The 922746-nt window shown below is 49.5% G+C and carries 800 protein-coding genes, 8 tRNA genes, 3 pseudogenes and 3 riboswitches (1 of these 814 only partly in view); of the genes and pseudogenes, 340 read left to right on the forward strand and 471 right to left on the reverse strand.

Features of this window, described 5'->3' with window-relative positions; genetic code table 11:
- Positions 1-238 precede the first annotated feature (238 nt).
- Positions 239-1264: a radical SAM protein gene (locus ACO05Z_RS00005; protein ID WP_421899094.1), complete on the reverse strand. Its 1026-nt coding sequence runs from the start codon at positions 1262-1264 to the stop codon at positions 239-241.
- Between the two features lie 138 nt (positions 1265-1402).
- Here ACO05Z_RS00005 and ACO05Z_RS00010 point away from each other — a divergent pair.
- From ACO05Z_RS00010 to rnhA, 3 genes and pseudogenes are all read left to right on the forward strand, one after another.
- A pseudogene (locus ACO05Z_RS00010) lies at positions 1403-2771 on the forward strand (phosphomannomutase/phosphoglucomutase).
- A gap of 98 nt (positions 2772-2869) precedes the next feature.
- A complete protein-coding gene (locus tag ACO05Z_RS00015; RefSeq protein WP_421899096.1) occupies positions 2870-3439 on the forward strand; it encodes a TPM domain-containing protein in 570 nt (189 codons plus the stop codon).
- A 9-nt stretch (positions 3440-3448) separates the two neighbouring features.
- The gene (gene rnhA / locus ACO05Z_RS00020) at positions 3449-3913 is read left to right on the forward strand and encodes a ribonuclease HI (protein WP_421899098.1); all 465 of its coding nucleotides are present in this window, start codon (positions 3449-3451) and stop codon (positions 3911-3913) included.
- Positions 3914-3958: 45 nt separating this feature from the next.
- On the opposite strand, the gene ACO05Z_RS00025 is transcribed toward rnhA, so the two are convergent.
- The 4 genes from ACO05Z_RS00025 to hisC all read right to left on the reverse strand — a co-directional run bounded on the left by ACO05Z_RS00025 (position 3959) and on the right by hisC (position 8541).
- Positions 3959-4993, reverse strand: coding sequence for an alpha/beta hydrolase (locus ACO05Z_RS00025; protein ID WP_421899100.1), 1035 nt, complete (start codon positions 4991-4993; stop codon positions 3959-3961).
- 98 nt (positions 4994-5091) lie between these two features.
- On the reverse strand, positions 5092-6537 hold the full coding sequence (locus tag ACO05Z_RS00030) for an HAD-IIB family hydrolase (RefSeq protein WP_421899102.1): 1446 nt from the start codon (positions 6535-6537) through the stop codon (positions 5092-5094).
- 238 nt (positions 6538-6775) lie between these two features.
- The gene (gene cmk, locus ACO05Z_RS00035; RefSeq protein WP_421899104.1) at positions 6776-7447 is read right to left on the reverse strand and encodes a (d)CMP kinase; all 672 of its coding nucleotides are present in this window, start codon (positions 7445-7447) and stop codon (positions 6776-6778) included.
- Positions 7447-8541, reverse strand: a complete 1095-nt coding sequence (hisC, locus tag ACO05Z_RS00040) for a histidinol-phosphate transaminase (protein WP_421899106.1) — start codon at positions 8539-8541, stop codon at positions 7447-7449. Before hisC ends, cmk begins: the two co-directional genes overlap by 1 nt.
- A gap of 657 nt (positions 8542-9198) precedes the next feature.
- On the opposite strand from hisC, the gene ACO05Z_RS00045 reads away from it, so the two are divergent.
- Positions 9199-12840, forward strand: a complete 3642-nt coding sequence (locus ACO05Z_RS00045) for a hypothetical protein (protein ID WP_421899108.1) — start codon at positions 9199-9201, stop codon at positions 12838-12840.
- Between the two features lie 303 nt (positions 12841-13143).
- Here ACO05Z_RS00045 and ACO05Z_RS00050 read toward each other — a convergent pair whose 3' ends face one another.
- On the reverse strand, positions 13144-13584 hold the full coding sequence (locus ACO05Z_RS00050; RefSeq protein WP_421899110.1) for a universal stress protein: 441 nt from the start codon (positions 13582-13584) through the stop codon (positions 13144-13146).
- A gap of 288 nt (positions 13585-13872) precedes the next feature.
- On the opposite strand from ACO05Z_RS00050, the gene ACO05Z_RS00055 reads away from it, so the two are divergent.
- Positions 13873-14361 carry a hypothetical protein gene (locus ACO05Z_RS00055; RefSeq protein ID WP_421899112.1) on the forward strand — a complete coding sequence of 163 codons (489 nt, stop codon included), beginning with the start codon at positions 13873-13875 and terminating at the stop codon, positions 14359-14361.
- A 284-nt stretch (positions 14362-14645) separates the two neighbouring features.
- Here the strand turns inward: ACO05Z_RS00055 and dsrP are convergent, their stop codons facing one another.
- From dsrP to ACO05Z_RS00085, 6 genes are read right to left on the reverse strand one after another with little or no spacing between them, the layout of a single operon-like run.
- Positions 14646-15818 (reverse strand): sulfate reduction electron transfer complex DsrMKJOP subunit DsrP, encoded by a 1173-nt coding sequence (gene dsrP, locus ACO05Z_RS00060; protein ID WP_421899114.1) that lies wholly within the window; start codon positions 15816-15818, stop codon positions 14646-14648.
- Positions 15819-15831: 13 nt separating this feature from the next.
- Positions 15832-16611 (reverse strand): sulfate reduction electron transfer complex DsrMKJOP subunit DsrO, encoded by a 780-nt coding sequence (dsrO, locus tag ACO05Z_RS00065; protein ID WP_421899116.1) that lies wholly within the window; start codon positions 16609-16611, stop codon positions 15832-15834.
- Entirely contained in the window at positions 16611-16988 is a 378-nt protein-coding gene (gene dsrJ / locus ACO05Z_RS00070) for a sulfate reduction electron transfer complex DsrMKJOP subunit DsrJ (protein WP_163295391.1), read from the reverse strand. The genes dsrO and dsrJ overlap by 1 nt, the downstream gene beginning before the upstream one ends.
- A gap of 3 nt (positions 16989-16991) precedes the next feature.
- A complete protein-coding gene (dsrK, locus tag ACO05Z_RS00075) occupies positions 16992-18599 on the reverse strand; it encodes a sulfate reduction electron transfer complex DsrMKJOP subunit DsrK (RefSeq protein ID WP_421899119.1) in 1608 nt (535 codons plus the stop codon).
- Between the two features lie 57 nt (positions 18600-18656).
- Positions 18657-19652 (reverse strand): sulfate reduction electron transfer complex DsrMKJOP subunit DsrM, encoded by a 996-nt coding sequence (gene dsrM / locus ACO05Z_RS00080; protein WP_421899121.1) that lies wholly within the window; start codon positions 19650-19652, stop codon positions 18657-18659.
- A gap of 47 nt (positions 19653-19699) precedes the next feature.
- A complete protein-coding gene (locus tag ACO05Z_RS00085; RefSeq protein WP_421899123.1) occupies positions 19700-20230 on the reverse strand; it encodes an RsbRD N-terminal domain-containing protein in 531 nt (176 codons plus the stop codon).
- A gap of 379 nt (positions 20231-20609) precedes the next feature.
- On the opposite strand from ACO05Z_RS00085, the gene sfsA reads away from it, so the two are divergent.
- The gene (sfsA, locus tag ACO05Z_RS00090) at positions 20610-21329 is read left to right on the forward strand and encodes a DNA/RNA nuclease SfsA (protein ID WP_421899125.1); all 720 of its coding nucleotides are present in this window, start codon (positions 20610-20612) and stop codon (positions 21327-21329) included.
- Positions 21330-21455: 126 nt separating this feature from the next.
- Here the strand turns inward: sfsA and ACO05Z_RS00095 are convergent, their stop codons facing one another.
- The 7 genes from ACO05Z_RS00095 to ACO05Z_RS00125 all read right to left on the reverse strand — a co-directional run bounded on the left by ACO05Z_RS00095 (position 21456) and on the right by ACO05Z_RS00125 (position 27890).
- Positions 21456-22544 carry an NADH:flavin oxidoreductase gene (locus tag ACO05Z_RS00095; protein ID WP_421899127.1) on the reverse strand — a complete coding sequence of 363 codons (1089 nt, stop codon included), beginning with the start codon at positions 22542-22544 and terminating at the stop codon, positions 21456-21458.
- A 151-nt stretch (positions 22545-22695) separates the two neighbouring features.
- Positions 22696-23553: a transporter substrate-binding domain-containing protein gene (locus ACO05Z_RS00100; protein WP_421899129.1), complete on the reverse strand. Its 858-nt coding sequence runs from the start codon at positions 23551-23553 to the stop codon at positions 22696-22698.
- A 369-nt stretch (positions 23554-23922) separates the two neighbouring features.
- Entirely contained in the window at positions 23923-24426 is a 504-nt protein-coding gene (locus ACO05Z_RS00105; RefSeq protein ID WP_421899131.1) for an acyl-CoA thioesterase, read from the reverse strand.
- An 81-nt stretch (positions 24427-24507) separates the two neighbouring features.
- Positions 24508-24744 (reverse strand): hypothetical protein, encoded by a 237-nt coding sequence (locus ACO05Z_RS00110; RefSeq protein WP_163349831.1) that lies wholly within the window; start codon positions 24742-24744, stop codon positions 24508-24510.
- A 236-nt stretch (positions 24745-24980) separates the two neighbouring features.
- Positions 24981-26141 carry a hypothetical protein gene (locus ACO05Z_RS00115; RefSeq protein ID WP_421899133.1) on the reverse strand — a complete coding sequence of 387 codons (1161 nt, stop codon included), beginning with the start codon at positions 26139-26141 and terminating at the stop codon, positions 24981-24983.
- A gap of 66 nt (positions 26142-26207) precedes the next feature.
- On the reverse strand, positions 26208-27296 hold the full coding sequence (locus tag ACO05Z_RS00120) for a (Fe-S)-binding protein (protein WP_421899135.1): 1089 nt from the start codon (positions 27294-27296) through the stop codon (positions 26208-26210).
- Positions 27297-27320: 24 nt separating this feature from the next.
- Positions 27321-27890, reverse strand: coding sequence for an OB-fold protein (locus ACO05Z_RS00125; RefSeq protein ID WP_421899137.1), 570 nt, complete (start codon positions 27888-27890; stop codon positions 27321-27323).
- Positions 27891-28167: 277 nt separating this feature from the next.
- On the opposite strand from ACO05Z_RS00125, the gene ffh reads away from it, so the two are divergent.
- The 13 genes from ffh to smpB all read left to right on the forward strand — a co-directional run bounded on the left by ffh (position 28168) and on the right by smpB (position 38075).
- On the forward strand, positions 28168-29685 hold the full coding sequence (ffh, locus tag ACO05Z_RS00130; RefSeq protein WP_421899139.1) for a signal recognition particle protein: 1518 nt from the start codon (positions 28168-28170) through the stop codon (positions 29683-29685).
- Positions 29686-29757: 72 nt separating this feature from the next.
- Positions 29758-29994, forward strand: coding sequence for a 30S ribosomal protein S16 (rpsP, locus tag ACO05Z_RS00135; RefSeq protein ID WP_421899141.1), 237 nt, complete (start codon positions 29758-29760; stop codon positions 29992-29994).
- Between the two features lie 78 nt (positions 29995-30072).
- On the forward strand, positions 30073-30306 hold the full coding sequence (locus ACO05Z_RS00140) for a KH domain-containing protein (RefSeq protein WP_012765792.1): 234 nt from the start codon (positions 30073-30075) through the stop codon (positions 30304-30306).
- Positions 30307-30340: 34 nt separating this feature from the next.
- The gene (rimM, locus tag ACO05Z_RS00145) at positions 30341-30898 is read left to right on the forward strand and encodes a ribosome maturation factor RimM (protein ID WP_421899144.1); all 558 of its coding nucleotides are present in this window, start codon (positions 30341-30343) and stop codon (positions 30896-30898) included.
- 41 nt (positions 30899-30939) lie between these two features.
- Complete coding sequence (gene trmD / locus ACO05Z_RS00150) at positions 30940-32250, forward strand: tRNA (guanosine(37)-N1)-methyltransferase TrmD (RefSeq protein ID WP_421899146.1); 1311 nt, start codon at positions 30940-30942, stop codon at positions 32248-32250.
- A 46-nt stretch (positions 32251-32296) separates the two neighbouring features.
- Positions 32297-32647, forward strand: a complete 351-nt coding sequence (rplS, locus tag ACO05Z_RS00155) for a 50S ribosomal protein L19 (RefSeq protein ID WP_163349838.1) — start codon at positions 32297-32299, stop codon at positions 32645-32647.
- 217 nt (positions 32648-32864) lie between these two features.
- Positions 32865-33518: a ribonuclease HII gene (locus tag ACO05Z_RS00160; RefSeq protein ID WP_421899148.1), complete on the forward strand. Its 654-nt coding sequence runs from the start codon at positions 32865-32867 to the stop codon at positions 33516-33518.
- Positions 33500-33904, forward strand: coding sequence for a YraN family protein (locus tag ACO05Z_RS00165; protein WP_421899150.1), 405 nt, complete (start codon positions 33500-33502; stop codon positions 33902-33904). The genes ACO05Z_RS00160 and ACO05Z_RS00165 overlap by 19 nt, the downstream gene beginning before the upstream one ends.
- Positions 33846-34688 (forward strand): 16S rRNA (cytidine(1402)-2'-O)-methyltransferase, encoded by an 843-nt coding sequence (gene rsmI, locus ACO05Z_RS00170; RefSeq protein ID WP_421899152.1) that lies wholly within the window; start codon positions 33846-33848, stop codon positions 34686-34688. Before ACO05Z_RS00165 ends, rsmI begins: the two co-directional genes overlap by 59 nt.
- Before the next feature lie 16 nt (positions 34689-34704).
- Positions 34705-35451, forward strand: coding sequence for a PTS system mannose/fructose/sorbose family transporter subunit IID (locus tag ACO05Z_RS00175; protein WP_421899154.1), 747 nt, complete (start codon positions 34705-34707; stop codon positions 35449-35451).
- A 41-nt stretch (positions 35452-35492) separates the two neighbouring features.
- Positions 35493-35810, forward strand: coding sequence for an HPr family phosphocarrier protein (locus ACO05Z_RS00180; protein ID WP_421899156.1), 318 nt, complete (start codon positions 35493-35495; stop codon positions 35808-35810).
- Positions 35811-37595, forward strand: coding sequence for a phosphoenolpyruvate--protein phosphotransferase (gene ptsP / locus ACO05Z_RS00185; protein WP_421899158.1), 1785 nt, complete (start codon positions 35811-35813; stop codon positions 37593-37595). It abuts the gene before it with no gap.
- 9 nt (positions 37596-37604) lie between these two features.
- Complete coding sequence (gene smpB / locus ACO05Z_RS00190) at positions 37605-38075, forward strand: SsrA-binding protein SmpB (RefSeq protein ID WP_421899160.1); 471 nt, start codon at positions 37605-37607, stop codon at positions 38073-38075.
- A gap of 104 nt (positions 38076-38179) precedes the next feature.
- Here smpB and ACO05Z_RS00195 read toward each other — a convergent pair whose 3' ends face one another.
- Entirely contained in the window at positions 38180-38338 is a 159-nt protein-coding gene (locus ACO05Z_RS00195; protein WP_421899162.1) for a hypothetical protein, read from the reverse strand.
- Between the two features lie 166 nt (positions 38339-38504).
- Here ACO05Z_RS00195 and ACO05Z_RS00200 point away from each other — a divergent pair, with 166 nt between their 5' ends.
- From ACO05Z_RS00200 to secA, 4 genes are all read left to right on the forward strand, one after another.
- The gene (locus tag ACO05Z_RS00200; protein ID WP_421899164.1) at positions 38505-39386 is read left to right on the forward strand and encodes a LysR family transcriptional regulator; all 882 of its coding nucleotides are present in this window, start codon (positions 38505-38507) and stop codon (positions 39384-39386) included.
- Positions 39387-39584: 198 nt separating this feature from the next.
- Positions 39585-40970 (forward strand): FAD-binding oxidoreductase, encoded by a 1386-nt coding sequence (locus ACO05Z_RS00205; protein WP_421899167.1) that lies wholly within the window; start codon positions 39585-39587, stop codon positions 40968-40970.
- Complete coding sequence (locus ACO05Z_RS00210) at positions 40970-42133, forward strand: (Fe-S)-binding protein (RefSeq protein WP_421899169.1); 1164 nt, start codon at positions 40970-40972, stop codon at positions 42131-42133. Before ACO05Z_RS00205 ends, ACO05Z_RS00210 begins: the two co-directional genes overlap by 1 nt.
- Positions 42134-42246: 113 nt before the next feature.
- The gene (secA, locus tag ACO05Z_RS00215; RefSeq protein ID WP_421899171.1) at positions 42247-44760 is read left to right on the forward strand and encodes a preprotein translocase subunit SecA; all 2514 of its coding nucleotides are present in this window, start codon (positions 42247-42249) and stop codon (positions 44758-44760) included.
- Between the two features lie 184 nt (positions 44761-44944).
- Here secA and ACO05Z_RS00220 read toward each other — a convergent pair whose 3' ends face one another.
- The gene (locus ACO05Z_RS00220) at positions 44945-46966 is read right to left on the reverse strand and encodes a HAMP domain-containing methyl-accepting chemotaxis protein (protein WP_421899173.1); all 2022 of its coding nucleotides are present in this window, start codon (positions 46964-46966) and stop codon (positions 44945-44947) included.
- 272 nt (positions 46967-47238) lie between these two features.
- Here ACO05Z_RS00220 and ACO05Z_RS00225 point away from each other — a divergent pair, with 272 nt between their 5' ends.
- Together ACO05Z_RS00225 and ACO05Z_RS00230 are read left to right on the forward strand one after the other, a co-directional pair.
- Positions 47239-47838 (forward strand): MarC family protein, encoded by a 600-nt coding sequence (locus ACO05Z_RS00225; protein ID WP_421899175.1) that lies wholly within the window; start codon positions 47239-47241, stop codon positions 47836-47838.
- A 25-nt stretch (positions 47839-47863) separates the two neighbouring features.
- The gene (locus ACO05Z_RS00230; protein WP_421899177.1) at positions 47864-48085 is read left to right on the forward strand and encodes a hypothetical protein; all 222 of its coding nucleotides are present in this window, start codon (positions 47864-47866) and stop codon (positions 48083-48085) included.
- A gap of 65 nt (positions 48086-48150) precedes the next feature.
- Here ACO05Z_RS00230 and ACO05Z_RS00235 read toward each other — a convergent pair whose 3' ends face one another.
- The 13 genes from ACO05Z_RS00235 to sat form a co-directional block, all read right to left on the reverse strand.
- A complete protein-coding gene (locus tag ACO05Z_RS00235) occupies positions 48151-48666 on the reverse strand; it encodes a metallophosphoesterase family protein (RefSeq protein ID WP_421899179.1) in 516 nt (171 codons plus the stop codon).
- Complete coding sequence (locus tag ACO05Z_RS00240) at positions 48647-49552, reverse strand: MlaA family lipoprotein (RefSeq protein WP_421899181.1); 906 nt, start codon at positions 49550-49552, stop codon at positions 48647-48649. The genes ACO05Z_RS00235 and ACO05Z_RS00240 overlap by 20 nt, the downstream gene beginning before the upstream one ends.
- A gap of 12 nt (positions 49553-49564) precedes the next feature.
- Positions 49565-50230: an ABC transporter substrate-binding protein gene (locus ACO05Z_RS00245; RefSeq protein ID WP_421899183.1), complete on the reverse strand. Its 666-nt coding sequence runs from the start codon at positions 50228-50230 to the stop codon at positions 49565-49567.
- Between the two features lie 32 nt (positions 50231-50262).
- Positions 50263-50709, reverse strand: coding sequence for an outer membrane lipid asymmetry maintenance protein MlaD (mlaD, locus tag ACO05Z_RS00250; protein ID WP_421899185.1), 447 nt, complete (start codon positions 50707-50709; stop codon positions 50263-50265).
- An 18-nt stretch (positions 50710-50727) separates the two neighbouring features.
- The gene (locus ACO05Z_RS00255) at positions 50728-51567 is read right to left on the reverse strand and encodes an ABC transporter ATP-binding protein (RefSeq protein WP_421899187.1); all 840 of its coding nucleotides are present in this window, start codon (positions 51565-51567) and stop codon (positions 50728-50730) included.
- 9 nt (positions 51568-51576) lie between these two features.
- Positions 51577-52389, reverse strand: a complete 813-nt coding sequence (locus tag ACO05Z_RS00260; protein ID WP_421899189.1) for an MlaE family ABC transporter permease — start codon at positions 52387-52389, stop codon at positions 51577-51579.
- A 157-nt stretch (positions 52390-52546) separates the two neighbouring features.
- On the reverse strand, positions 52547-53164 hold the full coding sequence (locus ACO05Z_RS00265) for an HD domain-containing protein (protein ID WP_421899191.1): 618 nt from the start codon (positions 53162-53164) through the stop codon (positions 52547-52549).
- 36 nt (positions 53165-53200) lie between these two features.
- Positions 53201-54385: a bifunctional glutamate N-acetyltransferase/amino-acid acetyltransferase ArgJ gene (argJ, locus tag ACO05Z_RS00270; RefSeq protein WP_421899193.1), complete on the reverse strand. Its 1185-nt coding sequence runs from the start codon at positions 54383-54385 to the stop codon at positions 53201-53203.
- Positions 54386-54558: 173 nt separating this feature from the next.
- The gene (locus tag ACO05Z_RS00275; RefSeq protein ID WP_421899195.1) at positions 54559-56460 is read right to left on the reverse strand and encodes a SurA N-terminal domain-containing protein; all 1902 of its coding nucleotides are present in this window, start codon (positions 56458-56460) and stop codon (positions 54559-54561) included.
- A 100-nt stretch (positions 56461-56560) separates the two neighbouring features.
- Positions 56561-58477, reverse strand: a complete 1917-nt coding sequence (locus ACO05Z_RS00280) for an aconitate hydratase (protein WP_421899197.1) — start codon at positions 58475-58477, stop codon at positions 56561-56563.
- Between the two features lie 123 nt (positions 58478-58600).
- Positions 58601-58855 carry a hypothetical protein gene (locus tag ACO05Z_RS00285; protein WP_421899199.1) on the reverse strand — a complete coding sequence of 85 codons (255 nt, stop codon included), beginning with the start codon at positions 58853-58855 and terminating at the stop codon, positions 58601-58603.
- Complete coding sequence (locus ACO05Z_RS00290) at positions 58818-60458, reverse strand: chorismate mutase (RefSeq protein WP_421899201.1); 1641 nt, start codon at positions 60456-60458, stop codon at positions 58818-58820. The genes ACO05Z_RS00285 and ACO05Z_RS00290 overlap by 38 nt, the downstream gene beginning before the upstream one ends.
- A 181-nt stretch (positions 60459-60639) precedes the next feature.
- Positions 60640-61920, reverse strand: a complete 1281-nt coding sequence (sat, locus tag ACO05Z_RS00295; protein WP_421899203.1) for a sulfate adenylyltransferase — start codon at positions 61918-61920, stop codon at positions 60640-60642.
- Between the two features lie 898 nt (positions 61921-62818).
- Between sat and aprB the strand changes: the two genes are divergently transcribed.
- From aprB to ACO05Z_RS00400, 21 genes are all read left to right on the forward strand, one after another.
- Positions 62819-63304: an adenylyl-sulfate reductase subunit beta gene (gene aprB, locus ACO05Z_RS00300; protein WP_012765822.1), complete on the forward strand. Its 486-nt coding sequence runs from the start codon at positions 62819-62821 to the stop codon at positions 63302-63304.
- Between the two features lie 68 nt (positions 63305-63372).
- Entirely contained in the window at positions 63373-65364 is a 1992-nt protein-coding gene (gene aprA / locus ACO05Z_RS00305) for an adenylyl-sulfate reductase subunit alpha (protein ID WP_421899206.1), read from the forward strand.
- Positions 65365-65522: 158 nt separating this feature from the next.
- Entirely contained in the window at positions 65523-66761 is a 1239-nt protein-coding gene (locus tag ACO05Z_RS00310; protein ID WP_421899208.1) for a CoB--CoM heterodisulfide reductase iron-sulfur subunit A family protein, read from the forward strand.
- Positions 66762-66767: 6 nt separating this feature from the next.
- On the forward strand, positions 66768-69044 hold the full coding sequence (locus ACO05Z_RS00315) for a hydrogenase iron-sulfur subunit (RefSeq protein ID WP_421899210.1): 2277 nt from the start codon (positions 66768-66770) through the stop codon (positions 69042-69044).
- Positions 69045-69058: 14 nt separating this feature from the next.
- Positions 69059-70279 carry a quinone-interacting membrane-bound oxidoreductase complex subunit QmoC gene (qmoC, locus tag ACO05Z_RS00320; RefSeq protein WP_421899212.1) on the forward strand — a complete coding sequence of 407 codons (1221 nt, stop codon included), beginning with the start codon at positions 69059-69061 and terminating at the stop codon, positions 70277-70279.
- A gap of 21 nt (positions 70280-70300) precedes the next feature.
- Entirely contained in the window at positions 70301-70987 is a 687-nt protein-coding gene (locus ACO05Z_RS00325) for a hypothetical protein (RefSeq protein ID WP_421899214.1), read from the forward strand.
- Between the two features lie 621 nt (positions 70988-71608).
- The gene (locus tag ACO05Z_RS00330; protein ID WP_421899216.1) at positions 71609-72364 is read left to right on the forward strand and encodes an ABC transporter ATP-binding protein; all 756 of its coding nucleotides are present in this window, start codon (positions 71609-71611) and stop codon (positions 72362-72364) included.
- Between the two features lie 26 nt (positions 72365-72390).
- A complete protein-coding gene (locus ACO05Z_RS00335; RefSeq protein WP_421899218.1) occupies positions 72391-73524 on the forward strand; it encodes a branched-chain amino acid ABC transporter substrate-binding protein in 1134 nt (377 codons plus the stop codon).
- Between the two features lie 65 nt (positions 73525-73589).
- Complete coding sequence (locus tag ACO05Z_RS00340) at positions 73590-74492, forward strand: branched-chain amino acid ABC transporter permease (RefSeq protein ID WP_012765830.1); 903 nt, start codon at positions 73590-73592, stop codon at positions 74490-74492.
- A gap of 28 nt (positions 74493-74520) precedes the next feature.
- Positions 74521-75690 (forward strand): ABC transporter permease subunit, encoded by a 1170-nt coding sequence (locus ACO05Z_RS00345; protein WP_421899221.1) that lies wholly within the window; start codon positions 74521-74523, stop codon positions 75688-75690.
- 3 nt (positions 75691-75693) lie between these two features.
- Positions 75694-76407, forward strand: coding sequence for an ABC transporter ATP-binding protein (locus ACO05Z_RS00350; protein WP_421899223.1), 714 nt, complete (start codon positions 75694-75696; stop codon positions 76405-76407).
- Positions 76408-76583: 176 nt separating this feature from the next.
- Complete coding sequence (locus ACO05Z_RS00355; RefSeq protein WP_421899225.1) at positions 76584-77345, forward strand: substrate-binding periplasmic protein; 762 nt, start codon at positions 76584-76586, stop codon at positions 77343-77345.
- 23 nt (positions 77346-77368) lie between these two features.
- On the forward strand, positions 77369-78151 hold the full coding sequence (locus ACO05Z_RS00360; RefSeq protein WP_421899227.1) for a substrate-binding periplasmic protein: 783 nt from the start codon (positions 77369-77371) through the stop codon (positions 78149-78151).
- A 344-nt stretch (positions 78152-78495) separates the two neighbouring features.
- Positions 78496-78687, forward strand: coding sequence for a ferredoxin (locus ACO05Z_RS00365; protein WP_421899229.1), 192 nt, complete (start codon positions 78496-78498; stop codon positions 78685-78687).
- 164 nt (positions 78688-78851) lie between these two features.
- Entirely contained in the window at positions 78852-80945 is a 2094-nt protein-coding gene (locus ACO05Z_RS00370) for a methyl-accepting chemotaxis protein (RefSeq protein ID WP_421899231.1), read from the forward strand.
- Between the two features lie 342 nt (positions 80946-81287).
- On the forward strand, positions 81288-82484 hold the full coding sequence (locus ACO05Z_RS00375; protein WP_421899233.1) for a hypothetical protein: 1197 nt from the start codon (positions 81288-81290) through the stop codon (positions 82482-82484).
- Positions 82485-82497: 13 nt separating this feature from the next.
- Complete coding sequence (locus ACO05Z_RS00380; RefSeq protein ID WP_421899235.1) at positions 82498-82662, forward strand: hypothetical protein; 165 nt, start codon at positions 82498-82500, stop codon at positions 82660-82662.
- A 26-nt stretch (positions 82663-82688) separates the two neighbouring features.
- Positions 82689-83126, forward strand: coding sequence for a flagellar export protein FliJ (fliJ, locus tag ACO05Z_RS00385; protein WP_421899237.1), 438 nt, complete (start codon positions 82689-82691; stop codon positions 83124-83126).
- Positions 83050-83739: a MotE family protein gene (locus tag ACO05Z_RS00390; RefSeq protein ID WP_421899239.1), complete on the forward strand. Its 690-nt coding sequence runs from the start codon at positions 83050-83052 to the stop codon at positions 83737-83739. Before fliJ ends, ACO05Z_RS00390 begins: the two co-directional genes overlap by 77 nt.
- 10 nt (positions 83740-83749) lie before the next feature.
- On the forward strand, positions 83750-84565 hold the full coding sequence (truA, locus tag ACO05Z_RS00395) for a tRNA pseudouridine(38-40) synthase TruA (RefSeq protein WP_421899241.1): 816 nt from the start codon (positions 83750-83752) through the stop codon (positions 84563-84565).
- Complete coding sequence (locus ACO05Z_RS00400; RefSeq protein WP_421899243.1) at positions 84501-86291, forward strand: hypothetical protein; 1791 nt, start codon at positions 84501-84503, stop codon at positions 86289-86291. Before truA ends, ACO05Z_RS00400 begins: the two co-directional genes overlap by 65 nt.
- Here ACO05Z_RS00400 and ACO05Z_RS00405 read toward each other — a convergent pair whose 3' ends face one another.
- Both ACO05Z_RS00405 and ACO05Z_RS00410 read right to left on the reverse strand, forming a co-directional pair.
- Positions 86292-88253, reverse strand: a complete 1962-nt coding sequence (locus ACO05Z_RS00405; RefSeq protein WP_421899245.1) for a FapA family protein — start codon at positions 88251-88253, stop codon at positions 86292-86294.
- Between the two features lie 132 nt (positions 88254-88385).
- Positions 88386-89630: a BPL-N domain-containing protein gene (locus tag ACO05Z_RS00410; protein WP_421899247.1), complete on the reverse strand. Its 1245-nt coding sequence runs from the start codon at positions 89628-89630 to the stop codon at positions 88386-88388.
- Between the two features lie 231 nt (positions 89631-89861).
- On the opposite strand from ACO05Z_RS00410, the gene ACO05Z_RS00415 reads away from it, so the two are divergent.
- From ACO05Z_RS00415 to purN, 3 genes are all read left to right on the forward strand, one after another.
- Positions 89862-92516: a valine--tRNA ligase gene (locus ACO05Z_RS00415; RefSeq protein ID WP_421899249.1), complete on the forward strand. Its 2655-nt coding sequence runs from the start codon at positions 89862-89864 to the stop codon at positions 92514-92516.
- A gap of 269 nt (positions 92517-92785) precedes the next feature.
- Positions 92786-94300, forward strand: a complete 1515-nt coding sequence (gene cobA, locus ACO05Z_RS00420) for a uroporphyrinogen-III C-methyltransferase (RefSeq protein WP_421899251.1) — start codon at positions 92786-92788, stop codon at positions 94298-94300.
- Between the two features lie 228 nt (positions 94301-94528).
- Positions 94529-95203 (forward strand): phosphoribosylglycinamide formyltransferase, encoded by a 675-nt coding sequence (purN, locus tag ACO05Z_RS00425; RefSeq protein WP_421899253.1) that lies wholly within the window; start codon positions 94529-94531, stop codon positions 95201-95203.
- Between the two features lie 41 nt (positions 95204-95244).
- Here purN and ACO05Z_RS00430 read toward each other — a convergent pair whose 3' ends face one another.
- The 4 genes from ACO05Z_RS00430 to ACO05Z_RS00445 form a co-directional block, all read right to left on the reverse strand.
- Complete coding sequence (locus ACO05Z_RS00430; protein ID WP_421899255.1) at positions 95245-96153, reverse strand: phosphotransferase; 909 nt, start codon at positions 96151-96153, stop codon at positions 95245-95247.
- 124 nt (positions 96154-96277) lie between these two features.
- Entirely contained in the window at positions 96278-96832 is a 555-nt protein-coding gene (gene amrA / locus ACO05Z_RS00435; RefSeq protein ID WP_421899257.1) for an AmmeMemoRadiSam system protein A, read from the reverse strand.
- Between the two features lie 26 nt (positions 96833-96858).
- Positions 96859-97104 carry a cysteine-rich small domain-containing protein gene (locus ACO05Z_RS00440; RefSeq protein WP_421899259.1) on the reverse strand — a complete coding sequence of 82 codons (246 nt, stop codon included), beginning with the start codon at positions 97102-97104 and terminating at the stop codon, positions 96859-96861.
- Between the two features lie 20 nt (positions 97105-97124).
- Entirely contained in the window at positions 97125-99260 is a 2136-nt protein-coding gene (locus ACO05Z_RS00445; protein ID WP_421899261.1) for a SpoIIE family protein phosphatase, read from the reverse strand.
- 266 nt (positions 99261-99526) lie between these two features.
- Between ACO05Z_RS00445 and ACO05Z_RS00450 the strand changes: the two genes are divergently transcribed.
- From ACO05Z_RS00450 to ACO05Z_RS00465, 4 genes are all read left to right on the forward strand, one after another.
- On the forward strand, positions 99527-99787 hold the full coding sequence (locus ACO05Z_RS00450) for a hypothetical protein (protein ID WP_421899263.1): 261 nt from the start codon (positions 99527-99529) through the stop codon (positions 99785-99787).
- A 69-nt stretch (positions 99788-99856) separates the two neighbouring features.
- Positions 99857-100789 carry a mechanosensitive ion channel family protein gene (locus tag ACO05Z_RS00455; protein ID WP_421899265.1) on the forward strand — a complete coding sequence of 311 codons (933 nt, stop codon included), beginning with the start codon at positions 99857-99859 and terminating at the stop codon, positions 100787-100789.
- Between the two features lie 63 nt (positions 100790-100852).
- Positions 100853-101731, forward strand: a complete 879-nt coding sequence (locus tag ACO05Z_RS00460) for a helix-turn-helix domain-containing protein (protein ID WP_421899267.1) — start codon at positions 100853-100855, stop codon at positions 101729-101731.
- Positions 101732-101885: 154 nt separating this feature from the next.
- Positions 101886-102758: a DMT family transporter gene (locus tag ACO05Z_RS00465; RefSeq protein ID WP_421904146.1), complete on the forward strand. Its 873-nt coding sequence runs from the start codon at positions 101886-101888 to the stop codon at positions 102756-102758.
- A gap of 104 nt (positions 102759-102862) precedes the next feature.
- Here the strand turns inward: ACO05Z_RS00465 and ACO05Z_RS00470 are convergent, their stop codons facing one another.
- Positions 102863-103492: a flavodoxin family protein gene (locus ACO05Z_RS00470; RefSeq protein WP_421899269.1), complete on the reverse strand. Its 630-nt coding sequence runs from the start codon at positions 103490-103492 to the stop codon at positions 102863-102865.
- Between the two features lie 200 nt (positions 103493-103692).
- Between ACO05Z_RS00470 and ACO05Z_RS00475 the strand changes: the two genes are divergently transcribed.
- The 3 genes from ACO05Z_RS00475 to ACO05Z_RS00485 all read left to right on the forward strand — a co-directional run bounded on the left by ACO05Z_RS00475 (position 103693) and on the right by ACO05Z_RS00485 (position 106462).
- Entirely contained in the window at positions 103693-104634 is a 942-nt protein-coding gene (locus ACO05Z_RS00475) for an alpha/beta hydrolase (RefSeq protein ID WP_421899271.1), read from the forward strand.
- An 11-nt stretch (positions 104635-104645) separates the two neighbouring features.
- Complete coding sequence (locus tag ACO05Z_RS00480) at positions 104646-105599, forward strand: nuclear transport factor 2 family protein (RefSeq protein ID WP_421899273.1); 954 nt, start codon at positions 104646-104648, stop codon at positions 105597-105599.
- 161 nt (positions 105600-105760) lie between these two features.
- The gene (locus ACO05Z_RS00485; RefSeq protein WP_421899274.1) at positions 105761-106462 is read left to right on the forward strand and encodes a hypothetical protein; all 702 of its coding nucleotides are present in this window, start codon (positions 105761-105763) and stop codon (positions 106460-106462) included.
- A gap of 3 nt (positions 106463-106465) precedes the next feature.
- Here the strand turns inward: ACO05Z_RS00485 and ACO05Z_RS00490 are convergent, their stop codons facing one another.
- The 5 genes from ACO05Z_RS00490 to cbiE form a co-directional block, all read right to left on the reverse strand.
- Positions 106466-106771, reverse strand: coding sequence for an NIPSNAP family protein (locus ACO05Z_RS00490; RefSeq protein WP_421899276.1), 306 nt, complete (start codon positions 106769-106771; stop codon positions 106466-106468).
- A gap of 31 nt (positions 106772-106802) precedes the next feature.
- Positions 106803-107198, reverse strand: coding sequence for a secondary thiamine-phosphate synthase enzyme YjbQ (locus ACO05Z_RS00495; RefSeq protein ID WP_421899278.1), 396 nt, complete (start codon positions 107196-107198; stop codon positions 106803-106805).
- On the reverse strand, positions 107198-108865 hold the full coding sequence (locus ACO05Z_RS00500; protein ID WP_421899280.1) for a diguanylate cyclase: 1668 nt from the start codon (positions 108863-108865) through the stop codon (positions 107198-107200). The genes ACO05Z_RS00495 and ACO05Z_RS00500 overlap by 1 nt, the downstream gene beginning before the upstream one ends.
- A gap of 75 nt (positions 108866-108940) precedes the next feature.
- Positions 108941-109702: a precorrin-4 C(11)-methyltransferase gene (cobM, locus tag ACO05Z_RS00505; RefSeq protein WP_421899282.1), complete on the reverse strand. Its 762-nt coding sequence runs from the start codon at positions 109700-109702 to the stop codon at positions 108941-108943.
- A 3-nt stretch (positions 109703-109705) separates the two neighbouring features.
- Positions 109706-110926, reverse strand: coding sequence for a precorrin-6y C5,15-methyltransferase (decarboxylating) subunit CbiE (gene cbiE, locus ACO05Z_RS00510; RefSeq protein ID WP_421899284.1), 1221 nt, complete (start codon positions 110924-110926; stop codon positions 109706-109708).
- 142 nt (positions 110927-111068) lie between these two features.
- Here cbiE and ACO05Z_RS00515 point away from each other — a divergent pair, with 142 nt between their 5' ends.
- Positions 111069-111341 carry a hypothetical protein gene (locus tag ACO05Z_RS00515; RefSeq protein ID WP_421899286.1) on the forward strand — a complete coding sequence of 91 codons (273 nt, stop codon included), beginning with the start codon at positions 111069-111071 and terminating at the stop codon, positions 111339-111341.
- Here the strand turns inward: ACO05Z_RS00515 and cbiD are convergent.
- The 5 genes from cbiD to ACO05Z_RS00540 form a co-directional block, all read right to left on the reverse strand.
- Positions 111317-112432: a cobalt-precorrin-5B (C(1))-methyltransferase CbiD gene (gene cbiD / locus ACO05Z_RS00520; RefSeq protein WP_421899288.1), complete on the reverse strand. Its 1116-nt coding sequence runs from the start codon at positions 112430-112432 to the stop codon at positions 111317-111319. The two genes, ACO05Z_RS00515 and cbiD, sit on opposite strands and share 25 nt — an antisense overlap.
- On the reverse strand, positions 112425-113594 hold the full coding sequence (dinB, locus tag ACO05Z_RS00525) for a DNA polymerase IV (RefSeq protein ID WP_421899291.1): 1170 nt from the start codon (positions 113592-113594) through the stop codon (positions 112425-112427). Before dinB ends, cbiD begins: the two co-directional genes overlap by 8 nt.
- Positions 113595-113627: 33 nt before the next feature.
- Positions 113628-115004 (reverse strand): cobyrinate a,c-diamide synthase, encoded by a 1377-nt coding sequence (locus tag ACO05Z_RS00530; protein WP_421899293.1) that lies wholly within the window; start codon positions 115002-115004, stop codon positions 113628-113630.
- Positions 115005-115031: 27 nt separating this feature from the next.
- Positions 115032-115775 (reverse strand): tetratricopeptide repeat protein, encoded by a 744-nt coding sequence (locus ACO05Z_RS00535; RefSeq protein WP_421899295.1) that lies wholly within the window; start codon positions 115773-115775, stop codon positions 115032-115034.
- A gap of 83 nt (positions 115776-115858) precedes the next feature.
- Positions 115859-116599 carry an RNA methyltransferase gene (locus tag ACO05Z_RS00540; RefSeq protein WP_421899297.1) on the reverse strand — a complete coding sequence of 247 codons (741 nt, stop codon included), beginning with the start codon at positions 116597-116599 and terminating at the stop codon, positions 115859-115861.
- Positions 116600-116760: 161 nt separating this feature from the next.
- Between ACO05Z_RS00540 and ACO05Z_RS00545 the strand changes: the two genes are divergently transcribed.
- The gene (locus ACO05Z_RS00545; RefSeq protein ID WP_421899299.1) at positions 116761-116931 is read left to right on the forward strand and encodes a hypothetical protein; all 171 of its coding nucleotides are present in this window, start codon (positions 116761-116763) and stop codon (positions 116929-116931) included.
- Positions 116932-117044: 113 nt separating this feature from the next.
- On the opposite strand, the gene ACO05Z_RS00550 is transcribed toward ACO05Z_RS00545, so the two are convergent.
- The 6 genes from ACO05Z_RS00550 to ACO05Z_RS00575 all read right to left on the reverse strand — a co-directional run bounded on the left by ACO05Z_RS00550 (position 117045) and on the right by ACO05Z_RS00575 (position 123988).
- Positions 117045-117221: a hypothetical protein gene (locus tag ACO05Z_RS00550; protein ID WP_012765866.1), complete on the reverse strand. Its 177-nt coding sequence runs from the start codon at positions 117219-117221 to the stop codon at positions 117045-117047.
- A gap of 377 nt (positions 117222-117598) precedes the next feature.
- Positions 117599-117997: a hypothetical protein gene (locus ACO05Z_RS00555; RefSeq protein ID WP_421899301.1), complete on the reverse strand. Its 399-nt coding sequence runs from the start codon at positions 117995-117997 to the stop codon at positions 117599-117601.
- 191 nt (positions 117998-118188) lie between these two features.
- Entirely contained in the window at positions 118189-120342 is a 2154-nt protein-coding gene (locus ACO05Z_RS00560; protein WP_421899303.1) for a methyl-accepting chemotaxis protein, read from the reverse strand.
- A 221-nt stretch (positions 120343-120563) separates the two neighbouring features.
- Positions 120564-121331, reverse strand: a complete 768-nt coding sequence (gene xth / locus ACO05Z_RS00565; RefSeq protein ID WP_421899305.1) for an exodeoxyribonuclease III — start codon at positions 121329-121331, stop codon at positions 120564-120566.
- Between the two features lie 9 nt (positions 121332-121340).
- Positions 121341-122810 (reverse strand): FkbM family methyltransferase, encoded by a 1470-nt coding sequence (locus ACO05Z_RS00570; protein WP_421899307.1) that lies wholly within the window; start codon positions 122808-122810, stop codon positions 121341-121343.
- A 344-nt stretch (positions 122811-123154) separates the two neighbouring features.
- Positions 123155-123988, reverse strand: a complete 834-nt coding sequence (locus ACO05Z_RS00575) for a hypothetical protein (RefSeq protein WP_421899309.1) — start codon at positions 123986-123988, stop codon at positions 123155-123157.
- A gap of 82 nt (positions 123989-124070) precedes the next feature.
- Between ACO05Z_RS00575 and ACO05Z_RS00580 the strand changes: the two genes are divergently transcribed.
- The gene (locus tag ACO05Z_RS00580; RefSeq protein WP_421899311.1) at positions 124071-125021 is read left to right on the forward strand and encodes a hypothetical protein; all 951 of its coding nucleotides are present in this window, start codon (positions 124071-124073) and stop codon (positions 125019-125021) included.
- Positions 125022-125126: 105 nt separating this feature from the next.
- On the opposite strand, the gene ACO05Z_RS00585 is transcribed toward ACO05Z_RS00580, so the two are convergent.
- A complete protein-coding gene (locus ACO05Z_RS00585; RefSeq protein WP_421899313.1) occupies positions 125127-125420 on the reverse strand; it encodes a hypothetical protein in 294 nt (97 codons plus the stop codon).
- A 188-nt stretch (positions 125421-125608) separates the two neighbouring features.
- Here ACO05Z_RS00585 and ACO05Z_RS00590 point away from each other — a divergent pair, with 188 nt between their 5' ends.
- The gene (locus tag ACO05Z_RS00590; protein ID WP_421899315.1) at positions 125609-126121 is read left to right on the forward strand and encodes a hypothetical protein; all 513 of its coding nucleotides are present in this window, start codon (positions 125609-125611) and stop codon (positions 126119-126121) included.
- A 44-nt stretch (positions 126122-126165) separates the two neighbouring features.
- Here ACO05Z_RS00590 and ACO05Z_RS00595 read toward each other — a convergent pair whose 3' ends face one another.
- From ACO05Z_RS00595 to modA (ACO05Z_RS00720), 26 genes are all read right to left on the reverse strand, one after another.
- Positions 126166-126525 carry a hypothetical protein gene (locus tag ACO05Z_RS00595; RefSeq protein WP_421899317.1) on the reverse strand — a complete coding sequence of 120 codons (360 nt, stop codon included), beginning with the start codon at positions 126523-126525 and terminating at the stop codon, positions 126166-126168.
- Positions 126501-127334: an ATP-grasp domain-containing protein gene (locus tag ACO05Z_RS00600; protein WP_421899319.1), complete on the reverse strand. Its 834-nt coding sequence runs from the start codon at positions 127332-127334 to the stop codon at positions 126501-126503. Before ACO05Z_RS00600 ends, ACO05Z_RS00595 begins: the two co-directional genes overlap by 25 nt.
- Positions 127335-127349: 15 nt before the next feature.
- Entirely contained in the window at positions 127350-128939 is a 1590-nt protein-coding gene (locus tag ACO05Z_RS00605; RefSeq protein ID WP_421899321.1) for a sialate O-acetylesterase, read from the reverse strand.
- 688 nt (positions 128940-129627) lie between these two features.
- Positions 129628-130809: an iron-containing alcohol dehydrogenase gene (locus tag ACO05Z_RS00610; protein WP_421899323.1), complete on the reverse strand. Its 1182-nt coding sequence runs from the start codon at positions 130807-130809 to the stop codon at positions 129628-129630.
- Between the two features lie 512 nt (positions 130810-131321).
- Positions 131322-131909, reverse strand: coding sequence for a peroxiredoxin (locus ACO05Z_RS00615; protein ID WP_421899325.1), 588 nt, complete (start codon positions 131907-131909; stop codon positions 131322-131324).
- A 12-nt stretch (positions 131910-131921) separates the two neighbouring features.
- Positions 131922-132464 (reverse strand): peroxiredoxin family protein, encoded by a 543-nt coding sequence (locus tag ACO05Z_RS00620; RefSeq protein WP_421899327.1) that lies wholly within the window; start codon positions 132462-132464, stop codon positions 131922-131924.
- A 174-nt stretch (positions 132465-132638) separates the two neighbouring features.
- Positions 132639-133982: a sigma-54-dependent transcriptional regulator gene (locus ACO05Z_RS00625; RefSeq protein WP_421899329.1), complete on the reverse strand. Its 1344-nt coding sequence runs from the start codon at positions 133980-133982 to the stop codon at positions 132639-132641.
- A 3-nt stretch (positions 133983-133985) separates the two neighbouring features.
- A complete protein-coding gene (locus ACO05Z_RS00630) occupies positions 133986-135176 on the reverse strand; it encodes a two-component system sensor histidine kinase NtrB (RefSeq protein ID WP_421899331.1) in 1191 nt (396 codons plus the stop codon).
- Positions 135176-136318, reverse strand: coding sequence for an iron-containing alcohol dehydrogenase (locus ACO05Z_RS00635; protein WP_421899333.1), 1143 nt, complete (start codon positions 136316-136318; stop codon positions 135176-135178). The genes ACO05Z_RS00630 and ACO05Z_RS00635 overlap by 1 nt, the downstream gene beginning before the upstream one ends.
- Positions 136319-136418: 100 nt before the next feature.
- Positions 136419-137036, reverse strand: coding sequence for a histidine phosphatase family protein (locus tag ACO05Z_RS00640; protein ID WP_421899335.1), 618 nt, complete (start codon positions 137034-137036; stop codon positions 136419-136421).
- Positions 137033-138169: a DVU_1551 family NTP transferase gene (locus ACO05Z_RS00645; protein ID WP_421899337.1), complete on the reverse strand. Its 1137-nt coding sequence runs from the start codon at positions 138167-138169 to the stop codon at positions 137033-137035. Before ACO05Z_RS00645 ends, ACO05Z_RS00640 begins: the two co-directional genes overlap by 4 nt.
- 2 nt (positions 138170-138171) lie before the next feature.
- Positions 138172-139209, reverse strand: coding sequence for an XdhC family aldehyde oxidoreductase maturation factor (locus ACO05Z_RS00650; RefSeq protein ID WP_421899339.1), 1038 nt, complete (start codon positions 139207-139209; stop codon positions 138172-138174).
- On the reverse strand, positions 139206-140540 hold the full coding sequence (locus ACO05Z_RS00655; RefSeq protein ID WP_421899341.1) for a DVU_1553 family AMP-dependent CoA ligase: 1335 nt from the start codon (positions 140538-140540) through the stop codon (positions 139206-139208). Before ACO05Z_RS00655 ends, ACO05Z_RS00650 begins: the two co-directional genes overlap by 4 nt.
- Complete coding sequence (gene trsS / locus ACO05Z_RS00660) at positions 140533-141882, reverse strand: radical SAM (seleno)protein TrsS (protein ID WP_421904147.1); 1350 nt, start codon at positions 141880-141882, stop codon at positions 140533-140535. The genes ACO05Z_RS00655 and trsS overlap by 8 nt, the downstream gene beginning before the upstream one ends.
- Entirely contained in the window at positions 141872-142336 is a 465-nt protein-coding gene (locus ACO05Z_RS00665; RefSeq protein WP_421899343.1) for a DVU_1555 family C-GCAxxG-C-C protein, read from the reverse strand. The genes trsS and ACO05Z_RS00665 overlap by 11 nt, the downstream gene beginning before the upstream one ends.
- A 136-nt stretch (positions 142337-142472) precedes the next feature.
- Positions 142473-143123: a DVU_1556 family methyltransferase gene (gene trsM / locus ACO05Z_RS00670; RefSeq protein ID WP_421899345.1), complete on the reverse strand. Its 651-nt coding sequence runs from the start codon at positions 143121-143123 to the stop codon at positions 142473-142475.
- A complete protein-coding gene (locus ACO05Z_RS00675; RefSeq protein WP_421899347.1) occupies positions 143123-143338 on the reverse strand; it encodes a DVU_1557 family redox protein in 216 nt (71 codons plus the stop codon). Before ACO05Z_RS00675 ends, trsM begins: the two co-directional genes overlap by 1 nt.
- A complete protein-coding gene (locus ACO05Z_RS00680; protein ID WP_421899349.1) occupies positions 143335-145614 on the reverse strand; it encodes a pyridine nucleotide-disulfide oxidoreductase/dicluster-binding protein in 2280 nt (759 codons plus the stop codon). The genes ACO05Z_RS00675 and ACO05Z_RS00680 overlap by 4 nt, the downstream gene beginning before the upstream one ends.
- 157 nt (positions 145615-145771) lie before the next feature.
- Positions 145772-148495 (reverse strand): molybdopterin-dependent aldehyde oxidoreductase, encoded by a 2724-nt coding sequence (locus ACO05Z_RS00685; RefSeq protein ID WP_421899351.1) that lies wholly within the window; start codon positions 148493-148495, stop codon positions 145772-145774.
- A 66-nt stretch (positions 148496-148561) separates the two neighbouring features.
- Positions 148562-149581 (reverse strand): molybdopterin-binding protein, encoded by a 1020-nt coding sequence (locus ACO05Z_RS00690; protein ID WP_421899353.1) that lies wholly within the window; start codon positions 149579-149581, stop codon positions 148562-148564.
- A 660-nt stretch (positions 149582-150241) separates the two neighbouring features.
- The gene (locus ACO05Z_RS00695; protein ID WP_421899355.1) at positions 150242-150973 is read right to left on the reverse strand and encodes a Rossmann-like domain-containing protein; all 732 of its coding nucleotides are present in this window, start codon (positions 150971-150973) and stop codon (positions 150242-150244) included.
- A 12-nt stretch (positions 150974-150985) separates the two neighbouring features.
- On the reverse strand, positions 150986-151660 hold the full coding sequence (locus ACO05Z_RS00700; protein WP_421899357.1) for a molybdate ABC transporter permease subunit: 675 nt from the start codon (positions 151658-151660) through the stop codon (positions 150986-150988).
- Between the two features lie 4 nt (positions 151661-151664).
- The gene (gene modA, locus ACO05Z_RS00705; protein WP_421899359.1) at positions 151665-152390 is read right to left on the reverse strand and encodes a molybdate ABC transporter substrate-binding protein; all 726 of its coding nucleotides are present in this window, start codon (positions 152388-152390) and stop codon (positions 151665-151667) included.
- Positions 152390-153094, reverse strand: a complete 705-nt coding sequence (locus tag ACO05Z_RS00710) for an ATP-binding cassette domain-containing protein (RefSeq protein ID WP_421899361.1) — start codon at positions 153092-153094, stop codon at positions 152390-152392. The genes modA (ACO05Z_RS00705) and ACO05Z_RS00710 overlap by 1 nt, the downstream gene beginning before the upstream one ends.
- Complete coding sequence (gene modB, locus ACO05Z_RS00715; RefSeq protein ID WP_421899364.1) at positions 153091-153756, reverse strand: molybdate ABC transporter permease subunit; 666 nt, start codon at positions 153754-153756, stop codon at positions 153091-153093. The genes ACO05Z_RS00710 and modB overlap by 4 nt, the downstream gene beginning before the upstream one ends.
- Positions 153756-154490, reverse strand: a complete 735-nt coding sequence (modA, locus tag ACO05Z_RS00720; protein ID WP_421899366.1) for a molybdate ABC transporter substrate-binding protein — start codon at positions 154488-154490, stop codon at positions 153756-153758. Before modA (ACO05Z_RS00720) ends, modB begins: the two co-directional genes overlap by 1 nt.
- Before the next feature lie 136 nt (positions 154491-154626).
- Here modA (ACO05Z_RS00720) and ACO05Z_RS00725 point away from each other — a divergent pair, with 136 nt between their 5' ends.
- Positions 154627-155706 carry a TOBE domain-containing protein gene (locus ACO05Z_RS00725; RefSeq protein WP_421899368.1) on the forward strand — a complete coding sequence of 360 codons (1080 nt, stop codon included), beginning with the start codon at positions 154627-154629 and terminating at the stop codon, positions 155704-155706.
- 46 nt (positions 155707-155752) lie between these two features.
- Here the strand turns inward: ACO05Z_RS00725 and ACO05Z_RS00730 are convergent, their stop codons facing one another.
- Positions 155753-156259, reverse strand: a complete 507-nt coding sequence (locus ACO05Z_RS00730) for a hypothetical protein (RefSeq protein ID WP_421899370.1) — start codon at positions 156257-156259, stop codon at positions 155753-155755.
- Positions 156260-156571: 312 nt separating this feature from the next.
- Between ACO05Z_RS00730 and ACO05Z_RS00735 the strand changes: the two genes are divergently transcribed.
- The 3 genes from ACO05Z_RS00735 (at position 156572) to ACO05Z_RS00745 (ending at position 158418) form a co-directional block, all read left to right on the forward strand.
- The gene (locus ACO05Z_RS00735; RefSeq protein ID WP_421899372.1) at positions 156572-157624 is read left to right on the forward strand and encodes an ABC transporter substrate-binding protein; all 1053 of its coding nucleotides are present in this window, start codon (positions 156572-156574) and stop codon (positions 157622-157624) included.
- 91 nt (positions 157625-157715) lie between these two features.
- On the forward strand, positions 157716-158231 hold the full coding sequence (gene tpx / locus ACO05Z_RS00740) for a thiol peroxidase (protein ID WP_421899374.1): 516 nt from the start codon (positions 157716-157718) through the stop codon (positions 158229-158231).
- 111 nt (positions 158232-158342) lie between these two features.
- Positions 158343-158418: transfer RNA gene (locus ACO05Z_RS00745), tRNA-Thr, on the forward strand.
- A gap of 212 nt (positions 158419-158630) precedes the next feature.
- Here the strand turns inward: ACO05Z_RS00745 and ACO05Z_RS00750 are convergent.
- The 11 genes from ACO05Z_RS00750 to ACO05Z_RS00800 all read right to left on the reverse strand — a co-directional run bounded on the left by ACO05Z_RS00750 (position 158631) and on the right by ACO05Z_RS00800 (position 172428).
- Positions 158631-160775: a methyl-accepting chemotaxis protein gene (locus ACO05Z_RS00750; RefSeq protein ID WP_421899376.1), complete on the reverse strand. Its 2145-nt coding sequence runs from the start codon at positions 160773-160775 to the stop codon at positions 158631-158633.
- 3 nt (positions 160776-160778) lie between these two features.
- Positions 160779-161804 carry a molybdopterin-binding protein gene (locus tag ACO05Z_RS00755; protein WP_421899378.1) on the reverse strand — a complete coding sequence of 342 codons (1026 nt, stop codon included), beginning with the start codon at positions 161802-161804 and terminating at the stop codon, positions 160779-160781.
- 12 nt (positions 161805-161816) lie between these two features.
- Positions 161817-163379 carry a BCCT family transporter gene (locus tag ACO05Z_RS00760; RefSeq protein ID WP_421899380.1) on the reverse strand — a complete coding sequence of 521 codons (1563 nt, stop codon included), beginning with the start codon at positions 163377-163379 and terminating at the stop codon, positions 161817-161819.
- Between the two features lie 25 nt (positions 163380-163404).
- Positions 163405-164220, reverse strand: coding sequence for a selenium cofactor biosynthesis protein YqeC (gene yqeC / locus ACO05Z_RS00765; RefSeq protein ID WP_421899382.1), 816 nt, complete (start codon positions 164218-164220; stop codon positions 163405-163407).
- A 2-nt stretch (positions 164221-164222) separates the two neighbouring features.
- Positions 164223-165035, reverse strand: coding sequence for a selenium-dependent molybdenum cofactor biosynthesis protein YqeB (yqeB, locus tag ACO05Z_RS00770; protein ID WP_421899384.1), 813 nt, complete (start codon positions 165033-165035; stop codon positions 164223-164225).
- A gap of 1 nt (position 165036) precedes the next feature.
- Complete coding sequence (locus tag ACO05Z_RS00775) at positions 165037-165666, reverse strand: nucleotidyltransferase family protein (protein ID WP_421899386.1); 630 nt, start codon at positions 165664-165666, stop codon at positions 165037-165039.
- A gap of 19 nt (positions 165667-165685) precedes the next feature.
- Positions 165686-166669, reverse strand: a complete 984-nt coding sequence (locus ACO05Z_RS00780) for an FAD binding domain-containing protein (protein ID WP_421899388.1) — start codon at positions 166667-166669, stop codon at positions 165686-165688.
- Positions 166669-169038 (reverse strand): xanthine dehydrogenase family protein molybdopterin-binding subunit, encoded by a 2370-nt coding sequence (locus ACO05Z_RS00785; protein ID WP_421899390.1) that lies wholly within the window; start codon positions 169036-169038, stop codon positions 166669-166671. The genes ACO05Z_RS00780 and ACO05Z_RS00785 overlap by 1 nt, the downstream gene beginning before the upstream one ends.
- A complete protein-coding gene (locus ACO05Z_RS00790) occupies positions 169038-169535 on the reverse strand; it encodes a (2Fe-2S)-binding protein (protein WP_421899392.1) in 498 nt (165 codons plus the stop codon). The genes ACO05Z_RS00785 and ACO05Z_RS00790 overlap by 1 nt, the downstream gene beginning before the upstream one ends.
- Before the next feature lie 175 nt (positions 169536-169710).
- A complete protein-coding gene (locus ACO05Z_RS00795; RefSeq protein WP_421899394.1) occupies positions 169711-170640 on the reverse strand; it encodes a DMT family transporter in 930 nt (309 codons plus the stop codon).
- A gap of 423 nt (positions 170641-171063) precedes the next feature.
- Positions 171064-172428 (reverse strand): sigma-54 interaction domain-containing protein, encoded by a 1365-nt coding sequence (locus ACO05Z_RS00800; protein WP_421899396.1) that lies wholly within the window; start codon positions 172426-172428, stop codon positions 171064-171066.
- Positions 172429-172750: 322 nt separating this feature from the next.
- Between ACO05Z_RS00800 and ACO05Z_RS00805 the strand changes: the two genes are divergently transcribed.
- From ACO05Z_RS00805 to ACO05Z_RS00850, 10 genes are all read left to right on the forward strand, one after another.
- The gene (locus ACO05Z_RS00805; protein ID WP_421899398.1) at positions 172751-174673 is read left to right on the forward strand and encodes a hypothetical protein; all 1923 of its coding nucleotides are present in this window, start codon (positions 172751-172753) and stop codon (positions 174671-174673) included.
- Positions 174674-174765: 92 nt separating this feature from the next.
- Positions 174766-176403: a peptidase domain-containing ABC transporter gene (locus ACO05Z_RS00810; protein WP_421899400.1), complete on the forward strand. Its 1638-nt coding sequence runs from the start codon at positions 174766-174768 to the stop codon at positions 176401-176403.
- Entirely contained in the window at positions 176403-176921 is a 519-nt protein-coding gene (locus tag ACO05Z_RS00815; protein WP_421899402.1) for a bacteriohemerythrin, read from the forward strand. The genes ACO05Z_RS00810 and ACO05Z_RS00815 overlap by 1 nt, the downstream gene beginning before the upstream one ends.
- Positions 176914-179031, forward strand: coding sequence for a peptidase domain-containing ABC transporter (locus ACO05Z_RS00820; protein ID WP_421899404.1), 2118 nt, complete (start codon positions 176914-176916; stop codon positions 179029-179031). Before ACO05Z_RS00815 ends, ACO05Z_RS00820 begins: the two co-directional genes overlap by 8 nt.
- Positions 179032-179057: 26 nt before the next feature.
- Positions 179058-180395, forward strand: a complete 1338-nt coding sequence (locus ACO05Z_RS00825) for an HlyD family type I secretion periplasmic adaptor subunit (RefSeq protein WP_421899406.1) — start codon at positions 179058-179060, stop codon at positions 180393-180395.
- Between the two features lie 313 nt (positions 180396-180708).
- Positions 180709-182784, forward strand: coding sequence for a hypothetical protein (locus tag ACO05Z_RS00830; protein ID WP_421899408.1), 2076 nt, complete (start codon positions 180709-180711; stop codon positions 182782-182784).
- A 14-nt stretch (positions 182785-182798) separates the two neighbouring features.
- Positions 182799-184916 carry a CsgG/HfaB family protein gene (locus tag ACO05Z_RS00835; RefSeq protein WP_421899410.1) on the forward strand — a complete coding sequence of 706 codons (2118 nt, stop codon included), beginning with the start codon at positions 182799-182801 and terminating at the stop codon, positions 184914-184916.
- A 2-nt stretch (positions 184917-184918) separates the two neighbouring features.
- Positions 184919-188845, forward strand: a complete 3927-nt coding sequence (locus ACO05Z_RS00840; protein ID WP_421899412.1) for a hypothetical protein — start codon at positions 184919-184921, stop codon at positions 188843-188845.
- Entirely contained in the window at positions 188842-190242 is a 1401-nt protein-coding gene (locus ACO05Z_RS00845) for a hypothetical protein (protein ID WP_421899414.1), read from the forward strand. Before ACO05Z_RS00840 ends, ACO05Z_RS00845 begins: the two co-directional genes overlap by 4 nt.
- A 12-nt stretch (positions 190243-190254) precedes the next feature.
- A complete protein-coding gene (locus ACO05Z_RS00850; RefSeq protein ID WP_421899416.1) occupies positions 190255-191400 on the forward strand; it encodes a hypothetical protein in 1146 nt (381 codons plus the stop codon).
- 26 nt (positions 191401-191426) lie between these two features.
- On the opposite strand, the gene ACO05Z_RS00855 is transcribed toward ACO05Z_RS00850, so the two are convergent.
- The 9 genes from ACO05Z_RS00855 to ACO05Z_RS00895 all read right to left on the reverse strand — a co-directional run bounded on the left by ACO05Z_RS00855 (position 191427) and on the right by ACO05Z_RS00895 (position 200035).
- On the reverse strand, positions 191427-191954 hold the full coding sequence (locus tag ACO05Z_RS00855) for a TonB family protein (protein WP_421899418.1): 528 nt from the start codon (positions 191952-191954) through the stop codon (positions 191427-191429).
- Positions 191951-192385: an ExbD/TolR family protein gene (locus ACO05Z_RS00860; protein ID WP_421899419.1), complete on the reverse strand. Its 435-nt coding sequence runs from the start codon at positions 192383-192385 to the stop codon at positions 191951-191953. The genes ACO05Z_RS00855 and ACO05Z_RS00860 overlap by 4 nt, the downstream gene beginning before the upstream one ends.
- A 12-nt stretch (positions 192386-192397) precedes the next feature.
- Positions 192398-192988: a MotA/TolQ/ExbB proton channel family protein gene (locus ACO05Z_RS00865; RefSeq protein WP_421899421.1), complete on the reverse strand. Its 591-nt coding sequence runs from the start codon at positions 192986-192988 to the stop codon at positions 192398-192400.
- The gene (locus ACO05Z_RS00870) at positions 192985-194811 is read right to left on the reverse strand and encodes a GTP-binding protein (RefSeq protein ID WP_421899424.1); all 1827 of its coding nucleotides are present in this window, start codon (positions 194809-194811) and stop codon (positions 192985-192987) included. The genes ACO05Z_RS00865 and ACO05Z_RS00870 overlap by 4 nt, the downstream gene beginning before the upstream one ends.
- Before the next feature lie 71 nt (positions 194812-194882).
- Positions 194883-196052, reverse strand: coding sequence for an MBL fold metallo-hydrolase (locus ACO05Z_RS00875; RefSeq protein ID WP_421899426.1), 1170 nt, complete (start codon positions 196050-196052; stop codon positions 194883-194885).
- A gap of 24 nt (positions 196053-196076) precedes the next feature.
- Complete coding sequence (locus ACO05Z_RS00880) at positions 196077-197480, reverse strand: hypothetical protein (RefSeq protein ID WP_421899429.1); 1404 nt, start codon at positions 197478-197480, stop codon at positions 196077-196079.
- An 87-nt stretch (positions 197481-197567) separates the two neighbouring features.
- The gene (locus tag ACO05Z_RS00885; protein ID WP_421899432.1) at positions 197568-197768 is read right to left on the reverse strand and encodes a hypothetical protein; all 201 of its coding nucleotides are present in this window, start codon (positions 197766-197768) and stop codon (positions 197568-197570) included.
- A 19-nt stretch (positions 197769-197787) separates the two neighbouring features.
- Entirely contained in the window at positions 197788-198465 is a 678-nt protein-coding gene (locus ACO05Z_RS00890; RefSeq protein WP_421899434.1) for a FadR/GntR family transcriptional regulator, read from the reverse strand.
- Between the two features lie 292 nt (positions 198466-198757).
- Positions 198758-200035 carry a diguanylate cyclase gene (locus ACO05Z_RS00895; RefSeq protein ID WP_421899437.1) on the reverse strand — a complete coding sequence of 426 codons (1278 nt, stop codon included), beginning with the start codon at positions 200033-200035 and terminating at the stop codon, positions 198758-198760.
- 319 nt (positions 200036-200354) lie between these two features.
- On the opposite strand from ACO05Z_RS00895, the gene fdhF reads away from it, so the two are divergent.
- The 9 genes from fdhF (at position 200355) to hydF (ending at position 211238) form a co-directional block, all read left to right on the forward strand.
- On the forward strand, positions 200355-202463 hold the full coding sequence (fdhF, locus tag ACO05Z_RS00900; protein WP_421904148.1) for a formate dehydrogenase subunit alpha: 2109 nt from the start codon (positions 200355-200357) through the stop codon (positions 202461-202463).
- The gene (locus tag ACO05Z_RS00905; protein WP_421899439.1) at positions 202448-203038 is read left to right on the forward strand and encodes a 4Fe-4S dicluster domain-containing protein; all 591 of its coding nucleotides are present in this window, start codon (positions 202448-202450) and stop codon (positions 203036-203038) included. The genes fdhF and ACO05Z_RS00905 overlap by 16 nt, the downstream gene beginning before the upstream one ends.
- Positions 203038-204426, forward strand: coding sequence for a [Fe-Fe] hydrogenase large subunit C-terminal domain-containing protein (locus ACO05Z_RS00910; protein WP_421899442.1), 1389 nt, complete (start codon positions 203038-203040; stop codon positions 204424-204426). Before ACO05Z_RS00905 ends, ACO05Z_RS00910 begins: the two co-directional genes overlap by 1 nt.
- Before the next feature lie 2 nt (positions 204427-204428).
- The gene (locus ACO05Z_RS00915; RefSeq protein WP_421899444.1) at positions 204429-204941 is read left to right on the forward strand and encodes a 4Fe-4S dicluster domain-containing protein; all 513 of its coding nucleotides are present in this window, start codon (positions 204429-204431) and stop codon (positions 204939-204941) included.
- Positions 204942-204954: 13 nt separating this feature from the next.
- The gene (locus tag ACO05Z_RS00920; protein ID WP_421899446.1) at positions 204955-206067 is read left to right on the forward strand and encodes a PAS domain-containing sensor histidine kinase; all 1113 of its coding nucleotides are present in this window, start codon (positions 204955-204957) and stop codon (positions 206065-206067) included.
- A 5-nt stretch (positions 206068-206072) separates the two neighbouring features.
- A complete protein-coding gene (locus ACO05Z_RS00925) occupies positions 206073-207524 on the forward strand; it encodes a sigma-54-dependent transcriptional regulator (protein ID WP_421899449.1) in 1452 nt (483 codons plus the stop codon).
- A gap of 62 nt (positions 207525-207586) precedes the next feature.
- Positions 207587-208996, forward strand: coding sequence for a [FeFe] hydrogenase H-cluster radical SAM maturase HydG (gene hydG / locus ACO05Z_RS00930; protein WP_421899452.1), 1410 nt, complete (start codon positions 207587-207589; stop codon positions 208994-208996).
- A gap of 36 nt (positions 208997-209032) precedes the next feature.
- On the forward strand, positions 209033-210049 hold the full coding sequence (gene hydE, locus ACO05Z_RS00935; protein WP_421899454.1) for a [FeFe] hydrogenase H-cluster radical SAM maturase HydE: 1017 nt from the start codon (positions 209033-209035) through the stop codon (positions 210047-210049).
- Positions 210042-211238 carry a [FeFe] hydrogenase H-cluster maturation GTPase HydF gene (gene hydF, locus ACO05Z_RS00940; RefSeq protein ID WP_421899457.1) on the forward strand — a complete coding sequence of 399 codons (1197 nt, stop codon included), beginning with the start codon at positions 210042-210044 and terminating at the stop codon, positions 211236-211238. The genes hydE and hydF overlap by 8 nt, the downstream gene beginning before the upstream one ends.
- A 1-nt stretch (position 211239) precedes the next feature.
- Here hydF and ACO05Z_RS00945 read toward each other — a convergent pair whose 3' ends face one another.
- From ACO05Z_RS00945 to ACO05Z_RS00975, 7 genes are all read right to left on the reverse strand, one after another.
- Positions 211240-212286, reverse strand: coding sequence for a tRNA dihydrouridine synthase (locus ACO05Z_RS00945; RefSeq protein WP_421899459.1), 1047 nt, complete (start codon positions 212284-212286; stop codon positions 211240-211242).
- Positions 212287-212495: 209 nt separating this feature from the next.
- A complete protein-coding gene (locus ACO05Z_RS00950; protein WP_421899462.1) occupies positions 212496-213707 on the reverse strand; it encodes a dimethylsulfonioproprionate lyase family protein in 1212 nt (403 codons plus the stop codon).
- A gap of 305 nt (positions 213708-214012) precedes the next feature.
- A complete protein-coding gene (locus tag ACO05Z_RS00955) occupies positions 214013-215692 on the reverse strand; it encodes a cytochrome b/b6 domain-containing protein (RefSeq protein ID WP_421899464.1) in 1680 nt (559 codons plus the stop codon).
- Positions 215693-215715: 23 nt separating this feature from the next.
- Complete coding sequence (locus ACO05Z_RS00960) at positions 215716-216189, reverse strand: cytochrome c3 family protein (RefSeq protein ID WP_421899467.1); 474 nt, start codon at positions 216187-216189, stop codon at positions 215716-215718.
- 101 nt (positions 216190-216290) lie between these two features.
- A complete protein-coding gene (locus ACO05Z_RS00965; RefSeq protein ID WP_421899469.1) occupies positions 216291-217859 on the reverse strand; it encodes a flavocytochrome c in 1569 nt (522 codons plus the stop codon).
- 75 nt (positions 217860-217934) lie between these two features.
- Entirely contained in the window at positions 217935-218276 is a 342-nt protein-coding gene (locus ACO05Z_RS00970; RefSeq protein ID WP_421899472.1) for a hypothetical protein, read from the reverse strand.
- A 244-nt stretch (positions 218277-218520) separates the two neighbouring features.
- A complete protein-coding gene (locus ACO05Z_RS00975) occupies positions 218521-220329 on the reverse strand; it encodes a sigma-54 interaction domain-containing protein (RefSeq protein WP_421899475.1) in 1809 nt (602 codons plus the stop codon).
- Positions 220330-220514: 185 nt separating this feature from the next.
- On the opposite strand from ACO05Z_RS00975, the gene ACO05Z_RS00980 reads away from it, so the two are divergent.
- Together ACO05Z_RS00980 and ACO05Z_RS00985 are read left to right on the forward strand one after the other, a co-directional pair.
- Positions 220515-220994, forward strand: a complete 480-nt coding sequence (locus ACO05Z_RS00980) for a hypothetical protein (protein WP_421899478.1) — start codon at positions 220515-220517, stop codon at positions 220992-220994.
- On the forward strand, positions 220982-221203 hold the full coding sequence (locus tag ACO05Z_RS00985; RefSeq protein ID WP_421899480.1) for a hypothetical protein: 222 nt from the start codon (positions 220982-220984) through the stop codon (positions 221201-221203). The genes ACO05Z_RS00980 and ACO05Z_RS00985 overlap by 13 nt, the downstream gene beginning before the upstream one ends.
- Positions 221204-221275: 72 nt before the next feature.
- Here the strand turns inward: ACO05Z_RS00985 and nhaB are convergent, their stop codons facing one another.
- The 5 genes from nhaB to ACO05Z_RS01010 form a co-directional block, all read right to left on the reverse strand.
- Complete coding sequence (gene nhaB, locus ACO05Z_RS00990) at positions 221276-222898, reverse strand: sodium/proton antiporter NhaB (RefSeq protein ID WP_421899482.1); 1623 nt, start codon at positions 222896-222898, stop codon at positions 221276-221278.
- A gap of 154 nt (positions 222899-223052) precedes the next feature.
- On the reverse strand, positions 223053-224852 hold the full coding sequence (locus ACO05Z_RS00995; RefSeq protein WP_421899484.1) for an SLC13 family permease: 1800 nt from the start codon (positions 224850-224852) through the stop codon (positions 223053-223055).
- Between the two features lie 41 nt (positions 224853-224893).
- Complete coding sequence (locus tag ACO05Z_RS01000; RefSeq protein ID WP_421899487.1) at positions 224894-225505, reverse strand: hypothetical protein; 612 nt, start codon at positions 225503-225505, stop codon at positions 224894-224896.
- Between the two features lie 679 nt (positions 225506-226184).
- Complete coding sequence (locus tag ACO05Z_RS01005; RefSeq protein ID WP_421899489.1) at positions 226185-227522, reverse strand: sigma-54-dependent transcriptional regulator; 1338 nt, start codon at positions 227520-227522, stop codon at positions 226185-226187.
- The gene (locus ACO05Z_RS01010) at positions 227519-228934 is read right to left on the reverse strand and encodes a sensor histidine kinase (protein WP_421899491.1); all 1416 of its coding nucleotides are present in this window, start codon (positions 228932-228934) and stop codon (positions 227519-227521) included. Before ACO05Z_RS01010 ends, ACO05Z_RS01005 begins: the two co-directional genes overlap by 4 nt.
- Before the next feature lie 193 nt (positions 228935-229127).
- On the opposite strand from ACO05Z_RS01010, the gene ACO05Z_RS01015 reads away from it, so the two are divergent.
- On the forward strand, positions 229128-229517 hold the full coding sequence (locus ACO05Z_RS01015) for a PaaI family thioesterase (RefSeq protein WP_421899493.1): 390 nt from the start codon (positions 229128-229130) through the stop codon (positions 229515-229517).
- A 98-nt stretch (positions 229518-229615) separates the two neighbouring features.
- On the opposite strand, the gene ACO05Z_RS01020 is transcribed toward ACO05Z_RS01015, so the two are convergent.
- A complete protein-coding gene (locus ACO05Z_RS01020) occupies positions 229616-230854 on the reverse strand; it encodes a hypothetical protein (RefSeq protein ID WP_421899495.1) in 1239 nt (412 codons plus the stop codon).
- Between the two features lie 207 nt (positions 230855-231061).
- A complete protein-coding gene (locus ACO05Z_RS01025) occupies positions 231062-232981 on the reverse strand; it encodes a hypothetical protein (protein WP_421899498.1) in 1920 nt (639 codons plus the stop codon).
- 235 nt (positions 232982-233216) lie between these two features.
- On the opposite strand from ACO05Z_RS01025, the gene ACO05Z_RS01030 reads away from it, so the two are divergent.
- From ACO05Z_RS01030 to ACO05Z_RS01095, 14 genes are all read left to right on the forward strand, one after another.
- Positions 233217-233603, forward strand: a complete 387-nt coding sequence (locus ACO05Z_RS01030; protein WP_421899501.1) for a hypothetical protein — start codon at positions 233217-233219, stop codon at positions 233601-233603.
- Between the two features lie 14 nt (positions 233604-233617).
- Positions 233618-234106, forward strand: a complete 489-nt coding sequence (locus ACO05Z_RS01035; protein WP_421899503.1) for a pilus assembly FimT family protein — start codon at positions 233618-233620, stop codon at positions 234104-234106.
- Positions 234096-234512: a type IV pilus modification PilV family protein gene (locus ACO05Z_RS01040; RefSeq protein ID WP_421899506.1), complete on the forward strand. Its 417-nt coding sequence runs from the start codon at positions 234096-234098 to the stop codon at positions 234510-234512. The genes ACO05Z_RS01035 and ACO05Z_RS01040 overlap by 11 nt, the downstream gene beginning before the upstream one ends.
- Entirely contained in the window at positions 234509-234991 is a 483-nt protein-coding gene (locus ACO05Z_RS01045) for a PDZ domain-containing protein (RefSeq protein WP_421899508.1), read from the forward strand. Before ACO05Z_RS01040 ends, ACO05Z_RS01045 begins: the two co-directional genes overlap by 4 nt.
- Positions 234991-235416, forward strand: a complete 426-nt coding sequence (gspG, locus tag ACO05Z_RS01050; RefSeq protein WP_421899511.1) for a type II secretion system major pseudopilin GspG — start codon at positions 234991-234993, stop codon at positions 235414-235416. The genes ACO05Z_RS01045 and gspG overlap by 1 nt, the downstream gene beginning before the upstream one ends.
- The gene (locus tag ACO05Z_RS01055; RefSeq protein WP_421899513.1) at positions 235388-235984 is read left to right on the forward strand and encodes a PilW family protein; all 597 of its coding nucleotides are present in this window, start codon (positions 235388-235390) and stop codon (positions 235982-235984) included. The genes gspG and ACO05Z_RS01055 overlap by 29 nt, the downstream gene beginning before the upstream one ends.
- Positions 235985-235988: 4 nt before the next feature.
- Positions 235989-237008, forward strand: a complete 1020-nt coding sequence (locus ACO05Z_RS01060) for a general secretion pathway protein GspK (protein ID WP_421899516.1) — start codon at positions 235989-235991, stop codon at positions 237006-237008.
- A 13-nt stretch (positions 237009-237021) separates the two neighbouring features.
- Positions 237022-238368 (forward strand): PilN domain-containing protein, encoded by a 1347-nt coding sequence (locus ACO05Z_RS01065; protein WP_421899519.1) that lies wholly within the window; start codon positions 237022-237024, stop codon positions 238366-238368.
- Positions 238365-239912 carry a type II secretion system protein GspM gene (gene gspM, locus ACO05Z_RS01070; RefSeq protein WP_421899521.1) on the forward strand — a complete coding sequence of 516 codons (1548 nt, stop codon included), beginning with the start codon at positions 238365-238367 and terminating at the stop codon, positions 239910-239912. The genes ACO05Z_RS01065 and gspM overlap by 4 nt, the downstream gene beginning before the upstream one ends.
- A 3-nt stretch (positions 239913-239915) precedes the next feature.
- Positions 239916-240794 carry a PDZ domain-containing protein gene (locus ACO05Z_RS01075; protein WP_421899523.1) on the forward strand — a complete coding sequence of 293 codons (879 nt, stop codon included), beginning with the start codon at positions 239916-239918 and terminating at the stop codon, positions 240792-240794.
- 54 nt (positions 240795-240848) lie between these two features.
- Positions 240849-242453 (forward strand): secretin N-terminal domain-containing protein, encoded by a 1605-nt coding sequence (locus ACO05Z_RS01080; protein WP_421899525.1) that lies wholly within the window; start codon positions 240849-240851, stop codon positions 242451-242453.
- A 14-nt stretch (positions 242454-242467) separates the two neighbouring features.
- Positions 242468-244060, forward strand: coding sequence for a GspE/PulE family protein (locus ACO05Z_RS01085; protein ID WP_421899528.1), 1593 nt, complete (start codon positions 242468-242470; stop codon positions 244058-244060).
- Positions 244061-244074: 14 nt separating this feature from the next.
- Complete coding sequence (locus ACO05Z_RS01090) at positions 244075-245301, forward strand: type II secretion system F family protein (protein WP_421899530.1); 1227 nt, start codon at positions 244075-244077, stop codon at positions 245299-245301.
- A 79-nt stretch (positions 245302-245380) separates the two neighbouring features.
- Positions 245381-246205, forward strand: coding sequence for a thioredoxin domain-containing protein (locus ACO05Z_RS01095; RefSeq protein WP_421899533.1), 825 nt, complete (start codon positions 245381-245383; stop codon positions 246203-246205).
- 15 nt (positions 246206-246220) lie between these two features.
- Here ACO05Z_RS01095 and ACO05Z_RS01100 read toward each other — a convergent pair whose 3' ends face one another.
- From ACO05Z_RS01100 to ACO05Z_RS01115, 4 genes are read right to left on the reverse strand one after another with little or no spacing between them, the layout of a single operon-like run.
- The gene (locus ACO05Z_RS01100; protein ID WP_421899536.1) at positions 246221-247927 is read right to left on the reverse strand and encodes an ABC transporter permease; all 1707 of its coding nucleotides are present in this window, start codon (positions 247925-247927) and stop codon (positions 246221-246223) included.
- A complete protein-coding gene (locus ACO05Z_RS01105) occupies positions 247917-248963 on the reverse strand; it encodes an ABC transporter ATP-binding protein (RefSeq protein ID WP_421899539.1) in 1047 nt (348 codons plus the stop codon). The genes ACO05Z_RS01100 and ACO05Z_RS01105 overlap by 11 nt, the downstream gene beginning before the upstream one ends.
- A gap of 10 nt (positions 248964-248973) precedes the next feature.
- The gene (locus tag ACO05Z_RS01110; RefSeq protein WP_421899542.1) at positions 248974-250017 is read right to left on the reverse strand and encodes an extracellular solute-binding protein; all 1044 of its coding nucleotides are present in this window, start codon (positions 250015-250017) and stop codon (positions 248974-248976) included.
- Positions 250018-250075: 58 nt separating this feature from the next.
- The gene (locus ACO05Z_RS01115) at positions 250076-250882 is read right to left on the reverse strand and encodes a protein phosphatase 2C domain-containing protein (RefSeq protein WP_421899544.1); all 807 of its coding nucleotides are present in this window, start codon (positions 250880-250882) and stop codon (positions 250076-250078) included.
- A gap of 103 nt (positions 250883-250985) precedes the next feature.
- Here ACO05Z_RS01115 and ACO05Z_RS01120 point away from each other — a divergent pair, with 103 nt between their 5' ends.
- On the forward strand, positions 250986-252275 hold the full coding sequence (locus tag ACO05Z_RS01120) for a glycosyltransferase family 4 protein (RefSeq protein ID WP_421899546.1): 1290 nt from the start codon (positions 250986-250988) through the stop codon (positions 252273-252275).
- On the opposite strand, the gene ACO05Z_RS01125 is transcribed toward ACO05Z_RS01120, so the two are convergent.
- From ACO05Z_RS01125 to ACO05Z_RS01160, 8 genes are all read right to left on the reverse strand, one after another.
- A complete protein-coding gene (locus ACO05Z_RS01125) occupies positions 252276-253148 on the reverse strand; it encodes a DMT family transporter (RefSeq protein WP_421899549.1) in 873 nt (290 codons plus the stop codon).
- A gap of 107 nt (positions 253149-253255) precedes the next feature.
- Complete coding sequence (locus tag ACO05Z_RS01130; protein WP_421899552.1) at positions 253256-254638, reverse strand: SLC13 family permease; 1383 nt, start codon at positions 254636-254638, stop codon at positions 253256-253258.
- Positions 254639-254646: 8 nt separating this feature from the next.
- Positions 254647-255564: an NAD(P)/FAD-dependent oxidoreductase gene (locus ACO05Z_RS01135; RefSeq protein ID WP_421899554.1), complete on the reverse strand. Its 918-nt coding sequence runs from the start codon at positions 255562-255564 to the stop codon at positions 254647-254649.
- A 27-nt stretch (positions 255565-255591) separates the two neighbouring features.
- Complete coding sequence (locus tag ACO05Z_RS01140; protein WP_421899558.1) at positions 255592-255900, reverse strand: thioredoxin family protein; 309 nt, start codon at positions 255898-255900, stop codon at positions 255592-255594.
- Positions 255901-255964: 64 nt separating this feature from the next.
- Positions 255965-257488 carry a sulfatase gene (locus ACO05Z_RS01145; protein ID WP_421899561.1) on the reverse strand — a complete coding sequence of 508 codons (1524 nt, stop codon included), beginning with the start codon at positions 257486-257488 and terminating at the stop codon, positions 255965-255967.
- Between the two features lie 191 nt (positions 257489-257679).
- Positions 257680-258387, reverse strand: coding sequence for a Crp/Fnr family transcriptional regulator (locus ACO05Z_RS01150; RefSeq protein ID WP_421899563.1), 708 nt, complete (start codon positions 258385-258387; stop codon positions 257680-257682).
- Between the two features lie 7 nt (positions 258388-258394).
- The gene (locus ACO05Z_RS01155) at positions 258395-259798 is read right to left on the reverse strand and encodes a sigma-54-dependent transcriptional regulator (RefSeq protein WP_421899565.1); all 1404 of its coding nucleotides are present in this window, start codon (positions 259796-259798) and stop codon (positions 258395-258397) included.
- The gene (locus ACO05Z_RS01160; protein WP_421899568.1) at positions 259798-262260 is read right to left on the reverse strand and encodes a c-type heme family protein; all 2463 of its coding nucleotides are present in this window, start codon (positions 262258-262260) and stop codon (positions 259798-259800) included. The genes ACO05Z_RS01155 and ACO05Z_RS01160 overlap by 1 nt, the downstream gene beginning before the upstream one ends.
- Before the next feature lie 112 nt (positions 262261-262372).
- Here ACO05Z_RS01160 and ACO05Z_RS01165 point away from each other — a divergent pair, with 112 nt between their 5' ends.
- Positions 262373-262717 carry a hypothetical protein gene (locus tag ACO05Z_RS01165; protein ID WP_421899570.1) on the forward strand — a complete coding sequence of 115 codons (345 nt, stop codon included), beginning with the start codon at positions 262373-262375 and terminating at the stop codon, positions 262715-262717.
- A 24-nt stretch (positions 262718-262741) separates the two neighbouring features.
- Here the strand turns inward: ACO05Z_RS01165 and ACO05Z_RS01170 are convergent, their stop codons facing one another.
- Positions 262742-262996, reverse strand: a complete 255-nt coding sequence (locus tag ACO05Z_RS01170) for a hypothetical protein (RefSeq protein WP_421899573.1) — start codon at positions 262994-262996, stop codon at positions 262742-262744.
- A gap of 70 nt (positions 262997-263066) precedes the next feature.
- Complete coding sequence (locus ACO05Z_RS01175) at positions 263067-264818, reverse strand: YeiH family protein (RefSeq protein ID WP_421899575.1); 1752 nt, start codon at positions 264816-264818, stop codon at positions 263067-263069.
- A gap of 333 nt (positions 264819-265151) precedes the next feature.
- Here ACO05Z_RS01175 and tssA point away from each other — a divergent pair, with 333 nt between their 5' ends.
- The 14 genes from tssA (at position 265152) to ACO05Z_RS01245 (ending at position 284380) form a co-directional block, all read left to right on the forward strand.
- Positions 265152-266708 carry a type VI secretion system protein TssA gene (gene tssA, locus ACO05Z_RS01180; protein ID WP_421899578.1) on the forward strand — a complete coding sequence of 519 codons (1557 nt, stop codon included), beginning with the start codon at positions 265152-265154 and terminating at the stop codon, positions 266706-266708.
- Between the two features lie 46 nt (positions 266709-266754).
- Complete coding sequence (gene tssB, locus ACO05Z_RS01185) at positions 266755-267237, forward strand: type VI secretion system contractile sheath small subunit (protein WP_421899580.1); 483 nt, start codon at positions 266755-266757, stop codon at positions 267235-267237.
- Between the two features lie 12 nt (positions 267238-267249).
- A complete protein-coding gene (gene tssC / locus ACO05Z_RS01190) occupies positions 267250-268731 on the forward strand; it encodes a type VI secretion system contractile sheath large subunit (RefSeq protein ID WP_421899582.1) in 1482 nt (493 codons plus the stop codon).
- Positions 268732-268884: 153 nt separating this feature from the next.
- Positions 268885-269367 (forward strand): Hcp family type VI secretion system effector, encoded by a 483-nt coding sequence (locus ACO05Z_RS01195; RefSeq protein ID WP_421899585.1) that lies wholly within the window; start codon positions 268885-268887, stop codon positions 269365-269367.
- A 52-nt stretch (positions 269368-269419) separates the two neighbouring features.
- Positions 269420-269839: a type VI secretion system baseplate subunit TssE gene (gene tssE, locus ACO05Z_RS01200; RefSeq protein WP_136674171.1), complete on the forward strand. Its 420-nt coding sequence runs from the start codon at positions 269420-269422 to the stop codon at positions 269837-269839.
- Between the two features lie 5 nt (positions 269840-269844).
- Complete coding sequence (gene tssF / locus ACO05Z_RS01205) at positions 269845-271575, forward strand: type VI secretion system baseplate subunit TssF (protein ID WP_421899588.1); 1731 nt, start codon at positions 269845-269847, stop codon at positions 271573-271575.
- Positions 271539-272579 (forward strand): type VI secretion system baseplate subunit TssG, encoded by a 1041-nt coding sequence (gene tssG, locus ACO05Z_RS01210; protein ID WP_421899591.1) that lies wholly within the window; start codon positions 271539-271541, stop codon positions 272577-272579. The genes tssF and tssG overlap by 37 nt, the downstream gene beginning before the upstream one ends.
- A complete protein-coding gene (gene tssH / locus ACO05Z_RS01215; RefSeq protein ID WP_421899594.1) occupies positions 272576-275221 on the forward strand; it encodes a type VI secretion system ATPase TssH in 2646 nt (881 codons plus the stop codon). Before tssG ends, tssH begins: the two co-directional genes overlap by 4 nt.
- A gap of 21 nt (positions 275222-275242) precedes the next feature.
- A complete protein-coding gene (locus ACO05Z_RS01220) occupies positions 275243-277552 on the forward strand; it encodes a type VI secretion system Vgr family protein (protein WP_421899597.1) in 2310 nt (769 codons plus the stop codon).
- 12 nt (positions 277553-277564) lie between these two features.
- A complete protein-coding gene (locus ACO05Z_RS01225) occupies positions 277565-281398 on the forward strand; it encodes a DUF2169 domain-containing protein (RefSeq protein WP_421899600.1) in 3834 nt (1277 codons plus the stop codon).
- Positions 281395-282459, forward strand: coding sequence for a pentapeptide repeat-containing protein (locus ACO05Z_RS01230; RefSeq protein WP_421899603.1), 1065 nt, complete (start codon positions 281395-281397; stop codon positions 282457-282459). The genes ACO05Z_RS01225 and ACO05Z_RS01230 overlap by 4 nt, the downstream gene beginning before the upstream one ends.
- 10 nt (positions 282460-282469) lie before the next feature.
- A complete protein-coding gene (locus ACO05Z_RS01235; RefSeq protein ID WP_421899606.1) occupies positions 282470-283093 on the forward strand; it encodes a DUF3540 domain-containing protein in 624 nt (207 codons plus the stop codon).
- Between the two features lie 64 nt (positions 283094-283157).
- Positions 283158-283562, forward strand: coding sequence for a DUF4150 domain-containing protein (locus ACO05Z_RS01240; protein ID WP_421899609.1), 405 nt, complete (start codon positions 283158-283160; stop codon positions 283560-283562).
- Between the two features lie 44 nt (positions 283563-283606).
- Positions 283607-284380 carry a hypothetical protein gene (locus ACO05Z_RS01245; protein WP_421899612.1) on the forward strand — a complete coding sequence of 258 codons (774 nt, stop codon included), beginning with the start codon at positions 283607-283609 and terminating at the stop codon, positions 284378-284380.
- Positions 284381-284383: 3 nt separating this feature from the next.
- Here the strand turns inward: ACO05Z_RS01245 and ACO05Z_RS01250 are convergent, their stop codons facing one another.
- Positions 284384-285832, reverse strand: coding sequence for a type VI secretion system contractile sheath domain-containing protein (locus ACO05Z_RS01250; protein WP_421899615.1), 1449 nt, complete (start codon positions 285830-285832; stop codon positions 284384-284386).
- Positions 285833-286030: 198 nt separating this feature from the next.
- Between ACO05Z_RS01250 and tssJ the strand changes: the two genes are divergently transcribed.
- The 5 genes from tssJ to ACO05Z_RS01275 are packed head-to-tail and all read left to right on the forward strand — an operon-like array spanning position 286031 to position 292980.
- Complete coding sequence (gene tssJ / locus ACO05Z_RS01255) at positions 286031-286603, forward strand: type VI secretion system lipoprotein TssJ (protein WP_421899618.1); 573 nt, start codon at positions 286031-286033, stop codon at positions 286601-286603.
- A gap of 3 nt (positions 286604-286606) precedes the next feature.
- Positions 286607-287986 carry a type VI secretion system baseplate subunit TssK gene (gene tssK / locus ACO05Z_RS01260; RefSeq protein WP_421899621.1) on the forward strand — a complete coding sequence of 460 codons (1380 nt, stop codon included), beginning with the start codon at positions 286607-286609 and terminating at the stop codon, positions 287984-287986.
- A 2-nt stretch (positions 287987-287988) separates the two neighbouring features.
- Positions 287989-288714 carry a DotU family type IV/VI secretion system protein gene (locus ACO05Z_RS01265; RefSeq protein WP_421899624.1) on the forward strand — a complete coding sequence of 242 codons (726 nt, stop codon included), beginning with the start codon at positions 287989-287991 and terminating at the stop codon, positions 288712-288714.
- Between the two features lie 26 nt (positions 288715-288740).
- A complete protein-coding gene (locus ACO05Z_RS01270) occupies positions 288741-292244 on the forward strand; it encodes a type VI secretion protein IcmF/TssM N-terminal domain-containing protein (protein ID WP_421899626.1) in 3504 nt (1167 codons plus the stop codon).
- Positions 292245-292254: 10 nt separating this feature from the next.
- Positions 292255-292980, forward strand: coding sequence for a hypothetical protein (locus ACO05Z_RS01275; protein ID WP_421899629.1), 726 nt, complete (start codon positions 292255-292257; stop codon positions 292978-292980).
- 219 nt (positions 292981-293199) lie between these two features.
- Here the strand turns inward: ACO05Z_RS01275 and ACO05Z_RS01280 are convergent, their stop codons facing one another.
- From ACO05Z_RS01280 to nifH, 11 genes are all read right to left on the reverse strand, one after another.
- Complete coding sequence (locus ACO05Z_RS01280) at positions 293200-294471, reverse strand: radical SAM protein (RefSeq protein ID WP_421899632.1); 1272 nt, start codon at positions 294469-294471, stop codon at positions 293200-293202.
- 225 nt (positions 294472-294696) lie between these two features.
- Positions 294697-296055, reverse strand: coding sequence for a nitrogenase component 1 (locus ACO05Z_RS01285; protein ID WP_421899635.1), 1359 nt, complete (start codon positions 296053-296055; stop codon positions 294697-294699).
- A 2-nt stretch (positions 296056-296057) separates the two neighbouring features.
- Positions 296058-297422 (reverse strand): nitrogenase iron-molybdenum cofactor biosynthesis protein NifE, encoded by a 1365-nt coding sequence (nifE, locus tag ACO05Z_RS01290; RefSeq protein ID WP_421899638.1) that lies wholly within the window; start codon positions 297420-297422, stop codon positions 296058-296060.
- Between the two features lie 14 nt (positions 297423-297436).
- Entirely contained in the window at positions 297437-297892 is a 456-nt protein-coding gene (locus ACO05Z_RS01295; RefSeq protein ID WP_421899641.1) for a GNAT family N-acetyltransferase, read from the reverse strand.
- A gap of 66 nt (positions 297893-297958) precedes the next feature.
- A complete protein-coding gene (locus ACO05Z_RS01300; protein WP_421899644.1) occupies positions 297959-298261 on the reverse strand; it encodes a (2Fe-2S) ferredoxin domain-containing protein in 303 nt (100 codons plus the stop codon).
- A 126-nt stretch (positions 298262-298387) separates the two neighbouring features.
- On the reverse strand, positions 298388-299515 hold the full coding sequence (locus ACO05Z_RS01305) for a radical SAM protein (protein WP_421899647.1): 1128 nt from the start codon (positions 299513-299515) through the stop codon (positions 298388-298390).
- Between the two features lie 184 nt (positions 299516-299699).
- Positions 299700-301073, reverse strand: a complete 1374-nt coding sequence (nifK, locus tag ACO05Z_RS01310) for a nitrogenase molybdenum-iron protein subunit beta (RefSeq protein WP_421899650.1) — start codon at positions 301071-301073, stop codon at positions 299700-299702.
- A 12-nt stretch (positions 301074-301085) separates the two neighbouring features.
- A complete protein-coding gene (gene nifD, locus ACO05Z_RS01315; RefSeq protein WP_421899653.1) occupies positions 301086-302720 on the reverse strand; it encodes a nitrogenase molybdenum-iron protein alpha chain in 1635 nt (544 codons plus the stop codon).
- A gap of 19 nt (positions 302721-302739) precedes the next feature.
- Positions 302740-303114 carry a P-II family nitrogen regulator gene (locus tag ACO05Z_RS01320; protein ID WP_421899656.1) on the reverse strand — a complete coding sequence of 125 codons (375 nt, stop codon included), beginning with the start codon at positions 303112-303114 and terminating at the stop codon, positions 302740-302742.
- 1 nt (position 303115) lies between these two features.
- Positions 303116-303463 carry a P-II family nitrogen regulator gene (locus tag ACO05Z_RS01325; RefSeq protein WP_421904149.1) on the reverse strand — a complete coding sequence of 116 codons (348 nt, stop codon included), beginning with the start codon at positions 303461-303463 and terminating at the stop codon, positions 303116-303118.
- A gap of 157 nt (positions 303464-303620) precedes the next feature.
- Entirely contained in the window at positions 303621-304448 is an 828-nt protein-coding gene (nifH, locus tag ACO05Z_RS01330) for a nitrogenase iron protein (RefSeq protein ID WP_421899659.1), read from the reverse strand.
- Positions 304449-304774: 326 nt separating this feature from the next.
- Between nifH and ACO05Z_RS01335 the strand changes: the two genes are divergently transcribed.
- From ACO05Z_RS01335 to ACO05Z_RS01390, 12 genes are all read left to right on the forward strand, one after another.
- Positions 304775-305881, forward strand: a complete 1107-nt coding sequence (locus ACO05Z_RS01335) for a LeuA family protein (protein ID WP_421899662.1) — start codon at positions 304775-304777, stop codon at positions 305879-305881.
- A complete protein-coding gene (locus ACO05Z_RS01340) occupies positions 305878-306744 on the forward strand; it encodes a hypothetical protein (protein WP_421899665.1) in 867 nt (288 codons plus the stop codon). Before ACO05Z_RS01335 ends, ACO05Z_RS01340 begins: the two co-directional genes overlap by 4 nt.
- Positions 306745-306862: 118 nt before the next feature.
- Entirely contained in the window at positions 306863-307903 is a 1041-nt protein-coding gene (locus ACO05Z_RS01345) for a helix-turn-helix transcriptional regulator (RefSeq protein ID WP_421899668.1), read from the forward strand.
- A gap of 197 nt (positions 307904-308100) precedes the next feature.
- Entirely contained in the window at positions 308101-310224 is a 2124-nt protein-coding gene (locus ACO05Z_RS01350; protein WP_421899671.1) for a TonB-dependent receptor, read from the forward strand.
- A gap of 138 nt (positions 310225-310362) precedes the next feature.
- The gene (locus ACO05Z_RS01355; protein WP_421899673.1) at positions 310363-311628 is read left to right on the forward strand and encodes an MFS transporter; all 1266 of its coding nucleotides are present in this window, start codon (positions 310363-310365) and stop codon (positions 311626-311628) included.
- 236 nt (positions 311629-311864) lie between these two features.
- Positions 311865-314549, forward strand: coding sequence for an efflux RND transporter permease subunit (locus ACO05Z_RS01360; RefSeq protein WP_421899675.1), 2685 nt, complete (start codon positions 311865-311867; stop codon positions 314547-314549).
- Between the two features lie 153 nt (positions 314550-314702).
- The gene (locus ACO05Z_RS01365) at positions 314703-315521 is read left to right on the forward strand and encodes an outer membrane lipoprotein-sorting protein (RefSeq protein WP_421899677.1); all 819 of its coding nucleotides are present in this window, start codon (positions 314703-314705) and stop codon (positions 315519-315521) included.
- 23 nt (positions 315522-315544) lie between these two features.
- Positions 315545-316822 carry a hypothetical protein gene (locus ACO05Z_RS01370; RefSeq protein ID WP_421899679.1) on the forward strand — a complete coding sequence of 426 codons (1278 nt, stop codon included), beginning with the start codon at positions 315545-315547 and terminating at the stop codon, positions 316820-316822.
- A 37-nt stretch (positions 316823-316859) separates the two neighbouring features.
- On the forward strand, positions 316860-317351 hold the full coding sequence (locus ACO05Z_RS01375; protein WP_421899682.1) for a MarR family winged helix-turn-helix transcriptional regulator: 492 nt from the start codon (positions 316860-316862) through the stop codon (positions 317349-317351).
- A 71-nt stretch (positions 317352-317422) separates the two neighbouring features.
- Positions 317423-321406, forward strand: coding sequence for an acyl-CoA dehydratase activase (locus tag ACO05Z_RS01380; RefSeq protein ID WP_421899685.1), 3984 nt, complete (start codon positions 317423-317425; stop codon positions 321404-321406).
- A 19-nt stretch (positions 321407-321425) separates the two neighbouring features.
- Positions 321426-322025, forward strand: coding sequence for a class I SAM-dependent methyltransferase (locus tag ACO05Z_RS01385; RefSeq protein ID WP_421899687.1), 600 nt, complete (start codon positions 321426-321428; stop codon positions 322023-322025).
- A 21-nt stretch (positions 322026-322046) separates the two neighbouring features.
- Entirely contained in the window at positions 322047-322598 is a 552-nt protein-coding gene (locus tag ACO05Z_RS01390) for a hypothetical protein (protein ID WP_421899689.1), read from the forward strand.
- A 70-nt stretch (positions 322599-322668) separates the two neighbouring features.
- On the opposite strand, the gene ACO05Z_RS01395 is transcribed toward ACO05Z_RS01390, so the two are convergent.
- The 5 genes from ACO05Z_RS01395 to ACO05Z_RS01415 all read right to left on the reverse strand — a co-directional run bounded on the left by ACO05Z_RS01395 (position 322669) and on the right by ACO05Z_RS01415 (position 328283).
- Positions 322669-323586, reverse strand: coding sequence for a transporter (locus tag ACO05Z_RS01395; RefSeq protein ID WP_421899691.1), 918 nt, complete (start codon positions 323584-323586; stop codon positions 322669-322671).
- Positions 323587-323617: 31 nt separating this feature from the next.
- Positions 323618-324544, reverse strand: coding sequence for an NAD(P)/FAD-dependent oxidoreductase (locus tag ACO05Z_RS01400; protein WP_421899694.1), 927 nt, complete (start codon positions 324542-324544; stop codon positions 323618-323620).
- Between the two features lie 71 nt (positions 324545-324615).
- The gene (locus ACO05Z_RS01405) at positions 324616-326499 is read right to left on the reverse strand and encodes an aryl-sulfate sulfotransferase (RefSeq protein ID WP_421899697.1); all 1884 of its coding nucleotides are present in this window, start codon (positions 326497-326499) and stop codon (positions 324616-324618) included.
- 16 nt (positions 326500-326515) lie between these two features.
- Positions 326516-326824, reverse strand: coding sequence for a thioredoxin family protein (locus ACO05Z_RS01410; protein ID WP_421899700.1), 309 nt, complete (start codon positions 326822-326824; stop codon positions 326516-326518).
- A gap of 43 nt (positions 326825-326867) precedes the next feature.
- Positions 326868-328283: an SLC13 family permease gene (locus ACO05Z_RS01415; protein WP_421899703.1), complete on the reverse strand. Its 1416-nt coding sequence runs from the start codon at positions 328281-328283 to the stop codon at positions 326868-326870.
- A 293-nt stretch (positions 328284-328576) separates the two neighbouring features.
- Between ACO05Z_RS01415 and ACO05Z_RS01420 the strand changes: the two genes are divergently transcribed.
- Positions 328577-329476, forward strand: coding sequence for a LysR family transcriptional regulator (locus tag ACO05Z_RS01420; protein ID WP_421899706.1), 900 nt, complete (start codon positions 328577-328579; stop codon positions 329474-329476).
- 55 nt (positions 329477-329531) lie between these two features.
- On the opposite strand, the gene ACO05Z_RS01425 is transcribed toward ACO05Z_RS01420, so the two are convergent.
- The 5 genes from ACO05Z_RS01425 to ACO05Z_RS01445 all read right to left on the reverse strand — a co-directional run bounded on the left by ACO05Z_RS01425 (position 329532) and on the right by ACO05Z_RS01445 (position 334019).
- Positions 329532-329744 carry a hypothetical protein gene (locus ACO05Z_RS01425; RefSeq protein ID WP_421899709.1) on the reverse strand — a complete coding sequence of 71 codons (213 nt, stop codon included), beginning with the start codon at positions 329742-329744 and terminating at the stop codon, positions 329532-329534.
- Positions 329744-330883 carry a 4Fe-4S binding protein gene (locus tag ACO05Z_RS01430; protein ID WP_421899712.1) on the reverse strand — a complete coding sequence of 380 codons (1140 nt, stop codon included), beginning with the start codon at positions 330881-330883 and terminating at the stop codon, positions 329744-329746. The genes ACO05Z_RS01425 and ACO05Z_RS01430 overlap by 1 nt, the downstream gene beginning before the upstream one ends.
- 126 nt (positions 330884-331009) lie before the next feature.
- On the reverse strand, positions 331010-331330 hold the full coding sequence (locus ACO05Z_RS01435) for a hypothetical protein (protein ID WP_421899714.1): 321 nt from the start codon (positions 331328-331330) through the stop codon (positions 331010-331012).
- A 101-nt stretch (positions 331331-331431) separates the two neighbouring features.
- Positions 331432-333096 (reverse strand): 4Fe-4S dicluster domain-containing protein, encoded by a 1665-nt coding sequence (locus ACO05Z_RS01440; RefSeq protein ID WP_421899716.1) that lies wholly within the window; start codon positions 333094-333096, stop codon positions 331432-331434.
- 20 nt (positions 333097-333116) lie between these two features.
- Entirely contained in the window at positions 333117-334019 is a 903-nt protein-coding gene (locus tag ACO05Z_RS01445; RefSeq protein WP_421899719.1) for a tetratricopeptide repeat protein, read from the reverse strand.
- A gap of 192 nt (positions 334020-334211) precedes the next feature.
- Here ACO05Z_RS01445 and ACO05Z_RS01450 point away from each other — a divergent pair, with 192 nt between their 5' ends.
- Positions 334212-335882, forward strand: coding sequence for a sigma-54 interaction domain-containing protein (locus tag ACO05Z_RS01450; protein ID WP_421899722.1), 1671 nt, complete (start codon positions 334212-334214; stop codon positions 335880-335882).
- Positions 335883-335955: 73 nt separating this feature from the next.
- Here ACO05Z_RS01450 and ACO05Z_RS01455 read toward each other — a convergent pair whose 3' ends face one another.
- The 6 genes from ACO05Z_RS01455 to ACO05Z_RS01480 all read right to left on the reverse strand — a co-directional run bounded on the left by ACO05Z_RS01455 (position 335956) and on the right by ACO05Z_RS01480 (position 343642).
- The gene (locus tag ACO05Z_RS01455; RefSeq protein ID WP_421899725.1) at positions 335956-336336 is read right to left on the reverse strand and encodes a RidA family protein; all 381 of its coding nucleotides are present in this window, start codon (positions 336334-336336) and stop codon (positions 335956-335958) included.
- A 19-nt stretch (positions 336337-336355) separates the two neighbouring features.
- A complete protein-coding gene (locus ACO05Z_RS01460) occupies positions 336356-337555 on the reverse strand; it encodes a YgeY family selenium metabolism-linked hydrolase (protein ID WP_421899728.1) in 1200 nt (399 codons plus the stop codon).
- A gap of 108 nt (positions 337556-337663) precedes the next feature.
- Positions 337664-339226 carry a BCCT family transporter gene (locus tag ACO05Z_RS01465; protein WP_421899730.1) on the reverse strand — a complete coding sequence of 521 codons (1563 nt, stop codon included), beginning with the start codon at positions 339224-339226 and terminating at the stop codon, positions 337664-337666.
- A 23-nt stretch (positions 339227-339249) separates the two neighbouring features.
- Positions 339250-340413: a M24 family metallopeptidase gene (locus ACO05Z_RS01470; protein WP_421899733.1), complete on the reverse strand. Its 1164-nt coding sequence runs from the start codon at positions 340411-340413 to the stop codon at positions 339250-339252.
- Between the two features lie 27 nt (positions 340414-340440).
- A complete protein-coding gene (gene dpaL / locus ACO05Z_RS01475; protein WP_421899736.1) occupies positions 340441-341652 on the reverse strand; it encodes a diaminopropionate ammonia-lyase in 1212 nt (403 codons plus the stop codon).
- Between the two features lie 238 nt (positions 341653-341890).
- A complete protein-coding gene (locus ACO05Z_RS01480; protein WP_421899739.1) occupies positions 341891-343642 on the reverse strand; it encodes a sigma-54 interaction domain-containing protein in 1752 nt (583 codons plus the stop codon).
- Positions 343643-343791: 149 nt separating this feature from the next.
- Here ACO05Z_RS01480 and ACO05Z_RS01485 point away from each other — a divergent pair, with 149 nt between their 5' ends.
- Positions 343792-344277, forward strand: a complete 486-nt coding sequence (locus tag ACO05Z_RS01485) for a Fur family transcriptional regulator (protein ID WP_421899742.1) — start codon at positions 343792-343794, stop codon at positions 344275-344277.
- A gap of 130 nt (positions 344278-344407) precedes the next feature.
- Positions 344408-344635 (forward strand): hypothetical protein, encoded by a 228-nt coding sequence (locus ACO05Z_RS01490; RefSeq protein ID WP_421899745.1) that lies wholly within the window; start codon positions 344408-344410, stop codon positions 344633-344635.
- Positions 344636-344698: 63 nt separating this feature from the next.
- On the opposite strand, the gene ACO05Z_RS01495 is transcribed toward ACO05Z_RS01490, so the two are convergent.
- Positions 344699-345385, reverse strand: a complete 687-nt coding sequence (locus ACO05Z_RS01495; RefSeq protein WP_421899748.1) for a Crp/Fnr family transcriptional regulator — start codon at positions 345383-345385, stop codon at positions 344699-344701.
- A 146-nt stretch (positions 345386-345531) separates the two neighbouring features.
- Between ACO05Z_RS01495 and ACO05Z_RS01500 the strand changes: the two genes are divergently transcribed.
- The 4 genes from ACO05Z_RS01500 to ACO05Z_RS01515 are packed head-to-tail and all read left to right on the forward strand — an operon-like array spanning position 345532 to position 350221.
- Positions 345532-347064: an SLC13 family permease gene (locus ACO05Z_RS01500; RefSeq protein WP_421899751.1), complete on the forward strand. Its 1533-nt coding sequence runs from the start codon at positions 345532-345534 to the stop codon at positions 347062-347064.
- 15 nt (positions 347065-347079) lie between these two features.
- The gene (locus ACO05Z_RS01505; RefSeq protein ID WP_421899754.1) at positions 347080-348006 is read left to right on the forward strand and encodes an NAD(P)/FAD-dependent oxidoreductase; all 927 of its coding nucleotides are present in this window, start codon (positions 347080-347082) and stop codon (positions 348004-348006) included.
- 14 nt (positions 348007-348020) lie between these two features.
- Positions 348021-348329: a thioredoxin family protein gene (locus ACO05Z_RS01510; RefSeq protein ID WP_421899757.1), complete on the forward strand. Its 309-nt coding sequence runs from the start codon at positions 348021-348023 to the stop codon at positions 348327-348329.
- Positions 348330-348340: 11 nt separating this feature from the next.
- Positions 348341-350221, forward strand: a complete 1881-nt coding sequence (locus ACO05Z_RS01515; RefSeq protein WP_421899759.1) for an aryl-sulfate sulfotransferase — start codon at positions 348341-348343, stop codon at positions 350219-350221.
- Between the two features lie 127 nt (positions 350222-350348).
- Here ACO05Z_RS01515 and ACO05Z_RS01520 read toward each other — a convergent pair whose 3' ends face one another.
- The 5 genes from ACO05Z_RS01520 to ACO05Z_RS01540 all read right to left on the reverse strand — a co-directional run bounded on the left by ACO05Z_RS01520 (position 350349) and on the right by ACO05Z_RS01540 (position 354518).
- Positions 350349-351104 carry a DUF362 domain-containing protein gene (locus ACO05Z_RS01520; RefSeq protein WP_421899762.1) on the reverse strand — a complete coding sequence of 252 codons (756 nt, stop codon included), beginning with the start codon at positions 351102-351104 and terminating at the stop codon, positions 350349-350351.
- A gap of 128 nt (positions 351105-351232) precedes the next feature.
- Positions 351233-351847 (reverse strand): CatB-related O-acetyltransferase, encoded by a 615-nt coding sequence (locus ACO05Z_RS01525; protein WP_421899765.1) that lies wholly within the window; start codon positions 351845-351847, stop codon positions 351233-351235.
- A 316-nt stretch (positions 351848-352163) separates the two neighbouring features.
- Complete coding sequence (locus tag ACO05Z_RS01530) at positions 352164-353027, reverse strand: MerR family transcriptional regulator (RefSeq protein ID WP_421899768.1); 864 nt, start codon at positions 353025-353027, stop codon at positions 352164-352166.
- 142 nt (positions 353028-353169) lie between these two features.
- Complete coding sequence (locus ACO05Z_RS01535) at positions 353170-353433, reverse strand: hypothetical protein (RefSeq protein WP_421899770.1); 264 nt, start codon at positions 353431-353433, stop codon at positions 353170-353172.
- Positions 353433-354518, reverse strand: coding sequence for a hypothetical protein (locus tag ACO05Z_RS01540; RefSeq protein ID WP_421899774.1), 1086 nt, complete (start codon positions 354516-354518; stop codon positions 353433-353435). Before ACO05Z_RS01540 ends, ACO05Z_RS01535 begins: the two co-directional genes overlap by 1 nt.
- A gap of 754 nt (positions 354519-355272) precedes the next feature.
- On the opposite strand from ACO05Z_RS01540, the pseudogene ACO05Z_RS01545 reads away from it, so the two are divergent.
- The 20 genes and pseudogenes from ACO05Z_RS01545 to ACO05Z_RS01640 form a co-directional block, all read left to right on the forward strand.
- Positions 355273-355554: pseudogene (locus tag ACO05Z_RS01545) on the forward strand (BMC domain-containing protein); the annotation flags it as partial.
- 48 nt (positions 355555-355602) lie between these two features.
- On the forward strand, positions 355603-355887 hold the full coding sequence (locus ACO05Z_RS01550; RefSeq protein ID WP_421904150.1) for a BMC domain-containing protein: 285 nt from the start codon (positions 355603-355605) through the stop codon (positions 355885-355887).
- A gap of 64 nt (positions 355888-355951) precedes the next feature.
- Entirely contained in the window at positions 355952-357439 is a 1488-nt protein-coding gene (locus ACO05Z_RS01555) for an aldehyde dehydrogenase family protein (RefSeq protein ID WP_421899776.1), read from the forward strand.
- A gap of 30 nt (positions 357440-357469) precedes the next feature.
- A complete protein-coding gene (gene cutC / locus ACO05Z_RS01560) occupies positions 357470-360025 on the forward strand; it encodes a choline trimethylamine-lyase (RefSeq protein WP_421899778.1) in 2556 nt (851 codons plus the stop codon).
- Positions 360026-360092: 67 nt separating this feature from the next.
- The gene (gene cutD / locus ACO05Z_RS01565; RefSeq protein WP_421899781.1) at positions 360093-361022 is read left to right on the forward strand and encodes a choline TMA-lyase-activating enzyme; all 930 of its coding nucleotides are present in this window, start codon (positions 360093-360095) and stop codon (positions 361020-361022) included.
- Positions 361023-361051: 29 nt separating this feature from the next.
- Positions 361052-361726, forward strand: a complete 675-nt coding sequence (locus tag ACO05Z_RS01570; RefSeq protein WP_421899784.1) for a BMC domain-containing protein — start codon at positions 361052-361054, stop codon at positions 361724-361726.
- A gap of 4 nt (positions 361727-361730) precedes the next feature.
- Positions 361731-363176 carry an acetaldehyde dehydrogenase (acetylating) gene (locus ACO05Z_RS01575; RefSeq protein ID WP_421899786.1) on the forward strand — a complete coding sequence of 482 codons (1446 nt, stop codon included), beginning with the start codon at positions 361731-361733 and terminating at the stop codon, positions 363174-363176.
- Between the two features lie 105 nt (positions 363177-363281).
- On the forward strand, positions 363282-363566 hold the full coding sequence (gene eutM, locus ACO05Z_RS01580; RefSeq protein ID WP_015850358.1) for an ethanolamine utilization microcompartment protein EutM: 285 nt from the start codon (positions 363282-363284) through the stop codon (positions 363564-363566).
- 152 nt (positions 363567-363718) lie between these two features.
- Positions 363719-364390 carry a phosphate propanoyltransferase gene (locus ACO05Z_RS01585; protein WP_421899789.1) on the forward strand — a complete coding sequence of 224 codons (672 nt, stop codon included), beginning with the start codon at positions 363719-363721 and terminating at the stop codon, positions 364388-364390.
- Between the two features lie 142 nt (positions 364391-364532).
- Positions 364533-365348 (forward strand): ethanolamine utilization protein EutJ, encoded by an 816-nt coding sequence (eutJ, locus tag ACO05Z_RS01590; RefSeq protein WP_421899792.1) that lies wholly within the window; start codon positions 364533-364535, stop codon positions 365346-365348.
- A 112-nt stretch (positions 365349-365460) separates the two neighbouring features.
- A complete protein-coding gene (locus ACO05Z_RS01595; protein WP_421899795.1) occupies positions 365461-366060 on the forward strand; it encodes a hypothetical protein in 600 nt (199 codons plus the stop codon).
- Positions 366061-366070: 10 nt separating this feature from the next.
- Complete coding sequence (locus ACO05Z_RS01600; RefSeq protein WP_421899798.1) at positions 366071-366340, forward strand: EutN/CcmL family microcompartment protein; 270 nt, start codon at positions 366071-366073, stop codon at positions 366338-366340.
- A gap of 5 nt (positions 366341-366345) precedes the next feature.
- On the forward strand, positions 366346-366894 hold the full coding sequence (locus tag ACO05Z_RS01605; protein ID WP_421899801.1) for a BMC domain-containing protein: 549 nt from the start codon (positions 366346-366348) through the stop codon (positions 366892-366894).
- A 2-nt stretch (positions 366895-366896) separates the two neighbouring features.
- Positions 366897-367256 (forward strand): hypothetical protein, encoded by a 360-nt coding sequence (locus ACO05Z_RS01610; protein WP_421899804.1) that lies wholly within the window; start codon positions 366897-366899, stop codon positions 367254-367256.
- A 27-nt stretch (positions 367257-367283) separates the two neighbouring features.
- On the forward strand, positions 367284-367571 hold the full coding sequence (locus ACO05Z_RS01615) for a BMC domain-containing protein (RefSeq protein ID WP_421899807.1): 288 nt from the start codon (positions 367284-367286) through the stop codon (positions 367569-367571).
- Between the two features lie 107 nt (positions 367572-367678).
- A complete protein-coding gene (locus ACO05Z_RS01620; protein ID WP_421899810.1) occupies positions 367679-368788 on the forward strand; it encodes a 1-propanol dehydrogenase PduQ in 1110 nt (369 codons plus the stop codon).
- A 79-nt stretch (positions 368789-368867) separates the two neighbouring features.
- Positions 368868-370193, forward strand: coding sequence for a 4Fe-4S dicluster domain-containing protein (locus ACO05Z_RS01625; protein WP_421899813.1), 1326 nt, complete (start codon positions 368868-368870; stop codon positions 370191-370193).
- Between the two features lie 57 nt (positions 370194-370250).
- Positions 370251-370802 (forward strand): BMC domain-containing protein, encoded by a 552-nt coding sequence (locus ACO05Z_RS01630; protein WP_421899816.1) that lies wholly within the window; start codon positions 370251-370253, stop codon positions 370800-370802.
- An 87-nt stretch (positions 370803-370889) separates the two neighbouring features.
- Complete coding sequence (locus ACO05Z_RS01635; protein ID WP_421899818.1) at positions 370890-371243, forward strand: BMC domain-containing protein; 354 nt, start codon at positions 370890-370892, stop codon at positions 371241-371243.
- 114 nt (positions 371244-371357) lie between these two features.
- Positions 371358-371780, forward strand: a complete 423-nt coding sequence (locus tag ACO05Z_RS01640; RefSeq protein WP_421899820.1) for a EutP/PduV family microcompartment system protein — start codon at positions 371358-371360, stop codon at positions 371778-371780.
- 118 nt (positions 371781-371898) lie between these two features.
- Here the strand turns inward: ACO05Z_RS01640 and ACO05Z_RS01645 are convergent, their stop codons facing one another.
- The 7 genes from ACO05Z_RS01645 to ACO05Z_RS01675 form a co-directional block, all read right to left on the reverse strand.
- Positions 371899-374334 carry a hypothetical protein gene (locus tag ACO05Z_RS01645; RefSeq protein WP_421899823.1) on the reverse strand — a complete coding sequence of 812 codons (2436 nt, stop codon included), beginning with the start codon at positions 374332-374334 and terminating at the stop codon, positions 371899-371901.
- 135 nt (positions 374335-374469) lie between these two features.
- Complete coding sequence (gene larB, locus ACO05Z_RS01650) at positions 374470-375222, reverse strand: nickel pincer cofactor biosynthesis protein LarB (protein ID WP_421899825.1); 753 nt, start codon at positions 375220-375222, stop codon at positions 374470-374472.
- 8 nt (positions 375223-375230) lie between these two features.
- Positions 375231-376028 carry an ATP-dependent sacrificial sulfur transferase LarE gene (gene larE, locus ACO05Z_RS01655; protein ID WP_421899828.1) on the reverse strand — a complete coding sequence of 266 codons (798 nt, stop codon included), beginning with the start codon at positions 376026-376028 and terminating at the stop codon, positions 375231-375233.
- The gene (larC, locus tag ACO05Z_RS01660; protein ID WP_421899831.1) at positions 376028-377269 is read right to left on the reverse strand and encodes a nickel pincer cofactor biosynthesis protein LarC; all 1242 of its coding nucleotides are present in this window, start codon (positions 377267-377269) and stop codon (positions 376028-376030) included. Before larC ends, larE begins: the two co-directional genes overlap by 1 nt.
- A 71-nt stretch (positions 377270-377340) precedes the next feature.
- The gene (locus ACO05Z_RS01665; protein ID WP_421899834.1) at positions 377341-378540 is read right to left on the reverse strand and encodes an aldo/keto reductase; all 1200 of its coding nucleotides are present in this window, start codon (positions 378538-378540) and stop codon (positions 377341-377343) included.
- 163 nt (positions 378541-378703) lie between these two features.
- Positions 378704-379906, reverse strand: coding sequence for an aldo/keto reductase (locus ACO05Z_RS01670; RefSeq protein ID WP_421899837.1), 1203 nt, complete (start codon positions 379904-379906; stop codon positions 378704-378706).
- A gap of 27 nt (positions 379907-379933) precedes the next feature.
- The gene (locus ACO05Z_RS01675) at positions 379934-380233 is read right to left on the reverse strand and encodes a hypothetical protein (RefSeq protein WP_421899839.1); all 300 of its coding nucleotides are present in this window, start codon (positions 380231-380233) and stop codon (positions 379934-379936) included.
- Positions 380234-380399: 166 nt separating this feature from the next.
- On the opposite strand from ACO05Z_RS01675, the gene ACO05Z_RS01680 reads away from it, so the two are divergent.
- The 3 genes from ACO05Z_RS01680 (at position 380400) to ACO05Z_RS01690 (ending at position 384203) form a co-directional block, all read left to right on the forward strand.
- Positions 380400-381947: a sigma 54-interacting transcriptional regulator gene (locus ACO05Z_RS01680; protein ID WP_421899842.1), complete on the forward strand. Its 1548-nt coding sequence runs from the start codon at positions 380400-380402 to the stop codon at positions 381945-381947.
- A gap of 34 nt (positions 381948-381981) precedes the next feature.
- Positions 381982-383196, forward strand: coding sequence for a patatin-like phospholipase family protein (locus ACO05Z_RS01685; RefSeq protein WP_421899845.1), 1215 nt, complete (start codon positions 381982-381984; stop codon positions 383194-383196).
- A gap of 98 nt (positions 383197-383294) precedes the next feature.
- Entirely contained in the window at positions 383295-384203 is a 909-nt protein-coding gene (locus tag ACO05Z_RS01690) for a hypothetical protein (protein ID WP_421899847.1), read from the forward strand.
- A 61-nt stretch (positions 384204-384264) separates the two neighbouring features.
- Here ACO05Z_RS01690 and ACO05Z_RS01695 read toward each other — a convergent pair whose 3' ends face one another.
- The 3 genes from ACO05Z_RS01695 to ACO05Z_RS01705 all read right to left on the reverse strand — a co-directional run bounded on the left by ACO05Z_RS01695 (position 384265) and on the right by ACO05Z_RS01705 (position 386145).
- Positions 384265-384978, reverse strand: coding sequence for a DUF554 domain-containing protein (locus tag ACO05Z_RS01695; RefSeq protein WP_421899849.1), 714 nt, complete (start codon positions 384976-384978; stop codon positions 384265-384267).
- 93 nt (positions 384979-385071) lie between these two features.
- Positions 385072-385383, reverse strand: a complete 312-nt coding sequence (locus ACO05Z_RS01700) for a DUF190 domain-containing protein (protein WP_421899851.1) — start codon at positions 385381-385383, stop codon at positions 385072-385074.
- A 93-nt stretch (positions 385384-385476) separates the two neighbouring features.
- Positions 385477-386145 carry a Crp/Fnr family transcriptional regulator gene (locus ACO05Z_RS01705; RefSeq protein WP_421899853.1) on the reverse strand — a complete coding sequence of 223 codons (669 nt, stop codon included), beginning with the start codon at positions 386143-386145 and terminating at the stop codon, positions 385477-385479.
- A 271-nt stretch (positions 386146-386416) separates the two neighbouring features.
- On the opposite strand from ACO05Z_RS01705, the gene ACO05Z_RS01710 reads away from it, so the two are divergent.
- From ACO05Z_RS01710 to ACO05Z_RS01730, 5 genes are all read left to right on the forward strand, one after another.
- Entirely contained in the window at positions 386417-387079 is a 663-nt protein-coding gene (locus ACO05Z_RS01710) for an HAD family hydrolase (protein WP_421899855.1), read from the forward strand.
- A gap of 159 nt (positions 387080-387238) precedes the next feature.
- Positions 387239-388462: an HDOD domain-containing protein gene (locus tag ACO05Z_RS01715; RefSeq protein WP_421899858.1), complete on the forward strand. Its 1224-nt coding sequence runs from the start codon at positions 387239-387241 to the stop codon at positions 388460-388462.
- A gap of 1 nt (position 388463) precedes the next feature.
- Positions 388464-390104: a GAF domain-containing protein gene (locus tag ACO05Z_RS01720; RefSeq protein WP_421899860.1), complete on the forward strand. Its 1641-nt coding sequence runs from the start codon at positions 388464-388466 to the stop codon at positions 390102-390104.
- A 91-nt stretch (positions 390105-390195) separates the two neighbouring features.
- Positions 390196-390603 (forward strand): response regulator, encoded by a 408-nt coding sequence (locus ACO05Z_RS01725; protein ID WP_421899862.1) that lies wholly within the window; start codon positions 390196-390198, stop codon positions 390601-390603.
- Positions 390596-391492, forward strand: a complete 897-nt coding sequence (locus ACO05Z_RS01730; protein WP_421899864.1) for a response regulator — start codon at positions 390596-390598, stop codon at positions 391490-391492. Before ACO05Z_RS01725 ends, ACO05Z_RS01730 begins: the two co-directional genes overlap by 8 nt.
- Positions 391493-391564: 72 nt before the next feature.
- Here the strand turns inward: ACO05Z_RS01730 and ACO05Z_RS01735 are convergent, their stop codons facing one another.
- From ACO05Z_RS01735 to ACO05Z_RS01780, 10 genes are all read right to left on the reverse strand, one after another.
- The gene (locus tag ACO05Z_RS01735; RefSeq protein ID WP_421899866.1) at positions 391565-392236 is read right to left on the reverse strand and encodes a D-lyxose/D-mannose family sugar isomerase; all 672 of its coding nucleotides are present in this window, start codon (positions 392234-392236) and stop codon (positions 391565-391567) included.
- Positions 392237-392258: 22 nt separating this feature from the next.
- Positions 392259-393143, reverse strand: a complete 885-nt coding sequence (locus ACO05Z_RS01740; protein WP_421899868.1) for a PfkB family carbohydrate kinase — start codon at positions 393141-393143, stop codon at positions 392259-392261.
- 4 nt (positions 393144-393147) lie between these two features.
- On the reverse strand, positions 393148-393987 hold the full coding sequence (locus ACO05Z_RS01745) for a carbohydrate ABC transporter permease (protein WP_421899871.1): 840 nt from the start codon (positions 393985-393987) through the stop codon (positions 393148-393150).
- Between the two features lie 3 nt (positions 393988-393990).
- The gene (locus ACO05Z_RS01750) at positions 393991-395109 is read right to left on the reverse strand and encodes a carbohydrate ABC transporter permease (protein WP_421899873.1); all 1119 of its coding nucleotides are present in this window, start codon (positions 395107-395109) and stop codon (positions 393991-393993) included.
- A gap of 67 nt (positions 395110-395176) precedes the next feature.
- Positions 395177-396439 carry an ABC transporter substrate-binding protein gene (locus tag ACO05Z_RS01755; RefSeq protein ID WP_421899876.1) on the reverse strand — a complete coding sequence of 421 codons (1263 nt, stop codon included), beginning with the start codon at positions 396437-396439 and terminating at the stop codon, positions 395177-395179.
- Positions 396440-396579: 140 nt separating this feature from the next.
- Complete coding sequence (locus ACO05Z_RS01760) at positions 396580-397677, reverse strand: ABC transporter ATP-binding protein (protein ID WP_421899879.1); 1098 nt, start codon at positions 397675-397677, stop codon at positions 396580-396582.
- Between the two features lie 31 nt (positions 397678-397708).
- Complete coding sequence (locus ACO05Z_RS01765; RefSeq protein ID WP_421899882.1) at positions 397709-398728, reverse strand: aldose epimerase family protein; 1020 nt, start codon at positions 398726-398728, stop codon at positions 397709-397711.
- Entirely contained in the window at positions 398728-399750 is a 1023-nt protein-coding gene (locus tag ACO05Z_RS01770) for a LacI family DNA-binding transcriptional regulator (RefSeq protein ID WP_421899885.1), read from the reverse strand. Before ACO05Z_RS01770 ends, ACO05Z_RS01765 begins: the two co-directional genes overlap by 1 nt.
- 1 nt (position 399751) lies before the next feature.
- Positions 399752-401080 (reverse strand): galactokinase, encoded by a 1329-nt coding sequence (locus tag ACO05Z_RS01775; protein ID WP_421899888.1) that lies wholly within the window; start codon positions 401078-401080, stop codon positions 399752-399754.
- A 1-nt stretch (position 401081) separates the two neighbouring features.
- Positions 401082-402131, reverse strand: coding sequence for a UDP-glucose--hexose-1-phosphate uridylyltransferase (locus tag ACO05Z_RS01780; RefSeq protein WP_421899891.1), 1050 nt, complete (start codon positions 402129-402131; stop codon positions 401082-401084).
- 706 nt (positions 402132-402837) lie between these two features.
- Between ACO05Z_RS01780 and ACO05Z_RS01785 the strand changes: the two genes are divergently transcribed.
- The 8 genes from ACO05Z_RS01785 (at position 402838) to ade (ending at position 413541) form a co-directional block, all read left to right on the forward strand.
- Positions 402838-403338, forward strand: a complete 501-nt coding sequence (locus tag ACO05Z_RS01785) for an RNA polymerase sigma factor (RefSeq protein ID WP_421899895.1) — start codon at positions 402838-402840, stop codon at positions 403336-403338.
- A 95-nt stretch (positions 403339-403433) separates the two neighbouring features.
- Complete coding sequence (locus ACO05Z_RS01790) at positions 403434-403748, forward strand: anti-sigma factor family protein (protein WP_421899897.1); 315 nt, start codon at positions 403434-403436, stop codon at positions 403746-403748.
- Between the two features lie 193 nt (positions 403749-403941).
- Positions 403942-404604, forward strand: coding sequence for a flagellar hook assembly protein FlgD (locus ACO05Z_RS01795; RefSeq protein ID WP_421899900.1), 663 nt, complete (start codon positions 403942-403944; stop codon positions 404602-404604).
- A 23-nt stretch (positions 404605-404627) separates the two neighbouring features.
- Positions 404628-406217 (forward strand): flagellar hook protein FlgE, encoded by a 1590-nt coding sequence (locus tag ACO05Z_RS01800; RefSeq protein WP_421899902.1) that lies wholly within the window; start codon positions 404628-404630, stop codon positions 406215-406217.
- 188 nt (positions 406218-406405) lie between these two features.
- A complete protein-coding gene (gene flgK / locus ACO05Z_RS01805; RefSeq protein WP_421899904.1) occupies positions 406406-408490 on the forward strand; it encodes a flagellar hook-associated protein FlgK in 2085 nt (694 codons plus the stop codon).
- Positions 408491-408499: 9 nt separating this feature from the next.
- The gene (gene flgL / locus ACO05Z_RS01810) at positions 408500-409990 is read left to right on the forward strand and encodes a flagellar hook-associated protein FlgL (RefSeq protein WP_421899906.1); all 1491 of its coding nucleotides are present in this window, start codon (positions 408500-408502) and stop codon (positions 409988-409990) included.
- Between the two features lie 12 nt (positions 409991-410002).
- The gene (gene fliD, locus ACO05Z_RS01815) at positions 410003-411745 is read left to right on the forward strand and encodes a flagellar filament capping protein FliD (RefSeq protein WP_421899909.1); all 1743 of its coding nucleotides are present in this window, start codon (positions 410003-410005) and stop codon (positions 411743-411745) included.
- Between the two features lie 95 nt (positions 411746-411840).
- Complete coding sequence (gene ade, locus ACO05Z_RS01820; RefSeq protein WP_421899912.1) at positions 411841-413541, forward strand: adenine deaminase; 1701 nt, start codon at positions 411841-411843, stop codon at positions 413539-413541.
- Here the strand turns inward: ade and ACO05Z_RS01825 are convergent.
- On the reverse strand, positions 413538-415481 hold the full coding sequence (locus ACO05Z_RS01825; protein ID WP_421899916.1) for an aldehyde ferredoxin oxidoreductase family protein: 1944 nt from the start codon (positions 415479-415481) through the stop codon (positions 413538-413540). The genes ade and ACO05Z_RS01825 overlap by 4 nt on opposite strands.
- Positions 415482-415690: 209 nt before the next feature.
- Here ACO05Z_RS01825 and nifA point away from each other — a divergent pair, with 209 nt between their 5' ends.
- A complete protein-coding gene (gene nifA / locus ACO05Z_RS01830) occupies positions 415691-417283 on the forward strand; it encodes a nif-specific transcriptional activator NifA (RefSeq protein WP_421899919.1) in 1593 nt (530 codons plus the stop codon).
- 110 nt (positions 417284-417393) lie between these two features.
- On the opposite strand, the gene ACO05Z_RS01835 is transcribed toward nifA, so the two are convergent.
- The 25 genes from ACO05Z_RS01835 to ACO05Z_RS01955 form a co-directional block, all read right to left on the reverse strand.
- Complete coding sequence (locus ACO05Z_RS01835; RefSeq protein WP_421899922.1) at positions 417394-418257, reverse strand: hypothetical protein; 864 nt, start codon at positions 418255-418257, stop codon at positions 417394-417396.
- 100 nt (positions 418258-418357) lie between these two features.
- On the reverse strand, positions 418358-419518 hold the full coding sequence (locus ACO05Z_RS01840; RefSeq protein ID WP_421899924.1) for an AMP-binding enzyme: 1161 nt from the start codon (positions 419516-419518) through the stop codon (positions 418358-418360).
- Positions 419519-419521: 3 nt separating this feature from the next.
- Complete coding sequence (locus ACO05Z_RS01845) at positions 419522-420406, reverse strand: beta-ketoacyl synthase chain length factor (protein WP_421899927.1); 885 nt, start codon at positions 420404-420406, stop codon at positions 419522-419524.
- Positions 420403-421593: a beta-ketoacyl-[acyl-carrier-protein] synthase family protein gene (locus ACO05Z_RS01850; RefSeq protein WP_421899929.1), complete on the reverse strand. Its 1191-nt coding sequence runs from the start codon at positions 421591-421593 to the stop codon at positions 420403-420405. Before ACO05Z_RS01850 ends, ACO05Z_RS01845 begins: the two co-directional genes overlap by 4 nt.
- 3 nt (positions 421594-421596) lie before the next feature.
- A complete protein-coding gene (locus tag ACO05Z_RS01855; protein ID WP_421899932.1) occupies positions 421597-421842 on the reverse strand; it encodes a phosphopantetheine-binding protein in 246 nt (81 codons plus the stop codon).
- A 23-nt stretch (positions 421843-421865) separates the two neighbouring features.
- A complete protein-coding gene (locus ACO05Z_RS01860) occupies positions 421866-422804 on the reverse strand; it encodes an acyltransferase (protein WP_421899934.1) in 939 nt (312 codons plus the stop codon).
- 16 nt (positions 422805-422820) lie between these two features.
- Complete coding sequence (locus tag ACO05Z_RS01865; RefSeq protein WP_421899937.1) at positions 422821-423975, reverse strand: DUF2062 domain-containing protein; 1155 nt, start codon at positions 423973-423975, stop codon at positions 422821-422823.
- The gene (locus tag ACO05Z_RS01870; RefSeq protein ID WP_421899939.1) at positions 423965-425359 is read right to left on the reverse strand and encodes a lipid biosynthesis B12-binding/radical SAM protein; all 1395 of its coding nucleotides are present in this window, start codon (positions 425357-425359) and stop codon (positions 423965-423967) included. The genes ACO05Z_RS01865 and ACO05Z_RS01870 overlap by 11 nt, the downstream gene beginning before the upstream one ends.
- A 7-nt stretch (positions 425360-425366) precedes the next feature.
- Positions 425367-425846, reverse strand: coding sequence for an acyl-CoA thioesterase (locus ACO05Z_RS01875; protein ID WP_421899941.1), 480 nt, complete (start codon positions 425844-425846; stop codon positions 425367-425369).
- Positions 425846-426232 (reverse strand): 3-hydroxyacyl-ACP dehydratase, encoded by a 387-nt coding sequence (locus tag ACO05Z_RS01880; RefSeq protein WP_421899943.1) that lies wholly within the window; start codon positions 426230-426232, stop codon positions 425846-425848. Before ACO05Z_RS01880 ends, ACO05Z_RS01875 begins: the two co-directional genes overlap by 1 nt.
- A gap of 4 nt (positions 426233-426236) precedes the next feature.
- Positions 426237-426758: a hypothetical protein gene (locus ACO05Z_RS01885; RefSeq protein ID WP_421899945.1), complete on the reverse strand. Its 522-nt coding sequence runs from the start codon at positions 426756-426758 to the stop codon at positions 426237-426239.
- Positions 426751-429138 carry an MMPL family transporter gene (locus ACO05Z_RS01890; RefSeq protein WP_421899947.1) on the reverse strand — a complete coding sequence of 796 codons (2388 nt, stop codon included), beginning with the start codon at positions 429136-429138 and terminating at the stop codon, positions 426751-426753. Before ACO05Z_RS01890 ends, ACO05Z_RS01885 begins: the two co-directional genes overlap by 8 nt.
- Positions 429139-429141: 3 nt before the next feature.
- Positions 429142-429774 (reverse strand): LolA family protein, encoded by a 633-nt coding sequence (locus tag ACO05Z_RS01895; protein ID WP_421899949.1) that lies wholly within the window; start codon positions 429772-429774, stop codon positions 429142-429144.
- Positions 429762-430256, reverse strand: a complete 495-nt coding sequence (locus ACO05Z_RS01900) for a 3-hydroxylacyl-ACP dehydratase (RefSeq protein WP_421899951.1) — start codon at positions 430254-430256, stop codon at positions 429762-429764. Before ACO05Z_RS01900 ends, ACO05Z_RS01895 begins: the two co-directional genes overlap by 13 nt.
- A 16-nt stretch (positions 430257-430272) precedes the next feature.
- Positions 430273-431304 carry a radical SAM/SPASM domain-containing protein gene (locus ACO05Z_RS01905; RefSeq protein WP_421899953.1) on the reverse strand — a complete coding sequence of 344 codons (1032 nt, stop codon included), beginning with the start codon at positions 431302-431304 and terminating at the stop codon, positions 430273-430275.
- 16 nt (positions 431305-431320) lie between these two features.
- Positions 431321-431719 carry a hypothetical protein gene (locus ACO05Z_RS01910; RefSeq protein ID WP_421899955.1) on the reverse strand — a complete coding sequence of 133 codons (399 nt, stop codon included), beginning with the start codon at positions 431717-431719 and terminating at the stop codon, positions 431321-431323.
- A gap of 44 nt (positions 431720-431763) precedes the next feature.
- On the reverse strand, positions 431764-432516 hold the full coding sequence (locus tag ACO05Z_RS01915) for a lysophospholipid acyltransferase family protein (protein WP_421899957.1): 753 nt from the start codon (positions 432514-432516) through the stop codon (positions 431764-431766).
- 37 nt (positions 432517-432553) lie between these two features.
- Positions 432554-432808 (reverse strand): acyl carrier protein, encoded by a 255-nt coding sequence (locus ACO05Z_RS01920; protein WP_421899959.1) that lies wholly within the window; start codon positions 432806-432808, stop codon positions 432554-432556.
- Positions 432805-434034, reverse strand: a complete 1230-nt coding sequence (locus ACO05Z_RS01925; RefSeq protein WP_421899961.1) for a beta-ketoacyl-[acyl-carrier-protein] synthase family protein — start codon at positions 434032-434034, stop codon at positions 432805-432807. Before ACO05Z_RS01925 ends, ACO05Z_RS01920 begins: the two co-directional genes overlap by 4 nt.
- Positions 434016-435512, reverse strand: a complete 1497-nt coding sequence (locus ACO05Z_RS01930) for a phytoene desaturase family protein (RefSeq protein ID WP_421899963.1) — start codon at positions 435510-435512, stop codon at positions 434016-434018. Before ACO05Z_RS01930 ends, ACO05Z_RS01925 begins: the two co-directional genes overlap by 19 nt.
- Positions 435512-436726, reverse strand: coding sequence for a beta-ketoacyl-[acyl-carrier-protein] synthase family protein (locus tag ACO05Z_RS01935; RefSeq protein ID WP_421899965.1), 1215 nt, complete (start codon positions 436724-436726; stop codon positions 435512-435514). Before ACO05Z_RS01935 ends, ACO05Z_RS01930 begins: the two co-directional genes overlap by 1 nt.
- Before the next feature lie 137 nt (positions 436727-436863).
- Positions 436864-437586, reverse strand: a complete 723-nt coding sequence (gene fabG / locus ACO05Z_RS01940) for a 3-oxoacyl-ACP reductase FabG (RefSeq protein ID WP_421899967.1) — start codon at positions 437584-437586, stop codon at positions 436864-436866.
- Positions 437587-437647: 61 nt separating this feature from the next.
- On the reverse strand, positions 437648-437821 hold the full coding sequence (locus tag ACO05Z_RS01945; protein WP_421899969.1) for a hypothetical protein: 174 nt from the start codon (positions 437819-437821) through the stop codon (positions 437648-437650).
- Positions 437822-437885: 64 nt separating this feature from the next.
- Positions 437886-439373 (reverse strand): sensor domain-containing diguanylate cyclase, encoded by a 1488-nt coding sequence (locus tag ACO05Z_RS01950; protein WP_421899971.1) that lies wholly within the window; start codon positions 439371-439373, stop codon positions 437886-437888.
- Between the two features lie 45 nt (positions 439374-439418).
- Complete coding sequence (locus ACO05Z_RS01955) at positions 439419-441365, reverse strand: ATP-binding protein (RefSeq protein ID WP_421899973.1); 1947 nt, start codon at positions 441363-441365, stop codon at positions 439419-439421.
- Positions 441366-441596: 231 nt separating this feature from the next.
- Between ACO05Z_RS01955 and ACO05Z_RS01960 the strand changes: the two genes are divergently transcribed.
- The 3 genes from ACO05Z_RS01960 to ACO05Z_RS01970 all read left to right on the forward strand — a co-directional run bounded on the left by ACO05Z_RS01960 (position 441597) and on the right by ACO05Z_RS01970 (position 446463).
- Positions 441597-442754: an efflux RND transporter periplasmic adaptor subunit gene (locus ACO05Z_RS01960; protein ID WP_421899975.1), complete on the forward strand. Its 1158-nt coding sequence runs from the start codon at positions 441597-441599 to the stop codon at positions 442752-442754.
- A complete protein-coding gene (locus ACO05Z_RS01965; RefSeq protein ID WP_421899977.1) occupies positions 442754-445993 on the forward strand; it encodes an efflux RND transporter permease subunit in 3240 nt (1079 codons plus the stop codon). The genes ACO05Z_RS01960 and ACO05Z_RS01965 overlap by 1 nt, the downstream gene beginning before the upstream one ends.
- 107 nt (positions 445994-446100) lie before the next feature.
- Entirely contained in the window at positions 446101-446463 is a 363-nt protein-coding gene (locus tag ACO05Z_RS01970) for a cupin domain-containing protein (protein ID WP_421899979.1), read from the forward strand.
- A 44-nt stretch (positions 446464-446507) separates the two neighbouring features.
- Here ACO05Z_RS01970 and ACO05Z_RS01975 read toward each other — a convergent pair whose 3' ends face one another.
- Together ACO05Z_RS01975 and ACO05Z_RS01980 are read right to left on the reverse strand one after the other, a co-directional pair.
- Positions 446508-447908, reverse strand: coding sequence for a two-component system sensor histidine kinase NtrB (locus tag ACO05Z_RS01975; protein WP_421899981.1), 1401 nt, complete (start codon positions 447906-447908; stop codon positions 446508-446510).
- A 156-nt stretch (positions 447909-448064) separates the two neighbouring features.
- The gene (locus tag ACO05Z_RS01980; RefSeq protein ID WP_421899983.1) at positions 448065-449057 is read right to left on the reverse strand and encodes an aldo/keto reductase; all 993 of its coding nucleotides are present in this window, start codon (positions 449055-449057) and stop codon (positions 448065-448067) included.
- 108 nt (positions 449058-449165) lie between these two features.
- On the opposite strand from ACO05Z_RS01980, the gene ACO05Z_RS01985 reads away from it, so the two are divergent.
- From ACO05Z_RS01985 to ACO05Z_RS01995, 3 genes are all read left to right on the forward strand, one after another.
- On the forward strand, positions 449166-450071 hold the full coding sequence (locus ACO05Z_RS01985; RefSeq protein ID WP_421899985.1) for a LysR substrate-binding domain-containing protein: 906 nt from the start codon (positions 449166-449168) through the stop codon (positions 450069-450071).
- 82 nt (positions 450072-450153) lie between these two features.
- Positions 450154-450408 (forward strand): hypothetical protein, encoded by a 255-nt coding sequence (locus ACO05Z_RS01990; protein ID WP_421899987.1) that lies wholly within the window; start codon positions 450154-450156, stop codon positions 450406-450408.
- Entirely contained in the window at positions 450405-450560 is a 156-nt protein-coding gene (locus ACO05Z_RS01995; protein ID WP_015850438.1) for a hypothetical protein, read from the forward strand. The genes ACO05Z_RS01990 and ACO05Z_RS01995 overlap by 4 nt, the downstream gene beginning before the upstream one ends.
- A gap of 71 nt (positions 450561-450631) precedes the next feature.
- Here ACO05Z_RS01995 and ACO05Z_RS02000 read toward each other — a convergent pair whose 3' ends face one another.
- The 13 genes from ACO05Z_RS02000 to ACO05Z_RS02060 all read right to left on the reverse strand — a co-directional run bounded on the left by ACO05Z_RS02000 (position 450632) and on the right by ACO05Z_RS02060 (position 465242).
- Positions 450632-452920: a hypothetical protein gene (locus ACO05Z_RS02000; RefSeq protein ID WP_421899990.1), complete on the reverse strand. Its 2289-nt coding sequence runs from the start codon at positions 452918-452920 to the stop codon at positions 450632-450634.
- Positions 452921-452947: 27 nt separating this feature from the next.
- Positions 452948-454891 carry a sugar nucleotide-binding protein gene (locus tag ACO05Z_RS02005; protein ID WP_421899992.1) on the reverse strand — a complete coding sequence of 648 codons (1944 nt, stop codon included), beginning with the start codon at positions 454889-454891 and terminating at the stop codon, positions 452948-452950.
- 15 nt (positions 454892-454906) lie between these two features.
- Positions 454907-455974: a radical SAM protein gene (locus tag ACO05Z_RS02010; RefSeq protein ID WP_421899994.1), complete on the reverse strand. Its 1068-nt coding sequence runs from the start codon at positions 455972-455974 to the stop codon at positions 454907-454909.
- Between the two features lie 11 nt (positions 455975-455985).
- The gene (locus tag ACO05Z_RS02015; protein WP_421899996.1) at positions 455986-456645 is read right to left on the reverse strand and encodes a class I SAM-dependent methyltransferase; all 660 of its coding nucleotides are present in this window, start codon (positions 456643-456645) and stop codon (positions 455986-455988) included.
- 128 nt (positions 456646-456773) lie between these two features.
- Positions 456774-457691 carry a transketolase family protein gene (locus ACO05Z_RS02020; protein WP_421899998.1) on the reverse strand — a complete coding sequence of 306 codons (918 nt, stop codon included), beginning with the start codon at positions 457689-457691 and terminating at the stop codon, positions 456774-456776.
- Positions 457684-458490 (reverse strand): transketolase, encoded by an 807-nt coding sequence (locus ACO05Z_RS02025; protein WP_421900000.1) that lies wholly within the window; start codon positions 458488-458490, stop codon positions 457684-457686. The genes ACO05Z_RS02020 and ACO05Z_RS02025 overlap by 8 nt, the downstream gene beginning before the upstream one ends.
- A gap of 17 nt (positions 458491-458507) precedes the next feature.
- On the reverse strand, positions 458508-459539 hold the full coding sequence (locus ACO05Z_RS02030; protein WP_421900002.1) for a phosphotransferase: 1032 nt from the start codon (positions 459537-459539) through the stop codon (positions 458508-458510).
- Positions 459526-460152, reverse strand: coding sequence for a hypothetical protein (locus tag ACO05Z_RS02035; RefSeq protein WP_421900004.1), 627 nt, complete (start codon positions 460150-460152; stop codon positions 459526-459528). Before ACO05Z_RS02035 ends, ACO05Z_RS02030 begins: the two co-directional genes overlap by 14 nt.
- A gap of 51 nt (positions 460153-460203) precedes the next feature.
- Entirely contained in the window at positions 460204-461274 is a 1071-nt protein-coding gene (locus ACO05Z_RS02040; RefSeq protein WP_421900006.1) for a radical SAM protein, read from the reverse strand.
- A 9-nt stretch (positions 461275-461283) separates the two neighbouring features.
- The gene (locus ACO05Z_RS02045) at positions 461284-461928 is read right to left on the reverse strand and encodes an SIS domain-containing protein (protein WP_421900008.1); all 645 of its coding nucleotides are present in this window, start codon (positions 461926-461928) and stop codon (positions 461284-461286) included.
- A complete protein-coding gene (locus tag ACO05Z_RS02050; protein WP_421900010.1) occupies positions 461867-462829 on the reverse strand; it encodes a hypothetical protein in 963 nt (320 codons plus the stop codon). The genes ACO05Z_RS02045 and ACO05Z_RS02050 overlap by 62 nt, the downstream gene beginning before the upstream one ends.
- A 1-nt stretch (position 462830) precedes the next feature.
- On the reverse strand, positions 462831-464360 hold the full coding sequence (locus ACO05Z_RS02055; RefSeq protein WP_421900012.1) for a PfkB family carbohydrate kinase: 1530 nt from the start codon (positions 464358-464360) through the stop codon (positions 462831-462833).
- Positions 464361-465242: an N-acetylneuraminate synthase family protein gene (locus tag ACO05Z_RS02060; protein WP_421900014.1), complete on the reverse strand. Its 882-nt coding sequence runs from the start codon at positions 465240-465242 to the stop codon at positions 464361-464363.
- A 239-nt stretch (positions 465243-465481) separates the two neighbouring features.
- Between ACO05Z_RS02060 and ACO05Z_RS02065 the strand changes: the two genes are divergently transcribed.
- Positions 465482-466918 carry a mannose-1-phosphate guanylyltransferase/mannose-6-phosphate isomerase gene (locus ACO05Z_RS02065; RefSeq protein WP_421900016.1) on the forward strand — a complete coding sequence of 479 codons (1437 nt, stop codon included), beginning with the start codon at positions 465482-465484 and terminating at the stop codon, positions 466916-466918.
- A gap of 29 nt (positions 466919-466947) precedes the next feature.
- Here the strand turns inward: ACO05Z_RS02065 and ACO05Z_RS02070 are convergent, their stop codons facing one another.
- The 14 genes from ACO05Z_RS02070 to ACO05Z_RS02135 all read right to left on the reverse strand — a co-directional run bounded on the left by ACO05Z_RS02070 (position 466948) and on the right by ACO05Z_RS02135 (position 483113).
- Entirely contained in the window at positions 466948-468834 is a 1887-nt protein-coding gene (locus ACO05Z_RS02070; RefSeq protein ID WP_421900018.1) for a glycosyltransferase family 2 protein, read from the reverse strand.
- A gap of 90 nt (positions 468835-468924) precedes the next feature.
- Positions 468925-469944 (reverse strand): sialidase family protein, encoded by a 1020-nt coding sequence (locus tag ACO05Z_RS02075; RefSeq protein ID WP_421900020.1) that lies wholly within the window; start codon positions 469942-469944, stop codon positions 468925-468927.
- 2 nt (positions 469945-469946) lie between these two features.
- The gene (locus ACO05Z_RS02080; protein WP_421900022.1) at positions 469947-471887 is read right to left on the reverse strand and encodes a glycoside hydrolase; all 1941 of its coding nucleotides are present in this window, start codon (positions 471885-471887) and stop codon (positions 469947-469949) included.
- Positions 471888-471892: 5 nt separating this feature from the next.
- The gene (locus ACO05Z_RS02085) at positions 471893-473122 is read right to left on the reverse strand and encodes an ATP-grasp domain-containing protein (RefSeq protein WP_421900024.1); all 1230 of its coding nucleotides are present in this window, start codon (positions 473120-473122) and stop codon (positions 471893-471895) included.
- 114 nt (positions 473123-473236) lie between these two features.
- Positions 473237-474442 (reverse strand): methyltransferase domain-containing protein, encoded by a 1206-nt coding sequence (locus tag ACO05Z_RS02090; protein ID WP_421900026.1) that lies wholly within the window; start codon positions 474440-474442, stop codon positions 473237-473239.
- A complete protein-coding gene (locus ACO05Z_RS02095; RefSeq protein ID WP_421900028.1) occupies positions 474442-475986 on the reverse strand; it encodes a TIGR04372 family glycosyltransferase in 1545 nt (514 codons plus the stop codon). Before ACO05Z_RS02095 ends, ACO05Z_RS02090 begins: the two co-directional genes overlap by 1 nt.
- A gap of 7 nt (positions 475987-475993) precedes the next feature.
- Positions 475994-476923, reverse strand: a complete 930-nt coding sequence (locus ACO05Z_RS02100) for a transketolase family protein (protein ID WP_421900030.1) — start codon at positions 476921-476923, stop codon at positions 475994-475996.
- Positions 476923-477753 (reverse strand): transketolase, encoded by an 831-nt coding sequence (locus ACO05Z_RS02105; RefSeq protein WP_421900032.1) that lies wholly within the window; start codon positions 477751-477753, stop codon positions 476923-476925. The genes ACO05Z_RS02100 and ACO05Z_RS02105 overlap by 1 nt, the downstream gene beginning before the upstream one ends.
- Before the next feature lie 9 nt (positions 477754-477762).
- On the reverse strand, positions 477763-478512 hold the full coding sequence (locus ACO05Z_RS02110) for an SDR family NAD(P)-dependent oxidoreductase (protein ID WP_421900033.1): 750 nt from the start codon (positions 478510-478512) through the stop codon (positions 477763-477765).
- Positions 478513-478518: 6 nt separating this feature from the next.
- Entirely contained in the window at positions 478519-479433 is a 915-nt protein-coding gene (locus tag ACO05Z_RS02115; protein WP_421900035.1) for a methyltransferase domain-containing protein, read from the reverse strand.
- A 106-nt stretch (positions 479434-479539) separates the two neighbouring features.
- The gene (locus ACO05Z_RS02120; RefSeq protein WP_421900037.1) at positions 479540-480574 is read right to left on the reverse strand and encodes a PseG/SpsG family protein; all 1035 of its coding nucleotides are present in this window, start codon (positions 480572-480574) and stop codon (positions 479540-479542) included.
- Positions 480534-481217, reverse strand: a complete 684-nt coding sequence (gene pseF, locus ACO05Z_RS02125) for a pseudaminic acid cytidylyltransferase (RefSeq protein WP_421900039.1) — start codon at positions 481215-481217, stop codon at positions 480534-480536. Before pseF ends, ACO05Z_RS02120 begins: the two co-directional genes overlap by 41 nt.
- A 14-nt stretch (positions 481218-481231) precedes the next feature.
- Positions 481232-481918, reverse strand: coding sequence for an NTP transferase domain-containing protein (locus tag ACO05Z_RS02130; RefSeq protein ID WP_421900041.1), 687 nt, complete (start codon positions 481916-481918; stop codon positions 481232-481234).
- Between the two features lie 19 nt (positions 481919-481937).
- Complete coding sequence (locus ACO05Z_RS02135) at positions 481938-483113, reverse strand: CDP-glycerol glycerophosphotransferase family protein (protein WP_421900043.1); 1176 nt, start codon at positions 483111-483113, stop codon at positions 481938-481940.
- 267 nt (positions 483114-483380) lie between these two features.
- Between ACO05Z_RS02135 and ACO05Z_RS02140 the strand changes: the two genes are divergently transcribed.
- The gene (locus ACO05Z_RS02140; protein WP_421900045.1) at positions 483381-483809 is read left to right on the forward strand and encodes a PACE efflux transporter; all 429 of its coding nucleotides are present in this window, start codon (positions 483381-483383) and stop codon (positions 483807-483809) included.
- Between the two features lie 54 nt (positions 483810-483863).
- Here the strand turns inward: ACO05Z_RS02140 and ACO05Z_RS02145 are convergent, their stop codons facing one another.
- Positions 483864-484997, reverse strand: coding sequence for a hypothetical protein (locus ACO05Z_RS02145; RefSeq protein ID WP_421900047.1), 1134 nt, complete (start codon positions 484995-484997; stop codon positions 483864-483866).
- Between the two features lie 187 nt (positions 484998-485184).
- Here ACO05Z_RS02145 and ACO05Z_RS02150 point away from each other — a divergent pair, with 187 nt between their 5' ends.
- Positions 485185-486108: a DMT family transporter gene (locus ACO05Z_RS02150; RefSeq protein ID WP_421900049.1), complete on the forward strand. Its 924-nt coding sequence runs from the start codon at positions 485185-485187 to the stop codon at positions 486106-486108.
- 45 nt (positions 486109-486153) lie between these two features.
- Here ACO05Z_RS02150 and ychF read toward each other — a convergent pair whose 3' ends face one another.
- The 17 genes from ychF to ACO05Z_RS02235 form a co-directional block, all read right to left on the reverse strand.
- On the reverse strand, positions 486154-487254 hold the full coding sequence (gene ychF / locus ACO05Z_RS02155; RefSeq protein WP_421900051.1) for a redox-regulated ATPase YchF: 1101 nt from the start codon (positions 487252-487254) through the stop codon (positions 486154-486156).
- Positions 487255-487417: 163 nt separating this feature from the next.
- The gene (locus ACO05Z_RS02160) at positions 487418-489214 is read right to left on the reverse strand and encodes a hypothetical protein (protein WP_421900053.1); all 1797 of its coding nucleotides are present in this window, start codon (positions 489212-489214) and stop codon (positions 487418-487420) included.
- Positions 489215-489586: 372 nt separating this feature from the next.
- Entirely contained in the window at positions 489587-490396 is an 810-nt protein-coding gene (locus tag ACO05Z_RS02165) for a glycosyltransferase (protein WP_421900055.1), read from the reverse strand.
- Positions 490397-490417: 21 nt separating this feature from the next.
- Positions 490418-491878 carry a hypothetical protein gene (locus tag ACO05Z_RS02170; protein WP_421900057.1) on the reverse strand — a complete coding sequence of 487 codons (1461 nt, stop codon included), beginning with the start codon at positions 491876-491878 and terminating at the stop codon, positions 490418-490420.
- A gap of 191 nt (positions 491879-492069) precedes the next feature.
- Positions 492070-492942: a radical SAM/SPASM domain-containing protein gene (locus tag ACO05Z_RS02175; protein ID WP_421900059.1), complete on the reverse strand. Its 873-nt coding sequence runs from the start codon at positions 492940-492942 to the stop codon at positions 492070-492072.
- 14 nt (positions 492943-492956) lie between these two features.
- On the reverse strand, positions 492957-494819 hold the full coding sequence (asnB, locus tag ACO05Z_RS02180) for an asparagine synthase (glutamine-hydrolyzing) (protein ID WP_421900061.1): 1863 nt from the start codon (positions 494817-494819) through the stop codon (positions 492957-492959).
- Between the two features lie 116 nt (positions 494820-494935).
- The gene (locus ACO05Z_RS02185) at positions 494936-496057 is read right to left on the reverse strand and encodes a DegT/DnrJ/EryC1/StrS family aminotransferase (RefSeq protein WP_421900063.1); all 1122 of its coding nucleotides are present in this window, start codon (positions 496055-496057) and stop codon (positions 494936-494938) included.
- Between the two features lie 204 nt (positions 496058-496261).
- On the reverse strand, positions 496262-497545 hold the full coding sequence (locus ACO05Z_RS02190; protein WP_421900065.1) for a radical SAM/SPASM domain-containing protein: 1284 nt from the start codon (positions 497543-497545) through the stop codon (positions 496262-496264).
- A 15-nt stretch (positions 497546-497560) separates the two neighbouring features.
- A complete protein-coding gene (locus ACO05Z_RS02195) occupies positions 497561-498772 on the reverse strand; it encodes an ATP-grasp domain-containing protein (protein ID WP_421900067.1) in 1212 nt (403 codons plus the stop codon).
- Positions 498772-500862: a hypothetical protein gene (locus tag ACO05Z_RS02200; protein ID WP_421900069.1), complete on the reverse strand. Its 2091-nt coding sequence runs from the start codon at positions 500860-500862 to the stop codon at positions 498772-498774. Before ACO05Z_RS02200 ends, ACO05Z_RS02195 begins: the two co-directional genes overlap by 1 nt.
- 17 nt (positions 500863-500879) lie before the next feature.
- Entirely contained in the window at positions 500880-501521 is a 642-nt protein-coding gene (locus ACO05Z_RS02205) for a class I SAM-dependent methyltransferase (protein WP_421900071.1), read from the reverse strand.
- Between the two features lie 15 nt (positions 501522-501536).
- Positions 501537-502322 (reverse strand): amidohydrolase family protein, encoded by a 786-nt coding sequence (locus tag ACO05Z_RS02210; RefSeq protein WP_421900073.1) that lies wholly within the window; start codon positions 502320-502322, stop codon positions 501537-501539.
- Positions 502323-502352: 30 nt separating this feature from the next.
- Positions 502353-503216: a class I SAM-dependent methyltransferase gene (locus ACO05Z_RS02215; RefSeq protein ID WP_421900075.1), complete on the reverse strand. Its 864-nt coding sequence runs from the start codon at positions 503214-503216 to the stop codon at positions 502353-502355.
- Entirely contained in the window at positions 503217-504227 is a 1011-nt protein-coding gene (locus ACO05Z_RS02220; RefSeq protein WP_421900077.1) for a hypothetical protein, read from the reverse strand.
- The gene (locus ACO05Z_RS02225; RefSeq protein ID WP_421900079.1) at positions 504227-504922 is read right to left on the reverse strand and encodes a hypothetical protein; all 696 of its coding nucleotides are present in this window, start codon (positions 504920-504922) and stop codon (positions 504227-504229) included. The genes ACO05Z_RS02220 and ACO05Z_RS02225 overlap by 1 nt, the downstream gene beginning before the upstream one ends.
- The gene (locus ACO05Z_RS02230; RefSeq protein WP_421900081.1) at positions 504915-506285 is read right to left on the reverse strand and encodes a hypothetical protein; all 1371 of its coding nucleotides are present in this window, start codon (positions 506283-506285) and stop codon (positions 504915-504917) included. Before ACO05Z_RS02230 ends, ACO05Z_RS02225 begins: the two co-directional genes overlap by 8 nt.
- 345 nt (positions 506286-506630) lie before the next feature.
- A complete protein-coding gene (locus ACO05Z_RS02235; protein WP_421900083.1) occupies positions 506631-508430 on the reverse strand; it encodes a glycosyltransferase family protein in 1800 nt (599 codons plus the stop codon).
- Between the two features lie 429 nt (positions 508431-508859).
- On the opposite strand from ACO05Z_RS02235, the gene ACO05Z_RS02240 reads away from it, so the two are divergent.
- The 3 genes from ACO05Z_RS02240 to ACO05Z_RS02250 are packed head-to-tail and all read left to right on the forward strand — an operon-like array spanning position 508860 to position 511654.
- Positions 508860-509933, forward strand: coding sequence for a Gfo/Idh/MocA family protein (locus ACO05Z_RS02240; protein WP_421900085.1), 1074 nt, complete (start codon positions 508860-508862; stop codon positions 509931-509933).
- Complete coding sequence (locus tag ACO05Z_RS02245) at positions 509923-510540, forward strand: DapH/DapD/GlmU-related protein (RefSeq protein WP_421900087.1); 618 nt, start codon at positions 509923-509925, stop codon at positions 510538-510540. Before ACO05Z_RS02240 ends, ACO05Z_RS02245 begins: the two co-directional genes overlap by 11 nt.
- Positions 510533-511654: a DegT/DnrJ/EryC1/StrS family aminotransferase gene (locus ACO05Z_RS02250; protein ID WP_421900089.1), complete on the forward strand. Its 1122-nt coding sequence runs from the start codon at positions 510533-510535 to the stop codon at positions 511652-511654. The genes ACO05Z_RS02245 and ACO05Z_RS02250 overlap by 8 nt, the downstream gene beginning before the upstream one ends.
- A 70-nt stretch (positions 511655-511724) precedes the next feature.
- Here the strand turns inward: ACO05Z_RS02250 and ACO05Z_RS02255 are convergent, their stop codons facing one another.
- The gene (locus ACO05Z_RS02255; RefSeq protein ID WP_421900091.1) at positions 511725-513026 is read right to left on the reverse strand and encodes a TPR end-of-group domain-containing protein; all 1302 of its coding nucleotides are present in this window, start codon (positions 513024-513026) and stop codon (positions 511725-511727) included.
- Between the two features lie 203 nt (positions 513027-513229).
- Between ACO05Z_RS02255 and ACO05Z_RS02260 the strand changes: the two genes are divergently transcribed.
- From ACO05Z_RS02260 to ACO05Z_RS02270, 3 genes are read left to right on the forward strand one after another with little or no spacing between them, the layout of a single operon-like run.
- Positions 513230-513502, forward strand: coding sequence for a CopG family ribbon-helix-helix protein (locus tag ACO05Z_RS02260; RefSeq protein WP_421900093.1), 273 nt, complete (start codon positions 513230-513232; stop codon positions 513500-513502).
- Positions 513493-513762, forward strand: a complete 270-nt coding sequence (locus ACO05Z_RS02265; protein ID WP_421900095.1) for a type II toxin-antitoxin system RelE/ParE family toxin — start codon at positions 513493-513495, stop codon at positions 513760-513762. The genes ACO05Z_RS02260 and ACO05Z_RS02265 overlap by 10 nt, the downstream gene beginning before the upstream one ends.
- Before the next feature lie 43 nt (positions 513763-513805).
- Complete coding sequence (locus ACO05Z_RS02270) at positions 513806-514987, forward strand: NAD(P)/FAD-dependent oxidoreductase (protein WP_421900097.1); 1182 nt, start codon at positions 513806-513808, stop codon at positions 514985-514987.
- A gap of 93 nt (positions 514988-515080) precedes the next feature.
- On the opposite strand, the gene ACO05Z_RS02275 is transcribed toward ACO05Z_RS02270, so the two are convergent.
- The 8 genes from ACO05Z_RS02275 to ACO05Z_RS02310 all read right to left on the reverse strand — a co-directional run bounded on the left by ACO05Z_RS02275 (position 515081) and on the right by ACO05Z_RS02310 (position 522330).
- Positions 515081-515449: a response regulator gene (locus ACO05Z_RS02275; protein WP_421900099.1), complete on the reverse strand. Its 369-nt coding sequence runs from the start codon at positions 515447-515449 to the stop codon at positions 515081-515083.
- 120 nt (positions 515450-515569) lie between these two features.
- Entirely contained in the window at positions 515570-516400 is an 831-nt protein-coding gene (locus tag ACO05Z_RS02280; RefSeq protein WP_421900101.1) for an FAD/NAD(P)-binding protein, read from the reverse strand.
- The gene (locus tag ACO05Z_RS02285) at positions 516393-517451 is read right to left on the reverse strand and encodes a 4Fe-4S dicluster domain-containing protein (protein ID WP_421900102.1); all 1059 of its coding nucleotides are present in this window, start codon (positions 517449-517451) and stop codon (positions 516393-516395) included. The genes ACO05Z_RS02280 and ACO05Z_RS02285 overlap by 8 nt, the downstream gene beginning before the upstream one ends.
- A gap of 2 nt (positions 517452-517453) precedes the next feature.
- A complete protein-coding gene (locus tag ACO05Z_RS02290; protein ID WP_421900104.1) occupies positions 517454-518413 on the reverse strand; it encodes a 4Fe-4S dicluster domain-containing protein in 960 nt (319 codons plus the stop codon).
- A gap of 30 nt (positions 518414-518443) precedes the next feature.
- Positions 518444-518908: a hydrogenase iron-sulfur subunit gene (locus tag ACO05Z_RS02295; RefSeq protein WP_320173174.1), complete on the reverse strand. Its 465-nt coding sequence runs from the start codon at positions 518906-518908 to the stop codon at positions 518444-518446.
- Positions 518896-520854: a 4Fe-4S binding protein gene (locus tag ACO05Z_RS02300; RefSeq protein WP_421900107.1), complete on the reverse strand. Its 1959-nt coding sequence runs from the start codon at positions 520852-520854 to the stop codon at positions 518896-518898. The genes ACO05Z_RS02295 and ACO05Z_RS02300 overlap by 13 nt, the downstream gene beginning before the upstream one ends.
- Positions 520855-520882: 28 nt before the next feature.
- Complete coding sequence (locus ACO05Z_RS02305; protein WP_421900109.1) at positions 520883-521773, reverse strand: CoB--CoM heterodisulfide reductase iron-sulfur subunit B family protein; 891 nt, start codon at positions 521771-521773, stop codon at positions 520883-520885.
- A complete protein-coding gene (locus ACO05Z_RS02310) occupies positions 521770-522330 on the reverse strand; it encodes a 4Fe-4S dicluster domain-containing protein (RefSeq protein WP_421900111.1) in 561 nt (186 codons plus the stop codon). The genes ACO05Z_RS02305 and ACO05Z_RS02310 overlap by 4 nt, the downstream gene beginning before the upstream one ends.
- A gap of 590 nt (positions 522331-522920) precedes the next feature.
- Here ACO05Z_RS02310 and ACO05Z_RS02315 point away from each other — a divergent pair.
- Together ACO05Z_RS02315 and ACO05Z_RS02320 are read left to right on the forward strand one after the other, a co-directional pair.
- Entirely contained in the window at positions 522921-523400 is a 480-nt protein-coding gene (locus ACO05Z_RS02315) for a cytochrome c family protein (protein ID WP_421900113.1), read from the forward strand.
- A gap of 10 nt (positions 523401-523410) precedes the next feature.
- Complete coding sequence (locus tag ACO05Z_RS02320; RefSeq protein WP_421900115.1) at positions 523411-525414, forward strand: methyl-accepting chemotaxis protein; 2004 nt, start codon at positions 523411-523413, stop codon at positions 525412-525414.
- 339 nt (positions 525415-525753) lie between these two features.
- Here the strand turns inward: ACO05Z_RS02320 and ACO05Z_RS02325 are convergent, their stop codons facing one another.
- From ACO05Z_RS02325 to ACO05Z_RS02335, 3 genes are all read right to left on the reverse strand, one after another.
- A complete protein-coding gene (locus ACO05Z_RS02325) occupies positions 525754-526173 on the reverse strand; it encodes a hypothetical protein (protein ID WP_421900117.1) in 420 nt (139 codons plus the stop codon).
- 69 nt (positions 526174-526242) lie between these two features.
- Positions 526243-527319, reverse strand: a complete 1077-nt coding sequence (locus ACO05Z_RS02330; protein WP_421900119.1) for an OmpA family protein — start codon at positions 527317-527319, stop codon at positions 526243-526245.
- Between the two features lie 114 nt (positions 527320-527433).
- Positions 527434-528753 (reverse strand): serine dehydratase subunit alpha family protein, encoded by a 1320-nt coding sequence (locus ACO05Z_RS02335; protein WP_421900121.1) that lies wholly within the window; start codon positions 528751-528753, stop codon positions 527434-527436.
- 452 nt (positions 528754-529205) lie between these two features.
- Between ACO05Z_RS02335 and rfaD the strand changes: the two genes are divergently transcribed.
- The 6 genes from rfaD (at position 529206) to ACO05Z_RS02365 (ending at position 537172) form a co-directional block, all read left to right on the forward strand.
- The gene (gene rfaD / locus ACO05Z_RS02340; protein ID WP_421900123.1) at positions 529206-530183 is read left to right on the forward strand and encodes an ADP-glyceromanno-heptose 6-epimerase; all 978 of its coding nucleotides are present in this window, start codon (positions 529206-529208) and stop codon (positions 530181-530183) included.
- Between the two features lie 50 nt (positions 530184-530233).
- On the forward strand, positions 530234-532546 hold the full coding sequence (locus ACO05Z_RS02345) for an LPS-assembly protein LptD (protein WP_421900125.1): 2313 nt from the start codon (positions 530234-530236) through the stop codon (positions 532544-532546).
- Between the two features lie 134 nt (positions 532547-532680).
- A complete protein-coding gene (mutL, locus tag ACO05Z_RS02350; RefSeq protein ID WP_421900127.1) occupies positions 532681-534588 on the forward strand; it encodes a DNA mismatch repair endonuclease MutL in 1908 nt (635 codons plus the stop codon).
- A gap of 29 nt (positions 534589-534617) precedes the next feature.
- Positions 534618-535742 carry an alanine racemase gene (gene alr / locus ACO05Z_RS02355; protein WP_421900129.1) on the forward strand — a complete coding sequence of 375 codons (1125 nt, stop codon included), beginning with the start codon at positions 534618-534620 and terminating at the stop codon, positions 535740-535742.
- Between the two features lie 17 nt (positions 535743-535759).
- Complete coding sequence (locus ACO05Z_RS02360) at positions 535760-535948, forward strand: hypothetical protein (RefSeq protein ID WP_421900131.1); 189 nt, start codon at positions 535760-535762, stop codon at positions 535946-535948.
- 75 nt (positions 535949-536023) lie between these two features.
- Positions 536024-537172 carry an ABC transporter substrate-binding protein gene (locus ACO05Z_RS02365; RefSeq protein WP_421900133.1) on the forward strand — a complete coding sequence of 383 codons (1149 nt, stop codon included), beginning with the start codon at positions 536024-536026 and terminating at the stop codon, positions 537170-537172.
- Here ACO05Z_RS02365 and ACO05Z_RS02370 read toward each other — a convergent pair.
- The 7 genes from ACO05Z_RS02370 to ACO05Z_RS02400 form a co-directional block, all read right to left on the reverse strand.
- Complete coding sequence (locus tag ACO05Z_RS02370; protein ID WP_421900135.1) at positions 537156-537746, reverse strand: flavodoxin family protein; 591 nt, start codon at positions 537744-537746, stop codon at positions 537156-537158. The two genes, ACO05Z_RS02365 and ACO05Z_RS02370, sit on opposite strands and share 17 nt — an antisense overlap.
- Positions 537747-537878: 132 nt before the next feature.
- Complete coding sequence (locus tag ACO05Z_RS02375; RefSeq protein WP_421900137.1) at positions 537879-539144, reverse strand: iron-sulfur cluster carrier protein MrpORP; 1266 nt, start codon at positions 539142-539144, stop codon at positions 537879-537881.
- 190 nt (positions 539145-539334) lie between these two features.
- The gene (locus ACO05Z_RS02380) at positions 539335-539694 is read right to left on the reverse strand and encodes a NifB/NifX family molybdenum-iron cluster-binding protein (RefSeq protein WP_421900139.1); all 360 of its coding nucleotides are present in this window, start codon (positions 539692-539694) and stop codon (positions 539335-539337) included.
- A gap of 1 nt (position 539695) precedes the next feature.
- Entirely contained in the window at positions 539696-540055 is a 360-nt protein-coding gene (locus ACO05Z_RS02385; RefSeq protein WP_421900141.1) for a NifB/NifX family molybdenum-iron cluster-binding protein, read from the reverse strand.
- Between the two features lie 243 nt (positions 540056-540298).
- Positions 540299-541633 carry a sigma-54 interaction domain-containing protein gene (locus ACO05Z_RS02390; protein WP_421900143.1) on the reverse strand — a complete coding sequence of 445 codons (1335 nt, stop codon included), beginning with the start codon at positions 541631-541633 and terminating at the stop codon, positions 540299-540301.
- Between the two features lie 107 nt (positions 541634-541740).
- Complete coding sequence (gene hypB / locus ACO05Z_RS02395) at positions 541741-542397, reverse strand: hydrogenase nickel incorporation protein HypB (protein WP_421900145.1); 657 nt, start codon at positions 542395-542397, stop codon at positions 541741-541743.
- Positions 542398-542412: 15 nt separating this feature from the next.
- Positions 542413-542763 (reverse strand): hydrogenase maturation nickel metallochaperone HypA, encoded by a 351-nt coding sequence (locus tag ACO05Z_RS02400; RefSeq protein ID WP_421900147.1) that lies wholly within the window; start codon positions 542761-542763, stop codon positions 542413-542415.
- A gap of 356 nt (positions 542764-543119) precedes the next feature.
- Here ACO05Z_RS02400 and ACO05Z_RS02405 point away from each other — a divergent pair, with 356 nt between their 5' ends.
- Positions 543120-543779, forward strand: coding sequence for a CBS domain-containing protein (locus tag ACO05Z_RS02405; RefSeq protein WP_421904151.1), 660 nt, complete (start codon positions 543120-543122; stop codon positions 543777-543779).
- 158 nt (positions 543780-543937) lie between these two features.
- A complete protein-coding gene (locus ACO05Z_RS02410) occupies positions 543938-544696 on the forward strand; it encodes a substrate-binding periplasmic protein (RefSeq protein WP_421900149.1) in 759 nt (252 codons plus the stop codon).
- A gap of 9 nt (positions 544697-544705) precedes the next feature.
- Here ACO05Z_RS02410 and ACO05Z_RS02415 read toward each other — a convergent pair whose 3' ends face one another.
- Both ACO05Z_RS02415 and ACO05Z_RS02420 read right to left on the reverse strand, forming a co-directional pair.
- The gene (locus tag ACO05Z_RS02415) at positions 544706-545593 is read right to left on the reverse strand and encodes a tetratricopeptide repeat protein (RefSeq protein WP_421900151.1); all 888 of its coding nucleotides are present in this window, start codon (positions 545591-545593) and stop codon (positions 544706-544708) included.
- Positions 545594-545784: 191 nt separating this feature from the next.
- Positions 545785-546093 (reverse strand): IscA/HesB family protein, encoded by a 309-nt coding sequence (locus tag ACO05Z_RS02420; RefSeq protein ID WP_015850514.1) that lies wholly within the window; start codon positions 546091-546093, stop codon positions 545785-545787.
- 198 nt (positions 546094-546291) lie between these two features.
- Here ACO05Z_RS02420 and ACO05Z_RS02425 point away from each other — a divergent pair, with 198 nt between their 5' ends.
- A complete protein-coding gene (locus ACO05Z_RS02425; protein WP_421900153.1) occupies positions 546292-546846 on the forward strand; it encodes a TetR/AcrR family transcriptional regulator in 555 nt (184 codons plus the stop codon).
- A 135-nt stretch (positions 546847-546981) separates the two neighbouring features.
- Here ACO05Z_RS02425 and ACO05Z_RS02430 read toward each other — a convergent pair whose 3' ends face one another.
- On the reverse strand, positions 546982-548358 hold the full coding sequence (locus ACO05Z_RS02430) for an alanine/glycine:cation symporter family protein (protein WP_421900155.1): 1377 nt from the start codon (positions 548356-548358) through the stop codon (positions 546982-546984).
- A 601-nt stretch (positions 548359-548959) separates the two neighbouring features.
- Here ACO05Z_RS02430 and ACO05Z_RS02435 point away from each other — a divergent pair.
- Entirely contained in the window at positions 548960-549562 is a 603-nt protein-coding gene (locus ACO05Z_RS02435; RefSeq protein ID WP_421900157.1) for a tetratricopeptide repeat protein, read from the forward strand.
- A gap of 79 nt (positions 549563-549641) precedes the next feature.
- On the opposite strand, the gene ACO05Z_RS02440 is transcribed toward ACO05Z_RS02435, so the two are convergent.
- Positions 549642-550481 (reverse strand): arginase family protein, encoded by an 840-nt coding sequence (locus ACO05Z_RS02440; protein ID WP_421900159.1) that lies wholly within the window; start codon positions 550479-550481, stop codon positions 549642-549644.
- A 1-nt stretch (position 550482) separates the two neighbouring features.
- A complete protein-coding gene (locus tag ACO05Z_RS02445) occupies positions 550483-552969 on the reverse strand; it encodes a heavy metal translocating P-type ATPase (protein WP_421900161.1) in 2487 nt (828 codons plus the stop codon).
- A gap of 140 nt (positions 552970-553109) precedes the next feature.
- Here ACO05Z_RS02445 and pyrR point away from each other — a divergent pair, with 140 nt between their 5' ends.
- From pyrR to ACO05Z_RS02460, 3 genes are read left to right on the forward strand one after another with little or no spacing between them, the layout of a single operon-like run.
- Positions 553110-553646, forward strand: a complete 537-nt coding sequence (gene pyrR / locus ACO05Z_RS02450) for a bifunctional pyr operon transcriptional regulator/uracil phosphoribosyltransferase PyrR (protein ID WP_421900163.1) — start codon at positions 553110-553112, stop codon at positions 553644-553646.
- 53 nt (positions 553647-553699) lie between these two features.
- On the forward strand, positions 553700-554254 hold the full coding sequence (thrB, locus tag ACO05Z_RS02455) for a homoserine kinase (protein ID WP_421900165.1): 555 nt from the start codon (positions 553700-553702) through the stop codon (positions 554252-554254).
- Positions 554254-554850, forward strand: coding sequence for a hypothetical protein (locus ACO05Z_RS02460; protein WP_421900167.1), 597 nt, complete (start codon positions 554254-554256; stop codon positions 554848-554850). Before thrB ends, ACO05Z_RS02460 begins: the two co-directional genes overlap by 1 nt.
- Here ACO05Z_RS02460 and ACO05Z_RS02465 read toward each other — a convergent pair.
- The gene (locus tag ACO05Z_RS02465; protein ID WP_421904152.1) at positions 554847-555686 is read right to left on the reverse strand and encodes a WcbI family polysaccharide biosynthesis putative acetyltransferase; all 840 of its coding nucleotides are present in this window, start codon (positions 555684-555686) and stop codon (positions 554847-554849) included. The two genes, ACO05Z_RS02460 and ACO05Z_RS02465, sit on opposite strands and share 4 nt — an antisense overlap.
- A 72-nt stretch (positions 555687-555758) precedes the next feature.
- On the opposite strand from ACO05Z_RS02465, the gene cobT reads away from it, so the two are divergent.
- Positions 555759-556838: a nicotinate-nucleotide--dimethylbenzimidazole phosphoribosyltransferase gene (cobT, locus tag ACO05Z_RS02470; RefSeq protein ID WP_421900169.1), complete on the forward strand. Its 1080-nt coding sequence runs from the start codon at positions 555759-555761 to the stop codon at positions 556836-556838.
- Positions 556839-556882: 44 nt separating this feature from the next.
- Positions 556883-557923, forward strand: a complete 1041-nt coding sequence (gene selD / locus ACO05Z_RS02475; RefSeq protein ID WP_421900171.1) for a selenide, water dikinase SelD — start codon at positions 556883-556885, stop codon at positions 557921-557923.
- 99 nt (positions 557924-558022) lie between these two features.
- Here selD and ACO05Z_RS02480 read toward each other — a convergent pair whose 3' ends face one another.
- The 25 genes from ACO05Z_RS02480 to ACO05Z_RS02600 form a co-directional block, all read right to left on the reverse strand.
- Positions 558023-558244, reverse strand: a complete 222-nt coding sequence (locus ACO05Z_RS02480; protein WP_421900173.1) for a hypothetical protein — start codon at positions 558242-558244, stop codon at positions 558023-558025.
- 183 nt (positions 558245-558427) lie between these two features.
- Positions 558428-559354 (reverse strand): hydroxymethylbilane synthase, encoded by a 927-nt coding sequence (hemC, locus tag ACO05Z_RS02485; protein WP_421900175.1) that lies wholly within the window; start codon positions 559352-559354, stop codon positions 558428-558430.
- 33 nt (positions 559355-559387) lie between these two features.
- The gene (locus ACO05Z_RS02490) at positions 559388-559645 is read right to left on the reverse strand and encodes an FmdB family zinc ribbon protein (protein ID WP_421900177.1); all 258 of its coding nucleotides are present in this window, start codon (positions 559643-559645) and stop codon (positions 559388-559390) included.
- A 132-nt stretch (positions 559646-559777) separates the two neighbouring features.
- Positions 559778-560665: a DMT family transporter gene (locus ACO05Z_RS02495; RefSeq protein WP_421900179.1), complete on the reverse strand. Its 888-nt coding sequence runs from the start codon at positions 560663-560665 to the stop codon at positions 559778-559780.
- Between the two features lie 94 nt (positions 560666-560759).
- A complete protein-coding gene (locus tag ACO05Z_RS02500) occupies positions 560760-561512 on the reverse strand; it encodes an NAD-dependent epimerase/dehydratase family protein (protein WP_421900181.1) in 753 nt (250 codons plus the stop codon).
- Positions 561513-561650: 138 nt separating this feature from the next.
- On the reverse strand, positions 561651-564023 hold the full coding sequence (gene lon / locus ACO05Z_RS02505) for an endopeptidase La (protein WP_421904153.1): 2373 nt from the start codon (positions 564021-564023) through the stop codon (positions 561651-561653).
- Between the two features lie 339 nt (positions 564024-564362).
- Positions 564363-564635 (reverse strand): acylphosphatase, encoded by a 273-nt coding sequence (locus ACO05Z_RS02510; RefSeq protein WP_421900183.1) that lies wholly within the window; start codon positions 564633-564635, stop codon positions 564363-564365.
- Between the two features lie 27 nt (positions 564636-564662).
- Positions 564663-565340, reverse strand: a complete 678-nt coding sequence (gene radC / locus ACO05Z_RS02515) for a RadC family protein (protein WP_421900185.1) — start codon at positions 565338-565340, stop codon at positions 564663-564665.
- A gap of 223 nt (positions 565341-565563) precedes the next feature.
- The gene (gene holA, locus ACO05Z_RS02520) at positions 565564-566544 is read right to left on the reverse strand and encodes a DNA polymerase III subunit delta (RefSeq protein ID WP_421900187.1); all 981 of its coding nucleotides are present in this window, start codon (positions 566542-566544) and stop codon (positions 565564-565566) included.
- 20 nt (positions 566545-566564) lie between these two features.
- Positions 566565-567062 (reverse strand): LPS assembly lipoprotein LptE, encoded by a 498-nt coding sequence (gene lptE / locus ACO05Z_RS02525; protein WP_421904154.1) that lies wholly within the window; start codon positions 567060-567062, stop codon positions 566565-566567.
- Between the two features lie 156 nt (positions 567063-567218).
- Positions 567219-569714, reverse strand: a complete 2496-nt coding sequence (gene leuS / locus ACO05Z_RS02530; RefSeq protein WP_421900189.1) for a leucine--tRNA ligase — start codon at positions 569712-569714, stop codon at positions 567219-567221.
- Positions 569715-569749: 35 nt separating this feature from the next.
- Positions 569750-570217: a transcription antitermination factor NusB gene (gene nusB, locus ACO05Z_RS02535; protein ID WP_421900191.1), complete on the reverse strand. Its 468-nt coding sequence runs from the start codon at positions 570215-570217 to the stop codon at positions 569750-569752.
- A gap of 180 nt (positions 570218-570397) precedes the next feature.
- Entirely contained in the window at positions 570398-570868 is a 471-nt protein-coding gene (gene ribE, locus ACO05Z_RS02540) for a 6,7-dimethyl-8-ribityllumazine synthase (RefSeq protein WP_421900193.1), read from the reverse strand.
- 15 nt (positions 570869-570883) lie between these two features.
- Positions 570884-572101, reverse strand: coding sequence for a bifunctional 3,4-dihydroxy-2-butanone-4-phosphate synthase/GTP cyclohydrolase II (locus ACO05Z_RS02545; RefSeq protein WP_421900195.1), 1218 nt, complete (start codon positions 572099-572101; stop codon positions 570884-570886).
- A 134-nt stretch (positions 572102-572235) separates the two neighbouring features.
- Complete coding sequence (locus ACO05Z_RS02550) at positions 572236-572892, reverse strand: riboflavin synthase (protein ID WP_421900197.1); 657 nt, start codon at positions 572890-572892, stop codon at positions 572236-572238.
- Position 572893: 1 nt separating this feature from the next.
- The gene (gene ribD, locus ACO05Z_RS02555) at positions 572894-574027 is read right to left on the reverse strand and encodes a bifunctional diaminohydroxyphosphoribosylaminopyrimidine deaminase/5-amino-6-(5-phosphoribosylamino)uracil reductase RibD (protein WP_421904155.1); all 1134 of its coding nucleotides are present in this window, start codon (positions 574025-574027) and stop codon (positions 572894-572896) included.
- Positions 574011-574466, reverse strand: a complete 456-nt coding sequence (locus ACO05Z_RS02560) for a deoxycytidylate deaminase (protein WP_421900199.1) — start codon at positions 574464-574466, stop codon at positions 574011-574013. Before ACO05Z_RS02560 ends, ribD begins: the two co-directional genes overlap by 17 nt.
- A 160-nt stretch (positions 574467-574626) precedes the next feature.
- Positions 574627-575865 carry a serine hydroxymethyltransferase gene (gene glyA / locus ACO05Z_RS02565; protein ID WP_421900201.1) on the reverse strand — a complete coding sequence of 413 codons (1239 nt, stop codon included), beginning with the start codon at positions 575863-575865 and terminating at the stop codon, positions 574627-574629.
- Positions 575866-575936: 71 nt separating this feature from the next.
- Positions 575937-577175, reverse strand: a complete 1239-nt coding sequence (gene fabF, locus ACO05Z_RS02570) for a beta-ketoacyl-ACP synthase II (RefSeq protein WP_421900203.1) — start codon at positions 577173-577175, stop codon at positions 575937-575939.
- A 120-nt stretch (positions 577176-577295) separates the two neighbouring features.
- Positions 577296-577526, reverse strand: a complete 231-nt coding sequence (locus ACO05Z_RS02575) for an acyl carrier protein (protein WP_320007440.1) — start codon at positions 577524-577526, stop codon at positions 577296-577298.
- Positions 577527-577561: 35 nt separating this feature from the next.
- Positions 577562-578305 (reverse strand): 3-oxoacyl-[acyl-carrier-protein] reductase, encoded by a 744-nt coding sequence (gene fabG, locus ACO05Z_RS02580; protein ID WP_421900206.1) that lies wholly within the window; start codon positions 578303-578305, stop codon positions 577562-577564.
- Positions 578306-578492: 187 nt separating this feature from the next.
- The gene (locus ACO05Z_RS02585; RefSeq protein WP_421900208.1) at positions 578493-579479 is read right to left on the reverse strand and encodes a beta-ketoacyl-ACP synthase III; all 987 of its coding nucleotides are present in this window, start codon (positions 579477-579479) and stop codon (positions 578493-578495) included.
- A 126-nt stretch (positions 579480-579605) separates the two neighbouring features.
- Positions 579606-580631: a phosphate acyltransferase PlsX gene (plsX, locus tag ACO05Z_RS02590; protein WP_421900210.1), complete on the reverse strand. Its 1026-nt coding sequence runs from the start codon at positions 580629-580631 to the stop codon at positions 579606-579608.
- Positions 580624-580803, reverse strand: coding sequence for a 50S ribosomal protein L32 (gene rpmF / locus ACO05Z_RS02595; protein WP_015850548.1), 180 nt, complete (start codon positions 580801-580803; stop codon positions 580624-580626). The genes plsX and rpmF overlap by 8 nt, the downstream gene beginning before the upstream one ends.
- Before the next feature lie 52 nt (positions 580804-580855).
- Complete coding sequence (locus ACO05Z_RS02600) at positions 580856-581374, reverse strand: YceD family protein (RefSeq protein ID WP_421900212.1); 519 nt, start codon at positions 581372-581374, stop codon at positions 580856-580858.
- Between the two features lie 183 nt (positions 581375-581557).
- Between ACO05Z_RS02600 and rpmB the strand changes: the two genes are divergently transcribed.
- Positions 581558-581770: a 50S ribosomal protein L28 gene (rpmB, locus tag ACO05Z_RS02605; protein WP_421900214.1), complete on the forward strand. Its 213-nt coding sequence runs from the start codon at positions 581558-581560 to the stop codon at positions 581768-581770.
- An 86-nt stretch (positions 581771-581856) separates the two neighbouring features.
- On the opposite strand, the gene ACO05Z_RS02610 is transcribed toward rpmB, so the two are convergent.
- Positions 581857-582219 carry an STAS/SEC14 domain-containing protein gene (locus ACO05Z_RS02610; protein WP_421900216.1) on the reverse strand — a complete coding sequence of 121 codons (363 nt, stop codon included), beginning with the start codon at positions 582217-582219 and terminating at the stop codon, positions 581857-581859.
- A 190-nt stretch (positions 582220-582409) separates the two neighbouring features.
- Between ACO05Z_RS02610 and ACO05Z_RS02615 the strand changes: the two genes are divergently transcribed.
- The gene (locus ACO05Z_RS02615) at positions 582410-582946 is read left to right on the forward strand and encodes an HPP family protein (RefSeq protein ID WP_421900218.1); all 537 of its coding nucleotides are present in this window, start codon (positions 582410-582412) and stop codon (positions 582944-582946) included.
- A gap of 40 nt (positions 582947-582986) precedes the next feature.
- Here ACO05Z_RS02615 and ACO05Z_RS02620 read toward each other — a convergent pair whose 3' ends face one another.
- The 3 genes from ACO05Z_RS02620 to ACO05Z_RS02630 form a co-directional block, all read right to left on the reverse strand.
- Positions 582987-584915, reverse strand: a complete 1929-nt coding sequence (locus tag ACO05Z_RS02620; protein ID WP_421900220.1) for a TRAP transporter permease — start codon at positions 584913-584915, stop codon at positions 582987-582989.
- A 61-nt stretch (positions 584916-584976) separates the two neighbouring features.
- Entirely contained in the window at positions 584977-585966 is a 990-nt protein-coding gene (locus tag ACO05Z_RS02625; protein ID WP_421900222.1) for a TAXI family TRAP transporter solute-binding subunit, read from the reverse strand.
- 245 nt (positions 585967-586211) lie between these two features.
- A complete protein-coding gene (locus ACO05Z_RS02630; RefSeq protein ID WP_421900224.1) occupies positions 586212-587879 on the reverse strand; it encodes a gamma-glutamyltransferase family protein in 1668 nt (555 codons plus the stop codon).
- A gap of 263 nt (positions 587880-588142) precedes the next feature.
- On the opposite strand from ACO05Z_RS02630, the gene ACO05Z_RS02635 reads away from it, so the two are divergent.
- Positions 588143-588817: a substrate-binding periplasmic protein gene (locus ACO05Z_RS02635; RefSeq protein WP_421904156.1), complete on the forward strand. Its 675-nt coding sequence runs from the start codon at positions 588143-588145 to the stop codon at positions 588815-588817.
- Positions 588818-588870: 53 nt separating this feature from the next.
- Positions 588871-589626, forward strand: a complete 756-nt coding sequence (locus tag ACO05Z_RS02640) for a substrate-binding periplasmic protein (protein WP_421900226.1) — start codon at positions 588871-588873, stop codon at positions 589624-589626.
- Between the two features lie 168 nt (positions 589627-589794).
- On the opposite strand, the gene gltX is transcribed toward ACO05Z_RS02640, so the two are convergent.
- The 30 genes from gltX to mraZ form a co-directional block, all read right to left on the reverse strand.
- Complete coding sequence (gene gltX, locus ACO05Z_RS02645; RefSeq protein WP_421900228.1) at positions 589795-591189, reverse strand: glutamate--tRNA ligase; 1395 nt, start codon at positions 591187-591189, stop codon at positions 589795-589797.
- A 123-nt stretch (positions 591190-591312) separates the two neighbouring features.
- On the reverse strand, positions 591313-591537 hold the full coding sequence (locus ACO05Z_RS02650) for a NifU family protein (RefSeq protein ID WP_015850557.1): 225 nt from the start codon (positions 591535-591537) through the stop codon (positions 591313-591315).
- A 144-nt stretch (positions 591538-591681) separates the two neighbouring features.
- Positions 591682-592737 carry an HDOD domain-containing protein gene (locus tag ACO05Z_RS02655; RefSeq protein ID WP_421900231.1) on the reverse strand — a complete coding sequence of 352 codons (1056 nt, stop codon included), beginning with the start codon at positions 592735-592737 and terminating at the stop codon, positions 591682-591684.
- Between the two features lie 145 nt (positions 592738-592882).
- Entirely contained in the window at positions 592883-593737 is an 855-nt protein-coding gene (locus ACO05Z_RS02660) for a glycine betaine ABC transporter substrate-binding protein (RefSeq protein WP_421900233.1), read from the reverse strand.
- Between the two features lie 34 nt (positions 593738-593771).
- Positions 593772-594605 carry an ABC transporter permease gene (locus ACO05Z_RS02665; protein ID WP_421900235.1) on the reverse strand — a complete coding sequence of 278 codons (834 nt, stop codon included), beginning with the start codon at positions 594603-594605 and terminating at the stop codon, positions 593772-593774.
- 1 nt (position 594606) lies between these two features.
- The gene (locus ACO05Z_RS02670) at positions 594607-595797 is read right to left on the reverse strand and encodes a quaternary amine ABC transporter ATP-binding protein (protein ID WP_421900237.1); all 1191 of its coding nucleotides are present in this window, start codon (positions 595795-595797) and stop codon (positions 594607-594609) included.
- A 607-nt stretch (positions 595798-596404) separates the two neighbouring features.
- Positions 596405-597814, reverse strand: a complete 1410-nt coding sequence (locus tag ACO05Z_RS02675; protein WP_421900239.1) for a sigma-54-dependent transcriptional regulator — start codon at positions 597812-597814, stop codon at positions 596405-596407.
- Positions 597814-599547, reverse strand: a complete 1734-nt coding sequence (locus ACO05Z_RS02680) for a two-component system sensor histidine kinase NtrB (protein ID WP_421900241.1) — start codon at positions 599545-599547, stop codon at positions 597814-597816. The genes ACO05Z_RS02675 and ACO05Z_RS02680 overlap by 1 nt, the downstream gene beginning before the upstream one ends.
- Before the next feature lie 15 nt (positions 599548-599562).
- A complete protein-coding gene (locus ACO05Z_RS02685; RefSeq protein WP_421900243.1) occupies positions 599563-600411 on the reverse strand; it encodes a DUF4405 domain-containing protein in 849 nt (282 codons plus the stop codon).
- Positions 600412-600558: 147 nt separating this feature from the next.
- Positions 600559-601026 (reverse strand): Spy/CpxP family protein refolding chaperone, encoded by a 468-nt coding sequence (locus ACO05Z_RS02690; protein WP_421900245.1) that lies wholly within the window; start codon positions 601024-601026, stop codon positions 600559-600561.
- Positions 601027-601365: 339 nt separating this feature from the next.
- Positions 601366-601851, reverse strand: a complete 486-nt coding sequence (locus tag ACO05Z_RS02695; RefSeq protein ID WP_421900247.1) for a Spy/CpxP family protein refolding chaperone — start codon at positions 601849-601851, stop codon at positions 601366-601368.
- Positions 601852-602059: 208 nt separating this feature from the next.
- The gene (locus tag ACO05Z_RS02700; protein WP_421900249.1) at positions 602060-602722 is read right to left on the reverse strand and encodes an ABC transporter ATP-binding protein; all 663 of its coding nucleotides are present in this window, start codon (positions 602720-602722) and stop codon (positions 602060-602062) included.
- Positions 602723-602731: 9 nt separating this feature from the next.
- Positions 602732-603892, reverse strand: coding sequence for an ABC transporter permease (locus tag ACO05Z_RS02705; RefSeq protein WP_421900251.1), 1161 nt, complete (start codon positions 603890-603892; stop codon positions 602732-602734).
- 9 nt (positions 603893-603901) lie between these two features.
- Positions 603902-604315 (reverse strand): DUF2318 domain-containing protein, encoded by a 414-nt coding sequence (locus ACO05Z_RS02710; protein ID WP_421900253.1) that lies wholly within the window; start codon positions 604313-604315, stop codon positions 603902-603904.
- A 152-nt stretch (positions 604316-604467) separates the two neighbouring features.
- Positions 604468-606156 carry a radical SAM protein gene (locus tag ACO05Z_RS02715; protein ID WP_421900255.1) on the reverse strand — a complete coding sequence of 563 codons (1689 nt, stop codon included), beginning with the start codon at positions 606154-606156 and terminating at the stop codon, positions 604468-604470.
- 80 nt (positions 606157-606236) lie between these two features.
- Positions 606237-607514 carry a cell division protein FtsZ gene (gene ftsZ, locus ACO05Z_RS02720; RefSeq protein WP_421904157.1) on the reverse strand — a complete coding sequence of 426 codons (1278 nt, stop codon included), beginning with the start codon at positions 607512-607514 and terminating at the stop codon, positions 606237-606239.
- 122 nt (positions 607515-607636) lie between these two features.
- The gene (gene ftsA, locus ACO05Z_RS02725; RefSeq protein ID WP_421900257.1) at positions 607637-608866 is read right to left on the reverse strand and encodes a cell division protein FtsA; all 1230 of its coding nucleotides are present in this window, start codon (positions 608864-608866) and stop codon (positions 607637-607639) included.
- A gap of 53 nt (positions 608867-608919) precedes the next feature.
- Entirely contained in the window at positions 608920-609774 is an 855-nt protein-coding gene (locus ACO05Z_RS02730; RefSeq protein WP_421900259.1) for a cell division protein FtsQ/DivIB, read from the reverse strand.
- Positions 609771-610655, reverse strand: a complete 885-nt coding sequence (murB, locus tag ACO05Z_RS02735) for a UDP-N-acetylmuramate dehydrogenase (RefSeq protein WP_421900261.1) — start codon at positions 610653-610655, stop codon at positions 609771-609773. The genes ACO05Z_RS02730 and murB overlap by 4 nt, the downstream gene beginning before the upstream one ends.
- A 13-nt stretch (positions 610656-610668) precedes the next feature.
- Positions 610669-612081 carry a UDP-N-acetylmuramate--L-alanine ligase gene (gene murC / locus ACO05Z_RS02740; RefSeq protein WP_421904158.1) on the reverse strand — a complete coding sequence of 471 codons (1413 nt, stop codon included), beginning with the start codon at positions 612079-612081 and terminating at the stop codon, positions 610669-610671.
- A 53-nt stretch (positions 612082-612134) separates the two neighbouring features.
- A complete protein-coding gene (murG, locus tag ACO05Z_RS02745) occupies positions 612135-613217 on the reverse strand; it encodes an undecaprenyldiphospho-muramoylpentapeptide beta-N-acetylglucosaminyltransferase (protein ID WP_421900263.1) in 1083 nt (360 codons plus the stop codon).
- Positions 613217-614332, reverse strand: a complete 1116-nt coding sequence (gene ftsW, locus ACO05Z_RS02750; RefSeq protein WP_421900265.1) for a putative lipid II flippase FtsW — start codon at positions 614330-614332, stop codon at positions 613217-613219. The genes murG and ftsW overlap by 1 nt, the downstream gene beginning before the upstream one ends.
- Complete coding sequence (gene murD / locus ACO05Z_RS02755; RefSeq protein ID WP_421900267.1) at positions 614329-615633, reverse strand: UDP-N-acetylmuramoyl-L-alanine--D-glutamate ligase; 1305 nt, start codon at positions 615631-615633, stop codon at positions 614329-614331. The genes ftsW and murD overlap by 4 nt, the downstream gene beginning before the upstream one ends.
- A gap of 8 nt (positions 615634-615641) precedes the next feature.
- Complete coding sequence (gene mraY, locus ACO05Z_RS02760) at positions 615642-616721, reverse strand: phospho-N-acetylmuramoyl-pentapeptide-transferase (RefSeq protein ID WP_421900269.1); 1080 nt, start codon at positions 616719-616721, stop codon at positions 615642-615644.
- Positions 616718-618109: a UDP-N-acetylmuramoyl-tripeptide--D-alanyl-D-alanine ligase gene (locus tag ACO05Z_RS02765; protein WP_421900271.1), complete on the reverse strand. Its 1392-nt coding sequence runs from the start codon at positions 618107-618109 to the stop codon at positions 616718-616720. The genes mraY and ACO05Z_RS02765 overlap by 4 nt, the downstream gene beginning before the upstream one ends.
- Positions 618106-619566, reverse strand: a complete 1461-nt coding sequence (locus ACO05Z_RS02770) for a UDP-N-acetylmuramoyl-L-alanyl-D-glutamate--2,6-diaminopimelate ligase (protein WP_421900273.1) — start codon at positions 619564-619566, stop codon at positions 618106-618108. The genes ACO05Z_RS02765 and ACO05Z_RS02770 overlap by 4 nt, the downstream gene beginning before the upstream one ends.
- Before the next feature lie 15 nt (positions 619567-619581).
- Entirely contained in the window at positions 619582-621528 is a 1947-nt protein-coding gene (locus tag ACO05Z_RS02775; RefSeq protein WP_421900275.1) for a penicillin-binding transpeptidase domain-containing protein, read from the reverse strand.
- A 23-nt stretch (positions 621529-621551) separates the two neighbouring features.
- Positions 621552-621839, reverse strand: coding sequence for a hypothetical protein (locus ACO05Z_RS02780; RefSeq protein WP_421900277.1), 288 nt, complete (start codon positions 621837-621839; stop codon positions 621552-621554).
- A 5-nt stretch (positions 621840-621844) separates the two neighbouring features.
- Positions 621845-622819 (reverse strand): 16S rRNA (cytosine(1402)-N(4))-methyltransferase RsmH, encoded by a 975-nt coding sequence (rsmH, locus tag ACO05Z_RS02785; protein WP_421900279.1) that lies wholly within the window; start codon positions 622817-622819, stop codon positions 621845-621847.
- A 145-nt stretch (positions 622820-622964) separates the two neighbouring features.
- Complete coding sequence (gene mraZ / locus ACO05Z_RS02790; protein ID WP_420250659.1) at positions 622965-623414, reverse strand: division/cell wall cluster transcriptional repressor MraZ; 450 nt, start codon at positions 623412-623414, stop codon at positions 622965-622967.
- A 435-nt stretch (positions 623415-623849) separates the two neighbouring features.
- Between mraZ and ACO05Z_RS02795 the strand changes: the two genes are divergently transcribed.
- Positions 623850-624863 carry an HD-GYP domain-containing protein gene (locus ACO05Z_RS02795; protein ID WP_421900281.1) on the forward strand — a complete coding sequence of 338 codons (1014 nt, stop codon included), beginning with the start codon at positions 623850-623852 and terminating at the stop codon, positions 624861-624863.
- 72 nt (positions 624864-624935) lie between these two features.
- Here the strand turns inward: ACO05Z_RS02795 and ACO05Z_RS02800 are convergent, their stop codons facing one another.
- The 4 genes from ACO05Z_RS02800 to rlmD all read right to left on the reverse strand — a co-directional run bounded on the left by ACO05Z_RS02800 (position 624936) and on the right by rlmD (position 632162).
- The gene (locus ACO05Z_RS02800; RefSeq protein ID WP_421900283.1) at positions 624936-625421 is read right to left on the reverse strand and encodes a CBS domain-containing protein; all 486 of its coding nucleotides are present in this window, start codon (positions 625419-625421) and stop codon (positions 624936-624938) included.
- Between the two features lie 103 nt (positions 625422-625524).
- Positions 625525-626769: an HD domain-containing protein gene (locus ACO05Z_RS02805; protein WP_421900285.1), complete on the reverse strand. Its 1245-nt coding sequence runs from the start codon at positions 626767-626769 to the stop codon at positions 625525-625527.
- A gap of 57 nt (positions 626770-626826) precedes the next feature.
- Positions 626827-630747 carry a class I adenylate cyclase gene (locus ACO05Z_RS02810; protein ID WP_421900287.1) on the reverse strand — a complete coding sequence of 1307 codons (3921 nt, stop codon included), beginning with the start codon at positions 630745-630747 and terminating at the stop codon, positions 626827-626829.
- Between the two features lie 17 nt (positions 630748-630764).
- Positions 630765-632162, reverse strand: a complete 1398-nt coding sequence (gene rlmD, locus ACO05Z_RS02815) for a 23S rRNA (uracil(1939)-C(5))-methyltransferase RlmD (protein ID WP_421900289.1) — start codon at positions 632160-632162, stop codon at positions 630765-630767.
- Between the two features lie 39 nt (positions 632163-632201).
- Here rlmD and ACO05Z_RS02820 point away from each other — a divergent pair, with 39 nt between their 5' ends.
- Together ACO05Z_RS02820 and ACO05Z_RS02825 are read left to right on the forward strand one after the other, a co-directional pair.
- Positions 632202-632510, forward strand: coding sequence for a hypothetical protein (locus tag ACO05Z_RS02820; protein ID WP_421900291.1), 309 nt, complete (start codon positions 632202-632204; stop codon positions 632508-632510).
- Between the two features lie 68 nt (positions 632511-632578).
- Positions 632579-633304, forward strand: a complete 726-nt coding sequence (locus tag ACO05Z_RS02825; RefSeq protein ID WP_421900293.1) for a septal ring lytic transglycosylase RlpA family protein — start codon at positions 632579-632581, stop codon at positions 633302-633304.
- Positions 633305-633390: 86 nt separating this feature from the next.
- Here ACO05Z_RS02825 and ACO05Z_RS02830 read toward each other — a convergent pair whose 3' ends face one another.
- From ACO05Z_RS02830 to ACO05Z_RS02860, 7 genes are all read right to left on the reverse strand, one after another.
- Positions 633391-633894, reverse strand: coding sequence for an FxsA family protein (locus tag ACO05Z_RS02830; protein ID WP_421900295.1), 504 nt, complete (start codon positions 633892-633894; stop codon positions 633391-633393).
- A 26-nt stretch (positions 633895-633920) separates the two neighbouring features.
- Positions 633921-634643 (reverse strand): sulfite exporter TauE/SafE family protein, encoded by a 723-nt coding sequence (locus tag ACO05Z_RS02835; RefSeq protein ID WP_421900297.1) that lies wholly within the window; start codon positions 634641-634643, stop codon positions 633921-633923.
- Between the two features lie 48 nt (positions 634644-634691).
- Entirely contained in the window at positions 634692-634859 is a 168-nt protein-coding gene (locus ACO05Z_RS02840; RefSeq protein WP_421900299.1) for a hypothetical protein, read from the reverse strand.
- Between the two features lie 112 nt (positions 634860-634971).
- Positions 634972-636483 carry a 30S ribosomal protein S1 gene (locus ACO05Z_RS02845; RefSeq protein ID WP_421900301.1) on the reverse strand — a complete coding sequence of 504 codons (1512 nt, stop codon included), beginning with the start codon at positions 636481-636483 and terminating at the stop codon, positions 634972-634974.
- A 120-nt stretch (positions 636484-636603) separates the two neighbouring features.
- Entirely contained in the window at positions 636604-637356 is a 753-nt protein-coding gene (locus tag ACO05Z_RS02850) for an acyl-CoA dehydratase activase (protein WP_421900303.1), read from the reverse strand.
- A gap of 99 nt (positions 637357-637455) precedes the next feature.
- Positions 637456-638586, reverse strand: a complete 1131-nt coding sequence (locus tag ACO05Z_RS02855) for a double-cubane-cluster-containing anaerobic reductase (RefSeq protein ID WP_421900305.1) — start codon at positions 638584-638586, stop codon at positions 637456-637458.
- Between the two features lie 40 nt (positions 638587-638626).
- The gene (locus ACO05Z_RS02860) at positions 638627-639466 is read right to left on the reverse strand and encodes an acyl-CoA dehydratase activase (RefSeq protein WP_421900307.1); all 840 of its coding nucleotides are present in this window, start codon (positions 639464-639466) and stop codon (positions 638627-638629) included.
- A 182-nt stretch (positions 639467-639648) separates the two neighbouring features.
- Here ACO05Z_RS02860 and ACO05Z_RS02865 point away from each other — a divergent pair, with 182 nt between their 5' ends.
- Positions 639649-641235, forward strand: coding sequence for a SidJ-related pseudokinase (locus ACO05Z_RS02865; protein ID WP_421900308.1), 1587 nt, complete (start codon positions 639649-639651; stop codon positions 641233-641235).
- On the opposite strand, the gene pbpC is transcribed toward ACO05Z_RS02865, so the two are convergent.
- Entirely contained in the window at positions 641228-643534 is a 2307-nt protein-coding gene (gene pbpC, locus ACO05Z_RS02870) for a penicillin-binding protein 1C (protein ID WP_421900310.1), read from the reverse strand. The genes ACO05Z_RS02865 and pbpC overlap by 8 nt on opposite strands.
- A 108-nt stretch (positions 643535-643642) precedes the next feature.
- Positions 643643-649042, reverse strand: a complete 5400-nt coding sequence (locus ACO05Z_RS02875) for an alpha-2-macroglobulin family protein (RefSeq protein ID WP_421900312.1) — start codon at positions 649040-649042, stop codon at positions 643643-643645.
- 233 nt (positions 649043-649275) lie between these two features.
- Here ACO05Z_RS02875 and ACO05Z_RS02880 point away from each other — a divergent pair, with 233 nt between their 5' ends.
- Positions 649276-649683 carry a hypothetical protein gene (locus tag ACO05Z_RS02880; RefSeq protein ID WP_421900314.1) on the forward strand — a complete coding sequence of 136 codons (408 nt, stop codon included), beginning with the start codon at positions 649276-649278 and terminating at the stop codon, positions 649681-649683.
- A gap of 3 nt (positions 649684-649686) precedes the next feature.
- Here ACO05Z_RS02880 and ACO05Z_RS02885 read toward each other — a convergent pair whose 3' ends face one another.
- The 5 genes from ACO05Z_RS02885 to ACO05Z_RS02905 form a co-directional block, all read right to left on the reverse strand.
- Positions 649687-652104, reverse strand: a complete 2418-nt coding sequence (locus ACO05Z_RS02885; protein ID WP_421900316.1) for a cache domain-containing protein — start codon at positions 652102-652104, stop codon at positions 649687-649689.
- Between the two features lie 200 nt (positions 652105-652304).
- A tRNA-Arg gene (locus tag ACO05Z_RS02890) sits at positions 652305-652381 on the reverse strand.
- Between the two features lie 197 nt (positions 652382-652578).
- A tRNA-Arg gene (locus tag ACO05Z_RS02895) sits at positions 652579-652655 on the reverse strand.
- Positions 652656-652772: 117 nt separating this feature from the next.
- Positions 652773-654959 (reverse strand): MFS transporter, encoded by a 2187-nt coding sequence (locus tag ACO05Z_RS02900; RefSeq protein WP_421900318.1) that lies wholly within the window; start codon positions 654957-654959, stop codon positions 652773-652775.
- Entirely contained in the window at positions 654923-655495 is a 573-nt protein-coding gene (locus tag ACO05Z_RS02905; protein WP_421900320.1) for a TetR/AcrR family transcriptional regulator, read from the reverse strand. Before ACO05Z_RS02905 ends, ACO05Z_RS02900 begins: the two co-directional genes overlap by 37 nt.
- 1105 nt (positions 655496-656600) lie before the next feature.
- On the opposite strand from ACO05Z_RS02905, the gene ACO05Z_RS02910 reads away from it, so the two are divergent.
- The 7 genes from ACO05Z_RS02910 (at position 656601) to ACO05Z_RS02940 (ending at position 664442) form a co-directional block, all read left to right on the forward strand.
- Complete coding sequence (locus ACO05Z_RS02910) at positions 656601-657248, forward strand: succinate dehydrogenase/fumarate reductase cytochrome b subunit (RefSeq protein ID WP_421900322.1); 648 nt, start codon at positions 656601-656603, stop codon at positions 657246-657248.
- A 13-nt stretch (positions 657249-657261) separates the two neighbouring features.
- Positions 657262-659115 (forward strand): fumarate reductase flavoprotein subunit, encoded by a 1854-nt coding sequence (locus ACO05Z_RS02915; RefSeq protein WP_421900324.1) that lies wholly within the window; start codon positions 657262-657264, stop codon positions 659113-659115.
- 20 nt (positions 659116-659135) lie between these two features.
- Positions 659136-659873, forward strand: a complete 738-nt coding sequence (locus ACO05Z_RS02920; protein ID WP_421900326.1) for a fumarate reductase iron-sulfur subunit — start codon at positions 659136-659138, stop codon at positions 659871-659873.
- 3 nt (positions 659874-659876) lie between these two features.
- The gene (locus ACO05Z_RS02925) at positions 659877-660716 is read left to right on the forward strand and encodes a fumarate hydratase (RefSeq protein WP_421900328.1); all 840 of its coding nucleotides are present in this window, start codon (positions 659877-659879) and stop codon (positions 660714-660716) included.
- The gene (locus tag ACO05Z_RS02930) at positions 660716-661270 is read left to right on the forward strand and encodes a Fe-S-containing hydro-lyase (protein ID WP_421900330.1); all 555 of its coding nucleotides are present in this window, start codon (positions 660716-660718) and stop codon (positions 661268-661270) included. Before ACO05Z_RS02925 ends, ACO05Z_RS02930 begins: the two co-directional genes overlap by 1 nt.
- A 92-nt stretch (positions 661271-661362) precedes the next feature.
- Positions 661363-662682 carry a malic enzyme-like NAD(P)-binding protein gene (locus tag ACO05Z_RS02935; RefSeq protein WP_421900332.1) on the forward strand — a complete coding sequence of 440 codons (1320 nt, stop codon included), beginning with the start codon at positions 661363-661365 and terminating at the stop codon, positions 662680-662682.
- A 221-nt stretch (positions 662683-662903) separates the two neighbouring features.
- The gene (locus ACO05Z_RS02940) at positions 662904-664442 is read left to right on the forward strand and encodes an SLC13 family permease (RefSeq protein WP_421900334.1); all 1539 of its coding nucleotides are present in this window, start codon (positions 662904-662906) and stop codon (positions 664440-664442) included.
- A 56-nt stretch (positions 664443-664498) separates the two neighbouring features.
- Here the strand turns inward: ACO05Z_RS02940 and ACO05Z_RS02945 are convergent, their stop codons facing one another.
- Positions 664499-664717 (reverse strand): hypothetical protein, encoded by a 219-nt coding sequence (locus tag ACO05Z_RS02945; RefSeq protein ID WP_421900336.1) that lies wholly within the window; start codon positions 664715-664717, stop codon positions 664499-664501.
- Between the two features lie 95 nt (positions 664718-664812).
- Between ACO05Z_RS02945 and pta the strand changes: the two genes are divergently transcribed.
- A complete protein-coding gene (gene pta / locus ACO05Z_RS02950) occupies positions 664813-666942 on the forward strand; it encodes a phosphate acetyltransferase (RefSeq protein WP_421900338.1) in 2130 nt (709 codons plus the stop codon).
- 229 nt (positions 666943-667171) lie between these two features.
- Positions 667172-670696: a pyruvate:ferredoxin (flavodoxin) oxidoreductase gene (gene nifJ, locus ACO05Z_RS02955; RefSeq protein WP_421900340.1), complete on the forward strand. Its 3525-nt coding sequence runs from the start codon at positions 667172-667174 to the stop codon at positions 670694-670696.
- A gap of 157 nt (positions 670697-670853) precedes the next feature.
- Here nifJ and ACO05Z_RS02960 read toward each other — a convergent pair whose 3' ends face one another.
- The 3 genes from ACO05Z_RS02960 to ACO05Z_RS02970 form a co-directional block, all read right to left on the reverse strand.
- Positions 670854-671441, reverse strand: a complete 588-nt coding sequence (locus ACO05Z_RS02960) for a hypothetical protein (protein ID WP_421900341.1) — start codon at positions 671439-671441, stop codon at positions 670854-670856.
- 177 nt (positions 671442-671618) lie between these two features.
- Positions 671619-672524: a 30S ribosomal protein S6--L-glutamate ligase gene (rimK, locus tag ACO05Z_RS02965; protein WP_421900343.1), complete on the reverse strand. Its 906-nt coding sequence runs from the start codon at positions 672522-672524 to the stop codon at positions 671619-671621.
- 18 nt (positions 672525-672542) lie between these two features.
- A complete protein-coding gene (locus tag ACO05Z_RS02970; RefSeq protein ID WP_421900345.1) occupies positions 672543-673013 on the reverse strand; it encodes an ATP-dependent zinc protease in 471 nt (156 codons plus the stop codon).
- Between the two features lie 258 nt (positions 673014-673271).
- Between ACO05Z_RS02970 and ACO05Z_RS02975 the strand changes: the two genes are divergently transcribed.
- The 9 genes from ACO05Z_RS02975 (at position 673272) to dxs (ending at position 683463) form a co-directional block, all read left to right on the forward strand.
- Positions 673272-673976: a phosphoadenosine phosphosulfate reductase family protein gene (locus ACO05Z_RS02975; RefSeq protein WP_421900347.1), complete on the forward strand. Its 705-nt coding sequence runs from the start codon at positions 673272-673274 to the stop codon at positions 673974-673976.
- 171 nt (positions 673977-674147) lie between these two features.
- A complete protein-coding gene (locus tag ACO05Z_RS02980; RefSeq protein ID WP_421900349.1) occupies positions 674148-674858 on the forward strand; it encodes a uracil-DNA glycosylase in 711 nt (236 codons plus the stop codon).
- Between the two features lie 227 nt (positions 674859-675085).
- Positions 675086-676162, forward strand: a complete 1077-nt coding sequence (ispG, locus tag ACO05Z_RS02985) for a flavodoxin-dependent (E)-4-hydroxy-3-methylbut-2-enyl-diphosphate synthase (protein WP_421900351.1) — start codon at positions 675086-675088, stop codon at positions 676160-676162.
- On the forward strand, positions 676163-677905 hold the full coding sequence (locus ACO05Z_RS02990; protein WP_421900353.1) for a proline--tRNA ligase: 1743 nt from the start codon (positions 676163-676165) through the stop codon (positions 677903-677905).
- Positions 677906-677957: 52 nt separating this feature from the next.
- A complete protein-coding gene (xseA, locus tag ACO05Z_RS02995; protein WP_421900355.1) occupies positions 677958-679337 on the forward strand; it encodes an exodeoxyribonuclease VII large subunit in 1380 nt (459 codons plus the stop codon).
- Between the two features lie 19 nt (positions 679338-679356).
- Complete coding sequence (locus ACO05Z_RS03000; RefSeq protein ID WP_421900357.1) at positions 679357-680256, forward strand: M23 family metallopeptidase; 900 nt, start codon at positions 679357-679359, stop codon at positions 680254-680256.
- 8 nt (positions 680257-680264) lie between these two features.
- On the forward strand, positions 680265-680501 hold the full coding sequence (locus ACO05Z_RS03005; protein ID WP_421900359.1) for an exodeoxyribonuclease VII small subunit: 237 nt from the start codon (positions 680265-680267) through the stop codon (positions 680499-680501).
- Complete coding sequence (locus ACO05Z_RS03010; RefSeq protein WP_421900361.1) at positions 680491-681381, forward strand: polyprenyl synthetase family protein; 891 nt, start codon at positions 680491-680493, stop codon at positions 681379-681381. The genes ACO05Z_RS03005 and ACO05Z_RS03010 overlap by 11 nt, the downstream gene beginning before the upstream one ends.
- A 162-nt stretch (positions 681382-681543) precedes the next feature.
- Complete coding sequence (gene dxs, locus ACO05Z_RS03015) at positions 681544-683463, forward strand: 1-deoxy-D-xylulose-5-phosphate synthase (protein ID WP_421900363.1); 1920 nt, start codon at positions 681544-681546, stop codon at positions 683461-683463.
- 94 nt (positions 683464-683557) lie between these two features.
- Here the strand turns inward: dxs and ACO05Z_RS03020 are convergent, their stop codons facing one another.
- From ACO05Z_RS03020 to ACO05Z_RS03035, 4 genes are all read right to left on the reverse strand, one after another.
- The gene (locus tag ACO05Z_RS03020) at positions 683558-684196 is read right to left on the reverse strand and encodes a hypothetical protein (protein ID WP_421900365.1); all 639 of its coding nucleotides are present in this window, start codon (positions 684194-684196) and stop codon (positions 683558-683560) included.
- Between the two features lie 75 nt (positions 684197-684271).
- Positions 684272-684787 (reverse strand): hypothetical protein, encoded by a 516-nt coding sequence (locus ACO05Z_RS03025; RefSeq protein WP_421900367.1) that lies wholly within the window; start codon positions 684785-684787, stop codon positions 684272-684274.
- Between the two features lie 167 nt (positions 684788-684954).
- Positions 684955-686637, reverse strand: a complete 1683-nt coding sequence (locus ACO05Z_RS03030; protein WP_421900369.1) for a long-chain-fatty-acid--CoA ligase — start codon at positions 686635-686637, stop codon at positions 684955-684957.
- Positions 686638-686826: 189 nt separating this feature from the next.
- On the reverse strand, positions 686827-687465 hold the full coding sequence (locus tag ACO05Z_RS03035) for a hypothetical protein (RefSeq protein ID WP_421900371.1): 639 nt from the start codon (positions 687463-687465) through the stop codon (positions 686827-686829).
- Positions 687466-687697: 232 nt separating this feature from the next.
- Here ACO05Z_RS03035 and ACO05Z_RS03040 point away from each other — a divergent pair, with 232 nt between their 5' ends.
- Entirely contained in the window at positions 687698-688657 is a 960-nt protein-coding gene (locus tag ACO05Z_RS03040; RefSeq protein WP_421900374.1) for a chemotaxis protein, read from the forward strand.
- On the opposite strand, the gene ACO05Z_RS03045 is transcribed toward ACO05Z_RS03040, so the two are convergent.
- The 3 genes from ACO05Z_RS03045 to ACO05Z_RS03055 form a co-directional block, all read right to left on the reverse strand.
- Positions 688654-689481 carry a substrate-binding periplasmic protein gene (locus tag ACO05Z_RS03045; RefSeq protein WP_421900376.1) on the reverse strand — a complete coding sequence of 276 codons (828 nt, stop codon included), beginning with the start codon at positions 689479-689481 and terminating at the stop codon, positions 688654-688656. The genes ACO05Z_RS03040 and ACO05Z_RS03045 overlap by 4 nt on opposite strands.
- A 79-nt stretch (positions 689482-689560) precedes the next feature.
- The gene (locus ACO05Z_RS03050; protein WP_421900378.1) at positions 689561-689839 is read right to left on the reverse strand and encodes a hypothetical protein; all 279 of its coding nucleotides are present in this window, start codon (positions 689837-689839) and stop codon (positions 689561-689563) included.
- A 15-nt stretch (positions 689840-689854) separates the two neighbouring features.
- Positions 689855-690844, reverse strand: a complete 990-nt coding sequence (locus ACO05Z_RS03055; protein WP_421900380.1) for an NAD(P)H-dependent glycerol-3-phosphate dehydrogenase — start codon at positions 690842-690844, stop codon at positions 689855-689857.
- A gap of 188 nt (positions 690845-691032) precedes the next feature.
- Between ACO05Z_RS03055 and ACO05Z_RS03060 the strand changes: the two genes are divergently transcribed.
- Positions 691033-691404, forward strand: coding sequence for a hypothetical protein (locus tag ACO05Z_RS03060; RefSeq protein WP_421900382.1), 372 nt, complete (start codon positions 691033-691035; stop codon positions 691402-691404).
- A 40-nt stretch (positions 691405-691444) separates the two neighbouring features.
- Here the strand turns inward: ACO05Z_RS03060 and rhtB are convergent, their stop codons facing one another.
- The 3 genes from rhtB to nrfH all read right to left on the reverse strand — a co-directional run bounded on the left by rhtB (position 691445) and on the right by nrfH (position 694304).
- The gene (gene rhtB, locus ACO05Z_RS03065; RefSeq protein ID WP_421900384.1) at positions 691445-692071 is read right to left on the reverse strand and encodes a homoserine/homoserine lactone efflux protein; all 627 of its coding nucleotides are present in this window, start codon (positions 692069-692071) and stop codon (positions 691445-691447) included.
- 165 nt (positions 692072-692236) lie between these two features.
- Complete coding sequence (gene nrfA / locus ACO05Z_RS03070; RefSeq protein ID WP_421900386.1) at positions 692237-693748, reverse strand: ammonia-forming cytochrome c nitrite reductase; 1512 nt, start codon at positions 693746-693748, stop codon at positions 692237-692239.
- A 25-nt stretch (positions 693749-693773) separates the two neighbouring features.
- Positions 693774-694304 (reverse strand): cytochrome c nitrite reductase small subunit, encoded by a 531-nt coding sequence (gene nrfH / locus ACO05Z_RS03075; protein WP_421900388.1) that lies wholly within the window; start codon positions 694302-694304, stop codon positions 693774-693776.
- A 280-nt stretch (positions 694305-694584) separates the two neighbouring features.
- On the opposite strand from nrfH, the gene ACO05Z_RS03080 reads away from it, so the two are divergent.
- The 8 genes from ACO05Z_RS03080 (at position 694585) to ACO05Z_RS03115 (ending at position 702599) form a co-directional block, all read left to right on the forward strand.
- Positions 694585-695070, forward strand: a complete 486-nt coding sequence (locus ACO05Z_RS03080) for an Lrp/AsnC family transcriptional regulator (protein WP_421900390.1) — start codon at positions 694585-694587, stop codon at positions 695068-695070.
- A 175-nt stretch (positions 695071-695245) separates the two neighbouring features.
- A complete protein-coding gene (gene hemL / locus ACO05Z_RS03085; protein ID WP_421900392.1) occupies positions 695246-696514 on the forward strand; it encodes a glutamate-1-semialdehyde 2,1-aminomutase in 1269 nt (422 codons plus the stop codon).
- A 185-nt stretch (positions 696515-696699) separates the two neighbouring features.
- Positions 696700-697725 carry a cobalt-precorrin 5A hydrolase gene (locus ACO05Z_RS03090; RefSeq protein ID WP_421900394.1) on the forward strand — a complete coding sequence of 342 codons (1026 nt, stop codon included), beginning with the start codon at positions 696700-696702 and terminating at the stop codon, positions 697723-697725.
- The gene (gene cobJ / locus ACO05Z_RS03095) at positions 697722-698480 is read left to right on the forward strand and encodes a precorrin-3B C(17)-methyltransferase (RefSeq protein ID WP_421900396.1); all 759 of its coding nucleotides are present in this window, start codon (positions 697722-697724) and stop codon (positions 698478-698480) included. The genes ACO05Z_RS03090 and cobJ overlap by 4 nt, the downstream gene beginning before the upstream one ends.
- Positions 698481-698618: 138 nt before the next feature.
- Entirely contained in the window at positions 698619-699026 is a 408-nt protein-coding gene (locus ACO05Z_RS03100) for a cytochrome c3 family protein (RefSeq protein ID WP_421900398.1), read from the forward strand.
- A 70-nt stretch (positions 699027-699096) separates the two neighbouring features.
- The gene (locus ACO05Z_RS03105) at positions 699097-701235 is read left to right on the forward strand and encodes a hypothetical protein (protein WP_421900400.1); all 2139 of its coding nucleotides are present in this window, start codon (positions 699097-699099) and stop codon (positions 701233-701235) included.
- A gap of 434 nt (positions 701236-701669) precedes the next feature.
- Positions 701670-701867 (forward strand): hypothetical protein, encoded by a 198-nt coding sequence (locus ACO05Z_RS03110; RefSeq protein ID WP_421900402.1) that lies wholly within the window; start codon positions 701670-701672, stop codon positions 701865-701867.
- Positions 701868-702599: a ubiquinone/menaquinone biosynthesis methyltransferase gene (locus ACO05Z_RS03115; RefSeq protein WP_421900404.1), complete on the forward strand. Its 732-nt coding sequence runs from the start codon at positions 701868-701870 to the stop codon at positions 702597-702599.
- A 2-nt stretch (positions 702600-702601) separates the two neighbouring features.
- Here ACO05Z_RS03115 and ACO05Z_RS03120 read toward each other — a convergent pair whose 3' ends face one another.
- On the reverse strand, positions 702602-702811 hold the full coding sequence (locus ACO05Z_RS03120; protein ID WP_015850645.1) for a DUF2065 domain-containing protein: 210 nt from the start codon (positions 702809-702811) through the stop codon (positions 702602-702604).
- Between the two features lie 141 nt (positions 702812-702952).
- Between ACO05Z_RS03120 and ACO05Z_RS03125 the strand changes: the two genes are divergently transcribed.
- From ACO05Z_RS03125 to ACO05Z_RS03150, 6 genes are all read left to right on the forward strand, one after another.
- On the forward strand, positions 702953-704263 hold the full coding sequence (locus ACO05Z_RS03125; RefSeq protein ID WP_421900406.1) for a nucleotide sugar dehydrogenase: 1311 nt from the start codon (positions 702953-702955) through the stop codon (positions 704261-704263).
- A 3-nt stretch (positions 704264-704266) separates the two neighbouring features.
- Entirely contained in the window at positions 704267-704965 is a 699-nt protein-coding gene (gene mqnB / locus ACO05Z_RS03130; RefSeq protein WP_421900408.1) for a futalosine hydrolase, read from the forward strand.
- A gap of 50 nt (positions 704966-705015) precedes the next feature.
- Positions 705016-705984: a polyprenyl synthetase family protein gene (locus ACO05Z_RS03135; RefSeq protein ID WP_421900410.1), complete on the forward strand. Its 969-nt coding sequence runs from the start codon at positions 705016-705018 to the stop codon at positions 705982-705984.
- A 28-nt stretch (positions 705985-706012) separates the two neighbouring features.
- Positions 706013-708499 (forward strand): diguanylate cyclase, encoded by a 2487-nt coding sequence (locus tag ACO05Z_RS03140; RefSeq protein WP_421900412.1) that lies wholly within the window; start codon positions 706013-706015, stop codon positions 708497-708499.
- A gap of 32 nt (positions 708500-708531) precedes the next feature.
- Positions 708532-711510: an AIR synthase-related protein gene (locus ACO05Z_RS03145; protein WP_421900414.1), complete on the forward strand. Its 2979-nt coding sequence runs from the start codon at positions 708532-708534 to the stop codon at positions 711508-711510.
- Between the two features lie 186 nt (positions 711511-711696).
- A complete protein-coding gene (locus tag ACO05Z_RS03150) occupies positions 711697-714132 on the forward strand; it encodes a glycosyltransferase (protein ID WP_421900416.1) in 2436 nt (811 codons plus the stop codon).
- 128 nt (positions 714133-714260) lie between these two features.
- Here ACO05Z_RS03150 and groL read toward each other — a convergent pair whose 3' ends face one another.
- Together groL and ACO05Z_RS03160 are read right to left on the reverse strand one after the other, a co-directional pair.
- Positions 714261-715847, reverse strand: a complete 1587-nt coding sequence (gene groL, locus ACO05Z_RS03155; RefSeq protein ID WP_421900418.1) for a chaperonin GroEL — start codon at positions 715845-715847, stop codon at positions 714261-714263.
- Between the two features lie 47 nt (positions 715848-715894).
- On the reverse strand, positions 715895-716167 hold the full coding sequence (locus tag ACO05Z_RS03160) for a co-chaperone GroES (RefSeq protein ID WP_421900420.1): 273 nt from the start codon (positions 716165-716167) through the stop codon (positions 715895-715897).
- A gap of 482 nt (positions 716168-716649) precedes the next feature.
- On the opposite strand from ACO05Z_RS03160, the gene ACO05Z_RS03165 reads away from it, so the two are divergent.
- The 4 genes from ACO05Z_RS03165 (at position 716650) to ACO05Z_RS03180 (ending at position 720005) form a co-directional block, all read left to right on the forward strand.
- A complete protein-coding gene (locus ACO05Z_RS03165) occupies positions 716650-716922 on the forward strand; it encodes an HU family DNA-binding protein (RefSeq protein WP_015850656.1) in 273 nt (90 codons plus the stop codon).
- A 192-nt stretch (positions 716923-717114) separates the two neighbouring features.
- Entirely contained in the window at positions 717115-718485 is a 1371-nt protein-coding gene (locus ACO05Z_RS03170) for an MATE family efflux transporter (RefSeq protein ID WP_421900422.1), read from the forward strand.
- 191 nt (positions 718486-718676) lie between these two features.
- Positions 718677-719612: a hypothetical protein gene (locus ACO05Z_RS03175; protein ID WP_421900424.1), complete on the forward strand. Its 936-nt coding sequence runs from the start codon at positions 718677-718679 to the stop codon at positions 719610-719612.
- A gap of 9 nt (positions 719613-719621) precedes the next feature.
- Positions 719622-720005: a hypothetical protein gene (locus ACO05Z_RS03180; RefSeq protein ID WP_421900426.1), complete on the forward strand. Its 384-nt coding sequence runs from the start codon at positions 719622-719624 to the stop codon at positions 720003-720005.
- 239 nt (positions 720006-720244) lie between these two features.
- Here ACO05Z_RS03180 and cbiM read toward each other — a convergent pair whose 3' ends face one another.
- Together cbiM and ACO05Z_RS03190 are read right to left on the reverse strand one after the other, a co-directional pair.
- The gene (gene cbiM / locus ACO05Z_RS03185; RefSeq protein WP_421900428.1) at positions 720245-720853 is read right to left on the reverse strand and encodes a cobalt transporter CbiM; all 609 of its coding nucleotides are present in this window, start codon (positions 720851-720853) and stop codon (positions 720245-720247) included.
- 145 nt (positions 720854-720998) lie between these two features.
- The gene (locus tag ACO05Z_RS03190; RefSeq protein ID WP_421900430.1) at positions 720999-722624 is read right to left on the reverse strand and encodes an ATP-binding protein; all 1626 of its coding nucleotides are present in this window, start codon (positions 722622-722624) and stop codon (positions 720999-721001) included.
- Between the two features lie 229 nt (positions 722625-722853).
- Between ACO05Z_RS03190 and ACO05Z_RS03195 the strand changes: the two genes are divergently transcribed.
- From ACO05Z_RS03195 to ACO05Z_RS03220, 6 genes are all read left to right on the forward strand, one after another.
- The gene (locus ACO05Z_RS03195) at positions 722854-723027 is read left to right on the forward strand and encodes a hypothetical protein (protein ID WP_421900432.1); all 174 of its coding nucleotides are present in this window, start codon (positions 722854-722856) and stop codon (positions 723025-723027) included.
- 133 nt (positions 723028-723160) lie between these two features.
- Positions 723161-723337, forward strand: coding sequence for a FeoB-associated Cys-rich membrane protein (locus tag ACO05Z_RS03200; protein WP_421900434.1), 177 nt, complete (start codon positions 723161-723163; stop codon positions 723335-723337).
- Positions 723338-724050: 713 nt separating this feature from the next.
- The gene (locus tag ACO05Z_RS03205) at positions 724051-725880 is read left to right on the forward strand and encodes a biotin/lipoyl-containing protein (RefSeq protein ID WP_421900436.1); all 1830 of its coding nucleotides are present in this window, start codon (positions 724051-724053) and stop codon (positions 725878-725880) included.
- A 34-nt stretch (positions 725881-725914) separates the two neighbouring features.
- The gene (locus ACO05Z_RS03210; protein ID WP_421900438.1) at positions 725915-726193 is read left to right on the forward strand and encodes an OadG family protein; all 279 of its coding nucleotides are present in this window, start codon (positions 725915-725917) and stop codon (positions 726191-726193) included.
- Between the two features lie 9 nt (positions 726194-726202).
- Positions 726203-727330, forward strand: a complete 1128-nt coding sequence (locus ACO05Z_RS03215; RefSeq protein ID WP_421900440.1) for a sodium ion-translocating decarboxylase subunit beta — start codon at positions 726203-726205, stop codon at positions 727328-727330.
- A 360-nt stretch (positions 727331-727690) separates the two neighbouring features.
- Positions 727691-729436: a phosphoenolpyruvate carboxykinase gene (locus tag ACO05Z_RS03220; protein WP_421900442.1), complete on the forward strand. Its 1746-nt coding sequence runs from the start codon at positions 727691-727693 to the stop codon at positions 729434-729436.
- Positions 729437-729533: 97 nt separating this feature from the next.
- Here the strand turns inward: ACO05Z_RS03220 and ACO05Z_RS03225 are convergent, their stop codons facing one another.
- The gene (locus ACO05Z_RS03225) at positions 729534-730883 is read right to left on the reverse strand and encodes an L-serine ammonia-lyase (protein ID WP_421900444.1); all 1350 of its coding nucleotides are present in this window, start codon (positions 730881-730883) and stop codon (positions 729534-729536) included.
- A 96-nt stretch (positions 730884-730979) separates the two neighbouring features.
- Here ACO05Z_RS03225 and ACO05Z_RS03230 point away from each other — a divergent pair, with 96 nt between their 5' ends.
- Complete coding sequence (locus ACO05Z_RS03230) at positions 730980-731384, forward strand: DUF523 domain-containing protein (protein ID WP_421900446.1); 405 nt, start codon at positions 730980-730982, stop codon at positions 731382-731384.
- Positions 731385-731618: 234 nt separating this feature from the next.
- Here ACO05Z_RS03230 and ACO05Z_RS03235 read toward each other — a convergent pair whose 3' ends face one another.
- The gene (locus tag ACO05Z_RS03235; protein ID WP_421900448.1) at positions 731619-731888 is read right to left on the reverse strand and encodes a hypothetical protein; all 270 of its coding nucleotides are present in this window, start codon (positions 731886-731888) and stop codon (positions 731619-731621) included.
- A 10-nt stretch (positions 731889-731898) separates the two neighbouring features.
- The gene (locus ACO05Z_RS03240) at positions 731899-732555 is read right to left on the reverse strand and encodes a YkgJ family cysteine cluster protein (RefSeq protein ID WP_421900450.1); all 657 of its coding nucleotides are present in this window, start codon (positions 732553-732555) and stop codon (positions 731899-731901) included.
- A 386-nt stretch (positions 732556-732941) separates the two neighbouring features.
- On the opposite strand from ACO05Z_RS03240, the gene dsrA reads away from it, so the two are divergent.
- The 4 genes from dsrA to ACO05Z_RS03260 all read left to right on the forward strand — a co-directional run bounded on the left by dsrA (position 732942) and on the right by ACO05Z_RS03260 (position 737300).
- On the forward strand, positions 732942-734255 hold the full coding sequence (gene dsrA, locus ACO05Z_RS03245; protein ID WP_421900452.1) for a dissimilatory-type sulfite reductase subunit alpha: 1314 nt from the start codon (positions 732942-732944) through the stop codon (positions 734253-734255).
- 15 nt (positions 734256-734270) lie between these two features.
- Positions 734271-735416, forward strand: coding sequence for a dissimilatory-type sulfite reductase subunit beta (gene dsrB, locus ACO05Z_RS03250; protein WP_421900454.1), 1146 nt, complete (start codon positions 734271-734273; stop codon positions 735414-735416).
- 69 nt (positions 735417-735485) lie between these two features.
- The gene (locus ACO05Z_RS03255; protein ID WP_419780775.1) at positions 735486-735734 is read left to right on the forward strand and encodes a dissimilatory sulfite reductase D family protein; all 249 of its coding nucleotides are present in this window, start codon (positions 735486-735488) and stop codon (positions 735732-735734) included.
- 180 nt (positions 735735-735914) lie between these two features.
- Entirely contained in the window at positions 735915-737300 is a 1386-nt protein-coding gene (locus ACO05Z_RS03260; protein ID WP_421900457.1) for a cobyrinate a,c-diamide synthase, read from the forward strand.
- A 2-nt stretch (positions 737301-737302) separates the two neighbouring features.
- On the opposite strand, the gene ACO05Z_RS03265 is transcribed toward ACO05Z_RS03260, so the two are convergent.
- On the reverse strand, positions 737303-738049 hold the full coding sequence (locus ACO05Z_RS03265) for a hypothetical protein (protein ID WP_421900459.1): 747 nt from the start codon (positions 738047-738049) through the stop codon (positions 737303-737305).
- A gap of 109 nt (positions 738050-738158) precedes the next feature.
- Here ACO05Z_RS03265 and lgt point away from each other — a divergent pair, with 109 nt between their 5' ends.
- From lgt to ACO05Z_RS03290, 5 genes are all read left to right on the forward strand, one after another.
- Entirely contained in the window at positions 738159-738971 is an 813-nt protein-coding gene (gene lgt / locus ACO05Z_RS03270; protein ID WP_421900460.1) for a prolipoprotein diacylglyceryl transferase, read from the forward strand.
- A gap of 175 nt (positions 738972-739146) precedes the next feature.
- Positions 739147-741468 carry a FecR domain-containing protein gene (locus ACO05Z_RS03275; protein ID WP_421900462.1) on the forward strand — a complete coding sequence of 774 codons (2322 nt, stop codon included), beginning with the start codon at positions 739147-739149 and terminating at the stop codon, positions 741466-741468.
- A gap of 129 nt (positions 741469-741597) precedes the next feature.
- Entirely contained in the window at positions 741598-744795 is a 3198-nt protein-coding gene (locus ACO05Z_RS03280) for a FecR domain-containing protein (RefSeq protein WP_421900464.1), read from the forward strand.
- 89 nt (positions 744796-744884) lie between these two features.
- On the forward strand, positions 744885-746813 hold the full coding sequence (locus tag ACO05Z_RS03285; protein ID WP_421900466.1) for a FecR domain-containing protein: 1929 nt from the start codon (positions 744885-744887) through the stop codon (positions 746811-746813).
- Between the two features lie 179 nt (positions 746814-746992).
- Entirely contained in the window at positions 746993-747574 is a 582-nt protein-coding gene (locus ACO05Z_RS03290; protein WP_421900468.1) for a hypothetical protein, read from the forward strand.
- 41 nt (positions 747575-747615) lie between these two features.
- On the opposite strand, the gene traT is transcribed toward ACO05Z_RS03290, so the two are convergent.
- The 4 genes from traT to ACO05Z_RS03310 form a co-directional block, all read right to left on the reverse strand.
- Positions 747616-748356 (reverse strand): complement resistance protein TraT, encoded by a 741-nt coding sequence (gene traT, locus ACO05Z_RS03295; protein WP_421900470.1) that lies wholly within the window; start codon positions 748354-748356, stop codon positions 747616-747618.
- 11 nt (positions 748357-748367) lie between these two features.
- Complete coding sequence (locus tag ACO05Z_RS03300) at positions 748368-750605, reverse strand: S1C family serine protease (protein ID WP_421900472.1); 2238 nt, start codon at positions 750603-750605, stop codon at positions 748368-748370.
- A gap of 114 nt (positions 750606-750719) precedes the next feature.
- On the reverse strand, positions 750720-754925 hold the full coding sequence (locus ACO05Z_RS03305) for an acyl-CoA dehydratase activase (RefSeq protein ID WP_421900474.1): 4206 nt from the start codon (positions 754923-754925) through the stop codon (positions 750720-750722).
- 4 nt (positions 754926-754929) lie between these two features.
- Positions 754930-755673, reverse strand: coding sequence for a glutaminyl-peptide cyclotransferase (locus ACO05Z_RS03310; RefSeq protein ID WP_421900476.1), 744 nt, complete (start codon positions 755671-755673; stop codon positions 754930-754932).
- 240 nt (positions 755674-755913) lie between these two features.
- On the opposite strand from ACO05Z_RS03310, the gene ACO05Z_RS03315 reads away from it, so the two are divergent.
- Positions 755914-756894: a tetratricopeptide repeat protein gene (locus ACO05Z_RS03315; RefSeq protein ID WP_421900478.1), complete on the forward strand. Its 981-nt coding sequence runs from the start codon at positions 755914-755916 to the stop codon at positions 756892-756894.
- Here the strand turns inward: ACO05Z_RS03315 and ACO05Z_RS03320 are convergent.
- The 3 genes from ACO05Z_RS03320 to ACO05Z_RS03330 form a co-directional block, all read right to left on the reverse strand.
- Positions 756891-757553 carry a potassium channel family protein gene (locus ACO05Z_RS03320; RefSeq protein ID WP_421900480.1) on the reverse strand — a complete coding sequence of 221 codons (663 nt, stop codon included), beginning with the start codon at positions 757551-757553 and terminating at the stop codon, positions 756891-756893. The genes ACO05Z_RS03315 and ACO05Z_RS03320 overlap by 4 nt on opposite strands.
- A gap of 123 nt (positions 757554-757676) precedes the next feature.
- Entirely contained in the window at positions 757677-759038 is a 1362-nt protein-coding gene (locus tag ACO05Z_RS03325) for a TrkH family potassium uptake protein (protein ID WP_421900482.1), read from the reverse strand.
- 140 nt (positions 759039-759178) lie between these two features.
- The gene (locus ACO05Z_RS03330; RefSeq protein ID WP_421900484.1) at positions 759179-761104 is read right to left on the reverse strand and encodes an ATP-binding cassette domain-containing protein; all 1926 of its coding nucleotides are present in this window, start codon (positions 761102-761104) and stop codon (positions 759179-759181) included.
- Positions 761105-761375: 271 nt separating this feature from the next.
- On the opposite strand from ACO05Z_RS03330, the gene ACO05Z_RS03335 reads away from it, so the two are divergent.
- Entirely contained in the window at positions 761376-761777 is a 402-nt protein-coding gene (locus tag ACO05Z_RS03335) for an Hpt domain-containing protein (protein WP_421900486.1), read from the forward strand.
- Positions 761778-761860: 83 nt separating this feature from the next.
- On the opposite strand, the gene ACO05Z_RS03340 is transcribed toward ACO05Z_RS03335, so the two are convergent.
- Positions 761861-762301, reverse strand: coding sequence for a flavodoxin (locus ACO05Z_RS03340; protein WP_421900488.1), 441 nt, complete (start codon positions 762299-762301; stop codon positions 761861-761863).
- 468 nt (positions 762302-762769) lie between these two features.
- Here ACO05Z_RS03340 and ACO05Z_RS03345 point away from each other — a divergent pair, with 468 nt between their 5' ends.
- The 3 genes from ACO05Z_RS03345 (at position 762770) to metC (ending at position 766287) form a co-directional block, all read left to right on the forward strand.
- Positions 762770-763861: a bifunctional 3-deoxy-7-phosphoheptulonate synthase/chorismate mutase type II gene (locus ACO05Z_RS03345; RefSeq protein WP_421900490.1), complete on the forward strand. Its 1092-nt coding sequence runs from the start codon at positions 762770-762772 to the stop codon at positions 763859-763861.
- Entirely contained in the window at positions 763861-764946 is a 1086-nt protein-coding gene (gene aroB / locus ACO05Z_RS03350) for a 3-dehydroquinate synthase (protein ID WP_421900492.1), read from the forward strand. Before ACO05Z_RS03345 ends, aroB begins: the two co-directional genes overlap by 1 nt.
- Positions 764947-765126: 180 nt before the next feature.
- On the forward strand, positions 765127-766287 hold the full coding sequence (metC, locus tag ACO05Z_RS03355) for a cystathionine beta-lyase (protein ID WP_421900494.1): 1161 nt from the start codon (positions 765127-765129) through the stop codon (positions 766285-766287).
- Here metC and ACO05Z_RS03360 read toward each other — a convergent pair.
- From ACO05Z_RS03360 to ACO05Z_RS03370, 3 genes are all read right to left on the reverse strand, one after another.
- Positions 766247-768169 carry an ArnT family glycosyltransferase gene (locus tag ACO05Z_RS03360; RefSeq protein ID WP_421900496.1) on the reverse strand — a complete coding sequence of 641 codons (1923 nt, stop codon included), beginning with the start codon at positions 768167-768169 and terminating at the stop codon, positions 766247-766249. The genes metC and ACO05Z_RS03360 overlap by 41 nt on opposite strands.
- A 3-nt stretch (positions 768170-768172) precedes the next feature.
- Positions 768173-769168 (reverse strand): glycosyltransferase family protein, encoded by a 996-nt coding sequence (locus ACO05Z_RS03365; RefSeq protein ID WP_421900498.1) that lies wholly within the window; start codon positions 769166-769168, stop codon positions 768173-768175.
- 61 nt (positions 769169-769229) lie between these two features.
- Positions 769230-769577, reverse strand: coding sequence for a PilZ domain-containing protein (locus ACO05Z_RS03370; RefSeq protein WP_421900500.1), 348 nt, complete (start codon positions 769575-769577; stop codon positions 769230-769232).
- A 202-nt stretch (positions 769578-769779) separates the two neighbouring features.
- Between ACO05Z_RS03370 and ACO05Z_RS03375 the strand changes: the two genes are divergently transcribed.
- From ACO05Z_RS03375 to ACO05Z_RS03390, 4 genes are all read left to right on the forward strand, one after another.
- A complete protein-coding gene (locus ACO05Z_RS03375) occupies positions 769780-771069 on the forward strand; it encodes a sensor domain-containing diguanylate cyclase (protein ID WP_421900502.1) in 1290 nt (429 codons plus the stop codon).
- A gap of 160 nt (positions 771070-771229) precedes the next feature.
- Positions 771230-771802 (forward strand): DUF4136 domain-containing protein, encoded by a 573-nt coding sequence (locus ACO05Z_RS03380; protein ID WP_421900504.1) that lies wholly within the window; start codon positions 771230-771232, stop codon positions 771800-771802.
- A 137-nt stretch (positions 771803-771939) separates the two neighbouring features.
- A riboswitch (cobalamin riboswitch) is annotated at positions 771940-772133 on the forward strand.
- Positions 772134-772209: 76 nt separating this feature from the next.
- On the forward strand, positions 772210-774483 hold the full coding sequence (gene metE / locus ACO05Z_RS03385; RefSeq protein WP_421900506.1) for a 5-methyltetrahydropteroyltriglutamate--homocysteine S-methyltransferase: 2274 nt from the start codon (positions 772210-772212) through the stop codon (positions 774481-774483).
- Between the two features lie 73 nt (positions 774484-774556).
- Positions 774557-775438: a methylenetetrahydrofolate reductase gene (locus tag ACO05Z_RS03390; protein ID WP_421900508.1), complete on the forward strand. Its 882-nt coding sequence runs from the start codon at positions 774557-774559 to the stop codon at positions 775436-775438.
- A 63-nt stretch (positions 775439-775501) separates the two neighbouring features.
- Here ACO05Z_RS03390 and ACO05Z_RS03395 read toward each other — a convergent pair whose 3' ends face one another.
- From ACO05Z_RS03395 to ACO05Z_RS03415, 5 genes are all read right to left on the reverse strand, one after another.
- Positions 775502-776164, reverse strand: a complete 663-nt coding sequence (locus ACO05Z_RS03395) for a hypothetical protein (RefSeq protein ID WP_421900510.1) — start codon at positions 776162-776164, stop codon at positions 775502-775504.
- 168 nt (positions 776165-776332) lie between these two features.
- Positions 776333-777190, reverse strand: coding sequence for an ABC transporter permease (locus ACO05Z_RS03400; RefSeq protein ID WP_421900512.1), 858 nt, complete (start codon positions 777188-777190; stop codon positions 776333-776335).
- A 22-nt stretch (positions 777191-777212) separates the two neighbouring features.
- On the reverse strand, positions 777213-778223 hold the full coding sequence (locus tag ACO05Z_RS03405; protein ID WP_421900514.1) for an ABC transporter substrate-binding protein: 1011 nt from the start codon (positions 778221-778223) through the stop codon (positions 777213-777215).
- A gap of 20 nt (positions 778224-778243) precedes the next feature.
- On the reverse strand, positions 778244-779440 hold the full coding sequence (locus ACO05Z_RS03410) for a quaternary amine ABC transporter ATP-binding protein (RefSeq protein WP_421900516.1): 1197 nt from the start codon (positions 779438-779440) through the stop codon (positions 778244-778246).
- A gap of 337 nt (positions 779441-779777) precedes the next feature.
- Positions 779778-779864, reverse strand: a tRNA-Leu gene (locus tag ACO05Z_RS03415).
- 192 nt (positions 779865-780056) lie between these two features.
- On the opposite strand from ACO05Z_RS03415, the gene ACO05Z_RS03420 reads away from it, so the two are divergent.
- Positions 780057-781097, forward strand: coding sequence for a hypothetical protein (locus ACO05Z_RS03420; RefSeq protein ID WP_421900518.1), 1041 nt, complete (start codon positions 780057-780059; stop codon positions 781095-781097).
- Positions 781098-781099: 2 nt separating this feature from the next.
- Entirely contained in the window at positions 781100-783565 is a 2466-nt protein-coding gene (locus tag ACO05Z_RS03425; protein WP_421900520.1) for a cytochrome ubiquinol oxidase subunit I, read from the forward strand.
- 189 nt (positions 783566-783754) lie between these two features.
- Here the strand turns inward: ACO05Z_RS03425 and ACO05Z_RS03430 are convergent, their stop codons facing one another.
- Both ACO05Z_RS03430 and ACO05Z_RS03435 read right to left on the reverse strand, forming a co-directional pair.
- The gene (locus ACO05Z_RS03430; protein WP_421900522.1) at positions 783755-785320 is read right to left on the reverse strand and encodes a DEAD/DEAH box helicase; all 1566 of its coding nucleotides are present in this window, start codon (positions 785318-785320) and stop codon (positions 783755-783757) included.
- A gap of 569 nt (positions 785321-785889) precedes the next feature.
- Positions 785890-787416, reverse strand: coding sequence for a KAP family P-loop NTPase fold protein (locus ACO05Z_RS03435; protein WP_421900524.1), 1527 nt, complete (start codon positions 787414-787416; stop codon positions 785890-785892).
- 223 nt (positions 787417-787639) lie between these two features.
- On the opposite strand from ACO05Z_RS03435, the gene ACO05Z_RS03440 reads away from it, so the two are divergent.
- Positions 787640-788626, forward strand: a complete 987-nt coding sequence (locus ACO05Z_RS03440) for a phospholipase D family protein (RefSeq protein WP_421900526.1) — start codon at positions 787640-787642, stop codon at positions 788624-788626.
- Between the two features lie 80 nt (positions 788627-788706).
- On the opposite strand, the gene ACO05Z_RS03445 is transcribed toward ACO05Z_RS03440, so the two are convergent.
- From ACO05Z_RS03445 to ACO05Z_RS03470, 6 genes are all read right to left on the reverse strand, one after another.
- The gene (locus ACO05Z_RS03445) at positions 788707-789600 is read right to left on the reverse strand and encodes a hypothetical protein (RefSeq protein ID WP_421900528.1); all 894 of its coding nucleotides are present in this window, start codon (positions 789598-789600) and stop codon (positions 788707-788709) included.
- A 145-nt stretch (positions 789601-789745) separates the two neighbouring features.
- On the reverse strand, positions 789746-792430 hold the full coding sequence (locus ACO05Z_RS03450) for an adenosylcobalamin-dependent ribonucleoside-diphosphate reductase (protein ID WP_421900530.1): 2685 nt from the start codon (positions 792428-792430) through the stop codon (positions 789746-789748).
- 257 nt (positions 792431-792687) lie between these two features.
- Positions 792688-792823: riboswitch (cobalamin riboswitch) on the reverse strand.
- A 157-nt stretch (positions 792824-792980) separates the two neighbouring features.
- Positions 792981-793067: transfer RNA gene (locus ACO05Z_RS03455), tRNA-Leu, on the reverse strand.
- Between the two features lie 156 nt (positions 793068-793223).
- Positions 793224-793310: transfer RNA gene (locus ACO05Z_RS03460), tRNA-Leu, on the reverse strand.
- Positions 793311-793500: 190 nt separating this feature from the next.
- Positions 793501-794790 carry a citrate synthase gene (locus ACO05Z_RS03465; protein ID WP_421900532.1) on the reverse strand — a complete coding sequence of 430 codons (1290 nt, stop codon included), beginning with the start codon at positions 794788-794790 and terminating at the stop codon, positions 793501-793503.
- 411 nt (positions 794791-795201) lie between these two features.
- Entirely contained in the window at positions 795202-796578 is a 1377-nt protein-coding gene (locus ACO05Z_RS03470; RefSeq protein WP_421900534.1) for a sigma-54 interaction domain-containing protein, read from the reverse strand.
- A 260-nt stretch (positions 796579-796838) separates the two neighbouring features.
- On the opposite strand from ACO05Z_RS03470, the gene ACO05Z_RS03475 reads away from it, so the two are divergent.
- The 4 genes from ACO05Z_RS03475 to ACO05Z_RS03490 are packed head-to-tail and all read left to right on the forward strand — an operon-like array spanning position 796839 to position 800620.
- Entirely contained in the window at positions 796839-797825 is a 987-nt protein-coding gene (locus ACO05Z_RS03475) for a 4Fe-4S dicluster domain-containing protein (RefSeq protein ID WP_421900536.1), read from the forward strand.
- Positions 797818-798282, forward strand: coding sequence for an iron-sulfur cluster-binding protein (locus ACO05Z_RS03480; protein WP_421900538.1), 465 nt, complete (start codon positions 797818-797820; stop codon positions 798280-798282). Before ACO05Z_RS03475 ends, ACO05Z_RS03480 begins: the two co-directional genes overlap by 8 nt.
- Positions 798283-798341: 59 nt before the next feature.
- Positions 798342-799970 carry a tetrathionate reductase family octaheme c-type cytochrome gene (locus ACO05Z_RS03485; RefSeq protein WP_421900540.1) on the forward strand — a complete coding sequence of 543 codons (1629 nt, stop codon included), beginning with the start codon at positions 798342-798344 and terminating at the stop codon, positions 799968-799970.
- A 2-nt stretch (positions 799971-799972) separates the two neighbouring features.
- Positions 799973-800620 (forward strand): cytochrome b/b6 domain-containing protein, encoded by a 648-nt coding sequence (locus tag ACO05Z_RS03490; protein WP_421900542.1) that lies wholly within the window; start codon positions 799973-799975, stop codon positions 800618-800620.
- Between the two features lie 68 nt (positions 800621-800688).
- Here ACO05Z_RS03490 and ACO05Z_RS03495 read toward each other — a convergent pair whose 3' ends face one another.
- From ACO05Z_RS03495 to satP, 9 genes are all read right to left on the reverse strand, one after another.
- Complete coding sequence (locus ACO05Z_RS03495) at positions 800689-800979, reverse strand: DUF2188 domain-containing protein (protein ID WP_421900544.1); 291 nt, start codon at positions 800977-800979, stop codon at positions 800689-800691.
- A 337-nt stretch (positions 800980-801316) separates the two neighbouring features.
- Positions 801317-801511, reverse strand: a complete 195-nt coding sequence (locus ACO05Z_RS03500) for a 2-hydroxymuconate tautomerase (RefSeq protein WP_421900546.1) — start codon at positions 801509-801511, stop codon at positions 801317-801319.
- A 20-nt stretch (positions 801512-801531) separates the two neighbouring features.
- Positions 801532-802641, reverse strand: a complete 1110-nt coding sequence (locus ACO05Z_RS03505; RefSeq protein WP_421900548.1) for an amidohydrolase family protein — start codon at positions 802639-802641, stop codon at positions 801532-801534.
- 15 nt (positions 802642-802656) lie between these two features.
- Positions 802657-803136 (reverse strand): hypothetical protein, encoded by a 480-nt coding sequence (locus ACO05Z_RS03510; protein WP_421900550.1) that lies wholly within the window; start codon positions 803134-803136, stop codon positions 802657-802659.
- A gap of 26 nt (positions 803137-803162) precedes the next feature.
- Complete coding sequence (locus ACO05Z_RS03515) at positions 803163-805091, reverse strand: molybdopterin biosynthesis protein (RefSeq protein ID WP_421900552.1); 1929 nt, start codon at positions 805089-805091, stop codon at positions 803163-803165.
- A gap of 12 nt (positions 805092-805103) precedes the next feature.
- A complete protein-coding gene (glp, locus tag ACO05Z_RS03520; protein ID WP_421900554.1) occupies positions 805104-806345 on the reverse strand; it encodes a gephyrin-like molybdotransferase Glp in 1242 nt (413 codons plus the stop codon).
- An 8-nt stretch (positions 806346-806353) separates the two neighbouring features.
- Positions 806354-807064 carry a molybdopterin-guanine dinucleotide biosynthesis protein MobB gene (locus ACO05Z_RS03525; protein WP_421900556.1) on the reverse strand — a complete coding sequence of 237 codons (711 nt, stop codon included), beginning with the start codon at positions 807062-807064 and terminating at the stop codon, positions 806354-806356.
- Between the two features lie 13 nt (positions 807065-807077).
- Positions 807078-807956, reverse strand: coding sequence for an acetylglutamate kinase (gene argB, locus ACO05Z_RS03530; protein WP_421904159.1), 879 nt, complete (start codon positions 807954-807956; stop codon positions 807078-807080).
- A gap of 191 nt (positions 807957-808147) precedes the next feature.
- Positions 808148-808705, reverse strand: a complete 558-nt coding sequence (satP, locus tag ACO05Z_RS03535) for an acetate uptake transporter (RefSeq protein ID WP_421900558.1) — start codon at positions 808703-808705, stop codon at positions 808148-808150.
- A gap of 352 nt (positions 808706-809057) precedes the next feature.
- On the opposite strand from satP, the gene ACO05Z_RS03540 reads away from it, so the two are divergent.
- Complete coding sequence (locus ACO05Z_RS03540) at positions 809058-810269, forward strand: cation:proton antiporter (RefSeq protein ID WP_421900560.1); 1212 nt, start codon at positions 809058-809060, stop codon at positions 810267-810269.
- A 96-nt stretch (positions 810270-810365) separates the two neighbouring features.
- Positions 810366-810722: a PilZ domain-containing protein gene (locus tag ACO05Z_RS03545; protein WP_421900562.1), complete on the forward strand. Its 357-nt coding sequence runs from the start codon at positions 810366-810368 to the stop codon at positions 810720-810722.
- Between the two features lie 257 nt (positions 810723-810979).
- Here the strand turns inward: ACO05Z_RS03545 and ACO05Z_RS03550 are convergent, their stop codons facing one another.
- Positions 810980-812206, reverse strand: coding sequence for an MFS transporter (locus tag ACO05Z_RS03550; RefSeq protein ID WP_421900564.1), 1227 nt, complete (start codon positions 812204-812206; stop codon positions 810980-810982).
- Between the two features lie 93 nt (positions 812207-812299).
- Between ACO05Z_RS03550 and ACO05Z_RS03555 the strand changes: the two genes are divergently transcribed.
- On the forward strand, positions 812300-813058 hold the full coding sequence (locus ACO05Z_RS03555; protein WP_421900566.1) for a potassium channel family protein: 759 nt from the start codon (positions 812300-812302) through the stop codon (positions 813056-813058).
- Here the strand turns inward: ACO05Z_RS03555 and ACO05Z_RS03560 are convergent.
- The 16 genes from ACO05Z_RS03560 to ACO05Z_RS03635 form a co-directional block, all read right to left on the reverse strand.
- Positions 813055-814275: a hypothetical protein gene (locus ACO05Z_RS03560; protein ID WP_421900568.1), complete on the reverse strand. Its 1221-nt coding sequence runs from the start codon at positions 814273-814275 to the stop codon at positions 813055-813057. The two genes, ACO05Z_RS03555 and ACO05Z_RS03560, sit on opposite strands and share 4 nt — an antisense overlap.
- Positions 814276-814287: 12 nt before the next feature.
- Complete coding sequence (locus tag ACO05Z_RS03565; RefSeq protein ID WP_421900570.1) at positions 814288-815433, reverse strand: hypothetical protein; 1146 nt, start codon at positions 815431-815433, stop codon at positions 814288-814290.
- A 2-nt stretch (positions 815434-815435) separates the two neighbouring features.
- On the reverse strand, positions 815436-816599 hold the full coding sequence (locus tag ACO05Z_RS03570) for a hypothetical protein (RefSeq protein ID WP_421900572.1): 1164 nt from the start codon (positions 816597-816599) through the stop codon (positions 815436-815438).
- An 18-nt stretch (positions 816600-816617) separates the two neighbouring features.
- The gene (locus ACO05Z_RS03575; RefSeq protein WP_421900574.1) at positions 816618-817925 is read right to left on the reverse strand and encodes a hypothetical protein; all 1308 of its coding nucleotides are present in this window, start codon (positions 817923-817925) and stop codon (positions 816618-816620) included.
- 280 nt (positions 817926-818205) lie between these two features.
- A complete protein-coding gene (gene proB / locus ACO05Z_RS03580) occupies positions 818206-819348 on the reverse strand; it encodes a glutamate 5-kinase (RefSeq protein ID WP_421900576.1) in 1143 nt (380 codons plus the stop codon).
- Positions 819314-820372 (reverse strand): GTPase ObgE, encoded by a 1059-nt coding sequence (obgE, locus tag ACO05Z_RS03585; protein WP_421900578.1) that lies wholly within the window; start codon positions 820370-820372, stop codon positions 819314-819316. The genes proB and obgE overlap by 35 nt, the downstream gene beginning before the upstream one ends.
- A gap of 223 nt (positions 820373-820595) precedes the next feature.
- Positions 820596-820865, reverse strand: coding sequence for a 50S ribosomal protein L27 (gene rpmA / locus ACO05Z_RS03590; RefSeq protein ID WP_421900580.1), 270 nt, complete (start codon positions 820863-820865; stop codon positions 820596-820598).
- Positions 820866-820898: 33 nt separating this feature from the next.
- A complete protein-coding gene (gene rplU, locus ACO05Z_RS03595; RefSeq protein WP_015850739.1) occupies positions 820899-821210 on the reverse strand; it encodes a 50S ribosomal protein L21 in 312 nt (103 codons plus the stop codon).
- 69 nt (positions 821211-821279) lie between these two features.
- Positions 821280-824387 carry a DUF5714 domain-containing protein gene (locus tag ACO05Z_RS03600; RefSeq protein ID WP_421900583.1) on the reverse strand — a complete coding sequence of 1036 codons (3108 nt, stop codon included), beginning with the start codon at positions 824385-824387 and terminating at the stop codon, positions 821280-821282.
- Between the two features lie 70 nt (positions 824388-824457).
- Complete coding sequence (locus ACO05Z_RS03605) at positions 824458-825063, reverse strand: ComF family protein (RefSeq protein ID WP_421900585.1); 606 nt, start codon at positions 825061-825063, stop codon at positions 824458-824460.
- A gap of 141 nt (positions 825064-825204) precedes the next feature.
- Positions 825205-825588: a response regulator gene (locus tag ACO05Z_RS03610; RefSeq protein WP_421900587.1), complete on the reverse strand. Its 384-nt coding sequence runs from the start codon at positions 825586-825588 to the stop codon at positions 825205-825207.
- A complete protein-coding gene (locus ACO05Z_RS03615) occupies positions 825581-826186 on the reverse strand; it encodes a flavodoxin family protein (RefSeq protein WP_421900589.1) in 606 nt (201 codons plus the stop codon). Before ACO05Z_RS03615 ends, ACO05Z_RS03610 begins: the two co-directional genes overlap by 8 nt.
- A 257-nt stretch (positions 826187-826443) precedes the next feature.
- Entirely contained in the window at positions 826444-827070 is a 627-nt protein-coding gene (locus ACO05Z_RS03620) for an MBL fold metallo-hydrolase (RefSeq protein WP_421900591.1), read from the reverse strand.
- A complete protein-coding gene (locus ACO05Z_RS03625; protein WP_421900593.1) occupies positions 827070-827588 on the reverse strand; it encodes a nitroreductase family protein in 519 nt (172 codons plus the stop codon). Before ACO05Z_RS03625 ends, ACO05Z_RS03620 begins: the two co-directional genes overlap by 1 nt.
- Positions 827589-827601: 13 nt before the next feature.
- A complete protein-coding gene (locus ACO05Z_RS03630) occupies positions 827602-828192 on the reverse strand; it encodes a hypothetical protein (protein ID WP_421900595.1) in 591 nt (196 codons plus the stop codon).
- 127 nt (positions 828193-828319) lie between these two features.
- A complete protein-coding gene (locus ACO05Z_RS03635) occupies positions 828320-828592 on the reverse strand; it encodes a hypothetical protein (protein WP_421900597.1) in 273 nt (90 codons plus the stop codon).
- A gap of 270 nt (positions 828593-828862) precedes the next feature.
- Positions 828863-828963, reverse strand: a riboswitch (SAM riboswitch).
- A 189-nt stretch (positions 828964-829152) separates the two neighbouring features.
- Here ACO05Z_RS03635 and ACO05Z_RS03640 point away from each other — a divergent pair.
- Positions 829153-829767, forward strand: a complete 615-nt coding sequence (locus tag ACO05Z_RS03640) for a hypothetical protein (RefSeq protein WP_421900599.1) — start codon at positions 829153-829155, stop codon at positions 829765-829767.
- Between the two features lie 5 nt (positions 829768-829772).
- On the opposite strand, the gene ACO05Z_RS03645 is transcribed toward ACO05Z_RS03640, so the two are convergent.
- The 3 genes from ACO05Z_RS03645 to ACO05Z_RS03655 are packed head-to-tail and all read right to left on the reverse strand — an operon-like array spanning position 829773 to position 833197.
- The gene (locus tag ACO05Z_RS03645; RefSeq protein WP_421900601.1) at positions 829773-831332 is read right to left on the reverse strand and encodes a DNA repair protein RecN; all 1560 of its coding nucleotides are present in this window, start codon (positions 831330-831332) and stop codon (positions 829773-829775) included.
- A 27-nt stretch (positions 831333-831359) separates the two neighbouring features.
- Positions 831360-832205: an ABC transporter permease gene (locus ACO05Z_RS03650; protein ID WP_421900603.1), complete on the reverse strand. Its 846-nt coding sequence runs from the start codon at positions 832203-832205 to the stop codon at positions 831360-831362.
- Positions 832205-833197, reverse strand: a complete 993-nt coding sequence (locus ACO05Z_RS03655) for an ABC transporter permease (protein ID WP_421900605.1) — start codon at positions 833195-833197, stop codon at positions 832205-832207. The genes ACO05Z_RS03650 and ACO05Z_RS03655 overlap by 1 nt, the downstream gene beginning before the upstream one ends.
- 250 nt (positions 833198-833447) lie before the next feature.
- Here ACO05Z_RS03655 and ACO05Z_RS03660 point away from each other — a divergent pair.
- Positions 833448-833523, forward strand: a tRNA-Ala gene (locus ACO05Z_RS03660).
- A 16-nt stretch (positions 833524-833539) separates the two neighbouring features.
- Here ACO05Z_RS03660 and ACO05Z_RS03665 read toward each other — a convergent pair.
- Positions 833540-834658, reverse strand: a complete 1119-nt coding sequence (locus ACO05Z_RS03665) for a hypothetical protein (protein WP_421900607.1) — start codon at positions 834656-834658, stop codon at positions 833540-833542.
- 627 nt (positions 834659-835285) lie between these two features.
- On the opposite strand from ACO05Z_RS03665, the gene ACO05Z_RS03670 reads away from it, so the two are divergent.
- Genes ACO05Z_RS03670 through ACO05Z_RS03680 form a run of 3 tightly spaced genes read left to right on the forward strand, consistent with a single transcriptional unit; the run spans position 835286 to position 839557 of the window.
- Positions 835286-835501, forward strand: coding sequence for a hypothetical protein (locus ACO05Z_RS03670; protein ID WP_421900609.1), 216 nt, complete (start codon positions 835286-835288; stop codon positions 835499-835501).
- A 4-nt stretch (positions 835502-835505) separates the two neighbouring features.
- The gene (locus ACO05Z_RS03675) at positions 835506-836894 is read left to right on the forward strand and encodes a hypothetical protein (protein WP_421900611.1); all 1389 of its coding nucleotides are present in this window, start codon (positions 835506-835508) and stop codon (positions 836892-836894) included.
- A gap of 20 nt (positions 836895-836914) precedes the next feature.
- A complete protein-coding gene (locus ACO05Z_RS03680) occupies positions 836915-839557 on the forward strand; it encodes a hypothetical protein (RefSeq protein WP_421900613.1) in 2643 nt (880 codons plus the stop codon).
- Between the two features lie 63 nt (positions 839558-839620).
- Here ACO05Z_RS03680 and ACO05Z_RS03685 read toward each other — a convergent pair whose 3' ends face one another.
- From ACO05Z_RS03685 to ACO05Z_RS03700, 4 genes are all read right to left on the reverse strand, one after another.
- A complete protein-coding gene (locus ACO05Z_RS03685) occupies positions 839621-840283 on the reverse strand; it encodes a YaaA family protein (RefSeq protein ID WP_421900615.1) in 663 nt (220 codons plus the stop codon).
- A gap of 268 nt (positions 840284-840551) precedes the next feature.
- Positions 840552-840761 carry a rubredoxin gene (locus tag ACO05Z_RS03690; protein ID WP_421900617.1) on the reverse strand — a complete coding sequence of 70 codons (210 nt, stop codon included), beginning with the start codon at positions 840759-840761 and terminating at the stop codon, positions 840552-840554.
- Positions 840762-841028: 267 nt separating this feature from the next.
- On the reverse strand, positions 841029-841292 hold the full coding sequence (locus ACO05Z_RS03695) for a hypothetical protein (protein WP_421900619.1): 264 nt from the start codon (positions 841290-841292) through the stop codon (positions 841029-841031).
- Complete coding sequence (locus ACO05Z_RS03700; RefSeq protein WP_421900621.1) at positions 841292-842374, reverse strand: hypothetical protein; 1083 nt, start codon at positions 842372-842374, stop codon at positions 841292-841294. The genes ACO05Z_RS03695 and ACO05Z_RS03700 overlap by 1 nt, the downstream gene beginning before the upstream one ends.
- A gap of 656 nt (positions 842375-843030) precedes the next feature.
- On the opposite strand from ACO05Z_RS03700, the gene ACO05Z_RS03705 reads away from it, so the two are divergent.
- The 8 genes from ACO05Z_RS03705 to ACO05Z_RS03740 all read left to right on the forward strand — a co-directional run bounded on the left by ACO05Z_RS03705 (position 843031) and on the right by ACO05Z_RS03740 (position 849998).
- Positions 843031-843267: a hypothetical protein gene (locus ACO05Z_RS03705; RefSeq protein ID WP_421900623.1), complete on the forward strand. Its 237-nt coding sequence runs from the start codon at positions 843031-843033 to the stop codon at positions 843265-843267.
- Positions 843268-843653: 386 nt separating this feature from the next.
- On the forward strand, positions 843654-844940 hold the full coding sequence (locus ACO05Z_RS03710; RefSeq protein WP_421900625.1) for a caspase family protein: 1287 nt from the start codon (positions 843654-843656) through the stop codon (positions 844938-844940).
- Between the two features lie 77 nt (positions 844941-845017).
- Positions 845018-845335: a VOC family protein gene (locus ACO05Z_RS03715; protein ID WP_421900627.1), complete on the forward strand. Its 318-nt coding sequence runs from the start codon at positions 845018-845020 to the stop codon at positions 845333-845335.
- A gap of 204 nt (positions 845336-845539) precedes the next feature.
- A complete protein-coding gene (locus tag ACO05Z_RS03720; RefSeq protein ID WP_421900629.1) occupies positions 845540-846718 on the forward strand; it encodes a hypothetical protein in 1179 nt (392 codons plus the stop codon).
- A 256-nt stretch (positions 846719-846974) separates the two neighbouring features.
- Entirely contained in the window at positions 846975-847796 is an 822-nt protein-coding gene (locus ACO05Z_RS03725; protein WP_421900631.1) for a GAF domain-containing protein, read from the forward strand.
- The gene (locus ACO05Z_RS03730) at positions 847736-848467 is read left to right on the forward strand and encodes a GGDEF domain-containing protein (protein WP_421900633.1); all 732 of its coding nucleotides are present in this window, start codon (positions 847736-847738) and stop codon (positions 848465-848467) included. Before ACO05Z_RS03725 ends, ACO05Z_RS03730 begins: the two co-directional genes overlap by 61 nt.
- 175 nt (positions 848468-848642) lie before the next feature.
- Complete coding sequence (locus tag ACO05Z_RS03735; protein WP_421900635.1) at positions 848643-849092, forward strand: hypothetical protein; 450 nt, start codon at positions 848643-848645, stop codon at positions 849090-849092.
- A 12-nt stretch (positions 849093-849104) separates the two neighbouring features.
- Positions 849105-849998: a DUF4384 domain-containing protein gene (locus tag ACO05Z_RS03740; RefSeq protein ID WP_421900637.1), complete on the forward strand. Its 894-nt coding sequence runs from the start codon at positions 849105-849107 to the stop codon at positions 849996-849998.
- A gap of 79 nt (positions 849999-850077) precedes the next feature.
- On the opposite strand, the gene ACO05Z_RS03745 is transcribed toward ACO05Z_RS03740, so the two are convergent.
- Positions 850078-851076 carry an ABC transporter substrate-binding protein gene (locus tag ACO05Z_RS03745; RefSeq protein WP_421900639.1) on the reverse strand — a complete coding sequence of 333 codons (999 nt, stop codon included), beginning with the start codon at positions 851074-851076 and terminating at the stop codon, positions 850078-850080.
- 332 nt (positions 851077-851408) lie between these two features.
- Here ACO05Z_RS03745 and ACO05Z_RS03750 point away from each other — a divergent pair, with 332 nt between their 5' ends.
- Positions 851409-851957: a nitroreductase family protein gene (locus tag ACO05Z_RS03750; RefSeq protein ID WP_421900641.1), complete on the forward strand. Its 549-nt coding sequence runs from the start codon at positions 851409-851411 to the stop codon at positions 851955-851957.
- A gap of 70 nt (positions 851958-852027) precedes the next feature.
- On the opposite strand, the gene ACO05Z_RS03755 is transcribed toward ACO05Z_RS03750, so the two are convergent.
- Entirely contained in the window at positions 852028-853989 is a 1962-nt protein-coding gene (locus ACO05Z_RS03755; RefSeq protein ID WP_421900643.1) for a methyl-accepting chemotaxis protein, read from the reverse strand.
- A gap of 327 nt (positions 853990-854316) precedes the next feature.
- On the opposite strand from ACO05Z_RS03755, the gene ACO05Z_RS03760 reads away from it, so the two are divergent.
- The gene (locus tag ACO05Z_RS03760) at positions 854317-856407 is read left to right on the forward strand and encodes a methyl-accepting chemotaxis protein (protein WP_421900645.1); all 2091 of its coding nucleotides are present in this window, start codon (positions 854317-854319) and stop codon (positions 856405-856407) included.
- A 48-nt stretch (positions 856408-856455) separates the two neighbouring features.
- Here the strand turns inward: ACO05Z_RS03760 and ACO05Z_RS03765 are convergent, their stop codons facing one another.
- Positions 856456-857325 (reverse strand): isocitrate lyase/PEP mutase family protein, encoded by an 870-nt coding sequence (locus ACO05Z_RS03765; RefSeq protein WP_421900647.1) that lies wholly within the window; start codon positions 857323-857325, stop codon positions 856456-856458.
- 24 nt (positions 857326-857349) lie between these two features.
- The gene (locus ACO05Z_RS03770; RefSeq protein WP_421900649.1) at positions 857350-857928 is read right to left on the reverse strand and encodes a TetR/AcrR family transcriptional regulator; all 579 of its coding nucleotides are present in this window, start codon (positions 857926-857928) and stop codon (positions 857350-857352) included.
- A gap of 136 nt (positions 857929-858064) precedes the next feature.
- Between ACO05Z_RS03770 and ACO05Z_RS03775 the strand changes: the two genes are divergently transcribed.
- The 7 genes from ACO05Z_RS03775 (at position 858065) to ACO05Z_RS03805 (ending at position 866496) form a co-directional block, all read left to right on the forward strand.
- Positions 858065-858865: an EFR1 family ferrodoxin gene (locus tag ACO05Z_RS03775; protein ID WP_421900651.1), complete on the forward strand. Its 801-nt coding sequence runs from the start codon at positions 858065-858067 to the stop codon at positions 858863-858865.
- Positions 858866-859028: 163 nt separating this feature from the next.
- Entirely contained in the window at positions 859029-859670 is a 642-nt protein-coding gene (locus ACO05Z_RS03780) for a hypothetical protein (RefSeq protein ID WP_421900653.1), read from the forward strand.
- On the forward strand, positions 859663-860802 hold the full coding sequence (locus ACO05Z_RS03785) for a helix-turn-helix domain-containing protein (RefSeq protein WP_421900655.1): 1140 nt from the start codon (positions 859663-859665) through the stop codon (positions 860800-860802). The genes ACO05Z_RS03780 and ACO05Z_RS03785 overlap by 8 nt, the downstream gene beginning before the upstream one ends.
- A 182-nt stretch (positions 860803-860984) precedes the next feature.
- Positions 860985-862988, forward strand: coding sequence for a molybdopterin-containing oxidoreductase family protein (locus ACO05Z_RS03790; RefSeq protein ID WP_421900657.1), 2004 nt, complete (start codon positions 860985-860987; stop codon positions 862986-862988).
- 100 nt (positions 862989-863088) lie between these two features.
- The gene (locus ACO05Z_RS03795; RefSeq protein WP_421900659.1) at positions 863089-864066 is read left to right on the forward strand and encodes an ABC transporter substrate-binding protein; all 978 of its coding nucleotides are present in this window, start codon (positions 863089-863091) and stop codon (positions 864064-864066) included.
- 11 nt (positions 864067-864077) lie between these two features.
- Positions 864078-866342 (forward strand): ATP-binding protein, encoded by a 2265-nt coding sequence (locus ACO05Z_RS03800; protein WP_421900661.1) that lies wholly within the window; start codon positions 864078-864080, stop codon positions 866340-866342.
- A gap of 78 nt (positions 866343-866420) precedes the next feature.
- A tRNA-Ala gene (locus ACO05Z_RS03805) sits at positions 866421-866496 on the forward strand.
- Between the two features lie 80 nt (positions 866497-866576).
- On the opposite strand, the gene ACO05Z_RS03810 is transcribed toward ACO05Z_RS03805, so the two are convergent.
- Positions 866577-868187, reverse strand: a complete 1611-nt coding sequence (locus ACO05Z_RS03810) for an amidohydrolase (protein ID WP_421900663.1) — start codon at positions 868185-868187, stop codon at positions 866577-866579.
- A 675-nt stretch (positions 868188-868862) separates the two neighbouring features.
- On the opposite strand from ACO05Z_RS03810, the gene ACO05Z_RS03815 reads away from it, so the two are divergent.
- From ACO05Z_RS03815 to ACO05Z_RS03830, 4 genes are all read left to right on the forward strand, one after another.
- Positions 868863-869273, forward strand: a complete 411-nt coding sequence (locus ACO05Z_RS03815) for a DUF2000 domain-containing protein (RefSeq protein WP_421900665.1) — start codon at positions 868863-868865, stop codon at positions 869271-869273.
- 299 nt (positions 869274-869572) lie between these two features.
- Positions 869573-871354: a sensor histidine kinase gene (locus tag ACO05Z_RS03820; protein ID WP_421900667.1), complete on the forward strand. Its 1782-nt coding sequence runs from the start codon at positions 869573-869575 to the stop codon at positions 871352-871354.
- Entirely contained in the window at positions 871347-872711 is a 1365-nt protein-coding gene (locus tag ACO05Z_RS03825) for a sigma-54-dependent transcriptional regulator (RefSeq protein WP_421900669.1), read from the forward strand. The genes ACO05Z_RS03820 and ACO05Z_RS03825 overlap by 8 nt, the downstream gene beginning before the upstream one ends.
- A 338-nt stretch (positions 872712-873049) precedes the next feature.
- A complete protein-coding gene (locus tag ACO05Z_RS03830; protein WP_421900671.1) occupies positions 873050-874582 on the forward strand; it encodes an SLC13 family permease in 1533 nt (510 codons plus the stop codon).
- A gap of 114 nt (positions 874583-874696) precedes the next feature.
- Here the strand turns inward: ACO05Z_RS03830 and ACO05Z_RS03835 are convergent, their stop codons facing one another.
- The 7 genes from ACO05Z_RS03835 to ACO05Z_RS03865 form a co-directional block, all read right to left on the reverse strand.
- Positions 874697-875716, reverse strand: coding sequence for a DUF2235 domain-containing protein (locus tag ACO05Z_RS03835; RefSeq protein ID WP_421900673.1), 1020 nt, complete (start codon positions 875714-875716; stop codon positions 874697-874699).
- A 165-nt stretch (positions 875717-875881) separates the two neighbouring features.
- The gene (locus ACO05Z_RS03840) at positions 875882-876187 is read right to left on the reverse strand and encodes a putative quinol monooxygenase (protein WP_421900675.1); all 306 of its coding nucleotides are present in this window, start codon (positions 876185-876187) and stop codon (positions 875882-875884) included.
- 34 nt (positions 876188-876221) lie between these two features.
- Positions 876222-876542, reverse strand: a complete 321-nt coding sequence (locus ACO05Z_RS03845; protein ID WP_421900677.1) for a putative quinol monooxygenase — start codon at positions 876540-876542, stop codon at positions 876222-876224.
- 65 nt (positions 876543-876607) lie between these two features.
- A complete protein-coding gene (locus ACO05Z_RS03850) occupies positions 876608-877144 on the reverse strand; it encodes a nuclear transport factor 2 family protein (RefSeq protein ID WP_421900679.1) in 537 nt (178 codons plus the stop codon).
- A gap of 67 nt (positions 877145-877211) precedes the next feature.
- The gene (locus tag ACO05Z_RS03855; RefSeq protein ID WP_421900681.1) at positions 877212-878303 is read right to left on the reverse strand and encodes an NADH:flavin oxidoreductase; all 1092 of its coding nucleotides are present in this window, start codon (positions 878301-878303) and stop codon (positions 877212-877214) included.
- Positions 878304-878327: 24 nt separating this feature from the next.
- Positions 878328-878975 (reverse strand): nitroreductase family protein, encoded by a 648-nt coding sequence (locus tag ACO05Z_RS03860; protein ID WP_421900683.1) that lies wholly within the window; start codon positions 878973-878975, stop codon positions 878328-878330.
- 154 nt (positions 878976-879129) lie between these two features.
- Positions 879130-879711, reverse strand: a complete 582-nt coding sequence (locus ACO05Z_RS03865; protein WP_421900685.1) for a TetR/AcrR family transcriptional regulator — start codon at positions 879709-879711, stop codon at positions 879130-879132.
- Positions 879712-879906: 195 nt separating this feature from the next.
- Between ACO05Z_RS03865 and ACO05Z_RS03870 the strand changes: the two genes are divergently transcribed.
- The 6 genes from ACO05Z_RS03870 (at position 879907) to ACO05Z_RS03895 (ending at position 888777) form a co-directional block, all read left to right on the forward strand.
- Positions 879907-882324: a PAS domain S-box protein gene (locus tag ACO05Z_RS03870; protein WP_421900687.1), complete on the forward strand. Its 2418-nt coding sequence runs from the start codon at positions 879907-879909 to the stop codon at positions 882322-882324.
- Positions 882325-882424: 100 nt separating this feature from the next.
- Positions 882425-883360 carry a permease gene (locus ACO05Z_RS03875; protein ID WP_421900689.1) on the forward strand — a complete coding sequence of 312 codons (936 nt, stop codon included), beginning with the start codon at positions 882425-882427 and terminating at the stop codon, positions 883358-883360.
- 1 nt (position 883361) lies between these two features.
- Positions 883362-884123, forward strand: coding sequence for a hypothetical protein (locus ACO05Z_RS03880; protein ID WP_421900691.1), 762 nt, complete (start codon positions 883362-883364; stop codon positions 884121-884123).
- Between the two features lie 123 nt (positions 884124-884246).
- Entirely contained in the window at positions 884247-885722 is a 1476-nt protein-coding gene (locus ACO05Z_RS03885) for an adenylate/guanylate cyclase domain-containing protein (RefSeq protein ID WP_421900693.1), read from the forward strand.
- 169 nt (positions 885723-885891) lie between these two features.
- Positions 885892-886512 carry a flavodoxin family protein gene (locus tag ACO05Z_RS03890; RefSeq protein WP_421900695.1) on the forward strand — a complete coding sequence of 207 codons (621 nt, stop codon included), beginning with the start codon at positions 885892-885894 and terminating at the stop codon, positions 886510-886512.
- A gap of 243 nt (positions 886513-886755) precedes the next feature.
- Entirely contained in the window at positions 886756-888777 is a 2022-nt protein-coding gene (locus tag ACO05Z_RS03895) for a methyl-accepting chemotaxis protein (RefSeq protein WP_421900697.1), read from the forward strand.
- Between the two features lie 57 nt (positions 888778-888834).
- Here ACO05Z_RS03895 and ACO05Z_RS03900 read toward each other — a convergent pair whose 3' ends face one another.
- The gene (locus tag ACO05Z_RS03900) at positions 888835-890478 is read right to left on the reverse strand and encodes a glycosyltransferase (RefSeq protein WP_421900699.1); all 1644 of its coding nucleotides are present in this window, start codon (positions 890476-890478) and stop codon (positions 888835-888837) included.
- A gap of 82 nt (positions 890479-890560) precedes the next feature.
- On the opposite strand from ACO05Z_RS03900, the gene ACO05Z_RS03905 reads away from it, so the two are divergent.
- The 6 genes and pseudogenes from ACO05Z_RS03905 (at position 890561) to prxU (ending at position 894588) form a co-directional block, all read left to right on the forward strand.
- Positions 890561-891301: a glycosyltransferase family 2 protein gene (locus ACO05Z_RS03905; protein ID WP_421900701.1), complete on the forward strand. Its 741-nt coding sequence runs from the start codon at positions 890561-890563 to the stop codon at positions 891299-891301.
- Between the two features lie 132 nt (positions 891302-891433).
- Positions 891434-891742: pseudogene (locus ACO05Z_RS03910) on the forward strand (Spx/MgsR family RNA polymerase-binding regulatory protein); the annotation flags it as partial.
- A 160-nt stretch (positions 891743-891902) separates the two neighbouring features.
- A complete protein-coding gene (locus ACO05Z_RS03915; protein ID WP_421900703.1) occupies positions 891903-892376 on the forward strand; it encodes a methylglyoxal synthase in 474 nt (157 codons plus the stop codon).
- A 69-nt stretch (positions 892377-892445) separates the two neighbouring features.
- A complete protein-coding gene (locus tag ACO05Z_RS03920) occupies positions 892446-892721 on the forward strand; it encodes a hypothetical protein (protein ID WP_421900705.1) in 276 nt (91 codons plus the stop codon).
- Positions 892722-892850: 129 nt separating this feature from the next.
- Positions 892851-893720 carry a hypothetical protein gene (locus tag ACO05Z_RS03925; protein WP_421900707.1) on the forward strand — a complete coding sequence of 290 codons (870 nt, stop codon included), beginning with the start codon at positions 892851-892853 and terminating at the stop codon, positions 893718-893720.
- A gap of 145 nt (positions 893721-893865) precedes the next feature.
- A complete protein-coding gene (gene prxU / locus ACO05Z_RS03930; protein ID WP_421900709.1) occupies positions 893866-894588 on the forward strand; it encodes a thioredoxin-dependent peroxiredoxin in 723 nt (240 codons plus the stop codon).
- Positions 894589-894677: 89 nt separating this feature from the next.
- On the opposite strand, the gene ACO05Z_RS03935 is transcribed toward prxU, so the two are convergent.
- On the reverse strand, positions 894678-895415 hold the full coding sequence (locus tag ACO05Z_RS03935) for a hypothetical protein (protein ID WP_421900711.1): 738 nt from the start codon (positions 895413-895415) through the stop codon (positions 894678-894680).
- Positions 895416-895782: 367 nt separating this feature from the next.
- On the opposite strand from ACO05Z_RS03935, the gene ACO05Z_RS03940 reads away from it, so the two are divergent.
- Positions 895783-896976 (forward strand): putative sulfate/molybdate transporter, encoded by a 1194-nt coding sequence (locus tag ACO05Z_RS03940; RefSeq protein ID WP_421900713.1) that lies wholly within the window; start codon positions 895783-895785, stop codon positions 896974-896976.
- A gap of 70 nt (positions 896977-897046) precedes the next feature.
- Complete coding sequence (locus ACO05Z_RS03945) at positions 897047-897898, forward strand: uridine kinase (protein ID WP_421900715.1); 852 nt, start codon at positions 897047-897049, stop codon at positions 897896-897898.
- Positions 897899-897939: 41 nt separating this feature from the next.
- Here the strand turns inward: ACO05Z_RS03945 and ACO05Z_RS03950 are convergent, their stop codons facing one another.
- Entirely contained in the window at positions 897940-898146 is a 207-nt protein-coding gene (locus ACO05Z_RS03950) for a hypothetical protein (RefSeq protein ID WP_421900717.1), read from the reverse strand.
- Between the two features lie 96 nt (positions 898147-898242).
- Here ACO05Z_RS03950 and ACO05Z_RS03955 point away from each other — a divergent pair, with 96 nt between their 5' ends.
- A complete protein-coding gene (locus ACO05Z_RS03955; RefSeq protein WP_421900719.1) occupies positions 898243-898590 on the forward strand; it encodes a helix-turn-helix transcriptional regulator in 348 nt (115 codons plus the stop codon).
- A 25-nt stretch (positions 898591-898615) separates the two neighbouring features.
- On the opposite strand, the gene ACO05Z_RS03960 is transcribed toward ACO05Z_RS03955, so the two are convergent.
- The 6 genes from ACO05Z_RS03960 to ACO05Z_RS03985 form a co-directional block, all read right to left on the reverse strand.
- On the reverse strand, positions 898616-899737 hold the full coding sequence (locus ACO05Z_RS03960; RefSeq protein WP_421900721.1) for an acyltransferase family protein: 1122 nt from the start codon (positions 899735-899737) through the stop codon (positions 898616-898618).
- Positions 899738-899903: 166 nt separating this feature from the next.
- Entirely contained in the window at positions 899904-900683 is a 780-nt protein-coding gene (locus ACO05Z_RS03965) for a hypothetical protein (RefSeq protein WP_421900723.1), read from the reverse strand.
- A 140-nt stretch (positions 900684-900823) separates the two neighbouring features.
- Positions 900824-901588, reverse strand: a complete 765-nt coding sequence (locus ACO05Z_RS03970; protein ID WP_421900725.1) for a substrate-binding periplasmic protein — start codon at positions 901586-901588, stop codon at positions 900824-900826.
- Between the two features lie 73 nt (positions 901589-901661).
- The gene (locus tag ACO05Z_RS03975) at positions 901662-903014 is read right to left on the reverse strand and encodes a TolC family protein (protein WP_421900727.1); all 1353 of its coding nucleotides are present in this window, start codon (positions 903012-903014) and stop codon (positions 901662-901664) included.
- A gap of 14 nt (positions 903015-903028) precedes the next feature.
- Positions 903029-903982: an HlyD family secretion protein gene (locus tag ACO05Z_RS03980; RefSeq protein ID WP_421900729.1), complete on the reverse strand. Its 954-nt coding sequence runs from the start codon at positions 903980-903982 to the stop codon at positions 903029-903031.
- 2 nt (positions 903983-903984) lie between these two features.
- Entirely contained in the window at positions 903985-904305 is a 321-nt protein-coding gene (locus ACO05Z_RS03985) for a DUF3302 domain-containing protein (protein ID WP_421900731.1), read from the reverse strand.
- Between the two features lie 204 nt (positions 904306-904509).
- Between ACO05Z_RS03985 and ACO05Z_RS03990 the strand changes: the two genes are divergently transcribed.
- On the forward strand, positions 904510-905166 hold the full coding sequence (locus ACO05Z_RS03990) for a nitrite reductase (RefSeq protein ID WP_421900733.1): 657 nt from the start codon (positions 904510-904512) through the stop codon (positions 905164-905166).
- 65 nt (positions 905167-905231) lie between these two features.
- On the opposite strand, the gene ACO05Z_RS03995 is transcribed toward ACO05Z_RS03990, so the two are convergent.
- On the reverse strand, positions 905232-905585 hold the full coding sequence (locus tag ACO05Z_RS03995; protein WP_421900735.1) for a winged helix-turn-helix transcriptional regulator: 354 nt from the start codon (positions 905583-905585) through the stop codon (positions 905232-905234).
- Positions 905586-906007: 422 nt separating this feature from the next.
- Between ACO05Z_RS03995 and ACO05Z_RS04000 the strand changes: the two genes are divergently transcribed.
- Together ACO05Z_RS04000 and ACO05Z_RS04005 are read left to right on the forward strand one after the other, a co-directional pair.
- The gene (locus tag ACO05Z_RS04000) at positions 906008-907162 is read left to right on the forward strand and encodes an iron-containing alcohol dehydrogenase (protein ID WP_421900737.1); all 1155 of its coding nucleotides are present in this window, start codon (positions 906008-906010) and stop codon (positions 907160-907162) included.
- A gap of 152 nt (positions 907163-907314) precedes the next feature.
- Positions 907315-908538, forward strand: a complete 1224-nt coding sequence (locus tag ACO05Z_RS04005; RefSeq protein ID WP_421900739.1) for an NAD(P)-dependent oxidoreductase — start codon at positions 907315-907317, stop codon at positions 908536-908538.
- Positions 908539-908588: 50 nt separating this feature from the next.
- On the opposite strand, the gene ACO05Z_RS04010 is transcribed toward ACO05Z_RS04005, so the two are convergent.
- The gene (locus tag ACO05Z_RS04010; protein ID WP_421900741.1) at positions 908589-910136 is read right to left on the reverse strand and encodes a DUF1566 domain-containing protein; all 1548 of its coding nucleotides are present in this window, start codon (positions 910134-910136) and stop codon (positions 908589-908591) included.
- A gap of 690 nt (positions 910137-910826) precedes the next feature.
- Between ACO05Z_RS04010 and ACO05Z_RS04015 the strand changes: the two genes are divergently transcribed.
- Positions 910827-911195, forward strand: a complete 369-nt coding sequence (locus tag ACO05Z_RS04015) for a hypothetical protein (protein ID WP_421900743.1) — start codon at positions 910827-910829, stop codon at positions 911193-911195.
- Positions 911196-911257: 62 nt separating this feature from the next.
- On the opposite strand, the gene ACO05Z_RS04020 is transcribed toward ACO05Z_RS04015, so the two are convergent.
- From ACO05Z_RS04020 to ACO05Z_RS04035, 4 genes are all read right to left on the reverse strand, one after another.
- Positions 911258-912661, reverse strand: a complete 1404-nt coding sequence (locus tag ACO05Z_RS04020; protein ID WP_421900745.1) for an anion permease — start codon at positions 912659-912661, stop codon at positions 911258-911260.
- A 202-nt stretch (positions 912662-912863) separates the two neighbouring features.
- Entirely contained in the window at positions 912864-915299 is a 2436-nt protein-coding gene (locus ACO05Z_RS04025) for a methyl-accepting chemotaxis protein (RefSeq protein ID WP_421900747.1), read from the reverse strand.
- A gap of 205 nt (positions 915300-915504) precedes the next feature.
- Complete coding sequence (locus ACO05Z_RS04030; protein ID WP_421900749.1) at positions 915505-916230, reverse strand: substrate-binding periplasmic protein; 726 nt, start codon at positions 916228-916230, stop codon at positions 915505-915507.
- Between the two features lie 18 nt (positions 916231-916248).
- Positions 916249-917571, reverse strand: a complete 1323-nt coding sequence (locus tag ACO05Z_RS04035; RefSeq protein ID WP_421900751.1) for a M48 family metalloprotease — start codon at positions 917569-917571, stop codon at positions 916249-916251.
- A 309-nt stretch (positions 917572-917880) separates the two neighbouring features.
- Here ACO05Z_RS04035 and ACO05Z_RS04040 point away from each other — a divergent pair, with 309 nt between their 5' ends.
- From ACO05Z_RS04040 to ACO05Z_RS04050, 3 genes are all read left to right on the forward strand, one after another.
- Positions 917881-918573: an ABC transporter ATP-binding protein gene (locus ACO05Z_RS04040; protein ID WP_421900753.1), complete on the forward strand. Its 693-nt coding sequence runs from the start codon at positions 917881-917883 to the stop codon at positions 918571-918573.
- Positions 918570-919367 (forward strand): ABC transporter permease, encoded by a 798-nt coding sequence (locus tag ACO05Z_RS04045; protein ID WP_421900755.1) that lies wholly within the window; start codon positions 918570-918572, stop codon positions 919365-919367. Before ACO05Z_RS04040 ends, ACO05Z_RS04045 begins: the two co-directional genes overlap by 4 nt.
- Before the next feature lie 91 nt (positions 919368-919458).
- Positions 919459-921348 carry a diguanylate cyclase gene (locus ACO05Z_RS04050; protein WP_421904161.1) on the forward strand — a complete coding sequence of 630 codons (1890 nt, stop codon included), beginning with the start codon at positions 919459-919461 and terminating at the stop codon, positions 921346-921348.
- A 54-nt stretch (positions 921349-921402) separates the two neighbouring features.
- Here ACO05Z_RS04050 and ACO05Z_RS04055 read toward each other — a convergent pair whose 3' ends face one another.
- Positions 921403-922746: the 3' portion of a methyl-accepting chemotaxis protein gene (locus ACO05Z_RS04055; RefSeq protein WP_421900758.1), read on the reverse strand. Its footprint extends 684 nt past the window's final position; 1344 of the gene's 2028 nt are visible here — the last part of the coding sequence; its start codon lies beyond the right edge, outside the window; it ends in the stop codon at positions 921403-921405.

Genomic DNA, 922746 nt, shown 5'->3' on the forward strand with positions numbered 1-922746 from the left:
AGTCCCAGTTCATGTAAATTTGATAGGTGAGATAGACCGACATATCAAGGAAAATCGGATATGCAGGCCGGTATGTTACTGAAATAATAACTCCAACGCGAACATTCAGTTTCAGAAAGTGGGCAGAGTTATCGGGTCTTCCTGTGACGCATTAATAAATATGCACAGATTATATCAATTTTTTCTAAAGATAAAACTTTTTCTGGTTATTTAAAATATGGCGGTACGTTTTATCCCGCTAACTTAACAGACTAAGAAAGTATCTGGCATCACTATTTCCCGAGTCTTTTTGCAGGGCTGCAGAGAATGCTTTAAGGCTGCCGGCCATATCACCATGCTGCGAGGCAATAAGACCGCTAATGACATCTACTTGCGGCAGGTCTCCGTAGCTGTTGCGGATAAATTCTGCCCTGGTTTGTGCATCATCAAGACTCTCCTGAATGACCATGTTTTTAGCTAGATTATAGTGGTATGTGAGTTCATAATCCGTATTAAAGGGCTTATGTCCTTTTTCCACTTTCCAGCCAACTGAGGGCGTGCGGTCTGAGAAATTACAATAAGAGCATGCTTCAAGGGGATAGCGGGAACGCCAGAGCACAAAGTCGTGGTAATCGAAATTTTTTAGGTCGTAGGACATATGCGGACAGTTTCGAAATCCTTCGCTGAGCATTCCCTCGGGAGCAAAGCGCTGGTACCCTCCGGCACCGCAACGGTGTATTGTCATATCACGCAGCAGGGCCATGCAGTGGGAGTTGCCGCAGAACCGCTTTACTTCCCTCGGCTCGTCGAATGTTTCCAGTTTGTTAAAGATGGCTTTTTGCGGGAATTCAATGCGCACATGGGGGTTGTATTCTTTGATCAGCATGGCTATGCGGTATGCTTCATCATATCCGCCGAGCCGTTTTTCAATGGTCGGGTAACGGGATATCTTGACCAGTGACATCAGCTGCCAAAGATCTTTGTAGGCCCGTACAGCATCTTCGGAAAGCCAGAAGCCGTTGCTGGTGATGACCATAGGGCGTTTGTATCTTTCCCAGATCTGGAAGGCGAAGCGGGTGATGTCCGAGTGCAGGAAAGGCTCCCCGCCCATAAGTGAAATTGCTCCAAGGTGGAATCTCTCTCCATTGAGAATATCAAGGCCGGGGAAATAGTCCTTGGCTTCATATTCCTTTTCAGGGCAGAACGGGGAATAATTGTGGCACCAGCGGCAGTTATTGTTGCAGTGGTCAACCGTATGTACTTCAACGTATGGTATATTAAACATGACTTGCTGTGCTGCTGCCTTTTTTATAGATTATAGGGTGATATCTGCTTTAGACACATACTCCCAATCCGGGGCTACTGCAAGAACGGGTTGTTATTTATGTTGCTGCAACGGGTTTAGGGGGTACGGGGATATACAATGAAGGAAATCAGAAAGGAAATATTCAGGGCTTACGATATCCGCGGAGTTGTGGATCAGGATTTTGACGAGGAATGGGTTGAGCGTCTGGGCCGAGCTTGCGGTACATGGTTTCGCTCCAAGGGTTGGGACCGGGCTGTGCTTGGCCATGACTGCCGGCATAGCTCTCCTGCTTACCAGCAAGCCCTCGGGCGGGGACTGAATGCTTGCGGTGTGGATGTTCTGTCCCTCAATCTCATACCTACCCCGGCATTATATTTTGCTGCGAAAAAACTCGGCTACAAAGCCGGGGTCATGATTACCGCCAGTCACAATCCGCCTGAATTCAACGGCTTCAAGGTCTGGGGAGGGGAAACCACCATCCATACTGACGATATTCAGGAAATCTACAATATAATGGAATCCGGCAAATTCGTCGAAGGCAGCGGCATGGCTTCCTATCATAATATTGTGCCCTATTATATCGAAGATCTTCTTTCAGGGATTAAGCTGGAACGCCCGGTTAAGGTTGTGCTCGATGGTGGCAACGGTGCCGGGGGCCATATTGCCCTTGAAATGCTTCGTCAGGCCGGGGCTGAGGTGATTCCCCAATACTGTGAACCGGACGGCGATTTTCCTAATCACCACCCGGACCCGGTGGTTGCAGAGTATATGGGTGACCTGTTCAAGGCCGTGGTTGAGCATGGTGCTGAAGTTGGTATCGGTCTTGATGGTGATGCAGACCGCATCGGAGCAGTGGATGAGCAGGGTAACCTTATTCCCGGTGACAGGCTGGTGGCCCTTTATGCCCAGGAAATGCTGGGAACGCAAGTCCGGGGAGACAGTGGTTGCGGACGTAAAATGCAGCCATCTGCTTTTTGATGATATTGCCGAGCATGGCGGTAAACCGCTCATGGCCCGTACCGGGCATTCGGTTATGAAGGCCAAGATGATTGAGACCGGGGCCGGACTGGGCGGTGAGATGAGTGGACATATTTTCTTTGCCGACCGCTTTTACGGTTTTGATGACGGCCTATACTCCGCCTTGCGGTTGCTGGAGATTCTTTCCCGGACTGGCGATTCGATATCCCATATGTGGGACCAGTGGCCGCAGACATATTTCACTCCGGAACTGCGCGTTGAGTATCCTGAAGAAATCAAGTTCACATTGGTTGAAAGGGCGGCCGAGGAACTGGCCAAGGATTATGAAGTAATTGATATTGACGGGGTGCGAGTTGTTTTCGAGGGCGGATGGGCGCTTGTGCGGGCATCCAATACTCAGGCGGCTCTGACCCTGCGTTTCGAAGCTTCATCTCAAGAACAGCTTGAGGAGATAAGGGAGAACGTTGAAAATCTGCTTGATCGCTTGGCTGCCGAGCTTTGTGCATAGCTTCCATTTTTACATGAAAGCAAATACTTGCTACCATTAGTTCTTGAAGGTAAGCCTTTTAATCTGACTTAAACATCAAGCTGAATAAGGTATAATCCATGGCATTGTTTATTAAGCCCCACGGAAAAACCGGTACGGAAAAATTTTTCAGGATGATCGGGATGGTTATAATTCTCGGTCTTGTAGTTTACGCCTTTTGGATGAACAACCAATCTACGCTGGAAAAGATACAGGCCCGCAATGCCCTCTGGGATCAGACCAAGGTTTTGGATCAGTCGGAGCGTGATTTTATTCAGGGCTTTATCAGGAGCATGCGTTCAGAGTTCGGAGTGAAGGTCCGTGTCCAGATCATTCTCGACCCGATCACCGAGCAGGAAGTGGACCCCAAAGAATTGCTGATCGTTATATCTCCGCCCACGCAGGATGTGGGGATGCATTTTCCCGGTCTTGTGCGTCATGCTTTGGGAAAGGAATTTATCTCCGAGCTTGAAAATAAACATTTTGAAAACCATTATTCTGATGAGGAATGGCCCGCATCGCTCATGACCTGCTTGTCCATGATCTGGGAACGGCTGGTTAATGTTGAGTCAGACCAATCTGTCCCTGAAGTTCATACGGAAGAAAATGACAGCATGCCTGATCCTGAATCATCAGCCCACAAGGAATAAGAACAGTTAATGTCTAAGAAGAAACTTACCATCTATACGGACGGTTCCTGTCTCGGTAATCCCGGCAAGGGCGGTTATGGTGCCGTTCTCCTGTTCAACGAGCACCGCAAGGAACTTTCTCAAGGATACAAGAAGACCACTAACAACCGTATGGAAATGCGTGCGGTAATCGCAGCTCTGACTGAGCTTAAGGAACCCTGCGAAGTCACTCTCTATACCGATTCCCAGTATGTGAAGAATGCCTTCACCAAGAAATGGATCGATAATTGGCAGAAGAACGGCTGGAAGACCGCAGCCAAGAAGCCGGTCAAGAACAAGGACCTCTGGTTGCAGTTTATTCCACTGCTGGAAAAACATGATGTGAATTTTCGTTGGGTCAAAGGGCATTCCGGGGACCCGGAAAACGAACGTTGCGACGATCTGGCCCGTACTGCCGCATCGTCCGGCGATTTGATTGAAGACGAAGGCGCTTAAAAATTTAAAGGGTTGGAAGATTAATCTTCCAACCCTTTTTTTGTGCTATTTAATTACATTTGCAATGTCGTTGTAGATTGAAGTCTGCTTAACAAAGCGGGGCTTGCCGTCCAGACTGGTGTCTACATCTGACGCATCCACGAAATCTATACCCGGCAGATCCGCATTGTTGACCACATCTCCAAGCCTGACTCCGAAACGTTTCTTATGGGCTAAAGCCAGCTTGTCGTCACGGCTGGAGGTATAGACCGTGATATGGGCTCTGGTGTTGTGCAGCCTGGGCAGTATTTTTTCGGCAAATTTATTGCGGTTGATGTCCGGCGCGATGAGGATAAGCTCCTTGATGCGATCCATCTCTTCGGGATTAAGCTTCACTTTGGCAAGGGCTTCACAGAGCGGTTCGCACCCCATGCTGCTACCGATGAGATAGATATTCTCCGCTGTGGACTTTTCCGCCACAACCTTCAGAAATTCAACCAGCTGTGGAACTGTGTGGTCCGCGTTTTGTTCGTCCTGCAGGTAATCGCTTTGTGCTGGCCAGCTGAAAAAGAGCGGTGCACCCTGATATTGCAGCTTGTAGCTCATACGTGCAGTACGTTTTGCCGCTTCTGCAAATGAGACATTGAAGCCGTGAACGAAGACCAGAGCGGAGTTCTCCGGATTATCGGAAAGACGTTTGGAGAGAGTTGTCTCAAATGAGCGTTGGGGAAGCGGGCGGACATCTGTGACTTCGTAGCTGCAAGTCGGGCTTAGACCGTAGGAAGTCATGGTGAAGCGGGATTTCTTGAGGTCCTTTATTTCCTTGTCATAAGGAATTGCTACAGTGCAGCCGCCCCAGCTCAGGTTGCCTTGCTCATTACTAAAGGCTTTTTCAGGCGCAGTGCTTCCGCTGGCTTTGCGATCAGTTCCGTAGAAAAGCTCAATCTCTTGAAAGGGATGTTCAGTGGTGAGAGCCCTGGTCAGGTCGTCACTCCACTTATTGAAGGTGTCGGTGCTGCTTTTGGAACAGCCGCAAACAAGCAGCAGTGAGATAAGGGTCAGGACAACTGTTGCTGCTTTTGAAAGGGATAATTTTTTCATGCCGGAGCGACCTCCTTAAATGTACGCAAAGGAATCAGAATTTATTTCTATTCCTTATAACACAACAAAGGAAAGCCGCAACCGGTCTGAAAAAAGTGCTAATTGTAGGTTGCTAACCAGTTATGGGGAATGGACCAGCAGCCGTCCTGTGCAGAATCAACAAGGGCATCCAGCAGGCGGGCAACCCCAAACTCATCACAGGCGGGAATGTGCAGGTCGGCAGCGGGAAGTGCTTCGGGTGCTGCGTTGGCAACCACGGCACTTAAGCCCACATGGCCGAACATGGTCAGGTCGTTCTCGCTATCGCCGATGGCAATGGAGTTTAGATCAGACCAGCCCGCTTCTTTCATGATCTGCATCATTGCGGAATGCTTACCGTGGCCTGCGGGGCCAATTTCAAGGAAATCCTCGGCAGTGCGTACGCAACTCATTCCGTATTTATCGGCAAGGTTGCGGACCAGCTCGCATTGCTCGGCCTGGTCCCGATGGGAAAAGGTCAGGATCTTGATGGCGTTCTTGTCTTCCGGGGTCGGGCCGGATTGGGGCAGGGTTTCGCCTACCATGACAAAGTCGTTGAGTTCTTTAGGTGTCAGTTCTGCCCGGGTCCAGATGCCATCACTTACATATGTTGCGTAGTTGACGTTTGCTTCAAGCAGTGCATCTTCAATGGCCTTGAACGGGGTAACGGTTTCTCCGAACACTTCAAGCTTTCCGTTACGTACGATGACTGAACCGTTAACACCTGCGTGGGAAGTTTGCTCGCCTACTGAGCTGATCAGGTGCGGAACGCTGATCATGTGTTTCCCGGTGATCAGCGAGAAGCGCCCGCCCGCAGTGGTGTAGCGGTTGATAGCGTTAAGTGTCCTACGGTCAATGCGGTCTCCGGGCATGATCAGGGTGTTGTCGATGTCGCAGAAAATCCAAGGGAGATTCTTGCCCTGTGCGCAGGCAATAGTTCTGGTAAAGTCCTGCTGGTTCTGTCGGGAATAGGGCAGAGTCTTGCGCGCAATAGCCGGGGGCACGGAATCAAGGCCGAATCTGTTTTCAAGCTCAACTATGCGTTGCCCAAAAGAATATGATTCTCCCACAGGAGATGTTCTGAAATCGCAGTAGGCTACAGCCTTGTAAATGGGGCAGTCATAGTTGGGGCCGGGAAACTGGGAGTATATTTCTTTCATTTCAGGCATGCTCTCAATTTCAACCGGGGTACTGGAGTGCCAGAGCACTGCCGAGACCAGATCTTCCGGGGCATTGCAATGCGCAAGGTAGGCTGCACCGTCAAGGGGATGGAATCCGGTCTTGCTCAGCTTTTCAGAGTAGCCCACATCGTGGAAAAGAGCTGCGGTGACTACTGTTTCTGCTGTCTCAGTATCGTAATCCATCTGGGCGGCCAGTCTACGGGCAGTCTTACAGGCCTGACGCATATGGGCCAGTCTGGTTGAGTCTGCCGGGAAAAAGGAAGCCGCCAGTTCATCGGTTAGTTCGTTTGAAACCGGACCGAGCGGTTCAGGAAATATTTTTTTCAGAATAGAAGATACGTTCATAAAATGCTCCGTTTGCCGTGAGTAACGGCGAAGCCTAATAAAAGTTTTAGGAGAGTCCAGAGGACCCTTTTTCAAAAGGGTTATTTGGTCCCGCTGAAAGCGCCTCGGAGGGCCGCCGGAGGCATAATTCGTAATTATAGACGCTGTAAAGTCAAGCGACATTTGGGTTATCAAAAGATAATGGCCGTTTGGAAGATCTTCCAAACGGCCTAAAATATTCGTATTTGCGTTTTCGTTTTTACTTAACTTTTTTTTCGGTTTCGAAAACAAGCTTGTCGAAAACTCCGTTGATATCCAGATGGGTGGTGTCCACAAGGATGGAATCTTCGGCGGGCTTGAGCGGGGCAACCTTGCGGTTGCGGTCCTGATCGTCGCGGGCAGCTATCTGTGCGATGAGTTCTGCCATGTCAGCTGGCTTGCCCATGTCCTTGAGCTGTTCGAAACGCCTGCGGGCCCGTTCTTCAAGATCGGCATCAAGAAAGAATTTGCAGGGTGCCTGCGGGAAAATGACTGTGCCCATATCTCTCCCTTCGGCGATAAGGGAAGTTGTTTCGCCGATGGCACGCTGGGCAATCTTCTGGTATTCGCGCACTGCCGGGATTTTAGCCACGTTGGAGGCCCACATACCGACGGTTTCGGTACGGATTTCGTCTGTCAGCGGAGTCCCGTTCAGGCTGAGAGTGGAGCTGCTGCCGCTGCCGGAAAGGGTAAATTCCAGTCCCTTAAGTGCTTCAGCAAGCTTGTCGGCTTCCCAGTTCCAAGAACCTTCGCCCAGCTTCCACGCTGTGCCGCGGAACATGGCTCCGGTATCGAGGTAGGCGATTTCAAAGCGGTCGGCCAGACGCTTGGCAAGGGTGGATTTACCCACGCCAGCGGGACCGTCCAAGGTTATGATGAAAGGTGTGTCCATTAAAGGACCTCCTTAAGTGTTTCTAGAAATACTTTGTTCTCGTGGTCAGTACCCATGTTGACCCGGATGTATTCGCCAAGGCCGAAGCTCTTCAACGGGCGGACAATGATGCCGCGCTTGAGCAGTTCCTCAAAAACTTCCATGGCATCGCGGGTGGGCTTGAACATAATGAAGTTGGCTTGGGAATCAAGTACTTCACAGCCCATTTTGCGGATTTCTTCGGTGAAAAGTTCACGACCGCGCAGGACCACATCCATGGTGGTCTCGAAAAAAGCTTCATCTTCCAGCACGGCAATAGCAGCTTCTTCGGCCAGCAGGTTGACGGTAAAGGGCGCACGCGCGCTTTTGATGTAATCGGCAAGCTGTTTGCTCATGATGCCGTAGCCGATGCGCAGTCCGGCCAGCCCGTAGGCCTTGGAGAAGGTGCGGGTCAGCACGATGTTGGGAAATTCGTCGAACAGGGGGCGCATATCATATTTCTCTGCCGGACGGGCGAATTCAATATACGCTTCATCAATTACCAGCAGGGTCTGTTCGGGGATGGATGCGGCCAGTTCGCGTACTTCGTCAACAGTCACGGCCAGACCTGTGGGGTTGTCCGGGGAGGTCATGAAGACGATGGCTGTTTTTTCGGTAACTTCTTCGCCCAGTGCTTTGAGGGGCTGTTTGTGTCCTTCAGCGCGAGGAATTTGGCGGAAATTGACTGCACAGAGCCGGGACATGAGTCGATACATGCTGAAACAGGATTCATAGGTCAGCACTTCATCCTGCCCGGGATTGGCCTTGATGCGTACCAGCAGGTCGATGACTTCGTCTGATCCGTTGCCGCTGATGATCTGATCTTCGGAAACGCCTGTGCGCTTGGCAATGGCAGCATTCAAGCGCGGGTTGCCGTTATGCGGGTAGCGGAAAACTGAGGGTGCATGACGGTTAATGGCTTTCTGGGCCATGGGAGATGCGCCCAGCGGGTTTTCATTGCTGGCGAGTTTGATAACGGTGTCGAGGCCGTATTTTTCTTTGATTTCCTCGATGGTCAGGCCCGGTGCGTAGGGCTTTGAATCCATCATATCAGAACGGACTTTGATGGCGGACATGCTGGTTCCTTATGGGGCTTGATAAAATTAAACCGATAGACTGGAGAATAAATAAACTAACCGGGAAGGTACGGTTTTATTAGTTTGGAACAGGGTATTTGTCAAAACCTGATCCTGTAATTGGTCGTGAAATCGAGTTTTAAGTCCTGACCTGTCTATGCTGTGTGTTCAGTAATTTAAAATGATTCAAATGAAGAATTTCAAAATATATTTATTGTTTTGTTGAGATTAATTGAGATGGTGGTGTGCATTATTTTTCATAAAACGTCTCCGTAGACAGCGAGTTTTTCTGTTTATGCGGAATTATTTTTCCGTCTTTGTACTTTGAAACTCTATTTTCGGAAATAAATTTCCGATTGCTTCAAAAATATGAGTTCAAAAAGTGTTTTTTTGCATAATTTTTCCGATTTGACAGGGTAGTTTAGTAATAATATTGGGCTATTGTGTGTCTTTTTTTGTGTCGCTTAGCGCCTGCGTTTTTGTGAAGAACGCAGATTTGACCTTCTACAGCGGCGCTTATTTTGAGGAGTCTTTAAGTCGCTCTCAGTGCTTGTTGGTAAAAATCATCAATCGGCAAATATATGTGCATTTGAGAATGTATGTATGGAGGGCAGGCTGAGTTGGTCCTTTGTTATTATATTAAGGGGAGTTTTAAAAATGAAAATGACCAAAAAAATAAAAGCAGCCATTACAGTGGCTGCCATTGCGGGTACATGTGCACTATCCAGCCCGTCTTTTGCGGCCTGGGAATCCGATTCTCCCAGTAAACTGGATGCGAATATTCAAGCTTCAGTTAACGCTGGAGATGAAGGACTTATGGCTGTTGGGGGCGGCGGTAAGGTTTTCCATATCACCGACCCTTCTGTGAATGCGCCGAGCTGGACTCAGGTTTATCCTCCGTCAACTGATGATTTCATAGACGTTATTGCAGATAATCCGGGCAGTGCTGCGGAAAATGATTTTGTCATAATGGCGAAGGACGGCAGAACTTTTATTGCCGAAACAGCAACTGGAAGCTGGACTGACATCACTAACCCTTTGTTTGCTGTACTTGGCAATGAAAGGTCCAAGGATTCGTCCGGACAAGAGAAGGGGATGGTCGGACTGGCGGCGGTAGCTAACGATAGATACGTCGCAGTTACAAACAGTGGTGCACTTGTTGGTAAAATAAGTAAGGCTACTAACTGGATTCCTAATGGTTCTATTGACTTAAGAGCAGGTTTTGCAACTGATGGTTTCAGAGGCGTCGTTAAACTGGATGAGAATACTGCTCTTGTCTTTGGTCACAGCGCTGAAGGTGCTGACGGCAAAAACTTAGCAAAGGTTACAGTTTCTGGAGAAATCTCCACTTGGAGTCTTGCGGAAAAATATAAGGTTGCAAACTGCCCTAATATCAACGCTGTAACTGTTACTTCTGCTGGTATCTTTGTTGCCGGTGATAACGGAAAGGTTGTCAAACTGGCTTCTGATTTAAGTGATGTAGGCGATGCAGCAGCCATGACAGCCTCTGATACCGCTCCTTCGCTTACTGAAACTTTCAACGCTGTTGCTTACAATACAGATGGTAATTTCGGTTATGTAGCCGGTTCTGCCGGTAAAATGTACCGCATTGACCTTGCCGCAAGCACGCACAAGCTTAAGGCTGTAGCTTCAACAGGGACCACGAAAGATTTGAATGCCTTGGCTATGGTCAATGGTGCAACTGAAGGAAGTGTGTCCGGTTTATACAGAACTTTTGCCTCCGGTGATGATGGGACTTCTATTTATACAAATGAAGGCTTTTGGAATGATATGAGTCAGGATGGTAAGGTTATAGCTACTGACGGTACTGCTTTCTATGTAGCTTTAGCGTCAGGTGAGGTTAAAAAATCTTCTGACGCTGGAAAAAATTGGAGCTCTGTATCTACTTCTGCAGGAACAGCTATTGGGAACGGGAAGTCCTTTTCTTATCTTGATGGTACTGATAAGTTGCGCATAGTAGCTACAGGGACAAATCCTTCTGAGATTTTTAATCTGCATGAGGGGGGGGCTACCAAGTATACACTCAACAATTTGAAGCACTTTGCAGTTGATGATGGGAATGGACGTATTTACGCAACAGCTTCCGATTCTGCCAGAGTCTTTTATGCAGATATGGGGTCAGACTGCGCAGATATGGCTACACAGTCTGCTTCATTAGATACCCAGCTCACCAATGGTGGAGATGGTATGGCTGCTACCTCAAAAGGCATCTATTTTTTTGATGGTGGCAAGATTAAAGCGCTTGTAGATACTTCTAATTATTTGGATCTTATTCCTGATGAGTCGAACAAACTCGTAGAAGTTGCAAGGGTTATGGCTTATCTTTCCGGTATCCCCCCTTTAAAAATTTTTGAAAGTACCGCTGAAGGTGAATTCTGCGTCGTGGGTGATGATGGTGGCGAAGCCAGAGTTTGCTGGTTTAGTGACAGTGGTGTTGGCGCTTCTGATGATGTAACTGACAGACACACAGCTTTTACAGGAGTTAGCGGTTTGCCCTTTCCTGGAGGTGCAACTTCTTTGATCCTTGGAATTAATGGTCGCGCTTCTGATTTTACCGTTACAACTGCAACTAAAGTATATCGTTACACATCCAGTGGGAGATGGAACGATTGCGGTAACGTTCCTGAAGGGACAGAGCTTGATTCCATCACCAATGCGCTTAGGGTTGGTTCGAAATTTTTTGCAGTTGGTGACAACTCGGAAATCGCTTATTCTGAGGGAGGAAATTTCTTCTCCGTCGGTTCTGATAACTTCCCGGTAAGCGCAACCATCAACTCAGCTTTTAACGCAACTGAATCTAATATCTATGCTGCTGGTCAGGACGGTCTTGTGGTTAAGGGCTACAGGTCCACATCTTCCGGTACAACTTGGTATAACCGTTACACAGATAAGTTCTTCGGCGCCAGAGACTTCAAAAAAATTACCGGCGTAGGTGACAAACGTTTTGTGGCATACGGTGAATCTGGAACTGACCTTGCGTGGATGGACAGGACTGATCATAACTGGACTGCCATCACCGTAGGCGCTGGAGATGATATTAATACCTTGAATGATATTCAGCCTCTTGATGCTGAAACCTTGTATGTGGCTAACAGTCAGGATGTCGGTTTGGTTAAAGGTGTTCTGAGCGGTAACGAGATTACCTATACTGACCAGATTAAAAGCGGATCAAGCTCCTCTACGTTGGATATGCCTGAAGCGCTTACTGCCTTGAGTGTTGTCGATGCGGATAACATTTATGCTGTAAGCGGAACTAAGTTGTATAAGTTCAGTGATCGTTCCGGTGATGAGTGGGAAATCGCAAATGTTGCCCCCACTGATGACGCGCAAAATCTGACTGATATTGTCGCTCTGTCTGTAGACAAGGTTTATGCTGTCGGCGAAAACGGTTACGCGCTCTTCTACGATGGAACAGAGACAAAAGTTCTGCCCAAAGCAGGAGACTCCAACTTCAACGCATGCTGGGCAGGCGCAGGATTTCTTTACGCGACTGACGGTAGCGGCAATATTCATACTTACAATGAAAAGACCAAAGCCTGGACAACTGAGGATGTTGCAGCAGAAACATCTTTCAAAGATATTACCGGCTCTATTAAGCATAAATACCTTATGGCAGTAGGCAGTGGAGGCGCCACTTACCTGACCACACTTGCCGCTGGTTCTGATGATTCCGGAGACTCCGGCGCTGCGGAAGAGACTTATGTCACAAATATTACCGGTGACTCCGCTGTGGTTAACTCTGAGGTTCCCAAGCACATTGAGCCTGAAGCATTGGCCTCTGCTTACAACACTCCCCCGGAAATGGCTGTTGTTTGCGATGTGCAGGAATTCACCACAACTGGTGGCGTTGCCGATGGTTCTACCCATACCTTCACTTTCAATTTCACACCGACATCAGATTACGCATTTAATGATGTTGTTCTCTACAAGTTGAAGAGTGATGGGACCAACCTCACTTACAACCGCGTGAGCGCTGCTCCTGCGAGCCCGACTTCCGGTGATTTCTGGATTACCACCACTGGTGGCGATCCTGTTGGCGCAGGCCAAACCCTTACTTCCGGTACTGCTTACTCTGTCTGCTTCGCAATTGAAGATAACAGCCAGTACGATAACGATTCTACTCCCGGAAAGATCACTGACCCGGCTGTTCTCGGTACCAGCTCCGGTTCAGGTTCTTCCGGTTGCGTCTTCAACCCGACCCAGACCTTCGGTATGGAGTGGCTGATGCTGGCCTTCGCGCCTGTTGCAGCGTTCTTCCGCAGCAGATTCAAGAAATAGTATCCGTTACCAACGTAACTTGATGCCATAATAGATAAGGCTCCTTATTTAACAGAATGAGGGGCCTTTTTTTTACGTACTAAGCCAACCTTCCCATCCATGGCAGCCGCATCGAAATAAATCCTATTTATTTAAATAAAAACATAGCTCTCCGTCCATGGCAGCCACACCGAAATAAATCCTATTTATTTAAAATTAAAAACTTAGCCCCCCGTCCATGGCTAGACGGAGGGCTTCTGAGGTTAGTGAGGCATGACCTGTTGACTGGGGGTGACAGCCCTCAGGTCGGTTATGAGGTTATTCCTAGGAGGGTCTGACAGTAAGAACAGGACTCTTGGCGGACTTAACCACCTTTTCTGCCACGGAACCGAACAGGATGCGGTCAATGCCTGCACGCCCATGGGTACCCATGACGATCATGTCTGCGTTTTCGCTTTCGGCAATGGCGAGGATTTCCTCGGCTGCGTAACCGGTGACGACCTTACCGTTGGCAGTTACGTCCTTGAAGTTTTCTTCAATGAAAGTTGCCATAGTGGAGTCTGCACCTGTTACAATTTCACCTACAAAATTTTCAATGGAACTGGGCGGTACATGGAAACCCACGTACTGATCCAGTGAAGGGGCCACGTAAAGGCAGATAATGTCAGCTCCCAAAGTCTTGGCCAGGGTGCTCGCGTATTCTGCAACAACGGGGCTGTGATCCGAAAAGTCCACTGCACAGAGTATCTTCTTGATTTCAGCCATATCCTACCTCCATAATTCATAAGGTTGTGCATGGAAAGAAAGTGCATTTCAAAAATTCTTACTTCAAATAATATCTGATTATTACCGACATGGACAAGCTTTTTCTTATACTTTATCCTGCAAGAGGAAAAAATGTCTTGCTGCGGTTGATCTTAAGTAGAATGTGGCAGTATTTTCCGAGTGTTTAAGAATTCTAAAGTCAGTTAAATCAGCCTATTGGTCAAAAGTCTAGACTTTGGCAAGGTCATTGCATAGACAAGGGTGAAACCAAAGGCTGAGGAGTAAAATATGAAGATAAGTCCTGAACAGATTGAAGCCTTAAAGCTGCAACAGCAGCAGGAAAACAAGGCAAAGAAGGTTGACGGGGCAGCGTTCGGCGAATTCCTTAATCAGGAAGTCCAGCAGGGTGCAGCGCAGCAGAATGGCGCAGCATCAGCCCCGCCGGTGCCGGGTCTTCAGGTCAATCCCCTGTTGCAGGTGCAGCAGGCCGCTCAGGTTCAGCAGACCGCTCAGGTCAGCGAAAGTGAGTTTGTCGGCAAGGTGGAAGACCTTTTCGGAAAGCTTGAAAGCTATGCCCAACAGCTTGGTTCCTCTGGCGAGGGCGGACTGAAGCAGGCCTATTCGACTCTTGAAGGTATTCAAGGTGGAGTTGAGTCCCTTAAGAAGGATTGGCCCGGTGTGCAAAGCGAGAATCCGGAACTCGGTTCCATCGTATCCGAACTGGAAACAGTGGCCGTGACCGAACAGATCAAATTTAACCGGGGAGACTACGTGTAGTCGCTCATGCGTAATCTCCCCGCGTAAGATTCTTTCTTACGCGAGAAAGCCGCTCATCTGCTTAAGGATGGGCGGCTTTTTAAGTGCTTTCAAAGTCGTTGTGATAATCATCAAATCGATAGCTGCCGAAATGGATTTACGTTAGCTGACGTTGGATATTGGTTATCTATTTCAGCTTAATATCTTTTGACTGTTTTATGGAGCTGTTCTTGACGATAGCCATAAAAGAAGCCCCCTGCCTCGTAAGAAGCAGGGGGCTTTCAAGTTCGGTAATCCGTCAGTGACTAGTCTTCAGTAGTCAGCTGGCCGGTTTCGCGCTTAACGTCTGTGGCAATCTTGTAAAGGAAGGTCAGAGTCAGCGCGCCGAGTGCGTAAACCATGAATGAAATCATGAGCTCTTTACCGGTGGGCCAGTAAACAGTGACTTCATTGAAGGGGTTCGGTGTGAAACCACCAATCAGCAGGCCGAGACCCTTATCGATCCAGGTTGCGATAACGAGGATAGCGAGGGACCAGGGCAGCAGCTTCTGGTTGTAACGCAGTTTGGGCGGAATGAGCAGCGCAAGGCTAAGAATAGCAAAGGTTGCTGCAGTCCACATCCAGGGCACGAGCTCGGTATGGCCGTGTTCACCTGCGAACAGGTAGACCAGAGAGTGCATGTGTCCGGGCATATTGGAGTAGAATGCGGTGAATACTTCAAGCAGGAAGAAGAAGACGTTCACGCACATCGCGTAAGTGATAATAGTTGTGAGAGTCCCGATTGCGCCTTTGCCGGGTTCGTACTTGGTGATCTTGCGCACGAGGAAAACCACGAGCAGCAGGATAGCAGGTCCGGAGCAGAACGCAGATGCCAGGAAGCGGGCAGCCAGAATGGCGGTGAGCCAGTAGTGGCGGCCGGGCAGACCAGCATACAGGAACGCGGTAACGGTGTGAATGGAGAATGCCCAGATAATGGAGGTGTATACCAGAGGCTTAACCCATTTAGGATGGGATACGCGCTGGCGGTCACACTCAAGGCAGGTCCAACCGATTACAACGTTCAGGATCAGGTATCCGTTCAGAACGATCATATCCCAGAAAAGGATAGAGTTCGGAGTCGGATGGAAGATGATGTTCAGCATACGCTGGGGCTGTCCGATGTCGACGATAATGAAACCGAGACACATGACAACAGCAGCGATAGCCATGAATTCACCCATGATTACCATGCCTTTGAACTTCTTGTAATGATGGAAGTAGTAAGGCAGTACGATCATAACACCGGATGCGGCGAGACCGACGAGGTAGGTGAACTGGGCAATATAGAAGCCCCAGGAAACATCACGGTTAAGACCGGTGATGGTCATCCCTTCCTGAAGCTGGGTCAGATATGTGCAGAAACCGGCACCGATAATGAGCAGCAGGAAACCAATCCAAGCCCAGTATTTCGGTCCGCCTTTAAAAGCTTTTTCGAGCATATCAGGCTTCCCCCTAAATGATGTAGTAAACGCCGGGCTCAGTGCCTGCGGTTGGTTTTCTACGGATGGTGAAGTTCTCACGCAGGGCCTTTCTCACGTTGGAGTTGGGGTCCTGCAGATCGCCGAAGATGATCGCGCCAGCGGATTTTTCCACACATGCAGGCATTTCACCTACAGCGAGACGCTCAACACAGAAGTTGCATTTTTCAACTACGCCGCGCATGCGAGTGGGGAACTTCTTGTTGATCTTGTCCATATCCATATGGAGTCTGGGATCACTGAAGTTAAAACTACGTGCGCCGTAGGGGCAACCAGTCATACAATAACGGCAGCCGATGCAGCGGTGATAGTCCATGGCAACGATGCCGTCAGGGCGCTTGAAAGTCGCCTTGGTGGGGCAAACGCGTACACATGAAGGAGACTCGCAATGGTTGCAGAGTAAGGGGAATCTGTGTGTTTCTTGAGCTTCAGAAGGAAAGTTATTCACCTGTTCAGGGAATACTTCACCGTAAGTGCCGGACCATAACCACTTGATTTCCTCATCAGAGTTGATTTTGGGAACGTTGTGGAAGTGGTGGCATGCTTCAGCCAGAGATTCAATTGCTTCTTCAGTATTAATTTTGCGGGTGTCAATGACCATTGCCCAGCGCTTTGCGTGGAGGGCATTGTCGTTCACTGCTGCATGAGCTCCACCGCTGGGTCCACCGGATGCCATAACAGCGGTGGGAGCGATGCAGAGTCCGGCAGCGGAAAGGCCTGCAAACTTAAGGAAGTTTCTTCTACTCTGTTTCATTATTTAGCCTCCTTGGGAGGTACGTGGCAATCCCAGCAGTAGGGAGTTACACTCGCATCAACGTGGCACTTGTCGCAGAACTGTTCCTTGCTGGTGTGGCACTGCATACAGGTGTTCTGAAGGCTGATGGTGTATTTATCGCCTTTGGCACTGATGTAGGTCCTTTTGCCTTCGCGAAGAGCCATATCTCTCCACTCATCAAGAAGCTTCATGTGGTTCTCACGCATGTTCTGGGTGGGAGCAACACATACTTTAGCGTTCTTGGGCAGTTCTACCTTGGGTTCTTCATAGCTTCCGCCGATGTTGAACCAGAAAGGCATGGACACCAGGCCGAGGAAGATAACCAGTCCGGTTATAATTTTTCCACCGTAGTGCATGATTTAACCCTCCTTCCCGGGCAGAGGATTGAAACGAAGGTCTGTTTCCCTTTCTTTTTCGCCATCAAGGATGAGAGCGTTACCAACCAGTTCGTGAACACCGCAGACGTCTACGCCGGGAGCCCAGTAGTTGGCCAGAGGGGGAAGGGTTGCACGGTCGATAGCGCAGATGCAGGAGAGCATGTTTACGTCATGCTGTTCCTGAACGGCTTTCAGTGCGTTACCGCGAGGCAGACCGCCGCGCATGCGGATTTCCATGATTTCATCAGTGTTAAGGCCGGAACCGCCAGCGCAGCAGAAAGTTTGCTCACGGATGGTCTGTTCGGGCATTTCAAAGAAGTTCTTAACAACGTTCTTGATGACGTAACGAGGCTCATCCATGAGGCCCATGGCGCGAGCGGGGTTACAGGAATCGTGGAAGGTTGCACGGATATGGTCGTTTCTGCTGGGATCAAGCTTCAGTTTGTTGTGCTTCATCAGGTCAGCAGTAAACTCAGTGATGTGAACCATCTTGGTCTGGCGTGCGTTTTCGAACACGGTACCGGTGATCGGGTTCACGGGAACTTCAAGATTGTTCGCGGGACCGTTCATGGTATCCATGTACTGGTTGATAACACGCCACATGTGGCCGCACTCACCGCCGAGAATCCATTTTGCTCCGAGGCGATCAGCTTCGGCGTACATCTTGGCGTTCAGTTTCTTCATCATATCAGCAGAGGTGAAGAGACCGAAGTTACCGCCCTCAGATGCGTAGGTGGACAGGGTGTAGTCAAGACCAATGTGATCGAACAGCATCAGGTAACCCATGAAGGTGTAGATGCCGGGATCAGCGAATACGTCACCGGAAGGAGTAATGAAGATAACTTCATGGCCTTTTTCGTTCATGGGAACGTTCAGGCGCTTACCGGTGATTTCTTCGATATCGTCGACCATGAAGTCTACGATGTCTTTGAATGCGTGGGGCTGGATACCGAGGTGGTTACCGGTACGGTTACAGTTGGAAACCGGCTCGAGAATCCAGTTGATGTTCACTCCACACAGGTGCAGCAGTTCACGCGCCATCATGGTTACTTCCGCTGTATCGATGCCGTAGGGGCAGTACAGGGAACAACGGCGGCACTCTGTGCACTGGTAGAAGTAAATGAACCATTCTTTGAGAACATCTTCGGTCATAACTCTGGACCCGGTGAGGGTGGACAGAATTTTACCGGCCAGTGTGAATTCACCACGATAGATGGAACGCATAAGTTCCGCACGCAGCACAGGCATGTTCTTGGGATCACCGGAACCGATGAAGAAGTGGCATTTGTCTGCACAAGCGCCACAGCGAACACAGATGTCCATGAATACTTTCAGTGAACGATATTTATCGAGTCTTTCCCTGAAACCTTCCTTGACAATTTCCTGCCAGTTTTCAGGAAGCTTCCAATCAACGTCAGCGGGGTTCCACTCACGCGGGTTGGGCATGCCCAAGTACTCGAGTTTTTCCGCCTTAGCGGGGTAACACCAGTTGCCCGGAGAGGTATCTACCGGGGTGTCCATCCACCCAGTGGACGGCGGTGTATAATTAATGCTTTTAAAAAGCTCATCAGCTTTTGGGAGGTCAGCCATGTCAACTCCTCATCAAAAGATATTTAAGGTCTGTCCGGCATAGGTCTTAAAGACGCTCTATGCCTTTTTATCCACCGGGAGACCCGCTTCAATCATTACTTCCCTGAACTCGTCTTCATAAGCCTCATAGCTGTGGGGCTTGATGTTGGGGTCGTTCCAAGGGTTCTCGTGGTGGTTGATACGGGTATCGTTGGGCATGTTCCTTGTGGGAGACAGGAATACGCCGCCCGCGTGCATCAGCTTACTGAAGGGGAAGTAAACCAGCAGCACACACACGAGGAAGAGGTGGATGAAGAACACCACGCTCACACCAGCGGGAATAACGGGGCTGAAGGTTACAAGACCCATGGTCAGCTTCTTGATGGCCATAATGTCTACGTGCTCAAAGTAGCGCATGTAGATGCCGGAAAGGGCGATGCCGATGATGAGAAGCAGCGGGAAGTAATCGGTTACCAGAGAGATGTAACGCAGTTTGGGATCCTGAAGTCTGCGGCCGAGCAGGAAGCCGAGGCCGGCAAGAATCAGGAGGTCTGACATGTACAGTCTGGGAACACCGATCTGCATGATACCATCAATCATTTCCACGAAAGCGATACATTCGGGTACCGGCTCGAAGAAGAGTCTCATGTGCCTGATCACGATGAGCAGGAATGAGTAGTGGAAGAGCAGTGAAAACAGCCACAAAAATTTAGATGAGGCGTAAGTTACTCTTCCGTCCCTGAGTTCTACTTTGGTGTTCCTGAAGAGGGAACGAAAGCAACAGATCTCAAGGATCATACGGATAAAAGTTTGACCCGGGGTCACGGGGTTATCAAAGCGGTCATGCTGGATGAAATCCAGAGACTTCTGCTGTCCGCCCGTGGTCGGGATACGGAAAGGAACCGGGCTCTTTGCCCAGCCGATAATCCGGTTGGCAAAGCCCACCAGAAATACGGCAACTGCTACATACGGTAACAGAGTGCCGAACAGTCCTGCCATGTGTGCGGAACCCACTCCGAAGAGTGCGATGAGCACCAAAGCAAAAACTAAAACGAGTGAGTACAAAGCGTTCATCTACCTTCACCTCGCTTATACGTTTGGCTTCCTTGGGAAGCCGGCCACTACACCTGTCCGGCCCCTTTGGCCGAAACGTCCTCGATTTTGTTGACCCGCCGAAGGAGCATGTGATGCGATCTCTTGATCTCATCAATTCTCATTTGCGCAATCAAATCCCTATTCTTGGTATAGATGTCGAACGCGATAAGTCCCAGATTGTCGATCCGGGCCTCAAACGCGAGCAACTCATCAAGTTTGCCTTCATTTTTCAGTTCCTCCATGAACTCGTCTCTCAGGAGTTTCTTGAAAAGGAAGACAAAGCTTAAAGCTTTGGATGGTGCAAAATCCTGAACGGTCCTGATCTTAATCAGTTCGTCAAGGGAGTTTGCAAGATCGTCGGCACTTTTCCATTCAAGGATAAGATCAAAAAGCTCACTTGCGACCTTTTTGATGGTGACCCCGACAGGATTGGTGAATCGGTCTTTATTGGACTTCCATACTTCCTGAGTTTCTTTCGGGTAGGAAGCAAGAATCAATTCGTACCATTTTTCTGTCAGGTCTTCTTTTCTTTCCGACAATTTTTGTACAAGACTCATTTTTATTACCTGTATTGTAAACAATAATAAATTTCAGGCCGCTGCCTCCCTTAAGGGGCAGGGTCCGGAAACTGAGATCGGCTTTCAAAAAAAAGCCAAAAATGTGAATTCCGTCACACTGTGACTAACAGGACGATATTCCAGATACCTAGTGATTCGTCAAGGGGTTTTAGCCCTTAGTCCGGCTATCAGATGGTATGAAAATCATTGTCAAACTAGGCTTTTCAGCTTCATATGGAAGTGCTTCTTCGATGATTGGGAATGCTCAACCTTACCCTATACAGGAAGCAACCCGCTTTGATACTTAGCTTTGTTGTTGATCATAAAAAAGACCCACCGTCACGGTGTAGATATTCTCAGGACCAGGAAGGGATGTAAAATGTCAGAACCGTTAATTTTTTATACACAGGGTTGTCGTCGGGCAATTTTTATCCGCCGTTACAAGCGTTTCACTGTTGAAGCCATGCTTGATGGTGAGGTTGTCGGTGTGCATACAAATAATACAGGTTCCATGCTCGGGTTACTGCGTGAGGGGCAGGAAATATATATTTCTCCGGCCCAGAATCCCAAGCGCAAACTCGAGTGGACCCTTGAGGCGGTCATGCCTTTGGGCGAAATGGTCGGGGTAAACACTGCCGTGCCCAACAAGATGCTGCAGTTGGCTTTCGAAGCCGGACAGTTGCCCGAAACTGAAGGCTACACAACCCTCAAGCGTGAGGCCAAAGTTGGTAACAGCCGTCTTGACGGTCTTTTTACTGATGATTCAGGAAAGCTTCCCAATCTTTGGGTGGAGTGCAAGAACGTTACCCTTGTGGAAGACGATGTTGCCTGTTTTCCCGATGCCCAGACTGAGCGTGGACGCAAGCATTTAATGGAACTCATGGATCTAGCCGCCAAAGGGGACCGTGTAGCCTTATTTTTTTTCGTACAGCGCAATGACGGAAATTGTTTTGGTCCAGCTGATTTTATTGATCCTGAATATGCGGAGCTGTTTTACAAGGCACTTGAGGTAGGTGTTGAATGCTGGGCGTATGAGGCTGTCTTAAGCGAGCAGGGGATAGGAATTGGAAGGAAATTGCAGCTCGCCGCTTATCGATAGGTTCTGTTTTTGGATGTCGGCTAGCCGCGCTACTTGCGAAGCATACTGAAAGGTTCTGAAGGGGATGGGGTCTGGGGAAGGGGAAACTCTTGCAAGAGTTTCCCCTTCCCCAGCCGCCGGAGGCATCTATCTTTTAAGCACGCAGATATTGCCGTCTTCGTGCCAGCATTGGTTGCAGGAAACGCATTTGGGGTGGGCGTGGTCCCCGGACTGCCAGCGACCGGGCAGGTCCGGTTCGCAGTGCGTTACACGGGAGAGGCCGAATGCAGTGATGGTTGAGGTATTCAGCTTTTCTTCCATGAGAGCAACAGATCGGTTGCCTCCGGTAGAAATGACCGGGACATTTATTTGTGAACCGATCCATGATGCGTATTCGCTGAAATAGGACTGTTTTTCTTCCTTGATGATCTTTGGCTTGATTGCGCTGTCATCCCACCCTTTAGTGAAGTTCCCACCGGAAAATTCAATTGCAGTAATTCCGTGTTCTTCCAGCATTTTAGCTACCTGCGTACTTTCTGTGACAGTGAAGCCATCCTGATCCATGTAGTCGGAACAGTGAATCTTGATCAGTATTGGATAATCGGCTGAAACTTGCTTGCGGATGGCATTAAGGGTTTCAATGATGATCCGGGAACGGTTCTCGATGGAGCCTCCGTATTCATCTGTGCGACGGTTGTAATAAGGAGTCAGGAACTGGCTGTAGAGGTACCCGTGAGCTGCATGCATCTGAAACCCGTCAAATCCGCCTTTTTCGGCTCGGCGGGCGGCTTGAGCGTGTGCTTCGACAACGGTCTTGATGTTGTCCTTGGTCATTTCCTGCGGAGTAACTTTGTAGATGGGGTGCTCCACTGCTGAAGGTCCCCAGATTGTCCGTTCGCCGGCATTATAGGCTGTCTGTGACCCGCCATAGCAGCCTTGAAATATGATCGGGGTGCCTTGTGCATGAATACGGTCTGTCAGCTTTTTAAGTCCGGGAATATAACGGTCGTCCCAAATGGCGGGCATGCCCGCATTGGGTTGTTCTTCTTTCATTACATAGCCGTATCCTGTGACGATGAGCCCGATACCGCCACGAGCGTGCTCTTCAAGTGTTTCAATAAGTCTGTCTGTCACGTAGCCATCTGCATCAGCCATGTTTTCCCATGTGGCTGAGCGCATAAGACGGTTTTTCATTTCAATTTTGCCGATATTTATCTTGTCAAAAAGTGATTTCATGGTTCTGTCCTGATTGGTGTTTGTATTTGATCTCAAGGTAAGCGGGGTTTGAGGTGTTATGGATCAACAGAATGGATGATAAATTGAATATGCAGGCTCGATTTTTGTCGTATGTGTTTGTTCATTCTTGCGGTTGGCAGGTCAGGGTAAGCTAGTCTTGGTTGAAATTGTATTCGCGGCACAGCTTATAATAATCGTCGATGAGTTCTTCGTCCAACCAGTAAGTATAGTAAGTGGCAAATATGTTGGTCGCATTAGTCTCTTTCAGCATTCTATTCAGTCTACGGACCATACTGTAACCGAATTTATTTTGGGGTGCGCCGAAGTATACCGGACTAAGCGGAGGCATTCCGGATACTCTGTAAAATATAAGGTCCTTATTCAGTCCGGCGTATTTAATTTCTACCGGAAATCCAAAAGTCGCATCTACTCTTCTCCGTTTGAGCATTGTGAGGGTTCCGGTGTGATCGGCGGAGGTTCTTATATTGAATATTTGTTGTTGTTTGTATGTTTGTATCGTCTGGTCAATGGCGCCGTAATATGATCTCCCGAGATTTATGCCAATACGGAAGTCTTTTGATTTGCAAAGAGTGGTAAGGTCGATAGTTCCATCTTTCAATAGGAAAGGAGCGTATTTCCTATAGTCCTTACGGTTGAATATTATGCCATTGGAAAAGACAAAGTAACTTGGCCGCGAAGTGTAGCAGACAAATTGTTCTCTTTCTTGGGTTTTGAAGAGAGGGGTGATAATGCCGTGTGAACCCTTTCTCAATTCTTCAAGGATGCGCTGGTAGTTGGCAGTCTTGAATGTTGAATTTGTTAAATTCAAGTGTATGGTGACGTATTTGATGATTCTGTTGTCTATGCCGTATTGTTTGTAGGGTCCTTTGATAATGGCGTAGGGCGGAAAATTTGGCTGAAACCAAGTGATCTCCTCTGCTGAAGTTGCAGCAGGTCCGATCGTGATCAGCAAGACCAGAATGATAAGGTTTTGATATAGTCTTTTCATTATTTCCCAATCGTTGTCAGAAGCTGTAGTTGTTTTACTTCTTAAGTCTACGCTATAAAGAATGCTTTTGCATAGCTGTTATAAAATTTAGGCATAAAAACGTGGAAAGCCCCCTGCATGCGACCATTCGCATGCAGGGGGCTTTCCGGCCTTGATGGTGTTGAAATAGGGCGAGGCGTCCGGCCCGGACCGGGTTAATCCGGACCGGACGCCCTAGGAGCAGGATGCCGAAATGTTTAGCCGGGAGGGTGGAGCTCCCGGCCAGAAACCAGACTCGGAGTAGCTTGCAATCTGATGGTAGATGCAATCAGCACGGATTCGGCTGACTTCGGACGTAATCCGCACTATTCGAGCTGTGAATGATGAGATTTATTCCCTGCTCCCGGTCTGTGCTGCTGATGCGGTCTCCCGTATCCTTTCTTCTTTGCGCACAGTCCTTCGTTCCATGGCCTCTCTGTTGCGTCTGTGGTCCACCCCGGTCTCAAGGATCAGTGGTGGCACCGGGGAAGGTTTACCGTTTTCCCCCATGGCAACAAATGTAAGATAGGCAGAGTTTGTGTGCCTTATCTCACCTGTTAAAAGATTTTCAGCTTCAACCCGGACTCCGATTTCCATGGAGGTCCTGCCGACCATATTTACATTGGCATGCAGGTTGATGAGTTCCCCCACATAAGCGGGCCGCAGGAAATTCATGCGGTCAATGGAAGCGGTGACCACTGGTTTGCGTGCATGACGCATGGCACAGGTGGCAGCGACCAGATCCAGTTGTTTCAGCAGAACTCCGCCGTGCAGGTTTCCAGCTGGGTTGGTGTCCTGCGGCAGTACCCTGTAGGTCATTAAGGTTCTGCTCTCGCTGATTTTCTTTGGTTTCATGATGGCAACCCTGATCTATGTCATGTTTATGATGTCGTTTTGTAATACAAAAAGTTTACATATGTATTACGCAGGTAAAATTTATTTAATTTTACCATATTCGACTCTGGCTTCCCAGATCATTTTGGCAATTCTCTTTCCCAAATCCAGTTGCCTTGTCTTGATCAGAGCCTCCGCAGCTTCGCGGTTGCCGTCTTGTTTCAGCAAAGTGGCAGATTCCAGATCTCTGAGATAATTCTCAAATTCCCGGATCAGCTTGGAAAGATTAAGAGTTTCCAATTCAAGGGGAACTCGTACGGATTTAACTTTTCTGCTCATTTCGCCTGTTTTTACCTGTTGTGTTTGAAAAGGATCTTACAGCTTAAAAGATAAATGTCAATACATTTGTATTACAAGATGAAATATAATAAGTCGCTATATTAAGCTGCAAAATAAGTGTCTCTAAAATTCTAATAGTCATAAAATAGAAATACAATAGTATTACAAAACAATATCAAAAAGTCTGCAAAGAGTATCGCAAGGATCAGATCAAGAAACTGCGGGAAAGAGTTTGGTTACTCGAATCTAAATGATTGGACTTCAGGGCTGGTGGCGGAAATGAAAGCAGGGAATAGGACCAGCGCGCACGCAGGGTGGTAAAATAGCGGTGAAAAGAAGCCGCAGACAATCACTGTAGTGAGCAGGCTGGCTAGCATGCTTGAAGGAAACCGCCTGTATACGGCGGTTACGGCTGCTGCGACAATGCAGGGGCCACCCAGTCCCCAAGAACTGAGCAGGTGCAGCCAAAAGGGTGGGATGTGGAAAAGATAAATCCCGGACCCGGTCCAGACCTGCTGTTGGCCATGCCAGATTGTCCACAGTGATGCCGGGACATTGAGAGGCAGGGGAGCCGTCAGGGGAAATCCTGTGAGCAGAAGTTCGGGGTTGTTGGCAAAAAGTTCCAAAATAGAGAACCATAGCCAGTATGAAGGAAGGTCCTGCCTGTTCATGAAGGTCATTTCCTGCACTTGCAGGGAAAGGTAGTTGAAGAACAGCAGGCAGAGCACCAAAAGGATTTTTTTCAGAGCTCCTTTAGGGCCGGAAATGAGCATGATTAAAATTGCGGCGAGAGTGATGTCACGCCCGAGAGTGCAGAAGATCCCTGCAAGAATGATCAACCGGGTAAATGTATTCTCCTCGGAGTTATGCAGGGTAGCGCAAAGCCCAACCAGAAGGATCGGCCCGCTGATGCTCGACATTCCGGAAAGAGAGGGCATGGCCGGTTCATGGAGCAGGAAAAAGCGGAGAATGAATTCCGCAATAATGAGTGAGGCCAGCCAGCTGGACCAGAATGAAATTTGTTTCGGTTCCGGCGGTGGGAAAAGTTTTAACCAGAGCACCGAGATCAGCAGAAATAAAAGGGGCTTTGCTTCCATGAACAGGGGAAGATAGTCAAGAAGGGACTGAGTGAATCCGCTAAAATGTGTGAATGAAATCCAGGTAATAAGCAGGGCGGGGATTCCGGCCTTAAACCAGAGCGGGGCGACACTTTTATCTCCACGGAGCATTTCCAGTATGAGGCCCAGTATGGCCAGCCCGGTGGCGAATATCTCAGCCAGATTGGAGGGTGTAGTATAGCCGCTCAGGCTGAAGGCTGCCAGGGTCAAGGGCAGTCCCAAACTGAACAGGGCTAGAGGAATCTCCGATGCTGTTAGGGCTTTATTGTCTGAACTCATTAGCATTTGTGTTACATGGATATGTTCAGGATTAGAAGGCCCGGAATAAAAAAAATGTGCAAATTATCAACGGTTGCTGAATCTGAAGATCAGCCGGTTGAGGTAGTTAAAGGGAAACGCAACTGGTTTGGGTATTCTTTTGCGTTTGACCAGCAGGACATCGAGTACGTGGGCTGTGGGGTACTTGTAGCCGAGAAAATTAACGCAGCCCGCGCAATAGGTGACCATGGGCACCCCGGTTCTTTGCGCTTCGTTAATGCGCTTGCGAGACCAGTGATCAGCATAGTCCTTCTTGTGGAAATTTGTTGCTCCGCCTTCTCCGCAGCAGAGTGTCTTCGTGCGGTTGTGGCGCATTTCCACTACCCTTATGCCCACTGATTTTAGCAGGGTACGCACGTCTTTGTGTATGTCAGTCTCATTGCGGGTCACGCATGGGTCGTGGATTGTCACTTCTTTAACATTGGGCCGGACCGGCATGAATTTAGAAACTTTCAGCCTTTTATATATAGAGACGATCTCCAGCTTGGAGTTAAATTCCTTGAAAGTCATGTGGCAGTTGGGGCAGGCGGTCAGGATTTTCTTGATCCCCTTGCGTTCCAATCTATGGATCAGTCCGGAAAGGGATTCCTCATGCCTGCTTTTTAGTCCCAGCATTTTGGAGGGCTTGGAGCAGCAGTTCAGGACCAGTCCCATGGTCGGCTCTTCCCGCCTGATTATTTTATAGGCGACTCTGGCGGCATCGGGGTGCATGGCCGGGAGGGTGCAGCCCGGAAAAAAAACGGTTTTGCAGTTCTCAGGAATGAACTCTCCCTTGAACGGGAAGCGTTGGCCGAGTCGCTCATAATTCAGAAGCGGGTCGTACTTGTCCAGACGGAAGATAGCGTTGGCCTGAGCATGGTTGCGCAGCTCCTTGAACATGCGTTCCGGTTCAGCCACAACCGGACAGACCGCAGAACAAAGTCCGCAGGTAGAACAGGCGTAGGAGTGTATTGCCATCGTGTCGGCATCTTCATCGGATGAAAGAGCCCGCAAGGCGATGGATACGGGGGAGCCGCTTTCAGCCAGAAAGCGGCACTTGGTCATGCATTTGCCGCAATCAATACATTCGTCGGCTGTATGTTGCAGTTCTTTCTTTAATTGTTTCGATACAGGCATAGGCGCACTTATGAAGACTCCGGCCTACAGCAATTGGCAACCCCATATTTTAACCCGCTTGTTGACGTATTCAGTGCACTTACCTTTGATGCGCACTTTTACGCCCGGTTTGAGATTGCTGACTATCGGAATCTGGTCTTCGGTAAAATGACAGATGACTTCGGCGGTAAAGTTCGAAATACCCTTGAGTCCCACATGTAAATCGCCGAATCCTTTTGCTGAAACATCTACTATTTCGCCGGAAACTTCAATGACTTCGTTCTGGTACTTGCCGCTGGCTATGGTGTTGTTTTCCACAAAGTCGATATAAAGTTTGTATGAACCTACATGCAGCTTGGATTGAGTCAGTTTGACTTCGTTGGCAATGCGCGCATGCCATGCCCCGAGAGTCTCTTTTTTGTGCGGGGCCACATTCTGGTGCGCAGTCGGTCCTGATTTTAAGTTCTTTTGCAGGTCGACCCGGTTGTTCAGCTGTCCGGTGGAATCATAAACATCTGCAACAACCTTGCCTTCATTTGAAATGTATATTTTTGATCTTAATCTTCCCATGGGGTCAACAAGATGAAATTCTTCCGCCTTGACGATGTTAGGCATTCTTTTGCTCCTTGAACTGCATGGATACTGTTATGTAAGAATATACAATTAAACGGTTCATTGCTTGAAAAAGCAAGAAATATTGTAAGCAAATTTTTGTGAGTGTACGATAAGTGTTTGTGATTTTCCAAAAAGTTGATATGAGTCTTCACTTGACTTGGATGAATAAAAGCTTTAACAGACAACCCCTTTCTTTACGCAATCAGCACAAATCGAGAAAAGGTGGAGCTTTTGAGGTTTTTGCGCGTAAAAATGCTTAGCCGGCGGAGTAAGAGAATTGTTTGACAGCCTATCAGATAGACTTTCCGAAGCCTTTAAGAATTTCAAAGGGCAGGGACGGTTGGATGAAAAGAACATCCAGACCGGATTGCGCGAAGTGCGCCTTGCCCTTCTCGAAGCGGACGTAAACTACAAGGTCGTTAAAGACTTTGTGGAGAAGGTAAAGGAGCGCGCTCTCGGGCAGGAGGTCCAGAAGTCCCTTTCTCCCGGACAGCAGGTGATTAAAGTCGTTAACGACGAACTTACCGAGCTGCTCGGCGGCGAACAGGAAGGACTGCAGCTCACCAAGGGCAAGCTTTCCAAAATCATGATGGTCGGTCTTCAGGGTTCCGGTAAGACCACTTCTTCAGCCAAGATAGCCTTGTATCTGCGGCGCAAGAAGTTCAAGCCCTACCTTGTCCCTGCCGACGTCTACCGTCCTGCTGCGATTGACCAGCTTCATGTGCTGGCCAAACAGCTGGATATGCCGGCCTACCCGTCCACTACGGAAATGAACCCCGTGGACATCTGCCGTGACGCTATGGTCAAGGCTGAAGAGGCCGGATGTGATGTTCTGCTTTTCGATACAGCCGGACGACTGCATATTGATGAACCTCTGATGGAAGAGCTTTCCTCCATCAAGGAAGAATGCTCTCCGGATGAAATCCTTTTCGTGGCGGACGCAATGACAGGGCAGGACGCTGTCAATGTTGCCTCCACATTTGACGACAAACTTGATGTTACCGGTGTCGTCCTTACCAAAATGGATGGTGATGCCCGAGGCGGTGCGGCGCTCTCCATCAAATCCGTTACCGGTAAGTCCGTTAAGTTTGTCGGTGTGGGTGAAAAGCTTTCCGAGCTTGAACTCTTCTACCCGGACAGGGCCGCTTCAAGAATTCTCGGCATGGGGGATGTACTTTCCCTGATCGAGAAAGCCCAGTCTGTGATGGATGAGGGAGAGGCTGAAAAGCTGACCGAGAAATTCCGCAAGGCCGAATTCGACCTTGAGGACTTCCGCACCCAGATGCGCAGAATGAAGAAGATCGGTTCCATGGGTTCGATCATGAAAATGATCCCCGGCCTCGGCGGGCTGACCAAACAGCTCGGCGATATGGAGATTCCGGATAAGGAACTGAACAGGATAGAAGCCATCATCTCGTCCATGACCATGCAGGAGCGCAGGCAGCCCAAGCTTATCAATCCCAGCCGTAGGCAGAGGATTGCTAAGGGTTCCGGCGTTAAGCTTGAAGAGGTCAATCAGATGCTCAAGAATTTTGAGCAGATGAGCAAGATGATGAAGAAAATGATGGGCGGCAAAGGCGGAAAGGGCAAAATGCCCAAGATGCCGAATCTGCCCGGAATGCCCGGACTTGGCGGCGGTGCAGGAATGCCGGGAATGCCCGGTATGGAAGGGTTGGAAGGTATGGAAGGAATGGGCGGAATGCCTCAGCCTTCTAAAGCCAAGAGTAAGAAGACCCTTCAGGCCCGCAAAAAGAAAAAGCTTAAAAAGCAAGCTCGCAAGAAAAAGAAGAAATAGTTTTTTGTGGGCATTTGCTTGCAATTTATTAACGAACCACTTAATTTAAGATTATATGGGGGAAAGTAGACAATGGCTATTAAACTTAGACTGACCCGTATGGGCTCCAAAAAACGCCCTTTTTACAGAATCGTAGCAATCAACAGCGAAACCAGACGTGACGGTCGTCCTTTGGACTTCTGCGGTTACTACAACCCGATGGTTGAGCCTGTTGATGTTAAAATTGACAAGGAAAAAGTAGAGAAGTGGCTTGAGAGAGGCGCTGAGCCTAGCGATACCGTTAAATCTCTCCTCAAAGCAAATTCCTAGGGTTCGTAACTCACCAGGTTCGAATTCTTCTTCACTACTCACGGTACACACTCGAAATCAGAAGCGGAGGTTGTTGGCATGTTGAAGGATTTAGTAGAATACATCGCGAAATCGCTTGTTGACAATCCGGATGAAGTAGTTGTCACCGAAATCGAAGGGGAGCAGACTTCCGTAATCGAACTTAAGGTCGCCAAAGAAGACCTCGGTAAGGTTATCGGTAAGCAGGGCCGCACCGCGCGTGCCATGAGAACCCTGCTCGGTGCTGCATCAACCAAGGTGAGAAAACGCTCTGTTCTGGAAATTCTGGAATAAGAGTCCTCGAACCTGACCATAACGGCAGGCTGCTATGGAAATGCTTGTAGTTGCCGAGGTGGTCAAACCACATGGTCTCAGGGGGGAAGTTTGCATTGAATCTCATGCGGACTCCCCTTTTCTCTTCGACGAGGTCCCCTGTCTGTATCTGGCTAAGAAAGGACAGAAGCCCCGTCGTTTTGTCGTGCGCTCTTCACGTAAACACAAAGGGCGCGTGCTCCTGACCTTCAAGGGTGTTGAAGGCCGTGATGAGGCGGAAAGCCTGCGCGGTATGGAAATCTTTGTGCGTGAAGCTGATCTTCCCGAATCCGGGGATGACGAAGTTTACATGTACGAACTTGAAGGCATGAGCGTCGAACTTGAAGACGGGACCGTGGTTGGAACCATTTCGAACTTTATTCTTGCCCCCGGGCAGGAAACATGGGTGATCTCTTCTGCGGAGGGTAAGGAAATTCTTTTCCCCGCTGTTGAAGAATTTGTTTTGTCTGTTGATCTGGACGCGGAAAAGATTGTTGTGGACCCTCCCGAAGGGCTGTTCGACATATATCTTTCCGATTCAGCTAAAAAAGACAATGGGAAGAAAAAGAAATAGGGCAGAGTGCCGCTTTTTTAAATTCCAAGGCTGGAACATTAGTGAAATTTAATCTGGTTACACTCTTTCCGGAATTTTTTGATTCCCCGTTGTCGCACGGACTCATGGGTAAAGGCGTTGAAAAGGGTATTGTCTCTTTTAACAAGGTCGATCCCCGCGAGTTTGCAACAGACCGCCATAAATCTGTTGACGACCGCCCCTACGGAGGCGGGCCGGGCATGGTCATGTTTCTTGACCCCATTGCCAAGGCTCTCGATACCGTAGGCATTAAGCCTTCCAAGGAAGGCGGCTGTCCCAAGGGCAAAAGGCTGATCATGCTTTCGCCCAAAGGCAAGCCGCTGACCCAGAAGATGGCGGTTGAACTTTCCAAGGAAGAGGAGCTGACCCTCGTCTGCGGAAGATATGAGGGCATTGATGCCCGCTTTGAAGATATTTTTCCCGTTGAAACAATCTCTGTAGGGGATTTTGTGCTCAACGGGGGCGAAGCCGGGGCCATGTGCCTCATTGAGGCTGTCGCCCGCCTGCTGCCGGATTTTATGGGGCATTCCGAATCCGGTACGGAGGAGAGTTTCTCTTCCGGTCTTCTTGAGTATCCGCACTATACCCGTCCTCCGGAATTCGACGGGCATTTAGTGCCGGAAGTTCTCTCTTCAGGCAATCATGCTCTGATAGAAGAATGGAGGAGAAAAAAGTCTCTTGATGAGACCTTGGATGCCCGGCCGGAGCTTTTGGCCGAAGCAGAAGGGTTAAAAAAAGATGATGTGCGTTATTTGCGCACAATACCCCGAAAACGTTTGGGAAAAAATCTTTATATGGCTCTTGTGCATTATCCGGTGCTAAATAAATTTGGAGAAAAGGCCGCTGTTTCTTTGACAAACCTCGATATTCACGATATGTCCCGCGTTTCCCGCTCTTACTCAATTAGCGGATTTTTTGCGGTGACTCCAATCGAGGATCAGAAGAAACTGGCCGAGAGGATCATTTCTCACTGGACCTCGGGACCGGGAAGCAAGTTCAACCCGGACCGTGCCGCAGCTTTTTCCAAAGTAGGAGTTAAAGATTCCCTGCAAGATGTGGTGGAGCATATCGAAGAGGGAACGGGTAAGAAGCCGATACTGGTGACCACCAGCGCACGAGGCGCAGGCAGCACGACTATGAACAAAGTTCGTGAAATGTTGCAGGATAATCCCGTCCTGCTGGTTTTCGGTACCGGACACGGGTTGGCCCCCGAAATTCTGGACATGGCAGAAGGCAGCTTACGGCCTATCAGGTTCATGGACGGATACAACCATCTATCAGTAAGAAGTGCGGTGGCGATCACGGTCGACAGGCTGTTGGGAGACGCCTGGTAGATCCGCCTTCGGGTGCCGCAAAAGAATTTATATAAGGAGTAGCGACATGAGCAACGTAATTGCAAACATCGAACGCGAACAGATGCGTATTGATATGCCCGCTTTCAAAGCTGGCGACACTGTAAAGGTACACCTGCGTATTATCGAAGGTGAAAAGGAACGTATCCAGGTTTTCCAGGGTGCTGTTCTGCGTTACCGTAAAGGTACCACCAACTCCACCTTCACCGTCCGCAAAATTTCTGACGGTATCGGCGTTGAGCGTGTTTTCCCCGTACACTCCCCCTACATCGAGCGTGTAGAGGTAGTTGCTGAAGGTAAAGTACGCCGCAGCCGCATCTACTACCTGCGTGGTCTTAAAGGTAAGGCTGCACGTATCAAGTCCAAACAGGCTTGGTAGGCCACGAAGCATTTATGCTTCGCGGATACTCCCATCGGGCCTTGGTCCGGCATGGGAACGCAATATAGTGTTGAAAAACCGTCATTCCCGGACTGTTAAAGTTTGGGTATGGCGGTTTTTTACTTTTTGAAGCCTTCGGCGACCCTGCCGGGGGCCTTAAACCCTTTTCCAAAAGGGTTTAAGAATCCCAAAACGTTTTATTAAGGCCTCGCCTCTTATGTCTGAAAATTTGCTGCCCGGAATGGGTACTGAAGAATTGATCACTGCGGGTATCGATGAAGCTGGGCGTGGCTGTTTGGCTGGACCTGTTGTGGCAGGGGCGGTGATATTGCCAGAAAAATATGATCTTCCGGGACTGACTGATTCCAAGAAACTGGATGAAGCTGCGCGGGATCGTCTGGCAGTGGAGATCAAGAAGCAGGCTGTCTGCTGGGCGCTTGGTGTCACTCGGGCGCAGGTGGTGGATCAGATTAATATTTTGCAAGCCACATTTCGGGCTATGGGCCGTTCTGTGTTGCATTTGAAGGTTAAGCCTCAAATGCTTATGGTTGACGGCAATAAGACCATTCCTGCGCCGCATTTAAATGGCGTGGCGGGCTTCAGGCAGGAAGCTGTGGTCAAGGGCGACTTGAAGATACCGGCTATCTCTGCTGCATCCATTCTTGCTAAGACCTTCCGGGATAAGCTTATGGTGCAACTGTCCAAACGTTATGCTGAATATGGTTTTGAAATCCATAAGGGCTACGGGACCAAGGTGCATCTGGATGCTCTTAAAGAACACGGCCCTTGCGCAGTGCACCGTATGACCTTCAAGGGCGTGCTGCCTGAGAAGAAAGCCAAACAGGAGCGCATGTGTCTCCCCGGCATTTAGACTTCGGACAGGCGGGCGAAGATTACGCGGCCCGTTTTTTGGAAAATCGTGGATACAATCTGCGCCAACGCAATTGGCGCTGGAAGCAGTGGGAACTTGATATTATCTGTGAGAAGGGCGACGAACTTATTTTTGTGGAAGTTAAGACCAGAGCCGGACGTAGTATACAATCCGGTATAGAGGCGGTTACCCCGGCCAAGCGTAAGAAGCTGGTCAAGGCCGCGACCCGCTACCTTTCGGCATTTGACCTCTGGGAGAGACCCTGCCGATTTGATCTGGTCATTGTGAACGATGACGGAACCGGCTTTAGAGCGGAACATATAGAAAATGCATTCGACCTCACCGACTTTATGGGTGGTGGCAACACCGCTTGGCAACCTTGGTGATATCACCGAGCGGGCCAAAAAAGTGTTGGCTTCTGCCGACCTGATTTTCGCGGAAGATACCCGCCGCACAGGTAAATTACTTCAGTCGCTTGATATCAGCGGCAAGAGTTTTGTCAGCCTGCATGAACACAATGAGGAAAAGCGGATCAAGAAAGTGCTGGCCCACTTTGACGAGGGCAATGATGCCGCTCTTGTTTCCGATGCCGGAACCCCGCTCATGAGTGATCCCGGTTACCGGGTGGTCCGGGCCTGCCGTGAACATGGTGTGCGAGTTGTGCCAGTTCCCGGTCCAAGTGCTCCGGTAACAGCTCTTTCCGGCTGCGGCCTGCCTCCGTATCCTTTTTCTTTTCTCGGTTTTCTGCCGCGCAAGGAAGGGCAGATGCGCAAGCTCTTCGAAGCTTACGGAGCCACTGGTGCGACAATCGTATTTTTCGAGCGTAAATCACGGCTGCGGGAGACCATGCATCTGGCTTACGAATCCCTCGGCAATCGCGAATTTTCCATTTGCCGTGAACTGACCAAGGATTACGAAGAATTCATCAACGGCAATTTGGAAGATTGGGAAGATGTTTCCGAAGAATTGCGCGGTGAGATCACCGTAGTTATCGGCCCTCCGGTGCATGAAGGTCCGGCTTCCGAAGAAGACATCTTCAAAATGATCGACGCGGAGATGGAATCCGGCGATAAGCCTAAAGTTATCGCAAGACGCATAGCTGAAAAGGTAGAAGGCTGGACAGCTAAAGCGGTCTATGAAAAGGTAACTGAAAGAAAAAAAGGCCTTTAGCAGGTTTGTTGCTTATATGGATAAAGGAAAAAAGAAATTAGGTCCGGCTTTTGCCAGATGCTTCCTACGTTCTTATTTTGCTGGAGCGGGATTCAACACCCGCGGCTTGCAGAATATAGGCTTTTCCTATGCCATGCAGCCCGGCCTTGAGGCTATTTATGATGATCATGCGGAGCTTGTTAAAGCCCGCAAACGATATGTTAAGCATTACAATTCGCATCCTTTCTGGGCGCCGCTTCTTGTGGCAATTTTCCTGTCCGTTGAGGTGCAGATCCAGCAAGGTCGATTCCCGGTTCAGCTGCTGGATAAATTGAAGAATACTACCAGCTACACCCTTTCCGCTATTGGCGATTCGGTGTTCTCCGGCAGCGGCCTCATCTTTTGGGCCTTGGCGACAGTGAACCTGCTACTGGCTGGTCATCATTTGCAGGCTATGCTACTCGGTGTAGTGTTGTTTGTCGGTCTGCAATCATTCAAGGCGTTCACTTTTTGGTCCGGGATTAATAAGGGGCTGGGATTTTTGGATGAATTGAAAAAATGGGACTTGATCAACTGGGGAGAGCGGCTTAAATATGCCAACGGTTTCCTCGTGTTGCTGATTTGGTTCCAGCTTTGGCCCCGTCCCTTGAATGCCTTTGACTGGTATGGGGGCACGGCAGTGCTCGGAGTGCTGGGCTGGCTGGTGGCGACCGGTAAGATAGCCCGGGAAATAGTGGCAGTTCTGGTGGTTGTTATCGGATTGCTGACATTACATATGCTGTGATTTTTTCTTTTGAAGAAATAAGATATAAGGATTAATGACAAATGACTGAAGAGAGTGTGCTTCGCGAAGAGACCCCTGCTGGAGGGGAGGCGATTGTCCGGACTGTGGTTGTGAGCAACCAGTTGGGACTGCATGCCCGTCCGGCAGCAAAACTTGCGCAGGAAGCCCAGAATTTTGCAGCAGACATCATGGTTGTCTGCGAAGCTCAGGAAGTCGACGCCAAGAGTATCCTTGATGTGCTCACTTTGGCGGCAGCACAGGGCAGTGTTCTTGAACTGCGGGCCGACGGCTCAGATGCCGTAGCCGCCCTTGATTGCCTTGAGGACCTTTTTAAAAACAGATTCGGCGAGGAAAAGTAAGTGGCCAGAGCGGTCGTCAACGGAATTTCCGTATCAACAGGTATAGCCATCGGTAAGGCTTTTTTTCTTAACCGCAGCATCACTTCCAGACTGCCCAGGCAGACTGTGCCCACGCATATGGTGGAGGGCGAGAAGGAGCGGATGAAGAAAGGATTCAGCGATGCAGTGGAAGAGCTTGCAGCTGTGCGGGCCAAGGTTCCCGAAGAGCTGAAGGAACACCAGTTGATCATCGATTCCCACCTGATGATGCTCAAGGACCCCAAACTGCAATCCTCGGCCCTTAAATATATCGATGACCTCAAGATCAACGCCGAATGGGCTTTGGACAAGGCTGTAAATGACCTTGAAAAAGCATTCGGTGCCCTTGAGGATGTCTACATCCGTGAACGCATGCAGGACGTGCGTCAGGTGGCCCTGCGCGTACAGGCCAAGCTTATCGGCGGAGAAGCCAACCTGCGCCCTGTGGAAGGGCGTGTGGTGCTTATGGCCCACGATCTGACTCCGGCGGATACCATTGAGCTTGAGGTAAACAAGCTCATGGCCTTTGTGACTACCCTTGGCGGTAAGACTTCCCATACCGGGATTTTGGCTCGGACTCTGAATATCCCGGCCCTTGTGGGTGCTGAAGCGCTGGAAAATTCCGTTGTGGACGGTGATCTGGTCATCATTGACGGGCTGGCCGGGAAAGTGCTGGTCGATCCGTCTGATGAAGAACTGGAACACTACTACACCCTTGAAACCCAGTTTGATGATTATCAGCGGACCATTATCCGCGGTTGCCAGCTTCCCGCTGAAACCGAGGACGGTTACAGGGTTCAGGTTAATGCGAACATAGAACTTTTCGAAGAAGTGGCAGCGGTAATCGATAACGGAGGTGAGGGGATCGGTCTGTTCAGGACCGAGTACGCCTACCTCAACCGTACCGACCTGCCCACTGAGGACGAGCTGGCCGAGAAGTATTCCGAACTTGCGGCTATCATGTCCCCGCGCCCGGTAACCCTGCGTACCCTCGACTTGGGGTCAGACAAATTCATGTCTCATTTCGGCTCACTGGACGAGGCCAACCCGGCTCTCGGTCTGCGGGCCATGCGCTTCTGCCTCAAGCATCAGGAGCTTTTCAGGATTCAGTTGCGGGCAATGCTTCGGGCCAGCGTGCATGGCAATGTCTCGATGATGTTTCCCATGATCTGCGGGCTCAAGGAAGTTCTGCAGGCTAAGTCCGCCCTTGCCCGCGCGCAGCAGGAACTGCGTGACGAGGGCATTCCCTTTGATGAAGATATGCCCATCGGGGTTATGATCGAACTGCCTGCAGCGGTTATGATTGCCGAGATTCTGGCTCAGGAAGTAGATTTTTTCAGTATCGGTACCAACGACCTGATCCAGTACAGCCTTGGTATTGACCGCACCAATCCGCATGTTTCTTATCTTTACCAGCCGTTGCATCCGGCTGTGGTGCGTTCCATCAAATACGTGGTCGATGCCGGACACCGGGCCGGTATCGGGGTCAGCCTCTGCGGCGAAGTAGCTTCCGATCCATATTGCGTTCCCATTCTTATGGGCATGCAGATCGATAGCTTGAGCCTTACTCCGCAGGCCATTCCCGGCATTAAGCGTATTCTGCGTCAGCTGAACATGCAGGAATGCAAGCAGTTGCTTAAGGATGTGCTCGGCTGCCGCACTGTTAGTAGAATCAACCGTCTTGTTACGGAAAATATTTATAAAAAGTATCCCGAAGAGCTGACTTTTTTCGCGTCCCTTCTGGATAACGAAGAGATCACAGGTTAATCAGAAATCATGGCTAAGAAGAAAAAGAAGAAGAGCCCTTCTTCCATTGCGCTCAATAAACAGGCCCGCCGTAACTACGAATTCGTGGAAACCCTCGAAGCTGGTCTGGTGCTTAAAGGAACTGAAGTTAAGTCCCTGCGTCAGGGCTTGGTCAGTTTCATGGATGGCTATATTAATTTTAAAGAAGGTGAAGCATGGCTGGTGGGCATCCATATTGCGCCCTATGACCATGCCGGATACACCCAGCATGAGCCGGACCGTCCTCGCAAGTTGCTACTGCACGCGCGTGAAATAGAAAAGCTACAGACTAGGGTGGAGCAGAAAGGCTTGACCGTTGTTCCTGTCAGACTGTACTTCTCAAGAGGTAATATCAAACTTGAGATCGCTCTTGCCAAGGGCCGCAATGTCCACAACCGCAAGGAAGAACTCAAGCGCAGGGATATAGCAAGAGATACGGCCCGTCAGCTGGCTAATTACTAGCCGGCCAACGAGCCGTATAAAGTTCTCATCCACCCCTTGCCGGTGGGTGGAGAAAGCATGATAAGGGTATAGTAACCTTAGTCCGTCAAGGAGCGGACTTATTTTTACTGGAGACCGGAAACGAGAATGGTGAAAACCATTGCTACGCCGACCCAGAAAATTGTTTTAACCGTTCCGGTTACGGGGTCGAGTTTCTTTTCGCGGCCATATTCGCTGTCTTCAGGGGTGAAGACTTCAGTAACAAATGCGCTGATGCTGCTCATGGTCGTTCTCCTGTATGCGTGATCAAGGTTATAAAATCACGTAGTCGATGACCCCTTATTGCCCGTTTTCATGTTTTCAATCCAATGGGAATACTCGAACCCTCCCTTTAAAATTTCTGATACCATTTCCAATTTTGTGAAATGGCGCAGTTAAGTGGTTAAAAATATGGAACTATACCAAATTAAGACTTTTGTGGTGGTGGCCGAGGAAGGTAATATGACCCGTGCGGCCAAGCGTTTGCACGCCAGCCAGTCCACTATCAGCCTGCACATCAAGTCCCTTGAAGAAGAATTCGACCTGCGTCTTTTCCTGCGCACTCCCAAGGGCATGCAGCCAACCCCCGAAGGAAAACAGCTGCTGGAAAAAGCCCGCGACATCCTTGAATCCGTGGAAAAATTTGAATCAGAAGCCCAGAGTTTCAAGGGTGAGCTTGCCGGTGTGGCTCGGGTCGGCTTGCAGACTTCCCCGATATATCTACGTACCCCGCAGCTAATTAATTTGATTAAGGAAAGATTTCCGTCCCTTTCCGTGCGTTTGGTGCAGATGCCTACTTGGACGATCCGTAGTGATATTGCCGCCCGCAAGCTTGATGGCGGCTTTTTTTATTCCAATTGTCCGCCTGAGGAGGTGGACGGTATCCTGCTTGAGAATACCATGCTGCACGTGGTCGGCCCTGCTTCATGGCAGGATCGTATGGAGCATGCCAGTTGGGAGGACCTTTCTAAACTGGATTGGATCTGGACTCCGGAGGAATGTTCTTTCAACGTCAAGCTTGAAGAAACATTCTCCTCCCGCGATCTCGAAGTCTCCAAGTCGATGATTGCCGACAGCGAGGATACGCATAATGCGTTGGTTAAGTCCGGTAACGGCATTACCGTAATGCGTGCCGACGAGGCTGCTGAAGGGGTCGATAAAGGTGAATTTTACATCTGGCCCGGCGGACATATCGAGGTCGGGCTATATTTCGGGTTCCCGCGCAAAAGGGAAAATGACCCCGTGGTCCGGGCTCTTCTGGACTGCGTTGAAAAGGTTTGGGAAAAGGCATAGGTTTATGCCTCCGGCGGCTCTCCGAGGGTCAAAGAACCCTTTGAAAAGGGTTCTCTGGACTCTCCTAAACTTTTCAATAAGCTTCGCTTTGTTTGTCTGTAAAAGCCGTCTCATATAAAAAATAAAAGGTTTTGGGATTCTTAAACCCTTTTGCAAAAGGGTTTAAGGCCCCCGGCGGGGTCGCCGAAGGCCTAATGTATGCAAAATTATCCAGAACAACTATCCCGTACCCATAAAAAGTTTCTGCTCAATCTTTTTCCCGGCAGGGAATCGAGTTTTGACGACGGCACTTTGCTGGCTTGCGGCGTGGATGCCAGCCAGAGACATGCAAAGCCGTTGGCTCTGGTGCGCCCGCAGGAAACCGCTCAGGTTACGGAACTGCTGCGTTGGGCGCAGGAAGAACGCGTTCCCATCTATCCCCGGGCACGGGCGACCAATAAGGTCGGTAACTGTGTTCCGGTCCGTCACGGTGTTGTGGTTTCCATGCTCGATATGAATGAGATTCTGGATATTGACGGGCGTGATTTTGTGGCCGTGACTCAGCCGGGGGTGATTACTGCTGATTTGCAGAAGGCCGTGGAAGCGCAGGGGCTGTTTTATCCGCCGGATCCGGCGAGTATGAAAATTTCCACTATCGGGGGCAATATTTCTACCTGTGCCGGTGGTATGCGTGCCGTAAAATACGGGGTTACCCGCGATTATGTACTTGGACTTGAAGTGGTCCTGCCCGGAGGTGAAGTCATCCGTACCGGAGGCCGAACCCAGAAGAATGTGGTCGGGCTGGATTTGACCCGGCTCATGGTTGGTTCTGCCGGAACATTGGGTTTGGTTACTGAAGCGACCGTAAAGCTGCTGCCCCTGCCGGAAAGATCTGCTTCGGTGCTGGTGGGTTTCACGGACCTGAATGATGCGCTGAATGGAGCAGAGGCTGTATTCGGTTGCGGAATTATGCCTACCGCCATGGAGCTAATGGACCACAATACGATTAAGGCCTTGGAGATGCATTCCGCTGTGCCTTGGCCTGAAGGGACAGGCGGATTACTGTTGCTCAAGATTGATGGTTCTGCAGAGTCGGTTAAGACTGATCTCAGACGTATCGATGAAGCCTTGCGGACTGTTGCGGTTACCTTTGTTGAGCAGGGCAGCGGTGCGGATCAGGAACGGCTTTGGGAGTTGCGCCGGGTGATCAGTCCTGCGGCATTCAACCTCGCGCCGGATAAGCAGGGTGAGGATGTGGCTGTGCCACGCGGTAAAGTTGCAGAGGCCATTAAGGGCTACCATGCCATTGGTGAACAGCTTGGGGTTGTTGTGCTTTGCTTCGGGCATCTGGGTGACGGCAATATCCATGTCAGCACCATGTATGACAAATCCGCCGGGGAGCAGAAAAGCGCGCTTAAGGCCAAACAAATGATATTTCAATTGACCATTGATCTTGGCGGAACTCTTTCCGGGGAGCACGGCATTGGGTTGACCAAGGCTAAATACATTAACATGCAGCTGGACAAAACTCAGCAGCGGTTGATGGGGGGTATTAAAAAGACTTTCGATCCCCTGAACATCATGAACCCCGGGAAGGTGGTCTAATGGCTGCTCCCAAAAGTTGCGTGCAGTGTGGAAAGTGCCTTGAAGTCTGCCCGCTGTTCAAGGTTACCGGACGGGAAGAGCTGACCCCGCGAGCCAAGTTTTTCCTTGAATCCATCTGTTCCGGTGAAGGTTCCGGCGAGGGCTTGAGTGCGAAGGATTTTAAATCATTGGCCTCACTGTGTCTTTCCTGCGGTCGTTGCGAGAAGAATTGTCCACAGCATATGTCCGGCCCTGAACTGGTCTCCGATCTGCGTGCGAAGTCCAAGGGATTTACGCAGTCTTGTTGGGATTTATGGTTACGCAGTCCCGGACTGCTTTGGCCCATGGCTGCTGCTCTGTCCAAATTCTCCCCTGAGATTCTTCCGGAACCGTTCGGTTCAGCCCGCAAGCGGATGCAGGCTCTTTTTTCCAAGAGTCTCGAGCCGTGGGCAGAGTTGGTGCCGCAAGCTAAATTTGAAGAACGGAAGGTAATACTTTTCAGAGGCTGTGTAGGGCGTTATGCCCGTAAGGACTGGACTGCAAAAGCTGAGCGACTCATGGATGGCATGGGCTTGATCCGGGCCGAATCCGGGGAGTTCAGTTGTTGTGGTTCGTCCTATGGTAGTGCCGGATTGCTGGAGCGGCAATCAAGCGCAAGAGCAAAGAATATTAAAGTCTGGAAAGATGCGGACTTTCCGCTGCTGATTACTTTTTGCGCTACCTGTCTGAAAGGTTTGAAAGAGTACTCTCTTGACGATTTTGCAGGCGACGAGGAGTTGTTTGCAAAGTGGCAGGAATGTCTGACTCCATTGTCATCCTTGCTGTTAGATGCAGAAGTGACGCTTTTCGACAATGCTCCCGCGCAGGTCGCTTATCATAAACCTTGCCATGCGTCCGAATCTGATACAGATCAAAGGCTGGTTGAAATTATTGCCGGGGACCGTCTGCGTCCGGTTCAAGATGGTCTTTGCTGCGGCTTCGGCGGGATTATGCAATTGGGGGCCCCGGAACTCTCCAAAGAGGTGGGCGAGTATTCTTTAGAGCAGCTGACAAAGAGCTTGGAATTGAGCGGGCAGATTCTCAGTGGATGTTCCGCTTGTGTGATTCAGCTTGCCAGTCTTGTAAAAGATGAATATTTTGCAGCTCACTGGCTTGATATTTTGAAATTAAGCCTTATTAAATAACATCCGCGATTATAAAATTGCCAGTTTGTCTTGTTTTTTAGCCGAGATAAACATTTGACAAAAGCGCGTAGCGCATCAAATTTTCTTGCATACGAAATAAGGAAAAGATTTAGATGTTTAATTTGATTGTTTCCAAGTTATTCGGTTCCCGAAATGAAAGGTTTATTAAAAAGCTGAAACCGCAGATTGATCAGATCGCAGCCCTTGAACCGGAAATGGAAAAGCTCACCGATGAGCAGTTCCCGCAGAAGATTGCTGAATATAAAGAACAGGTAGCCGCTGGCACTTCCCTTGACGATATTCTGGTTGAAGTTTTCGCCCTTGTCCGCGAAGCAGGTAAACGTTCCCTTGAAATGCGCCACTACGATGTACAGATGGTCGGTGGTATGGTCCTGCATAGCGGCCGTATCGCTGAGATGAAGACTGGTGAAGGTAAAACCCTTGTGGCGACCCTTCCTGCAGTCCTCAACGCTCTTTCCGGCAAAGGCGTACACCTGATCACCGTCAACGATTATCTCGCCAAGCGTGATGCCGAGTGGATGGGCAAGCTTTACAACTTCCTCGGACTTACCGTTGGTGTTGTTGTGCACGGCTTGTCTGATGAAGAGCGTCAGGAAGCTTACGGCTGTGACATTACCTACGGTACCAACAACGAGTTTGGTTTTGACTACCTGCGCGACAACATGAAGTTCTACAAAGAGCAGCTGGTTCAGCGCGAACTGAACTACTGCATTGTCGATGAAGTTGACTCCATCCTCATTGATGAAGCCCGTACCCCGCTCATTATTTCTGGTGCTTCCGACGATGCGACTTCCATGTACGGCCGGGTCAACTCCATGATTCCCCTGCTTAAAAAGGATGAGGATTTCGAAGTTGATGAAAAGGGCCGTTCCATCACCATGACCGATGACGGGGTCATGAAGTGCGAACAGATTCTGGGCATAGACAACCTTTACGACTCCCAGCATATTTCTTTCCAGCATCACATCATGCAGGGCATCAAAGCCCACCATCTCTTCTCCCGCGATGTAGATTACATCGTCAAAGACGGTCAGGTGGTTATTGTTGATGAATTTACAGGACGCCTCATGCCCGGTCGCCGCTTCTCCGACGGGCTTCATCAGGCCCTTGAAGCAAAAGAAGGTGTTAAGGTTGAGTCTGAGAACCAGACCTTGGCATCTATTACTTTCCAGAACTACTTCCGCATGTACAACAAGCTGGCCGGTATGACTGGTACTGCGGATACCGAATCTGTTGAGTTTGCACAGATTTACGATCTGGAAGTAATTGTTATCCCCACCAACACCGCAATGATCCGTAAAGACCACCCTGACTCTATCTACAAGACTCAGCGTGAGAAATACAACGCCATTGCAGATGATATTGCTGCCAAATTCAAGAAAGGCCAGCCTGTGCTGGTCGGTACTGTTTCCATTGAGAAGTCGGAACTGGTTTCCAGCCTGCTCAAGAAACGCAAGATTCCCCACAACGTGCTTAACGCGAAGCACCACCAGCAGGAAGCTGAAATCGTTGCTGAAGCCGGACACAAGGGCCACGTGACCATCGCTACCAACATGGCTGGCCGTGGTACTGACATCAAGCTCGGTGAGGGCGTCCTTGAAAGCGGAGGTCTGCACATTATCGGTACTGAGCGCCATGAATCCCGCCGTATCGATAATCAGCTCCGCGGTCGTTCCGGTCGTCAGGGTGACCCCGGTTCCACCCGTTTCTACCTCGCCCTTGATGATGATCTCATGCGTCTGTTCGGTTCCGATCGCATCGCCGGGATTATGGACAAGCTGGGCATGGAAGAGGGTGAGCCTATTGAGAACGGCATGGTTACCAAGGCCATTGAGAACTCTCAGAAGAAGGTTGAAGGCCACAACTTTGAAATCCGCAAACAGCTGCTAGATTATGACAACGTCATGAACCAGCAGCGTGAGGTTATCTACACCCTGCGTCGTGATGTTATGAATTCCGAGGACATGTCTGAAATGACCGCTGAGTTTGTGGAAGAACTTTTTGATGATGCTTTCTATGCAGTCGAAGAAGCCAAGGGCAAGCCTCTTGATGAAGAGACCGAGGAAATGGTTCGTGTTCGCCTTGATGAACTCTTTGGTTTTAACCGCAACGAAGAATTCAAGGAAGCCCTGCCCAACCGTGAGCAGGCTGAAGAGTGGGTCGGTGAAATTCTCGATACCCTCAAGGAAAGCTCCGGCGAACATTACCATGAAATCCAGCGTTACTTCCTGCTTGAAGCCCTTGACCGCAACTGGAAGGAACATCTGCTGAACATGGACCACCTGCGCGAAGGTATCGGTCTGCGTGGTTACGGCCAGAAGGATCCCAAACACGAGTACAAGCGTGAAGGTTTTGAACTTTTCCGCGAGATGCTGGATCGCATCAAGGAAAACACCATCCGCGCCCTCTGCCACCTGCGCATTGAAACCGAGGTTCGCGAGGATGAGTTTCAGCACAAGGAAAGCAAGTCCGACCTTGAGTATTCCGATTCCGAGTCCACTGAGACCAAGAAAAAGCCCAAGCGCCGTAGCGAGCCTAAAGTAGGCCGTAACGATCCCTGCCCTTGCGGTAGCGGCAAGAAATACAAGAAGTGTTGCGGTAAGTAAGACTGTCAGACACAAGCAATAAATTAAGCCTCCCGAAAACATATTGTTTTCGGGAGGTTTTTTGTTTTAACTAGCAACGAATTGTCATTAAACGTTGCGAAGCATAATAAATGTTTTGGGAGAGTCCGGAGAACCCTTTTCAAAGGGTTCTTTGGTCCCCGAAGGGCCGCCGGAGGCATTCTTATTAAAACTTCTGAAAATCTCCATCAGATATTTCAGTATCCATATCCAGAGCCAACCCTGCTGAAACTGACGCTTCCGGTTCCGGCCTATATTCTTGCATTGAAGAAGAAGGCAGGGCCCGGGGAATGTCCGCATTATTGTTGTTGACCCTGAAGAAACCCATGGTCTGCTGAAGTTCTTCAGCCTGACTGGAAAGCTCTTCGGACGTGGAGGCCATTTCTTCAGATGCTGAGGCGTTCTGCTGGGTAACCTGATCAAGCTGCTGCACAGCCTTGTTGATCTGTTCCGCTCCGCTGAGCTGTTCGCTGCTGCCTGCGGTGATTTCCTGCACCAGTTCGGCTGTACGTTTGATATCCGGGACCAGCTGAACCAACATTTCCCCGGCTTTTTCCGCTACATCTACAGTGCCTGTGGAAAGGTCTCCGATTTCACGGGCTGCTTCACCGCTGCGTTCTGCAAGCTTGCGTACTTCAGCAGCAACAACAGCAAAGCCTTTACCATGTTCCCCGGCCCGTGCGGCTTCGATAGCTGCGTTTAGGGCCAGCAGGTTGGTCTGGCGGGCAATCTCCTCAATGATGGAAATCTTTTCCGCGATATTCTTCATGGCATCAACTGCTTGGGTTACAGCTTTGCCGCTTTCTTCGGCTTGTTGCGCGGATTGCACGGCGATGCTTTCGGTCTGCTGGGCATTTTCCGCATTCTGCCTGATGTTGGCGGTCATTTCTTCCATGGAAGAGGATACCTCTTCAACATTGGCGGCCTGTTCAGTGGATGCCTGAGAGAGGGATTCCGCAGTGGCAGAGAGTTCTTCACTTCCTGAAGCCACGTTTTCGCTGGCACTGCCCACTTCGCCGACAACAATGGAAAGGCGGTTAACCATATTGTTCAGAGCAGCGGCGAGAATACCCACCTCGTCTTTCTGGTTGATATCCAGTGTGCGAGTGAAATCGCCTTGAGCCATGCGCTGGGCAAAGCGGACACCCATCTGGATTGGTCCGGTAATGGCTCGAGTGAGGATGAAAGCGGTCAGCATGCCAATAATCAATGCGATCAGCGCACCGCTGACAAGGATTGTGGTTGATGTTTCCATCTGGTTCAGCATCTTGGCTTTCTGGTCTGCCCGCGTTGCACGGCACTGTGCGTCAGCAGCTCTTGCGGATTCGACCATAACCTTTTCTGCATCAACCTGAAGAGCCATTAAGTCGGTATAGCTTTGAAAATTGCTGTAATAACTTGAAATGGCTTTGAGTACGGTTTCAACCTGAGCTATGTTTGCAGGATTGCTGAATCTAAGCTTCAAGTTGGAGGTCAGTTTATCAATCCGGGCGATATCGGTTTTGACCTGCTCCAGATATTTGGGGTCAGATGAAATTATGTATTCTTTTTCATTCTTGCGGGCGGTAATGAACCATTTAATTGCCCGGTTGGCATCATCTGCCTTGGTCAGCTTGTCTGTGATGTCTTGCTGACCGGCATTATAGAGCGATCCAATGGTTTGAAATTCCGATCTGCGTATTCCGGTTTCAATTTTTTGCTTTGTCCCGGAGAGTATGGATTCCAGTTGATCCTTTTGCTCAGAGCGGACCTTTTCAAGTTCAGATAGTGCTGTTCGTGCATCTGCGCGCATCAATTCCATGGTTTCGGCTCTTTTCTTAACCAACTCAACATAGCGACCAAAGGCTGAGTCATATTTGTCTACAGCACTGCCTAGTTCAGCCATCTGGTCATGGTTTACTTTTTGCGCGAACTTATTGTTTGTGGTTTTTATTTGTTCTTTGAGGGTGTTGATTAATTCCCTGTGTTTCTGCAGATAGTCATTGTCTGAACGTAGGATGTAGTTTTTCTCACTCATACGGGTTTCAAGGATAATTCGGACCATTCGGTTTACGTCATCCGCCTTGTCGACCCTGTCCTCAATGCCACCCATTCCGTTATGACCTACATAGGCCATGGCAATAGTTAATATGATCATGAGCCCAAAGCTCAAACCAAGTTTCATAGCCAGTTTCATGTTTTTCAACATAAGAACCTCCTTATGTAGAAATGGTGCTATTATGTATAATATATATGTGTCGCTTTAAATTTGTAACACAGCTCAAAAGTGGAAAGAAAGGAAAATGTTAAGAATAGATTTTATATCAAAGCTCATAAGTTTCGGAAGATAGGTGTTTTTTGATGTAAAATTGTATTGATTGTCTAATCAATGGGGTGTAGAGAGCTGCATCAATTTTAAAAACAAGGGCCAAAAGCCCAAACCCAAAAACAATATTAATTTTTAAAAGTGAGTGAAAAATCATGCTCGCATTATTCTTTCAAACCTACTTAAAATTGTTCTTTGTTCTGACTCCGTTTTTCGCCATCTCCGCGTTTTTATCCCTTACTCAGGAGATGAGTCCGGTTGAGCGAAAAAAAACGGCTGTGAAGGTCACTGTGGCCGTTATTGTCAGTTCTGTGATCCTTTACCTCTACGGCAGGTATATCTTTGATCTGTTCGGCATCACCCTTGATGCTTTCCGTATCGGTGCAGGGGCGGTACTTTTCCTCTCAGCCTTGAACATGGTCAACGGCGGGGGTAAGAAATTCGATGCCGGAAATGATGATGACGATATTGCGGTTGTCCCTCTGGCTATTCCCATTGTGGTCGGTCCCGGAACAATCGGTGCTTTGCTGGTCATGGGCTCGGGGGTGCAGGGTTACAAGGATATGTTTCTGGCCTGCTGTGCTCTTGTTGCTGCTGTATTAACGGTAGGAATTCTGTTATTTGTCTCCTCAAGCCTCAAACGTCTCCTTGGAAGAAGAGGTTTGAACATCATGAGTCGTTTGACCGGGCTGTTTGTCGCGTCCATCGCTGCCCAGATATTTTTTACCGGGGTACGCAATTTCATGCTGAACTAGTTGTTACGGAAAAGGAGGATTCGCAATGGCAGGAGTAAAGAAGTTAACCGACAGGTTTTTGATAGCACTTTTTAGAAGGGGTAAGGCTGACTACTTGCCGCCATCCTACTTGAAAAGCGAAGGAGGAAAGGTGCTTGCTCCGGGCGAAACCGACAAGCTTATGGAACTGCTTGCCGAAATGACAGGTAAAGGGATTCTTGATGAAAAGGATGGCGAGTATAAATTACTTGCTGATCCATATGCCTAGTTAATTAGATTTATTTTCTTAAAGAAGAAGGCCGTAATATCTTTCGAGATATTACGGCCTTTATTTTAATCTACAGGCACGAAAGAACATTCCATGTTCTGCTCTTCGTCTACTTCCACAATAGCCACACAGGGCGGCCGTTCATCACGCGGTGAAGTCAGGCTGCCGGGATTGAGCATCTGCACTCCGCTGACAATGGACCAGTCCTGAATATGGGTGTGTCCGTAACAGACCAGATCAAAGTCCGGCCCGAAGGATTGGGCGACATTGAGTGAAACCTGCGAGCGTGCCCCCCAGCCGTGAGCAATGCCGATGCGTAGGCCGTGGAAGTTTACGGACTCCAGCGGCTGCAGGTAGTCGGAAAGGGCCCATTCATCGCAATTGCCCAGTGCGGCGTGAAAATTGGGGTGCTGGCAGAAGAACTGCCACATGGAAAACGTGGTCAGGTCGCCGCAATGCAGGAGCAGGTCCGCTTCTGCGAGGTACTTATTAAAAACCTCCGTGAGCCTTTTATCCGGCTCACGGAGGTGGGTGTCAGATATTACTGCGATCTTCACGATGTTACTTTTCTGGTTCCGCATCAGGGTTCGTAGTCATCTGCGGTTTGGGTCTGTCGGGGTTGATTTTAGCATCCCTGACCTGTTTAGCCCGGTAACTCAGATAAGCGTCCCTGAGAGCGAGATAGGGGTCAATGGAGCCTTCCTTGAGGGATTCGTATTCCCCGATGTGGAATGAAAGCTTGTTGATCTGGTTGTATGCTCCGGCAGATGCGGAGTAGTACCAGGGAATGCCGAACCACCAGAAGGGGTTGAGCACGAAGGTATCGATACCAAGGCCCACAGAATCACGGATTGTGGAGGGGCCGAGGAACGGCAGTACAAAATAAGGTCCGTTGGGGATGCCCCAGACGCCGAAGGTCTGGCCCAGATCCTCGTTGCCGAGGTAGAGGGGCATGGTGGATTGCGCTTCACCGACAACGTTGCCGAGTCCGCCCATTCCGAAGATGGAGTTGGCAACGAATTTGGATGTTTCAGCACCGGCAGTATAGAATTTGCCCTGCAGCAGACAGCTTGTCAGGCGTACGGGGTAGAGCATGTTCTGGAAAAAGTTGTTGGTCCATGTTCTGGGCTTAAGGGGAACCAGCCACATGTAGCCTTTGGTCACGGGTTTCATGATGTTGAAGTACAGGTAATCGTTGAACTTGAACATCGCGCGGTTATAGCCCTGCCACGGATCAGAAGCATAGGCCTCTTCGTGGTGTTCGGAGTCACCCCACATGTCCTCGCTGAATTCATCGTCCGAGAATTCTTCGGGATTATTTTTTACGGCACCGATTACGCCGGAGCCGACCTGGGCCACCATTATGGAATCTTTGGTCTCCGCAGACCTTACCTGTGAAGGGAAGGTCAAGAGGATCATGGTCAGAACCACAAAGGCGAGGATTGTTGTGGAATAGTTCCTGGTCATGGTTATTTTCCGTTATTTAATGCCGTTTTCAGCTGTGGCTTTAGGGTTCGCTTTAAGTTCAGCACATTTTGCTTCAAGGCGAGTGAAGAGTTCTTTCTTGCTGGCTTCGAAGGTTTTGTCGTTGGTGGTGTCAAGAATTCCGGTAAACTGGGTGCGGTAGTTCTTAACAAGGCTGACACCCTCGATTTTGACATCATAAACATCCCACTCACCATCGGTGAGTTTCATGCGGTAGAAAACAGGGATGTCCTGTTTGCCGGTCAGCAAACGGGTATCAACTTGTGCGTATTTTCCCTTAATAATAGTCTCTTTGTCAAATGCGACCTTTTCACCTGAATACTCACCGACCCGACCAAGGTAGGTCTGTTCAAGCAGGTCAGTGAACAGGGATACGAATCTCTCTTTTTCTTCAGGTGTGAACTTGAGCCAAGGGCGTCCGACTGAGCGCTTGGAGAGTTCTTCGAAATTGAAAAAATCCTTTATGGTTTCGCGGATTTTGACGGTCATTTCCTGCTGTTTGGCAGGGTCGCCCTTGTATTCAGGGTCATTGAGAATAGCTATGACGCCCTGAATTCCGGAACGCAGCCGGACCATGGGGGAATTCTCAGCCGCGAAGGCCGCACCAGCAGAAAGGCTGAGGAGTATGACAATAATTACTATGGATAATGTTCTTTTCATTTTGGAGAACCGATTATTTATTAAGTTGTTTTTTAGACTTTGCCAAAAACATAATTACTGATCAAGTCTTCAATGTCGATTGCAGACTCGGTTTCAATGATAACGCCGCCGGGTTCAATGGGATCACCAACACCACCGGGAGTTATCTTGATATACTTATCACCGATCAAGCCGCTGGTTTTAACCGAGGCAATGGCGTCGTCGGTCAGTTCGACACGTTTTTCAATGCTTAAGGTTAGCACGGCTTTCTGTTTTTCCAAATCAAGATCAATACTATTTACATAGCCGATGGGGACGCCCATCATTTCAACAGGGGAGTTGACCCGGAGTCCGGTCACATCGTTAAAGCTGGCAGTAACATGGTAGTGGTCGTCTGAGAACATATGTACATCACCGAGCTTGACGCTCATGTAGACAATACAAAGCAAACCGATAAAGACGAATATGCCTACTGCTGTTTCCTTGGGATATTTTTTCATGCCGGAATCCGTGTCCAATTAATTGCTGTTCAAATCGCCAATGTATTTGGCGCAATCCATTTTCATAACTGAGGGATCAAGAGGAGCCATAGTCAGGCGTGGAGCCTCACGTTTTTCACCTTCGCGATCCAGAAATTGACGCAGGTAAGGTTCTTCTGTTGCCAGAAGCTCTTCCTTCTGTCCTTTGAAAAGTGTCTTGCCTTCACCGAGAACTACGACGTAATCGGCAATGGTTTCCATACTGGCCAGATCATGGCTGACCACCACGATGGTCATGTCGAATCTTTCCTTGAGTTCAAGAAGCAGTCCGTCGAGTTCTGCTGAGTTGATGGGGTCGAGGCCGGATGTGGGTTCATCGCAGAATAGGATATCCGGGTCCATGACCATGGCCCGGGCCAGGCCTGCCCTTTTGCGCATCCCACCGGAAAGTTCGTTGGGGTAGTAGTCCATGAATTTTTCAAGACCCACAAGGCTTAACTTGGCTTTGACCACATCGTGGATTTCGGCTTGTTTGAGCCGGGTGTGCTCGCGCAGTGGCAGGGCCACATTATCGAAAAGGGTCAGTGCTCCCAGCAGTGCCCCGTCCTGAAAAAGAACGCCGATGCGCTGCTTCAGGCAACGGAAGGCTTTGCGTTTGAGCTCATAAATATTGTGTCTGCCCAGATATACGGCTCCGCCCATGGGAGTGTTCAGTTTGAGGATGTTCTTGAGCAGGGTGGATTTACCGCAGCCCGAACGTCCCAGAATGACAGAAATACCTCCGCCGGGAAGGGTGGCGTTGATATCGGAGACCACGGGATTGCCGTCGTATCCGATGGTTAGGTTTTCGATTTTGATATCCGGTGCTTTGGTACTCATCAGGTCCCTCTAGAGAAGCAAAGAAGTTATGATGTAGTCGGCCGCGAGGACCAGCACACAGGACATAACTACTGCGGTTGTTGTTGCCTGGCTTACGCCTTCGGGACCTTTGCCGTCTTTGCGGTAGTGGGTGAAATAACCCTGAAAGCAGCATACAGTGCAAACAAGCACGGCAAAGACAAGGGACTTGTTGAAACCGGCGGAAATATCATCCCAGCCCAAGGCCGTATGTACCCGGTGCCAGTATACGCCCTCATTGCCGCCCATCAGCAGCACCCCGGTCATGTAACCGCCAACAATGCCGATCAGGTCGAAGAGGGCTGTCAGGATGGGGAAAGAAATAAGAGACGCCAGCAGTTTGGGGCTGACCAGATAATTCATGGGGTTGATATCCATGAGTTCGAGGGCGTCAATCTGCTCGGAGATACGCATGACCCCGATTTCAGCTGTCATGGATGATCCAGCTCGTCCGGTAAGCATGATGGCGGTGAGAACCGGACCCAGCTCACGAACCAGCGAAAGGGCTACGGCTGCACCAAGAAAGCCATCAGAGCCGAATTTGGATAAGGCATATTGAGTCTGGAGACCGACAACCATGCCGGTGAAAAGTCCGATCAGGGATATGACAGTAATAGATTTTACTCCGATGAAGTACAATTCCTTTACTGTTTTTTTGAAAATCCCAAGTGAACTGAAAATATGAAGCAGGCCGTCCATGAGGAAAATGAACATGGCTCCCGCTTCATTAAGGAGATTCATGCACCATTTACCGACCATATTTAACGGCAGGAGTAATTTGTTTTCAGTTTCAGCTTGAGACATGGTCAGTTAATTACCATAAATTTTGTTTAAATAAGGTTAATCCGCCTAAGGTTCAGCCTAAACCGTCCCCTTAGCACAATGATCTGGAAAATAAAAGGCTGAAAAAGGGATTGGAGTAGTATTCACTCCTATCCGGTTCATATTTTCTCTTTCCCGATCAGTCTTCATCATCCAGACCGTTTTTGTTCTCCCACCAACTTGGTGGCGGACCGAGATACCACCAGTCTTTGTGGTCGGTCTCAGCAATCTTATCGGCCAGTTTCTGACCCTCTTCAGTGCGCAGTCTTTTCAGTGCTGATTCCAGCCATTTTCCGGCATAGGGGTTGCCCATATCCAGTTCCTCTTTGAGGTTGAGGATGAAATCAAGCTGGTCAGCATCCTGAGCGAGTTTGGACTCAAGGGTTTCGCATTCTTCAAGCTCTTCCCAATGAGGGAAAATCTTATCTTCAAGTCCGGTCCCGGCAAGGGTATGACGTAAGGCCTTGTCCCTGTAACTGCGGTTATAAATACGGTTTACGTAGTTGAAATCCCCGGTACGTGCTTCATGCAGGTCATGGAAAAGGCACATGAAGACTGTGCGGGCCATGTCCGCTCCGGCCATATCTGCCAGTACGTATCCCAGAACCGCAACCCTGTATGAGTGGTCAGCCACTGATTCCGAGCCTGTGCCCAGAAACTGGTAACCGGTTCGCGGGGTCTTGCGCAGCATGCCGACCTCGAAGAGGAAGTCGGCAAGTCTGGTCATCTTGTCTCGGTTTTTAAGGTTTTTCATCATATGAAAGTCTGATTATAGCAGGGTAATGTGAAAATATTATGACCTGTAATCAGCGTTTATGCTGATGTATTCGCGGGTCAGGTCGGAAGCTTGCAGCATTGATGTGCCGTTACCGTCACCAAGGGTGATGTTCACTTCAATATCCTGTTTGCGCATGATCGGTTCCAGCAGAGCATCCATATCTCCTTCGACAGGCTTACCTTTTTCAAAGACCACGATTTTGCCGAAGCTCAAGGTAAGCTTTTCAGGGTCAAATTCCGCTCCGCTACGTCCGGCCGCAGCTACGATGCGTCCCCAGTTGGGGTCTTCACCGAAAAGAGCGGTTTTAACCAGCGGGGAGTTGCCGACTGCGCGGACCATAAGTTCCGCATCTTCGTCAGAAGTGGCACCGCTGACGTTGATATGCATGACCTTGGTGCCGCCTTCGGCATCCTGTACTATCATATAAGAAAGCTGCTGGCAGATATCGAGGAGCAGGGCTTCAATAGCATCCTGCTTCTCAGCATTGTCGGCTTTGATTCCGCAGGCTCCGTTGGCAAAGGCCATTACGGTATCATTGGTACTGGTATCGCCGTCAACGGTGACACAGTTGAAGCTTTTATCAATGCAGCGGCGCAAGGCATCCTGCCACCATTTGGGATCAACTTCTGCGTCACAGGTAACAAAGCCGAGCATGGTGGCCATGTTCGGAGAGATCATACCGGCGCCCTTGCACATACCGAGCATACGTACAGGCCTGCCGTCACATTCAATTTCGCCCCAGGCCAGCTTGGGAAATTTATCAGTGGTCATGATGGCTTTGGCAGCTTTGACCGGATCACTGTCTGAAATTGCTTTTTTGAGCTTAGGTGCGGCTTCGCGCCATTTTTCCATGTTAAAGCGTGGTCCGATAACCCCGGTGGAAGAAGGCAGTAGATCCCGGTCGCTAATGCCCAGATACTTGGCTGCTAGAATAAGGCTTTCTTTGCAGTCCTGGATACCTTCGGCTCCGGTACAGGCATTGGCCAGTCCGGCATTGACTATAGCACCGCGGACAATCGGGGATTGTGCAAGAATTTCCTTGCCCACAGTAACCGGAGCTGCCTGAAATTTGTTTTTGGTGAATACAGCCGCCGCGACCGCAGGGACATCACTGAGAATAAGGGCCAGATCATTGCGGCCACTGTATTTGAAGCCAGCCTCAAGGGCTGCGAATTTATATCCTTCTGGAACTTGGAGCATGGTCTTCCATCCTATGAAATATCCTGTCAGCTAAGGCGTTGACAGTAGTTTTACGTTGTTACTCTCTCAAAAAAAACTCTGCAAGGTAAAAGAGGTGATTAAAACAAAAGATATTAAAAAAGGGCCTGTTCCAGCAAGAACAGACCCTTTGATATAATCTGAGTTTGGTCAGACTAGTTCAGGAGGTCCTTGCGGACATACTCAACTTTAGCTTTGGATCGCAGTTCAGTAAGGAACGCGCTGAATACTTCATTGGCTCGCTGCTGGAACAATGCATCCATGACCATGTCTTTCTGAGCAGCCCAGGCCTCTTCTTTGGGAGGAATACGCTCATCAAGACGAGCAACAATGAATCCGCCGGGAAGTTCGAAAACTTCGGACATCCACTGGTTTTTCTTGGCTGCAAATGCTGACTGAGCCAGTTTGGGATTCATGCCCAGACCGGGTACAAAGCCATCGCGACCGAAAGGTTCAGAGGTCTTAAGGTCTTTCTTGATGGACTTGAGTGCCTTGGCTGCAGTCTTTTCGTTGGTCAGCTGGCCCATGATAGCCATGGCCTTTGTTTTAGCGAGCTGCATTGCCTGCTGCTGTGAAAGGAAACTTTCAATATCCTGCTTCTGGTCCTTAAGAGGGCTCAGGGACGGCGGAATATCTTCTTCTTTCTCAACGAGGATGTAGCCGCCGTCAATGGCAACAGGCATGTCAGTGGAGCTGCCTTTGGGCAGTCCAATGATGGTCTGTGCAGCACTTTCAGTCATGCCGAAGGCACGGGAAAGGTTCTCCACAGTGGCTCTTTCGCTTTTCTTGAAGGCAATGCCAAGCTCTTCGGAAACTTTGTCCAGTTTCATGCCGGAAGCAAGCAGATCAATTGCGTGGTCCAGTTTGTCAGTGATAGAATCAGCAGCTTTTTCCTGAGCGATCAGGGAGCTGATTTCATCCTTGACCTGATCCAGCTCTTTCTGGCCGGCTTCGCGGATATCGTCAATTTTGATCAGGTGCCAGCCGAAACGGGTACGCACAGGCTTGCTGACTTCACCTTTCTTAAGTGCAAACGCAGCTTCTTCGAAAGGCTTAACCATTGCACCGCGGCCGAACCAGCCAAGTTCTCCGCCTTTGGAGCTGCTGGGGCCTTCAGAGTATTTTTTAGCCAGTTTACCGAAATCCTGGCCGGACTTGGCTTTGGCGAGAACTTTTTTGATTTTCTTCTCAGCTGCAGCAACATCTTTGTCAGCTGCATTTTCGTCAACAGCGATCAGGATGTGGCGAGCCTGAACCTGAGCTTCCTGCTGGAAAGCTTCTTTGTTGGCTTCGTAGTATGCGTTGATCTCTTCGGGAGTCACAGTCTCGTTGATGGACAGTTCTTCCGGGGTGAAAGCAATGTACTTCACTACAGAGCGAGCCGGGATAGTAAATTTGTCCGGGTTTGCTTTGTAGAAATTTTCGATTTGCTTGTCGCTGATTTTAATGCCTTTAACGAAGTCAGCACCGGACACATAATAGTAGTCAATTTGTGCTTTTTCAGAGGCAGAGTCGAAAAGTGCGCGGGCATCAGCTTCAGTGGGTTTGACCGGCAGGGTGACATAATCCTGCAGTTTGCGGATCAAAGCACTGTTGCGCATGCTGTTTTCAAAGGTGGCTGCGGACATGGATCTACTCTGCAGGAAAGCCTGATAGAGGTTCATGTCGAATTTGCCGTCTTTGTCTGCAAATGCGGGAATCTGGCTGATGCTGTAGGAAAGTTCGCTGTTGGAAACAGATAGACCGAGCCTTTGGGCTTCAGCTTCAAGAAGTTTCTGGCTGATCATCTGTTCGAGCACATATTTCTTGAATTCAGGTGACTGAAGCTGATCGGAATCAAGGTCGGGATTCTGCGCCCGCAATGCTTCTGCATTTTCGCGGTAATTTTGCATGAATTCCTGAGTGGGGACCGGCTGGTCGTTAACATAAGCGATTACCGGATCGGTGTTGCCGTTGAATCCGCCGGCGCCGAAGGCAAAAATAAAAACTGCGATAATGATACCGAATGCGATTTTGATACCCCAGCTCTGGGCATTTTGGCGCAGAATGTCCATCATGGCTTCTTCAGTCTCCGTTTGCAGCAGGTGCTGCTTTCAAATGTTTATTCTATTTTAACAGGCAGGGCATCCACTGATGCGAATACCCTGCCATACTCATTTACAATTGTTTACCGACGTAGTTCAGCAGGCCGCCAGCTTTGATAATATCAAGTTCTTTGGCTGAAAGGTCGTTTTTGACTTTGATTTCAGCTCCATCAGCCATGGCAATTGTTTCGCCGCCGGGTGTGATGGTGGTGGTTTCAAGGGTCAATTTACTACCTTCCGACAGTTTGTCGTAATCGCTCTTTTCAGAGAGTACAAGGGGTAGAATGCCAAAATTGATAAGATTTGCACGATGAATGCGTGCAAGTGACTTGGTAATTACGGCAACAACGCCCAAATGACGGGGGCCGAGGGCTGCATGCTCGCGGCTGGAACCCTGTCCGTAGTTTTCTCCGCCGAGAATGATTCCGTTATCGGAAGCTTTCATGCGGCCGACAAATCCTTCATCGACACGGCTGAAAATATATTCACTGATAGCCGGGATGTTGGAACGCAGGGCAGTGATTTGAGCGCCCGCAGGCAGAATGTGGTCAGTGGTGATGTCATCTTCGACCTTGAGGCGGATTTCAGAAGAAATCTGATCCGGCAGGGCGGAGAATGTTTCAAGGGGAACAATGTTCGGTCCGCGCACGATTTCAACTTCGTCCCTGTTTTCAGGAGGGAAGATGAACAGATGGCGGATAGAGGGAACTTCTTCCGGGAACTCGATTTTGGCCGGGGGAGTTCCCCAGGTTGCTGGATCAGTGAATTCTCCGGCAAGTGCCAGCTTGGCAGCAGTCTGCGGGCTGGCAAGGTAGATTTGTGCATCCTGGGTTCCGCTGCGGCCTTCAAAGTTACGGTTGAAGGTACGTACGCTGACCCCGGCAGAAGTGGGGGAGCCGCCCATGCCGATGCAGGGGCCGCAGGTACATTCCAGCAGTCTTGCGCCGGAATCAAGGAAATTGGCGATCAGCCCGTCGGAAGCAAGCATTTTGAGAACCTGCTTGGAACCGGGGGAGATCATCAGATCCACACCTTCTGGCAGCTGCTGGTCCTGCAGGATCAGGGCAGTTGTCTTCAGGTCGGAGTAGGAAGAGTTGGTGCAGGAGCCGATGGCGGACTGATTGACCTTGAGTCCGGCGAGGGACTTAACGGTTACAACACGGTCAGGCATATGCGGCTGGGCTACCAGCGGCTCCAGTTCGGAAAGGTTGATTTCAACGACTTCTGCGTAAGTAGCGTCAGCGTCGGCAATGAGCTCGGACCAGTCCTCTTCACGGCCCATGGCCTTGAGGAAAGCCTTGGTCTTTTCATCACTGGGGAAGATGGAAGTGGTCGCTCCCAGTTCCGCGCCCATGTTGGTGATGACCGCGCGTTCGGGAACGGAAAGGGTTTTTACACCTTCGCCAGCGAATTCGAAAACTTTACCCACGCCGCCTTTAACGGTTTTGAGTTCCAGTAGCTTGAGGATGATGTCCTTGGCAGAAGCCCATCCGGTCAGTTCGCCGGAAAGTTTCACCTTGACTACCTGAGGCATGGGAATGGAGTAAGGCTGTCCGGCCATTGCCAGAGCAACGGAAAGTCCGCCCGCGCCCATGGCCAGCATGCCCAGTCCACCGGCGGTGGGGGTGTGGCTGTCGGAGCCGATCAGGGTTTTGCCCGGTTTGGCGAAGTTTTCCAGATGCAGCTGGTGACAGATACCGGTTCCGGCCGGGGAGAAGACAACGCCGTGCTTGGCAGCGACAGTACGCAGGTACTGATGATCATCAGGGTTACGGAAACCCATCTGCAGGGTGTTGTGGTCCACGTAACTTACGGAAAGTTCAGTCTGGACCTTATCAATACCCATAGCTTCAAATTGCAGATAAGCCATGGTGCCGGTGGCATCCTGAGTGAGAGTTTGATCAATTCGTAGCCCGACCTCGGTTCCCGGCTCCATTTCGCCGTTCAAAAGATGCGCTGATATGATCTTTTCAGTAATATTTAAACCCATGATACCTCCGGTGTGATTGTGCTTTTCATAAGCAGATTTGAAACTAAGTGTCCTGTTGTACGTCGCATACCCGCGTACTTCATAAAGTGCCCGCTAAAGCTGTTACGAGTGGGCGGGGATCTATTATCCTTCCATTCCGAGGCGCATTCGGTTTATTTTTCGTTGACGGATGTCAATCTCTGCTTCCAGACGCAGTTTGTCCTGCTGTGATTCGAAGATCTCTTTGGCAAAAAAGATCCCTTCAGAAGGATTTTCACTTGCCATCAGCTTCTTAGTGCGCTGCTGGCAAGTTTCCAATTCCTTCTTGAAGTTTTCAATTTCTACTTCGATCTCAGGGATGCTAATCGATTTTAATTCTTCTTCGGGTTGTTGATTCATCTTTTTTCTTTACCTCAGGGTCTTTGAGTCCGTTGATTTCCGGCAGGCTGTTGTAAAGGGTCCAGTAACGAGGCCAGAGATCAGAGATGTCGCCGGGGTTTTCGAGGGAAATACCGGGACGCATCCAGGCCATGAGACCGAGAGCAATACCGAAGAAGGGAGTTGGTGCAGACCATGCTTCATCCCATTTGAGTCTGCCGGGAAGAACAGTGAGTTCTTCGTCTCCACGTTCATATTTAATACCGAGACGTTCGAGCAGTTCAATGCCCTGTTCAAACATCACCGCGTCAGCAATGTTGCTGACCTTGCATTCGGAACGTGAATTTACCGCAAGGGCAAGACCAACGGGGAAAAGGTCGTTTGCATTTCCGAAGTCAAAGGATGCTTCAGCTGCAGCTTCACCCTTGGTTGCAGTGATGCTTCCTTTGGAAATTTTAATATCAAGGCCGCCAGCTTTCAGGATCTGGAGCGCATCTTCTGCGGTCTCAGTCTTGGGCCAGACACCGTTCAGGGTTACCTGTCCATTGCTGAATGCGGGTATGGCCAGCAGAGCAGCGCAAAGTTCTGGCTCAAGAGCAATGGCAGGCTCTTCGGGAACAGATATAGCCTTTGTTGCGGGAACGGAGCATTCTGTTTCGCTGAGTTCCGCTTTAACGCCGCATTTTTTGAGCACAGTAACAACTTCTTTAAGAAGTTCAGCACCGTGCCAGCTTTCAGCAAATTTGAGTGTCAGTCCCTGAGGATAGGTCCAGGCGGCCAGAGCCAGCGCAGCGACAAATTCAGCAGGAATGTCTTCAGAAATTTCAATGGAAGATGCCATGCGTCCGCCGCATTCGAGGCGAGCAGGCAATCCGTGGCTCTGCAGGTCAAGGGTGTTCAGCCTTGCACCCAGCGGAGAAAGAACCGCTGCCAGAGGTCTGGAATCGTACTGCTTGAGGATAGGGCCACCAGCGATTTTGAATTTGCCTACAGTCTTAAGACCGAATGCAATGGCCAAGAACATGGTCATTGCATTGTCGCCGGCAAAGATCAGCTTTTCTTCAAACTCGATGCCTTCACCTGAACGGGATTCAATTGTCTCTCCATCCCATGAAAGATGTGCTCCCGCCTGGTTAAGAGATTTGATCAGTTCGGTGATCTCGTCATTGACGCATAAGGGGGCCATTTTAGCCTCAGCTCCGGCAGCAGCACTGAGTGCGATCCAGAGTTTGGACTGGAAAAGGGATCCGGGACCGTCAAAGGTTACATTCACCGGCTTCTGAGGCGGAGACAATACATATGTAGAAAGCTTGCGTGTCTCGGGCTTGGCAACTCCGGCATAAGCAAGGTTGTTGAGCTGTTCGAAAACACGGCGAGCTGTTTTAAGGTCGAACTTTTTGTGACCGGCTTCTGCAGACCATGTTTCAAAGATGCGTCTTTCCATGTCCGGATCACCGAGGGGCAAACCTTTTTGCTTGCGCTTGGATGCAGCTTTACCCATGAGGTAATTTCTGCGGGATACGAGGGAAAGAAGTCTTGCGTCCAGCTCTTTGATCTCGTCGAGCAGGGACTGTCTACGCGGTGCAGCACCGCCGGAACGTTCAAATTTTTTATATTCGGGCATTATTTTTGTTTCCTGAAATGTGATATAGAGAAGTCCACCTTAATAGCGCGATTTCTCCCAATGGGCAACCCCTCTGATTTGCGGTGTAAAAATGCAGCCCTATTCGCCCGTAATGAAAAGAAAAAGGGGAGAGGCGAAAACCGCCTCCCCCCTGAATAAGCAAGTAGTGATACTACTTAAATTACATTGCGTCGCCGGAAGCTGCGCCCTGCATTTTGACTTCAACCTTTTCGGTGAGGCCTTCGTAGTATTCGCGGAGCTGTACGAGAACTTCGTCACGACCGAAGTGATCTACGATTTCAGCGCCTTCGGAGAGAGCCTTACGCAGTTTGGTACCGGAAAGGATTACGCGGGACTCTTTTTCGTGGGGGCAGGTTCTCAGGGAAGCCATGCCGTCGCACTTGTAGCAGTAGAAAGTCCAGTCAATCTTCATGGGCTCACAAAGGAGAGCTTTACCGGGCTCGGGGCAAGCTTCAGTTGCGTAAGGAATCTTGTCGAAGATTTCCTGAGCTTCGAACAGACCGTAGAAGTCACCAACACCAGCGTGGTCACGACCGATCAGCATGCGGTTAACACCGTAGTTCTGACGGAAGGTAGCGTGGAGGAGGCCTTCACGGGGGCCTGCGTAACGCATATCGAGGGGGTAACCAGCCTGGATAACGTTTTCTTTAACAAAGTAGTGCTCAACGAGAGTGTCGATTGCTTTAACACGTACTTCAGCAGGAATGTCACCGGGCTTGAGGTTACCGATCAGGGAGTGGATCAGACAACCGTCACAAACTTCGATGGAGATTTTTGCCAGGAATTCGTGAGAGCGGTGCATGGGGTTACGGAGCTGGAGAGCGGAAACAGTGGACCAGCCTTTTTCGTCGAACATTGCACGGGTTTCTGCGGGACGCAGGTAAACGCCTTTGTACTGTTCGGGGTACTCACCTTCGGAGAGAACTTTAACGGGACCAGCGAGGTTGTACTTTTTCTGAGCCATAACCATCTGAACACCAGGGTGATCTTCAAGAGCTGTTTTCCAGAAGATGGAATCTTCGGATTCTTCGCCTTCACCTTTGAAGACTTCGTAGCATTCCCACTTTTTGTCTTCTTCGGTCATTTCGTACTTTTCGGTGATCTGCATGGTAGCGTATACTTCACCGTTGTTAACGAGAGCGATTTCGTCGCCAACTTTAACGTCTTCATCGTCGGAGTCGAGAGTTACCGGTACAGGCCAGAAGGTGCCGTCTTCCATGAGGAATTTTTCACAAACGCCTTTCCAGTCAGCTTTACCCATGAAGCCGTTCAGGGGGGAGAAACCACCACATCCCATCATGATGAGGTCGCCTTTTGCGCGGTCGGAAATTTCGATCTGCTTGAGACCTTCTGCTTTTTTCTGTTCAGCAGCGAGTTCTGCACCTTCGAGCAGGCAGCATACAAGACCTTTACCACCGTGAGGGGCTACGAGCTTAGACATGTTTACGTCTCCTTGTAGTAATTATTTTTTTCAACACCTTGGCCCTTCCGCAAGACCTCCGGATCAGAGATCTTCGGCCTCCGGGTATACTGGTGGAGGCTGCGCTTCTGAATTGAAGCGGGTCTGCGGAACGAAAATTCGTAAAAACCATTATCATGGAGCGAGCTTCTAGGATAGTCCTAAAAGGCATTTTCTCCATAAAGCTTAAGAGGGGTTATGAATGGTTTGTGAAAGAAATGTCAAGGGCAAAATTGAAATAGAGTGAAATTTTTCACTTAGTCTAAGTGGAGAAAGTGGGGTGTAAAATGATAGTTTCAATGAAATCCGTTTTATTCTAGATGTTTATGTGATAGTAATATTGTTTTGATGGGAAAGTGTAGTTAAGAGTGGGCGGTTTGGTCTTGAGTGGTTTTTTATAGAGAGTGGTAGGTGAGTGCTTGTTGTTGTGTTTTAAGTCAAGAAAGTGTCTTTTATGTTTCATATTATATGTAGCTATTATTTGGAGTCTGTCTAGAGAATATCAGGGAAAAGTCTATGTTGTTGCTGTGTAAAATCGGTTTGTTATGTCTGTTGTGAAGAAAATCCCACAATCTGAAAAAAAGGCTTGCAATTAAAGGCTAGATTGAACTAAATACCAATCCATGATGGAACACATTATTGTTTTGTCGCAAAAGCTCGGAGCTGTTTTCGAACTGTTCGGAGGACTGGGCGACAGTGTTTCTAAGCCGTTTATATAGCGGATTTGAAATTAGCTTGTTCTAAATTTCACTTTCGCCTTGACACCGAGTGAGGGGCTTGATAGTTACTAATTTCACGAGCCTTGAACTTTAGGCAAGATTATAAATGGTTATAGGATGTCGGTGATTGATAACATTAAACCCTTTTAGGAGGACTAGGTATGCCGACCTTTGTCAATCCGGAAAAGTGTGATGGCTGTAAAGGTGGAGAAAAAACCGCCTGCATGTACATCTGCCCTAACGATCTTATGATCCTGGATCCCGAAGAAATGCGGGCTTACAACCAGGAACCCGAAGGATGCTGGGAGTGTTACTCCTGCGTAAAAATTTGTCCCCAGGGCGCTATTGAAGCTCGTCCCTACGGTGACTTCGCACCCATGGGTGGTACTTCCATCCCCATGCGTTCCGCTGAAGACATCATGTGGACCGTTAAATTCCGTAACGGTAACGTAAAGCGCTTCAAGTTCCCCATTCGCACTACCCCTGAAGGTTCTATCAAACCTTATGAAGGTAAACCCGAGCCGACTGACCTCGACAACGAGCTCCTCTTCACTGAGACTGAACTGGCTACCCCCAAAGAAGTTCTCGGACAGAAGTTTGACGTTGCTGAAGCAGACAAGACTACTGCTTGGAAGGATCTGGATTAATCACTGCTAAGCTTTTGTCTTAGGTGTATTAATTCACGTAATCTAAAAAACCTAATTAAGGAGGAAACATGCCTCTTCTCCCTAGTAAAGAAGCTTCCAAAGGTGTTGCTCTCGCAGAACCTGAGCTTATAGAAAAAGACGTGGACCTGCTCCTCGTCGGTGGTGGTATGGGTAACTGCGGTGTTGCTTATGAAGCAATGCGCTGGATCGAAAAAGTTGGTGGCGACATCTCCATCATGCTCCTCGATAAAGCTGCTATGGAACGTTCCGGTGCTGTTGCACAGGGTCTTTCCGCTATCAACACCTACCTTGGCGAAAACGACGCTGATGACTACGTACGCATGGTTCGTACTGACCTCATGGGCCTCGTCCGCGAAGACCTTATTTTTGACCTCGGCCGTCACGTTGATGACTCCGTTCACCTTTTTGAAGAGTGGGGCCTTCCCTGCTGGATCAAAAAAGACGGTAAGAACCTCGACGGTGCAGCTGCTAAAGCAGCTGGTCTCTCCCTGCGTAACGGCGACGCTTGCGTTCGTTCCGGTCGCTGGCAGATGATGATTAACGGTGAATCCTACAAGTGCATCGTTGCTGAAGCAGCTAAAATGGCTCTCGGCGAAGAAAACTACATGGAACGTATCTTCATCGTTAAAATGCTCCTCGACGCTAACGAACCCAACCGCATCGCTGGTGCTGTAGGTTTCTCCACTCGTGAAAACAAAGTATACGTTTTCAAATGTAACGCTGCTGTTGTTGCATGTGGTGGTGCAGTTAACGTTTACCGTCCTCGCTCCACTGGTGAAGGTATGGGTCGTGCTTGGTACCCCGTATGGAACGCTGGTTCCACCTACACCATGTGTGCACAGGTTGGTGCTGAAATGACCATGATGGAAAACCGCTTCGTACCCGCTCGTTTTAAAGACGGTTACGGTCCGGTTGGTGCATGGTTCCTGCTCTTCAAAGCTAAAGCAACCAACTACAAAGGCGAAGACTACTGCGAAACTAACCGCGCAATGCTCAAGCCTTACGAAGATCGCGGCTACGCTAAAGGTCACGTTATCCCGACCTGTCTGCGTAACCACATGATGCTCCGTGAAATGCGTGAAGGCCGCGGCCCCATCTACATGGATACCGCTACCGCACTGCAGAACACTTTCAAAGAACTCTCCCCCGCAGAGCAGAAGCACCTCGAGTCTGAAGCTTGGGAAGACTTTCTTGATATGTGTGTTGGTCAGGCTAACCTCTGGGCTTGTCAGAACATCGAACCTGAAAACTCCGGTTCCGAAATCATGCCCACCGAGCCTTACCTCCTCGGTTCTCACTCCGGTTGCTGCGGTATCTGGACTTCCGGTCCGGACGAAGACTGGGTTCCCGAAGATTACAAAGTTAAAGCTGACAACGGTAAAGTCTACAACCGTATGACCACCGTTAACGGCCTCTGGACCTGTGCTGACGGTGTTGGCGCATCCGGTCACAAGTTCTCTTCCGGTTCTCACGCTGAAGGCCGTATCGTTGGTAAGCAGATGGTACGCTGGGTTGTTGATCACAAAGACTTCAAACCCGCTATCAAAGAAAATGCTGCTGACCTCGCTAAAGAGATCTACCAGCCTTGGTACACCTACGAAGAAGGTAAAGGCATCTCTACCGACCCCGTAGTTAACCCCAACTACATCACTCCCAAGAACTTCATGATGCGCCTTGTTAAGGCAACTGATGAATACGGTGGTGGTGTTGGTACCATGTACGTGACTTCTAAGTCTCTCCTGCACACCGGTTTCCACCTTCTCGAAATGCTCGAAGAAGACTCCAGAAAACTGGCTGCTCGTGACCTCCACGAACTCATGCGCTGCTGGGAGCAGTTCCACAGACTGTGGACTGTACGCCTGCACATGCAGCACATTGAATTCCGTGAAGAGTCCCGTTACCCCGGTTTCTACTACCGCGGTGACTTCATGGGTCTCGATGATTCCAAGTGGAAATGCTTCGTCAACTCCAAGTATGACGTTGAAAAAGGTGAAACCACCGTATTCAAAAGAGCATACCACCAGATCATCCCCACCTAAGCCGGGAATGATATACGCGGCTGCGGGCTTAAAGCCCGCAGCCGTTCTTTTACGGCTTGCACTGAAATGGTCTGAATCCGTATTGCGACCCTTCGGTCGGTGTCCGGGTTTGGGCCATTTTAAGGCTCAGGGCTTCTAAGAGTTCAGGAGGATAGAGAATGTCAAATAGCATACTTGTCGTAGGCGGCGGGTTCAGTGGTATCACTGCTGCACTCGAAGCCGCTGAAGTAGGCCATGAAGTCTTCATCGTGGAGAAGGCGCCGTATCTGGGTGGCCGGGTGATGCAGCTGAATAAATATTTTCCGAAGCTGTGTCCTCCTTCCTGCGGACTGGAGATTCAGTTTCAGAGAATCAAAAACAACAAGAACGTAAAGTTCTTTACCTTGGCTGAAGTGGAATCCATCAGCGGTTCCAAAGGCGAATACGAAGTCAAGGTTCGCATCAAGCCCAGATATGTGGGTCCCGGCAGTGTTGAGCTCACTGACGTCATCGAGAAACTGTCCAATGACATTACCGATGAATTTGAGTTCAAACTCTGTGACCGCAAGGCTCTTTACATGGATGTACCTTTCGCGTTCCCCGCTAGATACGTTCTTGAAAAAGAAAATTGCACAGATGAAGATCTCAAACTCCTCGAAGGTGTCGATGTAATCGACCTGAAAGAAGAGGAAAAGGTCATCACACTTAATGTAGGTTCCATCGTCTACGCTACCGGCTGGAAGCCTTACGATGTTACCAAACTTTCCAACCTCGGTGCAGGTACCGTAAAGAACTGTATTTCCAACATGGCGATGGAAAGACTTGCAGCTCCCAGCGGACCTACCGACGGTCAGATTGTGCGCCCCTCTGACGGTGCACAGCCCAAAAACATCGCATTCGTACAATGTGCGGGTTCCCGCGATGAAAACCACCTCAACTTCTGTTCCTACATCTGTTGCATGGCTTCCCTGAAGCAGGCTGCATATGTACGTGATCAGTACCCTGATGCAAAGGTCACCATCTATTACATCGACCTGCGTACTCCAGGACGTTACGATAAGTTTGCCAAACGCATTCTTTCCGATGACAGAATCAACGCCGTTAAAGGTAAAGTTGCTGAAGTTATCGAAGAATCCGGTTCCGGCAATGTTCTCGTCACAGTTGAGGATGCTGAATCCGGTATTAAGTCCCAGAACGAGCATGATCTCGTAGTTCTGGCTACCGGTATGCAGCCCAGTCTTGCAGGTACCCCGGTTCCTTCCGGCGTACAGGTTGACGATCAGGGCTTTATTGTCGGCGGTGAGGAACAAGGCATTTTCGCTGCCGGGTGTGCAAAGCAGCCTCTGGATGTCATGAAGACAGCCCAGTCCGGTACTGCTGCCGCTCTCAAAGCGATCCAAACGGTGATAGGGAGGTAAGTCGACATGCCCGAAAAAATCGGTGTTTATTTCGACCAAGCGAGCGTATCTCCTTACCTGAACGCTGAAGATATGGCTGAACTGGTCGGTCGCGTTTACGCGAACGAGTGTCCGGTCGTAAAGGTGCACCCGCGTCTTAACAGCGAGGAAGGAAGAAAGCTCATTCAGGAAGATATCGACGCTGGCAACGTTGACGCAGTATGTATCTGCGGCACTAGCCCTCGCGTTGACTGGGATATTTTCGACTTTGACAATGTCGCAGTCGAACGAGTCAACCTGCGTGAACAGTGCATCAAGGTTTTCAGGAATCCCGACGGCACCATGCCCGATCCGGAAGGCGAAGTTCCTGAGCTCCTCAAAATAATGGCAAACGAATACGTCAAAATGGGTGTTACCAAGCTGCTCAAAACCAACGAGCAGGAATCTCAGGCTTTCGACGCCAACAAAGTCGTCATGGTTATGGGTGGTGGTTTCACCGGTCTTACCGCAGCTCTCTATGCTGCCAAGACCAACCACGACGTAATTTTGGTAGAAAAGGAAGCCAATCTTGGTGGTAAGGCTGCCGGAATGTACAAGACATTCCCTCTTTCCTACCCCTATACTGAAGCACATGAAACTGGCATTGAGGCTCTGATCTCTGAAGTTCAGTCCAATTCCAGAATTAAAGTGCTGACTTCTGCACAGCTCGAAGCTCTTGAAGGCGCTCCCGGCCAGTACACTGCTAAAGTAAAAGTCGGTGGTTCTGTTGAAGAGATGCCCGTTGGTGCATGTGTTCTGGCTACCGGTTGGGTTCCCCAGGATACCAAATACGTAGAGCCCATGGGTTACGGTTCTTCCAAGGTTGTGACTGCTGCTGAATTTGAAGCCATGGTCAAGGAAGGCAAAATGACTGCAAAGTCTGTTGCTTTCGTTCTTGATACCCGCCTCAGTGAAGCTGAATTCGCTGCTCAGGAAGCCGCTGCTGCTGATTCCACCGAGGAAGCTGAAGAAGCTCCCAAGGCTGAAGAAGGCGAAGAAGCTGAAGAAACTTTTGTCTACGAAGACATGGAATCTTACAAGCACCTTCCCTACACTTCTGAGTTGAGCAGTCTCGTTGCCCTCAAGCAGGCCAACTACGTACGCGAAAAGAATGACGACGCTGTTGCTTACATCATCTATGATCACATGATGGTTCCTGGTGTAAACGAGCGATACTACCGTGCAGCACAGGATAACCCCGGTGTTATGCTGACTAAAGGTACCGTAACTTCCATCAAGGAAGAGGGTGCCGGAATGGTTGTTTGCGCAAGCAACACCCTGCTCGGTGAAAATATTGAAATCGAAGCTGAACTGGTCGTAGTTCCCACCGGTATGGTTCCCACCACCGCGCACGATCCGACCATCAACCTCGTATACAGACAGGGGCCTGCATTCCCCGATCTCCAGCAGTTCGACGGTTACGCAGACTCCAACTACATCTGCTTCCCCTACGAAACACGCCGTACCGGTATTTATGCCGCAGGTTGTGTCCGTCAGCCCATGTCCATGGGACTGGCTCGTGAGGATGCAGCAGGTGCTGTCCTGAAAGCGATCCAGTGCATCAACTCCTCCAACCATGGCGTTGCTGTTCACCCCCGCTCCGGTGACACCACCTATCCTGTTTTCAACTTCATGCGCTGCACCCAGTGTAAGCGTTGTACCGAGGAATGTCCCTTCGGCGCACTTGATGATGATGAAAAAGGAACACCAATGCCGAATCCGTCCCGTTGCCGCCGCTGCGGTACCTGTATGGGTGCCTGCCCTGAGCGCGTAATCGGATTCGACAACTATAACATCGACATGATCGGTTCCATGATCAAACAGGTCGACGTGCCTGATGATATGGAAGTCGGCGGTCCCCGCTTTATCGTACTGGCCTGTGAAAACGATGCCTACCCGGCACTCGATATGGCAGCAATGCGCGGTAAAGGCTGGTCTCCCTATGTTCGTGTCGTTCCCGTCCGTTGCCTCGGCTCTGTAAACACCATCTGGATTGCGGATGCTATGTCCAAGGGTGTTGATGGAGTTCTGCTGCTCGGTTGTAAATACGGTGAAGACTACCAGTGCCACTTTATGAAGGGGTCTGAGCTTTGTAACCGCCGTATGGAAAACGTCGCTGATTCTCTGAACAGACTTGGCGTTGAACCCGAGCGTGTTGTTCAGGCTGAACTTGCCATCGATGAATACGACAAAGTTCCCGACATGATCGATAACTTTGTCAGCGAGATGATCAAGATCGGTCCTAACCCGTTCAAGGGCTACTAGGAGGTAGACGCGATATGGAAAAAGATATTCGCATTAAACCGGATCTTCAGTTCATCAAGGAACTGCAGGAAGTCGGTGGCGATAGCCTCAAGAAGTGCTACCAGTGCGCTACCTGCTCCGTAGCATGTCCCCTGTCGCCTGCCGATAATCCTTACCCGCGTAAGGAAATGGTTTGGGCTCAGTGGGGCCTTAAAGACAAACTTGAAACTGACATCGATATCTGGCTGTGCCACAACTGCGGTACCTGCTCCGACCTGTGCCCCCGCGGCGCTCGTCCTGCAGACCTGCTCGCAGGACTGCGTAACATGGCCTATAAGAAGATGATGACCCCCACCATTATTGGTGAGTGGATGAGTTCTCCCAAGCACCTGCCCAAGCTTATTGCTATTCCGGCAGCTATCTACATGGTGATTTGGTTCATCATGGCGGGAGTACGCGGTTCCTTCTTCCCTCTCAAAGATGGTAAAATCGTCTACGGACATCTGTTCCCCGGCGACTTCACCATTGACCCCATCTTCATGATTGCCTTCGGCTTCATGGCGTGGACCTTCTACAAGGGAGTGAAGAACCTTATTGCATCCTTCAAGGACCAGCCTAAGGTCTTTGCTGTAGGTGACAAATCTGAAAAGCCCAGCATGCTGGAGTGCTTCATCGACGTTTGCAAAAACGAACTGTTGACCCACTCCAAGTGGAAAGAGTGCGGCGAAAACGATGAATCCGACGAACAGAAGTTCAACGGTCACCGTTACATTATGCTCGCATTCATCTGCCTGATGATTGTAACCGGTGTGGTTGCTGTAACCCACTGGGGTGGAAAGATTATTCCTTTCCTCTCTCCCATCGGCCATACCCCCATGCCGCTGTGGCACCCGATCAAGATTCTGGCCAACGTTGGTGCAGTACTGCTGGTTTACTCCCTCGTACTGTTGACCAAACGTAGGTTGAATCAGGACCAGTCCGTACACGTATCCAGCTACTATGACTGGTACCTGCTCGGCCTGATCTGGACCGTCGCAGTAACTGGTATCATGTGTGAACTTCTGCGTCTCCTCGGCGTGGCAATTCTCGCATACCCCATGTACTACGTACACTTGGTCGCCGTATTCATGATGTTTGTCTATCTGCCGTGGTCCAAGCTTGGACACCTCGTCTACAGGACTGCAGCTTTAACTTATGCAAGATACATTGGCCGTCTGCCCATGCCGGTCCGTGAAGAAAAGACTTTTACTCTGTAATAGAGCAAGGAGGAACTAACCATGTCTGAAGCACGCAAAACTTTCCCCATGAGCACTTTTGTGTCCTACATCAAGGGTGGCGAAAGCAACAACTCTGTACAGGAACTTCTGGGTTACATGACTCAGAAAGATATCGATGCTGAATTCGAACCTTTTGCAGCAGCTCTTGCAAAAGCATGGATCTACGAACAGCATCCTGAACTGGCTAAAATGAAAACCGGTCAGGTTACCGGCCTCGGCGACAACGTATCCGTTGGCGCACTTCCCGGCGACGTTATGACTCAGGTTGACGCTATCTTCGGAAAGCTCGCTGAATACCGTTCCACCATCTCTGAACAGGCTGCTAAAGTTCAGGATCTGGAAACCAAACTTGCTGCTGCTGAAGGCAAACTCGGTGAAACCGAAAAAGCCATGGCTGAGTACAAAGGCAAGTGTGAAGCTTTCGAAGCTGCTGGTAAAGACGAAGGCGACAAAGTCATCGTTACTTCCCAGGAAAAAGTTGAAGAGTACATCGGCAAGGTTGATGAACTCCTCAAGATGATCGAAGACGTTAAAAAGCACGGCGTAGTAACTGTTGCAGCTGGTGCTGTTGCTGAAGGCGCTGCTCCTGCTGCCGGTGCTGCTGACGCTGGCGCTCCCGAAACCGGTGGCGCTCCTGCTGAAGACTTCGGCTTCGGTTCCGATCCCTTCGGTGATGACAGCTGGTAGGCCGGTAAAAGCCTCTTAGCTTCATTCAATTGAAGTACGTAAGGCCCTGTCCGCAATGCGGACAGGGCCTATTTTTTTGCTTAAGCCCTTACAGAATAAAATTTTTTTTGAAAAATTTTACATAAGTGAGAACTCAATTACTGATGTAAAAAAGTCGTTGCAATGCAATTTAAGAAAAAACTCGAATTTAATTCATGAAAAGTGTATTTTTAGAGATAAAATGTCAGCTAAAGCCCAGAGCGCAATGATTTAGATGGAAATTAGCCAAATATGGAAAATAGTGCTAAATATATGGACAATTTTGTAAGCAAAAAAAGTCTTTTATTAAGTGTTATAATCTGTATGATTAAATGTGAATCAGTAGATGTAGATACTAATGTTAGAGAAAAGTACTAGAATACAGAATATAGTAAAAAATGTATTCTACTGTTCCTTGATCAGGTAATCAACTGTATTGTTCTTGAATTTGTACTGATACTGATCCTGCAATCAGTTGGATTGTTTTATTCTCGATAAAACATTGTTGTTGCGAATATTAATTCTTTAGATCGGGCTAGTAAGGAATAAAAAACGTCTTCTGCCTTGATCTCAAGAAGAATAATGTGTATAGGTATGTCCAATATGGCAGAACTTCATTTACACGACGTGAGCGTCCGCTTTGGTGGACTGCAGGCTTTGGCAGAGGTTAACTTCTCTCTCATGCCGGGAGAGATAGTGGGGCTGATCGGTCCCAACGGCGCTGGCAAAACCACAGTCTTTAACGTGATTACCGGAGTTTATTCAGCTTCCGGTGGACACGTGGAGTATAACGGCGAGAAATTGACCGGGCTTAAGCCGTATCAGGTGCTCCATAAAGGCATTGCCAGAACCTTCCAGAATATTCGTCTGTTCCAGAACATGACCGCCCTTGAAAATGTAATGGTTGCTCAGCACTCCCGCTCCTCTTGCGGGGTCTTCGGCGCTATTTTTCGCACTCCGGCCCAGAAGAGGGAGGAAGCGCGGATCAAGGAAAAGGCTATGGAGGAGCTCCGTTTTGCGGAGCTGGATGAATATGCTGATGAGGTGGCGTCCAGTCTTCCATACGGCCATCAGCGCAGGCTTGAGATCGCAAGGGCACTGGCTTCCGAGCCTAGTTCCATCTTGCTTGATGAACCTGCAGCAGGGCTGAATCCGGCGGAAAGTGCGGAGTTGATGGAAACGATCCGAAAAATCTCTGAAAGAGGCATTAATGTGCTGATGGTTGAACATGATATGAAAGTTGTCATGGGTATCTGCCAGCGCTTGGTGGTTCTTGATCACGGAGTAATGATTGCAAAGGGGAACCCTGAAGAAATTCAGAAGAATCCTGCTGTAATTGAGGCATATCTGGGTAACTAACTATTCACTTTAGGGAGGCTCATTTTATGAAACGTTCTATCATGACAGCTATGCTTGTCGCAGCAATTCTGATGCTGAGTGCAGGCATGGTGTTCGCGAAAACACTCAAAGTCGGAACCATGGGACCCTTGACCGGACCCTACGCAGCTGACGGTAATGACATCAAAAACGGTGTGCTCACAGCAGTGGAAGTTGTTAAAGCAAACGGTGGAATCCCCGGCTTTGATGAAATCGTGGTCCTGCCTCAGGATACCGCATGCGAACCCCGTCAGGCTGTTGCAACTGCAAACAAACTGATCAACGAAGAAGCTAACGGCGTTGTCGGAGCATATTGCTCAAGTGCGACTTTGCCTGCTTCTGAAGTGCTTGATGAAGAATCCATCGTCATGATCACTCCGGCCTCCACCAATGAAAAAGTTACCTCCCGCGGTCTGCCTTACATGTTCCGCATGTGCGGTCGTGATGATGACCAGGGTGCTATCGCTCTCAAGTTCATGCAGGAGAAACTTGGTGCCAAGTCCGTATATATCGTTGACGATAAGACAGCTTATTCTCAGGGACTGGCTGACGGTGTTGAAAAAATGTGTAAGGCCGCTGGAATCAAAGTTCTCGGACACGAGCACGTAAACCAGGGCGACAAAGACTTTTCCGCTATCCTGACTAAAGTTAAAAACAGCAATCCTGATGTATTCTACATGTCCATGCAGAACTCTGCTACCGGTGCTCTGATGCTTATTCAGGCCAAGCGCATGGGTATCAAGGCTGCACGTCTGGCACAGGATGCTGTTTACCATCCCCAGCTTATTGAGATTGCAAAAGATGCAGCTGAAAACGTTTACCTGACTTTCGGTTACATCGACAGCAATGCACCTGCATACAAAGAATTCTACGCAAAGTACCAGCCTAAGCACGGTGAGCCCGGTGCATACTCCGGTTATGCTTATGACTCCGCCATGGCTTACTTCAAGGCTGTTAAGGCTGCCGGATCTACCGATCCTGATAAAGTTAAAGCTGAACTCATGAAGCTTGATTACGATGGCGCAACCAAGCACATCAAGTTCAAGCCTAATGGAGACTCCGGCTCCAACTACATTATCCGTAAGGTTGATGGTGGCAAGTTCATTAACTACTGGAACCCCGCAACCGGTAAGCTCTACTAGAAGTACTTAAATCACGGTCCCCGTCTCTAAGGGCGGGGACCTTTACGCACAGCCCCCGGAATTCCATGGAATATTTTTTTCAGCAACTCATCAACGGTATCACCCTCGGCAGTGTCTACGCGCTGATCGCCTTGGGCTATACCATGGTGTACGGCATCATCCAGCTCATTAACTTTGCCCACGGCGAGTTTTTTGCTGCTGGCGGTTATGTCGGTGTTATCTTCATGAGTTACCTGCTTGCGCAGGGGGCTCCGGCATGGGTCTGCCTGTCCGGCTCGCTCATTTTAGCGATGGCTTATTGCGCAATGCTAGCCATGGCAGTTGAGAAAGTGGCCTACAAGCCGCTGCGAAGCTCATCAAGGCTTTCGGTGCTCCTTTCTGCGCTCGGTATGTCAATTTTTCTGCAGAATGGCCTGATGCTCACTCAGGGTGTATATGACAGACCCTATCCCACCGAACTGACTCAGGGTGGATTTGAATTCGGGACAGTCATGCTTTCTTACATGCAGCTGTTCATCGTCAGTTTGACCGCCTTTCTGCTGGTGGCCCTTAACTTTCTGGTCTTTAAGACCCGCATCGGTAAGGCCATGCGCTCAACCGCACAGGACAAAATTATGTCTGCGCTGGTTGGTATCAACTCCAACCGTATCATTAGCCTGACCTTCGCTATCGGTGCCGGATTGGCTGCAGCGGCGGGGATCATGGTCGGCCTTTATTATGGCTCTGTACGTTATGATATGGGTTTTGTGCCGGGCATCAAGGCCTTTGCGGCCGCAGTTCTGGGCGGAATCGGTAATATCACCGGGGCTATGATAGGCGGATTTATCATCGGTATGGTCGAAATTTTCGCTGCCGGATATATCTCCGGTGAATATAAGGATGTCTTCGCATTCCTGATCCTTATCGGAGTGCTTTATTTCAGACCTTCAGGAATCATGGGAGAGAACGTTGACGATACCAGAGTTTAAAAAGCACTGGACTTCTTTAGGCGTTGGGATGATCTGGCTGTTCGTCCTGCTCTGGCCTCTGCTTGGAGTAAAGCCTGAAGGATTGGAAGTAGCGACTACCTTTTCAGTCTGGTGGAAGATTGCAGCAGGCTGTTCATTTCTCTTGATTTTAAGACAGTTGAACAGCATCGGGGCATTCAAGTTTTTTACCCAGCCTGTCGGAGCGGCTGTCGGTGGAGTGAAAAAAGCCACTTCGACTCTGCCGTTTGCGGTCTGGGCCTTTGTTATACTGGCATTTGCAATGGCGTATCCGCATCTTTTCGGTCGCTATGCTCAGGACGTTGCCATCAACTGCATGATCTATATATGCCTCGGCCTCGGCCTGAATATTGTTGTGGGTCTCGCAGGTATGCTTGATCTCGGTTACATCGCTTTTTACGGACTTGGTGCATATACATATGCATTGCTCTCGGTTTCCTATAAGTTGGCTTTCTGGATCTGCCTGCCTCTCAGTGCGGCGGTTGCCGGACTTGGGGCCTGCATCATCGGTTACTGCTCCATGCGTATGCGTGGTGACTATCTAGCCATCGTAACGCTGGGTTTTGCGGAAATCGTGCGTATGGTGTTCAATAACTGGATGAGCCTGACCAATGGTCCCAACGGGATCACCGGGATCAAGGCTCCGGGCATATACTGGCCTGACTTTGCCAATGGATTTACCCTTGAACATCTCTGGCTCAAGAAACTTTCCTTGATTTACTATGTAATTCTGGCGCTGGTGGTTTTTACCATCATTGCGGTTTATCGTCTAAACCATTCCCGGATCGGGCGTGCATGGGAGGCCATCCGTGAAGATGAGACTGCCGCCGAAGTTATGGGGATTCCTACTTTTTATATGAAACTGCTGGCTTACTGCTCTGGAGCATGTTTCGGCGGTATGGCCGGAGCCTTTTATGCTGCACGTATGCGCTTTGTCAGCCCGGAATCATTTACTTTCCTTGAATCAGCAATGGTTCTTTCCATGGTTGTTCTCGGTGGTATGGGGTCCATCCCCGGGGTTATCCTCGGCGCACTGGCTCTCATCGCCCTGCCGGAGATTTTCAGGGATTTCGAACTCTATCGCATGCTGGTCTTCGGTGGCGTCATGACCTTAATGATGCTCTTCAGACCGCAGGGGTTACTGCCTCCCAAACGTAGAATGAAGGCGGAAAAGGATTAAGCCATGTCAGAACCTATCTTAGAACTTCGTGATGTCCATGCTGGATATGGCAGTATCAAGGCCCTGAAAGGTATCAATATCAAGGTCATGGAAGGGGAGATCGTTTCCATCATCGGCGCTAACGGTGCCGGGAAGTCCACCACCCTGATGACCATCTGCAATATCGTTAAGGCTACTGCCGGGGAAATTTATTACAAGGGCAAGTGCATCAATAAAGTTGCATCTGACAACCTGCCGTCCATGGGCCTCTGTCAGGTTCCGGAAGGGCGTCGTATTTTCCCAAGGCTGACCATTGAAGAAAACCTCGATATGGGGGCCTTCTTCCGCAATGACAATGAGATTGCAGACGATATGGAACGGGTCTTTGCTATGTTCCCCATCCTGCGCGAAAGGCGCAGGCAGGCCGGCGGAACCCTTTCCGGTGGTGAGCAGCAGATGCTGGCTATTGGGCGCGCGCTCATGAGTCGCCCGAAGGTTCTTCTTTTGGATGAACCTTCGCTTGGACTTGCGCCGCTTATCGTTAAGCAGATTTTTGACATCATTAATGAAATCAATAAATTAGGCACGACTATAATTCTGGTGGAGCAGAACGCAAAGGTTGCTCTAAGCATGGCCCATCGCGGTTACGTTCTGGAAACCGGAAACGTGGTCATGGAAGATGAAGCTTCGAAGCTGCTTGATAATCCGGATATCCAGAAGGCATATCTCGGCGAATAAAGAGTTATTATAACGATTGCCTCAAGGCCCCCGGAAACATCGGTTCCGGGGGCTTTCTTTTGAAATCAAGCCAATAGTTATGCACGGCCTATTAAATGATTCGTTTAGACTTAACCTTATGAACATGATATCTTTCCACTAAGTCTGTATATTCTATTTCAGGTAGGAGGAGTGTTTTGCTGCTGGCCCGGATGTTCAAAATTTTAAGTCTGTTATTGATATTTCAATTGATGATGACATCCAGTTATGCTGACGATGAAAATGTTATGCTGTCGACAGGGGAGTGGGCACCATATACGTCAGAATATATGTTGGATGGTGGCATATGCAGTGAAATTGTTAATTCAGCTTTTGCTGAAGTCGGCGTGAAAACAGAGTTGAAGTTCTATCCGTGGAAACGGGCTTTCCTCAGTTTTGAGCGTGGGGAAGTCATTGGTACTTATCCGTGGGTCAGGCGGAATGAAACCGAAGCATATTCCTGGCTGTCCAAGCCGTTGCATATTCAAAGGTATTCATTTTTTTATCATAAAAAGAATTTCCCCAATGGAATTAGTTACAACAGCCTAGATGAATTAATGAAATACAGAATAGGTATATGCCGTGGGTATTTTTATGGAAAGCAATTGACTGAAATGGGGTTGAATACGGAATTGGTCAGCAACGCACCCAATGGAATTATGATGTTAGTGAAGGGGTATATTGACTTGATGACAGAGGATTCAGTTGTCGGAAATTATCTGATCAGTGTTCTTATGACTGGTAGGGAACATGAATTCGGCGAGGTTCAGGCTCCTTTGCAGAATGAACCTGTGTATCTGCTTGTTTCGAAGAAGAATCCTGCTGGGAAAAATTTGATTATGCGATTCAACCGAGGGCTTGAAGAAATAAAATCTAATGGAATATATCAAGATATATTAAAAAAACATTCGTTGAATTAGTTACTCGAATCAGGAATAGGATAATGAGAATAGCCCCGATTTTATTTACATGGAAATATTGGGTTCTGCTGTGCATAGGAGGGGCTTTGTTGCTGGCATGTGCGGGAAAGCCTGCTTTCGCCAGGGAAGTCGTGACAGTTGCGACAGGAGAGTGGGCACCGTATGTCTCCGCCCAAAAAGGCGGGAACGGTATGAGCTTCGATATTGTTTCTGCTGCAATGAAAAGAGCGGGGCTAACTGCAGAGTATGAATTTTACCCATGGAAAAGGGCCTTGTTGACTTTGGAAAACGGGAAGGCCATGGCGTCATTCCCTTGGGTGAAGAGGCCGGAACGAGAGGAATTTGCCCTGTATTCTGATCCGCTGCACAGTCGGACAGTGAGATTGTTTTACTCCAAAAATTTTTATCCGGAAGGACTGATTGCAAGCAACATTGAGGAATTAAAGAAATACAGGATAGGTGTTGCGCGTGGGTACGCTCAGCTTGAGCAGTATCGCAAGATGGGGCTAAATACTGTTGAAGTGCCTGATAACGCGATGGGTATGCAGAAGCTGGTGCGTGGTCACATTGATTTTATGAGTGAGAGCTATGTTGTTGGTAATGTTCTGATTAGAAATTTATTCCCGGATCAAGAGGAGTTATTCAGCTCTATTCCTGCCCCTGTGGGTGCAGAAAGATTGTATTTACTTTTTACAAAGAAAAATATTGAAAGTGGTGAACTTCTGAGAAAGTTTAATCAAGGCTTACAAAGTATCAGGGATGATGGAACTTTTGAAATGATAGTAAAACAATATGGGTTATATTGATCTTTTGTTAGAGAACACAGTTGTGGGTGAATATGTCCTTAATAGGTAATTTACGGCAATTGAGTATGAGGTTGGAGATGTGTGGACGCGCATAAGTCCGGAGCTAGTCGTAGTGCTCTTTGCAAAGAATATTGGTGGAGCTGATGAGCTTATGGTTAAGTTGAACAGCGGGTTGGCAAAGATCCGGGAAAATGGTGTATATGATAAGATTTTAGGCAAGCATAACTAGCAATCGTTCTGCAAAGTTAGATACAAGTAAAAGCTTGCATTAAAGATACTCTTTGTGTTTAAGTTGTTTTCAAAATAAGGGTATTTGTTCTTATCCAAAGTTTTGGAGGCATATTATGGCTAAAAAGGTAGTGATTGATCAGGATGAGTGTATTGGTTGCGAAACCTGTGTTGAGCTTTGCCCGGAAGTCTTTGCTCTTGATTCAGATGGAGAAAAGGCGGAAGTAATCAAAGAGGATGCAGTTGAGCTAGAGTGTGTTATTGAATCAATTGATACGTGTCCGGTTGAATGTATTGCTATTGAATAAACTGTGTTTCAGATAAGTGTTTTTGTTAAGGCGCCTTTACGGGCGCTTTTTTTTGGGGGCGCAAAGCGCATCTTTTTTTAGATTAATTGGACAAATATGATATATTATGTTTAGTTTATATATTAGATTTGTCTGTTCAGAATCTTTTAAAAAAGGGTGTGTAGATGAAGATAAGAACAAGAATGATTCTGGCTATTGTCTTGCCGATGATAATTTCGGTGGCAGTTGTAATGTTTACTGTTTCTATGCAGTTCGACAGTACTGCTGAAGATTCCTACAGGAAAACTGCCAGTCAGGAATTGAAACTGATTAACAACTATATTGCCGAAATTTTGAAGAAGGCTGAAAACGTAAGCCGTTTTGTAGCTGGACTGGATGAGACTAAGAGCGCCATGGGCAGGTGGACCAAATATTTCGAGCTTGATGGTTCCAGCAAACCAGCCCAGTATGCAACAGATGAAACTGAGATTATGGTCAATCGCCTTGCCAACAACCTGATGAAGGCCAACCCTGCATTTGCGTACGTGTATCTTGGTTTTGAAGATGGCGGCTATACTCAGGACGGCACAGATACCCTGAAAAATGATTATGACCCTCGCAAGCGCCCTTGGTATAAACAGGGAAAGAATTCTCCTAATGAATCGACCCTTCTTTCTGCATACATGACCACCGAGGGATTCCCCAATATCGGTATGGTTACCAAGATCAAAGACAAGAGCGGGAGCTTTATAGGTGTTTCTGCTGTAGATATTTCTTTGGGCGATCTGACCAAGATTATCAACAATCTTAAAATTGGCGAAACGGGTTTTGTTGTGCTGGTTCAGGGCGATGGAACTATTCTGGCCGATCCCAAGACACTGGATAACAATTTTAAAAAGATTGATGAAGTTGATAATGCTGCCTTGAAAACAGCTTATTACTCCAAAACCGACTGGATTGAATCCTTGGAGTTTAATGGAGCCAAGTTTTCTGCTGAAGTCCATCGGTCAAAAGAGACTGGCTGGAGCATGATCGCATTTATTCCCCACGCAGAGATTTATGCTGCTTCTAAAGAGGCTAACCTGACCATGCTCACAATTGCTGCTGTGGCTGCAATTGTTTTTGGTCTGCTGGGAGCCTTTCTGGTCAACTCCAGACTTGTCCGGCCTATCCATGCCATGGGTGAGTTTGCCAAGCAGATTGCCAGCGGCAATTATAAGGCAAAGCCCGAAGACGTATCCTATAAAGCTGAACTTCGCGACCTGCTTGATAATCTGCAGTCCATGACCGGGGAATTGGTTGAGACTATTTCCCTTGCTGATGAAAAGACCCGTGAGGCTGAAGAGAAGACCTTGCAGGCTGAAGATGCCTTGGCTGAAGCTGAAGAGGCTACCCGCAAGGCTGAAACTGCCAAGCGCGACGGTATGATGCAGGCAGCCGGACAGCTTGAAGAGATTGTTGAGCGTATCTCATCTTCATCCACCGAGCTTTCTGCAAACATTGAAGAGTCGAGAGGCGGTTCGGAGATGCAGCGTGAGCGTGCTGCGGAAAATGCCACGGCAATGGAAGAGATGAACGCGACTGTATTGGAAGTTGCCGCAAATGCCTCCAAAAGTTCTGAAGAGGCTGAGCGAGCCAGAAAAGAAGCCGTTCACGGTTCTGAAATTGTAGACAAGGTTGTGACTGCAGTCAGCAACCTCAAGGCTGAGTCAGAAAAGCTGGGCTCTGAAATGGGACAGCTTGGTGAGAAGGCCGAATCTATCAGCAGTGTTATGAGCGTGATTACCGACATTGCGGACCAGACCAACCTGCTGGCCTTGAACGCAGCGATTGAGGCGGCACGGGCCGGGGAAGCGGGGCGCGGTTTTGCCGTTGTTGCCGATGAAGTCCGTAAGCTGGCGGAAAAAACCGTGAGTGCTACTTCTGAGGTTGGTGAAGCCATCGGCTCTATTCAGCAGTCCTCCAGAAATTCAATCAATACCATGACTGAGACAAGTGAGATGGTCGATTCTACGACCACTTTGGTTAATGAAGCCGGGGGAGCGCTGAAGTCTATCCTCGATATTATTGAACTGGTTGCGGAGCAGGTCCGGTCCATTGCTACTGCAGCAGAACAGCAGAGTGCAGCTTCTGAAGAAATCAATATGTCTACTTCTGAAATCAACCGCATTGCGGATGAAAACTTCAACGCTATGGAACAGTCTGCAGACGCCATGGCTAATCTGGCTGAACTCTCCAACATGCTCAATAATTTGATTGAAGAATTGAAAAGATCATAGCAAACATCGATTCTTAGTCAGAAATAAGGCTGGAGTGGCTCGTTATCCACTCCGGCCTTTTTGTTGCTGACGAATTATGGACAGTTGATCTTTTTAATTTGGGCTGGCAAATCCAGCTGCAACACATACTCATTGTAAATTACGTATGAACTTACAAAGGGTATTTATTTTGCTTATCCAAAATAAGACCGTTATGTGTGCTCAACAGTGTAACGGTGCAGGCTCCCGCCAAAACGCCGAGCTTGCCAAGATGTGGATTAGTGAATAAATAGAGAGTACCGAAATCAGCTAAAAACCCATCGCAACAAGATGGGAAGGTGAATAAAATATATGAAATTTATTATGGGTTCGAAATTACTTCGGACATTATTTCGTGCGGTTGCCGTAGCCATGGTTGTCATGGTTCCTTTACTTTTCATGGCAGCTGAGGGTGAATGCTCTTTTGGGGATAAAGATAAAGACAAAAAAGTAACTCTCCCTAAGCAGGTTGATGCAGGGCTTGATTACTTGTTTGATTTTATGGCCGGTAGCGGTGCAAATTTTGACGCTGCCCAAATTACTGGCCTGATCAAATATGTGGATGATACACCGGCAACCGATAAAATTATCAAGCTGCCTAAACGTGATTCCGCCAATGGTGCGGCCATGTGGATGCATGTTGATGCCGGTCTGAAGAGAATCCTTGAGTATACCTACAATCCGGAGATTCCCAACTACGCCATTTATCCTTCTGTAATCAGGGTAAGCGGTTGGTCTCCTGACAGTCAGTTTTATACTGAAAAGGCCCAGCCTTGGAAATTTCTTGATGACTGCTCTACCCCCAGAGTCTGGCGGGGTAAGGAATTTGAGGTTAACACACCGGATTCCTTTGGTGGTGCTTATTACCGTTATGACCTGAACCGTCTGCTGGTGCTCTTGAAGTATGAAGACCGGGATGTTTTTCTTTCCGTTTCCAAGCAAATGGATAAGTCCAGTGTGGGCATGAAAGGGCTGGTTGTAGATGACAATCAGTGGAATTATTTCTACAGCGGTATTCCCGGCCTGACCTCCGGCGGCATGGGCTGGATGGATACTTTTATGTACGATTCCATGTCCGTGAACCTTTATATTCAGGATAAGGATAATCCCGATCAGACTGTCAGCTATCTGTTCAAGTGGCTGCGTGCCGGATGGGCTGGACTGAATGTGGTTCGTCCCAAGCACATTTTTGAAGGCAGCCAGCGCTTCGGACGTGCTTTTACTGCCCTGATGGAATCCAATGACCTCCCAGAACCGGAAGTGTTTGCTGAAAAGGTCCGGGAGATTGAAGCTCTGCCCGAACAGGAGCTTGATCATTATATTTCCGAGTATTCAAAGCAGATTGAACATATTGCAGCCGAGCATCCTGTTTTGTCCGATAAATTCCCTGAAGTGTACGAGAACGGCAAGTATGCCGATAAGTTCACCCGTGAAGAGCGCATCGGCGTTCTGGTTAAGGAATACGTCAAGCAGGCCATGGGCAAACAGTGTTTGATCTACGAAAAGGTCGTATCCAACTAGCAGCGAGGTATCCATGCTCTATTCTGAAAACGAAGCCAAATTCAAATACTGTCCCTATCTGATGACCAGTGATGACAAAATGAAGTTTTGTCAGGGAACCATGTGCATGATGTGGCGGTTCGCTGACGGCGATAAAGGATATTGCGGACTGGCCGGAAAGCCGGAAGAACAGAAATAATCTTCACGATGATCGAATCATAAAATATGCCCAAGCCTTTTGTATTCAAGCTTGAAAAGGTTCTGGAGTTCAGGGAACAGGCGGAAGAGCAGGCTCGGCTTGCTCTTGCGGAAGCCCTGCGTCTGCATCAGGAGCAAAAGAAAAAGCTTTGGGCTGTTGAAGAACAGATCGTTGCCCACCAGAAAAAGAAATATGACAATCTTTCAGCTAATGATATGTGGCTCTGGCAGCAGTATGACGTAGCTCTGAAAGAAGATTTGCGCGCTGCCCAGCTTCGCTTGAAGCAGTTGGCCCTTAACTTGCAAAAATGTCGTGCAGAAGCTGTTAAAAAGTCAAAAGATCGTAAACTGCTCGAAAAGCTAAAAGAAAATCAGGCGAAGAAATATCATGAAGAAGAAAGTCTCAAAGAACAAAAAGAGTACGACGAAATGGCAACGATTCGCTTCAAACCTGAAAATTTCTAAGATACTTTTCTGCCTGATTTTTTTGGCACTTTTCAAGCTTTCCCTGATTGGGTCGCTGGGCTTTGACCTTACTGATCACCACGAGGAAGTTAAAGAGGTTGTGGAGGCTGTTGTGGAAAGCAGCAATGTGGTTCGCAGCGTTGTTACTCCCCCGCAGGCCATTGCTGCCGAAGCTGAAGCAAAGGACAAAGCTAAGCCCGCACCTAAGACGGCTGCCAAGCCCTCCAATATGCCCGAAGCAGATTGGAAAGCGCTCAAGGCCAAGGAAGATGAACTGGCCCGCAAGGAGCGCTCTCTGCGCACTCTCGAAAAGAATCTGGACAAGAAGTTGGCCGAGCTGAATGACCTTGAAAAGCGACTCAAGAAGATGATCGCTGATGCTGATGTGCTCAAGGACAAGAAAATCAAGCATCTGGTTGGCGTATATACAGCTATGAAGGCCAAGCAGGCCGCACAGGTCATCGAATCCCTTGATACCGATCTCGCCGTCAAGATTTTGTCAGGTATGCGCGGCCGCAGTGCCGGGGCTATTCTCGGCTATGTTAGCCCGAAGAAAGCAGCCAAGCTTTCAGAAGAACTGACCAAATTGCAGACACCTCTTGAAGATAAGTAATTACTGAAAATTGCAAAGAATCAAACTCACCATAGCCTACGATGGCACCAATTTTTGCGGCTGGCAGCTGCAGCCCAAATTGCGCACTGTTCAGGGAGATCTGGAAAAGGCCATAGCCCGTGTTACCAAAACTTCGGTGCGGGTGCACGGTTCCGGTCGTACTGATAGTGGCGTGCATGCTCTGGGGCAGGTTGCCCATTTTGATGTGCCGGATAATTTTGCTGCTGTGAAATGGCAGCGGGCTTTAAACTCCCTCCTTCCTGACGACGTTACCATTCTGGAGGCGGAGCTTGTTTCTTCCGAATTTCATTCCCGTTACTGCGCAGTCCGTAAAACTTACACCTACACCTTATGGCTGGAAAACAGCTTTTTCCTGCCGTGGCGCAGGCATTATGTCTGGAAATGCGGCCCTCTTGATTTTTCTGCTCTTGATCAGGGCATGCAATCTTTTTTGGGCGAACATGATTTTTCCTCCTTCCAGAATACCGGGACTGATATCAAGTCCACCGTGCGCACGATCCATGAATTTAAACGTTACCCCGGGCAGACCGAACAGGAGATAGTTCTGGAAGTCTGCGGTTCCGGATTCCTCAAGCAGATGGTTCGCAATATGGTTGGCTGCCTTGTCCGCATAGGGCGGGGTAAAGCCGAACCCGAAACTGTCCGATCATTATTACAGATGAAGGATAGAACTGCGGCTCCGGCTACAGCTCCTGCGCAGGGGTTGTGTATGGCCGGTGTCTACTATGGAGAAACGGGTTGTGGCGGATCAACTGACACTGGACGGAACCAAGCTCAGGATAGCGGAATCAACGGAGAAGTCTGATTCCCTGCAGCAGGTCTTCCCGGGATCATACTGGGAGGATCGCTTCAACCGTGCCGCACTGAAAACCAAGTACGAACTCACCGCACCTTCAGTGGCAATGGACGTCCAGTCCAAGGTCAAATCCTTAAGCGAAACCCTTGCTTCATTTCGTTGGCCCGATCAGGGATTTGCTCTTAGTAGCGGACGGCTCGTGGTCAATGATCCTTTTCTAAACAATAATATTACTTCCTCCCTGACTCATAAAGACGATTATCAGCGTTATTACCGCTACTATTCTCGTGGGTTTATCGGTGAAGCTGAAACATCCCTTGATGCCGGGACATACAAGTTTAATATGGCTTTGGGCTCGTCATCAAAAGGAATTGAGGTGGAAGTCACTGATAGAATGACCAATGATGAACTGCTGGAAGCGGTTCGTGATGCGGTCAATGACAGCTCCTTGCCTGTGCAGGCACACATTTTCAAACAGAATGCTATCGGGGCCAACCCTGATGATCTCATGGGTACCGGCTCGGCTCTCGCGTTTTCTGTGAACACCGCTTACGTGGTCACTGCAGAAAACAAGGGTGAGAGTACGCAAGATCTTGCTGCAGCCAACAAGCTTTCCTTCAGTGATACCAGTGGGCACTTGATTTCCAACTTGGATCTTTACGCCACCCAAGAGCCCATCGGTCCGGCAAAAGAGGGGCTATACAATCTTTCCAACGCGGTTGCCGGAGGGCCTTCGCAATTCCTGAGCAAGGCATTTGATGTCAATGCTGACACAACCCTGACCGCCGGGGATCATACCATTGATTACACCATCGGTGCTGAGTCCGGTACTATCAATCTCCATGTTGACGCAGATGATGACTGGGACACGGTGCTGACCCGCATTGCCAATGCAGCATCATCAACCTCGGACAAGATTGATGCCGAAGTCGTTGATGCCAAGCTGGTTTCGCCTGTGTATACCGGGGACGATTACTACCTTATTGATGGCAAGGCGGTGAGTATTACCGCAGTTAATCCCAAGATCGGGGAACGGCTGGAGCTGGAACCCGGTTCCGGGCTGGATGTGCTGGGGCTGAATGTAACTGCTCATCCGGGAGATGATGCCCAGATGACCGTTAACGGTTTTACCGAGGTCCGTGCGCCCGGAGAATTTGCCTTGGATCGGGGCAGGGTCACAGTTGAGCTTGAAAACGGCTTTGGCGGCAGCCTGCCGCTGCGGGTTGTGGATGCGGTCACTGAGATGGAAAAGAATGTCGGGCTGATTACCGACGGATACAATGACTTGCGTAAGGCAATCCTGCCTGCCGAGGACCTTTTCAGGGAAGGGTTTGCCGACCTTTGGCGTGATCCGGTTTCTGATAATGAGATTGATCTGGAATGGATCGGGCTGAAGGAGGCCGAAGAGGATAAGCTGCTCTGGTTTGATTCCGATGCTTTTTACGATGCATTGCTGGCAGACCCGGATAAGGTCCGCGAACTTCTGGAGGACGAGGAAGACGGTCTGTTCACCCGCTGGCAGGATGTAAATGATGATATCATTGAAAACAAGGTCAGCTCTTACCTTATTCCGGAAACATCCTTGCCCGGCCCCTGGCTGCCGGAGCCTTCACCGCGTACGGAATTGGAGTTGGAGGTAAAGCGTGAATTGGTCGATACTTTTGAAGACAGCTTTGATTTCGATCTTGACGATCCTGCTGATGATAACGGACGGCTTGTTTCTACCAAGGGCTGATTAAAACTTGGCAGCGATTATGGTCCGCTCTTCAGCATCAAAGCGGAACTTCATTCGCGCAGTGGCCTTCTTGATCTGTACGGTCTTGCCGCCGATCTTGATTTCTACACCGGGATGTACTTTTCGGTGGACCCGGATGGATAGTTTTTCAAGGGATTTGTAATAGTCGTTAAGTTCCGTGGAAAGCTGTTTGCGGATTTCCTTCAGCTTAATTTTGATGCGTCCGCGCATCATGAGAATTTTTTTCATCTGTTCCTGCTTGGCCGCAGGGGTGGATTTGAGGATGGAGTCATTGTCGCCCTGACCGATGGCGGAATTGATTTTCAGCAGCCGTTCCCGCAAGTCATCTCTTTCTTTAATAAGCTTGGTATTAATTGTTTGCTTGGCGGTGATGCCGACAACAGTTTTTACTCCGATTTCAGAGCCTATTTCGTTGGCTTCGATGCTGACATCCGAAGTAACAACACCGCCTTGAATGATGCCTTTGCCGCCCAGCGCACTGACCGGTCCTTTACAACGGATAAGGCAGTTGCTCATTTCATGGGCTACAATGATTTCATCTCCGCACTCAATTCGCGCATTGGAGGCGAATTGTGCGGTAATTATTCCATCGGCTTTTAGTGTTCCCTTGTTGGACATGACCAAGCCGCCCTTGACTTCAATGTCACCTCCGGCACTGACGGTGGCTCCTTCTATGGAGTCTTTGACCACCACGTGTGCCGGTGCTTCCACCGTAAATCCTTCCCGGATGGAACCGTTTACATGAACAGAGCCTTTTTCAAGTTTGATGTTTCCGGTGGAGTAATCAACGTCCCCTTTAGTTTCCAGAACATCCTTGACCGCTAGGGTGTTATCCTGAAAATGAACGATTCCAATGGATGTGGCCTTATAGGTAATGCCGTCCGGCATGGGAGCAACATGGGCCCCGGTTTTGATCTCAAGGGGATTGCCGCCGGGAGGAGGTGTTAATCTGCCATAGACGTCTTCACCAGCCTTGCCTTCAACAGGAGGATGGATCTTGCCGATGATGTCTCCGGGGCTGACCATGGGGTGAACTCCACGTTCCTTGAAATCTACACGGTCATCCTCTCCGGTGGTGCCGATGGAGCTGGAAGCACCGTCTTCGCGGGCGTATTCAAAAAAACCGTCCCGTCCGGGAACCGGTTCAGTTCCGGTTACAATTATGGCTTCCTGTGCTGCACCTGTCTCCCGGGCTTTCTTTATGGCCGTCTGGCCTGCAACATGTTGCAGCGGACGGGAAATATCCATTGCTTGGAGGGCCGGCTCAATTCCGCTTAAGTCATACCTGAGGCTGAAACAATCATGGGGATAAAGTTTGGTGGAGACCTTCATCATATCCGCTGAGACTTTGATGAGCGGTTCAACCATTACCAGATGATCATTAATTTTAACCAGTCCGTAGGTGTCTGAAATCAGTTTTCCGCTTTCCGGGTCAAGAGTGCAGTTGCGGTCTTCTGCATCAGCTAGAGAGAGTGGCTTGGGGGTATGGGTGTCTTCTGCAGGAATTTCATCCCCGTCAAGGTTTTTGCCGGGTGAGGCAGGGACAGGTTTGCTGAGTTTTCCGAATTCCATTCCCGGCAGAACCGGGAAGTTAAGGTCGGCATCAGTGATAATCTGGCCGTCTTCAGCGTTTTGGGGATATTGGGCCCTTACAAGGGCAACGTTAATTATGCTTTTTCCTTCTCCTGCCCGCTTAAGGGCGAACATGGCTCCTTCGTGATCCAGTTCCCCGCTGATTCCGGAACGTTTCAGCTCAGCCTGCATCAGCTCCAGGGAGAGTTTTCTCCCGCTGCCTTCGGCAGGTGTATAGGAAGCAATAAAGGCCGCCATTTTGTCAGCGGTAACCTTGAATTCCAGCACAGCATCACGGCTTTCAATAGACGTATCATCCCGCTTGTTGCGAAGGTCTGCTCCCCGTGCAGAAGTCGCTTGGTCAGTCATTGATCATATTACCCGTGTTTTTAGCGTATGCCGTTAAACCGGAATTGGAAAAATACTAATCTGCAAATTAACCTTATTATAGATTTTGCTAATGTTCAAATACTACTGGTATATACTTCATCGGCGTTTTTTCTATTTTGCTTTATGCATTACCCAGACAAGCTCTTCCAGTATGGAAAGCAGTTTTGCGTAGATCCCGCCTGCTCCGGGAGGAGGTCCGAACAAACCATTACGTTGTTCCCGCAAGGCTTTTGGGAAAATTGAATGCGGCTCAAGAGTGCGCATGGTCATGGCGAAACGTTCTGCAAGAAGGTATCCGGTAACTCCTTCTTCAAAGATGGACATGTATTTCATGAATTCACCTTTGCATGAATTCCACATTTCAATGGATGCATCATTGGGCTCCAGTGAAGTTACTTTGCAGATGAGTGCATAAAGGCTGTTTAATGCTGCTCCGGGAATGCCGCGCCTCCAGCCCAGTAACCATGGATTACGCCAGAAGAGCAGGAAGTGTCCCTGTCCAGTGGCGATAATCTGTTCCAGTGATTTTCGCACGGAAACAAGGTCCGGGTCTTCCCAGTTAGTGGGAGTGTCAGCCAGTTCCCATGCCGGGAGAGTGGGGCGGTCTTGGGTTTTCTGACCTAACATGCGGTCAATGATATGTGAAAGCCACTGGTTGGCCTCTGCTGATGCCGGGGTTTCAAGATGGGGATAGCTTAAAATGAAATTACCTTTGCCGGTCTTGCCGCAGACAACTGCCGGACGGTCGTGGAGAAATTCCGGGAGCAGGGAGATACCGTACATATTGCGCCAGTCATTGAGGGTTCCCTCAGGCAGCGAACTGATACACAGGTCGGCTACCCAGAAGTCATTGCCCGGTTCGCGGTAGCGGCCCAGTGCAGTGGTGGAGTCTTCTTTGTTGGGGGAAAACTGCCCCGGCCACCAGACCGGAATCAGGGCGCTTTCACCGAGACTGTCCGGAACCAGCGGGTTGGACTGGTCCAGCTTTACGTTGATGTGTCCACTTAAAAAATGGTGCAGCCTGTTTTCAAAACCCTTGCGTTGCCAACAGCTTAAACATAAGCCTCCGGCACCGGAAAGGCCCAGTCCTGCTCCGCCGCAAAAACCTAGGTAGTTGCCGCCTTCACCTACATATTTCTGGATTTCAAGGATGCCCGGTCCGCCGAGGTGCATGGCCTTGCCCTTGGCCCATCCGCCGGGGACGATTAGTGCAGCTGGAGGCTTGCCTGAAAGCAGTCCTTGCGCTATTTGATGCCCACGCACAAGTTCGTGGTCGATGTTCCATGCTTCAAGGGCTCTTTTGACCAGCAGCCCCCAGATGTGGGAGTCGTCCCATAATATATAGATACTTGACATGTTCGTGTCTCTTTATAAGTGTGTGTAGCGCAAGTTGACGAGGCGAGTGCTTTTGCTTTTAACCCCTGTCCCGTAAATACACGGAAATTATGGGCAGGCAAAGCACATCTTTTTTAAAAAATATTATTATGAAACCAACTTAGCAGCTAATACGCAACGGGAAACCGATTAATGGTGACCCGCTACGTACTTTTTTTGCTTAAGAATTTATATTTGAACAGGAGTCCATACATGGCGGAATCAAACCTCCCCAAAGGTTACGAACCTTGGGATGTAGAAAAAAAGTGGCTTGACCACTGGGAAGAGAACAAGACTTTCACACCCGATCCCGAAGCTGACGGCGATCCTTACTCCATCGTCATTCCGCCGCCGAACGTCACCGGTGTGCTGCACATGGGCCATGCCCTGAACATCACCCTGCAGGATATCCTCTGCCGTTACCAGCGTCAGCAGGGCAAGAACGTCCTCTGGGTTCCCGGCACCGACCATGCAGGTATCGCTACCCAGAACGTTGTTGAGCGCCAGCTCAAGACCGAAGGCAAAACCCGTGACGACCTCGGCCGTGAGAAATTCATCGAGCGCGTCTGGGAATGGAAGGAAGAAAAGGGCGGTCACATCCTCAAGCAGATCCGCCGTATGGGCGCATCCGTTGACTGGGACCGTGAATGCTTCACCTTTGACGAGCAGCGCGCCAAGGCTGTTCGCAAGGTTTTCGTACAGCTTTACGAAGAAGGCCTGATCTACAAAGGCAACTACATCATCAACTGGTGTAACCGTTGCCACACCGCTCTTGCTGACGACGAAGTAGAACACTCTCCCAAACCGGGCCATTTCTACAACATCAAATACAAGCTTTCCGACGGTTCCGGCGAACTGATCATCGCCACCACCCGTCCTGAAACCATGCTCGGCGATACCGCAATCTGCGTTAACCCCGAAGATGACCGCTTCAAGCACCTCATCGGCAAGACCGCGATCCTGCCCATCGTAGGCCGCGAACTGCCCATCATCGGTGATTCCTACGTAGACATGGAATTCGGTACCGGTGCCCTGAAAGTTACCCCGGCTCACGACATGAATGACTGGGAACTGGGCCGTAAGCACAACCTCGAAGTTCTTTCCGTTTTCGACGAAGACGGCAACATCAATGAAAATGCTCCTGAAAAATATCAGGGCATGTTCAAAGACGATCTTCGTAAGGTAATCGTTGAGGACCTCAAAGCTGAAGGCTACCTCATCTCCATCGACGACCACGAACACTCTGTCGGTGAATGTTACCGCTGTAAGTCCGTCATCGAACCTCATGTTTCCGAACAGTGGTTTGTAGCCATGAAGCCTCTGGCTGAAAAAGCCCGGGCAGCTGTTCCTTCCGAGACCAAGATTTTCCCCTCCAACTGGGAAAAGGTCTACTACGAGTGGCTGGACAACATCCGCGACTGGTGTATTTCCCGTCAGATCTGGTGGGGACACCGTATCCCGGCATGGACCTGTGAAGAGTGCGGCGAACTCATTGTTGCCAATGAAGATCCCACCAAGTGCACCAAGTGCTCCTCTTCCAAGCTCGTTCAGGAAGAAGACGTTCTGGATACCTGGTTCTCTTCCGCTCTTTGGCCTTTCTCCACTCTGGGCTGGCCTGAAGAGACTCCGGAACTGGCCAAGTACTACCCCACATCTGTGTTGATTACCGGATTTGACATCCTGTTCTTCTGGGTCGCACGCATGATGATGATGGGTATCCACTTCCAGGATCAGATTCCTTTCCATCATGTTTACATTCACGCTTTGGTGCGTGATGAACACGGCAAGAAGATGTCCAAGTCCACCGGTAACGTAATCGATCCGCTGGAAATGTCCGACAAGTACGGTACTGACGCCCTGCGTTTTACCCTTACTTCTTTTGCCGCCATGGGCCGCGATATCAAGCTTTCCGAACAGCGTATTGAAGGCTACCGCCACTTTGTGAACAAGATTTGGAACTCCGCACGTTTCGCACTCATGAACCTCGACGGCAAGAAGCCCGAAGCGTCCCTCGAAGATGCATCCGGCCTTGCCAATGAGTGGATTCTGCACCGCCTTGAAGAAGTAAAGGACACCATGCGTGAAGCAGTGGAAGCCTATCGCTTCAATGAAGTGGCCCAGACCATGTACAAGTTCATCTGGAACGAGTTCTGCGACTGGTACCTTGAAATGATCAAGCCGGACCTCTACAGTGATGACGAGTCCCGCAAAGGCGCAACCCTGAAGGTTCTCTGGACTGTTCTCTCCGAGACCATGGTTTTGCTGCATCCGGTAATGCCTTTCGTAACTCAGGAAGTATGGTCCGTACTTCCCGGTATTGAAAACGGCGACATCGCAACCGAAGCATACCCCGAAAAGCGTGACAACTGCCGCAACGCTGCAGCTGTCGAGCAGATGGAACTCTTTCAGGGTATTGTTTCCGCTGTGCGTAACATCCGTACCGAACTGCTCATCGCTCCTTCCAAGAAGCTGGAGCTTATCGTACGTACCGCCAACGAAGAAACCACCGCACTGATCAACGACAACGCAGAGCTGATTAAAGCTCTGGCCCGTCTGGACAGCGTAACCGCAGGTGCGGACGCAGAAGGTCCCAGCGCATCTGGTACTGCTGTTGTACAGGGTAACGAACTCTTCGTGCCGCTGGCAGGCGCAGTTGACTTCGAGTCCGAGCTTGCCCGTCTGGACAAGGAATTCGTCAAGCTGGACAAAGATCTCGTAATGATCGAAAAGAAACTCTCCAACAAAGGTTTTGTCAGCAACGCTCCCGCGGCAGTTGTTGAAAAAGAAAAAGCCAAGCTGGAAGAGATTAACGATAAGAAAGCTAAGCTGACCGAGCTGAAAGACAGACTCGTTAGCGTAATGGAATAAGATTATTCATGGGAGGCCTTCGGCGACCTTGCCGGGGGCCTTAAACCCTTTTGGAAAAGGGTTTAAGAATCCCAAAACTTTTTATTAGGGCTTCGCCGTCTTTTTATTCGAAGGCCGCTTTAATGCGTTAAATGCGATAGCCTATTAAAAGTTTTTGAAGAGTCCAGAGAGACTTTTTCCAAAAAGTTTCTTTGGTCGCCGGAGGCGAAATCAATTCGTCAAAAGCGTGAAACGCATCAAAAATGCTTTTAACTAGAGAGGGTGGATATATGGGTTTGGTATACTTGATTGGTGCGGGTCCCGGTGATCCCGGTTTGCTGACTGTTAAAGCTAAAGAAGTGCTGGAAACCGCAGATGTGCTTATCTACGACTACCTGGCAAACATCGAATTTCTGAACTACTGCAAAGCTGATTGCGAAATCCTTTATGTAGGTAAAAAAGGCGGCGACCACACCCTGCCGCAGGATAAGATCAACGAACTCATCGTTGAGAAAGCGCAGGAAGGCAAAGTTATCGCCCGTCTTAAAGGTGGCGATCCTTATGTATTCGGTCGTGGCGGCGAAGAAGCTGAAGAACTGGTCGAAGCCGGAATCGACTTTGAAGTCATCCCCGGTATCACTGCCGGTGTTGCCGCTCCCGCTTACGCTGGTATTCCGGTAACTCACCGCGATTTCACCACCTCCGTATGCTTCATCACCGGACACGAAGATCCTACCAAGGAAAAGTCCGGCCACAACTGGGCTGTGTACGCTAAATCCACCAGCACTCTCGTTTTCTACATGGGCGTCAAGAACCTGCCCATGATCGCGGAAAACCTGATCAAGAATGGTCGCGATCCTGAGACCCCTGTTGCTCTCGTTCGCTGGGGAACCCGTTGCAACCAGCAGTCTTTTGTCTCCACCCTTGAAAACGTTGCTGAGGAAGCAAAAGAGCGCAAGTTCAAGGCTCCCTCCATCATCGTTGTCGGCGGTGTCTGCTCCCTGCATGACAAACTGGCATGGTTTGAGAAGAAGCCCCTGCTCGGTAAAGGCGTTGTGGTTACCCGTGCCCGTGAACAGGCCAGCGGCCTTGTTTCCACTCTCGGTAAGCTCGGTGCCTGTGTGCATGAGTTCCCGACCATCAACATTGAGCCTGTAGCTGACTACTCCGACGTTCAGGCTGAGATTAAATCCCTGTCCAGCTGGGATTGGCTGATCTTCACTTCCGTGAACGGTGTAAAATATTTCTTCAAGCAGATGGACGAAGCTGGTTTCGATGCCCGCGCATTTGCCGGAATCGAAATTGCCGCCATCGGCCCCGCAACTGCTGATGCTCTGGTCGAACGCGGCATCCGTCCCGACTTCGTGCCCGAGAAGTACGTTGCTGAATCCGTTGTTGCCGGACTGCTCGAAAAGGGCATCAAAGGCAAGAAAGTGCTCATCCCGCGCGCTAAGATTGCTCGCGAAGTGCTGCCCGAAGAGCTGCGCAAGGCTGGGGCAGAAGTTAAGATTCTGCCCGTCTACGAGACCGGACTTTCCGAAAACGATCCCGGCCCCATCGCTGAGGCCCTTGAAGCTGGCAAGATTGATTACCTGACCTTCACCAGCTCCAGCACTGTTGAGAACTTCTTCAACCTCATTGAGCCGGAAGTTTTCCACAAATACAAAGACAGCGTGAAAATCGCCTGCATCGGGCCTATCACCGCCAAGACCCTCGAAGGGTTCGGTTATGAGCCGGATATCCAGCCCGAAGATTACACTATACCCGCACTGGTAGATGTTCTGGTGCAGGAAGTTTCCGAGTAATTACCAAAAGGAGGACCTACGCGGTCCTCCTTTTTTATTTGCCTCTCCTTCCCCAGACCCCATCCCCTCTTCCCAAAAGACGTTTTAGTTATGCTTCGCTGGGGGATAACGGCAATATGAATTAAAATTTGTACGATTAATTATATAAATCGGCGAAGCCCCGATAAAAGTTTTTGAAGAGTCCAGAGAAACTTTTTTCAAAAAGTTTCTCTGGACTCCGGAGGGAAAATGAGTCTTCCTATTGCAGTTCTTATTTCTGGTGGCGGATCGAATTTACAATCCATTATTGAGAAGATGGAAGACAACATCCTTGATGTGGACATCAGGATGGTGCTTTCCAATAAAGCTGATGCCTACGGCCTGAAACGGGCCGAGGCTTACGGTATTCCCACTGCGGCTTTGAGCCATAAGGATTTCGCTTCCCGTGAGGAATTTGATGCCGAGATGGTACGTATTCTTAAAGATGCCGGAGTCGAAGCTGTGGTCATGGCTGGCTTCATGCGCATCATTACTCCGGTCTTCCTGAATGCCTTTCCCGGAAAGATTATCAATATCCATCCGGCAATTCTACCCAGCTTTCCCGGTGTGGACGGGCAGGGTGATGCTGCAAAATACGGCGTGCAGCTGGCTGGATGTACCGTACATTTTGTGGATGAAAAAATGGATCACGGAGCTGTGATTATTCAGGCTGCGGTCCCTGCTTATCCCGGCGAAGATGAAGATGAGCTGCGTAAGCGTATTCTTAAGCAGGAACACCGTATCCTGCCGCAGGCCACCCAGTGGCTGGCAAAGGGGCGCCTCTCCATGGAGGACCGTTTTGTGAAGCTGGCAGAAGAGGATGTGGAGCTGGCGGAGCGGGACGGAATGAGTCTGGTTAATCCGCCATTAGAAAAAGGTTTCTAAAAAAAAGCCTGTTTGCAGATGCAAACAGGCTTTTTAAATACCTATCCCATCACTGCCAATAGCAATTCCATAAATTCCAACTCCATCTCAATCATCTCGTGATCTTTTTTGCGCAGCCACTCGGAAAGCCATGCAAAGCGTAAGGAGGGAATGTAGGCGGGTAGTGATTCGTAACTGTCGTCGCTGATGTCGGTATTGTCGTATAGGCCGTCCATGAAAGCGGGGATCAGACCTTCGCCCAGTGCACCGGGATTTTCAAAGGCCACGCAGCCGATCATGTTGGCGACATCGTAAATTTCAGGACGCATACCGGAAAATTCCCAGTCGATTACCGCGCCGATCTTCTTACCTTTCCAGAGAACATTCAGGGGATGGAAATCACCGTGGCAGAATGCTTTGGGTAGCTTCGAGAACTCTTCCATCTTTGGGAAGAGTCGTGCGCAGATCGGCTCCAATCGTTTGTATACGGTTGGCTCCTGATCTTTGACTGTCTCGGCCAGTTCACGTGCATAGTTGATTAAGGCAAAGGACTGGTCCTGTCCCTTCATTTCTTTGCTCTTGGTGTGCTCGCGTAGTTGGGTGATGAATTTCGCCAGTTCTGTGCCTCTCTCGGCATCAAAGACATATTCCGGGCGTGGCAGTTCGTCTGATTCATAAAAAGGCGAGAGCTGCCAAGGGAAGCCCATTACCTCGGCAATGACCTGCCCGTCCTTGGTCTCCTGATAGGGCAGCAGCCAGTCCATGCCTGATTCCTGCAAGGTCAGCAGGTTTTCAGCAATGGCAGTGCGTGTCTCCACCTGCGTCCCGGCAATGCGTTCCATGAGCCAGAGGTGGTTCTCACTGTCTTCAATTACGGAGCGCGAAACTGCACGTTCCGCACTGCCAGGAATATTCTTATCGTTATGGCGTTCAAGGGTAGTCAGGCCCCATGGTGCAAGAGCATCAATCACAGCACATCCTATGAAAACGAAGCGGCGAAGCCCCGATAAAAGTTTTTGGGATGCTTAAACCCTTTTGCAAAAGGGTTTAAGCCGCCGGAGGCGAAATATTTTAATCAATAAGCGCGATAGCGCATCAAAATACTTCAGCTTCAAACCAGAAAATATTAGTTGCCGGGTCCTTCCATGCATCAGCTTCCATGCCTGCTTTCTGGCAGGTTTGGGCGAGGAACTGTTCACGATCCCACTTCCAGTCAACCGCTACTTGTGGAAGCAGCAGTCCTGATTGCATGCCGCGTTGCATGATCAGCCCGTGGCGTCCGATGGTGATTTGTTCTACGTCCTTGCAGACATCAATGGGGCTGAGAATGGAAATCTCGATTTCGATTTCTTCGAACTCGGACTCATTCAGCGGCGGAAAACGGGGATCTTCAAAGGCGGCGGCGCGGGCCATTTTCCAGATAGTTTTGTAGAGCGGTCCGGTTCCCTGCACGTTTCCGATACAGCCGCGCAGATGTCCGTTCTTGTTCAGGGTAACGAAAGCACCGTAATTTTCGCTCAGATGCTCGGTTACAGGTTCTGGTATAGACTCTTCCTGCTTGTTTAGTCGGCAGATGATGGATTTGCGGACCAGAGCTTTGAGGTACTTTTTTTCTTCCTGAGTAAGGGCGAAGCTGAAATTTTCTGACATGATGTCTCCCGTATAGCCTTGGGGGCTTAGCGTTCGTTCGCTTCTTTCAGTTTTTTGATGATGTAATCATAACCTTCGGGCCGGTGCGGAATCTTGCAGTCTGTGCAATCCTTGACTCCTTTTGTGGTCATCTTAAAGCGTCCGCCGCAATCCTCTACGAGGTAGAGCGGACAGAAACAGAACAGACAGTTGAAAGAAGTTTCGTCGCTGACCTGATGGCAGGGAAAGTAGCGGCAATCTATATTTCTAAAAAAACGGTGGCTGTTTTCCATGGTTATCCTTTATTGATTTATTAAGCCTTATTGAATTCGTTAACCTTGATGATGACCAGCGTGATGTCATCTTCCTGTTCCATGCCGTCTTGGAATTTGTAGACCTCGGCGATGATCTCCTGCTGGATTTCTGCGGCACTGCGCTGGGCGTTGGTAAAGATGATCTGGTCGAGACGCTCTCGTCCGAACATTTCATCTTTGGTGTTGCGTGCCTCCCAGATACCGTCGGTGCCGATGAATATGATTTCCCCTTCGGTCAAGTCTACATCAAATTTACTGTATTCGGCTTCATCAAAGATACCAAGTGCCAGCATGGGTGAGCCCATGAGCTCTCGCTTTTCGCCACTGGCTGGATTGTAGATGGTGGCCGGGTCATGTCCGGCGCGGACGTAGGTTGCGGCGGAATTGTCCGGGGAAATTTCAAGACAGAACAGGGTCATAAAGCGCCCGGTATCACCGATATCGGAACAGAGCAGTTTGTTGACTTCACCGATACGTGTGTCCAGAGGTTCCTGATGCCCGGAGGCATGTTTCAGGTGCGCGCGTCCGGTGGTCATGAGCAGCGCCGCTGAGACTCCGTGCCCGGTTACATCGCCGAGTAGTATTCCGGTTCCGCCACTGACAGGCGGGGTATAGAAGTCGAAATAGTCGCCCCCGGTTTCGTCACAGGAGATGCTTGTGCCGGAGATATCCAATCCGGCGGCCTGCGGCGGTCCCTGCGGGAGCAGGCTGGTGTGTACTTCCTGCGCCAGTTCCATGGATTTGGTGATGCGCAGGTGGTCCTGCAATTTGGGAATCATGTGGTTGAAAGCATTGGCGAGGGTTTCCCTTTCATCCCCGGTTTTGACATCAACATGCACAGATAGATCGCCTTCAGATATTTTTTCAGCAGCATCGGTCATGACCAGCAGAGGCTTAATGACCTTGCGGCTGCCTACAAAAGCTACCAGACCGACTGTGAGCAGGGTGAAGAAAGATGCGGCTCCAACAGCTACATAGAGATTTTTGCTTAGTTCCAAGGCCTGATTTGCAGCCCTCTCCGGTACTCTGGTGATGACCCGTTCCGGGGTGATCAGTACGTAGCTGCCCTCGCCACGGAAGGGGGCAAAAGCCCATACTGATTCTACGCCGTTGTAAGGCATACGCATGACCCCGGACTCTCCTTTGGCGATGGAGTTGATCAATCCAATCATTGAGTTTTTTGTCGATGATTGCAGGTAGCGGACTTCATTGGGCAGTCCGGTCATCCACGACATATTGGTTTCCTTGTGTCCGGCCTCGGCCCAGATGCGCAATTCTACGCCGTCGTCTGTTTTAACCGGGCCGACCACAAATGCCTGAATGGCACTGGACCACTGTGAGGTCAGGTCTTCCTTGCGTAGAAGTTCCACCAGTTGGATGTCGATGGCAACAACGCCGATGGTTTTTCCTGTGCGGTTACGGATAGGCTTGGACAGGGTGTAGACCTGCTGTCCGGTGCTGGCATCAATGAATTTATCCCAGACGATGTTCCCGCGTTCCACCGCTTCGGTGAACCATGCTCTTTTGCGTGGATCGTAGTTGGCGGGATAGTTGCCGTGTCCGGGATAGGCCATATGCAGCCCGGAGTTGAGGGTAATATAAACCCGGTGCAGAGCTGTTCCGGCTTCATTGAAAAAGGATTTTAAGTCAGGCTTGAGCAGGCAAAGGCGGGTAAGATCCTGTTCTTCTTTCAAATGTTCTTTACCATCCGGGTAGAAAAAGACAGGCTCTTCCAGACTGACCGAGGAAGGAGTCTTCTGGCCTTTTTCACTGATCACAAAATATTGGGGCGATGGCCCGAAATCAGCAGGCTGGCGCCCTTTGATGTTGAAATCCTCGGCAAAGTAAACTTTAGGAGGGCTTCCTACGGGGTCATTGAGCACGTCTTCAGCTTCGGCACCTATGGCCTTGAGGGCGAATTCAAGGGATACAGCCTGTTGTTGTACCAGTTTGGCAGAATCTTTGGCGGACTGATGCATTTCATCGGTCAGGATTTTGATCATGTCTGCACGCAGATTGTCGGACTGGACCTGTCCCAGTTCCTGAATTCCCTGCCTGCTGATAACGGAAACCACTAGTAGAGGGATAAGGCTGAATATCAGTAGCAGTGCAAAAAGTTTTATACGTATGCTCATACTTTAAGGGCGTTGCTTGTCAGACGTGTATTTGGGGTTGCGGAAATAAAATAATGAAAAAATGTCGCATCTACAGTCTGACAATGGTATATTAAAAGTGACTTCCGCAATTATTACTGCTTGTTTTGCTTTTCAGTGTATCTGCTTTATTGCCGGACGGCAACGAAGGATTGGAAATTGCATCAGAACTTATAACAGGAGTAGAAGTGCCGGAAATCCGGCATTAACGGACATGAACAGTTTCGATAATACTTCGGGGGTGGCCCATGAACACCGCATTGCTGGAAGAACTGCTTAGGAAGAAGGCTCAACGTCTGCAAAGGCAGGGTTTGACCGTGTCTGAAGCCATAGACCGCGCCGGGGATGAAATTTTTAATTGTATGGCCGGAAACGGCGGACATGGTTCGCGTTTCTGCTTGCGCATGGTCTTAAATGGTGCCAAAAGGCGGGTTAGCCCGGAAATATGTGCCTGTTCTGTCGCGGAGGGTGACAAAAGAGGGGCACTGATTGAATGTGTGGGGATGTAATGTTCATATATTCCGGGTCGGACATGTAGAATAATGAAGTTGGAAATTTAAAGATAAGCCGGGTTATGAATGTTTACGCTTCCTGATATAGCAGCCAAAGAATGGGTCATGTTTACCGACATTGACCCATATATTTACATCGCCAGTATAACCGCATTCGCCACGATCATATATATTTGGACCAGTTACCGGGTTTCAAGCTTCAGAAAGAGTCGGGTCGAGCGTATTGAGAAGCTGATCAGGAGAGATCCTGAGACCACAGCGGCTATTCCCACTGATGTCCTGACCGCCAAGGAGGAGCGTCAGGAACGCAGGGATATGGTTAAAGGGGTCAAGACCCGCTTTACAGTCATCCGCCGTACACTGGTAATTCTTATCGGAGTGGTCTGGGCACTGGCAATGGTTATGCCCTTTGTGGGAAAGCTGCCCAGCACCATGATTTCCATCATTGTGGCTATCTCCACCGCTGTGGTCGGTATTGCGGCCCGTCCGCTGGTGGAAAATATGATTTCGGGCATTGTTATTTCGTTTTCCAAACAGTTGCGGGTCGGTGACACATTGATAGTGGACGGGCAGTACGGCACTGTTGAAGATATTTCCATTACCCACACCAAGATCAAGATTTGGGATTGGAAGCGCTACATTATTCCCAACAGTAGGATGTTGAACAAGGAGTTCAGCAACCTGACCCTGAATGACACCTTGCTCTGGGCTTACGTTGAATTTTCAGTATCCTATGATGCTGATATTGATGAGGTCAGAGACATTGCCATTGCTGAGGCCGCCCGGAGTGAACACCACAACGAGCAGGAAGATCCTCAATTCTGGATACGGAGTATGGATAAGGAAAGAGTGATCTGTTGGGTTGCCGCCTGGGCTGATTCCCCGGCTGAAGCTTGGAATCTTAAAAGTGATATTTGTATGAGGCTTATCCGGGTTTTTAAAGAAAAGGGAATTGTAACTCATATGTCGCAGATCAACCTTGCCAAGGAGCATATTTAAAACGAATTTTTCGTCGAATGATCTGATTTGCCGCAACCCTGCAATTGATATATTTTCTTCAGTATGCCCAACCGCTATCAGGACATATATCCGGCCCCGCCGCAGGCAAAGAGCGACGATCTTGTCAGTCTTTCTGCGGCTGAGTTGCTTTCTATGGAATTTTTCGAATCCCCGCCCGGGGAGATGCCTTACCATGAATTTTCCCAGCACCATATTCTGATCAACCTCAACGAAAATCCGCATCGGGTGGAGAATTGGCGTGACGGTGAACATCGCGATTTCACCTACCATATCAATGAAATCGTGGTTACGCCTGCCGGGGTCAAGTCCGGCTGGAAATGGCATGCCCGTTCCAAGGCTATAGTTGTAACCCTTGAGCCGGAAAAGCTGGAGCGGTTCGCTAAATCCGAATTGGGTATCCTGCTCACTGACGCACAACTAAAGAACATCCCTCAATTCATTGATGAGGACATCACCCAAGCCGGTAAGATGCTCCTCGACGCCCTACATTCTGAAATGGGTTCGGCGGTTATGTTTGAGAGTTTTGCCCGCGTATTCCTGACCAAGCTTATTCTTAAGTATGGCCTTGAGCGGGAAGAAGATTACGCTTTCAGCAAAAGTTTTACCTCAGCCCATTACAAGAAAGTTTTTGACTTCGTGACCAAGAACTACGGGCGTTCTATTCAGGTTGAAGACCTGGCCGCGCAGGCCGGGATCAGCACCTACCATTTCTCACGTCTCTTCAAGCAGTCCATCGGTAAATCGCCGCACCAGTTCGTCATTGCCTATCGGGTGGAGCAGGCCAAGAAGCTGCTCAGCGATAAAGATCGTCCCATGATCGACATTGCCCTTTCCTGCGGTTTCTCTGATCAGGCTCACTTCTCGCGTATGTTCAAGCAGGTCGAAGGGGTTACCCCCAAAGTCTGGCGTTCTGAAAATTAATACGGAACATAACTTGCTGAATTAAGGTTTTTTTTGGCCTTTGTGTCTTTCTTTTTCCAAGCAAGGTGTTGTTTTTATGCAGGATAGTGGAGCGGTAGTAATATCTCAGGGATGCAGAGTTGCAACCAGCGTTGCAGAACGGAATCGTTTGCCAATGTTTTCTCCGTTGTTTTTTGTTGTTCTGGGAGCGGTTTGCATCAGTTTTTCCGCTGTCTTCGCTAAGCTTTCGACCACCCACGCCGATATATCTGCTTTTTACCGTGTGTTCATAGGCGGAATTTGTTTGTCAGTCATTGCTTTGAAGTATGACCGCTGTTCGTTTTTCAGGCTATTGCAACGTCATTATATGTTGGTTTGTGGAGGTGGCTTGTGTCTGACCCTGGATTTGATGTGTTGGCATCGATCCATCGATATCCTTGGTCCAGGAGTGGCGACAATCCTGATCAATTTTCAGGTTTTTATTCTGGCTTTGGCGGGCTGGATTTTCTTTAAGGAAAAGCTCTCGTTGGGCTTTACATTGGCGATTCCTATGGCCTTAACCGGGCTTTGCCTGCTCATCGGTCTTACCCCCGTCAATATATTGCAGAGTGACTTCAGCGGAGTCGGGTTGGGGCTGAGTGCGGCATTCTGGCTGGCTTTCTACACCCTTGCTATCCGCTATATCCAGATGCGTTCGCCTGACATTCCGGCTGTTGCTGTTGTAGCCCTTGTCACACTTGCCTCAGCAATTAGTATGGGGGCTTTTTTTCTCTGGGAGTCAACATCCATTGTCATCCCCACGCTTAGTGATGTGTTCTGGCTTGTTCTTTACGGGGTAGTCTCACAGGCTCTAGGCTGGCTTCTGATCTCCAAGGGATTGCCGGGAGTAAGCAGCGCGCAGGCAGGGCTGACCATTCTGATCATGCCCGCCCTCTCATTTATCTGGGATATGCTGTTATTTGCAAAACCTGCCGGGATGATTGAACTTGGCGGGGCTTTGCTTGCCTTGTTGGCTATCTGGATGGGGACATTCACTTCGCGGCGCTAAGAGAGTCAAGTTTTACTGGACTCACAAAAGGTTATTATGAATAAGGCCTGAGGCTTCCAATGTGATTTGGTTGTCTCAGGCCTTATCTTGTTTAGTAACGTCTATTAAACATTGGAAGAGTATTCTTCCATAATGGACGGTGCTGGTTTTTCAATGCCCGCCTTATTCAAGGATTTCATAACCCAAGCCATGTTTTTGCCCAGATTGTCCATGGTGTTCAGACCTTCTACATCTTTGCTGACTTCGCCTTCTCCGAGACCGAATCCCATGTTCCAGTAGCTGGAGCCGATCTGGACCATCTGCAGGATAGTGAAGAAGTTGTTCAGGGAATGGAAAGTATGCACAGCCCCGGCACGGCGTACGGCAACAACGGAAGCTCCTGCCTTTAGGCGGAACATATCATCGTTGGCGCAGGCAGTCATGGAAGCGCGGTCCATGAAGGATTTCATCTGTCCGGAAAGATCGGCACAGTATACCGGGGAACCGAGCAGGATGCCATCGGCCTCACGCATTTTATCCAGCCATTCGTTAAGTGAATCATTTTTGACGGCACAATGCCCGTCTTTTTTCTCCCAGCATTTCATGCAGGCAATGCAACCGCGTACAGGCTTTCCGCCGATATTGATCAGCTCTGTTTCGATACTTTCTTTTTCCAGCTCTTTGAAAACACGGTTGATAAGGATAGAGGTGTTGCCTTCCTTTCTGGGGCTGCCGTTAAGTGCGACTACTTTCATTTTTTTTGCTCCTGAGTTTTGGTTTAAGTTGCGGCCCGATTTAGCGGCCTGAGAAACAAACCAAAACCGACATTTGTCGTAGATTTGCAAAGCCGGACCAAATAGCAGGAATCTACAAAACAAAAGCAGGCTCCTTCAATAAATGAACAGTCCAATGTTTTAATCTGGATTTAACAATTCAGAAAAACAGGGAGAAGACCATGAAACGTATACTTATCAGCGCAATGTTTTTTGCCTTTATGCTTACAACCATTAACGCGGAGGCAGTCTCCATGAAGAAAGTAAATTTTAGCAGCAACGGTCAGACTATAGTCGGTAACCTCTACCTGCCCGATTCTTACAAGCAGGGCGACAAGCTTCCCGGTGTAGTTGTTACCGGAGCATGGACTACTGTTAAGGAACAGATGCCCGCCACTTATGCCAAGGCCATGGCCGAACGTGGATTTGCTGTCCTGACCTTTGATTTCCGCGGTTGGGGAGAATCCAAGGGCGGTGTTCAATACCTTGAGAACCCTGCCCGCAAGATTGAAGATATCAAGGCTGCTGCGGCCTTCTTAGCAGCACGTCCTGAAGTACAGGGGCCGGTCAACGGAATCGGTATCTGTGCCTCTTCCGGCTACATGTCTGATGCGGCTGCAGGTAACCCGGACATTAAGGCCATCACACTTGTGGCTCCATGGCTGCATGACCGCGCTATGGCCGAAGCTATTTACGGCGGCAAGGAAGGCGTTGCCAACCTGATCAAGATGGGCCGTGAAGCAGAAAATTCAGATACTCCGGTGGTCATGGAAGCTGCCAGCACCAGCAATGACAAGGCCCTGATGTTCAATGCGCCTTACTACACTGAAACCGAGCGCGGTCTTATTCCGGAATACGACAACAAGTTTAATGTTGCTTCATGGGAAGGCTGGCTGACCTATGATGCTCAGAAGACCGCTGACATTCAGGACACTCCGGTACTTATGGTTGAGTCAGAAGCAGCGGCCCTGCCTGCCGGAGCCAAGGCATATGCTGAGCGTATGGGCAAGAACGTTGAAATCATTTGGCTGGATGACGTTTCCCAGTTCGATTTCTATGACCGTCCCGAAGCAGTTAAAGCCTCTGCCGATGCAGCAGCAGAGCATTTCAGCGCCTGCCGTTAATGGATACGCAGATGAAATTATTAATCCTCGGAGGATTGATCATGTCTCTTGTGAGCGCGGCAACAGCACTGGCTGCGGTTAAATCTGCTGACAATTCTGCAGATGTCGCCGCCATCAAAACAGTGATGGAATCCATGGCTAACATGGCTGACCGCAATGAGTACGATGCACTGGAAAAAATCTTCGCCGATGAAGTGGAGGTGGATTACACCTCCCTCGGCGGCGGGGAAGTGGAAGTGAAGAGTAATACTGCGCTCATGTCCGCATGGGCGTCACTGCTGCCCGGTTTCGAGCGCACCCGCCATACCCTGAATAATTTACAGGTCAAGGTGGATGGAGACAAGGCCAGCGGTTCCAGTAAGGTTACAGCCGATCACTGGGTGGACGGGATGTTTTGGTCGGTCACCGGAACTTACGATTACGTTTTCCGTAAGGAAGATGGACAGTGGCTCATAACCAAGCTGACCCTGAATTTCGTCAGCGAAACCGGAACCCGTGATGTCTTTGCTGCGGCAATGAAGCATGCGGCCGGGAATCCCAATACATACCTGACCCGCCAGAAAACCCGGCAGGCAGTTATCGATTTCCTGACCGCGCTGGAAGAAAAGGATATGGAGAAGTTCAATTCCCTCTGGGCTGAAGATGCTGTGCAGGATATGCCCTTCACCCCGGATCAATCCATCCGCCGTACTTCCGGTAAGGATAATATTATCGCAGTCTATAAGGACTGGCCCCAGACCGCAGGCAAGGTCGAATATCTGTCTACTCTGGTCATGTTTCCCATGCAGAACCCGGAAGTGATCTACGTGGAATTCGACGGTGATGTGGATATCCTGACCACCGGGCGTAATTACAAGCAGAAGTACTCCTGTCTCTTCCATGTGGTGGATGGCAAGATCTGCCTCTATCGTGCCTACTACAATCCGGTTCCCTTTAAATATGCATTCAAAATGGATGAGCAGTAATAAGATGAAAAAAGCACTAGTAACCGGCGGTAATCTCGAAATCGGGATAGAGATTGAAATTATCCCTTTTAACTGTGGTAGAAGACAGGTAATGAAACTATCTGTTATGGATCAGGTAAGGGCTTGGCCCCACAGGAGATAACTTTAACAATCGATCTGCCATGAATAAAATTTCCCTGAAAAAGTCAGACTATGCCGTCCTCAGTGTGATTACGATTTTGCTTATCTGGATTGCCAGCCAGCCGCATCCCATCGCTACTTTCAAGCTCTACACCAAAGAGCACGGCTACATTATGAGCTTCTTCAAGTTCGCCATTCTGGCTACTTTCGGGGAATGTGTGGCCCTGCGTATTGTGCATGGGTGCTACTGGCGTCCCGGCTTCGGGCTCATCGCCAAAGCAGTCATGTGGGGATTCATCGGATTGTTCCTGAAAGCCAGCTTTACGGTATTTGCTGTGGGTTCCCCGTCTGTGCTGACTTCTTTGGGATTAAACGTCAGTGCTGAAGACGGCTTTTTGGCCCGTCTGCTCATCGCTTTTACCACCAGCGTAATGCTCAACACCGTGTTTGCCCCGGTGCTCATGATCCTGCACAAAATTTACGATGATCATATTCAGGTTCATCAGGGGAAAATCCGCTCTTTGATTACCCCGGTGGATGTTGCGGACCGTTTCGCCGCTATCGACTGGAACAACATGTGGGGCTTTGTGCTCAAAAAGACCGTACCCATCTTCTGGATTCCGGCGCACACCTTTACTTTCATGCTTCCCCCGGATGTGCGCATCATCTTCGCAGCATTACTTGGCGGTGTGCTGGGCGTGATTCTGGCTTTTGCCAGCTTGAAGGGCAGGGCGCTCAGTTAGTGGTTATGAAAGTACCGGCTTCATGAAGCTGCGCTCAAAACTAAGGATGCAGCGGGTCTTTTCCGCATACTCAAATGCCTTCTGGCATTCGGGATCAGTTTTGATCTTTTCACGGTATTCTTCATAGTCCGCAAGGCTGGGGAAGCTGAAAAGGGCAACACCCTTGTTGTTCGCGCCTTCATGGGGAAGGAAATATCCGTGATGGGTTCCGCCGAACTTATTGACCAGCGGAATCCACATTTTTCCGTAATTTTCGAATTCTTCCACTTTGTAGGGATCGATGGTGTAGACGAGATAGCAGGTGACCATGGTGAATCTCCGTATGAGTTGAGTTTATATCCTAGCTAGTCATAAACTGTGCCCAGAGCTTCCTGCTTCTAGGCCCGTCAAATTCACAGAAAAATATACGCTGCCATGTGCCGAGCATGACATCCCCGTCTTCGATTATCAGCATTTGGTCCGGGCCGAACATGCTGGTTTTGATGTGCGCATCGGAGTTGCCCTCCATGTGCTGGTAATCGCCGCGGTAGGGCACCAGCTTACGCATGTTTACGGTGATGTCGCGAATCACGTCCGGATCGGCCCCTTCGTTGACAGTAATCGCCCCGGTAGTGTGCGGGCAGTAGAGCAGCAGTGCGCCGGATTGCCAGCCGTTATCTTTAACCATTCTGCGCACAGACTCGGTTATGTCGATCATTTCTTCACGGCTGCTGGTTCTAATCTGCAATGTTTTCACTAATTGTCTCCTTTGGGGGAGTCTGTAAGTTTATTATGCGGTTCAGCTATGCATATTCTGTTACGTCCGGTATCCTTGGCCTTGTATAGGGCTTTGTCCGCCCGGGCGAGCATGTCTTCGTATGCATCCACTCCGAATTTGATGTCCGTGGCGTAGTGGGCCACACCTATTGAAATGGTGCAGGCCAGAGGTTGGGCTTCGTCATTAAAGAAGCGGGCTTCTATGCCCTGCCGTAATCTTTCAGCGAGGGTTTTTCCGGAATCAATGTCGGACCCCGGCGCTACAACCACGAATTCTTCCCCGCCGTAACGGGCAATAATATCGGATGAGCGTATGATGTCCTGAAACGCCTTGCTCATCTGCTGGAGTACTACGTCGCCCACGGTGTGCCCGTAAGTGTCGTTGATAACTTTAAAATGGTCAATATCCATAATCATCAGCGAGCAGGGCTGACCTGCGCGAATGGCAATATCCACCAGCCTTGCACCTTCTTTCATCAGGTAGCGGCGGTTGGGCAGTCTGGTCAGTTGATCGGTCACTGCGGATTTTTGCAACTCCTGCACTGTACTGTCCACTTTCCCTTGCATGGCGCAGAATCCGTCAATGAGTTGCGTTACCTCTTCGGGCGGATGAAGCACTCCGGTGTCGGCACACTCGCAATCAAATTCGCCTTTAGTCATTTGCTGGGCTACTGAACTCAGTCGCTTAAGAGGTATGCTGATTGAGCGGATTAGTTTAATTGCAAAAGGAATGATGATCAGCAAAGTCAGAAATGCCCCGCCGATAGCTATCCACAGGAAAGAGTAGATCGGTTTCATGACTTCGCTGTAATCGATCTCGGAAACGATGAGCCACCTTCCGTCATTAACCCATTGACTTGCTCCTAGAACTTGCGCCCCTCTGTAATCGCGATAAACTCCTTCTGGCTGAATCCCGACCTGTGCAGCTTCAAGGCTTTGGGTGCTGGTCTTAATTGTCATAATGGCTGTATCTTTTACCCGTCCGGCGGATTTAAGCTGCTCAAGGAAGCGGGATTCAGTGAGCATGAATCCTTCGCGGTTAATGATATATGTTTCCCCGGTTGTGCCGAACCAGAGATTTTTCATCAATTTGTTAATAGCAGTCAGCCGCGCGGCAAGAAATACAACCCCACCGAAGGAACCGTCTTTTAAGGTAACAGGATGTGAGAAAAGAATTATAGGCTTGCCGGAAGAGCGTCCGATAATAACTTCGGTTACATGTGGGTTTCCTGCTCGTCCTTGGATGAAATATTCGCGGTCATTAACATCGATGGATGGAGTTGACTGGTCAGAAGAACTATGGCGGGCCAAGCCGTCCGGGCCGACCCAGATAACCCCGTTTATGTCTTCGTGGGTACTGTCGTATAGGCTAAGTAGATTAATAATTTGATTTAATTGCCCACTACGCAGGGCATCGCTTTCAGCCAGGAATTTTACATCCGTTTGCCGTTCCCGGAACCATTCTTCAATGACAATCTTGTGCGAAGTAACTTGTTCTTCCAGTTCCAGTCTGGTTGTTTTGAATATGGCTGATTTGATGAAAAAGATCAGCATTACGGTCATGAAGAGCAAGGGCACTCCGACCATGAGCACAGAATACCATCTGATCCTGCTGCTGATTGTTTTTGGGAAGAAGGATAAAGACATTAAGGGCACTCCTGTCTTGGTTATCTTAGAAAGAATATATTACCATTAACGCAACAGGAGTGCCATTTTTTCCTGTTATGAATTCTTTTCCTTGCGGAACATGTGGCTGAACCCGGAATCATAGAGCAGTGATTCGCTGTCTCTATCCTTTCCGGGGAGGATCAGGAAAATGGTCTGCCGCGTGAAATTGTTCTGTTTTGCTGTTTCAGCAAGTTTTTCCAAGGTAGTCGGCACGGATTTTTCTTCCGGCCAACCGATGCGGTAGCCGAGGATTACCGGGGTGGATGGTTCCATACCCCCGGCAAGGAGCTGTTCCTGTATGCCCATGGGATTGCCTGCGGAAAGGTAGATGGCCATGGCTGAGTTGTGTCCGGCCAGTTTTTGCAGTGATTCTGATTCCGGAACCGGGGTCCGTCCGGCCATGCGGGTCAGGATCAAGGTTTGGGTTCCGCCGGGAACAGTGAACGAGGCACTGGATGCTGCCGCAGCTGCGCAGGCTGAGGTTACACCGGGGATGACTTCGTATTCGATCCCAGCTTCCTGAAGTAAACGGGCCTGCTCCTGAACTGCTCCGTAAAGTGCCGGGTCCCCGGTATGGACGCGGGCCACTGTTTCTCCATTGGATGCATATTCCTGCATGATGCGGTCGGTTTCTTCCAGAGACATGGAAGCGGAGTTTTCAATGCGGGCATCTTCCCGCGCTTCGGCAATTACGGCTTCGGGGACAAGTGATCCGGCATAGAGTACCAGTCCAGCCTCGCGGATGATGCGTTGTCCTTTTACGGTGATAAGTTCCGGGTCGCCCGGTCCGGCGCCGATAAAATATACTTTACCCATTTATTATCCTTCGGGCTTGTCTGCCCAGAGTATGGTTACCGGGTTGTGCGCTTTGTAGCGGATATCCCCGGCCAGTTTGTCAGAGGTTGAGGCCTGAATCTGCATGGACTGCCAGTTCCAGCCCAGTTCTTCAAAAAGGTCGCGCGTGCGCTGGATGCTGCCCATGAGTATGGCGTGGACCACCAGCCTGCCCCCCGGTTTAAGGCGTTTAGCGGCTTCGCGGATGACCGAATCGTCGCGTCCGATGCCTCCGCCCATAAAAATTCGCTCCGGGTCGGGAAGATTTTCCAATGCTTGTGGCATATCTCCGCAGACAGACTCTACTGTCCAAGCCCGGAAATTAAGGATGTTTTCCTTGATCATTGCGATCCGTTCGGGCTTTTTTTCCACGGCGAAAAATCGGGAATCAGTGCCGATGAAGGAAGCTTCAATGGCAACTGAACCGCAGCCCGCGCCGAGGTCCCAGACAGTCTGCTGTCCCCTGAGGTCCAGCAGGGCGATGCCTGCGGACCGAACCGGGAGTTTGGTGATCAATCCTTTTTCTCTTGTGAATGAATCATCCTCCCGTCCGAAAAGCGGGGAGCTGTGTTTCTTATTGTCCGCAGTGAGGATGACGATATTTAGGTCTGCACAGCTGAAATTTAGGAAGGTTTCCGGCCTGCCTTGGGCGATTATTTCTTCCGGGGTTTCCAGCTGGGCCAGCACGGCCATGGAGTAATTATCAACTCCTTTTTCAATCAGTCGCTGAGCTATGACCTGCGGGGAATTGGTTTTGTCCGTGTATATGGCGCAATCTTTTTTGTGCTGCATGGCTCCGAAAAGGGGAGAGTAGTCATTTCTTCCATGCAGGGAAATGATTTCAAAATCTTTCCAGCTGCGGGTCAGCCGCGCCGCGCCGATTTGAATAGCTGAAACCGCAGGACTGACCACAACGTTCTCTTTGCCCAGCAAAGGGATTAAAGAGGCTGCAATACCGAAAAGTAATGGATCCCCGTCGGCCAGCAGAACGACCCTTTTTCCTTTTTTCAATTGTTTTTCAAGGGTCCGTCCGTATTCATCCATGGGGGATGCAAAAGGTATTTTTTTGCCTTTGAATTTCGGGAATGCTTTCAGCAAACGCTTTCCGCCGCTGAGCACATCTGCTTTGGAAATATTTGCCGCGGCTTCTGCTGTCGGTTTCAGACTGCCCGGATGCAGTCCGATTATTTGCAGGGGATGTTTCATGTCATGTTTCATACAATGTATTGGCTGGATATTAAAGGAAGATTTCTGATTTAAACTTTTTTTCAATATTAGTTATCAAAAAAATAAGAATCTGCTATTATGGAATTGACCCCTTCCACACTTTTTGCGGAGGTGATGAGGTATGAAAAGATTAATTGCCATAGCTCTTCTGGTCGGTTCCTTTCTTACTGCGTTCTACGGATTCTCTCTCACTGCTCCCATGCTGGCCGGAAAAACCATGTCCGATGTAAATGACATCATGGGCAACATGCATATCGAGTACGAAGTGCATAATTACACTGCCGGTACTGAAAATCGCTGTACGCCTTTTTATGTAGTGGCCTTACTGGCCGGTGCAGCAGGTATTTACGTGCTCTATTCTCTTGGAGATCACGATGAAGAAGATTTTTTCTGATGCTCGGGGTAGTAGACCATTTGCCCTTCAAAATCAAAGAGGAAGTACTCTATTGCTACCTCCGAGTTCCCGCTGAAAGCGCGGGCATTCTCGCGTGCTTTACGGACCAGCATGCTGATGAAAGCCGTGCGTGAATCTTCGGGGACCATTTCATATACATGCCGGGCCGTTATCGCGGCCCGGATTCTTTTTGTCAGTTCGCCTGCCATGCCCAGCTCAGCGCACCAGTCTGCCAGCAGATTGAAATCAATGGCCCAGTCCTTGGCGTGAGTGTAGGGAAAGCCCATGGCATGCTTGACCAATTTGCCGATGAAAATGGACCAGCGCACTGTGCGCATTTTTTTCAACTTGGCCTGTTGTATGGAGAATTTGAAGAAATCCGCAGCCTGTACCATGCTGATTTGCGGAGTTTCAGGGAATTGCTCCAGATAAAAACGTTCACTGCGCCGTCCGGTGGTGAAGACAATCTCATCCAGTCCCGCAGCCCGGGCTACATTCAAGGATTGAGCTATTGAGGCTTTCCATGAGGCATGGCTGTATGGCCGGACAATGCCTTGAGTCCCCAGTATGGATATTCCGCCCAGAATGCCCAGCCGAGAGTTCATGGTTTCCTTGGCGATTTCTTCGCCCTGCGGAACTTCAATGCTGATATTGATCAGTCCGTTGAATTCCGGTGCTATCTCACTGAGTTCTTGCAGTGCTCCGGCAATAATCTGTTTGCGGGGTACGGGATTGATGGCTGCTTCGCCCACGGGAACAGGCAGTCCCGGCAGGGTTACCCGGCCTACTCCAATGCCACCGTTTACTTCGATCCGCAGTGATTCTGCATCTTCTGTTTCTACCAGAGCATGGATTTCATGGCCGTGGGTGGCGTCAGGATCGTCTCCTCCATCCTTGATGACTATTGCGCGGGCACGTTCGTCGTTCATTTCCACCCGGTCCACAGGAACATTCAAGCTCCCTTTGACCGGAAGAGGAATTTCAATTTCTTCGGGCGCATTTCCGTTAAACAATACCCTGATGGCAGCCATGGCAGCTGCTGTAGCGGATGATCCGGTAGTGTATCCCTCGCGGAGTTTTCTTTTACTCATCTTCCAGCAGCCTCCCCCGGGTCAGGATATCCTTACCGAATTTGAGGCGGACTTGATCTACGGCCTTGTCCAGCTGTTCTAGTTTTTTGTTCTCTTTGGGCTTTTTTGGGTCATCAAGCAGGGAAAGTTGCCTGTTGCGTTCGTCAAAATTTGAAATGCCGACTCCGATCAAACGGATCGCGCCGATGGGCAGTTCCGCATCAAGCAGCGTGCATGCGGTCTTGTAGATCGTTCCGGCATGAGAGGTCCGGGAGTCTAGTGTCCGGCTGCGGGTGATCTGGCGGAAGTCGGGAAATTTAATTTTCAGGGTTACGGTTCTTCCTTTGACCCCATGCTTCCTGATGTCTGCGGCTATGCGTTCAGATTGCTTGAGCAGCAGGGTTTTCAGGGTGTGGATGTCGGAAACATCCTCACCGAAAGTGTTTTCAGCGCTTGATGATTTCATGGGACCGCCTTCAGTGACCGGGGTGGGGTCTATGCCCGCGCCTTTGTCGTAGAGGACAAGTCCCCGTTCCCCGAATCTCTCTTTCCAGAATTCCGGGGGATAGCGGCGCAGGTCTGCGGCATAGGTGATGCCGAAGGAACGTAAGCGGGGCAGAGCCTTTTTGCCCACACCGGGGATTTTCTCTACCGGCAGGGTTTTAAGGAAATCTTGAACTTGGTCCGCAGTAATGATGGAGATGCCGTCCGGTTTGTTGAGGTCGGAGGCAATCTTGGCCAGAAATTTAACCGGGGCAATACCAACCGATGCGGTCAGCCCGGTGGCTTTGTGGATGTCTGCTTTGATGGACTTTGCAATTTGCAGCGGGGTCCCGAAAAGTTTTTCGGTTCCGGTGATGTCAATGTAGGCTTCATCAATGGAGGCCTGTTCCACAACCGGGGAGTAGTTGGAGAGCACTTCCATGACCTTGTGTGAAATCTCTTTGTAGCGGTGCCTGCTGCCGGAAACAACTTGCAGCTGCGGACATAGTTTCAGGGCCTGACGCACGGGCATGGCCGAGCGGACCCCGAATTTACGGGCCTCGTAGGAAGCCGCGCTCAGAACAGAGCGTTCATGCAGGGAACCGACCCCCACGGGTTTTCCGCGCAGGTCCGGGTTATCCAGCTGCTCCACGGACGCGAAAAAGGCGTCCATGTCTATGTGCATGATGTATTTCTGCATCGGGCTACCCGTTTTAGAGTAAATGCAGGCTGCTTAAATATTTTCCGCGCGGGAAGAGGCCGCGCAGGCTTCCACAAAATTTGCCGCCACTTGCGGGTTGCTGGCAAAATGGAGGTGGATATAGCTGCCCAGCGTGTTGTCGTTGGCAATGAACCCTTCGCTTGAAGAAATATTTTTCTTGCAGGTCACCTGATATGCTTTTTGCGGATTCTCCGGCATTTCTTCTAAAGCGGAGTAGTGGAATTCATGCCCCCTGACCACTGTTCCAGCTGGACCAAGAATCGTGTCATGGGTGATTTCCACTTCGCGGTACCCAAGGGACTGGAAGCGGGATTGCATTGCACTGCGGAAGGGGAATATGCCGCACATGGGGAATACCCGGTCATCTTTGCAAATGGATTCCATGAGATACATGAATCCTCCGCATTCAGCATAAACAGGATGGCCTGCTGAGGAAAAATCTGCAATGCTCCGGCGTAATTTGGTGTTCTGGGCCAGATCAAAAGCAGCCAGTTCAGGATAGCCGCCGCCGAAATAAATTCCTGAAATGCCTTCGGGCAGGGCTTTGTCTTCTATGGGAGAGAAAGGAACCAGCTCCGCCCCGGCCTCACGCAGCAGACGCAGGTTTTCCTCGTAGTAAAATGAAAAAGCATCATCCTGCGCAATGCCGATCCTTGTGCGCGGGATCATCGGCACTTTATCAAAGCGGGGCTGTACAGGAATGTCCGGCAGGGCTTCGATGATTTGGTCGAGGTCGAGGTTTTCCTCCACCCAGTCGGCAAGGGCATTGTATTTGCCTTCCAGATCTTCGAGGTGTTCCGGGGTTACAAGTCCCAGATGGCGTGAGGGAGTGGCGATTTCTGCCCGGCGGGGCAGGCAGCCGATGAGCGGGACATCGGTTAAGGATATGGCTTCGCTCAGGATCTGGGCATGATTGCTGCTGCCCACTCGGTTGAAAATTACCCCGGCTACAGGGGTTTCAGGATCGAAATTGCAGAATCCCTGCACCAGTGCAGCAGCGGAACGGGCCATGGACCCGGCATCTACGACCAGAATCACCGGCAGGTTTAATTCTTTGGAAAGATGGGCGGTGGAGCCTGTTTCATCAAGTGCGGAATAACCGTCGTAAAGACCCATGACGCCTTCAACAATGCATGCGTCTGCATCCTGTGCATAACGGGAGAAAATATCGCGCAGGGTCTTGCCGGAAAGCATCCAGCCGTCAAGGTTATGGCAGGTCCGTCCTGCGGCACGGGTATGGTGGCCCGGATCAATAAAGTCCGGCCCGGTCTTAAAGGGCTGGACTTTGATATCCCGACGGGCAAGCGCAGCCATAAGGCCCAGTGTTACCGAGGTCTTACCGCAACCGCTGTGTGTTCCTGCTACAATGAAGCCTTTGATGGAGTTCATTGGAACTGTATAATGTTTTTTTGCTGATCAGCCCAGCTTATTTTTGTCCAGATAAGCGACAAATTTTTTCGCTTCAGCGAATTCAGGGTTAAGTTCCAGACACTTGGCCAGTTCTTCACGTACTTTGTCGTATTGCTTATCTTCAAAATAGGCCCGGGCAAGGTTGTAGCGCAGGTGCTCGTCGTCCGGACTTAGGGCGATAGCTTTGGAATAGTACTCAATAGCCTGAGGGATCATTTTGGATTTTCTCAGGTTGATGCCAAAATCATTAAACATATGTTTATGTTCCGGGGCAAAGGGCGCATCCATGGAAACAAGGCGGGCAAAAACATCGTTGGCCCGTTCGGTCTCGCCGCGCTGCATGAGACAGAGGCCGACACCGAAGTTGCCGCGCACGTTCATCTCATCCACCTTGATGGCGTTGGTATATTCCATTTCAGCGCTGAAGGAGTTTCCCTGCTGGCGGTAGCGATCCGCACGGGCGAGGGTTTTCTGTAACTCCTTCATATTGGGCAGAACCTGCTTATGGTACATCTCAGGTTCAGGAGTGTAGTCTTTAAGGAGTGCGTCCCGGTCAATTCCTTCCGGGTCTCCGGTGGGCACAAAGTTGCTGTTCAAAGGGCGTACTTGAAACAGGTCATCAGCCATTTGTTCAACAAAGTAGTAACCGATCTGGGCTACGCGGCGAGTGGTGGTTCCGGTTCCGACCTTGGCGATTCTCTGACGGGAGAATACGCCGCTGAGGTCTTTAATATTACTGTTCTCGGACATTTACAGGCTCCGCAAGGCTAAATTCGTTTCTTTATTGTAACGCTCTTTTTTGAAATTGAGAAGGGTCTGCCTTTGTTTCCGTATTATTTTTTGCCTGCCTGTCCGGCTATCCATTTGATCTGGCGGCAGATTCCCATGAGCAGGTTGAATTCGTTGCGTTTGATGTCGATTCTGGACATGAATCGTCTTACAGGCATCATCCAGTAATCCGGGTTGTCAGCTTTCAGAAAGTCGATAGCCAGCAGGGTTTCCTGTAGATTGGAGGCCAAAATTTCCTGTTCTTCAAAAGAGGTGGGACGTTCTTCCGGAGGACCGGCCGGGGTGAAGGGCTTGTCCAGCGCGTTTTTAAAGCATTCATATAAAATAATGAGTACAGCCTGAGAAAGGTTTAGGGAGCTGTTTTCCCTGCTGGTAGGAATGTTGATCAGTCTTGAGCAGAGTTGAGTTTCGTCGTTGGTCAGCCCCCTGTCTTCAGGACCGAAGACAACGGCGACTTTTTCTCCGGCCCGGAGCTGGTCCACGATGAGCGGAGCTGCGGTGGACGGGGTCATCACCCCTTTGCGCCAGCCTCCGGTGCGGGCTGTTGTCCCGTAGACCCGGGTCTGGTTTTTCAGGGCTTCGGAAAGGTCGTCGGCAACAACTGCTTTTTCCACAATGTCGCGGCCTTTGACTGTTGCCAGCGGCATTGCTTTATCCATATTCCATGATGCGGGGCGCACCAGTGTCAGGTTTTCACAGCCCATATTGGTCATGGCGCGGGCCGATGACCCGACGTTTTCAGGGTATTTAGTACCGAAAAGTACAATGCTCAAATTGTCCAGCATGTTAGCTCCGGGAAAAGTTATTTCGTCTGCAGGAGCGGGTAATTCCTTTCCTGATGCAGACGAACAGCTTTCATAGAGCCATCTTCTTATGATGTCCAGTTTCGTTTTTGATAGAAAATCATTTTTTGCAAACCCCCCGCAGGGAGTGTAAAATATGTCGTATGGAAAAGACTGAACTATCAGAAAAAATACAGGCTATTGCTGATTCCGTAGGGCTTTCCCCTGAAGAGGTTCAGGAGCTTCTTAACGGAGGGGATGCGATTCCCGGTGATTTGAAGGAAGTTTTTGACAGGATCGGAGACACTCTTTCTGAAGAGTGTGCAGAAGACTGATCTATGAAAAAATAGACCCGGCTTCGCCAACGGGGAGAAGTGCGAAGCCGGGAAAGGTGAAGTGAGCTTAGAGCATGGGTGTCACAACCTTGGGAGAGTAAGCATGGTTGTTTTTATGCCTTGGAGGAGGGGATGATCGCTCCGTCGGCTCCCACTTCACCGAGCAATTCGAAATCCGGGAAAAGGCTGGGGTCAAAAGTGTACGAATAGTAATCTTTAAACTTAATAAGGTATGTTTTCCAACCGTATTGCCGCCTCATGCGGGCTGCTTCTTTAATAACGTCTGCCATTTTCTACTCCGTTATTTTATTCGCTTTCAGGAAATTCTAGAATACCCGATCCCTGCATGGCCGTATGGGTCGGATTAATCTTTGCCTTTGTTCGGTGCCGGAAAGGGGGGGAGGTCAGTCCCTTTCATCCTTTTTTCGTTGGGACCGCAAAACCCTTTAAATGCTTTTTTGAGAAATTTTTTTCTGTCGAGTGAAGATATGCTTGCTGTTTGGGTCATGGTATGTCTCCTGTTTGCAGTGATTGCTTGAAAACAGTATTAATGAACTTGAAAATCAATATCAAGTAAAAAAGTTAAGTTTAAGAAAAAAACTGGCGGAAAATACTTTTACGCCAGTTTTTACTGCTGATGTTTGATTGATAATATGATCTATTTTAATTAGTTACATGCGTATTTGCCGTCTTTAATTTGTTTGATCATATCAGTGAGAGGGAGATCTGATTTACAGAACCTGTTGGCTATTGAAGGACATCCACCACATGCCTTAGCGCAAGCACGTTTTGCCGCTTCAACGCAAGGGCCACCGCCAATGGGCAGGAATTCGCAGGCATGGGCTGCGACACGGAGTTCAAGTCCTGCTCCGCACTTTATCCTTTGGCCTGCCGAAAAGTTCGCTCCATCAAAGATGTGGCTGCTCATGGCATCGGCGTAAATTTTCATGCATGCCGCTTCATTCTGCGTAACTTTTGTGCATTCATCTACAAAATCTTCCATCGGACCTGCAAAACAAACAGCAGGAGCGAGAACCAGAACCAGTGTTAAAATGAATTTTTTCATCCTTTCTCCCCAAGTAGATGGTTAGTGAAATGTAAATTTTTCTAACTGCAAATTTTTTATCATTATTTAGTCTTAAGTGTAAATTTTTTTATTCTAAAAATATGATTCAGTGTTAGCTTGATGAAGCACTAAAAAAAGCCCTCTCCGATTGAAGAGGGCTTTTCGATGTACTTATTTGTTTGCGAGTTTGATTACACGTCTTTCAGGTCGTCGATAAGCTTCTGAAGATCTCCGGACAGTCTTGCAAGATCGGAAACTGCGGTCATGGATTGGTGCATGGCTTCAGCAGTTTCCATGGCAATGCGGTTGACTTCGTCTGTTCCGCGGTTGATCTGTTCACTTGCGGCGGACTGTTCTTCACTGGCTGTTGCAATGGCCCGGACCTGATCCGCTGTAGAGTCTACGTTCTCAACAATGGTTTCAAGGCTTTCACCAGCCTGCCCTGCATACTCGGTGCTCTTGGCAACCATGTTTGCAGCATTGTTCATTTCGTCGATGTTTCTGCGGGTTTCAGACTGGATGGCATGAACAGCCTGCTCAACTTCCTGAGTTGCCTGCATGGTTTTTTCAGCCAGCTTGCGGACTTCATCCGCTACAACTGCGAATCCGCGTCCGGCTTCACCTGCGCGTGCGGCTTCAATTGCCGCGTTAAGTGCCAGCAGGTTGGTTTGATCGGCGATATCGGTGATCACGGTGATTACCTGTGAGATGCCTTCTGCCTGAGTGCCAAGCTCGTTCAGACCGCTGACCATCTTGGAGGATGCCTTGTTGACTGAGTCAATGGAGGAGACCACGTCTGCAACAATGCGTCCTCCGTCTTCTGCATTCTTCTTGGCATCAAGAGCACTCTCTGCGGCCTGAGATGCATTCTGGGCTACCTCAAGCACGGATGCGTTCATTTGCTCCATGGCAGTGGCTGATTCAGAGGTGCGTTCCCGCTGGGTTTCAGAACCGCGTGCAGATTCTTCAATCTGGGAAGACAGCTCTTCGGATGCGGAAGTTATCTGCTCAACAATGCCTTCAAGCTCTCTTGCTGCCTGCAGCATACCTTCGGCCTTAGCCCGTTCTGCTGCTTCCTTGGCCAGCCTTGCCTCTTCAAGGGCTTCGTTGGCAGCCTGAGTCTGCTGTTCAGCTTCTTTTGATTTCTCTTCTGCTGTGGAAATAAACTTAACCAGATTATCCACCATGGAGCGCAGGGCGTCATGCAAGGTCAGCAGCTCGCCACCGAAAAGACTACGGTCCATCTTGGTCTCGAAATCGCCTTCTGCAATTTTCTGTGCATCATCAACCATAATGCCGATAGGCTTGGAGATGGAACGGGCAATAAGCAGGACCACACCGATGACAAGTACGATAGCCAGTACGGAAATGGTGACGATCAGTTTGAAGAAGCTGTTTGCTTCCGCGTAGATTTTATCCGTGGGGATGGCCAGCCCGATGGACCATGGGGTGGTTGTACCGCTGATTACAACAGGTTCAAATACATAATAATACTCTTTTCCTGTTTTGGGCGAAACTATAGTTTTGTGGTATGATTTGCCATTTTCAATGGCATTCAAAATATCACTGCGATCTGCATTAGGAAAGGATTCGGTGATGTTTTTGGTGACAATGTCTTTGTCCGGGTGGGCTACACAATATCCTTTATTGGAGGTGATAAAGGCATATCCTGTTTCCATGGGGTGAATGTCCTTGATCATTGTTTCAAATGATCCAAGAACAAAGTCGATGCCGACGACACCGATGAATTTACCGCTTTTAAGGATGGGCACACTGACTGTAGCCATAACTTCGGGAACAACTGAGGTGGTATAAGGCTCTGTCAGGACGGCTTTTCCGGTGTCACGCGGAACCATGTACCAGGCGCGGGTGTTGTTGGGATCGTTCTTGTGCATCTCAGCAAGCTTCCAGGTGCCGCCGTCATACCATCCGTATTGTCCATATTCACCTTTTGGGCCGTACTTTTCATTGCCCATAAAGTATTCATCCCTGCCATCGAGTTCGTTGGCTTCAATAACAATCTGAGTTCCGAAGAACATAGAGTCCGCTTCGGTAAGCGTTTTAATGAAGTCGTTTACCATTTCGCGGTCTACATTGGCCTTGAAGTCAGTGATGCTTTTCATGGCAGCTGCACCGGCCCATGAGGCATCAAGGGCTTTTTCAATGATACCTTTAACCTCATTCCCGTATCTACCGGCCATTTCGCCAGCAAGGTTTTGGGCCTGTTGAATGGAAGACTCTTTAGCTTTGCTTACAATCATACTGGTGAATGCCACAAAGATGATGATCATTAACGCACTGATACTTAATGCGATTTTGGTGCCTATCCGCATGTTTTTAAACATATAAACCTCCGTCCTCTCAGAACAATAAATCGTAGGGCATTTATCAGTTTATCAAGTCGTAAGCGTGTGTAACCACTTACAGCGTCCGACCCCGATTGTTACAACAATACAATATTTCAAGGAAGGAAGCCATATTTTTCATGCAAAGATTGGGTTAAACGGGATTTATTACCGGAACAAAAAAAGGAGCCCAAGGCTCCCTTTTCTGCAGTTTTGAATTTTTAAGGAAAAAGCAGTTCTATTCCGATGGGGCAGTGGTCCGACCCCATGACATCTGATTCGATCCACGCATTTTTTACATTGTCTTTCAGCTCTTCAGAAACAAAGAAGTAATCAATGCGCCACCCGGCGTTGTTCTTGCGGGCATTAAAGCGGTAGCTCCACCATGAATATTTCCCCGGGCTGTCATCAAACATGCGGAAGGTGTCCACATATCCATGCTCGATGAATTTATCGAGCCATGCCCGTTCAATGGGCAGGAAGCCTGACCTTTCCGAGTTGGCTTTAGGGTTTTTGAGGTCAATTTCCTTATGTGCGGTATTGAAGTCTCCGCCGACCACAATGGGTTTTTTCTTGCGCAATTTTTCGGCGTATTCAAGGAAGCTGTCGTAAAAACCCATTTTGTATTCAAGGCGTTCATCGCTCATCTGGCCGTTGGGGTAGTAAATGTTGAAAAGGTAGAATTGTTCGTACTCCATGAGCACTACCCGGCCTTCACCCTGATATTTTTCATCTGCAAGCCCGAAGGAATGTGAAAGCACCGGCTGGCGGGTGAAACAGGCTGTGCCGGAATATCCTTTTTTTACTTTGGACCAGTTCCAGAAAGATTTATATCCTTCAAGGTCGCGGTTTTTGTCCGGGATCTGGTCCGGGTGGGCCTTGGTTTCCTGCACCATGACCACGTCTGCATTGCTCTGTTCAAACCATTCGTTGAAATTTTTTTTGATTACAGCCCGGTATCCGTTAACGTTCCATGAATAAATTTTCATTTTCTATCCTTATTTTAAACATTCAAAGCAGGCCTGACCGAAAGTGATGTCGTTGATCAGGACTTTCTTCCAGCCGGATTTTTCAGCCATGAGTTTTAATTCGTTAATGTTGAAATCGTTAAAGAAGCCCGCCCCCCTGCGTTTCTGAACATCTCTACCCGGCAAAAGCGGATGGTAGGTGAAGATGAGCTTCTTTGCATGCTTGAAGGTCCAGTCCAGAAACAGCTGCGGTTCGTGGATGAATTCAAGCAGGTACAGGGCGCAGATAACATCAAAATTCTGCTCCGGGAATTGCTGCTGGTTGAGGTCGGCCACAATTGTTTTGCGGTTGCGGGCAACAATGTCCAGCGGGGTATAGGTGCAGCTTTCCGGGATATAATCACGCAGGAGCATTATCCCGGCCCCGGCATCAAGCACGGAGCTGTTTTCAGGAACAAGTTGTCCGGCCATGCCGGCCCGCAGATCTGCTTCTGTGCCGAGCATATCCCAGCGGGACCAGCGCCCGCAGTCGGTTTTTTTCCCTTTGATAAGTTCTTCGATGAATCCGATCATGAAATTCTCGGAAACAGGGGGGCGCATACTGGTGGACATTACTGCGTGGGCAGCCCAAGGCTGTTCATAGACGGGCAGCGGGGCAAATGATTTGTCGATGCTGATCACATTGCAGAGTTCATGGCTGGGTGAGTAAGGGATCAGCGGGCCACCCATATCTTCATGGGGAAAGCGGTATGATTCATAACCCAAGTCGCGCAGCAAACCCATGATGGTGGTAAATTCCTTGATCCCTTTTTCCGAGTTATGGAAGTGGCCCTTTTCCCAGATGATGGCCGCTACCCGGCCTGTTTTCAGCAGTTCCAGCCCGCCCAAGAGAGTTGCCAGTTCATGGCCCTCGGTATCAATTTTCAGGAAAACCCGGTTTTTGGAGTCCATGAATCCGGCTTGGCGCACGATACTGTCTAAAGGTTCCAGCCGCACAGTTATCGGTTTACCCTGACTGCGGTTACCGGGCTGGGGAACAAGGCTGTGCCCCATGGAAGAATTCTGGATAAGTTCACTCTGCCCGCTCTGGGAGGAAGCCGCACACTGGGCGATTTTTACATTCTTCGTACATTCATTAAACTCACACCACATGGCCAGACGCTTCAGGTTTTCCGGGTGAGGTTCAATGGCCAGCACACTTATCCGGCCCGGGAATTTCTTGGCAGCGGTCAGGGTATAGAGTCCGAAATGAGCCCCTACATCAATAAACAGGTCTCCCGGTTGCAGATGAGCATGCAGAAAAGCCCGTGAAGCATATTCAAATCCCCCGCAGCGGGTTTCCCTGAAATTAAGGGATGCTGTGCCGGGGTCCTGCATTTCCGCATTTGCCAGCAGCATTTCAAATTCCGACTCTCCCTGATCATTTTTAATGATACTGGGTATGACCCGCCATGCACCGCTGTTCTTTTTCAACTGTTCGAGGATTTCCTGTCTGCTCACGATTAGTCCGATTTATAGTTAGTGTTTTTACTATATGAATATTTACCTGAAAGCAGGATATAAAAAAAGCCCGCATAAAGCGGGCTTTAAAAAATGGAAACGGGCTCACCCGTTAATCGCAGTGACTAGTCCTCCTTGCTGCCTGCCTTGATAAAGGCAATCGCGGCAATAGTCATTGCGAGACCGAAGAAAAACCAGAAAAAGCTCATATCCTTACTCCTCCGTTACGTGCTTATTAAACTGGATATCCCTTCAATAACAAAAAAAACAGATCTTGAATAGTAAATAAGACCGATTGAATCCGGTTTTTCAGTGGGATAGGTGCGTGAGGAGGATTGCCCGGCTTAGACGGAAATATTCAACACAGAACCGGGAGCAGGGGCGGCAAAAGAACTGCCGGATTGCATTTTATCCATGATTTCCCCGGCGGCAAGAGGCGCGGTCAGGTCTGTGATTCCGGGGTTCTTCTTTTCTGCTTCGGATAAACCCTTGTCGAGTCCTTTTTTAATGGAATCAAGGCTCTTGCCTTCATCTTCAAGGACCTCTTCGATCAGGCTTTTGATGCTCTCAGCGGTATCTTCGCCGAATTGCTGGCTGACCTGAGCAAAGGTGTTCTGCAGGGTAAGTTGCGCTCCGCCTTCTGGACTGGCGGCAAAGAAATGTTCCTGCAGTCCGTTTTCGAAGTAGTCATTCATGGCATTGTTGAGATTGGAGTTGAAATGATCCATGACCTGATCCCCGGCAGCGAAGCCGAAGTTGCGGTCAATAAACTGGATGGATTTCAACAAGCCGTTGCTCAGAGAATCCTCGGTGATCTGGTCCCCTGAGTTGGCAATGACTATGCCCTTGAAAGCTGTTGCGGCTTCGTTGCCGAATTTGCCTTCGATGAAATCGGCTGCATTGGCGAGTGCGCCGGCCAGGTCAGAAGGGTCCTTGGGATTCTGTGCATCTCCCTCGGAACTCTTCTGAGTTTCGCCTGCTTTGTCTGGATTAACGGTCTTCTGAGCGATCAGTTCTGCAAACTGGTCAGCAGTATTTACGGGCGAGGCCGGAGTATTCAGGCGCGTCGCTCTAACGCCGGAAGTCCGGCTCCCGCCCAAAAGCGGAGAACCGTTGTCCAGTAAAGCCGGAGCTCCGTAATTACTCTTTAATGCTGATCCGTTTATTATCATGACCATATTCCTTCCATATGGATCATATCGACCTACATTAAGAATTGTTTAGAGCGAAATATAAAAAAACGGTCTTTTATCCGAAGTTGTGTTGACGGCTAAAAGCGCTGTCCGTATCTTTGCTGCCATGAATATTGAAACCATTAAAGAATTCATCCAGTCGCAGAAGATTTTATTGGGTTGCATTTTCGGGGGTATACTCCTCATTGTTGCCGGATACACTATTTTTACAGTGCAGCAGTCAATTGCTGTGGAAAAAGCCCGTGTTGCCGAGCAGAACAGGGTTGAACAGGAACGCATCCTGAAAGAAAAACAGGACGGGCAGAGGGCCAAGGTCATCGAGACCATGAAGCGGCTTATTGAGACAGGTAATGCTGAAACCGCATTGACTGTGGCAGAGCAGAACAAGGAACTCATGAATGATGAGTTACGGGCCATGATTCATCTTGCCACCGAAAAGGATCTACTGGAGCGTATTGAGCGGACTTCCAAATGGAATTATGCCGATCTGGCCAAGTATTACGGTGAGCTTGCCGATCTCGATCCGGAAAACAGTAAGTACCGCAAGGAATTGAAGGGATATGATAAAAAATTGCGTAAAAGGCTGGAGCGAAAACTCTACGCACAGGCGCAGGCCCTCCCGGTCCGGGATTTCAAAGCCAATATGGATATTTACGAAGAGCTGATGCAGCTCAACCCCGGGGAGAAGCTGTATAAAAGTAAATATGAGCGCTACCGGGAAAAGTATGATGCATTCATGAAAGATCTTGCCAAGTTCGGGCCCAAGCCGAAGCTTTCAGCGGATCGTAGATTCTACCCGGAGGTAAAGGAGTACCTGAGTAAGAATTCCATGTATCCTGAGACACTGGAAATGGAGTCCGCGACCGATTGCTATTATACTGATGCTGGCTGGCTTGTGGGCTGTACTTACAGCGAAAAGAATGAGGTAGGCACCAAATTCAGCGAATTCCTCTGGTTCACTATTTCCAATTCCACTGTCCAGAAAGTTGAGCCGGGCGGGGCATATACCGTGAATTAAAGCTATTTATTTCTTGGGTGATTTTTGAATAATAAAAAAACTCCGTCCGGGTGTCCGGGCGGAGTTTTTTTATTGCCCTTAAGACAATGTTTTTTAGGTAGATTCTTAATCTTCCAGATCTTTGATCCAGCCTTCAAGGGCATTGATGATCTTACGGGCCTGATCAGGGCTGGAGATGTTGAATTTGGACTGCGGGCGGTATTCGCCTTTCATTTTGCGGAAACGGCGGATGGTGTACATGTCTTTGCCGTATTCACCGCTTTTGCGGTCCAGCTGCTTGTAGCGGAACATGATGGTGGTCCATGCGCCTTTGGTCAGCACTTCTTTATCAAGTTCTTTTACAATTACCTGTCCGTCTTCTTCGTAATGTATAGTCAAATCTTCGATTGTCTCGCTCATGGTATCTCCTTGAGGGGTTGATATCTAATATTCGAAACCTGCCGTAAATGTCTTTTGTTGTCAAAGGCGAATGTCTGCTTTGTGTTTACATGCTTAAGTATGTGATTAAAGACATAAACTCTTGCGATGATTGTCCGATTAAATGCTAAGTTTGGTTTTAATTTGATCAATCATCAAAGGAGAAGAAGATGATGAAACAGATTCGCGCGGGCCTTATGTCCGCAGTTCTGGTTGTTCTGATATGCGGTGCTGCGTTTGCGCAGGGTACTTTTGTTCCGCAGGGGAGTGTGATTGTGCCCGGCTTGGAGTCTGTTTTTATTAGTTCAAAGAGTAATTGGGCTACTTATATGGCGTTAACAAATATTACCAATGATGCAATTTCATGTCGCGTGATCGTTTACGATCAAAATGGGAATGATGTTACTTATCGTACTAAAATCATGACCGGGTCTGCTTCAAGTGGTTGGGTTGTAATTGCAGCTGGCACATCAGATTTTGAAATTCCAGCCCATTCGACTCGTAAATTTGTGCTGCAGGCAGTCGGAAGCAAAGAGGTTATTATAGGGCACGCGACTATTCAGTGGAGTTCTAATGACCCTCTTCCTCATACTGCTTTAATAGGTTCAGCTAGAACAGGTGGGTACGTAGATAGTAAAATATTTGCCACCAATATACCGATCAACAACGGCCAGCCCTTCTAATCAAACAAATAAGGCCCGCTCAAGCGGGCCTTTTAATTTAATAGTTATTTCATACTCAAATACGGCGTAAAATCAGCATGCAGCATCTTTTGCAGCTCATCCATATTGTCCGCATCCACTTCAGCAAAGATAAAGGCGAAAACAGGATGCTCGCGATAATCAATTTTCCTTAATTCAAGTGGCTTGGAGAAGTTCGCCTTGAATCCGTCATAGTCCACGGATTTGATTTTAGAGCGGTCCACAGCGGAATCGATCTCGCCAATGACCATACTGTAGACTTTACCCTTGCAGCAGCCGTAGATTTTATTCCAATCCGGCTTGAGTCCCCCCATGAAATATTCATAGGGATTGATCCCGTATGCATAGTGGGCGAGATCGGTTACACACCAGCCCGCAAAACGCATGGGTTTATTTCGATGACCCCAAGGTTGCCGCGCCCGTCAGTGCGAACTTCAATATGGATGGGGAAGTTTTTCAGTTCTGCCCGTTTGCCGATTTCCTGCAGCAGGCTCTGGAAATCATCATGATGTTTGTTGATGATTTCGGTGGAAGTTATGTAGCAGCGGTCGCTGACATCATCGCTGGATGCAAAGAGGTGCCCGAGGATATTGAGAATTACCGGGTTTCCTTCTGCATCAAAATAGGCATCGACGGCAAACTCCTCGCCCTCGATGCATTCTTCAATGATGAAGTTGTCTAGTTCCAGCACTTTGGCCGGATACATGGTTTTGATCTGCTCAACTTCATTTTTGATGGCATTGATGGCTTCTTGCCAGCCTGCAATTGATTCCACCATGTGCACACCCAGGCTGAAGAATCCTACGCAAGGCTTGATTACACAGGGAATGGGCAGTTCTCCTGCGTTAATCGAATCCAGTTTTTCTAATTTTACAGTGCGATAAAAGAAATCCGGGTACATATCACGGACCAGATCGCGGAACGCACCTTTATCCTTGAATAAACGTATTTTCCGGGGCAGGTCTCCACTGTCCAGATTGTTGTCGATCCAGTCAATGGTATTTTCAGAGTTGGAGTAAACAGGCTGGGTGCGGTCTTTGTTGTACGCTTCCACAAAATCGCTTTCAGTGTAGATGGGAGTAGGGGAAGCTTTAAATGCTCCACGTGCTACTGCATTATCAAGTATGGGCTTGCCCATTTTGTTGAGAGTGTCCTTTAACAGCTCAGACACATATGGTTTTTCCAGGATGAACATTGTGCTTTCCTTGGGTTATTGTGCAATCAAACGAAATGCAGGAACAGGGATGTTCTTGCTGTTGTATAAACTGAATTTTGGGTAGTTGCCCCAAGCATACCTGACTTCTTTAGGGGGGACAGGTAATGCAATGTCTACAGTCCGTTTATTGATAAGTTTCGCTTTTACTAGAATTTCCTTTCCGGATGAGTCCGTGATTGAAAATCCTGATATTATCGAGTCGCTAGATTTTAGACCCTTGTATGTGTTCGTAAAAATAAGTCTAAGAGTTCCATTAATGGGAACGACATTTGAAAGTTGCGGGGTTACAGATGGTTTATTTGTCAATGTTTGTTCAAGCTGTGCAGCAACCCTACGTGCTAGTTCTCTTTTATCTGGTGGGTGAACATTGTCTTTGTTTCCAGTTCCAAGGGCAGGAACTAGGCGGACGTTAGGGTTGGATGCAGCCGTGTTAGCTTGAGCTTCCCTGATATAGGCCCAGGTATTTTGGTGGTTTTCTGGGATAATGTATTCAGGTAGTTGAATTAAAAGAACAGGAGTGTAATCTTTATTGCTTAATTGAGTCCCTTTGATAAAATTATCCAATAGGAATCTATATGATTGAGCGTCCTTCAAATCATTCGCGTTGGCCTCTCCTTGATACCATACTAATATATTGAATGGATAATTCCGTGTTCTTTCAAAAGTATTGGTTGAGCGTATATACGGGATTCCCATTTTTGAGGTGCATCTTGAGGATACGCGAAATTTATTTTTTGATTTAGTAATTTTAAAAAGATACCTAATCGTTGGAAATTTTTTTTCAACAATTCTTTGGTGTTGTACTAAGTCAGCATAGGCTTCTTCAGCATTTGCGTCTGCTGAAATAAAGCTTAAATCATATATGTATTTGTTTAAGAATGTCGAATTGGTTGTATATAGCAACTTAGCTTTTTGGCCTTTGTTAATATGGTCTAGAGATTGGGGGTGTAATAGGTCCTTGTGGTTTTCGAATTCAGGGGCCAGCCATTCTTCAATTCGTGATCCTCCAACTGCAGAAGTAATGACTCCTAATGGAATGTTCATATTCTGAGACAACTCTATTGCACTCAAATATGCCAGCGCACTCAGTTCAGGAATATTTGTTGCGTTAGGAGTAACCCATTTACTCTGCTCTCCTTGTGTTTGTACGTTAAAAAAACTGATGTGTTTTTGGGTTTTAGGGAGAACAGCAAGCTTGGGCTTAAGGTTTTTGCATGGAAATTCCATGTTAGATTGGCCTGAGAAAAATAAAACTTCGCCCACCCACACGTTTTTAATCGTTTGTGAGCTATCGTCAGCAGTAAATGTAATCTCGAACGGTCCCCCGTATGAGTTTTGTTTTGGAATTATCCCAATAAACCATCCGTTTTTTAATGTTGTTTGGTAGGTTTCACCCTTAAATATTATTGTTGCTTTCTTTTTCCCTTTGCATTCAAACGCAAAGGGAACTTCTTTTCCTTTAGGAATGACCATGTTGTCTGAGTATCGAGCAGGGAGCCAATCTGGCTGGGATGCTGCGGCTTGGTGTGGGGATGCCAGTATCAGCATGAATAGCAAAAAAATAATATAATTTTGTTTCTTCATTTTTGTTTTATTTGTCTTTAAAGTGGGGGTTATTTTCTGAATAGCGAACGGGCGCCCAGTCTTTAGTTGGTAAACAGGCATTGAGTGTGAACAATAACAAATAGAGCAGGAAGCAAGTCAACTTTAAGCTGAATTCAGAAATCTTATTTCATTTTAAAATTTGATGTTGATATTTGAGACATTGTGAGAAACGTAAAAAAATACGCAAGAATGCTATTCCTGGATGAAGATTGTCGTCAAGCACAATATAAGATTGTTGATTCTCTGAAAAGATACAGAAAGCTAAAAAGGAAGGGGGTCAGAATAAAGAGAGGGAGTAAAAGGGGCAGGCCCGATTGCATTTGTTTCCAAGGTGCCGGGGTTTACGGTTCACATGAACCGCACATGATTGAAACAATTTATGCATTGGTCCGTATGCTTATTAGCGGGCTTTCACCGCAACCGGGCCTGCGCGGGGTAAATTTCTGAGGGGGAGTTTGTCCCCCTCCGTAAATACGCTGTCCATCCGGTTAATTAAGTGTGCAGCTCCACCTGCGCGCCGAATTCGGATGTTTCAGATATGGGATCAAACCTTTGCCAATCCATGACCTCTGTTATGCAAAAATGATCCGCATATCTGCGACAAAAGTATTTTTGTACATCCGGCCTGCGGTTTGCAGATCCGCAGGCCGGATGGAACTTTTCTTGTTTACATTGCTGCTTTGTAGATAGCTGCAACTGCTTCGTCAGTCATGCATCTGGGGTTGGTGAGACCGCAGGCATCTTTCTGGGCGTTGGCAGTCATAGTCGGGATATCCTTTTCGGAAACCTTCTTGCCGTATCTTTCGCCGAGTTCTTTGAGGCCTGCGGGGATGCCTACGTCAGCGGAGAGCTGGCGGATTGCATCAAGAGCTGCATCAGCTGCATCACGTTCGTCCATACCGCTGGTATCAACACCAAGCCATTCAGCCATAATTGCGAAGCGTTCAACATTAGCAATCAGGTTGTGCTGTTCAACGTGAGGCAGCAGGATGGCGTTGCACTCACCGTGAGGCAGATCATAGAAACCGCCAAGCTGGTGGGCCATTGCGTGTACGTGACCGAGGGATGCGTTGTTGAAAGCCATACCGCCGAGATACTGCGCGTAGCACATACCTTCGCGGGCATCGATGTCCTGACCGTTAGCAACTGCGCGGCGCAGGTATTTGTGGATCAGGCGGATGGATTTTTCAGCACAAGCGTCAGTGATAGGAGTAGCGATGGTGGAAACCCATGCTTCAACAGAGTGAGTCAGTGCGTCCATACCGGTTGCTGCGGTCAGTGCCGGAGGCATGCCCATCATCAGCAGGGGATCGTCAAGTGCGATACCGGGGGTAACGCGCCAGTCAACGATAGCCATCTTAACCTTGCGGGAAGTATCGGTGATGATACAGAAGCGGGTCATTTCAGAAGCAGTACCTGCTGTGGTGTTAACTGCAACATAAGGAGGCATGGGGTTAGTGGATTTGTCCACGCCTTCGTAATCGTGAATGGTTCCGCCATTGGCAACAACGAGGCCTACGCCTTTACCGCAGTCATGGGAGCTTCCGCCACCAAGGGTGATCAGGGAGTCACATTTGTTGTCCTGATATGCTTTTACGCCGTCTGCAACGTTGTTGTCAGTGGGGTTGGGAATGGTGTCATCATAGACTACGCAGTCCATGCCTTCAGCTTTAAGAATGTCAACGATCTGCTGGGTGATACCTACGCCGGTGATACCCTTGTCTGTTACGAGCAGGGGCTTCTTACCACCGAGCGCTTTGATGCGAGCGGGGATTTCTTTGTGTGCGCCAATACCGATAAGGGTTACGCTGGGAATGAAAAAACCGTTTACTTGTTCACGTACTGCCATTTTGAGACCATCCTTGTAGCTTTATAGGTTTTTGAAGGTTGGGCCTGTCGTGTACTTATTAACGCTTTCAATAGGGCAAGACGTGTGCCAAAATGTGTTGTTAAGTTATTTTAGATAGTTATGTTTTTTTGTGCTTTTTCGTGATGAATCATTTCAGATCCAATTACTGGTTAGATATCGGTATTTTTAATGTGAAAAATATAACAAGAATGACAAAAGTGTTACACTGCGTGGGGTGAAGTGCATGTGTGTCAATATGGACCAGCAATGTATAGCTGTGTGTCAGATAGCACTTGTGCTTTACGGGGCATATGTTTGCATTGAATTATTGTTTATTTATTGTGTTTTAAAGCTAAAATTTTCATGTTTTGGGTTGTTGATTATTGAATCAAGAACTTTTCTTTGTTTATTAATTTAAAGTTTGTTATCGTATGCATTTTTTTGCAGTCATCTAAACACAAAAAGCCGCCCAAAACAGAGGGCGGCTTTTGATTCTAATATGGTACTACAGCTTAGTTCAGCTGCTTAAGAGCTTTGATTATCTGGCCGAGGTCCGGTCTTTTATTTATATCGTGGACGTCTATGTAGCGTATGGTTCCCTGTTTATCGATGATGAAAATGGCGCGTTCCGTGGTCCCTTCCGGTCTGAGGATTCCGTATTTCTCAGCAGTAGCCCCATGAGGGTAGAAATCGGAAAGCACTGGAAACCATAGCCCCTCATCTCCCATCTGGGTTGTCCATGCATGTAGTGAGGGAACGTTATCTGCAGTGATGCCCAGGATTACAGAATCATTCATTTCAAACAGTTCGCGGGCAAGGTTGTAGCCCGGCCACTGGTCAGAGCAGATGGGGGTAAACGCTGCAGGGACGAACGAAATTACCACATTTTTTTTGCCCCGGTAGTCCGAGAGACTGATATTGTTGCCGGAGATGGAGGGCAGGGTAAAGTCCGGGGCCTTGTCATCAACTTTAACTTTGAGAACACTATCCACTGGTTTCAGCTGGCCCGGTTTAAATATCAGTTCCTTGGCAATTTTGGCCTGAGCTGTGCCTCCCATAATCAGGAGCATAAGTAGCGCATAGAGTGATATTTTCTTCATGACCTCCTCCGGCTATAGTTTGGATTTGATTGTTTGCAGGAATTTAGCCGGGGATTCAAAAGGTCCTTCGTGAGATAGAATTACTGCATAAGAATCCCCGTTCTTTTTGAGAAGAAAGAAATGCGGGGTTCCGGGCTGGCCGATCTTATCATGAATCTCAAGCTCCGGGTCAGCAAAGATCGGAAATTCCACGTTGAACTTCTTTTTAAAAAAGTCGATTTCGAATTCTGTGTTGCCTGCCGCGAGTCCGATTAATTTAACCTGCTTTCCTGATGTTTTTTCAAGACGTTCGAACAAGCTGTTTACTGCCGGAGCTTCCTTTTGGCAGTGCGGACAGTACATGCTGTATACTTCTATAATGATATAGTCGGCATCAATCTCACTTACTTTCCATGGTCCGGTACCTTTCAGGCTCAGGTAATTTTTTTGATTATCAGTAATTTTGCCTTCAAGCGGTATGTCCGGGAAATTCATACCTGACTGAATCGGTCTGGCATACGCCATTGAACTTATCAATAATGAGAGCATCATCAAAACAAAACAGATTTTTCGCATCTGGAGTCCTCCTTGGGAGTCTATGGGCAATATATCCTGCCCGAACTGGAGAGGAAGTCCAGCTTTCTACAGCTGGAGTTGGTTTGGCACTTGAATGGTATGGAATTGAATACAAAAAGCCGCCCCGTTGAATACAGGGCGGCTTGCATAATTTATTAAATTGTAAATCCGTGCCTACAAATTGTACTTATCAATCTTGCGGTAAAGGGTTTTCCTGCCGATCCCCAGAGCCTGTGCGGCCTTTTGGCGGTTGCCATTAAAGAAGTCGAGGGCTTTGATTATGTGTTCCCGTTCCATGCGTTCCAAGGAAAGGATTCCGGCCTCGCCCTCGCGTTCGGGCTGGTCGGCGATTTCCTTGGGCAGGCAGGCGCAGGTGATGGTGTTGTTGTCTGCGAGGATGATGCTGCGCTCCAGTACGTTACGAAGTTCGCGCACGTTACCCGGCCAATGATAAGAGAGCATGCATTGCATGGCTCGTTCGCTTATTGTGTATTCGCCCTGTCCCATCTGGAAACCGAGTTTGTTGATGAAAAAATCTATGAGCAGGGGTACGTCCTCGCGGCGGTCTTTAAGTTCCGGCAGACTGATGTTGAAGACGTTGATGCGGTGGAAAAGTGCTTCGTGAAATCTGCCTTCCTCTACTTCCTTGGCAAGGTTGCGGTTGGTGGCAAAAAGAAAACGGATATCCACGGTGCGTTCGTCTTTTTCCCCCACCCTACGGAAGGTATGCGATTCCAGCACACGCAGAAGGGAGGCTTGTACTTCCATAGGCAACTCACCGATTTCATCAAGGAAGAGAGTCCCGGTATGGGCGAAGGTCATCAATCCGTCGCAGTTTTCCGTGGCCCCGGTGAAGGAGCCTTTGGTGTGCCCGAAGAGTTCACTGCGCGAAAGCTCTTTTTGCAGGGTGGCGCAGTTTTTGACGATCATAGGTTTGCCCGCGCGCAGGCTGGCGCAATGGATCGCATGGGCCACCACATCCTTACCGGCTCCGGATTCCCCGGTAATCAGCACCGGGACATTGGTGGGCGCGACCTTGTTGATCAGATGGCGGATCTGTTTGATGGGGCTGGAGCTGCCGATGAGTTGGGAGCTGGCTGTTTCGCATTGCTGGGAATGGCGGTAACTGCGGTTCTCACGAGTCAGGCAGACCCGCTGCCACGCCCGGTCAACAACCAGTTCCACCCGGTCGAGGCGGAAGGGTTTGGTAATGTAATCGTAGGCTCCGATACGGATTGCTTCCACGGCGTTGTCGATATTGCCGTGTCCGGTGATCAGGATAACCTCAACATCCGGCTCCATATCCTTGAATTCGGTGAGCAGTTCAAGGCCGTCCCCGTCCGGCAGACGGATGTCGGAAACAATGACTTCGTATCGTTCCTTACGGACCATTTCCCGGGCGGTCTTGGCGCAGTTTGCGGTCTGCACAATGCGTTCCGGGCTGGCAAGTTCCTTGCTGAGTAGTTTCAGGATGGATTCTTCATCATCAACTACAAGTACTTTGTATGATTCAGGCATATTCTAATCTCGCTGCAGGGGGAAGAGTACTGTAAAGCTGGACCCTTTGCCCACTTCACTGTCTACTATGATTTCGCCGTTGTGTTCGCGTACGATGTTGTAACAAGTGGATAGGCCTATGCCGATTCCCTTGCCCACTTGTTTAGTGGTGAAGAAGGGTTCGAAGAGCATTCCCCGGTTTTCTTCAGGGATGCCGCAGCCGGAGTCGCTGACCCGTACTCCCACGTGTTCGTTTTCAATGAAAGTTTCAATGCTGATTTTGCCGTTATGCTCAATGGCATCAACTGCATTGGTCAGCAGGTTGAGGATGACCTGTTTAAGCTGGGCCTCGTTGCCTAAAATGGATTGCATAGGCGAAGCCAGTTTCACTTCAAGTTCTACCTGTTGGTAGCGGCGGAACTGGTGGTCAAGTAAGCGCAGGGTGTCTTCAGCCACCTGATTCAGATCCACGGGGATGAACTCCGAGGCCACCGGGCGGCTGAAGGAAAGCAGGGTCTTGACGATGTCCTGACAGCGCAGACACTCTTTAAGGATAGTGTTGGTGTAGTCGTAAAGATCTTCAGCCAGTTCATCGGGAATCTTGTCATCCAGCCGGGTCAGCCTGCGCTGGATGCCCTCGGCAAATCCGGCCACAGCGGCCATGGGGTTGTTAATCTCATGGGCCACTCCGGCGGCTAAAACCCCGATGGTAGCCATCTTTTCGGCCTGATAGAACTTGGCCTGATATTCCTTCTCCATGGTCACATCGCGCTTAAAGATCAGTATGCGGTCTTCCTCAGTTCCGGGAGTCTTCAGCGGAGAGGCCACCATGTCGAATTGCAGGTTCTTACCGTCAATGCGGAAGATAGCGGTATCTTTGCAGACCGAGTTGGTGGAAAGGGATTTGAAAGCCGGGCATTCCGGGCAAGGGTGGTTACTTTCCCTGAACAGGGTGTAGCATTTCTTGCCAATGGGATTGAGGCCGGGGAAAAGTTTTTCAAAAATACGGTTAACGGAGATGATGGTCAGGTCTTCGGAAAGGACCATCATCACATCGGTTATACCGTCGAGGATGGCAGCTATCTCGCAACGCTGATCCTCGGATTCGCGGTTGATTTCCTTCAGCTCCTTGATGTTTTTTTGGAGTTCTTGAAAGAAGTTCAGTTTGTGATGCTCAATGCCTATCAGGTCGTGCAGTGCTGTCTTGTTGCCCATTACCAAGCCTCCGCACATATGGACATGAGTTCTTCACAGTCAGCTTCCCTCGGGTTGGTTACTGTGCAGGCATCTCTGGCCGCAAGGCGGCAGATTTCTTCCATCTGGTCATTATCCGGGACAATGTCGCGTAAGCGCATGGGGATTCCCAGCTCTTCGAACATGGATTGCAGTATTGCGCTCAGGTCCCGCTTCTTTTGTTTCATTGGAGCCGGACAGCTGTCGTTGATAGTCCGGGCAATGGTCTCCATTTTTCTTTCAGCGCAATGCTTGTTGAAGCGGACCACTGAAGGAAGCAGGATGGGCAAAGTTAAACCGTGAGTCACATCGTAGCGTCCGCCAAGGGAATGAGCCAATGAATGACCGACTCCAAGTCCGGCATTGCTGAAGGACATGCCGGCGGCGGTGCTGGCAATGGAGAGGTTCTTCAATGCTTCAGAGTCCTTGGAATTGGCTGCGGTTTTAATATTTCCGGCAATGAGCTTGATGGCTGTCAGGGCCTGCGATTCAGTGAAGGGCGAAGCCAGCCGGGAAACATAGGATTCAATAGCGTGGGCCAAGGCATCTACAGCTGAGGCGAGGATAAGTTCCCGGGGTTTGGTCACCAGCAGGTCGGGGTCGATAATGGAAATATTCGGTACCAGCGAGCGGCTGATGATGGCCATCTTCACCTTACGTTTTTTATCGGTGATGATGGCGTATTGCGAAACATCGGAACCGCTTCCGGCGGTGGTGGGTATGAGGATCATGGGCGGCAGGGGCCGGATGATGCGGTTGGCTCCCTCATAGTCGTGAATTTCCCCGCCGTTGCTGACGATGGTGGCAATGCCCTTGGAGGCGTCAATGGGGCTGCCCCCGCCCAGACCGATGATGACATCAGCTTTGTGGTCGCGGTAGAGCTGCGCTCCCTGCTGAATCTGGCAGGCTCTAGGGTTGGCAGTCAGGCCGTCGAAATATACGCAGTCCAGATTGGCGGCTTTAAGAAGATTAATGATGATTCTTACCCAGCCGGATTCTTCCAACCCTTTATCACTGACTAACAGGACTCGCTTGGCTCCCAGTCTCTGGGCACATGAAGCCAGATAGGTGATGCTGCCGTTTCCAAAAATGACTTCCGGTATGGCGAATTTGGTTACCTGCATATATTTCCTTTACTTAAAATTATGTCTATCTTCATATAATTATTGCATTATTTCATTGTCCGCCTGCGTGGGAAATAAGTCAAGGACCGTGTAATCAACCTTAATCCGGCATCAGAACTTTCAGGTGTTCACCTAATCCCGGGTTAGGGGGGAGGTTGTATGCCTGCATACTGAATCCGTTTTTCTTTTTGGAAATAACTGTCGCATGGCAATAGTCCGGTTTCATCCTGAATATATTGTCCAGCGGAAAGCCCAGCACAATGTGGAGAATAGTCCTGATCACCCCGGCATGGGTCACCGCTATGACCGGACTTTCATCAAGCTGGTTCAGGAAAGAGCTGACCCGTTCTTTGACGTCTGTAAAATTCTCTCCTCCCGGCGGGCGAAAACCTGCAATGTCTTCGCCACGTTGCTTATAATCCCATGGATAGAACTTCTTGAGTTCAGCAAAGTCCAGACCATCCCATTCTCCGAGGTTGATCTCTTTGATTTCAGGAACATGAATCGCTTCAAGAGAACATTGCTTCTCAATAAGTGATGCGGTTTGCCTTGTTCTGGTCAGGGGACTGCAATAGATACGCCGTGGTTGGAAGGTGCCCAAGGAATCAGTCAGTTGCGCGGCCTGCTTAAGTCCATTTTCAGAAAGAGGCAGGTCAATTTGACCCACAGCACGTCCTTTGGCGCCTTCAATTTCTCCGTGGCGGATGAGCACAATCATACAAGTTCCTTGGCCATCAGCGAGGGCAGGTGCTGAGGGACGCTGATTCCCGCTTCCTGTTCATATCTCTGGAGCAGGTCTTTGGCTCGTGAGAGCCTGCCGGTAATGGCGGCCACAGCTTCGGGGTCGTCCTTCCAGCGTTGCAGGGTTTTTCCATAACGCTGATCAAGGGATACCGGGGTGGTCCCTTGGAAAAGTTTGTCGGCCAGAAAGACTATCTCCTGTTCGGTCAGCGGGGAATCGGGTTTGATGTCCGTATCCCGGTGGGCAGCAACAATGTCGGCAATGCCGGAAAATCCATACCCCGCTAGGATGGCCGCGCCTGCGGCTTCGTGGTTGCGCTTGAGCTTGGCAACGTCGTGCATCAGTGCTGCGCATTTAACCACATTGAGGTCCAGAATTTTCTGATGGCTGCGGGTTTTGTTCAGGGCTTCAGCCATGAGACAGGCAGCTTCAGCCACGGTCTTACAGTGTTCCCGGGTCTGGTGCGGAGTGTCGGCCAGTTCCCAGAGGGCTTCGCATTCTTCTGGCAGAGGTATGCGCCGGCGCGAGATAGTCCGGGCCTGTTCATAATCTTCGGGAGTATCCAGATCGCGCAGGATGCCGAGGTCCGGCATGTTAAGTTCCCGGGCATTGCTGTCGTGCCTTTCAAGGACAGAACGCAATCCTCCGCTGCCGTCATGTGCCAGTATCTCGGGGATAAGTTTGGCACTGATCAGCGGAGGGTGTCCGCGTTCGTCACGGAAACAGGGATAAATTATGTCTGCTGGTTCCGATGAATAGTCAAAGGTCAAAGCCCTGATGGTCGATGAACGCACTAGTGGGATATCCACCGGAAGGACCAGGAAAGCGGAAGTGTCTTCCGGTAGCCCTTGCACCCCGGCTTTTACTGATGAAAACATGCCCTGTTCGTAATCAGGGTTGTAAATCTCATGCATGCCGAGCACCTTTGCCTCGGCTCCGACCTGATCCGCTTTGTGTCCGGTGACCACAAAGACATCGGAAGCACCGCCATTGATCAATGATCGGATGCAACGGGACAGCACAGTGCAGCCGTCCAGCGGCAGCAGTGCTTTCAGCTTACCCATGCGCGACGAAAAGCCCGCCGCCAGAATCAGTCCGTAAATTTTCATGCTCAACCCCCGGCACGTTTCTGGATCAGTTCTCCTACAATTGATACCGCGATTTCCTCAGGTGTCTGGGCTCCGATCGAAAGACCGATGGGGCAGTAGCAACGGTCTATTTCTTCCTGCGCGACTCCCTCATCACGCAGGGCATCGTATATGGCGTTGCGTTTTTTGGAACTGCCGATCATGCCCACGTAGCGGGCCGGGGTGGCAAGGGCCTGCCCCAGCACGGTTTTGTCGTGTAAATGTCCTCTGGTAACAATGATGATGTATGAATTGTCGTTTACTTCCAGTCCGGCAAAGCAATCTTTGAAATCCGGTAGGACATGGATTTCTGCTGCTTGCGGAAATCTTCCCTCGTTAGCAAAATCAGCCCGGTCATCAAGGACCACAGTACGGAAATTAACTGCCGAAGCCAGTTCTGCTGTGGGCCGGGAAACATGTCCCGCTCCGAAAATATAGAGATCCGGCTGAGGAATAAAGGCTTCTGTGGTCAGCAATGCATCTCCAAAATTTTCCATTACCGGAGTTCCGGATTTGAGGGCGGCTTCAAGCTGTCTGGTTGCCTCTTTTTCTTCTGCAAACTGAAGTTCCGGCAGTTGGCAGCAGGGTCGCACAGCTTGTCTTTCCTTAATAGAACCATCCTCGGAGACGGTGAAGAGCACAGCGTGTTTGCCGGTGCGCAAAGCTTCATTCACAGCGGAGAAAACAGCAATGGTATCTTCCTCGGAAGGAAGATGTTCAAGCATTACCTCCACATGTCCACCGCAAATCATGTCTGCATTGGCTGCCAGTTCATTGGAGAGATCGAACTCACGGAAAGCCACCGTGTTTGCTGGTTCGCTAAATATTTTTGCGGCTTCTTTCTGGACCAGAGCTTCCACCAGTCCGCCACCGATGGTTCCGTCAATAGAGCCGTCGCGCATGACGACCATTTTACTGCCCGAAGAACGGGGAGTAGAGCCGGAGCTTTTTACAATGGAAGCCAGAATGAGGTCGTTGCCGGATTCGAGCTGGGCACAGAGATTGGAAATGAGTTTTTTCATAGGTTACCGGCCTTTGTCGGATTGACAGTTATGGCTCGCTTGCCGAAACCTGAATTGATGGTTCCGTCCTGATTAGCAAGTCTGGTTGAGATTTTCAAATTGTGGTTGGCGCAAGCCTGATGGATTTTCGGATAGGACATAAGCAGTTGCTTTATCTCCGGGCTGGGCTTTGCTCCGGGCAGAACATCCAGTTTGAAGGACAAGGCCAGTTCTTCGGTTTGGTATTCAACGGTGAAGTCGAGAAGATCCTTGTGGGAGAGGATTATATTATTCAGTTCGCCCAAGTCCAGCCTGTTCCCTCCGGGCAGGACTATGCCGCCATCAAGTCTGCCTTCAACCGCTCCCAGTCTGCGCAGGGGCAGGCCGCAGGAACATTCATCGGGCATGATGCAGCCCACATCCCCGGTGCGGTAGCGGATCAGGGGCATTGCCCGTCGCGAAAGGGTGCTGATGACGATTTCGCCTTTGTGTCCGTCGGGAACCTGTTTTCCTGTGGCCGGGTTGATGATTTCCACAAAGAAGTCCGGTTCGCGTAAATGCATTCCAGAACCGCCATGGCAATCTACACCTCCGCCAAGACAGGTCTCAGTCATGCCCCAGTGGGAGAACACTTCGCAGCCGAAGACCCGGGATATGGTTTGCATACTGGTCTGGGGCAGTACATCCCAGCAGAGCAGCACCGAGCGGACGTGGTTGATGACGATTCCCTTGCTTTCCAGCATGCGGGCCAAGGCATGGATTTGGATGGCCGGGCCTAGGATGCAGCTGGCGTGGGTATCTAGCAACAGGTTAAGCAGGGTGCTGATATAGGACGGGTTGACCGGAAGCACGGTTTCTCCGCCCAGCAATGAAATGGATTCCGCAAAAAGTGAACCGACCCCGCCGGGACGGGAATCGGGCAGGATTGCCAGAATGGTTTCTCCTTCCCCCAGCATGGAAGACATGCCGTACTGGAAAAATTCAATGGTCCGCTCAAGGTCCCCGGCAGTAAAAAAGAATCGTTTAGGAGGACCGCTGGAACCGGAGCTGGCTAAAGTGACTGCTCTGGCAACTTCATCCTGCGAGACGCAGAGAAAGTTTTCAGGACCGCTACGCAGGTCATCGGCTGTGGTGAAGGGGATTTTTTCAAGGTCCGCAGGGAAGTGTACGGCCCCGGTTTGAACACCGGCCAGCCGCTCATGGTAGAAGGGACAGTTTCTTACAGCTTGAAACATTGTCTGACGCAATGACGCGAACTGCCAGTCCTGCAGTTCGCGCACAGATACAGGTTGCATATCGGGGGTACGGCCCATGCGCAGATTGAGCCATTTACCGAGCGGGCGTTCAGTCATCAATCATCCTCCTGTATAAGGTGGAGCCGTCCATGGCGGTCAGATTGTAGGCGCAAAAAGGAATAAGCCTGCCGTCGGGATCGGCCACATGGATACAACACCCTTTTAGGCGGTCAAGGTCAAGTGTCCATGCGTCCTGAAATGCCATTCCCGATATGGCGAGGATGTGGGTTTTGGCCCGGTTTAAAAAGCGGTCAAGGTCGTCCTGCGGTGCCGTGCGCTCGCAGCCGGCCTCTGGTGCGGCCCATTGGCGGCGAACAAAAGCCTTTGATTTATCCGCTCCTTCTGAGGCCGGCTTCGGAGTACAGCAGCCTTCTTTTTTGGCGGAAAGTTTTTTCAGGCTGCCGTCTTCCATAACCAGATAGTTGGCGTGGAAGGAACACAGGGAATGCTCACAGCCCGGAGGCATAAAATCGTCCCGGTGGACCAGATGGTCGCTCTGTTCTTCAAGGGCGGTCATGATTTCCGGCAGGGTGATACGCATGTTATCTGAAGGCGGGGCGGGATAGCGTCCGAAATAACTGACCGGCTGGAAATGCACCCCGCGCACGCCCGGGGCATATGAAACAGCCAGCTTCAGGATTTCTCCGATGTCATCGTCGTTCACGCCGGGAACAACAGTAGGCACCAGTACTACCCCGATCCCCGCCGCAGTGAGGTTCTCAATTGCTTTTATCTTTTCTTCGAGCAGGTTGCGGCCCCGGATGGTTTTGTAAATACGATCACAGGTTCCGTCGAACTGCAGAAATGCGGAATCCACTCCTCCTGCGGCCCAGCGTTTTGCCAGTCCGGGTTCGCGGGCCACGCGCACTCCATTGGTATTGACCTGCACAAATGGAAATTCGTGTTTTTTGGCCAGTTCGGCAATGCGAGGCAGGTCGTCGCGCACAGCGGGCTCGCCGCCGGAAAGTTGCAGGTTGCAAGGCCCGGCTGTTTTGCGGACTTTTTCCAGCAGGCTATCAAGCTCAGGAATCGTGGGGTCGGCCGGGACTTTCTGCCCTGCCGAAGCAAAGCAGACCTTGCATTTCAAGTCACAACGCCAGGTGATTTCCACCAGTGTGGTGCAGGTATGCTGGTTGTGATCCGGGCAAAGGCCGCAGTCAAAAGGACAACCCTTGCTCTCAGCTGTATCCATCACCGGGGGAGTGGAGGGAATTTTAGGCCGTGACCAGCCGGAAATTGCAGGTTCACCACGCCAGAAAGGGGTGCTGAATTTACCATGTTCCGGGCACTCTTTTACAATGCGGCTTTCACCGTTTTCAGTAACCCTGCGGGCAGAAATTTTTCTTAAACAAACCGGACAAAGTGATTCGGTCTCGGTAACATCAAAACTAATATCCATCAGCTTCATCCCTTCCCATTGCCGGGTCATAACCGTTTTCCAACAGAATATTTACCAGCTGTGCATAAGCTTCACCGAGGAGTACTCCGCAGCGGTCCGCTCTCGGTGCGCCGCATTCGCCGTCCAGAATGTCGCTACAGTTTATACCGCCGAATTCAGTAGTTGTTCTTTCCTTGAACCATTCCCTGAAACTTTCCACCAGCAGGGGATAATTATCTTCGGCTGTTTCAATGTCAGTGCCTTTGCCTGCGTAAAGACCCAGCGCACAAAGTCCGCCGCTGAGTATCCCGCAGGTTCCGGCACAGTCACCCATGCCCATGCACAGTCCCTGTGCTGCGCGCACAAGGTCAGAATTCTCCTGCTGCAGATTATCAAGGCAGAGGATGATCATTATCTGGGCGCAACAGTAACCCGCGCCATTTAGCTGCATTATTCTAAGGTCTATGTCGGTCATTTAGATGCCTCCGGCGGCCTTGCCGGGATTCTTAAAACCTTTTTACCAAAAGGGTTTAAGAATCCCAAAAACTTTTATTAGGGCTTCGCCTTTGTGTGCTTAAATTTATAAGGTGATTTTAGAACGTTTGTTCATCTCAAAACTCAGCAATCATAAGCATATACCCCGGTCGGTCACAGCAATTCTGCCCGCGGGAAGGGATTTTTTCCCCAGCGAAGACCAGCTTGGCGGCTAATTCTACCAATAGTCGGGAATAGTCTTCGATGGTGGTTATATGCATACCGTTTTCTTTTAAAATTTGTTCTATGCGTTTCAGATAGAGCGGCGAACTGGCACATGATCCGTCAGGGCATTGAAACTGCCCATTTTTCCTTTGATAGAGATCACTGATGATAAGTTTGCCACCCTTTGTGAGCACCCGCTTAAATTCACTGATGGTCTGCTCCTTGTCAGGCATAAGTGAGAGCACACATTCGCAGAAGATTGCGTCGAAACTGGAATCGGCAAAGGGCAATTCTGAGCCGTCCGCACGGGTCAGGAGCAGATCTGCCGGGGCATCAGCAAGTTGGCGCGGGGAATAGTCCATGCCGCAGGCCTTGAAACCATGCTTGGTGCGCAGATGGTTGACTGTTGCACCAAGACCGCAGCCGACATCCAGTACCCTTGAGTTTACAGGTAATCCGGTCAGCGTAATGGCCCGGTCTGTAAGGGAGAATCCTCCGGGGCGCAGGGTGTTGCCGGCGGTATCGCGGAGTATGGATTTTTCCCAGAGCGGGGTCCCGGTCATTACTTATCCTCCAGCATCCGCTCCACTTCGGCCATCTTGCCCAGAGCCAGTTCTTCAGGGATGAGCACGAATCCGCAATCCGGACAGGCTGGCAATTCAACATTGAACCTGCTGTCCAGATATTCAAGCTCCACAGGGGATGGATTCAGGTTGTGACCGCATGTTGCGCATTTCCACGAGGAAAAATCTTCATCCAGAACTTTCAGAGTACTCATGAGTTGCCTCCTACCCCCAGCACTCGCATGCGGTGGGACCAGACCCGGTGGACCAGATAAGTATTGTCTTTCATTTCGTATTCCACCCAGTAGGTTACTGTAACTGGCCGGAACTGTACCAGTTTATGCCCGCTTTCAGTGTTTTCCAGTACTTGCGCCGAATCCTGCACCGCATGCAGGGTTTTCTGCACGTCGGATAAGAGAATGCGTCGTTCTTCCATCATGCCTTGAGCTTCTGCGGTGAACTCCACGGCTACGGATTCATAGTCGTTGCGTGGTTCGGGCTGCTCGTTCCATGTTTCGCGCAGCAGGTTTTCTTTTAAGCGGACCCTGTTTTCACGTCGTTGAGAGTAACCGGGGGCGATACGTCCGGCCGGGTCGTCGTAACCATCGGGAAAGATGATATCGAGAATGTGCTGGCAGCGTTTACCGGTCTTGGCGAGCATGTCCCGGCACATGGCACAGTAGGTCACACCGTCATGATCCAGCTTTTCTGCCCTGCGCTCAGCAGCTTTGCGGGAAAGCGGTTCATTGGCATTGGCCAGCAGCCCGCCGAAGCCGCAGCATTCAGTGAATTGGCCGGAAAGTTCCGGTTCTTCGAAAGTTATATCCAACCCGCTAAGCAGCAAACGCACATCGTTCATTAATTCGTGATTGTTGCGGGCGGTACAGGGGTCCTGCAATGAAAGGAGTTTTGCTTCCGGGTGTTGTTTAAGCTGATCAACTTCCGAACTTAAGACCGACCAGAGCGAAGTTAGATCCGCTTCTGGTAATCCTTTATGCAGGCTTTCCATACAGGATGGACAGGCGGCGATAATCTGCGGACGTCCAAGTGATTCCCAGTCCCGTTTCAGGGATTCCATTTTGCGCTCGAACATATCTTTCTGTCCGGCCCAGTCCGCAGGCGCGCCGCAGCAGCGGAGCATGAGTCCTGTTCCGCCGTCTAAAACGGAACAAAGATGTTTGTATGTCCGATCAATGGAATCAGGATCGGAGGCACTCAGCTGACATCCGGGGAAGAATATTTGCTTACTTTGATCGGTTCCCGGCTGATGTTTGACCAGCGCACAGGTTGAGGAATCAGCAAAATCCATATCGCGGAAAGCAAATTCATGGGCCGAGGGCGGCATGTGTCCTTTTTCTACCAAGTCCTGCCGGGCTTCAAGGACGATGTCCTGCATGGCGAAATTTTCAGGACAGACTTTCTCACACAGCCCGCAGAGCATACAGGAATTGATCATGGTGTTGGCCATGCGGGTTCCCATGACAATGGAGGCGTTGTTGTAAATCTGGCGGGCGTAAGCCTTGGGATAGCTCTTGAATTCCTCCAGATAAGCACAGTTATTCACGCACTCCATGCACTCACAAAGCATACACCGGGAAGCTTCTTCGCGGGCTTGTTCCGAAGAATACCCTTCTTCTGGGACAGCAACCGGATTAACTGTTTTGACCTTGCTGATATTGGTGAACAGCCGGGTTTCAAACGGGGCTTCACGGTCCCGCCCAGCAGTCAGCGATGCCTTCTGAAGTTTGCGCTCAATGGAAAGCGCTCCTTTGCGGCCAAGGGCAATAAGTTCAATTGCTGATTTGTTGCTTACATCCGGTGATGCAAACAGGAAATCAATGCTGGTCTGCAAAGTGGCCAGGTCCACTTCACTCAGTCCAAGTTGCGTACTGTTATACACAAGGGGATCGACAAAAACAGCTTCGAAACTTTCGCAGGCGGCCATAATTGTTTGCGGGTCTGGTTTGCCGTGTTCCGCAAAGGAAACATTCATTTTGCCGAGCTGGGCCATTTCTTTCTCAATGACTTCATTGCTGACCCGGTCCGCAGGGAGATTATCGAAACCCTGCAGCTTGTCTTCGCAGAAAACAATGACGGTGAATCCTTTTTTGCCGAGGTCCCAAGCTGCGGTCAGCCCGGAAAGTTGGGCTCCAAAAACGGCAATATTTTTGCCTTTAGGGGGTAGGGCCCGGATCATGGGGGAACGTTTGGCATTCTCGGCGGCAAATCGCTCCAATGCAGCCAGTTCGATGCCGCCGCCCTTCTGGGCGCGCAGACAGTCGTTTTGACAGTCTCCGTCACATATACGGGCAGTAATCGATGGAAAGGGCATGGTTTTGCATAAAACAGCCCAAGCCTTATCAATTTGTCCGGCTGCCATTAAACGGCAAAATTCCCGCCCATCCACATGCAGCGGACAGCGGGCCTTACATTTAGGCGGCTCTTCCTGAGTACACTTTGCTTCCCAGTCACGAAGGTTTTTCTGATCCATATCGGCGAAGCCCTATTAAAAGTTTTTGAAGAGTCCCAGAGAAACTTTTTTCAAAAAGTTTCTTTGGCCCTCGGAGAGGCCGTCGGCAGACCCGCCGGAGGCAAAAAGAAATCCGAAGTCGGGTATATATACCCGACTTCGGATTATATTCAATTAACTAGCCTTTCATGGCAGCGAGGACCTTCTCGGGGCGAGCCGGGAGGTGGGTTACGCGTGCGCCGCAGGCATTGTAGATAGCGTTGATAACAGAAGCGTGCGGGGTGGTCAGCGGAAGCTCACCAACACCGGAGGCTCCGTGGGGGCCGTCGGGACGCTCGGTTTCAACGTATACGAGTTCGATATCATCGGGGATCTGCTTGATGTAGGGGAAGCCTGCACCAACCATGGTTGCGTGCTTCTTGATGTCTTCGAAGTCCTCGGTAAGTGCGAGGCCGACACCCTGTGCAAGACCGCCGTACATCTGACCGTCAACAGCGAGTTTGTTGTTGATCTTACCGATGTCGGCAATGAGTTTCATCTTTTCTACCTGAACTTTACCGGTAGCGATTTCAACTTCTACGCCGGACATGAACAGGCCGTACATGTAGCAGGCAAAGGGGCTACCCTGACCGTTTTCGTCACAATCGGTAGCCGGAGCGGACCATTTGCCGTCGTAACGGAGCTCTTTACCGGCTGCGACCATTTCGTCATAGGTCATGTAGGAGTTGTCGGACTTGCGCATGGCGTCCATGAGCTTGCGGCAGGCATCGATGATGGCATTACCGATAACAACCTGTGAACGGGAACCACCTGCGGGACCGCCGTTGGGGCAGTTGCGGGTATCGTTCATCACCAGATGGATCTGTTCAGGTGCGAGTCCGAGGGGACGCAGGGTCTCGTGGGCAGTACCCAGACAACCGATGTCCGCACCCTGACCGTGGTCATGCCAGCAGTTGAAGAGAGTTACGGAACCGTCTTTGTTCAGCTCGATTGCGGATTCAGCGGTGTCAGGTCCGTCCAGACCGGAGCCGTAAATACCTACTGCGATACCTACCCCGCGTTTGAAACCTTCGGCAGCGTCTTCAGCAGCCCATTTCTTCATCTCTTCGTACTTAGGACGACCGGCGGTGAAGATGTCTTCCAGGCAGTAAACTTCGGGCTTACAACCGGTGGGGGTAGTGGTGCCCTGGCTTTCGCGGTAAACGTTCTTTTCACGCAGATCAAAGGGGTCCATGCCGATTTTTTCAGCCAGTTCGTCCATCATGACTTCGTAGCCGAATTCGGTTTCAGGTGCACCGTAGCCACGGAAGGCGGAACCCCATGCATGGTTGGTGCAGACGGTTTTACCGAGGCCGCGGATGTTTTCCAACTTGTAACCGGCGCCGATGAACTGGGCACCGCGCAGGGTCAGCAGGTCACCGAATTCGGAGTAGGGACCGTGGTCGCAGATCCAGTCGGTTTCCATACCGAGCAGTTCGCCGTCTTTGCTTGCAGCAAGGCGGATGTCGGTGAAGAAGGGGGAGCGTTTACCGGTGTACTGCTGCTGTTGTTCCCAAGTGTAGTTCAGGAATACAGGCTTGCCGGTTGCGAGGCAGGCTGCGCCGACCAGTGCTTCCATGGTGGGGGAGAACTTGTAACCGAAGGTACCGCCGGCGTAGTTCTGGACCATGATCAGGTTTTCCAGCTCGACACCGAGACCGGGAGCGATCATGGCTGCGTGCAGGTGCAGGCCGATGGACTTGGAGTGAATGTTGAGCTTGCCGTCATCATCGATGAAAGCGAAACCTACGTCCGGCTCGATGGGCATGTGCGGCTGGCGCTGTACATAGTAGGAACCTTCGAGAACAACGTCTGCTTTGTCCATGATCGGAGCGGTTTCTTCGCCCTTAACGATCTTCTGTTCAAAGTAAACGTTGGGGGTGCCGGGATGGATTTCCATGGCATCTTCAGCCATGGCGGAAGGAGCATCCATGTATTCGGGCAGCTGTTCCAGCTCTACTTTAACCAGCTTGGCTGCTTCTTTTGCGATTTTTTCGGAAGTCGCACAAACGATGGCGATAGCGTCTCCGTACTGGAAGACCTTTTCGTCGTTGAGGATGGGGCGATCCCAACCGTCACCTTTGTTGGTGGGGAAGGTGATCAGACCGGTGATGCGGTTTTTACCCTTGATGTCTTTGTAGGTAACGACTTTTTCAACGCCTTCCATGGCTTCAGCTGCGCTGGTGTCGATGGAAATAATGTTGGCGTGGGAAACTTCAGCCTGTACCAGTGCGCATTTGAGGGAACCTTCGGGCATTTTCAGGCCGAGGTCTGCACCGTATTCGAGAGTACCGGTAACTTTGGCAACTGCGGTGGGGCGGGGGTAGTTGGTACCCCAGATGCGCTGGTCTTCGGGCATTTTGAAGATCAGTTCTTCTTCGCTCATGTCGCCGCGCATAACTGCTGCTGCGTCCTGAACTGCGTCAACCAACGGTTTGTAACCGGTGCAGCGGCAGGCGTTGCGATGCTTCTGGAACCAATCGCGGATATCAGCGCGGGAAGGCTTGGGATTGGCGAGGAGCAGGGCGTAAGTGGAAACAACAAAACCGGGGGTACAGAAACCGCACTGTGCGCCACCATGGGCAATCCATGCGAGCTGGATGGGATGCAGCTTGTTGGGGGTACCGATACCTTCGGTAGTAATAACTTCGGTGAAATCTTCAACGCGTTTCATGGAAAGCTTACAGGTACGTTTGAGCTTGCCGTCGATGATGACGGAGCAGCTACCGCATTGTCCGGTTCCGCAACCGATCTTAACACTGAGCAGACCGAGTTTTTCACGCAGAACACTGGCGAGGGTATCATCATTGTCGCAAATGATGAATTTCTCTACGCCGTTAACTTTTAGAGTCCGTTTGAGCATGGGGAGAACCTCCTTGAATTACTGCTGTTTATTAGCAGGCGTCCGAAAAGGACGTCGAACTATCCTCTATTTACCGAAAGAACACAGCGGGTAGCGGCAGGTGTCGCAACCGGCACAGAAGCCGCCGTGGCCCAACTCGGCGATTTCCGCGCGGGTGGGACGTTCGCCAGCCACAATCCGCGGAACTATAAGGTCGAAAATGCTGGCCCGGTAGTACATGACACAGCCCGGCAGACCCACGATGGGCACACCGTTCAGATAGCCGAGCATAAACATTACTCCGGGAAAGGTTGGTGAGCCGTAGGTGACAATTTCAGCACCTGTGGCCCGGATGGATGCCGGGGTCTGGTCGTCGGGGTCGACGCTCATGCCGCCGGTGACCACCACCATTTGCGCTCCGTCATCAATTGCCTTGAGGATTGCGGTGCTGGTCATGTCGGGATCATCGCTGACAAAGGTCTGCCCGATGACTTCCGAATTGAGCTGGGAAAATTTCTTGCGGATCACCGGACCGAATTTATCCTTGATCCGGCCGTGGTAGACTTCGCTTCCGGTGGTGATCAGGCCCACCTTGAGATTGCGGAAAGGCTTCACGCTGACGATGGGACCGCAGTCGCGACAGATTTCTTCAACCTGTTCGATTTTGCTTTCATCAATGACCAGCGGCACAACGCGGGTTCCGGCCACTTCACGGGCTTCGGTGATCTGGATGCCGTTGTGCAGAGTGGCCAGCACAACCTCATCAATAGAGTTGATGCGGTTCAAGGCTTCCACGTTGATACAGAGCAAGCCCGGAGAAGCAGTCATGTTGATGCGGCCTTCAGATATGTCGGAAAGGGTAATGCCCGGTCCGGCAGCAGCCTTGGCAATACGTCTTGCGGCATCGTTTTCATGCAACTGGCCGTCTTCAAGGGTAAGGATGTATACGTGTTCCTTGCCGATTTCTAAAAGAACCGGAATATCTTCCGGGGTGATGATATGTCCTTTTTTAAAGGCAGGTCCTTTGAATTCGCCGGGAACGATGCGGGTCATATCTTGGCAGAGGACATTGCCGATAGCGTCTTGCACAGGAACAGTTTTCATCATGAGTTAAGGCTCCGGGTTGAAATAAATTTGATGGTAGCTGTCGCTTAATTTTCTGAGCGGTTTGATTCCGTTTTCCGTGTCCGAAAGTCTTTTTCGATATACCAAAAAAGACATAATTTCAGGTGCTGAGCTGCTAGAGCGACACTTTGAAAGAAACTCTATGAGCTTGGGATTTATATGTCCAAACGGATACAATAAGTCAAGGAACCCCAATATATTGGCGGTTTGGAATCGTTCCTTTTTGGACAAACTCGCACAGCCCTTGACTGGTAAGGGATGCTTGGGATGCACCTCAATTGAATGGAATCTACAGCAAAATTAGGTCCAAAATGATATAATTAATGAAAACGGGGGGTTGGTGAAATGATGATTTTTGAGACTGGATCAATATTTTTAAAAATATTTTTACAGAGTTTTGTTTCCTTGCTATGATTTAAGGTTTAATCTGTAAAAATGCGCATAAAAAGCTGGTCGTATAAGGAGTGTGTCATTTTGGGACAGTCGTAACAAGGCAATGTGTCAGAAGCTGACTGTGCAAAATGGAAACAGCGTTATGGTAGGCAGGGTGCAGGTTGTGCGATGTTGCAACGTTTTTGTGCATAATTGCAACTTGCCGGGATTATGGAATATTCTCCCGGCAAGTTTTTTTATTGCGTAAGATCAGGAACTTTGGCAGCAGAATCTTTGCCAGCCCATCATTTCCGCGGCTGCGGATACGGTGGTTCCAAAGAAAATGGTCGGTTTGTCCTCGCGTAGGAAGTTGCCGATGCTGTCGTTAACTATGGTTGACCCGGTGACAACCAGCAGGTTGACATCTTCGAGCACTTCAGCGGTGTTGTCCGGTCCTTCCACATTTATTCCACATTTGACCGTTCCGATATTGTCCGGGTCGAGATCTACGATACGCATTTCAAAGCGATTGGAAAGTTCTTTGATCATGGCCGGCTGGTAGCCGATGAGTCCCAGCTTGGGGTTACCGTATTTCTCAGCAATATAGTCCCCCAATTGCGGTGCGCACAGGGCCGGACCTTCGTCTTTACAATGGATCGTCCGTTCGGCCTTGCCGAGGCTGCATTGCACAGCATTGAGTGCGGAGACAAAGATAGCCCGACGGAAATTGTTACTCAGGTCCATTTCCGCGATTTCACGCAATGTGTTGCTGAAATTCCCGTAACGGTCGGTGAAGGCCTGCCCTTTGAATCCACGGAACTGCGCTTCCATGAGCTTTTCCTTGCCGCGTAACAGGGGAAAGTCGTCTCCTTCGGGATTGCCTATGGCTTCTTCGGTGGACAGGGTGCGGGCTTTTACCTCGATACTTTCATCCAGTATGCCCGCTGATTTCCATGCTTCATAAGCCCGTGACTGGATCTCTTTCAGAATTGATTCGTTCATTGTGGTTCCTTTTTATTCCGCGTCAGAAAATTTTTTCAGCGCGCTGAAGATGGTTATGGAAGCAATGCCGATGATGGATGAGAGGACAGCTGCCCGCTCAAACTCACCGTTAAAGACTGCATTGTATATTTCAAGGGAAAGGGTGTTGGTTCGCCCGATGACATTACCGCCGAGCATAAGGCTCATGCCTACTTCGCCAAGGGAGCGGGCCAGGGCCAGCAGTGTTCCGGCGGCAATGGACCGTTTGGCGCAGGGCAACAGTACTTTCAGGAATATTTCTGTCTCTGATTTGCCTAAGACTGCCGCAACTTCGCGCAATTTCCACGTTTCCGCTGACTTCAGGGCCGCTTGCACTGGTTTGACCAGCAGCGGCAGTCCGGCAATGAAGGCTGCTACCACCAGACCGGGAAAGCCGAAGATAATGGTGTCCCCGAAAAGTTCAGCAGCAGGTCCGTGTCTGCCCAGCAGGAACAGGAGTACAAACCCTGTTGCCACCGGGGGAAAGACCAGCGGCAGGGTTACGGCTGTGTCTATGAAATTGTGCAGTACCCCTTTGGACCGGGAAAGCCAGAAGGCCAGCGGAACGCCCACCAATAATTGCAACACACCTGCCACTCCCATGACTTTGGCGGAGAGGCCCAGCGGGTTGAGTGTTGCGCTGTCGGATAGGATTGCCGCAATGTCCATGCGTTTAGTCCTGCATGCCGTGACTTGCTACGATTTCCCGGGCAGCCTCTGATTCCAAGAATGTTAAGAATTGTTTGCATTCCGCTGCATGGGCAGAGCTGTTCAGCTGTTCCACAATAATAGAAATGGGCGAATATGCTGTTTCATCCACGACCACGTATCCGCCGATGGAATCCTTGATTTTACGGGCATGGCTCAGGTTGATAAATGCATAATCCACTTCCCCGGCCACCACATATGAAGCTGACTGCGGCACTGTGGCAACCATGAGCAGTTTTGGTTCAAGGCTGGCGAACAGCCCTTTGTTTTGCAGGTATTGCAGGGCCGCCTTGCCGTAGATGGCCCGTTTGGTATCGGGCAGCGCAATGCGCGAGATTTCTGTGGAAAGGAGGGCATCTGGATTGATAAAATCCTTGCCCTTGGGATAGGCGATAACCAATCGCCCCCGGCCGACCTTTTGAGTAGCACAGCAGTCCAGATTAGCTCTATCTAAAAAGGATTTATCGCCGAGGACCAGATCCACGGAATCGCTGTTTTTGGCCTGTGCAGTGACCCGGGCCATGTTGCCATAGACCCGTTCGACTTCGTTTCCTGTTCGGGCCGTATAGGTTGCGGTCAGTTTGTCCACCAGTGAGCGGTATCCGGCTCCGGAGGCAATGACGATTTTGGCTTGAGCAGCAACGGGGATAGCGAGCAGGATGAGCAGGAGCAGGGTAGATAATTTCTTCATTACATATTTCCTACAAGTTCTAGATGGGGATGAGGTTTGGAGGGAGGACAGAACCTTTCCCTCTGTCTGTCCAGCCACTGCGGTGATTCCTGCCCGTTTTCGAGTACGAAGATGGAGTCGGCCAGATAGTAGGCTTCCTCAAGGTCATGGGTCACGTGGATGATGGGAATATTCAGTTCTTTCTTTAGCTCCCGCAGTTCTTTGCGCAGTCCTTCGCGGGTGGCGATATCCAGCGCAGAGAATGGTTCATCCAGCAGAAGCAGCACTGGCTCACGGGCTAGGGCCTGACAGAATGCCGCACGCTGGCGTTCCCCGCCGGAGATGTTGGCTGGTTTGCTTTCCGCAATGTGGGATATTCCGAATTTTTCCAGCAACCCCGGAACGCAAGCCTTGTCCTTGGCGGCAAAGGCTACGTTCCTGCGCACATTCAGATGCGGGAACAGGGTGTATTCTTGAAAAACAAGGCCCAGTTTCCTTTGCTGGGGCTTGGCAAAGCTCTGTGTTGCCGTGTCCACCCAGATGTTGTCGGCGAGCGAGATAGTTCCGGCTTCCGGTTTTTCCAATCCGGCAATGATGCGTACCAAGGTGCTTTTCCCGGCACCGGAAGGACCGACGATGGCGGTCAAGGTGCCGGGTTTACAGTTCAAGGCCACATCCAGAGCAAAGTTGGGCAGTTGTTTACGGATATTTATCTTCAGGGTCATGATCTGCTCCGGCTGATACGGTTGAGTCTGTTGATGGCTAAAAGGGCCAGAAAGCTGACCGGGATGATTGCCAGCGACATGTACAAGGCGTCGTTGTAGCGCATGGCTTCCACTGCTTCATAAATGGCGATAGAAGCCACCTTGGTGGAACCGGGAATTGAACCGCCGACCATGAGGATGACCCCGAATTCTCCAAGGCTGTGGGCAAAGACCAGCATGGCTGATGCCGCCAGTCCGGGAAGGCTGTTGGGCAGCACTACCCGGAAAAAGGTCGCGCTGGAGGAAAGTCCCAGCACTGCCGCGTTTTCCAGCAGCCGTATATCCAGTTTTTCAAAGGCTGCGCGCATGGGCTGCACTGCAAAAGGCAGGTTGTAGACCAGCGAGGCCAGCAATATGCCGGAAAAGCTGAAGACCATGCGTTCCCCGGTAAGGTCGTTCCAGAAACCTCCCAGCGGCCCCTGTGGTCCCATGACTATGAGCAGCCCGAAACCGAGGACCGTGGGAGGAAGCACCATGGGGAGAGAAACAACCGCATCGATCAGGCTTTTGCCTTTGAAGTCAACAAAAGCGAGAATGTAAGCAATGGGTGCAGCCACCAGCGGGATGAACAAGGTGGTGGCCACAGCCAGTTTTGCCGAGATATAAAGCGGGTAGAAATCCATTAGTCATACCCGTATTTTTTCTTGATGGCAGTAGCTTCAGGTCCGGACAGGAATTCTACGAATTTCCGGGCTTCTTTTTTGTGTTCAGATGATTTGAGGATGCAGGCAGCCTGAATTACCGGAGGGGCCTCTTTTACGACTACGAAGCCACCTCTTTTGCCTGTGGGAGTAAACATGGATGAGTAGGCACAAAACCCGGCATCAGCAGCTCCGGTGGAAGCAAACTGAAAGGCCTGGGCAATGGACTGGGCATAAACGAGTTCCGGTTTGACCAGATCCCAGAGTTTAGCCTGCTGTAAGGCCAGCATGGCGGCAGTGCCATAGGGTGCTGTTTCAATGTTGGCGATGGAAATTTTTTTTAACTTGCCGTCCATGATTGTTTTCTGCCAGCTTTTTTCGATTTTACTTTTGTCTTTGGACCAGAGAACCACCTTGCCTTTTGCATACACGAAAGGATTCTCAACCATGCCGTCACTGAAAAGTTTCTGGGGGCGGCGTTCATCCGCAGCCAGAAACACATCAAAAGGTGCACCGTTAACTATCTGGGCATAGAGTTTACCGGTGGAGGTATAAGTGGCTTGGACATCAATGCCGCTGGACTTTTTAAAAGCGGGGATGATTTCTTTCATGGCGGGCATGAAGTTGGCAGCCTGAGCGATCATAAGGTCGGCAGCGCTGGCCGGAAGGGGCAGAGCAAGCATTAAGGTGAGGATGAGGGCACTGATACGTTTCATTATCTATTCTCCATTTTGAAATTGAGGTCTTCCTGAATTGGCTTTATCAGTGTCTTATGCTTATGCAGGGAGCGGTGAAAATTTCAAACCGGTCACGCATTCTTATAAAAACGTGACTGCCCGAAGGGTTATTCAAGTGCAGAAAAAAGGAACCGGAAATCAGAAATTTCAGGCAGGAGAAAGCAGGCTTGCTCCTGCGGAAGTATTTGATGTTCCAGAAAATATTCTTCATCTCGACGGTCGTGAACTTTTAGCTCTTGAAGATGGATTCCGTAGCTGGAAGAACGGGGTTACGCGCGCGGATTACTTCCGCTCCCGCACAAGGGTATATTGCCTTTTTCTGGTTCTGAGACATACCGGGGCCAAACTTGGCGAGATACTCGGGCTTGATGAACGAAAGAATGTTGATCTTTTCAAAGCAGTAGTCATGCTTGGCCGGGAAGGGCAGGAGCGGGAAGTCCCCTTGCCGCAATCAGTCTGCCGTGAGCTCAAGGGGCTGATTGACGGCCCTATGGGTATCGGGCTTGAAGGAGAGCTTTTCCATCTGGACCCCGGCTATGTGCGCAGGATTTTTTATGAACGGGCCGAGTCCTGCGGGTTGGCGCGCAAAAAGGGTGCGCCTTCAGTGCTGCGTCGTTCAAGGGCTGTAGAACTTCTGCGTAACGGGGTGCCGCTGGGTGTGGTCCGCAAGGTGCTTGGGCAATCTTCCACCGACCTTGCTGCGGTCTATCAGGAATGGTCTTCAGGTGATGTAAAGAATATCGTCCGCCGCATGGCCCTAGAGGAAAATACACTCAAGTCCAGTGCCCGTAACACTTTTATCGGGCAGGTCAGTTCCATTAACCGGGACGGTGTGCTGGCTGATGTGGAATTTGAAACCGCCGAAGGGTTTACCATCAGTTCGGTTATTACCCTTGAAAGTTTGTACAAGCTTGATCTGGAAGCAGGTGTTTCTGTTTCAGCTACAGTAAAAGCTCCGTTGGTGGCAGTACGTCCCTTAAAAGGAAAGGGTACAAGCTCCCGCAATTGCGTTCCGGCAAAGGTTACATCCATCAAGCAGACAGATATTCTTGCCGAGGTTTCCGGCGAATCTATTGGCGGAACCCAGATGTGTGCGCTGGTTACTTCATGGTCAATTGAAGAAGAAGGTCTGTTTGAAGGGGCTGACGTGGAGTTTTGTTTTAAGGCTTTATCTGTGGTTCTGCATGCGGTGTAGGGTAGGGCAAGACATGGTGCCTTGCCCGATATTACCTTCAAATCAATTAGAATGGCTGACCGTTGTTGATTTCAGAAATTCCGGTGCTGATACCTTTGCTATCGGCTCTAAGTGTTGTTATGCCTGCAATTACAGCTTTTCTGAGTAAAGGGTCGTTGGATTTCCATTCAATTACTGCATGTCCTACCGTATATATTTGAGTTCCTTCCGGTTTAAGTGAATACATACGTGTCCCATGAGCGGGTAAGTTAAATTCTCCTGTCCCAGATGCGATTATTGTCCAGTTACCAATACCTCCAGAGTATATTTTGCTGTAGTGAGTAATATCATTACCATCATGGTCGTAGATAGTAATTTTGCATTGCACATCTGTGCCTGTGATGTTGGTGACATTAATATACGGAACAAACCAGTTCACTGAATCCGGGTGGTAGCTCCAGATATTCGTAACAACGGTGCTTCCTTGCGCATTGAATGATTCTTGTGCTGAGGCTCCTCCGCAAAGAATTAAAATTAATGCCAGTGGTACGAGTACTTTTGTCATTGTTTTCATTGAAAAACTCCTAGGTTATAATTGATATATGGTTTGTGGTGTTATTTAAGTGGCGCAGGTTTGTCAATTTAACATTCATGCGCATAGGAGGGCTGCATGCAGTCTGATTTTTATTAAAACCCTGCAGATGTTATAATGTTATATTCGGTTCTTTGTGGCATATAATATCCCGTTGTGGTGATGGTGTTTGTTTTTTCATGTGAGCAGCGGATGGTGCGTGTGCGGTCGCTTTTGTTTTTATTTTTTCTTATTACGCTTTGCGTTTATATCTTTATCTTTCCAAAGACAGCCTTTTGCGCGGATGGCGAAAAGTTGACTGACAGGATGGAGGCAGTCTTCCTTAATCCCGGCAAGTCCGACCCGAGTGATCCCACTGGCGGATTCTGGCGGGAGGTCAGTGCTTTCATGCAGGCCGTTGCAGATGATCTAGGTATAGACTTGGAAATTATCTATGCCGAGCGTAACCATGTCTTAATGGTTAAAGAGGCAGAGAAAGTACTCAGCCGGGAACATCCCCCCGATTATCTGATCGTAGTCAACGAGAAGCTGGCGGCAGGAAAGATAATTGCTCAAGCCGATGCAAAAGGGGTCAGGGTTTTTAATCTATTGTTGGATTTCTATGGAGAGCAGGCCAAGGAATTGGGGAATCCGAGGAAAAAGTATAAATATTGGATAGGCGGGTTGGTCCCCGATAACCGCTGGGCCGGATACAATCTGGCAAAAGAGTTGATTGATAAGGCGAAAGAACGTGGGATAGCGGAAAAAAACATCAAACTCTTGCCCATTTCCGGAGACTACGCCACGCAGGCAACTCTGCTCAGGAATGATGGCTTGGGGTATGCCCGTGCGGATTTTTTTGAGGCAAAATTTCTCCCTGAGATTCATTGCCTATGGCGGAAGGATAAGGCTTTTGATCTGGTAACAAAATTTTTAATACGTGATCCGAATGTGAATGTTATCTGGGCTGCCAATGATCCCATGGCCCTTGGTGCCATTGAGGGCATAAAAAAGAATGGCCTCACTCCGGGACAGGATGTCTTGGTTGGCGGAATCAATTGGGATAAGCCTGCGCTTGAAGCGGTTAAAAATGGCACTCTTACTCTTTCTGTGGGCGGTCATTTTATGACCGGAGGCTGGGGGCTGGTTATGCTTTACGATTACCATCATGGCTATGACTTTGCCGGGAAAGCCGGACCGCTGATAAGAAAGAGGATATTCGGTGTCATCGACGAAGATAACGTAGAATGTTATTTGAATAAATTCAGTTTCCGTGATTGGTCTAAAATTGATTTCAGAAAGTTTTCAAAAGCCTATAATAAAAAATCAGACTATGACTTTTCGGTAAAAGCATTGTTGAAGAATTAGGTTGTTATTATTTATTTCGGATGTTTGTTGTAGGAAATTTTTGGTTGTGCTATCCATTATTCAACTGAAATTAAATCAATGGAGTTGAACCATGAATGAAAGAACAGGAATAATCACTTTTCAGGGCAATCCCCTGACCCTTCTCGGCAATGAAATTAAAGTGGGTGACAAAGCACCCGAGTTCAACGTGACTGATAACGGGCTTGCTCCCAAATCCATGGCTGATTTTGCAGGCAAGGTGCTAATCGTCAGCGCAGTGCCCTCGCTTGATACTCCGGTCTGCGATATGGAAACCCGCAGGTTCAACAATGAAGCAGCTTCTCTCGGCGATGATATCAAAATTCTGACCCTGTCCATGGACCTTCCGTTTGCTCAGGCTCGCTGGTGCGGTGCTGCCGGAGTTGAGGCAGTGCAGACTCTTTCCGATTATAAAGAATCCTCTTTCGGCGAAGCCTATGGCGTATTGATCAAAGAGCTGCGCCTCCTGAGTCGCGCTGTCTTCGTGGTCGATAAGTCCGGAGCTGTGCAGTACGTGGAGTACGTAAATGAAATCACCGAGGAACCGGACTATGATGCAGCTCTTGCTGCAGCCAAAAAGCTGGTTTAAGACAATACCCGGGTAAAAATTAAAGGCTTTCCACCAATTGTGGGAAGCCTTTTTTATATTTTGGACTTGACCGTAAAATACGTGCTAAGCTAAAGAAACTCCTTACCAAAAGCCAACGTAGCTCAGTCGGTAGAGCAGCTGATTCGTAACCAGCAGGCCGTCGGTTCAATTCCGATCGTTGGCTCCATGAAAAAGTAAATCCTCATAGTGTGTTATTGCATTGTGGGGATTTTTTTTGTGGGAGAGGGGATGGTGAAATCGTGCGGGCAATTTGCGTTCAATCTGGGTTTTATTTTGATAACTATTTGAATTAATTTAGGTGGTTTATTGTTTTTCAATCGGACAGGCAAAAATGGCCCGACACAGAGTCCCGGGCCTTATTAGGTTGATTCTCATGTTCTATTCTGCCTTCAACTCTTCAACAATGTTCTGCATTTCAGAAACCTGTACGGCGAGGGAGTCAAGGGCCACGCTGAATTCCCGTGCACTGTCGGTTGTTTCTGCAGTGATGCGGCTGATTTCTTCCACAGAACCGTTGATTTCTTCAGAAGTTGCAGATTGTTCTTCCGCTGCTGTGGCAATGCCTTGAATCTGGATTGCTCCTTCCGCTGCTCCGCTTACGATTTCCTGCAAAACAGTACCTGAGCTTTCAGAAAAACCGTTGGCTTCTTCAATGCGCTGGTAAACCGTTTCCATGGAGCGGATATTTTCGCTAGCTACGCGTTGGATTGCGCCGATGGATTCGGATACTTCTCCGGTTGCGGTCATGGTTTTTTCAGCCAGTTTGCGGACTTCATCAGCAACAACTGCGAAACCGCGGCCAGCCTCACCTGCACGTGCAGCTTCAATGGCGGCGTTAAGGGCCAGCAGGTTGGTCTGGTCTGCAATATCGGTAATTACGCCGATGATTGCTTCAGTTCCTTTCGCCTGCTTGTCCAGTTCCTGCATATTGCCTTTGAGGTTGTTCACTTGGGATACTGTTTGAGAGAGGGCATTCTGGGATTGATCAACTACCGAGGCACCGTCTTTGGCTTTTTCCTGCGCTCCGGAACTTGCTTCTGCTGCTTCTGCAGCATTGCGAGCAATTTCCAGCACAGTTGCATTCATTTCTTCCATGGCTGTGGCTGTGGAGGTGATGCGATCGCTCTGGATTTCTGCACCGCTGAGCAACTGGTTGGACTGTACGGACATTTGTTCGGATGCGGAGACTACCCGCTCAAGAACCATTTCCACTCTATCTGCCGCATGGTGCAAGCCTTCTGTGCGGGCCATGTCGGCTTTGGCGCGGGATTTTTCCGCTTCGGCAGTGGCTTCTTGAGCTTTAAGGGATTCTCCCTCTGCCTTGCGGGTTTCATCTTCGGCTTTAAGAATGGTTTTCTTTAGCTCCCCGACCATTGCGCGTAATGAATCAGCCATGCGGCCGATCTCGTCTTTCTGATTGATGGTCAGGTCTGCATCGAGATCACCTTCTGCAACGCTGGCAGTGTATCCGGCAATTTTCAGGATCGGTTTGCTGATCATGCCACCCAGCAGAAACAATATTCCAAGAAGGACGATAACCGAAACAGCGCTGACAATCATGCTGTTCTCGGCAATGGCGTTAGCCTGCGCTTCAACCTTATCCATGGGAATTACCAACCCGATGCTCCAAGGAAACTCGGTCTTACCGACTTTGATGGGCGCATAGGTGACAAACTCTCTTTCTCCGTTGAGCGGAGATTTACGGATATATGAATAGGCCTGTCCGTTTTTAATAGCTCGTAAGATGTCGTGCTTCTGTTCTTCTTGCGTTACATTATTGATATTTTTGCTTTGAATCTCTTCGTCCGGGTGAGCGACAAAATTGCCTTTGTTGGTGACAAGAAATGCATAGCCGGTTTCAAAAGGTTTGATCGCCAGAACGGCTTCCTGCAAGTCATTGAGATAAAAATCAACGCCCACACACCCGATGTTGCGGCCATTTTTCTTGACCGGGTATCCTGTTGAGCAAAGATAAAAAGTTTTGCCGTCAACTTTCCAAGGATAGGGTTCGGTAATGGTTTCAACATTGCCTGCCATGGGAACTTTAAACCATGCAGCCTCTTCCATGTCTTTGCCGCCGGTGAAGCGTTCGGCGATTCCGCCGTTCTCCCGATGATACCAGTTCAGGTAAGATCCATTGTACTTATCCATATACTCTGCTTCGCGGCCGTCGTATTTGTTCGGGGGAAAACCGCACCATGCTGCGGCAATGCCGGGGTGCATTTTCAAGGTTTTTACCAGAACGGAATCCAGAAATTCCCGGTCTGGGACCGGGGTGTAGTTCGCACCCATTTCAAACATGGCAGCAAGTGTTCGCGTTGCGGTAAGAGCTTTACTTAATGTTACGGATATTTCATGACCGTACCCTTCGGCAACGGATTTTGCATTTTCTGTTGCCTGTTTGACAGCCAAGTCTCTGGACTGACTGGTCATGACCCACGTGCTGGCTGTTAGGATGGCCACTACCACACAGAAAGTGGGGATAATAATTTTGGTTTTTAAACTCCAATCCCTGAATTTCATCTCTTAAACTCCTTTCCCGAATGCACAGACCGGGTAGCGGCATTCAGCACATCCCTCGCAATAGCCGCCGTGGCCCAGTGCAATAATATCTTCGCGGGTAACTTCTTTGCCCGCCAGAATGCGGGGAATTATCAGGTCAAAAATGCTGGCCTTGTAGTACATGACGCAACCGGGCAGCCCCACTATGGGGATGTCGCCGAGCTTGGCGTACATGAACATCGCTCCGGGGAAGGTAGGTGCTCCGTAGGTGATGACCTTAGCCCCTGTGGCCCTGATCGAAGCCGGGGTCTGATCATCCGGGTCAACTGACATGCCTCCGGTGACCACGATGAAATCCGCTCCTTGAGTGATGAATTCTTCAATGGCCTTAACGGTCATCTCCTGTTCATCGGAAACAAAGGTCTGGCCTTCGATTGAGCTGCCGTAGCTTTCGAATTTCTTCCTGACCACCGGACCGAATTTATCCTTGATACGTCCCTTGTAAACTTCGCTGCCAGTGGTCACGATGCCCACCTTGCATTGTTTCAGCGGGCGGACCTGAATTAGCGGTGGGTGTCGGCGCAAGACCTGTTCCGCCTCTCGGATGGTCTCTTCATGGACCACCAGCGGGATAACCCGGGTTCCGGCAAGGCCGCGGCCCTCTTTAACCAGCTGGTTGTTGTGGATGGTCCCGAAGATGACATCCTGTACTGAATTCAGCTTGAACAAGGTGTCGGTATCAAGGTCCAGCAACCCGTCACGGGTCGCAGTGAAGTTGACTTTACCCTCGCTGGGGGAGCTGAGTTCAATGCCCGGTCCGGCGGCAGCTTCGGCAATGCGTTTTGCAGCATCATCTTCATGCACGTAGCCGTCTTCAGGATCGAAAACATAGAGGTGCTCTTTGCCTATATCGAGCAGGTTGGGCACGTCTTCTTCAGTAACGATATGACCTCTGCGAAAAGCAGGGCCTTTGTCTTCGCCCGGCACGATGCGGGTTATGTCGTGGCATAGAACGGTGCCTACTGCGTTTTGTACTTGTATGGTTTTCATGTTTTTAACCTTTTAACTTTTACAACGGGCTTCGACCCATCCGGTGCGCTGGTATTCTTTCAGAAACGAGGCCATCCCGATGACTACAATGCCGAGCACGGGCAGGCCGACCACGATGGATGCGGTCTGGAGTACCGAGAGCGGCCCGTCAATGAGCATGATCCCGGTGGGCACCATGCCCAGTGATATCGCCCAGAACAGACGGTTCCAGCGTGCGGGCTCCTCTTCCGGGGAGAGCATGGTGGTGGTTGTGGCTGCCAGTGCGAATGAAACCGCGTCAAATGTGGTTGCCATGGAGATGGCAGTTACTGTGGCGAAGACCAGCTTGTAGAGCGAGGCAAAGGGCAGGAAATCGGCAATAGCCATGATGACGGTTGCCCCTTTCATTTGAGTAACCATGCTGACCGCGTCCAGTTGTCCGGTCATTTGCAGGAAAAGGCCGAAGTTGCCGAAGATAAGATAGAAACATCCGCAGCCGAAAGAGGCGATGATGATCGGACCGAGCACAACCTGTCTTACAGTTCTTCCACGTGAAATTTTGGCGATGAACAGACTCATGAACGGGGCATAGGCCACGAACCATGCATAATAGAAAATGGTCCAGTCCTGGGTGAAACCCTTGCCGCCAACGGGGTCCATCCATGTTGCCATGGTGATGAAGTTGGAGATCAGCAAGCCTATGGATGATATTGCCATATCGGTCAGGAATACAGTCGGTCCGGCAATGAAGACGAAGAGCATCAGTCCCATTGCCATATAGACGTTGAAATCGGAAAGCTTGCTCAGTCCCTTTTTCAGCCCCAGACAGGAAGTCACCGAGAAAATGAGGGTCACCAGTACGAGGATACCGAATTCCAGCAGGAAGGAGTGTTTCATCCCAGTAACTGAAACGATTCCTGCTGCAACAATGGGAATGCCCAGCCCCAGTGCGGTGGCCGATCCGGCGACAAGACCGGCCATGAACATGATATCGATAACCTTGCCCTGCCAGCCATGGACTTTCTCACCAAGCAAGCCCTTGCAGGCTTGGGAAATGTTCAGGATGGGGACTTTCTTTACGTAATAGCTGTAGCCGATGGGGATGGCGAGGATGGCGTAAATGGACCAGCAGATGGGGCCCCAGTGGAACATTCCGTAGGCAGTTCCCCATTCAGCGGCCTTCCATGATCCGGCAGGTTCCCCGTGCATGGGGTAGGCCATGTAGTAGGCCCAGTCGATGGAACCGCCGAACATGATTCCGGCCCCCACCCCGGCACAGAAAAGCATGCCGATCCATGAGAAAGTTGAGTATTCAACTTTGTCTCCCAGCCGCTTGGAACTCAAGGGGCCGAAGGCGAACCATAGAATGAGTGAAAAAGCTCCCAGTGCGGCAAGCATGTACAACCAGCCCATTTCCACGGTGATGAATTTGAAAAGCGTGTTGATGACCTGTTCGCCTTCAGTGGGATAAAGCATGAGCGGAATACAGGTGACAAGGATGAGCGAAAAGGCCCCGTAAAAACAAATTTTGCAGACTCCGTTTCTCCCTGTGGGGCAGGGGGCGATCAGTTCTTCGGTCTTTTTTTGATGATCCATAGATACTTCCTCCCTTTCAAAACAATTACGAAAACACAAGCTGCATTTCCTGTTTAAGCTGCAGGGTCGGGATGGTCTGCGGAAATGTGAAAATTTCCCTGTTCAGTATGCTTCCGGCAAACCATTTAATGTCCGTGCTGCCTGTCCACTCTAAAAGACGTGTAAATTCAGCTAGCAGCTCCATTCCGCCGGGGCTGTCGGTTTTGTTGAGAAAAACCGTTTTTGAACATCCGTCAGGAACCTCTTTGAATAGTCCAACATTTGATTCAGCGAGTTTGATCAGGTGACGCGGTCTGATCACATCCCCGTTTGTTGCTCCACTGATGGCGCTGAATAATTCACTGCGGTGCACGCAGCTCTCGCTCATGGTCCGGTAAACCGCATCAATACCCATGACCCCGATGCAGAGTTCGCTTTCGTGCGGGATTACCGGCTCATGGCCTGCCGGGGCTTTCAAGGGTTTGCGGGCTGCCCCGTCTCCTTCCACCAAAATGACATCTGCCATCTCTGCCTCAAGTAATGCAGAGATGGTTTCCCGGCTGACTCCCAGCAGTTTGCCGGAAGCCGGATCATAGTCTTTGGCAATTGTTATCCCTGAAACAGCAGCAAAGGCGGTACGAACCCGATTAAAGAAATCGGGACCGTCCGCTTGCAAAATAATATGCCCCCGGCTGGGCGGGAGGATTTTCGTTGTCGTGGTGGTTATGACCCGCTTTTTGTTTGTCGTTAAAAGCGATTCCAGCCAGTGTGACAGCGAAGTTTTTCCGCCCGCTCCGGTGAGGGTGATCAGCCTCTGCTCAGGCTGTATGAGTTTATTGATACTGCTGCTCTCCAAACCCATGGTTAGTCCTTGGAAAATATGTGTGCGCAGACAGCTTCAAGCACCCCGCCGCCGATGGAGAGCGCTTTGTCCGAAACCTCTCCGCAATATGTTTTGGTGGCTCTTGGATCGATGTCGCCGAGCTTGGTTCGCTTGCGTACCGGTGTCCCATTGCGCAGCAGTCCTCGAATTACACCGGAAATTTTCGCTTCAACCGGGGTGCCGTCCACATCCCCCAGCTTTTCGCCTTCGGAAATTTCATCGCCGATATCAAAGCTGGTGTTGAATACTCCGCCATGCTCAGCCCAATAGACCCGCTCAACTGTGAAGCCTTTGACGCTACCGGGAATTCCGGTGTTCGGTTCGGCAGCACCTTCATGGATGACCCGGCTCATGTGGTGTCCGCGTTTGGTCTCTATGACCTTGTGCACATCAACTCCGGCAGTAAATCCCGGCCCCAGTCCGATAACCAGCGGGGCCATGTTGATTTCCGTGCCGAGATTTTTCTTGGCGATAATGGCGTCAATGAGGATTTCAGGTTTGATTTCATCCAGTTTGAGCAGACAGGGATCGCATAGAATTGCAATTGCATTCTTGTTCCATGCGGCAGCAGCTTCTTCCATGTTTTCAGTGAAGACAGCGGAAACTCCTTCCACCTGAACTTCGCTGTGATAAACGGCTTCGGAAAAAGCAACCGTGCGCCGGACAGCCAATGGATGGCCGGTTTCAAGCATGATGATTCGGCGTAATCCTGCACGGTACAGGCGCATGGCGATACCCGTGGCAAGGTCACCCGCTCCACGGATGGCGATTATGGGGGATAAGTAATTACCCATTTTACGCACTCCGTTTTTCATAGCGTTCCAGCAATTGCTGGTATTCATGCTCGGTATCTACATCAATGAACGGGCCTACCTCGTGGATACGTACCAGGCGCAGAGCTAATCCGGGAGCGGCCAGCAGCGGGCGTGCTCCGGTATCGCCTTCAAGTTCAAGGGCACGTTCAAACCAACCGGAGGGAATAGTGATGGGATTTCCGCGCATTCCTTCCTGAATGGGCGCGACCCAGCATTGCGGTTCTTGTGAAAATGCCCAGACCAGTCTGTCGATGGTTTCCGGTTCAATGAGCGGCTGATCACCGAGAAAGAACATGGCTCCCTGCACCCGGTCTTTGACGTTACGAAGACCTGCTTTGAAGGATTCGGCTTGTCCTTTGTCGCGCTGCGGGCTGGTGACTACCTCACATCCTTCGAGATCAAGGATGGAGTGCAGTTCCGATTCAGCTGGCAGTACGACAGTGATGTTGCTGAGCTGTGAGGCTCGTGCGGCATCAATGACATGCTGGACCATGGGTTTGCCCCGGAAGGGCAGGGATAATTTGTCCCTGCCCATACGGGTGGCTTTTCCGGCTGCGAGGATAATGCCGGAAGTGATTGCTATTTCCTGTTTGAAGCTATGATCTGCCATAGGGCTAACCTTCCTGCGCTTAGTTAGCGCACTCCATAAGGGTGTCGGCTACAATGGTTTTGGACATCTGGACTTTGTGGATGTTCTGGAAGAGCGGTTTTGCTTCCGCTACAGCCAGTTCTCCTGCTTCTGCAGCCAGTTCTTCGGAAAGGAGCTTGCCGATGAGCGCTTCCTCGGAAGTCTCGCAGCGGCGGGGATTGTTATGGACCCCGTTCAGGCAGATGCGGGCTGCGCTGATCTTGCCGTCAGTGACGGTGATGGAAGCGGCGCAGTTGACGATGGCAAAGTCAATGGACTTGCGGTAGGCGATCTTCATGAATGCGCTGGCGGAGCCTGCTTGCGGGCGGGGCACGAAGATTTCAGTGACGATCTCATCGTGTTCCAGAATGGTTGATCCTGCTCCGTTTTCAGCGGAGAAGAATTCATCAATGGCGATTTCGCGCTTGCTGGTCTTAATGGTTGCATCAAGGGCTACGAAGGCGGGAGCGGTATCACTGGGGTTTACAGCGATACATTTTTTCACGGCGCCGAAGATGGAATGGAAACGGTGGTCACCGGGCACGGCGAGGCAGCGTTTTCCGCCTTTGCGCACGCAATCGATGCGTCCGCCGATTTTGTCCGGGTAGCGGTAATACCAGCAACGGTTTTCCTGACAGATGTTCCCGGCAACAGTACCCATGTTGCGCAGCAAGGGGGATGCTGTGCGGCGGGCAGCTTCTGCAAGTCCGGGCCATGTCTCTTTGACGGGTGCGCATTCGGAAAGCTCGGTGAGGGTCACCAGCGGGCCGATGTGCAGTCCGTCTTCCTCGACATTTATCTCATTCAGTCCGGGGATAGTTTTCAGATTGATGATTGCCTTGGGATATTCCATCCAAAGGTTGTCTTTGAGGCAGCCCATGAGGTCGCTGCCGCCTGCGATTACGTAGGAGGCGTCTTTGTATTCCTGCAAAAGGGATACGGCCTCCTCAATGCTGGAAGCATCAAAGTGATTGAAACGTCTCATTATTTCTTCCTCCTTTTGGGCTGAATCTTGCCGAGGCCCTCAAGGATTTTATCGGGGGTGAACGGTGTTTCGATGATTCGTACGCCGATTGCGTTGAAAATGGCGTTTGAGAACGCGGCCAAAGAGGGGCAGGCTGCGCCTTCACCGCAGGCGGTAGCTCCAAAGGGGTGGGTCGGGTCGCCGGGTTTCTCAATGACAATAGGTTCGACATCGCATTCCATGGCGGTACTGTGGCGGTAATCAACCCAGTTGGGGGTCATCAGCCAGCCGTTGCGTTTATCCACGATGCAGTCGTTACCGAGGATGGCGTTTTCCACTCCGTGACGGGAAGTGGAAAGCTGTCCGGCAACGATTTTCGGGTTCAGTGCTTTGCCAACGTTCTGGGCCATGATGACTTTTACGTTAGAGATCATTCCGGTTTCGGTATCCACATCAAGGGTAATGAACTGGGCACCTTTTTCTTTGGGGATGTATACCTGATCTTCCTTACCGTCTTTGAGACCGTTGGGATGCGGAGAATTGTTGACGTAGTATCCGGTAACTTCGTGGATACCACCGTAGTGGCCGCGTGCACCGAATGCTTCGGCAAAGGTCAGTTTCTTTTTCGGTTCGGCGGAGACGAAGACTCCTTCCTCGTCCATGGAAAGGGCCTGTGCCGGAACACCGAGCTGTGCGGCGGCGAGATCGAGGACCTGGCGCTTGGCATCAAGAGCTGCTTCGTAAGTGGCCCAGCCCTGAATCCAAGTCCCACAGCTGTTGGCAACAAGGGTTGCGAAAGGAGTGGAGTCGGTATCGTGGCAGACGATGCCGATCTTCTTGTAGGGTAGCCCCAGTACGTCAGCTACAATCTGGCACTGAACGGTGTGCTGACCCTGACCGATATCGGCAATGGCGCAGACCAGTGCAGCTGATCCATCAGGGTAGATTTTTACCATAGCTTCACTGGAGTTGCCCGGTCCGGGGCGTCCGGCGCCCATGGCAAAGATGGCTACGCCCATGCCGCTGCGGATACGGCCTTCTTTTTTGCTGGGATGCTGCCATTTGTTTTTCCAGTCGAGGAATTCGGCCCCGGCATCGAGGCAGTCGCGGATACCGGAAGAGGAAATGAGGCAGGATTTGTATACCAGCGGGTCCCAGCCGGAATCGATGTCTCCGGTGCGCATGCAGTTTTTTTTACGAATTTCAACAGGGTCCATGCCCATTTGCTCAGCGGCGATGTCCATGGTGGTTTCTACGGCAAAAACGCCTTCAGGCGCACCGTAGCCCTGCCAGCCTGCGGCGGGAAAACGGTTGGTGTTTACGTAGCGGATTTTACCGCGCAGATGCTCGCAGTTATGGGAATACATAACCGCGCCGGTTGCCAGCATGGCGTTCTTGGCGGGGTATTTATCACCACCAGCACCGGTTTCCTGCCAGTGGGCAAGCTCCATGGTGGTCAGGGTACCGTCATTTTTGAAACCGATTTTAACATCGCCGATGCTGCCGCGTGACCAGCCGGAAACCATTTCTTCCTCACGGGAATAGGGGCAGTGTACGGGCTTCTTCAGATCAAGGCAGGCCAGTCCGGCGATGACCAGATAGTGGGATGCGATGTTGCGGTCCAGCGGGAAAGCATTCTTGCCGCCGAAGCTTGATCCGGTAAACGGGGAAACATAGTTGAGCATGTTGGCACTGATGCCCAGAGCCTGCGCAAGGCAGAGTTTTTCATCATGCAGACCCTGCGAGTGGGTGTAGACATGCAGCTTGGTGCCGTCGAAATTGGCGGAGCAGCCGCGTGGTTCCATTGCCGGACCTTTGCAATAGGCGTATTTGAGGCCTTTTTGCTCGATAACAACGTCCGCTTCGGCAAAACCTTTATCAATATCGCCGAAACCGTTGTACTCCGCCGGAGTCTTGGTCTTGAACAGGCGGGTTTCCGGGTCGCGGTCACTGAGGATGGCATGGAAGGCCCAGTCCTGACAGTTGTCCACGCCTTCAAATACCTGCGGAGAGCCTTCTTTGATACCGTCTTCGATGCTCAGTACAGGCTTTTTCTTTTCGTATTCAACTTCGATGAGTTCCATGGCCTCAAGAGCGATGGTTTCGTCATCGGCAACCACGGCTGCAACAAGGTCGCCTACGTAGTAGAGGGATTTACGGAAAGCCTTGGGATAATTCTCGTAGGTCATGACCAGATGTACGCCGTCTACCTTTTCCGCCGCGCTGGTGTCGATGGATACGATGTCGGCAGCAGGGTAGGGGGAACGCAGGATGCGAATCTGGAGCATGCCCGGAAAGATAAAGTCAGCGTAATATTTAGCGGAACCGGTTACGCGGGCCGGGCCGTCTTTCTGGCGGACGGCAGTTCCGATGGAGTTGGTCTTGATCATTAGCACTGCTCCCCTTTCATTTTCTCTGCCGCACTGCGCACGGCATTGATGATGTGTTCGTAGTTGCTGCAGATACAGATGTTTCCGCTGATGGCTTCCTTGATCTCATCATCGCTTGGGCTGGGATTCTTCAGCAGCAACGCCTTGGTGGACATGATCATGCCCGGAGAGCAGAATCCGCACTGGGAGCCGTACTCTTCAAGCCATGCTTCCTGAATGGGATGCAGCTTGCCGTCTTTGGAGAGACCTTCGATGGTTTCGATTTCCTTGTCCTGCTGCTCCACGGCGAGAACCATGCAGGCAGGCACTGCGACAGAGTCGATGAGCACGGTGCAGGAGCCGCAGGCTCCCTCGCCGCAACCTTCCTTTGTCCCGGTATGACCGCAGTCATTGCGCAGAACTCTGGAAAGGGTCCAGTGCGGCTCTACATGCAGTGAAACGGTCTCGCCGTTCACATTGAGATGAATGAGCTTTTTCTGTTGTTCGTCGCGATTCATTGTCCAATTCCTTAAATGGTTAGTTACTTTAGAAACGGTCTTTGCAGACCCTTATATAGCTGTAATCCGGACGCACCTTTCCTGTTCCCGGAGGTACTAGGACCTCCGGGATCTACAAGGATTCCGCCGGGACAGGCCAAGGCCCGCCTCTCGGTTTATGGAGTCAAGGTGCGTATTATGCTTCGCTGGCAGCTGCCTGAGCAGCAGTTACTTCTTTGGGGCCGCGGCTGGACCAGATGATACCGCCGATGATTAGCACGCCTGAAATGAAGTGCACGGAGTTCATGGTTTCGCCGAGGAAAACAAAGGCGAACAGACCGCCCCAGAGAGGGAGGCTGTAGTAGATCATGCCGGAAGTGGCTGGACCTGCGTGCTCAATACCGATGTTCCAGGTCAGCCATGCGATGACTGAAGAGCAGACCGCGGAGAAAACGATGCTGAAGAATACAACGCCGTTCATGTTGAAGACCATGCTCGGCTGGGTGGATTCCCAGATAACGCAGGGGATGAGCATGAGTACGGCAAAGAAGGACATCAGGGTCATGACGGTTAGTTGGGAAAGTCCTTCGGGGATTCTGCGCAGGATCAGGCTGTAGACTGCAAATCCCACTGCAGCCAGCAGCATGAGAATGTCACCGGAAGCAAAGTGCAGGCCGAGAAGCTGCTGCAGATCGCCGCCGGAAACAAGATAGAAAGAACCGATCAGGGCCACGGTACAGCCTATCCATGTGTTAATGGACTGCTTCTGGCCTAGTAGTGAAGAAATGATGACGATGAATATCGGTGAAGTTACGGAAATAAGGGAAAGGTTAATGGCTGATGTAGTCTGGGCTGCAAAGTAGCTCAGGGGGGAGTATGCCGCTACACCGGTCAGGGCTGCCGCGATGATCTGGGGCAGAAATTTTTTGGCTACGTGCCATTCTCGTTTTACTCTGGGCAGAGTGAATGCACAGAGAATGAGCAGGGCTATGAACCAGCGACTGGCTCCAAGGGTCATAGGGGAAATCTGGCCTACCGCCAGTCTGGCAACAACAAAAGCACCGGCCCAAAGCATGGTCGCAAGCAGGGCGCAGGCCATTCCGTAATATCTCTTGTCCTTAAACATACAGTCGTCTCCCTTAATTGTTATACACCTCTTTTAAACTCCGCATTCTCTCACTTTTGCGGTTGCCTCCACGAACACAATTGTGATGCTGCTGTCTTATACGAAGCTAAACACCCCGTTTGCCCGTATTGAGTTGCTACCTCCATAGCAATTCATCTTCCCACAGCGAACATTGCATCAATTTGATTTAAATATGTGTTGGACCTATTTGAGCAATTGATGTGCCAATGAAAAGTTACAGTTTTCACTAAGTAAAGTTCTTTAAAAACAGTATGTTAAAAAATATAATGATTGTATGATCATTCAATCAATAAAATTATTTTGAGTCAAAATTGACTCGATATTGAATAAAGTCCTTTCGTGGCGGGTTATTTTGCTGTTTGAGTCTATATTGACTCGCTGAGTCTGTGGTGACTCAGTAGGCTAAGGGTTTGTATTGATGTTGTATTTGCGAATTAAACGGGAGGCTCGGGACTGACTGATTTTTAAAGCGGTTGCAACTTTGCGACTGCTGCCATGTTTGGCAACTGCATCCAAGATCAGTTGGCGCTCGACAGCTGCAATGGCATCGTCGAGGCTGTCGGCAGAGGTTAGTGTTGAGATGGGGCTGGATGTTGTTTCGTATATGGAAGAGGGAAGATGGTCCATGGTGATGATTTCATCTTCGACAGTAACCACCAGTCGCTCCACAAGGTGAGCAAGTTCGCGGATGTTGCCAGGCCATGAATACTGACAGAGCAGGTTTTGGGCTTCTGAGGAAAGTCGTTTGCCCTTGCCGTGGGTCTTGCCGTAGCGGTTGAAGAAGTAGTGCAATAAAGGAATCAGGTCTTCCTGACGCTCGCGCAGGGGAGGAATGACGATATCAAAGACATTGAGCCGGAAATAGAGATCCTGCCTGAATACTCCGGTTTCAACCATACGTTCCATGTTGCGGTTGGAGGCTGCGAGGATACGCACGTCCGCTTTCACTGGCGAAGAACTGCCTACCGGGCGGTATTCCAGCTCCTGTACCGCATGAAGAAGTTTGGCCTGCATGGATAACGGCAGTTCGGAAATTTCATCAAGAAAAAGGGTGCCACCTTCAGCTTTGGCAAAGAGTCCGCCACGGGTTTTGGTGGCCCCGGAGAATGCTCCTTCGACATGTCCGAAGAGTTCCGATTCAAAGAGCTCTTGCGGGATTGCCGCACAGTTGACCACCACAAATGGCTTGTCGGACCGGGTGCTATTGGCGTGGATGAATTTTGCAAGCAAGCTTTTACCGCAGCCAGATTCACCCAGAAGCAGGCATGGAGCACTGATGGAAGCAACCTTGCGGGCCGCAATAACAGTCTGTTCCATCAATGAACTGCGGTAGATCAGGTCTTCTGGTTTGGCTGAGGAAGGGTCTTCGTTCGGGGTAAGTTCTTCGGGGTAAAGAATGCGTCCTTCGTGGAAGTTGTCACGAATACTGAGTAGGACGTATTCAACGCCCTGCTCCTGATCCAACAGGGGAACCGCGATGGTCAGTACTTCCAGTCCCAGATAAGTCTTTTGTTCCTGTTTGGCCGGGAGTTTTTTTTCATAAACCACCGGCAGAATGGGGCGGTCCCATGAATTGTGTTTTTGTACCACGTCCCAGAAAGGCATGTTGATCATTTCCTGCTGGGTGAATCCGTAATGCCGTTCACAGGCCTTGTTCACGTAGAGCATGCGGTAGTTGTTATCATAGATAATGATCTCATCATGGAGATTATCAATAAGTCGCGCAAATGTTTCGAAGTCTAGTCCGAAGTGCTCTGTCTTGCTCATGATGAACTGTCCCGCGTCGGTTGGCTGTTAAAACTACCTGTAAGTAGTTCCGGGGGCAGGAAGAAGTCAAATGGCTTTTGTGGATGACTTGTGGGCTAATATGAGAAGTTCTTATCCAGCATTAAAAAATTTGATGTTGAATTGTCCGCCAGACAATTCGTAACCAGCAGGTCGTCGGTTCAATTCCGATTGTTTTCTCCGGATATGCAGGGGAGCGTTAAGCCGGTATAAGTCAGGAATATGTGTAATTTCATGGAAGTGAGTTCTGTTTTTTGCTATGTTAATTCTATAGGACAAAATTTATTTATTCGCGGGGATTCTCATGGCTGAAGATAAGAAAATTAATCAGGAACAGCAGGAATTAGATGAGCTTACTGTCTTGCAGGATGCAGAGAAGGAAGATTTGTCTGCAGAAGAACATGCAAGAGTAGATGGTGTAGAGGAAACATCTTCTGAGCAATCTGATCTTGCCGGTACTGTCTTGCCCGGTGGTGTGGTAGATGAGGATGCTGTTTCCGATGAAATTCCTGTTGATTCGCCGGAAGTAAATTTAGGAGCAGAGGGTGTTGTTGAGTCTGGTGATCTCGAATCTCCTGATAGCGATATAAGTGCAGTTGAAGATGGCGGAGTAGTGACTGAACTTCAGGTAGAACCATCTGGAATCGAAACTGACGATTTGGTTCGAGAAGAAATTCTGGAAGCAGGAGATTTTGAAGTTGGAACTCAGGAAGTCGAGGTCGATTTGGAACCAAATGTTGAACCTGTCGTCGAAACTTCTGAGCAGGTCGAATCATCCGTTGTGGAAGGATCCGTGGAAGAACCTGTCGCCGAGTCCGTAGAGCCTGAGGTTACTCCCGAACCTGAAGTAGTCGAGGAAGTTATCGAATCTCCGGTTGAACCTTCCGAACCCGTAGCGGCTGAAGATGTTGCGGAAGAACCCGTTGCTGAGGCCGCAGAGCCTGAGGTTACTCCCGAACCTGAAGTAGTCGAGGATGTTCCCGAATCTCCCGCCGAAGCTTCCGAACCCGCGGCAGCAGAAGAAGTTGTGGAAGAATCTGTCGCCGAGGTTGTGGAGCCTGAGGCTGTTCCCGAACCTGAAGTAGCAGAGGAAGTTCCCGAATCTCCCGAACCCGCAGCAGCTGAAGATGTAGTGGAAGAACCTGTCGCCGAGTCCGTAGAGCCTGAGGCTGCTCCCGAACCTGAAGTAGTCGAGGAAGTCCCCGAATCTCCCGCCGAAGCTTCCGAACCCGCGGCAGCAGAAGAAGTTGTGGAAGAACCCGTTGCTGAGGCCGCAGAGCCTGAGGTTACTCCCGAACCTGAAGTAGTCGAGGAAGTCATCGAATCTCCGGTTGAACCTTCCGAACCCGTAGCGGCTGAAGATGTTGCGGAAGAACCTGTCGCCGAGTCCGTAGAGCCTGAGGCTGCTCCCGAACCTGAAGTAGTCGAGGAAGTCCCCGAATCTCCCGCCGAAGCTTCCGAACCCGCGGCAGCAGAAGAAGTTGTGGAAGAATCTGTCGCCGAGGTTGTGGAGCCTGAGGCTGTTCTCGAACCTGAAGTAGCAGAGGAAGTTCCCGAATCTCCCGAACCCGCAGCAGCTGAAGAAGTAGTGAAAGAACCCGTTGCTGAGGCCGCAGAGCCTGAGGTTACTCCCGAACCTGAAGTAGTCGAGGAAGTCATCGAATCTCCGGTTGAACCTTCCGAACCCGTAGCGGCTGAAGATGTTGCGGAAGAACCTGTCGCCGAGTCCGTAGAGCCTGAGGCTGCTCCCGAATCCGTAACGGTTGAATCTCTTGTTTCTGACGAAGACGAAGATGACGACCGTGACGACCGCGATGACGATGACCGCGGAGATTCTGAAGGCGGAGGCGGTCGTGGAAACCAGTGGGGTCGTGTTGCGGAAGGCCCTGATCAGGGACGTGGAGGAGATCAGGATGGTGAATTATCTGATGGCGAAGGCGGAAGCGATGATGCACTTGAAATTGATTTCTTCCTCATGGATAGCGATGGCGGAGATTCCGGTTCCAGTTGGACGGAACTAACTGAAGGAGAAGACAATTTATCTGGAACTGGCACTGCTGACTATGGTAACGGTTGGACCGAAGAAGTTGAATCCGATGATGAAGGTCGTGGAAAGGGCCGTGGTAAAAAGGGCGGCGATGATGACGGGGACTCTTTTGAAGGTTCCGATAATCTTGATGCCTTTGAAAATGAAGCGGAGGACTTTCCTGACCAGTCAGATTGGTAGTTCTGATACTCACGTAGAACCTGACTCTGAATTAAGGGAACTTGCTTATGGATTTATCGTACTTCAAAAAGCAGAGAGGATTTTTCAGTGACTTGAAAACTCTCCCTGCCTTCATGCGTAGCTCGTTCGACTTGTTTCTGGCCTCCATTTGCATCAATGTACTCGGCCTTGCCCTGCCTATTGTACTTATGCAGGTTTATGACCGCATCGTGCCGACAAGGGCGACCTCGACCTTGCTCTGGCTGGTAGCCGGATTCTTGGTGGCTTTGCTTCTGGAAACTATTTTAAGGCTTAGTCGTTCGACCATAACCAATTGGATGTCAGCCCGTTTTGAGCACAGCATTGCCCATTCTTGTGTGGCTCGTTGGATTAATTGCGTACTGGATGATTTTGAAAAAGATGGAGCCGGAGTTCATCTCGACCGTTTGCGGGCGGTGAATACGTTGCGCTCTTTTTATGCCGGGCAGGCCTTCCAGCTTATGCTCGATCTACCCTTTGCCTTTATCTTTCTTGCTGTTGCTGGATTTTTGGGTGGCTGGCAGGTCGCAGCCTACCTTGCCGGGGTTGCAGCTCTTTTCCTTTTTACCATTACATTTATCCGTCGCAGATACAGCCGCAGCAGGCTCAAGCAGAAGACTCAGGCAGATCGCAGGTACAATTTTTTGGTGGAAGCTCTCAGCGGAATTCATGCTGTTAAGGCTCTTACTCTCGAAGAGTCCATGCTCCGACGTCATGAACGGCTTGAAGCGGACGCAGCCCGGCTTGATTATGATGTTATTTTTGTCGGCAATCTCCCGGTAAACTTAGGGAACCTATTTTCCCAGATAAATTTGTTCGGTGTGCTTTTTATTGGCGGAACACTGGCAATTTCCGGGCAGATTACTCTTGGTAGCCTTGCCGGGTGTACGCTTTTGAGTGGACGTTTTTTTCAGCCTTTCCGTGCCTTGGCTACGTTCTGGGTTCGCCATGCGGATATTGAGATCGCCAAAGATCAGATTAAAAGTATTGTTGATCTCCGTGAAGAATCAGATTCTGAAAAATCATGCCTGCCCGCTGAAATCAAGGGCAAGATTGTTTTGAATAAGGTTTTGTATTCCCATGAAAATGACGGCGAAGAAATTTTCAGAGAATTTAACATGCTGGTTCAAAATGGCGAAATGGTCTGCATCAAGACTGAAAGCAGCAGAAGTCCGACTCTCCTGTTGAATATGATTTATGGGGTAATCAAGCCTGATAATGGTCAGGTCTTCATTGACGGACATGATTTAAGTGAATTTTGCCATTCCGATTATCAAGGACGAATGGAGTATCTTCCGCAGCAGGGTACACTTTTCAATGGTACTATTTTCGATAATCTTACCCTTTTCAATCCGGCTAACAGGCAGCTTGCATTGGATGCCGCTGCTCTTTTGCAGCTTGATTCCGTTCTCTCCGAATTGCCTCTTGGCTATGAAACAAAAGTTGGAAACAGGCTTTATGAGTTTCTCCCCTCTGGAGTTGTGCAGCGGATCTGTCTGGCACGGGCATTGACAGTCCGGCCCCGTATTCTGCTCTTGGACAGGGTTAATGAGGCTATGGATCAGGATAGCGAACAACTTTTCTTCTGGTTGATGAGCAAGTTGAAAGGGAATTGTACGATAGTCATGGTTACGTCCAACCCGGTTCTGCATTCAATGGCTGATTCGGTTTATTCAATTGTCGGCGGAAGACTCAGACAGGAGAGCGTGTAATGATAGAAGTACAGGCAGAGAAGAAAGCTGTTTGGGAACTGGCCTGGAAACGCTGGATGCTCCAATCTGCCCGTTGCTGGGAGGATATGTCCGGGATCATCCAACCTATCGGAATTGATATTGTTGATGAGGAGCACATGCTTTTCACCAAGTATGCTCTTGATCTCAACCTGATCATCCGGGCTTTGAATGATCGCGAAGCTTCTTTTGAAGATCTGCATAAGGGGGATGAAATTTTCCAGAGGCTTTTGGATTATGCCGAAATCCATTTTGATCATGATCTTGAGATAATGAAGGAAATCAATACGCCGTTGCTGAAGGCTCATCTTGAACAGCACGATATCTTCATGAAAATGATCAACGGATACTACGATGAGTTCAAGCGGGGGAGGTTGCATATTGTCGGTGGGTTGAAGCTTTCAATTCTGGACTGGTGGGTGAACCATATCAACGGGATTGATTACCAGACATTTGTGGTCAGGAACAATAAAGCCGCAAATGGGGGTGAAAATGACTAAAGCAGTTTCAGCTCCATTTATGATTTCCGGTGGGCTTGGTGTCTGCATTCCTCCACTTCTGGATGCTCTCGGCTGGAGGGGGAGTGATGTCCATCTTTTGGAAGCCATGCCCCATTTTCATGATCATATTAATCTTTCCGATTTGCTTAACGTCATGGCTAACCTCAAGTTTGGCAGCAGCTCTATTGAGGTGAAATTGAATAGCCTTGATCGCCGTACTTTGCCGTGCCTCTTTATTGATGAGCAAGGCAGGGGACTGGTCCTGACCAAGAGTGATGGCAAGAATTTATTAGTGTTTGATGGTGAGAAGGAGAATTACCGGGAGCTTGTTCCCGACTCCCGCTCCGGGACAGCTTTCTTTTTTGATCAGGTTGATGTCCGGGGCCATTCCCTGCATCGCAAGCAGGGCCAGTGGTTCAGAAAGGTCATGGATCGATTCGGCAAAACCATGCGCCATGGTTTGCTTATTTCATTCCTGCTCAGCGTTCTGACCCTGATCATGCCGCTTTTCATTATGACCATTTATGACCAGATGCCCTTCTTCGAAAACAATACGACTCTTGCTTACATTGTTATCGGGGTGATGGTTTTTATCCTCAGTGACTTCGGCTTGCGGATAATTCGCTCCGGTATGATGAGTTTTATCGGGGCACGATTGGGTAATATCGTTGGTAATGAAGTTTTTAGACGCATTCTGTATCTGCCGCCGTCTTTTACAGAATCGGCTTCAATCGGTTCGCAGGCGTCACGAATCAAAGACTTTGATTCGGTGCGGGATTTCTTTTCCGGGCAGGCTTTTACTTCTTTGCTGGAGATGCCTTTTATCCTGCTGCTTTTACTTGTCATGTGGGTTCTCGGCGGCCCGGTGGTATTTGTGCCTTTGGCTGCAATGATTGGCTTTGCTGTTCTGGCGGCGATCTATATGCCCTTGGTCAAAAGAGCCAATGTGGCAGTGGCTAAAAGCGGTGCTGTCCGGCAGGAGCTGGTCATGGAAATTCTGACTAAAATCAGAGCCATCAAACTTACCAGCACACCGGGAATCTGGGAGAAGCGTTATCGTCAGCTCTCTGCTGAGTGTGCGGCAGAAACATACCGGGCATCGCAACTTGCTTCCCAGATCAATATACTCACCAATTCATTGATCATGGCTGCCGGGGTTTCCACCATGGCTGTTTCCGTGAACGGTGTTCTTGCAGGAAGTATGACCATGGGGGGACTGGTGGCCTCCATGATTCTGGTCTGGCGGATTCTGGCTCCATTGCGCTCAGCCTTTGTGGTCATGTTGCAGGTGGAGCGGATCAATAAAAGTGTGAAGCAGGTTGATAGGCTGATGGATTTGGATATTGAACAACATTCCGAGTCTCTGCTGATGTTCAATCGCAAGATGCGGGGGTATGTTGATTTTTCCCAAGTTTCAATCAGGTATGCCAGCGATGCTCATCCCGCACTCTTGGGTGTCAGCTTTAAGGTTAACCATGGGGAAGTGCTGGCAATCGCGGGCCATGACGGGGCCGGGAAATCAACAATTCTGAAACTGATGATGGGGCTTTATCGTCCTCAGGCGGGAAGGATCGCTTTGAATAGAACCAGCATTCGCCAGATGGACCCGCTTCTGTTGCGGCGAACCATAGGTTATTCCCCGCAGGAACCGCAGTTTTTTTATGGAACAATTTCCCAGAATTTGCGGCTCGCTAATCCTGTGGCGACAGATGCTCAGCTGGAAAGTGCTTGTAGGGCAGCCGGAGTGCTTGAAGTGGTTGAAGCTTTGCCCAATGGCTTCAGTACTAGAATCGGCGATTACAGAATGAAACAGATGTCTCAAAAATTTCTTAGGAAATTGAATTTGAGTCGGGCATTGCTGAAGCGTTCTCCTCTGTTTCTTTTTGATGAAGTGCTTGAAAGGCCTTCATCGGAAGAAAGTGAATTTTTTATTAAGTTGATTAATTCCAAGAGAAAGAAAAGCTCAATCATCGTTGTGACCAACCAGTGCCACTATTTGCAGGCTGCAGATAAAATTTTGTGGATGGAAAAGGGCAGGGTCAAACTTTTCGGTCCTACTGAAGATGTGCTGCCGAAACTTCCTGATGAATATAAATCCTGTTTGTACTGATTTAACTTCAAGTAAAGGGTACTGCCATGAGTTCTGAAAATAGAAAGGTTCGCACCAGCAAGAAAAATTCGTTGCATTTATCGCAGGCATTGCTCCTTGAAGAAACAGGAGTGCCGCAGCTAGTCCGTTATGTCATTATTACCCTTACTCTTGTCATTGCGGGGTTCGTCGCTTGGGCCTCTGTGACCCGCATTGATGAGGTCTCGGTATGTTCCGGTAAGATTATTCCTTCCGGGCATATTAAACGGGTGCAGAGTGAGGATGGTGGGATAGTTTCGGACATTCTTATTCGCGATGGACAGGCCGTGAAAAGAGGGCAGGATCTTATTACAATGGACCCCACGGTTTCCGTTTCTAACCTTGATCAGCATTTGGTAAGGCAGGCCTCCCTTGATCTGCGCAAAGAGAGGTTGGCTGCTTTAATTGACGGACGAAAGCCTGATTACTCCAAAATTGATGAGCGCTACAAAGAGCTGGCAAGCCAGCAACGCCGCCTTCATTCCCAGAAAATAGAATCCATGAAGGCTTCGCGGGCAATTCTCAATAACCAGATCAAGCAGTATGAAGCAGAATTAAAAGAGCTCAGCAACAGGGAGAAAACCCTTCGTCAGCAGTATGCTTTACTTAAGGAAGAATATGAATCCTACGAAGGATTGTTTGAAAAACAGCTGGTGGGTAAGAGCGAATATTTCAGCGTGAAACGCCATTTTTTGCAAGTTCAGGAAAATCTGCATCAAATTCCGGTGCGCCGGATTCAAGTTGGGGAAAAGCTGACTGAAAGCAAGAACAGGCTGGTCAAACTTAAAGAGGAAGCTCTGGAAAGTTGGATGTCCGAACTCGCCATTGTTGAGGCGGAAGCTTCAGAAATACATGAAATTATCAAGAGATTTGAGATGGATGTTTTTCAGTTGTCTGTGAAGGCTCCTGAAGATGGCGTTGTGCATAATTTACAGATCAACTCTCCGGGTGAGGTGGTAAAGCCCGGTGAAACGATTCTTGAACTGGTCCCGGTCGGCAAGGAGCTCATTGCCGAAGTCCGTATCTCTTCACGGGATGTGGGACATATTAAAATTGGGCAGGTGGTGACTGTAAAATTCACTGCTTACGATTTTGCCCGCTATGGTGGAATCAAAGGCAAGCTGACTGACATTTCACCAACGACAATAGTGGGTGAGAAAGGCAGTGTTTATTACGAAGGGACTGTAGTAATGGACCAGAGCTATCTTGAAAAAGATGCGCAGAAACTGCAAGTGCTTCCGGGCATGACTGTCATGGCGGATATCAGGACCGGTGAGAAGACTTTGATCGGGTATTTTATGAAACCTATTTACCTTTCCCTGCAGCAGTCTTTTAGGGAGCGTTAGGGTGATTATGAGCTTTTATTCTGCGGAACTTTCATTTCTAAAAATCTGCACACACTTTGTAGTTTATCTCAAAGAGCATGAGACTCTGCAGTTCTCGTGGTTGAACCCAGATGGAGGTTAAGTCTTCTGGACTTCTTTGGCTCTATATGCTTTATAAATAAGTATCAAAAAAGCCTAAGAACAGCTGTTGAGTGCCATTTGCTCCCGTAGATATTATTAATATTAACCGGGGGCTTTGCGTCGTTCTGGGCATTTGGTGAAAGTACTACAACCAATGACTTTAACAAGCTGCCATTATATGGAGTCCTCCATCATGCCCAATTTGTGTAGATCGTGTGTTTTTTTATTGCTCCTGCTTTTTGTAACTATCCCGGCCCATGCATTTGAAAACGTGAAATTCAAGGCTTCCCTACCTACCGGAACTCCTGAACCCGTGGACATTGCCATTGACCGTGACGGTGAAATGTTCGTGGTCGACAGGAAAGAAGGTCAGATCGTTGTTTTTGATTCAAAGGGACATCTGAAAAACAGGTTTGCTGAATCCGGCCGTGATGACGGAGAACTGCGCAGTCCCAGCTCCATAGCCATCAGTCCGGAAGGGTATGTGGTCGTGGCAGATACAGGAAATGATCGTATTGCTGTTTTTGCTCAGGACGGCAGCTTTAAGAAGAATTTCGGGGAAGCCAGCTCTAAACCGGGCCAACTCAATAACCCCGTTGCCGTGGCTATAGACAAATTTGGATTTGTCTATGTTGCTGAAGAGGGCACTAAGCGGGTGCAGGTGTTTTCCTCCCGCGGTATTTTTCTCTGGGCTATTCAGCTTCCGGAAAAACCCAAAGATATCGCTTTAGATCCAGCCCGCAATATTTATGTTCTCGTGCCCAAGGTGGGCAAGGTCTTCATTTTCGATCCCAAGGGTAAGGAAATAGGCAGTGTTGCCTGTACTGCCAATGGTGATGATTTCGGTGAGGATGCCATCGGGCTGTCAGTTGATAAACGCGGTGATATTTATATTTCCGAAGACGAAGACCAGAGTGTTAAGAAATTTGATAAGACTGGGCGGTTGTTGATTTCCTTCGGTTCGGAAGGGGAAGGACGGGGACAGTTTGACGATCCTGCCGGACTGGCCTGTATTAATAGTGAAACCGTATTTGTCGCTGATACCGGTAACGAGCGTATCCAGTCTTTCAACATCAGCGGCAGTAGTAAAAAGGAAATGGTTCCGGTCACAGTTTCCCCGCCCATGATTGTCTTTGAGAAAGAAATTCTCAGCGGAGAAGATATTACAGCTCTCCACGTTACTCCGGAAAAAAAGCTCTATGCCGTGAACTCCAAAGAGGGGCAGATTCATTTGCGTGGCAGTGCCGACAGTATCACTTGGGGGGATTCCGGCAATGATCCCGGTGAATTCCGTAAGCCTCAAGGGCTGGCTGTTGCCAAATCCGGTAATGTATATGTTGCAGATACCGGCAACAATCGCATTCAGTTGCTTAACCCTAACGGCAGTTTTAATTACAAGTTCGGTAAGAAGGGCGACAAGACTGGGCTGTTCAAAACTCCTTCGGATGTTGCCGTCAACTCCAAAGGTCTGATTTATGTGGCTGACACCGATAACCACCGGGTGGAAATATTTAACCCGGATACCATGTTTCTGGCTTCCTTTGGTCTTGAAACAGAGGATTCCAAAAATCCTGCCGGTGGCAGTTTCGACAAACCTACCGACCTCGCCCTTGATAGTGCGGACAATGTCTATGTTTTGGACTTCAAAAACAACCGCATCCAGCTTTTTGATTCCGACGGCATGTTCAAACGCGTAATTGGCAGCCCCGGCAGCGGACTCGGGCAGTTTGATGAGCCCCTTTCCATTGATACTGACGAGAAAGATTATCTGTACGTGGCCGACTCTAAAAACAGCCGCATCCAAATATTCGATAATGACGGAAATCTGGTGCTGGCCTTTGGTTCGCCCGGTGAAGGCATCGGCCGTTTCAAGAAGATGACTGCCGTAGCAGCGGGAAAGGGTAAAGTGTATGTTGCTGATGAGGATTCCGAAAAGATTCAGGTCTTCAGCTTTCACCCCAAAGGCATAGTAAAAAAGGACCGCACTTATGCCACTAACATTGCCTATCCTATTCCGGGGATGAACGGTGATGCAGGACATAAGGCCACTGCGGAAAATGCCAAGCAGATGGCGGTGAAGGAGCTTGCTGTGAAATATAAGGTTTCTCCGGCTCATATGACTAAATACATTGAAGTTGAGGATGAAGAAGTTCTGTCCGACGGCAGAGTCAAGGTCACTATAAGTGCACCTAAGAAGATTCCGGCGGAAAAGAGGGTTGCTCCCAAACCTAAGAAAATCAAAGAAGCACCTAAATATCAGTTGCAGTAGAGAGGAATTAAACCATGCGTAAGTTTTTGATTATTACCCTGCTGCTTCCAGCATTGCTCTTCAGCTTGGCGGGCTGCAAGAAATCCACGCAGGGCCATACTTTTATGCAGGCAGGGTCCTATGACAAGGCTGTGGAGTATTTTGAAACCGCCTTGCAGTCCGACCCCGGTAACAAACAGTTGGTTGCAGATCTTACTAAGGCCAAAGGTTTTGCCGCTGCCGAGCACTATGCAGCCGGGCAGTCCCTTGAGCAACAGAACAACCTTGCCGGGGCCTTGTTTGAATATGGACGGGCTTTGAAATTACAACCGGATAACATGGATTATGCCCGCAAATACGGGGAGGTAAGTCAGAAGCATTCCGGTATATCAGCCAAGGCTGATGAGGCCATAGAAATGGGCCGGACCACCAATGATTGGGTGGGGGCTCTGACTTCCTTGGAGAGCTTGCGTCCGTATGCCCAGACACTGCCCGATCTGGATGACCGTATCAGTGCGCTCAAGCATGAAGCAGCTATTTACTATGACTCTCAGGCTGATGCAGCTGTTGATAATGCCAGCTATCAGTCTGCTGTAGATTTCAGCGGGCAGGCCCTGAAGATGCAGCCACTGCCTGTTTACGAGAAAAAGAGTCTGGCTTTGCATCATCTGTTACTTTCCAATCAGGCCCTGCAGCAGAGGAATTACCGCAAGGCTTATGATGAAATTATTAATGGTTTGAGCTTTACCCCGGAGAACCAGCGCCTTCTGGCTTATAAGGAAAAGCTTGAGTCCCAGTGGGCAGATTTGCTCTACAATGAATCCATAAATGCTTACAATGAAGGGCGTTTAGCCAAGGCCAATGCCGGACTTAGCCAGATTTCGCGCATGAAACCGGGCTACCTCAATGTGGAAGAAATGTTGACGGAGATCCGTGAAACCCTGGCTGCTGAATACTATGCGGAAGCCATGGCGATCATGGATGAAGGGGATAAATCCAAGGCTGGAACTGCCCTTGCCAATTTGTTGCTGGTCCGGGAACAGGGCTTACCGCAGTATTGGGATATTGATGAGAAAATCCGGGAAGCCAAGAGACAGCTTTTTCAGGAAACAGAGCTGCGTATCTCTTTTGATGTTGATAATGAATCCGCAGAACCCGGAGCTTCCGGTTATGTAAAAGACAGGCTGCTGGCTCGGCTCAAGGATTCCAATCTGAAAAATGTACGTCTTCTTGAACGCTCCACTATGGATGAAATTTTGCGCGAGCAGGGACTTGGACAGGGATTTCTTGATGAATCGACCGCCTTGCAGGTTAAGAAAATCAAGGGTGTGCAGGCCGGAATTAAGGGCAGTATTATCAAGGTTACTGCTGTGGAATCCGGTCGGGAAAGACCTTCCTACGGCTCCAGCAAGTATGTCAGCGGGACCCGCATGGTTCCCAACCCTGAATACCAGAAAGTTCAGATGGAATTACAGCGGGCCCAGAATGAGGTTATGATGGCTCAGTCCAAGGTTAACAGTGCCCAGATGGGGCAGGCTCAGGCCCCTGTGGGTGGGGGGCTTGCCGGGGCCATGATTGCGCTGGGGTCCAGCATGGAGGTTGCCGGGGCGCAGAATCAGTTGAATGATGCGCAGGCCGAGCTTAATGCTGCCCAGAACAGGATGGCGAATACGCCTATGCAGTTGCAGGAAGATATTGAATCCGATTACCGTTACGAAATATATGATTTGAGGATGGAAGGTGAGGCGGTGATGAGTTTTCGGGTTATCGACTATACCACCTCCGAAATCGGAAATGTGCACACCATTCGTAAGACTGATGTGCAGACAGACCGCTACATTCCCGGTGACCCCGGTAAGAATGTGCCGACTGACCCCAATGATCTGCCCACCAAGGAAAACTTCAAGAAAGAATTACTTGGCGAGGCCATTGATGAAGCTTTCCTTGCCCTGCGTGAAGAGCTCGGCCACCATGCCATTGCTAATTATGAGGCCGGCAAGCTGGCTGAAGAGCGCGGTCTTCCCGATGAGGCGGTTGAGGCTTACATCCGTTTTATCTATTCCGCCCCGGATCTCGGTGATCCCAGAGTCCAACACGCTAACCGCTATATCTATGACAATATCGGCTTGCTGGTTGTGAAAAGCGGAGGCTGATCATGCGTAAATTTTGCATCGCCATTTTGATTGCCAGTCTGTTCTGCCTGCCTTTTCCGGCAGGTGCGGCTTCGGTTGATATTCAGGCGGTGCAGAGTGAATTGAGTTCCCTGCGCGCTCTCCTGCAACAACTTGAGGGAGAGCGCGCTGATTTATTGCGTACTTTGAATGCCATTGAATCTCCTGCGCCGGAACAGCAGGCAACGGAACAGACTCCGCAGGAGATCGCGGAACTGCCTGCGGACCAGAAGCTTGAAGTCGGTGCGGCTTACAAGCAGCAGGGCCTTATCGATGACGGCAGTGCCAAAGAACGTCAGGACGTTCTGGAAGAAATCGCTACTTTTGAAGAAGTCTATAGCGGGCCTGAAAATTGGGACATCCGTGACGGACTTGATCTGGAACGTTTAAACCTTGCCGATCAACTGCATAATCCTGAGGATGTGAAGGCCCTAAAGGATAGAGTTTCCGAGGAAGTAGGCGGCCTGAAGGATGAGATTGAGCAGGCCAAGGCCGAGGGTAATGATTTCAAGGCCAATGTTCTGCAGGAACAGTTGGAGATCAAGGAACAGGTCATTGGTGAGCTGGCGCTGACCCAAAAGAAGAAGGAGTTTGCCCAGAAACCGCCGGAAGAGCAGTCCGTTGAGCTGGAAGAATTGCGTGACGAGGAACGGGACACCCATAAACACCTGGTGCAGGCAAACGGCAAACTTCAGGAGTTGGAAAAGCTGGTAGCTGGAGCGGATAATGCATGGCTGGGTTTGGGCAGCCCTTCTCAGGAACAGCTTGATGAGTTGAAAAAACAGCGCGACAAAGTAGCCGCACTGGAAAAAGATTTCGAAGAGACTCAGAAGGAAATGCTGGTTAAGGCCGGTTCAGTCGGTCCGGACAGCAGCCCGGAGGCTATTGAAGCTGCTAATGATGTTTTTGACCATGCTTCCAAAAGGGTCACAGCCCAGCTTCTGACTGTGCAGGGACAGGAGCAGTCCCTTGGGGTGGAAGAAGAGCAGCGTAATCAGGATACCGCCAAGGCCGCCTTTGATGCTGCCGTGAACAATTATCCCAGTAAGGCCGTAGCCATAGCCGCCAAAGGGAACATGGAAAATGAGGTCGGAAAGCAATCATTGTCCCGCAATGAAGACAAGTTGCTGAGTATGACCGAGGCTTTGAAAAAAGGTGCGGCTGAGCGGCAGCAGACTCTGGATGAAAAGACCCAGCAGGTGCGTCAGGACTTTGCTTCCGGCAAGATTGATGAAAAACAGGCCGGGGACTCTTTGCTGAACATTGCCGACCAGTCCCGCAAAAACGAGGCACTGGTGGCTAAGGCCAATCTTGTTGAAGAGAGCAGGATCGGCAATAGCCGCATAGAAGAGACTAAGGGTGTTTTTACCCAGACCAAAGCTACTTGGAATGAGGAAACCCATGGCACCAAGACCGGTACCACATATAAGGGCTACAACCTTGTCTCCTCCATGATGGGCGATGCAGCCAATGCCGTGGTGGATACGTATTCGGATGTGACCGGAGGTGCCGGAGCCAGCAGTAGTACCATGCGGGCCAATCAGCATAAAGAGCAGGCCAATGATAACACTCTGTCCGCTATCCGGGCTGTGGATGGATATGCCAACCTTTCCGCGCAGGATAAGGAGGCAATTCTCAAGCATGAGCTTTACGGTAACCCTCTTGGTAAAGAAACACAGAAAGTCTATGACAATCTCGACAAAAATTATCTTTCGCCAAAGGGCAGCAAAAGTCTCGACCTGATCAGTGCCGGACCTCCTCCGGCTTCCCCGCGCGACAAGACAGCCCTTTCCCTGGCCAAGGCTGAGCGCGATTTAAAGAACGACATTAAAGATACTAAAACCATACTGACTACCGAATACGACATGATGCTCGGGCTGGAACAGCAGCGTTTGAGCGTTAACCCCGCCACTTGGGCCTCGCGGGCTTTGACTTCTCATGAAAAAGACAAGGCCATGCGTTTGCTGGAGGATAAGGAAAAGGAACTGAACAGGATTCAGTACCTGTGTGAAGATTACAAAGAAGGACTTGAAGATAAAGGCGAGCTCAAGAAGTTCATGCGTACCAACAGCCACGGGCTTGAGCTGGCAGCGCAGCTTGAAAAGGAGAACGCCAAAATCAGAATCGCAGCCATTGATGCCAAGCTTGCCACTGGAAATCTAAATGATCGTGATGCCCTTTGGAAGGAGCGTGAAAAAATAAGCTCCACTAGCGGGAAGCGTGTGGCTTCCTATCTGGACCAGAGTGCTCATCTGCAGGCCGAGAACCATGTTGTCAAGGGTGAGTATGAAGCTGCAAATGCTATTTACGCAGAACAGGCCGAGCGCAATCCCCAGAAAAGTTCTTTATACAAAGGGCTGATCAAAACCAACCGTGAGTATCAGGTTGATCGCAAGGTCAATGAAATGAGTGCTTCGCTGGTGCAGCAGGTCGGTACTGATGCGGTCATGTATGTTGCTACCGGGGGAGCCGGAAAAGGAGCTACAACTGGACAGCAGTTGAAGGCTGCAAGGGGGGCTTTCAACCCTGCCAGCGGGGTTAATGGTATTCTTTCCAATGCCCAGTCGCAGGTCATGACTGAAGTCATTGTCCAGAAGACAGGCATGGACCGTAAGACAGTAAGTGAAATGATGATGCTTGGCGGTATTGCCAAGAAGAAGGCCATTGGCGCGGAAAAGGCTTACCGGACTGCTTCCAAAAAGGCTAAAGCATCTTTTGATACGGCTTGGACCCCGGCGGCAGATAAGCGCAGTAAGGGGTTTGTAAAACGGCTCCAGAAAAAAGCGCAGCAGCAAAAGGGCAAGCAGGCCATGGCTGCCAAAGAGGCTACTGTTCGGGCCACTAAAAAGGTAAGTCAGAAAGCACAGGCCCGTGCCGATGCCAAAGGGCGCGAGGCCAATAATCTTCCCCATATTCAGAAATTACGTAATTCCATATCCGGCGGCAAAAATCCCAAGGCGGACAAGAAGGTTGTCCTTGAATTACAGCGTGATACTCGCAAAATGCGTGATCTTAAAGGGTTGAAAGGGAAAGACGCCAAAAAACTCCAGGACGCTTTCAATAAGACGCTGCATGAAGAAATTTACAACCCCATGTACCGCCAGACCCGCAAGTTTATCCAGAAGCAGCCGGGATTCAAGGGAATGGAAATTGTGGCGGTATCAAAGAGGACTCCGGGGGTTAAAAATAGTGCCATCAATACTGACAACGATATTAACTTCGTTGCCGTAAACAAAAAGACCGGGGAGCAGATGGAAGTTCCCAAGGAACTTTACCGCAAGGTTATTTCCCGTTCTTTTACTGAACTGAGCGGGGTGCCCAAGCCTTCCAATTGGAAAGTCATGAGTGCAGCAGAGAAACAGCGGTTTGCCGACAATAATTTTGAGAAGCATGGCCAGAAGGCTATGGACGGTTATGATCCCGAAGCCTGTGATGATTACCGCTCCTACAAGCTGAATAAAAAGGGCAAGCGGGTGAAAGTCACCCCGCGGGCAGAGCAGGTCAAAAAGATGCTCAACCCTGCTGAGTTGCGCAAATGGCAGAAGCAGAATCCAGGTGGTCAGAATAAGGTCCTGCTTAACAATCCGGGCCAGATGGGTGAGATGTATTTCTTCAAGCCCAATGAGGAATTGAACCGGGGCAACCGCAGTGAAGCTCTTGCGCAGGCCAGCAAGGGGGCCTCCATGCTGCTGGCAGTCCGGGAAAGCTACCGTTTGCAGGGAGTAAAAAATCTGCACAAGCTCGACCCCAAGTTTATGCAGGTTGTCCAGCTGCTGAAAAAGCAGACCGGAGCCAGCGGATCTGATCCACGGAAGGTTGAAGCTGAAGTCAGAAAGCTCGGTTTCAGGGACCTTAGGACTGCTTTTTCCCGTCTTGAGTCCGAATTCGGGGCCTTGGGAGATGCACGATGAGAAACTTATTTATAATACTTTTCCTGAGCTTCACTCTTGTGTGCAGTTCCACTTCGGCAGCAGCGTCCACCAACACCGATGCTGTCAGGGCTGCCCTGCAAAAGATCGAAACGGATATTTCGCGTATTAAAGGACGCATCGCCCAGCTTGAAGCCATGCTTTCTACTCCTCCTCCGCAACCGGAGCAGAAACAGGAAGAAAGTAAACCGTCCTTTGATGGCTTGGAGCAGGATGACAGCGACCTTGAAGCCGCTCTGGATGATTTCGGTGAGGAAGGTTCTACTTTTCAGGATCTTGAAGCCAAGGACAAAGAGGAAGGTTTCAATCCGGCCCAGACTCAGGGGCTGACTCAGGGGTTTACCTCTGCCGAGGATACATTTCAGCAGGGCCAACAGGGTTCCGGTATGAATGTGGGATCGGCCCCGCAGGATGGTGGTTTTGATCTTTCCGAATATCTGCAAAACGAGCGGGCCAACGATGCCCAGAGCGAACTTACCAAGCAACAGGCCCTAGATCAGGCCAATCTTGCAGAGCAGGGCAAGTGGGATGAAGCCTTGAAACGAGCCGAGGATTCCCGTTTGCAGCAGGAGCAGATGGCTAACCAGAAGACCGAACAGCTCAAGGCCGAGGCTGCCCAGCAGCTTGCTGAATGGAAGGAGCAGGTTAAGGACGGGGCCATGAGTGATACTGAGTTTGAGCAGAAAATGCACGACATGCAGATGGAGCACGAGCAGGCCCTGGCTGAAGCTGAAGAGCAACGGGATGAGGCTATTATGAATGCATTGCTGACCCAACAGACAGATCCCGGTAACCAGGATAGCGGCAGTTCATATTCTCCTTACCTGCCGCTGCCGACCCCGGAATGGATGAAGCCGGGATATGATCCTTTCAAGCCTAAGGAACAGCCTCTTCCGGCGGGTGCCCAGAAGATGAATCCGGTCACAGTCTCGGTAAGCCCAACAACCATGTATATCTGGGACCATGGCAGCGAGGATGGTGATAAAATTTCCATCTTCCTGAACGGCAGGACTGTCCGGGGGAGTGCTACTATCGGCAATTCAAAAACTTCAGTCCAGCTTATGCTGCGACAGGGGCCAAATCAGGTATTGATCAAGGCCCTGAATGAAGGGACCAGTTCGCCGAACACTGCTGCAATCAAAGTCATGAACGTTGTCGAAGGTAATCCGGAGCAGTCATATAATCTGCTCACAGGTAAGACCGCAGCCATGACTGTTACCTATGACCCCAGTCGTGGCGGGGGAATGAAATTACTGCCGGGGCGCTCGACCAAACCCAGAATGCTCCCCAATCATATTAAGGAAATTCACAAAACCGGATTTAAACCGATCTCAAAAAGATATCTTGATCCCAAAAAAATAAAAATAATTAACAAATAGATAAGGATTCATATGCGTAAGTTTTATTGCCCTTTCATTTTTGTGCTCTCTGTTCTCGTTTTGTTTCCGCTTTGCGCCAATGCCGCCAGTTACACCGGAAACGGTATGGGGGTGATCATTGAAGGGGACCGTGCTTCCGCCCTGAATCTGGCAACCAAATCGGCATACAAGAAGGCCGTTTCAAAGGCCATGGAATCCAAGATCCCCATCGGTTCATCAGGGCGTATGGCTTATGGACGCAAGAAACCTCTTCTCTTTAAAGGTCCCTTGCCTTTTGTGAAGGGGCAAAGGATGGTTTCTCAGCAGGTGGAAGGCAAGGTGCTCCGGGTGACATTGGCGGTGGATGTTGATGAGAACAAGTTACAGCGTTTCTTGGGGCAGCAGGGTTTCCTTGCTGAACAGGCCAAGCAGGCCAAGAAGATGTCTTTACCCACAGTTATGGTTCTGGTGGTGGAAGAAATGAATGGGGCTCAGAATCCGTTTCCCTTTGTTTCCAGCCAGATTACTTCCAAGCTTATGGAAGACGGCTATGACGTGTTGGACCAGACTTTAGTTCAGAAAGCTGCGGCCCATGATCAGGCGGTGCAGGGCGTTTTGCGCGGAAACCCAAGGGCGGCTCAGGCAGTGGCTTTGCAATACGGGGCCGGACTGCTGATTACCGGGCGGGCCATCGGTTCTGCCAGCGGTATGAAGGCCGGAGGAATGCAGGCTTACGGGGCGGATGTAGTCCTGCAGGCTTTGCAGGCGGACACCGGACGGATTCTGGCAACCGGGCAGGGCAGCGGCAGCTATCCGCATATCAATGCCGTCACTGGACAGCGCAAGGCTATCGGCGAGGCTGCGGGGAAAGCTTTCAAGCGGCTCATGAAAGGCATGGATAAGCGTATGGCGTCTACCGAGGAAACCATGACCGTCACAGTCAGCAATGTGAACTACAAGCAGTTGACCGTGCTCAAGAAGATCATGGGCAAAAAATTTAAGTCAATTTCCAAGCTCCGCCAGCGTAGTTTTGCGGGCAATGTCGCCAAGCTTGATGTTACTCTGGCTGGCGCACCCGAAGCATTTGTGGACGAAGTTGCATTGGCAAAATTCGGCAAATTCAGACTGGAAGTGCTCAGCGTATCTCCGCAGAAGGCTGACTTTGTTTTAAAGAAATGATTTGGTGGAATGGATTAAATCTTAACCTACATATTGCGTTGATATTTTACGGTAATGCACAGGGTGAAGGACTGTCCCCGGAGTATCCGGGGCCGTTTGGCTACAGCGCTTGCCGCGGCCACGGCTTTGCCTGCGGCCACGTCCAGAAGGGGAATACCTGAGGAACGAACAAGCCTGATATTGGAAAAGGTATCGTCCGGGCGGATATGAAAGGAATACATTACGTTGCCGATAAATCCGGAGAAGTCTCCATTTCCCGGAAGGAATTTACGTTGCTCCACCGCTTCACGAACCTGTACCAGATAACGTTTTCTTGCCAGCCGTTCTAATTTCCGGGCCTGCTCTTCAGCCTGCTTTTCGTCGGCGCTGTCTGCAACTTGTTGCCCGAGGGCAGTTTTAGCGGATGAACTGACCGGAGGGATGTCGAAATTTAAGGGTATTGTTATCTGTTTGTTGCCCGGTTCCGGCTCAGAAATCCATTCAAAATTAACCAGCCAGAGATGGATTAGGATTGAGACCGCAATACAGGAGCATGTCAGCTGGCGCGAAGTCATCGGGGGAGCTCGTTGACATCATCTTTTTTGTCCGAAGTAACGATGACCAGATTGCTGAATCCTTCGTTGCGCACTGTATCGACAATGCGGATAAAGTTTTCCACCCGGGCCTGAGGAACGGATTTGAGCAGGATGTTTTTCGGCTGCATTGCTGAGGGCTTTCTTGCAACAGCGCGTAATTCGTGAGCCAGTTCATGGATAGTTACGGGCTGCATATTGCACAGGATTTTTCCGTTGTCTTTCAGCTCAATTTCCATTGATTTCCCGGAAACCGGTTTTGAGGTTTCGGCCGGGGGCAGGTCCATGTTCATGCCTTTTGCTGTGTATACAGTTGAGACCACGAAGAATATCAAGAGGATGAAAACAACATCCAGTAGGGGAGTCAGGTCCGGGCTGGCCGGTTTGGGGGAGTGGTTGGTGAAAGAAATCATGGCGGCAAGGCTCTAGTCTTCTTGAATTTCCAGCAATATATTAGCGGTATGCTGCATGGCGTATGCAGCCTTTTCATGTTGGCGGCAGAACCAGCGATGAGCGATAAGGGCCGGGATTGCCACGCTCAGTCCGGCGGCGGTGGTTAGCAGGGCCTGCCAGATGCCCCCGGCAAGCATTGTAATATCCACATTTCCTGAGGCGGATAGCTTTGAGAAAGCCTTGATCATGCCGAGGACAGTTCCCAGAAGCCCGATGAGCGGAGCGGCAGTGGCAACTGTTGCCAGAAAATCAAGTCGGCGGTTGAGGGAAAAGAGGATTTCTTCCCCGGCTAATTGAACTTCGTGCTTTTTATCCTTTTCCGGCAACGGGCTGAACAGCGCTTCGAATACCTTCAGGTAGAGGGGGGAGCTTTCTTCGACTAAATGCAGAATTTCGCCGTTCTTTTGCTGGCGGGCCAGAACCATTATTTCGCTTAGCCGTTCAGCCTTGGGGAATCTATTGGTGCTGAAGACAAGAAAGCGTTCACCCATAACTGCTAATGAAGCAATTGAAAGAATAAAGAGCGGCCACATGATGAGGCCGCCCTGTTGTAGAATATTCATGAGTAATTCCGTTCAAGTTGTTCCAGAATTTCGAGTTCCATGTCCCGCCCAATAGCGACAAGAAATCCGTCATCGTTGAAATCTCCGCTGAAGCTGGAGAACTCGTATCTTCCTGATACGTACTGCACCACTTCAGGGTCATCGCTTCCGGAAACATTTACAATTCCCTTGAGCCGGAAGACCTCATTGGGGAGTGAGGTCATAAGGTGATGAAGATCTTCACGGCTCAAGGGTTTGTTGAAGGCAAAACGACGGGAGGTGAATCCTTCCATGGCGTGCGTATGCTGGGGAGGTGTCAGGGGACAAAGCGAAATCCCTCCGAAGTGGTGTGTTCGGGGGTCCGAATCATATATGTTTCCGGGATTTATCGCACTGTTAATGGTATTAACCAGCAAGGCACGTTTATTCAGAGTGGTAAGGAGTTTTGCCAGAGATTCCTGTTCTTCCTGTGAGACAAGGTCACATTTATTGAGAATTATTACGTCGGCAGCCTTTACCTGATTGCGGGCTATATCACTGTCCGCAAGCAGCTGAGGGCCGTTTTCAGCATCCACCAGTGTGGTCACTGAATCCAGTCGCACCAGCGGGCGCAGGGTTTCTATTTCATTGAGAATATTAAAGGGGTTGGCCAGCCCGGTTGTCTCAAGGACAATTACCTTGGGGTTGAAGCGCGCTTTGAGCTGTTCAATACCCTTGGACAGGTTTCCGGCCAATGTGCAGCAGACACAGCCTTCATCCAGTTCAACAATGGAGTCGTCACCTTCCAGAAGCTTGCCGTCGACCCCGGTTTGACCGATTTCATTTTGGATAATGGCAACCAGTTCATCCCGTGAAGCATGGTATTCCAGAAGCTGGTTTAGGAAGGTGGTCTTTCCTGCACCCAGAAAACCGCTAAGCACAATAAGGCTGGGGCGTTTATCAAAGGCGTAATTGTGGTTCCCTTTAACTTCCATGGCGGCGAGGTCGTGGGTTTCCCAGAAGAGAGCTTCGCCAACAGGAGCTGGTAGATCGGCTCTGGTCTCGGTATTGCCTTGTGCGCAGAACTCTGGGAGTTGCGGGAACGCGAGACTAGTGGCTGCCCCGCGCTCCCCCCAATTGAGAGCATCGTTGATGGTAGTAGCTTCATGGCTGCTCGGAAATTTATTGCCCATGGAATCATAGATAGTGGCCTTGCCCGGAGTTTCCTTTCTGTAAAATCCGCTGGGAGGGACTTCAAGGCTGTTTGATATTGCTGCTGCAAGCACAAGCAGAAAGTCCATGGCTATAGCGTGAGCAGGGATGTTTTCTTCAATTTCGCCGGGATTAATAATCCACTGCCCGTCCTGAGTTGCAATGCCGTCCTGTGAGATACTCACTTTGGTCTGTTCAGCTGAAAATTTGAGAGTAAAAGCTTTTTCACCTTTATTCAGCCCGGTAAGCACAGTTGCGATGCGGAAGGGCGCAGCCCAGTCCTCATCGGATGAAAATCGGCGGATGGATTCAATGTAATCTTCCTGCACCACTGAAATATTGGCTGCCAGTGACATGGATTCCAGCAGGTCTTCGTTTTCTTCAGGAAAGTAATAAAGTCCCAAAGAAGCAAAGAATCCGTCATCGTTTGCATCTTCATTTTCAGTGCAAAGCCCGAATACCCCCGGACGGGTACGCAGTTTCATTGTCCACGCTTTTTCGCCTCGTGGGCATACTGCCATGCCTTTCCAGCCCAGCAGCCTTTTGAATTCATCATGCTGGCAGGCTACCAGCAGACAATTGACCAGCATATCCGGCATGTTGATCTGGTGGTTGCTACCCCGCCGGGGAGGGAGAATTGCGGAAAGGTTCATGGTAAGCACCCTTTATGGACTGCCCGGCCCGGAGGTCAGGGCCGGACAGTTTGGATATGGTTGTTCAGGCCTTAGCAGCCGAAGTTAATTTTATCGCCGTTGCCGAGGTAATCCTTGGAAGCGGAGCGGAAGCGCGCTGTGCCGCGGACAACCGGGTAGCCGGCTTCAATGAATTTCTTGGCAGTGAGGTGTCCGGTGCAGTGGTTGCAGCCGATACGCTCGAAGCCCCATTCCCCGAGAGAAATTACGAGGTCATCGTATTTGGGGTCCCAGTCCTCAAAGGGTGAGATGTGCAGGCCGCCGTAAATGCCGTAGAATTTGTCATTGTCATACTTCAGGTTGGCATAGGCAAAGTCTGCGAATTTAAGGATACCCTGATGGCAGCAACCGGAGATGAGTACCAGACCGTGACCTTTTACGTTGAAGGCCAGGGATGTCTCACCGAAAACACGGTTGATGATGGGTACGTCGAACTTGAGCAGGGCCATACCCGGAATAATCGGGGTGATGGGCTTGTCTGCTATCTTCAGGTCGCCTTTGTAACCGCAGTCCTTCACGTACTGGAGACCTTCTTCGTAGAAGCCGTCGTGCAGGTAAAGAGGAATACGGTTGTCATATTTCAGGGTTACAGGCAGGCCCCAGAAGTGGTCCCAGTGTTCATGGGAGATGAACAGGGCTTCGATTTGCTGTTCTTCGAGCATTTTATCAATGCCTTCACGCTTGAAGCTGTCATTCATCCATTCGAAGGACCATCCGGTATCCAGCAGGTATTTGTGCATGGTTCCGTCAAGCTCTTCCACTTCGATGAGGCAGGAGTATCCACCGGGGTTGTCCGGGTGCAGGGACAGTTTTTTCTGAATTTCCCATGCCTTTTCCAGATCGTGGGGCAGCAGGTCCTTGATGGAGCCGATACCTTCCTCGTAAGAACCTTGGGCTGAGCCTTTGCCATTGCCGAAGGGGGCCCAGTTGAGGGTGTACTGGTTAACCAGCAGGCCGCCTGCTTCATGGATATCTCCGATAAGGTGGGAGTTGTTGAACCAGCTTGTCTCGGAGATGTTGGTTACGCGAACACTGCGGCAGGCACCGAAGTCGTTCATTTTGCGCTCTGTTTTGGGAAGACGGTCATACGCCATGGGGGTGTATGAATACATGCCCATCCCGGCGATGGCACCGGCCACAAGACCTGTTGCCGCGCCTTTGACGAAGTCACGTCTGCTTATATTCTTTTTCTCATTGCTCATAATTTAGCTCCTTGTTCCGTGCGCTTACTTGATGATGCTGAAGTTTGCGCTTACCCAGGGCAGGATGTTGATGATGGCGAAGTAGAACAATACCCCAGCTGCAAGACCGACAAAGAGACCTTTAGCAATTCCGGGAGTCCATTTAACATCATTCGCGACCACTTCTTCCTTGACCTCTTCGAGCTCAGCTTCTGTTTTGGGAACAGCTTTCCAGCCCGGCCAGCCGTCCATGAACCATACGTTGATCAGGAAGATGTTGATCAGCCAGATCATGGGAATCATGGGGAACTGCTGGGGATGGGAGAATCCTTTCTGGGTTCCGAGGAACAGGTGGGAGGTCTTGTAGTAGACCACGTAGACCACAACAGCCATTACAGCGGTCAGCAGGGTACGGATGCACACGTTGACGGGACGGCTGAATTTGGTGGGCCAGTTGCCGCAGTAGAAGGTCAGGTACAGGCTGGGAACGAGCCAGAAAATAGCCATTTCACCAACGTGCAGCCAGCGCCAGTCAGGAGCCATGAGACGGCGGGTTCCGCGAATGGTTTCGCCCCAGACGAGGTCCTGTGCGTAGAACAGGAAGAAGCACAAAGCCAATGCTATACCGATGATACCGAAGAATGATGCGGTGCGGCGCAGTACGTCGTTTTTGATCAGGTTGAAGGGATAGCGTTCCCAGATACCTTCGTAGAGCCAGACAACAACGGTGCAGCACATAATCCATGCGATATGGAAGTTACCGGAAACTGTGTTGGCGAACTCTTCCCAATAGGGCGGGCAGATGGCAGTAAACTTCTGCCAGGGGTAGAAAAGAATGGCCATGTGGGAATGCATGGTCAGGAAGTAAACGATCATACTGAAGAAGAAGGTTACGAGCACAATGGTGATGCCTCGTGCCGGCTGCTTCAGTTTCTGCCACGGCGCATTTTCGCAGGCTACAACCCAGCTGGGGGAAAGCCATGATGCGATGGCCGCAAACATCATGATCGCTTCTGCCGCATATTCAATTGCGTAGAAGTCGGTCAGGCCCATTGCTTCAAGGCGTGCCGGGTTGAAGTAGGCAATACCGAAGTTACCGAGGATTTCAATGAAGAATCCCTTGATGAGCAAAAGCATAGCCGCAACACTGACCAGAGTCAGGACGGAACCTTTTACCAATGGGTGCGTTTTCTGGAGCCATGTTCGTTTGAACGGCCAGAAATCGAAAATGTATGCAAGCCAGATAAAGAGGATTAGCAACCAGCGGCAGACCATGTACCCGATGTAGGGGGTGTACATGCGCATGATGCCGCGGGGGTCCTGAAAAATCCACCATGTTAAATAAAAGAAAGCAAAAATGATAATCGTGTTGACTAAGGCCGGAATCGGTCCATTCCAGCGTTTCACCAACTTCCGACTCTCAAGGTAGCTGACACTACTGTTGTCCATGTGACTACTCCTTTGTGAGTACGCCGGGGGGATGATCAGTCCCCGTATCCCAACTGTGCTCGTATAACGTCTGTTTACAGGTTCCCGTCAGGAAACCAGTTCCTCCAATTGCCCGGGCGTAACAGTAGCCGGATCGATCCCCTGTGCCATTGCGCGCAGGAATAGTTCATTTTCGGTCAGGGGAGTCTTCTTGTCCTCTTCCTGTTCCTGTTCTTGAACTGATTCATCGCGCTTCTCGTTCTGGCGTTTTGGTGAAACGAAACGACTGAAAAACTCTCTGCGGTTCATAATTATTCCCTGCCTATGTCTAGCTGTCCGGTAAAACCATCTGGCTGAAGGTCTGAAGGCCGTATTTTGCCAGTTTTTCGGCCTGTTCCGGCTGGCCGGTTTTCAAGGCATTGAATAATTCCACGTGGTAAGCGAAGAGGGCATCGATTTGCACTTCCGACAGTCCTGTCCCGGCATGCTCCAGATTCTTGGCCGCCAGTTCCAGCTCCTTCAGCAGGAGGATCAGGTAGCCGTTGTTGGAGACTTCCGCCAAGGAGCGGAAGAATGAGATGTAAACCCGGCTGATCATCGAAAGGTCGAAGTTCACAATGGCTTCTCCCAGTTTCGAGGTCACGGTTTCCAGCTCGCTGATGTCGCTTGGAGACAGGCGCAAAGTTTCGGTGCGCACAAGGCCGGGAACGACCAGATAAAGGGTCTCGACCAGTTGGCGGCTTGCTTCGATGCTTTTGCGTTTGCGCAGCATTTCCCAGCTGATGCAGCCTTCCTTGTTCTTCAGGTAACAGCCGCTTTTTTCACGAATCTCGAGGTAACCCATGCTTTCAAGGTTGCAGAGGGCTTCCCGGACTGTGTTCCGGCTGGTGTTGAACATTTCCGCAAGGCGTCTTTCACCGGGTAGGCGGTCGCCTATGGAGAAGGATTTGCCTTGCAGCATTGTAGTTATTTTCTGACAAAGGATTGGTCGTTGTGTTGATGCCATATCTGGTCCAACCAGTTTGAGGGTTAAATGATCCGCTCTTCACTTGAAGAGGTTTTATGGTCCGTTTTTTTTGAGCACAAGACGGGTTGTGAAAAAAAACACTTAAACTGGTCCAACCAGATGTCAATGTGAAATGGGCTAGTGTTGAGTTTTTTAGGGTTAAACCTTTGAATTTATAGTTTTTAAAATTTAGGGCAGTGTTTTTCTTTTTGGAACAAAAAAAGCGTGATGAGAAAGAGTCTCATCACGCTTTGTGTTGATTTTACAGTGTCTGGTTGGACCAGATATGCAGTTATTTACCGCTGCAATGTCCTAGTGCTGCGATAAACTGATCGTGAAGTTCGTGGAGGGGAGGTGCTGCATCCGGGTCATAGCTATGGGTTTTTGTGGAGCAGAAGATCAGCACATTGGTTAAAACCCCGTTTTCGTAGAAAGGCTGGGCATAGTAGGAGCGTATTCCGTGAGGAATGAACAGGGCCCAGTCGATAGGTTTTATGCTTTTGGATGTCTCCATCACCACATGGTTCTGGAGGTTGAAGCGGACGATGTTTTCCGCAATTGAACCTTCATATGGATGGGTACGGTTTTCGTCCAATCCGCTAAAAGGGCCGCCGATAGCGGTAACTTCAACTTTGTTTTCATCAATAAAGATGCGGGAAAGCATAATTGCGTCCGTAGGGGAACCGGAAGGCAGGGTTTGCAGGGTGGTTTCCAGCAGACATTCAATGCTTTTGCACTTGCTTAGTGTCTTGGCGGCTGTTCCTGAGCAAACAGTCTCGTTGCCTCGGACCGGGATGCCCTTGCAGGCCTGACAGTCGTTACGATGATCAAGGGTGATCCAGAGGAGGTTTTCACCATTGCGGGAGATGCTTTGGATGCTGGTCGAACATTCATGGCTTTTGCCCATGCTGTCCGTCACAGAGAGTTTGCCGTTCCAGCGGTCCGAAAAGATAAGTCCTTCATACAGCTTATGCAGGTCTGTTTCTGAATTGTGGCGGAAAATATCTTGAAAATTCATCAAGAGCAGTTCCTGTCGATCGTATTTTAGTAATTCTCCGGCTGCATTGTTTGCAGCACATACAGAGCGGTCTGAAAAACGAACGAACAGGACCGGATCGTCAATAAGGTCGATCTTGGTTGCAAGGTTGGGCCTGCCCTCTGTGGTCAGGATTTCATCCACCTGTCCGGAAATGTCCGTGAGCATACCTATGGAGCATGTCTGGTGAAGAGGGTCGGGAATGGCTCCGAGTCTGAACCATCTGGTGGAGTTCTTGTTTAAGCGCATACGGAAGACACAGCTGGTCGGTATGCGGTTTCTTACCTGTTGCAGACTATTCCGGAATTTTTCCCAATCTTCGCTCAGGATCATGTCGCGGGCGAGTTGCGGATTTTGCAGGACAGAGCGTACTTTTTGATTCTCAGTCGGGATTATGTAGGAGTTAAGAAAGGAAATCTCATTTTCTACAATATTAATGCGCCAGATGATGGCGGGAAGTTGGTTTAGATAACTTGAAAAATATTTTTCAAAATCAGCAAATAATCTATCGTTTTCATTGTTATGGGTAGGCATTCTAATCCTTATTAATATTGGCTTCTATAAATAAAACGATAGCCCGTTTATACCCTCATTTACCCTCTTGGCAAACATGTTTCTATTGGTCCAGCCAGATTAGCCGGAGGTTCATGTCCAGCTAGATTGACCGGATAGTTTTTGTACAAAACACAAATTGCATGCAATATAGTGCAATTTTGCATGCAATTTATATGTGCAAATGTGGGTGTTTTTGCGAAATGTTTCTGTTTCTATGGTGTAAGTACTTATTTTTCAGTGTATTACAAAAAAATATCTTCAGATTGGTTTATGGCATGGCTTATGCTAAATGGGCCGCATGCAACGTACAACTACAACATGTCCTTATTGTGGTGCAGGCTGTGCTCTCTCTTTGGAAGTTGAGGAGGGGCGTATCGTCAGTGTTTCCCCCGGTCCTGAGCCTTCAGTCAATCAGGGCGCTTTATGCTCCAAAGGACGTTACGGATTCGACTTTGTCCACCATCGCGATCGGTTGACCACTCCGCTGGTGCGTAAGAACGGCGAGCTGGTTCCTGCTTCATGGGATGAGGCTCTCGACCTTGTGGCTGATAGGTTAAGCTCCATTGTTTCTGAGCATGGTCCGCAGGCAGTGGGCGGCTTCAGCAGTGCCCGCTGCACCAATGAGGAAAACTACCTCTTCCAGAAATTTTTTCGCGCAGGACTCGGCAGCAATAATGTCGACCACTGCGCACGTCTCTGACACGCTCCCACCGTGGCCGGACTGGCCACATCATTGGGAAGCGGTTCCATGACCAATTCCATCCGCGAACTGTGGGATATGGGGCCGGGAGACTGCGTTTGCGCCATTGGAACCAACACTACCGAGTGTCACCCGATCATCGGCATCGGCATGATGGAAGCGAAGCGCAACGGAGCCGGATTGATTGTCATCGATCCCCGCGAGATTGACCTTGCGCGGCAGGCCGATGTCTGGCTCAGGCTGCGTCCGGGAACTGATACGCCGTTGCTTTCTTCCATAGCCAAGGTTCTTCTTGATGAAGGTCTGGCTGATCTTGAAGCTGTAGCCGCAGCGACCGAAGATTTCGATTCCTTCCGGGAAGGTTTGCAGGCTTACGACCCTGAAAGTGTAGCCGTTATTGCTGAGGTTCCTGGCGAAGAGATCCGCAAGGCTGCCCGGCTCATCGGCCGTTCTGCCAATGCTGCTTTCTACTACACCATGGGTGTAACCCAGCATACAACCGGGACCAATAATGTGCTGGCCGTGTCCAACCTTGCTTTGCTCAGCGGAAATATCGGACGTCCGAAAACCGGGGTCAACCCCTTGCGCGGTCAGAACAATGTTCAGGGTTCATGCGATATGGGAGCCTTACCCAACGTGCTGACCGGGTACCGTCCGGTAGCTGATGATGCGGTACGGGAAACATTTGAATCCGCTTGGGGAGTAAAACTCCCTGCTGAGCCGGGACTGACCATCCCCAAGATGTTGCATGCCGTTGAGGAAGACAAGCTGAAGGGACTTTTTGTTTTCGGCGAGAATCCCATGCGCAGTGATCCGGACATAAGTCATGTGGAGCATTGCCTGAAACATGTTGATTTTCTGGTTGTGCAGGACCTTTTTCTGACCGAAACAGCCGCGCTGGCAGACGTTGTCCTGCCCGGGGCAAGCTTTGCTGAGAAGGATGGAACTTTTACCAGCACAGAACGGCGAGTGCAGCGGGCCCGCAAGGCCGTTGATCCTATCGGTGACAGCCGTCCTGACTGGGAAATATTGGCTGATTTACTGGCTCGCCTGGGACGTTCGGAGCGCTACGCAAATGCCAGCGAGGTGTTTGATGAAATGCGGGCGCTGACCCCGACCCATGCCGGCATCAGTTACGAGCGTCTGGAATCAGGCGGTATTCAGTGGCCCTGTCCAGATGAGTCACATCCGGGGACTCCTATTCTGCATGTGGGAGGCTGTATGCGTGGTCTCGGTAAATTCGTGCCCCTTGAGCACCGCGAACCAGCGGAACTGCCGGATGCGGAATATCCGTTGACCCTGACCACCGGAAGGGTGGTCGCCCATTACCATACCGCCACCATGACCCGCCGCTGTTTCGGTCTTGCCGGGACATGGCCGGAGGAACTTGTGGAGATTCATCCCGCTGATGCCGCTGCATACGGTGTTGAGGATGGAGAACTGCTGGAAGTCAGCTCCCGCCGGGGAACGGTAAAGGCGCGGGCATGGATTACCAAAAGGGTCCGGCGCGGTCTGGTTTTTATGACTTTTCACTTTTCGGAAAGTCCGGCCAACATGCTGACCACTTCGGCAGCAGATCCAATTACCGGAACCCCGCAGTTGAAGGTTTGCGCTGTGTCTATTCGTAAATTCACGGAACCCGAAGAGTCTGTAGACGCGCAGGTTTCCGCAGCAATAAAGGAAGAAATTTCATGTCATCACGCTTAACTCCATTTATCCTTGCCAGCGCAGCCAAATGTATCGGCTGCCGGGCCTGTGAACTGGCCTGCGCTGCTGCCCATCTTCAGGGCGGTGTTTCTGTGGGAAGCTTGCAGGGGGCCCTTTCTCCTCGTCTTTACCTGACCCGTGCAGAAGATATCTGTGTTCCGGTGGGCTGTCGTCATTGCGAGGATGCACCCTGCGCTGCTGTCTGTCCCAATGGTGCTATCCAGCGTACTGACTCAGGGGTGCTGGTGGATGAGAAAATCTGTGTGGGCTGCAAAACCTGCCTTGCGGCCTGTCCGGTTGGAGCCATGGAGATGGCCCAGATCTGGAAGAATGGTCGTCCTGCCCTGCGCCGGGTGGTCGATCCGCAGAATCCTGATTCTTACATTATTGAACCCGCTCTTTTAGCCAGCAAATGCGATCTCTGCCATGAACGGGAAAACGGTCCGGCCTGTGTGGAAGCCTGCCCTAAGGACGCTCTGACTTTGGTTGAGCCCATGAAATTGAAAAAACGCCGCAATATTGAAGCTGTACTGGCTCTTGCCGGGTTTAATGCTCATGCAGGGGAGGAACTGTAATGACCAACATATCTCAAGTAGTTTCCATAGATCCCGCAGTCTGTACCGGTTGTCGCCGCTGTTCCGAGGTATGCCCGGTAGACGCTATTGTCGGCGTTGAAGGTGAAGCGCAGACCATTGATACTTCCAAGTGTGTAATCTGCGGGCAGTGTGTGCTGGCCTGTTCAGCCTTTGTTTCTCCCTTTGACGATGCAGCAGAAAATCTTCCGGCCATGCGTTTTGAGCGCGGTCTTGCTGAAAAAGACCAGTTGCCGCTGTTTGCCGCGCATTTTCGTAATGACACAAAAAGTGTTGCTGAGTTACTTGATGATCCGTCCAAAAAATCCATGGTCCAGTGTGCCCCGGCAGTGCGCACTTCCATTGCCGAAGAATACGGACTTGCACCGGGAACTCTGACTCCGGGACAGCTTGCCGCTTCCCTGCGCCGTCTTGGTTTTGATGCTGTCTACGACACTATTTTCGCGGCGGACGTAACCATCATGGAAGAGTCTTCGGAACTGCTGCAGCGCATTGAATCCGGGGGGCCGCTACCCATGTTCACATCCTGCTGCCCCGGCTGGGTGCGTTACATGGAAACAGCATGGCCTGATCTGACCGACCATCTTTCCAGCTGCAAATCTCCGCAGCAGATGGCTGGCGCGCTCTTCAAAACTTACGGCGCCGAGCTTGCCGGAGTCGGTCCGGAATCCATTGCCAGCATCGCGGTTATGCCCTGCACAGCCAAAAAGCATGAGGCTGCCCGTCCTGAAATGCAGGACAGCGGTCAGCCCGATGTGGATGCAGTGCTCACCGTAACCGAACTTGCCGCCATGTTGAAGGCGAAAGGCATCAATCTTGCCGAAATACCTGAAGAGGATTTTGACGTACCTATGGGCCTCTATTCCGGGGCCGGGGTTATCTTCGGAGCGACAGGCGGGGTAATGGAAGCAGCCCTGCGTACAGCCATTGCCGTTACCAGCGGTAAAGATGTTTCTGAGAGCGGGGTTGAGTTTACTCCGGCTGGAGAAGGCATCCGCAGGGCTTCTGTGGAAGTGGCCGGAAAGACCATCCGGGCAGTGATTGTTTCCGGTCTGGCCAATGCCGCACCGCTTCTTGAGGATGTCCGTGCCGGGAAGGCTGACTTTGATTTCATGGAAGTTATGTGCTGCCCCGGCGGTTGTGTTGCCGGAGGCGGCCAGCCCAAATTATTGCCCGGAGTTGATCTTGCCGATGCAATTGCCAAGCGCCGTGGCGGGTTGCACCGTCATGATAAGGAACTTCCGGTCCGTGCTTCGCATAAAAACGAGGCAGTTTCGGCTTTATATGATAAGTTTCTGGGTGAACCTCTCGGGCATCGTTCACATGAACTTCTGCATACCCACTACGGAAACAAAAGCGGGGGCCATTAACCATGAATGCTTTTGTTCTGGCTGTACCGTCACGTTGCATCGGTTGTCGGGCCTGTGAAATCGCCTGCGTGGATGCCCACATGGCAGCAGATATGGGGCAGGCTATGGAAAACGGGCAGCCATTCAGCCCGCGTATTTCAGTAGTGCGAGAGTCCGGAGTGACTGCACCGATTCAGTGCCGCCAGTGTGAGGATGCACCATGCGCGAAAGCCTGCCCTGTGGGTGCCATCAGCTATGACGGCAAGGCGGTGGTCATTGATGCTGAACGTTGTTTCGGCTGCAAGGCCTGTCTGGCCTCCTGTCCTTTCGGGGCCATGCAGGTCGGTTTAATCAACGTAGAGCATGAAGTTCCGGTAGCTCACAAATGTGATCTCTGCGACGGGCATCGCGATAAGCCTGCATGTGTTTCCGTGTGTCCTGCCGGGGCGTTGAGTGTTTTTTCAAGTGAGTCTTTGCAAAAACTATCGGCTAACAAGCGTCTGGAAAATGCGCGTATGACAGCCCATAATAGCTAGTAATTTTAATAAAATGACAGATTCCATCTATCGCAGCGTGGTCGAGGACCAGACTGAGCTTATCCGCCGTTTCCGTCCTGACGGGCGGCTGACCTTTGTGAACAGTGCTTTTTGCCGGTTTTACGGCATGAGTGAAGAAACTTTGCTTGCGTCGCATTTTCAGGAGCTTCTGGACCCTGATGAGCGCGAGGCAATTGTTCGTAAAGTCTATTCTTTGTCTCCTGACAATCCGGAGGTCAGAACCGAACCTCGTTATACTGATGCTGATGGGGAAGTTCATCATGTACAGTATGTGACCCGCGCTATTTTCGATGATGATGGAAATGTTGTTGAATATCAGTCGGTAGGGCGTGACATCACTGCCCAGCGACATGCTGAGGCTACACTTGCTGAGGCTCGCTCGGCCATGGAACGGGCCAGCCGGGTTACTACCTTTGCTGTTGTTGGCGGAGGCATCGCCCATGAGATTAACCAGCCGCTCAACGCAATACGGTTGCTATCTGCATCGGCCCTTTTGCTGGAAGACCGTTCCGAGAATCCCGATAAAAAAATCGTCCGTATCCTGCAAAATATTGCCGGACAGGTGGACCGCATCGATTCCATCGTCAACCATCTGCGCGAACACCTGCGTAATAACCAGCCCGTGACAGCCGAGCTGTGCAATCTTGGGAAGGCAGTGCAGTCAGCGTTATCTCTGATGAGAGCCCAGATGGTGGCAAGGGGCATAGCACTGGAACTTACCATCGACCCGGAAGTACAAACTGTTACCGGAACGTGTATCAGGTTTGAGGAACTGGTCATGAACCTTGTTGCCAATGCCATGCAGGCTCTGGAAACTTGTGACGTTTGTCAGAAAACCATTTCCATTCGGGTTGTGCCTCAAGGTTCCGGTTCTGTGGAATTGACTGTGGCAGATAACGGTCCCGGATTTGATCCAAAACTGGCCGATGAACTTTTCGAACCGTTTTTCTCCACCAAATCTCCGGGGTCTTCCATGGGGCTTGGCTTGTCTATCGTGCGCACAATCGTGCAATCCGCAGGCGGATCAGTTGTTGCGGAGAATCGTCCCGAAGGCGGGGCCCTTCTGCGGGTAATACTGCCTGCATCTGAAGCGGGAGGAGTGTAAAGAATATGCGTATTTTACTTGTAGATGATGATGCTCCAACCCGCGATTCACTGGCCGAATACCTGACCCTGCTTGGGCATGCTGTCACTCCCTGTGCAGAGGCTGTTTCCGCCCTTAATATTTGCCGCAATCATGACTTTGAAATGGTTCTTTCGGATATCCAGATGCCGGGTAGGACCGGAATCGAGCTGGTGCGTGATATCAAAGAGCTTTCTTTCACCACTCCCCCGGATGTGGTCCTTTACACCGGGCATGCCGATCTTGAACTTGCCATCGGAGCTTTACGGGCCGGGGCCTATGACTACCTGACCAAGCCCATCAATCTGGAAGAACTCGCAGCAGTGCTGGACCGTGTGGCCGAGCATCAGGAACTGCTGCGTGAGAATGAAAAGCTGACCGACCGTTTTGAGGAAGTTGTAGCTGAGGCAACCAGTGATGTGCGTGCTGAATTATCACAGTTGCGTGAATTATTTGCCCAGCAAGCCGGTTTGGATAACATCGGTATTTTCTCAGAATCCATGTGGGAGGTGGTCAATCAGGCCCGTCTTTACCACGAGGACCGTGACATGCCCGTGCTTATTCAGGGTGAGACCGGAGTGGGCAAGGATATCGTGGCCAAGATGATTCATTACGGGGAGAAAAATCCCAATTCACCGCGTCCTTTTGTGGATATTAACTGCGCGGCCCTTCCGGCAAATCTCTTTGAAAGTGAATTGTTCGGTTACGAGGCTGGTGCCTTCACCGGTAGCGCCACCCGGGGGGCACGGGGCAAGATTGATCTCGCTAAAGGAGGAACGCTGTTTCTGGATGAGATAGGGGAAATCCCGGTTGAGCTGCAAGCCAAGCTCCTGCGCGTCATTGAGAATAAAACTTTTTACCGAGTCGGCGGGCTTACCAAAGTCGAGACCGATATACGCATTATTGCTGCCACCAACCTTGATTTGACTGAGCGGATCGAAAAAGGGCTTTTCCGCAGTGATCTTTATTACCGCTTGCGGGTGGGCAGTATTATAGTTCCGCCGCTTAGAGAACGCAGTGACGACATCGTTCCTTTGGCCCTGTTGTTCCTGAGGGCATTTGCTGAAAAAAGGGGCAAAGCTTTTACAGATATCAGCCCTGAAGCTGCCGCAGTTCTGCTGGAGCACCCGTGGTCGGGCAATGTGCGTGAACTCAAGAACGCCATGGAATGGATTTCGGTCATGCATGATGCAAAGCTGCTGCTGCCCGAACATATTTCCGGTTTCTTCGCCGGTATGCAGAAAAGCGTTCCTGTGCAGGAAAGAAGCTCCACATCCCGGAAAATAGACCAACCTAAAAAAAGACCTACTGAAGAAGATATAGACGGAGCGCTTGCTGCAACAAACGGCAACAAAACCAAGGCTGCTGCGCACTTGGGTATTTCCATCCGCATGCTTTATTACCGCCTCGCAGCCAGAAAACAGAATGATAGCGAATAGATACTTTGGCCCGTATCAGAGACCGTAGAGCAGAGATCGCAGACTATAAAACGGAGATTAATATGAATCCGGACAGTACAGGATTAATTGATTTTATTGACGGGAATAAAATCTGGGAAATAGTGGATTCCACTACCCGGACCGAAGCCGATCAGGTTTACGATATTTTGGACAAAGCCGCTGAAGCCAAAGGGCTGTCCCTCGAGGAGACCGCAAGACTTCTGCAGGTCGAGGATCTGGAGCTGAATGAGGCCATCTTTGAGACTGCCCGTAAAGTGAAACAGGAAATTTACGGCAACCGCATGGTCCTTTTCGCGCCGCTGTACATCACCAATGAGTGCAGCAACCGCTGTGCCTATTGCGGATTCAAGGCCACAAATAAGGAGTTGCAGCGCCGGACCCTGAGTGCGGATGAAATCCGGCAGGAAGTCTCCGTGCTGGAAAATCAGGGCCACAAACGTTTATTGCTGGTTTACGGCGAGCATCCCAAGTTCGGTGCTGATTGGATCGCTGAAACCGTGCGCAAAGTTTACGATACTGTTTCGGAAAAAAGCGGTGAAATCAGGCGGGTGAACATTAACTGTGCACCGCTGGATGTGGAAGGATTCCGTAAGCTGCATGAAGTCGGTATCGGTACCTACCAGTGTTTTCAGGAAACCTATCACCGCGAAACTTATGCTGAACTCCACCCCAGCGGACACAAAAAAGATTATCTCTGGCGGTTGCATGCCATGCACCGGGCCATGGAAGCTGGCATAGACGATGTGGGCATGGGCACTTTGCTCGGCCTGTATGACTACCGTTTTGATACCATTGCCCTGCTGACCCATGCCGCAGAACTGGAAGCTAAATTCGGAGTGGGACCGCACACCTTGTCTTTTCCGCGGCTTGAACCGGCCCTCAATGCTGATATTGCCTTCAATCCTCCATATCCGATTTTTGATGCCCAGTTTAAGCGGCTGGTAGCGGTGCTGCGTCTTTCAGTTCCTTATACCGGACTCATTCTTAGTACCCGCGAAGGTCGGGGGCTGCGTCGTGAACTGCTTGATCTCGGTGTTTCTCAGCTCAGTGCCGGTTCCCGGACCTATCCCGGCGCATATAGCGATCCCGATTATGACCGCCCGGATGTGCAGCAATTCTGCATCGGTGATAACCGCAGCCTTGAAGAAGTTATCAGCGAAATAGTGGAGCATGGTTATGTGCCGTCATGGTGCACGGCCTGTTACCGCGCGGGCCGGACCGGAGAACAGTTTATGGAATTGGCTAAAAAGGGATTCATTCAGGAGTTCTGCCATCCCAATGCTCTGCTGACATTTAAAGAATATCTGCTGGATTACGCCCATAAGGACACGCAGAAGCGAGGCAATTCACTGATCAGCCGGGAACTGGAATGTTTTGCAGTGAAACGAAAAGGTGTTGTGAGCGACAGGCTGAACCGTATCGAACACGGCGAGCGGGATTTGTTCCTTTAATCCGCTTTAAATTCACGATCACGACTATTTAACGCCATGACTGTAAAAGAGATTTTAGACGCCCTGATGGCAGACAGCCCGGAACCTTTATTTGCGCAGGCCCGAGAAGTTCGTGATTCCGTGTTTGGTAATGAGATTTTTCAGCGCGGGGTGGTGGAGTTTTCTAACAACTGTCGCAAGAACTGCCACTATTGCGGCCTCCGTTGTTGTAACGGGCAGATTGAACGTTTTTCCCTAGATGCGGATTCTATTCTTGCAGCAGCCCGCTGCGCCATTGACGTCGGAATGGGAACAGTGGTCCTGCAATCGGGCGAGGATAAAAATCTGGACCCTCATTTCATCGGGGACTTAATCCAGTCCGTTAAATCTTATGCCGATGTTTCGGTGACCCTTTGCCTTGGTGATTATGACCGGGATACATATAAATTTTGGCGGGATTGCGGGGCGGACCGTTATCTATTGAAAATAGAGACCTTCAACAGCGAATTGCATGCCCGGCTTCGTCCCGGACAGAGTGTGTCCGAGCGTCTTGCCCGCTTGGAAACCCTGTGCAGCCTCGGTTATGAGGCTGGGTCCGGGCTGATTACAGGTTTGCCCGGCATGACTCCTGAAATCCTTGCCGAGGACCTGTTGCGTTTGAGCCTCCTTCCGTTGGATATGATCGCGGTGGGGCCGTTTATTCCGCATCCTGATACGCCCCTTGGCCGTTTTTGGGCAGGTAGTCTGGATGAAACTTTGCGGGCAACAGCATTGTTGCGGATCATGAATCCGAAGGTGAATATCCCTGCCACCAGTGCCTTGGATGTCTTAGTTGCAAATGGCCGGGAGCAGGGACTTGCGGCCGGAGCGAATGTGGTCATGCCCTCGGTCACTCCGGAATCAGTCCGTTCAGAATACAGTATTTATCCCGGAAAAAATTCTTCTTCTGACCCTGTTATGAATAACGTTGTCCATATGCAGCGGAGATTGAAACAAGCGGGTTACCATCCCTCCTCCACCCGCGGTCAATCTCCGCTGCGGACCACTAACGATAAGGAATGTTCATATGCATGACAAAGCGTCCAAAGGCGTACGCATGGTCATCAGCCTGCTTGGCAACCGCAATGCCGGAAAATCATCACTAATAAATGCTCTTTGCGGGCAGGATATTGCCATTGTCTCCGATCATCCGGGTACAACCACCGACCCGGTGGCAAAGCATTACGAATTGCTGCCGCTCGGTCCGGTGACATTTTTCGATACTGCCGGACTGGACGATGAAGGTGAGCTTGGAGAGTTACGCATCAGGGCTACGCGGAAGGTCTTGTTCCGTACAGATCTGGCCCTGATTGTTGTCGGAGAACAGGGGCTTGGCGAGGCTGAAAAGCATATTCTGCAGACTGTACGGAAAATGGAGCTTCCCCATCTCGTAGTTTTCAATAAGTCTGATATTGCTGAGCCTTCTGCTGAAGATATTGCTTTTTGCGGCGAACATTCCATCACTTATCAGCTTGTCTGCGCCGCTTCAGGTAAGGGTGTTGATGAACTTAAGAAAAATGTGATTAATGCCGCTCCCCGTGAGTTCGTTGAAGATCCGGTGCTGGTCAGTGATCTGGCCGGAAAAGGTGATGTAGTACTTTGCGTGACCCCCATTGATATGGCTGCGCCGAAAGGACGGTTGATCCTGCCGCAGGTTCAGGTCCTGCGCGATATTTTGGACAGTGACGCCATGGGCATGGTGGTCAAGGAAGGGGAGCTTGTTGATGCTTTGCAAAGACTCAGCACACCTCCGGCCTTGGTGGTCACCGATTCACAGGTTGTGCTTAAGGTTGCCGCTGATGTGCCGGATGAAGTGGCGCTGACTACATTTTCCACCCTTTTTGCCCGCTATAAGGGCGACCTGAGTGCCCTGCTTCGGGGGGCGGATGTCATTGATTCCCTGCAGGACGGTGACCGGGTGCTCATGTGTGAAGCCTGTTCGCACCATGCTACTGAGGATGATATCGGTCGGGTCAAGATTCCGTGCTGGCTAAGAGAGTATACCGGCAAGGAATTGCATTTTGAGATGTACTCCGGTCATGATTTTCCGGATGATCTGGAAGGTTATGCTCTGGCAATTCATTGCGGCGGATGCATGACCAACCGCACTGAAATGTTGCGCCGTATCCGGGAATGTAACCGCAGGGGCGCGCCCATCACCAACTACGGCGTAGCCATTTCCAAGGTGCAGGGAGTGTTGGAAAGAATCGTCAGGATGCTCTGATTTATAGATTGTACAAATTCATGTTGGGAGTTTGGCTCAAGGCCATGTCCGGTATGATGTGCTCTTTTGCCATCCGCCGGACATCATCCATGGTCTTTGCTGTGGAAAACTTGGCCAGCAGACTGTGCCCGAATCGGAAATTGGCTGCAAAATAGGCCATGAACAGCCGGAATCGTTTAATTCCCCGGATGGGGTCGAACTCCTGCTCTAATGCTGTGGCCATCCGCAGGACGTAGTCTTGAAAAATGTTTTCGTCGGGCGTGTAACCTGTTGTCCATTGGGCAAAAAGCCATGGGCGGGCCATGGCCATGCGGCCTATGGATACGCCATCACAGCCTGTTTTATCCAACATATCCTGACAATGCTGCGGGGTTGTCACATTGCCATTGCCAAAGACTGGGATGGAAACCGCTTCCTTGATATAGCGGATATGGTCAATGAAGGGGGGACGGGTGCGTTTGTCCGGTGCCACACGCGGGTGAAAGACAAGGCAATCGGCTCCTGCTGCCTCAAATTCTTTCGCTAGGGCCGCTGCCGGTTCGATATCCTTGGACCATCCGGTGCGGAATTTAACAAATACAGGAATGGACACAGCCTTTCGAACTGCTTCCACAATGGCCACTGCTTTTCCCGGGGTCTTGAGCAGGGCAGCTCCCGCCTCGCGTTTGATCATTCCCCGTGCCGAACATCCCATGTTGATGTCCACGCCAAAGAATCCTTCACGTTCCACGCGCTCTGCTGCAATGACCAGCTCTTCCGGTGTGGCCCCCACTATTTGACAGACCAGACTGGGCAGTTCCCACTCGTGCCAGCGAAAAACAGGGGAGACTCTGGGATTCTCTGTTGGGACAGCCTTGGCGCTGCACATTTCCGTAAAAGCCAGACCGCAGGAACCATAGTGGGCCAGAACCTCCCTAAAGGCAGTGTGGGTCAATCCGGCCATGGGGGCCAGCCACAACTTATTGGGGATGGTTTTTCCGCCAATGGTAATGGGGGTGTTAAGCTGGGTTGCCAGTCTGGGCAAATAGGTTGGAGTGGATTCGGTCATGTGATCTATAAGGCTGTTTTGGGTGTTATGGGATGTTGCCTTCCGTATCCTGTTGTTGCACAACGGGCAAGTCTTGAGACCGTGAAAAGGGCTTTTTTTGCCAGATAATCCGTAACCAGCAGACAGTCGGTTTAATTCAGGTCGTTGATTACATAAAAAAACCGCCCCGGAAATCCGAAGCGGTTTTTTATTTGGTACGTACAGTATTGTTAAGGTTCCCAACGCTTGGTGTGTGCGTGAACATGGGTTGCAGGTACAATCCTTTTAGTGTTTTTGTCTGCGGGAACAGAGATTTGGGTTGTCTGGTTATTGTCGCGGGCGGTTGTGCGAGCCCAGACGCTTACCCAGCCGCTGTTTTCAAGATCAGCATTCTTCTCATCTCCGGCATAGAAGGCATGCAGGGCATTACGTTCAAGGTAGATAAGCCAATTATCCTTGGGATCTGCACTCATGTACCAGTCTTCCCATTTACTTTCTCCTTTTACTTCTACGTCAAAGCCGTCTTCGGCACGGGTTGCCTGAAACTGGTCGCTGTCCCAATCCAGCAGTAGAAACTGATTCTGTTTGGGGTGTTCAGGAGTGGTCAGGGTCATGTAGATTTCCTGCGGGTGGTGGAAATGTACGGGGTAGGAGGAATTGTTCAACTGCGCGGTCATGCCGATTTCAGAACCAACGGTTTCGCCGTCAATGGTATCGATGCGCAGGTTACCCCAAGGTCCCATAATTTCGGCATAGAGGTAGCCGCCACGGATGTCTTTGTTCCATGCTTTTTCGCTTTCAGCGTAAAAAGGAATCCAGCCCACGGAAGACCACAGGTGCGGTAAACCCTTGATGGTGATATCACGGCCGAAGTGTGCGGAGCTGTCGGTATTGGAAGCAATTTCAACAAAGTTTTTGTTGAGCTCCAGACCGGCTTTTTTGATTTCAGGGTCTTTTGTCTTTTCAAAGTAATCAGTAGCAACAGGGCGGTTCAGCCATTTGGAAACCGGGGAAGAGTTCTGAAGTTCTCTGTTGGGAGTGAAAAGTTTGGTCCAGCCGTTGGAGTGGCTCAGCTGGGGATCAAAACAGCGTTTGGCCTTCTCGGGCTCAGCAAGAACAGCTTTGACGTGTTTGATCATCAATTCCACATCACGTTTCTTGGTGATGCATTCTGTTTCGGGCTTACCTGTTTCGGAATTGTAGGTGCTGACCACAGCTTCAGCAGAATCAAGACATTTTCCGGTCGGAGTTTCGAGGGCTTTCACGTAAGCTTCAAGGTAAGCAAGGGTGTCGTTCCAAAATAGATCTATGTTGCGCTGTTCTTCTTTGCTCCATTTTTTTTCAGGAACATCAAGGCACACGAATTCTGCAGCAAAAGCAGCAGAGCCGATCAGCATGGAAAGCAGAAATCCTAAAATTGAAACATATACAAATTTATACATAAATCTCTCCTTATTAATCTTAGTACCCGATTTTTAAAAGACGGGGGCTGAGTCTGTTCGACCCAGCCCCTTCCTTTCATGAGGTGACAGGGATAGGGGACCTGTCGGTAGGTATATTATGGCTTACGCTATTTAATCATCCTGCCTGCTACCTGTGACCTGTTCATCAGATAAACAGATAAGATGCTCTCTCCGGTTGTGAGGATAAATTTTAGATAGGGACTGAATTCAAGAATTCAGTCCCTGTTTTCCACGCAGGGACAGGCAAGAGGGGCCTGTCCGGTAGATGTATATTATGGCTTAGGTTATTTCTTCATTTTACCTGTGACCATGCTGCGAACAAGGGTGAAAACAGATTCACCGGTGGTGCAGAGGTAGAGGTGGATGACGATGAAGAGGATCATCAGGAATGCCGCTCCGGTATGTACCAGAGATACAAACCGCTTGCCGTCCATGCCCATCAGTTCAGGGGGGATTACTTCAGGTATGAACAGGGCCAGTCCGGATGCGATCAAGACGGGGAATAGCATAAAGAGGACCGGCAGGTAGGCTGACTGCTGCAGAGGATTCAGCCGTTTTGCGGGGTCATGTCCGGCAGGATTTTTCTGTCCTTTATAGATGCCCAGCATGTAGTACTTGGCCTGCGCAATGGATGCGGAGATGAAATCCGCACGCGGCAGGTACTGCATGATCTGTCCGGTCAGAAGCAGATAGAGCATATACAGAGCCCAGAGCGCTGCAAGGCCGATCGCAAAGTAAGCGTGGGTGGACTGCGCAGAATCAAAGGTCATGGCGACCCCGAAGTGCATAGCAAATCCGCTGATAATCAGGATGGCGAACAACAATGCATTGATCCAGTGCCAGAGACGAACTGCAAGCGGGAACATGGTTACGGTCTTACCGTGGGCATAAACAGCTTTGGTGCCCATCATGCGCAGCACTGCGTGTACAGCAATCAGGAGCAGCATGGCTGCCAGAATCTGGACGAACTTGGCGTTCAACCACGGGGTCTGGGTGATGCCGATGACGTATTTGTTCTCCAGCAGGCGGGAGTTCATGAAACCAAGTTCGGAGTCCGCTTCTCCCATGCTGGCCTTGATGGCCGCGCTGTTCTTTTGCTGCAGTTCAGCGTCATCAAAGAGGCCTTTGTTGACCATGGAAAAGGCGCGCTGTTCACTGCGGTATTTGTTGAGCTTGGTAGTCATGGCAGATGACTGGGAATGGCAGCTCTCGCAGTTAACCTTGGTTTCTTTAGCTTCCATGATCACGTGTCTTTCAGTGCCTTCCTTGCCACCGTGGCAGGCTACGCAGCTGACAGCTTCGAAATGCTTTTCCTTGCTGGGCAGAAACCAGTGCCCCATCTTCTGGTCGAGCAGTTTTTTGTCAGTCAGCTTCTGGTAGCCTCGGTAGTCGGAGTGGCATTTGAAGCAGCGTTCATTTGTATCAGCAATGCCGAATGCAATGTCTTCAGTGCGTTCTGGGAGGCGGAAAGTATGGGCATCGTGGCAGGAAGCGCAGCTGAAGTCCTTGCCTTTTTTGACAATGGCTTTGGTGTGGTAGCTGCGGGCAACCTGTTCGTAGATGTCCTTAAAGTAATTGCCGTGACAGGACTGGCAGTCCATGGGCTTTTTATTCTTGAACTTGTGCGGGGCACTTGCAAAAGCATCTTCGCTTGCACCCGCATGGCAGCTTTGGCAGCTCTGCCCGCTGTGCACTGAGTTGCGGTAATCCACTTCGTCAACATGGAGCTGAAGAGTGTGTCCCCGGTCAGTAACCCATCTGGTGGTAATCTCAGCATCGCCATGGCAGGAGAAGCATTTTTGATTCTGCTTCAGCGCACCTTGGCGCAACTGGGCGGCCTTTGCGTATAATTGCTCTGATTGGGCGGTTGTATCGCCCGCTGCATGGACTGGACTCACTGACAATGCGGCCATAAATAGGGCGAGAGTCAAGACCAGGCATACAGATGCCTGTTTAGTAAGCATGGGTAATTCCTCCTGATCAGTTCTTAGGGAACCTGGTAATCAAAGTGGTGGCAGTTTTTGCAATAGAATTCAGATTTACCGTGCTCTCTATGACAGGTGTCACAGGGGAGTTCTGTGGCCCAGTGCGGGGAGTTGTGCGGGTTGGGGGCAAGCTTTTCAGTGCGCTTGGCAACATCTGCAGGAGTGCCGTGGCAGTTGGCGCAGTTGCGGGTATCCGGAGGTGCGGTAGGAGCTTTTACTCCATGGCAAAGCTCGCAGTTGGCACCGTTCTGGTGAACTTTTTTGTGGTAGCTTTTGACCGGAAGTTTTCCGAAAACCACATCATCAATGATGTCGATGGTGACTTGTTTGGTCTTGTGCTGCTCCAAATCAATTTCGGCAACACTCTTTTCTTTTTCAGCTGTATCCTGTGCGCGCAATGCGTTGGGCGCAAGGAAGATTCCCATTGCAAACAGAAGTAGAATCGCCCCGAAGGCGAATTTTTTATTATTTTTCATTTTCATGTCCTTTTTAACTAATAGGGATTCCAAAGGGGCTTAGCTCCTTTGGCCGCCGGAGGCGAAATGCGATCAACTAAAGCGCGAAGCGCATCAAATTCCTAACTAGGTTCGTTACCGGCAACGCTGTTACCAGCAATACGTCCCATGACCAGGCAGTCGGTGATTGCACAACTACCCAAGCGGCTTGCCCCGTGGGGACCGCCTGTTACTTCACCTGCGGCGTAGAGGCCGTCGATGGGCTTGAAGGTCTGGGAATGAAGGACATGGCCTTTCACGTCGATCTCGACTCCGCCCATGCAGTGGTGCACTTTGGGCCAGCCGCGAACAGCGTAGAAAGGAGCTTTGACAATGGGGGTTGCGGTGCTGAGAGGTTTACCGAATTCAGGGTCATGCTTGTCCGCAACGTATTTGTTGTAGTTGTTGATGGTCTCGGTCAGCTTGGCAGCCGGAACGTTGTAGAAGTTGGCGAGCTGCTCAATGGTATCAAAACCGTGAACAACCTTGTACTTGAGGCAGCGGTCCAAGGTAGGACATGCTTCAGCACCTTTGCTGTCTACAATGATGATCGGGTAGTCGGGGTTGCCGTTGGCATCAAGCTTCTTGAGCATGGCATCGGCGCGGGTCTTACGGTCAGCCAGTTCGTTTACAAAACGGGTTCCGGTGGAACGGTCAACCATTACACCGTAACGGAAACCGGACTGGATGTTGAACATGGAAGCAACACCGAATCCTTTTTCATCCGGGGAAGCCCAGGGACCGAGCTGGATGAGGGACATTTGTACCGGAATAGCCCCGGCACGGAAAGCGGCACGCATGGCTTCGCCAGTTGCGCCGAGCTGGTTGGTGCTGTCGATCTCACCGGCAAGACGGGGGTCCTGTGAAGCGCGGAATTTGGCATCCTGACTGAATCCGCCGGTAGCAAGGACAACACCTTTGCGAGCACGGAAAGTACGGATCTGTCCGCTTTCTTCATCGGGAAAACGGTAACCGTCACGAACACGTACACCCACAATGCGCTCATCATCATTGACGATAAAATCAAGCATCTTGCAGCCGGTACGCAGGACAACACCTTCAGCACGCGCAGTATCAACCAGAGGGCGGACAATACCGGAACCGGAAGCATTGTGAGTCAGGTAGGTACGGGCTACGGAATGACCGCCGAGCCATGAAAGTTTCGGTTTGAAAACCGCGCCACACTGGATAACGAAATTATAAGCATCAATGGAGCCTTCTGCGATGGCTTTGGTAATATCAACGTGGTTGATGCCACGCCCGGCTTTGAGCATGTCGTTTACCATGGTATCGATGCTGTCTTTGACGCCTTCTTTTTTCTGCAGCTCACTGCCTGCCACAGCGAAAAGACCGCCGTTGATGCAGGAGTTACCGCCCAGCACTCTCATTTTTTCAATGACCATAACGTCGAGCCCTTTGCGGCGAGCTTCAATGGCTGCGGATAGTGCGGCAAAACCGCTGCCGATAACCAGCACGTCAAATTCACCGTCCCACTTAGTGGTCGGAAGCTCGGACCGGACCGAGGGTGCTTTCTCACTGGCAAGACTGCCGGTGGCACCGAAAAGGACAGCTCCCGCCGCCATGGCTCCTCCGTTCATCAGCAGCTTACGACGGGACATCATGGCTGCTTTTTTACCCTTGGAATCAGGCATACACTACATCTCCTTTAAAATTGCACTCTAATCTTAGCGGACAAAGATATTGTCGCCACAGCCCTCCAGCTGTGGTTATAAGGCAACATCTCCAGCAGGTCCGCTGGCAAGCTCCCTGAGGTCTTCGAAATCGGCTGATCCGAGAAAGCGGCGTTGTTCCATACCTGAGAAGAAGAGTAGGAAAGTGGGACTTCCATCCAACTTCAGATTCTTCTCAAAGTACGAACCGTATGCGGGATTCAAAATCGCACAGGTAACGCGCTTGGCGGCAGATTGCGCAAAGTCGGCAAGGATCTGCATCTGTCTGCTTGAGATCAGGTCATCCGAAAGATACCCCACAACCAATAGCCCCATGCTTTCGTCAAGCAAGGTGTGATACTGGTCGGGAGTTAGCATTTTACATCTGTTAAGAGTCATGGTTTACGCTCCTGCCTCCCGTTAGCAGTTCGCGTGCCACAATTTTAAAGAGGTCATATGTGTTTGATTTTAAATAATTTATATAAAAATATGGATCATTCATAAACGTTTTAAACGTATTGTTTGTTCCATATTTCACACAAAGTGTAATGTGTAACGTTACACTTTGTTTTACACTTTCGTTACACAAAATGTGTAGCAAACAATCCTGACATGGCAAAGTGTAAAGCGTAACGTTACGCTTTTACGGTTCAGCTATCCCCGCCCTGTTCATCCATCGATAAAGCGTGGGGCGGCTAATCCCGAGAATTCTTGCTGCCCGTGCTTTTTTCCAATCCGCCTGCTCCAGTGCATCAAGCACCTTCTGTTTATCAAAGGTGTGCCGCTTAGAGGAATTTTCAGCTCCGGTGGCAGAAAGGACTTCAGGACTGGGTGTTTGTTCCGGTTCAGGTTGTTCGCAGAAACAATTGAAATTATCCCTGAAATTCTGGGGAAGATGGATGGACCGTAGCACCTCATCAAGACACAGAATTGCCGCGTATTCAATGCAATGCCGCAGTTCACGGACATTTCCCGGCCAGTCGTATTGGACGAGAGCATCCATGAATGCCGGTGAAATCGCTTTAATTGAACGTCCCAGTTCATTATTAAAGGTATTCATAAAGCTTTCCGCCAGCAGCGGGATGTCTTCCTTGCGCTCCCGGAGCGGGGGGAGTTCAATCTGGAAAACATTGAGCCTGTAGTAGAGATCCTTACGGAAAGTGCCGTCCTTAACTTTCTGCACCAAATCAGCGTTTGTAGCGGTTACGACGCGCACATCCGCTTTACGCGGTTTGGAACTGCCAACCCGTTCGTATTCTTTGTATTCCAAGAAACGTAATAGTTTAAGCTGGATGGAAAGAGGAAGGTCTCCGATCTCGTCAAGGAAGAGGGTTCCGCCTTCAGCTGCGGCAACACGTCCCTCAGAATCGCGGGATGCTCCGGTGAAGGCTCCGCGAACATGCCCGAACAGCTCACTTTCCAGCAGGGATTCCGACAGGGCCGCACAGTTTACTTTAACTATTTTTTTCTCAGATCGGCCTCCGGTGTAATGGAGCGCATCGGCTATCAGTTCCTTACCTGTTCCGGACTCCCCGGTAATCAACACGGTGGTGCCAATGTCCGAGAGGCTGTGCACCAGAGTAGCGACGCGTTTCATGGAGTCGCTTTGCCCGACCATATTGTTGAGCAGTCTGCGGTCTTCGAGCTGTTGTTCCAGAACTGCAAGCCGGGTCATGTCCTTGATGACCAGCACTGCGCCGCCGAAGCTGTGTTCCCCGGTACGTAATGGGGCAGCATTGAGCTCAAGCTTGCACTCTTTTCCGTCGGGAGTTTTGGTGTTGACTCGAAAGTGGGAGGTGAGCCTGCCCAGTTCCAGGGTCTGCCGTATTACGCTGTTATATGGTCCGGCATTTTTACTGAAACATTGTTCAAATGTACGTCCTTTATAGTCCGCTATGATGCCGCCATAGAGGGATAGAAAAGCTGCGTTGGCGGAAAGTATCTGCATGTCCTCGGATACGGTCACAATTGCATCCGGAATACTGTTGAAAGAGTTTTCCAGATTTAAGCGTAAGCGGTAAACTTCATTCGTGTTTCTTTGTAGCTTTTGATTGAGCAGGAAGCACGCAACCGCTCTGGCGCATCGGTCCATAACGTACTTCAGTATACGCTCATGCTCCGCTACTTGGGGAGAATCAACAATACATACAAAAGAGAAGTTTTTGTCTGTGCATTTAGACTGGGAACTATCCCGGAAAAGAAGCAGTTCGTTGTTGAACTCTTTTTCTGATTCTAAAAAAACAATGTCAGGGCTGTTGGAATGAAGAAAAGCGTAAACGGGCGATTCGTCAGTATAAAAATTGAGTTTAAACGCAGCGGAAGAAGGCTGTATCAATTCAACAGCTGCTTTCATGACCACACTTACAATGCGGTTTATATCCGAATTTCGGGCCGCATCTATGCGATTTAAAACATCTAATATTTCTAATCCATTCTGGTTGGAAGATGCCATATCTGATCTTGCTTGAATTTTTTATATTTGAACTAAATTTAACTTCCGCCTGCAAACCCCTATGAGACGAAAGAATATGAGTCAAGTTTCAGGCACAGTAGATGCAAATGTTATTCCGCAAAACGCAAAGTGTAACATCTCCGTTCGCGGAGTAATTATTGATAATTTTATACAGGAATAAGCAAATGAAAACCATTTTTGAAAGTTGCAAATTCGGACCGCTCAAACTCAAAAATCGGTTGGTTCGCAGTGCCACATGGGAGAACATGACCACAGAAAACGGGCATATGACTCCCCGCCTCTACGATATATACAAGATTCTGGCTGAGAATGAAGTAGGGCTGATCATTACCGGGTACGCTAATGTTGTGACTGAAGAACAACCCAATCCGGGTATGATGGGTATTTACGATGACTTTTCTCTCACTGACTACCGAAAGTTGACCGATTCTGTGCACAAGCATGGTTCCAGAATCATACTCCAAATTGCCTATGGCGGCACTAAAACCACCTATAATGTAGGAGAACGGACTATTTATGCTCCGAGCAATGTTCCGGAAAGAAGCACTGGAACCTGTGGCACTCCCATGACCAAGAAAGACATTAAATATATCGTTCAAGCTTTTGCCGATGCTGCAAGAAGAGCCAAGGAATGCGGTTTCTAGTTGAGATATACGATGCAATGCGCAAGCAGGTCGGTGAGTCTTATCCCATTCTTGTTAAACTCACTGCCAGCGAATTTTTCGAGGGCGGACTGTCTTTTGATGAAACAAGGCTGATTTGTTTTGCTTTGGAAAAAATGGGTGTGGATGGCTTGGAGATTTGCGGCAATATTCACGGCAAGGCTAAAGTAATGGCAGATAGTGCTTTATGAATTGTCCCCCTTTCCCCGGCAGTGGAGAGTCTGCCGGGAAAAGGGAGTGCCGCTAAGGTGCGGCGCGACAGTTTACAGGAAGTAATTAACTGCCGCGAGGCCAGTCAGGGACATAGTGATGGTGTATGGTAATGCCAGCATTACCATACGGCCATAAGAGAGGCGAATGACCGGTGCAAGAGCGGATGTCAGGAGAAAGAGGAAGGCTGCCTGACCGTTGGGGGTCGCCACACTGGGGATATTCGTCCCGGTGTTAATGGCAACGGCCAGCTTGTCGAAGTGGTGCATGATCTCAAGGACTTTCGTAGCAGTAGCCTGAGGCATGCCAGCGACAACGTCGACCCTCGCCAGATGCGGGTCGGTAAGCTTTTCCATCAGAGCCTGCCCGCTCATACCGATGTCAGGGAGAGTTCCCAGCAGATGGATGAAGTGAAGTTTTGTTTCAGATATATAGACAGTAGCCACAAATACATTGTCCGAGATTGCGGAGAGTAATCCGTTGGCAATGTAGTATGCGGCAAGCTGTGCATGTCCCTGCAGGCTGAGAACAAATTCAATGATTGGGTGGAATATTTGCTGATCATGAATCACGGCTACAATGGAGAAAAAGACCACCAGCAGTGCGGTAAACGGTAGGGCTTCTTCAAAAGCCTTACCTAACTGGTGTTCTTCAATGTAGCCGTTCATGGATGTAAGGATGATAATGACTGAAAGGCCGATGATCCCCACAGCGGCAAGGTGGAAAGCCAGGGCTGCCACCAGCCACACACCGGTCAGGGATTGAATGATCAGTCTTGTCTTCCCGTTCTGGCCCTGCTTTTCTTCCATTTTTACAGCAGTTTCAAGCAGGTGGGAGCGGATATTTCCGGGCAGTTTTGCTCCGTAGCCGAAGATATGGAATTTTTCCACTGTCATGCAGGTCAGCAGCCCGATTGCCAGCACGGGCAGGGATACGGGCATTACTTCCAGAAAGAAGTCCACAAAATGCCAGCCCATTTCACCGCCGATGAGCAGGTTCTGGGGTTCACCCACCAGCGTGCATACTCCGCCCAGAGCTGTCCCCACAGCACCATGCATCATCAGGTTGCGCAGAAAGGCCCGGAATTCTTTCAGGTCTGAGCGATTTTTATTGATAACTGCCTGATCGTTGCAGAGGTCGTGTTCACAGTGCAGGGTCTTGCCGGAGGCGAATCTGTGGTAAATATTGTAGAAACTGTAGGCCACGGCAATGATGACCGCTGTCACGGTTAGCGCGTCCAGAAAAGCGGAGAGAAATGCTCCTGCAAAGCAGAACATCAGAGAAATAGCAATCTTGGAACGGACCCGGACCAGAATGCGGGTAAAGGTGAATTGCAGGAATTCTTTCATGAAGTAGATACCCGCGACCATAAAAATGAGCAGCAGGATAACTTCGAAGTTGTTCAGCGCTTCGTGGTAGATGGTTTCGGTTGAAGTCAGGCCCATGACCACAGCTTCAATGGCCAGCAAACCGCCGGCGGGGAGGGGGTAGCATTTCAGGGCCATTGCCAGTGTGAAAATAAATTCGGCGATCAAGGCCCAGCCTGTGACCTGCGGTCCTGCTGTGAGCATGAGTATGGGGTTGATGACCAGAAAGGCCAGAATAATTTTCTTGTACCATTTAGGAGCATGGCCGAGGAAGTTGTTTCCGAGTGATTGCAGGAATGTCTGCTGCATCAGAATCTCCTTTTATAATTCATGCCGGATATTGCGCGGCAGTATCCGGTTGTAGTCTTTTTTCCCGGTAGGTGGAGGAAGACCCATGAAATTGCTGGGTGGGTCTTCCTCCGGGGGAGTGCTAGCATAAGGCCTTTAGATATAAAATTTACCGCTAATAAAGTAACATCAGAGCGGAGATCATGACGGCCATATAGAGAATGGTCATACCGGTCCCGGCACGGACGTAGTCGATTGTTTTGTATCCTCCGGGACGCATGATCAGGGCGTTGACCTGATGTGTGGGCAGAACGAAAGTATTCGAAGCAGCTACAGCCACGGTCAGGGCTGCGATACGCGGATCGACCCCGGCATTGAGGGCCATGTTCATGGATAGGGGCACCAGCAGGACTGTTGCGCCCACGTTTGAGGCCACCAGAGTGAAGAACGAGGTCAGCGCTCCGATTACAGTCAGCAGGACCAGAGTTGAGGGGTGTCCCAGTGCAGCCATGATGGTGTCGGCAATGTATTTTGCGGCCCCGGTATTTTCAAAGGCCATACCCAGCGGAATCAGGCCGCCGAGCAGAAATACGGTCATCCAGTCCACGGACTGGTAGGCCTCATCAATGCTCAGTACTTTGGTCAGGATCATGCCTAGTGCTCCGGTGAGCAGGGCAATGGAAAGCTGGATATGCAGGCCGAGTATCATGAACAGGGAAACCGCCAGCCACATGAGGGCCAGCTTGGCCTTTTCAGTGCGCAGAATTTCTCCCTTTACTTCTTCGGTGAAAACAAAGTCCGGGCGGTCCTTGAGCATGTGGAACATTTCCCAGCGGCCATGCAGCAGCAGGGCGTCACCCGATTCAAGGCGCAGGTCGGTCAAACCGCTGATAAAAAGCTTTTCACCTCGGAAAATTGCCACCGGGGAAACTTGGAAGCGATTACGGATGCCCAGTGTACGCAGGGTTTCGCCAACAAGCTCGGAGCGGGGAGTAATGATACCTTCCATTAGTCCGGCATTGTTAGGTGAAAGTTCTTCGGCAAAGGTTTCAAGGTCCTCCTTGAGAGACCAGCCGTAGTCTGCCGCCATACGTTGCACAGATTCAATGGGGCCGACCACTGCAAGATGGTCTCCGGGCAGGATCACTTCCTGTGCATCCGGGGCGATCTTGTGGTTCTTGCCCCGTTCGCGGGCAATGGCAACAATGGTTGAAAAATATATGGGCCGCAGTTCAAGGTTCATCAGGTCGTGATCGCAGTCCCATGTCTCCGGGACATGGACTTCATATAAGGAGCCGATGCCGCCGTAAGTGTTGGAGAGCAGTTCCGACATGGGACCTGAGGTTTCGTCCACGTTTTTGCTGGGCAGGATGAAACGTCCCATAATGATGAAATAGACTAATGCGGCAACGAGCAGGCAGATACCGATGGGAGTTACCCCGAACATCCCGAAATGCTCGTAATGCTTGCCGCCTACGACCATGAGATCGTTGAGCAGGATCAGCGGACTGGAGCCGACAAGGGTCAGGCAGCCGCCGATAATGGCGCAGAAGCCCATGGGCATAAGCAGCCTGCCCACCGGGACTCCGGTCTGGTTCCCGATACGTTTGGCTGCGGGCAGGAACAGGGCGGCGGCCCCGATGTTCTGCATAAAGCCGGAAATAATGGCCACGGTCCCGGCTATGAGGGACATGATCCGGGTTTCGCTTTTTCCGGCAAATCTGAGGATAACCCGGGCAAGGGAGTTCATTACGCCGGTCTTGTCCAGTCCGGCTCCGATGATAATAACCGCGATGATGGAGACGACAGCATTACTGCTTAATCCGCTGATGGCTTGTTTTGGAGTAACAAGTCCGAGCAGGGGCAGCAAAACCATCATGATGATGCCGACTACGTCGACCCTCACCCATTCGAATATGAAAAGCAGCACCGCAAAGGCCAGTACTGCCATTACTAGAAGAATTTCTGGAGTCATAAGTATTCCTTTAATATCTGAAACAGCAATAAAATCCGGAATTACCCGACTCTAAGTGTCGCTCGCGTGTATACCGGAATAGTTGGCCCTGCATTTGGGTTGCGCACAACGTCTTCCATTACATAGCGCAGTTCTTCGTCCTGATTGTGGAGTTCAGCCACAACAGAATCTTCGGCCCCCTGCTTTACAAGGTGCGCGAAGCAGAGACCTGCTTCTTCTGCTTTTGTTGAGAAATGAGAGATATTCTCTTGGGATTGGGAACAGAAATCGGTGAAGTTGGAACCCAGTTCATCCAGATTCAGGGCGATCAGGCTGCTTTTGGTTCTGGCAGCCATTTCAACTGCGTAATTAACAACGCTACCGGAAAAGGCGGCGCCTTTGCTTACTACAAGAATTTTGCCACCTGAGCAGGTACATTCAGAAAGGTCATTTACCAGTTCGTTATTATCCTCTTGGGCAACGTCTGTTTTCCCGTTCCCGGATAAAAGTCGGTTGAATAAAGTGATCAAGAAAACCTCCCTCTCTTTGGGCTCAGCCAACGTCTGATCCCGGTTGATGGCCCACGCACCAACATTACAGGTGTTGCATTGATTCGCCGCCTTTGTTGCATAAAAGCGTTCCATAAGACTGAAAAAACCTTGTTCTGTGGTCATGGTGCCTCCTGATTGTTGTTTCCTTCCTTTGAATTTGCTCCCCGTAAATCAATATCCATGCCAAGGTTTTTTTGAGCTATAAGTATTTAAAATACGTATGGTTATGTAAGGCGTGGTTTGAGAGTGTTTTTGCTGTTGTTGCTATCTGCAACATTTTTTTAGGCGGAGCTGGAGATTTGGATGGGAAGGACCTGAAATCGGGAGAAATGATATGTTGCTATTTGCAACGGCTAAGGAGATTCGTTTGATGTGGGACAGTGTGGACGTATCGCTTTTCCGGGAGGGACCGTCAGCTTGAAAACTATTAGAACCTGTATTTTAGGTGCTTAGCGTGTTTTTGGTGTCGCTTGTGCAAAATAGTACAGATTAGTTCCCTGTTGTTTCAACATGCAACATTAACAGGGCTATATTTTAATGATATTAAGTAGATAATATGCGTGGATGTCTTGTGCATGGGAATCCGGTATTTATGACTGTGTTGTGTATTGTCCGGAGGATATTCTAAAGTGTTTTGGCAGGAAGAGTGCTGAGAACACGCGCTCTGAAGAGAATTAAATGATACCCATGCCGGACTGGAGAACGTAACTGAAAGTGTGGCTGATGTTATCTGCAGAGGGGTGGAATCAGCCGACCTTCCTGCCATTATTCAAGATGCTCTGGAAATAGATTTGAATTAAATCTATTTTTCCAGTCCGTGCCGCTTTATCTTGCGCCACAGGGAAACACGGTCAATGCCGAGAATTTTTGCAGCCTGAGTCTTGTTTCCATTGGTTGCCAGCATGACCTTTTCAATATGGTCCCGTTCAACCTCCTCAAGAGTACGCAGCGGTTTACTGCGGTCAATATTGCGGATTTCTTCAGGTAAAAGATCCGGGGAGAAAATGGTGCCCCGGGCCAGAGCCAGTGCCCGCTGGGAAATATTTTCAAGTTCACGGACATTACCGGGAAAAGAATAATTCATCAGGATATCAAGTGTTTCCTGTGAAATGGTTTCGATGGACTGGGTTTCTGTGCGGTGCTTTTCCAGAAAGTGGCCGATCAGAACCGGGATATCCTCACGGTGTTCACGAAGCGGCGGTGCTGAAAGAGTTACCACATTCAAACGATAGAACAGGTCCTGCCTGAAGGTCCCTTTCTCCACTTCTTCTTTCAGGTCGCAGTTGGTTGCGGACACGACCCGGATATCAACGGGTATTTCCTGAGTCCCGCCAACCCGCAGGAAGTTTCTTTCCTGCAGTACCCGTAGAAGCTTGACCTGCATGTTCAGGGGCAGTTCGCTCATTTCATCGAAAAAGACTGTGCCACCGTTGGCTACTTCCAGTATCCCTTTTTGTCCGCGTTGTGCTCCGGTAAAGGCTTCCCGCTCATGTCCGAAAAGTTCCTTGTCCATGAGTTCCGCTGTGAATGTCCCGCAGTTTATGGCCATGAACCGTTCCTGCGAACGGGGGCTTAACATATGAATCCCGCGGGCTATGAGCTCTTTACCTGTTCCGGTTTCACCTTGGATGAGGACGTTACAGTCCATGTGCGCCAATTGTTCGATAGTCTTTTTAAGCTTGATGATCTGGTCACTTTGGCCCACTAAGGGGAAGTCTTGCTTTCCTTCCTCAAGGACTTGCCGCAAGCGTAGGACTTCTACAGAGAGAGCCTGCCGTTCTAAGGCGTTGTGAACCTGTGCGCGCAGTTCATCCAGATTAAGCGGCTTGGCGATGTAGGAGTGGGCCCCTTTCTGCATGGCGACAACCGCTGTATCAACTGTGGCATGTCCGGTGATGACTATCACTTGTGTTGCAGGCTGTATTTCCTTAATGTGTTCCAGCAGTTCGATACCGTTCATGCCCGGAAGCATAAGGTCGGTCAGTACCAGCTCGAATTCCTGCTTTCCGATTTTTTGCAGGGCTTCTGTTCCTGAACCTACTGCAATGACCGTGTGGCCTGCCTCTGTCATAACGTGGGTCAGGTTGTCCCGTGCAATGGTTTCGTCTTCAACGATGAGGATATTGGCGTGGTTGATCATATTTTATGTTCCTTATGGAGCGGCAGGGTGATGTAAAAACTGGTGCCTTCTCCCGGGCTGCTTTCTGTTCTGATGCTGCCTTGATGCTTTTCTATGATTCCGTATACGATGTACAGCCCCAGCCCGGTTCCCTGCCCGACTTCCTTGGTAGAGAAGAAGGGATCAAAGATACGTTCCATGGTTTCCGGGTCCATACCCTGTCCGGTGTCATTTACCCGGATAACAGTACTTTCCTGATCCATAAAAGCTGTGACAGTTATTGAACCGGGGTCGGCTCCGATGGCCTGCACGGCATTGATGAGCAGGTTGATGAATGCTTCCTGTATTTTGTGCTGGTCGGCATGAACAATGATGTGTTCAGGGATTTCCATGTCGAGGGTAACATTGGCTGGAACCTGACTGGATACGAGATCCATAGCTGATTTCATAACCTTACCAAGTTCAACCGGACCCGGTGAATATCCACTCTCCCGGGAGAATTCCAGCAAACCTTTGACAATATCCCGCGCGCGCAGGGTTTCCTGCATAATGTTGTGCATCATCCGGTCAGAAAAATCATCCTGACCTTTTTGCCGTTCCTCAAGGATCTGGCAGGAGGTGGAAATGTTGTTCAGGGGGTTGTTCAGCTGGTGGGCAATACCTGAAGAGAGTGTGCCGATGGATGAAAGTTTTTGGGCCTGCACCAGCTGGCGGCGACGTTTGATCAACTGCTCGACCATGGAGTTCAGGGCGGCAAAGACCTGTTGGATTTCATCATGGGAATTTTTGATCGGCAGGGGCTTGAATGTCCCTTCCGAGATTCGACGGGTGGCTTCCTGTACCTCGCGGAGAGGTTTGAGGATATTGGAGCTGAAAAAAACTACAAGAGCCATGATTACCCCGGCAATACCGATCATGGACAAGGCAAGGTTGGAGCGTAGTTCGCGGTTGATGCTGAGGATATAGCTACGTTCGAAATTTGAGATGGCTTTGGAAAGGCCTACCATGGCCTGTCCGGTTTCACGAAGCTGATTGTTCAGGTCTTTGTTTCGGTTTAAGGGGATTTTTGAGGTCGTTTCAAGTTGCTGTATCAGTTCCCGGTATTTGGTCAGGTTTGTTTTCAGCTTTTTTCCGCTTTGTATTTTTTCAAGTTTGCTGAACTCTTCCATAAGTTCCAGCAACAGGTTGTCTGTCCGTTTAAGGTAGTCAAGGCCAAGCGAGAATAGGGCGGGGTCATGATATAGAAGGTAGTTCTTTTCCGTGCGGCGGACTTCAAGAATGAGGTTACTCAAATCGTCACTACGTTCAATCAGCAGGACTTCGTTTTCAAGTTGCAGGGTGTTAACATAGGAAAGCAAGCCCAGACAGCCGAAGCAGATCGAAAAAATGATGATTCCGATGATGATTTTCTGGCGAATATTCAGTTTAAGCACAGTTGTACCTCTTGTTTCATTCAGCAGCGGCTGTAAACCTACGACTACTGGACTCAAATGGCAATTGTGAGTTGTGGGTGTGCTTGGGATGTAATCATCGAAATCTCGGGCGTTATCATATATTAGATTCAGAAAAGGCGGTGATTACCGTTTTTTATAAAAGTGAATTTGCAATGATTACATGGAGAAAATTATGGATATTAATACACATGAGCAGATAGACAGGTCACTGTGCGGCGAGCCTGTTTCAGTGTTTGAAGGTGGCAGCGAAGTTCGTTTGGAATGTACTCCCAATATGTCTGCCGATGCGAGTGGTCTGGTCCATGGCGGTTTTATTTTCGGTATGGCGGATTATGCGGCGATGCTGTCTGTTAATCACCCAAATGTTGTGCTGGCTGGCGCAGAAAGCCGTTTTCTGAAGCCTTCACAGGTTGGTGATGTGCTTATTGCCAAGGCTTGCGAGCAGGAAAAAGACGGCCGTAAGCATATTATTAAAGTGGATGTCTCCTGCAACGACGAGGTGGTTTTCAGCGGCACTTTTACCTGTTTTGTCACCAAGGAACATGTTCTGGCCGGTGCATAGTTTTATTGGAAAATAAATTAGCGTTAAAAGCCCCTGCAATGTATTCATTGCAGGGGCTTACTCTTTGTTCTTTCACGTTTCAGCAAATGGGTTTTACTTTAATTCTGTCCTGCCCATACGCAGGCATTTGGTTCTTTGTCTTTGCTCCAGGGATACAGGCAGGTCCCTTCCTGATCTCCGGGAACGGTAGTTGTATCTGAGAAATCGCAACTCCTGCTTGAGTTTTGAGCGCAGTACCATTTAACTCCCTCGAAAAAGTTATCGACAGGGTTTTTAGGTGTTGTACGGCCTAGCTTTCCGTTTGTCGGGTCTGTGAAAATGGTTGTCCCGTAGACATAGGCCGCATTAGTGTTTTTTTTCATTCTGTTATTCAACAGATAGGAGATAGCAACTTCGCCTGTCCGGTCTTCTCCTGCGCTGCAATGCAGGTATATCACGCGAGGAACACTGAACTTTTTGTTCATTATTCTAGTAACTTCGTTGACAAGTCCGTTGAGATCACTATCAGTTGCTCCAGTCTCCCCGCCCAACATGTTCCACCACAGGAGCTGCCCTGTGAACTGGGTTCCACCCACATTGACCTTAACTCCGGTGCTGTTGCTGGGGGTATAGGCATGCGCTATAGGAGTGCTGGGATTGCCTTTAAAGTAGCTGATCTCGGAGTCTAAGGCCTCCTTGGAGCTTACGTTGCTGATAAGACTGATGTCGATAAGATGGAAGGAGTCAGGCAGAGCTTTTTTCAGCTGGGAATTCGCCCTTGAATTCATGGTGTTGATCAGCCCTTTCGCATCGAAGGTCCAATTTCCGTTTACTGTTTTTCCGGGCTGGGGGCCTCTGAAAAGAAAGTTGCCGTTTTTATAGTCCAGCAGATAGGCATGCCCGTATCCGGCTACCCCATAGTTAGGGCCGGGAGTGCATCCGACAGAAAACATTGCGTGTTGATTTCCTGTTCTTGCATCTTGAGCGTTCATATATCTGCAGCCGGTGCAGTTCTCATTATTGGAAACTTGCTGGCATCCTTTGGCATATTCCCAGCCGTCTTTAGTCGTCTTGACAACACAATAGAAAGGTTTGTCAGTGAAGGACATATCAATAAGGTTTACTCTCCATATGGAGTTAACAGGAAGATGTACGTGTCCGAAACCTGTTGTTTTATTTTGAGTGTATGTAAGACCCTTTCCAAAAGTTTTGCCGTCTACCAAGGGGCTGAAAGTAGCATTCATATTGTCATAGAAAGTTTTATTGTCAACCGCTACCGTATGTTTGCACCTCTGTGTTGCGGCAACATGAAAAGTAACGCAGTCCGTGGCATTGGCAAGGCACTCACCATCAATCAAACCTGCCGCCTGTATTAAAACGCCTGCCCTATCCGCTGCCCGCGAGACGGCAGGAGAGGCGGCAAGGAAAAAAAAAGCAAGGAGTGCGCAAGTTCCTGAAAAGGCATGTAAATTCATCATTTTTCCGATTTTCATAACAATCCTTTTTTTGACAGTTATATAGCCCGACTGGCGAAGACATAAAACTCCCGCCAGCCGGTATCCTGCTTATTTTTTGGAACTCGCTGGCGTCTTTCCTGTCTGCTGGCAATATTGGGAATTGTTTTTCATGCAGACATCATAGTGTACACCCTGTCCCTTGGGTACCGGCTTGCAGTAGTTAAGCTGGGCGGTAGTTGCTGCTCCGGTTTTGGCATTCAGTTTTTTCACTTCTTCCTTCTGGCAGCTGTAGTCGAAGTTGTCTTTCATGCAGGCAAGGAGAGTGGGATACGATCCGTTATCTGCATCAGGACGGCACTTGTTGTTGGAGAAAGCCCATTTTTGTTTTTTGTACGGTTGCTGCTCGGGAGGACCGGGACAAAGGGTGACTTTCACGGTTGCTCCTGCCTTTTGGCAGATGGCGGTTGAGGCGTCATCATTGAACTGCCATGCATAGGCATCCGAGCCGATAGCCTTCAGGTATTTTACGTAGTTGGTGTAGGGCTTACCCTTACCCTTTGAGAGGGAAACCATGTCATAGACTCCGGGGGTTCCGAGGGGACCGACCGCGCATTGCGGGCCGCCGCAACCGGGCGTGAGGCAGTTTTCCGGGTCTTTGTCAGCACCTTTGGCTTTCATGACATTACAGGCATACCAGTCTGAGATGTTTGGCGGGTCTGTGGTTATCCCGGCACTGGCCGCATGTGTATCGGTGTTTTTGTAAGGATCCTGACCTCCCGGAGGTTCAAGCCATTGTTCCGGGGCCATGCAGCCTGCCCGGCCTCTCTTGGTATTGGAAACCTGAAGGCCGATTCCGGCGTCAAGTTGTTTATTCGTGTACAGGGTGGAGTTCCCTGCTATGGTGTTCTGGTCTTCCATGGGGCAGTCATAAAGGTCTGCCACTGCGGACATTTCCGTGAAATTGCAGTCGTTGCCATTGTCTGTGAGTTCCATGGACATGGGCACGTTGAATCCGGAAACCATGCTTAGGTCAAAGTAATCTGTGGAACCCATGCACGTGCCGTCAGAAGGATTGACAGTACACTTGTTTCTATCCGCTCCGGTGTATGTGCATCCTGCTGAGTATTCGAAAACGGTTCCCACGCCGGAACTTGCATGTCCCGGTACTCCGCCGATGACGCAGTTCCCGGGCCAGTCTCCTTCGGAAGGGGGCTGTTCGCAGCCGAGTAAAACTCCGAAGTTTGCCGAGGCAATTCCGCCGTCAGGCACAGAGATATCCATGCTCTCACCGAAAGTGATTTTTTTGCGGAACAATAGGGCAGAGGTCCTGTTCTGGGGGTTGGCATACATCTTATCCATTTGGGCCAGCTCTGCTGTCTTGTTCCAGAGCTTGGCATTGTAGAAGTGCTGTTTGTCTGATGCAGTAGGGGGAGTTAGCACGATATAGGCGTCATCCATGCAGTTGTTGTGAATGGTGATACGTTTCTGCCAAGCGGTAGTTTTGGTATTGTCTCCACATTGGCCTCCCGAAGGTGTCGGGTCAGGCGGGGTGTATTTGGTCATCTGGCAGCCCGGACTGAGGTTCGTTCCGGGGGTGGGGAAGAGCATGGCTGCCTCGCATCCAGGATTGAGCGATGTCTTGTTGCATCCGTGTGCAAATTGCCATCCGGTAGAGGTGACTTCGATATAGGTGCTGAGTTTCTGGTTAAAGTGGTCATTTTCCACATCCACTTTCCAGACCCCATGCTTCATGTATTTGGTGACTGCGCCGGCACTGGCGTTTTTATTATTTACTGAAAAAACTTCTTGAGAAGAATTTCCGTTTACAACGGAATAGGTGACCGTGCTGATCCAGTTCTGGGTGCCGCATGGTCCTAAGGCCATGGTGATCCCTGTGCAGCTGCTGTCCCCGGAATCCTGACAGAGATACTGGCTGCTGTCAGCCCAAGCTGCGTGGCAAAGGCAGGAAAGGATTAAAAGGCAGGTTGCTAGAACAAATTTTGTCGTTTTTATTCCTTTAGTTTGCATACGGTCCCCCTCAGCTGGATTGTGGTAAGGCAGAAAACACAGAACACTATCCTAGAACTATACCACTATCTTTGCGTCAAGGCACAGATAAATTTTCATTCTGTCCTGCGCCTAATTTCAGGGGCGGAATAAGCTGATTAATTGTGTGAAGTGATCCATTAAATTTAGATGTCTGTGGACAAAAAATGTTTAACCCCCTATAAAATAAGGTAGGACTCTAAAATGGGGGGCAACAGTGAAATGTGAACGCGGATTCAAGTCCAATTTTATTTTTTCTGTTTTAACTATCGGTCTATGTGCCGTTATACTGTTCTGTCTGGGCGGACTTTGTCTGGCTCAGTCCTCCGAGTCCACTGCCGCTAGCGGGGAAAATGTCAGCGAACTGCTTGCTCCCTTGCAGGCCCTGCATGACGACCTTGCCAGAATCGAAGCCAAGCTGGATGCCTTTGCCAATGCTAAATGGGAATACAAGATTCTGGTCCCCAATGTCCTCGAAAATTCCGGATTTGATCCGTATAAACCCAACCTCGCCCCATTGGGTAAACAGGGCTGGGAACTTGTCACCTATTCCCCAGATGTCGGGTATATCCTGAAGCGTAGAATTGCTCCTGAGTCCAAATAAACCGGGGAGCGCATATGGATTTTCAGCCTCATAATAATTTGAAACATGAACCTGTGCAAAACGGGTTTACTCTGCTGGAGCTCATAGTGGTCATGGTCATCATGTCCATTGTCATGGCTGTTCTCCTGCCGCGCCTTGGTGATCAGTTGCTGAGTAATTCCCTGCGTGCCGCTGTTTCCGATCTCGGGGCTATTGCTACCTCGGCCCGGTTCAGGGCTGCCGATACCGGTAAGCAGCATATCGTGGTCATCAATCAGGAAACTCGGAACCTGAAACTATTGAGCGGGGACAAGGGCAAAATCCTGACCCTGACCTCATTGCCGGAAAGGGTGGCTGTGGAAGATATGGAGCTTCGGGGTAAATCTGTTTCCGGTCATGAAATGCGTATAATTTTTTATCCTCGGGGGACAGCCTCTCCTGCCCGTTTCAAGCTGGTTTCCGAGAAGAAGGAAAGCTTGAACCTGATAGTCGCCGGAGCTGATGGGGGTGTATATGTGCGCTAAGCCTTGCAACTGCGGTTTTACCCTGCTGGAGGTCATGGTTGCCATGGCTATTCTGTCTATCGGGCTGGTTGCAGTGGCCGGAGTTTACTCACAGGCCACAGCTTCCCTGTCGCAGGTGGAAGGTTACGAGCGGGCCGGCATGGAGGCTGAAATGCGGCTGGCTTCTTTCCTTAATCAGGGAAATATCAAGCCGGACATCACTTCCGGTAAATGTGAAACCCTGCCTCACGGAAGATGGAAAATCGTCAGTAAAAAAGAGGAAGATTATCCGGGTGTAAGCCGGGTTAAGGTCACGGTGCTCTTTTTCACGGAAGGCCGGGAACATGAATATGTTCTGGAGACTGCACAGGTTGAGCAGACCCTGCCTGCGCAGAGTAAAACCCAGACAAAGGATAAGAAAAAATGAGACCAGTGCTACACTTGAAAATGTTCTTTTCCAGAATCCTGTTTTTATTTCTCTTAGGCGGGGTTCTGGCAGGTTGTCAGTTGAAGGCGGACCCCATTGATATCGGCTACCAGCCCATGTCCCGGCCATTGCTTGGCCTAAAGCTCAAGGTTGTCCAGAAGGAGCTGCATGTCGTTGAGATGGAAGGGAAGGAGGAAACCAACAAGGATCAGGATCGTGCCTTGCTGGTAATGGATTGCAAACCGGGCAGTCCGGCGCAAAAAGGCGGGGTTTTGCCCGGAGATATCCTTTTGGAAATTGATGGGATTGCGGTGCAGGGTATGCGGGATTCAACTTTCATCATGCAACGCAAGCGTCCGGGGAATAATGTTGCCCTGACCCTGTTCAGAAACGGCAAAGTCGTCAAATTGGGAATTTATCTGCCTGCTGACGTCCCGGTCACCAAGGCAGTCAAAACTACACTTGGGGAGGCCTCTTGATGCGTAAAGGAAGACGCGGTTTCACACTTATTGAGATGTTGGTGGTCATCGTGATTATCGGCGTGCTTGCGGCCATTGTGGCCCCGAGGTTCTTCGGTAAGACCGATGAGGCCAAGGTTGCGGCGGCCAAGGCCCAGATAGAGGATTTCTCCATGGCCCTGCAAAGTTACCAGCTTGATACCGGGAATTTCCCCAGTACCCAGCAGGGACTTAATGCCTTGGTGGTGAAACCTACCACGCCGCCTGTCCCGGAGAACTGGCATGGTCCGTACATGAGCAAGAATACCATTCCCAAGGATCCGTGGAACAATCCGTATGTGTACACCTCTCCCGGCAAGCACAGCCCGGATTTTGACCTACTCAGCTACGGCAAGGACGGCAAGCCCGGAGGAACTGGTGATAACGCGGACATCACCAACTACTGACGAGGGCGGTTTCACCCTTCTCGAGTTGCTGGTGGCAATCACAGTCGGCTCGGTGGTATTGACTGCGGTTTACTCAATCTTTGTCACAGCCACGCGGGTGGAAAGGGGGGCGCAGGCAGTACTCTCGCCCATGCGTTCAGCATCTTACGCCTTCAGTATGCTCGGCAGGGATGTCCGCAATCTGGACCCATTGTGCTCGGCTGCGGATATCAGCTGTCAGCAGACAAAATGCCAGTTCCCAATTCTGGATGAAAAGGGAAAACGGATTTGGGTTCGTTATGTGTTGAAGGACAGCACTCTCTGGCGGGAACAGCGCAAGGATAAAAAAGGTAAGCCGGCAAAAGGAAAACCGGACTCAAAGATGGAGCTTTGTTCCGGAGTGGTTGAAATCCGTTTCAAGCTCAGCAGCAGGGGACATGGCAGCACCACAGGAGCGAGTACAACAGCGGCTGTAGCCGGGCCGGGAATGATCGGGTTGGTCTTGGATTTCAAGGAAGGAGTCTCGCGGCGGAGTGTTTATCGTTCACAGATTTTATTGGAAGTAACACCACAGCAGAAGGCAGGTTGAAATAATGCTTAAGAATGTGCCCGGACAAAAACAGCTTTCAGAACAGCAGGGTTTTGCTCTGGTGATCACGCTGTGGATTATGGCCATTCTGGGTGTTATGGCGGCTTCGTTTTCTTATGAGGCTGTATGCGAAACAAAGGTGGAAAGCTGGAGCAGTCAGGATCGGCGGGCTTACAATCTGGCGCGCGGCGGGGTCCATCAGGCGGCAGGCATCATCAGGGAACATGCCCGCGACCCGGTGCATAGCATCACAGATAAGTGGTTTTCCGGGGATACCTTGTATAAGGATATCAAGTTCGGTCCGGGATATTACTCCATTGTCCGTCCTGATCCGGGGGCTGTGAAAAAACACAAGGCAGGCAAAGACTCAAAGGAAAGCAAGAAAACTGTTTTATTACAGTATGGCCTGATTGATGAGGAATCTCGGCTGAACATCAATGTTGCCACCATGGCCCAGTTGCAGGGCTTTCCTAACGTCTCCAACGTGCTGGCTTCAAACATTATTATTTTTCGGACCAAGAAGCACGGCAAGAAGGGCAAGGATGTTCCCGCGTCCGTGGCTATGGCCAAGGGGCTGGTCGACGGACCGATTCGCAGTCTGGATGAATTACTGAAAGTAAAGGGAATGACCAGTGATATCCTGTACGGTTCTTCTGGAACAGGCGGTATAGCCCCTTATCTGACCTGTTTTTCGTCGGGCAAGGTTAATATTAATACCGCCGGGAAAGAAGTGTTGCATGCCGTGGGATTTACCACCGGGCAGGTGCAGAGTCTGCTGGCCTACCGCCTTTCCGGCTGGAAAGGTTTTGCATCGGTGGCTGCGGCGATCAGTACCTTGGCTGCCTCTTCTCAGAGTTCGCATGTGGAACCGTTTTTGACTGTGCAGTCCAAGAATTTCAGCATGACCTGTCTGGCCGGATTTGCTCCGGGAAGGCATGTAGAACGGATCACAGCCAGAGTCAGTGTGGATAAGGATCAATTGCGTTTCACCCGCTGGGAGTCAGAATCCCTGCCACGAATATAAACGGGGTTGTTCTATGAATTTAAAGAAGTTGTGCAAAATGATCCCTCTGCCCTGTCCCTTGGGGAAGAACTCACGGATAGCCTTGGCGTTTGACGTGCAGGGCAATTGCACAGCTTCGCTTGAATACTCTCTCAAGGACAAGCTCTGGCATCCTTTATCACAACTTCCTGAAGCTAATAAGCCCCGTCCCTGTGCCATAGTGCTTCCTTCGGCCATGGTGGCCTTATGCCGTACCCCTAATCCGGTCAAAGAGCAGAAGGATGCAGTGGCAGATCTGGAAACTGAGTCCGTTCAGCGTTTGTTCCGTTCCCCTGAGACCGGAGGCAGGGAAATTCGCTGTTACAACGGTGACAAAGGGTTGAATGCAACTCTCGGCTGGATATCCAATGAGTTTCTTCACAGGTGTCTGGAAACAGCAAGGGATATGGGGTTTCAGGTCACATCTATTGTGCTGCCTGAATTCGACTTGAAGGACTCCGGTCCGACCCTGCTTGTGTCCCGCGAAAATGGGGAAACCCGTCTGTGCTGCATTTACAAAAAAACTCCCGTGATCTGGGAGGTGGTTCCGGATAAGGGACCCTCCTTGGCTAGTGCGCTGGGCGTGGTGCTTGCGCAACTTGAAGCGGATGAAAAGCCAAAGCCGGAAAAGGTGCTGCTTTGGATTCCTCCCGAAGGGGCAGGGGAGCAGGATGGTTTCATAGAGCTGATCGAAAAGGTACTGCCCGGTATCCCGCTGGAGAGTGTCCGGTCTTATGAGGAATTTCTGCCCCTGCTGCGTATGAACCGCATTAAAGGCTCGTTTCATGAAAGTCTGGAAGAGTGGGAGCGTATTCCCCTTGCACCAAAGGATTACCTGCGTCCGGGCTTGGCTATTGTCGGAGCCATTGCTGGCTGCCTCTTGCTTTTCTTTTCCGTGATCCATTTGAACACTCAGGATGCCGAGGTTCTTAAACAGGAAGCGCACAAGATTCTCTTTCTGGCTAAGCGTACGGATCTGGTGACAATGGAGATCCGGGAATATGTGCGCCGCAACAATGATATTCTCAAGTATACGGTGAAGAAGCCTTTTGTTTCACACGTATTCCGTGATCTTGGGAATTCAGTTCCGGCTCAGGTCAAGTTGGACACCATGCGCCTTGATCAATCCGGCAAGATCACCCTGCAGGGGGAGGCAAAAAGTGAAATCAGCCTCATGGCCCTGCTGGAAAATTTGAGCAGTACAGAGATTTTTTCCAATGCCGTGCTTGCTTCCATGAGCAAACTTGATCGCGGGCAAGGATTCCGTTTTGTGGTCGAGCTTGATTTCCCGGCTTGGCAGCGTTTTTTCAAGCCCAAGAAAAAGCAGGGGGAAACGCAATGAACGCTCTGCTTGCCTCTTGGAACAAACTTGATCCGCGTGATCGCCGTGCTTTGGGCATATGCATTGTTTTTTTGCTTTCCGTGGTGCTCTATATGGGCATTCTGGCTCCTCTCGGCAGTATGTATGAAACCACGGTTCAAGAACAGGCCGACTTGCAGCATGAGATCCAGTTCAACACACCCAAGGCTATGGTTTTGCCGGACCGGGAAGCCAAGTTGCGTCAGGTTAAGGGGGAGTATGAATCCCTTAAACGGCAGTTGGACCTTGTAGACCGCAGGGATTGGAGCGCTTCGGATATTTATAATGAAATCCGGGATTATGCGTCCATAACCGGAGTGGTCATCAAGGAAATGCGTCCATTGTCGCAAAAAGCGAATGGTTTTCTCAGCAGCCAGCCCATGGATGTGACTTTCAGCGGTTCTTTTACTGCCATTGAGAAGTTCATTTATTATTTGGAGACCTCTCCGCAGGTATTTGTTGTTTCGGAGATCTCACTGACTGGCAAGAGCGGGGCTATGCAGGGTGGTTTGGTGGTCAGCAAGTATTCCATTCCTGCCAAGGTTGATTCCAAGCTTCCGGAACACGCATTCAGTCTTGTGCTCTCAATGCCGCCGTGGATCGGATATGCTCCTTTTGAAATCGCCCGTCACAAAGGCTGGTTGCATTCAAACAGCACGCGTATTGAGTGTTATTTTTCGGAACATGAAAAAACAAATTTTGAAAAATTGTATGCCGGAGAAATCGACGGTACAGCCACCCATGCCCTGGAACTTGTCCAGCTTCTGACCAGAGGCGTGGACCTGCGCATAGTAGCTCCCTTGGCGCAGTTCAAGGCCGGAGACGCTTTGATGGTAGCGGGTAGTTCCCCTGTCAAATCCGTTAAAGACCTGCGTGGGAAGACGGTCTTTGTGCAGACTGGCGGGTCAGCGCACTATTATCTGTATGACATCCTCAAGAAGAACGGCATGTCGCTCTCGGACGTTACGGTGAGCGATATGTCGCGTGATATCGTGGCCCAAAGTTTAAGAGCCGGACTTATTGAAGTGGGGGTAACCTTTGAACCCTATGTCAGCAGGTTGCAGAAATTGCGTATTGCCAGACCTGTGGCAGGTCCGGAAGAGGTGGATAACTGGAGTCTGCAGTTCTTGGTCCTGCGCGAAGATGCCTTGCCAGGTAATGGCAAGGCGGTTGAGACTCTCATAAGCGGCTATGCGCGTGCCGTGCACTGGTGGATGAATAACCCGGACGAGGCCGTGCAGTTCCTGAGTGCCAATAACCCGCAAGGTGTTTCGGAGAAAACCATCAACAGGGTGATGAAGAAGGTTCGCTTCCTGACCCCGGATAAGGCACGGATTTATTTTTGCACCGAGCCGGAAGTGAACAACACCATGGATGAGTATTTCAGGAAATATGAGAATTTTTTTAAGCAGGAGCTTGGATACGAAGTGGTTGTTCCCAAGGCAGATGTCCTTGATTGGCGCTATGCCCGCAAAGTGTACAATTGCACTGGGCATGTAAACTCTACGCAAGGGGCAGGGGGCTAAGCCATGGTCATGGAAAAATATTTACATAAGACTGCGGCGGACGCTTTTACCCGATTGGCACTAATTGTCGCGGCCCTGACCCTGCTTGGTGCGTTGGTCATTTTTTCCCTGCCCGAGCCGCATCCCAGAGCTGTGAATTACGTGGATGCCACTCGTGATCTTCCGCCTCCTGATCCGCTAAGCTATCCCTATTATTCCTTTTTCACCACTAAGCGGCACCATATTTTTCAATACGGTCAGCTGAATCTGGTGCAGCGCTCTTACAAGCGTATGGCACCGACTTTGCCTCCCGGACCGGATGTCTCCGGCCTCTCGCTTATGGCAACCATGCCGGGAGCAGGCAAATCCTATGCTATAATCAGTGGAATTAATGGCGGGGCAAGCACTCTGGTCTCTCTCGGGCAGAAGGTCAGGGAGAGCATACTTGTGGAGATAGCTTCCAATCATGTGACCTTGGCCCGAAATGATCAGAATGTCACACTGCCCATGACTACCGTCTGGGATGAGCAGGCAGACAGCCTGCTGAACGAGGCCGGAATTACTAAGCGAGCCGGGGTCTCCTATACTCTGGCAGTTCCTGCGGATGCTGAAGGTAAAGGCGGCACAGTAACGATCAAGGGCTTGGGTGTGAACCTTATTCCGTTAACTGAAATAGAGCGCAAAGACATGGGAGTCCCTTCAGGGCGTGGACTGAAAGTGGCCCGCGTGGTGCGCAAGGATAGCGGACTGCTGCAGGGAGACTTGCTTTTGGCTGTGTCCGGCAGGCCTGTCGGTTCAATAGCGCAGGTCAGTGAGAGATTGAAAAGTAAAACCGGCAGGGACGTGTTTCTGACAATTATTCGCAAAGGAAAACCCATGAATGTGAACATTACGGTTCCCTGATTCTCAGGAAAACGGACTGGCCCGCATTCAGGCAAATATAAGACGAGAGAGTTCATGATGAGACTTGCCCACAACATACGATGGTTTGTCATTCTGATAATGCTCTGCATCATTCCGATAAAAGGGGTGTCGGGAGAAGCTGCCCATGCAGCGCCAAAAGGAAAAAATCTGATCGAGATAAATTTCCGGCAGACGGATATTATGGCCGTGCTGGAATTTTACTCGCATCTAATGGGCAAGACGTTTATTCCCAATCCTGAACTCAAGGGGCCGGTGACGGTTATTTCCCCGAAGCCGGTGAGTAAGTTTGAAGCCTTGCGTTTGCTGTATTCAGTGCTGGACATGAGAGGCTACACCCTTGTCCAGCAGAGCGGGTACTATAAAATTGTCTCCAAAAGCATGGCTGTTCATGAAGGACTCAACGTCGATACCATCACTGTGGGCGGTGACCAGATGGTTACGGAAGTCATCACGCTTAAGTATCTGAAAGCGGCTGACGTGATAGCTGACTTCAGGCAGATTCTCTCTCCTGAGGGGTCAATATTTTCTGGTAAATCAAATAATTATATCGTGTTTACGGATACTGCCGCTAATGTGAACAAGATCAAGGAGTTGATCGGTCATATTGATCACCCCGGTTCTCTGCCATCTTCCAAGACTTACTCACTGCAATACATTGAGGCCAAGACTGTGGCCCCGATGCTGACCAAGCTCTATACCGAGAAGGTGGGCAAGGTTGACCAGCATACAGTCCAGATTCTTGCCATGGAGGAGACTAATTCCCTGATCGTGCTGGCCCCGGAAAGTGTTCATGCGGACATCGACAAAATAATAGGCAAGCTTGATGTTCGTACCATGCAGGTTTCCATTAAGGCTTACCTAGTGGAAGTTACCCTGACCGATGAAACCAAGCTCGGTTTTGAGTGGATGTTTTCAACTAATATTGACGGCACAGACGTCAAAGGGGCCATGGATTTCGGACACATCTTCGATCCTACCGGAATAGCTAATACGGCGCAGGAGGCCTTGAAGTTTTCCATCATCAACTCGGATAATTTCAAAATGATGATGAACTATTTTGCCTCGGATGATAGCGCCAGAGTAGTCTCCGCGCCGCATATCGTAGCTTTGGACAACCAGAAGGCAAGTATTGCCGTTGGTACGGAAATCCCTATTCTAAAGTTGACCCAGACCTCGGTGACTTCGCAGCAGAATGTAATCAAAACTTATGACCATCGTAAGTTCGGCATGCAGCTCCAGATTACACCCACCATCGCGGAAAACCGGGACGTGACCCTTAAGATTGAACAGACTCTTTCCAGCCTGCTCGCAGATGAGACCGACCCGGATAAGTGGCAGTCCACGGACCGTGCGGCCTCAACTACCGTGCTGGTCAAGGATGCCCAGACTTTGGTCATCGGCGGTCTTATGACCGTTAACGGCGACTTGAATAAGAAGGGCGCTCCTTACTTACGGGATATGCCCGTACTAGGACCCTTGTTCGGCACTCAGGACGACAAGATGACCAAGTCGGAACTGTTGTTGTTCCTGACTCCATATGTAATCGCCACCCCGGACGAGGCTGATGAAATGAGCGGTCTGCGTAAGGCCCAGAGCCCCATGGCTGTGGATGAATTCGGTTTGATTTTCGACCTCTAGCCCCGGAAAGAGCTATGCAGGAAAACGAAGTAAAACTTGTTCCGGCAACATCTCACGACCTATCCTCTCCGGACAGGGCCAGAGGCTGGTGGCAGCGTCTAAGACAGGCCGGGGAGTCTGAGCAGGATGCGCTCAAGAGTACTGCTGAGTTACTCGGTCTGGAATGGATGGAGCTGGATAAGACCTACCTTGCCGAGCCGGGAGTGGTGCAGCTTGTGCCGGAGAGTTTTGCAAAGAACCATTTGCTGCTGCCCTTGGCAAAGGAGCAGGACGGGGTGCTTCGTGTGGCTGTAGCCACCCCTTTTCTGGGAACATCCGTATCCGAGATGGAACAGGCTTTGGAGATGACCGTACATATGGTCCTCGCTCCGGCGGATAATCTTGTGGACGCTTTGGAGCGGGCTTATTCCGGCGAAGGCATGGAAGGAGTCTTTACCAGTCTGGATGAAGACCTTGATTCTCTGGATGACGTAGAGGACCTGCGTGATATGGCGCAGGCCGCACCGGTCATCCGTCTGGTAAACAATACCTTCCGCGATGCTATTGCTCAGGGAGCTTCGGATATTCATATATCGCCCTATGAAGACGGTCTGGAGATCCGTTTCCGGGTGGATGGCATTCTGCATGTGGTCAACACCGTACCCAGAAAGTATCAGGCGGCTATCATTTCGCGGATCAAGATCATGTCCAATCTGGACATTGCCGAGCGCAGGATTCCGCAGGATGGACGTATCCGTTTGAAGATGGAGCAGTCCGATTATGATATCCGTGTGGCCTCCACGCCGACCGTGTTCGGGGAAGGGGTGGTTATGCGTATTCTGGATAAATCTTCAATCAAGGTCGATATTTCAGATGTAGGCTTTGAGCCGGATATGCTCGAAACATGGAAAAGCCTTGTTCACCGTCCCCATGGAGCTATCTTGGTTACCGGACCGACCGGGTCCGGTAAGACTACCACGCTCTACGCTTCGCTGAATTACATCAAGTCGCCGGAACTTAAGATTATTACCACTGAAGATCCGGTTGAATACCAACTGCGCGGTATAGATCAGATTCAGGTTAATCCCAAGGTCGGACTGACCTTTGCCGCGGCCCTTAGAAGTATTTTGCGTCAGGACCCTGATGTAATCATGGTCGGGGAAATCCGCGACTTCGAAACTGCAGAAATTGCCATTCAGTCTTCCCTGACCGGACACCTTGTGCTTTCCACCCTGCATACCAATGATGCTCCCACGGCGATCACTCGTCTGGTGGAGATGGGCATTGCTCCTTACCTTGCCGCGCCCACTCTTGCCGGAGCTATGGCTCAGCGGCTTTTGCGCAGGCTGTGCAGCAATTGCAAGAAACAGGGGCCGGACGGTAAGTGGCAGGCTGTGGGCTGTGAGGTTTGTGACGGTTCCGGTTATAAGGGCAGGCTCGGGATATTCGAATTGCTGATTAATACTTCGGCAATCCAGACGCTTATCCAGAACGGAGCCAGTGCCGCAGATATTGGAGCGCAGGCGCAGAAGGAAGGTATGCGCACTCTGCTTCAGGATGGACTTGCTAAGGCTGCCAAGGGGCTGACCACGGAAGAGGAAGTGTATCGAATGGCTCAGGATAACTAAGAGTTGGAGCACCTATGGCAAAGTTTACTTATATGGCTCTCAAAGACGGCCAGCAGCTTTCCGGCGAGATGGAAGCTGTCGATGCCGCTGCTGTGCAACGTGAACTTTCCGGGCAGGGAATCAGGGTGTTGCGGGTGGAGGGCAAGGATAATCGCCCGGGTGAATCAGAGAAGGGAAAAGCAAAGAGCCAACCTCTTTTCGGTAAACGTATCAGCTATAAGCAGGTAACGGCTTTTACCCGCCAGTTTGCCACATTGCTGGGTTCCAGCCTTCCCCTTGTGCGGGCGCTTTCGTTTCTTCATGACCAGAACGCAGGTACTTTGCTCGGAGAGGTCATCGGTACCATCAATTCCCGTGTGCGTGAGGGCATGCCCTTGTCGCGGGCTTTATCTGAATATCCCAAATATTTCGACATACTCTATGTCTCGCTGGTGGCGGCAGGGGAGACCGGTGGCATGCTGGATAAGGCTATGGACCGATTGGCCTTCATGCGCGAGGCTCAGGAAGACCTGCGTTCCAAGGTTTCCGGTGCCATGATCTACCCAGCGATTATGTTCATTGCCATGGTTGGGGCTATCATTACCATGATGCTGCTTGTGGTTCCGAGGTTTGCTCAGATGTTTTCCAGCATGGGCCAAAAGTTGCCCATTGCCACCCGTTTGCTCATTGATATTTCAGATACTTTGCAGCAGACATGGTGGCTTTTGCCTTTGTTTTTGCTCATCGCCATTCCATCTTGGAAAAAGATCGGTTCCACTCCCGGCGGACGGATGAGCATCGATAGCGCCAAATTACAAATTCCAGCTTTGGGGCCCATTGTTATTCAGGTCAGCATGGCCCGCTGGTGCCGTACTCTGGGAACATTGATCGGTTCCGGTGTTCCTCTCCTGACTGCCTTGCAATCCAGTGCTGGGGTTACCGGAAATGTGGCTGTCTCAAAAGTTGTGGAGAAGGCCACCGCCGAGGTCCGTGAGGGCAGTAAGCTGGCAACTCCGCTCAAGGAGAGCGGCATTATCCCGCCTTATGTTACCGAAATGATCTCCATGGGCGAGGAATCCGGTTCTTTGGATACCATGCTCGGCAAAATTGCTGAACATTATGAACGGGAAGTGGATCAACTGGTTAAAAACCTCACTTCGCTTCTTGAACCGATCATGATTCTGGTCATGGGCGCGGTGGTCGGGTTCATCGTCATGGCAATATTACTTCCGGTCTTTCAGATGCAGCTTATGGCCGGGTAGCGTTTACATAAAGTTTTCAGGCTGGTATCTTTAAAGATAATATTTTTGTTCTTGGCTTCAGTCTGTATGGAGGTATCTCATGTTGAAGCGAATTTTGTTGATTCTGGCACTTGCTGCTCTGATTTCCGGTTGTGTTAATAAGCAGATGCTCAAGGAGCAGATTGCCGAGGCTATACGCGAAAATCCCCAGATTGTTCTTGATGCCCTGAGTGAGCGGAAAATGGATATGCTGGTCCTTCTTGAGCAAGGCATAAGTGAGCGTGAAAAATTAAAGCGGGAAGCCAAGCTTGAAGCGGAAATAAAAAATCCCCTTAAGCCCCGAATTCAGGCCGAAAGAATTCTGCTCGGCAATCCGGATGCTCCGGTAACTATCGTGGAATACTCTGATTTTTTGTGCCCTTATTGCAGCAAGGGCGCAAACGTGGTCAGCTCTTTGGTCCAAGAGCAGCCTGAGAAATACAGGCTCATTTTTAAGCACCTGCCTATGAACGAAAATTCGCGGCAACTGGCTTTGTTTTTTGAATCCTTAGCTATCCTTGATAAGACAAAAGCTTATCATTTTCATAATCTGGTCTTTAAGCGCCAGAAAGAGCTTTACGAAGATAAATCCGGTGACGTGCTGAGTGTTATTCTTGATGAAATTGGCGTGGATTATGAGCAGCTTCAGAAAATCAGCAATTCTGTACAGGTGCAGGAAGTTCTGCTGGCTGATGAGAAAGAAGCTGGCGAATTTAAGATAAATGCAACCCCGACATTTCTCATTAATGGCGTTGTTGTACGGGGATACCTTCCTGCAGACAGGTTCGAAAAGATGGTTGACCTTATTCTTGAAAAAATAGAGCCGGAAGCAGCAGGTGTAACCCAAGAAGGGGAAGTCTGCGAAGATTGTCTGAACCAGATGTGATTGCTGTCAGGTAGATTAATGCCCATCCAAGGGGTTGATTTTGCTTAGTATGGTGCTCAGGCATACGGTCAGGGCTATGAGTAGGGTGCCGTAGGCCATGGCCAGCCCGATATCATATTCGAAAATGGCATTGACCATGGCAATGGATATGGGCTTGTTGGATGCGGTGTAGAGAAATGCCGAGATGGTGTACTCGCCGATGCAGCGTACGAATACATAGAGAAATCCGGCCAGAAGTCCCGGATAGATTATGGGCAGGGCAACTTTTCTAAATGTCCTCAATCCTGATGCCCCAAGGCTTCTGGATGCTTCAAGCAATGTTGAGTTCAACCCCTGAAAGGAAATGTGGGTAATCCTGACCACAATGGGCAGGGATTTGATGAAATAGCCTAACGGCAGCAGAATATAAGTTCCCACCAACACTGTATTGAGGGAGAATATTGTGGGCTTGCTATTGGCGATGATTATGTTGATGGCTATGGCACTGGCGGGCATTGCCCATGGGAGTATGACCAAAAACTCGATCAGTCCTTTAACTTTCAGCTTTGTCTTTTCAATTATCCAGGAGGACGGGACTGCCACCAGCAGGCAGATGAATGCCGCCAGCAGTGACATTTCAATGCTGTTTTTAAACGGCCTGAATTTGCGTGCCCTTGAAAGTACGGTTGTAAAATTATCCAGTGAAAACTCCTGCGGATAGACACTCACCATCCACGAAGCTGAATCGACAAAGGATAGGACTATGATCGTGATGAACGGCAGCAGGATCATCAGTACCAGTATAGCTTTAAGAGCTGTGGCCAGCCTGCGCATACATGTGCTTTTTATCCTGAGCGGTTGAAAGGGAACTCCTTTAACCGAACCGGAGAAGAGTTTACGTTTTTCATACCAGCGCAATAGGGCGAAAAAGATCATCGATACGCTGGTCAGGATTACAACCTGAACCGCAGCCGTTTCCATGAAATTATTGGCCTTTGAAAGCAGAATCTGGGTGGTCAGGACCTTGTAGCCGTCACCGATGATGCTTGGGGCGGTGAAAGAACCCATTCCGGTCATAAAGGTAACTGCCGCAGAAGTGATTATTGCCGGAGTCAGGTAGGGCAGGATTATTGAAACGAAAATTTTGGACCGTGATGCACCTAATATCCGGGCGCTTTCAATGACCGATAGGTCTATCTGCCGGATAGCCAGAGAGACCGTAAGGTAGAAATATACGTACTGGGTGTAGATATGGACAAATAGGATTCCCGGTAATCCGGAAAAGCTGTATGGCGCTTCATCAAGCCCGAAAAGCAGTTCGATGCTTTTAGTGACCAGTCCGCTTTCGCCGTAGAGTTGAACAAAAGCAAAAACAATGATGATCCCGGGCATCATGACCGGAAGCAGCAGGAGCTTGTCGAGCAGGTTGCGGTAAGGACACTCAAAGTAATGGACCAGAAAAGCTAGCCCGGTTCCCACAATTCCGCAGAGCAATACGGTCAGACCGCCCAACACAAGAGTGTTGCTTAAAACCAGCAGGCTGATGGGGGAAGTGAAAAAAATGGTGTAATGTTCAACTCCGAATCCACCTTCCACAGCAAGGCTTTTCAGCATTGTGGTCAGGGCGGGATACAGAACATATCCCAGCAGAACAAAGAGGAGGGCCAGCACCCCGATGCCTGGAACGATTCTTCTTCTCACTTCTTTCATGGCAACAGCAAACCTGCCCGGCTTAATCTTCAAGGAGCCTGAGGCCGTTTTCGGGAAGTGTTACCCAGACATTGTCTCCGGGCTGCAGTTCCCCTTTCATCTCGAATGTATTCAATTCAGCAACGCGTAAGACCGTGCTTCCCACTTCAATGATCGAATCTATCCAGACCCCGTTAAGTTGTTTCTCCAGCAGTCGGCCTTGAAAAGAGTTTGGTTCATGAATCGGTTTTGCTGAAATTCTGATATTCTGGGGACGTATGGACAGCCAGTTTCCGGGACCGGATGTTGAGGGTATATTGAGCTTTATCCCACTCTCAAGCCGGATCGTGTTCCCGGAGCGAGTCACCCGGAATAGGTTGGTGTCCCCTACAAATCCGGCAACAAAGACATTGCCGGGGGTATCGTAAATTTCCTTTGGAGTTCCGACCTGTACCACCCGTCCTTTGTCGAATACTGCAATTCGGTCCGAAAGGGTCAGGGCTTCGGTCTGGTCATGGGTTACAAATATGGTGGTAATGCCCAGTCGTTTTTGCAGGGACTTGATTTCAGAGCGCATTTTATCGCGCAGGCGGGCATCCAGATTGGAAAGAGGCTCGTCCAGAAGCAGTACCTCCGGCTCCACAGCCAGTGAACGGGCCAATGCTACGCGCTGCTGTTCCCCTCCGGAAAGCTCCGTGACCTTGCGCCCGCCAAATCCGCTCAGGCCGACCATGTCCATGTAAAGTTCTACAATTTTCTGCCGTTCACGGGCGCTCTTTTTCTGGATGGTCAAACCGTATTCGATGTTTTGACCTACGGTGAGGTAGGGGAAAAGACTGTAGTTCTGAAAAACCATCCCGACTTTACGCTTTTCCGGGGGGAGTTTGGTGACTTCATTGCCATCAATGAAAACTGCGCCGGACTGCGGGGTAATGAACCCCGCGATCAGGCGCAGCAATGTTGTTTTTCCGCATCCGGAAGGACCGAGAAAGGTGAAGAACTCACCTTTATTAATGGAGAGGTCTATTTGTGAACAGACCTTAATGCCGTCAAAGGATTTTTCCACTCCCTCAAGGACAACAGCCCCCATAGCAGTCTCCTTATTTTTTATCCTTACCGGAGTCCTTGATTTCCATATCCCACTTCTGCATCCATGCGGATTGCTTGGAGGCGAGAGCGCCCCAATCCACATCCATGACTCGGAATTTGATTTCACCCATCCATTTCGGGGCTTTGGCAATGGCTTCAGGAAGAGTGGGCATGCGATTGAATTTGTTGGCAAGCATGGCCTGTGCTTCTGCTCCACCAGCGAATTCAACAAATTCTTTTGCCGCATTGGGATGCTTTGCGCCTTTGATCACTGCGATACCGTCGGTGATGACCGGGGAGCCGCTTTCGGCATCAATAATTTCAAGGTCCATCTTGTTCTTGATTTTATTGTCGATCACGGAGTTGAGCACGGCAAAGCTCAAAGGAGCTTCTTTGCGGCCCACGGCCTGAAATTGCAGAGAGCCGCTGCCGTAGTAGCGTTTTACATTAGCATCCATGTCTTTCAGGAATTCCCAGCCCTGCTTGAGTTCTCCTTTTTTGTCGAACTGTTGCAGCAGTGCGGAGTAGGTTGCGCGGGCTGAAGAGGAAAGAGCGTTTCTGGATACGATTTTATTTTTATACTTGGAGTCGGCCAAATCCCACCAGTCCTTGGGGGCATCGGCTTTGCTTATCATTTTGCTATTGTAGAACATCAGTACCGGAGTCTGAATGGTTCCGTACCAGTAGCCGTCTTTATCCTTGAAAAGGGGATTGATCTTTGCGGCCCAGGCCGGGGTGAACGGGGCAAAGAGGTCTTCTTTTTTGAGTTCCTGATAAACAGAGGAAGGAGCGCCGTACATGACATCGGACTGCGGATTGGCCTTTTCAGCGCGAACTCTGTCGGCCAGTTCGCCTTTGAGGTTGATGAACTCAACTGCGACTCCGGTCTTCTCTTCAAAAGCATCGGCCACAAGCTCCAGCATTGATTCGCCGTGAGTGGAGTAGACCACTACCTTGTCTTCAAGCTTTGCATCCGCGGCCATTGCTGCTGCCGGAATTACCAAAATTACAAGCAGAGCCAGTACAGCCCATTTGATATGAGTGCTGATGTTCATTTTTTGCCCTCCCTCAGGCAGTTATGTGTTGGAAATACATTTAATATTTACACAGCGATCACAAATTAATGGCGACTGCTGCGATATCGTCGTGGGTTTTGAAGCGGGGGTAGGTGCGGCAGCCGAGGTCTGTAGCCTCGATGCTGCGGATATGGTCGCGGAGACCTTTTAGCCCGGACTGGCGGAAGAGGTCGACATGATCGTTGTAGTCGCGCTCTTCCCAAGGCTTCTCATTGGGCATGAGCAGCCCGTCGGTGAACAACAAAACGTTGCGAACGCCTGTCAGGTCATGGTTTCCGGTCTGGAGGAAGTTGATTGCTTCCGGTTCGCCATTGAAAACTCCGTAGTCCAGATTCATGCGGCAGCGGACTTTAGCAATCTGTTCATGCAGGGCCTCCCCGATGGGAGCTTCTGTTTCCGAGCCTACTTCCTTCCATATGGTCAGGGTTTCAAGGTCCTGATCCGGGCACTGGCAGAGAAATTCAAATTCGCCGCTTTCATAAATACAGACAATTCGGCAATCACCTATCTGGGCCCATTCCAGCATGTTATCCTTAATGCGGACAACGGCCGCGCTGGTGCTCCAGAGGGCTTTTTTGCTGGACAGGTTGACGTTGCGTTGGGCCATTTCCTGCCGGATGACCCGGTTGGCCCGTTTTGCCAGCTCTTTCATGGTGCCGTGGTTTTTCCGGAATTCTTCACCTGCAAGGTTGGAAGCCAGAAAACCGCCTGTATGCCCATTTTCGTATGTCTCTGAAGTCAGGCTGGTGGCTCCGTCAAATACACCGAAAAGATTGTCCTCCATAATAAGGCAATCTTCGTTGATGATCCCGGTACCGTGTTCTATTATCGATTCTACCTGCATTCCTTCCCATAACAGGAATATAAAAATCACATCAAATAGCTAAGTTCTATTGTTTAGCGGAGTACCTATCAGGGTGTTCGATAAGAGTGTGAGGCAGTAATCAATGCCGAGAGAGGATATTGACCGGATCGGGAATCCTGCCTATGCCTTGGATATGAGAATCCTTCATCTTTTGAGCCAGATTCCGGATGCCACAGGCAGCGGTAAATATGTGCAGGAAATGATCCAGCAAAGTTTGAATAGAGGCTATGAACCCTTTCTTGTGACCGGTGTGCCCAAGGGATTCAAGCTTGAAGATACGCCGCTTGCCGGAGTAATCGATCCGGGCCATTGCCTGTTCGTGCGTTTTGAAGACCGGGATCTGGATTTTAAGGTAGTCGGTATGAGTGATGTCATGCCCTATCCCAGCAAGGTCTGCTCAGAACTCACTGCCGGAGAAGTCGTTGCCTACCGGAAGGTGTTTGAACGGGTGGTGGCTAAAGCTGTAAAGTTATTTGCGCCGGACCTGATCCACTCGAACCATTTATGGATGGCTACAGCCGCAGCCAGACGGGTCGCGCCGGACATCCCTTTGGTCACAACCTGTCACGGCACATGTTTGCGCCAGCATCACCTCTGTCCGGACTTGGGACGCTCATTACTGGCTGATCTGGCGGGCATTGACCGGATTATCGCTCTTTTCGGGCAGCAGAAGCAGCAGATTCTGGAGCTGTTGAACCTGCCTGAAGAGCGGGTGGAAACCATCAGCGGCGGATTCAACCAGCAGTGCTTTTATGCCTGTTCTGATGAATCGGATCAGGAAACAGTACGAATCCTCTACGCCGGCAAGCTCAACCGGGCCAAAGGCGTCCCTTGGTTGTTAAAGTGTTTGGCTAAACTCGATGACCTGCCGTTTCATCTGCATCTTGTTGGCGGGGGCAGTGGGCCGGAAAAACAGCAATGTCTTGAGCTTGCCGCTCAGCTCGGTAAGCGGGTTACTGTGCATGGCGTTCTTTCGCATCAGCAGCTTGGAGATTTAATGCGCTGCGCCCATATTTTTGTTCTACCCTCGTTCTTCGAGGGCCTTCCGCTGGTATTGCTGGAAGCCTTGGCCTGTGGCTGCCGCATCGTGACCACGGATTTGCCCGGAGTTAAGGAATTGTTTTCCGGGCAAACCCAGCAGCTGGTTAGGATGGTTTACCTTCCTCCATTACAGACGATAGATTCCCCCCGCCCTGAAGATGAACTTTTATTGGAAAGGGAGCTTCAAGAAGCGCTCGCGGCCAGCATCAGCGAGGTGCAGGAAAATGTAGAACCTGATTTTACCGCCATCTCAGAACTGACAGCCCCATATACATGGGCCAATATTTTTCAGCGCATTGCTCTAGTGTATGAGCAGGCCATTTCGCGATAGCTATTCCACAGAATCCGGGGAACCGGCCAGAAACATCCCGCCAAGCACAAGGGCGGCACCGCCGTATTGAACCGGAGTGAGTGTTTCTCCAAGAATCAGGAAAGCAAGGGCGAGGGTTGCCACCGGGATAAGGTTGGAGAAAAGGATCACGTGGGCGGCCTTGATTTGGGTCAGGGCGTAGTTGATTACGAAGTAGACCAGAAAGGTGATTCCCAGCCCCAGATATACCAGCGCGCCCAAGGCCTGCCAGTTCAGATTTTCCGGCATGGGGGACATGAGTGCCCCGGGCAGGAATAGAATGGTGGCCCCGAAGACCTGAATGGCCGAGAGGTACATGAAATGGTAGCGGGCCGCGAGGTGCTTCACAGTCAGGGCGTAACAGGTGGCTGAAAGCACAGCGCAGAAGATAAAGAAGTTGCCTAGTAGCGGGTTACTGCCATGTTCGTTTGCTTCCCCGAAAGCAGAAACAATACCCACCCCCACAACCGCGAACAGAATCCCGGCCATGCAGCGGCGGCTTATTTTTTCCCTGTAAACAAGATAGGCTCCTATAGCCACGGTCATGGGTACGCAGGCCACGATCATTCCGCCTTGTGAAGCGGAGGTGTATTGCAGCCCCAAGGTTTCGAAGATGAAGAGCAGGAAGGGTTCACACAGGGCGAGGAGCAGGAGCATTTTCCAGTCACCTTTTTGGTAAGTGGGTTTGGGAATGCGTGACCAGAGGATGAGATAGAGCAGGGATGCGAAGAATACGCGGCCCAGTAGAATCTGTTCGAGGGTGAAGAATTCCTGCGCCATTTTGAGGACGATGAATCCACCGCCCCAGATGATATGGACTACGGCAAGGGCCACGAGAAGAAGGGATTTAGACATGAAAAACTCTCCTGAGAACCCTTGCGGGCCTTCAGTAATTAAAAAATTATATTGAATGGATGAGGGCGGACTGCGAGGACTCAGTCCGCCCCTCTAAGGAGGTGTGGTTAGAAAATCCACTGCCAGTATGTGGAAGCGACGATCCAGACCGCTACGGCTCCGCAAAGCATCCTGATTGCCATGATCAGCATCAGGTAACGCATGCGTACGTATCCGGTGGCGAACATGATCAGCGCCGCAGCCAGTTCGTAGGGGAAAAGGAACTGGTCCAGTCCATAGAAGAAGCTGTAGAGCAGCGGTTTGATGTCCATGCCAAGGGTGGTGGCGATTTTAGCCAGCGGAATACTCAGCGAGGTTGCCGCTGCAACCGGGGTCAGGGCGAAGTTGGCGAGAATACCGGTGCAGTAGGCCAGCAGGGAGGAACCGGCCAAACTTTGGACGCTCTCAAGGTAAGGTACTATCTTCCCGGCCATCCATGCAGGGATGCCGAGGCTTCCGGCTACAATACCGATAGCCATGCAGCCGACAATGAAGAAGAGGATTGAGAATTGGACCTGTCCAACATCTTCTTTCTTGAGCAGGTTGAAAAGCGGGGTAAAGCCCAGCAGGACCACGGCGCAGAATGCATAGTAGCCGGGGATGCCGTGCAGTGTTTCGGTGGCAAATGCGGCAAGGGCCAGTGTGGTCAGGGCTAGGGTTTTCTTTTCATCACGGGTGATGGAACCCATGGCGGTGAGATTCTCACTGGCATGCTCAAGGCACTGGTCCATGTATTTACCCAGTTCTTTGGAACCGAAGAAGTGCAGGATACCCACACAGGCAACGCCTACCAGCAGGGCAAAGGCAATGTTCTCGATAAAGAAGCTAAGCCATTGAATGGGTACGCCCATATCCTTGACCATGAGCAGGCCGACAATGCCGACGTTGTTGGGCAGGTAGTTGGTGGCCGGGACTGTGGCACCGAAGAATGCAGCCATAATCAGGGTGGTGGCTGCCTTGGAGCCTTTATCCAGCTTCATGGCCGAGCACATGCCGGAAGCAATAGCCATGAACAGGATGGTTACGGTGATGACGTCCGGGATGATGGCTCCCACGGCGTAACCGGCAACAATCATGGCAATGTAAAGACGCAGGGGGGTGCGTCCGATGCGGGTGATGGCCAACAGGGCGATACGGTTGGAAAGACGGGTCTTTTCCATGAGTACACCGATAAGCATACCGCACATGCATACCCATGGGATCGGAGTGGTCCAGCCCACGAAGGCAAGGTCCGGGGTGGCAATCCCGGTGACAATATAAGCCATGAGCAGCAATACTGCAGTGGCGAACAGGGGCATGATTTCAAAGGCGAAACCGGCGATGGCGAAGATCGTCTCAAACCAGTAGAGGGCGATCTTGGGGTTGCCCGGATCGTGCATGATGAAAGCCCCGGTGGCACCGATTGCAGCGGCCATGGCCCATTTTTTTATTGTTTGCATTGCATTGGTCATGGTTCTTCCTATGTACGAATATATCTTTCAGCAGCCAAAGCCGCAATTGTTCCGTCGGACATGGCTGTAGTTATCTGACGGTAGGCTTTATCGTTGATATCGCCTGCGGAAAAAACACCGGGGATGCTGGTTGCCATGTTTTCGTCGGTGATGACGTAGCCGTTCTTGGATAGCTTGATCTTCTCGGCAAAAAGTTCGTTGTTGGGGTTCTGGCCCAGAAAGATGAAGGCTCCGTCAACTGCTACAGTTTCCTGTTCGCTTGTAGAAACATTTTCCAGTACCGCGGCTTTAAGTTCATCGTTTTCTACAACAAGATCGACAACTTTGGTTTCAGTGCGGGCGTCAACTTTTCCGCTGCCGATTAACTGGTCCTGAGTCCCCTTAGCAGCAAAGAAGCGGTCCATGACCTCAACGAGGGTGATGTGTTCGATGCCGAGGGTGATCATGTACAGGCTTTCGTCAAAGGCACTGTTGCCGCCGCCGACTACCAGAACTCGCTTGCCTTTGTAGGGGCCGCCGTCGCAGATGGCGCAGTGGTGGACCTGATCGCATTCAGTGGGCACATCAAGTGGAATGGGCTTGCGTCCGGTGCAGATGATGACCGTTTTGGCCTTGAAAGTACCTTCATCTGTTTCCACGCTTTTCAGCTCTCCCTCAAGGTCCATGCTTTCAATTTCGCAGACCTCCTCCACTTCTACCTCAAGGCTGTCCACGTGGGCGCGCATCTTCTTCATCAAATCCATGCCGTGGATGGTGGGGTAGGAAGGAAAATTTTCTACTGTGTAAGTAGAGTTGACCAGTCCGCCGGTAATGTTCTCCTCAAGGATTATAGCTTTCAGTCCGGCGCGGGCGGCATAAATCCCAGCGGTCATCCCGGCAGGTCCGCCACCGACAATTACCATATCGTATGTTGTGCTCTCACTCATGATCTCTCCCGTTGCTTAAAATTGCTTCTATGCGGAAGCGAAGAAGGCCTTCATTTCTTTGGGGTTCATCAGGCCGCCTTTGCGGGCTACTTTTTCTCCGCCCTTGATGACGAAGATGGTCGGGGCGCGTTCGGAATCAAGGTCTGCCAGTGCTTCGGGGTTGGATTCGCTGTCCAGTTTGAACAGGCTCACATCAGGATTTTTTTTACTGAATTTTTCGAGCACCTTTTCCATGTTCTTGCAGTGCGGGCACTGCTGCTTGTAGCAGATGAGCACACCGGATTCGGTGTCAGCTAAGGTCTGGGCATAGTTTGTGTCGGTCAGTTCGGTAAACATGATATCTCCAATGAAATATTATTATGGGCGGTCCGGATCAGCGGACCGCCCTTGTTGGTTTAAATTAGGAAGTGCGCAGTTCGCCGATGACGAGCTTGAGCTTTTGGAGCAGCTCTTCGGCTTTTTCGGGATTCTCTTCGGCAATGTTGTTCAGCTGGAAGGGGTCCTTGCGGCGGTCGTAAAGTTCGTTGTGCTGGGGCACTTCGATCTTGGCTCCGGCTGTGCAGGTCCACATGTCTTCGGACATGACCTTGTCCGCGCCTTCCACGCAGTCGGCGTTGTTCTTTTCATCTTCGCTGACCAGCCAGTGTACGTAGCTGTAATCATCGGTGATGATGGACCATGACATGCCGTAGTAACCGGCGATGGCGTAGTCGCGGATTTTGTCCACTTCACCCTGCATCATGGGCAGCAGGCTTTCGCCCTGATAATCTTCAGCACCGAAAGTTTTCATGCCGTGATCGCTGATACCGTCTTCGGTGTCGATGAGGTCGAGTACGTCCATGATGGTGGCGGTTACGTCCACGTTCTGCACAAAGGAGGAAATACGCTGTCCGCCTTCAACACCAGGGATGTGCATCATCAGCGGTACGTGGACCAGTTCTTCGTAAGGCCAGGGGCGGGATTTACGCATGATGCCGTGGCCGTGCTCGCCTTCGCCCATGGGCTGTCCGTGGTCGGACATGACCACAACCATGGTTTCGTCCATGAGGCCCTGCTCGCGGATGGAATCCAGAATGCGGCCTACCCAGCGGTCTACGTCGGTGATTTTTTCCATGTACAGGGCGCGGATGTGTTCGCATTCGCGTTCGGTGATGCGGCCTTCCACCGGAACCCACGGGGCAAGCATGATGGGGTTGCCTTCATATTCGGGATCGTAGGGGCAGGGCTCGCCTTTCCATACGGACGGCGGATCCCAAGGCTCGTGGGGATCAAATGAGTCTACCCAGAGGAAGAACGGGCGGTTCTTGTCGCGGCGCTCCTTGAGCCAGTGGTCGGTGCGGTTCATGACCTTGGCAACGTAGCTGTCGGCTTCGGTGCGGCGGTGCTGCTGCTGGCGCAGGAAGCAGCCGATTTCGTCCAGAAGCTGCGGGCTTTCGTCATCAATGTATTCGCCGTTTTCATCCCAGACCATGGTGGCGGAGGTGAAATCTTCGGGTTTGAGGGCCGGATCGAGAGGCTCGTTTTCAAAAGTGGTGTGGTCCAGTTCCTGACCGGGGCAGAAGTCCACGTAATCGAAACCGCGGGAGTAGCCGAATTTGGCAAGTCGCATGGGGGCGGTGTCATAAATCAGCGCGGTCTGCATGTTGCGGCCCCACATGATGTCGGTGATGGTGGTGTCATCGCTTCCCAGAGGCTGCCAGCCGCCGTAAGGCAGGGTGAAGCGTCCGGTCATGAGTGCACGGCGGACCGGGATGGTGGGTACGCCTTCGCTGTATGCGTTTTCGAAAAGAACGGACTGGCGGGCGAAACGGTCAAGGTTGGGTGTCTTGACGGTCTCGTTGCCGTAGCATCCGAGATAGTTGAATTGCAGGGTATCCAGCATGATGAATACCACATTTTTGATTTTGCTTCTGTCAAAGGACATTGTGCAGCTCCTTGAAAAATGTTTGCGAAGCATTGAATTTCGCCTCGCGCTTTTTTTCACATATGGAGCAGGGGAAGGAAAAATTCTGTCTCATATGAGACAAAAATTAATTAGGTTGAAATTTTTTCAGCTGGAACAGGGGAGCAATCCTGCAGGGAGGGAGAGCAATTTAGAAATGATTGCTGATTATATCACAAGCTTAAGTGCTGGAAGAGCAGACCGCCCGCTTCACGGGAAAGCTTATCGGGATCAAGAATTTCAAGGGTGGTTTTGGTGAATTTACCGATAATCCCTTGCTGGCGCAGGGCCTTGATTACCCGGCATAAGGAACTGCGGTGGACTCCGAGGGTGGAGGCCAGTTCGCTTTGGGTCAGCCCCGGGGAAAAGGATTCGGATTCTCCGTTTTCCTGCCAGAGCTGGTATAGGGAACGGCTGACCCGTGTGCTCACTTCAAGCAGGCCGGAATCAAAAAGCTGGGCAAAGAAAGCTCCAGCCTTGATACCCAGTGAGTGGATCAGGTTGCAGGCCAGTTCCGGGTGCTGGCGGAAAAACTCTTTATCTTCAAGGATTGATTTGGAAAAGCGGGCCACAACACATTCTTCCAATGTATGCAGGCTATGACTTTGAAACAATGAAGTATGGATGTGCGAAACTTCGTTGAAAAGGGTTCCCGGACCGATGCGCATGACCACCCGCTCCTGACCGTTTTCTGAAAGGCAGGATAGTTTGACTGCACCTTTAAGCAGGAAAAAGAAATAATCAGGATGGTTGGCCTCAATTTCATGATCTTTGGGCAGGGTGCTTTGTACTGCCTTCTCCAGCACGGCTTCCCAGCTGGAATTGATACCTTCAATGCTGAAAAAGGCTTTTTCCTGACGAAATATCTTTTCTGTGCTCATGATCGCTCTAGTCTTTCTTAAAAAGGGCAGGCTTCAGGTTGAATCTGGCCAGCATCTTTTGCACTGCCACCCGTGACAGCCCGGAGTTACGTGCGGCTTCGGAAACATTCCCATTGGTACGCGACAGCAGGTCGCTGATGTAGCTTCGGCTGAAACTGTCCACCAGCTGCTGCTTGGCTTCCTTGTAAGGCAGGGACGCCATGGAATCATTCTCCGCTTTTGCTGACATTTTACCTTCCGCCATGTCCACAGCCAGCATGGTTATGGATTCTCCGGTGCTGAACACAGCCAGTTTGCGCATGGTGTTCTGCAGTTCTCGGACATTACCGGTCCAGTTCTGGGCGCTTAAATGTCCGACAACAGCGGGGTCCAGTTCTTTTTCCGGCAGTCCCAATTCAATGCAGGCTTTCTGGGCAAAGTAGCGGGTCAATAAAGGGATGTCTCCGGTCCGTTTCTTCAGCGGCGGCAGGTTCAATGGCAGAACATTCAAACGGTGATAGAGGTCTTCGCGAAAAGTTTTCTCTGCCACGCGCCGGGGCAGGTCCTGATTGGTGGAGGCAAGCACCCTTACGTCGATGTTTTTTGAGCGGTCTGAACCGACTGGTCTAATCTCCCCTTCCTGCAGGACGCGTAACAGTTTGGCTTGGGTTTCCAGAGGAATATCACCTATCTCATCGAGCAGGATTGTACCGCCGTCGGCACGCAGGAAAAGTCCTTCGCGGTCATGGTCAGCACCGCTGAAGGCTCCCTTAACGTGTCCGAAAAGTTCGCTTTCCAGCAGATTGTCGGGAATGGCTGTGCAGTTGACGGTTACATAAGGTTTGTCCGCCCGGGAGCTTAGGTCACGGACCATCCCGGCAACCAGCTCCTTGCCTGTGCCGGATTCGCCCATGATCAGGACGTTGTAATCCGTGCGGGCTACAGCTCCGATTGATTGCTTCAGTTGCTGCATGAGCGGGCTTTGCCCTAGTAAGCGGTCCTTATGTTGTTCGATTTGAGCCCGCAGCAGTCGGTTTTCCTCAAGTAGTCGGCTTCGTTCCAGCCCTTTGCTGATGACCCGGAACAGGTTCTCCTGCTCAATGGGTTTGGTCACGAAGTCGTAGGCCCCGGCCTTGAGAGCGTCCACTGCAGTCTCAACTGTTCCGTGCGCGGTGAGCATGACTGCGGAAAGTCCATTGTTTTGCGCAAGGGCGGTTTTCAAAAGCTCAAGCCCATTCATCCCGGGCATCTGGAGGTCGCTGACCATAAGGCTTATCTGTTGCGAGTTAAGCACAGCAAGTGCCTGCTCTCCGTTAAAAGCTGCGAGTACTTCATTTTCGGGGAAGGCTACTTCTATCAGCCGCTTAATCCCCCGGGCAAAGTCTTCCTGATCATCAACTATCAGTATTTTCTGCTGGTTTGTTTCAACCATTATTTATCCTTAGCGGTGAGGGGAAATTTCAGGGTGAACACGGCGCCGGACAATTCTCCTTTGTCTTCATCACCGTTTTCAACTTCAATGGAACCGCCGATGTCGCTCATAAATCCAAATACCACAGCCAGCCCCAGCCCGGAACCTTTGTTTACTTCTTTAGTGGTGTAGAACGGGTCGAAAACATATTGCAAATCTTCCTGCGCAATACCGGGTCCGTTATCCATTATTTTGAACACGACCTGCTCAGAATCATCCATAGCGAGGGTTACTTTTAATCTACCTTTGTTTTCCGGTACGGCATCAAGGCCATTCAAGAGCAGGTTGGCGACAATGTGTTCAAGGGCCTGCGGTTCAACATTGAGTTTGGGGGTAAATTCATCAAGTTCAAGCTCTATTTTTGCGCCCTGCTTGTCTGCCTGAATGCGGAAAACATCGGCGACTTCGCGGATGATCCCGGCAAATTCTGTCCCGGTTGCAGATGAAACCTTGGGACGAGCGTAGTTCAACAGATCTTTGAGAACACTTTGGGCTTGTCTGGTGTGTTTGAGAATGACTTCAACATCTTCCGCACTCTGTCCGCTGGCTCCCTTTTTCAAGAGTTCAGCATAGCAGAGAATTACTCCCAGCGGATTATTGATTTCGTGGGCCAGCCCCGCAGAAAGTTTGCCTACAGTTGCCATTTTCTCGGCCTGAGTCATCTGGGCCAGCATTTTTTTCTGGCTGGTAGTTTCATGGACGTAGACAACCACCCGGCGCTCATGAGGGTTTTCCGTGTGGTGGATGGGGTAGATATTGATGGCAAAAGAACGGCCTTCCGGCAGGGATACTTCCCGTGAAAGCGGTTCATTCATCAGCAGCGATTTGGAAATGCCGCAATTTGCTGAATCCCCCGGTCCGTGGCAGAGCAGGCTGACAACCCCTCCGTCGGTGATGCAGCCCTCGGAAAGTTCCTCCCCAAGCTTGCGGGCAGATTCATTAGCTACAATAGGGGCTCCTGTTCCGTCAGCAAGCAGAAGCGGATCGCTGATACCTTCGAAGATTGATTGCAGATTGGTATTGTGGCGCACAATGCTGTTCAGGGCGGAAATACTGTCCGCAGCAATTCCGAGCTGACGGCCTATGGCCCGCAATACGATGCGGTCTTTTTCCCGGAAGGAAGAACCTTTCTTGCGGAACAGGCAAAGCAAACCTTCGGCACTTCCTGAAGAGGATTCAACAGGGATATGGGCCCGATCATCTTTAATCAAAGGAACGGATTCGGTCAGCAGTTCCACCCAGTTTTCGGGCAGGTCCGGGCGCTCCATGTTTTCCGGTATGGAATAGAAATTCTTACTGGAAAAGGTGCACACATAGGCGGTCCGTTCAAGATTGAATCTTTTGTGAATCAGGGGCAGTGCCGCCTTCCAAAGCTCTGCCCGTGACTGGCTGCTGCTGGACCCGGCCAGAAGCTGTACGAAAAGTTTCACATCAGACTGACGGGCTGCGGCTTCCAGTTCAAGCTCCCCGGTCCGTTCTTCGACCATATGTTCGAGGTTGGATGCATAATCCTGAAGTCTCTGGCGGGCATCGAACATGTAATCGCTGAGTTTTTCAATACCACCGATCATTTCGCCGATTTCATCTTCCTGTTCCACCTCACGGAACAGGGCCACGCCTTTTTCGTCGCTGAAATTGCGGCGGAAATTGGTGGTCAGGATACGGATATTGTTCGCCACTATTCGTTTGAAAAGCACATTGGTGGCACCGAGATAAAGCAGTACTGCCAAGGCAAAGATAGCGATGTAGGTCATTATGGTGTTCTGGATGCGGGCCACGGAAGCGCTGACCGGCAAGCCTACAAAGTCAACTCCGCCGATGCTGTCCACCGGGTGTCCGAAACCGCGGTTCCCGTATAGTTCAATTACTTCCACCGGAGCATCTTCAATCTTACCGTGGCAGCGCAGGCAGCTTTCTTTGAATATGGCAGGGCGGGCCATGATAAAATGTTTTTCACCATGTATGTTTTTATATCCTTCCCAGAATGTCTGCTTGGGATTTTCCCTGAAATGGTTGATCAGTTCCAGTTCGATTTCATTGGCTTCATAGTCGGGATTGCGTGCTCCCTTGGCGACACGGCGGTAAGAATAAGTTGAGTCTTTGTCTTCTTCGCGGGCCATGATGTTGCGGGTGACAAATGATGATGACATGGCCTGAATGACAAATTTATCCGGCAGTTCTTCATACATCTGGGGCCGGAGTACGCCGCGTACGTAGTTTTGTACTGAATCTACCTGTCCGAAGACCATGCGTGCTTTGTCGCGGACCACGTTTTCGAGCACTTTGTTCATGTGCATGGAAAAGCCCGCAAAAAGAAGCCCTCCGATGATCAGGGAGGTCAGGATAAGGCTTAAAAGAAATTTGCTCTGAATGGAGTATGGTCTGGGGAGTTTCATGCTTTTGCGCATAGCTGAAGTGTACAACCGGCCCACCCGTTGTCAAGCCCGCAGTCCTTGACCGTAATTGCCTGCAGAGGGTAATGTATTATTAAATGGGGTGATCTTTTGGACGAACTGATTACGGGCAGGGGGAGCCATGAACAGTTTATTCCTTTTTTTGGCAGCGGTTCTGGCAGGCATCATCAGTGCGGACATGTTTGTCCGTGGTTGGAACGGTTTTCTTGAATGTGCTGCTTCTCTGGTTCTGTTTTTTCAAAAGAAGATTCCAGCCAAGACTTTCCTGTCCCGCCTTAGCGGGGCAGTGCCTATGACCATTCTCTGCTTTTTACTCCTCATCCTCTGCTTCAAAATTTATTATTCCATTCTGGGCTTCGGTGGCAGTGAGCTTGAACAGCTTGGTTACTTCCTCGGAGCTGTTCCCCGCACCGGTTATTATCTGATCAGTGCGGGAAAGATGATCGATGCCATGTTCAAGCCCTAATTAAAGGTTTTGTAGCCTCGGAGGCTAATCCGGTCCGGGACCGTGGGGCAGGTATTCCATGGAACTGCGGGCGTTGTGGTCTGCGTGTCCCACTATTTCCACGTCTGTGTAGTAAAATTCACCTGTTTCAATGTCTGATTCGACCACGAAATCTGCCAATGTGCGGAAGGCCGGGGTGGTATCGATAAGCATGGGACCGGCCACGAAGACCATGGCCCAGATTACGGCACAGGTGGCGAAGAAAGATGTAATTCTGACGCTGAGTGATTTATTTTCCATCTTAAATTCCTTTTAGGGGCGGAGGGAAGCGACTTGCGCCTCCCTCCTTTTGTGGGGTGATATCAGTTGTCTAGATTTTGGATGTGATGTCCGGGAAGACCACGTAGAACATGAGGTAAGCCATGATCAGGGTCAGGCAAAGGTTGAGGGACTGGCCGCATACGTAAAGGATGAGCGGCTTTCCGCCTTTGAAGTAGTGCTTGAGTTCACGGAAGTTGGTTGCCAGTCCGATTGCTGCAAAGGAGAGGCAGAAGAACCAGCCGCGGAAGATGCGGGAAAAGCCGCGTAGCACGCCCTGGTCGATCATGGTGAAGCCAGCGTCGGAACCAAGTGAGGAGTAGACGATGGAGAAGATCACGGATGCAGTCAGGAAGCCGAGCACGAATTTGGGGAAACGGTGCCAGATTTCCATGGCGTGTACTTTCTGTCCTTCAACAGCTTCTACCTTGGTGGCCCAGTAGATGGCGATACCGAATGCGGTTACACCGATAAGCACGTTCTGGATCATTTTGATGGTTGCCGCTACGTAGAGAGCCTTTTCGGAGAGGAAGGCCCCGGCTGCTGCAACAGCCCCGGTAGCGTCGATGGTTCCGCCCATCCATGCTCCACCGAGAATAAAGGGCATTCCGGTTCCCTTAATAATCGCGGGCATGACGATCATCATGATGGATGTGAAGACGAGGGAAAGGCCGATGGCGAGAGTTAGTTCCTCTTTCTTGGCCTTACATGCCGCAGCAGCTGCAATAGCTGCGGAAGTACCGCAAACGGACATGTCCGCGGAGATAACCATGTTCAGGGTTTTGGAAGGCACCTTGATGACTTTCTGACCGAAGATGAAGGTAGTGATCAGAACGACCGGGGTAACAACCCATGCTACGAAGATGCCGGGGATGCCGATGGCGACAACCTTGTTGAACAGAACTTCCGCACCAAGCAGAACCAGTCCGGTCTTGATGAAAAATTCAACCTGCAGGGCTTTCTTGGCCCAGGTAGGTGTCCCGATGGTGTTGGAGATGACCAGACCGATGGCGATTGCCCATGCAGCGTAACCGATACCGTATTGCTTCATGGTTGCCTGACTGGCCATGAGGTAAGAAGCGATGGCAACGGCGAAAACCAGACCGAAACCCTTGAGGAAGGTCTTGGCGTCACCGTCGATGAAACGCATACCTATTGAGAAGAACAATCCGAAACCGACCATGAGTGCCAGCAGGGAGGGAATCAGGTTGTATGGCTTGTTCTTGATTTTCTTTTTAGCGGAAGACTCTTTGGCGCGCAGTTTCAGCCATGATTCAATGGATGCGGAAGCTGCAGTGTTCAGGCTTGCGTCCTTGAATCCGGCCTGTTCAGCTTTCAGCTGAGCATCAAACGCTGCAGTCTTGGCTGCTGCGGCAGCGGCCTTGGCTTTATTGTACTTAGGCATGGCTGCAGCGTTTTTGGCATCAGCCTGTTCCTGAGTCTGGATGAAGGCGTCCAGCGGGTTGGTGGTCCATTTCTGGGGCTTAGCCATAAACCCTTTAATGGCCTTACCGATGGGGGCATTTTTGGCTTTGATTTTTTCCTTGGCGGTCTGAGCCTCATACCAAGCCACGGTTTTAAAGGGAGCGCGGGCGGCTTCCTCGGTCATGATTGCGTTCTGCTTGGCGAACTTGGCTTCCATGTCCGCGGGCTTGTTGTTGAAGAAGATTATCGCGCCAACGGTCAGGATCAGGAATCCCAGCCAGATGGCCCAGTAATCTTCTTTTTTCCAGAGGTCGGACCAAGAGCTCGAAGCCTTGTCGACCACTACTTCGCTGTTTTGCTTAGCTGCATTTTCTGCCATTTCTAACATTCCTCCAAAATTATTTTTCAAAACAGGCCGAGACCTGCGTGTGTCCGTAGACCTGCATTAGGCAAAAGGCGGGCCAGAATTTCATCAAAGCTAAGGGCCTTAAAATAAAAGAATAGTTGTCTTGGAGGTGTTTACTCAGGCTTGCAGTTGCACCCAGTGGGGTGCAAAGCCAGGTTTGCAGTTATTTTTTTATAGATAAGATTGATCGGTGTTTTCCGAAGCATCCAAGTATGATATTGTTTATTTGGCCTCTAGTCTGTTTGTGCCTGTTGCAGTCAGGATATCTCTCTGATTTTCCAGCACGTATTCGAAAGCGGAGGAAGCATGGAACTACTCGACCTGGGCAGGAAGCCTGTAAGTGAAGAACACCCGGCCGGGGCGGATGCCCGTTACGAGCCGGAGTACGATCTTTTACAGCAGGAAATCGACAAGCTCGCCAGCGCCACAGCCGGAGGGGCGGTGGATTGGAAGCGGGTGATCAAGCTTGGCTCTGTTATTTTGAGCAGTAAGTCAAAGGATTTGAAAATAGCCTCTTATCTGGCTGTGGCCCTTTTGCATCTTAAAGGTGTGGAAGGCCTTTCGGCAGGGGCACAACTGTTGCTCGATCTTGTATCCAATTTCTGGGATACCCTTTATCCGGCCAAAAAGCGTATGCGCGGCAGATTCGGAGCCATCAGCTGGTGGGACGAGAATGCTGAGAAATTTCTAAAGAACTATGATGGTGACGAGTTGCCCAAAGAGGTCGTTGATCTGCTGGATAAGCGGATTAATGATTTGGACGCAGCCTTGGCTGAAAAATCCGAGGATGCGCCAATTCTTCGGGATTTATCAAGTTATGTACGTCATTTGCCTGTTACTGCTCCTCCCGAACCTGAAAAACCATCTACTGAAAACGAATCCCCCGGGATAACTGATTCCGGCACAGTTCTTCCCGCTGGTTCGAGCACACAGGTTGCGGTCAGCATAGGCAACATCACTTCTCCTGAAGAGTGCAGCGCAGCACTCAAAAGCGGACTTTCCGCACTCGGTCCTGTTTCTGAATATTTTCTCGCCAGTGATCTCTCCGCAGCCGAGGGGTACAGGCTGCGGCGCATGATCGCGTGGACGTCCATTTCCGCTCTTCCTCCGGCGGAAAATGGGCGGACCATGATTCCTGCCCCGGACGGTCCAGTTAAAGATTCCATTGCCAGCCAACTTAAATCTGCTGATTTTGCCGGAGCCTTGCGTGAGGCCGAATCCCGCATCGGGGAATATCTTTTCTGGCTCGACCTGAGCCGCATGTCTGCTGAAGCCCTCAAGGGGCTGGGGGAAAATTATACCTCTGCGTTGAGTGCCCTTGAACTGGAGACGCAATTTTATGTTCAGCGCTTGCCCGCTCTGGCTTCCTTGAGTTTTGCCGACGGCACCCCCTTTGCCGAACCCAAGACCCGTTCATGGTTGCAGTCCCTTGGCAAAACAGGGGCGCGCGGAGGTTCCGGCGCAGGTTCTGATAGTGATGAAGTTGCTGAAATAATGGTTAAAGCCAATCAACTTGCTGCGGATAAAAAAATATTCGAGGCAGTTTCCCTTATTTGTGATAGGATCAATACATCGCCCTCCTTGCGCTCTGCTTTCAGGCTGCGTTCCGGTTTAACCGGACTCCTGACAGCAGAAGGACAGGCCGGGGTGGCCCATGTGCATGCTCTTGAATTACTGGAACATATTGACAGTTCCGGACTCGCAGAGTGGGAGCCGGAGCTGGCCTTGAACGGTTTGCGGGCTGCCTATGAAGCAGTGGTTGCCGAGGGCGGACCGGATTCAGCAGCAAAGAGTATTGAGATTTTACAGCGCATCAGCAGGCTCAGCCCTGTGGAAGCGTTGAAGATAAACGGAGTAAACTAAACGGTTTGGACTGTTCCCCAGAAACTTTTCAGCGGAGGTCTTGAATATGGCTAAAGAAGGTTCCGTAGCTCCCAAGGAGCGGGTCAATATTGTTTACAAGCCTGATACCGGAGACGCCAAGGAAGAAGTCGAGCTTCCTCTCAAGCTGCTGGTGGTCGGTGATTTTACCCAGAAAGATGATGACCGCATGGTCGAGGACCGTGACCCGGTAAACATCGACAAGGACAATTTCAACGAAGTGCTCAAGGCTCAGGATCTTGAGCTTAAACTCGGTGTTGAAGACAAACTCAGCGGTGAAGACGATGCGCAGATGGCGGTTAATCTCAAATTTGAAAGCCTCAAGGATTTCGATCCGGACCGGATCATCAAGCAGGTTCCGGAACTGCAAAAGCTCATGGAACTCCGTGAAGCCCTGAAGGCCCTGAAAAGTCCGCTCTCCAATGTGCCGGAATTCAGGAAAAAAGTTCAGGAACTGGTCAAGGATGATGGCGCACGCGAAAAGCTGCTCAAAGAACTTGGAATCGAGTAGGGGGAATTATCCATGGCAGAAGAAAAACTCGAACAACAGCAGGCTGAGCAATCAACAGCCGAAGTTTCGCTTCTTGATGACATCGTGGAGGCCACTAAGCTCAAGCCCGAAGATGAAGCCTATTCCGTAACCAAGGCCGGGTTGCAGGCTTTCCTTGAAGAAATGGTTAAGCCGGAACGTGAAGGAGCCAAGGTTTCCGGCAATCTCGTCGACGATATGCTGGCCCAGATTGATGAAAAGCTTTCTTCCCAGATGGACAGCATCATCCACAATAAGGAATTCCAGAAAATGGAATCCTCATGGCGGTCATTGAAATTTCTGGTGGATCGCACTGACTTTCGGGAAAACGTACGCATCCAGATGATGAACGTCTCCAAGGAAGACCTGCTGGATGATTTTGATGATGCCCCGGAAATTACCAAATCCGGTCTCTATAAGCAGGCCTATACCGCAGAATACGGCCAGTTCGGTGGTCAGCCTTTCGGAGCGATCATCGGTAATTATGATTTCGGTCCCGGGCCGCAGGATATGAAGCTGCTGCAATATACTGCATCAGTCTCAGCTATGTCTCATGCGCCGTTTATCGCCGCCGCTGGACCGGAATTTTTCGGTATTGAGAAATGGAGCGAACTGCCCAATCTCAAGGATCTCAAATCCATTTTTGAAATGCCGCAGTATGCCAAGTGGAATTCTTTTCGCGAGTCAGACGATGCCCGTAATGTGGGGCTGACTCTGCCTAAGTTCCTGCTGCGCCTTCCCTACGGCCCGGAAACCCTTCCGGCCAAGAGCTTTAATTATCAAGAGTCTGTATCCGACGGTGATGATGATTTCTGCTGGGGCAACACTGCATTTGCCTTTGCTTCCAAGCTGACTGATTCATTCGCCAAGTACCGCTGGTGCGCCAATATCATCGGTCCGCAGGGCGGCGGGGCCGTGGAAGATCTGCCGCTCTATCAATACGAGGCTATGGGCGCGGTGCAGACCAAGATTCCCACACAGGTGCTTCTCTCAGAGCGCAGGGAATTTGAGCTTGCCGAGGAAGGTTTCATCGGCCTGACCATGCGTAAGGGCAGTGATAACGCGGCTTTCTTCTCCGCCAACTCCTGCCAGAAACCTAAGTTTTTCGGCACCAGCAAGGAAGGCAAGGAAGCAGAGCTTAATTACAAGCTTTCCACCCAGTTGCCTTACATGATGATCATGGACCGTCTGGCCCATTACATAAAAGTTATCCAGCGCGAAAATATTGGCACATGGAAGGAGCGTGGCGATCTTGAGCGTGAACTTAACACTTGGATTTCCCAGTATGTCACCGAGATGGACAACCCCGCACCCAGTGTGCGCAGCCGCCGTCCCCTGCGTATGGCCAAGATTGAGGTCAGCGACGTGGAAGGCGATCCGGGCTGGTATCAGGTTTCCCTGAAGGCCCGTCCGCACTTCAAGTACATGGGTGCTTCTTTCACCCTCTCATTGGTGGGTAAGCTGGAGAAGGAATAGTCAGTCGAAAGAGTCCGGCTGCCGTATCCAATTTGAGAAACAATTTAACGGACCAGATTGTTTTTCTTCAAAATAAATATGGATTTATTTTGAAGGGGTACGGCAGCTACTGCATTGGTCAACCTTTAATCATGCATTTTGAGGAGAAGGGTTATGGCACTTACTTCGTATATGAAAGTAACAGGAAAGACTCAGGGACAAATCAAGGGCGATTGCACACAGACCGGCGATAAAAAAGATACCATGCTTGTCTATGCGCTGGATCACAATGTGGAAATCCCCAAAGATACCCACACCGGACTGCCCACCGGACAGCGTATCCATAAGCCGTTCACTGTAACCAAGCACGTGGATAACGCATCTCCCAAGCTCGCTCAGGCCTGCTGTAAGGGGGAGCAGCTTACCGTTGAAATTGATCACTACCACATCGATCCTACCGGAATCGAAAAGAAATATTACACCATCAAGATGGAAGAGGCGATTATCGTCAACCTGCACAGCTACAAGCCTGTGACCTTCCTGCCTGACAACAAGGGCTATCATGACATGGAAGATGTCAGCTTTACCTATTCCAAAATCACTTGGACCTACGCTGACGGCAATATCGAATACACCGATGACTGGAAATCCAGTTAAACCTGATATTCAGGACAGGGGTAATTCCCTGTCCTGAATAACGGAGAAAGATTTGACCACACAACGCCTGCTTGAACGTATCCGGTTCATGGAAGAGGACCCGGATTGGCGGGATTCAGCCGAGCCGGGACAGGTGGTCAAGTCTGTGCTCGATTATCTGCGCATGATCCTGAATACCCGTCAGGGCAATGCCCAGATCGCTCCGGATTTCGGGGTGCCGGATTTTACCTCTATGATCGGGGCCACCGGGTTGGACGCGGTACGTTCCATCGAGGAATCCATGACCGAGGTTATCCTCAAATATGAACCCCGGTTGGCAAACGTTAATATTGAATTCGTGCCCATGGAGGATAATCCGCTGGCCTTGCACTTCAAGCTGCAGGCCAAGCTGGCTTTAGAGGGCCAAGATATGCCCGTAGTGTTCGAGACGGTTTTAGACCCCGACGGCCAGATTTCAGTAAAGGATAATTAATTGCGATGATCGAAAAGTACTATCAGAGGGAATTGAGCCATTTACGCGAGCTGGCGGTGGAATTTTCCAAGGCCCACCCCGCGCTGGCTCCCATGCTGACCGGACCGGGTGCTGATCCTGATGTGGAAAGGCTTCTGGAAGGCTCGGCATTTCTGTCCGGCATGATCAACCAGAAGCTGGATGATGAATTTCCAGAGATAGTGCACGGTCTGGTACAACTTATTTTTCCGCACTATTTGCGGCCCATTCCTTCGACGACAATTGTAAAGTTTACTCCCAAACCGAGCCTGATGGAAAGTGTCCGGGTTCCGGCCGGGGCACAGATCGCTTCCATTCCTGTTAGCGGGGTGCCTTGTACTTTTTCAACCACTTACGATGTGGATTTGCATCCGCTTTCCATAACCGATGTTGAGCTTGTCAAAAGCGTGGGTACATCGGGAACCCTGACTATAAATTTGGAATTGAATGGGCTTCCTTTGGATGAATGGGACAATTCCAGCCTGCGTTTCCATCTGACCGGGGATGCTGCAAGTGCATCCATGCGCTATAAGTTTTTATTCAATTACATTCGAAATATTCAGATCAGCGGTGAAGACGGCAGTGTTTGCGTGCTGGGAAAGAGCAATTTCAAGGCCGTTGGTTTTGAGGATGAAGAAGCTCTGCTGCCTTACCCCTCGCAGTCTTTTCCGGGGTACAGGATTCTACAGGAATATTTCATCCTTCCGGAGAAGTTCCTATTTTTCGAGATCACCGGGTTGGATAACTGGCGCAATAGGGGCAGCTCAGGGAAATTCAAGATAGTTCTTGATCTGGAACGTGTTCCCCAATCCTTCAATCGTTTCACCAAAGAAGATATTTGCCTGTTCGCCACCCCGGCAATCAATTTGTTCAAGCGTGATGCCGAACCGGTGATTCTTGATCATAAACGTCCGGAATATCAGGTTCGGCCTTCCGGCGATTCCGGTGGGGATTATCAGGTTTATTCCGTGGATGACGTGGTTGGCTATGTGCAGGGCACGGTGGAAGAAAAGCCGTACAAACCTTTCCACATGTTCAATCCGCAGGCCGGGGAAATGCCTGTCTATACAGTACACCACCGTCGTTCCCCGGTTAGGGATAAGACAGATATTTTTGTTTCCGTGGCCTATCCGGCGCAGGGCGATGAACCTGCTACCGAGACATTGTCTATGGCTTTGACCTGCACCAACGGAACTCTTCCGGAAAAGCTGCGTTATGGGGACATCAGCAAACCTACCGGAACTTCCCCGGAGCTCGCTTCTTTTGAAAATATCCGCCAGCCCACTTCTCCGGTACAGCCTCCGTTGGGCAAGAACCTGCTCTGGCGGCTGCTCTCGCACCTTTATCTAAATTATCTTTCTGTTGCGGATATGGAAAGTTTGCGGGCTATGGTCAAACTTTACATATTTACCGATACCCGCGACCGCAGCTCGGTAGTGGCTAATACCAAACGGGTGGAAGCCATTTCCGGCATGAAGGTCAGTGAGGGGGACCGTCTGGTGCGCGGTCTGGTTATGCGTGGGCGGGAGATCAGGATGTCGCTTAATTGCGACGGCTTTGCCAATAGCGGTGATCTTTACCTGTTCAGTTCAGTGATGAATCGTTTTTTTTCGGGCTATGCCTCGGTCAATTGTTTTACCCGGCTGACTGTTGAGGACACCTTAAACAAGGAGATTTACGAGTGGACTGCGATGATCGGAAACCGTCCGCTTCTGTAATCGGAAACCTGTTCGAAACACCGACCGGGTATTCCTTTTTTCAGGCTATTCGTTTGTTGCGGTTGCATTCGCATAACTGCACGGGCAAGGAGCTTGAAGAATTCTTTCGTGACCACTTGCGGGTGCATCCGCAGCTTTCACTCGGCTTTCCGGCAACCGATCTGATCGACATTGACGAGGAAGAACGTGAAGACGGAGATATTTATCGTCTCGAATCCACTTTTCTAGGGCTTTACGGAGCCTCTTCTCCGCTCCCGGTTTTTTATACCGAGGAATTGCTGGCCGAGGCTTCCGAAGACAAGTCTGTTACCCGTGATTTTCTGAATATCATTAATAACAACGCTTACATACAGTTTTTTCGGGCTTGGAGCCGTTCCCGGCTGATGATCAAGGCTGTGGATGAACAGGATGGATCATGGCTGGAGCGTTTGGACAGCCTGCTTGGGTTCGGGCATTACAAGGCTTTTTCCCATGTTCCGCCGGAATGTCGCCGCTACCGCCATATCGGGCTTTTGACCCAGTATCCGCGAAGTGCGCTGGGCCTTGAAACTATGCTCAAGGATTCTTTGCAGCATGCGAAGATTCATGTGGAGCAATGTGTACTGCGTAAAGTCAAAATCCCTGAAGACCAGCGTTTCTGCCTTGGTGAAGATTCCAATGCGTTGGGCGAGCGTTCTTGGATCGGGGAGGAATTAGAAGACCGTAACAGTATGTTTGCGGTGCATTTGCGTGGACTGGATTCAGGACGTTTTCACCAGTTGCTGCCCGGAGCAGTGGATGGTGACAAGCTGGACAATCTGGTGCGCGGCTATCTGGTGGAACCATTTAAGTATGATCTTGTCCTTGAAATGATGCCCGGAGAGGCCAACACCGCTGTTCTCGGCGGTGATGAATGGTCCGGTCTCGGTTGTGATACCTGGATTTTTGCCGGGGAACATCTGGAATATGCAAAAGCGTCTTTTCCCAATAAAGGCGGACACATCCATGAGAGGTATGAAGCATGATCAATGTAGACATAAGAAATCTTCTTTCAAAGCTGGACACCTTTTGCACCAATGGCCTGCATAACGCAGCGGGCTTAAGCGTCTCGCTCAGCAATTATGAAGTTTCCGTGGAACATTTTTTTATCAAATGTATTGAGGAAGTGAACAGTGATCTGCCACTCATTTTCCGTCAATACGGAGTGGAAACTCCGCGCATTACCGCTGCTCTCACCGATGTCTTGCAGGATTTCAAGACCGGTAATTCCGGCAAGCCCGTATTCTCACCCATGCTGCTGGAGCTGTTTGAAGACGCATGGCTTATTTCCTCAGTGGAGCTTGGCGAAACCCGCATCCGTTCCGGGGCTGTACTCTTGGCCTTTTTGGGCAAGCCTAATTTTTATGCTTCCGGTAATTACGCAGACCTGTTTTCAGCCATCAACCGCGAGACTTTGCTCAAGGAATTCTGGACCGTGACTAAAGGCTCGGTGGAATACAAGATGCCCGCCGCTGCCCCCGGTGAAGCAGCCGCGTCCGCTAAAGGCGAGGGCGGATTTATTGAACGGTTCTGCATTGATTTTACTGCCAAGGCCCGTGAGGGCGGCATTGATCCGGTTTTCGGACGGGACCCGGAAATGCGCCAGATGGTGGATATTCTTGCCCGCCGGCGCAAGAATAACCCCATCCTAGTGGGGGAACCGGGGGTCGGTAAGACTGCGGTCATCGAAGGTCTGGCCCTGCGTATCACTGAAGGGGATGTGCCTGAAATTCTGAGCGACGTAACCCTGCTTGGTCTGGACATGGGCTTGCTGGAAGCCGGAGCCGGGATGAAGGGCGAGTTTGAGAACCGCCTCAAAGGCGTTATTGATGAGATTAAATCCAGCGAGACCCCGATTATCCTGTTCATTGACGAAGCGCATACTCTTGTCGGGGCCGGAGGTTCAGCCGGGGGCGCTGATGCTGCTAACCTGCTCAAGCCTGCATTGGCCCGGGGAGAGTTGAAAACCTGCGCCGCCACTACATGGACCGAATATAAGAAATATTTTGAAAAGGACCCGGCCCTTGCCCGCCGCTTCCAACTGGTCAAACTGGATGAACCTTCAGTGGACACTTCGACGATCATCCTGCGCGGCTTACGTGAAAGCTACGAAAAAGCCCATAATGTGATCATCCGTGATGATGCCAACGTGGCTGCCGCTGTTTATTCCGATCGCTATATCACCGGGCGTTTCCTGCCGGACAAGGCTATTGATTTGCTGGACACCACCTGCGCGCGGGTAAAAGTAAATCTTTCTGCCAAACCCGGACGACTGGAAGACTGCCAGAGAGCAGTGCAGGCCCTTGAGCGTGAAAAGAAAGCCGTGGACCGTGATCGTTCCAACGCGGTTGAAGTGGACGAAGAGCACTACAAAGAGTTGCTGGAACAGATAGAGGCAAAGAATTCCGAGGCCGCGGAAATCAGCGAAAAGTGGCTCAAGGAAAAGGATGCCGCCCATGCTGTACTTGATGTACGAACCCAGATTCAGGAAGCACGGAATGCTGACCCGGTGGACGAAGAAGCCTTGGGTAAATTGAAAGAAGATCTGGATAAGGCGGATGGAGCCTTGGCTGAACTTCAGGGTGATAATCCTATGGTTCAGATTGAAGTTACCCCCGATCTGGTGGGCCGCGTTGTCTCCGACTGGACAGGAATTCCGGTAGGCAAGATGGCCCGCGATGAGGCTGCTACCGTTGCCGACCTTGATGAAAAGCTCAAAGTGCGCATCAAGGGACAGGATCAGGGCCTTGCAGCCATTGCCGAGGTCATCCGCGCTTCCAAGGCCGGAATCAAGAACCCGGACCAGCCCATCGGGGTTTTCCTCTTGGTCGGTCCTTCCGGTGTGGGAAAAACCGAGACCGGACTTTCCTTGGCTGATCAGCTTTTCGGTGACGAACGTTCCGTAGTCACCGTGAACATGAGTGAATTTCAGGAGAAGCATACCGTATCAAGATTGATCGGTTCACCTCCGGGCTATGTCGGCTATGGAGAGGGCGGTATGCTTACTGAGGCCGTTCGCCGCCAGCCTTATTCCGTAGTTCTTTTGGACGAGGTGGAGAAGGCCCATCTTGATGTCATGAACACCTTTTATCAGGTCTTTGACAAGGGCGTGCTTACCGATGGTGAGGGCAAGGATATCAACTTCCGCAATACCATCCTCATTCTGACCTCCAACCTCGGCACGGACGTTATTCAAGAGATGACTGCCAGTCAGGATGAAGGTGATGAAATGCCCATGGACGCGGTGCTTTCCGCTGTGCGTCCCCTCCTTTCCCAGCACTTCAAGCCCGCGCTGCTGGCGCGTATGAACGTGGTCCCGTACTTCAGCCTCAATCCTGAAGCCATGAAGCTGATCACCCGCCTCAAGCTGGGCAAGCTGGAGAAGATGCTCCTCGCCAACAACAAGATGAAGCTCAGCTATGATGAGGGAGTCGTGGATCAGATCGCGGCCCGCTGCACTGAGGTGGAAACCGGAGCGCGTAACATTGAATATATCCTGAACGGCAATGTGCTGCCGAAGATGTCAAAGGAAATACTGGTGCACATGACTGAGGGCGGCATGCCTTCGGCTGTGAAGCTGGGTGTTGATGAGGACGGTTCCTTTACCATGGAATTTTCCGCTGAATAAAGAGCATGAGAGGGTAGCTATATGGCAGATGCTTCCAAGCCCAAGTTTTTGTTTGAGTCCAAGGGTGCGGATAAGAATACCTTCAGCGTAGTCCGTTTTAAGGGCACCGAAGGCTTGTCGACCATTTACCGTTTCAGCATCATGCTGATTTCGGAGAAGAATGACCTTGATATCGGTTCCATCCTTCAGAATCCGGCGGAATTTACCATCAAACGGGATGACGGGGATATTCCCTTCAAGGGCATGCTCAGTTCCTTTGAACAGCTTCATCAGGCCGGGAAGATCTGCTTTTACCGTGCTGAACTGGTCCCTAAACTCTGGTGGGCTACCCTGACCCATTGTAATCAGATTTTCCTCAATGAAAATGCGCAGGGCTTTCTCGGTGATGTGCTCAAGAAGGCCGGACTCAAGGAGGGGTTGAGCTTTGATTTCAAGCTGCAGGGTTCTTATCCTTCATGGGAATATATCTGCCAGTACGATGAATCCCATTTCAATTTTGTCTCCCGCTGGATGGAGCGGGACGGCATGTATTACTATTTTGAGCAGACCGATCAGGGCGAGAAGATGGTTATCACCGATACCCACATCTCGCATTCGCCCATGAAGGAAGGAACAAGTCTGACTTATTCCCCTCCCAGCAATCTTGATCACACCCATCGAGATGAAATCGTCAAGAATTTCATGCTCAAGCAGCAGCCCCTGCCTAAAAAGGTGTTGCTCAAGGATTACAACTACCGCAAGCCCAGCCTTGAAATGAAAGCTGAGGCTCTGGTTTCACAGCAGGGTATGGGTGAAATCTACATTTACGGCGAACATTTCAAGACTCCGGGTGAAGGAAATACGCTGGCCCAGATCAGGGCGCAGGAATTTCTCTGCCGGGAAAAAGTCTTTCACGGCGTGTCCACAGTTCCCTACATCCGTACCGGGTATATTTTTGAGTTGAAAGACCATTACCGACAGGACTTCAACCAGCGTTACCTTACAACCGAAGTTGTTCATGAGGGCAGTCAGGAAGCTTACCTTGTTTCAGGACTGGGACTGCATCTGTCTGAAGACGCGGATCGTCTTTACTATCGCAATTCTTTCACCTGTATCCCGGCGAACACCCAGTTCCGGGCTGAACGTAAGGCCGTAAAACCCAAGTTTTCCGGAACCATCAACGCCAAGGTCGATGCTTCCGGCAGCGGGCAATACGCCGAGCTGGACGGAGAGGGCCGCTACAAGGTGATCATGCCTTTTGACGAATCAGGTCGCAGCGGCGGCAAGGCTACAACATGGTTGCGCATGGCTCAGCCCTACGGAGGCTCCAATCACGGAATGCATTTCCCATTGCATAAAGGTACCGAAGTCTTGATCACTTGCGTTGAGGGAGACCCGGACCGGCCCATCATTCAGTCTGCGGCCCCTAACCCGGAGAATCCCAGTCTGGTCAAGGATGCCAACCAGACCAAGTGTATCGTTGTCACCGGAGGACAGAATCTGTTTCATATTCAGGATAAACAGGGCAGTGAGGGCATGCATCTCAAAACTCCCAAGGACAACACTTATGTGCGTCTCGGCTCAGCTGCTGCTGAACCTGCCGGCGGCGAAAGTTCAATGACTGAAGATCAGGTCAAGAAGATTGCTGATGAGCAGATAGAAGAAAAGAAGAAAGAGGAAAGTCTGGCTTTATCCACTGAGGGTAATATCAAAATTAACGGCAAGAACATTGCCAGCTATATTCTCGGTAATGAAAGTAAAGTTGTGCTCGGATTCTCCCAGCTTGTGAACATCGGGAATGATACCAAATTCTTCGGTGCACTTAAGGAGGATATCGTTGTCGGCATGGAGACCGGGATAAAACTCGCCCTGCTCAATGAGATAACAGCTACAAAAAATTTACTGGTAGCAGGTACTGCTCTCAAGGCTGAAACAGAGCGAGAGGAGTTGATCGCCGATCATCATCGTATGAACATCGATATGACTAAGTTGAATGCTACTTGTGCTGAAATCAATGGAGATTTGAGCACCATACGTGAAGCACATACCAATTTAGCCATGGATTTTGATGATTTGAAAGGGGCCACCGCGCAATTGGCAGGTGAGGCCAGCAAACTTGCCGGACAGGTTGATGAGGTTTGGGGCGAGATGGATACCGTGGCCGGGAACCTTACCCACCTTTGCGGAGAAGTTACGGCCTTGGCAGGCGAGGATAATAAAATTGTCGGCGTTATGGCCAAGAGTATCGGTGAATCTACAAAGTTGATCGGGACTTGTTCCAACGTAACGGCTGAGACAAGTCAAATCTCAGGTGAAATGAACAACATCGCAGGTCTCATTAACAATATCTAGCCCCGGAGCCACATGAAGATATTCAAGGAAAAGCAGCATTCCTTTTTCCCGCGCCCGCTCGGTATAGGGGATAAATTCTATCTCAGTGTCGGGGTCATGGCTTTTTTTGACCTCAATGATCCCGACACTCTGCTGGATGAGCAGGAGCTTTGGAAGACAGTTCCCGGCGAGCTTGGCCCCAAACCGATCATTGATCAGGGTGTGCCCAAGCCGCGTGGTGAGTTTTTGGTCAGCGGATCATGTTTTGCTCCACGTGGACAGTCGCGTCCTGCGTCACAGGTACAGGTCCGGGTGGGGGAAAAGGAAAAGAAGCTGAATATCTTTGGTGATCGCTATTGGAAAAACGGTTTGATTACCGAGCCCGAACCGTTTGTGGAAATGCCTTTGGTCTGGGGGAACGCTTTCGGTGGTCCGAATTATGCCAGGAATCCGCTTGGTAAAGGTATGGACAAAGTTCCTATGCCGGATGGTTCCGAGGCTGTCCCGTTGCCTAATGTTGAGTTGCCGCAGCAGCAGATCGGTTCGCCGTCGCAAAAGGTTTATCCTGCCAGCTTCGGTCCTCTTGACCTAATGTGGCCGCAGCGGGCGAAGAAGAACGGCACTTATGATGAAAAATGGAAGAATGAGCGTTGGCCTTTTTACCCGGATGACATGAATTACGAGTTCTTCAATGTTGCCGGTGAAGACCAGTTCATGGATGGTTATTTCAAGGGTGGGGAATCAATATTAATCAAGAATATGCACCCCGATTTTTCGCTTATAGAGAGTTCGTTGCCACGTTTACGCATGCGCTGCTTTGTGACCGTGAATAAGAATTTCAAGCCGCATCAATTTCCGGTGGGCCCGCTGCCATCCCACCAGATACGCGAAGATGAGGAGTTCCGCGAAGTTTCCACCCGTTTGGAAACAGTATGGTTTTTTCCTTCGATCATGCGCGGACTCCTCATCTATCGCGGAACCACCGAAGTTGTGGACGATGAAGGTGCGGATGTGCTGCGGGTCCTGATCCGCCACGAAGCGCAGGACGAGGAAGCCAAGCCCATTGAGCATTACCGGGATTTACAGATCAAACTCCTTGATCGCGGGGTGGACATTGATATGTCCAAGGCTGAAGAAGCCATGCAGAATGCCAAAAAATCTCTGCTCAAAATTAAAAATATTCCCAAATTCGCCGACGAAATACGTCAGAAGGCTCTTGGAAACCGTCCCAAAATGCCTGCGCAGGAACCGGAAGAGGTTATTGCCGGGGCGCAGAAAATGATTGCCGGACATTACAAGACCTTGGATAAGCTTGAGTCCATGGCTCGCAAGGCCCATGCAGAGCACGGTCATCTGGTGAAAATTAATCTTGGTGTCTTTGACAAATTCCGGGGCAAAATCGCCGATCTTGAAAAGAAGCTGGATGCAACCGGGACAAAAATATCCGCCACCAAGAAGAAGCTGGAAGCTTCCCGCAAGGCAATGGTCAAGGATGCTTCTACCAAGCTGAAAGGTGTTAAGCCTGAACATCTAAAGGAAAGCGGTTTTGATCCTGATGAACCTCTCCCTAAGGACTTCCCTTTTCATAAGAAAAAGAATCCATGGCATGATCGTGGTTTGCCGCTGGTGGCGCAGTGGCGCAGGGCATTGGAAAATGACCGCGAGACCATGAAAAAGCTTACTGATCTAGGTCTTGAGCGCAAGACGATCAAGCGCATGTGGATGGGGGTGAACGCAGAAGCCTTGGGCGAATCTCCGGTGGATTGGGGTTTGGAAGGAGATGATGAGTTTACCATTCCCGCAGGGCTGGTGCTGCCTCGTTTTGACGGTCCGGTGCTCAATCATATCAAGACCAATCCGGGTAATTTTGTTGAAGTTGAGCCGGAGCTGGTTCCCGGATCAAATGAAGAACCTTTATTTCTGCCCAGTTCTACTCTTATTGATTTGCCGACTATGCCTGCGGCTGCTGCGGCTCCGGTTGTCTGCGTGGCTGATGAATTGCAGGCCCTGTTCATGGAGCAGGAAGTTGGTGATTTCTGTTCCATCCTGACTCTTGGTTCAGCCAAGGAAAAGCCGGGTAAGGTTGCGGCTAAGGAACTGAAAAACGCACTTGCTGTGCTGGTTGTCCGTCCTGAAAAATGGAGCACGGACAGCAAACTCAGGAAAGAATGGGCCGATTGGCAGTCGACATTAAAAACAGCTCAGCCATTGGAGCTTGAGCACGGGCGCAATGTTTTTGAGTCCAGCAAGAAAGGCAGCGATATCCGCCAATGGGTGTTGGATCATCTGCCTGAAGAGCATGCTGTGGAACATGCCATGCCTATGGCTATGCCCGAAAAAGGTGAACTGCCGGATGGCGAATTTCTGAAAGGTTTCATGCCCCCATTCCCGGACGTTAAGGGCTTGGCAAAAGGCATTCACGCCGAGGTTAAAAAGAGTATTGAGGCTAAGTTTGAGCCTGTCAAAGCCAAGCAGAAGGAGATGCTCAACCTGATGCGCGAGAGGGCTGAGAAATACTCCAAATTGGGAGCAGAGCCCTCAAAAGTAGTGCTTGAACCTACGAGGCCGAAGTCGACAGCTACGCAAGTGGGCAAGGATGCAGCAGCCAAGGTCAGGGCCAAAGCAGCTGAATTGAAACGGCGTAACTTGCTGACCCCGGAAGATGCTCAGAAAATGGAAACTGAGGCTGTAAGGATGGAAAAGACTGGCGCAAAGCTTGATGCCGAGAACGCAAAGCTGCTCAAGAAGTTTGAGGCCAAGAAAATCGAAATGGCTGAAGGGCTGAAGAAGCTTGAAGCTAAAGAATTACCCGATGCAGCAAAAGCCAAGCTTGCCGAACATGGACTAAGTGCGGATTCCCTGCGTGCGCTGACTCGTGAGGAAGTCCAGCGCTATCATGAGCAGGGCAAATCATTAGTAGGTGCAGTGCTCAGCGGAGTAGACCTTTCCGGTCTTGATCTCAGTGGTGCTGACTTGAGCAAATGCCAGCTTAAAGGGACGAATTTCAAAGAATCAACTCTCGATAATGTTAAGTTCGTTCAAGCTATTGGAATGGGTGCCGACTTTAGCAAAGCTTCCCTCAGAAGGGCGGATCTGAGTCGCGGGTTATTCAATAAAGCCCTGTTCGTTGAAAGTGACTTGAGTGAGGCGAAGGGAGCGCAGGCTATTTTCAAAGGTGCGCAATTTCCACAAGCAGTGCTTCGCGATGCTGATTTTGACATGGCTGTCTTGGAAAAAACGGATTTCACCAAAGCTGACCTCAAGGGCGCACGTATCAACATGTGCATGGTCAGCGGTAAGGCGGATAAGTCTGACTTCAGCCAATCGAGCATTAGGAAATCTATCTTCAAATCGTCTTCACTCAACGAGGCCGATTTCAGTGAGGCATCGGTTAACGAGTCGATGTTCAACAATGTTGAGGCCCATAAAACAAACTTCACTGATGCCAATCTGGATAAACTCCGTACCGGACGTAATTCCAATTTCAAGGATTCCGACTTCCGCAATGCCACCCTGCGTGGTGCTGCCTTGCGTGAATCCGACTTTACCGGATCTGATTTTCGGGGCGCGGATTTAGAGAACGGGCTGGTTGATAATTCGCAGCTGGTCCGGGCCAATCTCAACGGTGTTTCTGCTAAGGGTGCCCGTTTCAACAAAAGTAATCTTGAAGCCGCATCCATGCGGGCCGCCAATGTTCACATGGGCGGCATGCGCAAGGCCCGTTTGGTTGATACCGATCTGCGCGGCTCCAACCTTTTTGCCGTGGATTTCTATAAATCAGTTCTCGGAAATACTCGTTTTGAGGCTGCCAATCTCAAGCGTAGCCAGTTGCATGGAAAACTCGAACTGCTGGATGACGACTCATGAGTACACTGAATCGCGAACAGATACTTGCGGCCATAGCCGACAACCAGACCTTGCAGGATATTGACCTTTCCGGGGCCGATCTTTCCGGTACGGACCTCACCGGAGGGCGGTTCGTTAATGTGAAGTTGCATGGTGCGAATCTCTCCGGGGCCAATATTTTCAAAACCGGATTCAAGAATTGTGAATTCGATAAGGCATTTTTCGACGGCTGCGACCTGACCAAGGTTAATTTCCAAGGAATGCGTTTTCCCGGTGCCTCTTTTAAGGAAGCTAAAATTCACATGGCCATGCTCCAGAAAACCGATTTCAGCGATGTCGATTTTAGTGGGGCGGAGCTTACATGGTCCATGGCTCAGCATTCCAATTTCAAGAACGCGAACATGCGTTCTATGAAGATTGTTAAAACCGTACTTTCCCATTCAAAATTGGACGGGGTCGATTTGTTCGGGGCCAATTTGGATCGCGTGGTCTGCAACGGTTCATCATTCAAGGGCACAAAATTCAAAGGCGGTATTTATTTCAAAGTGATGATGCGTGAGGCCGACTTGGAGGATCAGGATATTTCCGGGCAGCTGTTCTCACAGGTCCTGCTTGATAGTGCCAATTTGCGCGGGGCTAATCTTTCCGGTGCGGACATGACCATGTCCAATTTCATGGGGGCCGACTTAACCGGGGCTGATCTTTCCGGGGCAGTCTTGCGCAGCTGTATGCTCAGCGGTGCGGTGTTGCGGGAAGCCGACTTCACCCGTTCAGATTTAACCAAGGCTTATTTCGGCGGAGTGGATGCGACCATTGCTGATTTCAGCGGAGCAACCATGGTTCACGCAATTTTTGCCAAGGCAACCTGCCATGCCACGAAGTTTGTCGGGGCCAGTCTGCAGCATTCTGATTTTTCACATGCAGATCTGACCCATGCGGATTTTAGCAGGGCGTCCATGTACCAGGCCAAGCTGCATCGTATAATCGAGAAGGATACCCGTTGGGATGGCGCGTCCCTGATTATGCTCCAAGGTACGGATAAGGATATGGAAGAAGCTGAAAACTGGGTTCATGGGGGATAAAGGAGGATATATGAATAACTTAGCTAAAAAACATGAAGCAGTCACACCTCAGCTTGAATATGGGCGGGTGATTTTGGCTGATGGCGGTGTTGTGGTTGAAACTTCCCTTGGAGAGCTTGAGGCGCAGAAGGCGGTCAGTTGTCTGGTCAGTCCGGAAGCAGGTGACAGTGTGCTAGTTTCCGTGGATGCACAGGGCGGAGTCTGGATTCTGTCCGTGCTTGCTCGTGCTGCTGATACTGCCACTTCTCTGGAGGTTGATGGCGATGTCACTTTGCGCAGCAAAAACGGAAGTCTGACCATAGCCGCGGACGATGAGCTTAACTGCATCAGCGATAAGGCTGCCTTACACTCTAATGATGTAGAAATTTCAGCTGGCAAGGTGTCGCTTACTTCGCGCCTGTTCAGCAGTAATGTGGAAAGGGTTAAGCGTATTGCCGGAAATGTGGATGAGGTCAGTCGCGAATTTACTCGCCGAGTGGTCAACTATTTCCGTTTCACCAAGGAACATGAAGATTGTCAGGCCGAATCCCGGCGTCAGCTGGTGGATGAGACCCTGACCATGCAGAGCAAGAATACCATGATCGTTTCCGAGGAACATGTGAAGGTGGATGGCGAGCTGATTCACATGGGCTAGTTAAAAAATAAATGATTCTAGGTTCATTTATTTATAGATCTTAATTCCAGCAGAGGAGTTAAATATGTTTGCGCTCACCATGGGAGCCGGGATGGATATGGGCTTCCCGGATGTCTGCCTGACCCCGGCAGGTCCGGTTCCGGTGCCGATTCCTTATCCGAACATTGCTGAGTCAGCCACGTCGGCCCCGGCAGCATACAACGTGCTATGCGATTGTATGCCCACCCTGAATCAGGTTTCACTAGGTCTGGTCAGCGAAGGCGATGAACCCGGCGTTGAAATGGGTGTTGTTTCGCATTTGGAGTCCGGGCAGACCGAGTACATTGTCGGTTGCATCACTATTCTTGCTGATGGGATACCCGTGCAGCGGCTGACCAGCGTAACCGGGCAGAATTGCTTGGCCGTATTGCCCAATGCCCCCGGGATCTGTGCAGTACCCAGTCAGGTAACAGTTTTGACTCTTGGTTAAATGTGCATTTAAGGCCCCCCGACAGGGCCGCCGGAGGCATATATATGTCAAAATCAATCTTCATCTCAATACTGGAAAAAGACGAAGCCAAGGGTAAGGGACTTTTCCAGACCGTGACCCGTTACGGCCTTGGCGTGAACGGTCATTTCTGGTCCGACAATCTGGAAAAGATGGAATGGGCCGGACCTATTGGCGAAATGGACAAACCTGAAGTGGGTGTCTGGCTGATCAAGGGCGGCAAGGCCAGCTATGAGAATCCGGATATCCGTTTCGGGCTGGGACTGCTGGCTGCGGCGGTGCAGGCTAGGAGAGGGCACGGTTTCCCGATCCTGTGCATATGCGATGACGGCGAGCTTGATCCGGCAACATTGCCGACCATGTTGCGCGGTGCGGAAGTTGTGGACGAAGCCAAGCTAGGCGCTAAACTGGCGGCCAAGGCTAACATGCCGATCAAGAAAGTTGAGATCGAATACCGTTTTGACCTTTACCCCCTGCCTAGTCTGGGATTGTGGATCGAAGTCGGTCCTGCTCCGGGTCATAAATGGAGCGGGGCTTTGCTTGGTGTAAGTGATGGCGACATAGCTGCGCACGGCGTAGGTCCTGCCGGACAATTGCCGGAAAAATGCGTGCTCAATTACCCCATGAAGGGCTTGAAAATGGAAATGGGTGGCAAGGATTTCATTGGCTGGGCCGTGAAAAATGAGCTTGGCGAAGATGAGTCCTATTTCGTCAAAGTAACCGGAACACCGGACGCACTGATCTTCGGTGAATTCCCGGATGGCGATGACGCAGAGTTCTATTCGCTGCAACTGAAGTGATTGTTACCAATTAAATCCAAAACTAATCGGTACATTTCCGGGCAGGATTTCCGGTCCGGGAGTTATTGAAATATTAAGGGGAATTGTCTCACCGGACGGTTCTCCTTTTTTAATGTTCAAATCCTGCGGCAGCGGGTATCCCTGCTGTTGCAGAAAGAGCGATAGAGCTTCAATTAATTGCGGTTCAAGATCAGTAAATTTTTTGCGTTTATCCGTGGAAAGTAGAATCAGGAAATGAATTAAACGAGAGAGGTAGAGCCGCAAATTAACAGGCCCGCCGTCGATGGTTGTCGCGCCGAGCAGAAAAGCCTGATCACCGTTAAAGGCGAGGATGTTTATCCCGGCCTGTCGGAAATCCTTGATTCGTTCGGTGCCCAAGGGCGGACTGATCGGGCTTGGTTTCGGCCCTTCGGCAATAGGTAAGCCTTCCAAGCGGGTGCTGGAGTGATCAGCAAAAATGGTCCCCCTGCCGTATCCAGAAAGACTGCGCGCGCAAAGGGCTGCTGCACCCCAGACGGAATTTGCCCAAAGCGGTCCCCGCTCGGAAAGCGAGGTTTGTTCATAACCCGCTTCGGGGGTGTGCATGCCCCGGGCCATGATGAATCCGGTACATCCCATAATCCATCCGGCTGCAGGTTGCTGGCGCAGGGTTTTCCAGCGCCCGTATTCAGCACCTTCCAGCAGGCTGGGAATGAAGGGCAGCTTATCAGCTTCGGCCCAGTTCTCCAGTTCAAAGAATTGTGGCCCGAACGCGACCATTGCCGGGGCCAGCATTGATTCCGCAAAATCCATGACCTTCTCTAATGTTTCCATGGACCGGGGTGAATTGTTCAAGCTGTGATCCAATAAAATCAGCTCCGGCGGGGAATCGGCAAGTTCTCCGTCAAGTTTGTCCAGAACCGGAATCAGGTTGTTTTCGGAAATGGGGACGAGCATGAATTCAACACTGCCCATGCTCCCGGACGGAACCTGACGGGCAAGTAATTCCAGACCGCGCCACGCGGCTTCCATTCTTCTGAAAGCTGGATCAGCGAAAATAGCTTGCAGTAGTTCGCTTTTAGGACGCTCGTGCAAGTCTGGTCTTGTTGTGGATTGCTCAGGCTGTCCACTGTCGACCATGGAAAGAATGTCGTCCAGCACAGCGGACTCTTTTGGCGTGATTTGCTTTGGGGGAGGTGAGTCTTCCAGCATCTGACTGGTAATATTTTTGAATTCCGGGGTACGGCTGATATTCTTGGGCCTGAAGTCTGCCATCCTGCTGATGGAAATATTGATGGACGCAGCGGGGAATTGATTGCGGTCCAGTGAGATATCAAGACTGGGGTTCAGCTCGGCCAGGGCTTGGTCTATGGAGAATGGATCGGTCGTTATGCGCGGGGGATTGTCTGTTTCCAAAGTTGGAGAAAAGGGTGCTAAGACCAGTATTTTAAACGGGGGAAGCTCTATATGCATGAAAACCTCACTGCGGTTGTATTGGAAACAGGAATTGGGACCATATTAGCGCAGATTAGGCTTCGGGGGCAATAAGGTGTTGCTCTTTTGTGCTTAAATTGCATCTGTCGTCGACATAAAGTTATTTTCCGTGTAAATTTACTGTTAAGTACTGAAATCTCTTTTAGTGGCTCCAACTATGCAATCGGAGGGCGGATTGTGCGCGGCAGATTATTGATACTCCTGTTACTCCTGCTTGTGGCGGTTTTCGGCTGTGGCGGAAAGAAAAAGCCGGTTAACCCCACGACCGTGACCACTCCGGCTGCCAGCCCGGAGCAAATGAAGTGGACTTACCAGATCAACGCTATCTCCTTTAAGCTGGGTGTGGATAAGAACCTCAATGAATATGACGATGCTCCGCACACCTTGCTACTCTGTTTTTACCAGCTTTCAAATCTAAGTAAATTCAATGAATTGGCAGGCACTTCTACTGGTGTGGAAAAGATGCTCAATTGCACCAGCTTTGACCACAGCGTTACGCAGGTTAAGCGTGAATTTGTGCAGCCGGGGCGCAATGCAACCATCACCATGGATCGGGCGGAAGGTACCAAGTTCGTGGGTGTGGTTGCCGGATATTATGATTTGCAGGGCAAGGCTTCGCGCACTTGGCAGATTCCCATGGATGTGAGTGAAACAGGCATGCTCTGGTGGGGGGATACTTGGTACGCCCCGGCCAAGCTCGACGCCATGATCATCCTTGGCCCCCATGAAATTCAAAAGGTGGGGGAGTAAGCTATGCACGCAGATAAGCCTCTTTTTTGGCATCAGGGATTATTTCTGCAACCGCAGCATTTCCAGCTTTCGGACCTGCATCAGCTGCACCGTTTCCGGGCCATGCGTCAGTACGGTCTGCCATATTTCTGGGGTGTTTCCGGGCTGAAGGTCCGTAAGGGTGCTCTTGAACGCAAGAAGTTTGAAGTTACTGAAATTGAAGTTTTTTTTGATGACGGTCATTTGGTCACCTTTCCGGGCAATGCCCATATTGAACCCCGTTCCTTTGAAGATGCATGGGAAGAGGGCGGTAAGCCTTTCAATGTCTATCTGGGATTGCGTAAGTGGAATCCTGAGGGCGGCAATGTTGTGCAGGTAGAAGATACCGCCGCTTCTGTAAATACCATGTACGCAGTCTCACCGGACCCGGTGGAACAGCCGGACCTTCTAGGCAGCGGTCCTGCAGCCCAGATTAAGCCCATGCGTTACGTGTTGCGTTTGTTCTGGGAAGATGAATTGGATGATCTCGGGGCTTACAATATTATCCCCTTGGCCCGCTTGGAGCGGGATGTTCAGGAAGTGTGCCTTGATGAGAGCTTTGTGCCGCCTTGTATTACCCTGAGCGCTTCAAGATGGTTGCGGCATGTTTTCAGTGATATCAGTGATCAGGTGGCTTCACGTTGCCGCAGATTGGAGCAGTATAAGAATCCCGCCGGACTTGGTTCCGGGGATCTCGATTTTACTTCTACGGTTTTCCTGCTTGTTTTGCGTACCTTGAACCGTTACGCCCCGCAGTTGGATCATTTTGCGGCGGCTCCGCATATCCATCCGTGGTACGCTTTCGGGCTGCTGCGCCAGATTATCGGCGAGCTTTCATCTTTTTCGCGAGAAATGTCCGCTCTTGGTGAGGGACCGGATGGGCAGAAGGTGTTACCTGATTACGACCATGAGAATATCGGTCCCTGTTTTGAGAAAGCCCGTGAGATCATCACCAATATTCTGGACAGCCTGACTGCCGGACCGGAATTCATGAGCCAATTTGTATTCAGCGATCCTTACTTCACCGTGGAATTACCGGAACGAGCCTTTGCCGCTGGAAACAGCTTCTGGCTGCTGGTCAAGACCGAGAATCCGGAGCAGGCTTTGCCGGAGCTCCTGAATATTGCCAAGCTTTCCGCCACCCATGGTATGAGCAACCTGTTGGCCCGTGCGGTACAGGGGATTGGTATGATTCATATGGAAAATCTGCCTCCCGGTCTGCCTCGTTCCAAAGATGCCTTGTGTTTCCGAATCGATACCGAGTCCCCACATTGGGAGGACGTGGTTAGTTCAGGAAGTCTTTCCCTTTATTGGGACAGCGCACCCAGTGACCTTGCGGTCTATATTGCCGCCATGAGGGGATAATAATGCATCTCTCTGATTGCTTCCTTGAACTTTTCACATACATCAGGCTCTTGACCGAATCTTCGGAAATGGTCGGAGCCGAGTATGAACAGGTGCGTGAAGATGTAAGGAAGCTGATTACCCGCATGGATGACCGTAGCGACCTGTTCGATATTCCTGAAGTCTTGTACAATGATGCCCGTTTTGCAGTTTTTGCATGGGCTGATGAGGCTGTGCTGGTTTCAAAATGGTCCGGGGTGCGTGAGTGGCTAAAGCATCCCTTGCAGCGGGAATTTTACGGAACGGCCAATGCCGGTGAAGAGTTCTTTGAGCGTTTGGATAAACTTTTTAATCGGAACAATGGCCCGGTAGATCAGAGTCTTTTTGCGGATATGGAAAAGGACGGAGAGCCTGTAAATGGCAATGGCTTATCCGAAGTTTTGGAGGTCTACGCTCTCTGCCTTTCTCTCGGTTTTACCGGGAAGTATTTCAGTGAGTCCGGGGAAGTGCGTTTGGAAGAACTGCGCCGGGAGTGCGTGGCCCGCATACCCGGAGGCGACGGGAACGGCGGGCCGATTTTTCCGCAATCTTATGGAACGGGTGAAGCTGCACCGCGAAAATGTTGTTACGGACGGGTCTTTGATCCGGTGTCTTTGATTTTCTTCATCCTGCCGGTGCTAGTGGTTGGCGGGATGTATATGGCTTACAAGATTCTGCTTGAGCATAGCTTGAAGCTCTGGTTCGGTTGATATCAAAGGGGTGAAAAGGCCAAAGCATGAAGAAATTTTTACTCAATCTGCTCAAGATTATTTTTATAGTGCTGCTTTTTGTGCTGGCAGCAGTAGCCTCCTATGCCCTTGTTACTTACATGGGCTGGCCATGGTGGGCCGGGGCATGCCTTTTCGGCGGGGTGATCGGGCTGGTTGCCGCTTTTTTCTTTATTCGTAAGTGGATGTTGCGCAGGCGGGAGAAGAAATTCGTCAAGCGCATTGTGGATCAGGATGATTCTGCCATTGCCGCTGCTCCACTGCATGAACGTTCCCGGTTGCAGGAATTGCAGACCCGCTGGACCGAGGCTGTGCATCTGCTCCAGAATTCGGAATTGCGCAGACATGGCAATCCCTTGTATGCCCTACCGTGGTATATGGTTTTCGGGGAATCAGATTCCGGAAAGAGTACAGCTGTGGCCAGCAGCAGACTCACATCTATTCTCTCAGATGTCGGCCCCACTCCCGGAGTTTCGGCCACCCGCAATTGCGATTGGTGGTTCTTTGAAGAGGCGGTCATTCTTGATACTGCTGGGCGTTATGCCATCCCCATTGATGAATCTCGGGATAAGGAAGAGTGGGAAAAGTTCCTGACTCTGCTGGTTAAATACCGCAAGCGTGAACCGCTCAACGGTCTGATTATCACCCTGCCTGCGGACCGTTTGCAGTCCGGGAATGAAGACAGCCTGCACGAATATGGACGCAGTCTGCGCAGGCGGATCAACGAACTCATGCGCGTGCTGGGAGTGCGTTTTCCGGTCTACGTATTGCTGACCAAGATGGACCTTGTCTTCGGACTCAAGGGACTGGCTGAAGTGCTGCCTGCCGAGGCCCGTTCTCAGGCTATGGGTATGGTTAATGAGTCCGTGCTTTCCGACCCCGAAGAATTCGTGGATACAGCTTTAACCGGAGTAATAGAGCGTCTTCGTGAGTTGCGCATGACCCTGCTGGACCGGGAAAACAGTTTTGATCCTGCTTTCCTGCTCTTTGCAGACGAGCTGGACCGTTTGCGTCCTCGTATGCGGGCTTTTGCGGATGGTGTGTTCGAGGAAAATCCCTATCAGGAACAGCCATTGTTCCGGGGAATATATTTTTCCAGCGGCGAACAGAGCGGGGAGCAGAGTTCCGCTTTTCTGGACAGCCTTCCCTCCTTGCAGAATGTGGAAACAAAGTTGCCGGGTACCCGCCAGGGTTTGTTCCTGCATGATTTTTTTTCCAAAGTTCTGACTCGTGACCGCAACTTGTTTACCCCGATTATTGAGTTTCTTAAGTGGAAGCTGTTGACCCGCAATCTGGGTATGCTGGTCTGGTTGCTTTTGCTCTTTTTTGTCTGCGGTCTGTTCAGCATGTCCTTTTTGGGGAATCGCCGTGCTTTGAATGATTTGTTTACTGCCTTCCCGAAGCCGCCGGAATTCTCCGAGAAGATTGATGAGCGTGTTGTGGAGATGGAGGGGTTCCGCCAGAAAATTTTACATCTTGAAGAGCTTAATTCCAATTGGTGGGTGCCGCGCATGGGCCTTGATGTCAGTCTTGAGGCTGAGCAGAAAGTTAGACAGCTATATGTTGAAAAGTTTGAATCCGTATTACTTAAGCCTGTGGATGAAATGCTGAGTAAAAGCATTGCGGGACTACATTCCGGCTCATCGGAACAGGTGGTGAGTGATTTCGTTAAGTTGCTTGGCTGGCGCATTGATCTCCTTGATGACCGGATTGAAGGTGGAAAATCAAAACCGCTGGCTCCGTTCGAACTTCCAACCGGACAGGCTATGTCTGGGGCTGTTGAAGGTTTTGAGCCGGACCTGATGAAGTATTACGGACAAACGTATAGTTCATACATTAATTGGGTCGAAAATGATGAAGGGTTGAAAGAGCAGAGACTGCTTCTGCAAGCCCGGTTGGGCAAAGTATTCAGCCTCAAAGGATCGGATTTCAAATGGCTGGTGGATTGGGTAGACTCCAATCCTGAAGTTCAATCAGTAACTTTGCGTGATTTCTGGGGCGGTCCGCGTCTGCATTTTGAAAACGAGGTCCATGTTCCCCCGGCTTACACAACCACCGGACACAAGATGCTCACCGATTTCCTTGCTGAATTGCGCCGGGCCATGCCGGATAATACCGACTTTGCACAACGCGAAAAGGATTTCTGGAGTTGGTATGCCGGGCAGTTCTACCGTTCATGGTATTCATTTTCCGAACATTTCACAGAAGGTGAACGGCAGTTATTGACTAAGGACGATTACACCAACATGGCCCATACCATGGCCAACCCCGATAACCCTTACTTTAAGCTGCTAATCAGGATGAAGGATGAGTTTGCCGTTATCAAAGGGCTGGGTACTGCTCCGGACTGGATTACAGATCTTTTTGATTTTAACATTGTGCTGACCCAGTATAAAGCTGTCAAAGCCAAGGGTGTAGAGGAGTCTTCTCAGAAGGCTGAGGATTCACTGCGTAAGGTTATGGCTGATCTGGGCGGCAAGATGGCTGAAGATATTGAGGCCCGTATAGAGGGAGCCAAGCAGCTTAATGAGTATATGCAGGTACTGCATGATCTGGCCGGATTTACCACCAGTCAGGAAACTGCTTTCAAGAGTGCGGCAGCCCTTTATCCTGCTACCGGACAAAGTTCAGGCAGCAGCGGGGCGGACAGTAAGTCCGGCGGTGCGGTTAAGAAGAACCCTGTTGACGGAGCCACCAGAGCCATGGCCGCTTTGCGCACCCGGATGCGTAGTGGCGGGCAGGGCACCCATATGTTTTGGAATCTGGTGGCCGGACCGTTGGAATTTATGGTCTATGTGATTACTATGGAAGCTTCCTGCGAATTGCAGCAGCTTTGGGAAGGCAAGGTGCTGGCTGAAACAGCTCATGTCCCGGCAGATAAGCTGCGGACCACTTTGTTTGGCAAAAGTGGAATCGTAGATAAATTTACTTCCGGCAGTGCTGCGCCATTCCTGAGCAAGGGCGTCAAAGGCTGGCAGAGTCGCAAGTGGCTGGGCATACCATTCCCGTTCCGCGAGGAATTTTTTGTCTTCCTCAATGACGGTGAGCAGGGTGCGCAGGAAATCCAACCGGAATACAAGGTCAGCTTGTCCACCATTCCCACTTCAGTAAATTCCAATGCCACGCAGGAACCTTTCGCCACTATCCTTTCCCTTGAATGCGGTAGCGGTAAGCAGGAACTGGTCAACTACAACTATTCAGAAAAACTGATCTTTAAGTGGAAACCTGATCAGTGCGGCACAACCACCCTGACCATACGCTTTCCGGGAGTTGATCTGGTCAAGACCTATGAAGGCAAGCTCGGTTTTGCCAAATTCCTTTCAGAGTTCCGTAATGGTGAAGTCAATTTCAGTCCCAAGGATTTCCCGGATCAAGCCAAGGGATTGCAGGGGCTGGGCGTAAGCAGTGTAAAGGTCGGTTACAATTTCAGCGGTGCCGTTCCGGTTATCGAGGTGTTGAAGATCAAGCCTTTGAACCTGCCCAACTTCATAACCGATTGCTGGCAGCATTAAGGAGGCGGGTGTGCTGACTGTTTTTTACAGAAGATTTTACATCCTGCTCTTCCTGATTTGGCTTGGCGTTGTGTCCGGTCTGTTCGTCCTTACCGTGTGGGGGGATTTTGATACTTTCATCCGTGACTTTAACCAGCCTGCGCAGGTAATTATCAATGGAACCTCTATCGTGAACGGTTCGCAGACGTTAATGCAGACCGCCAAGGAAGAAGTCACTTCCGTGCGCCGGGAAGTTGTACATGAAGTGCGCAAGGTTGAAAGGGACGCGGAGCAGTTTATTGAAGGTAACCAGACTACAAAGACCAATGCTTCCGATCCGGTAAAAATGGATATCCAGCAAGACCTGGCTGCTGCAAATCGCACGCAGGGAGTTCCTGTTTCCAAGGGAACAGCAGTCTCTGTCGGTATGCTGGATAAGCTTGAATTCACCCATACGGAAACAGAATTTCTGGCCCGTTTGCAGACTTCGCAAGAGGTGGGCAGGGTTACTTATTTCTGGCTGGATAAACCTTCCAAGCTGGTGGTGGATCTACGCGGCAAGTGGCGCTATTCCGTCCCGAGGGTAACTGATTTTATTTCCGGTTTTGTGGGACAGGTGGTTCTGGGCAGACATACGGATCGCTTGCGGCTGGTCTTTATTTTCCGTAATCCCGAAGCTGAAAAAGGTCCGTCCCCGCAACTGATTCGAACTCCGCAGGGACTTGATATTGTTGTTACGGAAAAAGCGAAGCAATAAGCAAAAGAATAAACACAGTGAAGCCCCGGCCAGAGCAACTTGGCAGGGGCTTCGCAGTGTGATTTATAGAAACGGAGCATTCCTATAAATATAAGTAAATTGTGTTCAGAAGTAGTGAGATGCAAGTTGCAAGAAAAATTCAAGGCCGAAGCGTATACTAATACGTGAGGGTTTGAACTTTTCGCAGCAGCGCAGCAGATCGCTGCTTATGGACACAATTTAGCCGCATTTGGTTCCGGTTCCGGTACAACAGGCGTCCGCGATGCTGCCTCGCCTGCCTTTATGGATATCCATATTTCCACCGCTGTAGATCGTTGCCAACGCGTCTTCGATGAACCCGCCGATTATGTGCGGTTCCACGCCATCTTCAGCCAGCATTACCTGCGGGGTTTCACCGATAGCTGCTGCCAGCACTGCCCGACAGTCGCTGAGGGTTGCCGCAAGGTCAGTCCAGCGCTGCGGACCGCATCCGGCTTTGGGGGCGGGCCTTTTTTCCACCAGCTTAAAGCCGCCATTTCCATCTTCGGCCCAGATGTGGAATTCACGTGCCTCACCAAGATGCTGGTTGACCAGCATACCTTCGCGGGAAGCAATGGCCACGTATGGGCGCGGACCTTTCAGATCAATGGGTTTTAATTCCGAACAGGATTTGAGGGTGCCGCAGAGAGCAACAGATTTATCGTCGCCCAAAAGTCCTACAGCATCGGCACGGCAACGGCGACAATGAGTCATCTGTTCAATAACTTTGCCCGCTTCCTTGCGTAGGGGGCCGATGGTTTCATGGCCCGGTTCAGTGATGTTTGCAAAAGGGGTATCCGCTGTGGGCTTGAGCGGGATCATATTCTGGATGTCCGCTCCAAGCTCGGCACAGACTCTGGATACTTCGGGGATATGCTGGTCATTGATGCCGGGGATGACAATGGAGTTTACCTTTACGGTGATTCCTCGTTCCTTCAGTCCCCTTATTGCGGCAAGCTGACGGTCCAGCAGGATTTTTGCGCCTTTCTCGCCATGGTAGACAACCTTCCCGTCTTTGACCCATGAATAAATTTTGGCCCCGATAGCCGGATCAACAGCGCTGATGGTAATGGTTACGTGCGATACACCCAGTTCCTGCAGTTCATCCAGATAAGGCAGGATGCCCATGCCGTTTGAGGACAGGCAGAATATCAGCTGCGGGTGTTTTTTGTTGAGCAGCCGCATGGTTTCAAGAGTCTCTTCCGCATTGGCGAAAGGGTCGCCCGGACCGGCAATGCCGGCCACGGTTATACGCGGTTCTTTTTCCAGTACAGCGTCCATGTATTCGGCAGCCTGAAAAGGTTTGAGCACGGAGCTGGTCACGCCGGGACGCGATTCGTTCACGCAGTCGTATTTGCGGTTGCAGTAATTGCACTGAATGTTGCACTTGGGGGCTACCGGGAGATGTACACGTCCACAGGAGCCTGCGGTTTCTTTGTTAAAGCACGGGTGTTTAGTAGTATCTTTCTGCATGGTATATCTCCTTTAAAAGAACAACTTATCTAATCTCCAGCTACAGAACCCAACTAAAACGTTTTGGGATTCTTAAACCCTTTTGATTCGCCCCTTCCTAGGGCTCACCCCTTCGGGGTGTTGCCTTAAGGGCAACATTCAAATCCGCTTTCCTGCGGATTTGTGGAAAAGGGTTTAAGCCGCCGGAGGCATACTCTTTTCATCAAAAGCGCGTAGCGCATCCAATCACATGTAGCCGTAGCCTACGGGGTTATCGGCCTGTTTCTTTTCCAGCACGGCGTTGACTATGCGGTCGAAGAGATGCTGCGTGCCGCGATATCCGAGCATGGGGATGCGCTGTCCGCCGAAGCGGTCATGGACCGGGAAACCGACCCGGATCAGTGGGATGTTCCACGCTTTGGCGTAGCGGTAGCCCTTGGAGTGACCGATAAGCAGATCGGGCTTCAGTTCTTCGGCCCGTTCGGCAATGTCGTGGAAATCTACGCCTTCGTGGATTTCGGGCATGGTTCGCCCTACGCCTTCGGTTACGGCAGTGACTGCTTCAGCCATGCCTTTTTTCTTGGAACCGGAACCGGCAAGGATCACATCCACACCGATCTCTGCCAGAAAGGCGCACAGTCCGGTCACGAGATCTTCTTCGCCGTAAACAACAGCACGTTTGCCGAACACGTATTTGTGTCCATCCACGTATGCATCGATCAGTCGACCCCGTTCACGTTCGTAGCGGGCAGGTGTTTTCTTGCCGGAAATGGCTTCGAGGGTTTCGAAGAAAATATCTGATTCACGCAGACCCATGGGTAGCCCGATGCGATGATTGGCAACCCCGAACCGTTCAGCAAGGCTGGTTCCGCCGCTCTTAGCGGGTACACAGCGGCCTAGTTCGAGGGTTGCAGAAGCTCCGGACATCTTTTTGATCTCCTCAACCGGAGTCCCGCCCACGGGGATTTTCATGTAATCTTCCAGTGCGGGCCCATCGAGTGTTTCGGATATGTCGGGCAGGATAGTCGCTTTCAGGCTGAAATCTTCGCAAATATCAAAGAGGTGACGCACATCTTCGCAGGAAACCATGTTGGGCATGATGTTAATGTGCCCATCATTTTCCGCTTTTTCAGTACAGAGCTGTTCAACCATGGAGCGCACTGCGCCGTGCCAGCCGTCAACGTGGGTTCCGTTGTAGCTGGGGGTGGAAACCTGCACGATATCCGGCAGATTCAGGTCACCGAATTCATCAAAGAATTCTTTGAGGTACATGGGTACGTCATCGCCGATGGTTTCGGTGAGGCAGGTGGTTGCCACGCCTACGACCTTCGGCTCGTACTTCTTCATGACATTGAGGATGCCTTTCTTCAGGTTGGGGCCGCCGCCGTAGATGGCGTGCTTTTCACCCAGAGCCGAGGAAGCAATATCCACAGGTTCACGGAAATGGCTGATGATGTAGCGGCGCATGTAGGTGGCGCAGCCCTGCGAACCGTGCAGGAAGGGGATGGAGCCTTCCACGCCTCTGAAGGCCAGTGATGCGCCGAGAGGTGTGCAGAGTTTGCAGGCATTAGTTGTAGATGTGTAATTTTTGCTCTTGGTAGTCATGGCTATTCTCCTGCCTTCCTGGCTCTACGGGGTACAAAGTTCCAAACCGGACTCATTGCTGATGAATGAATTTCGCGGGCAAAGTTGAGCATGCCTTCGAAACCTTCGAGGGCTTCCTTGCGTTCGTGGTTGTGATCGCAGAATCCGACTCCCATTTTGAAGGCAATGGGGCGCTCTTTTACGCCGCCTACGAAGATATCCACGTCTTTTTCCTTGATGAATGCGGACAGTTCCAGCGGGTTGGCGTCATCAACGAGGATGGTGCCGGGATCGGATATGCGTTCCAGTTCAGCGTAATCTTCCTTGGTTCCGGTCTGGGAACCGACCATGACGACTTTCATGCCCAGATGGCGGAATGCCTTGAGCAGGGAGAAGGCCTTGAAGGAGCCGCCCACGTACATGGCGACCTTCTTGCCTTCGAGGTCTTTGCGCATGCGGGCCAGTTCGGGCATGAGTTTGGAGAGTTCTTCGCGGACCAGATCTTCAGTGCGTTTGACAATGTCCGGGTCGACATCCTTGAAGAAATCAGCAACCTGATAGAGGGAATCGGCCATGTCTTCGATGCCGAGGTAGGAGACGCGCATAAAGGGCGTGCCGTATTCCTCTTTCATCATTTTTGCCAAGTCCAATGTCGCACCCGAACACTGTACAAGGTTAAGGGCCGCCCCGTGGCTGCGCCCAATATCCTTCACACGTCCGTCACCGGTAATGTTGGCGACGACTTCCACTCCCATCTTTCTGAAATATTCACGGATGATCCAGATTTCCCCGGCAAGGTTGAAGTCCCCAAGGATATTCACCGAAAGCGGTGAAATGTCGGACGTATCCTCTGTGCCGACCAGTTTGAACATGGCTTTGCAGGCCGCGAGATAACCTTCGCGTTTGCTGCCCTTGAAACCTTCGGACTGTACCGGAAGCACGGGAATACCTTTTTTCTCGGTCATCTTTCTACAGACCGCTTCAAGGTCGTCACCTATGATGCCGACGATGCAGGTGGAGTAGACGAATGCGGCTTTGGGACTGTGGCGGTCGATAAGTTCATCAAGGGCCGCTTCAAGCTTCTTTTCGCCGCCGAAGATGACGTCGGTTTCCTGTAGGTCGGTGGAAAAGGAGAGGCGGTGCATTTCCGGGCCACTGGAAAGCGCGCCTCGGATGTCCCAGGTGTAGACCGCACAGCCGATGGGGCCGTGTACCAGATGCAGGGCGTCTGCGATGGGGTAAAGCACCACCCGCGAACCGCAGAAAACACAGGCTCTCTGGCTTACTGCCCCGGCAAGTGACTCTCGGTTGCAGGCCATGTCCAGTGCTCCCTCGCCCGTGCGATGAATCTGGTCCTTACGTTCTTCTAAAATTGTATATTCATTCATGGTTTGCTCCGTTGCTATGCGTTCATCTTGCGCAGGCAGATCATGCTGGTGTTTGACCAGCCGATCTTTTCGTAGAATTTCAGGGCCGGGGTGTTTTCGCAGTCTGCCAGTAATTGCAGCCGTGTTGCTCGTTGTTCTTCTGCGAATTCGAGAATGGCTTCCATAAGTTGTGATCCGATTCCCTCGCCCTGCCGGTCGCTGCGGACAACCACGTCTTCCACGAGGATGGACGGGCCGCCTTCAGCGGTTGAGATTACAATTTGACCGGTGCACATGCCGACCACTTCACCCTGTCCTTCCGCAACCAGAATGCGTGCCCGGGGATTGCCTAGCAGCATTCTCAGCCCCTGCATCTGTCTACTCCCATCCACTGAAAAGTCCTTTTCGACGGAGAAAAGTGACTTCAGCAGATCGGTCATGGGGGCCAGATCAGCTGAGTTGGCGTTACGGATATGAACTGTGGCCGACATATGCTCCCTCTATGGTTTTTCCAAAATCCAGAAGCGCGAATTTTGAAATGTTGAAGTCTTGGTTAATTAGTCCAGCAGGTAGTCTGCGCAGGGTTCGCCGTCTTCAAGTCCATCTAGGATTTCGTCGATCTTTTCTTCGGAATCCACGCCCTTGAACCACCAGTTCTCGGGTTGGACCACAAGGATGGGGCCGTTATCACACTGCTTGAGACAGCTGGTGGCTACCACCAGTGCGTCAATGCCACGGTCGATTATTTCTTCTTCAATGTATTGCAGGAAGCCGTCGGTCTGCTTGTGGCAGATGCCTTTGGGGGAGCCCGCAGCGCGGAAACTTTGACAACAGATGATCATTCTTTCAGGGGTAGCCATAATTTTCTCCTATTTGATTATGCCACCGGCGGCCCTGCTGGGGGCCTCAAAACCTTTTGGGGAAAGGGTTTAAGGAACCCAAAACTTTTTATTAGGGCTTTGCCGCTTCGCGTTAAGATTAGTTAATTACTTTTTACATTTGCCCTTCTTTCCGCCGCCGTAGAGCACATCCACGGTGCCTTCGACGTTCTCATCAGAAATCACGGTTCTGATTCCGTTGGCGGCTAAGATTTTCTTGGGGGTTTCCCCGGCTGCGTCGCAAAGCAGCACGAAACAGTCGTTCAGTATTGCGGAGAGTTTTTCCCAGCGGGTTGCCCCGCCGCCCGGTTCCGGGGCCAATCTTGTTTCCAGTAAACAGGCCAGACCGTCTTCTCGCGGGCCGTAAATCATGATTTTCTGGGCGTGACCCAGATGCAGGTCGATATCCATACCGCCGGAACTTGCCACCGCAACATTGGGGCGGCTAAGGCTAGGCTTAGGCAGGGAACTTGATGTCGGTTGTTCCAGCTCTATGTCAGAACCGCATCTGAGCCACGGCTCCATGAGTTCAATATGTTTTGCAGCCAGCTCTCGGGCAGTTTCTATCTGCACGTCGCTTACTGCGGAAAATAGGCTTTTCTTTTCAGGAATAAAGGGAGTCAGTCCCATGATATCTGCGTCCATGGTCTTCACTGCACGGGCAATGTTTTCGATCTGGGCTACGTTTTCCGGGTAGATGGTAGTGTTAATTTTAACGGTCAGCCCTGCCTCTTTAAAAGCTTTGATGGCTGCCGCCTGTTCTTTCATAAGCAGGATTGTGGCTTCGGGCAGGGGAATGTTTTTGGTGGACGGGCGAATCCATGCATAGATTTTTTCGGCGGTAGCAGAATCCGCCGCGTCCACCAAAACAGTGATGTGGGAAGTATTGAGTTCGGCCAGCTTTTCAGCATAATTCTCGCCGCCGATACCCAGAGTGGTCAGGCAAAGGTTCATGCGCGGATACTTGTCGCGGACCAGCTTCAGGGTTTTGTAAGTGGCATCAAAATCTGCCAGCGGATCGCCGGGACCGGTGATACCGACAACTTTGATTTTCTTGCCGGAGCTGATCAGCTCATCGAGCATGGCAACAGCGTCTTCGGGCATCATGGCTGCGGGAAGCTTGGCTTCCGGTGCGAATTTAGTGCGGGCAAAAGTCTTAGGAGCAACCGGGAGATGAATGCGGCCGACTGATGCGCGGGCTGAAGGGCCAAAGCAGGGGTGGGAAGTGGTAGTCATGGTGTGCTCCGTGTTTGTTTGGCCTCCGGCGGAAAAATCCCCCTATTAGGGATTTCAAAGGCCTGTAGCCGTTAGGCGAGGGCCCTGCTCCGAGTCTTACGGATACTGAGAGCAGAGCGGATTATCCCCTTTGGCCGCCGGAGGCGAAATCATCTGTCAAAAGCGCGATAGCGCCTCAAATCAATTAAAGGACGAGTTCGAAGGTTTCTTCGGGGGTATCGCGGTCAATGCGATCCATGAGCAGGCCGAGGATTTTTTCCAGCAGTCTCAGGCCGCCCTTGTAACCCACGGTGGGGAAGTACTGGTGTCCCTGACGGTCAGTGATGGGGAATCCCCAGCGCAGGAACGGGATGTCTTCGTCGCGGGCAATGTACTTGCCGTAGGAGTTACCCATGAGCAGATCCACAGGTTCGTTTTTGATCCACTGATGCATGAGGAACATGTCGCCTTTTGCTTTGACCTTGCATTCGTAAGGCATGTCCGCAGTAAGTTCCTTGATTCGTTTTTCGAACTTCTTACCGGGAGTACCGGTAACTACGTAGACCGGGCACATATCGATGGAACGGAGGAATTCCACCATGGAAATGAGCTGGTCGGGATCACCGTAAATGGCGACCTTCTTGCCGTAGAGGTACTGGTGCATGTCGGAGATCATATCCACCAGCTGTCCGCGCTCGTAGGAGACGGATTCGGGGATGGAGACCCCGGCCACGGTGCGCAGTACATCGATAAAACGGTCAGTGGCTTTCAGTCCGAAAGGCATATCCAGCACGGTACAGGGAACCTTGTGCTTGGAATCCAGCCAGCGGGCGCCGTCTGCGGAACACCATTCACCAAGGGCGATGGTCCCGGTAGCCTGTCCTGCTTCTTTCAGTTCTTTGATGGTCACTCCGCCGTCGGGGAACATTTTGTATTCGCCGCTCAGGGGACCGTTGAGTACGCCGGAGGTGTCCGGGAACATGGTGACATCCACGCCGATCATGGAGCAGAGACGCTTGACCTCTTCCATGTCGCAGGGTTCCACCCAGCCGGGGATGATGTTGACCTTGCCGTTCTTTTCAGAAGAAGGCTCGGCCAGTTGGGCCATGGCTTTAACCATGTTGGAGAAACCGGTTACGTGTGATCCCACGTAACTGGGGGTCGGTGCACCGAAAACGGTCTTGCCTTCGGGAATTTTGCCGTCCTTGGTGGCCTTGGTGATGATCTGGGTCAGGTCGTCACCGATGGTTTCGGAAAGGCAGGTGGTATGCACCGCGATCACTTCCGGTTCGTAAACCGTGAAGATATTGTTAATGGCCTGAATGAGGTTGGCCTGTCCGCCGAAAACCGATGCCCCTTCAGTGAAGGAGCTGGTCGCTGCGGAAACGGGTTCTTTATAGTGTCTGGTCAGCATGGACCTGTGGTAGGCGCAGCAGCCCTGTGAGCCGTGGGAGTGGGGCAGGCAGCCTTTGACACCCAGAGCGGCATACATTGCGCCGATGGGCTGACAGGTCTTGGCCGGGTTGACGACCAGTGACTTGCGTTCTTTTATTTCTGTGGGGGTGTGTCTGAGTAACATGTCTAAATCTCCTTATTCCCACACGAAAGTAGCGGTGAGCTCGGGGTTTTCCTGCCAGGGGGCCTTCATGTAGCTCCAGACCTTACTGCCAACGAGACGGTCGATTTCTGTGTAGAAGTTGATCGCGCCTTTGAATCCTGCGTAGGGGCCGCCGGAGTCATAGCTGTGCAGCTGTTTCATGGGTACGCCCAGCTTCTGGATGGAGAATTTTTCCTTGATGCCTGCGCAGAAAAGGTCAGGCTTGAGGAGTTCCACCAGCTTTTCAGCTTCGTACTGGTTCAGGTCGTCGATAACGATGGTGCCTTTGTCCATGTCGGGGTTCAGGCCGTCGTAATGTTTGAATTCGTAACCTGCGTCTTCGAGGGCTTTGATTTCTTCCTCGGTTTTGCGTGCACGGTAGAGTTCCGGATCAGCTTCGACTTCAATCTCTTCAATGTTACGGGAGTCAGCGTCGATCTTGATGTCCGGGATTACGCGGCGGCCTTCGTAGTCATCGCGGTGACCGAATTCGTAACCGGCAGAAAGAGTCTTCATGCCCATTTCATTGAATAGCTCCTGATAGTGGTGTGCACGGGAGCCGCCCACGAAGAGCATGGCGGTCTTGCCTTCAGTGCGGGAGCGCACATCTTTGGCAATGGCTTCCACTTCAGGCATTTCCTCGGCGATAACCGCTTCGATCTTGTCGATGAGTTTTTTGTCGCCGAAGTACTTTCCGATCTTGCGCAGGGACTTGGCAGTTGCTTCCGCACCGATGAAGTTCACCTTGATCCACGGGATGCCGTATTTTGTTTCCAGCATGTCGGCCACGTAGTTGATGGAACGGTGGCACATTACACAGCTGAGGTCCGCGTGCTGGGCCGAAGCGAACTGGTCGTATGTCGAGTTGCCGGAGAAAGTGGCGATGTTGGTGATGCCGCATTTCTTGAGGATGCGGTCAATCTCGAAACCGTCACCGCCGATATTGTATTCGCCGAGCAGGTTGATCTTGTATTCTTCGGTGCGAGGTTCCTTGTTCTCACCGACAAGGTGGGTGAAAACCTGGTTGTTGGCGATATGGTGACCGGCGGACTGGGATACACCCTTGTAACCTTCACAGGAGAAGGCGAAGACGTTGCAGTCACCGAGCTTTGCTTTCATCTTTTTTGCCACGGCATGAACATCGTCACCGATAAGTCCCACCGGACAGGTGGAGAAGATACAGATGCCCTTGGGATGGAAGAGGTCGTAAGCTTCCTGAATAGCAGCTTCGAGCTTCTTTTCACCGCCGAAGATAATGTCCTGATCCTGCATGTCCGTGGAAAAGCAGTAGGGCATGTAGTTCTCGCCGTCCGGGCCGGGAGAGGTCTGGTTACGGCGGGTCAGCCAGGAGTAAAATCCGCAGCCGATGGGGCCGTGTGTGATGTTCACGATGTCGCGGGTCGGACCCATGATAACGCCCTTGCAGCCTGCGTAGGTGCAGCCGCGCATGGTGATGATACCGGGAATGGTCCTGACGTTGGCGACGATTTCCGGCGGTGCTTCGCTTTCAGTCGCTTCGTTGATCATTATCTGTTTGGCGCGTTTGCGGGCTACCTTGGGCGGATACTTCTTCAGAAGTTCTTCCTTGATGTCCGCCGGGTCCCACTGCACCACTTTAGTCTTACTCATGATTTATCTCCTTGAGTGGTTAGGCGATGGACTTCGCGCCTGTTTCTCCGGTTCTGACCCTGACAGCATCGCCGATGGGGCAGACGAATATTTTGCCGTCACCGGGCTTTCCGGTTTTGTTGACCTTGATGATTTCTTCCACCACTGCATCCACGGATTCATCGGGTACAACAGCGGTCAAAATGCGTTTGGGATAGAGCTTGCCCTTTTCGCCGAGGACTGCAGCAGCTTCTTCGTAGCCTTCTTCAGCGCCTTCAAGCACTGCGGCGTTTACAAAGCCTTTGCCTCGGCCCTGTGCTTCGTGGGCAAAGAAGGCATCTATGCCCGCTTCGGTGAGGGCTTCCTTGGTGCGGTTCATCATGTTCATCCGCACAACTGCGATGACTTCTTTCATGCTAAGCCTCCTCTGCCGGGGCCGCTTCGTTGATGCCGGAGCTGATGGTGTAGACATCTTCCACCTCGGTTACGAAGATCTTACCGTCACCGAATGCGCCTTTTGCTCCGGATCTCGCCGCATCCATAACAGTGCTGATTACAAAGTCTTTGTCTTCTTCTTTGACCACGCTCATGAGCATGGTTTTGGGGATTTCGTCGTAGGTTACTTCGCCGATCTTGATGCCGCGTTGTTTGCCGCGTCCTGCTACAGAATATTTGGTTACAGCGGGGTAGCCGTTGTCCATGAGCGCGGCCAGTACGTCATCCGCTTTTTCCGGTCTTACAATTGCTCTCACCATGATCATGATTTCTCTCCTTATCTGCTCTGCTATTTGTTGCGCTTTGCGCTTTTTAAGAATGGATTGAGTTTGCCTCCGGCGGCTTAAACCCTTTGAAAAGGGGTTAAGAATCCCAAACTTTTTTATTAGGCTTCGCCGCTTTGCTTGGAGGTTTCGGGGGGATTTCTTAGGCTTCCATCAGGCCGTAATCGAGGAGCAGCTGTTCCAGTTCTTCGATTTCCAGCGGGGTGGGCACAACGAACATTTCGTTTTTGTCGATTGCATCGGCGAGGCCCTTGTATGCGTCGGCCTGCGGTACGGTGTCGTCCCATTCGATTACGGTTTTACGGTTGATTTCCGCGCGCTGTACGTCGTTGTCGCGGGGGACGAAGTAGATCATCTGGGTTCCCAGTTTTTTAGCCAGCTCTTCGATCATCTCTTTTTCGTTATCAACATTACGGGAGTTGCAGATCAGCCCGCCGAGGCGTACGCCGCCGGATTCTGCGTACTTCATGATACCTTTGCAGATGTTGTTGGCCGCATACATGGCCATCATTTCGCCGGAACAGACAATGTAAATTTCTTCGGCCTTGCCGTCGCGGATGGGCATTGCAAAGCCACCGCAGACAACGTCACCGAGAACGTCGTAGAAAACATAGTCGAGGTTTTCGCCTTCTTCGTAGGCGCCAAGGTTTTCCAGCATGTTGATGGAAGTGATGATACCGCGACCTGCACAGCCTACACCGGGTTCCGGGCCGCCGGACTCAACACACCATGAATCACCGAAACCTGGTTTACGGATGTCCTCAAGTTCAACGTCCTCACCTTCTTCACGAAGGGTGTCGAGAACGGACTTCTGAGCCAAGCCGCCCAGCAGCAGACGGGTGGAGTCAGCTTTGGGGTCACAGCCCACGACCATTACTTTGCGGTCCATGGTTGCCAGTCCGGCTACGGTGTTCTGGGTGGTGGTGGATTTTCCGATTCCGCCTTTTCCGTAGATTGCTACCTTTCTCATTTTTCTCCTCCATGTGGTTTGGATTAAATTTCGTTGTTGCTGTCTCACATATGGCAATCCGTGTGCCAAAACGATTTTCATGACATAAGGGTCTGAAATGATGAAATAAAAGATTAAAAATAAAGAAAAATTAAGACATGCAAAAAATGTAGATTACTACGAATGTTCTGTACAAAATTGTAGGAAACTACATTTTTGAATGTTGTGTCAGGAATGTAGAGAGGGGTGGTATGTTATATAAATTAAGGTAGATAGAAGAGTGGTCTGTTTTGGCACTGATCATGCTTTATGGATTTTGAACTCTTAAATCCATTTGGAGCATTACTATGTTGATCGATACCACCCTGCGTGAAGGCGCACAGTTGTTCGGGGCCTATTTCAATCTGGAAACCCGTAAGCGCATCGCATCCTCACTCATCGCCATGGGCGTGGATGAGATAGAGCTGGGTTGGGTCGGGCAAGATGATCTTGCTCTTTTCGCCGCCCATGCCTGTTCTCTTTGCGCTGATACGTCCTTGAGTGTCTGGTCGCCCTGCCGGGAAAAGGACATTGAGACTGCTGCGGAATTGGGATTAAAACGCATCAATATCGGGGTTCCGGTTTCGGACCTGCATATTGAGAAGCGGCTGGATTCCGATCGCCAGAATATTTTGCGCAAGCTGGCTGCGGCTGTGCGCAGAGCCAAGGAATGCGGATTCGAATATATTTCCGTTGGTCTTGAGGATATTTCCCGTGCGGATGGGGATTTTGCATTAAACATGGCCCTGCATGCCGAGGTCTGCGGAGCTTCACGGGTCCGGCTGGCGGATTCTCTTGGGCAACTGACTCCCCTTGCCATGGAAAAGCTGGTCAGGAAATTTAGGGAGAAACTGAATATTGATATTGCCGTGCATTGCCATGATGATTTCGGCATGGCTACGGCCAACTCTTTTACCGCACTTGAAGCGGGTGCTGATTACGCTGACTGTTCAGTCATCGGAATCGGCGAGCGTTCCGGTATTGCTTCCACCGAAGAATTGGTGGCCCGCTTGGCCCTGCGTGAGGGCAACACCCGTTATTCTGCCGCAGTGCTTAAGGAAGCCTGCATGCTGGTCGGTGCGGCAGCCAAGGTCGCCATTCCCCGCACCAAGGCTGTGGTCGGCACCGATATTTTTGCCTGCGAATCCGGTTTACATACCCATGCCCTGAGTAAATCCCCGGAGCTTTTCGAGCCTTACGATCCCGATTCAGTGGGCACGGCCCGCAAGTTGGCTGTGGGTGGTAAGAGTGGACGGGCCGCTGTGCGCAATGCCCTCGATGAATACGGCATTGATTGCGGCACGGATTCTCTCTCAACTCTGACCGAGGCCGTGCGGCAGCTTTCCCTGCGTCTTGAACGTCCTCTGACCCGTAGTGAATTTATCAAGCTCAATGACGAGGAGGTCTACTCATGAACACCTTGAGACGCACCTACGCAACTGAAGCCGGGGAACTGGTTGCCCAGCATTCTACTGATGACTTGCGCCGCAAGAATTTGCAGCCCGTAGAGGTGTATTCCAATGGCAATGTAAAATCCCTGCCCTTGGAAAGGCGTACTCCGGTCTTTACTCCTGTGGGAATAGTTGAAGCGGAGCTGGTCACTTTTTATAAGTCCGGAAAATTGAAGCGGGTTTTTCCGCTCAATGGAAAACTCTCCGGCTACTGGACGCAGGAGGATGAAGGGAAACTTGCTGATCCGCTGGCCATGGACACTCCGGCAGGTCCGCTTTGCGCAAAGGTAATCAGCATTTGTTTCTATGAGAACGGTGCCTTGCGTTCCATGACTCTTTGGCCGGGAGAGGAATTGACCGTGCAAACTCCGGCAGGTCCGGTAAAGACCCGTATCGGTATAAGCTTCAGTCCTGAAGGAAAGATTCGTTCCATTGAACCTGCCAAGCCGACCCCGCTGCAAACCCGCATCGGCAAAATCACAGCCTATGATTCCGATGCCGTGGGCATCAACGGTGATCTGAATTCGTTGGTCTTTGATAATGATGGGCAGGTGGTATCCCTGTGCACCACTTTGAGCATGCTCACCGCGCACCATTATTCCGGGGCGGAATTTATTTTTGTGCCTGAATGCAGGGAATCCTTATGTTCGGAAAGTGAGCGGGAGATAGTTCCCATGCGTATGCTTTTTGATGAGTATGGAGTCAAAATAAGTCTTACCCCGGATTTAGAAACGGCTTATGTGGATTACGCGGAATACGAGATCAGCACATCGCCTTTCCTGCCGCAGCTGGATAATTTGTCTAAGGGCTTGATTTGCTCAGTTTGATGTTGCCAAAAGGAAATCAGTAGTCTCACCCTTGACAGTTAAGTTGCTTAACTGTATTTTGGTTTCAAGAAGAAATTGATAATCAAGATCAAAGATGCAAAATTGTCAGGAGTGGATAATGCTGGATAGAACATTTTCTGCAATAAATAAAGGGTGCTGGGGGATTGAGGACGCTTCACAGAATAGTGCAGTGCGTGAATTTGATGCTGTTAATGGATGTGAATCAGGCAGCGGACCTGTCTGGCGGGAGTTGGAATTGAGGCCGGGGCTTCGGGTTAGCGCGTTTGATGCCACACTTTCCAGTAAATTGTCCTTTAGCTACCAAAAGAAGAATGATGCTATAGATTTCGGATTTTTTCTGGAGGGGGCAATTGTAAACAACATGCATGAGACCTCGCTGGGCCCTTTGCGTGTTGATAATGTTGCGGGCAGCGGAGGCTTGGGTTTCTTTCATGAAATGGCCGGAGTGGTGGAAACTGCGGCTTTGGGGCGGACCCGGATTATCCATTTACATATCAGCCCGGAATTGCTGCACGAATTGTTGTCGGTGGATATGGATATAATTCATGAAGATTTGAAAGGTGCCTTGGAGAAGCGGGCCGACCATGAATTTTTCTTGCATCACACCATGGACCCGATGGTTCAGACTGCGGCGAATGAATTGTTCTATGGCCTTGTGGGCGGTAAGTGCAGCCGGATTTATCTTGAAGGTAAGGCTTTGGAGTTGATCGGTTTGCAGGTCATGAAGCTTGAGTCACCGGAGAGGGTTCGCAATTCCGGGTTATGCGTGCGGGAAATTGAGCAGATCAGGGCTATTCAGCAGGAACTTAAGGAAAAATTTGACTCTCCACCGACGATGGCTGAGCTGGCCAGTTCGCATATGATGAGTGTGACTAAAATTCAGGCCGGTTTTCAGGAACTTTACGGCATGACGGTTTTTGCTTTTCTTAAGGAATACAAATTGCGTAAGGCCCGGATGTTCTTTGAAGATGGTGATATGAACGTAAGTGAGGTTGCGTGGGCATTAGGCTATACCAATTTAAGTCACTTTAGTGCAGCATTTAAGAAAAGGTATGGAGTGCTGCCAAAGAAGTTTTTGACTTCAGTGCGAGATAAAAAGAATGTAACTTTAGCTTCCGGTTATATAAGCATGAGCTGATTTTTATGTTGTGTTTGTATAAGTCGCATTATCAACATTGATAATGCGACTTTTTTGTGTTCAGTTTCGGTGTGTTTGGGTAAAAAATATTTTTCTTAGGGTAGTTTGTTGGAATTTAATTCTCCATATTTGCCGAGCATGTATGTTTCAGCGCATTTTTGTGCGCTGAACTGCAAAATCAGCATTATGGAGAAGGTATGTTTATAAATGTTCAGTTCAAAACCAGCCTGTTGTTGATAATGACTTTCTGTTTCATTTCAACTTCAGCATTGGCCCATAACGCAACCTCAGATGGTCTCTATCTGGAAGCGGTAACAGTAAAAGCCCAGAAACGGACTCAGAATGCGCAGGATGTCCCGGCAAGTATCGCCGCGCTTGATGACGTTGATCTTAAGGATATGGATATCAAAGATACGGATGATCTGGCCTTGCATGTTCCAAACCTTGAGTTCAGTGATTTCGGTAGCCGCAGGCACGGATTTATGTTTTTACGCGGAATTAAGAGCTTGCCTAATGCCGAACCTGCCACCGGATATTTTGTAGACGGGGTTAACTTTTCAAAATCCTATATGTTTAACTTCCCTCTTTTTGATGTGCAGCAGGTTGAAGTTCTCAAGGGGCCTCAGGGAACCTTATATGGCCGCAACACCATGGGCGGGGTCATCAATGTTTACACCAAGCAGCCCGGAAATGAGGTTGAAGCTAACCTTGGCGCGGAGTTCGGAAACTATAACAGCAAGGAATTCCGGGCCAGTTGGTCCGGTCCTGTTGTTGAGGATAAGCTGTTTTTGGGAGTCTATGGGCTGGGCGCCTTTAAAGACGGCTACATGGAGAACGATACCTCCACAGACGGGGATGACGGCCGCCATCAGGATGGTAAGTCCGGGCGCTTGAAGTTGCGTTATCTGCCGACTGACGATCTGGATATGACCCTTTCATTTGATATTCAGAACCACGATGACGGTGCCTACACCATGCGCCGTACCGAGCGGAACTCCTTTGTTCAGTCAGGCAAATACGGGGTGGATGATCCTTATCACTACTCCCATGACTACGAAGGCAGCCAGAAGAACGATTGCTGGGGCGTGGCCCTTAACTCTGAATACCAGACGAATTACGGCAAACTTCATTCTGTGACCGGATATAGGTATTTTGACAGCAAGGAGAAGATAGACGCCGACTTCACCCCTGCGGATATGATGCGCAAGAATTACAATTTGGAAGACAGTGATTTTTCGCAGGAATTCCGTTTTGTTTCCCCTGAAGACGATGGCCCGCTGGATTGGCTGGCCGGGGGACATTTCTTTCTTTTGAAATCTAACACCGAGATCCTTAACCTGTACGGAGCGGATTCCAAGGCACCGGGGTCAAACCTTAGATTCAAGACCGACAAGGATAATGCAGGTGGAGCAGTCTTCGGGCAGGGAACGTATACTTTCTGGGATAATTTCGACCTCACCGTGGGCTTGCGATATGAATATGAGTACGCTTCAGCAGATACCTATAAGGGACAGACTCCTGCGGGCGGATCGGAAACAACCCTTGTGGACCGTGATGCTTCCAACAACTTTTCAAAGCTTCTTCCCAAGTTTGCACTGGCATGGCACCTCAGCGAAGACCAGACTTTATACGGTACTGTAGCCCGGGCTCATCGTGCCGGGGGCTTTAACGATGCCTCGGCTCCGGAAGGCCATCAGGCTTACAGCGAAGAGGACAGTTGGTTATATGAAATCGGCTTTAAGTCTGTTTTCTTCGATAACCGTCTAAACTTCAATATCAGCGGTTTCTACACTGCCATTGATGATGAGCAGCTGCCGCTGTTCATGACCGATTCCATGCAGTCTTATACTGCCAATGCCGGACGTTCCCACCGTATGGGCGTGGAAGTTGATTCGCGTTTTGTGCTCATGGAAGGTTTGAATCTGAGTGGTACATTTACTTGGATGGAAGCTGAATTCGACAAATATTCGCCATCTGCCGATGAAGATTACAAAGGTAACCGTGTCTTCGGTGTGCCGGATTACACCTACACCGTTGCCACCGATTACCGCCGCAATATTATCGGGGATTGGGGCTTTTTCGGACGAGCTGAACTTGTGGGAATCGGCTCCCGCTATTTTGATGACGCCAATACGGTCAAGGAAGATCCTTACGAATTGGTTAACCTCAAGGTTGGTGTGGAAGGTGAAAATCTGGATGTATACCTCTGGTCCAAGAACCTTCTGGATCGTGAATATGTGCTTATGGAAAACGTTTCCGCAGGTCTGGCTGAAGACGGTGAGCCAAGGACTTTCGGTATCTCCATAGATTACCGTTTTTAGTCTTGCACAGTCTGGGCGTGGAGCGTCCGCATTTAGGTGCGGGCGCATTTCGGGTTAAAAAACATTCTTTTGAGAGTGGAAATCGTTTTCGTTTATTTGCTAAGAAAGAGCCGCAAGGAGTGGATAAGGAGAAATGAGATGAGCGTTCCAAGTAATACAGTAGAACATAAGCCTTCAAAGTTGTTCAAGCTTTCCCTGTTGGCTAGCATGTATTTATGTCAGGCCATTCCTTTGGGTTATGTTTTCGGCTGTCTCCCGGTAATCCTGCGCGAGCAGGGAGTAAATCTGAAGGCTGTGGGAGCGGTTTTTGCCCTGCATTTGCCGTGGGCCGTGAAATTCCTTTGTGCTTCTTGGGTTGATCGTAAATATATACCTGCTCTGGGCAGACGCAAGTCATGGATTTTCCCTCTGCAATGGCTCGGTGCCGCACTTCTGGTTGGTGTTTCATATTTCCCGCCGGATAAGGATTTTGCGCTGATGTATATGCTGCTCTTTTTCCTTAGTTGCGTCATGGCTACCAATGATATTGCTGTGGACGGCTATGCCACGGATATTCTGGAAGAGAGTGAACGTCCATGGGGTAATTCCATCCAGTCCGCGGCCCGTTTTGCCGGCTTGATGCTCGGGGGCGGGGTGATGCTGTTCATGAATTCAAATTTCGGCTGGCAGACCCTCTGCCTGTTCCTTTCCGCTGTCGTTTTCTCCTTCAGCCTTCCGGTTCTATTTCACCGGGAGATTGATCCTCTCATATGTAACCAGGCGGATGAGGATAGCAGCGGGGAAGGGGTGTTGGCCTTTCTTAAAAGGCGTGAAGTGCTCAGAGTGCTCCCCGTACTGATCGCACCCACGGCATTTGCTTTTACATCCGTGCAGATGCGCACCCCCTTGCTGGTCGATATGGGGTTTGATTCCCGCTCCGTGGGCACTATTCTTATGCACTACGCCTATCCCGCCGGTTTGGCCGGAACTTTTCTCAGCGGCTGGTTCTTACATAGAGTCGGTGGTCGTGCTTTTTTGCGGGTGTTCTGCTCTACGGTGATTCTGCTGGCTGTATATACGGTTTTTGTAGCCCGGTGCGGAACCATTCCATACTGGCAGGCAGCTTTGTTGCTGAGCATTGATAATATTCTCATCGGGGCGGTTATGGTCTGGAGCTTTACCCTGATGATGAAAGTCAGTGCCGGGCGTAATGCCGGGACCGGATTTGCGGTCTTGAGCAGCCTGTTTATCATTGTTCCCATGGCTGCGTCCCCGGCTTTTGGGCATATAGGTGATATGCTGGGCATGGAAGGTCTTTATATTCTTCTGGGATTGCTTTGTTTTGCCGGGTTCATGGTGGCTGAAATTGCTGTCCGCCATGAGGGCAGACCCGGTGCATCCCGCATGGTCGAGTCTTCCGGTTAGTGGATTGATTGTGAATGACTAGTTCCGGGCTTGTAGCCCGGGGCGGTAAAGGCTGCACGTGTCTCTGGTGCAGCCTTTATTTTTGACTTTTATGAATGGGGCAATTCTCGTTTGTTTGGGAGTAGTTTTGGTCTTTAGTCCGGGCTATTGCTAAGGCAGAGGATGTTTCTGTTTGGGTGTAATGTGTAACTATAGTTAAGCTGCTTAACTAAATTTAATAAGCTGAGGAATGATACATGAATCAAATAAAACAAATGCTGATCTCTTTTGCCACCAGAAGAAGCTGGATGACAATTGCCATGCTCCTGCTGCTGGCTGTCTTCTGCGGTTCCTTCTTCCCGAAGGTGGTTATCGATACCGACCCGGAGCACATGCTTCCCGCGGACGAACCTTCACGTGTATTTCATAATGAAGCTAAAAAGAAATTCGCTCTTTCCGAGATCGTGGTTCTCGGGATTATCAATGAAAAGAATCCCCATGGAGTCTTTAATCCTGATACTCTGAGCCGGATCTACGAGCTTGCTGAGTTTTCCCGGACCCTGCGTTGGGAAAATCCTGATGATCCCACAAAGATGGACGGAGTTATCGAGGTGGATATGATTGCGCCTTCCATGGTGGAGCATATCACTCAGGAAGGTCCGGGTACCATTTCATTTGACTGGCTTATGCCGCACCCGCCTTCCACTCAGCCGCAGGCTGATGCAGTACGTGAAAAAATCTTTTCCAATCCCATGCTGACCGGACAGCTTGCTTCTGAAGACGGCAAGGCCATGTGCATCCTCCTGCCTCTGACCGATAAATATCAGAGTTATCGTGTGTACACTGCCCTGCAGGAAAAAATTAAAGAGCTGGGCGGTGATGATGAGTTTCATATAACAGGATTGCCTGTAGCGCAGGACGCCATCGGTATTGAAATGTTTACCGAGATGAGTCTTGCCTCGCCGCTGGCCATGGGTACCATCTTCCTGCTTCTCTATTTCTTCTTCCGCAAACTTTCGCTGACCTTCCTGCCCATGATTATCGCCACTCTTTCCGTGGTCATGACCATGGGGACCATGATCGGTTGCGGGTTTGAAGTACATATCATGAGTTCCATGATCCCGGTCTTTTTAATGTCCATTGCGGTGGTGGACTCTATACATATATTATCGGAATTTTTTGATCTTTACACGCCGGAGAAGGGTAGGAAAGAGACTATTGTAGAGGTACTGAACATCCTGTTCATGCCCATGCTCTACACCTCGCTTACTTCGGCGGCGGGTTTTATTTCCCTTGCGCTCACTCCTATTCCCCCGGTCCAGATATTCGGTGTCTTTGTGGGGCTGGGCATTATGGTCGCCTGGCTGCTGACTATTATGTTCGTGCCCGCTTATATAATGGTCCTACCCGCCCGGATCTTCAACAACTTCGGGTTCAACAAGCATAACAGCGGAAAAACCACACTGCTGTCCCGTATTCTGGAAAAAACCGGGGGAATCTCCTACCGTTACGCCAAGCCTTTGCTGGGGCTGTTCCTGATCCTGCTGGTCGCTTCTGCATGGGGCATCAGCAAGATTCAGATTAACGATAACCCGGTGAAGTGGTTTGCGCCCAGTCATCCCATCCGCTTGGCGGATACGGCTCTGAACAAGCATTTTGCCGGAACCTATCCCGCCTACCTGATTCTGGAAAGTGAAGATCTCGAAGTTCATTATTCCAATTCAGACAAGCGTAAGCTGGCTGATAAGTTCGCAGTCTTTAGTAAAGAGCTTTCTTCCGAATTTCCGGAAGCAGAGCAGAAAGGCACGAGTTTTATGGCTGAGCTGATGAATGTGTCAGACCAAACAGAGGATGGATTCTTCCTTGATCAGGCAACAAATCTTGCCGCCAACAAGGCAGAGCAGGCCAAGGGTGACGACTTTTATCTGTATGAAGAGTTCGGTAGTTTTTTCAGCCTTGAAAAAGAACTCCAGAAACCCTTCAAGCAACCTGAAATGCTCAGCTACCTTGCCGGATTACAGAAAGAAATTCTCAAAGCCGGACTGGTGGGCAAGAGCATTGCCCCGGCGGATCTGGTCAGCAAGATTCATCAGGAACTGACCGACGGTAAGGAAGCAAGTTACCGGGTGCCGGAAAAGATGCAGACCGTTGGTGAATGCTACATGCAGTTCCAGCAGAGCCACCGCCCGCATGACCTCTGGCATTACGTGACCCCGGATTACAATGGTGCCTGCGTGGTATTCATGCTTTCCAGTGGTGACAACATGATCATGGAAGCAGTGGAGACCTTTGTTGCTGACTATTTCCAGCGCAATCCTCCGCCTAGCGATATCTCCCACAACTGGGCAGGTCTGACCTACATCAACGTGGCTTGGCAGAGCCAGATGGTAGAAGGCATGCTGCGCTCCTTCCTCGGTAGTTTCGCCATCGTCCTGCTTATGGCTGTATTCCTCTTCCGTTCGCTGAAATGGGGCGTATTGTGCATGGTTCCGCTGACCATCACCATTGCTTTCATCTACGGCTTCATCGGTATTATCGGTAAAGATTATGACATGCCCGTGGCCGTGCTCGGTGTGCTTACACTGGGAATGTCGGTGGACTTCGCTATCCACTTTGTTGAGCGCAGCCGTAAGATCTACGCCAAAACAGGGTCATGGAATGAAACCCTGCCCCGCATGTATGGTGCTCCGGCAAGGGCCATCAGCCGCAACGTGCTGGTCATTGCCATCGGCTTCCTGCCCATGCTTATCTCGGCCCTGATTCCTTACCGCACAACAAGTCTGTTGCTTTCATCCATTATGCTGACTTCCGGCATCCTGACTCTGGTGGCCATGCCCGCGATCATCACTGTAGCTTCCAAATGGTTCTTTGCTGGAGCCAAGTTGGAAATTCCAACTCAGTCAACATCGGAAGCAACCGTAACAGTGAAAGTCGATCAATAACAAAGATAACGAACTGTCCTCTCAAGGCGGCGAAGCCCAATAAAAGTTTTGGGAGAGTCCAGAGAACCTTTTTCCATAAAGGTTCTCTGGCCGCCGGAGGCAAAATGAGTTCAATAAAAAAGCGCGAAGCGCATCAAATCAAAGAGGCTAAACATGAAATTCAAGATATTATCAATGCTGGCAGTGATTGCGCTGGTCTCGAGTACAGCTGCTTGGGCAGAAACCCCGGACGTTGAAACCATAGTCAAAAAGGCTAACCACATGGCTCTTTATCAGGGCGGAACCTGCAAGGGCAAAGTGCATCTTGAAATCGTCGACAGTCAGGGGCGCACCAGAGAACGCGACCTGAACACCCTGCGTAAAAATGTGGGCGACGGTGACGCAAGACAGCTGTATATGACCTATTTTAAATCTCCGGCAGATGTGCGCAAAATGGTCTTCCTCGTGCACAAGACTGTTGAACCGGGCAAGGACGATTCCCGCTGGCTGTATATGCCCAGTCTGGACATGGTCAAAAGGATTGCCGCCGGGGATAAGAGAACCAGCTTCGCAGGTTCGGACTTCCTTTATGAGGATATCTCCGGGCGCAGCCTGCATGAAGACGTGCACGAATTGCTGGGCAGTGAGAACGGCTTTTACGTGCTCAAAAATACTCCCAAGAATCCCGGTGACGTGGAATTCTCCCATTATGTGGCCTACGTGGACATGAAGACCTACCTGCCCATGCGAATGGAATACTTCAAGGGCTCGGATAAACCTTACCGGACCATGGAAGTGCTCAAAGTTGAGGAAATCGCATCTGACAAGAACGGCCAGACCTATCCCACGGTGACTGTTTCCAAGGTCAAGAATCTTGAGACGGGTAGCGAAACCGTGATGACCTTTTCCGGGGTGGATTATGACCTTCCGGTCAAAGAATCTATTTTTGGTGAAAGGTACCTGCGTCGTCCGCCGAGGGAATTGATGCGATGAGCCTGCTCAGGAGTATATGCATAATGGTCTGGTTGTTAGTGCTGGCGGCATTGCTGGTGGTAATGGCCGGACCGGCCTCGGCAGAAGAAAGCAGAGACAACTGGCTGGAATCTTTCAGTGAACAGTTCGCACCGCTGGAATTCAATGGCTTTGTGGAGGCCAGAGCAGGGGCCAGAATCCAGCAGGACCCGGAAGAAAAGCAGATTTCCATGGCTGAAGTCCGTTTGCAGGGTGAATTGTTCACCTACACCGACTGGGCCGATTTCAAATACAAGGGAGACCTGCGTGTAGACGGAGTGACCAACCGTATTGTCTATGAGACCCGAGAATTGTGGATGTTTTCCAGACCAACGGATTTCATGGATATCAAATTCGGGCGGCAGGTGTTGACTTGGGGGACAGGCGGACTGGTTTTCCTGAATGACCTTTTTCCCAAGGACTGGCGTTCTTTCTTTATGGGCAGGGATGCTGAGTATTTAAAGGCCCCTTGTAATTCAGCCAAGGTCAGCTTCTTTACTGAACTGGCCAACCTCGATCTGGTTTATACCCCGAAATTCGAACCGGACCGCTATATTGACGGGGAATACATCTCCTATTTCAGCGGATTGGAGGATCGTCTGGTGGGCAGGGACAATATCCTTGATACTGACGAACCTGACGAATGGTTTGAAAATGATGAGTTTTCAGCTCGTATTTATAAGAATATCAATAACTACGAGCTGGCTCTCTATGGTTACTGGGGATATTGGAAGAAGCCTGCCGGAATGAATTCGGACGATGAAGCTACTTTTCCTGCTCTAAATGTCTACGGAGCCAGTATCCGGGGACAGGTAGGTCCGGGTATCGGTAATATGGAAGTGGCCTGGTACGATTCCACCAAAAGCCGTGGCGGAACCAATGCGCAGGTGGACAACTCCGAGATTCGTTATCTGGTCGGTTATGCACAGGAACTCTGGACCGACAGCAATTGTGAGGTTCAGTATTACATTGAGCAGATGCTGGATTACGGCAACTACCTTGACGTGCACAAACCCAAGCACCCCAAGGATGAGTTCCGGCATGTCATCACCATGCAGTTCACCCAGCAGCTCATGAACCAGAATCTGACCTTGAGTCTTGATGGCTATTATTCTCCCAGTGATGAAGATGCCTATCTGCGGCCCGGGCTGCAGTACAAGGTTTCCGACCGTATGACCGTAGGCTGCGGAGCCAATATTTTTGTCGGTGCCCACGAGCAGACTTTCTTTGGTCAGTTCACCAATAATTCAAACGTTTACAGTTCAATCCGGTATAGTTTTTAGCTTGACAGTAACAGTTAAGCGTCTTTATCAAATTGTAATGAGTAGTAAAGAAGAGACCATCAAGCATATGACCGGAAGATTAATGCGTATCATCAACAAGCATTTGCGAATTGAGGGACAACCTATCCCTCTCGGGGATGGGGTGGAACTCAGGCCTGGAGAAATTCATTGCTTACAGGCTATCGGCCTGAATGAAGGTTCCAATCTTAAGTCTGTTGCCCAAGTTTTGGGCGTGACCAAGAGTGCTATTTCCCAAATGGTCGGCAAGTTGGAGAAACGTGGTTTCGTTCGTAAGAAACGAGCCCCGGACAACAATAAGGAATTGTTGGCTTTCTTGACCGAATCAGGATGGAGGGCGTTTAGGAAACATCAGGAATTTCATGAGCGGCATATGCATAATTTGCTGGAAAGACTGGATGATTTTTCCGATCCGCAATTGGCAACAACTACCGCTATTCTTGCGGTGATTGAAACCGTGGTCGATGAACGTATGGAAGAGATTTTTACATCCGGCGGTCAAAGGGGATAATTCCCCTTTGGTCTTCGAAGTAAAATTTTTTGCTATAATGGTTTAGCTTCTTAACTAAGTCGGAGGATTATATGCATAGCATAGGTATAGATATCGGTTATTCCTCGGTGAAAGTGGTTGTTCTTGACGAAAGTCGTGAAGTGATCTGCAGCAGGTACAAACTCCATAAGGGCCAGCCGATTCAGGCATTGGCGCTCATGTTGGATGAGCTGAAACCGGAGTTTAATGCAGAAGGACTTTGTGGGGCCATTACAGGTTCCGGCGGGAAGATTCTTTCCGGGGAAGGTACTATCCAAAGCGTAAATGATCTGGCTGCGCTGGTGGAAGGGACTAGATTACTGGCACCTTCCTGCGCATCAATTATTGAAATCGGCGGCCAGCGTGCCGGATTCATCACCGGATTTGGAGGTGAAAAGCGGTCCGGTATGGAGTTTTCCCTTAATCCCGACTGCTCAGCCGGCACAGGATCATTTCTTGAAGAACAGTCTTCACGTATCGGAATTGAGATTGAGGATTATTCTCGCATTGAAGCTGAAGCTTCTTCGACTCCCAGAATTGCGGGGAGATGCAGTGTCTTTGCCAAGACCGACATCACCCATCACCAGCAGGAAGGGGTGGCTATTCCGGATATCCTGCGCGGGTTGGCCTATGCCACGGCCAGAAATTACCGCAACGCAGTTATGCGCGGCCTGCCAAAGAACCCGCCGTTCTTTTTTGCCGGGGGAGTCTCGCGGAATAAGGCGATCGTGTCTGCCCTGCAAAAGGTCTTGGATTTAAATGAGAAGCAGCTCGTCATCCATCAGCAGGGTAAGGTTGCTGGCGCCGTGGGAGCGGCGGTGATCGGACTTAAGGAAGGAAAGCCTGTTAATATCGGACTGTTACTGAATTCATTACAGGGCAGTTGCAGCCCCCTCTTTTGCGCAGAGGAAAAAATCGTTTTACCTGCGCTGGCCGGATATGGAATTGCCGACGCAACAGGCAAGCATATCTGCCGGGATATTTCTAAGGAAAGCGACCCCGTGGAGTGCTGGGTCGGAGTGGATGTCGGCTCCACCAGTACCAATGTGGTTTTGGTGGATTCAACTAACCGGGTACTGGGCTACCGCTATTTGCGTACTGCCGGGAATCCGGTCAAAGCGGTCAAAACCGGGTTGGAAGAACTGGGCCGGGATTTTGCCGGAAAGGTCAAGGTGCTCGGTGCGGCAACCACCGGCTCCGGACGGAACATGACCGGGCGGCTTATCGGTGCTGATGTGGTTAAGGATGAAATCACCGCGCAGGCCCGGGCTGCGGTTTCTTTCTATCCTGATGTGGATACCGTCTTTGAGATCGGCGGGCAGGATTCAAAATTTATCTCCATCAAGGACGGTGCTGTTTCTGATTTCCAGATGAACAAGGTCTGCGCGGCAGGAACAGGATCATTCATTGAAGAACAGGCCAAGAAGATCGGCATTGACCTTGAAGATTACGCGGATACAGCTTTCCGGAGTGATTCTCCCATCAATCTCGGGGAACGTTGTACCGTTTTTATGGAAACCAGTATTGCCGCCCATCTGGCACAGGGTGACCCCATCCCGGATATCGCTGCCGGACTCTGCTATTCTATTATCAAGAACTACACCAACCGGGTGGTAGGACGCAAAAAGGTAGGTAAGCAAATCCTCCTGCAGGGTGGGGTGGCCTATAATCAGGCCATTATTAATGCCTTCCGGGCCGTGCACGGTATGGATGTGCTGGTTCCGCCATTCTTCAGTGTTACCGGAGCTGTTGGTGCCGCTATTCTTGCCCGTGAGGGGATGAAGGGCGTAACTTCCTTTAAGGGGTTCAATCTGGAAGATGAAAAACCGGACAGTGTGGATGCTTTGCCTGAACCGCAATTTGCTCCCGGCAGTTTCAACAGTCAGGCGCAGGATTTCATTTTCCGTGATTATGACCCGGTTATTGATCCGCAGAAAAAAACTGTCGGCATGCCCCGGGCTTTATTTACCTTCGGTATGTTCACCATGTTCCATACCTTTTTCAAAGCGCTGGATATGAATGTGGTTCTTTCTGAACCTACTTCCGGGGCAACCATCAGCAAGGCGCAGGAATATGCCCTTGATGAAACCTGCTATCCGGTCAAACTGGTTAACGGACATGCTGCCCAGCTGGTTGAACAGGGCGTGGATTTCCTTTTCTTTCCTGACCTGTTTACCGCTTTCCATCCAAGTTCCAAATCCCGGCAGACTTACGGCTGCCCTTACATGCAGTTGGCTTTCAAGATTGTCAGTGAGGCCATGAAGCTTGATCAAAAGAACATCAAGCTGCTGGCCCCGACCCTTGCTTTCAATCAGGGGCCGGAATTCTTGCAGTCCCAGTTCATGGCCTTGGGGCGTCAAATTGGTAAATCTCAGCAGGAAACCGGAGCAGCACTTAAGGCGGCAATGGGAGCGCAGGAGGGATTGCAGCAGCGGATGAAGGAACGAGGTCGTGAAACCTTGAGTTCGCTTGATCCCAATGCCAAGGCTTTTGTGCTTATTTCCAAGATTTACGGTGTTGCCGATCCGGTGCTGAACATGGGCATCCCGGACAAGCTTGCTGAAATGGGCTACCGGACCATCCCGCTCTACGATCTCCCGGAATCGGATATTTTCATGGAACATCCGAATATGTTCTGGCCGTTCGGACAGCACATGCTGGCTGCGGCCAAGCTGGTTGCCAAACATCCCAATCTCTATCCCATTTTCCTGACCCATCACGGCTGCGGACCGGATACGGTTTTCGCCCATTATTACGGGGAGCTTTTGAAAGATAAGCCTTCCCTGATCATTGAAGTGGACGAGCATTCTTCCAGCGTGGGAGTGCAGACTCGGGTGGAGGCTTTTGTGAATAGCCTGAGCAAGGTCCCGGAGCGCGAGGCCTTGAAAGTGGAGGAGTATGTGAGCATGGGAACTGCTGATCCGGTAAATATCCTGACCGATTCTTCACAGCTGGGTTCCCGTCAGCTTCTGCTGCCGGATATTTATCCTTATTCTACCATCGGTTGTGCCATGCTTAAGGCTAAAGGGATTGATGCCCGTGTGATTCCGGCAACCTCAATGGAGTCCGTGGATATGGGCCGTAAGTATTCTTCTGGCAATGAATACTTTTCCCTGACTGCTCTGCTGGGTGATGTTCTCAGTGCTTTAACGGATCAAAAAGGTGGTGACCTTCCGGCAGTGCTTATTCCCCAGAATGAGGGGGCTGAAGTGGATGGGCAATACAGCAGGTTCATGCGTTGTGTGCTTGATCAGGAAGGGCTGGAGGAAGTGCAGTTGATTTCGCCGTACATGGAGGAATTGCGGCTGCTGGATGATAAAGATGCAGGCATGCTTTTCCTTTGCCTGCTGGCCGGGGATCTTGTGTTGCATAGTCCACCTGCATTGCGGGAAGAGACCCTTGAGTTTGTGCTCCGGCTGGCATCCCGCGACCAGTTGAACATTGAAAAACTGGAATCAACTGCCCGTATAGTCCGCGAAAATCTTGCCCAACAGGATCATGACGGGGCGATCATGGCAATCGGTGAACCTCTGGTTCTTTTCAAAAGTATGCTTAACGACAACACCTTTGGCAGGCTTGAAGAGCAGGGCAGACGGGTGATCTATGCTCCTTTGAGCGAATATGTCTGGAATCTTTGGTATGACTACTACAACTTCAACAAGGTCAATACCGACTCCTCTCTGCGCAGCAATATTGGACGGTTCAAGGAATACATGGAGCGAATTTCCGGGCGGCTGGGAGAATTCAGCCACTATGAGAAAAGTTTCGGAACCCTGAAGCAAACCGCTGACCGGGGGCTTGGGTTCTATTCCGGAGGTTTCGGACGTTACCGGGGCTCCAAGATCATGGAAAAAATACTTGGAGTAAAAGGAGTTATCTCGGTGACTTCCATGTACGAAAATACCGGGATCAGCCTTGGGATTCTCAAGGATCGTCTGGATGATAAACCCTATGCCCCGACCCTTTCCCTGACTTTTGACGGCAACCGTAATGAAAATAACAGGCTTAAGGTGGAATCCTTTTTGTACAACCTTTAATCGCTGCGGAGCTTAAGTAATGAATAAAGAACATAAAAACGGAATGCATTGCCACGGAGGCCATGGGCGGCACAGGCGTGGACCCACCAGTTACGGCATGCATGATTCAAATATGGTTTTTAAGGCCTTGAAGCTGCAGGATGGAGATGTGTTTCTCGATCTAGGATGCGGACCCGGAGATTATTCAATCCATGCAGCATGCGATGTGGGGCCGTCCGGTGAAGTTTATTCTTTTGACAGCAATGCAAGCATGCTGGAGCAGGTCAGGATTCAGGCTGTTGATAACGGGGTGAAGAATATCAGCACCCATCTCGGTGATATGACCGGACCGCTTCCGTTCGCAGACAACAGCGTGGATACCTGCTTGATGAGTACTTCCCTGCATTGCATGAGCCTTGATGAGTGCGGTCCTGCCATTTTCAAGGAAATCAGCAGGGTGCTGAAAGGTTCAGGGCAGATTGCTGTGCTGGAGTGCAAGAAAGAAAAAACAGATTTCGGTCCGCCGTTGCATATGCGTATTTCTGCTGAGGAGCTTAAAGCTGTGGCTGAACCGCTTGGTTTTAGTGAGTCAGTATATGTTGATCTTGGATTTAATTATTTGATTTGCTTTACTAAATAGTAATTCAGAAGGAGTCAGAATATGGAAATTCTAAATATTTACGGTTCACTTAACGGCCAGACCGAGAAGGTGGCACTTGAAATTGCAAATGTCGCGGAGGCAGCCGGACATAATGTCAGCACCGTCAATCTTAAAAAAGAAGGCGTAATTTTCGAACTGCTGGATTATGACCTTACATTTATCGGGTCCGGGGTCTACACTTGGCTTCCGGGTAAATCTGTGAAGGATTGGATTGACCGTCAGCTTGGCTATGCCCGTGACAATAATTTGATCCTTCCCGGTTCCCCGCGTATTCCCGGAAAGTTTGCCTGCACTTATTGCACTTACGCCGGACCGCATACCGGAGAGGCCGAGGCAGTCCCGGCCATTAAGTACATGGGCCAGCTTTTCGATCACATGGGTATAACCGTGGTAGATGAATGGTCTGTTGTGGGAGCTTTTGTTCCTAAAAAAATGCAGCATTTCAACACCAGCGGACGGCTTGGAAATATTGAGGGCCGCCCCAATGCCGAGGACCTGAAACAGGTTCGGGAAAAAACAGCCGGTTTGCTCCAGAACTTGAAACATGGATAGATAAAAAAGGTCCTCACCATATGGTGAGGACCTTATTTTTTACGTTGAGCTAAAATACATATTTAGTCTGCTAGTCGAAGAGGGTTCCCAGATCAAAAGTTTTGATCAGTTTGAACTCAACCCTGTAATCATCGGAGCAGGCTTTAGGTTTCTCATACCAGCGCTCAATGGGAGCCTTGAATGTAAGACCTGCAAAGGTTCCCCAAGGCTTATATTTATAAGCAACCTTGGGACCTGCGTACCATTCAAGGGAAGCGTCATCCTGCATAACACCATTTCTTTCGGACTCGTCGTAAATCTCAAGACTTGATTCAAGACCTACATCCCAGTTGTCATTAATGGCGTATGCATATGCCGCGTTCCAGCGCAAGCGGTTACCTTTTTGGTAGTTGTGTCCGCCTTCAGCAAATGTGGCGTAGTTAACTTCAGTGTCAAAGCGGTTTGCATCGAGAAAGTAGGTTGCCCCGATTCCGCCCATCAGACCCCAAGCCGCGTTTCCTGCAGCATCGGAAGAATGTTCGCTGACAGTACCGGTGGGCATGATGAAACCGGCATCAAATGCTACGGAAAGGGGATCACCTGCTTTCTGGCTCAACAATCTCTGGTGGAAGAGCACGGTTGTGTCTCCGACGCCGTAAAGATACTTGTCGGAATCGTTAGTTTTATCCAGATGCACGCTGTAGATGGGGGTGGCGGTGCGTACATCAAGGCCGTCCCAGATGCCGTAGCGCAGCTTGACCACCTGATTGAACTTGGTGCCCTTTGTGTTTCCGTTAATACGTTTGCTCTTGTGCCAGACGCCATTGCTGTCTCCAAAAACAATGTTACCGCCCACAGCCAGTTTTCCGGCAGGCATGGTCAGGCCGCAGGGACCGAAGGTGGCACTGGTCGGTCCCCAGGCCACAGGAGCTTTTTCTTCAGCGTAAGCGGTAGTCGAAAGGCACAGCAATACCAATCCGACCAGAAGTCGGACTATCTTCAAACTCATCTTCCCTCCAATATATTTGGATAGTTATATGTTAGCCTTTGAGGCTCTCAACGTACTTGGCTGCGCTGTTGGCGGCGATGGCTCCATCGGAGCAGGCGGTGATGATCTGGCGGAGTTTTTTGCTGGTAATATCCCCGGCTCCGTAGATGCCTTTCACGGAGGAGTTCATTTCGTCATCAACTTCAATGAATCCAAAGTCGTTAAGGATTCCGAGATGTTTGAAGCTCTCGGAGGTGGGCATAAGTCCGATGTACTCGAATACACCGTCACATTTAACGTGGTGTTCGGTTGCGTCTTCTTTGGTGGATTTGAAACGTACGCCATCCAGTGATCCTTCCCCTGTGAATTCAAGCACATCCTGATAGGGATGGATGGTGACGTTATCCATGGCCCGGAGCTGGTCGCATGCTTTAGGATCTGCTGTGAGATCGAACATGGTCACAATGGTCAGCGAGGAGGTGATTCCTGCGAGATAGATAGATTCCTCAACAGCGGAGTTACCGCCGCCAATGACAACTACGTTCTTGTCGCGGTACTGGGCACCGTCGCAGATTGCGCACCAGCTGATTCCGGTTCCGGCAAAGTTGTCTTCACCTGCAACGTTCAGTCTTCTGGGCACGGTTCCGGTGGCGATGATTATGGTGCGGGTTTCAAAGCGGGCATCGTCTTCTTCGCAGATAACAGTTTTGGTTTCGCCGTTATCCACAATGTCCAGCACTGTTTTGTAGTCGAACTCAACACCCAGTTCCTGAGTATGTTCAAACATCTGCATGCTCAGTTCCGCGCCGTTTACAGAACCGGACCCGGTGTAGTTTTCGATTTCGTTGGTGTTGACCATCTGTCCGCCGGGAGAGAGCTTGTCGATCATAAGTACGGACATGTTTGCGCGAATAGCATAGATAGCGGCAGTCATGCCGGCAGGGCCTGCACCGATAATGAGAACATCATAAGTTTTCATGATAACTCCTGAAATATGTATGAATGATGCCCGCAGCGGCATCGGTCCGCTGCGGGCATGTCAAGGGAGGTTTATCCAGCGAAGATAGAAACACCGAGGTGGTATTTCTTTTCATTGATAATCAGTTTGAGGGTGTAACGGCCTTTGAGACCTTCCTTGCTGACGTTGAATTTTACGTCGCGGTCATCGTCTTCAAGGAATGCACCGGAGCACATAGCCAGATGGCGCACGGCTGCGGTGTTGATGAAGTAGTTGTGTTTGCCTTCTTCACCGTCAAGGCAAAGCATAGCCAGAGTGCCGCGCTCGAATTTACCGTGGAAAACAAAGCGGTCTTCGTCTTCTTCGATGATGATGTTGTGCCATGAATCGGGCAGCTCGTTCACTTCTTCAACATCGGGGTCAGTATCAAAAGTGGGGGTTACATCGAGCTTGCCGAGCAGCTGGCCGGGGCCGAAAGTGACATTTTCACCGTCATGGTAGAGAGGCAGCTTTTCAGCGCGGTAGAAGTTGCCTTCGGTTTCCATTTCATAGAGGACCACACCGTCTTTTTCTTCAACTGTTACGGAACGCAATTCAACGTTGGGGTCTTTCTTGTCGAGGAAAGCGCCGAGAGAGTCAGCAGGCAGACCGTTTTCATAACCGATGCCACCGGAGTGGGTCATGTAGTGGCCTTCTTCGTAGTACTCAACGTTGCAGATGTAAGGTGAGAAAAATTCGGGTCCACGTTCTTTACCGTACTGCCAGACCTGTTCGATTTCCATTTTGTCGGTATCGATGCGGTAGCGTACACCACGGGAGAAGTTTTCGGAGTTCTTGAGGTAGTTCTCTTTGGACTTGGCGCGGTACTGGCCGTTGTCAAAGCACATGATGTCGCCGGTAGGGGTTACCAGACAGGCGTGCTGTTCGTACTGCCAATCAAAGTTTTCAACATCGCCCACCGGGGTGAAGAAGTATTTGTCCACCAGTTCCTGCGGCCAGCCTTCGGGATCGCCGAGAATCCAGTTCAGTTTTCCGGAATCATAATCGATGCTGATGATGGCATCCTGATGGCGGCCGGAAAGCACGAGTGCATTAGTGTTTTCGTCATACCAGACTGCATTGTTGTGGAACCAGTCATGCGCATCCTGAGAGCCTGAACCTGCAACGTCCTGAGGGAGGACATCTTTGAAGTCCCATGTCTTGAGGATTTCACCGGTATTGCGGTCCACCAGAACGCACTGGTCTTCCACGGTATCGGAATGGAAATCCTGAGTGAGGATGAGCAGGTTGCCGTCTTTCATTTCCCACTGGTCGTGGTGGTAGTTACCGGGAAGACGGTATTCTTTATAAATTTTACCGAGCATGTCGATTTCGATCAAGCCGGTAGCATTGTAGGGCATGCGGCAGAAACGGGGGGAACCGGTGAGTAGGTTGCCGTTTGCAGCGCGTTTGAGGTCGAACATGGTGTTTACGGTCAGCACCCAGCGGATGTCACCTTTGTAGTCGTAAGCCGCAGGGCTGTTCTTGCCAGCGGTGCTCAGGAACATGAGGTCGTTCTTGAGGTAGTCGATGGATGTTGAAATGTGTCTGCAACGGCTGACCCGTGCGGGCAGCTTTGCGGTCTTGATGGTCAGAGTGGTGCTGGAACCGTTGGAGAGTTTGATCTCCACTTTGTTGTCGAAATCCTCATACAGGCCGAGGATGGGCAGTTTGTGCTCTTTTGCAGCAGCAAAGGTGTGGTTCAGGTCCTCGCGCTGGATGCGTTTGCCGTGAACTGTCACAGTGACGGAAACTTCTTCGGTTGTGGTGAACATCACAAGGGCGCAGAGGGGGTTGATGAGGTAAGGGTTCTCAACAACAAGGGGATTTTCCAGAGTGTAGCCACCCTTTTCAAAATCAGCCAGAAAAGCTTTTTCCGCTTTGGCCTGACTGGTGATCAGGTGGTCTTCGCAGGTGTAAGTGATGCAGTTGCTCATGATTATTGCTCCTTGATTATGCGAGTGCTTCGATTTCTTTAACGATGGCGGGCTTTTGTTTCAGACCCTGCAGACGGCTCACTTCTGCGCCGTCTTTCATGAACAGCATGGTAGGGAAACCTTTGACTTCAAGGCGTTCCTTGAGATCCTGATTCTCGTCGTAGTCGATGGTGTAGATCCTGAAGTCAGGATTTATTTTGTCGATGTCCTTGAGAACGAAAGCCAGCATTTTGCAGGGGCCGCAGCTTTTGGAGTAGAATTCCACCAGCATGGGGCCGGAAGCATCAAGGGCGTCGTATTCTTGGGTGTTAATTTCCTGAATCATTTTATATTTCCTCAGATTTATTTTGATTACATATGGTTATATTTTAAACGATTCCCAGTAGGGACCAGTAGGGCACTGCCACCAGACCCAGAAAGACCGGGCAGAAGATCATGCGGATAGCAAGGAGTTTCATGGCATGGCGCAGTTGTAGGTGTCCGGTTGAGCAGAAAAAGAGCAGCAGGGCGAATTCGTATGCAAAGAGGTACTGGTCGGTTCCGTAGAGGAAGCTGTATATGATCGGATAGGGCTGCACGTGCATGGATACGGCCAGTTCGGAAAGGGGCACGGTCATCAGGGCCTGAGCTGCCAGCGGGGTAAGAATGAAGTTGAAGCAGACTCCGAAAGCGTAGGCCAGAGTTGAAAGTCCGAAGACGCTGTCCATGGACTGGGCCAGCGGGAGCATGTGCGCACTGAGCCATTTACCGATACCAACATGTCCGGCCACAAAGCCGATTGCCAGAGAACCGGCCACAAAGAAGATGATCGGGAAGGCAAGGGTGTTGAAATCCTTCTGGTTGAGGATGTTGATTTTGGGCACAAAAGCAATGGCACTGATGGCTACGAAGAGGTGCATGCCCGGAAGTCCGTGGTATTTAGAGGTTGCGGCAAGGGCAACGGCGAATATAGCGAGGAATCCAGCGATATATTCGTCACGGCTAATGGAACCCATTTCGCGGTATTGCTTGAGCAGCTCATCTTTGTTCAGTTTGCCTTTACCGCGGACCATAAACAGGACGAGGCAGATGGAAAGACCGCTGTAGATGATGGCAGGGAAAAAGTTGTGTACGGCAAAGTCTGCATAGCCGACGGTTTCCCCGGTGACAGTTGCCATAAGTCTGGTGATGGTCAGGTTTTCAAGGGATGCAGTGAGGATACCGAAACGGGGACCGCAAACAGAGAGGAAAGCGGCGAAGACAACTGCGCTGGCTTCCCGACTGCCTTTTTCCAGTTTCAAGGCATCGCATGCACCTACGCCAAGGGCGAGCATGATTGCGCATTTTGCAGTAGCGGATGGAACCAACGGAGTCAGGATCAGCCCGCTGATGAACATGGCGAAAAACAGGCCGGGGTAGGTGGAGCCGGTCATGACCATGCATTTAAGGACAATGCGTTTGGCAAGACCGGTTTTCTGAGCCATGATCCCGATCATGAGCGCACCGATTACTGCCCACGGAATGACTGTGGCGAAAGGTTTTGCCAGTGCAATTGAAGCCGGGGCAATCTTGGAAGCAAAATAGAAAATTGGCAGAATGATACCCACCAGCGGCGGGGGCAGAATTTCAGTGGCCCAGCAGACTACAGCCCAGCTTGTGATAGCCATGAAAAGGATCATTTCGCGGGAAAGACCGTCTCCTCCCACTGTGAGCAGGATGAAAGCAGGAATAGCCAGAGACAGAATCCAGCCGATTTTTTGGACCAGAGATATTCCACTCGGTGGTGCGGTAGCACTTGCACTCATTGTTAGTTTCCTCCATCTGTATAAATAATCGATTTTAAGCAAAGTTGGTCTGATCAGGACTTTGTGAATAAATGGATTAATGCCCGCAGTCGGGGGCGTGTACAAGACAATTTAATTGACTTGGTTTTAAGCTTTAGTTAATCCGCTCGAAAGCTTGTGGTATTTTGAACAAGATGGTTGCTGTTTTGTGTTCATTGCAATGCTTTAAAATAATTGAATAAAATCAAAGTGAAAGACTTTCGTTCATAACAGGTTCATGGCAGAGCCAGTGCTTATAGTTTACAGTAAAAATCATGAAGATAAATCTTAATCAGCTGCGTTGTTTTTATCTTGCAGCCAAATTTAAAAGTGTTTCCAAGGCGGCAGATTCACTGTTCGTGACTCCCTCAGCCGTTACTATGCAGATTAAGAAGTTGGAACGCTGGGCAGGGATCAAACTATTGATTCGTGAAGGCAATTCACTTCGGCTGACTCCGGATGCTGAGATCGTGTATACGCAGGCAAAAAAAGTATTTCGGGAAGCGGAAGTCCTGGAGGGGCAATTGGAAAAAATGATGCAGGCTCATGCGCATGAAGTCGTCATCGGAGCACATCATATCCTTGCCAAATATATCCTGCCCAATCTGATTGCCTTGATTAAGAAAATGCATCCGAAACTGAATGTGAAAATGGTGTTGGATACGGTTCCCAACCTGATTGAAAAGTTGCATTCCAACGAAATTGATTTTGTTCTTTCGGCAAGTTTGCCGCCCGGTCCTGATTTCAAGACTATCCCACTTTTTTCCGAGGAATTAGTTCTAGTTGTAATGCAGGGCTCCAAGTTTGTTAAAAAGAAGCGTATTTCTCCAAAGGAAATCGGTTCGATCCCTTTGCTTCTGCAGGAACGTAATATCTACATAGTTGATGAGTATATCAAAAAAGAGGTGGGGGAGCCTAACATTGCCATGGACAACCTTAGTGCTGATGTCATCAAGCCATTTATTCGTCAGGATATCGGCGGAGCTATTCTGATGAAATTTACAGTGCAGAATGAAATTGAAAAAGGGGACTTACTGGAAATGGAGGTTGAAGGAGGGTTGCCGAAAGCTGATTTTGTTTTGGCTTATGGTGATGAGAAAAAGCTTTCGGAAGAAGTGCAGGAACTGGTTATGTCACTTAAAAAGAGCCGATTCATACGGGAAGAATTGGTCTGATCAATAAATGTTAAGGCCCCGCACTGCGTAACGCATTGCGAGGCCTTTCGCGTCACTAACCGTTCAGGTCAGTATCCTGCAAAATTCTATTCAAATTAAAATCTTGTTTTTTCTTTTCCTTTTTTGCCGGGGTTTCTATGCCGCGGGTATAACGCACGGAGCTTATGTCCCGCTCGGCGCTGGCTTTAATCTGGGTCGCCAGTTCATAGCCGCAGAGTCCGGCAAAGACGAAGAATAGAAGTGTGGCAAGCAGTTTTTTGAATTTCATTAATTCTTCTCCTTTTTTTTCGCCGGGGTAAGCCAGTTGCGCACAAAAGCGAGATAATCAAACACTGGAGTGACCGGACAAAGCAGGGTGCACCACGGCCTTTTAATTATCAGGGATGCGACCACGATCAGTACAAAGAGAGCAAAAATGGCGGTTGAGCCGATGAATGAGAAGGCCATACCAAACGGTTCATATTGCGCATCGGACGGGTTGCGGAAATAGAGTGCTGCTGTCAGGGCTGCAAGGGCAAAACCGCGGGCAGTCCATTTCATCCATTCCGTTTTCTTGGGCGGGGAACACTTGGTGATCCGGCCGAGGCATTCCTGAAGGCCGCCAAAGGGGCAGACCATTGAGCAGTATAGGTTCTTTTTGGTCACGAAAAAGACGAGCACAGCCAGCAGCAGACAGATTATGGCAGTGTAGGAGGCCAATCCCTTGGTCCACAGTCCGGCCAGCAATAGTACCAGTGAGGACAGGGAAAACTGTGCACCGTACATGAAGCCGAGCAGGATTGTGGATATTATCAGCAATCCCAGTCTGGCGTGGCTTTTATTCCAGCGGAAGAAACGGCTGGCGATGAAGATTGCCATGATGAACAGGGCAACGGTCAGTCCGGCTTTGATCATTTCTTCCGAGGAAAAGGACACTGTTGTTTGCACGGTTTCCTTGCCCTGAATTTTGGCAACTGCTTCCTGCACACCCATGATCATGGCTGTGGAAGAGAGGGTGGCCCCGGCAATGGCATCAACCTTGGGCAGGTGGGTGTCGGTGACACCTAGGAATGCATCCAGAATGCCTTCATTCAGAACCCGGTCGATATAAGTGGTGGTATCCGTGGATTTGACCAGCGCTACCCGTTCGATTTTCTTGTCACTGTTGATCACGACAGCCACCTGCAAGGGACCGCCGTAGCTGGGGTACTCAGCCAAGGCAATGTAGATCTTTTCCGCAGGATTTCCTTTGCGTTGCCCTTCGTAAACCGATGGGTTGATCTGCTTAATCTGTTCAATTTCAGGGGATATATTTTTTATCCGGCTCAGGTTTGCGCCTTGTGAACGCATCCCTCCTGCGAACCACGCTGCTGCAAGAATGCAGAGAGTTGCTACAGCCATAATTTTTTCAATTGTTTTCTTGGACACGGTTATTCTCCGGGGCGGCGGTTTCATGGCGTTGAAACCGCCGCAGTATTGGTAGGCAAGGGTTTTATGGCAAAGTTTGATGATTGGTTTAGTGTTCAGAATAAATATTTATTCTAAATTGTTACACTAGGAGGACCGGGAAGCGTCAGAAGGTTTCTTCATGATGAAGAGTCTGACGGCGATTGCGAGACAAATAACAACGGGCAGGCCGAGCACGCCGATAAAATACCATCCGGCAATGGTCTCATATTCGCCCATGAGGGTGGTACCGCCCGCGACTACGGAACACAGGGAAGCGAATCCGGCATAGAACAGGGCTACCTGCCACCAGACCACCTTGCGTCCGTAATGTTTGAGCCATTCCATAAGTCCAAGTATCACGAGTACCTGCAAAGCACCCATGATCATCCAGAATATATAATCAAGCATAGTAGTTCCGGGAAACATTATACTTCTCCTTTCTTAGCTAATAGGGATCCCAAAGGGGCTTAGTCCCTTTGGCCGCCGGAGGCGAGATCAGTTCATCAAAAGCGCGAAGCGCATCAACCTTACTCCATCCCGTGGTATTCCCAGTCTTTTTCAACATCGAGGAAGTTCTCGGCACGCAGCCACCACGGTGGATTGTGATAGTTTGCTTCCTTTCCGCCATCCCATTCAGAGCGGTAATCCTCAGCCTCGTTGAACTTGAAGAAGTTCTTCTGCATGGCCAGCAGCCCGCTGGCGAACATGCCTGTTGGGTCGCGCGGTTCAATTTCCCTGGAGATGGTGTGAATCCATGTGTTCTTGCGGGAATAGGGGCAGACACCGATACATACTCGGCAACCGAGACCGTCCTGAGTCGGACCTCCGGCCCATTGCGAGTAGCATTTCTCTTCGTCCAGCTTCCAGCGTTTGAATCCACGCACAACGGTCTTGGGACGGTCATCATGCGGGATGGCTCCGGAGGGGCAGTTGTCGGCGCAGATCTTACATTTCAGGCAGAAATCGGCCATTTTTACGTCGATGGGCTTGTCGTATTCAAATTCAATATTGGTGACCACGGCAGCGGGGCGGAAGTTCGCACCCAGCTCGGGGACCATGACCACCCCGGCGCGGCTGTACTGGCCCAGTCCAGCTAGTTGTACGTAGGGACTCATCATGATTTCATAATTATGGCCCGGAAATTGTGCGCGGGCCGGGTAGCCCAGTTCCTTGATGAATTGTTCCATGAGGCTGGCTGCGCAGCGGGAACGGAAATAGGCATCGAAGGATGTGGAGTAACCAATGGCGGAATAGGTGCCGTCCCAGTTCATGGGTACGCCGAAAACAATGATGGATTTCCAGTGCTCGGGAACCTTGTCGCCCCATTTCTGGCCTTTGTCGGGCATGCCGCGCATGACGTTCTTGAACATGAAGCGGGGATCGAACTTGGTAATGCCTACCAAGGACATGCCGAACTGGTGGGCCATGCGCTTGATCAGCTTGGAGGCATGGGCCGGGGATTTGAATTCCATGGGCTCTTTGCGCCAGATACCGCGGAAATCCCAATCCTCGGGCGGTACGGGTTTTTTAGTGCGTTCATATTCATCCTGCGGGTCAGCAGGGATTCGGTTGGTATGGTCCCCGAATTCCATGCCGCCTTTGCGCAGGGCCATGTTATATGCTCCGGCCAAAGCGTATTTTTTATTCTTGCCGTTTTTCCACGCTTCACTGCGTTTGATATTGCGTTGCAGGGAATTGAGCATAATTTCCAGCTCGCCGGGGCGGGCGCGGTAGTGGTCACCCACGGGACCGGGCAGCTTGTCCACTCCCATTCCCGGGTTCCATTCGCCGGACTTGATGATTTTAACCAATGCGGCAAGGCGCAGGAAAAGGTAGTCTGTCCAGTCCGGGCGTTCGACTTCCCCCACCGGGGTCATCATGGCCGGGACATCGCAGCGGAAAGGCTCGCGGTTAAAGAACTGGTCTCCGCCTTGATAGGTCTGGCCGTATCCGGTGTAAGCATCATCTGAACGTCCGATGGCAAACCCGGCCCCTCCGGCACCGGCCACAGTGGCGGCTGCGGCTGCCACCCCGCCGAATTTAAGGAAATTACGTCGGCTGAAAGCTTTTTTTGCAGGCTTTTGCTCTTGGTCTATGTTTTCCGGCTCAGGCTGCTTGTCGGCACCGTCCGGGGAAGACATACGGTTCTTGGGATCGTTGATAATATCCAACGCATTTTGTTCTTCAGACATGAGTTCCTCCGGGAATATGTTTACTGTTCCGCCATGGAATCGTTGCAGATTCCATTAAAAGCGGGTTCAAGTTCGGGGATTACGTCGCTGATTACCGCTGCGTAGCGGGACACATAGTGCGGGTACTCCTTGAGGAGTTCCTTGGCCCGAATGATCAGGAAATCACGGGCATCGAAATCCATGTCGGCCAGTTCCAGATGGCTGAGGGCTGCGGCTTCAATTTCACCCATTTCAATGAGGGCGTCGCCCTTTATCTGCCATGCAAGGTATTCCGCTCCTTGGCCGGAGAGGATGAGCGTGTCGCACTGCTCAACGCATTCTTCGTTCTGTCCGGTTTCAAGCAAACAGATTGCAATGCCGCGTTGTGATTCGCGGTGATCGGGGGTGATTTCTGCGGCCTTGCAGAAATAGGGAAGGGCTTCCTTAAAACGTTTTTGAGCCACAAGAGTTTCAGCTGCCCAGAAATTGGGGCCCATGGCCTGCGGTGCGGCTTTGGCACTGGATTCAAAATAGGGCAGGGCCTGATCCGGCTTATCGCTCATAGCAAGGCAGAGTCCGGCATGAAATCTCGCCCCGATATGACTGGGGTCCATTTCAAGGATTTCATGAAAGAGTTCCCCGGCCTGTTCGTATCTTTGGGCATACATGGCAAGGTTAGCCAGATTGAATTTTGGGTTGAGAGCTTGTGGATCGCGCTCTATTGCCGATAAAAATGATTTTTCCGCTTCAAGCGGTTCATCCAATTGCAGATGGGCCAGCCCCAGTTCATTGTAGGCTTTGGCCTGAAGCTGTATGGGGACATGCCCGGAGGCGAGTTCCCCGATAAGGTATTCAGTCAGCGAACGGTATTCGCGGTCATGCTTGAATTGGCAAATACGCTTCCTGAGCCTTTGTTCATTGATTTGCTGCATTGACATATTCATGGCTTCACTCCTTGTTGTCCATAAACCAAGAACTGTGCCAATAGTCTAAACCCTTTAAAATCAATATGTTGTGTGTCTTGTTGATTGCTTGAGAATGTTTTAAGTGTTTAATGAAACGATAGTCGTTGGATGTAGCGATGTGTTGTTTTATTAAATAGTGTGTGGCAGATTTAAGTTAACAAGGAGATGCCTATGCCTCATTCCCAAGAGAGTAATCTGAAATTTTTAAGCGAAGCCATGGCCCGACTGACCGGAAGTCTGGACATGCAGAAATCGCTCATAGATACCTTTGAATTTCTAGCTGAGCATTTCCCCATTGATGCCATTTCCCTGCACCAGTATTCCCCGGATTTGAAGGCGCTAAAGCTGCTTTTTCTGGTGCAGGCCGGGAGGTTTGATTTTGTGGAAATGGTGGCTCCTCTTTCTGAAGAAGCAGCCAATTCTCTTTTTCTGCATAATCAGGGGGTCAGTGGAGTCATCAAGGTGCCGCTAAACATGGATTCACCAGTATCTGCCCTGCACAGTGAAACCCTGTCAGAACTTGTTCCGCTAAAGGAGCGGGCCTATATGGTCTGCGTCTTGCGCTCGGAAAAGGAAGTTCTGGGGCATCTTTGCCTTATGGGTACACATCCGGATTGCTTCACCGAGGAACATGAGCGTAAGTTTTCCCTACTGGTCACTCCTTTTGCCCTGACCATGTCCAATCTGCTGCAATATCAGCGGACCATGGAGTTTCAGGATCGTTTGCGCGTGGAGCGCGACGGGCTGGAGAAGGATTTAGAAAATTTGCGTGAACGGCGGATTGTGGGCGAGCAGGGCGGCTTGAAATCGACCATGGAAGTGGTCCGCCAGCTTGAAAACAGAGAGGTCCCGGCTCTGATTATGGGGGAAACCGGGGTCGGTAAAGAACTCATTGCCGATGCCATTCAGGCCATTTCTCCGCGCAAGAATAAGCCTTTTGTTAAAGTAAACTGCGGGGCTATCCCTGATTCATTGGTGGACAGTGAACTCTTTGGTTATGAAAAGGGAGCTTTTACTGGCGCTACTACTTCCCGTCCGGGCCGCTTTGAGCAGGCCAATGGCGGAACCCTGTTCCTTGATGAGATCGGCGAACTTCCTTTGCAGGCGCAGGTCCGTTTGCTACGTGTTTTGCAGAACAACGTGGTGGAAAGGATCGGCAGTACAAAGTCAATTGAGGTGGATGTGCGGGTCATCGCAGCCACCAACCGTAATCTTGAACTCATGCTGCAGGAAGGAACCTTTCGCGAAGACCTTTATTATCGTCTTTATGTTTTTCCCGTCCAAGTTCCTCCGTTGCGTGAACGTACGCAGGATATCCCGGAGTTGATCTATCTGTTCATGAAGCGCGGCTGTGATGAGCTGGGTATTAAAAGTCTCCCGCAATTGCCTGAGCCGACAGTTGACCGCTTGCTGCAGTATTCTTGGCCCGGTAACGTCCGGGAGCTTGAAAACTTGGTTAAGCGCGGCCTGACTCTCTATCCGCACGGCCCCTTATTGCTGGATAAGTTGCTCCCTCAGGATGAGGGCTGGTATATTTCGCCTGAAGAAGGGCAGAGCTATTTTGAGAAGACCATAGATGCCCGGGTGGAGCTCATGCTCGAAAAGCATCTTGCCAAGCTGAACCTCAGCCCCGGAGCCAGTCAGCCTTTGCAGGCAGGGCTGCATATGCAAACTGAAATCAAGCCCCTTGAGCAGACAATAAAAGAGGCAATTGTCTCAGCCCTTGCAAAGACCGGAGGGAGGATTAACGGTCCGGGCGGAGCTGCAGAACTGCTTGATCTTAATCCAAGTACGCTCAGAAGTAAGATGCGCAAGATGGGATTGAAAGCTTCTGAGGGGTAGGAAGAAGAATAGAAAAAAAGCCCCGCAGTGCTACGGTGCACTACGGGGCTTTATTACGCCTTCCGGAATTTAATTAATCCAGAACTACTATTGCTTCGATTTCAATGCGGCCACCAAGGGGCAGAGCGGCAACCTGAAATGCGCTGCGTGCGGGGAAAGGCTCGGCAAAGTATTCAGCGTAAACGCCGTTTGCTGCTACAAAGTCACCGAGGTCGGCCAGAAATACGGTTGTTTTCACGACATTATTCAGAGAACCGCCTGCTTCGGTTACGATTGCTTTGAGGTTTTCAAGAGCCTGACGGGTGCAGTCTTCAATGGAACCTTCGCACATTTTGCCGGTTTCGGGGTTGATGGGCAGCTGACCGGAAACATAAAGGGTGTTGCCGGCTTTGATTGCCTGAGAGTAAGGGCCTACTGCTCCGGGAGCGTTGGTGGTGTTGATCTGAGCTTTCATTGTATGAATCTCCTTAGGATTATTTATTGTTCGTATATATAACAGGAATTGCCGCGTACATCATAGCCGCATCAAGAACCTGTGCTTTACTTACGTATTCATCGGGAACATGGCAGGCATCAAGAGTGCCGGGACCGTAACCGATTACCGGGATATCATTTTTACCCATGATGGCCACGCCGTTGGTGGAAAAGGGCCATGTGGTCAGGGTTGCTTCTTTGTTGAACAGACCTTTGAATGCTTCTGTGGTTGCATTGGTCACCGCATGTTCTTTTTCCAGTTTCCATGCCGGGAAGATGCATTCTTTGGCACATGTTTTTCCGGTGTAGGAAGGCTCTTCAAAAAGGTAGCACTCAACTTCGGCCCCTGATTCAGCAACGCTGGGCAGATTCTTGATCTGTTCGAGGGCATACTCTGCGGATTCTCCCCAAGTCAGCCGTCTGTCGATGGAGATTTCGCAGTAGTCCGCTACTGAGCATCTGGAAGGGGCATGGGAATTCACTTCAGATACAACAAGGCAGCCCTTGCCAAGTTCGCTGTCTTCGATTTCCATGTTTGAATTCAGTGATTCCAGATCGGCAATGATGCGGGCCATTTTGTAAATGGCGTTATCGCCCATGTGCGGAGTTGAAGCGTGGGCGGTTTTGCCGGAAACAGAAACTTTCAGTTCCATGCGTCCTTTCTGGGCCAGTGAAATTTTATCGTCACTTGGTTCAGCAAGGATAACAAAATCGGGACGCAGGCCGCGTTCTTCAATCATGTATTCCCAAGCCAGACCTTCGCAGGGTTCTTCCTGCACGCTGGCGCAGACCATGTAGGTAAGGCCTTCGGTGAGGGCGAGATCCTTGAGTACTCTGCCCGCATAGACCATGGAAGAAATGGCGGATTTCATGTCTGTTGCGCCGCGTCCGTAAATCTTTTCATCGTCCTGATCGCCGGAAAGGGAGGGACGGGACCAGAGGTTTTCTTCGCCGGTACCTACAACGTCCATGTGACCGTCAACACAGACAAGGGCGGGACCATTGCCCACTGATCCGCAGACATTGCCCATCTCATCTGTTTCAACTTTATCAAAACCGAGCTGTTCCATTTTTGCGGCAACAGTTTTTGCTACTCCAACTTCCTGACCGGAGAGGCTTTCAATGCGGATCAGTTCGCTGGCAAAATCGTATATTTCCTGTTCGTAATGTCCGGTGCGTGCAACAATTTTATCAAACATATGTCTTTCTTCTTGCTTTGAAATTTTGCCCGTTGGCGCGGGGGATGTGGTGCTGTCCGCGCCAACGGGTATCTGTAGGTATGTCCTAGGAGTGGAGGTCCTACGTTGCTAGTTCTGGAATTCCTCGCGGAACATCTTGACCGTGCTGATCATGCACAGGAAGAGCACGAACATGAGCGGCAGGGCGAAGATCAGGCTGATACTCTGGAGGAGTTCAATACCGGTCTTACTGCCGAGCATGAGGGTCAGGGCCATGGAAGCCTGAGCAATGGTCCAGATGGTTTTCATTCTGTTGCTCGGGTTGGCTGCACCGTCCTGACTCATGGAGCTTAAGGTGAAGGTGGAGCTGTTCAGGGAAGTGATAAAGCAGGTGAACAGCGCGAGAACAACACCCCAGGAGATGATGGAACCCATGGGGAAGCCTTCAAGGACGATGAATGTTGCTGCTTTGGAGGATGCAGCAGCTGCCTTGAGAGCTTCAACAGGAGCCTGAATGCCAATGGTGCCGAAGAATGCTACCCAGAGGAAAATTCCGAGGCAGGGCAGGATCATGGAACCGAGGATGAATTCACGTACGGTGCGGCCTTTGGATACGCGGGCGATGAAGGGACCGACAAAGGGGGCCCAGGCGATAGCCCATGCGTAGTAGTAGATCGGCCAGCCGGTGACCCATGAAGTTTCTTCTTCAGGTGCGAAAGTAGGCAGCATGAGGCCGTCGCGGAAGAAGTCATTCATGTAGTTACCGAGGGAATCAAAGTATACGTTGAGCATGGTGGTGGTCGGTCCGACGAGGCCTACCAGCAGGATCAGGCCCATGAGCAGGTATGCGTTGTAGTCGGAAAGGACCTTGATACCTTTTTCAAGACCGGTGGTGGTGCAGAGCACGGTGATACCGGTGATGGTACCGACCACGAGCAGTTTGGTCATGGTGGAGTCCGGGGTTCCCAGCAAGTAAGAGAAACTTACACTCAGGGAAAGTCCGGTCTGGCCCAGAGAGGTGGAGATACCGGCGATGGCACCGAATACACAGATCAGGTTGACGATTTTACCAAGGTTGCCGTTGGCTTTGTCACGGCCCCAAGGCAGCAGGATGTTGGAGATCAGGCCGTTTTCTTTTTTACGGTACATCAGGTAGCCGAGGATCAGGCCGACCACAGAGAAGGCGGACCAAGCCTGAATACCCTGATGGATAAAGCTCTGTTTCATGGCGAATTCAGCCGCTTCCGGGGTTTGCGGAGCAATACCGGTGGTCACCAGCGGATTGATGTAATGATAGACAGGTTCTGCAACCCCCCAGTAGAGCATTACGGTACCCATACCGGCGGAGAAGAGCATTCCCATCCATGAGAAGGTGCTGAATTCCGGTTTGGCGTTATCGTCACCGAAGCGGATGTTGCCGTATTTACTGAAGGCAAAGAAGAACATGACCATTACATAGAGGAATGAACCCGCCATGTAGATCCAACCGAAGGTTTCGGTCAGATAGTTCATTGTTCCGATGCCCACATCGTACAATTTGTCCGGGAAGAGCAGTCCTGCAAGGACTACCATGACGATGAAGGTCATGGTGCTGGTGAACAGCATTTTACCCTGTTTAAGTGTTGTCCCCTGTTCTGCGGTCTCAGTTCCGGCCATGGGCTTTGCTGCGACAGCTGCGTTACCGTTTGACATAATAATCTCCCTCTTATTTCTGTCTAATCAATAATGGTGATGTGTTCGCTGGCGCGGCGGGTCAGCCATTCAGCGCCGTCTTCGGTGATCACGATGTTTTCTTCGTGAACCATGTCCTTGCCCTTGGCGTAGGTCATGCCGGGTTCAAGGGTGATAACCATGCCCGGTTCGAGAACGGTGTTGTCAGTGGCGGTGTTGGAAGGCCATTCGGTGAGCTGGGTTCCCAGACCGTGTCCGAGGCGGCCTACTTCGTTGCCCAGTGCTCCACCTGCTTCCATGATTTTCCACATGGCGTTGTAAACATCGGTGGTGGTTGCGCCGGGGCGGGCTGCTGCAAAACCAGCATCGGTTGCTGCGTATACGCAGTCGTAAGCGCGCTTGGTTTCATCGCTGCAATGACCGAATGCGAAGTTGCGGTCGAAGTCGGAGAAGTAACCGTCGTAAACCGCTCCTACGTCGATGATTAGCACGTCACCTTCTTCAATTACACGGGAAGTGGGGCCCATGATGATGGAATCATAACCGTCGGGACCGGAACCGGAGATGAGGTATTTAACGAATTCCGCGCCTTCCTGAAGCATATTGATACGCATCTGGGTGCAGATTTCACGTTCGGTTTGGCCTACTTTGGCGTGAGAGGGGATCATGTCAAAGCCGTGGTTGGTGATGGCGCAGGCGCGGCGGATCTTTTCAACTTCTGCGGGAGATTTAACACTGCGCAGGTAGTGCATGTCTTCAGCGATATCTACGAATTCTTTGCTCACTTTTTCAGTGATGCTCAGGTAGTCGGCGGTGGGCATGCGCAGGTAGGACTGCAGGCCGAGGGTCGCACCAACGCGGCCGAATCGGCTGGGCAGGGAATTGAGAACATCGGATACAAGGGTGATTCCGTCATCTTCGGGGTTGGGGGAAGACCAGGTGCGGATGTCTTCAATCCAGGTGGCCCGCATGCCGCTGGCGCCGATGCCGGGAATTACGGCAATAGGTTTACCTTCAAGGGGAATGACCAGAAACCAGGGACGGGTCGGGCTTTCCCAGAACTGGGTGTAGTACCCTGTGTAGTAGCGGATGTTCGGTTCGGTGGTCAGGAAAACAGCGTCGAGTTCTTTTTCGTGCATGAGTTTTTGCATGCGTACTGTTCTTGTTTCAAATTCAGCAGTAGTAAAACCAAAATCGAGAATTTCCATCATATACTCCTTAAAAGTTGTTCTGAACTATAATTTTTCCCGTCCGAACCAGACCACATCACGGTATGTCTGGGGGGAGGTGTCCCCTTCAGTGCTGATGCACAGAACTTTCGAACTCTCGTTAAGTCCAAGTTTTTCCCTTGTTTCGCGTCCTTCTTCTTCCTGCATTACCCAGTGCAGGAAGCCGGTGGTTGCCGCGCCGGATTCACCGGATACAACCTGCTGGTCTCCTTTGATGGGTGCGCCCAGAATGCGCATGCCTTTGGCGGCAATGTCGTCAGAGCAGGAAGCGTAAGCCAGAGGATAATCGCGAAGCATTTCCCAGCTGGTCAGGTTGGGCTCGCCGCATGCAAGTCCAGCCATCAGGGTTGCGAGGTCGCCATCCACTGTGTGTGGTTTTCCGTCATTGGCACAGGCGGAAACGTAGAAGCAGTTGGCTGCTTCAGGTTCAACAAGGATAAAAGTAGGGGCATCCTTGCCGAAAGCGGACATGAAGAAACCGAGCATGGCTCCGGCAAAACAGCCGACCCCGGCCTGCAGTATCACGTGTGTGGGACGTTCCACGCCTTGGGACTGCATCTGCTCAAGGGCTTCAAGGGCGAGGGTGGTGTATCCCTGCATGATCAGGTTGGGGATTTCGGTATATCCTTCCCAAGCGGTGTCCTGCACGGTGACCCATCCATTCTCCTGAGCTGTGTCCCAAGCCATGCGCACACAGTCATCATAGTTGAGGTCGGAGATGGTGCATTCTGCGCCGTGGGCTTTGATGTTCTCGCTACGCACCGGGTCGGACCCTTTGGGCATGTAAATGATTGCTTTCTGGTTGAACTGCTGGGCAGCCCATGCCAGACCGCGCCCATGGTTACCGTCTGTGGTGGAGGCAAAGGTGATGTCGCCTACAGCATCGCGTACTTCCTGAGACTTCAGGTAATCGCAGCTGACTTCGGTGATATCTTTACCAAGCTTGCAGGCAAGGTATTCACCTACGGCGTAGGAACCGCCGAGGACTTTGAAGGCATTCAGGCCGAAGCGGTATGATTCGTCCTTGACCAGCACTTCACCGAGTCCAAGATGTCCGGCTAGGTTGTCGAGCTTTGCCAGCGGGGTAGGTTCATATGCTTCAAATGTGGAATGAAAGTTCCGCACTTTTTCAGCAACATCCCTGCTGAGCATGGAGACATCTGCTCCGGTTGTCGGGGCCTTTAAGCTCCCGTTGTATTGAATCTTAACTTTAGACAAGGTGTATTCTCCTCTTATCCTCAAATTTTAATCTTGCAGATTGGATTCCCCTAAAGCAGAGAGCGTGCCAAAATTTTATCACAGTGATAAAGTGTTTAAAATCAAGGGTATGCAGAGGAGAGGTGGGCGGAGTGGTGTTTGGAATCCTATTCTCAAAATGAGAAATTTATCATTTTGAGAATAGAGGGAAAGTGAGTAGGAGCAGGAGTGGGGAAGCAGGTGAATTTGTTTACGGGTGTCAGTGCCCCAGTTTGCGGTAAAGAGTGGCCAGACCGATACCAAGGGATTTGGCGGCTTGTTTTTTACCGGATGTTGTGTCTCCGTAATATTCAATAGCGCGCAAAATAGCTTGTTGTTCCAGTTCCTTAAGAGAAATGATCGGGCATTCCGGTCCTTGCGAAATCTGAACCTGTTCCTGTTGAAAATTATCCTTGCTTTGCAGGAATCCGCTGTGCAGAGCTGTTTCATTGATGATTCCTTCCGGGGTAGCCATGTTCACCAGATATTCAATGGCATTTTCAAGCTCGCGGATGTTACCCGGCCAGTTATAGTTACGCATGCGCTGGACAATTGAAGATTGCAATTTTATTTTATTTTTCCCGAATAAATCGCAATATTTAGCAATGAAGTGGTTGATGAGTAGATCAAGGTCATCCAGCCTTTCCCGTAAAGGTGTGGTCTGGATGGGAATGACATTCAAGCGAAAGTAGAGGTCGTCCCTGAACATATTCTGAGCCATGAGTTCATGGAGGTTGTCATTACTTGCGGCAATTACGCGAATATCAACGGATATGGGACGGTTTCCGCCCAAGCGGGTAATTTTCCGTTCTTGGAGAACACGCAGAAGTTTGACTTGTAAGTATAGGGGCATACAGGAAATTTCGTCCAGAAAGAGCACGCCGCCATCAGCAAGTTCGAATTTACCGATCTGTCCTTGGCGTAAGGCTCCGGTGAATGCTCCCCCAACATAGCCGAATAATTCACTTTCAAGTAGCGTGTCCGGGATGGCTCCGCAGTTGATAGCTACAAACGGTTCTTCGGATCTGTCGCCGATGGAGTGGATGGCACGGGCTACAAGCTCCTTACCGGTGCCGCTTTCACCGCTGATCAATACCGATGAGTTTGTGTCTCCGGTTGCGGTAATCTGTTCTTTTAATTGTAAAATATGTTGAGATTGTCCCTTGATATGGTCAAGGCTGCTGTCAAATGTGACTGTTGCTGCCTGCAGGGATTTTGAGACAACGGAACGGATCGTGTCGAAGACTAAAACTGAAGAAAAACGGCTGTTTGTTGACTCGATGTCCGCCTGTTTGCCAACGATCATTTGCTGGCGTCCATCCTGCTCCACGGTGTATTCGTTCAGATCGGAAAGGGTGAATCCGGTAGGAGTGACGGAAAAATTCTCAAATTGAGAAGGAATTGTTTTGCTCAGAATTTCTTCAGCCTGATCGTTTTTGTAAGCTACCTTTCCCTTGGCATCGTATATGAGAATCCCTTTTTCGTTGGTGTTTACCACTTGGGACATGATGTTCAGGAGATCGGTTATGTCCTGCAATTCCTGGCGCTCGCGTACTCGCACCGCGATACTACTGGAAAGAAGGGAGAGGAAATTCATGTATATTTCCCGACGCTCAAGCATTTGCTCACGAGCTTCTGCGGAGAAGCAGATCATTTCCATAGCGCCGTAAGTGGTGACACCGTCTGAAATGGGCGCGCAGACCGAGCAGAGTTCCCGGCAGTTGGCTTTGGTCTGGCAGCCTTTGCAAATCTTGTTTTGCCGGGGATTCTCAATGAATAATGGAGTGCTGCCTTTCAGGGTAGTTTTCAGCAGATTTCCTGCGCTCTTAATGCTTTTGCCGATATTCTTGGAGTAATCTCCGGTTCCGGCAATACGGATAAGTTCCGTATCCACAACTTCTACCTCAAGTCCGGTGATGGCTGAAATTGTTTCCGCGTAGTATTGAATTTGTTCTTGAATCTTGAGCAGCATACTTCCTCCTGTTGAGAACTCTGTTAACGCAAGATTCTCATTTTGAGAATATCTTTGGCTGATTAAAAAACGGTTTATGTAGTGGGCTTCTCTATATTAAAAAACGAGCGTGTATGTATTGTTAGATTAGATTAGTTCTTGACAATCATATGAAAATGGATTTCATTTTCGATATGACAAGTGAAGCAGCAAAAATATTTGTCGATTATCTGGCGCAAAACGGGTTGAGCATGACTCCCCAGCGCAAGGTAATTGTTGAGACATTTTTAGAGACTGAGGGACATTTTTCGGCCGAGGATCTGTTGTTATTGGTACAAAAAAGGGTTCCCGAGGTCGGGCAGGCGACTGTATACCGGACTTTGAAACTGCTTGTTGATTCCGGGCTGGCTGAAAGTCTGGATTTCGGGTGCGGGGTTGCCTTGTATGAACATTCCTATGGCCATGAACACCATGATCACCTTGTCTGCACAAAATGCCAGAAGAAGGTTGAGGTAGTAGATGATGGGATCGAGCGCAGGCAGGAGGTTCTCGCTCGGGAAAATGGATATGTTTTGACCCACCATCGCATGCTCCTTTTCGGATTATGCCCGGAATGCCAGAAGTTGCGGGATCAAGAACAAGAGTCTGAATCCTGAGATTGGTATTCAACGTCTTGATTTTACAAACCGGATACAAAATATAATTCTTTTACAAACAGGGAATTCAGATTGAAATCAAACCCTATTCCGCTGAGGAATAATTCCCGGCGAGTAAAAGGAGTATATTATGTATCTTAAAAAAGCAGCTATTGTTGCAGCAGGAACAGTGGTAGGCGGACTCGTTTGTTACGCGGCTTACAAGTCTGAGACCGTAAGGAATGCCGCAAAGTCCACCATTAAAGCGGGCGTCAAAGCCAAGGACTGGGCTGTGGATTCCTACCAGAAGACCACTGGCGAATTTAAAGAAATTATTCGTGATGCGAAGGCTGAAGCTGAACTTGAAGCTGAAGCGTAGTTTTCGTCGAGAATAGAATTTTTGAAAAAATCCCCCGGAACAATTGTTCCGGGGGATTTTTTATTACGTAAGATATTCCAGTGTTCCGGTCCCGTCCACTATGGCGCGCAGTTTTTCAACGTCAGCAACCGTAGTGTTCCGGCCTTTCTTGTTTATTATCCCGGATTGTTTCAGGGCCTTGAAGATCTTTGTGACCGTAATCACATGCATTGAAAGATAGAAGGCAATTTCGTTGTAGGTCAGAAAGCGCGGGATTTGCGGTGGGTCGTCGTCGGTCATAAAGTCGAGCAGGACTTGGCAGACCCGGACATTGGCCGGTTTTGAAACGATATCCGTGGACAGGGCCAACAGGTTGATAAGGTTGTCGCAGAGCGATTGCATTAGAAGCTTGTACAGCTCCGGGTTGCGCTCCAGGTAGTTCATAAAAACCTCACCATTGAAGCTCAGGCATCTGCATTCGGTCTTAGCATAGATAGTGTGATTTAGATTTGTGAATCTTTTTAGGGTTATATCCGAGGCTATTCCGGTTTTGGTGATGGCCGGTCTTAAAAAGTTCAGCAGCATTCCGGCCTTGAAATATAAGAATGAGCTCTGCCCTCCGCCCGGTGTGAGATGAGTCAGCGCTGCCATCCCTTCCTTCAGGTAGTATATATTCTCATAATCGAATTCTCCTCCCTTGGGGATGGTTACTTCGACGCCGATTTCTTTCAGACTTTCAATATGTTTTGAGGCTTGAGTAGCATAGGCCATGATCTTTATCCTTGTTTTTACGAGTGTACTTATTTGCTATTTTTTTCACAACCCTAGCCTGAACTACTTTTTTCCATTTTTAAAATGCGCATATTGTCACTCAAGCGAGTGAAGGGTTTGGAATTTTAAAAATAGGGATGAATTTAATGTTAGAAAAAATGAAGATAAGTATTAGTGAGCTAGTACACATGTTTGTCGGTATCGGCATCATGTTGTTCGGGAGGATGTTGCCAGCTCCGTCAATAATAGTTGATGCTTCGGAAAAGATGATCAACATGGGGTTTCCGCAGGTTGATGGTGGAGTTCTTATATCTATTACTCCTGTTGGCATGACGGTAATTACACTTTTTGTCGGTGTAGTATATTTATGGACTACTGTAGATACCATGTGGCCCAGTTTTCTTGGGGTAATACTTCTTGGTATGAGCAATTACGCTCCAATGCCTGTAGTATTAAAGCAGTTTATGGGCAATCCCATGGTTGTTATGATCTTTTTCCTTTTCATTTTTGCTGCCATACTGGTAAAAAGTAATATTTCAACATATCTGGCCCGTTGGTTCATGGCTCATCCGAAAGTGCAGGGCAGGCCATGGCTTTTCACCGCATCCATTCTGCTGGCCACATATTTTGTCGCATTTCTTGAGCAGGTTACCGCTTGTTTTCTCATGCTGCCGGTCCTGTTCATTGTTTTCGAAGCCGTTGGTTTCAAGAAAGGGGATAAGTACGTAACTTTCATGGTCACCAACGTGATCATTATGGCTTTATTGAGTTTTGCCAGCGATCCCATCAAAGGCGGGGCCTTTTACCTGCTGGCAAATCTGCAGAGTCTTGCCGGCAAAGCTACTGATCTTAATGTTGTCCCCATCAACCTTGCCGCCTATCTGGGCTTTGCCTTTATTATCTCCTTTACCTGCATCGGGGTAATCCTTTTGCTGATGCGTTTTGTTTTCCGGGTGGATGTTTCTCCTCTGGAAAAGATCGATATGAACGCCATTAACAAAGAAGAATTGCCTCCACTTTCCGCAGCGCAGAAGATTATCGTCGGGCTCTTTCTTTTTTATGCGGTCTGGCTGTTGCTCCCGGGAATTATCGGCCGCGACAACCTGCTTGGTGCATTCATGGCCCAGAATGCCATGGCGGGAACCATGATGGTCACCTTTCTGGCCTGCTTTATTCGGGTTGGCGGCAAGCCTGTTGCTGATCTGCATGAAACCGGACAGGCTTTTTCATGGCGGACCTTCTTCCTTATCGCCACTGCTTTCCTGCTTGGCGGAGCCATGTCCGGTAAAGGGACCAACATATCAATTTTCATGGAATATCTGCTTCGTGACCACCTTTCCGGACTGGGCATGACCATGCTTTCGGTGGCGGTGATCATTCTCGGTATCGCCATTACCAACTTTTTCAATTCCGTTGTTGCCGGTCTGGTGCTTTCTCCGGTGCTGCTGGCAATTGCCAATGCCTTTGGATTCAACGCGGCTCCGGTTCTGGCCTGTTTCTTTTATGTGGTGCTCATTGCTGCCGCCACTCCGGCCGGTTCGCCTTTCGGGGCCATTCTTTTTGACCAGCCCAAATGGATTTCCAAGAAGGATGCTGCTGCCCATGCCGTGCTTATGTCCGGTGTTGTTGTGGCGGTGCTGATTGTTGTGGGAATCCCCCTTGCCAACACCATCTTCTAAGAGAGGATAAAAAATATGAATAAATACGATGTAGTAATTATTGGCTCTGGTCCTGCGGGCATGACTGCCGCCATCTACGCGGTGCGCGCAAACATGAAAACCCTGCTGCTGGACAAGCTTGCCCCCGGTGGTCAGATGGTCAACACCAACGAAATCGAGAACTACACCGGTTCAGGTGCCATCAACGGTGCCGAACTTAGCATGCAGATGTTTGAGCACACTCAGGAACTCGGGGTGGAGTTCGATTACAAGACCGTGCTCGGCATTGAAGACAAAGGCGAGACCAAGGTTATCCGTTGCGAAGAGGATGATGCCACCTTTGAAACCAGCACAGTTATTTTAGCTACCGGGACCGTTCCCCGTTCGCTGGAAGTCCCCGGTGAGGATCGTTTTGCAGGTTCCGGCATCAGCTGGTGCGCCATCTGCGACGGTGCCCAGTTCCGCGATAAGGATGTTGTTGTCATCGGCGGCGGTAACTCCGCTGTAGAGGAGTCCATCTACCTTGCCGGAATAGTTAATCAGCTGACTGTTGTGACCCTGTTTGACCTTACTGCCGATCCCAAGGTCTGCGACAAGCTGCGGGCCATGGATAACGTGGCCGTCTACCCCTATCAGGATGTTCTGGAATTCACCGGTGAATCCAAGATTAACGGGGTGCGTTTTAAGTCCACCAAGGAAGACGCAACCGAGCGCCATGTCAACTGCGACGGTGCATTCGAATATATCGGCCTTAAACCAACCTCCGAACCTTTTGCCGATCTTGGTATCCTCGACAAGTTCGGATGCATCGTCGTGGATGATGAAATGCAGACTGCCATCAAAGGGGTCTACGGTGCCGGAGATATTACCAACAAGAAGCTGCGCCAGATCGTGACCGCCTGTTCCGACGGCGCAATCGCGGCCAACTCTGCAGCTAAATATGTAGATTCCCTGCGGGATTAAATCAGGAGAAAGTCATGATTAAAGAACTGAATACTGAAGAATATGATGCCATGGAAAAATCCGGCGGCATGCTTGTGGAGTTCTACTCCAAGGAATGCGGTCCCTGTAAGATGCTCGCCTTTGTACTCAAGGACATCGACAGGAATAATCCGGATTTCCCCATCTACACCATTGATTTTGATGAAAATACTGAACTCAAGGAACGCTGCGGCGTGAAAGGGTTCCCGACCATGCTTTTCATGAAGGACGGCGAGGAAGTGAATCGCCTTGAAGGTCTGAAGCAGAAACCGGCAATTATCAAAGAGATTGAAAATATCCAGTAAGGAGCAGAATCATGGGTAATAAAGTAGTTTACACAAGCGAAGATAACCTGATCACTCGTCAGAACCGTGCGGAAAAAACATTTCTCGATGCTTTTGAAGCGGAAAAGCCTGCGCTTAAAAATGCGCATGTGGTGGTCAACCCTTATCTCATCAACCCTCTGTCCGCGTTGATCCTGTTCAAGACCGATGCGGAAGTTGAAGTGACCCTGACTGTACACGGTAAGCGCAACAGCCGTGAAGACATCACTCACAGTTTTCCCAAGGCAACTTCTCACGCCCTGCCTGTTCTTTGCCTGTATGAAGGCATGGAAACCAAGGTCAGTGTGGAACTTTCCAGTGGCGAGTCCAAGACTTTCATGGTTCAGTCTGAAGAGCTTCCCGCAGACGTCTGCCGTTGTAATAGCGTCAGTACTTCTCAGGATTACTTCGGGAACAATATCATGTTCCTTTCCCCTGCCGGTAAGAACCTGCCGACTGGGTACGACTACAAGGGCGATATCCGTTGGTTGCTGACCATCAACACCATGTTTGACATCAAGCGTCTTAAGAACGGCAATATTCTGACCGGTTCCCACCGTTTCTGCCGCATGCCCTACAACTCTACAGGGCTGATTGAATTGAGCCTGCTCGGTAAGATTTACAAAGAATACCGGATGCCCGGTAACTACCACCACGACCAGTGGGAAATGGAAGACGGCAATATCCTTTCCCTGACTCAGGATTTCCATACCGATACCGTGGAAGACATGATCGCACTGCTGGACCGCGAAACGGGTGAAGTGCTGCGCACATGGGACTTCAAGGATTTCCTGCCCCAGAATGTGGGCGGTTCCGGTTCTCAGGACGCTCATGACTGGTTTCACAACAACGCTCTCTGGTACAATAAAGACAACAAGACCATCACCATCTCCGGCCGTCATCAGGATGCCGTGGTCAACTTCAACTACGATGACAGCACCCTGAATTGGATTGTCGGTGATCCCGAAGGTTGGCCTCAGGAAATGGTTGACAAATATTTCTTCAAGCCCGTCGGCGATGTGGAGAATTTTGACTGGCAGTATGAACAGCATGCCTGCGTTGTCTGCCCGGATGGCGACATCATGTGCTTTGACAACGGGCAGTATCGCGCCAAGGCCAAGGAAAAATACATCAAGAACAGCGAGAACTTCTCCCGCGGCGTGCGCTACCGCATCGATACCGAGAAAATGGAAATCGAGCAGATCTGGCAGTACGGTAAGGAACGCGGTCAGGAATTCTTTTCTCCCTACATCTGCAATGTGGAATACTATGAAGAGGACCACTATCTGGTCCATTCCGGCGGTATTTCCTCCATCGACGGTTGGGCTTCCGATGGTCTGGGGGCATTCCTCGACACTGACGAACCCGGTGTGGAACTCCGTTCCGTAACTGTGGAGCAGAAGGACGGCGTGGTCATGTACGAATTGGATGTGGAAGGTAACTTCTACCGCGCTGAAAAGCTTTCACCTTACCATGGCGGGGATAATCTCGTTTTCGGTGAAGGCAAGCTCGTGGGCCAGCTGGACGTGACTCCCACCTTCGACACCATCCCTGATGTGGATGAAGTTAATGAACTGACACCCTCCGAACGTGAAATCGTTATTGAAGAAGACGAAGACCGTCTGGTCTTCCACGGTATGTTCGAGCACGGCTCCCTTGCCATGGTTGTCTTCGACGGAGAAGAGGAAAGACGCGGTTACTATTTGAACACCGCAGCTGTGAACCATCTTGCCATGTGTTCCGGTGCTTTTCTTGAAAAAGATGACCGTCAGCTTAAAATGAATATCAGCAAGAACGGTCTTTCCGGCAAATACGACATCAAGGTCATCTACAATGACAAGATGTTCCAGACCGGGGTAACCATTTATTGCTAGGAAAATAAAAGCGGGGTAGGGCAGAGGGTTCTGCCCCGTATTGGCGAGGTTGTGTGGTGGTTCTTAAGATATACCCACCTGAAAGGGTTTGCGAGTGGAGTCGCAAGCCCTTTTTTATAGTTTAAAACTAGCGCAGATGGCCAATATCACGCCAGCTCAGACCGAGGATCTCAGCGGCCCTACGGTCCAGCTCTACTGCATCGAAACTGGCAAGTATTACCTCAGGGGCAGGATTGCAGAGTGCGCCGCCGAGATGGTAGTCGGCTAAGCCTACGCTGGCGTCCATTACCGAGAGCCACGGTGGGATGAACATGCTCAGTTCCTTCACCGATTGCTGCATCTGCTGATGGAAAAACGATTTTTTCCAGCTCCCGGCATTGTAATGTGATGGCGGCGCAAAGCCCATCATGTTCTTGATGGCTCCGGTTATCCCGGCCAGTGAGTGGGCCTTGAGATTGGGCAGGGAGATAATTCTATGAGTGAAAGCTATTTCCGGCAGGTAAATGGTCGGGAATACCTTGGCCCCTTCCATTTTCTTTTCGCAAAGCGGGGCATGGTTCAGGTCCAGCAGTTTCACCCCACATTCTTCTGCAAGTTTTTCATAACCCAGCAGGCGGAATATCTCGTCCGTTTCATAATTCAAGTCCCCGCATCCTTCAGCGATGATGATTTCAGCGTCCGGATTGGCGGCCTGCACATATTTAATTACTGCCCGGCAGAATTCAGGTTCGGTGGTCACCGGAGGCGGCGAGCTGTTGACCAGATTGGGCTTGAGCAGGATTTTCTCTTCAGCGGCTATGGCTGTTGCCGCTCCTATTTTGTCCAGTGCTTCCGTGACGGAACTGCGGTAATTCGTATATTTGATTTCTGCTACGCTGTGCATGTTAATCCTTGCTTGCGGGGATCGGAAATTGGCAGTGGTTTTGCCTGAGTGAGGCCTTGCTTTAATATAAATCTATTTCTGCAAAAAGGAAGTCCCGCAGCATGGACCGCTGCGAGGCTTCCTAATTTTTAAGCGTGTTCGGTATACAACCGGCTTATGTTGCCGTCTGTGAGCAGCGTCATGTTGCGCTTGATCTTTTCATCTGTCCAATCCCACCAGGCCAGTTCTAAAAGCATATTTATTTCGTCTTCTGAAAAACGTTTGCGAAGATTTTTCGCAGGGTTTCCTGCAACGATTTCATAATGATTGACGTCTTTAGTTACAACTGCGCGGGCAGCGATAACGGCTCCATGCCCGATAGTTACTCCCGGCATTATCATGGCTTCGGTTCCGATCCATACATCGTTGCCGACCTCAGTGTTCCCCTTACGGAGAAAGCCATCTTTTGCATGGCTGAAGTCATCCATATAATGGAATGGATATGTGCTTGCCCAATCGTGCCGATGACCTTGGTTTCCTGCCATTATGAAGGTTGCGCCAGAGCCTAGGGAGCAGAACTTACCGATAATGAGTTTGTCTACATCATCCAGTTCCGGGTGCAGATAGCGAACGTTTTCTTCAAAGTGGTGACCGTGATAGTATCCGGAGTAGTAGCTGTGGCGTCCGGCTATGATGTTTTTGTTCTTCAGATGTTGTCTGATTTCATATCCCTCAAATGGGGATTCAAAAGGATTTTTATCCATTGATGCCTCCAAGAAGTGAATAGTCTATGGCTAGACCCTGTGTGCATTGTCTCAGTTAAAAGGACGGAATAATCCTAGGGAAGCGGCTGAAAAAAAAGTCAGACTGCGGTCTTGATACGGCGGGGGACAATCATTGCCGCATGTGTTTGGATAATAACAAGGTGGGGTAATAAAAGCATCGTTAATTCTTTTCGTTCTGAAGATCTAAATCAGATAAATTGGAATCTATTGCTTGTTCCTTTGTTTGGCAAGTACCGCTTTGAGTGGAATAAAAAAGCCCGCTTCGAGCAGAAAGCGGGCTGATGTAAAAACATTTTTAGTCGCGGTTATAATTTTCCTGATCACCGTGCCGCGAGCATTTGATCAGGACTTCGGTTACGAATTTTTCGCTGTTACTGGTGGTCCAGTAGTCGGTCACATACCGCTCAAAGGACTCTTCGCCCAGCAGGTAGCCGTTGTTGGCAGCCCAACGTTCCATCTTCATGTAAGTTTTGCGGATGTCTTCGTGGGCACCGATATGGTAGCAGGAGAGCATCATGTCCCCGCCAAACTCATAAATGTTCTCTTCGCTGCAGGGAATAACTGTCTTCTGCAGCATCTTGATTTCTTGATCCACTTCTTCGATGCGGTCCTTGCGGGATGAGAAGTTGATGATAACCGGTCCGGTGATCTCGTTATTCACATCTTCCACATGCTGGGTGAATTCAAGGTTGATAATTGACCATTGCAGGTCGTTTTCAAATTTCTGGTCCTGAAAGAGCAGGGCACTGCTCTCAATGTACTTGATCGAAACTTCGTTAATGTTGTTGTCGATAACCATTTCCGCTTCACGGACTAACTCGTACCAGTCCTTGACCGATACATGCCTGCGGCGGATTTTTTCCTGTTCGTCCTCAAGTTCCCTGATCTTTGCGCGGAACGAGTGCTGGATGGATTTGAATATGTGTTGTGCGCTACCCTCGATGAATTCTTTCATCTCTTCAAGGGTGAAACCCATCTGTTTGTAGTACTTGATAACCGGGACTGAGAGCAGGGACTCCCGGGTGTAGTACCTGTAGTTGTTGTAGTCGTGTCGCTGAGAGGGGATGAGATTGATCTGGTCGTAATAACGTAGTGCTTTTTTGGAGATGTTACAGATCTTGCTCATATCCCCTATGAAATAGCGTTCCTTGTATTTCACTGGTATCTCCTCCAGTTCTTATGGTCCGGTATTTCGAATATTTTTTCAACTCAATATTTTTACGTGCGCAGATGTACGCTCCTCTTAAAATGAAAGCGGGGAGCGCCTCTCTCGAGACAGCTCCCCTTGCTTCGGTGAGGTATTACTTAATGTATTGATTGATTGTTGCGGCTCCTTCCTCGTGTGCGCGGTAGTAAACGCGCAGCTCCTGATTGGAGTCGAGGTCGAAGCGGGACTCTTCGAGGAGTCCGTTTGCTTCCGCAGTCATCAGGGCGTTGATGATTGCGTCTTTCTTGAAAGCCTTGAAGGTGCTGTATTCGCTTGCGAGGGCTTCCATAACGCAGTCTGCGCATGCTTCTTCAACTTTGGTGAAGTGTTTCAGGATTGCGTAGTTAAGGGGGTACATTATGCTTTCTCCTCGTTGCTCTTGAACAGATCCATGGGGTTCATGGAGATAATGAAGATACCGATAACCATGATGATTGCTGCCGCCCATGCGATGGGAGGCATATCCCAGCCTTCCATGCCCATGGCAATACCGAGTACGATCCAGCAGCAGAAGGGACCCCAGAAGGAGAAGGTTCCGTTGCAGGACATACCGAGAGCAGCACCGCACATTGCGTTACCTTTGTACCAGTACATGAAGGTAAGGTATGCGGAGAGACCGGCCAGTACGAACCAGATCATGGCTTCGCCGTCGGTGAAGGACTGTACTACCATGCCGAATGCATCGATCTGTGCGATGAAGCCGAACAGGGGAACAAGAATGAAAAGGTTGGAGAAACCAGCGGTAACCTGACGGATAGTGATGCCGATTTCGGGGTCGATCATGGAAGTACCGTAACCGCATACACAACCTTCGATACCCCAGCATACAGCGGCGAGGAAGCCGAAGAAGAGGCCGAGCATCATGTTGGGGCCGCCTGCACCGTCGAGGCTGGTGGAGCCGATCATGAAGCTGGCGCCGAAGCAGATGGCGATACCGAGCAGCATGCGGGCGTTGAGTTCCTGTTTAAAGAGGAAGCGGCCGAGAATAGCACCAACTGCTGGGCAGAGCGCGGCAATGGGGACTACCAGAGAACCGGCGAGCTGCAGGCCTACTACGTAAGCGGTACTTGCGAGAGGACCACCGATGATTGCTGCAGCTACCATTACCATACCGGGTTTGGTTTTGATGCAACGGACAAAGTCAGCGAAGCGACCGCGGATACCTGCAAAACTCATAGCCCAGAGAGCACTGCATGTGTCGGTGGTTGCCGCGCCGATTGCGCTCAAAAGGTACATAACAGTAAAAGCGGACAGTCCGGAATTTTCACCATACCAGTCTACCCAGATGCCCTTGGACATACCCAGAGTCATGAATGCAGTGTAAAAACCGTACAGCAGTCCGGAAAGAAGGGCGATAACAATGCCTTTTCTTTTAAAGCTGGTCGCCAGCTTGTGCTTTGCAGCGACGGCTGCCGGGTTGATTGCAACAGATGCTTCCCCCATGGTCGTCTCCTTAATCATTAAAAGTTAATCTGAAATTCACACCCTCGATCCCTGCATTTACGTCACTGGTCTATGAATTCGCTTCCACATCGCAGGGAAAAAACATCCTTCCCCTAACGGGAAGGTCCTAGTTCTTAAATTTATATCCTTTCCCTTAGGGGGAAGGTCAACGAGGTTTTTTTGATTGCACTTAAAATGAGCCTGATAATGCAGATAAGGAAATAGGTAAAGCGTAATGAATTTCTTTAAAATCAACAACTTATCGTTTTGGCAAGAAAAATAGAAAATAAATCTCCCATATTACCTACTAGAATAATCCGTTAATGAAGAAAAGCAAGTTTTAAGTGTTACATTTGCGTTACAAATTGTATTTGCCGTTCAGTCATAAAATCGATTTTTTTGCAGGATGGGTTGTCATATTTTGTCGTGTTTTTGATGTTAGGCTGAATGCTGGTTCAACCCATTTGTTTCTTGATGATAATAAAACTCAATAAAAGGTATTGCGAAAATAAAGTCGTTGATTTTCAGAATCATGTAAAATTTGTCGTGACGAAAATGTCATCTCGCAAAAGCTTTTGATTCCAGTCTGTTATAAGAAAAGTTGCTAAAATTGTGAAATCTCTGTTGACCTTCCCCCTTAGGTCAGGGGCTAGTCTGTGTTCAGGATGTGGAAAAGGTGGATTCTTAAGATAAGCATCCGTCAAAAGTCATAAGTCATGGTTATGAACTGCAATACCAGCTCAATGGAGACTACATGAGATACCAAGGCGAAGAGGCCCTCGGGCTTATCGAAACTCTCGGAATGGTTCCGTCCATCGGCGGCGCGGACCAGATGCTTAAAACAGCAGATGTTAAACTCGTTGGTTATGAAAACATCGGGTCTACCCTTGTAGCCGTAATGGTCAAGGGTGATGTTGCCGCAGTAAAGGCTTCCGTGGAAGCGGGTGCCGCAACTGCAAAAGAAATCGGCGAACTCACTGCACAGAACGTTATGCCCCGCCCCATTCGCGGCGTCGGCGACATCGTGAACGTCCATGGTGTGGAGACCACGGACACCGATTACTCCGGCCCCCGTCCCCGGGCAATGGGTCTGATTGAAACATTCGGCATTGTTTTTGTCCTTGAAGCGGCAGACGCAATGATGAAGGCCGCTGATGTTGAACTCATCGGCTACGAGAACGTTGCTTCCGGATACATTTCCGTACTGGTTCAGGGTGATGTGGCAGCCTGTCAGGCAGCTGTTGAAGCTGGCGTGAAAGCTGTGGAAAATATGGACGCGAAAGTATACGCATCCCTCGTTATTCCTACACCCCATCGCGATCTGGAACAGATCACCAAGATCTACGCAATCGATAACCTGCTTCCTTAAGTTCGGAATCAGGCAGGAACCGGAAAACGAATAAACGTTTCAGTCACAGGTAAAGGGGTAAGCGATGATTGTTGATAACGATTTGCTCTCCATCCAGCAGGCTAGAATTCTGGCAGAAGTAGCCCTCGAGGCTCAGAAGAAGCTGGCAACCTTCCCGCAGGAGAAGCTTGATGAAATCGTCGAGCATATTGCGGATGCGGTTGAGGAGCATGCCGAAGAGCTGGCGCTCATGTCTCACGAAGAGACTGACGGCGGCAAATGGCAGGACAAGCTGGTCAAGAACCGTTTCGTCTGTAATCAGGTCCGTAAGGAATTGCGCGGTATGCGCTGTGTGGGTGTTATCAAAGAAGACACCCAGAAAAAGATTACTGACATCGGTGTTCCCGTCGGAGTTATCGCTGCTCTCTGTCCGGTGACAGGTCCGGTTTCAACCACGGTTTACAATACCCTGATTGCAATCAAATCTGGAAACGGTGTTATTTTTTCCCCCCATCCCGGTGCAGTAAAAAGCATCGGCCGGGTTCTGGACATCATGATCGAGGCCGGAGAAGCCTGCGGCCTTCCTGAAGGTTGCCTCTCCTATCTGGAGACGGTCACCAAAAGCGGAACCTGTGAACTTATGAATCACAGGAACGTCTCTCTGGTCATGGTTACCGGAGTTCCCGGGATGATCGGATACGCCCAGAAAACCGGCAAGCCGGTCATTTACGGGGGAACCGGCAACGGTCCGGCATTTATCGAACGTACTGCCGACATTGGGCAGGCTGTTAAAGATATCATTGCCAGCAAGACTTTTGATAACGGGATTGCTCCCTCTGCGGAGCAATCCATCGTTGTCGATTCCTGTGTTGCCGATAATGTGCGCCACTCCCTTAATTCCTGCGGGGCATACTTCATGTCCGAGAGTGAGGCCGAAGCTTTGGCCGAACTGTTCATCGCGCCTGACGGACAGCGCAGGAAAGGTATGGCCGGACAATCTGCAGAAGTGCTGGCCCGCAGAGCCGGTTTCAGCATTCCTGAAAATACCACCGTTCTGGTGGCGGAGCGCAAATACGTTTCCGACACCGACCCTTACTACAGAGAATTTCTTTCCCCTGTACTGGCCCTTTATGTGGAGGACGACTGGATGCACGCATGTGAAAAGTGCATTGAGTTGCTGCTGCATGAAAGGAATGCCCACACTCTGGTTATTCACTCCGCAGATGAGGATGTGATTCTCCAGTTCGCGCTGAAGAAGCCTGTTGGTCGCCTTCTGGTCAACACCCCGGCAGCTTTCGGCGGCATGGGCGCCACCACCAATCTGTTCCCCTCAATGACTCTGGGCAGTTCTTCTGCCGGATTCGGAATCACTTCAGACAACGTTTCCCCCATGAACCTTATCTACATCAGGAAGGTCGGCTGCGGGGTAAGGCGTGCTGAGGATGTTCTGGGACAGTGCGGCCAGACAGGCGGTCAATATAAAGTAAAAGCTAACGATTCCAATATGGTGCAGGTTATTCAACAGATCCTGCAAAAGGCCATTGAAGCCATAGATGATCCTGCGGATCGCTAAGAATCAAATCCATTAAACGGAGGAAATACAGTGGATCTTCAAAGTTTTTCCAACAAGCTTGCTGAAGCTACCAAAAACCTTTCCGATGCAGAGCGTGCCTCGCTGAAAAAGATTTTCGAGGGCGTTTCCGCTGAAGTATTCAAAGAAGGCGCAGCACAGCCTGCAGCGGCATCTACCTATGTCCCCAGCGCTGAGACTACCGGTATCCCCGATGGTCCCACCGATCGTCACGTTAAACTGAAAGAGAACTTCCTCAAGCAGGTTCCCTCCATCGGTGTTGAGTCCGCTCGCGTGATGACCGAAATCGCCAAGGCGAACCCCGGTATTCATCCGGCAACCCTGCGCGGTATGAGCTTCAAAGCCAGCTGCGAACAGGCTCCGTTGGTAATCCAGGATCACGAACTTATCATCGGTAACCCCACCGGTGCTCCCCGCCGTGGTTCCTTCTCTCCTGAAATCGCATGGCGCTGGATGAGAGACGAGCTGGAAACTATTGCTTACCGTCCGCAGGACCCCTTCTACATTTCTGAAGAAGACAAGAAATACATGAAGGAAGAACTTTTCCCCTTCTGGGAAAGCAAGTCCCTCGACGAATACTGCGAAGGCCAGTACCGTGAAGCAGGTCTCTGGGAACTCTCCGGTGAATCCTACGTTTCCGATTGCTCCTACCACGCTGTAAACGGTGGTGGTGACTCCAACCCCGGTTACGATGTCATCCTGATGAACAAGGGCATGCTCGACATCAAAGCCGAAGCTGAAGCTCACCTTGAAGCTCTCGACTACGATAATCCCGAAGATATCGATAAAATCTACTTCTACAAGTCCGTAATCGATACCGCTGAAGGTGTAATGATCTACGCCAAGCGTCTTTCCGAGTACGCAGCACAGAAAGCCGCTCAGGAAACTGATCCTAAGCGTAAAGCTGAACTGCTCAAAATCTCTGAAGTCAACGCTCGCGTACCTGCACACAAGCCCGAGACTTTCTGGGAAGCTGTACAGGCAGTATGGACCATCGAGTCCCTGCTGGTTGTTGAAGAAAACCAGACCGGTATGTCCATCGGCCGTGTTGACCAGTACATGTACCCCTACTTCAAGGCTGACCTCGAAGCAGGCCGCATGACTGAATACGAAGCTTTCGACCTCGCTGGTTGTATGCTCATCAAGATGTCCGAAATGATGTGGATCACCAGTGAAGATGCTTCCAAGTTCTTCGCAGGTTACCAGCCCTTCGTTAACATGTGCGTTGGTGGTGTTACCCGCGAAGGTTTCGACGCAACTAACGATCTGACCTACCTGCTCATGGACGCAGTTCGTCACGTTAAAATTTACCAGCCCACACTGGCTACCCGCGTACACACAAAATCTCCCCAGAAATACCTGAAGAAGATTGTTGAAGTTATCCGCGCAGGTATGGGTTTCCCCGCAGTTCACTTTGACGATGCTCACATCAAAATGATGCTCGCTAAAGGTGTTTCCATTGAAGATGCTCGCGACTACTGCCTCATGGGTTGTGTTGAGCCTCAGAAATCAGGTCGCCTTTACCAGTGGACTTCTACTGCTTACACCCAGTGGCCTATCTGCATCGAGTTGGTTCTGAACCACGGCGTACCCCTCTGGTACGGCAAGCAGGTTTGCCCCGACTTCGGTCCTCTTGAGAAATACGACACCTACGAAAAATTCGATGGTGCTGTTAAGGAAATGATCAAGTACGTTACCAAATGGACCAACGTTGCTACCGTAATTTCCCAGCGCGTTCATAGGGATCATGCTCCTAAACCCCTCATGTCCCTCATGTACGAAGGCACCATGGAGTCCGGCAAGGACGTAGCCTCCGGCGGCGCCATGTACAACTTCGGTCCCGGCGTTGTCTGGTCCGGTCTCGCAACCTACGCGGACTCCATGGCAGCCATCAAAAAGCTGGTTTACGATGAGAAGAAATACACCCTCGCTCAGATGAACGAAGCTCTCGTTGCTGAATTCAAGGGTTACGATCAGATCAAGGCAGACTGCCTCGCCGCACCTAAGTACGGTAACGACGATGACTACGTAGATATGATCTGCGCAGACCTCGTTCACTTTACTGAAGTGGAGCACCGCAAGCACAAGACCCTGTACTCCACACTTTGCCACGGTACCCTGTCCATCTCCAACAACACCCCCTTCGGACAGCTCCTCGGTGCTTCCGCTAACGGTCGTGATGCATGGATGCCTCTTTCCGACGGTATCAGCCCGACACAGGGTGCAGACTACAAAGGACCCACCGCGGTTATTAAGTCTGTTTCCAAGATGGCTAACGACATGATGAACCTCGGTATGGTTCACAACTTCAAGATCATGTCCGGTCTGCTCGATACTCAGGAAGGCGAAAATTCACTCATTACCCTGCTGCGTACTGCAAACACTCTGGGTAACGGTGAAATGCAGTTCAACTACCTTGATAACGCAACTCTTCTCGACGCTCAGAAGCACCCTGAGAAGTACCGTGACCTCGTTGTTCGCGTAGCAGGTTACTCTGCATTCTTCGTGGAGCTCTGCAAAGACGTACAGGATGAAATCATCAGCCGTACCATGATGAACGACTTCTAAGGTCGATTACTAATTGAATAAAATCCCTCGGGATTCAACGCAACATAAACAGCAAGAGATAAGTACCGTGATTGAAAGAAAAGCACAGATATTCAACATACAGAAATATAATATGCATGACGGTCCGGGAGTGAGAACTCTCGTATTCTTTCAGGGGTGCCCCCTGCGCTGTGAATGGTGCTCGAATCCCGAGGGACAGCATAAAAGATACAACGTCCTTTTCAAAAAGGATCAGTGTATCAACTGCGGAGCATGTGCCTCCGTCTGTCCCGTTGGCATTCATAAAATGAATGCCGCTGGTGAGCACACCATCGACCGCGATATTGAGTGCGTAGGCTGCCGCGAGTGTGAAAAAGCCTGTATGCAGAGTGCCTTGGCCATCGTTGGCGAAACAAAAACTATTTCTGAGCTGCTTGAGATCATCGAAGAAGACCGTCCTTTCTACGAAACTTCCGGTGGCGGCGTGACTCTGGGTGGCGGTGAAGTCCTGTCCCAGCCCGAAGCAGCAGCAAGCCTTCTTCAGGCCTGCAAACAGGTCGGCATTAACACTGCTATTGAAACCTGCGGTTACGCTCGTCCTGAAGTGGTCGAAAAAGTTGCCCCCTTCGTCGATCTCTTCCTTTACGACGTTAAACATATGAATTCCGAACGCCATCGCGAAATCACCGGTGTGCGAAATGAAATGATCCTCCAGAACCTGATCTGGCTTCTTGAGAACAGATACAACGTCAAAATTAGAATGCCCATGCTCAAGGGTGTTAACGATGGTGAAGAAGAAATCCTTCAGCTTGTCGAACTGCTCAAGCCTTATAAGGATCTCAAAAATTTCAAAGGGGTGGATTTGCTTCCATACCACAAGATGGGCGTTAACAAATACACCCAGATGGGCTGGGAATACCCGGTGGAAGGTGACCCCAAACTGAGCAATGCAGATCTTGAGCGCATTGAACAGGCTATCAGCAAATACGATTTTCCGGTCGCAGTGGTTAGACACTAAGCCGATCAATGAAAAGGGAGAACATAACTATGGATGCACTTGGATTCATTGAAACAAAAGGGCTGCTGGCTGCCATTGAAGGCGCTGATGCCATGCTCAAAGCCGCTGCAGTAACCCTGCTGGAGAAAAGCATTTCCGGTGGTGGGCTGGTGACCATCTCCGTTACCGGGGAAGTCTCCGCAGTTCAGGCTGCTGTAGAAGCAGGTACCGCTGCAATTCTGCGCATTGATGGCTCGGAACTGGTTTCTCATCACGTGATCGCCCGTCCTTACGATGAGATCAGCAAGATCATCGCAACCAGCGTACCGGTCGTAGAAGAAAAAGAAATTTCACGGGAAGTTGCACAATCTCCCGCTTCTGCGGAAGAGCAGGCCGCGCCTGCTCCCGCGGAGGAAAAAGTCGAAGTCGAGGAAGCCCCTAAAGCAGAACCCGAGGTTCTGAAAGAGGAAACTGAAGCTCCGGCAGTGCAGGAGTCCGCACCCAGGGCTGAAAAAGCTGTTCCGGAAGCTCCCAAAGCCTCCAAGGCAAAGGAAGCAACCCCGCAGTACAAGCCCGCGGAACTCAGGAAAATGAAAATCAGTAAGGTTCGGCAGATAGCCAGAAACTTGGAAGGTATTTCACTGCCCCATGAAGAGGTCAAGAAAGCCACCAAGAAGAGCCTTATTGACGCGATTATAAATGTTACCAGGCAGATAGAGGAGTAATCCAATGGTAGACAAGGATTTATTGTCCATTCAAGAAGCCCGTTCACTGGTTCGTGCCGCTAAGAAAGCTCAGGCTGAGCTCGCGGAAATGGGTCAGGAAAAGGTTGACGCGATTGTAAAGGCTATTTCCGAAGCAGCTTACGCTCAGGCGGAATCCCTTGCTGCGCTTGCTAATGAAGAGACCGGTTTTGGTAAGGTTCAAGACAAGAAAACCAAGAACATTCTTGCCAGTAAGAATCTTTTCGAAGCAATCAAGGATATGAAAACTATCGGTGTGCTTTGCGACGACAAGGAAAAGAAAGTTGTCGAGATCGCCGTACCCATGGGTGTTATCGCAGGGATCATCCCCTCCACCAACCCCACGTCTACGACTATCTACAAGTCCATGATTTCACTGAAGTCCGGGAACGCAATTGTTTTCACCCCGCACCCCAGCGCAAAGAAATGCATCGGTAAAACCGTTGAAATGATCCGTTCCGTACTCCACGACTGCGGCGTATGTGAAGATCTGGTCAGCGTTATGAGCGTACCTACCCTGCAGGGTAGCGGCGAACTCATGAAAGTTGCCGACCTCATCCTCGCAACCGGTGGTCCGGGCATGGTAAAGGCTGCATACAGCTCCGGTACCCCCGCTCTTGGCGTTGGTGCTGGTAACGTTCCCGCCTACATCGAAAGATCCGCGGATATTAAAGACGCGGTCACCAAGATTTTTGCAAGTAAGACCTTTGATAACGGTACTGTCTGCGCATCTGAGCAGTCCATCATCACAGAGTCCTGCATTTGCGAGCAGGTCAAGGCTGAGCTCATCGCACAGGGCGGTTACTTCCTGTACGGCGAAGACCTGACCAAAGTTAAAGCCGTTATGGAACGCGGCAACGGTTCCATGAACCCCGCAATTGTTGGCCGCGACGCAGGCTACATTGCAAAGCTGGCCGGAATTTCCGTGCCCGCAGGAACCCGCCTGCTCATCTCCGATGAAAAAGGCGTTGGCGCAAAGTACCCCTTCTCCAAGGAAAAACTTACTGCGTTGCTCGGTTTCTACGTTGTTGAAGATTGGAAGGAAGCATGCGAGATGTGCCACGCTCTGCTGGAAAACGGCGGTATCGGTCACTCTCTGGCTATCCACTCCAAGAACGAAGAAGTTATCCGTGAATTCGGTATGAAGAAGCCTGTTTCCAGAATGCTGGTTAACACTCCGTCCACCCACGGTGCTGTAGGTCTCTCTACCTCTCTCTTCCCCTCCTTTACCCTTGGTTGCGGTACTGTAGGCGGAAGCTCCACTTCCGATAACGTAACTCCGCTCAACCTCATGAACGTGAGAAGACTTGCTTACGATCTCGGTAACACCTGCTGCGAATCCGCTCCTGCGGCTCAGGCAACCGGTTCCGATTCCATCGACGTGCAGGCAATCACCTCCATGATCGTTGAGCAGCTGAAACAGATGGTATAGCCGGAAGTAAAAACTTCCCGCTCTAAAATAAAAAGCGATTCCCGCATAAGGGAATAGAGGGTGGCCCCTTAGGGGGCCGATAAATCAATTTAAAGGAGAACAAAAATGTCCTCATTGAACGCACTGGGTATGATTGAAACCAAAGGTCTCGTTGGCGCAGTAGAAGCAGCTGACGCAATGGTAAAAGCAGCAAACGTAACTCTGGTCGGTAAGACTCAGGTTGGCGGCGGTCTCGTAACCGTTATGGTTCGCGGCGATGTTGGTGCTGTTAAAGCAGCAACCGACGCTGGCGCAGCTGCTGCACAGAACGTTGGTGAACTCATCAGCGTACACGTTATCCCCCGCCCCCACGGCGAAGTTGAAATCATCCTTCCTAAAGCTGAAGGTTAATTAAGCTTGAATGCCATCGGTTCGCCGGAGGCATCAGGGCCGGGGAGGGAGATTCCGCCCGCATAGAATCACCTTCCCCGGCCGTAATAAAAAGGGCCGTACCGCGCTAAGCGCGATACCTGATCAGAACGGATAATTTTTTTCAGATAGAAATGAGCATGAACGAACAAGCCATTAACAACATCATGGAAGGGGTCATCAAAGGCGTAATTGAGCAGTTGAAGACCGAAGCTCCGCATGTTTCCGTATCCACCGGAGCAAGCGAACCCATTCCCGTAGAACTTTCCGCCCGCCACGTTCACCTCAGCGAGCAGGACGCCCTTGAACTTTTCGGTAAACCACTGACTCCGGTTCGTGAACTTTCCCAGCCCGGTCAGTACCTCTGTGAAGAGCGCGTACGTCTCATCGGCCCCAAAGGTGTCATGGACAACGTTGCTGTTCTCGGACCCGCACGTTCCGCTTCTCAGGTAGAAATTTCCAACACCGAAGCGCGTACCCTCGGCATCAAAGCCCCGGTTCGCCAGTCTGGTGATGTTGCTGGAACTCCCGGTATCATCCTCGCTTCCCAGACCGGAATCGTCGGTCTTGAAGAAGGCGTTATCGTCGCAGCACGTCATATTCACATGGCTCCTGAAGACGCTGAGAAGTTCGGCGTGAAAGACAACGACCGCGTAAGCGTACGTCTCGAAAGTGACCGTCCGGTTATTCTTGAAGACGTTGTCTGCCGCGTGCACCCCTCTTTCAAACTGGCTATGCACATCGACCCCGATGAAGGCAACAGCGCAGGCTGGAACAAGTCTGTTACCGGTAAGATTGTAAGATAGTTTTTGAGGCGCTTTGCGCTTTGATAGAGAGATTTCGCCTCCGGCGGCCAGAGAAACTTTTGCAAAAGTTTCTCTGGACTCTTCAAAACCTTTTATTAAGGCTTCGCCACTAAATTAAGTGGGCGGGGAAGAGATTTAGCACATGGATTTTTCAGCAATTGACCAGCAGATCAGCGACCTTGAGAGCTGCATTGAGAACACCGTTCCCGTCAGTCCTGACGAGGAACTTCTGGTGGGTGTGGACCTCGGTACCGCGTACATCGTGGTTGTGGTTCTGAACAGCAAGAAGGAACCTGTGGCCTGTGCTATGGAATTCGCCCGGGTTATCAAAGACGGTCTGGTTGTTGATTACATGGGCGCTACTCAGATCACCCGCAAACTGGTGGGCGAACTTGAAGAGAGATTGGGCCGCAAGCTGGAGCGCGCAGCAATCGCGGTTCCTCCGGGAACCGGGAAAAAGGACGTAACCACCCATCAGTACGTGGTTGAAGGTGCCGGACTGGAAGTGACCAATGTTCTGGACGAGCCTACCGCGGCTAACGCTGTGCTTGGACTTGAAAACGGCGTTATCGTTGACATCGGTGGCGGCACCACCGGTCTTTCCGTGCTGGAAGACGGTGAAGTTGTTTACGTAGCTGACGAACCCACCGGTGGAACCCACGTGACTCTGGTTCTTTCCGGCAGTTTCAAGGTCAGCTTTGAAGAAGCTGAAGACCTGAAAAAGGTTAAAGAGCGTCAGGATGAGATCCTGCCTGTCGTTCGTCCGGTGGTGCAGAAAATGGGCACCATCGTTAAAGCTCACATTAAGGATCGTGATATTTCATCCATCTACCTTGTAGGCGGTACCTGCTGCCTCAAGGACATGGAAAAAGTGGTGGAAAAGGAAGTGGGCATCCCGGTCTATAAACCGGCCAACCCGTTCCTCGTAACCCCGCTGGGCATCGCCCTGAATTGTTAAGTTAAGCAGAGCTTCTCTTACGAAGAGGCAAAGCCCTAGTAAAAGTTTTTGGGATTCTTAAACCCTTTTGCAAAAGGGTTTAAGCCCTCGGAGAGCCGCCGGAGGCATCGATATGTCAATAGACATCAATGAATTAGTTCAATCCATCGCAACAGAAGTGCTGAAACAGCTCAAGCCTGAATCCAATAAAGCTTGTGCTTTGGTTCTGGCTGAGCGTGACTGCCTTGTGGCTGAGAAAGTACGCAACAGCTTCGGCGATGAATACGAATACTACTTCTTTGGCGAAGAAGCACACTGCGCTGAGTTCAGCCGCTTCATTGTGCCTTCATTGTGCGTCTGCGAAATGTCTGATCTGGCAGTGGGCAAGGCTCACGGCAAGATCATGACCGAAGTGCTTCGCCAGCTGCTGCTGGGCCACACCGTGGAAGTTCTGTCCTTCGGTTACGAAGAGTACAGCCAGACCGCTCCCGGTCCTTTGTATGCTCTTTATCAGCAGCATGAGAAGACCCTGCAGGGCTTCGGCATGAAAAGATTTCAACCCAAGGCGCCCGAGTCCCTGAAAGTCAGGGAATCACTGATCACCGAAAAGGTGGTCAGTGATGCCGCGGGCAAGGGTGCTAAGGAATTGGTTGTACTGCCCGAGGCAATGGTAACCCCATTGGCCGAAGAAGCAGCCAAGGAACTGAACATTAACATCAGCAAGACCCTCTAAGGATTATTCCATGATTATCTGTAAAGTTGTCGGTAATGTCTGGGCCACTCGCAAGAATGATGATTTGAGCGGGGAGAAGCTGATGGTTGTTCAGCGCCTTGATATCGAAGAAAAGGGCAGCGATGAAGTTTTCGTAGCTGTTGACTGCGTTGGTGCAGGCATCGGTGAGCAGGTTCTGGTTACCACCGGAAGCTCTGCGCGTATGGCTCTGCGTAACCACGAAGCCCCGGTTGATGCTGCCATTGTCGGTATCATCGATGAAGTTCAGGCACAGGTTTAATTGCCATGAAGACACTGGGCATAGTTGAATGCTGGCACATTGCAGCCGGAGTGCGCATCGCCGATACCATGATGAAAGCTGCTGATGTTAAGCTTGTTCGCGCTTCTACTATTTGTTCCGGTAGATACCTTATCTATGTAACCGGTGATCAGGCTGCTGTGGCAGCCAGTGTCGAAGCTGCGCGGTCTGACGGAAGTAAGATCAAGGACAGCTTTGTTATTTCCAGCCTTTCCCCGCAAGTGGCTGCAGTGCTGAAAAGCCCCGTTGCTCTTACCGAAGTCAAGGCTATCGGAATTGTAGAGTGTCGCAATGTTTCCACCGGCGTGGTGGCAGCGGATGCGGCAGTTAAGCGCTCCGATATTGAACTTGCTCGTTTTGCAGCAGGGCAGGGGATCAACGGCAAATCATATTTCGTTATGAGCGGCGATGTGGCTGCGGTTCAGGAAGCCGCAGATGCAGCATCCGCCGTTTTGGGCAAAAATATTATTGAGGCGGTAGTCATCCCCGGACCCGACGCCTCGGTCGTAAAGGCCTTAGTAAGGGGAACGAGGTAAAGATGAAAAAGAAACTTATCGAAGCGGGCAACCTTGATTCTTTTATCTGCCCGGATTGTCACACTTTCTTCGCGGATTGCAATATGATTCTGACTCCTGGAGCCAAAGATGAGCTCAGCAAGAGAAAGATCAAGCTTGCTCGCGTGGAAGATGCTGCCGCTGCTGTTGCCGGATGCTGCAACGGTGCAGCCGATAACGTCGGATGCGGCAACTCTGACTGCACTAAAGAAGCATGTAACGGTTGTGAAGAACTCGTTATGGGCATTGCGGTGCTGCTGAAGGAAGAATACGGAATCACCGACCTTGCCCAGCTCAAGGAAATGAGCTTCAAGCTTGCTGATGCCGTTAAAGGAAATATTTAAAGTTTAGTTTTTTAAGAGGAGAAAATTATGTCATCTCTCAACGCTCTCGGAATGGTAGAAACCAGAGGCCTCGTCGGTTCTGTAGAAGCAGCCGATGCCATGGTTAAAGCAGCAAACGTAACTCTCGTTGGCCGTGAACAGGTCGGCGGCGGTCTCGTAACCGTATTGGTTCGTGGCGATGTTGGTGCTGTTAAAGCTGCAGTAGACGCTGGTGCCGCTGCTGCTGAACGCGTAGGTGAACTGCGCAGCGTACACGTGATACCCCGTCCTCACAGCGAAGTGGAAGTTATTCTTCCCAAATGCGCTGTAAAGTAAGGACATAAGGGGCGCGGGTACCCCTCACCCCTCACACTCGCGCCCCTATACAAATTTTTAGCTGAATAGATTTTAACCCTGATATTTTTGATTTATTGGAGAAAAGGGTGACACAGTTCTACGGCAAAACAAAGATCTGCTACGGCGAAGATGCTCTGGATAATCTGGAGACTATTCCGGCAACGCGGGCTTTTATTGTTACCGATTCATTCATGGTTAAGACCGGTTTTGTTGACCGTGTCCGCACCCATCTTGATCGTAAAGGGATTCCCTTCATCATCTTTAATGAGGTTGAACCCGATCCTTCCCTTGAGACAGTTACTAAGGGAGCACAGATTTTCCTTAAAAATCAGGCTGACCTGATTATCGCCCTCGGCGGTGGCTCACCCATTGATGCGGCCAAGGCCATTTCCTTTTTCGCTGGAAAGGCTCTTGAAGGAAAGGTCAAGCCCACACTGGTCGCCATCCCCACCACTAGTGGTACCGGGGCTGAAGTTACCAGTTATGCTGTGGTCACCGACAAGGTTAATGAAGTTAAGATTCCTTTGAACGATGAAATGCTCATCCCGGATATGGCTATCCTCGATGCCCGTTTCACCCGTTCCCTGCCTCCGCACGTAACCGCGGCAACAGGTATGGACGTGTTGACCCACGCCATTGAGGCATACACTTCCCGTGAGGCCAACGCTTTTACTTCCATCTACGCAAGATACGCTATCCGTTACGTATTCAAGTATCTCAAGCGGGCCTATATCAACGGTGATGACATGGAAGCACGCGAGCATATGCTGCTCGGTTCCTGCATGGCAGGTATGGCTTTCAACAACAGCGGACTGGGCATTACCCATTCCATCGCCCACTCCCTCGGCGGAATTTTTCATGTGCCGCACGGACTGGCAAACGCGGTAGTCCTGCCCCACGCAATCAAGTTCAACAGCTTTGATGTGGGCATCCGTTACCACGAAATCGCCACCATGCTGGAACTGCCCGCAGAAACCGTTGAAGAAGGAACCCGTTCCCTCATCGACGCGGTCATGGAACTTAATGAGTCCATGGGTATTCCCAACAATGTCGGCGCATTGAAGATTGATGAAAGTGTTTTCAAAACCAGCCTGAACACAATTGCCCGTAACGTGCTTGATGATATCTGCACTGCGAGCAACCCCAGAAACCCTTCACGTGACGATGTGAAGGAACTTCTGCTCAAGGCTTGGTAAGTAATAGCTATTTTGAACTCCTCCGGCGGTTTGAACGTTGTTCAATCCGCCGGAGGCAAATCGGAAGGAATAAAATCAAATGGCTGCAAATATAGTTGATATTATTCGCGAGACAGGTGTTGTCGGTGCCGGTGGTGCTGGCCTCCCGACTCACGTTAAGGCTGAAGCCACAGTAGACACCGTTTTGGTGAACGGTGCTTCCTGTGAACCTCTGCTCATGAGCGACCCCTACCTCATGGAAGCGGAAGTAGACACCATGATTCGCGGCCTTAAAGCGATCATGGACTGCACCGGAGCAAAAAAAGGTATCATCTGTCTTAAGGGTAAACATGCCAAGGCCGTTAAGGCTGTTGAAGAGGCAGTTGCCCGTGACGCTTCAGGTACTCTTGAATGTTTCGTACTCAAAGATTTCTATCCTGCCGGTGATGAGCAGGTGCTGGTTTATGAAGTTCTGGGTCGTACTGTTCCTGAACGCGGTATCCCCCTTCAGGTGGGCGCTGTAGTCAGCAACACCGAGTCCCTGTTCAACGTGGCTCTGGCCATGGACGGTAAGCCGGTAACTCACCGTTACCTGACCGTTGCCGGGGAAATTAAGAAGCCCATGGTCGTTAAAGTTCCCGTGGGAACTCTTGTTTCCGACGTGCTTGAATTCGCAGGCGGACCGACCATTTCCGACTACAAAGTAGTAGACGGTGGTCCCATGATGGGCCGGGTCCTTCCCGATACCAACCAGCCGGTAACCAAGACCACCAGCGGACTTCTGGTTCTGCCTCCCAACCACAACGTGGTTGCAGGTAAGGTTATGGACCCCGAAAAGATCCGCCGCATCACCAACACTATCTGCTGTCAGTGTTCACGCTGCACCGACCTTTGTCCGCGTAACCTGCTCGGCCATTCCCTGCATCCGCACAAGCTGATGCGTGTGATCGCCAACAATGAGCTGGATACCGAAGTAGCTAAAGAAGCACTTCTTTGCTCCGAATGCGGCATCTGTGAAAAATTCGCTTGCCCCATGATGATTTCTCCCCGTGAAGTGAATGCTCAGATTAAGCAGGTCCTGATGAAGGAACGCGTAACCTGGGAATCCAAGGGTAATGAACTGAAAGCGAACCCGTTCCGTGCAAGCAGGGCTATCCCGACCAAGCGTCTGATCCAGCGACTGAACCTCTCCAAGTATGACGGTCATCCCGAATATGCAGGTGAGTTCACTCCCTCCGTGGTCAACATCCGTCTCGGCCAGCACATCGGTGCTCCGGCGCAGTGTGTTGTTTCCGCAGGCGCCAAGGTCAGCTGCGGCGACCTGATCGGTGAAATTCCCGAAGGCGCAATGGGTGCTAGGGTTCACGCCAGCATCGACGGAACCGTCGAAAGCGTTGAGAACGGCGTAGTAGTTATCAAGAAATAATTTGCAGGGTTTCCTGTAAAAGCGCTTTGCGCATCCCCTTCCAAAAGGAGATATAAAATGGATTTACGTACTATCGGTTGTGTAGAACTGAACAGCGTTGCCCTCGGCATCCATACCGCAGATGAAATGCTCAAAGCAGCATCTGTCGAGCTGGTAATGGCTCGCCCCACCTGTCCGGGCAGATATATTGTTGTTGTTTGTGGTGATACCGGCGCTGTTAAAAGCTCCGTTGAAGTCGGTTGTCAGATCGGTGCTGACATGGTTGTTGACCATTTCACCATCCCCAGCATTCACGCTGATGTTATCCCCGCACTGAGCGGTACTTCCATCGTGCCCCGCATCAATGCACTGGGTGTGATCGAAACCTACACTATCGCTTCCTGTATCCTTGCTGCTGATGCAGCAGCAAAAGCCGCAGATGTAAGCCTGATCGAAATCCGTATGGCTGCCGGTCTCGCAGGTAAAGCTTTCGTAACCATGACCGGTGATGTCGGTTCCGTTAAAGCTTCTGTTGAAGCTGGAATCGAAGGCGTTGCTGAATCCGGTCCGGTTCATAGCCACGTTGTCATTCCTTCCCCCAGCGAAGGTATTAAAGAACAGTTGATCTAGTGTCTTAACACTGGAGCACATGTCATCTTACCGGCACGTGCCTTTCCACTTCAGCACGTGCCGGTTTTTTTCTAAAGGAGTTTGATTATGATGGACAACGACAACAAACAGCGCATTATTCAGGAATACGTTCCCGGTAAGCAGGTCACCCTTGCCCATCTCATTGCCAGCCCGCACCGGGATATTTATCTCAAGCTCGGTCTGGATGATAACTCCGCCGGAGCCATCGGCATCATGACCATCACCCCCAGCGAGGGTGTGATCATCGCATCTGATGTCGCTACCAAGGCCGCCTCTGTTGAGATCGGATTTCTGGACCGTTTTGGTGGTTCTCTGCTGATTCTGGGAGATGTTGCCAGCGTGGAAGCTTCTCTTCGTGCTGTGCTCGATTACTTTGAAGGCACTTTGCATTATTCTTCTGTAGAATTGACTAGATCCTAAAATTAAGAAGAGGCTTTGGATAAGAGATGGCAAAGCCTAATAAAACGTTTTGGGATTCTTAAACCCTTTTGGAAAAGGGTTTAAGGCTCCCGGCAGGGTCGCCGAAGGCATTTTATGAAAAAAACCATGTTTGTGGGCGAGACCCGCTCCGGCAAAAGCTCGCTTATCAAAGCCCTATCTGGCGAATCCTATTCCCCGCGTCGAGCCATGGCCGTTGAACACTTCGGACCCTTCATCAACACCCCCGGCGAATTCCTTGAAAACAGCTGGTTCTATCACGCTCTGATTACTTCTTCCGCTGACTGTAAGGTCTTGGCAATCGTACAGGATGCCACCCGCCGGACCAGTCTCTTTCCGCCTCTTTTTGCTTCCATGTTCAACCGCAAGGTCATCGGTCTTATCTCCAAGGTTGATGCACCAAACGCCGATCCCGCTCTGGCTGAACGCTTTCTTAAACAGGCTGGGGCCAAGGAAATTATCCGCACCAGTTCTGTTACAGGTGAGGGTATTGAGGACATTCTGGAAGTGATCTCCTAGTTTGCTAGCTGCAACAAAAATTTCCATCAACTAAGGCCTTAATATCATATGATATTAAGGCCTTAGTTTTGAGGGTGATTTTAAAAGCTATATGAGAAGCTGGCTAAAGGGTTCAAGATTATTTCTTCCTAAGTCTCAGCATCGCGCCCAGCAGGGCAATGATGAACAATGCTGCCAGTTCCATGGAACTGTTTGCCTGCGGATTGAGTGTGCAGCCTGTGCCGCTGCTTCCCAATGTGCCGGGCACCACCGGGTCATGGATTATGCCGTGGGTCTCATTGGTGTCATAATCGCCGTTATCCATGATGGAGTAGTTTATTGTGTAGCTTCTTCCTCCGGTAAGAATAGTATTCGGGTCAATGTATTGCCCGCTGTTGTCTTCGTCCGTGATCCAGAAATAGCCTTCCTGGGTGGGGTTCTGGGTGTCGCTGTACTTGAATGTAAGGCTCGGTTTATCGGTAAGGAGTTTGTAGAGCGTAACATCCCCGGCTCGCCGTTCACCGAGGCTGGTACTGTTGAAACTGAAGTAGGCCAGATGGTCGTCAGTGACTGTCGCTGTAAATTCAAAGGTCTGCGAGCCGAGCATTTCACCCATACCTACGGAATTGTACTGATCGGTGATTTCTTCTTTGGTGTGCACTTCAACTGATATTTCATCGATGATTGCTACTGTGCCGGAAGGTTGATTCTGTGCCGGAACGATTTTCTTGTCCGGGTCAGTCCTGTCGATGTCATAAATGTAAGCGGCCCCGGCTTCTGCAACTTCCTCTATGTGTTTGTTATAGTCGCCAACTATGACAATGTCCCCGGCAACGGCAGCGGCTGCTCCGAAGTGGTCGTCTGTTTGGGCCTCAGCATCGACGACTTTTTTGCGTTCTCCCCAATTATTTGTATTACCCTGATCTTTATAGAAAATGTATGCAGCACCGCAGTCGTTGCGGGAGGAGTGGTCTTCCATTGGAGCACCTACAACGGCAATGTCCCCTGAGAGGGCTACGGAGTCCCCGAATTTGGCGTCTGCTTGCGCATTGGAAGCGGTAATTTTTTTTACTTCTCCCCAATTATTCGCACTCCCCTCATCTTTATAGAAAATATGTGCCGCCCCGCCGTTTGCTGTGCCGGGTGCTCCCGCAATAATAATATCTCCTGAAATTGCGACAGAATCTCCGAAATTCAGAGTTTCCGAAGCGGTAATTGTTTTTATATGGCCCCAGTTATCTATATTGCCCTCATCTTTGTAGAAGATGTCTACCTCACCCGCATTGCTTTCAGCAAAAGGTGATCCCGCAACAACAATATTTCCCGAAATCGCGACCGAGTATCCGAATTTGGCATTTGCTTTAGCTGTTGGAGCATAAATACCTACTTTTTTACCCCATTGATCCGGTCCGTCTTGATTTCTATAGTAGATGAGAGCAATACCTGAGTTGCCTGTCCACCAAGAGGCTGCGCAAGGTGTGCCGCCGATAGCAATATCTCCTGAAATTGAAACCGACCAGCCTAATTGGTCGCCTGTATAATATCCGTTGTTTTTTTTAATTTGCCCCCAATTATTCGCGCCGCCTTCATTTTTATAGAAGATGTATACCGCTCCGGCCTTGATCTTTATACTGCCGTGTTCGTTAAAATTTGAGTAAGGAGATCCAACAATGGCGATATCCCCCGAAATTGCGACGGAGTATCCGAACTGCCAGCTTGCAGTAGTATCTGAAGCGGTGATTTTTTTTATAAATCTCCAATTATTTGTACCGCCCTCATCCTTGTAAAAGATGTATGCGGCTCCGGCATTGTTGTTGTAATGAGGGGCCCCTACAATGGCGATTTCTCCTGAAACTGCGACTGAGTATCCGAATAAATCTGAATCTGTAACTGTATCTGCGGTAATCATTTTAACAAAAGATACGGTGGGATCAATGGTCAGCGGATAGTCTGCTTTTGAGTCGTCCACCAGCCAGAGCAGTCTGCCTTCTGCCACAGCCATGGAACAGGGCAGCGGGATGCCTTTGGCATCCCAGACTTTTATGGTGGAGTATTTGATGGATTCGGCTCCGCTGAAGAGAATATCCGCTCCATGCTGCTGCGGGCTGAGGTTTCCGGAGGTAGAGAAGGCAAAGGTCAGTTCTCCTTTGCCTGTAGGCTTTTTATGAATGACCAGCCCGTGTTCGATATTTTTACCGTGGTTTTTATACCATTCGGTCATACCTTCGCGGATCAGGTTCAGCTTGGTGCCTTCAGATTTTAGCTTCGGCTCTTCGGCCTTGAGCATTTTCTCGGCTCGGCCCACGGAATCTAGGGTTAGGGAGAACCAATTGTCTTTATTGCCGAAACGTACTCTGGAATTGTCCGCATTAAGTTGCAGGGAACCATCCAGAGTGCTGGAGGCGGAACTTCCGTCTTTTTGTGGAACGAATGCGCAGTTGTCTGCAGCAATCTGTGTTTCTATTTTTGTGGCGGCCCCGGCTGGTAAATTCGCCCAACCACCTAAAGATGCCTGAGTTAAGCCAGGGCAGCTCAAAAATGCCAAGGCAATAAATATAACGGTCAACTCGCGCATATAGCTCCCCACCTAGAAGAAATATTGGATGATTCTAGAAGAATCCTTGATTGCAATGGGTTGGATTTGCGCGACTATATATAAAATAATATTAAAAATCTATTCTTTAAGCATAGTGGTATTTGTAAGTCCCTTCTACCGATCAATAACCTTATTAATCTTACATGCCGCGCAGGCCGCACCAAAGCCGTTATCAATATTCACGACAGTCACTCCACTGGCGCAGGATGTTAGCATGCCCAGCAGGGCGGACAGGCCGGAGAAGTTTGCTCCGTAGCCCACTGAAGTAGGTACGGCGATAATTGGCTGGTCCACAAGTCCGCCGATAACGCTGGAAAGAGCACCTTCCATACCGGCCACTACGATGAGTACCGAGTATTTGCGGATATCTTCAATGCGGTCAAAGAGACGGTGAATTCCGGCCACTCCGATATCGGATATGATTTCGGCACGGCTGCCCAGCATATCGCAGGTAACCAGCGCTTCTTCAGCCACATCCAGATCGGAAGTCCCGGCGGTGATGATACCGACCATGCCGCTGTTGTATGAGATGTTTTTGCTTTTGCAGGTCAGGGTGTTAGCTACGGCATTGTAGTCTACATGCGGAAAGCGGCTAGTAACGTGTTCGGCAGTTTCCGGGGAAACACGGGTTGCCAGCACGTTGTTGCGCTCGCACATGTGTTCGAAAATATCGCCGACCTGCTGCGGAGTTTTGCCTGCACCATAGATTACTTCCGGGAAGCCGTTACGCAAGGAGCGGTGGTGGTCAATTTTGGTATGCCCGATGTCTTGATAAGGCAGGTCGCGCAGCTTATCCAAGCCCTGATCCACATCCATGCTGCCGTCTTTTACCGCATTCAGTATATTTTTCAGATTATCGTTGGTCATAATACTCTCTATTTTTTATTCAAGCTACCCATGGTGTAGCCGCCCAAGTCTAGCGCTACATGGCGGTAGCCGATTTCTTTTAATTTATTGTTGATCCCGTTAATCTCATTGGCGTTAATGAAATCCTGCAATCTGTCCGCCGGGACTTCGATGCGGGCCACTTCACCGTGATGACGGACCCGCACAGCCGGGAATCCGATTTTCATGAGGAAAACTTCAGCCTGTTCCACCTGCTGCAATGCCTCGTTGGTTACTTCCACATCCACAGGCATGCGCGAGAGTAAGCAGGCGAAGGAAGGCTTGTCCCATGTGGGCAGGTTGAACCTGCGCGAAAGTTCGCGTATTTCAGCCTTGGCCAGTTCCGCCTCCACAAAGGGGCTGCGGATTTTCAGATCCCGCAGGGCCTTGATACCGGGACGGTAATCGCTGAGATCGTCGATGTTGGTCCCTTCTAGGACGTGCTTCAGCGCATTCTCCCGCGCCACTTCCAACAGCTTGCTGAACAGAATCTTTTTGCAAGTGTAGCAGTGTTTCGGGGGATTCATGCGCAGTTCCGCAGGAAAATCCATATCCACCACTATATGTTTTACACCTATTTGTTTGGCAAATTCTCTTGCCTCACGCTGTTCCCATTGCGGAACGTAAGGAGTGGCGATGGAAGCAGCTGTTACTTTATCGCCAAGGGCTTCGTTGGCTGCGTGAAGCAGCAGAGTACTGTCTACTCCACCGGAAAATGCGATAACCGCTCCATCAGTTTCAGCGAGAATCCCGAGCAGTTTCTCATATTTCAAGGCAAGTCTGTCCATTAAATATCTCTTACTTTTCCGATCTGTAAGTATACTTCACTTAGAGGAATACCGTTTTTTTTAGCAAGAGTGCGGCAATCTTCCAGTTCTGGCTTGGAGCGGATTACCTCACCATCTAAAATGGCATTTTTCATGGTCACTGTTCCGAGCGCTGTTTCGAGTTTATCGAAGGATATGCCGAGCACAGTCTTTTCTATGGCAATACTCTTGATGCCCAGTGTGCTGGTGTGCTTGAAAATCAGACGTTTGAATTTGTCCTCGTCTTCAGCGGAGCAGAGCAGAGAAAGGGTCGTTGCCGGACGGTTCTTTTTCATGACGATGGGGGTGAAATGCACATCCATGGCCCCGTCTTCCATGAGCTGGTCAAGGGCCGCACCGAGCATCTCCCCGGTCATGTCGTCGATATTGCATTGCAGCAGCCGCGCGGAAACCGTGGGCAGCGATTCTGCTTGCTGCTCGACTTTTGCAAGCTGGACGCGGAGCACGTTGGGGATTTCATTGTCCCGGTGCCCGATGCCGTAGGCGGTTTTTTGCACAGCCATGCGTGGGGAATCGGTAAAATTGTCGACCATTTCGGCGAGGATAGCCGCTCCGGTGGGAGTGGTTGTTTCTTTTTGTACCGCTCCTTGAGTGGAGGGTAGTCCGGCGAGGATTTCAGAGGTAGCCGGCGCGGGAACAGGCATCTTGCCGTGGGCGCAGTTTACGAATCCGCCGCCCAATTCGATGGAGGAACACCAGACTTGATCGATTTCCAATTCGTGGAAGCAAATGGCCGCGCCGACTATATCGACGATGGAATCAGTTGCACCTACTTCATGGAAATGGACTTCATAAATAGTACTGCCGTGGATTTTGGCTTCAGCCTCGGCAACACGCTTGAAAATCGCAAGGCTGGTGGTTTTGACCTTGTCGCTGAGGTTGCTGGAACTAATCAGCTCTTCAATGTCTTTCAGGTTGCGGTGCTCGTGATGATGGTGATGAGCGTGCGTGTGTTCATGGTCGTGGTGATGGTGTCCATGATCGTGCCCATGGTGGTGTTCGTGGGGCAGCTCTACATCCACGCGGGTGCCGAAGATGCCCTTGCGGGAATCTTGGGAGATTTTGAGGCTGAATTCGTCTGCCAGACCGAGCTTGGCAAGTTCGGATTTAAGAATATCTGGTTCAGCGCCAAGGTCGATCATGGCAGCGAGGTTCATGTCGCCGCTTATGCCTGAAAAACAATCGTAATAGAGTATGTTCATTTTAATTCCGGTCCGGCTAGGGGCCGTTGTTTTGTGCGGATGCCGGGTGTCCGGCACCCGCACAAATTTAATTAGTTTTCCTGTTTGTTCGCTACCATGTTTACCATGGCCTGCATGTCTCCCTGCTCAAAGTAGTCTACGACTCGCTTAAGCTGTTCGGGAATGGCTATGTGCTGGGGACAGTGTTCTTCGCACTGTCCGCATTCCACGCACTGGGAAGCGTAGGCAGATTCTCCGGCCATTTCTTCGCTGAAGAATACGGCATACTGGAATTTGAACTGGTCTGCCTTTTCCTTGAACATATGGGCGCTGTTGAAGATTTCAAAACAGCCCGGAATCCTGACTCCGGCGGGGCAGGGCATGCAGTATGCGCATCCAGTACAGGGAACCTGCATGAGTTCTTTGTACCTTGCAGCCACTTTGCCTACTATTTCAAGCTCTTTCTCATTTAAGGAATTAGCTTCGGCTTCGGAAGCAATGGCAAGGTTCTGCTTGATGTGTTCCTCTTCGTTCATGCCGGAAAGAACCACGGTTACTTCGGGGTGGTTCCAGACCCAGCGCAGCGCCCATTCAACCGGGGCACGTTTAACGTCGGCTTCATCAAAGATTTCCTGAACTCCGTCCGGGGGAGTGGGGGCACTGAGGTTGCCGCCGCGCAGTGGTTCCATGATCATTATCGCGAGATCTTTTGAAGCTGCGTATTCCAGTCCTGCGGTTCCGGCCTGGTTTTCAGTATCGAGGAAGTTGTACTGAATCTGGCAGAAGGTCCACGGGTAATCGTCCACAATGCGCTTGAAGTCTTCAGGAACGCCGTGGAAAGAAAAACCAGCATAACGGATTTTCCCGGATTCAAGGGCCTTGTCCAGAAAGTCCTTCACGCCGAGCTCTACAGAACGGTCCCATGAATTCCCTTCAACAGCATGGATCAGGTAGTAATCGATACAGTCAACATCAAGACGTCTCAACTGCTCATCAAGGATCTCGTCCATATGTTCACGGGATTCAACAATGTATTGGGGCAGTTTGTCAGCGATAGCGACCTTTTCACGGTAGCCGTCTTTGAGTGCCTTGCCTACAATGCCCTCACTTTGTCCGCCGTGGTAGGGCCATGCGGTATCCACATAGTTTACGCCGTTGTCGATGCAATTGCGTATCTGGGCGATTGCGCGCTTTTTATCAATGGTCTTGTCATCGATCATGGGCAGGCGCATTGCACCGAAGCCCAAGATGGACAGCTTGTCTCCAGTTTTAGGTACCTTGCGGTAAAGCATACTTTCTCTCCCTTTGTTTACCGGGTTTATTTTCGTAAATGCTGCCGTTGGGGCAGTATGGATAAACTGGGTAAGTATACATCAAAGTACCGTGTTTTAATCAGACAAATATCTGAATCAGTGACTGTGTGGCTAAACTGTAACAAAGCGGATATCCCGGTTCCTATTTTTTCTTCTTGCGCACTTTCATCATTTTTCTACCCAGCCAGATCATTGGCTTCATCATCCAGCCTTCCATATCGTCGGCCACTTTTTCAAGCTCAGCGGGGATGTCGATGGACTGGGGACATTTCTTTACGCATTTGCCGCACTTAATGCACTGGGAAGCCAGCATGGGATCACCGACCATGCCGCCCATCTGGAAAGCGTAAAACATGGAGGCCTGCTTGTCCTTGAAGGCATGTTTTGAGTTGTAATGGGTAAAGCTGCCGGGGATATCCACTCCGGCGGGGCAGGGCATGCAGTACTGGCATCCGGTACAACCCACGCGCATGACTCTGCGGAATTCCGCAGCGGCTTCATCAACAATGGCAACCTCTTTTTCGGTCAGGGAATTAGCTTCGCCTTTTTCGGCAATAGCCATGTTTTCGGCAATGTGGGCATCATCGTTCATGCCGGAAAGGATCACGGTTACCTCAGGCTGGTTCAAGAGCCAGCGGAAGGACCATTCAGCCGGGGTGCGTTTGTGGTCGGCCTTGGCCCAGATTTTCCTGACCGATGGGGGGGGAGTCTTGGCGAGGTTGCCGCCGCGCAGGGGTTCCATGATTATGACAGCCATATCCTTGGAGGTTGCGTATTTGAGACCTGCGGTTCCGGCCTGATTTTCGGTATCCAGAAAGTTGTACTGAATCTGGCAGAAGGACCACGGGTAGTCGTCCACAATGCGGTTGAAGTCTTCGGCCAGTCCGTGGAAGGAGAAACCGGCATTTATGATCTTGCCGCTTTCAAGGGCTTCATTGATGAATTCGATTACGCCGTGGTCCTTGGCTTTATCCCACATTTCCCCGTTCAGGGCGTGGATCAGGTAGTAGTCGATGTATTCGGTCTGGAGCTTGGCAAGCTGCTCATCAAGCACCTTATGCATCTCTTCTTTGGAAGCACACTGCCAGTGGGGGAGCTTGTCTGCGATCTTAACTTTGTCCCGACAGTTGTTTTTGGCCAGCACCTTACCAAAAAATGATTCGCTTTTGCCGCTGTGGTAAGGCACTGCAGTATCAAAATAGTTGATGCCTTTTTCGATGGCTTCAAGAATCTGCTTCTCTGCCAAGGGTTCATTGATACGGCCCAGTTTTGTGGGCAGGCGCATCAGCCCGTAGCCGAGGGCGGAAAGTTTATCGCCGTTTTTGGGTACTTCTCTGTAGATCATTTTTGCTCCTTATCTTTTGTCGCTTAGCTAGCAATTTTTACAGTCGTAATTACCTGCAGCCGGAATCCAGACCGCGTGTTCCACCGGGCCGTATTGTTCAAGGGTTCCGGCCAGCAGCAAGCCTTCGCGGGTTTTGTCCGGCTTGATACCATCTCCCCAGACCAGAACCACGGCCAAGTCGCCGTCGAAGAGTCCATGACGCATCATGAATGCTTCTGCACCGCTCGGGGATTCATTTATTTTGTTCACCTCTCCGGTCACTGCGCTTACAGCCTCATCAAGTACTGAAGCTGAAGACCTGACTCTGATGAATTCGATCCATTTCATTTGCTGCTCCTCTGTTCTTCTGCTTAACAAGAAGCGGGCCAAAAATTATTGCTCTGAAATTAAAGGGTTTATTGTGTGATCGAAGTCTATTGAGGTGATATGTTGCGCATTGCGACGCAGTATATTACGCTGGCGCAATATGTTGCGTCGAATTAAGAGGTGAAATATGGCGTCCAAGCAAAATGATTTTTTCAAGGAAGTGACCCTGCGTATCTGCGGCAGTCTGGATATTGATCAGGCTCTGGCCCAGACCTTTGAATATATGAAGCGGTTTATCCCCATGAGCGGGGCCGCACTGGTCTATCATGCCCCGGACGAACAGGATATGTTCAACGTGACCAGCTTTACCGGGAACTGGGGAGAGCTTTTCGGGGACGGTTTTTCTGCGGAATTGCAGCAGGAAGAAGAATACCTGCGTTATCTGGAAGAAAATCCCATTGAGGAAAAAGGGGTTTTCGTGCTCAACCGTTTTGACCTCATGCCCAAAATTTTCTTCCGCTACTATCCGAAACTGGAAGAGTATTCCATGATCGGCATGTATCTGACCATTCGCGGAGAAGTGGTCGGTAAACTCATGGGAGTGGACCGGGGCCGTGATATTTATTCGCCAGAACATGTGGCCCTGCTGGAAAGTGTCTGCGAGCCGCTGGCCCTTGCCATGAGTAATGCCCGCCGTTTCGGGGAGCTGAAGCGCATGCGTGACCTGCTGGCCGATGATAACCGAGCGTTGTCTGCGGACCTTAAGCGTTCCATGGGTATGGAGGTCGTAGGGGCTGATTTCGGGTTGCGCGAAGTCATGGAGCAGGTCCGGCGTATCGGTCCGGCCAATAGTCCGGCCCTGTTGCTGGGTGAGACCGGGACCGGAAAGGAAGTCATTGCCAATGCCATCCACATGGCCTCACCGCGCCAGAAGGGGCCGCTGATTACCATGCAGTGCGGAGCCATCCCCGACACTTTGCTTGATAGCGAACTTTTCGGGCACGAGAAGGGCGCTTTTACCGGAGCCGCAGAAACCAAGCGCGGGCGCTTTGAGCGAGCTGACAGCGGGACCCTTTTTCTGGATGAGATCGGAGAACTAAGCCCGGAAGCGCAGGTAAAACTCTTGCGCGTGTTACAGGAAAAGAAGTTTGAGCGGGTCGGCGGTAGCAAGACCCTTGAGGTGGATGTGCGGGTCATTGCGGCCACTCACCGTGATCTTGAAGCCATGGTCCGCGAAGGAAAATTTCGAGAGGACCTTTGGTATCGTTTGAATGTGCTGCCCATTCGGATTCCGCCCTTGCGCTTGCGCCGGGAGGATGTTCCTTCATTGGTGCAGTATTTTATTGAACGTAAAGCCCGTGAAATGAATCTGACCCGTGTTCCGGGGGTGGACCCTCATGATCTGGACATGTTAAAAGCATACCATTGGCCGGGAAATGTGCGCGAGCTTCAGAATATTGTGGAGCGGGCCTTGATTCTTTCACAGGGGGACAAGCTTGTTTTTCCGGAACTTGCCAGCCCGTTGCGTCCAAAGCACGATGTTGAATCCGTAATGGTTGGCGAGTCTGTGCTGACCATGGATCAGGCTGTAGAGCATCATATCCGGGCAGTGCTTAAAAAGGTAGACGGACAGGTGGCTGGCCGTGGCGGTGCTGCGGAGCTTCTGCACATGAATCCCAGTACATTGCGCTTCAGGATGAAGAAGCTGGGCATTGCTAACCAAGTAGGCAATTAAAATTGATCAAGCTATGAAGATGGAAGTTGCAAATATGAAGACAAATATTTTTAACAGGCTGGTTGTTCTTTCTCTCACGCTGGCCTTGCTGGCAGGTTGCGGTTTGAAACGTAATCCCATTCCGGTGGAAATGCAGGGGCAGGCCAGTCTGCCCGGTTATGATCAGGTCCGGTTTTTCGGGGATACCACGCCCAGGCACATGGACAAGGTCATGAAACAATGGGCCGAGATGAGCAGGTTGAACAAACTCCCTGATGAAATCAGCTTTCTATCCCTTTCCGGCGGCGGTGCTGACGGTGCTTTCGGGGCCGGATTCCTTTGCGGCTGGACAGAGCGGGGCGATCGTCCAACCTTTGGACTGGTTACCGGGATCAGTACCGGGGCGTTAATTGCTCCTTTTGCCTTCATGGGGCCGGATTACGATCCTTTCATTGAGATGTTTTACACGACTTTTGAAACCAGTGATCTTGTGCTGCAGCGTTCCTATGTTTCGGCTATTTCCGGGGATTCAGTGTACAGCACGGAGCCTCTTAAGGAAGCCCTGAAAAAGTTTGTTAACCATGATTTTATTGCCAAGATTGCCGTTGAACACCGCAAAGGGCGCAGGCTTTTAATCGGCACTACCAACCTCGATGCCATGCGTCCGGTTTACTGGGATATCGGGGCCTTGGCCCAGTACGGTACCCCGGAAGCAGACCAGCTCATCCGTGATGTGATCCTTGCCTCGGCCTCTGTTCCGGTGGCCTTCCCTCCGGTTTATTTCAAGGTCAAGGCCGGGGATAAAATTTACGATGAAATGCATGTGGACGGCGGGGTCAGCAATCAGGTCTTTTCCTATCCTCCGTCAATTCGTCTTGCCGAGGAATTGGAAAAGATCGGCGAAAAAAGGAAAATTGTCCTCTACATTATCCGCAATGATGCTCTTGTTACCGAAGGAGTTCAGGTGGAGCCTTATATCGGTGGCATTGCCGCCCGCTCTCTTGCCGGATTGATTCGCAATCAGGGTATCGGTGACCTTTACCGCATGTATTCCACTGCCGAGCGTGACGGTGTTGATTTCAAGCTGACTTTCATTCCTCCGGATTACAATGAAGAGTCTGATGAGCTGTTCAGCCCGGTCTACATGAGCAAGCTTTTCGTGCTTGGTCACAGCATGGCTAAGGCTCCTAAGCCGTGGCATTCTGCCCCTCCTTCAACCATGGCCCGCAAGGGGCCGGATGCTGTTCCTGCAGAAGTGATCATCAAATGATGTGGATTAATAGGTGAAAATTATCTATATCGGACTCAATTCCTATTGAATACAGATTAAGAATCTCGGCCGGAAGGTTGTATAGCGGAGCAGGATGAATGAGTAAGGTTGATGTGATTATCAGTGTGTGCGGCAAGCCCTTGCAGACTTGTCTGGCTCTGCTTTCACTTGAGCGGGCCAGCGGGCAGCATATAGATAAAATTTATTTTATTGAGGAAAACACCCAGACCAAGGGCATTGATGCGGGGTGTCACCAGTATGTGCTGGATGCACTGGCCCACAAAATCGAATACTACATGCCCAAGTATTGGAACTACTGCTTTCCCATTGAATGGGACCGCATTGATGATGAAGAGTACCGCCATTCCGTTCGCTATCAGTACGGTTGGGAAAAGAGCGATAAGGATTATGTGCTCATCATCCATAATGACGCCATCTTCAGGAAAGACATCATCGGGGCCATGGTCGAGGGCATCGGGGATTACGTTGCTGCCGGACACATTGGGCAGTGCTGGTATTGTCCCGCTGCATTTTCCGGAAAATGTTCTCCGGATACCTATATGGATTACCGCCCGGATTTCCGGGAACTGGTTGACCTCTACCGCAGTGCACAGCCGCCGGAAGGCAAGCAGGTCCGGGCTTACCACCTGCCGCGCATGCACGATATCTTTTTCAAGCAGCCTTGGCCTCTGCCGGAATGCAGGGTCAATGAATGGTGCTGCCTCGTAAACATGAAGATCGCCCGCAAAATGACCATGCCCATCGGCAAGGCTACCCCATTCGGGGCCTTTATCAATGTGGGCAAGCAGATTCTGGATGTGGGTTGCCAATGGTTCCGGGAAATGCACCTACGCAACAAGACCTGTCTTAATTTCGACATCTATAAGTACATGTATCACGATGTGCCGCCCACCGGGCAGCCGACCCTTATCGATAAAGACAAGTATAAGACTAAGGAAGAAATCGCCCTTGATGTTCTCAGGGCGGAGTTTGATTATCCGGAATAAGGTTGGAAGTTTATCGAAAGATTGAATCCCCGCAATGCTCAGGAGCGTTGCGGGGATTTTTTTATGTCAGGTAGGTCGCCCACAAATATGAAAGGGGCATGACCAGAATCAGGGCCGGGATCATGTTAGCCACAGGAAACTGCTTGATGCCGCAGATGCGAAATCCTGTAGCGAGCATGATCAATCCTCCGCAGGAAGAGAAATCAGCCAGCATATCCGGGGTGGTCAGGGGCAGGATCATGGATGCTCCCAGAAAGAGCAAGCCTTGAACCAGAAATTGCGGGAAGACCAGAATACCTACGGTGAAGCCCATGGTGGAGGCAAAGATGGGGGCGGTAAACAGATCGAGGATTGATTTTACAATGAGCAGAGTCGGGTCTCCGGTCATTCCTTCTGTCATGGAACCGTAAATTCCGGTGCCGCTCATGCAGAAGAGGACCAGCAGAGCAACGAATTTATCCAGAAATTCTTCCTGATCCATATCTCCGCTGGGCCGGGTCAGTTTTTCGATTGCAACACGGGCTTTAGCTGCACAGTTCTGGATGAGATTCTCCAACTGTATGATTTCACCCAGCAATGATCCCAGCACAAGGGCCAGCATAACCGGGGCGAGAAGTTTTACTTTGACAATCATGGCGACGCCGAGGCCCATGGAGGCACATCCGAAGACCATGGGCATGCGGGTACGGATATTTACATTCAGTTTCGGGCCGATCATGGCTCCGGCAACACTGCCGGCAAGCAGTGCAGTGCCGTTGATAAATGGTCCTATCATATAGAATTCCTTTATTGATTGGGGCACGACAACCAATGAAACTGTCATACCTGTCAGGGGGGTGAATTGTTTGAGAAGTGAAAAATGAGGGACTTAGGAAGTAAATCCGAATTCAGCTTTTGATTTAGTGTAGAAGATACGAAGGCATTTGGATTTCAGGTGGGATAGCAGTTTTTCGCATTCGTCTTCAGTCAGGGCCATAGTCACGAGTTGCGGTTTGTCATCAAAATCAAAATAGTTGTCTGAGTGGAAGCGTCCGTCATGCCCAAAGCCTTCTTTGCCGCTGAATAAAGTAGCTCCGCGTACGCCAATTTTGTGGGCTTCTTCCACAAGCCAGTCAGCCAGTGGAATACCATCCTGTTCGCGGTTTTGCTGGGTAAAGAAAGTTATCAGATATCCTTGCATCGTATTGTCCTGTTCGTTTTGAGTGTGTTTCAACGGGATTTATTACGGAACCCGGATGCGAACAATGATGCAGGTCACTGAGGAGATTAAAATTTAAATGATAAAAAAAGGGCTGGAGGCTGTTTCATCCAATTGTTCTTTGTTCAGGACGGTGATGCTGCCGCGTCCTTTGGAGACAATTCCACTATCCTGCAGTCTGGATATTACCCGGGCCGCACTTTCCCTCGAAGTTCCGACCATTTCGGCAAGATCACTATTGGTGAGGGGAAGTTCAGATCCTATGCGGGTGGATAACATGCTTAATACGTTGAGAATGCGGGTCTCAACGCTTTCGTCGATCAGGTCAATGATGCGGGTATAAGCACCGTCAAGCAGTTCGCCCATGGTGCCCAATATGCCCATGGCAACGGGGGGATTGTTTTCAACCCAAAATCTGAACTCATGGCATGGTATTGTGATAATAGACGAATCTTCCACAACACGGGCACTGAAAAGTCTTGGCCCGGATTTAAAGCAGGTGATTCCGTTCAGGGTGATTCCCCGGGTGGCGACAAGGTAAGTGAAGGATTTTCCTGACGGGGATTCTTTGGAAAGGATGACTTTCCCGTTTTCTACAAGACAGAAGTTATCCGACTTATCCCCGGCTTTGAAAATGAATTCTCCTTTCTTGAACTGTTTTTGCCGAGCCTTGGCGGACAACTCTTTCAAAGCTGAAGTTTCAGCTTTATTGAGGTTGGGGTCTGCCTGCAGGGCTTCAATCATTTGTGCTATATCTTGTTCGGTTGCGGACATATTTAAGCTATTAAATTTGTAGGTGGGATTGGTTTAATCTCGCATAAGCCAACCTCATACGGTCTGAAAGGTCAATCTCTTTCAAGAGGATTGTATTTATGGAAAATGTTGACTGTGAGGTTGCCGTGGCGTTAGTTCTTTCCCGTTATGTTTTTCTTTGATCATAGGGCATTTTTTATGCTTAAGGGCAACGCGTTGCCGGAAATAAATCATAAACTTTAATTATTATTGAGTAGTAAAGATGGAAAGTTCACTTGATTTTTCAGCTGTTATTTTTGATTTGGATGGAACCCTCCTTGATACATTGAGCGATATTGCTGCGGCAGGAAACTCCGCCTTGGAACGTATGGGCTATCCTACCCATCCGGTAGATGCATATCGCAAGTTTGTGGGTGACGGTGCTAAGAAGCTGGCATGGCGGGTGCTGCCTGAAGACAAGCAGAATCAGGAAGATTATGATAATTTTGTACCGGTCCTGCTCAAGGAATTTGAACAGGAGCTGAATAAGCACGTCCGTCCTTATGCCGGAATTCCCGAGGTGCTTGCGGATTTCATTGCCGCCGGGAAGAAGGTCGCCATTCTTTCCAATAAGCCCCATGAGCATGCTGTTGAATCAGTAGCAAAGTTTCTGCCGGGAATAGAGTTTTTCGCTGTTTACGGCGGACGCAAGGATGTTCCTCTTAAACCTGAACCTGACGCAGCCCTTGAGCTTGCTGAGAAAATGGGTGTTTCCCCGCAGCAGACCCTATTCATTGGCGACACTGATGTGGATGTTAAAACCGGAGTCAATGCAGGGATGATTGCTGTGGGAGCCAGTTGGGGCTTCCGCGGGGAAAGTGAGCTTGTAAAGGCCGGGGCGAATATTGTGCTGGATACCCCTGCTGATTTAGTGTCCCTGCTTTAATTTTTAAAATATATGGACTCCGAAGGAGGTGCGGCTAATGCTGCGCCTCCTTTTTTTGTGTCTATTGGAAGTAAATTTGTATTTAAATTGCCCGCCATCTGTTATTGTTGTTCAACTAAAATGTGTTCTTTAGTTTTTTGCAACAATGAAGGGTAGGCTATGAAAGTTTTTGTCGGTGATTTGAAAGTCGGAATGCGTCTGGCTGAAGATGTTAAGGGGGCTAACGGTCGTTTCCTGCTGGCTGCTGATACCGTACTTGAAGAGCAGCACCTGCGAATTTTCAATATCTGGGGCGTTAGTGAAGTGAAGATATTCGGCAGAAACGGAGCCGGTGATGCTGATGTTTCTGATCCTCAGCTACAGGCCTTGGCTGAAGAGTATGTGGATGGCGTTTTTGCTTACGCAGATATGAATGTGGCCCCCATGGATATTTTGAAGGAGGCCAGCATTAAGTATTTTGCGGGGGAGCTGGAAAAGAACATTACGTTGCCCCAGACCATGATTTCCATGGGCAGTAATCTCGATATCCCTGAGGCCCCTCTCTTTGCAAGTGCTGACCTGTTTCTAAATAGCGGTATCCGTTTGGCCTCTTTCCCGGACATTTATTACAAGATCATGGAAACTCTTAATGACCCCGGAGCCGGTTCAGAAAATCTTGCGGATATTATTTCCAAGGATTCCGGGCTGAGTGCAAAGTTGATCAGTCTGGTCAACAGTCCTTTGTATGGTTTTGACCTTCCGGTGGAATCCCTGAGCAGGGCGGTTTCATTGGTGGGAACGGATGGTGTCTGCCAACTGGCCTTGAGCGTTTCGGTCATGGAAACATTTAAAGGAGAGCATGACGTGGGTTTTTCCATGGCAGACTTCTGGAAGCACTCTCTGGCCTGCGCAGTGTTTTGCCGCATTTTAGCCCAACAGGTTCCCGGTGTTTCGCCTGAGAAATGTTTTGTTGTGGGCATGCTCCATGATATCGGGCAGTTAATTATGCTGCAGCAGTACCCGGATAAGATAGATCTGGCTCTTCAACTGCGTATGGCCCGCAACGTCAGCTATTGCGAAGCGGAGTCAATTGTCTTTGGGTTCGACCATTGTGAGCTTGCCGGAAGACTTTTTGAACTCTGGAATATTCCGTCCTCTATTACAGCCGGAGTAGTTGGCCATCATGGGGGGCGTTCAGGAGAGTTCTGTATTGAATCTGCCATATGTTCTGTCGCAGATTCAATGGCGGTCGCAATGCAATACGGAACAGACAGCTTCGGTCTTATCAACACTCCTTATCCCGGATCATGGGATATTCTTGGGCTTCCTGACGGCGCGGTTGTAACTACCTTATTGAAGGCCAGACGCCAGATTGCGGACATTCTTACCATATTTGGAGGTTAGGATGGACGAAAAGAAATTGATAAGATTTCAGCGGCAGCAGATTAAAGCCCTGCAGGAAGAAAAGGCTGCTGCAATGGAAGCTTTGGATCTGGCCCGGGAGCTTGGAACTATAACCTCACTTTCACCTCAACGGCCATCATTGGATAAATTGCTGCAGGATATCTGTGATCGCGCTAACAGGATGATTCCGTTCCAGTCCTGCGCGGTTTATCTTGTGGACAATGATACGCAGGATTTTGTGCAGCCCCGTTCCTGTCCGAATAGCGCAGCGGCAAGGCTGGAAGGTGAGGTCGGTTCACTTATTACCGACCAGTCTTTTGCTTATGCATTGCAGTCTGACGGTCCGGTGTTTTTTCTTGATTCTGCTGGGAGCAGCCACATACTCCTTCACTCCCTGATGACCCCGTTCAGGGTGCGAGGTATGTTTGTAGGGCTGATGCAGCAGGGCAAGGAAGAGATTTTAGATACAACTTTAAAACTGTTTTCAGTGTTCATGCTTTCTGCGGTCAATGCCCTTGAAAACTATGAAACTCGCGAAATTATGCGAAATCATAGTTTGGAACTTGAGCGTAAAGTCCGGCAACGTACTCAGGATCTTGTTGATGCTTATGATCGTTTAGACATCACTTTGAATGCCATGCAGGCCGGAGTCTTGGTGGTGGAAGCGGAAGGCCACAGGATTGTTGATGCAAATCCCAAGGCCCTGGAGATGATGGGCAGGGGCTGGGAGGAGGTTGTCGGGTCAGAGTGTTTTGATGTTATCTGTTCCGCTTGCAAAGGAGATTGCCCCATTGTTGATCGCGGCTTGGAAGAAATTAACGGAGAACATATCATTGAACGGAAGGACGGGGGACTTGTTCCGGTCCAGAAAACTGTAAGCAGAGTCATGATTGATGGTAAGTTGCATATGGTTGAAAATTTCATTGATATCAGTGAGCAGAAGAAGCTGGCTGACCTGAAGGAGCATGTTGACCGCATAATGAGGCATGACCTCAAGAGTCCATTGAACGGAATTATAAGTTTGCCTGATGTCCTGCTGTTGGAGGATGATGGACATCTAACTGAAAGTCAGCGTGAAATTCTGGGGTACATACAAGCGTCAGGGTACAAATTACTTAATATGATTAACCTTTCACTTGACCTTTATAAAATGGAAACCGGTTCCTACGAGTACTTCCCAGCAGTTGTGGATGTCTATGGCGTTGCTCGTTCTGTATTGAAGGATCTTTTTGAGCTAATTAATTACAAAAAAATCGTAATTAGGGAGCGGTTTGAGGGAGAGGAAGTTGATAAAGATTTTTCATTTGAAATCCGCAGTGATGAATTCCTGACCTATTCGCTTTTATCCAATATCTTGAAGAATGCCGTGGAGGCATCCCCTGTTGGCGAGACCATCACTTTGGATACCAAGGAGATTGCCGGAAACATTCTGATATTGATTCATAATATGGGAGCAGTTCCTGATAGCATCCGGGACACTTTTTTTGAGAAATACGTTACGGCCGATAAGTCAGACGGAACAGGGCTGGGGACTTATTCCGCAAAACTTATTACCGAAACCATGGGAGGAAGTATTTCTTTTGAAAGTTCAAGTGAGGAAGGAACCACAATCATGGTCGAACTTCCGGGGATGAATGTTTAAGACATATTTGTTTTTCAGTGGTTTGAAAAAGAAATAGTGCTGTGTTAATTTTTATTGGTCTATTTCTCTTAATCCAAGTTCGAGAGGTGGTATGATGAAGTTTCTGGTTGCTGAAGATGATTTTGCCTCAAGAAATTTTTTACAGCTTTTTCTCAAGAAGTTCGGCGAGGTTGATGTGGCTGTGAATGGGGCTGAGGCACTGGATGTCTACAAGTTCGCTCTGGAGGAAGGTGAACCGTACCAGTATGTTTTCATGGATATTATGATGCCGGAGAAGGATGGACTGGATGCAGCTAGGGAAATCAGGGAAATAGAACGTGAGTTCAAGGTCGTCCCGGCTAAGGAGTCTTCAATCATAATGGTGACGTCTCTTTCCGATGTGAAAACTGTTTTTGAAGCTTACAATAAAAGTGAAGCCACGGATTATATAGTGAAGCCACTGACCGCTGAGGTCCTGACAACCAAACTGAAAGAATTGGGGATTCTCGATGATGAGTGATCAATTTGAACAGGAGTTGTTTCTGGGCGAATTTGTGAATGAGTGCCGGGAAGCAACTGATTTGGCGGTACAGGATATTCTTAATTACGAAGAAACTCGTAATCAGGATTCAATCGACCGTATTTTCAGGGTGTTGCACAGTATTAAAGGCAATTTATCCATGATGGGATTTATGGATTTGGCCGAATTTGTGCACAAGGTGGAAGATGCTTGTTCGAATATCCGCTCTGGTGTGCTGGAGCCGGATAAAAAAGCCATTGATGTTCTGCTCAAAAGCTTTGACCTGATTGAGGATGCTTTTAAAAATATCCTGGCTGCTGGCGATGATAAGATTGATTATGACCGCGGGTATGCTTTGCTTAAAGATTATGATCCAGAACAAGTAGGGCTGAATTCAGAAGATGTTATTGCTAATCCGTTGCCCAGAGTTAAACCAGAAGAGATTCTGAATAAAATCAAGGTCCGTCACAACCCTATAGCTTTGGTTGTGGATGATGATTTTGCCAGCCGCAAGGTTCTTAACCATTATCTTTCTAAATATATGGACTGCTATGTAGCCAAGGATGGAGTTGAGGCTATTCAGGCGTTTACTGAAAGCCTGTATGGTAACAGTCCCCGTTTTGACCTGATTGCGCTGGATATTATGATGCCCAATATTGATGGTTTGCAGGCTTGCAAGGCCATCCGTCAGATGGAGCGCAGCAAGAACCTGGATACCTTTGGAGCTGAAACAAAAATATTTATCGTAAGTAGCTTGAATGATGAAAAGACCATTCACAAGGCCGTTTATGAATGTCAGGCCGATACATACCTGATCAAACCGGTTAAGTTTGAGGATTTACAACGTCAACTGGTTCGTTTCAAATTGATTGATCATGAGGAAATCTAAAAGTATATAAATTAGAAATCCCGGATTGGAGTGTTCCAGTCCGGGATTCTTTTTTGTGTATAATTTTTGTCTCTAGACATACTTCTCATAATCAGTAACCAGCAAATGTATCGGCTTCTCGTCCTCATCCACTTTCGGGAAGCGGGGCAGGGGCTCGTGAAAGCGGTTGTCGATGTTATCATCATTGACCGCGCTGACCTCACCTACCATGACATCCCCGGTTCCGTCCTCGCAGTAGAAGCAATGATACATGCCCGGTTCAAGGCAGATGGATTCGCCCGGTTCGAGCACTATCTCACCACCCGGTTCAACGGTGCGCACAAAGCCGTCCACGCTTACTTCCAGCGGCTGGTCGGACATGGATTCATCTTCATTGGAACCGTAAAGTTTGATGACCAGATTCCCACCCGCACGGTTGATGATGTCTTCACGCTTGGACCAGTGGAAATGCATGGGACAGAGCTGTCCTTCACGCAGGATCATGATTTTTTCAGCGTAAGGTTTGGGGTCCCCAGTCTGGAGGTTGCCGTTGCGGATGGTGAACAGGATCAGTCCCAGCTTGGCGAAATCTCCTTTGCCGTAATCGGTCAGGTCCCAGCCGAGCATGTTGCGCACAACTTCGCTGTCGCCTTTACCCTTCCAGTCTTCCGGTCCCCAGAAGGCCCATTTGGGCAGGTTGAAACGGTGTCCGGCGTAGAACTCCTTGGCCTTGGTGATGAGTGCGTTGATCTCACTTCTTTTCATGATGATATCCTGTATTGAAAAATTATTTTATTAACTTAAGTTCGGCCGGGATTGCAGGCATGGCCCCTTTGCAGGAACAGACATGGGCCGCCAGCCTGTTGGCGTGATCGCTGATATATTCAAGGGAATGCCCGAGCAGAAGCCCGATAGCCACCGAGGCGGTAAATGAATCTCCCGCGCCAATGGTATCTGAAATTTCTTTCACTTCAATACCTGGATGGTCAACTTCACCATCTTTAGTAATAATCAGGCTGCCCTTGTCTCCACGGGTCAGCACTGAGCATTTCAGCTCAAACCCGACATGCAGTTTCTGGAGCATCTCCCGTTCGCTGCCCTTGAGCCCGAACATGGGTGCGATGACTTTGATTTCATCATCGTTCAGTTTGAGCACGTCTGCCCGTTGCAGCGAATCAGCTATGATTTCCTTGTTGTAAAAATTCTGGCGCAGATTCATGTCATAGACTTTCAGTGCCTGCGGGGCGGCATCAAGAAAGGTCTGGATCGCTTTACGGGATTGCTCGCTGCGCTGGGCAAGGGTGCCGAAGCAGACTGCATCCACCTGTGCGGCAAAGCCCATGGCAGTATCATTCAACTGCAAATGATCCCAGGCAATGTCGTCGGGGAAATGGTAGGTTGCCACGCCTTGGTCATCCAGACGGGCTTCCACGTATCCGGTTGCATGCTCCCGGTCAATACTCACTCCCGAGAGGCAGAGTTCGCGGTTCATAAGTTCGCTGGTGGCGCGGCGTCCGCGATCATCATCTCCGAGAGTGGAGATGGCTGCGCCGTCCGCACCCAAACGTCCCGCATGGTATGCAAAGTTGACCGGAGCACCGCCGATTTCCTCTGAATCAGCCAGTACGTCAAATAATATTTCGCCAAGTCCGGCGATGAAGAGTTGTTTCATTTTTTTATTCCTTAACTGATCCGGCAAGTAATCCTCGGATGAAGTAGCGTCCTAAGAAAATATAAATCATGAGCACCGGGAAAGCCGCCATGATTGATCCGGCCATGGGCAGGTTCCAACTTACGGCCTGTCCGCCTGCCAGTTGAGCAAGTCCCACGGTGATGGGGTTGTCTTCGTGGCGGGTCAGACAGATACCCCAGAGGAATTCGTTCCAGATCTGGGTTACCTGCCAGAGACTGGTGACCACAAAACCGGGGATGGACAGCGGGAAGACGATCTTGGTGTAAATGGAAAAGAATCCGGCTCCGTCAAGCCTTGCGGATTCCACCAGCGCGGTGGGAATCTGGGCGTAGAAGTTACGGAAAATGAGTGAGGTGATCGGCAGCCCGTAAACTACGTGTGCAAGGATTAGCCCCGGCAGTCCGCCGTACAGGTTCATGGCCCGTAGGGTCTGGAAGAGCGGGATCAGGATAACCTGATAGGGGATGAACATACCGAACAGGAACAGGGTGAAAATCAGCTCGCTGCCCTTGAATTTCCATTTGGAAAAAACATAACCGTTCAAGGAACCGAGTACAGTGGAAAGCGCGGTGGCACAAACGGTCAGGATCAGGGAGCTGGCAATGTTGGACTTGAGCAGTCCGAATGCTTCCGGGAAGCTGGCCCAGTTAAGTTTATCGGGCCATTCCCACGCTGTGGGCAGGCTGATGTTTGCCGGGTCTTTGAGTGCGGTGACAATAGCCATGTAAGCCGGCATGAGGAAAAACAGGGCCAGCACAAAAAGTGAGCCGTAAAGCAGGATGGAGCCGGGGGTGATTCCGGTTTTTTGGGTTGTGGTACTCATGGTTTATCCCCTTCTCCTTTGCTTGTACTGGCTGACTACGTAGGGAACGATAAAAGTGCCTGCCACGAGGAATAGCACGATGGCGATGGCTGCGCCCCGGGCAAAGTCGTTGGCCCGGAAGGTGGTCATGTACATGTTCAGGGCCGGGTGCCCGGTCTGGGCGTTGTCCGGTCCGGTCATGGCGAAAATGATGTCGAACATCTTCAGTGAGATGTGCGAAAGGATGATCACTGCACTGATGGTGATCGGCTTGAGCATAGGAATGGCAACATAACGGTAGTAGTCGGTGCTGCTGGCCCCGTCGAGCATGGCGGCGTCACGCAGATCCTGTGAAATTCCGTTGAATCCGGCAAGGTAGAGGGCCATGGTGTACCCCGCATACTGCCAGACTGTGGCGATGATGATGCCCAGTGTAGCGAGGTTGAAACCGTGCATTTCTTCCATGAACAGGGCTTGGGGAAGCAGGGACCCGCCCAGCCATGCAAATGCTCCGATAACCACGCCGGGACCGAGCCAGCGTTTGACTGCCTTTTGCGGATTGCCTTTAAGCAGGAACAACCCGATCAATATCAGGATGAAGGCCGCAACGTAGAGCAGGATTTGAATTATGTTCTGCCAGTTGAATTCAAGAACAGCCTTGGTGGATGAGGTCCACTGGAAAGTGAGGGCATCAAAACCCAGATAGGTGGGCAGCACGTTGACCCCGCCCTGCGGTGCCAGCAGCCAGCGCCAGATGGTACCGGAAACGATGAAGGAAAGGGACATGGGGTAAAGGAAAATTGTGCGCAGAATATCCTCGCCCTTGGGCTTCTGGTCCAGCAGGATGGCGATAAACATGCCAAGGCCGATGGCTCCGGCCAGCAGCATTACAGAGTAGTATACTGCGTTGACAAGATCCTGCCTGAAACCGCCTGAGAGGAACCCGTTGAACAGGTCTGCGTAGTTATCCAGACCGATGAAATTTTTTTGCGGATCAAGGGCCAGTGCGCCTGTTCCGCCCCAGTCAGTCATGGAAATCCAGATGGTGTTGCCGATAAAACCGTAAACAAAAACGGCGACAAGGATGATTGATGGCAGAAGGGTTAAGAATGCCTTCAGCCTGTCCCGAGATGCTTCCCTCATATGCCGAACCCCTTTTGGGACCGCGCCGGGAAATCCCGGCGCGGTATTAATTACTTAATCCTGATAATTACTTGCCGATCTGGGCTTTGTCAGCCAGCTGCTGGCTTGCCATGGCGGTAGCCTTTGCGTTTTTGGTCTTCAGGAACATTTCCATAACCTGTGCGAAACCGCCCATGAAGGTTTCGTTTGCTGCTGCACCGTGAATCAGGGAAGCGGCAACTGCGTCTTTGGCGAAGTCCTTCGCTGCGGACTGCAAGTATACGTTGTACTTGCTGAGGTCGGTGTCGGTACGGGCGGAGATGGAACCCTTGAGGGGGTTGAAGGTGTCACTGCCTTTTTTGGAGCCGAGCAGTTTCAGCCATGCGATTGCGTTGTCGCGGTTGGGTGCGCCCTTGGGCAGGCCGAAGGAGTCGGCGAGGAAGATGAATACACCTTCGGTTTCAGGGGATGCGATCCATGCGAAATCCTTACCGGGAACCATTTTCTTGGTAGTGGACATGTAACCTGCTGCCCAGTCACCCATGATGTTGAATGCTGCGCGACCGTCGATAACCATGTCGGTAGCCTGCTGCCAGGAAAGGGAAGCAGCATCTTTGTTGGTGTAGGGCAGGATTTTGCCGAAGAGTTCCCAAGCCTTGATCATTTCAGGGCTGTTGAACTTCAACTTACCGGACCAGAGGTCATTCCATTTGTCAGCACCGATGGATGCGATAACAACGGATTCCCAAAGGTGGGTTGCGGTCCAGTTCTGGCCCATGGCAAGGGGGATGATGCCTTCTTTCTGGAGCTTGGGAGCGATTTTCAGGAAATCATTCCAGTTTTTAGGTGCTTCCACGCCCCATTTTTTTAAGTTGGCGGGGATGTACCACATTACGTTGGAGCGGTGGATGTTCACCGGAACGGACCAGATACCCTTATCGGTACCGATCAGTTTGACCAGACCTTCAGGGAAAACGTCCATCCAGCCTTCTTCTTTGAACAGGAAGGTCAGGTCTTCCATACGGTCGGACTTAACCCAGGTACCGATCAGTTCCTGACCGGCGTGAACCTGAAAGCTGTCCGGCGGCTCACCACCGAGCATACGGGTTTTCAGAACGGCCTTGGCGTTAACGCCGGAGCCGCCGGTAACAGTAGCATCGATGACATTTACATTGGGATGCTGGCCTTTGTAGAGACCGATCAGGGCCTGCAGGGCCGGACCCTCGTCACCTGCCCACCAAGAGAAAATTTCGAGGTCGCCATTGAGTTCCTTGGCCTGCGAGACCTGCGGAACTGCCAGCAGCACGACCGCTGCGAACACCAAGCAAAGTTTAATCAGGTACTGTTTCATGTTTCCTCCTAAATGTTAAAACAATCTACTTTATCCTTAAGCCTTTATAGTTCGTCGCTTTTAGGGATTCCGGCAGTAGGTGTTTCTCACTAAAACCCACTGTTGGCGCTGAATCTCTGCTAAAGCGTCTTCAACCTTTTCTAATAAAGCGCCTCTTTAGTTTCCGGATCAAATAAGACCATACGGTCGAATTCGAATCCGATGGGTACGGTTTCACCAGGATGGGCAATGACCCGACCTTCCACCTCGGCAATAAGTTCGTTTTCACCGTCAATTACGATTTCAAGCAATGAATGGGCACCGAGGATTTCGGAAACCACGACCTCGCCGCTGCACCACCAGTCCTTTTGAAGCCGCTCAATGTTGTCCCCCATTTTGATGGAGTCCGGGCGAAGTCCGGCCAATACCGGATCGCCGTCCTTGAGATTCGGTCCCTGATGGTCCTGTACCGGGAACTTGGTGCTGCCTTTGACCACATATCTTTTACCGTCAATGACTTTAATGATCCCTTCAAGGATGTTCATGGGCGGGTTGCCGATGAATTGGGCCACAAAGACGTTGTTGGGCCTTTCAAATACTTCCACAGGGGTTCCCACCTGCTGGATGTAGCCGTCCTTGAGGATGACAATGCGGTCGGCCAAAGTCATGGCTTCGATCTGGTCATGGGTGACGTAGATAGTGGTTGTCTTGAGCCGCATGTGCATTTTGCGCAGTTCCATGCGCATTTGGGTGCGCAGCTGGGCATCAAGGTTTGAGAGCGGTTCATCAAAAAGAAATACATCCGGGTTGCGGACCATGGCCCTGCCCATGGCAACTCGCTGGCGTTGTCCTCCGGAAAGTTCCGAAGGTTTGCGGTGCAGGTAGGGTTCCAGCTCGAGAATCTTGGCAACCTCACCCACGCGTTTTTCAGTTTCGTCCTTGGATCTTTTGTGCATCTTCAGCGAAAAGCCCATGTTTTCGGCAACGGTCATGTGCGGATAGAGGGCGTAGTTCTGGAAGACCATGGCTACGTTGCGGTCTTTGGGAGAAACATTGGTGACTACCCTTTCGCCGATGTGGATGTCTCCACCGCTGATGTCCTCAAGTCCGGCTACCATGCGCAGGAGGGTGGATTTGCCGCACCCGGAAGGGCCGACCAGAACGATGAATTCGTTGTCGTTTACGGAAAGGTCCACACCGTGGATAACCTCGACTGATCCATAACGTTTGATGACGTTTTTAAGCTCTACGTTTGCCATGCTTCATCTCGCCTTGTTCGTTTTAAATTCCCTAGGAAATCCTACGGAACCTGTACTCGGTTGAATGATTGTATTTTTCTCCGGGATTCAGGATCACGGAGGGAAATTCGGGTCGATTGACCGCATCCGGGTAACCCATGGGCTCGATGCAGAAGCCAGAGCGCGGTCCGTATTGCTGTCCGTTTTTGCCGGAACTTGCGGATTTCATTCCATCCGCAGTATAAAATTGCACCCCGCGCTGGTTGCAGCGTATCTCCATTTCCAGCCCGGATTCAGCTGATCGGGCAATGGCTGTTGTGTTCAGCTTTTCATCTATCTTGTTCAAAATTAAAAAGCGGTCTTGCGCAGTATCGCCCAGCTCTCTGAATTCGCTGAAATCAGCAGGAGTACCGGAAATATTCATGATTTCGCCGTCGGGTATGAGATCGTTGTCAGTTGATAGAGATTGTGCGGCGATAATTTTCAGTTCGTGGCTGTCGAGTTTTTGCCCGTCTCCGTTTAGGTTGAAGTAGGGGTGGCTGGTCATGTTCAGCGGGGTGGGATAGTCGCATTCCGCACGGTGGACGATGGAGAGAGCGGTGCCGCTTAAAGTAAAAGTAGTTTTAATGCGCACATTGCCGGGGTATCCGCCCATTCCGTCTTTGCAGTGCAGCTCAAGAGTAACTGAAGGAGACTCTGTTTCCTTAGTCAGTTCCAGAACTTCCCAGTTGCGGCGGTTGAAACCGTATTTACCGCCGTGAAGGTGGTTTTTGCCTTCGTTGCGGTCCAGTTGGTATTTTTGTCCGTCCAGCTCAAAAGCTGCATCTGAAATCCGTCCGGCAACCCGGCCTATGGTTGCGCCTATGTAATTCCCGTCAGCCATGTACTCTTCAAGGGAATCAAAACCGAGCACCACATCAATAAGCTTGTCTTCCGCCGGAATTTCCAGCCCCACTAGAGTCGCTCCGTAGGTGGAAATACGGGCTTTGCATCCGGCGCTGTTTTCCAGAGTGAAGAGCAATACATCCTCTCTATATGGAGTACGGCCCCATACCATGCTGCTTATGGGCATTACACACCTTCCTTATAGCTCGATCCGCGGATAAGCAGTTCGGTTTCAAGAGTGATGGTCTCGGGCCTGAAATTTTCTTTTTCCTTGAGCTGTTTGAGCAGCAGGGTGGCTGCGGTTTTGCCCATTTCAAAAGCCGGCTGGGCCACTGAACTCAGGGCCGGATCAATGAGCGCAGATTCCGGTGAACCGGAGAATCCGGCGAGGGCTACATCTTCGGGGATACGCCAGCCTTCTTCGCGGAAGCGGCAGAACGCGCCCACGGCAACCGGGTCGTTGATGCACAAAACAGCGTCCGGGGGATTTTCCATTTTCAGGTATTCCTCGGCTCCTGAACGTCCGTTACTGCCCCGGCAGCCCCCGATATTGATGTTCAGTTCCGGGTAAAAGGGGATGCTGTGGTTCTTGAGTGCTTGCAGATAGCCATTGAAACGGAGCCTGTTCATGGAAATGCCTTCACGTCCGGCAAGGAAGCCGATACGCTTGTAGCCCCGGTCAATGAGATGGGAGGTCATTTTGTATGCAGCCCGGAAGTCATCGATGACTACTTTTCCGGTATCAAGTTCATCCACCACCCGGTCAAACTGGACCAGCGGGATACCTTGGCGCATCAGGGCGCGCATATGATCACTACTGGTGGTTTCAAGGGAAATGGCCATGAGTACCCCGGCCACGCGGTTGGCTGCCAGAGCTTTGGTGGTCATGATTTCCCGTTGCAGGGTCTCGTTGGACTGGCAGACCATGATGATGTACCCGGCATTGTAAGCCACTTCCTCAATACCGCTGATGACCGTGGCAAAGAAATTGTGTCGGATTTCAGGTACGATAACCCCGATAACCTTGCTGCTTTGTTTCTTCAAGCTCTGGGCGATTGGGTTGGGCTGGTAGCCGTATTTTTCCGCCGCCGCCATGACCACTTCTTTGGTCTTGTCGCTGATGTCCGGGTGGTCATGCAGGGCACGGGAGACCGTGGATGCGGAAATTCCGAGCTTGCGGGCGAGGTCTTTGAGGGTCATGTGTCCCATATTATGGTTCCGTCCTTTTTTGGGGGATAGTCAGAAATTCATGGCCCGGTTGGCGGATGGCTAGCTCTATGACTGAATGTTCACCGAAAATATTTTTCATGGCCCGGCTGTATCTCTCAAAATCCGACTCATGAACATAGACTTGGATGGTCCCGGCAAATCCGCCGCCATGTACCCGGCCTACACCGTGGGAACCCAGAATCTGTTCGGTCAGGGTCAGAGCCAAAGGGATGGGCTGTCTTTTGGGAGTTGCTGGACTGTAGCAGTTTTGTAGCAAGTTGCTGGAGGAATGCCCAGATTCAGCAACAAGGCGCAGGAACTCAGTCATGTCTCCGTCATGCAGCGCCCTTTCCTGCTTAAGAGCCCGTTCATCTTCACCGAGAAAGTGGAGGAGCCGCAATACGGCGCGGTCTCCGGCGGCCTCGCGGATGTCGTCTATATTTTCCAGAATTCTGTTCAGGGTCAGTCCCTTGGCTTGCTTCTGTCCGCAACACTTTGCAGCCTGAAACATTTCTTCCGGGATGGCTGCGTAATCAGGGGTCAGGTCAGCGTGACTGCCTCCGGTATCAATTACGCAGAGTCGGTATCTGGTTCCGTAAAATCCATCAGCATAACTTTTGCTTTTAAAACCCGGATCAACTCGAGTTACCCCCGGATTGTCCGGATTGGTGAAATCTATGGACAGAATTCCTTCGTATGAGGAGGCCATCTGGTCCATGAATCCGCAGGGCTTATTGAAATGTATGTTCTCCGCCTGTTTGGCGACGCTTGCTATTTCCAGAGGCCCGACTTTGTTTTCATTGAAAAGGTAGCTGAAAATTCGACCTACCAGCACTTCGAAAGCAGCTGAGGAACTAAGCCCCGCCCCGGCAGGGATGGTGCTGTGCACACAACCGTTGAATCCGCCGATATTTAATCCTAGCTTGCGGAATCCTTCAGCCACACCACGCACAATGGCGGCGCTGGTTTCGTATTCATCTTCACGCGGCTCAGTGTCGGAAATATCTACTTTAATGGGGTTGTACCCTTCAGATATAATGGTCACCACATTGCTGTCAGCTTTGGAAAAAGCGGCCAGACAGTCCAGATTCACTGCTGCGGCCAACACATGACCGTGGTTGTGGTCCGTGTGGTTGCCGCCCATTTCGGTGCGGCCCGGGGCGCTGGCAAGACAGATTTTAGTGGGGCCGAAATTTTCAAGCATGCCGTGCAGAAGATTTCGCATGCGCTCCCGCGACTCCTCAATTCTGGCGCAGGAATGGATCAACCTGAATTGATCATCAAAACTGCCCTGTTCCAGATGTGCACGGTAGGCATCAATAGAATGCATGCTATTCTCCACGGTCCAGATAATGGGTTTCCGGAAGGTCGCGTAGTCGCTGGGCACTTTGTTCGGCAGTAATATCCCGCTGGGGCATGCCCAGCATTTCAAAACCGACCATGAATTTCTTCACTGTGGCTGAGCGCAGCAGGGGTGGGTAATAGTGTATGTGCCAATGCCAGTGCGTACCTTTATCCTCAATGGTGGGGCGCTGGTGGATGCCCATGGAGTAGGGGAAAGATGTTTCGAAAAGATTGTCGTAACGGATGCCCATGCGTACCAGTGCATCAGCAAGGTCGTCCCGCTGGGCCGGAGTCATGTCCGTGATTGCGCCCATGTGGGCCTTGGGCAGGAGTATGGCTTCAAAGGGCCAGACCGCCCAGAAGGGGACGAGAGCGACAAAGGAATCATTTTCGAAGATGATCCGTTCCTTGTTTTCAAGTTCCCGTTCCACGTAGCGGCAGAGTAAGCATTGTTTTTTTTCAGACAGATATTCCTGCTGGCGTTTGCCTTCAGCTTCGGGGATGACCGGGATGGAATTGGTGGCCCAGATCTGTCCGTGGGGGTGGGGGTTGGAACAGCCCATGATGTCGCCGCGGTTTTCAAATATCTGCACATAGCCGATATCTTTACGTTTACCTAAGTCATCATATTGGTCACACCACGCATCCACTACCTTGCGCACATTCGCAGGCTGCATGCGTGAAATGGTCAGGTCATGGCGGGGGGAGAAACAGACGACCCGGCAAATGCCGCTTTCCGGTTTAATTTTAAAAAGATTGTCCTCGTCGCAGAAGCCGTTCACAGATTCGTGAAGCAGGGCCGGAAAGTCGTTGTCGAAAATAAAAACGTCTTTGTAATCGGGATTGCTCGCACCCTGATTGCGGGTGTTGCCGGGGCAGAGGTAGCACTTGTCATCGTATCGGGGCAGGGTGTTGCGGGAAGGTTTTTCCTGTTTGCCCTGCCACGGGCGTTTGGTGCGGTGCGGGGAAACAAGCACCCATTCCCCGGTCAGGGGGTTGAACCTTTTATGCGGGTAATCCTGAAAATTATTACTCATTTTTGTTCTTTGCTCCGGGTTCTGCAAACGATTGTGCAAACGTAACCGCAAACGTTTTCGGAAATATTGCCCCATGCAACTTATCTTGTCAATAAACTGTAACGAGAAAGTCATTCTCTTGGTGTTTTGGTTTAAACCTGCTGAAGATATTTGATTATTTGAGCCTCGCTTTGATTGTATTGTAATGTCCTAATGTGCGGAAAATATTGCCTATTGAGATGCTATCTAAAGTTATATAAAGTTGACTTACAACCAACCCGGCCGGATTCTTTCCAGCCAATTTCGAACATCAGCGTGGACTATTTTGATTTCATTCAAGTTCAAATACGTTTCCCGTATTTACGGCATGAACTTACTTTGAAAAATCAGCCTCGCGCCGGATTTCATGAGTAAGGGACATGAGTCTTTATCCCTCGGTAAAATGGAAAAATAATTTTGCCGTTAAGGTCTTGGTTTAACTTGATTTAATTAAGAATAATTAATTTTTATCAAGTTTTGATTAAGAGAGTGGGGATGTTTCGGTCTTTTCCTGCGTATACATTTGTAAGAATGCCCATGGAGGCAATCAGCCTGTTATGATGAAGGGAAAACATTAAGAAGCATTAAACAAAGACATCGGGTGATTGTTTTGAGCTTAGAACAAAAGGCAATAGTGAATATTATCAGAAAGTGTACTGAAGGTGATAGCTCTTCTTGGAATACTTTTGTGGAAAAATATTCTGGGATAATCTATTTTACCATCAATAATACATTAAAGAGTAAGCTTAAGTTCTACTCTCCGCATCACGTTGATGATATTTGTCAGAACGTTTTCCTACGTCTTGTACAGAATGATAGAAGTCTGTTAAAGAGATATGATCCGCAAAAAGCCAAGATTACTACTTGGTTGATGGTCATTTCCAGAAGTGTGACCATGGATTTTTTGCGTAAGGGGGTGTATTGTTTAGCTCCCTTGGATGATTTCATTAATGAACTTGAAGCTCCTGCAGATCCGGTCCAGGAAGGACTAGATATTCCGGAGCAGCTGCTTTCGCCTCGACAGAAGCTTATTGTGAAGCTTTTTTTTGAGGACGGGCTGGATATTTCTGAAATTTCCGAATTCATCGGAATCAAGGAACAGTCAGTGAGGAGTGCCAAACATAAGGCATTGATTAAACTGCGTTCCTACCACGGTGTCAGTGGAGAATCTTATGCCCTGACCCGTTAGTGTCGGAACTTAAGTCCATTTTATGGATTTAATGGACACAGCAACCCTGCCGGTGCACGGACGGACCGGCAGACAAAACAACCACGAGGTGTTCCATGGACGGAACCGGACGTAAAAGTTGCAGCCGCACGGAGAAGGACCTTCCTTTCGGCCCTACTCCTGCCTGCCCGGAAATCGATGAGATATGCATGTATCTCGAAGGTACCGCTACTGATGAACAGATCAGCAGCCTTGAGGCCCATCTTGCCGAGTGCCAGTCTTGCAGAAAGGCAGTCATTGAGATGAAGCGTAACCTCAAAGGAGCAGTTGTCGCCCCTTTCGGCGGACACTGCATTGAAAAAGCCAAGGAGCTTGTTCAAGAAAAAGATTCTGATAACGATAATGACCGGGAGTTCAAGGTCATGGCGTGATAGAAAGACCTCCCCGACCCACTTCCTCTCACGTCTGCACAGCTGGAAACAGTTACCCCTTCATCAACTGTTTCCTTCCTGCCTTGATCATGCCGAATCCCGGTTCATAGGCTGATTGCCTCCTTGAGGCGCATCAACTTGTCCCGCGTATTTCACGCCGGACCAAAGCTGTTGTGCAGAACAGGAGGAAATCATGATCGACGCCACTACGTATTTAAATAATGTAAATAAGAACGCCCAGCCTAAGACTCCGAGCAAGGATCTTAATAAAGACGCTTTCCTGAAGCTGTTTGTTACCCAGCTCAAGAATCAGGACCCCGTCAATCCCATGGATAATAAGGAACAGCTGGCCCAGCTTGCCCAGTTCTCCACCGTTGAAAGACTCACCAATATCTCCAAGGCAATGGAAGGCCTGACTAAAACCGTCAATGCCATGATGGGGCTTAATGCTACCGGCTACATCGGTAAAAAAGTCATGGCCAGAGGGTTCGGTGTGTCCAAAAAAGGTTCAGAAATATCTTCCACCAACATCTCCCTCCCCGTAGCCTGCAAGACCGTTTATGTGGACATTTATGACAAAGACGGTGGACTGATCCGCTCTGTTGAAATGGGCAGTAAGGATGCCGGAAAGTTTGATTTCAAATGGGACGGCAAAGATAAGGACGGTAAAGCCGCAGAAGACGGCCAGTACAGGATCGCAATCCGTGCAGAAACTGCCAAAGGTAAAAAAGTTCTCGCGACAACTGAAGTCTCCGGAAAGATCAAGGCCGTGAATATGGCCGGAGGTCAAAATGTTCTGGAGCTTGAAGACGGCCGCAAGGTGCTTTTGTCCAACGTGACAAGAGTTGTTGTTTAACTTTTTACCGTAAGGAGATTCTCATGGGTTTAAAAGGATCAATGTACAATGGCATCAGCGGCATCCGTGCTCACAGTCAGGCTATGAGTATCATCGGCAACAACCTTGCTAACGGCAATACCATCGGTTTTAAGGGCGCGCGCACCTCTTTTGAAGATGCTTTTTACAGCGCGGTCAATACCGGTGGAGGAATCGGACAGGTCGGCCATGGTGTCGGCATCGCCTCCATTTACGGTGACTTCAAGCAGGGCCCCTTCGAACCTTCATCCGAAGCCACCAACGTAGCCATCGGCGGTAAGGGATTTTTCACCGTCCGTCACCCGGATACAGATGCAACATACTACACCCGGGCCGGAAATTTCATCTTCAATAAGCAGGGCGTACTTACCGACCCCCACGGCTATGTTGTGCAGGGCTGGAAAGTTAATCCCAATTCCGAAAGTGGTAAGCCGGACACCATCGGCACGCCCACAGACATCAAACTGGACCGTTTTCAGTCCCCCCCGGTGCGAACTTCTGAAATCGCTATGAATGTCAACCTCAGCTCCAAGGCCGAGGACAAGTGCGATGTTACCGGGCAGCCTTTCTTTTCACTTCACCAGACTTGGGACGGTACCAAGAAACCACCCATCCCGGCTGACCGTTACGCCTTTCAGAATACCATAAAGACCTTTGATGAAAGCGGTACTTCCCACGACCTGACCATCTATTTTGATCCGGTGAAAAATGGTCAGGTCACCACTGACGCCGCAGGTAATCGGGTATACGAATTCATCGTTACCGTTCCTCCGGGTGAGGACGGCCGGACCCTCGGTGGTACTGCCGTGAAGACCACTTCGGCTGCGGGATTGCTCATGACCGGAACCATGACCTTCAACCCGCGCGGGGAAATGATCGGTATGAGTTCCTTTTCTCTCAAGGGCGCTCCCACAGGCAGCCTCAAGAATCTCAACAACTGGGTGCCGTCACCCATGTCTGATGACGGCAAGCCTATTTTTACTGCCAACTTCCTTGGCAAGGCCAACGCAAACCTTGCCACTGATCCAAAAGCCAATCCCATTACCCTTGATTTCGGATTGAGCAACGGCAGCAATCCGCCCACCTGGTCTACACCGGGGACAACTGATGCTTCGGTTGTAGGGGCCAATCTGTCACGGATTCCCAATTTTACCACTCCTAAACGTAGCGCCTCCTACTCTACTTCCTACGATACCGGTAATGCCCGTAATTCCCAGTCCCAGAACGGTTACGGAGCAGGGTTTCTGCAGGCTGTGGAAGTTGATCGCGACGGTGTTGTTACCGGCCGTTACTCCAACGGTCAGGTGCTCGATCTCTACGTGCTTACTCTCGCCAACTTCAACAATCAGTACGGTCTGCGCCGGGAAGGAGGAAATCTTTTCTCCAAGACCCGCGATTCCGGACCAGCCCTGACCGGACGGGCCGGGACAGGACCGCTTGGTTCCATCGCATCCAATAAGCTGGAGCAATCCAACGTGGATGTGGGGGATGAAATGGTCAAACTGATCACCACCCAGCGAGGTTTTCAGGCCAACAGCAAAGCCATTACCACAGCTGACCAGCTTCTAGGCGAACTTATCCAGTTGAAGAGATAATTTGATGATGCCTCCGGCGGCTGGGGAATGGAAACTTTTCAGTAGGGCTTCGCCGCTTCGTGCGGGATATTGTGCGTAATCAAGGACGCGAAGCATATTAAAAGTTTTTGAAGAGTCCAGAGAAACTTTTTCCAAAAAGTTTCTTTGGTCCCCGAAGGGCCGCCGGAGGCGAACATGGGAGTACAACCATGCTTGGCAATATTTTTTCCATCGGCCGCGGGGCCATGCAGAACGCCCAGATAGGCTTGTCTGTTCACGGTAACAACGTAGCCAACTTAAAGACCCCCGGATACCGGCGCAGGACGGTTGTTCAGGACGAGAACATGTCGATCAGGGAAGGTCGCTGGTCCTACGGTACCGGGGCGTCCATTGATAGCATCAGGCGTAATCTGTCCCAGTTTCTTGAGCGCGGCGTGCTGGCTAAAAGTCCGGAATTTTCGCGTTGGAATGCCGAGGCCGGAAACCTTTCTATGGTCGAGAAGTTCTTTGTGGAAAGCAAAGACGCCGGGGTCAGCAAATCCATGGGCGATATGTGGGCAGCATGGCAGAATCTGGCTAATGACCCGAAATTGGGTGCGAACAGGGTTGCTCTTGTTGGTGCGGCCCAGAAGTTTTCCGCCCAGCTTAATTCAATTGTGGGTGACCTGCGCCGCCAGCAAGATCTGATTACTACTCACCTGAAGCAGGAAGTAGGCAAGGCCAATGATGCGATCAAGGAATTGGCTGAACTGAATAAACGGATCATTGCCAATCCCAATGACAATACTTTGCTGGATCGCAGGGATGTTGTGCTGCGTGGACTGTCTTCACTGGTGGATATCAGTGTGCAGGAAGAACCCTCCGGGCAGGTCATTGTTTCACTGGGCGAAGGACAGAAGCTGGTTGAAGGTGATAAGGCTTTTGAACTGAAATTTGAACAGGGCGGAGTGCGTAACTCGCTGGTTCCCGGCTCCCCGTTCAAAGATGAAGTACATTTCAGCGGACAGTCCGGTGAAGAACTGACCATTCAGGTGGTCAACAACGGTAATGCTTCCGGTGCGGCTCCGGCTGCGCAGTTCAAGGTTTCCCGTGACGGCGGCAAGACTTGGATCAGTAACCCGGACGGTAGTGAAAAATTGTTTACTGCCGGAGGACAGGATGATGCTGTAAGCGTGGGCGGGGTCAAATTCTGGTTTGGCAAAGCGGGCAGCAGTGCCGGCGCAGCGACTACCCAACTCAAGGATGGCGACCGCTTCATCCTGACCCCGAAGACTGAAGTCCGCTGGTATAGAAATAGTTCCACCTCGGAATCCATCAGCCCGCTTGCGGGGAATGACGGTGAGCGCCGTTTAAAGGGCGGCTCCATTGCCGGATTGCTCCGGGCAAGGGATGAAAAGATCGGTTCCTATATTGAGAAGCTGAATGCCTTTGCCAAGTCCATCGCCTGGGAAGTCAACCGTGCCCACTCGCAAGGGGCCGGGCTGGTCAACCATGCCAATACAATCGGAACTTACGGGGTTCGTGATAGCTCTGTCCCACTGGCCAAGAGTAATCTGCCTTATGCGGATAAGCTTACTTCGGGCAGCTTCAGTATGGCCTTTTACAATGCCAATACCGGAAAGAAAGTTTCGGTTTCAGCAGTTGATTTTTCCTCCATTCCTCCGGGTAGTAAGAATTTTGACCCCGCTGTTCACTCTCTTGAAAACGTGCGTGACGCCATAAATGCCAGCTTTCCCGGAAAGGCTCAGGCCGTGATTACCAACGGCAAGCTTTCCATCAAGGGACTGGGCGATAACCGTTTCCAGTTTTCCAATGATACCAGCGGGGTGCTGGCAGGATTGGGCATCAATACTTTCTTTGAAGGGCATGATGCCGCTTCCATCAAAGTTCATTCTGCTATTGAGGCTGACCCCTCAAAGATCGGAGCTGCCCATGTGAACGGAGCCGGGGAAGTGAATAAGGGTGATAACTCCACCGCCCGGGCGGTGGCTGCCCTTGCCGGAAAGAAGAACGTTAATTTCAAGTCCGGGGGAACTTCCACCGAGTCCAGCTTCAATGATTTCTATTCCTCACTTGTGGCCACTGTCGGTTCACATGCGGCTGATGCCAAGGCCAATCTTTCCATATCGCAGACAGTCCTTAAGGGGCTGGTGGATAAGCAGGAATCTGTGGGCGGAGTGAGCATTGATGAAGAGATGGATATTATCGCCAGTTATCAGCGTTCTTACCGTACCGCTGCCCAGTTGATCAAAACAGCGAACGAAATGTTCGATACGTTGCTTTCACTCAAGTAGGGGGCTGAGATGAGAATTTCCACAAATCAGATTTTCAACATGTCGCTTTATAACTTGAATTCGTCCATGAGCCGCATGGCCGAGGCCCAGATGCGTAACTCCGCCCAGAAGAGGGTTCTGGTGCCGTCCGATGATCCGGCAGCCATGGGCGGGATTATCAATTGCCGTTCTTTCGGGCTTGAGACCAAGCAGTACATTAAGAATATCAAGACTGCCTCCAGTTGGCTTAGTCTGGCAGACGGTGTGCTGCAGCAGACCAGTACCGATATCGGACGCATCAAGGCTTTGGCCGAACAGGCCGCCACCGGAACCTTGACCGCTGAACAGCGCCGTTCCATCGGCCAGAATCTGCGCGGTATTCTGGGTAACCTGCTCAACAAGTCCAATACTGAGTTCGGGGGCAAATCAATTTTTGCCGGGCATAAGCTGGAGACCAATGCTTATGAGCAGACCCTGCACGCCACCACAACCGATCCGAATCTGCCTGCGGGATCTGTTGTTGCAGTGAAAGGGGCCTCGGAGAGTTCGGTGGATGTCCGCTTCACTTCCGCTGGAACTGTGGGCACTGACACCATCAACTACAAATACAGTTCTGACGGTGGCAAGACCTGGAAGACCGGAACTTTGAATCCCGGAGATACTGAGCTTGATTTAGGTCCGGCTACAGTGGAGATGAAAAACGGGACCGCTGTAACAGAGCATACGGAGAAGGGCGGGACGAGGCTTATTGTCCGTCCGGCTCTTGAATATAAGGGAGATGACAACGATGATCTCAATGTTGCCAAGTACGGTGACACGCAGGTCAATACCGAGGCTGACGGCAAGTTTCATTCAGATGTGCTGGTTAAAATTGATAAGAACGGGGATGTTAATACTCCGCCTATCACCTATTCCTACAGCCTTGATAACGGGGCCACTTGGGTCCACTCCAACGTATCCGCCGATACCCGTCTTGAGGTTCCCGGCGGAAGCCTGACCCTTTCTCCCGGTGCAGGTACGACCTTCAGCAAGGGTGACCAGTTTGTCATTCGCCCCAATACAGCAGACTTGCGTCTTGATATCTCCCAGAGCCGTTCTATCCGGGTCAACAATGTGGGCAAGGAAATCTTCGGCGGGATTTATACCAAGCCCGGAGCGTCCAATCCTACTCCCTCTCCTGACGATAATAACAGCAACCTTTTTGAAACATTGGGTAAGCTGATCGGCTACGTTGAAACCAACGACAAGAAAGGCATCGGCGAATGCGTGGCTGAATTGAAGAAAGTCCATGAGCATGTGGAAATGAAAGCCGCTGAAATCGGGGCGCGCATGAACCGGGCAGCCAGTGCCGAAAAACTTGCTGATATTCGTAAGGATAACAATACCGCTTTGATTAGCAGGCTGGAAGATGCCGACCTTGGGGAACTGCTCAGTGAGTTGAAGCAGAGCAAGCTTATTTATGAGGCCGTGGCCCGCAGTTCGCGGATGATCAATCAAATGTCCATCCTTAATTTTATGTAAGGGAGAAGAGCCATGGCAGATGTCGCAAAAGTAGGAGCACAGGTCTCCACCGCCGGGACGACCTCCAGTTACTGGTCCGGGAAAACCAAGTTTGAAAAGCTGGGTAATGGTACTGATTTCGGTAAGATTGTTGAAAATACCGTCAAGCAGCAGGGCTTCCATAAGCGCAGGCTGGAGAATTGGAAAGCCCAGTGGGTCAAGAAGCAGGAAAGTCTCAAGGATCTCAATACGAAGATGGGTGAGTTGAGTACCGCGCTTAAGAAGATGGATTCCATCGGTAAATTTATGGGTCGGGTCACTTCTTCTTCGGATTCCTCCTGTGTGACCGCTACTGCAGACAGCACTGCGCCTACGTCGCCCTATAAGGTTGAGATCAAGCAGTTAGCCCGCAATGACATCTGGACTTCCAGCTCCGGGTTTGCCTCGGAAAAAGATATTATTTCTCCCACGGCCAGTAAAATCAGCGTCACTTGTGGTGGTAAGACTGCAAATATCGATGTCCCCGGCGGAACCACAGTTGAGGGGCTGGTCAAAATGCTTAATGCCACTACGGAGTTGAAAGGTTTGGTGCAGGTGGAAGCTATTAAAACCGGCAGCGAATTCCGCCTTAAGTTCAGCAGCTTGAAGATGGGGGAGGCCAACCGGATAACCTTCAATAGTTCTACCACTCTTTCCGCGCTTGCTCCTGCTTCCATGACCAATTTGCAACAGGGTCAGAATTCTAAGGTCAAGATTGATGGATTTCCGGAAGGGGCCGATAATTGGATTGAGCGTGATACTAATACTATTACCGATGGCTCCAAGGGGCTGACCCTGAATCTGAAGAAGGCCACTTCACCGGGATCGGTCATAATCAACGTAAACACCGATACTGAGAAGATCATTGAAAATGTGCGCGAGTTCGTTAAGCAGGTAAATGTGGTGCGTCAGGCCCTGCGCGACATTTCCAAGGTTGATACAACAAAGGATAAGGGCAAAGGTTCGATTCTCACCGGGAACTATGGGGTTCAACTGGCTTCTCATCGTTTCAAGGATATCACCGCCACTAAGGGACAGGGCTTTAATAATTTCGACAGCGCAAGCGGAGCCGGGGACAGGTATAACACCTTGCGTACCCTTGGCATTGAAACAGAGACTGACCAGAGTTCGCCCAATTTTGGACTGTTGAAGATCGATGAGGAGAAATTCGAAAAGGCCATGAAGGACAATCCGGACGGGGTGGCCAAATTGTTTTCCGCTGACTATGAGGCCAGCACCAGTTCTCCGAACTTTACGATCAAGTCTTTGATCAAGGGAGTTACTAAACCCGGAACCCATGAAGTTTCATATACCGTCAGTGGCGGAAAAATCACTTCTGCCACTATCAACGGTAAGGCTGCGCGGGTTAACGGCTGGGAGATTACCGCCGATGATATGTCCGGTATGGGTATGGCCATCCGGGTTGATAACCAGAATGATGGTACATATTCAGGTACAGCCGGAATCAAGACCGGGAAAACAATTGAAATGATTGAGACCCTGAAGGATATGACCAATTCCAAGACCGGTATCCTGAACATTATCAGCGAGAACTACAGCGGTATCATTAAGAATATTGATAAGAAACTTGATTACGAGAAAACCCGTCTGGAAAATTTGGAGAAAACCCTAAAGGCTAAATATGCCCGCCTTGATGCCGTATTGTCTAATTACGGTGGCAAGATGAAAATGCTTCAAGGGCAGATTGCCAAGCTGGGCAGTGGGGCTAAAAAGTAACCTTATGTAACCTTGCAAGGCTGTCATACCCGGAAGAAAGGTGTTAAAATCAAAGTGAAGTGATCATTTTGATCTATTTAAACGCCGGAGGGGTTATGCAGCTGGCCCGTATGATTGATCTAGCCCGTGGTTCGGGAACTGTTGATCTGGTTATCCGTAACTGCCGGGTGGTTAATGTGCTAAGTGGGGAAATCCATCAGGCGGATGTCGGTATTGCTGATGGCATCTTCTTGGGCTTCGGTGTTTATGAGGGGAAACGCGAGTATGATGCCGGGGGACGTTTCCTGCTTCCGGGGCTGGTGGAAGGGCATATTCATATTGAATCCACCTTGCTGACTCCGCCCGGTTTCGCTCAGGCTGTGGCTGAGCACGGTACGGCTGCTGTGGTTTGCGATCCTCATGAAATAGCTAATGTCTTAGGCCGGGTGGGAGTGGAGTATATGCTCAGGAGTTCCCACAATTTGCCTGTTTCTATTTTTTTCATGTTTCCCTCCTGTGTTCCGGCTACTGCACTGGAAGATTCCGGGGCAAGGCTCAGTTCTGTTGACGTAGAGCACTTCCTGCGCCTTTATCCTGACCGGATTCTTGGGTTGGCCGAGATGATGAATTTTCCCGGAGTCCTTGCCGGGGATGAGGGAGTTCTCTCCAAGTTGAAAGCCGCCACAGATAAGGTGATTGACGGTCACGCACCGCTTCTTTCGGGCATGGATTTGAACGGCTATGTGCTTGCCGGACCGCGCAGCGACCACGAATGTTCCAATCTTTCCGAAGCAATGGAGAAGTTGCGAGCAGGTATGCACCTGATGATGCGTGAAGGTTCCCTTGAGCGGAACATGGAAGACCTGCTCGGCGTGGTCAACGATTTCAACTCTCAGAACATTTCCATAGTTACCGATGACCGCAATGTGTTGGACCTGCGTGAAAATGGACACCTTGATTACGGCTTGCGTCGGGCTGTGGCTTTGGGCATGGACCCGCTCAGGGCGGTGCAGATGGTTTCCATCAATCCAGCCCGTTACTTCGGCTTGAACGGCTACGGAGCCATCGGTCCGGGCTTTCGGGCCAATTGTTTTCTGGTAGATGATCTTAAGGATTTTAACATCCATGAAGTATTTTTGAATGGTCTGCTTTTGGAAGAGCATGTTTTTGAATCCGGTAATGGATTGCCTGTGCGCAACTCCATGCATGTGGGGACTGAGATTGATGAATCTATGTTTGCACCGGAAAAGGGCAGTGGAAAAATCCGGGTTATCGGCACTTCCCATGGTCAATTGCTGACTGAAAATCTGGTCATGGAACCGTTGCTGGAAAATGGCGTGCCTGTTGCCGATCCCGCGCGTGATGTCTGCAAGCTTACGGTCATTGAACGGCACCGGGCCACAGGTAGTCACGCAACAGGGTTTGTGCGTGGGCTGTGGCTTAGCCAAGGGGCCATTGCCGGAACAGTGGCCCATGATTCCCATAACCTGATTGTTGCCGGGATGAATGATGCGGACATGGTGTTGGCTGCGCGGGAAGTTGTGCGTATGGGCGGTGGATTTGCAGTTGTGCGTGATGGCTGTGTTTTGGCGACTTTGCCTTTGCCTGTGGCAGGACTGATGAGCGATAAAGGGCTTGCTGAAGTGTCTGACGGGGTGCGTGAACTGGACCGGGCCACCGGAGAGCTCGGCTGTTCCTACAATCCCTTTATGCTCATATCATTTCTGGCCCTCCCGGTAATCCCCAGCCTGAAACTTACAGACCGGGGATTAGTGGATGTTGATACATTTGGTTTCACTGGTTTGTGGACCGATTAACAACGCTTTCCGCCTTGGGGATAATTTCCCAGTTTCCACATGGGCGGGCCGTCCCATTCTGTGCGGGCCGGATTTTTTGTCAGGCTTTGGGTTACAAATTCCAGATCCAGCTCTTGAAGTCGTTTCGGGGTGGGGTGTCCCTGTTGGTCGTAGCCACGCAGCTCGTAGTAACGGTCCAAATGCTTCTCATGTGTGCACAGGTCAGCCCTGCCTTCTTCCGTATCACGGATTTCCGGCTTCTGGGGCATGCGGTCATCCTTGCGGGAGGTTCCCTGACGGATGTTGAAAGCATGTTCCAGTGCATAAACACGGTCAGCCGCCTGTTCCAGTTTTTCCGCTGTGTATTCGACTCCGGTAGCGGCGCTGAGTAATTCTGCCAATCCTTCAAATATAGGCTTTTTCCAGACCAGCGGCATGGCACTGATCCAATTGTTGACTGCGCCCTTACAGCGTCCGATGCAGTCGGTCAGGGTGGTCATGCGTTCGCCGATAATGACAGCCGGGGCCGGATCGTCATCTGCATTTTCAATCAGCAAGCCCTGTTTTTTTAAGATGGGAAACATATCCGGGTCCGGCTGGCTGAAGGCCCATGAGCGTCCGCGCAGGTGGTCGGCCCCACGGGTGGAGGTGGCGTGGGCCAGTGAAAAAACTCCGCTGGGGTAGGGCCCACGGGATAAACCCTTAACATGGTAGCAATAATCCATAGCCTGACCGCCCAGCCGTTTGGCAAGGGTGTACATGCCTTCGGCAACAAGATTACCCAGCCCTTGGCGCATGGCTGTGCGGTGCAATAATTCTATCTGGTCGGCGTGGTTTTCCCAGCTGAGGTCCAGCCCGTCGCTTAATTTTTCGTCAATCATGCCCCGGCTATATAAATCTTTCAGCATAGCCACGGTATTGCCGAGGGCCAGCACATCCATGCCGTAGGCATCGCAGATATTTTCCATTTCCATGATTGCCACCGGATCGGTGATCCCGCAATTGGTGCCGAGGCAGAAGATGCATTCATATTCCATAGCCTTACCTGTTTCACCGGATCGCGAACCGGAAGGGATGCGGTAGTAATCCTTGCAGCGTACATGACAGCCGTGACAACCATGTCTGCCGAGGGCGAATTCTTTCCATGCTTCTGGGCGCAAGTTGTCCGGTACATCGTCGCCCTGCCAGTATTTTTCGTAATTGCGGAAGCCCGGTTCCCACATCATCATTCCGATATGTGTTCCGTATTGTCCCACAACTTCGCGCTGGAAATCGGATTCCTTGAAGAATTTCCTGTCTTCGGCTGCAAGCGTTTTAAATCTGCCAGCATCAGCCAGTGATACTCGTCCGCTGCCTTTGACCACAACTGCTTTGAGTCTTTTGGAACCGAGTACTGCCCCTGAACCTCGGGCGGCAGAAGCGTATTTATCCACCATGGTGGTCGCCACCCGGACTAGATTTTCTCCGGCTTGGCCGATGCAGGCCACGCTGGCTGATCTGCCGTGCTTTTCCTGCAGTTTATCAGTGGTTTCCCAGACTGAGAGTCCCCAGAGTTCCTTTGCATCAAGCAGTTCTGCCTTTTCGTCTTCCACCAGCAGGTAGCAGGGTGTGTCGGCCTGTCCGTTGATGATGATCTGGTCCAGTCCGGCCCGTTTCATCATAAAGGCCAATGCTCCCCCGGCATTACCGTCGCCAAGAATGCCGGAATATGGGGAAAGGGTGCTTACTTCCACTCTGCTGGTCAGTCCCAGCGGAGTGCCGGAAAGTGGCCCTGCGCCGAAACAATAGACATTTTCAGGTGAAAGGGGGTCGATATGGGGGGCGACTTCATTGAACAAGGTCAGTGAATTCAAGCCCCTTCCGCCGATGAATTTCCGAGCAATATGGGGATCGAGAGGTGTTCTGTTGATTTTTTTATTTCCCAGATCAACCCGTAAAATCCATCCTGCCCAACCGTGCATAAGCCCTCCTCTTTTACAGGAACTGGTTTCCACTATTGAATATATATCATGGCTGAAGAATGGGTGGCAACTTTTCCATTAATGTTCATTGGGCGCTGATAATTTACATAAATGTGAATGGCTTCAAAAATGTCTGTTTTGTAATGGCTTGAAAATAAAGGATAAGTCTTCTTTGTGAGTAATGGCATCTACTTTGCTTAACTGCAAATATGTATCCTTCACTGCATGGTCTTAAGCTTTCCGCGCTGTTGGCTATTTGTCAGGCCATCGAGCAGGCGCTTGATCTAGAGTCCGCCCTTGACGGTGTGCTCAGTATCCTTTCGGAGAACCTGAGCATGAAGCGGGCGACAGTGACCCTCTACGACCCGGAAACAAAACAGCTTTCAATCAATGCCTCCTATGGTTTGTCCATTGAGGAAAAGCAGCGCGGGGTCTACCGTCTTGATGAAGGCGTTACCGGGCGTATTTTCCAGACAGGGGAACCTTATTACGTTCCTGACATCAGCAAGGAGCCTCTTTTTCTTGATAAAACCGGGGCCCGTAAGATCGAGCGAGCTAAAACGGGATTCATCGGGGTGCCGATCATCCTGCACAGTGAGCCCATCGGCGTACTCAATGTGGACCGTATCTTCGGCGATCATGTGGCAGCGGAAGAGGATATTGATTTCCTAAAAATCGTGGCCACCCTCATCGGTCAGTTCATCAGTCTAAATGAGAAGATCCTTGAGCGTGAGGCAGCCCTCAAGCGCGAGAATACCTCGCTGAAATATCAGATTTCTAAAAAGACCAAGGGGCTTTACATCGTCGGTCAGAGTTCGGCCATGGTCGAGGTCCAGCGGCAATTGGAAAAGGTTGCTCCTACCAAGGCCACTGTTTTACTGCTTGGTGAATCCGGAGTCGGCAAAACCCTTATGGCTAAGATTATCCACGAGCTTTCCGATCGCAGCAGCCATCCATTTATTAAGGTTAACTGTGCTTCCATCCCGGAGAACCTGCTTGAGTCGGAATTATTCGGGCATGAGAAAGGATCTTTCACCGGAGCTGCTTCCACCCGTCCCGGACGTTTTGAAGAGGCCGACGGCGGAACAATTTTTCTTGATGAAATCGGTGAATTCCCCATGAATCTGCAGGCTAAACTCTTACGCGTTCTGCAGGAGAAAGAATTGGAACGGATCGGGTCGAATAAGACCCGTAATATCGATGTGCGTATCCTCGCCGCTACCAACCGTGATTTGGGTGTATTGGTGGAGCGCAATGAATTCCGTCTTGATCTTTATTACCGCTTGAACATCTTTCCCATCACCGTTCCTCCGTTGCGGGACCGCAAAGAGGACATTACCGGGCTGCTTAATTATTTCATTCAGAAAATGGCCGAGGATTACGGGCGCAAGATGTTTTTTACTCCGGCGGCCCTTGATTCGCTTATGCTTTATGACTGGCCGGGTAATGTGCGTGAGATGCAGAATCTGCTGGAGCGGTTGGTGATCATGTCCGATTCTGAATACATCACCCTTGAATTTTTAAAATCCTATCTCGCACCGGGTCAACGCGGAGCGCCTGGCAGTTCTTCAGGTGCAAGCACTCCTGCGCCTAATGATGAACTGCCGCATTGTACTTCGCTCAAGGAAGTGGAGCGTAATGAAGTGGTTGCCGCTTTGGAACGCAGCGGCTGGATTCAGTATAAGGCAGCTGAAACCCTCGGTCTTTCCGCCCGTCAGATGGGCTACCGGGTTAAGCGGTATGGTCTTGAGTCCATGATTGCCGAAGGGCGGGCCCGTTTACGGCGCATGAAAAAGGGTTAAATATTTCCTGACTGGCTAGTGTCGTGATCATTGGGATCACGGCTATGTAAAAAAGGCTTTTCCGCATAGGGCGGAAAAGCCTTTTTTAGGTTGAGCCGATTGAGATATTTTTAGTGGTGGCAGGCTTTAAATGCTTTGCCTTTGTAGCTGTACTCCCATGAATCGCGGAAGAGGATCTGCCTTGCTTCGGGGAATTCCTCCTGAATGACCACATCGTGGCGCCCTTCAGGATGGGTCCACATGGCACTTCCGCCACCCCATTTGCCGGGGATTTCCATGATGATGGTGTCTTCCTCATCAGTGGGACGCCAATGTTTCAGAGTCTGGCCGTCAAAGATGGCCCGTCCGTCCGGGAGGATGACTACTGATGCTCCGGATGGTGCTTTCCAGAGGCCCCAAGCCCAGCAACCGCCGATATTTTTGAAACTGCCGCTGGTTCCGGCATTCTTAGGAGCATCATAGGGGGTATCTTCTTTGTTGGTGTCTTCGGAAAAATTCCAAGTATTCAGAGAGTGCCTGACCAGCCGTTCGGCTTCGCGGTCTGTATCGGGATAGCGGCCCTGCAAGATGTAATTGACCCCGTTATGCCGGCTGGCAGCAAGCAGTGATTCATAGGTCACTCCGTCTGCTTTACCTTCATATTCGCGGAAAATTGCAGGGGCACCTGAGACATGTCCTTTCTTTTTGGAAACCAGTTTTTGCAGCGGGAATCCCTGCTGTTTCAAGGCAGTGATCCAGTTGTCCAGCAGATTATCCAAGGGAAGTTTCTTTCCGGGGGTAATGTAGAGTTCAATGCTGGAATCTAGGGAGGGCGATATGCATTGCTTGACCCGGTTGTCTCCACGGGCAACCCGGTTATCACTCCAGCCGGGAGGGCAGTTGACCCCTTTGGCTACTTCATCGGCATGGGCAAGGGAAGTGGTGAAAAGGGTAAGCAGGAAAAAAAGAGGTATTGTTTTATTTATAGTATTCATCTTTTCGCTCCGGATTATGTTTATTAAAAACGTAATCGTTTTTCTGAAAGATTGCTAGAAGGAGCGGTAAGAAATGTGGGTAAGTGCTTATTAGAGGAAGCTACCAGTCACTTAATTTACCCATTTCCGAAACCGGAAGTGATGGTCCGAAATAGTATTTCCCGGGTTTTTCATGGCGGGAAAGTTCAGCAGTAGCAAGTGACCGTAATTTCTTTTCAAGTGCAGCGAGATCGACTCCTCCAGCGGGAACGATAAAGGCTTTTAATCTTTCCCCTTCTTCTGGACGCATCAGCCGTACTGTGCATTCCCGGACCTGCTTGTTTCTCTTTAAAATATCTTCCACTCGTGCGGGGTAAACATTGATTCCCCCGACCTGAACTGCTTTGTCTGCCCGTTTTAGCGGTTTAAATTGTGTTCCCTGCCATTGTAGATTGTCCTGCAGGGTATGAATTTGTTTGGTCCCGTCTACCGAGGTTCTTTCAATGGTGGAATTTTCGGTCTGTTCCCAGTGTCCAAGCAGGGTGTACATGTCGGTTGGGCTATGGCGAAAGCCCACCCCTCCGGTCTCTGATGAACCGTAGATTTCTGTCATACGGGCCAGTCCCTGTGCTTGCAGGCTGCTGATGGTTTCCGCTGGGCAGGGGCCGGTGGAGGTCACCCCGTAGATATTTTCCGGGAAGCGGCAATTCAGCTTTTCCAGTTTTTTCCAGAGCAGGGGGAAGGCGATGATCAGGTCGCCCGGGAGCATGGTTTTAATCTGTTCGGCTGCGGGCAGTGCTGCCCTGTATTCAACAGTTATACGCAGTGCTTTGGGCAATAGTATGGAGAAGAGAAATCCGTAAATATGATGACGGGGAACAAAGCTGACTATCCGTGTGCGGTCGGCGAAAATTCGGGAAAGAGAGTGGATTTCCTGTTCAAGGTCCGCGAAATTTGATTTCGCAGGTACGGGGGTTCCGGTACTGCCGGAGGTAAAAAAAGTTAGTTGCTGCGGTCTTCCTTCAGTTTGCTCAAAGATAAGCTCCGCCATTTGGGCGATATTTTTTTCTTTCAGTAATGCTGGATCTATGACCAACTGCTGGCCTATCCGCTCGAGAATCGTCTCCTGATCCTGAAATATCTTAGCGGAGGGAATAAAATCAGTGGCTAGGGATTGTCCCTGACAATGAATCAGCTTCTGGCTGTAATCCATTTCAGCCAGAAGGGTAGAGGATATTACCTCCCTGATATCCTGCGCAGTAAGCAACAGCGTGGCAGTCATGAATTAATCCTGCGGTCTTATGGAAATAAGCCCGAAATTATTTCCGGCCTGTTCAATACAGCAGCTGGTTCCAGCGTTCTTGACTGCTGCCGTAAGCTCCGGTCCGGCAGCGCAGACCATGTCTGTCTGCTGTGTGGCAGTGGCGGTTATGCCTAGCTTTTCCAGTCGGCGCAGTGAGCGGGCCGGAGCATATGTTTGTCCGGGTAATTCGGTTTCTTGCAATTCTTGGGCGGAAAGGGTTTCGAATTCCAATGTGCCGTATTTTGCGTCTTCTGCTCTGTCTGCCGGGCCGAGCAGGAAGAAGCAGGCTCCTTCTCCAACCGGAATCTGGTCGCCCGCAACACCTTTCTTCTCCAGCAGACGGCGGGTGTTATTTTCCAGCAGGGCGGTTTTTTCATCCACCAGACCAAGAAGCACTTTTCGGACTCTTCCTTCGTTCAGCCAGCATCCGGCGGTCTGGAGTCCGGCCAGCAAAGGTCCGTGCAGTTGGCAGAGAGTGGTATAGGGCTTGGGATTGTTCAGAAAAAGGGACATGGTCGCCGCAGGGATGTTATGCACTGAATGGGAGAAAGCCAGCGGTGAAGCACAGCCCGCACCATGGTCGATGATGGAATCCAAGAATTCAAAGATGGTCTGTGAAGGACCGTATCCGGTGCTGATAACAATGCCCATGTCTTCGGGCAGTGGCAGCGGTGTTTTCTGGTCCTGCTGCATAGTTCCGGCTGCGTCATGCAGGGCGCGGCATCCGGCGAGCATGGTCATGCGGGTAAAGTGGTCTACCCTGCGCAAACGGCGGGGCGCGAAATATGAATTGAGATCGGAAGTATCGACTGTGTCGGCACCATCAGCCAGTACTGTCCCGATTCCATGTAATGCAAGGCGGATCATGCGGCTCCCTTTTTGAAAACAAGGGCGGAGTTGTTGCCGCCAAAGGCCAGAGAATCGCTGAGAGCGTATTCAGCTGCAACTTCTGTCCGCTCGGTGACCGGGATTGCTGCTGAGTCAGCAGCGGCTTCGTGGAATCCGCTGGTAGGCACGAGCATCCCCTTTTGCAGGGATATGACCGTCATAACCGCTTCAATAGCTCCGGCAGCCCCCAAGGTGTGCCCGGTAAAACCCTTGGTCCCGGTGAACGGGGTTGCGGGAAAAAGTTCGCTGATGGTCTGCCCCTCAATGCGGTCGTTGTTCTCGGTCCCGGTGCCGTGCACGTTGATGAATCCGATTTCGTCGGTACTGATTCCGCTGCGCTCAAGGGCGTCATTAATGGCTTGTTTCAACCCGGTTCCTTCGGGATGCGGTGCTGTCAGATGGTGGGCGTCGCAACAGGTTCCGTAGCCCATGACTTCAGCCATGGAAGTGAGTCCCAGTTCCTGCATTGCTTTTTCACTGGCAAGGACGAGTACTGCCGCGCCTTCCCCGAGGTTCAAGCCTTGCCTGTCCTTGTCAAAGGGGCGGCATTTTTCCGGACTGGTGATCATCAGCCGGGAAAATCCGGTGTAGGAAATTCCGCTCAGTGCGTCCGCACCTCCGGCAATGACCAGATCACATAACCCCTGTCTGATCCATGAAGCTGCGATTCCGATGGCATCAGTTCCGGAAGAACAGGCATTGGTCACTGTTTGTACCGGGCCGTTCAAACTGTATCTTTCCGCCAGAGCTGCTGCCGGGTTGCAGTTGAGGTAGCTTTCGATGACTTCAAGGTCTGCTTCTTTGCCTTCCCGCCATTGCTGATAAAAAGATTTAAAATTGAGCGAGGCTCCTGTGGATGAGCCGATGCAGGAACCTACTTTCAGGCCGGACAGTTTTTGCGGAGTAAGTGCGGCTTGGGCCAGAGCTTCATCCACAGCCGGGAAAAGCAGTTGCATGGTTTCCGTCAGTGGGGGAGTCTGTTTCTCCTTTTTTAACCATTCCTGCGGAACCGCAAACACAGGGGAGTGCATGGGCTGGTCATAGGAAAAACCGGACGCAAAAGTAGGTTGGACTTCCCGGTTAAGCATGGTTTCAAAACATGCTCGGGTATCCTTTCCGGCTGCACAGATGCAGCCACTGGCGCAGATGCTGACGGGACGGTCCATTAATTAATCCTGTCTTTCCTTGATGAAATCCACAAGGCTGTTCACGGACTGGAAGGCTGTCTTGCCTTCTTCCATGTTTTTGATTTCTACATTGAAATTCTTCTGGACCAGAACCACGATTTCCACTGCATCAAGGGAATCAAGGCCCAGTCCTTCCCCGAACAGGGGCGCGTCGTCTTCAATCTCGTCCACGGTTACGTCGACAAGGTTCAGCTCTTCAATAAGCAGCTCTTTCAGTTTAGTATGCAATTTTGCCTCTTTGTAAAGATTTGTTAATCCCACATGTTATAAAAATTGTAGAACTGGTAAGGGTTTTCCTGACAATACCTTTCCAGTTCAGCGGAAAATTTCTGTGCAAAGGGAATAAATGCTTCAGCTCCGCGCACTTCCCCTTTGCCGATATCTGCGGGTACGTGGAGAACTTCCGCCACCCGGAAAATCCCTTCCCCGGCTTTGCTGCGGTTGGAAAAAACTATAGCCACAGGCGTCTCTGTTGTCGCTGCAATCTTGAACGGGGTGATCGGCAGTTCAATTTTTCCCCTCAGAAAGTCCACCCGCACATTATGCCTGCTTTCCCCCATGGTCCGGTCTCCGTTAATGCAGAGCACGGAGTTTTTACGCAGGGCAGTGAGCATTTCGATAGTGCCCCCCAGCTCTGCCGCCGGGTTGATGACAGTAACTTCCTCGACTTTATTTTTCCTGTCTTGGCCTGCACCGCCGGACATTTTCCATTTAAAGGAATGTTTGTCCACGTTGCCATGCTCCATGAGCATGACTACCGCTTTGGGGGCATTTAGAAAACCGAGGTATGAGAAGCCCATCTGCCAGCAGCCCACATGTCCGGTGAGCAGGATCAGCCGCTTGTGCTTTGCGTAAAGCTCCTGCAAGCAGCCTTTATCTGCGTCAGAGCCGACGGCTTTGAAATCACCCAGAATGCGCAGTACAGCGCGGTCGACCAGCATTTTTCCGAAATTCCAGTAAAGCAGGAAGGTATGGCGCACCCTGCTTAGACTGCTTTGCGCTCCGAATCTGCGCTGGATATATTCAGCCGGTCTTTTGCTTACTCCGGGGAGCAGGGTATAGAAACAGACTACGAAAAAGAGCAGGCAGTATGCTCCGGGCCTGCCCAGAAGCCGGATCAGTCCATAAAAGATATTATGTAGAAAAGCGGGGGCCAGACTTCTGCTGGACCACTTCCTATTGCGCTTCATAATGCCCATCCCCGAACTACTGCGGTTTCATATCTAAAAACCGTTTAATGGTAAACGCCATAATGTAGATCGTAATTCCTATAATCGCTGCAAATGACGGCCCCAGCACCAGTGAACCCAGCACCCATTCATAGAAACGATCCAGAGCCTCGTAGCCCAGTGTCTGTAAGGACATCTCGGTCAGGAACTGGTTGTGACGCATGTAGTGCCCGACTTCAATACACAGGGCCGGGACCAGCGGCGGAATGCACAGCTGGCTCACAGCCAGCCCGGTGATCTTACTCAGTCGGAAAAATCCGCAGAAAAGGATAATGGCGATGGAATGCATGGCTATGAGCGGCAGTGTACCGAGAAGCATACCGATGGCTCCTGCAACAGCCAGATTCAGCGGAGTTTCGTCCTTGGAAAGCAGGATGCGCAGTGAGCGCATGGGGTGGATGGGGCTGATTTTCCCATTCTCGTCCTTGTCATACTGACGGTGGGGCACAGGCACGAAAGCACGCATGGTCAGCCGGGTATTCAAGAGTGAAATGCGCACATTATCTTTGATAGTGTCGAAGTGGGAGACCCGTTCCTCAGGGTTGGGATAATGCACTTCAATGGGCAGGTCTTTAAGTTCGTATCCAGCCCATGCTGATTTAACCAGAATCTCCACCTCAAAAGCGTAGCGGGTCTCTGACGTCTTAACCACGTCGAAAATTTCCAGCGGATAGGCCCGGAAGCCGCTCTGTACGTCGCTGAGTTTTATTCCGGTCTGCACCCGCAGCCAGAAATTGGAAAAACTTCGTCCGAACTTTGAAGAACCTGGTACGTTCTGGTCTTCGAAATTCCTGCTGCCCACGAAGATTGTATCCGGGTTTTGCTCGATTGCATCCAGAAAAACCGGGAGGTCTTCAGGGAAGTGCTGGCCGTCAGCATCGATGGTGATGACGTGGGTCTTGCCTAGCTCGCGTGCCTTTTCTGCAGCAGTGATGATGGCCTGCCCCTTGCCGAGGTTTTCATCATGATTGACTACGGTGAGATCAAGGTCGCGGACTTTATCTGAACCACTGTCAGTGCTGCCGTCATCGATAATGAGTACTTCGCCGTAGTTCATGGCCCGTCTGGCCACATCGCGCAAAGTTTCACCGTGGTTATAGACCGGGATAACGATCAGCGGTTTAACTTGCATGAGCGGAATCTCTGAGTGATTGAGAAGGTATTTTATTTCCGGGCTGGTCATCGAATTTTATCAACTGGTCCCAGAGAATTCCCCGGAATCCAAATTTTTTCATAATGTTAATGCGTTGCTGGCCTTCGTCGGGAGGGAATAGTCGATCCCTGCGTTTTTTGAATCCTTCGGTCAGGGCAGCGTTCATTTCATCTTTATCAAGTTGGGGGGAGAAGTAGTAGAAAGGTTCAAGCAGCGACTGGTTGCCGCGGATTAAACCTTCTTTAACCGCTCTTGTAAAGAGCGGCGTTCCTTCATGCAGCCGGATACCGGAAAAGGGAAAGACCACACAGTTGTTCAGGGAATTCATGTTCGCAATCCCTTCACGGACGGTCTCCATGGTTTCGTCGGGGCCGCCAAAAATTACGAAGTGGGCGCAGGGAATCCTTTGCGCCACACATTTATCATTGAATTCCATAACCTCGTCAAAAGTGAAGCTCTTGTGCAACCCTTTGAGAGTTGCGTCACTGGTGGCGTCTGTACCCACTTCCATGGCTTGCAACCCGGAACGTTTAAGCAGGGCCAGTTCGTCATTTTCAATGGGACCGGGCTGGAAAAATCCGCACCAGCTGATCTTGATTTTCCGGCGTATGATTTCTTCGGCCAGTTGCAGGTAATGGCCGCCGCGGTCATTGAGTACGGAGTCGGTAAAGAAGATGTTGTCTGCCCCGCATTTGCAGAGCATTTCAAGTTCGTCAGCCACCTCATCTACCGGGCGAACCCGCATCTTGTGTCCTTCAAGGTGAGGATAGGTGCAGTAGGCGCAGCAGTGTTCACAGCCGCGTTTGGTCTGCACGTTAATGACTCCGCTCTGGTCAAGATAGTAACGCAGCAGCTGCGGTTCCCAGCGCGGAACTAGGATTTCTTTTCCGGGTATTCCTTTTTCCTTGCCGTAAATTTGTTTTGTTTCTTCGCCCTGTTCCAGCCGCGCAATGAGTTCGACCATCTTGCGCTCTCCTTCACCAATAATACCGTAGTCCGCACCGGTGAATCCAAGAATTTCTTCCGGCAGCAGTGAGAATCCAGCGCCCCCGGCAATGACCGGGACTTCAGATTCTTTGAGCACATCCACAATGCGTTTGGCTTTGTGAATGTATTTGTTGGTATGGGAGGTGAAAGAATCCACGTTATCCACATTGCGAATGGATATCCCGGCATAATCAGGGGCTGCCTCAGTAAGTGCACAGCGCAGGTGATCAAGGGAATTACCCGTCGCAAGCATATCGTACTGGATGACCTTGTGCCCTGCATTATGCAGGGCTCCGGCTATGACCGACATGCCGATGGGGTAGACCGGGTACGGTTCTACGTTGGTGTTTGCTGAAACAAGGAAAACAGTGGACATGGTGCGTTTAAATAGGGCTGTTCAGGGGGACTAAAGTGCCGTTCTTCCATTTCTCGCAGAGCTCGGCAAAGAAATCCGGCTGGAACATCATGAGTTCATCGTCTTGAACAAAGAGTTGAACTGTGCATCCTGTGGTGGCTTTTTCTCCTGCAGCATCGCGGATAATGAATTCGTAATTCATGCGTGCTGCCTCGGTCCAGTGGAGCAGGGTTTCAATGCTGAAAGTCTCGCCGAAACGGAGCGGTTTGATGTAATCAACCTGCATTTTTTTGATCGGCGCGGCTACTTTGTAACGGTAGAAATCCAGATATCCGACCCCGTACATGTCACCAAGAGCTGTGCGGCCATCCTCAAAATAACTGGGGTAGCGTCCATGCCAGACAATATTCATGGGGTCCACTTCTTCAAAACGGACCTTGCGCTCCACAATATGGCGCAGCGGTTCCGGTGCGCCTTCGATTTTAGGAAAATATGATTTGCGGGCCATTATATTGCCTCCGGGCCGAAGATGAGCTGGTAGGTTGCTGCTATTTCTCCGGCTACTGTGAGTGAGCAGATGGAAATGTGGTTAAGCCCCTTTGTTTTAAGGGAAAATTTGAGATCAAGTTTTTCCATGGGCTTGACCGGACGCAGGAATTTACAGCGGGTTACCGACTGCAGGGCCAGTTTTTCAGATGGATATTCACACGTAAGGGCCTCCATGGATGACTCTTGTCCGATCAGGGTCTGGATGACTCCGGGCAGGATGGGATTACCGGGGAAGTGTCCGTCAAATCCGGGGAATGAGTTCTTAAAAATATATGAACGGCTGTATCCTGATTCTGTTTTCTCAAGATCATTACAGCTGTTTGAAATATGTTCTTTTAAATCCATGTGTTTAAGAATCCTTTTGCGATCCGGAATCGAGGAAAAGTTCGAGGGTGTAGTTGCCTTGCGGATCGGTGATAATAGTATGGGCGGCAAATTCACGGTTGCCGATTCTCTTTTTGCCCTCAGTGATGATTTTCGTTTCCTTTAAATCGGTGTTTTGTGGGGCGAGGTACAGCTCATAAATGCAGCGCATGGACTCATCATAAAAAGGAGGAATCATGCGCAGGAAAGGTGATGCGAAAATTTTTTTCGATTCAAAGCGCCCCTTATTGTCGGCAGTGATTTCAGCTACCAGCAGTTTCATGCCCATGTCGTTCAGCATGACCACCCGTGCGGTTTTCTGTTCCGGTTTGAGTAGCAGCATACCGCGCAAGGGCATCCGCTTGCCTGCAATGGAAAGCACCCCGGAATGTTGCAGCAGATAAGAGGATGAAGCTGAGGGCTTAACTGGTTCGACTATGCTACGCGAGGAACATCCGGCTATCATTATGAGGGCCAGCAGAGGCAGCAGGATTCTGAGTTTACGCATGCTTATCTTCTCTTAGTTGCAACAGTTGCGGGAGCACAAAAATAGCGCAGCAGAGGGCTGCTGTGATCCCGATGGAAACCGTGGCTCCCAATGAGTGCAGTGATGGGTGCTTGGCAAAGACCAGTACCCCGAAGCCCGCCAGTGTAGTCAGGCCCGAAATTTTGACTGCTTTAACAGTCCATGGTGAGGGAGTTCTTATTTCCTGAAAAACCATGAAGATTCCGTAATCGGCCCCAAGTCCGATGACAAGGGGTAAGGCCACGATATGGAAAATATTGAGTGGAATTTGCAAAAGCCCCAGTAAACCGAAGGTCACCGCTACCCCGAAAATTGCCGGAAAGAGAGCCAGAGTTGCCCGGCGCAGGTTACGGAAGAGAGTGAAAATGAGCACTGCCACCAGAATTCCGGAACAGCTGATGAATTTGATGATGTCCCGCTCCATCTCCTGTTCTAAATTTGATTTGAACCGGGATTGGGAAACAAGACGTGCGCCAAGTTCTTTTTCTTTCTGCGGAGAATAGTAGGAATTGATCAGTTCGCTATCCGGAAGCAGGGTCATTACCAGCTTTGCCTTATTGTTTTCACTGACCGGAAGAAACATTTTGGCAAGCGGAGCCAGCGGTCCGGAGCGGAATATCTCAGTGTTGAGTTCCGGTGCGGATGCCTCGATACGTTCAATTGCCGGGGCAAATGCTTTTGCAGCAAAGCCCATTTGTCCTGCTTGAATTGTAAGTTCATGTTCCGTTTCTGCTTTGTTCTCATTCCAGAAATTGTTCCAGCGTCCGTTGTTTTTATGTACTGTTTGGGGTGCTGGAAGCAGGGGAGCAATACCTACCGCTTTGATCCCATTGAGGTTTTGTTCAATGTCAGACCAGGCTTTTTCATTTTTATGCAGGGCTTCATCCATGTTTTTCCCTTGAGCAAAGAGCATGGAGTGGGCGCGCATTTGCCCCCACTTGTCATGAAAATATTTTTCAGTATGAACCAGTTCTTCTGAAATATAGCCAAGTCTTTTCAGTTCAGTGTCAAAACTATTGTTAAAGGCAGAGAAAAGTGACCCTGTAAGGATAATGAAGGCAGCCCAAAGTATGATCTTTTTGCTTACTTTCAATTGAAATACAGGCTGGGGTGCTCCTGAATTAGGAAAGGAATTGCAGAACCGGGGTACAAAAAGCAGGGCAAAAGCACAGGCCGCAATTATTCCGGCCACAGAGAAAATGGAAAGCTGGCGGATGCCCGGAATTCCGGAAATATAGAGAGCGATGAAGGAAACGCAGGAAGTTGCGGCCCCGAAAAGAACAGGTTTGCTGACTTTGCGCAGGGCAGTGGCTTGGGCCTGCGATTTTTCGGCCAGTGCAAAATAAGTATGCACCGCAAAGTCGATGGAAATACCCATGAGTACTGCCCCGAAACCGATAACAATGGCCGACATATCCTTATAAACAAAGGAGCAGGCTCCCAGTCCGGCCGTTATGGCTACGCCCGGTGCCAGAAATATTGCCAGAGCGCCTTTGTGGCGGAAGGCCAGAAAAAAGAGCAGGCCCAGCGCACATAGGGAGATGCTTGAGACCGCTAAAATGTCCCGTTTAATTACTGAACTGTTAGCTGTTGTGTATCTATGTCCGCTCAGTACCTTTATGGAAAGATCACTTTCTGTGAGCTTATTTTCTATTAAGGCGGTTTGCTTGATTTCCTTAAACCGTTCCAGAAGTTTGAGTCCGTTTTTGGAATCAGTCATGGGAACGTTTGTTCCGGCAATGATGAGCAGTGCGTTTTTTCCTGCAATAAAATATTGGCCTCCGCTTACTTTTATGCGGGGCAGGTTCTGAAATGATCTGATTTTATGCAGATAAATGGAGCGTAAATTCAGCGGGTCAGTCGCAAGAATTTCGCGCATTCCTATCCCTGCAGGTGAAATAAGCAGCTTCTTTGTCTCGACCAGATTTTGTTTGATGGATTCGTCTGTGGTGATTTCTTGCAGTTTTACCAGATCGTTTTGTGTAGTCAGATTCGGGGCTTGTTGAAGCAGGAAGTTGATGACTGCTTGTGGATCAACAGATTTGTTTTCCACAGAAAGCAAAGGCGTATTCATCCTGCGGGCCATACTTACTGCGAATTCACTAAGTTTTTGCTCGCTAAGAGTGTTGCTGGAAATGGAAATGAGTACTTTTCCGGTAAATGGTGCCTTCTGGAGCAGGGTAAAGTCGCGGCTGATTTCTCCGTTCTTGCCGCTGGGCAGCATGGAGGAAATGTCTTCGCTGTAAGATACAGAGAACAGCGGAATGGAACAGATAAGCAGAAAAACAATCAGTATCAGCGCACTTATAATTTGAGTTTTCCTGTTTGCTGCTGCGCTATTATACAATTTGTGGGAGGACATTTTTTACTTTTTCAGGAAAGTTTCCTGCGCCAGTTTTTGATTTAAGAGTACGTTGTCAAAGATAATTTTTGTGTAATCTCCACCCGGTTCATGTAGTTCAATGGATTTAAGGTGGGTTGCTTCGGGTGCAAAAAAGATACGGATCAGACTTAAAAATTGCTTTGTCTTGCTTGATTTCGGGGTCAATTCCATCACAGCCGGGGCATAATTAGTCACTTTGATGAAATAAAGGGATTGCAGCCACGGAATATTCATGGTTGTCCATGCCAGAATTTGTTCGGAGATAATTGCCATTTCCGGGGACGTTTCGGTGTCAAACGAAGTTGATTCTTTGGTGGCTCCGTCCCATTTCAAACCTTGCTGTCCTTTGATCAGAAAGCCGGACACAAACGGCTCAGTGTATTCCCAGCGCAGGTTGTCAGGGCGTGTAAAGCAGAATTTTCCTTTGGATTCCATGACATCAGCAAAAAGTGCGATGTGGCTTTGCTGGGTAAATTCACTGCTGATGGTATTGATGGATAGCGAACTGGTTTGCAGATCTTTCAGAAAATCGGCCTGTTTGTCTGCGAAAGCACGCCCTGCTGAGATCATCAGCAGCAGAAAAGCGAGCAGAATTGCTTTTCTTATAACTGCCATGAGACTGTATACTCCCCGGATTTTGCCTGTGTTAGCAGTTCAGCCATGGATTCATCCTGCGGGACAAATAGTTTGATTCTGCCTTCGGCAAGGATTTGCCCTTCGCGGCTGACTGTTCCTTCTACTACGGCAAATCCGTCAAAATCCCCTACGGTTTGTACACTTATAAGCAGTTCGTTGCTGGTAAATTTTGCAGTGCTTTGGGGCACTATCTGGAATTTTTGTACTCCCACAAGGTACCCTTCAGGCACAGGCTGACCGAGGGATTTTAGCCGGTAACCGCATACGGCTGCATATGCTTGAGCTACCAGTTCAATGTAAAATGGGTCCAGGACACTGCCGTCCGGGGCAAGTGTAATGGATTGAGTGGAAAGGTCTGCCAGAGCAGTTCCTGCACCTTCTCCAACAGTAAGTACACTGTCGATGAGCAACATCTGTCCACGGTGGGGCAGCAGTTTTTCAGCCTGCATGGGAAGATTCATTTAAATAACTCCGAAATTAATTGCGCCAGCAGAGCGGGTCGGATGAAAGATAATCGCCGTTCAGATGATGGGCCATGCCCCGGCAGCCGTAGCACTCGGTGCTTAAATCACATGTCTTGCACGGTCCGGTGATGGTCTGGCGGATGTTGCGTAGATTGTTGAATACATCGCTCTGCGAAATGATATTTTCCAGTGTGTCTAAACGGATGTTTCCGGCAGTAATGTCCACTCCCGGACAGGGAATAACGTCTCCGGTGGTGGTAATGGTGCAGGAATAGAAATGCCGTTTGCATGAAAATGCTGCAACCGGGGGCTTCGGTTCCCATTCTATGCCGAATTCTTCGCGGTCAATGCCTGAAAGTTCGTCGAATAAATTCCCGATTTTTTCCGGGCTGAGTGCCAGTTCCACATGGTCTTTGGCCCGACCCTGATCGGTAATGGTTTCGAAATAGGGAATGATCTGGCGGGTGCGCAGCCAACGCCACATTTCCGGGATTTCTTCGTAATTCTGGCGGCAGATGATGGTCTGGGCGCCCATGGGAATATCGCCATTGGCGTAGCCGGTTTCAAGCAGGTTGTTTAAACCTTGGCGGATGGCTTTGTGTCCACCCTTCTTGCCGGCCAGTAGGTCCTGAATTTTTGGATCAAGGCTGTTGAACTTGATGACTGGCTGCACTTTAAGCGCGTACAGTTCAGCAGCTATTTCCGGGCTGATTCTGGTCCCGTTGCTGAACAGCTCTATTTCCAGTCCGATGCTGTGGATATAACGAATCACATCCATAATGCGGGGGTAGAGCATGGGCTCTCCCCCGCCGAGGATAATTATTTTGCGCGCGCCGAGGTCCCGGCACTGGTCTACTGTGTTGAGAATCTCGTCATATTCAAGCTCGTTGTTGAGCTTTTCCCCGGATGAGGCGTAGCAGTAGATGCAGCGCAGGTCGCAGACCCTGCTTAGCTCAAGCTCCGCGGTCAGCAGTTGCTTGTGTTTGAGGGTATGTTCGATTTCAGCCTTGGTGAAAGGGCTGCCCCAGCAACGATTTGAATTCATTTTCCGTTAATCCAGTTTAGTTCAGACGACTAAGTTCGAGGTTAATGGAGTTGGCGAGATTTTTAATCCATGCATTGTAGTTGCTATGGATCATGTCGCCCTTGTGTTTCAGGTTGGTGCTGTCTTTGTAATTAATGCTGTAATTTTCAGGGGTGTAGGTAATGTCCACAATGGCCTGATGGGAGCGGATGTTCAGGGTTGCCACCAGATGTCCGGGAGCAACATCACTCATTTGCCAGCCACGATCGTACCCACCTCTGATAATAGCATTTTTCACTTCTTTCATAGTGTGCTGTGTTTCGCTGTTGTATGCGATCGGAGCTAACTCAATGTTCTGGATAGGAGCGGTTCTGCATCCGCCGAGAAAAAGAGCACAGGCAACAAGTACAAAAGCAACAATACGGAGATTCTTCATCTGTAATTTCCTCGTTTTGAAAGTTAAATTTGTGAAAAACGCTGTTACGCTTCCTGATTAATTTCCTGAATGCAGGAAACCATAGTTGTTTTGACCGCGCGGCGCAATTCAATATGCGGGCTTTGCGTACTTTGGAATTGATGAGGATAAATGGGATCGAGTATTCTGCCGTGTACTTTCGTCGGACGGATTAGCATGTGTCCGCGGGGAAGCATATTATAAGTCCCGGTAATACACAGGGGGACAATGGGCAACCCGGTCCGGACTGCAAGGTGAAAGGGGCCGGAATGGAAGCGGTTCAGGTTGCCGTCCTTGCTGCGGGTTCCTTCCGGAAAGAACATGAGGCTGGCATTTTGATCCACGGCATGCTGAGACTGTTTGATTATTTCATCCAGGTCGTCAGTCTCCACGTTAATGTAGCCCGCAAGCTTCATGTAGAACCCGTAAAAAGGAATCTTAAAAGGCCAATTGCGCACAGCCATGCATATATTGCGCTCCGGCTGGAATGAAACAAGGTAGGGATCGAAGAAAGATTCATGGTTGGCGACAATGATGCAGGGGGTGGGTATATCCCGCTGATCCGGCCAGCTGATATCAACGAAGAGTGACATCAGTTTTGAACTGGTCCAGCCGTAATACCAGATCATCTTGCGCAGGGTTTCCGGTTTTTCCCATTTTAGGATGCAGGTAAAGAACAGGTAGCAGAGCGGTGAAATGATGACCCCGGTCAGGGTCCAGAGGATGATGCTCAGGTATATCCCGGTGTTGATCCAGATAAGTTTGAGAAGTTTGGACATGGCGGGCAAAAGCGGGAAGAGCAAAAAGCCGCTTGAATTAAGCGGCTTCGTTTTTTTTGTCTAAGATGAATTTATGCAGGTCTCCTAAAGTGCGGATGGCCTTGAAAGCTTCATCTTTTTTGATCTTGATCCCGAATTCCTGTTCCAGAACGATGACCATATCCACAGCATCAAGGCTGTCGAGGTCAAGGTCGTCCTTGAAGATTGCGTCAGGCACCATCTCATCCAGCTCCAGTTCGAATTCTTCAGCTAAAGCGGAGTTGATTCTTTTAATGATTTCTGCGTCGGTCATTTATGTCTCCTCAAAACCAGAGATGTATTAATACCACCAAGGGCGAAATTATTTTTCAGCGCATATGTAATGGGTCTTTCCTGCAAATGCAAGACGTTGTTTATTGCAGAACATTCTGCGGCTGGTGTAGTAAGATTTGCTGTGGGAATGATTGTACTTTCCTGCATCATGCGTACTGTAGCGATGGTCTCAATGGCTCCGCTGGCAGCCATGGTATGCCCCAGATGTCCTTTTAAGCTGCTGACCGGGGGAGTGTTACCGAGCAAATTTGCCACTGCCTGTGCTTCGGATGCATCTCCCTGCAGGGTGCCGGTGGCATGGGCGTTCACGTAGTCAATTTCTGAATCGGAAATCCCGGCATCATTCAATGCTTCAGCCATGCAGCGTCCAATGGCCTCTGTACTTGGCGAAGCCATGTTGCTGCTGTCGCACAGGGATGAAAAGCCCGTGATTTCGGCCAGAATTTCAGCCCCGCGTGCCTTGGCGTGTTCATAGCTTTCCAACAGCAGGATGCCCGCGCCTTCGGAACAGACAATGCCGTCCCTCTTGGCGTCAAAGGGTCGGGACGCGGTGGTGGGATTATTTTCCCCGGAAATGGAGGCCGCTTCGATAATGTCGAAAGTCCCCACGGTCAGGGGATGAAGTTCATCTGTGCCACCGCAGAGCATTACGTCCTGCTTGCCGCAGGCAATGGCTTCCGCAGCCAATCCGATGTTCTGGCATCCGGTGGAACAAGCTGCCGAGGCCGCAATTACCCGTCCGCTGATATCAAGAAATTGAGCAAGGTTGGCGGCTGCGCTATGGTTCATAATTTTGAAAAATTCAGTACCGCGGATGGCTTCAAGGGAATTTTCCGGTAGATAGAGCTTGAAGAATTGTTCTAAAGCCTGTGAGCTTCCGGTGGTGGAGCCTACGGAAAGTCCGGTCCTTCCTCCGGTCAGAGTATCTGCGTCCAGCCCGGACTGCTCAATGGCTTCAAGTGCGGCAAGTGCTGCGAAGATGGAAAGGTTGGACATGGTCCGGCGGGCTTTGCGTGGAATAGCCTTGGCTTTTACTTCCGGGACCCGTCCGGCGATGCGCGGACGCAATCCTTTTACTGCGTCAAGTTCTTCCATACGGCTGACTCCGGAACGTCCGGCAACAAGCCCGTTCCAGAGTTCTTCCACACCACTGCCCAGCGGGGAAATTGCGCCCATTCCGGTAATGACTACGCATTGTATATGCATCTCAGTTCCTCGTGAATCTTTTCGTGTCCGTAGATGAATCCGCAGGTCAGGTAGGCGGAAACCACCGCACCCATCACTCCGGGGGCGATGATGGATTGTCCGGCCAGCAACAACCCTTTTACTTTGGTCGCCGGGAGTGGATTATATTGTGTAACAGTATGGGCCGCGCCGTACATGCTGCCGTAGGGGGAGTGGCAGTAATCGCGTAAGCTTAGCGGGGTTGCCGCATCAATGAATTTTACCTTTCCGCGTAATTCCGGGCAGCGCGCAAGGACTTGTCCTTCAAATTCAGCTTTTAGTTCAGTCTTGAAATCGAGATAGTCCTGCGGTCTATCCCTTAAGCTTGAATCCTGCCATTTGCTGAACTTATCAAAGCTGTAGGGCATGATGGCGGTGACACTTTGCTTTCCGTCCCGGCCAAGTGTTTGCCCTGCGGAAAGGAAGATTGCGTTATCGCCCATATCTGTTTTGCCGGAAAGGACTTCGCTGTAATCAGATTCAGGCCAGAGGTAGATGTTGCGACCTTGCAGGGCATCAACCGGAGTCTCGGCGATTCCGAAGAGGATCAGGGCGGACACGGTTTCCTGAAGTTCATTGATCCTGCGTTTGAAGACCGGGCGGAAAGCTCCGTCTTCTACACAGCGCAGCATGGATGCCGGATGTGCTGACCAGATGCAGATTTCGCCACGCAGTTTGTTGCCGTCATCCAGCAGCAGGCTTCTGAAATTTTTGTCTTCGTCGTGGCTGATTCGCACGGCTTTTTTGCCGCAGAAAATATCCACCCCGTGTTTTTTGAGCTGCTTCAGGTAAGCATCAACCAGTGCTTTGCCACCGCCTTCAATGGTATGCGAGGAGCGGAAATATGATCCGGCAACAAGGGCATGGGTGGAGAGCATGGCCTGCTCCGGTGGGGTGCCGTAAAGTAGCGTGTGGCAGCAGAGCAGGTCTTTGAGTTCCTGATTCCCGGTGATGGAATCAAGATAATCGCGCAGGGATTCAGTTTCATCATGGGCTAGGGAATCCAGACTGAAATCCAGCTCGAAATTAAGGAAGGCAGAGGATTCAAAAATGGTCCTGATCCGTTCCAGATATTTATCAATGGCTTTTTGTTCAGCGGGAAATTTCTGGCAGAGAGTCCGGCGGACTCGTTCATAACCATGGGGCAGGCAGACTTGGTTTTCCTGTTTTTCAAAGCGAAAGCAATCACAGCCGTCTTCTTTGAATGGAATTTTGACCAGTTCGTCTCCAATACCCAGATGTTTGAAATATGTATCCAGTGGATCGCCGTCACCCAGGCCGCCAATGAGGTGGATTCCTGTTTCGAAATGTACTCCCTGTCTGCTGAATCCGCGTACTGTCGGTCCGGGCAGGGGGAAGGATTCCACCAGCGCGACCTTGTACCCCTGCTTGGCCAGCAAGAGGGCGGAGGTCATGCCGGAAATTCCCGCACCAACAACTATGTGATCGTAATCAGCCATTAGAATTCAAGAACGAGGCAGGAGTTGGTTCCGCCAAATCCTGCGGAGTTGAGCAGGGCTTTCTGTGGTGGATGGTTGTCGGTTTCAGTGAGGATGTTCAGACCGGAAGTTTCTTCATCTCCAGCGCTGAAATTGATGTTCGGCGCAGTGAATCCGTAGCGGTTCATGAGTGTGGTGTAGACCACCTGACTGGCCCCGGACATCCAGAGTTCATGTCCGGTCATGGATTTGGTGGAGGAAATGCGCGGACTGTTCTCACCAAAAAGAGTTTTGATATTAGTAGCTTCGGCGTTGTCTCCGGCCGGGGTGGCGGTGGCATGGGCACAAATGTAATCTATGTCCGCCGGGGTAAGTCCGGCCTGCTTGAGGGCCTTGGCTCCTGCTCTTGCCAGCCCGTCCCTGCCGGGAACGGAGATATGCTCTCCGTCCGAGGAAAATCCGTATCCGCTGACCACACCCAGAATTTCGGCACCGCGTTTTTGGGCTATATCGTAGCGTTCGAGCATGATGGCTGCAGCCCCTCCGCTGGGCACCAGCCCGTCGCGGTCCTTGTCGAATGGTCGGCTGGCCTGCGCCGGGTTCTCGGTGCGGGTTGAAAAAGCTCCCAATCCGTCGAAGCTGCACATGGACTGCCAGTTCAGTTCCTGAGCACCGCCGCAGATGATCCGGTCCTGCTGGCCTGTGGCAATGAGATTGAAGGCCTGCCCCACAGCATGCCCGCCGCTGGAGCATGCCGAACTGATGGTCCATGCTGCTCCGCGGGTTTTGAAAAGGGTGTTCAGGTTCATAGTCACGCAGGAGGTCATGGAACGGAAAACAGCACCGCTGCCGATTAGTGATGTCTCGCCCCGTTCCTTGAGTAATTCTACCTGTTCAAGGGCGGCAATACAGCTGGAGTCACAACCGAAAATGAGACCGCTTTCGTCATTGTGCAGATCTTCTTCAGCAAGGCCGGATTGTTCAAGGGCCTGTTTGGCGGCCGCGTATGCCTGTACCGCAAACTCAGGCATGGTCTTGCGCTGCTTGCGGGCCAGCCATTTCTTGGGATTAAAGTCCTTGATTACCCCGGTCAAAGGGCTTTCAAAGCCGAGCTTGATGCGCTCTTCATCCACTTCAATGCCGGAGCGTCCGTTTCTGAGTGCATCGGCAATGGTCTCAAGATCCGACCCCAGAACCGAAATGGTTCCGATGCCTGTGATTACCACTTTGTACAAGAGAATATCTCCCGGATACTAGGTCTGACGTCCTTAAAACAGGTCCACAAAATACGGGTTCACTTTTATTTTAAGGAGAAGGTAAATATATTATTTTTTGAGTCTGATGCAGGTCTTCTAGGTCGCTGGACGAAACACTAGGTATGAATTCCGCCGTTTACAGCGATGGTCTGTCCGGTGATATAAGAAGCTTTGTCCGAGCAGAGAAATGAAACAACTCCGGCAACTTCCTGCGGTGTGCCTAATCTTTTCAGGGGAATCTGCCCTTTGATTTGATCTACAGGCAATTCAGCGACCATATCTGTTTCGATAAATCCGGGAGTAACCGCATTGACCAGAATGTTGCGCTTGGCAACCTCCACGGCCAGCGAGCGGGTGGCTCCGATAAGTCCGGCCTTGGCGGCAGAGTAGTTGGTCTGTCCCGCAACACCTGTTTCACCGGAAGTGGAAGCGATGTTGATGATCCGTCCGGTCCGCTTGCGCAGCATGCGTGAAACCACAGGCTTGGTCACATTGAAGAAGCCGCTTAGATGAACCTGCAGAACCTTGTTCCAGTCTTCGGAAGACATCATCATCATGATGGAATCACGTGCGAATCCGGCATTGTTGACCACGATGTAGGGAACTTCTTCTTGGAGCAGGGGAGAAAGAGCGTTTTCCACGGCTTCTTCATCGGTTACGTCAAATTTGAGCAGGGTGCATTCCCGGCCCATTTCGCGGATGGCAGCAGCTGTTTTTTCTGCTCCCGCATCATCACTGCGGTAGTTGAGCCAGATATCGTAGCCGTCTTCAGCCAATTGCAGGGCGATGGCTGCGCCTATGCCTTTGCTGGCTCCGGTAATTAAAGCAATCTGTGACATTTCAATCAGCCTAAAGCAAAAAGGGGCGTAAAGCCCCTGTCTGCGGAATTATTTGTTTAACTTAAATATTGTCTTCTTCGGAATGTCTGCCATCATCGTAGCCCTTCTTGAATTCTCCGGGCATTTCCTTGACTTCTTTGACGGCCTGACCTGTGGCCTTGCCGATTTTCGCACAGCCAAGGGAAGAAATCATAAGTGCTGCAATGATCAGTGCAGCGGCAATTCTGGTGATCATATTTCCTCCAGCAAGTTTTTGTTGTGAATAAATAATCCGGTCTGTTCTGAAAAGTCAATTCCACTCAGCTCAGCAGGCAGCCAGTCAGTGTTGCCAGCCTGTTGCGTCCAGTCTGCTTGGCTTCGTAAAGGGCGGTGTCGGCTACTTCGATCAAACGTGCCGGGGTGGTAAGGCGTCCGTCATTGCTGGCCAGTCCGATGCTGATAGTCATGATGTGTGTCTTCCCGTCGTACTCAAAGGGGGTGGACTCCACGGCCCGGAGCAATCTCTCGCCGATTGCGGATGCTGTCTTTTGGTTTGTTTCGGGCAGGAGCAGGGCGAATTCATCTCCGCCCAGACGGGCAAGCAGGTCGTTGCGTCGCAGGTGGGATTCACAAATGTTAGCCAGATGGCGTAATCCTTGGTCTCCGGCCTGATGCCCGTATCGGTCATTGAGTTCTTTGAAATGGTCAATATCAAAGAAGAGTACAGAGAATACTGTTCCTTCATTAATGGAGTAGTCGATGAACTCCTGAAGGCGGTGCTCAAACAGGCGGCGGTTGGTTACTCCGGTAAGCGGATCGGTAACCGCTTCCTCGCGCAGCCGTTCTTCCTCGCGTTTTCTTTTACGGATATCGATCAGGATTCCGGCCAACTGTTCCGGTTTGCCGTCTTCACTACTGCGGATGTTGCCGATGACTTCCACCCAGCGCAGGTCGCCGCAATCAGTAAACAAACGCATGTCAAAACGGAATACTTTTTTGCGGTCCCCTTTGAGATATCTTCTTACCGAGGAAATCAGCGGTCGGCGGTCGTCCGGGTGGATCAGGTGCAGGGCTTTATGCAGGGAAAAGCGGATATTGTCAGTTGGTAGCGGGACTGAATACAGAAGTTCGGGGGAGCACCAGATTTGTCCGGTCTTGAAATCAAATTCCCAGACGCTGCTGTCAGTCAATTGCTTGAGGATGCTGAACTGTCTGCGTTTTGCGCTGAGGCGGTCCCGTAGCACAGCGTTCGAAATAAGATATCCGGCGGTCTTCAGAAGGGCGACTTCCACGTCCGACCAGTCATAGGCCCGGTCACAATCGTCAAACCCCAAGGTTCCCCACCACTGGTCTTCGACCATGATCGGGATGGTTAGCATGGACTTGATTTTCTGGACTTCGAGATTGTCCCTGAACCAGCCCGGTTCCAACTTGTCGATGACCATTTTTTGCCATTCGCCGCGTAGTCTGCTTTGGATGGTTTCCCGGTATTCAGGGCGGTCAATTTTGTTGGTGAACATGCTGAACATGGGCATGCCCAGCTGTTTGTAACGGGCTGCGCCAGCCCATTCAAAGGTGTAATTTTGAGTAATATGGGTTTCGGTAACTTCGATTGTTTGAAATATCCAAACCCTGCTGACCCCGGTAGCCTTTCCCAGAGCAGCAAGCAGATCGTTGACTCCATCCGGCCAGCCTTTGCCGGATGTAAGTTCTTCTGCGCTCCGGGCAATAGCCGAGAGTACGGCAGCATTGGACCCCTCTTCATAAGAGTTGCCCAGATTTTTGAAATTCCCCGTATTTATACCCATAACGGATTGTATTTCACGTATAAGCGGCGTTCGTCAACCTGTGGATCAGGAGGATTGGTTCTGCTGTAGTGTTCTCATGATGACTTTGTATAACTCTTCTTTGATCACCGGCTTGGCGATATAGTCATCCATGCCTTGTGATATAAACTGGTCCCGGTCACCCTGCATTGCGTAGGCAGTGATGGCTATTATGGGGATTCGTTTATTATGTGCACCGGCTTCGCCTTTCCTTATGGCTTTGGTTGTTTCAATGCCGTTCATTATTGGCATCTGCACGTCCATGAGAACAAGGTTGAAATCTTCGTAGAATAGTTTGTCCAGAACCTGTTGGCCGTCGGTTACCGCCTCTACTGTGAAGCCCTGTTGCTCGAGGTATTGCTTGGTGTAGAGTCTGTTTACTTTTTCATCTTCAGCTATGAGGATACGGTATTCGCCGAATGAGGTTATGACTTCAGGTTCTTCATTCGAATGTTCGCGGTACAGGGCTTTGCAGTCAGGGACAGTAAACGGAATGGAAATATAAAAAGTTGTTCCTTGGCCGGCAGTACTTTCCACAGTAATACTCCCGCCCATAAGTTCGGTGAGCCTTTTACAAATGGATAACCCCAGTCCTGCCCCCTGATATTGTCGGGTATATCCTTCGCTGGCCTGCGTGAAGGATTGAAATAGCAGGTTCATTTTGTCTTCTGCAATTCCTACCCCGGTGTCTTCAACAGTAAAAAGGATATGACAGTTCCCGGGAGTGCTGCGGGGCAAAAGTTGCGCTGCTATTGAAACATGTCCTTTGTGGGTGAACTTCAAGGCATTACCTACAATGTTGGTCAGGACCTGCTGTAAACGGGCCGGATCTCCGATGACAATCCGGGGCAGTTTTGAAAGCAGATTGAGCTCCAGATTGACTCCGGAACGTCTTGAAGTGACTTCAAAAAGTTCGAATACGTGTTTCAACTCATCAGCAGGGTTGAATTCTTTGCTGTAGAGGGTCAGTTTGCCTGCTTCGACCCGGGCCAGGTCAAGAATGTCAGACAGTACATTGTTCAGACGTTTGGATGCCTGCATTGCCGCATTGATATATTCTTCCTGCTTGGGAGTCTGCGTTTCTGTCTCCATGAGTTGCAGCATACCCATGATACCGTTCAGCGGGGTGCGGATTTCGTGGCTCATGTTGGCAAGGAATTCGGACTTGGTTTTGCTGGCAGCTTCAGCTTTTGCCTTTTCCTGTTCTACCCGCTCAAGCGCATTTTTAAGTTCCGTGACATCGCGAACTATCCCTTCAACCCGTATGGGGGTTCCTTCCTTATCGTAGAAGGGAACATTGCTTTGCTGCAGCCATTTCGTTTTCCCGTAGCGATCAATGATCTGGTACTCCACAAGAGGGGCCATTTTTCCGTAAGCCATGTCCCTCCATTGCTGGTGCATGAATTCCTGCCAGTCCGGGTGGATCAGGTCAAAGAAGAATTGTGAATCATTGTAAAATGTTCCCGGAGGGTAGCCGGTGACATCCAGACAGGCTGGGCTTACATACTTGAATTTTTTATCGGGTACTGAAAAATGGTAGATGAGGTCTTTGGTATTTTCCGCCATTACTTTAAAGCGGGCTTCAGTTTTAGCCAGCTCGGCTTCTACTTTTTTTCGTTCGGATATGTCTTCAAGGGTGGCGATAACTTCCGTGGGATTTTTACCTTTCTTAATGGGGTTGAATACGGCGCGGATATATGTGGTTTTATTGCCGGTAACGGAAGTATAAATGTCCTCGTATTCTGATCTGTTACCTTCAACTGCCTGTTTTACCGCAGCACTCATTTTAGGGGAGCTTTTGCGTATTGTATTGAACCCAATCAGCTTTTCCTTGCTTGATCCCATCAGATCTATGAACTTCTGATTGCAATCAATAATGGTTCCTGTTTTGTCAAAACGGATCACTGCCAGCGGAGAAAATTCAAAAATTAACCTGTAGTGTTCTATGTCCTTTTGTTTTTTCTTGGTTATCATCGATTCTCCGAAAATATATTGTTTGCCGTTTAGGCATGAAAGCTAAGGCACAATACAGAAAAATCAATTTATTGTGAATTAGTTGGGTGTTTTTTATAAAAGGATGCTTGTATAGTTGGCCTATTTCGGCTTTTGAATAAATGTTTGTAATTGAAACAGTTGCTTAACGGCTGTATAAGTAATGTAATAATGTCTTTCCCATGTTCTGTTTTGGCTTTACTGGAGTGAAGTATGACTAAAAAATGTATTCTGGTCGCCATGCTGGGTGCTGCCATAATGTTTTTGGTTCTTTGGATGACCGGTTCGTTTAAGTCCGGGATGATTGAACAGGGACGTATTGTCTCTACACGAGTGGCAGAAGCTCCGGCAGTTACTGCTGTTGCTGAGCTGGTTAATGTGCCTGTTGTTTATGAAGCAGTAGGAACCGTGCGTCCTGAAACTGAAGCCTCCATTGAGGCGCAGGTAACAGGTAAAGTGCTTAAGGTTATGGTCCGCTCCGGGCAGAAGGTCCGTAAGGGCGATAAGCTGATCGTTTTGGATGACCGTGAATTCAAGACCCGGCTTGAGAGCGCAGAGCAGGGACTCAAATCTGCCGAGGCCTCCGAACGTCAGGCCCGTGAAGCCATCAACGCAGCTAAGGCCGAATCCGGCACAGCCACGGCCACATGGAAGAGGATGAAGAAACTTTTTGCGGATAAGGTCGCAACGCAGGATGAGCTTGACCGGGTAGAGGCTGCCTACCTTAAGGCCAAGGCTGCTCTGGCACAGGCCGGAGACGGTTTGGATGCAGCTTCCGCAGGTGTCCGTCAGGCTCGCAAGGGTGTAGAGGCCGCCCGCATTAACCTTGACTACACCACCATTACCGCTCCGGCTGACGGTGAAGTTGCCAAGCGCATGGTCGAGCCCGGTGATCTTGCTTTTCCCGGTAAGCCGCTCATGTTGATCCAAACCGGTGGGACATTACGCTTGGAAGCCCTTGTGCGTGAAGGTGTCATCGGACAGGTGCGCATCGGCCAGAAACTGGGTGTGGACATTCAGGCTTTTGGCGAACAGACCGAGGCGATAGTGGAGGAAGTGGTTCCTTCTGCCGATCCTTTGACCCGTACCTTCTTAGTCAAGGTCGGACTTGATCCATTACCCGGACTTTATCCCGGCATGTTCGGGCGTTTACTTATTCCTGTTGGGGAAAAGCAGACTGTGCTCCTCCCGGCAAAAGCCGTGACCCGTGTGGGGCAGCTTGAGACCGTGCTTGTTAAGTTGGTCGAAACTTGGGAGCCGGTTTATGTGCGCAGCGGTTCGAGCCATGGGGATAAATTGGAGATTCTTTCCGGACTAAGCGGCAATGAAACTGTGGGCTTTGAGTTCTCCGCAGCCGGGGGACAGCAATAATGTCCGCCCCATTAAATCCTGAACAGGCCCAAGGGCTGATCGCATCGGCGGTCCGTTTCTTTCTCCATTCAAAGTTGACTGTGGTGCTGGTCATCGGTGCTCTCCTGCTGGGCGTGGCCGCTGTCCAGCTCACCCCGCGTGAAGAGGAACCGCAGATAGTGGTGCCCATGGCTGACATCATGGTGCAGGCTCCCGGTGCCGGGGTGGAGGAGGTTGAAAAGCTGATCACCACTCCGCTGGAACGCATTCTTTGGCAGATTGACGGGGTGGAGTATGTTTATTCGGTTTCACGGCGGGATTCGTCTATGGTTACAGTTCGTTTCTATGTGGGCGAGGACCGCGAGGAATCCCTGATCAAGCTGCATAACGCCATTGCCAAGAACAGGGACTTGGCGCCGGGAATTGCCGCAAGCTGGGTTATTAAGCCTGTTGAAATTGATGATGTCCCCATTGTTGCTTTGACTCTTTATCCGTCTGCCGAAAGCAAAGATATTTCCGATTTTGAATTGCGCAGGGTCGCTGAGGAACTGGCTTCCCGGCTGGCTGAGGTGGAGAACCTTTCGCGCGTTTCACTTGTTTCCGGACGTTCCCGTGAAGTTCGGGTGGAGCTGCTTCCTGAACGCATGGCCGGGTTTAATATTTCCCCGCTGGAAATTGCCGGAGCACTCCAAGGAGCGGATCAGTCTGCCGTTGCCGGTTCAGTTCTTTCCGGGAATCGCGAGATTACTGTGTCCGCTAATTCCTTTTTGGAAGACGCCGCTGATGTGCGTAATCTGGTGGTGGGTGTTTTTAATTCCCGTCCGGTTTATCTGCGTGATGTTGCCGAAGTCATGGACGGCCCGCAGGAAGCAGATTCCTATTCGCGGATCGGTTTTTCACGTATGTTCCTGAGCAATATGGGACAGGAACCGGAGCAGGGTTCCCGTCCGGCAGTGACTATTGCATTCTCCAAGAAAAAAGGGACCAATGCGGTCAAGGTTGCCGAGGCCGTGCTTGAACGCATGGAGCAACTTAAGCAGGCTATTTTGCCCGCCGGGATTGAAGTGCAGGTTACCCGTGATTACGGTAAGACCGCAGACGCCAAGGTTGATGAGTTGCTCGGTTCACTGGGCTTCGCCGTCATTACTGTAGTTATCCTGCTGGCTCTGACTCTTGGCTGGCGTGAAGCCGCAGTTGTGGCCTTAGCTGTTCCGATAAGTTTTTCACTGGCCCTGTTCGTCAACTATTTGCTCGGTTATACCATCAACAGGGTAACCCTTTTCGCGCTTATACTTTCTCTTGGGCTGGTTGTGGATGATCCCATCACCAATGTGGACAATATTCAGCGGCATATTCTCATGAAAAAGAAGAAACCGTCTGAGGCGACTCTTGATGCGGTTTCCGAGGTCCTGCCTCCGGTTATCATGTCTACGCTGGCGATCATTGTTTCATTCGTGCCGCTGTTTTTCATTACCGGGATGATGGGACCGTATATGGCGCCAATGGCCGCCAATGTTCCGCTGACCGTGACCTTCTCAACTGTCTGCGCCCTGACCATTGTGCCTTGGCTGGCCTTCCGTTTGCTCAAGAATTTACAGCCCAAGGCTGCAGCAAGCGGCTCCGGTCCGGGACGTATTGAGTCCATGTATACCCGGATCATCACTCCATTTTTAGAATCCCGTGTGCGGCGCTGGATGCTGGTTGGTGTGATCGTGGTCGGGCTGCTGTTCTCCATGGCCTTGGCCGGATTTAGGATGGTTCCGCTTAAGATGCTGCCCTTTGACAACAAGAATGAATTCCAGATTGTCATCGACATGGACGAGGGGACACCCCTTGAACAGACCGACCGGGTAGTCCGTGAAATGGAGCAGGTTCTCAAAACCGTTCCTGAAGTGACCAACTACGTGACTTATGCCGGAGAGCCTTCGCCCATGGATTTTAACGGGCTGGTCCGCCATTACTATTGGCGCGAGGGTGGGCACATGGCCGATATCCGGGTCAATCTGGCGGATAAATCCCAGCGCGAAGAACAGAGTCACGCCATTGTGCTTCGTTTGCGCAATGAATTGGATCAAGTTGCCCAGCGCAATAATGCCAATATCAAGATTGTTGAATCTCCGCCCGGACCTCCAGTAATTTCCACCATTACCACAGAGGTCTACGGAGCCGAGGACCGTCCTTATTCGGCCCTTATTGAAGGAGCGCAACAGATTGCAGCTACCATGGATATAGAACCCGGAGTAGTGGATATCGACAGTTCCACCGAAGCTGACCAGACCATGGTCGACTTTGTGCTCGACAAGGAAAAAGCGGCTCTGCATGGCGTCAGTGCCCGCGATGTGGTCAATACTTTACAGATGGCCTTGTCCGGTATGGTTCCGGCCACAGTACACGAGCAGGGCGAACGCAATCCGCTTCCGGTGCGGCTCATCCTTCCGCTGTTGCGGCGGGCAGATGTCTCTTCCCTTGAACAACTCAAGGTGCGCACTGCTGACGGCAAGTCTGTGCCCTTGGCCGAGCTGGGCAGTCTGGTGGAAATCAGCCGTGAGCAACCCGTTTATCACAAGAATCTCAAACGTGTGGTCTATGTGTTCGCGGAAATGGCCGGGCGTGCACCGGGGGAAGCCATACTTGATATGCAAAGCAAGCTTAAGCAGGACCCGTTGCCTCCGTTCATCTGGTCCGACTGGGCCGGGGAAGGCGAGTGGCAGATTACCTTGGATGTTTTCCGTGATCTCGGCCTTGCCTTCGGTGCGGCCCTGCTGGGCATTTATATTCTGCTCATTGTGGAAACAGGGTCCTTCGGTATGCCGCTGCTGATCATGTGTGCTATTCCGTTGACTTTGCTGGGCATCATGCCCGGATTCTGGCTGCTCAACCTGATCAGTGCCGGGACAGTGCAGGGCGTGGTTGGTGAAGCTATTGCCGATCCGGTTTTCTTCACTGCTACCGGTATGATCGGCATGATTGCATTGGGCGGGATCGTCATCCGCAATTCGCTGGTACTTATCGATTTTATCCGTCAATCCGTTGCCGAGGGTATGGAATTGAAGGAGGCGATCATCAAGTCCGGTTCGGTGCGTTTGCGGCCCATCGCCCTGACTGCGGCAACCACCGCCCTTGGAGCATGGCCCATCACCCTTGACCCGATCTTTTCCGGGCTGGCGTGGGCACTGATCTTCGGGCTGTTCGCTTCCACCTTGTTCACGTTGCTGGTGATCCCGGTGGGCTATTATGTTTTTGAGAAGAAAAATAAGTAGGATTGACTTACGTCATATAATTCCTACCATCTTTGTGTGAAATTTAAGCCGTAGAGGTTGAGAAATTCAACCTGAATATAAAACGACCCATTTACATGGAGGTTCATATGGCTGACTTCGAACTCAAGGATCTTACGAACGTAACCATAAAGAATATTGACCATAACAAGGTGCTTAATCTTACCGATCTGGTTGTTTATCAGGAAGGGCAGGTGGTCAGCAGGACTCTTTCGCAGGTAAAGCAGATTTCCCTGACCCTTTTTGCTTTTGATGCCGGGGAAGGGATCAGCACCCACAGCGCACCGGGTGATGCCATGGTGCAGGTGCTGGACGGAGTTGCCGAAGTGACCATCGGTGATGAAGTCTTCAACGTAGCGGCTGGAGAATCTATTGTCATGCCCGCAAACATCCCCCACGGCCTTGAGGCCCGGGAGCGGTTCAAGATGCTGCTGACTTTGATCAAGCAGTAGAATTCAATAATTGAAGAGGAAGTCCGGTTGCACGGGCTTCCTTTTTATTTTGTCGGGCAGCAATTACATGTCCCTTCCGGCAGGGTAATAATGAACTTAGTCCCTTTGCCGCGTGTGCTTTTTACTTCCATCGTCCCTTTGTGCTGCTCAGTGATGATGAAGTAGGAGATAGATAAGCCCAGTCCTGTCCCATGGCCGACATCTTTGGATGTGTAGAAAGGCTCGAATACTTTTTTCAGTTTATCCTGCGCAATTCCGGGGCCATTGTCTTCCACCTCTATGAAAACCAAGTGCCTGCCGTTTCTTACCCGTAAGTGTAATTGTGGGAAGCTCTTTTCTGAATATTCTTTTTCGGCCATGGCTTCACATGCATTTTTTATCAAATTCATAATCACCTGTTGTATCTCGCTGCCGATACAGCATACGGACAGGGGGTGTGGAGTGTAATCCTTATTGATTTTGATTTGATTGAATTTGGCATTGCAGCTGAAACTGAAATCCGAGGCAATAAGCTCGAGGCTTTCATCAATCAAAGTTGTAATCTGGCAGGTATGCATTTTTTTTGAGCCGCCACGGCTGAAATTAAGCATGCTTGATACAATTTTTGAGGCCCGTTCTCCGGCATCGGATATGGAGCTGATCATGCGCAGGATATCTCTCTTGCGCATATATTCCCGCATGGCTTCCAAATCCGCGTTGCATTCCTCTGCAGTGTGCAGGTTTCGCGGGGTGTCCTTGAATATCCGGTTGGTGATATTCTGGCAGGCACCAAGTATGGCTGATAGCGGGTTGTTGATTTCATGGGCTATCCCGGCAGCCATCGCGCCCAGTGAACTCATTTTTTCATTTTGCACAAGCAGTTCAAGTGTCTGAATCCTATGGGAGATGTCACGGGCTACCCCAAGATAGAAGATTTGTCCTTCATCTTCAAAAACACAGGCGACCACTTCTACGGGAAAGGTGGTGCCGTCTTTGCGTTTGTGTCTGCTTTCCAGTGCAAACCTTTGATCATGGGAAGCATTGGCAATGGTTTTGCTCCATTCTTCTAGATCAACATTAGGGTTTAGGTCTGCCATGGTCAGCTCGCTGAACTCATATTTGCCGTAACCGAGAACTTCTTGTGCTGCTTCATTTGTATCCACAATCTGTCCATCCGAATTTACCAGATAGATAGGATCGGCAATGTTTTCGAGCAGCCTTCTATAGTCCTGCTGGCTCTTTTGCACGGAACGATCATATTTATCGACCAGAAGGTATATTATTGCGGCACTGATCAGGACATAAAACCAGCCTTTAAAAATTTGGATCTGGTTAATCAGTTCCGTATCACGCACGAGAAGGGTCAGAAGCTTATCTGAGAATAAAATCCAGAAAAAACCGAATAGGGCATATATAGCCGCGACAAACAGGGCAATGTGTGGACGTTTATCTTTGTGTTTTGCCATTGTATCCTGTCCAAGGTGTTTGAAGAGTGAGACCGAGCACTAGTGCTGGTAGTCCACCATATCACGCCCTGTCAGGTGAGTACAGATATGAACAGGATTGTGTAGTCGATCTTTAATCCCCCTTCCTATTGAAGTAAGAGGAAAGGGGATTGTTTTTTATATATTTACCCCTTTCATTCCTTCATCGGTGTAGCGATTGCCCTGCACTGTATTGGCGGTGAGGATCGTTTCAATGGCGGTAAGGTCGTCATTGCTCAAATTCACTTGTGTTGCCTCGATATTGGAATCAAGGTTTTTGATTTTTGTGGTTCCGGGAATGGGTACGATGTTTTCACCCTGCGCGCAGACCCATGCCAGTGAGAGCTGGGCCAGAGTGCATCCCTTATCCTCTGCTATCCGGGCAAGGGAGTCAGCGATGGTTTTGTTGCTGTCATAGGCTTCGCCCTGAAAGCGGGGCAGCATATTTCTGAAGTCGCTTTTATCCTCGGATGGTTTCCAATTGCTGAGCAATCCCCGGCAGATAGGGCTGTAGGGAACAAAGCTTATTCCCAGCCCGTTGGTCAGGTCTAGTATTTCCGTTTCCGGATCCCGGGTGAGCATGGAATATTCTGATTGCAGGGCTGAGAGCGGATGGACCGCATGCGCACGGCGGATGGTTTCCGCAGAAGCCTCAGATATTCCGATGGCCCTGATTTTACCTTCCTCCATCAGTCTGGACATTTCACTGATGGTTTCTTCAATGGGCGTGTTTTTGTCCACGCGATGGATATAGTAGAGGTCGATGTAGTCTGTTTCCAGCCGACGCAGGCTTTCATGGCAGGATTTGCGTACATATTCGGGCTTGCCACTGATTGTCCGGGCGTATTCGCCGTTCTCGCGGACAATGCCGAATTTGGTGGCGATCACCGCCTCTTCCCGGCGCGTATTAAGGGCTTTTGCCAGTAGTTTCTCATTATGTCCCCCGCCATACATGTCAGCGGTATCAAAGAAGTTTACACCCTGATCAAGGGCGTGGAGGATTAATTCGCAGCCCTGCTTTTCTGATATGGGCTGGCCGTAAAATTCACTTAAACCCATGCAGCCTAGGCCGATCGGTGAAATTTTAATATCGCTGTTGCCGAGTGTTTTTAAAGTCATTCTTCCAGACATATTTATCTCCGGTTATTAGGTGTTGGTGGATTGGGTATTAATATTTCCGGGCAATAAATATGTCGAATATATCTTTTGGATCAGAGTAATATCTGATAGATATTATTGATGGAAACAAGACAGCTTAGATATTTTTTGGCCGTGGCAGAAGAGTTGCATTTTGGGCGGGCTGCCAAGCGGCTTCATATTTCACAGCCTCCCTTGAGCCAACAGATCAAGAAGTTCGAGGATGAGCTCGGAGTCAAATTATTTCAGCGCAATAAGCGTTCGGTTGCATTAACTGCGGCAGGAGTTTCCCTGATGCGCGATGTCCCGAACATCTTGCATTCCATTGAGCGGGCCGAAGCAAATTTGCTTGATGCCGCCAGCGGTCAGGGCGGACGTTTTACTTTGGGTTATATAGGGCCTGCTCTTGAAACATCGCTGGCAGATATCATTCGTGAATATAAAGAGCAGTACCCCGCAGTACGGCTGGGATTACAGGAAATGTTCACCAATGAGCAGCTTAAGGCAGTACGCAACGGTGAACTTGATGCCGGAATTGTGCGGTTGTTCCGGCATGATGTTTCAGATCTTGCTTGTGAGTTGTTCCATCGTGAATCATACGCTTTGGTTGTCCCTGAGGACCATCTCCTTGCTGAAAGGGAAGGGGTGGATGTTTCGGATCTTTCCGGAGAGCAGTTCATTTTTTTTCCTCGTGAAGAACAGCCCCGGCTGTATGATGAATGGATGAAGGTTTTTGCCGAAGCCGGGTTTGTGCCGGATGTGGTGCAGGAGGCTGCCCGTAAAAGTGCTACTGTTGCACTTGTTGCTGCAAATATGGGCATTGGCATTGTCCCGGAAAGCATGGCCCGTAGAAGGCCGCATGGAGTTGTATTCAAGAGGTTGAGCGGGGATTTTCCAGTTATTGAACTACATTTGATTCATAGGAAGGAGAGCAGTTTCCCGGCAGTCAGTAATTTCATTGATGCCGTCCGGAAAAATTGGAGAAACCGGGAGCAGGGAAAAAATTGAGAGTGATATTTGCCTTCAGGCTTTGCACTGTTGTTATGAGAGGTATAAATTATAGCTGAACAGTGAAAAATAGGAGGTCATTATGGCTCTTGGAAGAATAGTAATTTTCGCAGCCGGTGCAGCAGCCGGGGTTCTGGCAGGTTATGCTTTGAAGTCTGAAAAAGTCCGTCCCGCAGCAGTGTGCACTGTTAAAGCCGGATTGAAGGCTAAGGACTGGACCGTCAAGCAGTATGAGGGGATCAAGGAAGATGTGAAGTCGTTGGCCGAACAGGCTCGCGAAAAAGGAAGTTCCCTTGTCTCCAAGGATGCAAAAGAAACAGCGGAGGAAACAGCATGAGTACATTAGCCAGACTGGCTCTCTTCGGAGCGATCGGTACACTTTTGTTTTTGCCTCTGGTAGTTAAACGTAAACATCGTCACCGCCATCGCCACGGTAGCCCAGTACTTGTACGTGCTGGCGGGAGCGGCGGTAAGAAAGGCCGCAAGTAGCTTACGGCCTTGAGTGCTTATTAACAGTAAGACCTGCTTTTGATAAAGGCAGGTCTTTTTATTTGTTGTGCTTATTCCATGCTGGCGCGGATCATGTCCGCTACACTGCGTTTAAGTTCGCGCAGTGGCCTGATGCTGGCAACGGGGCAGTACAGGCAGCTTTCGTCTGTTATTTTTCCGGTGATCAGTTGTTTCCGCAAATCTGTATACTCTGCGCTATGCATGGCTTTCCTGATTGATGTCTCGCCATTTGTCCGCCCCATTTTCTGGCTTCGCATAAAACATGAATGAACATCCCCGCTAGGCATAAGGTAAGGTGAGTCCCATGGGAGCATGCAAAATCTGGTCTCTCCCGGTCCGGGGACTTTTGTTCTTGTTCGCTCTCCATTTCGGAGCGGGATCACAGCAATATCCAACTTAACTCCGAATTCATCCTCGGCTTTGTCGCTAGCCAATGCGTGCTTTACCATTTCATCCCATGCAGGGAGAAGGTTCAGGGTGATTCCCTTTTGTTCTGCCAGTTCACGGGCTTTGTTAATCTGTTCGACAGTCCTGCTGAAAGATTCGTTTCTGAGCTTGAACACATTGTTCTTAAAGTCCATGCAGTTAATCTGTGTAACACCGGATGATTCGGCTTGCTTTAATATGTCCGGCAGTCGGGAGGCAATAGTTTCGTTAAGATTGCAGGTCCACTGGATTTCCGGTCCGCTCTGTCCTTTTGAGCTGGCAGCAGCACAAATTTGTTTCGTTTTCAGGCTCAGAGATTCTCCTCTGTTTTCGCAATCACTAGCTGAGCTGATAATTTGCAGATTGCTGTAGTTGCTCCATTTACGGCAGACTTCGCCGCTTAGTTCCACTTCAATGTTTATGCAGGCGGAAGTTATGCCGAGCGGCGGAAAACGCAAGTCGTAGTCTGCGAGGATTTTGGGAAATAAGTGCTCTTCTTTTGTGTTTTGGAAGTTGTTTATCTTGTGAACAATCTCTAACGCCTGCTGCGCAGTTTTCTCCCATCTGGAAGACTGCTTGCCGTTATGGACCCGGATTTCATGTTCCATAAAATAGCGGTGAAAACTGTCGGCATAATCTTCCATCCATGCGGCTACGCAATCAACACTGAATGGTGTATCCAGTTCAATTGTCCTTACATCCCGTTTGCTCATATCAAAGCCGATCATTTCATCAGAGTCGGAAACGATGTATGCACTTTCAATATCTTCACATATTTTGCGAACGCAATCATCATCAATGGTTCCGTGAAAATCGTTCAGTATCTCAGGGTGGATCATTATGGGATGCAGATGGAAATTATGGGCAAGAATTCCCTCACCGGGTATTTCCCATAGTAGTTGTGAGGTCCAGCCGTTGTATTTTTCCGATCCAATGACGGCGTTGCGAACATCCGGGTGCAGGTTGGCAATTGCCATATCTACCATGTCCCGTGCAGGTATGGGGGCTTCCACCCGGCCTTTATTGAAAAAGCGGTCTCGCATGAGTGGGCGGAAATCTTCCTTGGTCACTCGCATGGTACCGATCATGATTGCCTTGTAGCCTTCCTTTGTTCGCCGATAGAGGTTGCGGAAGGTTGATTCCGAGAAAACAGCATCAGGAGCGAGAATAACAGCCCGTGCTCCTTCCGCGTTGGCTTTGCGCAGTGCGTGCTTGTGGCTTTGAATCATGTAGTCGTACTTGTTGGCTTCGTCCATTAAATCGAAATCAACAGTGTAGATCCGCACATCCATGATTCGGATCAGTTCTTTGTAAGCCGGGGATTGCTTGATGATATGGACATCTTCGGGAGTGGTGTAAATGATGTAGACCGAACGGGCTTCTGTATTGAGAACTTCAATGTTATTCGGCCCCAGCTGTGTGGGCAGGACGTCGTCTGCAAACAAGGTGGTGAACTCTTCGCCGAAAACAGTGATGACCACATGGAAAAAAATGTCTTCTTTCCGGCGCAGGACGCTGCTGTCCATATGTGTTTCACAGGGAAAAGAGTCCATATCGGAGGAGTTGTATGCGTGTTGCAGGAATTGTTTCTTAGCATTTTCATTTCCCGGCTCAAGCTCAAGGGCGTGGGTAAGCATTTCCCCTGCCTGATGCTGCATATCCTGTGCATTGAAAACAGCGGCGATTGTCAGTGAAGTTTCAAGGTCAGGCTTTGCTGTATCCAGATACCGCTCAAAATATTTTACTGCCGTTTTCGGGCGATCGCATTCCAAGGCCAGTTCTGCAGCCATCTTAAGGGCCTGAGTGTTTTCCTGCTCGACCTTGAGTATTCTTTTGATGGCGATTTCAGCTTCTATGTATTTTTTATCAGCCATAAATGTGGCTGCATTTTCAATAAGTTCGGCAATGCCCATCTCTGCTCCGTCATAGGGATTGAAAGTTTAGTTGTCCGGGATGATGAAATTAATTTGGGGGTAGCAATCGTTCAGTCTGCGCGCAATACGTTTGCCCAGATCATTGTTGAAACCCATGACAACCGCAGCGTTTTGCGGAATGTTCTCAGGTCCGATAATTGGCCTGCCCATGTGAGTCCGGCTTTGTTTGGAAGGGTCCTCATCAACAAAAAATGTGGTTTCTTCAAGAGATGCTGCCAACCATGTCCCAGCTACGGCGGTGCCGAAGATACCTATTTCCTGTCTTGATGCAGCCTGCTTTGCTTTTCTGGTTAGTTGCTCCAGCCAATTCAGGGCAGATACTATGCTTTTTATATTGTTTTCTATTTGGACCGGAGGCTGTTGCGATGTGCTTTTGCAAGCCGCAATGCCGATCTCCTTGGCCAGCCACGGGTCGGTTTTTGCGGTGACTTGCAAACCGGCCTCTGCCGCAAGAAATTTCAGCGTCTCCGGGGTGAAGTGGGAGCAGTGGTCGCAAACCATAAGGTCAAAAGGATTATCTTCGAACGAGGAGGTATGGATCACGATCTGTCCGTCTTCGTGTAGCAATCCGACCAGCTGCTTGAGTACCGCGACCGGATCGGTCAGGTGTTCGATGACGTAGGTCATGGTGATCAGGTCGAACTTGCGTTCTATGGAATCCAATTTACCGGAATAGAACCCCTGCACTCCGGGAAGGTGCAGGATTTCTTCGCGCTGCTCTGATTGCTCGTGTCCGTATAATTTCCACTTGGGCCGGCGCAGGTTGAACTGCTGCAACAGGCTGCCGTTGCCGCAGCCCACATCAAGGATAGCCCCTTCATCCGGTAGGGCAAGCGTGGAGATAAGACCATCCAGCAAAATTCCACTGCGGGGTGTGGCTTTGCCCTTATCATCAAATATGAGCGGTTCGCTGCCTGCACTCAAGGGGTACATTTCATAGCCGGAGTATATTTTGTTGATGTCTTTGTACCATTGAGGGGAAAGCTTTTTCTGGACGTGTCCGCACTCCTTGCAGAGCGTGAACTCACCTGAGCGCAGCCAAGGCTTGCAGTCCGAAGTAATGCCGGGGAAGTCTGTATACTCTTCAAAATAGTGCAAGGTAGTTCTTCCGCAGAGCAGGCAACGGGGCTGGATGAGTTTTTTAATGACCTGATCGGCAGCTGGAAATTTAAATTGGATGAACTTTTCAGTGCTGCTGGAATCAAGACCGCAATGTTCCGGGCAGAAGTCCAGAATTCCCTTACAACTGGTCGGGCTGATCAGTTTGCAATCAAATCCGGCCTGTACACAAAGATTACGGGCGAATTCAAGGTAACTGATTTCCTGCGGTCCGGAACAATGACAGATACCGCTACCCCCATTTTCCATAATCCGGCAGCAGGCAATAGCTGCATCCTCGAAAAGGACCGGGGCAATGGTCAAGTCGCTGAATGGGGTTATTTCTTTCTCGGCGGCAAGGCTTCTAAGCCAGTCCGCAATGAGTGGGGTGTCGCGGTCCAGAATTTTGGTCAGCCGCACGACAGCTGTTTGGTCCGGGTACTGGCGCAGAAATTTTTCCACTTCTGCTTTTTGTCGACCATATTCAGTCGCCGGTGTGGGGGTAGTTTCCGGTGTAGGGAAAGACATTTTTCCATCGAAAACAGCAGTGCTGGATGGAAAAAGAATTTTCGTGCCCCGTTTAAGGAGTGTACTGCAAAGTTCGATAGTCCGCTCTACGTTGACCAAGCGAGATTCATGATCCCCAGCGCATTCTTTATAGCCGGATATTCCGGCAGTAAACACGGCCCAATCTGTATCTGGTAGAAAAGTGAACTCTTGTTCATTTAACAGGTCAAGATGAATCAGGTCCGGATTTTTGCGCGATGTTTGGAATAGCTCATGCCCGAATTCTTTGGCCTGCCGTGCAATTGCGCTGCCCAGTGCTCCGTCACCGATAACCAGAATTTTCATTAATTTCCGCCTTGCTTAAACAAAGGGCAGGTGGTCTGGATTTGCATTTAAATAGTCGTGGATGAGCATGTTCTTATTGTTGGAAACACAGTGGTGATTGCAATCCTTGGACGGGTTTATTTTGAAGAACTTATCCCGGTTGTTGAACCAGAAATCCTTGAAGCGCACATCCTTGATGGAGCCCAGTACTCCACAATCAAGGTTGTAGGCTTTGTCCTGACATGAGTAGACCCGCTGGTCTGCCGCGATGATCGGCAGGATTTGCTGGTATGGACACCACTGGTAGGATTTGTCGAATTTTTCATCCAATTCGTGGTAGGCGTCAAAAATTTCAAAACCGTCTGATTGCAGCTCTTCTTTGGCACGCTGGGTCTGTTCTTTAATGCGCCCGAAAACAGGTGCATGGTAACGGTTGTTTTCGTGACCGTCGTTGCTGACCACGCAGCCTGAAAATTTGATACTGTCCACACCCACATCCTTGAGCTTTTGGCCCATCTCAAATACGTGGTCGGCATTATCGCGGTTGATGACGTAACTGATACCCAGAAAGCATTTCCCGTTCAATTTCTTGAAGTTCTCAATATTGTTCATGATCTTGGAAAATTCATTCTCGTCAACAGAGCGGAAGCGGGAGTAGCTGGGGCCGTCCCAGCCGTCCATGGAAATCCTGATCCAAGTGCCCATGGAAGAAAACACTTCGGCAACTTCCCCGTGTAGTAATCCCCCGTTAGTCAGGGTGGCTATGCTTACTCCGCCTTCGGCTAGAGTCCGGGCAGTTGTAGCCAGTTGCGGATAGCAGAGCGGTTCCCCGCCGCCGCTGAAAGTTACTGCTTTGACGTCCATATCAATGCAGTCGTCTACGATTTCTTTCATCTTAGTCGCCGGGATACGGTCGGCAATGGACATATCCTGTCCCAATTGCAAGTTGGGGTTTCGGTAGGCACAGTAGGAGCAGCTATGGTTGCAAGCGTTGGTAGGCTTGATGCGGATATGCAAAGGAGCTTCGGTTCGCTCCGATTCAGGTGGCAGGGAGTCCAGTTTATGCTGGTAATGGAAAATTTTCAGATTGGTATAGAGCTGCATACTTTCCTCGTTTATTCAAAGTAGATGAATTCGTAGTCGCCTGTGTACTTAAATTCTTCGAAAAGCCATTCCCACTCATCTTTACTGAAAAAAGATTCACAGGTCAGTGCCCAGCATTGGAGGTTAAACAATTCCTGCTCGTTGCGGAAGCTTTCAACGCAAATATATTTATCCCGGCCAACCCGCTCCACTTCTGCAAGTGCTTTCTTGAGATTAAAAACGGGCAGGTTGTGCAGGGAGTTTACTGAGATTACCAGATCGAATTCCCCGTCTGCATAGGGAAACGGTTCTTCGGCCCGGTGCATGAACAGGTTGTCCCTGATCTCGTCTTTGGCTTCGTTTAATCCGTGGCGGGAAATATCGAATCCATGGACCTCCATGCCCAGCTTATGCAGTTCATAGAGTAGGAAAGCCTTGCCGCAGCCTACATCCAGAATACGTGAACCTTTTTGCAGCCCGTAAGTATTGATCAGCCCTTGGGCCATGGGAGTCCAATACCCCTCAAGATAACGGTAGCCGCCGTAACCAAAGCGGCGGTCGCCGTCCCAGTAATCGAATTCGTATTCCTTGGCCTTGAGCATGCACTGAACTTTGTCATCGACCATGCGTGGCAGGTATTCGCGTTTGGTGGATGTATGCAGCGGAGTGATTAGATTTAATAGGTTTTCCATTTTATTATGATGCGCTACGCGCTTTTGGATTAAATAATTTTGCCTCCGGCGGCTTAACCCCTTTTGCAAAAGGGGTTAAGAATCCCAAAACCTTTTGGTGTGGCTTCGCCAAAGCGAGGGCAAAGTATCTAGAATAGTTTTTGGGCTTCTTTGACGATATTCTCCGCAGTCAACCCGTTGTGGGCGAAGTGCTCCAGCTGCGAACCGTAGTTTTCGCTGAATGAGTCCGGCAAGCCGATCCGTTTCATGCGTAGCGGATTGGGCAGGCATGCTTCGGCTAAGATCTCAGCTACCGCGCTGCCAAGGCCGCCGAGGATTGTGTTTTCCTCTAAGGTGATGATTGCCCGTGTTTTCCGCGCCCGGGAGATGATCGTTTCGCTGTCCAGCGGTTTGATGGTCGGCAGGTGCAGGAGGGAGGCTTCAATCCCGGACTCGGCCAACAATTTCTCGGCCTGCTTCATTGTTCCCAGCATGACCCCGCAGCCGATCAGCAGCACATCCCTACCTTCGCTGTAAGGGTAGGCTTTGCCGATTTCAAAGGACGTCTCTTTGGTGACGATGGGGTCGTACCCCTTGGCAAGGCGGATGAATATCGGTCCCTTATGATCAAGGGTCTGGGGCATTAGCCGGTTCATTTCCTCGGCATCAGCCGGGGCAAGCACGGTCAGGTTGGGGATGGTCCGCAGGATAGAAAGATCTTCGGTCGCCCAGTGGGTGGGACCCAGCGGAGCATACACCAGCCCTCCGCCGTTGCCGATGAAGCGAACATTCAGGTTATGCATGCAGGCATCGAGCAGCAATTGCTCGTAACAGCGGCGGGTCAGAAAACTCTGGATGGTATTCACGTAAACGACTTTGCCCTCATGGGCCATTCCGCAGGCCATGCCCACGGTGTGCGCTTCGGCAATACCTTCCATGAAAAAACGTTCAGGCATCTCTTCTTGGAAATGAGAAAGGGTTCCCGCACCGAGGTCAGACCCCATGAAGACTACACGCTTATCCTTTTTCGCCAGTTGATAGACCTGTTCCAGACAAGCTTTACGCATGGTAATCCTCGATGCTTTTAATGATCATGGCGTGGTCTTCGGCGGACATTTTTGTTTTGTGGTGCCAAGTTGGATTGTTCTCAGCAATAGGCAGTCCCTTGCCTTTGACAGTATGGCAGATGATCATCGAGGGCTTGTCTTCTGCTAGGGGCAGGGCTTTGAAAGCCTGTTCCAAAGCGGAAACATCGTGTCCGTCCACTTCGCGCACTGCGAATCCGAAACTTTTCCATTTGTCGGCAAAGGGTTCCAGCCCGGAAATTTCTTCGGTAGGGCCGTATGATTGCAGTTTGTTGTAATCTATGATCGCAGTCAGGTTGGAGAGCTTTTGGCGGGCTGCACTCATGGCTGCTTCCCAGACCGATCCTTCACCGCATTCCCCGTCACCGAGGACAGTGAAAACGCGGCTTTTCGATTTGTCGATCCTAAGGGCTGCGGCAACTCCCACCGCAAAGGGCAAACCGTGTCCCAAGCTCCCGGTGGCGAATTCCACTCCCGGTGTCTTGGTTGTGGGGTGACCGCCCAACAGTCCGTCAAAAGAGCAGAAACTGAAAAGTTCATCCTCGCTGATAAATTCTTTTTCGGCCAGCAAGACATATAGGGCCAGACAGCCGTGTCCCTTGCTGAGTATGAAGCGGTCTCTTTCCGGTAGTTGCGGGTTGGCGGGATCATATTTCAAAACCGAATCATACAGCACGCGCAACATCTCCACCAAAGACATGGACGGCCCGACATGACCGCGTCCGGCATGGTGGAGTACGTCCACTATTTTTTTTCTGAGTTTTTTAGAGCGCTGGTCCAAGTTTCTTCTCCAAATTATTAGTTCCGCAGATTTAACGTGCGGAGTATCTTCTGGTCTTTATTAAGGAAATTTTCCGCCTTTTCAAGCTGTTCCCTGCGCAGTGCATGGTGCGGGCCAATATCCCCACCGGCAAACTCCCGTCGTTCAAGGTGCTGGTTTAGGAATTCATTGAGAAGAATCATACACCACTTTAAACGGAATAAAGGAAGGTAGGTTTTAAAGCGCGAGATGAACTGCTCATCCTTTTTAAAAATATCTTTCATACCAGAGAAAAATATTTCCAATTGCTGGCTGTTCAAATCCATGGCCGGATGGAGCAAAAAGTCTGAGGTTGCTTTTACCGGATCATCCCAACCGAAATATTCAAAATCCAGAAAAGTGAACTTGCTGTCACTTTTCGTCATGTTATGAAATCCAAAGTCCGAGGGGCTGAGGGTCCGGTATTTTGGGGGCAGTTCCTCATACCATTTCTTACTGGGGAAATGCTGCTTTGCGCCAGCTATACTTTTGGCAAATTCCGGCAGGAATTTATCTTCCAGAAAAGAATGCATGCGTTGATAGAGTTCGTCTTCGCTCGGTAGGATTTGCAGTTTGGCGAGTCGTTGATTGATGTTTTCTACCAGTTCAGCAGGGGAGAAGCAGGCTTCTGCTGCGCGGGGCAGAGTGGAGCCGTCTTCTTGTCTGGAAATATCTTTGAGTTTGGCGAGAAATGTAAGGATAGCCTGAATGGCCTGATCCGTTCCTGTCTCAAGTGGATTGCCGTGAATAAATGAATAGACTGCGCCCTGTACGGAATCATCAAATCCCAGCGGGAGGGGGATATTGGTGATACCGGACCTGCTCATGAATTTAAGGGCAGTCCATTCCTGTTTAAGTCGACTGCGTCCGTCCGCTGTAGGTTGCAGGTAGAATTTTACCAGCCGAGTTTTTCCTGATTCACAATCCACCCGGAAAACTCGGCTGTTGCGTCCGGCATGGATACGTGTGGCAGAGACTGGATTCTCACTAGTCAAACGGAGGACAAGTGCGGAGGGATCAGAATTTTCCATTCTTTATCCCCGCAAAAATAAAATTGCTGATTAATGCAAAATCGCTAAACACTTTTAGGCCGGGAAAATCGGCATCAGTATCAGTAGAGAAGAGGATTTTGGCGGTCTGTTCCGGGAAATCTGGTTCGCTGAACAGTTCTTTGAGATCATCAATGAAAATTGAACATTCTAATTTGCGGATGGTTGCGATTTTTTCCGCTCGTGTGGGTAGGAAGAACACATCATCTTCAGTCAGGCCCAACCCGGATTGCGTAAAGAAATTTTGTTGATCTAAGAATTCCATAGCCGCCGCCCTTAAATCAACTTTGCTGCCACCGTAATTGGGGTAGCGGGTCTTGTGGCTGATGATTTTAAATTTGATTCCCTGTGCCTTAAGACCCAGCAGAAAATCCCACACTCCGGGCATGAGTTCCGCCCGCTGGATGTGCGTTCCGTAAATGGCAATTTGCAATTTCTGCCATTCAATTTCGCTGTGTGCGGCACGGACCTGATCACGAATAATCCGTTTGACTTTCGGGGTGTCGGTGAAAATCAGACCACGCTGCACAGCAATACCATGCAACGCATTGTCATAGCATATGATAGTGTTATCAAGGTCGATTCCAACAAGCATAACCCAAACCTCTAATAGGGATTCCAAAGGGGATTATCACCTTTCCCTGCCTTAAATAAAATTTACATGATCGCCGGGATTTTTAAGCTCCCAGAGATACGCGTTGATTTTGTCCATGCGGCAGTTGACGCGGCACTGCTGCGGGTCAAGATTTTCGGCACACCATTTGAGTGAGGTCGTCCGCTTGGTCCCGGTCCATATTTCTTCAAAGCTGTTTTGGTGAATGTTGCCGTACAGGAAATTGTCATCGTTCAGGTAGATGCTGCAGCCCCAGACATTACCTTTGGCATCAATGTAGGACCAGAAAGGCAGGGCGTTGCAACACTTGTAATTGCGCTCCTGACCGTCCCATATTTTCATGGTTTCACTGCGGAAAATTACATTGAAGCTATCTGTTTTGTAGCTTTGCAATCGTTCTTCAAGTTCGCTGCAATCAGTGTAGCTGATGTCCGTGTATTCAGTGCAAATACTTTGCGGGTGATGGGAGTATGGTTTCACCACCAGATAATCCATGCCCGCGTCCCGGGTAAGTGAGGCAAGGGTTTCCACTTCCTGTTCATTTTCTGGCAAAAGAACCAGTTGCACCCCTAAAGTGCATTGGGAGTGCTGCTTTTCGCGGATATCGGCGGCGGTTTCCAGATTTTTGAGCACGCGCTGGAAATCACTCTCCTTCGTGCCATGGATGCGGGCGTAGGTTTGAGCTGTCCCGGCATTGAGGCTGACCTTGATCCAACTGGTGCAGGGCAGGATTGCGGTGGATTTTTCTTTGTTCAGCAGCACGGCGTTGCTGGTCAAGGCCACGTCGATTCCGGCATCCTTGGTGGTTTGGATAATCCGGGCCATGTCCTTGTGCAGTAGGGGCTCGCCTTCTCCTGCATACATAATACTTTTGACTCCCAGACGCCCCATTTCAGCGAGTCTCGCGCTGAGAGTTTCCGTGTCGAGGAAATCCGGTTTGTATCCGGCAAAGTCGAGGCCGCAGAATTTACAGCGGTGATTGCAGGCCCCGGCAGGACTCAACTCCATGTATACGGGGTAAATGTTTTTCCCTTCCATCCAATCAGCCACCCGTCGTGGGTGCAAATGCATTTTGTGGGAATCTATACGGAAATTATCGCTCATGAAATATCCTTATGCCGGAGGGATGGAAACGGAATCCATCCAGTAATGGAGAATGCAGGAATGTCCGGTTTCAGCCATGCCGTAGGTGTTTGCAGGCAGCCAGAAATTTATGTCGCCCATGGAGCGGAGATTGTTTTCTGCGGACATGGCGCTGAGGGTAACCACAGAGGCCCCCGTTTCAGCGGCAAAACGGCAGGCATTGAGCACGTTGGGCGAGTTTCCGGAGCTGCTGATGGCAACCAGCATGTCATCCGGGGTCAGCCTGCGTTTGAGCGGCTCCACAAAGACCTGATCATATGAAATATCGTTGGCAAGGGCGGTAATAAGTGCCAGATCGGTAAAAACCTGCGTGTGCACATGGGCATTTTTTGCAAGGTCGGCGGAAAAATGGCTGGCCATGGATGCGCTGGCTCCGTTGCCGATCAGATAAATAATCTTGCCCTGCTCACGAAGTTGTTCGGTCATATTTTTCCAGACTGAAAAAGCTTCATCGCAACCGTGCTTACAGCAGTCAATCCCGCTCACTTCTATGGAGCTCAGGCAGTTCTGTAATCTTTCCGTGTGCTTATTCCACAAGGTCTTTTCCCGGTGCTTAAAGTTTTGTTGCTGCAGTCCAGAGTTGGGGGATGGTCTGGTTATGAAATCCTCGGACATAAAAACTCCTTCCCCCGTCAGCTACAGTACGGACCAGCATAGTTTTCCATGGTCGGAAATAGTACTGGGCGTCGTTTTTAGGGGCTTCAGTTCCAACCTTTTCGGGCAGATCATGCAAATCGCATACTAATGTGGTAAAATTCCGGATTGCCCCGGCATTGGAGTTTGCAGCAGCATTGCGGACCATGGCCAGGGTCTTGAGGTATATTTCCGGGGCCATAATGGCACTGCCGAAATTCATGACTACCCCGTGTTCAAGTGCTTCCAGCTGGGCGGCAAAAATCAGGAAATCGCGGTAGCTGGCCTCACCGATAACGGCCCCGTCACAATTCGGATGCTCATGAATGATGTCGTAGCCTATTCCGGCATGTACAGTCACCGGGATACCCAGCTCGTAAGCTTTGGCAAAGATACTTATTTCCGCATGGGGTAGTTTGTTTTCGCTGATATACTTCCCTACCGCCTCGCCGAAACCCAGCCCTTGTGCATTGCCCTTGGAAATGATTTCGTTAAGCTGGCCGGTTTCTTGCCAGAGGCCGAACTGACCGTTGGAAATATATGTCGCAACACATTCTGTGGTTTGGCCCAGCAGGGCAAATTCAAAATCGTGGATGACGCAGGCCCCATTAACCGCAATGCAGTTGATCAGCCCTTTTTCCATTAAATCGAAAAGATAACGCTGCATCCCGGAACGGATAACATGCGCTCCAATCATAAGTACCCGGGCACTGCTTTTGTCTCGTGCGGCAGCAAGTTCTTTGGCTACAGCTTCAAGGGAAGGATGAACTTCCGCACACGGTTTGAGGGCTTCAATAAGCCCGGTATCGATCAGGCTCTTGCGTTCTGCAAGGGGGAGCACCTTAAGTTTGTTGCGGTCGAATTGGCGGTATTTGCTGCTCATTTTATTTCATGGTCGCGGTTATGTATTTACGCATGGATTGCTTGTCGATGGCCCGGTCATTACCCATAATCTGCACTGCCAGTGATCCGGCAATATTGCCAAGGAAACCGACCAGCTCTTCATGGAGTCCCATGCAGGCGGACATGGCAGCAATGGAGAAAAGCGCGTCCCCGGCTCCGACCCGGTCCACAACATTGGACTGGAAGGAGGGGATACGTACAAATTCACTGGTCGGATTGTAAAGCGAACAGCCCCGGCTGCCCTGAGTTACCAGACATATTCTGGTCTTCAGCCTTCCTCCGGTCTCAATAAGCAGAGGACGCAATTCATTAATCTGGTCACGGGTTTCCAAGCGAAGTTCATGTTCTGCCAGTGAGAAAAAGTCCATTTGCGGATATTTGCCGATGGTGTTGAAGCCTCGGTTCCCGGCATTAGCCTGCGTATTTACCGCAAGGTAGGGAGATTTTTCTGCCAGCAGTTCCACCACAGCCGGACTGATCAGGCCGTGCCCGAAATCCGCAGTCAGCACGAGGTCGTAATCTGAGATGATTGTTTCCAGTTCAGCACAGATTTCCTGTTCCACACTTTCCGGCAACGGGCTGTCGTCCATGACGTAGATTTCCATGACTTTGTTCAGGGAATAGCTGTCAATAAACCTGCGTTTGAGTGTGGTCGGTCCGTTTGGACGGGTAAAAAAGTGCGGTCTGACTTTGGAGTCCAGTTTCTCGTGGATGAAATCTTCGTAACGCTCCTTTTCACCGAGCATGGTCAAAAGGGTCACCTCTCCGGCAAAGTTGGCTACATGGTTGGCTACGGCCAGCGCGCCCCCGGCATAAAGTTCGTGGGACTGGTATTTCAGGGCTAGAATAGGGTCCTTGGAGGATTTACCCAGAGTGGAAGCTATTTGGTATTCATCAAGGATGGTATCCCCGATGATGAGTACCTTAAGGTCCTGCATACGCTCCAGATGATCGAGTACTTCTTCCAGTTGGTACCGTTTGCGGAACATTTTCAGGTACTCGTCCAGCTCTTCGCTATTACGGTTTAGGTAGCGGTTGATCAGGTTGGAGGAGCTGTAGACAATGTCCGAGGTGAAGACCAGTTCAGCCCCGATCTCACGTACTACGTCAGCTTCCTTACCGATCTTGCCCAACGGATCGTTATCGATGTCCTTGAATTCATCACCCTTGGCGTATACGTGAGGGCGGATAGCGCGCAGAGTCTCTTCGGCCGTGGGCCATTCATTGATAGCGACATAGTCGGTCTCTCCAAGGGAGGCCAAGGCCTCGGCGCGCAGGATTTCAGTGAAGGCCGGACGGTCCGGGCCTTTGTCCACATAATGGTCCGGGGTCAGGGTGACGATTAAAGCATCCCCGTGTTCCTTGGCCTGATTAAAATAGCGGATGTGCCCGATATGCAGCAGGTCGAAGACCCCGTGGCAGAGTACAATACGTTTGCCGCTTTTGCGCAGTTCTTTTGCGATTTCCGCGAGCTCTGAAATACTTTTTATTTTACTGTCCGCACTGGCCATTTATTCTGCTTTCCATGTTTTTCTGATTGATTTTAAAGGGCGTAGCCCATCCGCAGGATCGGCCCGCCATTCACGATCAGGTAATTCCGCATCCACCGGACTTTTGATTCCATTACCGTCAGCAGCAAAGCCTTCGTGAATGTCGTTGATCATCCTTTCCACCTGATCCGGAAGCCAGCAATGACCGAATTTGTATTCCTCACCGGCTTCGTCAAGATCAAGATGCAGTTCAATTACCTGTGCGTCATACTTATGAATTGCCCGCTGGATGACAGCTTCGCTTACTGTATGGTCAGACCAGCCTATTTTGCAATTGAAATTCTCTCTCATAGTCTGCATGGCAGCAAGGTTCGCCTGCGTGGCCGGGGCGGGGTAGCCTGATACACAGTGCAGCAGGGTCAGGTCGTCACAACCGGCATTGCTCAGGGTTTCTACTGCCGTGCTGATTTCATCCATGTCCGCCATTCCGGTGGAAAGTACTATTGGTTTTCCGCTGGATCCGCATTTCTCAAGAAGATCGGTCCAAAGCAATTCATAAGATGCAATTTTGAAAAAATCCACGTGCGGGGCCAGAATAGCAACAGCATCAAGGTAGAACGGGGTGCAGGAAAAAAGAATTTCCTTCTTTCGGCAGCGGTCGGCAAGGAGTGGAATAAAAGATTCCGGCAGCTCCCACTGTTCCCGGTTACGGTGCTCGGCGCTTTGGTTTAAAATTTCCGAGGCAAAAAGTTCTTTTATTTTGAATAGTTGAAATTTTATCGCCCCACAGCCGATACGTGCGGCTGTGTCGATGAATTCATAGCAGCGCTTAAGGTCGCAGCTATGGTTGCTGGATACTTCGGCTATGAAGAGCGGGGGCCAAAAATTTGCATTGCTGGGCAAAGCGTGACTACCTTTTTTTATTGAGAATTCAAATGTCTGCCGCCAGACTATTTCCCGTAAGCGGACAAGTCAACGTATGTCAGCTGATTCCCGACCTATCCTAGGCAAGGTATTCTTTTTGTAGTACACATTTTATATAATAATTTTGGTATAAATATAGCACTATTTCATGCTGTTGAGTCGTGAATGTCATTTTTTTGCCAATATTTCCTTTCAGAGCGGGTTAAAAGGGAGCGGTTATGATTCCAGTTATTTTGGCAGGCGGGACAGGCTCCCGATTGTGGCCACTTTCCAGAAAAAATTTTCCTAAACAGCTGATGCCTGTTTTGGGTGGCGAATATTCCCTGCTGCAGGAGACTGTCCGGCGGGTTGCGTTGCTCCCGGAAATGAGTAATCCAATTGTGGTTACCAATGAAAAATATAGATTTATTATAGCCTCGCAGTTGCAGGCCATTGGTGTGGAACCGGAGCGCATCGTCCTGGAGCCAATGGGCCGGAGTACTGCCCCGGCTGCGGCAATAGGGTCTATGCTGGCCTTGCAGTCCGGCGGTAACCCCGATGTTTTGCTCCTTCCTTCCGATCATTACATTCATGATGTGGATCCGTTTTTATCCTGTCTTTCCATGGCAACTGAGTACACAGAGGATTCCGGGCTGGTTACCTTCGGTATTGTCCCGGACAAGCCGGAAACCGGATATGGTTACATCAAGCGCGATAAGGTTGTGCCGGAAAGTTCCGGTCAAGGATTTTTCATAGACAGCTTTGTGGAAAAGCCGGACTTTGCACGGGCTGAGCAGTATATTTCTTCCGGTGATTACTACTGGAATAGCGGCATGTTTCTATTCAAAGCTGATGCTTATCTGCAGGAATTGGAAAAATTTGAGCCGGAAATGATCCATTGTTGTCGTAACGCAGTTGATAAGGCCCGTGAAGATCTTGATTTTCTTCGTCTGGATAAGGATTCCTTTGAACGTTGCCCGGAAGACTCCATTGATTATGCGGTAATGGAAAAGACTTCTAAGGGAATTGTGGTTCCTCTTGATTGCGGATGGAGTGACGTGGGGGCATGGTCTTCGCTTTATGATGTCCGGGATAAAGATGAAAGTGCTAACGTCAGCATTGGCGATGTGTTGCTGGAGGACTCTACAAATTGTTATGTGCATTCCTCGGAGCGTTTGGTGGCAGGAGTCGGTCTTGAGAATATTGCCGTGGTTGAATCAAAGGACGCGGTGTTGGTGTCACGGCTGGACCGGGTGCAGGATGTTAAAAAGATATTCAGACGTTTGAAGGAAGAAGGGCGTAGTGAGTATGAATCACATACAAAGGTCTATCGTCCGTGGGGCAACTACGAGTCCATAGATAAGGGCGATAGGTATCAGGTTAAGCGGATTATCGTTTCTCCCGGACAGACATTATCATTACAAAAGCATTACCACAGGGCCGAGCATTGGATCGTGGTCAAGGGAACCGCTGTTGTTACCCGGGATGATGAAGAAATGGTTCTTACCGAAGATCAATCCACTTATATTCCGCTCTCTTCCGTGCACCGTTTGCATAATCCCGGCAAGGTTGATCTCGAGTTAATCGAGGTTCAGACTGGTAGCTATCTTGGTGAGGACGATATTGTGCGTCTGGAAGATTTGTACGGACGGATGTACGAAGGAAATAGCTTTTAAGCGGCAGACAGATTGTCTTGCTTAAGAGACTATTCTTCTTCAGTTTTAATCGACCTTACCCCGAAAAGTTTTTCTCGGGCATCCAGATAGCTGTCATCGTCATCGCTTTGCCAACGGGACGGTTTATCCCTTTGAGGATATTCAGATTTCATTTTTTCAATAACTTCAAGGTATTCATCGCGGTCATTGAAAGCGTCTACTGCTTTTTTTACATTTTCCCAGTTTATGAACCAATCGGAAAAACGGTAGACAGGAAATTCCATGAAGGCCCTTTCTTTCAAATCCGGAGCCAGGTCCTGCCTGAACCACCATGGATGCAGGGAAGTTATTTCTTCCTTGCTGGACATGTTGAAAATATTAGTGATTCCGGGGCGGCAGCAGGCATGTCTGTAAAGGAAAAGAGGCTCCTTAGTGGTAACTGAGGTCCATCCTTTCTCAATAAAACGTAACCAGAATTCAGCGTCCTCCCGGTCCGTCAGGTCTTCCCGGAACAGCCCGACTTCCTCAAGTGCCGCCCGTCTGACAATGGAAGAACTGGGAGATGGGCAGGCCCGGATGGTTTCCAGAAAATTGAATTCATCTCCCCATGCGATGTGGTTGTCTTTTCCAAAGACAAGGGTCTTGGGCGTAACCCAGCCGACTCTGGGATTTTCCTTCATCATTCTGACTGCTGTGGCCAGATAGTCCGGGGTAATCATATCATCTGAATCAAGGGTGGTTACGAATTCACCGTCTGTTTCACGGATACCCCGGTTGCGGGTACCGCCTTTGCCCCGGTTTTGATGAGTCAGCAGGGTGATCCGCTTATCAGCAAGTCTTTCCACCAATTCTTTGGCTACTTCGTATGAATTGTCCGTGGAGCCGTCATTAATGATGCATATTTCCCAGTTGGTGTAGGTTTGGTTCACAATCGATATAACCGCTTCTTCAAGGTAATGCCCCTGATTGAAAAGCGGGATGACAATGCTGACTTTTCCAGGGCCGCCAATCGGTCCCTTTTCAAGGGGGAAGTTCATTACAAGCTGCTTGTAGATGCGCATTAGCGCTGGACGTTCTCCAACTACGCTGAAGCTTGTGTCCAGCATCTGCCGTGCACTGTCCACTTCCCCGGAGAAAAGAGCCAGCAGGGAGTAGCGGAAAAGACTGCGGTCATACTCTTCGATGGATTCAATTCTCCCTCCCTTCAATTGTTCGAAGAGTTGCACTACTTTGTTGATGCGCAGAGAAAGTTCAGCCGTGACCTCTTTAATAGGCAGCCATTTGAAGGCACGATTGAAGAAGTGTTTCTGGTATTCTTCCAGAACGAAATTTTCTTCATCCATAGCCCGCTGCTCATCTTCAGGGTTCTGGCGGTGTTCCGGTGCTGAGGTGATTATTTCCGGCGGCAGGGGGGCAGGAAGAGTTGTAGTGGAGAGCCGCAACAGCATCTCCGGCAGGGCAAATAAATGCAGATTTTCCCTGAGTTCGCAGCTGGATTCGAGCTGTTTATTGCGCAGGATGATGAGGGGTGGATAGTAAGGCTCTTGGAGCATATTAAGAACCATTTCCAATGCAGACAGCGGTGCACTGGGGATGCCAAAGCTGCAATTCTCATTGTCCTGCATGATTCTCATGGCCGTGGGGATTGCTTTTGCTGTAAGCGCAATGCGACCATCAATGATTGCAGTCAGCTCGGCCTCTGAATCTAGAGCTTCTTTGAGAGCTGCTTCAATGCAGGGAGTTGCGTTACCCTTTTCAGACAGGATCAGTTTCAGACGGCCTGTTTCTTCAGCTATCTTTTCGAGCATGGAAACTGAACGGGCAGAAATTTGTGCGGCAGCCACGGTCAGCTTTGCTTGTCCGCTGAGGTCCAGTAATTCCCTGATGCGTGGTTCCGGAATGTATGCTTTCGGTGGGGCTGTAATGATAAAATGCATTATGTCTGAATCCTCGATCTTGGCTTGCTGATTTTTGTTGCCGGGTAACAATACTTAAGAAAAGAAGGCTCTTCAATATCAATTCTAGCTTTACGCAACCACAAGTAACATCCGTTCCACCACCGGTCCTTCATGTTTGCGTGAAATATAGTAGACTGTAACGACCTGTCCCTTGTCATTTATTGCCAGATCTCCGTAGCCGCCGTGAAATCGTCCGCCCTTGTACCATGCCAATGTCTGGGGACGGCTCCATGTTTCGCCTTCGTCTTCGGAGACGGTTAGAGCTACGCGGCACTTTGGATTTTTACGGATCATCCCCCGGTAGATAGCCAGCACCCGTCCATCCGGTAAGAGCTTGATGGAAGGTGCCTCCCCGTATAGCCCGATGGGCTTTGCTGTAGACCATGACTTGCCGTCATCATCGGAATGGGCTTTGAATAGCCCGCCCATACATGGCTGCTGGCGGAGCATAGCCAGTATTCGGCCTGAAGGCAGACGGGCAATAGATGTCTCATTGAGCCGGTATTCCGGGAAATATTCGTAAATATAGGATTGCCGGGAAATTTCCCCGCTTTCAGGGTTGAAGTGGAAAGTTCCGCAGCCCGGGCCGTTATAGAACGAACCAATGAATGTGTTTTCGTCATCCTGACTGGGAATGAAATGCCCGAAAGAGGCCCATTCTCCACCGGGCAGGTCCAGCGGCTGGCGGGGAGGAAAAGTTCTGCCGCCGTCAGTGCTCAGGGAATAATAGTTGCGGCGCAATTCTGAGGTGTGGGTGCGTGAAATGAGCAGTACTTTGTTGTTGCCCAGATGGGTTACGAGGGCATCGTGCTCGTTGGTCCGGTTTTCGGCATGGCTTATGATCAGCTGCGGACTTTCAAAGGTCTGGCCCCCGTCGGTGGAGCGGGTGGTGTATATGTCACCGGCCATACCGTGATCCATCCTCTGGCGCAGGTCTTCACTGATGTTCACCGCTCTGCGAAAGCCTACCAGCAGTTCTCCATTCACATCGGTAATGGTCGGGAAGGACTGGTAACCGTCCCATTCCTCCGGGGTGATCCTCTTGGTGTCGATGATGGAGACGGAAAGTCTGGGTCGTTTCTTAAGCATGTCTATTCTCCGGGGCGGGGTTTTATGCTGAATCCGGTGCTGAAATTAAATTTGGGGTCCGGTCCGCATCCACGCATACTGGTCTCATCCATCTCCTGCATGGAAAAGAAAACCCGCACAAAAGGTGAAGGTGCAGCCTGTCTGCATTTGATCATGCCGATAAAGCCGTGCTCCGGGTAAAGCGGGCAAATTTTCAAGGCCCGTTCAGCCCCGCCGAGTATTATTTTTGAATTGGTCATGCCCAGTCCCTGAGAGGCTGATACGGCAAATGAAATATTATTGCTGTGATCAAAGGTCAGCCCGTTCAGGGGGAAGCGTTCTTCCAGCCCTCCGTTGCTGCTGGCATAGAAAAGTTTTGCCGGGTCCATGTCTGCTGTGAGCAGAGTGATGTGTCCGATACGGGCGAATCCCGGCGGTCTGCAAGCCAGCGCAAAGCGGTACAGGATATCTATTTGTTCCCTGTTTTTGTGGATGCGTACGGCTTTATCGAGCATGCCTTGATAAAGGTCGATGGAGCAGGAAGCTGTGATGAACTCATCACTATCGTCAATTAGCGGGGTAACCCGGGCTAAGTCGGTGTCTTTGGGTATCCCCGGACCTTCCATGATGATGTGCCCGGAAAAGAAATCCGCGCCGAGGTCGATTTCCTCAAAGTAGCCATGCCCAAGGGTTCCGAATGCGGGGATATTGCCGTGGGAGGGAAATGATGCTTCCTGTACAGCCAATCCCTTGGCGGTATTCAGGGTTACATCTGCGTATTCAGTTTCCAGCTTGAGCATGCGTCCATGGTTACGGGCCGGAGTTCCTGATATTTGGATATATGGTTCGCGGACTGCCGCCTTGGTGGCAAAGGCCAGTTGTTCCAGTTTTGTCAGCGAGTCGTTATAGCGTTTACCTGTTATGTGGGTGCGCAGGTCGCTGGACCAGCAGAAGCAAAGGTCCCGCCATTTGTCTTCATTCTCAGTACAGAAGGGAAAGTTTTGCTCAAGCTTATGGCAGACTGCACGGCATAGGGAATTGAGCTGGAAATCGTCGCGTCCGCTAAGGGCCCAGCGGGTGATGTTGTATTTACTCTGTTTTTTGACCGGAATGGGTTGGCTGGCACAGCTCAGCTCCAGTTCGTTGCCGCCGGACTTGTGTTCTAGACCTTGAAGAACAGTGCTGGGCAGTTGGAATTCATGACCGCGTGCCCGCAGGATTTCAAATACCTGTTCAATCAGTATCCATTCACTTTCCGCTTCCTGTACGGCTTCATTCTTGTAGCGGCGGGGGCGGAAATCAAAAATTTCAGCATCATTGCCGTAGATGGGCAGCCAGCCTTCCCCGGTTCCCAGCCCTTCAACGTAATTGAGGTATTCATCCAACTCCAATTCCCGGTGGGCAAACCTTTGCAGTTTCTGGAAGACCATGGAACGGCTCCAGATTACCGGGATGGATTCGCCGTTGGTCCCTTTGGCCCGTTGCGGAAAATGCTGGATTTGTTCATCCCAGTCAGCGTAACGGGCGGGGTTGTCGTAATCCATGAAGACCGCTTTGTATCCGGCCTCAAGATAGTGATTCGCCATGCCTGCGGACCATGCCTGTTCATTGATCAGTGCTATCCGGGGGATGGTTTCCAGAATTTCCTTTCCCGTTTTATTGCCAAGACTGAGGTTGGCCCGGTTCAATGCTGGTGGAACAAGGGGACCGATGATCTGCCCGTATCCGCTGCCGATAAATTCGGCTTTACCTTCAATTAGCATTTTTTTGAAAATTTTGACCCACAGAGGATCAAGATCGCGGATGATTTCAAGGGTGATCCCTGAAGCTTCGATACCCAGAGGAAAACCCTTTTCTGCCAGCCTTAAGAGAGGCCAGTAGCAGCGTTTGATGACCTCCAGGCGGCTTTCTTCGGGAATGGAAGAAAACATGAGGTTGAGATGGAATATGGCAAAGATTTTCATATCAACTATGCAGTGATGATTTTAATGGCAGCTACAGCCTTTTCAACCTGTTTGATGGCTTCTTCGCGGGTCTCGGCTCTTGCCATGACCACTCCGGCACGGGCCGGATGGCTGGTGGCCGGGGATATTGTTTCACCTACAGCGGTGCGAATTTCCACCATGCTGATTCCGTCCATGGACTGCGCATCTTCAACCCCTTCGATCGCCTGTACTTTTCCCGGCTTGGGGAAAAGATAGCGCTGGGCTACGCCTTTTTGGAATGAAGGAGTCAGCTCCGTTGGGCTAGGTGTTTCCCCTAGGGCCAGCCGGATGGCCGTACCTGTGAAATCTACCCCGGTGTTCCAAGGAATTTCATGGGAGCAGAAGTAGCCTCCGGAAAGACGGGCAGCCATTTCAATTACATAGGGCTTGCCTTCATGCACTACCATATCACCCTTGAACATGGAATTTTTAATACCCAGAGCCTTTGCCGCCTGACCGGAAAGGTCTTTGACAGCCTGCTGCGTATCCTGATCCAGAAAAGAGGGCAGATCGCCGCCGTTTTCAATGATGTTGGGTGCAAAACGGTCCAGAAATTCGTAATTGCGATCCGAGAAACCGGGACAGAAGGATTCTCCGTTGACCACAAAACCCTCGGTACTGATCTGCGGTCCAGCGAGGTGTTTTTCCACCATGACCCGGCCTGTCGGAGATTCTTTCTTGGCACATGCAAAGGACCATGCGGGATCGGGCATGTCGGCTGATCCGTAAACAAGGCGCAGCACCCCACGTGCTCCCCGGCTGTCAACAGCCTTGATGACCAGCGTTTCCCGCCGTTCATCCTGAATGCAGGCCAATTCTTCTGCGCTGAAGATTTCCCGATACCACGGGATGGGGATTCCGCGTTCCTTGAAACGGTCTTTCATAGCTTTCTTATCCGTAGCCAGCCGGGCCGTTTCCACGCTGACCGCAGTCAGTCCGAAATGGTCAGCCACTGCCGCTACCGTGCCCGGAGCATCAACCGCCGCACAGATGACACCCTGCGGTTTGCCGCCCTTTTGCGACCATTTGGTCAGGGCGGCAACCGTTATTTCCGGGGTATAGACACAACCGATGAGCGGTTCATGGGCGTAAGCGAATCCGGGAGCCTGCGGGTTGGCATCAACAGCCACCACATGCAGTCCCATTTCATTTGCCCTTTGCAGCACCGGAATAGATTCCAGTCCCGCCCCGATCACGATTAGTGTCTTACGCATAAATTATTTTATCTTTGATGACTTACCGTATGAAACGGCGAAGCCATATTAAAAGTTTTTGAAGAGTCCAGAGAAATTTTTTTCAAAAAGTTTCTTTGGCCGCCGGAGGCATTCTTAAACAGGTTTACGACAAACCATAAAAGTATTCTGCCCTTTGGGATCATCAGGGAAAACAATGCGCCCCTGCTTGATGCCCGTGGTCTGCATGATTTCAAAATGTTCGGAACACAGCCCACTGATTTCCTGCAGGGAAAACTCGTGCAGATGCTGGGAATTGACCGGAATATGGCCGAGGCTGTTCTGGGGAGTGCTCAGGATGAGCAACCCGCCCGGTTTGAGCACCCGTTCCATTTCCTTAAAGAACGGTGCGGGATTGACGTGTTCCACGGTTTCGAAGCTGGTCACCGCGTCAAAGCTACCGTCTTCAAAGCTGAGCGAGGTCACATCCCCGGTCTGGAAGGTTATGTTTTCAAAATATTTTCCGGATGAGGCCAGACGCACGGTCTCGATATCGAGATCGGCGGCGATGACTTTTTGTGCTTTTCCGGCGAGGATCCGGGCTCCGTATCCGGGACCGCAGGCACAGTCCAGAACTTGCGCTTCCGGGCTGATGTAATCAAGGGCCAGTTCATAATGAAAGCTGAGTTGATCCCCGGCACTGATGGACTTGTGCTGGCCCACATTCATATTTCCGGCTACATATACCTGCTCAGCGGTTTCGCGGCATTTCTTAAGCCATTGCTCGCTGACGGCAGGTCCGGCTATGCGGGCACATTTGAATTCTTCGGTTTCATTGAACAGGAAGAATTTAGGGTGAACCCGGTAGGGCGCTCCGTTGGGCCGTTCTTCAAGAATGGAGAGCGCTTTTTTTAGTGCAGAGAGTCGATAAATATCCGCAGTGAGCTGGATGGGAAAATCGTCTTCGGTTTTAACGCAGTCCAGTCCTTCTTTTTCAGCCTGTTTGAGCATGGTCCGGGCATGGTCGGCCAGCCAGCCGAAATGCAGTCCGTCTACCCGGATAAACGGGGTCTGGTCTTCTACATCTTCAAGGGCCGCGATCATACGTTCCAGCGGGCTGTTGTCATGCCCGTAAAAAACAGAAATTTTATGCTCCGGAAACATGGCCGGGATTTCATCCAGCCTGCCACCACGGTCAAACTCGGGTGCGATGATTCGAATATCCGCTGCGGGAAATTCCTTGAGTGCGCTTTCAACAGTCAGGGCCACAACAGGGCGTCCGTCAACTTCGTTCATGCACCAGTCCGGTGCGCCGCTCCAAGCCCTAGATGCCGCCTGTACCAGAATAATCGGAGTATCCATCAGCTGTCCTTCGAGTTAAAGAGTTCGTCCGCGTGTTTTTGCAGGAAATAAGCACTGATCGGAGTTTCAAACCGGGTATTGTAGTTTGAACCCTTGAGGTAAGACCGGTAGTGTTGCTGCAACTTTTCCTCTTCCCCGGTCGGTTGCCACTTTCCACTTACCCGCAGATGCATTTCCTTAATAGCTTCCAGCAGTTCGTCTTCTGTATTGTCAATAACCGTAAATTCTGAATCTGCAAAGTTTTCAATAGGCCATTTGCTGATTCCGGCGTCGATTATTTCAGGAATGCTTAAGATTTGCCCTGATGATTCTGAGCGTACGAGTTTGAAGAGGGCCAGATCTTCGGGAGAGCAGTATTCGATAACTTCCAATCTGGCCACGTTGATGCGCAGGCAGGGAATACGGAAAACATTGGCCACATGCATGGGGCCGCTCTGAACACCTACGAAAAAATTACAGGTCGCAGGCAGGTAAATATCCATGAAATCGTTCTGCTTGCCGCTGCATGCGTAGTCCATAAAATTCGGGTGCTCGATTTCAAGCGGTTCCTGAACAATGCTGCCGATCCTGATCACATTATAGCCCAAGCGGAGCAGTTCTTCGGCTCCGGATTTGAAGGTGGAAATATCCATGTTGCGGGGTTCCTGCATATCCCCGTCACTTGCGGGCATGGTCTGGTGCAGGAAAGCGCTGTCCCGGCCAAGTAGGCAGATGTGCGGACGGTCAGGATCAAGGCCCAGATCAGTAAATTCACGGCGTCCCCGGGCCAGTTCTTCGGGGGTGAAATGAACGTGGGTATCGGTCTGCTGGATTACGCATTCATAGTCGCGGGCAAAGGAGATGGTCCGGGTGTTTAAAAGCAGCTCATGCTTTTGGGTCAGGTTGAAGGTTTTCACTGCTTGCAGCAGATAATGGAAGCTCTCGCTGATATGCATTTGACGAGAGAAAAGTCTGCCCAATGTCGGATTGGCTACTTGATTGTCTTTGAAGCAGAAGAGGTCAATGAAGCCATCATGCCGCCCCAGTTCTTTTTCTGAGAGATAGGTCTCGCAATCCAGAGCCAGATGACCCAAGCGTGGAGAATATATTTCTGCTACCCGTACAGGCTTGAAAATGGAGATAGCTTTTATCAACAGGGCCAGCACTCCAAAAGATGCCCACTTGCAAATTTCTTTGAAAGGATTGGGACGTAAATCCAGATCAGCCGGTAACAGTTTATTTCTAATGCAGGTCTTGATGCGCAGCTTGTAGAAGTTTGCGTAAAAGGAAATCGCGCGGACCACGTTGTCATGGTCATAGGTCATGCCGCAGACAATTACGACTTCATGCGGCTTGAAGGAGAGGATTGTTTTCAGTAGCGGAGGAAAAAGGGCGTGGAATGTGCCGGAGAAAAATATAGCCTGTTCATCGTCAAAAACACCCCGGTCCCGTTCAGGAAGCAGAAGCATTGTGTTCGCGTTGCTGCGGTCCAAACTATCAAGGAAGTCCCTGATATGACACTGCTGGGCAGTGCCGATGATAAGCAGACGTTTTCGGGCAGCCATTACGCTCCTATTTTCGTTTCAGGACCAGGCGTACAGCCTTGGCGATGTCTTCAGGCATGAGTCCGTATTCACGGGCAAGGTCTTCCGGTTCTCCAGAACTGCCGAAAATATCATCAATTGCCACCCGCTCAACTGGGACCGGATGGTTTTCGCAGACGATTTCCATAACTGCTCCGCCAAGCCCGCCATATTTGTTGTGGTCTTCACAGGTCACAATGGCCCCGGTCTCTTTGGCGGCTTTGATAACCGCTTCTTCGTCCATAGGTTTGAGCCAGCTCATGTTCAGTACCCTGCAGAATATACCCTCCTCTGCAAGCTTCTGTGCGGCTTCAACAGCCCTGTGGACCATGACGCCCACAGCCATGATGGTACAGTCTTCACCTTCCACGAGAACTTGCGCTTTGCCCGGTTCAAATACTGTATTGGAATCAAAAACATTAGGCAGGGGACTGCGTCCGGTGCGCATGTAGAGCGGGCCGTGGCTGTCCAGCAGATGGGGCAGCATTGCGCGCATTTCAATTGGATCAGCAGGGGAAACCACGGTCATGTTGGGAATGGCCCGGTAAATGGAAATATCTTCAAGGGCCTGATGGGTTGCCCCGTCCGGGCCGACATCAAGGCCTAGGTGGCTGGCCGCAATCTTGACGTTGAAATCAGGGTAGGCAATGGAGTTGCGGGCCTGTTCCAGAGCACGCATGGAAGCAAAGACCGCATAACAGGTCACAATGGGGATAATACCGGATTCCGCCAGTCCCGCAGCCATGGAAAACATGTTCTGTTCGGCAATGGCGCACTGGATGAAGCGGTCCGGGTAGGCCTTGCGGAAATGGTAGGTCCCGGTTCCTCCGGCAACGTCGGCATCAAGTACCACGAAATCATCACGGATGGCGGCAAGTTCTACAAGGGCCTTACCGAATTCGTCACGCATATTTTGCATTATTCAAGCTCCTCACATCCGCATTCGCGTAGGGCGCATTCCCGTTCTTCCCCGGTGGGACAGAGGCTGCCGTGCCATTTGGGAACGTTCTCCATGTATGAAATTCCTTTACCTTTTACGGTGTGGGCGATGATCATGGTCGGCCTGCCAGCAGTTGTCCGGGCGCGGTAGAAAGCGTTTTCAATTTCGCGGAAATCGTGACCGTCAATTTCAATGACCTGCCAGCCGAAGGCTTTGAACTTGTCATTCAGCGGTTCAAGGGCGGTGATGTTCTCGTTGAGGTCATCACTCTGAAATTTATTGTAGTCCACTACGGCCACAATGTTATCAAGTTTGTGGTGGGCACCGAACATACTGCCTTCCCAGATTTGGCCTTCGTTCAGTTCTCCATCGCCGAGCAGCACATAGGTGCGGTTATCGCGACAGGCCCGCTTGGCTCCGAGGGCACAGCCCAGTGCGAATGAGAAACCCTGTCCCAGAGAACCGGAGTTGAATTCCACACCCGGAGTTTTGATGCGGTCCGGGTGGCCTTGCAGCATGCCGTCAGCATGGCGCAGTTTCTTGAATTCTTCCTTGGAGAAGAAACCTTTTTCCGCCAGTGCAGCGTATAAGGTCAAACAGGAATGGCCTTTGGAAAGGATGAAACGGTCCCGGCAAGGATTATCTATGTTTTCCGGGCTGAAATTCATTTCCTTGGCAAAGAGCCAGCTGATAACTTCCACACAAGATAGGGAGCCGCCCGGATGTCCTGATCCGGCATAGCAGTTCATGGTGATGATGGATTTGCGCAGCTCGGCAGCGAAATTCTTTAGTTCCTGAAACTGGGCCATTGGTTCTCCTTAGAAATACAGTCCACCGTTGACGTTGATGGTCTGGGCAGTGATGTATGAACTTTCATCAGAAGCAAGATAGGCTACGCTGTCTGCTACTTCCGAGGCTGCGGCAAACCGTTTCAGGAGTACATTCTCAGCAGCCTTTTGTACTGCGGGGTTCTTTAGGCCCGCATCGGCCATGTCCGAAACCACAAGTCCTGCGGCAACAGTGTTGCAGCGGATTTTCCACTGGGCACCGAAGCGTGCCGCCACTTGGGTCATGGAAATGAGTCCGGCTTTGCTGGCTGCGTAGTGAGCGGTGCGCGGTCCGCCGTATTGCCCGCTTACCGAACCGATGTTGATTACGCTGGCGGCATTGCTTTTCTTGAGCAGCTCAAGGCAGCGTTGGGTGCACAGGAAAGGTCCCTTCAGATTAACGGACATGATGCGGTCCCATTCTTCCGGGGTGATCTTGTCGAAATCCTGCGGATCATTGATTCCGGCATTATTAACCAGCACATCAAGCCTGCCTTCATTGGCAGTGATGTCGGCAACAACAGCGTCCACGGAATCCGCACTGCTGACCTCAAGTTTCAGGATGCGCGCTTTGCCGCCGTCTTTGGAAATTTCTGTTGCGGTCTGCTGGGCGCTTTCACGGTCGCCGACCCATGTAATGATTACTTGCGCTCCTTCAGCAGACAGCTTGTGGCTGATGGCCTTACCTATTCCTCGGCCTCCACCCGTTACCAGTGCGATTTTATCTTTCAGTCTTTGCATGTATCGTTAGTCCTTTTTGCCTGCCATGAGTAAAGCATGGCGTCCGAATCCGGCTTCGGCAAAGCTATTGTAGAGCTTGTCCAGCACATCTCGATTTCCGGTGCGGGTCAGGTTGAGTTCAAGTTCCTTGCGCATGGCGTGGCATTCTCGGCCCAGTTCCGGGTCCTGTAAATAGTTTTTGCCCATAAGCAGGAAGAGTTCCATGGGGAAAGTAATTTCGTAGTGCAGTGGTTCAAAATCCAGCCGCCGCAGCAGTCGTTCAAGGGAGCTGCGGTTAAAGAAATTTATATGATGCGGAGGAGCCAGCCACCAAGGTTTTTCGCCTAGATCCTCACTCATGATTTTCTGCAGTTTATTATAATCGTTGGGGACGCCGACAACAATCATCCCACCGGGATTGAGCACCTGACGGCAGAGGGCAAGCATAGCAATCGGATCAGGCAGATGTTCGAGCACTTCCCAGAGATGGACCACATCAAATTTTCCAATGGAATCTGCGCATTGCTGATCAAAGACACCGTGGACCACATCTAGGCCGATGGAATTACAATACTTCACCGCCTTGTCAGACGGTTCTACGCCTTTGGTCTGCCAACCCATTTCCACGGCTTGCTTGAGGAAGAAACCGTTGCCGGAACCGATATCCAGAATGGAACCCTTGCGTTTTAGCTGCTTTTCAATGGATTCCAGACGGGCTTTGTTGGTGGCTTCATGCCAGTCAGCATCTTCCAGCTGATGCTGGAGCATTAGCGGTTTGTCTTTGACATGGTACTCATGCTTGTAGATGCGTTCCAGTTCCTCTTCATCGGGAATGGGGATGATGTGCTTGAAGCCGCAGCTTTCGCAATGGATTACATCAAATCCATTAACGGAATGCAGCACTATGCCGCTGTGATCGATCCAGCATTTTCGGTCACTCAAAATATTGCTCCGGCTCTTTTTGAATTGATGCGCTTCGCGCTTTGAGACTATTTGATTTCGCCTCCGGCGGCCAAAGGGGATAATCCCCTTTGGAATCCCTATTAGTTCAAATCATTTTCATGATTCGTGAAGCTATATTCAGCGCCCCTTCCCCGATTCCAAGTCCGGCAGCTTTTGCAGCCATGGACTTGAGAGAATTCTGATCGGAAATGAAGTTTTGTAGTTCTACTGCCAGTTTCCGGTCAAATATGCGGTCAAATTTTCCCAGTGAAACCGCTGCTCCTGAGGCATGCAATGCCGATGCCGAGCGGGCATGGTCTTCGCTTAAACAAAGCAGCATTTGCGGTACTCCGCAGGCCGCCAGTTCATAAGCGGTCATGCCGAAAGAGGCAATTGCCGCGTCAGCCTGCTGCATGTGTAAGGACATGTCCTTTATATCATGCAACAATTTCACTCTCTTTCCGTGCTCTACCGTTATCTGGTCGATTTTGTCCAGATTATTGAACATGGGGCCGATTACAATTTCCGCCTGCCATTCATTATCAACGGATTTCAGCGCATTGAGGACTTTCAAGGTCAGTTGATGTGGATCGCTGCCGCCCATGGTTATTAAAATTTTCGGAGGAGAATGGAGTACTCTTGGCTTTTCGGGAAGGTGGAATTCCTTGCGCAGGGGAATAAATTCCCAGCCGCGATGAATGGTGCCCGTGAAACCATCCCAGTTCAGTTCATGAAATTGGGGCACAGGCGGATAAAAGGCCAGATCGGTGTGCAAACGGTTGGGAGTGGGGTCGTCAATGCTGACCAATGATTTTCCTGCTGCTTTGGCGCGTTGGAAAAATGAATGGGCAAGGGAGATGCGCAGGTCGAGGACCACTGCATCTTCATTACCAAATTTCCAGAGATCAAAGTCTTCGACGGGAATCGTCTTAAATCCGGCAGCCTTTATCTTATCCTCCGCTTCCGGAGCACCCCGAAATCCGAAAATGGATTCACAGCCGAAGCCTTCGCGCAAGGCAGCGGCTATAGCCATGCAACGGCCTGCATGGCCGAACCCGGTCTGCGGCCCGGCTTCGCAGAGAAAAAGAATCGGTCCGTTACTATTCATCACACATGAAGGCTTGGTAGAGCCGTTCGGCAATGTGCCAGTCTTCCTCTGTGTCGATATCTACCACCATGTAACGGGGCAGGAAATAGGGCAGGCTTAGACCTTCTTCGCGGTCCTCCGGAACATCAGTCAGTTCCATCCAGTAAAACTGGGCCGCATCATGAAAAAACACGGGCAGGTCCTGAGATCGGCAAGGGGCATATTCCGGAAAAGCATATTCCACCCCGCCTTGTTCATTTTTTTTGAATGAACGCAGAATTGGATAGGGGAACTCCGAAACTCCGAGCACGCAATTGGCACGGTGTTCGCGTAGCATTTTGTAGCCGCCGCTGATGTTTTCAGCTGTAACAAAGGGGTTGGCGAAGAATTGGCAATAGCGTTCCAGTTCGCCCCAATTGTTGCGGACCCAATCCACGGCATGGTCGATGACCGGCTGGGTGGGGGTAAAGTCGTCGGCCAGTTCCGCTGGACGCATGAAGGGCACTTCGGCTCCGTATTTGCGGGCCACTTCGGCGAATTCCTCGCTGTCCGTACTGACCAGAATATGATCAAAGAAGCCGCTCTTACGGGCGGCTTCAATGGTATAGGCTATGAGTGGTTTTCCCAGAAAAGGGCGGATTGATTTTTTGGGAATGCGTTTGCTTCCGCCTCTAGCCGGGATAATTGCTACCTGCATATGTCTTCCAATTTTTACTGGTCGGCGCGCAGGAAGGTCTTTTCCGCGAACTGCCAGTCCTCTTCAAAATCCACCTCGACGCATGCGTGGTCTGACACATCCACGGGCTTGAGGTTGGCTCCTTCTTCAATAATGAATTCGAGACCCTTTTCAAAGTAATCCTGATCCTCGCAGCGGCGCAGGGCTTCCTTGTATGCGGCCAGATCCTTTTGTTTCACAAGGTTGATGCCTACTGCTTCACCCTCGGCATTGACCACCTGCTTGGAGATTTCGGTGATGTAACCCTTGTCGTTGAGTACATACTTGATCTCTTCTTCGCCACAGGACTTGCGGTCGACTGCGATGCGGCTTTCGCCCTTTGCTTCGTTGAGGAATTTTTCCAGAACCGGCTTGTCGAAAACAACATCGCCGTTGGTCCAAAGGATGTCTTCATCAAGATCATCTACAGCCTTGAGCAGACTTTTGGAGGTATTGGTGATGTAGTAGTCCGGGTTATACTTGTAGTAAACTTCCGGAAACTGCTCCATGATCAGGGTCATCTTGAAGCCCACGACCACTATGATTTCTTTTACGCCCAATTCACGCATAAGCCGGATCTGACGTCCGAGAATTGTCTCCCCGTAAGGAAGCACAGAAAGTGATTTTGGGAAAGGTCTGCTCAGCCTGCTTCCGATTCCTGCTGCAAGAATAACTGCTTTCATGATCTGCCCCCTTTGCGGGTTAAAGATAGTTGGCGATTATGTGTTCACCCAGCCTCTGCGCGGCCTTCCCATCGCAGTGGGTGAAGGATAGTTCTCTCAGTTTTTTCCGAGTTTCCGCAAAGTCGTCTATATTATTTATCACGATCTCTTCAAAAGCGGTATAGAGATCATCTTTATTTTTGACTTTCCGGCCCGGAGTCATTTCGTCATAGTCGTAAAGGAGTTCCCTGTTCTTGGTCACGTAATCCTCAAAATCGTAGGGATAGAAGATCATGGGGCGGTCCAGAAGCAGGAAGTCGAAATATATGGATGAATAGTCGGTCAGCAGTGCATCGCAAAGGGAGAGCAGCGGGTATGCATCGCTCTTGGGATTCATGAGCACGATATTCGGAGGCATCTGCACTTGTCCGATACTCAGGTACGGATGGAATTTGCAGACAAAAAGGATGTGGTTCTGCTGGCAGAATTGGGAAAGTTTACCGAGGTCGATAGCACCGTCCTCAAACGGTCCGCCACCCAGGTCGCGGAAAGTGGGCATGAAGAAGACCACCTTGCCGCCCTGTTTACGGAATTTAACCATCTCGGCGTATAGCTCGCGGTCGGCATTGATCATGTCGAATTTGCCGGGACGGCGCAGAAGCACGTCATTGCGCGGGTATCCGAATTCTAGAAAATCCCCGGCCTTGAAAGCTCGGCCGAAAGCAGTCTTGGTGAAATATGGCGAAGTGGAGAGCACTGCATCATATCCGGAATAAGCGAAGGAAAGGTGCTCGGCTTTTTCCGGGTTCATGTTCACTGAGGAATGGATTTCCGGGAAGCCGATCGCCTTGAGCGGAATACCATGCCAGAGTTGGATGGAGGTTGCTTCACTGAGCAGGGCCCAGAGTTGATCCTGAGTTTTCCAGCTGAAATCGTCACTGATCACCAGTGATGCCTTGGTCATCAGGGCGAGGGTCTCAGTGTCATTGATCCACAGTGCGGGCAACCCCTGCCGTTTCAGCAGGTCAGCTTCTTTTTTGTCGAAAGATAGGAAGAAGCATTGCAGTTCCGGTCTATGCTGCACGCAGTGGATAAAGAAATATTTTACGTTATCAATAAAGTATCCGCCTGCGCGCCCGAAGAACAGGGCCAGATTTTTCTGTTTGGGGACTGATGCTGATAATTCCCGCAGCTTTTGCAGTTCGTCTTGGTGCATGGTTTCGCGCTGTCCGTTTTGAGTCGGTTTGAGTTCAAGAGGAAAAAATGTGTGTTTTCTGACACCTGTGAACAGTTTATTCAATTTGGGTGCCAAAAACAATGCAAAGCTTGGACATATCTGGAAATCCGTTCGCGCAAAGCAGAAAAGTTCGTCCTGTTTCAGGGGAGTGACTATTATTATATTTTAGTATCATGCTGATTTTTAATGATATGTTTTTAGAGAATCATCTTGAATCAGTAGCAGGTCAGCAGTATTCTCTCCCGCATGAGAACTACTGCTGACAGAATCAGGCACACCCTGTTATTCGAAATTATCGGACTTTGCACCTGTACCCCGCTGGCTTCGTGGATACTGGATAAAGATATGAGCCGGATCGGGGTCATGAGTGTTGCTATCTCCATGACCGCCATGGTCTGCAACTATCTGTACAACTTGGTCTTTGACAAAGTGCTGGTGGCCCTGAACAGGCCGGTCAATGTGCGGCCCACATGGATGCGTGCATTGCATGCTGTTTTATTTGAGCTTTCCCTTCTGACCATCACCGTGCCTTTCGTAGCATGGTGGCTGGATTTGACCCTCTGGCATGCGCTTATCGCGGATATCGGTTTTGCGCTTTTCTTCCTCGTCTACGCCTTTGTCTACAACTGGGTGTATGACATTGTATTTCCCATGCCGGTGGCGGATAATGTGTAGCAATTTAGATTAACTAAAGTAAAAGGGTGGACCGAATCTTCGGTCCACCCTTTTTTATTTTTTTCGACGAAACATATTTTTGACCCTGCCGAATTTCTTTCCAGCTTTTTCTTTCATTGTCTCAGGTTCCGGCTCAGGTTCCGGTTCTTCCTGTTTGTCGTTCTTGAATGTGGCGAAGCGGGCCACTTTGCCGACTTGTTGCGCGGAATACTTGGCTGCTTTGCTGGTAGCCTGAAATGCCTTGTCCGTAGAATCTACTACTTTTTTGGCGGCGCTGGCGGCTTTTTCCCCGGCAGCTCCGGTGATGGTTTTGAGGTAGGCGGTAGTGATGGTCTTTGTGGAGCCCATGGCGATGGAAAGAAGCATGCCTGCGGCCTCGCGCAGGACGGCACGACGGTAGCCCGGAGAATTGCGCTCGGCGTGGAAATTGAAGTGCCCACGGGTGATGATGCCAACACGCAGGGCAAGGAAGGCATTGGTGGAACCGTCCAGAATGGAGGCTGTGACGATTGAGGTCAACCCGCTGGCTCCGGGGATCATACCCAGTGCTGATCCGGCCAGAACCGGGGACATAATCGCTTCGATCTGGGCTTGGATATCCAGCTCCTCTACTGCGCTGGCGAAGAATGCAGTACCCGCAACATTGGCGTAGACCGCTATCATATCGCGCATAGAGGGCCGCTGGTTGTAGATTTTGGATACATCCCAGACTAGCTTGGTCAGGGTGCCGAGAACGATGAAAGAGTCCAGTTGCCCGTTCTGGGAAATTGCTGTGGAAAGGAAAATCCTTGAGGCCACGGTTTTCATCTTTTGGGTGGAAATGCGGTCCAAATGCTCAAGGGCTATATCGAGTTCTTCGTTAGTGGACAGAGGCAGCGCGGCTTCGCGGATATATTTGTTGGACTTCAATCTTTTGCGTAGCTTGCGGATGAATTCCCGCTGCTCTGAAGGGGTGGGACTATCGGGCATGACCAGTGGCCCGGGGCGGAACATGTGGATAACCAGCGGACTGAAACAGACGGTCAGGAATAGAGCGCTCAATCCGAAGAGCACATAATCGTGTGACGCCGGAAAGTAGACAGCGCAGAGCTGGGCCAGTCCCGCAATCTGGTTGAGCATGAACAGGATGAATCCGCCAAGCAGGAAAAGCAGCAGGGCGGTTATAAGTCGCGGCAGAGCCTTGGGCATATATTTGATCCTCGCTGTTTTTTTATTGTTTTTCTTACTCTCATCTATCCGTCATTACATAATCAGGTCAAATTTATTACAACATGTGAGTGGTTACTCTGTAGATTTCGCTTTTAAATTTCAAGCTCCTGAAATATCGTTCCCCACCGTATTCCTCGTGGTTATTGAATGATTCAAGGATAAAAGTATGATTAAGCTTAAATCATCCACAAGTCTTGGCATAGCGCAGGTTCTCTCCGGTGCGGCGCTAATTTCCCTTGTGGGTATTTTCATAAAGATAATGGTCGTGGATTACGCCCAGCCTATTCTGGTGGTTACTTTCTGGCGGAATTTGTTTGTGTGTACCATTCTTATGGCCGGGTTGCGTATTTTCAAACCCCATAAGCTTAAATTCGAGCGTGAAAATATTGGACTGCTGGCCGTATATGGCGCAGTCCTAACCGGATTGAACGGAATCTGGGGCGGGTCTGTTTATTTTAACGGAGCCGGGGTTTCCACGGTGCTTGTTTATGTCTCCGTGCCGATTACCGTGCTGGCGCAGTGGGCCTTAGGGGGTGAAAAACCGAATCTGCGGATTCTTCCTTCAATCCTGTTCTGTCTTTTGGGATGTGCTTTGGTGTGTGGAATTCAGGGAGTCTCTGATTTTTCATTGACCCCAATCGGCATGTTTCTGGGGTTGCTTTCCGCTGTCTTTTTTTCCGCCTATGCGCTGCTGGGGCGTGAATGCACAAAGCGGGGCCTTAGTTCATTCAGTATTATGATGCATGTTTTCGGCATTGCTGCCGTTTATATGCTGATTCTGAATCTGTTTGTACAAGGGATGATTCCCGGAACTGCTCCGAATCCTGCAGCCATCCTAATGCCCGGTGTAGACTGGAAGGGCTGGGCCTGTATCCTAACCCTTGCCATCGGCCCGTCCATGACCGGCTGGACTTTGATCACCGCCAGTTTGAATCATCTTTCGCCATCAGTGGTTAACATATTACTAACCGTTGAACCCATGATGACCGCTCTGGTAGCTATCCCGGTGCTAGGCGAATACATGACGCTGGAGCAATGGGGAGGATGTTTTCTGGTTATTATCGGAGTGATTGTGCTGAAAAAAAGATAAAAAAAGGGGGAGCATAACTGCTCCCCCTTTTCTTTTGAATATAGCTTAAACATTAAACAGGAAGTGAATAACATCACCGTCTTTAACGATGTATTCCTTTCCTTCTGCGCGGAGCACACCTGCTGCGCGGCAGGCTGCTTCACTTCCGTTGGTTACGTAATCGTCGTAACCGATAACTTCTGCGCGGATGAAACCGCGTTCGAAGTCGGTGTGGATGGCTGCGGCTGCGCGGGGAGCTTTGTCGCCGTCATGGATGGTCCATGCGCGTACTTCTTTAACCCCGGCAGTGAAGTAGCTGATCATGCCCAGAGTGTGGAAACCGGTGCGGATGATCTTGGCCAGACCGGATTCAGTTACACCGTAGGACTCGAGAAATTCGTTGTATTCTTCTTCATCAAGTCCGACCAGCTCTTCTTCCATTTTAGCGGAAATTTTTACGAATTCAGCGCCGCGTTCTTCAGCTAGTGCTCTTACCTTTTTGACGTAATCGTTGTCTTCGGTGAGGCCGTCTTCATCAACGTTGGCACAGTAGATTACGTTTTTAGCGGTGATCAGGCGCAGGTCGCGGAGCATTTCAACCATGTTGTCGGTGTCCAGCTCGTCGTAGGTACCCACGGGGTTACCTTCGTTGAGGTGTTCGAGCAGCTTTTCAGCTTCGGCAATTTTGGGACCAAGAGTCTTGTCGCCCTTGATCTTTTTCTTCATGCCCTCGATGCGGGTATCCAGAGCCTGTACATCGGCGAGGATCAGTTCGGTTTCGATGACTTCGATATCGCGCAGGGGATCAACGGAGTTGGCAACGTGGATAACGTCGTCGTTGTCAAAGCAGCGTACAACGTGAAGGATAGCCTGAGTTTCGCGGATGTTTCCGAGGAATTTGTTGCCGAGACCCTCACCCTTGCTTGCGCCTTCTACCAGCCCCGCGATGTCGATGAAGTCGACGGTGGACTGCTGTACGCGCTGGGGATTAACCAGTTCGGCCAGCTTGTCGATGCGTTCGTCCGGGACGGGCACAACTGCCTTGTTGGGTTCAATGGTGCAGAATGCGTAGTTTGCGCTTTCTGCGTTCTGGGCCTTGGTCAAGGCGTTGAAAAGTGTGGATTTACCAACGTTGGGCAGTCCCACGATACCGATACTGAGAGCCATAATAAATTCTCCTCAAAAAATATAAATTCCTTTCCACGCCGCAAATATCCCGCACATGCAACGCTGGTTGCATGAAAAAAATAATTTATCCGGGGTGTTGTGCCGTGAAAGGTGAAAAGTCGTTTTCTTTATCTATAAAGATAATATCACGTGTTGCGGCCCCTCAATACCCGTCTTTGCGGGGATGGGCAAGTGTTGAGTTTGGGGTCATGCGGGCAAGCTCTTCCCGGAGGGTTGCGATGATTTCATCATGGTATATGTAGGAAGCTGCAATAATTATTGTAAACGGATATTTCGCAACTCGCAGGGCCTCTTGCAAAGAATAAACGGTTTTAGCGTCAACCGTAGTTCCTTGGGAATCTTTGTTGCTGTCAATAAAACCGAGGCAGCGAGCCATGTCCGGCAGTTCGTTGTTTGTTTTTAGTTGTTGGTAATACCCAGAACTACCCCAAATCATGAACGGTTCAGAGTTGTTGGATTTTGCCTTTTCACGGCATTGCCATGCTTGAAGAAGGTTAACTGTTTTTTGCGGGGTAATTTCTACAGCAATATAATGTAATACCTTAGGCGAGATAATTTCGAGTCCGTTTTGGCGGGCGAGGCAGTACAGATCAAATGATGTTGCCATTCTTGAGTACATAGTGTCGTTACCTATGGCAATATAGGCCCGTTCCTGATTTGAAATGATTTCTTGCAGCGGAACATGATTGTTTTTTTCTTCTGTATTCGTTCCTGTATATCCTGCAAAAGAAGTCTTTATTATATCCGCGCTGAAAGTAAAATCGTCAATTGATGTGTCCTGCCCGCAATTTAAATAAAACGGGATGTTCATTCTTTGCGGGTTGGTTTCGTGGAAATCAGAACTGTCGATGATCTGTATGGTTTTATCCTGCATTAAAAAGCAGGTAAGGTTATGTGCGTTTTCTCTGTTCAAAGGCTGGTGTGCTTTGTACCAGTTGAAGAGGTCTGCGTATGAACGCGGCTGCGAGGAGCAGTTAGAGTATGCTTCAGCGCACGTGATATAGCTTGCCTTTCTGGGGCCGGGCTTTGTTTTTAGTATCTCTTGCAGTAAATCTTTGTCGTTTGAGTCCCGTAAGGAACGGTCAATTCTTCGAGGAACTTTAAGCCAGCTTTCACAATTATCTCCGTTGCAGATTGTTTCGATGTGATCAATAACATTAGCCGCTGTTCTGCCCACAGAACAAAACTGTTCATTGCGTTGTTTTAAAATTTCATCCGCATAGGCTCCTGAGTCCAGATCAAGAGAATTTAAAATTTGATTGAATTGTTCCAGGCTGTACGCAACCCATCCTGTACCCTTGCTAGTGGATTCTTTTTTGAAACCATGCATCTGGCACTGGATATGGGGTCGTAATGTGGCATAGCTGAATGTGTCGGCAGTCGTTGAAGTATCCGTAACCACAAGGGCTGCCCGGGCATATTGCTCAGGGTTGTTATTAGAGAGGTCGAGGCTGACATTCTTTGATTTTAACTTTTCAAAAAGAACTTTACCTTCATGGCGGGCTTGAGAGTTGGGCAGGGGGCGGAAAACGATCTGCTTATCAGGAAATTTTTGGGCGAGAGTTTCCAGAATGGAGATGGTGTCCTGAGAATCTTTTTCCGTCTGTACGTAGTTATATGTAGGGGCATAGAGGATACTGTCCTGTTCAACTTGGGAATTGCTGATGGACTCCTCAAGTACATCCAGAGAAGGGTATCCGGCAGGAATAATGGTCGAATGACTTTCTGGGAGATGGTATTCTTCCGGAACTATACCAAGGATATGTTCGAAATCTTTACCGGCGAACCTGCTCAGGTTCTGGTGGCCAAGGATCATGTAATCACAGCCGGCAAGAATCACCATATATGGATAGTAGTCCTCAACATTTGCATTCTTCGGATCAATATCGGTGTGAAAATGAGGAATACCGACCACTTTACTGTCTTGCGGTTTCTTCACGCAGCTATCCACAGTAAAAAGCACGTCTATATCTTTCCGGGAGCGTAGATCTGCATTTCTGATTGTTTCTACTTTCCCATATTTAAGTAATTGTTCTTCATTCTCGTGGACCAAATTCAAGAACGTTACTTTGTGCCCTCTCGCATGAGTTTCTTTTGCAAAAGGAAGGAGTCGTTTGAGGCTGAGATTACTGGACAGCAGAATGCCTATTGATTTGGCTGAGGGGGCAGTGCGCATTTGTTATTGGACCTCTGTCTGATGCTTCTTGTGTGGGGCAGATTCGTGCGTTTTTTAGGGGTTTGTTCTAAAATAATCGTAGTTTTGCAGTATTGGGTGGGTGAAGTGCTTTTAACCGGGACTGTCTGTAATATATTAATTGTCGTCTGAATCGGCCATGGGAACCTTGAATCCCATCTGTGCAAGGGATAAGCCCATTTCCACTCTTTTGGCATCTCGGATATACCACTTAAGTTGTTCTTCTCTGTTGCCAATTCCTTTTTCACCCATTGAAATGACCGACATCTCACGGTGTTTGGTGTAGGCTAGGTTGTATTCACTTAAAGGATCGTCGAAGTGTTCAACCTCGAGCAAAGGGTATAGGTATCCGTTGAGGTACCCGCTACGGGCTATTGCCTGTTGGTATTCGGTCCAGCCGGATGTTTTTTTTGCATGATCTACAGCAAGGTAGCCGTGTTGCTGTTGCACTGTTTTGCGGAGAAGATAGCAACATCCCCCGATGAAAGCGTCCGGGACCAGAGAAACTCCATCTACGGAAATTACCCTGCGCTTGAGTGCCTCCTGATCAACGTAAGCCATATTGAAGTGAAATCCACCTACCACACCAAGTTTGTCAGATTTTTCATGAGCTTCCAGCAGGCGAGCAAGCCAGCCTTCCGGAACAAGTGTGTCGTTATCAATTTTACCTACAAATTGGGCTTTCGATGTTTTCCAGAAGACATTGGTGGGCAGTGAAAGGCCTATGTTTTCGGAATTAAAGATTATTTCTTTGATTGTCCCTTTATGCTTTTTTTGCATTGCCTTGAGGTATTCCACTGTGCCGTCTGTTGAACCGTTGTCAATAATTGTCAACGAAAATTCCGCGCCTGCATTTTTGATCAGAGCGGGAAGTGTTATTCTCGTGTAAGCAATTCGGTTGAATGTCAGGTAAAGTATGTCGATCATCTGGAAACCTCTGAGCCCTTATTATTTGTAGAATGTGCGATGCCTGAGGTCATAATCCCGTTGTTCTTCAGGCGTGCTTCGACGCTTCTCAAGGGTCACGGTCATGCTGTCTATGGCTCTGGGAGTATGCAAAAGTTTTTCGAGACTTTGCTGCTGCTGATGCATTTGTTTTCCCAGATCGCTTGGGACGTAGGAAAGATCTTTCACAAAAAAGCGATAGTCCCGCCAGCCAACGTACCAGCACCAGTCTGTATAATATCTCAGGCTCATTTCATTGAATGCCCGGACATGAGTAGGATCCTGCCATGCTCCGTATGATAAATCATAGGGGACCTGCACCGTCAGCCTTCCGCTTTCGCACAGCAAATCAAGGAAGTTGGTCATTGTAAGGATCAAGTCGGGGACGTGTTCCAAGACATCATTGGCTATAATTTCCTCAAAATAACCTTTGGGTAACGATATGTTGCCGAATCTCTTTGTATTGAAAGTTTTTTCATGGTCTATGTTAGCTGACAAATCTATCAATATGTCGGGGTCCCAAGCAGGGTTGATATCCAAGTTCAGGTATCCTTCCATGAAATCCTTCCCTGAACCGGCATTGATGCGCTTGGGGATGCTTACTTTTTTTGCCGGACACGGAACTGCTTTTCGGGTGACATCGGCAAGAATATCCGGATAGTTCATTTGTGAGAAGATTGAAAAGCCTCGCTTCCCCTGTGCCGAACATTCCTCCTGATTTTCTAAAAGATCCTCAATGGTCTCAACGAGTGAATCGTAAGGAGCAAAACAGCATGAGTCCTCGTATCTTGAGGGAACAGTGGTGTCTTCATTGCGCTCACAAACAATTGTTTTTTTGTTGGCAAAGAGAAAGCTGTTGCGAACTTCTTCAAATATCCCCGGGGTGTAGTAGTGCATATTCAGGACTATCTTGGATCGGGCGATATAGAAATTACGTTCATGCCCAAAGACTCTTTCGATTGCTCTGGCATTTATTCCGCGTTGTCGGAGTTGCTTGATGATTTCCTGACGTCTGGGGCTCATTGCACCGTAGAAGAGAACATCAATATCCTTAGGGTAATTTTCATCAATGCATTGCATCTGGGGAACATAGCCCAGCGGAACATGATGTACATTGGGTGCGTTGAAATTTCTTCTTAGTGTCTCTACGTTGCGTTTGCTGTATTCCCATACCGTGAACTTGCAAAGAGATTCAATGTAATGGGGGCGAAGTGCTTTGCTTCCTTTAACTATCTGTTCAAAGTTGTATATAATAGAGTTGTCAGGTATCTCATGCAGCGGAAAGTCTGGCTTGTCATGAAGGCCAAAGATAATATTTACGCCTTCTTTTGAAAGCTTGTTCTGCAATATATCAACTGAATACCCAAGAGCAGAAATAGCATCGCGTAACGGGTAAATAACATCTTCGATGGAACGCCAGTAGATTGAATCAGGGTTAGACAGTACAACAACGCTAAAATCCATATTGGGCCTTCGCTAAGGAGCTGTTTGTTTTTAGGTGTGTTATAGTAAAATTCCGACGCGCTAATTGAAAAAAAAATTTATTGGAGTTTAGCAGACATATAGTCTGTCGTCGAGATTGGATAAGGTCCGAGATTACAAAGATATCTTGGAGAGACAAGAGTGCACACCCGCTTGGGAGCCATTGTTGCCCTCTATTTCTCAATAACTATGCCCACAGGATCTCCATTCCAGTGCTGACAGTGGTCACATGGAAGAATCCCCTCTAGATTTCCGGATTGATGGGCTGCTCGAATCGTCTCGTAGGCAGGTGATACCCATATTTCCTGAATAGATTGATTTACGACAGAACCTATGTGTTGTCCGGTGACAATCCGTGTCCAGTCGTGATTGCATAAGGCGACATCCCCATTCCAATATATGACCATATCTTCGTTTACTTTGTGGCAGGGCTTGCGGTCACTGCTCTGTGTGGACCGTGGCAGGCTTCCTGGATGACCATCTGCGGAATGCATCGGGTAAATACGGACCCTGTCAACTTTGCTGTTCCAAAAATCTATAAAATCATTAATCTCATGTGCATTTTCAGGGGTTTTAACAGCTGAAACCTGTACGGTAGGGATAGTGTTGTCGCTTTCTTTTCTTAGTTCCAGAAATCGTAATACGTTACCCAGACTTACATCATAATCGCATCCCCGAAAGCGTCGGTATAGATCAGGATTCAGGGTGTCCATGGAAAAAGAGAGTGTGTCCATCCCTATTTCCAAAATGCGTTTGGCTTTCTTCTCAGTCAGCAGGCTGGCATTAGTAGCCATCTGTATTTGATCCAGTCCGAATTCATGTAATGATTCAAGCAAAATGTCCCATTGAGGATGGGTAAGGGTTTCGCCACGAAAAAAAGGCACTATTGCAACAGGGGCGTGCTCGCCAATTTCTTCCATCAGTTTACGAGCTAGCTTAACATCCATGAATCCTGTTTCTTTCTCCATCAAACGCCGGGGACAAAAAACGCAATGCAGGTTGCAGAAGTTGGTAAATTCAAGCGTAATACGCTTTGGAAAATTCATAAGTAGCTCCATGATTAAAGATAAGTGCGAAGCCACCATTCAATACTGAGAAGTGACCAAATAAATAAGCGGCGGTTCTCTTTGCCTGATAAATGCTCATTGATTAATTGTGTCCCTGTCTTATAGTCTAAAATATCCCAGACGCGAGAATTCTTACACAGTAACAATCTTTGAACATATTCTAAGCTGTCGCCACGAAACCATGATGCATCTGGACCGGAAAAACCCTGCTTTGCGGCAATTGAAATTTTGTCAGGTATATGGCGGTCCATGGCCTTTCGAAGTAAGTATTTTCCGTCACTATACTTCCGGTAATACACTTTGGCCTTGTCGGGCTGATTTTCGTTGATATGTACATTTTCTGCTAAATTTTTTAGCTTTAATGCCACCGGAAGTGTTTGTGCAAAATCCACCAGTTCGTTGTCAAGAAATGGCAGGCGTGTCTCTAGCCCGTGCGCCATTGAAAGTTTATCTTCAATTAACAGCAGGCCATGCAGGAAGGTCTTGGCCTCAAAATACAGAGAACGGTTTATGCATTCTGCAGGAGTTTGAGGGCTTGTTGTGTTGTCTCCAAAAACATCGCGAAAAATATCACGGGTCCATACGTGGCGTGTCTGTGCTTCAACGGGAGACAAGAGCGGCCGGAGTTTTCTGTTGGGAATTAGCCGCTGCCAGAAGGAGTAGTATAAATCTATGTATTCTTCGAAGTTTTTACTTTGTAACGCACGGTAATATCTCCATGGATATCCTGCAAAAAGCTCGTCTCCTCCAGTTCCTGCCAATACAACTTTTACAAAATGGGAAGCCAGTTTTGCTGCAAAATAATTAGGGTAACTTTGTCCTATGCGCGGTTCCTCGATATGCCAGGCCAACGTAGGCATCACCCGCTCTAGGTCTCCGGATTTAAGAACCACCTCATAATGCTCTGTCTTGAAAAAATAAGACATAAACTCTGCACGTTCTCTTTCATCAAACCCCAGTTCAATACCTGAGGCCGAATTTAAATCAAACCCGCAGGTAAACGATTTCATGCAGGGGAGCTCTTTGGCGGCCACAGCTGTGATTGAGCCGGAATCAATGCCGCCTGACAGGTAGGCCCCCAATTCAACATCACTGACCAACTGTCGTTTTACTGCTTTACGAAACAGATGATCCAGTTCTTCTTCGGCATCATTTTCATTGCATTCACCATCAATGAAATTGAAGTCCCAATATTTTGTCAGCTTTAAATCTCTGCCGGAAAGGGGACAAAAACCTATGTTTCCTGCAGGAAAAACTTTAACTCCATCGAAAAATGTACGGTCGGTGAGGATGTTCTGGAAGGTAAGGTATTCTGTAAGTGCCTGTAAATCCAATTGGGTATTGAATTCAGGGTGTTTTGTTAAAGCCTTTGCCTCGGATGCAAAAAGGAATGTATTGTTGACTATCCTATAGTAAAGCGGTTTTATTCCGTAACGGTCTCTTGCTAAAAAAAACGTCTGGCGGATGTTGTCCAGAATACAAAATGCAAACATGCCATTGAATCTGGATACACAATCTTTTCCCCACTCGCGGTAGGCGTTTAAAACAACTTCTGTGTCTGTCCCTGAGCGAAATTTGTATCCTAAGGAACTGAGCTCATGACGGATTTGCTTAAAATTGTATACTTCTCCGTTGTAAATAATGGAGTATAGTCCGTCATCTGTTTGCATTGGCTGGCGTCCAGCATCTGACAAATCGAGGACAGCAAGGCGTACATGCCCCAACGCCACGGAACCTTTTGCCAGCGTATCAAGCCCATCCGGACCTCGGTGGCGAAGGGTCTCAACCATTTCCCTGACTACGAGTTCATCGGCAGGGGCTCCTGAAAAATTACAATAACCAGCTATGCCGCACATAATTCTGGATCACGCTTATTTTTTTTTGCACACTTAACAAATAAAACGGAAAGAGTAGTAGGGGTGAAAACAAATGAAGTCGGGATATGCATTGTCGCTCTTCTCCATTAAAATTTTTAAAGCTTAGTGTGCTCATTAACCAAACTGACAAGTGTCGTAACTACTTCTTCCTGTTCTGTATGAGGCATGCCATTGTAAAGAGGAAGTGTGAGGCAGCGCATAAAGGCCTCTGAACTACCGTCCATTTTACCCTCAATGCGGCAATTCTGCGAATCTCGAAATGCCGGTTGTTTGCTGAGCTGGTATGTTCCTATTTGCACTTCAATACCATGTTCACGCATTCTTTTCATAATTTTTTCGCGATTATCAACAAATACGCAGAATGACTGATACGAGTGGAGTCCTTTGGAGGTGGTTTGGGGAAGTTCAATTGCAGGGTATGGAGAAAGGAGAGTAATATATTTGTCTGCCAGATTTCTGCGTTCTGCTAGTAAATCGTCAATGACTTCCATCTGACCGACCCCAATTGCAGCTACTACATTGGAAAGCTTGGCATTGGTTCCAATTTTCCCAAATACAATCTCCTCACGGTTGCCCTGTCTTTCCATTCCAAAATGCTTAAACGAATCCATATAGGCTGCGAAATCGTCATTGTCAGTAGTGATAATGCCGCCCTCTCCAGTTGTTATGAATTTGCGGGGGTGCATACTGAATACAGAGATGTCCGCCAGTGATCCGACTTTTCTGCCTTGATATTCCGCTCCCAGTGAACAGGCTGCATCTTCAATAACCCAAAGGTTGTATCGTTTTTTTATGTCTGAAAGTCGTTGCCAATCAAGGGGGTTACCGAACAGGGATACAGGTATGAGTGCACGGGTTTTTTCAGTGATAGCCTTTTCCAGCGTAGCATAGTCGATATTCATTGTTTTCGGGTCAATATCAACAATAACCGGGACTCCCCCTGCAATAGCGACGGCAGATGCTGTTGCAGGATATGTGTAATCAGGAACGATCACTTCATCCCCCGGTTGCAGATTAATTGCTCGTAGTGCGATTTCAAGCCCTACGGTACAGTTTGTAACAGCAATGGCATGACGAACAGAAGTGTATTTCGAAATAAGTTGTTCGAGTTTTTTTGTAACAGGACCTTCTGTTAAATAACCTGAGTCAAGAACGTCCTGTACCGATTTTCTGATAGAGTCGTTCATGTATGGCTTGATTAATGGTATCTTATACATCTTATAGGTTTTCCGTGTGGTAAATGTATCTTGAAATCCTGTTTATATAAAAAGTAGCGCTTTGCTTAAAAGAGAATGTGTAGATAATCAACAGTGCTGTTGATTAATCCGGTAATTAGTTTTGAAGATATTCCCAGCATATAGTGTTCTGGCCGTATAGTTTCCTTGGTTACAGACGGATAAAATAAGTCAGAAATTGAGCTGCTAAAGCTCGTGGTACTCGCATTTTCTAGAGGAATGCCCTTCCTCTTTCTTGAGTTCTTCCTGCCAGAGGCTGAGATTTGCATATCGATTTAAAACATCTTTGCTGTGACGGATGATTTCATCAGCGATATGTTGTGCTTCTGAGCTCTGGTGGGTTGCCTTTAAAAACTCTGCAACAGAAAGTGCTTGTGACGGATTCCCGTCAAGGTAATGCGCCTGGGCTTCTTCTGCGAGTTCTTCGGGGCTGGATGAGATAAGCTGCTGGAAAGTACTTGGGGATTGCGCGGTGGAGTCCTTCCTCCAGAGCCCCTTGATAAGTTGCTGTGGAGTTTGTCCCTGCAGACTCCACAGCCAAGCGCATTTATGGCAGTAAAAACCTTTTTCTTTCAGGGCAGCAAAGTTATGCTCCTTCATTTCTTTTCTAAATGAAGTGTAAGCTGCACCATTCCATATCTCTTCAAAGGACTGCTCCACGATGTTTCCCAGAAAAGCATTTTCGCGGGGTTCAACAAAGCAGTAACTTACGTTGCCATCATGGCAAAATGTGACGGCTACATTTGGAAAGATGCAAACTGGGAATTTCTCATATGGGAGACGGTCGTATATATCCATATGGCCTTCGTCGATTTCACCTTGGAAGTTATAAACCCAGTGGAAGTCGACCGAAGCCAGTCCCGGAAAATTGGATGCGAAGAATTCTATTACTTCTTCTCTGTTTTCAGATGCGTTAGCATTTTGGCTTACATAATCAATGAATACATGTGGACGGTCTTTCTTTTCAATTTTTAAAAGAGCTTCAGACAAGGAATGAAGGTTTTCTTTTACTAAATTGAATTTATCAACTCCATGTACTTTCTTATATATATCCCTGCTGATAGCACTAATAGAAACCCCTAAGGAGTTGATGTCTTTTAATATCCCAAGGCGTTTTTCACTTAATAAAATGCCATTGGTGTGAGTTGCAATGTGCATTTTAGGGCGTTGCCTACGTAATTGTGCCGCGTAATTTTCAAGATTCTTATTTATGAAAGGTTCACCCTGTTTCATAAGGTAAACTTTGTTGATCGATTCTGGCAGCTGAGAGCATATCCGATCAAAAATCTCGGGAGGCATTGTGCCTTGTTCGGAACGCATTGCGGTTTTATGAGCACATACTTTGCATCGGCTGTTGCAGATATTTGTGACACCTATATAACTTAGCCAAGGCCCGTGGTTGAGCTTTGTCTCTCCTTGTGCCCACTGGGTAATCGGTGACTGTTCAATATTGTGGATTATCTTTTTCATGTTTGCTCCTGTCAGTTAATTGCGAGTTGTGATGCGAAGTATATTTTGTGCTTTCTGTGCAAAACTAAGTGCTTCAGCTCTAGTTTCTGCTGCGGAAATAATAAATCCACTTCTGTCAAGTCCAGTCCTAACCAAACAAACAGTATCACCTTCCTTAATCGTAAGACCGAAATCAAGTATGTTTGGCATGTTTTCTAAAGCCTTGAGTCCTGAAATCGATTCTACAACACCAGGTTCTGCAATAATGAAGTCGTATATGCACCCTTTCGGGGGATTCAACTGGAGAGAGGGGAGTTGTCCTCCTAGAAGGATCTCGGCCCAGAGCTGCATAACAGGGTGGCCTGTCACGTGACTCAGGATGGGTTCTGGGGTACCCCCTCCCCCAAGTCTTGCTCCTACCTCAAAAAGACGTGGTCCGTCAGCAGTCATGCAGATCTCTACGTGAGCCGCCCCGATATCGATTCCAAGCTCTTTGACTGCTCTTTTCGCCAGTTCCGCTACTTCCCTGTATTCATCAGGTTTAAGTGCCGTGGGATATATGACGCTTTTATCAACGCAGTATGGCCAAGGTGTTTTTACTTTATCTGAGCAGGCAAATACAATGGCCTGATCTTGGCTGATGAGGAGTTCCAGACTATGTTCACTTCCCTGCAGGCATTCTTCTATCAGTACAGAGGGGCAAGTGTAGTAGTTTTGTGCAAATTTCATTGCATGTTCAACTTCATCCGGTCCACTAACAACGGACACGCCACGGGAACCTCCTCCCCTACTGTCCGCTGGTTTGAAAATAAGTGGCCACGTATTCAGTGACTTTACGGCTTCTTCGGCCTCCTCCAAGGAATTAACATGCCGGTAACGAACAGAAGGCAGGCCAGCCTTATCCCATATCTGCCTCATTTTAAGCTTGTTGGTAGTGTTTTGGGCCGTTTTGCATGAAATTCCCGAAAGGCCGAGGGCCTCTGCTACGTAGGCTGCTGTCACTACTCCGTAATCATTAAATGGCAGAATTCCGTTGATGTTTAGTTCTCGAGCGGCTTTCAATGTGAGTTCTTGATCTGAGAAATCCAGACATAGTGGGGTGTCTGCTTCTGCAAATCCCGGGGCTTCCGGGCTTCGGTCCACGACTATAATCTGTCGGTTCGAGGACTTAAGAGTGCGTATGGCCGGTATGTTGTATAGGCTTCCGCCAAGCACCATAAGGCGTTCTGGCCTTGCAGCAGCTTTCATTAAGAATTCCTTTTTAAAAAGTATCTATTGTTAATGATATGCTTCCAAATCCGTTCTATTTTTTTCTTATGTTCATCTGATAATTCGTAATCGACGAAGCCATCTCCTGTAGCGATCCCAATAACCCGGGTGGGGTTTCCAATAGAGTCCACTACGATATCACCTGCCTGTCCAAGGTAGCCTCCGCCTACAATATGGATATCCTCGATTTGCTTGCGGCCCATGTCAGTGCGTATCAGGTTTCGTGCTCCCTGCAGGGCATGCAATTTTGCTGTGATGCTGGCGCGCATGTCCGGGCGAATGATGGGGATGTTGCGCATTGTCGCTTCCGCTATTGCGGCGGGGGAAATTCCCCCGATGCCGGCATCAATAACCAGCTCTGGTTTCCAATGCAAAATATGTTCTTTTTTTAACTGCAGGGTGTCTCGTGCGAAACTTACCAGGGCTGATACAGGTGTGTCCTGATCTGCAGGGGAGGGAGCTTGCGGGTGATTGTCATTTTTATGGCAGATATTCCAAAGCGATGCCTTTTCCTTCTCATGCGGGTCTATGAAATATAGGATAGACCCAAATTGCGATAAGGCCCATCCTGCATGTTGCAACACATTGCCATGCCCGTGCAGAATAAATTTTTTGTCGCGCACCGGACCGAATTTTTCGATGACCATTTCTACGACGGATGATGCCCACGTGCTTGAGTCACTATAAGAATATATCTGATTATCTGGGGCATATTGTAGTGCTACTTCACTTAGCGGTTTTGGGATAAAATCGATGACATCGTCATCTACCAGTAAAGAAGGCACTTTGCCGTTAGCGATTTGGAAAACTTGTATGGCACTTTCCAGTGAGCCGACTTCAACACTGCCTATGGCGTATGATTCCTGATCTTGTACAAGCGGAGAGACAAATGGTTCTTCTTGGTGCTGCTGTGCGCATACAACATTCAGGACACCTCTTTCTGGTGATTTTGCCACAGCCTTGATATCGTTAAGCAAGCGTTCCAGCGGCTGTATTCCATACCTTTTCGTGTATGGAGAACCATGAATCCATTCGCCTATGCTCGTTGCTATTCCTTGATCAGAGTCAGCTGATTCTGCAGCCAGATCTTTTGCAAGCCTGACAAGAGTTTCTTTAGGAGCCCTGATTCTGTCTTCTTCACACAAACGTACGATAAGATCTCTGGCATCTACATCAAATTCCTTGGCCACTGCTAATACTGCTCCCAGAAAGCTGCTGTGAAATCCGGCATATCCTGAAATAACGGATAAAGGACTGAGTCGTGGTTCCCTCTGCAGCGGAGTAATCATTTCCTGACTTATGTCCAAAAGTAGATTTAGATTGAATTCGTCCGTGATTTCACCGCGTTTCTGTAATGCCGCTACCAGCAGTTCTGTGGCGGGATTACCTCCGCCACGTCCAAGTCCCTGTAAAGTTGTATCAATGTATTGAGCTCCGGCATCGATGGCCGCAAGTGAGTTAGCAAGTGCTAATGACAGGTTGTCGTGTCCATGGAAGCCGATAGGAATATCAATGGCTTTACGCAGGGAAGTTACATACTCGGCAACATCATTCGGTAGCATGGTTCCAGCGGAGTCAACCAGATAGAGGGCTTGGGCTCCATATCTCTCCATATCCTGGGCTTTCTTTGCAAGCTCTTCTTTGGATACAGCATAAGATTTCATCAGGTTTGCTGCGACAAAGATTTTTTCAGATCTTGCCAGCTCGATAAATGGAGCTGCCTGTTCATGCTCTGTTACATTGGTTCCAATACGGACGAATCCCATATTGTATCGGGCAGCCGTCTGTAAATGTTCTTTTTCAGCAATTGTTGGAATGCAGAACATACCCCATAAGGCTTTATTCAGTCTTCCAGACATGACCTCCATATATTCTTCATCACTGGCAGCGGCTTCTCCTTTGCCACAATTGGTCGCATTTAGACCCAGTCCATGACCTACTTCGATCATCCTTGCACCTGCTCGTTCAAGTGCTAAGGCCATTAAAATGCTTTCCTGGGGGGTAAATTGAAAGTTGACCGCGTAGCTGCCATCACGAAGAGTGCATTCAAGGAGTGTCGTTTGTGCCATGAAACTGTCCTCATTGTTTAGGTGAAGGTGTTGTTTTGGGCTATGCTATCATCTTTATAGATAATTAGGGAGTATTCATACGGCATATAGTCCAGTCTCAGCAGTAGGCGCTTACTGAGTTGACGGCCTAAAGCCAGTGCTTCTTCTGGAGCAAAGTGCCACGCGTCTTCATGTTGAAAGTCAACCCATGTGCTCATGAAGTCAACACATACACCTTGTCTGGCAGCCGCAAACATTTTGCTGATAACTCTTTCGGCAAAATCCTTGTTTGGTTCGCATACAAGTCGACCATTGAATATCCCACTTGCCAGAACAAAGTCGTGTTCTCCGGTTTGTCCAAGGTCGTCTGCTCCAAGTATGGACAGCTTGGCATCCGGGTGTCGTTCCTTAGCCTCTTCAACGAGCTTTGGGACAATGTCGATACCTGTGTATTGCCCTTGCCAGCCATTGTTTTTCAAAAATTCGAACAGGTCAGCGAAACCGCAACCGACGTCCAGCACAGAGCTCTTCGGCTGTCGCAGAACATCATTTGCCAGAATGGAAAAACGCAGGTTTTGGCGGCCTCCCTTTCCCCAACCCAGAGTCTGCGGAGAGTAGCCGAACAGTGTATACCGGTCGCTGTAGCGTTTGATGATTCGTTCTATGTCTTGGTGGTTCATTGTGCTTTTTATTGTTTATGTGTCTAGCGGGATAAAAATTTTCCGAAAATTGTCAGAAAAAATATTTGTCCGTTTTTCTTCGCTGAGTCCTTCAAGCAGTTTCTGCCAATCCCCGACAGATTGTTTTAAATCCACTTCCGGAAAGTCAGAACCATACAAAATGCGGGCGTCTAAATGCTCGCAAAGATAGCGAAGATCGTCCCATATCCTGGTTCTGGCATATCTTTGGATGGTGTAGGAGAAGTCAATGTATGCGTTGGGGCATTGCCGTATTGCTTCGCCAACCCGAATAGCATCTACTCCAGCAGCATGGCAGAATACAAAATTCACATCAGGAAAGGTTAGGGCAAGGTCATGTATTATTCCCGCAGGGTCTTTGGGGAGAGAGTAGTGGGCACAGTAAAAAAGAGTGTCCATTACTACTGGCAAGGGAGTGTTCTGCTTGGATAAGGCTTCGAACAAATGCAGGGTTTCAGGTGCGATCGGCGAGTACCCGTTTAAGCGGGGGTGAAGCTTAATGGCACGGAATCCTTGGTCTACAAATTTGCTAAGTGTTTCTGGTAAATCTTTTTTTGCAATACTTCGTGGGTCGCATGCTGCTGCAGGTATCAGGCGGTCAGAGTGTGTGCGGCAGCATTTGAGTACGAAGTCATTTGAAATATGCCCAGCAAGAGGGAGTGCTAATGCGAGCTCAGTCCCGCTGGAGTCCATGGCGTCGAGCAAGTGCTCAACGCCGGCAGAACGTTGTGAGCCAAACCAGCTCCCGTCTTGGGTAATGTGGACATGAGAATCAATAATCATGGTTTAATGTCTTTGGTGCTAAGTGGATTTTTATATGGATGCTTTGCCTGCAACAAAATACATGGCTCTTGCTAAGTCATTATGCCCCAGGGTTGATTGTGTTTGCTGTAAAAGATTTATAACTTCAGGATCTTCTTTGCCCAATCTTGGGTAGGCCCTAGATAAAAAACCATGCAAGGAAGGAATAGCGTGTTTTTCAATTGTGGTCAGGCCGCACTGTCTGTAAATCTGTTCCATTTCATTGTTTTCGAAAACGCGTACTGCCCCAAAGTGGGTTGGGGTTTTTCCCTCCAGCAAAGATTTTATCTTGTCCTTGTCATCAAAGGCCAATGCATAGAAAAGATTTCCTTCTTGCATGAGTTCTGCGTGTATTATGCGTCCCTTAGGAGTCAATGATTGGGACAGGTGAGTCATGGCTTTTTCGAAATCATCGTTAAGGCAGCATAAAGTTTCTATGCTTACGATAGTGTCCACACTCGACTCGGCTAAAGATAAGTCAAGGACATCAGCACAAATCAAACGTACACGGGTAAGTTGTTCTTCATCCAGAGAACTATAAAGTCTTTTTATTGACTGGATCTGCCCCTCAACTGCGATTATGTTTGAAAATCCCATACGCAGCAATTCATGTGTGATGCGCCCATCTCCTGCCCCAAGTTCCATTATACAGGCGGAGCGGTCTAAATCTGCAAGGTTTTGTTCTAAATACTTTTTGTATAAAGGCAGGTCTAATGATGATGTAGTCATGGCTATTTTTGCCCGTTCACACAGAGTTACCCCTGTTTCATTCGCATTGAGCCGCATCCATTCAGACGCAGGTATTTTATTAGTGGCAAAAAAATTAGGCTCAATTTCTACGAGGTCCTGTGCTAGATCAAGTGGGGTGATGCTCATTTACGCTCCTTGTTTATCGAAAACCAGTCTATATGTTTTTCTTGAATCGTGAATAAGTGGGCCAAACCGTTCCTTAAAAAAAATAGTTCCTTTATTTAAGGCATTTTTAGTGTTCGCGCTACTTCCAAATCCAGCGAACTTAAATTTCTCTTCCTTAACTAGATTGATCCATTGCCATAACAGAAAAAGGGTAGCGTTGTTTTTTACAGCTACCTTGTCCACAAACCAGTTTCTGCCAATGCAACAATGTTCATTGATTCTGTCTGTCAATAGGACAGCAACGGTTTCATCATTGCGTACTGCCTTGTATGCCAAGATGTTAGCAGGGAATAATGAACATCCCTTCTGTATTTCTTCGTCTGGGACAGTTATACATTTGCCTTGCTGTTTGACTATAGTATCTCTAGCTACGATGAATTCATCGGGGGTTGATGGTTCAAAAGAGAAAGTATTTTCCCGATTCATCTTGCGTATCATCGATGCATATCTTTTTGTAAGGAAAATATCATTGCTTAAATTGATGAAAAACTCACATTGCATGATATTAAGGCTGAAGCCCCAATGTAAAAGTGCAAAATCTTCAGATTCATTTATGTCGCCTCCACGGCTGCATCTATTTCGGCGAACGTATTGAATTTCAAAGTTTTCTCCTTTTGCCACTGCTGCACAATAGTGCCTGAGAGCCCCGATAGATTCATACAATAAAGAAAAACTAAGCTCAGGTTTGGCCAGTACTCCTCCAAAGGCCGATGTAAAGGGCGTCTTGAACAGGAGACGGCCAGTTGTATCGAAAGTAATGCCGCATGCACAGCCTGCAATGATTTTTTCTTTATATCTGAAATGGATGTAGTGAATTTCAGATACCTTGTGCTTGAATGCATTTTGCCACTGTGCTCTATCGAAGAAAGTTGATCCTTCTAAGCTGGGCAATGTCGCATCCCAAATATCTCCAGAGACGCGCTCGGCGGTCACGGACAATTCAGCTGTATTTTCAATGTACATATTAAACATTACAATAAGCTTCTTAGGGTATGGGTGTTTTCTTTGCCGGAAAGCTGGCGCAAGGCATCGGCAAAAATCTTTTCCAATCCATTGCCTTTTCTGCGTAGGGCGTGAGCTTCTTTCCGATTGAGTTCTGGTAGGGAGCGACCGTCGAGTATGGCTCTGGTTTCGTCGACTGTACGGCTGTTGAACCAGATGTGGACGGGGTGAAAATGTAGAACCTTAAGTCCGGGAGTGTCCATGCCTGAAGGGTTGAACACTGCTGTGTCAGGGTTAAGGTGCATGTATAAATTATCTCCACACCATATAGGGAAACGGGTGACACCTCTAAAAGTGAATGATTTCAGGTAGTCTTGGAAAGGTACTAAGAGAGATGAGTCGTATTGGATTTTGTGCTTGATGAGGAGGTCATACATTCTGCCGTGCCAGTAACAGCTATGTGTGCGGCAGCCAATCGCGTTTGGATATAGTGAGGCAACGTGTGCGAACCTGCTTTCTTCACTATCTCCATGTGTTGAATTTTCCATCATATTGGGGTGAAGTCCGATTTCAATTTGTTCGGAATCTTCAATATCATAAGGAGAGGTGCAGAAGATGGTTGCAGGTACATTGCTATCCCGCAACATATCCAAGACATGGTCTAGCATAAATTGTGGAACCCAATCGGTGTCAATCGTAACGGAATATATCGGTTTGTCAGTCATTTTTATCTGTGCTCTTCTTGTCCCACCACCCCCAGCTGCAGCGTACTTTTGAGGTAGTGTCCCATGTGGGTATTTTTTTGATATTTCCTTCGGAAAGGAATTTGCCTAGCTGTTTGCGAAGCAGGTCTCCTTTAAGCAGCTCTTCTGATGTCCCATATTGTTGCAGTAGTGAGCTTGTTAACGACAACAGGTGGTCTGGTACAACCTCACCATGTGGTGGAGTTGTATGCTCAAAGTAAAAGGTTGGGTAGTAGTCGTAGTTGCCTTGGGCGGCTCTGGTGATTGCTTTCAGGGTGTAGCGCGCAACATTCTTTGGTGTATGCAGCTGCTTGTTGATATACTCAATTCCTTGCTCTGCCTTTTGAATTCTTAACGACTTGTTAGTGAGTAATGTTTTTAATTCGTTATACAGGTTTTCTTTGGTTATTCTTATTGTCGGGTGCGCTTCAAAAGGAAAGGGTTGAGCATACTCATCGTTGCAGCCCAGTAGTGCACATCCGCTAGCCATCGCTTCAAGACCAAAAAGTCCGCTTTTCCCGCACGCAATTTGGTCAATAACGATGTCGCATTCAGTTAAGGCTTTAAGGACTTCTTTGTTAGGGATGTTTTCGGCAAGGAAAAAATCAAAGGGGATTCCTTCTCGCTCGAGTTGTTCAAGTGTCTCCAGGATTATATCCGTGCCCTTAAACGCACGTGATGTTGGTGCATGAAAGATTACAGGTTTGTCTCTGCGACAAACTTTGGGAGTGTAGATTGAAGAGTCAAAAGGTAAAAGTCCGGCAATGTACGGACGTACTCCTAGCATATTGGAGCATGGAGCCGAAAGCATTACATCCGCATAGTTTTCCGCAATGCGTGTGTTGTACAGTTTCTTGGAATAGGTGGGGGCATATGAACCCTTCAATGCCAGAGAAATAATTTTATTTTCAGTGTTTCTTTGGTCGGAGATTAATTGTTGCGGGTAGTCATGGCCATATTGAGCATTAAAGGTTTTCGCGGATTCATGATGGCGAATATCTGATCCCAACGGCAGGCTGATTACTGTTTTTCCCATTTTCTTCAATACCGGAATGTCGAGCATTCCTGGTAATAGAGAATTTGAGGCCATGAAGATGTAGATGTCGTAATCTAGGAGTTTTTGATAGCTTCTGGACAGATTCTTTAGGTATTTTTCTGCATCTAGAATCCTTTTGAAGCTGTTCTGAAAGCCTGCAAGGTGAAAATCCAGATTTAGATCGTAGAATTTGTTATGCTTGTCGATATCAGCTGTTCCAACCTCAAAGCCGAGTTCCCGGAATCCTTGAGCAAGGGTTACTGTGTTGTTACCGACATTAGTGGTGCCAATGAAAATTTTCTTCTGCATGCCTTATACCTTAATACTCCAGAAAGTTCTTAATATGCTCTATTTGCTTGCAGGATTGCTGCAATGTTTGGGCCACTCTTTTGAACGTGTGCCGATTTGCCTCGATAGCAATTGCTTTTGGGGCGGTTCTTTTGGTAAAGTCAAAATTATGGAATATTTTCTGCTGAATATGCTTCGATTGTTTTTTATAATGATGATTATATGCAGTATAGAGCATGCATGGTACGGTTCCTGTCCGGATAGCGAATGCCAAAAAGGACTCCATAGGTTATGTGAACTGCTGAATCTTCCGGCTCAATGTTTTAGAAAAATTGAGCCGGTTTATTTTAAGATTTCAGCGTATTGTTAAATTCCTAAGCAGTTGTCGTCCCTGTAGAAAATGGATGTGCAACTCCCAACATTCAGCACCATTGAGGCAAGTCCGGTAAGGCGTAGCTCCTTGAAGCCTGCATCTTTAAGGAATTGGCGGCCCGGCATATATTCCAGACGGTCAGTATTATCGAAGACAATTACTCCGGAAGGGGAGAGTGAAGATAAGGAGTTGTATGCACAGTTCACCCTGTCCCTGCCATCGATCACAATGATGTCGAACTTGATGTTTTTAATCATCGCAACAGTCTTACTGTAATCGCCCCCCGGTTCTAAGCGTTGCAGTACAGGACGGACATGGTCGGGAAACTGGGATTTCATGGTGTTGAACCACTGTTCATTGTGTTCTACAACTACTACCCGCTTGGCTCGTTTTGCCCACCAGAGGGTACTGCTTCCACAGCCGTATTCAAATACTTTGCACCCATATGGCGCACGTTCTTCCAGCAGGTTGACCGCTGGGTACGACAACCAGGGTAAGGGAGCTCCTGCATCATCCACAATCGCCTGACGGTGGTAGCTTGAAAACCATCCCATTTTTTTTAGATAACTATTGGAAATAATTTCCTGAAACATAGTGTTGGGATTGAAGGATTTCGGTTCATTGGGAGCTATAACTTCATAGGGGCGCGATTTAACAGCGGGCTTGTTTAATTTTTCCTTAGCAATGTCCATGAATTTTTCAGCATTGCGCTTCATGTTGTATTCAGTGAGGCAACGATTCTGGCCTGCAGCAGCTATGCGGTCCCGTTCTTCAGGATTGGCAATAAAATGGCGAATCCTCTTCACCAAATCTTCTGGGTTCTTATAAGGTACGATCTCTTTTTCCCATTCGAACCAGCGGGAAACACCATCCAGGGCCAGCACCAGCGAGCCGCATCCGGTAGCTTCAAATAAGCGCATGCTGCAATTGTCGTCTTCACTGATATCTTCTATGGGGTAACCATGTCGGTCAGACAGAAAAACCGGGGTTCTTGAATCAAGAACCATACGTCCGCGACGCAGGCAGCGCATGGCATCCAAACCAAAAACAGGTTCTCTGAGATAAGGGACCATATGAGGGGTCAGGTTGCTGAAATCTCCTGAGAGATGCAAAGCAAGGGAGAAACCGTATTGTCTGGCAGCCCTTGCGACAGTGTCCAGCATGGCTATGCGGCGTGTTCCTGTGAGTGAGCCTACAAATACGACATCTGTATCTTGGGGAATGGATGTCAATTCCTTGACTAGACTTAGCGGGAATCCGGGCGAGAACATCTCGGCTGACTTAGCTCCAAGTTTGGGAGCAAAATCCTGCACGCTGGGCAGGCTTGTAAGAATAACGTCAAAAGCCGACCAATCCCAGTGCGTTTGCAGTGTTGCACAACGCCAGCTGACTACAAGGCGTGGTTGATGGCTCAGGCGGTCACGCAATGCACTATTGAAAGTGTACGGGCTGAATACGTAAAGGATGTCCGGCTTGAATTCGTCAATGTGCATCCGCAGGACGTCTGCTTCCCATCCTGTTTGCAGATTTGCAGACAGGCCCCTTTCCTTAAGCCATGCCCGCTGCATATGTTCTGCGTTCGGAAAGGTCAGTTCATGGGCGCAGCCCATTTCTTTTGTGTATGGCGCGATAATATGCGGGGCGAAAAAACCGTAATTAAGTAAAGCCTCGTTCTGGGCTTGATATCCCATAGAGGCGATTTTAGGATTGTAGGCATAGAAATGGTTAATGAAATTTGTATAAGTAGAAATCGTCTGCATTACGCGCAATGGCGCGGATGTGTCTGTGGTCATGGTTGTTGTCCTGCTTTATTTTTTCATATGCTGTAAAATCACGTTTTTTCATAAATGACCATATATTCAACGCAATGAAATGTAAATTTCAACATTAAAAATAGTGCCTAGCTTTCCTTAAGCGGAATGCTTCATGCATTAAAGTCTACCTGTAGAATCTTGTGCGCTAAGGTTTTCTGATTTTGAATGGCATCATTTTAGCATTCGTTACTGCGCTGGAGGAGTTTCTATCCCTTTGGTTATTGGCACGCAGAAGATGCTGATGGTTTATTAATAGAAAAAGTGCTAATCATGCAGCATAAGAAGTTAAGAATGGACTATTGGTCCTGTTGCCGAGAGCGTATTGGTAATAATGTTTTTATATTAAGTTCTGGAAGCGGCAAAATAGGTTTTGTCTTGCCTGAATGATTAATAAGCAAGGAGTTCTTCGTGCAAAATTTCGTATTAATGGGGTGCGGGCGTATCGCACAGCGCTATGCTCAGATCCTTGTTGAGGGAAAGGTGAAAGGTGGGAATATTGTTGCTCTCTGTGACGCCGATGAAGAGCGGGCCAGAAAGCTTGGCGAAAAATATTCCTTGCCATGGTATACAGACGCCCATGAGATGATGTCTGAAATGAAAGACAAAGTCGACGTGATCGCGATACTGACCGAAAGCGGGCTTCATGCAAAGCATACGCTGGAAATGGCTCAATACGGCAAGCATATTGTTGTTGAAAAACCAATGGCCTTACGTCTTGAGGACGCGGATGCCATGATTAATGCTTGCGACAGGGCAGAAGTCAAGCTGTTTGTTGTTAAGCAGAACAGGTTTAATTATCCGGTCGTAAAAATGCGTGAAGCCTTGGATAACGGGCGATTCGGAAAAATTGTCATGGGGACGGTCCGTGTAAGATGGTGCCGTCCGCAGGCCTATTACGATCAAGATGATTGGCGTGGGACATGGGCAATGGACGGAGGTGTCTTCGCCAATCAGGCCAGTCACCATGTTGACCTGCTGGAATGGATGCTCGGTGAACCCGTGTCAGTTTATGCCAAAAGCCGTACAGCCCTCGTTGATATTGAAGTAGAAGACACCGGAGTTGCTGTAATTACCTTTGCCAGCGGTGCTATAGGTATTATTGAGGCTACCAATGCGACTCGTCCAAAAGATCTTGAAGGCTCCATTTCCATCTTAGGAGAGAAGGGAGCTGTTGAGATTGGCGGATTTGCAGTCAACGAGATGAAAGTTTGGAATTTTGAAACTCCAGTGGAAGGAGACGAAGAAGTTCTTACCCGCTACAAGACGAATCCCCCGGATGTTTATGGGTTTGGCCATATTTCCTATCTTGAGCATGTAGTGAATTGTATTGAACAGGGAAGTCCTTCCCTTGTTGACGGTCTTGAAGGACGTAAGTCCTTGGAATTGATTAATGCAATTTATGAATCAATTGAAACTGGAAAGGAAGTACGACTTCGCTTCCAGCCGCAACGTTGTAAGCTTGGGCACGTAAATGGCAATTGATATTGCCCCCACAGCAATAATCCACCCGGGCGTTGTCTTTCTCGGCAGTGCCCGGATTGAAGACGGCTGTATTGTGGGTGCGCCTCTTGCCAATTGCGATGAACAGCCGGAAACAATTATAGGTGACGGAGCATTTATTCGTTCCCATACGGTTATTTATGCCGGAAACCGGATCGGTAAAAATTTCTCCACCGGAAATAAGGCCAATGTCCGGGAATTGAATGTAATCGGAGACAATGTAAGTGTCGGGACCATGGCTGTAGTTGAGCACCATGTGGAACTTGGTAACAATGTCCGTCTGCACAGTCAGGCTTTTGTTCCTGAATTTTCGATTCTCGAAGACGGTGTCTGGATTGGGCCGAATGCGGTCATCACCAACACCAGATATCCCCTTTCCCCTGAAGCTAAGACCAGCCCCCAGCCTGTCCATCTTTGCAAGAATGCTATTGTCGGTGCGAATTCAACAATACTGCCCGGAGTCAGGGTCGGTAGCGACAGCCTGATTGGTGCCGGAAGTGTTGTAGTGAAAGATGTAGCACCCCGCGCAGTTGTTGCCGGGAATCCGGCCCGTTTTATACGAACAAAGGACGATCTGCCTTATGAGTAAACAGAGTATCCCTTTTGCCGATCTGAAAACCCAATACCGTTCCCTGCAGCCGGAAATTGATCTTGCCATGAAGCAGGTCATTGAGGATTGTGCCTTTATCAACGGTCCTTATGCCCGGAAATTTGAAGAGGAGTTCGCACAGTTCTGTGCGGCTGATTTTTGTGTCGGGGTCGGCAATGGTACGGATGCCCTCTTTGTAGCGTTAAAAGGATTGGGAGTCGGTCCCGGTGATGAGGTGCTGGTCCCGGCAATGACCTTTATCGCCACCGCAGAGGCTGTGACCATGGCCGGGGCAAAGCCCGTCTTCGTTGATGTGGCCCCGGAAAACGGGACCATGGATGTTGTTGACCTGCGCGCTAAAATCAGCCCCGCTTCAAAGGCTGTTATTCCAGTGCATCTCTACGGGCATCCTGCGGATATGGAAGCTATTGAGTCGTTAGCTCGCGAAAATGGATTGTTTATTGTTCAGGACGCAGCACAGGCCCACGGCGTAACTATCGGCGGACGCCCGCTTTCAGATTTCGGCGATTGTGCCTGCTACAGCTTTTATCCCGGCAAGAACCTCGGCGCGTACGGAGATGCCGGGGCAATCGTAACCAGTGACGCAGTTTTAGCCGAGCGCATGCGCAAGTTCGCCAACCATGGCCGCAAAGATAAATACGATCATCAATTCGAAGGCGTGAATTCACGTATGGATGGTCTGCAGGCCGCTGTTCTTTCCGTGAAGCTCAAGCATCTCAAAGAATGGACAGCCCGGAGGCAGGCTGTTGCCGCAATATATGACCGTGAGCTTAGCGGGATTGACGGCTTCAAACTCCTAGAACGTCGGGTTTGGGCAGGGCATGTTTATCATCTCTATGTAGTCCGCTGCGCTGACCGGGAAGCCCTGCGCGATCATCTTGCCGAAAATGGAGTGGCATCAGGAATCCATTATCCAGTAGCTGTCCCGTTCATGGAGGCTTATGAAAGCTACGGGCATACGCCTGAAGATTTCCCCGCCGCCTATGCAATGCAAGAGTCAATTCTCTCTCTGCCCATGTATGCGGAACTCAGTGAGGATAGTGCCTTGCGGGTTTGTGAGGTTGTGCGGGAGTATTTTGCTGGTGCTGAATAGGTTTTGATTGAATTGGTTTAGTAATATTTGAAAGTAGACAGGCGAAGAGCACCAGCTCTTCGCCTGTTTTTTATTCTTCGGTGTCTGTGTCGTCTTCGTCTGATTCAGCTTGCTTGGCTTTAGCTTCTTGTTCTTCTTGGCAGACTTGTTCTACGAAGTCTTGGAACCAGTCTTTGTAGTCTGGGTGGTTGCGGAGGTTGTTGAGGTCGGGGTCAGATTTTAGGTAATTGCAAAGAGGGGTTTTAAATTCTTTTTTAGATTTAATGAGCCATTTCTTGCTTTGTTCTAATTCGTTTTTTATTGATGAAATGCAAGCTAAGTTGTATGCACCAAAGTATCTTTTAATGTTTTCTGCTTTTCTGCACATATCTTCTGCTTCATCTAAGAGCGTGTAATTTATGTTTGATGGGTCAATCATTGCAAGTTTTGCTTTTGAAGATCCTAAATTTAGTAAAGCGTACCTATCTCTGGGGGACTTGTTGATTGTCTTTGTGTACCATTCAATCGCTTTTGTTATGAGGTCTCTTTTCTTCTCTGTGTTTGAACAATTGTTAAATTCTTGTGAGTATGAGTAAGCTATTTTAAACAACGCATCTGTTTCATTGGTAAATTCTTGGTCAATAATTTTCCATACCTGTCTAGCTTTTTTCCACTCCATTTTAATTTCGTGTTCTAAAGCAAGAGCTATTAGGTAAGTAAGGTTTGATTCTGAGTTAATTGAAGTAACGTCATGGACGGCTTCTTTTGTTTTTTCATCCATATTTTGTCTGTTGTCATGATTTTTAATTCTTTTCTGAGCTTCAGATAATACTTCACCTGTCTTATTTGCATTTGCTTCACAAACAATCTTCATCTCTTCACATTTTTTTACTAAGTCATTGAGTTCTGTACGTTTCTCTTCAAATTCAATTTTGGCTTTGTCTGTGGTTGTTTTATACTTTGATGTTATCTTTTCGACTTCTTGCCTTAGCTCGTTCTGATTCTCAAGAGCAATTTGCTTTTGTTGTCTTCCAAAAAATAGCCCTAAAAGAGCTATTAAAGCAGCGGTGATTCCAGATATGAATATTAGTGTATTATAAAAATCGTCCACAATTGTTTTATGAGTATCTGTCCATTCTTTAGCTGTAGCGGCCTGCTCCTTAGTCCGCTCAAACCACATCTGCCCATTATTATTAATCTGAAAAGTTTTTATTTCAGTAATATCGCTTTCAATGCTAAACAGCTTCCGCTCAATTTTATCGATTCTTTTAGGAGTGACTTTAGCAGTAGACTTAGTCTCACCAGCCCCAACACCCCCACAAACCCCCAAAACCAAAACAAGGGCGAGCATCATCCCAAATAAAACACGCACAATCCCATTTCCCCGACGCATATATTCCACTCCAATTAAACGAAGTTCTTAATTAAATTTTATGTATAATTTAAAACTTTACTCTTCTACAAGATCATCCATATTCCGTCCAGCATGCAGAATAGAAAAGTGGATACTCCGCCAAGAGGGATGAGAAGGTCGTTTGAAATATATTTACAAGAAAAACGCAGTGGCATATTGTAGCTACAGAAGGAGAAAGAAATATGCAGGAAACCATACGAGCCCGTGTAGAGGCTGATTTAAAGGAAAAATTTGAACTTGCTGCCAAGGACAGAGGACAGAGTTCCAGCTATTTGCTGCGGGAATTCATGGCAGATTTTGTACGTAAGCATGAAGAGAATAAAAAACGTGATGCCGAGACTATGCTTGCTTTAGAAAGCATTGAGGCTGGTCGTTTTGTTGAAGGCGAAGAAGTCTTTGATTGGCTGGATTCGTGGGGAACTGACAATGTTAAGGATGTTCCTAAATGCGAATAAGGTTTTCTCCTGAGTCTGTTGACGATTTGAAAAGAGTTTACGAATTTATTGCCGAACATGATCCTGATTCAGCACGTACTGTGGTACTTAATTTGAAAAGTGCTATAAGTCGTTTCTCGTTGCATCCTCAACTTGGCAGGGCCTTAGAGCATATCGAAGGTGTTCGGGAATTTGTGTTCGGAAGATACGTTGTGCGGTATACGGTGAGACCGGAGTCTGTGTACATATTGCGCATTTGGCATTCTAAAGAATCCCGCTAAATTCCCCTTTACCCAACCCCCAAACCAGCCTACAACCTCCCCCATGAGCAATACCTCTTCTAAATACGATGTGATTATTCTCGGCGCGGGCGCGTCCGGGCTTTATTGTGCCATGCATGCTGCTGCGCGTGGGCGTAAGGTGTTGGTGCTGGACCATTCCGGTAAGGCGGGGCGTAAGATCCGTGTTGCCGGGGGCGGCAAGTGCAACTTCACCAATATGGATGTTGCGGCGGATAACTATATTTCCGCAAACCCGCATTTTGTGAAATCCGCTCTGGCGCGGCACAATCAGTGGGACTTCATTTCCTTTGTTGCTGAGGCCGGGATTGAATACGAAGAGCGCGAAGACGGGCAGCTTTTCACCCTTGAAGGGGCCGGGTTGATTGCCGGGCTGCTGGTTTCCAAATGTCACCGTGCTGGTGTGGAAACTCTGCTGGATCGTCAGATTGAAGAGGTTAGCGGCGAAGGGCCGTTTAAGGTGCGTAGCGGAACGCAGGAATTTGAATCTGAGTCTCTGGTTGTGGCGCTGGGTTCTCCGGCATGGCCTCAAGTGGGAGCTTCTGCTTTCGGATATAAGCTTGCCGAACAGTACGGACTCAAGACTATTCCGGCTCGTCCTTCTTTGGTGCCATTTACCATTAGTGGACGGGATGGGAAGTTCTGCAAGGAATTGAGCGGTAATGCTCTGCCTGTGGAAATTTCTTGCGAGAAACGCACTTTTGCGGGCGATATGCTTTTCACCCATAAGGGTATTTCCGGTCCGGCGGTGCTCCAGATTTCCAACTACTGGCGGCGCGGTTCGGCTTTGACCATCAATTTGCTGCCTGCTCACAATATTTTAGAATTGCTTGAATCTCATAAGGGCGAGAATATAGTCCTGCGCAACTTTCTGGCCCGTTACTTTACCCGTAAGCTGGTCGGGCTGCTGCTGGAAGGGCAAGATGGCGAGACTCCGGTCAGTCAGTTGCCCAAGAAGCTTCAATTGGCCCTTGCCGAACGCATTCATTCATGGGTCGTTAAACCACAGGGAACTGAAGGTTTTGCCAAGGCTGAAGTTGCAGCTGGAGGTGTGGATACTGCGGAGATTTCATCCAAGACCATGGAAGCCAAGAAGGTTCCCGGCCTTTATTTTATCGGCGAAGTGCTGGACGTGACCGGATGGTTGGGCGGCTACAACCTGCAATGGGCATGGTCATCAGGCTATGCCGCAGCACAATTTGTGTAGAAATTTTGATAAGCTAGGTTGCGAAGCCCAATAAAAGGTTTTGGGATTTTTAAACCCTTTTGCAAAAGGGTTTAAACCGCCGGAGGCATGCCTTTAACTGGTAGCTTCCTTGATAATTTCAAGCAGATTGCTGAAATCAAAGGGTTTGCAGACGTAGTATTTTATTTGGGCCCGTTTGAATTCTTCGAAGGCATCAGAGTAGCAATGCCCGGTCATGGCGATGATGGGCGTTTGGGATTTCTCCCCGAAAACAAATTCATCACGGATTCTGTCGATGGCCTCATAGCCGTCCATTTCGGGCATCTGGATATCCATCAGGATGCAGTCGAAATCAGATTCATGCAGCCGGTCAAGGGCTTCCATACCGTTGGAGGCTACTATGACCTCGTAGCCTTGCTTTTCAAGCAACCGTGAAGCGGAGAGGGCGTTTATCTTTTCGTCGTCAACAAGCAGGATTTTCATGGTTGCATACTAATAAGAAAGAAGCTTTGCTGTAAAGGTAAAGTAAAAACAAGCCCCCGTTTTCCAGTGGAAAACGGGGGCTCTTTGTAAGCAATTACCAGTCCGTTCGGACCGGGATAATTACATTTCGTTAGGCAGCTGCTTGAGCTGTTCGTATGTGTAGACGGGACCGTCTTGACATACGTAGCTGGTGCCGATGTTACAACGGCCGCAGATACCAACGCCGCATTTCATGCGTTTTTCAAGGGTGGTCACAATCTGGTCATCCTTGAAACCGAGCTTGGCAAGAGCTTGTACGGTGAATTTGATCATGATCGGAGGACCGCAGGTCACGGCCACAGCGTTCTTCGGCTTGGGTGCGATATCCAGCAGCACGTTGGGGATCAGACCCACGTTGTGCTCCCAGCCTTCGTATTCCGCATCAATGGTCAGATGGGTGTCGAGGTCGTCGCGTTCCAGCCATTCGGGCAGCTCGTACTGGTATGCCATGTCTACGGGAGTTCTTGCGCCGTAGAGCAGGGTGATCTTGCCGTAGTCCTTACGGTTATCCAGCATGTAGTAGAGCAGGGTGCGCAGAGGCGCCATACCGATACCACCACCTACGAAGACGATGTCTTTACCTTTCATGTCTTCGTAAGGGAAGTAGTTGCCCAGAGGTGCGCGAACGCCGATCTGGTCGCCGGCACTCAGGGTGTGCAGCTTATCGGTCACTTCCCCGGTGCGCATGACGCTGAACTGCAGGTAGTCCATGCGGGTGGGGGAAGAGTTGATTACGAAAGTGGATTCACCGATGCCGAAGGCGGACAGCTGTCCAACCTGACCGGGCTCAAAGGTGAACTTTTCTTTGTAACCGGGATCGTTGAAGGTCACCCGGAAGGTCATAATATTGGGTGTTTCCTGAATGACCTCCTGAATGGTGGCCATCGCAGGAAGATAAGGATTGCTAGCCATTTGCTTTCTCCTTTGCTTCGTATGCAATAGCGTTCAGGACGATTTCACGGATGTCCACACCAACGGGGCAGCTCTTGATGCAGCGACCGCAACCGCAGCAGGAGATAACTCCGTCGTGCAGGTCAGGGTAGTAGCTGAACTTGTGGCCGACCCTGTTTTTAAGGCGATGAGCCTTGGTGGGGCGGGGGTTGTGTCCGCTGGCCTCAAGGGTGAACTGGTTGGACATGCAGTTGTCCCAGCTTCTGATGCGTTCACCTTTGACTCCGTCGGACTCGTCGGTGATGTTGAAGCAGTAGCAGGTGGGACAGAGATAGGTGCATGCGCCGCAGCTCAGGCACTTAGCAGACTGTGCTTCCCAGAAGTCCATGTCGTCGAAAGCTTCGAGAAGCTTTGCCGGAGCTTTGGAAAGGTCCTGTGCTTCGCCCATGGACTGGTCGGCATCTGCGCGGAACTTGTCGGCAGCAGCCTGTTTGGAACCGCCGTCTTCCAGCAGGGAGCTGGAAAGCAGTGCTTCACCGCGGTCGCTGACTGCTTCGAGGAAGTAGCCGCCATCAACGGGAACCATGAGTACGTCGGATCCGGCAGGATCGGACGGGCCGGAACCTACCCAGTTACAGAAACAGGTAGTCTCACCTTTTTCACACGCGAGAGTGATGAAGTAGGTGTTTTCCCTGCGGGCTTTGTAATATACGTCCACGTGGTTACCGTTCAGGTAAACACGATCGAACATGGTGAATCCGCGAGCGTCACAGGGACGGCTGCCGAAAACAACCCATGATGAATCAGGAAGGGTTTCCTTTACATCAAGAGCCACTTTCTCGGGATTTTCAAGATCTTTGATGTGGCTGAATTCCACGAGGGTTTCACTCTGGGGGAAGCAGGCCTTTTTGGGGGGCGCAGTTGCTTCACGCTCGATGTTGAAACCTTTCTTGGAGTCGTAGGGCTTGAAGACAATGGAATCGCCCTCGTTGCGGGGAGCGAGTACTTCGTGCTTCTGGCCCAGCTCTTCCAGCCATGCCGATACTTTGTCGGATGTGATGAATTTTGCCATGGCTACCACTCCTTCTCCTTGATGGTCGGTTCTTCAATTTTGAAGGTCTGAAGCGGAGGAGTTGCCTCAGGATCAAGACCGGCTTCGTAGTTGAAGACTTCCTTGATTTCCTTGTTGAACTTCTTCTTGAAGAGCAGGATGGGAATGTCGACCGGGCAGGCGCGCTGGCACTCACCGCACTCGGTGCAGCGACCGGTGAGGTGGTAAGCGTGGATAACCTGGAACATCCACTTGTCGCGGACGTGGGCTTCCTGGCTCAGCCAGTGCGGATCGCGGGACTGTGCTACGCAATGGTCACGGCATACACACATGGGGCATGCGTTACGGCAGGCGTAGCAGCGGATGCAGCGGTCCATCTCACCAAGCCAGAATGCGAATTTTTCTTCGGTGGACTTGGCTTCGAATTCTTCGAGATCCTTGTAGCCGTCTTCAAAGGAAGCGGTGGGCTTGATCTCTTCACCGACAAACTGGTCGGAGAGAACAGCGTTGGGGTAGCGGCAGGTCTGGCATTTGTCAGAGATCACGTCTGCCATGGGCAGCTTGTGCTCTTTGCCGTCTACGGTGAGCTTGACTTCAGAGTCGCTCACTTCGCAGGCTTCAACCTGTCCTACATCACCGACAGCGCGGCGGATCTTAACCTGATCCACAACGCCGGTGCAGCCGAAACCAAAGATGGTCACGTCTTCGCGTTTGATGAGGTTTTCCTGCAGCAGTTCAACAACGGAACGGCTGTCGCAGCCTTTGACCACGATACCGACCTTTTTACCCTTCAGGGAGGGCAGGTAGGTGGCAAGGTTGTGAACGCAAAGTGCGTCCACTTTCAATTTATCTACATCTGCTTCACTGCGCATGAAGTGCGGAGTAGCATGCAGAGGATCGAAGCTGTCTGTCCAGCCGATGACCACATCAAGCTCAGACAGTCCGTCCTTAATTTGTTTTTTAAGATCTTCCAGATTTTTCACTCTGTTTCTCCTTGCGTGGAACAGCCCTGACTAGAGGGAAGCTTCCATCAATTTGAGTGTCTCCTCGGCTTCGGGACCCTCGATCTTTTGGGCCGGGCCGAGTTTGTGAATCTGTTCGGTGAACTTGGTCACAACTTCCTGCCAGCGCTGGCCTTCTGATGCGGAAACCCAGGTGTAGTCGAAACGCTCGGGATCGATTCCCAGCATGGGGATGAACCTTTTGAGCATTTCCAGCCTGCGGCGGGCATAGAAGTTACCTTCAGCGTAGTGGCAGTCATTGGGGTGACAACCGGACACGAGCACTCCGTCCGCACCGGACATGAGTGTCTTCACAATAAACAGAGGATCAATCCTGCCTGAACAGGGAACCTTGATGATTCTCAGGTCAGTCGGCTGGGTGAATCTACCTACACCGGCGGTGTCAGCACCACCGTAGGAGCACCAGTTGCAGAGAAAACCGACGATTCTGAGTTCTTTACCTTCTAGAACCGGCATACTGCGTTAACCTCCGCAAGAATCTGATTGTCAGTGAAGTGCTGGAGCTGGATTGCACCCTGAGGACAGGTGGATGTGCAGATACCGCAGCCCTGACAAATTGTTTCAATCACCTCAGCCTTGGGCTGCCCGCGGAAGTCTACTTCTTTAATAGCTCCGAAGGGGCAGGTGCTGATGCATTTGCCGCAACCGATGCAGCGTTTGATATCAACGACAGAAACCGCGGGGTCACTTTCCAGCTGGTCCTTGGCGAACATGGCCAGAACCTTTGCCGCTGCCGCACTACCCTGTGCAACAGAGGAAGGAATGTCTTTGGGACCCTGACAGGAACCGGCGAGGAAAACACCGGCGGTGTTGGTCTCAACAGGCTTCAGTTTGGGGTGGCCTTCCATGAAGAAACCGTAGGCATCGTAAGAAATGCGCAGTTTCTTGGCGAGGTCGGAAGCGCCGTGTGCGGATTCCGCACCGACTGCGAGGACAACGAGGTCCGCGTCGACTTCAACCTGATCGCCCATGAGGGTGTCGGCACCGCGTACTACGAGCTTGTCGCCTTTGGGGTAGATCATGGACACGCGGCCACGGATGTAGCGTGCTTCGTATTCTTCCTGCGCTCTGCGGGTGAATTCGTCGAACATTTTACCCGGGGAACGGATGTCCATGTAGAATACATAGGACTGTGAATCCGGGCAGTGGTCCTTGGTCAGGATGGCCTGCTTTGCAGTGTACATGCAGCAGAAACCGGAGCAGTAGGGGCGACCGATGGATTTATCACGGGAGCCTACGCATTGGATGAAGACCACGTTCTTGGGTTCCTTGCCATCGGAAGGACGCTTGATATGTCCCTCGGTGGGGCCGGAAGCGGAGAGCATGCGCTCGTACTGCAGGGAGGTGATTACATCGGGGTACTGACCTCCGCCGTATTCGCCGTATACAGTCCAGTCTACGAGGTCGAAACCGGTAGCAGCAACAACTGCACCTACTTCTTCGACTACAAACTCATCGACCTGATCGTAAACGATGGCTTCAGAGGGGCAGACCTTGGCGCAGACGCCGCATTTATCACGTTTGATTTTGATGCAGAAGTTGGGATCAATAACCGCTTTCTTGGGGATAGCCTGCGGAAAGGGGATGTTGATCGCGGTGGTTTTACCCAGTTCTTCGTCAAAGGGGTTGTCAGCCTTCTTGCTGGGGCATTTTTCCATGCAGATACCGCAACCGGTGCATTTGTCCCAATCAACATAAGTGGCTTTTCTTTTAACCTTGACGGAGAAGTTACCCACATAACCGTTTACTTCTTCAATCTCTGCGCAAGCGTAAAGAGTGATGTTCGGATGCTGGGCAACGTCAACCATGCGGGGGCCGAGGATACAACTGGAGCAGTCCACTGTGGGGAAAGTCTTATCCAGTTTAGCCATCTTACCGCCGATGGAGGATGTTTTTTCAACAAGGATAACTTCGAGGCCGCCGTCAGCGCAGTCAAGAGCTGCCTGAATACCGGCAACACCGCCGCCCACAATCATAACCTTTTTGTTCATGTCAAAGTACTTGGCATGCAGAGGCTTGTTGTTGAGCAGTTTGGCCGCTGCCATGCGAACAAGGTCAATAGACTTGTTCGTGTTGGCTTCGCGGTCACGGCCGATCCAGGAAACGTGTTCGCGGATGTTGGCCATCTCGAAGAGGTAGCGGTTAAGGCCCGCTCTTTCGAGGGTTTTGCGGAAGGTGGGTTCGTGCATTCTGGGTGTGCAGGATGCTACGACCACGCCGTCGAGTTTGTGTTCCTTGATTGCTTCTATGATCTCGTCCTGTCCGGGTTCGGAGCAGGCGTACATTGTATCTGTTGCGAAAACAACACCGGGGAATTCACGCGCGGCTTCTGCTACAGCGGCAGTGTCCACGGTACCTTCGATGTTAGTCCCGCAATGGCAGACAAAAACTCCAATTTTCATTTAAGTCTTCTCCTTAGCAGGGTTTCCGCTATTTTTTCTCTTCTTTGCCGATGGCTTCGATAGCTTTACGAGGGCTTACGCAGAGCTTGTCCATTCCCAGTTCTTTCTCACTCATGCCGAGGGCAAGGCCCATGAGCTGGGTGTAGTAGAAGATGGGCAGGTTGTGCTTGGCACCTGTGGCGGAGTTGACCTGAGACTGGCGCAGGTCAAGGTTCATCTGGCACAGGGGGCAGGCGGTAACCAGTGCGTCAACACCGAGATCGTCTGCCACGTCAAGCAGCTTGCCGGACAGCTTCATGACCACATCCTTGCGGGGAATACCGAAGGAAGCACCGCAGCATTCTACCTTTAAAGGAAAGGGTAGAACGGTAGCGCCCATGGCTTTCATAATGTTGTCCATAGCCATGGGATGCTCAGGGTCATCGAAGTTCATCACTTCCGGGGGACGGTTCATGATGCAGCCGTAATAAGCTGCAACTTTGAGTCCCTTGAGCGGTTTGATGGTGCTCTCTTTCAGCGCTTTAAGACCGAGGTCTTCAACGAGAATCTGGAGCACGGATTTGGTGGAGACCCCACCTTTGTAGGGATTGTCCAGCAGTTTGTTGACCTTCTCACGCATTTCGTCTTTTTGCATACGATGTTCTGCGGTCTTGAGGTTGGTCAGGCAACTGGGGCAGGGGGTAATTGCGGTATCCAGATCCATTTTCTCAACCAGCTGTAAGTTGCGGGCGGAGAGTGCGCTGGAAAGGGTGTGATCCACGGTGTGAGCCGGGGTGGAACCGCAACAGCTCCAGTCGGGGATGTCGGTGAGCCGGATTCCCAGCTTTTCACAGACAGCCCGGGTGGACATGTCATATTCCATGGATGTTCCTGCTCCGGAACATCCGGGATAGTAGGCATATGTTAAGGAATCACTCATTTGCGGGACTCCTCTTCGAATCTTTTGAAGATTTTTTTGATTTCATCCTTACCCTGAATCTCGTGGGGTTTGAAATGCATCTTGCCTTTGGGCAGCACTTTCGGTCCCAGATCAAGGTCAGTCCAGAAGCGTCCGGTCTTGGCTACGTAAGCCGCGAGCAGACCAACTTCGAACACTCTTCCGTTGTTTTCAACGGAATCGAGGAAGCTGTCCCAGAATTTCTTGACCGTGGGTACGGAAGCATATCCTTCCCTGCGGGCCATGTGGCGCAGCACATCCATGATGTGAGCCACGTCGATGTTGTTGGGGCACCTGGTGGTGCAGGATTCACAGGTTGCGCAAAGCCAGATGGACTTGCACTTGAGCACGGTTTCCTTTTGCCCTGCCTGAACCATACGCATGATTCTGCTAACTGGGATGTCGTACGCGAATGTGTATGGACATCCCGCGGTACAGTTACCGCACTGGTAGCAAAGGGAGACGTTTTGTCCGCTTTCCTTTTCTACCTGCTTAACAAAATCGGCATCGTAAGTCTTAGTAATGTTAACTATTCCCATAAATGAGTAGCCGCCTTTCCGCTTTAAAAGTCCGGTGGAGCGGACCTTTAGTTTCCGTAGATTGGCTTAAAGATTATTGACAGAGTATGGATTCTTAAGAGGGGGTATTCTGCCAGAAGTTCTATGAATACTGCAAGCGATAATAACGTGTTTCATGGTGGTTTCTTTTTGTCGTGTAATTACTTAGAAAATAATATAAAAGCTTTGTGAAAGGTAAGCCGTCCCTTCTGCTTAAATAAATTGCAGACAATGAAGATAGATAATCTTTTTCATGCAGCAAGTGCTGTTTGTAACAAAAAATAGACAAGAGAAATGAAGGAAGGGGGGCGGAAGTATGTTTTTCTGATGAGGTGTGGGGTTGAGAGCGCTTATAACGTGGCTAGTTAACTAATATATTGTTGCATTTTTGTTACAAAGGGTGACTTTAATGTTAAATTCTACTTCACTTCTATATAAAAACAAGATAGTTAAATCGGTGTACATATATATAGTTTGAAATAATTGTTTCGTGTGTCGGTCTTAGTATTAACGGAAGTGGTGTCTGAGGCTGGGTTTTGAAGGATGCGGACTATCAAAACAACGGGGTTATTATGGTAAAGAGAGGTTTTGCCGTAAGGATTGGGGTGATTCTGGCGGTAATTACAGTTTTCAGTTGTTCGCTGGCCGGATATGGGATTACGGATTCAGCGACTTATGTGGGGTCAGAGGCATGTGAAGATTGCCATGAGGTGGAGTACAACAACTATAAGAAATTTTCTAAAAAGGCCCATTCCGCTAAAAGCGTGAAGATCATGGCTTCGGACCTTGATCCTGACGAGCTTAAGGAGTGTTTTGCCTGCCATGCTACCGGATATGGGAAGCCCGGTGGTTTTGTTTCCTTTGAAGAGACTCCCCATCTTGCTGATGCCGGATGTGAAGTCTGTCACGGTCCGGGTTCGCTTCACGTTGAAGACGGAGACCCTGACTTGATCAAGCGTGAAATGACCATTGAGGAGTGTGAAGTCTGCCACAATGCAGAAAGGGTCAACAACTTTAACTACAAACCGCTGATTTTCGGCGGAGCACACTAGGGAGGTCGCTATGAAATTTATTAAGACTTCCCTCGGTAACAAGGTTATGGTTCTGACCTCGCTGCTTACTGCGGCTGCTTTTGTGGTTCTGTTCCTTGCCAACTCTTTCTGGCAGCGCACTACCATGATGGAAGAGATCGAAAGGAATGCCTACAAGACTGCAGACATGCTGCAATTGGCTATCCGCGAACCCATGGCTAAAGGTGATAACCGGGCCACAACTGAAAAATTTGCCACTGTTTCCAAAAAGTATTCCGATGTGGAAATTTACCTGACCAACTTTAAAGGTAATATCACATATTCCACCAATACCGGTGACATCCGTTCCGACATTAAAGATAGAATTAGCGATAAGGACATTAACTCCCTTGTTGCACGCAGCCTTAAGAATCCCCTTAAGAGCGGTCTTCTTTCTGAAATAGGCGGAAAGGAAGTCTTTGTTGAGGTAGAGACTATCGAGAACGAGAAAGCCTGCTATCACTGCCACGGCAGGAGGCAGCCTGTGCTCGGCTCTTTGGTTATGGTGCAGGATGTTTCGCCTCAGTTCGCAACATTCCATGAGTCCCAGTTTAAAGGAGCCGCGCTTTCATTCGGAGGTTTTATTTCTCTGTTGACTGCGCTGTTGTTTTTTATGCGTAGATCCATTGTGAATCGTATCCAGATTATTTCCGGTGCTACCAGTGATTTTGCTCAGGGTAATCTTGATGCGCAGTTTGCTGTGAACAGCAGTGATGAACTTGGTTCTCTCGGAGATCACCTTGGCGAGATGGCTCGCCAGATCAAGGACCAGCTCGTATACAACCGCGGTGTGCTTAACGGAATAACTGTGCCCATGATCGTTACTGACGGGGACAGTAAAATTGATTTTGTCAACGGCCCCATGCGTGAGATTCTCAACAAGCCTGAAGATGCTCTTTTGGGAGTGGATGTTGGCGGTTTCTTCCGTGTTGACGGTAAATCCCTGACTGAAGCAGCTATTGCTTCGGGTGATTGTCCTGAAGGGTTGCTCCGCTTTAACAGAGAGGATGGCGTTGAGTTTCCGCTGCGTTATCAGGTCTGTCCGCTTCTCAATGCAGAAGAAGAGACTGTCGGTGCAATTGCCGTAATGGTAGACCTCACAGAAGAGGAAGCCAGCCGCAAGCATATTGAGCAGCAGCAGGAATCCTTGCTTGAAGTGGCTAACGAGGTTACTGAAGTCTCCCGGGCTTTGCTCTCCTATACTACCGAACTCTCACAGCAGATGAATGAGTTGACTGCCGGTGTTGATACCACGGCTATGCAGACCGGACAGGTTGCCACAGCCATGGAAGAAATGAACGCAACCGTGCTCGAAGTTGCCCAGAATACCGGGGAAACAGCTGAAGCTTCCGACAGAGCTAACACTGTTGCCCGCGACGGTGGGCAGGTGGTCAGTAACACTGTTTCCGAGATTCACATTGTGACTGAAACCACGGATAAGCTCTCCGATATGCTGGCCGACCTTTCGGAGCGGGCTATCAATATCGGTGAAGTCATGTCTGTAATTAATGATATTGCCGACCAGACCAACTTGCTGGCCCTGAACGCAGCAATCGAGGCTGCCCGTGCCGGTGAGGCCGGACGCGGATTCGCTGTAGTTGCTGACGAAGTTCGTAAGCTTGCAGAGAAGACCATGGGCGCAACCAATGAGGTTGAGAGCGCAATCACACTCATTCAGCAGTCCACCGATAAGGTTGTCTCCGAGATGAGCGGGGTTCGCGGCAGGGTCGAAAATACCGTGCAGATGGCAGAAGGCGCAGGCGGCGTGCTTGACCAGATCGTCAATGAAAGTGAAAGCATCGCCGACATGGTCCGGGCTATTGCTACCGCTGCTGAACAGCAGACTGCAACCAGTGACGAGATTAACAACAGCGTCACCGAGATTAACAGTCTCTCGCAGGCTCTGTCAGACGGTATCCAGAATGCCAACACTAACATTCAGGAAGTAGCCGACATGGCTCAGCAGTTGAGCCAGTTGGTAGAACGGTTCAAGTAAGCCTGATTATACTAAGTAATAAAAAGGCCCCTTCCGCAACTGCGGAAGGGGCCTTTTTATGTTTGCCTCCGGGGGCTGGGGAAGGGGAAACTCTTGCAATAGTTTTTCCTTCCCCAGCCCCCATCCCTTACAGGATCTTTTGATAAGCTTCACATAAAGCTTGTTTATGCAGTTTTCAAATGAGAAGGCGCAATATCTTGTAAGATATTGCGCCTTCTCATTTGAAAATAATTTGGGCTTACAAACGCCGAAGCCATACTGAAAAGTTTTGGGAGAGTCCAGAGAACCTTTTTGTAAAAGGGAGCTTTGGTCCCCGAAGGGCCGCCGGAGGCAAAGAAATTAGCGCCAGCCTTTGCCTGAGTTGCTGAAAATTTCTGTAATGCGGATTTTCTTTACGGGCTTGAATTTATTAGCCCGTGCTTCCTGAGGGGTTTTGCCTGTACTTTCGTAGATAGTTTCAATGTACCTGAGCAGTCCGACCATGCCTTTACTTTTATTGCTTGTTTTCTTCACCTTGCAGGAGATGGTGTCGGGTGAAATTGCGTGATAGCGGGCGAGGTAAGTACCGTCTTTTTGGAGCAGGATTTCCATGCGGCTGAAGCCTTTGATGTGGCTCTTGTTCAGCTTGACCACCCAGCCGATGGCAAAATTTTTAAAGATAGCGAGTTCTTTCTCAGTTCCTGGCTGGGAGCCGTATGCTGCAGAACAAAGCAGTAAGCATATAAATAAAGATGTCAGAGTATTACGGGCAAGTTTCATCGGGTACTCCAAATTGCGAAAAGGGTGGAAGGATTTATCCTTCCACCCCTTTTATTGCTTTTGAGACTTCTAGTCTTCTACGTCGATTTCAACGCGGCGGTTAAGCTTGCGTCCTTCTCTGGTGTTGTTGTCGTACTTGGGATTCATTTCACCATAACCTTTAACTTCAAGACGGTCAGGAGCGATGCCGTTGGCTGCCAGCCAGTCTGCAACAGACTTGGCTCTGCGCTCGGACAGACCCTGGTTGTATACTTCGGAACCGGAGGAGTCGGTGTGACCGCCGACCAGAACTTTGAGGTTAGGGAATTCTTCGAGCATGGATGCCGCTTCAGTCAGTGCAGGAACCATTTCATCGGTGATTTTGTACTTGTCGAAGCCGAAGTTGAAGTTACGGAAAACGATTTTTTCCTGAACCGGAACAACCGGAGCTGCAATAACAACTTCTTCAATTACTTCTACGATGAGTTCTTCTTCCTGAGTGTAGAAAACGTCTTGTGCGAACTTGTCGAGAACTGCTTTATCAGCAAGAGCACTGGCGTCAACATATACACCACAGGGGGTGAGGCTGGCGAGACGTTTCAGGTTGGACTTACCGCGAGCGGTGTCGGCTACGCTGATGATGTGCAGGCAGAAACGGTCGCCGTATTTCTTAGCCATGTCGGAAACAATAACCGAGGGATTGCGGCCGGAGTTGGTCAGACCGTCGGAAACAAAAATTACAGCGAATTTGCCGTCCCAGTTTTTGAGTACACCATCAAGGTCGGAAAAACCGGTTCCAATGGGGGTGGACTGGAAGAAAGGCAGGTCGCTGGGAACAGATGCAATTCCCTTAGCCATGGCAGATCTGGTGAAGATTGACTTGGGGGAATAGGTTGCAAAGTCGGGCATTGCGTAAAGGGCAGAGTCGTATCCCAGCTCGGGAACAACGTTGTTTAGCCTCTTCAGGGCGTTTAGGCCCGCAATGATTTTGGGGTTTCCGGTAGAACCATATGTCTGTGACATAGACGGGGATGTGTCCACAAAGTATGCAAAGGCATCTACTTTGGGTTTGAGAACAATTCTAGATTCAGCAGAGGCCATGGAGCCGAAGGCCAGAAGAGCGGCTAAGGCAACTGTCAGGATTAATATAACTTTTCTTTTAAGCATTATGGAAGTCCTCCGGTATGTTGGTTAACGTTTCTAATTAGTATTTTTACTCTATCAAAATTAAGGCATTGGCAGGTCTTAATCAATAGTTTTGTGTTATTTTTATAGTTCTTTTTAGCTTTCAGTGCCTGCAAAGTGTTTTTCAAGCATGATTTTAAGAATGGTCCGGTCTGTATCAATCATGCCTTGAGTGCTCAGGGTACCGATGTTTTGCATGGTTTTTTCCGGTGAGCTGCCGATAATGCCGTCGGTGGAATGAACATTTACTCCATGGATGGCAAAGAGGGCAGCCTGTACAGCGGTGCCAGCTGCGGTGGCCAGCTTCAGGGCGCATCCGCACTTGGCTCCGTCACAAATAATTCCGGCAAGGTCTTCAGTCAGGTTGGTGATGGCTCCGGCCATTTGGGTCGGAGTCCCGCCCATAAGATAGGTAATCCCGGCTGTAGCCCCGGCTCCGGCAGCAACAGAACATCCGCAGACAGCGGACAACCGTCCTGTCTGGGCCTTCACATATGCAGTCACAAGGTGGCTGAGGGCAATTGCTTCAAGCATGGTCTTTTCAGAGCAATCCACAAATTCGCTTACAGCATAAATGGGCAGGATCGCGGTCAAACCGTGGTTGCCTGATCCTCCGGAACTCATGGCCGGAAGTTTGATGCCGCCCATGCGCGCATCGGATGCGGCAGAGGTAATGATGCGGGCAGCGAGAATCATGTCCCTGCTTAAAATTTTCATGCGGGCCAGCTTTTCAAATGTAGCCCCGACTCCTAAACCGGAACCGTGCTTGAGGCCGTAATCGGCAAGGCGCATGTTGTAGGTGATGCCTTCTTTTAGGAAATCGAAATCCTGTTCGTCTAGATCGTTAATCATATCGACCAGATCGTCGAGAGACAGGGTTTTGATGAAATCTTCAAGCTTGGAAACATCGGCTTTTTGGGCCTGTTGCTTTTTGACCAGAGTAGAGTCTTTTACCGGTTCTCCGTTAAGGGTCAGGGAAATGATGTTGTCGTGTACGCCCTCGATAATGGCTTCAACAGAATCTGAACCAAAGATAAGCAGGGCGCGGACATATATGCCATGCCTGTTTTCAAGCAGGTTTACTGTGACGGGATTGTTGTCCTTGTACTTGCAGGCTTCTTTGGCGCTCGCTTCATCAAGAGGTTCAAGCACTTCAAGGCCGAGTGTTGGGTCACCGTAAAGAGCTCCCAATGCGGCGGCAGTATCCAGTCCGTTCAACCCACCTGTGCCGGGTATAATTACCGCAAGTCCATTTTTATAGATGTTCGGATCAACCCAGACTTCGATTTTATCAGGTCTTTTATTCGGTATTACTGAAGCTGCAGCAGCAGTGGCAAGGGCTATGGCGACGGGCTCGGTACACCCCAGCGCAGGGGAAACTTCAAGGTGCAGGATTTCTTTTACTGAGTATTTCATGACAATCCCTTGATTTTGAGTGTTGGTTTTATGTTGAGATACAGGTGTTTCAGATAAGTAAACAACGATTGTAAATAAAGTCTAGAGAAAATCATAATAAATAGTCCTGTTAAATCAATATAACATTAAAATATACTGAAGCAAGATCAAAAACAAGAAGTATAAAGTTGAATTAAAATCGAAATGGAATACTGAATGTGTAAGTATGTTTTCTTTTGTTGTTTACAACATATTTTCTTTATATCTGTGTTGTTTTTTATTTAAAATTTGAGCTTGTTGTGCATTCTCTGATGTTGAACAAATACTATTGCGTGTGTTTTTGTTCAAATTAGGGCTTTTAACTTAAATGTAGTTGAAAAGTGTCAGAAAAATAAGTAACATCCGGCAACTTGTATTGTGTGATAGTACTAATAGATGTTTATATCTGCCTAAATTAGCTGGAGAAATTATATATGTATATTGTGACTGGCGGAGCCGGTTTTATCGGCAGTGCCATGGTCTGGAAATTAAACCAGATGGGAATCGACGATATTTTGATCGTCGATAACCTTGCTAAGACTGATAAATGGAAGAACTTGGTCAATCTCCGTTATGAGGATTACATTCACAGGGATCAGTTTTTCAAGTTCATCCTTGAAGGGGATGATCCCTTTAAAACTGATGCAGTAATCCACATGGGTGCCTGCTCCTCCACTACGGAACAGGATGCGGATTTTCTCATGGAGAACAACTACCGCTATACTCAGATGCTCTGTCGTTTCTGCCTCCAGCATGATGTACGTTTCATCAATGCTTCCAGTGCTGCCACTTACGGCGACGGACAGTTCGGCTTTGACGATGACCATGAAGGTATTGACCGTCTGAAGCCTATGAACATGTACGGTTACTCCAAGCAGCTTTTCGACCTTTGGGCTAAGCGCGGCGGCGTTCTGGATAAACTGGTCAGCCTCAAATTTTTCAATGTATTCGGACCTAACGAATACCATAAGGATGACATGAAAAGTGTTATCTGCAAGGCCTTCCACCAGATCGGTGAAACCGGTGAGATGAAGCTTTTCAAATCTTACAAGCCTGAATACCCCCATGGCGGACAGAAGCGTGACTTCGTTTATATTAAGGATTGCGTGGACGTCATGTGGTGGTTCCTTGAGAACCCGCAGGCAAACGGTATCTTCAATATCGGAACTGGGCAGGCCCGTGAATGGAACGAGCTTGCAAGGTCTGTTTTTGCGGCCATGGATGTAGAACCTAACATCAGCTACATCGAAATGCCGGAAACCATCCGCGATAAATACCAGTACTTTACTCAGGCCAATATGAGTAAGCTGGTGGCTGCCGGATATGATAAGCCGTTTACTTCACTGGAAGATGCGGCCAAGGATTATGTGCAGAATTATCTGGCTCAGGAAGATCCTTTTCTCAAGAGCTAGTTGTTGATCCGGTCCGCCGGGGCAGTTTGAATAATAAAGGGCAGGTTGTTTTGAAATCTAGGTTCGCCATCTTTGTAGTTATACTTCTCCTTTGTCTGCCTTGCGTTGCTTTTGCGCAGGAACAGATGACCGTGCCCATGACCGATAGTAATGGTGTGGAGCAGAAGGGTGAGCAGTGGAAATTTTCCGCAGATAAACTGGTTGTGGAAAGCGACAGCGAATACCTTCAGGCTTACGGGGATGTAACCCTGCGTAGCGGTGACAACTACATCAAGGCAGATTTTGCCCGTTTTTATCAGGCTACCAAATGGATTTACCTGCGTGGTAATGTAAAAGCGCAGATTAAAGGCGACTTCTACGACGCGGCTGAAGCTGAATTCGACCTGAACAATATGGTCGGTTGGCTGAAAAAGGGCCGCGTTTTTGTTGCCAAGCCCCACGTCTATTTTGAAAGTGAGTTCATTGAGAAACACAACGGGGCGACTTACAGCTTTAAAGATGTAAAAGTAACAGCTTGTGAAGGTGAGAATCCGCTCTGGTCCTTTGAGTCCGGAGAGGGTGATATCACCATCAACGGTTACGCCCGCCTCTGGCATTCCAAGTTCAAGGTTAAGGGCGTTCCGGTCATGTACACTCCTTACATGGAGCTCCCGGTACAGCGTGAACGCCAGTCCGGTGTCCTTGACCCGGAAATCGGCAACTCAAACCGTCTCGGTAACAGGTTCAACCTGCCGTTCTACTGGGCCATCAATGATGAGATGGACATGACCTTCTACCCGGAATACCTGAGCAAGCGCGGATTCAGACCCGGTGTGGAATTCCGTCATTCCGAGGATGTAAACACCAAAGGATCATGGCGTGCGGATTGGTTGTATGACAGCAAAAGTTACAACAACCCCAACGACGCAAGCTACTCTTTCAGCGATACCATGATCAGACCCAACCAGAACCGTTGGTGGGTTAGGTCAAAGTATAACGGTTACCTCGGCAATCCTGACTGGCAGACCATCTTTGATGTGGACCTCGTTTCAGACCAGGATTATCTGCGTGAATTCCGTTCCGGTTCCAATGGTTATGATGCCACCCGTGATTCCTTTCTTGATGAATTCGGGCGTGACATAGCCACTGCCGACTCCAACGAAAGAATCAGTACCGCCCTTATAGCCAGAAGCTGGGATAACTACTCTGTCTCAGCCATGGCGCAGTATACGGAAAACCTGCTTTACCGTAACGATAACAATTCTTACACCAATGACCCGACCTTGCAGACGATGCCGCAGCTTTCCGCTTACGCATTCAAGAACAATTTCTTCGGGACTCCCATTGAGTGGGAAGGTGAATTCCAGTCAAGCTACTTCTGGCGTGAATACGGCACCACCGGTGGACGTGTTGACATCAAGCCTTCATTCAGCATGCCTGTGCGTGCCGGTGGAATCACTTTTATTCCTCATGCCGGAGTAAGGGCTACCAACTATCTGGGCACTTCTTTCCAGAACTCTACTTCTGAAGGTAGTCACGATTCCACCCAGTTCCGTTTTCTGGCCGATGCCGGTGTCAGTGCGGTCACTGATTTTTACCGCGTCTTTGATCTGGAATCCGCGCCGGTTGTAAGCAAGGAAAATGTCGGACAGTCCGGCTGGACCCGCATGAAGCATAACGTGATTCCCCGCTTGGAATATTCCTGGGTTCAGGATGACTCTGCCTCTCAGGCCAAGCTGCCTTATTTTGATTCACGTGATCGTATTTCCGAGCAGAACGATGTGGTATTCTCACTGACCAACGTCTTTGACCGTAACCGTGCAACCGTGATCATGGATGGAGACGGTAACCCGGTACTGGAAAATGACTATCTTGAATTCCTGCGGGTGCGTCTTGAACAGGGGTATGACATTGACGAGGAAAACCGTTCCATTGAACTCAGTGAGTATGAACGACGTCCTTTTTCTGACTTCATGGCCGAGATTATTATTACTCCCTATAATTTCGTGAACCTCACCTCAAGGACATGGATTTCTCCTTATCTGGGTGATGTCACCGAGCACGAGAATATCCTCAAGCTCTTCTATGACGAGTACGCTGAATTCTCTCTTGGTTACGATTACCTGCGCAAGATTGATGAGTATAAGCGTCAGCAGGAAACAGACATGCAAATCATCAGTTACGGCGTGAAAGCCAAGCTGCCTTGGAATCTGCAGGTCGGAGGTAAATTCAGGGCCGATCTTAATTCCGATCGCGATCTTGAAAAGACCGCTTCAGTGGGCTGGAACCATCAGTGTTTTTCCATGGAATTCATTGCCTCCAAGACCACTGTTGATGAACGTTACGGTGTGAACTTCAACCTCATCGACATGAGTATTTTTTAGAACTTGTTTCCAATAGAATTTACCAGGCCCCTCGACTACTGATGTGTAGACGGGGGGCCTTGCTTATTGTAGTCTCAGCAGTAATTAATCCTGATTTTAATAGATAAAGAAAAATACCATTTAGATATATCATTATGAGCACTCCTGAAATTCATGTCCTCCCAGCTTCCCTGCGTAACCAGATTGCTGCCGGTGAAGTTGTGGAACGGCCTTCCAGTGTGGTTAAGGAACTGGTTGAAAACTCTATTGACGCAGGCAGCACACAGGTTGAAGTTGCCGTTGAGCGCGGCGGACAGGGCTTTATTTCCGTGAAGGATAATGGGCGAGGGGTCGCCGCTGATGAGTTGAATTTGGCTGTTACCCGTCATGCCACCAGCAAAATTTCCAATGTCGACGATCTGACCGCTATTACCAGTTTCGGATTTCGCGGTGAGGCCTTGCCAAGTATTGCCTCCGTCTCACGGTTCAAGATGAGATCCTGCCGTAAGGGGGCGGACGAAGGCTGGTTCATTCATGTTGAAGGCGGAGATGTTGTAGATGAAGGGCCTGCTGCAATTCCCGGCGGGACTTCTGTTGAAGTTCGGGACCTGTTTTTCAATGTTCCGGCCCGCTTAAAATTTTTAAAAACCGAGACCACCGAAGCGCGGCGTTGCAATCAGGTGCTCTTCAAGATCGCCCTTGCCAATGTGAATGCCGGGTTCACTTTTACTTCCAATGGGCGAGAGCAGTTCCGGCTCCCGGCTGGGCAATCCCTGCCGGAACGGTTGTCCGTGTTCTGGCCGCGCAATATTTGCGAATCCCTGCTGGAATTTTCCCATGAAGTCGGGGAAATGAAAGTCCACGGCTGTGCCGGAATTCCCGGCTTGGCCCAGGGGCGCGGGGACCGCATTGTCATGTTTGTCAACGGTCGTCCGGTGCAGGACAAGTTATTGCTCAGTGCTATTCGCGGAGCATATAAGGGCCGTCTGATTTCCCGTGAATATCCGCAGGCAGTACTTTTTTTGGAGTTGCCCCCGGAACTAGTTGACGTGAACGTGCACCCGGCCAAGATGGAAGTTCGGTTTCAGGAAGAGAGTGCTGTATTCAGCATTATCCGTAATGGAATAGGGCAGGCTCTTTCCCGTTATGAACTTGGTATTGTGGAAGGGGACAGTCCTGCACAAAGACAGCCTGAAATGGCGGCGCGTCCGGCTGTTCGGGGAAAGAAGTTATCGGAAAGTGTCTCCCTGCCCATCGAGCCTGCGGCTAAATTTTCCAGCTGGAACGAATTTAAAAATACGGATTTCACGGCCTCGGATGATGAACCGCAAGCGGTTTCCAGCGTACCCAAGGCAAATTTTACCTCTCCTCCGGCTGCCGAACATAGTCCTGAAGCGGACATGGTTCATGAGCAACCCATGGATTATATTGCGCAGGAAATGCCAGCACCCGAACCGGAAGAATATACTTCGCCCATTGCGGAGTCGAGGGTTTCAGGGCCTATGTTTGTTCCGGGATCTCGCATTGAATATCTGGGGCAGGTTGCCGATACCTATCTGGTTCTTAAGTTGCCCAACGGTTCCCTTGGTCTGCTGGATCAGCACGCAGCCCATGAGCGGGTGATCTATGAAAATATGAAATCCCTGCGCACCCGCGGTGAATCCCGGCCTCTGGCTCTGCCCATTGATCTGGTCCTTCATCCCAGTGAAGTTCAACGGGTGCAGGAAATGTGGGAGGACTTGCAGGCTGCCGGCTTCATGCTTGAACTGGAATCAGGGCAGACACTTTCCATGCGCGGTATTCCCCCGGCACTTGAAACCGGAGAAGCAAGGGAGTACTTAAAAGCAGCAGTGGACGGACAGGCCAAGACTTTGGATGACCTCTGGATAATGCTTTCCTGCAAATCAGCCATCAAGGCAAACCTGCCGTTGGCGGTTGATGAGGCTCTTTCTTTGCTTGAAGCATGGGTTAAATGCCCGCAGCGGGAATACTGCCCTCATGGTCGCCCTGTCCTGATCAGTTGGTCCGCGCTGGAAATGGAGAAACTTTTCAAACGCAAATAGCCAGTCTCAATCTCAACCGGAGATCTCCAATGACAATCGGATATAATACACTTGAAGTTGAAGTTGATTTAAATGCCATCCGCCACAATTATCGGTTGCTCAGCGAAAAAGGAAGCAGGGTTTACGGTGTGGTCAAGGCTGATGCCTACGGTCACGGCCTTATCGAAGTTGCCCGCGCCCTTGAAGAAGAAGGTGCGAATACTTTTGCTGTGGGTACTGTGGGTGAGGGAATGCAGTTACGAAGCAGCGGTTGCAGCAAGCGCATAATTTCACTGCTCGGTCCGCTTAATGAAGAAGACTGCTTCAATGTGTCAAAGAACAGCATTATTCCTTTCATTGGTGAATTTGAACAGCTGGAAATGCTTTCCGCCGTGATTTCTGCTCAGGGACGCAAGGTTGAAGTGTGCCTGAAGTTCGATACCGGAATGTCCCGGCTCGGTTTCAGTGTTACCGAGTTGGATAAGCTTATTGAGTGGTTGAAGGTCAATCCTCAAATCAGTCCGGTGCTGGCAAGTTCGCACCTTGCCACTTCGGATGATCCGGCTTACGAGGGATACATGTCCGCGCAGGCAGAGACTTTTTCCAGCATCTTGAAGCGTCTTGCCGATGCCGGATATGAGTTGGAAGCTTCTCTTGCCAACTCCGCCGGGATTCTGGTCCATGACCAGGTTCATTATTCCGCTCAGCGGGGGGGGATTGCCCTTTACGGCTCTAATCCGTTGCTGGGAACCGAGTGGAGTGAGCGCGGTGGCGACCTTAAGCCTGCCATGCAGGTGCGCACCAAGATCGCGGCTGTGCGTGAACTTAAAAAAGGTCAGGCGATCAGTTACGGCTGCACATACAACGCAGAGCGTGACATGACTGTGGCCATTGTCTGTGCCGGATATGCCGACGGATACAGCCGTGGGCTTTCTAATGCCGGGGAGGTCTGTATTCACGGCAAGCGGGCCAAGATTCTTGGACGGGTCTGCATGCAGCTTTGTATTGTGGACGTCAGCCACATTGAAGACGTCAAATTCGGCGATACCGCTTACCTGCTTGGCGGTGAAGGCGAAGGGCGCATCAGTGCCGAAAACTTGGCCGGATGGTGGCAGACCATTACTTATGAAATTTTTTGTCTTCTGGGGATGAATCCGAGGACATATAAAAAATAAAAAACGGGAGATATAACATGTCTTGGAAAGTAGCAGAAAGTCATCCGCTCAAGGATGTTGATCCGGTAGAACTCAGGAGTAAATGGGTGGACGTAGCCATGGATATGGCACTGATTCCTGAAAACAACATTCGCGTTTACATCGAAGACGGTATTGTCCGCATCGAGGTGAGCGAAGAACTTTACAACTGCATGGCTGGTATCTAGCGATGTGGCAAAGGCGGTCTTCGGGCCGCCTTTTGTTTTTTGAAATTTGTAGGAACTGTATTGGCGGTGATTGTTATGAAAATATACAGGGTTGCTTTGGTTCTGCTTGTGTCTGTCTTCATACTCGGCCTTTGCTTTGGATGCGTGGATAAGAAATCTGCCGAGGAGTTTAAAGTCGGGGTTGTTGCGGTTACCAGCGGTGAACTTTTTAGAAAAGGCACCTACATAATTACCGCCGCCCGTTACGGAGCAGAAAAGGTTAATAGGGCCGGGGGAGTAGAACTGGCCGGTGAGCAGTATAAGGTAAAACTATTTCCCGCAGATAGTAATGCCGATCCTGAGATTGCGGCTAAAGCCGCCACCCGTTTGATCGAGAAGGACAAAGTCTCAGCTATTGTCGGTGCATCTGGAAGCAAGGTGGCTCTGGCCGTTGCGCAGGTTTGCGAAGAGCACAAAGTGCCTTTCATTACTCCGGTGGCAGGTACCAATAAGCTTACCGGGTATAAGTATTCCTTCCGTGTTTCCTATACCAATACCGTGCAGGGCGAAGCCTTGGCCCGTTTTGCCAAAAATGATCTGGGACAGAAGGATGTCGGGGTACTGTTTGCATCAGACAGTCCTTACAGTGCCGAACTGGCCCGTTTTTTCAAAGAGGATTATATTAAAGGCGGAGGTAAGGTTGTTTCATTCCAAAGCTACGTTACCGGAGAACGTGATTCTTCTAATCAATTGAAGAAGATAATTGAGTCCGGGGCACAGATACTTTTCCTACCCAATAACACCAAGAAGGTTCAATTGCAGGTGGCACAGGCCCGTAAGCTGGGCTTCAAGGGAATCCTAATGGGCAGTGATTCATGGGACCCCATTGAACTGCGCCGGAATGCATTGTTCAGGAACAGTTACTACACCGACCATTGGATACCGGGCCTGCCCATTGAGGGGGCTGCGGAGTTTGAAAAGGATTACAAGAAGGCAAATGGTGTTGAGCCTACTGAACTGGAAGCCTTGACTTATGATGCAGTCATGTCCCTTTTTGCTTCCGCAAAAATAGCAGGCACTACTGACCCTGTAGCCATTCATGATGCCTTGGTGGACATGCCTCCCTTCCACGGGGTGACCGGAACTTTCGATTACAACAACAACGGCGACCCGGATAAGGACGTGATCATCTCCACCTTCCGCGACGGGCATATCGCAGTGCAGGACATTATTGATTTGCAATAGCCTCTGTCAGCTTGATTCCCGCATTGTGGGCGCGGTCCATTATCTCTTGATGTTCGGCAATGATGCCACGGTCAAAAAGGCGTAGTACTGGAAGTTCCTCTACAATTTCATAGCCAAGGGCTTCAAGGGGCATGCGCATGGCCTCGATGGTGAAGCCCATATCTTTTTTATCCGCCTGTTCGGCAATGGCTCCGATAACAGCCTTGCGTCCCTGCCCGGCCAGTCTGCTGGACCAAGCTCTTGGGCGCGTGTCCTCGAAGTTGTAGTAACAGTAAAGGCGATCAATGAATGCTTTCATCCATGCGGTGACGTTGTAGTTGTGCACCGGAGAGATGAGCACCAGTCCCTTTGCTTCTTCCAGCTTGGGATAGATATCGGTCATGTCATCTTCAAAGCGGCGGCAGGCTTTTTCCTTGCGGCAGATTTCGCAGCCCACGCAGGGATCGTATTTCAGGTCCCGGAGATGTATACCCTCGGTTGCAAGCCCCTGCCCTGAAGCAGCAGTAAGAATCGCATCCAGCATTTTATGTGAATTACCTTTTTTGCGGGGACTGCCCTCAATGCCTAAAATCATACTCCACTCTCTCTGGTTTGAGTTTGTAAAGTCTTTAACTTTGCATATCAGGGCTTAAAAAGCAAAACAGCCTGCGGGATTTCCCACAGGCTGTTTCGGTCGAGATATGTACGGTAGATGTACTTATGGCTTTTAGTGGTCGCAGGTATTTGATCCGGTCTGGAGAGTGCCTGCGAGGTAGCTGGAAACCACATTCTCAGGGGCTTCAGCAGGGGAGCCGACAATGACTTTCACGCCGGCATCGGTGAACAGGGACTGTGCCCTTGATCCCATGCCGCCAGCCAGTACCAGCTGTACACCCTGATCAGCGATCCATTTGGGAAGTACGCCCGGTTCATGGGGCGGAGGGGTTTCCATGTTGGTGGCAACAATGCCCTTGGTGGCAATATCAACATCCATGAGAGCAAACTGTTCGCAGTGGCCGAAATGCATGCAGAGTTTTCCTGCTGCAACGGGAACCGCGATTCTGATCATGCCGTTTTTACCTTGAAGTTCTTCAGGTTTGGGCATCTCATTGTTTTCCTGCAAAGTCTCAGTGAGATTGAGCATGGGCTTGATGATGGTGTTTAGAGCCTTGCCGGTGGGGCTTTCGTGATCAGTGCGGATGATGGGGTAACCTTCATCGCCGGAACGGCCCACTTCAGGATCAAGGGGAACACGTCCGAGGAAGTTTACTCCGGTTTCTTTGGCCAGAGCTTCACCGCCGCCGGAATTGAAAATATCATGTACATTGCCGCAGTCGGGGCAGACGAATCCGCTCATGTTCTCTACAATACCGAGAACGGGGTTACCGACTTGTTTGCAGAAGTTTACGGAGCGGCGCACATCGTCAATAGCCACGCCCTGCGGGGTGGTTACGATAACTGCGTGAGCGTCCTGACCGAGGGTCTGCAGTGCGGAAAGGGGTTCGTCACCGGTTCCGGGGGGGCAGTCAACTACGAGGAAGTCGAGGTCATTCCATGCAACATCCTGTACGAACTGTTTGATAAGGCCGATTTTAACCGGACCGCGCCAGATAACCGGATCATCTTTGCTGGGCAGCATGAAGCCGAGGGACATAACCCAGAGATTACTGGACCAGGAGATGGGCTCAATCACTTCATGACCGATGTGCGGTTTTTCATCCTGCAGGCTGAGCAGGCGGGGAACACTGGGGCCGTGTACGTCAACGTCGAGCAGGCCTACCTGTTTGCCGGCAAGGGAGAGAGCAACAGCAATGTTGGTTGCAACTGTACTTTTACCTACGCCGCCTTTACCGGAGATAACCACGATTTTGTGCTTAATTCGGGAAAGGGCTTTTTTCAGTTTCATATCTTCGGGGCTGCAACCTTCAGAACAACCGGAAGAAGAACAGCCGGAGCCGGATGAAGAGCAGCTTCCGCATGCGTGATCGCTCATATATCAATCTCCTGCCCCTCATTGGCAGAGGGGGTAGTCATTATTAAAAACAGATTGTCCAATCTGTCACAATAGGCATTAAAAGGTAAACTAAGACGTGAACCTGACTTGTCAATGGCTGAAAAGTTCAGTCATGCCCGCAGAGCAAGGGAGAGGAGAAAAGGCATGACTGAACGCGATGAAGAAAATCTTACCAGTGGCCCGGTTTGTCTGCATCTTCAGCAGCTTCGAGCTTACCGTTTTTAAAGGAAGATAATGCTTCGGCAACTGTTCCTCCGCCTACGAGGTAGACTTTGATGGAACCCTTATCAAGTGCGGTGAAAGCCTTAGGGCCGACGTGGCCGGTAATTACCGCAGTTGCGCCTGTGGCAGCTACGTTCTGGGCGGACTGGATTCCTGCACCCTGAGCAGCATTCAGGTTCTGGGTGTTGTCGATGTATTCCTGGGTGTCTGCATCGGTATCGCAGACCAGAAAGCCTTTAGCGCGACCGAAACGAGGGTCGATATCTCCGTTGAGATCGTTGCCCTGACAGCTGATGGCGATTTTCATGTTATTTACTCCTGTGCACTGAGCTTAGGGTCGGTTCGCAGGGGCGTATTGATTCCTGCGCACTGTTTCTGGCCCTGAAGCCCCTGTTTCCCTGTCCGCACCTGCCTCTGCCCCGGCATCCGGGCATGACATGGTTTTCAAGACAGTTCTGTTGATAGGCCGAGAGTACCTGCTCGGTCATTCCCGTGATCCACGGGATAACCCTGACTCCGGCCTGCTCCAGTTCATTCATGGTACAACCGCAGATTGCACCGCATATTAAAAACGTTGCCCCGCAGGCTATAATGGCGGATGTCCTGTCCTTTGGGTCTTTTGAGGGAAGGGATAGGTAGCCTGCGGGACAAATTTTATTGTCTTCCATCCGGAACAATTTCAGATCCGGGGCATTGTCAAACACAGAGGCCAGCCTGTCTTCAAAACAGGCTAAACAAAGCAGCGTTGAGTTGTTATTGCGTCCTTCGTTTCCTCTCATGGCAAGCTATAAGGCATAGTCTGTGCCATGGATATAAAAAGTATATAAATCAATAGCTTGGTTGATTTGGGAGAGAGTGGAGCAGGTTTGTTTTGGAGCAGAATTAGCCGACAAAGGAGAGGGGTGGGCTAATTATGCGCCCGCATCTTCGCAGCGAGCGATGGTGCGGCGCAGGGTGTCTTTGGAAATACCCAGTTCACGGCAGGTTGCCATTTTTTTGCCGTTGTTGCGTTCAAGGGCGCGGCGCACGGCCATGCATTTGATTTCATCCATGGTCAGGGGCATGTCTTCATGCGGGGCCGTATCTTTCGATTTCGGCTGGAGGTATTCGGGCAGGTGTTCAACCTGAATGAATCCTGAAGGGCAGAGGATAAAAGCAAATTCGAGGATATTTTCCAGTTCCCGCACATTGCCGGGGAAGGGGTGGCGCATGAGGATGTGCAGGGTGTCTTCGGAAATACCGTCGATGTCCTTACCTTGCAGGGCATTGAGCCTGTTGACAAAGTGGTTGATCAGAAGGGGGATGTCTTCAACCCGTTCTTTGAGCGGGGGAAGATTGAGGGTGACTACATTTAGGCGGTAATAGAGGTCCTGGCGGAATGCACCCTGTTCCACCAGTTCGGCCAGATTTTTGTTGGTAGCGGCTACAATACGCACGTTGGCGTTAACGCTCTGTACCGCACCCAGTGGTTCGAAGGTCTTTTCCTGCAACACACGGAGCAGCTTGACCTGCAGTTTGGCTGGCATATCCCCGATCTCATCGAGGAAAATGGTGCCGCCTGCGGCAAGTTCAAAACGTCCGGCCTTGTCCTTGCGGGCATCGGTGAAGGCGCCAGCCTTATAACCGAAAAGTTCTGATTCAAGCAGATTATCCGGCAGAGCACCGCAGTTCACAGCCACAAAGGGACCGTGTTTGCGTTCACTCAAATTATGAATGGCCCGGGCAAAGAGTTCCTTACCTGTGCCGGATTCACCCAGCAGGAGCACGGTGGCTTCACTTTTACTGACCTGCGGCAGGATGGAAAATACTTTTCCGAGCTGTGCGCTTTTACCGATGATATCTTCAAAGCGCCATGAATCCTCCACCTCTCGACGGATCATCTGGATATCTGTCAGGTCGCGGAAGCTTTCCACGCCGCCGATGAGTTTGCCGGCACCGTCAACAAGGGGAGCGGCACTGATGGAAACCGGAACCTTGCGTCCGTCTGCGTGGATAAAAAATATGGATTTGTTGGAGATGCGCCCGCAGTCATTCATGCAGGAACGGAGGGCGCAGTCGCCGTCGCAGAGGCTGGAGTGGAAAACGTCCCAGCATTTGGAACCAACCGCCTCTTCGGCAGGGACGCCGGTTATCCGGCTTGCTGCCTCATTGAAGAATGTGATGTTCCAGTCCCGGTCTACCGTAAAAACGCCGTCTGCTAAAGAATCCAAAACAGCGGAGCAAGGTAGATTACTAGGGAATTTCATGAAACATCCATCAAAAGGGCTAAGCCTAATAAAAGTTTTTGAAAGGGAGAGTTCGGGAAGGGAAAACTTTTACAAAAGTTTTCCCTTCCCGGCCGCCGGAGGCGAAATTATTTTTTTTCTTCGCGGGCCTTACGCAGCCATTCGTACCATGCATCCAGTCCTTCGCGGGTGCGGCAGGACAGGGGGAAGAGGTCGATGTCTGCGTTCAGCTTGCGTGCATGCTGTTTGGCCTTTTCAAGGTCGAAATCCACGTAGGGCAGGAGGTCGATCTTGTTGAGAATCATAACAGATGAAATATGGAACATGAGGGGATATTTTTCAGGCTTGTCGTCGCCCTCAGTTACGGTCAACAGGGTGATTTTATGGTCTTCACCGACATTGAATTCGGCGGGACATACGAGGTTGCCCACGTTTTCTACGAAAAGAATATCGAGTCCTTCAAGATCGATCAGGGAAAGGGCTTCTTTCACCTGGCTGGAGTTAAGGTGGCATCCGCCTTCGGTGTTGATCTGAACGGCCTGTGCTCCGGTGGCGGCAACGCGGCGAGCGTCGTTGTCGGTCTGGAGGTCACCTTCGATGACAGCCATTTTGAATTCATCCTTGAGGTCCGCGAGGGTCTTTTCCAGCAGGCTGGTTTTACCGGACCCGGGTGAGCTCATCAGGTTGAGGCAGAGAATATTTTTTTCTTTGAAAAACTGGTTCAGTTCATCGGCAATTCTGTCATTTGCTTCCAGAATATTGCGTACCACAGGGATTTCACCCATTTCTAACTCCTTAAGTTAATCGTCAATCTCGATGCTTTCGATCTGCAATTCCTTGCCCTGAAGTACTTCATGACCAATTTCCAGACCGCATTCCGGGCAGGCCATGTAGAGCTTGTCTTCGGGTAAAAATTCGTGTTTGCACCCGCCGCAGCGGACTTTGATGGGAATTTCGTTAACTTCGAGAACCGATCCCTGCAGGGAGGTTCCTACGGTTACTGCTTCCCAGCCGAAAGTAAGAGCATCGGAGACTACTCCCGCAAGCGCACCGTTACCTACCACAACTTTTTTGAGGCTGGCACCGGGTTGCTTTTCCATTTCCTCTTCAATGATTGCAAGTATACTTTGCGCTATTGACATTTCGTGCATGGAATTTGGACTAACTCAAAAAATTATCAGGGGCAAGGTACATTAGCGCATAAATCTATAAGTTTTGTAGCACGGTTAATAATAGTGAGGTATCATACTAATGATGGAGTGCTTTTTATTACTGGTATGATAAAATAAAAAATGCATGCATGTACGGGCATGTCTTGCAAGTGGATGAAAGCTTGGGTATGGAGGGGGTGTTTCATTTTGCCGCCATGTCCGGCGGTATTTCACGGGGATATATCAGCGGGGGATTCGGCTGCATTCTTTTGTAGTCGGATTTTACGTGTTTGACCCTTTGGATAATTAAACTTTTTTACGCACCGGACACTTTCCGGATTTTGGAGGACATGCAGATGTATGTGGGACTGAAAATGCTCAAGGACTTTGTGACCGTTACCCCTGATACTTTAGTCAAGGAAGCGGACAAAATTCTGGAAGACAATCAGTTGTGGATGCTTCTTGTTAAAGACGGGGAAGACCTCGTAGGTTATGTCACCAAAGAAGATGTCCGTGCGGCTCTGCCTTCAGTTATTAGCTCTCTTGATAAGCACGAACTCAGCTACCTGCTGAGCAAGATCACCGTCCGCGAAGTGGTACGTAAGAATATCACCATGATTCCCCCGGAAACCGAGATTGAAGCCGCTGCAGACCTCATGTTTGAGATGAACCTTTCCGGTCTTGCTGTTGTTGACGAAAACAAGAAGCTCATTGGCTACATCAACCGTAACAAGATGCTTGAGTTGCTGGTTGAAGAAATGGGGCTTAAGCAGGGCGGTTCCCGCATTGTAGTTGATGTTGAAGAGCGCACCGGTGTTCTTTACGAGGTTGCCGGTATTATTTCCAACATGAAGTACAACATCATCAGTACTGGACTTTTCCACCACAATAACCGCAGGATGGTGGTTATTCGTGTTGATACTGAAGATCCTTCCCCCATTGTAGCTGCGCTTCAAGAACGCAAGTATCTGGTGGTCGGTCCTGAAGATTTTATGGCTGAATGGGCCACTAAATAAATACAGATTTTTTCGGTATCTTGCCGGGAAACGAAGCCGGAAACAGGATTCTCCTGTTTCCGGCTTTTTTTGTGCTTTTGTTGTTTTTAAAGTTTAATCAGGGTATAAATTGAGGGAGTGTTTACAATTATTAAAAGGTTATAAGCGGGCCGGGTTGCATGCTGTATCGTACATTTATTCTGTCACTGACTGCTGTTTTGCTTTTGTCTTTTACGGTCTCTTCTGGACTGGCGGATGATTGCGGACTTAGGATTATCACCGAGATCAGTCATCCTTCGACAATTCAGGACAATGGAAGTTTAACTGGATTCGGGGTTGAGATTGTTGAGGCTCTGAAAAAGGAGATAGGATGCAATACTCCCATAGAAGTTATGCCTTGGGCCCGAGGCTACCGACATCTTCTCAACAATCCGGATGTTCTGCTTTTTTCTACAGCCAGAACCAAGGAGCGGGAGGATAAATTTTATTGGATCGGCCCTCTTGCCTGCTATAAGTGGGTTTTCTACGGCTTGAAGGGTGTTGAAAATAAAGTGAAGACTCTTGAAGATGCGAAAAAGGTTTCCGGTATCGGTGTTTATCGCAACGATGCCCGGGCTCAGTTTTTGAAGAGTAAAGGATTTACCAATCTTGAGGTCATGGATTCTCAGGAAGGAAATTTCAGGAAGCTTCTCCGCGGCAGGGTTGAGCTTGTGGCAACCTCCAACATCGGCGTGCCGGGGTTTCTTGCTGCCAATAAAGAATTGCGTAAAAGAGCGGTTTCCGTTCTAACTTTTCATAGTGTTGAGCTTTATCTTGCGCTCTCAAAGTCCACAGCTCAGGACAAGGTACGCCGATGGCAGAAGGCTTTTGATTCACTGAAGGACCGGGGCACCATAGGCAATATTCAGGAAAAGTGGATTCAGAAATGTCCAAAGTAGCTTCGTTGCCTACAGGAAATTAAGCTCATCGGTTAAAGATTCTTTTTTGCGTGCCTGAGTGTTTGTTGTCTGTATATCCGGAATGGGATTGCTTTTCAGCAGGGACTCAAGAGTTTTTTGGTCGTCGGCTGTTTTTTCAATAACCTGATCCAGGGTGCATTCTTCAATAAAACCTTTACCTTTAAGAAAGTTCAGAAAAACACAGGCCTCTTCGAGGCTCTTGTTCAAGCGTAAAGCTTGTCTGAGGTGCTCAAGGCAGGGCTTAAGGTCTCCATGTTCGTAATGGACACGGGCAATATTCAGATGCAGGTTTTCATCTTCTTTTACCAGCTTTTCTGCCCTCAGGTAGTATTCAAGGGCCTGCGTGAGCATGCCGTTCTTGCGCAGGGATATGCCGAATTCATTGAACAGGTGCTTGTGCTGTGGTTCATAGCAGCTATCAAGATCGACAATTCTTTTGAATATATTGTTTGCCCGGTCCACTTCTCCCCGGTCAAGATAAGTAAGTCCCAGTCCGAAATTGACGCGTACGTTTAATTCATCGAGGCTCATGGCTTTGTTGAATTCATATTCGGCACTATAGCTTTCGCCTTTTGCCCGGTGGCTTTCGCCTAATGCTATGGATTTTTCCAGCTTCTCAACATTAGGGAGATATTTTTCAATGTATATCTCCGGTTCAGGGTGGTACTCATTCAAAAACATTTCCATCTCCACAGCAGCCTGAGGGCCGGTGGGGACGTAGTTGGTGTTCAGGGCCTGAACATTCAGAACCCCGTTATCCTGTTCTTCTGCGTACCAGTATGTGGTCTGTTCAGTCCTTTTTTTTGTTGTCCCTGTGCCTATTACAGATTTTTTTTTAGCTGAAAAAATACCTTGAATCTTTTCCCGTTTCCTCACTTAAAACTCCATTTTTTTGATCAAGGGATATCTATTTTACACAGGGTTTGCCTCTCTGCAAAGTAAGTAATGTTATGATTCAGTGATAAAAAAAGACCGTCTCCGAAGAGACGGTCTTAAAAGCCTGAAAAGGCTTGAACTGTCTGGTCAACGCGTTCAGAAAAAGGTTGATCCCTTTTCTGTGCTGCGAATTAACCGCAGCTTCCAGAGCAGGAACCGCATTCACCGCCGCCGAGCTCAAGCTTGGAATCGATTACGAAACCAGTGTAGCTGAGGTCAACGCGGAAAGGGCTGCCCTGTTCGTTAAGGTCTTTATCAAGCAGGAAGGTGAAACCTTCTACTTCAAAACTTTCATCGTTATCTTTTGGCTCATCCAGAGCCAATGCCAGCCTGGGGCCAGCTCAGCCACCGGTGGCAAGGTAGATGCGGATGGGGGTCCTATCTTTATCTGCAAAATAGTTTTCAAGCTGTTTTTGCGCAGCTTCGGTAATTTCAACCATTCTTTCCTCCTCATAGGATTTGTCTATCCAAATTAAGTTCTCTATCAGTTTTTGTCAATCGACTCTGGTTGACCTTGCCTCTTGCATGGGGTAAATAATACAGTTTAGAAAGCGTGTTAGTAATCCGACATAAGTCTGATAAAATATTTTTTAACATGATCGAACAAGGGCGTTCAGACGCTCAAGGGAGACCGTAGAATGAAAACCAAGGATATCATCCTCGCTACAGCCAAGGAAATGATTTCAGAGGTGGGTTTCCACAAAGCCACTACCGCCAATCTGGCAAAAATGGCTAATATTTCTGAAGGCACCATCTATAGACATTTTGAAAGCAAGGAAGACATCCTGCTTCACATTCTTGATGCCCTTGAGGAAAATTTTTCTTACTACATCGAAGCTGTCCGCCAGAAGTTGGACCGTGACGAATGTTCTATCGAAGAGATTATGAATGAGTATTTCTCTTTTGTAGAGGATAATGAGATCGATATGAAGATCATGCTCTCAACCTACGGATTGCTTGATTCTTCCAAACGGTTGATGGCGGTTTTTCTCAAGAACCTTGAATTGATTCTTGAAGATTGCATCAAGCTCGGTATCAAGAAGGGCACTGTCCGTGATGTGGCTGTGGAAGAGAACGCGACAGTGGTTATGACCATTATTTTCGGTTTGACCAGAATGCAGCTTTACTGGCCTGATCGCAGAGATGTCCGCGCTGAAGCCGTTGGGTTCTGCCGCCGTAGTATTCTGCTCTAGATTTAAGCTGATATGATTATTTGAAGGCTGTTCCTCTCGGGGCAGCCTTTTTTATTGCCTATTGCTAGAGGGTAAAAGAAATCCCCCGCCCGGAGTTCCGGGCGGGGGATTTTGTGTGCATTTGTCCGTAGCAGACTAGTTGTTTTCAGTCTGTCCGGCTGCTTTTGCGCTCTGCTTGGCGAAGTAGGCCTTGGTTTCAGCTACAACAACCGGGGTCAGCATGATAAGACCGATGAGGTTGGGGATAGCCATGAGGCCGTTAAAGGTATCGGAGAGGTTCCATACGAAGCTGAGCTTTGCAATGGCGCCGACACCTACGAAGATGATGAATACGATACGGAAAGGCAGAATCGCTTTTACACCGAACAGGTATTCCATGGATTTTTCACCGTAGTAGCACCAGCCGAGGATGGTGGAGTAGGCGAAGAGGATCAGGCCGATGGTGACGATGTGTGCGCCGCCGGTCATGCCCATGGAGAAGGCTACGGTGGTCAGCTCTGCACCGGTGGTGCCGTTGGACCATGCGCCGGTGAGGATAAGGACCAGACCGGTCATGGTGCAGACGATCAAAGTGTCAATGAAGGTCTGGGTCATGGAGACCAGAGCCTGAGTTACGGGCTCTTTGGTCTGCGCAGCTGCAGCGGCGATAGGAGCGGAACCGAGCCCGGATTCGTTGGAGAATACACCGCGGGCAACACCCATGCGGATGGCGAGCATTACAGTTGCACCGGCAAAACCGCCAGCTGCGGAAGCGGGGTTGAAAGCATGTTCGAATATCAGAGCGAATGCAGCGGGTACTTCTGCGATGTTAGCGAGAATGATGTAAGCAGCACCGGCCATGTAGAAAACGATCATGATGGGAACGAGAGTTCCGGTCACTTTACCGATCTTTTTAATACCGCCGAGGATAACAGCAGCAGTAAGGACCATCAGCAGGCCGCCGGTGATGTAGGGAGAAACACCGTAGGTTGCTTCTACCGCATCAGCAACGGAGTTGGACTGAACCATGTTACCGATACCGAAGGCGGCGATGGATGCGAAGATCGCGAAAAGGGTACCGAGCCAGGGCATGTTGAGGCCCTTGGAAATGTAGTACATGGGACCACCGCTCATTTCGCCGTTTTCATCAACTTCCCTGTATTTAACAGCCAGAACAGCTTCAGCGTATTTGGTGGCCATGCCTACGAGACCGGTAATCCACATCCAGAAAAGAGCACCCGGTCCACCGACTGCAACTGCAGTAGCAACACCTGCAATGTTACCGGTACCGACTGTAGCGGAAAGTGCGGTCATCAGAGCCTGAAAATGGGTGATGTCACCGGGCTCGTCTGTTTCTTCCTTGCGTTTAATGAGTGCAAGGTACAATGCGTAGAACAGTTTGCTGAACTGAACGCCGCGCAGCGCGAGGGTCAGCCAGAAGCCTGTTCCGACCAGAAGAACCAGCATGGGCGGTCCCCATGCAAATGCGCCGATTTTACCAACAATTGCGTCCAGTGAAGTCATGAAATCCATAAATAATCCCTTGTTTGTTTTAGCACCAAATTTCCGCGATTTAATTGCACAAGTTCGCAGAATTTCCCCTTTGCAAAATAATGTTCTGAACTACGTACATAAAGCAGAAGGAATGAGCAAGAAATTTATTGTGAATTTTTGTTTGGCTCAAAATAATCAGTGTTTTTGATGCAAAACGATAAAGTGTTTGTTGTTCTTTTCTTGCTGTTTGCTTTGTGTTGCATTTAAAAAAATACATTTATGTAGTCTGTTGTTTCAGTTTTGTATAACTTAAAAAACTTTCTGAATAGATAAAATAAAATGTTGCTTATTTCGTTTTAAGAAAAATATGGGGCTGATTTTAAGAAATAGTTAAATTTGACGTTTATGATTGTTTTGCGATGTTCAATTTTGTCAAAAATACGCGGGTTAATGATGCCTGCAGAGACTGGTATGGCTATTGCTGATTAATGCACTATACGAAGAATGGCGGATGTTTTGATGGGTTTTGTGTGAAAATGTACGCAATTTTGCACAAAGCGGTAATTTGTTGCACTTTGCATGTGCAATTTGCATGAAAAGCCACTCCGGAATTTGAGGCCGGAAGTGACAGGAGATAGGTTTGGGAAAGAAAAGAAAGGGGAGAAAGTCTCCAGCAAAGGGAAAGCATTCCTCTGGCGGTAGCGGCAAAAACAGTAATATGGTCATTGTGGTGATTGCAGCTTTGGCTGTGGGATTATTCTTTGGCGGTGTGTTTATGCCGGCTTTGAAGGATTCATCTACACCGCAAGCGACAGGCGGCTCAGCAGGCTTTGCCCAGCAGATTGAAGAGACAAAAAAACTTTTGGAATCCCAGCCGGGATCTGTAAATCTGTGGACCAAGCTGGGCAACCTGTATTTTGATACTGACCAGTATGCCAATGCAATTGATGCATATAGCAAATCAGTTGCCTTAGATCCTGAGAATGCGCATGTGCTTACTGATCTGGGAGTAATGTACCGGCGCAGCGGAAATCCGCAAAAGGCGGTGGATAATTTCGATAAGGCAATTCTTGTTTCTCCAACACATGAAACAGCGCGTTTCAATAAAGGGATCGTTCTTTACTATGACCTTAAAGATAAGGCCGGTGCCCTTCAGGCATGGAACGGATTGGTTCAGATGAACCCCGGAGCACGAACTCCCAACGGGAAGCTGGTCAAGGATATGATCAGGGATATGTCTTGATGTTTTGATATAATGCTTCGTGTTTTAAATGTAGGAAAGCCGTACTGCAATAATTAAAGCAGTACGGCTTTTTTTGTATTTATTTATTAAGAAATCCGGGAAGAGTTGTTTCAATTAGCAAGGCAGCCTTTTCAATTCCTCGTTCACTGCCGGGATGGAATTCTGTTATGCCCAGCCCACAGATATCCAATATTTTGTCCACTTCTTCGATGATTCTAAGGACATTGCTGAAATGAAGTCCTGCTGGAGGGGAGGGTTTGCCATGAGCAAAGCCGATGGGGTTGACTGCGTCCACATCAAGATGGATGTAAACCTTGTTGAACCCGGCCTCTTCAATCTGCTTTGCCAGCCATGCCGGGTCCCTTTCAAGCTCGCCGGGGCCGTAAAAAGGCATCTTGTTGCGGGAAATAAATTCCAGCTCGGGCGGGTCAAAAGTTCTGGCTCCGGCGTAGAACACTTGTTTGGGCTGCAGTGGATTGAACATTGCCTTGCTGATTTCCGGTCCTGCGTTACCCAAAATAGCGGAAAGGGTCATGCCTTGGAAACGTCCTGATTGCGAAGTTTGCGGGGTGTTTAAATCCGGATGGGCATCAAACCAAATCAGGGCCAGTTTATCTCCATGTTTGCGGGACATCCATGAAACCGGACCTACTTCAGTGCCGCAATCCCCGCCTAAAAGAAGGATGCGTTCCGGGTTTTCCTGCTCAAGTATGGAAAGGGCGTTTTGTAGTTGCTGGACAATATCATCCCTGCCTGCAATGGACCCTCCGGGTTCAAGCTCTCTGAAAGGCGCTGTTTCCACTGTGTTGAGGGCCGGAAGGTTTTCTATGCCTTCAGCCAGTGCAAAAGCTCCTTCATGGAGTGCTTCATTATCAATGGAACCCTGCCATTGCGGGAAAACAAGGGTGATGTCTTTCAAATTAGTCATCCGGTTTAAAGAATTTCAGTCTCAGGGCGTTGCTGACTACGGTCACTGAGCTTAAGGACATGGCGGCCGCAGCAAACATGGGTGAAAGAGTCGGCCCACCGAAAACATGGAGCAGACCGGCTGCAACCGGAATACCCAGTACGTTGAAGGCGAAAGCCCAAAACAGGTTCTGTTTGATATTACGCACTGTTGCCCTGCTTAGCGAGAGCGCAGTGAGTACTCCGTTTAAGTTGCCCTTCATCAGTACTACGTCTCCTGACTCAATTGCAACATCAATTCCTGTGCCCATGGCGATGCCCAGATCCGCTGAAGCAAGTGCTGGAGCATCGTTGATTCCATCGCCGACCATGGCTACTTTGCGCCCCTCTTCTTTCTCCTTGTTGACCACCTCGGCTTTGCGGTCAGGCATGACCTGAGCAATGACCTTATCGATTCCGGCCTTATCGGCAATGGCGTGCGCTACTTTTTCATTATCCCCGGTGAGCATTACCGTCTTCACTCCAAGGGTGTGGAGTTTACTGATGGTCTGCGGGGTTTCATCTTTAATGCGGTCGGCAATGGCCAGAATTCCGGCTAGCTTGCCGTTCTTGGCGATGTAGAGTGGGCTTTGCCCGGAAGCTGCAAAGCGCAGGGCTGCTTCACTGGCCTCAATATTGTCTAGGCCGCTGATAAAGTTTTGCTCAAGGAATTTTCGGTTGCCCAGCAGCATGGCGTGCCCTTTGGTTTCAGTGTTGATACCCAGTCCTGAGACAGCCTGAAAAGAGGTTGTTTCCGGGAGCGGGGTACCGACTTCTTCAGCTGCGCGGACAACAGCTTTTGCCAGCGGGTGTTCGGATTGTTTTTCTGCAGAGCCAGCAAGAAGCAGCAGTTCCTGCGGATTATCGTTGTCTACAGTAAAGGTCTCAGCCACTTCGGGCTTGCCGTAGGTCAGGGTACCGGTCTTATCAAAGATCATGGTTTCGATCTTTCCGGCGGTTTCGAGAGCTTCACCGGATTTGACCAGCACACCTAATTGCGCACCGCGTCCTGTGCCGACCATGATGGCGGTGGGTGTTGCCAGTCCCATGGCGCAGGGGCAGGCAATGACCATAACACTGATGAAGATGCGCAGAGCAAAGGTGAACGGTTCATCGCTGAAGAAAAACCAGCCCAAAGCGGCGGCAATGCCGATAGCCATGACTGTGGGTACAAAATAAAAACTGACCGTATCTGCTAGGCTGGAAATGGGAGCCTTTGATCCCTGCGCTTCCTGCACAAGGCGGATAATACGCGCAAGTACCGTGTTCTCACCGACATTGGTGACCTGAACTTGCAGTGCTCCGCCCCCGGTGTTGACCGTACCCCCGGCCACATCGTCGCCTACGCATTTGGACACGGGCATGGATTCTCCGGTGAGCATGGATTCATCAACATCGGAGTGTCCTTCGGCAACCCTGCCGTCAGCGGCCACCCGGTCGCCGGGGCGGATGAGAATCAGGTCTCCGGGGCCGATTTCCTCCACCGGGGTGGGAATCTGTTCTCCCTTTTGCAGCAGGATCGCCTGTGCCGGAGTAAGGTCCATGAGCTTTTCAATTGCGTCGGATGTGCGGGAACGGGCCCGGGTTTCCTGAAATTTTCCCAGAGAGATCAAAGCGATGATGGTGGCTGCGGATTCAAAATATAAATCCATGGCCCGGGCGTGCGCGTCGATACCCAGTGCGATTTCAATAGTGTTCCATAGGGAATAAACCACAGCAGCCGAGGTTCCCACGGCTATGAGGGAGTCCATGTTCGGTGCACCCCGCAGCAGGTTGGGGAAACCTTGTTGGTAAAAATTGCGTCCGAACCAGAGGACAGGAACGGTCAGGGCCAGTTGGATCAGGGCGAATCCCAGAGGGGAGCTATGCGGTTCGATGGCGGCGGGCAAAGGCATACCTACCATGTGGCCCATGGTGATAGTTAAAAGCGGGATGGTAAAAGCGAGAGCGGCGACAAGCCGTGTTTTCATTTCGCCCAGTTTGGCTTCGTTCTCGGCTTTTCTTTTTTCGAAATTATCTTTGGCGTTATGTGCCGATTGAATCTGTCCGGATTCAAACCCTGCATCGGCAATAAGTTGCCTGAGCTGGCGTAGTGAAACTACAGAGGGGGTGAAGTTCAGGGTGGCACTTTCTGATGCAAGGCTGACCTGTGCGCTGTTTACGCCCTCGTTGGCATTGAGTACCCGCTCCAGCCTTGAAGAGCAGGCAGAACAGGTCATGCCTGAGATGGGCAGGGTTAATTCGGTGCCTTCAATTTTTTCCGTTGCTTCGAATCCGGACATTTCCACTGAAGCAATTATGTTTTCAGCTGAAATGTGTTTTGAATCGTAGTCGACAGCTAATGATTCTGCTGCAAGGTTGACTGTTGCGCTACTAACACCGTCCAAATTGCCGATGACTCTTTCCAGTCGTGCTGAACAGGCTGAACAGGTCATCCCCTTGATTTCAAATGTGCTATGCATAAATATATCCTTGTTCGCCGGAAAGGGAGGGATTGCATTGCCCGCATACATTACTTATAGCTAGTTCCGGCAGGTTGTTTTAAAAAAGTGATTTGAACAGATTTGATATTAAGAATCAACTTCTTTTGAGATGGGATGATATGAAGGAACAGAAAACTATACTTTCGGAAAAGGACATGGCCCGCACTCTGGATCGCCTTGCTTCAGAAGTAACTGAACGGCGCGGTGACAGTGAGAATCTTGCGATTATCGGTATTCAACGCCGCGGTGCAGACCTTGCGGAACGTTTGAAGCTTATTCTGGATGAAAAGCTGGGCCGTAAGATTCCTCTCGGTAAGCTGGATATCAACCTTTATCGCGATGACTGGACCAATTTGACCCGTCAGCCGAGTATCAACTGCACTGAGATCCCCTTTGATATTGAATCTGCATCCATTATTCTGGTGGATGATGTGCTTTTTTCCGGTCGTACCGTGCGTGCAGCCCTTGAGGCTGTGCTTGATTTCGGGCGTCCGCGCCGGGTGGAATTACTGGTACTTGTAGACCGCGGCCACCGCGAACTGCCTATCCGGGCTGACTATGTGGGTAAGGAAGTGGTTACCTTTGAAGACCAGCACGTGAATGTACTGGTTAAGGAACGCGATGACGAAGACAAGGTTGTTATCATTCGTTCCTAATCTTTTCTGTCTCAGCACGGAGCGCTTTGCGCCCGGAAGGTTTGATATTTTTTATGCAAGAATGGAGTAATGAATTTTCAGAGGATTGCTCTGTTATCCTGATCGGCATGGCCGGGGCAGGAAAGTCCACGCTTTCACCGCTTTTGGCAGAAAAGCTCGGTTGGGAGCATATGGATACCGATGCTGTCATTGAGAGCTATTATGGCCGCCCTTTACAGGACATCGTGGATCACCTCGGTGTGCCGGAATTCCGTAAGGCCGAAGAGTATGTGGTTTCCGGTCTTGGGGTGATTCGCACGGTCGTTTCCACCGGGGGTAGTGTTATCTACGGGCCCAAGGCTATGGAAAGGCTTAAAGGTCTTGGTCCGGTCATATACCTGCGTATTTCCAGTGAAACCTGCCTTAAGCGGGTCGGCTGTGGTGAAAATCGCGGTTTGGCCATTGTTCCGGGGCAGTCGCTGGAAAACCTCTATGCGGAACGTATTCCACTTTATGAGGAGTATGCCGATTTCGCAGTTGATACGGACCTTTGTTCTCCGGAAGAATGTGTTGAGCAGATCTACAAATGGCTCAAGTCAAAAGAAGAAAAAAAAGTTAAGGATATATAATGAAAAAAATGACCAGACAGGCCGTGTTCCGCAAACTCGGTGCTCTTTATGAGCGCATGGCCTCTGTGTATGCCGACACTTCCAAAAAGATTGGTCTTTCCTGTGAAGGGTGTGAAGAAAACTGTTGTACCAGCTATTTTCAGCACCATACTTACGTGGAGTGGGCTTACCTCTGGCAGGGGCTGAACAAGCTTTCTGAAGACAAACGCAATGAGTATATTCAACGCTCAGAAGATTACGTGCGCAATGCCAAGGCCATGCTGGATAACGGTATGCGTCCCAAGATCATGTGTCCGCTTAATGATGACGGCCTTTGCGGTGTTTACAAACACAGGCTGATGATCTGTCGCATGCACGGGGTGGTCAATACCCTGCGTCAGCCAAATGGACGTCAGCTTTCATTTCCCGGCTGCTTCAAGTGTCAGGACCTGACCAAGGATATGGAAAACGTTCCGGTGGTTGACCGTACCCCGCTCTACAAAGAGCTTGTGGGTCTTGAAATGGGGCTGCTCGGCAATAAGATCCGGACTATGCCCAAGGTTGACCTGACCCTTGCTGAAATGATCGTCATGGGGCCGCCTAACCTGAATGGCTAATTCTTCTCCATCCGCGCGGCAGCCATGAGGAAGGTTATGAAGTCGTCAATGTTGTTGCGGCGGCATTTGATGTAACGCATGACGTATTCTTCAAAGTTAAGCTCCGCCCCGTAAACATGGTAGCGGTGTTGCGGACCGCCGAATTCAAGTCCTAGGAATTCGGCCACCTGCGGATGGATGGGTTGTTCAAAATCAGCGAAGGGTGGCGGAAATTTCTGCAAAGCATCTTCGTTTAGACGATTCATGCCCAATTCTTCCAGAATTGTGTTTGCACTAATGGTCAACAGCTCAGTTCGTGGGTGGTTGATGGTATTGAAAAGGGGCTTATGCCTGTAATTTTCAAGAATCCAGTCCACATATTTGACTGGGGTCCGGGCTTCCTTGGTTCTTTCGGAGTTTATTGATTTGTCCATGATTTCTTTTAAATCATAGATATTGGTCAGCCTGGTTTTCATGAAAAGGTGCAGGACTTGAGATTCACTCAGTTCTTTTTCAAGCAGTGAATCCAGAAATGTGTCCCGGTAATCGAATCCCGATGCTTTGGACCATAAGGGCCAATAGTGCAGGAAAAGCATGCTAGGAAAGGCTACTGAGCGGGCCCCATCCTTGAGTTTTGAAATGATTGTTTCCGAGACCAGTTCTCGCCAGCTTTTGCCAATCAGGGGCTGATAGAGGAAAAGGTCACATTCGGCAATGAGTTTCGCTGGGACGGATTCACGGGTATAGTTGGTAAAGCGATGGATTTCGTACTCTGCGCTGAATTCCTCACTCAGCAACAGTAGTTCTTCCATGGGTTCGCCTTGACAGTTGGCATGTAATATACAGATTTTCTTCATTTCGAGACGAACTTTAGCACACACGTTTGTGGTTTCTCAATACGGCAGGGCCGTTAATATGAGGTTAAGGCAGTGAATAAAATTTCCGTGAAAGAGTTGCAGCGTATTGTGGGTAGTGTGCAGCGAGTTGATTCTTCCCTTGAAGGGCAGGCCCGCGCCTACCTGGACACTCTGGCCAAGCCGCTGGGCAGTCTGGGAAGGCTCGAAGACCTTGCCGTAAAGATGTTCGTTGCCTCAGGAGGCCGTCCTCCGCAGTCTGATCCGGCCCGAATTTATACCATTGCCGGGGATCACGGGGTAAACGAAGAAGATATCAGTTATTCTCCGCAGGAAGTGACCCGCCAGATGGTGATTAATTTTCTGGCCGGAGGAGCAGGGATTAACGTGTTGGCCCGTACCTCCGGGGTCGAGCTTGTGGTGGTTGATGCCGGATGCAAGGGCGGACCTTTTCCGGAACATCCCGGTCTGATCCAGCGTAAGATAGCCTGCGGAACGGAGAATATTTCCAAAGGCCCGGCCATGGATGAAGAGTGCTGCCTGAGGGCCGTAAGTCTCGGTTTGGAGCTTGCTGATCAGGCCCATGAGCAAGGCATTAAGGTGCTTGGCACCGGGGAAATGGGGGTTTCAAATACTACTCCATCAACTGCGCTTTATTGTGCCTTTTTTGATCTGGACCCGGCAGAAGTGACCGGCCCGGGCGGGGGGATTGATGCCGCAGGCGTGGTTCGTAAGACCGAGGTGGTCCGCCGTGCTTTGGCGGTCAATGCTGAAGTTGTGCGTTCTGCCGATCCGCTTGCGATCCTGACCGCGCTTGGCGGGTACGAGATTGCTGCGCTTGCTGGGTTGATTATCGGTGGCGCCAAGAACAAGCAGATGGTGTGTATTGATGGATTCATTGCCACTGCGGCCTATGCTGCGGCAGCTAAAATCTGTCCGGCCGTGGGCGGGTATTGCGTGCTCAGCCATGCCTCGGCTGAACCGGGTTACGCAAAAGTAATCGAAGCCTTGGGACGCAGGCCGTTATTGCACCTTGATATGCGGCTTGGTGAGGGGTCCGGTGCGGCCTTGTCCATGTTTATGCTGCGTGCTGCTGCAAATATTTATAATGAAATGGCAACGTTTGAAGATGCCGGTGTTGCCCCCGGAGGGTGAATGCGCCTGTCAGGGAAGTCGAAGGTAATCATAGGAGATAAGTCATGCCCAAAGAATTGGTAAAGACTGTTAAAGCTGCCGGTTGAGCAGCTAAAATCGCTCCGGGGGACCTGGAGCAGGTTTTGTGTGGGCTCGCCGTTGAGGACGAGCGCCTTCTTACCGGGCTGGGTGGGAACGAAGATTCCGCCATAGTCTCTTTTCCTGCGGGCAAAGCTTTGGTTCAAACTGTGGATTTTTTCACTCCGGTGGTTAACGATCCATACTGGTTCGGACAGATTGCCGCAGCTAATTCCCTCTCCGATGTTTACGCCATGGGCGGTGAACCTTGGACCGCCATGAATATCGTCTGCTATCCCATGAAGGAAATGGGGCCTGAGATTCTGCGTGAAATCCTCAAAGGCGGCATGGATAAAATTCGTGAATCCGGGGCGGTTCTCGCAGGCGGGCACAGCGTAGAGGATGATGAAATCAAGTACGGCCTCTCGGTGACCGGAATGGTCGACCCTGACGGTTTCGCCTCTAACAAGGGGTTGCGTGAGGGGGACCAGTTGCTGCTGACCAAGCCTCTCGGTACCGGAGTGCTGGCTACAGCCCTCAAGGCAGACTGGGATGGTGCTGAACGGTTTGAAAAGGATGTTTACAAGTGGGCCTCCAAGTTGAATAGCACAGGAGGGAAAGTCATCCGTGAGCTGGGCTTGAAAGGGGCTACTGATGTAACCGGATTTGGTCTTGGCGGGCATCTGCTGGAGATGGCAGATGCTTCCGGCGTGGCTGTTGAACTGTGGCTGGATAAAGTCCCGTTTATGGATGATGTAGTCGATCTGGCCTCCATGGGTATGATTCCAGCCGGAAGTTTTGCCAACCGCAATTATTGCAGCTCACAGGTTCAGGCTGTCTCAGGAGCAGATACCATCAAGACTGATTTAGTTTTTGATGCTCAGACTTCGGGCGGACTGGTGCTGGCGGTGCCTGCAGATAAATTACAGCAGGCTATGGATATGCTGCTGGAAGCCGGTGATCTGGCTGCCCATGTTGGGCAGGTTGCAGCTCATGAAGCTGGTGTGGCAAGACTACGGATTGGTTAGTTTCTATTACTTTGAAAAGAAAAAAGGCGCAGGTTGTCGCGAACCTGCGCCTTTTCTTTTTATGAGGAGGAATTGGCGATTCCTTTATATGAAATTTTTTTAAGCAGAACCCCGGCTGCTGGTAACCGCCTGAATCAGTTCCGCATTGGCGTTATATACGGGTGAGGATACTATCTTCACCAGCTCGCGGTGCATTTCCGGGTCCGCGTACGCCTTTCTCTCTAATCTCTTCTTACGTAGATCCTTCATGGAGTTCGCCAGATCTTCGTCCCTTACGGGCGGTACCTGTGAAACCTTGTTGAGTTCGGTTCCGTTTGACATTGTATACCTCCATCCTTGGAAGTTATAAATGATAGTTTTTAAAAGAACATGAATCCTGTTTATATCTCTTATCGGACAGTTGAAGCTTAACTTTAGGTTCTTAATGCAAAAAGAATAAATATATTAAAAAAGCCCGGAGCATGGTACATGCTCCGGGCTTAAATTAATTCGTGTGGCTGCTGCTTAGCACTTGTCGTATACACGATCGAGAATCTCTTTAGCACCTGCAGACAGAACTTCCTCGGCAAGGGCAAGGCCGATGTTCCATGCCTCGTCAGCAGGTCCGTTTTTTTCCATGCGGATGGGGCTGGAGCCGTCAATGTCGGCTACGAATCCGGTCAATTTGACCTGATCGCCATCAAGCTGGGACCAAGCTGCGATGGGAACCTGACAGCCGCCATCAAGGCCGGTCAGGAAACCGCGCTCGGCCTTGACCTGACGGGCGGTCATTTCATCATGCAGGAATGCGAGGATATCCTGAATTTCAGTGTCCTCAATGCGGTATTCGATACCCAGCGCACCCTGTGCCACTGCGGGCAGGAAGGTCGGAGGACCGAGAATTTCGCTCTTGGGAGCGGAAAGCTTGAGCCTGTTCAGTCCGGCAGTTGCGACCACAATGGCATCGAATTCACCGTCGAGAAGTTTGCGCACGCGGGTGTCGAGGTTACCGCGCAGGGATTCGATTTTCAGGTCGTCGCGCAGAGCCAGAACCTGAGACTGGCGGCGCAGGCTGCTGGTACCCACAACTGCTCCGGAGGGCAGGTCCTTAAGGGAATCGTATTTTACGGAAAGCAGGGTGTCGGTCTCTGCTTCGCGCGGGGGAATGATGCCTACTTCAAGACCTTCGGGAAGTTCGGTAGGAACATCCTTCATGCTGTGTACGGCGAGGTCGGCACGGCCGTCGAGCAGTGCTTCTTCGATTTCCTTTACGAAAAGGCCCTTGCCGCCCACTTTTGCCAGCGGAACGTCCAGAATCTTATCGCCCTTGGTTTTGATCTTGAGCAGTTGAACATCGATTCCGGGGTACTCTTCACGCAGAAGGTCGGAAATATGGTTGGCCTGCCAGAGGGCAAGTTTGCTGCCGCGTGTTGCGATGGTAATCTTTCTCATTGTTCCGCCGTATTGTTGAAATTTATTGTTGATTTAGCTGCCGCAGGAAGAACAGTCGCCGCCGGAGCATCCGGCACAGGCACTGCTGCTGGAAGAAGCTGCTGGAGCAGGTGCAGAACCGAAATCACCCATGTCAGGAGCTCCGCCGCCGGTCTTGAATTTACAGGCGGACATGAGTTTGTCGGTTTTTTCGGATTTACATTCCGGGCAAGGGGGGCATTCGTCGCGGTTGAAAACAAGTTCCTCGAATTCCTTGCCGCAGTCAGCGCATTTATATTCGAAAATAGGCATTTATTCTTTACTCCGTGCTTTGAAATATCTACTGCGAAAAATTGCATAGCCCAAATTGTCAGGCGGGGCAATGTCTCGCCTACATATAAGTACGGATGCGGAGATGGCAAGGTGGGGGGAAAGTTTAAAATATCACCTTTGCTTCCCCGATACTCCCAGATAGATTGCTGTAAGGGTAACTATAACACCCAGCCAATGGGTAAGCGTTGTCAGTCGGGAAAAAATCAGAACATCCCAGAGAAATGACAGGAAAGGCTGAAGCAGGAGGACAAGCCCGGTAATTGAAGCTGGAATCTTCGGCATGGCTGTCGCTATCATTATCCATCCAACAGCCTGACTGAACAAGCCCAGCGCAAGCAGTGAACCAAAAGATTCAAGGGTTGGAATGGCAAAAGAGGCATCGGTTAAAAATAGCGGTACAGCCAGAAACATAGCACAGAAGGCGGATACAAAAAGTAGAGGCGAGTATACAAGATCCGCTTCTTTATGTGCCTGAATTCTTCTCAGCATCAGCATAAATAACGCATAGGAAAGTGCGGTCAGCAATCCGTATATGATGCCTTTAATTGACGATTGGGAAAGTTCCGCCCAATTAAAACCGATCAGGAGCAGGAGACCAAAAATTGCTATTGGTAGAGAGAAAATGAATCGTGGAGTAAGTTTTTCGTTCAAGAATAATGCTCCACACAAAGCCATGATAAAAACCTGACAATTACCTAAGATCGTAGCCAGTCCGGGGCCGACCAAAAGGATACTTTCATGCCAGAAAAATAAGTCCAGAGCGAATAAAAAGCCGCATAGACTATATGGAAGTACCTGCTTTGGCCTTATTTGCTTTAACTCACCTGAGAAAGCCGCAGCTATGAATAGAAAAACGGCTCCGAAAAATACCCGGTAAAAAGCAGATGTTGTTGCCGGGACATCTGCTACACCGACCCATACAGCCGAAAAACTAATAACAAAGGCTCCTGTGAGGACCTGTTGTATCGGTTTTATTCCTGTTTTCTTTCCGGTATTCATCTAAGTGTCCTCATAATGAGATGCGATCCCCTGATAACAAATAAATCCGCAGGTATAGTAGGTGTCTACGGATTATTGCTGTGTTGATTTTGGGTTAAGCTTTCTTGGGTTCGCTGTTGTCCGGGATGGTGATCCCCCAAGTCTTGAATGCGTCAGATTTTGGTGAGTAACCCAGATATTTTTTCGTACTTGAAATGTCCAGCCTTTTATACTTGTTGTCTGAAATAGCGTGAGCAATGAAGAATGGATTGTCTTTCATATCAACTTCAAGGCAATCGACGAATAATGAACAGATATCGCCGGGTTCAGACCATGCACTTAAATCCCGGGTGTTCAGATGTTCCCATTCGTGCGGATATTTAAACGCTCCGATTCGAACCGCTACTACCTCCAATCCCTGTTGATAGGCATAGTAACTGCCTAGAGCTTCCCCGTATACTTTACTGGCTCCATATAAATTTTGGGGTCTGGTCGGCATGTCCGGCTTAACCTGTACATCCGTAGGATACCCTTCAATGGTATGCGCACTGCTGGCATAAATAACCCGTTTTACGCCAGCTTCAATTGCTGCCTGAAAGATATTGTATGTACCGATAATGTTTGCTGGAAGAATTTCTTCAAACGAGGCATTTGTATAAGGCACGGCAGCCAAGTGGATAACCATATCGTGATTTGAAAACGCTTTTCTGCAAGCATCCAGATTAGTTATGTCAAATTTAAAACCATGGGATTCCTCTAATGAAAGGTCCGCAGGGGTGATCATATATTCAGTATTTAGTGACTCAATATAGTTAATAAGGGCTGTTCCGATTCGGCCATTTGCCCCTGTTATCAGTATTTTTTTCATGAGTATCCTCCGGGGTAATTCATTTAGTTATCTTACATCATGTCTATGCCATTATGAAATGTTATGCTTTGATTTGAAAAGAAAAGGCCCGCAAGCTGTTTTGCTTGCGGGCCTTTGAATTTTATCTTCCGATCAGGCTTACTTGGTCTTGGCAATGGGCCAGACTTCGTCAATGCGTTCGATGGGAGTGATTTCGATTTTCTCCAGAAGCTCTTCGGGGATATCTTCAAGATCCTTCTGGTTCTGGGAGGGGATGAGTACTCGTTTCATGCCCAGAGATACGGCTGCGAGGATTTTTTCCTTGATGCCGCCAACCGGGAGAACGCGGCCGCGCAGGGAGATTTCTCCAGTCATGGCCAGTTCAGGGTTGGACGGAATTCCGGTCAGCGCGGAGACCAGCGCGGTAACGAGAGTTACACCTGCGGAAGGTCCGTCTTTGGGAGTGGCTCCGTCGGGTACGTGGATATGCAGATCCTGCTCTTCGTGGAACTTGGAACTGATACCGTACTCATCAGCATGGCGGCGGGCAAAAGATACCGCAGCCTGTGCGGATTCTTTCATCACATCACCGAGCTGTCCGGTGAGCAGCTGTTTACCCTTACCGGGCATGGCGGAAACTTCCACGTGCAGCACAGAACCGCCAACCGGGGTCCACGCGAGGCCCAGCGCGACACCAGCAGGAAGTTCGGTTTCCTTCTCATCTTCAAGATGCTTGGGAATACCGAGATACTTGTGCAGGTTGTCGGCGGTGACTTCAAAGGGACCGACTTCGCCTTCAGCCTTTTTACGGGCCAGCTTACGGCACACGGAACCGACTTCGCGCTCAAGGTTACGCAGTCCTGCTTCGCGGGTGTATTCTTTGATGATCTTGGCGATGATTTCATCTGCCATGATCATTTCATCTTCTTTGAGACCATTCTCCTTGCACTGGCGGCCAAGGATGTAGCGCTTGGCAATGTTGACCTTGTCATGCTCGGTGTAGCCGGGGATGCGGATTACTTCCATGCGGTCCAGCAGGGGACGGGGGATGGAATCGAGCACGTTGGCGGTGCAGATGAACATGACCTTGGAAAGGTCGTAAGGTACGTTCAGGTAATGGTCGGTGAAAGAGTTGTTCTGTTCCGGGTCCAGTACCTCCAGCAGGGCGGAGGAAGGATCGCCGCGGAAATCAGAACCGAGCTTGTCGATTTCATCGAGCATGATCACCGGGTTGCGGGTACCGCACTGCTTGATGCCCTGAATGATACGTCCGGGCATGGAGCCGATGTAGGTCCGGCGGTGGCCTCGGATTTCGGCTTCATCTCGCATACCGCCAAGGGACATGCGGTGGAACTTGCGCTTCAGGCTGCGCGCAATGGAGCGGCCCAAAGAAGTTTTACCTACACCAGGAGGGCCCACAAAGCAGAGGATGGGACCTTTCATGGATGGGTTCAGCTTACGCACGCTCAGGTATTCAAGGATGCGTTCCTTGACCTTTTCAAGGTCGTAGTGGTCTTCATCGAGAATTTTTTTGGCTTCGATGATGTCGAGGCGGTCACGAGATTGCTTGGTCCACGGAATCTCAATCATCCAGTCCAGATAGGTGCGGATGACTGTGGCCTCGGATGCTTCGGGATGCATGGCTTCAAGGCGGCGGAGCTGTTTTTCCGCTTCCTTGCGCACTTCCTTGGGCATCTTGGCTTTGGCGATAGCTGCACGGATTTCTTCGGCTTCCTCAGCCTCATCGGTAGATTCACCTAGTTCCTTTTTAATCGCTTTGAGCTGTTCGCGCAGGTAGAAATCTTTCTGGGCCTTGTCCATTCCTTCCTTGGCCATGGACTGAATCTTATTCTGCATGGAAGCCACTTCAACTTCCTGAGTGAGCTGGGTGTTAACCAGAGTCAGACGGTCAACAGGTTGGCCGCACTCAAGAATGGACTGAGCCACATCAACTTTCATGCGCAGGTTGGAAGCGATCAGGTCGGCAAGGCGTCCCGGTTCATCAACACTGTTAAGTACACTCATGATATCAGCGGAGGATATGCCGCGCAGGGTCAGAATTTTTTCGCTCTGCTCGCGGGACGAGCGGACCAGCGCTTCCTGAGTGGCATCCAGTTCCCCGGATTCAGCTTCGGGAATGGCTTCAATCTCAGCGATATGAAAAGGCTCTGAGCCGATGAATCTTTTGACCTTTGCACGTGAAACACCCTGTACCAATACTTTCAGGCGGCCGTCGGGCATCTTGAGCATACGCATGATCATGCATACGGTTCCGGTCTGGTAAAGGTCTTCGTGTTCCGGATTCTCAACTGCTTCGTCTTTTTGGGTCAGGACCATGACATAGCGATTGCTGGTCATGGCTGCTTCCACTGCGTTGACGGATTTTTCGCGGCCAACAAAAAGGGGAAGGATCATATAGTTGAAGACAACAATATCCCGGACAGCCAGTACCGGAAGGGTAGTGGGGATGTCCACATGGGCATCATCCGGAATGCTGCCCGCATCTTCAAGCAGGTCCGCTGCATCGTGCAGTACGTTCAGCGGGGAAACCGGAGGCTTGTTGAGTCCCTGATCATTACCAGCGTCAGGAGTGGATTCCTGTTTCGCTTTTTTCTGAGCTTCGGCTTTATCTTTCTTGTTCAGCTTCAGCGGTTTGATGGGTGATTTTTTTTTCTTCAACGCAAAATCCTTTCGTTCAGATGTGGTTGTCTTTCTCTATTAAAAAAGCATTAAATATCCGGTCCCATGGCGGGCAAGCCGGGACCGGATAGCTTGTCAGTCAATTTACATCAGATCCGGCTGACGTTATGTCCAGCAACCAGATCTGGCTTCAGCCAAAACAAACATGAAGTTTATCTTGGGGGTATTTCTCTAGCGGATTTGAAATCCCTTGTGCTCGGTATCGTAGTCCATCCATTCACACTTAACATCAGTTACCTGTGAAATGGGAGGACCGACCAGCAACCGGGTTCTCATTTCAGCTATTTTTGCTTCATCTCCCTGCAGCAGTACTTCAATCTTTCCATCGTCCAGATTGCGTACCCAGCCATTAAGATTAAGCGCCGCAGCCTGATCATTTACCCAGGCCCGGAAGAAAACTCCCTGCACCTTGCCGGTAACAACACAATGATAGCTTCTAGTCATAGGCCCCTCCTTACAAGTTGAGGTGAACTACAAATATCCTGCTTCCTTGAAGCTGTGGAACCTGTCTGCGGTCACGATGACGTGGTCCAGCAGACGGATTTCCATGTCCTGACAGAGGGCGGCTATTTCCATAGTTCTCTCTGTGTCTTCAGGAGATGGAGACGGGTCCCCGCCGGGATGGTTATGGGTCAGGATTACTCCGCTGGCATTGTGGCGCAGGGCTAGTGCTACAATTTCTCGCGGATATACTGCGGTCTTGTCCACAGTGCCTTCCGACAACCTTTCCCAGCATATCACTTTGTTACGGTTATTGACCAGTGCAATCCAGAATTCCTCTTTGGACAAATTACCGATTCGGGCCATGGCTGCCTTGTAGACAACATCCGGTGAGGATATCGGCTCCTTGCCGTTCATGGGTTCCTCAGCAATTCTGGTCCAAAATTCACGCATAAGCGTGAAAAATATCAAAACCCCCGGTCCAATACCCTTGAACTTTTTCAACTGTTCTTCCGGTGCCCTGAAGACGCCGCCGAGACTGCCGAACTCGGCTAAGAGTTCCTTGGCAAGGGGCTTGGTATCCCGCCTGGGCAGAACCTGACCAAGAAGCAGTTCCAGAATTTCATAATCGGCAAGACTGGTTGCGTCTTTGCCCAGCTTTTCTTTCAGCCGCTGGCGGTGACCGTGGTAATGAGGTTTATCCTTCATAATAAATAGTAAGTATGCTTTGGCAAGTAGTACAGTTCAAAGCCGGACCTGATTCAGACAAAAGGCTGAGACAGAGCATGAATTTTCTTCTCGAAGGAATAAACCGGATGCAGGTGCAAAGCAACCTGTTTAACATGCAAAATGATGTAAAATGGCCTTAAAAACATAAAAACCGTGTAAAAATGATCTTTTTACACGGTTTTAAATATTTCTTCTGATTGAATCAGCGTCTGCGTTGCGGTGGAGCGAACAAAGAGGTGAGGGAGGCTACCAGCAACTCAAGAGCTTGTTCAGGCTTGCGTTGTCCGGTTTTGATGCCGATTTCAGCTTCCATAACGATATCGAACAACCTTGCAATACGTATCGGCCCTAACCGCTGGGCAAGAGCCTGTTTTTGTTTCTTTACGAAAGGAGGCAGGCGAACTTCGGAGTCCTCGCCATGAATCATCATCCACAGGGCGCGGGCTTCACGGGTCAACGATGCGGTAAGCATGAAGATCATGGAATCTTTTTCGCTGTGGTTGGTCAGCACTCTGCGCCAGATTTCCACCGGGTCGCCGCCTTCGGACATGGAGCGCATGAAGGCGAAGAAATCCATCTCTTCGGAATGGGCGATGAGGCCCACATGTTCCATGAGAATTTTGCGATCCGGACCGGCGGCAAGATCAAGCTTGTCCAGCTCTAGACGTGCTGCACGGGCATCCTTGGGTAAGGCTTGGGAAAGTGCATTCAGGACCGGGCTATCAATGTGCAAGTCGTTGGCCCGTGCCCATTTGCCCACAAAGCCGGAAATAGATTTCTGGTCCAGACCTGCTGATTTCCAGAACCATTTCTGTTTATCGGCGAATTTCCAGCATTGGCGCTTCTTAAGCACTGCCGGAACCGGGGCGGTTTTACCCTTCCATTGGCCTTCAAGGCAGATAAAGAGAAATGATGAGTTTGCAAGAGAGGCCAAGGCCTTATCAATATTCTTCCAGACTGCTACCTTGAGTTTATGGGCACGGCGCAGAACGATTACTTTGCTGGAACCGAAAAGGGTCTGCAGAGTCAAATCGTCCCAGAATTGCGGAGGCAGGTCTTCGTCCGCCCAGTATACTTTTTTCTCGTAGTCAGTGGCCCCGTGCTTTTCCTGTAGTTCGCCAATATTGGCGTGCAGCAGCTCTGCGTCAGGGCAGATGAGAAACATGTATCCGGGTCTGGACATGGAATTCCTTAAAAGAAAAATTAGTAAGCCTGATTCATGCGGTCTACAAGACGGCGGACCATGAGCTTGGTGACCAACTGTTGGGCTTCATCTTCCTGACCGGTGTAGTAGGACTCGGTTACTTCCATGGGGCCGGAGTTCCAGATCAGGGCTCCATCGGATGCACTGGTAACACTCATTTGAACCTTGAGGGTCATGTCATATTTCAAGGTCACGTCCTGATCTCCGAGAATACGGCTGCCGTCGGAAAGTTCCAGAATGCGGATGTTGATGAGTGCTTCAGCCTTGGATTTATCAGTCCAGACCAGCTGGCCGCGGCGGGTGATTTCATCACGGAGCATGGAGCGGATTTTAGGCTCAAGCCAGCGTTCAAGGGTGGGGTTTTCCACTTTGGCAATAGCTACTTCGCGGAATTGTTTACTGACCCTGTTCGGTTCAGTAGCAGAGTTATGGTAGCCGCAGGCAGAGACAGCAAAAACAACACACAGCAGCAGGACCAGCTTTTTCACAGAATTCATAATAACCACAGCTCTAACTCCTTGTTTTGCCTAAAGTGCTAGCACACCTTAACTTACGAAGCGGCGAAGCCTTAATAAAAGGTTTTGAAAAGGATGGGGTCTGGGGAAGGAAAAACTTTTGCAAAAGCTTTCCTTCCCCAGCCGCCGGAGGCAAACCTAGTTCGCCACAATATTAATCAACTTGCCGGGAACTACGATAACCTTGCGGATGGTTTTACCATCGGTGTGCTTGGTCACGTTTTCGTGGGCAAGTGCTGTTTTTTCAATTTCTTCCTTGGAAGCTGCAGCAGGCACGGAGAGTTTACCGCGCATTTTGCCGTTAACCTGAATGATGATCAGGATTTCGTCAGTTACCAGTGCATCTTCGTCGTGCTCGGGCCATGCTACTTCAGCGATGTAGCCTTCGTAACCCATGGCTGCCCAGAGTTCTTCGCAGATATGCGGAGCAATGGGAGAGAGTACGGTCAGCACGGTGCTGTATGCGGAAGAGAGCGCGAAACGGCCGTCTTCGGATTCCATGAGCTTGTCTTTGAGAGAGTAAATCTCGTTGACCAGTTCCATGGTTGCAGCAATGACGGTGTTGAACTGGAATTTGTTCTCCATGTCACGGCTTGCGCGCTTGACGGTTTCGTGTTCCTTGAGGCGCAGCTTCTTGGCATCGGCAGAGAGTTCCATGGAAGGCTTGGCACATGCGCCGGTTGCGCTGAGCTTACCTTCGAACTCTTCAGCAAGTCTCCAGATTCTGTTCAGGAAGCGATGCGCTCCTTCCAGACCCTGATCAGACCATTCGAGATCTTTTTCAGGCGGGGAAGCGAAAAGGATGAACAGTCTGGTTGCATCTGCACCGTACTTGTTAATCATGGCGTTGGGGTCGACAACGTTGCCCTTGGATTTGGACATCTTGGCGCCGTCCTTGAGGACCATGCCCTGAGTGAGCAGGTTCTTGAACGGTTCGCTGAGTTCGGTATAACCCTCGTCGCGCAGGATCTTGGTGAAGAATCTTGCGTAGAGCAGGTGCAGGATGGCGTGTTCGATTCCGCCGATGTACTGGTCAACTGGTGTCCAGTATTCGAGGGATTTGCTGTCAAAAGGAGCATCAGCCTTGCGGGAATCGGTATAGCGCATGAAGTACCAGGAGGATTCCACGAAGGTATCCATGGTGTCGGTTTCACGCTGGGCCATCTTGCCGCATTTGGGACAGGCAACCTTGTGGAAGCTTTCCATATCCGGCAGCGGAGAACGTCCGTCTTCGTTCATTACTGCATCTTCGGGCAGTACGACGGGCAGTTCCTGTTCGGGTACGGGTACAATACCGCACTCATCGCAGTAGATAACCGGAATGGGGGAACCCCAGAAACGCTGGCGGGAAATGTTCCAGTCACGCAGACGGTAGTTAATGGACTTTTTGCCTTTGCCGGACTTGCCGAGGAAATCGACAATTGCGCCCTTGGCATCTTCGTTAGGCATGCCGTCGAATTCACCTGAATTCACCAGCACACCGGGAGCGGTGTAGGCTTCTTCCATTTCAGCCACATTGAGGGTTTCACCTTCGGGCTGGATTACCACCTGTTTGGGCAGGTCGTACTTGCTGGCGAATTCAAAGTCGCGCTGGTCGTGTGCGGGAACAGCCATTACTGCGCCAGTACCGTAGCCCATGAGCACGAAGTTTGCCACGTAGATGGGCATTTTCTGGCCGTTGAGCGGGTTGATGCAGTATGCTCCGGTAAACACACCTTCCTTTTCAAGGTCGTCAGCACCGCGTACAATGCGGTCCATGTTGGAAACCTTTTTCACGAATTCGCGAACCTTGTCTGCTTCGGGCTTGCCTTCGATGAGCTTTTCCACCATGGGATGCTCGGCTGCCAGAGACATGAAAGTTGCACCGAAAAGGGTATCAGGACGGGTAGTGAAAACACTGATGGTTTCATCGACATCTTCAACCTGGAAGTCCAGTTCCGCACCGATTGATTTACCGATCCAGTTGCGCTGCATGGTGATAACGCGTTCAGGCCAGCCGCCTTCAAGCTCATTCAGGCTTTCAAGCAGTTCTTCGGCGTAATCAGTGATGCGCATGAACCACTGGGAAAGTTCCTTCTGGACAACTTCGGTGTCACAACGCCAGCACAGGCCCTCTTCAACCTGTTCGTTAGCCAGAACTGTATGACAGGTTTCACACCAGTTGACCGGGGACTTCTTGCGGTAAACCAGACCCTTTTCCAGAAATTTGAGGAAAAACTGCTGTTCCCATTTGTAGTAGCCGGGATGGCAGGTAGCCAGTTCGCGGCGCCAATCGTAGGAGTAGCCCAGACGTTTGAGCTGGGTACGCATGTCGTCGATGTTGGCGTAGGTCCACTCAGCAGGGTGGGTGTTGTGCTTGATAGCCGCGTTCTCAGCAGGAAGACCAAATGCGTCCCAGCCCATGGGGTGGAGCACGTTGAAGCCTTTCATGCGTTTGTAACGGGCAACAACATCACCGATTGAGTAGTTGCGTACGTGGCCCATGTGGATTTTCCCGGAAGGGTAGGGAAACATTTCCAGTACGTAGTACTTGGGACGGGACTCGTCGGCTTCCACGTCGAAAGCACCCTTCTCGGTCCATTCCTTCTGCCACTTGTTTTCAATCAATTCCGGTTCGTATTTCCCAAAACCCATTTGAAAATCCTTATATTAGGTGTTGCCGTAGGCAATTAGAAATTTTTCTCAACCTTGAACTTGCCGGTGTCGATGTCACGGGCTACTGCGTCGAGAATACCGTTGATGAAGTTACGGGAGTTGCCGTCACCGAACTTCTTAGCCAGTTCGATGCCCTCATTGATACCCACCTTGAGGGGGATGTCGGGCTTGTGGACCAGTTCGTATACGGCGAGTCGTAGGATCGCCAGTTCGACTTTTGCAATTCTTTCGATCTTCCAATGTTTGGAGTAGCGACCGATAACTTCGTCAAGTTCTTCCTGCGCATTCCAGATTCCGAGCAGCAACTCACGGGCGTAGAGGATCAGGTCTTCTTCGGTTTCCCTGATTACTGCGGGGCTCTGGTTGTAAATACGTTCAGTAGTCCATCCGCCGTGGGGAGGGACAAAACTTAAGCCGTACAATACCTGAAAAGCAAGTACGCGGCCTTTTCTTCGTAAACCTTTAGTCTGGGACATCTGCATCACTATCCTGCGGTTGCTGGTCGTAAGTGGTGTGCAACGCAAGATACATTTAAATTGTTATTTAAACAACACAACAGGCATACGGTCTCCGAACAGCGGGACGGAGACCGTATGCCTTCAAATTATGTTCAGTAATCAAGCCTGTTTCCGGAGAAACAGACTAGAAATTACAAGCTCTAGTTAAATCTGCTGCAGAACGCGAACAGTTTCCAGCATTGCGGAAGCTGCTTCAACGCCCTTGTTGCCTGCTTTGGAGCCGGCACGTTCAACCGCCTGATCAATGGTGTCGCAGGTCAGCAGGCCGAAACCGATAGGCAGGCCGTTGTCCATGCTTACCTGAGCAACGCCTTTTGCGCACTCATTGCAGACATAGTCAAAGTGGGGAGTTGCGCCGCGGATAACAGCACCGAGAACCACGATACCGTCATATTTGCCGGATTCAGCAAGCTTCTTGGTTACCACGGGAATTTCAAATGCACCGGGAACCTTGATCAGGGTCATGTTTTCTTTTTCGCAGCCGTGGCGGTGGAGGTAATCAACAGCTCCGCCGACCAGCCTGTCAACGATGATGTCGTTGAAACGACCTGCTACGAATGCGATTTTCAGACCTTTGGAGTCAAGCTGACCTTCAACGGTTTTAATATGATACATGGTGCTTCTCCCTTTTTATTTTTTATCTTCAAGATGATCCAGCATGTGGCCCATCTTATCTTTTTTGGTTTTCAGGTAATCGAGGTTTGCTGCGCAGGCATCCATTTCAATGGGCACACGCTCGGTAACTTCGAGACCGTAACCTTCGAGACCGACAATCTTTTTGGGGTTGTTGGTCATTAGTTTCATTTTGGTGATTCCGAGCTGGACCAGAATCTGTGCTCCGGTGCCGTATTCACGCAGGTCGGGCGCGAAGCCCAGTCTTTCGTTGGCTTCAACAGTGTCGCAGCCGAGATCCTGCAGGTGGTAAGCCTTGATCTTGTTGCCGAGGCCGATACCGCGGCCTTCTTGACGCATGTAGAGCAGTACGCCCTTACCTTCGTTGCGGATCATGCACATTGCGGAAGCAAGCTGATCGCCGCAGTCACACCGCTGGGAACCGAAAACATCACCGGTCAGGCATTCGGAGTGAACGCGGACCAGAACGGGTTCACCGGGCTGAACATCGCCCATGGTCAGGGCAATGTGGGTGCGGTTATCTTCGCTGGAATGGAAAGCGGAAGCCTTGAACTCGCCCCAGCGGGTGGGCAGTTCTGCATCTGCTTCGCGAGTGACAGTGTGGCTGCCGAATTTCATGCGGTATTTGATCAGGTCTTCGGTTGAGCAGATCTTGAGATCGTGCTGCTTGGCGTATTCTTTGAGGTCGGGGAGGCGGGCCATGGTGCCGTCGTCCTTCATGATTTCGCAGATTACGCCTGCGGGTTTCAGACCTGCAAGGCGGGCGAGGTCAACGCTGCCTTCAGTCTGTCCGGCACGGACCAGAACTCCGCCGTCTTTGGCGCGGAGGGGAAAAATATGGCCGGGAGTAACGATATCTTCGGGCTGTACGCCGTCTTTAACAGCAGCCAGAATGGTGGTGGCGCGGTCTGCAGCGGAAATACCGGTAGTCACGCCTTCACGTGCTTCAATGGAAACAGTGAAGTTGGTGCCGAACTGGGAGCCGTTGGACTGAGCCATAAGCGGCAGCTGCAGCTGGTCGATCATTTCGCCGGACATGGCGAGGCAGATAAGCCCTCTGCCGTGAGTAGCCATGAAGTTGATAATTTCAGGGGTCACTTTCTCTGCTGCGCAGACAAGATCACCTTCGTTTTCACGGTCTTCATCATCAACCATGATGACCATTTTACCTTCGCGGAGGTCCTCAATTGCTTCTTCAATAGTGCAGAAAGGCATATTCGTTATCCTCATTCTCCGGCGAGCGGAGTTCTTTTAAAAAAACACTGCTTGTTTAAACAAACAGGTCTGTCTTCATACATCAAAAAACAGAAAGGGTGAAATATGTTTTTTTATTATTTTATTTCAAATAGTTAAAATCCATTTTCGCGCAGGAAGTCCATTGTAAGCTTACTCTGGGGTTTGTCATCAGACTTTTGGCTGGTCCACGGGGCGACCATGCGTTCCACGTATTTGCCGATAACGTCGGTCTCTATGTTCACTTCATATCCCGGTGTCCAGAGCGAGATAGTGGTCTCTTGCTGTGTCTCGGGAATGATGTTCACCTCAAGGTAATCCTGTCCACAATCGTTAATGGTCAGGCTGATGCCGTCAAGGGCTACTGATCCTTTGGCTACCACATACTTGCCGTGTTCGATGGGAAACTTGATGCGGTAAATTTTGGATTCACCTTCAGGCCGTACGGATTCAACAGTGCCGAGGCAATCCACATGGCCGGAAACAATGTGCCCGCCCAGACGGTCACCCATGGCCAGCGCGCGTTCATAGTTGACCATGGAACCGCGCTTGAGGTTACCGAGGTTGGTCACCGACATGGATTCTTTACTGGCGTAGCAGGTAAACCAGCTGTCACTGTAAGTTTCAACAGTGAGGCAGACCCCGTTGATGGCGATGGATTCGCCTTTTTCGTAATTCTTGATATTAGACGCACTGACCTTGAAGCGGGTTTCATTGCCCCGGTTCTCGGCATTTTCAATGCGTCCTTTTCCCTGAATCAGTCCGGTGAACATGCTATTGTCCTTCGGGTTTAAAAACTATTTTTAAATCTCGGCCGCTTTGTTCAACGCGGCTGATGCGCAGATCCATGGCTTCACTGATAAGCACATTGTTTGAGCCTGCAAAATTCGGCCTGCCTTGCACATTACCAAGAATGCGCGGGGTCTGATACATGACGAATTCATCAACTAGCCCCTGTTCTGCAAGGGAGCAGGCCAGCTTGCCGCCGCCTTCACAGAGGGTGCGCAGCACCCCATGCTTTTCGCGCAACATTGTGAAACCTTTCTCAAGTATAAGACCTTTTTCGTCACAGGGAAGAGGCAAAACCTCAATTCCTTTATTTTTTAATTCCGTGGCGGTCTTTGTAGCTTCCTGTTCTGCGCTGGTCCAGAAAATTGTGTCAGCAGCACGGGTGGTGGTCAGTGTAAAGTCATCGTGATTTTGCGGGAGATTGTTGGTGACAATCACGGCCTTGGGCTGACGGAATCCTTCAGGAAGGGAATCAAGCCGGCAATTGAGGCTGGGATTGTCTTCGCGCAAGGTATTGCCGCCCACTATCACTGCTCCGACCATGGAGCGCAAACGCTGCACGTCCTGAAAAGATTCCGGGCAGGATACTGCTTCCTGTGCTCCGGTGGCGCCAGCGATTTTACCGTCAATTGTGCAGGCCAGTTTGAGGATGGAGTAGGCCCGGTCCGTGAACTGCCAGCACAGGAAATCAGAGATCAGGTCTTTGCATTGTTCTTCAAGTACTCCCTGATCAACTTTCACGCCCTTGGATTCGAGATATTCAATACCCCCGGCAGCCTTGGGGTTGGGGTCACGGGTACCGACCACAATGTGGGGGATGCCCGCCTCAAGGATACCTTCGGTGCAGGGCGGGGTCTTGCCGTGATGGTTGCATGGTTCCAAGGTCACGTACATGCAGCATTTGCTCATATCCACGCCTTTGGACTTGGCATCGGCAATGCACTCCCGTTCGGCGTGTAGTCCGCCGCAGAACATATGGTAACCCTCGGCTACAATTTGTCCGTCACGGACCATTACTGCGCCGACTGTTGGATTCGGTGCGGTGCGGTTGCGGCCGCGCATGGCGAGCTCCACTGCGCGGGCCATGAAGCCTTCTTCCGGGCTATTTATCGGATTCAAGAAAAGCAAATTTAACTCCGGCTTCTTTGAGCATTTGTTCGGAAAGTTCGTCCGGGTAACTTTCGGAGCAGTAAATTGCAGTTACTCCCGCGTTGATCAGCATTTTAGTGCAGATCAGGCAGGGCTGGGTGGTGCAGTAAATTTCCGCGCCTTTCATAGAAACGCCGTGAGTTGCGCACTGGATGATTACGTTCTGTTCAGCGTGAAGGCCGCGACAGAGTTCATGGCGTTCACCGGAGGGGACACCCATTTTTTCGCGGATGCAGCCTACATCGGCGCAGTGGGCAGTGCCCGACGGCGGCCCGTTGTAGCCGCTGGCGAGGATGCGTTTGTCCAGCACGGCTACTGCGCCGACCTTGCGGCGGGTGCAGGTTGAACGTTCCGCAACAAGGTGCGCGATGTTCATGAAATAGTCTGGCCAAGGCATTCTGTTGTCCATTTTATGCTCCCTCTTTGAAGCTGAGAAAACGGACCCGAAAATTCGGGCCCGTTTTTATTGGTATTATGTTGCGCTTCGCGCTCTATATTGAACGCATTTGCCTCCGGCGGCTTAAGCCCTTTTGTTAGGCTTCGCCGCTTGGCTGGCAAATCTTGCGATCTTAGTATGCGAAGAGTGGGTAGTCTTTTGCGAATTCGGCTACTTCTTTGCTGATCTGGTTCAGCTTGGTTTCGTTGCCGATGGAGTCAATGGCGGCGGTGATCCAGCCTGCGACTTTTACCATCTCTTCTTCTTTCATTCCGCGGGTGGTCAGAGCCGGGGTACCGATACGTACGCCGGAAGTCACGAACGGGGAACGGGTTTCAAAGGGGATGGTGTTCTTGTTGACGGTGATGCCTGCTTCATCAAGAGCATGTTCGGCGTCTTTACCGGTGATGTCCTTGTTAGTCAGGTCCAGCATCATCAGGTGGTTGTCAGTACCGCCGGATACGAGGTCGAAGCCTGCATCCATGAGGTTTTTGGCCAGAGCCTGCGCGTTGGCAACAACCTGTTTCTGGTATTCAACGTAGGAAGGCTTGAGTGCTTCACCGAAAGCAACCGCTTTAGCTGCGATTACGTGCATGAGCGGGCCGCCCTGAATACCGGGGAAAATGTTGGAGTTCAGTGCCTTGCCGTGTTCCTCGGTGGAGAGGATCATACCGCCGCGGGGACCGCGCAGGGTTTTGTGGGTGGTGGTAGTGGTGTAGTGTGCGTGCTCGATGCAGGAGGGGTGTACGCCTGCTGCGATGAGACCCGCGATGTGAGCCATGTCCACCATGAGAACCGCGCCTACTTCGTCGGCGATCTGGCGGAAGCGGGCGAAGTCGATGATGCGGGGGTATGCGGAAGCACCGGCAATGATCATCTTGGGTTTGCACTCTTTGGCAATCTCAAGGACATTGTCGTAGTTGATAGTCTTGGTCTCAGGATCAACACCGTAGAATTTGATGTCGAAGAGCTTGCCGGAAAAGTTAACCGGGGAACCGTGGGTCAGGTGACCGCCGTGGGAGAGGTCCATGCCGAGTACGGTGTCGCCGGGCTTGAGAGCCGCAAAGTAGACAGCCATGTTGGCCTGTGAACCGGAGTGGGGCTGTACGTTTACGTATTCGCAGCCGAAAATTTCTTTTGCACGGTCACGGGCGAGGTCTTCTGCGAGGTCGACATATTCACAACCGCCGTAGTAACGCTTGCCAGGGTAACCTTCAGCGTACTTGTGGGTCATTACACTGCCCATGGCCTGACGGACCGCTGTGGAGGTAAAGTTCTCCGAAGCGATGAGTTCAAGCTTGGTCATCTGGCGGGTTACTTCCTGTCCAATGGCAGCCGCTACTGCCGGGTCTTTCATCATCAGTTCTTCCATGACAAGCTCCAGTTAAAATTTTTTATTTGTTGCGGGGTAGCGCGCTACCCCGCAACAAATTGAATTGATTCTTATTCTTCGAATTTCTTAAACAGCATGCAGCCGTTGGTTCCGCCGAAGCCGAACGAGTTGCTCAGTACATAGTTGACCTGCTGCTCACGCTTACCGTCTGCGCAGTAATCGAGATCACAGTCAGGATCAGCTTCGATCTGGTTTGCAGTACCGGGAATGATTCCGGTTGCGAGGGTCTTAACAGCAAAAGCTGCTTCAACACCGCCTGCACCACCGAGGAGGTGGCCGATCTGGGATTTGTTTGCGCTGATGGCGATATTCTTAGCGTGGTCACCGAAGACCTTATGGATGGCCTTGGTTTCGCAGAAGTCGTTCAGTTTGGTGGAAGTACCGTGGGCGTTGATGTGATCGATCTCAGAAGGATCAACTTTGGCTTCACGGATAGCTGCGTTCATGGCCCGGGCCATGCCTGCGCCGTCTTCCGGCGGTGCGGTCATGTGGTAGGCATCGGAAGATGCACCGAAGCCCACAACTTCAGCAAGAATCTCAGCGCCGCGTTTCTGTGCGTGCTCAAGGGATTCCAGCAGAAGCAGACCAGCACCTTCACCCATGACAAACCCGTCACGTCCGGCATCAAAGGGACGGGATGCGGTTTCAGGATCGTCATTGCGGGTGGAGAGAGCCTTCATGGCGGTGAATCCGGCAAAACCCAGAGGGGTGATGGTGGATTCAGCACCACCGCAGATCATTACATCGGCGCGGCCGAGCATGATGTCGGTGTACGCCTGACCGATGGCGTGAGTACCGGATGCACATGCAGTACACATGCACAGGTTCGGACCCTGCGCTTCGGCAAAGATGGAAACCTGACCGGCAGCCATGTTGCCGATAATGATCGGGATGAAGAAGGGGGTGATTTTCTTGGGGCCGGTTTTCATCAGTTTGGAATGCTGCTTCTCGATAGTATCGAGGCCGCCGAGACCTACACCGATGACAACTCCGGCACGTTCACGATCGTCCCCTTCAAGCTTGAGTCCGGTGGACTCCATAAGCATCTGGTTGGCTGCCACAGCGAACTGTGTGAACCTTTCCATACGCTTGGCCTGCTTGTGGGGGATGAATTCTTTAGCGTCAAAGCCTTTGACTTCACCTGCGATGCGGGCGGTAAATTCGCTGGCATCAAAGGAGGTAATTTCGGCAATACCGGACTTGCCTGCAAGCAGGTTGTCCCAGCTGGTATCGATGTCATTACCAATGGGGGTGATGGCGGAAACGCCTGTTACTACTACCCTGTTCATATATTTAAACCTGTAAAATATGTTGGGGTTAATCTTTTTGGAGGGTCATACAAAAGGAGCGCCTTACGCCCGTGAGGAGCAATAAGGCGCTCTTTTTAAAAACCCTTGTAAGCAATCAGTCTACTGCTTGCTTTCTACGAATGCGATTGCATCCTTAACTTTGAGGATCTTCTGAGCTTCTTCGTCTTCGATTTCAACGTCGAACTCTTCTTCCATAGCCATGATGAGTTCGGTCAGGTCGAGAGAGTCAGCGCCGAGATCTTCAACAAAAGATGCTTCGTCTTTAATTTCGTCTTCGGATACGCCAAGCTGGTCTACGATAATTGCTTTTACTTTTTCAGCTGCGGACATAGTCCCCTCCAAATCATTATTTTAGTGTTTCTTAATTACATGTACATCCCGCCGTTAACAGCGAGAGTCTGGCCTGTGATATAACCGGATTCGTCCTTGGCAAGGAATGAAACCGCGTTTGCTATATCATCGGATGTGCCGAGTTTTTTCAGCGGTATGTTGTCCATCATCTGCGCCATGACTTTTTCAGGCAGTTCTGCGGTCATGTCGGTCTGGATAAATCCCGGAGTAACGGAATTCACAGTGACACCACGCGGAGCAAGTTCAATGGCGCTGGCCTTGGTCAGCCCGAGGAGGCCGGCTTTGGCCGATACGTAGTTGGCCTGTCCTGCATTACCGGCCTGTCCAACTACAGAGGAAATGTTGATGATCCTTCCGTAACGCTGTTTCATCATGATCTTTGCGGATTCACGCAGGCAGGTGAAAGCGCCAGTCAGGTTGATGTCGAGGACTTTGTCCCAGTCTTCATCCTTCATGCGGACCAGAAGTCCATCGCGGGTGATTCCGGCGTTGTTCACCAGAACATCCAGCTTTACTTTACCTTTGATCTCTTCCTTGAAAAAGGAAGCTACAGCTTCACGGTCAGAAGAATCAAGCTTGAATGAGCGGGCCTTGCCGCCTGCAGCTTCAATTTCAGCGCAGACTTTTTCGGCTCCGTCGGGGCGGCTTACGTAGGTGATGATCACTTCAAAGCCGTCTTTGGCGAGCCTCTTGGCGCAGGCTTCTCCGATTCCTCTGGAACCGCCCGTTACAAGGGCGGTGCTTGGCAGTTCACTCATTTACTTCCCTCTATGTTAAATTAATCTAGTCCTGCGTCTCATAGCCTAAAGCGGCTGTGACTGCAAATTTAATCTAAATTAATTTGTTTAAACATACATGTGCGTTTGCACTATGTTGTTTTTCCCTTTTATACAGAGGTGTTGTTAAAATTCAGTTAAAAATAGCAGAATTTTACAAAACACCGCATTAAAACTGGATCAAAGAAGATCCCCAGGTCAGGCCGCCGCCAAAGGTGGCCAGAAGGACCAGATCTCCGTCCTTAATGAAGCCGGACTCTCTTGCGTCGGCAAGTGCGATGGGAATTGATGCGGCAGAAGTGTTGCCGAATTTATCCACATTCGCAAAAACCTTTTCGCGTTCGATTCCCAGCTTTTTGCCCACGGCCTCGATGATGCGCATGTTGGCCTGGTGGGGCAGCAGTACGTCCACGTCTTCAATGGTCAGCCCCTGTCTCTCAAGTATTTCATTGGAAATGGAGGTCATGGAGCGTACTGCGTGTTTGTAAATTTCACGTCCCTGCATTTCCACAAAGTTCTCAACGCCTACGGTATCCCCCTTTTTGTAGGGGTAGGCGGAACCTGCACCTTTAATGGTCAGGTTCATGCCCGGACCGCCGTCGGCGCGGACGAGGGTGTCGAGTACTTTTCCGGGTTCTCCATCAGTGCCAGCAGTCATTACCGCAGCGCCTGCGCCGTCTCCAAAGAGTACGCAGGTGGAACGGTCTTCCCAGTTGACTCGGCTGGTGACGACTTCAGAACCGCAGACCAGAATTTTTGCAGAGGGATCGAGATTGATGAGTGCCCGGGCCACCTCAACAGCGTATACAAAACCGGAGCAGGCCGCGGAAAGGTCCATGGCTGCCCTGTTTTTGATACCCAGCCGCTCCATGAGCAGGCAGGATGTGGTGGGAACAGGCATATCGCCGGTGAAGGTGGCGATGATTACGTGGGTGAGTTCTTCCGCTTCCATGCCTGCGGCCTTGAGGGCTTTTACAGATGCCTCATAAGCAAGGTCCAGGCATGTTTCGTCTTCAACAACGTGGCGCTGTTTGATTCCGGTGCGGGTGGTTATCCATTCATCGTTGGTATCAACGAATTTTTCAAGATCACTGTTAGTGTATAGCCGCTCAGGGACATGGAAACCAAGGCCCCTGATGTGTGAGAAAGTACTCATTACGCCATTCCTGTTTTAGGATGGAAAGGGAGCGATTTTCCGGGGTGATGCGCCTACTGTCCGAATAATGGACCGCAGGAAGTCCGCTCTGGTGTTGCGCCCGTCAAAGCATTTGAGGGCGTCACACTAGAATTTAGGTGCGGTGATTTCCTTATGTGCGGCCAAACCTTCTTTCAGGTGGGCGACAGCATCGTTTTTGACAAAGGTGGCAGCCATTTCAATGGCTTTTTCCACTGCCCGGGAATCGGCTTTACCGTGGCAGACAAGGACAATTCCTTTCAGTCCGAGGACCGGAGCTCCGCCGTACTCAGACTTATCTAACAGTCTACTGAATCTTTTAAAAGCTTTCATTGCGAGCATGGCTCCCAGCTTGGAAACAATGTCGCGCTTGAGTTCGCCTTTCAGCAGGCTGCCGAAACTGTGGGCCAGCCCTTCAGCCAGCTTGAGAGCCACGTTGCCCACGAATCCGTCACAAACGGCAATATCAACATCTCCGGTAAAGATATCCCGTCCTTCGATGTTACCCATAAAATTCAAGGAAGAATTTTTGAGCATATCATAGGTGGTCTTTACCAGTGTGTTGCCTTTGCCTTCCTCTTCACCGATGGTCAAAAGACCGATGCGCGGGTTCTGATAACCCAGCACGTCACGGGCCAGTACGTCAGCCATGAGGCCGAACTGGAAAAGGTGTTCCGGTTTGGAATCCACATTGGCACCTACATCAAGCAGGACCATGGGTTTCTTCTCGGTGGGCAGAATTCCGGCCATACCCGGACGCAGGACGCCCTTAATGCGACCGATGGTGAACATGCCGCAGGCAACAGTAGCCCCGGAGTTACCGGCACTGACAACACCGTCAGCCTTGCCCTCCTTGACCAGTCTGCATGCGACCTGAATTGATGAGTCCTTCTTCTTGCGCATTGCGTCGGCAGGCTTGTCTTCCATTGTGACAACCTGAGAAGCGTGGACAATATCAATAGCACATGATCCGGTATCAAGCTTTTCAAGCTCGGACCGGATCATGTGCTCATCACCTACCAGCGTAATCGGGAGTCCCGTTTTGGCGGCATTCACCGCTGCGGGGACAATAACCGAAAGACCGTAGTCGCCACCCATGGCGTCTACGGCAATGCGGGGTATTATGCTAGGCATCTTCGGAATTGATTACCTGACGACCTTTGTAGGAACCGCAAGAAGAGCAAGCTCTGTGAGGGATGATGGGTTCACCGCACTCGCAGTATACTACGTTGGGGGTTGCTACGTGGTCGTGGGAACGACGCATGTTTCTGCGGGATTTGGAAGTTTTCTTTTTCGGCTGTGCCATGACTAAGTCTCCTAAAGAGTTTTTTTTAAAGCCGATCCGTGCGGACCGGAATTTAGTTCTTTATCTTAAGATTGCGGAAAACCGCAAGCCTTGGATCGCCCTCATCCTGCTCGCATTCGCATCCGCCTTTGTTAAGGTCGGCTCCGCACTTGGCGCAAAGTCCCTTGCATTCTTCTTTGCAAAGAGGCTTGATCGGAAGTGCCATTACGAAATGCTCCCAGAGGAGGGCACCGATATCGATTTTGAGCCCTTCTTTGGTCTTTACAACGGGTGATTCTTCATCATCACCGTCTTCAGCGACCTGCTCATATTCCTCGAATTCGGTGGAAATATTGTGCTTGTAGTCTGCCGTGCATCTGTCGCATGCAATTGTCACGGAACCTTTGGTTCCACCTCTGACAAGGCATCCTTTGTCCTGAGGAAGGACATAGATTTCAGACACCAGCGCATCGCCGGGTTTGACTTCTACTTTGTACTGTTTCCATGCAGCGGACCAGAAATTCTGGTCCTCGAAAACAAAATTTTGTCCCTCTTCGGGGATGTCGTTTAATGTAATCCAGAGTTCAGACATATTTTTCCTCGCGGAAGGGTTTCCTATATGAGTTTTTTTTCTTCTGTCAAGGAAAAAGAGCTTGCATTTTCCAGAGCGAGCGTTTAAATGATACCTCTTTTGTTCGGGAAGAGCAATTTCCCTTGCGGGAATCCGCGCTTTCCGGCAATCTAAAAAAAGTGACTACCATCAAGGAGGTTCAACATGTCCCAGGTATGCGATATATGCGGTAAAGGTCCTCAGACTGGCAATAACGTTTCCCACGCTCACAACAAGACTAAGAGACGTTTCATGCCTAACCTGCAGAAAGTCCGCACTCAGCTTCCCAGCGGTGAAGTAAAAAGCATCAAAGCTTGCACCCGCTGCATCCGCTCCGGCGCTGTTGTTAAGCCCGTAGCTAAGAAAAAAGTAAGCTAAGCTTCTTTTTCATTTTTCGCACGATTCGTCGTGTAAAAAGCCCCGGTCATAATTATTTATGGCTGGGGCTTTTTTTTGATTCATTCTTATTCTGCCGCCCATCTGAGGGCTGCATCAAGCTCTTCCGCAGGGTAGGTTTTCACTTCCCCGCTAACCAATGCACCGGCAACCTTGGTTCCCCATTCCACCCATGTAGGGCCGCCGACAACGGCAAGCTTGTCAAAGTCATTGCGGTGGGCAAATCCGAATTTGGTATCCTCCCACATGGCCTTCAAATCCCAACCTTTGAAATTTTCATCCATGTAGAGCAGGGCTCTGCATTTGCCGTGTTCCGTAATTGTTTTTTGCAAGGCGGGAATCCAGACTTCGGTATAATCCTCGCCGGAAACTTTGCCGGTGGCTGTTACAGCCAGCATGGGGCCGCTGCTTTCTTTCATGATGGTGATCATGGTTTACTCCTGTGGGTTGTTCATTAAAAGAACTTGCAGCCAATTTATCACATCCGGTCAGGAATTAAAGGGCCAACTCGGAAAAACTGACTCAGGTCAATGAAACTGTATTAAGTAGGAGTATTTGTAACGCACGTAAGAAGGATTGTTTGCAAAATTATTCGAACTCAACCTGAACAGGAGCGTGCGGGTGAACTATCTTGATAAAATGAAAGGGGGCGGACAGTGCCCTCCGCAAACCAGCCTCAGTGAAATTTTTTGGTCATGGATCGGAGCATTTTGTGGAATCCTGCCCGTGGCTTTGCTTAACTACACTATTTTTTCCGCCACCGATCTGGTTTTCATTATCGGTTCCTTTGGAGCCTCAGCAGTACTGATCTACGGAGCCATAACCAGTCCTCTGGCCCAGCCTCGAAATCTTCTGGGCGGACATATTCTTTCTGCTCTTATCGGTGTGGCCTGCTACAAAATGTTTCCGAATCAGCTCTGGCTGGCGGCTCCTCTTGCTGTCGCCACAGCCATTGCGGTTATGCACGTTACCAAGACTCTGCATCCTCCGGGAGGTGCCTCCGCACTCATCGCGGTCATAGGCAGCCCCAAGTTGCATGTGTTGGGCTATTGGTATGCTGTGGTTCCGGTGGGTGTCAGCGCAACAATTATGTTGGTTGTGGCCGTACTGGTGAATAACATGGCTAAGAGCAGGCGATATCCTGTGTTTTGGTACTAACTGAAAAGGGGAGTGTTTGCACAAACACTCCCCTTAATTTTTATACAGCTTCAAAAGCCTCTTTTCTGAACACTGACCTTTCGCGCAGCATCATCACTACCAGCAGTACTGCTCCTGCCGCATGCAGCCGCATGTCCGGCCAGAGCAGCAGGGTCGCTGTTCCCATGTAGAGCAACCTTTGACCGATATTCAGGGCGTAAGTGTTGAAGCCTTCAAAGAAGACCGCAAAGCAGAACAGGCCGGCTGTGGCGGTAACCACTGTCTCGGCAACCTGCCAGAGCGGTCCTTCGAACAGGATCGGGGTGTAGCAGAAGAGCAGGGGGATAATATAAAGCCCCTTGGCTATTTTCCATGATTCAAAGCCTGTTTCCAGTGGCTTGGAGCCGGATATACCCGATGCACTGTAGGCCGCGAGGCAGACTGGCGGGGTTACGTTGGCATCCTGAGAATACCAGAATATGAGCATATGAGCCGCGATAAGGCTTGTGCCGAGCATTTGCATAGCCGGGGCAGCAAGAACCGCCAGAACAATGTAGGAAGCGGTTACGGGTAGGCCCATGCCCAGTACTAGTGATGCTACCGCAACCATGACGATGGTCAGCAGCAGACTGTTGCCCGCGATCATGGTGATGAGCATGGAGAATTTGATGCCCATGCCGACCATGAGTACCACGCCGACAACGATACCGGAGCAGAGCAGGATAACCCCCGTGGTGACCATATTCTGGCCTCCGGCTGCAAGGGCGTCCATGATATCGCGCCCGGACATGCGGGTCTTGGGATTAAGCCAGCTGGAGACCACGATTGCGGCAATACCGCCACAGGCCGCAAATGTGGGGGTGAACCCGTACATAAGCAGCCCCATGAGCGCGCCGATAGGGATAAAGAAGTTCCAGCCCTCTTTCATAACCTGACCTATGCGCGGGATGTCCTCTTCGGGAATGGGTTTGATGCCCAGTTTTTTGGCTCGTAAATGGACGAAGAAAGCCACGCTGACAAAGTACATGATTGCCGGAATGAAGGCCACGCCGACAATAGTAAGATAGGGAATCTGGGTCCACTGGCTCATGATGAATGCACCGGCACCCATGATGGGGGGCATGAGCTGTCCTCCTGTGGAGGCTGCGGCCTCAACTCCTCCAGCAAATTTGCTGGGGAATCCGGTTTTTTTCATCATGGGGATGGTGATGGAACCTGTGCCCACAGTATTTGCTACCGCACTGCCGGAAACAGAACCCATGAAGCCGGAAGCAAAAACCGCCATCTTGGCCGGACCACCGATGGTACGGCCCATGGAAGCCATGGCCAGCTTGATGATGAATTCCCCAGCTCCTGATTTGATCAGGAATGAGGCAAAGAGCACAAACAGGAATACGAATGTACTCGAAATGGTTGCAATGGTTCCGAATATTCCATCCGGAGCAAAGTACATGCGGTAAAGCATGCGCTGGATGGTCACTCCCGGAAAATGCCAGAGCCCGTCCAGATATTGCCCGCCGCCAAGTCCGTAGGCCAGAAATATAACGGCCAGACAGGGGATGAGCAGTCCGGTGGTCCTGCGGGTAATTTCCATCAAAAGCACGATCGCCAAGCCTGCGGCAATAAGATCTGCCATGATCGGCACTTCGTTGCGCATGTGCAGGGCATCTTCGAAAAATACAAGATAAAGCCCGGTGGCAAAGGACAGAACCGCTAGAAAATAGTCAATGGGCAGGGTTTCACGGGCGTGTTTCTTAAGCATCGGGTATTGCAGGAAGCCGATGAAAAGCATGAAAGAGTAATGGACAGCATTGCGCTGAATCTCCGGCATGATGCCTATGGTATTGACCCAGAGATGGAACAGAGAACAGATGATGCCCGTGGCATAGAGTAATTTGGCAGTGTTGCCCTCGATTACACGTTTAATCGCAAGGGTTTCACCACCAGAATCTTTCTTAACTGCCGGCTTTGGGGAAGTCGTGTCAGTCATAAAATATCCTTGGAAAGAAAGTATGGGGTTGGTGGATTTGTCCACCAACCCCTAATCATTACTATTTAATTATACCGACTTCGCGGTAGAATTTTTCAGCACCGGGATGCAGGGGTGCGGGCAGGCCTGTGGTGGCGCGTTCGAGAGACATAGCCTTGGTTGCCTTGTGAATATTGTTCAGGAAAGGCAGGTTTTCGTAGATAGTCTTGGTTATTTTGTAGACCACTTCGTCAGGCAGATCAGCGCGGCAGGCCAGAAAGTTGGGCTGGGCGATGGTCTTGATGTCTTCCTTCTGGGAAGGATAGGTCCCGGCAGGAATTACGTAACGGTTCCAGATGGGGTAGGCTTTCTGGATTTCAGCAAGCTGTGCATCAGTGAATTCAAGCACGGTTACATCGTCAGAGCCGAGCTGGGCATAAAGCTGGGTGATGGCCGCTGCGGGAGGTCCTGCAGGGATGTTGGCCCCGGCAATACGGCCATCCATCATGGCCTGTGCGGAGGGAGTATAGCCGAGGAATTCAAGTACGAGATCCTTGTTTACATCCACACCCATGATTTTGAGCAGGGTGCGTCCGGAACCTTCGGTGCCGCTGCCGCGCTTGCCGATGGAAAATTTCTTGTCCAGACCCTTGAGGTCGGAGATGTCACCTTTCTTTACGTACTTGTTGAGCAGCGGGAAGTGTTCAACATTTTCCCAGAGCATGGTGATGGAGCGGAAATCCTTGAAGGCCTTGCCTTTGTAAGGACCTTCGCCTTTGTATGCATTAAGGCCGAAGAGAGCCTGCAGGATGGCGAGGTCCGCTTCTTTGTTCTTAAGCATCTGTACGTTTTCGCCGGAACCGGCGGAGTTGATTGCTGTAGCGGTTATCTTGTCGGCTTTGGCAAGCTTGATGCTGACCAGTGTTCCAATAGCGACACCAACAGGGTAGTAGGTTCCACCAGTTGTGGCGGTGGCAATGATCAGGTTCTTGTCGCTTGCCTGTGAAGGTGCAGTTGCAAAGGTCAGACAGAGCATGCAAGTTAAGATGAGGCACGAGAATTTTTTAAGCATTCTTCCTCCGAGGTTGGATGTTAATCTAGCGGATGTGTAATGTGTAGATCAATGGATTATGAGAGGGGTATAGTATAGAATGAATAAAAAATCCAGATTGGAGAATTTTTACGCTTTACAATTATTTAATGCTCTTGAATGTTGGAAAAAATATTATTGTATACGCTGAACAATGTATTGTGTAAATTGATTGTGGAATCAAAAGTTAGAGTTGTGTTGATTGCCTTGAGTGTTGTCTGGGGTCTTTAACACAGTCCGGATGCATGTCCGTCAGATCGGGGATCGCATCCTCCGCAGAGTGTACCCTTGTCCGCATCTCGCACTATAATTTGTCCCCGTCCGAAAAGAGTGCGCTTATAACCACTGCGCATTTCAAGGTCGTGCCCCATGGCAAATAGTTTTTTTACACTTTCGCTGGCAAGGCCTTCTTCCAGACAAACCCTGCCGCCAGCTTCCCCCGGTTCAATGCAGAAACGCAACCTGTTCAGGGCTTCTTGTGGGTCAGCCCCGTCATCAAGCATGGCTGAGATTACCTGCAAATGACCTTGCGGCTGCATAAACCCGCCCATGACCCCGAAAGTAGAGTGCAGGGATTTGTCTTTGCGCAGGCAGATGCCGGGGATGATGGTGTGGTAGCTGCGCTTGCCTCCGGCAATTACGTTGGGATGGTTTGGATCGAGAGAAAAGTTGTGTCCCCGGTTTTGCAGGGAAAAACCAAGCCCTTCCGGGACTATCCCGGTTCCGAATCCTAGGTAATTGGAATTGACCATAGAACAGCCGTTACCGTCCTTGTCCACAACGCAGAAGTATACAGTATCAGATGAATTGACCGGGACTCCGCTGGTATTGTCCAACTTGGCCCGATCCGGGAAAATCTGGGCAGCCCGTTTTGCTCCGTAGGACGGTGAGAGGAGTTTCTCCAGCGGTATTGAATAGTGCTGTGGATCAGCTACATGCAACCGTGCATCAGCAAAGGCCAGCCGCATGGCTTCGATAAGATGGTGCAACCGTTCCGGTGAATCAGGCGCGCCAAGCCCTGTTACATCGATATCCGCGAGAGTGTTCAGGGCCAGCAGGGCTGCTAAACCCTGTCCGTTGGGCGGGCATTCGTGAATTTCATATCCTCGGTAATTTACGCTGATGGATTTCTGAAACAGGCTTGAATGCGCAGCCATGTCTTCTATGGATAGAAAACCGCCGTTGTTGCGGACAACTTTGACTATTCTTTCCGCTATGTCACCAGTATAGAAAAGTTCTTTTGCTTTGGCGGGCGAACAGTCCGCCAGACGGGCAAGGGTCAGCCCCAGATTGCGATTGAGCATGATTTCACCGCAGCGGGGAGCTTTTCCGCTCAAAAGTAATTGTTCGCCGCCGGGGCTGTTACTCAGTATCTTGGCTCCCTCTTCCCAAAGTTGTGCGGTTACCGGGCTGACCGGAAAACCCTGCATTGCGTAACGAATGGCCGGAGTAAGAATAGTCGCAAGGTCAAGGGCCCCATGCTGTTCCACCAGATCGACCCAGAGTGCCAGCGCACCGGGGACGTTGACAGTCATGGCATGGCGCAGGGATAGTTCTCCAGAAATCCCCATTGCGGTGACTTTCTCTAGGGAAATATCCTCTGCGGATTTACCGGAACCGTTTAGGGCAAATACATTTTTTTTGTCCGCAGCATAATAGAGGGCAAATGCATCACCGCCCAGTCCGGTGCTACACGGCTCAACCACAGCAAGGGCTGCGGCAACTGCTATGGCAGCATCAGCGGCATTGCCTCCTTTACGAAGAATTTCCAGTCCTGCTTCAGTGGCCAGCGGCTGGCTGGAAGCAACCATACCCTTGGTGGCATATACCGGGGAACGGCGTGAATTAAAGGTGAATGCCGGGAGATGGTGTGTGGGAATTTCAAAAGCGGACATTTGGTTGCTCCGGTTGCATTGTTTCTCTTTGATGCAATGTTAGAAGCAATCGTAGGTAAAATGCAATAGTATACAGTTTGATGTGGGTGTTTACTCGCGACGTGTGTCGGAGAATAACTGCACCCGCTTCATTGTCTGTCTGATTGCTTTTGTTTTGCTTTTATGGCTATTGTTGCAGAATGTTGACATTTTTACGTGTTATTGTTTTGACATTTTGTCTCCTTTGCCGTTCCGTTGATACTTATGCGTCTGCTTTAAAGCTAATGGCTGAGGAGTACCCGCCATATAGCTACCTACAGGATGGTAAGCCTAAGGGGCTTTTTATAGATTTGGTTCACAGGATTCAGGAGAAGCTGGACGGGGAGTGCAGTGAGGTGAAATTTTATCCTTGGGCACGGGGATATAAGAAATTGCAGGCAGGAGAAGGAGATGTTCTTTTTCCCATGTGCATGACTACTGAACGCTCGACAATGTTTAAATTTGTAGGGCCTGTTTTTTGGGATGACATTTATTTTTACCGAAAGAAGGGCAGCAATATTGAACTGAAGAATTTTGATGATGCCAAAAAGGTCGGCAAGATAGCGGTGACTAGATATGATGTTTTTCACCAGAATCTAGCCAGTATGGGGTATACAAATCTCGATTTCAGCGCCTCCCCAAAATTTGATTTTATGAAGCTTCTCCGGGATCGTGTCGATCTTGTGCCTATGGGGCGGAAGGTTATTTCTTATTTTTTTGAACGGAATCCTGAACTCGATTTTAATATGCTTGAGCGGGTCGGTCCTCCTGTCTTTTTTACCTCCAACTACATCGCCTTTAGTATAGATACTCCTGACGAAATTGTGCGGAAGTGGCAGAGAGCCCTTGAGCAGTTGAAAAAAGAAGGGGAATGGTTGGAGATTGTAGATAAATACTTCCCTCCTGATTCAGTGGATTAATCCAATTTTGAGGATTGTTTGTCTTAACTAATGAAATGACTTACAGTTGTATTATGAGAATATTGCTTGCTTTTATTATTGTTGCTTTCATTTTTGTTTCTCAGGTTCCTGCCCGCGCTTCCGGTCTTTATGTAATGGCCGAACATTATCCTCCGTATAGTTTTCTTGAAAATGGCAAACCGGCCGGTTTTTTTGTTGAGTTGTTCAGGATGATTGAAGATAAGCTTGGCGAAAATCCAGTTAAGATCAATTTTTACCCTTGGGCCAGAGCTTATAAAAAATTAAAAAGAAACCGTGGTGATGTTCTTTTTCCCATGGCGATGAATGAGGAAAGGAAAAAACTGTTTAAGTTTGTCGGCCCAGTATTTTTGACCGATATATATTTTTATAAAAAGAAAGGAAATTGGATTCGGCTGGGCAGGATCGATGATGCGAAAAAGGTCGGCAAGATTGGAGTCACAAGGGATGATCTTTTTCACCAGAAACTTGTCGGTATGGGGTTTAAAAATTTAGAAGTAAGTACCTCTCAGCGGTCGGATTTTTTTAAGGTCCAGCGGGAAAGGGTTGATCTTGTCCCCATGGGGGATCGAACTATCGGCCTGTTTTTGGATGGAATACCTGAGCTTGGCATGAGCGATTTTGAACAGGTAGGCCCGGTAATTTTTACTTCGTCCGCTTACATAGCATTTTCTTCCACTGTCCCTGACGAGGTGGTCAGTAAGTGGCAGGCGGCTCTGGACGAACTGAAAGCTGAAGGGGAATGGTTGAGAATTATTGATAAATATTTCCCGCCGGATCAGGCGAAGTGATTTTCTGTAAGTCATAAAAAAGCTCCGTACATACCAAGATGTACGGAGCTTTTTTTTTAGGATTTATTTTTAGCTGTGCCTTACAGAGCGGCGAAGCCATATTAAAAAAGTTTGGGATTCTTGAACCCTTTTCAAAGGGTTTAAGCCGCCGGTGGCAAAGTGTTTTAATTAAACCAAAGAGGCAGCGTGATTCATGCGGGCAATGGTTTCATCTTTGCCGAGCACGTGCATGAGATCGTAGAGGCCGCCGGGGGACTGTGTGCGTCCGCAGAGAGCGAGACGAACAGGCTGTCCAATGGCTTTGAACTTGAGTTCTTTCTCTTCAAGAAAGCCTTTGCAGACAGCTTCAAGGGAATCGTGGCTGTATTCTTCGTCAGCTTCGATGCGGGCGGTCAGTTCCTTGAGGATTTCCACTGCTTCGGGCTTGAATACTTTTGCAACTGCTTTTTCATCATATTCCAGTGCTGCACTGTCCACGAGGAAGAAATCGCACATGTCGGCCATTTCCTTGTAGTTAGTGGAGCGGGGCTGGAGCAGGGGAATGATCTTTTCAAGGTATGCATCTTCAGCTTCCATGCCTTCGGGCAGGAAAGAGCGCATGCCGGGAATCAGTTCAGCCGGTGCTTTGGCTTTGATATATTCGCTGTTTACCCAGTCCAGTTTCTTGGTGTCGAAAACGGACGGGGAGTTGCCGAGATGGTCGGTGTCGAAAAGTTCGATCAGTTCTTCACGGGAGAAGATTTCCTGATCGCCGTGGGACCAGCCGAGGCGCACGAGGTAGTTAACCACTGCTTCGGGCAGGTAGCCCATTTTTTCGTATTCCATAACGGAAAGGGCACCGTGGCGCTTGGAAAGCTTTTTCTTGTCCGGGCCGAGGATCATGGGAACGTGGCCGAACTTGGGTACATCCCAGCCAAGAGCTTGGTAAAGCAGGATCTGGCGCGGGGTGTTGTTGACGTGGTCATCACCGCGCAGGACGCTGGTGACGCCCATGGTGTGGTCATCCACTACAACTGCGAGGTTGTAGGTCGGGGAGCCGTCAGAACGGCGCAGGATCATGTCATCCATCTCAGCATTTTCAACGCTGATGGGGCCTTTGATCATGTCAGTGAAATTTGTGCGGCCTTCAAGGGGAGCCTTGAAACGTACGACCCTGTTCTCGCCGGGGCCGAGATTCTTTTCACGGCAGGAACCGTCATACTTGGGCTTGCGCTTTTCCTTCATGGCCTTTTCGCGCATGGCGTCAACCTGTTCGGGAGTACAGTCGCACCAGTAAGCTTTGCCTTCGTCCAGCAGCTGGTCAATGTAGCTGTTGTAGAGGTCGAAACGGTCACTCTGGTAGACAGGATCGTCGTTCCAGTCCATGCCCAGCCATTTCATGGAATCGAGAATGGCATCGGTGTATTCCTGCTTGGAACGTTCGCGGTCGGTATCTTCGATGCGCAGGACAAATTCCCCGCCGTCGTGTTTGGCAAGAAGCCATGCGAAAAGTGCGGTGCGTGCGCCGCCGATGTGCAGGTGCCCGGTAGGACTGGGCGCAAATCTGGTTACGGTTTTAGCCATGATAGTGTTCTCCTGAAATATAACGTAAAAAATCCGCCCTCGTAGGGCGGTTTTATTTGCTGAACCTATTTAGTTCTTGAATTTATTGCCGACCGGCCGGAGCAGGCTCCGGCCGGGGAAATTTTATTCAGCAGGCTCTACGCCTTTGAGCTCGGGAATTTCCTTGAGCAGGGTGCGCTCGATGGCGTTCCTCAAGGTGATCTGGGACATGGGACAGCCCTTACAGGCTCCCTGCAAACGCACTTTGGCGATGCCTTTGTCAGTTACCTCTACGAGTTCTACGTTACCGCCGTCAGCCTGAAGAAGGGGTCTGACCTTGTCAAGAGCGGCTTCGACTTTATCGTGCATGGTAAATCCTCCGTTTGGTATGCCCGCTCAAGTACTGTCTTTAAACGTCCTTGTCAAACCCGTGAGTACTCGTTCTTATTGCTTTAGTACAATACGTTCTCCAATGAATGTATGTAGAAGTATCTGTATTTCCAGAGGATAATTCTATGCAGCCATGTCTTTTAATATGGAAAAAGCATCATTTAAAACCGGAGTGAGTTCAATATCAAGCTCCCGTAATTTATCAGGAGTCAGTCCGTGCTTTTCCCATCTTTCATTATTCACATTGCGGATGAAGAAATCACCGCTTCCTCCTATGCCCATGGCCTTGGCGATGACGTTGGCAAAATAGACATAAAGTGCTTCCGGGGACTTAGAGGCCTTGGAAGGATTATGGTGATTGAGTACGGCGTTGACGAGTGAAAATGGCAGGTTCCACTTGCGCAGCAGCATGCCGCCAAGCTCAGCATGGTCAAATCCGGTAACCACCCGCTCGGCCTTGAACATAAGAGCTTTTTTGTTGCGTGATATAGCAGTCGCTGCAACGGCCCTGTCCGGCAGGGTCATCATCATTACTGGGCGGCCGACATCATGCAGCAGGCCGGCCACGAAGCACTTTTCCGGGCTGCCTTGCTTAAATGTCTTGGACAATTGGCTGGCAATGATTCCGCAGGCAAAGCTGTGTCGCCAGAAGAGTTCAAGGTCGATTATGTCCGCAGGCAGCCCTTTGAACATATCCATGACCGAGGTACCCATGGCAAGAGTTGAGAGCTGGTTGGTTCCAACTACCGCCACTGCCCTTGAAATGGTATCAATCTGCGCAGGGAAGCTGTAAAATGCGCTGTTGACCATGCGCAGCAGAAAAGCTGATAGGGCTGTGTCTCGAGAAATTACTTTTGCCAGATCGGATGCAGAACTTGCCGGATCGTTAATGACCTGACGCATTTCAATAAAGACCTGCGGCAGGGAAGGTAGTTTGACCTCGGTACGCATGAGCGATATCGGGTCTACCGGATCGAACTTTGCCTTGGGCATGGGCAATTCCGGAAGTTCTTTATAAAGTTCAGGGTTTTCAAGAAGGTCTATTGCCACATGTTTAACACCTAGTTCGAATAGAGTGCTTTGAACCGGCTTATCACGGTCTGTGTGAATAAAGCGGTCCTCCATCAGCGCAGTAGCCATTTGCGTGATTTCTTCGGGGATGGGGATATGTTCAGTCATGGTCAACCGCCTTGGATTTCTCTGAATTTCTTAATTTTATAATATATTAAAAGAAGTTTGAGGGAAAGCTTTCTGCTCAGAAAATAATAAGCCCCGGCAGATAGGAACCTGCCGGGGCTTAAAAGTCTGGTTTCAGCCTTCTTGCTTATTTCAGCCAGGAATCAACCTGAGCCTTGTTCTCTTTGATGAAACGCTTGGCGTTGTCATAAGGATCAGTTCCTTTCTCCTGATTCCAAGCCATTACCATCTGGAGCTGGTTTGCATCTTTCCATGCGAACTTGTCGAGGAAAGCGTATACGTCAGGCATGTCTTTATCGAGGCCTTTGCGAACGATGGTGTTGATGGTTTCGGATTCGCCGAGAACCTTTTTAGGATCTTTGAGGTATTTGAGGTCCCAGCGGCCGAACATCCAGTGCGGGGACCATGCGGTGACGATGATCCATTCGTTGTTCTTGATGGCGTTAGCCAGAGCAGCGGTCATGGTGGCACCGGAGCCTTCCATGAGTTCGAATTTGTCGAGGTCATATTTTTCAATAGCTTCCTCGGAAAGTCTCATCAAGCCTGCACCGGGGTCGATACCGATAACTTTATCATCAAATTTGTCAGCATATTTATTGAGGTCGGCAATGGAATCCACAGTCACGTATGAAGGAACTGCCCAACCGATCTTAGCACCGGATACGACGGGGCCGAGATCAACGACTTTATCCTGCACACGTTTCAGGTAGTCGGCGTGGGTAACGGGCAGCCATGCGGTTGCCAGACCATCCACATCGCCGGTTCCAACTGCCTGCCACATGGCTGCAGCTGCAACAGGGATGATTTCGCATTCGTAGCCCATGCGTTCTTCAATAACAGCTTTGAGTACGTTGGTGGTTGCGGTTGCGCAATCCCATTCAACGTATGCCAGTTTGACCTTTTTTTTGTCTCCGGCAAAAGAGGGGACAGCAAAGGCCGCAACAAGCAGGGCCGCGAGAATTAAAGTAAGCACCTTTTTCATTGTAGTCTCCTGATTAAGTATGTTTCGGTCCCGGCTATTTTTTGCCGGACCCGATGTTTTGAAGTACGCGGTCCATGATCATGGCCACGATGACGATTCCTATACCTGCCTCGAATCCCTTACCCATCTGTAATCTCTGGATTGCTTTCCAGACTTCACCGCCAAGCCCCTTGGCACCGATCATGGCCGCGATAACAACCATGGACAGAGCCAACATGACGGTCTGGTTTACCCCGGCCATAATAGTCGGGGTGGCAATGGGGAGTTCGAGTTTAAAAAGTCTCTGCCAGCGGTTGGAGCCGAATGCTTCGGCACACTCCACCAATTCTTCGGGGACCTGCTTGATTCCAAGGCAGGTCAGCCTGATGGATGGTGGCATGGCAAAGATAATTGTTGAGAATATGGCTGCTACCTTGCCCAGACCGAAGAAAGGAATGGCCGGGATCAGGTAGACAAAAGCGGGCATGGTCTGCATTACATCCAGTACCGGCATGACCACTTTGTTCACATGCTTGTTCATGGCTGCCAGAATACCGATGGGGATTCCGAACATCAGTGCCAGCAAGGTTGAAACAATAACCAGCGCGATGGTGCTGACCGTGGCTTTCCACAAACCCATATTCCAGATCAGCAGCAGTCCGGCGATGGAAAATATGGTTGTCCTTTTGCTCTTGGTCAGTCGCAGGGTGATAGCTGCCACAATGGCGATAAACAGCCACGGCGGGCAGGTCCTCATGGCTCCTTCAACTACATCCAATCCAGCTTCAAGCACAGCCGAGAAGGCTTTGGTGGCGAAAGAAAAATGTTCCACCAGAAAATCAATCGACGTTTCAATTACTTCCCCGACGGGAATACGTGGGACATTCATTCTAGTTGCCTCCTCTTTCAGCAAGGGCTCCGATCAACGCACCACGAACAACAACACCTTTCAGTTTTTCATTTTCATCAATAACAGGCAGGGGAGTGATCCGGTCCTGCATGATATTGAAAAGCTCTTGGGCCGGAGCATCCAGAGGTACGGACATATATTCGGTCCGCATAATAGCTTTAATGTCTTTGCCTCCCTCTTCAACGAGCTTAGCGCAGTCTGAGGCGCTGATTACACCGATGAGTTTGTGTTGTTCGTTGAGGACAAAGAGGCTTGAGATGTTGTTTTTGCGCATCTTGCGCAGGGAAGCCCGGGGGCCGTCGGTTTTGGCGTAGGCCACGGCTTCGGTCTTTTTCATGACTGATTCGGCAGTAAGTACTTTGGTAATATCAACGTCTTCCACAAAGCGGCGTACGTAATCTGTGGCAGGTTCGGTGAGGATTTCCTCCGGTGTGCCGACCTGTACAATGGCACCGTCTTTCATGAGCACAATGCGGTCGCCGAGCTTGAGTGCTTCGTCAAGGTCGTGGCTGATGAAGACGATAGTCTTGTGCATGCGCTCCTGCAGGTTGATGAGTTCGTCCTGCATGTCGCGGCGGATGAGCGGGTCGAGGGCGCTGAAAGCTTCATCCATAAGCAGGATGTCCGGGTCGAGGGCCAGTGCGCGGGCAAGGCCGACCCTTTGGCGCATGCCGCCGGAAAGCTGGTCCGGATAGGAGTCTTCCCAGCCGCCGAGTCCCACCAGTTCAAGGGCTTCCATGGCCTTTTGCTTGCGGGTTGCGGAGTCGGTGTCGGCTATTTCCAATCCGTATTCAGTGTTTTTAAGGACAGTGCGGTGCGGGAAGAGGGCGAAGTTCTGGAAAACCATGCCCAGTTTTTCCAAACGCACTTTGCGCAGTTTGCTCTTGCTCAGGGTGGTGATGTCTTCCCCATCAATGAAGATTTTTCCCCCGGTGGGGTCGATTAGCCTGTTGATGCAGCGGACAAGGGTGGACTTTCCACTTCCGGAAAGACCCATGACCACAACAATTTCACCCTCATCAACACTGAATGAAGCGTTGTTAACGCCTACACCGTGTTTTGTTTTTTCCATAATTTCATCTTTGGTGGCACCCTGCTCAAGCATAGGGATGATTTTCTTCGGGGTGTTGCCAAAGATTTTATAGAGGTTTTCGACTCTGATTTTTTCCATGTCTTCTCCGTTAAGTAAAACTAAACACTGCGCCTCCGACCATGGGAGGACAGTAAAAAATTAATTGGAAGCTGGGATAGAGAGAGAAGAAGGGAGGAGGGGGATTTTTTCCGGGGCGGAATTGGGGTTGATTTCCTGAACGGGCGTGCCGGTCGGTTTCATGTAGTAATTTTGTTTGGAATGCATTTTTTTATGCAGTGTGCGTGTGTTGTAGTTGTGTTTGATGTTGTTTTTGAAAAGTATGGTTTTTACTTTGATGAGGTGCAGTTTGTATTAGCTGCTTTTGGATGAAGTAAAAACTCACTTCTGCCGAATGTTACGGCTGCGTTAAAATAGGCTTAGCCGTCTTTTGTTCGAGTTCAAAATTTATGAAGCTCGAATTATAAGGGTAGATAAAATATAGGGCTATGTCAAATAAGATTGATTTTTAGTCGAAAGGTATGGCTTTCAGGCTCATTCAGCAATGAAAGCAAGTTGAGCTGAGCTAAGAATATATTGCCGGGGCTAAAGGCGTGAGAATGGGGCTAATCATGGCTAATTGCTAAAATTTATAAAAAAAGCCCGGAAATTAATATTCCGGGCTTAAAGAAGTTATAGAACCTGATTATTATCTGCGGGTCAGACCGTATTTTTTCAGTTTGTATTGTAAAGTCCTGCGGCTGATACCGAGAGCTTCAGCTGTTCTTTCACGATGATGCTGGTTGGCCTCAAGAGCGGCTATCAGGGCTTGGCGTTCCGCATCATCAAGGGTGGGGGTTCCTGTTGCTGGAGCCGGGGCCGATTGCTGCTCTTGCAGAGGAGTCTGTGCTGGTGCAGCTTGTTCAGTTGTTGCCTGCTTGGGAGTGGGGGTCTTCACTTGCGGAGGCAGTAGTTCCGGTCCCAGCACTTCGCTGCGGCTCAAGATGATGGCCCGCTCAAGCACGTTTTCCAGTTCGCGGACATTACCGGGCCAGTCATAACGGCTGAGCACATCCAGAAAAGAGGGGCTGACCGAGCGCACTTTTTTGTTGTTCTTGCGGCCCAGTTTTTCCAGCAGGTAAGCCACCAGTGAAGGCAGGTCGCCAACTCGCTCCCGAAGCGGGGGAATACGGATTTCAAGAACGCTCAAACGGTAGTAGAGGTCCTCACGGAAATTTCCTTTTTCCACTTCCTTTTTCAGGTCACGGTTGGTGGCAGCTATAATACGAACATCGGTCTCCACAGGGGAAACACTGCCTAGCGGCTCGACTACTTTTTCCTGCAGGGCACGCAGAATCTTGGCTTGAAGCACCTGCTCCATTTCTCCGATCTCATCAAGGAAGAGGGTCCCTCCGGTAGCAAGCTGAAATCGTCCGGGCTTGTTGGCATTGGCACCGGTGAAGGCTCCTTTCACGTATCCGAAAAGTTCACTTTCCAGCAGGTCCGCCGGAAGAGCCGCACAGTTGACCTTGATCAGCGGCTTATCCGCTCGCTGGCTGGCCCGGTGCAATCCTTCTGCAACAAGTTCCTTACCGGTGCCGGACTCTCCAAGTACAAGGATGGTGGCTTCGGAAGGTCCGGCCTGCTCAATGAGATCCTTTACGTGGAGCATGCCTTGTGAGCTGCCGATCATCTGTTCGGTAGCTCCGGCAGCGGATTTGAGCTTTTCGTTTTCATCAACCAGCCGGGAGTAATCAAGGGCTTTGGTCATGACTGCCTTGAGTTCTTCGTTGTCAGCCGGTTTGGTCAGATAGTCGAAAGCTCCTTGTTTCATGGCGACAACTGCGGAGTTTACATTGCCGTATGCGGTAAGCATGATTACCGGCAGACCGGGCATAATGGTATTCAGCTCCTTGAGCAGGGCCATGCCGTCGATACCTTCCATGCGCATGTCGATCAGGGCCGCGTTCAAGGTCAGGCCGGGGAGCATCTCAAGAGCTTGTTCGCCGGACTGGGCCTCATGTACATTCCAGCCATCACTTTCCAGTACTGCTCGGATGAGCAGGCGCAGCGACGGCTCGTCATCAACTATGAGTACGTTTTTTCCTGTAGTATTCATTATTCTGATCCTTCATCACGCGGTGCCGGGAAAAACAGCATTACGCAGGTCCCGTCCAGCGGGCCGGGGATATCCTGTGCGGAAATGGTAACCCGGCCATTGTGGCCGCGCATGATTGTATTAACTATGGCAAGTCCCAAACCTGTTCCTTTGGGCTTGTCGGTGAAAAACGGTTCTAGGGCGTGTTTACGGATATCATCGGGCATACCCGGGCCATTGTCGCAGACGCTGATCCAGACGCCGTGTTCAGCTCCCTCGGCAATAATGGATATTTTGCCGTTTGTATCGGGTACGGCATCAAGGCTGTTGACCAGCAGGTTGAGCAAGACCTGTTTGATTCCGTCCGGGTCGGCATAGACCTGTTCTGCATTCAGTTCGGTCTGTAGGCTGGTGCCTTTGTGTTCAAGGTCAAATCCCATGAGGGTCTGCATTGAGTCGCAGAGTTCGCGCAGGTCCATAATTTCGGGATTCAACTCATGGGGTTTGGACAGGTAGAGCAGGTCGGTTACAACCCTGTTCAAACGGTCCGCTTCGGTGAGCATGGTTGTAGCGTACGTTCCGTAGGGTTGCTCATCCTTGAATTTGTCCGCAAAGAGCTGGGCGAATCCGCGCAGAGAGCTCAAGGGGTTGCGGATTTCGTGGGCTACACCGGCTGCAAGGGAGCCGATGGAAGCCAGTCGGCGTGCTTCGTAAAGGTCCTCTTCCAGTCCGGCAATATCGGTGCGGTCCCGGATGATGATCATGGTCCGTTCTTCCTTGCGGCTTTCAAAGTAGGGGAAGAAAATAAGTTCAAGGTTTTTACCGCCCAGCCGAACGTGTTCCCAGACTACGTTGTCGCGCTTGAAATCCTGCAGGGATTCGTAAGTAAAGTCATTCCAGTTTTTACCCACCAGAACTTCATTTTGTGGGCTTTGCAACAGTTTGTGCGCAGAACCGTTGGCCGAAAGGATACCTCCCTGCGGGGAAAGGGTCAGCAAGCCGTCCGGCATATTGTCCAGAAGGTTGGCTTGGAACCGTTCCATGCGGGTTAGCTTCTTGCCTTCCTCGCGGCGCTGGAAATAGGCCACTGCCAGCAGCCAGAGAACCAGTCCGGCCAAAAATATGTATCCGGTCTGCAGCAGCGCGGCCCTCCGGTATTGGTTGAACTGGCGTAGGTGTTTTTCCGCACTTAAGCCAAGAAGGAGGTAAGTCTCCCGGTCCGGCGGAGGCATGAAGCCGCGTCTTTTATGGCCGTATAGACGTTGAAGCACGGGCTGTCCCACAGTGCCGTAAAGCAGGGCGGCTTTTCCTTTAATCATCACCGGGGTGCTGGATTCCCGCATTTTGGTGATCATATTAAATAATCCCTGAGGCGGCGAGTAAACAGGGCTGCCGTCTTCGTTCTGTTCCACCACCAGCAGCGGTTTACGGTCCGGGCCGTACAGCGCGATGTAGAGCAGGTCTCCCTCGGCAACCATTTCCTTGAACAACTCCCGTGCATCCGGGATCAGTTCTTGTGGCATACGTCTGTTATGCATTCCCGGAGAGCGCATGCGGCGTGCCCCTTCCACCAGCTGGATGTCCAGCCCGCGGGCAATGGAGCGGGCGGAAAGCAGCATGTGTTCAAATACAGTCTGGTGCATCTGCCGCAGGTTGTGCCATGTGAGGTACAAACTTCCGGCTCCAAGCAGGATCAGGGCCAGCAGCGCCAGGGCAAGGGGCAGTTTATGTGATTTTTGTGAGCTTAATTCCATTTAATCTGGTTCTGTTTAAGGATTGAGCAGTTCACCGATGGCACGCGGAGAGCTAAGCCCCAGTGATTTTGCAATTTCCTTTATGGGGGTGTCTTTGTCAACAACCACGCCTTTTTCGCGCAAAATATTTAGTGCTGTATCGAGGTTAAGATTAAATTTAGCGCAATACTCTTCGAGGCTCATACGTCCTATCCCTGCTCCGGGGGAGTGGGATTGTACTTCATTATTGGGCGTAGCGGGTGTTTTTTTAAGGGATTTTTTTTTATCCGGTTGATCTTTGAGAATAATTTCATGAATTTCCTTAGGAGTCAGGCCTGCTTTGTCGGCAATTGATTTGATGGTTTTTTTTGTGGATTCGAGCTCAATGCCTTCTTTTTTGATTGAAGTAACAGCCTGTTCGAGATCAAGGCCTAAGCGTTTACAAAATATTTGAAGTGGACTGAGTTCAGCGTGGCCATATGGAGGAATACCGAACTTTGCTTCTCCCATGGCCTTAAAATCCTGACTGAATCTCAGAACCTGTTTCATGGGCGGCAATCCTGCCAAGGCGCCGAAAGTTACGAAAAGTGTGATAATCAGGCTGATGAAAAATGCTGGTGAAGTGAAGTTTGCTTCCCCGGCTTTCTTTTTCAGGTAAGCGAGGATTGGTTTCCAGTTCAGCCAGATGTGCAGGATGGAGATAATGATGAAAAGTACCCCGGTGCAGATGTGTATATCGTTCCATTGCTCTTTGCTCAGCCCGAGCAGGGTCCAGTCCGCCCAATAAGCCACCCGGCCTTGCGGGACAATATACAGGACAACGCTGGTAATGATCAGAACGATAAAAGAAAAGAAACTGGTCAGGGAAGTGATTTTTCTGAACATACTACGCTCCTTTAATCTGCTCTGATATTAATAGCTTAAAGAGTCCTGCATATGGAAGTTAATTTAATAAAAAAAGGAGGACCACATAGTCCTCCTTTTTACCCGTTTTCCTGTAATTAAGTGTAGATGAACGTTATTTAAAGGGTTTTAGGAACCTTGGCCCGGGCATCCTCCAGCGGGACAGTCACCCTGCCGATAGTTTCCGCAGCCTCTGCCTCCTTTACCCATTCCCTGCCCCATGGGCGGGAAGGTCAGGCCGGTTTCCTTTTCTATTTCTTCTGCCATTTTCTTGTGCTCGGCATAAAGCTTGTCACGTACAGCGGAAAGTTCTTTTACCAGAGCATGGATGGTATCTTTGTCGGCTTTGCCGGAATCCACCAGAGCTTTGAGTTCAGTGTGTTTTGCCCACTGTTCGCTTTTCAGGGTCTGAAATGTGGATTCATATTTTTTTATGATTTCCTGCACCTGCTGTTGCTTTTCAGGTGTCAGCTGCTCATATGCAGCCCAGTTACCGTTGTGGTAACCGGCATTCCGGTAACCGTTACGTGCCATGGCGACAGATGCTACTGCCAGAACCAGCACGACGATCATCGGAATCAGAGTTTTTCTCTTCATATGATCTCCTGATGCGGTTAAAAGTTGTTGCCCTCTCAATTCTTCATAAAGCACGTGCCGTGCCAAAGCTTAAAATTGTTTAAAATCAGACAGTTGTCTGAGTTGTGCAAGGTCGGCGTTGAAGACAAGTGCAAATGTTTTGTGCAGGTGGTTGCACAAGAAGTGCATACTCACTGCAGAAACCAACGAGGCTGGAAATTGCCGGATGCGAGGCGCAAGCATTAGTGGTCTTTCATGAGAACAAAAAAAGAGGCCCGGGGAGAGGGCCTCTTTTATACAGGGGGGATGAATGGAGTGTTCTGTCTATATGCAGGGGAATCTTGGGATTATTTATCTAGCTTAGGAGTTCCAGCACCCTCTGTAATCATTGTTATGTCTATGCCCTTTGCGGGGACTGTCGTTATCAAAGCAGCGACCGCCGGGGCCACCGCCGAATCCGCGCACGGGCATTTCAATCCCAGTTGCTGTTTCGATTTCTTCATTAACCTGCTTGCGAAGGTTGTAACCCTTGGTTCTCAGGTTGACCATTTCATTGACCAGCTTGCTGATGGTTTTCTGATCGGCCTTACCGGAATCGACCAGTGCGTTCAGCTCGGTGCGCTTGGCCCACATCTGGGTTTTGATGGTCTGGAATTCATCTTCATGTTTCTGGAAGATGGCTTTTATTTCCTGTTGCTTTTCAGGAGTCAGTTGCTCGAAGATTTGGCGGGGGCCGTTACAATATCCGTCGCGGTCACCTTTCTGGTATCCGCCACGCGCCATCGCTGTGCCGGCTATGGTCATGACCATGATTGCTACTACGGGAATCACGATTTTCTTTTTCATAGTTCTCTCCTTGAGTTGGATGAATCTTTGCTATCTCGTAATCCACCTAGAGCACGGCCCGTGCCAAAATTGATAACTGTTTAAGTTGTTTGAATTAAAGGTGTGTTTCCTACTGAAGTGGTCTAAAAATGCTTATGCAAAGTACTGCGCATACATGCACAACTTGTGCAGATATAATGTTAATTTGCACTTAGAAAAATTAATGTTTCTAAATAGTTTTGCCGTCTTCCAGTAAAATCGTGTCCTTGGCCATACTTGCGTGGCCCCGGTCATGTGTAACCATGGCTATGGTCAGCCCTTCCTGATTGAGGTTTTGGAGGATTTCCATGATCTCATTGCCCGTTGCTTTGTCCAGACTGCCGCATGGTTCATCTGCAAAGAGTATGGATGGGGATTTTACCAGCGCCCTTGCAATGGCAACCCGCTGTTGTTCACCACCTGAGAGCTGGCCGGGAAGGCGGTTCTCCTTGCCCGCAAGTCCTATCCGCTCAAGGCAGTCCCGTCCGCGTTGCATTAATTCTGCGTTTGCCGGGGCCAGACGGTCCAGAAATGGGAGTAGTACATTTTCATGGGCGGTCAGGTAAGGCAGCAGGTGGTGGGATTGGAAGATTATGGAGAATTCTTCCTTGCGCAGCCTATCGATTTCAAAACCGGGCAGCCCCGTAATTTCACTTCCTTTGAAATAAACCGCACCCTGTTCAGGACGGAGCAGGCTGGAGATAACGCTGAGCAGGGTAGACTTACCGGAACCGGAGCGCCCAATAATTGAAGTGAATCCTCCTTCAGGAATATTGATTGATACATTGTCCAGAACTGTTACCGCAGCGGACCCTTCACCGTAACTATGGCTGATTGATTCTGTTTTAAGCATGATAAGTCCTTACAAGGAGACAAGGGTTCTTGATGGATCAACGCGGGTGGCGCGGAGTGATGGAATGGTTGCAGAAAGCACAGCCAGTCCTGAAACGGCCAGAAAAGTTATCGTGAAGGCCAAGGGATCAAAGGCTATCTCAGCTTCGCCCATATTTAGGTTCTTAAGGATTTCCCCGCTGGCAAAATATCCGCCCAGATAACCGAAAATCCCTGAAATGCAGCCCATGAGCAATGCTTCAAGGCAGAAGATGGAAAAGACTGATCCAGTGGAAAAGCCCAGCGAACGCATGAGTCCGATTTCGGTTTTGCGCTCATTAACAGCTGAGAAGATTGATAGGCCGATCATAAAGCAGGCGGTAAGCAGGATTACTCCGCTTACAGTCCAAGCCATCTGGTTCACAAAGCCGATGGCGGACATGCGTTGCTTAACAACATGCTGCAATGCTTTGACTTCAGCACCCGGAACAGCCTTAACGATCTGTTGCACTATTTCATCAATGGGGCACCCGGCACATAGGGCGGCAACTTCAATAAAATGCACTGCACCGGGCCTGCCCACACTATTGCGCAGCAGGTCTATATCCATAAAGATTACATTGTCGTCTTCGGTTCCGGTAGGGTCGAGGATGCCTGCTGTGAGAAGGCTGTTGCCTTCTATTTCAAGTGAGTTGCCGAGGGTTATGCCCAGTTTAGTGGCAGCGTTGAAACCGATAACTACTTCCTGCTGATTTTCAGGAAAGCGGCCCAGCGGATACCAGTGGGTCTTGATGTTCAATTCATCCGCCATGCTGACCCCGACCACCGCAACCTGCTGCCCTTTGACTTTTGAAATAGCAGCGAACTTGGGAGCCACGGCACTGAGTCTTTCTTTGAGCTCAATATTGCGAACAGCTTTTAATACCGGAGTCCCCTGCAGTTCATGGGAACCGTAGGCCACATTGCCAAGGTCCAGCCCGCCGTAGCTTACGGAGAGTGATTCGGTTTTCGGGGTGATTAGGATATTGGCTCCGAATTTACTCATTTTTTCTTCAAGGCTGTTGCCCACAACCGTGGACAGGAGTTGGATTGACACCACTGACATAACTCCTACGGTGAATACCGTACAAAGCAGTATGGTGCGCAAAGGGCGGCGACCTAGGTTGCGCAGGGGGATGGTAAAAAGATTCATGTGCGCTCCTTAGAAGTATATGGCTCCGGAGCGGACCGCATCCAGAGAAATTATCAGCTTATCACCTGCCGTCTTTCTTTCCAGCGGGGAAGGGTTGCAGCCGCCTTTGACCACATTGATGCGCGTGGAATGGAAGCGCATGCCGCAATTGTTGCAGACCATGAAGTCGCCCTGCTGGGAATATCCTTTTTTAGAACGGTAGCAGACATCGCAGGCATCAAAGGCGGCCCGGATGATTCCGTCCTTGCTGCGGACCACAAAGAATCTGATTTCCTTTCCATCCAGATCAATTGAATAGTAGTGGGCCTGACCGTCATTGACTTCATTGATGGGTATGCTCAGTTCCTGCGAACCGATCTCCATTCCTGCAATTCCGTTGCTCGGCAGCAGCAGAAAAGCCAAAAGTAAAATCATTTTTTTCATGAAAAAACACTCCTTTAAAATTCTATACCGCAATAGTATGCAATTGTCGTACAAGGAGAGTTATTTCAGTAGGTAGTAGTTTTGATCAGTATGTTTTGAGGAGGAGGTAGGGGATTTTGTGCAACCTGATTGCACAAAAGTGCAATCAGGGATTAAATTTCTTCAAGCCATTGGTGCATGCCGCAGCTCTTGCATTCAGCACAACCGTCCGGCGGGCAGACCGGGGTCTTCTCGGCTTTTTGGAATCGTTGCCATTCGCGCCAGAGGTAGGATTTTTTTACTCCGGTATCAATGAAGTCCCAAGGTAGAGGGGAATCCTTGTCCAGCTCTTCATCTACAAAACGCTCAGGGTTGCCTTTGTAGAATTTAGCTGCTTTTTTCCAGCCTCCGTTTTCTGCAGCGTAGCTGATAAATTCCGCAAGTGATTCATCGCCACGGGAAAGCATGCCTTGCAAGCGGGCTTGAAAAGGGTTGTCTCCGGAAAAGGCGATGCCTTTGTATTTTTTGGTAAGGCCTTTGACCTTGGAAAGCACGGCCTTGAGTTCTTTTTCAGAAGGCATGGCCGCCCATTGCAGTGGGGTCCACGGCTTGGGGACAAGACAACTGGCTCCGAAGGTGATGCGCATGAACTGCTTTTTCTTTTTGCCCTGACCGCGTTTGCGGGCCTCATCCATCTTTTCAAGCATGCGGGCCAACTCGTCGTAGTCCTCATCTGTCTCACCGGGCCAGCCCACAATTACGTACACCCGCAAGTGGTTGACCCCTTTGGCGGCGCAAAGTTCAACGGCGCGCAGAAAGTCTTCCTCTTCGAGGTTTTTGCTGGCAGCATCGCGTAGTTTTCTGCTGGCTCCCTCCAAGGCAAGGGTAACGGTGCGGACTCCGGCAGCGCGCAGGATATCAAGCAACTCCTCGGTCAGCCCGTCAGCTCGTACGGAGGAGAGTGAAAATTTGGTCTTACGTTTTTTGAGCCATTCAATGTATGGAAGCAGGTCCGGCCAGTCAGTAAGGGCAGTACCTACCAACCCTACCTTGGGCGGATCTGCAAGTTCTACTATCTTCTTGAGCTGGTCGATGGATGCGTGCCGGGGCGGGCGGTATATGTATCCGGCGGCGCAGAATCTACACCCGTAAGGACAGCCGCGGTTAACTTCCACAAGGAACATGTCCTTGAAGACGGCTTCCGGGCTGATAAAACAGGAATAGGCCGGGTCGGTCAGCAGGGGAACCCCGTGACCGTCTGAAATAGGTCCGGGGGGCAGCACTGCCCTGCGGACTTGACCTTTGGTCTTGCCGGGAACGTAGACAAAGTCCCGGTCCTTGATCAGGTCCAGAAATTCTTTTTTGCTTCCCCCGTTATAAATATGCTGCTTCAGTTCGAGGCACAGTTCCTTCAATCCCGCTTCAGCTTCTCCGACCCAGAAAAAGTCGAAGAATGGCGCGATGGGTGCGGGATTGAGGAAGGCCACCGGACCTCCGCCCATGACCAGCGGGAAGTCCGGGCGTTCCGCTGCCAGTGGCGGAACGCCCGAATCTTTCAGCATCCTGACCAGATGGAGGTACTCCTCCTCAAAGTTGATGCTGAAGCCGATCAGGGGAAACTCGGACAGTTCTTTATCACTGTCCATGGAAACAGACGGTTTTCCCGGCTCGCCAAGGAAGAATCTTTCCACCGCAAGCTCCGCGTCCGGAGCCAGCAGACGATAGACAGCCTGCCAACCTAAGGTTGAGAGTGCAGACCCCTTACGTCCGGGGAAGACAAGAGCCGTGGGCAGACGGCCTCCTGTTTCCTCAGGCGAGGGTTCTTCCTTTCCGTAATAGAAGAATTCCTCAGTTACGGACATGGGTTATTCCCGGTGCGGACCGATTGGTCCGTACTGTTTCCGGTTTATATTCATCGCAAGTATGACTGATATTTAATTAACTAGTCAGCCTGCTTGCGAATGAAGGTCGGAACTTCGAAGTCATCGTCATCGTGGAAGATGAATTCTTCTCCACCGGAGTTGGCAGCCTGTTTGGGCTTGAGCTGTACAGGCTCGTTGTGTCCGGCCGCTTCAGTGGGCTTGCTTGCGGTGTGGCGCAGGTAAGCGGGGATGGAGCGGTCTTCTTCTGCGTGGGAGCTGCCCATCTGATGAACGTTGGTGGTTTCCTGTTTTTTAGGAGCCATGCCTCTGGGAGTGAGGTTGGGGCGCTGGGGCTGACCGAAGGACTGCTGTTCAACAGGCGGGGTTACAGCCTGTTCAACTGCGCTGTCGATGCCAGTAGCAATAACGGTGATGCGCATTTCATCGCCTACTTCAGCGTCGAAGACAGTACCGAAGAATATTTGTGCTTCCTCGTGTGCTTCTTCATAGATGATGTTGGCTGCTTCGCTGACCTCATCAATGGTCATGTCAGGGGAGCAGGTGATGTTGATGAGTACGCCTTTTGCGCCTTCAATGGAAACATCTTCAAGCAGCGGGCTGGTGATTGCCTTCATGGCTGCTTCGCGTGCTCTGTTTTCTCCGCGTGCGATACCGGTACCCATGAGGGCAAGGCCGGAGCTGGACATAACAGCCTGTACGTCAGCGAAGTCAAGGTTAATCAGACCGTGAACGGTGATCAGGTCAGCAATACCTTTGACGCCGTAGTAGAGGACTTCGTCAGCCTTTTTCAGCATTTCGGAGAAAGCTGCTTTTTTGGCGGCAAGCTGGAGCAGACGGTCGTTGGGAATGGTGATGATGGAGTCAACCACCTTCTTGAGTTCCTCAATACCTTTTTCTGCCTGCAGCAGTCTGCGCTTGCCTTCGAAATAGAAAGGTTTGGTTACAACGGCAACGGTCAGTGCGCCGGCTTCCTTGGCAACTTCAGCGATAACCGGAGCAGCACCGGTACCGGTTCCGCCCCCCATACCAGCGGTTACGAAAACCATGTCGCAGTCGCTTACGAGTTCGCGGATCTGGTCAATGGATTCGAGCGCTGCGTTTTTACCCACTTCGGGGTTTGCACCTGCACCGAGGCCCTTGGTCAGTTTGTCGCCGAGCTGGATTTTGTATTCAGCCAGAGACTTGTTGATGTCCTGAGCATCGGTGTTGGCTACGATGAAGCGCACACCCGAGAGTGCGGACTGAATCATGTTGTTGATAGCGTTACCGCCACCACCACCACAACCGATAACCTTGATTCTAGCCTGACCGTCGTTTTCAATTTCCATGTAATCCATCATCATTTTTAGATTCCCCTGTTAAACTTTTGCTGTTTACTTTTCCGTGATCGGGGTCGGAAAAGAACTCCATGCCTTCAGTTCACTAATTCTCGCCTACCTTCAATGGCGACGCATACTATCTATGCGATGTCAGTGAACCATTTGCGCATCCTGCCCAGAATGCGGTTGAAAACATTTTCGTCACGGATTCTGAAGACCTGCTCGGAGCCGCCTTCTTTTTCCGCGCCGTACATGAGCAGTCCCACTGCTGTGGCGAATTTGGGACTGTTGACAACATCCTTCAAGCCTCCCACGCCTGCGGGATAGCCGATGCGGACCGGCAGATCGAAAATCTGTTCCGCCAGTTCCTGCATTCCGTCCACAAGGGATGTTCCACCGGTAAGCACAACACCTGCTGCGATCATGTTCTTGTACCCGCTGCGGACCAGTTCCTGATCAACCAGTGACAGGATTTCCTCACAGCGCGGTTCGCAGATTTCAGCCAGTACCCTTTTGGACATTTTGCGGTGATCGCGGCCGCCTACGGAAGGCACGTCAATGGTCTCATCAGTAGTGACCAGATCGGTAAGCGCGGTTCCGTATTTAACCTTGATCTGTTCCGCAGACCCCATGGGCGTTCTCAGCCCGAATGCTATGTCGTTAGTCAGGTTGTTACCGCCAAGGGCAATAACAGAAGTATGTTTAATTGAATCATTGGCGAAAATTGCCAAATCAGTGGTACCACCCCCGATATCCACGATGGCAACGCCGATCTCCCTTTCCTCTTCGGAAAGAACGGCCTTGCTGGAAGCCAGTGATTCAAGAACGATGTCGGAAACGTCCAGTCCTGAACGGTGGCAGGAACGAATGATGTTCTGTGCGGAGGTAACCGCGCCGGTAACGATGTGAACCTTCACCTCAAGGCGCACACCGGCCATACCCAGCGGATCGGCAATGCCGCGCTGATCGTCAACAATGTATTCCTGAGGCAGGGTGTGGATCACTTCCCTGTCCAGCGGAATGGCTACGGCTTTGGCTGCATCGATAACCCTGTCTACATCTTTCTGGGTTACCTCGCCGCCTTTAACAGCGATGACGCCGTGGCTGTTGAAACCTTTGATGTGGCTGCCTGCGATGCCCGCGTATACGGAGCGGATTTCGCAGCCGGCCATGAGTTCAGCCTCTTCAAGTGCTTTCTTGATGGACTGCACTGTCTGCTCAATGTTGACCACCACGCCTTTGCGCAGTCCGGTGGACGGGGCTGTGCCGATGCCGACAATGTCGACTCCGTCCGCAGTAGGTTCTCCTACAACTGCGCAGATCTTGGTGGTGCCGACATCGAGGCCGACGATCAGATCAGTCTTGGACATAATTTTTTCTCCTCATCATCCTTGTAAATTCGGGGTATTGCCGATTGAGGCAATCATTTCCCGGGACTGCGTTTTTCAACCCAGACCCTGTTTTTCCCGGTTGAAATGACTGCTACGTCCCTGAACTCTCCCCTGTGTTTGAGGTCGTTCCATACTGTGTTCAGGTGTGAAAGCTGTTCTTGCCAGTTGTCCAGACCCAGCAGCACCGTGAGGCCGAGCCTGTCCATAAAAATTTCCATGCGGTTGCCGCCCTTGATATCGATCCATGCAATCTGGCCCGGATCAAAGGGCAGTTCCCGTCTGCTGAGCATGTTCATGAATTCGGGCAGAATGGCTGCCTTATCCATGGCTTCAGATTCAATATTCAGAAAGGGCAGGGAACTGAATTTACCCGGAGCTACCGGGGCAATCAGTTCGCCCTTGCTGTCGCAGTAATAAAGAGCGTCATTGTGGCGGACCATGAAGCGGGGTTTCTTCTCGCGCACATGGATCTGCATCTTGGCTGGCAGTTGCCTTCTTACCGCAGCAGATTCGATCCAGAGGTTATCGCTGAGCTTGTTTTCCACTTCGCTGATGTTTACCGCAAGGCTGTTCTTGTTCAGGTTTACGTCAGCAATGTTCAGGATTTCACCGTAGCTCAGACGGTGGTTGCCGCTGACCTTGATATCCTGCAGTGCAAAGTAGGGCAGGGCAGTAACCCAGCGGTAACCCGCAAGACAGCTTATGCCCAGAATAGCCAGTATCAGCAGGCAGGCCCCTGAAATGCAGAGCTTGCGCAGTAGGGCGGTAAAAATACCACCAATAGGCTGCGAAGGATTCTTGCGTTTCTTGGTCTTGTTGCGGCTGGCCCGCTTCTTTCCTGATTTGGAAAGGTTCAGCCTGCTTTTGTTCAGTCCTGCTACGCTCATGACAGTATTATGACCTCCGGCTTTAAAGTGACGCCGAACTTTTCAGCCACGGCTTCCGTTGCCTGCGCCATGAGTTCCAGTGCCTGAGCTGCGGTACCGCCTCCCTTGTTCTCAAGGAAGTTTGCGTGCATCTCGGAAAAGCCCATGCCGCCGAGGTTTCTGCCTCTGAACCCGGCCTCGTCGAGCAGCTTGCCCGCACTATATCCTTCCGGATTCTTGAAAACGCACCCTGCTGTCTTGGCTGTGACCGGCTGGGTGGCTTTTTTCTTTTCAAAAGTTTCTTTGATCTTTGCTCGAACTTCTTCTTCTGAGGATTTGGAAAGTTCGAATTCAACTTCCCAGACCAGAAAGAACTCGTCGCTACTAGTGGAAAAGTGACGGTATCCCCATTGCAGTTCTGATGTGTCCTTCCAGAAAAGTCCTTTGGAAGGAGTCCATAGCCGGACACGTTTAACGGAAGCCTGCATGTCGGTTCCGTATGATCCGGCATTCATGGCGATGGAGCCGCCGACAGAACCGGGAATTCCGGCCAGCCCTTCCATGCCGGAAAGGCTGTTTTTAATGAGCACTGAAAGCAGGCCGGGAAGGCGCATGTCAGCGGGAACCAACACGTTGGTGCCGGAAGCCGTTTCGCAAATTTGGGCTTTGGCTTTGTGTTCGCAGGCCACCTGCACAAGGGCGAGGTTCAGGTCCCCATCCCCGGCGAGCATGTTGCTTCCTTCACCGATGGCAAGCAGATCGGAACCTTCGCGCTCAACAAAGCGGGAAAGTTCGTCCAGCCCGGCTTCATCGCGCACCTTGGCCAGGACACGGGCGTTTCCGCCAATGCCTAGGGAAGTGAGCTGAGCCATGCCCGGGTTATGAAGCAATTCCAGTGTCATATAGATCTTTTCCTTACAAAGCTGTTATTTCTTCCGGCTTAAGGACTTTTTCGCCGTCCTCTTCCAGATATTTCAAAAACTTTTCACCTACGGTGTAAATTGATCCCGCACCCTGAGTGATGAACAGGTCACCGGGCTTGAGGATATTGGGCAGTTCGTTCTGCATCATTTCAAAGTCCGGGTAAAAGCGGACCTTGGTATCGCTGACCTGTCTGATTCCCTGCGCCAGTGACATTCCGTTTACTCCCGGAATGGGATCTTCTGACGCGGGGTAGATTTCTGTCAGCAGCAGTTCATCGGCCTTTTCAAAGGTTTTGCAGAATTCACCGAACAGGGCCTCGGTGCGGGTGAACCTGTGAGGCTGGAATGCCACAACCAGTCTGCGCTGCGGAAAACAGGACTTGGCGGTTTCAATGGTGGCCTGAATCTCTGCGGGATGGTGACCGTAATCATCCACCACGAGGATGCCCTTGGCTTCGCCTTTTTTCTCAAAGCGGCGGCCTACGCCCATGAAGTTGGACAGTCCGGCAAGGATGACTTTGGGATCGAGTCCGGCCTCAAGAGAAACCCCGATGGCGCCGAGCGCGTTGAGCACATTGTGTTTACCGGGCTGGGCCAGTGAAACTTCGCCGAGCAGTTCTTCATCAAGGTAGACCCTGAACAGGGAACGGACTTCGCAGGACAGGATTTCCCCGCGCAGTCTGTTGTCTTCATTCAGACCGTAAGTCATGCAGGGGCGTTTGATGGAAGGCAGCAGTCTCTGCACACCCGGATCATCCCCGCAGACCACGTTCATTCCGTAGAAAGGAATGGAGTTCATGAATTTACGGAATGATTCATCAATTGCTTCCTGACCGCCGTAGAAATCAAGGTGGTCCTTGTCTACGTTGGTAACCACAGTGATAATCGGCGCAAGGCAGAGGAATGAACCGTCGGATTCATCCGCTTCGGCAATGAGGAATTGTCCGTCACCGAGGCGGGCATTACTGCCGAAGGTGTTCAGCCTGCCGCCGATGATGACTGTGGGGTCCAGTTCGGCTTCAGTGAAAATTGTGGCCAGCAGAGAGGTGGTAGTAGTCTTGCCGTGGGTCCCGGCAACAGCGATTCCGGTACGCAGGCGCATTAGTTCGGCCAGCATTTCCGCTCTGGGAATGATAGGAATACCAAGCTCGCGGGCTTTAACCAGTTCCGGGTTGTCATCGGAAATTGCGGTGGATTTGACCACTACATCGGCGTCATTAACATTGTCAGCGCCATGTCCGATGAAGACCTGTGCGCCCATTTTGAGCAGACGTTTCACAGGAGCACCTGCAGCCAGATCAGATCCGGTTACGGTGAAGCCCATGTTGATCAATACTTCGGCAATTCCGCTCATGCCTGATCCGCCTATGCCGATCATGTGGATGTTGCCAACTCTGCTGCGCATGATGGGACATGCGGTGTCCGTTACTAAGGGTACACTCGGTCCTTCTGCTGCGATCATGCTGCACCTCTCACTGTTTTCATTCTAATAATATCTCCAACGCCTTCCGCGATAACGGAGGCCGCATCAGTCCGGGCAAATGAAAGAGCTTTGCTTCCCATGCCTTTCAGCCTGTCCTGATCCGCAATCAGTTTAATAATTTCATCTGCCAGCCTGCTTCCGCCAAGTTCCGCTTGCGGAATAAGCTCTGCTGCACCCAGATCAGCCAGAGCACGGGCATTCCCGGTCTGATGGTCGTGGGTGGCGTGCGGAAACGGGATGAATATAGCTGGCTTACCCGCTGCCGCTACTTCGAAAACAGTGGATGCCCCGGCTCTGCATACAATGAGGGAAGCTTCGGCATATGCTTCGCCCATATTATGAATGAACGGGGAGACTGCTTTGCTGTCCATATCGTTCAATTCATATGCCTTGCGGACTTTTTCAAAGTCGGTTTTACCGGTTTGGTGGCGCAGGCTGATGCCTGCTTCTTTGAGCTTGGCAAGTCCATTGATGACGGCATCATTGATGGCAGCCGCCCCCTGACTTCCGCCGAAGACCAGAACCGCTTTTTCGTCCGCACATTTGCCGGAGTCGATTATCTCTTTACGGACCGGATTACCCACCACGACTGTCTTTGCTGCGGGGAATGATCCGTTCCTATCCTCAAAGGAGGCAAAAACTCTTTTTACTACTTTGCCCAAAATGCGGTTAGTCACTCCGGGAACACTGTTCTGCTCGTGAATTGCTGTGGGGATACCGAGCAGCCATGCTGCCAGTACCGGGCAGAATCCGGCGTATCCGCCGAATCCGATTACCGCATCAGGCTTGAAGGATGCTATTTCCTTCAGGCTCATAATCAACGCGGAAACAATCCAGAGCGAACTGATAACTTTCTTGATACCACCGCCCAAAACACCTTTTGCAGGGAGTCCCTTGAAAGGGATTTCCGCCCGTTCGACCATTTCCTGTTCCGGCCCCTTGCCGCCGAGAAAGAGAATCTCGCATTCAGGGAAGCGGGTTTTGATCTCATGGGCAACAGCCAGTGCGGGGAAGACGTGTCCCCCGGTGCCGCCGGTGGTCAGGACAATGCGTTTCATCAGACTTTCCCCCTTGAAAGATTGAGGAGAATGCCTGTGCAGATACAGGAGACCATCAAGCTCGATCCGCCGTAGCTGACAAAAGGCATGGGTACGCCCTTGGGTGGTACTGTTCCCATAACCACTGCGAGGTTCAGGCAGAAGCCTAAAGCCAGCATGATGGTCAGTCCATAAGCGGTGAAACGATCCTGCAGGTCTTCCTGTGCCAGCGCAATCTTGAATCCACGCCAGACAAGGAAGCCGATCACGGCAAAAACGGCCAGTACACCGATAAAGCCTAGTTCCTCACCCACAACAGCCATAATGAAGTCGTTGTGTGCTTCGGGGAGGAAGAAAAGTTTTTGTTTACCAGCGCCAAGCCCCTGACCGAAAACATTACCTGACCCGAAAGCGTACAGAGACTGCACCAGCTGGTAGCCTTCCTCGTGCGCGGACTTGAAGGGGTCAATAAAGGCGGTCATGCGTTTGAGCCTGTACGGGGAACTGGTGATGAGCATGTATCCGGCCCCCGCAGCAAATATCAGCGAAGTCAGGAGGTAGCTGATTCGGGTTCCGCCAACGAGACTCATGAAGAAGAGGATCATGCACAAAAATACCGAGCCGCCAAAGTCCGGCTGCATCATAAGCAGCAGGCAGAGCGCTCCGGTAATAGCGAAAGGCGGTAAAAATCCCACGCTGAAAGTTTTGATCAGTTCCTGCTTGCGGGAGAAGAAGTAAGCCAGATAGAGCACCAGCGCCGGTTTGCAGAATTCCAGCGGCTGAATACGTAGCGGCCCCAAGGCAATCCAGCGTTTTGCTCCACCCGCAGCCACTGATAGCGGTGAAAAATCACAGAGCAGCAGGAGCACAAATGCGGCCATGAGCCAGACATAGACCATGTTGTAGAAAAAGCCTTTGGGCAGACGGGAGCAGATGTACATCATGCAGGTTCCAGCCACGAGAAATACCGCCTGCTTCTTGAAGAAGAGGTATTTGTCGTCAAAGAAACGCTCGGCCATGATTCCACTGGCAGAAAGGACCATCATCAGTCCGAAGCAGGCCAGCAGTAATGCCGCTGCCAGCAGCCAGTAATCTAAGCGCTCAGGTTTGCCGGAGAGGTTCTTTTTCTTATTCAAGACAGCTCCTCCATGATCCTTTTAAAATCATCGCCTCTGGCAGGGTACCCGGTGTAAGCGTCAAAGCTTGCAGTTGCCGGGGAAAGCAGGATGGTGTCTCCTGCCTTTGAGTTTGCAAAAAGGGCACGGACAGTCTTTTCAAGGTTTTCGTGCCATGAAATTTTAAATTCATCCTTAAGCGCAGGTTCGAAGTGTTCGCGTCCTGCACCGAAAAGCCCTACTTCGGCAACCTTGCCGCGCATGGCCGGGATAATTTCCTTGACGTCGCCACCTTTGAAAACACCGCCCAGCAGCAGACGGACCGGGCCGTCAAAGCTGTTCAGGGCCGCGCGGACCGCATCAAGGTTGGTGCCTTTGGAATCGTTGATGAAGCGGACACCGTTCACTGAACCGATATCCTGAATACGGTGCGGTTTGCCGACAAAAGTCTTCAGTCCGGCTTCAAATTCTTCGCGGGTAAGCCCGATTTTTTCCAGCGCCAGCCAAGCCGCTTCCATGTTCAGGCAGTTGTGTCTGCCGGGAAGGTTGGGCTGTTCTTCAAAAGTCGAGCCGTCAAACCATTTGACCTCGGCTTTGGTGAAGCTGGCCGGGTTAAGTTCGTCCTTCATGTCTGCTGGCAGAATAGCCAGTTCTTCTTCGCTCTGGCGTTCGAAAATTTTCAGTTTGGCCTGCAGGTACTCGTCCATATCCTCATGGTAGTTAAGGTGGTTGGGCGAGATGTTAAGCAGGATGGCTGCCTGCGGACGGAAAAGGCGGCAGTTTTGGAGCTGGAAGCTGGATACTTCAAGGACCAGAACATCAGCTTTTCCGTCTTCGTAAATGAATTCTGAAAGGGGAGTTCCGTAGTTGGCTCCGGCAAATGCGGTTCTGCCGGATTCTTCCAGAATGTGCTTGATCAACGCAGTGGTTGTTGTCTTGCCGTTGGTTCCGGTGATGGCGATCTTGGGTTCATTGGCGAACCAGGAGGCCAGTTCCAATTCGGAAATGATGGCTCGTTCCGGAAGGTTACCGATAAACGGAGCTATATTGCGTGCCGGAATTCCAGGGCTGGCGACAATCACATCAGCTCCGGCGAACTGTTCTTCGCAGAACGGTCCGGTCATGAGCTGGGCGTCCGGGCCGAGACCTTCAAGGATGTCTTCGGTCAGGTCTTCATTGCTGTCCACAATGCGCACGGTGGCCTTGAGCTTGTGCAGCAGTTTTGCAGCGGCAAGGCCTGATCTTCCGGCTCCGGCGACAACTGCCAGCCTTCCGGTGAACATGCGGGTCGAGGTGACCTGTTCTACAAATGCGCTGTCCATAACATCCTTTACCTGATCTTCAAGGTACTTAAGGCCATAAGGGCCATTAAAATAGAGATGATCCAGAACCTGATTACAATCTTGGATTCCGGGACTCCCTTGTGTTCAAAATGGTGGTGCAGCGGTGCCATGCGGAAAATTCGCTTACCGCCGCTGACCTTGAAATAACTGACCTGCATGATTACTGAGATGGTCTCGAATACGAAGACCCCGCCGACGATGATCAGCAGCAGCTCCTGTTTACAGAGTACGGCGATGAAACCGAGTACGCCGCCGATGCTCAAGGAACCTACATCGCCCATAAATATCTGGGCCGGGTAGGCGTTGTACCAGAGGAAGCCGAGTCCTGCGCCGACCAGTGCACCGCAGAAAACCGTAACCTCACCAACGCCCGGAACGTGCGGAACGTTGAGGTAGTTAGCCATGCCTATATGTCCGGCAATGTAGATGAAAAATGCGTAACAGGTGGCGCTGGTGATGGAAGGCCCGATTGCCAGTCCGTCCAGCCCGTCTGTAAGGTTTACCCCGTTGGATGCCCCGATCATGACCAGCAGGGCAAAGGGCAGGTAAAGCCAGCCGAGGTCCGGGGTGAAATTCTTGAAGAACGGAACAGCCAGCTCAGTGGAATATGCAGGCTGCATAATCAGCAAGGCTACGGCAGTTCCGGCCACCAACAACTGCCCGAAAAGCTTGGCTTTCGGTGAGATGCCCTTGTTCTGTTTGCCACGAATCTTTGTATAGTCGTCCACAAAACCGACAAGCCCGAATCCGGCAAAGACCAGCATGGTCAGCCAAACATAGATGTTGGTCAGGTCAGCCCAGAGCAGGGTGGAAACCAGTACGCCGAAACCGAGCAGCAGACCACCCATGGTCGGGGTTCCGGCCTTGCATTTGTGCAGTTCACCAACTTCGTCCTGAATGTACTGGCCGCATTTGATCTTCTGCAGCCAGCGCATCATCATGGGTCCGAGCACAATGGTGATTACCAGTGCGGTCAGCAGGGCGTAGATTGAGCGGAAAGTGATGTAACGGAATACATTCAATGCTCCGATTTGCGCACTCAGGGGAACTAGAAAATGATAGATCATGCTTTGTCTCCTCCGTTCTCCCCGTTGATGTCGTTGCTCAGTGCGTAGAAGTAATCTTCCATGTGGCAGGACCTCGACCCTTTAAAGAGGACCACCGCATCACTGAGACCCAGTTCATGTATTCCATTCAAAAATTCAGCTGGTTTGTTCACCGGAACAAGGGTGGAGCCATTTGTATTGCTTGCCACCTCTGCATAGTGCATTCCGTGATAGAAAGTTGCATCCGGCTTGGTTTCGGCAATCTTGCTGCCGAGGTCGCAATGGGCACATCCGGCTTCTTCGCCAAGCTCCAGCATATCGCCGAGAACCAGTACCAGCGGTCTGTCATCGGCAATGCGTTTGGCGGTGTCAATGGCCCGGTTCATGGACAGCGGGTTGGCATTGTAGGAGTCATCGATAAGCGTCCATTTGCCGTGGGTGTGACAATGGAACCGCTGCTTGGGCAGCTCAACTGTTGCCAGCCTTTCCGCAATCTCAGTCAACTCCATGCCCAGCTGGTGGGCGGCGCAGGTCACTGCTGCTGCGTTTTCCGCAAAATGGGAACCGCAGGTAGGCAGAACTACTTCCTCTGTTTCATCTCCGGCCTTGATCAGGAATCTTCCGGAACCGTCTGGCAGAGTGTGCAGCAGTGTGCTGTAATATTCCGCGTTTTCGTCCTGTGAGGAAAACGGGACGGGGGCGCAGATTTCATTGGTTGCGTTCCAGAGCAATTCGTGATCCTTGCAGCACAGGGCTTTGCCCTCAGGACGGATGTATTTAAAAAGTGATGACTTCTGAACAGCAACGTTTTCCAGCGATCCAAGTCCTTCAAGGTGCGCAGGGCCGATGTTGTGTACGATTGCCATGTCAGGCTGGGCAATGGGACCCAGTTCGCCCATATCGTGGGGCAGGCTGATGCCCAGTTCCATAACCCAGTATGTTTCCTCGCCCGTTGCTTCAAGCATGGAGAGGGGCAACCCGAGCTGGTTGTTCAGGTTCATGAAATTTTTATGCACGGAGCCGGAACCGGAAAGTACATGAGCCAGCATTTCCTTGACTGTGGTCTTTCCGGCGGAACCGGTTACGGCGATCATGCGGGCATTGGATTTCATACGCCAGTATGCGGCAACGCGGCCTAAGGCTTGTACGGTATCTCTGACCATGATGGCCGGTTTGCCCTCAAGCTCAGGCATGAACTGGGAAACAACAACCGCAACCGCCCCGGCTTCAAGAGCCTGTTCGGCAAAGTTGTGGCCGTCGAAATTTTCCCCTTCAATGCAGAAGAAGACATCGCCTTTTTTAACCAGCCTGCTGTCAATGCGCACGGCTGCGATTTCGATGTCTGCCGCAGAGGGTAGATCGCTGCTCCCCATGAGCTGTTCTTCAAGTTCACATAAGGTCAGCTTCAACCGTAAATCTCCTTAATTGCCTTTGAGACTTCTTCACTGTCGCTGAAGTCCCGCTTTTCCGTACCTATAATCTGGTATGTTTCGTGGCCCTTGCCCGCGATGAGCAGCACGTCATCCTTGGTCATTTCCGCAACTGCTTTGCGAATCGCTTCGGCGCGGTCAACTTCTTCGATGACGTGGTCACAGCCTTTGAGTCCTTTGCGCGCATCATCGATGATTTGCATGGGATCTTCGGTGCGCGGGTTGTCCGAGGTCAGCACTGCCACATCGGAATAGCGGCAGGCTGCTTCAGCCATGAGCGGACGCTTGGCTCGGTCGCGGTCGCCGCCGCAGCCGAACACAGTTATGACCTTGCTGAAATCAAGGTCTTTCAGGGTGCGCAGGACGTTATCCAGCGCATCCGGGGTGTGGGCATAGTCCACGAAAATATTGAGTCTTTGATCATTGCGGACCCGTTCAAGTCTGCCGGGAACACCGTCAAATTCTTTGAAGACATCCATCTGCTCGGCTGTCAGGCCCATGTGCAGACCTATAGCCTGTGCTGCCAGCAAGTTGGAACCGTTGAACTTACCGATAAGGTCGGTTTCAATTTCCCATTGCTCGCCGTCGCAGGTCATCTTGAGGCTCATGCCGTCTCCGGTACAGGAGATCATTTCACCGCACAGGGATTTGCAGCCTGTGGCGTAGGATGCGTCCATGCCATAACCGATGGCCGGGGAGTAGCATTCCAGCAGACGTCTGCCGAAAGGATCATCAAAATTGATGATGCCTCGTTTGAGTGCGCTGGGGTAATGCTGGAAGAGCATGCATTTGGCCTTGAAGTATTCTTCCATGTCCCCGTGGTAATCGAGGTGGTCCTGAGTGACGTTGGTGATGACCGCAGCATCAAAGCTCAGGCCGCAAACACGGTTCTGGTGCAAAGCATGGGAGGAAACTTCCATAACCGCCACTTCAACTCCAGCCTCAGTCATCTTGGCCAGCATTTCATGCAGCTGCCAGCAACCGGGAGTGGTCAGCGGTGCTTCCTGCTCATATCCCGGCCAGCGGTAGCTGACTGTTCCGAGCACGCCCACTTTCATTCCGGCAGAGGAAAGCAACTGTTCGATCAGATATGTGGTGGTGGTTTTGCCGTTGGTTCCGGTTATGCCCACCAGCTTGATCTTGCTGTCTGCAGTTTTGAAATAAGTCATTGCCAGTTCGCCCAGAGCTTCACGGGGGGAGGGGTGGGTGATCAGTTCAGCGGAACCGGTTTCTATTTCTTTTTCGCAGACGATGTAGGCGGCACCGTTTTCCAGCGCCTGAGGTACGAAATCAGCACCGTCACGCAACGGCCCGGAAATGGCGACAAATACATCTCCTTCGCGGACTTCCCGTGAATCTGTCTGGACCATCAGTCCCGCGCTTACCTTGGCGAGGAGTGCGTCCCATTTTGCTTTATTAAGTACTGTTTCCGACATAAAAATTTCCTTTAACTAAGAAACCCAGAGTACCATTTCAGCCTTTTTGTCCTCAGGCCATTTGGCTCCGGCGGCAGGCAGTTGTTTGGTTACAGTCATCCCCTGACCTTTGAGTTTGGGGACAAATCCTTTCTGGACCAATATTTCAATTGCCCTGCGAATGGGCACTCCTTTCAAGTCAGGGACCGTATCCCCGGATGCAGTTACTTTTACCGGGGTGGCCCGCAATGCTTTTTTGGGCATTGCTGTAAATGTCTGCCCTGCGGCCATGACCGGGGTGGGCTTACGGAGTTCAGGCAGCTTGCCGTAATAGGCAAGTGTCTGAGTCATGATTTTTTTTACAGCAGGTGCTACAACGGTGCTGCCGTAATGATTCGGCTTGGGGTCATCCACCATCATGTAGACGATATAATCCGGGTTGTAGCCCGGAACCAGTGCCACGAAAGAGGCAATGTATTCTTTACCGTAGCCACCTTTGCTGTGCGCTTTCTGGGCCGTTCCGGTTTTCCCGGCCACTGTGGTTCCACTGATGCGGGCCTTGCGTCCGGTTCCGTCGTCCTGCACAACTTCGCGCATCATGGCGAGCACTTTTTCAGCCACATCAGCATTGAAGATGCGCTTGGGAGCTTCGTCCTGTTCGGAGCGAGGGTATTGCACCAGTCGAAGCGGTTTTTCAACACCTTTATTGGCCAGAGTCAGAAAGGCTTTTGCCATCTGTACGGTGGTAACCCCGATTCCCTGTCCAAATGATCCGGCAGCCAAGTCAATTTCATTCCATTTAGCGGCAGGACGGATAATCCCTTTACGGTCTCCGGGAATGGGTAGACCGGTCTTATGGCCAAATCCAAGGTCTGTGATGAACTTGTGGTAATTTTGCACCCCAAGTTCCAAACCAATTTTGGCGCAGCCGATGTTGCTGGAGTATCGCATAATCTTGTGTACCGGGAGCCACCCTTCTTTGTGGGTGTCCTTGATATACTTACCGTTGATTTTCCAGCGTCCGTTTTCACAGTCAAAGAGCTTTTCCGGGGTTACAACCTTGTGCTCAAGGGCCGCAGCCATGAGGAATGGCTTAAAAGTTGATCCCGGTTCGCCAACGTCAAGAGCCGCACGGTTTCTCCATATATTGGGGGAACTGGTGCGGAAAATATTGGGGTTGAAGCGCGGGCAGTTGGCAATAGCCAAAATATCGCCTGATGCAACTTCAACAACTATGGCGGCGCCCCACTTGCCGTTGTATTTCTTCACCGACTCAGCCAGTGCATTTTCAGTGACTGACTGCAGGTGCGAATCAATGGTCAGGTGGATGTCCTTGCCGCGCACATCCATCTCGCGACCCATGGCATCAAGATAGAGCCTGCGTCCGGAAGCATCGCGCTGCACAACGAACTGTGCCTTGCGTCCTGCAAGGCGGTCGTTAAATTTCTTTTCAAGTCCTTCAAGTCCGTTGCCGTCAATCCCGGAAAAACCGAGCAGCTGTCCTGCCAGGTAGTTGTTGGGATAGAGTCTGACGTATTCCGTGGTCAGGTATACGCCGGGAAGTTTGGCCTGTTCGATCTTCCGGGCAATGCGGTCATTTATCTGCCGCTTGATCCAGATGAAGTTCGACTTGCGGGACAATTTCTTTCTCAGCTTCGCCTGTGAGATGCCGAGAATCTTTGAAAGCTTGTAAGCTGTGCCGTCTACGTCCTTGACTTTAACCGGGCGGATGTACACGGATGAAGCTTCCACACTGGTTGCCAGCAGGTTTCCGTTGCGGTCGTAAATGGAACCGCGCTCTCCGCGTTCCAGTTCCGCAGCAAGGTGTTGGCGGGAGACCATGCGTGACAGATCAGCCCCCTTGAACAGCTGCAGCCATGCCGCCCTGCCCAAGAGACCTGTCCAGACAAGGGCGAAAAGGACCATGACGAAGAGCAGCTTGGTTCTGCTCGCCTTCAGGCTTTCTTTTTTCCTTTTAGCCATTGTTTAGGGCTCCCTGTTTTCTACTATGGTTTCGCCTTGTTCGCGGGTCTTCTTATCTGCCCTTGCGAGGCCGGTCCGAAACCGTATTTTTTTGCCAACTCTCTTAATCTTATGGGAGAGAGCAGATTGTTTCTTTCTACTTCCAGCTTTGCAGCCAGCGCTTCCTGTTCATCGAGCCTTTTCTCCATGCGCCTCAGGTCGTAAGCCCTGTCGACTCGCTCGATGTTCAGCCAGACCGAAACCAGCCCTAATATGAGCGCTGATCCCATGGTCAGGGCCAGGGCCATGGCTATTCCCTTGGAATCACTCATGGCTGTTACCCGTCTTCTCCGGTCCTTTCGGCTACGCGGAGTTTTGCGCTGCGGCTGCGGGTGTTGACCTTCATTTCCTCCTCAGTGGGAAGGACCGGTTTTCTGGTCAGCACGTTCATCAGCCTGACCTTCCCGCAGGTGCACATGGGCTGCATGGGCGGACAGTCACAGCTTTGCGACTGGGTTTTGAAGGTCTTTTTCACGATACGGTCTTCCAGTGAATGGAAGGATATAATCGCGACCCTTGCGCCGGGGCTGAGTCTTTCCGGAATCCGGTTCAGAAAAGTCTGCAACTCTTCCAATTCGGAGTTCACGGCAATGCGCAAGCCCTGAAAAGTTTTTGTGGCCGGATGGGTCCGGGACAGCGCCCTGCGTTTGGCCGGGTATGCTTTTTCCACAATGGAGGCCAGCTGCAGGGTGGTGGTAATTTTCTCTTCTTCCCGGGCCGCAATGATCGCTTTGGTGATCTTGGAGGCCAGAGGTTCTTCGCCGTACAGTTTCAGAATTCTGTTCAGGTCGGAATATGAACCTTTATTAACAATGGAAGAAGCCGGAGGCATTCCGCCTGCCGGGTCCATGCGCATATCCAGCGGCCCGTCCTTGATGAAGCTGAACCCGCGCTCAGCGTGGTCCAGATGCAGGGAGGATACGCCGAGGTCGAGTACAACGCCGTCAACAGTATCCCAGCCCAGTTCATCGAGAGCCGCTTCAAACTTACTGAAAGCAAGATGGAATCTGTGCGCACGGTCACCGAAGGGGGCTAAACGTTCGCCAGCCAGTTCAAGAGCCTGCTCATCGCGGTCCAATCCGGCCAGTTCTGCACCTTCTCCAGCGGTTTTTAAAATTGCGCTGGAATGTCCGGCCATGCCGAGGGTGCCGTCAAGGTAGTGGCCACCGGGTTTGGGAGCCAGCCATTCAATGACCTCATTCAGCAGAACGGAAGTGTGGACCTTTTCAGGTATTAATTTCTTGCTTTCCATAATTTCCTGATCCAAAAACGTTACACGGCTTGGGCCTTAACTCTGGGGGGAGCCGGGGCAAAACAATGGCGGTTTTGAAAATCAAGTTTAAAAATCAATATCAATAAATAAAAACGATAGTGGGAGCGAAACAGCAAAAAACAGGCTAGAACGGGAGTTCAACTCCGCATTCAGCCAGTTCATCAGAGACATCATCAAAATCCTGTTCAAGCAGGGCTTCGTATTCCCGCTTATCCCAGATTTCAAATCTGTCGCCGACTCCGGCAAGGACCACGTCCTTGTCCAGCTTGCCGCTTTTTCGCAAATAGGAAGGGATGGTGATTCGGCCTTGTTTATCAAGGCTTACTTCTTCGGAACCTGAAATGATTATTCGGATGAAATTTCTGAGCTTCCGGCTGGGACTCTTGATACTTGTGAGTTTTTCTTCCAGTACCGCCCAGTCCGGTGGTGTGAAGCCGACTATGTTTCCTTCGAAAATAGTCAAGGTCACGCAGCCTTCCGGGGAATCAGAATATACCTGATCCCGGTACTCCGGCGTAAGCATCAGTCTGCCTTTGGCATCCATGCTTCTATGTGCATGACCTCTGAACTTCATTTTTCTACCACTCAATCACACAGATTTACCACCAATTCCCCCCGTCTCACCACCTGTGTGTGAAAATGGCGAAAAAGTCAAGACCCCCTTCTAAAATAAAAGGGTCGAAAACAGGCTGTTTTCAATGCTTGAAGCCGATTTTACTAGTTCTAAAAGCTTATATATACGGACCTTAGAAAGAATTAAGAAATGGTGAAAAAAAGTTTATATTTTTTTTAAAAATAATAGATAAAAATTGGAACATGTCGGACACAGACTTCACGAACACGGATATGAGTGCTATAGGGCAGTTGAAAACGAAGATTTAGACCATTTTTTATATCTTGAGTCCGGTTGGGCTGAGTCTGGAGTGGGAATCTTGCATATTGTTCTGGCCGCAAGCTTCTAAATTTAATTGTTTCAGCTGTTTATAAGTGATGAGGACAAGGTTCAAATATGAATGCAAAAGGTAGAATGGATGTTCCCGAGGGCTTAAACGAGGAATATTACCAGATCAGCCCCGATATTCTTCAGAGCTTCAATAAATTCAGGCCGCCTTTGGACATATTTATGTTCATGGAAGATGTGGGCCGCATCGCACCTTATTATAAAGTTGGCGGACGGTTGAGCAAAGAGCAGATTGAGCAGTTGGCCGGACTGGTAAAAGAAGGTTTTATCTTTGTTTCCCGCAAGGACCATCCTGTATATGTAAAGCACATTGCCTATCAGCTGGATCTGGTGCTTATTGACCGCAACCTCAAGGAAAGTGAGATTGCGGATATTTTTATTGAAGCATTAACCATGCGGATGAGTGAGTTTCTGGATCAGCCTGTAGCGGCGGTTACCGATAAGCTCTGGGCCGATTTGATGGTTCTCACCGAATATCTCTGGAATGATCCGTATCGCATCAAAGCACTGGCGAAAAGGTTGCACAAGGAACATACCCTTGCTCAGCATAGTGTAAACAGTGGTGTTCTTGCACTCGCAATTTTTATTCGTATGAAGGGCAAAAATTTTGCCAGTGGTGATATCAGCCGCACTCATTTTGACAGGCTTACTGCCGGATTTTTTTTACATGATCTGGGCATGAGTAAGATTCCCCTGTTTATCCGGGAAAAGCCCAAGCCGCTGACCACTGACGAACGTCAGAAAGTGGATAAGCATCCCATGCTCGGTTATGAAATGCTTACCAAGCTTGATCTTAAGTATAAGGAAATTGAGGCTTGCGTAATTGAGCACCATGAGAGAATGACCGGTAAGGGTTATCCCCAGAAGAAATCCGGACGTGAGATTAGTCAGTTGGGTCGTATCATTGCTGCTGTAGATTCCTACTGTGCCATGATCACCAAGCGTCCTTTTGCTGAGGCTATTGATCCTCAGAAGGCTGCGGCAGTGATCTCTCAGGACAAAGCTTACGACCCGGAAGTAACCAAGAATATTCAGGCCTGGGCCATGACATTGAAGAAGTAAATTTGGTTCTTAGAAAAGTTAACGGCCCTGTTTCCATGATGGAGACAGGGTCGTTTTTTATGAAATTATTATTTAAAACTGCTGGACCAGATCGCGGGTGACTTCGCGGTAGACTTCGCTGAGCAATACCACGCCGATGATGTTTCCTCCTTCCTGCACCAGCGCCCATGTCCTTTTCTTTTTTCGGAAAATTTCCAGTACCACCAACATGGGATCAGTGGGCTTGAGGATGACCACGTCTTCTTCAATATGATCATCAAGGGATGCGGAGCAGCAGGCTGTGCCTGCGCGTTTGAATGCCCGGTCCCAATCCGCTTCTTCTGTCAAGGTCAGGTCTTCATCTTTGAGTACCAGATCTTCAACTGCCTTGAGCAAGGTCCATATGGATACGACTCCGCGCAGCGAGCCGTTTTTTTTCTTTACCACCACAATATGATTGTCCGGTGATTCTTTCATGCTGTCCCGGAGAGAACGCACTGCCTCGGCAAGGCTTGCAGAGTCCTCAATTGTGGAAAATTCTTCATTCATTATATCCCATGCTCTTTTTCTCAGCAGCATTGATTTCTCCTTTTGAATATGCAGTGGTTAGCGGTTGAACATAAGCATCTTGCAGTCATTCACCATAGTTAAACCATATTTCCGCGTTTCATGCAAAAGAGGATTACTCAAAGTCAGCCAGCAAAGGACCAACGTGGATCCCGGCAACCACCGGATTTTCCATATAGCTCTGGCTGATGCGCCAGTATGCCTGATGAAGGTGGGGGGAGGTTATCCCGTTTTGCAGGGCATTGTATGCTTCCATGAAAGCTGCCAGATGGTCGCAGAGCTTAAGCAGTTCTCCGTCCTTGGGATCGTAGGAATCGTCATTGTAGCGGGCATCCAGCTCTTCAGTGCTTATCTTTTTGGGGAGTCCGCCTACCAATGCAGCAGCATCGAATTCCGATCCTGTATCTACTCCGAGGAAATAGCCTAAACGATCTGCTATGCGGTCATATCCGTTTTCCTTGAGCGGGGACATGATCCGTCTTTCCATCTCCTGATCTTCGTATTCCCTGATCAGTTCTCCGATTGTGGGATCTGATTGTTTGACCGGAGAAATGATGTCGCGGGTCAGCAGTTCCGGGATGTCGTGGAAGAGCCCGGTAAAGAAATTGTTCTGGCGTCTGGCCGGACAGGCTCCTTTTTCAAGGCTGAAGAACCATGCAAATGTGGCCACGATGAAAACATGACCGAGTACAGATGTTTCCGGGATACGAGGGGTTTGGGACCAGCGGGTCTGGAAGCGCAACCTTCCACAGAGGTCGGCAAACCTGCCCAGTGCGGTTGTTTCGGAATGGAGCAGTTCGTTTACTCCATCGAGGCCGGAATAGCTTTTCAAGCGGTCGATAAAGCTTTGCTCGATTCCAACCAGCTCATCATCCATCTGGTTGAGATGCTTTAGCAGTTTGAACTCGGAATAGCTGGCGTACATATGTGAGGCATCAAGAATCTGACGGGAAAGGGAATTGTCATCCGGATTGAGGTGGTAGTCGGTCAGCCTTTCCCAGAAATCCTTACCCAAGGGCATGAGGCGGGGCCTGAGTTGTTTGAGGACCCACTTGGAGAGCTTGCGGTAGTGTTCCGGGTTTTCCTTGATCCGGTAAAAGACCGGGGGTTTGATGTCGGTAATGACCATACGGAAGAGGTATTCAAAGATGCCTCCTTCCACTATTTCATTGCCCAGCCTGAGTTTTTCCCGCGCTTCTAATTTGTCTCCGTTGAGGACAAAGAGAATCCAAGCGGCGATCATTTTATGGGCCTGCTTATCAACTTCCACCATTTCCATGGGGCGGAGTTTATCATTCCACCTTTTCATGAACGAACCGGAAAAAATCAGCTGGAGCAGGCTTTTGCGAATTATTGGCATTGGAGCTTTTCCTTTGTCTGTAATTTTATCCGGTGGGGTGATTATCGTTCTGAAGCCCTAGACCACCGGAATTTTGAGGTACGGGCATTCAGCGTTCTGCGGAACAAACTGGCTAAGTTGAATTTCCCCGTCACACAGAGATCCCAATTCCTCTTTGAGGTATTGTTCAGGGGTTTCAACCAGCTTCATATTAACTTTGAGCGGTTTGCAAAATACTTCGCCCCAGTTGGTGCAGTAGACCAAATGCACTTCCTGCACTTTTTTACTTTCCGGGGGAACGCACAGGTTAACGATAAAGAAGCCTTTTGTCAGACGTTCCGCATTGAGGGTTTCCTCAATGGGTACATTGAAAGTTTTTTTGGGCGGGAAAAATTGCATCAGGTCGCTGAATAGTTTTTTGATTTCGCGTTCCCGCAGCGGGCCGGAGCTGATATCCGTTTTGACCTGCATGGTTTGATCATACAATCCGTTCAGGACTAGCCAAACCAGCATACAGTTGAGGTCGGGGCCTGATTCTATGCGGGTCAGGATATTTCTGGCCCCGGATTCATCAGGATATTCACCGTGGATATTCCATACATTCCCTTTTTCGGTGCGGGAGATATTGATGGAATTGAAAAAATGGGTTCTGGGACCGGGCAGGGATAAACGCAGGATTTTATCCGTGCGTTTGGCAAAGGCTGAAAAAATCACCCTGCCTAAGCGGGTAAGGTCTTCCGGTGTGATAGAAACTCCGGGGAATTTGTCCTGCTCGCCGCGAACCTTCATGTAGGTGTTAACCATGAACTGGTTGATGCGTTTGCCGAGTTTGGCTACGGAACTGAAGTCAGAGAGATCCTTGAAGTCCTCAAAAGCTCCGGTTTCTTCCCCGGACAGGTTCATGGTGAATTCAATTAATTCTATCTCTTCGGCTCTGCTTGGTGTGGACTGAATTTCTTTTTCGCTGACCAGTCCGCACTTGAGGCGTAGGGCCATGGCAGTGAGCCAGATATATTCATCGTGTTCACGGGTGCGGTAAAAGTCTGCTAGGTCCTCATAGAGTCGCATGTAGGGGTCAACCCGTCTGATTCTTCGTTTCCCGCTGATAATATTCTTTTTCAGTTTTTCGCAGAGCAGGGAATATTTGCTGTCTGAGGTGTATAATTCCAGCAGGCCGAATTTCATGATGGATTTAAAAGGACTTTTGATCCCCTTAACAATCTGCCAGAGAGAGGCCCCGAAGAATTCTTCCACCGGAATATTTGGGATATTGCCGAGGTCCACGCAAAAGTCTTTGCCCTTGAGCAGGGAGACTTTTTTTCTGCTGTCACCATATGCTTTTTCCCCGGCTTCGGGCGGGGTGAACCACCAAAGGGGAGGTTTGCCTGCCAGCAGCAGTGCTGTGCGGTAAAATTCTTCTTTAAGTATGGCGCTCTGCGCTGATCCGGAACTTTCTTCGTCACTGAGTCCGAAAAGGTTGTCGCGGATTTCGCGGGTATCCATGATGAAAAAATGAACTTCAAGAGCGAATTCAGTCATGGCCCATCTTTCAATGGCCTGCAGTTTTACTCCTAGTTTTTCTCTGCTTTCAACAGGTTTACCTGCAAAATTGCAGCAGACCCAGCAATCAAGGTCGGAGTCTGTTGTCTGGGCAATTGTCCCGGTACTGCCGATGGACATGAAAGCTTCGATGGGTACGGATGATTGTGCGCCGATATCATATTTTATGTCCGGGAAGAATTCTTCCAGCAGATCAATGGATTGGGGGGAAAGTTCGTAGTTACAAAGCCTTGACCCCATGCTCTGATGATCCATTCCCGACTTAATCTCAAAAACATTTGTATGCAGCAGGGCTGGCATAATTTTCAGGAGCTTTTTACTCCTGCTGTCCAGTTTGGATTCTGCCCAGTCCAGTCTTCTGCTGTTATTCTCTGCAAAGCAGGCATGGCAGTGGTCGATATCTTTCAGCGCGAACCAGCGTTTGATGACCTTATGCAGTACTCCCCGCCCATATTCATTGATCTCTCCGAATCCGGTAGATCTTTTTTTATGTCTTTCCCTGTTGCTAAGTTTTGCGGCAAATGTATGCTGCATGGCTTTGAGCAGTTCCGGTGCTTCGGACTTTACGTTGCTTGCCCGGCATAGCCCGGTATTACACTGCCTGAGCGATGAACAGACAACGCTTGAATCTTTGAATAAGGTTCTTTCAAAGTTAGAGAATGTGAAGTCGCAGCCTTTGACCATGGCCTTGTAAAAGAAAGCTTCGCGCAGGTCGCAGGCTTGAAACATAGCCCCGTTGAACCTTGTCCGGCAGAAATAAGCGCCCGGTGTCGCTACAGCGCTGAAATTGCAATTTTTGAAATTACTCAGGAAGGTCACTGCGGAGTCAAAGTGCGAAGTTTCAAAAGAACATTTTTCTAATTCACAGTCATAAAATGTTGCTTCATCAAGGGAACAGCCGTTGAATTTGCAATCCTTGAATTCCGATTCCAGAAAAACAGTATTGCTGAAAGTGCAGCCTTCAAAGGTGCAGTTCTTAAAGATGCATTCTTCCAGAAATGATTCTTTGAATTCACAGGCGGCAAATGTTGAGTTCTGAATGGTCAACCCTCGGGAGAGGCTTTTCCATTTGTTTAGCTTGTGCAGCCGTTGGTTGGTTATCTGTCCGTCGGTATAGATGTCGGGCATGCCGTCGGACTGGGTCATTGGCTTACCGAAAATACGTTTAAATCCAGTTTGTTCCTGCTCTTTGTTTTCAATGTTCAGTACAATGGGACCGCCTTGTTTGATGAAATCAACACCGGGGACATTCTTCCCCTCGGGCATCTCAGGCCGCACTGGTTCGCTGAGACTGTCGGTGTCCATTATACTGGCCAGCACCGGCTTGAGGCTGTTTTTCTTTTTGCTGCGGGAGATTTTGAGAACATTGCTCAAAAGGCTTCCAAAGCATTGCGGGTCTTCTTCACTGATTGTTGAAAAAAGCACCGCCAGTACAGGAGTATGGTAGCCTGCGGAGATTTCGTTCATGAAACGGGCGAAGTTTTCACTATTGAGCAGCGGAACCCTGTTGATCAGTTCTGCCCGAAATTTTGGTGCTTCATTGAAAATCTGGGCAAAAATTCTTCCCCTACGGCTGCCCCCGAATTTGGTCAGAATATCCATGGCTGCCTTAGCTAACGGCAGGGAAGGGGATTGTGCCAGGGGGATGATTTCTTTTAACAGCTCGTCATCAATTTCATCGGCCAGCCTTTCCACTGCACGGAGCACCTTCTCCATGATGATGGGGTCCATGGTTTTCAGGTGGAATGAAATGTCCGTAACCATTTCTCCGTCCGGATAGGGAGGCATGCTTTCGGCACAGAGGGTGATTTCTTCAAGGCTTTCCGGCTCACGCAGTTGCCTGCGGCATTCTTTCCCATAGTTTCCGGATATGAATCGTGACAGGGATTTGAATGTCAGCTGCCCTTTGCGGGTTCCGTTCTTCTCAAAGAAATTGATACTGTTAAACAGGTCCAGTTCTTCGGCCCGTTCAAGGATGGATTCAGCAAACCTGATTCTTTCAGGCACGTTGTCATCATGCACCACTAACATGCGGTCCGCCACGGAAATGGCGGTGCTGTCGTGTTGTCTTGCAAACCAGCTTTTGACCCGGGAAAAAGGCAGTAATCGGTTACAGAGGAGAGAGGCGGCGAGGCTCCTGCCGCACGGTCCCATTTGGGCAAGGTAGTCGAGACATATATCTTCGGTAGTATCTTCAGGATCCGGGCCATATGAGAGCTTTCCGCTTTGTTCCGCTTCCAGCTCAATGGCTTTCCGGCCGAGACCGTAGAGCAGCATGGCGTATTTTGCAGACTCAATTGCGTCCGGTGGAGTCTGCGCCCTGCTGAACTTTCCCTCGATTTTGAACCGCAAATCCGCAAGCTGACGCTCTTCAGGGGGGTAGAGATTCAGCCTGCGCAGTTCCCCGAGCAGGGTGTCATGTGTTTCTGTCTCAGCCATAAAATATCCTGACCTGTTTACCCAGTTTTCGTCAACAATGCGATGGATTCAACATGGGCTGTATGGGGGAACATATCAACTGCTGCAAAACGCTCCAGCTTGTAAATGCCTTCCATCTTAGCCGCATCACGGGCCAGTGTGGAGGGATTACAGGAAATGTATAGAATTTTCTCCGGTCCTAGCTCGATCAGCTTTTGCAATGAAGGATCAGGCACACCGGAACGGGGCGGGTCCACAATAACCATGTCCGGGTGGGGCAGGTCTTCGGGCAGTCCTTTTTCGGAAGCCAGGTTGCCCACGATGTATTGTGTGTTCTCCAGCCCGTTGAGTTCGGCATTATCCTTTGCCGACTGGACCGATTCCTCGGAAACTTCAATGCCGATCATTTGGCCTACATCCTTGGCCATGAACATCCCGATGCCTCCGGAACCGCAAAAAAGGTCCCAGACCACGTCATTGTTTTTTGGTGCTGCCAGTTCTGCACTTTTTCGGTAGAGAACTTCGGCTCCTTTAGAGTTCGTCTGGAAAAAGGCATTGGGAGTGATGCGGTAGCTGACTTCGCTGCCATCTGCGCGGGTCAGGGTTTCGGTGATATGTTCCTGCCCGGTCACGGAGATAAGTCGTTCCCCGGTAGCAAGGTCGGCGCGTCCTTTGCGGGTGGAGTGTACGAAGCTTTTCAGCTGCGGGATGCTTTCAAAAAGTAGTTTGCCCAGTCCCTTGATGGTGTGATGGGATTTGGCAGGTCCGGTAAGCAGGTGGATCATCATCTCCCCGCTGTGGTGCGAGAAGCGGATAACCAGCTTACGCCAGTAACCGCCACGGTTGTGACGGTAGGCACCTATATTGGTGCGGGCACAATAGTCGCGGACCAGTGCCGGAATGTCAGCACATTGTTCAGGCAGCAACGGACAGCTGGGAATATTTAGTACATCTGTTTCTGAACCTCGGCGTTTGAAGCCCAGTTTCAGGGAATCCCCGATGCCGTGGAAGGAAAATTCCATCTTGTTGCGGTAGCCGTATTCTTTGGGAGAAGGAAGGGCTTCTTCACCCATTCCCGGAGTCTCCGGCTCGATCTTGCCGATGCGTTCTAAAGTTTCACAGACCTGCCGTCCTTTCCAGAAAGTCTGGGCGGAATATTTAATATCCTGATGCAGGCAGCCCCCGCAGGAATCGAAATATTCACAGGCCGGAGCCTGTTCTTCTTCAACATGGTTGATGATTTCAGTGCGGCGTGCTTCAGCGAACCTTTTTTTGGACTTGGTTATCTCGCAGCGAACAGTCTGTCCCGGCACAACATTTTCCACAAAAAGGGTCAGCCCTTCATAGCGGCCAATGCCTTTGCCTCCGAAGGCCAGTGATTCGATCTTGGTTTCAATTATATCGCCCTTACGGATGGGCTTGTTATCATTACTCATGTTTGACAGTTCTCCTTTGGCCGCTGTACGCTTCGGTCCATGATTGATAAAGCAACAGCACTTGAATCGGTTTTGCGGAAGCTTAAAAAACTTCCCGTGGGGCATTGCATAGACCTGCGCACCTATAAACGCAACCGTTCCCTTTTAATTTTGCACGTCCGGGAGCAGGAGTACATTATTTACGAAGACGGTTATGAAACAATCAAGCATCAATCCGCATTAAAGGGTATGAAAAAGCTTTTGAAGACCCTGTTCAAAAGGGAGTTCCCGCGGAGCAATAAAATCCGCATGTACGAATTGGGTGAGTACAACGAGGAAAAACACCGTCGTGAAATGAAAAAACTGTAAAGCTTGCCACCGACCCGAAATCTGCATAAAGGTAACATGCATTGTACTAAATTCGGCAGGAGAGATAAATGATCAGATGTTTTTTCTTGGTGCAGCTTTTGCTGCTGATGGTTGCGGTTCCTTCTTTTGCGCAGGATGAAACTCAAAACAGGACGGAAGATGATTCTTCTGTGTCCGGAACAATTGTGATTCCTGCTGATTATAAAGAGGAAGGCATGGCTTCGTGGTACGGGGAGAAGTTTCAGGGCAAGCTTACCGCCAGTGGTGAACCATACGATATGGAAAAAATGACTGCTGCCCACAACTACCTGCCGCTGGGCGTGAAAGTTAGTGTCACCAACCTCAGCAACAAAAAGAAAGTTGCCGTGATCATCAATGACCGCGGTCCTTTTGTGCCTGACCGTATTATCGATCTCTCCCGCGCTGCGGCCCAAAAGCTCGGCTTTATTGATGCAGGAAAGGCCAAGGTGCTCATTGAGCCTTACCGTCCGGAACCTGAACCGCAGCCCGTTGTAGCTACGACTTCTGCCCCTGTTTATAAGAAACTTTACGGCGCATTCTACATTCAGGCTGGCGCTTACAAGGTTAAGGCCAATGCTGATCGGCTCATTGAAAGGCTGAACAAGGCTGGTTTCCACAATACCCGTACCGTCCGCGTGGTCACCGACAGCGCCCAGATTTTCAAGGTCCAGCTGGGCATGTACAAAACCTTAGCTAATGCCCGCAAAGCCCACAGTTCCATGGGTAAGGGGTTTCCGGGAACATTTATTCTGGCTGATGTGATTCAGGATTAGGGATCAGCGTAAATTTGAAATGAAAAGTCCCGCAACAGGTGGAGTGTTGCGGGACTTTTTTGTGGAATATATTTTAGGCCGTTCTTTTACTGCAACGGCTTGTCATCCTTCTTGTCTTCTACTTCAACATCAATGACGTCGTGGTCATCAATGCGTCGCTTGGGCTGATCCTGATTGGTCCATGCGGTGAATTCTGAGTTGTGGTGCACCACGTGGATGTTGGGGTTGTTTTTCATGTTTTCAAACTGGGCTCGCAGCATCCGTTTGAAATAGCCTCTGGTGACCGGGAATAGGATGAGCAGACCGAATATGTCAGTCATGAATCCCGGGGTCAGCAGGACCAGTCCGGCGAGGAATATGAGGACTGCATCAAGGATATCCTCGGCAGGCATAATTCCTCTGTTGAGGTTTTCCTGAACCTTCTGCATGGTGGCCACGCCTTGTGATTTGGCAAGTGCCGCACCCACAAAGGCGGTCAACAGACAAAGGGCAATGGCATTGAGGGTCCCGATTTCTGAGCCGATCTGAACCAGAATGTAGAGATCGATCAAGGGTATGAGGACAAAACCCAGAAAAATCTTAGCGAACATTTAGTCTCCCGTGCTTAAATTCCTTATTAGACGTTCTGGAATATAAGCATCAATCCCATGATGACAAGCATGGTCATGACGATTCTGCTATAGAATTCGTCAGAAAGACGGTTTGATAGCTTGCTGCCGACGTAAGTTCCCGCAAATATGGGCAGGACAGAAGCCAGTACCAATTTAAAAGCTAATAATGTGGTCAGGCCACTAATTAGGTGTCCTACAGCGGCCAGAATACCGGAAAACAGGAACAGGCTGACCAGAGTTGCTTTTACGGTGTCCTTTTTCCAGCCTTGAATTGAGGCGTAGATTATGCTCGGCGGGCCTCCTGCGCTTACTGCAGCAGCGATTGAGCCGGTAAGAAAGCCCGAAAAGTAGCCCCATTTATTGCTGATGTTGAACTTGGGCGTTCTGGCCAGCAGGGAATAGGCTGCAAAACCGGCAATCAGGCAACCGAGGAAGACTCTGATGTAATCCCCGTTTATTTCCTTCAGCATCATAGTCCCCAGAATTGAGCCGGGAATACTGCCTATAATCAGGGGAAGTATTTTGGCGCGGTCAAGACTTTTGCGCAGCCTGTTGGTCATATCTACATTAATGACCAGACCGCAGAGTGTACAGACCGGTACTGCTAATTTAATGTCGACAATAAGTGCAAGGAGGGGCATGGCAAGCAGAGCCTGACCGAATCCGGTCAATCCCTGCACCATACCTGCTGTAAAGAAAATAGCTGGTACGAGCAGAAAGGGAGACATTATGAACCTTTATCTCTGCGTTTAACGCAGGAAAGTTGTGGGCGAAAATTAGATTTTACGCAGGGTCAGCTGGGTGATGTCCTCGGGGAGGGAGGACTCGGAAATGATTTCAGCTTTCCTTACCCGGCAGATAATATCAATGTTGGAACGCTGGTCTTTACGCACTTCAACCTTTACGGTCATGCCGGACTTTATCTTTTGAAGGTGTAAACTCACCTCCTTGAATCCGGTTCAGCAATCTTTCCAACAGGTAATAGTGCGGCTGTTATTCATGACGAAATAAAAAAAAGGCCGGACTCCTACGAGGGAAGCCCGGCCTTTAAAATGACTATTTTTTGTTTTTCATGGCTTCCTGAAGCTTGTCACCGAGCAGGCCGCCGAAACCGCCTGCGCCACCGGGGGTGGAGGAGGTTCTGGGAGCGGATTTGCGGGGTGCAGACTTCTTGGGCGCGGACTTGGTGTATTCTTTCCAGTCGCTGTCGCCGTCAGCCTTCTGTGCGTCACCTGCGGTGAGGGTAACCTTGCGGTCTGCGGTGTTGATCTCTTCGATGGAGATTTTAACCTTATCACCGGGCTTGAGGGCTTCAAGTTCAGCCTGCTTGCCGGAACGGGTGATGCGGGACATGGGCAGCAGACCGGTGATGCCTGGAGCGAGGTTGATGAAGATACCGAACTCGGCGCGGTTCTCCACGGTTCCCTCCACTTCCTGACCAACCTTGAAGGTATCTTCCATATCCATCCAGGGATCGCCTGCAGCGTCTTTCATGGACAGGCCGATGCGGCGTTTGACCGGATCAATGTCTTTAACCATGACTGCAACTTCCTGACCGGGGGAGACTTCGTCTTCAGGCTTGTGAACGCGCTTGGTGTAGCTCATTTCAGAAACGTGAACGAGACCTTCGATGCCGGGTGCGATTTCAACGAATGCACCGAAATCAGCACAGCGAACAACAGTACCGCTGATTTTGTCGCCGGCTTTGAATTTGTCGCCTACTTCATCCCAGGGATCAGCCTGCAGTTGTTTCAGGGAAAGACCGATTTTGAGGCCTTTGCCGTCTTTACGCGGCTCCATGGAAAGGATGCGTACGGACACTTCATCGCCGGGCTGGACAACATCTTCGGGCTTGGCGGAACGGGACCAGCTAAGTTCGGAAATGTGAACCATGCCTTCTACGCCGGGGGTAAGTTCAACAAATGCGCCGAAAGGCATCAGTTTGGTGACTTTACCTTCCATCACAGCGTCGGGCTGGACGTCTTGCATGAATGCTTTGCGTGCTTTTTCCTGTTCCTGTTCGAGAAGAACTCTTCTGGAAACAACAATGTTGCGACCGTTTTCTTCGAACTTGATGACCTGAAAATTGTGAGTGCTGCCAACGAAAGCTTCGGCATCTTCAACAAAGGAAGTGTCGATCTGGCTGACGGGACAGAATACTTTGCGGTGCATCATTTTAACTCTGAAGCCGCCTTTGCAGGTTTCTGCAACCTTGCCTTCAACCGGGACTTTGTTCTCGTATGCTTCACGCAGCATATTGAGGCCGCCCGCGCCGGACATGGCTTTGGAAAGGACGATTTCATTGTTGTTCATGGAGATTACGTAGAGTTCTACGGTGTCTCCGTCCTTGACGGTCAGTTCGCCTTCTTCATCGGTCAGTTCATCGCGGTCGACAACTCCGTCCACTTTAGACCCGGTGTCAACGAACACGGAATCTTTGGTGATGGAAATGACGGTTCCTTTGATTTGGTCTCCGACCTGAAGATTGTCGTTGGATTCAGACTGGAAGGCTTCAAACAGTTCGGCAAAGTTCTCTTCGCCATTGGTTTCCAAGTTTTTCTCGGACATGCTCTTATTTCTCCTGAAAGGGCAAATTGGTCCCGGCAAGGTAGGTTTTTTATAGTGCCGTGGACAATGGGAACCTAACGGGAAAAGACGCAATTTTCAAACGATTTATTCATATAATTTTTATTGCGCTTTTCCGTGCAGGGCAGCGCCCAGTGCTCCGGCGAAATCAGGCTCCTCAGGAATGAGCGGATTAAGGTCTAGTGAATTTTTCAACATGTTGATAACACAGGGATTGTTGGCAACTCCTCCGGCAAAGACAAGTGGGCCTTTCAAGCCGACACGCCCGAGCATGTTGGTTGTGCGGCGTACAATGGAACCATGCAGTCCCAGTGCAATGTCGCGCGGATTTTTGCCTTGGGCCATGAGCGAAGTGGCTTCGGTTTCTGCAAAAACAGTGCACATGCTGTTTATCATGAGCGGTTCGGTCCCTTCCAAGGCATAGCTTCCGAAATCTTCGATGGGAATTTGAAATACGGTAGCCAGATGTTCCAGAAATTTCCCTGTCCCGGCAGCGCAGCGGTCATTCATTTCGAATTTTGCAACCTTGCCTTTGCCCAGCAGTGAGATCGCTTTTGTATCCTGACCGCCGATATCCAGAATGGTCCGTGCTTCAGGGTAGAGATGCGAAACGCCCAGCGCATAAGCTTTAATTTCAGTAAGAGAAACGCACTCAAAGCCAGTTAATTCACTTGTTACCAGCGTACGTCCGTACCCTGTGGCCGAAATAATTTTAGCATCCACTCCTTCAAGTATTTTTTTGATCTGTGATGCGGGGTCGAATGTGGTAGGCAGTTTACGTTTGATAGAGATTTCATCTCCATTCAGCACAACCAGTTCTGTGGACCGTGACCCAATATCAATTCCAGCAATCATTTATTTCTACTCCAAGGTATATACGAATTGGCAATAGCGCAAAAAAAGGTGGCCAGAATTACTTCCAACCACCTTATTCCAACAATGCTTTACTTGGGATTAGCCAACCATTTCGAGGAATGCTTCAATGCGAACGCGCAACTGTTCAGTATCAGCATCAGAATAGTCGGTTTCGATGTGCAAGTAAGGCAAGTTTTTGTCACCCTGTACAAATTTGCGAATGTTTTCCGCCTCAACGTTGTAAGTATGACAAGCCTGCCAGGTCAGGTCTACTACGGCATCTGCTTTGAAGTCAGTGATCATGGCCTCTAAGAGATTGATGCGACCGGGGTTGGGAGACATGATCGAGCATGGGGTGGCAAGATATTTTTCTGCCAAAGCTGCGATGGGAGATTTGTCAGTAGCCACCTGCATGGTCTTTTTGTAGCCGGTACAGTTTTCAAAGGCTACGACAACGCCGCCGGCATCTTCAATAAGCTGGCAAACCTTGTGTGAACCCAAGCCCATGGGAACACCGGAGATAATGACGCGGGGACCCTGCTTGGTTTCTCCCTTAGGTGCGCTTTTTACTTCATCAACGATTGCCTCAAGGCATTCGACAGATTCCTGCTTGGAGGCAAAGAAGCCTGCCTTGAAAACAATCTCCAGCATCTTCATTCCGGAAATGGGGGCGGGGGACTGCTGGTTCAGGTCCATCAGCCCTTTGAGAGCGGCAGATTCCCTGTTGGTGAGCTGGATGGCTTCTTTAAGCATGTCATCAGTGATTTCGACTCCGCATTCCTGTTCGACGCGTTCCTTGAAGCGTACGACTTCGCCTTCCCAGAACGGTCCGGTCACTTCCAATTCCTGATTGTGTGGCAGGTACATCAGGTGGAGGGGTTTTATCTCGGACATCTGCTCGAACATCTTCTTTTTTCCATCGCATGTTGAGTCGGCAACAATGAGGTCCGCGGCTTTGAAATAGGGGCAGGTGTCTTCTATAGCGAAGCCGAAGCTTGATTTAATCAGCGGGCAGAGATTGCGGGGCAGGGTTCTCTCTGCAGCGGGAATGGGATCATTGCGGGTTCCGCACAGGGTTACCGCAATGCCTCCTGCTGCCAAGGCAATTTCAACCGGGGAGTAAAGACAGTAAAATCCAAAGACTTTTTGTCCCTTCTCTTTGGCTGCGGCAACTTCCAAAGGGTTTTTCTCCGCTCTAGTAGTCAATTTATCAATGGATGCGTAGCTCATGTTGTCAGTCTCCCTCTTGGTAAAAAGATTTATAGTGTTGTTATCTGGATGCAATCAGAGCAGCCCCTATGGCTCCTGCGAATGGAGCTAGAGGCGGGGCGGTGAGTTCAACATTGAGGGCTTCGGAAAAACACTTGGCTAATTCCGCATTCCTCGCAGTTCCCCCGGTAAAGGCAATTGTTGGAGTAAATGAAATTCGTCCAGCGAGGCTGGTCAAACGTTTTGCAATGGATACCACTATCCCTGCAGCCAAATCTTCACGGGAAGCGCCGGACGCAGTCAGACCGATTACTTCTGATTCGGCGAAGACGGCACACATGCTTGAAATGGGAACCGGTGTTCCCTTTGATGCAAAAATACCGAATTCATCAAGATCGATGCCCAGCGCCGTCGCCATATTGGATATGAAGCGCCCTGTACCGGCAGCGCATTTATCATTCATGAGAAAGTCACGAACGTTGCCCTGCTCGTCTAAAGCAATCATTTTGGAATCTTGTCCGCCAATATCAAGCACCGTCATTGCTTCGGGTACCAAATGCTTTGCGCCAAGAGCATGACAGGATATTTCCGTTACCTGTTTATCGGCGTCCGCCACCTTGCGTCCATATCCAGTGGCAACAGTCTTGCTTATGGATGCGCCGGAAACGTCCAACTGAGCGAGGGCGGCATCCAATGCTTCTCGCGCAGCTTCCTTGGGAGCCCATCCCGTGGCTCTTTCGGCAACAGCCACAATTTCTTTGGTGACACCATTGATAATGGCAGCTTTTGTTGCTGTTGATCCAATATCCAGCCCTGCAAAAAAGTTTGTAATGTCGCCTGACGGGGCACAGGATGTGTTGTCTGAGTTTTTCCGGTCAATTGTTTCACTTAGCGTGTTCATTCAGCCTCCAAATTTGACAATCCGTTTAACCTTTACATCACGTCTTCTGACGCCTCCAATCAAAATAATAAATACAAAAAAGGGGCACTTATTAAGCTAGCCAATACTCCTGTGTCTGAACACTGGCTTAATTTCCGGCTTTAATATAACTCTCCCTCCAGAGGATACATGTGAGGAATAAATTGAGAAAAGACGAAGCCACAGCATACGCAAGGGGACTGACCCCCGAACGGGAATTCAGTGCGGCCTATATGGACGTACGTAACCTGCGTTCATTACTCCAGAAGGAACCCGAATGCGCGGATAATGAAATTGTCCACGCAATCTGGGATATTCTTATGGAGCAGCGTTACAGTTCTCAGCGTATGTCGCAGCTTCTTTACCGGGAATGCGCCAAAGCTATGGCCGCCATTGGTCATGGTTGCCCGGACTGTGCTGTCTCTCAATCTGCCTTGCAATTGCAGGTTCAGGCTGCTTCCACCTGTAAGAAGTACGCCTCCATTGAGGCTTCCGGTGGGCTTGGTGTGTTACCTTTTGAGATTTCCCTGCCTGATGCCCCGGAACCGTTTTCTGGTTTTGCTCCCAGTGTGAAGTGGGAGGTCTTGCTTAAGAATGCCAAAGTTGTAGGTGAACCTGTTTTTTCCGGGCGAAGTGCGGTCATGGAGGCTGAGGGTGAGCAGCGCATCTTTGCCATTAAAATCCTGCGTAAGGGCGAAGAGCCTGAAGGATTGCATCTTGAAGGGCGCTGGATGGAGCGGCTTTGTAAAGGGAGCGGTACGGACGGGGTCCGTTTTGATTGTCCGCAGCCATATACAATAGCTGGGCATGTTGTTTTCAAGCTGGAAGGATTGCCCTTAGGTGCTGTAGACGCGCCGGAAAACCTGCACGAAGAACTTTACGCCATGGCCTACCATGCCCACAGTGACTATTTTATATACCCCAATGATGATCGCGACGATAAGCGTTGTTCCGCAGAAGAAATGCTGGAAATCATGGGCCGTAATTCCTTTCTGCTTGGCGAGCTTGCAGGACGGGGCATAGTGCATGATGCACCCATTCCACTTTTTCATAACCGGGTGCAGGCCACACGGCGCACTGATGAAGGTGTCTACGAATGGCGCAGGTTCGGAAGGCTGGACCGCTGGTTGGATTCCTGCCGCTATCCCAACTTCGGGCGTTCCGGGTTGCGGGATTTCGAACATCTGCAAGTTATGAAGCCGGGGCGCGATCCTTTTTACTGGGCTATTGGTTCGCATTTCATGTCCATCCTGCTGGTGCTCGGCAGCTGGTTCCGGGCACAGGAACCGGAACTTTGCGGACTTGATGTCAATGAAGAACCCATAGATGCCCGCCATCTTTTTGATACTGATTTTTTTGAGCAGGCTGTGAAGTGTTGCTTTGACAAATACTACCACGGCTTCACTGGAAAAGAATTTCACAATGAAATAGACCTGCACATCCCGGAACTGGTGCAGGATATGATCAATGAAATGGGTGTGGACCGCCACATGTTTGAGTTCATGCGCGTTGTGGATCAGGAGCTGCTGGAAGATGATGAATTTCGCAAATATCTCATCAAATGTGGCATGGAATCGGATAAGGCATATTCCATAGAAAAGAATAAAGAAGATATACCTCTGACCACCGGACCGCATCTCGGCGACTTCAACAGCACCATATCATTACCGGAAATCATCGAATGGTCGGCCATGGCGGCGGGGTGCTGCATTGCTTCGCGGGCGTTAGGGGATAGGTGGGGCCTTACCTAACTTCAAACTCCACAGCATCCACCCGTCCTATCTCATCACTCACTGAAATCCTGTGTTTACCGACGGTTACTTCGGTAAACAGCTTTTCATCAAATTTACCCTGATTGACCAAGCGTCCATCAAGGAACCAGTAGAGGGTGCCGCAGTCAGGTCCGGCTTCGGCTTTGAGGGCGATCTGTTGAAATTTCAGCGGGGTATCCTTGCGCAGCAGGTAGGGCGTGCCGGGTGCCGGGGATATGATCTTCGGCGCGATACCGGATGGAATTAATCCGCAATCCGGTGCCAGCGGGGGCAGATGCGGAACTTCGAGATTATTCTCTGCCCGCCAGCGGGCTAGCTTTGCCGGGATGGTGCGGATGATCTTGGTCTTGATACCCTTGCGGCCTAGGCATTCACCGGAAATACGGTAGCCGCTTTTGCCGTCCACAAAAATCTGGCGGCACTGGGTGCAGGGATGCAGCCGTGTTTTGCCGGAAAGAGTGCGTATGGTGGTGCGTTTAGTGCAGAACGGTCCCGGGAGCTGGCGGCTATGGGCACAGACTTCCACTTCGCTGATAGCTGAACCTTCCGGTGGCTTGGGTAGTTTTCCACCCGGAGCAGCCAGACGGAGCAGATCGAAAAGTAGCGGTCCGGCATGCATAGCCCCGGAGATTCCTTTGCGCGGCCTGCCATCCGGGTTTCCTACCCAGACGCCAATGGCATAATCTCCGGAAACACCAATAGCCCATGCATCGCGGTGCCCGAAAGATGTTCCGGTTTTCCATGCCGCTTCCGGCATGTCGCGGGTCAGCATCCATGTTTCATTCATTTCTGGTCTGGTCACTGAGGAAAGCATTTCAAGAACCAGCCATGCTGCCTGCGGAGAAAGAATTTGTGCGTTAATATTGTTTTCTCCAGCAGTGACGGTAAATGGCTTGAATTTTCCCTCATCAGTCAGCGTAGCATAGAGATTAGTCAGCTCAGTCAGCTTGATTTCACATCCGCCAAGAGCGAGAGGTAAACCATATTCCATGGCTCCTTTATCAAGGGTGCTAATCCCACCTTTTTTGAGCAGCTCGATAAATTCAGCCACACCGGTCTGAGCAAGGGTATTGACCGCCGGGATGTTAAGGGATTTGGCGAGGGCCTGCCTTACCGTGACCTGACCATGATACATGTGGTCGTAGTTTTGCGGAGAATATCCGGCATAATCCACCGGGATGTCATAGACAAATGAATCAGGGACCAGCTTGCCCTGATCAAAGGCCAGTCCGTAGATGAAGGGCTTTAGAGTTGATCCGGGAGAGCGCTTCTTGTCAGCCAGATTGATGGCCCCGCCGTATCCTTTTTCAAAAAAGTCAGCCGAGCCAACCAGCGCACGTATTTCACGGGTGGGAATATGGATGACTACGCAGGCCGCGTTGTCAATGTCATCCCCGCGCAGACGGGACACGTGGCTTTTGACTTTGGCCTGTGCTGCCTGTTGCAAGGTAGAATCAAGGGTGGTGACAGTTTCTGGAATCTGCCCGTTACGCCCCAGAACCATCCTGCAAAAGTGTGGTGCATCAAGGGGCACAGGCCGAATGGAATCGGGCAGGGGCAACCTCATATTGCGTTCAATTTCCTCTTCCGGGAAAACTCCTTTTTGTGCCAGCTGATGCATGACTCGGTTGCGCCCTTTACGGGCTTGCTGTGGATTGCGCAGGGGATCATAAAAGACAGGACCACGGGGAATAGTGGTCAAAAGGGCAGATTCTCCCAGCGAAAGAGTCTCCGGTCCATGCCCGAAATAGAAATGGGAGGCCGCGCCCACCCCGACGATATTGCCACCGTAGGGCAGCATGTTCAGGTAAATTTCCAGCAGTTCATCATTGGAGTGGTGCAGCTTCAGCTGCAAAGCCCGGAAGGCTTCAATATTCTTGGCCCAGAGTGTTCTTTTTTTCGGTTCAGCCATGCGGGCAACCTGCATAGGAATAGTCGAGGCCCCGGAGACAACACGTCCGGCGGCAATATTCATAATAGCAGCACGGACAATTGAGATTGGATTAATCCCCGGATGATACTCAAACCACTGATCTTCCGAAGCAAGCAACGTCTTCTTCAAGACCGGGGAAATTTTGTCAAAGTCCGCATGCATGCGCCGCGCACCGTCAGGAGGCAGGAAGATACGCAAAACCTTACCTTCGCGGTCTTTCATAACCGAGGCAACAGGCGGATGAAGTTTGTGCTCAGGAAAAGGAAAAATTAGATCAAGCGCAAAAAAGCTGATGATGAGAAAAAGGGCAAACCCACCAAGTATAAAAATATTTTTCTTTCTCATCACGAAACTAAATTAACCGACAGTACTATTAAAAGTTTTGGGGAGGGGGAATCCAAAGGGGGAACACTTTTTACAAAAAGGGTTCCCCCTTTGGTCGCCGAAGGCAAATTATTTAATAATCATCTTACCTAATGCGGTAGCTGCTGATTTTTCAGGATCATACATTCCTTCCACCTGCACCGGAGGCACTTTGAATTCTCCACGGGTCACGGCGCGCAGCAGGGTCACATTTTCGACCTTACCCTTGGCGGGGATGTCGGAGAAGACCAGCACCCGGTCATCGCGGATATCCACGTGATCGGGCCGCACGTTGCCTTTGGCAATCCACGGCAGATCCTCGCGGGTGGCAAGCTTGGTATTTTCAGGCTCAAGCCCGGACGGCAGCAGGCAGCTTATGACCGCGTTGGACACGGGCTTGGCTGTGGTTGTGACCACGGTGCGCATGGCAACAAGCTGACCCTGCTTGATGTTGTTGATATCAAGCGGTTCACCATCACGGGTGAGGAATTCGCGTTTGATTTCCAGACCGTTGGAATAGGGCTTCCAGCTTTCGATGCTCGGGACAGCGCGGCTGTTGACGGCCCAGACAAAGGTGCCTTCCTCTGGTGCTGAGTCCAGTTTGATGGAAAGCGGGGTGTCGCCTTTAACAGTCACTTGTGCAGTACCGTTGGTTTCAAAAGCGGCAAGTTCCTTATCGCCACTCATGATTTTTCCGGCAGGATGCGCTGCAGACTTGGTCTGTCCGAAGAAACTACCCAGTGCAAGGAAACCGAGAGCATTGTCCTGAGTCACGTTGCGTCCATCGTCAGCCATGAGATTGTAAAGCTTGTTAGCCAGTTGCGGGATGGCGTCATCCTTGCGGTCAGCTTCCATGCGGACCAATAGCTCAAGGGCGAGGTCGCGGACTTCGGAACTGAAGTGTTCGTCCTTGTCCTTACCTTTGACCGGAGCGGGCTTGGCTGAGATGAGTTCCCGGTAGGCAGCCATGTCGCCGGAAGCGGCAAAGGCTCCGGCCAGCAGGGTCAGGGAGAGCTTGTCCATGTCTGCTGCTTTGCGTTCGCGCAGATAGTTCATGGGGCCGTGCATCACCTTGCCGGATCGGGCCAGTACATACTGGGCGTAGCAGGGCAGGCGGTAGGAGTATTCGTCACGTATAGTGTCGGCGTAGTTGTTGGCAACAAAACGTTTGGCCCGGTTAAGGAGCATGCTGTCCACCTGATAGCCGGAAATTGCGGCCTGCTGCAGGAAGTGCAGCACGTACACCGATACCCATGGCTCGGAACGATAAGCACCGGGCCACATGGCAAAACCGCCATCGGAAGTCTGCATCATGGACAGCCTGCTCAGAGCGGACTGGACCATGTATTGCGGAGTTTCCTTTTCAAAGGATTCTGGCGAAAGCTCGCGGGCCAGTTCCGGGAATTTCAGCAGCGGGAAAGCCTGCGATACGGTCTGTTCCGCACATCCGTATGGATAATGAAGCAGATAATCGAGTTTTCCGGCAAGACGGATCATGGGCTGGTTACCGATGAGCAGGGTGCGTTCGGCAGTAGCGACACGCATGCCTTCAAGTTTCGCCGGAAGGTTTGTTGATTTATCTTTTATGAAACCGGATTCGGATGAACGCTGTACAGGCAGGGCTGCGCGAATATTCAGGTCTATACTGGTCCGGGCCTGTTCGTTGTTGCCTTCAGCCAGGAATTTGAAAGTGGCCGGTCCGAGGTCCGGTCCGGTTTGGGTTTTGAAGAAAACTGTCGTCTGCCTTCCTTGCGGCACAGCGAAACCTTCAAATCCCATTTCTGTCTTCAGGGCTCCACTGGTGGACACAGTTACATTGAAGGTTCCATCTTCAGGGGTGTCGTTGCGTACACTGACCGGGATGTCGAATATTTCTTTAGGCGCTAGGAAGCGGGGCAGGGTCGGGGTGACCATGAGCGGTGAACGCACATTCATGATTTTCGAGGTTGAACCGAATTTCCTGCCGTCACTAACCACAGCCATGATACGCAGGGCCCCGCTGAATTCAGGGATCTTGGCATTGAAAATGGCTTTCCCGTGTTTGTCCGCAGTGATGATACCGGACCAGAAGGTAACCGGTTTGACCCTGCGAATGGCGGAACTGCCTGCGAATTGCTTCATCATAGCCAGTTCCATGCCGCCGCCTGCTACGGCTTTGTTTATGGGGCCGGCATCAGGCATGAGCAGTCCGAAAGTATCGGACCAGCGTACACCGAGCGCACGTTTGGCGTAGAAGTAATCAAAAGGACTGGGAGTCTTCTGCCCGGAAAGGCGTAGAATCCCTTCATCCACAGCTGCGATGGTCAGCTTGGCACCGGGCTTGGTCTGGACCTGTAAGGCCACAGTCCGCTCCGGACGGGTGGTCTTGGGGCAGGTAATATCGATACCGAGCCTATTGCTTTCGCGGTCCACGAAAAGAGGCACTGCGCCTACTGCCCGCGCACTGGAACCGGCCTCAAGCTTGTTCACCGAGCGTATCAGGGTTGCGGTTACGTATGCATTGGTGCTGATGCCTTTTTGTACCGGAACCTTGATGCTGGCGGTGTTGCCTTTTACTTCAAGCTCTTTGGTCCAGCGGATGGAATTGTCTTCAATTGCCACCAGCATACGTCCTGCAAAGGGGGTGCGAATCTGGTATTCGGCCATCTCGCCGGGTTTATAATCGCCCTTGCGGGTAGGGATGATTTCAAGGCGGGCCGGATTTTCCAAAGCCCATGGAGAATAGCCCCAGCCACCGCAGAAGAAGTCGGCCTGTGCGGAAACACCGGATTCAGGATCGCTGAGGATTACCCGATAGCTGCCGAATTCCGGCGGGCTTACCTTGAATGAACCAGTTGCTTCATTGGCGGAAATCTCACGGGTTTCCAGCAATTGCGGATCGCGTTCGGTAACATATTTATATGAACCGGACGGGGTGGCCCGGACAATGGTCTGCCAGCGGTCGCGGTAGAGCTTCATGAGCAGTTTTCCGGCCTTGGTCTTTTCGCCTTGCGGGGTCAGGGTCACGTAATCGAGTTTAACTGATTCTCCCTGCTCGTATCCCTGCTTGGTCAGTCTCTTCAGACCGGGGTAGAACTTGGAAATAAGCACCGGATCGGTTTTTGTGGCAGTAACTCCGCGTCCTCCGGTTTCGCTGACACGAGCGGTCATTCTGGCCTGAATAGCGGAATCCGATTTGAGGCTTGCCGGGATGGCTGCGGCAAAAGAAAACTTGCCCGACTCATCCAGTTTTGCTTCAGTCTTCAAAATCTCACGGGGCTTGAAGGAACTTTTATCGGTGTTGAAGCGATACTTTTCATATCCTTCGGGGCTGAATTCAGCAGGTTCGAGCATTACCCGTGCGCTGACCGGAAGATCTTCTGCCGGGGGCCCGAATAAATAGCGTCCTTCCACATCGAAATTAAGTTCTTGACCAGCGGATGCAGGTTTAGCGGTTATGATTTCCGCACTGATACGGTCAGGCATGAAATCTTCCACTGAATAGCGGAAGTTACCGATACGTTCCTTACCGGCCAGTAGCTTGATGTTGAACTGTCCGGTGGGCGAGTAATCGGGGATGGACCGTTTAAATTCGACCATTCCTTGGTTATCGGTATGTACGGTGCGGCGGAAAAGTTCGCGTCCGCGTTGGTCAGAATAAACTAGGACCACGGGCATTTTCTTGGGCGGATTGAGCTTACGGTCTCGGACCACAGCTACGCCTTTGACGGTTTCACCGGGACGGTAGAGGTTTCGTTCTCCATAAGTGAAGGCGGTCAGGCCCTTGGGCGAGAGCCGCTGTCCGGCAATATCCAGCCCGGAGCGGTCAGTGGTAAAGCGGTCCATGAGCATGAAAGTCATGTCATTCTTGCGGGTGACTACAGCCATGTACGGACGGCCAAGGTCTTTGCGCAGGTCATTTTTCTTGAGCACCAGCATGCCCCGGGAATTGGTGGTCCCGGAACCCATGATCTGGTTGCGGTTGCTGATCAGCTGCACTTTGGCGTCAACAACAGGCTTGAGGTCTGAAAGTGAGGAAATCCAGAACAGGGTTTCTTCATCACCCTGTTTTGCTACCACGCCGAGGTCAGTGATCATGACCCAGCGTTGAACGCCCATTCCTTTGCCCGGAACCATGGCTCCGATGCGGTAAAGCCCCTTGCCGCCCTTGGCAATAAAGCTTTTTACGGACAGGGGAGTGGTTGTTTTCACGTTCTTTTTGCCGGAAGTATTGATCTTGCCTGAGAAAATTCTATTACCTAATGCTGCGGAAATTCCTCCGCCGTAGGTGCTGGGATCAAAGGCCATGTATCCGTAATGGGTAAAGAGCGAGAAGAGGTTGTTAGGAAATACACGGTCTACAGTGATATTTATGTTGCGGGTGTTTACGGTCTCAATGCCGAGGGTTTTGTACCCCGACTCAGAAAGAAACATACCTGCGGAGGAAAAATCGGCAGTCGGTTCAATGTCCGGGATGGAGATGCTTTCGGTTATTGTTTTCTCAAGCAAAGCTCCGTCCGCTGCGGCCAGTCCTTTTTTGAGGGTGACGGAGTATTTTTTACCCGGCTTGAAAGGGCCGGAAAGGATCAACTTTTTACCGGATGCTGCGGCAGAAATATTGATAGAGGGCTTGATATTCAGCATTTCAAGTCCCTGTGCCGGAATGACCGGACTGGAAAATCCCAGCTCCACGCGTGCCCCGTTAAGAGAGCTGGATGCCTTGTAGCCCGAGTAGCCAAGCACTGGATCGAAAACCACTTCGATTTTCTTTGTATAATCCTTGCCCAGCACCATGGCCCCGCGACCGTCAGGCAGGTCTTTGTTGATTTGTAATACGTAGGTTTTCGGCTCTATTTCTTTTTCAACAGGTGCACTGACAAAACGCTGATAGTAGTCATCGTAATTGGTAGTGATGCTCAGGGGAATTGCTTTGCCGTCAGGTCCGGTGAGAGAAAGATTTTTAAGTGTATTTTCCGGGGTTACATAATTGCTGAAGTTGATGTGTCCTTCAATGCGAACCTTGCGTCCTTGGCCTGCAACAGGCTCGGTGCGTATGCTGATTTCCTTGACTCCGAAGCTACCGGTTTGCACGGAGAAGGTCTTTTCTCCGGCAAGGATTTGTCCGTTCAGGAGGAAGTTTTCCGGTTTAAGTTCGATGGTGAACCGGGTGTCTCCCTTAAATGCCGGATCGGCAGTAAAGCGCAGGGCATAGGGGTTGATCCAGCGCCATTCCCCTTTTACTTCAGGAGTGATGGTCGCCGGAACTTTTTTCAGGGCATAGGAGGGCGCTTCCGGTCCGATGGGCATGTCAAAAGCCAGCAGCAATTGTGAGTAGCCCTGACTGTCGAGGCTCACATCAGTAACTTTTACACCTTCACCGGAACTCATCCGTGCGGATACGGAATCGTGTTTTGTCTTCAGCAGTCCCGCAGCCTGAATGAAGCAGATCATGAGCAGCAGAGCGATAATGATATTTTTTTTGTCTTTGAACGGGGTCGGTCCTCTGTCCATGGCGAAATCCTCGTTTATGTAAAATTTATAAAATAGCGTTTATGACCGAGCTGATGATGCCATTTTTTTTTTGCGCAGTCATTGTGCGAAAGCTGACGGTTTCAATCTTAATAACATGTTTTCATGGATTTGTACGTTTGGTCGGATATGTTTGCAAGAAGTCGGCAACTATGTATAGTTATATGCAAAATTAAACTTGAGCCATGAGCTTGGCTCGGAAGTGGGGGGGAGTTTTGGAAAATCATAATATTGCGATCATCGGTCTTGGGAGAGTGGGCACGGCATTTTTGAAAAAAGCCTTGTCCAGCGACTGTGAGATGAGTGTTAAGGCTGTCTGTGAAATGTGTGATACTCCGGGGCGAAAATTGGCTGAACAAGATAGTATCCCGGTAATGGACTTAAACGATATCGTTGAGTTGGGCGTAGACATTGATGTAATCTTTGATCTTACCGGTGACAACAATGTTTCCCGTATTTTACAGGAGAAATTACTTCAAGTTGGTAATACCTATACAGAAGTAGCTCCTGCAAGGGTAACCAGACTGGTCTGGACCTTGATTGCAGGGGATGAGTATCTCCCGAATCTGGGCAAAAGCAAAAGTCAGATTTACGCCGATATATTGCTTGAAGGAGCAAAATAAGCCTTAAGTTAAGATGGGCAGGGAAATCGTGAATCTGGTCCCTTCGCCGGGGTTGGAGTCTGCCGTGATTGTTCCCCCATGGTTTTGGGTGATGATGTAATAGGATACCGATAGCCCCAGCCCGGTACCGATTCCCGGCCCTTTAGTGGAGTAGAAAGGTTCAAATATTTTTTCCAGATCTTCTTGCTCAATTCCGGGGCCGTTGTCTTCTATTTCGACCCTTACGAAATTCTCGTCTGAAGAGGTTCTGATAGTGATGGTTGGTATTTTGTGGGTGTTCTTTTCTTCCACAAGTGCCTGAGCCGCATTTTTGATCAGGTTCAGGATTACCTGACTGATTTCCATCTCCGTGAAGTTGAACATGGGTGATGAATTGAAATCGCGGATAATTTTAATTGTCTTGAAGTCATACTTTTTCTTGAAATCATAATCGTTTGCCGCCAGTGACAGAGCTGTCTCGATTACCGGCTCAATACTGCCGGAAGATTTAGAAGAATTACTTTTACGGCTGAACTCCAGCATGGATTTTACTATCCCGGCAGCGCGTGTCCCCGCTTCCTGAATACTGCGCAGGTATTCGTTGATTCCCCTTTTGTCCATATAGTTTCGTAGGTTATCCAGATCTATGTCGCATTTCTTCGCAACAGGAAGATTGCTTTTCAATGTCGGGGATGTCCGGCGAATAATGTTTTGGGTGACCTGCATGATGATACCCAGCGGGTTGTTGATCTCATGGGCCATGCCTGCGGCCAATCCGCCGATGGACATCATTTTTTCATTTTGGACCATAATTTTCTGCATTTTTCTTCGCTCGGTAATATCGCGCATTACAATGAGCAGTTTTTTCTGCCCGCCGATGGACGCCACCCGGGCAAGGTTGTCGGTCCAGAAGGGTTCTCCTGTTTTTTTCTTAACCATCCATTCAAAATGAACAGATTCCCCGGAGAGAGCCTTATTGAAGAGTTCTGCGGCATACTTGCTGTCATATGGGGGGCTGTTGAAACTGATCAACTCGGGACTCATGCCGATTGCTTCAGTCCGTTCCATGCCGAAGAAATCCAGAAAGGTCTGATTGACGTCAGTGAAAACCCGCTTTTGGATATCGAGAACGGCAATTGCGTCTTTAGTAGCATTGAATATTTCGCGGTAGGTTATTTCCGATTTGAGGAGTTCGCTTTTGGCTGATTCCCTGCTGTCGATCATACTATTGGCCAGTTCTGCCATATTGTCGAATTCTGTGAAATCGATTTTGGAGCGGTCGATTTTAACCGTAGAGTTTGTCCCCTTGCGGAAGAAGTTTTCAAATGAATTGAAATTATCAGCCAAGATCCTTTTGAATCGTCCTGAAAAGAACAGGATTATTAAGGAATATAGGAGTACAAGGCTTACTACAGCAGCGATATGCAGTAACAGACCGTCCCAAAGCTGAGCCTCTTTTTGGTTCAGTTTATCTTCCAATCTTTCAATATTAATATTTGCCCCGATAACCCAATTCCAACCCGGTACTGCTTCGCAATAACTCATTTTTTTGTAAGTCTTGAAGCCGGATGATATTGAGGGGCTTTTATAAGTAATGAACCCACCGCCCAATTTAGCTTTTTTAATAAACTCCTGAACGATGAAAATACCGTCTGAGCTCTTAAGCTCCATGATATTTCGTCCTTTGTTTTCTCCCAGCAGAGAAGTCCCTTTAAGAGTTCCGACGAAATATTCATTGCCGTTTGAGTTTAATTTATTCAGGCGTCTCAGGACAAGGTCCTGAGTGTGCTTGGTGATTGTGTCCCGGTAATTCCCGGTTCCAAGCACCCAGCGATAAGGTTCAAATAGTTTTATGAAAGAGGTCTTTTCGTATGAAAGGTCGGAATGACCGGGTTTGGTCCAAAGGTAGTCAATGTAGCCCTCACCCCGCTTATCGGCGAGGCTGATCATTTCTTTGAGGATATACCTGCTGTCGGAAGTTTTGGAGTTCAGTACATTCTTACCTGTCGTATCCGGGGCGTCAGTATGTAGTTCCAGCACTCCGTCCATTCCGACAATGAAAAGGTAAGAATCGTCGAAATCATAAATCATAGCCTGCAGAGTTGTCTTGATGAGTTGTTTGAGCTCTTCTTCGGGCATGATGTTATTATAAGTTCCGTAGAGTTCCATAGCCAGACTGTGGGCTTCCTCGATGGAATTTTTGACACCTTTAAGACTTGCGCTTCTAGCTGTTTTTCGGCTGAACTTGATGTAGTCCTGAATTCTGAAAACATCTTTTTTCAGGGAATCCTGCACTCCGCCCATGATTTCAGTCTTGGCTTCCTGCAATTCGTTTTGGTAGTCGCAGATCATGAAATAAACAGTGATCCCACCGAAAATTAGAATCGATGAGAAGCACAGAGTCAGTATGGAGCGGGAGAGTATGGTGACTATGCTTTTCATGGGTGCATCGTTTTTTTAAAGTTTCAGGCTTAGACCGTCCATCCCGTACGGGGATGAAGCCTTCATTTTAAAACGATACCACTGCTCAGGGTATGGGACAAGAAAGTAATGCTATTCAATGCTTAAAAAATAGATTGTTTTGCGGCGGGAAAGAAAAAAGGGTTACGATCATTTGATCGTAACCCTTTGAATTCTCTAAGTGGCGCGCCTGAGAGGATTCGAACCTCTGACCTACGGATTCGTAGTCCGGCACTCTATCCAGCTGAGCTACAGGCGCGCGTCGAGAAGAAGTGTTTATGTGTATTCCTCAGAATCGTCAAGCAAAATTTTTAAAAAATTTAAAAAAAGTTGCTTTTGCTGTTTTCGTTGAAAACGGGACTCAATCTGTTTGAGGATACAAAAAACGATTTTTCAAAAAATCTTTAAATCAAAAAATGGCCACGATTTAGATCGTAACCATTTGATTTTGCTAAGTGGCGCGCCTGAGAGGATTCGAACCTCTGACCTACGGATTCGTAGTCCGGCACTCTATCCAGCTGAGCTACAGGCGCGCGTTGAAGAGGGTTCTATGGAGAAACCCTTCTAAGGTCAAGCATTATTTTAAATTAAATTATATTTTTAGTGAACAAGAAGTTGTCAGTGCTTGCTGTTTTTTCGTTAAGTGTTTGTTATTGTTTGTTTTTGTTTAAAGTTAGAGACGGAAAGTTTTTTGTGCTCACTATGCTCATATCCGGCAGAATCCACATGGCAGAACAATCAGGAAAGTGCTTTTCCATAAATTTAGTTCCTTTAGCCGGTCCCATAATGAATACAGTTGTTGCCAGGGCGTCGGCTGTTTCGGCATCAGGAGCTACTGTAGTCGTGGCAATACTTTCAGCGGATGATTGCAGCAGGGCCGGATCAAATATGTGATGCTTTCTTGCTTTGTCATCTTTTGAGATCGGGGTGATGAACTGATAATAATCACCCGATCCGCATACCGCGCTGTTTTTAATCTTGATATGCCCGATGATACCTTTGCCGCGTGGATTACGAATGCCGATGGTCCAATTGCGGTCACCAAAGGCCATGAAATCCCCTCCGGCCTCAACCATTGCGGTCTTGATTCCTGATCTTTTCAGATGTTCAGCGGCAGCATCGATGATGGTCCCTTTGGCAAGGCCGCCCAGATCAAGGGCCATACCCTTCTTAGGCAGGAACACCCGGTTTTCAGCCGGGTCAATTTCCAGCAGCCGGTAATTGATTAGTTCCTTGTGTCCGGCAAAGCGGCTTTTATCCAAGGCGTAGTAAAACGGGGTTGTGGTAATAGCTCCGATTGTGATGTCGAAGCTTCCGGCGGATTTTTCACTGATTTCTATACCGCGCTGGATTGTTTTAAAAGCCTTATCCGATACCCGCACAGATTTTTTGCCTGCCTCATGGTTAACCCGGCCAATGGAGCCGCGCTTGTTGCGGTGGTCGAGGTCCTTTTGCAGGTGGTGCATTATGGTTACAGTTTCTTTGGCAGACGTGCGGGTAGCTGAGTTGTCCCCGCCGGGTATGGTCAGATTGACCACCGTTCCCATTGCAACGTCACTGTAGCGGAAGGTCTGGTCCTCCCGGTTTTGCTCAAGATTTTGCGGGACAAGCAGGAACAGGCCCAGTGCACTGAGTGTGGCAAAGGCAAGTCCGGATTTTTTAAATCCTTTTTGTGCTATCCCTTCATATAATATGAAAAGGGCGCTTATGGCCCCGACAATGGCTGTCAGTTTGAAGGGGGTGTCTATTTGTCCGCTGGTGCTGACCATAAGTCCGCAGAAAAGCGGTCCAGCCATGAAACCGATATTGGCAGCCATGTTGGCCAACCCTAAAGCCTTACCTTTTGCGCAACCAAGCTCCGAGCATACGGCCATGGACGCAGGCATGGAGATGGCCGCACCTATTCCCGAAAGGATTCCGGTAAACATAAATCCGGGAATAGTGGAACAGCTTCCGAGGATATAGAGTGCCAGCGCACTGATGAGCATGCCCGTAGCGGTGGTCAGCCTGCGTTCGAATCCTGCCAGTAACCTTCCTGAAATAGGCAGTAACAATACCGTAGCAAGGCTGGGAATGGAAAAGAGCAAAGCCGTGCTGCCGGGGCTGAGCTGCAGGGAAGATTTGAGTAGCACCGGATAAAAGGCGATCAGGCTGCCGATACCCATGCCCCGTCCGAAAAGGGCGGTCATGATGCTCAGGAAATGACGTGGCCCAGGAGAGATGTCTTCGGTCTTATTGTGTTCTGCTATGTGGGTGGGCAGGTGTTTGGCACAAAGTGAGAAAATTATGAAAGCCAGCCCCATGAAAGCGGACATGGCTCCCAGTACGGGAAGGTAGTCCTTATCTATATATAATAGGCCGCCCAGCAATGGGCCGAGCAGGAAGGATGAATTCATTACTGCTGAGAGTACGGCAAAACGGGAGGAAAGTTTTTCTCCGCCCATGGAGGTCCCGATGGCGGCCATACTGACCGTGCGCACTGTTCCGGCACAGAGTCCGAGGATGAATTGGATTACGTAAAGAGTCTCTATGGCCGGGTAGACCAGATACAGGAGCGGAAGCAGGAAGGCCAGACCGCAGGAGAGGAGTAGCGGCTTGGAACTGCCGTTGCGGTCAGCATAATTTCCGGAAAGGGGTGCGATGAGCAGTTTTGCGAGAAAATATCCGGCAAAACCACTGCCCAGCCACATGCCGCCCGCTTTTTCATCAAGGTTCATCAGTGGCAGGGTAAAGGTGAAAACTCCGGTACCCAGGGAAGCAGCAAAGACCGCCCCCATCAGCAAAGGAATGTTGAACCGGGTCAGGTTCTGGCTAAACTTCGAATTATGAATTGGCATGCGTCTTTGAAAAGATTGTCAATCTGGAAAGGGGTCAGGAATTCGGTACGCACCGCCCCGACAATATTTCCGTATACCAGATATGATGTTTGCGGCAGTGGTACTTCCCGGATGGAGCCGTCCTCCATGCCCTGCCTGATATAATCTTCAATGCGGTCTATGAGTTGCTTGAATTTTTCTGCAATGTGGGTGCGGTCAAGGTGTGGATATTCATCACTGAAAGGGGAGCTGCGCAGCAGGGTCGGGAAGGTGGTTTTGTGGACCATGGTAAAGTCAAAGTAAGCTTGTACGAAAATACCTAATGCTTCCAGTCCGCTCTTACCTTCTTTTGCCTTATCGGTCAGGATACCCAGCATCTGGTCGATTAATTCCCGTCCCGATTCAAGAAAGAGATTGTCCTTGTTTCCATAGTAATGCGAGACAAGTCCCGAAGCCACACCAGCGTGATCTGCAACCATTTTCAGGGTGGTTGCTGTGTAACCGTGTTCACCGAATTGTTCTTGCGCGGCTAGCAGGATTCTTTCTTTTTTAGTCATAAGGGGCGGCTCCGTTGTTAGTCTGTCGCGGGTACGGGGATCAGCAAGAAAACCGTATCTACAGGCAGTTACGAGAAAGTATTCACCAATGTAACGTAAGCGTGTCCATCGTACCGTTTCAATCGGATAAAAAGGACTTCTGCTGAAGCCAGATTCTGACTTTCATATTTTTCATTAGTACTCAATAGAAAAATTAACAAGGTTGAATATTGAAATATTTACTGCTTTTTCAAAATGTTTTCAGGGGATTTTATATGAATTTCGAGACGTGCAAAGTGCGAGTGCTGTGAGTTTTTACATATTATGCATGGATTATCAGGAGTTTGAATCGATAATACATTTTAAAAAAAAGTAATACTTATGTGCAAGTGCAAAAATTCACGAAGTTGTCAACAAAATTTTCGAAATTGATTGACCAGCCAATTAAGGGGTGTTAGAAAGGTTACAACTAAATGGCGAAACAGTCCACAACGGGCGAAGTAGCCGTATATTTGACAATGTAAGTTACAGGTTTTGTGATCTGGTTGAATTAAAATCTCCCCGAAGGGATGCAGGTGTTCTGAGTTTGCACTTCAAACTCTTCGGGTGCCGGGGGATGTATGCCAGTTTTCAGTCAAAACATATTCGTAGAGGGTGGGGTGGGACCTGTCCTTGCGAATTCAGGGAAAAACTGTCTCCAGAGCCGTTCTTGGTTTATGGGTCAGTGTTTCCTGCTGTTTTTGCATTGTCTTGCCTTGTTTTATTCACCGAAATCTACTGTCGGGCCAGCCTCTATATACTCCGAGGACAATCAAAGTTCGGCTTCCATAATTCCTTTCTCTGCACACAGCTATACAAACAGCCCGTTTCCGCAAGCGGAATCGGTTAATTCATCGTGCTCATTGCACAGGTTCCTTTATCCATTTTCGAAAATATTCCCTGTAAAGGGGGTTATGCCTTTTAAGCCGGGTATTTAATCCGGTTCCGGACATTGTCCGGGTGGTTTTCTGGGAAGTGGAGTTGCTGCTTTGCGAGCGGCAACGGTTCAGTACCACAGTACTCATGCTGATGAGGTCATGTTGGTAATCCATTAATGCGGGAGAAATTCCGTCAAAGGAGGATGATTATGGCTGTAAACGTAGGTATGCACGTGGCGCGTCCAGGTAAGAGGGATGCGGTCCTCGACTGGCTGCAAATGCTAACTGGTGCCGGACTTGTGGCTTTTATGTGGTGTCACATGATTCTGGTCTCCTCGGTAGTTATTTCGCCTAAGATTATGAACGCTATTGCTCATTTCTTTGAAGCAACATACATGGCGCAGGTCGGTGGCCCTTTGATTTTCTTAACTTTTTTGCTACATTTCGCGCTGGCGGCGAGAAAGATACCTTTCCGTGCGGAAGGGCAGGCAACCATATTGCAGCATGCACAAATGCTGAAGCATCGTGACACCTGGCTTTGGGTTGTTCAAGCCGTGACCGCAATGGTCATCCTCGTAATGGGTGCCATCCACATGTGGGTTGTGCTCAATGATCTTCCCATCACTGCCGCAAAGTCGGCGGCCCGTGTAGCTGAAGGCGGATGGATGCTCTTCTATCTGGTCCTTCTGCCTTGCGTTGAGCTTCATGTCAGCGTGGGCTTCTACCGCATCGGCGTTAAATGGGGTTTCATCAGGACTGAGAACAGGAAGCAGGCCAAGAAGCTTGAATCCATTCTCTTTGCGACCTTTATGGTTATCGGCATCATCACCCTGATCAGGTTCATCACTTTAAGTTAAACGGGGTTCTTAAATGCAAACATATTACTCAGATCTCCTTGTTATCGGCGCCGGACTGGCGGGCGAGCGCGTGGCTGTGGAGGCGGCCCAGGAAGGTTTTGATGTAACTTGTCTCTCGATTGTCCCGGCACGTCGGTCTCATTCATCGGCAGCGCAGGGCGGCATGCAGGCCGCGCTGGGTAACTGTGCCAAGGGCGAGGGAGATAATGTAGACGTCCACTTCGGCGATACTGTTCGCGGTTCCGACTGGGGCTGTGACCAGGAAGTGGCCCGTCTTTTCGCAGACGCAGCTCCCATTGAGATGCGCAGACTTGCACACTGGGGTGTGCCCTGGAACCGAGTTGTTCCCGGTAAATCCTTCTATTTCAAAGGTGGCGAGAAATTTGAAAAAGAAGAGAAAGAAGAAAAGCGCGGCCTGATCACAGCCCGCTCCTTCGGCGGTACCGCTAAGTGGCGTACCTGCTACACTTCTGACGGAACCGGACACGCGGTCATGTGTACCATGGATAACCGTTGTGCCGAACTCGGAATTGATGTTTTCGACCGCAAGGAAGCTATCTCCCTCATCCATGATGGCGATAAATGTACCGGTGCGGTTGTCCGCTGCCTGCGTACAGGGGAACTGGAAGTGTTCCTCTCCAAGGCCACTGCCATCTGCACAGGCGGTTTCGGGCGTATCTATAAAGCAACCACCAACGCGGTGATCTGCGACGGCGGCGGGCACATCATTGCCCACGATACCGGGGTTGTACCCATTGGTAACCCGGAAGCTATCCAGTTTCACCCCACCGGAATCGTACCTACCGATATTCTGGTAACCGAAGGCTGCCGTGGTGACGGCGGAACACTCCTCGACGTTAACGAAGAACGGTTCATGAACATTTACGAACCGGAAAAGGCCGAGCTGGCCTCCCGTGACGTTGTTTCCCGCTGGATGACTCATCATATGCGTGAGGGCAAGGGTGTTAAATCCGCTTATGGCGAACACCTCTGGCTTGATATCCGCCACCTCGGCGACAAGCATATCTCCACCAAACTGCGTGAAGTTGATGAAATCTGCCATCACTTCCTTAACGTTGACCCCCGCAAACAGCTCATCCCGGTCCGCCCGACCCAGCACTACACTATGGCTGGCGTGCGTACCAATAAAGATGGTGCGGTTTACGGCCTCAAAGGTCTGTTCTCCGCCGGTGAAGCTGCCTGCTGGGATATGCACGGCTTCAACCGTCTTGGCGGTAACTCACTTGCTGAAACCGTTGTTGCCGGTGGTATCATCGGTACCAAGATCGTTGAGTTCCTCAAGGGGTACGAGACCGATTTCAAAACCTCTCTGGTTGCAGAAGCCGTCCGCAAACAGCAGGACCGCATCGAAAATCTGCGCAGCGGTGCCAACGGTAAGGAAAATGTTTACAGGGTTCGTGAAGAAATGCAGGACGCCCTCATGGAAGGTTGTTTTGTATTCAGAAACGATGCCGGACTCAGAAAATGCATTGATACCCTGCAGGGTACTCTTGAAAAAGCGCGCAATGTCGGTCTTGTTTCCGACGGTCTGGGCGCAAACCACGAATTGGCTGCGGCCCTTAAGATCGAAGGTCAGGTCAAACTGGGCCTGTGCATCGCAAAGGCTGCTCTTGAACGTACTGAAAGCCGTGGTTCTCACAACCGCGAGGATTACACCGCTCGTGATGACAAGAACTGGCTGAACAGAACTCTGGCTTACTGGCGTGAAGGTGCTGATATGCCTGAACTGCAGTACGAAGAAGCCACTCCCCACTACGAGATTCCTCCGGGAGACCGTGGTTACGGCGGCGGTACTATTATCGAAGCCGACAAGGCTGAGATTGAAGCCAAGACTATCAAGAAATAACCCCTGACAAGGATATTAAAATGAGCAGACAACTCGAATTTGATATATTCCGCTACAATCCTCAGGATAAGGGGTCGGTTCCGCATATGCAGACTTTTGTGCTGGATGAAACCGAGAACATGACCCTGTTCATCGCGCTGAACCGTCTGCGCGAAGAGCAGGACCCCGGCCTGATTTTTGACTTCTGTTGCCGCGCGGGCATCTGCGGTGCCTGTGCCATGGTTGTTAACGGTAAACCCCGTCTGGCCTGCCAGACCAAGACCGTTGATCTTCCTGAACGCATAACCCTGCTGCCCCTGCCTGTATATAAACTGATCGGTGACCTTTCAGTTGATACCGGTATCTGGTTCAGGGAAATGTACCAGTCCACAGAATCATGGATTCACACCAACAAGACCTTTGATCCCAACGCCCTTGAAGAGCGTATGGAAAACGAAGTCGCTGAACAGATCTACGAACTGGAACGCTGCATTGAGTGTGGTTGTTGTGTTGCTGCTTGCGGTACTGCAAGACTCCGTGACGACTTCCTTGGTGCTGCATCGCTTAACCGCGTTGCCCGTTTCGTCGTTGACCCCCGCGACCAGCGTACTGACCGCGATTACTTTGAAATTATCGGTAATGATGAAGGTATCTTCGGCTGCATGGGCCTGCTCGGCTGCGAAGATGTCTGCCCCAAGAATCTGCCGCTGCAGAACCAGCTCGGTTTCCTGCGCCGCAAGATGGGTATCACCGCAATCAAAGAAATATTCAGGAAGTAAGCAATGCGTACCATTAAAGCTGAACAGGTTATCGATTCTGTGGCGAAAATGTGCGTGAGCGCAAACCGCTACCTGCCCGAAGATGTCAAAAAAAGATTTGAAGAATGTGCCGCTGCCGAGGATTCTCCGGCTGCGAAAGAGGTCTTCAAGCAGATCAAGGAAAACTGGGAACTGGCTGCTGAATCCGGTCTTCCGCTCTGTCAGGATACCGGTCTGGCCGTCTTCATCGTTGAAATGGGCGAAGATGTCCGCGTTGAAGACATGAACATCCGTGAAGCCATCAACGAAGGTGTCCGCAAGGGTTACGACGAAGGTTTTCTGCGCAAGTCCGCCTGTGATCCCCTGACCCGGGCCAATACCAAGGACAATACCCCCGCCATCATCCATTTTGATATCGTCCCCGGTGACAAGATCAAAATCACCTTCATGGCCAAGGGTGGCGGTTCCGAGAACATGAGCCGGGTGACCATGATGGCTCCGGCAATGGGCTGGGAAGGCATCAAGAAATTCGTCATTGAGCGTGTTGCCGAAGCCGGACCCAACCCCTGCCCCCCGACCATGGTCGGTATCGGCGTGGGTGGAACTTTCGAATATTCCGCGCTGCTGGCTAAGAAATCACTGATGCGCAAAGTGGGCGAGCCTCATCCCGATCCGGAAATGGCCAAGCTTGAAGCTGAGCTCATGGAAGATATCAACAAGCTCGGCATAGGCCCCATGGGGCTGGGCGGCAAGACCACAGTCTTTGACGTGAAGATCGAAATGCGCCCCTGTCACATTGCGTCCCTGCCGCTGGCGGTGAACATCCAGTGCCATTCTTCAAGGCACGAGGAGGTTGTACTCTAATGGCTGAATACAAGCTGAACACTCCGCTGACTGATGAAGATATGGTCCAGCTCAAGGCCGGGGATGTGGTCAAACTGACCGGAACCATCTACACCGCCCGTGATGCTGCCCACAAGAGACTCTGTGACCTGCTCGACGACGGCAAGGAATTGCCGTTCGACCTTAAAGGTTCGGTGGTTTACTACGTTGGTCCCAGTCCGGCCCCTCCGGGCAAGCCCATCGGTTCTGCCGGTCCGACCACCAGTTACCGTATGGACACTTACGCACCCCGGCTGCACAGCCTCGGCCAGAAGGCCAGCATCGGCAAGGGTAAGCGTAATGATGAGGTCAAGCAGGCCCTGAAGGATTATAAAGCTGTTTATTTCGGAGCTACCGGAGGTGCTGGTGCTCTGCTTTCCATGTGCATCAAGGAAGCGAAAGTTATCGCCTTTGATGAACTTGGCCCTGAAGCCATCCGGGAATTGACTGTTGAGGATTTTCCTCTGCTGGTCATTAATGATTCCCATGGTGGCGAATTGTACGCCGTTCCTGATCGCAAGGCGGCGGGTCTTTAAAATCTTAAAGCACTGATGGCCTTTCGAAGCGGCGAAGACTTATTAAAAGGGTTTAAGCCGCCGGAGGCATCTAACATTAAGGAGAAATATTTATGTCTCTTTTCACTAAACAGGAAGCTCTTGATTACCATTCCAAAGGTAGAAAGGGTAAAGTTGAAGTCGTTCCCGTAAAACCTTGTGATACCCAGAAACACCTCTCCATGGCTTACAGCCCCGGTGTTGCTGAATCCTGCAAGGAAATTGCTGAAGACAAAGAAAAATCCTACCTCTACACCGGTCGCGGAAACCTTGTTGCGGTTGTTTCCAACGGCACCGCAGTCCTCGGTCTCGGTAATATCGGTCCCGAAGCCGGTAAGCCGGTTATGGAAGGTAAAGGCGTTCTCTTTAAAGTCTTTGCAGACGTTGATGTTTACGACATCAACCTTGATGTTTCCGATCCTGATGAGCTTTGCGCAATCGTAAAAGCAATGGAGCCCACCTTCGGTGGTATCAACCTCGAAGACATCAAGGCTCCCGAGTGCTTCTACATTGAAGAAAAGCTCAAAAAAGAAATGGACATCCCGGTCTTCCACGATGACCAGCATGGTACCGCAATTATTTCCGGTGCTGGACTGATCAACGCTGCTGAAATCACCGGTAAGAAAATTGAAGATATGCGTTTGGTTGTTTCCGGCGCAGGTGCTTCTGCTGTTGCATGCACCAACTTTTATAAATCTCTGGGCATCAAGCCTGAAAACATCGCCATGTTCGACTCCCGCGGCCACATCAACAACAGCCGTGAAGGTCTTAACGAGCAGAAGCAGTCCTTTGCTACCGATAAAGAGTACAAAGATCTCGCTGATGCAATGAAGGGCGCTGACGTATTCCTCGGTCTTTCTGTTAAAGGCATGGTCACCAAAGATATGGTTAAGTCCATGGCTGACTCCCCGATCATCTTTGCAATGGCAAACCCTGACCCTGAAATCAGCTACACTGACGCCAAGGAAGCACGTCCCGATGCCATCATGGGTACCGGACGTTCCGACTTCCCCAATCAGATCAACAACGTTCTGGGTTTTCCCTTCATCTTCCGTGGTGCACTGGATGTAAACGCCACCGCCATTAACGAAGAAATGAAGATTGCCGCAGCCAAATCCTTGGCAGCAATGGCAAAAACTCCGGCACCGGATTACGTATGCGAAGCTTATGGTGTGGATAAGCTTGAATTCGGCATCGACTACATCATTCCCAAGCCGCTTGACCTGCGTCTGATCGAATTCGAATCAGCTGCTGTTGCACAGGCTGCTATGGATACCGGTGTAGCCCGCAAGAAGATCGACATTGAAGAATACAAGAAAGAACTGCGTGAGCGTCTGGCTGCTTCTAGAGAACGCGTTGGTGATTTCATCAAGTCCTACAATCTCGATTTCTAATTCTGCTTGAATAATTACTTTGAAAACTAACCCCTCCCGGTCTTTCGGGGCCGGGAGGGTACAAATGGTGGTGAGGTCCTGTATGTAAAGTATCGGCAGTCCTGACGGATCAGGCAGGTGTTTTCCGAGTGCGCTGACAACCCGGTTTGGTAATATAATCATGGCGGGGCATAAGGGAACATTTTTTCCGTGAGGGAGGCCACAAGCTCAAGTGAGGGACTATGAGCGATCAACAAGACAGTGGTAACGGACGTAGAATCGGTTTCTTTGTAGGGCCGATAGTTTTCCTGATCATGCTTTTTCTTCCGGCTCCCGAGGGGATGAACCCGGCAGCTTGGAAGGTTGCGGCAGTAACGGCCCTGATGGCTATCTGGTGGATCACCGAAGCCATTCCCATTCCTGCGACATCTCTTATGCCTATCGCACTCTTTCCGCTTCTGGGTGTAATGAAATCCAAAGCGGCTTGTGCCCCTTATGCAAACCATCTCATTTATCTGTTCATGGGCGGCTTCTTTCTGGCTGTAACCATGGAAAGGTGGAATCTGCACAGGCGTATCGCCCTGCATACCATTAAAACAGTTGGAACCAGCCCCGGACGTATGATCCTAGGATTCATGATCGCTACCGGATTCCTTTCCATGTGGGTTTCCAACACAGCGACAACCATGATGATGGTTCCCATCGGTCTTGCTGTTATCCAGCAGGCCACCGGTTTTGATTCCAAAGATCTCAGAGCCTGTGCCAACACAGGTCCTGAATCCAACTTCGGTAAATGTCTTATGCTCGGTATCGCCTATGCTGCTTCCATGGGTGGTGTTGGTACCATCATCGGTACTCCTCCGAATACCGTAATGGTCGGTATGGTCGACAAAATGTACGGCGTGCAGATCGGCTTTGGCCAGTGGATGCTCTACGGTGTTCCTCTTGCCACAGTTATGATCGGTATTTCATGGTGGATTCTGACCAGAGTTCTGTTCCCGGCCAAGGGTCTGGAACTGGCCGGTGGTGAAGCTATCATTGATAAAGAAATCGAAGCCCTCGGACCCATGTCCAAGGAAGAAAAGTATATCGTTATCGTCGGTTGTTTTGTAGCCGCTTTTTGGTTGTCCCGCGGCTTCCTGAAGAAAATGGCTTTTGTTCAAGAACTTTGGCCCAACTTCGGTTTTGTTCATGATGCAACCATCGGTATCCTTGGTGCTCTGATCCTTTTCGCCATTCCTACCAATTTTAAGAAAGGCGAATTCCTGCTCGATTGGAAAACCGCGGTTAAAATTCCTTGGGATGTAATCCTGCTCTTCGGTGGTGGTCTGGCAATCGCCAACGGTTTCTCAAAGACCGGTCTGGCAACCTTCATTGCCTCAAGGCTGACCATGCTCGACGGCCTGTCCATTCTGGCCTTCGTTGCCATCGTGGTTCTGATTACCATCTTCCTGACTGAAATCACATCCAACACCGCCACCGCGACATTGCTTGTACCCATTATGGGTAGTGCGGCAATCGCTATGGGCGTACACCCCTTTGCAACTATTATCGGTGCCTGTGTGGCAGCATCCTTTGCATTCATGCTCCCGGTTGCGACCCCGCCCAACGCTGTTGTGTTCGGTTCCGGCTGTGTGTCCATCAAGCAGATGGCCTCGGCTGGTTTCTGGCTTAACATGATCGGTGCAATTCTGATTACCATATCCGTGGTCTACCTGTTGCCGGTGCTTTGGGGTATTGATTTAAGTGTCCTCCCAGACTGGGCTGTTATGCCTAAGTAACACCCCCTACGTTTCCGGGCGGCCAGTTCCGCCCGGAAACTGATTTCTCAAGGTATTTAAAATATTTCTTTGAAATTTATCTGCAGCCGATGGTTGCGGATTCCATATCTGCGTCCGAAATTCGGACCGGGAGACACCGGATGTTCCGCAAGCATCCCCCCGGCAGGGCCACGACCTGTTTGCCTTTTTAGCGCTACATAGGGTTGCAGCATTATATTCAAGGCAGCATGGCGGACCTCATCAGCACCTCCTGTGGCTTTGCCGGGTGTCTCCAAAAATGACTCTTTTTCCGTTACCTCATAGACGTGATTAAAAACAAAACTTTTGGTATTAGTGAATTCCCATGCAGTAACTGAATTCAGGAGAAAGAATGTCAAATAGCTTATACATTGCGGCGACTGAGGCCCGGAGCGGAAAATCTGCAATTGTTCTCGGGGTAATGCAGCTGCTTTTGACCCACCTGCGCAAGGTGGCGATTTTTAGACCCATCATTCATGATAACTACCGGGACCGGGATCACGATATCGATCTCATCCTGCGTCATTTCAAGCTTCCACAGGACTACGAGACCACCTACGCATACACCCAGAGTGAGGCCACCCGCCTGCTTAATGACGGCAAGCATTCCCTGCTCATGGAAAATATCCTCGATCGTTTCAAGGAACTGGAAGCGAATTACGATTTCGTGCTCTGCGAGGGAACTGACTACCTCGGCGGTGAGGCTGCCGTAGAATTTGAAATCAACCTCGATGTAGCCAGCAACCTCGGCTGTCCGGTTCTGGCTGTGCTCAATGCCATGGACAGTTACGAAGATGAAATCTGCGATCTTGCAAACCGTACCGTGGCCATGTTTGAGGAAAAAGGACTGGATGTTATTTCGGTCATGGTTAACCGGGCGGCTAAAGAATTTTCTCCTGATCTCGGTGCGAGGCTGCGTGGCTGTCTCAAGAGCGAAAGCGATCCATTGGTTTACGTATTGCCCGATGATAAAAGACTGGGCAACCCGACTATGTCTGACGTGGTCAAGTGGCTGGACTGCCGGGTGCTTTACGGGCGTGACCGTCTTGATACGCCCATCGACAACTACGTGGTCGCAGCCATGCAGATTGAGAATTTCCTGAAATACGTCAACGACGGCAGCTTGATTATTACTCCCGGAGACCGTTCAGATATTATCCTCGCCAGTTTGTCATCGCGTTTATCTGATGCTTATCCTAATGTTTCTGGTATACTGCTTACTGGCGGAATCAAGCCGGCCATGACCGTCCATCATTTAATAGAAGGGTGGAAGGGGGTCCCACTGCCCATTCTGGTTGCGCCGGGGCATACTCATAAGACCGCCCAGATTTTGCGTGGACTGCACGGTAAGATTGATCCGGAGAATCAAGTCAAGGTGCTTTCGGCCATGGGCTTGTTCGAGACCTGTGTAGATTCTCATGAGCTGCAGCAGAAGCTGGTTTCCAGCCGTTCCACACGGATTACCCCTTATATGTTCGAGCACACCCTTTTGCACAAGGCCCGCGAAGATAAGCAGCGCATTGTCCTGCCGGAAGGCAAGGAAGAGCGCATCTTACGGGCGGCGGATATCCTGCGCCGCAGGGATGTTGTTAATCTGACCCTGCTCGGAAACGAGGATGAGGTTAGGCAGACTGCTTCGGATATCGGTATCAGCCTGAAGGGCATTGAAATCGTCGATCCGGTTAAGTCTGAGCATTTTGACCGCTTTGTGGATGATTACTTTGAGCTGCGCAAGCACAAGTGCATTGTTAAGGATGACGCCCGTGACCGCATGAGCGATCCCACCTATTTCGGAACCATGATGGTTTATACCGGAGTAGCTGACGGCATGGTTTCCGGTTCCATTACCACCACTGCCCAGACCATTCGTCCGGCCTTTGAGTTCATCAAGACCAAACCCGGATTCTCCATTGTCTCCAGTGTGTTTCTGATGTGTATTAATGATCGGGTAATGGCCTATGGAGACTGTGCGGTGAACCCCAATCCCAATGCCCAGGAGCTGGCTGAGATCGCTATCAGTTCTGCCCATACGGCTGAAATTTTCGGCATTGAACCGCGGGTGGCCATGCTTTCCTATTCCACCGGAGAGTCCGGCAAAGGGGATTCCGTGGATAAGGTCAAAGAGGCAACCAAGCTGGTACGGGAAATGGCTCCGGAAATAGCGGTGGAAGGCCCCCTACAGTATGACGCTGCGGTGGACCCGGAAGTAGGGGCCGAACTCATGCCCGACAGTGATGTTGCAGGACAGGCGTCCGTTTTGATTTTTCCTGATCTGAATACCGGGAACAATACTTACAAGGCCGTGCAGCGTTCTCAGCCGGAATCCGTTGCCATCGGCCCGGTTTTGCAGGGCTTGAAAAAACCGGTCAACGACCTGAGCCGCGGATGCACGGTGCGTGATGTTGTGAACACTGTGGCTATCACCGCCATTCAGGCTATTGCGGAGAAAGAGCGGCAGAAAAACCAAGCCGGGGAGGAATAGATTAAAAATATTCTTGTGTGATTGAACGCACTTCCAAGGCCTCTCTGCGGCTTTAAGGCTGGACGCGCACTTTGGAAGTGCTGGGGTTTCTGGTTTTTTTGATCGTCTGATCAGTTTTTTGCAGAAATTGGCCCGAAATCGGTGAAATACGGGTAGGCAACGCATATGGTCGTGTGCTACACTTTTCGGCGCACGCCTTCCCAACCATAAAGACACGGAGAATAAAGTAATGGCAAAAAAAATGAAAACCATGGATGGTAACCAAGCCGCTTCCTACGTAGCTTATGCTATGTGCGAAACCGCCGCCATCTATCCTATTACCCCTTCATCCCCTATGGCCGAGCTGGCTGACGAGTGGGCTGTTCAGGGTGTGAAAAATATTTTCGACACCACCATGGAAGTTCGTGAGCTGCAGTCCGAAGCCGGTGCTGCGGGTGCTTTGCACGGTGCGCTGGCAGCAGGTAACCTTTCCTGTACCTTCACCGCATCTCAGGGCATGCTCCTGATGATTCCCAACATGTACAAGATTGCGGGCGAGCTTCTGCCTACCGTTTTCCATGTATCCGCCCGCGCTCTCGCCGGACAGGCTCTGTCCATCTTCGGTGACCATCAGGACGTAATGGCCTGTCGTCAGACCGGATTTGCAATGCTCGCTTCCAACTCTGTTCAGGAAGCACTCGACCTCGCGCTGGTTTCCCACCTTGCTACCGTTGAATCCAGCATTCCTTTTGTACACTTTTTCGACGGTTTCAGAACTTCCCACGAAGTTCAGAAGGTCGAACTGATCGATTACGAAGATATGGCTGCAGCCCTGAACTGGGATAAAGTCCGTGACTTCCGTGACCGTTCTTTGAACCCTGAGCATCCGCATACCCGCGGTACCGCCCAGAACCCGGACATCTACTTCCAGGCCACTGAAGCAATCAATCCCTACCGTGACGCTGTTCCCGGTTATGTTGAAGACGCTATGGCTAAAGTTAAGGATATCACCGGCCGTGAATACAAACTTTTCGACTACGTAGGTCATCCCGAAGCGGAAGACGTAATTGTTGCCATGGGTTCCGGCTGTGAAGCCATTGAGGAAACCATTGAAAAGCTGGTTGCTGACGGCGAAAAAGTCGGTCTGGTAAAAGTACGCCTGTTCCGTCCTTTCTCCATCGAACACCTCGGTCGCGCTATTCCCGCAACCTGCCAGCAGATCACTGTTCTGGACCGCACCAAAGAAGGCGGCGCCATCGGTGATCCCCTGTACCTCGATGTCTGCACCGCACTGAAGGAAATGAACATCGACCTGCCCGTTTATGCCGGTCGCTACGGTCTTGGTTCCAAGGAATTCACTCCTGCAATGATCAAGGCCATCTATGACAACATGAAGTCTCTGGCTCCCAGACACCACTTCACCATCGGCATCAACGACGACGTTACCCGTCTTTCCCTCGAAGTAGGCGAAAGCATCGATACCACCCCCGAGGGCACTGTTCAGTGTAAGTTCTGGGGTCTCGGTTCCGACGGTACTGTCGGCGCGAACAAGCAGGCCATTAAAATTATCGGTGATAAAACCGACATGTACGCACAGGGCTACTTCGCTTACGACTCCAAAAAGTCCGGCGGTATCACCGTATCCCACCTGCGTTTCGGTAAAAGCCCCATTAAGTCCACATACCTTGTTGAAATCGCGGACTTCATCGCCTGTCACAACCCCAGCTACGTAAAACTTTACGATCTGTTGGACGGCATCCGTGAAGGCGGAACCTTCCTGCTGAACACCAGCATGGGACTTGAAGAGCTGGAAGCTGAACTGCCCGCAAAACTGCGCCGCAAGATTGCTCAGAACAAGCTCAAGTTTTACGTCATCGACGGTGTTAAGATTGCCGGTGAAGTTGGACTCGGCGGACGTATCAACATGGTAATGCAGACCGCATTCTTCAAGCTGGCAAACGTCATTCCTTTTGAAGATGCAGTCAAATACCTCAAAGAATCCATTCAGACCGCTTACGGTAAGAAAGGCGAGAAGATCGTCAACATGAACAACGCTGCAGTTGATCAGGCCGAAGCTAATCTGATTGAAATCAAATATCCGGAAAGCTGGGCAACCGCAGAAGATGAAGAAGCAGTCGAATCTTTCGAGCCTGAATTCATCACTGATGTTGTTAAGCCCATCCTTGCTCAGAAAGGTGACGATCTTCCGGTCAGCGCATTCTCTCCTGACGGACGTTTCCCCATGGGTACTTCCCGCTTTGAAAAACGCGGTGTTGCAATCATGGTTCCCGAGTGGATCATGGACAACTGCATCCAGTGCAACCAGTGCTCCTTTGTCTGCCCGCACAGTGCCCTGCGCCCTGTTCTCGTAGACGAAGAAGAAATGAAGATTGCACCTGAGTCCTTTGAAACCATGGATGCCAAAGGCAAGGGTATGGAAGGCCTCAAGTACCGTATGCAGGTCAACACCCTTGATTGTCAGGGCTGCGGTAACTGCGCAGATATCTGCCCGGCCAAGGAAAAAGCCCTGGTCATGAAGCCTCTGGCTACCCAGACCGAGAAAGAAGTCCCCAACTACGACTTCTCCGAAATCGTATCCTTCAAGGACCGCATCCTGCCCCGTACCAGCGTTAAGGGCAGCCAGTTCCAGCAGTCCCTCATGGAATTCTCCGGTGCATGTTCCGGTTGTGGTGAAACTCCTTACGTCAAGGTCCTCACCCAGCTCTTCGGCGAACGCATGATCATTGCTAACGCCACCGGTTGTTCCTCCATCTGGGGCGCTTCCGCACCTTCTACTCCTTACTGCGAGAACCTCGAAGGTCACGGTCCTGCCTGGGGTAACTCCCTGTTTGAAGATGCCGCTGAATACGGCTTCGGTATGGAAATGGCTATTTCCAACCGCCGTGATCGCCTCAAGCAGCAGATGGAACAGGCTCTTGAACTGGACATCACTGACGAACTCAAAGCAGCCCTCAAAGGTTGGATTGAAAACAAGGATGACGCTGCCAAGTCCCTCGAATTTGGTGACCAGCTGCGTGAACTCCTTGCTGTAGAAGCTGACAACTATGAGCTGCTCCTCGACATTGAAGAGCAGGAAGATATCTTCACCAAGAAGTCCGTATGGTGCTTCGGTGGTGACGGCTGGGCCTACGACATCGGCTTCGGCGGTGTTGACCACGTTCTCGCTTCCGGCAAGGACATCAACATCCTCGTTATGGATACCGAAGTGTACTCCAATACCGGTGGTCAGGCTTCCAAGGCAACCCCGCTCGGCTCTATTGCCAAGTTCGCTGCCGCAGGTAAGCATACTTCCAAGAAAGACCTCGGCCGCATGATGATGAGCTACGGATACGTTTACGTTGCTTCCATCTCCATGGGTGCCAACAAGAATCAGGTCATGAAGGCTTTCCTCGAAGCTGAATCCTACCCCGGACCTTCCTTGATCATCGCTTACGCTCCCTGCATCAACCAGGGTATCCGTAAGGGTATGGGTAAAACCCAGCTCGAAGGTAAGCTCGCAGTTGAGTCCGGCTACTGGCCGCTTTACCGCTTTGACCCCCGCCGCGAAGAAAACGGCGAAAATCCGTTGGTTGTTGAATACAAAGAACCTGACGGAACCCTGCAGGAATTCCTTTCCGGTGAAAACCGTTACGCAATGCTTGAGCGCATGATGCCTGAAGCATCCAAGACCATGCGTGCCGGCATCGAAAAGGATTGCAAGCAGCGCTACAATCTCCTCAAGCAGCTGGCTGAAATCGACTACAAAGTCGACTAGTCCGCTTCAGGAACTGTCTGTACAAAACGAGGCCCCCGTATCCGATGGATGCGGGGGCCTTTTTGGGAGAATTGATGCGCTGTGCGCTTTTGACGATTTGATTAGACCAGAAGGGCTAAACCCCTCTGGACTCCCTAATAGTTGGTTTTGTACTATTTTATGCGGATTGGGTTTCAAGTAAGGCGAGTTCAGCTTGAAGTGCGGCAAGTTCCACTTCCTTTGTCTTCAGTTCTTTTGCGGCTTTTTCGTCGTTGGTTGCTTGGGAGCGAAGTTGCTGGATCTCGGATTCTAGCTTTTCGATTTCGTCTTCCTTGTCCTCTACATCAGTGCTTTCGCTTGAAGAGGAAGCTGCTGCGCCACTTGCGGCTCCAGCTGGAGGCTGACCGCCTTTTCCGCCTCCGGGTGCGCCGCCTTCTCCATCAGGAGGCATGCCTCCGGGGGGCATTCCACCGGGACGACCGCCCGGGCGGGGCATATTTTCCGGGTCAATGCCGTTCTTCTCGGCAAAACTTTCCATGGTGTCTTTTAAGTCTTCGCGTTGATCTTCAGTCAGGTCGCCGGGATTTTTAGCCCCGTATTCTTCCATTTTTGACTTGAACAGTTCCATGGCTTCAGCAGAAATCTTGACGGTATCACCGTCTTTCAGCCGTTCATCAATGGCTTTGCGCTGTTCATCCGGCTCATTCTGGTTCAACTTAAACACACCTGTTGAGGCTGAGTTGCCCAGTGAATCAATTGTGACCATAAAAACACTCCTTTTGTTTAAGAAAATTAACAACACCTAAAGCAAAGCAATGTTTCGGCCAGTGTCTATAAAGATCAGATAAAGAATTATTAAGAAATGTATGTAGTTTTAAAGATGTAAAAAAGCCCCTGCATTAACATGAATGCAGGGGCTTTTGTTATATCGAAGACATATTTGCTAGCCTTTGCCCTTGGTTTTGGTCTTACCGGGCTGGGCATTTTTTTCAACATAGTCGATGAGCCTTCCCGCAACATCAATTTCTGTAGTGGTCTCAATTCCTTCAAGTCCGGGGGAGGAGTTTACTTCCATGACCACCGGTCCGTGATTGGAGCGCAGGATGTCCACCCCGCAGAAGCCCAGTCCCATGATCTTGGCACTGCGTACAGCTGTAGAACGTTCTTCGGGAGTAATTTTTACCTGAGTTGCCGATCCGCCCTGATGCAGGTTGGAACGAAAATCCCCTTCAGGTCCCTGACGTTTCATGGAGGCAATAACCTTTCCGCCGACGACCAGACAGCGGATATCGGAACCTGCTGCTTCGGAAATGTATTCCTGAACAAGGATGTTTGCTTTCAAGCCCTTGAAGGCTTCAATGATACTTGCGGCGGTAGCCCTTGTCTCAGCAAGGACGACTCCTTTGCCCTGAGTACCTTCCAGTAGTTTGATGACCAGCGGGGCGCCGCCAACGGAGTCAATCAGGTCTTCGGTGTACTGCGTGGAGTGGGCAAAGGCAGTTACCGGAAGTCCGATCCCTTTGCGTGCCAGTAGCTGCAGACTGCGCAGTTTATCGCGGGAGCGGGTGATAGCTACGGATTCATTTACGCAATATACGCCCATCATCTCAAACTGGCGGACTACTGCGCAACCGTAAAAGGTAATGGATGCACCGATGCGGGGAATGATCGCATCAAATCCTTCGAGTTTTTCTCCTTTATAAAGAATACTCGGATTGTGCGAAGTGATGTTCATGTAGCAGCGCAGGGGGTTGATGACCCGCACTTCATGGCCGCGGGCCTTGCAGGCTTCCACTAGCGAATTGGTGGAATATAGTTCCCGTTTGCGGGAAAGAATGCCGATTTTCATTCGTGCCTCCCGAAATATCTATTTGTAAAATTCAGCAGCGTGTTTCCTGCCCAGCAGGTACGATCCGGCAGGATCGACAATAAGTCGTTCTTCCATGGCTGTTCTGCCAAGAAGCATCCGGAATTTCATGGAATCACGGTTCGTCAGGGTAAGTTCAATATCCCAGCTCATGTTGCCCATAATGATTTTCGAACTGATCACAGGACGTTCTTCGCTTATGCCTCCGGAATTGGTGACTGTGCGGAAATCAATGACCGGTGCTTCGCAGAAGACTTCAATGTCTGTATCATTCTGAACAGGATGGACACCGAAACGAATCCACTGTTGACCGTCCCGTTCAAAAAAATCCTGCTGGAAAGAGTGCAGGCATGAAGTTTTAGCTCCGGTGTCAGTTTTGAATTTAATGGCCGGAATATTCAATTGCGGGAAAGCTCCCCATTCCCTCCAGCCGATGACCGTTTTCCCATGTATGTTTTCGGGACAGTTCATAAGCTGCTCCTTGAGTATGAAATATGCCGTAAAATGAAGTATGGTGCAGAATAATCAAGGTAGATTGAGTTTATCTGCTCTCTCTGTGAGAATGTGCTTCTATTTATAGCGAGGTAGGGCATATAGCTGTGAGCCTTGAAAAGCAAGCAAAAAAAGCAGGCTATGCGATTTTTGTCAGTTGAATTCACAATCAGGCTCGGCTTGCAAAAAGAATCGTTTCAGGCAACAAGGGAACCACTTTTGTTAAGGAGTCTGATTTTGACTGAAATAAACGCATCTTCACCTCTCGACGCCAAGGTGGCCCACAGCGCAGGCCTCATGTCCGGCATGTTGGAAATGTATCCGCCGGAACGCATCGCCGTGGCTTGGACCGGGGGTAAGGATTCCACCGTAGTGCTGGCCCTCTGGCGGGAAGTGCTTAAGAATAAGGGTAAGGAAGCATCGCTGACATTGATTCCGCAGGCCCTGTCCATTGATACCGGGATTAAGTTTCCTGAAGTGATGGCTTTCAGAGATGTCACAGCCTTGAAATGGGATGTTGATGTGAAGGTCATCCGGCCCGAAGTGGACCTCACAAGCTACCCGATAGCTGAGGACCCGGTGAAATGTTGCGCTGATCTCAAGATCAAACCTTTGCAGAAGGCCATAGAAGAATTTGAAATTGACCTGCTCATTACCGGGATTCGTCGCGATGAACATCCCAGCAGGGCAGGGCGCAGGTACATGGAAGTGCGCGATGAGCCGGACCACACCCTGCTTAATCCGATTCTCGAATGGACTGAGATGGATATCTGGTCGTTCATCACCATGCACCAGATTCCGCATTGCGAACTTTACGATCAGGGCTATCGTTCCCTAGGTTGTAAACCATGCACTGCAAAAGGTGGCAGCACCGAACGCGATGGTCGCAGTGCAGAGAAAGAACGTAATCTGGAACAGCTTACTTCTATGGGATATTTTTAAAGACAGTTATGATGCGCTTTTGGATGAAAGGATTTTGCCTCCGGCGGCTTAAACCCTCTTGAAAAAGGGTTTAAGAATCCCAAAACTTTTTAATAAGGCTTCGCCGTTTTGTCGGAAAGATTTGGGGCAGTAGGGAAGGCTGATGTTTAATATAAAGAGAGATATAGAGATATGAGAGTTAATTTTTGTTTGTCCAGTTATGAGGTTCATGAGTCTTGGCGTGGATTTTTTACTCTTCCGCGGATGATGGAGCTTGATAAAATCAGTTCTTCCATCGGTAAGGATTTTACACCCAATGCAGATAAGGTTCTGCGTTTCTGCGAAACAGATCTTTCCACTATGAAAGTGATTATTCTTGGTCAGGACCCTTATCCTCAGATGGGTGTTGCCACCGGCAGGGCCTTTGAAGTTGGTGATATCAAAACTTGGGCCGAATTGAAGCGTAATGCTTCACTGGTCAACATCCTTAAGCTGCTGCATAAGAATTACTTGCAGGCTGATGATGTTGAAGGTATCGCCAAGATCAGGAAAGATATTGAGTCCGGTAAATTTCCGGTATTGCCTCCGAAAAAAATGTTCGGTCACCTTGAAAATGAAGGTGTGCTTTTCCTGAACACCGCACTAACCTGCCAGATTGATAATTCCGGCAGCCATACTGAAATCTGGCGCGACTTCAGCAGCGCACTTCTGCAGTTCATTGCTCAGAAAAATTCTAATGCAAAATGGATGCTCTGGGGCAAGGACGCTCAGGAATTCGCAGGATTTGTAGCCGAAGATCAGAAAATGACCAGCTACCATCCGCGCCTGTTCACCAAAACAGCAGGTACCTTCCTCGGCGAAAACCACTTCGCTAATTGCCCAGAAATCAACTGGGTAAAATAAAACTTAACTTCGCTGTGGTTTTAACCACTCAAAATCCTGATAACAACGACGCGAAGCATATTAAAAGTTTTTGGGATTCTTAAACCCTTTTTACAAAAAGGGTTTAAGGCCCCCGGCAGGGTCGCCGAAGGCATGCCTTCACGCCTTGGCTCTTATAACAATATGTATTATGCTACCGCGCACGTTATTTTTATATTAGCTGCCAAACTGAATAAATCAGGTGAAAAATGATCAATAGAAAAAAGACCCGTGAGCTGTTCATCGGGGATGTCGGCATTGGTGGAGACAACCCGATCAGGGTCCAGTCCATGTGCAACACCGACACCCGCGACGCCCTTTCCACCCGGGCGCAGATCGATGCTTTGGCTGAGGCCGGATGCGAAATCGTGCGTGTTGCCGTGCCGGACGAAGAAGCCGCTAAAGCCCTGCCGCAGATCCGTAAGGGGGCTCCGGTCCCGCTGGTGGCGGACATTCATTTTGATTACCGTCTGGCCCTTGCCGCCATTGATGCCGGAATCGACGCTTTGCGCATCAATCCCGGTAACATTGGTAATGAACGCCGCGTGGATGCTGTTGTTTCTGCTGCCAAGGCAAACAACATCCCCATCCGTATCGGCGTGAACGGCGGCTCGTTGGACAAAGCACTGCTCGCCAAGTATGGCGGTCCGACCCCGGAAGCCATGGTCGAAAGTGCGCTGGAACACGTGGCTATGCTGGAAAAGAGGGAATTCTACAATACCAAGATTTCTCTCAAATCTTCGTCTGTGCTGAATACCATCGCCGCTTATAAACTGCTTTCCGAAAAAGTTGATTATCCGCAGCATGTAGGCATTACCGAAGCGGGTACTCTGGTGCGCGGTGCAGTTAAATCTGCCGTTGGACTGGGTATCCTGTTCTGGGAAGGTCTTGGCGATACCATGCGTGTTTCCCTGACTCATGATCCTGTGGCTGAAGTGGGCGTTGCCTGGGAAATCCTGCGTTCTCTGGGACTGCGTGAACGTGGCCCTGAGATTGTTTCCTGCCCCACCTGCGGACGTACCGAGATTGATTTGATCGGTCTGGCCCAGAAAGTGGAAGACAACCTGCGCGGTGTTGAAGATGTCTTTACCGTGGCGGTTATGGGCTGCGTGGTAAACGGTCCCGGAGAAGCACGCGAAGCTGATATCGGCATTGCCGGGGGCCGTGGGCTGGGCATCATTTTCCGTAAGGGCGAAGTCATCCGCAAGGTCAAAGGCGATGAGAACCTGCTGCCTGAATTTATGAAAGAAATTGAAATATTTTTGAAAGAAAAGAGAGGACAATAAATGCGTTTAAGCCGTTACTATATTCCCACATTGAAAGAAGACCCTTCTGAAGCGGAAGTGGTTTCCCATAAACTGCTCATGCGTGCGGGTATGATCCGCAAGCTGACCAGCGGTATTTACAACTACCTGCCGCTGGGCCTGAAATCCATCAACAAGGTTGCAGGCATCGTGCGTGAGGAAATGAACCGCGCGGGCGCGCTGGAAGTGCTTATGCCCATGGTTCAGCCCGGTGACCTTTGGCAGGAAACTGGCCGCTGGGATTACTACGGTAAAGAGCTGCTGCGCGTTAAAGACCGTCACGGTCGTGATTATTGTCTCGGACCCACCCACGAAGAAGTCATCACCGACCTCGTACGTGGCGAAGTAAAATCCTACAAGCAGCTTCCTCTTAATCTTTACCAGATTCAGAACAAGTTCCGTGACGAAATCCGCCCCCGCTTCGGCCTGATGCGTGGTCGTGAATTCATCATGAAAGATGCTTACTCCTTTGATAAGGATGAGGCTGGCGCAGAAGAATCATACGCAAACATGTTCGAAGCTTACAAAAAAGCTTTCTCCCGTATTGGACTGAACTTCCGTCCTGTACAGGCTGACTCCGGTGCCATCGGCGGCGATTTTTCACACGAATTTCACGTGCTGGCTGATACCGGTGAAGACACCATCGCGGTCTGCAAGGATGATAAGTGCGGCTACGCAGCCAACCTTGAAAAAGCAAAGGTTGCTGCTCCTGCCGGTGAATCCATGCTCAACGCTGAGTGTCCTGCAATTGAAGAAGTTGCCACTCCCGGTAAGCACACAGTTGAAGAAGTCTGCGAATTTCTCGGAGTTGAACAGGACAAGCTGGTTAAGACCCTGCTGTTCACCGTTGACGGTGAGCCTGTTGCTGCCCTTGTTCGTGGTGATCGTGAGCTCAACGACGTTAAGCTGCGCAACCTCGTTGGCGGTAACGAAATCGAAATGGCAACCGAGGAGCAGGTTAAGGAATGGACCGGCGCACCTGTCGGATTTGCCGGACCTGTGGGCATCAAGGTTGAGCGCATCTTCGCCGACCACGAACTGCTGGCTGCTACCGACTGGATTGCCGGAGCCAACAAGGGCGATACCCACATCAAGCATCTCTCCCTTGGCCGAGACTGCAAGATTGAGCAGTTCGCAGACCTACGCGTGATCACCGAAGCTGATCCCTGTCCCGAGTGCGGCGCGGCTATCAAGTTCACAAAGGGTATTGAAGTAGGTCATGTCTTCAAGCTCGGTTCCAAGTACTCCAAGTCTATGGAAGCCACTTTCCTTGATGAAAACGGCAAGACCCAGCCTATGGTAATGGGCTGCTACGGTATCGGCGTTTCCCGTATTGTTGCTTCCGCCATTGAGCAGAACAACGACGAAAACGGCGCTATCTTCCCGCCGACCATCGCTCCTTTTGAACTCTGTGTGATTTCCCTCGGCGGTAAAGATGCTGCTGTTAATGAAAAAGCAGAAGAGCTTTACAACGAGCTCATGGAAATGGGCATCGATGCCGCTTACGATGACCGTAAGGAACGTCCGGGTGTGAAATTTGCTGACGCTGACCTGATCGGTTACCCCATGCAGCTGGTTATCGGCGGTAAGGGACTCAAGAACGGTATTGTGGAAGCTAAGAACCGTAAGACCGCTGAAAAGATCGAATTGCCCCTCGAAGGTTTCACTGAAGCCTTCAAAGCATGGCGTGCCGAAATCTGGCAGTCATGGGGACTTGAAGCATAAATTAAAAGTAAAGCTAGCTGCTACATATGTAGCAGCTAGCTTTAAATAATATATGAAAATATTTTCTGTAACTGACATTACCCGTGCCGTTAAGGATGTTCTGGAAACGGAATTTCCATTTATCTGGGTGCGGGGTCAGGTTACGAACTTGGCCCGGCCTGCGTCCGGGCATATTTATTTTACGCTTACTGACGGTGATGCGGGGCTTTCCGTGGTCTGGTTCAAAGGCAACCAGCGGACAGGTAGCGGTGACAGCGAAGAGTCCGTTAACCCGTTGACCGGTGAAATTGAATCCGGTGGTCCGCTGGAACTTGAAGACGGTATGGAAATCCTCTGTGCCGGACACATGAATGTCTACCCCCCGCGTGGCGTGTACCAGCTCGTTGCAGAACTGGTGCAGGAGCAGGGCGTCGGTGATTTGAAGCTTGCCTTCGAAGCCATGAAACGCAAGCTGGCTGAGAAAGGATATTTCGACGAAGACCGCAAAATGGAAATCCCCCGTTCCCCGAAACGTGTGGCGGTGGTTACCGCTCCCACAGGTGCGGCTATCCTGGATTTTCTTAAGATTGCGGAAATGCGCGGAACCGGCGCTGAGATAAGAATTTATCCCACATTGGTTCAGGGTGACCTTGCTCCGGGACAGATCGCGCAGGCTCTTGATGCTGTTTATGACGATGGCTGGGCCGAGGTGGCGGTTCTTATCCGTGGCGGCGGTTCACTGGAAGATCTTTGGGCCTTTAATACCGAGCAGGTGGCAGACTCGCTTTTTCGGGCCACAGTACCGGTGGTTTGCGGAGTAGGGCACGAAGTTGATGTCTCCATTGCCGATTACGTGGCTGACAAGCGGGTGGCGACTCCCAGCCATGCGGCGCAGGAACTCTGGCCCCGGCGCGAAACTTTGATGCAGACTGTGGACGAGCTGGAGAGTTCTCTTGCCCGCAGTTTTGAAAATTTTTTGAATGTGCGTGAATCCCGGCTGGAAACTTTGCAAAAGGGACTCAGTTGGTTGTCTCCCGCACAACGCATTGAACGGTTGCTGACTTCCTTTGCTGAAGAAGGTGAGCGGCTGAACCGGGCTGCGGAAAAGTTTGTTTCCGCAAAAGATGCTGAAGTGCTCAGCCTTTCGCATCGGCTCAACTTTGCTTTCGGCGAAGAGCGGATAGAGCGTATGGAGCACGATCTTGATGGCTTACAGAGCAGATTGTCCCGCGCAGTAAATATTTTTTTGAAAGATAAACTGGCTGAATTTGATAATGCGTCCACCTCATTGCGTATGCTGGACCCGGAAAGTCCATTGGAGCGGGGTTATTCCCTCGTGACTGTGGAAAAAAGCGGTAAATTCCTGCGCAATCCGGATGAGGTTGCAGACGGTGATGCTATCCGGGTACGGGTCAAGTCCGGTGAGGTTCGGGCAAGAGTTACATCTGAATAATCTGTGGAGACTATTGAAAATGATTGGATACAAACAGTTTCGCATTGCTCTTCTTACTTTGTTTCTGCTTCTGCTCTGCGCATCAACTGCGTTGGCATCAGTATTTCTCGCTTATCCCAAAAAAGTCGGGCTCGGTGAACCGTTTTTGGTGCGTGTAACATCCGATAAGCCTCTGGAGTCCGTGTCCATTAAATGGAAGGGCAAGAGCGTAGAGCCGGAAATCCGTAGCTGGAAAGGTCGTTCTGTTGCGCTGGCAATGTTCGGTACTGATGTTCTTTCTGATAAAATCGGTCGGGACAAGCTGGTCATCAAGACTGTATCTGAAGGCAAGGAACGTACTTTCGGTCGTACCGTTAAAATTAATAAGAAGAAATATCGTGTCCAGCGACTGACCCTGCCTGAAAAGATGGTAACCCCGCCCAAGGAAGTTTACGAAAAGATCGCGCAGGACCGTAAGGAAGTTGCTGCGGCCAAGGCAGCAATGAGCCATGAACGCAAATGGTTCCTGCCATTTACCCGTCCTACCAAAGGTTCGCAGTCCAGCCCCTATGGCGCGCAGCGTATCCTGAACGGCAAACCTAAAAACCCGCACCGCGGCCTTGATTTCCGTGGTGCCAAGGGCACTGCCATCAAGGCTATGGCCGATGGTAAAGTAGTGCTGGTCGGCAACCATTATTACGCAGGAAATTCAGTGTATGTTGATCATGGTAGCGGGGTGGTCACTATGTATTTCCATCTTTCAAGGATAGATGTTAAGGAAGGCGAATTAGTGGAACGGGGTCAGCTTATCGGCGGCATCGGTTCCACAGGAAGGGTGACCGGACCGCACCTGCACATGAGTGTCTCAGTGCAGGGCAAATTGGTGGACCCTAACTATGTAATGCATAAAACAACCGACCAATTGCTCGGTATAAAATAAGATTTTTTATGAAAGAAAAATCATTTGAAGACCGTCTTGACCGCTTGAAGGCGATAGTTTCCGCTCTTGAAAAGGGCGACCTGCCTCTTGAGGAAGGTGTGGCTCTGTTTAAAGAAGGCCAGATCCTTTCCAAGGAATGCGCCACACAGCTGGAAAAGGCCCGTAACGAAGTTAAAATAGTCACAGGCGGCGAAGTAGAAGACTTTGACGTTGATACAGAAGAGGATACAGCGGATGACAGTTAAAGAAAAACTCGCAGTGCATGCTGCGGATGTTGAAAAATATCTGGGTGAATGTCTTAAGGATATGGGTATTCCTGAGAACCTTCTCGAATCCATGGAATATAGCCTGCTGGCCGGAGGCAAGCGTTTGCGCCCGGTACTGGTATTGGTCTGGGCAAAAATGCTCGGTGCCAGAAAAGAGGCGGTTATGCCTTTTGCAGCCAGCCTTGAGATGATTCATACCTATTCGCTGATCCATGACGACCTTCCGGCCATGGACGATGATGACCTTCGTCGCGGCAAGCCTTCAAACCATAAAAAGTTTGATGAAGCTACCGCAATTCTGGCCGGTGACGGCCTGCTCACCGAAGCTTTCGGTTTCATGGCTAAAGCTGATGCTCCTGCCGAATACGTGGTGGAAGCCATTACTTTGATGGCTAAATCCGCAGGCAGCCCGGGCATGGTCGGCGGTCAGGTTGTGGACATGAGCTACACTGGTCGTGAAGGCGTGACCCTTGAAGAACTCAAGGTCATGCACTCCATGAAAACAGGTGCACTTATTCTTTCTGCTTGTAAATCAGGCGCAATTCTGGCTAAAGGAGCAGAAGCGTCCGAAGATGATGTCAGACGTGCGGAAGAATACGGAAGACTCATCGGCGTAGCATTCCAGATCGTGGATGATGTTCTGGATGTTGTCGGAGATGAAGCAACCCTCGGAAAGCCTGTGGGTAGTGACATCGAACAGGGTAAGTCCACTTACCCCAGCCTGATCGGACTTGAAGAAAGCAAGGAACTGGCCCGTAAGTATGTTGATGAGGCGGTTGAATTGCTTTCACCTTATTCAGGTGAAGAAGCCGAGTTCCTCGCGGAGCTGGCCCGCTATATAGTGGACCGGGTTTACTAGGAAAAATTGAAGATCGGTATGGAATAGATTTTTTATACGTTGCAAAGTTAACAGTGTTAAGTAGTGTGCGCCAAGCAGTGGATTCCAGAGGGAGTTGGGGAGTTTGCTGTTACGCTGCTTAAGTTTAAATATATTGAAACCAGTGGTGAGGTTCATTGGGATATGAGTAAAAATGATTCTTCTTGCGGATGCGGCAAATATGAGCTTCTGCAGAAAATAAATAATCCTGCGCAGGTTCAGGAGCTAAGCGATGAGCAGTTGGCTCAGCTGGCTGAAGAACTGCGGCAGTGTATAATAAATACCGTTTCCGTGGGCGGTGGGCACCTTGCTCCCTCTCTCGGTGTAATTGAGCTTACTTTGGCTCTGTTCAAGTGTTTCAACCTTGATCATGATCGTCTGGTCTGGGACGTCGGTCATCAGGCTTATGCCCATAAAATTCTGACCGGACGTTACAATGAGTTTCATACCCTGCGTCAGAAGGACGGCATCAGTGGGTTCCCGCGTATGGCTGAGAACCCCTATGACCATTTTGGTGTGGGCCATTCCAGTACCTCAATTTCTGCAGCTCTGGGTATGGCTGTTGCCAGCGACCTTGAAGGTGACAACCGTAACTGTGTGGCTGTGATCGGTGACGGCTCCATGACTGCCGGGGAGGCTTTTGAAGGCCTTAACCAGGCCGGTGGCATGAAGCGCAAGATGGTGGTTATTCTCAACGATAACGAGATGTCCATCTCAACCAACGTTGGCGCTCTTTCAGCGTTCCTGAGCCGTAAACTTTCCCATCCGGTGATGAATCGTTTTAAGAAGGATTTCGAATCCGTTCTTAAACAGATTCCCAAGATCGGTGATGATCTGGCTATGTATGCCAAGCGTGGTGAGGATTCTTTCAAGAGTTTTTTCACTCCGGGAATGCTTTTCGAATCTCTTGATTTCACCTACCTCGGCCCCATTGACGGACATAATCTGGCTGAGCTAGTCGATGTTCTTGAGCAGGTCAAAAAGATGGACGGTCCGGTGCTGGTCCATGTGCTGACCAAGAAAGGTAAGGGCTACACTCCGGCAGAAGATAACCCCACCTATTTTCACGGTGTGGGCAGTTTTGAGCCGGAAACAGGTCGTGCCAAGAAGTTTAAGGGCGGACTGCCTTCCTATACTTCTGTTTTTGGCAGTACTCTGTGCAAGCTGGCTGAGAAGGACGAAAAGATCGTTGCAATTACTGCTGCTATGCCTGAAGGGACCGGAACTGATAGTTTCCGTGAGCAGTTCCCCGATCGTTTTGTGGATGTGGGTATCTGTGAGCAGCATGCGGTGACTTTTGCCGCTGGTCTGGCGACCTTGGGCTACAAACCTGCGGTGGCCATTTACTCCACTTTCTTGCAGAGATCCTATGATCAGGTCGTGCATGATGTCTGTCTGCAGAACCTGAACGTGAATTTCTTCCTCGACCGTGGCGGATTGGTCGGAGCTGATGGTGCGACCCACCACGGGGTCTTCGACATGTCCTACATGCGTCATATCCCCAACCTAATTTTCATGGCCCCCAAGGATGAGGCCGAACTTGCGCGCATGGTCAGGACTGCCATTGATTTTGATGGCCCTGCTGCGGTTCGTTATCCTCGTGGCGTTGGTATTGGGGCGATCCTCGAAGATACTCCCAGCACGCTTGAGATCGGTGAAGGTGAACTGCTGCGTGACGGTTTTGACGGATTGGTCATTACTGTCGGTTCCAGAGTCTGGCCTGCCGTTGAAGCTGTGGAAGAGATTGATGAGGAATTCGGCAAGGCTGTTGCAGTCTTCAATGCCCGATTCATCAAGCCGCTGCCAGAAAAACAGATTCTGGAGCTGGCTTCCCGCTTCAAGAAAATCCTCATTGTGGAAGAGAATGCCAAGGCTGGCGGATTCAGTTCCGCAGTGGTTGAAATGCTGGTGGACAACAACGCCATTGACGGCCACGAGATTAAGCGTCTCGGCATCCCCGATGAGTTCATTGAGCACGGCACCCAGCTGGAACTGCGCAACGAACTCGGCATCGATACACAGGGTATGAAAGAAACCATGGTAGAGATGCTTGGGCTGAAATAAGTTTTGATTTGAGCAGAAAGAGTAAAGGGTTAGTCTCATGCGAGACTAACCCTTTTTTATTGACCGTTTTGATTTTGTCTTTGATGTAAGGGAATTAATTTTTGTTCAAGGCATCCGTAATTGCCGGTGAATTAATTATCCGGCCAAGCTGTTCCTGCAATGCTTCCGGAACTACTTTCATGGCATGTTTTGGTGGGTTCATAAAACTGCCGCCCAAATCATCTGAGCCATGCAGTGAAGTTTCAGCCATTCGGGAACCTGATTCATTGTAAACTGTCGCTTTAATATCGTAATGCATGGCTACATTGGTCATTGTGTCGGATTTCCAGTTGCGGATGGAGACGAGTATGGAGCGTTTTTTATGCTCAGCGGATAATTTTGATATAGCTGTGTCGGTCTCGGTCAGGGGAGATATGGTTACTTTGCTGACATGATAGCCTTGCTTTTCCATTCCCGCAGCAAGGGCATTTAAGATGTCCTCGGCAAGAGGGTTTCCAGTTTGGGTGGTTACATCGAAAGGATTGCCGAATCCGCCACGTTGAAGTCCGACAAAATCTTGTGTCTTATCTCCGTTTACAATGAATTCACGCTTGTCCTGTACGCCCAAGGCCACTTCCTGATTAGACGCCTGTGAAACTTCAGGCACAGCACTGGCCAGATCATATTTGTTTCCAACAGCGCAGCCAGTGAAGGTCAGTAAGGATAAAATGCATATTAAGAGTAGTCTTTTCATAATGATATTCCGAAAGCAGGTTAGTAGTTGTTGAATGTGCTGCTTGTATATTATCGGAATAACAAAATCTACCATTTATATTTTCAGCAGGATTGGTCCCCCTTCCGAGGGAAGACCTTCCGGTGCACCGTCTTTCAGGTAGGCTCGTACATCTTCGGCTATGACGATAACACCTTTTTTCAGCAGGGTCGGCCCAGCTTCCTTTGCGATAAGGTTGAAGAGCTTAAGATAGATTTTTGCATCACCGGAACTGACAGCGTCGGACGCCTTCGCGCTGATGTCGGTGCGGAAAGCACCGATGGGTGTGTCCCGGCACATGGCGATGCCGCTGATTCCCGGCAGGGCACCTGAAAGTGAAACCTCGTCGCCATCCTTGATCTTAACTCCGTCGATATCATCCACCGGAGAACCGTTCACGAAAATTGCCCGTACCCTTGTTTCGGCATAGTCAGGACTGAGCCCGATTTCATCGACCATGAATTCCCGCACACTCAGCCCGGAAGTAGTATGGATGAATACTCCTTTTTGCAGCAGGGTAATAGTTCCGGGAATTCCTTTTTGCATAGTCACGGTCTTTAGATTTTCCTGCATGGCAGTCCTCGCAAAATGAATATTGAATTGTGTGTGTTTTGATATAATTATTTGTAATTATTAGTAAATATGCTCTTGAATTAATTGCCTGTCAAATTGCGAAAATAAGAAAGCCTGCCTGTGGTGACTACAGGCAGGCTTTAGTTGCTGGTATATTTTGAAATAAATTATTTCTTTTTTTTCTTCTGCGCTTCTTCTTCACGAAGGGCACGGCGCAGTACCTTACCAACCATGGTTTTGGGTAATTCATTGCGGAATTCAACCTGTCGGGGAACTTTGTAGCCGGCAAGTTTGTCGCGGCAGTAACTTATCACCTCAGCGCGGTCCATGCTCTGACCTTCTTTGAGTACGATATAGACTTTGATTATTTCACCACGGGTCTTGTGAGGCAGGCCTACAGTAACGGCTTCCTGAATCTTGGGATGTTTGTAAAGGACTTCATCAACCTCGCGGGGGTAGATATTGTAGCCGCTGGAGATGATCATATCTTTCTTGCGGTCCACAATGTAGAAGTAGCCTTCCTCGTCCATGTAAGCGATGTCGCCGGTGTAGAGCCATCCGTTGCGCAGGGTTCCCGCAGTTTCATCCGGCTTATTGTAATAGCCTTTCATTACCTGTGGGCCACGGATGACAAGTTCACCCATTTTTCCGGCAGGAAGCTGAACGCTGCCCACTTCCATATCCACGATTGCAGCATCGGTTGAAGGTAAAGGCATGCCGATGGAGCCGGGTTTCTTCTTACCGCGCAGAGGGTTGAGGTGAGTGACCGGGGAGGCTTCGGTCAGGCCGAATCCTTCAACAATGGTCGCTCCGAACACTTCTTTGAATTCTTTGATTCCTTCCACCGGCATGGGGGAGGAACCGGACAGACAGTATTTGACTGACTTTACATCATATTTTTCCACTTCCTTTTGCTGGAGCAGGGAAATGTACAGGGCCGGAGCACCCGGGAAAAGGGTCGGCTTAAGCTTGTGCATGGTCTTGAGTACATCAAGAGGCACGTAGCGTGGGAAGGGTACCATGGTCGCACCGAGCATGGTCGGGAAGTTTAGGCAGACAGTCAGGCCGTAGATGTGGAAATAGGGCAGGATACCCATTACAATCTCTTTTTCATCTCCAAGGCTGTTGAGCATGGCGTGGCACTGCTGAACATTCGCCCCAAGGTTGGCGTGAGTCAGGTTACAGCCTTTGGAAAGACCTGTGGTCCCCCCTGTGTATTGCAGCAGGGCGGTGTCTTCAGGTCTGATGTTCGGCGAACAGTAGCGCTCTTTACCTTTACGCAGGATATCCCATTTGAGAATTGAAGAGTCGTTATAGGGAACTTTAGGAGAACTCTTTTCCCGCATGCATTTCAATTTATAGAGGCAGTTCAGGGGAAAATTGAGAGTGTCGGAAATTTTGGTGACCAGATATTTGCGCACCGGTAGTTTGTCGCGCAGTTTTTCGATCTTAGACCAGAGCAGGTCGATGGTGACCAGCATCTTTGCACCGGAATCAGTGAGCTGGTGGACTATCTCGGTTTCCATGTACAGCGGATTGGTCAAAGTGACGACGGCCCCGGCTTTGAGAATGGCAAAGTAGGTCATAATCATCTGCGGTGTGTTGGGCAGCATGATGGCGATCCGGTCTCCCGGTTCAATGCCCAGTTTGCGCAGATTGGCGGCCATTATTTCCACCTCTCGCTGCAGCTTGCCGTAGGTAATTGACCAGTTCTGGAATTCAATGGCCTTACGTTTGGGCCACTTTTCAGCTGTCAGGTCCAGATATTCAAATAACGGCCGATATACAAAATCCACACTTTGAGGTACCTCCGGATCATAATGATCCAGCCACGGGCGATTGATCTCCACTCCTTACCTTCCCTTATTCCTTAATCCAATAGATTGAATTTTAATTCTTTTTTACGGGAATGCGGCGGCTGTCCTGAAATTACGGCAGCAGCACAGATTCCTCATCCCCCCGCATAGGGGATTCCGCTTTCCTTAGAAGAGGGGCGAGTATATTGATCTGTTTAGATTCTTGCAAGTTTGTATATTTAGTTAATTGCGGGCCGATTTGGAAAAAACATCCAGCAGGTAAGCAATGAGGGCTTGATTGGCTCCTTGTCCGCATTTTGAGAAAGGACATCCCAGTTCATAGGAAACTTCCATGGGGCGCGGGGTTCCATGATAAACCACAGCATCACGTCCGGCTTTTGATTCCTTGACCAGAATCTGCATGGTGATGAAGCAGGTGTTCGGGCCGCTGCGGATGCGTTGTATTTCCGGGGTCCATTCATTAATCAGCACCGGGTATTCGGCGAAAAATGGATCGCCGTAGAATCCGTCATAGGCAAATCCGACTCGTTGGGATTCCCCGGCTGCGGCAAGTTTTGGGGAAATGGAACCGATACGTGCTTCTATCAGGTAATTGGCATTTCCATCAGGAGCGTAGCTGTACCCGATTCCTTCAAGGGCTTGAATCAGGTTCTGTTCCATGGGAACCACTCCGGCTTCGACTTTTTGCGGGAGTCCATTTCCTTTGAGATCGAAAAGCACAACCTGAACATTAAATGATCCGGGGGTAGGGTTAAATACTGTTATGGGTACGGTCGGCTTGGTTTCGTGGGCGGAGCAGCCGTATAAAAATATGAACAGACATAGACAAAAGAGTTTTACAAGACCGGATTTTTTTAACATAAATACCCCTTTAGTTGTGTACTCGATATTTTGTATCAGTTGTATATCAATACGTATGAGCTAGCAATAACAAGGCGCGTTAGTTGAGTTGACGCTTCCTGAAGATCAGGAATTGGTGTATTTATTTTGAAAAAAAGGGTAATACCTTGAAATAGTACGTGCGGACATTTACAATAGAAGTCTATGCGGATATTGGGCAGAATTCGGGACTGATTTTTGAGGGAGTCACCATATGCTGGATAATGAAATATTACTGGATACCGGGACTAACGAGTTCGAAATTATTGAGTTTTTTATTGATGAAGTTGATGGTGGTGCTGATGAGCGCGATTATTTTGGTATAAACGTGGCAAAGGTGCTTGAAGTTGTCGAGGCCCCGGGAGGGCTTGAGGCTGCTGAAGGCGCACCGCATCCCAGCTATCTGGGAACCATGTCCCTGCGCGATATAATTCTCCCGGTCATTGATCTGGCGGTCTGGCTCGGCATAGAACGCAAGGAGTCCGATTACGAGCTTATCGTGGTTACAGAGATGAACAATGTAATCACCGGGTTTCTGGTTACCGGGGTGACTCAGATTCACCGTATCGGCTGGGGAGATCTGAAGACTCCCAATAAGTATATTGCAGACTTGGATAGCAACTGCATTACCGGGACTGTGCATCTTGAGGATCGCTTTGTCCTTATGATCGATCTTGAACGTATTCTGGGTGAACTTGATCCTGAAATGGCTGAGCGAAGCGATGGTGAGGTCTATACTGCCCCGGAAAAGATGACCGCTGTACTGGTGGACGATTCCGTTTCCGTGCGTGCGCTGCTTAATAAAAATTTTGAATCCGCCAACTTTGAGGTCAAGCTTTATACCAATGGGCAGGAAGCTTTGGACGCGCTTAAAGAAATGAATGCTGAAGCCAAGGAAAGCGGCGGCTCCATCAGAGATGTGATTGATATTGTTGTTTCAGATATTGAGATGCCCCAGATGGATGGTTACACCCTGACCAAAAACATTAAGGACCATGCAGATCTATCCTGCATGCCGGTCATTCTTTTTTCTTCGCTCATTACTAAAGGGCTTTATCACAAGGGAGAGGCGGTCAAAGCGGATGACCAGATCACTAAGCCCGAGTTTAATGAACTTACAGGGCGGGCCATTAGCTTGATTGAAAAGTATAGGGCTATGCGGCAATCGCCTTAGTGTCCGCGCAGATCCTTGGGCGCAAAAACAACTCTCCGGGGATCTATTGCGGTTTCACTAAAATAGATATTGACGAGTTCTGCTATTTCCCCGCTGGCCTGCATTTGTCTAAGGGTGCGGTTGATTCGCTCGTATGAATGTTTCTTTTTGGATTTTTTAGGATAGGCAAAGTATACGTTCACGGTATCAACGATATACGGCAAGGCTACGATGGAATGTGCCAATCCGCGTTTTGAAAGCTTGATGGTGGTATCGATATAGGTGCCGATGAAAAAGTCTGAATATCCTCTTACAAGTCTGTTGATGGCAGTTTTATCGTTAGTGACCTCGTTGAAGTGAGCCTTGCCGGAAGCTATGAATTTGTCGAAAGTTTCCCCATAACTCCCCCCTCTTATGCGGTCTCCTGTCTTACCTTGCAGGTCAATCAGTTTCTCCATCGTAAAGGGTTTGTTGGTGAATATGTGCAGTTGATTACGCAAAATGGGAGGAGAGAAGATAAATTTCTTTGCTCGGGTTCTATTCCAGAATATACCGCATATGATGTCCAGCTTGCCTTTTTCCAATGAAACAATCGCCCGTTTCCACGGCATGTCCCGATATTCTAAAGTGTAGCCATTTGCTTGGGCTGCTTTTTCTAAAATTTCATACATCAAGCCGTAGACTTTTCCGGCATCGTTCTTCATGAGGAATGGTCGCCAATCCATTTGCCCGGAAACCAGCAAAGGAGATTCTTCTGCCTGCGTTGCCGGAGGCAGTAAGAGGAAGGTCAATACCAGCAAGGTGCAAGCCTGCTTGAAAAGTCGAAGTTTTGTTTTTCCGGACATAACCAATATTTATCATAGCAAGTTATTGCGCGGAAGAAAAAATCCCCTTTGCTGGATTACAAAGGGGATTCTTGTTGTTTTATTTTTTTATCCAGCCGCGCCTTTTCATGCATTCTTCAAATGTTGTTTCATAGGCATAGTTTTCGGAAAACTCGGCTTCGTAGGTGGTCGGTTCCGGAGGTGCGTCGTCTGTCTGTGCACCTACCGGTACGTTCTGCTGGTTTTGGTTTTCACAGAATTCCTGGTCGCGTTTGAAAATTTCCTTTTCCTTGGCCGGGTCGCTAATGTTCGGGTTATGCCATGATCCGCATCCACCGAGCATTAACAGGGCCGCGGTCAGCAAAAGAATCTTTTTCATTCAGCACTCCTTTGGTTACTCCGCCTTGAGGTCGCGGTTCATCAGGTCGCAAACCGCAGTAGCGGGATCTTTGTCTTCGTAAAGAATTTTATAAACCTGTTCGGTTATAGGCAGCTCAACTCCAAGTTTTTTTGCCAGAAAGTGAACCGATTCAGTTGTTTTTACGCCTTCAGCCACCATGCGCATTTTCAGGATCTCGCTCAGTTTCATCCCTTGACCGAGTTTGAGTCCGACCTGCCTGTTGCGGGAAAGGTCCCCGGTGCAGGTAAGTACAAGGTCCCCCATACCTGAAAGGCCCATGAATGTAGATGCCTGCGCGCCCATGGCTTCGCCCAGCCTGCTCATTTCAGCTATACCACGGGTGATCAGGGCTGCACGTGTGTTATGCCCGAATTTTAAGCCGTCGGCCATACCTGCGGCAATGGCCATGATGTTTTTTATGGCACCGCCCAGCTCAACCCCACGGTAATCAGGGTTGGTGTAGATTCGCAAATATGGAGTAGAGAAAATATCCTGTACTTCAGCGGCCAGCTTTTCATCTTCGCAGCCGAGCACGATGGAGGTCGGAAGTTCTGCACTGAGCTCATAAGCAAAGGTGGGTCCGGAAAGGTGCGCGAATCTGGGGTTAAGCCCTTCCAATGATTCGTGGACCACTTCTGACATGGGGGCTCCGGTGTTTAATTCAATGCCTTTGCTGGCGCAGATAACAGCCGGATTTTCCGGGAAGTACTGTTTCATGTCGGCGAGGGCACTGCGCATGAACTGGCTTGGCACCACAAGCAGAAAGTAGTCTGCGTCCTGCATAACCTGCTGCGCATCGCTGCTGCATTTCAGGTCAGGGGATAGTTTGAAATCAGGCAGAAAAACTGTGTTGTATCCGGTTTTGTTTATTTCTTCGACAAGCTCTTCTTCGCGGACCCAGAGGTGGGTATTATGTCCTTTTTTAGCAAGAGTATTGGCAAGAGTGGTTCCCCATGCCCCGGCTCCGATAACTGCAATTTTCATTTATTATCTCCTTGGAAATTGTAATCAGCGTGAATTTAAGATCAAATCTAAGTTACCCCCCGTAGGAAAATTTAGCAACCTGTTCAAAAATGAAAGGGGGTTATCGATAGTGAAAAAGAAAAATTGCATGGATAGGGAGTGACATATATCCTTCTGTTGTTTTAAGAATTTCAGAAAAGGACAGTTTTATGATTCGTATTGAAAAAACAACCTCCCGTTTTACCTTAACGATGACTGTTGAGCGTATGGGCAAAGATTTTAATGTCAGCCTTTATGGGGGAGATGGACCGCATATCGGTGCTGTTGCTTTGGCTGTCCCCCACCCTGGATTGCGTGATCAGGAAAAAGTTGATGCGTCTGTTTCTATGTTGACTGTTTGCGGACATAAGGAAGATGAGCTTGCCCGTAGAATTTCATATGCGTTGGCGACAGCTTTTAATTGTACCGTTTCAGTTGCCTGTGGAATCCATCTTGATAATGCCACACCGCAGGAGATCAAAGCTGTCCTTGAAGTTTCGGATCAGATTTTAGGACAGGCACTGAAGGATTTGTCTAATTGATTGCTGTTCGAGAGCTGCTTTGAAAAGTATGTGCACAAATTTAAGCAGTCCTTTTCGCTGAGGCGAGGACTAGTCCTGCTCCGACAAAAAGTGTCCCGAATATTCTATTTTGCATGAGCACTCTTTTGGGAGTGGAGAAATACTGCCGGGCTGTTCCGGCCACGCACATGTATCCGACCATGACGAAAGCATCTACTAAAAGAGTTGTGCCTCCCAAGATAGTATACTGCGCCAAGGCTGGGGCTGCCGGGTCTATGAATTGCGGAAGAAAGGCCGCAAGAAAAACAATAGACTTAGGGTTGCTCAGGTTAACCATCATACCGGTTTTAAAAAGAGAAGCGGCTGATGTTTCATGGATTAGACCGTTATCCTCTGGCAACAAATCCCGTTCCCGCCATTTTTTAATTCCCAGCCAGACAAGGTAGCCGGCTCCGGCATATTTAAGGGCTTCAAAAAATAGCGCAGAAGAAGCCAGCAGCGCACCCAATCCTGCCGCCACACAAATCAGATGTATAAGCAATGCGAATTGAAGTCCTGCTATCAGGCTTAAGGTTTTTTTTGTACCATATTTCATTGAAGTGCTCATGGAGACAACTGCACCTGCGCCCGGGGAGAGACTGAAAATGATGGAAACGGCAACAAAAGAAATCCATATTGTGAATGGCATTGGTGGAATCCTTTTAAAGAAGAGTTTTTCTGGATGAGTATTTGAAGTCTGCATACATTTTTTTGCTTTTTTTTAAAAGCTGCGGAGTAAACACAACCCAAAAAGCCCCCGGACTTTCGTCCGGGGGCTATGTATGTTTCTAATATTAATCAATACAGGGACTGTTTAGTTCTGCGGATAGGCAGTATTGTCAGGCAGAATCTTCCACCAGTTTTTGTCTAAACGTCCAGCCTTCACGGCTTCATCATACCATTCGACAACCAGTCCCTTCTTGAATCTCATCTTTTCTTTAACGAGCTTATCAAAAGGTACACCAGCCAGCTTCTGGGCTTTTTCCTTGGTGGAGAAGTCGGGGACTTCATAGTTGGTGACACCGTGATTTGCGAGAATGTTCTGAAGTTCCAGACGTGCTTCCATAGCTTTGTTGTTTGCAACACCAAGAAGGCGAAGGGTTTCACCGGGAGCATGGAAGAAAGAACCATGGCTGGCAATGGAGTAATCCCAGAGCCATTGTGCGGAACGAATAGTGTTAATGGGCTTTCTCATTTCATCTTCGGTTGCGCCCACTTCCCATGCCTTTTTGGCCAGCAGGTGTGCACTGGCAAGGCTGTTCATGGCGATAACATTCAGCTGGTTCTTACGCTTCAGCTTTTCTTCCACGATCTGCTTGAACTCTTCCTCGCTCTGGCGGTGGCAGGTCAGGCAGGAGTTGGCTATGTTGTTGAGAGGACTCTGAATCTGGTGATCAGAGAATTTAACTGCGCCTTCCTGAATGTAAGGCATGTGGCAGTCAGCGCAGGAAAGGCCGCGCTTATAGTGAATACCGGTGGTGAAGATTTCATAGCCGGGATGCTGGGCTTTAAGCATGGGAGTCTTGCTCAGGCCGTGAGTCCAGTCCTTGAATCCGTATTCATTGTAGTATTCTTCCATGTTTTCGGCAGCGAGTCCCTTGGCCCACGGGAAGGTTACTACAGCAGCAATTTGCTTGTTACCTGCTTTATCGGTGTAAGGGGTCTTTTTGAAGTAATATTCAGAGTGGCACTGGGCGCAGGCCAGAGAACGCATATCCTGAAAAGTGAGATCTTCCAGTTTTTTGCCGCTCGCTTCGAGGCCGCGCTTGAGATAAGGTCTTGAAATTTCGAGCTGGCTTGTCTGACTGTTGTGGCAGTCTGCACAGCCGATGGGGTTTACGATTTCATTGCCCATTCTGGCCCATTTCCCGGTGAAGTATTCAAGTTCACCGTCCCTTTCCATAATGCGCGGAACATCAGAGGATTTACAGGACCAGCATGCCATGGGCATGGGGCCGTCGTTAGGACCGGTAGGAGCTCCTGTGCGGAGGGTGTTGATGTTGCTTTGTAAGGCATTGAAGTGCCCGCGGGGTGCGTTATAGTCTTTGGCAAAACCGTAACCGGACCAGAGAATTGCCAGCTGGGGATATTTTTCCACCAGATCTTCAATCTTGTTACTGTCTTTGGTTTTTTTCCATGTGTCATATTGGCGAGGGTATTCCTTACCCCAGATGTCACTTCTGGCTTCTACTCCTTTTTCTTTAATAACAGGAGTTGTGTTCAGCAGAACCTGTTCAGTCTTTTTGGTGTTGATTGAAAGCAGCATGTACGTCATGAAGGCTATCGCGATAAGAGCCCCCACTAGTATTATAGTATTCTTCTTCATTTTTCCCCCATTCATATCCAAAATATTATTGAGTCCACTTTACGCCAAGTCTTACAGGTGCGGCATTGATGCTGCGCACTTTCCCGTGCGGGACATAGCGGTGGCAATCCCAGCATTTCCGTTCCCCTAACGACTCGCTGTCAAACGCATGGTAGCGGTCAACATTCTTGATGAGTGTTTTGGAAAAGCTGGAATGACATCTGATGCAGTTTTCTTGAACGCGACGGGCCCCATCCTCTGTGATGAGCATGCGTTTGCCGTATGTGTTCAATGTGAAAGCGACAGAGTGATTCCATCCGTCGCGGGTCTTGGACGCGTATTTGTCGATGTAATTTTCCACCGGCAAATGGCAGTCAACACATTGAGCTCGTTGAGCGTGGGAACTGTGCTGCCATGTCGCGTAATAACTCTCCATGACGTGGCAGTTGATACAGGCTGTGGAGTCATTGGACATGTAGGATGTGGCCTTGGACTCTTGGACCAAATACACCCCCATAACCACAGCGACTGTGACACTTGCCAGGGCACAGAACCGTAGAACCGTGTTAAAGTTCATAGGTACCTCTCTCTACAGATTTACTTTAGCCTCGGTAAACTTTGTTTTTTTAGTGCTCATTCCACTATAAATTTGATCCGCCATACCTCCTTGATTGGAAATAAAAAGATTGCACTACTGCCAATATCTCATATCCATGATTTTAAATCTATGACCTAAGTCAAAAAGATGGGTCAGTTTTTGAGGGCAGTGGTAAAATAAATATTTCACCCTCAGCACTTGAGGATGAAACAATATGCGGGTATCAAGGGCTGACCAAAGAAAAGACCAAGGATGGGATATGGCAAAAAAATTTACAGAACTTGAGCATAATATTCTGGCACTGGCGGGAACGAACCTTTCCTGGAGTGCAACTCCTTACGCTGATATTGCCGAACAGGTAGGCTGTTCCGAGCAGGAAGTGCTGGACCTTCTAAGTAATCTTAAGGGTGACAAGATCATCCGTCGTTTCGGCGCTACTCTCAGGCACCAGAAGGCCGGATATGGCGCAAATGCTATGGTTGCATGGCGGGTGACTGAAGATCAGGAACCGGAAAAAGTGGGTGAGTTCATGGCCGCGCGTCCGGAAATCAGTCACTGCTACCTGCGCCTTACTTATGAAGACTGGCCGTACAACCTTTATACAATGATCCACGGCAAAGGCCCGGACGATTGTAAAAACGTAGTAGCCGAGTTGGAAGAGCAGACCGGAATTACCGATCACTGCACCCTGCGCAGTCTCAAAGAGTTGAAAAAGACCTCCATGGTCTATTTCGAAAAGAAATAAATTTTTCCGGGGTTACAAATTCAAATTCCCCGCACATCAAAACGTCCAAGCGGCGAAGCCCTAATAAAAGTTTTTGGGATTCTTAAACCCTTTTTTAAAAAAGGGTTTAAGCCGCCGGAGGCGAAATCTTTTTATAAAAAGCGCGAAGCGCATCAAATTTCATAAGGAGTTTTTCATGGCTTCATCATCTGAACTTTTTAATAAAGCACAGGAGCTTCTGCCCGGCGGCGTTAACAGCCCGGTCCGTGCCTGCAAATCCGTTGGCTGCGATCCTTTGTTCATCGAAAAGGCCGAAGGCAGCCGCATGTGGTCTGTGGATGGCCAGGAACTTATCGACTACGTCATGAGCTGGGGTCCGATGATGCTCGGTCACGGCTATGAAGCAATCAAAGAAGCAGCTCACAAAGCTGTTGATATGGGCGCAAGCTACGGTGCTCCCTGCCCCGGTGAAATCGAACTGGCCGAAGAGATCATCAAAATGGTTCCCTCCATCGAGATGGTGCGCATGGTTAACTCCGGTACCGAAGCAACCATGTCCGCACTGCGCCTCGCCCGTGGCGTTACCGGCCGTGACAAAGTTCTCAAATTCGAAGGCTGCTATCACGGTCACAGTGATTGCTTTCTCGCCAGCGCAGGTTCCGGTCTGGCAACTTTTTCCATCCCCGGTACTCCCGGTGTTCCCGAAGGAACCGTAAAAGATACCCTGCTTGCTCCTTATAATGATCTCGACGCAGTTAAGGCCGTCTTTGAAAAAGAAGGTCAGAACATTGCGGCCATCATTGTTGAGCCTGTTGCAGGTAACATGGGCCTCGTGTTGCCCAAGGAAGGATTCCTTGAAGGGCTGCGCGCACTCTGCGATGAGCATGGCGCACTGCTGATTTTTGACGAAGTAATCACCGGATTCCGCGTAACTTCCGGCGGCGTAGGTCCCTGTTTCAACGTTACCCCGGACCTGACCACCCTTGGCAAGATTATCGGCGGCGGTTTCCCTGTAGGCTGCTACGGCGGTAAAAAAGAATACATGAGCCGCATCGCTCCTTGCGGTGACGTTTATCAGGCTGGAACACTTTCCGGTAACCCCGTGGCCATGGCTGCCGGTGTGGCAACTCTGCGTTCCCTGCAGCAGCAGGATTACGATGCTCTTGAAGCTCGTACCCTCAAGCTGGCTCAGGACATGAAAGCTGCTCTTGAAGCCAACGGTTTCAAGGTTAGCCTGAACCATGTTGCGTCCATCTTCACCCTGTTCTTTACTGATCAGGAAGTGACTGATTTTGAATCCGCCAAGACCGGTGATGCCGAGCTTTACTCCAAGTTCTACCGCCATATGCGTGAGCAGGGCGTGAACCTCGCACCGTCCAGCTTCGAGTGTACCTTCACCTCCTTCGCGCACAGCGAAGCAGATTACGAAGCCACTCTGGAAGCAGTTAAAAGCTTTAAAGGCTAAGAAGCCTCCGGGGTCTGGGGAAGGGAAACTTTCCCCAGACCCCATCCCTTCAAAACTTTTTATTATGCTTCGCAGTTTAAAATTAAAATTTATCTGCCAACAAAGTCCGCAATAGTGATTGAAACATTGCGGATTTCTTTTTTGGGAGTTTATTGTATTTAATAGCGAAGCTCCGGAGGGAAAACATGTCTGCTTCCATCGCAATATTTGCTCTTACCCAAAAAGGTGTCGAAACAGCTCGTAGACTTGTTGCTGTACTCCCTGCCGATTGCTACGTTTTAGATCGCTACGCCTCTAAAGACGAGATTTCCTTCACTTCACTGAAAAACATAGTTGCCGATAAGTTCTCCAAATACGAAAGCCATATATTTGTAGCCGCATCGGGCATTGTTGTACGCATGATTGCTTCGCTCTTGAAAAGCAAGGCTGATGACCCGGCTGTGGTTGTTGTGGATCAGGAAGGGGAGTTTGCAATCAGTCTGGTTTCCGGACATCTGGGCGGGGCCAATGAGCTGGCGCGCCTTATCGGGGATAAAATCGGAGCTATCCCGGTGATTACCACCGCGACAGATTGTGCTGGTGTGCCGTCCATGGACTTGATTGCTCGTGATCAGGGGCTGATTATCGGTGATATCGGTTTAATTAAACATATCAATGCTGCAATTCTGGATGGAGAAAAAGTCCCGGTTTATGATCCTGACGGTTTTTTGGACTTATCCGCCTACAGTGATTATTTTATTGTGGTGGACGATCTCGCGGTTTTGCACAAGTCCCGTTGCGGTGTTGTTGTGGACTGGCATGTTCATGATCTGCCGGAACGGGTGCTGGCCCTTTATCCGCGCTGCCTTACGCTTGGGGTAGGGTGTCGACGCGGGGTGCCTGCGGATGAAATCTTAGAGTTGATTCGCAGTGTTGTTGCGGATAATGGCATTGCTCTTGAGTCCATATCTTGTATGGGGTCAATTGATGCGAAGAGTGATGAAGCCGGGATGATTGCAGCGGCGCAGGTTTTAGGGCTGGATTTGAATTTTTTCAGTGCGGCTGAACTTGATGAAATTGAGGTCGCCAATCCTTCGGGTATGGTGATGAAACATATGGGAGTAAACGGCGTCTGTGAAGCCGCGGCAATGAAGCTGGCAAATGTTACGCAGATTCTGGTTCCCAAGACTAAAAGCGCGCGGGTGACCGCAGCAATAGCAAAGAGAATATGAATAAAGGTTGTATAAAAGTGATCGGGCTTGGCCCGGGTGATGAATGTCTGCTGGCCCCACAGGCTAGGCAGGCCATTGAGGATGCGGATGCCGTGGTCGGTTACACCGGATATGTGAAATTGGTTCCGCCGGAACTGCTCGATGGCCGCGAAGTGCTTTCAACTGGCATGATGGCCGAGGTTGAGCGTTGCCGCAAGGCCGTGGAAGCTGCCGTTTCCGGGCGTAATGTGGTTATGGTCTGCAGCGGCGATCCGGGCATCTATGCCATGGCCGGACTGGTTATGGAGCTGCTCGAAGCCGGAGAGCTGTTTGGCAAGATAGATTTCGAAGTCGTGCCGGGAATCCCCGCTTTTACTGCTGCTGCGGCTCTGCTCGGAGCACCGCTTATGCACGATTTTGCTTCCATCAGCCTCAGCGATCTGCTTACCCCATGGGAAAAGATTGAGAAAAGGCTGGAAGCTGCGGCTTCCGCTGATTTTGTCATCGCAATCTATAATCCACGCTCCAAGAAGAGGGCGGGGCACCTTGGTGAAGCTGTTGAAATTTTAAAAAAATATCGCGAAGGAACAACTCCGCTGGGAATTGTAAATCGTGCTTACCGCGATGGACAACAGGTGCGGGTGGTTACTTTGGACAGTCTTGATGTTAATGATGTTGATATGCAAACGGTTCTGATTGTTGGTAATTCTTCTACAAGAGAGATTGCGGGGAAAATGCTCACCCCGCGTGGTTATGCCAACAAGTATGACATTTGATTCAGTGCGGGATAACTATCTGATACCGCTAATTTTAATCAGTGGATTTTTTTACCGTGCTTGACATGGTTTTTTATCTAAATTAAATCCACAAGAAGACTGTAATTAGGTTAACGTTATTCTAAGGAGGAACTGAGGATGAAAAAGACCCTGCTTATCAGCATGGTAACAGCTGCTCTGGTTTGCGCTTTCGCGCTTCCCAGCCTGTACGCTGTTGATGCACCCGGCGACATGGTTCTGAAAGCTCCTGCTGGCGCTAAAATGACCAAAGCTCCGGTTGACTTTTCTCACAAAGGACACGCTGCTATCGACTGTACCAAGTGCCACCACAAGTGGGACGGTAAAGCCGAAGTTAAAAAGTGCTCCGCTGAAGGTTGTCACGTAGACACCAGCAAAAAAGGTAAAAAGAAGCCTACTTCTTTCTACTCCGCTTTCCATGCAAAGTCTGACATGAGCTGCGTAGGCTGCCATAAGGCTTTGAAGAAAGCTAAAAAGGCAACTGGCCCCACCAAGTGCGGCGACTGCCACCCCAAGAAAAAGAAATAAGTTTTCTTGATGTGTAATGAAAGGGGGCTGCCCGCCCCCTTTTTTTAAATTTTTTTTAAGAGGGTAGTCTATGACCCCGGATTCACCGGATAATAAAGGCGCGGAAGAGGTTCTCGACCTTAATGATGTTGCTGAAGAGGTTGATGCCAGCTTTGAGCAGGAACTCGAAGACCTTTTTTCTGAGGACCTTGAAATTGAAGAGCCTGAATTGACCATGGATGATTCAGACGATCTTCTTGTGCTGGACGATGTCGTCGATGAAAGTGTTGACGATGATTTGCTAGTACTTGATGACGTTGTTGAAGAGGCTTCCGGTGATGATGTTCTCGAGCTTGATGATGTTGTCGAAGCCGGGGACGATGATGCCCTTGTGCTTGATGACGTTGTGGAAGCTGGCGATGATGTTCTCGAGCTCGACGACGTTCTTGAAGAGGCTGGTGGTGACCTCCTTGAGCTTGATGATGTTATAGAAGAAGCCGACGATGTGCTTGATCTCGGCGAAGTTGCTGAAGAAGCAACAGAAATTTCCGAATCTCCGGTTGAAGAAGCAGCTGTTGAAGAGACACTTGAAGCTGATGCCGGGGATGATATTGATTTTGACCTCGGTGAGGCCGAACTTCTCGCTGCCGACGGTGTTGAAGACGGTGAGCTTGATGCTGACGGTCTTGATGGTCTTATTGACGACCTTGGCGGTGACGCTACTGTCGCAGAAGATGATGCCGAAGACATTGATTCCTTGTTTGATGAAGATTCCGAAGTCGAGAATTTGGATTCCCTGCTGGAAGAAGCTGGTGCGGACGAAGATGATGAGCTTGATGGACTTCTCGATGAAGTAGAGGACAAGGTCGAGCTTGGTGAACTTGGCGAAGATGTCCTTGCTGATGAAGATATTGAAGGCTTGCTGGCCGATGACCATGAGGAAGTTGTAGAACTTCAGGAAGAAGGTCTTGATCTGCTCGACGATGTTGTTGAGCAGCCCACTGAAGAACCTGTTCTCGAAGTATCTCCCGAAGTTGAAGTTCCTGAAGTTGAGGCTGTCGAGCTTGAAGTTGTGGAACCTGTGGTCAAAGAGCCTGTTGCAGAAGTAGCTTCAGTCGAAGAAAGCGAAGTAGTTGAGCCTGAGCTTGTCGCCGGGGATGTCGATATTGCAGCAGATCTTGAAATGGTTGCTGATGAAGACCTCGGAGCCGACGACGATGATCTTGATCTTGGGGAATTACTTGAAGATACAGAAATAGATTTTTCCGACCTTGATGCAGAACTGGAGGCTGAAGACGTAGAAGTTGCAGCCGATTCCGGTGAGCAGGCTGCTATTATTGAAGAGCTGGAAGCAAAAGCTGCTTCAGCTGCCAAGCGTGCTGAGGCCCTTGAAATTTCACTGAATGATGCGACTGAACGGATTGCAGTGCTGGAAGAAGCTCTTGAATCCGCTACTGAGCGCATTTCTCAGGTCGATACCCTTGAGTCCAGCATGACTGCTTTTGCAGAAAATATGCGTTTGCTTGAGGAGAAGGTCATGCAGGGTAGCGGAGTTGAGTCCGCGGTAAGCCAGCAGCTCAGCGAAGCTCTCCGACCTGACTCTGCTGCTGTTGTAGCCATTGCCGCTGCTGCTGCCGATGAGTTGGGCGACAAGGTTAATGATCAGGTTCAGCTTGGATTACGCGAAGTTCGGGCCGATGCTGAAGAACGTATTGCAGCCATGGAGAGCAAGCTTGCTGAATCTCCGGAGCTTGAACCGCGTATGGCAGCCATTGAGGCCCGCCTTGATGAAACTCCCGATCACGAGCCGCGTGTTGCTGCTCTTGAGTCCCGTCTTGATGAAGTTCCCGATCACGAGCCGCGTGTCGCAGTTCTTGAATCGCGTCTTGATGAAGCGCCTGATCTTGAACCGCGTCTGGCCGGAATTGAAGAAAAGATTGCAGCCCTGCCTGATGTGGAAGAAGTGGTCGGCAAGTCTCTTGAAAAAGAGCTTGATCCGGATTCCACAGCTTTTTATCGCATCAAGAGCCGCTTGACCGAGGATATCGAAGACTATCTCGCTCCGCGTCTGGTAGAAAAAATCGACGACATGAAGGGTGAGTTGGAAGAATCCTTCAAGGCTTCAGTTGAAGAATTGCTTGCTGATAAGCTTGAGCGGGCAGTGCCTGCCGAAGCTGCACGGATTATCCGTGAAGAGATCGCGGCTCTTGCCCGCGAACTTGAAGGCTAGCATTTTTAGATAATGTTTTTTTAATCGGTCCGGCGAACATATGTTCGCCGGACCGATTTGATTTATAATAAGTGTTTGGAAAAAATAAAAACTTTAGATCGCGGCTTTGCCAACCCTGACGGCGAAGCTTTAATAAAAGGTTTTGTGATTCTTAAACCCTTTTGGACAAATCCGCAGGAAAGCGGATTTGCCCGGTGCCGGAAAGGCAACGCCCCGAAGGGGTTAGGCCTAGGATGGGCCGCAATGAAAAGGGTTTAAGCCGCCGGAGGCATAAAAAGCGGGTCGACTATTTGGAGGTCTCATGCTAAAGAGCCTCACAAAAGAAGGGTGCTTAATAGGTTTTCTTCTTTTTACCCGCCCGGCGCCCTACCTGTGGAGGTCGTGGCCATTTCCCACCGGGCGGGGTTTTTCAAGCCTAATTAAGGATATACATCATGGATAAGATTCAGAAGCAGGCTTTACAGGTCGCCAAGGAAATCGTGGTTAAATTTATTGAGGTTGGAAGAATTTCCCCCTCCAATTTTTCTGAGCATTTCAACGCCATCCACGCTGACGTTGTTGCGTCTATTGTGGAGCAGGAAAATAAACTTGCCGAACAGCTTACCGCAGACGGCAAGGGAGATGCTCGATAGATGGCGCAGGTATCCCATCAGGAACACGGTAAAAAAGTCCGAGATATGTTCGGCAGGATTGCCGGGTGGTATGATTTTCTGAACCATTTTTTGAGTGCAGGGCAGGATGTCTACTGGCGTTACCGTCAGGTCAAATTGGTCCGTCCCGCTAAAGACGGTCTGGTGCTTGATTTGGCTGCCGGTACCCTTGATGTCTCTGTGGAACTTTTGCGCCAGTATCCGGACGTGAAAGTTCTGGCCATGGACTTCACCCACCAGATGCTTGCCTGTGGTAAGGCTAAAAAACTGGAAGGCAAACACGCTGGGCGCAGTGAGAAAATTGTTGCTGTTCAGGCCGACGGAAGGGTGCTGCCTTTGCCGGACAATTGCCTTGACGGGGCCACAATTTCTTTTGGCATCAGAAATATCCTTCCTCGTGAGGATTGCTATAAAGAAGTCCTGCGCACCCTTAAGCCCGGTGCACGGTTCTGCATTCTGGAATTCGGTTCCGGAAGTAAGATGATCTGGAAGGGTGTTTATAATTTTTACCTCAACAAGGTGCTGCCGCTGCTGGGTAAAATAGTTTCCGGTGATTCCGGGGCTTATTCCTATCTGGCGGATACTATCCGGGCTTTTCCGGATGAACGTGCTCTTGCTGAGGAATTGCGTGAAGCGGGTTTTGGACGTGTGATGTTTATCCCGTTGCTTTCAGGGATTGTTTACATACACGTTGCAGAAAAAACTGAAGAGTAGCGCTATAGATCGGTCAGGGACTGGCCGAAAGAGATGAGCAGCAAGCCAAATATCATGGCAATCAGCCCGAGGATACGTAACTGCCTCGGTCCCCGCTCAATAATTGAAATAAGGATTCTGGGCATACGCTCAGAAAAAACAAAATAGGGAATCCCTTCAATAATGAAGGCCAGACCAAGGGCGGACAGTAGAAAGGACCAATCGATATGCATAATGCTAGTTATGTATATGCGCTGATTGATTATGTCTACCCTTACGAAACAGAGTTCGTGTATTAAATTTTTAGGCCGGAATTATTATGTAAGTGTTTTAAGGACTTATTTTGTTATCTAAGTAATAAAGGACAATAAGTTATGATTAAATTCTCTGACATTGAAGAAAAGAAAACAACTATCGGCGTGGTTGGTCTCGGATACGTGGGCCTGCCTCTCGCAGTTGCCCTGGGCCGTAAATTCAAGGTACTTGGGCTTGATATTTCCGAACAGCGCGTCAAGGAATTGAACGAAGGCTACGACCGTACCAACGAAGTACTGGAAAATGATTTCCACAACTATGTTGATTTCAGCACCGACGCTTCTTTGCTGAAAGATTGCGGCGTGATTATTGTTGCTGTTCCTACTCCCATCGACGAAGCCCGCAACCCGGATCTGAAACCTGTTGTCGGCGCTTCCACCATGGTCGGTGAAAATATGTCCGCCGGTTCCGTTGTGGTCTACGAATCAACAGTTTATCCCGGACTTACTGAAGATATCTGCGTTCCCATTCTCGAAGATAAATCCGGCCTTAAATACGGTAAGGATTTCGGTGTAGGGTACTCTCCCGAACGTATCAACCCCGGTGACCGTGAGCACACCCTTGAAACCATCGTCAAGGTTGTTGCCGGTAACGATGCTGAAGTGGCTGAGCTGCTGGATAAGTTGTACTCCTCAATCATTACTGCCGGAACCCACCGCGCATCCTGCATTAAGGTTGCTGAGGCTGCCAAGGTTATTGAAAATACCCAGCGTGACCTGAACATCGCGCTTATGAACGAACTTTCCATGATTTTTGATAAAATGGACATCGATACCCTTGATGTTCTGGAAGCTGCGGGAACCAAGTGGAACTTCCTGCCTTTCCGTCCCGGTCTGGTCGGTGGACACTGCATCGGTGTTGACCCTTACTACCTGACCACCAAGGCTGAAGAAATCGGCCACCACCCGCAGGTTATCCTTGCAGGACGTAAGATCAACGACTCTGTGGGTAAATTTATCGCTGATACCACTATCAAGCAGATGATCAACGGCGACAGTAAAGTTAAAGGAGCCAAAGTAGGTGTTCTCGGCCTGACCTTTAAGGAAAATGTTCCCGATCTGCGCAACACCAAGGTCGTCGATGTAGTTGACGAACTGGAGTCTTTCGGCGTGGATGTACTTATCCACGATGCTTATGCTGATCCTGAAGAAGCTGTTGAAGAATACAACATCAACACTTCTTCTATGGATGATTTCAAGGATCTTGAAGCAGTTATTCTGGCTGTTTCCCACGATAAATATCGTGAGCTTGACCTTGATACCATTAAGAGCTGGTTCAGAAATCCTGAAAACGCTCTGATCATTGATGTTAAGTGCTTCTTTGACCGCAAGGATCTTGAAGAGGCCGGCATCAGACACTGGAGACTGTAGTCTTTGAAACCGATTCTTTTTGTTACGGCAACAGCCAAGGAAATGAAGGCCGCCTTGGGCGGAGTTTGCAAGCTGCCCCGCTTGGAGCAGGGTAAGCCTGTTGAGTTCATGCTCGGCAATCGTCCCGGGCTGTTGCTGGTAACCGGAATCGGGGTGATAAATACTTCTTTCGCCCTCGGGCGGGCATTGGCCGGAAATAATGTGGGCATTGTTGTGTTGGCAGGAATTGCCGGGACATTTGATGCTGAGCGTTTTCCCCTCTGTTCCGCCTGTGTGGTCAGAAAGGAAATCTGGCCCGAATACGGGTTGAAAAAGGATGGTCAGGTCGATCCCAAAGGACTGGGATTCAGTCTTGCGGAGATTGACGGCCAGCCAATCTGGAATGAAGTTGAACTTTGTTCCGGAAAAAGTCTTTTTGAATCAGGACTTGACCGATTTGAAAAACTGCCCGAAGCTGTGGCTTTGACCGTGAGCGGGGTGACCGCCACGGCTGAGGGGGCCGCTGCATATGTAAAAGAATATGGAGCGGATTTAGAAAATATGGAAGGTTTTGCGGCTGCGTATGTGTGCGCCCTTGTCGGGGTGGGGCTATGTCAGGTGCGGACTGTTTCGAACCTTGTAGGATCAAGAGATAGTAACGATTGGGATTTGCGCGGCGCCCTTGCCGAGCTGGGGCGGGTCTGCTCAGCTCTTGTCAGGTGATCTCCCAAAGCTGTTCTTGTTCTTTCGCAACCGGGGTAATTCATACGCGGATGATTGAGTTATTAGCCTATTTTAAAAAGGAACTGCCTCTTATCAACGGTTTTCTCGATGAGGAAACTGCTAAGCTTGAGGGGCTGGTAAAGGATGTAGCCAGACATGTGCTGCTTGCTCCGGGAAAGAGGATTCGCCCGGTGCTGACAATTCTTTCCGCCCGTGGACTGGGCTACGGGAAAGATGATATCTATCCTCTGGCCGGTTCATTGGAACTTCTCCATGCCGCGACCCTTCTCCATGACGATATTTTAGATGATGCCGACCTGCGCCGTGGCGTAGAGGCTTCCCATCTGGTTTTCGGTACCACTGAAACTATCCTTGCCGGGGATGTTCTGCTGGCTCTGGCTAACAAAATCGGTGCTGAATACGGCAAACCGCGCATCAGTGCCGTGCTTGCCTCTGGCATTATGGCCACTGTCGAAGGCGAGATCCTTGAAATCGCGCATATTTCCGAGCCGTTGATGGAACGAAACACCTACATGGATATCATCATCGGCAAGACTGCCCGCCTGATTGAAACATCATGCCGCCTCGGTGCTATCCTAGCTTCCGATGACCGTACAATGGAAGATGCGGTGGGGAATTTCGGTCTGAATATGGGGATAGCTTTCCAGCTTGTTGACGATGCTCTTGATTATGAATCACCATCTGATGATACAGGCAAGCCTGAAGGGGGCGACCTCAAAGAAGGTAAAATTACTTTACCTTTGATTCTTTATCTTGAAATGCTACAAGAAAAAGAAGCAGAGTTGCTGCTTGCTGAAATCAAGAACCGTACCCTTTCGGACGAGAAAAGAGACTATGTTCTTGCCCAAATCAGGAAACACGGATTGGGAACCAGAACCAGAACTTATGCTGCGGAATATGTTGAAAAAGCTAAGTCTTGTTTGGACCCGCTTCCTGAAGGCGGGGAGAAGCAGGTACTCAAACAGGCCGCGGATTTTGTGCTGACCCGGAAAAAATAGGTGAGACTAAAGGAGAGGAGCTGTAGCTATGAGTCTGGATGATATACTTGAATCACCACGATTGATGATGAAACTCAGCTTTCCTCCGGTCATGCTTCAGCTGATGCAGGAGGCCTGCAAGCCTGAACCGGACTTTGCCGTGCTGGGCAAAATTATCAGCATGGACCCTGCTCTTTCGACCACCATTCTTAATCTCGTTAACTCTCCATTTTACGGTCTTTCCCAGGAAATTTCAGATTTCAAGAGGGCTGCTGTAGTGCTTGGAACCCGCGAACTGCTTAATTTAGCAGTCACGGTTACCTACCAAAAGCACATCTGCAACCACATGGAACTGGACGGTTACAAAATTTATAATGACTGGATGCTCACCGTTTGGGGAGCTATTTCAGCACATCTTATTGCAACCCGTATCTGTCCGGAGCAGGCTGATAAAGTTTATCTCTGCTGCCTGCTTAAAGATATTTCTTTGTTCTTCCTGCGCTGTGCCGCTCCGGGAGAACTGCCGGATGAAATTTCAAAGAAAACGGTAACCCGTTCGAATCCCGGTCAGTCTGCTACTGAAAATGAAATATGGGGCATGAATCATGGTGCCCTCAGTCAGCTGCTGCTAACCCGCTGGAAGATGGACACTCTTAAATGTCCTTCTCTGCAGCATCATCATGCCATTGATGAGATAGACAGTTTTGACCTGCCTACTCAGGCTGTGATTCTGGCGACAAGATGGGCAGAACTTGAGTTGGGGAGTAACTCCGCTCCTTTTAATGTCCTGCAGTTTGAAGTTCAGTTGCAGCGCTCCCTTGACATGGATGAGGATGCCATTGAGGATTTCAGGGAAGTCTGCCGTACAAAATTTCAATCCATGCTCAAAATTCTCGGCATATCCGAGGATGGCGGGGATGCCAATTTTTACAACCATTCCATAAAGAGTCTGCAGTCCAGTTACTTTTTGAGCCTGGAGCTTCTAACTGCTGAGGGTGGAATTGATTCCATTGCCCGGATAATCGGCAGGCATCTCAAATTGAGCTGGGATATTGTTAGTTGGGAACTGGCTCTAAAATCTCCTCATACGGATAAATACAGATTCTACCGCATCACTGAAGGCAGTGGTCTTGAATTGGTAGCCAAGGATTGTGTTGAAGGTGAAATTCCGTGGCAGAAACGAGCTGATGGAGAAGACATTATCAGCCGTAATATTTTGTTCGGCAGGTTTCGATTCAACTCAAGGAATATGAATTCCGGAGACAGGAAGAGCCTCAAGCTTTATTTCCGTTTTATCGGTCAGGCCTACGAGCATTATTGTGCTAAGCAACACCTTATTGAGGACCGTGCTGAGACCCTTGATACCTTGCCCTTGGGCGTTGCCAGCTTGGATGTGCAGGGTGATCTGATTGATATGAACGAGGAAATGGTCCGTTTGATTGGCGGGGCTTCAATCTCTGGAACGAGAAATTTTAATGATCTTTTTAAGCTCGGTGTCGGTGCCGAGTTAGGGGCCAGCTGGCAGACATTTATTGATGATGAAGCCAAGAAATCTTTCAGCAAGATTATCTGCGTTAGCCTTAGAACTGGAGGCATGCCCCGTGACGCGTGTCTTTATGTCTCTGCTTACAAGCAGATTCGTGGTGGTGAGCATCTGATTTCACTGGTTATGGAAGACATCAGGGAAATGTCCGAGAGTCAGATTCAGGCTCTCAAACAACGTGATTTTCTTGAAGGGCTTGTTGATTCCATGCGCGATGTGGTGCTTACTGTGGATAGGCGGGGAAACATCACTTATGCGTCTTCCCGTTTTTCAAAGATATTTTTGGGCCGCAATATTTTCGATATTGCTACTCCCAGCGAGACTTTTACCGGTCGTTGGGGGCCGGATATGTTTGAGCGCGAAAAAACTGTGGTTGAAGTTCTTTTGAAAAGGACCGATACGGCCGGAAGGCCTTTTGAGTTTGTTGTCAGCAAGCTGGCCGGATCAGGGGAGAAAAGCCTTATTGTTGCCCGTGATCTGACAGCTATTCGCAGGCTGGAGGATAAGCTCAAGCGGCAGGCCATATTTGACGGTTTGACCGATCTTTTCAACCATACCCAGTTCAACACTCTGATGGCTCGCGAAATCAAACGCAGCAGGAGGACCGGACGTCCTGTCGGGTTGCTTTTCTTTGATCTGGACGGCTTCAAGGCTGTTAACGACAATGAAGGGCATCAGGTTGGAGATGAAGTGCTCAAAAGTGTGGGCGAAATCCTGCGCAATGAGCTTCGTTCCGGCATGGATTTTCCCTGCCGATACGGTGGAGATGAATTTGGAGTTATTGTTACCGAGGTGCGTGCTGAAGCTCTTGAAAAAATCGGCAACAGGATCAGGCTCCGAGTGGAGAAGAAATTTTCTGGTAAGGTCACAATCAGTGGCGGCCTCACCGTGCTCAAGGAAGGGGATACTTCCGCCAGCATGTTGAACCGCGCTGACAAAGCTACATATGAAGCCAAGGATTTGGGCGGAAATGTACTGGTCTGGGCCAAATAGGTCCGGACTTTAATCATTAAGAGGAGATAGCCATGCTCTGGCGTGTCGAGGTCGCACTTAAAGACCATGTCCGTGATGTTCACGGTCATAAAGTTTCCAATAAGATCAAAGAAGAACTCGGTATTGAGGCCGGTGAAGTCCGGACCATCAAGGTATATACTGTAGAAGGTCTTGAAAAAGACGAAATCGAAAAGGTTTTGGAGCTGGGCGTGCTGCACGACCCGGTCCTGCATACTCCTTCGCTGGAGCCGCTGGCCAAGGATTTCGCATGGAACCTTGAAGTGGGCTTCCGTCCCGGTGTTACCGATAACGAAGGCCGTACCGCTAAGGAATCAGTAATTCTGGTAACCGAACCTGCTGATGTAGAAGCGGTGAAGGTCTATACCTCCACTCAGTACCTTTTTGCTGAAGACCTCGGTCTGGAGCAAGTCAGCCATATTGCCAAGGACCTGCTGGCTAACGAACTCATTCAGCGTTTCGAAATCCGTTCCGCAGATGAGTGGGTAAAGTCTCCGGGCTTTGACGCCAAGGCTGCACGGGTTACCGGTAAGGCCAGCGATGAAGTTGCCGTTATCGATCTGGCTGCCATGTCCGATGACGAGATGATGGCTTTCAGCCGTGAAAACACCCTCGCTCTGAGCCTTGAAGAATTTCATTGCATCCGCAATTACTATGCTAATCCTGAAGTGGTTAAGCAGCGCGAAGAAATGGGCCTTACCGCCCAGCCTACCGATGCTGAACTTGAAGCTCTGGCCCAGACTTGGTCCGAGCACTGCAAGCACAAGATTTTCAGCTCCAAAATTGAGTACGAAAACAAGGAAACCGGTGTTTCCTCCACTGTAGACAGCCTCTACAAAACCTGCATCATGAACACTACCAAAGAAATCCGCGCTGAAAAGGGCGAAGATGATTTCTGTCTGTCCGTGTTCAAGGATAACGCAGGTGTTATCAAATTTAATGACAAGCTCAACGTTTGCGTTAAAATGGAAACCCACAACAGTCCTTCCGCTCTCGATCCCTACGGTGGAGCGCTGACCGGGATTGTAGGTGTTAACCGTGACCCCATGGGTACAGGGCTGGGCGCGAACCTGCTCTGTAACACCGACGTTTTCTGCTTTGCTTCTCCCTTCCATGAAGGTGAACTGCCTCCGCGTCTGCTGCACCCCCGCCGTGTATTTGAAGGCGTGCGTGAAGGCGTTGAGCACGGTGGTAACAAATCCGGTGTACCCACTGTAAACGGCTCAATTGTTTTTGATGAGCGTTACCTCGGTAAACCGCTGGTTTACTGCGGAACCGTTGGTACCATGCCTGTTGAATCCGCCGGTCGTCTCAGCCACGAGAAAAAAGCTCTGCCCGGTGACATCATCGTTATGACCGGTGGTCGTATCGGTAAAGACGGTATTCATGGTGCAACCTTTTCTTCCGAAGAATTGCATGAAGGTTCCCCGGCAACTGCGGTCCAGATCGGTGACCCCATCACTCAGCGTAAGATGTACGACTGCCTGATGCGCGCCCGTGACATGGGCCTGTACAATGCCATCACCGATAACGGCGCAGGCGGTTTGTCCTCCTCCGTTGGTGAAATGGCTGAAGACAGCGGCGGTTGTGATCTCGACCTCTCCAAGGCTCCGCTCAAGTATGACGGTCTCAAGCCTTGGGAAATCCTTGTCTCTGAAGCTCAGGAGCGCATGACTCTTGCTGTTCCACCGGAAAAGCTGGACGAGTTCATGGCCCTTGCCGATGAAATGGACGTAGAAGCTACTGCTCTCGGTACTTACACCGACAGCGGCCTCTACAACATCCGTTACGGAGAGAAGCCCGTAGCTTGCCTGCGTATGGACTTCCTGCATGACGGCGTACCCCAGATGCAGCTTAAGGCTGTTTGGGAGCGTCCTGAAATCGAATTTACCGGAGAACCGGAAGTTACAGATCATACCGGGCTGCTCAAAGACATGCTCGGACGTCTGAACATCTGCAGTAAAGAATACGTTATCCGCCAGTACGACCATGAGGTTCAGGGCCGCAGTGTTGTGAAGCCTCTGGTTGGTGAAGAGGAAGACGGTCCCGCTGATGCAGGTGTGCTGCGTCCTGACTTTGATGATGATAAAGGTCTGGTCGTATCTCACGGTATCTGCCCCAAATTCTCCGATCTCGACACCTACTGGATGATGGCTAACGCAGTTGATGAAGCTATCCGTAACGCGGTTGCAGTCGGTGGTGATATCTCCCACATGGCTGGTATCGATAACTTCTGCTGGTGCGACCCTGTTCAGTCCGAAACTACCCCTGACGGTCACTACAAGCTGGCTCAGCTTGTCCGTGCCAACCAGGCTCTGTCACACTTCTGCCGTGCTTTCGGAGTGCCCTGCATTTCCGGTAAGGACTCCATGAAGAACGACTACAAGGGCGGTGGTGTGAAGATTTCCATCCCGCCGACCGTACTTTTCTCCGCAGTCGGTATTGTCCCGGACATCAACATGTGCGTGACTTCCGACTTCAAGAAACCCGGTGAATTTATCTACGTGCTTGGCCTGACCCGCGACGAAATGGGCGGATCTGAAGTTGCTTCCCAGCTGGGCTTTGTACACGACAAAGTTCCTCACGTTGAAGCTCTTACCGCTAAGGCACGCTACATGACTCTTAATCAGGCCATGCGTCAGCGTCTGGTAACTTCCTGCCACGACCTTTCTGACGGTGGTCTGGGTGTGGCTCTTGCCGAGATGTCCCTTGGCGGACGCATCGGTTGTGAAGTCGACCTGCGTTCCGTACCCACTGAGTACGGCATGTCCACTCTGTCTGTGCTTTATAGTGAGTCCGCATCCCGTTTCGCGGTTACCGTGGCTCCTGAGAACGCAGCTAAGTTCGAAGAACTCTTCGCCGGACAGATCTGCCAGCGTATCGGTATGACCATGGGCGGCAACTCCTTTGGCCTTATGGAAGGCTCTGACGGTATCGTCCGCTGCAAGACCGAAGAACTCGCTACTGCCTTCAAGGAAACCCTTAACTGGTAGTCGATATTCAATAAGAAATTTAGGCCGCATTCCGTATGGAGTGCGGCCTTTTTTGTCTTCTCTGAAAAAACTCTAAACCGTAACCGAACCGTGGGACTGTTACAGCCTTCACTCCTTATTTAAATAGGCAAAAATCAGCAGTTAGTTTCTTCGTGTCAATGCGAAAATTTTCAGGAGGATTTTGCCATGAAAGGTTCTAATGTGAGGGTGGACCTGCATGTACACTCTAAATATTCAACCCGCCCGTCCCAGTGGATTTTGCAGAAGCTGGGCTGCCCGGAGAGCTTTACCGAGCCGTTGAAGATTTATGATAGAGCACTTGCCCGGTCCATGAATATGGTCACCATTACCGATCACAACACCATTAACGGCAGTCTGGAAATCGCCCACCTTGATAATGCCTTCATCAGCGAAGAGATAACCACATATTTCCCGGAAGACGGTTGTAAGCTTCACGTCTTGGCTTACGACATTACTGAGGAACACCACCGCGAGTTTCAGAAGGTGCGGGAGAATGTTTTTGACCTTGTCCCCTACCTCCGTGAGCAGGGCATTGTGCACGTGTTGGCTCATCCTCTTTTCGCAGTCAATGAAAGGCTGACTCCGGAACATTTTGAACAGGCCCTGCTTCTGTTCAACACCCTCGAATTGAATGGTACCCGTGATGAAATGCAGAATTCAGCGCTGCGTACCATTGTCGATAATTTGACTCCTGAAACAATTGATCTTCTCGCCAATAAGCACAACATAGAACCTTATGGTAACACCCCGTGGGTAAAAGGGTTGACCGGAGGCTCTGATGACCATTCGGGTATCAATATCGCCCGGGTTTATACTGAGATTGTTGATGTTTCGACTCCTCAGGAAATGCTCAAGGCAGTCAGCGAAGGGCGGACAATGGTTCAGGGCAAAGCAGCAACTCCTCATACCATGGCCCATAACCTCTACGGTATTGCTTACCAGTTCTATAAAAGTCATTTTGACTGCACCAAGCTCAAGCGCTCTGTTGAGTGTTTCCGTTACATCGACAATGTCCTTGATCCCGGAGATAAGGAAAATCCGTCCTTTCTTGATAAGCTGCAGAACTTTATCTATCGCCAGCGCTCAAAAAAATATTTCAAGACTTCCGATTCCGTGCAGGCCGCTTTGTTGCGCGAAGCCAACCGCATCGTTGAGAGTGACGAGCGTGCCCGCAACATAAGCTGCGGCTTCCGGTACAGCCCGGAAGAGCTGGAAGACGAATGGCTCCGTTTTGTAGGTAATGCCACAGACAAGGTCCTTTCAGGATTAGGTGACAAGATAATCAATAGTGCCTTGGGTGCGAACCTATTCGATGTCTTCCATACCATCGGTGCAGCGGGCTCTCTGTATACCTTGTTAGCCCCGTATTTTGTTTCTTACGGGCTTTTTGCCAGTGAACGGGAGTTTGCCCGGGATTGTCTTTCTGCTTTCGGTCATAAGGACCCTCTGGATGGTGAAACCAAGATCGCCCATTTCACTGATACCTTCAGCGATGTGAACGGAGTGGCCCTGACTCTGCAACACCAGCTTGATGTAGCCCGCAAGCACGATAAGAATCTGACCGTAATCACCTGCGGTTCTGAAGGTTCAAATGATCAGGTCGTAAATTTCAACCCCGCTGGGGAATTTGATCTTCCCGAATATCCGGAACTGTCATTTAAATACCCCCCCTTCCTGCGAGTTCTGGCTCACTGCCTTGAAAACAATTACACCCTGCTTCATCTAGCAACTCCCGGACCTGTAGGGCTTGCCGGACTGGCTGTAGCAAAGTTGCTCAAGCTTCCGGTTCACGGCACTTACCACACAGCCTTTCCGCAGTATGTGCGTGCCTTTACCGATGATACTGGGTTGGAAGACATGGCCTGGAAATTTATGATCTGGTTTTACAATCAGATGGATACGGTTTTTGTTCCCTCAGAAGCTACCGGGGACGAGCTGGTTGAGAAGGGCGTAAAGTCATACAAGATCAAGGTTTACCCCCGCGGAGTGGACATCAACCGCTTTACCCCGGAAAAACGCAACGGTTTTTATGATGGGCGTTTCAAGGTTAAGGAAGCTGTTAAGTTGCTCTATGTGGGCCGCGTTTCGCGTGAAAAGAATCTTGATGTACTCACCGACGCTTTCAAGACAGTCGCTACCATCAGGCCGGAACTGCACCTTGTGGTGGTCGGGGACGGTCCATATCTCGAAGAAATGCAGACAAGACTGGAAGGATGTCCGGTTACATTTACCGGATATCTCGGCGGTGATGAGCTTTCAGCATGCTACGCCAGCTCTGATGTGTTTGTTTTTCCCTCAGCAACCGATACCTTCGGCAATGTGGTCCTTGAAGCTCAGGCTTCCGGACTTCCGGTAATCGTCACTGATTGCGGCGGACCTTGCGAGAACCTGATCGAAGATACCACCGGATTGATCGTAGAAGCCGGGAATTCCGATGCCCTTGCAAGGGCTATTGTTCGCCTCGCAGATCACCCGGAATTGCTTCAGTACATGAAGAAGAGCGCCCGCACTTACACAGAGAAACGTTCTTTTGATGCAGAATTTTTGAAGACTTGGACTATGTATGAAGATTTGTCCAAGCGTTCAGTTATGCAGCAATAAGAAGTAAAAGTACCTGCCATATAGAATCAGCCCCCGTGGACTTTGTCTGCGGGGGCTGGTTTGTTGCTCACAAAAAAAGGCCCGGCAACTCGCGTTGCCGGGCCTTTCAACTAACCTATATATCAGAACTATTCTTCGTCTTCGACTGCGTCGGAGATAGCGCATTCGGTGGTCAGCAGGAGGCTGGACACGGAAGCGGAGTTCTGGAGAGCGATACGGGTAACCTTTTTGGGGTCGATAACACCGGCCTTGATGAGGTCTTCGTATTCACCGGTACCGGCGTTGAAACCGAAACCGTCTTTGCCTGCGGCAACTTTCTCAACAACAACGGAACCTTCGAAACCGGCGTTGCCAGCGATCATGCGCAGGGGCTGCTGTGCAGCGCGGCGGATGATGTTGATACCTGCGAGTTCGTCGTCGTTGCCTGCTTTGAGGTCATCGAGGACTTTAGCGCAACGTACGAGAGCGGTACCGCCACCAGCTACGATGCCTTCTTCAACAGCTGCGCGGGTTGCGTTCAGAGCATCTTCAACGCGAGCTTTCTTTTCTTTCATTTCAACTTCGGTAGCAGCGCCGACTTTGATTACTGCAACACCGCCGACCATTTTGGCGAGGCGCTCCTGCAGTTTTTCGCGGTCGTAGTCAGAGGAAGAGTCATTGATCTGAGCTTCGATCTGCTTAACGCGTGCTTTGATTTCATCAACAGAACCAGCACCGTCTACGATAACGGTGTTTTCTTTGTCTACGCGTACACGCTTTGCGGTACCCAGACCTTCAACGGTCATAGCGTCAAGGGAGAGGCCGATGTCTTCGGAAACAACAGTCGCACCGGTGAGGGTTGCGAGGTCTTTGAGCATTTCCTTGCGGCGGTCACCGAAACCGGGAGCCTTGATAGCGCAAACATTGAGGTTGGCGCGCAGTCTGTTAACTACGAGAGTAGCCAGAGCTTCGCCGTCTACGTCTTCTGCTACGATGAGCAGGGGACGGGACATTTTCAGAACCTGCTCGAGGATGGGGAGCAGTTCTTTCATGTTGGAAACTTTTTTCTCAACGAGAAGGATCATGGGATCTTCGAATTCGCAAACCATTTTGTCGGTGTCGGTTGCGAAGTAGGGGGAGAGGTAACCGCGGTCGAACTGCATGCCTTCTACAACGTCCAGTTCGGTTTTCATGGATTTGGCTTCCTCAACGGTGATAACGCCTTCCTTACCTACTTTATCCATGGCTTCAGCGAGGATTTCACCGATGGTGGAGTCGCTGTTAGCGGAGATGGTACCGACCTGAGCGATTTCAGCTTTGTCGCGGGTAGGCTTGGCAAGTTTGCCGAGCTCTTCAACGATAGCTTCAACAGCGGAGTCGATACCGCGTTTGATGGACATGGGGTTACGGCCTGCAGCAACAAGCTTTACACCTTCTGCGAAGATGGACTGGGCCAGAACGGTAGCAGTGGTGGTACCGTCACCTGCGATGTCGTTGGTCTTGGAAGCAACTTCCTTAACCATCTGTGCGCCCATGTTTTCGAACTTGTCTTCGAGATCGATTTCCTTAGCAACAGTCACACCGTCTTTGGTGATGGTGGGAGCGCCCCAGGATTTTTCGATAACAACGTTACGGCCCTTGGGTCCGAGGGTAACCTTTACTGCTTCTGCGAGGGTGTCTACACCTTTTTTCAGGCGGTCACGTGCAGTTACGTCAAATTCAATTGCTTTTGCCATGTCTTATATTCTCCTGATCTGGAAAAAATTAATTTATTAAGGGGATATTACTCGACGATTGCGAGGATTTCTTCTTCGCGCATGATGATGAATTCGTCAGCGTCGATTTTCAGTTCGTTACCAGCGTATTTTGCGAAGAGAACTACGTCGCCGGCTTTAACGGTCATGGGGGTGTTGTCTTTACCGGGACCTGCAGCAACAACTTCACCTTTCATGGGCTTTTCTTTTGCGGAATCGGGGATGATGATGCCGCTGGCGGTCTTCTGCTCAGTTTCTACACGCTTAATGAGTACACGATCCTGTAAAGGCTTGAGATTCATGGTTCCTCCAGAATAAATAAACTTTTTTAGATAAGATAAGTAATCCGCGAAGTTATGGCGGATCGTACTTTTAAATTTCAAAGCCTGCGTATCTCAGCAGGCCGGATGCTTCCGTAGAAGCTGACATAAATTAAGACAGCCTGCGCATATGTCAACACCGAGATTCGAAAAAAGTGCTGCTTTTTTTAAGTCAATTCAGGTTATGAGATTTGAATCAATTTTGAGATCATGCTGTTCTTTTGGCGCAATCTGCTTGACATTCCTTTGTAAATGCTTGTAAGCCGCCCATTCCGCCCTGATTTTACGGGCCCGCTGCACCGGCGAAAAGTTTCTTTTTTGTGCTTTTTACTGAATATAATGTCTTCTCTGGTTAAGATTTACTTTTCGCTATGGCCTTTTCTAAATTTCTGGTGTAGTGGGCTTTAAGGGGTACGGACATCCGCCGCTTAAGCGCGGGAAAAATACTTTTGAAGGAGTTAACTATGAGTAAAACTGTTCTTGTAAAGAAAATCCGGGAAAAACTGGAGCTGAGTGCAAAAGACGCATCTGCCGCACTGGACGGCGTTCTCAGCGCAATTGAAGATGGCCTCAAAGAAGAAGGCAATGTTACCCTTACAGGTTTCGGTACATTCAAGACTGTAGAGCGTTCCGCACGCACCGGACGCAACCCCCAGACCGGCGAAGCAATCCAGATTCCCGCTTCCCGTGGCGTAAAATTCACTCCCGGAAAATTCCTCAAGGACGCAGTTAAATAATTCTGGTTCTGACGAAGTTTAAAAGCCGTTTCCGGGTAACTCCGGAAACGGCTTTTTTTTATGTGTACAATATATAGGAATACTCATAGCCTTCCTCTCGCTCCACTGCGCTTCCGGTTGAAGATGATAAAAAATGTCATGCGCTAATTAATTATAATATCTAGCTGAGTTTCAAGCTATCGGAGTTGATATATGAAATCGTTATGGAATAAACCATTCGGATACAAGCATGTGCTTGATATAAGTATGCCCCTGGCTGTGAGTATGGCTTCCACCACCATAATGCAGGTCACCGACCGCATTTTCCTCGGACGCTATTCCATGGAGGCTATTGCCGCCGCACTGCCTGCAGGGATCATGTCCTTTCTGTTCATTTCCTTTTTCATGGGAGTGGCCAGTTATATTAATGTATTTATCGCCCAGTACACCGGGGCTGCAAGGCCGGAACGGGTAGCCTCCAGCCTTTGGCAGGGTATATATTTCTCCATCGGAGCATGGGTGATCCTTGGTGTCATGGGCTTCTGGCTGACTCCGCTTCTGGAAAGAGGCGGGCATCCCCCTGAAGTTCTGGAACTTGAGATTCAATACTTCCGCATCCTCATGCTCGGTGCTGGACTGCCTGTACTTGATACAGCACTTTCCGGGTTCTTTGCCGGACGCGGGCTGACCCGCACGGTCATGGTGGTCAATATGATCGGCGCAGCTGTTAATATCCCCTTGGATTATGCGCTTATCAACGGATTCTGGTTCATCCCTGAAATGGGTATCCGAGGGGCTGCCATAGCTACGCTTACTGCCGGGGCGGTGATTGTAAGCATTTATATCCCGCTTATTTTCAACAAGGCTAATGAAACAGCTTTCAAGACCCGCAGTAATTTCCGTTTTGATCCAGCGTTATTCAAGCGGTTTATCTCGTTCGGGCTTTCCAATGGGGTGCAGTTTTTTCTCGATATCTTTGCCATTACATTTTTTGTGTACATGGTCGGACGACTGGGAACTGTTATCCTTGCGGCCAGCAATATTGTCCTCTCCATTGATGGCGTCTCCTTTTTTCCGGCTTATGGTATTGCCGTAGGGGTCAGCACCCTAGTGGGGCAAGCCATCGGGCAGGGCAGGCCGGACTATGCGCGGCGGGCAACCAAATGCGCGCTGCATATCACCACTGTCTGGATGCTCTTTATGGGGCTGATCTATCTGGTTTTCCCGGAACTGCTCTTGTCCCTGTTCCGTCCGGATAATATTACTGATGCAGTATTTGCTGACGTGCTGGATTACGGTACTCATTTTCTGCTTTTTACCGCTGCTTATATTCTCTTTGACGGTACAGCTCTTGTCTATTCCGGTGCCTTAAAAGGGGCTGGTGATGTGGTTTACGTTATGAAAAGCGTTGGGCTTTGCTGCATCGTAGTAATGGTTATCCCTTGCTACATGGGAGTGGAAGTTTATCCTTCCGGACCTTATTTTCTGTGGACGATCTTTACTTTGTATGTAGTTGTTTTGGCGCTTGCTTTTTACTGGCGCTTTAGGGGCGGAAGTTGGGAGAGTATGAAGGTTATTGAGTAAGATAATATTCTTAGATGTAACTGATGAAGCCGGATCAAGATTGTCTTGATCCGGCTTTACTTATGCTTAGTTGTTAATGTGCTCCTGTCTATTGAAGCATTGTATTTATATTTAATTGATCTATTACATGGATAGGTATATACGGTTAGGGCCTAAAGGTTGATATATAAAAGTTCTTACGGGGAGGAGCTTTGTCTAGATCTGTTTTTAGCCTTTTTTTTGTTCTGTTACTTGGTTTCGCAGTGTCTGCCTATGCAGAGGATTTGTACGTTGTTGATGTACGTACAGATTCTATCACAACAATCGATACCGCAGATCATCCTGATCCTGCTTCCAAAAGACATCTTGCCGGTACAAAGACTTTGCTCACATCAGCTGATGTCTTCGGTCTATGTGTATATAACAATGAGTTGTTTGCGACTAATGATCATGGTCATCACGCGCTTCTTGTGTTCGATGTTACAGCTACCGGAAATGTCGATCCTAAACGTAAAATTACAAGCCTTACCTACCCTCATGGGGTGGCTGTGTCCGGGGATGAAGTTTTCGTTGGTGATACAATAGGCGGAAAAGGCCAAATTAAGGTTTTTAATATTGATGATAGCGGCGATGTTGGCCCCAAAAGGACCATCAGTTGCGACTTTGGGGATGTGAGTCTTGGTGAAGTTTGGACATTAGCTATTTCGGGTTCTGAACTTTTTGTGAGTGATGGCACCAAGATTTGTATTTTCGATAAAACAGCCAGTTTAAATGTTAGGCCTAAGCGGGTTATTGAACATAAGACTACAGCTTTTACTGGTGCTTATGGATTGGCTGTTGAAGGTGATGTGGTCTATGTGAGCGATAGCCGTAATAGGATTATGACTTTTCCTATTTCAACCAATGGGGCGATAGATCCCACAGCTACAATTTCCGGTGGTTCAACAGGATTGAACAGTCCGTACGGTCTTGCAGTGAAAAATGGCTATATCTATGCTTCTCAGTATGGTTCAGGTAAAATAAATGCTTATAAGACTACCGACAACTTAGATGTCGAGCCGCAATGGACATATACCAGCGGGGATTTTTCAAGCCCGTTTTCGCTGGCAATGGAAAGTGGTGGATACGTGCGTCCTTCCGACCATTAGCAGAGCGGAGTGACTGTTTCGGTTTCTTCAAATACTGAAAATGCCACCACCGACACTGTGTTGCAACAGACCTATCAGACACCATCCAACTTTGAACTGCGAGCACCGGTCGGATCTTTTACCGCGACAGTAGATAGCAATGGTGCAAACGGAGTTTTCCGTTTTAATTCGACCAGTCTGAACGGCACTACCAGTGATGTACGGTTGTATAAGTGCTTTGATACCAATGGAACCAGTATGGCCTTTGGTGGGTATTCCACAGCAATAGATCCTGACACCGAGGGAGCTTGGTGGCTGGAAGATGATAATGGAAACTACGTTGATGCGGGGGCTACCCTGACTCAAGGCACCAATTACTGGGTTAACTACGTTAAAAGACAACGGTATTTATGACGAAGACCGTGCTTTTGGCTCTATCAAGGACCCTGCTGCGCTTGGTTCTGTAAGTGGCGGAAGCGGGTGCGTTATGAATCCTGCTGCCGGTTTTGGTCTGGAGTGGGGGCTGTTCGCCTTTGCCACTTTGATCGGACTGGTGAGTAGAAAAAGAAAATAGTCTGCAAGAAATATTAGTCAAAAGAAAAGGCCGGATCGGGAAAATCCTGATTCGGCCTTAGTTTTTATTTAAACTGATTTTACGTTTCCTGAGTAGCCAGCAGCATTTCCGGTCTGACCTTTTGCAGGAACCCGTATGCCGAGGCACAAATGAAGCCTTCGATTACCATGATGGGAATGTGCCCGTAAACAATCATCTGTGCAGCTGAAGCAAAGCTCTCATCAGTAAAAGAAAGGGCCAGCGCGGTCAGTAGGGCGGAAAGGGCTATGGATACAGCCCCGCAAAGGAAGGCTCCGAGGCTCATGCTGAAGAAATTTTTATTTAGCAGCGGGCGGAACAGATAATGGCAAGCCACTGCGGGGAGAGCCATAGTCGCGGTATTGACTCCGATTACCGTCAAGCCTCCGTATTGAAAGAGGACCGCCTGCAACAGTAATCCGGTCAGGATTGCCGGGAATGCTGCCCAGCCGAGAAGGAGTCCCATGAGGCCGCTAAGGATCAGGTGTGCACTGGAAGGTCCGATTGGAATATGGATCAGTGAGGCAATAAAAAAGACTGAGGAAAGCAGGGCTACGGAAACAAGTTTTTCCGAGTCAAGCTTTCGCAGGCCGATCATGGTTCCTGTTGCCGCTACTGCCGCACCGCTGGCAAGTACCGGCAGTGAAAGGACTCCTTCTGATATGTGCATACTCTTATTCCTTATTAATAATGAGTAGGGCAGACTTAACCTCTTTTTTTATTTGTGAGGTCTGAGCTGCATACCTTTTCTGAAAGTATAGCACAGCAGAAAGCGTGTCAAGCAGGGGGCTTGCATTCTTTGTTTATGTGACTTTTTAACGGTATTTGTCGAGCATTTTCAGAAGGTTTTTGTTGTCGATAGGTTTGGCTAGGTAATCGTTCATGCCGGATTCAAGAAATTTCTCACGGTCGCCTTTCATGGCATAGGCTGTCATGGCGATGATGGGTATATCTTTCATGTTCTCACCAGCCTCTCCGCTCCTAATGGCTTGAGTGGCAGTAATTCCGTCCATGATCGGCATTTGGATGTCCATCATTATTATATTGAACTCTTCCTTAGCTGCGGTGTCTACGGCTATCTGCCCGTTTTCTACAGCCGTTACGTCGCACCCGGCTAATTCCATTTGTCGTTTGGCCGCTAGTCTGTTTATGGGTTCGTCTTCTACCAAAAGAATTTTAAGTTTATTTTTTGCAGTCTTGGTTGTTTCCATATCTGGTGCTGTTGATTTAGTAAAAGTTGGGATACCAAAGGGGACACAAAAGTATACTGTTGTTCCTGTGCCCAGTTCACTTTCAATGGCAATATTGCCACCCATTAGTTCCACAAGCTGTTTGCAGATAGTCAAACCTAGTCCGGCCCCTTGGTGGTGACGACTATAACCTTCACTTACTTGTACGAAGGGCGCAAACAACTCCTCCATTTTGCTGTCAGGGATTCCCGGGCCGGTATCACTGATGCTGAATAGGATTTTGGTTGTACCGGCAGCAGCATGGGGCAAGGGATATGCTTCTATTTTTATGGTTCCTGTATTCGTAAACTTAATCGCGTTGCTTATGATGTTGGTCAGAATCTGTTGCAGGCGTGAAGAGTCCCCGGTTAATTTCTGTTTTGTAGCCGGGTGAAATGATAAGTCGATAGCCAGTTTTTTTTGCTGGGCAGAAGGTTTGTATAGATCGACTAGATTTTGCAGAAGTTCCGGCAGGTCAAAAGGAGCAGGGTCGACAGCGAGTTTGCCCGCTTCTACCCGCGAAAGATCTAATATGTCTGAGAGTAGAGTAGTTAGCCTCTTGGCTCCCATGACCGCGAGGTCGATGTATTCAAGTTGTTCTTTACTTTGCGGGGTAGACTTGAGTAGTTGCAGCATGCCCAGCACACCGTTAAGTGGAGTGCGGATTTCATGACTCATGTTTGCAAGGAATTCACTCTTAGCTCTGTTGGCTAACTCTGCCTGCTCCTTGGCCCGTATCAGCTGACGGTGTGCCTTTTTAATCTCAGTGAGGTCGACGTCAATGCAGTACATATACTTTGAACCGTCCGGATTCTTCTGCATGACGTGGGCTGAATATACAGGCACTGCGCTGCCGTCCTTGCGGATCAAGTCCAGTTCTCCGGCTGGAATGCGGATTCCCTTTTCGTGCCAGTCGCTGATATGGCTGATCACGCCATCACGCATATAGTCTGGGATAATCAGGTCCTCCAGCTTTTGGCCAAGCGCCTCTTCCCGCGAATATCCATATAACTTTTCGCTGGCCTTATTCCAAAATACTACCCGGCGGCTTTTGTCGTATCCCTGAACGGAGACCATCTCAACGTGATCGATAAGCTTCCTGAAGCGTTTTTCAAGATACTTATCTGTACCGTAGAGCTGGCTCTCAAGCTCAGCTATGCGTTTGTCCCTTTGTTCCAGTTCTTTAACCAACTGTTCTTTGCTCATTTCCATAATATGCATCCCAAGTTTTTCATGAAGCTTCCTTAAATATGCCATATTGCACCGCTCATGCACAGTGGGGATTTAAATCGTTGGGAATAAAGTTCCTGCCAATTTTATGACTAAGGGTTAAATAGTGAGGGGTATGTTTAATAGCTCGTTATTTTGAGAGGTTATGTGGTTAACCGTTCTTAATGTTCATTGGTATGTATGTTGCTTTCTTTGCTGCAGGAGGTAAGAAATGCGAAAAAAAATTTTTTCTGAGAAAACCATACCCGTTTTATTCGATGTTGTGGTCTGGGGGGGATTTGCAGCTTTTCTGGTTGCTTCTTACATAGCTTGCCAGACTCTTTTGGAACGTTTTCCCGGCCCGATAAATAAAATTTTGGGTATGTTTCAGGATTTTGTGGCCTAGATCGTAAAAGTTGGACTATTCATGTGTCTGTTTTTTGTCGACTAAGGTTGGAGTTTTTTTATAAGGGTTGACTTCGTTTCAATCGGGGTTACATTTAAAGTGAAATTGAAATCCCCTATCAACGGAGTCCTTGATGGAAAATTTAATAGTATTCGGTGCTATTGGAATAGCTGTAATATATCTGGCCAGAAAATGGTTTGGTAAAGGAGGGGGCGGTTGCGGCTGTGGTTGTGACTGCTCTGCTTCCAAAGATGGAGCAGGTTGTTGCGGTGAAGGGAATAATTGCATCGATGATCTTCGACAAAAGTAGTAATATCTAATAAAGTTCTGTTATTATAGTTTGTTAAGCGTGTTTTTGCCTAATCTTATAATTCTGGCGATAGACTCGATACATTTGGCCGTCTGCATTCTGCAGGCGGCTTTTTTTTGTTCTGACAGGCATACACGTATAAATGATTGCTGTTTTCATAATTAGCTACTTTAGCAGTAGGTTTTCTGCCCAAAGGAAGCCTTTTAGATGTATAAAAACAAAAATGTAAATCGTATTGTGAAAAAATGTTCAAATATGTTGTTTTTCGCTTGAAATTGGGTTCGATAGTGAACTTTTACATCAACAATAATAGGGATGAATGAAAATGAGATTGCAGATTTGCTAAAGAGTGACGTAAAGGGTAAGGAATGTTCTTAAGTTTAAAAAAACAATAAAATCAGTGGTATATATGTTTAGTTTGATGGTGTTCGTTTCTGTCTGGGGTCGAAAACGGGTCTCATGAAAAGGCAATTTTTAAACTTACTCACTAAAATTTTTTTTAGCCACTCTTTTTTGCTGAAATTGTCAGAGGATTGTGTTAAGTACTTGTTACTTTCAGCTCGTCTCATTGCCACATTTTATTTCAGGCTAGACGAATTCGTTCTCGTAAATTACTGGTTTCCTTTTAAAAATTTGGGTTTAACAAGAATGTGTATCCGCAGGCTCCCCCGCTTGTGGAGTTCTATTCCATTCTCAGACCATAGGGAGGGGAAGTGGCCAAGAAGAAGATTAGGTTCATGTGTACTGCCTTCCGTGACGGCTTTCAGTCCGTTTACGGAGCCAGGGTTAAAACCGATGATTTCCTGCCTGCTGTTGAAGCAACAAGAGAAGCAGGGGTTGATTGGTTCGAAGCTGGCGGGGGCGCACGGTTCCAGGCCCTCTATTTTTATTCCAATGAATGTGCTTTTGATATGATGGACAGGTTCAGGGAGACCGCAGGTCCCGATGCCGACCTTCAGACACTCGCTCGTGGTGTTAACGTTGTCGGACTTGAATCCCAGCCCAGTGACGTTATCAAAGCCCATGCCGATCTTTTTGCCAAGCACGGCATCACCACCATCCGTAACTTCGACGCTCTTAACGACGTCAACAATCTGATCTACAGCGGTCAGTGTATTGCCGATGCCGGACTTAAACATCAGGTTGTAGTTTCCATGATGGAACTGCCTCCGGGATGTTCCGGCGCACACGATGCCGCATTTTACGAGAAGACTCTGCGTCAGATTCTTGATGCGGATATTCCTTTTGATTCCGTATGTTTTAAAGATGCATCCGGCACATCCACCCCGGCCAAGGTCTACGAGACCATTAAGGCTGCTAAGAAGATGCTGCCCGAAGATGTACTGCTTCACTTCCATACTCATGAGACAGCAGGTATTGGCGGACTCTGCTATCACTCTGCTATCGAAGCCGGCGCAGATGCCATTGACCTGTCCATGGCTCCCGCTTCCGGCGGTACCTGCCAGACCGATATCATTACCATGTGGCACATCCTGCGTGGTACCGACTACACTATTGATGTAGATATCGATAAAATCATCAAGGCCGAAGACGTCTTCCGTGACTGCATGAAGGATTACTTCCTGCCGCCCGAAGCGACTCAGGTTGATCCCATGATTCCTTTCAGCCCCATGCCCGGTGGCGCATTGACTGCGAACACCCAGATGCTGCGCGATAACGGTCTCATGGATAAATATCCCGAAATCATCCGCGCAATGAGTGAAGTTGTGCGTAAGGGTGGATTCGGTACTTCCGTTACCCCGGTTTCCCAGTTCTACTTCCAGCAGGCTTTCAACAACGTAATGTTCGGTCCCTGGAAGAAGTTTGCTGACGGTTACGGTAAAATGGTTCTGGGTTACTTCGGTAAGACTCCGGTCGAGCCTGATCCGGAAATCGTCAAGCTTGCATCCGAGCAGATGGAACTTGAACCGACCAAGAAGACTCCGCTTGAAATCAACGACGCAGATCCTTCCAAAGGTCTCGCACCTGCACGCGAAATCTGTGAAAAAGAAGGTTTCGAGCTTACTGACGAAAACATCTTCATCGTTGCTACCTGTAAAGATAAAGGCGTCAGCTACCTCAAAGGCGATGCCCGTATCGGTATCCGCTACAAGAAGGATGTTGAAGCCGAGCAACTCAAGAAGCTGGGCGCATCTGTCGGCGGCGGTTCCGGTTCCGGACCTGTTAACGTTACTGTGGACGGCCAGTCCTACACAGTTAATGTGGACGGCTCCACCGCAACCATCAACGGCAAGTCCTTCAACATCGGTGCCGGTGACGCTCCCGCTGCAGGCGGCGCAGCTCCTGCTGCAGCACCCGCAGGTGCAACCGAACCTATCGCCGCTCCCATGCCCGGCCTGATTATCAGGATGGCTGTTGATCCCGGCACTCAGGTTCAGGAAGGGCAGACCATCATCGTCATGGAAGCCATGAAGATGGAAATGGAAGTTAAGGCGCACAAGGCAGGAACTGTGACCTCTTTCTCCGTTACCGCGGGTGATCAGGTTCAGCAGGGACAGCCTCTGGCTCAGATGACAGTCTAGTCTCCTGACAGATAAGCTAAATAGGAGATAAGTAATGCAACAGATGTTGTTCAGCTGGGACAACGTGGTCGCGGGTAACGGCGTGGCTCTTTCCATCACAGGTATGTGTATCGTATTCACAGCCCTGATTCTGGTAAGTGTTTACATTGCGCTGCTGCCCAAGCTTGCCGCGTTCTTAAATAAGATAATTCCGCCTTCCGCCCATCACACCGGGCCGGTGGCTAATGCTCCTGCTCCTCAGGTCCAGACCGGACTTTCGGAAGCGGAAATTGTGGCTGCCGCAGTGGCGTATCTGCATAAAAACAAGGGCTAGACAGACGTTATGGATATACTTCTGCACTTCTTAAGCACAACGGGCTTTGCGGAAATGACCCCGGGCAACTTCATTATGATTGTCATCGGGATCATCTTTATCGCCCTTGCTATTATTAAGGACTACGAGCCGCTGCTGCTCCTGCCCATCGGGTTCGGGGCTATCGTGGGTAACATCCCCTCCATCGCGGGGATGCCGCTCAGCGTCTATGACGAAGGCAGCGTACTTTATTATATCTACTTCGGGGTCAGTGCAGGGATCTTCCCGCCATTGATCTTCCTCGGTATCGGGGCCATGACCGATTTTTCGTGCATGCTCTCCAACCCGAGGCTGGTTCTGCTCGGCGCAGCAGCCCAGATGGGTATTTTCGCAACCCTCATCGGAGCCATGTATATGGGCTTCACCCCCAGTGAGGCCGGTGCTATCGGCATTATCGGCGGGGCGGACGGGCCTACGGCCATCTTCCTCTCCTCCAAGCTGGCACCGCATCTCCTAGGGGCTATCGCCATTGCCGCGTACTCTTACATGGCACTGGTTCCAGTCATCCAGCCTCCGATTATGAAGTTGATGACCACCAAGAAAGAGCGCCTCATCCGCATGAGCGCACCCCGTGAAGTTACTACCCGTGAAAAGATTCTTTTTCCGGTGGGCGGCTTCATCATTACCGCGCTTATCGCACCGGGCTCATTGGCACTGGTTGGTATGCTCTTCTTCGGTAACCTGCTTAAAGAATCCGGCGTTACCGAGCGTCTGGCAGAGACTGCGCGTACCGCGCTGATTGACTCTGTTACCATCCTGCTCGGTTTCTCCGTAGGTGCATCCACTCAGGCTCAGACTTTTCTGACTCCTGACAGCCTGCTCATCTTCGGGCTGGGTGCTGCCTCTTTCTGTGTTGCTACCGCCAGTGGGCTGGCTTTTGCCAAACTGATGAACGTATTCAGCAAAGACAAAATCAACCCGCTGGTCGGCGCTGCCGGCGTATCCGCTGTTCCTGACTCAGCACGAGTCGTTCAGATGGTCGCTCGTGACGAAGACCCCCATAACTTCCTGCTCATGCACGCCATGGCCCCCAACGTAGCCGGGGTTCTCGGTTCCGCAGTTGGTGCAGGTGTTCTCTGGTCCGTTCTGGCAATGTAGGAGAATTAAGGATGAATACGCTTTCCAAACAAACCGTGATGACCAAACGCAAACGTAAGCTTGCGGCGGTGAATAACGGAAAACCGGAAAGCAAGCTGGAAACAGCAGGTCGAAATTGACCGAATTCAAGGCGCATTCCCCTCAGGGAATGCGCCTTTTCATTTGTGATACCCCGGCAGGGGGAAGTGTGAACATTATTGGTCTTATTGTGTAAAAATTTGCGAAGCCGAACAGGGAAGCTGTTCATTAGGGAAAACTTATTAATTTTAAGCAAATGAACAGTGGCATTTTATCGCAAATGGCGTTAATGGCGACTTCCAGAAGTCGTGACGACTTACATTTTCTTTGGAGGAAAAAACAGTGGCTAGTCAGTCAACCTATGAGTTTTACAAAGATGACCTTTCCAAGATTCCGCCTCTCCGGGCGATTGCGGAAACTCTGCTTGCAGATAAACGGGTAAGAAAAGTTAATGCGGCAGAAGCCTATGAGCTTGCCCGCAAGCAGTGGGATGTTATGGAAACAGACCATCCTATTTATCCTGAAGCGGCAAAAAGGCTCGGCCTGCCCGAGGGAGCAAAACTGCTCAACCATTGCCACGGAAAGATCGTCGGCCGTACCGCCATGGCCCGCCGTTTTTACAACCGTCTGAACGGACCGGACCAGCGCAAGGTTCTTGGAGATTTACGGGAAGCAATCTCCGACATGCAGGAACGTCCGCTCATTAAGGCCGAGGCAATTGTCGGTCTGGATGAAGACCTGATGATCAAGGCCACTATTCTCGGCGGCGAAGATGATGCTGCCAATATTTTCAACTGGCTGGTAAACTTCACCCCCTTTGATGAACTGGCAGAAGAATACGCCAAGAGCGCGAAACTGCCCATTCAGGATATCATCATTATCGGTGACAACCTCTGGCGCAACGATGATCCCTTCTACCACAATCAGGGCAACCCGCAGCTGGCCCTCGTGGATGAAGAGTGCAACGTTATCTACAATTTCGGTATGCGCTACTTTGGTGAGCGTAAGAAGGGAACTCTTACTCTCGCATGGACTTCCGGTATCCGTGTAGGCATGGCTGCCTGCCACGGTGGTATTAAGGAAATTGATTTCGACAATTGCCCGGATGCTGAAATTAAAAAGCTGGGCAAGAAGTCCATCGCTTTCTTCGGTCTCTCCGGTACCGGGAAATCTTCCCACACCAACTCCCATGACAACGGCGGAACCCTGCCTGAAGGTTTTGCCAAGAAAGTCCTGCACGATGACGCTTTTCAGATCGACACTGAGAACCGCGTCTGCCGCGCATGGGAACCGACTCTTTTTGATAAGACCGACTCTCGCCCCTTGGGCAACCCGGACTGGAAATACATGATTTCCGTCATGAACCACGCCATGCTTGAAATCGACGGCAAGGTCATGCCTCTCGGTCAGGATATCCGTAACCCCAACGGCCGCGCACTCATCGACCGCGATGTTATCGGTGATCACGTCAACCGTTGTACATTCCCGGATTCCCTTTGCTGGCTCATGAAGGATACCTGCCTGCCGCCGATCATCCGCTTTACCGATACCTACCTTGCGGTAGCAATGGGTGCGGCTCTGATGACCAAGCGTAACCTCGCGGAAAACGTTTCCGAGGAAGAACTTAAGAAGCTGGTTTTCATTCCTTACGCCAACCCCTTCCGTGTTTACGAACTCTGGAAGGATGTTGAAGCTTTCGCCCATGTCTTTGACAGCGGTGCACACGGTTACAGCTTCAACTCCGTCGGTTTCTGGCGTTCTTCCGATACCGACCTCAATCCCATTCCCCTGCAGACTTCACTGACCCTGCAGACCATGATCCTGACTGACAAGCTGGAATGGGAAGATTGGGACCTGCTGCCCGGTGCGCAGATTCCCAAGCGTAATTGCATGGAGAAAGTGCTGCCTGGTTTCTACGACACCTACAATCCGGCTAACGTGGAACATCGCGCCGAGTACTTCCAGACTCTCAAGGACCGCTTTGCACAGCGCAGGCATTTCCTTGAGCAGACCGATGATCTCAACTGCAAGCCCGAACTGCTGGCTAAACTGACCAATGCTCTGCACATTAAAGGTTGGTTTAAATAAGCATCTCATTACCTGCTTGTGTTAAGTTAAAAAATAAGATCGCAATATCTGTACAGATATTGCGATCTTTTTTTAGTTATAAATTTTGAAATGAATCTTAGCAATTAGGTACAGATACAGCCAAACCGCCGAGCGAAGTCTCTTTATATTTATTATTCATATCCTTCCCGGTTTGCGCCATGGCCTGTACAACTTCGTCAAAGCTGACCTTATGGAATTTTTCATTTTCAACGGAGGCGATGAGATAGGCATTGTAGGCTCTGACCACGCCCATGGCATTACGTTCAATGCAAGGTATCTGAACATAGCCGCCGACGGGATCGCAGGTCAGGCCGAGATGATGTTCAAGGGCTGATTCAGCTGCATTTTCCGTGCGCCAGAAACGGTGCCCGTTGGCGTAGGCGATCAGTCCGGCTGCCATGGCCGAGGCCACCCCGACTTCACCCTGACAGCCTACCTCCGCTCCGGCAATGCTGGCGTTGTGCTTGGCAATAAAACCGAGAGCAGCCGCAACAAGCATTCCTTCGCGCACTTTCTCGCGGCTGATACCTAAATCTTCCTCAAGGGCATAGACAGCAGCTGGGATGACTCCGGCAGAACCGGAAGTAGGAGCTGTGACAACGATATGTCCGGCAGCATTTTCTTCGGATGCGGCAAAACCGTAGGCGTTTAAGCGAAGCAGAAATGTGTCGGCTCCGTTGGGTTTGGAACTGTTGCCAAAAAGACGTTTGGCCTTGCGGTGCAGCCCGATGGGGCCGGGCAGGGTGCCTTCTGCGGCGAGTCCGTTTTCCACTGCCTGTTTCATGGCATCAAGAATAGCGTCCAGCTTTTCGTATACCTCTTCCTCTGAAATTCCGCTGATGGCTGTTTCGTTGGCGAGAATAGCCTGATGCATGCGCAACCCATCATCAGTGAGGATGGCTTTAAGCTCGCTCATGTTGGAATATTTATGTGAAGGAACACGCGGTATTTCAGGCTGCTGGCCTTTCCATTTTATAAAGCCTCCGCCGATAGAGTAATATTCCTGCTCAAAAAGAATTTCTTCGCTTTTACGCAGTCGCAAAAGTAGGGTGTTTGCATAAGGAAAATTGTTTTCTACCTCGGCAAAAATAACATCTTTAACGCTTAGAGGTAGTGATATTTGACCACTTTTAAATTGGTGCGCAGAACCATCGGCAAGGGAATCAAGAAAATCGCATTTAACATTATCCGGCCTGAAGCCAAGTAAGCCTGCAACCACAGCTCGGTCAGTCCCGTGGCCTTCCCCGGTGGCGCTCAGGCTGCCGTAAAGTCGGATTTCAATATTGTCCGGCTGGGTATCAAGTGAAAGGTCCGCCACAGCCTGGTGAAAATTGTACCCGGCTTTCATGGGGCCGATGGTGTGGGAGCTGGAAGGACCAGGGCCGATTTTGAATAGTTCGAAAACAGATGTGGTGATGGCGGTCATAACTCCTCCTTGACCGTGGAAATTGTTTATGAAATTTATCATTAGCACATTGCGTAAAGCCTAACAATGCAGATCCGTTTTTCGGAGGTTACAAGTATGTATATAGTAAGCGGCTGTCTGGCCGGACTTTGTTGCCGTTACGACGGTGGGGACAATGCAGATGAAAGGGTCATGAAACTGGTGGCCGAGGGCAAGGCCATTCCGGTCTGTCCGGAACAGCTTGGCGGATTGACCACACCGCGTCCTCCATGTGAAATAGTGGAAGGAAAAGTTGTCAGCGATCAGGGGGAAGACGTAACTGAAAATTTTAGGCGTGGAGCAGAAGAAGCCATCAAGCTGGCAAAACTTGTGGGCAGCAAGAAAGCAATCCTTAAAGCCCGTTCCCCATCATGTGGTATCGGTAAGATTTACGACGGAACTTTCAAGGGAAATTTAATCGATGGTGACGGTTTATTCGCCGCCATGCTAAGGGAAGAAGGTTTCGAGCTGGAAACAGAATAAAAAATATCCCGGAAATTATTTAAAATTTTCGGGATATTTTTTTATAAAGCAAGATTAGCCTTATGAAACGGCGAAGCCATACTAAAAAAGTTTGGGATTCTTGCATTAGCCCTTAGGTGAGAAGCTTTGCTTCGAATCTTAGGGATAACGACAGTAGAACAAACCTTTTTCAAAGGGTTTAAGCCGCCGGAGGCAAACTCATATAATTAAAGCGCGTAGCGCAACATTAAATTCTTAATGAGTAATCTTATCTTCTTTAATAAGTTGCTGGGCTACGTTGAGATCGTAGAGTGCCAGCGGGTTACGGTCTGAGCCGCGCTTTTTGTATTCTTCAGCAGCTTCCATGATCACGTCATAGGGCAGCCACTCGTGTTGATCCCAAATGGTTGGGTTGTCGTTGGACCAGAGTCTGAACTCAATTGATCCTTCATTTTCGCGCACGTACATTTTGGTGTCACGGGTCTGCAGGGACGGGTAGTAATAAAGTCCGAGATGGTCTTTCATTATATAATCCTTAAAGTTTACGCAGTGAAAAAGATTTTCCGTTGGGAGTGGCGATGATGCCGTACCCTTTGATGAGGACGGTCATGGGTCTACCGAAGAAGAAATCCATGGATTCTTCAGGTAACCCTGCTTTTTCCATAACCAGTTCGCGGACAGATGCGTCGAAAATAAGCATTTCGCGCAGGTCGGACTGAATGGATTCGCTCTCATCCCAGTTTTCAACAGCAGCTGCTGCAAGCTCGGACATTTTGTTAGGATCGCATTTTTTGTCATGGTCTGCGATGAGTTCAAGTACCGGATGACCTTCGGGAAGAACGTCTTTTCTGGAAATACGGTCCTTGCTGTAAATTTCCATCAGCGGTTCCGGGTCTTCGCAGAAAAGTTTTTGACATTCAAGAGGGCGGTTCTTGTAGATACGGCAGACATTTGATGCCTGAGCAAGAAATTTACAGATCCATTCGCCACCGGCCCCTTTAATCTTGAGAATCTCTTCATCAAGAGGAATTACCGCACCAACTGGCTGGTCATAGGCCAGTTCGCCTTTGCGAAGGGTAACAATATCAGTAAGATCTATGCCGTCTGCTTCTTTGAGCAGGGGCAGGTCCTGAGTGTGGAGTGCGGGGCCGCCTTTACGGCAGCAGGTACCGCATTGCTTACATTCGTTCATATTTTAAGAATCACTTTTTCAAGTTTATGTTGCTGGTTATCGAAAATTTTTGTAGGAAATATCTGCTACTGACGCACCTTGTGTTCGGGATGAGTAAATACGCTGAATCCGGCTAGCTTGGCAAGTCCGAGTTTATCAATCGTGATAATTTGAATCATGTATTGACAACGGGCGTGTTCGGCGTGTTAGTTAATTATCCAGCACAATAGGTTGTGTTTTTTTTCACTTAAGGGTATCTTTCCCTCCCCTTGCATCGTAATGATGACGGGGTCTCGCACTAAGAGAGGAAAGCAACCGGGCTAAAGCCGGTTTAGCCGGCTGACGTACCGGATGCCTAATTTGTATTGGTAGGTATATCTTATTAAACTTTATGGAGGTTTAAGGGAATGGCGAAACACAAAACTCCCTTGTTGGACGAGCTTGAAAGCGGGCCTTGGCCTAGCTTCGTGTCCGACGTAAAACAAGAAGCCGAAGTTAGAGCAAAAAACGAGAAGGACGTGAATTATCAGATTCCCGTCGAAGTTTGTGATGACCTTCTCGGTGTTCTCGAGCTGTCTTACAATGATGGTGAAACTCACTGGAAACACGGCGGTATCGTTGGCGTTTTCGGTTACGGCGGCGGCGTTATCGGTCGTTACTGTGACCAGCCCGAAATGTTCCCCGGCGTAGCACACTTTCACACCGTTCGTGTTGCACAGCCCACCGCTAAATACTACACCACCGAGTTCCTGAACAAGATCATCGACATTTGGGATATGCGCGGTTCCGGTCTGACCAACATGCACGGTTCTACCGGTGACATCGTCTTCCTCGGTACCACCACTCCTCAGCTCGAAGAAATTTTCTTTGAACTGACCCACAATGCAGACGTTGACCTCGGTGGCTCCGGCTCCAACCTGCGTACCCCCGCAGCTTGCCTCGGTATGTCCCGTTGTGAGTACGCTTGTTACGATGCTCAGGCTCTCTGCTACGACATGACCATGGAATACCAGGACGAACTTCACCGTCCCGCTTTCCCCTACAAGTTCAAATTCAAATTTGATGCTTGCCCCAACAGCTGCGTATGTGCACTCGCACGTTCCGACTTCTCTGTTGTAGGTATCTGGAAAGACGAAATCCGCATCGACCAGGAAGCTGTTGCAGCTTACGTTGGTGGTGAGTTCAAGCCTAACGCTGGCGCTCACTCCGGCCGTGACTGGGGTGCATTTGACATTCAGAAAGAAGTTGTAGACCTCTGCCCCGGTAAGTGCATCAAGTACGCTGACGGCAAACTGGAAATCAACGACAAAGAATGTATGCACTGCATGCACTGCATCAACACCATGCCTCGCGCACTGATGATCGGTAACGATCGCGGCGCATCCATCCTCTGTGGTGCTAAAGCTCCGATCCTCGACGGTCCCCAGCTCAGCTCCCTCCTCGTACCCTTCATCAAGGTTGAAGAGCCTTTCGACGAAGTTAAGGAAGTTGTTGAAAACATTTGGGACTGGTGGATGGAAGAAGGTAAAAACCGTGAGCGTCTTGGTGAGACCATGCGTCGCATGGGCTTCCAGAAGCTTCTCGAAGTTACCGGAATCAAGGCTGATCCCAGACACGTTCAGGAACCCAGACACAACCCCTACATCTTCTGGAAAGCTGAAGATGTTGATGGTCCTTGGGAACGTGACGTTAACGAATACAGAAAAAGACACCAGAGATAATACGGGAGGACAGACATGGCGTTCGTTTCTTCTGGCTACAATCCAGACAAACCGATGGAAAACCGGATCTCGGACATTGGACCTCGCGACTTCAGAGAGTTCCTGCCCCCGGTTATCAAGAACAACTACGGCAAGTGGCTCTACCACGAAATCCTTGAGCCGGGCATCCTGGTTCACGTTGCTGAATCCGGAGATGAAGTATACACAGTCCGCTGTGGTACCGCTCGCCTCATGAGTATCACTCTGATCCGTGAGATGTGCGAAGTTGCAGACAAACACTGCGACGGCTACCTCCGTTTCACCACCCGTAACAACGTTGAGTTCATGGTTGATTCCAAGGACAAAGTTGCTGCGCTGAAAGACGACCTGCTTTCCCGCAAGTTCGAAGGTGGTTCCTACAAGTTCCCCATCGGTGGTACCGGTGCTGGTGTATCCAACATCGTTCACACTCAGGGTTGGGTTCACTGCCACACCCCCGCTACCGATGCTTCCGGTACTGTTAAAGTCATCATGGATGACCTCTTTGATGAGTTCACCGGCCACAACATGCCCGCACCCGTGCGTATCGCTGTTGCTTGCTGCCTGAACATGTGTGGTGCTTGCCACTGCTCCGACATCGCTGTTGTCGGTATTCACCGTAAGCCCCCCATCATTGACCACGAGTACCTCGACAACCTCTGCGAAATTCCTCTTGCAGTAGCTTCCTGCCCCACCGGTGCTGTTCGTCCTTCTAAGGTCGAAATCGATGGTAAGCAGTTCAAGACTGTTGCAATTAAGGAAGAGCGCTGCATGTACTGCGGTAACTGCTACACCATGTGCCCCTCCCTGCCCCTCTCCGATAAGGAAGGTGACGGTATCGCACTGATGGTTGGTGGTAAGGTTTCTAACCGTATCTCCATGCCTAAGTTCTCCAAAGTTGTTGTTGCATTTATTCCTAACGAACCTCCTCGTTGGCCCACACTTACCAAGACTATCCGCCAGATCGTGGAAGTCTACAAAGCTGAAGCTAACAAGTACGAGCGTCTGGGTGACTGGGCAGAGCGTATTGGTTGGGAACGTTTCTTCGAGAAAACCGGTCTGGAGTTCACTCCTCACCTGATCGATGATTTCCGTGATCCCGCTTACTACACCTGGCGTCAGTCCACTCAGTTCAAGTTCTAATTAGTTCGAATTGAGAAATACGGGGTGCGGCATTTTGCCGCGCCCCTTTAAAAAAGAAAGGGGCTTATTATGCCGATCGATATGGATTCCGCTAAGGAAGAAATCATGGCCTTCCTTGAAAAGAAGACCGGTGCTAAAAGTAAATTTTACTTCAACGATTTCACCAAGCTCTTTCCTGATGCAAAGGGCCGTGAAGTTAAGAAAGTTCTGACCGCTCTTGTTAAAGAAGAGAAAGTTGAATACTGGTCCTCCGGTTCCACTACCATGTACGGTATGACCGGCGCTGGTAAGCAGAGTGGTGCTGAACACGAAGATTAATTTTTCGTTTGGTTCGACTCTTAAATGCCTTGTCTCTTGGGACAAGGCATTTTTTTATGCTTCATCCTTTATTTACATTGGGATGAAGGTTAATTTTTCTTGTGTTTTTTACGCTGAAACACTACTGAATCCATTGTGCAGACAAGCATAAGATAGAATCTTAAGGGCGTGAGCAGCGAAATGAATTTTCCACGTATTGTTTTGGCCGGACTCAGTGGCGGCACAGGTAAGACTATAGTCACGCTCGGGCTTTGCCGTGCTTTCCGCAATCAGGGCCGGGCAGTTAAGCCGTTCAAAAAAGGACCCGATTATATTGATGCCCGCTGGCTGGGGCTTGCCTCAGGCCACTACGCCACAAACCTTGATCCTTTCCTCATGTCCAACGACAAGCTCACCTCCCTCTTTCTGGAAAAAGGGCAGGGTGCTGATATTTCAATTGTAGAAGGTAATCGTGGGCTTTTTGATGGTAAAGATGTGGACGGTTCCTGTTCCACAGCAGAACTGGCCCGGATAATCAAGGCTCCGGTTATCTTGACTATCGACTGCACCAAGATGACCCGTACTGTGGCGGCCATTGTTGCCGGATGCAAAGCTTTTGAAGACGGTTTTAACCTCGCAGGGGTGATTCTTAACCGCACAGCCGGAGAGCGCCACCGCAACATTCTTAAAGATTCCATTGAAGCCTACACTGATATTCCGGTGCTTGGCATGCTGCCCAAGTTAAAGGAAAACCCCATCCCAGAGCGGCATATGGGACTTGTCTCCAATACCGAATACGATGCAGTAGACAAGGCCTTAGACACCCTCGGCCAGATGGCAGAGGATTGCCTTGATCTTGATGCAATCTGCAAAATTGCTGAAAACGCTCCGGCGAAACTTAGCGCCGAAGAGTCCGCATGGTCCGGAATAGAGCTTTCCAGCGAGTCAAAGCCTGTCATCGGTGTAGTTCGGGACGAAGCGCTTTGGTTTTATTATGAAGAGAATCTCGAAGCCCTGCGTCGGGCCGGGGCCGAAGTAAAAGAAGTTTCCATTTTCTCCTCCGAACCGTGGCCCGAGATTCACGGTCTCTATCTTGGTGGTGGTTTTCCGGAAACCCTAGCCGAAGAAATTTCCCGGAATACCGCTATCCGTGAGCATGTTCGCAGTCTCGCCAATTCAGGACTGCCTATCTTCGCTGAGTGCGGCGGGTTCATGTATCTAGGCCGTGATGTTGAGTATGAAGGGCAGAAATACGCAATGACCGGTGTGCTTGATCTTTCCACCCGCCTTTGTGCCCGTCCGCAGGGACTTGGTTACACTTCCGGTAAAATTGTCCACGATAATTCCTTTTTACCTGTAGGGACCGATGTCATAGGGCATGAATTCCACTACTCGTTATGTGTGGACAACAACGAACCCGCACCCAAGTATGCCCTTGATATGTCCCGAGGAAAAGGTATGGCTGACGGTAAAGACGGCCTCATTCGCGACAATATCTACGCCGGATACAACCACATCCACGCCCTGAGCATGCCTTGCTGGGCCAATAATTTCGTTAAAGCTACTGAAAAGTTTAAGAATAAATAGACTTAGGGCATAAAGGCGCGGGCTATGCGGAAGATGTCGTCGTAGCTCAACTTTGCCCGAATACCCAGGCACATCTCTGCAGCCATATCCATTTTGGTTTTGGAGTAGGCTAGAATCTGTTCGGCCTGAACTTTAAGGTTGGCTTTAAGGATTCTATGTTCAAAACCGTCGATAACCTGTGTTATGCCGTTGGCGTAGAAAGGTGTCTTTATGTGCGGTACCAGCTGTTCCAGCTGCTGCTTACCTTCTTTGCGGCTTAGTATGATGTGGAAAAGCATTTTGACCAGCAAGCGGTCCGGCTGTAACTTGTGATCAAATTCAAGAAGAAGTGTGGGGTCTGATTGCTTGTCCTGCATACCGTCTACCAGTCCGTGAGCAAGAGTGAAGGCTTTTTTCTCTGAGATCACGGATACGGGATATTGCGAAGCCATACGAACAAAGCTGATGCGTGGATTTTCCTGAGAGGACATGGCCAGCATGGCTATCTGCATGGCGTCCAGCTTGCGGGCATACTCTTCAGCAAGAGTGATTCTCTTGGCTTCGGCAAGGCGGCGCACTGTTGCTTCGTCCAGTTCGGAAAATGCAGTTTCCAACAAAAATTTGATGTAAGGTTCGCGGGTATAGCGTATCTCTTCCTCAAGTACTTTTCTGCTCCGCTTTACATCAATGAGTTTCTTGATGGAGAGCCAGTATGCGGCAAGGCCCTCTGCGGGCATTTCCAGAATATCAAAATCTTTTTGTTCTTCCATGGGATTTCCTTGTATTTCCTGTGCACAGATTGTAACTGAATTTGTCCGGGAAACATAGTCCGCCCGGAGCAGTTTTTTGTTTAAGGAATCTTATAAATAGGTAAAGAATATGATTGTATTGCCGGAATTTGATACCGTTGCGTTCAGAATAGGACCTCTCAAGGCCAATTGGTACGGTCTTATGTATATGATCGGTTTTGCCATTGCGTGGACTCTGGGGCGCTACAGGGCCTCTAAAAAGACCAATAACTGGACTGCCCAGCAGGTTGATGACTTGATTACCTGGCTGGTGGTCGGTCTGGTGGTCGGTGCCCGCTTGGGGTACTGCCTGATTTATGAACCCGGATATTTTTTGGCCCATCCTATGGATATACTGGCGGTCTGGAAGGGCGGCATGTCATTTCATGGCGGTGCAGCCGGTGTGGCTATTGTAGCTTGGAGATTTGCAAAGTCCACCAACAGGACCACCCTAGACGTTGGTGACTTCCTTGTCCCGTTGGCTCCGTTGGGATTGCTCTGCGGACGTATGGGTAACTTCATTAACGGAGAACTCTGGGGGCGGGTAACTGACGTGCCTTGGGGTATGGTTTTTCCCAGCCAGCGCGCAGGGGATTTGCCTCGCCATCCTTCACAGCTTTATGAAGGGGGGCTTGAGGGGCTTCTGCTTTTCCTGATTCTTTGGATCTGGTCGGCAAAACCCCGTCAGCGGGGAACGACTACCGGTATATTCCTTATGGGCTACGGTTTCTTTAGGGCCTTTGTGGAGTTCTTCCGTCAGCCAGATCCCCAGCTTGGTTTTATTGCTTTCGGCTGGCTGACTATGGGGCAGTTGCTTTGTGTGCCTATGATTCTGGCCGGACTGGCCCTGTTTGTCTGGGGGCTGAAGAAAGGACCGATCCCTCCTGCTGCAGACGAAGTTTAAAGTATCTAGCTGATATTTAAACGTCGAAAGTCCCGCACTCCAGAATAATGGAGTGCGGGACTTTTTGTTTGGTAAATAATCTTAAGTCGGCAGCTAAAAGATAAACGATTATATTGCAGGTTTGATTATATTTGCTATAGTCCGAACAGTAGATAAGTAATTACTCATTAAAGCCATGCCGACAGAAACTAATTCAATAGGTGTCATAACCGCTGCCGAAGGTGAAGTGTTCGCAGAATCCGATTCAGGGATGCGAGCTCTGGAACCGGGTAGTGCAATCTATCAAGGGGAAAAACTGGTCACCGGAGCCGGGGGCAATGTGGAAGTCCGTTTTGCGGACGACACCTTGCTTTCACAGGGGGGTGATTCAGTAATATCCCTTGATGATTATGTTTTCGACTCTTCCGGTGCGGAATCTGCTGACCTGATGTTTAAAATGGCTCAGGGAACCTTCCGCGTGGTGACCGGGAAAATAGCCGAGCAAAACCCGGAGCGGTTTAAGCTGGGATCTCCGCTTGCGACCATTGGGATACGCGGCACAATCGTAGTCAGCGAAATTACTCCGGGCGGTGGAGAAAAGATCGGTGTGGAAGAGATTCATAGTGGTCGGGCCTTGCTGGTTCAAGGGCTGGACGGAACTATGCGCATGATTTCTTCCCCCATGGGCATGGTGGATATTTCAGCTTCTGGTCGGTTGGGCGATGTCCGTCCTATGAGTATGAGAGAATTCAATAATTTCCGCTCGATTGCACCGACTTCAATCCGGCAGGAGCAGGAAATACGTGAAGAGCGCCAGCAGGAACCCGAGGATACTGATGATCCCGGCCCCGATAATGATCCCGGTGGTGGCGATATAGGTGAAGCCGGTGGAGAACCGGAAGGCGGTGGTGTTTTCGGGGTCGAAGGGGTTATGGATCCCGGTGACGGAGCTTTTTTAGGATCTCAGGTTATTCTTGGGGCACCACTTTCGGGCGAACTTCCTGCTCTGGGTAATACCGGAGGAACTCTGACAGGAGGGCCGGTTCTCATTGGCGGTGATGTGGGCGGCCAGCAGGTTCTTCCGCAAACAGGTAACCAGCGCGATGAGCCTCTTGATCCTGTGGAACCTCAGGAAACTGTGACAACTAACACTGATACCTCAAGTGGGAATTCGGAAAACGCTATTACTTCCGGCGGTGATTCCGGGGGCGATACGGTAACTACTTATGTTGGAACATCAGGAAATGATTCTCTAACAGGAACTGAGAGGTCTGAAACTTTCTGGGGCATGGCTGGGGATGATACCATTGAGGCCATGTGCGGTAATGATACCCTTTACGGGGGTGAAGGATCTGATACCTTGTCGGGCGGGCATGGTGATGATGTTCTTGCCGGGGGAGATGGAGTCGACACCATTAAGGGTGAAGACGGAATCGATTTTGTCGACTATTCTGAATACAGTACTGCCGTAACCGTGGATCTTTCAAATAACACTGCCAGCGCCAATGGAAGTGGGGATGAAATTTATACTGTGGAAGGAATTATCGGCGGTTCTGGTGATGACAACTTGAAAGGGGATACCGGTAACAACACCTTTCGTGGCGGTGAAGGTAATGATACTTTCGATGGTGTCGACGGCATTGATACCGTTGATTACAGTTCCCGTAGTGAGGGTGTTTTTGCCAACCTGAACACTCCGGCAGCTACAATTATTGGCACATCTGAAGTGGACACACTAACGGAAATTGACAAGCTGATCGGTTCGACCGGAAACGATACCATTTGGGGGGACTCTGTTAATAATACCATTGGCGGTGGTGGCGGTAATGATACCCTTAGCGGCGGCGGTCTTTATGACTACGACTACCTTGATTACAGCTGGCTTAAAGGCGGTACCGGGGTTGTTGTTGAAGGGTATTACAATAGTGCGACCCTGAACCAGAGTTACGGCAGGGAAGAAGTTTCTGGTTTTGAAGGGGTTATCGGATCGGATTATGGGGATACCATCACCGGGGACAGCAACGGGGCTTTCACCAGTACCATTTTTGCCGGGGATGGTGATGACCGGGTATACGGAAGTGCCGACGGTTACAATGAACATCTTTTAGGACAGGCCGGAGATGATATCCTCTTCGGAGATAGTGGTGAAGATACCTTGGAAGGTGGAACCGGAAAGGATACCCTCACTGGGGGGGATGGGAATGACTTTTTCCACTACAGCAGCACAGATGATCTTACGGGTGCTACAGACGAGGTAACTGATTTTAATCGCAGTGAGGGGGATAAATTTCAATTCTACTCAGGAGCTTTTAATAAAGACGGCTTTGCTTATGCCAGCGGTTATGATGGGACGCTCTCTGGAGGTGAAACAGGAGCTTATTTTATTTGGGATACCAGCACCAATACTTTGATCTACGATGCTGATGTGACCAGTGAAGGATTTGAAACCGTGGCGACAACAAATAGTGAGGCTTTATTGGAAAGTGACATAATGCTGGTGGGTTCCGGCGGTCCGTAGCTTTTCTTAGTTAATTATGTCAAAAAAACAATAATTTATAACATATAAATGAGTGTGTACCTACCTTGCAAAAGTGAAATTAAGACTTATCCTACCATTAGGGTCTAAATTTTACCTGCGGGGTGAGTTATGTCACCTGAAACGGTCACTCAAAACGCTATCGGCGTTATCCTCACTGTCAGTGGTGAGGTCTCGCTCAAGTCTTCTGAAGGTTTGAGATTGGCTGAGTCCGGCTCATCGGTTTTTCGTGGTGATGAGCTGATTACAGGTGTAAACGGGCAGGTCGAAGTCCGCTTTGTTGACGATACCCTCCTTTCTCAGGGCGCAGAGTCCTCCATATCCCTTGATGATTATGTCTACGATGAAGTGGATGAATCTTCCTCCGACCTCTTCTTTAAGATGGGGGCCGGGACTTTCCGTATGGTTACCGGTAAGATTGCCGAGCAGAACCCAGAGCGGTTCAAGATCGGTTCTCCCCTTGCCACCATTGGTATACGCGGAACCGTAACCGTTCATGAAATCGGGCCGGGCGGCGAAAAGCACGGTGTGGAAGAAATCCATAGCGGACGTGCTTTGCTGGTCCAAAGTATTGATGGTTCGATCCGTCAGATAGCATCTCCGCGTGCCTTGGTTGACATTGCCAGTTCAGGTTTGATGAGCAGTGTCCGTGTAATGACTGTTGCAGAATTCAATCAATTTCAGTCCATCGCCCCCGCCGCAATCCGCGAGGAACAGATTATAGAGGAGCAGCGTGAGGAAGAACAGCAAGAGCAGCAGGACCAGCAGGGAGGCGAAGAACAACAGAATGAAGAGGAAGGTGAGCCCTCTGATGAGCAGGGAGAGACGGGTGAAGAGCAGGGCGAACAGCAGGTAGAAGGAGAGCTTCCGGGCACAGTTGAAACAGGGCCTGAGCTTGGTGGTGAAGGAATGGAGCTTGGCGGAGAAGGTGTTTTGTCAGGCGGTGAAGGAGTGCTCAACGGGCAGGATGTTGTAGATGCAGGCATGCTGGCTGCTGCTGAAGAAGTCTTTGAAGCTTTGGCCGAAGGCGATATTGATAATATCACTGAATTAATTAAAGAATTTTACTCTGATGCTACTGGAGATTCAACTACTGATAATGGCGATGATGAAATTGACGAACTGGTAGAAGATCCTGTTCCGGACGAAATTGATACTACTACTGACGACGGTGCTGGTGATACCGGTTCTTCCGGTGACGGTATTGATTGGGGAGATGCCACTGAGAGTGCTGACCGTTGGACGGGAACTGCGAATACTGATTACTACGATGGCCTCGGCGGCGACGATGAAATAGACGGAAAGGAAGGAGACGATACCCTTAAGGGCGGTGACGGCAACGATACTATCTATGGTTGCATGGGTGATGACAGTATCGAAGGCGGTTCCGGTAATGACCTGATTTATGGTGATGCCGGTCGTGATGTGATCGATGGTGGATCTGACAATGATTACATCCTTGCCCTTCAGGACGGGGATACCATTATCGGTTCAACCGGAATAGACACAGTTTCCTATCTATATGTTGCTGAGATTGGCATCAATGCTAATCTGGAAACTGGAGTTGTTTCGGGCGGCTCTTACGATGATTCTTTAAGTGGAATAGAGAATCTTGTGGGGACTGGTCAGAATGATGTTCTGGTCGGTGATAGCGCAGCCAACACCCTCAGTGGTCTGGCTGGCAATGATTCCATTTCCGGCGGTTCCGGCGATGACCTGCTCGAAGGCGGAGCCGGTGCAGATACGCTTGATGGCGGTGCAGGCGCAGACACTCTCGATGGTGGCAGCGGTCAGGATACCTTCCGTTTTAACGAGGCAGAAGGTTTGGTTGGCGAGCAGTTGCAGAGTTTCTCCAGCGCTGATGATACTATTGATTTCAGTTCTGATAATTTCAGTCAGTCTGCTGACTTCGCCATGATCAGTGGAAGTTATGGTGGAACCGGTTCTGACTTGGGCAGTGGGCCTGCATTTGTTTACGATACCGATGGAAGGCTCTGGTACGATTCCAACGGTGTGGCCTCGGATGGTCATACCCTGATTACCACTGTGATCGATGCTCAGGTTAATGCCTCGGATATTACCGTGGACGGCGCAGCTATAGCAGGAGCCGGAATTAGTGTAACCGGAACCAGCGGCAGCGAGACCCTGACCGGGCTTGGCGGTAATGACTATCTGGATGGTGCCGCAGGTGCTGACTTGATCAGCGGTGGACTCGGCGATGACACCCTGATTGGTGGAGCCGATAATGATTCAATTCTTGGTGGCAGCGGCGATGACCTGCTCGAAGGCGGAGTCGGTGCAGATACTCTCGACGGCGGTTCCGGACAGGATACCTTCAGCTTTCTCGATGCCGAAGGCCTTGCTGGTGAACAGTTGCAGAACTTCTCCAGCACTGATGATACCATTGACTTTAGTTCCGAAAACTTCAGCCAGACTGCTCATTTTGCTGCTGTTAGCGGCAGTTATAGTGGAACTGACACTGCTCTGAACAGCAATCCTGCTTTTATCTACGATTCCGACGGCAAGCTCTGGTACGACTCCAATGGTGTGGATGCCGGTGGGCATACCCTGATAACCACCATTACCGGTGATCAGGTAACTGTTTCCGACCTTACTGTTGACGGTGCAGCTTTGACTCCTGCCGGAGTGAGTGAAACCGGAACCAGCGGAAATGATACTATGGCCGGTTACGGCGGCAACGACTATCTCTCCGGTGCTGGCGGTGATGACTCAATCAGCGGCAACGCTGGAAACGATACCCTTTATGGTGATGCCGGTATCGACAATATCGACGGTGGTAGCGGCGACGATATTATTTACGGTGGGACCGAAGTGGATATTCTTTTGGGTGGAGCCGGAAACGATACCATCTACGGTGAAGATGGTGATGATACTCTTCTGGGTAACGACGGTGATGACTGGATTAAGGGCGCCGAAGGACACGATACCATGAGAGGAGGCCGTGGAGCCGATACGCTCATTGATGATAACGGTAACGATGTCTTCTATTACGGAGCCTTGGATGAAGGCGATGACTGGATACCTGACTTCCACAATGGTTTTGATAATTTCCAGTTCAGTTCAAGTGCTTTCAGCGCTACGTATAGCTTTGTGGATACTGTCTCGGGCAGCTACGATGATTACAGTGGCGATCTCGGTAGTGGTGCTTTCTTCATTTTTGATGGTGACAAGCAGCTCTGGTACGATCCTGATGGCGAAACTGGCGGCGATCATGTGCTGATAGCTACTGTTGGAACTCAGGATGTACTAAGTGACAATATCTTTGTTGTTGGAGGAGAAACTCCTTAGAATCAAAGTGAGTATTCACATTGATTGTGAGCTGAGAATATATTATATGTAGTTTAAGGTGGAGTACTTATAAAAAGTGAGGGGTCATTATGCCTCCAGAAGCAAATCAAGATTCAATCGGTGTTGTTCTCGCTGCAAATGGCGAGGTTTTCCTGCGTTCCGAATCCGGAATCCGTCAGGTTGAGGCGGGTGCCGAGGTCTTCAGGGGCGAAGAACTGGTTACCGGAGCAGGCAGTACAGCAGAAATCCGTTTTGTAGACGATACCCTGCTTTCTCAGGGGGCAGATTCGGCAATATCCCTTGATGATTATGTCTTTGATGATTCCGCGTCTGAAGCTGAGCTTCTTTTCAAGATGAGTCAGGGTACTTTCCGTCTAGTGACCGGTAAAATTGCCGAACAGAACCCTGACCGTTTCCAAGTGGGTACTCCTCTTGCGACTATCGGTATCCGCGGTACCACCATTGTCAGTGAAATTACTCCCGGCGGCGGGCAGAAGATCGGTGTTGAAGAAATTCATGCCGGTAAGGCCCTGCTTGTCCAGTCTATCACAGGTGAGATCAGGATGATCTCCAACGCCCGGGAACTGGTTGATATCGCTATGTCCGGTCAGCTCGGTACGGTTCGTGCCATGACCACCCGCGAATTCGATTCTTTCCGTGAGATAGCCCCTTCAGCTATCCGTCAGGAGCAGGAAATCCAACAGCAGCGGCAGGAAGAGGAGCAGCAGGACCAGCAAGGCGATCCTCAGGATCAGGGGCAGGACGAACAGGGGCAGGATGCTCAGGGCGAAGGTGATCAGCAGGGCGATGTTGAAGGTGGAGAAACCGGAGGTCCGGCAATTCCCGGTCAGGGTGTACTTGATCCTGGACTGGGCGTAATGGATCCCGGTGCTGCTCTTGCTGCAGGCGGCCTTGCAGGAGCTTTGGGATCGGATGTCCCAGCTGGGGCGCTTGCTGAATTAGAAGCTCTTGCTGAAGATGTTATCAGTGCAGTGAGTGTCGGTGATATCGAGGCTGCTCAGAATTTGTTGAGTAATCTGCAAACTGTTACCGATGATATTATTGATGAATTGGTGGGTAACGGAGATATCCCGGAAGAAGCTCAAGGGAAGACTGTTAGTGATGGTGATGGCAACAACTGGATTCTTGGTACTACTGGCGATGATAGCCTGAAGGGTGGTGATGGAGCAGATTCCATAAATGGTCTTGCTGGAAATGATACTATATGGGGTCAGAAGGGCAACGATTTGATTTATGGAGAAGCTGGTAATGATACCATCTATGGCGAGTGTGATAACGATACTATAGCTGGTGGTGATGGAGATGATACCATAGCAGGCGGCTATGGCGAAAACCTCATTGATGGCGGTGCTGGGACTGATCTTTTATCCCTTGCCGATGTTTCAGCTTCCAGTGGGCCGTATGTGAATATGGATTATTCTGGATGTGGCTGCCCAAGTGGATATACCGGTATAGTTTCATTGTATATTGATGACGTTACTTACGAAACGTTTTTTGTTAATATTGAAGGGGTTATTGGTTCCGGTTCCAATGATTATATTGAGGGAAATTCCGGTAATAACTACCTTGCAGGCGAGTCAGGCAATGATACGTTGATTGGTGAGATGGGTAATGACACGTTATACGGGGGATATGGTAAGGATACTTTGACAGGTGGATCTGGTGCAGACAAGTATTTGTACAAGAGTACTTCTGAGTGTCCTGCAACTGCAACTAATGCTGATTATGTCACTGATTTTGTGTCGGGAACTGACAAGTTTGTATTCAGCACTTCCGGTGGTTTTGCTGTTGGCGGTACTCCCTTTGCCACAAGTTCTGACTATAACGGTTCCACTGGAACAGGATTGTCAGCAAATGCTCAGTTTGTATACGACAGCACTAATGATCAACTCTGGTACGATGCAGATGGTAGCGGTTCTGGAGCTGGGGTAGCAGTTGCTAACCTTGTTGGAAGTAGTCATGATGTAACCAGTGGTGATATTGAGTTTGTTGCTTAAGTCTAGCTTTACAAGAGTAACTTGAAAAAGCCGCCTTCGGGCGGCTTTTCTTTTGCCCTCCATCCGAAAAATCTTGCCAATCCCATCGATTTCTTATCTAACTATAATTAATGACACCTGAAACCGGGCCTTGCCCCGGATACTGTATCTGAACCTGTGACTGAAAAGGAAGGTGCCACATGAGCAGAATCGATGAAATACTTGGTAGAATGGATGCCTTGGAAAAAGAATTGCGTGTTGAACTCAGCGATATGAAAAGTGAGTTCCTCTACACTGTACAGAAGAAAAAAGTCCGCTTCAGTGCGGAGGTGCGCGCCAAGCACCGTGAGTTGGCAGCACGGTGGAGTGACTATGTTTATGATTCCGGGGTTTGGGTTATGCTCACGCTGCCCTTTATTTTTATGCCTCTTATCCCGGCCCTGATGATTGATGTGGCTGTTTGGCTTTATCAGCTGATGTGCTTCCCGGTTTACGGCATTCCCCGCGTGCGTAGGCGTGATTACGTGGTTATCGACCGGCATAGTCTGAAGTACCTGAACCTGATTGAAAAGGTGAACTGCTACTATTGTGGCTACTTCAACGGTTTGATCGGCTTTGTGCGTGAGGTCGCGGCCCGTACGGAGCAGTACTGGTGCCCGATCCGTCACGCCCGTCCTGTGAAGTCAGTACACAGTCGTTACCGCCATTTCTTCCCTTACGGTGACGCCGAAGGGTATCGCAAAGGACTGAACGACGTACGAACTAGATTCGATGATGTTTAAAAAATTAAGCCCGGACAATCTCTTGTCCGGGCTTTTTTCTTTTAAATAATATCCTGTAAAATTCCTTTAAATCTCAGCGTAACCCCACGCACGATTTTGCTCTGCGGGGTGTTGTTCCCTCCGGCATATACTGCTGCTTGGATTCGTTCGCGGGAACGGTAGGATGTGAATCCGTCGTCCTCATCATCCCATTTGATCTGGGTGTCTTCGAATTGGACTACGTAGCGACGTTTTTTTGCGTACTTGTCCACAATGCCGAGCACTACGTCAGCCTTCATAATATAAGTATCCTGAGTGGTGTACTGACCTATTATGGTCCCGATAGCCGCACCCGAAGCAGAGCCGAGCACCACGGAATCGATGGTTTGTCCAATGCTGGCACCGGCATATGCACCGCCGGCACCACCCCAAAGACTGATTTCATCGACCATGTTCTGTGAAATCTGACCGGAATAGCGCAAGTTGATATCCAGATGCATGGAGTATTTGCCTGTTTTTACTATCTTGTATCCTTTGTCCCTGTATGCCGCTTCGAGGCTATTGCGTAGAGCCTTGAGGTTTATTGCCGGATCACCGGAGGTGTTGCGTATGGTCAGTTTTAGTACCGGAGTATCAAACTGGGACGGATCGATCACAAAGTTACTGCTGGTCATGGAGCCGTAAAGCAGTCCGGTATTCTGGTCGCGGACCATGCCCATGCGCTGCTTGGTTCGGCATCCGGTCATGAGTACCAGCGCTGCGAGCATTGCCACTGCCATTAAGATGAAAATCTGTTTTTTCAATTCAAGGCTCCTTATTTGCGGTATTTAATGCCGTATTGTTTCAGGAATTTGATTACTTCGGAGTAGTGGACAGCGAATGCGAGGTTGTCGACATCCTGGTCAATTCTTTTCCAAGTGTTAACACCAACTACTTTATTTTTGTAAAACAACGGCCCACCGGAGTTACCTTTGTTAATAGCTGTATCAGTTTGAATATAGCGAACTTTAACACGGCGTGAAGGCAGGTTTTTAGTTAGCATGTTCCTATAAGCGCCGAAAACACCTCTAGTTATAGTGAAAGGAAATCCTTTTGGATGACCTATAGCTTCAAGGGTTACACCGCTGGGGAGCTTGTTTTCAGTGTAAAAGCGGACAGGTTTGCCATGGGCATTTATCTTGACCAATGCAAGGTCACGATAAAGGTCGACTGCCATGACTTTGCCGAAGGCTTCCATGTTGTTATGCATTTTGATTTCAACAAGATCATGTCCCTCGACAACATGATGATTGGTCAGGATGATATTGTCGGTTACAAAAAATCCACTGCCAAACTTCCATGCATCCGGTCCCAGAACCATGACGGTTGAATCAAATCGTGGATCATTTCCAGTATCTGATCCGTATTCATCGCTATAAAACGCAGCTAAAGCTTTGTTACGGTTGTTAAGGATGGTCTTCTGAATCCGGGCCATGCTGCGATACTTCTTATCCTTTTCTTTGTGATCCAGATAAAAGTTAAGCATGTCGGAAAGTCGTACCGCAACAGCCTGTTTTTCCCAGTCTCGAACTTCTTTTTCCGTATTGAAGCGGCTCTTATATGTGTCTTTATCCGGGTCATCCGGCTGGACGCCGTAGGAGACTCTGAAATGTTTTTCCTGAACAATATCAAAGAAGTCAGTGAAGTAAGTGCGCGATTTTCGGTCGACAATTATATATTGCACCGAAGCCACTTTGGTCGTTCGCAGCGGTACTACGCGGAAGCTGTAGTTCTCGAAGATGGGTTTATCGATCATCTTCGGGATGTTGGTGGCGTTGGCAACGGCCTCGTTGTATTTTTGTTCTTCTATTGCTGCCATGTGTGCAGCGGAGGTGATGTCATTGGCACCGAACCAGCCTAGTATATGTGAATTGTTTCGGTTGTTCAGCTCTTGGCGTTTTAGTTTTAATTGCTCCAGTTTCAATTGGGCCTGATCGTAAGCATGGTTGTATCCTTCCCGGTATCCGATAACATTCTTGCTGCGGTATGATTTGGGGCGGAAGGTCTTGCGGTCGATCTTGGACACAACTTCGTTGATCAGGATGACCACGTCAGCATCTTTGGCAGTCTTGGAATTGAACATGGACGTTTTAGCCAGAGTTTCGGTCTTCATGGGCAGGTCAACATCAAAGCCCAGCCCGAATTCAATGCCATGCTCTTTCATTAAAGTTTTACTGGTCACGCGTACAAAGGCGATCTTGCAGTCAGGAACTTCAGTAACCGGGAAACCCTGCCGCTTAGCTTCCTTCATCGTCTTGATCACTGTACGGAAGGAGGGCTTTTTACCCTTGGCCTCTTTTTTGAGTAGGTCCCGGAAGTACTGTCCTTCCAGATTACGCATGGTCTTGGCCGGAATAACGTCACCGTACTCCTTGATCATATGCGGCACGCCGTTTTCGGTAGCAGATGCCACGGTCTGTTCCAGCAAGGCGGCTTGTGATTTGAGGAATTTTTCTTCGTCCAGCTTCATAGGGTAGATGGAAAAGAAGTTCGGCCCTGTCTGAAGTGGATATTTTTTAAACTGGGCCTGTGCGTCGGCCAGTATTTTTGATTCTTTTTCGCGAAATTTCTTTTTCAGCTTAACAAGGCCGGGAGGAATTTGCCCCAGATCGTTCAGGATTGGACTGGAGTCGATTTCATTGATCAGTTCGCGGGCATTATCCAGTTTAAGACGGATCAAGGTCCACTTAGCGGATTTTTCGGGCCAGTGGATGGAAAGTATATTGGTGGTAGCTGCGGAAATTTTAGGGCGGTAACGCTTTTTGAGATCTGAGGCTGCCTTGGTTATCTCGTCCATGGCCTCTGGTTTTTCAAGAAAGTAATCCTGATTATCGAGCCATATTTTTTCTGCTTCTGAAAATTTGTTCCGGTCCAGAGCTTGGGAAAACTTGTCCTCAGGTTGGGAGGAAATTACAGTTTCTTTGATATTTGTTTTTATGGATCGGGCCGTTCTGCATCCACATACTGTAATCAGCAGGATTAACAAGCCCAAACCTACAATTCTTCTACTCAACTTTTTCCTCCCCGGAAAAGCGTTTCCGCTTAAATTTACCCTGAAAGGTGGTATCATAATAGCTTGTGCTATATCAAGAAGAACTAAGTTGGTGTTAATTTGGGAATCGCCAGTCTATAGCATCCGCTCATGCAGCCGTTTGGCTTGTAAGCAGAATGCTTCCAGACGCGCTTCAATGAGTTGCGGAAAAGGATTGCCGTCTGTTTCAATGGCAAGGAAGGGCAACCGTGAGTCTTCATCAAGCACTGAGGTTGCCTTTTTTCCCGCTGATCCGGCCCGGAATTTTTCGCTGAGCACTGCTTCTGCAACCCGCGAGGGCATACATCCGAACGGGCCTATGGAGATAACCCCGCAGGATGGGGACATTATTTCATGCAAGGAGGCGCCCACTGTCAGGATAGCTTCTCCGGTGAGCTGTTCGGAAATGTGCGGTTTGCCGTGGCTGACCACTTCACGCACATTCGGTCCGGGATAGAAAAGCAGTCCGCTGCCTGCAAGAATATGGCGGATGCGGCGTTCAAAATATGATTTAACGCCTTGGGTAATCAGCGTTTTGACCCCGACCTTTCCTTCTATGTTCTTGCGGTTCAGCCAGTCGGTGTATTTCATCCATTCCAGCACCGGGGCAACGCGGACGATGAATCCCTGCTCTGTTAGTCTTTCCGGTAGGTTGCGTCGGGCCAAGGGGTCATGGCGGACGTAAATTTCACCAAGCAGGGAGATGACTGGATATTTATGAACCGGTTTAGCCAGTTTGATGGTAGAAAGATCGATTGCGGCTTTGCGCAGGGCGCTGGAAAATTCCTTCCAGCTGGCCATTGCTTCCAGCAAATCCTGACGTACTTTCCAGAAAAGTTTCAGGGCCGCGTCTTTGTCCTCGGCAGCAGTGCAGATGGTAGCGTGAATATCCTCGAGAATGGACCCGGCGACAATACCCTGCCACATGCCAAGGGTAACTGCGGTGCTTAAGCCACCGTATCCGTCCGTGGAGCTGGGTGCGAAAATAGCGAGATTCGGTATTTCCAGCCGTTCAATGAGATCGTTCATGAATACGGAATATTGTCCGAAACGGCATGGCCCCTTGGCCTTGGGCATCAGGAATAATGCGATTTCGTTTTCATCGCGGTTTTCCAGATGTTCCAGCAAGGCTCCGGCTGTAAGCTGTAAGGGTAGACATTCCTTGCAGGATGAGTTGTTGCGGCCCATTTTAAGGGCTGCTTCACTGGCATGGGAGAGCACCGTGTAGCGGATGTTGTCCCGCTGCATGGAAGCGGCCAGAAAATCAGTGCTGATCTCACCTAGGCTGGGGATAATCAAGGTTACTTTGGGGTCATTCACCGCATGCCATTTGCCTTTTGAATCAGTAATCCCGGTGATGTCATCGCGAACTTCGCAGTGTGCGGCTCGGAACGGTTGGGAAACGGAAACCCGCGGTTCTTCCAGACGAGTGAAACCGTCCACAATGTCAAGATAGGCTTCAATACGGGTTTCGATTCCGGCATCAGCAGTATGGCTGTCCAGCTCAAGGGTCAGCGAGGGCTTGCGGCCCATGACCTTGCGGAAATGGCTAAGCAAAAAGGAATCCGGACCACAGGAAAAATTGGTGATGTAGGTGCCGAAAAGTTTGGGGTGTTCAGCCACCAGTTTGGCCGCGTCCATGATCTGCTCGCCAGTGGCCCAATACATGTTCAATTCATCGTCGCATTTTTCACTGCGAGGAAGCATATCGCAGGGGATGATCTCCACTCCACGGGTGGCGAATTTTGCGGGGATTGATTTGTTAGCCCATGAGCTGAAGGCATTGTAGGGCCTGCCGAAAAGGACCATGGATTGCTTGCCGCTTTCATCCAGTCCGGCCATGAATTCCTCTCCCTTGCGACGCAGATCGAAAAAGAATTGTTCTTGCTCGGCAATTGCTGCTTCAAGGGCATCTAAAGCTTGCTGCACGCCAACTTTCAGCTTGGCTGCTGTCTGGAGCAAGACCTTGCGCAATTGTTCTTCCCCGTCTTGCATGTGAATGACCGGGGTCAGCAGGGAACGTTTGTCCAGTTCCGGGAAGGCTGATTTCAAATAGTACGGTTCTCCTTGAACCAACACACAGGTGCAGGAACGGTCACCGCTCTTGAGCGGCATGGAACGCAGGTGGGGCAGGAAAATATGGTCGGTCTCAAGCTTCAGGATTTCGCCCAGACCGCCGTGGGCCAGTTCAACCGGATGGCAGAAGGGCGCACCTTTCTGTTCAATGGAATCAGGGTCAATCTGATCCGGCAGGCGGACCCCGAAACCCATCTCTTTGAAAAATGTGTTGAAGAGCGGGAACCATGTATTTATGAGCAGGGAACGGTTCATACCTATGACCGGCTGGCCGTCCTTCGGTTCTGTTAAATCGCGGAAAACCCTTTTCTCCCGCCAGAGCACGAGGTCTTCAGCGGGCTTGGTGTCCTTGGCGATTTTGGAATTATCAAAGCGGTTGCAGATACCTCCGAAGGGAAAGGTTTTGCCCTCAACCTCGATGCGGGCAATGGTGCAGCCGAAGTCGCAATCCCGTCCGGCTCCATTGCAAGTGAAGGTGGATTTGTAGCTAACTTCACGTTTGGCCAGTTCTGCGGGATCAAAATTACCTTTGGCAATGCTGCCCAGTTCAGCACGTTTTGCTGCCTCAAGGGCCACCCCGAAGGCTCCGGTCAGTCCCGGATGGGGCGGAACAATGATTTTCTGTCCGGTCAGTGCGGCCATGGCCGTTGGCACAGCCTTGTTGTAACAGACCCCGCCCTGCATGAAAATTTTCTGCCCGACAGTACGGTTGCCTTTAACTCGGTTGGAGTAGTTGATGCAGATGGAGTAGACCAGTCCGGCAACCATGTCTTGCAGCGGAACTCCTTCCTGTGCCGCCAGCTTGAGGTCGGAGCCGATGAAGGCCGCGCATTGGTCATTGAAGTTGGGCGGATTCGTTCCCTTGAATGCAACCTCAGCAATATCGGTCACTTCGATGCCGAGGGTTTCCTTGGCGCTTTCTTCGAGGAATGATCCGGTCCCGGCGCTACAGGCTTCGTTCATGGCGTAGTCGCAGGGCACGGAGTTTTTAAGCCAAGTGTATTTGGCATCCTGACCGCCGATTTCGAAAATTGTATCCACCTCGGAATCATAGTGTACAGCGGCAGTGGCGTGGGCGGTGATCTCATTGATGATGCCGTCCGTGCCTGCGTGCAGTCCGGCAATGTTGCGGCCCGATCCGGTCACGCCCATGACTTCTGCCACTGTTCCGGCGGGAACCTGAGCGGTCAGTTCGGCATAAACTCTACGCGATGCCCCGATGGGATCGCCGTCTGTGCGCAGGTAGCAGGAGGCAACGATCTCGGTTCGCTCCAGATCGAGGAGCACACCTTTGGTGGTGGTAGAGCCTACATCTAGCCCTAAAGCGAGTCTGTTGCCGGGGATGAATTCCACTCTGTTGCTTTCGTGGAATTTAACGGAATCAGTGAAGTCTTGCAGCGGTTTTAAAAAAGTGAACGCTGTGTCACCTTTGTGGATGATGGTCTGAAAGTCTTCGGGAAGCAGGGCGCCATTTTGAGCAGCCCAGATTGCCGCGCCAAGGGCTTCAAAACAATATCCACTTTCAGGCAGAAGCAGGTCCGGGATTTCCCTACGCAACTCATTAACCATGAATTTGTTCTGGGAACAATTGCCGATCAGGGCTACTTTTTCTGCCGGAAGCTTGCGCAACAGTTCCACACATTTCCCGGCCATCATCCGGGCCAGTCCGGCAACAACAGCTTCTTTTTTAACTCCTTTGTTCAGGGCGTGGGTACAGTCGCTTTTACAGAAAACAGAACAACGTCCGGAGACTTTGTGCGGTTCGCTGATTTTCATGGCCGACATGTCTTCCAAGTTCAGCCCCATGCGGCCCAACTGCTGGACCAGAAATTCTCCGGTACCGGAAGCGCATTTATTGCCGGTGTGTACGGTTTCCACCTTGCCATCATTATCAAGCAGGTAGGCCATGAAGGTTTCACCGCCTGCACTGAGCACAGTGCGGTACCCGTCTTTAACGAAATTTTTGTAGATAAGAGCCGTCTCAAGGGCCTGCGGTTCGGAGATGGTCGGCAGGTCCAGCAGGTGGCGGAATTTACGTCCGGTGACTGCTGCGGGGATCCCCTCGGGCAGGTCCAGTTCGCGCAACCCCCTGATTACGGTTTGCGCGGGATTGCCTTCGTGGTTAAGTGAAATTGATTTGAGTATTTCAATTCTGCCGTTATCGTTTCCGGTCAGGATCATGCTGACTGAGGACGCTCCGGCGCAAATGCCCAGTGAAATTGTCATTTGATCAGTGTGAAGCGGGCTGATTTTCAAGTGTGGGTAGTTCAATTTCAAAAACCTTATTCCAGAATTTTCCGGTCACGAAGAGTCTTTTTCCGGCTGCGTCCCAAGCGATTCCGTTGGCAACTTCGGCCTTTTTTCCGGCTAGAGGACGCAAAGAAGATATATCCAGCCAGAATTTGACTTTGCCTGTCTTAGGATCAATGGCAGCAATGCAGTCTCGTTTCCAGATATTGCTGAAAATAAGACCGTTTATATATTCAAGTTCATTAAGACGATGGATGTTGGCAATTCCGTCTTTGATCCGCAACCTTTTAATGCGTGCGAAATCATACGGGTCCCTGAAGGTTATTACTGACGAGCCGTTGCTTTGGTAAATGAATTGTCCGTCAGTGGTCAGACCCCATCCCTGACCTTTGTATTTGAAGAATCCTTTGCGGGCAAGGGAAGTGAAGTCATAGATGAAACATTTACCGGCCCGCCATGTGAGCTGGTAAATTTTGTTGTTCCAGAAACAAATCCCTTCACTGAAAACATTCTTATCGTTTTTGACCATGGTCCGTACGATGCCGCTTTCCAATTCCACCTTGCGCAGGGAGGAATTGCCTTGTTTGCCTGTGCTCTCATATAGATACCCGTCATGATAGAAGAAACCCTGCGTGAAAGCAGTATCATCATGCGGGAACTGTTTGAGCAGCCTGCACTTGATGACTGGAGCGCCTGTTTTTTCTCGGGCGTAGCTTTTTAGCACGAAAAAGTGCAATATAAAGATGGCGGTAATTAATATAAATATTGGACGGTATTTGTTCATCGGGCAGAAGCCTAGCGAATTTCCCTGCGAAGTTCCAGATTATAGAAAGCTTCATTCTTCTTTAGAGGCTGGAACTCTAAATGGAAATGGATTAAATGCCGATCAAGTTAGTGTAGATGAGGGGTCTGCAACAATTTCAAGCCCGATCCCGTTTTATTGGGATCTCCGGAGGCTTACTCCATGAGTAGTGAATCCTCATTATTTACTTATACTCCTTCTGACGATCAGGTAACTGAAGAGGAAACCGAATTTGTTACGGTGATTTCCTTGCGTTCTGATTCGCATAAAATAAAAGGGAAAAAGTACTGGCTGGCCAGTAAGCTGGACGATGAAAGTTATGAACTGCTGCTATTGAATGAAAACGGAGTCCCTTCAGGTGAACCTGAGGTTATCAGCAGTGGGGAATTTGCAGCCCATTACACTCTTGAGCTTGATTACTATCAGCAGCATGTTCGTCCGGCCATGGAACAGCAGGACGGAAGGTTGAGCAGGGGGGAAGCGCACCGCGAACAGGGTGAGTTTTACAGCGCGGAAATGGAGTATGCCGAAGCGCTGGCCGTTGATGAAAAAAATGTCCGTGCAACTTTCGGCCTCGGCCTGACTTATCTTGAGAAAGGAGATGTGGAGCGGGCGCAGGAAGTTTTTGCAAAAGTTCTGCAACTCAAGTCAGCCTTTCAGACTGAGCATAAGCACATGTTCAATGATTTCGGTATTTCCATGCGTAAGAATGGCATGTACCGCGAGGCTCTGCAGTACTACAATCGCGGAGTTGACCTCGATAGTGCCGATGAAAATCTTTTCTTTAATATCGCCCGCACCCATTACGAAGCAGGGGACTGGGAAAATTGCTTTCGCTACCTGACCATGTGTCTGGAAAAGAACCGTGGTGTTCAGGAAGCCCAGAAGTTCTGCCATTATCTGATCAAAAAGACCGAAGAAGACGAGACCATGCTTCGTGAAATGGGAGGCGGGGACAACGGCAAAACCCTGCGCAGCGACATCCTGAACCTGTTACGCAAGATGCAGGTTGCCGCCGGGGTGGAGCTTGATGATGCCATTGAAAAGACCCACGAAATCCGGGATCGCATGATTGCTCTTGAAGAGGAGGACATGCAGATGAAGGAAATCGAAAAGGATCTTTACAACGTTGACGAGCTTTAATTGTCCGGCAGTTTGAGCAGGTTTTCTCTTGCTCCGATCATAATCAGCACATCATTTTCACCCAAAGGTTCATTGGCTTTGGGGACGAAATTCAGTTCTTCCGATCCATTTTTGCGGATAGCGATGACCTGTACCTGATAATTGTTGGTCAGGTCTAAGTCGATGAGAGTCTTGCCGGCCCAGTCTGCAGCCTGACGTTCCTTGATCAGGATGTCATTGCCCATGGACAGGTATTCGATCATGCCGGGAGTGGATAATTTGTGGGCCAGCTGTTTGGCTGCGAAATGTTCCGGGAAAACAACATAATCCACACCCATTCTGCTGAGCACTTTTTTATGTGCCACGCTGATGGCTTTGACCCAGATTTTATTGACCCCGATTTCCTGCAGGTTAAGCACAACCAAAACGCTTGCTTCCAGTGAATCTCCAGTGGAAACTACTACGTAGTTGAAATCCTGAAAGCTAAGCTGTTCCAGTGTCTGGGGATCAGTACCGTCAGCCTGAAATACCTGTGCAAGGTAGGGTTTGGCTGCCTTGACCCGCTCTTCACTGGTATCAACGCCCACAACATTGTGGCCCAGCTTGCGCAGGTTCAAGGCCAGCTCCAGACCGAATTTACCAAGGCCGATAACGCCTACTTCTATTCTTTCTTTTGACATATTGTTTGCCTCCGGCGGCCCTACCGGAAGTCCCTCCGGGGGGTAAACCCTTTTTGTAAAAAGGGTTTAATAATTCCAAAAACTTATATTAGGGCTTCACCGAGTTATCTGTGAAATTTATATTTATCCTAGTGGTAAATCGTCTTCCGGTAGTCTGAATTTTGGTTCCCGTTGCCAGCTGTTGATGGCAGTTAGCAGCCATACCGGGCCGAGCCTTCCTACGAACATCAGGAATATTATGATTGATTTACCCGGTCCACTCAAGTCCGGGGTTACTCCTGTTGAAAGGCCCACTGTGGCGAAGGCTGAAATTGCCTCAAAAGTTATTTCGATGAAGTGTCCACGTACTTCGCTGTGCGGCAGGTGACTTCCTTCAGTTATGCTCAAGAGGATGATTGCCGAGCCGAGGATTACGCTGGCAATGGTCAGCAGGGTCAGGGCACGGTTAACACTTTCTTCGGTCAGGGCGTACCAGCCTACTTTGACTTGCGAATGTCCTTTGACCTTGGAAATGATGAAGCCCAGCCAGGTGCGGAAGGTGGTTGTTTTCAAACCGCCGGCGCATGATCCCGGTGAACCGCCGATAAGCATCAGGCCGATCATGACCAGCAGGGATATGTTGGTCAGGCCGGAAATATCCACAGTATTAAAGCCTGCGGTACGGCAGGTTACAGACTGGAACAGCGCCGCGATTTCATTAACCATGGCCCCTTCAACCACGTGGACTTTGAAGCTTTCGGCAAAAAAGATGGCTAGTCCGCCTACAACAATCAGGAATGCAGATGTTTCTAGGACGATGCGGGTGTGCCAGCTTAAGGTATGGGCTGATACTTCGCTTTTGCGCCTGCGCACAAAGTTTATGAATTTATGCCATAACTCGGTCATGACATAAAAGCCCAGTCCGCCCATGATAATCAGGGCCATGAAGACCGTGTTAATGCCCAGATGGTCCTTCCACGTGGTCAGGCTGTCTGAATAAAGCGAGAATCCTGCATTACAAAAAGCCGATATGGAGTGGAAAACTGCCGAGAACGGATAAAACCCCGTCGGGTCCATGTGGTTGAGCAGCAGGGCGCCCAAGGCTTCAATGGACAGCACTGCCGTGACCACGCCGACAATGAATTTACCGATATTGAATGATGGGTCGTGGATTAAAGTCTGGCTGACCGCAATACGGTCCGAGGCACTGACCTTCTTGCCCAGCAGGTAAATTACCAGACTGGCATAGGTCATAATCCCCAGCCCGCCCAGCTGGATCAGGGCCAGAATGACACTCTGTCCGGTGCGGCTGAAAAAGGTCCCGGTATCCACCACCGCGAGCCCGGTAACGCAGACTGCCGAGGTTGCCGTAAAAATAGCATCAAGAAATGAAAGCTCCTTTCCCGGATGGCAAATGTCCAGTTTCAGCAGCATGCCACCGATTAAAATAGTGGCCAGAAATGCGTAAATGGGCATCCAGAAAGGAGAAGTCGCTTTGGATTTCATATAGTTCTATTTACGCTTGAGTTTAAAAGATGGCAAGAATGCTGTTGGTGTGACGTCTTCTCAAGCTATATGCGAAGCAAATCGGAAGTTTTTGATTCGCCACGTCATGTGGCTTATCCCTTCCCCAGCCGCCGGAGGCATTAAATCTGTCCAGTTCTCTTCCTGTATTCTTCTAACTTCTCTTCTACTTCTTCCCAGCGCATGAAGGTTGTTTCATGCTCAGCTTCGAGGTTTTCGAGCTTGGCTTGGGCGGCGGCCATTTCTTCACCGGACTTTTTGTAGAATTCCGGGTCGGCCATGAGATTCTGCATTTCTTCGATTGAGCCTTCAAGCTCTTCGATTTTTCCGGGCAACTCGGTGATTTCCACTTCCAGCGCTTCGAACTCACGCTGTTCTTTGTAGCTGAGCTTTTCCGGGCGGGCATCCGGTGTTTTCTTCGGCTTGGGCTTGGTCGCTTTGGGTTTTACTTCCTCTTCGGGCTGCTGACGCTGTCGCACCCAGTCGTCGTAACCGCCAACGTAATCGTTGACTTGCGCATTGCCTTCAAAGGCGAGAGTTCCGGTAACCACGTTGTTCAGGAAAGCACGGTCATGGCTGACGATGATAACAGTGCCGGGATATTCCATGATACGGTCTTCGAGCAGTTCAAGGGTCTCGGCATCAAGATCGTTTGTAGGTTCGTCCATTACCAGCAGGTTGGAAGGACGGGTGAACAGACGCGCTAAAAGCAGACGGTTGCGTTCCCCGCCGGAAAGTACGCTGACCGGGGAATTGGCCCGGTCCGGGGAGAATAGGAAATCTTTCAGGTAACCCATGACGTGTTTGTTGCGACCATTGATGGTCACAGTGTCATTGCCGTCAGCTACGGAATCGCGCACGGATCTATCCGGGTCGAGTTGTTCGCGATGCTGGTCAAAATAGGAAATTTCAAGCTTGGTGCCGAGCTTAATGGAGCCGGAATCCGGATTGAGATTGCCCAGCAGGACTTGTATCAGAGTTGTTTTGCCTGCACCGTTGGGACCGATGATCCCGATCCGGTCTCCACGCATGATGGTGGTGGAAAGGTCTTTGAAGATGGGATTGCCGTCCCATGCATAGGATGCGTTCACGGTTTCGGCTACGACTTTACCGGAACGTGCGGCCTCCTGAATTTCTATGGTCGCTTTTCCAGTCCGCTCACGGCGCTGCTTGCGCTCTTCACGTAGTCTTTTCAGCGCGCGCACGCGGCCTTCGTTACGGGTCCGGCGAGCCTTGATGCCCTGCCTGATCCATACTTCTTCGCGGGCCAATTTTTTGTCGAATTCGGACCAGTTTTTTTCTTCGGCAGCAAGAAGTTCTTCCTTGCGTTTGAGGAAGGTATCGTAATCGCAGGACCAGTCAGCAAGGTTGCCGCGGTCCAGTTCAATGATCCGGGTGGCGATCTTGCGCAGGAACATACGGTCATGAGTAATGAAGATCAGAGTACGGATGTTTTTGACCAGAAATTCTTCAAGCCATGCGATTGAGTCAATGTCCAAGTGGTTGGTAGGCTCGTCCAGAAGGAGGACATCCGGTTTGGAAGCCAGTGCCCGGGCCAGCAGGGCGCGTCTTTTCAGACCACCGGAAAGTGTTTCAAAGCGCATTTCAGCGCTGAGGGAGAGGCGTGAGATAACCATTTCAATGGTGGTCAATGCTTCCCAGCCACCGTGCTTTTCCATGATTTCTTCCACTTCGGAAAGCTTGGAAACATCACCGCCGTTGGCAACTTCAAGGCTTACAGTGTGGTAGCGGGTCAGGGCATCCCCCAGATCGCCGAGACCTCCGGCGACTACTTCAAAGATGCTGCCTTCCAGCACCTCGGGAACTTTCTGGGAAAGGCGGGCTACGCTGACACCTTTCTGGTAAGAGATGTTTCCGTCGTCAGGAACAAGGTCGCCGCTCATGAGTCGGAGCAGGGTGGATTTACCTTCCCCGTTACGTCCTACAATACAGATACGTTGGCCTTCTTCCACCTGAAAGGATACTTTATCCAGCAGCTGGGGACCGCCGAAGGTCATGGAAACATCATTTACACTCATCAAAGCCATTAGTTTAACTCCGCACTATACTTGATTAAAAATATAATATAATTAAAGACAGATATTATTCTTTTCATTAGTATCTCAAACTTGAGGGCGGCAGTGTAGAATTTTGCCGCCAAAAAGGGAAGTCTGTTCCCGGGGCTTGAAAAAGAGTACTTTGCGTTACAATTTGTTGACGAAAGTCTAAGCTTAGGGCAGATAACCCATAAAGTTGCTCCTGCGGAGTTTTGCAATTGGATTTTCAACCCCTGCTGTATGAGCGGGCGGGATATATAAAATGAGTACTGGCGATAGATTACTGGACATCTTTCAGGATGAAACACTTGAACGGCTCGATAATATTGAGACCGGTCTTTTGCAGTTGGAGAACAGTCCTACGGACCTTACCCCGGAATTGATCAATTCAATTTTTCGGGATGCCCACTCAATCAAAGCCGGGTCCAACCTGCTTAAGCTGACTGTCATTGAGGAACTCTCCCATAAGTTGGAGAATGTTCTGGAAATGATTCGCTCCGAAGGACTGATTCCCACAGAGCTTATTATTACCGCCTCGTTGGAGTCGGTGGATAAACTTCGCTCCCTGACCGAAGATGTACTTAACAGCAACACCAAGAGCATCCGCTTACAGAAGACCATGCTTGAGGTTTCAGTGCAGCGTGCGCTGGCCGGTGAGAGTTAGATAGGATTTATTAATGAAAATTTTAAGCCCCCGCACCATTTTGGTGCGGGGGCTTTTTTACTAAGGATTCCTGAGCGTACAGCTTAAACTTTTTCAGCTATTCCTTTACCCCATCCGGTGATTTCGTCGCGGTCCGGGTCGCCGTCGATCTTGAGGCTGTCGCCGACAACTACAGCACCCATCTTTTCGAGTTTTTCTTCAATAGCATCTACAGCACCGCAGAAATAGGTGTAGTCTGAATCACCGCATCCGAAAACAGAAACTTTTTTGCCCTTCAGGTCAGCGTCTTCAAGGGCGTCGTAAAGGGGGATGAAGTCATCCTGTAATTCGATTTCTTCTTCGCCCCAAGTGGAGCAGCCAAAGAGAACGATGTCGTATCCGTTGCCGAGGTCGGCCACACTGACATCGGTAACATTTTTCAGTTCCACATCAATTTCCTGATTTTCAAAAGCTTCAGCCACGTACTCAGCGGCTGTTTCTGTATTTCCGGTAGTTGAGCCGTAAACGATAAGTGATTTGGACATGGTGTCCTCCTTTAGGTCTGTAATCGGTTTGATAACGTTATTTAGCTTTTAGTGAGAGTGAAATTCAAAGTCAATATCAATTTGTAAAAATGTTAAGAAAATATGAAAATGTCACAGGTGTGGTAATTGAGTGTTTACGCCGCGGCTGAGTGGTGTTATGGGGTACTTAAGACTAACCGGTATCTATCCGGCTCGGCCAGCGTCATTTAAAGTCCAGCCGTGTCATATCGGGTCCTGCCTCCCCGGCAGGGTGTAAGGTCCAACTTCATTTACAATTTGATATTGATTGCGTGAGATTGCCATAATCTTTCGTGTTCGGTGCATTCCTTTTTATTCCGGCCGATTTTTCCTGCTGTTTTCTGCATAGTCTGTTATATTCAGACTTCATCTTTGCAGTATTTTTCCATTTAGCGCCATCAAACCGGCCCGGACTTCTTTTCAACTTCAAATATTACGGAGGTCACTATCATGAGTGTACAACTTGATGTAACCGGTTTGGATTCTTGGGGATTCAATAATGACGGCCCGCTGATTATTGCAGGACCCTGTAGTGCGGAATCCCGCGAGCAGCTTCTTGAAACCGCCCGCGGCATTAAAGACAAAGGCGTGCACATGCTGCGCGCCGGTATTTGGAAACCGCGTACCCGTCCCGGCTGCTTTGAAGGCATGGGCGAGGAAGGTCTCAAATGGCTGGTCGAAGCCAAAGAAGAGACCGGGTTGCCTATCTCCTGTGAAACTGCAACTCCCGAGCATGTAGAGCTTTGCCTCAAATATGGTGTTGACTTGATCTGGGTAGGCGCACGGACAACTGTAAACCCCTTTGCGGTACAGGCTCTTGCTGATTCCCTCAAAGGAACAGATATCCCTGTGCTGGTCAAAAACCCCATCAACCCTGATGTGGAACTCTGGCTCGGTGCGCTTGAGCGTATCAACAAGGCCGGCGTAACCAAGCTCGGTGCTATCCACCGCGGCTTTTCCTCCGCCCGCCCCAGCGAATACCGTAATGCTCCCAACTGGAGAATTTTCATTGAACTGCGCCGCCGCACTGAAGGTATGCCTATCATCTGCGATCCCAGCCACTTGTGCGGTAAGCGTGAACTGATTCCCGCAGTAGCTCAGAAATCTCTTGATCTGCTTTTCGACGGCCTGATGATAGAATCCCACATCAACCCTGACGTGGCCCTCAGTGACAGCAAGCAGCAGTTCACTCCTGAAGATCTCGGTAAGGTTCTGGACGGTCTGGAAGTTAAACATGCTGTTGCAGAAGATAAAGAATTTGCCCTGAAGATGGAAAGCAAGCGTGCCCGCCTTGTGGAAATCGATGATGCCATTGTTGAACTCCTTGCAGAGCGTATGGCTCTCGGCCGCAAGATCGGTAAGATGAAGTGCGAGCGCGGCATTGCTCTCCTGCAGCCTGACCAGTGGAGGAAGACTGTTGAAAAGCGTACCCGTGAAGGCGTTGCCCGCGGCATGGATGAACACTTCATGCTCCGCATCTTCCAGTACATCCATGAAGAATCTCTGCGTCAGCAGGAATGCGTGCTGGCCGGGGAAGAATAATGCCCAAGGTCAATGTTGAACTGCGTGGGGAGTTCGATAATTCCTATGAGATCAGTGTAGACTATTCTGTCATGGATGAAGTTGTCGCTGATCTTAAAGCCAGGAAATACGGACATACCCCGGTAGTTATCTGCGATGAAAATACTCGTGAGCTTTTCGGACATGCGCTGGTCGAAAAGCTCGCTCTTGAAGATGTTGACCCGCTGCTGCTCACTGTCCCCGCCGGGGAGAACAGCAAATCCCTTGATGTGTTTGGCTCCCTGCTCGAAGCAATGCTTGAGGCCGGAATAACCCGTCAGGACGTGGTTGTAGCCTTAGGCGGCGGAGTGGTCGGTGACCTTTCCGGCTATGTTGCCGGGAGTTATATGCGCGGCATCAATTTCGTGCAGGTGCCTACAACCCTGCTTTCTCAGGTGGATTCTTCCGTGGGCGGCAAGGTGGCTGTGAACATCAAGCATTGGAAGAACTACTGCGGTATGTTCTACCAGCCCAAGCGGGTTTACACCAACATCTCAGCACTTGAATCCCTGCCTGAGCGGGAAATCCTCAGCGGGCTGGGCGAAGTGGTCAAGACTGCTTTCATTGCCGACCGCGAGCTGGTTGATTACCTCTCTGGAAATGCGGATAAGGTCCGTTCTCTCGATCGTGAAGTCATGGCTAGGGTCGTGGCCCGCTGTTGTGAGATCAAGGCCGATGTGGTTGCTCGTGATGAAAAAGAGGGCGGGGTGCGTCGTATCCTCAACTATGGCCATACCGTGGGCCATGCCATTGAAACCTTTGCCGGGTACAAAATATCTCACGGCGAATGTGTTACATGGGGCATGCGTATCGTTGCTCGGGCCTGTCATAAGGCCGGGATGCTTTCTGCTGAGGACCTCAAGTTACATGAAGAACTCATGGACAAGCTCGGTCTTGCCACTGGAAAGCTCGACATTGAGCCTGCCAAGATCATGGAACTCATGAAGAAGGACAAGAAGGTCAAGCAGGGACAGGTTGTGATTGTCGGGCTTGATAGATTAGGCAATGCAGTTGTGCGCGAGGACTTTCCTCTTGAGTTGATTGAAGCAGAATTGAAGAATGTATGAACTAATGATGCCTCCGGCGGCTTAAACCCTTTTGCAAAAGGGTTTAAGAATCCCAAAACCTTTTATTAAGCTTCGCTCTTTAGCTTAAGAGACTGTCAAAGAATAAAATATTTGCGGGGAACTGGTTGTTTTTCCAGTTTCCCGCTTTATATTTTGGGCCAGAAACAACAAGGAGTTACCATGAAAGATATTTCCACCAAGCTGGTCAATGCGGGCAAAGCCGAAGCCCTGCAAGTTATAGATACCATTAATCCGCCCCTGCACCGTGCTTCCACTGTCCTTTTTGATTCCTATGCCGATATGCTCAAGGCGAATAAAGGTGAATTCGAAGGTGTGGAGTATGGCACTTGCGGAATGGCTGCCCAGAAAGCTTTTGAGGCTGCCATGGTTGAGCTGGAGGGCGCACACGGCTGCAAAACTTTTCAGTCCGGTATTGCCGCTATTGCCATGGTGCTCATGGCTTACACAAAGCAGGGCGATCATATCCTCATTTGTGACAATGTCTACGGCCCGACCCGTCATTTCTGCGATGGCTTTCTTTCAAAGTACGGTGTTGAAGCTGAATACCTGCCCTCTGATGCCGGGGCCGGGGTTGCTGATTACATTCGTGATAATACAGCGTTGCTTTTCATGGAATCTCCCGGTTCAAATACCCTTGAGATTCAGGATGTCTCGGCAATCACCAAAATCTGCCGTGAAAAGGGTGTCGTTTCCGTCATTGATAACACATGGGCAACTCCTTTATATTTCAATCCCTTTGAGTATGGCGTGGATGTTTCCATTCAGTCGTGCACCAAATATATCACCGGTCATTCCGATATTCTGCTTGGTTCGGTTTCCACAAATGAGCAGAGCTGGGCGGTTTTTGAAAAATGCTGCGGGCTTTTCGAAGTTTTTGCTGCACAGGAAGATTGCTATCAGGCACTGCGCGGATTGCGGACCCTGAAAGTCCGCCTCAAGGCCCATGAACAGGCTGCCCTTGAGATAGCAAAATGGCTGGAAAACCATGAAATGGTTGAATCCGTAATCCATCCGGCCCTTGAAAGCCATCCCCAGCACGATCTTTGGAAGAAGTCTTTCAAAGGTTCAAGCGGGCTTTTCGCTTTCACTCTCAAAGATGAATTTGAAGATATCGATCACTCCCCGTTTGTAGATAACCTTGAGCTGTTTTGCCTCGGCTACAGCTGGGGCGGATACAAGAGTCTGATCACCGGAGGAAAGTTCCGGCGTACCAACCACTTCGGCTATGAGGGCAAGACCATTTTTCGCTTGAATATCGGACTGGAAGATGTGGAAGACCTTAAAACTGATCTGGCTCAGGGGCTGGAACGGTTGAGATAAATAAGTGAGGCTCTCTTTCTTGATTGTTATTTAAGGTAACCAGATAGAGGGCTTCTTTTCTCCATTCATGATTAAGCCCTTCAGCAGAAATGAGTTCTGTTTTTGATTTAAACATATCAGCTGTCGGGATGGAGTTAAGCAATATGCTTAGTTCAGTATTATTAAGGATCAGGACAGTCTTATTGAACCGGTTTGTTTTGAGAAATTTATAAAGCGGGCTCTGTTTGTTGCTTTTGTCTTCCGCCTTTAAAAAGTTGATTGCGGTATTTGGTGCAACCAGTACTTTAATGAAATCGTGTATTTGGAAGGGCAGGGTCGTCAGATAACTTTGCCCGTTGCGATTAATTGAGTTGCGCAGGAAAAAATGCAGCTCCGGGTGAATCCGTAAAGATCTTCTGGATGCTATGAATATATAGTTGTCGTGCGCGGGGATAGATTCATTTATTGAATTGGCCATTTCTTGGGCCAGTAGGGAGTCTGGCTGTAGTTGTCCATTCGTATCAACGTCCGGTGCGGCATTGAAATAGAAGGGATAAATGAGCAGCATACCGGCGAAAACTATACTGAGGAAGGTCTTTGGTTTTTTATAATATTTCATACCTGCAGCACCTATGGTCAGCGATAAGACAAAGGCCGCAAGGGTAAATGGGACGGTCTGCGTCTGGAAGTCGCTGATTTGTGCATTGCGCCACAGGTTTACGGATATTTGCCCGCTGTAGAGTACAATACCCACGATTACTGCGGGGATCAGCGCTGCCAACGCAGTACAGAACGTAAATAATTTTTTGAAAAGTCCGTCTCGTCTGGCTGTAAGTATCCAGTTCACGGCGATTATTGAGAGAATGGGCATTAGCGGCAGAAAATAACGGTGTGCCCGGAGTCTGAATATAAATATGCTTATCAGCAGGTAGATCAGGCCGCTCCAGAATAAATAATCAGTTTCTTTATGTCGGGCTGCTTTGTCGCGTAAAAGAAAAAATGCTGCGCACAGTCCGAAAATTCCAAGCGGAAAGAAGACGACTCCAGCCTCATAAAAATAAAATCCGATACTTTGCAGGTGATGGAGCAAGGTTGGGGTTTTGTAGGTGGTGTTCTGCGAAACATCGTTCAGCATGCCGGAGAGGTAGTCCATTCCGGAAGTGCTGGCTGTGGTGATCCAGAGCAAAAATGGTAAGCAGGCGAATAGCCCTAGTATAATGGGCGCGGATTCTTTTTTCAGGGTGTTTAGTACTGCACGGCAAAGCGGTACCTCTTTGTGTGAGTTGGTCCTAAACAGTTCCGCCAGTAAATAGCCGATTAGTGGAGGCAGGGCGAAAGGCCCTTTGCTCAGAACTCCCAATCCCATGGCAATGGTAGCGCCGGAAAGATTCAATATCCCCCTTTGGCCTTGGAACCTTCGTAAATAGAAAAAACTGCTCCAAGTGACAGCAGCAGTATAGATGATATCCGCCTTCAGTAACATTCCTTCGATTTTAAATGGCGGGGCAACGGCCAGCAGCAAGCCTGCCAATAGTCCGCACTTATCTCCGCCAATCCTCCTGCCTATCAGGTAGGTGGCGGCTACAGTCAGTACTGAACTCAGTATTGCCGGGATACGGGCGATAAAAAGTTGTGTCCCGGTGCTGGAATCGGAACCGAATAAATCAATCAATGCTCCACTCAGCCAGTAAGGCAAGGGTGGTTTTTGCATTCGGGGAAGGCCGCCGAACATTGGGTGCAGCCAGTCTCTGCTGCGGGCCATTTCCATGGCAGCAGTTATGTATTTGGGCTCGTCAATGTCAAAGAAAAAAGGACGCCACTCTCCCATGCAGGCAAAGAAAAGAGCGAAAATAATCAGACATGTAAAAGTAAGTGGTTGCCGATATGTAAGCTTTGAGTCCATAAGCTAGTGTTTGGCAGCTTCCAGATAAATTTTCTGAAATTCAGGTATACCCACTTCCTCGGCCCAGTGAAGATAGAGTGATTTTAGGAAGTTCCGGCGCAACTCAGGTGCTGCGGCGATACGGTTTTTAATTGCTGCTTCCACGTCCATTTCTTCAATCACATTGTGCAATGTCTGCGCTCTGTGGATGATGCGGTGCGAGCTTTCAATCAATTCGTTGCCCTGTTTGGCAAGACGTTCCCGCCATTCTTCGTCAGTTATTAGAAGATTGTATTTTTCCAGAAGGTCTTCAACGTTGTTGGGTTCATAGGTCAGCAGATGAACTCCGTCCTCAAAAATATCAAAGAATCCGTTTTCGATTCTGGGAGTCAGCAGGCATGCGCCACAGGCCAATGCCTCAAAGACACGGAAGTTCAGGTCGCCGCGTTCGGCAATATTGAGCACAACTTTTGCTCTGGGGAAAAGTTTGCTGAAATCGCCTCTGGTAATGTGCAGGCCGGGAACATGTTCAGCTACTTTATCGAGAAAAATTTTTCTTTCCGGGGTCAACTCCGCACTTACATTACCTACAAAGAGCAGGTCCCATTCTTTTCGTGCTTCGGACGGGACATGAAAGTCCATGACAATGGGCGGAAACCAGAGCAGTCGGGATTCCTTTAATCTTGGAGTGAAACGGTCCAGATGGTCTTTCAGGCTGACCAGACAGATGTCGAATCCTTGGGCGTAATAGGGATACCAGCTGTGGATGTGGGTATCGATGCAGTGAAAAATTGTCAGGCAGGGATAGTTTTCCACTCCAGCCAGCGGTGGGGCGATTGAACGGTCAGCATAGACCACGGCAAACGGTTTTGTCCCGGTCTTTTCAAGGATGTCCTGCCAGGTGAATACCTGTTGCCCCCGGATAGGGATGTGGACTGTCTTGTAGCCCAGTTCGTCCATTCCTGTACGGAAAAAGGTATTGCCGATCCATGCTATTATTTTGGGGTCTTGCTTGCTCACAAGCTGAAGGTAGCAATTTATCCTCTTATTTGAAAGAGGGGGCTAATCAGGAATAGGCGATTTATTTGAGCATGTTGAACAGCGACGGTTCATCAAGGTCTAGGGATGGGGTGAATTTAACTCCGAAGACAGATGATTCCTGCCATACGGTTACAGCCTTTTGGCTGCTGAGAAAACCTATCCGGTCGTTGAATATGCAACCGCGAATAAATAGTTCATCATCAAGCTTTATTCGTTCAGAATCTTTGACGGAATTAATTTTGAATTTCATTCCTTGTGTGGAGATGTTGAGGATAGTGATGTCGAAATCCTCACCGGAAGTTGCGGCAACATCACATTGCCGGAAAAAGCTGTTGATAGAAGCCAGCTCAATCCGTGCATGCTTTCGCCTGTCTGCTAATGTATTCATATTTGCCTCCCCAGCGGGCGAACACTAAAGCTTTAATAATTGCATGTGAATTATTTTTTGTGTGTCGGTGTTGAAATGTATTGCATTGCCGTAGCTTGGTTACGGGGAGAGTTTTTTCCTGTTTTATAGGGTGTTGACGAGTGCTGTTGTCGTTTCATAGAATATTGTTGGAGTGAGTGGGCTTTTAGAAACGGGGAAGGGTATGGGAGTAGATGGTTTTCATAAATATATCGATGAGCTGGAAGAACAGCTGGAACTTCAGACGTTGCTGGCTGATTCTTCTTCCGAAGCAATTGGTGTGTTTGATGAGAACGCACGTTGCATAGCAGTGAACAGGGAAATTCTTGAAGTTCTGGGGTATACCCATGATGAAGTTCTGGGAATGAGTGCACTTGATTTTATTACAGAAGAGTATCGTGATCTTGCAAAAAAGAATATTTCTGAAAGGTATGACAAGCACTATTTTGTGATGGGCAGGCGCAAGGACGGTTCTGTCTTTCCTGCTGAAATTCGTGGCCGGACTGTAGATTTTCGGGGCAAGGTGTATCGTATTTCAGCCATACGGGATGTCTCCTATTTAAAAGCAACAGAAATGGAGTTGCGCGAAACCCTGAATGAACTCAAGATTATCTTTGAAAACAGCAAAGTAGGGATGATGTTTTTGAAGGGAGGACGAATCTTGAAAAGGGCAAATCAGGCCCTTGCCGATATTCTGGGCTATGATTCCCCTGATGATATGGTTGGCTTAAGTATGCTCGACCTGCATCTTTCCGAAGATAAATTTCATGAATTTGGTAAGCAGTATTATTACACCCTTGTAAATAAGGCTCAGGTAAATATCGAATATCAGTTGCGGCGCAAGGACGGTAAGCCGCTGTGGTGTTCCCTTTCCGGACAGGCCGTGGATGTCGATGTCCCAGCTGATTTGAATCGAGGTGTGCTCTGGGTGGTGGATGATATCTCTTTGCGTAAGAGCGAAGAGGACCGTTTGGTTTTGCTGGCAACAACTGACAGCCTGACCGGGGCTTTAAATCGGCGGGAATTTTTCCGGCAGGTTGAGTTGTTTATGGGCAAAGAACAGCGCAATCCCGTTGGTCCGACCATGCTGATGATAGATCTTGATAATTTCAAGAAGATCAATGACAGCCATGGACATGAGGTCGGGGATGTGGTTCTGCGGTCTTTTGCTGATATTTGTCGGTCCGTAATCAGGGATAATGACGTATTTGCCCGCATGGGAGGAGAGGAATTCGCTCTTTTCCTGCCCGGAACGGACCTTGCGGGCGGTATTGCCGTGGCTGAACGTCTACGCAGGCAATTTGCAGCCAGTGAAGTTCGTGCTTGCGGGGATTCCATTCAGTGTACTGCAAGTGTCGGGGTTGCTACGATGAGCTCACGCAGATTGAACCCTGAGCGTTTGCTGCGCATGGCAGATATGGCCTTGTATGATGCGAAAAGTTCCGGGCGCAACCGGGTCTGTTTTTACGATTGATATTTTTATGCGGAAGTATTTCTCTCTTTGAATTTGTTTTAACTCTTGGCTAAAGCCGTTAAAAAAGTTAAGTGGTTATGGTATAGGATAGTGTAATATTGTATTTAATGCGGCTCCTTTTTAAGGGGAAGGCCGTAACCAATAAATTCAGGAGAATGTGGTGAGGAAGTTACTCGTTGTTTTTATGCTGATTGGAATGATGCTTTCCGGATGTGTATACGTAAATATGGATGTTGAGAATAAGCCTGTTCCGGGTGCTGATTTTAACGGTTTAAAAACTTTTGCATTTAAGCAGAAAAGCGATTCCAAGAAGGATCTTGAAGCGATCCTGCTCAATACTGCTAAACTGGAACTTGAAGCAAAAGGGTTCAGCTATGATCCCAATTCACCGGATTTTATGGTTGTTGTTAATTTCGGTTCCAAGGCTTTCATGGAAAGGGGCGTAACCTACAAAAGGGAAGCCTACGAGTATGATTACATTAGCAAGACCAATACTGATATCGGGGTGGTTAAGACAGCTGATGCCCCTCGCGTAGACAATACTGTACGCATCTACCTGATGACTCCCGAAGATGAAGGCATGAAAACCTACCTCTGGCGCGGCATGGCTACCAGTCAGGACCGTGAAGGTCTGGATATTGTAGGTCGTTGTCTGGTCAAAGGAGCTTTGTCGCAGTTTCCCACTGCCAGTGGAAAATTTCGTCAAAAACTCAATGTTAGAGACTGCGAATAGTTTAGCGTAATAATAGGAAGTTTTTTTAAGGCCCCCGGAGTTTGTTCGGGGGCCTTTTTTATGTCTGAGCAAAAAATTTGATCAGTGCTTGACTTTGGGCTTGAAGAATGTCATTTCTTCATCACTATATAACAATATTTTTATATATTGAATTTGGTTTGTATGCGCCCGCAGGAAACGGAAGACGGTGAAAATCCGTCGCAGGCGCGCTGCTGTAACCGGGTAAATCAAGAAGGAATGGTGTCGGTCCACTGTTGGAAAACGGGAAGGAGCGGTGCTGTGCGTCGAATAGGCCCGGAAGCCAGAAGACGTCCTGCGGGAGTGAGTGCCGGACCTCGCGAACAGGTCTGTGAAACAGGGATAATAGTCCCGCCGCCAAGCGGACACTTTTAATATGGAGAACTACAATGCTGACGCACACTTTAGGCTACCCCAGAATGGGCAGCAATCGCGAGCTTAAACGCAAGCTTGAATCTTACTGGAAAGGTGAAGCCGGGGCTGATGATCTTGCCCTGACTGCCAAGAAACTTCGGGCACAGCACTGGGAAGACCAGATGCTGGCTGGAGTCGATCTTCTTCCGGTGGGTGATTTTTCCTACTACGACCATATGCTTGACAACGCAGTAAGATTTGGCGTTGTTCCGGCAAGATATGATGTAGAAGGCGCTAAGGCTTCCCTTGATGATTATTTCAGGATGGCCCGTGGCGAAGCCGGAGAAAACGGCGTAGCAGCCATGGAAATGACCAAGTGGTTCGATACCAACTACCACTACATCGTTCCCGAATTCAGTAAGGATCAGGAATTTTCCCTTGCTGATGAAACCATTCTCGAACAGGTGGATGAAGCTGTCCAGCTTGGACATAAAGTAAAGGCTGTGCTGCCCGGGCCGTTGACTTTCCTGTTGCTGGGTAAATGCGCGGATCAGGATTTTGACCGTCTGGACCTGCTGGAAAAGCTGTTGCCCGCTTATGTGGAACTCATTGAAAAGCTTTCCGCCAAATGCGAATGGATTCAGTTTGATGAACCTGTACTGACCCTTGATCTTGATGAATCCGTGCTCAAACTTTTCAGCCCGGTTTACCGCACCTTCAAAGAAGCTGCTGCTGACAGTAAAATTCTGGTTGCTTCTTACTTCGGTGGGCTCGGAGATAATCTTGAAGTAGCAGCAGTCCTGCCTGTTGATGGTTTGCATGTGGACCTAGTGCGTGGGGGGCAGGATCTTGAGCCGTTGCTTTCAAAGCTATCCTATAACCTGAGTCTTTCTCTCGGCGTAGTGGACGGCAGGAATATCTGGCGGGCCGACCTTGAGCGGGCTGTAGCTGCAGTTAAATCCGTGCATGCCATACTTGGTAAAGAGCGGGTTTTGATCGCTCCTTCCTGCTCACTGTTGCATGTTCCTTTTGATCTCGATTTGGAAACCAAACTGGATGCTGAGATTAAATCGTGGATGGCTTTTGCCCGCCAGAAATGCGCGGAGATCAGGACCATTGCTGATGCCGCAAAAGGTGAGGATGTAGACGCTGTTCTCGCTGCGAACCGCAAAATCCTTGAGACCCGTAAAAATAGCCCAAGGGTGAACAATCCGCAGGTTGCCCAGAGGTTAGCTGCGCTTAAGCCTGAGGACTACCGCCGTAATTCCGTTTATGAAAAACGTGCTGAAATCCAGCGCGGGCTAGGCTTTCCTGTTCTGCCGACAACTACCATCGGTTCATTTCCCCAGACTCCCGAAGTACGCTCTACAAGAAGCGGTTTCAAGAATGGACGCATTGAACGCGCAGATTACGAAAGCTTCATGCGCGGTTACATTGAAGACTGCATCCGACGTCAGGAAGAGATCGGACTTGATGTGCTGGTTCATGGCGAGCCCGAGCGCAACGACATGGTTGAGTATTTCGGTGAAAACTTTGACGGTTACTGCTTTACTTCCAACGGCTGGGTGCAGAGTTACGGTTCCCGCTGCGTAAAGCCTCCGGTGATTTTCGGTGATGTTTCACGCCCCGGTCCGATCACTGTGGAGTGGATCAATTATGCCCGCTCCCTTTCCGATCGAGAGGTTAAGGGTATGCTTACTGGCCCGGTAACCATCCTTTGCTGGAGCTTTGTGCGTGACGACCAGCCCCGCAGTGAAACCTGCCGTCAGATAGCGCTGGCCGTACGTGACGAAGTTGCCGACCTTGAGAAGAGCGGTGTCAAAGTCATCCAGATCGATGAGCCGGCCCTGCGTGAGGGGCTGCCCCTGCGTAAGGCAGAGCAGCCGGAATATCTGAAATGGGCTGAGGAGTGCTTCCGCCTTTCCGCTTCCTGCGTAGAGGATTCAACCCAGATCCACACTCACATGTGCTACTGCGAATTCGATGAAATCATGAATTCCATTGCCGCCCTCGATGCTGACGTAATCAGCATTGAGGCCAGCCGCAGTCGCATGGAGCTTTTGGGTAGTTTCAGACAGTTCAGCTATCCCAATGAAGTCGGTCCCGGTGTGTATGACATTCACAGTCCGGCTATTCCTGCTGCTGATGATATGGCAGCCCTGCTGGAAAAAGCATTGGAAGTCATTCCTGCAGAACGCCTCTGGGTAAACCCCGATTGCGGACTCAAGACCCGCAAATGGGATGAGGTTGTCCCGGCCCTTAAAAATATGGTTCAGGCGGCTGAAACAGTACGCCGGAAAATCCAGTAAACAAGGAATATAAACTTCCCGGGCCGTGCCTGCGGTCCGGGAAGTAAGCAAATAAAAATAACGGAGAATTAAAATGCAGGTGGCACAGAATATCAATGAAGCTGGACAGTTTTTTTCTTTTGAATTTTTTCCGCCCAAGGATAAATCCACATGGCCCATATTCATGGAAAGGGCAGCAAGACTGGCCGCGCTTAAGCCCCTTTTCGCATCAGTTACATACGGAGCAGGCGGAACCAGTCACGACAATTCACTTGAGATTTGCTCCCTGCTGAAAAAGGAAATGGGCATTGATATTGTCGCCCATCTGACCTGCGTCGGTGCCAGCGAGCAGTCCATTGACGAGTTCGTTACCAAGCTAGGCGAGGCCGGGGTTTCAGATATTCTGGCTCTTGGCGGTGACGGGGTTAAAGACACAAATGGTGAAGGTCAGAGTCATTTCTTCCACGCCTCTGATCTTGTGGGATACGTGGACGAAAAATTTTCCGAAGTAGGAATCGCAGTAGCCGGATATCCGGGCGGACATCCCGATTCACCCTCTCTGGTGTGGGATATTGAATTCCACCATGCCAAGCTGTCCAAGGGGGCGGACTTCACTATGACCCAGCTCTTTTTCGATAACAGGGTCTACTTCGATTACGTGGACAGACTTGCCGAACTTGGCAGCACTGGCCCGGTAATCCCCGGTATCCTGCCCATCCAATCCTTAAATTCGTTGCGGCGGATCATGTCTCTGTGCGGGGCGGCAATTCCCGGTGATCTTTATTGCGGGGTGGAAAAGGCTTTTGAAAAAGGTGGCGATGAAGCGGTTATGGAGTTCGGTTTTGACTTTGCCCGCAAACAGATCGCAGACCTGCTCGATAAGGGCGCGCCCGGAGTTCACATCTACAGCCTGAATCGCGCAGCCATGTGCGAGAGGTTGATTACTGATTTGAAGAGTGACGGATATTTCAATTAAACACCTTCATCCCCTGCTAGGAAGCCCTGTGCGACTCACTCCCGCACAGGGCTTCTTCATTTTTTAGAGGAATCCTTTAAAAGCATCGGCGATATGGGCGGCGGTTTTTACTCGTGCCGGACCGTGTTCAATGATGAAGGGCAGAATCTTATCGGAATACTCGCCTAGCCCGGAAAGCAGGGTTTCACTGAGCCCCTTGGCTGAAGGTGAGGCAATGAAGGTCTTGATTTCCTTGTACAGGGTCTTGGCCTCGCTTACAGAATTGTTGCCGGAGGTGTAGGCGGTGGATGCATGATCGTAGACTTTTTTGGCCTTTTCAAAGCTGCCGGGGGTGGTGATGATCTTGGTCAGTTTTGAGGTCAGGGAAGAATCGGTTGTGCCGGAATCCATGCTTTCGGAAAAGCCGACCAGTTTGGCAAGTCTGGTAAAAGTTGAACCGGAACCGATGTTACCGAGTTTTGAGGTCAGGGCGGCTCCTTCGTCAGGATTGAGCAGGCTCATGGTTGTGGTCTGCGCATCGACGAGGTTTTCTGTGGAATCGTAAAATCCGGTATAGACGTTCTTTGCCCGGTCAAGCAGGCTTGCACCTTCTGCCGCACTTTTGGCTGTTTCAGCAGAGGAGGACAGGTCATTCAGGCTGAAAGCCAGCACTGCCGAGGCCTGAAGAAGCAGGCATGCTACAGTCAACAGGGAAATTACTATCATACGAGAAGGGGAATTTTTCATCTTGCTTTCTCCATTTTTAGGTTAGGACTTCAGTATACTTAGTTGAAGGGATTTTTCCATTAGAAAAGGAAACGGAATCTGCAAGAGAAATTCTTGGGGCAGAAAATTAAAAAAGCCGCAACATCATAAGATGCTGCGGCTTTTTTAATTTTGCTAATTTAACTGGAATTACTTGGCGTCGTGGGTATTGCGCACTGCCATGGCGTGGGTCAACCGGTCAATAATAATCGCCAGAAACACAATAGAGAGGCCCGCTTCAAAGCCCATACCGATATCAATGCGGTTAATGGCAACCAGCACTTCCATGCCCAATCCCTTAGCCCCAATCATGGAGGCCACAACAACCATTGCCAGAGCCATCATGGTTGTCTGGTTGATACCCACAACAATGGTCGGCCTTGCCAGAGGAAGCTGCACCTTGAACAAGGTCTGCATGGGGGTTGCACCAAAGGCCCGGGCCGCTTCGATAACGTCTTTGGGAACCTCGCGGATTCCGACGTTGGTCAGGCGGATAATCGGCGGCATGGAGTATATGATGGTCGCGAAGAGCGCGGGAACCTTTCCAAGGCCGAAGAGCATCATTACCGGGATAAGGTAAACAAAGCTCGGCATGGTCTGCATGGCATCGAGGATCGGTTTGATGATGGTCTCCACGCGGTCACTCCGTGCCATCCATATTCCCACGGGAATACCTACGGCAAGGGATATGACAACCGCTCCGGTGACCAGTGCCAGAGTCATCATGGTCAGCTTCCAGTATCCGAAGCAGCCGATGATAAAGAGCATGGCCGACATGCCCAGTCCTCGTTTCCAGTTGCCGAGCAGCCACCAGCCGGCAACACCGACACCGATTATGATTACAAACCACGGGATCATAAGGAAGAACTGCTGCAAAGCAATAAGCATTTGCAAGAGAACATGGCCTAGGGCATCAAAGAATGCTCCCCAGTTATCCATGACCCATGCCATGCCTGTGTTTACCCAGTCTGCCAGTGGTATTTCCAGAGCCTTTGGAAACTTATACATTATAAAATCCAGTTGTTATGTTTTAATTCAATGCGGCCTTGATTGTGGCTGCTTTGTCAGCGGGAACCCATTTTGTCCAGACATCTTCATTGTTCTTAAGGAACCATTCGGCAACCTCTTCAAGGCTTGCCTTTTCATTTTTCATGTAGGCGAGACACTCGTTGGTTATGGCCATGGTGGTTTCATATTTCTTGAACATTTCAATGATTTTGGGAGCACGTTCCATCAGGGATTTACCGACGAGAATGTTAACATCGGAGTTGGGATATGCGCAGAGTCTGGTATCGTTCCATACTTTCGCATCATAAGGTGCTTCTTCAAGAAAAGTCATATCGATCATGCCCATTACCCAGGTGGGGCCCCAGTAATAACCGACCCAGCCTTTGCCGCGCTTGTATGCGGAAACCATGGAACCGGCCAGTGCGGCATCGGAACCGGGAGCGAGGAAGTTATATTTGTCATCCAGACCGTAGTTGGTAAGTTTCTGCTCGGTCTTCTGGGTTGCGGTCCATCCGGTTACGCCGGAGTAGATGAGTCCCATGGAAGGATCTTCGGGGTCTGCAAAATACTCAGGATATTTGGCGAGGTCGGCGACGGTTTTGAGTTCCGGTGTCATGGGCTTGATGCCGCGCTTGGGATCACCCTTGATCATGTAGGTGGGAACCATCAACCCTTCACGGGCGTCCTTGAAGTTCGGGCCGAGGTCAAAGAGAGTTCCGGCTTTGATGCCTTTGTCATAAAGGTGCTGGGAGTTGGATGTCCATGATTCCATGTCCACATCCATGTCTCCACGCATGATCGCTTCATAGGCAATAGCGGTTCCGGCAGGAGTGTATTCAACGTCGGTTCCGTATCCGTGTTCAATGATGAAGCCGGCAATGCGGTTGTGGATCTGGATGCTGTCCCAGTTGAGGTCGGCGAAAATGACCGGCTGCTCGGTTGCCTGTGCAGAGTTTACGGGCATAATGCTGATGATTGCGGCAAAAACAAAACCTGCAACCCAAAGCATTGTATGGGATTTAATCTTATTCATAACAAATTCCTCCAAAAATATTAAATTGACGGGTCCGGTCCGTATTCGGCTACCGCAGCAATCAGGTTGCCGCTGACCACAACGCCGATAAACTCATCGTTATCGTCGATTACGGCAAGGGGCCATCCGGATTCGGACCTCATGGGATATAGTTCCAGCGCAGGAGTCTCGGCAGAGACGCTGCGGGCAGGTTTAATTATGTCTTCAAGCTTCTTGTTTCCGGTCTCAACTGCTTTTGCCGCGTCAGCTGCATGGACAATTCCGAGCACGTGGTCGTTTGAGTCGAGAGCAAAAATGGATGAAATACTGTTCTTGCGCATTTTGCGCAGGGCGGCGCGCGGCCCGTCTGCTGCTACATAGACTACAGCTTCAGCTTTTTTCATGACATTTTCAGCTGTGAGCACCTTGGTGGCGTCCACATCTTCTACAAAACGTCTGACATAGTCGTTGGCCGGTTCGGTGAGAATTTCTTCAGGGGTGCCGGTCTGGACGATCACGCCGTCTTTCATGAGTACGATGCGGTCACCCAGTTTCAAGGCTTCGTCGAGGTCGTGGCTGATGAAGATGATGGTTTTGTGCATCCGCTTTTGGAGCTTGATAAGTTCATCCTGCATGTCGCGGCGGATGAGCGGGTCAAGAGCGGAGAAAGCTTCGTCCATGAGCAGGATGTCCGGGTCAAGGGCAAGGGCTCTTGCCAGACCTACACGCTGCTGCATACCGCCGGATAATTGTGAGGGATAACTGTCGCCCCAGCCTTCAAGCCCTACCTGAGCCAGCATTTTTTCAGAAACTTTCCGTTTCTCGGCAGCTGGTTTGCCCATCAGGTCCAGACCGAATTCGACATTTTCATAAATGGTCTTGTGGGGCAGGAGGGCGAAGTTCTGGAAGACCATGCCCAGCTTTTTCTGGCTCAGCTCGCGCATTTCTGCGGCGTCCAGCGAGGTGACGTCTACACCGTCCACAAGTATTCTGCCGTCTGTCGGCTCAATGAGGCGGTTGATGCAGCGTACCAGTGTGGACTTTCCGCTGCCGGAAAGACCCATGATTACCAGCAGTTCTCCTTCATTGGCGGAGAAAGAAGCCTGATTGACTCCAACGCTAAGTCCTGTCTGATTGAAAATCGTTTCTTTATCCAGTCCTTCGCGGACTAATTTTAAACCCTTCTGCGGATTTGCTCCGAATATTTTTGTAACGTTCTCGACAACTAATTTTTTCATTTAATAAGATGCCCGTAGGCCTTGTTTGAATTTACAAAGAAGGCAAAAGGGTAACATAAGGAAAGTATATGTCAAATTAGCTTGATATAGTATTGCTGATGTATTTCGCTCTGTTGTTTTTACTGTTTTTGACGTTGCGAGAATGTGTGGAGTAGTTAGATTTGATAATGAATAAAAAAATAAAAAATACAACATGTTTTTTGCTGTATAATTCTTAAAATGCATTGCGCGTATGCTGGTATTGTATTGAAAAATGCAGTTTGAGCAGAAAAAAGAGATAAATGGGATAAAAACGAAAAAAGCCGCAACTTTCGTTGCGGCTTTCTTTATTTACGAGTGGTGCCGAAGAGAAGACTCGAACTTCCACGGAGAAACCTCCACTAGACCCTGAACCTAGCGTGTCTACCAATTCCACCACTTCGGCACTCGGTAGAAAAGTGTTTATTGATTTCGACTTGCTTTGGCAAGAACTTTTTTTGTTAAATCGTAAATAAATTGTAATAAGGTTGTTTCCGGCAGAAATTGTGTCACTCAAAAAGTATAGGTTTTCTAATTGTAGAGCCTGTTTTCTCCTGTTATAGAAGTCCGAGCTAGAAATTTAATAAGGGGGAAATTCATGGACCCGTCCGTACTGGTTCCGGCCGCTATTGGTATCTCTGTTCATCCAATCTGGCCGGTTACTCTTTCAATCATCACCTTTTCCGTTCATCTGTTGCTTATGAATGCAGTTTTCGGGGGAGCGGCCATCGTCTTTGTTCATTCCCTTTCCGGAGGAACAGCAATCTCCAGAAATATTTCCAAGAAACTTCCGACAGTGCTGGCCTTGGCAATTAATGCCGGAGTTCCTCCGCTTTTATTTCTGCAGGCGGTTTACGGTCAGTTCAGCTATGTTTCATCCATCCTGATGGCTGTGTTCTGGCTGGCGGTAATTGCAGCCCTGATCAGCGGTTATTATGGATTATATTTCCATAATTACCGTTATGAACGTCTGGGTGTCTCAGGCCGCAGGCTGACCATGGCCGCAGTGCTGGCTGCGATTGTATACATCGGGTTCATGCTTTCCAATAAAATGACCCTGATGCTGCGCCCGGAAGTGTGGCCCGAATATTTCACTGATCCGCATGGATTTATCCTTAATTTGAGTGATCCGGTTCTTTACCCGCGGTTCATGCATTTTGCTATTTCCGCTCTGGCTGTGGGCGGGCTTTTCGTGGCTCTTGTGGGCAAACGCAAAGGTGATTCAGGTTTCGTTGATACAGGTATGAAATGGTTTTCCCGTTCAACATTGGTGAATGTGCTTATGGGGCTATGGTTTCTGGTCGCTTTGCCCAAGGATGTCATGCTTATCTTTATGGGCGGGGACATGCTGGCCACGGTGCTGCTCTGTGTCGGGCTGATCGCAACTTTCGCCATGCTTCATGCCGGATTTACCAAGAATGTTTACTGGGGCACAGCAGCAACGGTATTCATCGTCCCGGTTATGGCGATTATGCGCCATCTTGTACGCCAGAAATACCTTGAACCTTACTTCACCCTTGATACCGCTCCTGTGTCAGGTCAGTGGTCACCTTTCATACTTTTTGTTGTCTCGCTTATCGCAGGTGGATTCTGCGTCGTCTACATGCTGAAGCTCATGCTCAAGGCTGAAAGGAGTTAATGATGGAATATCCAATCTGGCATTTAACTACTTTCGGCGGCGGGTTCTGGATTGCAGTGATCGCAACCATCCATGTTTTCGTGGCCCAGTTTGCGGTCGGCGGCGGGCTGTTTCTGGTGGTCACGGAGAAGCTGGCCTACAGGACAGAATCAAGCGAACTGCTCGATTACGTAAAAAAACATTCCAAATTTTTCCTGTTGCTGACTATGGTTTTCGGCGGCGGAACCGGGGTGGCGCTCTGGTTCACCATGGCCTTGCTCAGTCCGCAGGGGACCCTTGTTCTGGTCCGCGAATTCCTTTTTGCATGGGCCACGGAATGGGTCTGGTTTGTGGGTGAGATCGTTGCCCTGCTTATCTACTATTACTATTGGGACAAGATGAACCGCCGTGACCATTTGGTTATCGGCTGGTTCTACTTTATCTTTGCTTTTCTTTCCCTGTTCACAATCAATGGCGTGGTTTCCTTCATGCTCACTCCCGGAGTGTGGGTAGAGACGCGCAGTTTCTGGGATGCTATATTTAACCCCACCTTTTGGCCTGCTCTCTTTTTCCGTACCGCGCTTTGCGGCATGCTGGCCGGACTGTTCGGTTTTGTGACTGCTGCTCGCATTAAGGATAAAGATCTGCGTTGTATGCTGGTCCGTTTCTGCGGAATCTGGACCCTGACCGGATTGGTTTTGACCATATTTTCCGGTTATTGGTACCTTAGCGCTATTCCTGCCGAGCAGGCTATGCAGGTAGTTCATAAGTCCCACCGCGTGGCTTATTTCATGAAAGTCTTTAAGTATACCGCCCCGGTCCTCCTTTTCGGTGGGCTGTTCATGGCTATCTGTGCACCGCGCCGGGTGAACTTTAGTTCGGCAATGGTTCTGCTGGTAGTTTCCTTGATGTTCTATGGCTCCTTCGAGTTTATGCGCGAGGCTGGCCGAAAGCCTTACGTTGTCTGGGATGAGGTTTATTCTACCAACATCACAGTGGCGCAGGCTAAAGAGCTGCATGGTGAATCAATCCTGCAAAATGCCAAATGGGTACCACAGGATTTGCGTGAGATTACCGACGAGAACAGGCTTAAAGCCGGATCGTGGCTCTATCAGATGGAATGTGGACCCTGTCACGCCATTAACGGTCCCCTGAATGACATTGTGCCCCGCACAGCAAGTTATACCGCTGAAGGTATTGCTGCATTTATCTCCGGCATGGGCAAAATTAACAAATATATGCCTGAATTTATCGGCACTGCTGAAGAGCGCAAAGTCCTTGCGGAATATATCCATTCCGTGGGTTCGGGCTATGATCCGGCCTTGCCGGAGCCTGAATTGACCGAACTTGCCCCTGCTCCTTTTGAAGCAGATCAGGAATACGCGCTTATGGCTTGGCCCTTGGAGGGATTGCGGCTGATCATTGATAAAGATCGCGCCATGTCCATTTCCGATAAGGGAAGCATAGTTCGCGCCCAGCTCATCATGCGAGGTGATTCTCCAGAAATTATCACCGACGATGTAAAGATCGTCTGCAAGCCGCAAGGTATGGACGAGACATTTGAACTTGAGGCTGAGGACGGTTATTTTCAGTCCGGTCCAATTGAAGTGCTTCCGTATACCAAGGAGGCCTATCAGCCTCTGCCTCCTGTTGATGTTCAGGCTCTTGATGCGGATGGAAATGTCATCGCCAGTACGACTATTGTGCTTCCGGTCTCAACTCGTCCGGGCTGCAACAACTGTCACGGCGGTGGTTGGGATATTCCTGAACAGGGCGGTTTCTCTGCCCGGACTGCTGCGGATATCGCTACGATTCATGACCGGGATAACAACACCAACTTTAAGCAGCGTATTAAGGAAGGCGAGATTCTTGACTGCATGGGCTGCCATGATGGCGAGATGCAGCTTGAACTTTCCACCGCTCTGCATGGATTCCACGCTGTTTATCTGCGTGATGAATCAAATGAAACCTGCATGATGTGTCATCCGCAGGAAAGCCTGCGCGGTATGCATTCGGATGCCGGATTAGAGTGTGTAAGTTGCCATGGCGATATGGCTTACCATGCTCTTGCGCTCCTCAAGGCTGAAGAGGATAAGCCTGTTGCCAAGAAGCTTATCAAGCTGATTATGCCGCCTGAGCTTGATTTTGGAGAGCTTGATCCACGTAAGCCGTGGGTGCAGCAGCCTGACTGCCTGACTTGTCATACTGAGTTCGGTGATCCCGAATATGACACTGCATACAACGATTGGACCGAGGACAGCGCGGGGCTGTTCCGCAACCGCAAGGATGAAATGGATGCGGTGATGTGCGCGGCCTGCCATAATGCGCCGCACGCTATCTTCCCGGCAGCCAACGAGCGCGATAATCTGCGTGCGTTGCAATACATGGGTGAAGCACAGCCCATAGGGGCAGCCGGGACCTGTACGGTCTGCCACGAGGATGAAATGGATTACCCAGCCCACCATCCCGGAATGGGGTTAGAAGAGTAAGAAAGCTTCGCATAAAGCTCAGAAAGGATACATAAATAAAAAGGTCGTAATATCTCGAAAGATATTACGGCCTTTATTAATGGCAATTTATTATGCAAAGCGGCGAAGCCCTACTAAAAGTTTTGGGAGAGTCCAGAGAGCCTTTTTCCAAAAAGGTTCTTTGGTCCCCGAAGGGCCGCCGGAGGCAAATTAGCCTCTTCTAAGCAAAGGTCTTTCGTTCTTGGAAGCCCTGTTTACTGCGCGCATTACGTTATCGGAATCACCTGCGGGCACGGTGAAGGTGGACTGGCGTCCCTGAATCTTCACGTGCTGGATGCGCACGGGGTTGATGCGTGCACGGCGGCAGATCATGTCTACCAGTTTGCGCGGGGTCATGCCGTGTGCGCGGCCGATGTGAGCGGTGAAACGTACACGACCACGGTTAGCACCGGGGCCGCCGCATTCTTCGATCTTGCGGTAGCTGCGCTTATCCAGAACGCTGCCCTGAGAATGCTTAAGCAGTGCTGCAACAGCTTCGATGGGATCAACACCTTCTAGCAGTTCGTGGGCGAGGTCGAGGTAGGAAAGATGTTTACCTGCTTCAACAATCTCGCTCAGTTCAGCGCCCATGCGGGATTTCTTCACATCGATAACCTGATCAATGGTCGGCAGGGGTTTTTTGTCTACACGGAGCTTGGTCACTTTGGTGATGTAGCGCAGTTTACCGAATTCGCGGGGGGAAATCAGGGTTACAGCAACACCTTTTTTACCTGCACGACCGGTACGGCCTACGCGGTGAACGAAGCTCTGCGGGTCCTGCGGCAGGGCAAAGTTAACAACGTGGGAAAGATCGGGAACGTCGATACCACGGGCAGCAACGTCGGTAGCCACGAGGATTTTACAGCGGCGTTTACGGAAACGCATGAGGATATCTTCGCGGCGGGCCTGAGAAAGGTCACCGTGGATGGGCTCGGCAGGGTAGCCGCGCTCAGCAAGGGTTCCGGCTACGCGGTCGGCATCAGCACGGGTGCGGCAGAAGACCAGACCGTAGAATTCGGGCTGGGCATCAACAACACGGCAGAGTGCTTCAAAGCGGTCACGCTCGTTCACTTCGTGGAAAATGAGTTCGGTCAGCGGAGCTTCGTCTTTTTCACGCTTTACAGAAACCACGTCGTAATCGCCCATGAATTTCTTGGCGATGTTCATTACTTCGCGGGGCATGGTAGCGGAGAAAAGCAGGGTGCGGCGATCTTCGCCAGCATTTTCCATGATCTCGGAAACTTCTTCAAGGAAGCCCATGTTGCACATTTCGTCAGCTTCATCGAGTACGAAGTTGTTGATTTTGGAAAGGTCGAGGGTCTTTCTGCGGATATGGTCCAGAACACGGCCGGGAGTACCGACAACGATGTCCGCACCGCGTTTGAGTGCTTTCAGCTGCGGAAGCATGGGCTGTCCACCGTAGACAGTGGCTACGAAAACTTTGCGCTTGCCGCGGAAAGAAATGATTTCATCCGCAACCTGCATAGCCAGTTCGCGGGTGGGGGTCAGGACGATAGCCTGAACGTGTCCTGCGCCTTCGCGGACATTCTCAATGATGGGCAGGCCGAAAGCAGCGGTCTTACCGGTACCGGTCTGGGCCTGACCTACGATGTCCTTCTCGCCGGAAAGGAGCATGGGGATTGTCTTTTCCTGAATAGGGGTGGGCGCGGTGAAGCCTTTTTTTTCAAGTGCTTCAATAATGGCATCGGAAAGGCCGAGGTTTCTAAATTTTTCCATGATGTATGTATCTCTCTAAAATGTAGTGAAAATAAAAGTTGTATTTAAAAGGGCAATAAAACATGAGCGCGTCTCAGTTCTCAACTGGGCGCGTGTTAATTCCCGTTTCAGCTGGGCCGGATTTATTAAATCGGGTCGTTTGTTATCACTGGCAAAAGTACAGCAACACGAATCAGCAAACCGCACGCGCGGCCTGATCCGGGGATGTTCCGGTCTTGCGGAAATGGGGGTGAAAAACAAAGCAATGCCAGCCCCTTAAATGCAGGGGAGGCTTCTAGCTACCGTAATAAATGTCCGGTATTTTTGGAGGGACCGTCCGGTTATCTCGATCTACTTAAGGAGGGGTAAAACTCATCAAGGGCAGATCGTACTTTCTCCTGAAACAGCAAGGCGAACTGCCTGCATAACTGGTCCCAATCTTCTAATTAGGTTTCAGGGGAATCGTCACATAAGGACGATGTACGAAACAGGTACACTGCCCTTGCAATTAAAAACTTGGGTCTCTTGGGACCCAAAACAACCGGATATGGACGGACGCGAGGAGCTTTAAGCACCGAATTGGTGTTGGGTCAAGGGTTTTTTCTTGGGTCTAAGTCGAAGTATGAAAAGTCAATGTCAGCATAGAAGTTGGGATTTGTATTATTTTCAATGCTTGAAAGGTCTTCTATGTGTCGAGAACTGTAATGTTTTATTGACTCAAATATGAAGTTTATAAATTTAATTTTGTTTTTATGATTTGCGATACTCTTTGAAATGAGTTCGTCTGCATGCGAAGGGGTTGACGCATTCTCTGGCGAAGTTCTGTTAGTTGATTTTGGCCATTTGTTTATGTTGTAAGAACTGTTAGTTGTTTCTCCTCTAATTAAGTTAAGGTGGACAAATGCTTTGTTTTCTATGGTTGGACATTCATTTAGTTTCTTAAGGCTAGTGAAGCCTTTTTCGCATAAGAATAAGACAGTCAGAGGAGTAATGAAGTAGTTACAAATGCTTTTGTATAAAAGTTTGTCTATGTAGTATTGGTTTTTTGTGTAAAAGATAGCTTTGTCTTTTGTTAGTATTTCTTTGTCCTGTTCATCAAAATTAAATTCATTTGAGATGTCAAAATTTTTAATTAGAATAGGGTATCCTCTCATAAAAATTTTCTCAATATCCCTCGCTTTCATATCAAGTTCTTCTGCCAGCATAACTGAAGCATCGAGAAAATAGTCTTTCATGTCTCCTTTAGTTATTGGGTGTTGATCTAGTTTTAGTGTATCAAAGGCAACATACTCAATAAACTCCTCATAAGGCGGTTCAGGGATAGTATAGTTAATATCAACAAATCTTTTCAAATATCCAAGATCATCCACTCCCTTACCGTATCGCTTCTCAACAATCCCAGCCAACCTTTCACGGTCAATTGCCAGCACAAAAATTATTCCGTTTAAATCAAAGAAGTGCTTCAAGGCCTCAAGTAATTTAATCGCGTAGTGTGGTTCACATCTGTCCAGTTCATCTACGAAGAAATATAGTGGCGTTTTTCCGTTGTTAGTAATGGTGTCTATGACGGCTTGGATATTTTTTTTAAAATCTTCGAGCTGTTTCTTTAGTGTTGAGTGCCCTTTCTTAGCGTAATTTTTTATTTTTCCTGTAGCGTTGCCGAGAGTTGCACACGCAATTGCTGGAGCTGTTGCGAATGGGTTAGCAAAAGAAGCTATAGTAAGTATCCCAGCCATTGCTTGAAGTAAGTCGGGTAATTCAGCTACAGCTCTATCGAATGAGTCTTTAATCTTTTCAAATCGAGATTTATTGTCGTTAATAAATTCCCCCAACTCACCCATGATTGCCAAAAGCGGTTCCTTATTAAAATCATGCTGCCACGCATCAAAACGAATACAGCTGTGCCCGCCTCCATCATCTAAACGTAAGTATGCTTCCCACATCTTGATAAAAGAAGTCTTCCCACTTCCCCACGAAGCACTTACTGTCATGACTAAAGGAGTTTCAGAATTCTTCATTAGCTTGGTAAGATTCTTTATGTGCGGCTCACGTTTGAGCTTGTCGTTTGCAAATGGATCGTCTGGATCAATGATAAATTCTGGAGGGCGGTAGAACATTTTGAATCTCGGTATATAGCTAGGTTGAGTGGGTATTTTGAACAATTTACCTATTCTCAGTTTATGACCCCTAAATCAAGAGGGAAGCTGAAAGTGAGCGGTTACAAGAAATCAGCTTCCCCCCCCCCAATTACCTACCAACCCACTTCCCACAAAATTCTATTGAAATTAAATTCCCTCTCACTTAAATTCCCGGCAGGACTCTTAACAGTTTGGAGGCTATATGAAACTGTTGAAAACTGGCGAGATACGCGGAGCGATTGAGCGTTGCGAGCCTGAGAGGATCGCTGTTGCGTATGTGGGGTTGGACTGGGAGAAATTTATCGACAAAGAGAAGGTGAAAGAAGTCGTGGTTTCTCCTACTGAAGGATCAAATCCAAAGGGGATTCAGTCTCTTGTGGATTGTCTTTCATGGGAGAATGTGCACTTTCTGGATAATCTGCATTGCAAATTTTACATTGGCGACCAGTCCGCCATTCTTGGAAGCTCAAATTTAAGCCGCAATGGAATCGCGGAAACGGGACTGGAAGAAGCTGCTGTTGAAATTACTGATCTGCGGGAGATTGAAAATCTCGGCTCCTATTTTTCTGAAATCAAGCAGATGGCCTTGGAGAAATATCCGGCCGAGGAAATGAAAAAACAGGCTCTTTCTGATCTTTACAATATCTGGCGTGAGCGCGAGAGGAGCAGAGGGACTGAGGAAATCGAGGAGGACGGCGAGGAACTTCTTGATTACGCAGTGCTGAGTGAAACTGATTTTTATATTGCGTGGTATGGTGATTGCGACAACGTTGAATATCGTGGCGACATAGAGAACTATGAAAGCCTTATCGATGATGAAATGCATTTTGCTGCCGGGGATAAGATCAGGAAAGGAAAGTGGGTTCTCTGCTGGAAAGTTACCGCAAACAACCGTCCAAATATGCAGGTGAAGCCGCACTGGCTGTTCATTGATGAGTTGTTTGAAAATGCAGTCTATATTGAAAATGAAGAATATGATTATACAACTGTCGCGGTAATGCGTTCAGACAGGGAACCGGTTGAACCTCCATTTGAGCTTACTCCGAATGTCATTCGCGCCTTTAAGGAACTGATCGGCTCTGAAAAATATTTGAGCACATTTATCGGTGGGGATGGCGTCTATTACATGAAGGACACATTCCCGGTGTTCAAGCAGTTCATGGCTGACTGGAAAAAGATGGTTTCCTGATTTTAAAGCAAAACTATAGAACGCAAAAAAGCCGCAACTCCTGTTGCGGCTTTTTATTTATATGCATCCGAACTTAAAGGCTATTTTCCTTTTTTCATTTCCTCAGCATTCAAAATGGTCCAAGAATCAGTGCGAGGATTAAAGACTCCGGCCTGAGTCAGGATTTTGTGGATGAAGCCTCGTTTGCGCAGTTCTTTGATTCCTTTTTGCAGCGCGCCATATATTTCCTTTCCTCTGGGGTGTTTTCTGGAAACAAAGAAATGCCTGCTCTCAAGGAGCGAAAATTTAATTCCCGGTATGGGGATAAGACGAATACCGTTTAGGACCTTGCTGAAATCTTGAGTGGTTGCAATCTCAAGCGGTATCCAGTCCGCCCGTCCGGCATTTAGCATTTTTACCATGCAGTCAAAGGTCGGTGCGTCAATGACATTTGTTATGCCCATGTTCTGCAATACCTGCTTGTCGTTATTCCAGTGCTGCCCGATTATGCCTTTGCCGCGTTGGTTTATTTCAGTTGCGCTTCTTGCCGTAAGGAGTTCTGTATTCTCCAGTAGAGTGTAGAATCCTTTTTGAAATTCCCCGTATCTGGTGATTGGAGCACTGACCAGAAAAGCATCCTTATACCCCGGAACAGCGATGGTGTCCTCGTTCAGCTGCTGGCTGCAAAGTACGGCCCGGCCACGTGCGACTTCCGCAGTGGAGCGGCGTGCATTGGGTACTTCGATGTATTCTATTGGTGAACTGATGCCGCCCATCCTTAAAGATCTCAGCAGGATGATGACATCCGCCGTGGTTCTGTTGATCTTTACGTCCGGTATTTGTTCCAGTTTATCGATTGGAACATTCAGTATTTCAGAAAGAGCTTGAATCCGTTCAAGGGCGTTTCTTTCGATGGCTATCGTAATAGTTTCGCTGCTGAAAGCGATGGAAGGAAGAGTGAAACAAAACAGAAGTACTGTAATAAATATTCTCATTTATGACCTGCTTCAAAGATTATGTTTTCAGGTCTATGATTTTTGCACAAAAGCTGAACATAAGGCAAGGATACAAAAAAAGCCGCAACTTTCGTTGCGGCTTCTAAATCTAAACATGTTGTCGGAATATTCGGCTTACTTTGGGTTACCCGCAGGTAGTGTACCCGCAAGCCTTGCATATCTTGCAGCCTCCTTCAGGGACGTATGCTTTCTTGCTGCATTCGGGGCAGGGATCACCAAGACCTTTGGAAACGATAGTCTGGTCATCCATGTCCAGTGAGATGTACTGGCGTAGGATGCGGGAGATGATCGCTGCCGCATCAATGATGTTGTAGCTGGAGCGGTCCAGCTGGGTCAGGATGCGGTCAATAGGCATGCCCACGCGCAGTAGCATGCTGGTCAAACGGGTGATGGTTTCCCAGAGGGAGTACTTCTCCTGAAAGACCTGCTCATTGTAGAACCCGTCTCCGGTTACACCTGCTTCCTTGGGCAGCTTAACAAATATTTCAATGGGGTTCCCGGTCTCATCCAAGGATACGATGATGTACATCTTGGAACCCTTCCACATAACCCGGTGCCGTTCGGCGCGTTCTATGTCGCCCAGTTCCCTTTCAACTAGGGTCGGGTTCTGGCCCAGCATGGTCGGATCGGCTTCCTTGGGTTCCTCTTTCTTGCTCAGCACACCTTTTTTGCAGCCGTTGCGGAAGACAGTCACACCCTTGAGGCCATTTTTCCATGACTCAAGGTAGATCTTGAATATGGTTTCCTTGGGTGTCTCTTCGGCAAGGTTGATGGTCGAGGAGATAGAGCTATCGGTATACTGCTGGATTGCGGCCTGCATGCGGATGCGGTCCATGTAATCCAGTTCATCTGCCTGCACGTAGTTCAGCTTATCCTTGAGCTGCTGGGCAGTGTATTTGCCGAACAGGTGTTCCTGATTGGTCTCAAGCATCCATTTCAGCGGAGGCATGTGGATGAACTCGAAGACCTTACCTGCTTCAAGCCTTGTCTCACGGGCATAGCTGAACATGAAAACAGGTTCGATACCAGAGGTGCAGTTGTCGGACATGATGGAAATGGAACCGGAAGGTCCGACTGTGTTGAAAGCGGTATGGCGTAGACCTGTTTTCAGGATTTTCTTTTGCAGCTTCTTGGGCAATTCAAGTTTGCTGATATAGGGGCAGTCCAGAAAACGCTGGCGTGCATCCTTCTCTTTAAGTGCTTCAACCTCACCGAAGCGTTCAGCGATGTCCGCACTTACTGAGATTTCAGTGATGGCCTTGTCGCGCATGATTCCTTTGATGAATTCAATGGACTCATCGCTGCCGTAACGCATGCCCAGCATGGCCAGCATATCGCCAAGCCCGGTGAATTCAATGCCGATCCGTTTGCCGTATTTGTCTGCATCACGATGCTTCTGCAGGGGGTGCTTGTTCTGGTTGAGGTCGGACATGGTGTCCATGAAGGCCATGGTCCGGGTCAGGTCATCGTGGAAAAGATCGCTGTCGAAACGTGCTTCCTTGGTGAAGGGGTTGACCACGTAACGGTACAGAACCATGGCTCCAAGCAGGCAGTTGCTCCAGTAACCAAGGGCCTGTTCACCGCAGGGGTTGGTGGACATGGGCTTCAACCGCAGGGGATCAATGTATGTGCCGGGGGTGTTGCGCTGGGTTGTGTCCTGATAGAGGATGCCCGGATCTCCGGATTTCCATGCGGATTCACTGATTTCTTCCAGCAGGTCCCTTGCTTTTACGGTGTCGTATTTTCTGATGGGAAGTCCAAGCTCTTGCCAGCGGCTGTAGTCACCGTCCCAGAGGGAGTTGTAAACGGATTTTACCGGATCAAAGATGTCTGATGTTTCGTTGCGCTTTCTGGAAAGGACAAAAGTCAGAGTTTCCTCGGCAAGGGCTGCACTGTGGCCGTTGACCGGAAGATCCGGCTGCACTTTAATCTGGTACTTTTTGGAATCAATCCCGATAACCTTGTAAGTGATCTCGGCATCAATGCGGTCACCGACCTGCGGATTCAGGGCTTCGTATACTTCCGGGAGCAGTTGCAGGGTGGATTCATCAATAATTTTGCCACTGATTTTGAATCTGTCAGGGAAGATGAAGGTCCAGTCCTTGTCTTCTTCCACAGCCTGCATGAATTCATCAGTAACCTTGAGGCTGATGTTGGCACCGAATACGTCCTGAACTTTACCGGTCAGGGAATCTACGCCGAAAATTTCTTCAGGCTTGCTTTTGCACCAGATGAAGCGGCGGGTTTCCGGGTGGCGGATGTCGAGGGAGATCATCAGTGCACCGCGTCTGCCGTTCTGGCCGATGGTGTTGGTCAGTTCGCTGAAAAGAGGCATGAAGCTTACGGCACCGGAAGAAGTTACCGCAGCGTTGTTTACCGGGTCCCCGGAAGGACGCAGGATGGTGATATCGATACCACTTCCTCCGCGATAGGAGTATGTGCGGGCCAGCTTTTTCTGGGCTTCGAAGATACCTTCAAGGGAATCGGATTCGATTTTAGCCAGATAGCAGTTGCTGAGCGAGCATTTGGCATGCTCATTTCCAAGGCCGGAAAGTATGGAGCCTGCGGGAATAAAGCGTCCTGACTGGAGCATTTCGCAGACCTGTTCGTTCTCGTTATTATCAAACTGGGAGTGTTTTAGGTATTCACGGCAAAGTCTGTTTTTGACGTCGGTAAATGAATGTTCTTGGAGACGTCCTTTGCGGTCACGGATCTGATATTTTTTGGAGCTGACGGTTTCCTGAAAACGGGTGTGTTCTTCCAGAGCCATTTTAGCTGATTCGCGGGTAATAACAGATTGTTCAGTCATTGTGATGAAGATCCTTTGGATGGCCTTTGTCAGGCCGGGGTCAAAAATATCCGTTTCAAAGCAAGGGGCACGGCTGTGTGTTTAGTTGCTTGCGGAGTTCACAAGGCAAAACAACAGCATGGGCAAATGATATCCTATTCGAACATATTTGTCGGCAACAATGCTCCCCTGATGGAGACAAACTTTTTGACTTGTGCTGCAGGAGGCCCAGTAGGCGTGGTCTGCATTTTTGAATTGAGGTGGCAATTAATCTGCGTAGCGCAGATACGCTTCAGGCAGGGGTGCTGGCTTATCATGATCCTTGGAAAGGATTTGAATTACAGCGGCAGAACCGCCCCGTATTTTAAACGGGTTCCCTGAAAATTGATAAAATCCTGAAGTGGGAAAATCAACGGGGAAGAAGTTTAACAAACCTTAATCTGCGGTCAATAATTTTTTGCCGTTTTTATATCAAAAGCACCCTTAACCCAGTGAGCAGTAAGGCTGAACTCCTCTCGAAGGCCAGAACGCAAAAAAACCGCAACATTTGTTGCGGCTTTTTCTGGAAATATGGTGCCGAAGAGAAGACTCGAACTTCCACGGAGAAACCTCCACTAGACCCTGAACCTAGCGTGTCTACCAATTCCACCACTTCGGCACGGCGAAGAATCTGTATAGAGATATGGTGTGGGTTTGGCAAGAACTTTTTTGAGTGTCTGAAATTATATCTTGAGTTGAAATTATAAGGTGCTGTTGCTTTTGGAGCAGTAAAACAAAAAAGCCGCAACAATTGTTGCGGCTTTTTCTAGAAATATGGTGCCGAAGAGAAGACTCGAACTTCCACGGAGAAACCTCCACTAGACCCTGAACCTAGCGTGTCTACCAATTCCACCACTTCGGCACGGCGAAGAACTGTTTATAAATATCGCCTGTGAATTGCAAGTCTTTTTTATAAAAATTTAAATTCCGAGTCCTTAAAAAAGTATTGCCCGTAATCTCATCCCTTGTGCGGGGCGGGATTACGGGCATATCCGGGTAGGTATATCCATCGTTCCGGGGCCGGATAAGCCTCGAACCGATATCGACTAGATTTACTTCCTGAAATCTATAGGTACGTAATTTCTTGGAGTTTCGCCAGTGTAAATCTGTCTCGGACGATTAATTCTTGATGTCGGGTTGGTATAATCCTCGTACCAGTGGGCAATCCAGCCGGGCATGCGGCCGATGGCGAACATTACCGGGAACATGGCAACCGGGATGCCCAGCGCACGCAGGATGATGCCGGAGTAGAAGTCCACGTTGGGGTAAAGTTTGCGTTCGATGAAGTAATCATCGGAAAGGGCACGCTCTTCAAGCTGCATGGCGATGTCCAGCAATTCGTCGCTGAAACCGTGCTGGAGCAGGTCGTGGGTCGCTTTTTTGAGGATTTTCGCACGCGGGTCAAAGCTCTTGTAGATGCGGTGCCCGAAGCCCATGAGACGGCATTCTCTCTTCTTAACCTTCTCAATGTATTGGTCGATGGTGTAGTCGCCGTTGTTGATGGTTTCGAGCATGTCGATAACCGCAGCGTTGGCTCCTCCGTGCAGAGGGCCCCAGAGGGCGCAGATGCCGGAAGATACGGAAGCAAAGATGTTCGCCTGTGTGGAGCCGACCATCCTTACCGTGGAGGTGGAGCAGTTCTGCTCGTGGTCCGCGTGCAGCTGGAAGATCAGCGAGAGAGCTTTAACAGCTTCAATGGGCGGATCATACTGCTTGTAGGGGATGGAAAACATCATGTGCAGGAAGTTGTGGCAGTAGCTCAGTTCCGGGTCCGGGTAGACAAAGGGGCGGCCGATGGATTTGCGGTATGAAAAGGCCGCGATGGTCCGCACCTTGGAAATGATTTTACCAACGGCAAGGAAAAATTCGGACTTGTCGGTGATGTCGTTGAGGTCCGGGTTGTGGCTGCCCAGCGCGTTGATAACTGCGGAGAGAATAGCCATGGGCTGGTTGCGATGGGCCGGGAAGCCTTCAAAGTGGTGGCGCAGGTCTTCGTGAATGAGTTCTTCCGCGGTAAGCAGGGCGGAGAAACGGGCAAGGTCTTCCTTGAGCGGAAGTTCGCCGAAGATTAGCAGCCATGCGGTTTCAACGAATTTACCATGCTTGGCAAGGTCTTCGATGGGATAGCCGCGGTAGCGCAGAATTCCTTTTTCGCCGTCAACAAAAGTGATGTTACTGGTGCAGGAGCCGGTATTGCCGTAGCCCGGGTCATAGGTGATCAGACCGCTTTGCGCTCGGAGTTTGGTGATGTCGATGCCGGTCTCACCCTCTGTTCCATGGATTACGGGCAGTTCGTATTCTTTGCCGTCATACTTAAGGATCGCAATGTCTTTATCGCTCATGTCTTGTCCTCCGGTTAAGGGTCTGTGCCGCTATTGAGAAGTTCTGTTTCTTGGCAAAATCAAGCACCACTCAAATGCAGGGTTTGCGCACTGTAAGCCAGTTTGGTGCAAACCTGCCTGATGCCGGTTTTTGCGGTCCGGTCCCAAGGTGTGCTTCCTAGCTGATCCGGATATGTAAGCGGGCAGAAATGTGATTTCTTTCGGACTGGGCAGGGCTTTGGTACCTGCTGCGCCAGTGTAAATGGTTGTACGGCGACTTGCGGGGAAACAGCGAGTGCTATTTCCCGATGTTGGAAAAGTATTTACGCAAAAACAGCCGAAAAGTCCAGTAGTGACGGCAGTATAATCTTTCTAGAAAAGCTTTTCAGTCCGCATAAAATTCAGCAATGGTGCGGATTCTATGAAATGTGATTACTCATCCAGACGATACTGGACCGAATATTTGCGCATACGGTTATGGACGGTTCCCCGGCTGACTCCGAGAATTTTCGCGGCTTTGCTTTTATTGCCTCCGGCCTGTTTCAGGGCATTGATAAGTGCCTGCTTTTCGTCGGGCATGGTAACTGAGTAGGGTTGTTCCGGGCACGGGCAGTTGTCGGTTGCTGCTGCATTGATCTGGGGCGGCAGGTGCTCCGGCAGGATCGGGCCGCTGTCTTTAACCACTGCTGCATATTCCAGCGCATTTTTCAGCTCGCGCACATTTCCGGGCCAATGGTATTCCATAAGTTTACGCATGGTTTCCGGGGCCGGACCTTCATTGTGTTCGAGATGTTCAATTATATCGATAAAATGATCCACCAGCAGCGGCAGGTCTTCCTTGCGTTCACGCAGGGGTGGCAGATGTACCGGGATGACATTGATGCGGAAGAAGAAATCCTCACGGAATTGTTTTTCCTGTACCAACTGGCTGAGGTCCTGATTGGTGGCAGTAATAAGTCTGGCGTCCATGGACAGGTTTATGTTTTCCCCGACCCGCTCAAAGGAACGCGTTTCCAGTACCCGCAGCAGTTTAACCTGAATAGGCAAGGGTACATCACCGATTTCATCAAGGAAAATGGAGCCGTCCGCAGCTTCTTCAAATCGGCCCTGCCTGTGGCGGTAAGCCCCGGTGAAGGCTCCTTTCACATGTCCAAATAATTCACTTTCCAGCAAGGATTCATTCAGCGCGGCACAATTGAGTTGTACAAAAGGCTTGTCAGCGCGCGAACTCATTTCATGGATGGCCTGTGCGGCCAGTTCCTTACCTGTGCCTGATTCTCCATAGATAATGACCGGAGCATCGGAACGGGCTGCTTTGCCAAGCAGGGTGTAAACCTTCTGCATGGACGGGGAGTGGCCTACGAATCCACAGAACCCGTTTTCCTCATGTCTCAGCTTCTGAGAAAGTTCACGTATTTTCAGTTCCTTGCGGTCAAGTTCGCTGATGTCGGTGACGGTTTCCACTGCTCCTAAGATGCTGCCGTCATCATCCATGAGCAGGGAGGCATTCTTAAGCACATGCAGGTAATTGCCGTTCTTATCAATAATGTGGCAGTTCTTGCGGCTTTCCTTGCGGGTGTTGAATAGTCTGCACCAATGCTGCTTTCCCTCAGCCCTTGAGCGCTGGCAGGCATCACATCCCAATACTGAACAGGGCTTGTTCAGCAATTCATCTTTGGAAAATCCGGTCATGCGCAGCAGGGCGTCATTGACCATCATTATGGTCCCGTCCGGACGGATAATGATCAGTCCGTCACTCATGGTATCGATGACTTCCCGCAAATAAAGGTCGATATCCTGCTCAGTCATAGTTTTTTTGTCCAGTGTTTAAAAAGTGTTCAAGTGTTTAATATTTGACTGTATTTGAACATGTGCGTGTACATATGTGCAAGTGTTTTGTTAGTTCAAGAGCCGTGAGAACAAAAAAAAGAATTAGCTCTGCTAGCCATAAATAAAGGATTTATGGTAATTATTTGGAGAATAGTAAAAGTAGGTATGGTTTCTGCTTTGTAATAAGCAACCCGTTTCATGATGAAGCTGAAATTGTTGCAGTTCGCAAAGGAAAACATATGACAGATAAGAAGAATGGAATTTCGCGAAGGAATTTCTTGAAGGGGCTGGGAGCCGGGAGCGCTGCCATGCTCCTTCCTGCCCGTGATGTTGCTGCGGCAGCGGGTAGCAGTGGAGAAGAACTCTGCACCCTGCTGGATCTTTCAAAGTGTATCGCTTGCGGTGAGTGCGTCTCTGCATGCCGTGAGGTGAATTCCCCCAAGTTTCCCGAACCCAAGAAGCCTTACCCCGAAATGTATCCCACATCACGGGTGAAGGTTGAGGACTGGTCGGATCGCAGGGATGTTGATGACCGCCTGACTCCTTACAACTGGCTCTATATCCAGAGTGCAGAAGTGGAGTTCGAAGGTCAGATTCACGAAATCAACATTCCTCGTCGTTGTCTGCACTGTCGCAATGCTCCCTGCGCAAATCTCTGTCCGTGGGGGGCAGCAGGAAAGCAGAAGAACGGCATCGTGCGTATTAATGAGGATGTCTGTCTTGGTGGGGCCAAGTGCCGTGCGGTCTGTCCATGGCATATTCCGCAGCGCCAGACCGGGGTGGGGCTGTACCTGCGGCTGTTACCTAATTTTGCAGGGAACGGAGTCATGTACAAGTGTGACCGCTGTTACAACCGCATTGATCAGGGTGAGCTTCCGGCCTGTATTGAAGCCTGTCCCGAAGACGTACAGACCATTGGTCCGCGCAGTGAAATTATCGCCAAGGCCCATGAGCTGGCTAAGCAGAACAACTGGTTTATCTACGGTGAGGAAGAAAACGGCGGCACCAATACCATTTATCTTTCCCCGGTACCTTTTGAACTGCTTAACGAGGCAATAGAAAAGGGCCCCGGAAAGCCCGGTCTTTCCGCAGTTGAAGATTCCATGGCTGATGAGGAAAAGCTGGCTTATGCAGTGGGAATTGCACCCTTTGCAGGGATTGCAGCCGGACTGATCAAGGCCGGGGACTATTTTTCATCCAAGGTAGGGGGGAAGGATCATGACTAGCCCTATCTTTGCACGGCTCTTTAAGCTGACCATTTTCATAATGGCCCTTACCGGGGTGGCCCAGATGCCCATATTCAAGCGCTATTACATCGCGGATATTCCCGGTTTTGGTTGGCTGGCTGATTACTACCTGACCAATAAGATTCATTACCTTTTCGGTGCAGTTCTACTTTTTATGGCCCTGTATCTGCTGACTGTATTTGTCTTGGCCGGGAAGCAGCGTTTCAAGCTGACTTCCTCCGGCATGTTGCGCGTTGTGCTCTATGTTTCAGTTCTGGGAACCGGAGTATTGCGGGTGGTTAAGAACCTGCACTCAGTAACCTTTGATCCGTTCACGGTCATGATTGTCGACTGGACCCATCTGGGGTTTGCAATGTTGCTGGGAGTAGTAGCCATGTACGTCTTTTTCAGGGGACGTAAGCCTTATCTGGAGGGATTACCCGGCTTTCGGCGCTAATGAAGTAAAGTCGCCGGGGTGCCGATGCCCCGGTTATTAATAACTATTGGAGGGTGGAGATGAAGTTAATGCGGAACTCAGTACTGCTGCTGTCGGCGGTGGTCTTTCTGGGCGCAAGCGCATTTGCCGCCGGGGATACTGCCCCGGGTAGGGAAATGGCCCGTCAGGCTACCAAGGGTAAGGAGCTATGGATCACGGCTGACCATTCCAAGTTCGATGCGCTGAAGCAACCATTTAAGAGCGGTCCGGAAGTGACCAAGGCCTGTCTGACCTGTCACACCGAGGCCGGACACCAGTTTCACAAGACCATTCACTGGACCTGGCTCGATCCCAAGGCGGAGAAGGAGCTTAAGGTCGGTAAGGGCGGTCTGGTGGTTAACAACTTTTGTATTAATATCCAGTCCAATGAGCCGCGCTGTACTTCCTGTCACGCGGGTTATGGCTGGAAGAACAAGGATTTCGATTTTACCTCTCAGGAAAAGATCGACTGTCTCGTCTGCCATGAGCAGACCGGAACCTACAAGAAGTTTCCCTCGGGCGCAGGTAACCCCGCACCACCGCCGGGTAAGAAGTTCAAGGGTAACGGCAAGTTCTACGCCGCCCCGGAATGGAACAAGGTTGCCCAGTCTGTGGGCCGCCCGACCCGCAAGAATTGCGGAACCTGCCATTTCTACGGTGGCGGTGGTGATGGCGTAAAGCACGGTGATCTCGATTCATCTATGCTTAAGCCTGCCAAGGCTCTCGACGTGCATATGGGCATGGACGGGCAGAACTTTACCTGTACCCGTTGCCACACCACTGTGAAGCACGACATCGCAGGCCGTATCTATTCTACTCCGGCTGCCACTGAACGTAAGTCTCTGCTGGAAGATGATTTAGGTTCCAAGATTATGTGTGAATCCTGCCACAGTGACAGGCCGCATAAGTCCGAGCTGGGCATGAAGCTCAACGATCACACTGACAAGCTGGCTTGTCAGAGCTGCCATATTCCGACCTTCGCCCGCGAGCTGCCCACCAAGATGTGGTGGGACTGGTCCACCGCAGGCAAGAAGAAGGATGGCAAGCCTTATGTTGAAAAGGGCGAATGGGGCAAGCCCGTCTACATGACCAAGAAGGGCGATATGCGTTGGGAAAAGAACGTTGTTCCCGAATATTACTGGTTCAACGGAACCATCGATACCATTACCGCCCAGACCACCATCGACCCGACCAAGCCTGTACAGGTCTCAAAGCCTGTCGGTTCTATTAAGGATAAGAACTCCCGCATTATGCCCTTCAAGGTGCATCGCGGTATGACCCCCTATGACAAGGTTAACAAGAACATAGTTATCCCGCACCTTTTCGGCAAGGATAAGGATGCTTATTGGAAGGGCTACAATTGGGAAAATGCTGTTGCTTACGGTATGAAGTATGCCGGACTGCCTTTCAGCGGCGAAGTGGGATTTGTGGAAACCGAGTTTGTCTATCCGACCACTCACATGGTCGCGCCCAGGGAAAACGCTGTAGCCTGTGAAGAGTGCCACAGCAAGCAGGGGCGTCTTGATAAGCTGACCTGCTTCTACATGCCCGGACGTGATGCCTCTTCCGTCGTCGATGCTGGAGGTTGGTTCATCGTGCTCGCTTCGGCAGTAGGTGTCATCCTGCATGCCCTTGGTCGCATATTCATGTCAGGACGTAAGGAGGACTAATCATGAGCGAACATAAGATGAAGAAGATTTACCTCTATTCCAAGTTTGAGCGTTTCTGGCATTGGACTCAGGCCATCCTGATTATCCTGCTTATGGTTACCGGATTGGAAGTGCATGGTGTATTCACCCTTTTCGGCTTTGAAAAGGCCGTGGACCTGCATAACACTCTGGGCATCAGCTGGTTGATTCTGTTCGTATTCATTATCTTCTGGCTGCTGACCACCGGGGAGTGGAAGCAGTATATCCCCACCACCAAGAAGCTCTTTGAAGTGGCGAAGTATTATGCTTCCGGCATATTCAAGGGTGAGGAGCATCCGGTGCAGAAGAGTAAGGATGCCAAGCACAACCCCTTGCAACGTCTGGTTTACCTCAAGCTGTCCGCAATCCTGCTCCCGTTGCAGATGGTTACCGGACTGCTCTACTGGACCTACAACGACTGGCCCAAGTACGGCTTGGATTTCCTGAGCCTAAGCGTAGTGGCGAACATCCATATGGCCTGCGCCTATGCCCTGCTGGCCTTTCTCGTGGTTCACATCTACATGACCACTACCGGCCACACCATCACCGCCCACATCGCCGCCATGTTCTCCGGCTGGGAAGAAGTTTCCGAGGATTACAAGGCTGAGGAATGGGAGGTTCATGATAAGTAGGGTTTGGTTGATAAATTAATAAATGACAAAGCCCCGGCAGGATTATCCTACCGGGGCTTTGATTCTATTTATGCTTTGTCTTTGGGGGGACAGGGGTCGTTACCATGTGAATCTGCACTTCTGATCCGGTTATTATCTTTTCTGTGTGTTAGCAGTTCAGACCCAACATTTCGGCTGTGATTGCGACCCCAGTCCTGAGCATCTCTTTGAGTATCAAATCCTCGTCTCGAAGCTCTGCTGTTACCGCCATCTTTTACATACCAGTCGCCTTTATCCCTGTCATACATAACGTGAGTAGTCTTTTTAGACATAACTGTCCCTTCCAGATTAACTGGGAATTTATAGTGAGAGGGGGACATTCACTCGTTTAGTGAATGATAGTAAATCGGAAATTGGAGTGGGGGAATTAAATAGCGAGCATGGATATGTATCCTCCTTTGTCGAAGTTGTGAATGAACTTGACAAGGAAGAAGGTAGGTGCATAAATCTTTCCATCCAAAAGAAAGGGAGCAACTTGTTGACTTCCTTGAAGCTCCGTTTACGCGCCAACGTAGACGGAGCTTTTTTTCAAGTGTGATATTTAGCAGTAAAATAAGAATGGGAAGATGGAAGTCAATAGATAAAGTCTAGATAATTTACATTTTCGCTTGTTTGTTTTGTAGTGCTTTGTTATAATTATCAGTTTTAGTGTGAAGATTAGTCCGGAAATTTTTCCGAACAAAGCTCCCCGCCTGCTCCCCAGTTTTCTTTTTTTACCTCATCAAAGACAATATAGATTGATTCCACGCTGCATCCGGTGATTCTAGCCATTTCTTTTGAGAAGACTTCTACTAGCTCTTTTTTCTGTTCAAGGGTTCTGCCTTCAAACATTTCAACTTTAATTATGGGCATTTCATTTCTCCTGAAATCTATTATGCGGGCCTTGCAGCCAGTTTATCGCGTACTCGCTTAGGGAGTACCGAGATATAGTTGTCTTTGGCAACCTTGCGGGCCATTTTTTCCGGCAGTTTATCAAACAGGGTGTAGTATTTCCTGATGTTGAAGGCGTAATTTTCGTATTTGCCAACAGCATCAGAACCGATCATGAATCTGTCCGAGAAGTTTTTGACCAGCTTCAGCCAGCAGTCTTTAACGTCATATTCCGGCTTGCCGGAAGTGATGTTGTCCTCATAGATGAGCCATGAAAGATCGATCCATAAGTTGTCGTGGCGGACCATCATTTCACCAAGCAGGTCGGTGTATTTTACGGGATCAACGTTCAGGTAGCGGCTCAGTCCGGCATGGGCCCAGACGATGCGGGTGTCTGGGTGTTTCGCCAGTGCATCTTCCACCTCATAGATATACATGGGATTGTCCAGTTTGACCCTTGAGGTACAGTTGTTATGCAGCGATACCGGAAGGTCTTTTTCTGCGGCAAGGTCGTAAACCGGATCAAGGGCTACGTGATTGGCCCGGGAGGTTTCGCCGTAGGTCAGGTTGGTCAGGTCGTCGCGGTGCCCGAATATTTCACCGATACCTTCCCAGAGGTCGCCGTATTCATCGAGCATGCGTTTGATGTGATCTACAGCATATTTGTCGGTAGGGTTGAAGGCGCAGATGTAGGGATGGAAACGGTAACGCTCATTCTCAGGCAACTTGAGAACTGCGCGGGCAACAAGGAAATCCGTAGCTGAATACCAGTAGGTCCGGGAGTTGTCTTCCATGTAGTATTTGGGAGCTTCCGGCTCATCTTTATCCCATTTTTTGACCAGCGGCATACCGGAAAACATGATGTGTTCCACGCCGTTGGCATTCATGGCCTTGATTAATTCTGCCGTCCCTTCAGTCTGCTGCAGGAAGTCCACATAATGGAAATGGGCGTCAGCTACTGTGTACTTGGGTGGTCCGGACATAAACCATCCGGCTTCCTTGGCTGGTTTCTTTTTTTTCTGCTTGTTGCATCCGGTTAAGGTGAAGATTCCCTGAGTCGAAACAGCAACAGCACCGACAGAGGTCAGCTTGAGAAATTTCCTGCGATCCATGTTTGTCTCCGCTTTCTAGAATAAACCTTTCACTCTGCAGAACAGCCCTTTGACCTTTTCATCATCCATCCATTCCACTTCTCCAATGCGCATGTAGAGGTGATCCAGAAAGAAGGGGATGAAGCAATGATTGATCAGTTTGGGAATGTCCTTGGGCATTTCATCAAAGAAAAAGCTGAATTCGTGCATGGCAAAATTTTCGTTCTGCTCGAATTCAGCTGAATTGCGTAAGGCGGTAAGTAATCCTTTTCTCGCCATGGGGCTGAAGTCCAGCCGTCCCATGCGTTGCAGGATATCGTTGTCGGTCTCGATTGTGTCGGAATCAAAGATGAAGGTCAGCACAAGGTGGCCGCCTTCCTTATCTTCAAATTTACCGATATTCAGCAGCCCTTCACGGATGAAGCTGCCTTTGCCGAAGCGGTAGCGGAAGGGAGCAAAGCCTACTACATTTTCGCGGCATTTCTGCCTGATGATGTGCTCTTTGTCCTTGTTCATACCCCCTCCGGCAAGATGTTGTATAATTATCCCAGACCTACTCCCGGCTTCATTTCCTGTCCGGTGAGGTCGGTCTCATAACCGCCCAGCTCGCTGATAGCCTGCTTGACCTTATCAGATTTTATGAGTTCAAGCAGTGTTTTTATCCTGCTGTCATCCATATGTTTTTGAGGGATGACCAGATCATACCTTTCATGAGCCAGCGGTACGAAGTCGAGGTCCAGAGCTTTTGCAGCGGCAAAGATTCCCAGCCCGCAGTCTGCTGCTCCGGTGAGCACGTTGGCGGCCACGGCCATATGGGTGAATTCCTCGCGGTCATAGCCGAGAATGTCCGTGGGTTTCAGGCCTGCTTTTTTCATGTGGTAGTCAAAAAGGATTCTGGTTCCGGCTCCGCGTTGGCGGTTGATAAAATTGATGTTCAGTCCGCCCAGAGAATCAATCCCCTCGATGTTCTTGGGGTTGCCTTTAGGAACTATAAAACCCTGATGGCGGATGGCGAGGTTGACCACAGTCACATCCATTCCGGGCAGATACCTTTTAATAAACGGGAAGTTGAAATCATCGGTTTCCGGGTCGAAGAGATGCGCTCCGGCAAAAAGAGCCATGTCATTCTTCAGCGCGGTCAGCCCGCCCATGGACCCGGCATGAGTCGAGACCAGACGCAACGGAGAGTCCCCGCCCATGAGCATGTCGGCAAGCATGTCGATGGTGTTGTCATGGCTGCCCACATGCATTAGCACTTTGTCCAATTCCGCACGGCTGGAGAAAAGTTCCACGTCCACGGTGGAGTTCAGCTCCACGCCTTCACTTTCCGCAGGAACACGGGTGAAGCCCTGTGCTTTAGTCAAGGTAGTGATCATGCCAGCGCCGCGTGAAAGGGGAACGCCTATATATTCGCCATCGACCTGTCCCACTGCCAGCCGGACGATTTCTTCCTGTCCGGGTTTGGAGGGAGTGCGTCGTGCGAGGCGGACCTGTACTTTGTCGCGCTGCGGCTCATGCTTGCCCGCCAGCCATGAAATGATCGGGGTCAGTACATCTTCAAAGCAGACTACTGCGCTGACCGGATACCCCGGTGCGCCGACCAGCAGCTTGCCTTGCGCAGTGCCCAGAACTGTGGGCTTACCGGGCATGACCGCGATACCATGGACCAGCAGGTTGCCCAGCTTTTCAAAAACAATGCGGGTGAAATCTTTGCTGCCCGCCGAGGACCCGGCACCAACAACAACGATGTGTGAATTCTTGAGTGCTTCCTCTACTGCTGCGGTAAGTTTTTCCTCGCGGTCTTTAACCGGAGCGGTAAAGCTGAATTCAACATCCAGCCCAGCAGCCAGTGACTTGAAAACCTGTGAGTTGGACTCGATAACCTCACCCGGTTTGGGAGTGGGGCGGTCTGCAAAGGGCAACACCTCGTCCCCGGTGGGAATGAAGGTCATGCGTATTCTTTCATAGGTCTTAATCTCGTAAATCCCGGCGGAAAGCAGCGCACCCATGTCGAAAGCGGAAATTGTGTGTTTGCGCGGGAGCAGCATTTCAGTTGCGACAATATCTTCACCGATGCGGCGGACATGCTGCCACGGAAAGGCCGGGGCTTCGATGGAAATATTTTCGCCCTCATCCACCACATGTTCGATCATAATGATGGCATCCATGCCTTCCGGAAGTGGATTACCTGTGTTGACTGCAATGCAGCCATTGTCTTTTTTCAGCAGCAGGGGCTGGCCTTCACGGGCGGTGAAAGTTGTGTCGCTTTTTACTGCATAACCGTCCATGGCAGCGGAGTGGTAGGTGGGGGAAGAACAGCGGGCAATGACCGCTTCGGCAGTGACCCTGCCTAAGGCTTCGTGGACGGGAATGGTTTCAGTCTTGACCAGTGAATCGCGGTCAAGGTTATCCATTGCCGTTTTTACGGCTTCGGGAACGGGGGTTGTTTTTAGGTAGATATTGCGACTCATTGCTATGCTCGTTTAAATTTTCCAGATGTTAACGGTATTACCGGCGTAGAATCCTTCGGTGTCGGCGGGGATGATCATCAGTCCATCGGCTTGAACCATGGTCTTGAGCAGGCCGGATTTGCCGTAAACAGGTTCAGCCAGAGGCAGCTTCCCGTCACGGTAAGTCAGCTTCATACGTACATAATCTTCACGGCCCGGCTTGGATACTGTGTTGCGGCCCAGTTCGGCCTGCACCAGCATACGGTCTGTACCGGAGAAAGCATCTTGCTGGCCCATGAGCTGGCGGATGAAGGGCACCACCAGTGCCAGCATGACCACTTGTACCGAGGTAACCTGTCCGGGCAGTCCCAGCACGGGCTTGTTTCCGGTTCGGCCGAGGATGGTCGGTTTGCCGGGGCTGATGGCTACACCATGGGCGAGGATTTCGGAATCCTGCATGGATTCAATGGCCTGTACGGTCAAATCTCGCATGCCTACGGAGCTTCCACCGGAAAGGAGAACCAGATCATTTTCAGCAATAGCTTTTTCCAGAGTGGATTCCAGCTTGTCGAGCTCATCGCGAACAATGCCGTAATTAACAGCTTCCGCGCCTGCTTCATTCACAAGGCAGCGCAGGGTGTGGGAGTTTACATCGCGGATAGTGCCGACCTTTTGCGGGGAGTCGATTTCCACTAGTTCGTCCCCGGTGGAAATGATGCCAACACGTGGTTTGCGGTGAATGGAAACATCCTTGATGCCCAGAGCGGCCAGCAAGCCGACATCCTGAAAGCGGACTTTGTGTCCGGCTTGAAAAATTATGTCACCTTTGGCGGCATCTTCGCCTTTAAGCATGGTGTGCTCACCCGGAGCAGACGATTTGCGGATCTCAATGGTTCCCGCTCCCAGTTCCTGCGTGTGCTCGACCATGACCACGGCATCGGCTCCGTCGGGCAGGGTGCCCCCGGTGGGGATGGCAGCACATTCACCGGGCTGGAGTTCGAAATCGGGGTTTTCGTCAACTTTGAGGGTGGCGGAGCATTCCAGGTAGGCTGGGTTACCCTCGGTTGCGCCGAAGGCGTCACGGGCATTGACCGCGTAACCGTCCATGCATGAGCGGTTGGCCGGAGGCAGGTCTTCCGGTGAGATGATATTTTCATCAAGTACAAGCCCGAAGGCATCGGAAATGGACACTTTTTCAGTACCCACCGCTGTAAAAGAATTCAGCAGGGCTTCAAATTCAACCCTGCTGATAATTTCAAAAAACTCATGGTTCATTGTTAAAGCTAACCCTGATTTTTTATTTTTATCTCAATATCTCCGGGTACGTAGCCTTTTAGCTGTTGCAGCATGGCGGTGATCCCGGCGGAGAGCATATCCGCTACGAAGGGGTTGAATCCCAGTTCGGAGCCGTTGCAGGTTACGGACATCTGGGTCTTCATGGCCTGACATCCGGAAACACGGGCCTTTCCGGCGATAATGTCAGCCACGAAGTCCATACAGTAGTCACGTCCGCAGGCCTTACAGTTAAGGCCCGGAAGGATGAAACCTTTATCTATGACTAAGTCAGCCAACTCTTCCAGAAGTTCATCAGAAGGAGGATTCTCCGGAGAGCAGGCCGGAATCTGTTTCAGGGCCAGTTCGGGATAAAATTCCTTGTCGTCGTTATCCTCACGGACCATGATTACCCGGGGCAGCCAGCCGACTTTGTTACCGCCTTCCATGACAAGGACATCGGCATCCATGAGCGGAACAAGGTCTTGAACAGTGCGTTCCTGTTTCCATGAAACAAAGGATTCGCTGGGGGAATAAGCCGCCACACAGGAAGCGATCTTTTTGTACTCTTCGGTGTCTGCGCCTTCAGCTCCGTCAAAACCGTGGTGGGAATGTTTAAGCACTCCGACCTTGTATCCTTTTTCAGTGAGCTTCTTGACCAGCGCAAGGCCCATTGTGGTCTTGCCGGTTTTCTTTTTACCTACTATCGCTATAGCTTTCATCTATGACCCCGTATTAGTTGGTAATCTCAGTGCCGATACCGTTTTTAGTGAAAAGCTCGAGCAGCACGCAGTTTTCAACCCGTCCGTCGATGATGTGTGCCTTTTCAACCCCGCTGTGTACAGCCTCAAGACAGCAGCTCAGCTTGGGAATCATACCGCCTTTGGCTACGCCGGAATCAATGGCTTCGGCAGCTTCGCGACAGCTCAGGGAAGATATAAGATTTTTATCAGCATCAAGCAGCCCCTGTACGTCGGTCAGCAGGTGCAATCGCTTGGCATTCATGGCTGCTGCAACAGCTCCGGCAACTGAGTCGGCGTTGATGTTGTAAGTGGAACCTTCGTCGTCAACACCTACGGGAGCGATAACCGGGATGAAGCCTTCGCTTTGCAGGGATTCAATCAGGGTAGTGTTGACTTCGGTTACTTCACCCACCTTGCCGAGGTCGATGATTTCCGGGGACTTGGTTTCGGACTCGATAACCAGTTCTTTCTGTTCGGCCTTGATGAGCATGCCGTCCTTGCCGGAAAGCCCTACGGCTTTGCCGCCATGCAGGTTGATCAGGTTGACGATTTGCTTGTTGACCTGCCCCACGAGGACCATTTCGACCACATCCATGGTCGCTTCGTCAGTGACCCGGTACCCGCTCTTGAACTGGCTATCGATGTTCAACGCGCTGAGCATTTTCTGAATCTGCGGCCCGCCGCCGTGCACAACCACCGGGTTGATGCCGATGTATTTGAGCAGGATGATGTTTAGCGCGAATGCTCGCTTCAGGTTTTCGTCGATCATGGCATTGCCGCCGTATTTGATGACGACTGTTTCGCCGTAGAATTCTTTGATGTACGGCAGTGATTCAATAAGAAATTTAGCTCTGATAATATCTTGTTCCATTTCCATGTCGGTTTTACTCCTGAAGCTTATTATACGCTTAAGCGGAAAGCGGCTCCGCGTGGCGTCCGCTATCTATAATTTAAAAGTCGGATGAGGGGAAGGGCGGTGTTATTAGCTGCGGCGTGGCATTAAAAAAGGCCGCACAGCATCAAGCTGTGCGGCCTTCGAACTTTCATGAGAAGCAGGGAGTTTTATTCGCCGATGGGCAGTACGGTGCGTCCGTACTGTTCGTTGATTACTTCCGCCATGGCGAGGTAGAATGCGGATGCTCCGCAGACGATTCCTTCCCATCCGGCAATGGTGCCGATGAAGTGGCTGCCAGAGAAATCACGTACAGCCAGCAGGAAGAAAAGCACGGTCAGTGAGAAGAAGATGAACTGCAGCACTTTGTTTGCTTTCAGGGTGCCGAGGAACATGAACAGGGTGAAGATACCCCACATGAGCAGGTACCAGCCCATGTATGCGTGTGGGGTCGGATCTGCAAGACCCATCTTGGGCATAACGATCAGGGCAACCAGAGTCAGCCAGAACAGGCCGTAGGAAGTGAATGCAGTGGTTCCGAAGGTATTGCCCTTTTTGAATTCCATTACTCCGGCAATGATCTGGGCAATGCCGCCGTAAAAAAAGCCCATGGCCAAGATCATGGAACTGATGGGGAAGAATCCTGCGTTGTGGATGTTCAGCAGGATGGTGGTCATGCCGAAGCCCATCAGCCCCAACGGGGCGGGGTTAGCGAGTTTTGATTCCATTTATCTCTCCTAAAAATAAGTCTTTCAAAACACACTTTGTCCAGTCTTCCGCTGCCGGTGGGTAACAGTGGAAAATGTGAGTGGTGAGTGTTTGGTGGAGTGTGTGTTTTGCGAATAGTGAACGCTCATTCAGCTAGATTAAAATGTGTTTAATTGCAAGCAATAAATTACATGCAATGATTTTAGGGGCAGTTTTTAATTAAGATACATACGAAAGTGAATGGGTAATCAATGTTGAAGGGTGCCCTTCTACTTGAAATTCTTTGTTGTTCAATAAAAATGGTTTATGATGAATTAAGTATGAAATGAATATTATGCCTGATTAGGCGTAAAATGAACAAAGGAAGTCCGGATGACCGTATCTGCTTTGACTCTCATAACTCTTGGAATGTTGTTCATGGTTGGCTTCTTGGCAGACACCATCGGCAGAAATACTCCTATTCCGAGGGTTTCCATACTTATGGTTGCCGGGTTCCTGATAGGTCCATCAGGGTTTGATCTTCTTCCTGTTTCCACCCAGAGCTGGATGCCTGTTGTTGCTGATATGGCCTTGGTCATGATCGGCTTTCTGCTGGGTAGCTCACTGCAATATGCTTCTTTGCGTCGTTCCGGCATGCTGGTGCTCTGGATTACCCTTGGAGTGGTGGGGGCTACTGCGCTGATAGTTGGAGGGGGACTCTGGCTTGCAGGTATCCCCCTGCCGTTAGCCTTGATTTACGGGGGGATTGCCCCGGCAACAGCTCCTGCTGCAACCGTGGATGTTGTTCATGAGGTTAATGCCAAAGGTCGGTTTACTGAAGTCCTGCTCAAAATTATTGCCTTGGACGATGCCCTTGGGCTGATTGTTTTCAGCCTTATGCTGGCTGCGGCCCAGATGTTGGTCAGTGGCGGTGGTGGCAGTGTTGAGACTTTAATGCACGGCGGCAAGGATATTGTATATGCTGTCTTTATAGGGGCGGTTCTCGGGGCGCCCATGAGCTATTTGACCGGATATTTGAAATCCGGGGAGCATACCCTGCTTGAAGCTTTGGGGATGGTCTGTATCTGTGGCGGCCTCGCCATGTGGCTGGACGTTTCCTTTTTATTGGCGGCCATGACCATGGGCATGGTGGTGGTTAATCTTGCCAAGCGCATGGATTGTTCTTTTTACTCAATACGTTCCATTGAATGGCCCATCGTGGTGCTTTTTTTCTTGTTTGCCGGGGTTAATATTGAGGTCGAACATATTTACGTCAACCAGAAGCTGATCATGCTCTACATTCTGCTGCGGGTCGGCAGTCGCTTTGTGGGCAGTATTCTCGGAGCGAAAAAAGGTGGCGAAAATCTTTTTTTTGGCAAGTGGATGAGCATGGCCCTGATGCCGCAGGCCGGGATTGCCCTTGGTATGGCTCTTACTGCTGCGCACAGGTTTGAAGAATTCGAGGCTGTCGTTTCGGTTATTGCTGCAACCACCGTCTTTTTCGAGATTGCCGGACCGATTTGTACTCGCTTTGCTTTAAAAAAGGTTGGGGATATCACCCCGGGCGAAAGGCGGAAGATAAATCGTGAGGGGTGTTCTTTTTAACAATTAAATTCTTATGTTGTTATTGAAGAAGGGCGCAATATTGAGTAAATAGATATGAATATGGTCTTACAGTTTTACTAAGTGCTTGGAGTTTTCATGGATCAGAACAAGAGACGTAGAACCCGTGTGGATGCAGGCTTCAGAGTCGTGCTGCATAAAGAAGAATTCGATGCCTTTGTGGAGTCGCACAATCTCAGCTTAAAGGGAATTCTCTGCGATCCTGTAAAGGGATTTTTTGTAGGGGATGAGTGCGAGGTTTCCATCCCGCTCTCTGAAGATGCAATAATAAGGGTAAATGCTAAGATAGTCCGTTCAGATGAACATGGGCTGGCTGCAGATTTCCATCATATGGACGAGGTCAGCTTTACTCACCTGCGTCGTCTGGTTCAATTTAATGCCGAAGATGCGGACACCATTGATAGTGAGCTTACTTCGCCTGCTTTTGATGCTTGAGCGTAGGAATGCACAGGGTGGCAGGCTTGAAGAAGCATAACTCGTAAGTCCGGGCCACCTTTTTAGCTTTTGTTGCAGAAAGGCCGCAGTCCACGAGTCTGCAGTATATGTGGAGCGGATTAAAAATATGCTCCATGAAGGCTATAAATCCAACTTTCATTTTTTCGGACATTCCCTGTTTAAATTAATCCCCGGTTCGAGAAATCCGAAAATGAACAATAATTGTTTTTCAGTCAATTATTGCGTCTGTCATAGCGTTATTGCGCAGTTTCCGCTTCAAATCCTCGCAAAAACATAGTGGAAATGACCAGTATTGCCGCTGCAACCACCGCTCCGGCATAGAATACAGCCTGCAGGCTGAATCCGGAATAGACCAGACCCATCAGGATCGGGGCAATTGTCTGACCCGCACGCAGCAACATTCCGTTCACCGACATAAATACCGCGCGTTGTTCCATGGGAGCGATTGCGGTGAGCATGGACATGGAGTTAGGCATGTTCAGCCCTTGTCCCAGCCCGAACATACAGACCGGAAGAATGCACCATAAAGCTGATTCAGCCGCAGGGAGCATGATCATGGCTGCTCCGTAAGCAAATGCGGAAAGGGAGATCATTAGCGGCTGGGACATGAAATGAGCCAGTCTGCCCATCTGTGATGCTGCCAGTGCGGTGATGAAGGATGCACTTGAGATGACCATTCCGATCATGAACGGTGAAGCCTCAAACCGGGAATTGAGCAGCAGGGGCAGATAGGTGACAATCGGGCCGTAGAGAATGATGAAGGTCAGCAGGGAAATGGCGAAAAGACTAAGGACTTCCTTGCTGCGCATGCCGGCAAGTGCTGCTTTCATATACCGTTTGAAATCATCACTGGCAGACGGTTCCGGGTTATCCAGTTTGAAGGCAACCACCCATGCCAGCGGCAGGGCGGTTAATGAGAGCAGAAAAGGTGCTTCCCAGCTGATCTGGGCCAGTATTCCCCCGATGGCAGGAAAAATTGCCGTGCCCATGCTGAGTACTCCGGCATTTAACCCCATGGCCTTGATCCTGTCCTTGCCACTGAATAGGTCTCCGATGATGGTCAGGTTGATGACCCCGATGGCTGCAGCCCCGATGCCCTGAATGAAACGGATCAGGAGCAGGGAGTGAAAATCTTTTGTAAAGAAGCAGGCTGTCCCGGCAATTCCGAAGATTACCAGTGAGGGCACGAGAATTTTCTTACGGCCCAGGCGGTCGGCAAATATTCCGGCCAAGGGTGCAAAGAGAATTCCGGGCAGAGTGAAGATGGTGAAGATCAGCCCGATTGTTGATGCGGAGATCCCGAATTCACGGATCATGTCCGGCAGGGCCGGGATAATGCTGGAAACACCCATGATTGCCATGAGGGTGACCGCGAAAACTATTTGTAAGTTCTTGTTTTTATATAAAGCTTCCATCAGCGAATAGTCCTTTGGGGTGATGTGAACAACGAAAGCTACTCTCAATCGGGACTCTTAGCAACTGCCGGGAAAGGCTGAAAACCTTTGGTCGGTTATAAAAATATGGAATTACATGCTGTTGTGGGGTAATAATGTCCCATGTCCGAATCAAATAAAGAATATCACTACAGCCCGTATATGTTCAGGCTCTACCATTTTTTTAAGAACAGCCCGTCAAAATTCACGGTCCTGCTTGGATTCTTAGTGGGCCAGATATTTATCAGTCCCATTGCCGGGAATTCTTTGCTTTTGCAGCAGGTCCTTTATTTTTATACTTATCTGGTGCTGCTTTCCGCTGTTTCGGCAATTGTGGTTAATAAGGTTCGGCTTTATTTTTATTTCGGGCTTTATGGGGTTTCACTGGTCAGTTCCATTTTGTTTTTCAAGACCCACTCCATGCTTTGGTTGGCAGGCAGTGAAGCGGCGGATATGTTCATGCTGCTTATTGCCATCTGGGGTATCCAGCGTTTCATGTGGCGGCAAAAAAGGGTTACCCGCGATTTGATCTCCGGGGCAATATGCATCTATATGCTAGCCGGGTTGGCCTGGTCTGATGCCTACAGTTTGTGCGAGATATTCAGGGACGGTTCTTTTTCTGGAATTGACCTTGGGGACAATGTCTTTGCCATTCGCGGGGCTTTGACCTACTTCAGCTACGTGACCATGCTTACTGTGGGCTATGGTGACATTCTGCCTGTGTCTTTCATGGCTCGATCCCTTTGTGTCCTGCAAGGGCTTTTCGGACAGATGTATCTGGCTGTTTTCATCGCCGGAATTCTTGGCGCATTTCTTTCACAGCAAAATTTAGACGCTTCCGGAGACGAGCAGCAAGGACCGGAAGAAACAGATCGGTCCTAGGCCCAGCCGGAGAAATCACTCAGCTGACCTTTATTATTCCCGAATTGCTCCTCTTCTTCATTGCCGTAAAGCTCTGTTACCTTCACCGGAGAGTAGAGGCTTTGCTGGGTTATGCTGTCTGGGATGTTCAGACTTATTGGAATATCCGGTACGGGGCCGAATTCAATTCTACCCGGCTTTGCAGTCTGACCTTCTTGTGATTTGAGATATTCTTGATAGGCCTGTTCCTCTTCGACAGTTGTATAATCTTTGCTGGATAGTTTCTTCACTCCCAGTTCTGATCTCAAGGCTTCAAGATAGGCCTCACCGCTTTTGAACAGGTATTTGGAAAAATCATCTTTTTTGCTTCTGTTGGCCTCATTAAGTTTGTCAACCGTTTGTTGAGAGGGATAGATAAACTCATTTATATCGTCAAAAACATCTCGGGCTGAGTCCATGTTTATTTTATCTTCTTTTCTGGAATTCTCATCACCACCGAAGATATTATCACGGGCGTATTGGGCTGTTGCGTGTGTTACGCTTTCTGAACTTTCGGAGTAGCGGTTACGCCCTGCGTTTTTTAGCTTTCCCTTGGATTGTTCAGTCCCTGAGCTGATGGTAGAGCTTACCCGTTTGGCAATTTCCTTGTCGCTTATATCATATTCTGCTGATGCGGACTTGGCCCGTTCAATGGCTCGTTGCACGTAGGGCAATGCACTTTCAGGCTCTTCATCCTTATTGTATGTGGTGCGGTGTTCGGCGACATACATGTCTTTGAATCTATCACGCACTTTATTCCAGAAGCTGTCCTTTACCGAGCTAGCTAAACTCTGGACCCGTTCAATTATTTTATCTTTGTCACCGGTAAAGAATTTGTCGATGATCTTTTCAGCGTTTTTGAAATCCTGTCCGTCGATTGCTGCGGCAAGTTCTTTGATGTGCTCATCATAATCAAGTCCGGATTTACCGGAGAGAAAGTTCTCGTTGCCTTCTTCGAAAATTTTTTCCAGACCTGCCTGAAGTTCATTGGATTTTTCATCAACAATCTGGGCAATTTCAACTGCGACATTTTCCCATTCAACCGGGGTAATTACGGTAAGCTCTTCTTTACCGTTGACGGATTTGGTTGTTGAAGTTTTAGCGGAGTCCTCTTCAACTTTGCGGGAAGCTGTTTCTTCCTGACGGGCGCGGAAATTGAAAGTGCCGACAGTGCTCTGGGCGTTTGAATTGATCTGCATGGTTTTCCTCGCTTAGATTTTCCAGTCGATTGAAGGGGAAATGTCTTCTGTTGAATTGCTTGTGTATTTTGCGGCTTGTTTCTCGTTACTTTCGGTAGACTGCGATGAATCAAGCATACCTTTTACATCCAAAGAGAGCAGTTGCGGATCAACACCGTTTTTCAATTGCTGCTCCATGGGTGACAATGTGGCTTGGGTCTGTTCTTGGGAACTGTCCGGTTCCTCTACCACTCTGGGGCTGGCGGCCAGTTTCAGTCTATTAAATTCGTCTGCAAATGCTTCTGTCCTGCCGCGCATGAATTGGGTGAATTTATCGGCCTTGCGGGTGTTCTGGTGTCGTAGTCGCTCAAGCTGTTCTTCAGTTATGTTTTCGTTGTGATAAAGTTCGTCTATGTCCTTGAGGACTTTTTTATCTTCGTCGTAGTTGGAATCATCAGTATTGAATATCTTGCCCTTGGCATAATCGGTGGCTGCGTGGGTGACGCTGTAGGCGTCTTCGGAATACTTGTTCTGCCCTGCATTTTTCAACTTACCCTTGGCATGGGCTACTGCTCCATCGCGGGTAGCATCGACAATATCGCAGAGGTCTTCAGATGAAAATTTATCAACTTCATTGCGTGATTTTTCAATGGCCATTTTGGCAAGGTCAAAAGAGGAAAGATCATCGCGCTCCTTACCATCGATATACACGGTCCATTTCAGACCGTCTTTTTTTAGAAAGTTGAGACCTTCCTCAATATTGTCCCAAAAGTTGTTTTCGGCAGCCTTGGCGAGATCTTCTATACGGGTAATGATTTTGTCGGTGTCACCATTGTAAAATTGATCGATAAGCTTTTCTGCACGTTTGAAATCCTGCCCTTGGATTGCTCTGCCCAGCTCTTTGATATGCTTGTTGTATTCTTCACTGTTACGTCCGGCCAGCAGTTGCTCGCCATTATCGAAAATTTTATCTAATCCCTTTTTCAGAAAGTCTGAGGATTTGCGCATGGCCTTTTCAAGCTGGAATTCAACGCTGTTCTGGGAGATTTTGCGGGGTGGCAGGTCATCTGCAGATACTGCAATTTCCTCTGGACGATTGGATTTTTCGTCCTTTGTGTTGCCAAGCTTGAAAGAACCGGCCTGCATCTGGCTGGATTGATTGAAACCCTGTATGCGCATGGTTATTTATCCTCTTTATCGGAGCCGGCTAAGTATTCTTCCCATTGAATCTGCATAGCCTTGTATTTCTCAGCTGCTTCACTCCCGGTGATGAGAGTTTCAACGGAGTAGTCCACGACCGGATAGTTTGGGGTTGGAATATTAACCTTTGAAGGGTCCAGCAATTTGCCGAGCGGATTCATAGGGTCTTCTTCAAATCTCACACCCGGTTCATTGGGCATATCGTTTCCTTTAACTTCAACTGCTGCATACATGAGCTTGCTGAATTCATCGATAAATTCATCTGAGCTCTCACGCATATACAGTGAAAAAGAGTCGGATTTACGTTTGTTGCGCTGCCTTAGGCGATCTACCTGTTCTTGAGTTACTTCATCGCCCTCTGTGAGTGCGTAGATGTCGGCCAGTTCTTCGTCATCTTCCTTGATATTTACATCATCGGTATCGAAAATCTTATTGCGTGAAAATTCAGCTGCAGCTTGGGTTACACTGTCGGCGTCTTCGTCATATTTGTTCTGCCCGGCATTTTCGAGTTTTGATTTAGCATGGTTTACAGCCCGATCACGCAGAGGATTAAGAATTGATTCAAAGTCTTGCTCTGAAAAATTTTCCTTACTTTCCCGGACTCTGCTGATGGCGATCTTAGCGATTTCATATGCGGTGATGTTTTCATACTTCTGGTCATCAATTTCCAGATCGTATTCACTGTTCATACTTTTGAGGTAGCCAATGGCATCGTCCATGCCGTGCCAGAATTTTTCTTCAGCCTGTTCGGCAAGGGATTTTACCCGGTTAAGAACTTTTTCCGTATCGCCGTTGAAAAATTTATCGATGAGTTTTTCTGCGTTCTTATAATCCTGTCCTTCGATGGCTTCGGTTAAATTTTTGATATGTTCATCGTATTCAGCTGAAGTTCGCCCGGCCAGCAGGGAAGCTCCGCGGTCAAAAATTTTGACTAGTCCGTCATGCAGGAATCTGGAAGATTCATTGATGTTCTTTTCAATCTGAAATTCAAGGTTGTCCATCTTGTAGAAAGTTCTTTCTGCCTCAGTTTTGCCTTCTGTTTTCTCGCTTTCAATTGAAGGAGAACTTTCTTCCTCTGCTTTGTGGGAAAACTTGAAGCTGGCGGTCTGTAGGGTCTGATTTTGTCCGAATGATGAGATACGCATAATGAGTGCTCCTTTGCCTTAAATCTTACGGCTGAAGGATGAATAGTTGGAAGAATTTGTGTTGTTTCGCATTGATTTGTAAACGCTCATGCTGCGCCCGACATAGCCCTCGACGGCTCCGGTAAACAATGTGGAGATGTCATCACGGAATGAACGCCAGTCTTCATTACCTGCAAAGTCAGATGGCTTGTTCATTTCAAATGCCTGTTTTTCAGTATCGGAGAGTTCATCAATTTGAATGGATGGTCCGTCACGCCTTGCCTTGGATGTAAGTTCCTTGAGTTCATCGACGACGGTTGCACCCATCTTGCTCAGCTGCTGTGAGAATTTGCTGTTAGATGAAATGCCTAATCCGGCGCTTCTGCTTAACTGTTCATCAGTAATTGTCTGGCCGGGGGTAGTTTTTTGTATATCGTCAAAAGTCATGTAACGCAGGATGCGCATGGAACCGGTGTTGCTCTTCTGCTCTTCAATGCGTGAGGTCATATTAAGTTCCTGATCGGCCAGCTTGTCGGCAGCTCCATCTATGCCGTAGAGATTATGCTTGGTGTACAGAGAGGCGGCTTGTACTGCATTTTTAGCTTGTGTTTCTGCCGAGTCCTCCGATGCTTCATTGCCGGCTTCACGGATTGTGCGGGCAGCATAATCCACTGCGTCTTCGCGGACTTCGTCAATCAGTTCAGAGAAATCCATGTCCGCAAGGGAACCGGTTTTCTGTCTGGCATTTTCAATTGCCCGTTCCACCAGATCATAGCCTGAAATCCCCGTTTCTTTATGCATTCCATCTGAAAGGGTCAGTCCTTGAGCCTGTCCCATCTGACCGAGGACCTTTCGCATGTCGCCCCAGAACTTGTCCTCAACCTGAGTCAGAGTCTCTTCTATCTTGTTGATGACCTGATCAGAATCGCCATTGTAGAATTCTTTAAGAATCTTTTTGGCATTATCGAAATCCTGACCTTCAACGGCGCGGGTCAGTTCATCAAGGCTTTTGTTATATTCAACGTCAGACTTTCCGGAGAGCAGCTTGGATTTGTCTTCCTCGAATATTTGACTGATTTTATAATCCAGATAGGCAGCATTTTCTTTCACCACCTTCTGGATGGCGGCTTCAGGATCAAAGGGTTGTGGCTTCTTAGGTTGAGCCTGTTCGGCAGTGCGGTTGGTCGCTGATGTGCTGAAGTCTTTTTTATCTTTAATGGACTGGGTAAAATTATTTAATGCGGTTTGCTTGGCTTGGCGCGCACGCATAGTGCTGCTGAATCCCCCGAGATAGGAACTGGGGTCGGTGTTGTAAGCATTGCTGCCAAGTGTTGAGCCGATACGCATTGATTTTTAAGACCTCGATATTGAGTCGAAAGCAGTTCTTGTATTGCATGAATAATCGGCTGATCTTGAGAAAACTTTATATTAGTATGATAAAAATACAGATAAAAATAATTAATCTATTCATGGCATAATTATCGAGTAAAAAAATAGGACAGGAGATAAGCCTGTCCTACTAAATGAATATGGTAAATTTAACGCGTTAGCGGCGAAGCCTTAAAAAAAGGTTTTGAAGAGTCCAGAGAAACTTTTGCAAAAATTTCTCTGGCCGCCGAAGGTATTCTTAAAGCGCAGCGTCCAGCAGCAGATTATCTCGGTGGATGGCTTCGGGGTATGAGCACTTACCGAGAATAGATTCGATATTACATGATTTGCTGCCCATGATTTTGACCATGTCAGTAGAGCTGTAACAAGTCAGGCCTACTGCAAGCGATTTGCCTTCCTTGTTAACCACACGAACAAGCTCCCCGGCTTTGAATTTACCGTCCACATCGATAATTCCTGCAGGCAGCAAACTTTTGCCTCCAGAAAGAAGTGCCTTCTCCGCACCTTCGTCAACAATAAGATCGCCAGCGGGATCGCAGTGGTAAGCCAGCCAGTATTTACGTCTGGATACGGATTTTTCATCCGGTACAATCCATGTGCCGCACTCTTCCCCGTTAAAGACCCGTTCAATGATCATGCGGTCCTTACCGGCAAGGATCAGGGTCGGCACACCAAGCTGGGCCGCACGGTTGGCAGCACGCATCTTGGAGAACATGCCTCCGGAACCGACAGCGGTCTTGCCGTCGCACATAGCGTCAAGATCGAGATCGTGGACGTTTTCAATGCAGGCCAGCGGCTTGGCATCGGGATTCTTGTCCGGGTTCTTGTCGAAAACACCGTCAGCGGAAGTGAGGTTGATGAACAGGTCTGCTTCCACAACGTTGAGGATCAGGCTGGCGAGGGTATCGTTATCCCCGAATTCCAGTTCCTGGACAGCAACGGTGTCGTTTTCGTTGATGATGGGGATTACACGCCATTCAAGCAACCTTGAAAGGGTGTTGCGGGCATTGAGGAAACGATCGCGGTGCTTGAGGTCATCGCGGGTAAGTAGGACCTGAGAGGTCACAAGGCCGAAACGGCGGAAAGTCTCGTCATACTCATGCATGAGCCGGGACTGGCCGATGGCCGAGGCAGCCTGACGCGCAGGCAGGTCATCCAGCTTTGCGCCGGATGGGATGGAGTTTCGTCCGGCGGCAACCGCACCGGACGAGACGAGGACTATGTCGACCCCGCGTTCGTGCAGGGTCGCCAGCTGGTCGGCAAGGCGGCAGATCAGGCCGAGGTTGATTCCCTCAGCTGTGGTCAGCACCGCGCTGCCGATTTTTACAACAATGCGTTTAGCTTCCTTAAGAGTCTGAATCCTGTTGCTCATCCTGGTCATTTTCTTCCTCTTGATTCATTGCTTTGAATCTGTCCCACATGTCACTGAGGAGTTCCTGAACCCCGTCACTGTGGAGGGCGGATATGAAGTAAATTTTTTCCCCTGTTTCCTCAGCTTTTGCCTTGATCGTTTCAAGGTCTTCCTCGGAAAGAAGGTCGATTTTGTTGATGACCCGCAGTTGGGTTTTGTCAGCCATTTCCTCATCAAAGATGCGCAGTTCTTCATCGAGCATGTTGAAACCTTCGAAAGGCTCTTCAAGGCTCAGGTCCTCTGCACTAAGGATATGGACGAGGAATCTGGTGCGTTCCACATGTTTGAGGAAACGGTGTCCCAGTCCAAGACCTTCGCTGGCTCCTTCGATCAGGCCGGGAATATCGGCGATAACCAGCTTGCTGCCCATGTCATCATCCACCACGCCGAGGTTGGGCACGAGAGTGGTGAAGGGGTAGGCTGCGATTTTTGGTTTCGCAGCGGAAATTTTGGAAATAAATGTGGATTTACCTGCATTGGGCAGACCGAGCAGACCTACGTCCGCAATGATCTTGAGCTGCAGGCGGATACGTTTTTCTTCTCCGGGGAATCCTTCTTCAGCCTGACGCGGGGCCTGGTTGGTGGAGGATTTGAAGTGGATGTTTCCGCGTCCACCGTCACCGCCTTTGCAGATGACCATTTCGCGACCTTCTTCGGTCAGGTCGGCGATGAGTTTTTCACTGCCGTCTTCGGGGTTAACTTCATAAACAAGTGTTCCGAGCGGGAGATCAACTATAAGGTTATCGGCACCCTTGCCGTATTTGTCGCGACCTTGTCCCTGTTCTCCATTTCTGGCTTCGTAAACTCGTTTGAGTCTGAAGTCATAAAGAGTCAACAGTTTGGAACTGCCTCGGAAAATGAGGTCTCCACCTTTACCGCCGTCACCGCCGCTAGGGCCGCCTTTAGGAAGAAATCTTTCCCTGCGGAATGCCACGCATCCGTTACCGCCTTTGCCGGAACGTACCGTGATAGTTGCTTCATCTATGAATTTCATAATAAAATCCTTAGGGATGCGCTATGCGCTTTTGTTTGATGATTTCGCCTCCGGCGGCCAAAGGAAATAATTTCCTTTGGAATCCTTGAGGGGTGGGAGGGGGAAATGAAATCGGAAAATTAAGGTTTAATACGGGTAAAATAACATTGCAGATAAGACGCGAAAAGGCAGGGGTCGCATTAAGTAATGCGACCCCTGCCTGAAAAAAGCTTTCGCCTGATGTCTAGGCTTCTGCAGGTACGATGTGTACTCTGGTTTTTACGCGGTTCTTGCGAATGTACTTTTCGTACTTCACAACACCATCAACCAGTGCAAACAAGGTGTAGTCTTTGCCGGTACCAACATTTTTACCAGCGTGGACTTTGCTGCCAACCTGGCGAACGAGAATGTTGCCAGCCAGTACTTCCTGACCGCCAAAACGTTTCACGCCACGTCGTTGGGCATTACTATCGCGACCGTTCTTCGAGCTACCGCCCGCTTTCTTATGAGCCATTATTAGCCTCCTTAGTAGGTTCTGTCGTCAAGCTTAAGCCTGAATGGCTTCCACTTTGATTCTGGTGTAGTCCTGACGATGACCCTGTTTGGTCTGAGAGTCTTTCCTGCGTCTTTTCTTGAAAACAACGATCTTTTTGTCACGACCGTGTTCTACAACAGTGCAGGAAACCTTCGCACCTTCAACATAAGGAGCGCCGATTTTAACGTCTTCGCCCTGACCGATAAGAAGAATTTTATCCAGATCGACTTTTGTGCCTGCTTCAGCGTCCATTTTCTGGACATTGAGTTCCAGACCTTCTTCAACGCGGAACTGCTTGCCGCCAGTCTCAATTATTGCATACATTTTTAACTTACCTCCGTCACGTAAGAGAGGGGAAGATATTCGTATCTAGGTGAAAAAGTCAAGTAGCTTTTATACTTTTTTTTCAGAATCTGTTATCGACCCCAGAAGTTGCATTACGGGAGGATGGTTGCCCTTACTGTTTCGTATTACCGGGCAATTGCGTCCCATGCATTCTTTATTATTTTTCATTTGATCACACAGTATATGCGCATCAGCCCGTAACCGCAAGCCCAGAACCTCTTCAGAGACTTGTGCGGCGGCTTTCAGGGCCAGCCAGCAGTCACGCTGGCAGCAACGGGCGGCTTCAATGTCTGCAATCAATTTAAGGGCTGCGAGGGTCCCTTTCTGGGCAATGGAGCGTTCAGACGCTGTTAACGGGGTTGCTTCCAGTATTGCACTCATGGCCGCGCCTACGCCGATGGCTGCTCCGCAGACTCCCATGAATCCGCAGAAGCCTCCGGCAACTTTTGCGCCGCGTGATATTGCCGTATCTATGACCCTGTCGTCAATACCCCCGCCGCAATTTCTGTAAGCTGTTGTAATCACACCGGGAACAAGGGCATGATGTTCAGGACCGTGCATAGGAATGGCCGGATGACTGCGTGCTTTCTTGAGTAGCTCGATCATATCCGTCTCTGTGCTTGATTTCAGCAGATGGGGTAGGACCTCCATGCCGTCTTCGCTATGGCACTTGTCGCAGACAAAGTGTCCGCTGGTACAATGCCCGTTGGCTTCATGTTCTTGCCCACAGAAAGCACAGGTCATCTTGCGGTATTCGGTCAGGTATTCCAACTCCGCTCCACAGACCATGCATCCTTCCATGTTTTTCAGGGATATAGTGGCGTGCGCATGCTTTTCTTTTGGGTCCGGTTCAGGCTTGTCAAAAGAGTCAGGAGTCGGGCAGCAGCAGGATTCTCCGATGAATACATTCTCCACTGCGCCTTCATTATTTATAATAAAAAGCTGATCGCCGAGCAGGGTTGCTTCCTGTTCCGGAATATCGATTACGCTTCCGGGGGTGAGGATGGCTCCGCTCGGGGTGATGGCGGTCTTGAGTGGGCCGCGGTAGACGGTTTTGACCTTTTTTCCCTCGTGCGGCTTGCGGGCCGAGAAGGTCAGGGAAAAGAATTGATGTCCGCCCACGGTCCGGTAGGGGAAGCGTTTAATCATGATCAGGGATTCGAATCCCGCTTCTTCCAGCAACCCACAAAGGTTTTTCTGGGTCTGGGCCCCGGCAATGCATTCTCCGTGCAGGGTGTCGTCATTGCGGATTTCCGGTCCCGGTTCAGTCTCGCAGACCACGTCGGAGATGGTCAGCCTGCCTCCAGGCTTGAGCACCCGAAACATCTCAGAAAAAGTACGCCGCTTATCAGTGGAAAGGTTGAGTACACAGTTGGAGAGCAGCAGGTCGGCACAGTCGCCCTCAAGGGGTAGGGTTTCAAGGTAGCCCCTGCGGAAATCCATGTTGTCGTAGCCCAGTGATTTTGCCACTGCGGCTTGTCCTTCGCGGGCATGGACGAGCATGGGATCAAGCATATCGACCCCGGTGACTATCCCCTTCGGCCCAACCTGCTTGGCGGCGATGAAGCATTCGATTCCCCGTCCACTGCCAAGGTCTACCACATGTTCGCCTTCGGAAATTCCGGCATCCATAACCGGAGAACCGCAGCCGTAACCACGGAAACGGTATTGTTCGGGGATATGGCTCATGAGAGCCGGTTCGTAACAGGCCGGATTGAGAATGTCTTCCTTGGCTGTATCTGCCGCCTTGGTGTAAAAATCCTTAACTACTGCGAGGCTGTTGTTTCCCGCCACAGCCAGCAAACAGTTGGTGTGGGTCAGGGCCACTGCCCCATGTCCGGAACAGCGGTCCAGCTTATCTCCCATTTTGAGCAGCAGGCGCGGACAGTCGTGCTGTTGTGATTCAGTTGCCTTGCGGGAGATCAATTCAAGGGCCAGTTTTTCGTAGAGAGCGCTGTATGGATCATCACCGATGAAGCTTTCCTTGTGCATGTAGCTGTGGTCAGTGTCACCGCCACCGAGGAGCAATTTGAAGGGTGTTTCAAGATTTTTACCACTACTTTTGCGCAGCTTTTCAAGGATGGAACTTTTCTTCCAAGCCTGCTCTAAATCATTATTAATACAGGTTGATAGCTTTTCGATTCCAACGGTTGCAGCAGAAGGGTAAAGATTTCCGTCCGGCCCGATAGCTAATGATTCCCACCCGGCGGTTGAACCGTCATGTAAAGTGCCGCAGGGTGCGAAAATCATGCTTTTGACCGCTTCAACATTGTCGATGCTAACCCCGGTACGTTCTCCGGTTTCCCATGCTTCCAGCAGGTGCGGGTATATTTTTTCCGGTTTGACGAATTGTTCGGATTCACCGCGCCCACGCACGAAATACCACATGAAATGGACGTTGGATGCTCCGGTTTTAGCGGCGAATTCAACGACGTCTTTCATCTCTTTCACATTGTCCTTGGTTACACACATGGACAGAGTGAAGGGAATACCTTCTTCAGAAAGCCAATTCAGGGATTTCTCAAGGGCTGCGAACATACCCTTGCCGCGCAATTTATCGTGGGTTTCGCCGATACCGTCTACACTGATCTGTAAATGCAAGCGGTTGAAATCATAACTGTGTTTGGAAAAGAATTTTTCCACGGCCAGACCGTTGGTCAGCACTGCCACGTGGCTGGACTCGATTTCCAGCATGCTGGTCAGGATTTTATCCAGCCCTTTATGGACCAGCGGTTCCCCTCCGGTAAGGGCGAACATTTTGCAGCCTAATTCTTCTGCTTGGGCAGTCAGTTCCAGCACCCGTTCTGTGGCTAATTCTCGCTTGGCTTGCGGGGAAGAGGAAAACAGGCAGTGGGAACAGGACATGTTGCAATTGTCTGTAATATGGAACCAGATTTCGCGCAGGGAGTCTGTTTTCAGAAGTTTGTATCTGCCGGGATACACAGTTGCGTCCGCATCGGGCAGACGCATGAGGAATCTTCTGTCGTCAATTGATAGTACCGAAGGGGAAGGCTCTGCTTCATGATTTTTCAGCATGCTGTTGAGCAGTGCATCACCTTCCGGGGTAGGGACAAACCAGTCCGGGGATTCAGGTCTGAGATATATAGGAGTTTCGTTGTGAATAATCCGGGTCCATTCAGCGATATTAAAGGACAATTCCAGTCTCCTTGGAAATATGTATTTGGAAAACTTTGGATAAAAAATAAATTTTACCTATATCTGGCTTTTAGATCAAGGCCCGGGAAAGAGTCATTACTTCCACCCGGGAAGCTCCGGCTTCAAGCAAAGTCCGGGAGCATTCATCAACAGTGGAACCAGTGGTGTATACATCGTCCATAAGCAAGATGTGTTTACCGGCCACAAGGGATGGGGCTGCCGTGAAGGCTGTATGTAGATTTGTTCGGCGTTCAGCGCCGCTGAGTTTGGTTTGAGGAATGGTTTTGCGAGCCCGGATCAGGGCGTGGTCGGAAAGGTCGACCTTGAGCGCAGATGCTGCATAACGGGCAAGGATCATGGACTGGTTGAAACCGCGTTCACGCAATCTCGAAGGGTGCAGGGGGACCGGTATAATCAGGTCCGGCTGGCTGATTTCGGGTAAATCTGCGCACAGGTCGGATATAAATTGTCTAAAGATTGCGTTGTATCCGTATTGATTGTTGAATTTCCAGCCTAAGATCATTTCCCGCAGCAATTCTTGGTGGATGCTATGAAAATAAAGCCTGCTGAAGTTGCGGGGGACTGTCTGGCAACTGATACAGGCCCGTTTGTCAGCATCCGGGGAATTTAATTCCTCACCGCAGACCATGCAGATGTTTTGCGGTCTTACTTCCATGGAGGCAAGACATGATCTGCACAGTCCTTTGTCTGCGTGAACCTGTAAACAGGCCGGACATCGTCTTTGTATAAATGCTTTTTTAAGGCCTTTTAGCGCGGCAACAGGGGATAGGTATCGCAGAAGCTGGGCGAACATTGCTTAGGCGGTTGGAAGGAATTTTTTTACTGTGCGGAAAACATCTTCTTTTATGATCGGCTTGAGCAGGATGCTGTCATAACCGCATTTCAGGCAGCTGGAAAGCAGTTCCGGGTTGTCTCCGGTAGTCATGGCGATTATTGGAATTAACATCCCTTTTTTACGAATCTCGACAACGACCTCAGGGCCGTCCATTTTCGGCATATGCACATCCATGAATGCCATATCAAAACGGTTCTCACTCAGCATTTCCAATGCTTCACTTCCATTTACAGCAAAACTCGGTTCAATGCCCAGTTTGCTGAGATAAGTCTTGAGCACCAGACGTACTGGCGCTGAATCCTCAGCTACCAGAACTCGCAATTCGGGGAAAAAATTTTCAGCCATTATTCATATTCCTTTGCCATGCTTCTTTTCCAGATGCTGTGATGAGTGCACATTTTTCAGCATCATTGCCCAAGTCTTGAGGCTCGTCTATTCCTCTGAAGACTACTGCGGGCTGGAGTTCCGCCTTGAAGAACCTGAGGAAAAACTTGAGCGAAAGTTCCGCGCCCTCAAACAGCTTTTCACCTTTGGGTCTTCCGGCCAGAAGACATGTATAAGCAGGGCGGGACTTAAGGCCGTCCATCACAGGAGAGTTGCCTGTCATGGCTTCAAAGGCCCACTGTCCCCTGTCTATGAAGGTCTTTAGCCGTGAGGGCAGATGGTAGAAGTATATAGGAGAGGCAAAGAAAGTGAAAGGGGCGGAAATTATCTTCTCGTATAATTCCTGCGCCCCGTCTTTATCTGCGAAGATACAGCGGTTGTCCGCTGCGGTGCGGCATTTCAGGCAGCCGATACAATGTTCGAAATCCATATCCCCGAGGGTGATTATTTCGGCGTCACCGCCTGCTGAGCGGATTCCTTTGAGAAAAAGGTCGGCAGCAAGGTCGCTGTTCCCTTTTCTGTGATGGCTGCATTTGAATATTACCGGGAGTTGTTTCATTCTTATCCGCTATTTTTTGCCCGTGGCATTTTGCTGCGGAAAACAGCGCGCACGTGGTCTTCCTCTTCAAAGGTTTCAAGGGTCCATTCGGGCAGGATTTCCAGTTGATGGTATAGCTGCTCAACGGTGCCTTTATCTACAAGGGCGGTGATTTCATCGGTCCGCGCAAAACGGAGGTACCAACCTACCTCCAGTCCTACGCCTCAGCACTTGTTGCGGACATCAACGATTTTTGGTTCGCTCATATTGTCCTCCGCTTAAATATGGACCCCGCTGAAATAGGGGTTGTGATTCATCTCGTCGCCAACGCTGGTAGACGGGCCGTGTCCGGCAAAGAGTTCTGTTTCAGCCGGGAGGGTGAAGATCTTTTCTTTCACGGAATTCAGCAGCTGTTCAGTGTCGCCGTAGGGGAAATCTGTCCTGCCGATTGAGCGGCGGAAAATGAGGTCGCCCACAATTGCGGCTTTAAGGGCCGGGAAATGGAAGGTCAGGCTTCCCGGAGTATGGCCGGGAGTGGAGTAGATTTTACATTCCAGCCCGATCAGCTCGGTCTCACCCTCACCAATATGTTCGGTTTCAAAATGGGGGACTTCAGGGAACCCCATCAGACCTCCACGTCCGACCTGAGTATCCATGAGCACGAGGTCGTCGTTGGAAGCGTAGATGGTTTTTCCGGTGGCATCGGCCAGTGCGCGGTTGCCGAGTATATGGTCAAAGTGCAGATGGGTGTTCAGGATGCGCTCAAGCTCAACCCCGGTCTTTTTCAGGTAGGAAAGCACCGGGGTCGGGTCGCCGCCCGGATCAATAACCAGCGCCTTGTTTTCATTAACAATTACAAAACAGTTGGTCTCAAGGGGACCTAGGGGAAAAATCTTGATTTCCATTAAAAATCCTCCAACATATATTCAGAGAGTTCGTTTCGTTTTGAAGAGCCCTGCTGGTCCGGGTAACCGAGGGCGATAACAGCTTGCAGTTCATAACGTTCAGCGGGCAGCTTGAGCGCTTCCAATGCCTGATCCTGCTGGTTGATAATTTCACCAAGCCAGACAGTTCCCAGTCCGAGAGAATGGGCTGCCAGCATCATGTTCTGGATACAGGCCCCTGCACCCTGATGATCTTTCATTTCACTGTACATGGCCTGCTTATCCAGAAAGACGCAGAGCAGCGCTTTGGCAGCTTTAACAATGTGACCGTATTTGGTGCATTCCGCGAGTGGGTCGACACGTGCGTCATCGTCATGGATGACCAGAAAGCGGTAAGGCTGGTTGTTCAGCCCGCTGGGTGTCCAGCGTCCGGCTTCCAGAATAGCGGTCAGATCGTCTTTTGAGATTGGTTCAGCAGTATATTTCCTGATGGAACGACGCTCAAAAATAGCTTCAAGGACAGGATTGGTCTTGGTCATGTTTGCTCCAGTGCTAGAATGGTACACCACGGAAAATATTGATCTTGTCGATGGCCCGGTCAAATTCCTTGGGGTTCAGTTCCCGGTTCAGGTCTTCGTCAAAATCCTTAAAATTGGCCTTCAGCTTGATAGCCTCGGCTTCTTGTTCGTCAATCTTTCCATCCTTGTTGACGTCAGCTTCTTCAAATGAAGGAATGGGCTGCCTGATTTCATACTTATCTATGATGGCGCAGCGGATGTGCCTTCTATCTGTGTCGTAGGTAACATCAATGAATGTTCCGGGATCAACATAAAGTTTTGTGCAGGTGTCGCCGGAATAAAGATCTTTGCCGTTCTTGGCTTCAAGGGCCAGCTTGATCTTTGCCTTACCGCCTTTTTTGTCAAAGCAGTCTTTATTATAAAGTGAGTTGCAGGTGCAGTCGGCAATGGTTTTGGGCTTGATGCGTCCGAATTTGTAATCATTGGACTTGCCCCAGACCCTGATCACGGAGTCTGTGTGGTTGATTACGGTAAATATTTTTTCCGCAGCCGCTGCGGATGTAACTGTCATTGCCAGCAGGGCAGCGGGCAGGATTGTTGTTTTTAAGAAGCCTTTGATGTTCATATTTTCCCCCGGATTGTGATGTTGCCTTTTTTTAAACGGACATGGTGGGAATTGCAAGGATAGAAAAAAGCCCTCCCGAATCAATCCGGGAGGGCTTTGAGGTCACTGTCGGCTGAAGCCGTGGAGGTTAGACCAGCTTGCCGAAGGACAGGATGATGTTCTTACGGTAAGTACGGTTTTTCCAGACGGATTCTGCTCCGTCTTCTTCGATTTCACGGGCAAGGATTTTACGCAGTTCTTCTTTCTGGATTTTGCCCAGATGAAGTTCACTGATATCGCCCAGCAGGGCCAGCGGATCAGTATAATCAGCCGGAAAAGGATCACTTTCGTTATCCCTGCAGAAGAAACAGATTGTTCCGGAGTGGAAATTGCCGGTAGCTTTTTTTACTATGTCGGTCATTGGTTTGTCTCCAAGTTTGCGTCCTGCTTCCAAAAGAATGCCCTGAAGCTTTTGACGCCTGATGTCCTGCTAGCAGTATTTGTGCCGAGCAAAACTTTCCTCATCCGGGCATTTTAGCGGCATCTGTTTTTTAGGTGGGAGCGCAAGTATCCATAAATCCTCCCACCGGATTCCCCGGCTAATGATAAAAACTCAGCAGGCCGGGTCTCCAGAAACGAAAAAAGGCATCTCCAATCGGAAATGCCTTCAAGAAATTCAATGTCTTAATCCCTCTCATGGGTCCCGTACGGGGAAGGCATTGGCACCTTGCTGCGGAAGCAGGTTGCCGGATGGTCAGCGGGCCGATTTCCCTCGCATCCTCTTCATGAGTAAATATTTTCGATTCAAAGAACGTGGCTACAAGATATTCATATGGTGGTAGTCCGTCAATAACTTTTTTGCGGAATGGGTAAGATCATAAAAAAAACATGTCTCTATTTGCATCAAGTTTATATTGAATGTATTTGATTTATAGTGAGAATTGGATGGATTGAAATTATAATCTAAGATGCGGGGTATATATGTTTAAACAGGTACTTACCGTTTTGCTGGGGATGTTCATATCTGTAGCGGCTTTTAGTGCTGAAGCTGCGGAGAATAAGTTTCAGGCTTTGGAGTATTTTCATTCGCCATGGCTTGGTATTTCTTTTTTCCAAGATGGGCACAAAGTGGACATGGTGTCCGTTGATCCTCTGAAGAAAGAATATGACCGTATAAAAGTAAAACTTGCCGCCAAACCTTTTGAAATCGAGATTCCAATCAGATCAGAGAATGACCGGGTTCAGATCTGTTTATGGAGAAATGAAGATATTTTTAATGATGTTGTCATTAAGTCTTCTGTGGATGGTGGTTCTGTATTCAGCAGCAGGCAGGCTTTGTCCGGCCCTGTTTTTTCTCCACCGGAAATGTTCATTACCAATACTGCCCACAATCTGTACGCAGATTTTCGTCTCACAAAAAAATCTTTGTTCTACAACAGCATACCTGTTTCCATGTTTTCTTTTCCGTCGGATAAAGGGCGTCGCTATCATCTCTCAAAACAGGATGGCCCGTTATACATGGTCGTTTTTATGAATCTTGATATGGACGGACTTATTGAGCGTGAGGAGTTGGAGTTTTTTATTTTGGATTTTTAAATCCCTTACTCCTTCCCAGCCATCCGCGCCAATTCAGCCTCAACTTCCATGGTATTCAACTGGCGGCAGGTGGTGAAAGTTTCTTTATTAACCACACCCTTATGGATCAGGAAATGTCGTTCGGCTAATGCGGCGAGCTGCGGCCAGTGGGTGATGACGATGAGTTGCTGGCGGTCAGCGAGTTCCTGCATTTTTTCGCCTACGCGGTTCAGGGTGTGCCCGCCGATACCGGAGTCTACTTCGTCAAAGATCAGGGTCGGCTTTTCAGATTCACCCTGTAATCCGGTGATTGCCAGCAGAAAACGGGAAAGCTCGCCGCCGGATGCGATTTTGTCCAGCGGCTGGGCTGCCTGACCGGGGTTGGGAATCCACATCAGGCGACCGCGCATTTCATTCAGTCCCGGATAAAGTTCATAGGGCTGGAATTCGAATTTTACCTGAACGTGTTCGGAAAAGCCGAGTCCTTTCAGTTCCGCAACTACGCGATCAGTGAGCTTCTTGGCGGCAATTTCGCGGGCGGTTGCCAGTTTGTCCAGCGCAGCGGAAAGCCGTTCGACAAGTTCTTTTTCCTGCTTTTCAATCTGAGCCAGCTCAAGGGAACAGGAATCCAAGAAGTCGAGGTTTTCCTGAATTTCATTTTTCAGGTCCACAATCTCATCAAGGGTACGGCCCAGTTTTCTTTTGAGCTTGGAGAGCTCGTAAAGCCGGGATTCAATGTCGTCGATGTTGTCTTCGGAATCAAAATCAAGGGGCTGGGCGCGCAGTTTCCCGGCCAGTTCATCTAAGTAATGCTTGAATTCAATGACTGTCTCGCGGTCTTGATCGAAGTCCGGGAAGAGTTCGCAGATGCGCTCCATTTCCGAACCAAGGGCGGAAACCCCCCCGGAAACATCAAGCGGTCCACGCATGATCTCCATAGCGTTATCAATGCATTTTCCGGCATCTTCCTGTGCCCGCAAGGCATTTTTCTTTTCTAATAGCTCATCTTCCTCGCCGGGGTAGGGGGCTACCTTTTCAATTTCAGTGCGCTGGAATTCGAGGAAATCTTTTTTCTCCAATAGTGATGCGGAACGTGCCTTCAGCTCTTCCTTTTTGGTTAACAAAGCGCGCAGAGAGGTTAGGATTTCATCTTTCTTTACCGGGAGCGTTGTGTCGGCAAGGAAAGTATCCAGCATGCGACATTGGTAGGCTGGTTGGAGCAGCTTTTGCTGGGCGTGCTGGCTGGTGTGCAGAATCATGGATGCGCCCATTTCACGGATGGTGTTCTGGGAGCTGAGTTTATCATTCACATAGACCCGGCTGCGGCCTGTTTCAGCGGAAAGCACCCGGCGGACAATGGATTCCGAGCCGTCGGGATGGATGAACAGGGCTTCCACGAAAGCCTGTTCCTTACCGGGGCGCACCATGTCCGGGCGCATTTTTTGGCCAGTCAGGAAGTCAATGGCCCGCAGGATGAAGGATTTACCGGCTCCGGTTTCCCCTGTGAGCACGTTCATGCCCGCAGAGAACTCAATTTCAGCATCTTCGATGAGAGCGAGGTCGCGTATTCTGAGCAGTTCCAGCATTTCTATTACCGTTTTTGGGTCTAACGTTTATTGTTTGAGTCTGGGGTCGAGGATGTCGCGCAGGGCCTCGCCAAGCAGGTTGTAGCCGAGCACGGTCAGCAGGATAGCCATGCCGGGGAAGATGGATAGCCATGGGGCTATTTCCAGCACTTCCTTGCCGTCCATGAGCAGGTTGCCCCACGAGGGATCAGGAGGCTGAACTCCCAGTCCGAGAAAGCTGAGTGAGGATTCCACAAGGATTGCCCCGGCTACGCCAAGGGTTGCTGAGACCAGCACCGGGGTGATGGCGTTGGGCAGGATGTGGGTCAGCATTATGCGGATCGGTCCGGCACCGGCCAAGCGTGAGGCCTGTACGAAATCGCGCTTGCGCAGGGAAAGTGTCTCCGCACGCACCAGTCTTGCTACGCCCATCCAAGAGGTGAAGCCGATGACGATCATGATATTGGTCAGTCCCGGTTCCAGAAAGGCAATGACCGCGAGGATCAGGAAAAATGAGGGGAAGCAGAGCATTACGTCCACCCCGCGCATAATGATCTCATCCACCAGCCCGCCGAAATATCCGGCAGCAAGTCCCAGTGCCAGCCCGATTGCTGTGGAAATTCCTACGGCAACAAATCCGACCCAGAGAGAAACCCGTCCGCCGTAGAGCATGCGCGCAAATACATCGCGGCCCAGCGCATCGGTGCCGAAAAAGTGCGTGGCACTCGGGCCTTGCAGTAGATGATCTACATTCAAGGTGTTGGGATCATATGGGGTCAGCAGAGGGGCGAAAATTGCCGCCAGTGAAACTGTGCCCACAAGGAAAAGACCGAGGTAGAGCAATCCATATCTTTGCAGTTTTGAGGGTGGGGTAAGCGGTTTTTTATTAGCCATTAGTCCTGCCCCCCGGCGCGGATACGCGGATCAGCCAGACCGTAGGCCATATCTGCCAGCAGGTTACCGGCTAAGGTCAACATAGCTCCGAGCACCAGTGAGCCCATGATCAGCGAATAATCGCGGGCCATGACTGCCCCGTAGAAAAGCTGTCCCAGTCCGGGCAGGGCAAAGATGGATTCAATGATCACACTGCCGCCGATCAGTCCGGGAATGGACAGGCCGAGGATAGTGATCACCGGGAGTAAGCCGTTGCGCAGGGCGTGTTTGAAAAGCACTTTGTGCATGGGCAGACCTTTAGCCTTGGCAGTTGTGATGTAGTCCTGCCGCAGCACCTCGAGCATGGAGGAGCGCATGAACCGGGACATTCCGGCAAGGCTTCCGAAGGTATAAATAAAGATCGGCAAGGCCAGGTGGCGGGCTAGATCGACCATTTTGCCCCACGGAGAAAGTAGCTCATAATCAAGGGAAGTCAGCCCGGAGATTGGAAAGATGGGGTAGTAGATACCCAGCCAGAGCATGAGCAGCAGTGCCAGCCAGAAGCCCGGTACTGCAAAGCCGATAAAGACCAGCACTGTCATGCCCCGGTCAAACCAGCCGTCCTGTTTCCATGCCGAGTACATGCCGATGGGGACGGCTATCAATAATGTAAGGAAAAGCGAGGCTATGTTCATACCGAAGGTCAGGGGCAACCGTTCCTTAATGCGGTCCCAGACCGGACGGCGGTCACCGGACATAGACAGTCCGAAGTCGAATTTTGCCAGACGGGTGACCCAGTTTATATATTGTTCGTGGATTGGTTTATCCAGACCGTACAGCTTCTCAAGTCTATGGCGGGTTTCGACTGTGGCGGTGGGGTTTAAGGTGGTTTCCATATCAGTAGGCGAACCGGGCGCAAGATGGATGACCCAGAAGCTGATTACCGTGATGCCGATAAAGACTACGGCAACCCACGCGAATTTTGAAAGAATTTTTAAGGCAATGTCCAGCATGGTACCTCGTTTAAAAATAGCAGGTTAGGCAGCGTCAATCTGCGGACAAGATACTGCAAGTCGACGCTGGAGGCAATAGTTTGTGTTTATAAAAAGTAAACTAATGTTTTGTTCTGTTTACAGTGGCCAGTATGAAGGCCAGCTTACCCCAAGCTGGCAGGCAGGGAAATCCATTTATGCTAAAATAATTGAAAAAGAGAGTTGACAGCGGGGGCAGGTTTTTATAAATCCTTCTTCACCCAACACGAGTGGGGCTGTAGCTCAGTTGGGAGAGCGCTTGAATGGCATTCAAGAGGCCAGGAGTTCAATTCTCCTCAGCTCCACCAGATATTTCTTAAGGACTTACGATGAAAATCGTGAGTCCTTTTTTGGTATTATGTGCTCGCTAAAAAAAACTGTGTTTGTTGTAAAAAGTTCAATGGTATCTGGCTTCCGACAAAACATACTGCGCATTGAACTTTCCAGCTTAAAACGATCCCTCCCATCTGTCTCGGGATGCAAATGCTTCAACGGTGGCATTGAAAATTGTGTTTTGAAAACTTCAAGAGCTTTCTTGTTGTTATCTTCTGACAAAGGACCCACTATCCATTCAGGGATATAGTTCCATTTTTCATAGTAAGCACTAAGTGCTATTTCTATCGCTTCAGATTCCTCTGCTGAAAACATTGCTTCTTTATCATGCCTAGTTGACTCAGTAGTGAACCATGGCAATTCTTCTGGCGGAACGTTTGACAACATATCAATGTCACCTAGTCGAGCTACAAAGCGGTCAAACCCGTTAAATATGTTATCTTCGACACTTCCTCCAATCGTCGGCACAAGTAAGACATTATCCCAATCAACGCCAATTAAGCGAGCTAATTTTTCCATCATTTCCGTAGGCTTTGACTTTAATTCTTCAATCCTGACAGCCTTGGCAATCCCGTGAAGAGCAGGAATGAACGGCACTGCGCTAAAACAGATGAAACCTGCTAACCTGCTTTTATGACATGCATCATTCAAATGATGCCACATATGACTGATATAAGATTCAAGAGGCTTTCGAACCATGTAGATAAAATTAATTTTCCTAAAATCTTGGAGTATGGAGGTTATTCCCACAGCTCCTGGAGTATGTAGTTGAAAAATTATTTTATTTGGCAAATCTTCAATAGAATCAAGGTAGCTATCATTCATGTGCATAACTACAATAAGCAGTAGCAATAAGTCCCGCCTAGACAGAGAATCACATTTGTGAATGATCTTATCGATAAGCTCTTGGACACGTGGCTGGGAAAAATAACAGCCACAGCATTGATCATAAGTGAGTAGTCTTGCGGTAATATCCTTAATGTCCTTGCTAAAACAAACGTTAGGATATTCAGGATCTTCAAAGCCAAGCTGCATAACAGGATATAAATACTGGCAAATCATAGGGGACGGTGTAATCAACTGATGGTGACCATCGAGAAGGTTTTCCAAAAAATAACTTCCTGAGCGACCATAAAAGACTATCGCCGTAATCTCCCAATCTTTGTTTAGAATGGATTCAATATCTTTTTTGAAAGCATATCAAAGCTGAAGGATTTTTAGGTTGAACAGTGACTGTTTCAATAGGGCGAATTCCGTGTCATCAAGTGTGCTTGGATTCAAGTTGCGTGCCTCATAGTATAGTTACATAGTATAGTTACATTGTTGCAACTGTTGCTACCATATCTTGGCTTAATAATAACATTCAAGAAGCAGGAGTTCAATTCTCCTTAACTCCACCAGACATTTCTAAGGCTTACACGTAACCGCGTAAGCCTTCTTTTCTATTTTGGGGAATTTTGTCCCCGTGGTGTCCTTTCCATAAAGAAGACTACTTTTTTATGTCTGTCTTATAATACAGGTAAATTGTTCTCAATATGAAATAGTTGTTTTTTATATTCAAACTATAGGTCAATATGTTTTAATCCAAGTGTTTATGGGGTTATGTAAAGATAGGAAGATAACAGTTCTTGATTGTAGAAATGAAATAATGCTAACTGTTAGGTTAATATCAAGGATGAGGGTTTGGCATTGATTGTGCAAGTCGACACATGTGAAATAAATACTTAGGAGGTCGACATGACTTTTTTTACTCAGCGGATTATGAAGTTAACAATTTTAGTTTGTTGTGCTCTCACGTTAGCTGTTCTGTTTAGCCCGCAGTCAGCTCATGCTGGTTATCTTGATCCAGGTTCAGGAAGTACAGCTGTTCAATGGATAATTGCTGGAGTTGCAGCTATTTCTAGAATTAAGAGGCAAATTATTGACGCTTTCTCGAACTTCTTTTCAAGGTAGTGCTATGAAACAAGACTCAGGTTCATTTAGGGATAGATCCGGATATGTCTATTCCGACGGAAGCAAGATAATCCGCACAATAGAGCCATGCTATAAAAAAGATTGGGAATTAATTACCCAATCTGGATTCATGGATGAAGCTGTGCAGAATGAAGATATGATCTCTTTTAATGAGGGAGGTCCGCTTTATCATAGTTGGAAAACTCTAGATGTGACACCAATAAAGTTTATCTCATATCCGTATGAGTGGAGTTTCTCTCAACTTAAAGATGCTGCTCTTTTGACTTTAAAGTTACAAAAACAAGCGCTGAAAAAAAATGTAACGATGAAAGATGCTTCAGCTTATAATGTGCAGTTTGTGGGTGCGAAGCCCATATTCATTGATCTTCTGTCTTTTGAACCTTTGAAAGAGGATAAGGCATGGCAGGCTTATCGTCAGTTTTGCACTCATTTTTTAGCCCCGCTGGTTCTTGCATCAATGACAGACTTGCGATTGGCACAGCTTTCACGCCAATGGATTGACGGTATCCCACTTGATATTGCCAAAAAACTACTTCCATGGAGAGCATACCTTTCTCCTGGTGTAGTAATGCACGTCATTTTCCATGCGGCGTTGCAAAATAAATATGCTGATCCTAGGTCCTTTAAAGACAAGAAAGATTCTAAGGTAATGAACAAACAAAAACTTTTGGATATTGTTGATTCTTTGGAAAGCACAGTAAAAAGTCAGAAGTTGCCTCTTCAAAAAACAGAATGGGCTGATTACTACACTGATACAAATTATACAGATAAAAGCACGCAGGAAAAACTGTGTATAGTAGAGGCCGTCGCGAAAGAATATCGTGGAGAATTGGCTGTTGACCTTGGGGCCAATACCGGACGATTTAGTTTGCCTCTTTCCAAGTATTTTGAAACCGTTATCGCAGCGGATATTGATCCAGTTGCAGTTGATGCTCATTACAATCAGTTGAAAAAGAACGGACCTCGAAATATTTTGCCTATGATTCTTGATCTTTCCTCTCCCTCGCCTTCATTAGGGTGGGCTTGTAAAGAACGTAATAGTTTTACTAAGCGTTGTGATGCCGATTTAATTATGGCCTTAGCTTTGTGTCATCATCTATTTTTCACAGTGGGGGCTCCTTTCTCAAAAATAAGCTCATATTTTTCTAAACTGCTAAAGATTGGCGGAATTCTTATCTGTGAGTTTATTCCTAAAGAAGACAGCCAAGTGACGCGTATGCTGAGTAGTCGGGATGATATTTTCGAGGACTACACAAAGGAAGCATTTGATGAAGCATTTGAAAGTGCCGGATTCAAGGAAATTAATGTGTTTACATTACCAGAAAGTATCCGAACCTTACATGTCTTTAAAATGGTAAATCATACTGCATAAAAACAATTGGAACCTTCAAAATGAGCATATTTCTGTCTATCTTACTGGCAACTATTGCCCCAACTATAGCTATCTCTGCAGTCAATACGAATTTATTCTCTAATAAACAAATAAGAAATTCTTTTCTGTTGATTGCAACGATTGGTCTTTTGGTAGCAATTTCTTATTCTTTGTTTATTAGTTATGTTGTTTTACCTAGTTTAGGCAAAATAACTGTTTATTCAAAGGAACTATCTGAAGTTATTACATGCTTATCTGCACTCACAATATTTATATTTTTTTATGAAAAATCATTTTCAGAGTTGTTGCCTATCAAGAAGACAAGATGGTTTATTTTTTTGGGGTTATACTTATTTTTTACTGCAATAACATGGCTATTTACGCTATATCCTTTTGTTGCGATTCTTGGCTTATTTACAGTTCTATCGGTCTATGACCTGATAAAGAATATCGATTGCAGCAAACTGGGAAAGCCAAAAAGTATTTATGAGAAAAAGATTAAATTCAAACATAAGCCAAATGTATATGTGTTGTTTTTAGAGTCCTATCATTCAAAGGAAATTCTAACAGATCTGTATGGTATCGACAGTACTAAGCATTACACTAAATTAGAAAAATCTAATTTCACCATTTATGAAGATGTGTATAGTAATCGAACGACCACTGAACTTTCTTTTTTAAGTTTAGTATGGCCTCAATTACTTTACCATTCTCACCATGATATCTCTGATAAAAATGGATATCTTCCGAATGCTTTTTCGGTATTTGAAAACAATGGATATCAAATCAATATATTCTCCTCAGAGCACTTAAAAAGCCATTTCCCTTTACTGTTTAGCAATTTAGGGGTTTCGTTTTCCGAATTTGGACATAAAGTGGAAAAGTTGTTTTCTCCTATTCTTTCTCAAAATTCACTTTTCCGAAAAGTGTTGTCGACACCTGATCTGTTTGAGCATGAAGAGAACTTTGAAGGGAGGTTTTTGTCTTTTGAAAACCAAATAAAAACTGCAACGACCCCGCAAGTGCAAGTGTTTCATTTTGGGGCGTGTCATGTACGCGGCGAAGCTTATGATGTATTCAAGAAGAAATATACCTCATCATACTTTCATGCCCAAAAGAAATTGGAACAAACGGTTTCTGTGATTAAGGAAAATGATTCATCTCCACTTATCATCGCCATAGGCGACCACGGTGCAAGAATAATCAATGAGGCCAAAGAAGATGAATCTAATTCGAAGACATCTCCTAACCCGCACGGATACGGCATACGCGCAAAGGACTACAGCTCAGTATTTTTAGGTATCCACTGGCCAGTCAAACATTATGTGGGTGACAAGGAGATACTGTCCCATGTGCGCATTTTTAATCATGTATTTGCAGCCTTGTGTGAAGATAAGATTCACTTAGAAAACATGATGCCGAATATTTCATTAGTAGACACTCCAGAGTACGGCTTAACCGTAATCGTAAAGGATGGTATTCCACTCGAGGAATGGGAGCCAGCTTTTGCTAGTAGAGATGTTGATTATTACATTGATAAAATAGAGAAAGACCCTAATAATATATCTCTGCATCTTGAATTAGTCTCAAAATATGACAGTGAAAATAAGCATGATGTGAGTTTGAAATACTTGGTGGATTTATGCAAAAAATTTCCAAGGAATAGTAAAGTGCGTATTGCTACAGCAATTAAATATAATGCGAGGAGTGAATCTAGTAAAGCTGAGAAATATGTCATGGAAGCCTTTAATATGGATTGCACAGATAATGTTGTTCTCAATTTACTTTTTGATATAAAATTGGCTAACGAAGATGTCGTCGGTTTTTTCTACTTCTTGCAAAAACATCAGGATACCATCCCGCATTTTCATAATTACACCAGATGTGGACGAAGCATACAGATATACAGTAAAACTCATACCATAAAAGAAACTCTCGAGTTAATTGAGTCATTATCGCCGGATACACAAAAATCAGTATCTGTGGGTGTTGCCAAACGCAAGGTGTTAGATTTTTCAAAAGAAAAGGCACATGAAGTTGATGTTTTAATAAACGCTGTGCAAGACTCAAGCACACCAATATATCGTCGAATAGTAGTAGTTTTGTTAATTGAAGCCTTTATGTTTTGTACGACAAACAAAGATTTTGCTACTTCTATACGAATAGCACAGGCAATCATCAATAGTGATGAAAAGTCTACGGGAACATATATACGCTTGGCAACGGTATTGGAGAGAGTAGGACGTGTGTCTGATGCTCTGAATGTATATGTCGGTGCCCTGAGAGTGAATAATTCAAGCTCCTTATTGTATCATTTGGGGTTATTACTAATTAGAAATAATATTTCTATTAATGGATTTGAGCAGTTAACAGAAGATTCCCAGAAAGCTTTAGCGAGAAATGTAACATCGCTGATACCATGCATTAATTTTGATCTGAAATGGTACGTCAAAGAATACGCGGATATTCTTGATGGTATGCACCCGTTTCAGCATTATATGCACCATTCTATCGGGTTGAATTTAAGCCCTAATCCGAACTTTAATACAACCAAATATGTAACGGAAAACACTGACATCTTTGAACACGGGGTCGATCCCGCTCTGCATTATTATCAAACAGGGCAATATGAGGTTCGGTTATCTCCATTAAATGACTGTTAAAATCATAGTATTTCTTGATGTGTTTCCTGTGTCAGGTCAGATTTATTCAATTTCTGCCATTGATTAAACTTCCTTTAAGAAAACTTCACCAGTCCACGTATAGCCCTTTTCCGTAAAATCTTTAAAATGTTTTGGGTCAGTGATGTTATTTTCGATAAGCCATCTGACAAATCGACCTTTAATGTGCTTTCCCTGGTGACCTGCCGGCATCTTTTTTTCTGCCTTTTTCAGGACAAATTCAACCGCAATTCCATTCTCATATTTCACAGCTTTCTTATGTGCTTGTGGTAATAAATCAATAACAAATTTATCTTTTAATTGCTCTGAATTTGAATTCAGCCATGACTTGGCAGCTTTTAATTTATCAATCTTTAAACGATAATTAGGGATCAAGTCAGTTGGGCTAACAAGGCCAAATAACCCGGATACAATTAATACTTTTTCATCAAATTCAGATTTATTTTCCAAAGTTTGATAATCGATGGCGTCATAAACAACACCTGTATACCGTTCAATTGCAGGCATTGTTTTTGAGCTTAAGAGTTCCTTATTTACAGTAATTGCTTTCTCGAGAGCCTTTTCCTTAAGTCCATATAACTTTTGGGGGTCAGCTTCTTTAATCGCTTCAATTAAGTCAGCAGTAATACCTGATACTGACTTCAAAGGTTTATTGTCTCCTCCATCGGCTTTACCCTCGGAAGGTGGAAGTAAAATAATAGTTTTCATAAATAGCCTTACAGTTTGAATTGATTACAAAAAATGGCATTTATCTATAAAAAGACCCAATCCGTCACATACAATTTATTTATGCAAAATAAAAGTTAGAGTCCTCTGCTTTGCTATGAAGCTAGACGGAAAGATTAGGGTGACCTCCCGCATGGTATTCAAGAGATCATGAGTTCAATTCTACTCCATCAGAAAGTTAAGAGGTTACATCGAAAGATGTAACCTCTTTTTTTAGAATAAATAGAGATTTAGTTATTAAGCTTGCGGCTTAAGTGCCTTCAGCAAGAGTTGAACCGGGACCAGCCAGTGGCCGGAAAGTTTTTTTAGAAGACCCGCAATGAGGACATTTCCAGTCGTCAGGAAGGTCTGCGAAAGCAGTTCCGGGAGCGGTGTCGGTTTTCGGCTCACCTTTGTCGGGGTCGTAAATGTAACCGCAGTTGCTTACCTGACATTGGTACATATCTTTGGGATCAGCCATGATTTCCTCCTTCAATGACAATATGTTATAGGTTTAAGTGAGTTATGTTGTTTTCAGGTTAACACAAATCGAACCTTGTGGGTATGCTTTTCGGTAAAGAGTAGTGTATGATTGGTAATTGTGGCTGGAATATAATTTAGATGGAAATTTAACGGGGGTAGATCGGGGCGTTATGGTATTCAGGAAGTAAGGAGTTTAATCCTCCGCAGCTCCACCAGATATTTTAAAGGCTTACGATGAAAATCGTAAGCCTTTGTTTGTGATGTCTTATTTAATGTATTTATTGATCGTTGCGGCGCCTTCCGCATGTGCCCGGTAGAAAACCCGAAGCTGCTGGTTGGAGTCGAGATCAGAGCGGGATTCTTCGAGCAGGCCGTTTGCTTCTGCGGTCATCAAAGCATTGATGATGGCTGGTTTCTTGAATGCCTTGAAGCTGCTGTATTGGTCTGCAAGGGCTTCCATTACGTCCTCTGCACAAGCTTCGTCTACTTTGGTGAAGTGTTTCAGTATTGCGTAGTTTAGGGGGTACATTATGCTGCCTCCTCATTATTTTTGAACAGGTCCATGGGGTTCATGGCGATGATGAAGATACCGATAACCATGATTACTGCTGCTATCCATGCGATGGCGGGCATATCCCAGCCTTTCATGTTCATGATAACGCCGAGGATAATCCAGTTGCCGAAAGGGCCCCAGAAGGAAAAGGTTCCGTTACATGACATACCAAGCGCAGCTCCGCACATGGAGTTTCCCTTATACCAGTACATATAGGTAAGGTATGCGGAAAGACCTGCCAGAACAAACCAGATGACAGCTTCACTGTCAGTGAGAGACTGCACAGCCATGCCGAAAGAATCAACATGGGCGATCAGGCCGAAGATGGGTACGAGAATGAACAGGTTGGAGAAACCGGAGGTGACCTGACGGATGGTAATACCAATTTCAGGGTCAATCATGGATGTTCCGTATCCACATACACAACCTTCAATACCCCAGAAGAGCGCTGCGAGGAAACCGAAGAACAGGCCTAACAGTATATTGGAACCGCCGCCATCACCGAGGCTGGTGGAGCCGATCATTAAGCTTGCACTGAAACAGATGGCGATGCCTAGCACCATGCGGGCATTGAGTTCCTGCTTAAAAAGAATGCGTCCGAGTATTGCACCAATGACCGGACAGAGTGCCGCGATAGGGACTACAAGTGAACCTGCCATTTGTAGGCCGACAACATAAGAAGTGCTTGCCAGCGGTCCGCCGATAAGTGCTGCGACAACCATGACCAGACCAGGCTTGGTTTTAATGCAGCGGAAGAAGTCAGCTAATTTTCCTTTCGCACCTGTGATGCCGATGGCCCAGAAGGCGCTGCATGTGTCTGTGCTTGCTGCACAGAGGGCGCCGAGAAGGTACGTGACTGCAAAAGTGGACAAGCCGGAGTTCTCTCCATACCATTCCAGCCAGATGCCATTGGACATGCCCAAGGTCATAAAGGAAGTGTAAAAGCTGTATAGGAATCCCGAAAACAGGGCGATAATGATGCCCTTTTTTTTAAAACTGCCGACCAGTTTGTGTTTTGCCGCGACGGCTGCCGGGTTGAGCGCAATTGCTTGCCCCATAATCGTCTCCTTATTCATTAAAAGTTAACCGTAAATTTACGCCTTGATCTCTACCTTCTCAGCAGTGGACAGAGAGTCAAACTCATATAAAGGGGCTGCTCGCTCGGCGATATCTGTTGCCGAGCGAGCAGGCTTGTTAAAAGGGCTGGTTTGTCTGCCCTCAAGCGCGGCTGCCCCAAAAGCCGGGGGTGTCTATTTTAGTGGAGGAATCTGGAAGATGGGGTCTAGTGTTCTATCGTCTTTGGAAGGAAGTTGATAATGCATCCTGTGACCACCAAGAGTTTGTAAATATCCTTCAAATTACCCTAGTGGATGAAATTTTATATCCAGAATATTTATTTGTAATCTGAGCGCACATTCTGTTCGAAGTAATGCCCTTCATTCTGTCTGCTGTTTGAAGGAGTCTGGCTTTGATTGATGACAAGATTTCAAACCTCAATTTGCAGTAAATAGTCGTTACTTCTGGGTATTGTCTAAATTTATTGGATTAGACAAGTTAATAATTTTTATGCATACAATAAGAATGATTAATCAAAATGGGTTGGGCAGCTGCCGCCCGACGTCTGCTGTCTTTTTTATTTGTTAATATGTCTTTTAAGATATATTGTGCTTTCAGAATCGAACACAGAGGAACCGCAAATCAATGAGGACTTGAAATGAGCATAGAACAGGAAAAGACAAAAAGTATTTACATAGGCTATCATCCCCGGACTCAAGACGGTAGTTCTCCAGTCTCACGCACCCAAAGTGAGTCTATTGCGATAATGGATGCTTTTAATACAAAGCAGGACGAGGATAGGTTTCGGGCTGAGGTTGTCGAAGTCGCTTTTACTGATCTTTGTGCTGTTGCTGTTATGGATAAAAATATCGGCAAAGTATGGCAGTACCTTTAATCTATGCTGATTTTTCCAGCGTGGAAGAGTGGGCAGTCGTAATGGCATCCAAGAGGCCAGAAGTTCAATTTTGTTTCAGCTTTACTATCAAAAATTTCAATAAAAAGACCATTTAGCACTACGCTAAATGGTCTTTTTATGTCCGATACCAAGCGTATTTGTACTCCCTCTGCATGCCTGCATACAGCTAAGTGATGCAGTACCTGTGTATGCCCTCCCCTTGCCACTCCCAACCCTTATTGCTAAATTAAAAGTAATATAGGAGGAGAGTGATGTGTAGTCTTCGAATCTTTGGGAAAGCGCTTGCATATAAGATTAGGCCAATTTGTCAGTTGCATCTCCGTATTTTTCCTTTCGTTCTTCTTGCAGTTCTTGCCGCTTGCATTATGCCCCCTCCGCAGTATCAGGACCCGCTGGCTGAGCTTAACACCAAGCAGGTCGCGCCCCGTGTGTTTGACGATGTTCGCTTGGGATTGCTTTATTCCGGAAATGTCCAGAAGTCTCAGGAGTTCATCGGTAAGTATCGCGAAGCTATGAATATGGGTGTTTTTTCCAATACCGGGGCTATGGAGGATCTGGATTTAGACTACGCGCCGGATAATCTTCAGAAAATCCTTTCCCGGTCGTTCGGGGAAGTGGTCAAGGTCGACTCTCTGGATCAGGCCAGAATTCTGGGCTTGGACGTGGTTATGGTCTTTGACATGCAAGTGAGTTTAGGGAGTATGTCAGGCGAACAAAGCTCGGTAGACCTTAAAGGTTCTTTTGTAGACTGGGAGCGCCGTGTTCTTGTTGAAATCGAGGGGAATGGTCTGGGCACAGTCCCCTATCCGGCTAAATCGGTTGGTTTCAGAGAGGCCGCGGGAAAGGCTCTTCAAGCACTGAACAACGAGTTGGGCGCGTCCCGGAAGCTGGCAGTTACCCTTGAAGATATCACTGCTCCGGTTGCGGCGGTAGCGCCCCTACCTGCTTCGGTTGCCGTAAAGGGAGAAAGGCATGCTCTGGTTATCGGCAATAGCGCGTATAGGAATGCCCCGTTGAAGAACCCGGCGAATGATGCCAAGGATGTGGGGAACGCTCTGCGCCGATTGGGATTCAATGTCATTCTGGTTAAAAACGCCAGACTGCGCGACATGGAGCAGGCCGTGGACCGATTCTACTCCAGTTTGCAAAAGGGCGGCGTGGGCCTTTTCTATTACGCAGGGCATGGCATGCAGGTTGGCGGCAGGAATTATCTTATCCCCGTAGATGCGACCATAAAGTCCGAATCCGATGTCCGTTACGAATGTCTGGATGCAGGGCGTATCCTCGGCAAGATGGAGGACGCGGGCAATGCACTTAACATTGTCATCCTCGATGCCTGCCGAAACAACCCCTTTGCCCGCAGCTTTCGTTCGGCGCAGCGGGGGTTGGCACGCATGGACGCGCCTACCGGGTCTATTGTAGCCTATTCCACCGCTCCGGGGTCCGTAGCTGCGGACGGTAGTGGCCGCAACGGCGTTTATACGAAACATCTGCTTCAATTCCTGATGCAGCCTGGGCTCGATATTAGTGACGTCTTTTTTTATACTCGGAAGGGTGTAGTGCAGGAAACCGGGGGCGGACAGGTGCCGTGGGAGTCTTCCTCGCTGGTTGATCGTTTTTATTTTTTGGAAGCGCCGTCTGATTACGAGTAGTTGCTCATGGTGGTTTTCATTCATCAAACATTTGAGAGTAGCTTGTTTGGGTAGCTATAGAGTGAGTGTAGTATAAAATGAAATTCAATCATTTAGGTATTCCGACAACCGAGCGGTTTGAAGGTGAGATAGATTTGCCTCATTTAAAAATGACTGTTTCTGATCATGAGAATAATCCATATGGCATACAGTGGATGCGTTTTTGGGAAGGTGCTCAATATCCAGATTTGGTAAAGAATTTTCCTCATGTTGCCTTTGAAGTTGAAGACTTGGCTAAGGAACTTGAGGGCAAAAAGGTTATCATAGAACCCAATTCGCCAAGCGAAGGGTTGGTAGTTGCATTCATTGAAGTGAATGGCGCTCCTGTAGAATTAATGGAGTATCAAGTACGTTAGGATAATTTAAGTATTTATATCTTTAAGGACTCACGATTTAAATCGTGAGTCCTTTTTTTTTGGGGAGAGAAACAAGTCTACGGATATTAAATACAATATTTACACTCTATTGACTACGCTGATATGTTTTGAGTATTCACAAACAGGTTATGAGTGGGTGTATTGTTTGGTTTATATTTAATTGTGTGTTCAGTTAGTTGAGATATGTCTGAAAATAAAAAATATTGGGACGGCCCGGCCCTTTTTGGTGAAATTCTTAAGTCTGATATTGTTAAGCCTTGGATGGTCCTAGTTTTGGGTGTTGTTGCTTATTGGTGTGTTCCAATGATTTCGACAATGTGTGAAGGCACCTTTATATCTGAATCTATGGGGAACAAGATACAGAAGTATCTGCCTGTTTTTTTTGATGTCTCAGCTTCTTTTAAATGTCCTAAAGGCGCTCTTGGTGATGGAGGTCTTACATATGTCAAAGATACTTCTCACCATTTATTTACGATATGTATTTCTTTAGGGGCAATGTTTGCTTGTTTGATTGTTAAGAATGTTAATCCTGCGCTGAACAAGATGGTTAGCGATGAAATTTTCAGTGATCAATTTTCTCTTTTTCGCAGCAAAGTTAGATGGTTTAATTTGTTGCAGAAGAAAAGTGCTTTTTACATGATTCCTGCTTTCTTTTCTGTGTTGTCTCTTTTCTTCTTTGTTGATTTATATAAAGAGTTTACGACTGTTAATTGGTGGGGCAATCACCACTACGGAGTTGCTGGGCTGCTGTTTTCTTTCATTATTCAATGGATGGTTTTCTTTGGAGTATATTATGTTTTACATATAGCAATATCTTCTCTGATGTTAGGCCGCATAATGGAAATAGATATCTCATTACGTCCGTTTCATGAGGATGGATGTAATGGATTGGAGCCTCTTGGGGTGATTGTTGTCTATTTCTGGGGATTTGCAATTTGTTTGGCTGGAGCTGTATTTGTTGCTCTCCGTTTTGGGTATTTGGGGATTGAGGATCAGGTCTTTACATGGCTGATTGCTTTGCTTGGTGTGCTGTGTATACCGATGATTGCTGTGTATCCATTGTATAAGTCGATACAGGCTGTATATAAGTACCGCAGGTATAAACTGGCTAGGTTGGATTCAAAAATTTCTTCTGTTTTGGATGATTTGGATTCAGGGTTGACTGGTGCTTCAGATGATGAGCTGGTTAAACAAACTGAGGTATTTGAGAAACTGTCTAGCGTCCATAAGGTTATGTATTCGATAAATATGTGGCCCTTTGATGTAAAAGTTTTGGTTGGTGCCATACTTGTCTATTTTGCTCAGGCATTTTTCATTTTGAAACAGGTTGCCGAGAAGGTTACTGACGCTGTCGGAGGTTAGATAGTTTCTTGGCTTATGGCGAATTACAGTCAATATTTTAAGGACTCACGACAAAATCGTGAGTCCTTTTTTGTTTGGCAAATCGGCAGAAATAAGTGCTCGCAGTTATCTTCCTAATAGGTTTGGTGGTTGAAATTATTAATAATTAGTGTGGGATTTAATCGAGAATCATTGCTCTTGATTTAGCTTTTAAGTAGTGTAGCTGGGCTGAATTATCCAACCATCAAATATGCAAGGCAATCGTACGGGCGCGTAAATGAGCATGACAGAAAAAGTAACTGGTATACGTACAGGAAGGATCTCTGAGCTGAATCTACCAGACTCTGGCAAACAATGCCGTCTTCTTGCTGCACTGGCACGTGGTGCCGAAGAGCTTAGTTACGGTAAAGGATGGCCGGATGGAGTTTCTGACCTGATCGCCGACCTTGGGCAGATTACCGGGGGCAACCGCGTTTGGTTGTTTCAGGTTCTGGAACTCAGCGATAAGCATATGCTCATGAATTTCCCATTTGAATGGGTGGATAGCCAGACCAAGGCTCTCAAGAAAAATCCGCGCTACGATACAAAGCACTGGAATTTTGAAACTTGCTCACTTACCTATCGAACTCTGGTTGAAAGCCGCAGGCGTGGAGAATGGCAGACCGCAACCATTAAGGACCTTGATGAATGTGATTTCAAAGATTATCAAGTTGAGCAGGGGGTCCAGTCTACTGTCAGCATACCTGTCTATGTTCAGGGTGAGTGGTGGGGGCTGCTGGGCCTTGATGACTGTACCCGGCCTTATCAGTGGAGCGATGAGGAGATCTCGCTGGTACGCATGACAGCGCATCTTATTTCCAATGCCGTCCTGCGCAACCGCTTAAGTTCCACCAACAGACAGTTCGAAATCTTATCAGCCTTACGGAATCCAGCGCATGGGAATTGGACTTCAGCAGCGGATACTGTTGGTGCAGTTCCAAAATTATCTCCAGCGTCAGTGGCCTCAGTGACAATGTGCACCTGCCGTTGTTGCAGGCTTTGCGGCACATTCATCCTGATGACCGCAGTAAAACCGTTCGCTACCTGCGTAATCAGATAAAATGCGGTGAATTAAATTTCCGCAAGGATCTGCGCATTCTTCGCGATGACGATTATGTTTGGAGTGAAGTTATTGCTAAAATTGCTCTGGACGATGAAGGTCGGCTGAGAAAATTAGCTGGCATAATTATCGATATTCCGGAACGTAAGGAAAAAGAGGAAAAACTTACTCGCGAGGCTACGCTTGATCCGTTAACCGGAATTGCCAATCGTGGATCATTTGACAGCCGTTTCATGCAAATGAAGCAAAGTCTTGAGGATGAAGGTATTGCTTTCAGCCTGCTCCTACTGGACATTGATTACTTCAAAAAAGTCAATGATACATGGGGACATGGAGTTGGCGATCAGGCCCTGAAGCACGTGACACAAATTATGCAGAATACTTTGCGTGAAGGTGATTTTGTTGCCCGTGTTGGTGGTGAGGAATTTGCGATGCTTTTACATTGTGACGCAGCTGAAACCGCTGATCGTATTGCTGAACGAATTCGTTGCAATGTCGAAGGTTCACCGCTTGTCACTTCGGAAGGAACGATTTCACTGACCATTTCCATTGGTATCTTTAATGCTTCAAGAGGGATTGCAGGGCAGTTTTGTGAAACTATGCTTAGTAAAGCTGATGAAGCGCTCTACGAAGCAAAAAGTACCGGACGAAACAAGGTTGTGAGCTACTGACAAGAAATGGTGCTTGCTGCTCAATATTTTAAGAGGTTATGGTGAAAGCCATAGCCTCTTTTTTTGTTAACAGAACTTGGCGAAGTTAGGGGGTTGGTTGTATATTTAATAGTCTGTATCGTTTGGTGTTTGAGGTTTTAAGGATGATTGAAATTTTTCATACAAAGGATGGTTCATGAAACGTTTTCACTATATTCTTCTTGTTCTATTGCTAGTCTCCTCTCTTTCTGCCTGTAAAAAGAATACAGCTTCCGTAACTCCTGAGTTTGTTAAGAGTTACGTTGAAGTAACTGATAGAGAAGAGGCGTTTTATAAAGGGTATTTTCAAGTCGTAGGACAGGGAAATGGCGAATCCAAGTCCATGGCGTTGTTGGCCGCAAGGGCTGTAGCACAGGCACGTTTGGTTGAGATTGTGGAAGGGATTGAAGTTGAACGAAATACACTTGTCAAAGAAGGCAAGGTTCATGGTGATATTATCCGAACCAAGGCTAAGGGGTTTGTGAAGTTTTCTTCCCTTTGTGGGGAACAGTATAATCCTGCTACTGGTAACGCTGAGGTGTGCTTGAGATTGCCTTTGAAAACCGGAAGACTGGGCGATATCGTCGAAGATTTGATCGAAAAGTAAGGAGGATAAATCATGAAAAAAAATGTCCAGATTGTTCTCCTTGGATTCGTGGCGCTATGTCTGGCAGTTCCGGCCCTGGCCGGTGGAGAGAAGCAAATTTCTAAATCATCCGTTCTCATAGAAGCGGAAGGTATGGCTTGCCTAGGGCTTGACCGTACTCGTACTCAGGTGCGCAAACTTGCCTTGGATGATGCAAAACGGACTGCTTCCGAGCGGGTCAGTACCTATGTCTCGCGGGAAACAAGTGTAGATAAGGGAAAGGTCAGTAAGGACCTGATCGATGTGTATTCCCGGGCTACAGTCAAGGTTATTGAAGAACTTGAAAAGGGGTGGACTCAGTCAAAGGATAAGAGCGGCTATCTCGACCAGTGTTATAAAATCAAGATCAAGGCTGAGATCATTCCTGCCGAATCGGTCATGGGAGAGAGTTCTCACCAAAAGTCTATGGATAATCCCCGTGCTCCTTTAACGGTAGAGCTCTGGACAGATAAGGATACTTATGAACTGGGCGACTTCATGAAATTTTATTTCCGTGGCAACAAGCCTTTTTATGCCCGCGCAGTTTATAAAGATGCTGATGGCAATCTCATAGAGGTTACTCCGTCCAGTCGTTTAATCAAATATGATGGCGGTGTCATTTACGAAATTCCCGGTCAGAATGATCGGTTCACCCTCCAGATCACACCTCCGTTAGGTAAAGAGAAGCTTATCCTCTATACCTCCACCAGCCCCATGAACAGCTATCAGGGCCAAAGATCAGGAGCCTTGCTGGTCATTGATAATACAATTTCTGATCTTGGAAGAAAAACACGAGGGCTTGCGGTTCTTAAGGGCAGTAAAAGCAAGGAGAATGTTGCAAAGGCGGAATTTGCGGAAACGCAAGTTGATGTTCTGGTTAAGAAATAATTTTCGCAGACACGCAGAGGTTACGAAGAGTCTCGTAGCCTTTGTCTTTTCTGGGGAAGCGAGCTTTTTTTATTGTCTATTAGCGGACAAGCCTCACCGCTCCCCTATCTCTGGTCATTTCTCTTGGAAGATTGATATTCCAGCGTCTCAGTTCGTAAAGACTGAAGATGAGAGTCCCTTTTTTGGCGATAACAGGTTTTATGTTCTCGATATTTTCTCCATCAAGAATGCGCCGGACCATGATTAGGGCTTCTTCGCCCTGATCCACACCGGAGAGTACATATCCACCAACGGCCCTGTTTTTACCTATGGATACATCCCAGAGTGCAAAGAATGGCAGTGGGGATTCTTTTGCGGACCAGCGCATGACATCGTCACCCTCAACATATTTCCCTGTCTCATCATACAAAGAGAAGTAAATACCTGCGATGATGGCGTCATAGCCTCGCTCAGCAGAAGACTGTACAAGCTGCTGCCATTCCTTGTAATTTTTGACAACTTCAACGTCGACCTTGACATTGCATATTTTAAAGGAACGTTTGTCCTGCAGTGATTCACGAATAAAAGAGCGGGAACTCATACTGTGATCCATGATTACGAGGCAGCGGTTTAATCTCTGGCCCAGAATTTCGCGCAGGAAAACAACGGACCGTTTTACCAGAGGACGTTCCAGAATTCCGGTAACTTTGCTCACTTTAGTTACGTAATCGCGGACATTCCCGTTTACTCCCAGAAATACAACCGGGATTCCCTTGTCAACAAAGTATTGGCCAAAGGATTTAAGAGCAAAGTCATCGGTGAGCACGGCAACATCCGGCAGCTCTTTTTCACAGGCAGCCGTTACTTTTTTTACGTTAAGCGCACTTTGTTCCGGCGTAGTTCTTTTGTAATCGAGGTAATGTGTAGATATATCGGCACGTCCTGCCAATCCGCGTTTCAATGCACCGTTATGCATCCTGACCCAATTGAATTCGCTATGATAACTATTGATGATTGTGACGAGAGATTTGTTTGCTGCAGCACTGCAAAGCAAGATCAGTCCGAAAAGAAAAGCACACAGGAATGGAATTGTTTTCATAATCGCCGGCTCCCCGAGAAATGCAGGATGTTATTTTATGCTTCATAAAAATAACATATTTTTTCGAACGGTGTCCAACAGGCAGTAAAAAACGGCATGCCCTTTATAAAAAAGTAGCTGTAAGAATGAGTTGTTAGAGTGTGGTTGATTTTCTGAGCTGATAACATGTTAAAATAATTAAAAAGTATTCTTTTTAATACTACATCACTTTTTTCTGCCTACTTGCGTATATTATGAGTACAAACTATTTTTTCTCCATAGCAGCCAGAAATAACGGGCTGCCACCAGCTGGTAAATAGGTATAGTAACCATTAAGGAAAATGGAGAATAAAATGGAAGCAATTAAGATGATTAAAGAACGCAGAAGCGTTCGTAAGTACAAGAATGAAAAGGTTGACCGTGAATTCATGAAGGAAATCATTGATATCGCCCGTTGGGCACCTTCATGGGCTAATTTCCAGATTGCCCGTTACACCCTTATTGATGATGAAGAAGTCATTAAGCAGCTTGCAACTGACGGTGTTAAAGGGTTTACCTACAACATCAAGACCCTTGAAAACGCCAAGGGCGTAGCTGTGCTCAGCTTTGTGAAAGGCAAGTCCGGCAAGCTTGATCCTGAGAAAGGTGATTACGTCACTGAAAAGGGCAATGTCTGGGAAGCATTTGATGCCGGTATTGCCTGCCAGACTTTTTGTCTTGCAGCCCATGCAAAGGGCATCGGCACCTGCATATTCGGTGTTATCGATGAAAGCACCATTCCCGGAATCGTCGGTCTGCCAGAAGAAGAGACTGTTGCCGCACTGATCACTTATGGCCTCCCTGATGAAGAGCCTCCGGCAACTCCGCGTAAGGACGTGGATGAGATATTACGTTTTCTGTAATTATCTTTCAGTTATCTTGAAAGGGTGCATGCTTTGTAGGCATGCACCCTTTTTGTGTATGTCGAGTTTTTTAGCGCAGCTCTTTCACAATTTCCTGAAGCTGTTTGGCAAGCTCAGCTACAGTATTGATAGCCGCAACGGATTTACGGATACCCTGAGCAGTTTCAATGGTAATCTGGTTGACCTCGTCGGTGGCTGCGTTGATCTGTTCACTGGCTGCTGATTGTTCCTCAGCTGCTGTGGCGATTGAGGTTACCTGATGTGAGGTGTCAGTTACCACTTCGCTGATTTTGGAGAGCAATTCCCCGGCCTGACAGGTAAGTTCAGTGCTCTTTGATACAGCATCAGCAGTTTCATCCATGGCCTTAATATTTTCTCTGGTGCCTTGTTGGATGCCGATGACTGCATCCGCTACTTCCTTGGTTGCGGTCATGGTTTTTTCTGCCAGCTTACGCACCTCGTCAGCAACAACAGCAAAACCGCGCCCGGCTTCTCCGGCCCGGGCCGCTTCAATTGCGGCATTAAGGGCAAGCAGGTTGGTCTGGTCGGCGATGTCATCAATCACCTGCATGACAGAGCCGATTTCATCCACCTTTTGCCCCAGTACATCCAAACTGCTTTTCATTTCCCCTGAGCGTGTAGACAAATCTCTGGATGAATTTTCAACTTGTTTGATCACGTCCACGCCATTGTCCACCATTGATCTAGCAGAGCCTGCGCCCTCCGCAGCATGGGATGCGTTCTTGGCTACTTCCATTACTGTGGAGTTCATTTGGGTAATGGCGGTTGAAGTTTCTTCAACTCTTTCCGCCTGAATTTCAGTCCCCCGGGATATTTCCGATGCATGGCTTGTCATTTCCTGCACTGCCTCGCCCATAGTGTCCGTGATAGAGGCTACCTCTACAGCAACTTGGGATATTTTTTCAAGAAGTCCGGCGACGCGTTCTTTTTCCGCATGTGCCTGTTCCGTTGCTACGGCTGCTTCTTCTGATTTTGCTATGGCCTGCTGTTCCTTTTGAGCAGCATTGTCCATGCTGGCCTTCAGGTTGCTGACCATAGAGACGATATCTTCGCGCAGGAGTTCAAGTTCTCCATTGAATTTGTGCTTATCACAGGCATCATAATTGCCGTCTGCAACTTCGCGGGAAGCATGTTGCAGCTTATCAAGGGGGCCGATAATACTGCGGATCAGGGAAATTACCCCTCCGATCAGCACCAGTGCCGCAAATAGGGATACAAGCTGGGTGGCCCGGTCAACCATCATTTTGCGTTCAGCACGTTTTTGTATTTCTGTTTTAGCCAGCCCGCTTAATACAGGTTCAAGCTTGTGCGCTGTGGCAGTGAATGACTTCATGCCGTTGGCAATGCTTTGTGCTTTATCCACGTAGGCATGAAAAGATTTGGTGTATATGTCCAAAAGTTTATTTACTGCAGCCTTTCCGTCTTCCGGGATAGAATATGAAGCATCAACTTTGGCATGCATTTTCGCCATGTCTTTGTTGAACTTGCCAAGGTATTTCATGTCGCCACGGATGATGAAATCTTTTTCCCTGCGGCGCAGCATGAGCATAGCGGCAAGTAGTTTATCATCCTGATAAGTATTGATTACTTCTTCGGCTTCGTGAATTGCACTGCGCAGTTTTCCGCGTAACCCGACTTTTTCAGTCAGCCCCATGCTCTGTACTAAGTCTGCCACAGTGAGAAACCTTTTCTGGTACTGTTTGATCAGGTTGATTCCTTCTTCAACCTCACGGCGAGCCTCCGGGTCTTCGGTAAGAAGATATTCAAGTTGTTTAATTGCTTTTTGAGTATTTAATTTGACCCGTTCTACATAATCCATTTTTTTGCGGGCAAGAAAATCTTTTTCCGAGCGTCGGGCTTCAAGGACATATACATCAGCTTCCAGAGCTGCGGTCTTGGCATTTGTAGCCTGCTCAACCATGGTGTCGCCAATTGTATTGATGGCAAACAAAAGACCGAGACTGGCCAGTGCAATAGCCCCCAGTATTCGCAGTTTTAGTTTAATACTCATTTTTAGCTGCATATACTCCCCTTTGTCTTATTAAAGATTTTTAGCTTGATAGTAGCATGTTTTGTGATTTCGAATGTTACGGTACTGTTACGGATTGGAATGGTAAATATGATGAATAAAATTATTGAAATAGTACATGCAATAATCGAAATCACATCTGTTTTTGTGATGGACGTGCAGCCAAATTTTACCAGTTTCATTTCGACATTATTGACATCCCTGTAATGAGAAAGTAAAAATCCCCGAATTTATATGTCGAATGTCGACATTGCGAACTGCCAATTTAGCACAACTAATCAGTCGTTAAAATAAATTGTAGGGGTATATATGACTTTAAGATCCAGAATGATAATTGCTTTTGGGGTTGTCTCGTTACTTATTGCCGCATTGGGGCTTTTTGCCGCTGCCAAGCTTGAAAGTGTCGGAGCCCTGACCGATTCTTTATACAAACGTCCATATGCTGTCAGCACTGCCATGCTGCGTATTGATGTTAATCTGATGCGTATACAGAACGAAATGTCTCAGATCATAACTTCTTATGATAAATTGAGAATCGCCAAACACCGTAAAAATATTGATAAGTTTAATGCTGAGATTCTTGAAGATTTTGAACTTGTTGACGAACGCTCACCTGATGACCGGAGCAAGTTGTCAGGGCTGACCAAGCTGTACAGCCGTATGAGTTCCCTGCAGCAGAATCTTATTGATACCCATGAGAAAGGGGCTTTGCGCAGTGTGATCAAGGCGGAGAGGGCAAAAGAGGCTAAGCTGCACAGTGAACTAGAAGCGGGAATGGAGACATTTATTGCCTCCGCAGAGAAGACTGCAGCAGCCTTTAATACACATGCGGGTGATAGCGTAGCGCAGACAGGTAACATACTGCGGGCGCTGGTTGGAATAGCTTTTGTGTTTTCCATTGTGATTGCGCTCTGGATATTACGCTCCGTTCACTGTGCCCTTGGCAAAGATCCGGCTGAGTTGGAGCAGGTCGTCGCCAAGGTGGCTGAGGGGCATTTTGAGTTTGATAGTGATGACAAAGCCTGTGGGGTCTATCTCAAAGTTCTTAGTCTGGTGGAATCGCTCAAGGGTTTTCAGCGGGATACAGATGAGATCATTACCGCTATTGAAAAGGGTGAGTTGGAACGCAAAGGGGATGCTTCAAAATATACAGGTGGTTTTGCCACTATGATTGAGGGCGTGAATACCTTGGTTACTCTTTATTGCGAGTTGCTTAATTCCCTGCCGGTGGGAGTGCTGACCAGAGGTGGGGACCGGGAAATTCTTTTCTTGAACAAAGCCGGAATGAATATCGCCGGGATTAGTTCTTTTGCGGGCAAACATTGTGATCAAGTGCTGGGGACTGAGGCCTGCCGTGAAGGACGTTGTATTCCTGAAAAATGCATGGACAGCAAGAGCAGGCAGAACTTTGAAACTACAGCGCAGACTTCTTCCGGTTCTTATGAAATTAGCAGTTCAGCATCGGCTATTGTTGACCGCGAAGGAAGGAGCGTCGGAGCCCTTGAAATCCTCATCGACCAGACTGCGATCAAGGCGGTACAGAACAGGATTGTGGAAGTTGCCAATGCTGCTGACCGTATTTCCAACAGCCTTGCCACATCTTCTGAAGAGCTTGCAGCCCAGATTGAGCAGGTCGGCAGGGGGGCGGATATCCAGCAGCAGCGTGTGGGTGAAACCGCTACTGCCATCGAGGAGATGAATGCGACTGTCCTTGAGGTGGCCCGTAATGCTGCTGACGCTACACTTCAGTCTGAGCAGGCGGCGGACAAAGCGCGTGATGGTGCCGGACTTGTCGGCGAGGTTGTTACGTCCATTAATCAGGTCAACGGCATTGCCGGGGAGTTGCAGGGCAACATGCTTGAACTGGGCAAACAGGCAGATTCCATCGGCGGCATCATGACAGTGATCCTTGATATTGCCGACCAGACTAATTTACTGGCTCTTAATGCCGCAATTGAGGCGGCCCGTGCAGGTGAGGCTGGACGCGGATTTGCTGTTGTTGCTGACGAGGTGCGTAAGCTGGCAGAAAAAACCATGACTGCCACCAGTGAAGTAGGCGACAGTATCAAGGCCATCCAGAAATCATCGGAACTTAATATCAGGCAGGTCGAGTCGGCTGTGGAGCAGGTTGCCGCGGCGACAACTCAGGCCAATGAATCAGGTACTGTGCTGGCTGATATTGTGAATGTTTCCAGCGAAAGTTCAGCGCTTATCAGTAGTATTGCGGCAGCTGCTGAGGAGCAGTCCGCCACTTCTGAACAGATTAATTCAGCTGTAGAAGAAGTTAACCGGATTGTGAATGAAACATCAGCCGGAATGATCGAATCTTCCCGTGCTGTGCAGGAACTGAACGGTCTTGCACAGGATTTGCGGGGGATGCTTGAAAGGTTGAATTCTTAATGGAAAAGTGGGGACGGTGCTTTTTGCCACCGTCCCCATTGTTTTTTACTATTCAAAGAATTTCTTTTCCCGTTCACGGATCTCATCCGCGCCGATAAACTTATTGTACTCTGCAAAGTCCATCATGTTTTCCGGGCTGGCAAAGTTTTCTGTTGTTCCTTCTTCCTTGAGGGTTGCGGCCCATTTCTGCACTGCACGGGCTGCTGCGTAGAGTGGGCCGCAGGGGTAGGCTGCAAAGGCATATCCTACATCTTGAAGCTCGTCCTTGGTCAGGAAAGGGGTTCTGCCGCCTTCAATCATATTAGCCATGCTGGGAACTGGAATCTCTGTATTGACCCGGCGCATTTCATCTTTCGAAGTCACCGCTTCAACGAAAACCATGTCCGCTCCGGCTTCAGCGTAAATTTTAGCCCGTCGTATGGCTTCGTCCAGACCGTGGACAGTCCGTGCATCGGTGCGGGCCATGATTACGAAGTCCGGGTTCTTGCGCGCCCAGAGCGCTGCTTTCAGCTTGGGCAGATATTCTTCCACTTCGACTACTGATTTACCGCCCATATGGCCGCATCTTTTGGGGTAAGTCTGGTCTTCTATGAACAGAGCCGCCGCTCCCATTTGTTCCACCTGCTGTACTGTGCGGATTACGTTGTTCACGTCTCCGAATCCGGTATCAATATCAACCATCACCGGAAGCTCTGTTCTGGCAATTAAGTTGGCGTAGTTGGTCAACATTTCACTGGAGCTGATCATACCGATATCCGGCAGGCCCAGTACTGATCCTGAAGTTCCGTACCCGGCAACACAAGTAGCCTTGAACCCGGCCTGCTCAATTGCCAGCAGGGACAGACCGTCATAAGCAACGGGCATCATCAGCAATTCCGGTCCGTTGACCAGTTCTCTAAAAAGGCGGGATTTATTCATACTACCCTCATGTTTTTTGATCATTTAGTTCTGACCGAGTCTGATGGCTGTCTCGGTGAGTTTGTCTGCAAAAGATTCATCCATAATTCCATGCCCGATCAGCAGTCGATACCACATGGCTCCAAAGAGAATATCCACAAGTATATCCAAATCTTGTGTGGAGGAAATTTCATTTGCCTCAACAGCCTGCTCAAGGATGGACTTTAAGATAGCCTGACGCTTTAATACGAAGTTCTCTCTGAATCTGTCTCTGAATGAGTCGTCCTGCTGTGCTAAGGACATGAGGTAGCGGAGATTGGCTCCGTCACCTTCATTTATTGATTCCATGGATTTGTGAAGAAATTGGCGTAGGGAGGTCTGCAAAGATTCATAGGGCGGAATCGGGATTTTATTGTCCGCCTGACTGAGAACCGCTTCCAGAACAATATCTGCCAATGAGGGCCACCAGCGGTATATTGTAGGCTTGCCCACTCCAGCCTTTTGGGCAATAGCCTCGATGGTTAATTTTTTGCCGCCATTTTCATTCAACAGCTCATAGGTTGCATTTAATACGGCTTGCTGAGCTTTTTCACTTCTGGGACGTCCTGCTTTGGTCTTGGTCATGTCTTTCACCTTATTTTAGCTGATGCCGTCTTGTGCCACGCTTGGATAATATTGACAAGTTTATTTTCGTTACGTAACGTAACGAAATAGGGTGAGGCTTAAAACGAAAGAATTAATCAGAGAACGGAGTAGCTTTATGAATATTAACTCATTAAAAATTATTTGTTTTTCTCCTACAGGGACGACTGAACAGGTTGTACAGGCTGTTGCTCGGGGAATTGGCATAAACGATGTTGAGCTGGTCGACATAACCGGACCGGAAGCAAGGTTGCACCCGTTGGTGACGGCAGAGGATGAATTGATAGTAATCGGTGTGCCTGTATATATGGGCCGGGTTCCGGGATTATTGCAGGAATGGTTTACTAAAATTGAGGCAGACGCCAGTCCCGCTGTCTGTGTGGTTGTTTATGGGAACCGCGTCTATGATGATGCCATGCTTGAGCTGAAGGATATAATGCAAAAGCAGGGGGCTGTACCCGTGGCCTGTGCGGCATATATCGGGGAGCATTCTTTTTCCGAAGAGCAGACTCCCACAGCACATGGCCGTCCTGACAGCAGTGACCTGAATCATGCTGAAATGTTTGGAGTCAAGATACGCGAGAAACTGGATTCAATTACTGATCCAGCTGAATCCTGTGTGAAGAATATTCCCGGTGAATTTCCTTACCGTGGCAGCACAGAATTGTGGGATGTAGATTTTATTGCCGTGGATGAGTCCTGTGTTCAATGCGGACTGTGCACTGAAATCTGCCCGACAGGTGCTGTTGATGCTAAGAACAGTTCACTTATTGATCAGGTCAAATGTATCACCTGTTGTGCCTGTATCAAGAAATGTCCCCAACAGGCCCGGACAATGAAAGACAGTCCGGTAAAAGATGCCCGGGTGAGGCTGAATAAGCTTTTTGCTGAACCCAAGGAACCGGAGTGTTACTTGTAGAATGTCTTTAGGGTAGGTTCATATATGTGGTGAGTAATATTATCCCAAACATGATTGATAATTGATGAGGCTCATGTTTAATATTTTGAGATCGATAATTTGACATGTGGTTAATTTTTGCTTAAAAAAAGTTCATGAAATAAGTTTCTAAACTGGAGAATAGATGACAGATTCACATTCAGCCAAAATTGATGGACTTGCTATTTTCGTAAAAACTCATCTGCTTGATTCTTTTAGAGATGCTGCCAATGATTCCTGCGGAGTTGTTGATATTAATCGACGTCATTTGAAAAATTACTCTTTTGGGGCAACGTTTTGGGAAGGATCATCAAGTCGAATTGTTGATCTTGGTAAAAAAGGTGGTCCTTTGGAAGGCTGCGTAACTTTTAATAATAATGACTTACAGATTCAATATGAGGATTTACAATTTAGATGCCATAGAGTTAATCCACATACTGGAGTACCGAATGGCGGGAATGCTTCAAAACAAGCAGCGTTGATGAAAGGGAGTTCTTCTTTGGTCTTCTTACCTGGAATGGAGGAGGCTTTTGTTGATAAAGGTGAGATTATCATTGGTCTTGATGCTGACCTAGACGAAGGACTTATTGGGGCGCAACTTGGTCTACTTGTTCCAACTTATGATAGGAATAAAACTAAAATAACTTTTAAACTTTTAAAAACTTTGTATACAAGTTCTTCGCTTGCTGATTTGCCAAAAGTTGAGGAGCAGCCTTCATCAAAAGGACAACAAAATAGACCGAGATTGGAAAAAATAGGTCTTGGCGTAAAGATTCAAAATGAATAACAGTTTACAGTATCATCTGGATAAAATTAACCCTAATATGGTGACAATGGCCAGAGAACTAAGAGGGTTCACTAAAAAAGAGCTCGCCTCAAAAATTGGCAAGACTCCTGCTACTGTTACGCGTATCGAAAAAGGTTCTTTGGTTCCAGATTTAGATACTTTTTTTATTCTCTCTACTACATTACGTGTCCCTCCTGCTTTTTTTTCAAAACCTCAGGAGAATACCTATTCATTTCAGCTTTCAGATTGTTTTTTTAGAGGGAAAGCTTCTGTCAGTATGAAAGATAAACGGCAGATTACAACTTATGGTAAACGAGCAGCGGAGTTCTTTTTATTCTTTCAACAGCAGGGAGTTCTTTTTCCAGAAGAGAGTATCTATCAAGATGAACCTTCTGATCGTTCTGTGAAAAATATTGAAGAACTTGCTTTGCATACAAGGAATAAATTGGGATTAGGGTTTGGTCCAGTTCATAATTTAATTAAAACCCTTGAAGCTCACGGAGCTTTTGTCGTTAATATTTCAAGTGATTCTTCTAAAAAAGTTGATGCCTTCTCTGTTAAGTCTGAAGAAAGGCCTTTGATTTTTTTATATAAAAATCAAAGTCCCAGCAGGCTTTTGTTCGATATTGCGCACGAATTAGGGCATATTTTATTGCATGAAGACGTTTGTCATGGGGCAGTACAAGAACGAGAAGCAAATAGGTTTGCTAGCGCGTTCTTGATGCCTTGGGAAAAATTTATGCAGGAATGTCCGCGACGGTGGAATTTTAATGCTTTTTTGAAGATGAAAAATAGATGGAAAGTTTCTATTTCAGCTTTGTTGTATCGAGCTAAGAGTTTAAACTTGTTGTCAGATTCTTCTTATAAACGGGCTATGATAGATATGAACAGGAGAGGGTTTCGAGTGCATGAGCCGGAAGAACCAGAAAGAGAAAAACCTAGTTTGTGCGAAGAAGCTTTAGAACTGTTAAATGAGAAGATAACAATTAGTGACATTGAAAGTTTTCTTAGATTGCACACAGCTGAAGTTATTAGACTACTTGAGGACCAGTATGTATCTAGCGAATTGATTGATAAAATTAGTGTGCAGAAGAAAAAAAGATATGGAAGTTTGTTGCAGTTATCTTCGTGATTTAGGTCTTTATTGTTTTTTAGGACAGGCTGTTTACAGCCTGTCCTTTTTTTTGCGCTAGTCGCAATTGCCTCCACATTATGTTTCCAAACTGGATTAAGCACAGCTTCTGGTATAATATGAATTCCCCTGATGACGTTTTAGGTTCTCCCACCTTTTCCATCTTATTCCAAGGTTGAGCTATGCCGATATATAAATCTATCTGTCCTTACGACTGTCCGACCACCTGTGGCCTCCTAGTTGAGAGCGATGGGGCGCAAATCACCAAAGTAAAAGGCGATCCTGATGATCCCGTCTGCGCAGGACTTATCTGTCGCAAGATGCAGCGTTATGAAAAATCAATTCATTCCCCGGACAGAATCTTAACTCCCTTGAAGCGTACCGGAAATAAAAGGGAGGGGAGATTTGAATCCATCTCATGGGATGAGGCTGTGGAAACCATTACCGGAAAATGGAAGCAGGCTTTGGATGATTATGGTCCTGATTCAATCCTTCCCTTTTACTATTCCGGGGTCATGAGCCTCATCCAGCGTAATTGCGGTGATGCCCTGTTTAATAAAATGGGTTCCTGTCAGCTCATCAAGACCCTTTGTTCTTCGGCCAAGAGTGCAGGATATCAGTGCGTTATGGGCAACACTGGGGGGCTTGATCCCCGTGAGCTGGCTGACAGTGATTTGTATCTTGTCTGGGGCAGCAACATGAAGGCTACCCGGCTGCAGAGCATGCCCGATCTGGTCAAAGGGCGTAAGCAGGGTAAGCGCGTTATTCTTATAGAATCCTTTGCCGGGGAAATGGCTCAGTATTCTGATCAGGTGTTGCTGGTTAAGCCGGGGACTGACGGGGCCTTGGCTCTGGCTATGATGCATGTGCTGGTCAAGGAAGGTCTTGAAGATACGGACTTTCTGCAAAATGAAGCCATCGGCTACGCTGAGTTCAAGGACACTCTTGGTAAATATACACCGGAGTGGGCTGAGACGGTCTGTGGTGTCCCGGCACAGGATATCAGTGAACTGGCACGGGAATATTCAGCGGCCTTTGCCCCGGCAATCATTCTCGGCAGTGGTAATTCCCGTTATGGAAATGGCGGTATGACCGTACGCCTGATCACCATTCTTTCCGCTTTTACCGGGGCATGGCAGCGTCCGGGGGGTGGGCTTTGCGGCTGTAATCCCGGAATGAGGGAGTGTATCGATGCTACCCGCATAAGCCGTCCTGATCTGCGTGAGCGTGCAGGGCGCAAGGTGAATATCAATCAGCTTGCCATGGCCCTGAAAGGTGAAGAAGGACAGACTCCGATTCGCTGTCTGCATATTTACGGCAGCAACCCGGTCGGTTCGGTTTCCAACCAACTTGGCATTGAACAGGGTTTGGCTGATCCTGAGCTATTCACTGTGGTCCATGAACGGTTCATGACCGATACCGCCCGCTATGCCGATATTATCTTACCGGCCACTTTTTCAGTGGAACAGTCTGATTGCTATAGCGCTTATGGTTATTGTTCATTTGGCGCGGCTTATAAGATTATTCCAGCTCCGGGTGAATGCAAGAGCAACTGGGATATCTTCTGCCGCCTAGCTAAAGGTATGGGCTTTACCGACAGCCATTTCCAGCGTTCTGAAGAAGATTTGCTGGCAGAGCTTCTCGACAACCCCATGGCCGGATTACAGAACTTAACTCCCGTTCAGCGCGAGGTTTTGAAAACCGGGGGCATGATTTCCCTGCCTTTTGCCGAGCATACAGATTGGCAGACTCCGTCGAGAAAAATTGAGATTATTAACAAGTCATTGAAAGATCCTGTCCCTCATTATCAGGAGTGCCATGGGGGATCATATTCCCTGCGCCTGATTGCAGTGCCAAGCACCGAGACCCTTAATTCCGTATTCCTTGAGCGGGAGGAGTTGGTGCAGAGCCGCGGTCCCATGTATTTAGATATCCATCCCGATGATGCTGCAGTTCGTTCCATAGCGGACGGAGACAGCATTGTGGCCTATAATGATCTTGGGGAGGTTGAATTTACCGCCCGGGTTACTCCGCAGGTGGCTAAGGGAGCGGTTGCCGCGGCAGGGATATTCATGCGCCGCCAATCGGGTAATGGAAATCTGGTGAATACCTTACATCATGAAAGGCTTTCCGACATGGGCGAAGCGACAACCCTTAATGACAACACAGTTGAGGTGCGGATTTAATCCGTTTTCTGTTTCAAGATAATTTACATAACAGTTTACCTGTCTGAGCCAATATATTACTTTAAAATAACCTCAAATACCCTGTGAGTTGGAGGACCTTATGAGGAAAAGTGTATTTGGCGCAGTGGGGTTGTTGATTTTATTTGCTATAGCAATTTATCTTCTTTTGCCGTTTCGGGCTGACGAGAAATTATATCGGGTCGGTGTTCTGCAGTTTACCAAGAACAATCTATCTACATTGCAAGGTTTCAAGGACGGTTTGAGAGAGCTCGGTTATCATGAAGGTGAAAATATTGAGTTTGACTTTGCCGGACCGGCTCCTGCTAAGAGCGAACTTGGCAGTTACATGCATGCACTGCTTGAAGAGAAACCTGATTTAATATTCGCGTCTCCAACCCCGGCGGCGATTGTTGCAAAGCAGCTTACCCAAGGTACAAATATCCCGGTGATTTTTGCGCCGGTAAATGATCCTGTTGCAGCTGGAGTTGTTAAAAACGAGCGTGCGCCGGAAAGCAACATTACAGGTGTCAGGCTTTCTGCCAGCGATGGGCGTAGGTTACAATCCTTGAAAGATGTCGTGCCTACGGTGAGCAGGGTCTTTGTTCCATATAGTCCAGGAGACAAAAGTGCGGCAGCAAGTCTGATAATGCTTGAAAAGGCTGCTCCCAAAGTTGGGGTTACGCTGATTAAAAAGCCTTTTTACCCGGAAACTGATCTTCATGCCGATAAAGAATATGTTCCCGCGGATGTGGATGCTGTTCTCCTGCCCAGAGAAGGGCTGGTTATGTCACGGATCAAGAATTTTGTAACTGTTTGTATTGATCGGAAATTGCCTCTTTCCACACCGCGTTTCAAGCAGGTGGAGGCCGGTGCCCTGACCGGATACGGATTCAACGGATACGAAATAGGAAGGCAGAGTTCGCGCATGGCACACATGGTTTTTTCCGGTGCCCCGGTTTCATCGCTTCCGGTTGAAACTTCCGAAGACTATCTCTTCATCAACTTGAAAACCGCCAAAGCCATCGGCGTAAATATCAGTGATACCGTTTTGCGTCAGGCTAATAATATTGTCAGGTAGTTAGGGCTACAATGCGATCTCTCTATTCAATACTTTTTCGTTCTTACATGGTGCTGGCACTTGTCCCGTTGGTAGTGCTGGGCATTATGCTGACCGTTTGGATTGCCAGTGTTCAGATTGATGCCTCGTTACGGCAGGAGCAGGCAATGGCCAAGCATGTTGCCCATAATCTACGGAAGCACTTTTCGGTGCTGGAAGATAAACTTTACAGCTTGAATCAGTACCGGAATTTTGCAGCACTTTCAGATAAGGAAATGCGTAATGTTGCGCAGGAGATGATTGCTCGAAAGTCCTCCATTTATTCCATAATTATACTTGATGAGCGAGGGCTGGTAAAAACAAGAGTTTCATCGAATATGGTTTATGACGGTTCAGAACCGTTGGATTCTACTGATTCGGAATTGTTTAAGAGGATAGTTAAAACCGGGCAGGTTAACTACGGACCTGTACATGGTTATTCTAAATCCGGAGAGTCGTTGATGTTGGTCGGCGTACCGCTTAAAGACAGGGCGACAGATCGGTTGGAGATTGTTCTTCTTGCTGAGTTCAGGCTTGATGTGGTCTGGAAGGATGTTGTGGAACAGAATTATCATGACGGTGAAAGCGTGTTTCTCGTGGCTGAGGATGGATATGTCCTGGCTCATCCCAATCCTTCGTTTGTGCTTGCGAAAAGGCGTTTATCCTTAATTAACGGGGACAGGATAAGGAAAAGTTTAGATGAAAAGTGGGTCATCGGAGCCAGTGCTGATTTAAATCTTGGCGAGCTCACATACAAGGTCGTGGCTGAGCGGGAAGTTGAAACGGCTTTGGTGCCTGCAATCAGTTCTGCAGGTATAGCTCTGTTCGCAACTCTTTTAACCGCTGCTCTAGTCTTCCTTGCTACTATGCGGAATGTAAGGAGGATTGCGAATCCGGTTAAACTTTTGACCGAGGCAGCACATAATATCAGGGAGGAAGGTTTTTATCCCGGAGTGTCTGTCAGTGGCTTTAAGGAAATTAAAGAGTTGTCGTTGGCTTTTGATTCCATGACCCGCAAGCTGCAACGTATGCTTGAGGAACTGGAGAACGAAGTGCAGATCAGGAAAAATTCTGAAGAAGCTCTTTTGCTTAGTGAGGAACGTTTTCGGGCCTTGCATAATGCTTCATTCGGCGGGATTGCCATCCACGAGCAGGGGAGGATTCTGGATTGTAATCAGGGATTGGCTGAAATCTCCGGCTTTGATGTAGATAAGCTTGTGGGGATGGATATATTGCAATTGATATCTGAGACTTCTCGTAGCGCTGTGCAGAACAATATCCGCAATGAAGTTGAGAATTCTTACGAAGCCAAAGCCATACGCAAGGATGGTATTGAGTATCCGGCACGTCTTGAATCCAGAAACATACCGTATAAGGGACGTTTGGTTCAGGTTCTTGAATTCAGGGATATGACCAGCCAGAAAAGAGCTGAGGAATTTATTATCCAGAACGAAAAGATGATGTCTCTTGGCGGTCTTGCCGCTGGAATGGCCCATGAGATTAATAACCCATTGGCCGCTATTGTCGGGTCCTGTCAGAATTTGCGTAACAGGTTGCTCAAGGATAGTCCCATCAACGTGAAGGTTGCTGAAGAAAGTGGCACTTCATTCGATAGCATAGTCAGCTATGTCCAAGCTCGAGATTGTGATAACATGGTGGAATCCATCTATGAATCAGGTAAGCGGGCGGCAGATATTGTTAGAGATATGCTCAGCTTCAGTCGTCGCAATGAGAAATCATTGGTCAGTAATAAGATTACGGATTTAATGGACAACACCATTAAACTGGTCAGCAATGATTACGATCTCAAGAAAAATTATGATTTCAAAAAGATAGACATTGTAAAAGATTATGCTGACTCCAACTGTAATGTCCTTTGTTACAGCAATCAGATGCAGCAGGTGTTTTTCAACCTGCTCAAGAATGCAGCTCATGCCATGTCTGATAAAGAGTATGTAGATGATGTGCCGCGACTGATTATTAGGACCTACTCCAGAGAGAATATGAGTGTGGCCGAGATAGAGGACAATGGTCCGGGGTTGTCCGAGGAAGTGCGCAAGAAAGTTTTTGAACCTTTTTTTTCCACAAAAGGACCCGGAAAAGGGACTGGACTTGGATTGTCGGTGTCATATTTTATTATAGTTAAGCAGCATCGCGGCTCCATGGAAGTTGTTTCCGAACCGGGAAAATGGACCCGTTTTGTGATCAGCATTCCTATTGAAGGACCAGAAAATGTAGGCGGTGCGGGTATATCCTGATGTTTTTGTGCTAAATTATGGAAAGAGTGTTGACAGCCGTGGCTGTATTCTATAAACACTTCTTCACCCAACACGAGTGGGGCTGTAGCTCAGTTGGGAGAGCGCTTGAATGGCATTCAAGAGGCCAGGAGTTCAATTCTCCTCAGCTCCACCAGATATTTCTTAAGGACTTACGATGAAAATCGTAAGTCCTTTTTTATTACCTGTTCTCGAGGTTGAGCCTATAGTCTTCGTTTATTTGTGACTAGCAGGTATTACAACTTTTTTTCCACTTATCCACGTCTCCAGAACCTTCGGAGGATCCGTTGCGAGCTTATCCGGATTTGCATCGTATAGATCTCGTTCAAAGCGCACCATGTCAGCCTTCATGCCCGGATAAAGTGCTCCTACATCGTTGTGTCCAGTTGTCGCGGCGCTTCCCTGTGTTAGCCCTCTGATGACGTCCTGCATGGTCAGCGGTGTACGCGCCGATCCTCCGCCCAGCATGGATATGCTCATAATTTCTGTGGGAGCACTCAATTCCAGAGGAGAGACTCCGAAGTCGGTGCTCATGCCCGTGCTTATGCCGGCCTCCATCAGTTCTTTGATAGGGTAGGACGCGTCGTTTGCCTCGCCATAATACCTGTCAAGTCCTTCCTCGGCCTTCCAGAATCCCGGCTGGACCGTAGAGACGACCTTGTTATTGAGCTTGTTGATGCGTTGCATTTGGTCAGGGCGGGGAAAGGCCAGATGAATCAGCGTGTGCAAACAGCGAAGTCCGCCCTTCCTGGCCGCCGCGGCTTCCAGCGCATCCAAAGTCACGTTCAGGGCCTCGTCTCCCTGAATATGGTAATGGCAATTGAGGCCGACTTCCTCCAGCCGGTCGACTATGCGATAAATGTTCTGGTTTTTGCCCATGGAATCGCCAGCCGTGACCGTATGCAAACCATGGTTACCCTGTTTATTCTCCCAGGTTGTCCATGCTTCTCCTCCGGCATAGGCCCCGTCAACAAAAAGCTTGTTTCCAACAAATCTCACTAAATCCGTGTCTTTGCCCATTTCGTTAAGACCGCCGTCAAGATCTTCAAGGCCGAAGAAGGTGTAGTTATAGTTGACGCGAAGGGGCAGAAGGCCCTTACGTTCCATTTCCCGGCACATTTCAGCATGCAGAATGCGGCCGATGGGCGCCCCCATAAGATCTACGATTCCCGTATAACCCATTTGGGCCCATAAATTCATGAATTTTTGTGTACCCGGTTGAATCGACGCATCTGTAAAAAGGGGAAGAAGGGGAATTCCGGCCAGAGTCATGGCCTCTTCGCGCAACATACCTGTGGGTTTCCCCTCCTGGAGAACGACCTTCCCCCCTGCAGGCACATCATCCAAGTGTTTAGAGAGTTCCGCTTTTTTCATGGCGGCAGAATTTACAATAAGATTATGGCCGAGGTCGTCGCCTAAAAGAACGATTCGGGTCCCGGTAACATCGTCGAGCTTTTTAAGATCATTCAGGGACCATGAGTCATAGTCGTCCAAGGAAAATCCTCCGCCAAAAAAAGGATCCTCATCGGGATGTTCGGAGATGGCCGTTTTCACTGCTTGGACAATCGATTCTACGTTATTATCACCGCGCAGGTCTACACCACTGAACATGAGAGCAGATTCAACCAAATGGACATGACTGTCGCAAAAGCCGGGATAGAGGGTGTTACCGTCTAAATCTACGACTTCCGCATCCGTATGATTTGAGGGATCCACATCCACGGCAGCAACATGGTCATCTTCCACAAGAAGGTTGCGTACCCGACGAACCGCGTCTTGATAAATCCGGCCATTGACGAAAAGTTTAGATACAGTTTGATCGTCCATGTAAACCTCACAGAGTTTAGATTTTTCCAGAGTCAGCCCCTTGTTTTAATAGCCTAAAACACATGCTTAAATGATATGGGGTATTTATTTATCCTACGAATAATATCATAACAGAACTATGATAAAAAGATTATAATGCATGTTTTAACACAAACATTACGCAGTAATTATAATTTTATTTTTTCTGCTGAAATATAATCCAGAGAGATCGTGCTTCCTATGAAATCAGAAAATTTAAAACCATATTGGTGGATTTGGACATTTATGCTGAATTGATAAAGGCTTTGTCAGAAACGATTTTGAAGATAGAAGCCAATAGTATAGGTGGTACGCATAGGAGTAAAAAAGGAGGCATTTGTCGCGATGTATGAACCAGGGCCAGACTCCACAGTCGTAAATCCCAGATAATCCTCAGAATATGTTCTCAAGAGAAAAGATTAATCAAAGTATTTTAACCCATGGAGAGCTGTCCCTCAGAATGGCATTCAAGAGGCCATGAGTTCAATTCTCCTCAGCCCCCAAAAAAAATATTTCTTAAGGACTTACGATGAAAATCGTGAGTTCTTTTTTGTTTCTTTGTGGGATAGCCCGCCTAAGGTCCGAAGAGCAATATTTTGCAAGAGAAATCAGGAAGCATAGACTAATCTTCACGATTAATAGATCAAGGAGGTTTTTGTGTCTGATAAAAAATATGTGATTGTTTTAGATAAGAATTTACCTGTAGGATTGCAGGTAAATACTGCTGCTGTTTTGGCTACTAGTATAGGTCAGGTTGGTGAAGATGTATTGGGACCTGATGTTGAAGATGCCTCCGGCAGAACTCATCAGGGGATAACTCAATTACCTATCCCTATTTTAGCTTCAGATGCAGAAGGTATTGCCGATCTGTACGAGAAAGCTTCATCCGTTGAAGATCTTTATTTGGTAGACTTTACTTCAACCGCCCAGAAATCCAGACACTATGATCATTATATGCAGCAAATGGCCGTACGTGAAACAGATGAATTGGAGTTTGTGGGAATTGGTCTTTTGGGCGAGGATTCCTGTGTGAAAAAACTTACAGGATCTCTTCCTCTTTTAAGATAATTTTGAGGGTGATTGTTTCTAGTCAAATCTTTTGTACTTGAATATTCTCCTCAACTCCATCAGATATTTTTTAAGGACTTACGATGAAAACCGTGAGTCCTTTTTTGTTCCGTATATCTTGGCGTGTTAAAAGCTTATCCCCAAATGCCATTGCACCTCACCACAGGCATTATTCTCGCTGCTCCTTCTTGTCGGACAGTTATACTTTGTGTAGTTGGGAGTTATATTCTGTTTCAAATCTCTGTCTTATGGCTGAATCTTTCTCTGTAATCATTAATTGTTCTTAGAGAGGTGTTTTGGTGGCTAAGCATGGTCTGGGGTTTCAGGGGGGAAGTCGGCAGGCTAACTATCTCTTTATGCTTGCCGTCATTATTTTTATCCTCTTCAGCGGGGCGGCTCTGACTGTTTACTACAACCGTCAGGCTATACAGCATTTGGCTGATGAACGACTCAATCTTTATGAGAATGTACTTCGCCTGCAACTCGATAAATATAATTATCTTCCATTTCTGGTTGCCGGGAGTACTGAGGTTAAAGAGCTTTTTTCAGGCGACGGTTCAGAGGAACAGGTTAATCACTTCTTAAAAGAGGTCTGCACAAAGGCTGGGGCCACAGCTGTCTACATTCTTGATTCAAAAGGTGTGGCTCTTTGTTCCAGCAACTGGGACCAGAAAAATAGCTATGTTGGTTTGGATCTTTCATTTCGTCCATATTTCAAGTCTTCGATCAAAGGCAAAGGAAAGAAATTTTACGGCGTAGGTTTTGCGGCTGAGCAACCGGGATATTATATCTCGTGCCCCATTGTGCAGGATGGGGTGACCAAAGGTGTTTCAGTGGCGAAAATTGACCTGTCACGTCTACAGGAAGTCTGGATGGAGGGTGGCGAGAACCTCTTCGTAACCAATGCTGACGACATAATTATTCTTTCCAGTCGTCCTGAGTGGCGCTACCGGACTCTTACACCGCTTGCCCCCGAAACTTTGCAGCAGATTCAGGAAGGGGGGCAGTTTCCTGAACCAAGTCTTCGTCCTCTGGATTGGCATACTGTTTTGGCAGACTACTTGGGGCTTGTTCAGATCAATGGTTCTTTTTTTCTGAAATCATCTCGTGAAATCAAAGGCATGAGCTGGAGTATCAGTTACCTTGTCGGGGCAAAACCTGTGCTGGAAAGGGGAGGGTTTGCCGTTCTGGTTCTCTTTGCCTTTGTCGGGGCAACTCTCGTGGTCAGGATGTTTTTCAGAGAAAAAAGGCTTAAGGAGTTATCTCTGCGTCAGGCAGAAGAAGCATATAAAATCAGATTGATGAATATGCAGCTGGCACAGGAGATTGAAGAGAGGGAGCGAACCGAGAAAGACCTTCGTGAGGCCCAAAAAGAATTGATAGAAGCCGGTAAGCTTGCTGCTTTGGGTGAAATGGCTACTGCCGTTGCCCACGAACTTAATCAGCCTATTGCGGCACTCAAAATGTATATTGCCAGTTGCAGGTTGATGTTTGAGCGTAATGATATAGCTGAGCTTGATTCCACGCTGCTGAATGTTCTGGGCATAAGTGACCGAATGGCCAAAGTTACCGGACAGCTTAAGGCATATGCCCGTAAGTCAAGCGACTCTGAGGGTGTTTTTGAGATCAGGGCCGCAGTTGATGAAACGTTGAGCCTGATGAAGCATCAGTTCGAGCATGAGTTTTGCAAATTCAAAGCTGACTATTCCAGTCCTGACCTATCTGTTTTGGGAGACAGGGGACGTTTCGAGCAGGTATTAATCAATCTTTTCCGCAACGCCCTTGATGCCATGAAAGATCAGGATGAAAAGTTTTTGAAAGTTGATGTCGTCCATGAAAATGAAACAGTGGTCATCAGCGTTACTGATAATGGACCGGGTATTGCTCCGGAGGTGGAAGAAAAGGTTTTTGAGCCGTTTGTAACAACCAAGGAAGAAGGTGTCGGCCTTGGTCTCTCTATATCTTATAAGGCAATTAGGGAGATGGGGGGGAGAATGTGGTCGGAAAATCGTCCTGAAGGCGGTGGGGTGTTTTTCTTGGAGCTGCCGTTGAAACGGACCCCGGAGGATTCTAATGATTGATGTGATTATTATTGATGATGAAGAGTCCGTTCGGGAGTCGGCTAGTCAGTGGTTAAAACTCTCGGGTTTCTCTGTTGTTTCTTATTCAGCAGCTTCAACTGCTTTGGAGCAAATTTCTTCAGATTTCGCAGGGGTTGTTATCTGTGATGTGAAAATGCCCGGTATTGACGGGCTTGAGTTGCAGAAAAAACTGTTCGCTATAGATGCCGGAATTCCTGTTGTTCTATTTACCGGGCATGGTGACATTGCAATGGCTGTTAAAGCGATTCGTGACGGGGCATACGATTTCGTGGAAAAGCCTTTTGATCCGGATAGAATGCTTGGAATCATCAAAAGAGCTCTTGAAAAGAGAAGGTTGGTGCTGGAGAACCGTGAACTTCGCCGGGAAATGCAGCAGGCTATAGGGCTTGAGTCCAAGCTCATCGGGAAGAGCGAGGTGATGTGTGAGCTAAAACGTGAAATTGCCAATATTGCCACCACCCCCGCGAATGTTTTGATTTACGGACCTACCGGAACCGGGAAAGAGGTTATTGCCCGGGCAATCCACGAGATGAGTGGACTTTCAAGCGGGCCGTATATTGCTTTGAACTGTGCGGCCATCCCTTTGACCATGGCTGAGAGTGAACTGTTCGGACATAAATCAGGAGCTTTTACAAATGCTAAGGGGGCTAGGGTCGGTAAATTGGAAGCGGCTAGCGGCGGGACTCTTTTTCTTGATGAACTGAACAGTATGCCCCTCGATATCCAAGGCAAGTTGTTGCGGGCTCTGGAGTGTAAAGAAGTCACCCCCTTGGGTAGCAACAAAAGCAGGGCGGTTGATTTCAGGCTGGTTTCAGCTATGAATGAACCTCCTGTTGAGGCCGTCAGAAACGGAAGATTGCGCGAGGACCTTCTATTTCGCCTGAACACAGTAGAGCTGATTGCTCCGCCGTTAAGTGAACGTAGAGATGATATTCCAATTCTCTTTTCATACTTTATGGAACGGGCAGCAGAAACATGGGAAAAAACAGCTGAGCCTTTGCCTACGGAAAGCCTTGCGGACCTGATGGGGTACAGCTGGCCGGGAAACGTGCGTGAGCTTAAGAATATTGCTGAAAGGTATGTTTTGTCATCCTTGCCGCCTAGAGAGAGAATTTCTAAAATATTGTCCAGCAGCAGGGCCAGTAGAGGCTCTTCCGCTATCCCTTTAAAAGATCAGGTGAACCTGTTTGAGAGGAAGTTGATAAAAGAATCTCTGCGCCGGAATAAAGGGAACATTAAAGATGTACTGGCCGAACTCATGATCCCCCGCAGGACACTCAATGAAAAGATGTCCAAATTCAATCTTAAACGCCCTAAATCATCTGATAGCAATTAAATAAATTTGTTTCACAAAGCGCTTAAGCGCTTACGGCCAAAGCTTATGAAAACCGGACAGGTCTTAACCTGTCCGGTTTTTTTATTCGCATAGGTTTTGAGCGAAATCTTGCCGATAAAAAACGGTTGATCGGCGGTTTTTTGCCGATTAATTCTGAGGTCACCTTAAAAGTTGTTATTTAACAGCTTCTTATGATGGCAGCTGGTGGCATGTCCATTGCTCATATCCATTCAAATAGTGAGGTGTACACAGGACAAAAGAGGTGCAGTAATCATTAAAACGGGTGTCCGGATATAATCCGGGTTGCGGCACCCGTAATAAAACAGTTGAGGTTCTGTATGGCTGAAGAGTTCGGTAAGTCAAAAGTGTTTGGTTACATTGTTGGCCCGGCAATTTTTCTGGCGATGTTGTTTATACCTCCGCCGGGAGATATGCCTCCTGCGGCATGGAAAGTGGCAGCTATAACCATTCTTATGGCAATCTGGTGGGTTACTGAAGCTATCCCGATACCGGCAACTTCTCTTCTGCCTATTATTCTTTTTCCTCTTATGGGAATTATGCCTTCCTCTGCGGCCACCCTGCCGTATGCTAACCATTTGATTTATCTTTTTATGGCCGGATTTTTTCTGGCAGTGACCATGGAGAAATGGAACCTCCATCGCAGGGTGGCCGTTTATACCATTAAAATGGTCGGAGTCAGTCCCGCAAAGATGGTATTAGGTTTTATGCTGGCCACTGCCGTTCTTTCCATGTGGGTTTCAAACACCGCTACAACCATGATGATGGTTCCCATCGGTCTGGCTGTAATCAAGCAGTCTCTCGGATTCGATTCATCTGATCTGAAAGCTTGCCCCAGTACCGGTCCGGAATACAATTTCGGGAAGTGTCTTATGTTGGGAATTGCCTACTCTGCATCCATAGGCGGAATGGCAACCATTATCGGCTCCCCTCCAAACACGGTCATGGTTGGTATGGTGGAGAAAATGTTCGGCGTTCAGATCGGCTTTGGGCAGTGGATGCTGTTTGGGGTACCATTTTCAGCCGTTATGTTGATTACCTGCTGGCTTCTCCTTATCTGGGTTCTTTTTCCGGTAAAGGATCTTTCCCTTGGTGCCGGGGCTGATATTCTTGACGAGGAACTCGAGAAACTGGGGCCCATGAAAAAGGAAGAAAAGCATATAATGATGGTCGGGCTGACTATGGCTACCTTCTGGTTGTCCCGTGGTTTTCTGAAGCGTGCTGATTTTATCAGTGAACTGTGGCCTCATTTTGATTATGTGCATGATGCCACTATCGGCATTCTGGGATCACTTCTTTTATTCATAATCCCATCCGACCTTAAGAAGGGCGAGTTCCTGCTGGATTGGAAAACAGCAGTTAAAATTCCATGGGATGTAATACTTCTCTTTGGCGGCGGGCTTGCCATAGCCAATGGTTTTGCCAAAACCGGACTTGCCGCTCATATTGCAGGTCAGTTGATGCTCCTTGAAGGTGTAAACATAGTACTGTTCGTTGCAGCGGTGGTCTGCCTGACAATTATACTGACTGAAACAACCTCAAATACCGCAACCGCGACACTGCTTATTCCGATCATGGCCTCTGCGGCTGTGGCAATGGGGGTACATCCATTTACCACGATCATCAGTGCCTGCGTTGCTTCTTCCTGCGCATTTATCCTGCCGGTAGCAACTCCACCCAATGCCGTTGTCTACAGTTCTGGATGTATCAGTCTCGGACAGATGGCCCGGGCCGGTTCTGTGCTGGATTTCACCGGTGCCATCTTTATTACGGTGATGGTAGTATACCTCCTACCCATACTCTGGGGAATCGACCTGATGGAGCTCCCTGCCTGGGCTGTCATGCCAAAATAACAGGTCGATTCTCTTGTTTTGTCAAAGCCGGGGGATTCCCTCTCCCCCTGCTTTGACAGCAAATTTTAAGGACTCACGGTGAAGATCGTAAGTCCTTTTTTTGGGTTCCCTTGTTCACCCTAGAGGTGCCGATAGGTTTTGCGGTCTGTATTGGTCGAGCTTGTACTTATCTTTGGCCGTCTGGTGTATGGTGTCGTTGGTTGTCATACCTATATGGATAGGCCGAATGTGCGGGGGGATCATTTTATAGAACGTATTCCATGAGTGGTGGTGATCCTTGTTGATGATAGACCGCGTTGCCGGTGCAGGAGTTTTGAAAGCAAGGCCGCAGGCTGCGGCTTTATCCATCATCCATTTAAGGGGGATGTCCGAATAGGTTGTGTCCTCGTATCCTCCACCAATGTCTGCATGAACTCCGGCGAACCAGACCTGTTCAAGAACCTGTTTTCCTGCATTTTTAGCAGAGATGGGTTGTTCCCACAGGCATGCTTTAAAATTCAATCTTTTTTCATCAATTGATAAAGCATGATATGCGTTTGATACTATGGAGCTTAGCCCGGTATCATGAAATTTATTCCTCCGGCTCAAGGGACTGTTACTCCATAAGGGGTTGCCCAGTGCGCCGACTGTGTCCCATACACCGATAAAGTGGATTGGTGAAACATCCTCCACTGAATATCGAGCGCGAAAAGCCTTAGCATTTTCTCCACTGGGGCGATCAGCTTCATCTAACGAGCGATACAGCTTGAAAGCTTTTTTTATTAATCTGCTATTCTCTTCCGGGCTTGATGTTCTTTTCAGTATTCCACAATTACGAATCATTCCGGCCAGACTGCGGACAGTGTACGCACCGCGGCTGAATCCAAACAGATATATCTGGTCCCCTTTATTGAACTCGTCCATGAGTCCGGCGTATACATCACAGATATTCTTGGATAATCCGGTTCCTGTTGCGCCTTCAAAGCACCGTCTGAGCCAGTTGCCGGAGGCTCCGACACCCTCATCATAAATATATTTTTGAACCGCCGTGCCGTTCCTATCACTCAGGGCGTCGCGCACCTTAACCACATTGGTTGTGTGCTTCGCATCGGCGGAATTCCAGGTGCCGTCACAAAGAATAACTATTTTTTTCATAGTAACCTCCTCTTATGGGAAACGTAATGTTTGTTAGTTTATGAATAATGAGGTTGCTAATGTCAAATTAAGTATGTCTTGATGTCTATAGAACTTTAAAAAGGACTCACGATTTAAATCGTGAGTCCTTTTTAAATAGAGGCGGTATATTCATCGGCGCTATGATTATTCCATAGCCTCTGCCAGCGGGGTGAGGAATCGCGGATCTTCCGAGTGTTCGATGAAATCGTCGTTAGCGGCAATAAAGTCGGCAAGCAGTTTGCCTTGCATGTGCTTTTCAAACATTTCCACGCTCGCCCAGCGTTCGTACACGATGAAATGTCCCGGAGCGTCATTAGCTTCGTGGAGATTGAAGGTGATGACGCCCGGTTCGTTGGCGCATTGCTTTGTGTATTTTATGAATGCGGAGCGAAATGCATCCGCATGTTCTTTTTTGGCTTGTATTGCTCCGGTAACGGTGATGGTGGACATTCGAAGCTCCTTTTAGTTTTGATTTTATTTAGATTCAGCTCTGCCATTCCCCGATGGGGTCGAGGACCGCAAAGGTTCTCGGACTGGTCAGCAGATCGGGGAGGTATTCTTCGTATTCATCCCGATAACTTTTCCCCTGCAACTGATTTCTCATGAAATCGTCCATGGAAGCTTCGGTCCAGCGCTCATACAAAGTGAACTTATTTGTGTCATTGGCGTCTCTGTGCAGGTAGGCGGTCACGAAAGAGTCCTCCTTGGACATTGCTTCAATGACGACGGTTGCTCCCTTGAGAAATTTTTCAATGCATTCGGGCTTCACGTTGAATTCTACATAAAAGACCAGATGCTTAGGCATAATAATTCTCCTGTGTTGTGAGGCGAGCGTTACGCCCGCCTCATTGCTCCCATGACGTGAAGTGCTTACTTGCCACTTAAGTAGTTGTAGCTGTCGTCAGACTTGTCGCGCTTTCCGCGATATTTGTCGGCAAACTTGTCGCTCCAGACAGCTGTGGCATCCTGATTCTGGTTCCAGTCGAAAATGGTGGTGCGGTGCATGATCCGCCACTCGTCGTTACGCTTTTCGAGCTTGAAGCTGTGGCGCCCGCCGAGGATACCTTCCTTGTCCACCCCGTCTTCTTCATGGACGTGGTAGGCCCAGACGTAGGTCTCGGCAGTGGCTTTGTCGCCGTCTACTTCAATGAGGACGTTGCTGATGCGGTGCATGGTCACCTTGATGTTGGAAAATCCTTCCATGGCAATAGGTACGAAGGGCCAAGCCTTGTCGTTCCACTGGAACAGGTCTGGGAAAATCGGGTCCTGATGTTCCTCAACACCATCCTCCCAATAGCAGGACTTCATCAGTTCACCGTCCATGCGGTCGAGAGAACGGGCGTGGCGGAACATAAGCTGTTCAATTTCCTGACGGTCCCATACGAGTTCTAATTTTTTGGAATCCATTGTTTTCTCCTTTTTATTTGGAATGATCGTTACAAAAAAAGACAAATAAAAGACAAGACAGTTCCCGCTACGTCCTATTTTTCTGAGCGCGCTTCACCGCACAGTGCACGGCCTCTCCAGTCGTCAGCGGCTTGAAACAGCTGTTGCAGGATTTGCAAAAGGCCTTTTTCCTGTCGCCGGATTTCCAGCGGTTGATCAGATCCGGTTCAGCTATCAGCGGGCGGGAAAGTGATATGTAATCGGCCACTTCATCTTTAAGAACGGACTCGGCCACTTCAGGTGAACGGACGCCGCCCACAATGATCACGGGGACAGTCAGTTGCTCTTTGTAGTATGCCGCCTGCTTTCTGTGGTATGCTTCCTTATCGGCCTTATTGATGCCGACACGGGCAATATCTCCGCCTAATCCGCCGGATACTTCCACTGCATCAATGCCTGCTGCAACAAACTGTTTTGTCGCTTCCAAGGAGTCCGCAAGGGTGACGCCGTCTTCAATAAAATCCTCGCTGTTGATTTTTATCAGTAGAGGATAGTCCGGTCCGACAGCCTGCCGGGTCGCGGCAATTGTTTCGCTGATAAAGTTAATGCGTTTTTCGAGAGTTCCGCCATATTGGTCGGTGCGGCGATTGTCTTTGGGGGACAGCACTTGATGAAGGAAATAGCCGTGGGCAATGTGGAATTGTACTGCGTCGTATCCCGCCTCCTTGGATCGGACAGCGGCTTTAACAAATGCCTCGCCGATGCGCTTAAAGTCTGCAGCATCCATTTCCTTGACGTCATCATCCATGGTGTCATCTTTGGAAACAGCCAGCACGGTATGGCCGGTCAAGGCTTTGCTGGTCATTTTTCCGTTGTGGAATAATTGTATGGCGATTTTCCCACCCGCTTCGTGGACAGCGTCAGTGGCACGGCGATGGCCAGCAATCTGAGCATCATCGTAGATGCCGGTGACATGCGGCGCACCGCCTTCGGGTGAAACTGCCACTGATCCAGCAATGATCAGCCCGACGCCGCCTTCGGCCAGTGCGGCAAAAGTCTTGATGTGATGTTCGGAGACTTCGCTACCCGGCAGGACTGCTCCTTCGGCTGTGGCCGAGCGGACGAACCTGTTCTGCAGTTCCAACTTATTTAAGCGTGATTTTTCAAACATAATACTCATGGTGTTTTCCTTCAACGTACTGTGTTATTTAGACGGGTTAGGCTTACCGAAAAATGTTTTGATATCCTTTTCTGAGCGTAATTTATTCTCACTACATGTATCGTAATGGACGAACTCATCCAGCGGGCGTACTTTTTTGGTCGGAGGAGTGTGATCAGGATACCCGATGGCCATCATTTCGAACAGGACAAGGTGGTCCGGGATGTTCAGGGTCTTCCTGATTTTTCGCTCGATGTCGGGCATGCGTGAAGCCGTGATCCACATGGTGCCGATGCCGAGACTTGTGGCAGCCAAATGCATATGCTGGTAGGCCGGGGCGAGGGTTGCTTCCATGATGTAGCGCCATAATTCCTCGTCATCGCGCACCACAGAGGGAGCCCAGGGCCTGACCCGGTTGTCTCCTAAAAGGAATAGATATACCGGGGCCTTGGCAAAACCTACGCGGGAAATTGAGTCCACATCGTCTTTGCCCTGAAGGTGTTGTGTGATTACATCCTTGGTTTCCGGGGCCTGCACGACCAGAATTTCCCATGGCTGGGAATTAAAGCCTGAGGGCGCCCAACGTACGGTTTCCATTATTTTGTCCAAGTCTTCGGGGGGAATGGCGTCGGACTTGAATTTTCTGATGGTCCGTCTGCTTTTTACCAGCTCCAAAAAGTCATCATATTTCATGTTCTTCTCCTTGTTTGCCTTTCAGATTATCGGCAGCAATAATTGGAACGATCGTTCCAAAAAAGATTAAAAAATAAGTGCAGCCCTGTGCTGCAGATTTCAGCTCTATACCCTACTTACCAATAAAATAACTAATTGTTTTAGGGGCGCAATCTTAGTCGTTCAGTGTGGAAAGTGCGGTAGTCACTATCCGTTCGAGGGAGTCCCGGTCGGGATTGTTTCTTGCCGCTACCCGCATGCCTATGAGGGTGTTATAAAAGAATTCTGCCAGTGCCAGCGGGTCTTTTGCAGGGTGAATTGCACCTTGCTCCTGAGCACTGCTGATTGTCTGCCGGAACATTTCTATAACTTCCTGCTGGTTCTTCTTGAGCAGGGCAGCTACTTCCGGGTCTCGCGGAGCCAGCTCGGTCATCTGGTTGACCACAAAGCATCCCCGATGGCGTTCATCGCTCATGATTTCATTGATAAATTCTTTGAACAACTTTCCCATGGCTTTGGCCGCAGGCTCGGACTCCAATACGGATCTGAGAAGAGCCCCGCCGTATTTCAGGTAATGGTCCAATGCTGTAAGAAATAATGAGCGCTTATCCCCAAAGGTATTGTACATGCTCCCTCGCCCTATGCCGAGGTGGTCCACAAGGTCCTGTACTGAGGTGTGCTCATATCCTTGCTCCCAAAATAGGTCGAGAGCTTGAATAAGCAGCTTGTCCGGATCAAATTCTTTTGTTCTTGCCATGAATTATAAATAAACATTTTGGAATGATCGGTCAAGTATCAGCGGTGTAAAAAAGTGAAATTACCCCTAGCAGCTCCCCCGGCTTTGAAAGGATCGCTAACTGTGTTAGGGTGTTATCGATAATAAATTGTTCTAGGGATTTTGCTGCAAAATCAACGCTCATGTCGAAAATTGTTATGGGCATACAGTAGGTTGATGATGACTTATTTTTACTTTTTAGCGGCCTTCACTTTTCTTTTTTTCCTTGCTGCCGTTTATCTGATTTTCCGTCTTAAAAAAGAAGTTAATGAGCGTAGGAGTGCAGAGATAGCGCTATCCGCCAATGAAGAAAAATTCCGCTTGGCTTTTGATACAAGCACGAACAGTGTAAGTATTACGACCCTTCCGGGTGGGGTCTATGTTGATGTAAACAAGAATTTCACCAAGTTGTCAGGATATGAACCGGAAGAAGTGCTCGGCAGGTCGGTTCTGGAGTTGAAGTTATGGAAGGATGAATCTGACCGGGAAATTATGCTCGAGGGGTTGCGAACCAAAGGATATGTAAAAGATCAGAAAGCTGAATTCGTCACAAAGAACGGTGACATCGCGTACGGTTCCCTTTCAGCCAGTATTGTGGATTTGGGGGGAACTCCCCATGTCATTGCCATGATCAGGGATATTACTGCACAGGTTCTGGCTGAACGAAAAAGCAAGGAACTTGCGCAGGAATTGGAAAAGCAGGAGCAACACCTAAAGCATCTTGTGGAAAATTCCACCAACCTTTTTTACTCACATAATACCGATCATGAATTTACTTATGTAAGTTCACAATCAGAGCATTTTTTTGAATGCAGCCCGGAAGAAACAAAAGCCAAATGGACCGAATTTGCAACTGACAATCCAATAAATGAGCGTGCGTTGTTGTTGACCGAAAAAGCAATTGCCACAGGAGAGCGGCAGCCTCCTTACGAATTCGAGATAAAGGGTAAAAACGGCACAGTGATCATGGTTGAGGTCCGTGAGGTCCCGGTGGTGAAAAACGGCAGGACTGTAGCTATTGTTGGTTCGTTAACTGATATCACTGAGCGAAAAAGGTATGAGAAGATCCTCAATAATGAAAAGCGTTATCTCGATGATCTGCTGAAGGCTATCCCCATTTCCATTGCAGTGAAAAACACTGATGGTTTTTTTATCAGTTGTAATCCTGCTTATGCAAAGGCCGCCGGGCTGCCCATGGAAAAGATTCTTGGGCGCAGAAATAGCGATATTTATCCTCCCCGATTGGCGGAGCTATTCAATCATCAGGACGAGTTGACCTTGGAGGCCGGCGAGAGCAGAACTTTTGAGCTAAGTGATAGAGATCATTCCGGAGCCCTGAAAGCTTATCAGTTTGTTAAGACTCCTTTCTTTGGAATTGATGAGAATAGACCCGGAGTGATAAGTGTCGGGATTGATATAACTGAGCGTAAACAGGCTGAATTGGACTTGCAGGAAGCACGGAGTGAAGCTGAAAAGGCCAATCATGCAAAATCAGATTTTCTCGCAAATATGAGTCATGAAATACGTACTCCCATCAATGGTATAATGGGGGTTTTGCAGCTGATGGAATTGTCCAACGAGCAGGAAGAGTTGGGCCTGCACATTGAAACAGCTATACAATCCACTCGGCGCCTTAATCGTCTTTTATCCGATATTCTTGATTTATCCAGAGTGGAAGCCGGCAAGTTGCCGATCAATAATGAGGAGTTTGAGTTAGAGAGAGCTTTGAGCGAAGTCATCAGCCTATTTAGTCCTAGTGCGAAGGCTAAAGGAATCTCTTTGGATTTGAAGATAGCCCCCCAGGTCCCTGAAAGAGTCGTTGGGGACTCCCAGCGATTGCAGCAGATTCTCAGCAACCTTGTCGGTAATGCCATCAAATTCACCAAGCAGGGGGAAGTATCGTTGGAGGTAAACTCCCTTAGATTGGATGACGGTATGTGCCAGCTTCTTTTTTCCGTGGTTGATAGCGGAGTCGGCATTCCTGCAGAAGAGCAGGATAAACTTTTCAATTCTTTTGTGCAGGGGCATGAGGGTTTGCAGAAGTCCGGTGGGGCAGGACTTGGGCTTGTTATTTCGCGCCACATTGCTGAGTTGATGGGGGGCAGCATGTCTTTTGAGAGTGTAGAGGATATCGGGTCAACATTTTATCTCAATCTTGCGTTCAAGGTTGCTTCCCCCAAAACTTACGAATTTCAGGAGCATGCACCGTTCTCCTTTAAAGAGGTCAGGATACTTCTTGCTGAGGATGATAAGGTTTCGCAGACAATAACCACATTGCTGCTGAAAAAAGTCGGGGCGTATGTCCATGCTGTCAGTAACGGCGAAGAGGCAGTGGCGGCCCTTAAGGAAGGTTCTTATGATTTTGTACTTATGGATGTGCACATGCCCGTGCTTGACGGAATGGAAGCCACTCGAGCCATCAGGTCCGGACAATCAGGAAAAGCATCCGGAGACTTACCGGTAATTGCTTTGACAGCCTGTGCCATGGCAGGGGACAGGGAACGTTTTCTTAAGGCCGGTATGAATGGATATGCTGAAAAACCTTTGGAGCTTGATAAGTTAGGTCGAGAATTGCAAAAGATACTTACCTCTTGATTTGTGGATCGTAAAATGTGTCGTAGCCGATAGTGTACCGGAGTGATAGTTTTCAATGGACTCTCGCTTGTTGAGGGTCTTTTTTAGTATTGGAGTATTAATGCAGGATCTTACTATTTTTGCCATGGCCGCCACCTCAATTGTGATTGAGGCCGCTCCTTTTTTACTTCTGGGGTCAATCATCGGTGCCGTGATTGAGGTCCTTGTTTCTGAGGAAACCCTTTTGCGGTTTGTGCCTTCCAGCCCTGTGGGGCAGATTGCAGCAGGATTGTTTGCCGGGATGCTGCTACCTACCTGTGAGTGCGGAATTGTGCCGGTAGCTAAACGGCTGTTGTTGAAGAATGTTCCACCAAGGGTCGCGATCCCTTACATGATGTCTGCTCCGGTGGTTAATCCAGTGGTCATAGGTTCCACTCTTTTTGCTTTTCAGGGTGATGTGAACATCGTTGTTTTGAGGATTGTCATGGTAATTGTTCCGGCCATGGTTTTGGGAATTGTCCTGGGTGATGCTTCTCCGCGTCAAGTACTCAAACCCCAGCCCATAGATCTTAAGCGGTTCGGTGAACTGGAAGAAAAGCACGGGGTGCATGATCATGGCCATGGATGTGGATGCGGTTGTGGGGCGAGCGACGAGAATAAATTCAAGGCTGTGCTTTTTCATACCGGCGCCGAGTTCATGTCCATGGGCCGTTTTCTGGTTTTTGGGGCAATTGTCGCAGCAGGTTTCAAAACATTCCTTCCCCCTGAGATTCTGGATATTTTTTCCGCCAATGGATGGCTTGCTGTTACCGGATTGATGATTCTTGCCGTCCTTCTCTCCATTTGTTCCGAAGCGGATGCTTTTGTTGCCGCGTCTTTCGTTTCCTTTCCTACTGCGGCCAAAGTGGCTTTCATGGCAATCGGCCCTATGGTGGATTTGAAACTTATTCCCATGTTTTTTGCGGTATTTAATAAACGGGTGGCATCAGCTCTTGTGGTGGTTCCGACTGTTTCAGTTTATCTCATGGGATTGATCATCACTTTGGGAGGGCTGTAGCATGGCTGTGTTATTTCGTGTGCTGGAGTCCTTGTTGTTGACCGGGGCTGGTATTTTTATGTTCGCACTGTCCAATACTTCCTATTATTGGCAGTTTTTGAATCCTAAATATTCGTGGCTAACCGGTCTCAGCGGGGCAGTATTAGCTGTTATCGGTGCTGCCTGTATGCTTAATAAAGAGCGTCAGAGTAAAATTAGCGAACTGCTCGGTATTGTTATTTTTTTGAGCCTTGCGGGAGTTGCGGTTCATTCTTTTGAATATGCTGGAGAAGATAATTGCTGGACTCCGTCAGGCGGGTTGACCGGGGAGTTCGCAGCGGAAATTGACCCCGTAGTAATCTACGATGGTGTTGAGTACGTAAAGATTAATGTAGCGGAGCTGCTTGTTATTGAGTCCGAGCTGTCTGCTGGAGAAGCTTATGCTATTCAGGGGCTGGTATTGCATTCGGAAGAACTTGACCGGCGCGGATATATTGGTGTGGGACGGTTGTTTATTACCTGCTGTTTTGCTGATTCAACGGCTGTAGTCTCTCTGGTTAAAGTTGATGAACCTAAAAAATATGAGGCTGGTTCATGGGTTCGGGTTCTGGGAGTTTTAGGCGGTGAGGTGCCGGCCCTTGAAAAGAACCTCACAATTAAAGGGGCGCTCAGTGCTGTCCGCAGTGACACCTTTACGTTGCAGGCCATTGAAGTTGAAGAGTCTCCAGTAGAGGGAATGCCATTTATTTTTGATGTTAAAACCGAGCGTCCTTTTGAATATTAATGGGGAGGGTTCAGAACGGAATCAATAGGAATTTGCCTTGAGTTGTTACTAATATTTTTGTTTTAATATTATTAGCAGTTGGGTAGGATTGTTTGAAAGGCAGGTTGGAAAAGGAGAATTATCATGCAGAGAAGGAACCGTCCGACAATCTTTATTGTTGATCGAATCAAGCCCGAAATGGATGTTTTTGCGGAAATCCTGCGTGATGATTATGCCCTGCTGATGGCCATGAATGGCTCTCATTTATTTGAAATTGCAGCTAAAGAGCAGCCCGATCTTATTCTTCTGGACGCAGACCTCCCGGAAATTGATTGCCGCGAATTGGGCAGAAAACTCAAGCTTAGCGAACCGACCCGTAATATTCCACTTCTTTTGATTTCAGGGGCAACTCGTCCTGAAGAAGAGTACAGTTATTTTGATTCCGGTGTTTTTGATTTCATCTACCGTCCCTTAAGTCCTCCCATGGTTCTGCGCCGTGTTGCATCCGCATTGGTTCAGAAAGAGCAGGCTGACAGGCTGGCCGAGTTGTCCGATAAATTGGGAAGGTATCTTTCCCCGCAGGTTTACGAGTCCATATTTGAAGGTACCCAGGATACACTTATCGGTGCCAAGCGTAAAAAGTTGACTATTTTTTTCTCCGATATCGTCGGGTTTACCTCCACAACAGAGCGAATGGAACCGGAGGATATGACCGCGCTGCTGAACAATTATCTTGACCGCATGTCTTCCATAGCCCTGAAGCATGGGGGAACTATCGATAAATACATCGGTGATGCTGTACTGATCTTTTTTGGCGATCCTATATCCAAAGGCCATAAAGAGGACGCCGTAGCATGTTTGAATATGGCTATTGAGATGCGCGATGCCATCAAGGAAATGCAGCAGGAATGGTTTGAGCTTGGTATCTCCACCCCTTTTAAGATCCGTATGGGAATTAATACGGGCTTTTGCACTGTGGGCAACTTTGGTTCCAAGCAGCTCATGGATTACACGATTATTGGCGGGCAGGTTAATGTGGCTGCCCGTCTGGAGCAGAATGCACCCCCGGATCAGATTTTGATTTCCCATGAAACATGGGCCTTGGTGAAAGATGATTTTCGTTGTCTGGGCCGTGCGCCTATTTCTGTTAAAGGCATTCAGCACTCCATCCGCACTTATCAGGTTATCGGTAAGGCGGACACCGTGGAGCAGGATATTGAAGGGTCACTGGGAGAAATGGTTTGGCCTGCTCAGACTATTTCGATCGACAGCAAAGTTTCCGATGCCCTTTTGCGGCTGCGTGACAGTGGTGAATGGGCCTGTCTGGTCGTTCTGGACGGACTTTCACCGGTAGGCATGGTTACCAAAGGGCGTATGGATGAAATCGTGCGTCGGGAAACAGATAAAGCTCTATTTCTGGATCGTCCGGTGGCAGTGGTTATGGACAAGGAATTGTTGGTCCTCTCAGCAGAATCCGGTTTGGAAGAAGTTGCCCGCAGCGCCTTGTCCCGTGAGGGCAGCTACACTTTCGATCCCATTGCCGTAACCAAGAACGGTGAGTTTGCCGGCCTGGTTTCCGTTCGTTGCCTGATGCAGCGAATGCTCAGCCCTAATCCGTAAAGAATTACTCTCCCTTTGGTGTGAAGTCTATTTCAGCTAAAAGTATGATGTGTAATCTTGCTATCTGCGTATGAATAATCAAGCGCTTTTTTTGCGTTTTCATAGTACATAAAGGTGGGGCCGTAAATTCGGGCCCGTATATTTACGAAGAACAGACAGGGAGAGAAAAATGTACGTACTTGCAATTAACGGCAGTCCCCGTAAGGGCGGCAACACTGAAAGTTTGCTGAAAAAGGTTCTGGAACCTCTTGAAAGTGCTGGCTGGGAGACTGAACTTTACCAGCTCGGCGGTAAGAAAATACGGGGTTGCATGGCCTGTATGAAATGTTGGGAAAACAAGGACAGTAAGTGTGTTGTGGATAATGACAAGCTCAATGAAGTCTATGAAAAAATGGTCCGTGCGGATGCAATTGTCATTGGTTCTCCCACATATTTTGCTGATGTGTCCGCAGAAATCAAAGCACTGATTGACCGGGCCGGTATGGTGGCTCTTGCCAATGACCGCCAGTTTGACGGAAAAATCGGCGGAGCAGCTGTTGCAGTGCGCCGTGGCGGGGCTACACACGTCTTTGACAGCATCAACCACCTCTACCAGATCAACGGTATGGTCATGCCCGGTTCCACTTACTGGAATATGGGGTATGGATTGAACAAGGGTGAGGTCCTTGATGACGATGAAGGCATTGCAAATATGGTTCATCTTGGACGTACCATTGATTGGCTGGGCAAGGCCATCAAACCGCATCTGGAGTCTTTTCCGAAAGCAGGGGAGCAGTACGGAGAAGGTTAGGCTTTTTTGATTAATTAAATAGGGATTTTTTTAGGTCGGCTGTTCTTCTCAGTCGACCTTTTTATTTGCTTATGTAAGTAACTGCTTGTTGTAGAAAGATTTATTTTCGCTTTCAGTATGAGTCTTAAAATTTTTTATTTCCCTTTCAAATAGAGCAGAATTTGATGTATGATTCATTTTCATAGTTTTCTCTTTATGTCGTGTTTAGCAGGTTCACTCAATAGCTTTCTTGGGGGGATAAAAATGAAATTGTCGGCAAAACTAATGCTAGGTTTCGGTTCTGTCCTAGGTCTGCTACTTATTTTAGCAGTTATCTCATTCTGGGCACTTGAAAATTCCAGTGAAGGTTTTACCCAATATCGGGGATTGGCGAGGGATACCAATCTGAGTGGCCGGCTGCAGGCTAATATGCTCATGGTCCGTATGAATGTTAAGGATTTCATCCTTACCGGTAGTGAAGAGGACCTCAAGCAATATGACGATTACTTCGCAAAGATGCGTGGATTCATGGATGAGGCCGTTACTGAAATCCAGAAACCCGAGCGGGCCAGTCTGGTTGCCAAGGCTGATGCGGAAGTTCGTGAATATGGGGAATACTTTGAAAAAGTAAAAAAAATTAGAGTGGAACGCAATCAATACGTAAATGATGTGTTGAATGTAAACGGCCCGTTGATGGAGCAGAAGTTAACCCGCATTTTGGAAACAGCAGAGCGGGATAATGATATGGCTGCAGCAGTCTTAAGCGGTCATGCCATGCGTAATCTGCTGCTTGCCCGGTTATATGTAGTAAAATTTTTAGATGACAATGCGCAGGCATCAGTAGATAGGGTCCATAGTGAGGCAGAACATTTTAGCTCATTGTTGGAAGATCTGGATCGCAGTCTGCAAAACCCTGAACGCCGTCGTTTGTTGGGCGAGATTATTGACTTGAAAGAGAAATACATGGTTGCTTTTGTCAGTCTGACCAAGGTTATATTTGCCCGTAATGATGTGATAACTAATAATCTGGATAAAATTGGGCCGGAGATCGCCAGAAATATTGAGGACGTTAAACTTTCAGTCATGGCTGATCAGGATGTGTTGGGGCCCAAACTTCAGGCTGCTAACAATCAGGCAATCATGATGGCGGTCATCATCAGTCTCATCGCGCTTGCAGTAGGTATTGCTACAGCAGGGCTTCTCATCAGGACTGTTAACAGGCAGCTTGGCAGTGATCCGGCTGAAATTGCAGATATCGCCCAGCGCATTGCCAACGGAGATCTGGATCTCAAGTTTGTTGAGCCTGCAATCGGTGTCTACGGGAATATGCGAAATATGGCAGCGCAGCTCACGCAGGTTGTTTCTGATGTCCGTGCCGGAGCAAGTAATGTAGCTTCCGGCAGCACTGAGCTTTCAGCTTCTGCGGAAGGCCTTTCACAAGGAGCTACCGAGCAGGCTGCATCCATTGAGGAAGTTTCAGCATCCATTGAGGAAATGGCCAGCAATATCAAGCAGAATACCCTGAATGCCCAGACTACCGAAGATATTGCCCTTAAGTCTGCTTCGGATGCACAGGAAAGCGGTGGTGCTGTTTCCGAGGCTGTTTCAGCAATGAAGAATATTGCCGAGAAGATTTCCATTATTGAAGAAATTGCCCGCCAGACGAACCTGCTGGCACTTAATGCTGCCATTGAAGCTGCACGTGCCGGGGAACATGGTAAGGGCTTTGCCGTTGTTGCTGCCGAGGTTCGTAAGTTGGCCGAGCGAAGCGGTAATGCTGCTGGAGAAATCAGTGAGCTCTCCACAACTACGGTGACCGTAGCTGAAAAAGCCGGAGACATGCTTGATAATCTGGTGCCGAATATTCAGAAAACCGCAGAACTGGTGCAGGAAATATCTTCGGCCAGTACTGAACAGAATTCCGGTGCGGAGCAGATCAGCAAGGCTATTACCCAGCTTGATTCGGTGATTCAACAGAACGCTTCAGCCTCTGAGGAAATGGCCTCCACCAGTGAGGAACTTTCTTCCCAGAGTGCATTGCTGGAAAACACCATGTCCTTCTTTAAGGTGAGCGGTTACGGAAGCTCCGCTTATTCACAGCCCAGAGCACTGCCTGTCAGCGCCCCCCCTGTTGAGCCGCCAGTGCAGCAAGCTTCCGTTGCCCCTCCTCCTCCGTCTGCCCCCGCAGCTCCGGCTCCTAAGCCTGTAGCTGCAGCCCAGACTTCCGACATGGGCGGGCTTAGTTTGGATATGGAGGCCGATGATAGTGATTTTGAAAAGTTCTAAAGTAGGATTCAGTAGATAATTAAAAAGGTCTCCGGAATGTTCCCGGAGACCTTTTTATTATTGCACTATTTTTTCTTTTTCCAGCACATCGGCAAGGGTCGCTTCATAGTCGGCATTGCTGATGTCTCGGGCTTCAAGGGATGAGTATTTCATGTCCAACCGTGACTGGTTTCCGATCTGGATGGCAGCCGCTTTCTTGTTGGTAGCCCCGGCAGCCCCGGTCCTCTTCAAATGCCGGACCCGTAAGTGACCTTGGTATACCGGAACTGTTTTTTGTAAGCAAAGTCGTAAATCGCGGTCAAGGTCATCGAACTGGGAAGGGGAGAAACGGATGTCGAATCCGTCTGTTTTATCAAGATCAGCCAAACGCATGATGTGGCAGCATCCGGTTACTGAGCCGCAGGGGCGCATATAATCAAATTGGCCGTAATCCATGGTCTGGAGCTGGATATCGGTTGTACGCAGTTGCGGACCGTCCGTACCGTTTTCATTTTTGATGTGCAGGTCTATGCTTTGCAGCTTGCGCGGGTTGGGGCCGTCCACAACCTTGCAGCCCCAGACTCCGGCTTCCGGGTAATTCTTTATTGCTGCTCCCAGCTTGAGCAGCCAGTCCTGCGGGGGCAGGGCGTCATCATCAAGAAAGGCGGCAAAGTCAGCCTCGGCAATCTGGGGATGGAAGAGTAACCAGTTGCGGGCCGCAGGAGCACCTATGTTTACGTGCAAGTCAAAACGGACCATGGGTAGATCGGGACGTTCTTTAGATACAGCTTCCCATTTGTCGATGACTTCAGCAGTTCCGTCATTGCTGCCATTATCCAGCACAGCCAGAAAAGTGTTTTCATATTCAGCAGCGAATACCGCTTCAAGAGTGGCGTTTAATTCCTTGGCTTTGTTGTAGCTGTAGATGAGGATTGCCACTTTGCCCGGAGGAGGGCAGCTTTGCAGGTCGGTTTCGTTTATCAGATCCGCTGTGCGCAACAGGGTATTGATCCGCCACGGACGTGCTTCAGTGTCCTGCCGGTAAAGCCTAATCGCTTCAGCGCGGTTGCCCATGCGCAGCAGGCATTCAGCCAGCCGTGGCAGGGCTTCGGGAAATGAGCCAGTATTGTAGGCTTTTTCATAGTTTGCGGCAGCCTGTTCATATTGACCTTGAGCGAATGCCAGATTTGCGGAAAGGAAGTCATGCAGCGGTTCCATGGAACTGAAATCAATATTCTCCAACAAGCGTAAGGATGCATTGAGGAACTGCTCTTCACCTGTGGCTTCGTAGAGTTCTTTGGAAATCTTCAGCAGGGCGAGGGATGCGGGGGATTCGTCAAGAAATTGGTTTAACAATTCCGCAGCCTGTTCATAACGTTCGCGGCTGATCAAACTGCGTAAGCGTTTTTCCTGTGTGCTGAAGTCTTCTTTATGTGATTCTTCCACAATGCGGGCCAGCATTTTGCCCATGGGCGAATTAGGGCCTTCCTGCCCCATGAGGTTCTGTTGCAGTTGTGCGCTTTGCAGGTTCAGGGGATCATGGCACCATGCGGAAAGCAGGGTTTCAAAGGCCAGCTTGATGAATAAGTCACGGTTTGCGGGATCATTTTTGCTCAGTTCAATGCATTTGTAGCCGATAGCGGTCAAATGGGTGCGGCCTACGCCCCCGGCCAGAAGTTTCTCCGCAAGTTCACGGGGAAGACTGTTCCAGAATGTGTCCATGATACTGCCCTTGATGGAATTGTTAATTACTTCTAGAGTGTTCCTTTACTAGTTAATCCTTATTCATTGCAAGGAGTTTGCTGTGGCAGACAGACGGTTGGCGCTTGTTATCCTGCATTATGGTGATCCGGCCCTTACTTCAAGGGTTAAAGAACAGCTCGAGCAGTCCGATCCCAAGTGGGCGGAGCATATTTACGTGCTTGATAACCATGCGCCGGAACCTTTTGCCGGAGCGTGGCGCAGGCTCGACGATAATCTTTATTGGGCCGGGGCACTGGATTATTGTCTCAAGGAATTTGAAAGCCGGGGCTACACCCACCTCTGGTTCTTGAATAATGATATATGGTTCGGCTCAAAGCCCCCGCATATTCTCAAGGCATGGAAACGTTTAGAACATCTGGATGCCAAGATCGGTCCCATCGGGGTTTATTCCCCGGCCACCCACCGCAGTCCTTACCACCCTCAAATGATAGAGAAGCCGGGTGTACAATATTCCCTTGTCCCTTATATTGACGGAATTTCTCCGTTGTTCAACATCGAATGTCTGAATAAAATAGGTGGCTTGGATTATGAAGGAAACATCTACGGCTATGGGGTGGATGTCTGGAATTCTCTGGCGCTGCACCGGGCCGGATTTCCAGTGGTGGTCGATCATCAGGTTACAATCCGCCATATCTACCACAGTACTGCCAAGAAAGTTGAAGGTTTCTTAGCCATCGCAGCCGAGACCCAGCACAAGTATATGGCTGACCGTCTTGGAGATAATTATGAAGATGTGCTCAAACAAGAATTGGCGTCCTGCCGTGATTTTCGAGCTTTTTAAGTTTTCTCTATAATTGTAGCTACCTTACATCTGTGTTATTGATAGGTCTGGTAATATGAATTATCCGCAACCATCAGACGGAGATGATATGTCATGATTTTAGTACATTATCCCAGTTGAACCACTTCCCGCAAAGCCAAGGCTTGGCTTGAGGAAAAAGGTATTGATTTCACTATCCGCCACATAGTTAAAGAAACCCCGACCAAAGACGAATTTCTTGCATGGCAGAAGATTGCCGGGGTGGATAAGAAGAAGTTCGTAAATACCAACGGCAAGAAATATAAGGAAATGGGGCTGAAAGACACCATTGATGCTATGAGTGATGCTGAGCTCTTTGAGCTTATTTCAGCTGACGGCATGCTTTGCAAACGTCCCGTGCTTGTGGCTGATGATTTTGTACTCATCGGTTTTAAGCTTAAGGAATGGGAAGAGCGCTTTTAGCCGATGACTTTATTAGTTCTGAATGGGCTGCTGAAATTTCAGCAGCCTTTTTTATGACACCTTTCTTTTCCTATTCTCAACATAGTGCCAGTGACATTTACCATTTGCCATGTCATAGTGTCCGTAAATAAATACCTTTAAATTTAAAAGGATGACTGCCATGAGTAAGGTAAAGAATATAGCTGTGGTTGCACATGACAACTGCAAGAACGAGTTGCTTGATTTTGTTGATTGCAACCACAACATCCTTTCCCGGCACAACCTTGTAGCCACCGGAACTACCGGGGGGCTGGTCGAGAAAATGATCAAGGATAGGGCAGCGCAGAAGAAGGGTGAGGGGTATGACTTCAAGCCCGTTAACAGGATGAAGTCCGGTCCTCTGGGCGGTGACCAGCAGTTAGGGGCCATGATTTCCGAAGGCAAGATTGATGTGCTGATCTTCTTCTGGGACCCCATGCAGCCGCAGCCCCATGATGTCGATGTTAAGGCTCTGCTGCGCCTGGCCGTTCTTTACAATATTCCCACTGCAAGTAACCGTTCCACTGCGGAATTCCTGATTTCCTCTCCCTTTTTCGAAGGGGAGTTTCAGCGTAAGGAAACGGATTTTAGCGCTTACACTCAGCGCAAGCTTTAGCTGGGTTGTGCGCTCGTCTCATTTGATTTATGACCACTTGAATTTAATGAGATCAAGCGTGAGGTGTTTATGAGTAAGACTGATGTGAAGAAAGTTACCTACAAAGAATATGATATCCGCTACTATGTGGTCGGCAATGTGGCCTATGTTTGCCCAGACGACCTCGTCCCCATCATGGCTCTTGATTCCAAGAAGATCGATGTAAGTGGTGATAAGGCTCTGGATAAGGTTGAGGCCGGTCGTAAGATTTTTCCTTATTTTGAATTTTTTGACTGGTTTTCGGAGCAGTTCGACCAATACGATTACTCCGATGATGTGATCCTGCCTGATCCAATGCCGTGGTAGAAAGCAAGTTGAATAGTTTATTTAAAAGCTGTCCGTTTACGGGCGGCTTTTTTTATTTTGTATTGCTTTAAGGGAGAGAATCGTATCATAATTGCACCTAAATAATGCTGATTGGAAGATGGTGTTTTTATGAAAGGAAAATTTGTTTGGATTGCTATTCTTTTTCTATGCTTTGCTTTTGTAAGCATTGCATCTGCCGATGTAACTGTATTCACCTATCGTGCTCCTGAAAGCTCCAATGATAAGCGCTATGAATATGATAACGCAGTGTTGAAGCTTGCTTTGGATAAAACTAAGGACACTTGGGGCGATTATAAGTTGGTCCCAAGTCCGGTAATGAATTTTGCTCGGGGAATTTCCGCTATGCGGGAAAGAATGATGGAAAATCCAATGTTCAAACTTTCCGCCTCTGAGCAACATTGCAGTGATTTTGCATATGCTCCATTTCCAATAGATCTGGGAATTGTCGGTTATAGAATGTTTTTTGTTTCCGAAGGCGTGAATAGTGAGTTGAATGGTGTTGATTCTCTGGATAGATTAAAGAAATTCAGTATTGGTCAGGGGTTCGGCTGGCTGGATAATGAAATACTGACCGAAGCAGGCTTTAAAGTGGTTATTGTTCCTAAGTATGAAAGTCTGTTTCAGATGGTGGTAAAAGCAAGATTTGATCTGTTTTCCCGTGGGATAAATGAAGTAGAGGAAGAGTATAAGGCACATCAGGATTTGGACGGCCTTTGTCTGAATAGGAAGGTAGGACTTTATTATCCTCTTCCACGTTTTTTCTTTACTCATAAGAGGAATAAGATGGCAGCCAGACGTGTGTATGAAGGTTTGGTGTTGGCCTATAATGACGGTTCCCTGATGCGCTTATGGCAGGATAAATATTCAACCAGTCTTGAGTTTGCTGATTTTGAAAATGTAAAGTTTCTAGAGATAGATAACCCTTTCATTGAAGGGATAGATGACAGCTATAAGCAATATTTCCGTAAAATAAATTAAGTTTAAGTTAAATCAAAGGGATGTCCTGGATGGGACATCCCTTTTTTTATGATTAAAAAAAAGTATCAGCTTTTATGATAAAAAGACTTCCTACTGATAAGGTGAGATGATATAAAGGTCTCAATACCAATTGGAGGAATTAAATATGAGTAAAGTACAAGCTGGCTGCTCAAAGCCTGCCGGTAGCACGGCCGAAGAAGTGCAGCCTGAAGTTGAAACTGTAACCTCCGAAACAAATAAGGGAGCAGGAAACATGATTAAAGCTGGACAGAAAGCCCCTGATTTTTCCGCAATGGCTTATCAGGATGGCGGGTTCAAAGAAGTTAAACTCTCCGATTATGCTGGTAAGTGGGTAGTGCTCTGCTTCTACCCCGGTGACTTCACCTTTGTCTGAGCAACCGAAATTTCGGCGGTCGCCGAAAAACATGCTGAATTTGAAGCTCTTGGCGTTCAGGTTCTCTCCATGAGCACAGACAGCGTCTTTGTCCACAAAATGTGGGAATATGACGAGCTTTCAAAAATGATCACAGCCGGTAAGGTTCCGTTCCCCATGCTTTCCGACGGTGGCGGTAAAGTTGGTGAAATGTACGGCGTTTATGATGAAAATTCCGGTGTGGATATCCGTGGGCGTTTTCTCATTGATCCTGACGGCGTTATCGTCGGCTATGAAGTTCTGACTCCGCCTGTAGGCCGTAATGTATCTGAAACCCTGCGTCAGATTCAGGCATACCAGCACGTGAGAGCAACTGGTGCTGCCGAGGTTTGCCCCTCGGGTTGGAAACCCGGCAAAACAGTACTGAGCCCCGGTCCTGAGTTGGTAGGTAAAGTCTGGGAAGCTTGGAAAGTTTCCATGGCCTTTGAAGATTAAGGCCACTAATTACTTTGATGATACTATGCCCGGACAGCTTTAGCTGTCCGGGCATTTTTCCGACAATTTATTATTAAAACAGTTCTCCCTTACCTGATTCGTGGCCCCCTGCAATCAGGCCCATCGTAAACTCCCAGCACATGGCGTGTAGGCGACTCTCTGTCTATTCTTATGGAGAATCTTCCATAGCTGAGGCAAGGGCGCGTTCTGCCTTTGCGGTCTGGGATAAGCCGATGGGGCCTGCCAAGCAACGCAAATACTTTTGCTTTTGGATCACCGGGGCCAATATGCCGCATCTCTGGGGGAAATTTTTTCGGTTTAAATTCACCATCTGGAACACGCGGTGGTCTTGGCTTGCCCTCAATTCCACCAAAAGCAGTAACTCGCTCCTTTCGCAGTTCGGCAGCATCGTAGAGGTTTGCATTATCCAGTTTAGCCTGCATTTCCTCTATCTGCCTCTCTAATGCCTCAACCCTTTTCTGGTGCTTAAGAAGATCGTCTTTATATGTGCTGTTTTGTTGAATTTCCTGCAAGCGGGATTGAATATCGTCCGTATCTAACACAGCCCTGACCTTCATGGTTACCGTCATGGAGCCGGAGTTGCTCAAGGACCATCTTTCTTCTGCGTTTTGAACCTTTACTAGGGCTGCTGTGTAGCTGTTGATTTCATCTTTGTTTAGCGTACCGCTTTCAACCTGAGTATGACTCCTGATCAAAACCCCGGCCTTCTCTATAAGCATACGTTTGGCTTCCAGAAAACATATTGCACGCCCATCCCGTTTGGAATCGTTATCCCCAAGGGTGTAGGTATGCGTATGCGAAATCACCTTGCTTTCTGCGAAAACAATGTTTGGAATCAAGAATGCTAGCAGCAGAGAAAAATAAGCAACCTTCATAGAATTCAACCCACAGTTTCTTAATAAAAAAATGAAAAGTACTAATGAGACTGCGTACAATATCTCATAGTCTAATCAATAAGACATGGGTTAAAGTAACGTATTTTTAAAAGGTTGAGCAACACAAAATCAAAATGGTAACCGAACAGCATTGACAGTTCATGAAGCACTATTTTGGGGATGCAGTAAAAAGATTTAATTAATTATAATTATGTCCGTACTGTCAGCTTTTAAAATCGTTGTGAATTTATTACATAATACAGTAATAGTTAACCAGCTGACATGAATAGGAGTTGCTGTGCGTATCAGTTTCAACAGAATGGAGTGGGCCGGGGCGGTCGGTGATTTAGGGGCTTTGCTGCCATTGGCCTTTGCTATGATCATGGTCAACGGGCTTTCAGCTACCGGACTCTTTCTCTCGGTCGGGCTATTCTACATCATCGGTGGGATGTACTATCGAGTGCCTATTGCAGTGCAGCCTATGAAGGTTGTTTCAGCCTATGCCATTGCCCAGTCACTCAGTCCTACAGTGATTACCGGGTCTGGATATATAATTGCCGTGCTCATGTTCTTTCTCGGTGCAAGCGGGCTGGTGAAAAAGGCAGCAAAGCTTATTCCGTTGCCTGTTATACGCGGGGTTCAGGTTTCAACCGGGATATTGCTGCTCCTGAAAGGAGTTTACCTTGCGGCCGGGACTAGTACTTTGCAAGCCGCACAGGGTAAGGTTGAGCCGTTTTTGGACGTACAATCTTTGGGGCCTCTGCCGCTAAGTGCGGTCTTTGGAGTCCTCTTCGGAATAGTTACTTTGATCTTAATCAACAGCAAAAAATTCCCCGCCGGACTTGTAGTTGTGGGTTTCGGTGCGCTTTTAGGGGGATTGCTCGGAGCTTGGCAGGGCTTGGCTGAACTCCGTTTTGGTTTCCATCTGCCGCAATTCATGCCTTTCGGTTTTCCCACGGCGGATGATTTTTCTTTTGCCTTGCTGGCTTTGGTGCTGCCTCAGATTCCTATGACTCTGGGCAATGCGGTTATTGCCAACCGGGACTTGAGTCATGAATATTTCGGCACTGAGAGCCGCCGGGTCACTGATCGGGCTTTGTGCATGAGCATGGGCATCGCCAATGGTTTTGCCGCGCTGGTGGGGGGAATGCCGCTCTGCCACGGAGCAGGGGGGCTGGCAGCTCATTATCGTTTTGGGGCCAGGACTTGTGGTTCCAACCTGATCATCGGGGTTTTGTTCGTGCTGCTGGCAATAGGTTTCGGGGCTGGATCAGTAAAGGTCCTGCAACTTATACCCATGGGCGTGCTCGGTGTCTTACTGGTTTTCGCCGGGGTTCAGCTGGTATTGGCTATGCGTGATATGACTACAAGGTCAGCGCAGGCCGTGGTTGCAGTCATGCTGGCCATTACCCTTCTTTCGAATCTCGCATGGGCCTTTGGAGCCGGGATTCTGCTGAGTGTTATTTTTTCAAGGTTTAAGGTGTCACAATAGTTGTGAATAGTTTACACTTAATCATCCCGCAGTCCTCAGGGATGACAATACTGATAAAACGGAGGTTCTTATGGGTAAATTGATTAAGGAAGAAGGCGAAAAGGGCCGTCTGCATATAGAAACCAAGCTGCTGGGTGAATCTCTTGTTGGTAAGGATTGCCTGCGCAATACCGAGGCTGATAAATATTTCCACATGCAGCCCGATGTAAATGTGCTCAAGATCGGTGGTCAGTCCATTATGGACCGCGGTGCAAATGCCCTGCTGCCTATTCTTGACGAATTGGTCAAAGCTAAAGAAAAGCATAAGATCCTGCTCATGACCGGAGGCGGTACCCGTGCCCGCCACGTATACAATATCGGTGTTGATCTGGGCATGCCCACCGGGGTTCTTTCCAAGCTGGGCGACAAGGTTTCCTGGCAGAATGCGGAAATGCTTTCAGTGCTGCTGGCCAAGCGCGGCGGCGTAAAGATCGGACACGGTGACCACCTTGAGCAGCTGAACATGTATTGCCAGCTCGGTTACCTGCCCATTACCACCGGGATTCCGCCTTACGGATTTTTTGAGCATCCGGCTGAAGTCGGTTCCATTCCGCCGCACCGCACAGATTCCGGAGCTTTCCTGCTGGCGGAAAACATCGGTGCTAAGTCAGTTATCTATCTGAAGGACGAAAAAGGACTTTACGAGGATGATCCTAAAAAGGCCAAGGATCGTGAAACCCTCAAGTTCTACGACCGTATCCACGTTGATGAGCTGATTGAGATGGACCTTGATGATCTTATCGTTGAGCGGGCCGTACTGACCTTCCTCAAAAATGCCAAGACTCTCAAGCAGTTCCAGATTATTGATGTACTCCGTGATCCGGAGTCCGTACATGCCGCATTGCGCGGGGAACATGTCGGAACTATTGTTTACAAGGATTAAATTAAAACGGGGAGCAGTTTCATAACTGCTCCCCGTTTTTTTTAGCTTCTCTTGCCTTCGCTTCCCTTGCCGTCACGTTCCAGATAAACGATCTCAGCTCCGGTGTGCTTAGCAATTTCTCTAAGCTCACACTTACGGATGCGCTTGACCTTCATGGTCAGACCTTCACCCTGTACACCGACTACGCGGTAACGGGGTCTCTTGTCGCCATCTGTGGCCTTAACTCTTTCCCTTACGAAAATTTTCATAGAGCCCTCCTCTGCGTTTATTGTGTCTTTATGGATATTCGTCTATACTAGATATATATCCTCTAAGAACATATAGTCAAGAAGAACAGGTGAGAAATGTCGAAAAAGGCAGGCGGGGGCAAGCCCCAAAGATATGTACAGCCATCACTTCTGATGGCACTAAGGTCAGGACCTTCGTATGGTTATGAGTTAATTCAGACCATTAGCGGGTATGGTTTTTTGCGCGGTGAAGCGCCTCCCGGAATGATCTACCGTCATCTGCGCCAGATGGATGAAGAAGGATTGGTGGAATCAAAATGGGATGCAGAGGGTGACGGGCCTGCAAAGCGTGTTTATGCCGTCACCCCGGAAGGTCTGGAGATTCTGGAAGCTTGGATAATCCATATGGAACGCCAGCGTGATGCGTTGGACAATTTTATTACCCGTTACCGGAAAGGTAAGTAGGGACGGATTATTTATGGCAATCACGTCAAAACAGCCGTTTCAGGCCCGGTGTTTTGCAGATACAGTGGGCCAAAGCGAAAGTGGCGATTACTCCAGAAGTGCCGATCAGCATGAAGTTGACCAGAGGGAATTGTGTCATATGCGGTTCGTAAAACTTGCCGATCAGGCACAATGGGATGACTTGAATGACGTAGGCGGCATAAGCCGTTCGTGAAAGATGCTTCGACCACTTTGTGGTGCTATTAAACAGCACTTTGTAGCTGTACAGAAGAAAAAAACTCATCCCGATGACCTCGTAAGGACGGCAGGCCATTTCGGATAGCGGATTTAAGAAGATTCTTGCAAGGAGCCATATAACAATCCAGCTGAAGGCATGTTTGAAGGTCAGTTGGTCAAGCCATTGGTTTTTATGCGCCAGAAGGCCGAAATAAAACATGGCGATATACATGGGGAAGTATTTTAAGAGGTGAAATCCCAGAAAATCCTTTCCGAGCATGTTCATCAGGTGCAGCGCAAGGAAGTTTATAGGGATCATGATCGTTGCGAACAACAGTATATTCGTAAAGGCAGGTAGAGGAGTGGGCGATGCCGGTTTTTTGTCCGGTGGAATAAGCATCTTCACGACTACATAGACAGCATTGAACACGATCAGTGACCAGCAGAACCAAGTCACGCCCATGGTCAAATTCCAAGACTTCAGCATGTCTGCGTACAACTGCACAACCTGCTGCATGGCATCGCGGAAGGAATTGTCCCGGGCGATGTAAAGTGCGACCGGATCAATCAAGAGTATGGTCAGAACAGTGGGAATACCTAACCGTTTTAGTTTGCCTTTCATTAATCCCCACGCCCTTTTTTTGGAAAATGAAGGTCTGACAAAGTATGCCGAGATAAAGAAGAACAGGCTCATGAAAAAGCCTTGGTTCACAGATTGAAAGGTTCCGAGAATACTGTATTGATAATGTCCTGAGGGGAGAACATGAGGAAGATTTATAGCAAATGGATCAAGTCCGGCTATAGCCGCAGAATGATGCAGGATGACCAGAACAGCAAGAGTCCACTTGATGTTGTCAAGGTATGCGTAGCGCGCACTTGTCCCTGATATTAAACTTGATCCGGTTACAGACTTGCCCTTGGCGTTTATCATAGGCTTTTCCTCCCGGCGTTAGCACGGATGGTATACGATACCATGCCAGTCTCTGGTTGACTACGATTTGCAGAAGAGAGGAGTAAGTCTGTTTTTGAGAAGACATCCGGCTCAAACCGATCCCTGACGGTAACGGAGAAATACGTACGGACCGGACGAAATAAAATTAATTCGTAGTTACGAAGTTGGTTGGTGAAATTCCAGCCCGGTTTTTAGACCCCGGCTGCATATGGCCTTTCTTGCGCTTGCCGTGGGCAGGTTCCCATACGCCGTAATCCACGCTCTTGACCTGCAATACAGGGCGGCCTCCCCAGAGAGAGGGGCGTATCCATGTGGCATTGCGCAGTTCGTCTCCGGGTAGCGGAACCAGCGGATCGCGGTCTGTAGAGATCACATCAATCCCGGCCTCAAGCAGGTCCTGAACATGCAGGTTTGCACCCAGTTCGCGCAGCCTTCCATATTCAATGAATCGTCCACACCATCCGTAAACAGTAAGTCCCACAGCGGCGGTTGCCCCGATGATGCCGTCATTGGTTCCGCCCAATCCATACAGCTCAATTGATCGGGCCGCATGCATGGCGTCTTTCTGAGTTTGCCTGCGTCCGGTAACCTGTTTGGAAAAGTCTACAATCTTACTACTTATCTCGTCTTCGCGGGCAATGCACAGTCCCGGGTCACTGCCGGGGGCGCAATACTTCTGCAGGTGTGCGGTGGCCTGTTCGCGCAGGTAGTCAAGATTGCTGTCCTGTGAAATTTCAATGATGGCACAGGCTGAGCTGTTGTTGGAGGTGTACGGAATGTTTTCCAATCTCGGCAGTTGGTGGCGGACTACGCCGATTACGTGGCAGTCACTGTCCAGCCCATAAACGAATTCACGAACCAGTCGTCCTGTTCCCATAGTGGCGTTCTTGTCGTCAGTATCGTCAAATCCCATATAAATGCGCATTCCGTTTCTCCTTTTGAATAGGCGTCACACATCTCACCCATGTACACACAAGTCAACTTGATCAGCTCTGCTGTTGAAACGGCACAAGTTGGTCCTTGTGGAGGATAGGTATGAATCGTGTGTCAGAATTGGGGAAGAATCTATTGGATGCTCTGAGTATTTTCCAGAAAACGGTCAATGATATCTTGGACTTCACCGGAATCAACCATCTCTTTCAAGGCCGCGTTGAGTTCCGGAACCCTTTGAGCCAAGGGGGATTTTTTGGAGACTGCAAAGTAAACCGCAAGGGGCTTACTGTATATATAGTCCGCTTTTTCTACTTTGTCCTGATAGCCGTGCTTATGGAGCAGATAGTCACCGACTGTCTCAGTGGTGATGAATGTGTCTATGCGTTCAAGTTCAAGTTTTTTGAGATTGTTAGCGGCATCTTTCCCCATGTCTTTCTTTAGTTGCTCATCATGGTCAAATCTGGGAAAGAATTTAGAGCCAAGCGTAACTCCGACTCTATATTTATATAAGTCTTCGTAGGATGCGATTTTTGTGGAACTGCCTTTTAAAATGTAAAAAGCCTTAGAGCTTTTTGTTTTATAGGGAGGCTCGAGGTAGATCATGTATTCTTCGCGTTCATGATGTTTGAGCAGGCCATTCATTAGGTCGGCAGTCCCTTTTTTCATCATGCGCTGGGCCCTTTTCCATGGCCGGACGACATAGGTAGGCTTAAGATCTATTTTTTGCAGCAGGGCATTGATCAAGTCGATATTGATGCCGCTGATATTATGGTTGTTTTGAACTATTCTCCATGGGGGGTAATCAGATACAGGAACAATAATTTCCTGCGCTAAGCTTGAGGATGCTGTAGCGGTTAAGATTAGTATGGTCAGTAGAATAGAGGAGAACTGCTTCATTGTGACCTAATACATAATTTATTATTAAAAATCCAGCAGGCCCCTCTGAAGGCAGGGGCCTGCAATATAGGGGTTATTCAAAACTTCCACCTAGAGCCAGATACAGATTCACCCTGTTGTCCAGACGTTCGCGGCGAACGTCCAGCAGGGACATTTCAGAACCTATCCAGCGGGTTTGGTGGCTGAGCAATTCAAACAGATCGATTTTGCCTACCTTGTATTGAATCTGGGCCAGCTCAAAGGTTTTCTTGTTGTCTGCTGTTGCCTGCGCCAGATATTCTTCGCGCTCCTTGAGTAATTTTTCTCCGGCCAGCCTGTTTTCCACTTCTTTGAAGGCGTTCAGCGCTACAGAAGCGTAGTTTGCGATTGCCTCTTTTTGCACAGCTGTGGCCTGTTCTATCTCAGCTTCAATTTCGCCACCGGTGTATAGTGGAGCAAAAAGTCCGGTAGTCAGTCCGGCAATAGCATCACCCAGAGCGTTAAGTCCGGCTCCGGCCCCGAAGGTGAAGCGGGGAAGGTGCAGCAGTTCGGCTCCTTTTTGAGCATAAAAAGCAGCTGCCACACGGTCCTCTGCGGCAATGATATCCGGCCTTCTTTCGAGGATGGATGAAGGTTGTCCGACTGGAATGGAAGGGGGAGTTGCAGCCAGTTTGTCAGCTCCCTTAAGTGTGCTGGAAGGATAACGGCCAATCAGGGTTTCAAGGCTGCGTGCTGCTTCCTCTCTTGCCTGTTCAGCCTTGGTTAGTGCGTCTTTTGCTGAAGCAAGCTGGGCATGAACCTGATGTACTTCCATCATGGATACCTTGCCGACTTTCTGCTTGCGTTCCTCAATGCTGTTCATTTTCTCCAGAATATCAACGACAGATTTAAGGAAATCCTGTTGGACATCAATTTCGTTGAGCAGGAACCAGTTGCGGGCCGTGGATGCAGCCAGTGACTGACGTCCGAATTCATAATCCGCCTGTATAGCCTTGGCTGATTCTTCTGCAGAACGTTTGCCCTGTCCCAGCCGTCCCCAGACATCTGCTTCCCAGGAAATCCCAAGTCCCGCACCTTGCGGGCTGGCGGTTCCCCCGGCAGTTGTTCCGGCCAATTGCCCTCCTAGTCCGACCGTTGGCAGCAGAGCCGCTCCGGCCTGCTTGGCAAGGGCATTGGCTTGATCTACTCTGGCAGCAGAAGCCTGTAGGTCTGGATTGTTTTTCATGGCTTCAGCAACCAGCGAATCAAGCTGGGGGTCCTTGAAGTCATGAATCCAGCCGTCTTTCACTGTGCCGCTGTCAACGACGGTTGCGGACCATTTATTCGGAGTGGCTGTTTTGGCTCCATCAGCTCCGGCAGTAGCTTCCGTGTGGGAATAATTGCGCTTGCATCCGCAGAAAATCAGCAGGAAACAGAGGGACAATAATATTTTTGTGTTGTTACGCATAAGGTTTCTCCTGCTTAGAGAGCTTCAAAGCAGATGATGTTCCGCCAACTGACCATACGCAGCAGAATCTGCCTGATCAGGGCCAGTGGTTCCATGCTTTCGCTATAGACACTCACCGCAGCGGAACTGCCAAGGGGCAGATTGTAAGCGGAAAGGTTGTCTGTCACGTTGATGAAAACCGGGACCCGTCCTTCGGGGATATGGGTGGATACGCTCAAGAGGTCCCCGGAAGGTTGCAGCTGGCCTTCAGCCAATGCTTCCTGAATTTTGGTTACCTCACCTTTGAATGCCCGACCCGGAATAGCCGGGAAAATTACCTCGGCTTTGAATCCGGGCTTGATGTTCTGGAGTGGGTTCTGTTTGAAAGCTGCCACCAGCATGGGGGATTCGGAATGAACAAAGGTCATTACCGGGCGCAGGGGCAAAGGTACTGCCATCATGCCCGGACGCAGACGCAACTGGGTGACCCAGCCGTCTGTAGGGGCAACCACAGTGGTGCTGTTCAGGTCGAACAGAGCCTTGTTTAGCTCGGATTGAAGTTTGCCTACTTCCTGTTGGTATTGTTCCACATCATATTGGCTGCCTGCGGCATGCTTGGCCAGTTCTTTGGATTCAGCTAGGCGGCGTTTGGCAAAACCAAGCTGGGCATTAACTTCGTCTACCCGGGCCTTGAAGGGGGTAGGATCAATGGAAAATAGTTTGTCCCCGGCTTTGATGGGAGTGTTCGGCTTTACATGCACGGCAATGGTTTTACCCCGGACCTGCGAAACAATAGGTGTGGTCTGGAAATAAATTCGTGCTTCCGGGGTGTAGGGATGATAGAAGGCCATACACAGGAAAATTCCGCCGACCACAAAAATCCCACCCACCACAGCAGTGGTCACAGTCCATTTGGTTACCGGAATTTTCAGGACCTTGAAGGCAAAGAAAACAATAGCCGCGTATGTTAATTCAATAAGTATATCCACGGCTATAACTCCTTCATTTCCGGTTCAGAGATTTCTTCAGTGGGAGTGGGGTCTGTTTCATGCTCTACAAAGGATTCATCGCTTTCCAGATCGGGCTTATGGATCATGGCCCATATCCAGAGGAAGGGCCAGATTGCGTGCAGTGTAAAGAGACTGACCCAGCCTGCGGCGTGAATAGCATCCTGATGGGGGTGGTTGCGTTTTTTGGCAATGTTGTACGGAATATCGTGAATGAAGATGATGCCGTAGACCAGCACCAGAAATACAAAGATCAGCATTCCGGCACCGATATAATCAAGTATGCGGGAACTAGTCTCAATCATAAGCTTCTCCTGCCTAAATATTGCGTGTAAGTAATTGACTACTTTATCAGAAATTGAGCTTTAATTTCCTGTAGCATATTTAAAGGTGAGGGCCTATCAAAAACTGCCCTTTTCATAGGGGAATTGCTAATTACATCCCGCGATTGCACTGCCGGACGCTCTGATGTAAATGGATACTCAACAAAATAAGCAAGGAGTCTTTTTATGGATAATATTGTTGCTGAATCTCTGACAGCTATGCCTGTTGAACGCAAAGACGGAACCTACGCTCTGCGTATTCCTCTGGCTCAGGGGCAGATGACCCCCGGCATGATGAAGACCGTCATGGAAACCATGGCTAAGTTCAATCTGACCTCCCTGCGCGTGACCACTGGGCAGCGCTTGAATCTGGAAGGTATTCCCAAGGATAAACTGGAAGAGGTTATTGCCAGCCTCGGAAACAAGATTGATAAAGTTCCGCCGACCGTAGGAGTCTGTACTGGTGTGGGCGTCTGTAAATTTGGCGTTCAGGACAGTCGCGAAATGGGCAAGAAGCTGCTCGACGTAGTTAAGGCTAACGGTCCCTATCCCTTTAAGATCAAAAGCGGTGTCTCTGGCTGTAAGATCGGTTGCGGATTCAGCAATGTACGTGACATCGGCCTTGTTGGTACCCCAAAGGGCTGGGATGTCCTTTTTGGAGGCGGCGCAGCACGTAACGTCCGCGCTGGCGTAAAGATCGGTACCAAGCTCGGTGACGATGAAGCCCTCGCACTTATCGAAAAGGCTCTTGATTTTTACAAAGAAAACGGCCGCAAGCGTGAACGCATCAGCGGTCTCGTCGACCGTCTCGGTGAAGAAGCTCTGCTCGAAGCCGTGAAGTAGGTTTATTTCGCTTTAGAATTTGTAAAGGCGGACTCCCTTAGGGAGCCCGCCTTTTTTGTTGCTGTTTATTGTTCTTCCCGTTTCTCCAAATACTCCACAGCCCATCCATTCACACTTTTAAAAATGGGGATCAACTTCAGTCCCATCTCGGTAAGGGAGTACTCCACTGCCGGGGGTACTTCCTGATATACCTTGCGGCTGACGATGCCGTGTTTTTCAAGTGCTCGAAGTTGCTGGGTCAGCATTTTCTGGGTCACTTTGGGCATCAGTCTGCGCATTTCTCCGAATCTTTTCGGCTCTCCGTCTGCGAGGTGCCAGATGATTAGCGGCACCCATTTTCCGGACAGGATTTCAAAGGCTACTTCCAATTCATATGTAAAGCTGCTGCAGCTCACTTTGTGAGTTCTGTCTTCAGGCATAATTCTCTCCATTTCTTGCGGCGAAATTTGGCCGTCATCAAAAATAATAAAAAATATTTGGATGGATTTTGCTGTTTTTTGGGAAATCTAAAAAATCTTTTTCAATTCAGTAGGACTTCCAACGTACCAGATTTAAACTCTTTTGTGTAGTTTTCTAATGATTCTAAAAGGTAGTTACCAAATGGGAACTACGTACCAGTTGTAAACTACGATACTGAAAGGTGCGTACTTTACATAGGAAAATTTTTTGTGTTTATAGCTACTCAACCGATGCAGAGAAACGTTTCTTGGTTGTTGAAAAGTTTTGTTTGACCTGTTCTGGATGTTTTAAAAGTTATAAATAATCAGTCTTGGTTAGTTTTAAATTAAAAGCATCTTCATAATAATAAAACTGCTTTAAAAAAGTAATGGAGAAAATTAAAATGGCAAGATTTACCATTCCCCGCGAAGTGTACTTTGGTGCAGGCAGCATTGAAGAACTCAAGAATATTAAAGGAAGCAAAGCTGTAATCGTTATTAGCGGCGGTTCTGTAAAGAGAAACGGTGCCCTTGATAAGATTGAAGGATTTCTGAAAGAAGCCGGTATTGAAACCACCCTGTTCGAAGGTGTTGAGGCTGACCCCTCCGTTGCAACTGTTCGCCGTGGTGTTGAACTCATGAACGACTTCCAGCCTGACTGGATCATCGGCGTGGGCGGCGGTTCCCCCATTGATGCTGCAAAAGCAATGTGGATTTTTTATGAAAATCCTGAGTTCACTTTTGAAGAAGCAGCCAAGCCTTTCAACTTGCCTGAGCTGCGTAAGAAAGCACGTTTCGTAGCTGTTCCCACCACCAGTGGTACCGGAACCGAGGTAACTGCGTTCTCTATCATCACCGACAATGATACCGAACTGAAGTTCCCCATTGCTGACTTTAACATTACTCCTGATCTGGCGATTGTTGATAGCGATCTGGCTCAGTCCATGCCCGCATCCCTCGTTGCCCACACCGGTATGGATGCGCTGACCCATGCTCTGGAAGCTTACGTTTCCATCATGGCTAACGAACTGACCGACTGCCTTGCTATGAAATCCATGGAGATGATTCAGGACGAATTGGTTAATTCCTACAAGGGTGACAAGGAATCCAGAGACAAAATGCACGTTTCCCAGTGCTTGGCTGGTATGTCCTTCTCCAACGCGATTCTCGGTATTGTTCACAGCATGGCCCATAAGACCGGACACCTTTTCGGCATTCCCCATGGCTGCGCAAATGCCATTTACCTCCCTGCTGCAATCCGCTTTAATGCTGAAAAAGCAGGTGAGAAATATGCTGATGCTGCGAAGAGGCTCGGTCTCGCCGGTTCTTCTGCTGAAGAGCAGGTAGAATCCCTGATCAACTTCGTGAAGAAACTCAACGTGGATATGCAGATTCCCGCTACCCTTAAAGATTTCGGTGTTAATGAAGATGATTTCCTTGCCAACCTCGACAAGATTGCCGAAGGCGCATGTGGAGATCCCTGCACCAGCACCAACCCTCGTGAAATCAGCGTTGAGCAGATGAAAGAACTGTTCAAGCAGTCCTACTACGGTAAATAAAGACCACAGGCTGTGAATCGTTGAAACAGCCGAAATAGGGGTGGACCGGAAGGTCCGCCCCTGCTATTAGCACATCTCCACGCACTACTTTCCTATCCTTTTCAAGATAATCAGGTTCCTTTCATTCAAGGGCCAAACCACACATCAATCATATGGGAAAACACATCATTGAAGAGGCCACCCGTTGCCTGCAATGTAAGAAACCGCTTTGCAGCAAGGGCTGTCCCCTCGGAACACCTATCAATAAAATGATCGAACTCCTGCTGGACGGTAAAATGCAGGAGGCCGGGGCTATGCTTTTTGAGAACAACCCGCTTTCCGTGGTCTGTTCACTTATTTGCCCCCATGAAAATTTCTGTGAAGGGCATTGCATTCTGGGGCGCAAGAGTTCTCCGGTGCAGTGCAGTGACATTGAAAACTATATTTCTCGCTATTATCTGGCTCAATTCCAGCCGCAGAAAAAGGAAAAGCGTAAATCACGTATCGCTGTTGTCGGTTCCGGTCCGGCCGGGATCACCGTGGCTTTCATCCTCGCTTTGAAAGGGTATGAAGTGACTATCTTTGAATCCGAGGAAAAGATCGGCGGGGTCCTGCAGTACGGTATCCCTGAGTTTCGTCTGCCCAAGGATATCCTTGAAAAGCTGCGCGAAGTGTTGATTCAGCTGGGCGTGAAGATTCGTCCTAACATGCTTATCGGCCCGGTCATCAGTATCGATGACCTGCTTCGTGACGGCTACAAGGCTATCTTCATCGGCACCGGGGTCTGGAATCCGCGTCCGCTGCGTCTCAAGGGCGAAACACTCGGCAATGTGCATTACGCTATCAACTATCTGAAGAACCCTGATGTCTACCAGCTGGGCAAGAAAGTTGCGGTTATCGGGGCCGGAAACGTAGCAATGGACGTGGCCCGTACTGCCTTGCGTAAAGGAGCAGAGGAAGTGACCGTGCTTTATCGTCGTGGTCAGGAAGATATGTCCGCTACCAAGTATGAGTACGATTACGCCAAACTGGATGGAGTGCGCTTCAAGTTCTTCCATTCTCCACTGGAGCTTTCCGAGGAAGGTGTGCTTTGTGTACGCACTGAAAAACAGGAAGGCGAAGACGGCAAGGTCAAGCTGGTTACTGTTGAAGGCTCAGAAAAACTGGAACAGGCTGATTCCGTTTTCATCGCCGTAAGTCAGGCCCCGCGTAACAACCTGACCGGGATTGAGATCGGCAAGACCGGACTGGTCATCACCGACGAGGAAGGACGCACTACCCGTGACGGTGTATTCGCTTCCGGGGACGTGGTCACCGGAGCCAGAACCGTTGCCGAGGCCGTACGGTGTTCCAAGAATTCCGCGCAGGCTATTATGGATTACGTGGAAGGGCTTTAGCTCAAACAGAAAAAATCCCGGAATGGACTACCATTCCGGGATTTTTATATCTATTGCATTGGTCTGCCGCGCATTCCACCGGGGCCGCGCCCCTCAGGTACACAGAAAGTCTGCTCTCCCCGGCTAATGCATAGGCCGGAAAGCATGCCGTGCGGGGTCTCAACGGTGCATTCCTCTCCTTGGGATTTACCTTTGCAGGCAGTGAAAGCTTCTTCAGGAGGGCCTTGGCGATTGCCACGGCCATGGTCTTGGCCCTGTCCCATTTCTTGCCCCATTCCATCTTGTCTCATGCCACCATGCATCATGGATTGGCCCATGCCGGAATTTCGATTTTGACTCCTGCTCATTTTCATTCTGTTGCCGCCCATTCCATCTGAAAATGAGTTGGGGGAACCGCCTTTCCATGTGGGTATTCTGGTATATGACGGATCGTATGGTTCAACCCCGCCGCCAGACACGCAGCGCACATAGTTATAGATGCGGATGTCATCGCCTTGCGGACCGCGTCCGTTGGGATATCGGTCGGGATTACCGGATTTAGGGTCACTGCGTTGTGCCCCGGCTCCGTGGACGTCCATCCATTGTTTGTTACTGCTGCGCGGAGGCGCGAAGTATCCCAAAGCCCGGCCAAAAGCGACATAGGATGCATGGGAAGGTTTAGGACCATCCATATGGGTGGTGGATGACCAGTAGTAGGATTCTTTGTCGGTAATTTTGAATATGGGATCAATGGCTGCGGTCCCGCTGGTTTTGGGACTGCGGCTGTAATCAACAATGGATTGCAGCTCTTTCACGTTGGGCAACCGCCAGTCATTGCGTCCTGCGTGAGTCAGTTTTTCGCAATAGCTCAGGGCTTCTTCCCAGTTCAGCTTTTTGATGCTGTCGCTCTGCTGCCAGATAAGTCCGGTGGCCTTGTCTTCAATAGTTCCGTCTTTGCGGTCTATGTAAATATTCTTTCCGTAATCCGGATTGCCGCGCACGTAGCGGATATATTTACTTTTTCGTCCACGGGGATCTTTTTTACCGTAGCCTTTTATACGACCATCTGCGAAGTTGACCCCGAATGCGGTGGGATTGCCGCCCATGGTCTTACTTACATATGTTGTTGAGGACCAGTCCTGACAGTCGATGATGCGCTCCCCCCTTGAGGTGTCGCCGTATTTGAATTCAAAGTAGTCAGTATTAATGAACGGGGTAGAGTGTTTTTCCTTGCCCTGCACCCAGCCTTTGAAGTCGATGAGCGAGTACAACTCCTTGATATTCGGGGCACGCCAGTCCGAATAGCCGCCTATACGGCAATCCTCGGCTCCATCCATAGCCTGTTGCCATGTTACTGCTGGGCCACGTTCCTTGACCCACATCAGTCCGGTCACGAGATCGGAGATTGTGCCGTCTCCATTGTCCTTGTAGCGTGGTTGGTTGCCTTTGTACTGGGCGTCCTGTCCGTAGAATTCATCTCCCTTGTCCGGGCAATGAATCTGTCGGGAATTGTTGAAGCAGGCTTGCTGTCCGCTGTCCACAATAGGGTAGTTTCCGGCCCAAGCGGATGTTGCACAGAGGAATAAGGCTGCAATTATCAGCAGGGGATATTTTTTCATACACGCTCCTGTTTTTTGTATTCAGTTAAGCATGAAGTTGAGTTTTCAGCCAGAGGAAAGGGGTGATTTTTACAAAAGTCGCGCTGATGTTAAGATTTACTTAATGTTGACCGCAATCAGGGACTCCTAAGGGGGATTGTTGTATTAAATGGTATGAACTGGAAACTATATCAATGGTTGGAGTTGCTGGCTCTTTTTGCAGCACTGCCGTCAGTTTATTATTTGGATCAGCACCCTTGCTTTTTCTTACCTGCATATAATTATTGAGAACTGGCTGGTGGTATTGTTGACTGTCCCGGCCGGGTATATTTTCGCACGCACTTACTTAAGAACATGATCGTTATTTTTAGCCGCACTGGAACATGCTCTTTATGGATGTTTTGTTTTTACTTCCGGGCTTGGAAAGTTTTTTTATAATCCTTAGAAGAGTAAAATTATATAGTCAGGATGGTTGATTTGAAGTTAGTGGGGTTGTTTATGTGTTCATGTTTTGTGGTAGGTCGCATTTAGTGTATGTTTTTTTTGTTTCAGCTTGATGGTTTACTTAAGGACTTGTTTTGTGTCGGTTTGTGGTGTTATATGATTGTATGTTTTAGGACGGGTTGTTGTTTTGGTTCAACAGGATGATATGTCTGTAAATTTAAACTTCGGTATTGAAAAGTATTCATCAAGCCGAGCTGGGGAGAAAATATGTCTAGGAAAATCGTTTTTGTACTGTTCAGTCTCATGTTAATTCTCGGTTTTGCTGGTTCCGCTATGGCGGGCAGCAACGCTAAGACTGGTTTGCTCACCTGTCACCGGGCAAGTCTTGAACCTCTGGCCATCGGTCCTGTTCAGACTGCGAAGTATTTTCCGACATCTTTTCAGGATAATATGACTCCGGAAGAAGCAGCAAAGTATGAGAAGGGCGGTAGCGAGATTGAGGATCTTTATGATGATCAGGGTGCTCTCATAGGTTCTGTCACATTTAGATATGCATATGAAAATAACAAATGGAAAGTTCGAGGTGATGCCACAATGTACGGGCAGAACCTTAGAGTCATTTATGAGTGTTATTAGTCTTTACCTGCTTTTTTTTGAAGGAGAGCCCGTCTGCCTTAGCAGGCGGGCTCTCAATTATATTAAGCGTAGAATATTGTCGCACCTACCATGCAGAGCAGGTAGAGACCACCGAATATGGCACCCAAAGCCCACCAGCGGGCCTGACTGATGAATCCTGAGCCGTACCAGATGGGCGCCGGTCCTGTGGCGTAGGGGGTGATGATTCCCATGACACCTAAACTACCGGCCAGCAGAATCGCAAAGGTGGGCATCAATTCTGGTGGAATCAAAGGCTTTGCGATGGCAAGGAAAAGGGGCAATAAGGCGGTGGTGTGGGCTGTAGTGCTGGCAAAGAAGTAGTGCAGTACGAAAAAGAGCACAACCAGCATGATTGCAACTGTCTCTGTGGGCATGCCTTGCAGGTTAGTGGAAACAAGTTCGCCGATCCATTTCAGCACTCCGGCTTTCTTTAATCCGCTGGCCATGGCTACAAGGGTTGCGAACCAGACCAGCACGTTCCACGCGCCTTTGTTGCTGATTACATCCTGCCAGTTGATAACATCGGTGACGACCATCATTGCCAGCACGAACATAGCGGCAACAGTGCTGTTAACGCCTAGTTCCTTGCCGAAAATCCAGAAAAGCAGGGCAACGAGGGCATATCCCAGCATCATAAATTCTTTGGTGCTGACCTTACCCATTTTGTTTAGTTCCGAAGCAGCCCAATCCGGAGCTTCCGGTGAATGTTTTTGGGTGGGCGGATAAATTACATAGGCCAGCCATGGAGTCAGCAGGAACAGGGGCAGCATGAGCGGAATCATGATCTTGGCCCATTGTCCCCATTGGATGGTGATTCCGGTTCCCTGAGTGATCAGATCCACAGCCAGCAGGTTGGGGGCCAGCGCGGTCAGGAACATTGAGCTGGTAACGCAGGTTGCGGCAAAGGCAACCCATGTCAGGTACGAACCGATCTTGCGTGGCTCATTCTCCGGGGTGGAGTTGAACATGGGCGGGATGTTGCTGGCGATAGGGTAGATTGTCCCGGCACTACGGGCTGTATTTGAAGGCATGAACGGGGAGAGTACGAGGTCTGAAAAAGCGATGGCGTACCCAAGGCCGAGAGTGTTCTTACCAAGATGTTTGATTAGAATAAGGCTGATGCGCTTGCCTAATCCTGTTTTTTTGTAGCCCATGGCAAACATGAACGCGGAAAAAATGAGCCAGATTACGCCGTTTGAAAAACCTGAAAGGGCCCAGTTGCGGCTTGCTGTCGGGCTGGGATCGACCAGTCCCAGCATTGCCACTACCGTTACCCCAACCAGACCGACTAGAGCAGCTGGAACTGGTTCGACGATGAGGCCGACCACTACTCCGACGAAAATGCTCAGGAAATACCATGCTTCGGGCTGAAGTCCTTCCGGTGTGGGAAAGAGAGCCATAACGATCGCAACAATGACAGGGGAGAACTTTTGGAGCTTATCCATGTGACCTCACAGTGATCTAGGGTTCGCAGGAATATGTATTCAAAAGCCTGTAACTCGCAAAAATCATTAGTCTCCGCCTGAAAGAGGTGGGCAGAGCTGATTATTAATGGCATAATTTTGAATGCTGGGTCAATTAGACATAAAAAAAATCCCGGCAGTCCGATGTGGGCTGCCGGGATTTTCTTGTTGGATTTGGTAATCTTTACGATGAACGAAGTTCACCGATCAGCTCGGTCAGTTCGCTGGACATGACAGCCAGTTCCTGAACGGCTTTTGCTGATTGCTGGATGCCTTCGGTGGTTTCACGGGTGATGTTGTTGATCTCACTGATAGCACTGTTGATCTGCTCTGAAGCGCTGGATTGCTGTTCAGATGCAGTGGCAATACCTTCCACCTGATTTGCACTGTATTCTACCGTGCTTACGATAGATTCAAGGGAAGCTCCCGATTTGGCTGCCAGTTCCGTGGTTTGTTCAACTGCTGAAACGGCATTCTCCACCTCACGCATGTTGGTGCGCATGGCCTGCTGTATGCTTTCTACATTGCTGCCTACTTCATGGGTTGCAGCCATGGTTTTTTCAGCAAGTTTACGTACTTCGTCGGCAACCACCGCGAATCCCCGTCCGGCCTCCCCGGCACGAGCTGCTTCAATAGCTGCGTTTAAGGCCAGCAGGTTGGTCTGGTCGGCAATGTCGGAAATCACATCCATGACAGTACCGATTGATTCCGTCTGTTTACCGAGATTTTCCATGTTGGAACGCAGGTCGTCGGCAATAGTGCTGACTTCTGTGATTGAACGTACGGACTGGGAGACAATTTGTGCTCCCTCTTCTGCCTGATGCTTGGCTTCCATGCTTTTTCCGGAGGCACTGGAAGCGTTGCGGGCAACTTCCATGATGGTGCTGTTCATCTGATCCATGGCAGTCGCTGTCTCGGTGATTCTTTCCCGCTGTATTTCAGAACCGTTGCTGATCTGTTCCACCTGAGCGGCCAGTTCTTCACTGGCGGATGAAAGCTGTTCGGAAATTGCCTGGGTGCGTTCCGCCACATCCTGCATTTTGCGCTGAGCTTCGCGGATTGCAGTCTGGTCGAGGATAACTTCAATTGCGCCGACTACTTCGCCGTCTTTTTCAATAGGTACGCCGAAGTAGTCCATATCTACTTTCCCGTTGATAGTATTCATTGAGGTTGAACCGTTTTCAGCCTTGCGAGAAATAAATGATTTGCTGCAGGCGCAATTTTTAGTTTCGCAGTCCGCAGTGTTCAATGTGGCTGAACATTTGCCTTGTTTCAGCTCATCTAAGGATTTACCGAGCAGGTCTGTGCCCGGTTTGTTCATGAACAGGATGTTCATTTCACGGTCAATGGTCATAACCGGCATGGGCACGGAATCAATGAAGGATCTCATCACATTCATAGCCAGATTTGTGCGGTTGATGAGTTCTGCAAAGCTGCCTTTCAGTTCGCTGCTGTCAGCCTGACTGTCGATTCGTCCTTCTTCAATCCCGGTAATGGCGGTGTCGATTTCTGACATTACTTTGTTTAATGTGCTGCCTACCTGAGCCATGTCCTTGCAGATCATACCGACTTCATCATTTTGATTTACTGCCATTTTAGTGTCGAGGTTTCCGCTAGCCAACTCTTGTACATAGACGCGGGCTTTTGAGAGCGGGCCGGTTATGCTGCGGGCGATGAAGAATGCCAGTACTGCTCCTGCCAGCAAAGTCAGGCCGGACATGAGTGTCATATTGTCTACTGCAGAGGCTATTGCTGTCTGCATTCTGGGGCCAAGCTCATCCTGTGCTTCCATGATGGAAAGCTTCAGGTTTTCAATGTGCTTTGCGGTGATGGGACCTAGGGAATCAAGCTTCTGCTTTGCCGCAACCTGTCCCATGTTGGCTTCGATGATTTTTTGGGTGTGTAGAACGTATTGTCTGTTATTCTCAGTCAGTTCGTTGATAAGTCCCAGATCGGAAGGGGAGTAGAGGACATTCTGGATGTCGCCGATGCTTTTTTCAAACTCGCCAAGGAGATTTATTGCTTTTTCAGCATCGGCTTTCTGATGGCTTTTAAAAATAAAGATGGAGTTGGCAAGTCTTGCCTCAAACAGGGCCGCCTTGCTTCTCTGTACCATGGCAATCAGGAAGCTGTCTTCTCGCTCATTGGCACTTTGCAGCAGCGTTTCCAAGCCATTAACAAGTACCTTCCCGTTTTCGCTCGCTTGAGAAATCGATTGCTGTTCTTTTTTCTTGGATGAGAGGAATTGGTTAAAGGTAGTTTGGTAGGTTGCAACTTCATGCTTGATTTCTTTAACCAGTTCGATCCGTTTAGGAGAGCTCATCTCCTTTTCCGCAGTCCGGATGAATTCCTGAAGTTTGGATATCTTCTCGTTGTATTGCTTTAGGGAGCTTTCTGCTCCGGAATTCGTATAGGAAATCGCGCCCATGCGGGTCAGCAGCAGGTTGGCCTGAATTCTTCCGGTTAGATTTGTCTGACGGGCCAGTCTCCGGTATTCGGTAAATCCGTCTGAACTTTCTGTCAGTTTTAAAATACCTTGCCCCGCAGTGGCTGCAAGCAGGATGAGGATAAGAATAAATCCCACAGCAATTTTAGTTGTTACCCCTAAGTTTTTAAGCATCGGACAGTCTCCCCTTTAAATGTCAGGCTTTTATCTATTTGAATTGGTTGTGATAATTAAATTAAAGGTGTTGAGTTGTCAATTGAGTTTAATTTTATAGTATACATGCTATTGTTACAAAAGTGTAGTATTATTGTTGTAAAGGGTAAAAAAAGACCCCGGAACATTGTCCGGGGGCTTTGCTGCAAGCATTCGGTTTGTTGCGTTAGTCGTGTATCCCAAATTCCTGTTGGAGTATCTTTCTTCTAATTTCTTTGAAACGGCCTCTTTTTTTCATTTTCTCTAAAGTCGTTGTTAACTGCGGAACCAAAGCAGAGTGCTCTATATTGAGATAGTGATATAAATTGGTTGTTGCGATAGGCGACTGTAGCATCACGACATCATCAGATTGTATCTTTTTTAAAGTCATGAGTCCGGCAATGCGGGCAATCAACCCCGCATCCAGTCTCTTAAGGCTGATCATTTTTACAAGTTGCTCGTTGGTTTCAAGTCCTCTTGTATTGCGTAATTTTTCGATTGCGATCTTATTCTCAATAAAAATGATCCCCCTGAAGTAACCGACCCTTAAGTGACGCAAAGTATTCCAGTTTGCTTTTACTTGTGAATTCTTACGGGCCAGTACCATTAAATCTACATGGTCGATTGGAACGGGAATTTTGATCAGGTTCGGGTACTTTTCGTCTACTCCGCTGATTTTGAAGAGTTCTCCGTCTACTACACCAGAGTGGGCTGAATGTGTTGAGCGCAAAAGTGGGAGTGCTTTGAACTCCACTTCAATTCCAAGAGCTGAATATGCTTCGCGCAATATCTCGTACACGATTTGGGATCGGGGGGATGTTATCCCGGACAGCACCAGTTCTTCTCCTGCAAAGCACGGAGTGGAGATGAGTATGGTCAGCAAGGTCCATATGAGCGTGGCTACGTTCTTCATTTAAGGTCCCTCACTTGGCTATTGCAGATACCCCCAGCCGACCAGCCGGTCATATGCGTGTTTCGCATAATCTCCTTGATTGTTGATTTTGAGGAAACGGTAGTATTCATTAGCTGCCATATCCCGGTTACCAAGGGCTTCATAGGAGATCCCTTTGTAGAATGTCGTCATTGGGTTTCCGGGGAGTTTCTTTCCATAAGCATCGAAGTTGGCAAGGGCCTGCCTGAATTTGTGGTTCTCAAGGCTGAGCATCCCGGTCATGTGCAGGGCCTGTGCTTCCTGTGGATATCTGTTCTTGGCCTGCTGGGCGTAGTGCAGCCCTTCCTTGGCTTTACCTTGTGCCAGTTGGCATTTGGACATGAGCAGCAAGCCTGCGTAATCATTGGGTGCGATGCGTAGGGCTTTTGAAAAATGGTCTTCTGCTTCATGGTAGCTCTTCTTGCGCATGGAACCTTCGCCTTTCTGCATTTCCACGATAGCAGGTTTGATCTTGCGGATGGAGGCGATGTTGTCCATGTAACGTTCGCGCAGGAGTTTGCCATGGCTGTTTGCGTATACAGTATCCCTTTTCTTTACGGCGGTTGCGTATCGTTCTGAGCTCATGGGATGAGAAGCGAACATCTGCTGCACGAAAGAAGGCTTGCTCTTATGTAGTTTTTCCAGTTCTTCCATGAGGCCGACCATGCCTTCCGGGTCGTAGCCGACGTTGTCCATGTATTCCATTCCAAGACTGTCAGCCTGTCGTTCATCAGAGCGGGAGTAACTAGCCAAAAGCATTCCGGCTCCGATTCCGCCCAGACCTGCTGCCAGCGGAACAAGGCGGCTGTCCTGAGTTGCTGCAACTCCAACCCCGACAGCAACGATGCCCTGCACGGCAATGGCTGAGCTCATGCGTGATGCTGTGTGGCGGGCATTTACGTGTCCTATTTCGTGGCCCATGAGTGCGGCAAGTTCTGCTTCATTTTCAAGGGTGACCAGAATGCCGCGGGTGCAGGCGATGCTTCCGCCGGGAAAAGCGTAAGCATTAACGTAGTTGGCATTCACACAGCGGAAAGAATAGGGCATGTCCGGCCGGTGGCTACTGGAGGAAAGGGAAACCCCGACTTTGGAAATATAGTCATTGACCCGGCTGTCTTGAACTGCACCGTAGTCCGCAGAGAACTGGTGCGGGGAATTCTGGCGGTCCATCTGAATTTCCTGTTGCTCGGAAACCAGCATGAGTTGCTGTTGTCCGGTAACAGGGTTGATGGCGCACCCGCTCAGGATACCGAGCGCGCCCCCGGCGGCCAGCTTCAGGGCCTGCCTTCTGGAAATTGCAGTTGATTTGCTTTTGTTGCCCATGTTTCCTCCGAAATCTTCGTTATCTATAAAGATATATCTGCACGGTGCCTTTGGCAACAGTTTCCAGGTTATATGTTTTTTGAAAAAGAATGCGATGGTGAATTGGAATATAATATCTTTGTCGAAGAAACCATGGTCAGAGATTGTAGATTTGATGATGTGCAGCTGATATATTTGCGGGCAAAGATTACTAATTGATTACATTTGTAGCTGAGATGTTGACTTAAATATGGTTGTGTGCCTTGTAATTTGTTAAAGGCTTGTACCGGGGTATGTCCCGCAATTGTTAATGTATTATGGAGCTGCAAAGTGAATATACCGCTACAAGGTGAGTCTATCGGGGAGACTCCTGTACTTGAGTTTAACAATGTTTCGTTCAACTGGCCGGGAGGCAAAGGGTTACACGAAGTTTCCTTTTCTGTGCCTGCGGGACAGTTTGTGCTTGTTTCCGGGCCTTCGGGAGCCGGAAAGTCTACGCTGCTGCGTCTGGCGGTCCGGCTTGAAGAGGTCGTACTGGGCCAAATTTTATTGAAAGGTGACCCCATACAATCCATCTATCCTCCGGAGTTGCGGACCAAGATCGGTTTCGTGCAACAGACCCCCACTGTGCTGCCCGGTACGGTGCGTGAAAATCTTCTGCTGCCTTTTACCCTCAACATCAGGAAGGGCGGAGAGGTTCCATCGGATGCAAACCTCAATAAATGGCTGGAACGGGTTGGGCTTGACGAAGTCTCGCTGGATAGTGAAGCTTCTGATCTTTCTGTGGGCCAGCGCCAACGTCTCTGTCTGATCCGTTCGGTTCTGCCCAAGCCTGTGGCAATATGTTTTGATGAACCTACCAGTGCCCTTGATAAGGAAAGTCGGGAACGGGTGGAAGGGATAGCTGAAGAGCTGGCCGCAGACGGAATTGCCGTGCTTATGGTAAACCACAGCAGCTATCATCCCAGCTGTCCGCATATGCACCTGACTGTTTCGGAAGGCAAGGTGGAGGTCCTCTCATGAACAATGCCTTTATCTCCATAACATGGGTGCAGTTGCTGATAGCCTTGAGTCTTGTTTCTGTTTCCGGGGTCCTCTCCATTTACTACAAACTCAAGCTGGAGAAAGATCTGGCCATCGGCGTCCTGCGTTCTTTTGTGCAGCTTTTGACCATGGGGTACCTGCTTAAGATTATATTCGGCTTGAACAGTGCCGTGCTGGTCTTGGCTCTTTATCTTGTGATGACCCTATTTTCGGTCAATATCATTCATGGCCGGGTCAAAGAGAAAAATGTTTCCTATCTTATGCCTACGGGATTGGCGGTCATGCTCAGCTACTCGCTGGTGACTATTCTGGTCACTAAGGTGGTTATCGGTGCCCAGCCTTGGTGGGACCCGCAATATTTCATCCCCATTGGGGGGATGATCGCGGGGAATTCCATGAACTCGCTGGCCCTTTCGCTGGAGAGGTTTTTTTCTGAACTGAAGAGTCGCCGGGATGAGGTAGAAATGCTGCTTTGCCACGGGGCTGATTACAAGGAAGCCACAGCTGAAATTTTCCGCGATGCCTTGCGCGCAGGCATGATCCCGGCCATCAACTCTCTCATGGGCGTGGGGCTGGTTTTTCTGCCCGGTATGATGACTGGTCAGATTCTGGCCGGGGCTGACCCTGAAGAGGCGGTCCGTTACCAGATAGTGGTCATGTTTATGTTGGTGGCTTCCACAGCACTTTCAACAATTATTGTTCTGTTGCTGGTCCGTAAACGTTGTTTTTCATCGGCAATGACCCTGCTTACCGGGAGAAAAGCAGGTGAGTAGTTGAAATGTGGTAATTATTAACACTATGATGTATTTAAGCATCAGTATCTAATATTTTTTTGAGGGGGGGATGTTGTTTTATTTGAGTGAAATGTTTCAGGAGTTATTTGCCAATAACAGTCTGTGCAAGACATTTATAGAAGATTCCCCTGACGCCATTGTTATTACAGATGTTGATGGCAGTGTCTTGGGCGGTAATTCCCGTGCTGCGGAACTGTTTGGTTATGTAGATACAAGTTCAATCCCCCTCAACGTAAATGAAAGCTACAAGCACTCTGAGGATCGGGAGCGGTTAATTGATCTGCTTTCCACTGGCAAAGCTGTTCAGGATTTCGAGGCAGAGGTCTTGGATCGGGACGGCAATTCTTTTTTTGCCAGCATCAGTGTGTCCGTGATGGATGTGGGAGGGCTGAGGGTTCTTGTTTCTATTGTCAGGGATATTTCAGAAAGCAAGAAAGCACAGTTGAATGAGATAAGGTTCGAAACTCTGGCCTCGCTGTCCGGTATGGCTGACGCTGATTTTAGTCAGATATATGATTTCGCTTTAGAAGCTGCAGTAAGGATAACCAGAAGTAAAATCGGTTACATTTATTTCGTTAATGAAGATGAATCGGAGCTTAGGTTGTATGCCTGGTCGCGAAGCGTGATGCCGCAGTGCTCTGTGGAATCAATTCCCGATGTATACCATGTGAATGATGTCGGAGTCTGGGGGGATGCAATCAGGCAGCGCCGTCCAATGATTCTCAATGATTACGGTGCGTGTGTGGCAAAGAAGGGGCTTCCCGCAGGACATGTTCCTATCAACAGGCACATGAATGTTCCGCTTTTTGATGATGGCAAGATAGTGCTTCTCGTCGGTGTTGGAAACAAGGAAGATGAGTACGATGATGAAGACGTGCGCCAACTGAGCCTGCTTATGGACGGCATGTGGAATATTGTTCGCCGCAAGCAGGCGGATGAGGCTTTGAGGCAGGCATATGCAGAAATGGAATGTAAGGTGGAAGAGCGGACTCAGGAACTGAGTAACGCCCTTACTGACCTACGGGTTGTGAACAAGGAAATGGCCAAAGAGGTTGGGCAGCGCCGATTGGCCGAGAAGAGGTTGCGCCAGTTTGAAAGGCTGGTTGAGGTCAGCCCGGATATGGTTTCTCTCATTGACCCAGACTACCGCTATGTCATGGTCAACGAGGCATATGTGGAGTTTTTCGATAAGCCCAAAGTTTTTTTTCTTGGGAAGCCTGTATATGAAATCACAGGAAGAGAAGTCTTTGATACTCGATCCAAGACCTTAATTGATTCTGCGTTTGCGGGGCAGACGACAGGTTTTGAAGCGTGGATAACCCTGCCGCTCAAGGGAAAACGCTACTTTTCTGTTACTTATCACCCTGTTGATTCGGTTGTCGGTGAGGGCAGGTTGGTCAGTATTACTGCTCACGATATTACTGAGCAGAAAGAAATGCTTGAAGAGGTCAAGCGTTTAGCCAGTACGGACTATCTGACCGGAGCACACAACAGGCGTCATTTCATGCACCGTGCAGAAACCGAGCTGGATCGTCTGACTCGGTATGGTGGTGAGCTGTATCTTATGATGCTGGATATTGATCACTTCAAGAACGTTAACGATACTTACGGACACAGCGTGGGTGATGTGGTTCTAAAAGAATTGGTCAAATGTTGCACTGCCACTTTGCGCACCTCTGATGTGTTCGGACGACTTGGCGGGGAAGAGTTCGCAGCCCTACTGGTTCACGGTAGTGTGGAGTCGGCAATTCAGGTGGCTGAGAGATTGCGTAAGGCTATTGAAGATCTGGAGGTCCGTTCCGGAGAACATATTGTAAAATTTACGATAAGTATCGGTCTGACCATGGTTTGCGCTAACGAGGATGTTGAAGCAGCCCTGAAACATGCAGATAAATGTTTATATCAAGCTAAGGAACAAGGCAGGAATCAGGTCGTTTCATACTGTATGCATGAAGATTGATGAGCTGTCTGATAATTTAAAAGGCCGGTGCGTGAGAGCGCACCGGCCTTTCTTTTATGCGGATTTCATGTCGTCGATAATAGACTTGAGTTGGTGTGCCTGAGCGGCAAGATCCGAAATAGCCTCGGAAGACTGGCGCATGGCACTGTTTGTCTCAGTTGAGATATTGTTGATTTCATCAACAGCCCGGTTGATTTGTTCAGAGGTGGCGGACTGTTCTTCGCATGCAGCGGCGATCCCTTGAATTTGTTCGGAAACCGTATCGGTAAGTGAGAGGATTTCACTGAGAGAGTTTCCGGCATCCCCGGCCATTTCTGAAACAGTACCGATTTCTTTAACAGTATAAGCACACTGACTGATGCTTTCTTTGGTTCCGCGCTGGATTTCCGAGATGGCAGCCTCGACCTCATTCGTTGCGGTCATGGTTTTTTCGGCCAGCTTGCGGACTTCGTCAGCAACTACTGCAAAACCACGTCCGGCTTCCCCGGCTCGGGCTGCTTCAATGGCTGCGTTGAGAGCCAGCAGGTTTGTCTGGTCGGCAATGTCAGAGATCACATCGATAATCTGCCCGATTTGACCAGCGCTTTCTCCAAGCTCTTCCATTTCTTTTTCGAGGGCCTCGGAATAATTCTGTACAATGCCGATGCCTTCGACCATTTCCTTAACCACGTCAGCTCCGCTTGTGGCGGTTGTGCTGGCATCACCGGCGGTTGTTGAAGCTTCGCCGGAATTGCGGGCAACCTCAAGCACGGAAGCATTCATCTGCTCCATGGCTGTGGCTGTTTCTGCGGTTCTCTGGCTTTGCATGTCAGATCCGGTGGCAGACTGTTCAATCTGGGCGGAAAGTTCTTCAGAAGCAGTTGAAATTACGGCGATAACGTCCTCCAGTTCACGTGCGGCCTGATGCATGCCTTCGCGTTTGGCATTCTCAGCTTCTTTGCGAGCTTCTTCTGCCTCGTGCATGGCCTGCTGGGCTTTTTCGGTTGCCTCAGCTGCGAGCTGTGTCTCTTCCTGTGCTTCGCTGATTTTTTCCTTGAGGGTGACAACCATGGCGTTCAGGTCTTTAGCCAGAATTCCGACTTCATCGCGGGTCTTGATTTCAAGCACATGGTCAAGGTCACCTTCGGCAACACGGGTGGCATATCTGGTTGCTTCTACAATGGGGCTGGCCATTGTTCTAGCGTAAAGCCATGCGGCAAGCATTATGAGCGGCAGGATTACGGCAATTACCAGCAGGGAAGATGTTTTTACATTGTTCTGGGCCGTGACCATGGTTTCAATGGGCATTCCGATAAACCACATACCGATGTTTCTACCATCGACACTTTTGATGGGCCAGTAAGCTGTCTGGTAGTCAATGCCCAGAATATTGTTGCGGGCGAGGAATGTTTCACCCCG

It is taken from the genome of Maridesulfovibrio sp. (assembly GCF_965230075.1).
GTDB lineage: Bacteria > Desulfobacterota > Desulfovibrionia > Desulfovibrionales > Desulfovibrionaceae > Maridesulfovibrio.

What these genes read in the sequence shown, in the direction of transcription:
- ACO05Z_RS00005 (WP_421899094.1), bottom strand. Translation starts at nt 1,264, where the DNA reads ATGTTTAATATACCATACGTTGAAGTACATACGGTTGACCACTGCAAC.
- ACO05Z_RS00015 (WP_421899096.1), top strand. Translation starts at nt 2,870, where the DNA reads ATGGCATTGTTTATTAAGCCCCACGGAAAAACCGGTACGGAAAAATTT.
- rnhA (WP_421899098.1), top strand. Translation starts at nt 3,449, where the DNA reads ATGTCTAAGAAGAAACTTACCATCTATACGGACGGTTCCTGTCTCGGT.
- ACO05Z_RS00025 (WP_421899100.1), bottom strand. Translation starts at nt 4,993, where the DNA reads ATGAAAAAATTATCCCTTTCAAAAGCAGCAACAGTTGTCCTGACCCTT.
- ACO05Z_RS00030 (WP_421899102.1), bottom strand. Translation starts at nt 6,537, where the DNA reads ATGAACGTATCTTCTATTCTGAAAAAAATATTTCCTGAACCGCTCGGT.
- cmk (WP_421899104.1), bottom strand. Translation starts at nt 7,447, where the DNA reads ATGGACACACCTTTCATCATAACCTTGGACGGTCCCGCTGGCGTGGGT.
- hisC (WP_421899106.1), bottom strand. Translation starts at nt 8,541, where the DNA reads ATGTCCGCCATCAAAGTCCGTTCTGATATGATGGATTCAAAGCCCTAC.
- ACO05Z_RS00045 (WP_421899108.1), top strand. Translation starts at nt 9,199, where the DNA reads ATGAAAATGACCAAAAAAATAAAAGCAGCCATTACAGTGGCTGCCATT.
- ACO05Z_RS00050 (WP_421899110.1), bottom strand. Translation starts at nt 13,584, where the DNA reads ATGGCTGAAATCAAGAAGATACTCTGTGCAGTGGACTTTTCGGATCAC.
- ACO05Z_RS00055 (WP_421899112.1), top strand. Translation starts at nt 13,873, where the DNA reads ATGAAGATAAGTCCTGAACAGATTGAAGCCTTAAAGCTGCAACAGCAG.
- dsrP (WP_421899114.1), bottom strand. Translation starts at nt 15,818, where the DNA reads ATGCTCGAAAAAGCTTTTAAAGGCGGACCGAAATACTGGGCTTGGATT.
- dsrO (WP_421899116.1), bottom strand. Translation starts at nt 16,611, where the DNA reads ATGAAACAGAGTAGAAGAAACTTCCTTAAGTTTGCAGGCCTTTCCGCT.
- dsrJ (WP_163295391.1), bottom strand. Translation starts at nt 16,988, where the DNA reads ATGCACTACGGTGGAAAAATTATAACCGGACTGGTTATCTTCCTCGGC.
- dsrK (WP_421899119.1), bottom strand. Translation starts at nt 18,599, where the DNA reads ATGGCTGACCTCCCAAAAGCTGATGAGCTTTTTAAAAGCATTAATTAT.
- dsrM (WP_421899121.1), bottom strand. Translation starts at nt 19,652, where the DNA reads ATGAACGCTTTGTACTCACTCGTTTTAGTTTTTGCTTTGGTGCTCATC.
- ACO05Z_RS00085 (WP_421899123.1), bottom strand. Translation starts at nt 20,230, where the DNA reads ATGAGTCTTGTACAAAAATTGTCGGAAAGAAAAGAAGACCTGACAGAA.
- sfsA (WP_421899125.1), top strand. Translation starts at nt 20,610, where the DNA reads ATGTCAGAACCGTTAATTTTTTATACACAGGGTTGTCGTCGGGCAATT.
- ACO05Z_RS00095 (WP_421899127.1), bottom strand. Translation starts at nt 22,544, where the DNA reads ATGAAATCACTTTTTGACAAGATAAATATCGGCAAAATTGAAATGAAA.
- ACO05Z_RS00100 (WP_421899129.1), bottom strand. Translation starts at nt 23,553, where the DNA reads ATGAAAAGACTATATCAAAACCTTATCATTCTGGTCTTGCTGATCACG.
- ACO05Z_RS00105 (WP_421899131.1), bottom strand. Translation starts at nt 24,426, where the DNA reads ATGAAACCAAAGAAAATCAGCGAGAGCAGAACCTTAATGACCTACAGG.
- ACO05Z_RS00110 (WP_163349831.1), bottom strand. Translation starts at nt 24,744, where the DNA reads ATGAGCAGAAAAGTTAAATCCGTACGAGTTCCCCTTGAATTGGAAACT.
- ACO05Z_RS00115 (WP_421899133.1), bottom strand. Translation starts at nt 26,141, where the DNA reads ATGAGTTCAGACAATAAAGCCCTAACAGCATCGGAGATTCCTCTAGCC.
- ACO05Z_RS00120 (WP_421899135.1), bottom strand. Translation starts at nt 27,296, where the DNA reads ATGCCTGTATCGAAACAATTAAAGAAAGAACTGCAACATACAGCCGAC.
- ACO05Z_RS00125 (WP_421899137.1), bottom strand. Translation starts at nt 27,890, where the DNA reads ATGCCTAACATCGTCAAGGCGGAAGAATTTCATCTTGTTGACCCCATG.
- rpsP (WP_421899141.1), top strand. Translation starts at nt 29,758, where the DNA reads ATGGCTATTAAACTTAGACTGACCCGTATGGGCTCCAAAAAACGCCCT.
- ACO05Z_RS00140 (WP_012765792.1), top strand. Translation starts at nt 30,073, where the DNA reads ATGTTGAAGGATTTAGTAGAATACATCGCGAAATCGCTTGTTGACAAT.
- rimM (WP_421899144.1), top strand. Translation starts at nt 30,341, where the DNA reads ATGGAAATGCTTGTAGTTGCCGAGGTGGTCAAACCACATGGTCTCAGG.
- rplS (WP_163349838.1), top strand. Translation starts at nt 32,297, where the DNA reads ATGAGCAACGTAATTGCAAACATCGAACGCGAACAGATGCGTATTGAT.
- ACO05Z_RS00160 (WP_421899148.1), top strand. Translation starts at nt 32,865, where the DNA reads ATGTCTGAAAATTTGCTGCCCGGAATGGGTACTGAAGAATTGATCACT.
- rsmI (WP_421899152.1), top strand. Translation starts at nt 33,846, where the DNA reads ATGCATTCGACCTCACCGACTTTATGGGTGGTGGCAACACCGCTTGGC.
- ACO05Z_RS00175 (WP_421899154.1), top strand. Translation starts at nt 34,705, where the DNA reads ATGGATAAAGGAAAAAAGAAATTAGGTCCGGCTTTTGCCAGATGCTTC.
- ACO05Z_RS00180 (WP_421899156.1), top strand. Translation starts at nt 35,493, where the DNA reads ATGACTGAAGAGAGTGTGCTTCGCGAAGAGACCCCTGCTGGAGGGGAG.
- smpB (WP_421899160.1), top strand. Translation starts at nt 37,605, where the DNA reads ATGGCTAAGAAGAAAAAGAAGAAGAGCCCTTCTTCCATTGCGCTCAAT.
- ACO05Z_RS00195 (WP_421899162.1), bottom strand. Translation starts at nt 38,338, where the DNA reads ATGAGCAGCATCAGCGCATTTGTTACTGAAGTCTTCACCCCTGAAGAC.
- ACO05Z_RS00200 (WP_421899164.1), top strand. Translation starts at nt 38,505, where the DNA reads ATGGAACTATACCAAATTAAGACTTTTGTGGTGGTGGCCGAGGAAGGT.
- ACO05Z_RS00205 (WP_421899167.1), top strand. Translation starts at nt 39,585, where the DNA reads ATGCAAAATTATCCAGAACAACTATCCCGTACCCATAAAAAGTTTCTG.
- ACO05Z_RS00210 (WP_421899169.1), top strand. Translation starts at nt 40,970, where the DNA reads ATGGCTGCTCCCAAAAGTTGCGTGCAGTGTGGAAAGTGCCTTGAAGTC.
- secA (WP_421899171.1), top strand. Translation starts at nt 42,247, where the DNA reads ATGTTTAATTTGATTGTTTCCAAGTTATTCGGTTCCCGAAATGAAAGG.
- ACO05Z_RS00220 (WP_421899173.1), bottom strand. Translation starts at nt 46,966, where the DNA reads ATGTTGAAAAACATGAAACTGGCTATGAAACTTGGTTTGAGCTTTGGG.
- ACO05Z_RS00225 (WP_421899175.1), top strand. Translation starts at nt 47,239, where the DNA reads ATGCTCGCATTATTCTTTCAAACCTACTTAAAATTGTTCTTTGTTCTG.
- ACO05Z_RS00230 (WP_421899177.1), top strand. Translation starts at nt 47,864, where the DNA reads ATGGCAGGAGTAAAGAAGTTAACCGACAGGTTTTTGATAGCACTTTTT.
- ACO05Z_RS00235 (WP_421899179.1), bottom strand. Translation starts at nt 48,666, where the DNA reads ATGCGGAACCAGAAAAGTAACATCGTGAAGATCGCAGTAATATCTGAC.
- ACO05Z_RS00240 (WP_421899181.1), bottom strand. Translation starts at nt 49,552, where the DNA reads ATGACCAGGAACTATTCCACAACAATCCTCGCCTTTGTGGTTCTGACC.
- ACO05Z_RS00245 (WP_421899183.1), bottom strand. Translation starts at nt 50,230, where the DNA reads ATGAAAAGAACATTATCCATAGTAATTATTGTCATACTCCTCAGCCTT.
- mlaD (WP_421899185.1), bottom strand. Translation starts at nt 50,709, where the DNA reads ATGAAAAAATATCCCAAGGAAACAGCAGTAGGCATATTCGTCTTTATC.
- ACO05Z_RS00255 (WP_421899187.1), bottom strand. Translation starts at nt 51,567, where the DNA reads ATGAGTACCAAAGCACCGGATATCAAAATCGAAAACCTAACCATCGGA.
- ACO05Z_RS00260 (WP_421899189.1), bottom strand. Translation starts at nt 52,389, where the DNA reads ATGTCTCAAGCTGAAACTGAAAACAAATTACTCCTGCCGTTAAATATG.
- ACO05Z_RS00265 (WP_421899191.1), bottom strand. Translation starts at nt 53,164, where the DNA reads ATGATGAAAAACCTTAAAAACCGAGACAAGATGACCAGACTTGCCGAC.
- argJ (WP_421899193.1), bottom strand. Translation starts at nt 54,385, where the DNA reads ATGCTCCAAGTTCCAGAAGGATATAAATTCGCAGCCCTTGAGGCTGGC.
- ACO05Z_RS00275 (WP_421899195.1), bottom strand. Translation starts at nt 56,460, where the DNA reads ATGATGGACATTCTGCGCCAAAATGCCCAGAGCTGGGGTATCAAAATC.
- ACO05Z_RS00280 (WP_421899197.1), bottom strand. Translation starts at nt 58,477, where the DNA reads ATGGGTTTAAATATTACTGAAAAGATCATATCAGCGCATCTTTTGAAC.
- ACO05Z_RS00285 (WP_421899199.1), bottom strand. Translation starts at nt 58,855, where the DNA reads ATGAATCAACAACCCGAAGAAGAATTAAAATCGATTAGCATCCCTGAG.
- ACO05Z_RS00290 (WP_421899201.1), bottom strand. Translation starts at nt 60,458, where the DNA reads ATGCCCGAATATAAAAAATTTGAACGTTCCGGCGGTGCTGCACCGCGT.
- sat (WP_421899203.1), bottom strand. Translation starts at nt 61,920, where the DNA reads ATGTCTAAGCTCGTAGCCCCTCACGGTGGTAAAGGTCTTGTATGCTGC.
- aprB (WP_012765822.1), top strand. Translation starts at nt 62,819, where the DNA reads ATGCCGACCTTTGTCAATCCGGAAAAGTGTGATGGCTGTAAAGGTGGA.
- aprA (WP_421899206.1), top strand. Translation starts at nt 63,373, where the DNA reads ATGCCTCTTCTCCCTAGTAAAGAAGCTTCCAAAGGTGTTGCTCTCGCA.
- ACO05Z_RS00310 (WP_421899208.1), top strand. Translation starts at nt 65,523, where the DNA reads ATGTCAAATAGCATACTTGTCGTAGGCGGCGGGTTCAGTGGTATCACT.
- ACO05Z_RS00315 (WP_421899210.1), top strand. Translation starts at nt 66,768, where the DNA reads ATGCCCGAAAAAATCGGTGTTTATTTCGACCAAGCGAGCGTATCTCCT.
- qmoC (WP_421899212.1), top strand. Translation starts at nt 69,059, where the DNA reads ATGGAAAAAGATATTCGCATTAAACCGGATCTTCAGTTCATCAAGGAA.
- ACO05Z_RS00325 (WP_421899214.1), top strand. Translation starts at nt 70,301, where the DNA reads ATGTCTGAAGCACGCAAAACTTTCCCCATGAGCACTTTTGTGTCCTAC.
- ACO05Z_RS00330 (WP_421899216.1), top strand. Translation starts at nt 71,609, where the DNA reads ATGGCAGAACTTCATTTACACGACGTGAGCGTCCGCTTTGGTGGACTG.
- ACO05Z_RS00335 (WP_421899218.1), top strand. Translation starts at nt 72,391, where the DNA reads ATGAAACGTTCTATCATGACAGCTATGCTTGTCGCAGCAATTCTGATG.
- ACO05Z_RS00340 (WP_012765830.1), top strand. Translation starts at nt 73,590, where the DNA reads ATGGAATATTTTTTTCAGCAACTCATCAACGGTATCACCCTCGGCAGT.
- ACO05Z_RS00345 (WP_421899221.1), top strand. Translation starts at nt 74,521, where the DNA reads ATGATCTGGCTGTTCGTCCTGCTCTGGCCTCTGCTTGGAGTAAAGCCT.
- ACO05Z_RS00350 (WP_421899223.1), top strand. Translation starts at nt 75,694, where the DNA reads ATGTCAGAACCTATCTTAGAACTTCGTGATGTCCATGCTGGATATGGC.
- ACO05Z_RS00360 (WP_421899227.1), top strand. Translation starts at nt 77,369, where the DNA reads ATGAGAATAGCCCCGATTTTATTTACATGGAAATATTGGGTTCTGCTG.
- ACO05Z_RS00365 (WP_421899229.1), top strand. Translation starts at nt 78,496, where the DNA reads ATGGCTAAAAAGGTAGTGATTGATCAGGATGAGTGTATTGGTTGCGAA.
- ACO05Z_RS00370 (WP_421899231.1), top strand. Translation starts at nt 78,852, where the DNA reads ATGAAGATAAGAACAAGAATGATTCTGGCTATTGTCTTGCCGATGATA.
- ACO05Z_RS00375 (WP_421899233.1), top strand. Translation starts at nt 81,288, where the DNA reads ATGGGTTCGAAATTACTTCGGACATTATTTCGTGCGGTTGCCGTAGCC.
- ACO05Z_RS00380 (WP_421899235.1), top strand. Translation starts at nt 82,498, where the DNA reads ATGCTCTATTCTGAAAACGAAGCCAAATTCAAATACTGTCCCTATCTG.
- fliJ (WP_421899237.1), top strand. Translation starts at nt 82,689, where the DNA reads ATGCCCAAGCCTTTTGTATTCAAGCTTGAAAAGGTTCTGGAGTTCAGG.
- ACO05Z_RS00390 (WP_421899239.1), top strand. Translation starts at nt 83,050, where the DNA reads ATGAAGAAGAAAGTCTCAAAGAACAAAAAGAGTACGACGAAATGGCAA.
- ACO05Z_RS00405 (WP_421899245.1), bottom strand. Translation starts at nt 88,253, where the DNA reads ATGACTGACCAAGCGACTTCTGCACGGGGAGCAGACCTTCGCAACAAG.
- ACO05Z_RS00410 (WP_421899247.1), bottom strand. Translation starts at nt 89,630, where the DNA reads ATGTCAAGTATCTATATATTATGGGACGACTCCCACATCTGGGGGCTG.
- ACO05Z_RS00415 (WP_421899249.1), top strand. Translation starts at nt 89,862, where the DNA reads ATGGCGGAATCAAACCTCCCCAAAGGTTACGAACCTTGGGATGTAGAA.
- cobA (WP_421899251.1), top strand. Translation starts at nt 92,786, where the DNA reads ATGGGTTTGGTATACTTGATTGGTGCGGGTCCCGGTGATCCCGGTTTG.
- purN (WP_421899253.1), top strand. Translation starts at nt 94,529, where the DNA reads ATGAGTCTTCCTATTGCAGTTCTTATTTCTGGTGGCGGATCGAATTTA.
- amrA (WP_421899257.1), bottom strand. Translation starts at nt 96,832, where the DNA reads ATGTCAGAAAATTTCAGCTTCGCCCTTACTCAGGAAGAAAAAAAGTAC.
- ACO05Z_RS00440 (WP_421899259.1), bottom strand. Translation starts at nt 97,104, where the DNA reads ATGGAAAACAGCCACCGTTTTTTTAGAAATATAGATTGCCGCTACTTT.
- ACO05Z_RS00445 (WP_421899261.1), bottom strand. Translation starts at nt 99,260, where the DNA reads ATGAGCATACGTATAAAACTTTTTGCACTGCTACTGATATTCAGCCTT.
- ACO05Z_RS00450 (WP_421899263.1), top strand. Translation starts at nt 99,527, where the DNA reads ATGAACACCGCATTGCTGGAAGAACTGCTTAGGAAGAAGGCTCAACGT.
- ACO05Z_RS00455 (WP_421899265.1), top strand. Translation starts at nt 99,857, where the DNA reads ATGTTTACGCTTCCTGATATAGCAGCCAAAGAATGGGTCATGTTTACC.
- ACO05Z_RS00460 (WP_421899267.1), top strand. Translation starts at nt 100,853, where the DNA reads ATGCCCAACCGCTATCAGGACATATATCCGGCCCCGCCGCAGGCAAAG.
- ACO05Z_RS00465 (WP_421904146.1), top strand. Translation starts at nt 101,886, where the DNA reads ATGTTTTCTCCGTTGTTTTTTGTTGTTCTGGGAGCGGTTTGCATCAGT.
- ACO05Z_RS00470 (WP_421899269.1), bottom strand. Translation starts at nt 103,492, where the DNA reads ATGAAAGTAGTCGCACTTAACGGCAGCCCCAGAAAGGAAGGCAACACC.
- ACO05Z_RS00475 (WP_421899271.1), top strand. Translation starts at nt 103,693, where the DNA reads ATGAAACGTATACTTATCAGCGCAATGTTTTTTGCCTTTATGCTTACA.
- ACO05Z_RS00480 (WP_421899273.1), top strand. Translation starts at nt 104,646, where the DNA reads ATGAAATTATTAATCCTCGGAGGATTGATCATGTCTCTTGTGAGCGCG.
- ACO05Z_RS00485 (WP_421899274.1), top strand. Translation starts at nt 105,761, where the DNA reads ATGAATAAAATTTCCCTGAAAAAGTCAGACTATGCCGTCCTCAGTGTG.
- ACO05Z_RS00490 (WP_421899276.1), bottom strand. Translation starts at nt 106,771, where the DNA reads ATGGTCACCTGCTATCTCGTCTACACCATCGATCCCTACAAAGTGGAA.
- ACO05Z_RS00500 (WP_421899280.1), bottom strand. Translation starts at nt 108,865, where the DNA reads ATGTCTTTATCCTTCTTCCCAAAAACAATCAGCAGCAGGATCAGATGG.
- cobM (WP_421899282.1), bottom strand. Translation starts at nt 109,702, where the DNA reads ATGGGTAAAGTATATTTTATCGGCGCCGGACCGGGCGACCCGGAACTT.
- cbiE (WP_421899284.1), bottom strand. Translation starts at nt 110,926, where the DNA reads ATGAAACATCCCCTGCAAATAATCGGACTGCATCCGGGCAGTCTGAAA.
- ACO05Z_RS00515 (WP_421899286.1), top strand. Translation starts at nt 111,069, where the DNA reads ATGAAAAGATTAATTGCCATAGCTCTTCTGGTCGGTTCCTTTCTTACT.
- cbiD (WP_421899288.1), bottom strand. Translation starts at nt 112,432, where the DNA reads ATGAGTAAAAGAAAACTCCGCGAGGGATACACTACCGGATCATCCGCT.
- dinB (WP_421899291.1), bottom strand. Translation starts at nt 113,594, where the DNA reads ATGCAGAAATACATCATGCACATAGACATGGACGCCTTTTTCGCGTCC.
- ACO05Z_RS00530 (WP_421899293.1), bottom strand. Translation starts at nt 115,004, where the DNA reads ATGAACTCCATCAAAGGCTTCATTGTAGCAGGAACACACAGCGGTTGC.
- ACO05Z_RS00535 (WP_421899295.1), bottom strand. Translation starts at nt 115,775, where the DNA reads ATGTCCGAGAACAGTAATATTAAAGACCTCAGCGGCGTATTCTCCCGT.
- ACO05Z_RS00540 (WP_421899297.1), bottom strand. Translation starts at nt 116,599, where the DNA reads ATGCTGGACAATTTGAGCATTGTACTTTTCGGTACTAAATACCCTGAA.
- ACO05Z_RS00545 (WP_421899299.1), top strand. Translation starts at nt 116,761, where the DNA reads ATGGAAAAGACTGAACTATCAGAAAAAATACAGGCTATTGCTGATTCC.
- ACO05Z_RS00550 (WP_012765866.1), bottom strand. Translation starts at nt 117,221, where the DNA reads ATGGCAGACGTTATTAAAGAAGCAGCCCGCATGAGGCGGCAATACGGT.
- ACO05Z_RS00555 (WP_421899301.1), bottom strand. Translation starts at nt 117,997, where the DNA reads ATGAAAAAATTCATTTTAACACTGGTTCTGGTTCTCGCTCCTGCTGTT.
- ACO05Z_RS00560 (WP_421899303.1), bottom strand. Translation starts at nt 120,342, where the DNA reads ATGTTTAAAAACATGCGGATAGGCACCAAAATCGCATTAAGTATCAGT.
- xth (WP_421899305.1), bottom strand. Translation starts at nt 121,331, where the DNA reads ATGAAAATTTATTCATGGAACGTTAACGGATACCGGGCTGTAATCAAA.
- ACO05Z_RS00575 (WP_421899309.1), bottom strand. Translation starts at nt 123,988, where the DNA reads ATGGTCATGATAATAAACGGATCAGCATTAAAGAGTAATTACGGAGCT.
- ACO05Z_RS00585 (WP_421899313.1), bottom strand. Translation starts at nt 125,420, where the DNA reads ATGAGCGAGACAATCGAAGATTTGACTATACATTACGAAGAAGACGGA.
- ACO05Z_RS00590 (WP_421899315.1), top strand. Translation starts at nt 125,609, where the DNA reads ATGATGAAACAGATTCGCGCGGGCCTTATGTCCGCAGTTCTGGTTGTT.
- ACO05Z_RS00595 (WP_421899317.1), bottom strand. Translation starts at nt 126,525, where the DNA reads ATGCGTTTTGCGGGCTGGTGTGTAACCGATCTCGCCCACTATGCATAC.
- ACO05Z_RS00600 (WP_421899319.1), bottom strand. Translation starts at nt 127,334, where the DNA reads ATGTTCATCCTGGAAAAACCATATGTGTCTGAGCTGTTAAAGGACACT.
- ACO05Z_RS00605 (WP_421899321.1), bottom strand. Translation starts at nt 128,939, where the DNA reads ATGAAGAAACAAAATTATATTATTTTTTTGCTATTCATGCTGATACTG.
- ACO05Z_RS00610 (WP_421899323.1), bottom strand. Translation starts at nt 130,809, where the DNA reads ATGGCAGTACGTGAACAAGTAAACGGTTTTTTCATTCCCAGCGTAACC.
- ACO05Z_RS00615 (WP_421899325.1), bottom strand. Translation starts at nt 131,909, where the DNA reads ATGAAGAAAATATCACTCTATGCGCTACTTATGCTCCTGATTATGGGA.
- ACO05Z_RS00620 (WP_421899327.1), bottom strand. Translation starts at nt 132,464, where the DNA reads ATGCGAAAAATCTGTTTTGTTTTGATGATGCTCTCATTATTGATAAGT.
- ACO05Z_RS00625 (WP_421899329.1), bottom strand. Translation starts at nt 133,982, where the DNA reads ATGCCTGAATCATACAAAGTACTTGTAGTTGATGATGAAGAATCCATC.
- ACO05Z_RS00630 (WP_421899331.1), bottom strand. Translation starts at nt 135,176, where the DNA reads ATGGGCAACAAGACAGCACTGCACGACCTGATAGGCATTGAGCATCAC.
- ACO05Z_RS00635 (WP_421899333.1), bottom strand. Translation starts at nt 136,318, where the DNA reads ATGCAGGTAACCAAATTCGCCATACCGGAAGTCATTTTTGGAAACGGC.
- ACO05Z_RS00640 (WP_421899335.1), bottom strand. Translation starts at nt 137,036, where the DNA reads ATGATTGTGCTCATCCGCCACGGAGAAATTGAAGGCGCCAAAGGACGT.
- ACO05Z_RS00645 (WP_421899337.1), bottom strand. Translation starts at nt 138,169, where the DNA reads ATGAAAATTTACGGACTGATTCTGGCGGCGGGCTTTTCGTCGCGCATG.
- ACO05Z_RS00650 (WP_421899339.1), bottom strand. Translation starts at nt 139,209, where the DNA reads ATGAAAAAACTCATTTCCAATCTCTGTGCCCAGCTCGAATCCGGCAAC.
- ACO05Z_RS00655 (WP_421899341.1), bottom strand. Translation starts at nt 140,540, where the DNA reads ATGACTGAACGCCCGCTCGGTAAATGGCTCAATCTGCGCATGGGCCGT.
- trsS (WP_421904147.1), bottom strand. Translation starts at nt 141,882, where the DNA reads ATGGATATTAGTTTTGATGTTACCGAGACCGAATCACTTTGTCCGGTT.
- ACO05Z_RS00665 (WP_421899343.1), bottom strand. Translation starts at nt 142,336, where the DNA reads ATGACCGACATAGACCTTAGAATAATGCAGCTAAATGGCGCGGGTTAC.
- trsM (WP_421899345.1), bottom strand. Translation starts at nt 143,123, where the DNA reads ATGACCGGGACCCCGCTCTGGGAAAAATCCATACTCCGCGATACCGCC.
- ACO05Z_RS00675 (WP_421899347.1), bottom strand. Translation starts at nt 143,338, where the DNA reads ATGAGTACTCTGAAAGTTCTGGATGAAGATTTTTCCTCGTGGAAATGC.
- ACO05Z_RS00680 (WP_421899349.1), bottom strand. Translation starts at nt 145,614, where the DNA reads ATGGATCAGAAAAACCTTCGTGACTGGGAAGCAAAGTGTACTCAGGAA.
- ACO05Z_RS00685 (WP_421899351.1), bottom strand. Translation starts at nt 148,495, where the DNA reads ATGCTCAAACGGACTCTAAAAGTTAACGGCGTAGAGAAATTCATCATT.
- ACO05Z_RS00690 (WP_421899353.1), bottom strand. Translation starts at nt 149,581, where the DNA reads ATGATGAAAACTGTTCCTGTGCAAGACGCTATCGGCAATGTCCTCTGC.
- ACO05Z_RS00695 (WP_421899355.1), bottom strand. Translation starts at nt 150,973, where the DNA reads ATGAACGAATCAATTCTGAAAGAGATCCAGTCACGGGCTTATGAAGCA.
- ACO05Z_RS00700 (WP_421899357.1), bottom strand. Translation starts at nt 151,660, where the DNA reads ATGGACATTGCGGCAATCCTATCCGACAGCGCAACACTCAACCCGCTG.
- modA (WP_421899359.1), bottom strand. Translation starts at nt 152,390, where the DNA reads ATGAAGAAATTATCTACCCTGCTCCTGCTCATCCTGCTCGCTATCCCC.
- ACO05Z_RS00710 (WP_421899361.1), bottom strand. Translation starts at nt 153,094, where the DNA reads ATGACCCTGAAGATAAATATCCGTAAACAACTGCCCAACTTTGCTCTG.
- modB (WP_421899364.1), bottom strand. Translation starts at nt 153,756, where the DNA reads ATGGATTTCTACCCGCTTTATATCTCGGCAAAACTGGCTGTGGCCACC.
- modA (WP_421899366.1), bottom strand. Translation starts at nt 154,490, where the DNA reads ATGAAACGTATCAGTGCCCTCATCCTCACCTTAATGCTTGCTCTGCCC.
- ACO05Z_RS00730 (WP_421899370.1), bottom strand. Translation starts at nt 156,259, where the DNA reads ATGAAAACAATGACAAAAGTACTCGTACCACTGGCATTAATTTTAATT.
- tpx (WP_421899374.1), top strand. Translation starts at nt 157,716, where the DNA reads ATGAATGAAAGAACAGGAATAATCACTTTTCAGGGCAATCCCCTGACC.
- ACO05Z_RS00750 (WP_421899376.1), bottom strand. Translation starts at nt 160,775, where the DNA reads ATGAAATTCAGGGATTGGAGTTTAAAAACCAAAATTATTATCCCCACT.
- ACO05Z_RS00755 (WP_421899378.1), bottom strand. Translation starts at nt 161,804, where the DNA reads ATGAAAACCATACAAGTACAAAACGCAGTAGGCACCGTTCTATGCCAC.
- ACO05Z_RS00760 (WP_421899380.1), bottom strand. Translation starts at nt 163,379, where the DNA reads ATGGATCATCAAAAAAAGACCGAAGAACTGATCGCCCCCTGCCCCACA.
- yqeC (WP_421899382.1), bottom strand. Translation starts at nt 164,220, where the DNA reads ATGGGTTTGGAGAGCAGCAGTATCAATAAACTCATACAGCCTGAGCAG.
- yqeB (WP_421899384.1), bottom strand. Translation starts at nt 165,035, where the DNA reads ATGGGTAATTACTTATCCCCCATAATCGCCATCCGTGGAGCGGGTGAC.
- ACO05Z_RS00775 (WP_421899386.1), bottom strand. Translation starts at nt 165,666, where the DNA reads ATGGCAGATCATAGCTTCAAACAGGAAATAGCAATCACTTCCGGCATT.
- ACO05Z_RS00780 (WP_421899388.1), bottom strand. Translation starts at nt 166,669, where the DNA reads ATGAGACGTTTCAATCACTTTGATGCTTCCAGCATTGAGGAGGCCGTA.
- ACO05Z_RS00785 (WP_421899390.1), bottom strand. Translation starts at nt 169,038, where the DNA reads ATGATCAAGACCAACTCCATCGGAACTGCCGTCCGCCAGAAAGACGGC.
- ACO05Z_RS00790 (WP_421899392.1), bottom strand. Translation starts at nt 169,535, where the DNA reads ATGAATCGCGACGAACAACAGAAAAAGCTCATTCATCTCAATGTGAAC.
- ACO05Z_RS00795 (WP_421899394.1), bottom strand. Translation starts at nt 170,640, where the DNA reads ATGTTTAAGGACAAGAGATATTACGGAATGGCCTGCGCCCTGCTTGCG.
- ACO05Z_RS00800 (WP_421899396.1), bottom strand. Translation starts at nt 172,428, where the DNA reads ATGAGCAAGACAGAGCACTTCGGACTAGACTTCGAAACATTTGCGCGA.
- ACO05Z_RS00805 (WP_421899398.1), top strand. Translation starts at nt 172,751, where the DNA reads ATGGCTGAAGATAAGAAAATTAATCAGGAACAGCAGGAATTAGATGAG.
- ACO05Z_RS00815 (WP_421899402.1), top strand. Translation starts at nt 176,403, where the DNA reads ATGATAGAAGTACAGGCAGAGAAGAAAGCTGTTTGGGAACTGGCCTGG.
- ACO05Z_RS00820 (WP_421899404.1), top strand. Translation starts at nt 176,914, where the DNA reads ATGACTAAAGCAGTTTCAGCTCCATTTATGATTTCCGGTGGGCTTGGT.
- ACO05Z_RS00825 (WP_421899406.1), top strand. Translation starts at nt 179,058, where the DNA reads ATGAGTTCTGAAAATAGAAAGGTTCGCACCAGCAAGAAAAATTCGTTG.
- ACO05Z_RS00830 (WP_421899408.1), top strand. Translation starts at nt 180,709, where the DNA reads ATGCCCAATTTGTGTAGATCGTGTGTTTTTTTATTGCTCCTGCTTTTT.
- ACO05Z_RS00835 (WP_421899410.1), top strand. Translation starts at nt 182,799, where the DNA reads ATGCGTAAGTTTTTGATTATTACCCTGCTGCTTCCAGCATTGCTCTTC.
- ACO05Z_RS00840 (WP_421899412.1), top strand. Translation starts at nt 184,919, where the DNA reads ATGCGTAAATTTTGCATCGCCATTTTGATTGCCAGTCTGTTCTGCCTG.
- ACO05Z_RS00845 (WP_421899414.1), top strand. Translation starts at nt 188,842, where the DNA reads ATGAGAAACTTATTTATAATACTTTTCCTGAGCTTCACTCTTGTGTGC.
- ACO05Z_RS00850 (WP_421899416.1), top strand. Translation starts at nt 190,255, where the DNA reads ATGCGTAAGTTTTATTGCCCTTTCATTTTTGTGCTCTCTGTTCTCGTT.
- ACO05Z_RS00855 (WP_421899418.1), bottom strand. Translation starts at nt 191,954, where the DNA reads ATGACTTCGCGCCAGCTGACATGCTCCTGTATTGCGGTCTCAATCCTA.
- ACO05Z_RS00860 (WP_421899419.1), bottom strand. Translation starts at nt 192,385, where the DNA reads ATGATTTCTTTCACCAACCACTCCCCCAAACCGGCCAGCCCGGACCTG.
- ACO05Z_RS00865 (WP_421899421.1), bottom strand. Translation starts at nt 192,988, where the DNA reads ATGAATATTCTACAACAGGGCGGCCTCATCATGTGGCCGCTCTTTATT.
- ACO05Z_RS00870 (WP_421899424.1), bottom strand. Translation starts at nt 194,811, where the DNA reads ATGAACCTTTCCGCAATTCTCCCTCCCCGGCGGGGTAGCAACCACCAG.
- ACO05Z_RS00875 (WP_421899426.1), bottom strand. Translation starts at nt 196,052, where the DNA reads ATGAGCAATGAGAAAAAGAATATAAGCAGACGTGACTTCGTCAAAGGC.
- ACO05Z_RS00880 (WP_421899429.1), bottom strand. Translation starts at nt 197,480, where the DNA reads ATGGACAACAGTAGTGTCAGCTACCTTGAGAGTCGGAAGTTGGTGAAA.
- ACO05Z_RS00885 (WP_421899432.1), bottom strand. Translation starts at nt 197,768, where the DNA reads ATGAACCGCAGAGAGTTTTTCAGTCGTTTCGTTTCACCAAAACGCCAG.
- ACO05Z_RS00890 (WP_421899434.1), bottom strand. Translation starts at nt 198,465, where the DNA reads ATGGCATCAACACAACGACCAATCCTTTGTCAGAAAATAACTACAATG.
- ACO05Z_RS00895 (WP_421899437.1), bottom strand. Translation starts at nt 200,035, where the DNA reads ATGCCTACCCATAACAATGAAAACGATAGATTATTTGCTGATTTTGAA.
- ACO05Z_RS00905 (WP_421899439.1), top strand. Translation starts at nt 202,448, where the DNA reads ATGTCATCACGCTTAACTCCATTTATCCTTGCCAGCGCAGCCAAATGT.
- ACO05Z_RS00910 (WP_421899442.1), top strand. Translation starts at nt 203,038, where the DNA reads ATGACCAACATATCTCAAGTAGTTTCCATAGATCCCGCAGTCTGTACC.
- ACO05Z_RS00915 (WP_421899444.1), top strand. Translation starts at nt 204,429, where the DNA reads ATGAATGCTTTTGTTCTGGCTGTACCGTCACGTTGCATCGGTTGTCGG.
- ACO05Z_RS00920 (WP_421899446.1), top strand. Translation starts at nt 204,955, where the DNA reads ATGACAGATTCCATCTATCGCAGCGTGGTCGAGGACCAGACTGAGCTT.
- ACO05Z_RS00925 (WP_421899449.1), top strand. Translation starts at nt 206,073, where the DNA reads ATGCGTATTTTACTTGTAGATGATGATGCTCCAACCCGCGATTCACTG.
- hydG (WP_421899452.1), top strand. Translation starts at nt 207,587, where the DNA reads ATGAATCCGGACAGTACAGGATTAATTGATTTTATTGACGGGAATAAA.
- hydE (WP_421899454.1), top strand. Translation starts at nt 209,033, where the DNA reads ATGACTGTAAAAGAGATTTTAGACGCCCTGATGGCAGACAGCCCGGAA.
- hydF (WP_421899457.1), top strand. Translation starts at nt 210,042, where the DNA reads ATGCATGACAAAGCGTCCAAAGGCGTACGCATGGTCATCAGCCTGCTT.
- ACO05Z_RS00945 (WP_421899459.1), bottom strand. Translation starts at nt 212,286, where the DNA reads ATGACCGAATCCACTCCAACCTATTTGCCCAGACTGGCAACCCAGCTT.
- ACO05Z_RS00950 (WP_421899462.1), bottom strand. Translation starts at nt 213,707, where the DNA reads ATGTATAAATTTGTATATGTTTCAATTTTAGGATTTCTGCTTTCCATG.
- ACO05Z_RS00955 (WP_421899464.1), bottom strand. Translation starts at nt 215,692, where the DNA reads ATGCTTACTAAACAGGCATCTGTATGCCTGGTCTTGACTCTCGCCCTA.
- ACO05Z_RS00960 (WP_421899467.1), bottom strand. Translation starts at nt 216,189, where the DNA reads ATGAAAAATAATAAAAAATTCGCCTTCGGGGCGATTCTACTTCTGTTT.
- ACO05Z_RS00965 (WP_421899469.1), bottom strand. Translation starts at nt 217,859, where the DNA reads ATGCCTGATTCCAAGGGTAAAAAAGCAGCCATGATGTCCCGTCGTAAG.
- ACO05Z_RS00970 (WP_421899472.1), bottom strand. Translation starts at nt 218,276, where the DNA reads ATGACTCTTAACAGATGTAAAATGCTAACTCCCGACCAGTATCACACC.
- ACO05Z_RS00975 (WP_421899475.1), bottom strand. Translation starts at nt 220,329, where the DNA reads ATGGCATCTTCCAACCAGAATGGATTAGAAATATTAGATGTTTTAAAT.
- ACO05Z_RS00980 (WP_421899478.1), top strand. Translation starts at nt 220,515, where the DNA reads ATGAAAACCATTTTTGAAAGTTGCAAATTCGGACCGCTCAAACTCAAA.
- ACO05Z_RS00985 (WP_421899480.1), top strand. Translation starts at nt 220,982, where the DNA reads ATGCGGTTTCTAGTTGAGATATACGATGCAATGCGCAAGCAGGTCGGT.
- nhaB (WP_421899482.1), bottom strand. Translation starts at nt 222,898, where the DNA reads ATGCAGCAGACATTCCTGCAATCACTCGGAAACAACTTCCTCGGCCAT.
- ACO05Z_RS00995 (WP_421899484.1), bottom strand. Translation starts at nt 224,852, where the DNA reads ATGACTCCAGAAATTCTTCTAGTAATGGCAGTACTGGCCTTTGCGGTG.
- ACO05Z_RS01000 (WP_421899487.1), bottom strand. Translation starts at nt 225,505, where the DNA reads ATGACCACAGAACAAGGTTTTTTCAGTCTTATGGAACGCTTTTATGCA.
- ACO05Z_RS01005 (WP_421899489.1), bottom strand. Translation starts at nt 227,522, where the DNA reads ATGATCAACCACGCCAATATCCTCATCGTTGAAGACGAAACCATTGCA.
- ACO05Z_RS01015 (WP_421899493.1), top strand. Translation starts at nt 229,128, where the DNA reads ATGGATATTAATACACATGAGCAGATAGACAGGTCACTGTGCGGCGAG.
- ACO05Z_RS01025 (WP_421899498.1), bottom strand. Translation starts at nt 232,981, where the DNA reads ATGCAAACTAAAGGAATAAAAACGACAAAATTTGTTCTAGCAACCTGC.
- ACO05Z_RS01035 (WP_421899503.1), top strand. Translation starts at nt 233,618, where the DNA reads ATGGATTTTCAGCCTCATAATAATTTGAAACATGAACCTGTGCAAAAC.
- ACO05Z_RS01040 (WP_421899506.1), top strand. Translation starts at nt 234,096, where the DNA reads ATGTGCGCTAAGCCTTGCAACTGCGGTTTTACCCTGCTGGAGGTCATG.
- ACO05Z_RS01045 (WP_421899508.1), top strand. Translation starts at nt 234,509, where the DNA reads ATGAGACCAGTGCTACACTTGAAAATGTTCTTTTCCAGAATCCTGTTT.
- gspG (WP_421899511.1), top strand. Translation starts at nt 234,991, where the DNA reads ATGCGTAAAGGAAGACGCGGTTTCACACTTATTGAGATGTTGGTGGTC.
- ACO05Z_RS01060 (WP_421899516.1), top strand. Translation starts at nt 235,989, where the DNA reads ATGCTTAAGAATGTGCCCGGACAAAAACAGCTTTCAGAACAGCAGGGT.
- ACO05Z_RS01065 (WP_421899519.1), top strand. Translation starts at nt 237,022, where the DNA reads ATGAATTTAAAGAAGTTGTGCAAAATGATCCCTCTGCCCTGTCCCTTG.
- gspM (WP_421899521.1), top strand. Translation starts at nt 238,365, where the DNA reads ATGAACGCTCTGCTTGCCTCTTGGAACAAACTTGATCCGCGTGATCGC.
- ACO05Z_RS01075 (WP_421899523.1), top strand. Translation starts at nt 239,916, where the DNA reads ATGGTCATGGAAAAATATTTACATAAGACTGCGGCGGACGCTTTTACC.
- ACO05Z_RS01080 (WP_421899525.1), top strand. Translation starts at nt 240,849, where the DNA reads ATGATGAGACTTGCCCACAACATACGATGGTTTGTCATTCTGATAATG.
- ACO05Z_RS01085 (WP_421899528.1), top strand. Translation starts at nt 242,468, where the DNA reads ATGCAGGAAAACGAAGTAAAACTTGTTCCGGCAACATCTCACGACCTA.
- ACO05Z_RS01090 (WP_421899530.1), top strand. Translation starts at nt 244,075, where the DNA reads ATGGCAAAGTTTACTTATATGGCTCTCAAAGACGGCCAGCAGCTTTCC.
- ACO05Z_RS01095 (WP_421899533.1), top strand. Translation starts at nt 245,381, where the DNA reads ATGTTGAAGCGAATTTTGTTGATTCTGGCACTTGCTGCTCTGATTTCC.
- ACO05Z_RS01105 (WP_421899539.1), bottom strand. Translation starts at nt 248,963, where the DNA reads ATGGGGGCTGTTGTCCTTGAGGGAGTGGAAAAATCCTTTGACGGCATT.
- ACO05Z_RS01110 (WP_421899542.1), bottom strand. Translation starts at nt 250,017, where the DNA reads ATGAACATCAGCACTCATATCAAATGGGCTGTACTGGCTCTGCTTGTA.
- ACO05Z_RS01115 (WP_421899544.1), bottom strand. Translation starts at nt 250,882, where the DNA reads ATGCAGGTAGAATCGATAATAGAACACGGTACCGGGATCATCAACGAA.
- ACO05Z_RS01120 (WP_421899546.1), top strand. Translation starts at nt 250,986, where the DNA reads ATGCCGAGAGAGGATATTGACCGGATCGGGAATCCTGCCTATGCCTTG.
- ACO05Z_RS01125 (WP_421899549.1), bottom strand. Translation starts at nt 253,148, where the DNA reads ATGTCTAAATCCCTTCTTCTCGTGGCCCTTGCCGTAGTCCATATCATC.
- ACO05Z_RS01130 (WP_421899552.1), bottom strand. Translation starts at nt 254,638, where the DNA reads ATGACCAATGCAATGCAAACAATAAAAAAATGGGCCATGGCCGCTGCA.
- ACO05Z_RS01135 (WP_421899554.1), bottom strand. Translation starts at nt 255,564, where the DNA reads ATGAGTGAGAGCACAACATACGATATGGTAATTGTCGGTGGCGGACCT.
- ACO05Z_RS01140 (WP_421899558.1), bottom strand. Translation starts at nt 255,900, where the DNA reads ATGTTTACCGAACTGACCGACACAAACTATGCCCAGACCTTAGCTGAC.
- ACO05Z_RS01145 (WP_421899561.1), bottom strand. Translation starts at nt 257,488, where the DNA reads ATGTCCTTTGACAGAAGCAAAATCAAAAATGTGGTATTCATCATGCTG.
- ACO05Z_RS01150 (WP_421899563.1), bottom strand. Translation starts at nt 258,387, where the DNA reads ATGAGCACAGAAAAGATATTTCGTCAGGAAAAAGCCTTTTTCAGCATT.
- ACO05Z_RS01155 (WP_421899565.1), bottom strand. Translation starts at nt 259,798, where the DNA reads ATGGTTGAAACAAACCAGCAGAAAATACTGATAGTTGATGATCAGGAA.
- ACO05Z_RS01165 (WP_421899570.1), top strand. Translation starts at nt 262,373, where the DNA reads ATGAACAGTTTATTCCTTTTTTTGGCAGCGGTTCTGGCAGGCATCATC.
- ACO05Z_RS01170 (WP_421899573.1), bottom strand. Translation starts at nt 262,996, where the DNA reads ATGGAAAATAAATCACTCAGCGTCAGAATTACATCTTTCTTCGCCACC.
- ACO05Z_RS01175 (WP_421899575.1), bottom strand. Translation starts at nt 264,818, where the DNA reads ATGGCAGAAAATGCAGCTAAGCAAAACAGCGAAGTAGTGGTCGACAAG.
- tssA (WP_421899578.1), top strand. Translation starts at nt 265,152, where the DNA reads ATGGAACTACTCGACCTGGGCAGGAAGCCTGTAAGTGAAGAACACCCG.
- tssB (WP_421899580.1), top strand. Translation starts at nt 266,755, where the DNA reads ATGGCTAAAGAAGGTTCCGTAGCTCCCAAGGAGCGGGTCAATATTGTT.
- tssC (WP_421899582.1), top strand. Translation starts at nt 267,250, where the DNA reads ATGGCAGAAGAAAAACTCGAACAACAGCAGGCTGAGCAATCAACAGCC.
- ACO05Z_RS01195 (WP_421899585.1), top strand. Translation starts at nt 268,885, where the DNA reads ATGGCACTTACTTCGTATATGAAAGTAACAGGAAAGACTCAGGGACAA.
- tssF (WP_421899588.1), top strand. Translation starts at nt 269,845, where the DNA reads ATGATCGAAAAGTACTATCAGAGGGAATTGAGCCATTTACGCGAGCTG.
- tssH (WP_421899594.1), top strand. Translation starts at nt 272,576, where the DNA reads ATGATCAATGTAGACATAAGAAATCTTCTTTCAAAGCTGGACACCTTT.
- ACO05Z_RS01220 (WP_421899597.1), top strand. Translation starts at nt 275,243, where the DNA reads ATGGCAGATGCTTCCAAGCCCAAGTTTTTGTTTGAGTCCAAGGGTGCG.
- ACO05Z_RS01225 (WP_421899600.1), top strand. Translation starts at nt 277,565, where the DNA reads ATGAAGATATTCAAGGAAAAGCAGCATTCCTTTTTCCCGCGCCCGCTC.
- ACO05Z_RS01230 (WP_421899603.1), top strand. Translation starts at nt 281,395, where the DNA reads ATGAGTACACTGAATCGCGAACAGATACTTGCGGCCATAGCCGACAAC.
- ACO05Z_RS01235 (WP_421899606.1), top strand. Translation starts at nt 282,470, where the DNA reads ATGAATAACTTAGCTAAAAAACATGAAGCAGTCACACCTCAGCTTGAA.
- ACO05Z_RS01240 (WP_421899609.1), top strand. Translation starts at nt 283,158, where the DNA reads ATGTTTGCGCTCACCATGGGAGCCGGGATGGATATGGGCTTCCCGGAT.
- ACO05Z_RS01245 (WP_421899612.1), top strand. Translation starts at nt 283,607, where the DNA reads ATGTCAAAATCAATCTTCATCTCAATACTGGAAAAAGACGAAGCCAAG.
- ACO05Z_RS01250 (WP_421899615.1), bottom strand. Translation starts at nt 285,832, where the DNA reads ATGCATATAGAGCTTCCCCCGTTTAAAATACTGGTCTTAGCACCCTTT.
- tssK (WP_421899621.1), top strand. Translation starts at nt 286,607, where the DNA reads ATGCACGCAGATAAGCCTCTTTTTTGGCATCAGGGATTATTTCTGCAA.
- ACO05Z_RS01265 (WP_421899624.1), top strand. Translation starts at nt 287,989, where the DNA reads ATGCATCTCTCTGATTGCTTCCTTGAACTTTTCACATACATCAGGCTC.
- ACO05Z_RS01270 (WP_421899626.1), top strand. Translation starts at nt 288,741, where the DNA reads ATGAAGAAATTTTTACTCAATCTGCTCAAGATTATTTTTATAGTGCTG.
- ACO05Z_RS01280 (WP_421899632.1), bottom strand. Translation starts at nt 294,471, where the DNA reads ATGCAGAAAGATACTACTAAACACCCGTGCTTTAACAAAGAAACCGCA.
- ACO05Z_RS01285 (WP_421899635.1), bottom strand. Translation starts at nt 296,055, where the DNA reads ATGACTACCAAGAGCAAAAATTACACATCTACAACTAATGCCTGCAAA.
- nifE (WP_421899638.1), bottom strand. Translation starts at nt 297,422, where the DNA reads ATGAATGAATATACAATTTTAGAAGAACGTAAGGACCAGATTCATCGC.
- ACO05Z_RS01295 (WP_421899641.1), bottom strand. Translation starts at nt 297,892, where the DNA reads ATGTCGGCCACAGTTCATATCCGTAACGCCAACTCAGCTGATCTGGCC.
- ACO05Z_RS01300 (WP_421899644.1), bottom strand. Translation starts at nt 298,261, where the DNA reads ATGGCTACCCCTGAAAGAATGATCATCTGTTGTCAAAGTTTCCGCGCT.
- ACO05Z_RS01305 (WP_421899647.1), bottom strand. Translation starts at nt 299,515, where the DNA reads ATGACTACCACTTCCCACCCCTGCTTTGGCCCTTCAGCCCGCGCATCA.
- nifK (WP_421899650.1), bottom strand. Translation starts at nt 301,073, where the DNA reads ATGTTACTCAGACACACCCCCACAGAAATAAAAGAACGCAAGTCACTG.
- nifD (WP_421899653.1), bottom strand. Translation starts at nt 302,720, where the DNA reads ATGAGTAAGACTAAAGTGGTGCAGTGGGACCCGGCGGACATCAAGGAA.
- ACO05Z_RS01320 (WP_421899656.1), bottom strand. Translation starts at nt 303,114, where the DNA reads ATGAAAGAAGTCATCGCAGTTGTGCGGATGAACATGATGAACCGCACC.
- nifH (WP_421899659.1), bottom strand. Translation starts at nt 304,448, where the DNA reads ATGAGAAAGGTAGCAATCTACGGAAAAGGCGGAATCGGAAAATCCACC.
- ACO05Z_RS01335 (WP_421899662.1), top strand. Translation starts at nt 304,775, where the DNA reads ATGTTGATCGATACCACCCTGCGTGAAGGCGCACAGTTGTTCGGGGCC.
- ACO05Z_RS01340 (WP_421899665.1), top strand. Translation starts at nt 305,878, where the DNA reads ATGAACACCTTGAGACGCACCTACGCAACTGAAGCCGGGGAACTGGTT.
- ACO05Z_RS01345 (WP_421899668.1), top strand. Translation starts at nt 306,863, where the DNA reads ATGCTGGATAGAACATTTTCTGCAATAAATAAAGGGTGCTGGGGGATT.
- ACO05Z_RS01350 (WP_421899671.1), top strand. Translation starts at nt 308,101, where the DNA reads ATGTTTATAAATGTTCAGTTCAAAACCAGCCTGTTGTTGATAATGACT.
- ACO05Z_RS01355 (WP_421899673.1), top strand. Translation starts at nt 310,363, where the DNA reads ATGAGCGTTCCAAGTAATACAGTAGAACATAAGCCTTCAAAGTTGTTC.
- ACO05Z_RS01360 (WP_421899675.1), top strand. Translation starts at nt 311,865, where the DNA reads ATGAATCAAATAAAACAAATGCTGATCTCTTTTGCCACCAGAAGAAGC.
- ACO05Z_RS01365 (WP_421899677.1), top strand. Translation starts at nt 314,703, where the DNA reads ATGAAATTCAAGATATTATCAATGCTGGCAGTGATTGCGCTGGTCTCG.
- ACO05Z_RS01370 (WP_421899679.1), top strand. Translation starts at nt 315,545, where the DNA reads ATGGTCTGGTTGTTAGTGCTGGCGGCATTGCTGGTGGTAATGGCCGGA.
- ACO05Z_RS01375 (WP_421899682.1), top strand. Translation starts at nt 316,860, where the DNA reads ATGAGTAGTAAAGAAGAGACCATCAAGCATATGACCGGAAGATTAATG.
- ACO05Z_RS01380 (WP_421899685.1), top strand. Translation starts at nt 317,423, where the DNA reads ATGCATAGCATAGGTATAGATATCGGTTATTCCTCGGTGAAAGTGGTT.
- ACO05Z_RS01385 (WP_421899687.1), top strand. Translation starts at nt 321,426, where the DNA reads ATGAATAAAGAACATAAAAACGGAATGCATTGCCACGGAGGCCATGGG.
- ACO05Z_RS01390 (WP_421899689.1), top strand. Translation starts at nt 322,047, where the DNA reads ATGGAAATTCTAAATATTTACGGTTCACTTAACGGCCAGACCGAGAAG.
- ACO05Z_RS01395 (WP_421899691.1), bottom strand. Translation starts at nt 323,586, where the DNA reads ATGAGTTTGAAGATAGTCCGACTTCTGGTCGGATTGGTATTGCTGTGC.
- ACO05Z_RS01400 (WP_421899694.1), bottom strand. Translation starts at nt 324,544, where the DNA reads ATGAAAACTTATGATGTTCTCATTATCGGTGCAGGCCCTGCCGGCATG.
- ACO05Z_RS01405 (WP_421899697.1), bottom strand. Translation starts at nt 326,499, where the DNA reads ATGAGCAACTGCATCACTTACACCTGCGAAGACCACCTGATCACCAGT.
- ACO05Z_RS01410 (WP_421899700.1), bottom strand. Translation starts at nt 326,824, where the DNA reads ATGATTCAGGAAATTAACACCCAAGAATACGACGCCCTTGATGCTTCC.
- ACO05Z_RS01415 (WP_421899703.1), bottom strand. Translation starts at nt 328,283, where the DNA reads ATGAGTGCAAGTGCTACCGCACCACCGAGTGGAATATCTCTGGTCCAA.
- ACO05Z_RS01420 (WP_421899706.1), top strand. Translation starts at nt 328,577, where the DNA reads ATGAAGATAAATCTTAATCAGCTGCGTTGTTTTTATCTTGCAGCCAAA.
- ACO05Z_RS01425 (WP_421899709.1), bottom strand. Translation starts at nt 329,744, where the DNA reads ATGAAATTCAAAAAACTGCTTGCCACACTTCTATTCTTCGTCTTTGCC.
- ACO05Z_RS01435 (WP_421899714.1), bottom strand. Translation starts at nt 331,330, where the DNA reads ATGTTTCCCGGAACTACTATGCTTGATTATATATTCTGGATGATCATG.
- ACO05Z_RS01440 (WP_421899716.1), bottom strand. Translation starts at nt 333,096, where the DNA reads ATGTCTGAAGAACAAAATGCGTTGGATATTATCAACGATCCCAAGAAC.
- ACO05Z_RS01445 (WP_421899719.1), bottom strand. Translation starts at nt 334,019, where the DNA reads ATGAATATGTCAATGCAGCAAATCAATGAACAAAGGCTCAGGAAGCGT.
- ACO05Z_RS01450 (WP_421899722.1), top strand. Translation starts at nt 334,212, where the DNA reads ATGCCTCATTCCCAAGAGAGTAATCTGAAATTTTTAAGCGAAGCCATG.
- ACO05Z_RS01455 (WP_421899725.1), bottom strand. Translation starts at nt 336,336, where the DNA reads ATGAAAGCTCAGATCAACACCACCAACGCTCCCGGAGCAGTAGGCCCT.
- ACO05Z_RS01460 (WP_421899728.1), bottom strand. Translation starts at nt 337,555, where the DNA reads ATGTTTGATAAAATTGTTGCACGCACCGGACATTACGAACAGGAAATA.
- ACO05Z_RS01465 (WP_421899730.1), bottom strand. Translation starts at nt 339,226, where the DNA reads ATGTCAAACGGTAACGCAGCTGTCGCAGCAAAGCCCATGGCCGGAACT.
- ACO05Z_RS01470 (WP_421899733.1), bottom strand. Translation starts at nt 340,413, where the DNA reads ATGGAAATTCTCGATTTTGGTTTTACTACTGCTGAATTTGAAACAAGA.
- ACO05Z_RS01480 (WP_421899739.1), bottom strand. Translation starts at nt 343,642, where the DNA reads ATGCTGCTCAAGATTCAAGAACAAATTCAATACTACGCGGAAACAATT.
- ACO05Z_RS01485 (WP_421899742.1), top strand. Translation starts at nt 343,792, where the DNA reads ATGAAAATGGATTTCATTTTCGATATGACAAGTGAAGCAGCAAAAATA.
- ACO05Z_RS01490 (WP_421899745.1), top strand. Translation starts at nt 344,408, where the DNA reads ATGTATCTTAAAAAAGCAGCTATTGTTGCAGCAGGAACAGTGGTAGGC.
- ACO05Z_RS01495 (WP_421899748.1), bottom strand. Translation starts at nt 345,385, where the DNA reads ATGGCCTATGCTACTCAAGCCTCAAAACATATTGAAAGTCTGAAAGAA.
- ACO05Z_RS01500 (WP_421899751.1), top strand. Translation starts at nt 345,532, where the DNA reads ATGTTAGAAAAAATGAAGATAAGTATTAGTGAGCTAGTACACATGTTT.
- ACO05Z_RS01505 (WP_421899754.1), top strand. Translation starts at nt 347,080, where the DNA reads ATGAATAAATACGATGTAGTAATTATTGGCTCTGGTCCTGCGGGCATG.
- ACO05Z_RS01510 (WP_421899757.1), top strand. Translation starts at nt 348,021, where the DNA reads ATGATTAAAGAACTGAATACTGAAGAATATGATGCCATGGAAAAATCC.
- ACO05Z_RS01515 (WP_421899759.1), top strand. Translation starts at nt 348,341, where the DNA reads ATGGGTAATAAAGTAGTTTACACAAGCGAAGATAACCTGATCACTCGT.
- ACO05Z_RS01520 (WP_421899762.1), bottom strand. Translation starts at nt 351,104, where the DNA reads ATGCACAGCGTAGCAGAAATCAAATATACGAATTACCGCAGTTCCGTC.
- ACO05Z_RS01525 (WP_421899765.1), bottom strand. Translation starts at nt 351,847, where the DNA reads ATGGATAAAAATCCTTTTGAATCCCCATTTGAGGGATATGAAATCAGA.
- ACO05Z_RS01535 (WP_421899770.1), bottom strand. Translation starts at nt 353,433, where the DNA reads ATGTACCCCCTTAACTACGCAATCCTGAAACACTTCACCAAAGTTGAA.
- ACO05Z_RS01540 (WP_421899774.1), bottom strand. Translation starts at nt 354,518, where the DNA reads ATGGGGGAAGCATCTGTTGCAATCAACCCGGCAGCCGTCGCTGCAAAG.
- ACO05Z_RS01550 (WP_421904150.1), top strand. Translation starts at nt 355,603, where the DNA reads ATGGGTCTGATTGAAACATTCGGCATTGTTTTTGTCCTTGAAGCGGCA.
- ACO05Z_RS01555 (WP_421899776.1), top strand. Translation starts at nt 355,952, where the DNA reads ATGATTGTTGATAACGATTTGCTCTCCATCCAGCAGGCTAGAATTCTG.
- ACO05Z_RS01570 (WP_421899784.1), top strand. Translation starts at nt 361,052, where the DNA reads ATGGATGCACTTGGATTCATTGAAACAAAAGGGCTGCTGGCTGCCATT.
- ACO05Z_RS01575 (WP_421899786.1), top strand. Translation starts at nt 361,731, where the DNA reads ATGGTAGACAAGGATTTATTGTCCATTCAAGAAGCCCGTTCACTGGTT.
- eutM (WP_015850358.1), top strand. Translation starts at nt 363,282, where the DNA reads ATGTCCTCATTGAACGCACTGGGTATGATTGAAACCAAAGGTCTCGTT.
- ACO05Z_RS01585 (WP_421899789.1), top strand. Translation starts at nt 363,719, where the DNA reads ATGAGCATGAACGAACAAGCCATTAACAACATCATGGAAGGGGTCATC.
- eutJ (WP_421899792.1), top strand. Translation starts at nt 364,533, where the DNA reads ATGGATTTTTCAGCAATTGACCAGCAGATCAGCGACCTTGAGAGCTGC.
- ACO05Z_RS01595 (WP_421899795.1), top strand. Translation starts at nt 365,461, where the DNA reads ATGTCAATAGACATCAATGAATTAGTTCAATCCATCGCAACAGAAGTG.
- ACO05Z_RS01600 (WP_421899798.1), top strand. Translation starts at nt 366,071, where the DNA reads ATGATTATCTGTAAAGTTGTCGGTAATGTCTGGGCCACTCGCAAGAAT.
- ACO05Z_RS01605 (WP_421899801.1), top strand. Translation starts at nt 366,346, where the DNA reads ATGAAGACACTGGGCATAGTTGAATGCTGGCACATTGCAGCCGGAGTG.
- ACO05Z_RS01610 (WP_421899804.1), top strand. Translation starts at nt 366,897, where the DNA reads ATGAAAAAGAAACTTATCGAAGCGGGCAACCTTGATTCTTTTATCTGC.
- ACO05Z_RS01615 (WP_421899807.1), top strand. Translation starts at nt 367,284, where the DNA reads ATGTCATCTCTCAACGCTCTCGGAATGGTAGAAACCAGAGGCCTCGTC.
- ACO05Z_RS01625 (WP_421899813.1), top strand. Translation starts at nt 368,868, where the DNA reads ATGGCTGCAAATATAGTTGATATTATTCGCGAGACAGGTGTTGTCGGT.
- ACO05Z_RS01630 (WP_421899816.1), top strand. Translation starts at nt 370,251, where the DNA reads ATGGATTTACGTACTATCGGTTGTGTAGAACTGAACAGCGTTGCCCTC.
- ACO05Z_RS01635 (WP_421899818.1), top strand. Translation starts at nt 370,890, where the DNA reads ATGATGGACAACGACAACAAACAGCGCATTATTCAGGAATACGTTCCC.
- ACO05Z_RS01640 (WP_421899820.1), top strand. Translation starts at nt 371,358, where the DNA reads ATGAAAAAAACCATGTTTGTGGGCGAGACCCGCTCCGGCAAAAGCTCG.
- ACO05Z_RS01645 (WP_421899823.1), bottom strand. Translation starts at nt 374,334, where the DNA reads ATGCGCGAGTTGACCGTTATATTTATTGCCTTGGCATTTTTGAGCTGC.
- larB (WP_421899825.1), bottom strand. Translation starts at nt 375,222, where the DNA reads ATGACCAACGATAATCTGAAAAATATACTGAATGCGGTAAAAGACGGC.
- larE (WP_421899828.1), bottom strand. Translation starts at nt 376,028, where the DNA reads ATGGACAGACTTGCCTTGAAATATGAGAAACTGCTCGGGATTCTCGCT.
- larC (WP_421899831.1), bottom strand. Translation starts at nt 377,269, where the DNA reads ATGAACATACTCTATTACGATTGTTTTTCAGGCATAAGCGGCGACATG.
- ACO05Z_RS01665 (WP_421899834.1), bottom strand. Translation starts at nt 378,540, where the DNA reads ATGCTTTACCGCAAGGTACCTAAAACTGGAGACAAGCTGTCCATCTTG.
- ACO05Z_RS01670 (WP_421899837.1), bottom strand. Translation starts at nt 379,906, where the DNA reads ATGATCTACAGAGAAGTACCCAAAAACGGCGATAAACTTTCCGCCCTC.
- ACO05Z_RS01675 (WP_421899839.1), bottom strand. Translation starts at nt 380,233, where the DNA reads ATGAAATGGATCGAATTCATCAGAGTCAGGTCTTCAGCTTCAGTACTT.
- ACO05Z_RS01680 (WP_421899842.1), top strand. Translation starts at nt 380,400, where the DNA reads ATGGCGTCCAAGCAAAATGATTTTTTCAAGGAAGTGACCCTGCGTATC.
- ACO05Z_RS01685 (WP_421899845.1), top strand. Translation starts at nt 381,982, where the DNA reads ATGAAGACAAATATTTTTAACAGGCTGGTTGTTCTTTCTCTCACGCTG.
- ACO05Z_RS01690 (WP_421899847.1), top strand. Translation starts at nt 383,295, where the DNA reads ATGAGTAAGGTTGATGTGATTATCAGTGTGTGCGGCAAGCCCTTGCAG.
- ACO05Z_RS01695 (WP_421899849.1), bottom strand. Translation starts at nt 384,978, where the DNA reads ATGATAGGACCATTTATCAACGGCACTGCACTGCTTGCCGGCAGTGTT.
- ACO05Z_RS01700 (WP_421899851.1), bottom strand. Translation starts at nt 385,383, where the DNA reads ATGCAAGGATATCTGATAACTTTCTTTACCCAGCAAAACCGCGAACAG.
- ACO05Z_RS01705 (WP_421899853.1), bottom strand. Translation starts at nt 386,145, where the DNA reads ATGATTGAAGCCCTGCAGGCAGACCCCAACCTCAATAAAGCTGAAACT.
- ACO05Z_RS01710 (WP_421899855.1), top strand. Translation starts at nt 386,417, where the DNA reads ATGGAAAGTTCACTTGATTTTTCAGCTGTTATTTTTGATTTGGATGGA.
- ACO05Z_RS01715 (WP_421899858.1), top strand. Translation starts at nt 387,239, where the DNA reads ATGAAAGTTTTTGTCGGTGATTTGAAAGTCGGAATGCGTCTGGCTGAA.
- ACO05Z_RS01720 (WP_421899860.1), top strand. Translation starts at nt 388,464, where the DNA reads ATGGACGAAAAGAAATTGATAAGATTTCAGCGGCAGCAGATTAAAGCC.
- ACO05Z_RS01725 (WP_421899862.1), top strand. Translation starts at nt 390,196, where the DNA reads ATGATGAAGTTTCTGGTTGCTGAAGATGATTTTGCCTCAAGAAATTTT.
- ACO05Z_RS01730 (WP_421899864.1), top strand. Translation starts at nt 390,596, where the DNA reads ATGAGTGATCAATTTGAACAGGAGTTGTTTCTGGGCGAATTTGTGAAT.
- ACO05Z_RS01735 (WP_421899866.1), bottom strand. Translation starts at nt 392,236, where the DNA reads ATGAAAAGAAGTGAGATCAACGCACTCATCACCAAGGCCAAGGAGTTC.
- ACO05Z_RS01740 (WP_421899868.1), bottom strand. Translation starts at nt 393,143, where the DNA reads ATGAAACAACTCTTCATCGCCGGACTTGGCGAAATATTATTTGACGTA.
- ACO05Z_RS01745 (WP_421899871.1), bottom strand. Translation starts at nt 393,987, where the DNA reads ATGAGTACCACAACCCAAAAAACCGGAATCACCCCCGGCTCCATCCTG.
- ACO05Z_RS01750 (WP_421899873.1), bottom strand. Translation starts at nt 395,109, where the DNA reads ATGAGGGAAGCATCTCGGGACAGGCTGAAGGCATTCTTAACCCTTCTG.
- ACO05Z_RS01755 (WP_421899876.1), bottom strand. Translation starts at nt 396,439, where the DNA reads ATGAAACAGTACCTGATTAAACTTTGCTTGGTGTTCGCAGCGGTCGTG.
- ACO05Z_RS01760 (WP_421899879.1), bottom strand. Translation starts at nt 397,677, where the DNA reads ATGGCAAACGTAGAGCTTAAAAACGTCATCAAACGTTATGGATCAGTC.
- ACO05Z_RS01765 (WP_421899882.1), bottom strand. Translation starts at nt 398,728, where the DNA reads ATGCCCATAAGCAGCATGGTATGGGGCCGTACTCCATATAGAGAGGAT.
- ACO05Z_RS01770 (WP_421899885.1), bottom strand. Translation starts at nt 399,750, where the DNA reads ATGGGACACATGACCCTCAAAGACCTCGCCCGCAAGCTCGGAATTTCC.
- ACO05Z_RS01775 (WP_421899888.1), bottom strand. Translation starts at nt 401,080, where the DNA reads ATGCATTCTATTGATGCCTACCGTGCACATCTGGAACAGGGCAGTTTT.
- ACO05Z_RS01780 (WP_421899891.1), bottom strand. Translation starts at nt 402,131, where the DNA reads ATGAGTAATAATTTTCAGGATTACCCGCATAAAAGGTTCAACCCCCTG.
- ACO05Z_RS01790 (WP_421899897.1), top strand. Translation starts at nt 403,434, where the DNA reads ATGGACGGAACCGGACGTAAAAGTTGCAGCCGCACGGAGAAGGACCTT.
- ACO05Z_RS01795 (WP_421899900.1), top strand. Translation starts at nt 403,942, where the DNA reads ATGATCGACGCCACTACGTATTTAAATAATGTAAATAAGAACGCCCAG.
- ACO05Z_RS01800 (WP_421899902.1), top strand. Translation starts at nt 404,628, where the DNA reads ATGGGTTTAAAAGGATCAATGTACAATGGCATCAGCGGCATCCGTGCT.
- flgK (WP_421899904.1), top strand. Translation starts at nt 406,406, where the DNA reads ATGCTTGGCAATATTTTTTCCATCGGCCGCGGGGCCATGCAGAACGCC.
- flgL (WP_421899906.1), top strand. Translation starts at nt 408,500, where the DNA reads ATGAGAATTTCCACAAATCAGATTTTCAACATGTCGCTTTATAACTTG.
- fliD (WP_421899909.1), top strand. Translation starts at nt 410,003, where the DNA reads ATGGCAGATGTCGCAAAAGTAGGAGCACAGGTCTCCACCGCCGGGACG.
- ade (WP_421899912.1), top strand. Translation starts at nt 411,841, where the DNA reads ATGCAGCTGGCCCGTATGATTGATCTAGCCCGTGGTTCGGGAACTGTT.
- ACO05Z_RS01825 (WP_421899916.1), bottom strand. Translation starts at nt 415,481, where the DNA reads ATGCACGGTTGGGCAGGATGGATTTTACGGGTTGATCTGGGAAATAAA.
- nifA (WP_421899919.1), top strand. Translation starts at nt 415,691, where the DNA reads ATGTATCCTTCACTGCATGGTCTTAAGCTTTCCGCGCTGTTGGCTATT.
- ACO05Z_RS01835 (WP_421899922.1), bottom strand. Translation starts at nt 418,257, where the DNA reads ATGAATACTATAAATAAAACAATACCTCTTTTTTTCCTGCTTACCCTT.
- ACO05Z_RS01840 (WP_421899924.1), bottom strand. Translation starts at nt 419,518, where the DNA reads ATGACTGCCACGCTGTTGCTTACTGCGCAGGATATCAGGGAGGTAATA.
- ACO05Z_RS01845 (WP_421899927.1), bottom strand. Translation starts at nt 420,406, where the DNA reads ATGATCCGCCTTGCATTACATGGAATCGGGACAGTACTGGCTGATGGT.
- ACO05Z_RS01850 (WP_421899929.1), bottom strand. Translation starts at nt 421,593, where the DNA reads ATGGACCGTCCCGTCAGCATCTGCGCCAGTGGCTGCATCTGTGCAGCC.
- ACO05Z_RS01860 (WP_421899934.1), bottom strand. Translation starts at nt 422,804, where the DNA reads ATGAAGCGCAATAGGAAGTGGTCCAGCAGAAGTCTGGCCCCCGCTTTT.
- ACO05Z_RS01865 (WP_421899937.1), bottom strand. Translation starts at nt 423,975, where the DNA reads ATGCAAGTTAAACCGCTGATCGTTATCCCGGTCTATAACCACGGTGAA.
- ACO05Z_RS01870 (WP_421899939.1), bottom strand. Translation starts at nt 425,359, where the DNA reads ATGTCCACTGTTTTCCTTGTTTCAGCAAACACCAACGTAGAACCGTAC.
- ACO05Z_RS01875 (WP_421899941.1), bottom strand. Translation starts at nt 425,846, where the DNA reads ATGGCCCGCAAATCATATTTTCCTAAAATCGAAGGCGCACCGGAACCG.
- ACO05Z_RS01880 (WP_421899943.1), bottom strand. Translation starts at nt 426,232, where the DNA reads ATGGATTTAAAAGAACATATTTCAAACAGCTGTAATGATCTTGAGAAA.
- ACO05Z_RS01885 (WP_421899945.1), bottom strand. Translation starts at nt 426,758, where the DNA reads ATGCGTAAACTCAGAATCCTGCTGCCTCTGCTGGCCCTCATAATGATA.
- ACO05Z_RS01890 (WP_421899947.1), bottom strand. Translation starts at nt 429,138, where the DNA reads ATGTCCTCCCACAAATTGTATAATAGCGCAGCAGCAAACAGGAAAACT.
- ACO05Z_RS01895 (WP_421899949.1), bottom strand. Translation starts at nt 429,774, where the DNA reads ATGGCAGTTATAAGAAAAGCAATTCTGCTCGCTTTTCTGCTGCTGATG.
- ACO05Z_RS01900 (WP_421899951.1), bottom strand. Translation starts at nt 430,256, where the DNA reads ATGAATCTTCCCATGCAGGCTGAAAAACTGCTGCCCCACCGTGGACAG.
- ACO05Z_RS01905 (WP_421899953.1), bottom strand. Translation starts at nt 431,304, where the DNA reads ATGAATTCAAATCGTTGCTGGGGCAGCCCTTTCACCAAGGCTGAAATC.
- ACO05Z_RS01910 (WP_421899955.1), bottom strand. Translation starts at nt 431,719, where the DNA reads ATGAAGAATCTCCGTATTGTTGCTTTTGTACTTGTTGCCTGTGCTCTT.
- ACO05Z_RS01915 (WP_421899957.1), bottom strand. Translation starts at nt 432,516, where the DNA reads ATGTCCAAACTTCTCAAACTTATCTGGATCAACACCGGGATATACCTG.
- ACO05Z_RS01920 (WP_421899959.1), bottom strand. Translation starts at nt 432,808, where the DNA reads ATGACCGACGCAGAAATCATTAAAAGAATCAACTCCGCTTTAGCTGAA.
- ACO05Z_RS01925 (WP_421899961.1), bottom strand. Translation starts at nt 434,034, where the DNA reads ATGCATATACAATGCGTAGTCATTACCGGAATGGGCGCAATTTCCCCG.
- ACO05Z_RS01930 (WP_421899963.1), bottom strand. Translation starts at nt 435,512, where the DNA reads ATGGCTGATTACGATCACATAGTTGTTGGTGCGGGAATTTCCGGCATG.
- fabG (WP_421899967.1), bottom strand. Translation starts at nt 437,586, where the DNA reads ATGTCACAGATTGCTTTAATTACCGGAGCCAGCAAAGGCATAGGCGCA.
- ACO05Z_RS01945 (WP_421899969.1), bottom strand. Translation starts at nt 437,821, where the DNA reads ATGATCACCAGAATTGCCGCTGCACTGATCATTGCAGCACTTATGATT.
- ACO05Z_RS01950 (WP_421899971.1), bottom strand. Translation starts at nt 439,373, where the DNA reads ATGGGTATAAATACGGGGAATTTCAAAAATCTGGGCAACTCTTATGAA.
- ACO05Z_RS01955 (WP_421899973.1), bottom strand. Translation starts at nt 441,365, where the DNA reads ATGATAACCAAGAAAAAACAAAAGGACATAGAACACTACAGGTTAATT.
- ACO05Z_RS01960 (WP_421899975.1), top strand. Translation starts at nt 441,597, where the DNA reads ATGACTAAAAAATGTATTCTGGTCGCCATGCTGGGTGCTGCCATAATG.
- ACO05Z_RS01965 (WP_421899977.1), top strand. Translation starts at nt 442,754, where the DNA reads ATGTCCGCCCCATTAAATCCTGAACAGGCCCAAGGGCTGATCGCATCG.
- ACO05Z_RS01970 (WP_421899979.1), top strand. Translation starts at nt 446,101, where the DNA reads ATGGCTGACTTCGAACTCAAGGATCTTACGAACGTAACCATAAAGAAT.
- ACO05Z_RS01975 (WP_421899981.1), bottom strand. Translation starts at nt 447,908, where the DNA reads ATGGCAAAACACAAAGATAAACGTCCACACATTGCCCTGTTTGTCGCG.
- ACO05Z_RS01980 (WP_421899983.1), bottom strand. Translation starts at nt 449,057, where the DNA reads ATGTCTGGAAGAATGACTTTAAAAACACTCGGCAACAGCGATATTAAA.
- ACO05Z_RS01985 (WP_421899985.1), top strand. Translation starts at nt 449,166, where the DNA reads ATGGAAACAAGACAGCTTAGATATTTTTTGGCCGTGGCAGAAGAGTTG.
- ACO05Z_RS01990 (WP_421899987.1), top strand. Translation starts at nt 450,154, where the DNA reads ATGGCTCTTGGAAGAATAGTAATTTTCGCAGCCGGTGCAGCAGCCGGG.
- ACO05Z_RS01995 (WP_015850438.1), top strand. Translation starts at nt 450,405, where the DNA reads ATGAGTACATTAGCCAGACTGGCTCTCTTCGGAGCGATCGGTACACTT.
- ACO05Z_RS02000 (WP_421899990.1), bottom strand. Translation starts at nt 452,920, where the DNA reads ATGGGCATTGCCGAACTTATTGAAAATGCAGCCACATTTATGGCTGAT.
- ACO05Z_RS02005 (WP_421899992.1), bottom strand. Translation starts at nt 454,891, where the DNA reads ATGAAAATTCTGGTTATCGGTGACGGAGCACTGGGCAGCGCAATTGCA.
- ACO05Z_RS02010 (WP_421899994.1), bottom strand. Translation starts at nt 455,974, where the DNA reads ATGCAGCTCTATACCAATCTGAAAATTTTCCATTACCAGCATAAACTG.
- ACO05Z_RS02015 (WP_421899996.1), bottom strand. Translation starts at nt 456,645, where the DNA reads ATGGAAAACCTATTAAATCTAATCACTCCGCTGCATACATCCACCAAA.
- ACO05Z_RS02020 (WP_421899998.1), bottom strand. Translation starts at nt 457,691, where the DNA reads ATGCGTAAAGCTTGTCTGGAACAGGTCTATCAACTGGCGAAAAAGGAT.
- ACO05Z_RS02030 (WP_421900002.1), bottom strand. Translation starts at nt 459,539, where the DNA reads ATGGAAAATTCTGATCCCTCCGCACTTGTCCTCCGTTTGACTAGTGAG.
- ACO05Z_RS02035 (WP_421900004.1), bottom strand. Translation starts at nt 460,152, where the DNA reads ATGCTTGTTGGAATCGACCTTGATAACACTATCATATGCTATGACAAT.
- ACO05Z_RS02040 (WP_421900006.1), bottom strand. Translation starts at nt 461,274, where the DNA reads ATGAGCGATAATTTCCGTATAGATTCCCACAAAATGCATTTGCACCCA.
- ACO05Z_RS02045 (WP_421900008.1), bottom strand. Translation starts at nt 461,928, where the DNA reads ATGTCCGAGGATTTCATAACCAGACCATCCCCCAACTCTGGACTGCAG.
- ACO05Z_RS02050 (WP_421900010.1), bottom strand. Translation starts at nt 462,829, where the DNA reads ATGAGCAGCAAATACCGCCAATTCGACCGCAACAAACTTAAGGTGCTC.
- ACO05Z_RS02055 (WP_421900012.1), bottom strand. Translation starts at nt 464,360, where the DNA reads ATGGCCAGTGCGGACAGTAAAATAAAAAGTATTTCAGAGCTCGCGGAA.
- ACO05Z_RS02065 (WP_421900016.1), top strand. Translation starts at nt 465,482, where the DNA reads ATGATTCCAGTTATTTTGGCAGGCGGGACAGGCTCCCGATTGTGGCCA.
- ACO05Z_RS02070 (WP_421900018.1), bottom strand. Translation starts at nt 468,834, where the DNA reads ATGCATTTTATCATTACAGCCCCACCGAAAGCATACATTCCGGAACCA.
- ACO05Z_RS02075 (WP_421900020.1), bottom strand. Translation starts at nt 469,944, where the DNA reads ATGCTTAAGAAACGACCCAGACTTTCCGTCTCCATCATCGACACCAAG.
- ACO05Z_RS02080 (WP_421900022.1), bottom strand. Translation starts at nt 471,887, where the DNA reads ATGAAAATCTTTGCCATATTCCATCTCAACCTCATGTTTTCTTCCATT.
- ACO05Z_RS02085 (WP_421900024.1), bottom strand. Translation starts at nt 473,122, where the DNA reads ATGCGTAAGACACTAATCGTGATCGGGGCGGGACTGGAATCTATTCCG.
- ACO05Z_RS02090 (WP_421900026.1), bottom strand. Translation starts at nt 474,442, where the DNA reads ATGGATACTCCGATTATTCTGGTACAGGCGGCATCTAGGGCTTGGAGC.
- ACO05Z_RS02095 (WP_421900028.1), bottom strand. Translation starts at nt 475,986, where the DNA reads ATGGCTGCCCGAAAACGTCTGCTTATCATCGGCACTGCCCAGCAGTGT.
- ACO05Z_RS02100 (WP_421900030.1), bottom strand. Translation starts at nt 476,923, where the DNA reads ATGCAAAATATGCGTGACGAATTCGGTAAGGCCCTTGTAGAACTTGCC.
- ACO05Z_RS02105 (WP_421900032.1), bottom strand. Translation starts at nt 477,753, where the DNA reads ATGGCCCAGTTTCAGGAACTAAAGAATTTCGCTGCCGAGCTGCGCAAA.
- ACO05Z_RS02110 (WP_421900033.1), bottom strand. Translation starts at nt 478,512, where the DNA reads ATGCAAAGACTGAAAGATAAAATCGCACTGGTAACGGGTGGAGGCCGA.
- pseF (WP_421900039.1), bottom strand. Translation starts at nt 481,217, where the DNA reads ATGCAGGTAGCAATTATCCCGGCTAGAGGCGGAAGCAAACGCATTCCC.
- ACO05Z_RS02130 (WP_421900041.1), bottom strand. Translation starts at nt 481,918, where the DNA reads ATGAAAGCAGTTATTCTTGCAGCAGGAATCGGAAGCAGGCTGAGCAGA.
- ACO05Z_RS02135 (WP_421900043.1), bottom strand. Translation starts at nt 483,113, where the DNA reads ATGCACCAAGACGAACTGCAAAAGCTGCGGGAATTATCAGCATCAGTC.
- ACO05Z_RS02140 (WP_421900045.1), top strand. Translation starts at nt 483,381, where the DNA reads ATGAGAACTACTGCTGACAGAATCAGGCACACCCTGTTATTCGAAATT.
- ACO05Z_RS02145 (WP_421900047.1), bottom strand. Translation starts at nt 484,997, where the DNA reads ATGCCCAAGGCTCTGCCGCGACTTATAACCGCCCTGCTGCTTTTCCTG.
- ACO05Z_RS02150 (WP_421900049.1), top strand. Translation starts at nt 485,185, where the DNA reads ATGATTAAGCTTAAATCATCCACAAGTCTTGGCATAGCGCAGGTTCTC.
- ychF (WP_421900051.1), bottom strand. Translation starts at nt 487,254, where the DNA reads ATGGCTCTCAGTATCGGTATCGTGGGACTGCCCAACGTTGGTAAATCC.
- ACO05Z_RS02165 (WP_421900055.1), bottom strand. Translation starts at nt 490,396, where the DNA reads ATGATCGACATACTTTACCTGACATTCAACCGAATTGCTTACACGAGA.
- ACO05Z_RS02170 (WP_421900057.1), bottom strand. Translation starts at nt 491,878, where the DNA reads ATGGATTTTAGCGTTGTTGTACTGTCTAACCCTGATTCAATCTACTGG.
- ACO05Z_RS02175 (WP_421900059.1), bottom strand. Translation starts at nt 492,942, where the DNA reads ATGAATTTTCCAAAGCGTATTACGCTTGAATTTACCAACTTCTGCAAC.
- asnB (WP_421900061.1), bottom strand. Translation starts at nt 494,819, where the DNA reads ATGTGCGGCATAGCTGGTTATTGTAATTTTTCAGGAGCCCCTGCCGAT.
- ACO05Z_RS02185 (WP_421900063.1), bottom strand. Translation starts at nt 496,057, where the DNA reads ATGTATAAGATACCATTAATCAAGCCATACATGAACGACTCTATCAGA.
- ACO05Z_RS02190 (WP_421900065.1), bottom strand. Translation starts at nt 497,545, where the DNA reads ATGAAAAAGATAATCCACAATATTGAACAGTCACCGATTACCCAGTGG.
- ACO05Z_RS02195 (WP_421900067.1), bottom strand. Translation starts at nt 498,772, where the DNA reads ATGAAAGCTGCTGCAAGGCCAGAACGCCTTATGGTGCTTGGCGGAAGC.
- ACO05Z_RS02200 (WP_421900069.1), bottom strand. Translation starts at nt 500,862, where the DNA reads ATGGCACAAACGACACTCCTTGAATGCACTCTTCGTGATGGCAGCTAC.
- ACO05Z_RS02205 (WP_421900071.1), bottom strand. Translation starts at nt 501,521, where the DNA reads ATGAACCACCAAGACATAGAACGAATCATCAAACGCTACAGCGACCGG.
- ACO05Z_RS02210 (WP_421900073.1), bottom strand. Translation starts at nt 502,322, where the DNA reads ATGATTATTGATTCTCATGTCCACATTACCCAAGACGGGAGCTGGTTT.
- ACO05Z_RS02215 (WP_421900075.1), bottom strand. Translation starts at nt 503,216, where the DNA reads ATGAGCATCACCCCACTTGATCTAGCACAGGACCTCGTAGAAATTGAG.
- ACO05Z_RS02220 (WP_421900077.1), bottom strand. Translation starts at nt 504,227, where the DNA reads ATGTTTAATATGTACATTGAAAATACAGCTGAATTGTCCGTGACCGCC.
- ACO05Z_RS02225 (WP_421900079.1), bottom strand. Translation starts at nt 504,922, where the DNA reads ATGACTGACAAACCGATATATTCCGTTACGATTGACACCGATTGGGTT.
- ACO05Z_RS02230 (WP_421900081.1), bottom strand. Translation starts at nt 506,285, where the DNA reads ATGCAGAAGAAAATTTTCATTGGCACCACTAATGTCGGTAACAACACA.
- ACO05Z_RS02235 (WP_421900083.1), bottom strand. Translation starts at nt 508,430, where the DNA reads ATGACCACAGACACATCCGCGCCATTGCGCGTAATGCAGACGATTTCT.
- ACO05Z_RS02245 (WP_421900087.1), top strand. Translation starts at nt 509,923, where the DNA reads ATGGCAATTGATATTGCCCCCACAGCAATAATCCACCCGGGCGTTGTC.
- ACO05Z_RS02250 (WP_421900089.1), top strand. Translation starts at nt 510,533, where the DNA reads ATGAGTAAACAGAGTATCCCTTTTGCCGATCTGAAAACCCAATACCGT.
- ACO05Z_RS02255 (WP_421900091.1), bottom strand. Translation starts at nt 513,026, where the DNA reads ATGCGTCGGGGAAATGGGATTGTGCGTGTTTTATTTGGGATGATGCTC.
- ACO05Z_RS02260 (WP_421900093.1), top strand. Translation starts at nt 513,230, where the DNA reads ATGCAGGAAACCATACGAGCCCGTGTAGAGGCTGATTTAAAGGAAAAA.
- ACO05Z_RS02265 (WP_421900095.1), top strand. Translation starts at nt 513,493, where the DNA reads ATGCGAATAAGGTTTTCTCCTGAGTCTGTTGACGATTTGAAAAGAGTT.
- ACO05Z_RS02270 (WP_421900097.1), top strand. Translation starts at nt 513,806, where the DNA reads ATGAGCAATACCTCTTCTAAATACGATGTGATTATTCTCGGCGCGGGC.
- ACO05Z_RS02275 (WP_421900099.1), bottom strand. Translation starts at nt 515,449, where the DNA reads ATGAAAATCCTGCTTGTTGACGACGAAAAGATAAACGCCCTCTCCGCT.
- ACO05Z_RS02280 (WP_421900101.1), bottom strand. Translation starts at nt 516,400, where the DNA reads ATGGCTAGCAATCCTTATCTTCCTGCGATGGCCACCATTCAGGAGGTC.
- ACO05Z_RS02285 (WP_421900102.1), bottom strand. Translation starts at nt 517,451, where the DNA reads ATGGCAAAATTCATCACATCCGACAAAGTATCGGCATGGCTGGAAGAG.
- ACO05Z_RS02295 (WP_320173174.1), bottom strand. Translation starts at nt 518,908, where the DNA reads ATGCCGGTTCTAGAAGGTAAAGAACTCAGAATCGTCGGTTTTCTCTGC.
- ACO05Z_RS02300 (WP_421900107.1), bottom strand. Translation starts at nt 520,854, where the DNA reads ATGAAAATTGGAGTTTTTGTCTGCCATTGCGGGACTAACATCGAAGGT.
- ACO05Z_RS02305 (WP_421900109.1), bottom strand. Translation starts at nt 521,773, where the DNA reads ATGAGTGATTCCTTAACATATGCCTACTATCCCGGATGTTCCGGAGCA.
- ACO05Z_RS02310 (WP_421900111.1), bottom strand. Translation starts at nt 522,330, where the DNA reads ATGGGAATAGTTAACATTACTAAGACTTACGATGCCGATTTTGTTAAG.
- ACO05Z_RS02315 (WP_421900113.1), top strand. Translation starts at nt 522,921, where the DNA reads ATGGTAAAGAGAGGTTTTGCCGTAAGGATTGGGGTGATTCTGGCGGTA.
- ACO05Z_RS02320 (WP_421900115.1), top strand. Translation starts at nt 523,411, where the DNA reads ATGAAATTTATTAAGACTTCCCTCGGTAACAAGGTTATGGTTCTGACC.
- ACO05Z_RS02325 (WP_421900117.1), bottom strand. Translation starts at nt 526,173, where the DNA reads ATGAAACTTGCCCGTAATACTCTGACATCTTTATTTATATGCTTACTG.
- ACO05Z_RS02330 (WP_421900119.1), bottom strand. Translation starts at nt 527,319, where the DNA reads ATGCTTAAAAGAAAAGTTATATTAATCCTGACAGTTGCCTTAGCCGCT.
- ACO05Z_RS02335 (WP_421900121.1), bottom strand. Translation starts at nt 528,753, where the DNA reads ATGAAATACTCAGTAAAAGAAATCCTGCACCTTGAAGTTTCCCCTGCG.
- rfaD (WP_421900123.1), top strand. Translation starts at nt 529,206, where the DNA reads ATGTATATTGTGACTGGCGGAGCCGGTTTTATCGGCAGTGCCATGGTC.
- mutL (WP_421900127.1), top strand. Translation starts at nt 532,681, where the DNA reads ATGAGCACTCCTGAAATTCATGTCCTCCCAGCTTCCCTGCGTAACCAG.
- alr (WP_421900129.1), top strand. Translation starts at nt 534,618, where the DNA reads ATGACAATCGGATATAATACACTTGAAGTTGAAGTTGATTTAAATGCC.
- ACO05Z_RS02360 (WP_421900131.1), top strand. Translation starts at nt 535,760, where the DNA reads ATGTCTTGGAAAGTAGCAGAAAGTCATCCGCTCAAGGATGTTGATCCG.
- ACO05Z_RS02365 (WP_421900133.1), top strand. Translation starts at nt 536,024, where the DNA reads ATGAAAATATACAGGGTTGCTTTGGTTCTGCTTGTGTCTGTCTTCATA.
- ACO05Z_RS02370 (WP_421900135.1), bottom strand. Translation starts at nt 537,746, where the DNA reads ATGATTTTAGGCATTGAGGGCAGTCCCCGCAAAAAAGGTAATTCACAT.
- ACO05Z_RS02375 (WP_421900137.1), bottom strand. Translation starts at nt 539,144, where the DNA reads ATGAGCGATCACGCATGCGGAAGCTGCTCTTCATCCGGCTCCGGCTGT.
- ACO05Z_RS02380 (WP_421900139.1), bottom strand. Translation starts at nt 539,694, where the DNA reads ATGAAAATCGCCATCAGCTGTCAGGGCAACGATCTCAACGGAGATATC.
- ACO05Z_RS02385 (WP_421900141.1), bottom strand. Translation starts at nt 540,055, where the DNA reads ATGGAAGACAATAAAATTTGTCCCGCAGGCTACCTATCCCTTCCCTCA.
- ACO05Z_RS02390 (WP_421900143.1), bottom strand. Translation starts at nt 541,633, where the DNA reads ATGAAATTCCCTAGTAATCTACCTTGCTCCGCTGTTTTGGATTCTTTA.
- hypB (WP_421900145.1), bottom strand. Translation starts at nt 542,397, where the DNA reads ATGGGTGAAATCCCTGTGGTACGCAATATTCTGGAAGCAAATGACAGA.
- ACO05Z_RS02400 (WP_421900147.1), bottom strand. Translation starts at nt 542,763, where the DNA reads ATGCACGAAATGTCAATAGCGCAAAGTATACTTGCAATCATTGAAGAG.
- ACO05Z_RS02405 (WP_421904151.1), top strand. Translation starts at nt 543,120, where the DNA reads ATGTATGTGGGACTGAAAATGCTCAAGGACTTTGTGACCGTTACCCCT.
- ACO05Z_RS02410 (WP_421900149.1), top strand. Translation starts at nt 543,938, where the DNA reads ATGCTGTATCGTACATTTATTCTGTCACTGACTGCTGTTTTGCTTTTG.
- ACO05Z_RS02425 (WP_421900153.1), top strand. Translation starts at nt 546,292, where the DNA reads ATGAAAACCAAGGATATCATCCTCGCTACAGCCAAGGAAATGATTTCA.
- ACO05Z_RS02430 (WP_421900155.1), bottom strand. Translation starts at nt 548,358, where the DNA reads ATGGATTTCATGACTTCACTGGACGCAATTGTTGGTAAAATCGGCGCA.
- ACO05Z_RS02445 (WP_421900161.1), bottom strand. Translation starts at nt 552,969, where the DNA reads ATGCATAGCACATTTGAAATCAAGGGGATGACCTGTTCAGCCTGTTCA.
- pyrR (WP_421900163.1), top strand. Translation starts at nt 553,110, where the DNA reads ATGAAGGAACAGAAAACTATACTTTCGGAAAAGGACATGGCCCGCACT.
- thrB (WP_421900165.1), top strand. Translation starts at nt 553,700, where the DNA reads ATGCAAGAATGGAGTAATGAATTTTCAGAGGATTGCTCTGTTATCCTG.
- ACO05Z_RS02460 (WP_421900167.1), top strand. Translation starts at nt 554,254, where the DNA reads ATGAAAAAAATGACCAGACAGGCCGTGTTCCGCAAACTCGGTGCTCTT.
- ACO05Z_RS02465 (WP_421904152.1), bottom strand. Translation starts at nt 555,686, where the DNA reads ATGAAGAAAATCTGTATATTACATGCCAACTGTCAAGGCGAACCCATG.
- ACO05Z_RS02480 (WP_421900173.1), bottom strand. Translation starts at nt 558,244, where the DNA reads ATGTCAAACGGAACCGAACTCAACAAGGTTTCACAGGTACCGCCCGTA.
- hemC (WP_421900175.1), bottom strand. Translation starts at nt 559,354, where the DNA reads ATGAGAAAGATTACCATCGCAACACGCGGCAGCAAACTTGCCCTCTGG.
- ACO05Z_RS02490 (WP_421900177.1), bottom strand. Translation starts at nt 559,645, where the DNA reads ATGCCTATTTTCGAATATAAATGCGCTGACTGCGGCAAGGAATTCGAG.
- ACO05Z_RS02495 (WP_421900179.1), bottom strand. Translation starts at nt 560,665, where the DNA reads ATGAATACCGGAAAGAAAACAGGAATAAAACCGATACAACAGGTCCTC.
- ACO05Z_RS02500 (WP_421900181.1), bottom strand. Translation starts at nt 561,512, where the DNA reads ATGAAAAAAATACTGATAACAGGGGCAAATGGCCGAATCGGAACAGCC.
- ACO05Z_RS02510 (WP_421900183.1), bottom strand. Translation starts at nt 564,635, where the DNA reads ATGACTAGAAGCTATCATTGTGTTGTTACCGGCAAGGTGCAGGGAGTT.
- radC (WP_421900185.1), bottom strand. Translation starts at nt 565,340, where the DNA reads ATGAAGGATAAACCTCATTACCACGGTCACCGCCAGCGGCTGAAAGAA.
- holA (WP_421900187.1), bottom strand. Translation starts at nt 566,544, where the DNA reads ATGTCCAGACCCGGATACATGTTTCTCATCTGCCCTGACGCAGAGCTG.
- lptE (WP_421904154.1), bottom strand. Translation starts at nt 567,062, where the DNA reads ATGAATTCTGTGAAAAAGCTGGTCCTGCTGCTGTGTGTTGTTTTTGCT.
- leuS (WP_421900189.1), bottom strand. Translation starts at nt 569,714, where the DNA reads ATGGGTTTTGGGAAATACGAACCGGAATTGATTGAAAACAAGTGGCAG.
- nusB (WP_421900191.1), bottom strand. Translation starts at nt 570,217, where the DNA reads ATGCAGATGTCCCAGACTAAAGGTTTACGAAGAAAAGGCCGCGTACTT.
- ribE (WP_421900193.1), bottom strand. Translation starts at nt 570,868, where the DNA reads ATGTATCATATTAAAACCGTTGAAGGTCAGCTTGACTCCAAAGGTCTG.
- ACO05Z_RS02545 (WP_421900195.1), bottom strand. Translation starts at nt 572,101, where the DNA reads ATGCCTTTCTGCACTATTGAAGAAGCAATTGAGGACCTCCGCGAAGGT.
- ACO05Z_RS02550 (WP_421900197.1), bottom strand. Translation starts at nt 572,892, where the DNA reads ATGTTCACCGGACTGATTCAGGGAAAAGGACGCATTGAAAATGCCGAG.
- ACO05Z_RS02560 (WP_421900199.1), bottom strand. Translation starts at nt 574,466, where the DNA reads ATGGACAACAGAATGCCTTGGCCAGACTATTTCATGAACATCGCGCAC.
- glyA (WP_421900201.1), bottom strand. Translation starts at nt 575,865, where the DNA reads ATGGAAGAACTGATGATGAAAGACCCGGCAGTAGCGGCTGCCATTGGA.
- fabF (WP_421900203.1), bottom strand. Translation starts at nt 577,175, where the DNA reads ATGAACAGGGTAGTAGTAACAGGCGTTTCCGCCATCACCCCCATTGGT.
- ACO05Z_RS02575 (WP_320007440.1), bottom strand. Translation starts at nt 577,526, where the DNA reads ATGTCCGCAGCTGAAAAAGTAAAAGCAATTATCGTAGACCAGCTTGGC.
- fabG (WP_421900206.1), bottom strand. Translation starts at nt 578,305, where the DNA reads ATGAGTGAACTGCCAAGCACCGCCCTTGTAACGGGCGGTTCCAGAGGA.
- ACO05Z_RS02585 (WP_421900208.1), bottom strand. Translation starts at nt 579,479, where the DNA reads ATGAGTACTTTCTCACACATCAGGGGCCTTGGTTTCCATGTCCCTGAG.
- plsX (WP_421900210.1), bottom strand. Translation starts at nt 580,631, where the DNA reads ATGCCTAGCATAATACCCCGCATTGCCGTAGACGCCATGGGTGGCGAC.
- rpmF (WP_015850548.1), bottom strand. Translation starts at nt 580,803, where the DNA reads ATGGCACAGCCGAAAAAGAAAACTTCCAAATCCCGCAGAAACATGCGT.
- ACO05Z_RS02600 (WP_421900212.1), bottom strand. Translation starts at nt 581,374, where the DNA reads ATGTCTGAACTCTGGATTACATTAAACGACATCCCCGAAGAGGGACAA.
- rpmB (WP_421900214.1), top strand. Translation starts at nt 581,558, where the DNA reads ATGTCCCAGGTATGCGATATATGCGGTAAAGGTCCTCAGACTGGCAAT.
- ACO05Z_RS02610 (WP_421900216.1), bottom strand. Translation starts at nt 582,219, where the DNA reads ATGATCACCATCATGAAAGAAAGCAGCGGCCCCATGCTGGCTGTAACA.
- ACO05Z_RS02620 (WP_421900220.1), bottom strand. Translation starts at nt 584,915, where the DNA reads ATGACTGACACGACTTCCCCAAAGCCGGCAGTTAAGAAAGATTCTGGT.
- ACO05Z_RS02625 (WP_421900222.1), bottom strand. Translation starts at nt 585,966, where the DNA reads ATGCTTAAAAAATTCTCGTGCCTCATCTTAACTTGCATGCTCTGTCTG.
- ACO05Z_RS02630 (WP_421900224.1), bottom strand. Translation starts at nt 587,879, where the DNA reads ATGTCCGCTTTTGAAATTCCCACACACCATCTCCCGGCATTCACCTTT.
- ACO05Z_RS02635 (WP_421904156.1), top strand. Translation starts at nt 588,143, where the DNA reads ATGGCTGAGGAGTACCCGCCATATAGCTACCTACAGGATGGTAAGCCT.
- ACO05Z_RS02640 (WP_421900226.1), top strand. Translation starts at nt 588,871, where the DNA reads ATGAGAATATTGCTTGCTTTTATTATTGTTGCTTTCATTTTTGTTTCT.
- gltX (WP_421900228.1), bottom strand. Translation starts at nt 591,189, where the DNA reads ATGGCTAAAACCGTAACCAGATTTGCGCCCAGTCCTACCGGGCACCTG.
- ACO05Z_RS02650 (WP_015850557.1), bottom strand. Translation starts at nt 591,537, where the DNA reads ATGCACGATAAAGTCGAAGCCGCTCTTGACAAGGTCAGACCCCTTCTT.
- ACO05Z_RS02655 (WP_421900231.1), bottom strand. Translation starts at nt 592,737, where the DNA reads ATGACTGAACATATCCCCATCCCCGAAGAAATCACGCAAATGGCTACT.
- ACO05Z_RS02660 (WP_421900233.1), bottom strand. Translation starts at nt 593,737, where the DNA reads ATGAAAAAGGTGCTTACTTTAATTCTCGCGGCCCTGCTTGTTGCGGCC.
- ACO05Z_RS02665 (WP_421900235.1), bottom strand. Translation starts at nt 594,605, where the DNA reads ATGAATGTCCCACGTATTCCCGTCGGGGAAGTAATTGAAACGTCGATT.
- ACO05Z_RS02670 (WP_421900237.1), bottom strand. Translation starts at nt 595,797, where the DNA reads ATGGAAAAAATCAGAGTCGAAAACCTCTATAAAATCTTTGGCAACACC.
- ACO05Z_RS02675 (WP_421900239.1), bottom strand. Translation starts at nt 597,814, where the DNA reads ATGAATACTACAGGAAAAAACGTACTCATAGTTGATGACGAGCCGTCG.
- ACO05Z_RS02680 (WP_421900241.1), bottom strand. Translation starts at nt 599,547, where the DNA reads ATGGAATTAAGCTCACAAAAATCACATAAACTGCCCCTTGCCCTGGCG.
- ACO05Z_RS02685 (WP_421900243.1), bottom strand. Translation starts at nt 600,411, where the DNA reads ATGTTCAGAAAAATCACTTCCCTGACCAGTTTCTTTTCTTTTATCGTT.
- ACO05Z_RS02690 (WP_421900245.1), bottom strand. Translation starts at nt 601,026, where the DNA reads ATGAAGAGAAAAACTCTGATTCCGATGATCGTCGTGCTGGTTCTGGCA.
- ACO05Z_RS02695 (WP_421900247.1), bottom strand. Translation starts at nt 601,851, where the DNA reads ATGAAAAAGAAAATCGTGATTCCCGTAGTAGCAATCATGGTCATGACC.
- ACO05Z_RS02700 (WP_421900249.1), bottom strand. Translation starts at nt 602,722, where the DNA reads ATGCTTAAAACAGAATCAATCAGCCATAGTTACGGTGAAGGGTCCGCT.
- ACO05Z_RS02705 (WP_421900251.1), bottom strand. Translation starts at nt 603,892, where the DNA reads ATGAATCTTTTTACCATCCCCCTGCGCAACCTAGGTCGCCGCCCTTTG.
- ACO05Z_RS02710 (WP_421900253.1), bottom strand. Translation starts at nt 604,315, where the DNA reads ATGAAAAAAATGATTTTACTTTTGGCTTTTCTGCTGCTGCCGAGCAAC.
- ACO05Z_RS02715 (WP_421900255.1), bottom strand. Translation starts at nt 606,156, where the DNA reads ATGTCCGTAACTGAGGAATTCTTCTATTACGGAAAGGAAGAACCCTCG.
- ftsZ (WP_421904157.1), bottom strand. Translation starts at nt 607,514, where the DNA reads ATGGATTACATGGAAATTGAAAACGACGGTCAGGCTAGAATCAAGGTT.
- ftsA (WP_421900257.1), bottom strand. Translation starts at nt 608,866, where the DNA reads ATGTCCAAGACTGATCTGATCGTCGGCCTCGATGTCGGCACCACCAAG.
- ACO05Z_RS02730 (WP_421900259.1), bottom strand. Translation starts at nt 609,774, where the DNA reads ATGAGCGTAGCAGGACTGAACAAAAGCAGGCTGAACCTTTCCAAATCA.
- murB (WP_421900261.1), bottom strand. Translation starts at nt 610,655, where the DNA reads ATGACACTGGAATTGCTTCATAACCCGGGCATGGCTCAGCTCACTTCC.
- murC (WP_421904158.1), bottom strand. Translation starts at nt 612,081, where the DNA reads ATGCGCAGCAGAGTTGGCAACATCCACATGATCGGCATAGGCGGATCA.
- murG (WP_421900263.1), bottom strand. Translation starts at nt 613,217, where the DNA reads ATGAAACGCATTGTCCTGACCACCGGCGGCACCGGGGGACACGTCTTC.
- murD (WP_421900267.1), bottom strand. Translation starts at nt 615,633, where the DNA reads ATGGACAGCGCATTTGTAGAACAGGTCACCTCGACCCGCATGTTCACC.
- mraY (WP_421900269.1), bottom strand. Translation starts at nt 616,721, where the DNA reads ATGATCTATCATTTTCTAGTTCCCCTGAGTGCGCAAATCGGAGCATTG.
- ACO05Z_RS02770 (WP_421900273.1), bottom strand. Translation starts at nt 619,566, where the DNA reads ATGTCGGAAACAGTACTTAATAAAGCAAAATGGGACGCACTCCTCGCC.
- ACO05Z_RS02775 (WP_421900275.1), bottom strand. Translation starts at nt 621,528, where the DNA reads ATGGCTAAAAGGAAAAAAGAAAGCCTGAAGGCGAGCAGAACCAAGCTG.
- ACO05Z_RS02780 (WP_421900277.1), bottom strand. Translation starts at nt 621,839, where the DNA reads ATGAGTGATTCCAAGGGAATAGCCATGGCCCTGGCCCTGACCATGGGA.
- rsmH (WP_421900279.1), bottom strand. Translation starts at nt 622,819, where the DNA reads ATGGAAAGCAAGAAATTAATACCTGAAAAGGTCCACACTTCCGTTCTG.
- mraZ (WP_420250659.1), bottom strand. Translation starts at nt 623,414, where the DNA reads ATGAAGTTCAGAGGTCATGCACATAGAAGCATGGATGCCAAAGGCAGA.
- ACO05Z_RS02795 (WP_421900281.1), top strand. Translation starts at nt 623,850, where the DNA reads ATGAATGCAAAAGGTAGAATGGATGTTCCCGAGGGCTTAAACGAGGAA.
- ACO05Z_RS02800 (WP_421900283.1), bottom strand. Translation starts at nt 625,421, where the DNA reads ATGCTGCTGAGAAAAAGAGCATGGGATATAATGAATGAAGAATTTTCC.
- ACO05Z_RS02805 (WP_421900285.1), bottom strand. Translation starts at nt 626,769, where the DNA reads ATGCCAATAATTCGCAAAAGCCTGCTCCAGCTGATTTTTTCCGGTTCG.
- ACO05Z_RS02810 (WP_421900287.1), bottom strand. Translation starts at nt 630,747, where the DNA reads ATGGCTGAGACAGAAACACATGACACCCTGCTCGGGGAACTGCGCAGG.
- rlmD (WP_421900289.1), bottom strand. Translation starts at nt 632,162, where the DNA reads ATGAGTAATGATAACAAGCCCATCCGTAAGGGCGATATAATTGAAACC.
- ACO05Z_RS02820 (WP_421900291.1), top strand. Translation starts at nt 632,202, where the DNA reads ATGATTGATAAAGCAACAGCACTTGAATCGGTTTTGCGGAAGCTTAAA.
- ACO05Z_RS02825 (WP_421900293.1), top strand. Translation starts at nt 632,579, where the DNA reads ATGATCAGATGTTTTTTCTTGGTGCAGCTTTTGCTGCTGATGGTTGCG.
- ACO05Z_RS02830 (WP_421900295.1), bottom strand. Translation starts at nt 633,894, where the DNA reads ATGTTCGCTAAGATTTTTCTGGGTTTTGTCCTCATACCCTTGATCGAT.
- ACO05Z_RS02835 (WP_421900297.1), bottom strand. Translation starts at nt 634,643, where the DNA reads ATGTCTCCCTTTCTGCTCGTACCAGCTATTTTCTTTACAGCAGGTATG.
- ACO05Z_RS02845 (WP_421900301.1), bottom strand. Translation starts at nt 636,483, where the DNA reads ATGTCCGAGAAAAACTTGGAAACCAATGGCGAAGAGAACTTTGCCGAA.
- ACO05Z_RS02850 (WP_421900303.1), bottom strand. Translation starts at nt 637,356, where the DNA reads ATGATTGCTGGAATTGATATTGGGTCACGGTCCACAGAACTGGTTGTG.
- ACO05Z_RS02855 (WP_421900305.1), bottom strand. Translation starts at nt 638,586, where the DNA reads ATGAGCTACGCATCCATTGATAAATTGACTACTAGAGCGGAGAAAAAC.
- ACO05Z_RS02860 (WP_421900307.1), bottom strand. Translation starts at nt 639,466, where the DNA reads ATGAACACGCTAAGTGAAACAATTGACCGGAAAAACTCAGACAACACA.
- pbpC (WP_421900310.1), bottom strand. Translation starts at nt 643,534, where the DNA reads ATGAGAAAGAAAAATATTTTTATACTTGGTGGGTTTGCCCTTTTTCTC.
- ACO05Z_RS02875 (WP_421900312.1), bottom strand. Translation starts at nt 649,042, where the DNA reads ATGGACAGAGGACCGACCCCGTTCAAAGACAAAAAAAATATCATTATC.
- ACO05Z_RS02885 (WP_421900316.1), bottom strand. Translation starts at nt 652,104, where the DNA reads ATGAAAAGCATAGTCACCATACTCTCCCGCTCCATACTGACTCTGTGC.
- ACO05Z_RS02900 (WP_421900318.1), bottom strand. Translation starts at nt 654,959, where the DNA reads ATGCCAATTCATAATTCGAAGTTTAGCCAGAACCTGACCCGGTTCAAC.
- ACO05Z_RS02905 (WP_421900320.1), bottom strand. Translation starts at nt 655,495, where the DNA reads ATGACTAAAAAAGAAAGAATCCTGCTAGCCGCGCAAGAACAATTCGGT.
- ACO05Z_RS02910 (WP_421900322.1), top strand. Translation starts at nt 656,601, where the DNA reads ATGGCTGTAAACGTAGGTATGCACGTGGCGCGTCCAGGTAAGAGGGAT.
- ACO05Z_RS02915 (WP_421900324.1), top strand. Translation starts at nt 657,262, where the DNA reads ATGCAAACATATTACTCAGATCTCCTTGTTATCGGCGCCGGACTGGCG.
- ACO05Z_RS02920 (WP_421900326.1), top strand. Translation starts at nt 659,136, where the DNA reads ATGAGCAGACAACTCGAATTTGATATATTCCGCTACAATCCTCAGGAT.
- ACO05Z_RS02925 (WP_421900328.1), top strand. Translation starts at nt 659,877, where the DNA reads ATGCGTACCATTAAAGCTGAACAGGTTATCGATTCTGTGGCGAAAATG.
- ACO05Z_RS02930 (WP_421900330.1), top strand. Translation starts at nt 660,716, where the DNA reads ATGGCTGAATACAAGCTGAACACTCCGCTGACTGATGAAGATATGGTC.
- ACO05Z_RS02935 (WP_421900332.1), top strand. Translation starts at nt 661,363, where the DNA reads ATGTCTCTTTTCACTAAACAGGAAGCTCTTGATTACCATTCCAAAGGT.
- ACO05Z_RS02940 (WP_421900334.1), top strand. Translation starts at nt 662,904, where the DNA reads ATGAGCGATCAACAAGACAGTGGTAACGGACGTAGAATCGGTTTCTTT.
- pta (WP_421900338.1), top strand. Translation starts at nt 664,813, where the DNA reads ATGTCAAATAGCTTATACATTGCGGCGACTGAGGCCCGGAGCGGAAAA.
- nifJ (WP_421900340.1), top strand. Translation starts at nt 667,172, where the DNA reads ATGGCAAAAAAAATGAAAACCATGGATGGTAACCAAGCCGCTTCCTAC.
- ACO05Z_RS02960 (WP_421900341.1), bottom strand. Translation starts at nt 671,441, where the DNA reads ATGGTCACAATTGATTCACTGGGCAACTCAGCCTCAACAGGTGTGTTT.
- rimK (WP_421900343.1), bottom strand. Translation starts at nt 672,524, where the DNA reads ATGAAAATCGGCATTCTTTCCCGCAAACGGGAACTATATTCCACCAAT.
- ACO05Z_RS02970 (WP_421900345.1), bottom strand. Translation starts at nt 673,013, where the DNA reads ATGAACTGTCCCGAAAACATACATGGGAAAACGGTCATCGGCTGGAGG.
- ACO05Z_RS02980 (WP_421900349.1), top strand. Translation starts at nt 674,148, where the DNA reads ATGAGAGTTAATTTTTGTTTGTCCAGTTATGAGGTTCATGAGTCTTGG.
- ispG (WP_421900351.1), top strand. Translation starts at nt 675,086, where the DNA reads ATGATCAATAGAAAAAAGACCCGTGAGCTGTTCATCGGGGATGTCGGC.
- ACO05Z_RS02990 (WP_421900353.1), top strand. Translation starts at nt 676,163, where the DNA reads ATGCGTTTAAGCCGTTACTATATTCCCACATTGAAAGAAGACCCTTCT.
- xseA (WP_421900355.1), top strand. Translation starts at nt 677,958, where the DNA reads ATGAAAATATTTTCTGTAACTGACATTACCCGTGCCGTTAAGGATGTT.
- ACO05Z_RS03000 (WP_421900357.1), top strand. Translation starts at nt 679,357, where the DNA reads ATGATTGGATACAAACAGTTTCGCATTGCTCTTCTTACTTTGTTTCTG.
- ACO05Z_RS03005 (WP_421900359.1), top strand. Translation starts at nt 680,265, where the DNA reads ATGAAAGAAAAATCATTTGAAGACCGTCTTGACCGCTTGAAGGCGATA.
- ACO05Z_RS03010 (WP_421900361.1), top strand. Translation starts at nt 680,491, where the DNA reads ATGACAGTTAAAGAAAAACTCGCAGTGCATGCTGCGGATGTTGAAAAA.
- dxs (WP_421900363.1), top strand. Translation starts at nt 681,544, where the DNA reads ATGAGTAAAAATGATTCTTCTTGCGGATGCGGCAAATATGAGCTTCTG.
- ACO05Z_RS03020 (WP_421900365.1), bottom strand. Translation starts at nt 684,196, where the DNA reads ATGAAAAGACTACTCTTAATATGCATTTTATCCTTACTGACCTTCACT.
- ACO05Z_RS03025 (WP_421900367.1), bottom strand. Translation starts at nt 684,787, where the DNA reads ATGCAGGAAAATCTAAAGACCGTGACTATGCAAAAAGGAATTCCCGGA.
- ACO05Z_RS03035 (WP_421900371.1), bottom strand. Translation starts at nt 687,465, where the DNA reads ATGTTAAAAAAATCCGGTCTTGTAAAACTCTTTTGTCTATGTCTGTTC.
- ACO05Z_RS03040 (WP_421900374.1), top strand. Translation starts at nt 687,698, where the DNA reads ATGCTGGATAATGAAATATTACTGGATACCGGGACTAACGAGTTCGAA.
- ACO05Z_RS03045 (WP_421900376.1), bottom strand. Translation starts at nt 689,481, where the DNA reads ATGTCCGGAAAAACAAAACTTCGACTTTTCAAGCAGGCTTGCACCTTG.
- ACO05Z_RS03050 (WP_421900378.1), bottom strand. Translation starts at nt 689,839, where the DNA reads ATGAAAAAGATTCTTTTGCTGACCGCGGCCCTGTTAATGCTCGGTGGA.
- ACO05Z_RS03055 (WP_421900380.1), bottom strand. Translation starts at nt 690,844, where the DNA reads ATGAAAATTGCAGTTATCGGAGCCGGGGCATGGGGAACCACTCTTGCC.
- ACO05Z_RS03060 (WP_421900382.1), top strand. Translation starts at nt 691,033, where the DNA reads ATGATTCGTATTGAAAAAACAACCTCCCGTTTTACCTTAACGATGACT.
- rhtB (WP_421900384.1), bottom strand. Translation starts at nt 692,071, where the DNA reads ATGCCATTCACAATATGGATTTCTTTTGTTGCCGTTTCCATCATTTTC.
- nrfA (WP_421900386.1), bottom strand. Translation starts at nt 693,748, where the DNA reads ATGAAGAAGAATACTATAATACTAGTGGGGGCTCTTATCGCGATAGCC.
- nrfH (WP_421900388.1), bottom strand. Translation starts at nt 694,304, where the DNA reads ATGAACTTTAACACGGTTCTACGGTTCTGTGCCCTGGCAAGTGTCACA.
- ACO05Z_RS03080 (WP_421900390.1), top strand. Translation starts at nt 694,585, where the DNA reads ATGGCAAAAAAATTTACAGAACTTGAGCATAATATTCTGGCACTGGCG.
- hemL (WP_421900392.1), top strand. Translation starts at nt 695,246, where the DNA reads ATGGCTTCATCATCTGAACTTTTTAATAAAGCACAGGAGCTTCTGCCC.
- ACO05Z_RS03090 (WP_421900394.1), top strand. Translation starts at nt 696,700, where the DNA reads ATGTCTGCTTCCATCGCAATATTTGCTCTTACCCAAAAAGGTGTCGAA.
- cobJ (WP_421900396.1), top strand. Translation starts at nt 697,722, where the DNA reads ATGAATAAAGGTTGTATAAAAGTGATCGGGCTTGGCCCGGGTGATGAA.
- ACO05Z_RS03100 (WP_421900398.1), top strand. Translation starts at nt 698,619, where the DNA reads ATGAAAAAGACCCTGCTTATCAGCATGGTAACAGCTGCTCTGGTTTGC.
- ACO05Z_RS03105 (WP_421900400.1), top strand. Translation starts at nt 699,097, where the DNA reads ATGACCCCGGATTCACCGGATAATAAAGGCGCGGAAGAGGTTCTCGAC.
- ACO05Z_RS03110 (WP_421900402.1), top strand. Translation starts at nt 701,670, where the DNA reads ATGGATAAGATTCAGAAGCAGGCTTTACAGGTCGCCAAGGAAATCGTG.
- ACO05Z_RS03115 (WP_421900404.1), top strand. Translation starts at nt 701,868, where the DNA reads ATGGCGCAGGTATCCCATCAGGAACACGGTAAAAAAGTCCGAGATATG.
- ACO05Z_RS03120 (WP_015850645.1), bottom strand. Translation starts at nt 702,811, where the DNA reads ATGCATATCGATTGGTCCTTTCTACTGTCCGCCCTTGGTCTGGCCTTC.
- ACO05Z_RS03125 (WP_421900406.1), top strand. Translation starts at nt 702,953, where the DNA reads ATGATTAAATTCTCTGACATTGAAGAAAAGAAAACAACTATCGGCGTG.
- ACO05Z_RS03135 (WP_421900410.1), top strand. Translation starts at nt 705,016, where the DNA reads ATGATTGAGTTATTAGCCTATTTTAAAAAGGAACTGCCTCTTATCAAC.
- ACO05Z_RS03140 (WP_421900412.1), top strand. Translation starts at nt 706,013, where the DNA reads ATGAGTCTGGATGATATACTTGAATCACCACGATTGATGATGAAACTC.
- ACO05Z_RS03145 (WP_421900414.1), top strand. Translation starts at nt 708,532, where the DNA reads ATGCTCTGGCGTGTCGAGGTCGCACTTAAAGACCATGTCCGTGATGTT.
- ACO05Z_RS03150 (WP_421900416.1), top strand. Translation starts at nt 711,697, where the DNA reads ATGAAAGGTTCTAATGTGAGGGTGGACCTGCATGTACACTCTAAATAT.
- groL (WP_421900418.1), bottom strand. Translation starts at nt 715,847, where the DNA reads ATGGCAAAAGCAATTGAATTTGACGTAACTGCACGTGACCGCCTGAAA.
- ACO05Z_RS03160 (WP_421900420.1), bottom strand. Translation starts at nt 716,167, where the DNA reads ATGAATCTCAAGCCTTTACAGGATCGTGTACTCATTAAGCGTGTAGAA.
- ACO05Z_RS03165 (WP_015850656.1), top strand. Translation starts at nt 716,650, where the DNA reads ATGAGTAAAACTGTTCTTGTAAAGAAAATCCGGGAAAAACTGGAGCTG.
- ACO05Z_RS03170 (WP_421900422.1), top strand. Translation starts at nt 717,115, where the DNA reads ATGAAATCGTTATGGAATAAACCATTCGGATACAAGCATGTGCTTGAT.
- cbiM (WP_421900428.1), bottom strand. Translation starts at nt 720,853, where the DNA reads ATGCACATATCAGAAGGAGTCCTTTCACTGCCGGTACTTGCCAGCGGT.
- ACO05Z_RS03190 (WP_421900430.1), bottom strand. Translation starts at nt 722,624, where the DNA reads ATGGAAATGAGCAAAGAACAGTTGGTTAAAGAACTGGAACAAAGGGAC.
- ACO05Z_RS03195 (WP_421900432.1), top strand. Translation starts at nt 722,854, where the DNA reads ATGCGAAAAAAAATTTTTTCTGAGAAAACCATACCCGTTTTATTCGAT.
- ACO05Z_RS03200 (WP_421900434.1), top strand. Translation starts at nt 723,161, where the DNA reads ATGGAAAATTTAATAGTATTCGGTGCTATTGGAATAGCTGTAATATAT.
- ACO05Z_RS03210 (WP_421900438.1), top strand. Translation starts at nt 725,915, where the DNA reads ATGCAACAGATGTTGTTCAGCTGGGACAACGTGGTCGCGGGTAACGGC.
- ACO05Z_RS03215 (WP_421900440.1), top strand. Translation starts at nt 726,203, where the DNA reads ATGGATATACTTCTGCACTTCTTAAGCACAACGGGCTTTGCGGAAATG.
- ACO05Z_RS03225 (WP_421900444.1), bottom strand. Translation starts at nt 730,883, where the DNA reads ATGACCGCCATCACCACATCTGTTTTCGAACTATTCAAAATCGGCCCT.
- ACO05Z_RS03230 (WP_421900446.1), top strand. Translation starts at nt 730,980, where the DNA reads ATGTATATAGTAAGCGGCTGTCTGGCCGGACTTTGTTGCCGTTACGAC.
- ACO05Z_RS03235 (WP_421900448.1), bottom strand. Translation starts at nt 731,888, where the DNA reads ATGAAAGACCATCTCGGACTTTATTACTACCCGTCCCTGCAGACCCGT.
- ACO05Z_RS03240 (WP_421900450.1), bottom strand. Translation starts at nt 732,555, where the DNA reads ATGAACGAATGTAAGCAATGCGGTACCTGCTGCCGTAAAGGCGGCCCC.
- dsrA (WP_421900452.1), top strand. Translation starts at nt 732,942, where the DNA reads ATGGCGAAACACAAAACTCCCTTGTTGGACGAGCTTGAAAGCGGGCCT.
- dsrB (WP_421900454.1), top strand. Translation starts at nt 734,271, where the DNA reads ATGGCGTTCGTTTCTTCTGGCTACAATCCAGACAAACCGATGGAAAAC.
- ACO05Z_RS03255 (WP_419780775.1), top strand. Translation starts at nt 735,486, where the DNA reads ATGCCGATCGATATGGATTCCGCTAAGGAAGAAATCATGGCCTTCCTT.
- ACO05Z_RS03260 (WP_421900457.1), top strand. Translation starts at nt 735,915, where the DNA reads ATGAATTTTCCACGTATTGTTTTGGCCGGACTCAGTGGCGGCACAGGT.
- ACO05Z_RS03265 (WP_421900459.1), bottom strand. Translation starts at nt 738,049, where the DNA reads ATGGAAGAACAAAAAGATTTTGATATTCTGGAAATGCCCGCAGAGGGC.
- lgt (WP_421900460.1), top strand. Translation starts at nt 738,159, where the DNA reads ATGATTGTATTGCCGGAATTTGATACCGTTGCGTTCAGAATAGGACCT.
- ACO05Z_RS03275 (WP_421900462.1), top strand. Translation starts at nt 739,147, where the DNA reads ATGCCGACAGAAACTAATTCAATAGGTGTCATAACCGCTGCCGAAGGT.
- ACO05Z_RS03280 (WP_421900464.1), top strand. Translation starts at nt 741,598, where the DNA reads ATGTCACCTGAAACGGTCACTCAAAACGCTATCGGCGTTATCCTCACT.
- ACO05Z_RS03285 (WP_421900466.1), top strand. Translation starts at nt 744,885, where the DNA reads ATGCCTCCAGAAGCAAATCAAGATTCAATCGGTGTTGTTCTCGCTGCA.
- ACO05Z_RS03290 (WP_421900468.1), top strand. Translation starts at nt 746,993, where the DNA reads ATGAGCAGAATCGATGAAATACTTGGTAGAATGGATGCCTTGGAAAAA.
- ACO05Z_RS03305 (WP_421900474.1), bottom strand. Translation starts at nt 754,925, where the DNA reads ATGACAATTTCACTGGGCATTTGCGCCGGAGCGTCCTCAGTCAGCATG.
- ACO05Z_RS03315 (WP_421900478.1), top strand. Translation starts at nt 755,914, where the DNA reads ATGAGTAGTGAATCCTCATTATTTACTTATACTCCTTCTGACGATCAG.
- ACO05Z_RS03320 (WP_421900480.1), bottom strand. Translation starts at nt 757,553, where the DNA reads ATGTCAAAAGAAAGAATAGAAGTAGGCGTTATCGGCCTTGGTAAATTC.
- ACO05Z_RS03325 (WP_421900482.1), bottom strand. Translation starts at nt 759,038, where the DNA reads ATGAAATCCAAAGCGACTTCTCCTTTCTGGATGCCCATTTACGCATTT.
- ACO05Z_RS03330 (WP_421900484.1), bottom strand. Translation starts at nt 761,104, where the DNA reads ATGGCTTTGATGAGTGTAAATGATGTTTCCATGACCTTCGGCGGTCCC.
- ACO05Z_RS03335 (WP_421900486.1), top strand. Translation starts at nt 761,376, where the DNA reads ATGAGTACTGGCGATAGATTACTGGACATCTTTCAGGATGAAACACTT.
- ACO05Z_RS03340 (WP_421900488.1), bottom strand. Translation starts at nt 762,301, where the DNA reads ATGTCCAAATCACTTATCGTTTACGGCTCAACTACCGGAAATACAGAA.
- ACO05Z_RS03345 (WP_421900490.1), top strand. Translation starts at nt 762,770, where the DNA reads ATGAGTGTACAACTTGATGTAACCGGTTTGGATTCTTGGGGATTCAAT.
- aroB (WP_421900492.1), top strand. Translation starts at nt 763,861, where the DNA reads ATGCCCAAGGTCAATGTTGAACTGCGTGGGGAGTTCGATAATTCCTAT.
- metC (WP_421900494.1), top strand. Translation starts at nt 765,127, where the DNA reads ATGAAAGATATTTCCACCAAGCTGGTCAATGCGGGCAAAGCCGAAGCC.
- ACO05Z_RS03360 (WP_421900496.1), bottom strand. Translation starts at nt 768,169, where the DNA reads ATGGACTCAAAGCTTACATATCGGCAACCACTTACTTTTACATGTCTG.
- ACO05Z_RS03370 (WP_421900500.1), bottom strand. Translation starts at nt 769,577, where the DNA reads ATGAATACATTAGCAGACAGGCGAAAGCATGCACGGATTGAGCTGGCT.
- ACO05Z_RS03375 (WP_421900502.1), top strand. Translation starts at nt 769,780, where the DNA reads ATGGGAGTAGATGGTTTTCATAAATATATCGATGAGCTGGAAGAACAG.
- metE (WP_421900506.1), top strand. Translation starts at nt 772,210, where the DNA reads ATGCTGACGCACACTTTAGGCTACCCCAGAATGGGCAGCAATCGCGAG.
- ACO05Z_RS03390 (WP_421900508.1), top strand. Translation starts at nt 774,557, where the DNA reads ATGCAGGTGGCACAGAATATCAATGAAGCTGGACAGTTTTTTTCTTTT.
- ACO05Z_RS03395 (WP_421900510.1), bottom strand. Translation starts at nt 776,164, where the DNA reads ATGAAAAATTCCCCTTCTCGTATGATAGTAATTTCCCTGTTGACTGTA.
- ACO05Z_RS03400 (WP_421900512.1), bottom strand. Translation starts at nt 777,190, where the DNA reads ATGTATAAGTTTCCAAAGGCTCTGGAAATACCACTGGCAGACTGGGTA.
- ACO05Z_RS03405 (WP_421900514.1), bottom strand. Translation starts at nt 778,223, where the DNA reads ATGAATAAGATTAAATCCCATACAATGCTTTGGGTTGCAGGTTTTGTT.
- ACO05Z_RS03410 (WP_421900516.1), bottom strand. Translation starts at nt 779,440, where the DNA reads ATGAAAAAATTAGTTGTCGAGAACGTTACAAAAATATTCGGAGCAAAT.
- ACO05Z_RS03420 (WP_421900518.1), top strand. Translation starts at nt 780,057, where the DNA reads ATGGACCCGTCCGTACTGGTTCCGGCCGCTATTGGTATCTCTGTTCAT.
- ACO05Z_RS03425 (WP_421900520.1), top strand. Translation starts at nt 781,100, where the DNA reads ATGGAATATCCAATCTGGCATTTAACTACTTTCGGCGGCGGGTTCTGG.
- ACO05Z_RS03430 (WP_421900522.1), bottom strand. Translation starts at nt 785,320, where the DNA reads ATGGAAAAATTTAGAAACCTCGGCCTTTCCGATGCCATTATTGAAGCA.
- ACO05Z_RS03435 (WP_421900524.1), bottom strand. Translation starts at nt 787,416, where the DNA reads ATGTTCTACCGCCCTCCAGAATTTATCATTGATCCAGACGATCCATTT.
- ACO05Z_RS03440 (WP_421900526.1), top strand. Translation starts at nt 787,640, where the DNA reads ATGAAACTGTTGAAAACTGGCGAGATACGCGGAGCGATTGAGCGTTGC.
- ACO05Z_RS03445 (WP_421900528.1), bottom strand. Translation starts at nt 789,600, where the DNA reads ATGAGAATATTTATTACAGTACTTCTGTTTTGTTTCACTCTTCCTTCC.
- ACO05Z_RS03450 (WP_421900530.1), bottom strand. Translation starts at nt 792,430, where the DNA reads ATGACTGAACAATCTGTTATTACCCGCGAATCAGCTAAAATGGCTCTG.
- ACO05Z_RS03465 (WP_421900532.1), bottom strand. Translation starts at nt 794,790, where the DNA reads ATGAGCGATAAAGACATTGCGATCCTTAAGTATGACGGCAAAGAATAC.
- ACO05Z_RS03470 (WP_421900534.1), bottom strand. Translation starts at nt 796,578, where the DNA reads ATGACTGAGCAGGATATCGACCTTTATTTGCGGGAAGTCATCGATACC.
- ACO05Z_RS03475 (WP_421900536.1), top strand. Translation starts at nt 796,839, where the DNA reads ATGACAGATAAGAAGAATGGAATTTCGCGAAGGAATTTCTTGAAGGGG.
- ACO05Z_RS03480 (WP_421900538.1), top strand. Translation starts at nt 797,818, where the DNA reads ATGACTAGCCCTATCTTTGCACGGCTCTTTAAGCTGACCATTTTCATA.
- ACO05Z_RS03485 (WP_421900540.1), top strand. Translation starts at nt 798,342, where the DNA reads ATGAAGTTAATGCGGAACTCAGTACTGCTGCTGTCGGCGGTGGTCTTT.
- ACO05Z_RS03490 (WP_421900542.1), top strand. Translation starts at nt 799,973, where the DNA reads ATGAGCGAACATAAGATGAAGAAGATTTACCTCTATTCCAAGTTTGAG.
- ACO05Z_RS03495 (WP_421900544.1), bottom strand. Translation starts at nt 800,979, where the DNA reads ATGTCCCCCTCTCACTATAAATTCCCAGTTAATCTGGAAGGGACAGTT.
- ACO05Z_RS03500 (WP_421900546.1), bottom strand. Translation starts at nt 801,511, where the DNA reads ATGCCCATAATTAAAGTTGAAATGTTTGAAGGCAGAACCCTTGAACAG.
- ACO05Z_RS03505 (WP_421900548.1), bottom strand. Translation starts at nt 802,641, where the DNA reads ATGGATCGCAGGAAATTTCTCAAGCTGACCTCTGTCGGTGCTGTTGCT.
- ACO05Z_RS03510 (WP_421900550.1), bottom strand. Translation starts at nt 803,136, where the DNA reads ATGAACAAGGACAAAGAGCACATCATCAGGCAGAAATGCCGCGAAAAT.
- ACO05Z_RS03515 (WP_421900552.1), bottom strand. Translation starts at nt 805,091, where the DNA reads ATGAGTCGCAATATCTACCTAAAAACAACCCCCGTTCCCGAAGCCGTA.
- glp (WP_421900554.1), bottom strand. Translation starts at nt 806,345, where the DNA reads ATGAACCATGAGTTTTTTGAAATTATCAGCAGGGTTGAATTTGAAGCC.
- ACO05Z_RS03525 (WP_421900556.1), bottom strand. Translation starts at nt 807,064, where the DNA reads ATGAAAGCTATAGCGATAGTAGGTAAAAAGAAAACCGGCAAGACCACA.
- argB (WP_421904159.1), bottom strand. Translation starts at nt 807,956, where the DNA reads ATGGAACAAGATATTATCAGAGCTAAATTTCTTATTGAATCACTGCCG.
- satP (WP_421900558.1), bottom strand. Translation starts at nt 808,705, where the DNA reads ATGGAATCAAAACTCGCTAACCCCGCCCCGTTGGGGCTGATGGGCTTC.
- ACO05Z_RS03540 (WP_421900560.1), top strand. Translation starts at nt 809,058, where the DNA reads ATGACCGTATCTGCTTTGACTCTCATAACTCTTGGAATGTTGTTCATG.
- ACO05Z_RS03545 (WP_421900562.1), top strand. Translation starts at nt 810,366, where the DNA reads ATGGATCAGAACAAGAGACGTAGAACCCGTGTGGATGCAGGCTTCAGA.
- ACO05Z_RS03555 (WP_421900566.1), top strand. Translation starts at nt 812,300, where the DNA reads ATGTCCGAATCAAATAAAGAATATCACTACAGCCCGTATATGTTCAGG.
- ACO05Z_RS03560 (WP_421900568.1), bottom strand. Translation starts at nt 814,275, where the DNA reads ATGCAGATCAATTCAAACGCCCAGAGCACTGTCGGCACTTTCAATTTC.
- ACO05Z_RS03565 (WP_421900570.1), bottom strand. Translation starts at nt 815,433, where the DNA reads ATGCGCATACAGGGTTTCAATCAATCCAGCCAGATGCAGGCCGGTTCT.
- ACO05Z_RS03570 (WP_421900572.1), bottom strand. Translation starts at nt 816,599, where the DNA reads ATGCGTATCTCATCATTCGGACAAAATCAGACCCTACAGACCGCCAGC.
- ACO05Z_RS03575 (WP_421900574.1), bottom strand. Translation starts at nt 817,925, where the DNA reads ATGCGTATCGGCTCAACACTTGGCAGCAATGCTTACAACACCGACCCC.
- proB (WP_421900576.1), bottom strand. Translation starts at nt 819,348, where the DNA reads ATGACCAGGATGAGCAACAGGATTCAGACTCTTAAGGAAGCTAAACGC.
- obgE (WP_421900578.1), bottom strand. Translation starts at nt 820,372, where the DNA reads ATGAAATTCATAGATGAAGCAACTATCACGGTACGTTCCGGCAAAGGC.
- rpmA (WP_421900580.1), bottom strand. Translation starts at nt 820,865, where the DNA reads ATGGCTCATAAGAAAGCGGGCGGTAGCTCGAAGAACGGTCGCGATAGT.
- rplU (WP_015850739.1), bottom strand. Translation starts at nt 821,210, where the DNA reads ATGTATGCAATAATTGAGACTGGCGGCAAGCAGTTCCGCGTTGAAGAA.
- ACO05Z_RS03605 (WP_421900585.1), bottom strand. Translation starts at nt 825,063, where the DNA reads ATGGAAGTAAGACCGCAAAACATCTGCATGGTCTGCGGTGAGGAATTA.
- ACO05Z_RS03610 (WP_421900587.1), bottom strand. Translation starts at nt 825,588, where the DNA reads ATGGCTGAAAATTTTTTCCCCGAATTGCGAGTTCTGGTAGCTGAGGAT.
- ACO05Z_RS03615 (WP_421900589.1), bottom strand. Translation starts at nt 826,186, where the DNA reads ATGAAACAACTCCCGGTAATATTCAAATGCAGCCATCACAGAAAAGGG.
- ACO05Z_RS03620 (WP_421900591.1), bottom strand. Translation starts at nt 827,070, where the DNA reads ATGGAAATCAAGATTTTTCCCCTAGGTCCCCTTGAGACCAACTGTTTT.
- ACO05Z_RS03625 (WP_421900593.1), bottom strand. Translation starts at nt 827,588, where the DNA reads ATGACCAAGACCAATCCTGTCCTTGAAGCTATTTTTGAGCGTCGTTCC.
- ACO05Z_RS03630 (WP_421900595.1), bottom strand. Translation starts at nt 828,192, where the DNA reads ATGAACATCAAAGGCTTCTTAAAAACAACAATCCTGCCCGCTGCCCTG.
- ACO05Z_RS03635 (WP_421900597.1), bottom strand. Translation starts at nt 828,592, where the DNA reads ATGACCGACATAGTAAAAAAAGCTACCGGCAATTTCCACTCCGGAACA.
- ACO05Z_RS03640 (WP_421900599.1), top strand. Translation starts at nt 829,153, where the DNA reads ATGTTTAAACAGGTACTTACCGTTTTGCTGGGGATGTTCATATCTGTA.
- ACO05Z_RS03645 (WP_421900601.1), bottom strand. Translation starts at nt 831,332, where the DNA reads ATGCTGGAACTGCTCAGAATACGCGACCTCGCTCTCATCGAAGATGCT.
- ACO05Z_RS03650 (WP_421900603.1), bottom strand. Translation starts at nt 832,205, where the DNA reads ATGGCTAATAAAAAACCGCTTACCCCACCCTCAAAACTGCAAAGATAT.
- ACO05Z_RS03655 (WP_421900605.1), bottom strand. Translation starts at nt 833,197, where the DNA reads ATGCTGGACATTGCCTTAAAAATTCTTTCAAAATTCGCGTGGGTTGCC.
- ACO05Z_RS03670 (WP_421900609.1), top strand. Translation starts at nt 835,286, where the DNA reads ATGACTTTTTTTACTCAGCGGATTATGAAGTTAACAATTTTAGTTTGT.
- ACO05Z_RS03675 (WP_421900611.1), top strand. Translation starts at nt 835,506, where the DNA reads ATGAAACAAGACTCAGGTTCATTTAGGGATAGATCCGGATATGTCTAT.
- ACO05Z_RS03680 (WP_421900613.1), top strand. Translation starts at nt 836,915, where the DNA reads ATGAGCATATTTCTGTCTATCTTACTGGCAACTATTGCCCCAACTATA.
- ACO05Z_RS03685 (WP_421900615.1), bottom strand. Translation starts at nt 840,283, where the DNA reads ATGAAAACTATTATTTTACTTCCACCTTCCGAGGGTAAAGCCGATGGA.
- ACO05Z_RS03690 (WP_421900617.1), bottom strand. Translation starts at nt 840,761, where the DNA reads ATGGCTGATCCCAAAGATATGTACCAATGTCAGGTAAGCAACTGCGGT.
- ACO05Z_RS03695 (WP_421900619.1), bottom strand. Translation starts at nt 841,292, where the DNA reads ATGTACCCCCTAAACTACGCAATACTGAAACACTTCACCAAAGTAGAC.
- ACO05Z_RS03700 (WP_421900621.1), bottom strand. Translation starts at nt 842,374, where the DNA reads ATGGGGCAAGCAATTGCGCTCAACCCGGCAGCCGTCGCGGCAAAACAC.
- ACO05Z_RS03705 (WP_421900623.1), top strand. Translation starts at nt 843,031, where the DNA reads ATGAGCATAGAACAGGAAAAGACAAAAAGTATTTACATAGGCTATCAT.
- ACO05Z_RS03710 (WP_421900625.1), top strand. Translation starts at nt 843,654, where the DNA reads ATGCCCCCTCCGCAGTATCAGGACCCGCTGGCTGAGCTTAACACCAAG.
- ACO05Z_RS03715 (WP_421900627.1), top strand. Translation starts at nt 845,018, where the DNA reads ATGAAATTCAATCATTTAGGTATTCCGACAACCGAGCGGTTTGAAGGT.
- ACO05Z_RS03720 (WP_421900629.1), top strand. Translation starts at nt 845,540, where the DNA reads ATGTCTGAAAATAAAAAATATTGGGACGGCCCGGCCCTTTTTGGTGAA.
- ACO05Z_RS03725 (WP_421900631.1), top strand. Translation starts at nt 846,975, where the DNA reads ATGAGCATGACAGAAAAAGTAACTGGTATACGTACAGGAAGGATCTCT.
- ACO05Z_RS03735 (WP_421900635.1), top strand. Translation starts at nt 848,643, where the DNA reads ATGAAACGTTTTCACTATATTCTTCTTGTTCTATTGCTAGTCTCCTCT.
- ACO05Z_RS03740 (WP_421900637.1), top strand. Translation starts at nt 849,105, where the DNA reads ATGAAAAAAAATGTCCAGATTGTTCTCCTTGGATTCGTGGCGCTATGT.
- ACO05Z_RS03745 (WP_421900639.1), bottom strand. Translation starts at nt 851,076, where the DNA reads ATGAAAACAATTCCATTCCTGTGTGCTTTTCTTTTCGGACTGATCTTG.
- ACO05Z_RS03750 (WP_421900641.1), top strand. Translation starts at nt 851,409, where the DNA reads ATGGAAGCAATTAAGATGATTAAAGAACGCAGAAGCGTTCGTAAGTAC.
- ACO05Z_RS03755 (WP_421900643.1), bottom strand. Translation starts at nt 853,989, where the DNA reads ATGAGTATTAAACTAAAACTGCGAATACTGGGGGCTATTGCACTGGCC.
- ACO05Z_RS03760 (WP_421900645.1), top strand. Translation starts at nt 854,317, where the DNA reads ATGACTTTAAGATCCAGAATGATAATTGCTTTTGGGGTTGTCTCGTTA.
- ACO05Z_RS03765 (WP_421900647.1), bottom strand. Translation starts at nt 857,325, where the DNA reads ATGAATAAATCCCGCCTTTTTAGAGAACTGGTCAACGGACCGGAATTG.
- ACO05Z_RS03770 (WP_421900649.1), bottom strand. Translation starts at nt 857,928, where the DNA reads ATGACCAAGACCAAAGCAGGACGTCCCAGAAGTGAAAAAGCTCAGCAA.
- ACO05Z_RS03775 (WP_421900651.1), top strand. Translation starts at nt 858,065, where the DNA reads ATGAATATTAACTCATTAAAAATTATTTGTTTTTCTCCTACAGGGACG.
- ACO05Z_RS03780 (WP_421900653.1), top strand. Translation starts at nt 859,029, where the DNA reads ATGACAGATTCACATTCAGCCAAAATTGATGGACTTGCTATTTTCGTA.
- ACO05Z_RS03785 (WP_421900655.1), top strand. Translation starts at nt 859,663, where the DNA reads ATGAATAACAGTTTACAGTATCATCTGGATAAAATTAACCCTAATATG.
- ACO05Z_RS03790 (WP_421900657.1), top strand. Translation starts at nt 860,985, where the DNA reads ATGCCGATATATAAATCTATCTGTCCTTACGACTGTCCGACCACCTGT.
- ACO05Z_RS03795 (WP_421900659.1), top strand. Translation starts at nt 863,089, where the DNA reads ATGAGGAAAAGTGTATTTGGCGCAGTGGGGTTGTTGATTTTATTTGCT.
- ACO05Z_RS03800 (WP_421900661.1), top strand. Translation starts at nt 864,078, where the DNA reads ATGCGATCTCTCTATTCAATACTTTTTCGTTCTTACATGGTGCTGGCA.
- ACO05Z_RS03810 (WP_421900663.1), bottom strand. Translation starts at nt 868,187, where the DNA reads ATGGACGATCAAACTGTATCTAAACTTTTCGTCAATGGCCGGATTTAT.
- ACO05Z_RS03825 (WP_421900669.1), top strand. Translation starts at nt 871,347, where the DNA reads ATGATTGATGTGATTATTATTGATGATGAAGAGTCCGTTCGGGAGTCG.
- ACO05Z_RS03830 (WP_421900671.1), top strand. Translation starts at nt 873,050, where the DNA reads ATGGCTGAAGAGTTCGGTAAGTCAAAAGTGTTTGGTTACATTGTTGGC.
- ACO05Z_RS03835 (WP_421900673.1), bottom strand. Translation starts at nt 875,716, where the DNA reads ATGAAAAAAATAGTTATTCTTTGTGACGGCACCTGGAATTCCGCCGAT.
- ACO05Z_RS03840 (WP_421900675.1), bottom strand. Translation starts at nt 876,187, where the DNA reads ATGTCCACCATCACCGTTACCGGAGCAATACAAGCCAAAAAAGAACAT.
- ACO05Z_RS03845 (WP_421900677.1), bottom strand. Translation starts at nt 876,542, where the DNA reads ATGCCTAAGCATCTGGTCTTTTATGTAGAATTCAACGTGAAGCCCGAA.
- ACO05Z_RS03850 (WP_421900679.1), bottom strand. Translation starts at nt 877,144, where the DNA reads ATGGATTCCAAAAAATTAGAACTCGTATGGGACCGTCAGGAAATTGAA.
- ACO05Z_RS03855 (WP_421900681.1), bottom strand. Translation starts at nt 878,303, where the DNA reads ATGAGTATTATGTTTGAAAAATCACGCTTAAATAAGTTGGAACTGCAG.
- ACO05Z_RS03860 (WP_421900683.1), bottom strand. Translation starts at nt 878,975, where the DNA reads ATGAAATATGATGACTTTTTGGAGCTGGTAAAAAGCAGACGGACCATC.
- ACO05Z_RS03865 (WP_421900685.1), bottom strand. Translation starts at nt 879,711, where the DNA reads ATGGCAAGAACAAAAGAATTTGATCCGGACAAGCTGCTTATTCAAGCT.
- ACO05Z_RS03870 (WP_421900687.1), top strand. Translation starts at nt 879,907, where the DNA reads ATGATGACTTATTTTTACTTTTTAGCGGCCTTCACTTTTCTTTTTTTC.
- ACO05Z_RS03875 (WP_421900689.1), top strand. Translation starts at nt 882,425, where the DNA reads ATGCAGGATCTTACTATTTTTGCCATGGCCGCCACCTCAATTGTGATT.
- ACO05Z_RS03880 (WP_421900691.1), top strand. Translation starts at nt 883,362, where the DNA reads ATGGCTGTGTTATTTCGTGTGCTGGAGTCCTTGTTGTTGACCGGGGCT.
- ACO05Z_RS03885 (WP_421900693.1), top strand. Translation starts at nt 884,247, where the DNA reads ATGCAGAGAAGGAACCGTCCGACAATCTTTATTGTTGATCGAATCAAG.
- ACO05Z_RS03890 (WP_421900695.1), top strand. Translation starts at nt 885,892, where the DNA reads ATGTACGTACTTGCAATTAACGGCAGTCCCCGTAAGGGCGGCAACACT.
- ACO05Z_RS03895 (WP_421900697.1), top strand. Translation starts at nt 886,756, where the DNA reads ATGAAATTGTCGGCAAAACTAATGCTAGGTTTCGGTTCTGTCCTAGGT.
- ACO05Z_RS03900 (WP_421900699.1), bottom strand. Translation starts at nt 890,478, where the DNA reads ATGGACACATTCTGGAACAGTCTTCCCCGTGAACTTGCGGAGAAACTT.
- ACO05Z_RS03915 (WP_421900703.1), top strand. Translation starts at nt 891,903, where the DNA reads ATGAGTAAGGTAAAGAATATAGCTGTGGTTGCACATGACAACTGCAAG.
- ACO05Z_RS03920 (WP_421900705.1), top strand. Translation starts at nt 892,446, where the DNA reads ATGAGTAAGACTGATGTGAAGAAAGTTACCTACAAAGAATATGATATC.
- ACO05Z_RS03925 (WP_421900707.1), top strand. Translation starts at nt 892,851, where the DNA reads ATGAAAGGAAAATTTGTTTGGATTGCTATTCTTTTTCTATGCTTTGCT.
- ACO05Z_RS03945 (WP_421900715.1), top strand. Translation starts at nt 897,047, where the DNA reads ATGGGTAAATTGATTAAGGAAGAAGGCGAAAAGGGCCGTCTGCATATA.
- ACO05Z_RS03950 (WP_421900717.1), bottom strand. Translation starts at nt 898,146, where the DNA reads ATGAAAATTTTCGTAAGGGAAAGAGTTAAGGCCACAGATGGCGACAAG.
- ACO05Z_RS03955 (WP_421900719.1), top strand. Translation starts at nt 898,243, where the DNA reads ATGTCGAAAAAGGCAGGCGGGGGCAAGCCCCAAAGATATGTACAGCCA.
- ACO05Z_RS03960 (WP_421900721.1), bottom strand. Translation starts at nt 899,737, where the DNA reads ATGATAAACGCCAAGGGCAAGTCTGTAACCGGATCAAGTTTAATATCA.
- ACO05Z_RS03965 (WP_421900723.1), bottom strand. Translation starts at nt 900,683, where the DNA reads ATGCGCATTTATATGGGATTTGACGATACTGACGACAAGAACGCCACT.
- ACO05Z_RS03970 (WP_421900725.1), bottom strand. Translation starts at nt 901,588, where the DNA reads ATGAAGCAGTTCTCCTCTATTCTACTGACCATACTAATCTTAACCGCT.
- ACO05Z_RS03975 (WP_421900727.1), bottom strand. Translation starts at nt 903,014, where the DNA reads ATGCGTAACAACACAAAAATATTATTGTCCCTCTGTTTCCTGCTGATT.
- ACO05Z_RS03985 (WP_421900731.1), bottom strand. Translation starts at nt 904,305, where the DNA reads ATGATTGAGACTAGTTCCCGCATACTTGATTATATCGGTGCCGGAATG.
- ACO05Z_RS03990 (WP_421900733.1), top strand. Translation starts at nt 904,510, where the DNA reads ATGGATAATATTGTTGCTGAATCTCTGACAGCTATGCCTGTTGAACGC.
- ACO05Z_RS03995 (WP_421900735.1), bottom strand. Translation starts at nt 905,585, where the DNA reads ATGCCTGAAGACAGAACTCACAAAGTGAGCTGCAGCAGCTTTACATAT.
- ACO05Z_RS04000 (WP_421900737.1), top strand. Translation starts at nt 906,008, where the DNA reads ATGGCAAGATTTACCATTCCCCGCGAAGTGTACTTTGGTGCAGGCAGC.
- ACO05Z_RS04005 (WP_421900739.1), top strand. Translation starts at nt 907,315, where the DNA reads ATGGGAAAACACATCATTGAAGAGGCCACCCGTTGCCTGCAATGTAAG.
- ACO05Z_RS04010 (WP_421900741.1), bottom strand. Translation starts at nt 910,136, where the DNA reads ATGAAAAAATATCCCCTGCTGATAATTGCAGCCTTATTCCTCTGTGCA.
- ACO05Z_RS04015 (WP_421900743.1), top strand. Translation starts at nt 910,827, where the DNA reads ATGTCTAGGAAAATCGTTTTTGTACTGTTCAGTCTCATGTTAATTCTC.
- ACO05Z_RS04020 (WP_421900745.1), bottom strand. Translation starts at nt 912,661, where the DNA reads ATGGATAAGCTCCAAAAGTTCTCCCCTGTCATTGTTGCGATCGTTATG.
- ACO05Z_RS04025 (WP_421900747.1), bottom strand. Translation starts at nt 915,299, where the DNA reads ATGCTTAAAAACTTAGGGGTAACAACTAAAATTGCTGTGGGATTTATT.
- ACO05Z_RS04030 (WP_421900749.1), bottom strand. Translation starts at nt 916,230, where the DNA reads ATGAAGAACGTAGCCACGCTCATATGGACCTTGCTGACCATACTCATC.
- ACO05Z_RS04035 (WP_421900751.1), bottom strand. Translation starts at nt 917,571, where the DNA reads ATGGGCAACAAAAGCAAATCAACTGCAATTTCCAGAAGGCAGGCCCTG.
- ACO05Z_RS04045 (WP_421900755.1), top strand. Translation starts at nt 918,570, where the DNA reads ATGAACAATGCCTTTATCTCCATAACATGGGTGCAGTTGCTGATAGCC.
- ACO05Z_RS04050 (WP_421904161.1), top strand. Translation starts at nt 919,459, where the DNA reads ATGTTTCAGGAGTTATTTGCCAATAACAGTCTGTGCAAGACATTTATA.